Raw genomic sequence first — 884,752 nt, 5'->3', positions numbered from 1 at the left:
GGCCGTACCGTCGGCGCCGGCGTGGTGGCCAAGATCATCAAGTAACGCCCTGGTCCGAGCGCGCTTCGCGCGCTCGGACGCGATCCAGCGAACGGACCGGTCTCCCGGTCCGTTCGCTTTCCACGGGTCAGGGACTTGCGCCCGCCCCGTGCTACCCGCTAGAATGCAAGACCGCTGCGGGATCGTCGTTTCGATGCCCGCGGGACCGCGAAATGAGGTGCAGGATGCCCTCGTCTTCGCCAGACACGGAAATGTCGCGAGGCTGTGCTCCACCCGTTCCGGAATTGTCCGGAGCACGAAGGGATGGAGCGGATCATCGCGTCTGAACTTCTGGTGTCTGGGCGGATCGGGTGACCGGTCTGCCTTTCGTGTTTGCAGGGAATGGCCCCGGTGCGCGGGTGTATGCGCCGGATCGCCACGAATTCATTGGGGTTCTGCGCACCCAGCCGCAGGCCCGTCGCTCTTTTAACCAAGGATATTTCCGTCATGACGGACCAAAAGATCCGGATCCGCCTCAAGGCGTTCGATCATCGCCTGATCGACCGTTCGGCCAGCGAGATCGTCGAAACGGCCAAGCGGACCGGCGCGCAGGTGCGTGGCCCCATCCCGCTGCCGACCAAGATCGAGCGTTACACCATCCTGACGTCGCCGCACGTCGACAAGGATGCGCGTGACCAGTACGAGACCCGCACGCACAAGCGCGTGCTCGACATCGTCGACCCGAACGACAAGACCGTGGACGCGCTGATGAAGCTCGAGCTCGCGGCTGGCGTCGACGTCCAGATCAAGCTGACCTAAAGGACCGCACCATGACCGCGAAGATTCATTCGTTGGGCATCGTCGGCCGCAAGGCCGGCATGAGCCGGGTGTTCACCGAAGACGGCAAGTCCGTGCCGGTGACGCTGATCGAGGCGACCCCGAACCGCATCACCCAGATCAAGACCGTCGACACCGACGGCTACAGCGCCGTGCAGGTCACCGCCGGCGTCAAGCGCGCATCGCTGCTCAACAAGCCGGAAACCGGTCACCTCGCCAAGGCGAAGGTCGAAGCCGGCCGCGGCCTGTGGGAGCTCCGCGTGGCCGACGACACGATCGCCGACTTCAGCGTCGGTGGCGAGATCAAGGCCGACATCTTCGAAGTGGGCCAGATCGTCGACGTCCAGGGCGTCACGAAGGGCAAGGGCTTCCAGGGCACGATCAAGCGCTGGAACTTCAAGATGGGCGACGCGACGCACGGTAACTCGCTGTCGCACCGCCAGCCGGGTTCGCTCGGTCAGCGCCAGACGCCGGGCCGCGTGTTTCCGGGCAAGAAGATGTCCGGCCACATGGGTGCCGAGCAGCAGACCACGCAGCGCCTGCAGATCGTGCAGGTCGACGCCGAGCGCGGCCTGATCGCCGTCAAGGGTGCCGTCCCCGGCGCGCCGGGTGGCGACGTGATCGTGCGTCCGTCGAGCAAGGCATAAGGAGTAGCACGATGGAACTCGCAATCAACAACAGCAGCGCCAAGCTTTCGGTGTCTGACGCCGTGTTCGGCCGCGATTTCAGCGAAGACCTGGTTCACCAGGTGGTCGTTGCGTACCGCAACGCCGGTCGCGCCGGCACCAAGGCGCAGAAGACCCGTTCGGAAGTCAACGGCACGACCAAGAAGTCGAAGAAGCAGAAGGGTGGCGGTGCACGCCACGGCGCCCTGACCGCTCCGATCTTCGTCGGCGGCGGCGTGACCTTCGCGGCCAAGCCGCGCAGCTTCGAGCAGAAGGTCAACCGCAAGATGTACCGCGCGGCGATGTCGGCGATCCTGTCCGAGCTCAACCGCCAGGGCCGTCTGACCGTCGTCGAGACCTTCGACCTGTCCGAGACCAAGACCAGCGGCATGGTCGCCAAGCTCAAGGAATTCGATCTGGGCAAGCGCCCGCTGATCGTGACCGAAGACGCTTCGGAGCACCTGTACCTGTCGGCCCGCAACCTGCCCTACGTCGAGATCCGCGACGTCCAGGGTCTGGATCCGGTCGCCCTGGTCGGCGCGGACACCGTGCTGATCACCACCGATGCGGTGAAGAAGATCGAGGAGTGGCTGGCATGAACGACGCCAAGCTCTATGAAGTGATCCGTGCGCCGCGCGTGTCCGAAAAGACCGCGCGCCTGCAGGAAGTGTCCAACCAGTACGCGTTCGAAGTGTCGACGGTCGCCACCAAGGCCGACATCAAGGCCGCGATCGAGAAGCTGTTCGACGTCAAGGTCGAGGCGGTCAATGTGTTGAACGTGAAGGGCAAGAAAAAGTCCTTCCGTCAGCGCCAGGGCAGCCGCGGTGACTGGCGCAAGGCCTACGTGAAGCTGGCCGACGGCCAGTCGATCGACGTCATGAACGCGAAGGTCTGAGGAAGCCCCGATGCCATTGATGAAGTTCAAGCCCACGTCCGCCGGCCGCCGTTCCGCGGTCCGCGTCGTGCACCCCGATCTGCACAAGGGTGCGCCGCACGCTGCGCTGGTCGAGAAGAAGACCGCCACCGGCGGTCGCAACCACCACGGCCGCATCACCACCCGCCACATCGGCGGTGGCCACAAGCAGCACTACCGCATCGTCGACTTCAAGCGGGACAAGGAAGGCATTCCGGCGCGCGTGGAGCGGATCGAGTACGATCCCAACCGCACCGCGCACATCGCGCTGCTGTGCTACGTCGACGGCGAGCGCCGTTACATCATCGCGCCGAAGGGCCTGAAGGCCGGCGACCAGGTGATCTCCGGTTCGGACGCGCCGATCAAGACCGGCAACACCCTGCCGCTGCGCAACATCCCGGTCGGCTCGACCATCCACTGCATCGAGATGAAGCCGGGCAAGGGTGCGCAGATCGCGCGTGCCGCTGGTGCCGGCGTGCAGCTGGTCTCGCGCGAAGGCGTCTACGCCACCGTGCGTCTGCGTTCGGGCGAAGTGCGTCGCGTGCCGTCCGAGTGCCGTGCCACCATCGGCGAGGTCAGCAACGACGAGCACAGCCTCGAGAAGCTGGGCAAGGCCGGTGCCAAGCGCTGGCGCGGTGTCAAGCCGACCGTCCGCGGTGCGGCCATGAACCCGGTCGACCATCCGCACGGCGGTGGTGAGGCCAAGGCCGGTCAGGGCAATCCGCACCCGGTCACCCCGTGGGGCGTCCCGACCAAGGGCTACAAGACCCGCCACAACAAGCGGACGCAGCAGTTCATCGTGCGCGATCGCAGGAGCTAATCGACCATGGCACGTTCACTCAAGAAGGGTCCCTTCGTCGACCACCACCTCATCAAGAAGGTGGAAGCCGCGGGTTCCAACACCAAGAAGCCGATCAAGACCTGGTCGCGTCGCTCGATGGTCCTGCCGGACATGATCGGTTTCACCATCGCCATCCACAACGGCAAGAACCACGTCCCGGTGCTGGTCAACGAGAACATGGTGGGCCACAAGCTCGGCGAATTCGCGCTGACCCGGACCTTCAAGGGTCACGGCGGCGACAAGAAGTCGGGCAGGTAAGGAGCGCACAATGGACAAGGCAACAAAAGCCCGCCTCGAAGAGCAGAAGCGCGCTCGCACCGAGGTCAACAAGCGCACCGCGATCCTGCGGACCGCGCGCATCTCGCCGCAGAAGGCACGCCTGGTCGCCGACCAGGTGCGTGGTCTGCCGGTCGAGCGCGCCGTCGGTCTGCTGAAGTTCTCGGACAAGAAAGCCGCCCACATGATCAAGAAGGTCGTGGAATCGGCGATCGCCAACGCCGAGAACAACGCCGGTGCCGACGTCGACGAGCTGAAGATCGCGACCATCACGGTCGACGAAGGTCCGACGCTGAAGCGTTTCATGGCGCGTGCGAAGGGACGCGGTACCCGCATCCTCAAGCGCACCAGCCACATCACCGTCGTCGTGGGAGAGGGCAAGTAATATGGGTCACAAAGTTCATCCCACCGGCATCCGCCTCGGCATCGCCAAGGACTGGAACTCCAAGTGGTACGCCGGCAAGAAGGAATACGCCGAGTACCTGGCTGCCGACCTGAAGGTCCGCGAGATGCTGCGCAAGCGTCTCGCCCAGGCCGGCATCAGCAAGATCCTGATCGAGCGTCCGGCCAAGACCGCGCGCGTGACCATCCACACCGCCCGTCCGGGCGTGGTGATCGGCAAGCGCGGTGAGGACATCGAGAAGCTGCGCAAGGACGTGAGCACGATGATGGGCGTTCCGGCGCACATCAACGTCACCGAGGTCCGCAAGCCGGAACTCGACGCGCAGCTGGTCGCCGAATCGATCGCGCAGCAGCTCGAGCGTCGCATCATGTTCCGCCGCGCGATGAAGCGTGCGGTCGGCAACGCGATGCGCCTGGGCGCGCTGGGCATCAAGGTCAACGTCGCCGGTCGCCTCAACGGCGCCGAAATCGCACGTTCGGAGTGGTACCGCGAAGGTCGCGTGCCGCTGCACACGCTGCGCGCCGACGTCGACTACGGCTTCGCCGAGGCCAAGACGACCTACGGGATCATCGGCATCAAGACCTGGATCTACAAGGGCGAGATCTTCGATTTCAGCCAGGTGGGCCAGGAGAAGCAGGACGACACGCCGCGTGGCGGAGACCGTGGTGATCGCGGTGACCGCGACCGTCGTGGTCCGCGTCGCGAGCGCGAGGCGAGGGACTAATCATGTTGCAACCCAAGCGAACCAAATACCGCAAGATGCACAAGGGCCGTAACGAAGGCCTGGCGTGGAGCGGCAATGCCGTCAGCTTCGGCGAGTTCGGTCTGCGTTCGACCGCGACCGGTCAGCTGACCGCGCGTCAGATCGAAGCGGGCCGCCGGACCATCAGCCGTCACGTCAAGCGCGGCGGCAAGATGTGGATCCGCGTGTTCCCGGACAAGCCGATCACCAAGAAGCCGATCGAAGTCCGAATGGGCTCCGGCAAGGGCAGCGTCGAATACTGGGTCGCCCAGATCCAGCCCGGCCGCATGATCTTCGAGATCGAGGGCGTCGAGGAGTCGGTGGCACGCGAAGCGTTCCGCCTGGCCGCCGCGAAGCTGTCGGTCACCACCCAATTCGTGACCCGGACGGTGCGCTGATGGCTACGACCAAGGAACTCCGCGAGAAGTCGGCCGACGAGCTGCAGGCGCATCTCCTCGAGCTGCACAAGGAGCGGTTCTCGCTCCGCATGCAGAAGGCCACCGGCCAGCTGACGAAGACGCACGAAGCCCGTCGGGTGCGCCGCGAGATCGCGCGCGTCAACACCCTGATCGGCCAGAAGAAGTAAGGACCCGACCATGAATACTGAGAAGAAGCAGCGCACGGTGCAGGGCCGGGTGGTCAGCAACAAGATGGACAAGACCGTCACGGTGCTGGTCGAGCGTCAGGTCAAGCACGCGCTGTACGGCAAGTACATCAAGCGTTCGACCAAGCTCCACGCGCACGATGCCGACAATGCCTGCCAGGAAGGAGATCTGGTGAAGGTGGTCGAGATCGCGCCGATGTCCAAGACCAAGAACTGGCGCGTGGCGGAAATCGTCGCGCGCGCCGCCGAATAACGAGGAGGGCAGACCATGATCCAGATGCAGAGCCACCTCGATGTGGCGGACAACAGCGGTGCCAAGGAAGTGATGTGCATCAAGGTGCTCGGTGGCTCCAAGCGCCGCTACGCCGCGATCGGCGACATCATCAAGGTGTCGATCAAGGAAGCGATTCCGCGCGGCAAGGTCAAGAAGGGCGAGGTCTACGACGCCGTCGTGGTGCGCACCCGCAAGGGTGTTCGCCGTCCGGACGGTTCGCTGATCCGCTTCGACGGCAATGCCGCCGTGTTGCTGAACAACAAGCAGGAGCCGATCGGCACCCGCATCTTCGGGCCCGTGACCCGTGAACTGCGTTCCGAGAAGTTCATGAAGATCGTCTCGCTCGCGCCCGAAGTGCTCTGAGCGGAGAACATCAAAATGGCCAATCGAATCAAGAAGGGCGACCACGTGATCGTGATCGCCGGCAAGGACAAGGGCAAGCGCGGCGATGTGGTGCGCGTGGTCGGCGACAAGGTCGTCGTCTCGAACATCAACATCATCAAGCGCCACACCAAGCCGAACCCCCAGGCCGGCCAGGCTGGCGGCGTGGTCGAGCGTGAAGCGCCGATCCACGCTTCGAACGTGATGCCGTTCAACCCTGCCACGGGCAAGGGCGAGCGCATCGGAACCAAGACACTCGAGGATGGACGCACGCTGCGCGTGTTCCGCTCGAGCGGTGAGGCGCTCGACGCCTAAGGAATGCACAAATGACGACGCGTCTGGAACAGTTCTACAAGGATGAGGTGGTGCCGAAGCTGATGAAGCAGTTCGGCTACGCCAACATCATGCAGGTCCCGCGCCTGTCCAAGATCACGCTCAACATGGGCGTGGGCGAGGCGGCCGCGAACAAGAAGGTGCTTGAGAATGCGACGGCCGACATGGCCAAGATCAGCGGCCAGAAGCCGCTGGTCACCAAGTCGCGCGTCTCGGTGGCCTCCTTCAAGATCCGTGACGGCTGGCCGATCGGCTGCAAGGTCACGCTGCGTCGCAACAGCATGTACGAGTTCTTCGACCGCCTGGTCAACGTCTCGCTGCCGCGCGTGCGCGACTTCCGCGGTGTGTCGGCGCGTTCGTTCGACGGTCGCGGCAACTTCAACATGGGCGTGAAGGAACAGATCATCTTCCCGGAAATCGACTTCGACCAGGTCGACGCGATCCGCGGCATGGATATCGCCATCACCACGACCGCCCGTACCAACGAAGAAGCCAAGGCCCTGCTGGAAGCCTTCCGCTTCCCGTTCCGCAACTGATGAAGCTGTGATTGGTGATTTGTGGATTGGTGATTCGTGACGGCTACAGCCTGCACGAACCCGCTCTGTCCAATCACGAATCACCGATTACGAATCACGAGGATCCATACATGGCAAAGACGTCCATGATCAACCGCGAGGCCAAGCGTCAGAAGCTGGCCAAGCAGCACGCCGAGAAGCGTGCGGCGCTGAAGAAGATCATCAGCAGCGAGAGCGCGAGCTACGAGGAAAAGGCCGAGGCGGTGACCAAGCTGCAGAAGCTGCCGCGCGATTCGTCGCCGGCCCGCCAGGTCAACCGTTGTGCGATGACCGGCCGCCCGCGCGGCGTGTACAGCAAGTTCGGCCTCGGCCGCAACAAGCTGCGCGAAGCCACCATGCGTGGTGACGTGCCCGGCCTGCGCAAGGCCAGCTGGTAATCGAGCGGGCGGTCACGGGTCTGGCGCTCCGGCGCCGGACCTGTACAATACCGCCCCTCACGCAGTACCCCCGTCCGTGTGGGCGGGTCACAACTAGAAATTCGCGAAAGCGGATATCGGTGCACTCAGAAGGTAATCATCATGAGCATGACTGATCCCATCGCCGACATGCTGGTCCGCATTCGCAATGCGGCCGCTGTGGGCAAGCAGACGGTGAAGATGCCGTCCTCCAAGATCAAGGTCGCCATTGCCAACGTCCTGAAGGACGAGGGCTACATCGGCGATTTCCGCGTGACCGAGAACGGCGCCAAGGCCGAGCTCGAGATCGTCCTCAAGTATTACGAAGGCCGTCCGGTGATCGAGCGCCTGCAGCGCTTCTCGCGTTCGGGCCTGCGCCAGTACCGCGGCAAGGACGCGCTGCCGAAGGTCCTCAACGGCCTGGGCATCGCCATCATTTCCACGTCGAAGGGCATCATGACCGACGCGCAGGCGCGCCAGCAGGGCGTCGGCGGTGAAGTCCTGTGCTTCGTGGCCTAAGGGAGTAAGCGCACAATGTCCCGAGTTGCCAAGAAGCCGGTCGTCCTTCCGAAGGGCGTCGAACTGAACATCCAGCCCGAGCTGGTCAGCGTCAAGGGGCCGAAGGGCACCCTGTCGCTCGCCAAGCCGAGCGATATCGAAATCAAGGTCGAGGACGGCAATGCCGTGCTGTCGGCCAACGATCCGTCGCAGATCGCCCTCACCGGCACGCTGCGTGCGATCGTCGCCAACATGGTCCACGGTGTCTCGACCGGTTTCGAGCGCAAGCTCGAGCTCGTCGGCGTCGGCTACCGTGCGGCCGTGCAGGGCAAGGACCTGAACCTCTCGCTCGGGTACTCGCACCCGGTCGTGTTCCAGGCGCCGGAAGGCATCACGATCACCACGCCGACCCAGACCGAAGTCGTGGTCGCCGGTGCGGACAAGCAGCTCGTCGGTCAGGTCGCCGCCAAGATCCGCGGATTCCGTCCGCCGGAGCCGTACAAGGGCAAGGGCGTCAAGTACTCCGACGAAACCATCATTCGCAAGGAAGCCAAGAAGGCCTAAGGCCCATCCGCTTCCCGAGGATCAAGAGCATGAGCATCAAGAATACCGCCCGCCTGCGCCGTGCCAAGTCGACCCGCGCGCACATCCGTGTCCTGGGCGTGCCGCGTCTGTCGGTGCTGCGCACCGGCCAGCACATCTACGCCCAGCTGTTCAGCGCCGACGGCTCCAAGGTGCTGGCTGCCGCCAGCACCACCCAGGCCGACGTCAAGGACGGCCTGAAGAACGGCAAGAACGCCGACGCCGCGACCAAGGTCGGTCGTGCGATCGCCGAGAAGGCCAAGGCCGCCGGCATCGAGAAGATCGCGTTCGACCGCTCGGGCTATCGCTATCACGGCCGCATCAAGGCGCTCGCCGATGCGGCGCGCGAGGGCGGCCTGCAGTTCTGATTCAGACGCTGTCGGTGTCGGGCCTCGTGCCCGGCATCGCCTGACCCGCCGGCACGGGGTGTGCCGGACGCCCGCGGCCTTGTGTGCCGCGTCCGCGTTTCACCGATCCACTTTCCAACTCCAAGCGGCACGAGCCGTACATCCTTCTTCCACTACAGGCAATCCAGATGGCAAACGAAAGGGAAAACCGCGGGCGCGATCGCAATCGTGACCGTGAGGAACTCGACGACGGCATGATCGAGAAGCTGATCACGGTCAACCGTGTCAGCAAGACCGTCAAGGGCGGTCGCCAGTTCACGTTCACCGCGCTGACGGTCGTCGGCGACGGCAACGGCAAGGTCGGCTTCGGCTACGGCAAGGCGCGCGAAGTGCCGGTCGCGATCCAGAAGTCGATGGAGCAGGCCCGCAAGAACCAGAAGTCGGTCGACCTCAACGGCAGCACGCTGTGGCACACGGTCAAGGCCCGTCACGGTGCCGCGAGCGTGTTCATGCAGCCCGCGTCGGAAGGTACCGGCGTGATCGCCGGTGGCGCGATGCGCGCCGTGCTCGAAGCCGTGGGCGTCAAGGACGTGCTGGCCAAGGCCGTGGGTTCGCGCAACCCGATCAACCTGGTCCGCGCGACGATCCGTGGTCTCGACGAGATGCATTCGCCGGCGCAGATCGCGGCCAAGCGCGGCAAGAAGGTGGAGGATCTGATCAATGGCTAAGAAGGAAGCCGCCGGCGGCACCGTGAAGGTGCGTCTGGTCAAGGGTCTGCGCGGTTCGCAGGCCAAGCACCGCCTGTCGGTGAAGGCGCTGGGCCTCAACAAGCTCAACGACGTGCGCGAACTCAAGGACAGCCCGCAGGTCCGTGGCCTGATCAACAAGGTCCACTACCTGGTCCAGGTCGAGGAATAATCGAAATGAAGCTCAATTCTCTCAAGCCCGCACAGGGCGCCCGCACCGAGCGCGTCCGCGTCGGCCGCGGCATCGGCTCGGGCCTCGGCAAGACCGCCGGTCGCGGCCACAAGGGTTCGTTCGCGCGCGCCGGCAAGGGCAAGATCAAGGCCGGCTTCGAAGGCGGCCAGATGCCGCTGCGCAAGCGCCTGCCGAAGGTCGGCTTCCGCTCCAAGCTCAAGCTCGACACCGCCGAAGTGATGCTCTACCAGCTCGACAAGCTCGATGGCGACATCGATTTCGCCGCGCTGCGTGCCGCCAAGCTGGTGCCGAGCACCGCCAAGCGCGCGAAGATCGTCAAGAAGGGTGAGATCAGCAAGAAGCTCGTGCTCAAGGGTGTGCTGGCCACGGCCGGTGCCCGCGAGGCGATCGAAGCCGCTGGCGGCAAGGTCGAGGAGTAAGCCGGATGTCGCGAAGCGGCAGCGCAATGGGTGGGGTCGGCGCCGGGCTCGGTAAGTTCACCGAGCTCCGCCAGCGCCTGCTGTTCGTGGTCGGTGCGCTGATCGTCTACCGCATCGGGTGTTTCATCCCGGTGCCGGGCGTCAATCCCGAAGCCATGCTGCAACTCATGGAGCAGCAGGAAGGCACCATCGTGGACATGTTCAACATGTTCTCCGGTGGTGCGCTGTCGCGTTTCAGCCTGTTCGCACTGAACGTCATTCCCTACATCTCCGCATCCATCGTGATGCAGCTGCTGGTGCAGGTGGTGCCGAGCCTCAAGGCCATCCAGAAGGAAGGCGAATCGGGACGGCGGCGGATCACGCAGTGGTCGCGTATCGGTGCGATTCCACTGGCGATCTTCCAGTCGGCCGGCATCGCCATGGCGCTGCAGAGCTCGGGTGCGAACAACGGCATTCCGGTGGTGTACGCGCCGGGCATGGGCTTCGTGCTCACTGCCATCGTCGCGCTGACGGCGGGCACGATGTTCCTGGTGTGGCTGGGCGAGCAGGTGACCGAGCGCGGTATCGGCAACGGTGTGTCGCTGATTATCTTTGCCGGCATCGTCGCCGGGCTTCCGGGCGCCGTGCTCGGGACGTTCGACGCGCTGCGCAACGGCGACATGAGCCCGATCGCCGCGATCCTGCTGCTGATCGTCGTGCTGGCCGCGATCTTCTTCGTGGTGTTCGTCGAGCGTGGTCAGCGTCGGATCACGGTGAACTACGCACGCCGCCAGGGCGGCCGCAATGCGTACATGAACCAGAGCTCGTTCCTGCCGCTGAAGCTCAACATGGCGGGCGTGATCCCGGCGATCTTCGCGTCGTCGATCATCATGTTCCCGGCCACCGTGTCGACCTGGTTCGGCGAGGCGGGCTCGGCCACGTGGCTGGCGCGTCTGGCGCAGGCCATGTCCCCGGGTGAGCCGCTGTACGTGCTGCTGTTCGGTGGTCTGATCGCAGGCTTCGCGTTCTTCTACACCGCGCTGGTGTTCAACAGCCAGGAAACGGCGGACAACCTGAAGAAGTCGGGCGCGCTCATTCCGGGCATTCGTCCGGGCAAGGCGACGGCCGACTACATCGACGGCGTGCTGACCCGGCTCACGGCGGTCGGCGCGGCCTATCTGGTGCTGGTCTGTCTGCTGCCCGAGTTCATGCGCGCCGAGTTCGGCACGTCGTTCTACTTCGGCGGCACCTCGCTGCTGATCGTGGTCGTCGTGGTGATGGACTTCATCGCGCAGATCCAGTCGCACCTGATGTCGCACCAGTACGAAAGCCTGCTGAAGAAGGCGAACCTCAAGGGTTCGCGCGGCGGTCTGGCACGCTGAAAGACGTTGACCTCCGCGCGGCGTCGCCGCGCGGGGGATTTTCACCGCGGAGCGGCATCGCCGTCTCCGCATCCGCCGCCCGGCCGGGCGGCAGGAATCCCGGACACACGCGCCGGGATTCGGATGGGCGACTCGCGCGGCGGTCTCGGGCGCGAGTGGTAGCGGGTTTTCCGCGCGCCAGAGTAGCGCGCGGGGCAGGCGGGGGTTCCCCCGGCTGCCGCCCCGGTGCCGTCGCCGGAGCATGGGCACACTCCCCATGCCGGGTCCATGGCGCAGCCGCGTCCTGGACTTTGTGAAAGCCCGAGGCCCTGTTATCATTTCATGTTCCCTTTTTGCCGGGATTGAACCCCCGGCAGCCAAACCAGTTGGAGAATCCGCGCATGGCGCGTATTGCAGGCGTGAACCTGCCTGCCCAGAAGCATGTCTGGGTCGGGCTTCAGAGCATCTACGGCATCGGCCGTACCCGGTCGAAGAAGGTCTGCATTGCTGCAGGCGTCGAGACCAACACCAAGATCCGCGATCTGTCGGAGCCCGAAGTCGAGCGCCTGCGCGCCGAAGTCGGCAAGTACGTGGTCGAAGGCGATCTGCGTCGTGAAGTGGGCATGGCCATCAAGCGTCTGATGGACCTGTCCTGCTATCGCGGCCTGCGTCACCGCCGTGGTCTCCCGCTGCGTGGCCAGCGTACCCGGACCAATGCCCGTACCCGCAAGGGTCCGCGCAAGGCCATCAAGAAGTAAGGAGTCCTGACCATGGCCAAGCCGTCCGCAACCAAGACCAAGAAGAAGATCAAGCGCGTCGTCACCGACGGCATCGCGCATGTGCACGCTTCGTTCAACAACACGATCATCACGATCACCGATCGCCAGGGCAATGCGCTCTCGTGGGCGACGTCCGGTGGTGCAGGCTTCCGCGGCTCGCGCAAGTCCACCCCGTTCGCAGCGCAGGTCGCCGCCGAAAAGGCCGGCAAGGCTGCGCTGGACTACGGCGTGAAGTCGCTGGAAGTCCGCATCAAGGGCCCGGGTCCGGGTCGTGAATCGGCCGTGCGTTCGTTGAACAACGTGGGCTACAAGATCATCAACATCATCGACGTGACGCCTATCCCGCACAACGGGTGCCGTCCGCCGAAGAAGCGTCGCGTCTAAAGGAGCGATAAGAAATGGCTCGTTATATCGGTCCTACCTGTAAGCTCGCGCGCCGCGAAGGCGCCGACCTGTCCCTCAAGAGCCCGACCCGCGCGCTCGACTCGAAGTGCAAGCTGGAGCAGAAGCCCGGCCAGCACGGCGCCGGTACCGGTGCGCGTCGCAGCAAGCTGTCCGACTACGCCACCCAGCTGCGCGAGAAGCAGAAGGTCAAGCGTATCTACGGTCTGCTGGAGCGTCAGTTCCGCAACTATTACAAGAAGGCGTCCACCAAGAAGGGCAACACGGGTGAAAACCTGCTGCAGCTCCTCGAGACCCGCCTCGACAACGTCGTCTACCGCATGGGCTTCGCCGTCACCCGTCCGGCCGCTCGCCAGCTGGTCAGCCACCGTGGTGTCACGGTCAACGGCCAGTCGGTGAACCTGCCGTCCTACCAGGTCAAGGCCGGTGACGCGATCGCGCTGTCGGAGAAGGCACAGAAGCAGCTCCGCGTGCAGGAAGCGCTGAATGTGTCGTCGACGATGGACCTGTCGCCGTCGTGGGTCGAGGTCGACTCGAAGAAGTTCAGTGGTGTGTTCAAGTCGGTGCCCGACCGCGGCGATCTGCCGGCGGACATCAACGAAGCGCTGATCGTCGAGCTGTACTCGAAGTAATTCATTCAGGCCTCGCCGCGCCCCCCGGCGCGGCGGTCCCCAGGAGATACACACACATGACGGCTACCGCCAACCAGGTCCTGCGTCCCCGTGGCCCGCAGATCGAACGCCTCGCCGGCAATCGCGCGAAGGTCGTGATCGAGCCGCTGGAGCGCGGATACGGGCACACGCTGGGCAATGCCCTGCGTCGCGTGCTGCTGTCGTCGATTCCCGGCTTCGCGATCACCGAAGTCGAGATCGATGGCGTGCTGCACGAGTACAGCACCATCGAGGGTCTGCAGGAGGACGTGCTCGAAGTCCTGCTCAACCTCAAGGACGTCGCCATCCGCATGGGCACCGGCGAGAGCTCGACGCTGTCGCTGTCGAAGTCGGGCCCGGGCGTCGTGACCGCGTCCGACATCAAGACCGATCACAACGTCGAGATCCTCAACGGCGACCACGTGATCTGTCATCTCACCAAGGACGCGTCGATCAACATGCGTCTGAAGATCGAGCGTGGCTTCGGCTACCAGCCGGCCGCCGCCCGCCGTCGTCCCGACGAAGAGACCCGTGCCATCGGTCGCCTGATGCTGGACGCGTCGTTCTCGCCGGTCCGTCGCGTGGCCTATGAAGTCGAAGCGGCGCGCGTCGAACAGCGCACCGACCTCGACAAGCTGGTGCTCGACATCGAGACCAACGGCACGATCGATGCCGAGGAAGCCGTGCGCACCGCCGCCGACATCCTCACCGACCAGCTGTCGGTGTTCGGCGACTTCACGCACCGCGACCGCGGCGCCGCCAAGCCGCAGACCCCGGGCGTCGATCCGATCCTGCTGCGTCCGATCGACGATCTGGAGCTCACCGTGCGTTCGGCCAACTGCCTCAAGGCCGAGAGCATCTACTACATCGGTGATCTGATCCAGAAGACCGAAGTCGAGCTGCTGAAGACGCCGAACCTCGGCAAGAAGTCGCTGACCGAGATCAAGGAAGTGCTGGCGCAGCGCGGCCTGGCTCTGGGCATGAAGCTCGAGAACTGGCCGCCGACCGGCGTCGCCGCTCACGGCATGCTGGGCTAAGCAGTCCCACGCGACCGGTGCCCTCGGGCATCGGTCGCGGATGCGAGCGCCGGCGTAGGTCGCCGGTCCGCATCGGGATGTACGCAAGACCGCGCCGACGGGCAGAAGCCCGCGGCGTTGCCGGCAAGGGACCACCGGCTTTCGGACCATCCGCAGTCCAAGTACCAACGCCAGGACGGCGCCAACGCGTCACACAGACCCACCATTCCAGACTGAAGGATTCATGCCATGCGCCATCAGAAGGCCGGCCGCAAGTTCAACCGCACCAGCGCCCATCGCGAAGCGATGTTCCGCAACATGGCGGCGTCGCTGATCAAGAGCGAACTCATCAAGACCACCCTGCCCAAGGCCAAGGAACTGCGCCGCGTCGCCGAACCGCTGATCACCCTGGGTAAGGTCGACAGCGTCGCCAACCGTCGTCTCGCCTTCGCGCGTCTGCGCGACAAGGAAGCTGTCGGCACGCTGTTCACCACCGTCGGTCCGCGCTATGCCGCGCGTCCGGGTGGTTACATGCGCATCCTCAAGTGCGGCTTCCGCGCCGGCGACAACGCGCCGATGGCGTATGTCGAGCTGGTCGATCGCCCGCAGGCGTCGGTCGACGCCGAGTAAGAACCGTCAGCGCGCCCCGCGCCCCGCGCGCGGGTTCACGCCAGCGATGGAACGAAGCCCCGGCACCTGCCGGGGTTTTTGTTTGCGCCGCCGCGCCCGATAATCGTCCCGATTTCCCACTCCCGGTCTGCCCATGAATCCTGCCCGCTGGTCGTTCCGGTCGCTGATGCTCGCCGGTGCCGTCACGTGTTTCGCGCTGATCGGCTTCGCGATCTACTCGCAGCTGGCCTGGGGCCTGGAGCCGTGTCCGCTGTGCATCTTCCAGCGCATCGCGTTCGCGGCGCTCGGCGTGGTGCTGCTGGTCGCCGGCCTGCATGCGCCGCGGCGCAGCGGCGGACGTACCGCGTACGGTCTGCTCGGCTTCGCGGCGGCGGCGGTCGGCATCGGCATCGCCGGGCGCCATGTGTGGCTGCAGATGAACCCGCCCGGCTTCGTGGCCTGCGGCGCCCCGTTTTCGTTCATGCGCCAGACCATGGACACGCCGACGTTGATCCAGAAGGTGCTCACCGGCAGCGGGGATTGCGGCACCGTGGACTGGACGTTCCTCGGCCTGTCGATGCCGGCGTGGAGCCTGGTGTGGTTCGTACTGCTCGCCGGTCTGGCCCTGTTCGCGGGTCTGCGCGCACGGCGCTGACGTGCCGGCCGGAAATTGACGCATCGCAGCAACCTGCGATGATGGCGGACACCCGAGGAAACGCCGATGTCGCCGTCCATGAATGCCCGCCTGCAATCCGCGAACGCCGCGCCGGCGTGGCAGCCCGACGCCTGGCGTGCGCGGCCCGCCAAGCAGTTGCCGACCTATCCCGATGCCGCGGCGCTCGCCGAGGTCCAGCAGGAACTGCGCGCATTGCCGCCGCTGGTGACCTCGTGGGAAATCCTCAGCCTCAAGCAACAACTGGCCGATGCCCAGGAGGGGCGCCGGTTCCTGCTGCAGGGCGGCGACTGCGCGGAGAACTTCGGGGACTGCACCTCCGACATCATCTCCAACCGCCTGAAGGTCCTGCTGCAGATGAGCCTGGTGCTCGTGCACGGCATGCGCCTGCCGGTGGTGCGCGTGGGGCGCTTTGCCGGGCAGTACGCTAAGCCGCGTTCGGCCGACACGGAGACCCGTGACGGCGTGACCTTGCCCTGTTACCGCGGAGACGTCGTCAACGCGCCAGCGTTCACGCCCGAGGCGCGCACGCCGGATCCGCGGCGGATGATCAAGGCGCATGCCCGGTCGGCGATGACGATGAACTTCGTCCGCTCGCTGATCGACGGCGGCTTCGCGGATCTGCATCACCCCGAGTACTGGGGGCTGGAATGGGTGGGCGAATCCCCGCTGGCCGAGGAATACCAGCGCATGGTCTCCGGGCTCGGCGACGCGGTGCGTTTCATGGAGACGCTGGCCGGCGCCCAGGTGCACAACCTCAACCGCGTCGATTTCTACACCTCGCACGAAGCCCTGCTGCTGCCCTACGAGGAAGCGCAGACCCGGCAGGTGCCACGCCAGAGCGGCTGGTTCAATCTCAGCACGCATTTCCCTTGGATCGGCGTACGCACGGCGGCGCTCGACGGCGCGCACGTCGAATACATGCGCGGCATCCGCAATCCGGTCGGGGTGAAAGTGGGGCCGACGTCGACACCCGACGAACTCTTGCGCCTGATCGACGTGCTCAACCCCGACGACGAGCCGGGCCGGCTGAGCCTGATTCACCGCATGGGCGCCACGCAGGTGGCCGAGCGCCTGCCGGCGCTGCTCGAGGCCGTGCGTCGCGACGGCAGGCGCGTGCTGTGGATCTGCGATCCGATGCACGGCAATACCGAATCGACCAGCAACGGCTACAAGACGCGCCGCTTCGACAACATCCGCAGCGAGATCGAGCAGGCGTTCGAGCTCCACGCCGCTGCGGGCACGCGGCTGGGCGGCGTGCATCTGGAACTCACCGGCGAGGATGTCACCGAGTGCATGGGCGGTGCGCGATCGCTGACCGAGGTCGACCTCGAGCGCGCCTACAAGAGCCAGGTCGACCCTCGGCTCAACTACGAGCAGGCGCTCGAGACCGCGATGCTGATCGTGCGCAAGCACGCGCAGGGCACACGCGCCTAGCCGCCGGCGTCGCCGGGCAGCGCATCGAATGCGCCGCGCTCGACGTCCTCGAGAAATGCCGCGCAGTGCGCGTCGTCGCCGCGGTGGTCCGGGAAATACCGCGCGCGCAGGCGGAGAACGCCGTGCATGATGCGTGTCTCGGCGGCGGTACGTGCGTCCTGGGCTGCGCGCGCGTCACCGACGTCCGCATCGGCGGCGACCTCGTACTGATGGTGCAACCTGTCGGCGGCCTGCTGGACGCGCGCCCGATTGCGCGCGGACCACGCACGCTGGATTTTGGCGACAGCTGCCGGATCGCTGTCCGGCAGCGCATTGCACAGCTGGCGCAGCGCGTCATCGACCACGAGTGCCCGCGCCAGGGTGCGCTCGTCCGCGGCACCGGCCTCCACACCGGCGCCGATCGCATGGCCCGCCACACACGCGAGCGCAAGGGCGATGCCGCACGCGCGTGACGGCCACGCGTGCGCCTTCACGCGCGCCGTCGACGCTGCAGGTCGCGCGCCAGCACCAGCACGATCACCAGGTTGAGGACGAACACACCCCAGGTCAGCCAGTCCGGGTGGTGCCAAAGGGCGTAGATCTCGAACGGCAGGTACGCCGCCGCGCCGATGCAGCCCAGCCAGGACGCCCAGGCCCGGTGCCGCCACAAGCCCCAGGCCTCGAGCAGGCGCATGCCGGCGTAGACCAGGCCGACCGCGACGGCGACGTGCACGGTCTGCGGCGTGATGGCGTCGAGCAGGGCGCTGCTGCCGCGCTGGACGACGATGCCGAGCCGCGCGAGCGCGGTCTGGAGTTCGTGCTGCAGTGCGTCGGGTCCGATCGCCGCGAGGGCGGCAGCCCCGGCCAGTGCGATCACACCCTTGGTGGCTTCGAAGATGGCGATGGCGCGCAGGCCGCGCAGCGCGTGGGTCGGGACGTCGGACATCAGAACAGGGCGGCCTGGTGGGGTGGTGGCGGCAGCGGCGCGCCGCTCAGCGGCCAGTGCGCGAGCGCATCGTAACGCCGCCGGGATTGAACAGGAGTTCGAAGCCGTCGACGGCGAGCGGCCCGGTCGCGCACGCGATCCGGTCGAGCCAGGGCTGCGGGCCGAGGTGCTTGTCGAGATACGCCAGGGTGAGGTGCGGTTGGGTCGTCGCCTGCGCCGGCACGATGCCGATGCGTCGTACCGCGTCGCGCGCGGCATCGCACAGCGCCTGCAGCGCGGGACAGGGATGCGGCAGCGCCACCACCGCCCCGGATTGCGGCCAGTAGGCCAGACGCTCGATCGAGCAGACGTGCGGGGGAATGCGCGTGGCGGCGTCGGCGAACGCATCGAGCAGCGCCGGCATCACCGCCGCGTCGACCGCGTGCCCGATGAAGCACAGGGTCACGTGCCACTGGTCGGCGCGGCGCGGATGCAAAGACGGCGCGCCCGGAGGGCACGCCGTCTGCATACGTTGGGACAGGGCCGCGAGTGCCGCCCGGTCGCCGGCCCCCGGCCGCCACGCCGGGAACGGCGCCTGGCTCACGCGGCGCGCGAGGCGCGCTTGCGGTCGCTTTCGGTCAGCAACTTCTTGCGCAGGCGGATTTCCTTCGGGGTGACTTCGACCAGCTCGTCGTCCTCGATGAAGTCCAGCGCCTGTTCCAGCGTGTACTTCAGCGCCGGGGTCAGCTTGATCGCGTCGTCCTTGCCCGAGGCACGCACGTTGGTCAGCGGCTTGCCCTTGATGACGTTGACGGTGAGGTCGTTGTCCTTGGAGTGGATGCCGACCAGCTGGCCTTCGTAGACGTGGTCGCCTTCGGCGGCGAACAGGCGGCCGCGTTCTTCCAGCGGGCCGAGCGAGTAGGCCGGCGTCATGCCCGGCGCATTGGCGATCATCACGCCGTTGTTGCGCTTGGCGATCGCCCCGGTTTCCTTCGGGCCGTAATGGTCGAACACGTGGAACAGCAGGCCGGAACCTTGCGTGAGCGTCTTGAACTCGTTCTGGAAGCCGATCAGGCCACGCGCCGGAATCATGTAATCCAGGCGCACGCGGCCCTTGCCGTCGGGCTCCATGTTCTTCAGCTGGCCCTTGCGGATGCCGAGCTTCTCCATCACGCCGCCCTGGTGCTGCTCCTCGACGTCGACGACGAGCTGCTCGATCGGCTCCATCAGCTGGCCGTCGATCTCCTTGATGATGACCTCGGGGCGCGAGACCGCCAGTTCGAAGCCCTCGCGGCGCATGTTCTCGATCAGCACCGAGAGGTGCAGCTCGCCGCGGCCCGAGACCAGGAACTTGTCGGCGTCCTGGGTTTCCTCGACCTTCAGGGCCACGTTGTGCAGCGTCTCGCGCTCCAGACGCTCGCGGATCTGGCGGCTGGTGATGAACTTGCCGCCGCTGTGTTCCTTGCTGCCGGCGAAGGGCGAGTTGTTGACCTGGAAGGTCATCGAGATCGTGGGCTCGTCGACGGTCAGCGCCGGCAACGCCTCGGGCGTGTCGAGCGCGCAGACGGTGTCGGAGATGGAGAGATCCTGCACGCCGGCGATCGCGACGATGTCGCCCGCCTGCGCTTCCTCCACTTCCACACGCTCCAGACCGAGGAAGCCGAGCACCTGCACCACCTTGCCCTGGCGCTTCTTGCCCTCGCGGTCGACCACGCTGACCGGCATGTTCTTCTTGAGCTTGCCGCGCTGGATGCGGCCGATGCCGATCAGGCCGACGAAGTTGTTGTAGTCGAGCTGGCTGATGCGCATCTGGAACGCGCCGTCACGGTCCACGTCCGGCGGCGCGACGTGCTGCATGATCGCCTCGTACAGCGGGGTCATGTCGCCCGAGCGCGCCGCGTCGTCGAGGCTGGCGTAGCCGTGCAGCGCGGAGGCGTAGACGATCGGGAAATCCAGCTGCTCGTTGGTCGCGCCGAGCTTGTCGAACAGGTCGAACACCTGGTCGATCACCCAGTCGGGACGCGCGCCCGGACGGTCGATCTTGTTGACGACGACGATCGGCTTGAAGCCCATCGCGAACGCCTTCTGGGTGACGAAACGCGTCTGCGGCATCGGGCCGTCCATCGCGTCGACCAGGATCAGCACCGAGTCGACCATCGACAGCACGCGCTCGACCTCGCCGCCGAAGTCGGCGTGGCCGGGGGTGTCGACGATGTTGATGCGGTTACCCTGCCAGTTGATGGCGGTGTTCTTGGCCAGGATCGTGATGCCACGCTCCTTTTCCTGGTCGTTGCTGTCCATCACGCGCTCGGCGAGGACGGTCCGCTCCGACAGGGTGCCCGATTGCTTGAGCAGGCAGTCGACGAGGGTGGTCTTGCCGTGGTCGACGTGGGCGACGATGGCGATGTTGCGCAGGCGTTCGATGGACATGGGCAAGGCTGCGCCAGAGTCGAAGACCGGGGCGCACTAGAGTCAGTGAAAGAGCCCGGAATTATACCGTGTTGCGCCGCCGCATGGCGGCCGGGCCGGAGCGCCGACTTGAAACCGTCCGGGGAGGCCGCATGTAGCCCGTTCGCCGGCCCGGCCGGCGGCCTTTCCCATCCCAGGATTCCTCATGTCCCTGAACGCCGTATTCGATACCGACCGTGGCCCGATCACCGTCGAGCTGTTCGCCGACAAGGCCCCGCTGACCGTGGCCAACTTCGTCAACCTGGCCAAGCGCGGCTTCTACGACGGACTGAACTTCCACCGCGTGATCGCCGACTTCATGGTCCAGGGCGGCTGCCCCGAAGGCTCCGGCCGCGGCGGCCCGGGGTACCGGTTCGAGGACGAGACCAACAACGGCGTCAAGCACGAGCGTGGCGTGCTGTCGATGGCCAATGCCGGTCCCAACACCAACGGCAGCCAGTTCTTCATCACCCACATCAAGACCGACTGGCTGGACGGCAAGCACACCGTCTTCGGCAAGGTCACCGAGGGTCTGGACGTGGTCGATACGATCAAGCAGGGCGACACGATCAAGTCGGTGAAGATCGAGGGTGACGCCGACGCCGTGCTGGCCGCCAAGGCCGACCGCGTGGCCGAGTGGAACAAGGTCCTCGCGGCCTGAGTGCGCGCCGGCCCCCGGGCCGATGCTGTGGCGACGCCGCGGTCCTCACGGGCCGCGGCGTCGTCGTGTGGGTGCCCCCCCCGCGCCGTGCCCGCCCGCGGCAGGCCTGCTAAAATTTCGCGCTCTGTCGCCCGGCCTGCCGGCCTGGCGATCCGTCCGGAGAGGTGTCCCGCGATGCCCCAGCTTGCCCGCCGCGTCGGCCGTGCCCGGCCCAGCGCCATCATGCAGGTCGCCGAGAAGGCCAGACGCCTGAAGGCCGAAGGCCGGGACATCATCAGCTTCTCGATCGGCGTGCCGAACTTCCTGCCCGGCGCGCATGTGTATGCCGCCGCGCGCGAGGCGCTCGAGCACGACAGCGGCCAGTACGGCAGCAACCGCGGCAGCGACGCGCTGCTCGACGCGTTCATCGGCCATCTCGACCGCATCGGCCTGCCGGGCTACACCCGCGCGCACTGCGCCAGCGGCATCGGCGCCAAGCACATCCTCTATACGCTGGCCGAGGTGCTGCTCGACGAAGGCGACGGCTTCGCGTTCGCAACGCCCTACTGGACGACCTATCTGGACATCGCCGAGATCGTCGGTGCCGACATCCAGTTGCTGCCGTGCCCGCCGGAACAGGACTACAAGCTGACCCCGGCGCAGCTCGATGCCGCGCTGGCGCGCAAGCCCAAGGTCTTCCTGTTCAACAACCCGTCGAATCCGACCGGCATGGTCTACACGCGGGACGAGATCGCCGCGCTGGCCGACGTGCTGGTACGGCATCCCGATACGTGGATCATCACCGACGACATCTACAACCGCATGGTGTTCGACGGTGTCGGCTACCACAACGTCGTGCAGGCCCGGCCGGAGCTGCGCGAGCGCACGATCTTCGTCGATTCGCTGTCCAAGACCTACGGCATGCCCGGCTGGCGCGTCGGCCTGCTGGCCGGGCCCGAATCGGTCGCCAGGGCCTTCGCGACGATGAACTCCAACCACATCACCAACGTGCCCGAAGTCGTGACCGCGGCCGCGGTCGCGGCGCTGACCGGTCCGCAGGATGTGCCGAGCGCGAAATGCGCCGAGTTCCAGGCGCGCCGTGACCGCGTGATGGCCGCGCTGGCGGAGATCCCGGGCGTGGTCTGTCCGAAGCCGGCCGGCGCGTTCTACGTGTTTCCCGATATCAGCGTGGCCTTCGGCACGTCGCACGGTGACACGCACATCGGCAATGACGTCGACCTGTGCAATGCACTGCTCGAGGCCAAGGGCGTGGCCTGCGTGCCGGGCTCGGCCTTCGGCGAGCCGCGCGCCCTGCGCATCAGCTATACCTGTCCGGAGGCGCAGCTCGCCCCCGGACTCGACCGCATCCGCGAGTTCTTCGCGGAGCTGCGCTGAGCGCGCGGATGCGGCTGCTCCTGCTTCTCGCTGCATTGGCACTGGCCGGGGGCTGGATGCACCTGCGTGCCGAGGCGCCGCAGCCGCTGCATCCGGACGATCCACGCGGCGCGACCGGCAAGACCGGCATCGTGATGCTGGCCGCCGAGTGGTGCGGGTACTGCCGCCGGCAGCAGGCGGAGTTCGCCGCCGGCAAGGTGCGCTATCGCGTCCTCGACATCGACACGCCGGCCGGTGCGCGCGCGATGCAGGCCCTCGGTGCGCGCGGCGTGCCGGTCACGGTGATCGGCCAGACCGTGATCCGTGGCTACGACACGGCCGCACTGGCCGAACACCTCGAACCGCTGGGCTATCCGCTCTATTGACCGCCCGGCCCGATCCACGACATCCCCCCAAGTGAACGAAAGGACATTTCCATGAAGACTCCCGTCCGTGTTGCCGTGACCGGCGCCGCCGGCCAGATCGGCTACGCCCTCCTGTTCCGCATCGCCTCCGGTGAAATGCTGGGCAAGGACCAGCCGGTGATCCTGCAGCTGCTCGAGCTGCCGATCGACAAGGCGCAGGCCGCGCTCAAGGGCGTGATCATGGAGCTCGAGGACTGCGCGTTCCCGCTGCTGGCCGGTGTCATCGGCACCGACGATGCGGAGGTCGCGTTCAAGGACGCCGACATCGCGCTGCTCGTCGGCGCGCGTCCGCGCGGCCCGGGCATGGAGCGCAAGGACCTGCTGCTCGAGAACGCCAAGATCTTCACCGCCCAGGGCGCGGCGCTGAACAAGGTCGCCTCGCGTGACGTCAAGGTGCTGGTGGTCGGCAACCCGGCCAACACCAACGCCTACATCGCCATGAAGTCGGCGCCGGATCTCAACCCGCGCAACTTCACCGCGATGCTGCGCCTCGACCACAACCGCGCGCTGAGCCAGCTGGCAGCCAAGGCCGAGGTCGCCGTCGGCGACATCGAGGGCCTGATCGTCTGGGGCAACCATAGCCCGACCATGTACCCGGACTACCGCTTCGCCACCGCGAACGGCGTCAACCTCAAGGACAAGGTCGGCGACGCCGACTGGAACGCCAACACCTTCATCCCGCAGGTCGGCAAGCGCGGCGCGGCGATCATCGAAGCGCGCGGCCTGTCGTCGGCGGCCTCGGCCGCCAATGCCGCCATCGACCACATCCGCGACTGGGTGCTGGGCAGCAACGGCAAGTGGGTGACGATGGGCGTGCCGTCGGACGGCAGCTACGGCATCCCCGAAGGCGTGATCTTCGGCTTCGCGGTGACCACGCAGAACGGCGAATACACGCTGGTCAAGGACCTCGAAGTCGACGACTTCAGCCAGAAGGCCATCGACAAGACCCTGGCCGAGCTCGAGGAAGAGCGCAGCGGCGTGGCGCATCTGCTGGGCTGACCGCAGCCGTACGGGTGTACAAGAAGCGCCGGGATTCCCGGCGCTTTTTTTTGCCTGGCCATTGGGGCGGGCGGCCGAAGGGGGAGGCACATGATCGTTCCGCAGTACTGGGCCGAAGGCCGGTTGCAACACCGCACGAGGGGCCGGCAGGTCACCGTGCGCCGTTTCGGCTGGTCCGACCTCAGCCTGGAAGACGCCCAGGCACTGGCCGATGCACGTACGCGTGAGGCCTTCGAGCGGGTGCTGGCCGGCGAGGCGCTCCCGCGCCGTGAGGCCAGGCGGCCCTACAACGGGTCTGAGGGCGTGCCGATCCGCGAGGAGATCGTGGCGCGCGAGGGCGACAGCGTCATCACCCGCAACGCCTACGGCGCGCGCTGCCTCAACACGCCGCGCGCCTTGTTCGTGGACATCGATTTCCACGATCCGGGCCCGGACCGTGCGCTTCGATGGGGCTGCCGGGTGCCGTTGCTGATGCTCGCGGCGGGCATCGGCGGCGCAGCGGGGTCGTGGCTGGTCGGACTTGTCGCGACGGGCATTGCGCTCGCCCTGGGTGCGTGGATCGCGCGTCGCATCCACGCCACGCGCCGGAACAGGGACGGTGGCCCGGCCGCGGCGGTGGACCGGCGGATCGAGGCGTTCGTGCGCCAGCATCCGGCGTGGCGCCTGCGGCAGTACGCGACACCCGCGGGCGTGCGGCTGCTCGCCCTGCATCGCGGCTTCGATCCGCGCGAGCCGGAGGTGGCGGCGTGCTTCGCCGCGTTGGGGGCCGATCCGGTGTACGCGCTGATGTGCGTGCGGCAGCGCTGCTTCCGCGCCCGGGTCAGCCCCAAGCCGTGGCGGATCGGCATCGAGCGGCACATCCGTCCACGGCCCGGTACCTGGCCGATCGACCCCGCACGCATGCCGGAGCGGCGTCGTTGGATCGAGGACTACGAGCGGCGCGCCGAGGGGTTTGCCGCGTGCCGTTACGTGCGCACCCTCGGCGAGGGTGCGGCCGACCCGGCGATCGATGCGGTGCGCGCGCTGCACGACGCGCTCTGCCGCGCGGAGCGCGCCTTGCCGCTGGCGTGAACGGCGCCTGCCCGAGGGCAGGCGCGAGCCCGCCCATGCGACGAAGGTCGAGCGGTCCGGGTCCGGAGCGCCGGGCTATGCTGCGGAACGTCGTCGCGTCCGGAGTGTCGACATGGGCTACGAGGCCTTCCACCGCCGTTCCATCGAGGACCCCGAGGGCTTCTGGGGCGAGCAGGCGCGGGCGATCCACTGGCACACCGCGCCGCAGCGGATCCTCGACGATTCGAACCCGCCGTTCCGCAAGTGGTTCGTCGGCGGCCAGACCAACCTCTGCTACAACGCCGTCGACCGGCATCTCGAGGCGCGCGGCGACCAGCTCGCGCTCGTTGCGATCTCGACCGAGACCAACGAGACCCGCGAACTCACCTACGCGCAGCTGCATCGCGAGGTCAGTGATTTCGCCGCCGTGCTCGTGGCGCTCGGCGTGGGCCGCGGCGACCGCGTCGTCATCTACATGCCCAACATGGCCGAGGCCGTGTTCGCGATGCTGGCCTGCGCGCGCATCGGTGCGGTGCATTCGGTGGTCTTCGGCGGTTTCGCCGCGCACAACCTGGCGCTGCGCATCGACGATGCGACGCCGGCGCTGTTGATCGCCGCCGATGCCGGCAGCCGCGGCGGCAAGATCATTCCGTACAAGCCGTTGATCGATGCCGCGTGCGCGGAGGCGACGTCGCCACCGCCCAAGGTATTGATTGTCGATCGCGGCCTCACGCGGGGTTACACACGCGTCGAAGGCCGCGACCTCGACTACGCCGCGCTGCGCGCGCAGCACGCCGGCACCGACGTGCCGGTGACCTGGCTGGAATCCAACGAGCCGAGCTATCTGCTCTACACCTCCGGCACCACCGGCAAGCCCAAGGGCGTGCAGCGCGATGTCGGCGGCTATGCGGTCGCGATGGCGCTGTCGATGTGGTCGATCTACGACATCCGCGCCGGCCAGGTGATGTTCTCCACCTCGGACGTGGGCTGGGCCGTGGGCCATTCCTACAACGTCTACGGGCCGCTGATCGCGGGGGCGACCTCGATCCTCTACGAAGGCCTGCCGACCACGCCCGATCCCGGCATCTGGTGGAAGATCTGTGCCGACTACGGCGTGCGCACGATGTTCTCCTCGCCCACCGGCATCCGCGTGCTGAAGAAGCAGGATCCGAAGTTCCTCGCGCAATACGACCTGTCGCAGCTGCGCTACCTGTTTCTCGCCGGCGAGCCGCTCGACGAACCGACGGCGACGTGGATCAGCGACGGTCTCGGCGGCACGACCGTCATCGACAACTACTGGCAGACCGAAACCGGCTGGCCGGTGCTGGCGCTGATGCCGGGGGTCGAACTCCGACCGGTGAAATTCGGGTCCCCGGGCCTGCCGACGCCGGGTTTCGATCTGCGCGTGATCGACGAGAGCACCGGCGCGCGCGTGCCGCCCGGCACCAAGGGTGTGCTGGTGATCCGGCCGCCGCTGCCGCCGGGCTGCATGACCACGGTCTGGAACGACGATGCGCGCTTTGTGTCGAGCTATTTCTCGCACTTCAGCGAGCTGCTCTACAGCTCGCTGGACTGGGCGATCCAGGACGAGGACGGCTACACCTTCATCCTCGGCCGCACCGACGATGTCATCAACGTCGCCGGCCATCGCCTCGGCACGCGCGAGATCGAGGAAGCGGTGTCGAGCCACCCGGCGGTGGCCGAGGCCGCGGTGATCGGCGTGGCCGACGCGCTCAAGGGCCAGGTGCCGGTGGTGTTCGCCACGCTCAAGCAGACCGCCGCGGATGCGGTGGCGCAGCAGGCGACGGCGGCCGAGATGATGCGCACGGTCGCCGATCAGCTGGGTGCGGTGGCCCGGCCGGCGCGCGTCTACGTGGTCAACGCGCTGCCGAAGACGCGCTCGGGCAAATTGCTGCGGCGGTCGCTGCAGGCGCTGGCGGAAGCCCGGGATCCGGGGGATCTCTCGACGCTGGATGATCCGAACGCGCTGGAGGATGTGCGTCGCGTGCTGGAGCGGGGCGCGGACGCGGGCTGAACGCTCGTTTTCAGGCGCGCTCGCGCGCCAAGAGTGTGCCGGAGTGCCGGTGCGCGTGGGCGCGCCGTCGCGCGCCTGCACGCGCACCGTCATTCCGCCGGCGCGACGCCGGTGTAATGCGCGCGCGGGCGGATCAGCATGCCCAGTTCCTGCTGTTCCAGCGCATGCGCCAGCCAGCCCGCGAGGCGGCCGGCGGCGAACATGCACAACGCCGGCGTCGCCGGCAGGCCGTGCACGAAACAGATCGCCGCGAGCATGCCGTCGATGTTGGGATGCCGGCCGCTGGTCTCGGCTGCCGAGTGCAGCACCGCCTCCACCTGCTGCATGCGGGCATCGCCCGCATGACGCGCGCGCAGCATCGCCAGCACTTCGGCCGCGCGCGGATCGCCGTCGGGATACAGCACGTGATGGAAGCCGGGCAGATCGTCACCGCGCTGCCAGCGCTCGGCGACGAAGGCAGCGGGCGAGGGGGCGTCGCAGGCCTCGCGGATCAGCGCATGCGCGCGCGCGGTCGCGCCGCCGTGACGCGGTCCCGACAGCGCGGCGAGACCCGCGCACACCGTGGCATGCAGATGCGCGCCGGTGGAGGCGACCACGCGGGCGGCGAATGCCGAGACATTGAGTTCGTGGTCCGCGCACAGCACCAGGGCCGCGCGCACCAGTTCGGAGAAGGCCGCGTCACCCGGGCGCCAGGACTCGGCCAGCAGCGCATGCACGGGCCGCGCATCCGGCGAGCCGGCGACGAGCAACGCGGCGTTCTGGCGCAGCAACGTCGCGGCGACGCCGCGCTTGGCGGCCGGCGCGGCGCTCAGCGAATGCCGCAGATCCGGGGCGAGCAGGGGGATCGCCGCCATCGCGCGTTCGATCGGCGGCAGCGTCGCGTCGCCGGCGATCGGCGCCGCGCGCGCGGGCCAGTCGCCGGCGTCGGCATCGAACGGATCGGCATCGCCGCAATCCCACAGCAGGCGTGCGGTGTCTTCGAGCGTGGCGCCGCTGCGCACCATCGCCACCGCCGAGCGCCCGCGGTAATAGGGGCTGTCGGGCCGGATCAGGGAGATCCGGGTTTCCATCACCGGCAGGCCGCGGTCGAGGCTCTGCGCCGCACCGCGCGCCGCACCGCGGCCGGCGCGCTTGCGCTGGGTGAGGCGTTCGACGTCCTGGCGCAGGTAGACGCGGCTGCGGTGGTCGGCGCCGGGGCGCGATTCGAGCAGGCCCCGGCTGACGTAGGCATAGAGTGTCGCGGTGCTGATGCCGAGCGCCGCACAGGCCTCGGCCGCGGACATCAGGTCGCCGTCGTGTGCATTCACCTTGAATCCCGATGTATTGATTGATTCGATCAAGATTGATCAACCTGTCGGATGGTGCCAGATTGCATGCCGTCGCGGTACACCGCAGTCCGGAGTCAGCCCATGTCCACCCTGTCCGCAGGCGCGAAGTTCCGCGCCGCGCTCGCCGCCGAATCACCGCTGCAGGTGATCGGCGCGATCAACGCCAATCACGCGCTGCTGGCCAAGCGCGCCGGCTTCCAGGCGATCTACCTCTCGGGCGGCGGTGTCGCCGCGGGCTCGCTGGGCCTGCCGGACCTCGGCATCAATACGCTCGAGGACGTGTTGATCGACGTGCGCCGCATCACCGACGTCTGCGACCTGCCGCTGCTGGTCGACATCGACACCGGCTTCGGGCCGAGCGCGTTCAACATCGAGCGCACGGTGAAGTCGCTGATCAAGGCCGGCGCCGCGGCCTGCCACATCGAGGACCAGGTCGGCGCCAAGCGCTGCGGCCATCGTCCGGGCAAGGAGATCGTGTCGCAGGGCGAGATGGTCGACCGGGTCAAGGCCGCGGCCGATGCGAAGACCGATCCGGACTTCTTCCTGATCGCGCGCACCGATGCGATCCAGGTCGACGGCGTGGACGCCGCGATCGAACGCGCCATCGCCTGCATCGAGGCCGGCGCTGACGGCATCTTCGCCGAGGCGGCCTACGACCTCGACACCTATCGCCGCTTCGTCGACGCGGTGAAGGTGCCGGTGCTCGCCAACATCACCGAGTTCGGCAAGACGCCGCTGTTCACGCGCGACGAGCTGGCCTCGGCCGGGGTCGCGATCCAGCTGTTCCCGCTGTCGGCATTCCGCGCTGCCAACAAGGCCGCCGAAGCGGTGTACACCGCCGTGCGCCGCGACGGGCACCAGCAGAGCGTCGTCGATGCGATGCAGACCCGCGAGGAGCTCTACGAGCGCATCGGCTACCACGCCTTCGAGCAGCGCCTCGACGCGCTGTTCGCCTCGAAGAAGTAAGCGACTTCCGATCATTCCATCCGTGCCCGCGGGCATCCAACGGAGATTCCAGATGAGCGACACCGCCACCACCGCCCCCGGCTTCAAGCCGAAGAAGTCCGTCGCGCTGAGCGGCACGGCCGCCGGCAACACCGCGCTGTGCACCGTCGGCCGCAGTGGCAACGACCTGCACTACCGCGGCTACGACATCCTCGATCTCGCGCGCACCAGCGAGTTCGAGGAGATCGCCTATCTGCTGGTCCACGGCAAGCTGCCCAACGAGGCGGAACTGCGCGGCTACAAGGCCAAGCTGAAGTCCCTGCGCGGCATTCCGGCCGCGGTGAAGGCCGCGCTCGAGGAACTGCCGGCGTCGGCGCATCCGATGGACGTCATGCGTACCGGCGTCTCGGTCCTCGGCTGCGTGCAGCCGGAGAAGGACGACCACAACCACCCCGGTGCGCGCGACATCGCCGACAAGCTGATGGCCTCGCTCGGCTCGATGCTGCTGTACTGGTACCACTGGAGCCACAACGGCCGCGCGATCGACGTCGAGACCGACGACGATTCGATCGGCGGACACTTCCTGCATCTGCTGCACGGCGTGCCGCCGCGCGAGAGCTGGGTCAAGGCGATGCACACCTCGCTGATCCTCTACGCCGAGCACGAGTTCAATGCATCGACCTTCGCCAGCCGCGTCGTCGCCGGCACCGGCAGCGACATGCATTCGTGCATCACCGCCGGCATCGGCGCGCTGCGCGGACCGAAGCACGGCGGCGCGAACGAGGTGGCGTTCGAAGTGCAGAAGCGTTACGACACGCCGGACGAGGCGGAAGCCGACATCCGCGCGCGCGTGGAGAAGAAGGAAGTGATCATCGGCTTCGGCCACCCGGTCTATACCGTCAGCGATCCGCGCAACGAGGTCATCAAGACCGTCGCGCGCGAACTGTCGGACGAAGTGGGCAGCCGCAAGATGTACGACATCGCCGAGCGCCTGGAGACGGTGATGTGGGACATCAAGAAGATGTTCCCCAACCTCGACTGGTTCAGCGCGGTGAGCTACCACATGATGGGGGTGCCGACGGCGATGTTCACCCCGCTGTTCGTGATCGCACGCACCGCGGGCTGGAGCGCGCACGTCATCGAGCAGCGCATCGACGGCAAGATCATCCGCCCGAGTGCGAATTACACCGGGCCCGAGGACCAGGCGTTCGTGCCGATCGCCGAACGCTGAGCGCCCGGCCGGGATTCGGGAATCGGGGCCGGGGCCGTTCGCCCGGTTCCCGCGTTCCGACTCCCGAATCCCCATTCCCCACTCCCCGATCCCACTGCCCGCCATGAACAGCCAGCACCGCAAACCTCTTCCCGGCACGCAGCTCGACTGGTTCGACGCACGCGCCGCCGTCGACGCGCTCGCACCCGGCGCGTACGACCGCATGTCCTACACCGCGCGCGTGCATGCCGAGAATCTGGTGCGGCGTTGCGATCCGGCCCTGCTCGACGAGGCGCTGCGCCAGTTGATCGAGCTGCGCCAGGACATCGACTTCCCGTGGTATCCGGCGCGCGTGGTCTGCCACGACATTCTCGGCCAGACCGCGCTGGTCGATCTCGCCGGTCTGCGCGATGCGATTGCCGACCAGGGTGGTGACCCGGCCAAGGTCAATCCCGTGGTGCCGGTGCAGCTGATCGTCGACCACTCGCTGGCGGTGGAATGCGGCGGCTATGAGCCCGATGCGTTCACCCGCAACCGCGAGATCGAGGATCGGCGCAACGCGGATCGCTTCCACTTCATCGACTGGACCAAGCAGGCCTTCCGCAACGTCGAGGTGATTCCGCCGGGCAACGGGATCATGCACCAGATCAATCTGGAGAAGATGTCGCCGGTGGTCTACGTCCAGGACGGTGTCGCGTTTCCGGACACCTGCGTCGGCACCGACAGTCACACCCCGCACGTCGATGCGCTGGGCGTGATCGCGATCGGCGTCGGCGGGCTGGAAGCCGAGAACGTCATGCTCGGCCGCGCCTCGTGGATGCGCACGCCGGAGATCGTCGGTGTCGAGCTCACGGGGCGTCCCGGTCCCGGCATCACCGCGACCGACGTCGTGCTGGCGCTCACCGAGTTCCTGCGCAAGTCCAAGGTCGTCGGCGCGTATCTCGAATTCCGTGGGCCCGGCGCAGCCGCGCTGTCGGTCGGCGATCGCGCGACGATCTCCAACATGGCGCCCGAGTACGGCGCGACCGCGGCGATGTTCTTCATCGACGACAACACGCTCGACTACCTGCGCCTGACCGGCCGCGAAGAGACCCAGGTCGCACTGGTCGAGACCTACGCCAAGGCCGCCGGCCTGTGGGCCGACTCGCTGGCCAGCGCCGAGTACGTGCGCACGCTGCACTTCGACCTGTCGAGCGTGGTGCGCAACATGGCCGGCCCGTCGAATCCGCACAAGCGCGTGGCGACGAGCGACCTCGCCGCCAGCGGCATCGCCGGCGCGTGGGAGATGCCGAGCGACGGCACCATGCCCGACGGCGCGGTGATCATCGCCGCGATCACAAGCTGTACCAACACGTCCAACCCGCGCAACGTCATCGCCGCCGGATTGCTGGCGCGCAACGCGCGTGCGCGCGGCCTGACGCGCAAGCCCTGGGTCAAGAGTTCGCTCGCACCCGGTTCCAAGGCGGTGCAGCTGTATCTGGAGGAAAGCGGCCTGCTGCCGGATCTCGAGCAGCTGGGCTTCGGCATCGTCGCCTTCGCCTGCACCACCTGCAACGGCATGAGCGGCGCGCTGGATCCGGCGATCCAGCAGGAGATCATCGACCGCGACCTGTACGCGACCGCGGTGCTCAGCGGCAACCGCAATTTCGACGGCCGCATCCATCCCTACGCCAAGCAGGCCTTCCTCGCATCGCCGCCGCTGGTCATTGCCTACGCGATCGCCGGCACCGTGCGCTTCGACATCGAGAAGGACGTGCTCGGCATCGACGCCGACGGCCACGCGGTCACGCTGAAGGACATCTGGCCGTCGGACGAGGAGATCGACGCGGTGGTCAAGGCCAGCGTCAAGCCGGAACAGTTCCGCGCCGTCTACGGCCCGATGTTCAAGCTGCACGTCGACACCGGCGAGCGCGTCGCGCCGCTGTACGACTGGCGCGAGATGAGCACCTACATCCGCCGTCCGCCGTACTGGGAAGGTGCATTGGCCGGCGCGCGCACGCTCACGGGCATGCGTCCGCTCGCGGTGCTCGGCGACAACATCACCACCGATCATCTCTCGCCGTCGAACGCGATCATGGCCGACAGCGCCGCCGGCGAGTACCTGGCGAAGATGGGTGTGCCGGAGGAGGACTTCAATTCCTACGCCACCCATCGCGGTGACCATCTGACCGCGCAGCGCGCCACGTTCGCCAATCCGAAGCTGGTCAACGAGATGGCAATCGTCGACGGTACCGTGCGCCAGGGCTCGCTGGCGCGCATCGAGCCGGACGGGCAGGTCGTGCGCATGTGGGAGGCGATCGAGACCTACATGGACCGCAAGCAGCCGCTGGTGATCATCGCCGGCGCCGACTACGGCCAGGGCAGCTCGCGCGACTGGGCGGCCAAGGGCGTGCGTCTGGCGGGTGTGGAAGCGATCGTCGCCGAAGGCTTCGAGCGCATCCATCGCACCAACCTGATCGGCATGGGCGTGCTGCCGCTGGAATTCCAGCCCGGCGTGACCCGCCTGACGCTCGGCATCGACGGCACGGAGACCTTCGACGTCACCGGCGAGCGCACGCCGCGCGCGATGCTGACGCTGGTGATCAACAGGACCGACGGCACCCAGCTCAATGTGCCGGTGCTGTGCCGTCTCGATTCCGACGAAGAGGCCTCCGTCTACGAAGCCGGCGGTGTGCTGCAGCGCTTCGCGCAGGATTTCCTGGAGGCGTCCAAGGCCGCCTGATCCGGCGGCCCCGGGGCGCTCATCCGCCTCGGCGCCGGAGCCGGCGGCGTTGCGCGACTCGGCCGCGTGCAGGCGGGCGGCCATGCCGCGTCACGCGCCTTCGAGGCGTCACGAGGCGTCGAACCGATCAGTCCGCGGAGTGTGCACGAGACCGGCAGGTGGCCGCGGTCGTCGTGTCGGGCGCGATCATGCGCAGTGGTCCCGATGTCTGCACTGTCTGCGAGGCGATCGATCTGCGGCCATTCTCACGCGGGCGTTTTCGACCGGGCCGGGCGCAGCGAGCTGGCGCACGGCGCTGACGACCCGCGGATGCGACTCGCGCAGGACCTGGGCCGCCGGCAGGCCGCTGCGACGACGCAGCAGGTCCACCATCGACGCGGCGCGCACCGACACCGCACTGCCGAGCTCCCGGTATCACCCGGCGAACCATCGACCCGACCATCCGACAGGCACAGCCCAAGGCGGGCGGCAATGGCGTTCCCTCGCGTGGACGGCGTGGGCCCCGGCGGCCGGGCAGGGAACCGGACGCCTGCTCTTCGCAGGCATTTGATGGATAGTGACCCGAACCGTTCGAACCCCGGAGGATCCCCGACATGCGTTCACTGGCATTCGCTGTTGTACTCGTGTTCGCCGCGCTGCCGGCGCGCGCCGAAGACCCGGTCGCCACACCCGCCGTGCAGGTGATGACCCTGGGGGTCTACCACCTGCACAACCCCGGCGCGGACGAGCACAACATCGAGGTCGATTCGGTTCTGACGCCGCGCCGGCAGGCGGAACTCGAAGCGCTCGTCGAGACGCTGGCCGAGTTCGCACCGACCCACGTCCTGGTGGAGACGGTCGCGCCCGGGCCCGACTATGCCGTTCGTGACTACCCCCGGTTCGACGACGCGATGCTGCTGCGCGATCCCAACGAGATCGTGCAGATCGGATTCCGGCTCGCGCGGCGCGTCGGCCTGAGCACCGTGCACGGCGTCGATGTGCAGGCACGCGAGGGCTAGGCGTCGTATTTTCCGATTGCCGAGGTGCGCGCCGCGGCCGAGAAGTCGGGACAGGCGGCGCTTCTGGCACCTTTCGATGCGCGTATCGCGCGCTGGGCCGAGGACTTCAGCGCGGCACAGGCCGAGCGCTCGATCGCGCAATCGCTGCATGCGATCAACCGGGATGATTTTCCCGGTGGGCAGGCGTATTACGACGCCATCCTGCAGGTCATTCACGATGACGAGCTGGCCGGCGCCCATCTCAACGCGCGCTGGTATGCGCGCAATGCCGGCATCTTCTCCAAACTGATGAACGTCACCCGGCCCGGCGATCGCGTGGTGCTGATCTACGGCGCCGGCCACGCGGCATGGTTGCGCCACTTCGCGCGCACCATCGACGGTTACGAGGATGTCGACGCGATGCCGTATCTCGAGCGCGCCGCTGCGCGGTGAGCCTCGCCCGGCGCGGTAGCATGTACATCCGTGCACAGGCCCACGCCGCGCGGCGGGCACGGCCGCAGCGCAACCGAGGCAGTGTCCGATGACCGCACGTCCCCAGCTCCGCATCCCCGCCACCTACATGCGCGGCGGCACGTCCAAGGGCGTGTTCTTCCGTCTCGAGGATCTGCCGGAGGCCGCACGTGTGCCCGGCCTTGCGCGCGACACGCTGCTGATGCGGGTGATCGGCTCGCCCGATCCCTATGCCAAGCACACCGACGGCATGGGCGGCGCCACGTCGTCGACCAGCAAGTGCGTGATCATCGGGCCGGCGTCGGTGCCGGATCACGATGTCGACTATCTCTACGGCCAGGTGTCGATCGACAGCGCGTTCGTCGACTGGAGCGGCAACTGCGGCAACCTCAGCACCGCGGTCGGGCCGTTCGCGATCGCCAACGGCCTGATCGACGCGTCGCGTATTCCGGAGCACGGCACCGTCGCGGTGCGCGTGTGGCAGGCCAACATCGGCAAGACCATCGTCGTGCATGTGCCTGTGGCCGACGGGCAGGTGCAGGAAACCGGCGACTTCGAGCTCGACGGCGTGACCTTCCCGGCGGCGGAGATCGTGCTGGAGTTCGTCGATCCCGCCGATGAAGGCGAGGGCGACGGCGGCGGTGCGATGTTTCCCACCGGCCGTCTCGTCGACGATCTCGAGGTGCCGGGGGTCGGCACGCTGCGCGCGACGCTGATCAATGCCGGCATCCCGACGATCTTCATCGACGCCGCGTCGATCGGCTACACCGGCACCGAGCTGCAGGATGCGATCAACGGCGACGCGAAGGCGCTCGCGATGTTCGAGACCATCCGCGCGCACGGCGCGGTGCGCATGGGACTCATCGGCGACGTGTCGGAGGCGCCGAAGCGCCAGCACACGCCGAAGGTCGCATTCGTCGCGCCGCCGCGCGACCACGTGGTGTCGAGCGGCAGGACGATCGCGGCCGGCGACATCGATCTGCTGGTGCGCGCGCTGTCGATGGGCAAGCTGCACCACGCGATGATGGGCACGGCGGCGGTGGCCATCGGCACGGCGGCGGCGATTCCGGGCACGCTGGTGAACCTCGCCGCGGGCGGCGGTGCGCGCACCTCGGTGCGCTTCGGTCATCCGTCGGGCACGCTGCGCGTCGGTGCCGAAGCGCTGGAGGTCGACGGCCAGTGGACCGTGTCGAAGGCGATCATGTCGCGCTCGGCGCGCGTGCTGATGGACGGCGCGGTCCGCGTGCCCGCGGACGTCTTCGACTGAGCCGGTGCACGCGCCGCGCGCTTGACCCGGGCGGCGCGACCCACTAGCCGCCCGGTCATCCACAGGGGGTGTGGATGAATCGATGACAAGTCTGTGGGTAAGTGGCACGAAACCGCAGCAACGTCGCGCCGCGCGTGGCTGGTGAATGATTGACCAGTCGTGTGGCGAGAGGCCGACGCGGTGCTTGACCCGCGCATCGGTACGTGCAGCCGGCCGGTCCCGCGTCGCGTGTGGGCCACCTGCGCGCATCGCGATCCGCGCTCATACGCGAAGCACGATCCGGCCGCGTGCGCGCCTGCTGTCGATCTCGCGCATGGACCGGCACCGCGTGGCTCGAACGCGAAGACGCGGGTTCGGCCCGCTGCCCCACTGTCGAAGCGTGTCTCCACCTTCGCGCGAACGCAGGTCGCCGAGTGGTCCCGGCGTCCGTTGCGGCGTCGGCAACGGGGCTGTGCCACGCAGGCCGGAATACATGGTCGGAGGCAGGCGCCCTGTACGCCGTGCTGCTCCGCGGACGAGCACCCGGCCGCTGTCGGTAACACGACACCGCGTCGGACGGATCGATGACACGACAGCCGGGCGCTTGGCTCAATGTCGCATCGACGCTGCGCGCATCGAACGGCGCACCGACTCAGCGAACGACGATGTGGTCGGCCAGCACACGGGTGCCGGCTCGGAGTCGAGCGTCAGCGCATGGAGGCACCGCGACCCTGCGCGCGCCCTGTCACGGCGCGCACCGCCGCGTGATCAGCCGCGGGACTGCGCCTCGCGCGCTGCCGGACTGGGCCGCAGCGATTGCACGCGCAGGAAAGTGTGGTCGCCGATGGTGGCAACCTGATGCGCATTGCGCCATGCCGGCGCAGCGATCGCGTGGGCCATGAAGTGGCTCGCGCCGGGCACCACCTCGCGACGCTTTTCGGGTGGCAGCGACCAGTTGCGCTCGGACTCCAGCGCCACGCTGACCGCGCGGGTCCAGGCATTGGTGTTGGCGAGCCTGGTATTGGGCGACAGGATCGTCGGCGCGAACTGCTTGCGCGCGGTGACCACCTCGCACATCGACTCGCCCCACAGGCCGCTCTCCTGACGGCGCAGGGCCACCTCGGCGACGGCTTCCTGCCCACGTACGGACTGGTCGCGGGCTTCCAGGTACACCGTCGTGCTCAGACAGAGCGAATCGGCGGCGGGGGGCGGCAGCACGGAGGCCAGCCACATCACCCATTCAAGTTTCATCGGTACTCCTTGCTGCGTTGCGCCGGCGCGCAGGCCGCGACTCCGTGAGGGAGAACGCGGACGACGGCTCGAACCGGCATGGCGTATTGGGGAGGGCGGCGACTCTATGGCCTGCTTTCGCCCGGGCTCCGAATCCGCAGAAGGCGGATCGGGCCGGTGCCCTGCCGAATGGGGGCAGGACGAAGTGCGGGCACGGTATCGGCGGTTTTCCGAATCAAAGATGAATACGGGGCACTGGCGGTGGCGCCGCATCTATGGCTGGAACCGGCCGGATCACCCGCCTGTTCAGCTCGGGGCGCGTCGTGGCCGCGCGCCGGTCGCGCGTATTCACATGAACGCGAGTTCAGTTTGAAGGGTGGCCGGCCTACAGCTGCGCAGCCAGGCGGCTCGCCTGGGCGATCGCCCGCTTCGCGTCGAGTTCCGCCGCGACATCCGCGCCGCCGACCAGATGCACCACGGTGCCGGCCGCCTGCAGGGCCTCGAGCAGATCGCGACGCGGTTCCTGACCGGCGCAGATCACGATGTGATCGACGGCGAGCGTCTGTTCGGTCCCGTCCACGCGGATCCGCAGGCCGGCATCGTCGACGCCGAGGTACTCGACGCCGCCCAGCATCGTCACACCCTTGGCCTTGAGCGTGCTGCGATGGATCCAGCCGGTCGTCTTGCCGAGCCGCGCGCCCGGCCGGCCGGGGCTGCGCTGCAGCAGCCACAGTGCACGCGCGGGCGGGGCCGGCGCCGCCGGCACCAGGCCGCCGGGCTGCTCGAACTGCGGGTCGACGCCCCACTCGCGCATCCACGCGGCCGCGTCGAGGCTCGGCGAGTGGCCGGCGTGCTCGACCAGGAATTCGCCGACGTCGAAGCCGATGCCGCCGGCGCCGATGATCGCCACCCGTTCGCCCGGCACCACGCGGCCTTCGAGCACGTCGATGTAGCCGACCACCTTGGGATGGTCGCAACCCGGAAAGTCGACCGCACGCGGCACCACGCCCGTGGCCAGGACCACGGTGTCGAAGCCGGCGAGATCGGACGCCGCGACGGGCGTCGACAGGCGCACGTCGACGCCGGTTTCGCCGAGCCGCTGGCGGAAGTAACGCAGCGTCTCGTCGAATTCTTCCTTGCCCGGAATACGCCGGGCGAGGTTGAACTGGCCGCCGATCTCGGCCGCGGCATCGAACAGCGTCACCGCATGCCCGCGCTCGGCCGCCACCGTCGCGCAGGCGAGGCCGGCAGGACCCGCGCCGACGACGGCGATGCGCAGCGATGTCGCGGCCGGGAAGTAGTTGAGTTCGGTTTCCGCGCACGCGCGCGGGTTCACCAGGCAGCTCGCGGTGCGGTTCTGGAACACGTGATCGAGGCAGGCCTGGTTGCAGGCGATGCAGGTGTTGATGCGTTCGGGCGTGCCGGCGCGCGCCTTCGCCACCCACTGCGGATCGGCCAGTAGCGGCCGCGCCATCGACACCATGTCCGCCGCGCCGCCCGCGAGGAGGCGTTCGGCCACGTCGGGCATGTTGATCCGGTTGGTCGCCACCAGCGGCAGCGAGACATGCGGACGCAGCTTGGCGGTGACGCCGGCGAAGGCGGCGCGCGGCACCGAGGTGGCGATGGTCGGCACCCGTGCCTCGTGCCAGCCGATGCCGGTATTGAGGATCGTCGCGCCGGCAGCCTCGATCGCCTGCGCCTGGATCACGATGTCGTTCCAGGTCGAACCCTCCGGCACCAGCTCCAGCATCGACAGCCGGTAGACGATGATGAAATCGTCGCCCGCGGCCTCGCGCACACGGCGCACGATCTCGGTCGCGAAGCGCATGCGCTGCGCGGTGTCGCCGCCCCAGGCGTCGTCGCGTGCATTGGTGCGCCGGCTGAGGAACTGGTTGATCAGATAGCCCTCGCTGCCCATGATCTCGACGCCGTCGTAGCCGGCCTCGCGTGCGAGCTTGGCGGCATGCGCGTAGGCATCGATCGTGCGGTCGACACCGCGCGCCGACAGCGCCCGCGGCGTGAACGGATTGATCGGCGCCTTGATCCGGCTCGGCGCGACCTGCAGCGGGTGATAGGCGTAGCGGCCGGCGTGCAGCAGCTGCAGGCAGATCTTCGCGTCGTGGCCGTGCACGGCGGCGGTCACCTGCCGGTGCCGGCGCGTCTCCCAGCGCCATGACAGCTTGCCGCCGAAGGGCTTGAGCCAGCCGGCGATGTCGGGCGAGAAGCCGCCCGTGACGATCAGGCCGACGCCACCTGCCGCGCGCTCGGCGAAATAGGCCGCGAGCTTGGGGAAATCCGCGGCGCGGTCTTCCAGGCCGGTGTGCATCGATCCCATCAGCACGCGGTTGCGCAGCGTGGTGAATCCGAGGTCGAGCGGCGCGAGCAGGTGCGGATAGGGCGATGCGCTGGCGACAGGGGCGGAGGCTGGCGTCATGGACGGGATACGCTGGCGTATGGACCGGGCAGCGTGACCGGAAAGCCGGTCGGCCGCAACCGGCGCACGGCGGGGACGCAGCGGCCCCTGTCAAGAGTTGTCAGTGACCGCGCGGGCGCCGACCATGGCGCCCCACCAAGACGGACGGCCGCCATCCAAGCGTTCCAGGACTACTTGCGCGACGGGGTCGACGCGGCCGACCTGCCGGAGCTGCACCCGCTGCTCGCCGCGCGTGAGCAGATCCGCGCGTTCTCCACGCTGTTCCACGGCGGCGAGGAAAGCGTGATGGTGCGGCTGCTGGTGCTGCGCACGCTGGGCGCGCGCGGCGAGGCACCGGACTGGAGCCCGCAGGAGCTGCGCGAGCACTTCGCCTACCTCGACGCGGTGAAGTTCGGCACCGTGCTCGACCGCCTGCGCGACAACGGATTGCTGCTGTGGGAGGCCCAGTCGCAGCGCTACCGGATCAGCCCGGCGGGCCGGCAGGCGCTGTCGGCGCTCGGCCTGTTGCTGCAGTTCAATGCCGAAGGCGACGACCTGGCGTATGTCACCGCGCAGCTCGCCGCCGGACAGGCGGCCGGCCGCGTCGGCGCCGCCGATCTCCAGCATCTGCTCTCGCGCCTCAACGAACTGCGCGACGACTTCGACCAGGCCGTGCTCAGCGGCTCCGAGCACCGCATCCGCCGTGCCGCCGACACCCTGCAGGCGGTGTGGCGCTGGGTGGAGAAGGGCACCGAACTGATCCACGCGATCGCCGCCGACGGCGAGCTCGACACCGCCACCCACCGCGTGGCCCAGCAGATCGGCCGCGCGCAGAGCGCGCTGCTGCGGCAGGCGTCGGTGTTCCAGCGTGCGCTCAACCAGCTCGACCGGCATCGCGTGCATCTGGGCGCGAGCGGCCTGTCGTCGTCCGACGTCAACCGCTTTCTGCGCGACCGCGACATCGCCGGTCTCGCATCGCTCGCGGACGGCGCGCTGTGCACGTCGCCGCAACCGGCGTTCGCACTGGCCGCGATCGCGCTCGATGTCGCCGAATACGAGCTGGTCGAACGCGAGCGCGCGGAGCGCGACGACGCCACGCTGCCGCCCGCACGCAGCGCGCCGCAGGACCTGGACGCCCCGGCGGCGGCAGCGCAGGACTACCACGTCGCCGAGGACTGGCTGGCCCAGCTGGTGGCCATCGAATCCGAAGCCCCGCTCGCCGACTGGGTGCCGCAGTCGGGCTTCGCGGTCAGCGCCTACCGGCTGTCGCTGCTCGGCCTGATCGGCGACGCCGGCGCGGAGCAGCGCAGCGGCGTCGGCGCCGAACTCGCGCGCCTGTCCGTGCGCTGGCGCGTGGGCAACGGCCTCGATGCCGTGGGCCGCGCGGGGGTGCACAGCATGAGCCGCGGCGTGCTGCTGCCGGACGGCGCCGACGTGCCCGATCGCCTCGCCCCGTGGCCTGCGCCGGCCTCGGCGTGCGAGGCCGCCGGCGACGACGTCGACACCACCGTCTCGCCCGGTCTCGAGGCCGACGCGTCGTCTTCCCCGGTGACGCGTCCGCGCACGCGCCGCCGCCGTGTTCCGGATTCCACCGCATGAGCGATACCACCGCCTCCCTGATCGCACGCCTGCTGGCCGAGCGCTGGTTGCCACGCGACGACCACGCCGTGCGCCGCGTGCTCGTCGATGCCGAACTGCGCGATGATCTCGACCGCCGCCTCGCCGCCGCTGGCCTGCGCCTGCTCGAACACCCGTATGCCGCGCACGTGGCCGTCGGCATCGCGCGCGCGCAGGAGGCCGACGTCTTCGGCCATGGCGATGCCTGGGCGGCGAGCAATCTGCAGCTCAGTCGCGACACCACCGCGCTGCTGGTCGTGCTGTGGGCCTTGCTGGTGCTGCCCAAGCGCCAGCGCCAGATCACGCGGCAGGAGGTGGAACGCCAGCAGGACCAGGAGCAGATGTTCGCCGAGCTCAAACCGGTGCCGGTCGGCGCCGAGATCGTCGAACCGGTCAACGAGCGCACGTTGCTCGCCGATTACGGCGACCGCCTCGGCGGCAAGCAGCGCATCCAGATGAATCTGGGCACGCTCAACCGGCACGGCTTCATCGTCCGCCGCAAGGAGCGCATCCAGGAAGGGCCGCTGCTGGACCTCGCGTTCGATTACGAGCGCATCGCCGGCCGGGTGATGGACGGCGCGCTGGCATTCGTGATCGCCGAGGCCCGCGCGGCGCGCCCCGACACCGGCGACGCGCCCGAACCGGACCCGGACGACGCAGCGACCGCCGACACGGCAGAGGACACCGACGATGTTTGAATTCCGCAGCCTCGAGGTCGTGCACTGGGATTACTGGCAGCGCTACGCCCTGCCGCTCGACGCCTCGATCATCACCGTCGTCGGCCCCAACGGTTCGGGCAAGACCACGCTGCTCGATGCGCTGCGCACGTTGCTGGCGATCGACGACCGCGAGATGGCGCGCGACTACAAGACCTACCTGCGCCACAACGGCAAGCCGGTGGCGTGGCTGCGCGCGGTGGTCAGCAACCCGGTCGACCGCCGCGGCAAGCGCGCATTCTTTCCGTGCATGGACGAGCAGGTCACGCTGGCCTGCCGTGTGCGCAAGCGCGGCGGCGACTGGAGCCGCGACTACCAGATCGTGCCCGGCGACGTGCCGGTGGAAACACTCGACGCCGGCGGCGACTGGCTGGGCGTGCGCGACTACCGCGTGCGCCTGGCCGGCGCCGGCCTGAGCCGCGCGATCTGCCGCGTGCTCACACTGGAGCAGGGCGCCACCGACAAGCTGTGCCAGCTCTCGCCGCGCGAACTGCTGCAGCTGGTGTTCGACGTGTTCGAGGACAAGGCGGTACTCGACGACTATCAGCGTGCCCGCGCCGAGCAGTTCGACACCGAGAAGGAAATCGCCCAGCTCCAGCACGGGCTCGACGAACTGCATCTGAAGCTCGAATCGGCCAAGGCCGACGTGCGCTCGTTCGACGAGGGCCAGGCGCTGCGCCGCGAGCGCCAGCGGCTGGAAACGGAAGTCGCACCCAAGGTGGAGCTGGCGGATCTGCGCGCGAGCATCGACGGCACGCGGCCGCGGCTCCTCGGCCTGCGCCGCGCCCAGCACGAACGCCGCCACGCACTCGCGGCGCTGCAGGCGCAGGATGCCGAGGCCACGCAGCGCCGCGATGCCCTGCAGGCCGCCCTCGCGCAGGCGCTGGCCGAGCAGCGCGAGGCCGAATCCGGCTTCACCACCGCGCGTGATCGCGCGCGCGATGCCGAAAGCCTGGTGAAGCGGCACGACCACCTGGTCCAGTTGCAGGCCGCGCGAGGCGAGGTGGACGTGGATGCGCTCAGCCGCGGCATCGAGCAGGGCCGGCAGCGCCAGGCCGAACTCAAGTTCGAAGCGCATCGCGACCGCGCGCGCGAGGGCGAACTCGCCGCGCAGCTGGCCGCGCTCAGCGGCGGCGGCCGTGTCGTCGAACCCTTCGAGCGCGATTTCCGTGTGGCGCTCGACCAGGCCGGCATCGCGCATCGCGTGTTGACCGAACTGGTCGAGATCATCGATCCGCAGTGGGCGGTCGCGGTCGAAGCCGTGCTCGCGCCGTACCGGCACCTGCTGGTGCTCGAGAACCCGCGCGATGCCCGCCGGGGCTGGGCGCTGGGCGAGGCGATGCAGTACCGGCATTTTCTCGTCGCCGACCGCGCGCCGGTCGAACGCGCGACGCGCGGCTCGCTGCTGGAGGTCGTGCGTTTTTCCGCCGATCCTCCAGCCTGGCTGCCGCGCCAGCTCGACCGCATCCAGCGCGTCGCCGATGTCGAGGCCGGTCACGCCTTGTCGAAGGGCCAGGACTGGATCACCGCCAAGGGCTACCTGCGCGAACATCGCGGTGGCCGGCACATCGGCGGCGGCCAGCCTCATTTCGGTGCCGGCGCCCGGCAGGCCCGGGTGGCCGACCTGCGCGCGGAGCAGGCGTCGCTGCGTGAACGCGCCCAGGCGCGCGAGGTCGAACTCGTCGAGCTCGGCCGGCGCCTCGACGCCGACCAGGCGCGCCTGCTCGGGCTCGACGCCGGGCAGGAACTGGTCACCCGGGCCGCGGAATTCGCCGATGCGTCGGAGCGCCTGCCTGCGCTCGCCGATGCCGCCCAGGCGGCGGCGACGGCACTGGAGGCGGCACGCGCCGCCGTGGCCGAATGCATGGCCCGTGACAAGGCCGACAGCATCGCCGCGGCCGAACGCACCGGGCGCCTCGGGGGCCTCGCCCACGAGATCGAACAGGCCGGACGGCAGATGACCCAGGAGCGCCAGCTGCTGGTCCAGCGCATCCTCGAGTTCCGCAGTCGTCGCGCGCAGATGCCGCCGGCCTGGCGCAGTGCCGCCGTGCTGCGCGCCGCGCGCGAGGAATTCGAAAGTGCGAACGCGGTGCGTCGCGAACTGGAGCGCCTCGACATGCGCCTGGCCTCTGGCGGTTTCGTCGAGGACGAGGGTTGTATCGCGCTGCGCGACAAATTCGCCGCCGATCATGCCGGCATGGAGACGGCGATCGGCCAGCGCGAGGCGCATCTGCATCGCGCCCGTCGCATCACCGAGGACGCGCGCGGCGCGTATCTCAACGTGCTGCGCGCCACGGTGCGCCGCTACCGTCGCAACCTCGTGGCGCTGGGCGAACTGGCCGGCATCGGCGTCGAGGCGGAAATGTCGGAGCTGGTCAACGACGACGTCGCGCTGGCCCAGGCCGGACTCACCGTGCGCTTCGACTTCGACCGCAAGGGCTGGATCGGCCTCGACGACGGCGAGGCCTCGGGCGGCCAGCAGGTGATGAAGTCGCTGCTGCTGCTGGTGGCCCTGCTGCGCGACGAGGACCAGCCCGGCGGCTTCGTGTTCATCGACGAACCCTTCGCGCATCTCGACGTCGCCAACATCGAGAAAGTCGGCCGCTTCCTGCGCAGCACCGACGCGCAGTACATCCTGACCACGCCGATCACCCACAACATCAACGTGTTCGAACCCTCGGACCTGGTGCTGGCGACCAGCAAGCGCCGGCCGCAGAGCACCTGGGCCGATCCGGTGGCGATCCTCAAGCGCGACCGCACGGCGGACGCGGCCTGACGTCGCCGTGCTGCCGGGCCCGGTGGCCCCGGCGGCCTTACGCACCCCGGGCGTCAGCCGGGCGGGCACGCGTCGAGCTGCGCGCAGTTCGCGGCCGCGCCCCGTGCCGGGGCGCCAGGCTTCAGCTCCGGGAGCGAGGGGTGCTCACCAGCCTGCCACCGCGAGCTTGCCGATCGTGCGTCCGCTTTCGAGCCGGCGATGGGCTTCACGCAGGGTCTCGGCCGAGATCGGCGACAGGGTGTCGGTCAAGGTACCCCGCAGCCGGCCTGCATCCACCAGCTCGGCCACGCGCGCGAGGATGCGACCCTGCTCGGCCATGTCCTCGGTCTTGAAGCGCGCGCGGGCGAACATGAATTCCCAGTGGATGCCGATGCACTTGGCCTTGTAGGGATCGCCGATCTTCAACGCGCCCGTGGGCTCGACGATCAGGCCGACGTGCCCCTGCGGCGCCAGCAGCTCGCCCAGGACGTCCCAGTACCGGTCGGTATCGGCGAGGTTGAGCGCCGCATCAACGGCGTCCAGGCCGAGCGCCTGCAGCTGGGGCGTCAGTGGCTGACGATGATCGATCACGTGGTCGGCGCCCAGCGAGCGGCACCAGGCCGCCGTCTCGTCGCGGGAGGCCGTGGCGATGACGGTGAAGCCGGCGAGACGGGCGAGCTGGATCGCAATCGAGCCGACGCCGCCCGCGCCACCGATCACCAGCAGCGTCTTGCCGGCGCCGCCGCCGTCAATGGCATAGGGCATGCGTTCGAACAAGAGCTCCCACGCCGTGAGGGCCGTCAGGGGCAGGGCGGCCGCACCGGGGAAATCGAGCGAAGCGGGCTTGCGGGCCACGATGCGCGCATCGACCAGCTGGAACTGCGCATTGCTGCCGGAGCGGGTGATGTCGCCGGCGTAATAGACCGCATCGCCGGCCGTGAAGTCCGTGACCGCTTCGCCGACCGCATCGACGATGCCGGCCGCGTCGTAACCAAGAACCCGGGGTGTGGACTCGACCTGCGCCTTGGGCGCGCGCACCTTGGTGTCGACCGGGTTGACCGAGACCGCCTCCACCCGCACGCGCAGGTCGTGCGGCCCGGGTTCGGGGAGGTCGAGTTCGACATCGAGCAGGGCGTGCGGATCGTCGATCGGCAGATAACGTGTGAGCGCGACGGCTTTCATGGGGGCAGTTCCTCGGCAGGGGGGCGGCACATCTTGATGCCGTCTTCGCAATCAGGCTATCCGATGCGGGAATCGCCCTACGTTTGCATCACCCGACGCGAACATCTGTCCCGTGCATCGAATATCGCGTGTTCGGTCGGCGCGCACAGGCCATGAAAAAGTCGATAGCCCGACGTGATGACGCATGCCGGCGGTTCTTGACACGGCGCGCACAGCATCGCGCAGACAATTCGCGCCGTTGACGGTTCCCGCCCTACCCGAAGCCAAGATGAATGCTAAGGCGTTGTTCTGTTGGAATCTTTCAACCGTTACATTAGTGTTAACAACGCCTTCACGCAGCTGACTTTAGGCTATGTTCCAAGGCGTGCGTTGTGGACGCCTCATCCGATGCCCTGACGCATTCCCCCTTAACAAGGAGCTCCGACAATATGAACAAGAAACTCCTCTGCGCCGCTCTGCTCGGCGGCCTCGGTCTGGCGCACACCGCCAGCGCCCAGGAGTTCGACGATCGCTGGTACCTGACCAGCTCGGCCGGTTTCAACTTCCAGGCCAATGATCGTCGCACCAACGATACCCCGTTCGTCACGCTGGGCATGGGTAAGTTCATCAGCCCCAACTGGTCGGTCGACGGTGAGCTGAACTATCAGAACCCGGGCTTCGACAGCAGCGTCGAGGGCGCGAACCGCGACCTGAACTGGAGCCAGTACGGCATCTCGGTCGACTTCCGCTACCACTTCGTCAACGACGAGCGCAGCTGGAATCCCTACGTGCTGATGGGCGTGGGCTACCAGCGCTCGGAAGAAGAGTTCGACGCGTTCCCGAGCCCGGATTCGCCGGGTGAGAACAAGGACGGCAACTTCGCCGCCAAGGTCGGTCTGGGTCTGCAGTCGACCTTCACCAACCGCGTTGCCGTGCGCGCCGAAGTCGCGTACCGCGCCGACTTCAACGACAGCAGCGTCGCCGCCAACGGTTCGCGTGACTGGGCCGGCTACCCCCACAACTCGAACGAGAGCTACTTCGGCGACGTGCTGGCTTCGGTCGGCGTCGTGATTCCGCTCGGCCCGCCGCCGGTCGCTCCGGCTCCGCCGGCTCCGCCGCCGCCGCCGCCGGCACCCGCCCCGGCTCCGGCTCCGGCCCCGGCCCCGATCACGATCGACCTGAACGGCGTCAACTTCGACTTCGACCGCTCGACCCTGCGTCCCGACGCGGTGGCGATCCTCAACGAAGCCATCGAAATCCTGCGCCGTTACCCCGAGCTGCGCGTTGAAGTCGCCGGTCACACCGACTCGGTCGGTACCGACGCCTACAACCAGCGCCTGTCGGAGCGTCGTGCTCGCGCCGTGTACGACTACATGACCAGCAACGGCATCAGCGCCGACCGTCTGGTGGGCCCGGTGGGTTACGGCGAGAGCCGTCCGATCGCGCCGAACACCAACGCCGACGGTTCGGACAACCCGGAAGGCCGTGCGCGCAACCGCCGCACCGAGCTGAACGTCCAGAACTGATCTGGCGTCCGGTTGGACCTGGAAAAGCCCGGCCTCGTGCCGGGCTTTTTCTTGCGCGATCGCTGGATGCTCCATTTCCCAAGGGCGCAGAGCGCCCTCTGTGCGCCCGGAGTGCCTCGCGCTGTCCATGCCTCGATTCGTGAATGCGCGAAGCCGTAATTTTTCCTTGTGACATAGGCACTTGGGGCCTACACTTCAGGCCGATTCGACCTGGAGCCTTCACGTGCGTACCTTCCTGCTGCTGTCTCTCGCCGTCCTGCCTCTCGCCGCGAACGCCGCGGACTGTGGCAGCCTCGATTCCGCAGCGGCGCGTCCGCTGCAGGCGTCCGCGCTGGCGCCGGTGTCGCCGGAACTCGCCGCGCCCAATTACCGTCTCGGCACAACCGCCGTGCTGTCGCGCGCTTACGACGAAGCGCAGTCGGCCGAGCAGGTCGTGCTGCGCCTCGAAATCGAGAAGTGCCAGAACGTCGCAATGGCGGCGCCGGCGGCCGGTGCGATCAGCGCGAACGATCCTGCGGCCTACGTGAAGCAGACCGAGTTCGACAACACGCCCTATCGCTTCAACATGACCCAGGGCGGCAAGCGCATGACGGCCGACGACTTCGACGCGTGGTTGCAGGCCAACGGCTACAACGTCGGCAGCCGCCGCGTGGATCCCAATGCGGCACCGGTGGTCGATGCCGAAGCGGCAGCGCCGGGCCAGGCGACGCCGGCCGAGTGATCGGCACACGTCGACCCGTTGGCACCACATCGGCCCGCGCAAGCGGGCCGACTTCGTATGCGCGTGCGGACGTCCGGAGACCGGCGGTGCGCGCATGAAGCAGGGGCCGGCGCGCTACGGTCTGGCGCGCATCTTGTCCAAGCGTGGGCTGTGCTCCCGCAGCGAAGCCGAGCGCCGTGTCCGCGACGGCCGCGTGCGCGTGGCCGGACGCGTCGTCCGTGATCCCGAGTATCCCGTGCTGCCCGACGCGGCCAACATCGAACTCGACGGCGTTCCGGCCACGGCGGTCGTGCACCGCTATCTGATGCTCAACAAACCGCGGGGGCTGGTGACGACGGCGCAGGACGAGCGCGGCCGGGACACGGTCTACCGGTGCTTCGAGGGCGCGGATCTGGGCTGGATCGCGCCGGTCGGGCGGCTGGACAAGGCGAGCGAAGGGCTGCTGCTGTTTTCGAGCGATCCGGCGTGGGCGGCCGGCGTGGCGGACCCTGCCAGGGGGCCGAGCAAGACCTATCACGTGCAGGTCGACGGCGTGCCCGACGATGCGCTGCTGGCCGCACTGCATACCGGCGCCGAGGACACCGGCGAGTGGTTGCGGGTGGCGTCGGCACGCGTGCTGCGCAGCGGCGAGCGCAGTGCGTGGCTGGAGATCGTGCTCGAGGAAGGACGCAACCGGCAGATCAGGCGGCTGCTCGCGGCGTTCGATGTCGGCGTGCGGCGTCTCGTGCGCGTCGCGATCGGACGGATCGAGCTGGGCGACCTCGCCAAGGGCGCGTGGCGCGAACTCGACGCCGGGGAGATCCAGGTGCTGGGTGGCGCGGCCGCCACACCCGAGCGGCCGGCGGCGGGCCGGCCTAGGGCACGAGGTCGCGACTGAAACGCAGCGTCGCGCGTCGGCCGTCGGCATCGATGACGTCGAGTTCGATGCGCAGGGTGTCCGGCGGCGTCGCGGTCGCGACCGCGACGTAATCGATGAAGCCGTCCACCTGTACTTCCCGGAACGACAGCGACTGCGCGACGCCGCGCAGATCGCGGGCCTGGCCACTGACGCGGGCCCGCTGCGGCGCCTCACCCGCGGTCAGGCCCACGAGTACGAGCACGCGGTTGCGCGCGCGCTCGATGCCGTAGCGCTCGGCCACGACGGCATTGAGTCCCTGCGTGGGCACGACGCTGGCAGACACCTCCGCATCACCCAGCGCCGCCCTTTCCGGGATGGCGCCGGCCTGCGCGCTGGCGCTGGAGGGGCCGTCCGACGACGGCGCGCCGCTGCAGCCGCCCGCCACGACGAGACAGGCCACGGTCAGCAGCATGCCCGTCACGCGCGCGCGCGCCTCAGTCATGGGCGGCGGCCAGATCACGGCCGCGGCGCACGGCCTGGGCGATCGCGTCGCCGACCAGCGTGCGCAAGCCGCCGGCTTCGAAGGTCTCGATCGCCGCCTGGGTCGTGCCGCCCGGCGAGGTCACGCGTCGGCGCAGCTCGGCAGGCGGTGCACCGTCCTCGATCAGCATGCGCGCCGCGCCAAGCAGAGTGTGTTGCACCAGCGCACGCGCGTCGGCCGCGCTGAGCCCCTGCGCGATGCCCGCGTCTTCCATCGCTTCGGCCAACAGGAACACGTAGGCCGGTCCGCTGCCCGACACGGCCGTGACCGCATCCATCCGCGCCTCGTCGTCGAGCCATACCGTGGTACCGGCCGATCGCATCAGCGCGTCGGCGCGTTGCCGCCCCTGTGCGTCCACGCGCGCATTGGCATACAGGCCGGTCACGCCCGCGCCGAGCAGCGCCGGCGTATTCGGCATCGTGCGCACGACCGCGACATCGCCGCCGAGCCAGCGGTCGAGCTGCGCGGACGTGACGCCGGCGGCGACCGAGAGCACGAGCGGGCGGGTCGACCGGGCGAACGGGGCGAGCGCCTCGCACACTGCATGCAGCACCTGGGGTTTGGTGGCGAGTACCCAGGTCGTGGCGCCCGCGACCGCATCGGCGGCCTGCTCGAAGGTCTGCACGCCGAACTCACGGGTCAGCGCCTCGCGGATGTCGAGATTCGGATCCACGACCCGGATCAGGGCTGGGTCCACCCCGCGTGCAGCGAGGCCGCCGATCAGGCTGCGGGCCATGTTGCCGCCGCCGATGAAGGCGACCGGCTGATCGATGGTCGAAGATGCGTCGGATGCGGACATGCGCAGCGACTCCGTGGCAGCGGCAGGGGCGACGATGGTAGCCCGTGCGCGGCCGGGCTCAACGCCGCGCGCGTGCGCCGAACAACGCCGACCCCACACGGACCATCGTCGCGCCCTCGGCGATCGCCAGTTCGAGGTCGTCGCTCATGCCCATCGACAAGGTGTCGATGCCCGGGTCGACGCCGGCCACCGTATCGAACAGACGCCGCATCCGCGCGAACGCGTCACGTCGCCGCGCCGGCTCGGCGTGCGGCGCCGGGATCGCCATCAGGCCGCGCAGGCGCAGCCGCGGTGCGGCACGGATCGCCTCGACCAGCCCGGCCACCTCGGACGGCGCGCAGCCGTGCTTGCTGGTCTCGTCGTCGATATTGACCTGCACCAGCACGTTCAGCGGCCCGCGCGCGTCGGGGCGGTGCGCGTCGAGCACGTCGACCAGCTTGCGCCGGTCGACGGTCTGCACCCAGTCGAACAGGGCGGCCGCCTGCTTGGCCTTGTTCGACTGCAGGTGGCCGATCAGGTGCCATTCCAGACCCAGCGCATCCAGCGCTTCGATCTTTCCGGCCGCCTCCTGCACGTAGTTTTCGCCGAACGCGCGCTGCCCGGCGCCGGCCACGGCGGCCAGCGCATCGGCCGCCTGGGTCTTGCCGACCGCGAGCAGCCGCACCGGCGCGACGCGTGCGGACGCGTCCCGGGCGCGCTCGATACGGTGCGCGATGGCCGCGAGGGCCGCAGCGGGGGATGACTCGGGCACGGCGATGTCCTCGACGACGGGCTGGTTCTGGGGCGCGGATCCGGGTCTATACTGCCGCCGGGGGCAGGGCGCCGCCAGCCATCCGGCCGGCGCTCCGTGCGGATCATCATCAAGGGGTGTTGTATGGATATCGCCGAACTGTTGGCGTTCTCGGTCAAGAACAAGGCGTCGGACCTGCATCTGTCGGCAGGCCTGCCGCCGATGATCCGCGTCGACGGCGACGTGCGCCGCATCAACATCCCGGCGCTCGAGCACAAGCAGGTGCACGCGCTGATCTACGACATCATGTCGGACAAGCAGCGCCGCGACTACGAGGAATTCCTCGAGGTCGACTTCTCGTTCGAGATTCCCGGGCTCGCGCGCTTCCGCGTCAACGCGTTCAACCAGAACCGCGGCGCCGGTGCGGTGTTCCGCACCATTCCGTCCGAGGTGCTGACGCTCGAGGACCTCAACTGTCCGCCGATCTTCCGCCAGCTCATCGACCAGCCGCAGGGCCTGATCCTGGTGACCGGTCCCACCGGGTCGGGCAAGTCGACCACGCTCGCGGCGATGCTCGACCACATCAACAAGAACGAGTACGCGCACATCCTTTCGGTCGAGGATCCGATCGAGTTCGTGCACACCTCGCAGAAGTGCCTGATCAACCAGCGCGAAGTGCACCGCGACACCCACGGCTTCAACGAGGCGCTGCGCTCGGCACTGCGCGAGGATCCGGACTACATCCTGGTCGGCGAATTGCGTGACCTGGAAACCATCCGCCTGGCGCTGACCGCCGCGGAAACCGGCCACCTGGTGTTCGGCACGCTGCACACCTCGAGCGCGGCCAAGACCATCGACCGCATCATCGACGTGTTCCCCGCCGGCGAGAAGCCGATGGTGCGCTCGATGCTGTCCGAATCGCTGCGCGCGGTGATCTCGCAGGCACTGCTGAAGAAGGTCGGCGGCGGCCGTACGGCCGCCTGGGAAATCATGGTCGGCACGCCGGCCATCCGCAACCTGATCCGCGAGGACAAGGTCGCGCAGATGTACTCGGCGATCCAGACCGGCCAGTCGGCCGGCATGATGACCCTCGACCAGCATCTGCAGGACCTGGTCAAGCGCGGCCTGATCACGCGCCCGGCGGCGAAGGAATACGCGAAAGACAAGCGTCTGTTCGAGTGAGCAGATGCCGGGATTCGGAATTTGGGATTCGGGATTAGAAAAAGCCAGGGCTCGCGATCGGGATGGATTCGATGTTTCGTATCCCCAATCCCCAATCCCGATTCCCGGCTCCAGAGGAGCCACCCATGAGCAGCATCGATTTCACCTCGTTCCTCAAGCTGATGGCCCATCAGAAGGCCTCGGACCTGTTCATCACCGCCGGCATGCCGCCGTCGATCAAGGTGCACGGCAAGATCTCGCCGATCACCCAGAACCCGCTGACGCCGCAGCAGGCGCGCGATCTGGTGCTCAACGTGATGACGCCGCCGCAGCGCGAGGAATTCGAGAAGACCCACGAGTGCAACTTCGCGATCGGCGTCTCGGGCGTCGGCCGCTTCCGCATCTCGTGCTTCTACCAGCGCAACCAGGTCGGCATGGTGCTGCGCCGGATCGAGACGCACATTCCGACGATCGAGGAACTCAACCTCCCGCCGATCATCAAGACGCTGGCGATGACCAAGCGCGGCATCGTGATCTTCGTCGGTGCGACCGGTACCGGTAAGTCGACGTCGCTCGCGGCGATGATCGGCTACCGCAACCAGAACTCCACCGGCCACATCATCACGATCGAGGACCCGATCGAATTCGTGCACAAGCACGCGGGCTGCATCATTACCCAGCGCGAGGTCGGCATCGACACCGACAGCTGGGACGCCGCGCTGAAGAACACCCTGCGCCAGGCGCCGGACGTGATCATGATCGGCGAGGTGCGCACGCGCGAGGGCATGGACCACGCGATCGCCTTCGCCGAAACCGGTCACCTGGTGCTGTGCACGCTGCATGCGAACAACGCCAACCAGGCGATGGACCGCATCATCAACTTCTTCCCCGAAGACCGCCGCAACCAGCTGTTGATGGATCTGTCGCTCAACCTCAAGGGCGTGGTCGCGCAGCAGCTCATTCCCACGCCCGACGGCAAGGGCCGGCGCGCGGCGATGGAGATCATGCTCGGCACGCCGCTGGTGCAGGACTACATCCGCGAGGGCGAGATCCACAAGCTCAAGGAGGTCATGAAGGAATCGACCAACCTGGGCATGAAGACCTTCGACCAGGCGCTGTTCGAGCTCTACCAGGCCGGCGAGATCTCGTACGAGGACGCGCTGCGCTACGCCGACTCGGCCAACGAGGTGCGCCTGCGCATCAAGCTCGCCCAGGGCGGCGATGCGCGCACGCTGGCGCAGGGGCTGGACGGTGTCGAGGTGGCCGAGGTGCGCTGACCCGCGCGGCCTTCGCACGTACGCCGGCAACGCCCCGCGACGCGGGGCGTTGTCGTCTCCGCGCTGCCGACGTCGCGAAACGCAGTGTTGCCGCCGGCCGCCGATGCCTGCCGCTAAGGTGACGTCGCATTGTCGCCAAATTGACCTCTGCCGGAGGACAATGGCGCGTTCATTCCCGAAGGAGATCCCGCTCATGGCCTACAGCCTCCCCGAACTGGGTTACGCATACGACGCGCTCGAGCCGCACATCGACGCGAAGACGATGGAGATCCACCACAGCAAGCACCACCAGACCTACATCACCAACGCCAACGCCGCGCTGGAAGGGACCGAGTGGGCCGACACGCCGGTCGAAGAACTGATCGCCAACCTCGACGCGCTGCCGGAAGACAAGCGCGGCCCGCTGCGCAACAACGCCGGTGGCCATGCCAACCACTCGCTGTTCTGGACGGTGATGTCGCCCCAGGGCGGCGGTAACCCGGTTGGCGACGTGGCCAAGCACATCGACAGCGACCTCGGTGGCTTCGACGCGTTCAAGGAAGCCTTCACCAAGGCCGCACTCACGCGCTTCGGCAGCGGCTGGGCCTGGCTGTCGGTCGACAAGGCCGGCACGCTGAAGGTCGAGAGCAGCGCCAACCAGGACAACCCCCTGATGAAGGGCATCGGCTCGGGCAATACCCCGATCCTCGGCCTCGACGTCTGGGAACACGCCTATTACCTGAAGTACCAGAACCGTCGCCCGGACTACATCGCCGCGTTCTACAACGTCGTCGACTGGAACGAGGTCGAGCGGCGTTATCAGGCCGCCGTCGCCGGCTGATTCCCTCAGGTTGCGATGTCCGCACGCCCGCCGCTCGCACCGGCGGGCGTTCTGCGTTCAGAACCCGGCGCTCGGGTCCGCCGGAACGATGTCGATACGGAGCACCCGGCGCTCGGTGACGAGCGCGATGCCGGCGATCTGGCGCCCGCTGCGGTCATGCACCCAGGCCATGCAGCAGCCGCGACCGCCCGGTGGGCGATAGCTGTTGAGCATGTTGACCACCGCCACCTCCACGCAGTCGCCGGCATGGCGTACCGCGACGGTCGCCGCGTATTCGAACGTGTAATGCCCGGCCCCGTGCCACGGCCCGGGTGCGTCGCCCGCACGCGGCGGACAGGCCCGGCTCACGTCGCCGCGCCGCGCCAGCGCCGCGAGCGCACGGTTCACCGCGGCATCGAGTGCCGGCGGACGGGCATCGTCGGCCGGCGGCGCCACGCGATGGCGCATCGCATAGCGCACCCGCACCGCCTCCTGCGCGGCGGGGTCGAACGGGCGGGCGAGGGTGATCGTGTCCTCGGCATAGACGCTGTCGCGGTAGGCGACGAAGACCTGACCGTTGAGGTCGACCCGCTCGAACGCCTGGTCCGCACCGCGGCCGTTGATCGAAAACACGGCGGTGTCGTGCGCGTCGACGGCGTCCGGCGTCACGGGCGGAGGTGCGAAGCCGTCCGCGCGCTGGCGGACCAGTTCGATCTGCGAGAACAGGCCGGTGCCGCCGAGATAGGTGTCGCGGATCAGGTCGAGCCGCCCGTCGCCGTCGAGATCGATCAGCTGCAGACGCGCGCTGCGGCCCTCGCCGTCGCCTCGAACGCAGAGGCCCGGCCAGGCCGCCAGGGCCTGCCAATCGGCGGGAGAGACGCCGTGTGGCCTCGGGTGGCCAGCCAGGCAGTCCGCGACCGGCGCCTCCTCGTCATCGGCGAGCGCGACATCGAGCGTGACGCCGCCTGGGTGGCGGCGCGCGGCCAGGGCGGCGTCCACCGGGTCCGGGGCGCCCGCGCCGGCCGCCTCGAGGATGGCGGCGCGCACGTGCTCTGCCGGCGTCGCGGCATGCACCGTGGGCGCGGACGCGAGACCGGCGAACGCCATCAGCCAGACGATCGGATGCCACGCCTTCATCGTGCGGCGCGCTCCCGGAGCACGATCGCCACCGGACAATCGGGCCGATGCGCGCCGGGCAGGTAGCCCAGGCTCATCAGGAACTCGCCGGTGATCTCGCCGCCGGTGAACCGGAAGGTCTTCTTGAACAGCCTGACCCAGGAGGCCTTGTCGCGCGGCGCCGCGTTCTCGAGCGCGTGCGCGTCGAGCCACTCCGCGAAGCCCCCGTGGCTGTCGCGCAGGCGCTGGATCACCTGTGCATTGTGGATCGCGGCGTCGATCTTGAGCCGGTTGCGGATGATGCCGGCATCGTGCATCAGACGTGCACGCTCGACCTCGCCGTAGGCGGCCACGGTGTCGACATCGAAGCCGTCGTAGGCGGCGCGGAAGCCCGCACGCTTGCGCAGGATGGTCTCCCAGCTCAGCCCCGCCTGGTTGATCTCCAGCAGCAGGCGTTCGAACAGCACCGCCTCCTCGCGCTGCGGAAAGCCGTATTCGGTGTCGTGATAGGGACCGTGCAGCGGATGGCCGGGGGCGATGTCGCAATAGGCGCTCATCGCGGGAGGATAGACAGCTGCACGTCGCCCTGCCATCGGGGCGGCACCGGGTTGCGACGTTCACGCGCGCCGCGCGACCATCGGGCATCGCCAGAGGGACGTTCGCAGATGGAAATCGCACATCGCCGCATCGCCACGGTGCATTTCACCTTGACCGACACCGACGGCCAGGCCATCACCTCCACGCACGGACACGATCCGCTGGTCTACATGCACGGCAGCGGCACGATCATCCGGGGCCTGGAGCAGGCGCTCGAAGGGCGCAGCGCGGGCGACACCTTCACCGTCGACATTCCGCCCGAGCAGGGCTTCGGCCCGCGCCACGACAGCCTGGTGCAGCGTTTGCCGCGCAGCACGTTCACCGGCAGCAGCGTGCCCGCGGTCGGCGAACGGCTGCGCGCGCAGACCGAGCGCGGACCGCTGGATGTCGTGGTGACCGCGCTCGACGCCGACAGCATCACCGTCGACGGCAACAATCCGCTGGCCGGGCGCACGCTGCGTGCCGAGGTGGAGGTGGTGCACGTCCGCGTCGCCACGCCGCAGGAAATCCAGTTCGGCCTGTGAGCCCGCGGCGCGGCGTGGACGCCCGCCTCGCGCGCCCACGACAGGCACGCCGGCTAGAATGCCGGCATGGCGTTTCTCACCCACCACATGCTGGTCGCGCTGCCCGCGCTGCAGGACCCCGAGTTCGCGCGCTCGGTCGCATTGATCTGCCAGCACGACGGCAACGGGGCCATGGGCGTGGTCGTCAACCGGCCCTCGGAATACACCTTGGGCGACGTGCTCGAACAGATGGGCATCGTGCTGGTCGACCCGCGGCTGCGCGCGCAGCGCGTGCTGGCCGGCGGGCCGGTGCATCCCGAGCGCGGGTTCGTGATCCACGACGGCGCGACGGGGTGGGATTCCAGCCTCGCGATCGCCGATGATCTCTACGTGACCACCTCGCGCGACGTCCTCGAGGCGATGGCGGTCGGCGAGGGTCCGGACAACGCGCTGGTCGCGCTGGGCTGCGCCGGCTGGGGCGCCGGCCAGCTGGAACACGAACTCACCGAAACCAGCTGGCTCACCGTGCCGGCCGATGCGCCGCTGCTGTTCGACACGCCGATCGAGGCACGCTGGCAGGCCGCGGCCGGGCGCCTCGGGGTCGACATGATGCACGTCGCCAGCCACAGCGGCCGGGCATGAGCGACGCCCCGGCGCCCGCGAACGCGATCCGCCGCGACTGCACCGTGCTCGGTTTCGACGTCGGTGCACGGCGCATCGGAGTGGCGGTGGGCAGCGCTTTCGGCCACGGCGCGCGCGCGCTGGCGGTGATCGACGTGCACGGCGACCAGATCGACTGGCCCGCGATCGACCGCGTCCACAAGGAATGGCGTCCCGACGGCATGATCGTCGGCGATCCGATGACCCTCGACGGCGGCGACCAGCCCGCCCGCCGCCGCGCCCATGCGTTCGCGCGCCAACTGGCGGTCCGTTATCGCGTGCCCGTGGTGCTGATGGACGAGCGTGCGAGTTCCATCGAGGCCGCGCAGCGGTTCGCGCTGGACCGGGCCGAAGGCCGTCGCCGCAAGCGCGATGCCGCCGCGCTCGATGCGGTCGCAGCGGCGGTCATCGTCGAGCGCTGGCTGGCCGCACCGGACGACGCCACGCCGGTGTAGCCCGGCACTCGCCGCGTCCGCTCCGGGTGCGGGACAATGGGCGTCCCGCGGCTGCCCGTCATCGTGATGTCCGTTTCCGATTCCCCCGCGCAACTCGATTCCGCCGGCCGCCTGCGCCATCTGCTCACCCTCGACGGCCTGCCGCGTTCGACCCTGGTCGACCTGCTCGATCGCGCGCAGGCCTGTCTCGACGACGACGCGCCGAACGCCCGGCTCGCCGGCACCGCGATCTGCACCCTGTTCTTCGAGCCGTCGACGCGCACGCGGCTGAGCTTCCAGCGCGCCGCGCAGCGCCTGGGGGCCGACGTGCTCGGCTTCGACGCGTCGACCTCGTCGACGACCAAGGGCGAGACCGCGCTCGATACCTTCCGCAACATCGAGGCCATGGGGGTGCGCGGATTCGTCGTGCGCCACTCGGCCGACGGCGCGGTGGCCGCCCTGGCCGCGGCGGCCGCGCCGGGCGTCGCCCTGCTCAATGCCGGTGACGGGCGCAGTGCGCATCCCACCCAGGGCCTGCTCGACATGCTGACGCTGCGCCAGGCCAAGGGTGCGGATTTTTCCGGGCTGCGCGTCGCGATCGTCGGGGACGTCAGGCACTCGCGCGTGGCGCGCAGCGATCTGCAGGCACTGCGCACGCTGGGCGCGGGCGAGATCCGGGTCTGCGGCCCGGCCGCCTTGTTGCCCGACGGCGATGTACTGGCCGGCTGCACGGTGGGTCACGATCTCGATGCCGCGCTCGAGGGCGTGGACGCGGTGATGATGCTGCGCCTGCAGCGCGAGCGCATGGACGAGGGCCTGGTCGCCTCGCTCGACGACTACCATCGCGACTACGGCCTCGACGCGCGCCGCCTGCGCCGCGCGGCGCCGGACGCGGTGGTGCTGCACCCCGGCCCGATGAACCGCGGTGTCGAGATCACCGACGAGGTCGCCGACGGGCCGCAGTCGCTGATCCTGCGCCAGGTGCGCAACGGCGTGGCCGTGCGCATGGCGGTGCTGGACGCCCTGCTGGGCTGATCGCGACCGCTCCGCCGGGCCGGACTGCGCACACCGCCGGCACGCTGCATGCCGCGGTGGGTTCCGAACGCGTCCGCACGTGACGGGCGCGAGCGCGTATCGTGCGCCGTCCCGCACTCCGGCCACCGCGATGTCATCCCCCGATCCCCACGCTTCGCTTCCCGATCACGCCGCCGCGTCGCCCGCGCATGCGCTCAAGCCGCGGCAGCTGGTGATGATGGGCCTGGGCAGCGCGATCGGCGCGGGCCTGTTCCTGGGCTCCGGCGTCGGCATCCAGGCGGCCGGCCCGGCCGTCCTGGTCTCGTACCTGATCGCCGGTGCGCTGGTGATCGTGGTGATGCATGCACTCGGCGAGATGGCCGCGGCGAAGCCGGCCAGCGGCGCGTTCTCGGTGTACGCGGAGGACGCCATGGGCCCGACCGCCGGCGCCACCGTGGGCTGGCTGTGGTGGCTGCAGGTGGTGGTGGTCGTTGCGGCCGAAGCGGTGGGCGCGGCCGGTCTGCTGGCGACGATCTGGCCCGGCGTTTCGGTGCCCGGGCTCACGCTCGTGTTCATGGCCGTGTTCACCGCGATCAATCTGCTCGGCGTACGCAATTTCGGCGAGTTCGAATTCTGGTTCGCCATCCTCAAGGTCGTCGCCATTCTCGCCTTCATCGGCGTCGGTATCGCCCTGCTGCTCGGCGCGCTGCCCGATGTGGCGTCGCCGGGCTTGGCGAATCTGACCGCCCACGGGGGCTTCGCACCGAACGGCCTAGTGGGGGTGGGCGCCGCCCTGCTGGTGGTGGTCTTCGCATTCGGCGGCACCGAGATCGTCGCGATCGCGGCCGCCGAAACCGCGGATCCGGCGCGCAGCCTGGCCCGGACCATTCGCACCGTGGCCTGGCGCATCCTGGTGTTCTATCTCGGCTCGATCGCGGTGATCGTCCTGGTCGTGCCCTGGAACAGCCCGGCGCTGGCGTCGCCGTTCGCGGCGGTGCTGGACGCGGCGCGCATTCCCGGCGCGGCGACCGCGATCACCCTGGTCGCGGTGATCGCGCTCCTGTCGGCGCTCAACGCCAATCTCTACGGCGCCTCGCGGATGATCTGGTCGCTGGCGCGGCGCGGCGAAGCGCCGGCGTGGCTCGGACGCAGCGATCGCCGGCTGGTGCCGATCGCGGCGGTGCTGGCCAGCGTGTCATTCGGCTTCGCGGCCGCGGCGCTGGAACTGCGTGTGCCCGGCCGGGTGCTGCCGACGCTGCTCAACATCGTCGGTGCGACCTGCCTGCTGGTGTGGACGCTCGCGCTGGTGTCGCAGCTGATCCTGCGGCGACGCGCGGACCGCGCCGGCGCGGCCATGCCGGTGCGGATGCGCGGTTTCCCGGTGCTCACCCTGTGCGCCCTCGGCATTCTCGGCGTGATCTTCGCGCTGCTGGTCGCCTCGCCCGACACCCGTGCGCAGTTCCTGTCGATGGCCGCGTCGACCGCGGTGATCGCGACGCTCAGCGCGCTCGCGCGCCGACGCCGCACGCGGCGCTGAGAGCGTCACGACGCGTTGCGCCGGGCGTCAGCGGCGTTGCCGCAACAGCCAGTCCCAGAGCCCCGGCGCGGCGTAGGCCGCGTCCCAGCTGTTGTGGTTGGCGTCCGCGAATTCGGTGTAGCGCACATCCGCGCCTTCGCGCTGCAGCGCGGCCACCATGCGCCGCGACTGTTCGGGCGGCACCACGTCGTCGCGTGCGCCGTGGAAGACCCAGCTCGGGATGTCGCGCAGACCCCGCGCCGCGGCGGCGAACGGGTCGGCCGAGGCGTGCGTCGATTCGACATACAGCGTGTCCAGATCGGGCCGGGTGCCGGGCGCGGTGATGCCGCCGCACACCGGCACCAGCGCGGCGAAGCGCGCCGGCTCGCGCAGCGCCAGCGACCACACGCCGTAACCGCCGCGGGACATGCCGGTCAACGAGGTGCGACTGCGGTCGCCGTCGAACTCCGCGGTTGCCGCGTCGAGGGTCGCCAGCGCCATCGTCGCCGTATCGCCTTCCCACGACGCGCCTTCGGGCGACTGCGGAAAGACGACGAGTGCGGGGAAGTCCGCCGCATGCGCGCGCACGTAAGGCCCCAGACCCGCCCGTGTCTGCGCCTCGCCGTCGTCGCCGCGTTCGCCCGAGCCGTGCAGGAACAGGACGACGGGAAGCGGGCGGGGCACGGTGCGCGCCGGCACGAACACCTGGTAGGCGTAGCGGCGGCCGTTCGAGCTCACCTCGCGGCGCACGAAGCCGCCGGCGGCGGGTGCGACCGATCCCGGCACGGCGCCCGCGCAGCCCGACACCACGGCCGCGCTACCGAGGAGCGCGAGGCCGCGCAGCAGGCGGCGACGGAAGGGCGAGGCGAGGTCGATCATGCGCGGCTCCGAAGTCAGGCGAAGGTCCAGGCGGCGAGGGCGAGCAGGTGCAGGGCGATCATCGCGGCGAAGGCCCTACGGTAGTCCGGTTTGGCACGCTTGTGCCGCAGCACCTGCTGCGCCAGCGCCCCCGCGGGCCAGCCGCCGAGCAGTTCGAGCAGGTGCAGATGCGCCTCGGGCGTGCGCCGGCTACCCCGCCGCGCGGCGTGCTTGTCGAGCGCGTAGACGACGAAGGTGAGCAGGTTGAGGCCGGCCAAGGCGACGAGTGCGAGCCACGGCAGGCGTGCGTTCGTCATCGCCTGCGCGAGCAGCGCGACCCATCCGACGAGCGCCGTGGGCATGAGGAGCCGCGGGCCCGATCGGGCAGGACGGTGCGCGTCGCGTCGCCGCGGGGTGCGGGAGGCGGCGATCCCCACGGCTGCGACCCGCACCGCACGCCAGCAGCCGTCGGGCTGACGCTCCGGCGTGTAACGCACGCGCGCGCCGACGACAGGCCGCGTGCCCTCGCGATCGATATCGCGGATATGGACGAACAGACGGTCGGGCGCGTCGGCTTGCGCGATGTCGGGCACGATGAAGCCGAAGCCGCGCGTGTCGTCCCAGTGTTCGATCCGGCCGAACCCGGTTGCGGCGCCCGTCGCCACCATGCTCAGCGCAGCATGATCACGGTGGCGAGGCCAAGGAAGCTGAAGAAACCCATGATGTCGGTCACCGCCGTGACCACCACGGTGCCGGCGACTGCAGGATCCACCCGCATGCGCTTGAGCAGCAGCGGCAGCAACACACCGGCCGTCGCTGCGGAACAGAAATTGATCACCAGCGCCGCGAAGATCACCAGCGACAGCACCCAGTCGTGGAACCAGACCAGGGCGACGAGGCCGACGAGGGCGCCGATCAGCAGGCCGTTGATCAGCGCGACCCGCAGCTCCTTCCACATCAGGATGCGCGCATTGCTGGCACCCACCTGGCCCAGCGCGATACCGCGCACCATCAAGGTCAGTACCTGCACTGCGGCATTGCCGCCGATGCCGGCGACGATCGGCATCAGCACGGCCAGCGCGACGATCTGCTCGATCGTCGCCTCGAAGCGGCCGATCACGAACGCGGCGAGAAACGCCGTGCACAGATTGATGCCCAGCCACACCACGCGGCCGCGCACCGCGCGCCGGATCGGCGAGAACAGGTCTTCGTCCTCGTCCAGACCCGCCGCACCGAGTGCCTGGTGCTCGGCCTGCTCGCGGATGATGTCGACCACGTCGTCGATGGTGATGCGGCCCAGCAGCACGTTGCCGTCGTCGACCACCGGCGCCGAGACCCAGTCGTTGTCCGAGAACAGGCGTGCGACCTGTTCGGCGGATTCGTCGACATGGATCGAGTCGAGCTCGTCGTCGATCAGCTTGTTGACCGGCGTGCCCGGGTCGCGAGTCACGAGATCCTGCAGCGCGACCCAGCCGATGAGCTGATGCCGGCGATTGACCACGTACAGATGATCGGTGTTGTCGGGCAGTTCGCCGCGCAGGCGCAGGAACCGCAGCACGACATCGACCGTGGTGTCGGCGCGTACCGTCACCACGTCGGGATTCATCAGGCGGCCGGCGCTGTCCTCGGGATACGACAGCACCTGCTCGAGGCGTTCGCGGTTTTCGCGGTCCATCGAGCGCAGCAGCTCGTCGATCACGGCACCGGGCAGGTCCTCGACCAGATCGGCGAGGTCGTCGATGTCGAGGTCCTCGACGGCCGCGACCAGCTCGTCGGGGTCCATGTCGGCGATCAGGCTCTCGCGCACCTCGTCGCCGACGTGGACCAGCACTTCGCCGTCGTCCTCGGGATCGACCAGGCCCCAGACGACGATGCGCTTGTCGTGCGGCAGCGATTCGAGCAGGTTGCCGATCTCGGCCGGCGCCAGTGTGTGGACCAGACGGCGCACCGGGCCCAGACGCCCGCTGTCGAGTGCATCGGACAGCAGGCGCAGCTGACGCGCGGTCTTGTCGGGTCGGACGGCTTCGGCCATGGAGCGGCTTCCGTTGCACGTCGCGACCGGATGGCGCGACAGTCAGATGATCATCCGCGCATTATCCGCGCTGGCCCCGGATCTGCCCACCCCGCGTGCACGGCACGCGGGCGTGGAGTCAGGCGTGACGCAACGGGCCGCGACGGCACGCGTCGGATCGTGACCTCACCCGGCACGCGAAACCGGCGCGCTGCGTGTACGCGCGCTGCAGCGCTCAGGCGTAGCTGCGCAGGGGCTGCGCGCCTGCCAGCCAGCGCTCGATGCCGGCGCGGTCGCGCGCGCGCAGGAGCGCGGGCATGCGCGCGCGCAGATGGCCGATGTCCAGGCCGCGGATCGCGCGGCGGACCTCCAGCAACGGCGAGGGATGCAGGCTCAACTCCTCGAAGCCGAGTGCGAGCAGCAGGGGCGTGAACCGTGCATCGCCGGCGATCTCGCCGCAGACCGAGGCCGGCATGCCGCGCGCGCGTGCCACCCGGACCACGCCGTGCAGCAGGCGGATCACCGCGGGATGCAGGGGCGAGTAGAGATCACCGAGGGCGTCGTTGTTGCGGTCCGCGGCCAGCAGGTACTGCACGAGATCGTTCGTGCCCACGGAAATGAAATCCAGGTCGCGGGCGAAGGTCGGCAGCGCGATCGCGGCCGACGGCACTTCGATCATCGCGCCGAGCGCGAGCCGCTCCGCGCTGCCGTGTCCTTCGGCGCGCAGATCGGCCTGCACGCGGTCGAGCATCCGGCGCACCGCGACGATTTCCTCGCGTCCGCTGACCATCGGCACCAGCACGCGGACCGGCCCGTAGCCCGCCGCCCGCACGATCGCGCGCAGCTGGGTCTCCAGCAGGCCGTCGCGGGCCATCGACAGGCGCACGCCACGCAGACCCATCGCCGGGTTGGGTTCGTCACGCAGGGCCAGCCCCGTCTCGTCGGCCTTGTCGGCGCCGATGTCGAGCGTGCGGATGGTCACCGTGCGCCCGGTCATGCCGAGTACGAGGTCGCGATAGGCGCGGAACTGTTCGTCCTCGTCGGGAATCCGCCGGCCCTGCAGGAACAGGAATTCGGTGCGGTACAGGCCGACCCCGGCCGCGCCGAGCGCGTGCGCTTCGGCGACGTCTTCGCGGGTTTCGGCGTTGGCGTAGAGGCGGATGTCGACGCCGTCGAGGCTCTTGCTCGGCTCACGGCGCAGGCGACGCAGCTGCTTGCGCTCGCGCTTTTCTTCGCGCAGGCGCTCCCGGTACTGGCGCAGATCATCCGCGTTCGGTTCGACGATGACCTCGCCCGTGCTGCCATCGATCACCAGCACGTCGCCGTCGTTGACCTGGGCCAGCGCGTGCGCAGCGTTGACGACCAGGGGCAGGTGCAGGCTGCGCGCGAGGATCGCCGAGTGCGAGAGTGTGCTGCCGGTCGAGGTCACCACGCCGAGCACGCCGCGGGCGTGCAGCCGGCCGATCTCCGACGGCGCGATCGCATCGGTGACCAGGATCTCGCCGGCGACGCCCTGGAGCTCGGCCTCGTGCGCGTGCAGGGCGGCATGCACGCGTCCGATCACATGGTCGATGTCCTCGATGCGGCTGCGGAAGTAGGCGTCGTCCATGCCCTCGAACACGGCCGCGAGCCGGTCGCGCTGCAGGCGCAGCGCGTAGTCGGCGCCGTAGAGGCCGCTCATCACCAGATCGTCGAGGCCCTGGAGCAGTTCGGGATCGTCGAGCAGCAGGGTGTGCAGGTCGAGAAACTCGCCCACCTCGTGCGCCAGCGCGCCGTGCAACTGGTCGCGCATCGCACGGATGTCGGCGCGGACGTGGTCGATCGCCGCATGCAGGCGGGCGAGTTCCGCCGGCGCCTCGTCGGCGGCGATGCGGGTCTCGGCGACCTCCAGCGCATGCGGCTCGCGCACGCGGGCGCGTCCGAGCGCATTGCCCCGCGATGCGCCCTGTCCGTGCAGGCCGTGCCGCATCAGCCTTCCTCGTCGAACCTGCGCTCGAACAGCGCCGCGGCCGCGTCCATCGCGTCGGTCTCGTCGTCGCCGTCGAGCCGCAACACCACCCGGGTGCCGTGGCCGGCGGCCAGCAGCATCACGCCCATGATGCTCTTGGCGTTGACCTCGCGACCCTTGGCGACGAGCGTGGCGTTGCTGCGGAAACCCGACAGCACCTGCACGAGTTTCGCCGTGGCGCGCGCGTGCAGGCCGAGCTTGTTGGCGACGAGGAGTTCACGTTCGATCATCGGGAAGGGCCTGTCCTTGGGGCGGCGTGGGGTGGCGTCCGGCTCAGGCGTCGTCGAGGACGACACCATTGCGCGCGCCCGCGGCGGCCGTGGCGGGGATCTGATCGAGCGCCTGCTCAGGATAGTTCATCACCCGCAGCAGCATCGGCAGGCTGAGCGCGGACACCCGCCGTGCGGGTGTGCCGAGCCGGGCCAGCGCGGCGGCGACGTTGCTCGGGGTCGCGCCGTACAGATCGGTGAGGATCAGCACCCCGTCACCGTCGTCCACCGTCCGCAGCGCCGCACTCGCGCGCGGCAGGGCCGACTCGATGGACGCATCGAACGGCACTTCGAACACCGCCGTCTTCAACGGCAGACGGGTCAGCAGCCGGGTCGCGACCGCGTGGATCGCCGTGCCGATGCCTTCGTGGGTCAACAGGAGTACGCCAACGCTCATGCGCGGACGGTAGCAGAGCGGGGTGACCGGCCGGAAGCTGTCGGGACGAAACGCCGCATCCGGACAGGCGGCCGCCTCAGTCGAGCTCGCGGTGGTAGGTGGCGACGTCCCGCCAGCCCTGCTCGCGTGCGTGCCGCGCCAGCACTTCGGCCAGATACACCGAACGGTGCCGGCCGCCGCTGCAGCCGAAGGCGACGGTGACGTAGCTGCGCGTGGCGCTGCGCATGCGCGGCAGCCAGGTGTCCAGGAACTGGGCGACCTGCGCGCTGTAGTCGCCGACTTCCGGGTGCCCCTCGAACCAGGTGCGCACATCGACGTCGCGCCCCGACAGCGGCCGCATGCGCGGATCCCAGTGCGGATTGGGCAGCGCGCGTGCATCGAAGACGAAATCCGCATCGGCCGGCACACCGCGCCGGTAGGCGAAGGATTCGAACAGCAGCGAGACTGAGTCGTCATCCGACAGCTGGAGTTCGGTGACGATCCGCCGCCGCAGCTGATGGACGTTGAGGTCGCTGGTGTCGATGACCGTGTCGGCGAGCGCGCGCAGCGGCCGAAGCAGCGTGCGCTCGAGTGCGATGGCATCGGCCAGCGACAGGCCGGCGCGCCCGAGCGGGTGCCGACGGCGGGTGTCGGCGAAGCGGCGCAGCAGCACCTCGTTACCGGTCTCGAAGAACACCAGGCGCGGGTCGAGGCCGAGGCGGCCGACATCCGACAGCCAGGTCGGCACCCTGGACAGGTCGGTGTGGCGGTTGCGGACATCGATGCCCACCGCGAGTCGCCCGGGCGGTTCGTCGGCCCGGGTGACGTTGGCGACGAAGTCGGCCAGCATTCCCGCCGGCAGGTTGTCGACGCAGTAGAAACCGAGGTCCTCGAACGTGCGCAGCGCGACCGACTTGCCGCTGCCCGACAGGCCGCTGACGAGATAGAGCATCGGGGCGGCGGTGTCGCTCATGGCGTGCTGCGCTCGAGGAAATGCGAATGCCGGGCGAGGAATGCGGCCGCCGGGTCCAGGCCCTTGGTGCGCAGGATGTGGGTGCGCGTCGCGGCCTCCGTCAGCACGGCGAGATTGCGGCCGGGCATGACGGGCAGGGTGATCAGGGGGACATCGAGGTCGAGCACGCGGCGTACGCCGAGGTCGCCGGTCAGCCGTACCATGCCGTCGCCGTCGCCGGCCAGGGTGTCGGCATTGGGCCGGCTCAGATGCACGATCAGGCGCAGGTACTTGTTCCGCTTCACCGCGGTGTCGCCGAACATCTCGCGGATGTTGAGCACACCCAGGCCGCGCAGTTCCAGCAGGTCCTGCAGCAGTTCCGGGCAGGCGCCGTCGAGCACGTCGGGCGCGATCTGGGTGAACTCCGGCGCGTCGTCGGCCACCAGTCGATGACCGCGGGTGATCAGCTCCAGCGCGAGTTCGCTCTTGCCCGAGCCCGACTCGCCGGTGATCAGCACGCCGATCGAATAGACCTCCATGAACACGCCGTGCAGCGTGACCCGCGGTGCCAGCACGCGCGCGAGGTGGTACTGCACCAGGTTGAGCAGTTCATGCCCGCGCTTGGGCGAACTCCACAGCGGCGTCTGCGATTCCTCCGCCGCCTCGCGCAGGTCTTCGGGGCAGGGCTGGTCCTTGCTGATCACCAGCGCCAGCGGCCGGTACTGGATCATGCGCTCGATGGTTTCCCAGCGCAGGCGTGAGTCCAGACTGTCCAGCCACGACAGCTCCTCGGTGCCGAGGATCTGCACCTTGTTCGGATAGATGATGTTGAGATAGCCGGCGAGCGACGGCCGGCGGGCGACGGTGTCCACCGATTCGATGGTGCGCGTGCCGCCCGACTGGCCGGCCAGCCAACGCAGGCTCAGCCGGTCCTGCAACTGCGCGAACAGCTCCTGGGCCTGGATGCTCGCGTTCATGCCTCAGGCCGACGCGGGCGACGCGGCGGGATCGAGCAGCAGGCCGCGCAGGCGCGACAGATCCCGCGCATCGCGCAGTGCATCGCGGAACTCCGCATCGGCGAAGCGCTCGACGAGACCCGACAGGATCTCGAGGTGTTGTTCGACCAGATGCTCGGGCACGCACATCGCGAACACCAGATCGACCGGGGTGCCGTCGCTCGCGCCGAAATCGATCGGATGCGACAGACGCAGGAAGGCCGCGCGGGATTCGCGGAAGGCAGCGCTGCGTGCGTGCGGAATCGCCACGCCGCGCCCGATGCCGGTACTGCCCAGCTGCTCGCGATCGCGCAGCGCCTGGGCCAGTACCGGTGTGGTGGTCGGCGAATTGCCCGCCAGCAGGCGGGCGGCTGCGTCCAGAACGCTATCGCGGGAACCCGGCGCGACCAGCATCACGATGCGGTCGGCCGAGAGCAGATCGGAGAATGACATGCCGCGCGGGCCCGGACGGGAACGTGGACCGGAAGACTATCCGAAAGTGCCGTCGCGCGCAGGATTCTCGCCGCGATGATGGTCGACGACCTTCTTGCGATGCTTCACGAGCAGGCGGTCGAGCTTGTCCACGAGCAGATCGATGGCGGCGTACATGTCGGCCGCGCTGGCGTCGGCGTGGAGGGTCTTGCCGGCGATCGTCGCGGTGGCCTCGGCCTTGTGATGCGGCTTGTCGATGCTGAGCTGGGCGCGGACATGCAGCGGCTGATCGAAATGCTTGGACAGCTTCTGCAGCTTGGTGTCCACGTACTCGCGCAGCGCGGGTGTCACCTCGATCTGATGGCCATGGGTCTCGACGTGCATCGGCAAGCTCCTTCAACGTTGGGAAGGATCGCCCGCGATCGACGCAGGCGATCAGGTCCAGAGTAGCGCGGCCGGCGCCCGGTGCAAGCGGCGGCGGCCACGTCTCCAAGGACCAACGTAGGGCGGCAGAAGTTCAGGCGATGCGAACGCGGGCGTGCGACGAGGCGATGTGCAGCGCCTCGCGATACTTGGCCACGGTGCGCCGTGCCACCGGCACGCCGGAGGCCTTGAGCAGTTCGGCCAGACGGGCGTCGGACAGCGGCTTGCGCGGGTCCTCGGCATCGACCAGGGTGCGGATCATCTGCTGGATCGCGGTGCTCGAGGCTTCCCCGCCGCCCTCGGTGCCGATACCCGAGTCGAAAAAATCCTTGAGCGACAGCGTGCCGCGCGGGGTGTGCACGTACTTGCGCGCCACCGCGCGCGAGACGGTGGATTCGTGCATGCCGATCTCGTCGGCGACCTCACGCAGGGTGAGCGGGCGCAAGGCGCGCTTGCCGAACTCGAGGAAGCCCGACTGCTGCCGTGCCAGACAACGCACCACCTTGAGCAGGGTTTCGCCGCGCGCTTCGAGATTCTTGAGCAGCCAGCGGGCTTCCTGCAGACGCCCGCGCAGGTAGCCGGCATCACTGCTGCCGGCATGCTGGATCATCTGCTCGTAACCGCGGTGGATGGTCAGTCGCGGAAAATGGCTGGCCGCCAGCGCGACCCGCCAGACCCCGTTGTGACGCGTGATCACGCAGTCGGGGGTGACGTAGTTGTCGTGCGGCACGATGCCGATCTGGGCGCCCGGCTTGGGATCCAGGCTGCGCAGCAGCTGCAGGGCGGTCTCGGCCTCGCCCGCACTGCAGCCGAGCGCGTCGGCCAGGCCGCTCGCGCCGAGCCTGGGCAGGCGCTCGATCAGCTCGCGCGCCGCACGCAGCGCCAGTGCGCGGCCCGGCGTGGCCTCGGGCAGGGTCTCGAGCTGCAGGCACAGGCATTCGCCGAGGTCGCGCGCGCCGACGCCGGGCGGATCGAAGCGCTGGATCCGGCACAGCACCATCGCCACCTCGGCGGCGGTGGCATGGGTGTCGGGGCGCAGGACGGCGGCGATGTCCTCGAGCGATTCGCGCAGATAGCCGTCGTCGTCGATCGCGTCGATCAGGGCGATGCCGATGTTGCGGTCGTGCGCCGACATCGGGCTCAGATGCAGCTGCCAGGTCAGGTGGTCGCGCAGGCTCTCGGTCTGGACCATTCGATCCGCCGGGTCGCCGTCGGTCTCGCCGTCGCCATTGCCCGCACCGCTGCCGTACCAGCTGTCGTCGCCTTCCCAGCCCGGGGTGTCGGCGTCTTCGCGTTCGCGTGCGTCGTCACGTTCGCCCGGGGTGTCGCGCGCCTCCGACGCGGCGCGGTCGGTCACGGGCGTGCCGATGCTGTCGGGCTCCTGCCAGTCCAGCAGCGGGTTGCTCTCCACCGCCGCGGCGATCTCGGTCTCCAGCTCCACCGCCGACAGCTGCAGCAGATGCAGCGCCTGACGCAACTGCGGCGTCAGTACGAGCTGCTGTCCCAGCGATGTCTGCAGACGTGGCTTCATCGTGCCCGGAACTCCTTGGCCGGGTGCGCGACGCTGCTACAGCCTGAAGGACTCTCCAAGATAGACGCGTCGCACATCGGGATTGGCGAGCAACGCATCCGGAGCCCCCTGTGCGAGCACGCCGCCGTCACTGAGGATATACGCCCGGTCGCAGATTCCCAAGGTTTCGCGGACATTGTGATCGGTGATCAGCACACCGATCCCGCGTTCCTTGAGATGGGTGACGATGCGCTGGATCTCGCCGACGGAGATCGGATCGACGCCCGCGAAGGGCTCGTCGAGCAGCATCATCCGTGGATTGGCGGCGAGCGCGCGGGCGATCTCGACGCGGCGACGCTCACCGCCCGAGAGGCTGGCGCCGGCCTGGTCGGCAACGTGGGTGATCTGCAGTTCGTCCATCAGGTCGGCGAGCTGCTTGCGGCGCCCGGCCTGATCGAGGTCCTCGCGCAGTTCGAGCACCAGCATGATGTTGTCGGCCACGCTGAGCTTGCGGAACACCGACGGCTCCTGCGGCAGATAGCCGACCCCGCGCTTGGCGCGGGTGTACATCGGTTCGGCCGTGATGTCGCGGCCGTCGAGCACGATGCGCCCGGCGTCGGCCGGCACCAGGCCGACGATCATGTAGAAGCAGGTCGTCTTGCCGGCACCGTTGGGGCCGAGCAGGCCGACCACCTCGCCCGCCTCGAGCGTCAGACCGAAATTCTTGACGATCTCGCGCTGCTTGTAGCGCTTGCGCAGGCCCTCGACGACCAGCATCAGCGGGTGCCGCCCTGACCGCCGGCCGGCGTCGCCTGGCTGCGGTTGCGCGGCTCGAACTGCATGCGCACGCGGCCCTGGCCCTCGCCGCCGCCCTGCACCTGGCCCGACGCCATGTTGTAGACGATGCGCTCACCTTCCATGCGCCCACGGCCGGGCTGGTTGACCACGGCGCCGCCGGTCAGCACGACCGTGTCGTTGGGCATGTTGTAGTCGGCCTGCGCGGCGGTGGCATCGACCCAGCCGCCATCGTCCATCTGCTGCTTCATGCGCACGGGGCCGCCAGTAAGGATGACGCGCTGGAACTCGCCGTTGCGGCGGCGCACATCGGCGCGCGTGGCCTGGATCTCCAGCGTGCCCTGGGTGATCGTCACACCGTTGGTGAACAGGCACGGCAGCGCCTCGTTGCTGACCGAGCAGTCGCTGCCGCCGGCATCGACGGACAGGGTCTGGTTGCGATCCGACGACTTCGCCGTGGCGAGCGCCGGGGCCAGCGCGATCGCGAGCAGAAGCAGCCTAGCGGCGGGAAGTGGGCTCATTGCGGAATCTCACCTGGGAGAGAAGTTCGATCCGACCCGTCTCGAGGTCGGCACGCATGCCGGTGCCCTGCATTGTAGTGCCGGGCTGGGTGACGGCCACGGCGGCGTCGGTCGCCGCCTGGCTGCGCTGGGGGAAGATGTCGAGGGCGTCGGTGCGCATGGTCGTCGGGCGCGGCGCGCCGTCCGGACTGGTCGCGGTGACGTCGCCGCGCAGCCGCACTTCCTCGTTGTCGTCGGACACCCAGCCGGTCTCCGAGACCACCGTCCACCGGCCGCTGCCGTCTTCGGCCGGAATGTGGAAGACCGGGGTCTCCAGCTCGAGCGTGCGTGCGCCGGGGGTCTGCTGGAGTTGCGGCGCCGCGACGGAAAAGGCTTCCTGGCCCTCGCGGTCGAGGGCCACGAGATCGAAATCGCGCAGCAGGTAATCCGTGCGTCCGTCGGTCGCGGCCTCGGTGACGAGTGCGTCCTTCTGCTGCCAGGCGGCCCAGCCGGAGAACAGCGCGCCCGCGAGGAGCACCAGCGTGAGCGTGATGCGCCAGTTCACGAGACCCGTCCATCGGCATGGAGGTCGGCCAGCCGGCCCTGTGCGTGCAGGATGAGGTCGCAGAGTTCGCGTCCCGCGCCGCGGCCGCCGCGGGCCGTGGTGTGCCAGTGGGCGACATCGGCGGCGCAGCGGTGCCCATCGGCCGGCGCGACCGCCAGACCGGCGGCCCGCATCGCGGCGACATCGGCGAGGTCATCGCCCATGAACGCCACCGCGTCGGCGTCGAGGCCGAGCGCCGTGCGCAGGCGTTCGACCTGCGCCGCCTTGTCGGCGACGTGCAGGTGCGCCTCGATGCCCAGATCCCGTGCGCGCCGCTCGACGATGCTGCCCTGACGCGCGGTGATCAGCGCGACCGCGATGCCGGCCTTGCGCAGCAGGACCAGGCCCTGGCCATCGTGGACGTGGAAGGTCTTGAGTTCACGACCGTCGCTGTCGAACGTCAGCGCGCCGTCGGTCAACGTGCCGTCGACATCGAAGCAGGCCAGCCGCACACGACGCGCGCGCGCCACGATATCGGCGGGCACATGAGCGAAGGCGGCGTCGAGCGGGGAGGCGGACATCGGACGGAATCGATCCATGAATACGGAAGAGGGTTACACCACGCGCGCGCGCAACAGGTCCTGAATGTTCAGGGCACCAACCACCCGCCGCTCGGCATCGACCACGGGGAGCATGGTGATCTTGCGGGTCTCCATCAGGCGGGCGGCCTCCACCGCCAGCGCGTCGGCGTCCACGAACGACGGCTCACGGGTCATCACGTCGGCGATCCGCGCGTTGCGCACGTCGATGGCGGGGTCGGTCAGCGTGCGGCGCAGGTCGCCGTCGGTGTAGAGGCCGATCAGGCGCTGCGCATCGTCGACGACCACGGTCATGCCCAGGCGCTTGCGGCTCATCTCCATCAGCGCATCGGCCAGGGTGGCGTCGGCGGTGACCGCGGGAATCTCGTCGCCGCCATGCATGACGTCGCGGATGTGCAGCAGCAGGCGCCGGCCCAGCGCACCGGCGGGATGCGAGCGTGCGAAATCGTCGGCGGTGAACCCACGCGCCTCCAGCAGTGCCACCGCCAGCGCATCGCCCATCGCCAGCGACGCGGTGGTGCTGGAGGTCGGCGCCAGCGCCAGCGGGCAGGCCTCGGCCGGTACGCTGATGTCGAGGTGGACGTCGGCCGCGGTCGCCAGCGTGGAGGCGGTGCGCCCGGTCATCGCGATCAGCGGATTGCCCTGGCGCTTGAGCACCGGCAGCAGCATCAGGATCTCGTCCGATTCACCGGAGTACGACAGGGCCAGGACGACGTCGGCGTCGGTGATCATGCCGAGATCGCCGTGCCCGGCTTCTCCGGGATGCACGTAGAACGCCGGCGTGCCGGTGGACGCGAGCGTGGCCGCGATCTTGCGCGCCACGTGGCCGGACTTGCCCATGCCCGTGCACACCACGCGGCCGCGGCACTCGAGCATGCGTGCGCACGCGGCGCTGAATGCCCCGTCCAGACGGGCGGCAACGGCCTGCAGCCCTTGGGTCTCGACCGCGAAGACACGGCGTCCGCTGTCGGCGAACGAGACCGCGCCGGAGGTGGGCGTGTGCGAGGTGGGAACCATATCCGCCAAGGGGCTTTTCCGTTAGGCTAAGCCGTTCATTTTATGCGCTTCCCGCCGTGAATGCCCCGCGACCGGCGGCGTCGGCGATGACGGCTCACCCGCGCTTCACCTGCGCGAGACGACGTTCACGGCCCGGCAGCGCGGCCACAGGACCGATTCCTTGGATACCCAGACCATCACCCACCTGATCCAGCAGGGGCTTCCCGACGCCGTGGTCCACGTACAGGGCGACGACGGCGTGCATTTCGAGGCACTGGTCGTCTCGCCGGCCTTTGCCGGCAAGTTGCCGCTCGCCCGGCACCGCATGGTCTACGCGACCCTCGGCGAGCGCATGGGCGGCGAGATCCACGCGCTCGCGCTGCGCACGCTGACGCCGGACGAGCACGCCCGCGCCGGTGGGGCCGACGCCTGATGGACAAGATCGTCGTCGCCGGCGGCCCGGCGCTGCAGGGTGAGGTCCGCATCTCCGGGGCCAAGAATGCCGTGCTCCCGATCCTGTGCGCGACGCTGCTGGCCGACGGGCCGGTCGAGATCGGCAACGTGCCCCACCTGCACGATGTGCTGACCACGATCAAGCTGCTCGAAGGTCTCGGCGCCGGCGTCGTGCACGACGTCGACGGCGCGCGCGTGACCGTCGATCCGTGCAGCGTGGACAGCCACGTGGCGCCGTACGAGCTGGTGCGCACGATGCGCGCCTCGGTGCTGGTGCTGGGTCCGCTGCTGGCGAAATTCGGCGCGGCCGAGGTCTCGCTGCCGGGCGGCTGCGCGATCGGCGCGCGTCCGGTGGATCTGCACATCAAGGCGCTCGAGGCGCTGGGCGCCGAGATCACGGTCGAGCACGGGTTCATCCGCGCACGCGCGGATCGGCTGCGGGGCGGGCACGTGGTGTTCGAGACGATCAGCGTCGGCGCCACCGAGAACGTGCTGATGGCCGCCACCCTGGCCGAGGGCACCACGCTGATCGACAACGCGGCCCGCGAGCCGGAAATCGTGGATCTGGCCGAATGTCTCATCGCGATGGGCGCCGACATCCGCGGCGCCGGCACCTCGCGGATCGAAGTGCGCGGCGTCGCCGCGCTGCACGCGGCCCGGCACGCGGTGGTCGCCGACCGCATCGAAACCGGGACGTTTCTGGTCGCCGCGGCGATCACCGGCGGTCGTGTGACGGCCACCGCCGCACGACCGGAGACACTCGGCGCCGTGCTCGACAAGCTGCGCCAGGCCGGCGCCGACGTCACCATCGAGGGCGATGCGATCACGCTCGACATGCACGGCCGCCGTCCGCGCGCGGTGGACATCGTCACCTCGCCGCATCCCGGTTTCCCGACCGACATGCAGGCGCAGATGATGGCGCTGAACTGCGTCGCCGAAGGCATGGGCACGATCGACGAGACGATCTTCGAAAACCGCTTCATGCACGTCAACGAGCTGATGCGTCTCGGTGCCGACATCCACATCGACGGCCCGCGCGCGACCGTCAAGGGCGTGGCCCGGCTCAGCGGCGCGCCGGTGATGGCGACGGACCTGCGCGCGTCGGCGTCGCTGATCCTCGCCGGCCTGGTCGCCGAGGGCGAGACCACGATCGACCGCATCTACCATCTCGACCGCGGCTACGAACACATCGAGCGCAAGCTGTCGGCGCTCGGCGCGCGTATCCGCCGGGAGCGTTGACGGTGGCGTTCCGGGGGCGCCTGTCGAACCGGCGCATCGCACTGTTCGCCACGCTGGCGGTGGTCCTGCTGGGGCTGGGCTGGCTGCAGTACGTGGGCGCCGCGGCGATGAGCGGCATGGCGTTCAAGGACATGGACTGGAACGAGGACGGCGAACTCACGCGCCGGGAGATCCTCCAGGGATTCGTCTCCGTGTCCGCGATCCGCACGCAGCGCGGACAGCGTCAGTGCGTGGAGTACCGCTGGCGACGCAGTGGCGAGGTCATCCGGATGGAATGCCGGACCGAGCCGTCCGCGTCCTGAGGGCCGGCCGTACGAAAAAGCCCCGCACGTGCGGGGCTTTTGCCGTGGGGACACCGGGCGGCGTCAGTTGACCGATTGCAGTCGCATGTCGATGTGGTCCTTGCCGTCACGGCGCTGCAGCAGGCGCGCCGGCACCGGCAGGTCGTCGACGATCCAGGCCACGATCTGGCGGCGGCCATCGGTGCGCACCACCTTCGTCGCCTGCAGCGTGCGGCCGCCCACCGTCACAGGCTCCGTGCCCTGGCGTTCGAACACCTGACGCTTGCTGCGCCCGTCCTCGACCAGGCGGTAGCGCAGCGGCGACTTGCCGGCCTGCACGTCGCGCACGAGCACGAGGTTCATCAGCATGCCGTCCAGGTCGCCCGGCTGCAGCCTGACCGGCGCGCTCTGGCCCTCGCGCACGTCGCCCGTGAACCGCGCCTCGCCCGCGTTCCAGTCATAAGTGGTGTTGAGTTCACGGCGCTTGAGCAGCATCGCCGCCAGCCCGGATTCGCCGCGCTGCGAATCGGTGCTCGAGATCGGCCGCCACTGCTCGCCATTGGTCTCGAACACGGTGGTCTGCTGCAGCCGCGCGCCCGCACCGGCCACCTGGAGACCGTACGTCCAGCGATTGCCGGACTCACGTGCGAGGTTCATGTTCGCCTCGGCGCGCATGCCCATGAAATTGGCCTGGTAGGTCGCATTGAACGGCTCGATCGCCAGCGCCGGCAGTGCAGCGATCGCGAGCAGGGCGGCCGCGCACAGCTGCGCGGGACGGGACACGAGGGCATGCAGCGACATCATTGAACTCCTTGGTATTCGACGAGGCGCAGATCGATCGCGTCCTCGCCATCTTCGCGTTGCAGGATGCGGACCGGCGTGGGCACGCCGTCGGCGACCCAGATGATCATCTCGTCGTTGCCGCCGTTGGTCCGTGAAACGCGCAGCGCGGAATAGCTCATCTCACCGACCGGCACGATCTCCGGGGCCTGCTCGGCCTGGTAGTGGTACTCGCGGACCCGACCGCCATCGACGAAGCGGTAGCGCAGGCCGGCCCCGGGCGTTGCATCGCGGATCACCGCGAGATTGATCAGCAGCGTACTCATGTCGCCGGGCTGGAGCGGCACCGGCTGCCTGCGGCTGGCCTTCAGGTCGCCGCTCCACTGCGCCACCTTGCGGCTCCAGTCGTACACGCCGGTGACGCGCCGGTTGAAGAACACGGCCGCCTTGCGCACGGTGGCCTGCTGCAGCGGCCGGTACAGGCCGTTCACCACGTCGAACACCGTGTGCTGGCTCAGGTTGAGGCCGAACACGCCGGCGAAGCCGCGGTTGCCGCGGATGTCGAGCGCGATATCCCACCGGTCGCCCTGCGGCGCGAGCCGCATCGTCGCTTCGCCGGCCGCCTTGCCCTGGTACCACGCGTCGTAGGTGGCGACGAACGGGCGCAACTCGGCGGCGCCCAGTGGCGCAGCGATCAGCAGGGCGAGGAGCAGAAGGAGGGGGCGCATGAGGCAGCCATCATGCAAACCGCTGGTTGGCTGCCAGCTGAAGCGGCGCGGTCAGTGGACGCCCGTTCACCTGGACGCGGGACCCCTGCAGAACCAGGCGTCCGTCGGCAATCCAGCGCAGGGTTTCGAGCAGCAACGGATGCTCGCGGGCGAGCACCCGGGCGGCCAGCGCCTCCGCCGTGTCGCCCGGCAGCACCGGCACACGCGCCTGCGCGAGGACGGGGCCGGCGTCGAGATCGGCGGTCACCACGTGCACGCTGGCGCCGTGTTCGGTCACGCCTGCATCGAGCGCCTGCTGGTGCGTGTGCAGCCCCTTGAACGCGGGCAGCAGGGACGGATGGATGTTGATCATGCGACCCGGGCGGGCCTCGACTGCCGCTGCCCCGATCAGACGCATGTAGCCGGCGCAGACGATCAGATCGGGCGCGGCCGCGTCGATGGCGCCGAACAAGGCCAGGTCGTGCGCGGCGCGGTCGGCGTAGTCGCGAGGACGCACCGGATGCGCGGGCACGCCGGCCGATCGCGCGCGCTCCAGCGCGAACGCATCGCGCCGGTCCGACCAGACCCCGACGACCTCGGCATCGAGTGTGCCGGCGGCGATGGCGTCGAGGATCGCCTGCAGATTGCTGCCCCGCCCCGAGGCGACGACGGCGATGCGCAGCGGCACGTCAGCGCGCGTCCGCAGCCGACGTCGGCGGCCGGCGACGTCGCGACGGCAGCGCACCGGTGTCGCGACGCGCCGGACGCATCAGCGCAAACGCACCGCGCGCGACGCGCGTGGGGGCGCACTCAGACGATGCGGACACGCTCGGCCCCGTCCGTGTTCACGACCTCGCCGATCGTCCAGTGTCGAAGTTCGAGACCGTCGAGGGCGCTGCCGAACGCGGCCACGGCATCGGCCGGCACCGCGAGCACGAAGCCGATGCCGCAGTTGAACGTACGCCACATCTCGTGATCGGCCACGGCGCCTTCGCGCTGCAACCATTCGAATACCGGCGGCATCGGCCACGACGACGCGTCGATCTGCAACCCGAGACCGTCCGGAATCACGCGGATGATGTTCTCGGTGAGGCCGCCGCCGGTGATGTGGGCCATCGCGTGCAGCTGCGGGCCGAGTTCGCTGCGCAGCAGTTCGAGCACCGGCTTGACGTAAAGCGCGGTCGGCGCCATCAGCGCATCGACCAGCGGCACGCCGCCGACCTCCACGTCGGTCGGACGACCGGCACGATCGAAGATGCGCCGGATCAGCGAGTAGCCGTTGGAGTGGGGGCCGCTCGAGGCGATGCCGATCAGCACGTCGCCCGCGCGCACGGCCGAACCGTCGCGCAGTTCCGACTTCTCGACCGCACCGACCGTGAAGCCGGCCAGGTCGTATTCGCCGATGGCGTACATGTCGGGCATCTCCGCGGTCTCGCCGCCGATCAGTGCGCAACCGGCGAGTTCACAGCCGCGGGCGATGCCGCCGATGACCGCGGCCGTGGTCTCGATGTCGAGCTTGCCGGTGGCGAAATAATCGAGGAAGAACAGCGGTTCGGCACCTTGCACCAGCACGTCGTTGACGCACATGCCGACCAGGTCGATGCCGATGGTGTCGTGCCGGCCCAGCTGCTGGGCGAGCTTGAGCTTGGTGCCCACGCCATCCGTGCCCGAGACCAGCACCGGCTCGCGGTACTTGCCCGACAGATCGAACAGCGCGCCGAACCCGCCGAGCCCTCCCATCACCTCGGGACGGAAGCTGCGCTTGACCAGCGGCTTGATGCGTTCGACAAGTGCATTGCCCGCGTCGATGTCGACGCCGGCATCGCGGTAGGTCAGGGGAGTAGGGGCGGTCACGGCGGCCGTCACGAGGCGGAAAGAACGCGAATTCTAGCAGCCGGGCGCGATCCGGTCCGCCCGGGGCACCGGCGTTCCACGGACCGTGGGCGTCGTTTGTGGCACCATCCCGCGTCGTTGACCCGAGTCCAGGATCCGCCGGATGCACCGCCCGAAACGCCTGTTGGGAATGATCGTGTGGCTGCTGGCCGCGCTGCTGCTCGCCGGCCCCGCGTCGGCGCAGCGGGTCGAGGGGGATCGCGCCGAAGGCACGGGACTGTACTCGGCCGAAATTCCGGTGCGCAGCCAGAGCGAGAGCGAGCGCGACGCGGGCTTCGCGCGCGGGCTGGCCCAGGTGCTGGGCAAGCTGTCGGGCGACCGGAGCGCGGCCCAGCGTCCGGGCGTGGCGCAGGAACTGCGTCGGGCCAAGCAGTACGTCGAGGGCTACGACTACCGCCAGGACGAGGGCGTGTCCTCGCGCGGTTCGCCGACCTTCACCACCACGCTCGTCGTGCGCTACCGGCGCGAGGACATCGATGCGGTCGCCGCGGCGCTGGGGCTTCCGGTCTGGCCCGACCCGCGGCCCAAGCCGGTGCTGTGGCTCGCAATCGACGACGGCTCCGGCCCGCGGCTGGTGGCGCTGCAGCAGAGCAATGTCGCGCGCCCGATCCTGCGGCGCGCGATCGAGCGCGGCTACCGGCTGGGTCTGCCCGGCGGCAGCGCGGCCGAGCAGGCGGCCGTGGGCGCGATCTGGCGCGGTGACACCGCGTCCATCGCGCGCATCTCGGCGCGCTACAACCCGCCGATGCAGCTCATCGGCAAGCTGTACCGTGACGGTGCCGGCTGGAAGGCCGACTGGATCTTCGTCGACGGCGGCCGCGTGCTGTCGCGCTGGAGCGAGACCGCCGACGACGCGCGGCGCCTGCTGCCCACCGGCGCCGACGGCGCCGCCGATGCCCTGACCCGTCGCTACGCCAAGGCCAGTCCGGCCGGCGCGCCGTCGACCCAGGCGATCGTGTTCACCGGCATCAATTCCAGTGCGGACTTCATTCGCCTCTCGGCACAGCTGCAACGCATGTCGGTGGTGCGCGGCATGCGACCGGTGCGGGCGACGCCGCAGGGACTGGAGATCGAACTGGACCTGCTCACCGGCCTGACCGGTTTCCGGCGGATGGCCGACGCCCAGGTCCTCGTCGAAGCGGACGGCAACATCGAGGGCGTGACGCCCGTGTTCCACCTGCGCTGATCGCCTCGCTGCACCAGGACCGACGATGATCCAGCACGATCCCGCGAACGCCGACATCGCGCGTTTCCTAAGGCGCCTGCAATGGGGACTGGTTGCCTTCGCCGTGGGCTGGGTGATCTGGCTGCTCGGCCCGGTGCTGACGCCGTTCGTGCTGGCGGCGCTGATCGGCTGGCTGGGTGATCCGATGGTGGACCGGCTGGAACGCCGCGGACGCTCGCGCGCGGTCGCCGTGACCCTGGTCTTCACCCTGATGACGCTGCTCGTGGCGCTGGTGCTGATCATCCTGGTGCCGATGATCGAGCGCCAGATCGTCACCCTCATCGACAGCCTGCCCGAGTACCGCGACTGGCTGCTCGGCACCGCGCTGCCGTGGGTCGAACAGCGCACCGGCTACGAGGTCGTCTCCTGGCTCGACACCGAGCGGCTGATCGAGCTGATCCGCGGCCACTGGCAACAGGCCGGCGGTGTGGCGGCGACGGTGCTGGCCTACGTGTCGCGCTCGGGTTTCGCGATCCTCGCGCTGGTGATCAATCTGGTACTGGTGCCGATTCTCGCGTTCTACTTCATGCGCGACTGGGACCTGCTGATCGAGCGCTGCGCCTCGCTGGTGCCGCGCGACCACATCGGCACCGCGACGCGCCTCGCGCGGGAGACCAGCGAATCGCTGGGTGGTTTCCTGCGCGGCCAGTTCCTGGTGATGCTGGGGCAGGGCGCGATCTACGCCGTCGGCATGTCGCTGGTGGGGCTGCGGCTCGGCTTGCTGATCGGCATGATCGCCGGCCTGATCAGCTTCATTCCGTATCTCGGCGCGACCGTGGGCATCGCGCTCGCGCTGATCGCCGCCATCGTGCAGGCCCGGGGCTTCGATTGGCAGTTGCTGATCCTGATCGGCGTGGTGTTCACCATCGGCCAGCTGGTCGAGAGCTACGTCCTGACCCCGCGCCTGGTCGGTGACCGCATCGGCCTGCATCCGGTCGCGGTGATCTTCGCGGTGCTGGCGGGCGGGCAGCTGTTCGGTTTCCTCGGCATGCTGCTGGCGTTGCCGGTGGCGGCGGTCGGCAATGTCCTGCTGCGCTACGCGCACGAGCGCTACACGCACAGCCGCCTCTACGCCGGCGACAAGCCGGAAATCGAACTGGGGCACGTGCCACTGATCGTGCCGGGCGACGCCAAGGGCGGGAACGGTTCCTGAGTTCGATGGCCGCGTCATCTCCGCAACTTCCGCTGGCCCTGCGTTACCCGCCCGACCAGCGACTCGACACGCTGGTCGCCGACGTGCCCGCGCTGATTCCCCTGCTGCGCGATTTCGCACTCGCGGGCGCGCGCCGCGCGCTGTACGTGGCCGGCGCACCGGGCACCGGAAAGACCCACGTGGCGATCGGCGTCTGCGCGGAAGCCGAGCGTCTCGGAAAGCGCGCGGCCTATCTGCCGCTGCGCAGCGTGGCCGGCCGGCTGCGCGACGCGTCGGAGGCGGCGCATCGCGCGGACGTCATCGCGATCGACGGCCTCGACTGCATCGCGGGTGATCGGGCCGAGGAGATCGCTTTGTTCGATCTGCACAACCGCGCCCACGATGCCGGACGCAGCGTGCTCTACACCGCCGGCGAAGCGCCGGATGCGCTGGGGCTCGTGCTGCCCGATCTGCGCTCGCGCCTGGCGCAGAGCGTGCACGTGAACCTGCCGCAGCTCGACGACGCCGGCCGGCACGAACTCCTGCGCCTGCGCGCCGACCGGCGCGGGCTGCAGCTCGATCCGCCCACGATCGACTGGCTGCTGCGACGGGTGGACCGCGACGTGCCGGCATTGACGGCGCTGCTCGACCGCCTGGATCGTGCGTCCCTGGCCTCGCAGCGCCGGTTGACGGTGCCCTTCGTGCGCCAGGTACTCGCCGACGACGACGCGCGTACCGGCATCCGCTGAGGCGGCCCGTCAGCGCAGGGCGGCGTCCAGCTGTGCGAGTCGCTCGGGCGTGCCGACATCGGTCCAGGCCCCCGCATGATGCTGGCCGCCGACCCGGCCCGCCTCCATCGCCGCACGCAGCAGCGGCGCCAGCTTGAAACGCGGCGGCTGCGCGCGGACGCCGGGGTCGTCACCGAGGGCGGAGCGCCAGCCGTCGAGCAGCCGTGGGTGATACAGGCCGATTCCCGCGAACGTCAGGGACGCGTCGCGGCCGCGCGCATCGCGCACGCGTCCGGCGTCGAGTACGAAGTCGCCGCCGGGGTGATGCGGCGGATTGTCGACCAGGACCAGGTGCGCATCGTCTCCGGGCGCCAGGTGCAGACGCGTGAAATCGAAATCGGTCCAGATGTCGCCACTGACCGCGATGAAGGGCGCATCGCCCAGCAGCGGCAGCGCGTGCAGCATGCCGCCTCCGGTCTCCAGGGGCGTCTCGCCTTCGTACACCAGGTGCAGCCGCAGGCCGAACATCGAACCGTCACCGAGCGCCGGCGCGAAGCACGCGGCGAGCCACGACGTGTTGACCACGACCTCCCGCACGCCGATCGCGGCCAGCCGGCGCAGATGCCAGACGATCAACGGCGCATCGCCGACGTGCAGCAGTGGCTTCGGCGTCGTCGCCGTCAGCGGGCGCATGCGCTCGCCGACACCCGCGGCGAAGATCAGCGCGCGCATGATTCTGGCGGAGGAGTGGGGGAACAGGTCAGCAACACGGTGTCATTGTGTATCACTTGCTTCGCTTCGTGGCAGCGCGGCGCCGCCTTCCCTACGCTTTTGCCAGCCCGGGATCGCCGCAACACACCCGGCGGGACGCGCCGCGGTGGCGGATACAATAGGCGGAAACTGCAATGTAGTAAGCAAGCATGGCTTCTCGCATGAACGGCGACCTTCATCGGCTTGAAGCCGAGAGCATCCATATCCTGCGCGAGGTGGCGGCCGAGTGCCGGAAGCCGGTCCTTTTGTATTCGATCGGCAAGGACAGTTCGGTGCTGCTGCATCTGCTCTTGAAGGCTTTTGCTCCGGCGCGTCCCTCGATCCCGCTACTGCATGTCGATACCACATGGAAGTTCAAAGAGATGATTGCGTTCCGCGATCAACGGGCGCAGGAAACCGGCGTGGAACTCCAGGTGCATACCAACCCGGACGGACTGCGTGACGGAGTCGGCCCCTTCTCGCACGGGGTAACGGTGCATACCGAGGTCATGAAGACGCTGGCACTGAAGCAGGCGCTGGATGCGGGGGGGTACGACGCGGCCATCGGCGGCGCGCGTCGGGACGAGGAGAAGTCGCGCGCGAAAGAACGCGTTTTCTCCTTCCGCGATGCGCGGCACCGATGGGATCCCCGTCGTCAACGCCCGGAACTGTGGAACCTTTACAACGCGCGGGTCGATGCCGGAGAAAGCGTGCGTGTGTTTCCACTGTCGAATTGGACCGAACTCGATGTGTGGCGCTATGTCCGCCGTGAGGAGATTCCCGTCGTGCCGCTTTACTTCGCCGCCGAGCGTCCTGTAGTGGCCCGCGAGGGCGCGCTGCTGATGGTCGATGACGCACGGTTCGTCCTGCGGGAGGGGGAGCAGATCGAATCGAGAAAGGTCCGTTTCCGCACGCTCGGCTGCTACCCGCTGACCGGGGCCGTGGAATCCGATGCCGACACTCTCGACGCCATCATCGCCGAGATGGAGAGCGGTCGGCAGTCCGAGCGCGCAGGTCGCCTGATCGATCACGCCGAGGGCGACTCGATGGAGAAGAAGAAGCGCGAGGGTTACTTCTGATGGTGGGAGCCGCTGGAGAAGAGGTCGTGGATGCGAACGCGGTCGCGCGTGAGTTCCTGAGAGTGGTCGCTTGCGGAAGCGTCGATGATGGCAAGAGCACCTTGATCGGACGGCTGCTGCACGAGGCAGGACGTGTGCCGGACGACGAGCGCGCTGCGCTGAAACGCGCGAGCGTGGCGCATGGCACCCGGGGCGGTGAGGTGGACTACGCGCTCCTGCTCGACGGGCTCGAGGCCGAGCGCGAGCAGGGCATCACGATCGACGTGGCATGGCGTCATCTCGAGACTGGGCGACGACGGTTTCTCATCGCCGATTGTCCCGGACACGTGCAATACACACGCAACATGGCGACCGGCGCGTCGACCGCAGATGTTGTCATCGTGCTCGTCGACGCCGGCAAAGGATTGTTGCCGCAAACCTTCCGTCACACCGCCATCGCCGCGTTGTTCGGCGTGGGGGAGGTTCTCCTCGCCGTCAACAAGATGGATCGCGTCGGATGGGATGAAGCACTGTTCGACAGGATTGCGTCGGACTATCGGCGACATGCGGAGCGGCTGGGAATCAAGCGTGTGGTTGCGATCCCGGTCGCTGCTGCGTTGGGCGACAACGTCGTGCTGTGTTCCGGGGAGGCCGATTGGTACTCGGGACCGAGCGTACTGGAACATCTCGAGTCGGTGGAGGCCGAACCCCGGTCCTCCAAGGTCGGCCGGCTTGCGGTCCAGGTGGTCCTGCGTGGTCCGGAGGGAGCGCGCTGGCTGGCCGGGACCGCGACCGGAGGCAGGCTGAGCCAGCACGACCAGGTAAGGGTCGAGCCCGCCGGCGTGATGTCGACCATTGCCGAGCTTCAGGTGGGTGGGTCTCGATGTGATTCGGTCGAGGGTGGCGAGGCGATCGCGTTGCGGTTGGCCGACGATGTGGATGTCGGACGCGGTGATGTGATCACGCCAGCGGGCGCACCGTTGGCAACGAGCGATCAGGTTGCGGTAGATCTCCTCTGGTTCGACGAGCAAGCCCTGGTTGCAGGTCGACGCTATCAACTCAAACTGGCGACGCGAACCGTGGGGGTAAGGGTTGCCGAGCTCAAACATCAGCTCGATCCGGAAAGCCTTCAACCATTGGCGGCGAAACGTTTGGCGTTCAACGAGATCGGCGGAGCGACACTCGCGCTCGACGCGCCGATCGCATTCGCTCCCTACACGCAGGACCCGGTTCTTGGGGGCTTCATTCTCGTTGACCCCGTCCACAAGACGACGGTGGGCGCGGGCATGATCCGGCATGGGCTCCGACGTGCCGACAACGTCCATTGGCAAGTTCTCGATGTCGATCGCAAAGCGCGCGCAGCGCTGAAAGGTCAGCGCCCTCGCTGTGTCTGGTTCACCGGACTGTCAGGAGCTGGAAAATCTACAATTGCGAATCTCGTCGAGCGGAGGCTTCTCGCCGCGGGTCACCACACGTATCTCCTGGATGGCGACAACGTGCGTCACGGCCTGAATCGCGATCTCGGTTTCACCGAGGCCGACAGGATCGAGAACCTGCGACGCGTTACCGAGGTCGCGCGCCTGATGATGGATGCGGGACTGATCGTACTCGTCAGCTTCATCGCGCCATACCGCGCCGAGCGCGACGCAGCTCGTGCGCGATTTGGCCCAGGTGATTTCGTCGAGGTCTTCGTGGATACGCCTCTGGCTGAAGCCGAGAGACGTGACACGAAGGGGCTCTATGCGAAAGCGCGACGTGGCGAATTGCCGAACTTCACCGGAATCGATGCGCCCTACGAACGGCCAACGGACGCGGATCTGGTTCTCGACACCCTGTCCGCTTCTGCCGAGGTTCTCGCCGAGAAGGTGCTCAGGCATTTAGGGGCGGGGTAGCCGTCAACAGACGGCGGAACGGGAGTCTCCAGACGACGCAACCACGGAGGGACACCAGCATCGCATCCCTCCCGGTTCGTTCAGCAGCAACCGTGGGCCCCGTGCCGCGTGCCGCTGTCGGCGACCACGGCCGAGCCGGTGGTCTCGCCGCGCGTGCCGGCGTGGTGATGCTGAACCAGCACGTGCGCGACGCAGCTGGTCACGCGTTTGCCCATGTCGATGTGCAGGAACTCGTTGGGCCCGTGCGCGTTGGAATGCGGGCCGAGGACGCCGGTGATCATGAACTGCGCGCCGGGGAATTTCTCGCCGAGCATGCCCATGAACGGGATCGAGCCGCCCTCGCCCATGTACATCGCCGGCTTGCCGTAAAAGGCCTGGCTGGCGCTCTCGATGGCGTCGGACAGCCAGGTCGACATCGCCGGCGCGTTCCAGCCGGTCGCCGCCTTTTCGAGCACCAGCGACACCGTCGCGCCGTTGGGCGGGTCCGCCAGCAGCACCTCTTCGAGCAGTGCGCCGGCCTGCTTGCCGTCCACAGTGGGGGGCAGGCGCAGCGACAGCTTCACCGCGGTGTGCGGGCGCAACACGTTGCCGGCCGAGGACAGCGACGGAATGCCGTCCATGCCCGTGATCGACAGCGCAGGACGCCAAGTGCGGTTGAGGACGAGTTCGGAGAGGTCGGTCGACTCCGCACCCTGCGCGTCCTTCGGGAACATCGGCCGGAGCGCGCCGGTCATCGGGAACTTGTCGTAGATCGCGGTGTCGAGCACCTCGGCGGCGCGGCGCGCCTGGTCGAGGCGCTCGGCCGGAATCTCCGCATGCAGACCCTCGACGAGAATGCGCCCCGTGGTCTCGTCCTCGATGCGCGACAGCAGCTGGCGCAGCAGGCGGAAGCTCGACGGCACCACACCCGACGCGTCGCCCGAGTGCACGCCCTCGTCGAGCACCTTCACCGTCAGATTGCCGCCGGCCAGGCCGCGCAGCGACGTGGTGCACCAGAGCTGCTCGTAATTGCCACAGCCCGAGTCGAGACAGACCACGAGCGACGGCTCGCCGATGCGCGAGGCCAGGTGATCGACGTAGGCGGGCAGGTCGTAGCTGCCGGACTCCTCGCAGGCCTCGATCAACACCACGCAGCGTGCATGCGGCAGGCCCTGCTCGTGCAGCGCCCGGATCGCGGTCAGCGAGCCATAGATGGCATACCCGTCGTCGGCACCGCCGCGGCCGTACAGCTTGCCGTCGCGCAGTACCGGGGTCCATGGGCCGAGGTCATCGTCCCATCCGGTCATCTCGGGCTGCTTGTCGAGATGGCCGTACAGCAGGACACAGTCGTCGTTGCTGCCGCCGTTCGCAGCCGGGATCTCGATGAAGATCAACGGCGTCCGTCCTTCCAGCCGGACCACTTCGAGCTGCAGTCCGGCCATGTTCTGCGCACGGACCCAGCCGGTCATCAGATCGACGGCCTGCTCCATGTAGCCGTTCGCCACCCAATCGGCATCGAACATCGGCGATTTGTTCGGGATCCGGATGTACTCGATCAGCTGGGGCACGATCTGGTCGTCCCACTGGCGAGCCACGAACTGTTCGATGCGACCGGTATCCATAACATGCTCCACGACGGTGAACGCACCATTCTAGCGCGCAGCCGATGTAGGCAAATTCCTACAAAGGGGTAGGGGCTTGTCCGGCTCCGGTTCGGCGCGCGGACGGATAGGCTGCGTTCATGGCGTTGGGAAGACTGGCATTACCGGCACGGACGAGTGTTCGCCAGTCGGGGAAAGGACTCCCACCCAACACCAAGGAACTCAGGTCATGAAATCGCTCACCGCGTACGTCGTGTCGCTCTGCCTGTCCCTGCTGCTCGCAGGATCCGCCTTCGCTGCCGACGGTGGCGAAAAAGTCAACGTCAACACCGCCGATGCGGCCACGCTGGCCCGCGTGCTGCACAACGTGGGCCAGGCCAAGGCCGAGGCCATCGTCGCGCACCGCACGGAAAACGGACCGTTTCGCAGCATCGAACAGCTCGCCACGGTGAAGGGGATCGGCCTGCGCACCGTCGAGGTCAACCGCGACCGCATCGAGATCGGTGCACCGCGGACCGCGGCGACGGCCCAGCGCCCGGCGGCCAACCGTGCGCCCGCGAGCCCGGCCGCAGCCAGGACCGCGCCGCAGCGTTGAGGCAGGACTGATCCATCGCTCGCTTGTCGTCGGCACAGGAGGTGCCGGCGTCAGTCGAGGAGCAGGATGCTCCCCGGATCCGGCAGGACGCCGACTACATGGATGTACTCGTTGCCCACCCGCCATGGACGCGCGGGTGGGCGACCTCGTTCCGGGGGTCACGTCTCGCCTGTCAGCCGGGCTGGAGCAAGGACGGCGTTACCGCTCGAGCTGTGGCAGCCGCCGTGGCAACGGCGGGCGACGGCGCTTCATCACCCCGGACGCTAGACTCGCGCCATGTCCGCAGCGCCTGTCGTCCTCTGTCCCGCCCAATCGGCCCGGCGCGTCCGCTGGCGCAACGGTGCGGGATGGACCCGCGAAATCCTGTCGTGGCCACCGTCCGGGGCGGCCGGAGATGGGGCTGACACGGCCTCGGCCTGGGACTGGCGGCTCTCGATCGCCGACATCGAATCGGACGGTCCGTTCTCCTCGTTTCCAGGGATCGAGCGCGAGTGCCTGCTGCTGCGCGGTGAAGGCGTGCGCCTGCAGATCGAGCCGGCCGAGGCGCACACGCTGTCGCCGCCGTCCGGTCGCCTGCGTTTCGACGGCGGATACGCGGCCTCGGCGACGCTGGTCGATGGCCGCGTGGAAGTGCTCAATCTGATGTGGCGACGTGACCGCATCCAGGCCTCGACCTGGCATCGTCCGCTCGTGGGGACGATGGTGGTCTTCGTCGACCCCGGCAGCCGCTGGCTGGTGCACGTACTCGCCGGCCACGCGCATCTGGGCGATGGCGACACGCGCACGTTCCTGGCCGCCGGCGACACCGCGTGCCTGGGTGCGGCCGATGCTCGTGCACGTCATGCACTCGAAGGTGGCGGCGAGCTCTTCCTGGTCAGGCTGGAGCCCGCCGCCTGACGTGAGCGCCGGCGGCGGAAGCGGTCAGAACGACACGTTCAACGAGAGCCAGTAACTGCGCGACTTGTCCTTGTTGTTGTAATCGTCGGTATAGACCGGGGTGAAACTGCCGTCGGGATTGGCGGTGAAGCTGGTGCGGAAGCTGGTGAAGTCTTCATCCAGCAGGTTGTTGATGCGCGCGTTGATCGCGACGTGCTCGTTGACGCGGTACTGCCCGCCGAGATGGAGGACGTTGTAACTCTTGTAGAACAGCAGGTTGCCGTCGGCGTCGACCGCGTTGCGGAACCGCTTCGAGCGCGACTCGCTCGTGAGCTGCAGGCTGACCGCGTCACTGAGCGTCCAGTCGAGCGTCGCATTGGCCATGTGTCGCGCGGACTGGGCGAGCGGTTGACCGGCGTTGGGCCCCGTGCGCTGTTCGCTGTCGGTGTAGGTGTAATTGGCCCGGAGCGAGAGCGGTGCGGCGATCCGGTAGCGCCCGGCGACTTCCACCCCGCGGATGCGGGCCTCGTCGATATTGATGCGCTGGGCGTAGGTGCCGTAGCCCAGCAGGCCGAAGTCGCCGAGGTTCACGCAGGGGCGCACGCCGCCGGTCTGCTCGCAACTCAGCGTGGTCTCGCCGCTGTCGATCTTGTCCTTGAAGTCGTTGCGGAACGCGGTGACGTTGAAGTTGTGCCCACCGTCGGCCGCCGACCAGTACAGCGCGACTTCGCTGTTGACGCTGGTTTCCGGTTGAAGGTCCGGATTGCCGACGAAGGGGATGGTCCCCTGGCCGCCGAAGCCGGTGATGCCGTCGTAGAGGTCGGTGGTCTTGGGCGTCTTGTAGCCCGTGCTCACGCCGCCTTTCAGCGTCCAGTTCGGCGCGAGGTCGTAGACCGCATACACGCGCGGGCTCACGTGGCCGCCGAACCGGTTGTGCTCGTCATGCCGGATGCCGAAGGTCAGGGTGAGCGGGTCGATCGGAGTCCAGTTGTCCTCGGCGAACACCGACCACATCCGGTGGGTTTCCACGGTGCCGTTGCCGAAGCCGCCGCTCTCCATGCCGAAGACCCCGTCTTCGAGTTCACCATCGATGAACTGGCCGCCGACCACGAGGTGGTGCCTGCCGCCGAAGTCCTCGACCGGGATGTCGAGCTTGGCGTCCAGCGTGGACTGCCGGCTTTCCATCGTCCGGCTGGGGCGCGGCAGGAACAGGGATTCGGCGATCGCGCGGCGCTGGGCGACGCTCAGGCCCCGGTAGGCCCCGGTGCCCTGGAATACCTGGCGGTGCAGCAGTCGCTCCTCGACCGTGAACGGCATCGTCCGGCCGAGGTTGGCGCTGTCGACGCGCGACAGCGACACCTCGCTGTTGCCGAACGCCCACTGGCCCTGATGGGTGATGGACCACTGGTCGCGGGTGAATTTCTGGCTGGCGATGTAGCCGACCTGGGGATTCGCCCGCCAGATCCCGTTGATGCCGTCCACCGTGCCCAGCGGATAGGCCAGCGTGCCGAGGTTGTTGACGAAGGGCGTGTTGTCGTAGATCTGCTTCGAGGTGTCGTAGTCGAGCGTGACGCTCTGCGCATCCGTCGGCGTCCAGCTCAGGCGGATACCGGCGGACCGGTTGGTGTTGTCGACGGTCTTGCCACCGCCGCCGAAGCCGAGCACGCGCTCGTGCGCGGTACCCGCCGGGTCGAAGATCACCTCGTACTCGGGCTCCGAAGCGCGGCGCTGGTAGCGGGAGCCGCGCAGGCTCAGCCCCAGCACGTCGGGCACCAGCGGTCCGCTCAGCGCGAAGTCGAGCGTGGAGTCGTCACCGAAGGCGCTGTCCTCCTGGAACGAGCGGCCGACGGTGACCGAACCCCGCCAGCGGTCCGAGACCTTGCGGGTGATGATGTTGATGACGCCGCCGAGCGCGTCCGCGCCGTAGAGCGTGGATGCCGGGCCGCGAATGACCTCGATGCGTTCGATCATGTCCAGCGGCGGGATGTGATTGAACTGGTTGCCGCCGAAGCTGTTGGGATAGATGTCGCCGTGGTTGTTCTGCCGCTTGCCGTCGATCAGCACCAGCGTGTAGTCCGCGCCCATGCCGCGGAGACTGATCGTGCGCTGCCCGGTCTTGTCCGACGTTTCGCCCACGTCGACACCCTCGAGATCGCGCACGGCGTCGATCAGTGTGGTGTAGGGACGCGTTTCCAGTTCCTCGCGCGTCACGATGGAGATGCTGGCCGGCGCGTCGGTGAGCTTCTGCTCGAAGCCCGCGGCGGTGACGACGATGGTGTCGAAATCCGTCGGGCCGGTGGCGCTGTCGGGCGCGGCCCACACCGGCGCTGCGATCAGGCCGAGCAGGGCAGTGGACAGCAGGGAGCGTCGGAGCGGAAGAGCGGTGGTCATGAACGTCTCGCGGTCAGTCGTGAGGGGCCTGGCGGCGGCCTTCGGTCACACGGGGATCGGATGGGCGCCCGTCAGGCGTCGGGCAGACGGGCAGGCGCTGCGCGCGCCCTGCCCCGGCAAAACCGGGCGGGCGTGCGCGGTGGAGACGCCGGGCCCTGGGGCGGGCCTCGCGTTCGGCCAGGGCGGGCTGGGCGCGCCACCGCGGGCGCGCGGTCATCGACCTCGGCGCCGGCGCCGGACAGGGACACACCGAGGCCGGCGGCGTCCCGGCTGCGGGCACACGGACCGGACGCACGCGCTGTGCACGCCGGTGCGCGCGGCGTTCCAGTCCGCTGTCCGCGCTGTTCCGTTTCGCCTGCCGCACAGCGACCGCTCCGTCAGAGTTGTACTCCGGACGGAATCTTAACTGAGAATGGTTCTCGTAAGCAAAGGCGAACCATTCCGGCTTGGCCTCGAGACGGCGCGGCTCAGGTGCGGTCGTCCCGGCACCAGACGCCGCCGTGCTCCACCTTCACCGGGAACTTCGCGACCGGTTCGTAAGCGGGCGCGCACAGGGCGCGTCCACTGCGCACGTCGAATTTCGCGCCGTGCAGCACGCACTCCACCGTGCCGTCGGCCGCATCGAACGCGCCTCCGCTCGACAGGCCGAAGTCCTCGTGGCTGCACTGGTCCTCGAGCGCATAGAGCTCGCCGTCGAGGTTGAAGACGATGATCGGCACGCTGGTGATCTCGTCGAAGGTCGTGCGCATCTCACCCGGCAACAGGTCGCCGGTGGCGCAGACGAAGGTCCAGGTCTCGCTCATGCCGCAGCTCCGAAGGTCTTTTCCAGCACCTCGAAACGCAGATCGTCGCGCCGCGGGATGCCGAACCGGGTGTCGCCGTAGGGGAAGGGTTTGAGAATGCCGGTACGACGGTAGCCGCGGCGCAGGTAGAACGCGATCAGCGCTTCACGCACGTCGATCACGGTCATGCGCATGACCGGCAGGTGCCATTCGTCGCGCGCGATGCGCTCGCACTCGGCCAGCAGCGCATCGCCGGTGCCGCGGCCCTGCTGCGTCGGATCGACCGCGAACATGCCGAAATAGCCGGCGCCGTCTTCGATCGCGACATGTGCACAGGCCAGGGGCGCGTGCGCGCCGTCGATCACGACCACGCGACTGTCGGCGCGCTCGATGTCCGCTCGCAGCACGTCCGGATCGATCCGGGCGCCGTCGAGCAGGTCGGCTTCGGTCGTCCAGCCGCTGCGGCTGGATTCGCCGCGATAGGCCGAGGTCACCAGGGTGACGAGTGCGGGGATGTCGGACGTGGTGGCCGTGCGGAAGGTATGGACGGACATGGTCGAACCGGGAGCAGGGGAGGCGCCGCATTATCCTGCCCGGCAGCGCAGGCGTGTGGCGCGGCGGTGCGTGCCGATCCGCCGCGCCGACGGCGCGCGCTCGCAAGGACTCGAGCGCGGCGACGCATCGCGTCGCCGCAACGCGTCAGCCGAGCAGGCCGCGCACCTTGCGCAGGGCAGCGACGAAGGCGTCGATCTCCTCGTGCGTGTTGTAGAACGCGGGCGAGGCGCGGCACGTGGCGGCCACGCCGTAGAACTGCAGCAGTGGATGCGCGCAGTGCTGCCCGGAGCGGATCGCCACGCCTTCGAGATCGAGCAGCGTCGCGAGATCGTGCGCGTGCGCGCCCTCGACGAGGAACGACACCACCGCCGCCTTGTCCGGCGCGGTGCCGAAGATGCGCACGCCGTCGACCGCCTGCAGCGATTCGGTGAGATGCGCCAGCAGCTCGGCCTCGCGGTGTTCGACGTGCGCCATGCCGAGCCGATCGAGGTAGTCCACCGCGGCGCCGAGCCCGACGAAGCCGGCGATGTTCGGCGTGCCGGCCTCGAAGCGGTGCGGCGGGTCGTTGTAGACCGTCTTGTCGAAGCCGACTTCCTTGATCATCTCGCCGCCACCGAGGAACGGCGGCATGGCCTGCAGGTGCTCGCGGCGCGCCCAGAGCACGCCGGTGCCGGTCGGTCCGCACATCTTGTGCCCGGTGAACGCATAGAAATCGCAACCGAGTGCGGCGATGTCGACGCGGCGATGGGGCACGGCCTGGGAGCCGTCGATGACGGTGACGATGTCGCGCTTGCGCGCCTCGCGGCAGATCTCGCGCACCGGATTCACCGTGCCCAGGACGTTGGAGACATGCGCCAGCGCCAGCAGTTTCACGTCGGAGGTCATCGCGCGACGCAGCGCATCGAGGTCGAGCGTGCCGTCGTCGAGAATCTCGGCCACGCGCACGGTCGCGCCGGTGCGTTCGGCGATCAGCTGCCACGGCACGATATTGGCGTGGTGCTCCATGCGCGAGACGAGGATCGTGTCGCCGGCCTTCAGCCGCGGCAGTGCCCACGAATACGCGACCAGATTGAGCGCGAAGGTCGTGCCGCTGCACAGCACGAGTTCGTCGCGGCGCACGTTGAGGAACTGCGCCAACTTCGTGCGCGTGCCCTCGTAGGCCTCGGTCGCCTCGGTCCCGAGCTGGTGCACCGCGCGGCTGACATTGGCGTTCTGACGCCGATAGAAACCGTCCATCGCCTCGATCACCGATGCCGGCTTCTGGCCGGTATTGGCGTTGTCGAAGTAGATCAGCGGCTTGCCGTGGACCTCGCGCAGCAACAGCGGGAAATCGGCGCGGACGCCGGTCCAGTCGACACCGCCGTCCTGCGCCTGCGGCGTACTCGGGCCGTCGAACGGCGGCGTGACCGGTGGCAGCGGGCGGCTGCTCATGCGCCCGGAAGACCTACGAGCGCGCGCTCGAGCACGGCTTCGGCGTGCGCACGCAGCGCCGGCTCGGCGATCGTCGACAGCGGCTCGCGCACGAACGCCGCGGTCAGCAGCCGCTGGGCATCGGCCTCGGGCAGGCCGCGCGCGCGCAGGTAGAACAGCGCGCCGGGATCGAGCTGGCCGACGGTCGCGCCATGCGCGGCCTGCACCTCGTCGGCGTGGATCACCAGCACCGGCTGGGTGTCGATTTCGGCGGTGTTCGACAGCAGCAGATTCTTGTTCGACAGGCGTGCATCCGTGCCGTCGGCGCCGGCATCGATCGTGATGCCGCCGTGGAAGACCACCCGGCCGCGCGCGTCGCCGATGCCCCGCCAGGTCAGTTCGCAAGCGGTGTTCTTCGCGACGTGGCGGATGCCCAGGCGCGTGTCCACATGGGCGCGGCCGTTGGCCAGCAGCACGCCGTTGGCGGTCAGGCGTGCGGCGTCGCCGAGCAGGCGCACGTCCAGTTCGTGGCGCGAGAGCGCGCCGCCGGCTTCGACGTCGACGCGGGTGTAGACCGACGCCGCCTGCAGCGCGGCATCGGTCCGCAGCATGCAGGTGGCGCCGTCGGCCCGGTGCTGCAGTCGCACGTGACGCAGCTCGGCGCCCTCGGCGACACGGAGCGAGACGACCGTGTTGTCGAGATGGCGGTGCGCGCCGGCGTCCAGGTGATGTTCCACCAGGGTCAGCGCGGCGCGCGCACCGAGCGCCACGTGATGGCGCAGATGCCAGGCCACGTCGGTCGCGGCGGGTGCGCCGATGAAAACCAGCTGCACCGGCGTGTCGATCCGCGCATCCGGCGCAACGACGATCGTCGCGCCGTCGTGCGCGAGCGCGTGGTTGACGCGTGCGAACACGGCGTCGACGCGGTCCTCGATCTCGGGTGCGGCGTCGAAATCGGCGAACGCACCGATCGACAGACCGGGCACGGCGGCGCCGGGGTCGGACAGTGCCGCCGACGGACGTCCGTTGACGAACACCAGGCGCGGCGCGGGAATCGCGGCCACCAGCACCGGATCGACCTCGACATCGGCGGACGGCACGTCGAAGCTCCGACGCTCCAGTGCGCGCAGCGAAGTGTACTTCCAGGATTCGCTGCGTGCGCCGGGCAGGCCCGCGGCCAGCGCGGCGTCCAGCGACGCGCGGCGTGTCGCGTCGCCGTCGAAACCGGCGGCCAGGGAATCGAGCAGGGCACTCATCAGGCAGCCGCCTCCGGCGCCACGCGGTCCTTGACCCAGGCGTAGCCCTTTTCCTCGAGCTGGAGCGCGAGTTCGGGTCCGCCGCTCTGCACGATGCGGCCATCGGCCAGCACGTGGACGACGTCGGGCTTGATGTAGTCGAGCAGGCGCTGATAGTGCGTGATGACGATGAAGGCGCGGTCCGGCGAGCGCAGCGCGTTGACACCGTCCGCGACGTGCTTCAGGGCGTCGATGTCGAGGCCGGAATCGGTCTCGTCGAGGATCGCGAGCCTGGGTTCGAGCACGGCCAGCTGGAAGATCTCGTTGCGCTTCTTTTCGCCGCCCGAAAAGCCTTCGTTGACGCCGCGGTGCAGCAGGCGATCGTCGAGATGCAGCACGGCCAGCTTCTCGCGCACCAGCTTGAGGAACTGCATCGAATCGAGTTCCGTCTCGCCGCGCGCCTTGCGCTGTGCGTTGAGTGCGCTGCGCAGGAAGTAGGTGTTGTTCACCCCGGGAATCTCGACCGGGTACTGGAACGCGAGAAACACGCCTGCCGCGGCGCGCTCTTCGGGCTCGAGCGCCAGCAGATCCCGGCCATCGAACTGCACGCCGCCCGCCGTCACCTCGTAGCCGTCACGGCCGGCGAGGATGTTGCCGAGCGTGGATTTGCCGGCGCCGTTGGGCCCCATGATCGCGTGCACCTCGCCGGGCTTCACCTGCAGCGAAAGGCCCTTGAGGATGTCGCGCTCGTTGATGGAGGCGTGGAGGTTGTCGATAGTGAGCATGGGGGACCGTGATTGGTGATTCGTGATTGTTGATTCGTGATTGGTCAGCGCAGCAACCCGCGTGATTCGGGCGGTGAGGGGATTTCGAATCACCAATCACCAATGACGAATCACGTCGCTGGAAGGCAGCGTCAGCCGACGCTGCCTTCCAGCGACACGTCGAGCAGCTTCTTGGCCTCGACCGCGAATTCCATCGGCAGTTCGCGGAAGACCTCCTTGCAGAAGCCGTCGACGATCAGGCTGACCGCGTCGGCCTCGTCGATGCCGCGGGCGCGGCAGTAGAACAGCTGGTCGTCGCTGATCTTCGAGGTCGTCGCTTCGTGCTCGACGGTCGCGCCGGGGTGCTTGACCTCGATGTAGGGGAAGGTGTGCGCCCCGCAGCGCTTGCCGATCAGCAGCGAATCGCACTGGGTGTAGTTGCGCGCGCCCTCGGCGCCGGCGCCCACCTTGACCAGGCCGCGGTAGGTGTTCTGGCCGCGGCCGGCGCTGATGCCCTTGCTGACGATCTTCGATTTGGTGCGCTTGCCGACGTGGATCATCTTGGTGCCGGTGTCGGCCTGCTGGCGATGATGGGTCAGTGCGACGGAATGGAACTCGCCGGAGGAATCGTCGCCCAGCAGCACGCAGGACGGATACTTCCAGGTGATCGCCGAACCGGTCTCCACCTGCGCCCAGACCACCTTGCTGCGGTCGCCGCGGCACTCCGCACGTTTGGTGACGAAGTTGTAGATGCCGCCGCGGCCTTCCTCGTCGCCCGGATACCAGTTCTGCACCGTCGAATACTTGATCTCGGCATCGTCCAGCGCCACCAGTTCGACCACCGCCGCGTGCAGCTGGTTCTCGTCGCGCATCGGCGCCGTGCAGCCTTCCAGGTAGGACACGTAGCCCTTGTCCTCGCAGATGATCAGGGTGCGCTCGAACTGTCCGGTGTGGCCGGCATTGATGCGGAAGTAGGTGCTCAGCTCCATCGGGCAGCGCACGCCCTTGGGAATGAACACGAAACTGCCGTCGGAAAACACGGCCGAGTTGAGCGCGGCGAAATAGTTGTCACCCACCGGCACCACGCTGCCCAGGTACTGCTTCACCAGATCGGGGTGCTCGGCGATCGCTTCGGACATCGAACAGAAGATCACCCCCTTCTCGGCGAGTTCCTTCTTGAACGTGGTGCCCACCGACACCGAATCGAACACCGCGTCGACGGCCACGCCGGCGAGCCGCGCGCGCTCGTGCAGCGGCACGCCGAGCTTGTCGTAGGTGTCGAGCAGTTCCTTGGGCACCTCGTCGAGCGAGGCGTACTTCGGGCCCTTGGGCGCGGAGTAGTAGCTCAGGGCCTGGAAGTCGATCGGCGCGATGTCGAGCTTGGCCCAGTGCGGCACCGGCATCGTCAGCCAGTGGCGATAGGCGGCCAGACGCCACTCGGTCATCCAGTCCGGCTCGTTCTTCTTCGCCGACAACGCGCGCACGACATCCTCGTCGAGGCCGACGGGGAAGCTGTCGGATTCGATGTCGGTGACGAAGCCGGCCTCGTAGCGACGGCCCAGCTGTGCATGGATCTCCCGGTTGGTCTCGGGGGCTTCGATGATCTCGGTGGCCATGGGGCTGCCTACTGTCTATGCGCGGGCGAGACGGGCGTCGATACGCTTCGTCCCGCCGGGGGAGGAAAGGGGAGGCGACGCGGGCGTCTCGCCCAGCATCTGGGCCAGACTCACCGCACGCAGCGCGTCGGCGACCACGTCGTTGATGCGTCGCCAGTTGGTGCGTACGCCGCACTGGCTGGAAATGCCGCACTGGCCGTCGTGCAGGCTGCACTCGGTCATCGCGAGCGGGCCTTCCATCGCCTCGACGATCTGCACCAGGCTGATCATCTCGGCCGGGCGCGCCAGCCGGTAACCGCCGCTGGCGCCGCGGAATCCTTCGACCAGGCCGGCCTGTGCCAGGGGCTTGAGCAGCTTGCTCACCGTCGTGGGCTCCAGCCCGGACCGCTCCGCCAGTTCGGCCGCACTCGTCACCGTCTCCGGCCGCGCAGCGAGCACGGTCAGGACCACGGTGGCGTAGTCGGTCAACTTGGTCACGCGAAGCACGATGAGGCCCTCTGAAACGGGACCAAAATTGTACGCTTTTAAGCCGTGCGTCTCAACGCGCGTTGCTCCCGCGGTTCATACGCATGTCGCCCGCCGCAGTGCTGGCAGGCCTTCGGGCGAACGGCCACAATGCCGGGACACCTCACGACGGGCCCCTGCGCACGATGCCGAAGAAGTCGAAACCCAAGAAGAAGATCGAAGCCCGTCTGTCGAACATCCACGGCAATGGCGTGTTCGCCACCGAGGCGATCGCCAAGGGGGAGCGGATCATCCGCTACAAGGGCTTTCTGCGCAGCCACGACGATGTGGACAACGCCTACGGCGATCTCGAGGAGGATGGCCACACCTTCCTGTTCACGCTCAACGACGAGTACGTCATCGACGCCAATGTCGAGGGCAACGTCGCGCGCTGGATCAACCACAGCTGCGAACCGAATTGCGAAGCGGTGGTGGAAGAGGACGCGAAGGACCGCCGGCACAAGGACAAGGTGTACATCGAGGCGGTGCGCGACATCGCCGCCGGCGAGGAACTGACCTACAACTACGGCATCACGCTGGCCGAGCGACACACGCCCAAGCTCAAGAAGCTCTGGGGCTGCCGCTGCGGCGCGAAGACCTGCACCGGCACGATGCTGCAGCCCAAGCGCTGACGCGCGGGCGCGGCGGCCCGCGTCAGGGCGCCGACGTCTCGCGCAGATCCGCCGATGCGATGCGCCATGCCCGCTGGGCCTGGCTGGCGCCGTCGGCCACGGCGCGGCGCAGCACGTAGCGGCCCTCGTAGCGGCGGAAGCTGCCGTCGGCCTGCTGGGCGCGCACCGACACCGGAATCTCGATGAAGCGCGACCCCGCGCCGGCGTCGACCTGGCCCGGTGTGCCGATGTCGACCATCACCGTCGAGGTGTCGGCGAAGCCTGCGGCGAACTGCTCCGGCGACTGTCCGCTGCTGCGGCCGCCGTCCGACCACAGCGCATAGGCACGCGCGTAGTCGAGTGCGTTGATCGCGGCGTAATAGGTGCGGATGACCGCGGCCGCTTCCTCCGGCGAGGGCTCGGGCACGGCCGGGGCGAGCTCGGGCGACGCGGCGCCCGCAGGCGCCAGAAGGCCGGTTTCCGGATTGTCTTCCAGCGGCGCGAGCGCAGGGTCCACGCCTGCGGGTGCGGCGGACTCGCCGCCCAGCGGCACATCGCCCGGCCCCGGCTCGCCCGGCATGCCGGTCACGGCGCCGGTGACCGCCTGCGGCTGGGGCAGGCCGGATGCGGCCGTGGCCGCGCGGCCGTCGGCATCACGCGGCGCATCGGCATCGCGGCCGCAGGCCGCGAGCGCGCCTGCCAGTGCGCATGCAGCCGCGAACGCGCGCAGTGCGCGACGATCAGCGCGCAAGGTGCACCACCACGCGGCCGCCGGCGATGTCGACATTGCCGACCCGGGTGCCGGCCGGCAGCTTCGCCAGCAGATCGTCGTCGAGCCGGTAGACCGGCTCGGTGCGTGCGTAGTCGGCGAGCAGACTGTTGACCACGCTCCGCGCACCGCCGCGCAGCAGCGCATTGGAGCCGGGAAGGTCGAACTGCAGCAGCTCGGGGTTCTCCAGATGCAGGCCGCGCGTCGAGGGATCGAAGCGCAGGCCGCTGACCAGCGACACGTGACCGGGCCGGCTGTCCGCGGCCATTCCGCCGATTCCGAGATCGAAATCCAGCCGCAGGCGGCGATCGCCGGTCGGAATCGACAGGCGCGGATTGTCCAGCGTCACCGACACCACGCCGCCCACCCGATCGAACGTGCGCGGGAACCGCGTGTCGAGCTGACGCTGCAGCTGCGGCGCGGTGAACGCGACCTGGTCGTTGAGCCATGCCGAGACCACGCCGAGCGACGTGCACGCGGTCACCGTGAGCAGCAGCAACGCAGCGAGCGGAAGGAGCAGGATGCGACGCATGGAGGTCTCCTTGAGGGGTGACGCGCACCCTACGCAGGCGCGGTGAACGCGGTCTGAGCCGCGATGGCGGCGGGCTTCATTCAGGGGCGACGGCCAGCGCCACGCGGTGCGGCTGCAGCCACGCCAGCAGCAGACCCAGAAGGAGCATCGCGACCACGTCCAGTGCGATCTGCTTGATCGCCAGCGCCAACGGGAACGGCTGTCCCGCGTACGCCAGCAGGTGCCAGGGCAGGAACGACACCAGGGCGATCGCCAGGCCGAAGCGCGCGCCGTGCCAGCGCTTGCGGCGCACCGGAGGCGGAAGCCAGCGGTACAGCCAGGTCATGCCGAGACCGAGCGCGGCATAGGCCAGCAGGATCCAGCCGACGTTGGCGTTCGCCTCCGCGCGCGGGCGGAACAGATGGGCGAGCGCCAGATAGTCGGCCCGCAACGCGACGCCGTGGACGAGGAATCCCAGGACCAGCGCGGTCGCCGAAATCGTCAGGCCGCAGATCCAGAAGCGCTTGTCCATCGGGTCCCCGTGATGAATCGAATCGCGGACAGATTAACGCGGCGTCGGTGACGGTTCGATCGACGCCGAGGTGATCCGCCAGCCCTCCGCCGTGCGCTGCATGCGGTAATGCCCGCTGAAATGACGCAGCGGGCCGGTGCCGCCGACGCGCAGGCGCACCGGGATCTCCAACGCCGCCGGCACCGGCAGGGCGTCCAGCGGCTCCGGACGCGTGTTGTCGGCGCGGATGCCGGTGACGCCGGTCAAAACACGCAGCGCGTCGTCGCCGGCGCCCGGGCGGCCGTCCCGCCAGTACGTGTCGGCTTCACTGCGATCGTCCTTGAACAGCACGGCGAGATAGGCATGCAGGGTCTGGACGGCGTCGGCGATGGCCTCGTGCCGCGCACGCGCGGCCTCCGCCTCCGTCGTGCCGGCGCCCGCGGCGGCCCCGGTGTCCGGCGTGCCGCCGGACGCCTCCGACGCGTGTGTCGGGATCCCGACAGGGTCACGCGTGGCCTCGTGCACCGCGAGCGCGACGCCGAGCAGGATCAGCAGTGCGATCACCAGCCACCACGCCCGATGCGACATGTCCGTTTCCCCGGCACCGCACGCGCGGCCGTTGCGGATGCTAACGCGACGCGTCGCCGCTGTCGGCCCCGGCGCGCAGCAGAGGCAGCGGATCGAACGCGCCGTCGGCGGCGTAGACCCCGTAATGCAGATGCGGCGGCGTCCCCCGCGCATTGCCGGTATCGCCGACCGTGCCCAGTGGATCGCCGGCGCGCACCAGATCGCCGACCGACAGCAACTCGGCCCAGTCGTCGAGATGGGCGTAGTAGTGCCGCTGGCGTCCCGGGCCCATCACCCAGACCTGACGTCCGCCCAGCCCGCCCTCGCGGATCGCCACCACCACGCCGTCGGTGGCCGCGAGCACCGGCGTGCCGCGTGGCGCGAAGATGTCGACGCCTTCATGGCGTCGGTCCGCCCCGCGGGGCGCGCCGAAGGTGTCCGCCACGCGCGTGGCGCGCACGCCTTCGACCGGCATCTGCAGCGCGTCTGGCGCCGGCGCCGCGGTCAGTGCTGCGATCGCGCGCGGTTTCGCCATGAAGGGCTGATGCCAGGCCCAGTGGCCGCCCGCCGCGAGCAGACCTGCGACGACGGCGAAGCGCAGGAGGCTGCGGACCTGGGCGGTGTAGTCGCGACGCGCGCGCTTCGGTGCGGGTGCGTTTGCAGGGGGCGGGTCGCGATCGGGCGGAGTGGGCGTGGACGCATGCATGGCGCCAGCCTCGCAGATCGCCTGCGAAGCGCGGGTATGCAGCGGCCGCACGGCGCCGTCCCGAACGCGGAACGGCCTAGGGCAGGCCGTTCCGTGGGGCGGCGAGACGGCGGTCGGCGTCAGCGCGTGTCGCCGGCCGCCTTCACTTCGTGCTCGAGCCGGCTCTTGAGCTCGGGCGCGAGCTTGAGCTGTCGCGCGAGTTCGTCGAGGTAGCTGCGCTCCATGAAGTTGGTCTCGTCGGCGACCAGCACGCTGGCCAGATACATTTCCGAGGCGATTTCGGGCGTGCTCGCGGCACTGGCGACTTCGGCCGGGTCGAGCGGCTTTTCCAGTTCGACGTGCAGCCAGCGCTGCACATCGGCGCCCTCGTCGATCCGTTTGAACTCGCCCTCGATGAGCTCGCGTTCGCGGGCATCGATATGACCGTCGGCCTTGGCCGCGGCGACCAGCGCCTTGAGGATCGCCTGGCTGTGCAGGTCGACCTGGGGCGCCGGCAGGCGGTCGACGGTCTGCGGCGCGGGCGCCGACGCGCCGGCCTGCTGCTTCTGGTAGTCGCCATAGGCCTTGTAGGCCATCACGCTGATCGCCGCGAGTCCGCCGTAGGTGGCGAGCTTGCGGGTTTTCTTGTTCTTGCCGAGCAGCAGGCCGAGCGCGCCGCCGGTGGCCGCGCCCTTGCCGAAATCGGCGTTGAGCAGGCTGCTGCCGGGCTTGCCGCCGGCCTGCGAGGTGAGCAGATGATTGAGGAAACCCTGGAAGCTCATCGGTCGGTATCCATCGGAGAGGAAAATGCGGCGCCGAGCATGCGGTGCGAATCGTTCAACCGATGTGCACGGCGGCGGCGTGCGCGCCGGGTCCACGTGGCGGTGCGCGGTGCATCACGGCAGGTACTGGTCACGCCCTGCGCGTGGTGTCCGGGTCTCCCGCGAGTCCAAACGAAATCGGGACGGCGATGGCCGTCCCGATCCGAAGAACACGTGGCGCGCCTGGATCAGGCAGCGGCGTCCTTGAGCTTCTTCAGCGGGCGCACCTTGACCTTCACCGACGCGGGCTTGGCGGCGAACCACTGCTCTTCCTTGGTGAAGGGGTTGATGCCCTTGCGCTTCGGCTTGGCCGGCACGCTGACCGAGGTGATCTTCAGCAGGCCGGGCAGCGTGAACGAACCCGCGCCTTTCTTGCTGATCGAACCGTGCACGGCACCTTCGAGCGCGGAGAACACCGAACGCACGTCCTTGGCCGCAAGGCCGGTGGACTCGGCGATGTGCGCGACCAGGCCCGACTTGCTCAGGGCTTCCTTGATCGGCTTCGGCGCAGCCGGCTTGGCGGCCGCGGCCTTCTTCGGCGCAGCCTTCTTGGCCGGGGCTTTCTTGGTGGGGGCCTTCTTCGTTGCCATGGGTCTGTGGTTCCCTCGTCAAATATGGAGTGAGTATTCCGGGCCGAGCGAGCCGGCCAGCGAAATGTAGGGCATACCGGCACCCCCGCCAATAGGAAACCGCAATAAATATGGGGTTTTTTCCGCGCTACGACGAACGGCGAGCGGATCCGCGGCGCGTATGCGCATCGGACGCCGGCGGCCAGCGCCACCAGCCCAGCACGACGACCGCCGCGACCAGGGTGTAGGCGAGCACGAAACTCCACCACGGCAGATCGAGATACAGCCATTCCGACAACCAGTGGCCGACGAAGGACGTCTCGTACGTGGCCTGCCCGGCCTGTGCGCGCAACTGCTGCTCCCAGGTCGTCAGCGGACACAGACGGCCCAGCCAGGCCTGCACCGCGATGACGGCGACCAGCCCGGCGTGCGTCCAGCGCAGGCCGCGCCGTCGGATCCAGCGCCAACCCAGCGGCCCGCCCACGGGCACCGCGAGCGTCATCACGACGACGAAGAGCGCGATGCCGACATGGACGGCGAGCAACGTATCGGCGAAAAACGCCGCAGCGGCAGGAGCGAGGTGCATGCGCCGCAGTGTGACCCAGCCACGGATGCGCTGCATCAGGGCGGTGCGACACCGGCGTAACACCGCTCGCCCTAGGCTGCAGGCCCCCTTGTCCTGCTGGAGAACCACATGGGTATTTCACGACACGCCACGGCGCGCTGGGCCGGTGATCTCAAATCCGGTCGTGGCGAGCTGTCGACGCCGCAGAGCGGTCTGCTCGATACCGTCCGCTACGGATTCAACAGCCGCTTCGGCGACGAAAAGGGCACCAATCCCGAAGAGCTGATCGCCGCCGCGCACGCGGGCTGCTTCACGATGGCGCTGTCGGCCAAGCTGACCGAGGCGGGCTTTCCGCCCGAGTCGATCGATACGCGCGCCGATGTCGACCTGTCGATGGACGGTGGGCCGCAGCTCAGCGCGATCCGGCTCAGGACACGTGCCCGTGTGCCGGGGATCGACGGGGTGAAGTTCCGCGAGATCGCCGACGACGCCAAGCAGAACTGCCCGGTGTCCAAGGCGCTGTCGGCCGTGCCCCTGTCGCTCGACGCCGAGCTCGAGGGCTGACCCGCGCGGCGCATGCCGCACCTGCGTTCGCGAACCACGGCGCCGGACCCGTCCGGCGCCGTTCTCGTGTCGGCAAGGCGCGATGTCTGCGACGATGCCGCCATGCAGCGCGACCGCACCTTCCATCTGCTGCTCGTCCACGGCGCCGGCGGCGGTGGCTGGGAGTGGGCGCTGTGGCGCCACGTGCTCGAGGCGCGCGGTCACCAGGTGCACGCGCCGGATCTGCAGCCCGCACCGGGCGGTCTGGCGAGCACCGGTTACCGCGATTATCTGCAGCAGGTGCGCGACACGGCCGGTCGGTTGCCGCGGCCGCGCGTCCTGGTCGGGGCGAGCCTCGGCGGCCTGCTGGCCCTCGACGCGGCCGATGCGGCCGATGCCCTGGTCTTGATCAATCCGTTGCCGCCCGCGCCGTGGCACCTGCACCTGCCGCCGCGCGCCTGGGCGGATGTCGTGCCCTGGGGGCGCGATGCACGCCTGGCGTCGACACGCCGGGCCCTGGCCGACGCCGACGACGCGACCACGCTCGTGGCCGCGCGGCACTGGCGCAACGAAAGCGGTGCCGTGCTGCGCACCGCGCAAGCGGGGCGGACGCCGGCGGCGCCGACGGTGCCGACACTCTGTATCGCATCCAGCAGCGACGAGGACGTGCCGCCTGCGATCACGCGCGCGCTGGCCGCGGCCTGGAACGCGGACCTGCAGGTGTCCGCCGCCACCACCCACGTCGGCCCGCTGCCGGGTGCGGATGCTGCGCATACGGCGCGGCTCGTGCACGACTGGCTTCAGCGCCGCCTGTTCGCAGACGCCGGGCCGCGGGGCGGGGTCGCGACGGTCTGAACACTGAGGTTCGACCGTCGTCTCCGCGAAAGCGGGAATCCAGTGCCTCCGGCGTTCAACGCTTGCAGTCGCTGGATCCCGCTCTCGCGGAGATGACGGCAGTGACTCCTGCCGTGCCTGACACGCGCCTCCGCCGCGGCAGGAGGCCGGCGCTCAGCGCCAGTCGATCGTGCCGCGCACCACGCTCTGCACGCGTCCGCCCGACCACACGTCGCCGGCATCGTCGACCTGCAGTTCGATGATCGCGTCGTGGCCGACCTCGCGGCCCTGGCTGATGCGGTAGCGGCCGCCTTCGCCCGGCAGGGCGTCGCGCGCGGCGAGCCATGCCGCGAGGGTCGCGTTCGCCGCGCCGGAGGCGGCATCCTCGAAATGCCCGGTGGCGCCGACGAAGGCGCGCACGGCGAGGTGATAGTCGGCTGCCGTGCTGCGTGCGAACGCACACAGGCCCATGCTGCCGGTGGCCTCGGCGAGTGCGCCGATCGCCGTCCAGTCGGGTGTCACGGCGCGCAGGTCCGCTTCGCTGGCGAGTTCCGCCAGCCACCAGCGGCGACCTCCGTCCATCAGCACCGGCGGCAACTCGCCCAGCGACAGCCCGGCGAGGCTGGGCTGCAGGCGCGGATCCGTCGCGTCGGCGGTTTCGACGATGCGCGCGCGTGGTGTCCGCACCGCAATCGTGCGCATCGCATCGGCGCCGGTGACGCGCAGCGGCAACCGGCCGGCGATGCCGTCCTGCACCAGCAGGCCGTCGCGCGGCGCGGCGAGTCCGGCGTCGAGCACCACGTGGGCGGTGCCGACGCTGGGGTGGCCGGCGAACGGCACCTCGCGTCGCGGCGAGAACATGCGGATGCGGTAGCTGGCCTCGTCGGAGGTCGCCGGGAACACGAACGTGGTCTCGGGCAGACGCGTCCAACGGGCGATGGCCTGCATCGCGGTGTCGTCGAGCCCGTCGGCATCGAGCACCACGGCCAGTGGATTGCCGGCACCGGGCCGGTCGGCGAACACGTCCACCTGGACGAAACGGCGGGGAGTCATGGAAGCATCACGCGGCGCGACAGCTTACCAATCCAGCGTGCCGCGGATGACCGGCTGCACCTGGCCGCCGATCCAGATCCCGCCCTCGGCGTCGATCTCGACCGACACCCGGCCATCGCGTCCGAGTTCGCGCCCCTGGCTTGCGATGTAACGCGCGCCGAGATCGTCCATCCGCCCGTCACCATGCAGCCAGGCGGCGAGCGCGGCGTTGGCGCTGCCGGTGACCGGATCCTCGGGGATGCCGTCGGCCGGGCAGAATGCGCGTACGACGAGCGCGTGATCGGACGCGCGTGCGCGGCCGCAGACGGCCAGGCCGACCGCGTTGCTGGCGAGGGACAACGCGGCGATCTCGGGCAGGGGCGGACGCAGGCCGCGCACGACCTCGGCCTCGCCCAGATCCACGCACCACCAGCGGGGTCCGTTGTCGATCAGCGCGTGCGGCGCGTGCCGCGCATCCAGGGCGCGCAGTACGGCGTCGAGTGCGCCGCGGCTGCCGTCGGGCGTCGCCACCGGGGTGGCCCTCGGCGCGCGCACGCTCGGCCGGCGGTCGCGGCCGCCGGTGTCCAGGCGCACCGGCAGCAGGCCGGCGCCGCACTGTTGCACCAGCCTGCCGCCGTCGGCGCGGGCCAGACCCTGGTCGACGACCGCCCACGCCGCGCCGACGCTGGGATGACCGGCGAAGGGCAGTTCCTGCCGGGGCGTGAAGATGCGCACGCGGTAATCGGCCCCGGCATCGGGAGGAAGCAGAAAGATGGTTTCCGACAGATTGGTCCACGCGGCGATCGCCTGCATGGCCGCGGCGTCCAGGCCCTCCGCGTCGACGAACACGCCCAGCGGATTGCCGGCGCCGGGGTGCGCGGAGAACACGTCGAGCTGAAGATAACGGCGGGTGCGCATGGACAGGGGCTCCGGTCGGGAAGGCGTGCTTTAGAATCGTGCGCCCGGGCGCCGCGAGACGGCGCGCCGGGCCAGCGAGGTCGCCATCGTAGCGGCCGTCGCCACTCTTCCGTTGCCCCCACCGTTCGAGACCCCACCCCGATGTCATCACCTTCCGACGATCGCTGGATCGTGCTCAAGTTCGGCGGCACTTCGGTGTCGCGCCGCCACCGCTGGGACACCATCGGCCGGCTGGCGAAACGCCGGGCCGAGGAGCACGGCGCGCGCGTGCTGGTGGTGGTGTCGGCGCTGTCGGGCGTGACCAACGAGTTGACCGCGATCGCGGACGGCGCCGCGGATTCGCCTGCGCGCGTGGGTGCGCTGGTCGAACGTCACCGCGCATTCGCCTCGGAACTCGAACTGGACGTCGACGCGGTGCTCGGCGCGCGTCTCGCCGCGCTGCAGGCGCTGGCGGACGACCCGCGTGCGACGACGCGCACGCTGGACTGGCAGGCCGAGGTGCTGGGGCAGGGCGAGCTGTTGTCGTCGACGATCGGCGCGGCCTATCTCGCGGCCCAGGGCCTGGAGTTCGGCTGGTGCGATGCGCGCGACTGGCTCGACGCGGTGGCGCTGCCCAACCAGAGCGACTGGGCGCTGCGCCTGTCGGTGAACTGCCGGCGCGAACCCGACGGCGACTGGCGCGCGCGCTTCGCCGAGCAGGCGCCGCGCATGCTGCTCACCCAGGGCTTCATCGCCCGGCACGGCGACGGCGGCACCGCGATTCTCGGCCGCGGCGGCTCGGACACGTCGGCGGCGTACTTCGGCGCGCTGCTCGGTGCACGCCGTGTCGAGATCTGGACCGACGTGCCGGGCATGTTCAGCGCCAATCCGCGCGATGTGCCCGATGCGCGTCTGCTCACGCGGCTGGATTACGCCGAGGCGCAGGAAATCGCGACCACCGGCGCCAAGGTGCTGCATCCGCGTTCGATCAAGCCCTGCCGCGACGGCGGCGTGCCGATGGCGATCCTCGACACCGAACGCCCGGACCTGCCGGGCACCGCGATCGACGCGAGCGCCGAGCCGGTGCCGGGCGTCAAGGCGATCAGTCGCCGCAACGGCATCGTGCTGGTGTCGATGGAAGGCATCGGCATGTGGCAGCAGGTCGGCTTTCTCGCCGATGTGTTCGAGCGCTTCAAGCGCCACGGCCTGTCGGTGGATCTGATCGGCTCGTCGGAGACCAACGTCACCGTGTCGCTGGATCCGAGCGAGAACCTGGTCAGCACCGACGTGCTGGCGCGGCTGAGCGACGATCTCGCCGAGATCTGCCGGGTCAAGGTCATCGCCCCGTGCGCGGCGATCACCCTGGTCGGCCGGGGCATACGCTCGCTGCTGCACAAGCTGTCGGATGTCTGGGCCACGTTCGGCAAGGAACGCGTGCATCTGATCTCGCAGTCCTCGAACGATCTCAACCTGACCTTCGTCATCGACGAGGCCGACGCCGACGGTCTGTTGCCGGTGCTGCATGCCGAGCTGATCGACAGCGGCGCGATGCCGGTGCACGACGACACGGTATTCGGCCCCAGCTGGCGCGAGATCGCGCATGGCCGCCGCGAACGTGCGCCGCAGTGGTGGCAGGGCGCGCGCGAGTCGCTGCTGGCACTCGCCGAACCCGGCCGGCCGCATTACGTCTATCACCTGCCGACGGTGCGCGAACGTGCCGCTGCGCTGTCGACGGCCGACGCGATCGACCGCCGCTTCTTCGCGATAAAGGCCAATCCGCATCCGGCGATCCTGCGCACGCTGGTCGAGGCCGGCTTCGGGCTGGAGTGCGTGTCCAGGGGCGAGCTCGACCACGTGTTCGAGGTGCTGCCGGATCTCGATCCCGGGCGCGTGCTGTTCACGCCGAGCTTCGCGCCGCGCGGCGAATACGCGCACGCCTATGCGCGCGGCGTCACCGTCACGCTCGACAACGTCGAAGCGCTGCGCAACTGGCCCGAGGTCTTCCGCGGCCGCGACCTGTGGCTGCGCCTGGATCTGGGTCGCGGCGACGGCCACCACGCCAAGGTCGTCACCGGCGGCGCGGCGTCGAAGTTCGGTCTGCCGCTGGGCGCGTTCGATGCGTTTCTGCTGGCGGCCGAAGAGGTGGACGCGCGCATCACCGGCATCCACGCGCATCTGGGCAGCGGCATCGAGACCGTCGCGCACTGGCGTGAGGTCTATGCCGAACTCGCGGGTTTCGCCGATTCGGTGGGCACGGTCGACACGATCGACATCGGCGGCGGTCTGCCGATTCCCTATCGTCCCGACGACGTGCCGTTCGACATTCCGGCCTGGGCGGCGGGCCTCGCGGCGATCAAGGCCGAATACCCGCGCTATCGCCTGGCGATCGAGCCGGGTCGCTACCTCGTGGCCGAAGCGGGCGTGCTGCTGACCACCGTCACCCAGGTTGTCGACAAGCTGGGCACGCGCCGGGTCGGCGTGGACGCCGGCATGCACAGCCTGATGCGACCGGCGCTGTACGACGCCTGGCACGGCATCCACAACCTGACGCGGCTCGACGATGCGGACGACGTGGCCGTCGAAGTCGTCGGTCCGATCTGCGAATCGAGCGACGTCTTCGGCACGCGTCGCCGCCTGCCGGCGGCAACCCGCGAAGGTGACACCGTGCTGATCGCCGACGCCGGCGCTTACGGCTTCGTGATGGCCAACACCTACAACCTGCGCGGCCTGCCGGGTGAGGACGTGATCGAGTGAAACCGCGGGTGGAGTACACCGTCGTCTGTGCGGGGCTCGCGCTGGTGCTGACCGTCGTGCTCGGCGGGCTGCTCGAGATGGGAATCGCCGATGCGTTCTTCTGGGAACTCGCCGCCGTCGCCGTTCTCGCGTCCGGCATGGCCGCGGCCTGGGTGGCGGGCTGGCGGTGGCGGGTCGGCCGGCGTCCGCCTCTGCGCCGTGTGCTGGCGATGGCGGTCGTCACCGCGCTGGTCGCCATCGTCCTGTTCGTGCCGCTGAGCCTGGGACTGGTGGCCCTGCTCGCGCCGGGCGATGAAACCCTGTCCTGGGTGTACAGCGCCGCGGTGTTCGGCGCGCCGGGCCTGGTGCTGGGCGCGCTGCCGGCCTGCCTCGCCGCGGTGTGGCCGGCGCATCGTTACCTCCGCCATCCGCGTCATCGCCGTCCGACGTGATGTTCCAAGTTTCCGACGCCGCGTCGCGTGCGTCGTCCGTATCTCGCTGGAGACCCGAGTCCCATGTTCGACCGTGATTCCATCGCCGCGTTCCGCTTCGTGCGCTGCGCGTTCGACCCCGGCACCGGTGTGGCCCGGCTGGTCTACGCCTTCGACGACGGCCCCGAGCTGGTCGAAACGATCACCGTGCCGGGCGCGCCGTTCGCGCTCGACGGTGCGCGCGCCGCGGCGGCGACCCGGGCGCTGCGTCTGCTGCACCTGATCGCCGGCGTGAGCTACTACAAGGCCGCCGTGCCGGGCGAGATCCGCATCGACGACTATGCGATCGATGCTGGCACCGCCGCGCTGCTCGAGGACGTCTACGTGCACGGGCTCGGTGAGTTCGCCTACCGCAACGGGCTGGACCTGCACGGCACGATCCGGTTCCCGCACGCCGCCGCCGCGGACGACGCCGCGCCGGCGCTGGGCCTGCGCACGCATGCGCTGGTGGCGATCGGCGGCGGCAAGGATTCGCTGGTGTCGATCGAAGCGCTGCGCGCGCTGGGCATCGACCAGACCGTCAGCTGGATCGGCGGCTCGCAGCTGATCCGTGTCTGCGCCGAGCGCACCGGCCTGCCGACGCTCAACATCGACCGGCAGATCGCGCCGGAACTGTTCGAGTACAACCGCCAGGGCGCGTGGAACGGGCACATCCCGGTGACCGCGATCAACTCGGCGATCCTGGTGCTGGCCGCGGTGCTGCACGGCGTGGACCAGGTGGTGTTCTCCAACGAGCGCTCGGCGAGCTACGGCAGCCTCATCCCGGGGACCGGTGAGGTGAACCACCAGTGGTCGAAAGGCTGGGCGTTCGAGACGGCCTTCGGCGATCACGTGCAGGCGCGCGTCGCTGCGGACCTGCATTACTACTCGCTGCTGCGGCCGCTGTCGGAACTCGCCGTCGCGCGCCAGTTCGCGAAGACCGACCGCTACGACGCGCACTTCTCCAGCTGCAACCGCAACTTCCATCTGCTCGGCGAGCGGCCGGTCAACCGCTGGTGCGGCATCTGCCCGAAGTGCCATTTCGTCTTCCTGGCGCTGGCGCCATTCATGCCCAAGCCGCGGCTGGTGGCGATCTTCGGGCGCAACCTGCTCGACGATCCGGCGCAGGTGCCGGGCTACGACGCCCTGCTGGAATACCAGGACCACAAGCCGTTCGAATGCGTCGGCGAAGGCCGCGAATCACGCGCGGCGCTGGCGGCGCTGGCCAAGCGTCCGGAATGGCGCGAGGACGCGATCGTCGCGCGCTTCGCGCAGCTGATCGCGCCGCAGCTCGATGCCGGCGAGCTGGAGGTCGCCGGCTTGCTGGCCGTCGAAGAGGACGCCCACCGCATTCCCGACGCGCTGTGGGAGCGCCTGCGTGCGCATCTCGCAGCTTGAAGCGCTCGCGGCCGGTGGCGGCCGCATCGCGCTGTGGGGCTGGGGCCGCGAAGGCCGCGCGGCGTACGCGGCGCTGCGCGCCGTGCGGGATTCGGGCTCCGGGGTCCGGGATTCGGCGGGCGTGCCCCTGACCGTGTTCTGCGCGGAGGACGAGGCGCGCGAGGTGCTCGGCCTCGGCGATCCGTCGCTTGCTGTCGAAACGGTGGCGAGCCGCGAACACCTCGCACGCTTCGACGTGGTCATCAAGTCACCCGGGATCAGTCCGTACCGGGCCGAGGCGATGGCGGCCGCCGCGCAGGGCACGCGCTTCATCGGCGGCACCACGCTGTGGTTCGCCGGACGCGCCGCGGCGGGTGAGATCGCGGCCCGCACGGTCTGCGTCACCGGCACCAAGGGCAAGAGCACCACCACCGCGCTGCTGGCCCATCTGCTGCGCGCGCATGGCCTGCGCACGGCGCTGGCCGGCAACATCGGGCTGCCCTTGCTGGAGCTGCTCGATGCGCAAGCGGACGCCTGGGCGATCGAACTGTCGAGTTACCAGACCGGCGATGTCGCGGCCGGCGGTGTACGGCCCGACGTCGCGGTGGTCACCAACATCTTCCCCGAGCACCTGGACTGGCACGGCAGCGAGGCGCAGTACGTCGAGGACAAGCTGGCGCTGGTCACGCGCGCGCGGCCACGCATCGCGGTGCTCAACGCGGACGACCCGCGCCTGGCCTCGCTGGCGTTGCCGGGGAGTGAGATCCGCTGGTTCGGCACGCCCGACGGTTGGCACCTGCGCGGCGACGTCCTGCATCGCGGCGCCGCCGCCGTGATGGACACGGCCGGACTGCCGCTGCCGGGCCGGCACAACCGCGGCAATCTCTGCGCCGTGCTGACCGCGATCGAAGCGCTCGGCATCGACGCACTGCCGCTGGCACGTGCGGCCGCGGACTTCGTGCCGCTCCCGCATCGCCTGCAACCGCTGGGCACGCGCGATGGCGTGCTGTGGGTCAACGATTCGATCAGTACGACCCCGCACGCGAGTCTCGCCGCGCTCGACGTCTATCGCGACCGGCGCGTCGCGCTGCTCGTCGGCGGTCACGATCGCGGACTCGACTGGCAGGCGTTCGCCGATGCGATGCGCACCCGCGCACCGCAGACGATCGTGACCATGGGCCAGAACGGCCCGCGCATCCATGATCTGCTCGCGCCGATCGCCCGCGGCGCCGGCTTCCGGTTGGCGGCCGCCGATGATCTCGCGTCGGCCACCGCGCAGGCACGCGCGGCACTGGACGGCGACGGCGTGCTGCTGCTGTCGCCCGGCGCGCCGAGCTTCGGCGCCTATCGCGACTACACCGCGCGCGGTCGCCATTTCGCCGCGCTGGGCGGCTTCGATCCGGATGCGATCACGGCGATTCCGGGCTTGGGCATCGCCTGAGGCGCCGCTGGTCGGCCGGGTGTGCGATCCGTCGCGCGCAGCCATGCGTTCGTCGCATCACGCCCGCCGCGCGCGGAGGTCGGGTGATCCTGCGGTTCCGAAAACGCGAGGGATCGACATGGACCGCGACGCACGCAATCTCCGCGCATGGCGGAACCGCAGCAACTGGATCGGCCCACGCTGGCTTGGCCTGTACCACGCGAAGGACGACGACCGCATCTGGGTGCCGAAGTGGCCGAAGGTGCTGGGCTGGACCGTCAATCTGGCGCGCACCGGCGGTCTGGCGATCCTCGCCGGTCTGTCGGTGACGGTCGGGCTGATCGTCGCCGCGCAGCTCGTTCGCGCGCTTCAGGTCGGCCCGGGCTGACAGGGCATCGCGCCATGCGCATTGCCGCTCGGCGCTGTCGACGTGCACCGACAGCGGTGGCGACCTCGACGCGGTTCGCGTGGCGGAGCCCGCCGACTCGGACCGAGGGCGGTGTTGCGGAGGTTTGGCGTGCCGGGCTGGGGTCAGGACCCGCGTTCGACCGCGTAGCGCGCCAGCCCACGCAGTGCCGCGACGGCGTCGTTGTCGGTCAGGCCGTCGAGGGCCCGCTCCGCGGCTTCGGCATATTCGAGTGCGCGCGCACGGCTGTAGTCCAGGCTGCCGGCGGCTTCGATCGCGGCCAGCACGTCGGGCAGTGCACCGACGTCCCCGGTCTCGATGGCTGCGCGCAGGCGCGCGCGGACATCGGGCGTCGCCTGCGCCATCGCATGGATCAGCGGCAGCGTGGCCTTGCCCTCGGCGAGGTCGTCGCCGAGGTTCTTGCCCAGCGCGTCGGCATCGCCCGAGTAGTCGAGCACGTCGTCGGCGATCTGGAACGCGTAGCCGAGCTGCATGCCGTAGTCGTACAGCGCCTGTTGCGTGGCCTCGTCCGCGCCGGAGGCCAGCGCGCCGAGCCGGGTGCCGGCGGCGAACAGCACCGCGGTCTTGCGCTCGATGACGTTGAGATACGCCGCCTCGTCGGTGTCCGGGTTGCGCACGTGCAGCAGCTGCAGCACTTCGCCTTCGGCGATGCGGTTGGTGGTGTCGGCGAGGATGCGCATGACCGGCATGCGGTCGAGTTCGACCATCAGCTGGAAGCTGCGCGAATACAGGAAATCGCCGACCAGCACGCTGGCCGCATTGCCCCAGATCGCATTCGCCGTGCTGCGGCCGCGGCGCAGGTCGGACTCGTCGACCACGTCGTCGTGCAGCAGCGTGGAGGTGTGGATGAACTCGACGATCGCCGCCACTTGGTGGTGGTCGGCACCGATCGTGCCGGTGGCGCGGCCGGCCAGCATCACCAGCATCGGCCGCAGGCGCTTGCCGCCGGCCGAGACGATGTGCTCGGCCACCTGGTTGATCAGCACCACGTCCGACGCCAGCCGAGTACGGATCAGCGCGTCGATGGCGGCCATGTCGCCGGCGGCGAGGGCCTGGATCGCCGGCAGGTCGAGCCGGGCGGCCGGGGAGGCGGCGTTGTTCATGCAGGATCCGGGACAGGCAGGCCCGGAATTATAGGCAAGGCCCGACGACCGCGTGCGGTCGCGTCCGAGCGCCGGGTCCGCAATGGCCGGACGGCAGAGGGCGGCCGGCTTATACTGTGATGTCGAAGTCCATCACGCCGGCCCCGGGCCGGCGCAATCCAAGGAATTCCCATGGCCCGCGGCGTCAACAAAGTCATCCTGGTCGGCAATCTCGGCAACGATCCCGACACCAAGTACACCCAGGGCGGCATGGCCGTGACCCGCATCAGCCTGGCCACGACCAGCGTGCGCAACGATCGCGAGGGCAACAAGCAGGAGCGCACCGAGTGGCACCGCGTGGTGTTCTTCGGCAAGCTCGGCGAGATCGCCGGCGAGTATCTGCGCAAGGGCAGCCAGGTCTACGTCGAGGGCGAGATCCGCTACGACAAGTACACCGGCCAGGACGGCGTGGAGAAGTACACCACCGACATCGTCGCCAACGAGATGCAGATGCTCGGCGGCCGCGGTGATGGTGGCGGCGGTGGCGGCGGGGGCGGCAATTACGAGCGCAGCAGCCGTCCGCAGCGCAGCGCCGGCAATGACGGCCCGCCGCAGCGCAGCGCCCCCCCGCAGCGTCAGGCGCCGCAGCAGCGCCCGGCGCCGATGGACGACTTCTCGGACGACGACATTCCGTTCTGAGGCGTGTCGCCACTTTGCGGACGCAACAAAAAAGCCCGCTTTGCGGGCTTTTTTGTTGGGCGCGCACCTGTGGCCATGCCCGCGCCTCCGCGTCGCCTCGCCGCCGCGCCGGATGTGTCCGGAACGCGCCGGGCGCGCGTCCGGGCTCGGCCGCGGATCAGGCCGCCCCGGGCGTGGCGATCCGGATCTGTTTGATCAGTTGGCCCAGGCTGCTGGTGCCCGGCTGGAGGTGCGCGGTACCCCCGTGGATGGACACCGGCATCCGCGGATAGGACGGCAAGTCGGGCGGGGAGACGAGCTTGGCTTCGAGCGTGTTCACGAAGGCCTGCGCGGCGGCGAGGTCACGGCCGGCGAGCAGAATCGCCAGGCGGCACCCGCCGATTCGCGCGGCGAGGTCGTCCGGCTGCATTTCGTCGCGGACCAGTTCTGCAACGTAGGCAAGAACCGCATCGCACGCGTCGTCGCCGTATTCCAGCTGCAGGTTGGCCGCGTCGTCCACGTCGAGGACGGCCAGGCTGAGCGGCGCGCCCGACGACAACGAGGCCGCGATCCGTTTCTCTGCGGCATCGACGAAGTCCTGGCGGCCGAGAAAGCCGGTCAGCTGATCACGCACGATCAGGCGCGACACCCGGGCGTGATAGACCGCCTCCACGTTGGTGTGGCTGATGAACTTCAGCACGCTCTCGCCGACGGTGATCTGGTCACCGTCGGCGAGCGGGGTCTCGTCGATCCTGCGGCCACCGATGAACGTGGCATTCGTCGAGCCGAGGTCGCGGATCAGATAGGCATCGCCTTCGCGCCGGATCTCGCAGTGACGGCGCGACACACTGGGCGAGGGCAGCTGCAGATCCGCGGTGTTCGCGCGTCCCACCACGACCGGCGCATCACCGATGTCGACGCGCTGGCCGAAACCGTCGCCGTGGATCACGACGATGCACGCCGCGGCCTGCGGCAGCTCGCCGGAGCTGCCGCAGGCAATGGTGTTCTGCTCGTCCTCGTTCATGCCGCGTTCTCCCCGGTACAGGCTGCCGGGGCCCTGGAAAAAAGTCGGACGGACGATACCAGAGGCGACTGCATGCAGCCTGTCGCTGCGCCGGCGGGGACGTGGCGTCGATTCGGTCGACATCACGGGGTCGGCTGTGCCCCGCCGACGTGGAAGCTCTCGACAGCGCTGCGTACCGCGGGGTCCGGGAAGCCGCCGAGCATGTCCGCGCGGCGGGCATTGGTGACGATCTCGGCTTCGAGGCGTGCCGCCTCGCCGGGAAAGCGGGCCGCGAACTCGTCCCGGTAGCGCTCCGCCGAGGCCAGGTAGGCGTCGGCCGACCCCTTCGCGACACCGGCGGCGATGGTGCTTCCCACGGCGGTGCCGATGCTGCCGGCAGCCAGCGCGGCGCGCCAGTTCCAGCCGCCGTAGGTGTCGAAGATTTCGGCGATGGTGTCGAGGGTGTCGGCGGTGGTGTTGATCAGTTCGGCACTCGCGTCGATGAGCGCGACGCTCGCGTTCATGCTTTCGGCCCGCCCGAGCTCGACCATGATGTCCAGCTGGGTCTTGTGGTTGTGCATGGTCGGCGTGGTCAGCCGCGCCGCAGCCGCCACGTTGGCGTGGGCGTATACGGCCGGGCTGTAGTGCTCTCCGCAGCGCAAACGGGTCCACATCTGGTCGATGCCTACGGCCAACACTCTGTCGCGGTAGTCGCCGGAGCCGGCGCGGCGCGGCGATTGGAAGCCTGGTGACCCCGTGTCGTGAGACGGCGACAACGGATCGACGGTCGCCAGGGCGTAGGCGACGTTGCCGGCGTTCTGCAGCAGTTCGGTGTCGCGCTCGCGACGGGTGTGGACATGGTTGTCGCTGGTCGGCAACTGACTCGCGTTGCGCAGGGCATCGCACAGATCCATGCTGTTGCGCGCCAACTGCGGCATGGCCGCGCAGTCCATGTACGCGCAGTGGTCCCAGGCGAGGACACGGCTGATGATGAAGCTGTCGGCGGCGTTGGCAGTGACCTGCAGCGGCATGGCCTGATCGGACGGCGCAGCGAGATCGGCGTCGAGCACCGTGGACTGGACGGCCGCGCGCTGGCTGGCCGTGCTCCAACGCTCGATCATCGCGGTGTCGCCGGTGCGGCGCAGCACCCCATAACGCAGACGGCCGGCGCGGGCGTCAGGCAGGCCGACCGTGCGATAGGGCAGCACGCCGATCTCCCGCATCCCGCCGCAGTCTTCACGGCCGTCGCCGCTGGTGTCGGGGCAGGGAAGTCTGGCATGGACGACGGCGAAGCCGGTCACGGCGTCGTCCGCGCGTTGCAGCAGATCGCGCTGGAAGACCTCTCGGCGCTCGTCGGACAAGATGCCCAGCCAGCGGACCACCAGAATGCCGATGATGCCCAGAATGACCAGGGTCACCGTCAGCTCGACCAGCGAGAAGCCGTGCTGGCGGACGCGGGTTACGGAGGGCAGCGGCATGCTCATTGATTCAGTCCGGCGCGGGCCAGGTCGACGGTGGTGTCACGGGCTTCGGCATGCAGTGTGCGGATCCGGTCGCGGAACGCGCTGACCTGGTTCCGGCGTTGACGGGCGTCTTCCACCCCGGACACCGCCTCGTTGTAGTCGTCCTGCGCGGTCTTGAGCGCATAGGCGTTCTTGCCGATGTCGAAGGCCGCCTTGGCGGCCAGCTTGGCCCCGGCCGCCATCGTGGCGCCGTCGGGCGGCCAGCCCGAGGCCAGCATGACGATGGAGATGGCCTGGTTGGTGATCGATTCGGCCAGCGCATACGCGGCCAGATCGCGGGCGACCTTGGCCTGTTCGCGGATGGTCTCGGCGATGTTGATGTCGAATTCGCGGAACTGAAGATTGAATTCGGTCATGCGCAGGGCGCTGTGGGCGGCATAGGCGCCTTGTGCGCTGCCCTGGGTACGCGCGAGGCGATCCGGACAGGCGAGGCGCGCGGCGAGTTCCCCCGGGCCCGCCGCGATCGTCGCGAGGCTGCCGGCGGTTGCCGGTTCCCCGGGCAGGGCCTGCGCGCCGGGACTCCATTGCGCGTCGGCGTCGCTCCGGGCGTGCCCACGCATGCCCGAGTGACCGAGGTAGTAGGCGACCGGCACGCCGAGGCCCGCGATCGCCACCTCGCCGCGCTGGTTCAACAGCAGTTGCATGCAGAAGTCGAGCCCGTTGTCCGACGCCGCGGGCTGGTCGGCCGCCGCCAGCACGGGCTCGAACAGTCCCGCACCCGCCGGCACGATCAGGGCGGCCTGGACCTGGTAATGCAGCCGCATGCGCCGCGGTAGCCCGAGATCGCTGACGGGCAGCCAACCATCGGTGGCGCCGTCCGCGCGCCCGTCGCCGTTGCCGTCGGCCGCGGGCAGACGACTCTGACTGCGCATATAGCCCAGCAGTGCCTGTTCCGCCTGCGCCAGCTCGTTCTGCTGACGCTCGGCATCGAGCAGTTCGTTGCCGAGCGGAAGCAGTCTGGCGACCAGCACGCCGAGCAGCGCGACGACGACCAGGGCCACGGCCATTTCGACGAGGGAAAAGCCGGTCTGGCGGCGGTTGAGCAGGATCACGGCGTCACCGCAGCGGCCTGCGTGCCGGTGGAACCGCGGCTGTCGGCATGTTCCAGGGTGGCTTCGGCGCCAAAGCTCATCTGGGTGGTGGGGCCACCGGACGAGGCGCCCTCGCCGTTCATGTTGTCCAGTTCTTCCTTGAGCTTGTTGAACTGGGCCAGCGTGTCGTCGTAGTTCTTGCGCGCATTGTCCGCACCCGTCTTCGCGCGACGCCAATCCTCGAACGCACGACTGTAGGGATAGCGCTGGCAGTAGACACCCATGTCGTAGGCGTTGCGGTTCCACCAGTTCGCGTTGCCGGCATTCGGCCACCACCAGAGGCTGCCGTTCCACGCCCGGCCGGTGAAGTACTGGCACACGCTTTTCGGCAGGAGCTCGTTGCTCGAGGTGACCAGCAATGGCGCCGACGCATCGCGGTTGCCGTAATGCTCGGTGGCATACCACGGCAGGCTGCGGGTGGCGGTGCGTGTCTCGGAGCAGGTGCTGTCCACCTCCACCTCGACATTGATCCAACTGTCGCTCGTCGGCGGATTGGCGGCCGGATTGCCCGGGACCCGTACGCGCTGCGTTTCCTTCTTCTTGCACGGATAGGTATGGACGTAGGTGTACGTATCCGTGAACCGGGAGCGCACCCAGTCGTAACGGAGCGGGTTGCCGTCCTGGTCCTCGACGGTTTCGATGGCCCATTCGAACCAGTTGTAGCTGCTGTCACCGGCGTAGGGCTGATCCCGGCCCGGATAGGCGACCCATGGCGTCGGCAGTGCGTTGTAGGCGTCCCTGGCGGCATCCCGTCGGGTGGCGAGGCCGGTCTTCTCGGACACGAGGCGTGACAGGCGGGCCTCCATGTTGGGCCGGCAGGTCGCCAGTTCGTTGGTATCGCGTTCGAACACGCCGCTGCTGCGCTCCTGCCAGATGTAGTCCTTCGGCGTGCCGGTGCGATTGCTGCAGGCGCTGTCGGAATAGCGGCCCGTGCCGTTGCCCACGAACCGGCACTCGGTCACGGTCACCGGCTTTTCGCAGTGCTCGATGTAACGCACGGCATTGCGTGCATTGATGCACTGCTGACGCTGCATCTCGTCGCCCGGCAGATTGGCCTCCGGATTGGCGGGATCGCCACGGCCCCGACCGGCACAGTGCTGGGCGTCGTTGAGCTGGGTCAGCATCTTGCTCAGGATCGAATCGTTGCCGGTGAACCAGGTATCGATGTTGTTGCGGAACTGGGTGATCTCCTTGTCCAGTTCCTGATCCCGCTTGTTCAGGTCGATCCATTCCTCGGTCTTGCGGCGGCGCGCGACGGCGTCGGCGGTGGCGACGTCCCAGTCGAAGTGGTACGTGGTTTCCCGCACCCGATCGTGGGTGCCCGCATTGACGACGACCGGATTTCCGTCCGCGTCGTTCGCGGTGCGTGTGCCGACATAGTTGCAGGCGGCGTCGTACAGCCCGCCGCCCTGTCCGGACGACCGACAGACCCAGTGTTCCACCTGCTTGCGATAGCGGGTATTGGAACAGTTCCGCCAGTCGCTGCTGCCACTTCCGAGGCCGCACGTGCGGTACGGGTCGATACGTTGCTGGATCTGCGAGCGGCTCTGCCCGTCGTGACCGAGGCTCTGGATCTCCACGAGGTCGTAGACCGGCATGCCGTTGCCATCGCGCAGCGGTTCGCCCTGGGCGTTCGTGCTGGCGCGCGAAGCGACCCCCCACGGGGCCAGCCGCCAGCGCTCGAGCATGTCCACCTGGAACTGCAGGGTCTGCCATTGCGCGCGCGCGAGCTCGGTCTGCCGGTCGAGACCGATGCGCGGCACGACGGTTTCGGATTCGATCTCGTAGAGCGGATTGCCGCGATCGTCGTACATCGGGCTGCCATCGGCGTTTCTGCGCTGGATGGGGTTGCCGTCGCCATCGCGTCGGTAGACCACCTCGCGTTGCGTGCTGTCGTCGCAGTTCCGCGCGTAGAGGGTGCACTCCAGCTCCCTGCGCGCCTCGTCTAGATCCTGCGGCACCTTGCCCGTCTGCGATTTGCGCGCGAGGTCGCGCGCCTTGATCGAGGCATCGAGTGCCAGCGCGACGAACGGAAGCGACGCGGCCTTCGCCGCGAGGGTGACGCCCTTGGTGCCAAGGCCGACGATCGAGGTGACGACAGCCGCGGTCTTGAGCGGCACTTCCCAGCACATGGTGCCGAGCGAGGCGATGCAGGTGGCGATCGAGCGGGTCAGGCTGGTGGCGGACGTCACCAGTGTCGTGATCTGGTCCGACAGACTGACGGCCGTGGTCACCAGCTTGAAGATCAGCGACACCTGGGCGAACGCGGCGCCCTGTACGGCCTTCTCCGTGGCCTCGATGTTGGTCTCCTGCAACAGGGCCAACGCATCGTGGAGGGTGACCGCCGCTGCAAGCACATCCATACCGGCCAGCGACACGTTGTAGGGCGCCGCCGGGGTCGCGGCCGGGTCCAGAAAGGGAATTCCGGAGAAGGGCGCGTAGGCCGGGGCGGCGCCGCCCCGGCCGGTCAACAGGCGACACCCCAGCGTGTGCCCGACACCGGCGAAACTGCGGACGCGGACGCGGTCGTCGTAGCCGGAGTCCCATTCGCGCCAGGGCGCATCCATCCGGTGCGCAGCGCCGGCGTTGCGGTCGTCGAGCCGATCACTGCCGGCATGCGGTCCGGCCGCTGCGATGCCATAGGCGACGTTGCGCAGCGCGCTGTCCTGCGCTTCGACATGGGCTCGATCTGTATCGGTGCCCGCGAGTTCGGCGAGCTCCAGCGTGCGACACAGGTCGAGACCGTTGACCGCGGTGAATTCGCGGCTGCTCGCGTCGTCTCCGATGGTCCGCGGCGTCCCGTCGGTCAGTGGAGGGCGGTAGACGTTGCCGGGCCGGGTGAGATCGAGATGCGCGGCTTCGTCGCCGCGGTAGACCATGTAGGCCATCGGCCCGAGGCGCATGCCGTTTCCGGCGGCGCCCAACAACGTACGCGCAGGCAGCCAGCCCTTGGCATGGCCGCTACTGCAGTCCTCGTCGCCGTCCAGGGTGCGGGCCGGACACGGCAGGCGCGCATGAGTCGACGCGAATGCCGCGACGGCCTCGTCGGCCCAGCGCAAGGCCTGTTCCTGGCTGACCGCCTGCGCGGGCGCACGCTTGGCCTGGAGCAGCACCGCGCCTGCGGTCACCGCGCCGCCGACCAGGATCAGCACCAGCAGCGCCTGGACCAGGCCCACGCCTGCTTGCCGGTACGCGCGGCGCCGCGTGGTGACAGCACGCCCGGGAGAGGGTGCAACGGATGCGGGTAGGCGCATTGCATGGCTCCTGTGCCGGTGCGGGGGCGTCACTGGTTCATCCGGATGTAGCCGGCCATCACCGCGACCTGTCCGTCGACGCTGGTGCCACCGCCGTAGGTGTCCAGGTCGTTCAAGGTCCATCTGCCGGCGTCGGGGGCCCCGCTGCCGGCGGCGGCCTGCGTATGCAGTCCCTGCTGGCGCATGCGACCTGCGCGTGCGTTCACACGGCCGTCGATGCGGGTATCGAGCTGGTTGGCCAGTTCCGGGGTCATGCCGGTCAGACGCATGACGTTCCGGCGCCGGTTGACGTACGTCGTGCCCGGTCCAGGTTCCGCCCATTCGCCGACATTGAGGAAGCACACCTCCAGTTGCTGCGGATTGCCCCGGCTGTCCTGGTAGACGTAGCGGGTCTCCTGGCGCTCCGCGCGGCCCTGGGGAAGCGCGATACCGCGTACGAGCATCGCGTCACGAAGCGGGTCGCCGCACAGCAGTTCATCGGCCGCTGCGCCGTTCACCTCGCCCGTGGGATCGCCCATGTCGTCGCCCGGGACCACGCCCACCTGCTGCACGTAGCGGTCGTAGGCGATCATCCAGCCCTGTACGAATTCGCTGCCGATGCGCTCGGCGACGGCACTGCGGTAGACGTCGCGGCCGACCGACACCGCACCGATGATCAACGCGATGACGACCAGCACCACCGACATCTCGATCAGGGTGAAACCGGGCGCGGGCGGGCGCAGGGGCGTGCGTGGCGACATGACGGACCTCAGAACTGCGGCGAGTTGATTGCCTGCTGCACGAGGTCGTAGACCGGAAGCAGAAGGGCGACGATCAGGAACACGAACATGCCGCCGGCCAGCAACACGACGACGGGCTTGATGATCTCGGAGAGGTTTGTGATCAGGCGCTGCAAACGCAGGCTGTACTCGGACGACAGGCGCGAGAACTGCGAGTCGAGCGTGCCGGTGTCTTCGCCGACGGCGACCATGCGCACCATCATCGAAGGAAACCCACCGACCTGACGCATGGCGGCAGAGACCCGGTCGCCGCGTTCGAGCACCTGGCGGATCGCGATGATGCGGTCGCGGTAATACTCGTCCCGCATGGCCCGCTCCATGACCTGCAGGCTGCTGACCATGTCCACGCCGGCCTTGACCAGCAGCGACATGTATTCGGTGAAGAACGCCAGCCCAGAGGAGAACATGATGGTCTTGGCGATGGGCAGTCTGTGCAGCGCGTAATGGACGCCGCGCCGGAACGCCCGGCTGTAACGCCACGTCACCCACAGCACGAAGGCGGCGACGACCATCCCGACCAGGATCAGGCCGATGTGCGCGATCAGCCACTCCGAGCCCTTCATCACGGCCACGGTCAGTGGCGGCAGATCGGCATTCATCTGCTTGAAGAGATCGGCCAGGTTGGGGATCACGTAGTAGATCCAGAAGCCGCCGGCGGCGAAAATCGCCGAGAACACGAACGCCGGATAGATCAGTGCCTGGCGCGTATCGGCGGTCATCTTGGAGACGCGCTCGATATGGTCGGCGGCCTCCTTGAGCATCAGGTCCATGGTGCCGGTCTCGTCGCCGATCATGACCAGGTTGCGGACCGTTTCCGGGAACGCATCGGGGTAGCGCGAGAATGCATCGCTGAGCGAAGCGCCCGCATCGAGCTCCTCCAGCAGGCGGCGCGCGAGTTTGGCGGGATTGGAAGCCCGGCCGCCGCCGACCTCGTTCGCGACCGCGCGCAGCGCTTCCATGATGGGAATGCCGCTGGCGGTCATTACCGCGAGATCGCGCAACATGCCGGCCAGTTCCGCCGGGCGGATGCTGGGCTTGACGAGATGCGAGATCGAACGCTGGGTCTCGGCCAGCCAACCCGGCAGCCGATACAGCGACAGCACGACGGCGTCGAAATTCTTCTCGAGCCACATCCGCGCCGAGGAATCGCGCTCCACGGCCAACTGTGCGACGCCGCTGCGCACACGGCCGCTGGACATCAGCAGGCGGTAGTAATACACGTTCATGGCGACGGCCCCACGCCGACGACGCGCAACACTTCCTCGACCGTGGTCTGGCCGGCGAGGATGCGTGCCTTGGCCACATCCTCGATGCCGCGGAAGCCGGCGTTCATGGCCAGGGTGCGCAGCTGCTCGCGACCGGCATCGTCGGCGATGCCGTTGGCCAGCGCGTCGTCGACGACCATGATGTCGTAGACCGGCAGGCGGCCGTAGTAGCCGCTGTTGCGACACCGACCGCAGCCCGTGCCACGCTTGCCGCACGTGCCCTGGGCCACGCCCAGCCACGCGGTCTCGCTGGGCGACAGCGGCGCATCTTCGGCGCAGAAGGGGCAGTTCTGACGCACCAGGCGTTGGTTCACCACCGCCAGCAGATTGTCGGCGATGACCTGCGCCTCCAGCCCCAGGGGACGCAGGCGCGGCACCACGCCGAAGACCGTGGTGACGTGGAGCGTGGACAGCACCAGGTGTCCGGTTGCCGCTGCCTCGAGCGCGGCCTGGGCGGTTTCGGCATCGCGCATCTCGCCCAGCAGGATGACGTCCGGGTCGTGGCGGAGGAAGTGACGCAGCGCCGAGCCGAACTCGTAACCCGATCGACGATTGACCTCGGTCTGGCCGGCTCCGGGCACGCGGTACTCGATCGGGTCCTCGACTGTCAGCACGTTGCGCTCGATCAACGACTGCATGCGCAGCGCCGCATGCAGTGACGAGCTCTTGCCGGAGCCGGTCGGTCCGGTGATGAGGATCAGGCCGGCGGGCTTGGCGAACAGGCGTTCGAGCGCGGCCACGTCTTCGGGAAAGAAGCCGAGTTCCGCCAGTCCGGCGAGATCGCTGTGTTCGGGCAGCAGGCGCATGACCGTGCGTTCGCCGGCGTCGGTGATGATCGTCGAGACGCGCACGGTCAGCGCCGAATCCAGCACCACGGCGCGGAAGCTGCCGTCCTGGGGGCGCCGCTGCTCGGAGATGTCCATCTCGGCAGTCAGCTTGATGTAGCCGAGCAGGCGACTGAGCGTGGTCGGCATCGCGAACATCGGACGCAGCACGCCATCGACGCGGAACAGCACGTGCAGGCTGTCCTCCGACGGCGAAACATGGATGTCGGTGGTGCGTTCGCGCACCGCGTAGTGCAGCAGGTAGTCGAGCAGCTTCTCCGGGCTGTAGGCGTGGTCCTTGTCCGAAGCCAGCCGCTTGACCTCGCGCTCGAGCAGGCTTTCGACCGGATTCTGTGCGAAGTAGTACGTATGCCGGATCAGTCGCGCGACCTTGCCGTACTCGCCCTGCAGGAAGCGGCAGCGCAGACCGACGCGCTGCAGTACCAGCTGTGACACGGTGGCGGTATCGGCGTCGCCCAGCAGCACCTCCAGTGTGTCGTCGACGCGTCGCAGCGGCAGGAACTGGCGCAGCTGGCACAGTTCGCGGTTGAACATCGCCAGCACCTGTGGCTCGGGCTGCGAGAGCATCTCGGTCTGCACGTACTCGACGCCGTTGAGCTCGGCGAGCGTGCGCACGATGTCGGATTCGTTCGCCAGTCCATGCCGGATCAACGTGCGGCCGAGACGCTGTTGTTCGACCTCGTTCTTCTGGATCGCGTATTCGAACTGGACCGCATCGATCAGTCCACGTTCGAGCAGGGTTTCGCCCAGGCGGGTGCTTTCCTTCGAGGCGGCAGCCTGCGGGGCGTGGGGCGGTGCGATTCGGGCGTCAACCGTGGCCATCGTGCGGCGGTTCCGTGGTGGGTGCGGCGGCGTCGGTCGCCAGCAGGATGTCGATCAGCAGGAGCGTGGACGCATCGGGAAGCCCGCTGCCGGGCAGCCCATGGCGCTGTTGCAGCGCGGCGATCGCCTCGCGCATGCGCGGGCCGTACACGCCGTCGATATCACCGTGATACAGACCGCGCGCGCCGAGCAGGGCCTGCACCATGCGCACTCGTTCACGCGCCTCGCCGCCGGCGAGAAAATCCTCGGGGCGCAGCCCGGTCGGCCAGGCTGCGAGCCAGCCGTCGCCCTGCGCACGCAGGCAGAGGTCATCGCGTGCGGGCATGTGCGCGGGCCAGCCGCCGGTCACCACGTGGACCTGCGCGCCGCGTCCCTCGATCGCCTCCAGGCAGGCGTCCCAGCCGTCGTCGACCGGTTGCACGGCGGCGGAAACCGCCGTGATCGGCGCAGCGACGGTTGCAAGGCCTGCGCCGTCGTCGGCGTGGCTGTGCGGACTGCCCAGGAGCAGCGACAGCGATGCGACGGCGAAAGCGCCGCCGATGCAGGCGGCCAGCGCCAGCGGCTTGCGTGTGCGCCGTCGCGCCGGCAAGGCGCCGGCTTCGGAAGCCGCGGTGCGCACCAACGCCGCATCGACGACGCGCTGCGCAGGGACGCGGCCGTAGAGGCCGTACAGGCACCGGTCCATCAGCAGGTGGATACGTCGCGGGTTGCCGCCGCTTGCGCGGTACAGCGCGCTCACGGCGTCCTCCTGCAGGCGGATGCCGGGTTCAGGGTTGCCCGCCGCGGCGAGACGGAAGCCGACGTAGTCACGCAGGTCGCCAGGCGACATCGTTTCCAACCTGACGTGCTTGCAGATCCGGCTGGTCAGCTGGCGGATGCGCGGCTGATCGAGGTTGTCGCGCAACTCGGGCTGACCGGAGAGGACGATCTGGAGCAGCTTCTCCTGCCCGGTTTCCAGGTTCGTGAGCAGGCGAAGCAGTTCCAGGCTTTCCAGGGTGAGGTTCTGCGCATCGTCGATCACGAGCACGCAGGTGGCCTGTTCCTGCCAGCGGCGCACGAGGAACCGGTTGAGTGTTTCGATGTCGCGTGCCGGATTGCCGCGCGGACGCAGACCGAAGTCCCGCAGCACCGCAGCCAGAAGATCATCGGCCTGCAGAAACGTGTTGAACACCATCGACGTCGACACGCCCTCACCATCGAGTTCGTGCAGCAGACGACGCAGGAAAGTGCTTTTCCCGGTGCCCACTTCGCCGGTCAACAGCACGAAGCCCGCCCGCGTGCGCAGGCAGTGCGCGGCCTCCGTCAGTTCGCCGTCCAGAACCGGAGTGCGGAACCAGGCGCTGGCGTCGGGCGTGGGCGGAAAGGGTGCATGTGTCAGGTCCAGCGCCTGCAGATGGCGGACGAGGGCAGGGTTCATCGCAGCGCGTCCACTTGGGCGAGCGCCCGGGCGACCAGCGCCGATCGCGCATGCTGGCCACCAAGCCGCTTCAGTCGCTGCCGGGCGTCGTCGACATCTCCGCGTCCCGCATCGAGCAAGGCCACGTTGACGCCGGCGACCTCGTCGTCGGGAACGCGCTCGATGATCTGCCGGTACAGACGCTCGGCCGCGTCCATCGCACCGCCGTCGTGGGCGATCCAGGCCTGCATGCGCAGCAAGGTCAGACTCTGCGAGGGCAGAAGAGCCTCGAGGGATGCGAGCGCGCGGTCGGCCCCGGCGCGGTCGCCTGCGGCGACGGCCGCGCCGATCGCGTCGATCGCCCGCTGGATCGCGACCTCGTCGCTGCCCGGCGCGGCGTTGCCCCCGGCGGGCGCGGCGGAGCGCTGCTCGACCTTGATCCTGACCGGCTCGGGTGCGGGCATCGCGGCCGCGACGGCATGTGCGGCCGGTGCGATATCGACGGCGGCAGGTGCGGGGGCGGGGGCCGTACCGGCGTCCGCGAACGCGGTCACCGGCGTGGCCACGACATCGACCGGCGCAGTCACCGCATCGGCCTCCGGCGGCGACACGTGCGCGGCGTCCAGCGCTGCCGGGGCGGACGCCGACGAGACTCCGGGCGACGCGCTGCCGGCCGCCGCGCGCGGCACCGCGGGCGGGGCGGTGTCGACCGTCCGGGTCAGGTCCACGATCGGCAAGGGCCTCTCCGCAGCCGCCGGCACGGCGATCGTGGTGGCGGCTGCGTGCACGACGCCCTGGCTACCGTGCTGACCGCCGAGGAAATACGCCGGCGCGGCCAGCAGTGCGCCCGCCATCAACACGACGGTGCCGCGACCATGCGGCCGTGCGCGATGCCACCAGGCCGGCCACGCCGTCGCCGCGCGTGGGTGTACGGCCGCAGCGGCTCCGGACTGTTGACGCAACGCGTCGTAGACCAGGCTCATACCAGCGTGACCCGGAGCACCAGCACCAGTTCGCGGGTGTTCTGCTGCGTGGAACGCGCGCCGAACAGCTTGCCCAGCACCGGCACGTCCGACAGCGCCGGAATGCCGCTGTCGTCGAGACTGGACGTCTGGTCGATCAGGCCGCCCAGCAGCACGGTGTCCCCGTCGCGCAGATTGAGGGTGGTGGTGATGCCTTTGACATTGATGACCGGCAACGTCACCGCGTTGCCGTTGGGAAACTCGCGCAGCGCCAGGCTGCCCGGCACGACCTCGGTCTGCATCGGATGCACGAGCAGTTCCACGGTGCCGTTTTCGTGGATCACCGGCGCAACGCCGATCACGACGCCGGAGAACAGCGAGTCGGTCTGGATGTCGGACGAGGTGTTGAAGCCGCCGCCACCGGCATTGGAGAAGCTGGTCGTCGACTTGGTGACGTAGCGGATGTTGGAGCCGACGCTCAGATACGCCGGGCTGCCGTTGCGGACGCGGACGCTCGGGTTCGACAGCACCTTCACGTTGCCGAAGCCGCGCAGCGCTTGCAGCGCGGCGGAGAAGGTATCGGTGAGGTAGCTCACCCCGAGGCCCCGCCCGATCGCCGAACCCAGGCTCTGGTTCGGAAATACGATATTGCGGGCCTGATCGCCGTAGCGACCGAAGCGCTGATACGGCAGCAGGTTGGGATCGGCCGGAATACCGAGATCCGGATTGCCCGGCGTGCCGGGCGCGGGGACGATCGTGGCCGGGCTGTCGCCGTAGAGGCCGGCAACACGGTTGCGCAGCAGGTTCCAGTCCACGCCGTACTGGAAGTTGTCGCTGAGCGAGACGTCGAGGATCTGCGCTTCCACCAGCACCTGCCGGCGCATCTTGCCGATGGTGTGTTCGACCAGTTCCTCCACCGCGCGGATCTGCGATGGCCGTGCGCGGACGAACAGCGTGCCCGAACCGGCATCGAGGCTGTAGCGCGCGGTTTCGGGCGGCAGGGGTGCGTCGGGGTCGCGCGTCCCGCCCGTTGCCGACGGCCCGGTGCCGAGGATCACTTTCAATGCGGCGTCGAGCTGGGCGTAGGGATCATTGCCCTTGCCGACACTGCCGCTCATGGTCAGGTTGCCGCGCAACGACTGGCCGCCCCCACCTTCGCCCTGCATGCCCGCACCGAAGACATCGCCGCCGGTGGACAGATCGATGGAGGTCGTGGAGTTCAGCAGGTCCACGTTGAGGATGCGGTCGCGCATCTGTCCGACCACGAGCGCGCCACCGCGGGTCTCGCCGTGCAGATCGAACGCATCGAGGATGTGGTTGTAGACCTCGCGCGCGCTGACGTTGCGCAGATGCAGGCTGGTGCGCTGGCGCTGTTCGAGCACCTGGGGATCGACGATCAGATTCATGTTGAGTTCGTCGGCCAGCGCCCAGAGCAGCTGGCCCACATCGGCGTTGAACATGCTGATGCTGACGACGCTGTTCTCCAGCGGGTCGTATGCCGGCGCGACCGGCGGTGCGGGCGCGGCGGCACGTTCGACCGAACGTTCGATCTGCTGGCGCAGCAGTTCTTGGTGATCGGCCAGGCGCCGCGATTCCTCCACGGTCGAGGCGTTGGCCCGCTCGAGGGCTTTGTACTCCACGGGCGGCACGCTGGAGACGCTGCGCGGCGGCATGCCGGCGCAGCCGGCCAGCAGCGCGAGGCCGATCGCCCCTGCGAGCACGCGCGCGTCGGGACGCAGCGGATGCCGGCGAGGCTGGGTGGCGGTGTGATTCATGTCGTGGCCTCGAAAGGAGAGTCGGGTGGTGTGCGGATCAGCGGCGGGTCGTCATCAGCCAGCCCAGAAGGGCGGCCTGGCTTTCGGCCACGACGACGTCGTCGTAGGCCATGTCGGCGGCGCGGTCGGGTGCGGACACGCAGGTCGTGCTGCCGGTGGCGAATCCGTGGTGGGTGTCGCCGTCGAAGTTCGTGCCCGTGCCATCGCGGTCGGTGGCCGGCACCACCACTACGAAGGCGGGATTGACCAGCGGCGCGATCGGGCTCGCCATGCAGGTGTGGCTGCCGGTGTACGCCACGTAATAGGGCTGCACCGGCGAGGACGCCGCGACGGTGGCGGCAGTGAGCGCGGTGATGAAGCCGGCCATGCCTTCGAAATCGTGTTCTTCGGCCCCTGCGGCTTGCGGTGCGACCAGGTCCGCGCCTACTGCGCTGCGATAGACGCCGTAGCGCAGTCGCTCGGCCCGCGTGGGGACATCGAGGCCCAGGCTTTCATAGGGCAGCCAGCCGATACGGACATCGGCGTTGCAGCTCCCGCCGCCGGCTTCGCGCCCGCTGTCGCCGTGGGCCGAGGTGTCCGGGCAGGGCAGGCGCTTGTTGCGCAGCGCGAAGGCGCGCAGCGCCTGGCGGGCGGTTTCGGCCTGGGCGCGTGCGGCGCTCTGCTCGCGGGCCTGGTGGATCCCCCCGAATGCCGATGTCATGGCGACCGCCATCACGCCCAGCACCGCGAGAACCACGGACAGCTCGACAAGCGTGAAGCCGCCAGCGGCGATGCGGACCGAAGACGGGCGACGAGGTCGACGCATGTCACTGCGCTCCCACCGCGCGCGCCGCGGGCCCGGCGGGGCCGGACACGTCGTAGCGGACCTGACCCTGCAGCTGCTGCAGTTCGGCGACGATCTCGGCCTGGCGCTGTTCGGTCCGCGGCGATGCAGGCTGCTGGGTCGACTCGGCCAGTTCCTGGGCCAGTTCCTGGGCGCGCCGGGCGATGCGCAGGTTGTCGCGCAGTGCACCCAGACTGACATCCGCCGGTGCCTGGCCGGTCCGCTCCAATGCATCGAGTTCGCCCAGCAGCCGGTCAATGCCCTCGATGTTGTTTCGCGATTGCACGCGCAACTCGGCAACCGCGCGTCCCGCCTCCGCCTCCGTCATCGCAGGCGCGTCCGGCTCGGCCGCGGAGCGGGTGGCGAGGGCGCCGGCGGCTGTGGACGACAGATCGCGCTCCCACGGCGCGGTCTCCCTCTCGGAGCCGGCATCCACGGCGGCAGCCTGTTCGGCGACCGGCCCCGGTGCCTCGCCGCCCCCTGCGGCAGGCACGCCGGGGCCGGTGCCGAGCCAGCGCACGGCCAGGACGATCGCCAGACCGACACCGATGGCGGCTGCCGCCATCGCGATGCTTCGGGTGCGCGTGTTCATCGCGCATTGCTCCGGGCCGCCTGCTGCAGCAACGCTGACGGCACGCGCAGGTCGGTGCGCTCGCCGTCCGCGCGCTCGATGCGCACGGCGCCCTGGCCGATCGCGCGCACCCGGGAGCCGTCGGCGAGCAGCGAGCCGGCGCGCACCAGTTCGCCGTTGACGATCGCGCTGCGCCGGCCATTGGTCTCGAGCACCATCGCGACGTTGTGCTGCACGGGACCGGCATCGACCCTGGCCTCGCCGCCGATGCCGGACGAGGCTTCGACGACGCGCGGCAGCGGCTGCAACGCGACCAGCTGGCGGCCGTCCTCGCGGTAGCTGGCCTGGCCGAGCGCCGCGATGTGCGCCTGCGCCCTGCGGTTGCGTTCGATCGCGGCGCGCAGCTCGCCCATGGCGGCGGTGTCGTCGGCGTCATTACCAAGGTGCAGCACGGCCGGCTTGACGATGACCATCGTCGCCAGCCAACCGGTGACCAGCAGCCAGATCGCCAGCGCCAGTGCCGCAGTGAATTTCATCTTCATGAGCGTGTGTCCTGCGGCTGCTCGGTCGGGCGGGTCAGCAGGTAGGAAAAGCTGCCGCCGCTGCCTCGGTTGCCGTTACCGCCGCCGCCCAGGGGATCGACGGGCTGCGGGTCGTAACCGGCCATGCGCAACCGGGCCACGAAATTGGCCAGCTGCATGCCGGGTGTGCCGCGTCCGGGGTCCACGACGCCGTCCACGCGCAGGGTGTGGACATCTGCCGTCGCGGCCGACGTGTCGGTGTTCCTCGACTGCCGGCGATTGCCGCGGGCGGGCGCCGCGGGCTTGGCCTCGTCGATCCGCAGGCGCAGGATGCGCACCTCGCCAGCGGCGGCATCGCGCACGCGGGCCAGGCTGTCGGCCGGGTCGGCCCCGGCCTGGATACGCGCGGCGCGCTCGACGAAGGCCAGTGCGGCGGTGTGCCCGTCGGGCAGACGCTCCTTCTCGCGCATCGCCTCGATACGCGATTCGATCTGCGATACCTCCGCATTCAACTGGTCCGCACGCGCCTCGGCTTCACTGGCGCTCAGCGCCCAGCGCGCGCCCAGGGTGCCGAGCACCAGCGCGAACACCAGCGAGGCGGCGCTCGCGTAGGGCAGCACGCGTTCTGCCAGGTAGGCAGCGCGCGTCGCGGCCGGATTGACCGCGATCGATGGCCCGCACGCCGACGCCATCCAGGCGGCACCACTGCGGTACTCGCGACCCTGGGCGTCGAGCACGCGCCGCAGCGGCACGGTGGTGACCTGCAGGCCGCTGCGCGCAGAGAACACCTCACGCAGCATGTCGTCCGTCCAAGGGGCGTCGTCGTCGGGGCGGGCGACCAGCACCGGGCACCACTGCAGGGTCAGCGGATGCATGGTGTCCTCGAGCGCGGCCAGATCTTCGGCGAGCTGGTCGGCCATCGCGCCAGCGGCCATCGCGAGATCCTGGGGGTCGTCGCTGTAGGCCAGGGTGGTGCGGTAAAGCATGTCGTGCCCGTGCAGCGCGAGCACGCTGAGCTGGCGGCCCGCCTGCAGCACTACGCCGTGGCCAGATGTCACCGCCTTCCACAGCAGCGAGGTCGACGGGATGAGCAGGCAGTGGTCCGGTTGGGCCTCGGCCCAGGCGTAGGTCTGCTGCCACAGATCCAGCGGAACCGCGGTGAACAGCGTCTGGTAACCGGCACCGATGCTGCGCGTCTTGTGGATCAGAATCTTGGCGTCGGTATCGATCATGCCGTCCGAGCGCAACCGCTTTTCGATCAAGGCGACGGCATGTGCCGGACTGCCCTCGAGCGAGACCACGCTGCTGACCGCGCCTTCGAAATCGGAGACCACGGTGGCGGCGCGGTCGAATTTCGGGCGCGCGTCCGAATGCACCACGTGCTGACCATCGAAGCTCAACCACCGGCCCTGCTGATGAACGACGAAAAGCGGAGTCATGGGGTGGCCACCGGGAGGATGTAGTCGGAGACGGCGCGGCCGCCGGTGCGGAACAGCAGGTTGCCGCGCAGGGTCAGCAGCAGCGGCGCGGGCTGTCGATCGCTCGTGACCGGCGGGTCGAACAGGCCTTCGTCGGGCCGGGTCACCGACAGCTCGAACGCGTCCGCGCCGAACAGGTGCCCCGGCGATCGCGCCACCGAGTCGAGCATCGGCAGCGTTTCCTCGCGGCTGAGCTGGCTCTGCCGCAGGTTGATCAGACGTTCGCCCCAGAACTCCGGTGACAGCCCCTGCGCACGTGCCGCTTCCAGCATCCGCAGCGATGACTCGGCGTAATCCACCCGCATTCGTGCCTCCTGCTCGCGGACCCGGGCCTCGGACAGCAGCTGATTGCTGCCGCCCAGGCGCTGATAGGCCTCGGCGAGGTTGGAGCGCGCATTGACGAACCACGCGGCGGCGACGATCAGGGCCAGCAGGGTCGTTCCGAACAGCAGCAGCGAGGCGCGCCGCGACTGCCGCAGTTGCATGAGGAAGGGCGAGGCGGCCATGACACTTACTGGTTCATCTTGAGGTGCGCGACGACGGTCATCACCTGTTCGGTGTCCGTGTTGTCACCGAGGTCGTTGCTGGTCGCACCCTGGGCCTGCGTGTTGTTGCCGAGCCATTCGACGCCGGGGCTGTTGGCGTCCGTGCCGGTGGCGCGGGTGATGCCTTCCTGGCGGAACGCGCCGTTCTGGGCGTCCGGCTTGCCGTCGATCATCTGGTCGAGCGCGCGTGCGAGGTCCGGGGTCAGGCCGGACACCACCATGACGTTGCCCGAGCCGGACGCGGTGCCAGGCGGGTTCCACTGGAAGCAGATCTGGATTTCCTGCGGGTTGCCGTTGGTGTCGAGATAGACGTACCGGTCTTCCATGCCGTCGCCGCGGCCCGGCGGCAGCGTGATGCCGCCTCGGCGCATCAGGTCACGCAGATTGAAGTCGTCCCCGGACTGGAACCCGCGCGCCATGTTCGGGCCGGCGTTGGCGCGGCAGATGGCATCAGGCGGCGTTGCGCCCGACATCTCGCCGCCGGAGAGGAAGTCGCCGTCGCCGTCGTAGTTGAAGCCGTTGACCATCAATCGCGGCGCGCTCTGGTCGTCGCCGATCGGCGCGCCGAGGCGCTGGTGATAGTTGTTGTAGGACACCACCCACTGATCGACGAACTTCTGCTTGATGCGGGTGTATTCGGCGTTGCGCTGGACGTCGCGGCCGATCATCACCGCGCCCAGGATGACGCCGATGATGACCAGGACCACGGCCATTTCGACCAGCGTGAAACCGCCCTGCCGGCGGCCGGTGTGTCGTGCTTGCATGTTGGATCCCCTGAGATGGCGGGATCGCGCCGGACGGCCCGGGCGATCGCGGAACCGACACTAGGGGGGCGTCGTGCGTACTGCGTCAGCGCAGCGTAAGAACACCGTCAGATGCCGGGAAAATTCACCGGAGACGGAATTGCGGGGGCGCTCAGGGTGTCGGCAGACCCGTCAAGCGTCGGTGAAGGTCGCGGGTCTCCGCGCTGGGCGCGCAGTCGAGATGCCGGCGCAACGCGCGCTCGAGATCGGTGTAGACCTGCATGGCCTCGTGGCGCGAGCCTTCTTCGGCCAGCAGCACCATCAGCGCGCGATGGTGGGCCTCGTTCCAGCCGTCGGCCTTGACGATCCGCCAGCCGAGGTCGATTGCGTCGCCGTGACGGCCGTCCGCGCGGAGGCGGTCGCGCAGACGGCACATCAGCCGCAGTTCGCGGCGCTGGTAATGCTGACGAGTGAATGCCAGCCAGTCCTCGAAGTCGCTGCCGTCGGTCACGGTGACGCCTTCGAGGAACAGGCCGCGATGGTGCCAGCCCGGGCCTTGGACCAGAACGTCGATCAGGTCGCCTTCCTCCACGATCAAGGGATCGAGCAGATCGATGTCGAACACCTGGTCGCATGGATCGGACGGCACGAGTCCGATCGTGTTCTTCTCCGCGCGCAAGAGGTGCGACAGTCCCAGTTCGGTGAATGCGCGCTGCAAGGCGCTGAGCACCTGACGGAGATTGGTCCGCGACGCGGCTCCGTCGAGATTGGGCCACAGCAAGCCGGCCAGTTGTTCGCGAGAATGGCGGCGGCCGCGCTCCACCGCGAGGTAGCCGAGCAGCGCCCAGCCCTTGCGGTATGGCAGCTGGACATCGATCCCGGTCGATGCGGAGGGCAGGCTGGCGATGCCGAGCAGGCGCAGACGCGGAATCGTCGCGTGCCCGGTGCGGGGGTGGGTCATCGGCGGTCGTACTGGTGTGGAGACGCGTTCGCAACGGGTCGTGCGCGAGCCGGCACGTTGCGAGCCCGGAGTTCGCCCACGGTGCCCCGGGCGAAGCGGTCACCCTACGGCATATCCCCCGGGGCAGACAATGAACACGCGACGCCCGGCCCGGGACGGTGGTTAGAATTCGCCCCGGGGATGTCGGGGGACAGCGCGATGACGGGGAACGGAGAGGACGACGGGCAGGATGCGACCACCGGTCTGCCCTGTGCATCGTTACGGGACGAATCGGGCGGAATGGTGGGCGAGCGGATCGGACCGTATCGCCTGATCTCGATGCTGGGCCGCGGAGGCATGGGCGAGGTCTACGTGGCCGAGCAGGCTGTGCCCGTCCGGCGCTCGGTCGCGTTGAAACTGCTGCGCACACGTCGGCTCGACGTCCGCAGCCTGTCGCACTTCGAAATCGAGCGGCAACTGCTCGCGCAGATGCGCCATCCGGCGATTGCGCAGATCTTCGACGCCGGAACCACCGCGGACGGCCGGCCGTATTCGGCGATGGAGCTGATCGAAGGACCGCCCATCACCGCCTACTGCGCCCAGGAGCAGCTGCCATTGCGTGCGCGGCTGCGGCTGTTCTCACGGGTCTGCGAAGGGGTGCAACACGCGCACCAGAAGGGCGTGGCGCACCGCGATCTCAAGCCGAGCAACATCCTCGTTGCGAAGGTCGACGAACGTGCGCTTCCCAAGATCATCGACTTCGGTATCGCATCGATGATGTCCGGCGGCAGTTCCGACGCCACCGGGGTGATGGGAACTCCGGCCTACATGAGTCCCGAGCAGGCCGAGACGCCCCACGATATCGACACCCGTAGCGATATCTATTCGCTCGGTGTTCTGCTCCACGAGTTGCTGTGCGGACACCGGCCCGAGCGCGCGGCGCGGCATGCATACCGCCCGTCGGCGACATTCGCCGCGCTGCCGCCCCTCGAGCAGAAACGCATCGCGGACGAACTCGGTCTCGATCCGCGCGTGCTGCTGCGCCTGCTGACGCGCGAACTCGATTGGGTCGTGGCCAAAGCGACTGCGCCCGACCGCAGTCTCCGCTACGCCTCGGCGACCGAGCTTGCAGCGGACCTGCTGCGGTTTCTCGATGGACAGCCGCTGGTCGCCGTGCCGCCCAGCCGGATGTATCGCCTGGGGAAATTCGCGCGTCGCCAGCGGGCGGGGATCACTGCCGCTGCCGTCGTTCTGCTGGCGTTGTTGGGGGGGCTGGGCATGTCTCTCTACGGGCTCGAACGTGCGCGTGCGCAGCAGGCACTGGCCGAGGAGCGCGCGAAGCAGCTGGAATCGGTCTCGCGCTTCCAGCAGTCCATGCTCGAAGACATCGATATCGAGTCGATGGGGGTGGCGCTATCGGGCGCGGTACGCGACCAATTGCAGCGCGCCGTGCCCGATGATCCGCAGGCATTCGACCGGATGCTGGCGCTCCTGGGCCCTGCCGATCTGGCCCGGGGCATGATCGACACGAGCCTGTTGCAGCGCGCCGACACATCGATCGCGCGCGATTTCGCGGATCAACCGCTGCTCGCCGCCGACCTGCGCGAGTCGGTCGCCCGGGTGCGCAAGGCGCTCGCGCTCCATGCCGCCGCAGCAGACGGCTACGCCGCGGTGGCCGATGCACGCGCGTCTGTACTGGGCGACCGGGCGCCGGCCACCCTGCGTGCACGCGTGCAGCGGATTTCCGAACTGCTGCTGGCCGGACGCAACCATCTACCCCAGACGCTGGCGCTGCAGGACCAGCTGCGCCAGGACATCGTGACCCTGGACGACCGCGATCCGCTGCGAGTGAGGTTCGAATTCGACGAAGCCGTTGCGCGAACCGTCGACGATCCGCGTGCCCATCGGGCAAAACTCGAGACCCTGTTGCAGCACAGCCGTGAACGCGTCGGCGAAGATGCCGAAGTCACGCTGGAAATCGCGAACAGCCTGGCCATCGTGCTGGTGCGCATCGGTGAGCGGCCTGCGGCGATCGCACTTCTGGAAGAACTGCTTCCCTTGCACGTGCGTGTGTTCGGCGCGCTTCATCCGGACACCCGGGCCGTCAAGCAGAATCTGGCCATCGCACGTGTGCAGTCGGGTGATCACGATGGTGCGATCGCCCTGCAGCGCGGAATCGTCGACGACGACGCACGCCGGCTCGGCAGCGAACATCCCCTCGCGCTGGCGGCGCGTGGCAACCTCGCCAACATGCTCGATGCAGCCGGGCAGAGCGAGGAAGCGTTGAAGCTGGCCAGCGGAGTGCTCGAAGCCAACATGCGTGTGCTGGGGCCGAGCCACGGCCAGACCCTCCGCAGCCGGCTCAACAACGCCTCGTTTCTGGCGAAGATGGGGCGGTTCGACGATGCCCTGCGGTTCCAGTCCGAGGTGATCGACGTGCGTACCCGGGTCTTGGGACCCGGACATCCCGATACCTTGTCGATACGCAGCAACAATGCCGCCACCCTGCATCAGGCAGGCCGTTCCGCCGAGGCGCTGGCGCTGCTCGAGCGTCTGCTACCCGAAGCGGAACGTGTGCTCGGTCCGGGGCACCCGACGGCGCAGGATGCGATGGATATCCGCGGAATGATCGCGCGCGAGACGGGGAACCGGGCATTGGAGATCGCCTCGCTGGAGACCCTTCTGCAGTGGCGCCTCGGCGCCCAGGGCGCGCAGGACTGGAAGACCGTGGAGACGGCCTGGCGGTTGTCCGAGGCGATGGATGCCATCGACCGCGGCGGAGACGCACAGGACGTCCGCGATCGGTATGTGGCGCCACTGCTGCATACGCCGCCCCAGGACCGGTCGCCCGCGCAGAAGCGGCTGGCCGATGCCATCCAGGGGGCCCGCAAGCCGGCCTGAGCGCGGCGCGATCACTGCATCACACCGCAATGCCACCGCGTCTCGTCGTGCTGCCCGGCCGGTAGTCGCGAACCGTGACCGTGTTGATTGCGGACGCTCGCGCACTGACTACCATGGCCGGGCGCCGTGTCTGGGGAGGCCGTCGTCGACGGTCGGAGGCGCGGTATCAGCAGCCGGAGAGCGTGTATGGTCCGCAAGGGACTGCAATGGGTGTGCGTGTGTGTACTGGCCTTCGTCGCATCAGGCGTCCAGGCGCAGGTGGATCTGGCGCCGTTCGTCCAGGACGACGGCGTTCGCGACATCAAGATTTCGCCGACCGGGGAGTTCTATGCGGCGACGTTGCCGCTGGGCGAGCGATCGGCGGTCGCGGTCATGCGCCGCTCCGACCAGACGATCGTCGGCAGCCACCAACTGCCGCGCAATACGCACATCGCCGATTTCTGGTGGGTGGGTGACCAGCGCCTGATGTTCGGCCTCGCCGAGCGTTTCGGCGCGCGTGACTTCCCCTTGCCGACCGGCGAGCTGTTCGCGATGAACGTCGATGGCAGCCGGCCGCAGCTGCTGGTCGGCTATCGCGTGCGCGAGAGCAGCGTGGGGACCAATATCCGTTCGTCGGCGAAGGAGGAGTTCGTCCACGCCTGGCCGATCGATCTGCTGCCGGACGATCCCCGCCACGTGCTGGTCGCCGTGTCGCCGTTCTCGAAGGATCCGCTCACCCGCGTCGACCGCATGGACGTGCAGACCGGTCGCCGCACGACGATCGCGACCGCGCCGGTCTACCGCGGGCAGTTCCTCGCCGACCACACCGGCGAGATCCGTTTCGCGGTCGGCGCCCGAGGCGACAACATCAGCCGCCTCTACTACCGCGAGCGGCGCGGCGCCGACTGGCAGCTGATCAACGACGAGCGCGAGAGCGGTCGTGTCGAGGTGCCGATCGGATTCTCGGAAGACGATACGGTTGCTTACCTGCAGGTGTCACAGCCGCGTGGACCGGATGCCGTGATCGCCTGGACGATCGCCAGCGGCGAGCGTCGCGAGCTGGCGCGCGATGCGGCCGTGGATCCCGAACTGATCATGCGTCCGGGGACGGTCGCGGCGATCGGCGTGCGGTATCTGGGTGCGCCGCCGCGTACCGCCTTCTTCGACGAGACGGGCGATGATGCGAGGCGCATGCGCATGCTGGAAAACGCCTTTCCCGGGCACGTCGTCCGGGTCGCATCGGCCACGCGTGACGCGGGTACCCAGATGCTGCTGGTCACCAGCGACACCGATCCCGGCAGTTTCTACACCTTCGACGTCGCCGCCCGTCAGGCGGACTTCGTGCTGCCGCGCCGGGCGCGGATCGATCCCGCGCGGATGGCGACGATGCAAGCGGTCTCGCTGCAGGCGCGCGACGGCCTGCCGCTGCACGGCTATCTCACCCGTCCCGCCGCCGCGGGGAATGCGCCGCTGCCGCTGGTGGTGATGCCGCACGGCGGTCCGTTCGGCATCTTCGATGACTGGGCGTTCGATTCCGACGCCCAGGTGCTGGCCCAGGCGGGCTATGCGGTGCTGCAGGTGAACTTCCGTGGCTCCGGCAACTACGGGCGCGCGTTCCGCCAAGCCGGTGCGCGTCAGTGGGGCGGCACGATGCAGGACGACCTGACCGACGCCACGCGCTGGGCCGTCGCCCAGGGCCACGCCGACGCGCAGCGGATCTGCATCTACGGCGCCAGCTACGGCGGCTACGCTGCCTTGATGGGCGTCGCCCGGGAGCCGGATCTGTATCGCTGCGCCGTGGGCTATGTCGGCGTCTACGACCTGCCGCTGATGCGCACCCAGGACCGGCGGGGTGGGACGTCTGCGCGCACCTGGCTCGACGAATGGGTCGGCACCGATACCGCCCAGCTCTCGGCCCGTTCGCCGACGCGTCTGGCCGACCGCATCCAGGCGCCGGTGCTGCTGGTGGCGGGTGGCGAGGACGAGATCGCGCCGGTCGAACACACCCGGCGGATGGAGCGCGCACTGCGCGCGGCCGGCGTCCCGGTGGACACCCTCTACGTCGCCAACGAGGGCCACGGCTTCTACAAGCCGGAAAACCGCCGCGCGTTCTATACGCGGTTGCTGGCGTTTCTGGCCGGACATCTGGGCGGCGACACCGCCCTGGAGTGAGCCACGCGCGTGGCCGCGCACCCGGCGTGCCGTGTACGGGCGCGCCGGTGCGCGCGCCTTGAACGCGTGCGCGCCCCGGCCGCTTTGCCTGCATCGCGGCCCCGGCCTACCATTCGGGCTCTTTGTCCGGAGTCCGCGCCATGTCCCTGCGTCTCGCCGTGTTGCCCCTGTGCCTGCTCGCCGCGCTGCCCCTGGCCGCGCAGACCCGGGGACTGGACGTCCGCGACCTCGTCTCGATCGACCGCGTGTCCTCGCCGGTGCTGTCGGACGATGGTCGCCAGCTGGTGTTCGCCCAGCGCAGCGCCGAGGCCGACGGCAGCAAGGCCGAGACCGCGATCTACACGCGCAATCTGGTCACGCGTGACATGGCGCCGCCGCGCCGGGTCACGCCGGCAGGCTGGAACGTCAACTCGCCGTCGCTGTCGCCCGACGGCCAGACCCTGTATTTCCTCAGCGCCAAGAACGGCAGCTCGCAGCTCTATTCGATGCCGCTCGCCGGGGGCACGCCGCGTCAGCTCACCGATGTCGCCGTCGACGTCGGCAGCTACCGGCTCTCGCCCGACGGCACGCGCGTGGCGCTGAGCGCCGACACCTTCGCCGACTGCGGCGCGGACCTCGCCTGCACGCGGACGCGCCTGGCCGAGCGCAAGGACGCACCGGCCTCGGGCGTGGTCTACGACCAGCTGTTCGTGCGTCACTGGGACACCTGGCGCGACGGCACCCGCAGCCGCCTGTTCGTCGCCGACCTGCCGGCCGCGCGCGCAGCCGCGGTCAGGACCGTGCGCGCGCTGGGCCATGCGCTGGATGGCGACATTCCGTCCAAGCCCTTCGGCGGCGCCGACGACTACACCTGGGCGCCGGACGGCCGCTCGCTGGTGGCCACCGTGCGCATCGCCGGGCGCACCGAGCCGTGGTCGACCAACTTCGATCTCTACCGCATCGACGCCGTCGGCGACACCGCGCCGGTGAACCTCACCGAGGCCAACCCCGCCACCGACACCGGCCCGGTGTTCAGTGCGGACGGCGGCACGCTGTTCTATCGCGCGATGAAGCGCGCGGGCTTCGAGGCCGACCGCTATGCGCTCATGGCGCTGGATCTGGCCAGCGGCCAGGCGCGCGAGATCGCCCCGCGCTGGGACCGGTCGCCGAGCAGCATCGCGCCGTCGGCCGACGGCCGCGCGCTGTATGTCGCGGCGCAGGACACCGGCCAGTACCCGCTGTTCCGCGTAGACATCGACGATGGCACGGTCACGCCGCTGGTCGGCAACGGCTCGGTGTCGTCGTTCACGGTCAAGGGCGACACCGTTGCGCTCACCCGCAACAGCCTGCAGACCGGCGACGTGCTCTACACCGCGTCGCTGCAGCAGCTCGGCGAAGCGGGCGAGGGCGAACCGCCGCTGCGCAAGATCACCGAGACGGCGGCCGAGCGCCTGCCCGATGTGACGTTCGGCGCCGCCGAGCAGTTCTCGTTCCGCGGCGCCGGCAATGCCACCGTCTACGGCTACGTGGTCAAGCCCTGGAACTACCAGGAAGGCCAGACCTATCCGGTCGCCTTCCTGATCCACGGCGGCCCCCAGGGCAGCATGGCCAACAGCTGGAGCTACCGCTGGAACGCGCAGACCTACGCCGGGCAGGGCTATGCGGTGGTGATGATCGATTTCCACGGCTCCACCGGTTACGGCCAGGCCTTCACCGATGCGATCACCGGTGACTGGGGCGGCAAGCCGCTCGAGGATCTGCAGAAAGGGTGGGCGGCAGCGCAGCAGCGCTACGCCTTCCTCGACGGCGACCGGGCCTGCGCACTCGGCGCGAGCTACGGCGGCTACATGGTCAACTGGATCGCCGGCAACTGGTTCGACCGCCGCGGCAATGCGCCGTTCAAGTGCCTGGTCAACCACAACGGCGTGTTCGACACCCGCTCGATGGGCCTGGTGACCGAGGAGCTGTGGTTCACCGAATGGGAGTTCGGCGGCACCGTCGCGGAAAACCCGCGTGCCTACGAGAAATTCAACCCGGCCCGGCACATCGAGAAGTGGGTGACGCCGACCCTCGTCGTCGCCGGGCAGAACGATTTCCGCGTGCCGATCGACCAGAGCCTGTCCTCGTTCACCGCGCTGCAGCGCAAGGGCGTCGAGTCGAAGCTGCTGTACTTCCCGGACGAGAACCACTGGGTGCTCAAGCCGGCCAACAGCATCCTCTGGCACGACACCGTCAATGCCTGGCTCAGGCAGCACATCGGCGAGTAAGCGTGACCGAACGGCCGGCTCCAAGCCGGCCGTTCTTCTTTGAACCCCCTTTTTTCGGAATCTCCGTTCGATGGCGATCGAGTCCACCGTGCCCTCCACCGCGCTGATCACCAGCGACATCGTCCTGTTCGGCCTGATCGCCGCCACGCTGGGCCTGATCTTCTGGCTGGCCAGCGGGCCGACGCCGTTCTGGAAGAGGTTCTTCGCCTGGGTGCCGGCGCTGCTGCTGTGCTATTTCGTGCCGGCGTTTTACAACACGGTGGGTCTGATCGACGGCGGCAACAGCGCGCTCTACAACCCGGTCGCCAGTCGGGTGCTGCTGCCGGCCGCGCTGGTGCTGCTGACGCTGTCGATCGATCTCAAGGGCATCCTGCGCCTCGGCCCCAAGCTGTTGTTCGTGTTCGTCGCCGGCACCTTCGGCATCGTGCTCGGCGCGCTGGTGTCGTTCCAGCTGATGGAATGGCTCTGGCCGGCGGCCGTGGCCGGCGATACCTGGAAAGGCATGGCCGCGCTCGCCGGCAGCTGGATCGGCGGCGGCGCGAACATGGTGGCGATGCGTGAGGTGTACGAGGTCGACGCCACGCTGTTCGGCCAGTTCGCCGTCGTCGACGTGGCCATGGCCAGTGCGCTGATGGCGACGCTGCTGTTCCTGGCCAACCGTTCGGCGCAGATCGATGCGCGCTCCGGCGCGGACACCCGTGCGATCGACGAGATGAAGGCGCGCATGGCCGCCTACGAGGCGGCCAACGCGCGCATTCCGACCTTGACCGATCTGATGGTGATCGTCGGTGTCGCCTTCGGCCTGGTCGGGCTGGCGCATGCGATCGCGACCCCGCTCGCGGCGTGGTTCGGCGCCAATGTCGCCTCGGCCGCGCAGCTGAGCCTGGACTCGGCCTTCGTCTGGGTGGTGCTGCTGGCGACGGCCGCCGGGCTGGGCCTGAGTTTCACCCCGGTGCGGCGCCTCGAAAGCGCCGGCGCCTCGAAGATCGGCACGGTGTTCCTGTATTTCCTGATCGCCTGCATCGGCATGCAGATGGATTTCACCCAGCTCTTCGACCGGCTCGAACTCATCGCGATCGGCGTGATCTGGATGACGGTGCACGTGCTGGTGATCTGGGGCGCGGCGCGTCTGGTGCGGGCGCCGATGTTCTACGTCGGCGTGGGTTCGATGGGCAACGTCGGCGCGGCGGCCTCGGCGCCGGTGATCGCCGCGGCCTTCCATCCGACCCTGGCGCCGGTCGGCGTGCTGCTGGGAACGGTGGGCTATGCCACCGGCACCGTGGTGGCCTATTTCACCGGCCAGCTGCTGCGGTTGATGGCCGGCCAGTAGCAGAGGGCGATCGCGCGAGCAACGTCGTGGCGTGTCAGAAAATGCCGCGGCCGGGCAGATCCGATGCGGGATGGACACCGGTTCACCTTGACCGCCGTCACGCCGTATCCGGGCATTTGGCACGTCTCCTGCTTGAAGCTTCGCCGTTCCCGAACCCGGCCGCTCTCGTGCAACAGGCAACACTGGACAAAGTCGTCAGCATCACCGCGCGCGATCCCGGCGCTGCACGCCCGGACGCGGAGACCATCCGCGGCGAGTTCGAGCGCGTGCAGTCGCGTGCCAAGGGCGTGGCGATGCTGCTGCTCTCCACCGCCGACGGCCGTGCCGTGGCCGACTGGACCAACGCCCGTCTGGATCCGCGCCGGGTCGCGGCGATGACCAACTCGTTCCTCACGCTGGGCGAAACGCTGGCCAAGGAAGTGGGAATGTCGGCGGCCGACCACGCCACGATCTCCACCGGCCACGGCAGTCTGGTGGTCATCCGCATCAACGGCACCCGGCCCTACACGCTCGCCGTGCTGGGCGACCATCAGGCCACCCTGGCCGTGCTGCTGTTCGCCGCCCGCGAGTGCGCTGCGCGCATCCGCGACCGGCTCTGATCCGTACTCCGTAGTCCACCTCCCGATCCGCGACGCGTCGTGCGTGCGCGATCGTTCCTCCGCTCGACCTCATGCAGCACAAGGACATTCCAATGGCAGGCAATCTCAGTCTCGATCAGCTCAACGGCATCGCCGGTTTCATCGGTGCGGCGCTGGTCGACAGCGACAGCGGCATGGCGCTGGGCACCCTCGGCGGCGGCGCGCTGGATCTCGAGGTCGCGGCCGCGGGCAATACCGAAGTCATCCGCTCCAAGCGCAACGTCGCCCGGATGCTCGGTCTGGACGACACCATCGAGGACATCCTGATCACGCTGGGCCATCAGTACCACCTGATCCGTCCGCTGGAGAGCAACCCCGCGCTGTTCCTCTACGTGGCGCTGGACCGGGCGAAGTCGAACCTGGCGATGGCGCGCCACGAGCTGAAGGCGTTCGAGCGCACGCTCGATTTCAAGTAAGCCGCCTCACGCCCCTGCATCGCGACGCCGGGCCCGGCCCCGCCGGCCGGCGCAGCGGTGCGCGCGCAGCGCCATGACGTCGCCCCGCTACCAGCACGCCAGCATCGCGGCCGCCGGCCTCGACCTGCTGCACATGACCCGGCTCAAAGTGGCGTGCTCGCTGCTGATGGCCGAGCGCGTGCACGCGCAGCTCTCGGCCTGGCCGGGGGCCGGCATCCGCCTTCTCGTCGCCGGCGTGGACACCGACGAGGGCGCGCGCGCCGCCCTGCAGGGCCGCGAGACCGGCGTGACCGTGCTGCCGATCGCGCGCGGCGTCCACGCCGATGCCGACATCCTGCGCCACGGTGCCACGGTCAAGGAGCTGTTCGATCGCCTCCTTCTGCTGCTCGGCGACGAGGCGATGCCGCACGAACCGGCAGCCGCGCCGCCGCCGCTCGCCACGGTGACGCGCGTCGAAGCGGCTCGCCCGCCGCACGCACGCCGTCTGCTCGACTGCGTGGCCGCGACACCGGGCACGGTGACCCTGCTCGAATCCGCCGATCTGCGGCTGGCGATCGATCGCGGGCGCGGCGTGGTGCACCTGGCGCGCGCCGAGGACGCGAGCGCCTTGATCGCAGCCTGCGGGCGCGTCGGTTGGCGGGTCGAACAGCGTGCGCGCACTGCCTTCGACCCGGTGGCCGAGGGCCTGCCGGCGGCGACGCCGCTCGAAACCGTCGTGTGGCAGGCCGCGGCGGCGGGCGCGGAGCCCGTGGGCGAATACCCGGATGGCGCGGGCCTCGGTCTGTCCGGTTGGCCCACACTCGATGCCGCCAGCTTCCCGGTCACCTGGCTGCTGCCGGTGGCCTGTCTGCTGCAGCGTCCGTGGTCGGCGGCCGCCCTGGCCGAGGCCTGCGGCGCTGCGGACAGCGACATCGCCCGGCTGTTCGCAGCCGTGCATCACAGCGGGCTGGCCGTGGCCGGCCCGACGCGCACGTCACCCGCGACGCCGGCGCCCCCGCCGGTGCACAGCCCGCAGACGGGCAGCTTGCTGGCACGTGTCGCGCGCCGGTTCGGACTGCAATTCGGAGGTTCCCGTGGATAACGTCACCACCAAGCTCGTGTTCGTCGGCGACATGGGCGCAGGCAAGACGACGGCGATCCGCGCGATCTCGGACAGCGAGCCGGTCAGCACCGAGATGCCGCTCAGCGAGGACTTCGGCGGCGACAAGACCCATACCACCGTGGCCCTGGACTACAGCTCGATCGAGCTGGAGACCGGCGAGCTGCTGCACGTCTACGGCGTGCCCGGGCAGGCCTATCTCGATTTCATGTGGCCGATGGTGGCCGAGGGCGCGATGGGCATCGTCGTGCTCGTCGATGCGGCGCGCGCCGACCGCGTCGAGAGCACGACCCGGCTGCTGCACCGCTTCGGCGAGCTCGCGCCGCAGGCGTGTTTCGCGGTCGGGGTGACCCGCACCGATCTCACCGACGGCTTCGCGCTGCCCGAATTCCGCGATGCGCTGCTCGCACGCGGGCATCGCCTTCCGGTGCTGCGCGTGGACGCGCGCCAGCCGCTGCAGGTGGACTTCCTGATCAAGGCACTGCTGTCCTACCAGTACGGCCGTTCGCTGACTCCGCCGGGCTGAGGCGGGCGCTCCGCGCGACGCGGGGGTATCGCCGCCTCAGACTTTAGTCGTAGCGCGCGCGGATATCGTCGGCTCGGGGGTTCCCTCGTCACGCCCCAGCGGCGATCCTTCCCCGGCTGCGGTCGTCTGCCGCGAACGAGAGGGGTACTGGAGATGAACGCGATCATCCTGCTGGTCGTCGGCCTGACGATCCTGGCACTGGGCTACTTCCTCTACTCGAAGTTCATCGCCGAGAAGATCTACCGGCTCGAGGCCGATTTCCCGACGCCCGCGCACACCATGCGCGACGGCGTGGACTACGTGCCGACCAACAAGTTCGTGCTCTGGGGGCACCACTTCACCTCGGTGGCCGGCGCGGCGCCGATCGTCGGACCGGCGATCGCGGTGATCTGGGGCTGGGGCCCGGCGTTCCTCTGGGTGGTCTTCGGCACGGTGTTCTTCGCCGGCATGCACGATTTCGGCGCCCTGTGGGCCAGTGTGCGCAACCGCGGCAAATCGATGGGCATGCTCAGCGGCAGCTACATCGGCCGGCGTGGGCGCAACCTGTTCCTGGTGGTGATCTTCCTGCTGCTGCTGATGGTCAACGCCGCGTTCGCGGTGGTGATCTCCAACCTGCTGGTGTCCACGCCGACCTCGGTGATTCCGGTGTGGGGCGCGATCGTGGTCGCGCTGGTGATCGGGCAGCTGATCTACCGGTTCAAGATGGGCCTGTTGTGGCCCTCGGTCATCGGCGTCGCCGTGCTCTACGCACTGATCTGGCTGGGCAGCATGTATCCCATCGTGCTACCCGAGACGGTGCTGGGCATGAACGCCAACTCGACCTGGATCGTGCTGCTGTTCACCTACGCCGGCATCGCCTCGCTGCTGCCGGTGTGGGTGCTGCTGCAGCCGCGCGACTACATCAACGGACTCCAGCTGTTCATCGGCCTCGGCATCCTCTACGCCGCGGTGCTGATCGCCTCGCCGACGATCGTCGCGCCCGCGTTCAACAGTGCCGTGCCTGCCGGCACACCGAGCATCGTGCCGCTGCTGTTCGTCACCATCGCCTGCGGTGCGATCTCGGGCTTTCACGGCATGGTCGCGTCCGGCACCACGTCCAAGCAGCTCGACAAGGAAACCGACGCGCGTTTCGTCGGCTATTTCGGTGCGGTGGGCGAGGGCATGCTGTCGCTGGCCGCGATCATCTGCTGCACCGCCGGCTTCGCCACGCTGGTGGACTGGCAGGCCGTCTACAGCAGCTTCGGCGGCGGCAACGTCACCGCCTTCGTCAACGGCGGCGAGGCGCTGATCACCGCCGGCCTCGGTCTGCCGCAGAACCTCGGCTCCACGCTGCTGGCGACGATGGCCATTCTGTTCGCCGCGACCACGATGGACACCGGCCTGCGCCTGCAGCGCTACGTGGTGCAGGAGGCCGCCGAACTGGCGGGCTTCAAGGTGGGCACCATCCTCGGCACCCTGATCGCGCTTTCGGTGTGCCTGGCGCTCGCGTTCGGCGCGGGCAGCGGCGGCGCGGGCGGCATGGTGATCTGGCCGCTGTTCGGCACCACCAACCAGCTGCTCGCGGCGCTGACCCTGGCGATCATCACCGTCATCCTGATCCGCAAGGGACGCAATCCCCTGTTCACCGGCATCCCGATGGTGTTCCTGCTGATCATGTCGGTGTACGCGCTGGTGGTGCAGCTGGGCACGTTCTACAACGACGGCAAGTGGCTGTTGCTGGGCATGGACATCGTGATCCTGATCGCGGCGCTGTGGGTGGCGTTCGAAGCGGGCCTGGCGATGCGCAAGGGCCGCGACGGCGGCGCCGGCCCCGACGGTGTGCTGGAGTCCGAGCGGGCCTGATGCCGTGAGCGATGCGCCCATGCCGTCGCGCTGGGCCCGCCTGTCGGCGGGCCTGGCCGAGTTCTACGCGGCGCCCTACCGGCGCACGCTGGCACGCGCGCAGCGCGACGAGGACGACCTGTTCATGCTGATGGTGTTCTCCGAATCGCTGGGCGTGCCCAATCCGGTGGGGTACTACACGCTGGAACTGATGCCGGCGATGTACGACCGCTTCCACGCCTGGCACCGGCGCATGGGCCTGGAGCGCTCGCCGCTGGACCATGTTTCATGCTGCTGAGCCGCGCGGCCGCGCGCCGCGTCGTGTTCGTGGGCGGCAAGGGTGGGGTGGGCAAGACGTCGGTGGCCTCGGCGCTCGCGCTCGCCCAGGCCCGCGCCGGTCGCCGCGTGCTGCTGGTGTCGACCGATCCGGCCCACAATCTCGGCCATCTGTGGCAGTGCACGGTCGGACCCGAACCCCGGCCGCTCGTACCGGGGCTCGATGCGGTGGAACTGGACCCCGACGCCACCGTGGCCGCGCATCTGCAGCAGGTGGGCGATGCCCTGCGACGGTTGATGCCCGAGCACCTGGCCGGCGAGGTCGGCAAGCATCTGTCGTTGTCGCAGGACGCGCCCGGCATGCACGAGGCCGCCCTGCTGGAGCGCATCGCCGAGCTGGTGCACGACGGGCTGTCGCGCTACGACCTGCTGGTCTTCGATACCGCGCCGTCCGGTCACACCGCGCGGCTGATGGCACTGCCGGAGATGCTGACCGCATGGACCGAGGGCCTGCTGCAGCGGCAGGAGCGCAGCGAGCGCTTCGGCGCCGCGCTGCGCAGTCTCGGCCGCGACGACGGCATCGGCGCACGTGCGCTCGGTGGTGACGCACCTGCGTCGACGCCCGCCGACCGCGACCAGACGATCCGGTCCCTGCTGCACCGGCGCCGGCACCGGTTCGAACATCTGCGCGCCACGCTGGCCGATCCGGAGCGCACCGCGTTCTTCATCGTGCTGGCCGCCGAGCGCCTGCCGGTGCTCGAAACCATCGAACTGCACGCGCAGTTGCGGCGTGCGGGCATCGACGTGGCCGGCCTGGTGGTCAACAAGCGGGCACCGCGCGATGCCGGCGCCTTCCTGGCCGAACGGCATGCGCAGGAGGCCGCGCACCTCGACACGCTGCGCGCCGCGCTGCCCGCCTTGCCCATGCAGCAACTGCCGCTGCTCGCCAGCGACGTGGTCGGTGTCGCCGCACTCGAGGCATTCGGCGCGCTGCTGGCGGCGCCGGCCGGGACGCGGTGACCGGCGCCCGGTCGTCGCATCGCTCGACATGGCCACCCCCTCCACCTCGTCGCTGCGCGAGCAGTTGCAGACACTGATCGAGGGCCTGCCCGACGGCGACGTCGAGGTGGGCGCGCTGGTCGATGCGCTGGGCGGCCAAGGCGGGCTGCTGCTGGTGATCCTGCTGGCCCTGGTGTTCCTGATTCCGGTCTCGATTCCCGGTGTCAGCACCGTCTTCGGCGTGGTGATCGTGCTGATCGGAGTCGCGCGGATACGCGGGCGGCCCGTGTGGCTGCCGGCGTCGGTGCGCGCTCGGCGCGTGCCCGCCGGACGGATGCGCGGCGCGCTGGACGTCGGCCTGACGTGGGTGCGCAGGCTCGAGCGCATCTGCCGGCCCGGGCGTCTGGCGGCTCTGGGCGACGGGCGCGGCGCCGGCCCGTTCCACAATGCGGCACTGATTCTCGGCGCCTTGCTGCTGATGGCGCCGTTCGGCTTCGTTCCGTTCAGCAACACCGTGCCCGGGATTGCGCTGATCTGCCTGGCGATCGGCCTGCTGCAGCGCGACGGTTTGCTGGTGCTGCTCGGCCATCTGATGAACATGGCGGCGATCGTGTATTTCGCGCTGCTGATCGGCGGGGGTGGCGCCGCGCTGCGCGAGTTCGTGTCCCGGATGTGGCCCGGTTAGTTCCGCCGGCGTCGACCTCGCACATGACGTCGCAGATGCCGATCGTGCCGCCCGCATGCGCGCGCCATCCGCGTGTTCCGGATACCACCGATCCCGCGTCGGTGCGCGCCTGCAACCAGGCACACGACCGCGTGGCGGGCTGGAACGGGCGCGGGGCGCGGCGGGCATCGGAACCCGGCCACGCTGCACGCGCACGCGCGCCGTGCACCGGATCGCGGCTACAGCCAGCGCGCCTTCTTGAACATCCGATAGAGCACGATCACCACCACGCCCACGCTGCCGATCAGCAGCGGGTAGGCGTACCGGTCGTCGAGCTCGGGCATGTTGTGGAAGTTCATGCCGTACCAGCTGGTGATCAGCGTGGGGGCGGCGAGCAGCGCGGCCCAGGCGCCCAGCTTCTTCACGATCTCGCCCTGGGTCAGCGTCACCAGCGCCTGGTTCACGCCCAGCGCGGTGCCGAGCATGTCGCGGATCGCGTCGATGGTTTCGTTGATGCGCACCGAGTGGTCGAGTACATCGCGGATGTAGAGCCGCGCGTCGGGCGGGATCAGCGGGCTGCTGCTGCGCACGAGCTGCGAGAGCACGTCCTGCAGCGGTGTCACCGCGACGCGCATGTAGGTCAGTTCGCGCTTGAGCTGGTAGAGCCGGATGACGATGCCGCGGTGGAACTGTTCGCTGACGATCTCCGCTTCCAGCGCGTTGAGCGTCGCCTTGAAGTCGTCGACGATCGGCAGGTAGTTGTCGACGATCGCGTCGAGCACCGCGTACAGCGCCGCCGACGGACCCAGTGCCAGCAGCTCGGGTTCGCGCTCGATGCGCTGGCGGGCGGGCGCGTAGGAGAGTGAGGCGCCGTGGCGCACGGTCACCAGATACCGCGGGCCGAGAAACACGTGGGTTTCGCCGTAGGCGATGCGCTCGTCGATCGCCTGGGCGGTGTTCGCCACGATGAACAGCGAGTCGCCGTAGGCCTCGATCTTGGGGCGCTGATGGGCCTTGCCGGCGTCCTCGATCGCAAGATCGTGCAGGCCGAATTCGGCCTGCAGCACCGCGAGCACCTGGCGGTCCGGCTCGAACAGCCCGATCCACACGAAGCTGCCGTCGTCGACGGCGAGCACGTCGCTGATGTCGTCGAGCAGGATGTCACGCTTGCCGCCCGGGCCGTAGAGCGCGCAATTGACCACGCAGGCCGGGTTGGGAGCGGACGGGGCGGGCAGGGTCGAGGGCGGCATCGCGCCATCGTCCGTCAGGCGGCGCGCGCGGACAAGCGCGGGCTGCATGCGGGCGCGCAGCTGCGCGCCGTCGCGCCTCTGGGGCGACACCGCGCGCCCGCCGGCGCGGGCCGCGGGTCAGTGCGCGACGAACCGGATCGCCTGTCCACCGCCCGAGGCCATCACGATCGACACGGTGTCGCCGGCACCGACCTCGCGCGTCTCGATCGCGATCGCATGTGCATCCGCGCGCCAGCCTGCGCCGTCGCCGTCGCGGTAGATCTGCGCGGTGTAGCGACGGCCCGGCTCGAGGAAATCCAGTGGTACCGCGACGGTGCGCGCGCTGTCGTCGGTCACCGCGCCCAGATACCAGTCGTCGCCGCCCCGCTCGCGGCGCGCGATCACCGCGTACTCGCCGACCGCGCCGTCGAGCGCCCGCGTCTCCTCCCAGTCCACCGGCACGTCGCGGACGAACCGGAATGCCTCGGGGCGCGATTCGTAGTGCTCGAGCAGATCCGCGGCCATCTGCAACGGACTGTAGATCACCACGTACAGCGCCAGCTGCTTGGCCAGGGTGGTCGCCATCGGCGCGCCGGATTTGGTGTCCATGCCGAAGATGCCGGGGGTGAAATCCATCGGCCCGGCGAGCAGACGCGTGTAGACCAGGGTGGCTTCGTGCTCGGGCGGATTGCCCGGCTGGCCCCAGGCGTTGTATTCCATGCCGCGTGCACCCTCGCGGGTGACGAGATTGGGATAGGTGCGGCGCAGGCCCGTGTCCTTGACCGGCTCGTGCGGATTGACGCTGATACGCTGCGCCGCCGCAGCCTCGACCACGCGCTGGTGGTGGCGCACCATCGCCTGGCCTTCGTGCCAGGCGTAACGAAGCGCGCCGTCGTCGCCGCGCACCTTGGCCTGGCCCGCATCGGCGACGTAGCCGGTCTTGACCGCCTGCACGCCGAGGCGACCGTACAACGCCATCGCATCGTCGAGCTGCGCTTCGTAATGCGCGGCGTGGCCCGACGTCTCGTGATGGCCGATCAGGGTCACGCCCTTCTCGCGCGCATGGCGGGTCACCGCCTCGAGGTCGAAGTCGGGGTAGGGCCGGGTGAAGCTGAAAGTCTCGCCGTTGCCGAACCAGTCGCCGTCCCAGCCGACGTTCCAGCCTTCCACCAGCACGCCGCCGAAGCCGTTCTCGGCGGCGAAGTCGATGTGCCGGATCGCATGCGCCGTCGTGGCGCCGTGCTTGGACCCCGAGGCCCAGGTCTTGCGGTCGAGGTGCATCTCCCACCAGATGCCGACGTACTTCATCGGCCGCACCCAAGACACGTCACCGAGCGCATTGGGTGCGTTGAGGTTGAGGATCAGCTGCGATTCGACCAGCCCGCCGGCGCGCTCGCTGATCTGGATCGTGCGCCAGGGCGTGGCGAACGGTGCGGCGACGTCGACCTTCGCCGCGCCGGTGCCCGGCGTCAGTGCGGCCTTGAAGCGTCGGCCCTCGGCGCGCGTGAGGTTCATGCCCGAATAGTCGACCAGCGCCGCCTCGTGGATCGCCAGATGCAGACCGTCATTGGTCCGCAACGTGATCGGCGTCTGCGCCAGCCCCACCTCCTCGACCGGCGTGCGATGGTAGATGTACTCCTCGCGGTTCCATTCGAAGGCGGGAATCCACCAGGCAGTGGCCGGGTCGGCGATGTCGAACTCGGTCAGTTCCTCGGCGATCGACAGACGCTCGAGCCCGGCCTGTCCCGGAATGTCGTAGCGGAAGCCGATGCCGTCATCGAACACCCGGAACACCACGTCGAAGCGGCGCTTGGAGCCCGTGGTCTCGGCCAGCGTGACGCGCAGTTCGTTGTGGTGGTCGCGCATGCGCCGGCGCTCGCCCCAGGGCTGCTCCCAGCGTTCGTCGTGTGTGCGGCTGCGCTGCGCGGTGATCGCGAGATTGCGCTCGAGTTTGGGGACGTCGGTGAACATCAGGCCCAGCCGCGACGGCGCGATGACCGGACGCCCGTCGCGGCTCACGGCGTAGCTGGCGCGCCCCTCGTTGTCGGTGGTGACGTCGACGGTGATGCGGGCATCCGGCGAGGCGATGCGCGCGCTGCTACGCGGCTCGGCGGCGGAGGCGGCGAAGGCGGCGAGCGGCAACAGCGCCGCCAGCAATCCGGCGAGACGGTTCGACATCGTGCGGCACCCTCCCAGGCGCGGTCGGTCGTGGAGTCGTCGGAGTCTGGCACGCGGATCCCGCGAGGTTCGGCTGCATACGTATGCACGCCCGAGCTGCTCCTTCGGGAGCGCGCCTGCGCGCAGAACACGCGGATACAGAGGCCGCGCAGGCGCGGGCGGTTCGCGGTGCTGGTCGCTGCCGGCCACGTGGAAGGTGAGGGACGAAAACGACCGGATGCGACGGCGAGATCGGCTCGGGCTTTCGCGCGCGAGCGCCCGCCTACGCGGTGCGGCGCTCGCGCAGCGCGACGAGCAGCGCCACGTGCACCGGCATCAGCAGCGACAGCCAAGCCGCGTTGCGCTGCGGCAGCACAGGCAGCCAATGCAGGAACACCGCGACCACCCCGCACAGCACGACGGCGGCGAGCGTCCACGCGAACATGCGCCCCGGCGCGCGACCGCGAACGATCCGCCAGCCGCCGGGCAACAACAGCGCGCACAGCGGGTTGAACAGCAGCAGGTTCTGGTTGCGCCAGGCGAAGCCGTGCGCGGTGCCCAGCCACAGGAACAGCATCACCCCGCCGAGCAGCGCACACGCCGTCCAGACCGGCAGCGCCGCGGCCGCCAGCGCGCGTGGCGCGACGCGTCCGGCGACCAGGATTCCGAGGCCCAGCACCGCGCCGGCCGCCAGCCACGGCCACAGCAGACGCGGCCGTTCCGCCGGCTCCGGCGCCTGGGTGTGCGGCACGATGACCTGTTCGCTGGACACCAGTGGACGGCCGTCGACGTTGCGTGCCTCGCGCAGCGCGTCGGCCAGGCGCATCGGCACGAAGGTGTCGTCCCAGATCGAATTGGGCCGGTCCGCGGCCGGGCCGAGACCGATGTCGAAGCCGATCCACATCCACGGCGCCGGCGAGGCGAGGCGCACGGCGTCACCGCGGTAACTGTTGCCGCGCGAGCGGCCCTGGAGCTGGCCGCGCAGCGCGCCACCGAGCGCGCGGTCGATGGCGTCGCGTACGCGGGTGGAGCAGTTGTCGGTGAAGTAGTCGTAGCGGTAGTGCGCGTGCTCGGGCTTGGCGTTCTCGGCCAGCGCCGCGGCCAGCGCGCGCGCCTGGGCCGGATCGAGATCGAGCCACTGGATCGAGACCCCGCGGCCGACGTCGCGGTAGTAGGCCAGGTCATCCGCGAACGGCAGCGCGGCGAGCATGTAACGCATGTCGCCACGGATGAAGCGGGACATGAAGTCCGGCTCGCTGGGATCGAAGAAGCCGAAGTTGTACGACAGCGGCTCCGGTTCGGCCGGATCGTCGACGATCAGCGCGTTGTGACCGAAGCGCTCGAAGAACACGTCGCCGGGCTGCATCGTGGCCACGCCGATCTGCGGCACGTCGTCGCGCGCCGGCGTCTGCGCCGCGCCGGTCAACGGCCACAGGCAAAGGCACAGCAGCAACGCACACAGGCGCGTGATCATGCGCGCCGGGCTGCGCGCGTCAGTCTTCGGCATGCACGCTGACGTGCAGCGCATGCAGGCGCCGCGAGTCGGCATCGGTGACCCGGAACGCGAACCGGCCGAGCGTGAGCTCTTCGCCGACCTCGGGCAGGTGCCCGATCGCGCCGATGATCACGCCGCCGATCGTGTCGTACTCGTCGTCGTCGAAATCGGCACCGAAGCGTTCGTTGAAATCCTCGATCGGCGTCAGCGCGCTGACCGCGAACTGGCCGTCGGCCTGCGCGGCGATCAGTGCGTTCGGGTCCTCGGCGTCGTCGTGCTCGTCGTCGATCTCGCCGACGATCTCCTCGAGCACATCCTCGATCGTCAACAGGCCCGCCACGCCGCCGTACTCGTCGATGACGATCGCCATGTGATTGCGCGACTGGCGGAACTCGCGCAGCAGCACGTTGAGCTTCTTCGAGCCGGGAATCAGCACGGCCGGGCGCAGCAGTTCGTGGATGGTGCCCGGCCCGTTGTCGGCGACCACGCCGCGCAGCAGGTCCTTGGCGAGCAGGATGCCGAGGATCTCGTCCTTGTCGTCGCCGTGTACCGGAAACCGCGAGTGGCCGGATTCGACCACCTGGCGCATCAGGTCGAGGAACGGCGCATCGGCCGGCAGCGCGACCATCTGCGCGCGCGGAATCATGATGTCGCCGACCGTCTTGGTGGAGATGCCCAGTGCGCCTTCGAGCATGCGCAGCGTGTCGGCATCGATCAGGCCGTCGGCGTGGGTGTCGCGCAGCAGCTCGACGAGGTCGTCGCGGGTGCTGGGCTCGCCGGAGATCGCCGAGCTCAGGCGCTCGAGCCAGCCGCGTCGGCGTTCATGGGGTTCGGAACCGGGGGAGGGTCGACTGTCGTCCTCGGACATGGTGCGGTCGTTCGTTCTGCATGCGTCCGGATGGACGCGGGGTCAGTCTAGCAGGATGGGTCGGACGGGCCGTCAGCGCAGCTCGCCGGCGTAGGGATCGGCGACACCGAGCTCGGCCAGAATCTCGCGCTCGAGCTGCTCCATGGCCTCGGCTTCGGCCGTGTTCTCGTGGTCCCAGCCCAGCAGATGCAGTACGCCGTGGACGGTGAGGTGCGCGTAATGGGCGTTCAGCGCCTTGCCCTGTTCGCCGGCCTCGCGCGCGACCACCGGCGCACAGATCACGAGGTCACCGAGCAGTGGAAGACGCACGCCCTCCGGCAGCCCCTCGGGCAGTTCGGCGGGAAAACTGAGGACGTTGGTGGCGTAGTCCTTGCCGCGGTAATGGCGGTTGAGCGCCTGTCCCTCGTCCTCGCCGACGATGCGGATCGCGAGATCGGCCTCGCGGATCCGGCCGGTCAGTGCGGCGGTGGCCCAGCGGCGGAAGCTCGCGGCCGCGGGCACGCCCCTGCGCGCGGTCGCGTAGCCCACGGCGATGTCGAGATGGATCGGGCCCCGGGTCATGAGCGTGCGTCGCGGCTCGAAGCGGGGCTGCCGTCCGCGGCATCGCGACGCTCGTAGGCGCTGACGATGCGGGCGACCAGCGGATGGCGCACGACGTCGCGCGCCTCGAAGAAGGTGAAGCTCACGCCGTCGACCTCGCGCAACACGTCGATCGCGTCCTTCAGCCCGGATTTCACGTGCTTGGGCAGATCGATCTGGGTCAGATCGCCAGTGACCACCGCGGTGCTGCCGAAGCCGAGACGGGTGAGGAACATCTTCATCTGCTCGATGGTGGTGTTCTGGGCTTCATCGAGGATCACGAACGCGTCGTTGAGCGTGCGGCCGCGCATATAGGCCAGCGGCGCGATCTCGATGACGTTGCGCTCCAGCAGCTTGGCGACCTTTTCCACGCCGAGCATCTCGTACAGCGCGTCGTAGAGCGGCCGCAGGTAGGGGTCCACCTTCTGGGTGAGATCGCCCGGCAGGAAGCCGAGCTTTTCGCCGGCCTCCACCGCGGGGCGCACCAGGATCAGGCGCTGCACCTTGGCCTCGTTGAGCGCCTCGACCGCCATCGCCACGGCCAGAAAGGTCTTGCCGGTGCCGGCCGGGCCGATGCCGAAGTTGATGTCGTGCCCGGTGATGCGATGCAGGTATTTGGCCTGGTTCGCCCCGCGGCCGCGGATGGTGCCGCGCTTGACCCGCACCGCGACCTCCTGCGGCAGGTAGTCGTCGGCGTCGTTGTCCACGTTCGCCGCGCTCAGGCGCAGCGCGATCGCCTGGCTGTCGAAGACTTCGGTCGCGGTCTCGGCATACAGCGCCTTGAGCAGGCGCTCGGCGTCGTCCAGCGCCCCCTTGTCGCGGCTGTTGATCCGGAAGATATTGCCGCGATTGGCGATCTCCACGCCCAGGCGCAGCTCGATCTGGCGCAGGTGACCGTCGAAGGGCCCGGCGAGATTGGCGAGGCGCTCGGTGTCGGCGGGCTCGAGCAGAAAATTGCGTTCGTACAGGTCGGTCATGGCGCGGATTCTAGCGGCGCGGGCGCGTACCGGATGTGCAGGGCGGGCGCACACCTGAGCGGACATGCGGACGCATTCAGCCCGGATCGCGCCCGCATGACGCCCGCGGCCGGGCGGGCGTCCGGATCAGGCGCCGTCGCGCAGCACGATGCGTCCGCGCAGCGAGTTGCTGAGCGCGGCGGTGATCTCGACATCCACGAACTGCCCGATCAGCCGCGCCGGCGCGGGGAAGTTCACCGAGCGCATGTTCTCGGTCTTGCCGGTGAGCTCGGTCGGATCCTTGCGCGACGGACCCTCGACCAGCACCGTCTGCACCGTGCCGACCATGCGCTCGGAGATGCCCGCGGCATACGCATTGATGTGCGCCTGCAGGCGCGAGAGCCGGGCGTGTTTCTCGTCCTGGCTCACCGAGTCCTCGAGATCCGAGGCCGGCGTGCCCGGGCGCCGCGAATAGATGAAGGAGAACGACTGGTCGAAGCCGACATCCTCGATCAGCTTCATCGTCTTTTCGAAATCGGCCTCGGTCTCGCCGGGGAAGCCGACGATGAAATCCGAACTGATCGAGATGTCCGGCCGCACGGCACGCAGCTTGCGGATCTTCTGCTTGAACTCGAGCGCCGTGTAGCCGCGCTTCATCGCCGACAGAATGCGATCGCTGCCGGCCTGCACCGGCAGATGCAGATAGTTCGCCAGCTGCGGCACGTCGCGGTAGGCCTCGATCAGCGAGTCCGAAAACTCCAGCGGATGCGAGGTGGTGAAGCGGATGCGGTCGATGCCGTCGATCTCGGCGATGGTGCGGATCAGCAGGCCCAGATCGGCGACCTCGCCGTCGCCCATCGGGCCGCGATAGGCGTTGACGTTCTGGCCGAGCAGATTGATCTCGCGTACGCCCTGGCCGGCCAGCTGCACCACCTCGACCAGCACGTCCTCGAACGGCCGGCTGACTTCCTCGCCGCGAGTGTAGGGCACCACGCAGAACGAGCAGTACTTCGAGCAGCCCTCCATGATCGACACGAACGCGCTCGGCCCTTCGGCGCGCGGTTCGGGCAGGCGGTCGAACTTCTCGATCTCGGGGAAGCTGATGTCGACCTGGGGCAGACCGGTCTCGCGCTTGGCGCGGATCAGCTCGGGCAGGCGGTGCAGGGTCTGCGGACCGAACACCAGGTCCACGTACGGCGCCCGCTTGACGATGGCCTCGCCTTCCTGCGACGCCACGCAGCCGCCGACGCCGATCAGCACCGGCTTGCCGTCCTTCTTCAGCGACTTCCAGCGGCCGAGCTGGCTGAAGACCTTTTCCTGCGCCTTCTCGCGGATCGAGCAGGTGTTGACCAGCACCACGTCGGCGTCCTCGACGTTGTCGGTGAGCTCGAGGCCGTCGCTGGCGGCGAGCACGTCGGCCATTTTGGCCGAGTCGTACTCGTTCATCTGGCATCCGTGGGTCTGGATGAACAACTTGCCGCGCGGGACGGGGGCGGGCGCGGCGACGGGCGCATCGCCGGCGTGGGAGGCGGTTTCGGTCATGGCGGTTCCGGGGGCGCGGTGCTGAGTCCGGGCCGGATGGTGGCGGGGCGCGCAGTGTACCGGGATGCGCGGCGCCCGGCCTCCGGGCGCGTTCACAATCAACCACTTGGCAAGCGTGATGGAAGTGTGGACACTCCGCATCGTGAAACGGGGATGGGGACTCATCGCGACGCTCGGTCTGCTGGCGGCCTTTCCGGTTGCCGGCAGCACTCTGTATCGCTGCGACACCGGCGACGGTATTCCCCAGTACGTCAGCAAGCGGGTCGCCGGTGCGAGCTGCCGCGTGGTGAGTGCCGCGCCTGCCGCGCCGCGCCGCGCGGTGCCGGCACCGGCACCGGCACCGGCGACAGCCTCGAGCGCGCCGCGCAGTGCACCCGCCGGTATCGACAGCGGGGCGCCTGCGACGTTCATGGGCATCGCCTCGACCCCCGCATCCGCTCCGGCCACCGCACCCGATCCGGCACCGACCCCCGCGCGGGCGGCGCCGACGCCGGCCGCGTCGCGCGCGAGCAGTGGCCAGCCCCAGCGGCGCCTGCAGCAGGGGCAGGTCTATTCCTACGTCAAGGACGGCGTCCGCCACTACACCAGCAGCCGGCCCAGCGGCAGCGCCCAGGTGGCGGCTGTGCGCACGATTTCCTACAGCTTCGTCGAGACCTGCTACGCCTGCGGCGCCACGCCGGGTGTCAATTTCGGCACGATCCGGCTCAACCACGATGCCTACCGGGCGGAAATCGCGCGGGCATCGCGCGATTTCGGGGTCGAGGAGGCCATCGTGCGCGCGATCATGCACGCCGAGTCGGCCTTCAATCCCAATGCGCTCTCGCGCGCCGGCGCCCAGGGCCTGATGCAGCTCATGCCCGCCACCGCCCGTCGCTTCGGCGTGGTCAACGCCTACGATCCCGAGCAGAACATCCGCGGCGGTGTCGAGTATCTGGCGTGGCTGCTGAAGCGCTTCAACGGCGATCTCACGCTGGCCGCGGCCGGGTACAACGCCGGGGAAGGCGCGGTCGACCGGCACAAGGGCGTGCCGCCCTACAGCGAGACCCAGCGCTACGTGGTCCGCGTCGGCACGCTGGCCGAGCGCTATCGCGGCCAGCTCGCGAGCCGTTGATCAAGCCCTTACCCGCGACCGATTGTCGCTGGATTCAGCCTTCCGTTACACTCGGGCGTCTTTTGCGGCCGGCCGAGGGATGAGGGGCGGGCCGCGGCAGCCAGTACAGAACAGCTACCGAAAAAAGAGCGGAGTACCGGATGGGCGACGAAGCGGTGATCGGGCCTGGGGGTGGAGAGGACCCGGTCAATGAAGGGCGGCGCCGGTTTCTGACGGCCAGCACCCTTGTGGTCGGGGCTGTGGGCGCGGGCATCACCGCGATCCCCTTCATCAAGTCCTGGAATCCCAGCGCGCGAGCCCGGCTCGCCGGCGCGCCGGTGACGGTGGACATCAGCGCACTCGAGGAAGGCCAGCGCCTGATCGCCGAGTGGCGTGGCCAGCCGATCTGGATCGTCAAGCGCTCCAAGGCGATTCTCGAGGCGTTGCCCACCCTCGACAGCCAGCTCAAGGATCCCGAGTCGACGAACGTCGACCAGCAGCCGGCCTATGTGCTCGAGGCGAACCCGGAGCTGCGCTCGATCAAATCCGATATCTCGGTGCTGGTCGGCCTGTGCACGCACCTGGGCTGCTCACCCGAAATGGTGGCCGAGATCCGGCCCGCGCCGTTCGATGCGAACTGGAAGGGCGGTTATTTCTGCCCCTGCCACAAGTCGAAGTTCGACATGGCCGGACGCGTCTATGACGGCGTGCCCGCGCCGACGAACCTGCTGGTGCCGCCGCACCACTACGCCGACGACGACACCATCGTGATCGGCGTCGATCCGGAGGGAGCCGCCTGATGGCCAACGTCCTCGTCCGCGGCGCCAACGGCGTCTTCAACTGGGTCACCGAGCGCGCACCGGCCTTGATGCCGATGTACCGCAAGCACATGACCGAGTACTACGCGCCGAAGAACTTCAACATCTGGTACATCTTCGGCGTGCTGTCGCTGGTCGTTCTGGTCAACCAGATCCTGACCGGCATCTTCCTGACGATGCACTACAAGCCGAGCGCGGCGGACGCCTTCGCCTCGGTCGAGTACATCATGCGCGACGTGGAGTGGGGCTGGCTGATCCGCTACATGCACTCCACCGGTGCGTCGCTGTTCTTCATCGTGGTCTACATCCACATGTTCCGCGGGCTGATGTACGGCAGCTACAAGAAGCCGCGCGAGCTGGTGTGGATCCTCGGCATGCTGATCTATCTGGTGCTGATGGCCGAAGCCTTCCTCGGCTACGTGCTGCCGTGGGGCCAGATGTCGTTCTGGGGGGCGAAGGTCATCATCTCGCTGTTCGGCGCGATCCCGGTGATCGGCAACGGCCTGACCGAATGGATCATGGGCGACTACCTGCCCAGCGACGCCACGCTCAACCGCTTCTTCGCGCTGCACGTGATCGCGCTGCCGCTGGTGCTGCTGCTGCTGGTGGTGCTGCATCTGGGCGCGCTGCACGAGGTGGGCTCGAACAATCCCGACGGCGTCGAGATCAAGAAGGGGCCGAAGGGCAACCGCTGGTCGAAGACCGCGCCGGCCGACGGCATTCCGTTCCATCCGTACTACACGGTCAAGGACGGGTTCTACGTCTGCTTCTTCCTGATCATCGCGGCCTTCATCATCTTCTTCGCGCCGGCGTTCGGTGGCTGGTTCCTCGAGCACGACAACTTCACCGCGGCCAACCACCTGGTCACGCCCGAGCACATCAAGCCGGTCTGGTACTACACGCCGTACTACGCGATGTTGCGCGTGGTGCCGGACAAGCTCGGCGGCGTGATCGTGATGTTCGGCGCGATCGCGATCCTGTTCCTGGTGCCCTGGCTCGACCGCAGCAAGGTGCGCTCGCACCGCTACCGCGGCCCGCTGACCAAGATCATGCTGGCGGTGCTGGTGGTGTGCTTCGTGTGGCTGGGCAAGATCGGCGCCGGCCCGGGCACGGACGAAACGGAAACCGTCATCGGCCGCGTGCTGACGTTCCTCTATTTCGCTTTCTTCATCACGATGCCGGTGTGGACCAAGCTCGACAGGACCAAGGCCGTGCCGGACCGGGTGACGCTGCATGACTGACCGATTCTTCGCCCGCATCGCGACCGCCGCTGCCGGCCTGCTGCTGTCGTTCGGTGCGCTCGCCGCGGCCGGTGGCCCGGTGGAGCAGGCCGGCACCGACATCGGCGACCGCGCGTCGCTGCAACGCGGTGCCCAGCTGTACATGAACTACTGCGCGGGCTGCCACTCGCTGAAGTTCATGCGCTACTCGCGCATGGCCGAGGATCTGGGCCTGACCGAGGACGAGGTGATGAACAACCTCAACCTCACCGGCGCGGCCTTCGGCGAGCACATCATCTCGTCGATGCCGGCCGAACAGTCGGCGCAGTGGTTCGGGCAGACTCCGCCGGACCTGAGCCTGATCACGCGCGTGCGCGGCAGCGACTGGGTGTTCACCTATCTCAAGTCGTTCTATCTCGACGAGACGCGGCCGCTGGGCTGGAACAACACGCTGTTCCCCAACGCCTCGATGCCCAATCCGCTGTGGGAAATGCAGGGCCTGCAGCGTGCGGTACACGGCGAGCTCGACGAGATCGGCGAGCCCACGGTCGCGCATCTGGAACTCGGCAGCCCCGGAAGCCAGAACGCCCAGCAGTTCGACCAGACCGTGCGCGACATCACCGCCTTCCTCGAGTACGTCGGCGAGCCGGCCGCGCTCAAGCGCCAGCAGCTCGGCGTCTGGGTGCTGCTGTTCCTCACCTTCCTCACGTTCATGGCGTGGCTGCTGAAGAAGGAATACTGGCGCGACGTGCACTGACGCGAACGGCCCTGTGACCGGGGCCGGACGGTGCCCGGGCCGCGTTGCCCGACGCGGCGGGGAAATGCGAGACTCGGGGACCGCGACGACCGTCTGCGAGGGGCAGCCGGCGTCACGGGGCTGGCGGATCCAGCCTCCGGAAGGCCGACGACGGCCATGAGTGCCTCCATGCGAAATGTCCTGACACTGTTTTCCTCGGTCGATGATGTGCTGTGCCACCGTGCGCGCCTGGTGCTCGCGGCGAAGGGCGTGACCTACGACATGGTCGTGGTGGATCCGCAGAATCCGTCCGAAGACCTGATCGATCTCAACCCCTACCACTCCGTGCCGACCCTGGTCGAACGCGAGCTGGTGCTCTATGCGGCCAGCGTCGTCAGCGAGTATCTCGACGAACGCTACCCGCATCCGCCGCTGATGCCGGTCGATCCCTTGTCGCGCGCACGACTGCGCCTGGCGATGCTGCGGATCGAACACGACTGGGTACCGCAGGTGCAGGCGATCCAGATGGGCAACAAGGCCCAGGCCGAGGCCGGACGCAAGCGCCTCAAGGAACTGCTGACCGCATCGGTGCCGCTGTTCAAGGCCAGCAAGTTCTTCCTCAACCCCGAAATGAGCCTGGCCGATTGCGCGATGGCGCCGATCGTCTGGCGTCTGCAGGCCCTGGAGATTCCGCTGCCCAAGGACGGCGCCAAGGCCATCGACGATTACGGCAACCGGATCTTCCGCAGTCCCGGTTTCGTGCGCAGCCTCACTCCGCAGGAGCGCGCGCTGCGCCCGCTGCCCGAATGAGCCGCGCCGCGCATTCCGGATCGCCGACGAATCGTTAGACTGTCGGCATGACGGACCGATCGCCCGCGATGACCAGCCACCGCCCGTATCTGCTGCGGGCGCTGTACGAATGGATTGCCGACAACGGCATGACACCGCACATCCTCGTCGACGCCCGCCTGCCGGGCGTGCGCGTGCCCGCGCATGCGGTCAAGGATGGGCGCATCGTGCTCAACATCGCCGATCGCGCGGTTGCCAAGCTGGACATGGATAACGACAGCGTGCGGTTCTCGGCACGCTTCGGCGGGGTGAGCCAGTCGGTGATCGTGCCCATCGCCGCGGTGCTCGCGATCTACGCGCGCGAGACGGGGCAGGGCATGGCGTTGCCCGACGACATGGCCGGCACGTCCACGGACGATGCGCTCGACGATGACGAGGCGATGTCCGCCGACACGCGTCCCGCTCTGGAGGCGGTCGATGGCGACGGGCCGGATGGGCCGCCCGATGACGAACCACCGCCCGAGCCGCGCCGCGCGCATCTGCGCGTGGTGAAGTAGGCGCGCACCGCGTCCCGCGGTGTTCGGGACGTCGAGGCGCTGCGCGCGGTGAGTCGGTCCACCCGCGGGCGGCCCGTGCACGGCCGCGCTGGCCGGTTTGCACTCGGCGTCACCGCCGGACCGCTGCGAGGCTCCGAGCGCCGCCTCTCGACGAGGCCCCTCGGCGGCGCGGCCAATACCGGCGCGGCGTCTACGCCGCGCGCTAGTACGGTGAGACGACCTGCGGCCGCGCGGGACCGCTGAACGCGACCAGCTGCTCGCCGCGCAGCACCAGATGGCCGATGTGCCGCTGGATGCCGTCGTCCGAATATTCGAACCGGAAGCTGCGCTCGATCCGCAGGCGCCCGTCGTCGCCGCGGCGCAGGCGCATCGAATGCGCGTGCACCGCCTGGTCGAGCCACTGCACGCCGGCGCGTTCGCAGGCCTCGCGGCCGAGCTGCCCGGCCCGTTCGGCGGCGGCGCGCGATGCGCTCCACCACTGGAACGCCGCGAACACGGCCAGCATTACGAAGATCATCGCCGGAAAGTCGGGCATGGGCGAACTGTGGCGGCGAGGCGGGCGGCAGGCAAGTATGGCGCCTTCGTCGCAGGCCCGGCCCGCCGGGCACGGGACATCGATCGAACAGGGCGGCCCGCACGGCTGGACTGCGGGCTGGGCGGCTCAGCCCGGCGGCGGACCCAGTTTCAGCGACAGATCGATCGCCTGCACGTGCTTGGTCAGGCCGCCGATCGAAATGCAGTCCACCCCGTCTTCGGCGATCGCGCGCAGGCCGGCCAGATCGACGCCGCCGGACACTTCCAGGGGAACACGGCCGTCGAACGGCGCGGCGCGGGCGATGCGCACGGCCTCGCGGCGCGTGCCGGCATCGAAGTCGTCGATCAGCACCCGCGTGCAGCCGGCGGTCAATGCCTCACGGAGTTCGTCGAGGGTTTCCACTTCCACGATCAAGGGCAGGGTCGGGGCCTGCGCACGCGCCTGCGCGATCGCCGCGGCGATGCCGCCTGCGGCGCGCACGTGGTTCTCCTTCAGCATCACCGCATCGAACAGGCCCACGCGATGGTTGTGGCCCCCACCCACGCGCACGGCGTACTTCTGCGCCTGGCGCAGGCCCGGCAGGGTCTTGCGGGTGTCGAGGATGCGCGTGCCGGTGCCTGCAACCGCATCGACATGACGTGCGGTAGTCGTCGCGGTGGCACTCAGCGTCTGCATGAAGTTCAGCGACGCGCGCTCGGCGCTGACCAGGGCCCGGCTGCGCCCCTGCAGCGTGGCCAGCACGGTGCCGGCGGGGACGCGGTCGCCTTCGCTCACACGCCAGTCGATGCGCACGTCGGGATCGAGCGCACGGTGGCAGGCGTCGAACCACGGGCGGCCGCAGACCACGGCGTCCTGCTTGCACAGCAGATAGGCGATGTCGGCGGCGTCGGGCAACAGCGCGGCCGTGACGTCGCCGCTGCCGATGTCCTCGGTCAGGGCCGCGGCGACGTCCGCGGCGACCGCCGCGTGCGGCACGACGAAGCGGTCGCCGGCGGTCATGCCTTCGGGAAGTCGGCGACCTGGCCGGTCGCGATGGCCTCTTCGACCAGCAGCACCGGGATGCCGTCGTCGACGCGGTAGACCCGCTTGCGGTCGTGTGTGACCAGCGCTTCGCGCAGGGCCTCGGCCTGCGCGCTGCCGTCGTCGCGCGTGATGCCGCCGGCGGCGATCGCCGCGTTCAGCGCGTCGAGGCCGGCACGGTCGAGCAGGGCGAGCGGCTGGCGGCTGGCGGGGCAGACGAGGATGTCGAGCAGCTTGCGGTCCATGGGCGGCGGATGCGTGAAGACGGAGCGCGACAGCGTAGCACTCCGCCCGCGCGCGCCGGCAGCACGCGATGGAACGACGGCCGGACGTGCAGCGGCACCGACGCGGCGCGGCGAACACGATAAAATGCGCCTTTGAGGCCGGGAACCGCGCATGACCAGCAGCTCCATTCCGCCGAAGGTCGGCATCGTGATGGGTTCGCGCTCCGACTGGGAGACGATGCAGCACGCCGCGCAGAAGCTCGAACAGCTCGGCGTCGCGCACGAGATCCGCGTGGTGTCCGCGCACCGCACGCCGGACGTGCTGTTCGAGTACGCCGCGAGTGCGAAGTCGCGCGGACTGCGCGCGATCATCGCCGGCGCCGGCGGCGCCGCGCATCTGCCGGGCATGCTCGCGTCGAAGACCGCGGTGCCGGTGCTCGGCGTGCCGGTGCAGTCCAAGGCACTCAACGGCATGGATTCGCTGCTGTCCATCGTGCAGATGCCGGCCGGCATTCCGGTGGCGACGTTCGCGATCGGCAACGCCGGCGCCGCGAACGCGGCCCTGTTCGCCGCCGCGATGCTCGCGGCCGACGATGCCGCGGTCGCCGCGGCGCTGGATGCGTTCCGCCAGCGCCAGACCGACGACGTGGCCGCCAACGACGATCCGCGTCGATGAGCACGCAGGCACGGGCCACGACCACGGTGGGCATTCTCGGCGGCGGCCAGCTGGCGCGCATGCTCGCGCTGTCGGGCGCGCCGCTCGGCCTGCGGTTCCTGGTGATGGACACCGCCGACGACGCCTGCGCGGGACAGTTCGCGCCGCTGCTGGTCGGCGATTACCGCGACGACGCCGCGCTGGCGCAGTTCGCCGAGAAGGTGGACGTGGCGACCTTCGATTTCGAGAACGTGCCCGCGGCGAGCGCGCACTGGCTGGCCGGGCGCGTGCCGGTGTTCCCGAATCCGGATGCCCTGGCGCTCACCCAGGATCGTCTCGCCGAGAAAACCCTGTTCCGCGAACTCGGCATTCCCGTGCCGGACTTCGCCGATGTCGCCACGCGCGCCGATCTCGAGGCGGCGATCGCGCGCATCGGCACGCCGTGCATTCTCAAGACCCGGCGGCTGGGCTACGACGGCAAGGGCCAGTTCCGGATCAAGTCGCCGGCCGATGTCGACGCCGCCTGGGCGGCGCTCGGTGCGCAGGCGTCGAGTGTGGGCCTGATCCTCGAAGGCTTCGTCGCGTTCCAGCGCGAGCTCAGCGTGGTCGCCGTGCGCGGCCGTGACGGCGAGTTCCGCGCCTGGCCGCTGACCGAGAACTGGCATGTCGACGGCGTGCTGTCGGCGAGCCTGGCGCCGGCGCGCGTGGACGAGGCGCTGCGCGCGACGGCCCTGTCGCACGCACGGGCGATCGCCGAACGGCTGGACTACGTCGGCGTGTTCGCGCTCGAACTCTTCTGCCGCGACGGCGAACTGCTCGCCAACGAACTGGCGCCGCGCGTGCACAACTCCGGGCACTGGACGATCGAGGGCGCCGAGACCTCGCAGTTCCAGAACCATCTGCGCGCGGTACTGGGCCTGCCGCTGGGGGAGACCGCCGTGCGCGGCATCGCCTGCATGCTCAACTGGATCGGCGAGATGCCGGAGGCGATGCCGATGCTGTCGACTCCCGGCGGTCATTGGCACGACTACGGCAAGCAGCCGCGCGACGGCCGCAAGGTGGGCCACGCGACGCTGCGCGCGGACGAGGCCGAGGCGCTGGCGCAGCGGCTGGCCGATGTCGGCGAGGCGCTGGGGCGACAGGCGCAGGTGGCCCCGGTCGTGGCGCGCTTGCGCGAAGGCTGAGCGCGGTCCGGGCGTTGAATCGCCCGGGCGTCGTTCCCGGCGAACCGCCACACGTCCCTCCGGGCGCTGCACGACCAGCCGCGGCCGCCACGGGGCGGGTCGGTGATGGCCTGCACGACGGGCTCCCCTCGGCGTTCGCGCGCACGGTGCGCGCCGATAGTCGGCGACGACCGCACAGGCGCCTGCGTGGTGTGGCGCCCGAGTTCCCGCGGCCGGCCACGGGGTCGCCCGGTGACGGCCGCGCTGCGTCGAGCCGGGTGTCGGCAAGGCGGTGCCGTGGACGAGGTCGCGACGGCCCCCATGCGCGGCGAAGCCGGGGGCGCGCACTGACGGTCGAGGATCCGCAGGTGGGGTCGTCGCGCAGGCAGCAATGAGGGTGGACGCGGAATGCGGGCATCGCCTGGGTCCTCGCAACGAGCGCGCACGGGGGCGCTGCCCGCGGCCCGTCCGATGCCGGCGCGCGATCCGACTCAGGCGCGTGGATCGTCGCTGACGACCAGCGGCACGCCGCGAGTGGGGTGTTCGAGCACCAGCACCGGCTGCGCGTAGACGCGTTCGATCGTCGCCTGGGTCAGCACCTCGCGCGGGCTGCCGTCGGCGGCGATGCGGCCGCCGTGCAGCATGACGATACGGTCGGCGTGGCCGGCGGCCAGGTTCAGATCGTGCAGCACGACGATCACGCAGGCGCCGTCGTCGGCGAGGCCGCGCGCGATGCGCAGCACGGCTTCCTGGTGCTGCAGGTCGAGCGCGGCGGTGGGCTCGTCGAGGAACACGACCGGCGTGGTCTGTGCGAGCACGCGCGCGAACGCGGTGCGCGAGGCTTCGCCGCCTGACAGCGTCTGCACGTCGCGCGCGGCGAGGTGGGTGACGTCCGCGGATGCCAAGGCCGCATCGACGATGCGCCCGTCCTCCGCAGGCGCCGGTGGATGCGGCAGCCGACCCATCGCGACGACTTCACGCACGCTGAAACCGAAGCGCACCGCGTGGTCCTGTGGCAGCACGCTGCGCTCGCGGGCGAGCGGGCGGGCCTTCCAGTCGCGCAGCTCCGCGCCGGACAGGCGCACGCGGCCCTCGGCCGGTGCGAGATCGCCGCTCGCGACCGCGAGCAGGGTCGATTTGCCGGCGCCGTTCGGGCCGACCAGTGCGGTCAGCGTGCCGCGCGCGAAGCGCAGGTCGACCGCATCGAGAATCGCGCGCCCGTCGATGCGCACGCTCACGCCGTCGAGCGCGAGCACATCCTGCGCGGCGTCGTGCGTGTTCGGGCTCATGCGGTGCCCTTGCGGCGCAGCACCAGCCACAGGAAGAACGGCGCGCCGAGCGCGGCCGAGAACAGGCCGAGCGGGATTTCCGACGGTGGATCGAGACTGCGCGCGGCGGTGTCGGCGACGACGATCAACAGGCCGCCGGCGACCGCCGAGAGCGGAATCAGCCAACGGTGCCCCGGCCCGGCCAGCAGGCGCACGAAGTGCGGCACCACCAGACCCACGAAGCCGACGACGCCGGCGAAGGCGACCGCGGAGCCGACCAGAAGCGCGCAGACCGCGATCAGCATCAGCCGCGCGCGGTTGACGTCCAGGCCGATGTGCTGGGCCTGGCGTTCGCCCAGCGCGAGCATGTCCAGCGGCGTCGCCAGCGCACGCAGCGCGACGGCGCCGAGCACGAACGCGGGCAGGGCCGCCAGCATCGAGTTCCAGTTCGCCATCGCCAGCGAGCCCATCTGCCAGAACACCAGCGACTGCAGCTCGTCGGCATCGGCGATGTAGGTGAAGAAGCCGATCGCGGCCGAGCACGCCGCGGCGATGGCGATGCCCACGAGCAGCAACGTCGCCGTGCCGGTGCCGCGATCGGGCCGGGCGAGCAGGTAGATCAGTGTGGTCGTCGCCGCGCCGCCCAGAAACGCGGCGACCGGGATCGTCCAGGCGCCGAATGCGGTCGCGCCGATCACGATCGCGCCGACCGCACCGAGCGCCGCGCCATGGGTGACGCCGACGATGCCGGGATCGGCCAGCGGATTGCCGAACAGGCCCTGCAGGCCGGCGCCGGCCATCGCCAGCGAGGCGCCGACGATCACCGCCAGCAAAGCGCGCGGCACGCGCAGGTTCCACACCACCGAGATGTCGCGCTGGGTCAGCGCACCCGCCTCGACCACGCCGAGCTTGTGCGCGATCACGTGCACCACATCGCCCGGCGGGATGCGCAGCGGGCCGATGCCGAACGACAGCACGATCACCACCACCAGCAACGCGAGCAGGGCGACGAACAGCAGGCCGCCCGGCGGTCGCCGGACCAGGCCGGTGCGTCGTGCCGCGGCGCCGCTCATGCGCCGGGCGCGGCGTCGAGTTCGGCGGCCAGCGCGGCCAGCGCCTGTGCCAGTGCGACCGCGCCGGCGCCGCCGCCGATGCTGCTGACCTTGAGCTGGGTATCGGGCATCACCCAGACGCGGTTGGCGAAGCCGGCCGGCGTCTGCTTCAGCGACGGGTAGGCCTTCCACAGCCCGGGCTCGCCGCCGAACACGCGCAGGTCGTCCTCGCTGACCAGGATCACCTCGGGCTCGACCGCGACGATGCCCTCGTTGCTGAGCTGCGAATAGTTGGCCACCTTGGCCTCGTCGCCGACGTTGATGCCGCCGGCGAGACGGATCAGCCCCGCGGCCGCGGTGTCAGCGCCGCCGACGGTCGGCGAGCCGCCGCCACCGGTGGCGGAGATGTGGATCACGCGCGGCTTGCGCGTGTGGGTGGCGGCGATGCGCGCGGCCTCGTCGAGCTGCTGCTGCACCTGGGCGGCGAGCTGCTCGCCTTCGTCGGCATGACCGAACACGGCGGCGAGCTTGCGCACCTTGTCGGGAATGGGCTGCAGTTCGTCGACGATCACCAGCGTCTGCCCGGCGTCGCGCAGCGGCTGGGCGAGCTTGCCGTGGCGGCGCAGGCTGTTGCCGACGAACAGCGTGCCGTCGAGGCTGAGGATGCCTTCGACACCGGTGGTGCGATTGAACAGGAAGTGATGCGGCGCGTTGCGTCCGGTCGCGGTGACCGAGTTCGTGGGCGCGGCGAACACCTGCTCGGCCAGGCCGAGTGAATCCATGACCATCACGATGTCGTCGTTGCCGACGATGGTGCGTGCGGTGTCGGTGACCGTGACGTCGACCCCGTCGTCGGAGCGCACCGTGACCGGCAACGCCTGCGGCGACCGCGCAACGCGCGGGATGTCGGTGCCGGCCACGCGCTGCCAGCCCTCGGGCAGGACCGCATCACCGGACTGCGCGGCGGCGACTGCCGAGGGCGCGTCCCCGGACGGGGGCGCGCATGCGGTGAGAGTGCAGGCGAGGGCGATCAGCAGCGGAGCAAGGACGCGGGGCTCGGACATCTTCGATTCCATCGCAAAAAAAAGCGGCCGGACCGGGTCCGGCCGCTGCGGAGCGACGATTTTAGTGGGTTTTCGGCACGAGCCGGCGGATCTGGTCGCCGTTCGGATCCTCGGCGCCGCGCGACTTGTTGATCGCATAGACCACGCCGTCGCCGATCGGAAGTACGTGGTTGGGGAACGTGCCGCCGTCGAGATTGGCGACGATCGTGCCGTTCGCGTCGACGGCGGTGATCGTGCCGGCGCCGCGGCTGGCCACATAGGCGAGGCGGGTGTGCGGATCGAACGCGACGTAGACTGCGCCCGCGCCGACATAGACATCGTGCAGCACCTCGCCGGTGTCGGCGTTGGCGATGATCAGGTTGTCGCTGCCCTGGCCGGTGACGTAGAGACGCCGGCCCTCGGCATCGATGGCGACACCGATGCCGCCGTTGAGCGTGGGGAAGCGGAACATCCGGTCCACCGCGCCCGTGGCGCCGTCGAGCACCACGACCTCGCCGGTCGACAGACCCACCGAATACAGCTTGCCGCCGACGGGATCGACGGTCAGCGCCATCGGTCCGAATTCCTCACCGCGCACCTGCGAGGGCACGGTCACGTCCTGCACCACCTCGAGCGTGGTCGCATCGAAGGCCACGAAGCGACCGCCGCCGAAGCCGCTGGCCCAGACGCGGTTGTCCCGGGTGTCCACGACCACGTCGCGGCCGTGCGGGAGTACGCCGGCTTCGAACTGCTTGACCAGCGACAGGTCCGACTGCCGGTACACCGCGACCGAGTCGTCACGGGTATTGGTCACCCAGACATGGCCGTTGGCGTCGTCCACGGCGACGCCGTAGACGGCGTAGACGCGACCGTCGCTCTGGCCTTCCACCTGGGCCGGGGTGACGCGTGCGGTGATCTCCAGCGTGTCGGGGTCGAGCTTGAGCAGTTCCGACTGGCGCACCGGCGGGCGGCCGGTGGCGGCGGTGACGAACAAGGCGTTGGACGTCCGGCTGTGGGCGACCTGGTAGAGGCCCTGGACCAGCTTGTTGACGGCCACGTCGTAGCGGTCCGCGCCCGACAGCGGCACGTCCTTGGAGACCTTCAGTTCGATCACGGCGGCGGCATCGGGATTGGCGACGCGCACGACCACCGGGTGGCGGCCGACGACCGCGTCGGCGGGAATCTGGACCTGACCGCTGATCCGGCCTTCGGCATCGGCCGTCCACGGGCGCGCATTGAGCGCGCGTTCGCCGCGCAGCAGGGTCACCGCCTGGCCCGGCTTGAAGCCCTGGCCGGTCATCTCGACCGTGTCACCGGCCTTGATGACGGGGCTGCTCGCGCGCACCGCGCCGCCGAAGTCGGGATCGGGCTGGCTGAAGACCTGGGCGCCGGCGATGCCGGCGACCGCGGACAGCGCGAGTGCGAGGGTGGCCAGACGCAGGCGGCGGGATGACGTCGTGTGCATGGAAAGCTCCTGGAGCGTGGACGGTGCCGGCGATGCGCAGCCGGTGTTCAGTGAAAGCCGTGGTGCGGGGACGCGATGGGCCGCGCGTCCGTCAGTGATCGGGGGCCACGCCGTCGGCGCGGCTCGGGGTGTCGCTGTGGTCGGCCACGCCGGTGACCACGTGCAATGCCCACATCAGGGACGCGCGGAACATCGGCCCGTGGGTCAGGCCGGGGAATTCCCGGTAGCTGACGTCGAGCCCGTCGACCTCGGCCAGCCGTTCGGCCAGACGCTGCGCCGAATCCGCGGGTGCGGCGGCGATGCGGCGCAGATGCACCTGTACGCGCGGATCCGACAGATCGCGGTGTGAAACCTGGCGCTCGCCTTCGCCGAGCCCGAGCAGCACCCGCGCCGGACGACCGGCATTGTTCGCCACGAAGCGCTGCTCGGGCGCACCGAGCAGGGCGCCGTCCCCCCACCACAGCGACGGGCTGCCGGCGGCGTAGGTGTCGAACGCGCCGGTGCGCGTGTACAGCGCGTGCAGGGCGAACAGCCCGGCGAGCGAATGGCCCCACAAGGTCTGCCGCGCGGGGTCGGTGACCACGCGCCGGGCGAGTTCCGGGCGGATGGTGCGCTCGATGGTTTCCAGCATCGCGTCCGCACCGCCGCCGCCGATCACCGGTGCGCCGCCGCGCACCGGTCGCTCGCCGGCGACCGGCGTGTAGTCGCGCGTGCGCGCTTCGGAATCGATGCGCAGGGCGTTCTCGTATCCCACGAAGACCAGCGCATGCGGCACCGGCTGCGCTGCGAGTTCGGCGAGCAGGGCGTCGTCGAATTCGATCAGCGCGGCGTTGCCGTCGAGCATCCAGAACGCGGGAAACCCGCCCGCGGGCGCCGGCGTCTTCGGCACCGCCACGTGCACGCGCCAGCTGCGCGTGCCGTCGGCGCTGGACACGCCGAACCGCTCGACGGTGTAGTGCGCCGACACGCGGTCGGCGATGGTCTCGCCGATGGTCAGGCCGGGATTGCGCTGCTGCGCGGCGGCCTCGGGCATCGCACCGATCTGCAGCGCCAGCAGCAGGCCCGCCGCGGCGGCGAGGGTCGCGACGCGGGTGCGCGTGGACAGGGGAGGACGGGATTCGCTCATGCGTCGGAGTATCGGTCAGAAGCCCAGGGTCATGCTGACGTAGTAGGCGCGGCCGGGCTCGTTGTAGGTCGCCGCGCCGGCGCCGCTGCTGCTGGATTCGCGGAACAGGCGTTTGTCGAACAGATTGTCGACGCCGCCGCCCAGGCGGATGGTCGGCGTGATGCGGCAGCGCAGGCCCAGGCCCCACACCGCGTAGGGCTCGCGCGTGGCGCGCAGCGTCTGGCAGGCGACAGGGTCGGTCACGCCCGCGCAGCGGTCGTCGTTGTTGATGTCGGCACTGGCCGGCACCTGGCGGCCGTAGAACGTGCCGGTCAGCAGCAGCGCAAGCGCGCGCGTGGCCTGCCAGTCGAGCGTGGTGTTGACGGTGTATTCGGGAATCACCGACAGCGGCTGGCGCGTCGCGCGATTCTCGTTTTCGATCATGTAGGTGATGTTGTTCGACCACGACAGCACGTCGCCACGATCGCCGAGCAGCGGCACGACGAGATTGCCTTCCAGGCCCTGGACCACGGCGTCGGGCGCGTTCTCCCACTGGAAGATCCGCGCCGGGCCCGCGGTCGGCGTACCGGGCGTGGTGCCCACCGGCACGAAGCCGGCGACGATCTTGTCCGCATAGGCGTTGTGGAAATAGGTCAGCGAGGCCTGGTGGCCGCTGGCCGGTGCCCATTCGATGCCGATTTCCTTGTTGAGGCTGGTCTCGGCCTCGAGCTCCGCATTGCCCTGGACGTAGCAGCCCGAGCCGAGGCTCGGGAAGGTATCGGGGCAGCCGTTGCCGCGCGTGTAATACAGATAGTTGGTATTGGACTGGTAGAGATTGGGCGCCTTGAACGCACGCGCCACGCCGCCCTTGAGCCGCAGATTCCCGCCCAGGGCCAGCTGCACGTTGAGGCTGGGCCCGGTGTGGGTGCCGAACTGGCTGTGATGGTCGACACGCAGACCGGGGGTGAGGATCCAGCGCTCGCCCAGATAGATGTTGTCCTCGACGAACACCGCCGTGGTACGGGCCTCGGCGCGGCCGCCGCCGCGGTCGGGATCGAGCCCCGGAATGCCGCCGCCGGCGCCGTCCGATTGCGACACCGAATACGGATCGTCGAGTTCACTGTCGCGGTGTTCGAAGCCCACCGTCCACACGTGTCCGGCGGCGCCGAACGTCGTCGGCAGGCTGACCTCGCCGTCGATCGCGGCATTGCGCAGGCGCGCGGTGGTCCAGGTGTCCGCCGCGCCGATGCTGCCTTCCGGTCCGCCGGCCAGACCCTCGGCGAGGCGCGTGTTGTTGGTGCCCTCGGCGGCGAGGGTCAGGCGCGAGGTCGCATCGCCCCAGACGCCGCGATGGGTGATGGCGCCACTGGTGCGGACCATGCGGTTGGTCTCGGCGCCGGCATCGGCCAGCGCGGTCAGCAACGGCGTGCCGTCGGTGCTGACCGCGCGATCCCCGGCGTAGATGTTGCCCTGGCGGCTGATGCCGGCCTCGACTTCGACGACATGACCGGCATCGATGTCCCAGCGCAGCAGGGCGTTGACGTCCCGGTTTCGCACGCCCTCGCGCCCGGCCGGCGGGGTGACGCCCGACGCGAAATCCGCGTTGAGGTCCAGTGCATCGGCATCGGTCTTGTTGAGGTTGCCGTAGAGGCGGAACGACAGCGCATCGGTCAGCGGTCCGCTCAGGGTCGCGCCCACACGCTGGCTGCCGCCTTCGTCGCCGTGCTGCGGCACCTGGCCGTAGAGGCCCAGCGCGCCGGTCAGATCACCCGTGGGGCGCTTGGTGATGATGTTGACCACGCCGCCCGAGGCGCCGGAGCCGTAGCGCGCGGCGGCGGGGCCGCGCAGGACCTCGATGCGCTCGACCGCCTCGGCCGGCACCCAGTTGGTGTCGCCGCGCGTGTTGCGCTCGCCGCTGCGGCCCATGCGGATCGAATCGCGCGAGCCGACCGGCCTGCCGTCGATCAGGATCAGCGTGTTTTCCGGACCCATGCCGCGCAGGTCGATCTGGCGGTGGTTGCCGTACTGGCCGGAGGCGCTGTTCCCGGTGAGGTTGACTCCGGGCATGGTGCGGATCAGCTCGGACAGGTCGTTCGCTGGTGGCCGGCGCTCGATGTCGTCCACCGTGATCACCGAGGTGCCCAGCGCCTGACGCGCGATGGCTTCGGCGGTGACGCGGACGGTGTCGAGGTCGGTGGCCGGATCCCGGGGGTCGGCGGCGGCGGGGCCGGGCAGGCACAGCAGGGCCGCGATGATGGTGGCGAGCGGGGCGGGCGCGGGGCGACGATCGATACGCATGGAGGTCCGAGGCGGGCGGTCTCGGGCGGCGGCGGAGACGTGGGGGAGGGCCCGTCGGCAGACGGAGCAGACGCCCAGTCTACGGTGAATGCGAATTGTTCTCAAATCGCCGCAGCCTGGTCGTGTGGGGACGAGTCGTGGCGCGGCGTTCACAAATGAGACCTGTTATCATTCACGTCGTCCCGTCCGGACAGCGCGGCCGCCCCGCATCGCACCCGGACCGCCCCCGCCCACGACTCCGAGGCCCGGCGTTGCCCCCGTCGATCCCCCCGACATCGCTGCCTGCCGCGACCACCGCGCACCCGTCGGCCTCGGCGCTGCCGGCGCTGGTGCTCACCGCGTTCGTCGGCACGATGGCGATGATGGCGTTCGTCGCCGTGGTGGGTCCTGTGGTGCGCCTGCTGGGCCTGGCCGAGTGGCACGCCGGACTGTCGGTCACTGCGGCCGGTGTGCTGTGGATGCTGTCGGCGCGCCGCTGGGGACGCCTCAGCGATCGCCTTGGCCGGCGCCGTGTGTTGCTGGTCGCGCTCGCGGGCTACGCGCTGGTCTATATCGCGATGGCGCTGTTCGTCGGTGCCGCTTTGCGTGCGCCGCCGGCGCTCTGGTTGTCGGTGGCCGCGCTGGTGGTCACGCGGGCCTTGATCGGCCTGTTCTACGCCGCAGTGCCGTCGACTGCCGCGGCCTGCGTCGCCGACGAGGTCGCGCCCGGTCGGCGCGGTGCGGCGATGGCCAAGCTCGGTACCGCCAACGCGGTGGGCATGGTGGTGGGACCGGCGGCCGCGGGCTGGATCGCGTTCCACGGCATCGCCTGGGCGCTCTACGTCGCGGCCTTGCTGCCGCTGCTCGCGTTGGCGGTGCTGTGGTGGCGGTTGCCCGACACGCCGCCCGCCCACGCGTCGAGGCCGGGGCCCGCGCCGGTGATGCGCTTTGCCGATCCGCGGCTGCGCCTGCCGCTGTTCGCGGTGTTCGCGGGCATGGTGTCGGTGACGATCGCCCAGGTGGCCGTGGGCTTCTTCGCGATCGACCGGCTGCAGCTCTCGCCTGCCGACGGCGCCCGTGTGGCCGGCCTGGCGCTGACCGCGGTCGGCGTCGGGCTGATGCTGGCCCAGGCCTTGGTGATGCGGCTGAGATCGGTGCCGCCGGCGCGTTGGATCGCGGTCGGCGCCATGGTGTCGGCCGCGGGCTTCGCCTCGGCGGTCGCCGTCGATGCCCAGTGGCAACTGCTCGCCGCGTACGGCGTCGCGGCCTTCGGCATGGGCTTCGTGTTTCCGTCCTTCCAGGCGCTGGCGGCCGATTCGGTCGAGGCGCACGAGCAGGGCGCGGCGGCGGGCACGGTGGCGTCGGTGCAGGGCATGGGCATGGTGGCCGGGCCGCTGCTGGGCACGCTGCTGTACCGGATGTCGCCGAGCGCGCCCTACCTGCTGGTCGGCGCGGTGCTGGTGATCCTGGCGTTGACGGCGGCGGTCCACGGCGGAGGACGCCGGGCATGAGCGCCGCCCTGCAGAGCCTGACCGGGGTCGCGGATCCGGCACGCGCGCCGGCGACCAGCCTGTTCCGCCTCGACGCGCCGCTGCGCCGGATCGAGACTGACGGCGTGCAGCAGCGTCTGCCGGCGGGCCCGGCGGCGACGCTGGGCGCACGGGTCGCGGACTTCTTCGCCGGACGCACCGATGGCCCGGCCTTGCTGGTCGGCGCGCTGCCGTTCGATCCTGCGCACGAGGACGCGTTGTTCCAGCCGGCGCAGGTCAGCACGCCGACGTCCGCGCCGGTGCCGGCGGTCATGGCCCTGGGCGGGCACGCCGTCGAGATGCCCTCGGCCGCGGCCTATGCGGACGCGGTCGCGCGCTGCATCGAGCGGCTCGACACCGGTGCCGCGCCGGGCGCCGAAGTGCTGCGCAAGGTCGTCCTCGCGCGCAGCCTGCGCGTGGACGCGCCGGTCGCGATCGATCCGCGCGCGCTGGCTGCACGCCTCGGCGCCGATCGCAGCGTCACCACCTACGTCACGCCGGTGCCGGCGAGCGCCGGTGGCGCGGCGGGCTGGCTGGTGGGCGCGACGCCCGAACTGCTGGTGTCGCGGCGCGGCCGCGCGATCGTTTCGCATCCGCTGGCCGGCTCGGCGCGACGCCTGGCCGATCCGGACGCCGATCGCCGCGCCGCCGAGGCGCTGATGGAATCGGTCAAGGATCACGACGAGCATCGTCACGTGGTGGACGCCATCGTCGAAGCCCTGGCGCCGCTGTGCAGCGCGCTGCAGGTGCCCCCGCGGCCGTCGCTGCATGCCACGGCGACGATGTGGCACCTCGGCACCCGCATCACCGGCACGCTGAGGAACGCGGATGTCTCGGCGGCCACGCTGGCCGGCCTGCTGCATCCCACGCCCGCGGTCTGCGGCACCCCGCGTCCGCAGGCGCTGGAGATGATCCGCGCGCTGGAGCCGGTGGATCGCGGCTTCTATGCCGGCGCGGTCGGCTGGTGCGATGCGCAGGGCGACGGCGACTGGTATGTCTCGATCCGCTGCGCGCATGTGCAGGGGCGCACGATGCGCCTGTTCGCCGGGGCCGGTATCGTGTCCGGCTCGCAGCCGGCGCTGGAGGTCGACGAGACCGCCGCGAAGTTCCGGGCACTGCTCGATGCACTGGGCATCGACGAGGCCCGCGCTGCCTGACCCGCCGTGCACGTATCACCGAGGACCGGATGAGCAAGCCCCCCACGCCGCAGCGTTTGCCGCTGCGCCAGACCTGGCCCGATGCGTTCGTCGCGCGCTACCGCGCGGCCGGGCACTGGCGGGGCGAGACGTTTCCGGGCTTTCTGCGCGAGCGCGCAACGCGGTGCGCGGAGGTAGTGGCCGTGGTCGGCGGCGGTGCGCGCTGGACCTATGCGCAGCTGTGGGCCGAGGCCGAGCGCATCGCCGCCGGCCTGCTCGCGCAGGGGTTGGTGCCCGGTGATCGCGTGGTCGTGCAGCTGGGCAACATTCCCGAATTCATCGCCGTGGTCTGTGCCCTGTTCCGTGCGCAGCTGGTGCCGGTGTATGCATTGCCCGCGCACCGGCTGACCGAGGTCGCCCATTTCGCGCGCAAGGCCGAGGCCGCCGCCTACGTCTGCGCGGAGCGCTTTGATGCCTTCGATTACCGCGCGCTCGCCCGCGACCTGCAGGCCGAGGTGCCGGCGGTGCGGCGCGTGTTCGTGGTCGGCGCGCCGGCGGAATTCGCCGCCGTGGCGTCGCTCGATGGGCCGCGCACGGCGTTGCCGGGCGATCCCGATCCGCAGGCGGTCGCGTTCCTGCAGATCTCCGGCGGCAGCACCGGCCTGTCGAAGCTGATCCCGCGTACGCACGACGATTACATCTACAGCTTCCGCGCCAGCAACGCGCTGTGCGGCATCGACGCGAACAGCGTCTACATGGTCGCGCTGCCGGCCGCGCACAATTTCCCGATGAGTTCGCCGGGGTTCTTCGGTGCGCTGTATGCCGGCGCGCGCGTGGTGCTGAGTCCGGGGCCGGGCCCCGATGTCGCGTTCCCGCTGATCGCCGCCGAGCGCGTGACCTGCGTCGGCCTGGTGCCGCCGCTCGCGCTGCTGTGGGCCGATGCCGCAGGCAAGACCGCGCACGATCTGTCGAGCCTGCAGGTGCTGCAGGTCGGCGGCGCCAAGCTGGTGCCCGAAGCCGCGCGTCGTGTCGTCGCGAGCCTCGGCTGCAGGCTGCAGCAGGTCTTCGGCATGGCCGAGGGGCTGGTGAACTACACCCGCCTCGATGATCCCGACGAGCTCGTGCTGACCACCCAGGGCCGGCCGATCAGCGACGACGATGAAGTGCTGGTCGTCGACGACCATGGCGTGCCGGTCACCGACGGCGAGGTCGGCCATCTGCTGACGCGCGGCCCGTACACGATCCGCGCCTACCACAACGACGCCGCCGCGAATGCGCGGTCGTTCACCGACGACGGCTTCTACCGCACCGGCGACATGGTCCAGCGCCTGCCCAGCGGGCATCTGATCGTGCAGGGCCGGGCGACCGACCACATCAACCGCGCCGGCGAGAAGATCTCGGCCGAGGAGATCGAGGACCATCTGCTCGCGCATCCGCAGGTGTTCGATGCGGCGGTGGTGTCGATTCCCGACGACTTCCTCGGCGAGCGCAGCTGCGCGTTCGTGATTCCCGGCGACGAGACGCCGCGCCCGGCCGAACTCAAGGCCTGGGTGCGCGGGCGGGGGCTGGCCGCGTTCAAGGTGCCCGACCAGATCGTGTTCGTCGACGCCTTCGGCACCACGGCGGTGGGCAAGATCAGCCGGCGCGAACTGCGTGCGCAGCTGCGCGCGCGCTTCCTCGAAGACCAGAAGGACGCCGGCTGATGGGCCTGCCGAAGATCGCCCCGTATCCGCTGCCGACCGCTGCGGAACTGCCGGCCGCGCGCGGACCCTGGGTGCCGGAAACGCAGCGCGCCGCGTTGCTGGTGCACGACATGCAGCGCTACTTCCTCGCCGCGTTCGCGCAGGACGAGGCGCCGCTGGCGCCGGCGGTCGCCAACCTCGCGCGCCTGCTCGCGCATTGCCGCAGCCGCGGCATCCCGGTGTTCTACACCGCGCAGCGCGGCAACCAGGACCGGCGCGACCGCGGCCTGCAGGCCGACCTCTGGGGGCCGGGCATGCAGGCGGTGCCCGAGCACGAAACGATCATCGACGCGCTGGCGCCCGCGACCGGCGACCACGTGCTGGTCAAACATCGCTACAGCGCCTTCCAGCGCAGCAACCTCGACACGCTGATGCGTGCGCGCGGCCGCGACCAGCTGCTGATCACCGGCGTCTATACGCACATCGGCGTGCTGTCGACGGCGACCGAGGCCTTCCAGCGCGACATCGAAACCTTCGTCGTCGCTGACGCGGTTGCCGATTTCTCGCGCGCCGACCACGATCTCGCGCTGCACTGGATCGCGCGCACCTGCGGCGTGCCGCTGACCACCGACCGACTTCTGGAACTGCTGCCATGACCACCGACCGCACCGGCCCGCTGACCCTCGAGCGCATGCGCGCCGACATCGCGAAGCTGCTCGGCGAAGCGCCCGAGGACGTGCGCGACCACGACAATCTGATGGACCTCGGCCTCGATTCGATGCGCGTGCTGGGCCTGGTGATGGCCTGGGGCGAGCACGGCATCGCGCTGGAGTTCTCGCAGCTGGCCGAGCACACCACGCTCGCGGGCTGGTGGCAGGTGGTGCAGGGCCTGCAGCGCGACACGCCCGCCGCCGGATGAACCCGACGGCGTCACCTGTCGACACCGGTGCGCCCGCGTCGGCCACGGCCCGGCCGCTGACCGAAGCGCAGGCCGGCCTCTGGTATGCGCAGCGGCTGGCGCTGGACAACCCGGCCTTCAACACCGCGCACGCGCTGTGGATCGAGGGCGCACTGGATGTCGAGGCGTTCGCGCGCGCGGCAGACCGGGCCGTCGACGAGGCGCCGGCGCTGGCCTTGCGCATGCGCGAGACCGCCGACGGGCCGGTCCAGTGGGTCGACGCGGGGCACGTGCCGCATCTGGAGATCATCGACCTGTCCGCCGAACCGGCGCCGGAGGCCACCGCACGCGCGGCGGTGACGCGCGATCGGCGCTCGCCGGTGGATCCCGCGCGCGATCGCCTCGCGCTGCAGCGGCTCTACGTACTGGGCGGCGGCCGCTACGTCTGGTATCTGCGCGTGCATCACCTCGCGACCGACGGCTACGGCATGGCGCTGCTGACCGAGCGCGTGTGTGCGCTGTATGCCGACGCGAGCGCAAGCGCGGCCTTCGCACCGCTGGACGGCGTGCTGGCCGAAGACCTGAGCTATCGCAGGTCCGACAGGCGCGCGGCCGATGCCGCGTACTGGCAGGACGCGCTGACCGGCATGCCGGCGGCGGCCGGCCTCGGCGGCGGCTTCGCCCATGCCGCTCCCGACTGCCTGCGCCATGTCGAAGCGCTCGACACGGCGTTCCGTGACGGCCTGGCGCGTGCGGCGGCGGCGCTGGAACAGCCCTGGCCGGACGTGCTGACCGCATTCACCGCCGCCTATTGCCAGCGCTTCGGCGGGCAGGGCGAGGCGGTGGTCGGGGTGCCGTTCATGGGCAGGCTCGGCAGCGCGTCCGCGCGCGTGCCGGCGATGGTCATGAACGTGCTGCCGCTGCGCGTGCCCGCGCAGCCGGAGGCGCGCCTGGCCGATTTCGTGCAGACGATCGTGCGCGCACTGCTGCGCGGTCGCCGGCACGGGCGCTACCGCGGCGAGCAGTTGCGGCGCGATCTGGGCCTGATCGGTGGTCAGCGCCGGCTGCACGGCCCGCTGATCAACGTGCAGCCGTTCTACAGGCCGGTGACACTCGCCGGCGCGCAGGCCGCGATGGAAATCCTCGCCACCGGCCCGGTCGACGACATCACGCTCGGCTTCCGCGGCGACGGCGCGCGGGCGCTCGATCTGGAGATCGAGGCCAATCCCGAGCTGTACTCCGAAGCCGACGTGGTCGCGCACGCGCGCCGTCTGCGCGTGTTTCTCGCGTCCGCATTCGACCTGGCGGCGCAGCCGGAGGCGCGCCTCGACGACGTGCCGCTGGCGACGCCGGCCGAAGCCGCGTGCACGCTGTTCGACTTCAACGCCACCGCACATCCGGTACCCGACACGACCCTGGTCGCGCTGATCGAGGCGTCGATGGCTGCCATGCCCGAGGCGCCGGCGCTGGTGTTCGAAGGCGAGACGCTGACCTACCGCGATCTCGACACCCGCACGCATGCGCTCGCGCAGGCACTGCACGCGCGCGGCGCAGGTGCCGACACCGTCGTTGCGGTCGCATTGCCGCGTTCGATTGAACTGGTCGTCGCGCTGGTCGCGGTACTGCGCGCGGGCGCCGCGTATCTGCCGATGGATCTGGCGCATCCGGTCGAACGGCGCGCCCGCATCCTGCGCTCCGCGCAGCCGGTCGCGCTGCTCGCGCTCGATGACGACGGCATCGAGTGGCAGGACGCCATGCCGCATTTCGCGCCGCGCGCCTGGCCGCAGACCGCGGGCGACACCGCGCTGCCGGCGGTCGCGCCACAGCACGCCGCCTACGTCATCTACACCTCGGGTTCGACCGGCGAGCCCAAGGGCGTCGTCGTCGAGCATCGTGCGATCGTCAACCGGCTCGAGTGGATGCGCACGCATTACGGCGTCGACGCATCCGATCGCATCCTGCAGAAGACGCCGGCCACGTTCGACGTGTCGGTGTGGGAATTCTTCCTGCCGTTGCTGGCCGGCGCCACGCTGGTGGTCGCACCGCCCGACGCGCATCGCGACCCGGTCGCCATCGCGCGCCTGATTCGCGACTGTGGGATCACCACCCTGCATTTCGTGCCGTCGATGCTGGCCGCGTTTCTCGCCGCGCCCGAGGCGCGAGGACTGTCGACGCGTCGCGTCTTCGTCAGCGGCGAAGCGCTGGATGCGGACCTGCGCGACCGTTTCCACGCGACCGTGCACGCCGAGCTGCACAACCTCTACGGCCCGACCGAGGCCGCGGTCGACGTCAGCTTCTGGCCGGCCAGCGCCGACGACCGCTCGCGCCCGGTGCCGATCGGCTTTCCGGTCTGGAACACGCGGCTGTACGTACTCGACGCGCGCATGCGGCCGCTGCCGCCGGGCGTGGTCGGTGATCTGTATCTCGGCGGCGTGCAGCTCGCGCGCGGCTACCTGGGCCGCGACGATCTGACTGCCGAACGCTTCCTGGACGATCCGTATCTGCCGGGTGAGCGCATCTACCGCACCGGCGATCTCGCCCGCTGGCGCAACGACGGCGCCGTCGAGTTCCTCGGCCGCAGCGACCATCAGGTCAAGCTGCGCGGCCTGCGCATCGAGCTGGGCGAGATCGAAGCCGCGATCGTCACCAGCGGACTCGCGTCGCAGGCGGCGGTCATCGTGCGCGAGGATCGCGCCGGCGACCGGCGCCTGGTCGGCTACCTGCAGCCCACGACCGGTTTCGACGCCGCCACGCTGCGCACGTTCGTCGCGGCCCACGTGCCCGACTACATGGTGCCCACGGCGTTCGTCGCGCTCGGGGACTGGCCGGTCACCGCGAACGGCAAGCTCGACCGCGACGCCTTGCCGGCGCCTGCATTCGATGCGGGCGCGTTCGTCGCGCCGCGCACGCCGACCGAGGCCGCACTCGCCGCGCTCTTCGCCGACGCGCTCGGGATCGAACGCGTCGGCGCCGACGCCGACTTCTTCGCGCTCGGCGGCGATTCGCTGCTCGCCGTGCATCTGCTGCTCGCGATCCAGCAGCGCTTCGGACGCGATCCGGGCCTCGGCGCCGTGTTCGCCACGCCGACGGTGGAAGGGCTCGCCGCCGCGCTGGACGCAGGGGAGGGCATGGCACCCGATCACGGGCTGGCGCCGCTGATCGCACTGGGGCGAGGCGATCCCGCGCGTGATCCGCTGTTCGTCGTGCATCCCGCCGGCGGCATCGCGTGGTGCTATCGCGAGCTCGCGCGCGCGCTCACGCCTGCGCGCAGCGTGTTCGGCCTGCAATCGCCCGCGCTCGATCTCGCACAGCCGCTCCCCGGCAGCATCGACGCGCTGTCGGCGGAATACGCCGACCGGGTGATCGAAACGCAGCCGGACGGGCCGGTGCATCTGCTCGGCTGGTCGGTCGGCGGCATCCTCGCCCAGGCGATGGCGGTGCGCCTGCGCAGCCTCGGCCGCGAGGTCGGCGTGCTGGCGCTGCTCGATGCCTATCCGGCCGAGGTCTGGCGCGCCGAACCCGAGCCGGACGCCGCCGCCGCCCTGCGTGCGCTGCTGGCGATCGCCGGCTACGCCCCCGACGCCTACCCGGAGTTGCGCACGCGCGCGGCGATCGTCGAGTTCCTGCGCCGCGGCGACAGCGCGCTCGGCAACCTGCCCGGCGCGGTGCTCGACGGCGTGGTGCGTGCGGTCACGGACACCAACCGGCTGGTCCGCCTGCATCACCACGCACGCTTCGACGGCACCTTGCTGCACGTGCGCGCCGGCAACGATCACGCCGATCGGCCCCAATTGCAGTCGTCCCTGTGGGCGGCCCACGCCGCGCATGTCGAATCGATCGCGCTGCCGTTCCTGCACGCCGAACTGACCGGCCGCGATGCCACCGCGCGCATCGCGCCGCTGCTCGATGCGCGACTGGCCACCTACGACACCCTGCAGGCGCGCTCGCGATGAAGCGGCCGCGGTAGCGCCGCATCGCGCACCTACAATGCCCTCGGGCGTGCGCGTCGAAAGACCGGACGCGCGCCCGGACACCCACCGCCAGCACCGATCCGGACTTCTGCATGCAACTCACAGGCTTCGACGGCAAGATCGCCTTCGTCACCGGCGCCGCTGGTGGAATCGGCACCGCCGTGGTGCGCATGCTGCGCGCGAGTGGCGCCGTCGTCGTCGCGACCGATCGTGTCGCGCCGGACGCCGGCGGCGCAGGCGTGCACGCGTTCGCACTCGACGTCGGTGACGCCGCCGCGGTCGATGCGCGCGTGGCGCACGTGGAAGCGAACCTCGGCCCCGTCGATCTCGCCGTCAACGTGGCCGGCGTGCTGTCGACCGCGGCGGTCCTCGACCTCACCGCGGACGAATGGCGCCGCACCTTCGCGGTCAACACCGACGGCGTCTTCCACGTCTCCCAGGCGCTGGCCCGCGTCATGGCGCCGCGCCGCCGCGGCGCGATGGTGACCGTCAGCTCCAATGCCGCCGGGATACCACGCCAGAACATGGCGGCCTATGCGGCGTCGAAGGCCGCGACGACGATGTTCGTGCGCTGCCTCGGTCTCGAACTCGCGCCGCTGGGCATCCGCTGCAATATCGTCGCGCCGGGTTCGACCCGCACGCCCATGCAGACCGGCATGTGGACCGACGCCGGCGGCGAGGCGCGCACGATCGCCGGCACGCTGGAGACCTTCAAGAGCGGCATTCCACTCGGAAAACTGGCCGAGCCGGACGACATCGCGCATGCGGTGATGTTCCTGCTGTCGGACCAGGCCGGCCACATCGCGATGAGCGATCTCTACGTCGATGGCGGGGCCACGCTGCGAGCGTGAGTTTCGCTGGCGTTCGACCCGACAGGCCGGGCGGTCGCGCCCCTTGCGCTCACCCCCGAGGCCGGCGATGTTTCGACCCGGCGGCGGTTCTGCCGACAAGGACGGGAATGGATATCCTCGATGTGATCGCACGCCCGCTTCTGCTTGTCCTCCGGGGCGCGCTCTGGCTTGTCTGGGAGGCCTTCGTACTGACGATCGCTTGGTGGGCCGGCTGGCCGGTGTGGCGTCTGCTGACACTGGGGCGCTTTCCGCACGCCAGTTTCAACGGCGACGACGACGCGGGAACGCGCGAGCGCTTCCTGGTCTGTACCGTGGGAATCGCGCTCATCGGCGCGGTGACCTGGTGCGTGTATGCGGTCGGTTCGCCGGCATGACGGCCGCGTTGCCCAGCAGGGGATCGGGCGTGCCCGGCGAGCGCCGCGGCGCGAAGTCCCGGCACGCCGTCGCGCGTGATCGCGGACCCTGGACGGGTGCATCGCCGCGACAAGGACCGGATTCCGCAGCGCAGCAAGCCATTTTTCGAACTGCTGCTAGAGTGCAAGCCATCGTCGATTTCCACCGACCGCACCCATGTCGCCAGCCGTTCCGATGCGTGTCCTTTTTTTTGTCCCGGTGAATGTTAGCGCTAACTTTGCGGGCCGGGCGGTGGTGCCGTGACCGTCGTCGCCGGGCTCGATGCGGGCACCCAGAGCGTCAAGCTGGTGGTCTACGACGCCGATGCGCGCCGGGTGATCGCCAGTGCCAGTGCGCCGCTGGATCTGATCAGCGGTGAGGACGGCAGCCGCGAGCAGCATCCGGCGGCCTGGGTGGATGCGATGCGCGAGTGCTTCCATGCGGTCGATGCCGGCATCCGCGGACGCATCGAGGCGCTGGGCGTCTCCGGCCAGCAGCATGGCTTCGTGCCGGTGGATGCGGCGGGCGAGGTACTGGGCCCGGCCAAGCTGTGGTGCGACACCAGCACCAGCGCCGAATGCGGCGAGATCATGGACGCGGTGGGCGGCGCGGCGCGCTGCATCGAGGTCGCCGGCAATCCGATCCTCGCCGGCTACACGGCATCCAAACTGCCGTGGACGCGCAAGCACCGGCCCGAGGTGTACGCGAAGCTCGCGACGATCCTGCTGCCGCACGATTATCTGAATTTCGTGCTGACCGGCGAGCGCTGGTGCGAACACGGCGACGCCTCCGGCACCGGCTGGCTCGACGTGCGCACGCGCACCTGGTCGAGGACGATGCTCGATGCCACCGACGCCACGCGCGATCTCGCCGACTGCCTGCCGCCGCTGGTCGAGCCCGATACGTTGGTGCCGGTGTCGGCGGCGATCGCCAGCGAACTGGGCCTGCCGGCCGGCACGCGCATCGCGGCCGGCGGCGGCGACAACATGATGGCGGCCATCGGCACCGGCTGTGTCGCCGAGGGCCGGCTGACGATGAGCCTCGGCACGTCCGGCACGCTGTTCGCCTATGCCGACCGGCCGATCGTCGATGCCGGCGGCGCGTGGGCGGCATTCTGTTCCTCGAGCGGCGGCTGGCTGCCGTTGATCTGCACGATGAACTGCACCGTCGTGACCGAGCAGGTCGCGAAGATGTTCGGCTTCAGCACGCGTGACGGTGACGCGCGCATCGCGGCGACGCCGCCTGGCGCCGACGGGCTGACCTTCCTGCCGTTCCTCAACGGCGAGCGCACGCCCGACCTGCCGCTGGGCAAGGGCGTGCTGGCCGGTCTCGGTGCGCACAACATGCGCGAGGCGCACGTCTACCGCGCGGCGATGGAAGGCGCGACCTACAGCCTGCGCTACGGCTACGACGCCTTCGTCGGTGCCGGCATGCGCTTCGACCGCATCGCGCTGACCGGCGGCGGCGCGAACAGCGGGGCGTGGCGGCAGATGGTGGCCGATGTCTTCGATTGCCCGGTCGACGTGCCCGCGCAGGTCGAGAGCGCCGCCTTCGGTGCGGCGCTGCAGGCGCTGTGGGCGCTGCAGCGTGCGCAGGGCGCTGCGGACACGCTGGCCGATGTGGCCGGCGCGCACGTCGCGGTCGATCCCTCGCTCGCGTGCATGCCCGATCCGGCGCGAGTGCGCGCCTACCAGCCCGCCTACCAGCGGTTCCTGCGGCATCTGGACGCGGTGCGTCCGCTCTACGCCGCATCGCCGTCGTCATGAACGATCGCGCGCGGAGGCGATCCGCGCGCGTCCGAATGGTCCCTACCTCTCTTCACGCACTGCACGAGAACCCCACATGAGCGCACAGCATTTCATCGGCGGCCGCGAATACTTCAGCGGCATCGGCACCATCCCGTTCGAGGGCCGCGACTCGGACAATCCACTCGCGTTCAAGGTCTACCAGGCCGATCGCCGCATCGGCGGCAAGACGATGGCCGAGCATCTGCGTTTCGCGGTCTGCTACTGGCACACGTTCTGCAATTCGGGACAGGATCCGTTCGGTCCGGGCACGCGGCGCTTTCCCTGGGATGGCGGTGAACCGCTGGCGGCGGCCGAGGCCAAGCTCGATGCGGCGTTCGAGTTCTTCACCAAGCTCGGCGTGCCGTACTGGTGCTTCCACGATGTCGACCTGGCACCGGACGCCGACGACATCGGCACCTACGAGAAGAACCTCAAGCACATGGTCGCACTGGCCAAGGAGCGCCAGCAGGCGACCGGCATGAAGCTGCTGTGGGGCACGGCCAACCTGTTCTCGCATCCGCGCTACATGAACGGTGCATCGACCAATCCCGACTTCGCGGTCGTCGCGCGTGCGGCGGTGCAGGTCAAGGCGGCGCTGGATGCCACGGTCGAGCTGGGCGGCGAGCACTACGTGTTCTGGGGTGGCCGCGAGGGCTACGCCAGCCTGCACAACACCGACATGAAGCGCGAGCTGCAGCATTTCGCGCGCTTCCTCACCATGGCGCGCGACTACGGCCGCAGCATCGGCCTCAAGGGCAACTTCCTCATCGAGCCCAAGCCGATGGAGCCGATGAAGCACCAGTACGATTTCGACAGCGCCACCGTCGCCGGCTTCCTCAAGGAGCACGGGCTGGAGAAGGACTTCAAGCTCAACATCGAGGCCAACCACGCCACGCTGTCCGGCCACACCTTCGAGCACGACCTGCAGGTGGCCAGCGATCACGGCCTGCTCGGCAGCATCGATGCCAACCGCGGCAATGCGCAGAACGGCTGGGACACCGACCAGTTCCCGACCGATCTCTACGACACCGTCGGCGCGATGCTGGTGGTGCTGCGCCAGGGCGGGCTGGAAGGCGGTCTGAATTTCGACGCCAAGCCGCGCCGCGAATCGACCGACATGGAGGATCTGTTCATCGCCCACATCGGCGGCATGGATGCGTTCGCGCGCGGTCTGGAAGTCGCACACGCGCTGCTCGAAAAATCCCCGTGGGAGCAATGGCGCAAGGCGCGTTACGCGAGCTTCGATTCCGGCGATGGCCAGGCGTTCGAAGCCGGCCGCCTCTCGCTGGCCGACCTGCACGGCATCGCCTCGAAGGCGGGCGAGCCGCAGCAGCGCAGCGGCCGCCAGGAAGCCTACGAGAACCTGCTCAACCAGTACCTGCTGCGCTGAGGGCCGGACCGCATGACGCCACGGGCCGCCCGCGCGCACATCGGACCGATGTCCGCGCGTGCGGCGGCCCGGCCCCGCGCCGCGTCGCACTCACTTCGCGCGCGGCGGCTTCGCCACCGAATCGCGACCGATCAGCCGGTGCGCGATCACATGGTCGGCCAGCACACGCGTGCTGGCGTCATTGCGGCGGATGCCGCGCACCAGCACCTCGATGGCGGTATTGGTCATCGCCTCGATCGGCTGCTTGATCGTGGTCAGTTCCGGCCAGACCGTGGTCGCGGCCGAGCTGTCGTCGAACCCGACGACCGACAGGTCACGCGGCACGTCGAGGCCGCGCCGGTGTGCGACCGAGATCGCGGCGGCGGCCATGTCGTCGTTGCTGGCGAAGATCGCGGTCGGCGGCTTGCGCAGCGCCAGCAGTGTTTCCGTGGCGGCGAGGCCCGAGCGATAGGTGTAGTCGCCCTGCTGGATGAGCGCGGTGTCGAGGGCGATCCCCGCCTCGTCGAGCGCCGCCTTGAACCCCTCGAAACGCCGCGCGGTGGCGCTGAGGTAGGTGCCGCCCTTGATGCAGGCGATGCGGGTGTGGCCGTGTTCGATCAGGTGCCCGGTGATCTCCTTCGCGGCGCGGAACTCGTCGACGCGGACGCAGGAGATGTCGTCGCTGAAGCGGCCCGAGGCAATCGCCACCACCGGCACGCCGGCGCGCACGAATTCGGTCACCGCGGCCTTGGATTCGCACAGCGGTGGCGGCAGGATCACGCCGTCGACGCGCTTGGCGAGCGCCCGCGCGGCCTTGCGCTCGGCGTCGGCGTCGAGTTCGTCCCAGTAGTCGATGACCAGCTGGATCGCCGTGCCCGAGGCCACGCGCAGCAGGCCGAGCAGCAGCTCGCGCAGATAGGCGCCGCTGGGATTGGTGTAGACCAGCGCAATGCGCGTGTGCTGCGCGGCCGCGAGCGAACTGGCGGCGAGGTTGGGCGTGTAGTTCAACTCGCGCACCGCGCGCATCACACGTTCCCGGGTGCTCTCACGCACCTTGCCCTGACCGTTGATCACCCGCGAGATCGTCATCGGCGAGACGCCGGCGAGTGCGGCCACTTCGGCGATGGTGACGCCGCGGGTCTTGCGACGCACCGACTTCTTGGTCTTCTCCAACGTTCGTTCCTTCACTCGCCAGGCGATGGACCCGACCGATCGCGCGCATCGGGCCCTTGTGCATGAAAGCCGGTTCCGGGGAGGGAATCCAGATGTCGCAGATGTTAACGCTAACCCCTTCGACCGGCGAGGCGGCGCGTGCCCGGGTGCTCCGTTCGTGCCTGGCCGCGGCCGCGTGGTGCGTGCTGATGATGACCGCGTCCACCGCGCGGGCCGAGGATGGCTACGACCTGTGGCTGCGGTATGCGCCGCTCGGCGCGGCGACAGCGGCTGAGACGCGCATCCGGGAGCTCGTGAGTCCCGACGATACGCCGGTGCAGACCGCAACGCGGCGTGAACTGCAGCGCGGACTCAGGGCACTGTCCGGCATCGCGCCGGCGCGTGCGGACCGGGTGAACCGAGACGGAGCGCTGCTGGTCGGCACGCCGGCCTCGTCGCCGCTGATCGCAGGCCTAGATCTGGATCTCGAGGGCCTGGGCGAAGAGGGCTACCGCATCCGCAGCGCCGTCGTCGGCGGTCATGCGACGACGGTCGTCGCCGCCAACAGCGACGTCGGCGCGCTGTACGGCAGTTTCCATCTGCTGCGCCTGCTGCAGACGGGCCAGCCGCTCGAAGACCTCGATATCCGCGAGGCGCCGCGTCTGGCGCTGCGCGTGCTCAACCACTGGGACGATCTCGACCGCTACGTCGAGCGCGGGTATTCCGGCCAGTCGATCTGGGACTGGCACCGGCTGCCGGGCTGGCTCGACCCGCGCTACACCGATTACGCGCGTGCGAACGCCTCGATCGGCATCAACGGCGCGGTGCTCAACAACGTCAACGCCAACGCCGAGGTGTTGACGCCGATGTACCTGGAGAAGGTCGCGGCGATCGCCGGCGTGCTGCGGTCCTACGGCATGAAGGTGTATCTGAGCGCGCGCTTCAGCGCGCCGATGGAAATCGGGGGGCTGGCCACGGCCGATCCGCTCGATGCCGGTGTGCAGCGCTGGTGGCGCGCGAAGGCCGACGAGGTATACGCGCTGATTCCCGATTTCGGCGGTTTCCTGGTCAAGGCCAATTCGGAAGGCCAGCCCGGCCCGCAGGACTATGGCCGCAGCCATGCCGACGGCGCCAACATGCTGGCCGATGCCCTGGCGCCGCACGGCGGCGTGGTGATGTGGCGCGCGTTCGTCTATTCCGACGAGGAACCCGTCGACCGCGCCAAGCAGGCCTACAACGAATTCGTGCCGCTCGACGGTCGCTTCCGCGACAACGTGCTGGTGCAGGTGAAGAACGGACCGATCGATTTCCAGCCGCGCGAGCCTTTCCATCCCCTGTTCGGCGGCATGCCGAAGACGCCGTTGATGATGGAGTTCCAGATCACGAAGGAATATCTCGGCTTCTCGACGCATCTGGCCTACAAGGGCCCGCTGTACGAAGAGGTGCTGGACGCCGACACCCACGTGCGGGGGCCGGGCTCGACCGTGGCGCGCGTGATCGACGGCGCGCTCGACGGCCACGCGCTGACCGGCATCGCCGGTGTGGCCAACATCGGCAGCGACCGCAACTGGAGCGGCTCGCACTTCGACCAGGCCAACTGGTACGCGTTCGGGCGCCTGGCCTGGAATCCGGAGCTGTCGTCACGCGATATCGCGGTCGAGTGGACGCGGATGACGTTCGCCAACGATCCGGCGGTCGTCGAGCCGGTGGTCGGCATGATGATGGCCTCGCGCGAGGCGGTGGTGGATTACACCGGTGCGCTGGGCCTGCACCATGTGATGGACCGCGGCCACCACTACGGCCCCGGGCCGTGGGTGGAAGGCGGTCCGCGCGCGGACTGGACGTCGGTGTATTTCCACCGCGCGGACGCGAACGGCATCGGCTTCGACCGCACGCGCCGCGGCAGCGATGCGGTGTCGCAATACGCGCCGCCGGTGGCCGAAATCTTCGACGACGTCACGCGCACGCCGGAGAAATTCCTGCTGTGGTTCCACCATGTGCCCTGGGGCCACACGATGCGCAACGGGCGCTCACTGTGGGACGAGCTGGTACTGCGCTACGACCGCGGCGTGAACGCGGTGCGCGACATGCGGGCGACCTGGGCCGGTCTCGACGGCCGCATCGATCCCGAGCGGCATGCGCAGGTCGCCGCGTTTCTCGCGATCCAGCAGGCGGAGGCGCAATGGTGGCGCGATGCCAGCATCGCGTATTTCCAGTCGATCTCCGGGCTGCCGCTGCCGGCGGGCGTCGCGCCGCAGGCGCACACGCTCGAGCATTACAAGGCGCTGGAGTTTCCGCATGCGCCGGGAGACACGCAGTGAAGCGTAAGGCTGCAGGCACGCCGCATCGACTGTTCGCCGCGTACGCGCGCACCGCGCTGGCGACACTGCTGCTCGGAATGGCGCCGTTCGCGCCGGCGACGGCCGACGACGCAGACGCGGCGCTGCTGCATCCGCTGTTCCAGGACCACGTCGTGCTGCAGCGCGACCGGCCGATCCGCATCTGGGGTGACGCCGCGCCCGGCGTGACCGTGCAGGTCGGGCTGGCGCGCCATCGTCGCAGCGCCCGCGCGGATGCCTCGGGGCGATGGTCGGTCGAACTGCCGGCGCTGCCTGCCGGCGGGCCTCACACGCTCACCGCGCGTGCCGGCGAGGTATCGCGCACGGTCGCCGACGTGCTGGTCGGCGATGTCTGGCTGTGTTCCGGCCAGTCGAACATGGAGCTGCAGGTCTGGCGCTCGCTGGATGCGCACGCCGAGATCGCGGGCGCGGCCAGCGACACGATCCGCGTGCTGACCGTGCCGCAGGCGAGCCGTCCGGCGCCGCAAACGCGCTTCGGCGACGACACCCGTTGGCAGACCGTCAGCCCGGACTCGATCCGCGATTTCTCCGCCGCCTGCTGGTACTTCGCGCGTGAGTTGCAGAAGACCGTCGACGTGCCGATGGGGCTGGTCAACGCGGCCTGGGGCGGCTCGCGCATCCAGGCCTGGACCAGTGCCGAGGCGCTGCGTTCCGGCGGCGGGCTCGGTGCCGAACTCGATGTGCTGGCGCTGTACGCCGACGCGCCCGAGGCCGCTGTCGCGCGCTGGGGCGATGTGTGGACCGGCTGGTGGCAGCAGCGTCCGGGGATCGCCGCCGGTGACCGTCCCTGGGAGGGCGACGCCGGCGGTGCGGACTGGCGCGATGCACCGCGCGATCTCGGCGCGTGGGAGCGCTGGGGCATTCCGGAACTCGCCGCCTTCGACGGCATGCTCTGGTATCGCACGCAGGTCAGGCTGACGGCAGACCAGGCCGCACAGGCGGCGACGCTGATACTCGGCCCCGCTGACGAAATGGACACGACCTGGGTCAACGGTCGCGCGGTCGGCAGCACCTACGGCGCCGGCACGCCGCGCACCTACGCACTGCCTGACGGCCTGCTGCGCGCCGGCGACAACCACATCGTCGTCAACGTGCTCGACACCTACCGCGAAGGCGGGCTGGCCGGGCCGGCGTCCGCGCATGCGCTCCGCTTCGCCGATGGCAGCACGGTGCCGTTCGATGGCGGCTGGCGCTATCGCGTCGTGCCGAACGCGGTCGGCTCGCCGCCGCGCGCGCCGTGGCAGTCGGCGGCGGGATTGTCGACGCTGTACAACGGCATGATCGCGCCGCTGGCCGGCATGCGCCTGCGCGGCATGCTCTGGTACCAGGGCGAGTCGAACACCTTCGAGGCCGACGCCTACGCGGGGCTGCTGCGCGGATTGCGCGACGACTTGCGCGGTCGCTTCGGTGATCCCCGCTTGCCGTTCCTCGTGGTGCAACTGGCGGGCTACGGCACGCCGGCCAGCGCGCCCGGCGAGAGCGACTGGGCCGCGTTGCGCGAAGCCCAGCGTGCGGTCGCCGCCGATCCGCACAGTGCGCTGGCCCTGACGATCGACATCGGCGACCGCTACGACATCCACCCGCCGAACAAGCAGGTGCTCGGCAAGCGGCTCGCGCGTGCGGCGCGGCATGCCGTCTACGGCGAGACCATCGCAGCCTCCGGTCCGGTGCCGCAGCAGGCACGGCGGGAGGGTGACGAGGTGGTGCTCACGTTCGCCGATGTCGAGGGCGCCCTGGTCGCGTACGGCGCGGCCGGACCTGCCGGCTTCGAGCTGTGCGGGGCGGCGGCCGGCAGCTGCCGGTTCGTCGATGCGCGGGTGGACGGTGGCCGCGTGCGCTTGCCTACCGGCGACGGCCCGGTGCCGACGCGCGTGCGCTACGCCTGGGCCGATGCGCCGATGGTCAACCTGTTCGATGCCGCCGACCAGCCCGCGGGCCCGTTCGAGATCGAGATCCGCTGAAAATCCCGCCTGCCGCAGGCAGGTCCAGTCCATGGAGATGCGACGATGAAACGATCCGACACTGCAGCAACACCGGTCCCGACCGTGGAGCGCCACGCCATGAGGTTCCGCAGCGCGCTGGTCTGCGCGCTCGTGGCCCTGGCCGCGGCCGGCGCGAGCAGCAGCGTCATCGCCCGAGCGCCGGCGGACCCCGCACCCGCGGTAACCGGCACGGCCGCTCCTGTCCTGTTCGACTGGTTCGAATACACCGGCCGCGATCGTGCGTTCGAGTTGCCGCTGCCCGAGGGGCATTTCCGCAATCCCATCCTCGCCGGCTTCCATTCCGATCCGAGCATCGTCGCCGCGCGCGGCAAGTTCTACATGGTGCATTCCACGTTCACCTACTTCCCCGGCATCCCGGTGTTCGAGAGCGAGGACCTGGTGCACTGGACGCAGGTGGGCAGCGCGATCCATCGCCCCGGCCAGCTGGATTTCGACGGGCTTGGGCTGTCGCGCGGCGTGTTCGCGCCGACGATCGAATACAACGACGGCACCTTCTACGTGGTCAACACCTCGGTCGACGGCGGCGGCAACTTCATCGTCACCGCGACCGATCCGGCCGGGCCGTGGTCGGACCCGCACTGGCTGCCGGGCATCGGCGGCATCGATCCCTCGCTGTTCTTCGACGACGACCGCCGCGTCTACATCCTCAACAACGACGAACCCGAGGGGCCGGTGCGCTACGACGGGCATCGTGCGATCTGGATGCAGGCGATCGACATCGACTCGCTGACGCCCTTCGGCCCGCGCAAGGTGCTGATCGACGGCGGCGTGAAGCCGGAAGAGAACCCGATCTGGATCGAAGGCCCGCACATCTACAAGGTCGACGGCTGGTACGTACTGTCGAACGCCGAGGGCGGCACCGGGCCGCAGCATTCGCAGGTGGTGCTGCGCAGCCGCGATGTCTGGGGCCCGTACATTCCGTACGAACACAACCCGATCCTCACCCAGCGTGACCTGCCGCCCGATCGCGACCTGCCGATCACCAATGCCGGCCACGTCGACATGGTCGAAGGCCCGGACGGCAGCTGGTGGGCGGTGTTCCTGGCCAGCCGCAACTACGACGTGCGCCAGTACAACACCGGCCGCGAGACCTTCCTGCTGCCGGTGACCTGGAACGACGGCTGGCCGACGATCCTGCCTCTGGGCGAGACCATCCCGTACACGCTGCCGGCGCCGTCCTGGATGACGGGCACGGCCGAGCAGGCGCCGATGTCGGGCAACTTCACCGTGCGCGACGAGTTCGACACGCCGCAGCTCGGGCGCGAGTGGATGTTCGTGCGCGTGCCCAAGCGCGACTGGGCGGATCTCGCCTCGCATCCCGGCCGGCTGGCGATCCATCCGCTGCGCGAGGGTCTTGACACGCTCGGCAACCCGTCCTTTCTCGCGCGCCGCCAGCAGCATCTGGTGTTCGAGGCCAGTGCCGCGCTCGCAGCGCCGACCGCGGGCGTGGCCGCGGGCCTCGCGGCGTTCCAGAGCGGCAATCACTGGTACGTCGTCGGTGTGCGCCGCGATGCCGACGACGCGCTGCAACTGTTCGTCGAGCGCGCCAAGGGCGAGGGCGCGCCCGTCGAGGTGCTGGCCACGCGCACGGTCGCGACCGCGGACGCGCTGCGCCTGCGCATCGCCGGCGACGAGGGCGAGATCGCGTTCGCGTTCGCGGCGGACGACGGTGACTGGCAGACCCTGCTGGAGGGCGCGGACGCGACCATGCTCAGCACCGACGACGCCGGCGGCTTCGTCGGCGTGACGCTGGGCCCGTACGCGCGCGACGAACGATGACCACCGCGGCCGTGGGACGCGCGCCTCGCCGCGCGGCCACCCACGGTCGCGCGCCGCGTACGCCCGCACCCCACGCGCATCGGCATCGTTCGCTTGGGCGTGGCGCGTTCCACCGTGGCGTACCAGGCGATCTGCATGGACGATGCTCCGGGCGGAGCACCGGGCCGGGCGATCTGGGGCGTGTCGCGGCGCAGTGCGACGCGCGCGATGCGCTGCGACCGCAGATCGGGCGCTACACGCGGTGTCACCCGCGCGCTGCACGAGGTGCTGTGCGCGGCGAACGAACATGACGCCGTGCGCGAGCGGCGCGCCTCCCGACGTACGCCCGCTGATGCCGACGGTCACCGGAAACGCGATGGCCTCTCGGCGGACGGCGTGCATCCGACGCATCCGGCGGGCCCGTGACCTCGCCGTGCCGGGCTTGCCGTCGACTGCAGTCGGCGCCGGCGTGGCCGGCCTTGGGTCGCGGCATTGGCACGGACACACCGGATGCCGCGCCTGAGGACTGACGGCGGCGAGCGAGTCGCCCGGATCGCCTGCCCATCGGGTGGCGCAGACGCCGGTACGGGAACCGTCAGGTATTCGCGTGCGGAAGGATCCCTCTCGTCGTACTTGCGGATACTGGGGGCACCGGCCTCGAATCGTGCTCGTGCAGTCACTGGATTCCCGCCCGTGCGGGGATGGCGACGATGCTCGAGACGACGGCTGGATCAGCCGTAAAGAGCGCCCAACCGTAAGCGCGCCGCCATGCCTGCGCAGGCGGGAATCCGCGTTTCGGGCCGGGCAGCGGCGTGCTGGCCGGATGCCCGGCGGTGCGGTACTGGGCGGCTCAGCGTGCCCCTGCCTCCCCCGGCACCGCCAAGACCGCCTCCAGTGCCGGCTTCGGCTGGCGTTCGCGATCGAACAGCAGGGTGTAGTTGGTGCGGCCCGGGATCGGGTAGTCGTTCTTCCACGACATGCCGTCCTCCACGCCCCAGACGCTGACGCGTTCGATCACGTCGCGCTTGCGGTGGAACAGGCGGAAGAGTTCGGCATAGCGATCGGCCAGCTGTTGCTGCACGTGGGCCGGCAGTCCTTCGCGATAGGGGTCGAGATAGCGTTTGAACTCCGGAAGCTGGAACTGCGGATGCAGCATGCCGGTGCCGATGATCTGGCCTTCGCGGGTCAGCGGCAGCACGTCGACGTCGAGCTCGGTGATCATCACCTTGACCCCGAGTGCGGCGTACGCGTCGATCGAGGCCTCGATGTCGGCGAGCGACGGGTAGTTCAGGCCCCAATGGCCCTGCATGCCGATGCCGTCGATGCGGATACCGGCGTCCTGCAACATCCTCACCAGGCGCACGATGCCGGCGCGCTTCTCCGGCCGCCAGGCGTTGAAATCGTTGTAGTACAGCGCGGTCTCCGGTGCGTAGCGGCCGGCGGCCTCGAAGGCGTGGCGCACCACCGCGTCGCCGTCGCCGCCGAAGGCGCGCGTCCACACGGTGTCGCGGTATTCGCCGTCCTCGCCGATGATCTCGTTGACCACGTCCCAGGCATCGACGCGGCCGGCATAGCGCCCGGCGACGACCTCGATGTAAGCGCGCATGCGCTCGGCCATCTCCTCGGGCGGTGCAGGCGTACCGTCGTCGCGTTCGAAGAACCAGGCCGGTGTCTGGTTGTGCCACACCAGGGTATGGCCGATGAGATACATGCCGTGGCGCTCGCCGTAGGCGACGAAGGCATCGGCCGGCGCGAAGTCCCAGACGCCGGGCTCGGGATGCAGCACCTCCGCCTTCATCACGTTTTCGGCGGTCAGCGCGTTGAAATGTCGCGGCACCAGGGCCTCGGTGCGCGGGTCGCGGCCGGCGACGATGCCGTCGTTGACCGCGGTGCCGATCAGGAAATCGCCGCGGTAGGCGTCCTTGAGCGTGGTCGGTGCGGGCGCCGCGGGGGGGCTCCACGCGACCTCGGCGGCCTGGGCCGACACGAGTCCGAGCAGCAGCGGCAGGACGAGGGCAGGGCGGAAGCGTCCGGTCATCGGGGTGTCGTCCTGTCTGGTGAACGCCGTCGTGCGCGGCGCGCGGGTGCGGCATGCGGGGGCGCGGCCGGAAGGCGTGCTTCGGCAGGCGGCACGCGGATTCCAGGTCCCGTGGGCGTGGTCACGTCGATGCGGAGCGTGAAGGGATTTCGGCAACGATCTGCGCCCGGCACGCCGCCAGTGGCTGCGGCGGTGCCGCGCACGGCTGGGGTCGCCGCCGAGACCCGCGCCAGCCCGCCGGCCCGCGCGGGTGCAACGACGCCCGAGCCGAGGCGCACGCTCATTGCGCCGCGCCAGAAGTCGCGTCCCCCGCATCGGAGGCCGGCGCTTCGCCGCGGACGTAGCGCCGCAGCCACGCCAGCGCCGGGCGTTCGCGACCCTCGCGATCGATGAGGTAGGCGCGTTGCTCGGTGCGCCAGAGACCCGGTCGGAAGCCCCACAGCGTCACCCCTTCGACGGCCGGGTGTTCCCAGAACACCGGAAAGATGCGCTGGAACGCTTCGAGCTGGGCGTCGTCGGTGGGGCCGTCGATATCGAGTTCGGTCACGTGGATCGGCAGGCCGGTCGAGGCCAGCAGGTCGAGACTTTCGCGATGCACCGACATCGGCGTTTCGGTGGTGGTCGAGAACGCATGGCCCTGCACGCCGATCACGTCGATGAGGTTCTCGGCCTGCAGCAGCTGCACGATCGCGTGATAGCGCTTCGCGTCGTCGGGCGTGTTGGTGATGCTGTAGTCGTTGAGCATCAGCCGCGCATCCGGAAAATGCGTACGTGCCAGGCGGAAGGATTCCAGCACCCAGTCCCAGCCGCTCTCGCCGTCGCCGCCGAGCGCCTGCGCGTAGTTGCCGCCGTCCTCGTCGTCCTGCGTCGGCGGATCGTGCAGCGGCTCGTTGACGACCTCCACGATGTCGATGTCGGGATAGCGCGCAGCCACCGCCGCGAACCATTCCTCGATCTCGGCGCGCTGCTCGTCGGGTGGCAGGTGGCGGATCCACTCCGGCTGCTGGTTGCCCCAGACCATGACGTGCATCTGGAACGGCAGGCCGTTGTCCTTGGCCAGCCGGTAAGCCGCGTCGAGCCGGTCCCAGACCATCAGGTCGCGCTGTCCCTCGACCTCGCCCCACTTGCCGGCGTTCTCGGGCGTGACCTTGTTCCAGTACACGAGGAACTCCTCGTCCTGCAGCGGCGAATGCGCGCTGCCGAGGAACTTGTCCAGGCCGTGGGCGAGGGCGGTCGAGGGCGCAGGTGCGGCCGCGGGCGCGGCGGGTGCATCGGCCGGGCGGTCCGCGCATGCGGCCAGGGCGAGGGCCAGTGCGGCCAGCAGGAAGGGGCGGGGTTTCTTCATCGATCTCTCCCTGGTCGAAACACCGGTCCCCGCTGTCGCAGGGCGGTGTTCGGGATGGTGGGTGTGCTGGAATCGACATGCGCGCGGAACGGTCCGCGCTCCGGCGACGCGAAGGTGGCGGCATCGGTGTGTCTCGCCGGGGCACAGCCCGTGCGCGCGAGGGCAGGCGGACGGATCACCGGCAACGCCGCGAGATGGGCGCCGGCGGCATCAGGCACAGCGCGGTACGTCCGCCGGCACGCCCGCACGAAGCCGATCGCACCGGCGGGCGTGAACGTGGCGCTGATCATCCCGTCGTGCTGCGCACTCCCACCGCACCCCATGCGCAAGGGGTACGCGTCGCCGGGCGCGGCGCGACCAACGCGCTGACCGTCGCGGCGGATAGCGGCGGTGCACAGCGGACCCGACCCTGGGGCGTGGCCAGCCTCGCGGTCGAGGCCGATGCCCATCTGGACAGCGGACGCGCTCATTCGACCCCGGTCCACAATGCGGTCGTGCGCCTTGCTCTGGTCGCCATCCGTCTCTCCGCCGACGTGCGGTCGATAGTGATAGCGCTATCACTAACACAGCCCGCTTCGGATCGCGTTCTGCGGCGCATCATCGCGCCCAAGGCGGTTACACGGATGTGCCATAGGGTGCTGCAGCGCCGAAGAAACCGGAAGTCTTCGCGGTGAGGGCGTTATGTTGCTGCGCAGCGTGACGGCGCTCGAATGATAGCGCTACCTTTCGATCGCGTGATCGGTTAACGGGCTCACGGCGCGTGCCATGCGATCGGCACGGTTCCGCACCGGATGCCGCCAGGAACGGGAGGGGCAGTGCAAGACAGGATCATGCGAACCACGCTGCCGCGCGCGCTGAGCTCGACGCTTCCCGTTGTGGCCGTCGTCGCGTCAACAGCGAAGGGCGCCGCTCCAACCTCTGCTCCCCTGGCGCCGTCAACGCGCTCGACGCCCCCGGCCGCACCTCCAGCATCGGCATCCGCGACACATTCCGACCCGATACCGTCCCACGTCGTCTCCCCACGGCCTGTCCCGGCGCTCCGGCGTCGGGGCGGGCCGTGTCCGTCCCGCCGGTATCGTGTCCCGGCCGGATCCGCCTGTGCCGGCATGGCGCAGGTGAGGCCGGCCCCGCTTCGATATCCATGCGTCTCCCGCCGGGTCCGCGTCAGCGCCCCCGGCATCTCCACGGGTGCTCCGTCGCAATGACTTCCGCCGCTTCCTCCCGCGCCACCGAAGTGCTGTCCGTCCGCGAAAAGCTCGGCTACAGCCTCGGCGATCTCGCGGCCAACCTGATCTTCCAGACCCTGGTCACGTATCTGGCGTTCTTCTACACCGACGTCTACGCGCTGCCTGCGGCCACCGCGGCGACGATCATCTTCGTCGTCGGCCTGCTGGGCGCGTTCGTGTTCACGCCGATCATCGGTCTGCTGGCCGACCGCACGCACACGCGCTGGGGCAAGTTCCGGCCGTGGATCCTGTGGACCGCGGTGCCGTTCGGCGCGCTGGCGCTGCTGGCCTTCAGCACGCCGGATCTCGGCGAGCGCGGCAAGGTGATCTATGCGCTGGTCACCTACACGCTGCTGGTGCTGGTCTACGGCGCCAACAACCTGCCGTATGCGGCGCTGAGCGGTGTGCTGACCGGCAACATGGATCAGCGCAACAGCCTGTCGTCGTACCGCTTCGTCGCGGTGATGGTGGCGCAGTTCGTGATCCAGGTGCTGCTGCTGCCGATGGTGCTGATCCTCGGCGACGGGGATCGCGTCCGCGGGTTCGAGCAGGTCATGACGATCTTCGCGATCGTCGGCACGGTGTTCTTCCTGATCACGTTCCTCACCACGCGCGAGCGCATCGCGCCCGTGCAGGCGCAGTCCTCGGGCGTGATGCAGGACCTGGGCGACCTCGCGCGCAACCGCCCCTGGCTGATCATGCTGGCGCTGACGGTGCTGGTGTTCATCACGCTGGCGCTCAAAGGCGGCATGACGATCTACTACTTCCAGTACTACCTCGATGAAGCCGCGTTGGCGGCGTTCCTGCAGGGCACCGGTTTCAACGCCTTCATCGCGGGCCTCAACGCCGCGCTGACCGGTGCGGGGCTCGCCGGCTTCCAGTGGCCCGAGGACGCGCCGACCTCGGCCTTCAGCCTGTTCAATGCCGGCGGCATCATCTTCATGATTCTCGGCATCGGGCTGTCACGGCCGCTGGCCGAGCGCTTCGGCAAGCGCGACGTGTTCGGCGGCGCGCTGTTCGTGGCGACGCTGTTCGTGCTGGCCTTCTATCTCTATCCGCCGGATGCGATCTGGCTGGTCTTCGGCTCGCAGATCCTGCACGGCTTCTTCTACGGCATCACGATTCCGCTGCTGTGGGCGATGATCGCCGACGTCGCCGACTACTCCGAATGGACCAATCACCGCCGTGCGACGGCAATCATCTTCTCGGCGATGCTGTGCGGCCTCAAGGTCGGGCTGAGCATCGGCGGCGCGCTGGTCGCCGCGATCCTCGCCCATTACGGCTACGCCACCGGCGGCGGTGCGCAATCGGACGCGGTGACGGACGGCATCCGGCTGGCGATCAGCGTGTACTGCTCGATTCCGTTTCTGCTGGCGGTCGGCCTGCTGTTCTTCTACCGGATCGACAAACCGATGGAAGCGCGTCTGGAACGCGAACTCGCCGAGCGCCGCGCAGGCGCGGAGGTGGTGGCATGAGCGCGCATCCGAAGCCGCCGGCCGACACCCGGGGCGAAGCGGCCCTGTCGGCCGAACTGCACGCGCTGGCCGACAAGGCGATCTCGCGCCCGCTGGTCACCCACATCTACACGGCGGACCCGTCGGCCCACGTATTCGAGGGACGGCTGTACATCTACCCGTCGCACGACATCGACGCCGGCACGCCGTTCGACGACGAAGGCGGACACTTCGGCATGGTCGACTACCACGTGCTGCGCATGGATGCGCCCGACGGCGAGGTGGTGGACTGCGGCCCGGCGCTGCACGTACGCGACGTGCCCTGGGCGAAGCGCCAGATGTGGGCGCCCGACGCGGCGTGCCGCGACGGGCGCTACTACTTCTATTTTCCGGCCAAGGACGCGGACGACATCTTCCGCATCGGTGTCGCGGTCGGCGATCGTCCGGAAGGGCCGTTCACCGCGCAACCCGCACCGATGGCCGGCACCTATTCGATCGACCCGGCGGTCTACGCCGACGACGACGGCACGCACTACATGTACTTCGGCGGCATCTGGGGCGGCCAGCTGCAGAAGTACCGTGACAACGTCCGCGACGCCGCGCACGAGGAGCCCGTTGGCGATGCGCCGGCACTCGGCGCGCGCGTCGGGCGCCTGCGCGCGGACATGCTCGAGCTCGACGAGCCCACGCGCGAAGTGGTGATCCTCGACGAACACGGACAGCCGCTGCGCGCCGACGACCACAGCCGGCGCTTCTTCGAAGGCCCGTGGCTGCACAAACACGACGGGCGCTACTACTTCTCCTATTCCACCGGCAACACCCATCTGCTGTGCTACGCGGTCGGCGACAGCCCGTATGGGCCCTTCACCTACCAGGGCGTGATCCTGAAGCCGGTGGTGGGCTGGACCACGCATCACTCGATCGTCGCATTCGACGGCCGCTGGTGGCTGTACTACCACGACGCGTTGCTGTCCGGCGGCGTCACCCATCTGCGGTCGGTCAAGGTCACGGAGCTGCATCACGATGCCGACGGCCGCATCCGCACGATCGATCCGTATGGCAGATGACGGCACCGACGGCGCCCTCGCGCCGCTTGCGGCCGGTTCGTGTCTCGACATCGAATGCGGCGCGTTGCGGGTCAGCGTCGCGCCGTCGGCCGGTGGTCGCATCGCGCAGATCGTGTACGCGGGTGATGCCCAGCTGGTCGGCCCCGACGACGGTCATCCGCAGACGATCGCCTGGGGGTGCTATCCGATGCTGCCCTGGGCCGGGCGGGTGCGGAATGGCCGCTTCTGCTTCGACGGCCGCGAGTATCGGCTTGCGCCCAATCTCGGCCCGCATGCGATTCACGGCGTCGGCTTCGCGCTGCCGTGGCAGGTGGAGCTGCACACGGCGGATTGCATCGTGCTGGCGCTGCAGCTGCCCCGCGACGCGCGCTGGCCGTTCGGCGGCGTGGCGCGGCAGACATTGCGGGTGACGCCACGCTGCCTGCGGATGACCCTCGCGCTGGACGCGCAGGAGCATGCGATGCCCGCCGTGATCGGCTGGCACCCGTGGTTCCGCAAGCCCGATCGCCTCGACTTCGCGCCCACCGCCATGTACCCGCGCGACGCCGCCGGTCTCACGGTGCTGCCGCCCGGACCGCCGACCACGCCGCCATGGGACGACTGTTTCCTCGGCGTCGACGGCGCGGCGCTGCATCGCGGGGGGCGACGCCTGGCGCTCGCCTCGGACTGCGACCACTGGGTGGTCTTCGACGAGCGCGACGACGCCACCTGCGTCGAGCCCCAGAGCGGACCGCCCGACGCCTTCAATCTCGCGCTGCCGCGCCTGGCGGCCGGTGAACGGATCAGCCGGTGGTTCGAGATGCGCTGGGCGGGGCGCTGACGCACCCGGCCCATGCCGGGAGCCCGATACCGCGCGATGCCGGGATCGGAGCGCACGGCCGGGCGGGTCGACCGGTCGCGATCCACGGCGCCGTGTGTCGAGCAATGGCGGCCCTGCCATCGCGCCCGGCAGACTCGGCGCGCGCCTGTCGGACGCGGCGCCTTTCGAATGCCCACCAAGGAGAAGGATTCTCGTGAGCGACCCCTACAACTCGTATGTCGCGCCCGACGCCGCGGGTGCTCTGCCGCCTGCGGTCGCGCGCCCGGTCCCTGCGCCGGATCCCATCGCGCGTCTGCCGGTATCGGCGACCTGGAAGCGCCGGTTCCGGCTGGTCGTGAAGGCGGGCGGTCCCGAACTCCCGAAGGTTTTCGACTTGCCGTTCGGCGAACGCTTCGCGCTGAATTTCAACGTGCTCGCCTTCCTGTTCGGCCCGATCTATTACGTGATCAAGGGACTCTGGCGACAGGCGGTGGTGTATCTCGTTCTGGCCGTGGCGGTTGTCGTCCTGCTGGAGATGCTGGGGCTGGGACGGCTCGGGCGCGGCGTCACATACGGTCTGGCTGCGCTCTACGGCCTGCGCGCGAACGTGAGCTATTACAAGGCGCGTGTCCTGAACGCCCCGCCCTGGTTCTGACCCGCGCGGCGCGTCGTGGGCCCGGCGGTGGCGACCGAGTCGCAGCGTCCCGGCAGCCGGTACGCGCGTGGGCGATCGGCCTGCGGCACACCCGCGTGCGCGAATCAAGTCCTCGTCCGACCTGTCGCTCGTCTTGTGGCGAAAGATTGACCAGTGCGGTTCGCGCCGCTTCGCATGCGGGCTCGCGGAGCTTATCCACACGTTTGTCTTCCGATCATCCACACCGGATGTGGACAACGCCGGTGAGCGGTCTGCCGGGCGCGCCGTCAAGTGTGCGGATGCGGACGATGTTCCGGTGCGGCGCACGACCGGGACTAACCGCCCATCGTCGAGCGAAGACGCCGGCGGACGACGATCGCCGGCCGCGCGCGGCACGGCCGACGCCACTGCACATCAGCGTGCGCGGATCAAGCCCGCGGCGTCGGCGTGCCGACGGCCATGGTCAAACTTTGACCAGCGTTTCGCGCGCCGCGCCGCAGGCGGGCTTGCGGCGCTTATCCACATGTTTGTCATCGGACGATCCACATCGGATGTGGACAAGCCTGCGGCTAGCGGCGCGTGGCATCCGCGTCAATGGTGCGCCTCGCCCGGTTCCGCGTCGTCGGCCAGCGAGCGCGCCATCGCGCGGCCGGCGTCGGTGAGCTGCGCCAGCGTGCGCTCGCCGTCCTCGAAGGTGCGCACCCAGCCGGGGCCGGACGTGTCGCCGATCGCGTCGTCGCCGAGGTAGGCGAGGGTGCGCAGCAGCACGCTCATGCGCACGTCCAGTCGCTTGCACAGCCGCGGCAACGACATGCCGTCCGGCGCTGCGGCGAGCGCCGCCAACAGCGCTTCGAGCAGGGCTTCCTCAGCGGACGATTGCATGGATGTCGCGCTGGCGCGGCACGTGCGCGCCGACGTCGGCGACGTGCGGGGTGACGATCACCGGCACCGATTTCGACGTGGGCGTGCGCGACTCGTCGGCGAAACTCGACAGCGGTACCAGCGGGTTGGTCTCGGGGTAGTACGCCGCCAGACAGCCGCGCGGGATGTTGTATTCGACCAGCAAAAAGCGCGGTGCCTGCCGGCGCACGCCGTCGTCGCAGATGCTCTCCAGGTCCACCCAGTCGCCGGCGCGCATGCCCAGCGCGGCGATGTCGTCGGCGTTCGCGAACAGCACGCGCCGCTCGCCGAACACGCCGCGGTAGCGGTCGTCGAGGCCGTAGATCGTGGTGTTGTACTGGTCGTGCGAGCGCGTGGTCGCCAGCGTGAACACCGGCTGCGTGCCGTGCGTGCGGCGCGCGCGGTGGATCGGGTTGTCGGTGGGCACCGGACAGGACAGGAACACCGCCTTGCCGGCCGGATTGACCCATCTGCGATCGCGCGCGGTGTTCGACAGGCGGAAGCCGCCGGGCACGCGCACGCGGGTATTGAAGTCGTGGAAGTCGTCGAAGGTCGCCGCGATCATGTCGCGGATGCGGTCGTAGTCCTCGATCACGCCCAGCCAGTCGATCTTCGAGCGCGCACCGAGCGTGGCATGCGCCAGACGCGCGACGATCGCCGGCTCCGACAGCAGGGTGTCTGAGGCCGGCGGATTGATGCCCGACGACAGGTGCACCATGCTCATCGAATCCTCGACCGTCACGCCCTGCGGGCCGCCGGCCTGGATGTCGATCTCGGTGCGCCCCAGGCACGGCAGGATCACCGCGTCCCTGCCGTGGACCAGATGACTGCGGTTGAGCTTGGTGGTCACGTGCACCGTGAGGTCGCAACGGCGCAGGCCGCGCGCCGTGGCCTCGGTGTCGGGCGTGGCGATGGCGAAGTTGCCACCCATGCCGAAGAACACCCGGGCACGGCCGTCGAGCATCGCCTCGATCGCGCCGACGGTGTCATAGCCGTCCACGCGCGGCGGCTCGAAGCCGAACACGTCGCGGATGCGATCGAGAAACGCAGCCGGCGGCTTCTCGTAGATCATCATCGTGCGGTCGCCCTGCACGTTGCTGTGCCCGCGCACCGGGCACGCGCCCGCACCTTCGCGCCCCAGATTGCCGCGCAGCAGCAGCAGATTGACGATCATGTGGATCGTCGCCACCGAGTGCTTGTGCTGGGTGATGCCCATGCCCCAGCAGGCGATGACGCGTTCGCACGACAGGTACAGCTCGCCGGCGCGGCGGATCTGCGCCTCGTCGAGGCCGGATTCCTCGATGATCACGTCCCAGGGTTCGGCGAGCACGTCGGCCATGAACGCATCGAAGCCGGTGGTGTGCTCGGCGATGAAGGCGCGGTCGAGCAGGCTGGCGCCGCCGTTACCGGTGATCTCGATGTCGCGTTCGAGCACGTGCTTGATCATGCCCTTCAACGCCGCCAGATCGCCGCCGATCTTGAGCTGGAAGTAGTCCGACGAGATCTGCGTCGAGCCGTAGGTCGCCATCTCCAGCTTGTCCTGGGGGTCGGCGAAGCGCTCCAGCCCGCGTTCGCGCAGCGGGTTGAACGAGACGATCTTCGCCCCGCGCTTGGCCGCCTCGCGCAGCTCGCCGAGCATGCGCGGATGGTTGGTGCCCGGGTTCTGGCCGAAGATGAAGATGCCGTCGGCCTGTTCGAAGTCGTGCAGCGACACCGTGCCCTTGCCGACGCCGATCTGCTTCTTCATCGCGGTGCCGGACGACTCGTGGCACATGTTCGAGCAGTCAGGAAAGTTGTTGGTGCCGTACTCGCGCACGAACAGCTGGTACAGGAACGCGGCCTCGTTCGAGGTGCGGCCCGAGGTGTAGAAGATGGCCGCGTCGGGCGAGGGCAGGGCGTTGAGATGCCGCGCGATCAACGCGAAGGCCTCGTCCCAGCGCACCGGCACGTAGTGGTCGGTCGCCGCGTCGTAGCGCATCGGCGTGGTCAGCCGGCCCTGCTGCTCGAGCCAGTAGTCGCTGTACTCGGCGAGCTGCGTCACCGTGTACGTCGCGAACAGTTCCGGGCCGGCGCGGAACTTCGTCGCCTCGGCGGCCACGGCCTTGGCGCCGTTCTCGCAGAACTCGAAGGTCGAGGTGTGGTCGCGATCGGGCCAGGCGCAGCCGGGACAGTCGAAGCCGTCGGGCTGGTTCGCACGCAACAGGGTCTTCGCGCCGCTGAGTGCGATCTTCTGTTCGCTCAGGTGCCTGGCCACGCTCTTGAGTGCGCCCCAGCCACCGGCGGGGCCGTCGTACTTGCGGATCGTGTCGTTGCTCATGGTGCGGAGGTCCTGCCTGGGCGCGCGGGTGCCGGCGATGACGCGGTCGGCGGCAGCAACCGCTGCGCGTGGGTGTACACGGCGTGCCCGTCGTCGCGGGCGAAGCCGATCAGGGTGAGGTGGGCGCGTTCGGCGAGTGAGATGGCCAATGCGGTCGGTGCGGAGATCGCCGCCATCAGCGCGATGCCGACGCTCGCGGCCTTCATCGCCATCTCGTAGCTGGCGCGGCTGGTGACGACGAGAAATCCGCCGGCGGGGTCGACATCGCGCGCGTGCAATGCGCCGATGAGCTTGTCGAGCGCGTTGTGGCGGCCGACGTCCTCGCGCGCCAGCAGCAGCGTGCCGTCGAGCGCGGCCCAGCCGGCGGCATGCGTCGCGCCGGTCAGCGCCGCGATCGACTGCGCATCGCGCAGGCCACCCAGGGCGCGAGCGAGGGACTCCGGTGCGACGCGCACGTCGGTCGTGACCGGGGCGGGATAACGCAGCGCCGCTTCCAGCAGCTCGCTGCCGCAGACGCCGCAGCCGCTGCGCCCGCTCATGCTGCGACGACGCAGGGCCAAGGCCTCGGCGCGCGTGTCGGGAATCCGCAGCCGGATCTCGACGCCTTCGATGAACTGCTCGACGCCTTCGATCGCCACCTCGGCCGGCGTTTCCACGATGCCTTCGCTGAGCGCGAAGCCGCGGGCGAAGTCCTCGAGGTCGGTGGGCGTGGCCATCATCACGGCGAAGGGCACGTCGTTGTAGACGAAGGCCACCGGCACTTCCTCGGCGACATGGTCGTCGAGCCGGCGCAGCGCGCCGCCGCGCCAGCGCTGGACCGGGCGGCGGACCGCGCCGGCCGGCGGTGCGGAGTCGATGTCGGTGTGGCGGGTGGGCTCTGTCATGTCGGAACGATACCGGCGCGCGCGTGAGCGGGCGCCGGTGTCATGGCCTCAGGAGAACAGCACCAGCGCCTTTTCGAGCGTCTTCCAGATGCCGAACGCCAGCGGGATGCCGACCGCGGCCCAGCAGAAGGCGACCAGCAGCGGGCTGCCGCCCGAGCCGATACGGTCCATCTCGTCCTTCGACACCAGCGACCTGCCCGAGGCATCGACCTTCTCGTGCGCCAGCTGCTTCTCGTGCGCCAGTTCCTCGGGCGACATGAAGTGCTTGGGATTGACCGGGCGCACCAGCAGGTTGCAGACCAGGCCCAGCACCAGCATGCCGGCGAGGATGTACATCGTGGTGTTGTAGACCTGCGACGGCGGCATGCCGAGGCCCAGCTGGTACTCGCGCATGTAGCCGATGACGAACGGACCGAGGATGCCGGCGGTCGCCCAGGCGGTCAGCAGGCGGCCGTGGATCGCGCCGACGTGCTGGGTGCCGAACAGGTCGGCCAGATACGCCGGCACGGTGGCGAACCCGCCGCCGTACATCGACAGGATCACGCAGAATGCGATGACGAACAGCGCGATCGAACCGGCGTTGCCGAGCGTCGGCGCCGAGGCGTAGAGCGCGATGCCGAGCACGAAGAAGATCGAGTAGGTGAGCTTGCGGCCGAACTTGTCCGACATCGACGCCCAGAAGAACCGGCCGATGATGTTGGCCAGGCTGAGCATGCCGACGAAGCCGGCCGCGATCGCCGCGATCGCCGAGAGCTGTTCGGCGCTCAGCTCGCGGAAGCCCGCGTCCACGCCGATCAGGCGGCCGCCGAACATCTCCTGCAGCATCGGCGACGCCAGGCCCAGCACGCCGATACCGGCCGAGACGTTCAGGCACAGCACCGCCCACACCAGCCAGAACTGCGGAATGCCCCAGACGCGCTTCACGTGCACGTGGCCCTGGGTGATCATCGCGTTGTCCCTGGCCGGCGGCGGCGTCCAGCCCCTGGGCGTCCAGCCGGTCGGCGGCACGCGATAGCCGAACGCGCCGGCCATCATGAAGACGAAGTAGACCGCGGCCATGACCAGGAAGGTTTCCTTCACGCCGACCGAGGTCGGGGTGGCGAAGTGGCGCATCAGCATGTCGGCCAGCGGGCTGCCGATCAGCGCGCCGCCGCCGAAGCCCATGATCGCCATGCCGGTCGCCATGCCGCGGCGGTCCGGGAACCACTTGATCAGTGTCGAGACGGGCGAGATGTAGCCCAGGCCCAGACCGATACCGCCGATCACGCCCGAGCCCAGCCACAGCATCCAGATCTGGTGCAGGTGCACGCCCAGCGCGGAGATCAGCAAGCCGCCGCACCAGCACAGCGCGGCGACGAAGCCGGCCTTGCGCGGGCCGACGCGTTCCAGCCAGCCGCCCCAGATCGCCGCCGAGCAGCCCAGCAGCACGAAGAACAGCGTGTACATCCATTGCAGTTCGCTGATCTGCCAGTCGCAGCCGGCCGAGGTGATGCGCGCGAAGAACCCGAGTTCCGGGCCGCAGGCGATCGGCGCACTGATGCCGACGGCCATCGACAGCGGCAGCCAGAACACGCTGAAGCCGTAGGCCATGCCAATGCACAGGTGGATCGCCAGCGCGGCCGGCGGGACCAGCCAGCGGTTGAAGCCGGGCCTGGCGATGATGCGTTCCTTCGAGAGCAGGCTGCCCTCGGGTGCGCGGCGGGCCGCGCGCGTGGTGGTGGAACTGTCGGCCATGAAGTCGTCCCCGGACGGTGTGCGGGGCGCGGCCGCCCCTTTGTTTATGTTCTTGGCCGCATATTGGCTGCGACAAAGTGTCGCAACCCTACGCCGACGCCGCTTGCCGGGCCACCGCTATTGGTCGAATATCCGGCTCTGGGGAACATATTGAATCTGCGGCGGGCGCGCGCTGCCCGACGCGTGCACGAGGGTCCGCATGTACAAGGTCCGTATCCAGCCACGCTGGGAGCTCGAAAGCGCCGACGGCGTCCGTCTACCCGCGCATCTGGTCGATCTGCTGGTGGCGGTGCGTGCGAGCGGCTCGCTGGCGGCCGCCGCACGGAGCGTGGGCCTGTCCTACCGCTACGCCTGGGGCCAGTTGCAGGCCGCGCGGGACGTCTTCGGGCAGCCCTTGCTGCGCATGACCCGGGGCCGCGGCGCACGCTTGACCGCGATCGGCGAACGTCTGGTCTGGGCCGACAATCGCATCGCCGCGCGCCTGTCGCCGATGCTCGACAGCCTGGCGACCGAGCTCGAAGCCGAACTCGAACGCACCGTCAGCGCACACGCGATGCCGCTGCGCGTGCACGCCTCGCACGGCTTCGGGGTCGAGACCTTGCGGCGCGCGATGGCTGAGGCCGATCTTCCGCTGGACCTCAAATACCGCAGCCCGGACGATGCGCTGTCGGCACTGCGCAGCGGCGCCTGCGACATCGCCGGTCTGCACCTGCCGATCGGTGATCTCGAGCCGGCGCTGTTCGCGCATTACCGGGACCGCCTCGATCTCGACGCCGACCGCGTGATCCACCTGGCGATGCGCCGCCAGGGCCTGGTGCTGGCGCCGGGCAATCCGCGGCGCATCCAGACCCTGCAGGATCTCGAGCGTCCCGACATCCGCATGATCCACCGGCAGCCGGGCTCGGGCACGCGGCTGCTGCTCGAGGCGATGCTCCGGCGTCACGGCATCGCGTTCGAACGCATCCGTGCCTGCGACGTCGAGGAACTCACGCATGCCGCCGTGTCGGCCTATGTGGCCAGTGGTCTGGCGGACGTCGGGTTTGCGCTGGAGCCGCCCGCGCGCCGGTACGGGCTGGACTTTTTCCCGCTGGTCACCGAGCACTACTTCTTCCTGTGCCACAACGACGTTCTCGAGTCCGGCCGGCTCACCGATCTGCTGGCCCTGCTGCGCAGCGAGCGCTTCCGGCGCGAGCTCGGCCTGCTGCCCGGCTATGATCCGAGTTACTGCGGCCGCGTGCAGACACTGGCCGAGGCGTTCGAGGCGGCACGCTGAACATGCCTGCCGACGACCGGCGCGCCGCGATGCCCGCTTCGTATCAGTGTCAGCGCCATGACAGCCCGATGTGCCGTGCAGTACCCGATGTGCGATCTCCCCGCTCGCAAAGCATCGCGTGTCGCACGCGGTGTGCGCAGGAGGCAACGGGGCCCTGGATAAGCAACGAACGCCAACGTTTAATCCGCGCCCGTGGCCCAGCGCGTGACACGTGGCCGGTGGTGCGCTTCAGTGTCCTCGCGTGATCGACAGCGTCGCATCGCTGCCACGTCGCCGGTTGTCAGCCGGCCACGCGCGGCGTAGCGTGCGCCGGCGCGCTGCAGTGCTCGCTGCGCGATGACCTGATCACGGAGACGGCATGCACTGGACCCTGCAGCTTCTGGGCGTAGCGATCGGCGGCGCCCTCGGCGGGGCGGCGCGGTTCTGGCTGTCGGGCGCGGTCGCACGCCGGCTCGGCGAGGTCTTTCCCTGGGGCACGCTGGTGGTCAACGTGAGCGGCGCGTTCGCGATCGGCGTGCTGGCGGCACTGTGGACGGAGCGCGCAGGACATGCGGTGCTGCACGTGCCGATGTGGACCGGCCTGGCCATCGGCGTGCTCGGCAGCTACACCACCGTCTCCTCGTTCTCGCTCCAGACGTGGGCTCTGCTGCGCGACCGGGCTTACGCGCGCGCACTGGGCAACGTGGCCGCGTCGGCGATCGGCTGTCTGGCCGCGGTGGCGACGGGTTACCTGCTGGCGCTGCACGTCGGAAGCCGCGGATGAGCGCGAGGGCGGGGCGGCTGTATGCCGCGGTGATGCTGGGCAGCGCGCTGGGCGCGGTCGCGCGTTACGGCTGCTCGCTCGCGATGCTGCACCTGCTCGGTACCGGCTTTCCCTGGGGCACGTTGACCGTGAACACCGTCGGCTCGTTCCTGATCGGACTGTTCGCTGCGGTGACCGGGCCCGGAGGGCGGGTCGTCGTCACGCCCGCGCAGCGCCAGTTCCTGCTGGCCGGCGTCTGCGGCGGCTTCACCACGTTCTCGGTCTTCAGCCTGGAAACGCTCTACCTCGTCGAGGCCGGCGCGCCTCGGCTGGCCGGCCTCAATCTCGGCGTGTCGATCCTCGCCTGGCTACTGGCCGTCTGGGCGGGTCACACCGCCGGCATGCGCATCGGCGCACGGGCGCCGGTCGCGCGCTGAGACACGCGCCGGCGCCGGGCGTCACGATCGGCACGGCGTAAGGACGGCGCCGCGGACGGCCCGCGGTGCGAAACGCGTGCGGGCCTTACTGGATGGCCTCGTCCAGCATCAGCTGACGCGCGAAGCGTACCGGCGGCGCGCCCTGGGCGAGCATCGCGTCGTGGTACTGCTTGAGGTTGAACGCTTCGCCGGCCTTGGCTTCGGCGGCCTTGCGCGCGTCGAAGTGTTCCTGCGCGCCGACGAAGTAGGTCGCAAGCTGGGTCGACGACAGCTGCGCGCGGATCCACTTGCCTTCCGCTTCGCTGGTCTGCTGGAAGGTCTGGCGGACCATCAGGTCCATCGCCTGTTCCTTGCTCCAGTTGTCGACGTGGATGCCCTGGTCGAGGATCGCGTTGGCGACCGCGCGCGCGTAGAACTTCAACTGCATCAGCCGGAACAGCGGATCGTTGTCGGCATAGCCGGCGTCGGCCATCATCCGCTCGGTGTAGACGGCCCAGCCTTCGGCGAACGGGCCGGAGCGCAGCACCGCGCGCAACGTCGAGGGATGGTTCACCGAATGCGCGCCCTCGAGGTAGTGCCCCGGCATCGCCTCGTGGATCGTCAGCACGTGGATCATGTGCCTGTTGTACTCACGCAGAAACGAATCGACCTGGGCGTCGTCCCAGTCGTCCGGGATCGGCGAGATCGCGTAGTAGGTGTCCAGGCCCTTGTCGAGCGGACCGGGCGAATCGCAGTAGGCGACCGCGACGCCGCGCTGGAATTCCGGCATCAGGATGATCTTGACCGGGTCATCCGGCACGGTGACCAGATCGTGCTGGCGGGTGAACCCGGTCGCGACGTCCAGCGTGTGCCGGGCGAAGTCGACGACCTCGTCGCGGCCCGGCTTGTCGGCGTAGGCGACTTCCATCGCGGCTTCGATCGCCGCCTGGCGCTGGTCTTCGGTCGGGTCCGTCGGCGTCTCCGGCGCGCCCGCGCGATCCTTGAGCACGGCCTGCGCGACGACGTACATCTCGTCGCGGATGCGGGTCAGTTCGGCCTCGGCGCGCTGGCGGATGTCCTGGCGACTCAACGAGGAGTTCAGCGCGAACTTGAGCTTCTGGTCGTACTTCTCGGCGCCGATGCGGAACTCGCCCTTGGCGTTCGGGACCAGGGTGCCGTCGAGCCAGGCCTGGTGCTCGTCGACCGCCTTGCGCAGGCCTTCGACCGCCGCGTCGAGGCGCGCGCGGTCCTCGCCCTGCAGCTGATCGGCGTTGGGGGTGATGAAGGTGTCGATCAGCGACAGCACGCCGCGGTTCTGCGCGGCCACGGTGCGCGCATGCGTGGGAGGCACGCGCGCGGGGTCGAGGTTCTCGCGGGCCTGGACGAGGATCGTCGGAATCTTCTCCATGCGCGCGACCGCCGACTGCAGACGCTCGGGCATCGGTGCGAACTCGCGCGCCATCAGGTTGTAGATCGCGCCGCCGGCCAGGCCGCTGTAGAGCTGCGGATCCCAGGCCCAGCTCTGCAGCGTCTCGGTATCCCAGATGCCGTACTCGAGCGTGTTCCTGAGGATCAGCGCATCGACGTGGTTGTCGCGCGAGAGCGCGTCGAAATCGATGCCGTCGAGTTCGGCGAGATAGCGACGATTGAAGTCGAGGCTCGCCTGGCGCCCCGCTTCGGACAGGTCGTCGACCTCGGCGTCGAAGCGGTGATCGCCGATCTGCGTGGCCGAGATCGGCGACAGGCGCATGGCTTCGTCGAGATAGCGCCTGGAGAGTTCGGTGAACGCCGCGTCCGCCTGTGTCGCGGCCACGGCGGCCGTGCCGTCCTGCGTGGTGCCGGGTGCGGTCGGCGCCTCGCGGTGGCAGCCGGCGAGGACGGCGGTAAGGACGGCGACGGCGAGCAGGGACTGGCGCATGCGGGTACTTCCGGTCGATCGGGACAGCGGCCAAGCATAGGCGGGCACACCGGGCGGCGCCTGTGCCGATCGTGCCTGCTTGCACGTGCACGTGCACGTGCACGCGCGGGCTCGCGCACGAGCAGGGGTCTGCCGGCCAAACCTCATCGCGCGCGCTTCTGCACGAATCGGATTTGACGCATGCGGCGCCTGCGACCAAGAATCGGGCGCTGAGCGGCGCTCGCCGCGGGGGAGAATGCAATGCGGCGTCGCGACTTCATGGCCTACGGCGGCATCGGACTGGGCAGCCTGCTTCTGCCTGGCGGCATCGGCCGTGCGATCGCGGCCGAAGACCTGGCCAGCACACTCGATCCGGCGCTGAAGAAGCGGCTCGCCGATGTCGCGCTGCAGGCCTCGCGCGACGGCGGTGGCAGCTATTGCGACGTGCGCATCGGGCGTTACTTGCGCCAGTACGTGATGACGCGCGAGACACGGGTCGAGAACGTGGTCAACGAGGAGTCCACCGGCGTCGGCATCCGGGTGATCGCCGATGGCGCCTGGGGCTTCGCGGCCACGCGCGCGCTGGATCCCGACGGCATCGCCGAGGCCACGCGTCAGGCGCTGGCGATCGCCAAGGCCAATGCGCGCATCCAGACCACGCCGGTGCAGCTGGCACCGGTGCGCGGCGTCGGCGACGTGCGCTGGGCCACGCCGATGCGCCGCAACGGCATGACCGTGCCGCTGGAGGAGAAGGTGGCGCTGCTGATGGACGTCAACGCGGCGGCGATGGCGGCGGGCGCGGACTTCGTCAGTTCGCGGATGTTCCTGGTCAACGAGCAGAAGTATTTCGCCAGCACCGACGGCTCCTACATCGACCAGGACGTGCACCGGATCTGGGCACCGTTCACCGTGACCGCGCTGGACAAGGCCAGCGGCAGGTTCCGCACCCGCGACGGCCTCTCGGCGCCGATGGGGCTGGGCTACGAGTACCTGACGCCGGATCCCGCGCAGCGTTTCGAGCTGCCCGGCGGCGTGACCGCCTACGGCCAGGCCTACGACATGCGCGCCGATGCGCAGGCCGCCGCGCGCCAGGCGCGCGAGAAGCTGACCGCACGCTCGGTGACGCCGGGTCGCTACGACCTGGTGCTCGACCCCTCAAACCTGTTCCTGACCATCCACGAGAACGTCGGCCACCCGCTCGAGCTCGACCGCGTGCTCGGCTACGAGGCCAACTACGCCGGCACCAGCTTCGCCACGCTCGACAAGCGCGACGCGGGCTATCGCTGGGGCAGCGACATCGTCAATTTCTTCGCCGACAAGACCCAGCCCGGAAGCCTCGGCGCCGTCGGCTTCGACGACGAAGGCGTGCCGACCAAGCGCTGGGATCTGGTCAAGGACGGCATCCTGGTCGACTACCAGGCCACGCGCGACCAAGCCCACATCCTCGGCAAGACCGAATCGGACGGCTGCAGCTATGCCGACGCCTGGTCGAGCGTGCAGTTCCAGCGCATGCCCAACGTGTCGCTGGCGCCGGGAAAGACGCCGCTGACGGTCGCGGAGATGATCGCCGGGGTGGAGCGCGGCCTCTACATCCACGGTCGCGGCTCGTATTCGATCGACCAGCAGCGCTACAACGCCCAGTTCGGCGGCCAGCTGTACTACGAGATCAGGAACGGCGAGATCGCCGGCATGGTCGAGGATGCCGCGTACCAGATCCGCACCCCGGAGTTCTGGAACGCGTGCAGCGCGATCTGCGACGCACGCGATTTCCGCCTCGGCGGCTCGTTCTTCGACGGCAAGGGCCAGCCCAGCCAGGTCTCGGCGGTGTCGCACGGCTCGGCGACCACCCGGTTCGACGGCATCAACATCATCAATACCGCGCGCAACTTGTGATTCGTGACTCGTGATTCGAGAGGGCGGAAGGGCGGCGGCTGTCGTCCGTTCGGATCACCCGTCACGAATCCGCCGATCGGATCTCCACCGATCGCGGCGTCTGTGCCAAAAGTCACTGGACGTTGCGTCGCGGCCGGGTCAAGAATCGGGACGGCGCGCCGACGGCGCGGCTGCACCCGCCACTCCGCCCACGGCACACCGCCGCGGGCCTTCGCTTCGGGAGAGCTCCCTTGCATAGACGCGATTTTCTCGCCCTCGCCAGTGTCGGTGCGGGCGGCCTGCTGCTGCCTGCCGTCTTCGGCAAGGTCATCGCCGCCGAACAGCTGATGTCCGCGCTCGATGTCGGCTTCAAGAAGCGGCTCGCCGATGCCGGCCTCAATGCCGCCACGTCCGCCGGCGCCACCTACTGCGACGTGCGCGTGGGGCGTTACCTGCGCCAGTTCGTGATGACCCGCGAGGACAAGGTGCAGAACGTCGTCAGCACCGAATCCACCGGCGTCGGCGTGCGCGTGATCGCCGGCGGCGCCTGGGGCTTCGCGGCCACCAATACGCTGACCGAGCAGGGCGTGGCCGAGGCCGCGCGTCAGGCCACCGCCATCGCGATGGCCAATGCCAAGGTGCAGACCGCACCGGTGCAACTGGCGCCCGTGCGCGGCGTGGGCGAGGTGTCCTGGCGTACGCCGCTGACCAAGAATGCGATGGAAGTGCCGGTCGCCGAGAAGGTGGACCTGCTGCTCGGCGTCAATGCCGCGGCGATCGGCGCGGGCGCGAGCTTCGTCAACTCCACGCTGTTCCTGGTCAACGAGCAGAAATACTTCGCCAGCACCGACGGCTCCTACATCGACCAGGACGTGCACCGCATCTGGGCACCGATGACGGTCACCGCGATCGACACCGCCAGCGGCAAGTTCCGCACCCGCAGCGGCCTGTCCTCGCCGATGGGCATGGGCTACGAGTATCTCGACGGCGACGCCTCGCAGAAGTTCGTCTCGCCCAACGGCGTGGTGAACTACGGCCGGTCCTACGACATGCGCGAGGACGCCATCGCCGCGGCGCGCCAGGCGCAGGAGAAACTGCGGGCGCCGTCGGTCAAGCCGGGCCGCTACGACCTGGTGCTCGATCCCTCCAACCTCTGGCTCACCATCCACGAGAACGTGGGCCACCCGCTGGAACTCGACCGCGTGCTCGGCTACGAGGCCAACTACGCCGGCACCAGTTTCGCCAATCTCGACCGACGTGCCGAGCGGTTCCAGTACGGCAGCGACATCGTCACCCTGTTCGCCGACAAGACCCAGCCCGGCAGCCTCGGCGCCGTGGGCTTCGACGACGAAGGCGTGGCGACCAAGCGCTGGGATCTGATCAGCAACGGCCGCCTGGTGGATTTCCAGACCATCCGCGACCAGGCCCACATCCTCGGCAAGACCGAATCCGACGGCTGCTGCTACGCCGATTCGTGGTCGAGCGTGCAGTTCCAGCGCATGCCCAACGTGTCGCTGGCGCCGGGCAAGTCGCGGCTGAGCGTCGCGGACATGATCAAGAACGTCGAGAACGGCATCTACATCATCGGCGACGGTTCGTTCTCGATCGACCAGCAGCGCTACAACGCGCAGTTCGGCGGCCAGCTGTTCTACGAGATCAAGGACGGCGCCATCACCGGCATGGTCGAGGACGTGGCCTACCAGATCCGCACGCCGGAATTCTGGAACGCCTGCACCGCGATCTGCGACGAGCGCGACTACCGCCTCGGCGGCTCGTTCTTCGACGGCAAGGGGCAGCCGAGCCAGGTCTCGGCCGTGTCGCACGGTTCGTCGACCACCCGCTTCGACGGCATCAACGTCATCAACACCGCGCGTTCGCTCGGCTAAGGAGCTCCGACCATGACCATCTTCACCGAAGCCCAGGCACGCGAGATCCTCGAAAAGACCGTGGCCCTGTCCACCGCCGACGAGTGCACGGCCACGCTGGCCGGCTCGGTCGCCGGCAACATCCGCTTCGCGCTCAACAACGTCTCCACCAGCGGCATCGTCACCAATGCCGAACTCGCCGTGCAGGTCGCATTCGGCAAGCGCGTGGGCACGGCCAGCATCAACGCCTTCGACGATGCTTCGCTCGCGAGCGTGGTCAAGCGCGCGGAAGATCTCGCGCGGCTGGCGCCGGAGAATCCGGAATTCCTGCCGGCGATCGGCAAACAGGAGTATCGCCCCAGCCCCACCTTCAGCGAGTCGACGGCCGCGATCACGCCCGAATTCCGCGCCAACGTCGCGGCGGGTTCGATCGCACCGTGTCGCGCCGAGAACCTGATCGCCGCGGGCTTTCTCGACGACGGCAAGAGCTTCGTCGCGTTCGCCAACAGCAACGGCAACTTCGGCTACCAGCAGGCGACCAACTTCAACTACACCTGCACCGTGCGCACCGAGGACGGGCGCGGGTCGGGCTGGGTGGGGCGCAACCTCAAGGACGCGAGCGAGTTCAATGCCGAGCGCGACGTGCGCGTGGCGATGCGCAAGGCCAGCGATTCGGCCGAGGCACAGGCGCTGGAGCCGGGCAAGTACACGGTGATCCTGGAGCCGGCCGCGGCGGCGGGCCTGATCAGTTTTATGATGCGCTTCTTCGACGCGCGGACCGCGGACGAGGGCCGCAGCTTCCTGTCCAAGCGCGGCGGCGGCAACAAGCTCGGCGAGCAGGTCTACGACCCGCGCGTGAACATCATCGCCGACCCCTGGCATCCCGAAGCCGCGGTCATGCCGTGGGACGGCGACGGCCTGCCGCGCGAGCGCATGCCGATCATCGAGAACGGCAAGATCGCCAACCTCGACTATTCGCGCTTCTGGGCCCAGCAGCAGGGCAAGCGCGCCGTGGGCCGTCCGGGCAACCTACTGATGTCGGGCGGCGAGGGCACGACCGCCGACCTGATCCGCGGCACCGATCGCGGCATCCTGGTCACGCGCACCTGGTACATCCGCATGGTCGATCCGCAGACCGTGCTGCTGACCGGCCTCACCCGCGACGGCACGTTCTACATCGAGAACGGCGAGATCAAGTACCCGCTGAAGAATTTCCGCTTCAACGAGTCGCCGGTGATCATGCTCAACAACATAGACGCGCTGGGACGTCCGGTGCGCGTGGGCGGCGACGAGTCGTCGCTGGTGATGATGCTGCCGCCGATGCGGCTGCGGGACTTCACGTTCACGTCGTTGTCGGATGCGGTCTGAGGTTGTCCAATTGCTGTGACGCCGTGTGGAGTTCCGCTTTGATTTCCGTGACGCGCACGGCGATGCCCGTAGACCCGAAGGGCGCCGGCCATGGATGGCCGGCGTTTTCCGACCGAGGCAGGATGCCGAGTCGGAAAATCCCGGAACGAATGACTGGCCGGGTTCGCTCCGTCGGGAAGGCCCTTTCTTTTGGTTACTTTTCTTTACTCGCATCTTCGATGCTCGCCCTTCGGGCCGGCTGCGCCGTTCGCGCTGCGCGCGTGGGCCAGCAAAGAAAAGTGAACCGCTCGCCGCAAGGCGAGAGGAAGCCTTGCTTCAGCATTCCAAGCGAAGATCAAACGCTTTCGTCCGCTGGCGCGGCCGAGTTCATTTCTTTTGCTAAGCGGCAAAAGAAACGGAACCAAAGAAAAACGCTTCCCCGACGAAGCACATCCGGTGAGTCATTCGTTCCGGGATTTTTCGACTCGCCTTCCATGGCTCGGTCGAAAAACGCCTCACATCCATGTGCGGCGCCCTCCGGGTCTGCGGTCTGCAATGGCCATTCATTGGCAAGCCGAAGCGGAAGCCAAAGCAGAAGCCAGGGCAAAAGCCGCAGGGGAGTCGAGCGTTGTGCGGATCGGATGACGCCGGAAGGGGCAAGAGGCTGCACGCGATGAACCGCCGCCAGTCCCTGCAACTGCTGTTCGGCGCCGCCGCCGGCCTGGCGCTGCCGCCGCTCGCGGCACAGTCGGCGCGCTATGACTTCTGGTTCACGCGCCTGCGCTACGAGTCCGGCAACTGGGACGTGGACCAGCGCATGCCGGCCAACGTGCTCACCTCGCTGATCGACTACACCAGCCTGCGCGTGGATCCCGAGGAGCGCGTGGTCGCGCTGTCGGATCCGGCGATGCTGGCGGCGCCGTTCTGCTATCTGGCCGGGCACAAGCTGGTGGAATTCAGCCCCGCGGAGCGGCGCAATTTCGAACGCTACGTGCGCAGCGGCGGTTTCGTGTTCGTCGACGACTGCAACCACGACATCGACGGGATGTTCGCGAAATCCTTCGAGGCGCAGATGGCGGCGATCTTCGGCGCCGCGGCGATGAAGAAGCTGCCGAACTCCCACCCGCTGTACCGCAGTTTCTTCCAGTTTCCCGATGGCCCGCCGGCGACGAGTTTCGAACTCAACGGCTGGGGCGACGATCTGGTGCACGACTATCTGAAAGGCATCGAGATCAACGGTCGCCTCGCGGTGCTCTACAGCAACAAGGACTACGGCTGCGAATGGGACTACGACTGGCGCAACAAGCGGTTTCTGGCCGAGGACAACACGAAGTTCGCCGTCAACATCGTCATGTATGCCCTGAGCACATGACCACCGGACCGTCTGCGGAAGCGCGCTCGCGCGCGACGGCGCGCGGCCGGCAACGCACGATCGCGCGCGAGCGCGCGCCCACAGGAGTACCTGCATGATCCACACCGCTCCCACCGAAGCCGACCTGCACGCGCGGCGCGCGCAGCTCGACGCCCTGCGCGATGCGATCGGACAGGCCGTCGTCGGCCAGGCCGAGGTCGTCGAGCAGTTGCTGGTCGCGCTGCTCGCCGGCGGTCACGTGCTGCTCGAGGGCGTGCCCGGCCTCGGCAAGACGCTGCTGGTGCGCACCCTCGGCGAGGCGCTGGACCTGGGCTTCCGGCGCGTGCAGTTCACGCCCGACCTGATGCCCAGCGATCTGCTGGGCACCGAGCTGCTGGAAGAGGACCACGGCACCGGCAAGCGTCATTTCCGCTTCCAGGAAGGCCCGGTGTTCACCCAGCTGCTGCTGGCCGACGAGCTCAACCGGACGCCGCCCAAGACCCAGGCCGCGCTGCTCGAGGCGATGGCCGAGCGCACGGTCAGTCATGCCGGGGTGACCCGCCCGCTGCCGAGGCCGTTCTTCGTGCTCGCCACCCAGAATCCGATCGAACAGGCCGGCACCTATCCGCTGCCCGAGGCCCAGCTTGACCGTTTCCTGCTGCATGTCGCCCTGGGGTACCCGGATGCACGCGAGGAGCAGGACATCCTCGCGCGGACCACGGGCAGCACCGATGCCGTGGTGCCCAAGGTGATGCACGCCGACGACGTGCTCGCGCTGCAGGCACTGGTGCGGCAGGTCCACATCGGCGACGCCTTGCTGGCGTGGATCACCGCGCTGGTGCGGGCCACGCGCCCGGGGGAGGGCGCGCCGGAGGTCGTGCGCGAGTACGTGCGCTGGGGCGCCGGCCCACGCGCCGGCCAGTCGCTGGTCCTCGCGGCGAAGGCACGGGCCCTGCTGCAGGGCCGGCTCGCGGCGACACGCGAAGACGTGGCCGCGCTGCTCGCGCCGGTGCTGCGCCACCGTCTGGTGCTGTCGTTCGCGGCGGAAGCCGCGCAGACCGATGCCGACGCGGTGATCGCCGGCCTGCTGCGCGCGCTGCCCGCACCGGAGCGCTGAGCCGCGCGATGGCGAACGAGGCGACCCTGGCGGCGGGTGACGCGTCGCCCGATGCGCTGACGCCCGCGCTGCGCGCGCTGGTCGCGACGCTGCGGCTGCGCCCGCACCGCGCGCTCGGTCGCCAGGGGCTCGGGCATCACCCGAGCCGCAACCGCGGCAGCGGTCAGGAGTTCGCCCAGTACCGCGCCTACGAATCCGGCGACGAACCGCGGCAGATCGACTGGAAGCTCTATGCGCGCAGCGACCGCTTCTTCGTCCGCGAGGCCGAGCGCGAGAGTCCGGTGCGCGCCTGGTTGCTGCTCGATACCACCGCCTCGATGGCGCAGGCCGACGAAGCGCGACCCGGCTTCACGCGGTTCGATGCGGCGCGGCAGCTCGGACGTTGCGTGATCGAGATCGCCCGGCGCGGCGGCGACGCCTGCGGACTGGTGCTGTGCGGCGGCGCGGGGCTGGCGCTGGTGGCGCCGGGTAACGGGCCGCGCCAGCGCGACCGCCTGCGCCACGCGCTGGCCACGACCACGCCCGCGGGCGAATGGCCGCACGCCGATGTGCTCGCCCCGGCCTGGGGGCGCATCGCGCGCGGCGATCTGGTCATCGCGCTCGGCGATTTCTTCGACGAGGCCGCGGTCGCGCAGCTCGTCCGCCTGGCGCATGCCGGGCGCGAGGTCGTCGCCCTCCAGGTGCTGACCGCGGACGAACGTGATTTTCCGTATCGCGACGGCCGCCGCTTCGTCGAGCCCGAAGCGGGCGAATCCCTGCTCGGTGACGGTCCGGCGTTGCGGGCCGGTTACCTCGCGCGCTTCACCGCGGCGCAGCGCGGACTGGCCGCGCGGTTCGCGGCGGCGGGCATCCGTCATGCGACCCATGTGATCGACCAGTCGCCCGCGCCGGTGCTGCAGGCCCTGTTCGGCGGGCGCGCGCGATGAGCGTCGGCCTGCTCGCGCCACTCGGGCTCGCGGCGCTGGCGGCGTGGCTGCTGCCGCTGCTGCTGCATCTGGCGCGGCGTGATGCGACCCGGCCCACCCCGTTCGCGGCGTTGCGCTTCCTGCGCGAGAAGCCGCGGCCGCGGCGCCGTCTCCGCTTCGACGACTGGCCGCTGCTGCTGGTGCGCCTGGCCCTGCTCGCACTGCTCGCCCTGTGGCTGGCATGGCCGGTGCTGCACGGCGCGACGGCGCCTGTGCGCTGGACCGTCGTCGTTCCGGGCGTGGCCGTCGACGCGATGCCCGCAGCGGATGAGCGCGAGGCGCCGCCGCGCTGGCTGGCGCCCGGATTTCCGCCGATCGACGGCCCGTCCGCGCCCGGGGCCGGCACGGCCACGGTCTCGAGCCTGCTGCGCGAGCTCGACATGACGCTGCCCGCCGGCACCGCGTTGACGGTCGTCGCGCCCGAGGTGATCGACGGCGCCGATGCCGCCCCGGTCGTGCTGTCGCGGGCGGTCGACTGGCGGATCGTGCCGATGCGCGCCGACGCGGCCGCGCCCGAACCCGCCGCGGCGCCGAGGCTCGATGTGATCGGCAGCGCCGCCGACGATCCGGCGCGGCGCGTGCTGCGCGCGGTGGCGCGTGCGTGGCGTGCCGACGATGCGGAGGCGTTCGCGATCGCGCGCGATGTCACGTCGGTGCGCACCGATGCGCTGGCGGCATGGTGGGGCGAAGGTGCGCCGTCGTCGCATCTGTTGGCGCATGCGGCCGGTGGCGTGCTGCTGCTCGGCGCCGCGAGCGCACGTGACCCGGACCTCGACTGGCAGCCCGTTTGGCGCGGCGCCGACGGGGAGACGCTGGCCGAGCGCGCCGCCTGTGCGCCGGCGACCTGCATCCGCTTTGTGCAGGCGCTGGATCCGGCGCGTCTGCCGGCGGTCCTCGATCCCGCGTTTCCGGCGCGGCTGCGTGCGCTGGTGCAGCCGCCCCCCGCGCCGGCACGCATCGCCGCCGCGGATTTCGCACCGGCCGAGGGCGGCGCCGCGTATCCGCCGACGCCGCGTGATCTGCGGCCGTGGTGGGCCGTGCTGGTCGCGCTGCTGTTCGCGCTGGAGCGCTGGATGGCGGCCTCACCGCGGCGGAACCGCGGCCCGTGAACGTCGCCGCGCATCTGCAGCAGGGCCTGACGCGCGCGCGCCGCCGTGCGGTCGCGATCGTCGTGCTGCTCGCGCTGCCGTTCGGTATCGGACTCGCGGCGCTCGCCTGGCGGCTCCTGGGCATCCTGCCTGCGGTCGCCGTGGCGGTGCTGGGCTGCGGCGTGGCGGTGGTGGTTGCGCTGCGCCGCGCACGTCGCTTCGATCGCGCCTGGCTGGCGCGCACGCTGGACGCGGATCGTGCCGACATGGACGACAGCGCCGCCCTGCTGGTCGCGCCGCCCGCGACGTTGACGCCCCTGCAGCAGTTGCAGCGCACACGCCTGCAGGCACGGATCGAGGCCGATCCCTCGATGCCGCCGCCGACGCCGTGGCCGGCGCGGGCACTCGCGCTGGCCTGGTGCATCGGTGCGCTGCTCGTCGCCGCCGCGTTGTGGTGGCCGGCGTCCGCGGCGCGCACGGACGGGCCGCTGCGGCCGGACACGCGGGCCGCCAGCGCAGATGCGAGGCCCGTGCTGCTGGCACAACGCCTGCAGATCACCGCTCCGGCCTATACCGGCCAGCCGCCGCGCTCGCAGACCGAACTCGATGCGCAGGCGCCGGCCGGCGCGACGCTGCGCTGGACGCTGCGCTTCTCCCCGCAGCCGCAGCGGGTGGCGCTGCAGCTGCACGACGGCCGCGAGATCGCGTTCTCGCGTGAGGACGCGGACTGGGTGGCCACCCTGCGCCTGGACCAGTCCTGGCTCTATCGCATCGCCGTCGATGACGACACCGACCGCGTGCTCGCGCGCGCACAGCCCTGGCGGCTCGATGCGGTGCCCGATCGCCCGCCGGAGATTCGCGTGCGCAGGCCCGAGGCCACGCTGTCCACCTACACCCCCGGCCAACGCCAGTGGCCGCTGGAATTCGAGGCCGGCGACGACCACGGCGTCGCCGCCGACGCGCGTCTGCGCATCACCGTCACCCGCGGCAGCGGCGAGGGCATCACCTTCGAGGACCGCACGCTGTCCCTGCGCGGCCGCGGCGAGGCGCGACTGCGGACGTTCGCGACCACGCTCGACCCGGTCGCGCTCGGAATCGAGTCGGGCGGCGATCTGGTCGCCCAGCTCGAGGTGCGCGACAACCGCCAGCCGACGCCGCAGATCGCGCGCAGCGCCAGCCTGATCCTGCGCTGGCCGCCGCCGGTGCCGGTCGAGGCGGACGGTCTCGAAGGCCTGGCCCGCAACGTGCTGCCGGCGTATTTCCGCAGCCAGCGGCAGATCATCATCGACGCCGAAGCGCTACTCGCCGAGCAGGCGCGGATCGAACGCAGCGCGTTCGAGCGCCGTTCCGACACGCTGGGCGTCGACCAGCGCCTCCTGCGCCTGCGCTACGGCCAGTTCCTCGGCGAGGAGTCGGAAGGCGGTGCGCGTCCGCCGCCGACCGCGGATGCGGGAGCGCCGCCACCGCCACCACGCAAGCCGCTGCCGATCGACGACTACGGCCAGTCGGATCCCCCGGCACCGCAGTCGGACACGGGGCCTGCGGACGATCACGACCACGAGCATGCGGATCACGCGCATGCGCACGACCATGCGCACGCGCACGGCGCCGCTGCCCATGGTGCCGGCGCGCACGACCACGACCACGACCACGCCCCGCAGGACGCGACCACCTTCGGCCGCGCCGAGGACGTACTGTCGACCTTCGGCCACACCCACGATCTGCCGGAAGCGGCGACCCTGCTCGACCCGGCCACCCGCGAACTCCTGCGCGCGGCGCTGCGCGAGATGTGGCAGTCCGAACTGCAGCTGCGCCAGTACGCACCGCGTGCGGCGCTGCCGTATGCCAATCGCGCGCTGGAACTGATCAAGCAGGTGCAGCAGGCCGACCGCATCTACCTTGCGCGGGTCGGCGCCACCCTGCCGCCGGTCGACGTCACCCGTCGCCTCGGCGGCGAGCGCGACGGCATCGCGCCGCGCGCAGCGCCCGCGCCCGAGCGCGACGGGTCCGACGAACCCGCCATCGCGTGGCGCGCGCTGGCCTGGAACGACGCCGTCGATCTCGCGGCCCTGGTCACCTGGGCGCAGGCCCATCCGCGCCAGGTCGACGACCCGCTCGCGCTGCTCGCCGCGGTCGACGCGCTGCAGCGTGACCCGGCCTGCGGCGACTGTCGCCAGGCGCTGCGCGGCCAGCTGTGGCGAGTGCTGCAACGCCCGCTGCCGGCGCCGGCGCGACGCCCCGCTGTCGACGCGATGGGCGCGCGTTACCTCGACGCGCTGCAGGAGGATGCGCTATGAGGCCCGAGGTCTGGCTCGGCATCGTGCTGCTCGCCGGCGCGGCGCTGTCGATCACGCGGCTGCTCGTCGCGCATCTGCGCAGCGCGCAGGGGCAGCGCCCGGCCTTATGGCGCACGCTCGCGCTAGCCGTGCTGACGGCCGCATCAGCGCTGCTGCTCCATCGGACCTTGCTGCCACCGACGCCGGCGGGCTCCGACACCCTGGTCGTGCTGACGGCGAACGCAGGGGGACTGCCGGTGCCGGCCGGTCCTGTCGTCGCGCTGCCCGAAGCCGATGGCGTCCCGGCCGGCGCCACCCGGATGCCGGACCTGGCGACCGCGCTGCGCCGGCATCCGGATGCACGCGCCCTCGTCGTCCTCGGCGCGGGCCTGCTCCCGCGCGACCGTGACGCCGTCGGCGGACGCGCGCTCGCCTATCACCCCGCGCCGTTGCAGCCCGGGCTCGTCGACGTCGAGGCGCCGGACGCGGTCGCACCGGGCGCGCGGTTCACGGTGCGCGGGCGCGTGTCGGGCATCGAAGATGCGCAGGTGGCGCTGTTCGATCCCGCCGGACGCATCGTCGACACCGGCACCGTCGATGCGGACGGCCGGTTCGGCCTCACCGGCACCGCGCGCGGCGCCGGCGCGACGCTGTTCGATGTCGCGCTCCAGGACGTGGCGCCGGGCGCCTGGACCCGCGCGCACGTCCCGGTGGTGATCGATGCGGACGGGCCGATGCGCATCCTGCTGCTCGCCGGTGCGCCGAATCCCGATGTCCGTGCCCTGCGTCGCTGGGCCGAAGACGCCGGCGCATCGCTGCGCTGGCGTGCCGCGCTCGGCGGCGGCGCGATGGCCGGCGACGCCCCGGCGCTCGAGGCCACGCGCCTGGCCGAACAGGATCTGGTGCTGCTCGACGCCCGCGCCTGGGATGGCCTGGGCGCCGCGGCACGCACCACCCTGCTGGCGGCGGTGCGCGACGGCCTCGGTCTGCTGGTGCATGCGCCCGAACCTCCGTCGAACGCGCTGCGCAGCTGGCTGGGCGCTGCGGGACTGGCGATCACCGCAGGGCGCGTGCGCGAGTGGCGCGCCGATGCCGGCCCCGACGATCCCGCCCGGTTGCGTGCCTGGTCCGGCCCCGGCAGCGACGACGCGCCCTTCGATCCGCAGCTGGCCGGCGAGGCGCCACCCGCGCTGGGCTATCGGCCGCTGACCGGTGGGCTGCCGGCGGCCGGGCCGGGCGCGGCCGACATGATGCGCTGGCAGGCACTGGGCCAAGGCCGCATCGGTGTCGTCACCGCGGCCGACAGCTGGCAGCTGCCGCTGGCGGGCCGGGCCGATCTGCATGGCGAGTTGTGGAGTGCCTGGGCCGCCGCACTGGCCCGTCCGGCCGGCGCGGCCGTGGCTGGCTTCCGCGGCGAGGCGCGGGTCGGCGAGCGCGTGGCGCTGTGCGACCTGGCGCCCGGCGCGCGCGTGGCGGCGCCCGATGGCCGCGCGATCCTCCCCGTGCCCGATCCGGCCGCCGACGGCTGCGCCGGCCTGTGGCCGCGCGCGCCCGGCTGGCACCGCGTCGACGGCGGCGACGTGCTATGGGTGCGCGGCGTCGACGATGCGCCCGGCGTGCAGGCGGCTGCGCTGCAGGCCGCGACCCGACGACTCGCGGGCGCCGGCGCCGGCGCGCAGATGCCGCCGCCCCCCGCGATCCCTGCCGTCGTCTGGTTCTTCGCCTGGTTGCTGGTCACCGCGCTGCTGTGGGCGCTGCACCGCATGCGACGCGGGCGCGGCGGCGTCGTCCCCACCGCCTGAGTGCGCCACCCGCGCTGCGGACACGGCCTGTTCACAGATCCGTGAACGGGACTTCGGCGACCCTAGGCGTCCTGCCGCACGTCGGCCTGCCCGGGGTGTGTGGCGTTGCGAGTCCGTGTCCTGTTGTTACTGAGCGTGCTGCTGGCGGCCTGCAGCGATGCGCCCGACGCCCCGCCGCCGCCGCGCCCGGTGATCGTCCAGCCGATCGAAAGCGCGTCCGCCGACCGCACGCTGCGCCTGCCCGGGCGAGTGGAGGCCGCCGAAGGCACCGAGCTCGCGTTCCAGGCCGACGGCCGCATCACCCGGTATCGGGTGAGCGACGGCGAACGGGTCGAACGCGGTCAGGTCCTGGCCGAACTCGACGACACCGACTACCGCCTGCAACTGGGCGAGGCCGAGGTCGCCCTGCGGACCGCCGAGGCCGATGTCGCCCGCCGCCGCGGCCTGCGCGACGAAGGCATCCTCGCGCCGGCCGCGGTGGAACAGGCCGAGGCGCAGCTCGCGAGTACGCGCGCGAACCGCGATGCCGCGGCGCGCCAGGTGGGATTCACCCGGCTGCGCGCGCCGTACGCGGGCGTGGTGGTGCGCCGCCTCGCCGCGGCCGGCGTGGTGGTGCCGGCCGGCGAACCGGTGCTGCGGATGCAGGATGCGGACCTGATCGAGGTCGTCGTCGACGTGCCCGAGCGCGACGCCGCGCGCCTGGCGTTCGGTCCCGCACTCGTCGCCCGCGGTCGCGTGCTCGCGTTGCCCGAACTGCCGCCGATGGTCCTGGCCTACCGTGAACATGCGACCGCGCCGGATGCGCAGTCACGCAGCTATCGCCTGGCGCTGCGCGGTGCGCCGCCGCCGGGTGCCAACGTGCTGCCCGGCATGGCGATGCAGGTGGCGATCGAAGACCCGGCGCCCGCCACGCTCGCGGCCGGCCAACACCGTGTGCCGGCGAGCGCGGTGCTGAGCGCGGCCGACGGGCAGGCGGTGGTGTGGACGGTGGGCGAGGACGGCGCCGCGCAGCCGGTGCCGGTGCGGGTGCACGCGATCGAGGGCACGCAGGCGCGCATCGAAGGCGAACTTGCGCCATCGGCGCAGGTGGTCGTCGCCGGGGCACGCCTGCTGCAGGCCGGGCAGATCGTCGAACCGCGCACCCGGCGCTGAACCGGCATGGAGATCGCGCGTTACGCCATCCGCCACCCGGTCAATGTCTGGCTGCTGATCCTCGCCTGCCTGGTCGGCGGCGTGTTCGCCTATTTCAATCTCGAGCGGCTGGAAGACCCCGAGTTCACGATCAAGGAAGCGGTCGTGACCACGATCTACCCCGGCGCCAGCGCCGAACAGGTCGAGCGCGAAGTCAGCGACGTGCTCGAAAGCGCGGTCCAGCAGCTCACCCAGCTCAAGCAGGTGCGCACGACGTCGCGGCCCGGCTATTCCGAGCTGCGGGTGGAGATCCTCGAGCGTTATTCCAGCGAGGAGATTCCGCAGATCTGGGACGAGTTGCGGCGCAAGATCAACGACACCGCGCCCAGCCTGCCGCCCGGTGCGCAGGCATCGGTGGTCAACGACGATTTCGGCGATGTCTTCGGCCTGTACTACGCGATGACCGGCGACGGCCTCACCCGCACCGAGCTGCACGAGGCCGCCAAGACCCTGCGCCGCGGCCTGCTGCCGGTGGAGGGCGTGGGCAAGGTCGAGATCGCCGGCGCGATCGAGGAACGGTTCGTCGTCGAGATTCCGCAGGCGCGCCTCGCCGCGCTGCGCATCGCGCCCGAGGAGATCGCCGGCGCACTGGCCGATGCGGAAACCGAACTGCACGCCGGTGGGCTGCGCAGCGAGGACCTGTACCTGCGCGTCGCGCCCGGCGGCGCCTTCGATACGCTGCAGGCCCTGCGCACGTTGCCGGTGGGGCGCGGCGATGCGCGGGTGACCCTCGGCGACATCGCGCAGATCCGCCGCGAGTTCGCCGAGCGGCCGGCCCAGATCATCCGCCACGACGGGCGCGAGGCGCTGACGCTCGGCGTCGCCGGCCTGCCGTCTGTGAACATCGTCGACGTGGGCGAGGCCGTCGACGCGGCCCTGGCGCGGCTCGAGCCGACCCTGCCGCTCGGCGTCGAACTGCATCCGATCTACCAGCAGGCCGATGTCGTCGACGCGGCGGTGACCAGCTTCGCGATCAACGTGGCGATGTCACTGGGCATCGTGATCGGCGTGCTGTGTCTGGTGATGGGCTGGCGCGCCGGCGTGATCATCGGCAGCGTGCTGCTGCTGACTGTCGGCGGCACGCTGGTGGCGATGTATCTGCTGGGCCTGCAGCTCGAACGCGTGTCGCTGGCGGCGCTGGTGATCGCGATGGGCATGCTGGTCGACAACGCTGTGGTGATCTGCGACGGCATGCAGGTGCGGCTGCGCCAGGGGCACTCGGCGATGCGCGCGGCGCGCGAGTCGGTCGGGCTGACGCAATGGTCGCTGCTCGGCGCGACCATCATCGGCATCCTCGCGTTCGCCGGCATCGGCCTGTCGCAGGACACCACCGGTGAATTCCTGTTCTCGCTGTTCTCGGTGATCCTGATCTCGCTGCTGCTCAGCTGGGTGCTGGCGATCACCGTGGTGCCGCTGCTGGGCTACTGGTGGCTGGCGTCGAAGGACGCGCGCGAGCGCGACGCCGAAGACGGACGCGACGGCGACGGCGATGCGGGCGACAGCCCCTACGAGGGCAGGTTCTACGACCGCTTCCGCGGGGTGCTCGATGCGCGACTCGGTCGTGCCGGCCTGACCGTGACCCTGGCGACACTGCTGACCATCGGCTGCGTCGTCGGATTCGGCTTCCTGCCGCAGTCGTTCTTTCCGCCCGCGTCCACGCCGATGGCCTTCGTCGACATCAACACCCGCCAGGGCAGCGACATCCGCGCCACCGACGCCGCGGTGCGCGAGGTCGAGGACTATCTGGCCCAGGAGTTCCCCGAGGTGCGCAGCCGGGTCGCGTTCGTGGGGCAGGGCGCGTCGCGCTTCATGCTGACCTACGCGCCGGCGATGCCCGACAGCGCGTTCGCGCAGGTCATCCTGCTGGTCGACGACGCCGACGTGCTCGAGGACATGCTCACCCGCCTCAATCGCGAAGCTGTTGAGCGCTTCCCCGAGCTGCGCGTGCACGCGGCGCGGCTGATGTTCGGCGGCGCGTCCGAGGCGCGCGTCGAGGCGCGCTTCAGCGGTCCCTCGGGCGAGACGCTGCGCGAGATCGCGGCGCGTGCCGAGGCCATTTTCCGCGACACGCCGATGCTCGAGAACGTGCACCACGACTGGGGCGAACGCGAGCTCGTGCTACGGCCGCGGCTGGATCTGCAGCGCATGGCCGAGGCCGGACTCGGCCGACAGGACATCGCCCAGGCGCTGACCATGGCCACCGAAGGCGTGCCGCTGGCGGTGCTGCGCGAGGGCGATGCGCAGCGCCAGGTGCTGCTGCGCGCGCCGGACGACGAGCGCCCTGCGCCGGAAGGCCTGCTCGATCGCCTCGCCTGGAGCGCGGGCGCGACGGCCTACGTCCCGATCGCCCAGGTGGCCGATCGCGTCGACGTGGTGCAGGAGGACGCCGCGATCCAGCGCCGCGATCGCGTGCGCACCATCGCCGTGCAGGCCGAGCCGGTGGTCGGTGTGGAGGCGAGCGACGCCCATGCCGACATCCGCGAGGCGATCGAAGCCATGCCGTTGCCGCCCGGCTACACCCTGACCTGGGGCGGCGAATTCGAGAGTTCCGGCGATGCGCAGACGGCCCTGATGCGCACGCTGCTGCTGCCGTATCTGGGCATGATCCTGGTGACCGTGCTGCTGTTTTCCCGCGTGCGCCAGCCGGTGGTGATCTGGCTGGTGGTGCCGATGTCGATCTGCGGCGTGACCATCGGGCTGGCGATCTCCGGCCAGCCGTTCGGCTTCGTGGCGCTGCTCGGTCTGCTCAGCCTGACCGGCCTGCTGCTCAAGAACGCGATCGTGCTGGTGGAGGAGATCGACCGCCGGATGGCCGAAGGCGGCAATGGCCGCGCCGCGATCGTCGAAGCGACGACGAGCCGCCTGGTGCCGGTGACGATGGCGGCCGGCACCACGGTGCTGGGCATGGTGCCGCTGCTGTTCGACGATCTGTTCGCATCGCTGGCCGTGACGATCATGGGCGGTCTGGCGTTCGCGACCGTGCTCACCCTGGTCGTCGTGCCGTGCCTGTACCTGCTGGTCTTCAAGGTGCCGCGCGACGACGACCGCAGAACCGCGGAGGCACGCGCATGAAGATCTCCAGGCTCGGTGTCCTCGCGGCCGCGCTCGCGCTCGCCGCCTGCAGCACGCCGCCGGTGCGCGAGCGGCCGCCGCTGCCGGCGGCCTACTACGCGCCCGCGGGTGATGCCGCGCGGCCGGCCGATCCGGCGGCGCTCGCATACTGGTGGCGCCAGTTCGACGATCCGCTGCTGGCGGAACTGGTCGAGACCGCGCTGGTCCGCAGTCTCGACCAGCAGGCGGCGCTGGCCCAGCTGCGCATCGCACGCGCGCAACTGCGGCAATCCCGCGCGGCGCTGCTGCCGCGGCTCGATCTCGGCGGTCAGGCCAGCCGCCAGATCATCAATACCGATGCGCTGGCCGACACGCCGCTGGGCGAGGAATTCGATGTCGGCGGCGACGTCAATTTCGACACCTGGCAGCTGGCGCTGCAGGCCGAGTGGGAAGTGGATCTGTTCGGCGCGAACCGGCTGCGCCGCGATGGGGCCGGGCGCCAGGTGCAATCGGCCGAGGCACAGCTGGTGGCGGTGCGCCTGGGCGTCGCGTCCAATCTCGCGCAGGGCTACGTGCAGGCGCGCGCGCTGCTCGCCCAGCGTGCACTGCTCGACGAAGGCGTGCGCATCGCGCGCGAGGCCGAGCGTGTCGCCGACGGGCGCTTCCGGCTGGGCGAGGTCACCCGCCTGGATGTGGAAGCCGCCGGCGCGCAGCGCGCGGCGCTCGAAGCGCAGCGCGGCGACATCGACGCCGGTCTCGCCGAAACCGCGTTCGCGCTGGATACGCTGATCGACCGGCCGCACGGGACGGTGCTGCAGCGCCTGGGCGACGGCACGCGCGTGCCGATGGCCGATGCCGGGATTCCGCGCGGCCAGCCGATGGATCTGTTGCGCCGGCGACCCGACGTCATCGCCGCGGTCGCCGGGCTGGAGGCCGCCGAACTGGCGGCGCTGGCCAGCCGCCGCGACCTGTTCCCCAAGCTGGGGGTCAGCGCGGCGCTCGGGCGCAGCGGGGTCGCGATCGGCGATCTGTCCGGCGCTTCGGACCTGCGCTCGCTCGCCGCGCAGCTCGGGTTTCCGTGGCTGGACTTCGGCGCCAGCCGCGCGGCGATCGATCTCGCCGACGCGCAGGCCGACGCCGGCTTCGTCGAGCTGCGCCAGGCGCTGGCCACCGCATTGCAGGAGGTCGAGACCGCGACCGCCCAGCTCGCCGCGCGCGGGGCCCAGCGCGCCGCCCGTGGGGAGGCGCTGTCACGCGCCGAACGCACCCGGGCGATGGCCCGACGCACCTACGAGGTGGGCTTGGCCAATCTCGCCGACCTGCTCGATGCCGAGCGCGCGTGGCTCGACGCACGCCAGCAGGCGCTCGACACTGAGCGCGCCGTCGCATTGGCACAGATCGCGCTCTACACCGCGCTGGGCGGTGGCTGGCGTGCGCCGGACGCCGCCGCGCCGCAGGAGGCCGCGGTACGCGACACCATCGAGTCCGTGCCCGATCGCATCCGCGCACCCGCGTCGCCCGCTGGCGATTGAGTCGCCGAGAGGCGGACGCCCGGATGCGCGTTCGCCGCAGCGGCGGCGTGGCCGAGGATCCACCCGTGCGCCGAAGCACGCGCCTCGCGCTCCGCTCGCGCCGTGCGGGCCGGAGGCCGATCGACTAGGCTCGCGTGTCCCGCGACCCCGCGGTAAGGAGCGATGACGATGCAGAGAGAACCCGCAGGCGGCGGCCGTCCGACGTCGACTACGGCGCCGCGCGCATGCGCACTGGCGGTCGTCGCGTGGGGGCTGCTGGCGAGCGGATGCGCGCCGCCGCCCGGCGAGTTCGGCGGCGGCGCGGCGTCGGGATCCGCCGGCGCACCTGCGGACGGCGACGCGCTGCTGGCCTACGAGCACACGGTGGGCGTGGAGCTGGCGTCCGAGGCGATCGTGCCGCGCCTGCAGGCCATCCAGACCGCCTGTCGCGACGCGCGTTTCGGGGCGTGCACGCTGCTCGAAGCCCAGCAGTCGGCCGGCGACTGGCCGCGCGCGCGGGTCGTGCTGCGCATGGCCCCGGCCGGCATCGAACCGATGATCGCGCTGGCCGGCGAAGACGGTGACGCCGGCGAGCGCAGCACGCGCACGGAGGATCTCGCGGTCGCCGTACGCGACACCCGCACCGCACAGGACCGTCTGGCCAGGGAACTGGAGCGCCTGCAGGCCTTCGAGGGACGACCAGGGCTGTCGGTGGCCGACATGATCGCGCTCGCCGAACGCATGGCCGCGACCGAAGCGCAGATCGAGGCCGCGCAGCGCGAGGCGGCCCAGCAGCGTCGACGCATCGACACCCAGTTGCTGACCGTCGACCTGCGCGCGCGCAGCGGCGCCGGGGGGCGCGGTGAAGTCGCGCGCGCAGTCGCTGACATCGGCGACACGCTCGCGATGGGCACAGCCTGGACCATCCGCGCCGCGGCGTTCCTGTTGCCGCTGGGCCTGGTGCTGGTGGCGGCCGGCGCGGGCCTGCGCACGTGGTGGCGACGCTGGCGCCGGGCCTGAGCCTGCGCCCGGACCTGCGCGGTTGTCGGGGGCGGAGGGCTGGGGCAGACTCGGATGGCCGCGGCCCGGCCGCCGGCACCCGATGCGCGCTCATGCGCCGCCCCTGGCGCAGGCATCGCCTGCGCCTCGCCTCCAGGAGAACGCCGTGGTCACTCGTCGTGATGCCCTGAAACTCTCGCTCGGTGCCGGTCTGGCACTCGCCGCCCCCAAGTTCGCCTTCGCCGCGCCGGCCGGCGCCGCGATCACCCGCGCGATTCCGTCCAGCGGCGAACGCCTGCCGGTGATCGGCCTGGGCAGTTCGGCCACGTTCTCGCGCGCCGCGGGCGACGATGCGGCGTCGCTGTCGGACGTGCTGCGCACCCTGATCAGCGAGGGCGGCAAGGTCTTCGACACCGCGCCGAGCTACGGCGAGTCCGAAGCCGTGGCCGGCCGCGCCGTGCAGCAGCTCGGCATCGCCGACGAGGTGTTCTGGGCGACCAAGGTCAACGTCGCCGGCCGCGAGGCCGATGCCAAGGCCGATCCGGACCGCGCGCGTGCGCAGCTCGACACCTCGTTCGAGCGCCTCGGCCGCACTGCGATCGATCTGATCCAGGTGCACAACCTCGGCGACATTCCCACCCAGCTGGGCCTGCTCAAGGCACTGAAGGCCGAGAAGCGCGTGCGCTACATCGGCGTCACCTCGACCAGCAAGCCGGCCTATCCGAAGCTGATCGAGACCATGCGCAACGAACCGCTGGACTTCATCGGCGTCGACTACGCGGTCGACAACCGCGACGTCGAGGAGACCATCCTGCCGCTGGCCGCCGAACGCGGCATCGGCGTGCTGGTCTATGCGCCGTTCGGCCGTACCCGGCTGTGGCAGCGCGTCGCCGACCGGCCGGTGCCCGACTGGGCGCAGGATTTCGACGCGACCACCTGGGGCCAGTTCTTCCTCAAGTTCGTGGTCTCGCACCCGGCCGTGACCTGCGCCACCCCGGCCACCAGCCGCGTCGCCAATCTGGTCGACAATCTCGGCGCCGGCCGCGGACGCCTGCCCGATGCCGACCAGCGCCAGCGCATGATCGAACTGATCGAGGGTCTGCCGGCGGCGAGCTGAGGCAGGTTCGAGTCACTGTTGTCATCCCCGCGTCGGCGGGGATCCAGCGACTTCTGGCCTGCAATGCCAGATGCTGGACACCCGTCTGCCCGGTCCCGCGTGAGCCGCGGGAACGACGGCCGGGTGGAAGGGGTCAGACCGCCTTCGATCCGTCCGTCCCGGGCGTCGCCTGCAGCGGTCACCCCGCCGGCGGGGTGAACCGGCCCAGCGGAATGCGCAGGTAGCGCCGGCCGTTCGCCTCGGGCTCCGGCAGGCGGCCGCCGCGGATATTGACCTGCAATGCATGCAGCATCAGGGCGGGCAGCGGCAACGTGGCGTCACGCGCCTGCCGGGTCCGGACGAACGTCGCCTCGTCGACATTGCCGGCCAGATGGATGTTGCGCGCACGCTGTTCGGCCACCGTGCTCATGCAGGCCGGATCGCGACCGTCCTTGCCGTAATCGTGACCGACGAACAGCGCGGTGTCGTCGGGCAGGGCGAGGATGCGCTGCAGCGTGGCGTAGAGCTGGTGCGCATCGCCGCCCGGGAAGTCGGCGCGCGCGGTGCCGCTGTCGGGCATCATCAGCGTGTCGTGGACGAAGGCGCTGCTGCCGATCAGATAGCTGATCGAGGCCATCGTGTGGCCGGGCGAGAACAGCACCCGCGCCTGCAGCGCACCGATGGCGAAGGTGTCGCCGTCGGCGAACAGCCGGTCCCACTGGCGGCCGTCGGTGGCGAGATCGTCGAGGCCGTAGAGGTCCTTCCACAGCGCCTGCACGCCGGTCACCCGCTCGCCGATCGCCATCGGCGCACCCAGGCGCTCCTTGAGGTACGCCGCAGCCGAGAAATGGTCGGCATGCGGATGCGTGTCGAGTAGCCACGCAACCTCGAGCCGCTCGCGTTCGACATGGGCCAGCAGGGCGTCGGCATTGGCGGTCGCCACGTGGCCCGCCTTCTCGTCGAAATCGAGCACCGGGTCGATGATCGCGGCCTGGCGGCTGGCCGGATCGGCGACCACGTACTGGAAGCTGCCGGTCTTCTCGTCGTAGAGCGAGTGGACCAGCGCGTCGTCGCGCGGGTGGTGCTGCCAGCGCATCGGGTCCCTCAGCCTTCCTCTTCGGTCTCGAATTCGACCACGGCGTCGAGATCGAAGGCCAGTGCCTCGACCGCTTCGCGCACCTTGCGCGCGGTCGCCTGGTTGCCGACCTCGACCTCGATTTCGTGCATCTTCGGCCCGGCGACATCGCTCAGGCCGGCGGAGCTCGAATCGGCGTCGTCCATGTGCGGCATGAGGTCGTCGATCTCCTCGACGTGCTCGATGCCGTCCACGCTGGACAGGAGATTGATCACCGCGCGGGCGGTGTCGTCGCTGCCGGTGAGGCGGATGCGGAGCATGGGCATGTCGGGGTCCTTGGCGCGGAAGTTGGCGTGCAGGCTAGGCAGCGCACTGGAAAACTGATGTGACGATGCCTGCGCCGTTCTGTCATGCGCCGCGGAGTAGGCTGCGCGCATGAATCCCGCCGATCCCGACGCGCCCCGGGCGCCCGATTCCGCCGACGTGCAGCTGCGCCCGCTCGAGCGCGGCGATCTGCACTTCGTCCACGAACTCAACAACAACCGTGCGGTGATGAGCTACTGGTTCGAGGAGCCGTACGAATCCTTCGTCGAACTCGAGGAATTGTTCCGCAAGCACATCCACGACCAGAGCGAGCGTCGCTTCATCGTCGAGGACGGCCACCACACGCGGGTGGGCCTGGTCGAGCTGGTCGAGATCGACCACCTGCACCGGCGCGCCGAGTTCGCGATCATGATCTCGCCCGCGCACCAGGGCCGTGGGTATGCGCGGCCGGCGACGGCGCTGGCGATCGCCTACGCGTTCCGGGTGCTGAATCTCTACAAGCTGTTCCTGCTGGTCGACGTGGACAACGCCGCGGCGATCCACGTCTACGAATCCCTGGGCTTCCAGCGCGAAGGCCTGCTCGTGGACGAGTTCTTCAGCGACGGCCGTTACCGCAGTGCGATCCGGATGTGCCTGTTCCAGCACCAGGCGCTGGGCAGCGACGACAGCCGCCGCGACGCCTGACTGGGCATCTCATTCCGGGCGCACGCGTTCGAACATCAGCGTGGTCGAGTCGCCGTACACCGCGGGCCCCGTCTCGACGTAGCCGAGCCTGGCGGCCAGCCTGCGTGACGGCGCGTTGTCCGGATCGATGATGCAGACGCTGCGCCCGCCGAAGGGCTGGGCATCGAACCAGGTGTGCATCGCCTGCGTGGCCTCCAACGCGATGCCACGGCCGTGGGCGTCGCGTACGAACACCCACGCGCCTTCGGGCGAGGCGGCGAACGCATCGCCGAGGCCGCGACGGAAGTCCGCGAAACCGGCGCCGCCGATACAGCGGCCGGTCTCGCGCTCGATCACCGCGAAGATGCCGAAGCCGAACGCGGTCCAGTGCCCGATATAGCGCAGCAGGCGGTTCCAGATGTCCTCGTCGCTGGGCAGGCTCGAGGTGATGTACCGCATCACCTCGGGGTCGCGGATCATCGCGCGCAGCGCGTCGAAATCCTCGATCGCGTGCGGGCGCAGCAGCAGGCGTTCGGTCTCGATCCGCACCGTCCTCAGCCTGCGGGCGGCGTGCGCACCGGCACCGTGATGTTGCACAGGTCGATGTGGCCGGCCGGCTGCAGGTACCAGTCGTCGCGCCGGTTGCGGCGCGATTCGACCACGGCGTCGAACAGCGGTGTGTCGGTGCGCAGGACCTCGATCGGCGTGCGCTCGGCGGGCGGCACCTCGGACGCGAGCCGGATCGCGCGGATCGGCGCGCGCTGCGCCGGATCCTCGTAGAAGCCGAGCGGGCCGGTGCCGCGCGGCAGCACGCTGAGCAGGTCCATGCCCTGCAGCACGCGGCCGACGACGGTGATGTTGCGGTCGAGCTGGCGCGGCGACTGCCCGGTCACCACGTAGAGCTCGGTGCCGTTGCTGGAGTCGGGCGCCATGTCGCGGCCCGCGCCCAAGGTGCCGTAACAATGCGCGAGCCACGCGCGGCCGGTTTTCGGATCACGCGCGGCGGGGAAGCCGTCGGCGAAGCCGGTCTCGGCGGCCCAGCCGTCGGGGTCGGGCAGGGCGTGGAAGGCGAGCCCCGATGCCGCGCGGTCGAACTCGGCCGGCAGCGCGGCGCGGGCGCTGCCGATCGACTTGCTGGGCGCACCCTCTTCGGCGATGTCGCCGAACTGCACGACGAAATTGTCCTGTGCGCGGTACAGCGTGAGTCCGTCCCAGAAGCCCTCGCGCGCCAGCGTGCGGATGTTGGCGACGTGCTGCGGCGCGAAGCCGGGCGCGAGTTCGATGATTACGCGGCCGCCGGCGACGTCCATGTACAGCGTGCTGTCCGGGTCCGGCGTGCGCCAGTCGGCGGAGGTCGAGGCATCGAGCAGCGCCTGCGTGGTGCGTCGTTCCACCGGCGGCTCCTCGGACGCCGCGGCGCGTGCACCGGTGCAGGCCGGCAGTCCGGCGAGCACGGCGATGGACAGGGCAAGGGCGAGCGGCGCGGCGCGGGACGGCGTGGTCGGCATGGAGGCATCCGGCGAGTCGGGAGCACGATTGTGGCCGAGTCCGACGCATCGCATGACTAGCGGCACATCCGCTATACCGAAGTCCGCACTAGTATCGACCTCGACCTAGCGGAGGTGGCCATGGCCGACATCCCGGACGACAGCGAACTGCAACTGCGCAAGTTCCAGAAGGAGCTGAGCGCGGGCACGGTGTCGCTGGCGCTGCTGGCGGTGCTGGGGCGCAGCGCCACGCCGATGTACGGCTACCAGATCGCCAAGCGTCTGGAATCGCTGGACGGCGTGCTGAGTGGCAAGCAGAGCGCGCTGTACCCGGTGCTGCGCAACCTCAGCGCGGCCGGTCTGCTCGACAGCCACACCGAGCCGTCCGCGGCCGGGCCGCCGCGCCGCTACTACCGCATCACCGAGGCAGGGCGGATCACCCTGCAGCAGTGGACCGCCGCATGGCGAGCCACGCGGGATTCCGTCGACGCCGTCCTGGAGGGGATACGCGAATGAACACCAGCCACCTGCCCACGAGCATTCCCGCCTATCTCGACCAACTGCGCCGTGCACTGGCCGGCGCCGACCGGGCCCTGGTCCAAGATGCGCTCTACGACGCCGAGGAGTACCTGCGTTCGGAACTGGCCGAGCAGCCCGGCAGGTCCGAGGCCGAGGTCATCGCCTCGGTCGCCTCGAGCTACGGCGCCCCGGACGAGGTGGCCGAGATCTACCGCGACACCGAGGTCAAGGTTCAGACCGCGCTGCGCCCGCCGGCACCGGCGCCACGCACGTCGCGGGTCGGACGTTTCTTCGGCGTCGCCGCCGATCCACGCACGTATTCGTCGCTGTTCTACATGGTGCTGTCGCTGGCGACCGGCATCTTCTACTTCACCTGGGTGGTCGCCGGCTTCTCGCTCTCGCTGGGTCTGGTGTTCGTGCTGATCGGCATTCCGCTGCTGATCCTGTTCTTCGGCTCGGTGCGGGTGCTGTCGCTGGTGGAAGGCCGGCTGGTGGAAGTGATGCTCGGCGAACGCATGCCCAGGCGCCCGCTCTATGCCGCCCGCGGCCGAAACTGGCTGCAGCGCATCGGCGACATGTTCACCGACGTGCGCACCTGGAGCACGCTGCTGTACATGCTGATGATGCTGCCGCTGGGCGCCGTGTACTTCTCGGTCAGCATCACGGCCTTCTCGCTCGCACTGAGCCTGGTGGCGGCGCCCCTGGCGGCGTGGACGGGGCTCGCGGCGGCAGGCGTGACGACGTACGGCTGGACACTGCTGAGCTGGTCGGACGGCAGCGGCCTGTCGACGTCGATCCCGCTGTGGGCGACGCCGCTGGCACTGGCGGCCGGGGTGCTGCTGCTGTTCGTGAGCCTGCACCTGGTGCGCGGCATCGGACGCGTGCATGGCCTGGTCGCCAAGCATCTGCTGGTGCGCACGGCGCAGTACAGCTGAGACGGGGCGACGCGGCGGCCGCGCGCCGCCACGGGACCTGCGCGATACGGCGCGGAGCCGCGCCTGGTCGCGGACGACCCGCTCACCGTCAGCCACCGACCGGGGGCGCAGGCGGCCGCCCGGGCACCGCGTTGGTCGATGGATGTCGCCGCGTTCGTCCGTCCGCTGGGCGGGCCGTCGGATACGGCGTCGTCGGCACCGCGCGCGTCGTGCCGTCGCCTGGCCGGCGCGCCGGGCCGGTTCGCGCGTGGGCCACGCCGCAGGGCACGCGGCCTAGAACGCAAAAGGCCGCCCCGTGGGCGGCCTTGCTGCGTGGGTGACGCGGGCTGGGGTCAGACGCCGGCGACGCGGCGCGCGGACCTGAAGCGCGTGGCCCAGTACCCGCTGTCGAGTTCGGACACCATCACGTCCTTGCCCGAGCGCGGCGCGTGGACGAAGCGGCCTTCACCGAGGTAGATGCCGACGTGGTCGATGCGGTTGCCACGACGTCCGAAGAACACGAGATCGCCGGCATTGAGCGATGCGCGCTCGACGCGCTCGCCGTTCTGGGCCATGTCGCGCGAGACGCGGGGCAGATCGATGCCGAGCGCGGTGCGGAACACGTAGCCGACCAGGCCGCTGCAGTCGAAGCCGCTGTCCGGGCTGGAGCCACCCCAGCGGTAAGGGGTGCCGATCAGGGTGAGTGCGCGCTTGAGCAGGCTCTCGACGCGGCCGTCGGCGGCGACCGGCTTGTCGACCTCGAGAGCGATGAGCTGGTTGATGTCGCTGGCCAGCAGCATCTCGGGCTGCGGCAGCTGGACGGTCGGGGCCGCAATGGCCTTGGCGACCGAGGTGGACTGGAGCGCTTCAAGCTGATCGGCCGAGTCGGCGGCGAGTCCCGGGCCGGCGAAGGCGGGGGCGGCGAACATCAGGGCGCTGGCAACAAGGGCAGTACGGAGGCGGCGGGTGGCGCGGGCGCCGGGCTGTGCGTCTGTCATCGTCACGTGGGTTTCACTTGTCGCGGACCAGCGGGGGAAGCTACCGGACGAAAGTGCACGAGATGTTAAATAAAACTTAATGAATGCGACTAAGTGCCCGTTTCTGATCACAATTCAGTGAAGAACGCGTCGAGAGCCCGTGTAGGTCCGTTGCCAGTAGCTGCCGTCGAGATGGTCCAGCCGTACCGTGCCACCGGTGCTGGGTGCGTGCACGAACCGGCCCTCGCCGACGTAGATGCCCACGTGCGTGACCGCGGCACCGCTGCCGAAAAACACCAGGTCACCCGGCGCCAGGCGGCCCGGGTCGATCTTCGGCCCCTGGTAGGCGTAGAGCTCGCGCGAGGTCCGCGGCAGGCGCAGATCCAGCATGTCGCGGAACACGTAGTTCACCAGCCCGCTGCAGTCGAAGCCGCCTTCGGGGGTGTTGCCGCCGTAGCGATAGGGCGTGCCGACCAGGCTGATCGCGCGCATCAGCACCGCGTTGGCCGCGGCCGGGTCGGCCGGTGCCACGGGCGTCCAGGTCCGCGCCCCCGGCGGCGTGCTCGAGGCCTGCGGCGTCGGCCGCACGTCCGGCCGGCCGCAGGCCGACAACGCGACCGCGAGGGCCGTCAACGCGAGCGCTCGGACGATGATTGGCGCGGATGTGGCGGAGTCCGGATAATGCGGGGTCGGGGTCACGTGGCGCATCCGTCGGCGAACTGCCGGCATCGTGCCGCAATCCCGCCTTTTTCCTCAAGCGGACCTGTCCGCGTTACCGGGTATTCCAATGAAGATCGAGAAAGACCGCGTCGTCCGTTTCCACTACAGCGTTGCGGAGGCCGGCGGCGAGCCGGTGGAGACGTCGCGCGACCGCGAGCCGCTGGCGATCCTGTTCGGCCACGGCAACATCATCCCGGGGCTGGAGAAGGCGATGGACGGCCGCGAAGCCGGCGAGACGTTCAAGGCCGACGTCACCGCCGCGGACGCCTACGGCGAGCGCCGCGAGGGCATGAGCCAGCGCGTGCCCAAGAAGCATTTCGGCGCGCAGAAGCTCGCCCCCGGCCAGCAGGTGGTGCTCAACACCAGCTTCGGCCCGCGCGCGGTGACGATCGAAAAGGTCGGCATGAGCGTCGTCGACGTCGACCTCAACCACCCGATGGCCGGCAAGGACCTGCAGTTCGACATCGAGATCGTCGACGTGCGCGAGGCGTCCAAGGAAGAGATCGAGCACGGCCACGTGCACGGCGAAGGCGGCCACCAGCACTGAGGTCCGCGACGCGGCGCGTTGCCCGGACGCGCCGCGGTCGCTGCCGATCGCAGGCCGGGCATACGCGCGAACAGGGACGAGCCAGATGCAGACCCCGAGACTTGGACCGGTGGCCTCGGGCGACCGGCTCACCGTGATGGACATGCTGCGCGGCGTGGCGCTGCTCGGCGTGTTCGCCATGAACATCGAGTGGTTCTCGCGGCCGATGCAGGAGATGGGCAGCGGCATTCCGGCCGGTGCCGCCGGGCTGGACCATGCCGTCGCCTGGGCCGTCCACGTGCTGGTGGCCGGCAAGTTCTGGACGATGTTCTCGCTGCTGTTCGGCATGGGCTTCGTGCTGATGGCCGACCGAATCGCCGCGGCCGGTCACAGTGTCGAGCGCGTGTTCTCGCGGCGCATGGCCGCACTGTTCGTGTTCGGCCTGTTGCACATCGCGCTGCTGTGGCCGGGCGACATCCTGCACACCTATGCGATGGCCGGTCTGTTGCTGATGGTGATGCGCGGGCTGGCGCCGGTGTGGCAGCTGGTGTCGGGCCTGGCGCTGTATTTCGGCATGGCGGCGTTCTATCTCGCCAATGCGGGCCTGTTGCTGGTGGTGCCGGACGCGATGCTGGACGACATGCGCACCCAGTTCGCGGCCTCGGCGGCCAGCGCGGCGGTGATCTATCCCGACGGCGGCTTCCTGGCGGTGACCGGTCGCCGGCTGCTCGATTACATCCAGGTCGGCCTGCAGGGCCAGCTGGTGCTGGTACCGATGGCGGCCGGCGTATTCCTGGTCGGCGCCTGGCTGATGCGCGGCGGCTGGCTGCGCGACCCGGCGGCGCATCGCCGGTTCTGGTGGCGGCTGCTGGCGATCGCCCTGCCGCCGGGCCTGCTGTTGACCGCGGCGGGCGTCGCCGTGGGCACGTCCTTTTCCGGCGGCATCGTCGATCCCCGCGCCATCGCGTCCGCGGGCCTGATGCTGCTCGGCGCCCTGCCGCTGTCGCTGGCCTATGTCGCGCTGCTGGTGCTGGCCTGGTCGTCGGCCACCGGCGCCCGGGTGCTGGGCGTGCTGGCGCCGGCCGGGCGCATGGCCCTGACCCACTATCTGGCGCAGTCGCTGGTCTGTTCGCTGCTGTTCTACGGCTACGGGTTCGGCCTGTGGGGCGAGCTGGGCCGTGCGGCGCAGACGGGCGTGGTGCTCGGCGTCTTCGCCGTACAGGTGGGCGTGAGCCACGTCTGGCTGGCCCGCCATCGCTACGGTCCGCTGGAATGGCTGTGGCGCTGGGCCACGTACGGGCGACGTCCGCAGTGGCGGCGCACGCTGGCGCCCGCATGATGCACCGGGCCTCGCCATGAGCGCCCGCGACGACGTGTTGATCGTCGGCGGCGGCGTGATCGGCCTCGCCAGCGGACTGGCGCTGCTGCAGGCGGGCCGCAGCGTGCGGGTGCTGGAGGCAGGCACGGCCGGCTGCGGCAGTTCCCACGGCAACTGCGGCACGATCACACCCAGCCACGCCGCGCCGCTGGCGGCGCCCGGCACGATCGGCAAGGCGCTGCGCTGGATGTTCACGCCAGACGCGCCGTTCCGGGTGAGTCCGCGCGTCGATCCGGCGCTGTGGGCGTGGATGCTCGGCTTCGCCCGCCGCTGCAACCGTCGCGACTGGCTGCGCGCGATGCAGGCGCGCGCGACGATCCTGCAGGCCTCGCGCGCAGCGTTTCCGGACTGGCTCGCCGTGCACGGTATCGACTGCGAATTCGAGCCCTCGGGCGTCGACCACGTGTATCGCGACCGCGCCCAGTTCGAGGCCTATGCCGAAGAGGCGGCGCAGCTGCGCGCGCTGGGCATCCCGGTCGAGACCGTCGACGGCGCCGACTATCTGCGCGCCGAACCCGCGCTGCGCGACGGCGTCGTCGGCGCGGTGCGGTTCGACGGCGACGCGCGTCTGCGCCCGGACCGGTACGTGGCCGGTCTGGCCCGTGCGTTCCGCGCTGCCGGCGGGGCTCTGGTCGAGCACTGCGAAGTGCAGGCGGTCGAGGACACCGCGGACGGTGTGCGCGTGCGCACCGCGCACGGGGTGTTCGACGGGCGCGACCTGCTGCTGGCGACCGGCGCATGGTCGCCGCTGCTCGCCCGCAGCCTGCGCCTGCGCGTGCCGGTGCAGCCGGGCAAGGGCTATTCGATCACCTATTCGCGGCCGTCGCTGACCCCGCGGCGGCCGATGGTGCTGCACGAGCGCAGTGTCTGCGTGACCGCGTGGGACAGCGGTTTCCGGCTCGGCAGCACGATGGAATTCTCCGGCTACGACCGGTCGCTCAATCGCGTGCGCCTGGAGGCGCTGGAGCGGGGCGCCGCCGAATACCTGCACGTGCCGACCGGGCCGGTGCGCGAGGAGGAGTGGTACGGCTGGCGGCCGGTGAGCGTCGACGACATGCCGCTGATCGGGCCGGCCCCCGGCCGCCGTCACGTCTGGCTCGCGACCGGGCATGGCATGCTCGGCGTCAGCATGAGTGTGTCGACCGCCCATCTCGTCCGCGATCTGATCTGCGGCCACCCGACCGGTTTCGATCCGGCGCCCTACGCGCCGGCGCGCTTCGCATGAGTGCGCCGTCGGCGGAGGACGCCGCGCTGCTGCACGTCGATCTCATCGTGCTCGGCGGCGGCTCCGGTGGACTCGCGGCGGCGTTCCGCGCCGCCGAATACGGCCAGCGCGTGGCGCTCGTCGAACCCGGCGCCCTGGGCGGCACCTGCGTGAATGTCGGCTGCGTGCCGAAGAAGGCGATGTGGCTCGCGGCCGACATCGGCGCGCGCATCGGCCAGGCCGCGCAGCTGGGGTTCGACCTGCCGCGCGACGGCCGCGTGGCCTTCGACTGGCCGAAGTTCATCACCGACCGCCAGCGCTACATCCACGGCATTCACGACAGCTACCGCAAGCGGCTCGACCGCGACGGCATCGTCGTGCTGCCCACCCGCGGTCGCCTGTCGGGTCCGGGGCGCGTGCTCTGCGACGACGGCACGTGCCTCGCCGCGCCGCACATCGTGCTGGCGACCGGCTCGACGCCGCAGCGGCCGGCGATCCCGGGTGCGGCACTGGGCGCGGTGTCCGACGACTTCTTCGCCTGGTGCGAGGCGCCGCCGCGCGTGGCGATGATCGGTGGCGGCTACATCGCCGTCGAACTGGCCGGCGTGCTGCAGGCGCTGGGCAGCCAGGTCGATGTCTACGTGCGCGACCAGCGCCTGCTGCGCCAGGGCGATGCCGAAATCGTCGAGCAGTTGCAGGAGAACTACCGCCAGCAGGGCGTCGCGCTCGAGTTCGGCTATGCGCTCAAGGCCCTGTACCGCGATGGCGATGGGCGCCTGCGGCTCGAGGCCGAGGACGGCAGCATGCGCGACGGCTACGACCAGGTGCTGTTCGCCACCGGCCGCCGGCCCAACACCGGCGACATCGGTCTCGACACGGTGGGCATCACGCCGGATGCGAACGGCGACATTCCGGTCGACGCCTGGCAGGCGACGCCGGCGCCCGGTGTGTATGCCGTCGGCGACATCTGCGGCTGCGGGCCGGCACTGACGCCGGTGGCGATCGCGGCGGCGCGGCGGCTGTGCGACCGCCTGTTCGGCGGCAAGCCGGATGCGAAGCTCGATGCCGGCAACGTGCCGTCGGTGGTGTTCTCGCATCCGCCGCTGGCGATGGTCGGGCTGACCGAAGCGGAGGCCCGCGCGCAGCACGGCGACGACGTGCACATCTACTGCAGCAACTTCCGTCCGATGCGTGAAGCGTTGGCGGAATCCACCCAGCGCAGCCTGTTCAAGCTGGTCTGCATCGGCGACGAACGGCGGGTGGTGGGCCTGCATCTGCTCGGCGATGCGGCCGACGAGATCCTGCAGGGATTCGCGGTCGCCCTCAAACGCGGCATCACCCTCGATGACCTGCACGACACGATCGCGATCCATCCCACGAGCGCCGAGGAAGTGGTGCTGATGCGCTGAGGCCGCGGCGACGCCGGCCTACAATGCCGCCATGCGTACCGATCTGCTCGACCTCCACCGCGGCGACGCGCCGCTGCTGATCAGCATCCCGCACAACGGCACCCGGGTGCCGGCGTCGATCGCGTCCCGGCTGACCGACGAGGCGCGACGCGTGCCCGACACGGACTGGCACGTGGCCGATCTCTATGCCTTCGCACGCGAGCTCGGCGCCTCGCTGCTGGTGCCCACGCACTCGCGTTACGTCGTCGACCTCAACCGCTCCGAGGACGACGTCTCGCTGTATCCGGGCCGGAACACGACGGGCCTGTGCCCGGTGGTGCGCTTCGACGGCGGGCCGGTCTACCGTGACGGCGAGGCGCCCGACGCAGCCGAGATCGCCGCGCGCGTCGACACCTACTGGCGGCCGTATCACGCGGCGCTGGCCGACGAACTGGCGCGGCTGCGCGCCGCACACGGGCGTGTGGTGCTGTGGGAAGCGCATTCGATCCGCGGCACGCTGCCGTTCCTGTTCGAGGGCCGTCTGCCGGATCTGAACCTCGGCACCGCCGGTGGCGCGAGCTGCAGCGCGGCCTTGCAGGAGGCGCTCGGCCGCGTGCTCGCGGCGCAATCCGGTTACGACACGATCGTCAACGGACGCTTCAAGGGTGGCCACATCACCCGCCATTACGGGCGCCCGGCCTCGGGCGTCGACGCCGTGCAGCTGGAGATCAGCCAGCGCTGCTACATGGACGAAACCAGCTTCGCCTGGGATGCCGAGCGTGCCGCGGCGCTGACGCCGGTCCTGCGCGCGCTGCTGGACGCGGCGATCGGGCACGCGCGCAAGGCATGAGCGCCGCGCGCCCGCCACGCGGTTCGGGTGCGGGCCGCGGCGCGGGCGATTCCGAACTGCTGCGCCCATTCCGGCCGATGCTGTGGCTCGTCGCCGCCGCGGTGTTCATGCAGATGCTCGACACCACGATCGTCAACACGGCGCTGCCGTCGATGGCGGTGGATCTCGGCCAGTCGCCGCTGCGGATGCAATCGGTCGTCGTCGCCTACGCGTTGACCGTCGCGATGCTGATCCCGGCCTCGGGCTGGCTGGCCGACCGGCTCGGCACGCGGCGGCTGTTCGTCGCGGCGATCGCGCTCTTCACCGCCGGCTCGCTGGCGTGCGCACTGTCGCCGGATCTCGACACCCTGGTCGCCGCGCGCGTGTTGCAGGGCATCGGCGGCGCGATGCTGTTGCCGGTCGGGCGCCTCGCGGTACTGCGCGCGGTGCCGCGCACGGCCTTTCTCGCGGCGATGAGCTTCGTCACCGTGCCCGGGCTGATCGGGCCGTTGATCGGTCCGGCGCTCGGCGGCTGGCTGACCGAGGCCGCGTCCTGGCACTGGATCTTCCTGATCAACCTGCCGCTGGGCATCGCCGGGGCGATCGCCGCGCTGCGCTGGATGCCCGACCTGCGAGCGCCGGTCTCGCGCTTCGATCTGCCCGGCTACGGCCTGCTGGCCTTCGGCATGATCGCGATCTCGCTGTCGGTGGAGGCGCTGTCCGGACACGCGGCCCGTCAGGCGGCGCTGATCGTGTTGCTGGTGACCGGACTCGCCGCGCTGGTGGCGTACTGGCTGCACGCCGCACGCGCCGCCGCGCCGCTGTTTCCGCTGACGGTGTTCCGCACGCGCAGTTTCAGTGTCGGCCTGCTCGGCAACCTGTTCGCACGTCTGGGCAGCAGCGGCATGCCGTACATGATTCCGCTGCTGCTGCAGGTCGCGCTCGGGTATGCGCCGACACGCGCGGGACTGATGATGATTCCGGTCGCGCTCGCGGGCATGTTCTCCAAGCGCATCGTCGTGCCGCTCGTGCGGCGCTTCGGCTACCGCAACGTGCTGGTGGTCAACACCGTGCTGACCGGACTGACGATGGCGAGCTTCGCGCTGGTCGATGCGGGCCAGCCGGCCTGGATGCACGTGCTGCAGTTCGCGCTGTTCGGCGCGGTCAATTCGCTGCAGTTCACCGCGATGAACACCCTGGCGCTGCGGGATCTGTCCGGCCCCGAGGCGAGCGCGGGCAACAGCCTGCTGTCGATGGTGATGATGCTGGCGATGAGCCTGGGCGTCGCGACCGCGGGCGGCCTGCTCGGCGCCTTCGGCGGCGAGCCCGCGGATGCGGCGCCGGTGCTCGCGGCATTTCGCTGGACGTTCGTCTGCATCGGCGCACTGACCCTGGCATCGGCGGCGATCTTCGCCCAGCTGGGCCCGACGCACCGCATTCCGAAGCCGGTGGTCGATGCCGCCGACCAGGGCTGACGGCGCTCAGCCGTGCGGTTTGACCGCGCGCAGTTCCCACAACAGATACGGCGCGCGCGGCGTGTGGGCACGGCCGCGCAGCCAGCGCATCCAGCGGCGCAGCGCCCGTGCGGCGAGCTTGCGCGCACCGTGGTTCTGGGGCGCGCCGGGAAGGGCGCTGTAGGCCGCGCCACGTTCGGTGCGGACCACGCGCTCGATCTCGAAGTGGCCGTGGAAGCCGTACATCCGGCCGTCGGGTGCGGGGCCGCAGAAATAGTGATGGCTGTCGTCGGTGATGATGTTGACGTGCGTGGGATCGACGAAGGCATCGGGATGCGGAAACGCCGGCGTCAGCGCGTACAGGCGCCCGTCGTGGGCGAGCACGCGCCAGATCTCGTTCATCAGCTCGACGAAGGGAAAGCGCGTGCCCCCCTGGCCGTCGGGGAAGATCCGCGGCACGTGTTCGATGAAGTCATAGGCCGAGACCGAACCGAAGCTGGCGTCGGGGTAGGGAATCGGATCGACGACCAGATTCGCCGTGCGGTGTTCGTGCGCGACGGCGCCCCCGGGCGCGCGGATGTCGACGCCGCACAGCTGCGCGCGGTTGTAGGGGTTGCGGGGCGCGTCGCCGCAGCCCAGGTCGAGATGGCGGTCGGGCAATGACATCGCATCAGTCTGCCGAGATGTGCGCATTCAGGCGTTAGGGAACCGTTATGGGCGGACCCGGCCACGTGCGCTTTCGCGGCCACGCGAGGCGCCGTCACGGCGATGCCTGCACGCCTCGGCGCGACGCGGGCGGCAGTCGGACAGGCCGCGCAGTGTCGGCCGCCCGGGGCGCAGCCCGATCGGACCTCGGCCATGACCCGATCGCCCGCGCGACGCGCCGCCCGAATCGCCTTCAGACCTCCAGCGTCGCCAGGTCGCCCTTGGTTTCCAGCCAGGCCTTGCGGTCCCCGGCGCGCTTCTTCGCCAGCAGCATGTCGACCAGCGAACGCGTCTGCAGATCGTCGTCGATGGTCAGCTGCACCAGGCGGCGGGTGTCGGGATGGATCGCCGACTCGCGCAGCTGCGAGGGGTTCATCTCGCCCAGGCCCTTGAAGCGGGTCACGTTGACCTGGCCCTTGATCTTCTCGCGCTCGATCTTTTCGAGCAGCAGGCGCTTCTCTTCCTCGTCGAGCGCATAGAACACCTGCTTGCCCACGTCGACGCGGAACAGCGGCGGCATCGCCACGAAGATGTGGCCGGCCGCGACCAGCGCCGGGAAGTGGCGCAGGAACAGCGCGCACAGCAGCGTGGCGATGTGCAGGCCGTCGGAGTCGGCGTCGGCCAGGATCACGACCTTGCCGTAGCGCAGGCCGGAGATGTCCTCCTTGCCGGGGTCGCAACCGATCGCGATCGCGAGGTTGTGCACTTCTTCCGAACCCAGCACCGAGGTGCTGGCCACTTCCCAGGTGTTGAGGATCTTGCCGCGCAGCGGGAGGATCGCCTGGAAATCCTTGTCACGCGCCTGCTTGGCGCTGCCGCCGGCCGAGTCGCCCTCGACGAGGAACAGTTCGGTGCGCGAGAGATCCTGGCTGATGCAGTCGGCGAGCTTGCCCGGCAACGCCGGCCCCTGGGTGACCTTCTTGCGGACGATCTGCTTTTCGGTCTTGAGCCGCGCGCTGGCGCGGTCGATCGCGAGCTGGGCGATCTTTTCGCCCAGATCGGTGTGCTGGTTGAGCCACAGCGAGAACGCATCGTGCGCCGCGCCCTCGACGAAGCCCGCGGCCTGGCGCGACGACAGCCGCTCCTTGGTCTGGCCGGAGAACTGCGGGTCGGTCATCTTCATCGACAGCACGAAGGCGACGCGGTCCCACACGTCTTCCGGCGCCAGCTTCACCCCGCGCGGCAGCAGGTTGCGGAAATCGCAGAACTCGCGCAGCGCATCGGTGAAGCCGGTGCGCAGGCCGTTGACGTGGGTGCCGTGCTGCGCGGTCGGAATCAGATTGACGTAGCTCTCCTGCACCAGCTCGCCTTCGACCACCCAGGCCACTGCCCAGTCGACGGTCTCGGTGTCCTTCTTCAGTGCGCCGACGAACAGCTCCGGCGGCAGCAGCTCGCGCTCGGCCAGTTCGCCCTTGAGGTAGTCGCGCAGGCCGTCCTCGAACAGCCACTGGTCGCGCTCGCCGGTGGCCTCGTCCAGCAGGGTGACGGTGAGGCCCGGGCACAGCACGGCCTTGGCGCGCAGCAGGTGACGCAGGGCGCGCACGCTGAACTTCGGCGTGTCGAAATACTTCGGGTCGGCCCAGAAGCGCACGCGGGTGCCGGTGTTCTTCTTGCCGACGGTGCCGACGACTTCCAACGGCGTGGCGCGGTCACCGTCACGGAAGGTGATGCGGTGTTCCTGGCCTTCGCGCTTGATGTGCACTTCCACCAGCGTCGAGAGGGCGTTGACCACGCTCACGCCGACACCGTGCAGGCCGCCGCTGAAGGTGTAGTTCTTGTTGCTGAACTTTCCGCCCGCGTGCAGGCGGGTGAGGATCAGTTCGACGCCCGGAATCTTCTCTTCCGGGTGGATGTCGACCGGCATGCCGCGGCCGTCGTCGGCCACCTCGCAGCTGCCGTCCTTGAACAGGGTCACCGCGATCTCGCGGGCGTGTCCGGCCAGGGCCTCGTCGACGGCGTTGTCGATCACTTCCTGCGCCAGATGATTCGGGCGCGCGGTGTCGGTGTACATGCCCGGACGGCGTTTGACCGGATCCAGGCCGGATAGGACTTCGATGTCGGCGGCGTTGTAGCGGGTGTTCATGCGTGCCCGGAGCGGAAAGACCGGCGCATGGTAATGGATCGTGCGTTCCGGGACGCCGGACGCGCGGAATCGCGCAAATCCCGGCCCGACCGCATGTAACCGCTTGCAGTTCCGTTAAGGGCGTGTGCGCACGAGGTAACGCGCGCGTTGTTCAGGGCGCGGCCGGTTTTCGTCTGGCAGGTTGGGGCCGTCGACGCGTCACCGCATCGACGTGCGCCGGCCGGTTCCCCCGCCTGCCGACGCCTCAGAACCCCTTACCGTTGTTCGTTCATTCCGTTCCAGGGAGAGTCCAATGAAGACCCGCCACGTTCTGTTCGCCGCCCTCGTGTCCGCCGCCTTCGCCGCGCCGGCCTTCGCCCAGGAGGCGACGATCGAGCAGGAGGCACGCGCCGCGCAGGCCGCCGCCCAGCAGGCCGAGACCGATGCACAGACGGCCGAAGCCGCGGCCCAGGCCGCCGAGGCCGCCGCCCAGAACGCCGCCGTGGAGAGCAGCTATGCGGCCGACGCGGTCAACGAGGCCTATGACGCCCAGGCCGAGGCCGAGCAGCAGGCTGCCGAGATCGAGGAAGAGGAAGAGGGCGATCCGGCCTGATCCAGGCGGCAGTCCGCGTGACCGAGCGCCCCGGCACTGCCGGGGCGTTCGCGTTCACGGCCCTCGCGATGCGCGCCGCGGTCACCGGACCGGGCGCCCGCCGGCGCCAGCCTGTAGAATGGGGCTTTCCAGCGACCCGCTGTGCTCATGACTCTCCCCAACAGTTCCGTCACTCCGCTCGTCTTCGTCACCGGCGGCGTGGTTTCTTCCCTCGGCAAGGGCATCGCGGCCGCGTCGCTCGCCGCCATCCTCGAAGCCCGCGGCCTGCGGGTGACGATGATGAAGCTCGATCCCTACATCAACGTCGATCCGGGCACGATGAGCCCGTTCCAGCACGGCGAGGTCTACGTGACCGACGACGGGGCGGAAACCGATCTCGATCTCGGCCACTACGAGCGCTTCATCAACGTGCGCCTGTCGGGCAAGAACTCGATCACGACCGGCAAGATCTACGAGAGCGTGATCCGCAAGGAACGCCGCGGCGACTACCTCGGCGCGACCGTGCAGGTCATCCCGCACATCACCGATGCGATCAAGCGCGCGATCGACGAGGCCACCCAGGGCTTCGACGTGGCCCTGGTCGAGATTGGCGGCACGGTCGGTGACATCGAGTCGCTGCCGTTCCTCGAAGCGATCCGCCAGATCCGCACCGACCGCGGCAGCGAGAAGGCCGTCTTCATGCACCTGACCCTGGTGCCGTACATCGCGGCCGCCGGCGAGCTGAAGACCAAGCCCACCCAGCATTCGGTCAAGGAACTGCGCTCGATCGGCATCCAGCCCGACATCCTGCTGTGCCGCAGCGAGCAGCCGCTGCCCGACGGCGAGCGCCGCAAGATCGCGTCCTTCACCAACGTGTCGGAAAAGGCGGTCATCTCGGCCGTCGATCTCGACAACATCCACAAGATTCCGATGTGGCTGCATGCCCAGGGGCTGGACCAGCTGGTCGTCGAGCGCCTGCGCCTGGACGCCAAGGCGGCCCCGACGGCCGATCTGTCGGACTGGATCGACGTCGTCAACGCGGTCGAGCATCCCGCCGACGAGGTGACCATCGGTGTGGTCGGCAAGTACGTCGACCACAAGGACGCCTACAAGTCGGTCGGCGAGGCGCTCAAGCACGGCGGCATCCGCCAGCGCACGCGCGTGAGCCTGAAGTGGATCGAATCCCAGGACATCGAGCGCGACGGCGCGGCGGCGTGGCTCGGCGACGTCGATGGCGTGCTGGTGCCCGGCGGCTTCGGCGATCGCGGCTTCGAGGGCAAGGTGCTGGCCTCGCAGTACGCCCGCGAAACCGGCCTGCCGTATTTCGGCATCTGTTACGGCATGCAGGCGGCCGTGGTCGACATGGCGCGCAATGTCGCCGGTCTCGAGGGCGCCAACAGCACCGAGAACGACCGCCAGTCGCCGCATCCGGTGATCGGCCTGATCACCGAGTGGCGCACCCAGTCGGGCGAGGTCGAACGGCGTGACGAGAAGAGCGATCTCGGCGGCACGATGCGCCTCGGCCTGCAGGAGCAACGGCTCAAGCCCGGCACGAAGGCGCGCGAGGTGTACGGCCAGGACGTCGTCGGCGAGCGCCACCGTCACCGCTACGAGTTCAACAATCGCTACCGCACCCAGCTCGAGGAGGCCGGCCTAGTGATCTCGGCCAAGTCGATGGACGACCTTCTGGTGGAGATGGTCGAACTGCCGCAGCACCCGTGGTTCATCGCCTGCCAGGCGCATCCCGAATTCCTGTCCACGCCGCGCGGCGGACACCCGTTGTTCGTCGGCTTCGTGGGCGCGGCGCGCGCACGTCGGGCCGGCGGCGCGGCGGTCGATGCCACGCGCCTCAAGGAGGCACACGCATGAAGCTTTGTGGGTTCGAGGTCGGCCTCGATCGGCCGTTCTTCCTGATCGCCGGACCGTGCGTGATCGAGTCCGAGCAGCTGCAGCTCGACGTCGCCGGCCAGCTGAAGGAGATCACGTCCGAGCTCGGCATCCACTTCATCTTCAAGTCGAGTTTCGACAAGGCCAACCGCACCTCGGGCACGAGCTTCCGTGGCCCCGGCATGGAAGAAGGCCTGCGCGTGCTCAGCGAGGTGAAGCGCCAGCTCGGCGTGCCGGTGCTGACCGACGTCCACGAATACACCCCGATGGACGAGGTGGCCTCGGTCGTCGACGTGCTGCAGACGCCGGCCTTCCTCGTGCGCCAGACCGATTTCATCAAGAATGTCTGCGCCGCCGGCAAGCCGGTCAACATCAAGAAGGGCCAGTTCCTCTCGCCGTGGGACATGAAACCCGTGGTCGAGAAGGCCAAGTCCACCGGCAACGACCAGATCATGGTCTGCGAGCGCGGCGCGAGCTTCGGCTACAACAACCTGGTCAGCGACATGCGCTCGCTGGCGGTGATGCGCGAGACGCACTGTCCGGTGGTGTTCGACGCCACCCATTCGGTGCAGCTGCCCGGCGGGCAGGGCACGTCCAGCGGCGGCCAGCGCGAGTTCGTGCCGGTGCTGGCGCGTGCGGCGATCGCCGTCGGTGTGGCGGGTGTGTTCATGGAAACGCATCCCAGGCCCGAAGAAGCGCTCAGCGACGGCCCGAATGCCTGGCCGCTGCACCGCATGCGCGCGCTGCTGGAGACGATGCGTGAGCTGGATGCGTTGACCAAGCGCCATCCCTTCGCCGAGACCGAACTGACGGCCTGATGCGCTGCCCGCGTTGCCGGGTGCGCGCGACGCCGGCGTGCCCCTGCTCCAGCGCTGATTCCGGGCACTGCCTGTTTTTGTTCTGAAATTTCCTACATCGAGACCGAAAAGGACGCCATGACCGCCATCGCCAAGATCCACGCCCGTGAAATCCTCGATTCCCGCGGCAATCCGACCCTCGAAGCCGAAGTCACCCTCGAAGACGGCAGCTTCGGCCGCGCGATGGTGCCGTCCGGCGCCTCGACCGGCGCGCGTGAGGCGGTGGAGCTGCGCGACGGCGACAAGACGCGCTATCTCGGCAAGGGCGTGCGCAAGGCCGTCGAGAACGTCAACGGCACGATCGCCGAAACCCTCAAGGGCCTCGACGCGGCCGACCAGGCCGGTCTCGACAAGCGGCTGATCGATCTCGACGGCACCGAGAACAAGGGCCGGCTGGGCGCGAACGCGCTGCTCGCCGTGTCGATGGCGAATGCGCATGCGCTGGCGGCGTCGAAGAAGATCCCGCTGTGGAAACTGCTGGCCGGTGACCGCGCGCCGGTGCTGCCGGTGCCGATGATGAACATCATCAACGGCGGCGCGCATGCCGACAACAACGTCGATTTCCAGGAATTCATGGTGCTGCCGGTCGGCTTTTCGAGCTTTTCCGAGTCGCTGCGCGCGGGCACCGAAATCTTCCACGCGCTCAAGTCCGTACTCAAGGGCCACGGCCTGAGCACCGCGGTCGGCGACGAAGGTGGCTTCGCACCCGACTTCCGCAGCAACGTCGAAGCGCTGGACACGATTCTCGAAGCGATCGGCAAGGCCGGTTACAGCGCCGGGGACGACGTGCTGCTGGGCCTGGACGTCGCGTCGAGTGAGTTCTTCGACAACGGCAAGTACCACTTGGTCGGCGAGGGCAAGCGCCTGACCGGCGAGCAGTTCGTCGACTTCCTCGCCGACTGGGCCGCGCAGTACCCGATCATCACGATCGAGGACGGAATGGCCGAGGACGACTGGACCGGCTGGAAGCAGCTGACCGACCGCATCGGCGACAAGGTGCAGCTGGTGGGCGACGATCTGTTCGTCACCAACCCGCGCATCTTCAAGGACGGCATCGATTCGAAGACCGCGAATGCGATCCTGATCAAGGTCAACCAGATCGGCACACTGACCGAGACGCTCGAAGCCATCGCGATGGCCGACGCGGCGAAGTACGCGTCGGTCGTCTCGCACCGCTCCGGTGAGACCGAGGACACGACGATCGCCGACATCGCAGTCGCCACCACGGCCACGCAGATCAAGACCGGCTCGCTGTGCCGCAGCGACCGCGTGGCCAAGTACAACCAGTTGCTGCGCATCGAGGAAGCCCTCGGCGCCGGCGCGCGCTACGCCGGCCGCGATGCGTTCGTCTCGCTGACGCGCTGAGCCCGGAGCCGACATCGCCATGCGCGTCCGCGCGTTCCTTCTGGTGCTGCTGGGCCTGGCCGGGCTGCTCGCGTGGCTGCAGTACAGGCTGTGGTTCGGCGTGGGTGGCACCACGCAGGTGGAGGAACTGCGCGGACGCGTCGAGGCGCAGGCGCGCCAGAACGAGGGGCTGCAGCAGCGGAACGACGCGTTGGCGGCCGAGGTCGCCGATCTGAAATCGGGCGAGGCCGCGATCGAGGAGCGCGCGCGGGGTGAGCTGGGCATGATCAAGCCGGGTGAAACCTTCTACCGCGTGGTCGACGATGCGCGGCTCGCGCCGCTTCCGGTCGAGCACGGCCTCGACCCGGACGCGGCACGGAGCGATCCGCCGTGACCTGGGCCATCGTGCCTGCCGCCGGGCGCGGTGCGCGCTTCGGTGGCGATGTTCCCAAGCAGTACCTGCAGGTGGGCGGCCGCAGCGTGCTCGCGCATACGCTCGCCGCGCTGACCGTGCACCCCGGTGTGGCCGGCGTGGTGCTGGTGAGCGGTGCGCACGACACCGTCGAGCACCTGACGGATCTCGGCGCCGCGACGCACGGCAAGCCGCTGCTGCGCGCGACCGGCGGCGAGACGCGTGCCGATTCGGTGTTCGCGGGCCTGGCGGCGCTGCCCGACACGGTGCGCGCCGACGATTTCGTGCTGGTCCACGACGCCGCGCGTCCGAACCTCGCCCAGGCCGATCTCGACGCGCTGCTCGAGCGCGGCCGCGCCGATCCGGTGGGTGCGATCCTCGCCGCCCCGGTGCGCGACACGCTCAAGCGCGCGGGCGACGACGGCGGCATCGACGGCACCGAGCCACGCGAGCGCCTGTGGCGTGCGCTGACGCCGCAGCTGTTCCGCCGCCTGCAACTCGCGCGGGCACTCGAGGCCGCGGCCGCGGCCGGAGTCGCCGTCACCGACGAGGCCATGGCGATGGAACGGCAGGGCGCGCGCCCGCTGCTGGTGGAAGGCGCCGACGACAATTTCAAGATCACCACGCCGGCCGATCTGGCCCGTTTCGAATTCGTGCTGGCGCAGCGCCACCGGTGATGCCCGCGCGCGGCGTCGTGCGGCGCGGGCGGTGATCCCGCATCTCCTTTTATCCGAGCGTTCCTCCATGTCTTCAGTTCCCAGCTTCCGTATCGGTCAGGGCATCGACGTCCACGCCTTCGGCGACGGCGACCACGTCATGATCGGCGGCGTGCGCGTGCCGCACAGCCAGGGCGTGCTCGCGCACAGCGACGGTGACGTCGCCCTGCACGCGCTCTGCGACGCGATGCTCGGCGCGCTCGCACTCGGCGACATCGGTGTGCATTTCCCGCCATCCGACGACCGCTGGAAGGGCGCCGACAGCCGCGCCTTGCTGCGCCACTGCAACGGCTTGCTCGCCGCGCGCGGCTGGCAGGTCGGCAATGCCGACGTCACCGTGATCTGCGAGCGCCCGAAAATCGGGCCGCACGCGCAGGCGATGCGCGAGACGATCGCCGCCGATCTCGGCATCGACGTGGACCGGGTCTCGGTCAAGGCCACCACCAGCGAGCGCCTGGGCTTCACCGGTCGCGGCGAGGGCATCGCCGCGCAGGCGGTGTGCCTGCTCGTCGCGGCATGAGCGCAGTCGACGCTGCGCCGCGCGCGCACGGCGACGCGGTGCTGACGGCGACGATCCGCCAGGACGCCGAGGATTTCCGGGTCGACGAACTCGATGCGTTCGCGCCCAGCGGGCAGGGCGAGCACCTGCTGCTCACCATCGAGAAGCGCGGCATGAACACGGCCTTCGTCGCCCGCCTGCTCGCACAGTGGGCGGGCGTGGACGAGCGCGCGGTCGGCTACGCCGGGCTCAAGGACCGGCACGCGCTGACCACCCAGCGCTTCAGCGTGCAACTGCCGGGGCGTGCCGACCCCGAAATCGCCGCGCTCGAAGCGATGGCGGCGGGCGTGGGGCAGGGCCTGCGTGTGCTGGCTGCGGCGCGCCATTCGCGCAAGCTGCCGCGCGGCGCGCTGGCCGGTAACCGCTTCGTGCTGACGCTGCGCGAGGTGGAAGGCGATGCGGCCGCGATCGACGCGCGTCTGCGACGTATTGCCGATGCGGGTGTGCCGAATTATTTCGGCGAGCAGCGTTTCGGCCACGGCGGCGGCAACACCGCCAAGGCGCTGGCGATGTTCGCTGCGCCGCGCCGGCGGATCGCGCGCGAGCAACGGGCGATGCTGTTGTCGTCGGCGCGCTCGGCGCTGTTCAACCGGGTGCTGGCGGCGCGCGTCGGCGCCGGGTCCTGGGCGAGGGGGCTCGACGGCGAGGTGTGGATGCTGGCCGGCACGCGCAGTGTGTTCGGACCCGAGGCGCGCAGCGCCGAACTCGATGCGCGCGCCGCCGCGCACGATATCCATCCGACCGCGCCGCTGTGGGGACGCGGCGCGCTGCGCAGCGCCGGCGAGGCGCGCGCCTGCGAGCTTGCGGCGCTGGACGATCCCGAGGCGGCCGCGCTGCGGGCCGGACTCGAACACGCGGGGCTGGAACAGGACCGGCGCGCCACCCGCCTGCTGCCGGGCGCGCTGGCGTGGGCGTGGCCCGATGCCGCCACGCTGACGCTGGCGTTCGCGTTGCCGGCCGGCTGTTACGCGACCGCCGTGCTCGCCGAGCTCGGCGCCATCCGCAATGCCGCCGGTCGGATGGAGGCCACGGCGCCGACGGACGGTTGAGCGGGGCGCGCGCGCCGGGTGTAAAGCAGCGGAAGGCCACTGGCGGCCGGTCGCGGAGCAGACGCATGACCATCCGGACACGATGCACGGGGCTCGCACTCCCGATGCTGGCGACGGCCGCGCTGGCCGGATGCGCCACCCAGCCGCCGCGACAGACGAGTGCGCCACCGCCGCGCCCCGGCCTGATGGTCCAGGACACCGACTACATCGCCCAGGTCGAGCGGAAGGCCCTGCGGCGCGGCCTGCAGGTGCAGTGGATCAACCCCCCGACGCGGCGGACGCCACGCACCGATTGACCCCGCGGATCAGCCGGCGACGCGCTGCGCCGGGTCGGTGATGTCGAGTCCGCGCAGGATCACGCCGGCGTGGGTACGGTTGCGCGCGCCGAGCTTCTCGAAGATCGCGGACATATGCGCCTTGATCGTGCGCTCCTGCACGTCCAGGCGGTCGGCAATCTGCTTGTTGAGCAGGCCCTCGGCCACCAGCGACAGCACCCGGAACTGCTGCGGCGTCAGGCTGGCGAGGCGGGCCGCCAGGTCCATGTCTTCGGGCGCCGACTGCGCATGCGCAACGGCGGCGCGCAGCGCCGGTGGCAGCCACTGCTCGCAGGCCAGCACGGTGCGGATCGCGTCGCGCAGTTCGCCCAGGCCCGCACTCTTGGGGATGTACCCGGCAACGCCGTGGTCGAGGGCGCGGCGCACGACGCGTGGATCCTCGTTCGCCGAGACCAGCACCACCGCCACGGCCGGGAACTGCGCGCGGATCGCTGCGAGGCCGGCCAGACCGTGATTGCCGGGCATGTGCAGGTCCAGCAGCACGAGGTCGACGTCGTCCTCGGCCTCCAGCAGCGCCAGCACGCCGGCCAGTGCTTCGGCCTCGCGGGTGACGACATCGGGCGCGGCATCGGCGGCCGCCCCGCGCAGTGCGGCGCGGAACAGCGGATGGTCGTCGGCGATCAGCAGTTTGGGCATGGGGCGGCGAGTCGTGATTGGTGATCTGTGATTCGTGATTCGTGATTCGTGATTCGACCGGGCCGCAGACGCACGGGTGTTCACCGGGTGCAGCGCCTACGAATCACCAATCACGAGTCACCCATCATGGCGTTCGAATCACCATAGCAAGCACCGCCGAGGTCCGGGCCTGGTACCAAAGTACGATGGCCGGTGTCCGGTGCACTGCTACGGTGCCTGCATGACCAAGACCCGCATGCTCCGGCCGCTGTGCCTCGCCACCCTCGCGCTTTCGCTTGCCGCCTGTGCCGGCAGCGGAACACGCGGTGACCCTGCTTCGATCCGCGGAGACGACGCCACCATGTTCACCGCCCAGCGCACCAGCCTGCACCGCGACGGCGACGACCTGCTGACGGCCGGGCTGGGGCTATCCGGCCTGCAGGCGATGGCGCCGCCGGCGTTTGCCGATCCCGAGCGGCCGTCGTCCGCCGAGGTCCGCCGCCGTGCGCTGTGGGCGAACTGGCGCGGCATCGCCGATCTGGCCCCCGCAGGCGGCTACGGCACGCTCTACGGCAGCGTGGCGACGGTGCCGGGGCGCGAGTTCCACGCCCTGGCCACCGTGCCGGGCGCCACGCAGCCGCATCGGGTGCTGGTGCAGGTACCGGACGACTTCGACCGGGCCCGCCGGTGCATCGTGGTCACCGCCTCGTCCGGCTCGCGCGGCATCTACGGCGCGATCGCGGTGGCCGGCGCCTGGGGGCTGCCGAAGGGATGCGCGGTGGCCTACACCGACAAGGGCGCGGGCACCGATTACTTCGATGCCGATGCCGGGATCGGCATCCGCGCCGACGGCACGCCGGCGGTCGATCGCGCGCAGGCGGTCTTCGCGCCCGACGGCGCAGCGCAGGGCATCGCGTTCAAGCACGCGCATTCCGGCGACAACCCCGAGGCCGACTGGGGGCGGCACGTGCGCCAGGCGGCGGAGTTCGCGCTGCAGGCGCTGGGCGAGGCGTATCCGGACGATGCGCCCTTCGATTTCGCCAGCACGCGTGTCATCGCGGTCGGCATCTCCAACGGCGGCGGCGCGGTGCTGCGCGCGGCGGAACTCGACGGCGACTGGCTCGATGCCGTGGTCGCCGGCGAGCCCAGCGTGCTGGTCGATGCGCCAGGCGCGCGTTCGCTCTACGACTACACCACCGAGGCCGCGCTGCTGATGCCGTGCGCGCTGCTCGCGCTCGACGCCTTGCCGCAGCCGCCGCTGACCGCCCAGGTGGCGCCGCTGTGGGCCGCGCGCTGCGCCTCGCTGCGCGCGGCCGGTCTGGTCGACGGCACTGAGGCCGCATCCCAGTCGCAATCCGCCCTGGCGATCCTGCGCGGCAACGGCTGGACGGACGGTGCCCTGCGCGCCGGCGCGCTGTCGGTCGGTTTCGATCTGTGGCGTGCGGTCGCCGTGACCTATGCCTCGGCCTACGGCCGGTACTCCGCCGACGCGCATCCCTGCGGATACCGGTTTTCCGCCCAAGGCGCAGACCTCTCGCCTCGGACTGCCACCGCCGCCGAGCGCGCGGCCTGGTGGAGCGACGGCAGCGGGATTCCGCCGGGCGCGGGCGTCGGCATCGTGGATCCGGGCGCGGCCGGCGCCGATCCCGCCCTGTCGGGTCTGCAGTGCCTGCGCGCGCTGGCCGTCGGTGACGGCGCCGATGCGCGCCGCGTGCAGGCGGGCATCGCCGAAACGCGTGCGGGTCTGCCGCGCCGCGGGCTGCCGGTCGTCGTCGTGCACGGTGTCGACGACGGTCTGATTCCGATGGCGTTCTCCAGCGTGCCGTACGTGGACCGCGCACAGGCCGCGGGGCGCGACGTGCACTTCTGGCAGGTGCCGCATGCGCAGCATTTCGACGGCTTTCTCGCGCTGCCCGACTACGCCGCGCGCTACGTGCCGCTGTTGCCCTACGTGTACGCCGCGCTGGACCAGGTGGACGCCCACCTCGACGGTGGGCCGTCGCCGCGGGACACGACGGTGAACAGTGCACCGCGCGGCAATGCGCCGCTGGCCGCGCGCCATCTCGCGCTTCCGGCGTCGACACCGGCGCGCTGACAGGCGCCGCAGCCGGTATTCCGACGATCCGTCTCCTGCCCGGACTTGTGTGAGGCTTTGTTAGTAGTAATACTACTAACCATGAACCTGTCGACCACCCAGCGCGCCATTCTCGAACTGATCGGCGAACGCATCGAGGCCGAGGGCATGCCGCCCTCGCAGACCGAGATCGCGCGGGCCTTCGGCTTCAGTGGCGTCCGTGCCGCGCAGTACCACCTCGACGCGCTCGAAGCGGCCGGCGCCATCGAGCGTCTGCCGGGCCGCGCGCGCGGCATTCGCCTGCGGGTGGCTCCGCAGGCGGCGCAGCCTCTGCCGCCGCTGGGTGACGGGCATGCGGATGCGCTGCGTCTGCCGGTGCTCGGCCAGGTCGCCGCGGGGCTGCCCATCGGCGCGGACATCGGCTCGGATGATTACGTCGTTCTCGACCGCGTGCTGTTCTCGCCGTCGCCCGATTACCTGCTCAAGGTCAAAGGCGATTCGATGCGCGACGAAGGCATCTTCGAAGGCGACCTGATCGGCGTGCACCGCACCCGCGATGCGCGCTCGGGCCAGATCGTCGTCGCCCGGCTGGACGATGCGATCACCGTCAAGCTGCTGAAGATCGGAAAGGACCGGATCCGCCTGTTGCCGCGCAATCCCGACTACGCGCCGATGGACGTCTCGCCCGATCAGGACTTCGCGATCGAAGGCCTGTATTGCGGCCTCGTGCGGCCGAACCGGTGAGTCGGTGCGCTGCCCATCGCAGCCGCGGTATTTCCCGACCGGCCGGCGCCCGATCCGCCAATGACCCGCTGGCGCCCCGGGCTCTAGCGTCGACATCGCCACGCCACAGCGTCGCAGCCTGTGCGATCCGCGCCTGCGACGATGCGTCCCACACACCGGAACACGAATGACAAGGACCATCACGATGGACGAGAACAAGAAGCGCGCCCTTTCCGCCGCCCTGAGCCAGATCGAAAAGCAGTTCGGCAAGGGATCGGTGATCCGCATGGGCGATCGTGCGTCGGAAGTGGTGCCGGTGATTCCCACCGGCTCGCTGCAGCTCGATCTCGCGCTCGGTATCGGCGGCCTGCCGCGCGGCCGCGTGATCGAGGTCTACGGCCCGGAATCCTCCGGCAAGACCACGCTGACGCTGCAGACGATCGCGCAGTGCCAGAAGATGGGCGGCGTCGCCGCCTTCATCGACGCCGAGCATGCGCTCGATCCCACCTATGCCGCCAAGCTGGGCGTGAATGTCGAAGATCTGCTGGTCTCCCAGCCCGATACCGGCGAACAGGCGCTCGAAATCGCCGACATGCTGGTGCGCTCCAATTCGGTGGACATGGTGGTCATCGACTCGGTCGCCGCGCTCACGCCGCGGGCGGAAATCGAAGGCGAGATGGGCGACCAGCTGCCGGGTCTGCAGGCCCGCCTGATGAGCCAGGCCCTGCGCAAGCTCACCGGCAACATCAAGCGCAGCAACTGCATGGTGTTCTTCATCAACCAGCTGCGCATGAAGATCGGCATCATGATGCCGGGCCAGAGCCCCGAGACCACCACCGGCGGCAACGCGCTGAAGTTCTACGCCTCGGTCCGTCTCGACATCCGTCGCATCGGCGCGATCAAGAAGGGCGACGAGATCATCGGCAACCAGACCCGCATCAAGGTCGTCAAGAACAAGATGGCGCCGCCGTTCAAGCAGGTCGTCACCGAGATCCTCTACGGCGAGGGCATCAGCCGTGAGGGCGAGCTGATCGACATGGGCGTGGAGGCCAAGCTGGTCGAGAAGGCCGGCGCCTGGTACAGCTGCGGTGACGAGCGGATCGGGCAGGGCAAGGAGAACGCGCGCCAGTACCTCAAGGACAATCCGGAGGTCGCGGCTCGCATCGAGGCCGGCATCCGTGAGCGCCTGTTGCCGACCGCAGTCGCGGTGATGGATGAAGAAGACGACGTCGAGTAATGGCCGCTCGTCGGCGGTGATCGGGGCGGAATCGCCGGTCACCACGGAGCCCAACGAGGACGCCGGCGCATTCCGGACGCTGGAAGACGAGGGCGAGGCGGACTGGCCCGCGCGCGCGCTCGATCTGCTCGCGCGACGCTTCGATGCCGACGTGCTGGCCGACGACATCCTCGCCCGGCGCAAGGCAGGGGATTACCTGCTGCGCCGGGGGTTCGGCGCCGAGGTGTTGCGCGCGGCGATCCGGCAGTTCTGCGGGCGCTGAGCGCACGTCGGCGCCCTCGCGCGCTGCGCGCCATTCCCCGCCATGCGCGGGCAGGAGGGCCGGTCGGCCTGCTACCCTTTGCCGATTGGGCGACAGCGTCGCGCCGACCCGCCCGCAGGCGGCGGCGGGCCGTGGCGCATGCCCGTTTTCGTCAACGCCAGGCCTATGACCACGCAGACCCCGACCAGCACCGCGCAGATCCGCGCCGATTTCCTCGAGTTCTTCAAAGGCAGGGGGCACACCATCGTGCCGTCGGCGCCGCTGGTGCCGGGCAACGACCCCACGCTGCTGTTCACCAACTCGGGCATGGTCCAGTTCAAGGACGTGTTCCTGGGCGCCGAGAAGCGCAGCTACGTGCGCGCCGCCGACGTCCAGCGCTGTCTGCGCGCCGGTGGCAAGCACAACGATCTCGACCAGGTCGGCTACACCGCGCGGCACCACACCTTCTTCGAGATGCTCGGCAACTGGTCCTTCGGCGACTACTTCAAGAAGGACGCCATCGCCTGGGCCTGGGAACTGCTGACTCAGGTCTGGAAGCTGCCGGCCGAGCGCCTGCTGGTCACCGTCTACCACACGGACGACGAGGCCTATGCGCTGTGGCGTGACATGGTCGGCATTCCCGAAGAGCGGATCGTCCGCATCGGTGACAACAAAGGCGGGCCGTTCGCTTCCGACAACTTCTGGCAGATGGCCGACACCGGCCCCTGCGGCCCCTGCACCGAGATCTTCTACGACCACGGCCCGGCGCACTTCGGCGGACCGCCGGGCTCGCCCGACGAGGACGGCGACCGTTTCATCGAAATCTGGAATCTGGTCTTCATGCAGTTCGACAAGCAGCCCGACGGTACGCTGCTGCCGCTGCCGGCACCCTGCGTCGATACCGGCATGGGCCTGGAGCGTCTGGCCGCGATCCTGCAGGGCGTGCACAGCAATTACGAGATCGATCTGTTCCAGGCGTTGATCCGCAAGGCCGGCGAGCTGACCGGCACGACCGATCTGGAGAACAAGTCGCTGCGCGTGATCGCCGATCACATCCGCGCCTGCAGCTTCCTGATCGTCGACGGCGTACTGCCGTCCAACGAGGGGCGCGGCTACGTGCTCCGCCGGATCATCCGCCGCGCGCTGCGTCACGGCTGGATGCTCGGCGTGCGCCGGCCGTTCTTCAGCGCCATGGTCGCCACGCTCGACGCCGTGATGGGCGAGGCCTACCCCGAGCTGCGTGAGAAGCGCGATCTGGTCGAGCGCGCATTGCGGGCCGAGGAGGACCGCTTCGCCGAAACCCTGGACGCCGGCATGCGCATCTTCGACGAGATCGCGACCCGCAGCCAAGGCGCGATTCCGGGCGAGGACGCGTTCCGGCTCTACGACACCTATGGTTTTCCGCTGGATCTGACGGCCGACATCGCGCGTGAGCGCGGGCTCGAGGTCGATATGGCCGGCTTCGACGCCGCGATGCAGCGTCAGCGCGACACCGCCCGCGCCGCGGGCAAGTTCGCCTCCAGCGCCGGTCTGCCGGCCGACCTCGTCGCACAGCTTTCGCCCACTGTATTCGAAGGCTACGACGCGACCGACGCCTCCGGCCTGGAGGTCGTGGCATTGCTGCGCGACGGGCGCCCGGTCGACGCGATCGACGCCGGCGACGAAGCCGTGGTGATCCTCGACCGCACGCCGTTCTACGGCGAATCCGGCGGCCAGGTCGGCGACACCGGCACGCTCGATGCCGACGGTGTGCGCTTCGACGTCGACGACACGCAGAAGTTCGCCGGCCAGTTCCACGGCCACGTCGGTCGGCTGACCGCCGGTACGCTGCGTCGCGGCGACCGCCTGCGCGGCGCGGTGGACGATGCACGGCGCGCCAGCATCCTGCTCAACCACAGCGCCACGCATCTGCTGCACGGGGCGCTGCGCGATCTGCTCGGTAGCCACGTCGCCCAGAAGGGCTCGCTGGTCGCCCCGGAGCGCCTGCGCTTCGACTTCTCGCATTTCCAGCCGGTGACCGGTGAGGAGCTCGGCGAGATCGAACGCCGGGTCAATGTCGAGGTGCGTGCCAACCACCCGGTCACGATCGAGCAGATGGACATGCAGTCCGCGCTCGACGCCGGCGCGATGGCGCTGTTCGGCGAGAAGTACGGCGAGCGCGTGCGCGTGGTGACGATGGGGAACTCGGTCGAACTGTGCGGCGGCACCCATGTCGACCGCACCGGCCGCATCGGCCTGTTCAAGCTGGTTTCCGAAGGTGGCGTCTCGGCGGGTGTACGCCGGATCGAGGCGCTGACCGGACAGGCGGCGCTGGATCATGTGCGCGCCGAGGAAGAGCGCCTGCGCCAGGCCGCCGGCCTGCTCGGCGGCAGTGCGGCCGATGTCGGCGACCGCGTGCGTGCGCTGCTCGATCGTCAGAAGCAGCTGGAACGCGAGCTCGACGCGCTCAAGGCCAAGGCGGCCAGCGGCGCGACGTCGGACCTGGCCGCGGGTGCGGTCGATGTCGCCGGGCTGAAGGTCGTGGCCGCGCGGATCGAAGGGCTCGACGCCAGGGCCCTGCGGGACGCGGTGGACCGTCTCAAGCAGCAGCTGGGTGATGTCGTCGTGGTGCTGGCCGGCGCCAACGATGGCAAGGCGGCGCTGGTGGCGGGCGTCGGCGGTGCCGCGGCGGGCCGGGTCAAGGCGGGTGAGCTGCTGTCGGAGATCGCCGGCCGGATCGGCGGCAAGGGCGGCGGCCGCCCGGATCTCGCCCAGGGCGGCGGCGAGGACGGTCCGGCCCTGCAGGCAGCGCTCGCGGACGTGGGGCGCTGGGTCGCCGAGCGGGCCGGTTAAGCGCGCGATAAACACGTTCCGGCGGCGGTTGACCCGCCGTCCGCCGCAGGACATCCTTTCCCGTTACACAGTGGCCTGTAATCGGTTTCCAATGGTCGAGAACGGTCCGAATTGCAGTCCATGCCGCCACGACAACGTGTCGGCCCGAGGAGATTCCCAATGTTGATTCTGACCCGACGTGTCGGCGAGACGCTGATGATTGGAGACTCCGTCTCCGTGACCGTCCTGGGCGTCAAGGGCAACCAGGTGCGCATCGGCATCAACGCGCCGAAGGACGTGTCGGTGCATCGCGAGGAGATCTATCAGCGCATCCATCGCGAGGGTGCGGACGAGCACGCGGACGGCGACGCGCAAGAAAGTTTGCCGCAGGCGAGGTGACCCGGTATCCTTCGCACCTCGCTCGAACGTCACACCTCGAGCGGGTTGCTACGGAGAGTTGCCCGAGTGGCTGAAGGGGCTCCCCTGCTAAGGGAGTATGGGGCTTAAAACTCCATCGAGGGTTCGAATCCCTCACTCTCCGCCACTGCTTGATTCGATCGGATTCCCGCGGGAATCAGCGAAAAAAATCTCGCAGAGCGGTTGACGAAACACAGGTTCTTCTGCAAAATTCCGCTTCTGTTCCACGCGCCCGTAGCTCAGTTGGATAGAGCACCAGGCTACGAACTTGGGGGTCGGAGGTTCGAATCCTTCCGGGCGCGCCAGAACACACAGGAAAGCCAGCGACGCGTCGCTGGCTTTTTTGTGTGCGCGTGGTGTGCCCGGCGTGGGCTCCGTTGAGATCGCACCGGACGGCGCATGCCGCGAAGCGATCCGGATGGTGTCGGCGTCGCGGTCTGTCGACGCGTCGAGACGATGTGCCGGGCGGGATCGCGCTCCCTTCGGTGCGATGGATCCGTGCATGGGTGCATGTGCGCGATGCCGGCATCGATGCGGGCGCGGGAGGGCGCTGGCGTGGCGTTGGCACGACGATCGGGGCGGCACCGTCGGGGCGTCAGACAGCGCCGACGGTGCGGTGGCTCGGGTCGCGCCCGCGATGCCGTCCGCGATCTGGAACGCCCAGCCTGCTCGCCGGTCGCGGGCGCGCGCGTCGCGACCCGGATGTCGGGACGTCATCGGCGCGAAAGGCGGCCGCGACTGCAAGCGACGCGCCCCGGCGGGCGCGCCCGGCCGTGGACCGCCGGGCTCAGAGCCGCGCGTCGGCCTCGGCGAGCGCCGCCTTGACGTCGAACAACACTGCGCCGGGCTTGCCCAGCGCACGGATGCCGGCGCTGCCCAGCGCGATGAACTGGGCGTGCGGCACCGCCAGGATCATCGCGTCGTAGGTCTGCGCTGCAGGCTCGGCGACCAGCGCCAGACCGTGCTCGGCCTGTGCGTACGCCGGCGCGACCCAGGGGTCGTGCACGTCGACCTCCACGCCGTAACTGCGCAGTTCGGCGACCACGTCGACCACGCGCGTATTGCGCAGGTCCGGGCAGTTCTCCTTGAACGCAAGCCCCAGCACCAGCACGCGCGCGCCGGAGGTCTGCAGACCTCGGCGGTGCATCAGTTTGACCACGCGCTGGGCCACGTGCAGACCCATGCTGTCGTTGATGCGACGGCCGGCGAGAATGACTTCCGGGTGATAGCCGATCTCCTGCGCCTTGTGGGTCAGGTAATACGGGTCCACGCCGATGCAGTGGCCGCCGACCAGGCCCGGCCGGAACGGCAGGAAATTCCACTTCGTTCCGGCCGCCTCGAGGACTTCATGCGTGTCGATGCCGAGGCGCTCGAAGATCAGCGCGAGCTCGTTGACCAGGGCGATGTTGACGTCGCGCTGGGTGTTCTCGATGACCTTGGCGGCCTCGGCGACGCGGATGCTCGACACACGATGCGTCCCCGCCTCGACGATGTCGCGATACAGCGCATCGACGAACTCCGCCGAATCCGGGCACGAGCCCGCGGTCACCTTCAGGGTGTTTTCCAGGCGATGCAGTTTGTCGCCGGGGTTGATGCGCTCGGGGCTGTAGCCCACGTGGAAATCCTCGCGGAAGCGCAGCCCGGAGGCCGCTTCGAGAATCGGCACGCAGATTTCCTCGGTTGCGCCGGGATAGACGGTGGATTCGAAGATCACCACGTCGCCGCGGCCGAGCGCGGATCCGACCGCGCGGCTGGCGCTCTCCAGCGCCGAGAGATCCGGGCGCTTGTAGGCGTCGACCGGAGTCGGCACGGTGACGATGTGCACGTTGCAGGCGCCGAGATCATCGGCATCGGCGCTGTAACGCAGATGCGCGGCGGCGCGCAGATCGTGCTCGGAAAGTTCGCGCGTGTGGTCGTGGCCCCGGCGCAGGCCGTCGATGCGCTCGCGATCGATGTCGAAGCCCAGCGTCGGATGACGGCGTCCGAACGCCACCGCGAGCGGCAGGCCCACGTAACCCAGGCCGACGATCGCGATGCGGATGTCGTCACGTGCGGGTAGCGCTGCGCTCATTGCGTCGGTTCACCATCGGAAAGGGCCGGCGCAGTGTAGCGGACGCGTCGGTGCCTAACCGATGCGCGTCAGTCGCTGCGGGTCAGCCACTCGACGACGGCGTCGGGCCGTTTCATCCATGCGAAGTGATCGGCTGCTACACCCAGCGCCGCCGCATCCAGCGATACGACCGCGGGTACGGACGTGCCGAGCTTCGAGAGCAGGAAGTGCAGCGACGACGGCGGCCCCAGCCAGTCGGCCTGCAGGCAGACCGCGCGCACCGGCACATCGACACGCGCGAGCGCCGCGTCGAGGTCGAGCTCCAGCCCGGCTGCGCGGTAGGACCCGGTGATCCCGCTGCGGCTCCAGTCGGCGATCACGCCGGGCGCCTCGTTGCCGGCGAAGCCGAGGCGGCGCCCCGGAAGCACGCCGCGCACACGTGACAGCCAGGCCATGAAGCGGTACAGCGGCGGCAGTGCATAGCGCTGCGGCACCGGAAACGCACGCCAGTACGGTGCACCGCTCGCGACCAGCCACAAGGCGCCGACGCCGTCGGGCTGGCGCGCGAGGTGGCAGCACGCCAGCTGTCCGCCGAGACTGTGCCCGCCGATGACCGGCGCAAGACCGGCGGTCGCAGCGCGCATGGCGCGTGCGCTGGTCGCGATGTCCTCGTCGAGCAGTTCGCGATAGCCCCAGTCCGCGCCGCCACCGGCGCGCAGCCCGCTCGAGCCGATGCCGCGCCATTCGTGCAGGAACACCGCGACGCCGCGCGCGGCGAGTCGTTCGGCGAGCGGCAGATAGTGCTTCGCAGGCACGCCCATCGCGGGCAGCCAGAGCAGGGCGCGATCGGCGTCGTCGGGAATCCGGGCGATCAATTCGTAGCGGTGACCGTCGGCCGTGACCAGCGTCTCGAGACGCGATGCCGCCGTGCTCATCGCGTCCGCGGCGCGAGATGGCCGAGCACGCTGACGTCGCCGCGTCCGGGGCGGTATGCCGCGCGCATCGCCGCATGCACGTAGTCGATCGCGGCGCGGCAGGCATCGGCCGGCGCTTCGCCGCGCGCGATGCGCGCAGCGATCGCGGACGACAGCGTGCAGCCGGTGCCGTGGCCGTCGACCGCCAGACGCGGCCCGCGGTGCGCGAAACGTGTTGCCGGGTCCGCGTAGCGATCGACGACGGTGTCGCCTTCGTCCAGGTGGCCGCCCTTGAGCAGGACGCCGCGCGCACCCAGGCCGCGCAGCGCCTCGAGCGCGACGTCGGCGGCCGCGGCGTCGACGATCGGACGGCCGAGCAGCAATTCGGCCTCGGGAATGTTGGGCGTCAGCACCGTCGCCCGCGGCACCAGTCGCGTGCGCAGCGCATCGAGGGCGTCGTCATCGAGCAGCTTGGCGCCGGAGGTCGCGATCATCACCGGATCCAGCACCACCGCCGCACCGGGCTGCGCATCCAGTGCATCGGCCACCGCGTGCACGATGTCGGCCGTCGCCAGCATGCCGATCTTCACCGCGCGGATCTCGAAATCGTCGAAACAGGCATCGATCTGCGCCTGCAGGAAGGTCACCGGTGGCGCGTGCACGGCGGTGACGCCGCGCGTGTGCTGCGCGGTCAGCGCGGCGATCGCCGACAGGCCGTGGATATCGTGGGCGGCGAAGGTTTTCAGATCCGCCTGGATACCGGCGCCGCCGCCCGAGTCGGAGCCGGCGATCGTCAGGACGGAGACGGGGCGTGGGACGGAAGCGTTCATGCGGCCATTGTGCCTGCTCGGCCGTGGCGGACGCTGCTCAGGTGGAGCGTTCCGGGGCGACGCCGCGCCACTGGCGATAGGCGGCGTAGCCGAGGCCGGTGGCACCGGTGAGCGCGGCCGGCACCAGAAGCGCGTGGTAGCGGACGTGTCCGAACAGCCAGGCGCCGATCAGGCCGCCGACCAGGAAACCCGTGATGATCAGCGCGCTCAGCGCCAGGCGCCGCACCGGCAGCGGAAGGCCGCGCAGCAGATGGCCGAGCCCGATGCCCAGATCGGTGAACATGCCGCTCAGGTGCGTGGTGCGCACGAGCGCGCCGCTGTAGGTGGTGACCATCGCGTTCTGCAGGCCGCAGGCCATGGCCGCGAGCAGGGCGCCGAGCAGATGGACACGTTCGAACGCCGGGACCGCGATGGCGAGCAGCAGGGCCTCGAGCGCAAGCGCCACCCCGTAGCGCCGGCCCAGGCGCAGCGTGTCGTCCTGCAGGATCAACCCGCTGAGCGTGGCCCCGGCGCAGAACGCCAGCACCACCGCGCACAGGTGCGCGACGGTGCGCCAGTCGTGCTGCACCAGCGCCGCGCCGAGCAGGCTGGTGGTGCCGGTCAGGTGGCTCACTGCCTGGTGCTCGAAGCCGAGATAGCCGACCACGTTGACCATACCCGCAACGCAGGCCAGCGCCACGGCACCGATCCACACCCAGGCCGGCAAGCGCATGTCCACGTCAGCGGTGCCGTTGTGCGTCGACCGCCGAACGGGTGCGCGGATGGTCCCGACGCGCGACGTGCGCCCTCGCACGGGCACCATCCGGCGCCGTGACGCGTGGGCCCGCGCAATCGCTGCGGCGGCGCCGCTGCGTGCGGCATCCACTCGCTGCACATTGACCCTGCGGCCCTCCGGCCAGCCGCAGGGCCCGTTCCATCACAGCACCTCGGACGCGAAGTCGGCCAGACGCGAACGCTCACCCCGGCGCAGGGTGATGTGCGCGCTGTGCGCCCACTGCTTGAAGCGGTCCACCGCGTAGGTCAGGCCCGAGGTCGTCTCGGTGAGATACGGGGTGTCGATCTGCTCCACGTTGCCGAGGCACACGATCTTCGTGCCCGGACCCGCGCGCGTGACCAGCGTCTTCATCTGCTTGGGCGTGAGGTTCTGGGCTTCGTCGAGAATCAGGTAGCGCGACAGGAAGGTGCGCCCGCGCATGAAGTTCATCGAGCGGATCTTGATGCGCGATGCGAGAAGATCGTTGGTCGCCGCGCGCCCCCAGCTGCCGCCGTCCTGGTTGTGGGTGAGCACTTCGAGGTTGTCGGTCAGCGCGCCCATCCACGGCGTCATTTTTTCCTCCTCCGTGCCCGGCAGGAAACCGATGTCCTCGCCGACGCTGACCGTCGCGCGGGTCATGATGATCTCGCGGTAGCGCTGCTGGTCCATCGTCTGCGCCAGGCCTGCAGCCAGCGCCAGCAGGGTCTTGCCGGTGCCTGCGGTGCCGAGCAGGGTGACGAAATCGACATCCGGGTCCATCAGTGCATTGAGCGCGAAGTTCTGCTCCCGGTTGCGCGCGAGAATGCCCCAGACCGCGTGCTGGTTGTGGCGGAAATCATCGACGATCTGCAGGGTCGCGCGTCCGTTCTCCACGCCGACCACGCGGAACTCCGATTCCTCGTCACCGGGCAGATAGAGAAACTGGTTGGGATACCAGTCGTCGTTCGCATCGGCCGCCAGTTCGTAGAAGGTGCGACCGCGATCGGTCCACGAACGCAGGTCCTTGCCGTGGCGCGCCCAGAAATCCTCCGGAAGCGCGGTGGCGCCGGTATAGAGCAGGCTGAAATCGTCGAGCGCGCGGTCGTTCTCGTAATCCTCGTTGGGGATGCCCGCGATGGCGGCCTTGATGCGGAGATTGATGTCCTTGGAGACGAACACCACCGGGTAGTCGGGTTCGGTGCGCAGCAGGTCGAGAATCGCGCCCAGGATGCGGTTGTCCGGCGCGGCCACGCCGAAGGAGGTGGGGTCCTCGGCCGGGACCGTCGTCTGGAAGCGCAGCTTGCCCACACTCTGGCCACCGCGCAGTTGCAGGCCCTGCGGGCGCTGCAGCGGCAGCCCGGACGCGATGTGATCGCTGCCCGCCGCCTCGATCAGTTCGTTGATGAAACGGCTCACCTGCCGCGCATTGCGGCTGGCCTCGCTGGTGCCCTTCTTGCCGTTGTCGAGCTCTTCGATCACCTGCATCGGCAGATAGACATCGTGCTCCTCGAACTTGAACAGCGCGGTGGGGTCGTGCATCAGCACGTTGGTGTCGAGAACGTAGACGCGCTTGCCTTGGGTCATCATCGGCGTGTCGGAAATCCTTGAGAGAGGGAAGAACACGGCGTGTCGGCGCCGCGCAACACACACGCACACGGTCGCATCGCCTGACCCCGTGGAGCGGAGTGGCGATGCGGACGGGTCGGGGCGGCTGTCACTGGGCCGTGGCAGCCTTCAGGGCATCGAGCACGGCCTGGGCATGGCCCGGCACGCGCACCTTGCGCCATTCGGCCGCGATGCGGCCGTCGGGATCGATCAGGAACGTGCTGCGCTCGACGCCGAGCACCGTTCGACCGTACATGTTCTTCTCGCGAATCACATCGAACGCGCGGCACAGGGCCTCGTCCGCGTCGCTGACCAGCGGAAACGCGAAACCCTGCTTGGCGCAAAAGTTGTCGTGTGATCTCACGGAATCGCGCGAGACGCCGAGGACGTCGGCACCGAGCGCCGAGAACGCCGGCAGCAACGCGTTGAAATCCAGGCCTTCGGTCGTGCAGCCGGGCGTGGAATCCTTGGGGTAGAAGTACAGGACCAGCCAGCGTCCGGCGTGGTCGGCCAGCGTGGTCTGCGTGCCCCCGGAGAGTGCCAGCGGCAGCTGGAGGGTGGCTTTCGCGAGCTTCTTGCGTGTTCCGCTCATCGTTCGAACGGGTGTTCCAGTGCGATGGTCGTGATCACAATGCGCGCGCGCTGCGGCTTTCGCAAGCGTCTGCGCGCGCCACGTCAGAACTTCATCGGATCCATGATCGCGTCGAGGTTGAGGTGGTCGCAGAATTCGAGGAAATCGTCGCGCAGCGCGGCGATGTGCATGTTCGAGGGAATGCCGATCGTGATCTGCGCCGAGAACATGTCCGCGCCGGTCTGCATCGCGCGGTAGCGCGAGGAGTGCAGACTCTCGATCGTGATGCCCTGGCGGTCGAAGAAATCCGCCAGCTGGAACAGGATGCCCGGCTTGTCGGCCGCGACCACTTCGACCACGTACGGCAACAGGTTGGACTGCACGGGCTTCGGACCGGTGCGATACCAGACCAGCTTGAGATCCTCCTCGCGCTCGAGCCGGGCGAGCATGGCCTCGAGCTTGGCGACCGCATCCCAGGGGCCGTTGGCCAGCGCGGTGACCGAGACGTCGCGGCCCACCGTGGACAGGCGCGTGTCGACGAGATTGCAGCCGCTGTCGGCGATCCGGCGCGACACCGACAGCAACGGCGAAGCCGGATGCGTGGTGTAGGCGTTGATCAGCAGGTAATTCTCGTTCGGCGACGGACGGGAAGCGGTATCGGTATCGGTCAAGGCGGGGTCCGCGGCGGGAATATCGATGCGGCCACGTGGATCGGGGGCCGCTGGAGGGTGAACGGCAGCCCGTCCCGGGATGCACGCGGGGCCAGCATACTTGCCCGTACTTCGCGGCCGCAAGTAACATCGGCCGGCGTTTTTCGCGTCATTCCGCCGTCCGCGCGCGCCTGCAACCGGCGCCACGCCCTCCCGCTTCGTCCTGGATTCCCATCGTGCGTCTTTCCGGCAGCATCACCGCGCTCGCAACTCCGTTCACCGCCAGCGGCGATCTCGATCGCGCGGCGTGGAAACGGCTGGTGACGGCGCAGCTCGAGGCGGGCACCCAGGGTCTGGTCGTGGCGGGGTCCACCGGCGAGGCCGCGATGCTGGACGAGGCGGAGTACGCGTGGCTGCTGTCGTCCGCACTGGACCTGGTGGCGGGGCGTGTGCCGGTGCTCGCGGGCACCGGGCAGGCGTCGACCGCCGGCACGCTCGCGGCGACCCGCCGGGTCGCGGCGCTCGGCGCGGATGCGGCGCTGGTCGTGGTGCCGCCGTACGTGCGCCCCACCCAGGCCGGCCTGATCGCGCATTTCCGCGCCGTGGCCGACGATGGCGACGTGCCGGTGGTGTTGTACAACGTGCCCGGCCGTACCGGCACCGACATGCTGCCCGAGACCGTCGCCGCGCTCGCCCCGCATCCGCGCATCGTCGGCATCAAGGAGGCGCACAACGGGGTCGAGCGCATGCAGGCGCTGCTCGGGCTGCGCGATGCCGGCTTCGTGGTGCTCAGCGGTGACGATCCGACCGCGGCGCGCGCGATGCTGTCCGGCGCCGACGGTACGATCTCGGTGGTGTCGAACATCATCCCGGCCGCGTTCCGCCAGTTGTGCGATCTCGCACGCGACGGCCGCGCCGACGAGGCGCATGCCTGGAATGCGCGGCTGCAGCCGATCCACACCTTCTCCGGCATCGAGTCCAATCCGATTCCGGTCAAGGCGGTGCTCGCACGGCAGGGCTGCGGCCACGGTCTGCGGCTGCCGTTGACGACACTGGCCGACGCGCATCGCGCCCAGGCCGACGATGCGGCGCGACTCGCGGCGGACCTCGAAGCGTCCTGCCGCGCCCGCGCCGCCTGATTTCCCAGGAGACCCGTACCGATGCGTCGATCCCAATCCCTTCTTCGCCCTTTCGGCCTGGCCGTGCTGGCGGTCGCCGTCGCGGGCACCGCCGGATGCAGCTGGCTCAAGCGCGACAACGCGCTCTACGCGCAGAGCCCGGAGAGCCGTCCGCTGGAGGTCCCGCCGGATCTCGACCTGCCGCGCACCGACGGCGCCATGGCGTTGCCGCCGGCCGCGGGCTCGGTGACACGCTCGGGGATGGCCGCCGCCCCGGCGGCGTCGAATGTCGTGTTCACCGTGGCCGGCCAGCGCGATGATGTGTTCACCCGTGTCGGCGAGGCGCTCGCGGGCGCCGAGGGCGTGACGGTGTCGAGCCAGTCGCAGGCGCTGGGCACCTACGAGGTGAGCTATGCGGGCAGCCAGTTCCTGGTGCGCGTCAGTGCCGCCCAGGGCGGCGTCGCGGTGTCGGCGGTCGATCCGCGCGGCGTTGCGGCCACCGGTGATGCACCGGTGCGCCTGATCGCCATGCTGCAGGCGGCGCTCGCCCGCTGAGCCGGCGCCCCAGCCGGACGTGAAACGGAAAACGGGCGCCGGTGGCGCCCGTTTTCATATGTCGGCGCGCCCGTCAGCGCTCGAGCAGCGGCAGTTTGTCGGGCTTGCCTTCCCAGTCCTTGGCGTCGGGGGCGGGATCCTTGCGCGTGGTGATCACCGGCCAGGCGCGCGACAGCTCGGCGTTCAACGCCACGAACTGCTCCTGCCCGGCCGGCACGTCGTCTTCCGGATAGATCGCGTTGATCGGACACTCCGGCTCGCACAGGGTGCAGTCGATGCACTCGTCCGGATCGATGACCAGGAAATTCGGGCCTTCGTGGAAGCAATCCACCGGACAGACTTCGACGCAGTCGGTGTATTTGCACTTGATGCAGTTTTCGGTGACGACGAACGGCATGATCGGCGGGTCGGTGGTGATACGAAGGCGGGGGAGTGTACGGCAGGCGGTCGCCGGCGCGTGCGAAGTGTTCGCATTTGAGGCCCGGCGCGGCGTGCCGAATGGCCAGCGGCCCGGCTCCGGCATCGCAGCGGCGGCCGCATCGCGCGTCTCTCAACGCAGATGGCCCATGCCGGGCGGCATGGGCCATCGCGTGATATGGCGCTCCCTACGGGATTCGAACCCGTGTTTTAGCCTTGAGAGGGCCACGTCCTAGGCCTCTAGACGAAGGGAGCATTGTGCGCCGCGATCGCGGCCACCGGTTGGACGACCGGCCTGCAAACGTTCGTCGACGTGTGCAGCTTGCTAGTATATCAGGCTTGCGGGCGCCGCAACGCCGCCTCTGGAATATTTTCGCTTGATGGACAACGCCGCATCCCTGCCCGCCGCCGACCTGCGGATCATTCCGCGAGACCAGCACTCGATCTCCCGGCGCCAGATCAGCCAGAACGCATTGCGCGTCCTCTATCGGCTGCACGAGGCCGGCCACCAGGCCTACCTCGTCGGCGGCGCGGTGCGTGACGTCCTGGTCGGTCTGGCTCCGAAGGATTTCGACGTCGCCACCGACGCCACGCCCGAGCAGGTCAAGGCCCTGTTCCGCAATTGCCGGCTCATCGGTCGCCGCTTCCGTCTGGCGCACGTGGTGTTCGGGCGCGAGATCATCGAGGTCGCGACCTTCCGTGCCAATGTCGACGACGGCAGCGGTGATCGCGAGGTCCACGACGGGGGGCGCCTGCTGCGCGACAACGTCTACGGCACGGTCGAGGACGACGCGGTCCGGCGTGATTTCACCGCCAACGCGCTGTATTACGCGATCGCCGATTTCTCGGTACGCGATTACGTCGGCGGTTTCGAGGATGTCGAGAATCGCGTGCTGCGCCTGATCGGCGACCCGGACACGCGCTACCGCGAGGATCCGGTACGCATGCTGCGTGCGGTGCGACTGGCCGCGAAGCTCGGCTTCACGATCGAGGCCGGCACGGCCGAACCGCTTCCGCGTCTGGCCGGCCTGCTCTGCGAGGCGGCGCCGGCACGGCTGTTCGAGGAATGCCTGAAGATGTTCCTGGCCGGCCACGCGGTCGCCAGTTTCGAGGGGCTCGAGCGTCACGGCCTGCTCGGTGCGCTGTTTCCCGAAACGGCGGCGGCCATCCGGAGCAACCGCAGCGGTGCATTGCGCGCGATGGTGCTCGCTGGCCTGCGTTCCACCGATGCGCGCGTGGCGGCCGACGAGCCGGTGTCGCCGGCGTTCCTGTTCGCCACGCTGCTGTGGCCGGCGTATTGCCGCGCATTGATGAAATTGCAGGCCGACGGCGTGCAGCCGGTCGACGCCCAGCGCCGCGCGGCGGACCGCGTGACCCTGCACCAGTTGGCCACGGTCGCGCTGCCGCGCCGCTTCTCGATGCCGATGCAGGAGATCTGGCTGCTGCAGTCACGATTCCCGCAGCGCCAGCGCAAGCGCGTCACCCGCATGCTCTCGCACCCGCGATTCCGAGCGGCCTTCGATTTCCTGGTGCTGCGCCAGACGGCCTCCGACGAGCACACCGCCGACGTGGCGTTCTGGCAGGAGGCCCAGAACGATCCGGACCATGCGATCGCGCTGTTCCCGGGTGACGAGGACGGCGGTGAACCGGGCCAGGCACCGCGCCGGCGCCGGCGTCGGCGTCGCACGGCGCCGGCCGGCTGACACGCCCCGGCGCTGCGCCGATCCGCATGCGTGCACGCGTCTTCATCGGCCTGGGCGCGAACCTGGGCGACGCCGCGGCGACGCTGCGCGCAGCGCTGGATGCGTTGGCGGCGCAGCCGGAGTTGATCGGTGTGCGCGGCTCGTCGCTGTACCGCACGCCCGCCTGGGGCCGGGAGGACCAGCCCGACTTCATCAATGCCGTGGCGACATGCACGACGACGCTGGCGCCCGCGGCGCTGCTCGCACGTCTGCTGGATATCGAGCGCGGTTTCGGGCGCGAGCGTTCGGCGGATGCACGCTGGGGTCCCCGCACGCTGGACCTCGATTTGCTGCTGTACGGCGATGCGTCGATCACGTTGCCGGAACTGACCGTGCCGCATCCCTACCTTCACGCGCGCGCGTTCGTCCTGGTGCCGCTGCTGGAACTCGAGCCCGATGCCGTGATTCCCGGTGTCGGCTCCGCCGCCGCCGCGCTCGCGCGCGTGGATCGCGGTGGCATCGAAGCGCTACGCTAGCGCGATGGACACATCCCACTCCGCGCCGGTCACCGTGCCCGCGCTGTTCGAGGCCCGCGCCGCCGGTCGCCGGCTCGCGATGCTGACCGCCTACGACGCCGGTTTCGCCCGCGTGCTCGACGCGGCCGGTGTCGATCTGCTGCTGGTCGGCGATTCGCTCGGCATGGTGGTGCAGGGCCACGGCTCGACCCTGCCGGTCACCGTCGACGACATCGCGTATCACACCGCCTGCGTCGCGCGCGCGGCGCGGCGCGCGCTGGTGGTCGCCGACCTCCCGTTCCAGGCCGATGCGACCCCCGAGCGGGCGCTCGACGCCGCCACACGCCTGCTCCAGGCCGGGGCCGGCATGGTCAAGCTCGAGGGCGCGAACCCGAACAAATGCGAGGTCGTGCGCTTCCTGGTGGAACGCGAGATCCCGGTCTGCGCGCATCTCGGGCTGACCCCGCAGTCGGTGCTGCGTTTCGGCGGATTCAAGGTGCAGGGGCGCGGCGACGCGGCTGCGCAGGCGCTGCGCGAGCAGGCGCACGCCGTCGTCGAGGCGGGTGCGGCGCTGATGGTGCTCGAAGGCGTGCCCGCGCCGCTGGCCGCCGCGATCACCGCGGCATCGCCGGTGCCGACGATCGGCATCGGCGCCGGGGCGGACTGCGACGGACAGGTACTGGTGCTGCACGACATGCTGGGCCTGGACAGCGGTCATCGCCGTCCGCGCTTCGTGCGCGACTTCCTCGCCGAGGGTGGTTCGGTCGACGGCGCGGTACGGGCGTATGTCGCGGCCGTACGCGACGGCCGTTTTCCGGGGCCCGAGCACAGCTATCGGTAACCTTCGCGTCGGGAGCGTCAGCGATGCCGAGTGGATCCTGCCTGTGCGGTGACGTGCGGTTCGAGGTCGCAGTGCCGCTGGCGCCGCCCGACGCCTGCCACTGCGTGGCCTGCCGGAAATCGTCGGGGCATGTGTTCGCATCCAGCGACGTGCCCGTCGAGGCCCTGACGGTGCGTGACCCGCAGGGCGCATTGCGCTGGTACGCGAGTTCGCCGAAGGTGCGGCGCGGCTTCTGCGGGCGCTGCGGCGCGTCGCTGTTCTGGGCGCCGATCGGCGGCGCGAAGATCGCCGTCGCCATGGGCGCCTTCGATACACCGACGGCCACCCGGCTGCACATGCACATCTTCGTGGCCGAGCAGGGCGACTACTACACGATCGACGACGGCCTGCCGCAGCACGCGCGCTGACGCGCGGGCCGGCGGATCTGCGAAAATCGCGCATTCCCCGCAAGCGGATCCGCCGTGATCGACATCGTGCAAGACCTGGATGCGCTGCGCGCGCGCGTGGCCGGCTGGAAACGCGAGGGACTGCGCGTCGGCCTGGTGCCGACGATGGGCAACCTGCATCCCGGGCACTACGCGCTGGTCGAGGCGCTGAAGCCGCACGTCGACCGCATCGTCGCGAGCGTGTTCGTCAATCCCACGCAGTTCGGTCCCAACGAGGATTTCGATCGCTATCCGCGTACGCCCGAGGCCGACGCCCGGGGGCTGGACGCCGCCGGCTGCGACCTGCTGTGGCTGCCCTCGGTCGAGACCATGTACCCGCTGGGCGTGGCGCGCACGGTCACCGTGCGCGTGCCCGGCATCACCACCATTCTGGACGGCGCGCATCGGCCGGGCCATTTCGACGGTGTGGCCACGGTGGTCGCGCGGCTGTTCAACCAGGTGCAGCCGGATGTCGCCGCCTTCGGGCGCAAGGATTACCAGCAGGTCGCGGTGATCACGCATCTGGTCGCCGACCTCGCGTTCCCGGTGCGCATACTGCCGGTGGCGATTTCCCGCGAAGCCGACGGCCTGGCCCGCAGCTCGCGCAACCAGTACCTCGATGCGGAGGCCCGCGTTCGCGCCCCGGCGCTGTATCGGTCGCTGGCGTCGCTGCGCGACGCGCTGCAGGCGGGACAGTCCGCCGCGGCGGCCGAGGCCGGGGCGGTCGAAGCGCTGCGCGCCGCCGGCTTCGAGGTGGATTACGTCGAGGTGCGGGCGCCGGATCTGGCGCCGTATGCGGGCGGAGACGGCGTGGCGCTGGCCGCGGCCCGGCTGGGGCGCACGCGCCTGATCGACAACCTCGAATTCAGCTCGGGCGCGGGCGACGCCGCCGGCTGAACCCACGGCCGGCCCCTGGACGGGGCGTGTTGCGATGCCACATCGCGTCCCTATACTTGCCGGTTCCTGCGGGACTTTCCGCGTTTCCCGATGCCTTCCGGCCGTATCGCCATGCAACTGACCCTGCTCAAAGCCAAGATCCATCGCGCCTCGGTGACCCACGCCGAACTGCATTACGAAGGGTCCTGCGCGATCGACGCCAACCTGCTCGAGCTGTCGGGCATCCGCGAGTACGAGCGCATCGAGATCTACAACATCAACAACGGCGAGCGTTTCGCGACCTACGCGATCCGGGGCGAAGCCGGCAGCGGCGTGATCTCGGTCAACGGCGCCGCCGCGCACAAGGCCGGCGTCGGTGATCTGGTGATCATCTGCGCCTACGGTGCGCTGGACGAGTCCGAGGTCGCGGCGTTCAAGCCCAAGCTGGTCTACGTCGACCGCCAGAACCGGATGACGCATACCAACGATTCGATTCCGGCGCAGGCGGCCTGATGGCCACGGCGGCGCAGCGGATCGATTCCACGCTGGCGCCGCATGCGCGACGCCTGGACGCGGCGCGGATCGCCGACCTGGTCACGGCCGACACCGGACGCCCGCGCGATTTCGCGCTGCGCGTCGGCGGCCTGTATGCCAGCTTCGCGCGCCAGCGCTACGACCGCGACGCGCGGGACGCGCTGGTCGCCCTCGGCGACGCGGCCGGCCTGCGCCAGGCCGTCCGTGCCCTGTTCGACGGAGTGACCGTCAACACCTCCGAAGGCCGGCCGGCGCTGCACGTCGCCCTGCGCTCCGCGCTGTCGCAGGCCCCGATCGCGCGCGATGCCCACGCGCAGGCGGCCCGGGCGCGCACGCGCATGGCGGAGCTGGTCGCCGCGCTGGAGGCGTCGGACGTGACCGACATCGTCAACGTCGGCATCGGCGGCTCGGATCTCGGGCCGCGGCTGGTGGTCGACGCGCTCAAGGATTTCGGCACCGGCCGGTTCCGCGTGCACTTTCTCACCAACGTCGACGGCAGTGACGCCCAGCATCTGCTCAAGGGGCTGGATCCGGCGCGCACCGCGGCGATTCTGGTGTCGAAGACCTTCAGCACCCAGGAAACCCTGCTCAACGGCGCCGTGGTCCGCGACTGGCTCGGCGGCAGCGAGCGCCTCTACGCGGTCAGTGCCAACGTGCCGCGCGCCGAAGCCTTCGGGGTCGCGCCCGAGCGCGTGCTGCCGATGTGGGACTGGGTGGGCGGTCGCTATTCGCTGTGGTCGGCGGTCGGTTTCTCGATCGCGCTGGCGGTCGGCATGGCGGGGTTCGAGGCCCTGCTCGCGGGCGCCGCGGACATGGACGCGCACGTGCTCGAGGCGCCGCTGGCGCAGAACCTGCCCGTGCTGCACGCGTTGACCGCGATCTGGAACCGCAACGCACTGGGTCTGTCCACGCACGCGGTGTTGCCCTACGACGAGCGTCTGGCGCTGCTGCCGGCCTATCTGCAGCAGCTGGTGATGGAGAGTCTCGGCAAGTCGGTCACCCCGGACGGCGACGACGTGGGCATCGAGACGGTCCCGGTGCTCTGGGGCGGCCCCGGCACCAATTCGCAGCACAGCTTCTTCCAGGCCCTGCACCAGGGCACGCAGGCCGTGCCGGCCGATTTCATCGGCGTGGTCTCGCCGGCGCATCCGTACGTGGAGAACCACGCTGCGCTGCTGTCGAACCTGCTGGCGCAGACCGAGGCGCTGGCGAACGGCTACGCGGCCGAAGATCCGCAGAAGTCCTACCCGGGCAATCGCCCGTCGACGCTGCTGCTGCTCGACCGGCTCGCCCCGCGCAGCCTCGGCGCGCTGATCGCGCTCTACGAGCACAGCGTCTATGCGCAGTCGGTGCTGTGGGGCATCAACGCCTTCGACCAGTGGGGCGTGGAGCTGGGCAAGCGCATCGCCGGCGAGCTGCTGCCGGCGGTCCGCGGCGACGGTGTGGCTGTGGACGACCCGGTCACCGGCGCGCTTCTGGACGAGATCCGCGCGCGCGCCGCGCGCGGGTGAGCGCGGGCCTCCGCATCCGCCATGCCGAGCCGGCGGATGCCGCCGGTCTGCATGCGCTGTTCTCCGAAGCGCCGGCCTACACCGGCACCCTGCAACCGCCGTATTCGTCACTGGACACGTGGACACGGCGCCTGTCGGGCATGCCGGGCCACGTGGTCCAGCTGGTCGCGGACGACGCCGGCACCGTGGTCGGCGCCGCCGGTTTCGAGGTCCTGCAGCATCCCCGCCGCCGGCATGTCGCCAACCTCGGTATGGCCGTGTCGGCCGCGCGGCACGGCGAGGGCATCGGGCGTTCCTTGCTCGCGGCCGCGATCGACACTGCGGAGCGCTGGCACGGCGTGCGCCGGATCGAACTCGAGGTGTATCTCGACAACACGGCCGCGATCGCGCTCTACACCGCGCACGGCTTCGAGCGCGAAGGCACCGCCCGCGCCTATGCGCTGCGCGATGGTGCGTACGTCGATGTCGCCCTGATGGCGCGACTCGCTGCCCAATCCTGAGGCGCGGGGGGCGTTCGCGCCGCCGTGCGCCGGCTCACGCCATGCCGTGCTGCGCCAGCGCCCATTCGATGTGCTCGTCGACCAGGGCATCGCCCGAATGCCGGCGGCTGTGCAGCGCCGCGATCGTACCGGGCGTCGTCGGCGCATTGCCGAGGGCGACCGCGATGTTGCGCAGCCAGCGCCGGTGGCCGCTGCGGCGGATCGGCGAGCCTTCGGTGCGCTGCAGGAAGTCGTCTTCGTTCCAGGCGAACAGCTCGGCCAGGCTGGCGGTGTCCAGATTGTTGCGCGCGCGGAAGTCCGGCTCGTCGGTGCGCCTGGCGAACTTGTTCCAGGGGCAGACCAGCTGACAGTCGTCACAACCGAAGATGCGGTTGCCGATCAGCGGCCGCAGCGCGGGATCGATCGCGCCGTCGTGCTCGATGGTCAGATAAGCGATGCAGCGACGTGCATCCAGCCGGTGCGGCGCGATGATCGCCTGCGTCGGACAGACCTCGATGCAGCGCGTGCACGTCCCGCAGTGCGCGGTGGCGGGGGCATCCACCGGCAGCGGAATGTCCACGTAGATCTCGCCGAGGAAGAACCAGGAGCCGCCGTCCTTGTCGATCAGGCAGGTGTGCTTGCCGATCCAGCCCAGGCCTGCGTTGCGGGCCAGCGCACGCTCGAGCACCGGCGCCGAGTCGACGAACACGCGGTGGCCGAACGTGCCGAATTCCGCGGCGATGCGGTCGGCGAATTTCTGCAGCCGGTTGCGCATCAGCTTGTGATAGTCGCGGCCCAGCGCATAGCGCGCGACGTAGGCGCGGGTGCCGTCGGCGAGCGTGGTCCAGGCACTGTCGTCGTCGTTGCGGCCGTAATCCAGACCGACCGAGATCACCCGCACCGTGCCCGGCAGCAGCGCGGCAGGGCGCGCGCGCAGGTCGCCGTGGCGCGCCATCCAGTCCATCGTGCCGTAGAGGCCGCGGGCCAGCCAGTCGCGCAGGTGGGCTTCGTCCTCGCCGAGTTCGATGCCGGTGATACCGCAGCGCTGGAAGCCCATCTCGGCGGCGATCGCACGCACGCGCTCGGCCATGCGCAGCGGCGAGGGCGCGCATGCGACGGCGTCGATGGCGGAGGCGGGCTGGCTCACGATGCGCCAAGTATAGAATCCGCGCGATGAGTGCTCCCTGTGCCACTACCGCTGCCGCCGCTCCCGGCACCCTGCTGTACGACGCCGAGGCGCTGCGCGCGATCGAGACGGCGGCCCTGGCCGACGTCGACGATCCGGGCGCGCTGATGGCGCGCGCCGGGCAGGCAGGGTGGCGCTCGGTGCTCGCGCACTGGCCGCAGGCGCGACGTCTGCTCGTGGTCTGCGGGCCGGGAAACAACGGCGGCGACGGCTTCGTGCTCGCGCGTCACGCGCTGGAATCAGGGCGCGAGGTGCAGGTCGTGCGCCTGGCCACGGACGCGCCGCGCACGCCGCCGGCGCAGGCGGCCTGCGCGGCGTTCCTCGCCGCGGGCGGTGAGGTATCGGACTTCGAAGCCGATCTGCCGCCGGCCGACCTGGTCGTCGATGCGCTCTACGGCATCGGGTTGTCGCGGGCGGCCGAGGGCGAGGCGGCCGAATTGATACGCGCAATCAATGCATCGGGCGCGCCGGTGTTCGCACTCGATGTGCCCAGCGGTTTCGATGCCAGCCGCGGCAGCGCGCCCGGGCCCGCCGTGCACGCCACCCGCACGCTCCAGTTCCTCGCCGCCCATGTCGGGCTGCAGACGGGCGACGGGGGCGATCACGCGGGCGAGCTGTCGCTGGACGCGCTGGGTGTCGGGCCCGCCGCATGCGCCGCGGCGACGCCGGCCGCGCGTCGCGTCTCGGTCGGCGATCTCGCGCACTGGCTGCAACCGCGCGCGCGCAACAGCCACAAGGGCGCGTCGGGCCGCGTGCTCTGCGTCGGCGGCGACCACGGCTTCGGCGGCGCCGTGCTCCTCACGGCCGAAGCCGCGCTGCGCACCGGCGCGGGCCTCGTCAACGTCGCCACCCGCGAGGCGCACATCGCGCCGCTGCTGGCCCGCTGTCCCGAAGTCATGGCGAGCGCGGTGGGGACCGACGCCGCACTGGCCGGCCTGCTCGAGGCCGCGGACGTGGTCGCCCTCGGTCCGGGACTGGGGCGCGGCGCCTGGGCGCACGGACTGTATGCCGACGTGCTCGACGCGGCACCTGCGCTGGTGCTCGATGCCGACGCGCTGAACCTGCTCGCCGGCGCACCGCGTGCGTTGCCGGTCGGCACGATACTCACGCCGCATCCGGGCGAAGCCGCGCGTCTGCTGGCCTGCACGACGTCCGACGTGCAGCGCGACCGTCCGGCCGCGGTACGCGCCCTGGCGGCGCGCTGGTCGGCCGTCGTCGTGCTCAAGGGCGCCGGCACCCTGGTTGCCGCGCCCGGTGTCACGCCGTGGCTGATCGCCGCCGGCAATCCCGGCATGGCGACCGGCGGCATGGGTGATCTGCTGACCGGCGTGATCGCCGCGCTGCGCGCCCAAGGGCTCGCGCCCGAAGACGCGGCCGTCTGTGGCGCGCTGCTGCACGGGGCCGCGGGGGATGCCGCTGCACGCGAACGTGGCGAGCGCGGCCTGCGCCCGACCGATCTGTTCACGGCGCTTCATGCGCTCGCCAATCCGGAGCCACGCCGATGAGCGAGGAACACGACGCCTGGAGTCTCCCTGACGAGGCCGCCACGGTGACGTTCGCGCAGGCGCTGGCCGCCACCGCGCCGATACCGTCGGTCGTCCATCTGGTCGGTGACCTGGGCGCAGGCAAGTCGACGCTGGCACGCGGCTGGTTGCGTGCACTCGGCGTCACCGGCACGATCCGCAGCCCCACGTACACGCTGGTCGAACGCTATCCCGTCGCGGGCGGCGAGGCACTGCACCTCGATCTCTATCGCATCGGCGACGCGGGTGAACTCGAATTCCTGGGACTCGACGACGTCGCGGCGACGTTGTGGCTGATCGAATGGCCGGAGCGTGGGGCGCAGGCGCTGCCTGCGCCGGACCTGCGGATCATGCTGGAGCACGCGGGGGCAGGGCGGCGGGTTGTCCTCGAACCGGTCGGCCCGGGCGGACGCGACTGGTCGACACGTCTGAGGGCGCGACCGGAGCTTGGGCCCCTTTCCTGAACCGAAACCACAGGAAGGCTGTGCAGGCTCCGGATTTGAAAGGAAAAACGTATTGCATTGTCCTGGCGGCGATGATTGACTAGGCCGCATGCGCATCCGGGGGATCAATCCGTCTCAGGCCTTGCTGGCGATCGCGCTGCTCGTTGCGCTGTGCTGGAACTTGGCCTATGGCGCGGAGTTGCGCGGCGTCGACGTGCGCAGCGGGCCGACAGGCACGTCGGCCGAGCTCAGGCTCGACGCCCGCGCCGAGTACAAGGTGATTCCGCTGGGCAATCCCGACCGGCTGGTCGTCGATCTGCCCGGAACACGCCTGCGCAGCGGACTCACGCTGCCGCCGGGACAGGGCATCGTCAAGGCGGTGCGCAGCGGTCAGCCGGTTGCCGGCACGACGCGGATCGTCTTCGACCTGTCCAATGCCACGGTGGCGACGCCGCCGCGGATCGAGGACGGGCCCGATGGCGTGCGTCTGGTTCTGCAGTGGCCCGGGGACGGCGAGGGTGATCCGATCGCCCGGATCGCGGCGCAGGCCGCGCCGGCGGTCGCGGCGCCCGCGGCAGGCAGCACGCCGACGCCCGCGGCCCCGGTCGATCCCGCGCCGGCATCCAACGACGCCACGACCCGGCTGATCGAGTCCATGCGTCAGCAGACCGCGACGGCCGCTGCGCCGTCGGTCACCACCGAACCCGCTTCGGCATCCGCCAATCCGCCCGCGCCGGGCGCTCCGCCGGTGCAGACGCCGGCGGTTGCAGCCGCGCCGGTGGCCACGCGTCCCGAGCCGGCAGCCACGCCGGCGCCGTCCACGCGCGCGCCCGCGCCGCCGGTCATGACCTCGGCGATGCGTCCGCTGGTCATCGCGATCGATCCCGGTCACGGCGGGCAGGACCCCGGCGCGATCGGGCCGGCGGGCACCTACGAAAAGCACATCGTGCTCGCGATCTCGCGCGAGCTGGCGCGCCAGATCAACGCGACGCCCGGCATGCGCGCGCATCTGATCCGGGACAACGACGCCTACGTCGAACTGCCGCAACGTGCGCGCCGGGCGCGCCAGGCGCGGGCGGACATGTTCGTCTCGATCCACGCCGACGCCGCGCTCAACCGCGCGGCCTACGGATCGTCGGTGTACACCCTCTCCACGCGCGGCGCCTCGTCGCAACAGGCCCGCTGGCTGGCGGACCGCGAGAACAATGCCGACCTCGTCGGCGGTGTGCGCCTCGAACGCGACACCCTGTCCTCGGTGCTGCTGGATCTCGCCCAGAGCGGCCACATGAAAGCCTCGCAGGACGCCGCCGAGCACGTGCTGACCGGTCTGCGCGCGCTGGGCAAGACCCACAAGCCGAACGTGGAGTACGCGAACTTCGCCGTGCTGCGCAACGCCGACATGCCGGCGATGCTGGTCGAGACCGGCTTCATCTCCAACCCCGAAGAAGAGCAGCGCCTGCGCGACCCCGCCCATCAGCGCCGCATCGCCACCGCGGTGCTCGACGGCATCAATGCCTTCTTCACCAACCAGCCGCCGCCGGGCACCTTGTACGCCGCACGCGCCGCGGCCGCGGCGCAGCAGGCGGGCGGCAGTCCCTGAGCGCGCGTCGGCGCGTCCCGCGTCGAGGTATCGAACCCGCGCGTCGCATGGCCGGTATCATCGTGGGCCGTTCTGCCGATGCGCCCACCGCGCCACGCCGCCTGTGCCGATCCGCCAACTGCCCGACACCCTGATCAATCAGATCGCCGCGGGCGAGGTCGTCGAACGGCCTGCATCCGTGGTCAAGGAGCTGGTCGAGAACGCGCTCGACGCCGGCGCCCGGCGCGTCGATATCGATCTCGAGGAAGGCGGCGTGCGCCTGATCCGCATCCGTGACGACGGAGGCGGGATTCCGCCCGACGAACTGCCGCTGGCGGTGTCGCGGCACGCGACGAGCAAGATCGGTTCGCTCGACGATCTGGAAGCGGTGGCCACGCTCGGCTTCCGCGGCGAGGCGCTGCCGTCGATCGCGTCGGTGAGCCGTTTCACCCTGGTGTCGCGGCGCGACGAGGCCGAGCACGGCGCGATGCTCCAGGTCGATGGCGGCGCGGTCGGCGACGTCACGCCGCGATCGCATCCGCGCGGCACCACGGTCGAGGTACGCGACCTGTTCTACAACGTGCCTGCGCGCCGCAAGTTCCTGCGCGCCGAGCGCACCGAACTCGGACATATCGAGGAATGGCTGCGCGCGCTGGCGCTGGTGCGGCCCGACGTCGAGTTGCGGGTGAGCCACAACGGCAAGCCGTCGCGTCGCTACAAGGGCGAAGACACGCTGTTCTCCGACGCGCGGCTGTCGGAGACGCTCGGTCGCGATTTCGCCGAGGCCGCGTTGCGCGTCGAGCATGCCGCGGCCGGGCTGCAGCTGCACGGCTGGATCGCGGCGCCGTCGTATTCGCGCGCGAGCGCCGATCAGCAGTATCTCTACGTCAACGGCCGCTCGATCCGCGATCGCAGCGTGGCCCATGCGGTGCGCCAGGCGTATGCGGACGTGATGTATCACGGGCGCCAGCCGGCCTACGTGCTGTTTCTCGAGCTCGATCCCACACGCGTCGACGTCAACGTGCATCCGGCCAAGCACGAAGTGCGCTTCCGCGATGCGCGGCTGATCCACGATTTCGTCTACCGCACCCTGCACGAGGCCCTCGCCGACACGCGCGCGGGGCAGGCCGCGCCTGCCGTCGACGCCCACGCCGCCGCGCCACTCGCGACCGGACCGGGCGGCACCGCGGCCGATGCGCCGACTGCGGCCTGGTCGCGGGCAATGCCGCAGTCGCATCTGTCGTTGCGCGTCGACGAGGCGCGTGCGGCGTACGCGAGTCTCTATGGAACCGGCGACGGCAGCACCCCGGCGGTCGAGGCGGCGCCGGTGATGTCCCGATCGACGGTGGAGCCGGGTCCGGCCGCGGCCGGGCAGGATCACACGGCGTTCGTGCCTCCGCTCGGGTATGCGGTGGCCCAGCTGCACGGCATCTACATCCTGAGCCAGGCGGCTGACGGGATGATCGTGGTCGACATGCACGCCGCGCACGAGCGCATCGGCTACGAGGCGCTGAAGCGCGCTCACGATGGGGACGGGGTGCGCCTGCAGCCGCTGCTGGTGCCGCAGACGGTGGCCGTCTCCGAGCGCGAGGCGGATGTCGCCGAGCAGGAAGCCGCCACGCTGGCCGAACTCGGCTTCGAGGTCTCGCGAAGCGGGCCGCAGTCGCTGATCCTGCGCAGCGTGCCGGCGCTGCTCGCCCAGGGCGACACTGAGGCGTTGCTGCGCGACGTGCTGGCCGATCTGCGCGAACACGGCGAAAGCCGCCGGGTGCGCGCCGCGCGCGACGAGCTGCTGTCGACGATGGCCTGCCACGGCGCGGTGCGTGCGAACCGTCGCCTCACGCTGCCCGAAATGAACGCGTTGCTGCGGCAGATGGAAGCCACCGAACGCTCCGGCCAGTGCAATCACGGACGACCGACCTGGGCGCATTTTCCGCTCGCCGAAATCGATCGCTGGTTCCTGAGAGGACGCTGACATGCCGGTCTCGATACGCGGGATTGTCTGCAGCATGGTCGTCGCGCTGCTGCTCGCCGGTTGCGACGCGACGCCCGGCCCGGGCGACGACACGACCGCGCGCGCCGAGCAGACGCGGCTGGATGCCGAATTCGCGTCACGGACCCAGGTCGCGCGGATGGCGCGCGAGGAAGCGCTAACCGCGCCCGACGGCTGGACCGGCCTGACCGGGTTGCACCGGATCGAACTGCGCTCGCATTTCATCGGCAGCGCGCCCGGCAGCGGCATCCGCCTGAGCCACGGCCCGGCGCGCCTCGGACTGCTGCAGAGCGGCGACGGCGCCTATGCGTTCATGCCCGAGCGCGGCGAGGCCGCGACGCTGGACGGCGCGCCGGTCAGCGGCCGCGTCACGCTGCGCAGCGATCGCGACGGCGCACCCGACTGGCTGGCGTTCGACGAGGGCCGCGGCGCGCTGTCGATCATCGAGCGTGGCGGCATCGCCTTCGTACGCGTGCGCCATGCCGACGCCGAGGCGCGGCGGCGTTTCGCGGGTCTCGAGTACTGGCCGATCGACCGCGCCTGGCGGATCGAGGCGCGGTTCACCCCGGCCGCGCCCGGCACACGGATCGAAATTGCCAACATCCTCGGTCTGATCGAGCCGACCGTCTCGCCGGGGACGGTGCGCTTCGAGCGCGATGGGGCGACGTACACCCTGCAGGCGCTCGAAGGCGCCGACGGCGGCCTGTTCCTGATCCTCGCCGATCGCACCAGCGGACGCGGCAGCTACAGCGCCGGGCGCTATCTCGACACCGCGGCGCCGGACGCGAATGGCCGCGTCGTGCTCGATTTCAACCGTGCCTACAATCCGCCCTGCGCCTTCACCGCCTTCGCCACCTGTCCGTTGCCGCCGGACGGAAACCGTCTCGATCTCGCGATCGAAGCCGGCGAGAAGGCCTATCGTCCGGCGCCCTGAGCGTCGTCACCGGAGTGTCCATGTCGCGTCGCCGTTTTTCACGCCTGCTTCCCGGGCTCGCCGTCGTCCTGTCGCTGCTGGTCGGCGGCGCGGTGCAGGCCGAGCGCCCGGTCATCCCGCAGATCACCGACGTCCCGGTGGCCGCCCCGATGGCCGGACAGCCCGGCGACGTGCCGCGCATCGACGAGGTGCCGCGGTCGCCGCCGGTGCCGCTGCTGTGGCGCGTGGTGGGCGAGGCCGGTGATCTCTATCTGCTCGGCTCGTTCCACTTCCTCACGGCGGACGACTATCCGCTGGCCGACGAGGTCGAACAGGCGTTCGCGGCGGCCGACGAGGTGGTGTTCGAACTCGCGCCCGAAGAGCTGAGTTCGCCGACGCTCGCGATGCAGATGATGCAGGCCGGCCTGCGCACCGACGGCAGCCGCCTTGATGACGACCTCCCGGCCGATGCGGCCGCGCGGCTCGCGACATGGGGCCAAGTGAACCAGGCCACGCTTCAGGCCACCGGCCTCGGAACCCAGGCCTTCCAACTGTTCGAACCCTGGTTCGCCTCGCTGCTGGTCACGACGACCGAACTCGGCCGTTACGGACTGCAGGCGCAGCACGGGCTGGACGTGCATCTCGCACGCCGCGCGCGCGAGGCCGGCCTGGCGACCGCCGGGCTGGAAACGGCCGCGCAGCAGATCGAATTCCTCGACGGCATGGCGCGTGCCGACCAGGTGCAGATGCTGCTCGAAGCGCTCGACCAGGCGGATGCCGGCCCGGCGGCCATCGAGGCGCTGCATTCGACCTGGCGCGCGGGCGACGCCGACGCCCTGTGGACCGGCATGGCCGGCGACATGCGCGCGCGCTCGCCGGCGCTCTACGCCCGCATCAACACCAGCCGCAACGACGCCTGGCTGCCGAAACTCGAGCAGATGCTGCAGCAGCCGGGCACGATTCTCGTCGTCGTCGGTGCCCTGCATCTGCTCGGCGAGGACGGCGTGGTGGAGAAGCTCGCGGCCAAGGGCTACGCGGTCGAGCGGGTCTGCTCGGCCTGCGCGGCGGGGACTGCCGTGCCCGGCGCGGTGCGCGCGCGCTGACCTGCCGCGCCCTCAGGGCGCGATCATCTCGATGCAGTCCACCGGGCACGCGGGCACGCACAGTTCGCAGCCGGTGCACAGTGCGTCGATCACCGTGTGCATCAGTTTGGAGCCGCCGACGATCGCGTCGACCGGGCAGGCCTGGATGCACTTGGTGCAGCCGATGCAGTCGGCTTCGACGACGAGTGCGACGTGCCCGACCTCGTGGAAGCGGCCGCGCGTCCGGTCGTAGGGGCGCGGCGGCACACCGAGCACCTGGGCCAGCACGCGCGCGCCCGCGTCGCCGCCGGGTGGGCAGCGATCGACCTCGGCCGTGCCGGCGGCCATCGCCTCGGCATAGGGGCGGCAGCCGTCGAAACCGCACTGGCCGCACTGGGTCTGCGGCAACAGGCGATCGAGACGTTCGACCAGGGGCGGGTCGTTGGACATCGGTGCAGCGGCGTCGAGACGCGGACGGCGGCGCGCGGATGCGAGGCCGGACGACCGCCGGCCGTCAGCGGACCGGCATGCCCGGCTGCGCGGCGGCGTCGGCGTCCAGAAGCGCGAGCGTGCCGCCGTCGAACCCGGCGGACAGGATCATGCCCTCGCTGAGACCGAAGCGCATCTTGCGCGGGGCGAGGTTGGCGATGAACACCACGTTGCGACCGACCAGCGCGTCCGGTTCGCCGTAGCTGGCGCGGATACCCGAGAAGATCTGGCGAGTGCCGAGTTCGCCGGCATCGAGCTCGAAACGCAGCAGCTTGTCCGAGCCCTCGACGAATTCGCAGGCGACGACCTTGCCGATGCGCAGGTCGAGCCTGGCGAAATCGTCGATCGAAATGTGGGCGGACGCGCCTGCACCCGGCGCGTTCGCCGGCGTCGCGGCCGGTGCGTCGGCGGGCGTTTTTGCAGCGGCCGGAGCGGCGGCGAGGGTGTCCTTGGAGGCGTCGGTCATGGCGTCGATCTGCTTGGGGTCGATTCGGGTGAACAGGGGGGCATAGGGCTGGATGACGTGGTCGAGCAAGGGCGCGTCGAGTGCGCTCCACTGCGCGGCATCGGCACCGAAGAAGCGCTCCACGTCGGCGGCGATGCGCGGCAGTACCGGGCGCAGCGCCGTCGCCAGCACGCGGAACAGGTTCAGCCCCTGCGTGCACACCGCCTGCAGCTCGGCATCCGCGCCGTCCTGCTTGGCGATGACCCAGGGCTTGCGTTCGTCGATGTAGCGGTTGGCCTCGTCGGCCAGCGCCATCACCTGGCGCAGCACGCTGGCGGGTTCGTTGCGCGCATAGGCTTCGCGGATGGGCGCCAGTGCCTCGAGGAAGCGCACGTACACGGCCGGTTCGGGCAGCGCCGGGGCCAGACGGCCGTCGAAGCGCTTGCCGATGAAGCCGGCGCAGCGGCTGGCGAGGTTGACGAACTTGCCGACGAGATCGGCGTTGACCCGGGCGATGAAATCACCGAGGTTGAGGTCCAGATCGTCCACGCCGCCCGAGGACTTGGCGGCGTAGTAGTAACGCAGCGCTTCGGGATCGAGCCCTTGGTCGAGATAGGTGCGCGCCATGACGAACGTCCCGCGCGACTTCGACATCTTGGCGCCGTCGACGGTCAGATAGCCGTTGACGTGCAGCCGCGTGGGCACACGCAGGCCGGCGCCGTGCAGCATCGCCGGCCAGAACAGACCGTGGAAGTTGACGATGTCCTTGCCGATGAAGTGATGCAGTTCAGTTCCGGCATCGGCGTCGAGCCAGGCGTCGAAATCGAGCCCGTCGCGCGCGCACAGCGCCTTGAAGCTGCTGAGGTATCCGATCGGCGCATCCAGCCAGACGTAGAAGAACTTGCCGGGATGGCCCGGGATCTCGAAGCCGAAATAGGGCGCATCGCGCGAGATGTCCCAGGCGCGCAGGCCGCCGTCGCCGTCGAGCCACTCGGCCAGCTTGGCCTTGACCCCCGGCAGCGCGACGTCGCCGGCCAGCCATTCGCGCAGAAAGCCCTCGAAATGGCCGAGCTCGAAGAAGAAATGCTCGGATTCGCGCAGCTCCGGGGTCGCGCCGCTGACGACCGACACCGGGTCGATGAGGTCGCTCGGCGAATACGTCGCGCCGCAGTGCTCGCAGTTGTCGCCGTACTGCTCCGGCGTGCCGCATTTCGGGCACGTGCCCTTGACGTAGCGGTCGGGCAGGAACATGCCGCGCACCGGATCGTAGAGCTGGGCCACGTCGCGGCGCGCGATGTGGCCGCCGGCGTCGAGACGCGCGTAGATCGTTTCGACCAGTGCGCGGTTACCGGCCGAGTGGGTCGAGTCGTAATGATCGAACGCCACGCCGAACTCGGCGAAGTCTCGCTCGTGCCCGGCCTGGATGCCGGAAATGAAGTCTTCCGGCGTGCGCCCGGCCTTCTCGGCCGCCAGCATGATCGGCGTGCCGTGGGTGTCGTCGGCACAGACGAAGTGCGCGGTGTCGCCGTCCATGCGCCGCGCCCGCACCCAGATGTCGGCCTGGATGTAGCCGACCAGATGGCCGAGATGCAGCGGGCCGTTGGCGTAGGGCAGGGCGGTGGTGACGAGCAGCTGGCGGGGCATGGGTATGGCAGTGGCGAGCGGTCGGGAATTATCGCACGCGGCGGCGCCGCGCCCGGGCGGCGCCGTGAGGCCGAGCCGCGCGCGGTGCGCCTCAACCGACATGAAAAAGGCCCGGCGATCGCCGGGCCTTTGGAGTCAGCAGGGCGGCGAGACCCGACGCCTCACTCGCGCTGCCACACCTGCTCGCGGCAGATGAACGCCACGCAGCCCGAGACGCCGAGCCGGCTGGCATCGAGCATCTTCGCCTTCGAGCGGTAGGTCTTGCCGTTGGCCGGGTCGAGGATCGTGCCGCCCGACCACTCGCTGCCGTCGGGGCGCAGATCCCAGAGGATCGTCATGCCCGTGATCGGCCGGTTGCGACGTTCGCCGCTGCACTTGTCACAGGTCGGGTTGGGGCCGCGGTCGGACTGCAGCACCTGGGCCACGCGGCCGCTGAGCGTGCCGTTGGCGGCCTGGGTGATCTCGACGATCGACTTCACCTGGCCGGTGTTGTCGTCGATCGTCTTCCAGCGGCCGACCGGCGACTGCGCCGAGGCCGACAGCGAGGCCAGCATCAGCGGCAGTGCGACGAGCGCCAGCCATCCCATCTTGTTCTTCAACATCGGTCTCCTCCCTCAAGGACTGCGACGACTCGGCAGGCTTGCCCGCGCAGGTGGCGGAGTTATAGCCGATCGGATGCGGGCGCGTCGAAGGCGTGCACCGTCGTTCAGCGGCCGGCGCGAAACGGCCGCCCCCACTAGAATGGTGGCCTGCTTCCGACCCGTTGAATCGCCATGTCCCTCCGCGCCGTCGCGCGCGCGCCGCAAGGCGCGCTGTCTCCTCATCCCCGCATCCGCAACATCCTCGCCGTCGGCTCGGGCAAGGGCGGCGTGGGCAAGTCGACGACCGCGGTCAATCTGGCGCTCGCGCTCGCGGCCGACGGTGCGCGGGTGGGCATTCTGGATGCCGACGTCTACGGGCCGAGCGTGCCCACGATGCTCGGGTTGTCGGGCAAACCGGACAGCCCGGACGGAAAGTCCATCCTGCCGATGCGTGCGCACGGCATCGAGGCGATGTCGATCGGCTTTCTGGTCGAGGCGGACACGCCGATGATCTGGCGCGGGCCCATGGCGACGTCGGCGCTCACCCAACTGCTCAACGACACGCTGTGGGGCGGTGACGAGGGCCTCGACTATCTGCTTGTCGACCTGCCGCCCGGCACCGGCGACATCCAGCTGACGCTCGCGCAGAAGATTCCGGTGGCCGGCGCGGTGGTCGTGACCACGCCGCAGGACGTGGCGACGCTGGACGCGCGCAAGGCGCTGAAGATGTTCGAGAAGGTCGAGGTCGCGGTGCTCGGACTCGTGGAGAACATGGCCCAGCACGTCTGTTCGAAGTGCGGTCACGTGGAGCATCTGTTCGGCAGCGGCGGCGGCGAGCGCATGGCGGCACAGTACGGTGTGCCGTTGCTGGGATCGCTGCCGCTCGAGATCGGCATCCGCGAGCAGGGGGATGCGGGTGTGCCGATCGTGGCCTCGGCGCCGGAATCGGCGGCCGCGCAGGCGTACCGCGATACCGCGCGACGTCTGGTCGTCGAGCTGGAGCGGCGGCCGCGGGTTTCGATCCCGATTTCGGCGTCACTGGTCTGAGGGCGGCGGCGCCGGCCGCGCGTGCAGCCGGCACGTGATCGGAGGCTGCGGGCCCGGACGGACGTCGACCAGCGGCTTGCGCCTCGTACGGCACCTGGGGCCGGTGGAAGCGTCGGCGCCCTGAAGGGGGCCGGGCGTTGCCGGTGCGATACCCGCCGAGAGCGCGCGGGTCTCGCGCTCGCAATACCGCCCGGCCGCGCATGGCGGATGCGGCTCCGATCGGCTGCGGCCCGGGGGTGACGCGGGACGGGCGGCAAGGCGACAATAGGCGTTCCCGTTCGCGCCGCAGGCCCCCGACCCGATGACCATCAAGAGCGACCGCTGGATCCGCCGCATGTCCGAACAGCCCGGCGGCATGATCGAGCCGTTCGAGGCGGGGCAGGTCAAGCAGGCGGACGGACAGCGGATCGTCAGCTACGGCACGTCGAGCTACGGCTACGACGTGCGTTGCTCGCGCGAGTTCAAGGTGTTCACCAACATCAACTCGACGATCGTCGATCCCAAGCACTTCGATCCGAAGAGCTTCGTCGACGTGGTGGGCGACGAGTGCATCATCCCGCCGAATTCCTTCGCGCTCGCGCGCACGGTCGAGTACTTCCGCATTCCGCGCGACGTGCTGGTGGTGTGCCTGGGCAAGAGCACCTACGCCCGCTGCGGCATCATCGTCAACGTCACGCCGCTGGAGCCGGAGTGGGAAGGCCACGTGACGCTCGAATTCAGCAACACCACGCCGCTGCCCGCGCGTATCTACGCGAACGAGGGCGTGGCGCAGATGCTGTTCTTCCAGTCCGACGAGGTCTGCGAGACCTCGTACCGCGACCGGGGCGGCAAGTACCAGGGCCAGACCGGCGTCACCCTGCCGCGCACCTGAGGTCGACTCGGGGGGGCTGACGCTGCCGCGACATCGAAGATCGCGTCTCGTGTCGAGCGTTGACGCTGCAGCGGGCCGGGCTTCCGGCGTCTGCGAACACATCTTATGGATCGCCAAGGCTCCGCGGTCTGCCAGGACTCCCGTTGCGCATTGCGCTGCGTGCGACCGCGCGGAGCCGCATCCGTCGCCGGCGCCGGGCGCGGCGACTGTGCGGTGAAGCGTGGACCTGCGCCCGGTAGCCGCTTCGCGCTGCTCGAGACGTCGCGCCATTCGCCTCACTGTCCGCGCCGGTGCGGCGCTCGGCGCCCTCGTCTGCGCGCGGAGGAAGGGCGCGTGCCAGCGGGCTTGGCCGCGCACACGCGGCGGCCGGAATCGGCGCCTCGCGTTGCAAGCGGCGCTGGCGAGCCGCGTGCGCGTGACCGCAGCCACGAGCTGCTCCGGCTGTGCAGCGCCCGCGAACGGCATGAACGCGCCCGGGCGGCGACACCTTTGCGACGGCGCGGCGCGACCAACTGGGCCGTGGGCCGTGGGCCGTGGGCCGCAGGGCGCCTATGCCGGTAGATGCCGGGTCAGCACGCTGATCCGCTCGACCAGCTGCTCGGGCGAGTACGGCCGCGCCGCAACCCGGCCCCAGACCGGCGCAGGCCAGGCGGGATCGTCCTGGTTGCGCCCGATCACGTGCACATGCAGTTGCGGCACGAGGTTGCCCAGCGCCGCGACATTGAGCTTGAACGGCTGGAACGCGGCGCGGAGCGCGCGTGCGGCGAGGTCGATCTCGTCGGTGAGCGTCCGCCGCTGTGCCGCGTCCAGGTCGATGAGTTCGCGCGCATCGGCGACACGCGGCACCAGGACCAGCCACGGATAGTTGGCATCGTCCATCAGGCGCAGTTCGCACAGGTCCAGGCTGGCGAGGGGATGGGTGTCGTCGGCGAGGCGCGGGTCCAGGGTGTATCCGGCAGGCAGGGACATGGCGATCCGTCCTTCAGCGCAGGGCTGTGGCGAGGAATTTCATCGTCCGGCGGCGTGCATCCGCAGCGCTGTCGGGCGCGTAGTGGGCGGGGTCGACGTCGCGGTTGAAGCCGTGGCCGGCGGGGTAGACGTGCACCTCGGCCGCGGGTTGCCGCTGGCGATGCGCCTCGATGTCCGCGGGCGGAATGCTGGCGTCCTCCGCGCCGAAGTGGAACAGCATCGGCGCCTGCAGCACTTCGTCCAGGACGGGAACGGTGCGCGCGCCGTAATAGCTCACCGCCGGCAGCCCCAGGCGAGTGTTGGCGAGGAAGGCCAGCGTACCGCCCCAGCAGAAGCCGACCGCCGCGATCTGCCGGTGGCCGTCCTGGCGCAGCAGGTCGCGCGTTGCGCGCAGGATGCCGACCGCGGCGTCGAGCCCCAGCTCGCCGGCCAGGCGGCGGCCTTCGGCGAAGCCGTCGTCGTCGTAGCCGAGCTCGACGTTGCGGGACACGGGGTCGAACAGCGCCGGCGCGATCGCCACGTAGCCCGCCGCGGCGTAGCCGTCGGCGATGCTGCGGATGTGGGCGTTGACCCCGAAGATCTCCTGGATCACGACGATCGCGCCCTTGGCGGCGGCCTTGTGCGGCGGATCGGCGCGCCAGGCGGCGACCGGCCCGGAGGGTGTGGCGACGACGATGTCCCGACCCATGCCAACCTCCGACGTGTTCATCAGACCGGCCCGAGTCTAACCGAGGCTCCGGGCCACCGCGGGCACGCGAAGCCGGGCGGTATACTGCGCGGTCCGTCCGCCTCGCCGCGCCGGCGCTCCGCCGCCCGTTCGCGCGCCGGCGACCCGTCTCCTGTCCAGCCACGGTCCCCATGTCCGCAGCCAATCCCAAGGTCGGTTTCGTCAGTCTCGGCTGCCCGAAAGCCCTCGTCGATTCCGAACGCATCCTCACCCAGTTGCGGGTGGAGGGCTACGACATCGTGCCCAGCTACGACGATGCCGATGTCGTCGTCGTCAACACCTGCGGCTTCATCGACTCGGCGGTGACCGAATCGCTGGATGCGATCGGCGAGGCCATCGCCGAGAACGGCAAGGTCATCGTGACCGGGTGCCTGGGCAAGCGCGAAGAGGTGATCCGCGAGGCGCACCCGGGTGTGCTGTCGATCAGCGGGCCGCAGGATTACGGCTCGGTGATGCGCGCGGTCCACACGGCTGCGCCACAGGTCCACAACCCCTTCGTCGATCTGGTGCCGCGGCGCGCGGCGGCCGACGACATCGGTATCAAGCTCACGCCCAAGCATTACGCGTATCTCAAGATTTCCGAAGGCTGCAACCACCGCTGCAGCTTCTGCATCATCCCGTCGATGCGCGGCGACCTGGTCTCGCGTCCGGTCGACGACGTGCTGCGCGAGGCCGAGAAGCTGGTGCGCGGCGGCGTGCGCGAGCTGCTGGTGATCTCGCAGGACACGTCCGCCTACGGCGTCGACGTGCGTTACGCCGAACGCACCTGGCGCGAGCGTCAATACGCGACGCGCATGAAGGCGCTGTGCGAAGGCCTGTCCGAACTCGGCGTGTGGACGCGCCTGCATTACGTGTACCCGTATCCGCACGTCGACGACATCATTCCGCTGATGACCGAGCGCCATGCCGACGGCATGCCCAAGCTGCTGCCGTATCTCGACGTGCCGCTGCAGCACGCCAGTCCGCGCATTCTCAAGCTGATGAAGCGGCCCGGCGCGATCGACAAGACCCGGGAGCGCATCGCGCGCTGGCGCGAGATCTGCCCGGAGCTGACGATCCGCAGCACCTTCATCGTCGGCTTCCCCGGTGAGACCGAGGACGATTTCCAGCAGCTGCTGGATTTCCTCGACGAGGCGCAACTGGACCGTGTCGGCGCGTTCGCGTATTCGCCGGTCGAGGGCGCCACCGCGAACGCGCTGCCGGATGCGGTGCCCGAAGAGGTGAAGCAGACGCGTCTCGCGCGCTTCATGGAGAAGCAGGCCGAGATTTCCACCGCGCGGCTCGAAGCCAAGGTCGGCAGCGTGCAGACCTGCCTGGTGGACGTGGTCGACGGCGAACTGGCGATCGCGCGCACGATGGGCGACGCGCCCGAGATCGACGGCGTCGTGCAGATCCAGGACGGCCGCGACGCCGGCCTGCAGCCGGGCGATTTCGTCGATGTCGCGATCATGGGCAGCGACGAGCACGACCTCTACGGCGAGGTCGACGAGGTGCTGGGATGAGCCGCGGCGCGGTCCTGGCCCTGTCGGCGCTGGTCCTCGCGCTGGGCGCCGGTGCCGCGCAGGCGGACGCTCTCAGCGGGACCTATCGTCCGGCAGGCGACACGGCCTCTCTACCGGCCGGCGCGCAGCTCACGGTGCGCGCCGAAGGCCGCGGCTGGCTGGCGATGTTCCAGGGCGAAGGACTGGCGCTGTTGCCGCTCGCCGGGTTCGAACAGGCCGGCCTGTTCCCGGGCGTGCCGGCGGCTGCAGGCCTGCGATGCGCGTCGTCGGCGGCGTTCCTGCTGTGCCGCGTGGCGCCGGGCACCGAACTGCCGGACAAGGGCTTCACGTCGCGGACCGGCTGGTTCATGGCGTTCTCCGACCGGCAGATCTTCGACATGGAGCGGGTCGACTGATGCTGCCGTGGCGCGCGCGACGGCGCGTTGAACGGCGTACGCGACGCCCGGCAAGGCCCGGCCTGCAAGCGCGTTCGTAGCGACCCGCAGCGGGCGTGCCGTCAGGGCGGCGGCTCACCGCTGGCGCGGAATTCCGCGTCGACCGTGTCGATGTAGGTCCAGACCGCCGATTCGATCGCGTCGAGCGCGCTGATCGCACCGGGCAGGCGTTCGCGGCCGCCGTCGCCGCCGTCGTCGCGCATGCGCCCGGACGCGTTGTAGGCGACCAGGGATTGCCACGCCGGCAGGCGCGCGTCGACGGTGTCCAGCAGCGCCCGCAGCGCCGCGTCCGACCGGGTGTCGCCGGGCAGCGCCAGGGCGGCGCTGGCCCGCGCTTCGAAGTCGGGACCGAAATGATGCGTGTCGCTGCGCGCCCGCCAGAACGCGCCCAGCCGGAACCGTTCGTCGTCCGCGGCGCGCGGGCTGCGCGGCGGCGGACCCCGTTCGATCGGAAACCCGCGCAGGCGTTGCGCGATGGCCGCATGGGCCTGCGCCTTCGGCGCCGACGCGTCGGCGGTGGGCAGCGCGCGTTCTGCGGAACGGGGCGCGGATCGGGCGGCGCCATCATCAGGCGCGCGGTCTCCAGCGCAGGCCGACACACCGGCCAGCGCCAGCGCCGCGAGTGCCACGCGCAGGCCGTGCGGCCAGTGCCGCGCCCCGAGCGTGCAGGCGGTCACCGGCCGTAGTCCACCGCCAGCACTGCGAACACGCGCCGTCCGCCGGGCAGTTCGACCGCGAACTCGTCGTCGACGCGCTTCTTCAGCAGCGCGCGAGCCAGCGGCGAATCGATGCTGATCCAGCCGAGCCGGGCATCGGTCTCGTCCGGGCCGACGATGCGGTAGCGGCTGCATTCGCCGCTGTCGACGTCTTCCAGTTCCACGTGCGCGCCGAAGAACACGGCGTCCGGATCGGTCGGTGCGGTGTCGACCACGCGCAGCGCTTCCAGCCGCTTGCTGAGGTAGCGCACGCGGCGGTCGATCTCGCCCAGCTGTTTCTTGCGGTAGGTGTATTCGGCGTTCTCCGAACGGTCGCCCTCGGCCGCCGCGGCCGACAGTGCACGCACGACTTCGGGGCGGCGCACGCGCCACAGATCGTCGAGTTCGGCCTTCAGCCGCGCATGCCCCTCGGGCGTGATCAGCGCGGTGCTTTTCTCTGCGGGCGGGCGCCAGCGGCTCATCGCACGCTCACTTCAGCCGGATCCCGCCGAGGATGTTGCGCATGATCCGGTTGGTGACCGTGCGCACCGCCTGCTTGCCGGCGGCCTGCACCGCACCCTGGCGCCGGTTGGTGCCGAACAGGAACTCGTTGACCATGCGGCCGATGCCGCCTTCGTTCGACGACGCCTGACTGCCCGCGTTTCGGCCCGTCGCCGGCGGAGCATCGACAGCGCTGGCTTCGGCGCGCTGGGCCAGGCGTTCGGCCGCCGATTCGCGGTTGATCGCGGTGTCGTACTTCGCGCCCACCGGACTGCCGGCGCGCACCGTCGCGCGCTCGGCATCGCTGATCGCGCCCATGCGGCACCGCGGCGGCGCGATCAGCACGCGCTCGACCGGCATCGGCACGCCCGTGTCCTGCAGCATCGAGACCAGCGCCTCGCTGGTGCCCAGCGTGGCGATGGTGGCGGCGACGTCGAGCGCCGGGTTGGCGACGAAGGTCTGCGCGGCCGTGCGCACGGCTTTTTGGTCGCGCGGCGTGTAGGCGCGCAGGGCGTGCTGCACGCGATTGCCGAGCTGGCCGAGCACGGCGTCGGGCACGTCGTCTGGGAACTGCGAGCAGAAGTACACGCCGACCCCCTTGGAGCGCACCAGCCGCACCACCTGCTCGATGCGCTGCTGCAGCGCCGCCGGCGCGTCGCCGAACAGCAGATGCGCCTCGTCGAACACGAACACCAGTTTCGGCCGGTCGAGATCACCGACCTCGGGCAGGGTCTCGTAGAACTGCGACAGCAACCACAGCAGAAAGGTCGCGTACAGCCGCGGTTTGAGCACCAGCCGGTCGGCGGCGAGGATGCCGATCACGCCGCGGCCGTCGGTGCGGGTGCGCATCAGATCGGCCAGCTCCAGCGCCGGCTCCCCGAAGAACTGCGTGCCGCCATCCTGGTCCAGGCGCAGCAGCGCACGCTGGATCGCCGCGATCGACGGCGCGCTGACCAGGCCGTATTCGGTGGAGACGGTCTTGCGCTCTTCGGCAACGAGGCCCAGCAGCGCACGCAGATCGTCGAGGTCGAGCAGCAGCAGGCCGCGGTCGTCGGCGAGCTTGAACACGATGTCGAGCACGCCGGACTGGGTCTCGTTGAGTTCGAGGATGCGCGCCAGCAGCGTCGGCCCCATCTCGCTGACGGTCGTGCGCACCGGATGGCCGGAGACGCCGAACAGGTCCCAGAACACGACGGGACTGGCCTCGGGCACATAGCCGTCGACGCCGAGTTGCGCGGCGCGCTTGAGAACGCGGTCCGAGCCGTCGCCCGCCACGGCCAGTCCGGCCACGTCCCCCTTCACATCGGCCATGAACACCGGCACGCCGATGCGCGAGAAGCCCTCGGCCAGCGTCATCAGCGTGACCGTCTTGCCGGTGCCGGTGGCGCCGGCCACCAGGCCGTGGCGGTTGGCGAGCCGCGGCAGCAGATGCACCGGGCCGGCGTCCGGTGTGGTGACGGCCTTGCCGACGAGGATCGGATCCATGCGCGTGGTCCAAAAAGCGATGCCGCGATTCTAGCGAGTGCGTCACGCCACGCGCCTTGCCCCGTTTCGACGGCGGGGGCTACCCTGCGTGCCCCGTTCGCAGGACCCCGTGCCGATGCCCATGCCCGTTTCCCTGATCGCCCGACTCGGTGCATCCGCGCTCGTGCTGGCCCTCGGCGGCCACGCCGCCGATGCGAATGCGCAATCGCGCCGGGACCGGGAGGCCAGCGAAGCGCTCGAACAGCGCATGGTCGAGGCCGAGGCGCGCTACCGCCAGGCGCTGGTGCAGATCGCCAACGACGATCCCGCGGGTCTCGATGCGAGCAACGCCGCGCTGGAGGACATGGAGGACGTGATCCTGGCCTGCGAGCGCCAGCGCGGCTGTGGCGTGTCGCAGCTGCTGACGAGCTACAAGCGCCTGCTCAAGGCCGATGCCGATGCCCAGGCCGGGCAGGGCGCCGACGGCAGCGATCCCGCGCGTCCGGAGGACGGCGCGCTGCCGACCGCCGACGTGCCGGCCGCGGCCAGCGCCGCCGCGCTGCTCACCGAGGACGAGCGCTTCAAGCGCATGGTCGAACTCAATCCGGCCGTGCAGGCCTCGATCCGCCGCTGGCTCACCGACATGCGCGTGTCGTTGATCACCAGCCACGAGAACTACCAGTACATGCGTCATCTGATGTCGCCGGCATTCAAGCGCAGCGGCCTGCCCGAGGCGCTGCTGTTCGGCATCCTGGCCAAGGAATCCAACGGCCGCGTGCATGCGCGCTCGCGCGCCGGCGCCGCCGGGCCGCTGCAGTTCATGCCCGCCACCGGGCGCCGCTTCGGTCTCGGCCCGGACGGCACCGGCTTCGATACGCGTTACGACCCGCGACTGGCCGCCGATGCGGCCGCGGTCTACCTCAACGAACGCTTCGCCCAGCACGGCAACGAGATCGAATACTGGCTGGCCGCCTACAACGGCGGCGAGGGGCGCGCGCTGCGGATCTACCGCGAGGCCAACGGCCGGCGGTTCTGGGATCCGGACATCTACAACCAGTTCCCGGCCGAAACCAAGGACTACGTGCCGATGGTGATCGCGGCGGCCTGGCTGTACCTGCACCCCGAGGAATACGGCCTGAGCTTTCCGCGGGTGGACGCCCGACCGGCGACGTTCACGCTGGAGCGCCCCGCCTCGGTCTACGAGCTGACGATCTGTCTCGGCAACGGCACCACCCGCGACGGTTACATGCGCGCGCTGCGCAACCTCAATCCCAGCTACGAACCGGAGACGCTGATTCCGGCCGGTACCACGCTCAACGGCACCGTGCGCATGGCCGGCCTCTACCGCCAGTGGTGCGCGCGCGGCGCGCGGGCCGATCTCGCCGCGCAGCTGGTCAACAGCGATCCGCGTGCGGCGATCGTGCGCACCGGCGCGATCGAGGTGCTGCCGGCGAGCGACGACGCGCCACCGGCGGCGATCGCGCCCGCACCGGCCGCCCCGCGTCCGCCGCAGGCCGCGTCGACGCCGGCGCGCAGCCACCGCGTCGCCCGCGGTGAGACCCTCGGTGCGATTTCCCAGCGCTACGGCTGCGACACGGCCACGCTGGCGCGCGCGAACAACCTGCGGGCGCCGGCGTACGCGCTGCGGCAGGGCCAGTCGCTGACGCTGGAAGGCTGCACGCGCTGACCGCCGCTCCGGCGCATGGCGGGCGGTGGGTGCCGCGCCTTGCTGCCGCGCTGCGCGGCGTCCCCGCGCGACGACTCTCGCGGCGGGCGCCGGGCGGTGACGCACCTGGCCGCGTCCCCTGACGACACCGCGCTGCGTGATCGTCGCGCGTCACGGGCACGCCGCTGCAGATCGCGCGGGATGCCCCGGCATGGGAAACGTCGCTGCCACAGGGCATGCGTGGCCTCCGTTACGGGCCGATGCGTCGATGGCGGCGGAGTGCCCCCGGATCCATCCGCTCCGCCCGGTGCGCGGGCGTGCGCCGCGCCTCAGACCGTCGTGCGCCGCGCCAGTGCCTGGCCGAGGCGCACCGGCGATTCGGCGTGCAGGGACGGATCGAGTTCGGCCACGCCCCTGGGCAACAGGACGACGACGGTCGAGCCGTAGTTGAAGCGGGCCATCTCCTCGAAGCGCTGCAGCGTGATGTTCCGGCCGCGGTAGTCCTTGCGCTGGAGGCGATCGCCGTAGGCCGGAATCTCTTCGCCGCTCCACACCGTTTCCACGCCGGACACCAGCAAGGCGCCGACCATCACCTGGACCATCGGCCCGAAATCGGTGTCGAAATGGCACACCAGGCGCTCGTTGCGTGCGAACAGCCGCGGCACCCTGGCGACCGCGGCGGTGCCGACGCTGAACAACCGCCCCGGCACGTGCACGGTTTCGCGCAGCGTGCCCGTCCACGGCATGTGCACGCGGTGGTAGTCGCGCGGAGACAGATAGACCGTGGCGTAGACACCGTCGAGAAACGGCGCCGCGTCGGCCGCGTCACCGAGCAGCTCGGCCACGGTGAACGACTGGCCCTTGGCCTGGAAGATGCGTCCGGCCTCGATCGGGCCGCACTGGCTGATGTGGCCGTCGGCCGGCATCAGCAGCACGCGCGGATCGGGATCGGGCACGCGCGCGCCTTCACGCAGCGCACGGGTGAAGAAGGCGTTGAAGCTGGCGTAGGAAGCCGGGTCCGCGTCCGCCGCTTCCGACAGGTCCACACCGAACTTGCGCACCACCGTGTCGATCAGCCAGCGCCGCGTGCGCGGGTTCTGCGAATACGCCAGCCGCCGTGCCAGTGACGAGAGGTAACGGTGCGGCAGGGCGTAGGTCAGCTTGGTGACGAGACTCATGGGCGCGATTCCGCGGTCAGTTTGGCAAGGTCGGCCGCGATCGCCTCCGGCTGTGGCGTTTCGGCATTGAGCACGCGGCCCGAGACCACGCCGGCCATGCGGCCTTGCGGGTCGAGCACCGCCAGCGACGCGCTGTGGTCGATGGTGTAGGCGCCGTCGGGCGCGGCTGCATCGAGCGGCACGCGGGCGAACACCATCGACAGTGATCGGGTGAACGCCTCCAGCGCGGGCACGTCGGCCGTCGCGACCAGGGTGTCGCGATGGAAGGCGTGGGCGTAGTCGCCGAGACGCTCCGGCGTATCGCGCTCGGGATCGACGGAGACGAACAGCACGCGCGGACGGATCGCCTCGGGCAGCGCTTCCCACTGGCGCTGCGCCTGGGCGAGGTGGGTCAGCGTCATCGGGCAGATGTCCGGGCACTGGGTGAAGCCGATGAACACCAGCGTCCAGTGGCCCGCGAGTTCACCCGGCAACAGCTGGGTGCCGTCGGACTGCTGCAGCGCGAAGCCGGGAATCTCGCGTGGCTGCGGATACAGCTGCACGACCTCGAGTTCGCTCTGCGCGCCCGCGGGCGCGGCGACGAACCAGCGCTGCGCCGCCAGCAGGCCGAGGCCGCCGGCCAGCGCAACGCAGAGAATGACCAGGGTGGTGCGGTTGAACATCGCCGGATCCGTGTCGGGTGCCGTCCATGATACCCGGCGCGCTGGCGCCGCCCCCGCGGCGCTGTCGCGCGTTTCGCGGCGACGCGCGGGCACGGTGCGGCAACTCGCTCGGCGCCCATAGGACGGCCGGCGTGGTCGGCGCCGCGCGCGGGCTGGAATCCGGGCGGAACCGGCGCTGACCTATACTTCCCGGCCATCACGCCGTCCCCCGAGCCCCGCGCGCGCCATGACCGAAGAACTGCAGACCATCGTCGACCTGATCCGCTACGGCGCCAGCCGTTTCAACGCCGCCGGGCTGACCTTCGGCCACAGCTACGACAACGCGATCGACGAGGCCACCCAGCTCACCCTGCACGCGCTGCACCTGCCGCACGATCTCAGCCCGGTCTACGGTCAATCGCGGGTCACGCTGGCGGAAAAGGAAGACGTGCTCGGTCTGTTCCTGCGCCGCATCGAGGAACGCGTGCCGGCGGCGTATCTGACCGGCGAGGCCTGGTTCGCGGGACTGAGCTTCAAATCCGACGCGCGTGCACTGGTGCCGCGTTCGCCGATCGCCGAGCTGATCCTCGGCGGCTTCGAGCCGTGGCTCGGCGGGCGCGAGGTGCGCCGTGCGCTGGACCTGTGCACCGGCTCGGGCTGCATCGCGATCGCGATGGCGCACCACAATCCCGACTGGCACGTCGACGGCGTGGATCTCAGCGACGAGGCCCTGTCGCTCGCCGCCGAAAACGAGACGCGCCTCGAGGTGCGCAATACGCGTTTTCTCAAGTCCGATCTGTTCGACGGCCTGCAGGGCGAGCATTACGACCTGATCGTCACCAATCCGCCCTACGTCACCAACGACGAGACCGACGCGCTGCCGAGGGAGTACTCCTACGAGCCCGAGATGGGCCTGCGCGCCGGCGACGACGGCCTCGATCTGGTGCTGAAGATCCTGCGCGACGCGCCGCGGCATCTCACCGAGGACGGCCTGCTGATCTGCGAGGTCGGCGAGTCCGAGCAGCGTCTGGTGAGGCTGCTGCCAGAGCTGCCGCTGATGTGGATCGAGTTCCAGGTCGGCCAGATGGGCATCTTCGTCGTCGAGCGCCACGACCTGGTCAGCCACAGCGCGCGTATCACCCAGCTGGCGGCCGAGCGTGAGGCCGCGACGTCGGCCGCGGTCGAGGCGACGGGGAGCGCGGGAGCGGGCCTGTTCTGAGACCCGCCGGGATCCCGGCGCGCGCCGGGATTCCGTGGCTTCCACGGTGTCCGGGCCTTCCGGGCGACGTTTCGAGGGCCGCGATCGATGTCGCCGGAGTCCCGCGTGACCAGAGCTGCGTCTGTTGAAAGCCGCAGGGATGACGGCGGGCCGCGTCGAACGCGACTCCCGCAAGGTCGACCCGTCACGGTGCGTCCACGCACCACGCCGGCGCGTTAAGCTTGCCGGCCCCGCGTTTCCATGCCGCGCGACCGCGCGCCACTCATGTCCAGCAACCGCTTCGGCCAACTGTTCTCCGTCACGACCTTCGGCGAAAGCCACGGGCCGGCGATCGGCTGCGTGGTCGACGGCTGCCCGCCCGGCATCGCGCTGGCGGCCGAGGATTTCGAACACGATCTCGCACGGCGCGCGACCGGCAGGAGTCGCCACACCTCGGCGCGACGCGAAGCCGATGCGGTGGAGATCCTCAGCGGCGTGTACGAAGGCCGGACCACCGGTACGCCGATCGCGCTGCTGATCCGCAACACCGATGCGCGCAGCAAGGACTACGGCAACATCGCCCAGCAGTTCCGGCCCGGCCATGCGGATTACGCCTACTGGCAGAAGTACGGCATCCGCGATCCGCGTGGCGGCGGGCGCTCGTCGGCGCGCGAGACCACGATGCGCGTCGCCGCGGCGGTGATCGCCAAGAAGTGGCTCGACGAGCGCTACGGCGTGCGCGTGCACGGCTATCTGTCGCAGCTCGGCGAGATCGTGCCGGCGCGCGTCGACGGCGCCGCGATCGACTGGGACGTCGTCGAATCCAACCCGTTCTTCTGGCCCGACGCCGCGCAGGTCCCGGACCTCGAAACCTACATGGACGCGCTGCGCAAGTCCGGCGATTCGGTCGGCGCGCGCGTGACCGCCGTGGCCGACGGCGTGCCGCCGGGCTGGGGCGAACCGGTCTACGGCAAGCTCGACGGTGAACTGGCCGCGGCGATGATGTCGATCAATGCGGTCAAGGGGGTCGAGATCGGCGCCGGCTTCGCGTCGATCGTCCAGAAGGGCAGCGAACACCGCGATCTGATGACGCCGCAGGGGTTCACCTCCAATCACGCCGGCGGCGTGCTCGGCGGCATCAGCACCGGCCAGCAGATCGTGGTGTCCACCGCGTTCAAGCCGACGTCGAGCCTGCGCCTGCCGGCCGACGGTCTGGATACCGATGGCCACGTGGTCGAGGTGATCACCACCGGCCGCCACGACCCGTGCGTGGGCATCCGCGCGACGCCGATCTGCGAGGCGATGCTGGCCCTCGTGCTGATGGACCAGGCGCTGCGCCATCGCGCGCAGTGCGGTGATGTCGGCATCGTGACGCCGCGCATTCCCGGACGCGTCGATGGCTGAGCGACGGCCGAGGGTCTGGGTGTCGCAGCCGCTGTTCGACGATGTCGTCGCGCGCCTGCACGACCATTTCGATGTCGACCAGGTCGCTGCCGTGCGTGAGCACGATGCGGCCGGCGTCGCGGCCGCGCTGGGCGACGTCGACGGTGCGCTGGTGACGCTGAACGAGCGCGTCGGACGCGACGAGATCGCAAACGCCACGAAGCTGCGCGCGGTCGCCAATGTCGGCGTCGGCTACAACAATCTCGACATCGATGCGCTGCACGCGCGCGGCATCGTCGCGACCAATACCCCCGACGTATTGACCGAAACCACCGCCGATTTCGGCTTCGCGCTGATGATGGCCGCTGCGCGTCGCGTCACCGAGGCCGAGCGCCATCTGCGCGCCGGCCGGTGGCAGGGCTGGAACTTCAAGGGCCTGCTCGGCGCCGATCTGCACGGCAGCACGCTGGGCATTCTCGGCATGGGCCGGATCGGCCAGGGCATCGCCAGGCGTGCGTCCGGCTTCGAGATGCGCGTGCTCTACCACAACCGCAGCCGCCTGCCGGCCGATATCGAGCGCGACTGCAACGCGTCGTACGTCGACTTCGACACGCTGCTCGCGCAGGCCGATCACCTGGTGCTGGTGCTGCCGTATTCGGCCGCCAGCCACCACATCGTCGATGCCGCCGCACTGGCGAAGATGAAGCCGACCGCGACGCTGACCAACATCGCCCGCGGCGGCATCGTCGACGAAGCCGCGCTGGCCGACGCGCTGGGCAGCGGTCGACTGGCGTCGGCCGCGCTCGACGTGTTCGAGGGCGAGCCTGCGGTCGATCCGCGCCTGCTCGCGCTGGACAACATCGTGCTCACGCCGCACATCGCCAGCGGCAGTCTCGCCACGCGCCGCGCGATGGTCGCACTCGCCGTCGACAATCTGATCGCCGCGCTGGGCGCCGGACCGGAGGCCGGGCGTCCGCCGACGCCGATCGCGCCTGCCGCGACCGGCGGCAAAGACGCGAAACGTCCGGGAACCGCCTGAGCGTCCAGGGCGGGCGGTTCCCCGAACCCGATCCAGTGCAGTGCCCGCGCCACGCGCGACCCGACTCCAGACTTTCCAGAGACCCGTCCATGTCCAGTTCCCAGCCCCGCCGTTTCCGCGTTGCCGTCGTCGGTGCCACCGGCGCCGTCGGCGAGACCATGCTGTCGATCCTCGCCGAGCGCGCGTTCCCCGTGTCCGAGCTCGTCGCGCTCGCCAGCGAGCGCTCGGCCGGCACCACCGTGAAGTTCGGCGATGACGACATCGTCGTGCAGGACCTCGCCACCTTCGATCCGGCCGGCGTCGACATCGCGCTGTTCTCCGCCGGCGGCGACACCAGCAAGGCCTTTGCTCCGAAGTTCGCCGCGGCCGGCGCCGTCGTCATCGACAACAGTTCGGCCTTCCGCTACGACGACGACGTGCCGCTGGTCGTCAGCGAGGTCAATCCCGACGCGGCGCGCACGCGTCCGCGCGGCATCATCGCCAACCCCAACTGCTCGACGATGCAGATGCTGGTCGCGCTGGCGCCGCTGCACCGCCGCGCCGGCATCGTGCGCATCAACATCTCGACCTACCAGTCGGTCTCGGGCGCAGGCCGCTCGGCGATGGAAGAGCTGGGCCGGCAGACCGGCGATCTGCTGAACTTCCGCGACATCGACCCGCAGAAGTTCCCGGTGCAGATCGCGTTCAACCTGATCCCGCAGATCGACGCGTTTCTCGAGAACGGCTTCACCAAGGAGGAGATGAAGCTGGTCTGGGAGACCCACAAGATCCTCGGCGACGCCAGCATCCGGGTGAATCCGACGGCGGTGCGCGTGCCGGTGTTCTACGGCCATTCGGAGGCGGTCGCGGTCGAGCTGCGCGAGCGCATCAGCGTCGACGAGGCGCGCGCGCTGCTGGCGGCGGCGCCGGGTGTCGAGGTCGTCGACGACCGCACCGCCGGCGGCTATCCGACCCCGGTCACGCATGCGTCGGGCCGCGATCCGGTGTTCGTTGGGCGCATCCGCGAGGATCTCTCGCATCCCAACGGCCTGAACCTGTGGATCGTCGCCGACAACATCCGCAAGGGCGCCGCGCTCAACGCGGTGCAGGTCGCCGAGCTGGTCGCGGCCGAGGGCTGATCGTTGCGGATCGGGAGGCCGCGCCGCTACAGTCGCCGGATGATCAGGGGAACCACCATCGTGCGCATCGCGCAGCGTCTGCTGCTGGCCGGCCTGTTGCTGGCCGTGGCCGGACCGGTGCTCGCGCTGGGCCTGGGACGCATCGAGGTGCGCTCGCAGCAGGGTCAGCCATTGCTGGCCGAGATCCCCATCGTCTCCAGCGACCCGGCCGAGCTGCGCGCGCTGCAGGCGCGGCTGGCCTCGCCGGAGACCTTCGCGCGCATCGGCCTGGAGCCGCCACAGGGACTGGTCTCGGATCTGCAGTTCAGTGTGGCGCTGGACCCGCGCGGACGGCCGGTGATCCGGGTCACCAGCGCCGCGCCGGTCACGCAGGAATCGCTGACCTTCCTGGTCGAGGTCGACTGGGGGCAGGGCCGGCTGGTGCGCGAGTACTCGGCCCTGGTGGCGGTGCCCGACACCCTGGCCGCACCGGCGCAGCCGGCGATCCAGGCGCCGGTGGTCGCACCGCCGGCGAGCATCGTGCGCGCGCCGGCGACTGCGCCGACGCCCGGTGTCGACCCCGCTGGCGAAACTGCCGCGCCGGCCGACGTCGCCGCCGGGGTGCCCGCCACGCCCGCGGCCCGTCCGGCGGCGTCGCAGGCCCCCGCCGTGCCCGGCGAACTCGCGCCGGTCCAGGCCGGCCAGACCCTGTCGGCGATCGCCGCGCCGCTGGCGGCCGAGGCGGGCATCACCGTCAACCAGGCGATGGTGCTGCTGCTGCGGAACAACCCGGAAGCGTTCATCGGCGGCAACCTCAACCTGGTGCGCCAGGGTGCGGTGCTGCGCGTGCCGGCGCGCGACCAGTGGACGGAGTTCAGCGCGGCCGAGGCCAATGCCGTGGTGCGCGAGCAGGTGGGGCAGTGGCGCGAGATGCGCCGCCCTGCGCCGCAGCCCGACGCGGTCGGCGCGGACGCGGTCGCGGCCGGTGCGCCTGCCGCGGCGGGCGCGCCCACGGGCGCCGGTCCCAAGGCCCGGCTCGAGATCACACCGCCGTCGGGCGATGCCCAGCGTGCGGGCACGCAATCCGGCATCGATGCCGGGGGTGGAGGGGACATGCTGCGTCAGGAACTGCAACAGGCCAACGAATCGATCGCCGCGCGGACCGCCGAGGTCGAGGAGCTGAAGGCGCGGCTGGCCGATCTGGAACAGCTGCAGGCGCAGCAGCAGCAGCTGATCGCGCTCAAGGATGCCGAGCTCGCGGCCGCGCAGCAGCGCATGGAGGCCAGCAATCAGGAGCAGGCGGCATCGGCCGCCTCGATTCCCTGGCTGTGGCTGGGCGTGGGCCTGCTGATCGTCGCCGCGCTCGCGTTCGTGCTGGGCCGTCGTGGACGGACGCCGGCGCCCGTGCCCGGGCGCCGGCTCGACAGCGCCGCGCTCGCCGCCGGCATGCCGGGCGGTGGCACGGCGCCGGCCTCGTCGCCGGCTCCGGCGTTCGCGGTCACGCCGACGGCGTCGCCGACGCCGACGCCGGTCGCGCCGCCCGTGCCGGCAGCGGCCGGGCCGACCTGGCATGCCGGGCAGGGCAGCGCGCACCCGCAATCGTCCGCGTCGGCCGCAGTGGAGCCGCAGGCCGCGCCGGCGGTCGTCGTCGATGCCGAGGTGGCGGCCGATGTCGCGCCGTCGCCGCCGGCGCTGGGTCCGGTGACGCCGCCGGTGGCCGTCGAGCGTCTGGAACTCGCACGCGCGTACCTCGATCTCGGTGATACCGACACCGCGCGCACGCTGCTGCAGGAAGTTCTCCACGGCGACGATCCCGGCGCGGCGACCGACGCGGCGCGGCTGTTGCGCACGTTGGACTGATCGGCCGGCAATGCGGATCGCGCTGGGCGTCGAGTACGACGGCAATGGCTTCCTCGGCTGGCAGCGCCTGAGCAAGGCGGGTGCGGGCGGGCAGGAATCGGTGCAGGCGGCGCTGGAGACCGCGTTGTCGCGGATCGCGAACCATCCGGTGGCCACGACCTGCTCGGGCCGCACCGACGCCGGCGTGCACGCACGTTGCCAGGTGGTGCACTTCGACACCGAGGCCGAACGCGCGCCGCGCGCATGGATGCTCGGTGCGACCACGCTGATGCCGCCCCAGATCAGTGTGCGCTGGTGCCAGCCGATGCCCGACGATTTCAATGCGCGGTTCTCGGCCCGCGCCCGCCAGTACCGCTACCGCATCCTCAACCGGCCGGTACGTCCGGCGCTGCATCGCCAGTACCTGTCCTGGGAGCTGCGCCCGCTCGACGCCGACGCCATGCACCGCGCGGCGCAGGCGCTGCTGGGCGAACAGGACTTCTCCGCATTCCGCACCGTGCATTGCCAGGCGCCGCATGCGCGCCGCGAGCTGCAGCGGATCTCGGTGCACCGGATCGACGACGAAGTGGTGGTCGAGGTCCAGGCCAACGCATTTCTGCATCACATGGTGCGCAACATCGTCGGCTCGCTGCTGGAGATCGGCGCCGGGGCACAGTCCGAGGGCTGGATGGGTGAACTGCTCGCCGGTCGGGATCGCAGCCGCGCCGGCCCGACCGCGCCGGCCGCGGGCCTGGTGTTTCTGGGGCCGCTGTATCCGCCCGAATGGGCGTTGCCGGCCGAAGTGACGTTCGCGGCATGAGTGCATCCCCGTCCCCCGCGATCAAGTTCTGCGGTCTCACCCGGCGCGAGGACGTCGCGGCGGCGGTCGCGCTCGGCGTCGATTGCGTCGGCTTCGTGTTCGCCGCACGCAGCCCGCGGCGGCTGGACATCGATGCGGCGCGCGCGCTGCGCGACGCGGTGCCGGCATCGGTGCGCCTGGTCGCCCTGATGATGGACGACCCCGCGTCGACGGTGGCCGAGGTGGTCGCTGCTGTCGCGCCCGATGTGCTGCAGTTCCACGGTGCCGAGCCCGACGCGTTCTGCGCCGGCTTCGGCCTGCCGTACTGGAAGGCGATCGCAATGGGCGGCGCGCCGGCATCCGCGCTCGCGTCGCTGCAGGCCTATCCACGCGCAGCGGCGTTCCTGTTCGACGGTCACGCGGCCGGCGAACCGGGCGGCGGCGGCCAGACCTTCGACTGGCAGGCGCTGCCGCGCTCGCTCGATCGTCCGTTCTGGCTGGCGGGCGGCCTCGATGCCGGCAACGTCGCCCAGGCCGTGGCCACGGCGCGACCCGACGGTGTCGATGTCTCGAGCGGCATCGAGCGCGTACCGGGCCACAAGGATCACGCGCGGATGCGCGCATTCGTCGAGGCCGTGCGCGGCGCCCGATAGCGCGCGTCGATGCGGGTGGAGCGGCGCCCGGGCGACTCCGGGTATGCGCACTGGCGGGTCGGGTGTTCCGGGCAAGCCGCGGTCGCGCGCGAGCGCCTGGGCATGTCGTGGCAGGCGTCGCGTCGCAGGTCGAACGCGCCGCCCGCGCAGCCACACGATCGCGCTGGTTCTTCCTCGTCACAGCGCGCTTGCGCGCGATGGCGCCTTCCGAAGCGAGCGTCCGCTTGCGTCCCGCAGGTGCAGGCGCGCGCCTGGCCCAGGCCGGGGGCAAGCCGTGTCCGGACAACGCGACGCGCGCGCCAGCCGACATCGCTCCCGGTCGACGACAGGGCGGTTCCGCCGCCGATCGACACGATTGGCCCAGCCGCCGCCGTGGAAGGGCGCTTGCGCGATGGGAATCGCCGGGAACGCCGGGTTCGCGCGCGAGCGCACGTGGATATGGCGGGCGGGCCACCGAACCGCGCGGGACGCGCGCGTGGCCGATGGTGCAGCCGGGCGTCGCACGCCCGCACCGTCACGCCAGCTGCACCCTCAGCCACGCCGCCAACGGGGCGAGGCGGGCATCCCCCGCATCGCGGCGTGTGGCCAGTACCCAGTGCGCATCGGTCTCGACGAAGCCCCAGGGCGCCAGCAGGCGACCGGCCGCGATGTCGTCGGCGACGAGCTCCTGCGGCGCGATCGCAACGCCCAGGCCCGCGGTGGCTGCCTCCAGCAGGAAGTACAGATGCTCGAACCCGGTCGCCAGCTGCGGCATGACGCCGGCGGCGCCGGCGCGCTCGGCCCAGGCCGGCCAGGCCTGCGGGCGCGACGCCGTGTGCAGCAGCGGCTCGTTCAGCAGCGCGGCCGGCGACAGCGCGGTGATGCGCGTCGCGTCCTCGAGACGTGGGCTCAGCACCGGACCGATCCGCTCGACCGCCAGCCGCTGCACCCGCCACGTCTCCGGCCATGGGCCGCTGCCGATCAGCAGGGCCGCATCGAGGCCGGGCAGGGACGGCGCGAAGCTGCCCTCGTGCGGCGACAGGTGCAGGGTCAGCGCCGGCAGCGCGCTCGCCAGCCGCGGCAGCCGCGGAATCATCCAGCGTGCCAGCAGGCTGCCCGGGCAGCCCAGCACCAGCGCGGCGTCGCCCCCGGTGCGCTGGATCGTGGCGATCGCGCTGCGCAGTTGCCCGAACGCGTCGCCGGCGGCGTCGCGCAGCCGCGTCCCGGCGCCGGTCAGGCGCAGGCCGCGGCCCGCGCGTTCAAACAGCGGTGTGCCGATCGCCTCCTCCAGCAGCCGCACCTGTCGGCTCACGGCGCCGTGGGTGACGTGCAGTTCGTCGGCCGCGCGGCTGAGGCTGCCCAGCCGGGCCGCGGCCTCGAAGGCGCGAAGTGCATTGAGCGGGGGCAGGCCATCGGCCGACATATGTGAGATTTACTGACGGATCGCGCAGATCTTATCGCTTATCGAGGCAGTGACCTGTGCGCTAGAGTGCAGATCACTCCTCGTCCTGCGACGGTCTGCCGTCGACCGCCATGTCCGCGATGCCGCTGTCCGATTACCACGCCTTCCCCGATGCGAACGGCCACTTCGGCCGCTACGGCGGGCGCTTCGTCGCCGACACGCTGATGGAGCCGATCGCCGAACTCGCGGCCGCCTACGACGCCGCGAAGGCCGATCCCGCATTCCAGCAGGCCTTCGACCGGGATCTCGCGCATTACGTCGGCCGGCCGAGCCCGATCTATCACGCGGAGCGCCTCAGCGAGGCCGTCGGCGGCGCACGCATCCTGCTCAAGCGCGAGGACCTGAACCACACCGGTGCGCACAAGATCAACAACACCGTCGGCCAGGCACTGCTCGCCAGCCGCATGGGCAAGACCCGGATCATCGCCGAGACCGGCGCCGGCCAGCACGGCGTCGCCAGCGCCACGGTCGCCGCGCGCCTGGGCCTGGAATGCGTGGTCTACATGGGGGCCACCGATATCGAGCGGCAGAAGATCAACGTCTACCGCATGCGCCTGCTCGGCGCGCAGGTGGTGCCGGTGACCTCGGGCTCGGCGACGCTCAAGGACGCGCTCAACGAGGCGATGCGCGACTGGGTGTCCAACGTGCGCGACACCTTCTACATCATCGGCACCGTCGCCGGTCCCGACCCGTATCCGCGCATGGTCCGCGATTTCAACGCCATCGTCGGCCGCGAGGCGCGCGCGCAGATGCTGGCCGAATACGGCCGCCTGCCGGATGCGATCACCGCCTGCGTCGGCGGCGGCAGCAACGCGATCGGCCTGTTCCACGCGTTTCTCAACGACGCGGACGTCCGCATCGTCGGCGCCGAAGCCGCAGGCGACGGCATCGACACCGGGCGCCATGCGGCCTCGATCGCCGCCGGCCGGCCGGGCGTGCTGCACGGCAACCGCACCTACGTGATCTGCGACGACGACGGCCAGATCACCGAAACCCATTCGGTCTCCGCGGGCCTCGATTACCCGGGCGTCGGCCCGGAGCACGCCTTCCTCGCCGACGCCGGCCGTGCGCAGTACGTGGGCATCACCGACGACGAGGCCCTGGCCGCGTTCCACCAGCTCGCGAAGACCGAAGGCATCCTCGCCGCGCTCGAATCCAGCCACGCGATCGCCCAGGCGATCAAGCTCGCGCGCGAACTGCCCAGGGACGCGATCGTGCTCGCCAACCTGTCCGGCCGCGGCGACAAGGACGTGCACACCATCGCGCAGCGGGACGGCCTCGTGCTGTGAGTGCCCACGCCGAACCCGAGACGACACTGCCGGCCGCGGCAGACCCCAGCACCGGATCGCCACGGACCCTGATGAACCGCATCGACACCCGCTTCGCCACGCTCCGCAGCGCCGGCCGCAAGGCCCTGATCCCGTTCTTCACCGCTGGCGATCCCGCGCTCGAAGCAAGCGTGCCGGTGATGCACGCCCTGGTCGCGGCCGGCGCCGACGTGATCGAGCTCGGCGTGCCGTTTTCCGACCCGATGGCCGACGGCCCGACGATCCAGCGCAGCTCCGAGCGCGCACTGGGGCGGGGCGCGGGCATGACCTACGTGCTCGACGCCGTGCGCGAGTTCCGGGCCAAGGACACCGTCACCCCGGTCGTGCTGATGGGCTACCTCAACCCCGTCGACATCCGCGGCGCGGACACGTTCGCCCGGCAGGCCGCGGCGGCGGGCGTCGACGGCGTGCTGCTGGTCGATCTGCCGCCCGAGGAAGCGGGCGACTTCCGCGCGGCGTTCGACGCGGCCGGGATCGCGCTGGTGCTGCTGGCGTCGCCGACCACGACCGACGCGCGCATGGAGGCCCTGTGCGACGGCGCCCAGGGCTATCTGTACTACGTCAGCTTCGCCGGGGTCACCGGTGCGGCCGACCGGCTCGACACCGCACAGGCCTCGGCCCGCCTGCGCCGGATCCGCGCAGCGAGCCGCGCGCCGGTCGTCGCCGGCTTCGGCATCCGTGACGCGGCGAGCGCCGCGGCGATGGCGATCGATGCGGACGGCGTGGTGGTGGGCAGTGCCCTGGTCGATGCCCTCGACGGCGCCGCGAGCGCCGAGGAGGCCGCCGCCCGCGCCGGGGCCTTCCTGGCGCCGCTCCGGGCGGCGCTCGACGCCGCCTGACTGCGCCCACGGGGCAGGCCGGGCGTGCCCGGGCGGTCGGTTACACTTCCGCGCTTCACGGCCCCGTATCGGCCGTCGGGAGAAGACAGCCCATGTCCTGGTTGCAGAAGATCATGCCGCCGCGCATCCGCACCGATGCCGCCGCGGTCAAGAAGCGCAGCGTCCCCGAGGGGCTCTGGGAGAAGTGCGAGCGCTGCGGCACCGTCCTCTACGGGCCGGAGCTGGAGGAGAACCTCGAGGTCTGTCCGAAGTGCGCGTTCCATCGGCCGATCCGCGCCCGCGCGCGGCTGAAGACGTTCCTCGACGCCGGCTCGGGCCGCGAGATCGCCGGCGAACTCGGCCCCACCGATGTGCTGAAGTTCAAGGACCAGAAGAAGTATTCCGAGCGCATCAAGGCCGCGCAGCGCGCCACCGGCGAGCGTGATGCGCTGGTCGTCATGGAGGGCCTGCTGAAGGCACGCCCGGTCGTCGCCTCGGCCTTCGATTTCGCCTACATGGGCGGCTCGATGGGCTCGGTGGTCGGTGAGCGCTTCACCCGCGGCGCGGAGCGCGCGCTGGAGATCGGCAGCCCGTTCGTGAACTTCTCCGCCAGCGGCGGCGCGCGCATGCAGGAAAGCCTGTTCTCGCTGATGCAGATGGCCAAGACCTCGGCGGCGCTCGGCCGCCTGCGCGCCGCGGGCCTGCCCTACATCTCGGTGATGACCCATCCCACCACCGGCGGCGTCTCCGCGTCGTTCGCGATGCTCGGCGACATCAACATGGCCGAACCCGAGGCGCTGATCGGCTTCGCCGGTCCGCGCGTGATCGAGCAGACCGTGCGCGAGACGCTGCCCGAAGGCTTCCAGCGCAGCGAGTTCCTGCTCGAGCACGGCGCGATCGACCAGATCTGCGACCGTCGCGAGCTGCGCGACCGCATCGCGAGCCTGTTGGCGATGATGATGCGCCAGCCGATGACCGGGACGGCGGCATGAGCCGTCGCTACTTCGGCACCGACGGCATTCGCGGCCGGGTCGGCGAGGGCGCGATCTCGGCCGACTTCGTGCTGCGCCTGGGCAACGCCTACGGCCATTCGCTGCGCGGCCGCGGCAGCGACTGGCGCCGTCCTCAGGTGCTGATCGGGAAGGACACGCGCATCTCGAACTACATGTTCGAGGCGGCGCTGGAAGCCGGCCTGGTCGCGGCCGGCGTCGACGTGCAGCTGATGGGTCCGATGCCGACGCCCGCGGTCGCGCACCTCACGCGCTCGCTCGGCGCAGACGGCGGCATCGTCATCTCCGCCTCGCACAACCCGCACCACGACAACGGCATCAAGTTCTTCAGTGCCCAAGGCGAGAAGCTCGACGACGCCACCGAGCTCGCGATCGAAGCCGCGCTCGACCAGCCGTTCCACACCGTGGCCTCGGAAAAACTCGGCAAGGCCGTGCGCACGCGCGATGCCGTGGGCCGCTACGTGGAAGCCTGCAAGGCCTCGGTGCCGCGCGGCTTCGATCTCGACGGCATGCGCATCGTCGTCGACTGCGCGAACGGCGCGACCTACCAGGTCGGCCCGATCGTGCTGCGCGAACTCGGCGCCCAGGTCGAGGTGATCGGCGCCGAACCCAACGGCGTCAACATCAACGACGGCGTGGGCTCCACGCATCCCGAATTCCTCAGCGAGCGGGTCAGCCGCAGCGGCGCGAATCTCGGTATCGCCTTCGACGGCGACGGCGACCGCGTGCTGTTCGTCGACGCCAACGGCACCGTGCGCGACGGCGACGATCTGCTCTACGTGCTGGCCAGCGACTGGCAGCGCGACGGGCGCCTGCGCGGGCCGGTGGTCGGCACGCTGATGAGCAATTACGGCCTGGAGCGTGCGTTCGGCGAGGCCGGCATCGGCTTCATGCGCGCCAAGGTCGGCGATCGCTACGTGCACCAGGCGCTACTCGAACACGACGGCATCCTGGGCGGCGAAACCTCCGGGCATCTGCTGTGCCTCGACCGGGCGACCACCGGCGACGGCATCATCAGTGCGCTGCAGGTGCTCGAGGTGCTGCGCCGTCGCGGTGTGTCGCTGCAGGACGCGCTGCACGGCTTCGGCAAGGTGCCGCAAAAGACCGTTAACGTGCGTTACACGGGCGACGCGAAGCCGGCCGAGGCGCCCGCGGTGCAGACCGCACTGGCGCAGGCGCAGGCGGCGGTGCAGGGCCGGGGACGTGCGTTCCTGCGCCCGTCGGGCACCGAGCCCGTGGTCCGCGTCACGGTGGAGGCCGACGACGCGGCACTGATGCAATCCACCCTCGACCAGCTGGCCGACGCCGTGCGCGCGGCCGCGGCCTGATTTCCAGGACTTTCCCATGACCGCCCGTATTCCGACCCTCGACATCCGCCGCTTCGACACAGACCGCGAGGCCTTCGTCGCCGAACTCGGCGCCGCCTACCGCGAGTGGGGTTTCGCCGGCATCAATGGCCACGGCATTCCGCAGGCGCAGATCGACGGCGCCTACGACGTGTTCAAGGCGTTCTTCGCGCTGCCCGAAGCGACCAAGAAGCAGTACCACGTGCCCGGCGGTGGCGGTGCGCGCGGCTATACCGCGTTCGGCGTCGAGACCGCCAAGGGCGCGACGCACTTCGACCTCAAGGAGTTCTGGCACATCGGCCGGGAGATTCCGGACGATTCGAAGTACCGCGACGTGATGCCGCCGAACCTGTGGCCGAGCGAGGTGCCGGGATTCCGCGAACACGGCTACGGCCTGTACCAGACGCTCGATGCGCTGGGCTCGAAGGTGCTCTCGGCGCTGGCGCTGCACATCGGCCTGCCGGAGGACTACTTCGTCGACAAGACGGACTTCGGCAACTCGATCCTGCGCCCGATCCACTATCCGCCGATCACCGCCGACGACATTCCCAACGTGCGCGCCGGGGCGCACGAGGACATCAACCTGATCACCCTGCTGGTCGGTGCGAGCGCGGCGGGCCTGGAAGTGAGGTCACGCGATGGCGAGTGGGTGCCCTTCACGTCGGACGCCGACACCATCGTCGTCAACATCGGCGACATGCTGCAGCGACTGACCAACCACGTGTACCCCTCGACCACGCACCGCGTGACCAATCCCCCGGGCGAACAGGCGCGCAAGCCGCGCTACTCGGTGCCGTTCTTCCTGCACCCGAATCCGGATTTCGTCATCGACGTGCTGCCTTCCACGGTGACGGCCGACAATCCGAGCCGCTATCCCGAGCCCATCACCGCACAGGGCTATCTGGAAGAGCGCCTGCGCGAAATCAAGCTGAAGTAACCGGCTCTGCCTCGGGAACGGCGCCTTCGGGCGCCGACTTCCGTTGCGCTCGCGCCGGGGCCGTGGCCCTGCAGCGGCGCGGCGTCAGTCGACGCGGCGGATCTTCGATGCGTTGCGCGCCATCAGCGCCAGCCGTTGCCGGTCCGACAGATGGCGCGTGATGCCGTGCAACAGGCGGTAGCGCCAGCCGGGCACCGCGATCACTTGGCCACGATCGAGCGCATCGAGGCCGGCGCATGCGACCGCGTCGGCATCGAGCCAGACCCAGGCGGGCAGGCGGTCCATCATCGCCCGGGTGCCGGTGACGTCGTGAAATTCCGACCAGGTGAAGCCGGGACACAGCGCGGTCACCCGCAGCCCGTGATCCGCGTGTTCCTGCGCCAGGGATTCGCTGAAGCGGATCATGAAGGCCTTGGCGGCGCCGTAGAGGGTCTGGCCGCGCGAGCCCGGCATCAGGCCGGCGAACGAGGCGACGTTGAGGATGCGGCCGTCCGGAAACGCGCGCATCGACGGCAGCAGCCGCCACGTCAGCTCGCAGACCGCGGTCACCATCACCTGCAGGAAATCGGCGTGGCGGCGCCATTCGACCGCGTCGAAGCGGCCGGGCACGCCGTAGCCGGCGTTGTTGACCAGCATGCGCACCTGGAGCCCGCGGTGCCCGATGGTGTCGACCAGGCCCGCGACCGCGGCCGCCTCGGCGAGATCGGCCGGCATCACGTGCACGTCCACGCGGTCGCGCAATTCGGTGGCCAGCACCTCCAGCCGGTCCAGGCGCCGGGCCGTCAGGATCAACGGGACGCCGCGGGCCGCGAGGGCACGCGCGATCGCCGCGCCGATGCCGCTCGACGCCCCGGTGACCACTGCATAGCCGGTTGTCGCCATCGTGTCCGCTCCGTCGACCGAACGCCGACTGTAGCGCCCCCGGCGCGCCCCGCGGACAGGGGGCGCGGGCGCATCGGCTATCCTCGTGCCCCCTTTTTGTTCAGGAGCGCCCGATGCGCCGCAGGATCGTCGCCGGTAACTGGAAGCTGCACGGCAGCCGCGCGTTCGCCACGCCGCTGGTGGAGGCGATCGCCGCCGGACGCCCGGACGGTGGGGTCGAACTCCTGGTGCTGCCGCCGTTTCCCTATCTGCCGCTGCTGGTCCAGGGGGCGAGCGGCGTGGCCATCGGTGCCCAGGACGTCAGTGCGCACGCTGGCGGCGCGTATACCGGTGAGGTCTCGGCCGCGATGCTGGCCGATGTCGGCGCGACGCACGCGCTGGTCGGTCACAGCGAGCGCCGCCAGTACCACGGCGAGGACGATGCCCTGGTGGCGCGCAAGTTCAAGGCGGCATGCGACGGCGGTCTGGTGCCGGTGCTGTGCGTCGGGGAGACGCGCGCGCAACGCGAAGCCGGGGACACCAAGAGCGTGATCGGCGCCCAGCTCGAGGCGGTGATCGCCCATGCGGGCATCGCCGCATTCGACGGCGCGATCGTCGCCTACGAGCCGGTCTGGGCGATCGGCACCGGCCTGACCGCCAGCCCGGAGCAGGCCCAGGCGGTGCACGCCTTCCTGCGTGGCGTGGTGGCGCGGCACGATGCTAGAATTGCCGATTCGTTGCCGCTGCTGTATGGCGGCAGCTGCAAGCCCGACAACGCCGCCGCGATCTTCGCGCAGCCCGACGTCGATGGCGGATTGATCGGCGGCGCGTCGCTCGCGGCCGACGATTTCCTCGCCATCGCCGCTGCGGCCGCCCGCTGACCGCCATCGCGAGCGGGCATTCCTCGTCGTCCAGAGCCCATCCCGAGCGCCCACGCAATGCTGCTGACCGTCCTCAACATCCTGTTCGTCATCATCGCGATCGCGATGATCGCCTTGATCCTGATGCAGCGCGGCGCCGGCGCGCAGGCCGGCTCGGGCTTCGGCGGTGGCGCCTCGGCGACCGTCTTCGGCGCGCGCGGTTCGTCGAACTTCCTCTCCAAGGCCACCAAGTGGCTGGCGATCACGTTCTTCGCGATTACCCTGTTCATGGCCTGGTACGCGGTGCATCGCGCCAATCCGAATGCGATGGACATGGATCTGGGCGTCATGGGCAGCGCCACGCCGGCCGCGCCGGCCACCGCGCCGGGCGATCGTCCGGTGCCGCAGGCCCCGGCAGCGGGCACCGTGCCGCAGGCGCCGGCCGCGGACACGGCCGTCCCCGCCGTGCCGGCGGCGGAGCCGGCGACGGAATCGTCGCAAGAGACTCCCCAGACGAATTGATTCCGTCTACAATGCGCGGCTCCCGGATGCGCTGACGCGCGGACGGTACAGGTTTCGAGATTTGCCCAGGTGGCGGAATTGGTAGACGCACTACCTTGAGGTGGTAGCGGCTTAGGTCGTGGGGGTTCGAGTCCCCCCTTGGGCACCATCGGAAAATACGGACGGCGGTCACGCGGTCCGGACGAAGCACCCCGCGCAAGCGGGGTTTTTCGTATGTGGAATCCGGATGCGTCGCCGTGGCGTAAAGGTCTCGGGCGCTCCCTGCAGGCGCGCCGCGCGCTGCGGATTTCGCGTGTGCGGGCGCGGTGAATCGTTTACTCGCCGGTTCTGTAAACGGTACAATGACGCAGATCGGGCGTTTGCCGTTTTGCGGCCAGACGCCCGATGTGCGTGAAGCGTTTGACCGCTTCGCTAGTGCGGCGCCCCGGGCGCCGAGCCAAGGCCGCTTCGCGCGGCTGTAGCCGAGAGAACATCCGCGTGCTGGCCGAATATCTGCCGACCCTGCTGTTCCTGATCGTTGCCACGGGGATCGGCATCGCCTTGCTGGTCATTGGCAACCTGCTCGGGCCCAAGCGCCCGTCGCTCGAAAAGCTGTCGCCGTACGAATGCGGATTCGAGGCATTCGAGGACGCGCGCATGCAGTTCGACGTGCGCTACTACCTCATCGCGATCCAGTTCATCGTCTTCGATCTGGAAATCATCTTCATCGTGCCCTGGGCCACCGTGTTCCGCGAACTCGGTGTGCTCGGCCTGATCGAGATGGGCATCTTCGCCGGCATGCTGCTGCTCGGCTTCGTTTACGTGTGGAAGAAGGGAGCGCTGGAATGGGAATGAACCAGACCGTCGCGCGCCTGATGAACAACCCGCTGCCGGAAGGCCGGGTCGACGACATCCTGCGCCCCGAAGGCGAGAACCCGCTGCTCGAGCGCGGTTTCGTCACGACCAGTTCCGACGCGCTGCTCAACTGGGCGCGCACCGGCTCGATGTGGCCGATGACCTTCGGTCTGGCCTGCTGCGCAGTCGAAATGATGCACGCCGGCGCCGCGCGTCTCGATCTCGACCGCTACGGTGTCGTGTTCCGCCCGTCGCCGCGCCAGTCGGACGTGATGATCGTCGCGGGCACGCTGGTCAACAAGATGGCGCCGGCGCTGCGCCGGGTCTACGACCAGATGCCCGACCCGAAGTGGGTCATCTCGATGGGCAGCTGCGCCAATGGCGGCGGCTACTACCACTATTCGTATTCGGTGGTGCGCGGTTGCGATCGCATCGTGCCGGTCGACGTCTACGTGCCGGGCTGCCCGCCGACGGCCGAAGCGCTGATCTACGGCATCCTGCAGCTGCAGAAGAAGATCCGCCGGGCGACCAATTTCGGCGAGACCAAGACGGGGCTGCGCGATGCGTGAGTCGTCCACCGAGTTCGCGGCGCGTCTGCGCAGCCGCTTTCCCGATGCCGAGGTCGGCGTCGCACTGCCGCGCGGCGAGGTGACCCTCACCACCGCCGGCGACTGGCTCGAGGCCTGCCGCGCGTTGCGCGACGAGTTCGGCTTCGAATCGCTGATCGACCTGTGCGGTGCCGACTATCTCAGTTACGGCAGCGACGAGTGGGACACCAATGTCTCCTCCGAAGGCTTCAGCCGCGGCGTCGAAGGACGCGGCCCGGGGCGCTTCAAGTTCGGCGAGACCGGCAGCCGCCAGGTGGCGCAGCCGCAGGGCGACGCCGCGATTCCGGTGCCGCAGCGGCGCTTCGCCGTGGTCGCGCAGCTGCTGTCGATCCAGCACAACCGCCGGCTGACCGTGAAGTGCTTCGCGCCCAGCGATGACCTGCCCGTGGTGTCGTCGCTGACGGTGCTGTGGCCGGTGGCGAACTGGTTCGAGCGCGAGGCGTTCGATCTGTTCGGCGTGATCTTCGAAGGGCACCCGGATCTGCGCCGCATCCTCACCGACTACGGTTTCGTCGGCCATCCGTTCCGCAAGGATTTCCCGTTGATCGGCAATGTCGAAGTGCGTTACGACGCCGAGCGCAAACGCGTCGTGTACGAACCCGTGACTTCGGTCGAACCCCGCGTCGGCGTGCCGCGCGTGATCCGTGACGACGCCCGTTACGCGACCGCGAGCGGTGAGCAGATGGCCCGGCGTGCGGAGGGCAGCAAGTGATGAATGCCGTTCCGACCACGTCGCTGCACACCGCCAACGCGACGCCGAGCGCCGAGGCGCTGAAGCAGGAAATCCGCAACTACACGTTCAACTTCGGTCCGCAGCATCCGTCCGCGCACGGCGTACTGCGCCTGATCCTGGAAATGGACGGCGAGACCGTGATGCGCGCCGATCCGCACATCGGCCTGCTGCACCGGGGCACCGAGAAGCTGGCCGAGTCCAAGCCGTTCAACCAGTCGATCGGTTACATGGACCGCCTCGACTACGTGTCGATGATGTGCAACGAGCACGCCTACGTGCGCGCGATCGAAACCCTGATGGGGATCGAAGCGCCCGAGCGTGCGCAGTGGATCCGTACGCTGTTCGACGAGATCACGCGCATCCTCAACCACCTGATGTGGGTGGGCTCGAACGCGCTCGACCTCGGCGCGATGGCGGTGATGCTCTATGCGTTCCGCGAGCGCGAGGAGCTGATGGACGTCTACGAGGCGGTCAGCGGCGCGCGCATGCACGCGGCCTATTACCGCCCCGGCGGCGTGTATCGCGACCTGCCCGACCGCATGCCGCAGTACGCCGAATCGCGCTGGCGCAAGGGCGAGAAGCTCAAGCGGTTCAACAAGTGGCGAGAAGGGTCGATGCTCGACTATCTCGAGGCGTTCGCGAAGGATTTCCCGCGTCGCGTCGACGAGTACGAAACCCTGCTCACCGACAACCGTATCTGGAAGCAGCGCACGGTCGGCATCGGCGTGATTCCGCCGGAGCAGGCCAAGGCCTGGGGCATGACCGGTCCGATGCTGCGCGGTTCGGGCGTCGAGTGGGATCTGCGCAAGACCCAGCCGTATGCCAGGTACGCCGATGTCGATTTCGACATCGCCGTCGGCGTCAACGGCGACTGCTACGACCGGTATCTCGTGCGCGTGTTCGAAATGCGGCAGTCGGCGCGGATCATCGAGCAGTGCGTGGCGTGGCTGCGGGCGAATCCCGGCCCGGTCATGCTCGACAATTACAAGGTGTCGCCGCCCTCCCGCGAGGAGATGAAGGACGACATGGAAGCGCTGATCCACCACTTCAAGCTGTTCACCGAGGGCTATTGCGTGCCCGCCGGTGAGACCTACAGCGCGGTGGAAGCCCCGAAGGGCGAATTCGGCTGCTACATGATTTCCGACGGCGCCAACAAGCCGTTCCGCGTGCACCTGCGTGCGCCCGGTTTCGCGCATCTTTCGTCGATGGACGAGATCACGCGCGGACACATGCTGTCCGACGTGGTGGCGATGATCGGCACCTATGACATCGTGTTCGGAGAGGTCGACCGATGAAGGCGACTGGCAATTTCGAGAATGCCCGCAACGTCGATCCGCTGGTAGTGCTCAGCGACGACACCCGTGCGCACATCGACCACTGGCTCACCAAGTTTCCGGAAGACCGCAAGCGGTCGGCGGTGCTGCAGGGCCTGTTCGCGGCCCAGGAACAGAACCAGGGCTGGCTGACCGACGAACTCATCGCCGGCGTCGCCAAGTACCTGGACCTGCCCCCGGTGTGGGCCTACGAGGTCGCGACGTTCTACTCGATGTTCGAAACGGAGCAGGTCGGCCGCAACAACGTCGCCTTCTGCACCAACATCAGCTGCTGGCTCAACGGTGCCGAGGATCTGGTCGCGCACGCCGAGAAGAAGCTGGGCTGCAAGCTGGGCGAGTCCACCGCCGACGGCCGCGTCTACCTCAAGCGCGAGGAAGAGTGCGTCGCCGCGTGCTGCGGCGCGCCGGTCGTGGTCATCAACGGTCATTACCACGAGAAGCTCACGCCCGAAGGCGTCGACGAGCTGCTCGACGGTCTGAAGTAAGGCATCGCGCGGACATGGCACATCACCATCCCAAGTCGTCCGAAGGTTACGGGCCCGTCGGGCCTGCACCGAAGGATCACCAGGCGGTCTACACCACGCTGCATTTCGACAAGCCGTGGTCCTACGAGAACTACCTCAAGACGGGTGGTTACAGCGCGCTGCGCAAGATCATCGAAGACAGGATCCCGCCGGCCGACGTCGTCGAGATGGTCAAGCAGTCGGGCCTGCGCGGCCGCGGCGGCGCGGGCTTTCCGACCGGCCTGAAGTGGAGCTTCATGCCCAAGGGCGAGATGCAGAAGTACATCCTCTGCAACTCGGACGAATCCGAGCCCGGCACCGCCAAGGACCGCGACATCCTGCGCTACAACCCGCACGCGGTCATCGAGGGCATGGCGATCGCCTGTTACGCCACCGGTGCCGCCGTGGGCTACAACTACCTGCGCGGCGAGTTCCACCACGAGCCCTTCGAGCATCTGGAAGAGGCCACCGCCGAAGCCTACGCCAACGGTTGGCTGGGCAAGAACATCCTCGGCTCGGGCATCGACATCGACCTGTACAACGCGCTCGGCGCGGGCGCCTACATCTGCGGTGAGGAAACCGCGCTGATGGAATCGCTGGAAGGCAAGAAGGGCCAGCCGCGGTTCAAGCCGCCGTTCCCGGCCAACTTCGGCCTCTACGGCAAGCCGACGACGATCAACAACACCGAGACCTTCGCGTCCGTGCCGGCGATCGTGCGCAACGGCGCCGAGTGGTTCATGGGGCTGGGCAAGCCGAACAACGGCGGCTGCAAGATCTTCTCGGTCTCGGGTCACGTCGCCAGGCCGGGCAATCACGAGATCCGTCTCGGCACGCCGTTCGCCGAGCTGCTCGAGATGTGCGGCGGCATGCGCGAGGGTCGCACGATCAAGGGCGTGATCCCGGGCGGCTCGTCGATGCCGGTGCTGCCGGGCGAGACGATGATGGGCCTGACGATGGATTACGACGCGCTGCAGAAGGCCGGTTCCGGCCTCGGCTCGGGCGCGGTCATCGTGATGGACGACACCACCTGCATGGTGCGCGCGTGCCGTCGCATCGCCCGGTTCTACTACAAAGAAAGCTGCGGCCAGTGCACGCCCTGCCGAGAGGGCACGGGCTGGATGTACCGCATGCTCTGCCGCATCGCCGACCACACCGCCACGGTCGACGACCTGCAGATGCTGCGTGCCGCCGCCGGCCAGATCGAGGGCCACACGATCTGTGCATTCGGTGAAGCGGCCGCATGGCCGGTGCAGGGCTTCCTGCGTCACTTCTGGGACGAATTCGAGTACGCGATCGTGAACAAGCGCTTCCTCGTCGACGACCAGCGCAACGGCACCGTGGTGCCCAAGGCAGTCGCCGCATGAGCGCGCAACCCGTCAATCCGAACCTCCCGCCCGACCACGTCACCGTCTTCATCGACGGCGTCGAACTGGCCGCGCCCAAGGGTTCGATGATCATCCATGCCGCCGACAAGGCCGGCATTCCGATCCCGCGGTTCTGCTACCACGACAAGCTCGCCATCGCGGCCAACTGCCGGATGTGCCTGGTCGAAGTGGAAAAGATGCCCAAGCCCGCGCCGGCCTGCGCCACGCCGGTGATGGACGGCATGCAGGTCGTCACGCGCAGCGAGAAGGCACTGAAGTCGCAGCGCAACGTGATGGAGTTCCTGCTGATCAACCATCCGCTCGACTGCCCGATCTGCGACCAGGGCGGCGAGTGCGAGCTGCAGGATCTGTCGCTGGGCTACGGCCGTTCGGTCAGCCGCTTCGCCGAGCGCAAGCGCGTGGTCGCCGACGAGGATCTCGGTCCGCTGGTCGCCACCGAGATGACCCGCTGCATCCAGTGCACGCGCTGCGTGCGCTTCACGGCGGAAATCGCCGGCACCTACGAGCTGGGCGGCATGCAGCGCGGTGAGAACCTGCAGATCGGCACCTACGACGGCAAGCCCCTGACGACGGAGCTCTCGGGCAACGTCATCGACGTGTGCCCGGTGGGCGCGCTGACCAACAAGGTGTTCCGTTTCCGCGCGCGTCCGTGGGAACTGATCGCACGTGAATCGCTCGGCGGCCACGACGCGCTGGGCAGCAACCTGTTCCTGCATCTGCGCCGCGGCGACGTGATGCGCGCGGTGCCGCGCGACAACGAAGCCGTCAACGAGTGCTGGCTGTCGGATCGCGACCGCTGGTCCCATCAGGGCCTGTCGGCCGACGACCGCGCGCTGCATCCGCTGGTCAAGGACGGCGGCGAATGGCGGCAGGCCGCGTGGGACGAGGCGCTGGCACGTGCGGCGAAGATCCTGCGCGACAACCCGGCCGACGAACTCGGCATGCTGGTGCACCCTTCGACCTCGAACGAAGAGGGCGCGCTGCTGGCGCGTCTGGCCGAGGCGCTGGGCACGGGCAATCTCGATCACCGCATCGCACAGCGCGACCTGTCGGACGGCGCGATCGCCGAGCCGTTCGCGATGCCGGTCGCCGAACTCGACAAGGCCGATGCGATCCTGATCGTCGGCTCCAACCTGCGCCACGAGGTGCCGCTGCTGCACCAGCGCGTGCGTCAGGCCTGGCGCCGCGGCGCCAAGATTTATGTCGTCAATCCGGTCGATTTCGAATTCACCTTCGACCTCGCCGACAAGGCGATCGTGCCGCCGTCCAGGATCGCCGAGACGCTGCGCGTCGCCGAGCTGGGTGAAGCGCTGCGCGGCGCCAAGCACGCGGCGATCATCGTCGGTGGTCAGGCGGAAACCAGCGCCCACGCGGCCGACATCCGCAGCGCGGCTGCGGCGCTCGCCGCCGACACCGGGGCCGCCGTGTGCCGGATTCCGCAGGGCGCCAACGGCGTGGGCCTGTCGCGCCTCGGCGTGCTGCCGACCTCGCGCGATGCGAACGCCATGCTGGCCGAGCGTCGCAGCGCCTACGTGATCTACGGCATCGAGCCGGGCCTCGATTTCGCCGACCAGGCGAAGGCGATGCGGGCCCTCGGCGCAGCGCAGGTCGTGGCGTTCAGCCAGTTCGCCTGCCAGTCCACGCGTGCGATCGCCGACGTGATCCTGCCGATCGGCGCGCTGGCGGAAATCGATGCCACGTTGACCAACCTCGACGGCCGCGAGCAGCGTGCCGTGGCCGCGGGTCGCCTGCCGGGCGACGCCCGCGCCGGCTGGCGCGTGCTGCGTGCGCTGGGCGGTGAGCTCGGCGTCGCGGGCTTCGAGTTCACCGATCTCGAGGGGCTGCGTGCCGGCCTGGGCGCGCAGGCGGTCGACATCGCGCGTTCGAGCGCGCCGGTCGTCGATGGCGACGGCCTCGAACTCGCCGTGAGTCAGGCGATCTATCGCGTCGACGGTCTGACCCGCCGCGCAGCCGCGCTGCAGTCGCATCCGCTGACGCTGGGTCCGCGCGTCGTGCTGCATCCGGACGATGCGCGTATGCAGGGTATCGCCGACGGCGCGATGGCGAAGGTGTCCAATGCGGTGGGCACCGCGACGCTGCAGGTGGCGGTCGACGACCGCGTGGCGCCGGGCGCGGCATGGGTGGAATCGGGCTACGGGGCCACGGCGGCGCTGTCGGCCGGCAAGGTGAAGGTGGTGGCGGCATGAGTGCGACCAATACCGCGACGCTGCTCGGTGACGTCACCGCGCCGTTGCACGACTGGCTGATGTCGCTGGGCACGATCGGTCTGATCCTGTGGATCGTGCTGAAGATCCTGGTGATCGCGGTCCCGGTGATCCTCGCGGTCGCGTTCTACGTGGTCTGGGAGCGCAAGCTGCTGGGCTGGATGCACCAGCGCCACGGGCCGATGTACGTCGGCATGGGCGTCTTCCAGGCCTTCGCCGACGTCTTCAAGCTGCTGTTCAAGGAAGTCATCCAGCCGACCAACGCGCAGCGGGTGCTCTACATCCTGGCGCCGCTGATCACGCTGGCCCCGGCGTTCGCGGCGTGGGCGGTGGTGCCGTTCGACGCGCAGCTGGTCCTGTCGAATGCCAACGCCGGCCTGCTGTACCTGCTGGCGATGACCTCGCTGGGCATCTACGGCATCATCCTCGCCGGCTGGGCCTCGAACTCGAAGTACGCGTTCCTCGGTGCGATGCGCGCCTCGGCGCAGATGATCAGCTACGAGATCGCGATGGGCTTCGCGCTCGTCGGCGTGATGGTCGCCGCCGGCAGCCTCAATCTCACCGAGATCGTGATGGCGCAGTCGGGCAGCAAGGGCCTGTTCGAGTGGTTCTGGCTGCCACTGCTGCCGCTGTGCGTGATCTATTTCATCTCCGGCGTGGCCGAGACCAACCGCGCGCCGTTCGACGTCGTCGAGGGCGAATCGGAAATCGTCGCCGGCCACATGGTGGAGTATTCGGGATCGGCGTTCGCGCTGTTCTTCCTCGCCGAATACGCCAACATGATCCTGATCAGCTTCCTGGTCGCGATCTTCTTCCTCGGCGGCTGGCTGTCGCCGTTCCAGGGCCTCGGCATCCCGCTGCTGTCGGTCGACGGCTGGTGGTGGCTGTTCGCGAAGGTGTTCTTCTTCGCCAGCTGCTTCATCTGGTTCCGCGCCTCGTTCCCGCGCTACCGCTACGACCAGATCATGCGCCTGGGCTGGAAGGTCTTCATTCCGATCAGCATCTTCTGGATCGTGGTGACCGCGCTGATGGCGTATTACGGGATTTTCGAGGCGGGGCAGTCATGACCAAGTTCGTTTCCTGGTTCAGAAGCCTGCTGCTGCTCGAGCTGCTCGGCGGCATGGCGCTGACCTTCAAGTATCTGTTCCGCGACAAGTACACGCTGATGTACCCGATGGAAAAGACGCCGCAGTCGCCGCGGTTCCGCGGACTGCATGCGTTGCGCCGCTATCCCAACGGGGAAGAGCGCTGCATCGCGTGCAAGCTGTGCGAGGCGGTGTGCCCGGCGCTGGCGATCACCATCGACTCCGAGCAGCGCGAGGACGGCACCCGCCGCACCACGCGCTACGACATCGATCTGTTCAAGTGCATCTACTGCGGTTTTTGCGAGGAATCGTGCCCGGTGGACTCGATCGTCGAGACCCATCTGCACGAGTACCACTTCGAGAACCGCGGCGAGAACATCGTGACCAAGCCGCAGCTGCTGGCGATCGGTGACCGTCTCGAGGCCGAGATCGCCGAACGTCGCGCCGCCGACTCCGCGTACAGGTAAGTCATGAATTTCGACCTGATTGCATTTCTCGTCTTCGCCGCGATCACCGTGATGTCCGCGGTGGCGGTGATCAGTGCCCGCAACCCGGTGCACGCGGCGCTGTTCCTGGTGCTGACGTTCTTCTCCACGGCCTGCACCTGGCTGCTGGTCGGTGCCGAGTTCCTCGGCATCGCCCTGGTGCTGGTCTACGTCGGCGCGGTGATGGTGCTGTTCCTGTTCGTGGTGATGATGCTCGACATCGACGTCGCACCGCTGCGCGAGGGTTACGTGCGCTACCTGCCGGTCGGCCTGCTGGTCGCGGTGGTGATGCTGGTCGAGATCGTCACGCTGATCGGCGTGCGTGCGCGCATGGTGCCGTTCGGGCCGGACGTGGTGGACCAGGCGGGCGTGTCGAACACGGTGTGGATCGCGCGTCGTCTGTTCACCGACTTCCTGCTGCCGTTCGAAGTGGCGGCGGTCATCCTGACCGTCGCGGTGATCGCGGCGGTGATGCTGACACTGCGTCGCCGTCCGGGTGCCAAGCACCAGAATCCGGGGATGCAGGCGCGGGTGCGTGCGTCGGATCGCATGCGCGTGGTCAAGATGGAGCCGGTGCGTCCGGTGGCCGAGCCCCCGGCGGGCGCGGGCGAGGGAGAGACGAAATGACCGAGCTGTTCGGAACCGGCCTCGCGCTGGGCCATTACCTCGCGCTGGGCGCAGTGCTGTTCTGCATCAGCGTGGCGGGCATCTTCCTCAACCGGAAGAACGTGATCATCCTGCTGATGTCGATCGAGCTGATGCTGCTCGCGGTGAACATCAATTTCATCGCCTTCTCGCGCGAGTTCGGCGATGCCGCCGGGCAGATCTTCGTGTTCTTCATTCTCACCGTGGCTGCAGCCGAGGCCGCGATCGGCCTGGCGATCCTGGTCACGCTGTTCCGCAACCGGCGCACGATCAACGTCGCCGAACTCGACACGCTGAAGGGCTGACCCGGGCATGGAGTACACAATTTCCAAGGGCATCCTGATCGCGATCGTCCTGGCGCCGCTGCTGGGCTCGATCGTCGCCGGGCTGTTCGGCCGTCAGGTCGGCCGTGCCGGCGCGCATTCGGTGACCATCGCCGGTGTCGCGGTGAGCTGCGCGCTGTCGGTCTACACGCTGTGGCAGCTGATGCAGGGCGCGCCGGTGTTCAACGAGAACGTCTACACGTTCTTCGAGGTCGGCAACTACTCGGCGCACGTCGGCTTCCTGATCGACAACCTCACCGCGATGATGATGGTGGTGGTGACGTTCGTGTCGCTGCTGGTGCACGTCTACACCATCGGCTACATGGCCGAGGATCCGGGCTACCAGCGCTTCTTCAGCTACATCTCGCTGTTCACCTTCTCGATGTTGATGCTGGTGATGGGCAACAACTTCCTGCAGCTGTTCTTCGGCTGGGAAGCGGTGGGCCTGGTGTCGTACCTGCTGATCGGCTTCTGGTTCAAGAAGCCGACCGCGGTGTTCGCCAACATGAAGGCGTTCCTGGTCAATCGCGTCGGTGACTTCGGCTTCCTGCTCGGCATCGCCGGCGTGCTGTACTGGTTCGGCAGCCTCGACTACGCGACCGTGTTCGCCGCGGCCGACTCGACCATCGGCGGCGGCCAGACGATCGAGATCCTCACCGGCTTCGAGTGGTCGGTGGCGACCCTGGTCTGCATCTGCCTGTTCATCGGTGCGATGGGCAAGTCGGCCCAGGTGCCGCTGCACGTGTGGCTGCCCGACTCGATGGAAGGCCCGACCCCGATTTCGGCGCTGATCCACGCCGCGACGATGGTCACCGCGGGCATCTTCATGGTGGCGCGCATGTCGCCGCTGTTCGAACTGTCGGAAACCGCGCTGCAGTTCATCCTCTTCATCGGTGCGACCACGGCCTTCTTCACCGGCCTGATCGGCATCGTGCAGAACGACATCAAGCGCGTCGTCGCCTATTCCACGCTGTCGCAGCTGGGCTACATGACCGTCGCACTCGGCGTGTCCGCGTACTCGGCCGCGGTGTTCCACCTGATGACGCACGCCTTCTTCAAGGCGCTGCTGTTCCTGGCGGCGGGCTCGGTGATCATCGGCATGCACCACGAGCAGGACATGCGCAAGATGGGCGGCCTGCGCAAGTACATGCCGGTCACGTTCTGGACCAGCGTCATCGGCACGCTGGCCCTGGTCGGCACGCCGTTCTTCAGTGGCTTCTACTCCAAGGACACGATCATCGAGGCGGCCAAGTTCGCCCGCGAGGGTGGTGGCTGGGTCTACGAGTACGGCTACTGGTCGGTGCTGCTGGGCGCGTTCGTGACCTCGTTCTACAGCTTCCGCCTGCTGTACATGACCTACTTCGGCGCGGAGCGCTTCCGCGACGCGCACGCGTCGGACGTACACGCCGCGCACGATGCGCACGGCCAGGAAACCCACCATGAGCCGTTGCACGACGACGGCCACGGCCATGCGGTCGCCGCGACGGGTCACCACGATCACGCGCACGACGGCCACGGCCATCACGGCGTGCACGAGCCGCACGAGTCGCCCTGGGTGGTGACGCTGCCGTTGATCCTGCTGGCGATCCCGTCGATCCTGATCGGCTATTTCACTGCCGGTCCGATGCTGTTCGGCACCGACTGGACGGGGCATCACGAAATCCGCGGGTTCTTCGACGGCGTGATCACCGTGCTGGCGTCCAACGACGTGCTGGCGGCGTTGAAGGAGGAGCTGTGGCACGGCCCCGCGGCGTTCGCGATGCACGGCTTCGTCGCGCCGGCGTTCTGGCTCGTCGTCGCCGGCTTCGTGCTGGCCACGGTGATGTACTGGTGGAAGCCGGAGCTGCCGGCCAAGGCCGCGCGTGTATTCGCGATGCCGATCCGCGTGCTCGAGCGCAAGTACTACGCCGACGACCTGTGGATCGGTGGCTTCGCCGGCGGCGGCGTGGCGCTGGGCAAGCTGTCGCGCATTTTCGACACCAAGGTCATCGACGGCCTGTTCGTGAACGGATCGGCGCGGGTGGTCGACCTGGTCTCGGGCGTCATCCGCCGGCTGCAGTCCGGTGCCCTCTACCACTATGCATTCGCGATGATCGTCGGCCTGATCGTGTTGTTGGCCCTCCTCATCAAGTACTGGCGTTGACGGAACTCCCTACGTGTCGAACTGGCCTCTCCTCAGTCTCCTGATCTGGCTGCCGATTCTCGGCGGTGCGCTCGTGCTCGCGTTGGGCGAACGTCGCGCCGACGCGGCGCGCTGGGTGTCGCTCGCGTTCGCGCTGCTGGTCTTCGTGCTCAGCATCCCGTTGCTCACCGGTTTCGACTACGCCAATGCCGGGCTGCAGTTCCTGGAGCGGCGGGAGTGGATCCCGGCGTTCAACATCGAGTACCACCTGGGCGCGGACGGCATTTCGGTCGCACTGATCGTGCTGACCACGCTGACCACCGCGCTGGTGCTGATCGGCGCCTGGACGTCGGTGACCAAGCGGGTGTCGCAGTACTTCGCGGCGATGCTGATCCTTGAGGGCATGATGATCGGCGTGTTCTGCGCCGTGGACGCGATGCTGTTCTACGTGTTCTTCGAGGCGATGCTGATCCCGATGTTCATCATCATCGGTGTCTGGGGCGGTCCGCGCCGCGTCTACGCGTCGGTGAAGTTCTTCCTGTACACGTTCCTCGGCTCGGTCTTCATGCTGGTCGCGCTGATCTACCTGTACATGCAGGCCGGCAGCTGGCAGTTGCCCGATCTGTATGCGCTGCGCCTGTCGTCGACGGAACAGATGTGGATCTTCTTCGCGTTCCTGGCCGCGTTCGCGGTCAAGGTGCCGATGTTCCCGGTGCACACCTGGTTGCCGGATGCCCACGTCGAGGCGCCGACCGGCGGCTCTGTGATCCTGGCGGCGATCATGCTGAAGATCGGTGGCTACGGCTTCCTGCGCTTCAACCTGCCGATCACCCCCGACGCCGGCCACGAGTGGGCGTGGCTGGTCATCGGCCTGTCGCTGATCGCGATCGTCTATGTCGGCCTGGTGGCGCTGGTCCAGCAGGACATGAAGAAGCTGGTCGCGTACTCGTCCGTGTCGCACATGGGGTTCGTGACCCTCGGCGTGTTCATCGCCTTCGCGCTGATGCGTGACGTCGGTGCCGGCGACGCCGCGCGGCTCGGCCTGCAGGGCGCGATGGTGCAGATGGTCTCGCACGGCTTCATCTCCGGCGCGATGTTCTCCTGTATCGGCATCCTCTACGACCGCATGCACACGCGCATGATCAAGGATTACGGCGGGGTCGCGAACGTGATGCCGTGGTTCGCGGCGTTCTACGTCCTGTTCGCGATGGCCAACTCCGGCCTGCCGGGCACCTCGGGCTTCGTCGGCGAATTCATGGTCATCCTGGCCGCGTTCCAGAGCCACCCGCTGATCGCGTTCTTCGCGGCGATGACGCTGATCATCGGCGCGGCCTACACGCTGTGGCTGGTCAAGCGCGTGCTCTACGGCGAAGTGGCCAATGCGCACGTCGCGGCGCTCAAGGACATCAACGCGCGCGAGGCGCTGGTGCTGGGCGTGTTCGCTGCCGGTACGCTGCTGATCGGCGTGTATCCCAAGCCGCTGACCGACCTGATGGAGCCCTCCATCGCGCAACTGGCGAACCTGATCGCCGCAAGCAAGCTTTAAGGATCCCGTCGCGATGATTTCCGCTCCGATGACGCCCCCCGTCCGCACGCTGGCCGAACTCGGGCCGATCGTGCCCGAGCTGTTCGTGGTGCTGGGCGCGTTCGCCCTGTTGATGCTCGACCTGTTCATCGATCCGCGCCGCCGGATCATCACCCATGTGCTGGCCGTGGCCGTGTTGCTGGGTGCGGCGGTGATGATCGCCATGGGCGTGGGCGGGCAGGGCAGTACGCTGGCCGACATGTTCGTGCGTGACGCCGGTGCGGATCTGCTGAAGATCACCGGCCTCGCCGTGGCGGCGATCGCGCTGGGCTATGCCTGGGCCTATCTGCGCGAGCGCGACCTGTACCAGGGCGAGATTCCGGTGCTGTTCCTGTTCACCGCGGCCGGCATGATGCTGCTGGTCTCGGCCAACAACCTCACCATGGTCTACGTCGGCCTGGAGCTGCTGGCGCTGTGTTCGTACGCGCTGGTGGCCTGCGACCGCGACAACCCGCTGTCGTCGGAGGCGGCGATGAAGTATTTCGTGCTGGGCGCGCTGGCCTCGGGCATGCTGCTGTTCGGCATGTCGCTGGTCTACGGTGCGACCGGCACGCTGTCGCTGCCCGCCATCCACGATGCGATCGTCGGCATCGGCGGCGACAACCGCGTCCTGCTGCTGACCGGCATGGTGTTCCTGGTGGTGGGCATCGCGTTCAAGTTCGGCGCCGCGCCGTTCCACATGTGGCTGCCCGACACCTACCACGGTGCGCCGACGGCGATCACCGCCTTCGTGAGCTCGGTGCCCAAACTCGCCGCATTCGGCATGACCTGGCGTCTGCTGGAGACGGCGCTCGGCCCGGTGTTCGAACAGACCCAGCTGCTGCTGGCGCTGCTGGCCGCGCTGTCGCTGGTGGTGGGCAACCTGTTCGCGATCGCGCAGACCAACCTCAAGCGCATGCTCGCCTACTCGACGATCTCGCATGTCGGCTTCCTGTTCCTCGGTCTCGCCGGCGGCGGTCCCGACGGCTACGCGGCGGCGATGTTCTACGCCATCAGCTACGCGATCATGTCGGTGGCCGCGTTCGGTGCGATCGTCATGCTGTCGCGCAAGGGCTTCGAGGCCGAGCACATCGACGACTACAAGGGCCTGAACCAGCGCAGTCCGTGGATGGCCGGCCTGGTGCTGTGCATCATGGCCTCGCTGGCCGGCGTGCCGCCGTTCCTCGGCTTCTGGGCCAAGCTGGTGGTGCTCCAGGGCGCGCTGCAGGGTGACCTGCTGTGGCTGGCCATCGTCGGCATCGTGTTCGCGGTCATCGGCGCGTTCTATTACCTGCGCGTGATCAAGGTCATGTACTTCGACGCGCCCGACGCCGCGCCGATGAGCCAGCGGCCGGGCACGGCGCTGCGCGCGGTGTTCGGCGTGAACGCGCTCGCGCTGCTCGGCCTCGGCCTGTTCTGGAGCCCGCTGATGGCGTGGTGCCAGCAGGCGTTCGGCGCCTGATTCCGGCATCGGCTGGTAATCCATCCGGCATCTGGTTAAGATGCGCGCCCGGTCGCTGCGACATCGCGACCGGGAGAGGTTCGAGGGATGCGGAATCGCCCGAACCGCTTGCATCATCGAAGAGAAATCTTCATAATTCCGCTTCTGATGCGGGGTGGAGCAGTCTGGCAGCTCGTCGGGCTCATAACCCGAAGGTCGCAGGTTCAAATCCTGCCCCCGCTACCATATTTTTCGCGGTATCCACGGAGCGCCCACAAGGCGTTCCGTTGCGGAAAGTCTGGGCTTTGCCGAAGCTCCTGCTTCGCTTCGGCGCCGACATCCAGTGGTATCGGACAAGGGGCCCATCGGGCCCTTTGTCGTTTTCCACGATCGGAGAACGCCGGGCCTTCGGGCAGGGCGGTGACCCCGCGCGGCGGGGTCGACCACGCGCGATACCGGACACGCAATGGACGAGGAACCAGGTGGCGGACAAGGCGACACAACTGACGGAACTGCTCGCGCCGACGGTCGAGGCCCTCGGGCTCGAGTTGCTGGGCATCGAGTACCTGCCCGCGCCGGGCGGCGCGGTGGTGCGCCTGTACATCGACGTGCCCGCGGGTCATGACGCGGCGGCGATCGAGGCCGGCACCCCGCAGGGCGTGACGATCGAGCATTGCGAAGCGGTCAGCCGCGAGGTTTCGGCGCAACTCGACGTCGAGGACCCGATCAGCGGCAACTACACGCTGGAAGTCTCCTCGCCGGGCGTCGACCGTCCGCTGTTCGGCCCGGCCCAGTTCGCGCGCTTCACCGGCGAGACCGTCAAGGTCGGCCTGAAGCTGCCGCAGGAGGGACGTCGTCGCCTGACCGCACGCATCGTCTCGGTCGATGGCGAGTCGGTGACCTTCGATCTCGACGGCACGCCGTTCGTCGCGCAGGTCGACAACATCGACAAGGCCCGCATCGTGCCCGACTGGGCCGCCCTCGGGCTGGCGCCGTCGAAGGACAAGAAAGAGAACGGCCGCGCCACCGGCGCGTCCCGCAAGGCCAACCACACACCACGTGACAACAAGCGGTCCGACGATCCGTCGGCCGGTGCGGAGTGAATGAAAAGATGAGCAAGGAACTGTTGCTGGTCGTCGATGCGGTCGCCAACGAGAAGGGCGTGCCGGAGTCCGTGATCCTCGAGGCCATCGAGGCCGCGCTGGCCACGGCCGCGAAGAAGCGTTACGCCGAGCAGGACGTGCTGACCCGCGTCGCGATCGACCCGAAGGACGGCAGCTACGAGACGTTCCGCCGCTGGGAAGTGGTGGCCGACGACGTCGTCATGGAATCGCCCGACCGGCAGATCCGGATGATGGACGCGGTCGAGGAAGCCGACGGCGTCGAGATCGGCGATTACATCGAAGAGCAGATCGAGAACGTCGACTTCGGCCGCATCGCCGCCCAGGCCGCCAAGCAGGTCATCGTGCAGCGCGTGCGCGAGGCCGAGCGCCAGCAGGTGGTCGATGCGTGGAAGGACCGCGTCGGCGAGCTGGTGACCGGCGTGGTCAAGCGCGTGGAGCGCGGCAACGTCTACGTCGATCTCGGCGGCAACGCCGAGGCGCTGATCCAGAAGGACAAGGCGATTCCGCGCGACGTCGTGCGCGCCGGTGACCGCATCCGCGGCTATCTGTACGACGTGCGCAGCGAGCCCCGCGGGCCGCAGCTGTTCATCAGCCGCGCCGCCCCCGAGTTCATGATGGAGCTGTTCAAGCTCGAAGTGCCGGAAGTCGGCCAGGGCCTGGTCGAGATCAAGGCCTGCGCGCGCGATCCGGGCGATCGCGCCAAGATCGCCGTGGTCGCCTACGACACCCGCACCGATCCCATCGGCGCCTGCATCGGCATGCGCGGCTCGCGCGTGCAGGCGGTGAGCAACGAGCTCAACGGTGAACGCGTCGACATCGTGCTGTGGTCGGACAATCCGGCGCAGTTCGTCATCAACGCGATGGCGCCGGCCGAGGTGCAGTCGATCGTCGTCGACGAGGACAAGCACTCGATGGACCTGGCGGTGGCCGAGGACAAGCTCGCCCAGGCGATCGGCAAGGGCGGCCAGAACGTGCGCCTGGCCAGCCGCCTGGCAGGCTGGCAGCTCAACGTGATGACCCAGGACCAGGTCACCGCCAAGTCGGAAGCCGAGCAGGCCGCCGCGCGCCAGCTGTTCATGGACAAGCTGGAGGTCGACGAGGAAATCGCCGGCATCCTGGTCACCGAGGGCTTCGGCACGGTCGAGGAAATCGCCTATGTGCCGGTCGGCGAACTGCTGGCGGTCGAGGGCTTCGACGAGGACATCGTCGAGGAACTGCGTTCCCGCGCCCGCGACGCGCTGCTCAACGACGCGCTCGCGGTCGAAGAGGAAGCCGACGAGCACGCGCCGACCCAGGATCTGCTCGAACTCGAGGGCATGGACGACGAGACCGCGTTCGCGCTGGCCTCGCACGGCGTGCGCACCAGCGAGGATCTGTCCGACCTGGGTGCCGACGAGGTGATGGAGTTCGGTATCGAAGGGCTCGACGAAGCCCGCGCCGCCGCGCTGATCCTGGCCGCACGTGCCGAAGAGATCGCGCGCCTGGAGCGGGAAGGCTGACGGGTCCGCGGGGCCGGTGCGACGCACCGGCATCGACGCGGCCGCCCGCCACGGATGACGATCCACGCCGGAACGAATCCCATGCAGCGGTAGAATGACAAATCCACTGCGCCCCGCACTTCGCGGCGGCGCGCAAGGAATCGGAATCACGAATGTCGCAACAAACCACCATCCGCAAGCTGGCCGCACTGGTGAATACGCCGGTCGAGAAACTGCTTGAGCAGCTGTCCGAGGCGGGCATGCAGTTCAGCGATCCCGATCAGGTCGTCACGAGCGCGGAAAAGCTGAAGCTGCTCGGATTCCTCAAGCGCGCGCACGGCAAGAGCGATGCGCCGGTCGAGGAAATCGCCGCGCCCAAGAAGATCACCCTCAACCGCAGCCGCAAGCAGGAGCTGACGGTCGGCGGCGGCAAGAACCGCCAGACGGTCGACGTGGTCGTGCGCAAGAAGGTCACGCTCAGCCGCCCGGTCGAAGGCGCGGCGGTGGACCCCGATGCCGAGCGCGCCGAGATCCTGCGCAAGCTCGAGGAATCGCGGCAGAAGAACCTGTCCGAACAGCAGCGGCTGGCGGAGGAAGACAAGCGCCGGGCCGACGAGGCCGAGCAGCGTCGTCTCGACGCCGAGGCCGAAGCCGAGCGGCTGCGTCAGGCGGCTGCGGCGGCGGTGGTTGTGCCCGACGAGGCCGACCCGGCCGCCGTGCGTCGCACGCCGGGCCATGGCCACGGCCACAAGCCGCCGGCGGCGGCACGCGCCGACGACCGCGGCGCCGCTGCGGCCAAGCCCAAGGCCAATCGGGGTTCGCACGCGATGGTGGCCGGCGTCGAGGACGACGACAGCACCGCACGTTTCGCCGGCCAGCTGCATCTGAGCGCGTCCGACCGTGCGCGTCGCAGCAGCACGCGCGGCAAGCCCGTGCGCGGCCCGCAGCGTCGCGGCAGCGCGCCGTCGCGCAGCGGCGGCGGCCCCCACGGCTTCGAGCGCCCCACGGCGCCGGTGCTGCGCGAGGTCGCGATCGGTGATGCGATCACCGTGGCCGATCTCGCCCAGAAGCTGGCGATGAAGGGCGGCGACGTGGTCAAGGCGCTGTTCAAGATGGGCGTCATGGCGACCATCACCCAGTCGATCGATCACGACACCGCGGTGCTCGTCGTCGAGGAACTGGGCCACACCGCGGTGCGCGCCGACGCCGATGACGCCGAGAGCGAGCTGATCGCGCACGTGGGCGAGGCCCAGGGCGAGCAGGTCGTCCGTCCGCCCGTGGTCACGATCATGGGTCATGTCGACCACGGCAAGACCTCGTTGCTCGACTACATCCGCCGCACCAAGGTGGCCTCGGGCGAAGCCGGTGGCATCACCCAGCACATCGGCGCGTATCACGTCGAGACCGACAAGGGCGTCATCAGCTTCCTCGACACCCCGGGCCACGCGGCCTTCACCTCGATGCGCGCGCGCGGCGCCAAGCTCACCGACATCGTGGTGCTGGTGGTCGCGGCCGACGACGGCGTGATGCCGCAGACGGCCGAAGCGATCCAGCATGCGAAGGCGGCCAAGGTGCCGCTGATCGTCGCGATCAACAAGATCGACAAGTCCGGCGCCGATCCGTCGCGCGTCAAGAACGAACTGCTCGAGCACGACGTGGTCGCCGAGGATTTCGGTGGCGACACCCAGGTGGTGGAGCTCTCGGCCAAGACCGGTGACGGCGTCGACGATCTGCTCGATGCGATCTCGCTGCAGTCCGAAGTGCTGGAACTGCGCGCCGTCGCGGAAGGCCGCGCCAGCGGTACGGTCATCGAGTCCTCGCTCGACAAGGGCCGCGGCCCGGTCGCGACCGTGCTGGTCCAGCAGGGCCTGCTGGCGCGCGGTGACTATCTGGTCTGCGGCATCCAGTACGGCCGCGTGCGTGCGCTGTTCGACGAGACCGGTCAGCAGGTGCAGTCGGCGGGCCCGTCGATTCCCGTGCAGGTGCTCGGCTTGTCCGGCGTGCCGGAGGCGGGCGACGATTTCGTCGTCGTCGCCGACGAGCGTCTGGCCAAGGAAGTCGCCCAGCAGCGCGAGACCAAGCGTCGCGAGACGCGTCTGGTGCAGGCCGCGGGCAACCGCATGGAAGACATCATGGCGCAGATGGGTCAGGCCGAGCAGCAGCTGTCGCTCAACCTGGTCATCAAGGCCGACGTGCAGGGTTCGGTGGAGGCGCTGCGTCAGGCCCTGACCGCGCTGTCGAACGAGCAGATCCGGATCAACATCATCGTGGCCGGCGTCGGCGGCATCACCGAATCGGACGCCAACTCGGCAGCCGCGGCGAAGGCGACGATCATCGGCTTCAACGTGCGTGCCGACGCGTCGGCACGCAAGGTGATCGAGAACAGCGCGCTCGACCTGCGCTACTTCTCGGTGATCTACGACGTGATCGACCAGGTCAAGCAGGTCGCCTCCGGCATCCTGGGCATGGAGATCCGCGAGGAGATCATCGGCATCGCCCAGGTCCGCGACGTGTTCCGCAGCTCCAAGTTCGGCGCCGTCGCCGGCTGTATGGTCGTCGAGGGCGTGGTCAAGCGCTCCAAGCCGATCCGTGTGCTGCGCGACAACACCGTGGTGTTCGAAGGCGAGCTGGAATCGCTGCGCCGCTTCAAGGAGAACGTCGACGAAGTGCGCAACGGCACCGAGTGCGGCATCGGCGTGAAGGCCTACAACGACGTCAAGGCCGGCGACCAGATCGAATGCTTCGAGCGTATCGAGGTGCAGCGGACGCTGTAAGCGTCCGCGGTGATTCGTGGATCGGTGATTCGTGATTCGTGAGAGCGGGTCACGGCACCGAGACGAATCGCTTGATCGGAAGGCACCCTCGAATCACTCATTACGAATCACCAATCACGTGCCCACCAAATCCTTCCACCGCACCGACCGCGTCTCCGCCCAGCTCCGCCGCGAGCTCGGCACGCTCGTGCGCGAGGCGGTGTCCGAACACGGCCTGCCGTCGGTCAGCGTGTCCGACGTCGAGGTCACCCGCGACATGGCCCACGCCAAGGTCTTCGTGACCGCGCTGCAGTCCGAGCGTTCGGCCGAAGCCGTCAAGGGCCTGAAGGCCGTCGCGCACGAGATCCGCTTCCGCCTCGCACGCGCGGTCAAGCTGCGCCACGTGCCGGAACTGCATTTCCACTACGACGATTCCGTCGACCGCGGCGAGCGCATCGACCACCTGTTGCGCGATGTCGGCGACGCCTCCGCCGACTGACGACGGCGCGTCCTCCGGCGCGGTACCGCCGCGCGCGCGTGCCAGACGCCGGCAGTCGGACCGCCCGCGCACGCAGTTACGCAAGCTCGACGGCATCCTGCTGCTCGACAAGCCGCGCGGCATGAGTTCGAACCAGGCGCTGCAGCGTGTGCGACACCTGTTCCGCGCCGAGAAGGGCGGCCATACCGGCAGCCTGGATCCACTCGCCACCGGCCTGCTGCCGGTGTGCTTCGGCGAGGCGACCAAGATCGCCGGCGGTCTGCTCGGCGCCCGCAAGGCCTACACCACCGTCGCCCGCCTGGGGCAGGTGACCGATACCGACGATGCGGACGGCGAGGTGCTGCGCGAGCGGCCGGTGCCGGCGCTCACCCTCGAGACGCTCGACGCCGCTCTGTCGCAGCTCGTCGGCCGCATTTCGCAGCGTCCGCCGATCTATTCCGCGCTCAAGCGCGGCGGCGAGCCGCTGTACGCCAAGGCCCGGCGCGGCGAACCCGTCGAGGTCGAGACCCGTCCGGTGGACGTGCACGCCTTCGAGCTGCAGTCGGCCGCCGACCTGCTCGACGGCGTGCTCGAACCGGGCGGCGCGCCGCAGCTGCGCCTGCACGTCGAATGCGGCTCGGGCACCTACGTCCGCAGCCTGGTGCGCGACCTCGGGGAGCTTCTGGGCTGCGGCGCGCACGTGGCCGAGCTGCGCCGGCTGTGGGTGGACCCGTTCCGGGACCCGCGCATGTGGACGCTCGAGGACCTGCAGGCCCTGGCCGCGCGCAGCGAGCGTGGGCTCGACGCCTGCCTGCTCGACATCGAGGCCGGCATGCTGGCCTGGCCGGCGGTGCACGTCGACGCGCGGCAGGCGGCCCGGCTGCAGAACGGCCAGGACGTGCCGGGGCCGTTCACCCCGACGGGCGAGGTCGCGATCTTCGGTCCGGGCGGTCTCGCCGAGGGGCTGGGCCGGGTCACGGCCGAGGGGCGTCTGGGACCGCAACGCATGTTCCGGCGCGCGGGGGCCGCGCAAGTCTGAATGGCCCGCCTTGTCCGGCACCCGGGCAAGCGGTACACTTTCGCCGCCTTTTTTCCAGGCACACGCAACTCCAATCCACAGGCGGTCCGGGCGGTACGCGACGGTTGATACGACAGGTCGCGGTCTTCTGCGGGACGCGCGTCAAGAGAACCGAAATGACCAGCACGATCGACAACAGCAAGATCATCGAAGACCACAAGCGCGGCGAAAACGACACCGGCTCCCCGGAAGTCCAGGTCGCCCTGCTGACCGCACGCATCGTGCACCTGACCGAACACTTCAAGACGCACAAGAAGGACCACCACAGCCGTCGTGGCCTGCTGATGATGGTCAACCGTCGTCGCAGCCTGCTCGACTATCTGCACCGGAAGGATGCGGACCGCTACAAGGCCCTGATCGAGAAGCTCGGCCTGCGTCGCTAAGACTGACACCCACCGCGGCGCAGAAATGCGCCGCGGTTCTTTTTAGGGCGTGGCAGCGTCCGCCCGGTCGGGGCATGGGTTCCGCACCGGTTCATCGCAAGAGACATCAAGGAATTCAACGTGGCGAAAGTGACAAAGAGCTTCCAGTTCGGTAACCACACGGTGACGCTCGAGACCGGCGAGATCGCGCGCCAGGCCGGCGGTGCCGTCATGGTGTCGTGCGAGGGCACCCAGGTGCTGGTCACCGCGGTGGCCAACAAGACCGCACGCGAAGGGCAGGATTTCTTCCCCCTGACCGTGGACTACCAGGAGAAGTTCTACGCCGGCGGCCGCATCCCGGGCGGCTTCTTCAAGCGTGAAGGTCGCGCCACCGAGAAGGAAACGCTGACCTCGCGCCTGATCGACCGTCCGATCCGCCCGCTGTTCCCGGACGGCTTCCGCAACGAAGTCCAGATCATCGCCACCGTGATGTCGATGAACCCCGAGATCGACGGCGACATCCTCGCCCTGATCGGTGCCTCGGCCGCGCTGTCGCTCTCGGGCGCGCCGTTCGACGGCCCGATCGGCGCCGCCAAGGTCGGCTACAAGGACGGCCAGTACCTGCTGAACCCGACCGTGACCGAGCTGAAGGATTCGGACCTCGAGCTCGTCGTCGCCGGCACCGCGAATGCCGTGCTGATGGTCGAATCCGAAGCCCGCGAACTGTCGGAAGAGGTGATGCTGGGCGCGGTGATGTTCGGCCACAAGCAGATGCAGGTCGCGATCGAGACGATCAACGCCCTTGTCGCCGAGGCCGGCAAGCCGAAGTGGGAGTGGACCGCGCCGGCCGCCAACGAAGGCCTGATCTCCACGCTGCGCAGCGCGATCGGCGAGCAGCTCGCCGGCGCCTTCCAGGTGCGTGACAAGCTCGAGCGCAAGGACGCGATCTCCAAGGTCAAGAAGGCGATCCTCGAAGCCCTGCAGCCGCACGCGGAGGCCAATGCCTGGTCGAGCAGCGAGCTGTCGAAGGAATTCGGCGAGCAGGAATACCAGACCATGCGCAACTCGGTCCTCAAGACCAAGGTGCGCATCGACGGCCGCGCGCTCGACACCGTGCGTCCGATCACCTCGAAGGTCGGCATCCTGCCGCGCGTCCACGGCTCCTCGCTGTTCACCCGCGGCGAAACCCAGGCCATCGTCGCGGTCACGCTGGGCACCGCCCGCGACGGCCAGATCATCGATTCGGTCGCCGGCGAGTACAAGGAGCACTTCCTGTTCCACTACAACTTCCCCCCGTACTCGGTCGGCGAAGCCGGTCGCATGATGGGTCCGAAGCGCCGCGAAATCGGCCACGGGCGCCTCGCCAAGCGCGGCGTGCTGGCCGTGATGCCGACGATGGAAGAGTTCCCGTACACGATCCGCGTCGTGTCGGAGATCACCGAGTCGAACGGCTCCTCGTCGATGGCCTCGGTCTGCGGTTCCTCGCTGGCGCTGATGGACGCGGGCGTGCCGATCAAGGCACCGGTCGCCGGCATCGCGATGGGTCTGGTGAAGGAAGGCGACGAGTTCGTCGTGCTGTCGGACATCCTGGGTGACGAAGATCACCTCGGCGACATGGACTTCAAGGTCGCCGGTACCACGAACGGCATCTCGGCGCTGCAGATGGACATCAAGATCCAGGGCATCACCGAGGAAATCATGCGCGTCGCGCTGGCCCAGGCCAAGCAGGGCCGCCTGCACATCCTCAACGAGATGAGCAGCGCGCTGACCACGCCGCGTTCGGAACTCAGCGAGTTCGCGCCGCGCCTGATCACGATCAAGATCCACCCCGACAAGATCCGCGAAGTGATCGGCAAGGGCGGTTCGGTCATCCAGGCGATCACCAAGGAGACCGGCACCCAGATCGACATCCAGGACGACGGCACGATCACGATTGCGTCGGTCAACGGCGCTGCCGGCCAGGCCGCGAAGTCGCGCATCGAGCAGATCACCTCCGACGTCGAGCCGGGCCGCATCTACGAGGGCAAGGTCGTCAAGCTGATGGACTTCGGTGCATTCGTGACGATCTCCCCCGGCAAGGACGGCCTGGTCCACGTGTCGCAGATTTCCAACGAGCGCGTCGAGAAGGTCGGCGACGTGCTCAAGGAAGGCGACGTGGTCAAGGTCAAGGTGCTGGAAGTCGACAAGCAGGGCCGCATCCGCCTGTCGATGAAGGCCGTCGCCGAAGGCGAGGGCACGCCGGCCGAGTGATCGCCGACGTCGCACGTGACACCGGAACGGGCCGCGCAAGCGGCCCGTTTTCGTTCGGCCACCGCGCGAAGCGGGATTCGTCCTCCAAACCTGACTGGGCGGGCTAGTCACATGGTGTGATTCTGCAAACGCCGCTCCTCTGGCAGCGTGGCCGCATGCACACCGATTCTTCCACTCCGAACGCCGTCAAAGCCCCGACCCCCGGGCCCGCGCGCGAGCGCAAGCGCCTCTGGCATCACCTGTACGTCTGGGTGCTCATCGGCATCGCCGCCGGCATCACGATCGGCCTCGCTGCGCCGGAGGTCGGCGCGCAGATGAAATGGCTGGCCGATCTCTTCATCAAGCTGGTCAAGGTGGTCATCGCGCCGACCATCTTCGCCACCGTCGCGGTCGGCATCGCCGGACTCGGCAATCTGGCCAAGGCCGGCGGCCTGGCACTCAAGACCGTTCTCTACTTCAACATCACCACGGTGTTCGCGCTGGGCATCGGTCTGGTGGTGATCAACCTGCTGGGGCCCGGGCGCAGGCTCGGGCTGGATCTCGCCACGTTCAACGCCTCGGCCGCCGAAGGCACGCTGAGCAGCGCGGGCGCCGCCGCGGGCGAGGGCATCACGGGATTTCTGCTGCACCTGGTGCCCGGTTCGTTCTTCGGCGCGTTCGTGGAAGGCCAGCTGATCCAGGTGCTGGTGATGGCGATCCTGGTCGCCTGCGCGATCACGATGCTGGGCGAGCGCGGCAAGCCGGCGGTCGCCGCGCTCGACACGATCGCCCAGGTGATGTTCGGCGTGATCAAGATCGTCATGTGGTTCGCGCCGCTGGGCGCGATGGGCGGCATGGCCTTCACCATCGGCGAGTACGGCAGCGCGATCCTCGGCTCGCTGGGCTACTTCATGCTCAGCTTCTGGGTGACCTGCCTGCTGTTCCTGTTTCTGGTGCTCGGGCCGATCTGCTGGTGGTCGGGTTTCAGCATCTTCAAGTACATCCGCATGATCCGCGACGAGCTGTTGATCGTGCTGGGCACCTCGTCGTCGGAGACCGTGTTGCCACGCATGCTGGCGAAACTCGAGGCGGCCGGTGTGCCGAAATCGGTCGTCGGTCTGACCATTCCCACCGGGTACTCGTTCAACCTCGACGGCACCGCGATCTACATGACGATGGGCGCGATCTTCATCGCCCAGGCCTTCGGCATCGACGTGCCGCTCGGCACGCAGATCGCGCTGCTGGTGTTCATGCTGATCTCGTCGAACGGCGCGGCCGGCGTTTCGGGCGCGGGTCTGGTAACCCTGGCAGCGTCCCTGGCGGCGTTCGAAAGCGTGATCCCGCTGGCCGGCATCGCCTTGATCGTCGGCATCGACCGCTTCATGTCCGAGGGCCGTGCGCTGACCAATCTCACCGGCAACGGCATCGGCACACTGGTCGTCGCCCGCTGGACGGGGCAGCTGGATCGCGCGCGCCTCGCCGAGGTGCTGGACAATCCGCGGCTCGTCGACCCCGATCGTCTGCTGGCCGAAGCGGAGGCCGCCGCCGCACCGCCGGTCGACGCACTGCCGGTCAGGTGAGCCGATGGCCGCTTGCCGGTGCATCACCCGTTGAACCTGTTGCGGCGGCGGTTGCGAACGCAACCGTTGCGCGGTCGCCGCAGAGCCTTTAGGTTGCAGCCCATGCCCCGCATCACCGCCAACAATCGCAACCGTAACGCACTGCGCACGAATAATCGTGCGCGGTCGATGCGGGTGTTGGAGCGGGCGCAGCAGTAACGCAACAGGGCGCAGGCACCCGACACACAACCCGCATCGGCCGCGATGCGGGTTTTTTTGTGGCCCGCATCCGGCTCCTCATCCGCGACATCCCATCACCCAGGAGCCCCATCATGTGTTCAATCTTCGGCATCTTCGGCCTGCAAGCCGGTGACGACGCCATCGCCCTGCGCCGGCAGGCGCTTGAGTGCTCCCAGCGCCAGCGCCATCGCGGCCCGGACTGGAGCGGCGTTTTCGTCGACGACCGCGCGATCCTCGTGCACGAGCGTCTGGCGATCGTCGATCCGGCGGGCGGTTCGCAGCCGCTGCTGTCCGAGGACGGCGCGCTGGTGCTGGCGGTCAACGGCGAGATCTACAACCACCAGGCGATCAAGGGCGAGCTGCGCATGCCCTATGCGTTCCAGACCGCATCGGACTGCGAGGTCGTCAATGCGCTGTACCGCGAACACGAGGCCGACGGCAGCGGGCCCTCCGCCTTCCTCGAACGCCTCAACGGCATCTTCGCGTTCGCACTGTGGGACCGCACCGCGGGCCGCGCGATCATCGCGCGCGACCCCATCGGCGTGGTGCCGCTCTACTGGGGCCACGACCGCGAGGGCCGGCTGCGTGTGGCTTCCGAGATGAAGGCGCTGGCCGACACGTGTGCCGATGTCGCGCAGTTTCCGCCCGGTCACTGGTACGACACGGCGACCGGCACGCTGACGCAGTACTACCGTCGGCCGTGGCGCGACTACGACGCGGTCGACGGCGTCGAGGTCACACTCGACGACGTGCGCGCGGCGTTCGAGGCCGCCGTGCATCGCCAGTTGATGACCGACGTGCCTTACGGCGTGCTGCTGTCGGGTGGCCTCGATTCCTCGCTGGTCGCCGCCGTCGCCGCGCGTTACGCACGGCATCGCGTCGAGGACGGCGGCCGGACCGAAGCCTGGTGGCCGCGTCTGCATTCGTTCGCGATCGGCCTGAAGGGCTCACCCGATCTCGCGGCCGCCGCGATCGCCGCCGAATCGCTGGGCACCGTGCATCACGGTTTCGAATACACCTTCGAGGAAGGCCTCGATGCGATTCCCGACGTGATCCGCCACGTCGAGACCTTCGACGTGACCACGATCCGCGCGTCGACGCCGATGTTCCTGCTCGCGCGCCGGATCAAGGCGATGGGCGTGAAGATGGTGCTGTCGGGCGAGGGCAGCGACGAGATCTTCGGCGGCTACCTGTACTTCCACAAGGCGCCGGATGCGCGGCAGTTCCACGAGGAACTCGTGCGCAAGCTCGATGCACTGCACACCTACGACTGCCTGCGTGCGAACAAGTCGATGATGGCCTGGGGCGTCGAGCCACGGGTGCCGTTCCTCGACCGCGAGTTTCTCGACGTGGCGATGCGCATCGACGCCGCGCACAAGATGGTCCATCGCGGCAGTGACGGCTACCAGCGCATGGAGAAGGGCGTGCTGCGCGCCGCGTTCGACGGCCATCTGCCCGATGAGATCCTGTGGCGGCAGAAGGAGCAGTTCAGCGACGGCGTCGGCTATGGCTGGATCGACGGGCTCAAGGCACACGCGGACGGCCAGGTCAGCGATCGCGAACTTGCGGCCGCGGCGAGCCGGTTTCCGCACAACCCGCCGCAGACCAAGGAGGCGTACTACTACCGCAGTCTCTTCGAGCGGTTGTTCCCCTCGCCGGCAGCCGCAGCCACGGTGCCGGGCGGCAAGTCGATCGCCTGTTCGTCACCTGCCGCGATCGCCTGGGACGCGGCGTTCGCCTGTGCCGCCGATCCATCGGGACGCGCGGTGACCGGGGTGCATCACGCCGCGGCCTAGCGGCGCGGCAGTCGCCGGTGCGCCCGTGCGTGGCGCGGTTGCGCGCCCAAGCGCCATGTCCCGGGCGTGCGCGCGCCGGTGCGAAGTGGCCTGCAGTTGAAGCCTTCGCGCCCGCGCGCCCCTGCACGGGCACCCGGTGGTCAGAGCCGTCCGGCCATCCGCGCGAGCGTCGCATCGCGCCAGACCACGTGATGCAGTACGACCATCACGACGTGTCCGGCGATCAGGGCGAGCAGGGTCCACGCCAGCACACCGTGGGACAGGTTGGCAGGCGCCATCATCCAGGCGATCTGTTCGCCGGTCTGCGGAAACAACGGCACGCCCCAGGGCGCGAAGCCGCGTCCGCTGCCGTATTCGCGCAGCAGGGCGACGGTGGGGATGTAGGCCATCAGCGCATAGAGCAGTGCATGGCCCAGGCCGGCCAGGCGGCCGACGACGGTGCGCGGATGCAGCGGACGATGGCGCCACTGCGACAGGCCCCAGGCGCCGCGCAGCAGGATCGCCAGCGTCAGCAACGTACCGACCGGCTTGTGCGTGCCGACCAGGAACGCGGTCAGCGGGTGCCGGCCCAGCGTCAGCTTCACCGCCATGCCGGTGAACTGCCAGGCGAACAGCGCCGCCATGCCCCAGTGCAGCATGCGCGTGACCAGGCCGTAGCGTGCAGGCGAGTCGGTCCAGCGTGACGGCATCGGCGACATCCGGGCGAAAACAGGGCCCACAGTTCAGCCGGCGGTCCGCGCGCTGTCAAACGCGTGGCGGCGGGGACCATCGGCCCCCGTACGGGACCGCGGCGACACCAGCCCGTAAACTGGACGCCACGTTTCCAGACACACGGGCAGCACAGTGATCATCCATCCCAAGGTCCGCGGCTTCATCTGCACCACCACGCATCCGACCGGTTGCGACCACAACGTGCGCGACCAGATCGCGGCGACGCGCGCGCGCGGCGTGCGTGGCGACGGTCCGAAGAAGGTGCTGGTGATCGGCGCGTCGAGCGGCTACGGCCTCGCCGCGCGCATCAGTGCGGCCTTCGGTTTCGGTGCCGACACGCTGGGCGTGTTCTTCGAGAAGCCCGGCACCGAGAAGAAGCCCGGCACCGCCGGCTGGTACAACGCCGCGGCCTTCGACAAGTACGCCAAGCAGGCCGGTCTCTACAGCCGTTCGATCAACGGCGATGCGTTTTCCGATGAAGCGCGTGCGCAGGCGATCGAACTGATCAAAACCGAGATGGGCGGGCAGGTCGATCTCGTCGTCTATTCCCTGGCCTCGCCCGTGCGCAAGTTGCCCGGTTCGGGTGACGTGGTGCGCTCGGCGCTCAAGCCGATCGGCGAGGCCTACACCTCGACTGCGATCGACACCAACAAGGACCAGATCATCGAGGCCACGATCGAGCCGGCGACCGAGCAGGAGATCGCCGACACCGTGACCGTGATGGGCGGCCAGGACTGGCAGCTGTGGATCGATGCGCTGCGCGAGGCCGGCGTGCTGGCCGACGGCGCGAAGACCGTGGCCTTCAGCTACATCGGCACCGAGATCACCTGGCCGATCTACTGGCACGGTGCGCTGGGCAAGGCCAAGGCCGACCTCGACGCGACCGCGCGCCGGCTCGATGCACAGCTGGCCGAGAGCGGCGGCAGTGCGAACGTGGCCGTGCTCAAGTCGGTCGTCACCCAGGCCAGCGCGGCGATTCCGGTGCTGCCGCTGTACATCGCGATCGCCTTCAAGGTGATGAAGGAAGCGGGTCTGCACGAGGGCACGCTCGACCAGCTCGACCGGCTGTTCCGCGAGCGGATGTATCGCGCCGACGGCGCCGCGCCCGAGGTCGACGACGAGCACCGCCTGCGTCTCGACGACTGGGAACTGCGCGACGACGTGCAGGCGCAGTGCAAGGCCCTGTGGCCGCAGGTCACCACCGAGAACCTCTTCGCGCTGACCGACTACGCCGGCTACAAGCACGAGTTCCTCAAGCTGTTCGGCTTCGAACGCGATGACGTGGATTACGACGCGGATGTCGACCCGGTCGTCGAATTCGACGTGATCGAACTTCGCGACTGAGCACACCGCGGCCGTCGCCGGCGCTCAGCGTGCCGGTGACGACTGGCGGCCGCGCACGATGCCGAACTCGCGGGCGAGCACGGGGGGCACGTCGTCCTCTGCCACATCCTCCTCCGCACGATGCCCGTCCAGGGTGGTGCGGATCAGGCGTCGACCGCTGAGCGTGGTGCGGCCCCCGGCGGTGGCGATCGTGGCCAGCGGCGCCCTGTGGAAATGCGAGTCGGGCGAATCGCGGTGGAATTCGAACATGCCCCGGAACGCCTCGAGGCGTCTGGGCGTGGTTTCGAACGTGAAGCGGGCGCTCCAGGCGCCTTCGGATGTCCCGCCTTCGAGGATCCAGCGGCCATCGGCGTGCACGAGCCGGTGATCACCGCCGGGTTCGGGCTGCACGCGGCCGTCGACCAGCGGCATCGGTGTGCGGAACGAGTGTCCGAAGCCGACGTCCACCAGCCACGGCGTTTCGAGCGCCACCAGCAGCACCAGGTGGTCGAACTCCGGGCCCAGGCTGCCGTCGCTGCGCACCACCCGTGCAGACAGCAGGGTGGTGGGAAATCCGAGGGCCTGCAGAAGCGCGGCGAACAGGCCGTTGCATTCGTAGCAGAAGCCGCCGCGACGCGCGTCGACGATCTTGCGGAAGCCGTGGTCGACCGAAAGCGCCATCGGCTCGGCCCAGTGGATCGAGAGATTCTCGAACGGCACGTTCAGAAGGTGCGCATGCTGCAGGCGGACGAGTGCATCGGCGTCGGCAACGCGCGGGGCTGCCAGCTGCAGCCGTTCGAGGTAGCGGTCCACATCCGTATCGCGCATGGCACGGTCCCGTCTGGCGTCGGACGGGACTATAGCGGGGCGACGAAGGCGCCCGTGCGTGCCGCGCACGTCGTCGTCGCGTGGCGTGCGACCGCGATGGGCTAGAACGCGGGTCCGGATGCCCCGATGCCGCCCATGGATCTGTTTCCTCCCGAGAACATCCCCCAGTGCCTGATCGACGATGCGGAAGGCGGCGTGCGCTACTGGCCCGCCGTGGTCGACCCGCCGACCGCGGAGGCCTGGTTCAATGCGCTGCGCGACGGCGTGCGCTGGCAATCGCAGCAGCGTCCGATGTACGACCGCGTGGTCGACGTGCCGCGCCTGCTCGCCGCCTACCGTGTCGACGCCCTGCCGGAGCATCTGCCGCTGGCCGCGATGCTCGCGCAGGTGCAGACGCGCGCGCCGGCCCCGTATACGGGCGTCGGTCTGAATCTCTATCGCGACGGTCAGGACAGCGTGGCCATGCACGGCGACACCCTGCGCACGCTCGCCCCCGGTCAGCCGCTCGCCCTGCTGTCGCTGGGCGCGCCGCGGCGCATGCTGCTGCGCGAAAAGGCCGAGGGCGCCAAGGCGCACGCGATCGATCTCGCGCCGGGCAGCCTGCTGGTGATGAGCCACGCCTCCCAGCGCACCCACCTGCACGGCATTCCCAAGACCGCACGCGCCGTCGGGCCGCGGATCAGCGTGGTGTTCCGTGTCCGGGCACCGACGGCGGTCGACGAGGACCGCGCCGACACGCCCTGAGCCCGACTCAGCGCGGCTGCAGCCGCAGCGTGTGCGCCGTCGTCTGCGGCAGGAACGGAGACGCCCGGCCCTGCGCCCAGTCGGCGTGGCCCGCGCCCCAGTACGGCGACAGCGGATGACCGCTCTGGCCGCCGGGCATGTGCGCGATGCCGTCGGCCTCGTGGCCCGGCGCGACGACCATGCGCTGCGAGGCGCCGAAGTCGGGCCCCTGCACCCGCGGCATCATGCTGTCGCCGGGCAGCGGCTCGGCCGGCATGCACAGCCGGCGGCGCACGAGTCCCGGCAGCGCCGAGGCCAGCGGGTGGCAGATCGCCGCGGTGTTGCGCTCGCCCCAGCGACGTTCGGCCAGTGGACCGGCGGCGGCGAGCTCGTCGCGGACCTGAGCGGCCGCGTCTTCCAGCAAGGCCTCCCAGCCGGCCGCACCGGCGTCGCAGGCGCCGCCCTCGCGGCAGGCGAAGCGGCGCGGAAGCAGATGCGCGGGCCGTTGCTGCAGCAGTGGCCAGACGACGCCCTCCAGCTGCGGCAGCGCCGGCATGTCGAAGCCGTCGCCGGCGGCGGCGCGCGCCGGTGCCAGCAGGCCGTCGGCGATGCGTTCGTGCACCGCCAGGCGCCAGGCGCGCACGAGGCGGTAGCTGACCGAATCGACGTCGGCGCGCCCCGACCAGTCCGCGGCGGCGTCCGCGAGGGCGCGCAGGGCGCTGTCGCCGCCGGGCGGCGCGCGCTCGCGCAGCAGCTGCCACCAGCGCGTCATCAACAGGGCGCGGTCGTCCAGCTGCAGTGCGAGCAGGTCGGCCTCGGTGAACCGCGCGCCGGCCTCGAGCACGTCGCGGATCTGCCGTGCGCGCGTGCCGAGCGCGGCGCCGCCGTCGCCGATGCGGGCGAAGTCCGCGCCATCCACGACCCGGCTGTTGGCCGTCCAGAGGCGGTCGGTGTCGGGCGAACTCCGCTGCGGCGAGACATCCGTGGCGATCGACCAGGGCGCACAGACATTGACCGGCGCGGCGCCGTCGGCGGTGCCGGCGGGGTCGTCCGGGCCGGGGGCCTGCGACACGGCGGCGCCGTCGCAACCCGGCTCGCGCAGCGGGATCGGCCCGAGCAGACGCCAGGCGATGCGCCCCCGGGCGTCGCCGATGACCAGGTTCTGCGTCGGTGTGGCGGTGCGGTCCGCGATTGCCAACGCGGCGTCCAGATCGCGTGCGTACACGAAATCGCCGAGTGCGAAGTTCAGCGCGCCGGGCAGGTGCGCCACCCAGCGCAGCGCCAGCGCCCGGCCGTCGTCCTCGCGGTGAACGATCGGGCCCCAGTCGGTCTCGTCGACCTCGAGCGCCACCGGCGCCTCGCCGGCGATGCCGATGTGCTCCACGTGGCGCACCACCGGTGTACAGCCCGGCTCCGCCGGAGCATCCGGCGCGCATGGCCGCAGGCGTTGCCAGTCGAGGTAATCGCCATAACTGTTGGTGAAGCCCCAGGCCACGCGGCCGGTGCTGCCGACGATGACCGCCGGCAGGCCGGGCAGGGTGAAGCCGGTGACGTCGACGCGTCCGTCCGGCGCGCGCGCATCGGGATAGCGCAGACGCGCGCGGAACCAGATATTGGGCACACGCAGACCCAGATGCATGTCGTCGGCGACGAGGGCGCGGCCGTCGGCGGTGAGCGCACCGGAGACCGCGAAATTGTTGCTGCCCGCGCGCAGGTCGCGTGCGGCCCGCCCGGCATCGGTGGCGTCGTGCATCGACGGCGATGCCGGGCGCGCGCCTCGCGCGACCGCGTCGACCACGCCCGGCGCGGCGCGCGCCGCGATGTCCGAGGCCGGTGTCCGGCCGCTGCCCATGTCCGGCGTGGGCAGCACGCGCAGGTCCACCGCCGATGCGCCCGGCAGCATCGCGTCGCCGCGCGCCGCTCCGAACAGGGGCGCGTCCCAGTCGCTGCCGTCGTGGGTGAGCAGCGCGAACAGGGCGGGCGGCAGATGCGCCCGCGCGGTGTCGAGTGCGTGTTCGGTGCGGTTGCGGGCGTCCTGCAGGTCGAAGTACATCGCGAATCCCGTCAGCGCCGAATCCGCGGTCGTCCACGGCGCTGGACGCTGGCGCAGGAGCAGATAGGGCCACGGCCGCACCCGCAACGCGGCGAGGCCGGCGTTGACGCCCTCGGTGTAGGCCTGGAGCTGCGGCATGCGGTCGCCGGCCATCGTGTCCAGCTGCGCGTCGACCCGGGCGCGCATGCGGTGGAGCCGGTTGCGACGATCGGCCTCGAGCGCGCGCGCGCCGAACAGGGCCGACAGTTCACCGGCCGGCACGCGGCGCATCAGGTCCATTTCGAAGTAGCGCTCCTGCGCATGCACATACCCGAGCGCACGGGCGGCATCGGCCTCGCTCCGGGCGTCGATGGTGACCACGCCCGCCGCGTCGCGTGTGACCGTCACCGGAGCGGACAGTCCCGGCAACGCGACCTCGCCGTCGAGCGTGGGCAGGCTGCCGCGCAGCAGCCACCAGGCCGTCAGCACGGCGAGAACGATCAGCACGAGCAGGGCGAGCAGCACCCTCGGCGTCCATCTGCGCATCACAGGTCCCCGCGCCGCTGCGTTCGTGCGGCGTCGGGTGAGTATTCCACGACCACGGCGACAGCTCGACGCGTCGCAGGTGTGCGCTCGTGTGACGGTTGCGCCGGCGGCGCACATCGCCCGCGGATCGACGGATATCGCGCCGGCGTCGCGTCACCGGCGCGCCGCGGGTCAGGCGTTGCGCGCGTGTGCCGCGAGCCCGGAGACCACGCCCAGCGACGGATCCCCGCGCACGATGCGCGCCGTCGGGAAGCGCGCCTGCGCCGCCGCCTGCACATAGGGCGCGCCGGACATGCCGCCGGTCAGGAACAGGCTGTCGGGCGGCGCGTCGAGATCGTTGCGCACGTCGTCGAGCAGGCCGCCGATCGTGTCGAGAAAGCGCGCGCTCGCCGCTTCGAGGTCGGCGCGCGTGGCGTCGACCCGCAGACCTGGCTCGACGTAATCGAGCGCATGCCCGGCGGTCTCGTCTTCGCTCAGCCGCACCTTCATGCCTTCGACGCCGCGGTACAGGCGCGTCGTGCCGCCATCGCGCTGCAGCGCCTGCAGACGCGGGCCGAACGGCGCGTCGACGTGGCCGAAGTCGCGCTTGTGGAAGTCGCGCTGGCGCGGCATGTCCTGCACGGTCGCGGCCTCGACGAAGTGGTGCACGGGGATGCGGCTTGCGCCTTTGCCGAACAGCGGCATCACCTGGGCCATGCTCAGCGCGAGGTCGACATCGGTGCCGCCATTGGCGACGCCCCAGGCGCGGCGCACGCGCGGCGCCGCATCACCGCCGACGTCGGCCAGGGCGATGTCGGTGGTGCCGCCGCCGATGTCGACGACCAGCGTGGTGTGCCGCTGCGGACTTTCGGCGTGGTAGTGCAGGGCCGCCGCGGCGGGCTCCTCGAGAAACTCGATCGAATCGAAGCCGGCCTGCGCCGCCGCCTCGCGCAGCAGGGCCAGCGCCTGTTCGCCGCCGGCCTCGCCCATCGAGCTGCGGAAGCGCACCGGTCGCCCCAGCGTCGCCGCGCGCACCGTGACACCGAGCTGCTGGCTGGCGGTGAGACGGATGTGCTCGAGGATGTGTGCGGCGATGCCGGTGATGGTCTCCTTCGCGCGCGGATGCAGGTTGAACCCCAGCATCGACTTCGGCGACTGCACCAGGTTGCCGCTGCCTTCGAGCAGATAACTCTCGATGGCCGCTTCGCCGAAGACCGCGTGCTGCAGGTCGGCGGCCGAACTCTCGGCCTCGCGCATCCGGGCTTCCAGCCACTGTCGGCGCACGATGCGGATCGCATCGCGGCGCAGCTGCGCGGTCGGCCGCGGTGCACCGCCGGCGCTGCGCAGGCTGCGCACCAGCGCCTCGACCTCGGCCTCCATGGCCGCGTCGAGCGCGAAATCGTCGAGGTCGGGCAGGGTGGTGGGAAAGAACACGGCCGTGCGGAACTGCGGCTGTCCGTCGAACCGGATGTGCACCAGGTCATCGTCGATGCGCGCCGCGGCGGCGGAGTAGCTGGTGCCGAAATCGATGCCGATCTTCATGAGGGCGACAGGCGTAAAGGCCGGCGAGTCTACGCCGAAGCCGCCCGCGCTGCAGGCCGGCGGCCGCGCGCACGTGGGCGGCTGAGAATGCGAAATGCATCTATTCGCATCCGATCATCCTCACCCGGTGCCCGCTAGACTGCACCCCGTCCACGCTGCACGAGTGCCGTCATGAAGGGCCATCCCGAAGTCGTCGAATATCTGAAGTTCCTGCTGCGCGGGGAACTCGCGGCGCGCGACCAGTATTTCATCCACTCGCGCCGCTACGAGGATCTGGGCCTGCACCAGCTGTATGCGCGCATCAATCACGAGATGGAAGAGGAAACCCAGCATGCCGATGCGCTGCTGCGGCGCATCCTGTTCCTGGAAGGCGACCCGGACATGCGCCCGGATGCGTTCGAGCCTGGGCGCACCGTCGAGGAGATGCTGCGCAAGGATCTCGACCTCGAGTACCTGGTCCGCGATCACCTCGCCAAGGGCATCGCGCTGTGCGAAGAACACGGCGATTACGTCAGCCGCGATGTGCTGGTGACCCAGCTGGCCGACACCGAGGAAGACCATACCCGGTGGCTCGAGAAACAGCTGCGGCTGATCCGGATGGTCGGTCTGGAGAACTACCAGCAGAGCCGGATGGGCGATGCGGACGGGACACACGCGGGAGTGTGACGGCCGATGCTGTCGAGCCCCGCGACCAGGAACGCCCGCACTTGCCGCGGGCGTTCTGTTTCGAGTCTTTCCCGCGAGCCTGATGCGCGGTGTCCTAACCGAGGCGCTTGAACTCGTGATTCCGCGAAGGCGGGATCCAGTGCCTCTACGGTTAATGATCTGAGTCGCGGGACCCCGCTCTCGCGGGGATGGCGGCCGGGTGAGGTTGCGTGCCTGGGACACGGCACTCGTCCGGCTCCGCCGGCAGGGGGAGGCGCGGGCCACCGCGTCCTCAGCTCCGCCGCTCGACCCGGTACACCACCGTCGACAGTGCGGTGACGCCCTCGGCCACGAAGCCCGGCTCATCGGCCAGGATGTCGCGTCGCTCGATCTCGTCGATCCGCCAGTCCGTGTCGAGCCGTGCATGCACCTCGTCGGCATCGACCGAGAACGGCGGACCGTTCTTCTGCGGCTGCGGATACTCCAGCGTCACCAGCAGCCCGCGGCACGCCGCCGGCAGGCGACGCCAGGCCGTGGCCGCGTACGTGTGTCGCAGGTCCGGCGGCAGGGCGATCAGTGCCGCACGGTCATAGACGGCCGCGCAGTCGGCGAGAACCGACGCGTGGAGTGCGAACGCATCACCGACGATCAGTTCGTACGGGCCGGCGGCGTGGTGCGTACCCGCCGCCGTCGTGTGCACGTCCGGCACCAGGCCGCGCTCGTCGAAGAACTGGCGCACCGCCAGTTCCGACAGTTCGACACCGAGCACACGGTGCCCCCGTTCGGCCAGCCACACCATGTCGAGCGACTTGCCGCTGAGCGGTACGAACACCCGGGTGGTCGGCGCCAGATCGAGCGCCGGCCAGTGTTTCACCAGCAGCGGCAGCGGGGCATCGCGGTGGAAGCCGATGCGGTGGCTCGACCAGCGCTCGTGCCAGAACTCGGGCTGCATGGGGAACTCCTGTCGCTGAGACGAAGATCGGGCGCCGCTCGCGGGATCATGCGGCGCGCTGTGGGAACGTGCGCACGATCGGTGCCGCGGTCGGGCGGTCGGGCGCATCGTGCGAGATGGACCGCTGAACAGGGCATCCGCACGCGAACGCGACGCAAACACGCCCACGATCCTCGGGGCGCGCACGACGGACCGTCGCGGCGCGCCCGGCGGGATCACTCGATCGCCAGGCCGTCGACCTTCTGCCAGCCGCGCGGCAGCAGCCCACCCCGCGAGGCGCGCGGACCCAGGTAAGGCTCGAGGTCCTTGAACGCCAGCGTCATCGTGCGCGCGCCCGAGCGCACCAGCAGCGAGGCGCCGGGCGGCACGACGGTCACGGCGACCACCTGTTCGGTGCCGCGCTTGGCCTTCGGAATCTCGATGATCTTGTTGCCTTTGCCCTTGTCGAGCTCGGGCAGTTCGGTCACCGGAAACGCCAGCAGGTGGCCGGCGCTGGTGACCACGACCAGACGGTCGGTCTCCACGTCGCGCACCGCCGCCGGCTGCAGCACGCTCGACCCCGGCGACAGCGACAGCATCGCCTTGCCCGCCTTCTGCCGGCCGGTGAGATTCTCGAACCGGGTGACGAAGCCGTAGCCGTGCGAGGACGCGACGACGAAGCGCATGTCCGCCTCGCCGGCCACCACCGCCTGGAACGACGCGCCCGCCGCCGGCGAGAACCGCCCGGTCAGCGGTTCGCCGTTGCCGCGCGCCGACGGCAGCGAATGTGCGACCGTCGAATAGCTGCGGCCGTTGGAATCGAGGAAGACCACCTGCTGCGTGCTGCGGCCGCGCGCGAACGCGAGCAGGCCATCGCCTTCGCGGTAGTTCATGCCGGCCGGATCGACATCGTGGCCCTTGGCCGCGCGGACCCAGCCCTTCTCGCTGACCACGATGGTCACCGGCTCGCTCGGTACCAGGTCACTCTCGTCCAGGGCCTGGGCGGCGCCGCGTGCGACCAGCGGCGAGCGGCGCGCATCGCCGAACTTCTTGGCATCCGCCAGCAGCTCGTCCTTGATCAGCTTCTTGAGCTTGCTCTTGCTTTCGAGCGTGGCGATCAGGCGATCACGCTCGCTTTCCAGTTCCGCCTGTTCGCCGCGGATTTTCATTTCCTCCAGACGCGCGAGCTGGCGCAGGCGCGTTTCGAGGATGTAGTCCACCTGCTCGTCACTCAGGCCGAAGCGCGCCTGCAGCACGCCGCGCGGCTCGTCCTCGGTGCGGATGATGCGGATCACCTCGTCCAGATTGAGGAAGGCGATCAGCAGGCCGTCGAGCAGGTGCAGCCGGCGTTCCACCCGGTCGAGGCGATGGGTGAGGCGGCGGGTCACGGTGGTGGTGCGGAACTGCAGCCATTCCGACAGCAGCAGCTTGAGGTTCTTGACCTGCGGCCGGCCGTCGAGCCCGATGACGTTGAGGTTGACCCGGTAGCTCTTTTCCAGATCCGTCGTCGCGAACAGGTGGCCCATCAGCTGGTCGGCGTCCACGCGGTTGGAGCGCGGAATCAGCACCACGCGCACCGGATTGGCGTGATCGGACTCGTCGCGGATGTCCTCCAGCCAGGGCAGCTTCTTGGCGCGCATCTGCGCCGCGATCTGCTCGATCACCTTGCTCGGGCTGACCTGGTGCGGCAGCGCGGTGATCACGATGTTGGCGTGCTCCTTCACGAACGTCGCGCGCGCACGCACGCTGCCGTGGCCGGTCTCGTACATCTGCAGCAGATCGCCGGCCGGCGTGATGATCTCGGCGCTGGTGGGGTAATCGGGGCCGCGCACGTGTTCGCACAGGTCGCGCACGGTGGCGTCGGGATCGTCGAGCAGGCGCACGCAGGCACTGACGATTTCACCGACGTTGTGCGGCGGCACGTCGGTGGCCATGCCGACCGCGATGCCGGTGGTGCCGTTGAGCAGCAGGTGCGGCAGGCGTGCCGGCAGCCACGAGGGTTCTTCCAGCGTGCCGTCGAAATTGTCGGTCCAGTCGACGGTGCCGTGGCCGAGTTCCGACAGCAGCACCTCGGCCAGCGGGGTCATCTTCGATTCGGTGTAGCGCATCGCCGCGAAGGATTTCGGGTCGTCGCTGGAGCCGAAGTTGCCTTGGCCGTCGATCAACGGATACCGGTACGAGAACGGCTGCGCCATCAGCACCAGCGCCTCGTAGCAGGCGCTGTCACCGTGCGGATGGTATTTGCCGATCACGTCGCCCACGGTGCGCGCGGACTTCTTCGGCTTGGCGCTCGCGCCCAGGCCGAGTTCGCTCATCGCGTAGATGATGCGTCGCTGCACCGGCTTGAGCCCGTCGCCGATGAACGGCAGGGCGCGGTCCAGCACCACGTACATCGAATAGTCGAGGTAGGCGCGCTCGGTGAACTCGCGCAGCGGCAATTGCTCGAAACCATGGAACGGGGTGCGGACGGACTCGGTCATCGGGACAGCATCTACGGCGGAACCGGAATTTTAGCGGCTGCCGGTCTCGCGCGCTGCGTCGGCGAGGGCGGCGGTCCAGGCCGACAACGCCGCCTCGTCGGCGAAATCACCGGTCCAGACCTGCGCCGGCCGGTAGGGCTGGTTGTGGCCGCGGCTGCGACCGCGATAGACCTTCATCGGAATCGACACGGTGGCCAGGCCGCTGGGCAGCGGCTGCTGACGGATGTCCATGTACACCGTGTCGGCCGACGTCTCGCCGCCGACGTGGATCGCGCCGAGCGGCAGCCACAGGTCCAGCGCATCCAGGCAGGCCGAGGCGCAGCCGGCATCGGCCAGCACGTGGACGGGCACGTCGGCGGCGAGGGCACGCGGGCGTGGATCGCCGGGCGGCGCAGGTGTGTCGGCATCGACCGGGTGCCGCCACAGCGCGTCACCGCGGGCGAGCGCCTCGGACATGCCGCCATCGATCACGTCCACCCAGTGCAGCAGCTCGGCATCCGGCTGCGGCTGGGCCCGCAGCATCGCGCCGAACGCGCGGATCGCCTCGAGGTTGGCGGCGTCCGCGCGCCAGTCGACCCGGCTGTCGGCCGGCGGCAGCGCGGCGAGCGCGGCATCGCCCCAGAGCCGGCGCGCGATCTCGCGGCTCCAGTGCGAGGAACCGCCGCCATTGCCACGCAGATCGAGCACCACGTGCCGCGCCGCGCCCACACGCGCGCGGTCGTCGAGTGCGGCCAGCAGTGCGTTCAGCGCGTCGGCGTCCTCGTCCGCATCGAAGCTGCCGGCCGCGATCCAGAGCTGGCCCGGCCGCGGCGTGCGCACGCCGGTGGCGGTTCCATGCAGCGCGCGCGTGGCGGCCAGATGCTGCGCCAGCGCGTCGCCCTCGAGCACCTGCCAGTCCAGCGCGACGTCGTGCTCGCGTCCGTCGTGGGTGAACCGGCAGCGCATCGGCGGCGGCGCCCAGGGGTCGCCCGCGTCCAGGAACAGGCGGCCGGCGTGGGTGACCCGCTGCGCATCGAGACTCCATCGCCCGCGCACGCGACCCACGCGCTGCGCGGCCAGGGTCTCGGCGTCGACTCCGTCACAGGCCACCAGACGGGCATCGAGCGGCGGCAGGCCGGGCGCATCCAGCCGTGTCGCCACCACGTGCCCCGAGCCGGACCAGCGGGTGAGGAAGCCGGGCCACCGCGCCGGCAGATCGGGCGCGGCGTCTTCGGTCGACAGCTGCACGTGGCCGTCGTCGAAGCCCGCCTGGAATTCCCGCAGTGCCCACCAGTACCCGGCGAACCCGTCCACCTCGTCGGCGCGCGCCAGCACCCGGGCGAGGCCGGCGTCGAGTTGCGCGGCGAACTGCGGATTCTCCGGATCCACCGGGCCCGGGTGGCTCGCCTGCAGCGCGCCGTGGAACGCGACGGCATCCGCGCGCAGGCGCGCCGCCCAGTCCTCCGCCGCGGCGCCCGGCGGCAGCAGGCAGGCCGCGACGAGCGCGGCGGTGAGCAGGCGGGTGCGGTCCATGGCGGGTCTCCGGGCGAGGGACCCCCATTCCACCCCGCGCGAGCGCGTGGATGCACCTGACAGGAGTCACGGCCGGCGGCGCTATCATGCCGCCATGCAGACCAAGCCTCCGCTGCGGTCCACGCCGTCCGCGCCGGTCGCCCGCCCGGGCGCCACGGGCGCGCGGCGGCTGCCGCACTCGGGCTGCGACGGCTGTCTGTCGCGGCACCTCGCGGTGTGCGCGGCGCTCCCGGCGTCCGAGACCCACGCGCTGGAAGAGGCCGCGGGCGAGCTGGCTCTGGCGGCCGGCACCACGCTGGCCCACGAGGGCGGGCCTCGCCGCGATGTCTACACCGTGACCCGCGGCATGCTGCGCCGCGTGCGCCTGCTGGCCGACGGGCGACGCCTGGTGGCGGGCTTTCTGATGCCGGGCGATTTCATCGGCTTCAGTGGCGCGGCCCAGTACCGGCACACGATCGAGGCGATCACCGACAGCGTGCTCTGCGTGTTTCCGATGCCGGCCATGCGTCGGCTGTGCGAGCGCTTTCCCGAGCTGGAATCGGGCATGCTGGCCCAGGCCTGCGCCGAGCTCGACGCCACCCGCGCCAGCCTGATGCTGCTCGCGCGCATGGGGCCGGCCGAGCGCCTGGCCGGCTTCCTGCTGGACCTGGCCGAGCGCCAGCGCCTGCGCGGCGGGGCGGCGCAGCACGTCGACCTGCCGATGACCCGGGCCGACATCGCCGATCACCTGGGCCTGACCATCGAAACCGTCAGCCGCAGCTTCACCCGGCTGCGCCAGGACGGCGCGATCGCATTCACGGATCCGCGCGCGATCGATCTGGTCGACCTGCCAGCCCTGCGCCGCGCCGCCGGGCTGTAACGCCAGCCGGGCGCCGCACGCCGACCCGGCGCGTTGACGGGATACCGCGCGCGGCGCCGGTCCGCGTCCTGCGCTGCGGTCCATTGACGCCCCGTGTCGTCGGCCCGGTGGCCCGTTCCGGCGGATCGCCGCGCCGCCGACCGTGATGGACCGTTCGACCTGCGCCGCGCGCGGCAGGTCTCCCTTGTGTCATGCCCGGTGCCGGCGTGCATTGATCCTGATCAATGCGGCGGCCGCCCCGCGGGACGAGCATCTGCGCATGCCCCGTTCCGGTTGAAGACCATGATCGACATGACCGTCGTCGAACTGTCCCGCCTGCAGTTCGCGCTCACCGCGATGTACCACTTCCTGTTCGTCCCGCTGACGCTGGGCCTGTCGCTGATGATGGCGATCATGGAGAGCGTCTACGTCATGACCGGCCGCGATGTGTGGCGGCGGATGACGCTGTTCTGGGGCGTGCTGTTCGGGATCAACTTCGCCATGGGCGTGGCGACCGGCATCGTCATGGAGTTCCAGTTCGGCATGAACTGGGCCTATTACAGCCACTACGTCGGCGACATCTTCGGTGCGCCGCTGGCGATCGAAGGCCTGATGGCGTTCTTCCTCGAGGCCACCTTCATCGGGCTGTTCTTCTTCGGCTGGAAGCGGCTGTCGAAGATCCAGCACCTGGTGGTGACCTGGATGGTCGCACTGGGTGCGAACTTCTCGGCGCTGTGGATCCTGGTCGCCAACGGCTGGATGCAGAACCCGGTGGGCGCGGTGTTCAACCCGGACACCATGCGCATGGAGATCGTCGATTTCATGGCGGTGATCTTCAATCCGGTGGCCCAGGCCAAGTTCGTGCACACGGTGTCGGCGGGCTACGTGACCGGCGCGATCTTCGTGATGTCGATCAGCGCGCTGTACCTGCTGCGCGGCAAGCATCGCGACATCGCGCGGCGCTCGATCGCGGTGGCCGCGAGCTTCGGTCTGGCGTCGGCGCTGAGCGTCGTGGTGCTGGGCGACGAGAGCGGCTACGCGGCCACCGAGCACCAGAAGATGAAGCTCGCCGCGATCGAGGCGATGTGGCATACCGAACCGGCGCCGGCCGGGTTCACCGTGATCGGCCTGCCGGACCAGGCCACGCAGTCCAACCGCTTCGAGGTCAAGATCCCGTGGCTGATGGGTCTGATCGCCACGCGCTCGATCGACGGCGAGATTCCCGGCATCCTCGATCTGGTCGAGCGCGCCGAGCACCGCATCCGCGGCGGCCAGCTCGCCTACGCGGCGCTGGAGCGGCTGCGCGAGGATCGCACCGACGTGGCCGCACGCGCGGCATTCGACCGGCACTGGGCCGACCTCGGCCACGGCCTGCTGCTCAAGCGCTACCGCGAGGACATCCTGGCCGCCACCGAGGCCGAGATTTCCCAGGCGGCGCTCGACACCGTGCCGCGCGTGGCGCCGCTGTTCTGGACGTTCCGGGTGATGGCCGGCATCGGCTTCTACCTCATCGCGTTCTTCGCGCTCGCGTTCTGGATGGTGACCACCGGCCGGCTGGAGCGCACGCGCTGGTTCCTGTGGGCCGCCGTGCTGAGCCTGCCGCTGCCGTGGATCGCCAGCGAATGCGGCTGGTTCGTGGCCGAATACGGCCGCCAGCCCTGGGTGGTGGAGGGCGTCCTGCCGACGTTCTACGCCGCGTCCGGGCTGGCGCTGCGCGACATCCTGATCTCGCTGGCGGGGTTCGTGGCCATCTACACGGGCCTGGCGATCGTCGAGATCAAGCTGATGCTCGCCGCGATCCGCAAGGGGCCCGACCTGCTCGCGCCGCCGGCCCGGGACGACGCCCCGGCCGCGATCGACGACACCGCGCCCGATCTCGATCCTTCCGGCCTCGACGCGCTCGACGCGCCGTCGGCCGTCCGCGCCTGACCCGCGTCCACGACGTCACGAGGACATTTCCATGGACTTCATTCCACTCGACTACGCGACGCTGCGGCTGATCTGGTGGCTGCTGCTGGGCGTGCTGCTGATCGGCTTCGCGGTCATGGACGGCTTCGACCTCGGGGTCGGCGCGCTCTTGCCCTTCGTCGCGCGCACCGACGCCGAACGCCGCATCGTCGTCAACACCATCGGCCCGGTGTGGGAGGGCAACCAGGTGTGGCTGATCCTCGGCGGCGGTGCGATCTTCGCCGCGTTTCCGCCGCTGTACGCGGTGAGCTTCTCGGGCTTCTACCTGGCGATGTTCGTGATCCTGTTCGCGCTGATCCTGCGCCCGGTGGGGTTCAAGTTCCGCGGCAAGGTCGAGCACACGCGCTGGAAGCAGAGCTGGGACTGGGCGCTGTTCATCGGCGGCGCGGTGCCGGCACTGATCTTCGGGGTCGCGGTCGGCAACGTGCTGCTCGGCGTGCCGTTCCACTTCACGCCCGAGCTGCGCCCGGTCTACACCGGGGGCTTCTTCGGCCTGCTCACGCCGTTCGCCCTCCTGGCCGGGCTGGTCAGCCTGAGCCTGCTGGTCGCGCATGGCGCAGCGATGCTGGTGCTCAAGACCGGCGGTGCGATCGCCGAGCGCGCCGCGCGCTACGGCAGCGTCGCGGCGCTGCTGGGCGCCGCACTGTTCGCGCTGGCGGGGGTGTGGATCGCGACCGGGATCACGGGGTTCCGCGTCGAGTCGGTGATCGACGGCGCGTTCGCGTCCAACCCGCTGCACAAGACCGTCGGCACCGGGCCGGGCCTGTGGATGGCGAACTACCGCACGATGCCGTGGACGATCGCCGCGCCGGTGCTGGGCATCGTCGGGGCGCTCGCCGCCGCGGCGCTGCTGCGCATGCGCCGCGGCGGCCAGGCACTGCTGGCCTGCGGCAGTGCCATCGCAGGCGTGATCCTCACCGTCGGCTTCGCGCTGTTTCCGTTCCTGCTGCCGTCCTCGACGATGCCGGGCGCCAGCCTGACCCTGTGGGATGCCTCGAGCAGCCGGCTGACGCTGTGGATCATGCTGCTGGCGACGGTGGTGTTCCTGCCGTTGATCCTGCTCTACACCGCCTGGGTCTACCGCGTGCTGCGCGGCCCGGTCACCGACGCCAGCGTCGCCGACACGCCCAACGCCTACTGACACCGCGCGGGCGCGGCCCGCGCACGGAGACGACACCATGTGGTATTTCGCCTGGATTCTCGGCATCGGCCTCGCCGCGAGCTTCGCCATCCTCAACGGCATGTGGTTCGAGGTGCGCGAACAGCGCCGGAGCGACCGCGAGGCCTGACACGCCGGCGCCCCTGCGCAAGCGATGCGCCGATCCCGGCCGTGGACCCGGCGTCGATCACGCCGGGTCCGCGGTCTGCCGGTGACACTGCGGGCTCCTCCCGACGGAGCCGCGCCATGCATCGCGACGATCACGCCCCGCACGCCGCCGACACCACGCGCGGCCCGCTCGAAGCAACGCGGACACCCGACACGGCCAAGGTGCCGGGCGAGTCGGCGGAGAAGCGCGACCAGGCGCAGCGCAACGATCCCGAATCGATGCCCGGTGCGCGCGAGGGCAATGCCACGCGCCGCAGCGGCGATGGCCCGCCGGGCAATCCCGGCAATCGCGAGCGCTGAGCCCGCGTCGCGGCGCGGGCATCGCCGCATCTCCGACGCCCGACGGTGCGAGCCCCCGGAGCCCCCGAGAGCGCCTGCGCGCACGTCATCCGCCGTGTGCCGGGGCGTCCTGCCCGCGCCGCGCCCGGACATCGGGCACAAAAAAACCCGCATCGGCGGGTTTGATGTTCATCGCTGGTAAGGCGGTGATGACCTTGGTGCCCGGGAGAGGACTCGAACCTCCACGGAGTTGCCCCCGCTAGCACCTGAAGCTAGTGCGTCTACCAATTCCGCCACCCGGGCAGGTCAGGGCGCGAATTCTGCGGGGCCGCGGCGCGGCTGTCAATGCGCGGATGCAGGCTGCGATGCCCGGTTGCGGTCGGCCGGTGACGACGGCGCGCGCAGCCTGGTGTGGCATCGGCGTCGCATCGCCACGCCGGGCCGGCCGAGGCGCGCACGGTCTGACGCCGGGTGCCGAGCGCGCGGGATCCGCCCGCGTGCTCCGGTGCCGCGCATGCACGCCGGCGCGACGCGGCCCTGCCCGGACGTCAGGCACAAAAAAACCCGCATCGGCGGGTTTGATGTTCATCGCTGGTAAGGCGGTGATGACCTTGGTGCCCGGGAGAGGACTCGAACCTCCACGGAGTTGCCCCCGCTAGCACCTGAAGCTAGTGCGTCTACCAATTCCGCCACCCGGGCAGGTCAGGGCGCGTATGGTGTCGATGCGCACGCGGCTTGTCAACGCTTCGACGCTCCGGAGGCGTGTGCGCGGCCGCGTGGCGGCGGACGACCACCTCGACGCGGCGCTGCGGACCCCCGTGTACCATGCCGCGAATGGCAAAACCTCCCAGCAAGCGCGGCGCACGCCGCACCCCGTCCGGGCCTGCCCGGCCTTCCGATGATCGCCGCGCCAGCGGCCCGACCCGCGGCGCGAAGCCGTCCGGCACGCTGCCGCCCTGGATGCCCGACCCGGGCCTGAGTCGCGCCCTGCGATCCGCCAAGCCGCGCGACGACCACGCGACCGGCGCACACCGCGGCCCGGCCCGCACCGGCGACGGCATCGTCGATCCACACGCGGGGCGTGAGGCCGCGCGCTACGCCAATCCGATCGCGAGTCGCGAGGCCATCCTGCAGCTGCTGGCGGATGCCGACGGCCCGATGACGGTCGACGAACTCGCGGTCACGCTGGCGCTCACCGAACCCGACCGCGCCGACGCGCTGGGCAAGCGCATCGCGGCCATGCTGCGCGAAGGCCAGTTGCTGCAGAACCGCCGCGGCGGCCTGGTGCCGGCCAAACGCATGGATCTGATTCCGGGCACGGTGATCGCCAATCCGGAAGGCTTCGGATTCCTGCGCCCCGATTCGGGCGCGGGCGAGGACCTGTTCCTGCCGCCGGCCGAGATGCGCAAGGCCATGCACGGCGATCGCGTGCTGGCCAGCCTGACGAATGTCGATGCGCGCGGCCGCCGCGCCGGGGTCGTGGTCGAAGTGCTCGAGCGCCGCACGACACGCCTGATGGGCCGCTTCGCGATCGAGCACGGCATCAGCTTCGTGGTGCCCGACGACAAGCGCATCCAGCGCAACATCCAGATTCCGCACGACGCGCGCCACGACGCGCAGCACGGCCAGCTGGTGGTCTGCGAGATCGCCGCGCCGGGTGATGCGCACCGGCCGCCGATCGGCCGCGTGCTGACCGTTCTCGGTGACGTGCTCAAGCCGTCGCTGGTGGTGGAAGCCGCGATCCACGGTCACAACCTGCCGCACGAGTTTCCGCAGCCGGTGCTGGACGAAGCCGCCGCGGTGCCGGTGGACGTCGAAGACCGCATGATCGGTGGTCGCGTCGATCTGCGCGCGTTGCCGCTGGTGACGATCGACGGCGAGGACGCCAAGGATTTCGACGACGCCGTGTATTGCGAGCCCAACCGCGACGGCTTCCGCCTCGTGGTCGCGATCGCCGACGTGTCGAACTACGTCCGCCCGGGCACGCCGCTCGACGACGAGGCCCAGCTGCGCGCCACGAGCGTGTATTTCCCGGGCTTCGTGGTGCCGATGCTGCCCGAGACACTGTCCAACGGCATCTGCTCGCTGAAGCCCCAGGTCGACCGCATGTGCTTCGTCTGCGACATGCAGGTGCTGCGCGACGGCACGGTGTCGCAGTCGAAGTTCTATGAAGCGGTGATGCACTCGCACGCGCGCCTGACCTACACCCAGGTGTGGAAGGCGGTGGGCGAGCAGGACGAGGACACGCGCGCCGCGATCAGGCCGGTGCTGCCGCAGGTGGAGCGCCTGCACCAGCTCTACGCGGTGCTGGCCAAGGCGCGCGCCAAGCGCGGCGCGATCGAGTTCGAATCGTCGGAAGTCCGTTTCGTGCTCGACAACACCGGCGAGGTCACCCAGGCCGGCATGCTCCAGCGCAACGATGCGCACAAGCTGATCGAGGAATGCATGATCGCCGCCAACGTGCAGGCGGCCGAGTTCCTGCTCGAGGCCGGCATCGCCGCCCCGTACCGCGTGCACGACAAGCCGCCGGAGGCGAAGTACGCCGATCTGCTGGAATTCCTCAAGGAATTCTCGCTGCGCCTGCCGCCGTGGTCGAAGGTCCAGCCCAAGGATTTCACCAACCTGCTGAAGAAGATCCGCGAGCGGCCCGACGCCACGCTGCTCGAATCGGTGCTGCTGCGCAGCCAGAGCCAGGCGGTGTACACGCCCGAGAACATCGGCCATTTCGGCCTGGCGCTCGCGGCCTACGCGCATTTCACCTCGCCGATCCGGCGCTATCCGGATCTTCTGGTGCACCGGGCGATCAAGCACGTGCTGTCGGGTCAGCCGCTGGCGAAGTTCATCTACACCCCGCGGCAGATGGAGAGCCTGTCGCTGCAGTGCTCCGAGCGCGCGCGCCGCGCCGACGAGGCCGAGCGCGAGGTCGACGAGCGCTACCGCGCGGCCTGGATGGAACAACATGTCGGGGGCCAGTTCGACGGCGTGATCAGCGGCGTGACCAGCTTCGGCCTGTTCGTCGAACTGGACCAGTCCAAGGTCAACGGCCTGGTCCACGTGACCCAGCTGCCGAACGATTTCTACAGCTTCGATCCGATCCGGCGGATGCTCAGCGGCCAGCGCGCGGGTCGCGAGTTCCGCCTGGGTGACCGGGTGCGCATTCTCGTGCTCAAGGCCAGTCTCGAGGACCGGAAGATCGATTTCCGCCTCGTCGAGGCCGACTCGGGCCTGCCGGGCGAGCCGAAACCGCCGCCGCCGCGCGGAAAACCGGCCAAACGCGAGAAGCGTCCGTACTAAAATGCGCGGTTTCCGGGTGCGGGGCCGGTCGTCGAACCGGCGCCGGCGCCAGCCCGGCCCGTCTTCTCCGGAATCCGTCGCATGAGCAACAAGCAGAACCAGTGGATCGTCGGCATCAATGCCGTCGCGGCAGCCGTCGAGCACGACGCCGACAACGTGCGCGAGGTGCTGCTCGAAGCCGGCGCGAAGAATCCGCGCATCGCGGAGATCGAATCCGACGCCCGCCGGCGCGACATCGACGTGCGCCGGGTCAACCAGCAGGCGCTCGACGGCGTGGCCGGCGGCCTGCGCCACCAGGGTGCGGCCGCGCGCTACGCCGCAGCGAAGACCTGGGACGAGAACGAGCTCGAAGGCCTGGTCGAGGCCGCCGAGGGCAGGGCGCTGCTGCTGGTGCTCGACGGGGTGCAGGACCCGCACAACCTCGGCGCCTGCCTGCGCAGTGCCGCGGCCGCCGGTGTGACCGCCGTGGTGATTCCCAAGGACAAGGCGGTGCAGGTCAATGCCACCGTGCGCAAGACCTCGGCCGGCGCCGCCGACCACGTGCCGGTGGTGCGGGTGACCAACCTGTCGCGCACGCTGCGCGATCTGCAGAAACTGGGTGTGTGGATCTACGGCCTGGCCGGTGAAGCCGAGGCCTCGTTGTACGCGATCGACCTGCGCGGCCATGTCGCCCTGGTGCTGGGCGGCGAAGCGGACGGCCTGCGCCGGCTCACGCGCGAGCATTGCGACCAGCTCGCGACCATTCCGATGCCGGGCGCCGCCGGCGCCGCCGGTGTCGAGAGCCTCAACGTGTCGGTGGCGGCCGGCGTGACCCTGTTCGAAGCCGTGCGCCAGCGGATGTCCCGCTGACGGCAGCGGCGTCGGGGGCGACGGGGGCGACGGGGATGATCGCAGTGGCACGGCGGGGCACGCGCCGACGCATCGGGTGGCAGCGCCGGGGACTGGCGTGGGCGCTGGGGCTGCTCGCGGCCTGGACGGCCGCCTGCGCGTTCGCCGCCGCACCGGGCTCGACCGATGCGCCGGCCCCGCTGCGCGACTACGCGTTCGACCGGTGGACATCGCGCGAAGGCTTGCCGCACAACTCGGTGCGCGATCTCGCGCAGACGCCCGATGGCTACCTGTGGCTGGCGACCTGGGAAGGTCTGGTGCGCTACGACGGCCTCGAGTTCACGGTCTACGACCGCGGCACCCCGGAGCCGGCGCTGCCCGACAACGGCGTCGGCGCGCTCTACGTCGATCCCGAGGGCGCGCTGTGGTTCAGCGACTCCCGCGGCAATCTCGGCCGACGGGCCGGCGACGGCAACTGGCGCTTCTGGCGCTCGGCCGAGGCCGGCTGGCCGCAGGTGCTCATCCATGCGATGGCGATGGATGCCCAGGGACGGCTGTGGCTGCTGTTCGAAGGCCGCGGCCTGGGGTGCCTGCATCCGGATGGCCGGTTCGAGTACATCGAAGCGCCGGCCGGCGTGCCGTTGCCGCTGAGCTACCCGCACATGGCCGTCGGTGACGACGGCCGGATCTGGATCGGCGGCCTGGACGGGCTGGTCGTTCGCGACACCGACGGTGAACTGCGCAGCGCCTCGCCTGCACTCGGCCTCCCGCCCGGCCTGGCCTGGCCCTACCGGGCACCGGACGGCGTGATCTGGCTGGTCGCGGGCGACGGCGTCTACCGCGTCGACGGCGCGCGGACGCGGCGCGTGCACCGGATTCCGGGCCAGGGCGACTTCACCGCGATGCTGCAGGACCGGCACGGCGACCTGTGGCTGGGCAGCGAGAGCCGGGGCCTGCTGCGCATCGGCGCGCGCGGGGTCGAATCGCCCCCGGCGGACGCCGCCCGGCCGGCAGGCCGCATCGTGCAGTTGCTCGAGGACGCCGAAGGCAGCATCTGGGCCGGCGCGAACGGGGGGCTGTTCCGGGTGCGCGAGACCCTGTTCGAGCGGCTCCTGGTTCGCGACGGGCTCAGTGGCGACTACGTCCGCGCGCTGATCGAGGACGATCGCGGCCGGCTGTGGGTGGGCGGCAGTGGCGGCCTGGACCGGCAGGGCGCGGACGGACGGCTGGCGCGCGTGACGCTGCAGCCCGGCGTGCCGCCCTCGGTGCTCAGCCTGGCCCACGACACCCGGGGCGATCTGTGGGTGGGCGCCTACGGCGGACGGGTGTTCCGGGTGCGCGACGGCCAGGTGGTGCAGCGCCTCGACGGGTTTCCGGGGCACATCCGCGCAATCGAAGCCGCCGACGACGGCGCGGTGTGGCTGGCGACGCACAGCGGCCCGGTGCGCCTGGTCGACGGCCGTCCCGCCACGCCGCGCGTGCCGGGCCTTCCGACCAGTCTGGTGACGTCGCTGGCGTGGATCGACGGCGCGCTGTGGATCGGCTCGGTCGAAGGCGCGAGCGTGCTCGAGGGCGGCCGGGTCCGCCATCTGCAACTGCCCGTCGCCGACGGCGCGCGCACCGTGTTCGCGTTCCGGCGCATCGGCGACGCCGTGTGGCTGGCGACCGACCGCGGCCTGTACCGGGCGCAGGGCGGCCGCCTGGCGCGCGTGGGCCTGGAGCAGGGCCTGCCGGTCGACACCGTGTTCCAGATCGTGCCCGACCGCATCGGCAATGCCTGGATCACCAGCAATCGCGGCATGCTGCGGGCGCGCATGGACGATCTCGACGCGGTCGCCGACGGGCGTCGCGCGCGCGTGCCGGTGGAGCGCTACGACGAGATCGACGGCATGTCCAACGCCCAGGGCAATGGCAGCTCATCGCCCTCCGCCCTGCTGCGCCGCGACGGGTCGGTGTGGATGGCGACGGCGGTCGGCCTCAGCGGCGTCGATCCCCTGCGCTGGCGGGCGGCCCAGCGGCGTCCGGCGCCGCTGCCGCGGATCGAATCAGTGCGCGTCGACGGCGCGCCCGTCGCCGTGCGCGACGGCGCGCGCGTGTCCAGCGGCGCGCGTCTGTCGGTGTCCTACGTGGGCCTGAGCTTCCTGATGTCCGAGCGCATCCGTTTCCGCACGCGCCTCGAGGGCCTGGACAGCGACTGGGTGGAACGCGGCCGCCAGCGCAGTCTCGATGTCGTCGGCCTGCCGCCGGGCGATTACGTGCTGCACGTCTCGGCCGCGCATCCCGAAGGCGACTGGAGCACCCGCGACGCGCAGTGGCACTTCACCGTCGTGCCGGCCTGGTGGCAGCGTCGCAGCGTGCAGGCGCTGGCGGTGATGCTGGTGCTGGCCGGACTTGCCCTGGCCTACCGCACGCGCATCCTGCGCTACCGCCGTGCCAACGCGCGTCTGGCGCAGCTGGTCGACGACCGCACGCGCGTGCTGCAGACCCAGGCCGCGCAGCTGCTCGAAGCCGACAGCGAGAAGACCGAACTGCTGGCCCGGCTGCGCGCCCAGGCCGAAACCTTCGAACGCCAGGCCTACGAGGACGCCCTGACCGGCCTGCCCAACCGGCGCAGTTTCGACGGTGCACTCGCGCGCGAGGTCGCACGCGCGCACCGCCGGCGCCAGCCGCTGTGCCTGATGATCCTCGACATCGACCGGTTCAAGGCGATCAACGACGTGCACAGTCATGCCGCGGGCGACGAGGTGCTGCGCCGTGCCGGCGCGCTGCTCGCCGGTGTCTGCCGTACGTCGGACATCGCGGCGCGGATCGGTGGCGAGGAATTCGCGATGATCCTCGTCGATGCGACCCTCGACGAAGCGCACGGGCTGTATGCACGCCTGCGCGAGGCCTTTGCGGCGGAGGACGGGTGGGGCGGTGTGCCCGGCCTGCGCGTGACGATCAGCGCAGGCGCGGCGATGCTCGATCCGCTCGACACCGCGCCCGCGCAGCTGATGCGCCGCGCGGACATGGCCCTGTACCGCGCCAAGAGCGCAGGACGCGATCGGCTCTGCGACCTCTGACGGTTCGCCCTGCCGCGACGCGGCGCGTGGACATTCAGGCGCCGCGCACTAGCATGGCGGCTCACGGTGGCAGGGACGACCCTGCCGGTCGGCACCGCGCACGGGGACGGCCCCATCTTCGATCGATGGAGGTGTCCGATGTCGTGGTTCATCCTGCTGCTCGCCGGTGTGTTCGAAATCGCCTGGGCGATCGGACTCAAATACACCGAGGGCTTCACCCGACTCTGGCCCACGCTGGGCACGGTCGCCGCGATGGGCGTGAGCATCACGCTGCTCGGTCTGGCGATGAAATCGCTGCCGCTGGGCACCGCCTACGCGATCTGGGTGGGCATCGGCGCCGTCGGCACCGCCTTGCTCGGCATGCTGCTGTTCGACGAGCCGGCGACGGTGGCGCGCCTGGTGAGTCTCGGACTCATCGTCGCGGGCCTGGTCGGACTCAAGCTCGCGAGCTGAATCGCGATGCGTGTGCTGCGGCGCGCGCGTCGTCGCCGCAACGCTGCATCCTGCGACGGCCGCGTCTCCGGCGCGGCGCGCCGCTGGCATGCGGGCGGCGCATCGCCCACCATGACCGGCCCTGAGGGCGCGGTGCGCTGCGCCGTCGTCGCGCTGCCATTGGATTTCGTGTGCTGAGTGTCGTAGCGGTCGTTCTTGCGTGCTATCTCGTCCTGCGTGTGGTCTGGCCCCTGCCGTGGCCGCGTGCCGCCCGCGCTGCTCTCGCGGTGCTGGTGCTCGGACTCGCGCTGCATCACCGCATCGTCGCGCGCTTCGCCGGCAGCATGGCCTCGCCGGAGATTCCGACAGCCGCCATCGCGATGCTCGGCACCGGGTTCATCGCCCTGTTGTTGACGACGGTGTTCGTGCTGCTGCTCGATGCGCTGTGCGTGCTCGCCTGGGCGCTGCGTCGGCGCGGGGCGCTGACGGCGCTGCGTCGGCCCGGCGTGCGCCCGCTCGCGGCGGTGCTCGCATTGCTGCTGTCGGGCTACGGCACCTGGCAGGCGATGGCGGTGCCGCAGGTGCGACAGGTCGAGATCGCGATCGAAGGCCTGCCCGATGCATTCGACGGCTACCGCCTGCTGCAGATCACCGATCTGCACGCCAGCCGCCTGCTCACCGGCGACTGGGTCGCCGAGGTCGTGGCGGCGGGCAATGCGCAGCGGCCGGATCTGGTCGTGCTCACCGGCGACATGGTCGACGGCAGCCCGCGCGCCCGGGCCGACGACGTGCGGCCGCTGGCCGACCTGCAGGCGCCGGACGGCGTGGTCGCGGTCACCGGCAACCACGAGTACTACGCGCAGTACCGCGCGTGGATGCCGGCGCTGCGGGCGCTCGGCATGCAGGTGCTGGAAAACGGGCATCTCGCGATCCGGCGCGGCGATGCGGTCCTGACGCTCGCCGGGGTCACCGATCCGGTGGCGGCGCGCTACGGACTGCCGATGCCCGACCTCGCGGCGGCGCTCGCGGGTGCCGATCCCGCGGCGCCGGTGATCCTGCTCGAACACCGCCCGCGCGACGCACGCGCGCGGGCCCGGGCCGGCGTGGCGCTGCAGCTGTCCGGGCACACCCATGGCGGTCACATCCTCGGAATGGATCGGCTGGTCAAGCGCGCCAACGGGGGCTTCGTTTCCGGCCGCTATGCAGTCGACGGCATGACGCTCTACGTCGGCAACGGTGCCGGCCTGTGGCCGGGCTTCGCGACGCGGATCGGCGTGCCGTCGGAGATCGCGCTGATCACGTTGCGCGCGGCGCCGCCCGGTTGACGACCGCGCGTGCTCAGGCAGCCGGCGCGGGGGCCGGCCAGGCGTTGGCGATGCGGCAGAACAGGCGGGCGGTCTGCTCGGTGTCGTAGAGCGCCGAGTGCGCCTGGCTCTGGTTCCATTCGAAGCCGGCCGCCTGCACGGCGCGCGCGAGCACGGTCTGGCCGTAGGCCACGCCCGCCAGCGTCACCGTGTCGAACACGCTGAAGGGATGGAAGGGATTGCGCTTGTGGCCGCTGCGCTCGACGGCGGCGTTGACGAAGCCCAGGTCGAAATGCGCGTTGTGGCCGACCAGGATCGCGCGTTGGCACTGGTGGTGGCGCACCGCGGCGCGGACGCCGGCGAAGATGTGCTCGAGCGCGTCGTACTCGCTGCGCGCCAGACGGAAGGGGTGATGGATGTCGATGCCGGTCACTTCCAGCGACTGCGGATCGATCTGCGTGCCCGGTGCGGGCTCCACGTGCGCATGCACCGACCGGCCGAGCGCCAGCCGCCCGTCGGCATCGAGGTCGAGCGGAATCGCCGCGATCTCCAGCAGCGCATGGCGACGCGCGTCGAAGCCGCCGGTCTCGACGTCGACGACGACCGGCAGGAAGCCGCGGAAGCGGCGTGACATCGGAAGATGGGGCGTGGCGGCTGCGACCGGCGCGGTCGGAACGTCGAGATCGCTCATGCGCACAAGCCTAGCAGAGCGTCCGCCGCACCCGGACGCGCGGCGTGCGACCGCGCGTCACGGTTCGAGGCGCGTCGCGCGCCGCGGCTCGGCGCCTCAGGAGACCGTATTGGTCTCGTCGCGCTTGTCGCGCGGCGGCAGGGCGTCGTCGCCGTGGACCAGGAACCAGATGTTCTCGGCGATGTTGGTCGCGTGGTCGCCGATGCGCTCGATGTTCTTGGCCATGAACAGCAGATGGGTGCTCGGCGTGATCGCACGCGGGTCTTCCATCATGTAGGTCAGCAGCTCGCGGAACAGGCTGGTGTAGACGGTGTCGATCTCCGCGTCCTGGTCGCGCACGCGCTGGGCCGCCTCGGCATCGTTGTCGCGGAACGCGACCAGCACGTCGCGCACCTGGCGCACGGCCAGCTGGCCTAGCACCGTGAGCCCGCGGGTATGCGGCAGCGGCGGCGCCAGGTTGAGCGCGGTCGAGCGCTTGGCGACGTTCGCGGCGTAATCGCCGATGCGCTCGATGTCGGCGGCGATGCGCAGGGCCGCGAGGATCTCGCGCAGGTCGCGCGCCATCGGGCCGCGCAGCGCCAGCTTCATCACGTCCTGGCTGACCTCGTGCTCGAGCGCGTCGATCGCATCGTCGTTGGCGATGATGCGCTCGGCCGCCTTGTCGTCACGGCGCTCCACGACATCCAGCGCGGCTTCGAGCTGCGAGGCGGCCATTTCGCCCATGCGCAGGATTTCCTGCGTGAGCCGGTTGCGCTCGTCGTCGTAGCTCTTGACGATGTGGTCGTTGGGTTGGATGGGCATGGAGGTGGGTCCGTGATTGGTGATTCGTAATTCGTGATTGGGACAAGCGATGGGCGATCCGCTGGCGTCGACTGCTCGGTCGAATCACCAATCACCAATCACGAATCGACAATCACGCAGCTGCGGCCGTCGCCTCAGCCGAATCTGCCGGTGATGTAATCCTCGGTCTGCTGCTTCGAGGGCTTGGAGAAGATGGTCTCGGTGGTGTCGTGCTCGATCAGATCACCGAGGTACATGAAGGCGGTGTAGTCCGAGACGCGCGCGGCCTGCTGCATGTTGTGGGTGACGATGACGATCGTGTAGTCGACCTTCAGTTCCTCGACCAGCTGCTCGATGCGGCTGGTGGAGATCGGGTCGAGCGCCGAGGTCGGTTCATCGAGCAGCAGCACGTCGGGGCGCAGGGCGACGGCGCGTGCGATGCACAGGCGCTGCTGCTGGCCGCCCGACAGGCCGAGCGCGCTCTGGCCGAGCTTGTCCTTGACCTCGTTCCACAGCGCGGCCTGGGTGAGCGCCTGTTCGACGCGCACGTTGAGCTCGGCCTTGGACAGCTTCTCGTGGTGGCGGATGGCATACGCCACGTTCTCGAAGATCGTCATCGGGAACGGCACCGGCTTCTGGAACACCATGCCGACCTTGCTGCGCAGGCGGTTCATCGGGTACTTCGGCGACAGGATGTTCTCGCCGTCGAGCAGCACCTCGCCACTTGCGGTCATCTTCGGATACAGCGCGTAGATGCGGTTGAAGATGCGCAGCAGGGTCGACTTGCCGCAGCCCGAAGGCCCGATCAGCGCGGTCACCCGCTTTTCGGGAATCTCCAGATCGATGCCCTTGAGCGCATGGAAATCGCCGTAATGGAAATCCAGGCCACGCGCGGCGATCTTCACCGGCGCCGGTTCCAGCACGTCGCGTGCGTGGGTCGCCAGGTGGATGCGTTGCGTCGGGGCGGAGTGCAGATCGTTCATGGACGGGTCCGTTCGAAAAGGGGGCCGTGCGGATCAGTCGTGGCTGATGCGCTTGCGCAGCAGGATGGCACGGGCGACGAGGCTGACGATGAGCACGAAGCTGGTCAGCACCAGCGCACCCGCCCAGGCCAGCTGCTGCCAGGATTCGTAGGGGCTGCCGGCGTACTGGTACATCACCACCGGCACGCTGGCCATCGGCCGCATGATGTCGCTGTTCCAGTACTGGTTGCCGAAGGCGGTGAACAGCAGCGGCGCGGTCTCGCCGCTGATGCGGGCCAGGGCGAGCAGGATGCCGGTCACGATGCCCGCCGAGGCGCTGCGATACAGCACCTGCACGATGACCTTCCAGTGCGGCACGCCAAGCGACAGCGCCGCCTCGCGCATCGTCGTGGGCACCAGCTGCAGCATCTCGTCGGTAGTGCGCACCACCACCGGCAGCACGATGAAGGCCAGCGCGATGGCGCCGGCGAGCGCCGAGAAGCGGCCGCCGGTCTGCATCACGAACGCGGTGTAGACGAACAGGCCCAGCACGATCGACGGGGCCGACAGCAGGATGTCGTTGACGAAGCGCACCGCCATGCCCAGCTTGCGCGCGCGGCCGTATTCCGACAGCCAGGTGCCGGCGGCGACGCCCAGCGGCGTGCCGATGGCGATCGCCAGCGCGCACATCACCGCGCTGCCGAAGAACGCGTTGGCGAGACCGCCTTCCTGCATCGGCGGCGGGGTCATCTGGGTGAACAGCGCCCAGTTGATGCCGCCGGCCGCCTTGGACACCAGCGTCCACAGGATCCAGCCGAGGAAGAACAGGCCGAAGGCGGCGGTGAGGCAGCCGAGAGCGATGGCGACGCTGTTGACGATGCGGCGACGGCCGTAGAGGCGGTCGGCGACCTGGCGCTCACGGTCGGTGACGACGGTGGCCATCATTTGCCCTCCTTGCGCGAGAGCTGCATCAGCATCAGGCGGGCGATCGCCAGCACCACGAAGGTCACCAGGAACAGCACGAAGCCGAGCAGCAGCAGGGCGGAGCGGTAGGTTTCGGTGGCTTCGCCGAAGTCGTTGGCGATCAGCGCGGCGATCGTCGTGCTGGGTTCGAGCAGCGAGGGCGTCAGCCGGACCGAGTTGCCGATCACGAACGCGACCGCCATCGTCTCGCCGAGCGCGCGGCCGAGACCGAGAAAGATGCCGCCGATGACGGCCGAGCGGGTGTAGGGCAACACGATGTCCCAGCTGACTTCCCACTTGGTCGCACCGAGCGCATAGGCCGATTCCTTCAGGCGCGTGGGCACGGTCAGGAACACTTCGCGCATCACCGACGAGATGAAGGGAATCACCATGATCGCGAGCACGAAACCCGCGGTCAGCGTGCCGATGCCCAACGGCGGGCCTTGGAACAGCATTCCGATGCCGGGGATCGCACCGAAGTAGTCGTTGAGGAACGGGGTGACGTAGGTCGTCATCACCGGCACCAGCACGAACAGGCCCCACATGCCGTAGATGATCGACGGAATGCCGGCGAGCAGTTCGATCGCCGTGCCCACCGGACCGCGCAGCCAGCGCGGTGCGACTTCGGTGAGGAAGAACGCGATGCCGAAGCTCACCGGCACGGCGATGATCATCGCGATCAGCGCGGTGACGATGGTGCCGAGGATCGGCACCAGCGCGCCGTAGCGGTTTTCGACCGGGTTCCAGTCGGCGCTGGTGAAGAAGGACAGGCCCTGGGTGGCCAACGCATCGCGCCCGCCCCAGAGCATCGACAGTGCGGCGCCGGCGAGGGCCGCCATCGCGAACAGCACCGTGGCCGCCAGCAGCCAGCGGAAGAGCCGGTCGTTGCGGGCGTCGCGCAGGTCGCGTTGCCGGGGCGCCGGTGCGGCGGAAAGGGTGGCGGCGGTCATCGGATCCCTTGTGTTCCGTCATTCCCGCGCACGCGGGACGTCATTGCCTGGGGGTCAACGCGAACGCGCGGTGCGTCGCCGCGACGGGCGACGCACCGCGCGCTGGGCATCACTGGAACTCGGCCGCCCAGTAGGCTTCGATCTGCTGCACCAGCTCGGCCGGCAGCGGCACGTAGTGCAGCTCGCTGGCCTGGGCCTGGCCCGACTCGAAGGCCCACTTGAAGAAGTCGCGCGCGGCGCGGCTGCGCTCGACATCACGCGGCTGCTTCGGCATCAGCATGAAGTTGGTCGCGGTGATCGGCCAGGCGTCGGGACCCGGAGCGTTGGTGATGACCAGGTTGAAGTCCTGCGCACTGCCCCAGTCGGCGGTGGCGGCCGCGGCGGCGAAGCTTTCCTCGCTCGGCTGCACCCAGTTGCCGGCCGCGTTCTGCAGCGATGCATACGGCATGTTGTTCTGCAGGGCGTAGGCGAGCTCGACGTAGCCGATCGAGCCCTTGATCTGCTGGACGTAGGACGCGACGCCCTCGTTGCCCTTGCCGCCGACGCCGGTCGGCCACTGCACCGAGGTGCCCTCGCCGATGCGCGACTTCCAGTCCGGGCTGACCTTGGACAGGTAGTTGGAGAAGTTGAACGTGGTGCCCGAGCCGTCGGAACGGTGGACGATGCTGATCTTGCCCGCGGGCAGGGGGACGCCCGGGTTCAGCGCCGCGATCGCGGGGTCGTTCCAGGTGCCGACCTTGCCGAGAAAGATGTCGGCGAGCAGGGCGCCGGTCAGGCGCAGCTGGCCCGGCTGCAGGCCGTCGACATTGATCACCGGCACCACGCCGCCGATCGCCGAGGGGAACTGGCCCAGGCCCGCGGCCTGCAGTTCGGCGCTGTCGAGCGGCTTGTCGGTCGAGCCGAAGTCCACCGTGCCGGCCTTGATCTGGGCGATGCCGCCGCCCGAGCCGATCGACTGGTAGTTGACGCGGTTGCCGGTGGCGGCGCTGTAGTCGGCCGACCAGCGCGACACCAGCGGGAAGATGAACGTGGCGCCGGCGCCGGTGATCTGCATGCCGACGCGGTCGCCCGCGCCCTGGGTCGCGCCCGGCGCGCCCTCGGCGGGCTGGCCGGCAGGTGCGCCGTCGTTGCCGCTGCAGGCGGCCAGGAAGACCAGGGAAGACAGCGCGAGTGCGCCGATGCGGACGATGGAACGGGCCATGAGCAACTCCATGTGGGAATGCGGCGCGAGCGCCGCCTGGGTCCGAGCATGAAATGATGTTTTTGTTACACCCGTATGACGCTCGTCATTCTCACAGGGGCGAGGGCGGCGGCGAGTGAAACACATGCACAAAAAAAGCGGGCCCGAAGGCCCGCCGGAAGACGACACGCGGGCGACCCGGGCGGGAGAGACGCCCGCGTCGCATCACGTGGTCGTCGGACTCAGTACCGCGCGTTCTCCGCCCAGTAGCGCTCGACCTGCTGGACCAGCGTCGCCGGCAGCGGCACGTAACCGAGCTGGCGGGCCTGCTCGCCACCGTTGGCGTAGACCCAGCGGAAGAAGTCCTGCGCGCTCTTGGCGCCCGCGCGGTTGCGCGGGTTGCGGTGCATCAGGATGAAGTTGGTCGCGGTGATCGGCCAGGCGTTCTGCCCCGGCGCATTGGTCATCACCAGGTGGAAGTCGCGTGCCGAGGCCCAGTCGGCGCTGGCCGCCGCGGCAGAGAACGTCTCCTCGCTGGGATTGACGAAGTTGCCGGCGGCGTTCTTCAGGCGCGAATAGGCCAGGCGGTTCTGCAGCGCATACGACAGCTCCACGTAGCCGATGCCGCCCTTGATCTGGCGCACGTAGGCGGCCACGCCCTCGTTGCCCTTGCCGCCGATGCCCACCGGCCAGCGCACCGTGGTGCCTTCACCCACGCCGGTGCGCCAGTCCGGGCTCACCTTGGACAGGTAGTTGACGAAGTTGAAGGTCGTGCCGGAGCCGTCGGAACGGTGGACGACGGTGATGCGGGCGTCGGGCAGCGTCAGCCCGCCGTTGAGCGCGACGATTGCCGGGTCGTTCCAGCGGGTGATCCGGCCGAGGAAGATGTTGGCCAGCGTTTCGCCGTCGAGCTTCATGGCGCCCGCGGCGACGCCTTCGACGTTGATGATCGGAACCACGCCGCCGATGACGGACGGGAACTGCACCAGCCCCGACCTCTGCAACTCGGCGGGCGGCAGTGGGGCATCGGAGGACCCGAAATCCACCGTGCCGGCCTTGATCTGGGCGATGCCGCCGCCCGAGCCGATCGACTGGTAATTGACCTGCGTATTGGTCGCGCTGCGGTAGTCGGCCGACCAGCGCGTCATCGCCGGATAGACGAACGACGCGCCGGCGCCGGTGACGTCGGTGGACTGGGCATTGGCGCCGAACGTGACCGCGAGCAGCGTGGTCGACAGCACCAGCGTGGCGACCCGGGCCTTGAGGAAAGCGTGCATGAAGATTCCCTGGAATGAGGCGGCAGGTGCCGCCGTGCCGGGCAATTTCACTTTCTTGACATGACAGTTGCGGGTCAGCGTCGTGACCGGTCGGTGACGCGCCGGTTGCGACACTGCGACCCGCGACGGCGCGCTTGGTCACGCAACTGTCATGTGAATGCAATTTGAGTGTCAGCAAACCTGCGCACGCTGCACATCATTCGGTCACAGACGTTTCATCTGCGCGCGGCGGACCGCCGCGTGGCCGACCTCCGACACCTCCACCCACGGGAATCCACCCATGCGTCATTCCATCCTGGCCGCGTCCGTCGCTCTCGCCGTCGCGTCCGTCTCGTTCAATGCCGCGGCCCAGTCCCCGGACCGCGACGCCGAGATCGCCGCACTGCGCGCGCAGCTGGCGGAACTCCAGGCCAAGGTCGAGGCGCTCGAGGTCCGCACCGACGCCCAGTCGGACATCAATATCGGCACCCAGGAAAGTCTGGACAAGATGGCCACCACGGCGCCGGTCATCGACACCAAGGGGGGTCTGAAGGTCACCTCGGCCGACAAGCAGTTCGAATTCCAGGCCGGCGGCCGCATCCATTTCGATGCCTACGCCTTCGACCGCGCCGTCGCCGCCAGCACCGGCACCACCGAGTTCCGCCGCGCGCGCCTGAGCCTGCAGGGCAAGGCCTACGGCTGGGAGTACAAGTTCGAGCAGGACTTCGCGGCCGGCACCGGACTCGACGGATTCCGCGACGTGTTCATCGCCCGCTCGGCGCTGGGCGGCAAGGTCACCATCGGCCACTTCAAGCCCTACCGCTCGATGGAAGAGCTGACCAGTTCGAACGAGATCCTGATGATGGAGCGTCCGTTCGCCTCGGCCACCGGCCTGTTCAACGGCCGCCAGTTCCAGCAGGGCGTGGGCTACCTGCGCGCCGACACCGACTACACGGCCGGGTTCTCGGTGTTCAACCTGCGCAGCGCCTCGGGCACCCGCAACGAGGGCGTCGGCGCCGCCGGCCGGGTGACGTTCGCGCCGGTCAACACCGAGACCCGCACCGTGCACCTCGGCGGCTGGGCCAGTCACGAGAACGTCAACCAGGGCTCGGCCGACATCGCAGCGACCGCCAACTACGCGGGCCGGCGCGGGCCGGCGCAGACCATCGCCACGACGACCGCGGGCAGCCGTAACACCGTCGACGCCGTGGGCCTGGAGGCGGCCGGCTCGTTCGGGCCGCTGTTCTTCCAGAGCGAGTACGCGGTCGCCCGTTTCGGTCAGCCGGCGGCGGCCGACCAGGACATCACCACCTGGTACGTGCAGGGCAGCTGGCTGCTCAACGGCGGCCACAAGGCCTACAAGCCGGGTGCCGGCATCTTCGCCTCGCCCCGGGTCACCGACCGCGGCCTGTGGGAGCTGACCGCGCGCTACGACACGATCGAGAACCGGGACCTGCCGAACCGGGACGCCACCAGCTGGATCCTCGGCATGAACTACTACGTCAATCCGGCGTTGCGCTTCATGTTCAATTACACCAATGGCGACAACACGGTGACCGGCGACAAGACCGGCCAGTACGCACTGCGCACGCAGTTCGCGTTCTGATCCCCGCGTCCGGGGAACGCACCGGGGGCCCGTGGCGTGCGCCGCGGGCCTTTTTTCGTTGCGGGCTCCGCAGGGGCGGTGCGGACGGTGCGCGTGCCCGTCGAGGCCCGGCGCGGCTGTCCGAAGACGCACCGCCTCCCGGTAGAGGCGACGGTGGGGCGCCGGACGTTCGACGCCTGCACGGTCGAGGCGGGCGACCCTCGGCCGGCCGCGTCCGTCACTGGGGCGTGGCGAAACGGGCCTGGACCCGCAACTCGCCCGCGCTCCGCGCCACGCTGAGCGCGCTGGGCGCCAGTCCATGCTGCTGTCGCAGCGCATCCAGCCATGCGAACAGCTGATGGGGCGTCGCCGCATCCGCCTCGATGCCGAAACCGTCCGCGCCCTCGTCGCGTTCACGGCTCACGGCCAACCCCGCCGTGGAGGCCGAGGCCAGCACCGCACGTTTCAACGCGGCCGCATCGGCGGGCGGCGCGACGTCACGCTGGTCCAGGGCCTGCAACTGCGCGCGTTGAAGTTCCGCCTCCACCAGCGCCAGCGCGGCACGCGCGTGGCGCTGGTGCGCGGCGTCGGCGGCCGCGCGCAGTGGAACCATCACGCCGTACCAGAGCACGAACGCCGCCACGGCCGCGACCATGACGGCGAGCATCCAGCGCTCGCGCGGCTCGCGCTGGCGCCACCAGTGTCGAACGCGCTGTGCACGAGCATCCATCACAGCGGCTCCACGGCAACGAGCGTGCGCAGTCCGGCCTCGACCGGCTGACTGTCCAGCGGCACCAGTGCCAACCCGGCGCCGGCCAGGTGCTCGCGGAGCAGGTCGAGCTCGGGCGCGCCGGCATGCACGAGGCCGGCGCGGACACCGGTCGCGGGCGCGAATTCGTAACTGTCGAGGCGGGTGCCGGGCACGGCCTGCAGGGCGTCGAACAGCGCCGCCGAGTGCGCCGCCAGCAGGTCGGGCGCCAGACGCTGACGGTAGTGCGCGCCGAGCGTGGCGCCGGTGAGCTGCGGGTGGACCTGGGCCGCCACCGCATCGGTCTGCTGGACCAGCGCGCGCGCCGCCAGCGTGCGGTAGGCGGCGTCCGCACCGACCATCACCACCGGCGACAGCAGCACGGCAGCGGCCAGCCACCGCAGGCGTCGGTACCGGCGCGGCGCCGGCGTGTCCCGGCGCGCATACGCGCCCTGTAGCAGGTCGAGCGCGAGCGGCATGCCCGCGTTCGCGGCGAAGCACGCGTCGCGCCCGGCCGCATCCAGGGGTTGCACGGCGTGTGCGCCCACGACGCGATGCACCAGATCCGCTTCGCCAGCGAGCGCGAGGGTCGGGCCGCGCGCCAGCAGCCGACCGTCGCATTCGCTGATCTGCACGCGCGCATCCGCCGGTGCGTCGAGCAGCAGGCAATCCGGCACGACGGCCGCGGTGCGCAGACCCAGCTGCGTCGCGCGCTGCAGCCAGTCGCGCATCTGCGCCGCGTCGACCACGCCGACCAGACGCTGCGCCGTCCCCGGCGTGGGCTCGCCGACCGCGACGTGCAGCTCGCGCTCCGGGCGCGCGATCTGGTCCTGCAGCATCAGCCGCGCGGCGGCCGCGGCCTGGGCCGTGCTGTGCGCCGGCAGGTCGAGCCACAGCAGGCGCAGGGCTTCGGCCGGCACGACCAGGAGGTCGCGCGCGCCGGGCTCGGCCGGCAGCGGGTGTTCCGGCGTGCAGGGCCGACGGTCGAGGATGCGGCCGTCGGCGCCGGCGCGCAGGCAGGCCGCGGCCCGACCGGGATCTGCGCCCAGCTGCAGCAGGCGGATGGAAGAGGCAGCGGCGTTCATTCGTCGGGTGTCCAGCGGCGGGCGATCAGACGGGCGCGGTCGCCGTCGGCATACAGCAGGGCGCTCAGCACCGCCTGGGCGCCGGCGTAATCGACCTCGGTCTGCAGCGTGAACCAGCGGCTCGTCAGCTGCACCTGGTCGTAGATCTCGTTCGACAGTTCGGCATCGCGCAGCGCCGGCTGGTTCCAGAACGCGGTGGCGTCGGGCCAGCCGCCTTCCGGCCGCGCGGCGATCAGGCGCCTGGCCTCGCCCGGCGTCAGGCGTCCCAGGCTCAGCATGCTCAGCACGGGGGCCTGTTCGGGGGTCAGCGCATTGACGTTGACCGGCGACAGGGCAGCGCGGGGCAGGGCGCATACGTAGGGACGCAGGCGCGCGTAGGTCGGATCGTCGTAGCCGTGGATGGCGCGCAGTTCGGACGGCTCGGCGAGCAGCGCGCCGCTGGTGCGGTAGCCGGGCGAACGCGCGGCGTAGGTGGCGTCCTCGGCCCCGAGCGGCGCGCGCTCGGCATCGCTGTCGATCCAGTCGGCCAGCGTGTCGGCCAGGGCCTGCGCCTGGGCGGCGGCGAATCCGAGCGCCTGCAGCAGTGCGATGTACTGGCGCACGCCCAGGTCCTGGCGTCGCCACTGCTCCGGCGCGCCGGTCACCACGCTGTTGAGGTTGAAGCAGGTGCTGCCATCCCCCAGCCGCGCGCGCACCAGACCGAGGCTCTGACCGTCCTCGATGATCGGAAACAGCAGGGGCCTGCCGTTCCACTGGCCCGCATCGACACCCGCGCGCTGCAGTTCGCCCACGCGTTGCCGCGCCAGCGCCTCGCTGCCGAGCGCGTAGCGCTGCGCCTGGGCGATGGATGCGGCATTGCCGGTGCGGCGCAGTCCGAAGCGGATGTCGTCCAGCATGGCCACGGCGAGCACGGTCATCACCGCGGTGAGCAGCAGGACCGACAGCAGGGCCATGCCGCGCTGGCGTAGCGGCGCGCTCATTCCGCTTCGCCCGGCAGCAGGAACACCTGCCGCACATGGCCGAGATCGCGCAGCTCCAGCTCCAGCGCGACCGCCTGCGGCAGTGCATCCAGACCGCCGCCCCAGCCGTCGCTCCAGGCGCCGCGCGTGTAGTACGTCGCCTGCACCGATTCGACACCGTCGAGCAGCACCTGCGGCGCGGCCGCGGCCGTGCCGTCGAGGGCCGTGCGCGTGCTGCGCTGCAGGCGGCCGTCGTCGACGCGGTACTCCACGTACTGCATCGAGGCGCGCGGCGCGCCGTCGGGATTCTCCCAGCCGCGGCGGACGAAGCCGAACAGCGGACGCGCGCGCTCGTCCGGCGGCGCCGCGGTAAAGGCGGACAACGCCGCCACGCCGTCACTGCGGCGCGTGCGGCGTACGGCTGCCTGGCCAAGATCGGCCTTGAGCAGCGCGTGCGCGCGCTGCAGCTCGGCCATGCGCGCCATGCGCGCGCGGATGACGCCCTGCTGGTCGGCGGTCCACGCGAGCACGCCCACCGCGGCGGCGGCGAGCAACGCGAAGATCGCCAGCGCCACCAGCACCTCGATCAAGGTGAAGCCGCGGACGGGCATGCGTGCGGCGCCTCTCATCGCAGCACCTCGGCGCTGGCTGCCTGCTGGCCGTCGTCGGCGAACACCGCGATGCGCACGCGGGTCAGTCCCGCCCCGGCAGGCTCGACCGTCTGGCGCCAGCGCCACTGGCGATCGCCGAGGCGCGCGTCGCCCTGCGCGGTGCCCGGCACCGCGGCGGTGAGCTGCGCCTCGACCGCCAGGTTCTCGGCGAGGATGCCGGCCAGCGCGCGCGTCTCGATCTGCAGTGCACTGCGTGTGCTGCCCCCGGCGAGATTGAGCAGCGCCACCACGACCAGCGCGAACACCGCCAGTGCGACCAGCAGTTCGAGCAGCGAAAAGCCGCGCGCCGCGCTGCTCATTGCACGCGCACCGTGCCGGCCGCGTCGACCGTCACTTCGGCCTGCTGCTCGCCGCGGACGAGCAGGACGCGCTGCGGTTCGGCGGTTCCGGTCGCATCGAAGCGCAGGTGCAGGCGGTCCTGGCGGCCGGGCAGCACGACGCGCATGCCGTCGTCCCAGCGGCGCACGCCGAACGGCGCGTCGACCAGTGCGCGCCAGTGGCCGAAATCGCGTCGACTGAAGCTGTAGCCGCGCGCATCGATGACGACCTGCATCGCCCGCCCGCCGAGGATCGCCTCGTCGCGCGCATGGCCCAGGCGCAGACCGAAGCTGTCCACCTCGCGGTGGAATCCGGCATCGCCGTCGGGCAGCGTCAACGCCACCGCCGTCGTGGCCAGGCCGATCACGACCAGAACCACGAGCAGTTCGATCAGCGTGAAACCGGCCTGCGCGCGCGCCATCGGCGTGACGGCTTACGGCCAGTTGCCGATGTCGGCGTTCTCGCCTTCGCCGCCCTCGACGCCGTCGGCGCCGAAGGAGAAGACATCGAACGAGCCGTGCTGTCCTGGCATGCGGTACTGGTAGGCATTGCCCCAGGGATCGGCCGGCAGGCGGCGCACGTAGCCGCCCTTGCGGTAACGCTCGGGACGGGCGAGCCCGGCCGGTGGCTGCACCAGGGCCTGCAGGCCCTGATCGGTGCGCGGATAGACGAGGTTGTCCAGGCGGTAGCTGTCGAGCGCCTGCTCCAGCAACGCGACGTCGGCGCGCGCCTTCTCGGCCATCGCGCGGTCCTGGCTGGGCAGGACGTTGATCACCACCACCGTGGCCAGCAGGCCGAGGATGACGATGACCACCATCAGTTCGATCAGGGTGAAGCCGCGCGCCCGGGCGAGGGCGGGGCGTGTACGACGGACATGCATGACGAGGAGTTCCGTTTGGAATGTGGGGACACGGCGCATCAGCCCAGCGCCATCGCGTTGAACTGCAGGATCGGCAACAGGATGGACAGCACGATCAGCGCGACCACGCCGCCGAGCACGATGATGATGGCCGGCTCGAGCAGGCTCAGCGTCGCGTTGGAGAACGTGTCGATCTCGCGCTCGAGATAATCGGCGGCCCGCTCGAGCATCGGCGCCAGACGGCCGCTGTTCTCGCCGCTGCCGGTCATGTACAGCAGCGTGGGCGGAAACACGCCCGCGCGCTTCATCGCCGAGGACAGGCTGCCGCCCTCGTCGATGGCGGTGACCATCGCGCCGGTGGCGCCGCGCAGCACACGGTTGCCGACCGTGCGCGCGGTGATGGCCAGGCCTTCGATCAGCGGCAGTCCGCTGTCGAGCATGATCGCCAGCGTGCGCGACATGCGCGCGGCGTGCAGATCGCGCAGCATGCGACCGAGCAGCGGCAGGCGCAGCAGCCAGCCGTCGACGCGCAGCCGGAATCGCTCGCGCCCGAGCAGGCGCGCGAAGACGAGTCCGCCGACCACCAGCAGGATCGCGACGATCCAGCCGCGGTACTGGATGAAGTCGGACACGGCGATCACGGCGCGGGTCAGCAGCGGCAACGCGCGTCCCATCGAATCGAACTGTTCGACCACGCGCGGCACGACGAACGCCATCAGTGCGATCACCACCGCGATCGCGGTCACCGACAACGCGGCGGGATACACCAGGGTGCCGATCATCTTGCTGCGCACCTGCTGCTGGCGCTCGAGCAGGTCGGCGAGGCGTTCGAGAATCTGCGGCAGCGCACCCGAGCGCTCGCCCGCCGCCACCATCGCGCGATACAGCGGCGGGAAGGCCGTGCCCTGCTGGGCCATGGCGTCGGCGAGGCGGCGCCCCTCGATCACCTGGGCATGGGTGGCCGCAACCACCCGACGCACGCCGCGCCGGTCGCTCTGGCTGGCGATCGTGCGCAGGGCTTCCTCGAGCGGCGCGCTCGCCACGAGCGTCGAGAGCTGACGGGTCAGCAGGGCGAGATCGCGCGCGCCGAAGCGGCCCCCGCGCGCCGTCGGACTGCGCTCCAGTGCCGGCTCGACCGTGATCGGCACCAGCCGACGCGTCTCCAGCAACGCGCGCGCATCGCGCAGCGTCGCGGCATCGACCGTGCCGGCGCGGGTGTGGCCGCGCAGATCCAGCGCCGAGTAGTCAAACGCCGGCATCGTCCCGGCTCTCCTGGCGGGTGACGCGCACGGCTTCCTCCAGCGTGGTCAGTCCGGCCGCGACCGCATCGCGCGCCGCGTCCGACAGGCGCCCCGCATCGGCGAATGCCGTGTCGGCGATCGCGTCTTCGCCCGCGTCGCCGGCGATCAGGCGGCGGATGCGCTCGTCGACGGTGATGACCTCGTGGATCCCGATGCGACCGGAGTACCCGGTGTGGTTGCAGCGCGGGCAGCCGACGGCGTCGTAGAGCACGACGTGCTGGAGCGCGCCGTCGTGATCCAGGTGCTCGAAGGGGCCGCCGGGCGCACCGGCGATCGCGCCCTCCGCTCGCGGCGTGCGGCAGTGCACGCACAGCTTGCGCAGCAGGCGCTGTGCCAGCACCAGGCGCAGGCTGGAGGCGAGCAGAAACGGCTCGATGCCGATGTCGCGCAGGCGGGTGATCGCACCGGCCGCGTCGTTGGTGTGCACGGTGGACAGCACCAGGTGGCCGGTGAGGCTGGCCTGCACCGCGATCTGCGCGGTCTCGGCGTCGCGGATCTCGCCGACCATGACGATGTCCGGATCCTGGCGCAGAATCGCGCGCAGTCCGGCGGCGAAGCTCATGCCGACGCGTGTGTTGACCTGGGTCTGGCCGACGCCTTCGACCGCGTATTCGACCGGGTCCTCGACGGTCAGGATGTTGCGCTCGCCGTCGTTGAGCGCGGTCAGCGCGGAATACAGCGTCGTGGTCTTGCCCGAGCCGGTGGGGCCGGTGACCAGGATGACGCCGTTGGGCACCTGCAGCGCCTTGCGCAGCGCCGCCAGCGTGGACGCCGACATGCCGAGCTGCTCGAGCGACAGGGTGCCCTGGTCCTTGTCGAGGATGCGCAGCACCACACGCTCGCCGCCGCGGGTGGGCAGGGTGGAGACACGCACGTCGAGCGCCTTGGCGCCCATCGCCAGCGACACGCGACCGTCCTGCGGCACCCGCCGTTCGGCGATGTCCAGGCGCGCCATCACCTTGACGCGCGACACCAGCAGCGGTGCGATGCGCGGCGGCAGCGACACCGCCTCACGCATCACGCCGTCGACGCGGAAACGCACGCGCAGCGCCGATTCGAAGGATTCGATGTGCACGTCGGACGCCCCGAGCCGCGCGGCCTCGGCGATCAGGCCGTTGATCAGCCGGATCACCGGCGCATCGCCCTGGCGTTCGAGCAGGTCGGCGGTCGTGGGAATGTCCTCGACCAGCGAATCGAGATTGCCGTGCAGATCCAGCTGGTCGACACCGGCCGCATCGCCCAGGCCGACATCGGCATAGATCTCCGACAGCTGCCGGTCGAACGTGGTCGCCGGCAGGGTGTCGATGCGCAGCGGCACGCCCAGTGCACGCCGGACCTCGATCAGGGCCGCGGGATCACCACCTTCGCGCAGCGCCACGTGCGCGGGCACGCCGCCGTCGAGCAGCAGCACCCCGTGGCGCTTGGCGAACGCATAGGCCAGGGGCGGCAGCGGCGCATCCATCACGGCGTCGGTACCGCGCTTGACGGGGCCGGCGCGGCCGCTCCGCCCGCGCCCGGATCGGCCTGCAGATAGTCGCGCACCAGCGCGTCGAGTTGGACCAGGGCCGCCGGATCGCCGCGCAGGCCGGTGTCGCGCAGATGGCCGTAGCGCTGCGCGGTGTGGCGGCGGGCGTCGGCGCCGTTGCGCACGATGGTCGGGCGCAGGAACACCATCAGATTGGTCTTCGCGCCGTTGCGCGAACGGCTGCGGAACAGCGCGCCCAGGCCCGGGATGTCGCCGAGCAGCGGAATCTTCTCCAGGCGCATTTCCTGGTTCCGGTCCAGCAGGCCGCCCAGCACCACCATCTCGCCGTCGTCGACCACCACGTTGGTCTCGACCTCGCGCTTGTTGAGCACGAGTTCGTCGTTGCGCGCGCTCACGGTGCCGTTGACCGAGGACACCTCCTGCTTGATGCCCAGGGTGATGCCGCCGCCGCTGTTGATCTGCGGCCGCACGGTCAGCTGGATGCCCACGTCCTGGCGGTCGATGGTGCGGAAGGGATTGTCGTTGTTGCCGCTGAGCACTTCGCCGGTGGTGATCGGCACCTCCTGGCCGACCATGATCCGCGCTTCCTCGTTGTCGAGGGTCAGGATCGACGGCGTCGACAGCAGACTGGAGCCGGTGTCGGTCTTGACGGCATTGATGATCAGGCCGAACAGCCGGTTGTCGCGCTCGGCGCCGAAGCCGAGCAGGCCACCGCTGAGCCCGAGCAGGGCCTGGGCCGCGGCCTGACGTGCGGCGTCGCCCAGAGCGTCGTCATCGTCGCGATCGCCGCGGCTGGCGAGCACGCCGCCGGCCAGCGCCGCCATGCCCGGCCCGCCGTTGGAGAACTGGCTCAGTCCGATCGGAACCGAGCCGTCCTTGCCGGCGATCAGCAACTGCGCGCCCAGCCGGCTGGCCGCGGCATCGGAAATCTCCACCACCAGCGCTTCGACCAGCACCTGCTCACGGCGCACGTCGAGCTGGCGGATCACGTCGAGCAGGATGCGCTGCGTGCTCGGGTCGGCGCTGATGACCAGCGAGTTCGCTCCCGGGTAGCGCACGATCACCGGCCGCTTGCCGCCGGCCGGCGAAATGATCTGCAGGGTATCGGCATCGGCCACGCCCGCCGCCGCGGCCGCTGCCGCCGCGGGCGGTGCACCGGTGCCGGCCGCGTCCGGCGACTGGCCGATCAGTTGCTGCAGCACCGGCAGCAGCTGTTCGGCACTGGCGTGCTGCAGCTTCACCACGGCCACGTCGCTGGTGCGTTCCGCGCGGCTGTCGAGTTCCAGTGCCATGCGCGCCACCCGCTGCACCATCGACGGGTTGCCGCGGATGACCAGCGAATTGCTGCTCTCCACGGCGAGTACCGACAGCGCACCGTCGCTCTGCCCGGAGATGCCGAACAGCTCGACGAGCGTGCCGGCGAGCTCGCGCGCCGAGGTGTTGCGCAGGCCGACGGTATCGATGCTGGCGCTGTCCTGGTCGATCTGCGACACCAGCCCGCGGATGCGGCGCAGGTTGTCGACGTAGTCGGCGACCAGCAGGCTGTTGCCCTGGGGCAGCGCCATGACGACGCCGCCGCGGCCGATCAGGGGCTTCAGCGTTTCGGCAGCGGCGCGCGCGTCGATGCGCTGCAGCGGGAACACGCTGGTCGCGTAGCCGAGCGGGGTGCCGGGCTGCTGCGCGGCCACGTCGTCGGGCACGATGCGATAGGTCGCGGTGCCGGCGGGCACGGCGATCAGGCCGTTGCTGCGCAGCACGCTGAGTAGCACGCCGATGAGGTCCTCGTCGGTCAGGGGCCGGTCGCGGCTGATGTTGACCGTACCCTGCACGCGCGGGTCTACGATGAAGGTGGTGCCGGTGGCGCGGGCCACGTCCTGGATGAAGGCGGTGAGCTCGACGTTCTGCATGCGCAGCGCCGGTGCATCCGCCTGGGGCCAGGCCGTGAGCGGCAGCGCGCCGCCCAGCAGCAGGGCGGTCGCCAGCAGTGATGCGGAAACGCGCGCGGGCGCGTGTGGACTCATGGTGTACGCCCGCCGAGGCTCAGGGTTCGGGTTTCGCCGTCGCGCTCGAAGGTCACGACGGCCTTGGGATTCGCTTTCAATTCGTTCGTCAGTTCGGTGATCACGCCGGGGGACAACACCTGTCCGTTGACGCTGAGCAGCACGTCTCCGGGCTGCAGGCCGGCGGCGCGCAGCAGCAGATCGCTGTTGCCGCGCGGGAGCAGCGTGTAGCCCGAGAGCCGGCCGTTGACGGTGCGCGCCTGCAGACCGGCGTCGAGCAGGCGGGCCGGGTCGATGTCCGCGCTCGTCGGCGACGCCGGCGGCGGGGGCGCCGTCGGCATCGACGGCAGGGCCGACATGGCGGCGGCCGGCGCCGCAGCGTCGAGCATCAGCCGCCGTCCGGCGCCGAATTCGACATGGTCGGCATGCACCGCCGACAGGACCAGACCCGGTGCCAGCGCGTCACCGGTCCGGTAGACGGCCTGCGGCTGTCCATCCTGGCCGAGGATCGCCGAGCCGCGGCCGTCGCCGGCGGTGCGCACGCCGAACAGGCGCCAGCCGTCGAGTCCGGAGGTGGCCGTGGCCGGCGCGCCGGTGCGGAACGGGTCGTGCGTGGCGAGCGCAGGGATCTCTGCGGGCAGGGTGAGCACGCGCGGTGCCCCGGCGACGCTTCCAGGCGCCAGCACGAGCCAGCCCAGGCGCCCGATCTGGACCAGCAGCACGGCCCAGAGCAAGACCTCGGCGAGCATCGGCCAGGGCCAACGCGACACGGTCGAAAGTGCGGAGGAACTGGGCAAGGCGGACAGTCACATCACCGATTCGTGACAGGATGCGTCAGTCACATGACAGTGCTGTTTCGCCGGATCGCGCGTTCTCAAGCGAAAACGCCCGGCGCGAGCGCCGGGCGTTGCAGTTCCATGACGCTTCGTCGGATCAGAACGCCAGCGTGAGGCTCACGTCCCAGCTGATGCCCGGCTTGTAGGTGTAGAGGTCGATGCGCGCGCCGTCGCGTTCCTGGTATTCCTCGTGCGACCGGTTGAGGATGTTGCGCGCGCTGAAGCTCAGCGACGGCTTGAACCGGTCCCAGCCCCAGCCGGCCTGGCTCAGGCCCTTGCGCAGCACGAAGTCGAGCGTCGCCCCCGGATCCTCCATGTAGTCCGGCTGGCCGCCGCGACCGCGGACGCTGATGCGTTCGCTCACGTAATTGGCGATCAGCGTGGCCTGCAGCTCGGCCGCCTCGTTCTCGATGCCGAACTGCAGGTTGGCGATGTGCTCGCTCTGGCCCTGCATGCGGCTGCCGTCGGCGACGAAGCTGCGCGCGGCCTGCGGCACGCCGTTGAAGCCCGGCGGGATGACGGTGTCGCTCTCGGCGGCGTTCACCTCCGACGACGACCAGGTGTAGTTGGTCGCCACATAGAGGCGACCGCCGTCGAGCCAGCGCAACTCGGGATCGAAGTACTTCTTGAACTCGAGCTCGACGCCGTACAGGGTGGCTTCGGGCGCGTTGAGGAAGCCCTGGAACAGCTGGTTGCCGCCGAAGTCACCGACCACCGCCTCCACCGGCTTGTCGATGGTCTTGTGGAACAGTCCGGCGGTGAAGTACTCGCCGGCGTCGAAGAACCATTCGTAGCGCAGGTCGAAGTTGGTCAGCTCGCTGTCGACCAGGAACGGGTTGCCGAAGAACAGGCGGTCGTTGTCGGGATCGGTGTACTGCTGCGGCGCGAGTTCGCGGAACTGCGGGCGGGCGATGGTCTTGCTCGCACCGAAGCGCAGCTGCTGGTTGTCGGCGAAGTTCCAGGTGATCGTGGCCGCCGGCAGCAGGTAGTCGTTGCGCAGCGGCTCCGCGGCGAAGATCCCGCCGACGCGCTCGCCGCTGAAGATGTCCAGCGGATGCACGGCCTGGGTGGCGTCCTCGTAGCGCAGGCCCACGGTCGCGCGCCACGCCGGCGCGATCTCGCCTTCGAGCTGCAGATAGGCCGCCTTGTTGGTCAGCGTACCGTCGTAGGCGGACTCGCCGTTGTTGTTGGGGGTGATCTCGTTGAGCGTGAGCAGGCCGTTCTGGAAGTTGTAGTCCGAGAACAGGTAATCGACGCGCTGGTACTGGTTGAAGGTCGGCAGAGCGCCGCCCAGCGTTTCGAAGCGGAACGTGCGCAGCACGGCCGCGCGGTCGTTGTCGGAGTACGACACGCCTGCGCTCAGGGTCAGTTCGCGTTCGGTCGGCAGGCGCCAGTCGAGGTCGAGGCCGCCGCTGGCCACCTCGTCGTCCACCGCGCCGAAGCGCAGCGCGTTGTTGGCGCTGCCGTGCACCCAGGTGCCGTCGACCTTGGCGTAGCGCACGCTGGTCTCGTACGGCGTGGTGCGGCGGGCTTTCGAATAGCCGAGCCGCCAGCCGAGGCGCAGATCGCCGTACTCGCCGAAACTGCTCTTGCCGGCGAGCTGGTTGTTGATCAGCTGGCGCTCGAGCCACAGCGTGCCGTCCTCGCGGATGTCCACGCCCACGTTGAAGTTGTAGCCGGCCCGCGAGCGCGATTCCTTGACCGTGTCGTGCACGTACAGCGTGTTCCACGCGACCGAGTGGTTCTCGCTCTCCAGGCCCAGCCCGAACAGGCCGTTGACCCGGGCGTTCATGCGCGTGGTGGCGAAGTCGTAGTCGTTGTAGACGTCCGCACCGGCCCCGGTGAACACGCCGTCCTGCTGCTTGCCTGTACGCGTGCGCCAGTCGTTGTCGAAGCTGACCACGCCGATGACGCCGAGCCTGAGGTCGTCACCGACGTCGAAGGCCGTGCCGCCGCTCGCGCCGAGCTTGAGATCGGGGTCGATCCGGCGCTTCTCCTGCAACAGATACAGGTTGGGGTTGTTGAGCGCGCTGCCGAACGCCGCCAGCCACTCGCGGCTGTAGTGGGCGCTGGTGACCGGCTGGCGGCTGTAGATGATCTCGTCGGGCAGATCGCGGCGGCCGGTGTCGTAGCCCGTCCAGTCGCGGTTGCTGCCGTAATGGGTGAGGCCGGGCGAGCGCGTGGTGACCGAGTTGCCGCCGAAGCCGGCGCTGAGCTTGAAGAAGGGCGCGTCCGGCACGGTCAGGCCCTGCAGGTCGATGACGCCGCCGCCGAACTCGCCCGGATACCGGACCGAATACGTCTTCTGCACGGTGACGCCGCTCAGCGCTTCGGCCGGGAACAGGTCCAGCGGCACCACGCGCTGCAGCGGTTCGGGCGAGGGCAGGGGCGAGCCGTTGAACAAGGCGCTGGAATACCGCTCGCCGAGACCACGCACGTAGACGTATTTCTCGCCGACCACGCTGAGTCCGCTCACGCGGGTCAGTGCGGCCGCTGCATCGCTGTCGCCGGTGCGCTCGAAATCCTCGCGGGTGACGAAGCTCGACACCGCGGCCGTCGTCGCCATGGGCTCGGGGATGTATTCACCGCGCACGGTGATCGCATCCAGCTCGGCCGTACGGCGCTGGCCGTCGGCTTCGGTGGCGGGCGCACCGTCGGGCGCGTCCTGTGCGAAGGCCGGCATCGCGAGCGCGGCGCCGATCGCCAGGCACATGCCGCTGCGCGCAAGGCGGGTACGGCGAGGCGCGGCAGCGCGCCGCGGGAGAGTCGGGGTGTGGGCAAACGTCATGTGTGTAGGCCTTGGCTGCGTCGGGCAGGCTTGGTTGGGGCGCTCAAGCAAGATGCGGCGGCTCCGGGCCGCCGCATCTTTCGACAACTACGGGAGGACGACCGGACCGATCAGAGGCCCACGGTCCAGCCCGTCCACCAGGCGTCGCTGGCATCACGCGAGGCGCCGATGTAGTTCACGTCCTGGAAGAACGGATGCCGCGAACGCACCGCGACCGGCGTGACCGCACGCTCGTTCGCACCGGTGATGTAGGTGGAGCTGTTGAGCGTCGACGGCCCGAACACGGTGCCGGCCTTGTTGGCGGCATCCACGTAAGGCGTGGTCGTGCTGTTGCGGTCGCGCTTGTCGCAGGTGAAGTAGTTCGACAGCAGCTCGATGCGGGTGTTGGTGCCCGAGATGTCGAAGCACACGTCCGACTGCTTGAGGTTCGGGCCGGCCGGCGCGGTCACGAAGACGCTGTTCCAGATCGAGGCGTTGGTGCCCTGGTTGACCTTGACCAGCGAGTCCAGCGTGCGGTCGGTGGTGTAGACGGTGAAGTTGGAGACCTTCGGGGTCGACGTCGGCTGGCGGTCGACCGCCGACCACTCGAAGATCGAGCCGGAGTCGGCCACGCCCTTGACGGACTCGGTCTTGCGCACGATCAGACCGAACTGGATGCCACCGCTCCAGCCCCAGTCGGTGTCGAGCGAATCGTCGTCGGCTTCGGTGATGACGACATGGCTCATGTTGACCGTGCCGCCGAAGATCTCGATGCCGTCGTCGCCGCTGGCGTGCGACTGGAAGTGGCTGATCTTGGTGCCGTCACCCACGCCGACCAGGGTCAGCGACTGCAGCTCGTTGCCTTCGCCGATGACGTAGCCCGAGTAGCGCACCTGCACGTAGCTCATCTCGCCGCTGTTGTCGTTGGGCGCATTGCCGCCGCCGAAGGCGTTGCTGGTGCCTTCCACCGCGCCCTGGCAGGCCGCGGTGCCCGGCGTCGCGCTGCCGATGCAGGCGTTGATCGGCGCGCGGCCCATCAGCACGATGCCGGCCCAGTCGAACTTCTTGCCGTTGCCTTCGAGATCGGCCAGCGAGGTGAAGACGATCGGCTCCTGGCGGGTGCCGAGGGCATAGATCTGCGAGCCACGCTGCACCAGCAGCACGTCGGGGCCGTTGCGGCCGAACAGGGTGACGCCGGGCTCGATGAAGAGGCGGCCGCGGCGCGAAGCATCGTTGACGGCGCCGTCGCCGAGCTGGTCCTGGCCGACGTTGACCTGGCCCTGGATCTGGTAGGCCACGCCCGCGACCTTGCGCAGGGTCAGGTCGCCCAGAATGCTGTTGGGCAGGCGGCACGCGCGCAGCGTGTTGTTGACGATCGTGCCCTGGTTCACGGTGCCGTCCGGGCAGCTCGCCGCGGGGCCTGCGGTCGGCGGCGGGGCGGTCGTCGGCGGCGGCGTGGTCGGGGGCGGGGCGGTCGGAGGCGCGGCCACGGGCGGATTCGCCGGGACACCGGGCGAGGCGACTTCGTCGGCGCCGTTGCCGCAGCCGGCAAGGGCGAGCGCGGCGCCGAACGCCATCATCAGGGTCTTGGAATTGTTGCGGGCAGACATCGTGAGGTATCTCCGGTCGAAGGATGCGCGTAGCGGTCAGGTGACGTGAGAGCGGACGTCCCGGGCAGGTGATGACAGACGGGTGACGTGCGTCGGAGCGACAGCGGCCACCGGGCCGCTCCCCCTGTCGCGACTGGACGCAAGCCTGAGCGGGCTGTGTTTCAGCGAGATGTTGGAAATGCGACAGCCGGCCTCACGACCGCGATGGCAGCGGTCACATTTCCCGTCGAACATCGGGGTGATGAACACACGACAGTTGAGTGCCGAACAGACGCAATGGGTGGTGGCCCGGGCCCTGGCCGGTGCCGATCCCGACAGCGTGCTCGCCCCGCTGCGCGCCGAGGGCTGGGACGAGCAGGCCGCGATCGATGCGGTGCAGCGCGCGGTGACGGCCTACATCGAGCGCAACGCCGAGCAGACCGGCCTGCCGTTGCCGGTGCGCGTGCCGGTGCCGGTGGCGTCCGATGCCGCCGCGCTGCTGGATGGCGGTGACCGCCAGGTGCAGGTGCTCGCCAGCCTCAAGCTGCCGCGCGTGCTGGTGCTGGGCGGTCTGCTCGCCGACGACGAATGCGATGCGCTGATCGAACTCGCGCGCGTGCGCCTGCGCCGCTCCACCACCGTCGACCCGCGCACGGGAGGCGACCAGGTGCACGAGGACCGCACCAGCCGCGGGACCTGTTTCACGCGCGGACAGAACGCCCTGTGCGCGCGCATCGAAGCGCGGATCGCGCGTCTGGTCGACTGGCCGCTCGACCACGGCGAAGGACTGCAGGTCCTCAACTACGGTCCGGGCGCGGAGTACCGGCCGCACCACGACTATTTCGATCCGGCGGAGCCGGGCAGCCGCGTCCACCTGGCGCGCGGCGGACAGCGGGTGGCCTCGGTGGTGATGTACCTCAACACGCCGGGGCGGGGCGGTGCGACGACGTTTCCGGACGTGCACTTCGAGGTCGCAGCGGTCAAGGGCAATGCCGTGTTCTTCAGCTACGACCGGCCGCATCCGATGACCCGCACCCTGCATGCGGGGGCACCGGTGATCGAAGGCGAGAAGTGGATCGCGACCAAGTGGTTGCGCGCGGGGCGTCACGACTGACGCGGCCCTTCGCGCCCGTGCGCCGCCGGTGGCCGGGGCGAGGCGCGCGGCGCGTCTGGCAGATGCGGCACGGGCACGCCGAAGGCCCGAGGCGCATCGGGTAGGATGCCCGGCCGCGCCGGTATCCGGCGCGCCACGCCATCACGGGGACCTCGAGTGACCGCACGCCTCATCGCCCGCCGCCTGTGTCCGGCGGCCCTGCTTCTGTCCGCCCTGTTGCCGGGCCTCGCGTTCGCGCAGGTGGCCGAACCGGTCGACCTCGACGTCGTGGCCAGGATCCGCCACGAGGCCTTCCACCGCTCCCAGGTGGCCGCCAACCTGAAGGAACTGACCGAGACCATCGGGCCGCGCCTGACCAACTCGCCGGCCTACGTGCGCTCGAGCGCGTGGGCGCGCGAGAAGCTGAGCGGCTACGGCCTGAGCAACGTGCACGACGAGGTGTACGACGAGGCTTTCGGTCGCGGCTGGGAATTCCGGTCCTCGCGGGTCGAGATGATCGCGCCGCGCGAACTGCCGATCCATGCGCTGCCCAAGGCGTGGACGCCGGGCACGGATGGCCCGGTGGAGGGTGAGGTGGTGCGCGCGACGTTCAAGACCATCGAGGACATCGAAGGTCAACGCGGCAAGCTGCGCGGCAAGATCGTGCTGCTCGACGAGGCGCGTGCGCGTACCCCGTCGGACCGCCCCGACTTCCGCCGCTACACCGAGGCGGAACTCGGCGAACTGCAGACCTTTCCCACACCGCAGGATGCCGACCCGGCGGCGGAGGAGAAGCGTCTCGACGAGTACCGCAAGCGGCAGGCACTGGTGCGCGCGCTCAATACCTTCTTCGCCGAGGAAGGCGTACTGGCCGTGCTGTCGATCAGCTCCTGGGACAACGGCGTCGTGCGGGTCATGGGCGGCGGCGGGCGCAAGGCCGGCGAGCCCGTCGGCGTGCCGGAACTGGTGCTCGCCTCCACCCATTACAACCAGCTGGTGCGCGCCGTGGAACGCGGTCAGGCGCCGCGGCTGCGCGTGGACGTCGATGCGCGTTTCACCAGTGACGCCGACCTGCCGGCCACCAATACCTTCGCCGAGCTGCGCGGCAGCTCGAAGGCGAACGAGACCGTCATCATCGGCGCGCACCTCGATTCCTGGCACACCGGCACCGGCGCGGCCGACAACGGCGCGGGCGTCGTGGTGATGATGGAGGCGATGCGCATCCTCAAGGCGATCGATGCACGCCCCCGGCGCACGATCCGCATCGCGCTGTGGGGCGGCGAGGAGCAGGGGCTGCACGGCTCGTCCGGCTACGTCGCGCGCCATCTCGCCGACTGGCCGGTGCCGACCGATCCCGAACAGGCGGCCCTGCCACGCGCGTTCCAGCGCGGCACCGGTCCGCTGCAGCGGCGCGCGGCGTACGACCGCTTCTCCACCTATTTCAACTTCGACAACGGCACCGGCCGCATCCGCGGCATCTACGCCCAGGAAAACCACGCCGCGGTGCCGGTGTTCCGCGCCTGGCTCGCCCCGTTCGCCGACCTCGGCGCGACCATCGTGACCACCCGCAACACCGGCAGCACCGACCACATCGCGTTCGACCGTGTGGGCCTGCCCGGCTTCCAGTTCGTGCAGGACCCGGCGGACTATTTCACCCACGTCCACCACACGCAACTCGACACCTTCGATCACGTGGTGCCGGACGACCTCAAGCAGGCCGCGGCGATCATCGCCTCGTTCGCGTATCACGCGGCGATGCGCGACGAGCGTCTGCCGCGCAAGCCCTTCGTCGACCGGGACGAGTGACGCGGGACGCGCGACGGCGCGAGCACCGTCGCGCGTGTCGATCCGTCGCCATGCGCTTCAAGCGCGTCATTCCCGCGCACGCGGGCATCCAGCGCCTGTGTCTCACTGCCTGAGGTGACACGCGCGGGCCGAGGACGGTCACTGGATGACCCGCCTTCGGCGGTCGAGAGCGCCGCTCACAGGGGAATGACGATCTGACAGGCGCCGCGCACGTTCCGGCCGACCGGTCTTTTCGAGCCGGTCACGACTGAGGCGACGCCTGATCCGCGACGCCCGGCGTCTTGTCCTTGAACCGGCACAGATCCCGCACCACGCACGTCGGGCATGCCGGCTTACGCGCCTTGCAGGTGTAGCGCCCGTGCAGGATCAGCCAGTGGTGCGCGCCGAGCAGGAATTCCTCCGGCACGACGCGCATGAGCCGGTCCTCGACGCTGCGCACGTCCTTGCCCGGCGCGAGCCCGGTGCGGTTGGCCACACGGAAGATGTGGGTGTCGACCGCGATCGCCGGTTCGCCGAAGACGGTGTTGAGCACGACGTTCGCGGTCTTGCGTCCGACGCCGGGCAGCGCCTCGAGGGCGGCACGGTCGCGTGGCACTTCGCCGCCGTGCCGGTCGACCAGGATGCGGCAGGTGGCGATGACGTTCTTCGCCTTCGCGTTGAACAGGCCGATCGTCGAGATGTGGCGCTTGAGTGCGTCCTCGCCGAGATCGAGGATCGCCTGCGGCGTATTCGCGACCGGATACAGCCGGCGCGTCGCCTTGTTGACGCCGACGTCGGTGGCCTGCGCCGAGAGGATCACCGCGATCAGCAGCTCGAACGGCGTGGTGTAGTCGAGTTCGGTGGTCGGCTCGGGATCGAGTTCGCGCAGACGGGCCAGGAAGTCATGGATCTCCGCGCGCGTCATCGTCGGGCCACGCCGCCGGGGCGCAGCCGGTGCCGGCGACGCGCTCACGGTGTACGGCCCGCCGCGCGCGCCTTGGCGCGGGCGAGGATCGCCGCCGCATTGGACGGCAGTGCGGGGCGCACGGGCGCACCGTCACGCGCGACGGGTGCGGGGGCGGCCGCGCGTCGCGCGGCCTCGCGCTCCGCGGCGCGGCGGGCGAGCCGGGCCTTGCGTGCTTCGTAGCGCGCGCGGGCGTCCCAGGCGGCGCGCAGGCGCGCGCGCGTGGCGAGCAGCAGGGAGCGCGCGTCGCGCTCGAGTGCGTCGACACCGGCGTCCGGCCAGTCGTCCATCAGTCCGGCATCGATCGCGGCATCCACCGCATCCGCGCGCAGCAGGGCGACCAGGCGCTCGAGTGCGGCGCGGGACGGTGCGGCGTCGGCGGACGGGCGGTGCGACATCGTCGACTCAGCGGTTCCGGAACTCGGGCTTGCGGCGTTCGAGAAACGCGCGCGTGCCTTCGCGCATGTCCTCGGTCGAGAACGCCAGGCCGAACTGGGCGGCCTCGTATTCCAGGCCTTCGCCGATCGCGCTTTCGCCGCCGATGTTGATGCAGTCGAGAATGCCGCGCAGCGCCAGCGGCGCGGCGTTCGCCAGCGTGGTCGCCAGTGCCAGCGTCTCGCGTTCGAGATCGGCCGCCGGCACCACACGGTTCACGATGCCCAGCGCCTGCGCGCGGGCGGCGTCGATCGGCGCGCCGGTCAGGCACAGCTCCAGCGCCGCGGCGCGGCCGGCCAGACGCAACAGGCGCTGGGTGCCGCCGAAGCCCGGAATCAGGCCGAGGTTGATCTCGGGCTGACCGATCTTCGCGGTGTCGGCGGCGATGCGCAGGTGGCAGCACATGGCCAGTTCCAGCCCGCCGCCGAGCGCGAAGCCGTTGATCATCGCGATCACCGGCTTGGGCATCAGTTCCACGCGGCGCATCATGCGCTGGCCGCGGAGCGCGAAATCGCGGCCTTCGACCGGGCGCAGATCGGCCATTTCGGCGATGTCCGCACCGGCGACGAACGCCTTCGGACCGGCGCCGGTGAGCACGACGGCGCGCACGGAGTCGGCAGCCGCCGCGTCGTCGAAGGCCGCATGCAGCGCATCGAGCGTCGCGGAGTTCAGCGCGTTCAGCTTGTCCGGCCGGTTGATGGTGACGCGGCGGACGCCGTCGCGGTCGTCGATGAGCAAGAGAGAATCGGACATCGGAGCAGTGATTCCAGGCGCGTGCCGCGCGGGCGCGGAACTTGCCAGGCCGCGCGCGGTCGGATAGGGGAGTCGTCAGTGGCGGTTAAGCCCTGCGACCGTTATCCTAGCGCGTCCAGATGGGGCGGTTCGACCGCCCTTTCTCGCGACAGGCGATATCGAAATCTGACCTAGCGGAGATCCACGGAATGAAGTTGCGTTTTATTGCCGCCGCCCTGGCGGCCACCACGTTCAGCGGCGCCGCGTTCGCGCAGCAGGCCGCTGCGCCCGCAGCCGGTAACGACAGGACGACGCTGAGCTACGCGCTGGGTTTCGATCTGGGCAACCGCCTGGCCGAGACCGGCGAGCCGGTCGACGTGAACACCATCATCAGGGGCCTGCAGGACGGACACAGCCGCAAGGATCCGACCTACACCCCCGAGCAGATGAGCACCGCCTACAACGGCTTCCAGCAGCGCATGCAGCAGAAGATCGTGACCGAGCGTCGTGCGGCCCTGACCGAGAACGAAGGCAAGGCCACGGCGTTTCTCGCCGAGTACCGCGCACGCGAAGGCGTGGTCTCGCTGCCGAGCGGTGTGATGTACCGCGTGGTCGAGGCCGGCGCCGGTGCCAAGCCGTCGGCGAACAGTCAGGTCGAGATCGCCTATCAGGCGCTGGTCGTGCCGGTCGGCATCGGCCTGAGCGCCGACGACAAGACCGAGCCCTTCCGCGTGTCGGATTCGCCGATCACGGGCCTGCGCGAAGTGCTGCCGCTGATGCCGCTCAACGCGGTCTACGAAGTCGTGTTCCCGCCGGGGCGCTTCGTCACCGGTGAGAACACCCAGGAAATCGCCCGCCAGCCGGTCGGCGTGATGGTGAAGCTGCTCAGCGTCCGCTGATCCGGCGCCATCGTGTGACCGCGACGCCGACGTGCTTGCACGTCGGCGTCGTCGTTTGTGGCATCGGCATCGTGGTACGGCCTGGCATGTCCGGTGATTCCGACGGCCGCGCGGGCCCGCAGCGGCGCATGCCGTGCGCGGACGGCGCCGTTAGAATCGGCGCATGAACGCCACGCCCCGCGCTGTACTCACGCCCTGCATCGGCGTGTGCACCATCGACGAACACGGCCTCTGTCACGGCTGCTTGCGCACGCTGGAGGAGATCGGCGGGTGGCTGCAGATGGGCGACGGCGAGCGCCAGCGCATGATGGACGTGGTGCTGCCTGCACGCGAAGCCGCCCGCGGATGATCGCGCGTCTGGCCGCTGCCGACCTGCGACGCGTGCTGCATCCGCTCGACGGCGTGCCGAGCGCACGCGCGTGGAACGTGGACGAGCTCGACGGTCTGATCGCACCCGATCTCGCCCTGCAGGAAGCTGCCGTGCTGGTCGGGCTGGTGCGTCGCGAGAGCGGCCTGCAGGCGGTGCTGACGCGGCGCACCGATACGCTGCGTCACCACGCCGGCCAGGTCAGTTTTCCCGGCGGCCGGGTCGAGCCCGGCGATCACGGGCCGCTGCAGGCGGCGCTGCGCGAGGCGTCCGAGGAGATCGGCCTGCCGCCCACCCAGGTGGCGCCACTGGGCTACCTCGATGCGCTGGCGACGATCACCGGCTACCGTGTGGTACCCGTGGTCGCGATGCTCGATCCCGAGTTCGAACCGGTGCCGGATCCGGGCGAAGTGGCCGACGTCTTCGAGACGCCGCTCGAGTTCCTGATGGCGCCGGAGCGCCTGCGCCGGGTGGACATCGAGTTCGGCGGGCGCACGCGGCACGTGCTCGAGTACGAGACACCGGCCAGCGGGCCCGCGCACCGCATCTGGGGGGTGACCGCCTCGATCCTCCTGAACCTGCGCATGCATCTGGAGCGGCTGTGAGCACTGCCTGGACGCCGCTGATCGATGTGCCGATGCTGGTCGAGGCCTTGGGCCGCGCGGATCTGCGCGTGGTCGACTGCCGCTTCACGCTGTCGGTCGGCGGCGCCGATGCCGGCGCGGGGGAGCACGCCTGGGCGGCGGCGCATGTCCCGGGCGCGGTCTATGCCCATCTCGAACGGGATCTTTCCGGTCCGGCGGGGCCAGGACTCGGCCGTCACCCGTGGCCGGACGCCGAGGCGTTCGCCGCGACGCTGGCGCGCTGGGGGATCGACTGTGACACCCGGGTGGTGGCCTACGACGACGGCGATGGCGCGTTCGCGGCGCGGCTGTGGTGCTTGCTGCGCAGCTTCGGTCATCACCAGGTCGCGGTGCTCGACGGCGGATGGGCGCAGTGGACCGCGCACGGTGCGCCCATCGCGCACGTGGCAGTGCCGCCGCAGCCACGCGCGCCGGCCACCGGGCCGGCATTCGACGAGAACGGTCTGATGCGGGATGCCGACGCGCTCCAGCGGCACCTCGACAGCGGCGGCATGGTGCTGGATGCCCGCGCGGCCCCGCGGTTCCGCGGTGAGGTCGAGCCCCTGGATCCACGCGCCGGCCATGTGCCGGGCGCGCGCAACCGCCCCTATGCCGACAATCTCGCGGACGGGCGGTTCAAGCCTGCAGCGGTGCTGGCGGACGAGTTCGACGCGGTGCTCGAGGGACGCACGCCGGGCGAGGTCGTGGTGATGTGCGGCTCCGGTGTCACCGCCTGCCATCACCTGCTGGCGATGACGCAGGCCGGGCGCACGGGGGCGCGGCTGTATGCGCCCTCGTGGAGCGGTTGGGTGGACGATCCGACGCGCCCGGTGGCGACGGGAGGCTGAGCCTCCCGCGCGCGATCAGCGGCCCAGACGCGCGGCGAGCGCGCGCAGGCCGGCCTGGGTGTCGGGTGCGTGCCAGGCCTCGATCAGGCGGTCGAGATCGAGGGCGTCGGGGTGCAGCGCGGCCGCCAGATCCGCACGTGCGATCGCGCGCGTCTGCCGCATCGGCGTCCGCGGCAGGGTCTGCAGTGTCTCCAGCCAGAGCCGGGCGCGCAGCGGCACCTCGTCGATGCCCACGAGCTCGTCGACGAGACCGATCCGCAAGGCTTCCTCGCTGTCGACCAGCACGCCGCCGACCAGCAGCCGTTCGGCCTGCCGCGGGCCGACCACTCGCCGCAGCAGGCGTTGGATACCGTCGGGCGCGACCAGGCCGACCTGGGTTTCGTTGAGACCGATGCGGAAGGGGCCGGCGGCCATCACCCGGTAATCGCAGCACAGGGCCAGCACACAGCCACCGGCGGGCGCGTGCCCGGCGAGCGCGGCAGCGATCGGCATCGGCGCTTCGGCGAGCGCGCGCGCGGCGGAGAAGAACGCGTCCCAGGCGGCGCGCAATGCGCCGGATCCGTCCAGCGCCAGCAGGTGCGGCACGTCCAGGCCGCCGGAAAACACGCTCGGTCCACCGGCGAGCACCACGCCGTCCACGTCGTCCGCGGCCGCCTGGTGCACCGCATCGCGGAGGGCCAGGCACAGCGCCGGATCCAGTGCATTGACCGGCGGCCGTGCCAGCCGGAGTTCACGGATCGCGCCGTGGTTCTGGATCTCGATCAGTGCAGGCATGGCGGGTCCTCGCGGCGGAGTCCGTAGCGTAGCTGCGCGCTGCGGCTCTCGCGCGTCGACGGCGTTCAGACCGTCTGCGCGATCGCCTTGACCGGATCGGGCAGGGCGGTGGGCCGGCCGGTCGCGCGGTCGATCCAGACCATCACCACATGGCCGTCGGCGAACAGCGTGGCGCCGTCGTCGGACACGATGCGGTGTCCGATCGTGACACTGCTGGTGCCGATGCGGTCGGCCAACAGCTCGACGACGATCTTCGCCGGATACGGAATCGGCACCTTGTAGTTCATCTGCACCGCGGCCAGCAGCGGCGCGGTCGCATCGGTGACCCAGGCTTCGCCGAGCGAGTCGAACCAGCGGATCCGGGCCTCTTCCAGATACGTCATGAAGTTGGAATTGTTGACGTGGTTGAAGGCATCGAGATCGCGCCAGCGCAGCTCGATCGGCATCCGGATCAACACCTTCGACGCGCTCATGCTTTGGCTCCCTTCTTCTTCAGTGCGGGGGCGGACCGGGCCCGCGTTTTCGATGCGGCGCCGGCGCCGGCGTCGCCGTCGGTTAACTGCTTGGAGCCTTCGCGCATCAGTTCGGCGCGCACCTTGGCATCGGCCTCGGCCGCCTTGGTGGACGCGCCCTTGCGCGGCAGCGACTTCGGCAGATGTGCGGTCGACTTGCGCGCCAGCTTGCGCTCCGCCTTCGGCGCCGCCGGCTCCGGCAGCTCGGCGTCGAGCAGACGTGCGAGGAAGCGGCCGGTGTGCGATTGCGGCATCGCGGCCACCTGCTCCGGCGTGCCCTCGGCGATGATCATGCCGCCGCGATGACCGCCTTCGGGGCCCAGATCGATCACCCAGTCCGCGGTCTTGATCACGTCCAGGTTGTGCTCGATCACCACCACCGTATTGCCGTCGTCGCGCAGCTTGTGCAGCACGGCCAGCAGGTGCTCGATGTCGTGGAAATGCAGGCCGGTCGTCGGCTCGTCGAGAATGTAGAGCGTGCGGCCGGTATCCCGGCGCGAGAGTTCCTTCGACAGCTTGACGCGCTGCGCCTCGCCGCCCGACAGCGTCGTCGCGCTCTGGCCGAGCTTGACGTAGGCCAGGCCCACGTCGATCAGCGTTTCGAGCTTGCGCGCGATCGGCGGCAGGTTCTCGAACAGCACCAGGGCGTCCTCGACCGTCATTTCCAGCACGTCGTGGATGCTGTGGCCCTTGTAGAGGATTTCCAGCGTCTCCCGGTTGTAGCGCTTGCCGTGGCAGACGTCGCAGGGCACGTAGACATCGGGCAGGAAATGCATTTCGACCTTCAGCAGCCCGTCGCCCTGACAGGCCTCGCAGCGGCCGCCGCGCACGTTGAAGCTGAAGCGTCCGGCCGCGTAGCCACGTGCGCGCGCTTCCGGCACCTGCGCGAATAGCTCGCGCAGCGGCGTGAACAGGCCGGTGTAGGTCGCCGGATTCGAGCGGGGCGTGCGGCCGATCGGCGACTGGTCGATGTCGACCACCTTGTCGAACATGTCCAGGCCTTCGACCTCGCGATACGGCGCCGCCTTGTGCGAGGCACCGTTGATCTCGTTGGCGGCCAGCGCATGCAGGGTGTCGTTGATCAGCGTCGACTTGCCCGACCCTGAAACGCCGGTGATCGCGGTGAACAGACCCGACGGGATCGTCAGATCGACGTTCTTGAGGTTGTGGCCCGAGGCGCCCAGCAGCCTGAGCTGCATCTTCGGATTCGGCTTGTGGCGCTTGGCCGGAATCTCGATCCGCCGCCGGCCGCTGAGATACTGCCCGGTCAGCGAGCGCGGCGCCTTGAGAATGTCCGCGTAGGCACCCTGGGCGACGACTTCGCCGCCGTGCACGCCCGCGCCGGGTCCGATGTCGACGATGTGGTCGGCCAGACGGATCGCATCCTCGTCGTGCTCGACCACGATGACCGTATTGCCGAGATCGCGCAGCCGCGTCAGCGTGCCGAGCAGGCGCTCGTTGTCGCGCTGGTGCAGGCCGATCGAGGGTTCGTCGAGCACGTACATCACGCCGACCAGGCCGGCGCCGATCTGCGACGCCAGGCGGATGCGCTGCGCCTCGCCGCCCGACAGGGTGTCGGCCTTGCGTTCCAGCGTGAGGTAGTCGAGGCCGACATCGACGAGAAAGCTCAGGCGCTCGCCGATCTCCTTGACGATCTTGGCCGCGATCTCGCCGCGCCAGCCCGGCAGTTCCAGCGCATTGAAGAACGACAGTGCTTCATCGATCGGCAGCACCACGATCGACTGCAGCGGGCGATCGGCCACGAAGACATTGCGTGCGGAACGGTTGAGGCGCGCACCGCCGCAGTCCGGGCATGGACGCTCGCTGATGTACTTCGCCAGCTCTTCGCGCACCGCGGCCGATTCGGTCTCGCGATAGCGGCGCTCGAGATTCGGCACGATGCCTTCGAAGCGATGCTTGCGCTGGGTGCGCGCGCCCGAGTCGGTGATGTAGGTGAAGCTGATCGTCTCGTTGCCGCTGCCGAACAGCACCGCGTCGCGCGCGCTGCGCGGCAGCTCCTGCCAGGGCGTGTCGACGTCGAAGCCGTAGTGCTTGGCCAGCGACTGCAGCAACTGGAAGTAATAGGCATTGCGGCGGTCCCAGCCGCGCACCGCGCCGGCGGCGAGCGACAGCTCGGGATGCACGACCACGCGCTCGGGGTCGAAGAATTCGCTCACGCCCAGGCCGTCGCAGGTCTGGCAGGCACCGATCGGTGAGTTGAACGAGAACAGCCGCGGTTCGAGCTCCGGCAGCGCGTAGTCGCAGACCGGGCAGCTGTATTTGGACGAGAACAGCTGCGGCGGGATCGTCGCGTCGTCGATCGCCTGCACCGACACCATGCCCTCGCCCAGCTTCAGCGCGGTTTCGAAGGACTCGGCCAGGCGCTGCTTCATGTCCTCGCGGACCTTGAACCGGTCGACCACGGCCTCGATCGTGTGCTTCTGGCGCAGCGCCAGCGTGGGCAGCGCGTCGATCTCGTAGAGTTCACCGTCCACGCGCACGCGCACGAAACCCTGGGCGCGCAGCTGTTCGAACACCTGGGCGTGTTCGCCCTTGCGCTCGCGCACCACCGGCGCCAGCAGCATCCAGCGCGTGTCGGCATCGAGCGTGAGGACCTGGTCGACCATCTGGCTGACCGTCTGCGCTTCCAGCGGGTAGCCGTGATCGGGGCAGCGCGGACTGCCGACGCGGGCATAGAGCAGGCGCAGGTAGTCGTAGATCTCGGTGATCGTGCCGACCGTCGAACGCGGATTGTGCGAGGTCGACTTCTGCTCGATCGAGATCGCCGGGCTCAGGCCCTCGATGTGGTCGAGATCGGGCTTCTCCATCACGCTGAGGAACTGGCGCGCGTAGGACGACAGCGACTCGACGTAACGGCGCTGGCCCTCGGCGTAGATGGTGTCGAACGCGAGCGACGACTTGCCCGAGCCCGACAGGCCGGTGATCACGATCAGCTGGTCGCGCGGCAGATCGAGGTCGATGTTCTTCAGATTGTGGGTACGGGCACCGCGAATGCGGATGGTGTCCATCGCCATCGGCGTCAGATCCAGGTTGTGGAGCAGGGGGAGGGGGCGGGCAACACGGTCGGCGCGGGCCGCGCAGCGGCCAATCGGTCAGACTACCGAGCCGGGGATTTGGGGGCAAATTCCGGAAACGCCAGCGTACGGGTGGCGCGTCTCAGTCCTTGCGAACGGCCGCAGGGCCCGCCGTCCGGCGGGCGACGGCCTGCGTCCGGAGGCGGAGCCGACCGGCCCGGCTGGCCGTCAGGGGCCGATTTGACCCTAATCCACTGAATCCCCTACAATTCCGCTCCTGTCCGCCCTCGACGGCGGCCGGAAACAAGAATAACTACAGAACCAACACCGATACGAGAGGCTCCACATGTACGCAGTACTGGTCACCGGCGGTAAGCAATACCGCGTGGCGCAGGGCGAAACGCTCCGCGTCGAGAAGCTCGAGGCCGAAGCCGGCAACGAGATCACGTTCGACAACGTCCTGATGCTGGGCGATGCCGACGGCATCAAGATCGGCGACGCGCTCAAGGGCGCCAGCGTCACCGCCAAGGTCGTCGGCCACGGCCGCGCCGACAAGATCCGCATCATCAAGTTCCGTCGCCGCAAGCACCACATGAAGCGCCAGGGACACCGTCAGCACTACACCGAAATCGAGATCACCGGCATCGCCGGTGGCGACAAGAAGTAAGGAGAAGCAGTCATGGCACACAAAAAGGGCGTAGGTTCCTCGCGCAACGGCCGCGACTCCAACCCGAAGTACCTGGGCGTCAAGATCTTCGGCGGCCAGGCCATCGAGGCCGGCAACATCATCGTGCGTCAGCGTGGCACCCAGTTCCATCCGGGCGCCGGCGTCGGCCTCGGCCGTGACCACACGCTGTTCGCGCTGGTCAACGGCAAGGTCGAGTTCGCGACCAAGGGTCCGAAGAACCGCCGCACCGTCAGCGTGGTCGCCGAGGCCTGAGCCCCGCGCGATGCGTGACACCGGAAAGCCCCGCTTCGGCGGGGTTTTTCGTTCTGGCGGACAAGGTCCGCCGGAACGACGGGATTGGTGACTCGGGAGTCGGGATTCGCAAGAGCGACCCGCTGATACCGTGGCCAATCCACCGGAAACGTCGGGGCCGTCAGGCTCCGGCGTTCTCCAAATCCCCAATCCCGAATCCCGAATTCCCATGAAGCTAGTCGACGAAGTTGAAATCACCGTGACCGCCGGCAAGGGCGGCAATGGCTGCGTGGGCTTCCGCCGCGAGAAGTTCATTCCGCTGGGCGGGCCCGACGGCGGCGACGGCGGCGACGGCGGCAGCGTCTGGATCCAGGCCGACGAGAACCTCAACACCCTGGTCGATTTCCGCCACCAGACGCTGTTTCGCGCCCAGCGCGGCGAGGGCGGCATGGGGCGGCAGATGTACGGCAAGGGCGGGGACGATCTGGTGATCGTGGTGCCGGTCGGCACGGTGGTGCACAACGTGGCCACCGACGAGGTCATCGGTGATCTCACCGGGCACGGCCAGCGCCTGCTGGTGGCGCGCGGCGGCAAGGGCGGGCTCGGCAACATGCACTTCAAGAGTTCGACCAACCGCTCGCCGCGCCAGTCCACGCCGGGCGAGGAGGGCGAGGAGCGCACGCTGCGGCTCGAGCTCAAGCTGCTGGCCGATGTCGGCCTGCTGGGCTTTCCGAATGCCGGCAAGAGCACGCTGATCCGCGCGGTCTCGGCGGCCACGCCGAAGGTGGCCGATTATCCGTTCACCACGCTGTATCCGAATCTCGGCGTCGTCAGCGTCGAGCCGGCGCGCAGCTTCGTCATCGCCGACATTCCGGGCCTCATCGAAGGCGCGGCCGACGGTGCCGGGCTCGGCGCGCTGTTCCTGCGCCATATCCAGCGCACGCGGTTGCTGCTGCATCTGGTGGAGATCCAGCCGCTCGACGGCACCGATCCCGTCGAGCAGGTGCGCGCGATCGAACGCGAGCTGGAGAAGTTCGACACCGCCTTGCTCGACAAGCCGCGCTGGCTGCTGATCAACAAGGCCGACACCCTGCTGCCCGAGGATGCCGAGGCCGAAGCGTCGCGCATCGTGGCGACGCTGGGCTGGACCGGCCCCTGGTTCCTGGTGTCCGGCCTCGCCCACGACGGCACCCGCGAGGTGATGCTCAAGGTGCAGGCGGCGCTCGACGAGCTCGACCGCAGCGAGCGCGAGGCGGCCCAGGCCTGAGAGCCGGGTGGTGGTTGCGCGTGTGCATCGCGCGCCCGCAAGATCGCGTTTGCACGCTATGGATGAAGCGGATCGATGCGATGGCATGCAAGCGCGGCGGCATTCGGGCTCTGGGCGTGCCTGACGGGCTCGCCGTTCGCAGCGGCTTCGAGTTCCGAGATCGACCCCGCGGTCGAGCATGCGTTCCACCGTGCGCAGGTGCTTTGCGAAGCGGACGGGAGCCGCCTCTGGGGCATTGACCTCTGCGGCCCGCTGCTGGTGGCCGATCCTGCGACGCGTCGGGTCGTCGCGAATCGGGACGGCGTGCTGACACCGCTTCGATCAACGGGCGCATTGTTTCTCGGAACGCTGCCCGACGACGTGCCGATCGCGAATACCGCAGTCGACTGGAACGGCCGCAGGTGGACCATGCTGATGTCGCCGCTGCCCGACGCCGAGCCCGCGCTGTCGATCCTGCTGATGCACGAGGCCTGGCATCGCGTCCAGCGCGAGATCGGTCTGGGCGCGGTCAACGCCGATCAGGATCACCTCGACACCCTGGAGGGCCGTCTGTGGCTGCGTCTGGAATTGCGTGCACTGGCCGCGGCTGTCGGAGCGACGGATACGGATGCGCACGCCGTCGCACTCGACGATGCATTGGCATTTCGCGCCTGGCGTCGCATGCGGTGTGCCGGCGCCGGACCGGCAGAGGATGCGTTGGAACGGCACGAAGGTCTGGCCGAATACACGGGCCGGGTTCTGGCGCGGGACCGGGACCTGGTGTTCCATCTTGTTCGGGATCTGCAGGCAGCCGATGCGGTGTCGGAGTACGCGCGTTCCTTCGCGTACGCGACAGGTCCCGCCTACGGAGTGCTGTTGGATCGCCATGTCCCCGGGTGGCGGCGGAACTGGGATCGTCGCGGCGGACTGGCCGAGCTGTTGCCGGCGGCGGCCACGCGCCCGACAGCGGCGCTGGACGCAACCGCCTTGGAGCGTGCAGGCGCGCGTTACGGGATCGACGGGGTCCGTCTCGAAGAGACTGCGCGTGACGTCGAACGTCAGCGCGCGATCGCGGCGTGGCGTCGAAAGCTCGTGGACGGGCCGCGTCTGGTGCTGCCGGTGGCGGGCGCGAGTTTCAGTTTCGACCCGTCGCGCGTGACCCCCTTGCCGCCCGAGGGGGCGGTCTACGGCACGATCCGCGTGGCCACGACCTGGGGCGTTCTCGAAGCGGGCGAAGGCGGTCTGCTGTCCAGGGACTGGCAGCAACTCGCGGTATCCCGCGACGGAATCACGCGCTCGGCGGACGAGATCCGCGGCGCGGGTTGGGTGCTCCGGCTCGCACCGGGGTGGGGGCTGTCCGACGCCGGACCGTCGGGCGACTGGACACTCCGTCGGTCCGATGACGCGGTTGCGCGACCCGCGGACTGATCGCCGATGTGCCCGGCCGGGAAACGAGAAAACCCGGCCGATGGCCGGGTTTTTCTGCAGCATCCGCGACCGCCGGGGCGGCCGGGCTGACTCAGGCGGCGGCCTTGAGTGCCTTGATGCGTGCGGTCAGGCGGCTCTTGTGGCGAGCGGCCTTGTTCTTGTGGATCAGGCCACGCGAGCTGAAACGATCGAGGATCGGCTGGGCGACGTTGAACGCCTCCTGCGCGCCGGTCGCGTCGTTGGCGTCGAGTGCCTTGAGCACCTTCTTGACGGCGGTGCGGAGCTGCGAGCGCTGAGCGGAGTTGCGCGCGTTGCGCACGACGGTCTGCTTGGCGCGCTTCTTGGCGGACTTGATGTTTGCCACGATGGATTCCTGGAAGCTGGACGTGTGAAAATCCGGCGTCGCCGGACCAATGAAAATTTGAGCAGGAAATTATGGGTGTTTCAGTCACTTGCGTCAACATGCCCGGCCTGAACGGGATCTGCCGGTGACGGGCACGGATCCGGCGGCGGCTGGCCCGCCGTCGAAGCGCGGCGGGGGACTGTTGCGCTCGAGTGCGGTCTTCAGCGCGATGACCCTGATTTCCCGGATCGCGGGCTTCGCCCGCGACATGCTGCAGGCCACGCTGTTCGGCACCGGTGGCGCGATGAGCGCGTTCATTGTCGCCTATCGCATCCCGAATTTCCTGCGCCGGGTGTTCGCCGAAGGCTCGATGGCGATGGCGTTCGTGCCGGTGCTCAACGAGATCAAGCAGCGCGGTGACCGCGCCGCATTGAAATCCTTCATCGACCACATGGCCGGCGCGCTGTGCGCGGTGGTGCTGGTGGTCTGCGCGCTCGGCATGTTGCTGGCGCCGCTGATCGCGCGGCTGTTCGCGCCCGGCTGGGCCGACCAGCCGGAGCTGCTGGGGCAGACGGCCCTGATGCTGCGCATCACCTTTCCCTATCTGCTGTTCATCTCGCTGATGGCGCTGTCGGCCTCGATCCTCAACAGCCACGGCCGGTTCGGGCTGCCGGCGTTCACCCCGGTGCTGCACAACCTGACCATGATCGCGGCGATGCTGTGGCTGGCACCGCGCTTCGAGCTGCCGCCGCAGGGCCTGGCCTGGGGCGTGCTGATCGCGGGCGTCCTGCAGCTCGCGCTGCTGTGGCCTGCGCTCGGCCGTTTGGGCTTGCGACCGCGTTTCCGGCCCGGCTTCGGCCATCCGGAGGTGCGCAAGGTCGGCCGGCTGATGCTGCCCACGCTGTTCTCGTCCTCGGTGGCCCAGGTGAACCTGATCGTCGGCACGGCGTTCGCCTCGCTGCTGGCGGCCGGCAGCGTGGACTGGCTGTACTACTCCGACCGGCTCATCGAGTTTCCGCTCGGTCTGTTCGGCGTGGCCTTGGGCACGGTGATCCTGCCGCACCTCTCGCGCCGCCATGCGGCCGAGGATGCGTCGGGATACAACCAGTCGCTGGACTGGGGCCTGCGCATGGCGCTGCTGGCCGGCGTACCGGCGGGCCTGGGCCTGCTGCTGCTGGCCGAGCCGATCACGGCCACCGTCTACAACTACGGGCAGTTCAGCGCGGCCGACACGCGCATGGCCGCGATCAGCCTCACCGCGATGAGCCTCGGCGTGCCGGCCTTCATGCTCAGCAAGGTGCTGGCGCCCGCGTTCTACGCGCGCCAGGACACGAAGACCCCGATGCGCGCGGCGATCTGGACGGTGGCCGCCAACGTGGCGTTGACGGTCGCGCTGACCACGCCGCTGTGGCTCTACGAGGTGCCGGGCGCCCACGGCGGCATTGCCCTGGCGACGGCGCTGGCGGGCGTGGTCAATGCCGTGTTGCTGTGGCGGTCCCTGCGCCAGCGCGCCATTTTCACCCCCGAGCCGGGCTGGGCGACATACACGCTGCGCCTGGCCGGCGCCTGCGCGGCGATGGCGGTGGTGGTGCTGGGCCTGCGCTTCTGGATCGGCGCGTGGACCGAGATCGAGGGCGCGCTGCATCGCATCGGCTGGCTGACGCTCGTGATCGGGGCGGGCGGGGCGACGTACGTCGTGGCGATGGCGGCGCTGGGCCTGCGGCCGCGGCATCTCCGGCACTGAGCGTGGCCGCCGCGCACGCCGGCGGGCCCGGGGTCGGGCGGGGGGCGGCTATACTTGCCGGTCACTTTTCCCGCGGGCGCACATCGGCGTGCCCGCCGCATCGGATCCACATGAGCAGGCTGTTCCGCGACATCGCCGGCGGGCCCCTCTGTGCCGACGGCAGCGTGGTCTGCATCGGCGCATTCGACGGGCTGCATCTCGGTCACCAGGCCCTGGTGCGGCACGCCGTGGCGCGGGCGCACGTGCTGGGTGTCGAAGCCGCCGCGTTGAGTTTCGAGCCGCTGCCGCGCGAATTCTTCGCTGCGGCGTCGCCGCCGCCGCGGCTCGGACCGGTGCGGGCGAAGTTCGAAGGCCTGCGCGGGCTCGGGGCCGACGTGGTCGGCCTGCTGCGCTTCGATGCGCGCATGGCGGCGATGTCGCCCGAGGCCTTCGTCGACGCGGTGCTGGTGCAGCGTCTGCGCGCGCGCGAGGTCTGGGTCGGCCCGGGCTTCCGCTTCGGCCACAGGCGGTCCGGCGATCTGGCGACGCTGCAGGCTCGGGGGCGCGAGGCGGGCTTCATCGCCGGCGAGATCGAGCCGCTGGTGGTCGACGGCGAGCGCGTGTCCAGCACCCATATCCGCACTGCGCTCGTCGCCGGTGATTTCGAACACGCCGCGCGTCTGCTCGGTCGGCCCTATGCGGTGTCCGGACGCGTGGTGCGCGGCCAGCAGCTGGGCCGCACGCTGGGCTATCCGACCGCGAACCTGCGCTTCGGCGGCAAGGTGCCGGCGCTGCGCGGCATCTACGCCACGCGCGTGCACGGCATCGGCAGCGGTGCTGATGGAAGCCGCCCATGGCCGTCGGTGTCGAGCTTCGGCACCCGGCCGACGGTCGGCGGTGTCGAGCCGCTGCTCGAAGCCCACCTGTTCGATTTCGACGGCGATCTCTACGGCCGCCGCATCGAGGTCGAGTTCGTCGCACGCCTGCGCGACGAGGAAAAGTTCGACGACCTGCCGAGCCTGGTCCGGCAGATGGATCTCGACGCCGCACACGCCCGCGCGCTGCTGGCCGCCGCGCCGTCCTCACATCACGAAACGCCACAACAGGATTACGCGTGAGCGCCCAGTCCGACAGTTCTCCAAACCCCTACAAGTCGACGATCCATCTTCCGGAGACCGACTTCCCCATGCGCGGCGATCTGCCCAAGCGCGAACCGGCGATGCTGGCGCGCTGGGAAGACGAAGGCCTCTATGCGCAGCTGCGCGCGCATGCGCGCGGCCGTCCGCAGTTCGTGCTGCACGACGGCCCGCCGTATGCGAACGGTTCGATCCATCTCGGTCATGCGGTCAACAAGATCCTCAAGGACATCATCGTCAAGTCCAAGGGCATGGCGGGCTTCGATGCGCCCTACATCCCGGGCTGGGACTGCCACGGTCTGCCTATCGAGATCGCGATCGAGAAGAGGTGGGGCAAGGTCGGCGTGAAGCTCGATGCGGTCGAGTTCCGGCAGAAGTGCCGCGAATACGCCAACGAGCAGATCGACATCCAGCGCCGCGACTTCAAGCGTCTCGGTGTGCTCGGCGACTGGGACAACCCGTATCGCACGCTCGACTTCCGCTTCGAGGCCGACGAGATGCGCGCGCTGGCCAAGGTGGTCGACAACGGCCATCTGACCCGCGGCGTGAAGCCGGTGCACTGGTGCTTCGACTGCGGTTCGGCGCTGGCCGAGGCCGAGATCGAATACGCCGACAAGGTCTCGCCGGCGGTCGATGTCGCCTACATCGCGCGCGATTCCGCGGCGTTCGCACATGCATTCGGCGCGACGCTGCCGAGCGATGTCGACGTCGCGCTGCCGATCTGGACGACCACGCCGTGGACGCTGCCGGCCTCGCTCGCCGTGTCGCTGGGCGCCGATCTCGAGTACGCGTTGGTCGAAGGCCCGGTCTCGCAGGACGGCCGTCGCCGCTGGCTGGTGCTGGCCGATGCATTGGTGGAGCGCGCGCTGAGTCGCTACGGCGTGGTTGGCGATGTCGTCGTGCACGGCCGCGTCGCCGGCAGCGCGCTCGAGCACCTCGTGCTCGCGCATCCCTTCGCTTCTGAGGGGAATGCTTATGCCGAGCGCGACATCCCGGTGATCCTCGGCGAGCACGTCTCGGCCGAGGACGGCACCGGCGCCGTGCACACGGCGCCAGGCCACGGCCAGGAGGACTACGTCGTCGGCAAGGCCTACGGCCTGCTCGACCGCTACACCGCGGCCCAGATCAATCCGGTCGACGGTCGCGGCGTGTATCTGCCGACCACGCCGCCGATCGGCGACACCGTGCTCGCCGGCCTGCACATCTGGAAGGCCAACGACGTCATCGTCGACGCGCTGCGCGCGCAGGGCAGCCTGCTCGCATTCGCCAGGATCGAGCACAGCTATCCGCATTGCTGGCGCCACAAGACGCCGATCGCGTTCCGCGCGACGCCGCAGTGGTTCATTTCGATGTCGCAGGCCAAGCTGCGCGACGATGCGCTGGCCGCGATCCAGGACGTGACCTGGTATCCCGAATGGGGCCAGGCGCGCATCGCCGGCATGGTCGAAGGCCGCCCGGACTGGACGATCTCGCGCCAGCGCACCTGGGGCGTGCCGATCGCGCTGTTCGTGCACCGCGAAACCGGTGAGCCGCATCCGCGCAGCACCGAGCTGATGCGTCTGGTCGCCGATCGCGTCGAGCAGCACGGTGTCGACATCTGGTACACGCTCGACGCCAGCGAACTGCTGGGCGACGAGGCCGCCGACTACGAGAAGATCACCGACATCCTCGATGTCTGGTTCGACTCGGGCGTCACGCACGAGGGCGTGCTGCTGGCGCGTGGCTTCGACAAGCCGGCCGATCTGTATCTCGAAGGTTCGGACCAGCATCGCGGCTGGTTCCAGTCCTCGCTGCTGACGGGCGTGGCGATCGACAAGGCGGCGCCGTACCGCCAGTGCCTGACACATGGTTTTACCGTCGACGAGCACGGCCGCAAGATGTCCAAGTCGCTCGGCAACGGCATCGAGCCGCAGGACATCATGAAGACGCTGGGCGCGGACATCCTGCGCCTGTGGATCGCCTCGGCCGACTACAGCAACGAGATGTCGCTGTCGCAGGAGATCCTCAAGCGCACCGCCGACGCGTATCGCCGCATCCGCAACACCGCGCGCTTTCTGCTCGGCAACCTGGCCGGCTTCGAGCCGGCGCGTGACCTGGTCGCGCCGCAGGACATGGTCGCGCTGGACCGCTGGATCGTGCATCGCGCGGCCCAGCTGCAGTCGCGGATCGAGGACGCCTACGCGCGTTACGACTTCGCCGAGATCGTGCAGGCGCTGTCGAACTTCTGCAGCGTCGATCTGGGCTCGCTGTATCTCGACGTCACCAAGGACCGGCTGTACACGATGCCGGAGCATTCGGTCGGCCGTCGCAGCGCGCAGACCGCGATGTACCACGTCGCCGAGGCGTTCGCGCGCTGGATCGCGCCGGTCCTGAGCTTCACTGCCGACGAGCTGTGGGGGTATCTGCCCGCGCCCGCGGACGGTGCGCGCGAGGCCAACGTGCAGTTCGCGACCTGGTACACCGGGCTGCAGATGCTCGACGGCGATGCCGACTGGGGACCGCAGGATTTCGAACGTGTGCTGGAGCTGCGCGAGCGCGTGGCCAAGGTGCTCGAACCGATGCGCGCCAGCGGCGAGATCGGCGCCGCGCTCGATGCCGAGATCGAACTGCGCTGCGGCGTGTCGGACGCGAACTGGCTGTCGCCGGTGGTCGACGAGCTGCGCTTCCTGCTGATCAGCGGCGACGTGGCGATCGTGGACGACGCAGGCGCGACCGCGATCGGCATTTCCGCGCGCGCGACCGGCAAGCCCAAGTGCGTGCGCTGCTGGCAGCGCCGCGCCGATGTCGGCGCGCATGCCGAGCATCCCGAACTGTGCGGGCGCTGCGTGGACAACATCGCGACCGACGGCCGTGACGGCAGCGGCGAACTCCGGAGGTGGTTCTGATGGCCAAGGTGACGCCCAACGCCCTGCCGTGGCTGATGCTGTCGGTGGTGGTGATCGCGCTCGACCAGTTGACCAAGTACTGGGTGCTGACCTCGCTGCCCGAATACACCGCGATTCCGGTGATCGAGGGCGTGTGGAACTGGTACCGCACCTACAACACCGGCGCGGCCTTCAGCTTCCTCGCCGACGCCGGCGGCTGGCAGAAGTGGTTCTTCACCGGCCTGGCGATCGTGATCTCCGGCACGCTGGCGGTCTGGCTGGCACGCACGCCGCGCAGCGACTGGCGCACGGCACTGCCGTTCTCGCTGGTGATCGGCGGGGCGATCGGCAACGTGATCGACCGGCAGATCCACGGACATGTGGTCGACTTCATCCAGTGGCACTGGCAGGACCATTACTGGCCGGCCTTCAACCTGGCGGATGCGGCGATCGTCGGAGGCGCGATCGGCATCGCGCTGTTCGGCTTCATCGGGGGCAAGGACCGGGCCGGCCAGCGCCGCTGACCTCGTTGTTGAGAATCATTTGCGGTTGCGTCAGGGTCTCATTATCATCCGCGCTCTGGCGCCGGGTGTTCCGGCGTCCCCAGCCGGTGAGACCCCACGATGTCCCTGTTGTCCGCGTCGAAGACCGCTTCGCGTTGCGTACGTCATCCGCTCGCCCTGTGTTGCGCCGCCGCGCTGGCGGCCTCGGTGCCGCTGTCCTCGAACGCCGCTGACGATGCCGGCCTGGCAGACCCGATCGAACTCAACCGCGTCGAAGTGCACGCCGATGCGGTCGCCGGCTACGGCGCGCCGCCGAGCAGTGCCGGTACCGGCCTGCGGCTGACGGCGCGGGAAACCCCGCAGTCGGTCAGCGTGCTCACGCGCGACCAGCTCGACGATTTCGGCCTCGATAACCTCAACGACGCGCTCGACGCCGCACCCGGCATCGGCGTGGAGCGGGTGGAGACCGGGCGGACCTACTACACCGCGCGCGGGTTCGACATCAGCAACTTCCAGTTCGACGGTCTCGGCGTGCCGCTGCCCTACGGCATCCAGGATGGCGACGTCGATCTGGCGATGTTCGACCGCATCGAGGTGCTGCGCGGGGCGAACGGTCTGATGTCGGCGACCGGCAATCCCTCGGCGACGATCAACTTCGTGCGCAAGCGACCGACCGCCGCCTTCGAAGGCGCAGTGCAGGCGACGGTCGGCAGCTGGGACCGCCAGCGTCTCGATGCCGACGTCGGCGGGCCGCTGGGCACCGACGCGGTGCGCGGTCGCCTGGTGGCGGCGTACGAGGACGGCGACAGCCATCTCGATCGCTACCGGCTGGAGAAGTCGCTGGTCTACGGTGTCGCCGACGCCGATCTGGGCCCGTCGACGCGGCTGACCGCCGGCGTCTCGCGCCAGGACAACAACGCCGACAGTCCGCTCTGGGGCGCGCTGCCGCTGTTCTACGCCGACGACGCACCGACCGGGTACCGGCGCAGCACCAGCACGTCCGCGGACTGGGCCTACTGGGACACGCGCGACACGCGCGCGTTCGCCGAGCTCGCGCACGCTTTCGGCAACGACTGGTCGCTGCGCGCGGCGTTCAATCATCAGGACAAGGACCAGGATTCCGAGCTGTTCTATGTCTACGGCACGCCCGACCGCGACACCGGACTCGGCCTGTTCGCCTATCCGTCGGCCTATGCCGGCTCGACACGCAGCCGTCATGTGGACGTGCGCGCGAGCGGACCGCTGGCGTTCGGCGGACGGCGTCACGACGCGGTCGTGGGTGCGAGCTGGGCGGACAGCCGTGTGCGCGAGATCTCCTGGTACGGCAACGATGTCGGCACGCCGCTGGGGCCCGGGGGCGCGTTCGACGGCCGCTATCCGAAGCCGGCGTTCGACAGTGACAGCGACGGCTCGGATTTCGAATTCCGTCGCGACGCGCTGTACGCCAACGTGCGCTGGGATCTGGCCGACACGTTCAAGCTGATCACCGGTGCCAACCATGCGCGCGTACGCATGGCGGGCACCGGTTACGGCACGCCGAAGGACAGCGAAGTCACGCGCACCACGCCGTTCGTCGGTGCGGTCTGGGATATCGCGGCCGCGTATTCGCTCTACGCCAGCTACGGCGGCATCTTCGCCCAGCAGACCGAACTCGATGCGTCCGGCGCGCCGCTCGAGGCGATCGAGGGATCGAACCTGGAGGCCGGACTCAAGGGCGCGTGGCTGGATGGCCGGCTGAATGCCTCCGCGGCCGTGTTCCGCGTGGAGCAGGACAATCTGGCGCGCTACGTCGGCTTCGATGTCGACAGCGGCCGCTCGGTGTACGCGGGCGAGGATGCGCGCTCGACCGGCATCGAACTCGAGGTGGCGGGCGACATCGGCGAGGTGTGGTCGCTGTCCGCGGGCTGGACCCGTCTGCGGATCGAGGACGATGCCGGCGACGACAGCCGTCCCTACGTGCCCCGCACCACGCTGCGCGCGGCCGCGGTCGCGCGTGTCGATGCGGTGCCGGGGCTGCGGGTCGGCGGTTCGGTGCGCTGGCAGGGCGACATCTGGCAACCCGTGGTGCTACCGGACGGCGCCCCCGCGCGGGTCGAGCAGACCGCGTACGCGGTGGTCGGACTGATGGCCGGGTACCGCCTGCGCAGCGGCTGGGACGCGACCTTGAATCTCGACAATGTCACCGACCGCCGCTACATCACCTCGCTCTACAGCGCGGGGCAGGGCTTCTACGCAGCGCCGCGCAGCGTCTCGCTGACGCTCGGTTACCGGTTCTGAGCGGTAGCGGGCACGATGACCGCGCACACGCCGACACGCCGCCCCGCCGCCGACCGCGGACGCTGGCGGCATGCCGCGGAGGTGGTGCTGCGCACGCTGGTCGCCGTGGTCGGCGGCTATGCGCTCGCCCATGCGTTTTCCGCCCTCGCGGCGTCGGCCCTGCCGTTCGCGCGCGCGGACCGGGTGATCACCGGCATGTTGCTCGCGTTTCCGGTGTGGGTCGTCGCGGCGGTGTACACCTTCGGCGCGCGGCACTGGGCGCGCGCCGCCATCGCGGTGCCGCTGCTGACGCTTGTGCTGCTGGCCGCCGCGTCGCTGCTGTCGGCGCAGGCGGTGCGACCGTGAACCGCATCCGGAGACCACACGCATGAAGAACTCGCTGCGCCAGGCGATGGCCTGGCTGCACACCTGGGCCGGCCTGCTGTCGGGCTGGTTGCTGTTCGTGATCTTCGTCGGCGGCACGCTTGCCTGCTTCGACCGCGAACTCGACGACTGGATGCGCCCGGCATTGCACGATCTCGCCGGTCCGCAGCCCACGCGCTTCGACGCCGCGTTCGAGCGCGTCGAGGCCGAGGCGCCCGACGCCCATGTGTGGTGGGCGCACGTCTCCAGCGCCCGCAAGCGCGGTGTCGAGGCATTCTGGTTCAACGACGACGGCAGCGAAGGCGCGGTGCTGCTCGACCCGCGCGACGGCGCGGCGATTCCCGGAACCGCCGGCGGCCAGTTCTTCTTCCGCCTGCATTACGACCTGCACGCAGGGCTGTGGGGCATGTACGCGGTGGGACTGCTCGGCATGATGATGCTGGTCGCGCTGGTGGCCGGAGTGATCACGCACAAGAAGATCTTCAAGGACTTCTTCATGCTGCGCTGGCGCGGCGGCGGGCAGCGCGCCTGGCTCGACGGACACAATCTGGCCGGCGTGCTGGGGCTGCCGTTCCACGTGATGATCGCCTACACCGGCGTCGCCATTTTCGCGGCCAGCTACATCGTCGGCGGCACGCAGGCGGCCTACGGCGGCGATACCGAAGCGTTCTTCGCCGACGCGGGCGGGTTCTACGAGCGTGAGGAAACGGGCACACCGCTGACCTCGCGCCATTCCGTCGATGCGCTGGTGGCCGACGCCGAACGCCGCATGGGCGTGCCGGTGGACTGGGCCTCGATCCACCATCCGGCCGACGGCAGCGCACTGATCGCGTTCGGCACCGACCATTCGCGCCGCGTGGCCTGGGACATGCAGCAGGTGCACTACGACGCGGCCACGGGTGCGTTCGTGCACCAGTCAACGCCGGCGACGGCGGGTTACACCGCCTATGCGTTTCTCGGCGGGCTGCACATGGCGCAGTTCGGCGGCGCGCCGCTGCGCTGGCTGTACTTCGTGCTGGGCCTGGCCGGCTGCGTGATGCTGGCCACCGGCATGCAGGTGTGGGTGCGCAAGCGCGCCCAGCGCTGCGCCACGGCGGGCCTGGTGTCGGGGCACGGCCTGGTGCGCGCGCTCAATGTCGGCGTGGTCGCCGGCATGCCGCTGGCCTGTGCGTCCATGCTGCTGGCCAACCGCCTGTTGCCGGCCGCGATCGAGAACCGGGCCTCGGCCGAGATCGCCGTCTTCTGTACGGTCTGGGCGCTGGCGGCGGCCTGGGGCGCCGCACGTGACCGCGTGGGCCACGGCTGGCGCGATCTGTTCCTCGCGACCGCCATCGCGATGGCGGCGATTCCGCTGGTCAACGCGGCCACCGCGTCCGACAGCCACCTCGGCGTCACCCTGGCCCGCGGTGAATGGGCCTTGGCCGCGGTGGACCTCGTCGCGATGGGGTTTGCGCTCGGTTTCGCCCTGCTGACCCGCGCGGCCGGCCGGAGCGCCGCTGTGGCACGTGCGGCCCCTGCGGCGTCACCGGGCCGCATGGCGCGCGCCGGAGAGATCGCATGATCCCGCTGGGCGTCGTGCTGCTCCTCGCTGCGTGGTGGGCCCTGGCGGCGGCGATGCCGCCGGACACGGCGCGCCCGCGGCGCCGCGCGCTGCGCGGGCTGGCCGTGGCCGGCGTCACGGCCAGCCTGGTCTGCTTCGTGGCCGCCATCGGCATCGAGCAGGGGCCGGTGTTCTGGGCCGCGGTGCTGATGCTTTCGGCCCTGCTGGTTGCGATCGTGCGTGCGCTGGGCCAGCCGGGTGCGCGCCCGCGCGGCCGCCGGGGATAAACATGGAGGGGCCGCGAGCGGCCGCGGTGTTCCGCCGGCGTTGGCGGCGGTGCGGGTAAACTGCGCGGCATGGATATCGTGCTCGCCAATCCCCGCGGCTTCTGCGCCGGCGTCGACCGTGCGATCGAGATCGTCAAACGCGCGATCGAGACGCTCGGTGCGCCGATCTACGTGCGTCACGAGGTGGTGCACAACCGCTTCGTGGTCGAGGACCTCAAGCGCCGGGGCGCGATCTTCGTCGAGGAACTCGACGAGGTGCCCGATGGCGTGACCGTGATCTTCAGTGCGCACGGCGTCTCGCAGGCGGTGCGCGAGGAGGCCGACCGCCGCGGTCTCAAGGTGTTCGACGCGACCTGTCCGCTGGTGACCAAGGTGCACTTCGAAGTTGCCCGTCATTGCCGCGCCGGCCGCGACGTGGTGCTGATCGGCCATGCCGGTCACCCCGAGGTCGAGGGCACGATGGGCCAGTGGCGCGCGGAGGCGGGTAGCGGCGCGATCTACCTGGTCGAGGACGAGGCCGACGTGGCCGCGCTGGTCGTCGGCCAGCCGGACAATCTGGCCTACACCACCCAGACCACGTTGTCGGTGGACGACACCCGCGGCGTCATCGCCGCACTGCGCGCCAAGTTTCCCGCGCTGCAGGGGCCGAAGAACGACGACATCTGCTACGCCACCCAGAACCGCCAGGACGCGGTGCGTGACCTCGCGAAGGTTTGCGACCTGGTCCTCGTCGTCGGCTCGCCCAACAGCTCCAACTCCAACCGCCTGCGCGAGCTGGCCGAGCGCGACGGCGTGGAGGCGCATCTGATCGACGGCGCCGACGAGATCGACCCGCGCTGGGTCGAAGGCCGCCAGCACATCGGCGTGACCGCCGGCGCCTCGGCGCCCGACGTGCTGGTGCAGGGCGTGCTGACGCGCCTGCGCGAGCTCGGCGCAGGCAGCGTGCGTGAACTGGCCGGCGAGCCGGAGAACATGGTCTTCGCCCTGCCGCGCGAATTGCGCCTGCAGCTGGTCGATTGACCGCAGGGCCTGCGCTCCCTAGAATTCGCGTCCCAAGCCGGAATAGCTCAGTTGGTAGAGCGGCGCATTCGTAATGCGTAGGTCGTAGGTTCGATTCCTATTTCCGGCACCACGCTGCAAAAGAAAGGCTGCGCCCGACGGGCGTGGCCTTTTTTGTGCGTGTGCTGGATCAAGGATCGGTGCCACGACGCGCCGCCGCCGGCGCATGTGCCGAGGCACATGCAGGCGTCGCTTCGAGCACGATCATCCCTGTGTGGCGATGGGGTACGAGAGCGTACGCGCGAAGCGAACGGTAGCAGGTGTGCCTCCGATCACTCGCCCTCCAGCGCCCGCCGCGCCACCGCGGGGTCGTCGGCGAACAGGCCGTCGATGCCGGCGTCGACATGGTCGCGGATATGGCGGATCGAGCCGGCATCGTGTCGGGCCGTGTCGTCGCCGTTTCGGTACTCCGCGGGTAGATAGGTGTTCTCGGGGCGGAAGGTGTAGGGCATGACCTGCAGGCCGGCCGCATGGGCGGCGTCGATCAGCGGGCTGCGCAGGCGGCCGTCGCGGCCGCGTTGGAGCTGGAGTACCTGGAACGGCGGACCGATCAGTTCCGCATAGGCGGCGATGGTGCGCAGGCCTTCGGGCTGCATCATCGCGCCGTAGGTCGGGGCGTCGTCGGCGGCTGGATCGACGGGCCGGCTGCGCGGATCGCCCAGCAGTTGCAGCAGTCGCACGTTGGGCAGGGTGCCGAGCCGCGGACGCAGTGCGCGCAGGTTGGCGGTTTCGAACGACTGGATGATCACCGGTGCGCGCCGGGTGTAGGGATGCGCCGCGAGCGCGGCCAGCAGCCGCTCTTCCATCGGCAGGCCGATCGCGCGGAAGTAGCCGGGATGCTTGAGCTCGGGCACCAGGGCGATCGCGCGCCCGGTGCGTGCGGCGGCGTCGGCGGCCAGCGCGATGATCTCGTCCAGCGTGGGCACCTCGAACTGCCCGTCGTGGGCGGTGGATCGCAAGGCGGGGCGCGGTTCACGCGCGCGCAGGGTCTTGAGTTCGGCGAGGGTGAAGTCTTCGGTGAACCAGCCCTCGACCCATTCGCCGTCGATCTGCCTGCGGGTGCGGCGGGCGGCGAATGCCGGATGCGCGGCGACATCGGTGGTGTTGCCGATCTCGTTCTCGTGCCTGGCCACGAGTACGCCGTCGCGGGTGCTCACCAGATCCGGTTCGATGGCATCGGCGCCGTCGTCGATCGCGCGCGCGTACGCGGCCAGCGTGTGCTCGGGCATGACCGCGCTCGCGCCGCGGTGGGCGATGAGCAGGGGACGGTCGACATCGGGCATGGCGTCTCCAGCAACGGCCGGCGGCCGGGGCGAGCTGGCGCAGGCGGCGAGCGCCAGCAGCGGGAGCAGCATCGTGGCACGCATGGTGGGCGATCCGGGCGGCGGACCCTCGACGATGCAGTGATGCGGTGTCGACCCGATGACAGCGGTCTCGCGTGTCGAGACGGGGGGCGGCTAGAGTGACGGCTGATGCACGACGGATACTTCGATGGCCAGGGCAAGGACGGCATACGTCTGCAGTGAATGCGGCGCGGATTTCAACAAGTGGCAGGGGCAGTGCAGTGCCTGCGGCGCCTGGGACACGATCGCCGAGATCGTGCTGGAAAGCGCAGCGGCGGCGAAGTCGCCCGCATCGCGGCGCAGCGGCTGGGCGGGCAAGATCGACGCGCCCAAGGTCATGGCGCTCAAGGACGTGCAGCAGGGCGAGGACGTGCGCGTGTCGACCGGCATCGGCGAGTTCGACCGGGTGCTCGGCGGCGGCCTGGTGGAAGGCGCCGTCGTGCTGGTCGGCGGCGATCCGGGCATCGGTAAGTCGACGCTGCTGCTGCAGGCGCTGGCGCAGATGGCCGGCACGCTGCCGGGCCTGTACGTCACCGGCGAGGAATCGCTGGCACAGGTGGCCGGGCGCGCCGTGCGCCTCGGGCTGTCGCTGGACGGCCTGCACGCGCTGGCCGAAACCGGCATCGAGCGCATCCTGCAGCACGCCTCGGAACTGCGGCCGAAGCTGATCATCGCCGACTCGATCCAGACCCTCTGGACCGAATCCCTGACCGCGGCGCCCGGCTCGGTGAGCCAGGTCCGCGAGACCGCGGCGCGCCTGGTGCGCTACGCCAAGGAAACCGGCACCGCGGTGTTCCTGGTCGGCCACGTGACCAAGGAAGGCGGTATCGCCGGCCCGCGCGTGCTCGAGCACATGGTCGATGCGGTGCTGTATTTCGAAGGCGACAGCGGCAGCCGCTTCCGGGTGATGCGTGCGTTCAAGAACCGCTTCGGCGCGGTCAACGAACTGGGCGTGTTCGCGATGGGCGACAAGGGTCTCAAGGAAGTGCCCAACCCGTCGGCGATCTTCCTGTCCGGCGGCAGCACGCCGCAGCCGGGCAGTTGCGTGATGGTCACGCGCGAGGGCACTCGGCCGTTGCTGGTGGAAGTGCAGGCGCTGGTGGATGCCTCGCCGCTGTCGAATCCGCGCCGCGTCGCGGTCGGCATGGAAGGCAATCGCCTGGCGATGCTCTTGGCCGTGCTGCATCGCCACGGCGGCATCATGACCGGCGACCAGGACGTGTTCGTCAACGTCGTCGGCGGCATCCGCGTGCAGGAAACCGCGGCCGATCTGCCGGTGCTGCTGTCGGTGCTGTCGTCGCTGCGCGATGCGCCGTTGCCGGACAAGACGATCGCGTTCGGCGAGGTCGGACTCAGCGGCGAGATCCGCCCGGTGCCCAACGGCGAGGAGCGCCTGCGCGAAGCGGCGACCCACGGTTTCAGGCGCGCGATCGTCGCCAGGGCGAACGCGCCCAAGACCGGCAGCTTCAAGGGCATGGAGGTCATTGGCGTCGAGCGCTTGGCCGAAGCGCTGGAACACCTCTGACCGCGCGCGGCGGCTACCATCGGGCGATGTCGTTTACGCCCACCACGATGGCCGCCGCGCGCGTCGTCTCCATCGTCCTGCATCCCTTCATCGTGCTGGCGACGCTCGCGCTGCTGGCGGCATGGCGCCTGGATCCCGCATCGCTGCCGCGTACCGCGCTGGGAATCGGCGTCGCGATCGCGATCGTGTCGGTCTTCATCTGGCAGCGGCGGCGCGGCGGCCATTGGGAAACGGTGGACGCGTCGCGTCGTCAGGAGCGGCCGCTGCTGTACGCACTCGCGCTGCTGGTCGCCGCGGTCTACTGGCTGTGGATGGGCGGCCGCGCGTCGGCGACCTCCAGCGGCGTGCTCGCCGCGGTCGCGATGCTGTGCGTGGCCGGCATCGCCAACCGCTGGATCAAGCTGTCGCTGCACATGGCCAGCCTGGCATTCGCTGGCGTCGCCGCGTGGGCGCTGTGGCCGGCCGCGGCCTCGGTCGCGTTGGCGGCATTGCCGCTGCTCGGATGGGCACGGCTGCGGATGGCGCGGCACACGTTGCCCGAAGTGCTCGGCGGTGCCGGCCTCGGGCTGCTCGTCGGAATCGCCTCGACGGCCGCCTGACGCGCGGATGCGGCAGGTTCCGATGCCGGCCGTTCGTGGGATCGTGCAGGCTGTCGGAGCGGCACGTCGCCGCGCGGATCAAGGACGCAGCAGATGCACAGGTTTCCACGACGCTTCATGCCCGGTTTCGGCGCCGCGGTGTGCTGGCTGGCCTTGCTGCTGGCGCCGATCGCGGCTGTCGCGGCCGATGCTTCCGATCGCATCGGCGTTCCCGGCCCGATCCGTTTCGGCGACACGGACTTCGTGCTGCAATGGGTCAGCAATCCATCGCCCGACCTTTACAAGCAGGAGTACGTGCCGGCCGGTCAACGCGTCGAGCGCTACGACAGCATGCTGCTGATCGACGTGCGGCCGTTCGGTGCCGATCTCGCGCAGACGGCGCGCGCCATGATCGAGCAGATCGAGGCCCGCAAGGCCAGCGACCCGGTGGCCAACGTCGAGGTGCTGGTCAACGAGGCCGGCGACGAGGTGCTGCTCGATTTCCTGCTGTCGGCATCGGACGCGTCAGGCGTCATCGTCGAATGGAACGCCTACCGCTATCGCCGCGGACCGGGCGGGCAGGGCACGACGATGGTCGGCATCAGCCGCCGAGGCTATGGCGACGCGGCGCGCGCGTTCCTGGTGGATCTCAAGACGCGCCGCCCTCAGGACATCGCCACGCTGTCCGCCCTGTCACGGTTCGAGATCCGGTTGCCGGCGCCCGCGCCGTAGGCCTGGCTCGTCGGCTCAATGCCCGCCTGCCGCCGCGCCGCCCGCCTTGGCCGTGAACGGAGGTTTCGCCATCCACACGAACGCGATCACCACCAGGAACAGGATGCCGAGCAGGTGGAAGATCTCGTTGAAGCCGATCTGCGTGGCCTGCTGCGCGATCATCTGCTCGAGCAGCATCGCGCCGCGTTGCAGATCCCCGTTGCCGAGCGCGGTGACCGTCTGCTGCATGGCGGGGTCGTGTGCCGGGATGTGCTCGGTGAGCTGCGCATGATGGATGGTGCTGCGCTGGTTCCAGGCCCAGGTCGTCAGTGATGCGGCGAAACTGCCGCCGAGCGTGCGGCAGAACGTGGCCAGGCCCGAGCCCGCGGCGATCTCGTGCGGCTCCAGGTCGGACAGCAGAATCGTCAGCACCGGCATGAAGAACAGCGCCACGCCCAGGCCCATCCACAACTGCACCATCGCCACGTGTTGGAAGTCGACGTCGAGGTTGAAGCCCGAGCGCAGGAAGCTGGTGAAGGCCATCACCATGAAGGCGAAACTGGCGAGGATGCGCAGGTCGAAGCGCGTCGCGTACTTGCCGACCAGCGGCGTGAGCAGCACCGGCAGGATGCCGATCGGTGCGGTCGCGAAGCCCGCCCAGATCGGCGTGTAGCCGAGATTGCGCTGCAGCCACAGCGGAATCAGCAGGCCGACGGCAAAGAACGCCGAATAGCCGAGCACCATCGCGATCGTGCCGGACGCGAAATTGCGGTGCCGGAACAGGCGCAGGTTGACGATCGGGTCCTTCTCCGTGAGTTCCCAGATCAGGAACACCGCCAGCCCCAGCACCGAAACGATCGACAGCCAGACGATCTTCGTCGACTCGAACCAGTCTTCCTCGTTGCCCAGATCGAGCACCGTCTGCAGCGCGCCGACGCCGATGATCAGGGTGATCAGGCCGACGTAGTCCATCTTCGGCGTTTCGAGTCTCTCCGGGCGGCCCCGCAGCTGGCTGGCGACGACGAGGCTGGCGAAGATGCCGATCGGCACGTTGATGAAGAAGATCCATTCCCAGCTGTAGTTGTCGGTGATCCAGCCGCCGAGGATGGGCCCGCAGATCGGCGCGACCACGGTGACCATCGCGAGCAGCGCGATGGCTTGTCCGCGTTTGGCCGGTGGATAGATCGAGATCAGCAGCGCCTGGGTGACCGGATACATCGGGCCGGCGACGAAGCCCTGGATGGCGCGCGCGGCGACCAGGAAGCCCATGCTCGATGCGAGCCCGCACAGCAGCGACGCGAGCACGAACGCGAACGTGGCCCAGACGAACAACCTGCGTTCGCCGAAGCGCCGGGTCATGTAGCCGGTGAGCGGCAATGCGATCGCGTTGCTGACCGCGAACGAGGTGATCACCCACGTCGCCTGGTTGGCGCTCGCGCCGAGATTGCCGGCGATCGTCGGCAACGACACGTTGGCGATCGTGATGTCGAGCACCTGCATGAACGACGCCAGCGCAAGGCCGATCGTCGTCAGCGCCAGGTTCGGCGGACGGAACGCAGGTGGCGCGGCCGGGGCTGGCGCACCCGACGCGTCGGCGGTGGTCGTGGACATGGAGGAATCCGGGGCCGGTGGGTGCGCGGCGCGGGGCGACGCGCAGGAGTCAGCGAAACGCGGCGCTGTTGCCGCCGCGCGTCATTGGCGGGCGCGGGCGCCCGAAGGCAGGTTCTGCTCGATCGTGCGCGCGATCAGTGCGTCGGCGTCGGCGAGCTGCGCGGCGTAGGCATCGGTCGCGAGCAGCGGCGCGGCGCGTCCGGTCTCGACGCTCGCGAGCACCGGCCCGTCCTGGTCGCGCACCGTCACGTCGACGTGCATCGACAGACCCAGCCGCAGCGGGTGTTCGACGACCTGCTTCGGATCGAGCTCGATCCGCACCGGCACGCGCTGCACGATCTTGATCCAGTTGCCGCTCGCGTTCTGCGCCGGCAGCAGCGAGAACGCGCTGCCGGTGCCCATGCCGAGGCTCGCGACGCGTCCGTCGTAGCGCACGTCGCTGCCGTAGAGGTCGGCGTGCACCTCGACCGGCTGGCCGATGCGCATGTCCGTCAGCTGCGTTTCCTTGAAGTTCGCTTCCACCCACACCTGTTCGAGCGGCACGATCGTCATCAGCGCAGCGCCGGGCTGCACGCGCTCGCCCAGCTGCACGTCGCGCTTGGCGACATAGCCGGACACCGGCGCGACGATCGCCATGCGCTGCAGGTTGAGCCAGGCCTGACGCAACTGGCCGGCGGCGGCCTGCACCTGCGGCTGGCTGGCGACCTCGGTCGCATCGACCAGGGCGCGGCTGCGCGAGAGTTGACCCTGGGATGCGGACAGCGCGGCCTCGGCGGCGGCCAGGACATCGCGTGCGTGGGCGAGCTCCTCGCGTGACACCGCGCCGCTGGCGACCAGTCCTTCGCGACGCTTCACATCCTCGCGCGCCTGGCGCACGGCGACCTGGCGCGCGGCGAGGTCGGCCTGGCCGGACTCGACGCTGCTGTAGAGCCCGCGCACCTGGCGCACGGTGCCGGCGAGGTTGGCGACGGCCTGATCAAAGGCCACCTGCGCATCGTTCGGGTCCAGATGCACCAGCGCCTGGCCGGCCTCGACCCGCATGCCGTCGTCGGCGTCGATCGACACCACCGTGCCCGTCGTTTGCGGCACGATGCTGACGACATTGCCCTGCACGTAGGCATCGTCGGTGTCCTGGTGCCAGCGCGCGACCAGCAGGTACCACGCGGCCCAGCCGACGCCGGCGAGCAGGGCGACGGCGGCGAGAACGAGAAGCGCGCGACGACGCGTGCCGGTCTTCGGCGCGGGCGTGGCGGCGGAGGAGGTCTGTTCGGAAGTCATGGCGTGGTCGCCCCGGCGTGGGTCTGCGTGAGGGAGGTGGGTGCGGTCGGCGCGAGGCCGCCACCGAGCGTGCGGTCGAGATCGACCACGGCGGACAGGCGCTGCGCGCGCAGCGTCGCGAGCTGCTGTTCGAGCTGGAACAGCGGCCGTTGCGCGGCGAGCACGTCGAGCTGGTTGCCGATGCCGGCGTCGTAGCGTGTATCAGCCAGTGCGAACGCCTGCCGCGCGGCGTCGAGTGCGCCGCTCACGGTGTCGATCTGCGCGTCCAGTGCACGCGCCGCCTGCAAGGCGTCGGTGACCTCGCGCAGCGACTGCACCAGGGCCTGGTTGTAGCTGGCGACGGCGAGGTCGTAGTCGGCATCGCGCTGCGACAGGCCGGCGCGCAAGCGGCCGCCGTCGAAGATCGGCAGACTGATCGCAGGCCCGCCGACGCCGAGCAGCGCCTCGCTGCCGAACAGGTCCGACAGGTTGCCGGCGGCCAGACCGACCAGCGCGCTCAGATTGACGCTGGGCTTGAACGCGGCCTTGGCGGCATCGACGCCGCGCGACGCGGCTTCCACGCGCCAGCGCGCGGCGACGACATCGGCGCGATGGCCCAGCAGTTCGCTCGGCAGCACCGCCGGCACCTGCGGCGCGGGTGCCTGCAACAGCTGTGGGCGCGCGATGTCGAGGCCGCGGTCCGGGCCCTTGCCCAGCAGCGCCGCCAGCGCGTTGCGCAGCGTGTCGATCTGCTGCTGCGCGGCCTGCGCCTGCTGGCGTGCGATGCCGATCGCGGCATCGGAATTGCGCAACTGCAGCTGGTTGTCGACGCCGGCGTCGACACGCTGGCGGGCGAGATCGCGCAGACGCGTCGCGCGCGCGGCCTCGCGCGTCGCGACGTCCTGCGCATCGAAGGCCTGCGCGAGTGCGATGTAGCTGCGTGCGACATTGGACGACAGCGTCAGCCGCGCAGCCTGCGCATCGACTTCGGCCGCGCGGGCCTGACCGGCGGCTGCTTCGAAGGCGGCGCGCTGACCGCCCCACAGATCGGGCGCCCACGCGAAATTCAACGTCAGGATGCCGCTGGCCTTGAAATCGCCGCCGAGCGGCTCTGGCGCAATGGTCTCGGGCAGCTGCACTCCGCTGAGTCGCGCGCTGGCGCCGAGCGTCGGCGTGCGCTGCGCATCGGCCAGACCGGCCTGCGCCTGCGCGCTGCGGGCGCGGGCGTCGGCGGCGGCCAGCGTCGGGCTGTCGCGCAGCGCCTCGTCTATCAGCGCGTCGAGCTGCGGATCGCCGAACGCGGTCCACCAGTCACTGCGCGGAAAGTCGGCGGCGCTCAGCGGTTCGGCGGCGAGGCTGCGCCCGGTCGCGAGCGTGTCGGCATCGGTGGTCGTCAATTGCGGCGCGAGGCCGCGGCTGCTGGCGCAACCGGCCAGAAGCAGCGCGGACGCGAGCAGGGTGACAAACGGCAACGCCGCAGCCGGCGCCCGTCGCGGGGCGCGTGTCGTGGAAGAAGACATGGTCACTGTCCCGGGAAGGAGAGGTTGTCGCGGACCTGTTCGAGAACGCGAATGAACTGCAGGCGCTGGTCGTCGTCCATGCCCGACATCGCGCGCTCGCGCACGCGGTTGCCGCACTGGTCGATGTCGCGCCAGATCGCCTCGCCCTGGTCGCTGAGACGGATGCGCACCACGCGGCGGTCACCGGGATCGGCGTGTCGCTCGACCAGGCCGCGTTCGATCAGCTTGTCGATCAGCCGCGTCATCGCGCCGGGGTTGAGCTCGGCAGCGCGCGCCAGATCGGTCGCGCTGGTGGTGCCGGCGGCCAGTTTTTTCAGCGTGATGTACTGGCTGAAGCTCAGGTCGTGGCCGGCCTTCGACAGCTCGTCGGCCATCCGCGCCCACATCGCGTCACGGACCTGCCGGAACAGCAGGCCCAGCGATGAGCCGCTGGAGGAGGCGCAGGCGCGAGAGGTGTCCATGGCGGCGCATGTTCCTCGCCTCCGCAATTGTTGTCAAGGCAAGTATTGTTGCGGCAAATGGATTGCGGGGTAGGCGGAAGGCTTCGGTTCAGAAAAGCCGACGGGTCGCCGGTCCGATGCCTTGATTTCGCAGGGCCGGCGCAACTGGCGCTCGGGTTTCGAAGGGTCCGGCCGATCGGGTAGAGGCGGGCCGCGGCGCTGCCGGCAGCGCGCAGGCGGGTGGCAGCGAGTCCTTCGGCCACCTCGGTCGACACATCGATCACCCGGCCATCGGAATCGAATGTCAGCACTCACATGAAACGTCCGGCGTAGTCGGCCGCCGCAAGTTCCTCCGGAGAGTCGGTGCGTCCGTCGACGAACATGCGGTCGCCCTGCACGAATCCAGACGATTCCAGCCGTTCGGCCACGTCCATCACGATTGCCGCAGCGACGCGGCCGTCGAAGCGCAGCGTGACGCGACGCATTCCCGGCGCCACGCCCAGCGCTGCGAGATCGATCGCGTCACAGCGGACGAACCTCGACGCGCCATGTTCGGTGCCCGTCCACAGCGCATGGCGTCCGCCATCGTCATCGAGCTCCAACCGCACCTCGACCGCGCGCTGCGGAAAATCCCGTGTCTTCCAGCAGGCCAGATGCGGTGCCTCCGGGCGGGTCAGCAGGCCCAGTGCAACCGGACGCGCGCCCGAGCCGGTCACCGGCGCGCTCCAGAGGAACTCGATATGGCCGACGATGGGCGAGGGTGTCTCGCCCGCCGCAATCTTGGGGGGCAGTGCGGCGAGCAGTGCGAGCGCGGACATCCATGTGCGCATGTGGTGGCTCCCTTCTCGAGGTGCGTCAGCCCGTCCGCCGCAGCACCAGTTCCAGCACGAACTTGCTGCCGAAGAACGCCAGCACCAGCAGCGCCATCGCGGCCAGCGTCCAGCCGACCGCGCGGGTGCCGCGCCAGCCGTGGCGCCAGCGGCCGAACAGCAGGGCGCCGAAGGCCAGCCACGACAGCACGCTGAGCACGGTCTTGTGCATCAGGTGCTGGGCGAAGAAGTCCTCGACGAACAACACGCCCGTGACCAGCGTGGCCGTGAGGAGCGCGAAGCCGACCCAGATCGTGCGGAACAGCAGCGATTCGAGTTCGGTCAACGGCGGCAGTGCGCGCAGCCAGCGGTGGAACTCGCGTCGGCGCAGCGCGCGTTCCTGGGCCCACAGCATCAATGCGAGCACGGCGGCGACGGCCAGCGCGGCATAGGCCAGCAGCGCGAACCAGGCATGCAGGTGCAGGCGCCAGTCGAGGGTGTCGGATGCGGCGTGCGTGGACTGCCCGTACCCGAGCAGGGTCAGTGCAGCGATCGGAAACACGATCACGCCCAGCGCCGCCATGCGGCCGCGCACGTCGTAGAGCGCCGTCAGCATCGCCATACCCAGGCCCACCAGGGACAGCGCGGCGAAGAAATGCAGTTCCGCGCCCACGTCGCGCCAGACCAGCACATGGGCGGTGGCATGCAGCGCCACGGCGCCGAGCGCGGGCCCGGCCCACCAGGCGTTGCCGGGCCTGGGCTCGCGTGCCACGCCGCGCACCAGCGCCGCGGCCGCCAGCAGATAGAGCAGGGCTGCAATGAGAACGATTGTCATCGTGGCAGTGTCGCATGCCGCGCGCATGCCGGGCAGCGCCCCGTGGCGCGGGCTGGCACGCCCCGGTGCCGGCGACGGCGCCGGCTATAATCGCCGGCCGTATTCCGCCGCATCGAGTTGTCGCATGTTCGAGTCCCTGACCCAGCGTCTGTCCGGCACCATGGAACGCCTGCGTGGCCGCGGTCGCCTGACCGAGGAGAACATCCGCGAGGCCACCCGCGAGGTTCGCATCGCGCTGCTCGAGGCCGATGTCGCGCTGCCGGTGGTGCAGGCGCTGATCGAACGCATCAAGGTGCGGGCGGTCGGTCAGGAAGTGCTGAAATCGCTGACGCCGGGCCAGGCGCTGATCAAGGTCGTGCGCGACGAGCTGACCGCGGTCATGGGCGCGCAGGCGACCGAGCTCAACCTCAACGTGCCGGCGCCGGCGGTCATCCTGATGGCCGGCCTGCAGGGCGCGGGCAAGACCACGACGGTCGGCAAGCTCGCCAAGCTGCTGAAGGAAAAGCGCAAGAAGAAGGTCATGGTGGTGTCGGCCGACGTCTATCGTCCGGCCGCGATCGAACAGCTCAGGACGCTGGCGCAGCAGGTCGACGTGAGCTTCTTCCCGTCCGAGTCCTCGCAGCAGCCGGTCGACATCGTGCGCGCGGCGATCGCCGATGCCAGGAAATCCTTCATCGACGTGCTGCTGGTCGACACGGCCGGCCGTCTCGCGATCGACGAAGCGATGATGGACGAGATCAAGGCGCTGCATGCCGCGGTCAATCCGGTCGAAACGCTGTTCGTGGTCGACTCGATGACCGGCCAAGACGCGGCCAACACGGCCAAGGCCTTCGGCGAGGCGCTGCCGCTGACCGGCGTGGTGCTGACCAAGACCGACGGCGACGCCCGCGGCGGCGCGGCGCTGTCGGTGCGCTACATCACCGGCAAGCCGATCAAGTTCGTCGGCACCGGCGAGAAGGTCGACGGCCTCGACGTCTTCCACCCCGAGCGCGTCGCCGGCCGCATCCTCGACATGGGCGACGTGCTGTCGCTGGTCGAGCAGGTCGAAGGCCAGGTCGACAAGGACAAGGCGCAGAAGCTCGCCGAGAAGGTCGCCAAGGGCAAGAAGTTCGACCTCAACGACATGCGCGACCAGCTCGAACAGATGCAGAACATGGGCGGCATCGGCAGTTTGATGGAGAAGCTGCCCGGCCTCGGCAACGTGCCCGAGCATCTCAAGCAGCAGGTCAGCCAGGGCAAGGAAGTGCCGCGGATGATCGCGATCATCAACTCGATGACCAAGAAGGAACGGCGCAACCCGAACCTGCTCAACGGCTCGCGCCGCGCACGCATCGCCGCCGGTTCGGGCACCACGCCGTCCGACGTCAACAAGCTGATGAAGCAGTACATGCAGATGGAAAAGATGATGGGCAAGATGGCCCGCGGCGGCATGAAGGGCATGATGCGCGGGCTGCAGGGCATGATGGGCGGCATGGGCCGCATGCCGTTCCGCTGAGTGCCTGCGCCATGCCCGGCTGCGCTGGCCAGGTGACGTGCGTGCAGCGCGCGAGTGGCTCACCTGCGGCATGCACCCTGGGCTTCCGGCGCTCCGCCACGCGCCGTTTTCCCGCGTCGGCAACGGGCGTCGAGCAGGCACGTCACGCATGACGTCCGCAGCCCGCCAGCGCAGCGACGCATTCTGTGCGCGCTTCGGGCTGCAGCGACCGGTGCTGCTGTCGCCGATGGCAGGCGCATGCCCCGTCGCGCTGTCGCGTGCGGTGATCGAGGCCGGTGGCATGGGTGCGATGGGCGCGGTGCTGTCGCCGCCCCATGACATCGGCGCGTGGATGGACGATCTGCGCGCCGCTGGCGGCGGACCCGCCCAGATCAATCTGTGGGTGCCGGATCCCGCGCCAGCGCGCGATGCCTCCGCCGAAGCGGCGACGCGTGCGTTTCTCGCGCAGTGGGGGCCGGACGTGGCGGCCGACGCGGGTGATGCGATGCCGGCCGATTTCGATGCGCAATGCGCGGCGCTGCTCGCCGCCCGGCCGGCCGTCGCCTCGTCGATCATGGGGGTGTTTCCGGCGCCGTTCGTCGCCCGGCTCAAGCGCGCGGGCATCGCCTGGTTCGCCTGTGCGACGACGCTCGACGAGGCGCTCGCCGCCGAAGCGGCGGGGGCCGACGCGGTCGTTGCGCAGGGGTTCGAAGCGGGCGGGCATCGCGGCGCCTTCGATGCCGCCAGCGCCGAAGCGCGAGCGGTCGGCCTGTTTTCGCTGCTGCCGCGTCTGGCCGATGCCCTGCGCGTGCCGGTGATCGCCGCCGGCGGCATCGCGGACGGGCGGGGCATCGCGGCGGCGTTCGCGCTGGGCGCGAGCGCCGTGCAGATGGGGACCGCCTTTCTGCGTACGCCCGAGGCCGGCCTTCCATCGGCGTGGGCCGATGCACTCGTGCACACGGCGCCCGAGCAGACGGTGCTGACCCGTGCCTTCAGCGGCCGCCCGGGCCGCGCACTGGTGACGGCCTACGTGCGCGCCGCGGACGCCCCGGATGCACCGCCGGCGCAGCCGTATCCGGTGCAGCGTGGATTGACCGCAGCGATGCGCGCCGCAGCGGTGCGCGACGACCGCATCGATGCCATGCAGGCCTGGGCCGGGCAGTCGGCCGCCTGTGCGCAAGCCCGGCCTGCGGCCGAACTCGTCGCCGGCTGGTGGCGCGCGGCGGAGGCCTGGCTGTGAACCGGTCGGCATCGAACACCCGCCTGTGGATCGACGGTCGACCTGCCGACGTCGCGCTGTTGTCGGCGCTGCAGGCCAACTACGGCCATCTGTCCACGATGCAGGTGCGCGGCGGCGCCGTGCAGGGCCTCGGGCGCCATCTCGCGCGGCTCCAGGCGGCCAATCTCGAACTCTTCGGCCACGTGCTGCCCGCTGCGCGCATCCGGCGCGAACTCGCAGCAGCGCTGAATGCGGCCGGGATCGACGACGCGACCCTGCGTGTCTCGGTCGCGGCGCCGGACTTCGCTGCGGTGGAGCGGGGCGACGCCGCCGACGTGGTGCTGCTGGTCGCGCTGTCGCCACCGCGCGCTGCGCCGGTGGCGCCGCAACGCCTGCAGAGCTGCCGCTACGTGCGTCCGCTGGCGCACCTCAAGCACCTGGCGACTCTGCCGCTGTTGCACGCGCGCCGGGCTGCGCGCGCCGCGGGTTTCGACGACGCGCTGCTGGTCGATCCTGCGGACCACGTGACCGAAGGCGCCCTGTGGAATCTCGGCTTCGTCGATAGCGAGGGCGGGATCGTCTGGCCGGACGGTGATGCGTTGCGGGGCGTCACCGAAGGCCTGCTGCGTGCGGGTCTCGAGGCCGCCGGACTGGCCCAGCGTGTGTCGCCGGTCCGGCTCGAGGCGTGTCCGACGTTCCGATCGGCGTTCGCCTGCAACAGCAGCGGCCTGTGGCCGTTGGCGTCGGTCGACGGGCGGGCGTTCGCGAACGATCCGGGCGTACCGGCGGCACTGCAGGCCATTCTGGCGGCCGTGCCCTGGGACCCGCTCGGGCCCTGAGCGGGCCGCTTGCCGAGCAGATGCGGATTTCCGCTATAATCGCCGGCTTACCTCGCCACCCTGGCGACTGGGCAACACAGGAAGCAAAGCAATGGTCAAGATCCGTCTGACGCGCGGCGGCGCCAAGAAGCGTCCGTTCTACCACATCATCGTGACCGACTCGCGCAGCGCGCGCGACGGCCGCAACATCGAGCGCGTGGGTTACTACAACCCCGTCGCCACCGGTGGCGAGCAGCGCGTGGTGCTGGACACCGCCCGTGTCGACCATTGGGTGAAGAATGGCGCGCAGATGACCGACAAGGTCCGCGGCCTGTACAAGGAAGCGGGCAAGGCTGCGGCCACCGCCGCCTGACCCCGGGGCCGCGCCTTCGCGTGCGGCCGCTGTTCTCATGAACGACCCGACGCGCCAGCCCTCCCGCCGGATGATCCAGGTGGGGAAGGTCCATGGCGCGTTCGGTGTGCGTGGCGAAGTGAAACTCGAATCCTTCACCGAGCCGCGCAGCGCGATCTTCCGTTACCAGCCCTGGGTGCTGCGCGACGCGCGCGGCGTCGAGCGCGAATGCGAAGGCGCGAAGGGGCGTGAAACGCCGAAGGGCGTCGTCGCGACGGTGCCGGGCATCGACGATCGGGATGCCGCCGAGGCCGCGCGGGGGCTCGATGTCTTCGTGCCACGCGACGCACTGCCGCCGCCGAGGCCCGGCGAGTACTACTGGGTGGACCTCGAAGGCCTGCGCGTGCGCAATGTCGAAGGCGTCGATTTCGGTGTCGTCTCGCACCTGTTCTCGACCGGCGCCAACGACGTGCTGGTCGCCCAGGGCGATCGCGAACGCATGATTCCCTTCGTGCTGCCGGACTACATCGTCTCGATCGATTTCGAAGCGGCGCTGGTGACGGTGGACTGGGATCCGGAGTTCTGAGAAGCCCGGCAGTGGGGATTCAGGATTCGGGATTGGGAGAAGCAGTCATGAGGTCGGACGCATTGCCGAATCCCCAATCCCGAATTCCGAACCCCGGCCCGATCCGTTTCGACGTCGTCAGTCTGTTTCCCGAGTTCATCACCCAGGCGGCCGATGTCGGGGTCGTGGGCCGGGCGCGTGAGCGCGGGCTGGTGACGTTGCAGGCCTGGAATCCGCGCGATTACGCCGAAGGCAATTACCGCCGGGTCGACGACCGACCGTTCGGCGGCGGCCCGGGCATGGTGATGCTGATCGACCCGCTGCGCGCGACGCTCACCGCCGCGCGCGCGGCCGATCCGGCGCCGGCGCGGGTGATCTACATGAGCCCGCAGGGACAGCGCCTCACCCAGGCCAGGGTGCGCGAGCTCGCCGCGTTGCCGCGGCTGATCCTGCTGTGCGGCCGCTACGAGGGCATCGACGAGCGCCTGCTGCAGGCCGAGGTCGACGAGGAGCTGTCGATCGGCGACTACGTGCTTTCGGGCGGCGAACTGGCGGCCGCGGTGGTGCTGGACGCCGTCGCCCGGCTGCAGGACGGGGCGCTTGGCGACGCAGAATCGGCCGTGCAGGACAGCTTCGAGGGCGACGGCCTGCTCGATTGCCCGCACTACACCCGGCCCGTGTCGCATGCGCTGGGGCAGGTGCCCGAGGTGCTGCTGTCGGGCAATCACGCCGAAATCGCGAAGTGGCGGCGTCAGCAGGCGTTGGTGCGCACGCTGGAGCGGCGCCCGGACCTCATCGACGAGTCGACGCTCGGCAAGGCGGACCGACGGCTGCTGGCCGACTGGCGGTCGGCCAACGGTGCCGACCCCGGCGGTACCCCGGCCGCCTGATCGGGTCCGGCCGGTGCTGGCATTCGCCGGATCGCTGCGGCTATAATGCGCGGCTAACCCGTTTCACCCGAGCCGAAGAGCTCGCCGAGCCAGAGCGTGCGTCCACGTGCACCACGCCTACAACGACACCAACAGGCCTAGACCATGACCACCAAGCCCTCCCTGAACACCCTGCTGCAGGACTTCGAAAGCGCCCAGACCGCGCGCCAGCTTCCCGACTTCGGCCCCGGCGACACCGTCGTCGTCAACGTCAAGGTCAAGGAAGGCAACCGTGAGCGCGTCCAGGCCTATGAGGGTGTGGTCATCGGCAAGAAGAACGCCGGCCTGAACTCCGCGTTCACCGTGCGCAAGATCTCGCACGGCTTCGGCGTCGAGCGCGTGTTCCAGAGCCACAGCGCGACGATCGAGTCGGTCGAGGTCAAGCGTCGCGGCAAGGTGCGCGCCGGCAAGCTGTACTACCTGCGTGGCCTGGAAGGCAAGAAGGCGCGCATCAAGGAAGACCTGTCGGCCGGTGCGAAGGCCAAGAACGAGAAGGCCCGCGCCGACCGCGCCGCCGACGCGGCTGCGAAGACCGAAGCGGCCGCGGCCGCGAAGTCGGCCGCTGCGGCCGAATAATCGCCGCGTCCGATGTCGCACGACGGCCGCCGCAAGGCGGCCGTTTGCGTTTCATCCGCGCAGTGCCTCGTGATGCACGGGCGAGCCGGCGCGGAGATGCTGCCGTCGTGTGCCGGAATCGCGCCCGCTTCGATACGCGTTGAGTCCTCGCACCGTCGACGGCCCTTACGCTGCTCTCCGGCACAGCGCCGCCCGCGGGGCGTGCGTTGCCGTCGCCACCTCATGCCTCGCGGCGCAGGACGCCATGACCGAACCGCTTCACACCGTACGCCTCGATCTCTGGCTCTGGGCCGCGCGCTTCTTCAAGACCCGGGCGCTGGCCAAGCAGGCCATCGACACCGGCAAGGTCGAGGTGGGCGGCCAGCGGGCCAAGCCGGCGCGGGCCATCCGCATCGGCGATGCGCTCCGTGTGGCGCGCGGCGAGGAACGCTTCGAGATCGCGGTGACCGGGCTGTCCGAGACGCGTGGCCCGGCGAGCGTCGCGCAGACGCTCTACAGCGAAACCGAAGCATCGCGCGCCGCGCGTCTGGCCCGGCTGGCCGACGTGCGCGCCGCGCGTGCGGGCTACCAGGCGCCGGAGCACAAGCCCGACAAGCGCGCGCGGAAGCTGATCCGCGCGCTGGGGGACATCGACGCGCTCTGAGCGTCGGTCAGCCCGGGAGCCAGTCGCGCACCAGCGATTCGGACACGCTCCACAGGCGGGCGGCCATGGCGGTATCGCGCTGCATGTCGCTCTGTGGGGCCGGCGCGAAGTCCCGGAAGAAGCCGCCGTTCACGCCGGCGGCCGCGGGCGCCGCCGCCAGCCAGCAGGGCGTCGCCGCGCCCTGTTGCACGCTGCGCGCATCACTGCGGTAGCGGTTGCCGACATTGCGCAGGATGCGGCTGCGCGTGTGGCCGGGCGAGACGCAGTTGGAGGTGGCGCGCGTGCCGGACAGACGGCGCGACAGTTCGAGTGAAAACAGGCCGTTCGCGAGTTTCGAATGGGCGTAGCGCGCGTCCCAGCTCGCACCGGAGAGATCGTCGAACTGGATGCCGCCCCGCGGCGCATTGCGCTCGTCGCCGCTGCCGAGCACGACCACGCGGCCGTGTGGTGCGGCGGTCACGCGATCGAGCAGGCGACGCACGAGCAGGTAGTGGCCGAGATGGTTGACGACGAAGGTCTTCTCGAGACCGCGCACCTGTTCGAGATCGCCCAGCACCACGCCGGCGTTGCACACCAGGGCGTCGATCGGCACGTCGAGCGCGCGGACGGCGGCGCTCGCCGCGACGACCGAGTCGAAATCGGCCAGATCCAGCACGACCGGCGTCGCGCGGCCCCGCACGGCGGCGCACGCGGCCTCACCCGAAGCCCGCGAGCGCGCCGTGCCGATCACGTGCGCGCCGCGCAGCGCGAGTACGCGCATGGTCTCCTGGCCGATGCCCGGGTGCAGCCGGTGACGACGATGGTGCGGCCGCGCAGGTCGAGGCCGGCGGTGGCCTGTTCGGCCGTGGTGGTCGCATCGAGTGCCCGCGTACGCGCGTAGCCGGGCAGGGCGCTCGCGAGCGCCGCCAGCGTACAGGCCTGGAGCAGGCGACGCCTGCGGAGATCGAACTGCATCGGGCGGGATCCGCGGCGGAACAGGCATCGAGTGTACGGCGGCCGGAGGGCCGCTTCATGCGCACACGCGCTGCGGTCCTGCGGCGCGCGCGACGTCCCACGCGAAGCGGAATTGCTGATACAGGCCGCGCCGCTGCGACCGGTCGGACGCCATCGCCGCGGTGCGATCACGCGACCTGCAATGGAGGAATCGTGTCGCCTCATGCGGCATCCGCCCGCCGCGCGGCGGCCGCAAACGAGGACGCCGATGCGGGGCATCGGCGTCCGGCGTTCCATCGCCCCGCGGGTGACCTCGGGCAGCGCTCAGCGCAGGTCGTAGCGGTCCAGGTTCATCACCTTCGTCCACGCGGCGACGAAGTCGTGCACGAACTTGTCCTGCGCGTCGTCGGCGGCGTAGACCTCGGCCAGGGCGCGCAGCACCGAGTTCGAGCCGAACACCAGATCGACCCGCGTGCCGGTCCACCTCGGTGCACCGCTGCGGCGATCGCGTCCCTCGAAGGCGACGCGCGCGTCCGAGGTCGGTGTCCAGGCCACGCCCATGTCGAGCAGGTTCACGAAGAAGTCGTTGCTCAATACACCGGGACGATCGGTGAACACGCCATGCCGCGTGCGGTCGTGGTTGGCGCCGAGTACGCGCAGGCCGCCGACGAGTGCGGTCATCTCGGGCGCGGTCAGCGTCAGCAACTGCGCACGGTCGACCAGCAGATGCTCCAGCGGCACCGCCGATTCGCCCTTGGCGTAGTTGCGGAAGCCGTCGGCCCAGGGTTCCAGCGCCGCGAAGGACTCCACATCGGTCTGCGCCTGCGATGCGTCACTTCGGCCCGGCGAGAACGGCACGGTGACCTGCACGCCGGCGTCCTGCGCTGCCTTCTCCACCGCCGCCGCGCCGCCGAGCACGATCAGGTCCGCCAACGACACCTGCTTGCCGCCCGCGGCCTTGCCGTTGAAGTCGTCCTGTACCTGCTCCAGCGCGGTCAGCACCTTCGCCAGCTGCGGCGGATTGTTGACCGCCCAGTCCTTCTGCGGCGCGAGCCGGATGCGCGCACCGTTCGCGCCGCCGCGCTTGTCGCCGCCGCGGAACGTGGACGCCGACGCCCACGCGGTGGACACCAGTTCGGACACCGACAGGCCGCTGGCGAGGATCGCCTGCTTCAGCGACGCGGCATCGGCGTCGTCGATCAACGGGTGCTCGACCGGCGGCACCGGATCCTGCCAGATCAGCACGTCGTCGGGCACTTCGGGGCCGAGATAACGTGCGCGCGGGCCCATGTCGCGGTGCGTGAGCTTGAACCAGGCGCGGGCGAACGCGTCGGCGAACTGGTCGGGATGTTCCAGGAAGCGGCGCGAGATCTTTTCGTAGGCCGGGTCCACGCGCAGCGCGAGATCGGTGGTCAACATCGTCGGGCGATGTCGCTTGGCCGGGTCGTAGGCGTCGGGAATCACCGCGTCGGCATCTTTGGCCACCCACTGGTGGGCACCGGCGGGACTCTTCGACAGTTCCCATTCGAACCCGAACAGGTGCTCGAAGAAGTCGTTGCTCCACCGCGCCGGCGTCTTGGTCCAGGTCACCTCGAGGCCGCTGGTGATCGTGTCCGGCCCTTTGCCGGTGCCGTAACTGTTGTGCCAGCCGAAGCCCTGGGCTTCGAGTTGGTCGGCCTCGGGTTCGTCGCCGACGTGCTCCGACGGCGCGGCGCCATGGGTCTTGCCGAAGCTGTGGCCGCCGGCGATCAGCGCGACCGTTTCCTCATCGTCCATGGCCATGCGGCCGAAGGTGTCGCGGATGTCGCGCGCGGCCAGCAGCGGATCGGGGTTTCCGTCCGGGCCTTCCGGATTGACGTAGATCAGGCCCATCTGCACCGCGGCGAGCGGATTTTCGAGTTTGCGCGAATGCACGTCGCCATCGGCATCGTCGTCGGACACCAGCACGCCGTCGTCGCCGTGCTTGGGGACGCCGTGCGAGCCGTGCGCGTAACGCACGTCGCCGCCCAGCCACGTGGTCTCGCGGCCCCAGTACACGTCGAGGTCCGGCTCCCAGGTGTCCTCACGGCCGCCGGCGAAGCCGAAGGTCTTGAAGCCCATCGTCTCCAGCGCGACGTTGCCGGTGAGGATCATCAGGTCCGCCCACGAGATCGCACGCCCGTACTTGCGCTTGATCGGCCACAGCAGGCGGCGCGCCTTGTCCAGACTGACGTTGTCGGGCCAGCTGTTGAGGGGCGCGAAGCGCTGCTGGCCGCGCCCGCCGCCGCCGCGCCCGTCACCGATGCGGTAGGTGCCGGCGCTGTGCCAGGCCATGCGCACGAACAGGCCGCCGTAGTGACCGAAGTCGGCCGGCCACCAATCCTGGGAATCGGTCATCAGCGCGGCGAGATCGCGCTTGAGACCTTCGTAATCGAGCTTGGCGAACTCGGCGGCGTAATCGAAATCCTCGCCCAGCGGATTCGAGCGGCTGGAATGCTGGTTCAGCAGATCGAGACGCAGTTGCTGCGGCCACCAGTCCCGATTGGAGGTGCCGCCACCGGCGGTGGCATGGAAAGGGCATTTGGCTTCGGTCGACATGGCGTGATTCTCCCGGTGGATGGCGGCGGTCCGGACGGGGCCGGACGGATGACGGCGAGGCGCGGGCCGTCCGGACACCGCGTCCGCGGCGCGTCCGGACGGGATGCGATGACCTCCCGCGACCGAGCCAGAGTAGGCGCAGCCATTGCTTCCGGTGAAATCGATTGTTCCCGTCTATTCGATAGTCGCGTGCTATCGAGACGGCGACGGCTCACAGCAGGGCGCGCAGCCGGTACAGGGTCTCGAGGGCCTCGCGTGGCGACAAGGCGTCGGGATCCACTTGGGCCAGCGCCTCGAGCGCCGCCGATGCGGGCGCGAACAGGCCGATCTGCTGGGGCGCATCCGTCGGCGCGGCGGACGCCGGTGGCGGCGCCCCGTCGTGTCGCTGTTGCTCGAGTTCCGCCAGACGTGCACGCGCGGCGCCGACCACGGCTTTCGGCAGCCCGGCCAGCGCGGCCACCTGCAGGCCGAAGCTGCGATCGGCCGGGCCCGCCTTGACCGCGTGCATGAACACCAGCGTCTCGCTGCCGCTGCGGTCGCGGTGTTCGACCGCATCCAGATGCACGTTGGCGATGCCGCTGCCCGGCTGCGCGAGCGCGGTGAGCTCGAAGTAGTGGGTGGCGAACAGCGTGTAGCTGCGGTTGGTGGCCGCCAGATGCCGCGCGCAGGCATCGGCCAGCGCCAGGCCGTCGTAGGTCGAGGTGCCGCGGCCGATCTCGTCCATCAGCACCAGAGAGCACTCGGTGGCGTGATGCAGGATGTAGCTGGTCTCGGCCATCTCGACCATGAAGGTCGACTGGCCCTTGGCGAGATCGTCACCGGCGCCGATGCGGGTGAGGATGCGGTCGATCGGCCCGATCACCGCGCGCGACGCCGGCACGAAGCTGCCGATGTGCGCCAGCAGCACGATCAGCGCGTTCTGCCGCATATAGGTGCTCTTGCCGCCCATGTTGGGGCCGGTGATCACCAGCATGCGCCGGGCGTCGAACGCCGCGCCGTCGCCGAGCACCAGATCGTTGGGTTCGAACGGTTCGCGGCGTACCGCCTCGACCACCGGATGGCGGCCGCGCTCGATGCGGATGCCCGGCACGTCCTCGAGTTGCGGGCGCGACCAGTCCAGCGCCTGGGCGCGCTCGGCGAAGCAGGCCAGCACGTCGAGTTCGCTGAGCGCGGCGGCGCAGTGCTTGAGGGCCTCGATGCGGTCGTTGAGCGCGTCGAGCAGCTGCTCATAGAGCAGTCGTTCGCGGGCGAGCGCACGCTCGCGTGCCGAGAGCACCTTGTCCTCGAAGGTCTTGAGTTCTTCGGTGATGTAGCGCTCGGCGTTGGTGAGCGTCTGCCGCCGGGTGTAGTGCGCGGGGGCTTTCGCCGCGTGCGCCTTGGAAACTTCGATGTAATAGCCGTGGACGCGGTTGTAGCCGACCTTCAGCGTCGGAATGCCGCTGGCTTCGCGCTCGCGGAGTTCGAGGTCGACGAGGAACTGGTCGGCATGCGTGCTCAGCCGCCGCAGTTCGGCGAGTTCCGCGTCGTGACCGTCGGCGAACACGCCGCCGTCGCGCGCGAGCACCGGCGGCTGTTCGACCAGCGCCGTGGCCAGCAGATGCGCTTCGCCCGCATGCTCGCCGAGGCTGTCGTGCAGGGCGCGCAGCCGCGGCGAATCGAGCGCGTCGAGGATGCCGCGCAGCTCCGGCAGCATCGCCAGGGCGTCGCGCAGCGTGGACAGGTCGCGCGGACGCGCCGAACGCAGCGCGATGCGCGTGAGCACGCGTTCCATGTCGCCGAGCGCACGGAAGCGCTCGCGCAGGGTGTCGTCAGCGCCCGAGTCGATCAGCGTCTGCACCGCGTGCAGACGTTCGCCCAGCACCGCGCGGTCGCGCAGCGGCCGGTGCAGCCAGCGACGCAGCAGCCGTCCGCCCATCGGGGTGACGGTGGCGTCGAGTACGCCGAGCAGGGTGTGACGGGTATCGCCGTCGACGCGTGTGTCGAGTTCGAGATGCCGGCGCGTCGCGGCGTTCATCGCGATCGCGCCGTCGCCGCTCTCCACCGAAATGGAGGTCAGGTGCGGCAGGCGCTGCTTCTGGGTTTCCTCGACGTAGCCCAGCAGCGCGCCCGCCGAGGCGATCGCCAGCGGCTTGTCGTCGATGCCGAAGCCGGTGAGGTCGTGCAGGCCGAAGAACTGCAGCAGCTGGCGACGCCCGGACTCGGCGTCGAACAGCCATGGCGGCCGGCGACGCGCGCCGGTGCGTGCGGACAGGAAGTCGGGCCAGCCGTCCTCGTCGGGCACCAGCAGTTCGGCCGGATCGAGCCGCGCGATCTCCGCTTCCAGGGTATCGGCGTTGGCGCATTCGCAGACCAGGAACCGGCCGCCGGCGAGATCCGCCCAGGCCAGCCCGTAGCGGCCGGCGCGGTCGCGCGCGACCGCCATCAGCAGGGTGTCGCGGCGTTCCTGCAGCAGGGCTTCGTCGGTGACGGTGCCGGGGGTGACGATGCGCACCACCTTGCGTTCGACCAGGCCCTTGCTCGCGGCCGGATCGCCGATCTGCTCGCAGATCGCCACCGATTCGCCCAGCGCGACCAGCCGCGCCAGATAGCCCTCGGACGCGTGATGCGGGACGCCCGCCATCGGGATCGGCGCGCCGGCGGAATTGCCGCGCTGGGTGAGCGTGATGTCGAGCAGTCGCGCCGCCTTGCGGGCGTCGTCGTAGAACAGCTCGTAGAAGTCGCCCATGCGGAAAAACAGCAGCACATCGGGGTGTTCGGCCTTGGCGGCGAAGAACTGCTGCATCAGGGGCGTGTGCTGCGGTGCGGACATCAAATCGCTCGTGCGGCCGGCCGGCCATTCTGCCCGAAAGCGGGTCCGGACGAGGCCCTGGACGCCCGCCGGATCCGCCTGCGGCCACGCGTTCCGACCCCCGTACGCGGCCGTCCGGAACTGTGTTAGGTTTCCGTCAAGACAAGCGATTGTCGGCCTCCGGTCGTGTCCCCCACGCAGGACCGGAGGCGGGGAATCCGCAGTGGCGCAATGCCGCTGCGGCGCGGGCGTTCCGGAACCAAACACAACGCATTCGGGGGACATCTTTCATGGATTCACGTTATCTGCAGCGTCGTCTGCTCACGCGCGCGGTCGTCGTCGCGCTCGCCTCCACCGCCATGCCCGCGCTGGCGCAGTCCGTTCCGCCCGCCGAGGAAGGGCCGACGACGCTGGCCGGCATCACGGTCACCGCCCAGAAGCGCGAAGAGGCGCTGCAGGACGTGCCGATCGTCATCAACGTGCTGCCCGAGCAGCTGCTCCAGGACACCGGCGTGCGCGACATCAAGGACATGCAGGTGCTGGTGCCCGGCCTCACGGTGACCAGCACGCAGTCCGCCGCGCAGACCACTGCGCGCATCCGCGGCATCGGCACGGTGGGTGACAACCCGGGCCTGGAATCGTCGGTGGGCATCGTCATCGACGGCGTCTACCGCGCGCGCAACAGCGTCGGCTTCGGCGACCTCGGCGAGATGGAGCGCATCGAGGTGCTCAAGGGGCCGCAGGGCACGGTGTTCGGCAAGAACACCTCGGCCGGCGTGATCAACGTGATCACCCGGCGGCCGAGCTACACCCAGGCGCTCGAGGGCGAGGTCACCGTCGGCAACTACGGCCTGGTCGGCGTGTCGGGCTCGTACAACGACGCGCTCAGCGACAACGCGGCGTTCCGCATCTTCGCGACCAAGCGCTCGCGCGACGGCGTCGACGACGTGGCGCGTGGTGGCGGCCCGCGCCGCGAGGCCGACGACGGCGACCAGAACTACCACTCGCTGCGCGGCCAACTGCTGCTCGAGCCGACGTCCAACCTCAACATCAATTTCATCGCCGATTACACCAGCCGCGAAGAGAACTGCTGCGTCTCGGTGACCACCCAGCGCGGCCCGACGGCGCCGATCATCGATGCGCTGACGCCGGGCGGGCAGGGCGTCATCCCGGTCGTCGATCTCGACCGTCGTCTGGCCTACGCCAACCGCACCACCGAGCAGGATCTCAAGGACAAGGGCGTCTCGGCCGAGCTCAACTGGACCACGCCGTGGGCCAACGATGCAGTGCTGACCTCGATCACCGCGTTCCGCGACTGGCAGGCGATCACCAGCATCGACTTCGACTACAGCGCCGCCGACATCCTCTATCGCCCGCCGAACCCGGACGGCTCGCTGGTGAAGTTCGAGAACTTCAGCCAGGAGTTGCGCCTGACCGGCTCCAGCGATCGCATCGACTGGATGGTGGGCCTGTTCTACGCCGACGAGGATCTCGGCCGTAACGACTCCTACTACTTCGGTGCGGCCTACGAGCCGTATCTGTCGACTGCGGTCGCGTCGCAGGTGCTGCCCGCACTCGCGGCCGAGCTCGCACCGCGCGGCCTGACGGTCAATACGGCGAATCCGGCGACCTTCCTGTCGCAGGTGTCGGGCCGGCCGTTCGGCACCAACTTCACCGGGCAGGGCGCGCGCGACCGCTACGAGCAGAACGCCAAGAGCGCGGCCATCTTCACCAACAACACCTTCCACGCCACCGATGCGCTGGATATCACCCTGGGCCTGCGCTACACCCGCGAGAAGAAGACCCTGCAGTCGGACTTCGCCAATCCGAACGGCGCGCAAGGGTGTGCGGCGACGCTGGCCAATCCGGCCGCACGCGTGGGCGGCGCGCTGGCGCAGCGCATCAACGGCTTCGGCAGCCTGCCGCCGGCGCTGCAGCAGCAGCTGCTGGCCGGTCTGGTGCCGGCGATCGCGCCGCAGGTCGCCGGCTTCATGTGCCTGCCGTGGGCCAACATCGCGCACAACGGCCGCAGTACCTACCAGGAGCGCACCGAGAAGGAATGGTCGGGCACGCTGAAGGTCGCCTACGACTGGTCGGACGACGTGATGACCTACGTGTCCGCGTCGCGCGGCTACAAGGCGGGCGGCTTCAACCTGGACCGCGTGCAGGTCGGCATCACGCCGGTGGACGACACCTCGTTCGACGGCGAGTTCGTCGACAGCTACGAGCTGGGCCTGAAGACCAACTGGGCCGACGGCAACCTGCTGTTCAACGCCGCGCTGTTCCACCAGACCTACGAGGATTTCCAGCTCAACAGCTTCCTCGGCACCGCCTTCGTCGTGCGCTCGATTCCCAAGGTCACCTCGCAGGGCGTCGACGCCGAAGTGCTGTGGCAGACCCGGGTGCCGGGCCTGATGCTGCAGGCCGGTCTGACCTACGCCGAAACCGAGTACGGCAATGACATCGTGCCCGACCTGCCGCTGCTGCCGGGCGGCCAGATGAGCTTCGCGCCGAAGTGGTCGGGCAATGCGTCGGCCACCTACGCCTGGGACATCGGCTCGAACCTGCAGGGGCGCTTCAACATCGGTGCGAAGTACATGTCCGAGTACAACACCGGCTCGGACCTCAAGCCCGAGAAGATGCAGGACGCCTATACGCTGCTCAATGCCCGGCTCGGTTTCGGCCGGCAGGACCAGCGCTGGATGCTCGAAGTCTGGGGTCAGAACCTGACCGACGAGACCTACAAGCAGGTGGGCATCGACGCGCCGATCCAGACCGGTTCGTTCAACGCCTTCCTCGGCGCGCCGCGGACCTACGGCATGACCCTGCGTCTGCGCTACTGACGCGCCCCCACGGCGCGTGCGTACGGGACGGGCCGGCAACGGCCCGTTTTCGTGTCCGGCACCGGTGCGCCGCGTCGATCAGGCGTGCCGATATGCGGTAAAACGGCAGGCCCCACACGGGCATCCGTCATGCAGCCTGCCGATCTTCCTTCCGACGCCGCACTGCAGGCCCTGGCCGAGCGCATCGGCTACCTGTTGCGCGAGACCCACCACCGTCTGGTGACGGCCGAGAGCTGCACCGGCGGCTGGATCGCCAAGGCGGTGACCGACGTCGCCGGCTGCTCGGACTGGTTCGACTGCGGTATGGCCGCCTACAGCTACGAAGCCAAGCAGGCCCTGCTCGGTGTCAACCCGCACACGCTCGAGACCCACGGCGCGGTGAGCCGCGAGACGGTGATCGAGATGGTCTCCGGCGCGCTGGTGCATTCCGGCGCCAGCGTCGCGGTCGCGGTGACCGGCATCGCCGGTCCGGGTGGCGGCAGCGAGGACAAGCCGGTGGGCTCGGTGTGGATCGGGTGGAAACGCCGCGGCGGCTACGCGAGCGCGCGCCTGTTCCAGTTCGACGGCGATCGCGACGCGGTACGCCGGCAGACCGTCGCTGCGGCTCTGCGCGGGCTGGCCGAGACCGTGGACGCGCGCTGATGTGGGACGCCCTCGCCACCGTCCGTGACCTCGGCCGGCTGCAGGAAATCGCCTCGGTGCTGGTGCGTTACGGCTTCGGCGACGTGGTCCAGCGCATCGGCATGGCCGGGGCGCTGGAACGGGCCGGGCGGTTGCTGCACATCGGCGGCGGCGAGGATTCGGTGTTGCGGCTGTCGCCGCCCGAACGCGTTCGGCACGCGCTGCAGGATCTGGGGCCGACCTTCGTCAAGCTCGGCCAGGTGCTGGCCACACGCGTCGATCTGCTGCCGCCGGAATGGATCGATGCGCTCGGTCGCCTGCAGAGCCAGGTGCCGGCGGTGCCGATCGAATCGCTGCGCGCCCAGCTCGAAGAAGACCTGGGGGATGCGCCCGACCGCGTGTTCGCTCGCTTCGAGCCCGTGCCGATGGCCGCGGCCTCGCTGGCCCAGGCCCATCGCGCGTGGCTGCACGACGGCACGGCGGTGGTGCTGAAGATCCGCCGGCCCGGCATCCGCGAGATCATCGAGGCCGACCTGCGCCTGCTCGCGCGGCTGGCCGAGATCGTGCAGTCGCAGGCGCCCGACCTGCGTCGCTACCGCCCGGTCGAAGTGGTGCGCCAGTTCGATGCGTCGCTGCGCCGCGAGCTGGACTTCGCCCGCGAATGCCGCAACGCCGAACGCATCGCCGGCAATTTCGCCGAGGATCCCCGCGTGCTGATCCCGCGCGTGTATTGGGAATGGACCAGCGAACGGCTCAACGTGCAGGCGTTGGTCGACGGCATTCCGGCCGGCGATCTCGCCGCGATCGATGCCGCCGGCCTCGACCGTCACGCGCTGGCGATGACCGGCGCCGACATCGTCATGCAGATGGTGTTCGAGGACGGCCTGTTCCACGCCGATCCGCACCCGGGCAACCTGTTCTTCATGCGCGACGGACGCGTGGCGCTGATCGATTTCGGCATGGTGGGGCGGGTGTCGCCGACGCTGCGCGAGCAGGTGGCGCGGTTGCTCTACGGCCTGGTGTTCCAGCAGCCGCAGACCGTCTGCGACGTGCTGCTGGACTGGACCGAAGGCGCCGAGGCCGACGAGGGCCGTCTGCAGTCGGAGATCGACGCCTTCGTCGACCAGTACCGCGGGGTGCTGCTGAAGGATCTGCACATGGGTGCGATGCTCGGCGACGTCACCGGCCTGCTGCGCCGGCACGGCCTGATGCTGCCGCCGGATCTCGCGCTGCTGATCAAGGCCCTGCTCACCCTCGAAGGTCTGGGCCGGCAGCTCGATCCGGACTTCGACATGACCGGTGCCGCACAGCCCTGGCTGCAGCGGCTGATGTGGCAGCGCCATTCGCCGCGCGCACTGGCCCAGCGCGGGCAGCAATCGCTGTCGGGCGCGCTCGATCTGCTGACCGACCTGCCGCGCGATCTGCGCCGGCTGCTGCACAGCGCACGCCGCGGCCGGTTGCGCGGCCAGATCGAGGTGACCTCGCTCAAGGCCTTCGGCGACCAGGTCAACAGCGCCGCGAACCGCATGACGATGGGGCTCGTGGTCGCCGCGCTGATCATCGGCTCGTCGATCGTGATGAACGCGGTCAGCGGGGGCTCCGGCAACCGCTGGCTGATGGCGCTGGGCGTGATCGGCTTCGTCGGCGCGGCGCTGGGCGGCGTGTGGATCCTGCTGTCGATCTGGCGCTCGGGACGACGCCGCTGAGCCGCGCGGCGCCGTGTGTCCTCAGTCGCGCAGCACGTCCACCCAGACCAGGCGATGATCGGTGCCGTCGACGATCGCCGCCTGGGGTGAGCTCGACGGTGGCCAGAACACGCCGGTGCCGGTGACCCGCTGGCCGACCGAGGGCAGGACATAGTCGATGCGCAGGTTGCCCACGCGCGGCCCGAAGCTGCCGGTGTCGTGCGCGGCGGCACCGCGATGCACCGCGTTCGCGCCGCCCTCGGCCGCCGCGGCTTCGATCGCACCGTCGCTGCGCGGCGTGGCCGTGCGCAGCACCCGTGGATGCTCGAGCAGTTCGGCGATCACACTATGGTCGCCCGAGCCGTCGACCGGGTCGTTGTTGAGATCGCCGAGGATCACGAAGCGCGCATCCGCGGTGAGACCGCCGCAGGTGCCGGCGTCGTCGCACAGCCAGCCCTCGTGGCCCGCAGGCGCGAGATAGGCGTTCCAGAAGTGGATCTCGTCGCGGTTGCGCGCGACGTTGCGCCGTTCCGGGCCGTCGAAGGCCGGCGGTGTGGGGTGCGAGGCCAGCACGTGCAGCACGCCCTGCGGCGTGCGCACCGGCACGTCCCAGTGGGACTTGGACGACAGCCGCAATTGCGACCACACCGCATCGGAATGGAAGTACGCGCCCGTGACCGGGTCGCGCGGGCGGGTGGCATCCGGCATCGCACTCCACTTCAACATCTGGAACGTGCGCGCGTTCGCCGCGTCGATGGGATAACGCGACAGCAGCAGCATGCCGTACTGGCCCGGATGCAGGCCGTAGCCCCAGGCGTCGTTGCCGCGGTCGCGCCCGTCTCCGCCGATCGTGCCGTTGTTGTCCAGGTCCAGTCCGCTCTGCACGCCGGTGTTGACCGGCGCCAGGTAGCGATAGGGGTAATGCAGCGCATCGCCGCCACCGGGCTGCGGACGCTCCAGCCAGCGGCGCTGGAACAGGTCCGCCGCGCGCCCGTCGGCCACGTAGTCGAACTCGTTGATCAGCACGATGTCGGGCCGCACCTGCTGCAGCACCGCGGTCACCTTGCGCGCGGCGTCGTCGTCGCCCTGCAGGCGCTCGAGCAGCCCGCCGGCCTCGTCGCTGTTGAGCGAGGCGTTGTAGGTGGCGATGCGCAGCGCGCCCTGGGTGGGCGCGGGCATCGATGTCGGCGCGGGGGCATCGCCGTGTACCGCCACCCGCACGCAGGCCGCGAGCAGCAACGCCGCCAGCGCCACCAGAAGCCAGACCATCGCCGACCTCATCGCGTCGGCTCCGGCAGGGCGCGCCACTGGCGGCCGTCGAAGCCCTCGAGCGGGTGGAAGCTGCGTTTGTAGTCCATCTTGCGGTGTCCTTCGATCCAGTAGCCGAGGTAGAGATGCGGGCGGTGCTCGCGCTTCGCCCAGGCGATCTGCTTGAGGATCGCCAGTGTGCCGAGCCCGCGCGAAGCCAGATCGGGTTCGTAGAAGGTGTAGACGGCCGACAGCGCATCGTCGGTGAGATCGGTGACGGCCACCGCCACCAGCCGGCCTTGCAGGCGCAGTTCCAGCAGGCGTCCCTCGTTCCAGCTGCCGATCAGGAACTGGTCGAATTCGCTGGCGCCGTGATCGTCCATGCCGCCGCCGGGATGCCGGGCGGCGAGATAGCGCTGGTAGAGCGCCAGACGCTCCTCGTTGCGTTCGGCCGCCACCACGCGCGTCTCGATCTCCGCATTGCGCGCGAGCGTGCGCCGCTGACTTCGATTGGGCTCGAAGACATCGACCGGAATCCGCACCGCCACGCAGGCCCGGCACCCGGCGCAATGCGGGCGGTAGACGATGTCGCCCGAGCGACGGAATCCCCAGCGCAGCGCCTGCGGATAGAACCGCGGCAGGCGGCTGTCGCGCGGATCGAGCACCAGATCGCGCGCGCTGCGCTCCGGCCAGTAGCCGCAGGCGTGCGCGCCGGTGTGGAACAGGCGCAGGTCGGCGGCGATGTCGCCGTCCGGATCGGGGCGCGGAGTGTGCTGCATGCGGTCAGGATACCGTCGCCGATCGCAACGCACGCGACAGGCGTCGCGGCCGCACCGCAGCTGAACCGGGCCGACGCCCGGTCAACCGATGTCGCGTCAGACGCGTTGATCCCCGCACAAGGCGGCGCCGTGCCGCACACAACGGGAACCGACAATGCAGACCAAGACTCTTGCCGCCGCGCTGCTCGCAGCGATCACCTTCTCGATGGCCGGTGCAGGCTTCGCCCAGTCGCAGACGCGCGCCGCAGGCAGCGACGCTGCCGCAGCGTCCAAGCCCGCCGGCGAACGCCCGCGGGCGCACGGCATGCGCGGCCATCACCGCATGGGCAATCCGGTCGACGCGCTGGCCCGCTTCGACACCGACGGCGACGGCCGCATCAGCCGCGCCGAAGCGCAGGCGGGCCAGGACGCGATGCAGGCGCGTCGCGACGCCAAGCGTGCGGAGCGTGGAGCACGTGCCGATGCACCGCGCCGCGAGGGCGCACGCAGCGCCGAAGCGCGCGGCGAGCGGGCGCAAGCCGGCCGCGGTGGCCCGCGTGCGCATGGCGGACGCGGCTTCGACCTGGTCGCGAATTTCGACGCGATCGACACCAACCGCGATGGCTATCTCACCCGCAGCGAGCTGCGCGCCTGGCACACGACCAAGGCGGCCGAACGTCGCGCCGAGGGCGAGCGCCGCTTCGACACGATGTTCCGCGAGGCCGATCTCAACGGCGACGGCAAGCTGAGTCGGGTCGAGGTCAGCGAGAAGGTGCCGCGTCTGGCCGAGCGCTTCGCGTGGCTCGACGAGAACCGCGACGGCTTCCTCAGCCGCGAGGAGTTGCAGGCCGGGCGTCCGCAGCGCTGAGTCCGCAAAAACGGGTTGTCAGCAAGAGGCCGCGCAGTGCGCGGCCTCTCTCGTTTCCATCGGCGGCAGGACTTCTTCGTGCTGCACGGAGCAACCGCGAACATCGGCAAGACGGAGCGCGCCAGGCGAAACCGGCCCGCGTCGCGCGGGTGTCCGATCAGGCTGTCCGGAGCCAGAAGATCAGCAGCACGCCGATCAGGCCGACATTCGTCAGGATCAGTCCGCTGGCGCCGAACATCAGGCGATATCCCAGCGCGCGCCGCGCGCCGCCCTTCGGATCGCGCGCAATGTCGCGCGCGATCAGCGGATTCATCAGGCGCGGCATGCTGGTCAGCAACGGATAGTTGTAGAGGACCAGCGCGATCACGGCCGACAGCAGGAGCCAGCCGTCCGCGATGCGGCTGCTGGCCGTCATGAAGCCCAATCCAGCGCCCAGCAGGCCGCCGGCCAGCGAGCCCCACACGAACCATCTGTCGTAGAGCTTGAGGATCGCCCGGCGCTCGGCCTCGGTGTCGGCGTAACGCGCGACCATCTTCCGGCAGAGCCAGAGCGTCAGGCCGCCGAAGACCAGCGATACGCCGGCCGCGCCCAGCGCGCTGGCGCTGCCGAGCGCCGCCTTGCCCGCGACGCCCGTGCCGAATGCAGCGCCGGCGGCGACGCCCGCGGCTGTGCTCGCCGTGGCGGGCTTGGCGAAGCCCATCAGGCCTGCGGTCACCAGCAGCGTGAATGCCGTGCCGGGCGCCGAGCTTTCGGCGAACTCGCGGAAGCGGGCCACCAGGTCCTCGCGCAGGCTCCGCCGCGCGCGCGACAGGCGTTTGCGCACCGCGGCATCGGACAGGCCGAGCAGGGCGGCCACCTGTTTCGAGTTGCCGCCCTCGCGGTAGTACAGCAGCAGGACTTCGCGACTCTCGTCGGGCAGTTCGGAGATCAGGTCGGCGGCGACACGGCCGGTCTCGTCGTCGACGATGCGCTGCATCGGGCAGCCATCCGGATCGGCGGCCTGCGCGATGGCCCGCTCGGCGGTCTCGCCGGCGACGAACCGGTCGCGGCGCGCGCGCAGGTAATCGCGTGCCAGGTTGCGGGTGATCTGGCGCAGCCACGGCAGGAAGCTCGTCGTGTTCTGCAGCCGGCCAAGCTGTTGCCAAGCCTTGAGATAGGCCTCCTGGGCGATGTCCTGGCTGGCCTGCACGTCGCGGGTGATCGCCAGGGCGATCGCCGTCGTCGCGTTCTGGCTCAGGCGCACGATGCGGCCGTAGGCCGCCTGGTCACCGCCGCGCGCGGCCGGAAGCTCGAAATGGATGCGGTCTTCGAGGCTGGCGTCGGCGGTGATCGTGGGCATCGGTCGGGTCCGTTCGGCGGGTCACGACAAACACGACGCGTGTGGCCGGCCGGATGTGACCGGCCGGTCGATGATGCCTCACTCCGCGGGCGCGGCGTTCCAGCTGCGGCCGTCGCGGGCCACGGCGAGCGTGCGCGTCGCGCGCTCACCGCCAGTGTCAATGATCACGTCGACGGTGCCGCGGCCCGAGCCGTCGGTGCGGTAGTTGGCGATGTCCAGTCGCGTCGTCGCATCGGTGCCTTCACAGGTGGAGGCACTGCGCACGTCCGGTGCGATCGCCTCCAGCGCGGCGAGCAGCGGGGCGGTCGGCGTCCGTCCGTCCGTCGACGGCGATGCAGGCCGGCCCGTCGAGGCCGGCCAGTTCCGTCGCCAGCACGGTTTCGGCCAGCGCCTGCGGGACCGGCAGCCGGTTCACCGTGGCCTCGACCGTCGGCGGCACCATGTCCAGCCTCGGCGCCTCGGGCGCCGGTGCCTCGGCGATGACGGCGGATTGGTCCGCAGTCGGCGCGTCCGCATCCGGGCGCGAGAGCCACGCCAGTGCGGTCACCAGCGCCGCGCCGCCGAGCAGGGTGTAGCGCACCTTCGACGCGCGGCTCATGCCCTGGCGCGGTGCGGGGCGTTCGGTGGCGAACACGACCTCGCCCTGGCCCAGATAGCTGCGGGTGGACGGCAGGTTCTGCAGCAGGCCGGCCTCGCGCAGCAGCGCGCGGGCGCGGGTCTGGTCTTCGGCGCGCACCACCCACACCGAGGGGCGCGGACCGCTGGCGCCCTCGCGGTAACTGAAATTGCTGCGCCGGCTGCCCTTGTACGAGCGGCCGTTGACGATGCGCACCTCGATGGCCTCGGCGCGCAGCAGCTCGGCCACGCGCTCGACGTTTTCCAGTCGGGGGCTGCTAAAGACCTGGCGCATCTCAGCCGGCCGCCGGCGTGGGCGACGCGGCCGGGCGCGCCCGGATCATGCCTTCCTGCGCGGTGCTGGCGACCAGCCGCCCGCTGCGGTCGAAGATCTGCCCGCGGGCGAGGCCGCGCGCGCCCTGGGCGCTGGGGCTGTCGAGCGAGTACAGCAGCCAGTCGTCCACCCGGAACGGGCGGTGGAACCACAGCGCGTGATCGAGCGAGGCCATCTGCACGTTCGGCTGGTAGTAGCTGATGCCATGCGGGAAGGTCGCGGTGCCGAGCAACTGGAAATCGGACGCGTAGGCCAGCAGGGCGCGGTGCAGCACGGGTGCGTCGCCGACCGGGCCGGTCAGGCGGAACCACATCTGCTGGAACGGCGGGCGCTTCGGCGGCTTGAGTTCGTCGCGCGGGTAGACGTGGCGGAATTCGAACGGGCCGCTGCGGTCGAGCCAGCGCTGCACCTTCACCGGCAGCGTCGCCAGCACCTCGGCCGGCAGCGGATCCTGCGGCTCGATGTCCTCCGGTGCGGGCACTTCGGGCATCGAGAGCTGGTGTTCGGCGCCGGCCTCCTCCTCCTGGAACGAGGCGGCGCAGAAGAAGATCACCTTGCCGTGCTGGATCGCGGTCACCCGGCGCACCGAAAAGCTGCCGCCGTCGCGCGTGCGGTCGACGTCGTAGACGATCGGCGCCTCGACATCGCCCGCGCGCAGGAAATACGCGTGCAGCGAATGCGCCGGGCGCGGGCTGGTCATCGTCGCCTGCGCCGCGGACAGCGCTTGGCCCAGCACCTGGCCGCCGAACACGTACTTGGTGCCGATGTCACGGCTCTGGCCGCGGAACAGGTCGTCCTCGAGGCGTTCGAGCGAGAGCAGATCGATCAGTTCGGAAACGGGGGGCGTCATCGCGGAAACCGTGCACGGAAGGGAGCGGCGGCGCGGAGCGTGCCGGCCGACGATTATAGGTGGGCCGAGCCCGGGCCCTGACCCCGGCGTTCAGACGCCGATGCGTTGCAGCGGCACCCGCGCCAGCAGCGCGGGCCAGGGAAACAAGGGGCCGGGATCGCGCTTGCGGGCGACGGTGCGCGCCGGATCGTCGCTGGCGGCGATCTGGCCGGTATCGAGATCCTCGTGGCCGGCGATGTCGCGCAGCGCGGGCAGCGCCTCGCGCAGATGGGCGAGCAGGGCGGCCAGCGCCTCGATCTGGGCGGGTGGGTAGGGCTCGTCCATCGCCTGGCGGCGGCTGTCGTACCAGTCCGGAAAGCGACCCGTGTTGACCAGTTCGATGCCGACCGAGTGCGCGTTGTGGCCGCGCACGTGATGGGCGACCCGCGTGGCCGGTACGTATTCGACGATCGAACCGTCGCGATCGATGTACCAGTGACCGCTGGCGCCGGTGCCGCTGTCGTAGAGCACGCGCTCGCCGTAGGCACGCGCGGTGGCGAGGTCGGGCAGTTCGGTGCAGTGGACGACCGCGAGCGTGATGTCGGACGCCGCGCGCGGCGGCAGCAGGTCCACATAGGGCAACGGTTGCAGCGTGATCCGGGGCGCGGACGTGGGGTCGGACATGGCGCGGATGCTAGCATTCACCCATGAGAAACCCGCCGCCGAATTCCGATCTGCACGCCCTGATGACGCAGTTTCCGCGCGCCGGGCGGGTCGACTGGATCGGCCTGCGGCCGGCCCGCGACGAGCCGGTCGAGATCGTCGAAAGCGCTGTGGCGGTGACCGGCGGCGGCCTCGAAGGTGATCGCTACACCGGCGGCAGCGGCAAGCGCGGCGTAACCCTGATCCAGGCCGAGCACCTGCCGGTGATCGCCGCGCTCAGCGGGCATGCCGAGGTCGCGCCGGCCGCACTGCGGCGCAACCTGGTGGTGTCGGGCATTCCGCTGATCGCGCTCAAGGGGCGGCGTTTCCGCGTTGGCACGGCGCTGCTCGAGGGCACGGCGCCCTGCGATCCGTGTTCGAAGATGGAAGCGCTGCTCGGACCCGGCGGCTACAACGCCATGCGCGGCATGGGCGGTCTGTGCGCGCGGGTGATCGCGGGCGGGACGTTGGCGATCGGCGACGCGGTCGAGTGGGTGGACGCATGAGCGCGCGCGGCCACTGCATCCTCTCGCACGGCTTCGAGAGCGGCCCCGAAGCGACCAAGGTCACCGCGCTCGCCGAGGCCGCCGAACGGCTGGGCTGGAGCCACGAGCGACCCGACTACACCGATCTCGACGGCAGGCGCGAGGTCAGCCCGCTCGGCGATGTCGCCGCGCGCGTGGAGCGCCTGCTGGGATTGACGATGGCCGCCGCGCGACGCGGACCGGTGGTGCTGGCCGGCTCCAGCCTCGGCGCCTGGATCGCCGGCCGGGTCTCGCTGCAGGTGCCGGTGGCCGCGTTGTTCCTGATGGCGCCGCCGGTGCGCCTGGATGCGGCGCATCCGCTGCAGGCGGCCGAGGTGCCGCTGGCGGTCGTGCACGGCTGGGGCGACGAGCTGATACCCGCGGCCGATGTCGTCGGCTGGACCGGTGCACGTCGCGCGCGTCTGCTGCTGGTCGACGACAATCACCGCCTGACCGCGCATGTCGAGGCGTCGGCGGATGCGTTCGCGGCGCTGTTGCGGTCGCTTTGACGTCCGGCGCCCCGGTGTCCGCACCCGCTGCCGGACGTGCGTCCGTCATGCCCGCCTAGGCGGGCGTCCATCGCCTTCGCCCGCCGCGGGTCTCCCGTCCACTGGCGCCGCCCGGTGAACAGCCCGTCGGCCCGACGCCCACCCCGAGCGCGGGTCGTCGTGAACCGCGGCGCGCACACATTCCACGCAGCATCCGGATTCCCATGAAATTCTTCGCCAGCTGCCCCAAGGGCCTCGAATACCTCCTCGTCGACGAGTTGCTCGCACTCGGCTGCGCGCACGCCACGGCGACCACCGCCGGCGCCAACGTCGAAGGCACGTTGCACGACGCGCAACGCGCCGTGCTGTGGTCGCGCCTGGCCAGCCGCGTGCTGTGGCCGATCGCCGACTACGCCTGCGAGAACGAGGACGCGCTCTACGCCGGCGCGCGCGCGATCGACTGGACCGCGCATCTCGACCCGACGATGACGCTGGCGATCGACCCGCACGTCTCGGGCAGCGCGATCACCCACGCGCGTTACGCCGCGCAGCGGGTCAAGGACGCGATCGTCGACGGCTTGCGCGAGTCCACCGGTGCGCGCCCGGATGTCGACGTCGAATCGCCGGACCTGCGCCTGAGCCTGGTAGTGCGCAAGGGCCGCGCGCTGCTGTCGGTGGACCTCGGCGGTGGCCCGCTGCATCGCCGCGGCTGGCGCCGCGCGCAGGGCGAAGCGCCGCTCAAGGAGAATCTGGCGGCGGCGGTGCTGCTGCGCGGCGGCTGGCCGGCGCTCTACGCCGAGGGCGGCGCGCTGCTGGACCCGATGTGCGGCAGCGGCACGCTGCTGATCGAGGGCGCGCTGATGGCCGCCGATGTCGCGCCCGGCCTGTCGCGCGACGGCGGCGCGGCGACGGCCGGGCATGCGCCCAGCCGTTGGCTCGGTTTCGACACCGAACAGTGGAAGACGCTGTGCGAAGAGGCGCTCGCGCGCGAGCGCAGCGGCCGCCAGCGTCTGCGCACGGTGTTCTTCGGCCGCGATCTCGACCCGCACGCCATCCACGCCGCGCGCGAGAACGCGACCGCCGCCGGCCTGCGCGAGGCGATCGACTGGCGGATCGGCGATGTCGCCACGCTGCAGGCGCCCGTGCCGCCGGCGTCGCAGGAAGACGCCGCGCTGGCCGACTCGGTGACGCGTGGGCTCGCGGTCTGCAATCCGCCCTACGACGCGCGTCTGGCCGCCGATCCCGCGCTGTACCGCACGCTCGGCCATGCGCTGGCACGCGCGGTGCCCGGGTGGCGCGCGAGTCTGCTCTGCGGCGATGCCGAGCTCGCGCACGCGACCGGCCTGCGCGCGAAGAAGAAGTACCAGGTGTTCAACGGCGCACTCGAGTGCAGCCTGATCATCTGCGACCCGGTGCGCCCGCCGCAGCGTGCCGTCAGTGACAACCCCGAGGCACTGGGCGAAGGCGCGACGATGGTCGCCAATCGCCTGCGCAAGAACCTGCGCAAGCTCAAGGCCTGGCGCGAGCGCGAAGGCGTGAGCTGCTACCGCGTCTACGACGCGGACCTGCCCGAGTACGCGGCCGCGATCGACGTCTACATCCAGTCCGAAGCGGACGTGAGCGCCGAGGGCGCGCCCCTGTGGCTGCACATCCAGGAATACGCCGCGCCGGCCGAGATTCCCGAGGACGTGACCCGGCGCCGTTTCGGTGACGTGCTGGCCGCCGCGCGCGACGTGTTCCGCATCCCGCGCGAGCGCATCGCGGTCAAGACGCGCGCAAAGGGCAAGGGCGGCAGCAAGTACGGGCGCTTCGATGCGCGGCACGAGTTCCTGCTGGTCGACGAGGGCCGCGTGCACCTGCGCGTGAACCTGTTCGACTACCTCGACACCGGCCTGTTTCTCGACCATCGCCCGATGCGCCTGCGCATCGCCGACGAAGCCGCCGACACGCGCTTCCTCAACCTGTTCGGCTACACCGGCGCGGCCACGGTGCACGCGGCCGGTGGTGGCGCACGCACCACGACCACCGTCGACCTGTCGGGGACCTACCTGCAGTGGTGCGCCGACAACCTCGCCGCGAACGGCTTCGGCGGCGCGAAGCACCGTCTGGTGCAGGCCGATGCCCTGCAGTGGCTGGAAGCGGAGACCGCGCAGTTCGACCTGATCTTCTGCGATCCGCCGACGTTCTCGAACTCCGCGCGCGCGAAGGACTTCGACATCCAGCGCGAGCACGTGCGCCTGCTGGAGGCCGCCGTCGCGCGTCTCGCGCCGGGCGGCGTGCTGTACTTCTCCAACAATTTCCGCCGCTTCAGGCTCGACACCGGTGCCGTGGGTGCGTTCGCGCATGTCGAAGACATCACGGCCGCGACCATTCCGCCGGACTTCGAGCGCAACCCGCGCATCCACCGCGCGTGGCGGCTCACCGCGCGCTGAGTCGCTGACTCAGGTACGGGAGGGCGCCTCGTCCGCGTGGACGCGGCGCCGGCTCGCGTGCCGCCTTTCACCGTGGTCGCGCGCGAACCGGGGGCGAGCGCCGGCGACGCGCCGAGGGCCGGCGCGTCCTGTCCTGGCCGCGGGCAGGCGTACACGGGATGTCCGTATGCGCGGGCACTCCGGCGCTTCGCCGTCTCCACGGAAACCACCGTTCCACCTGCGCACGTGCAATCCCGTCGCCGTGCCCGCATCGTCGTTCGCACCCCCGAGAGGAGTCGACCGATGAGCGCGATCCCCGATGCCGCCCGTATCGTCCGCACCGTGCGTGGCATGGCCGCCAGCGACGGCGCCGGCGTGAAACTCACACGCGTGATCGGCACGCCGCAGCTGCCGGATCTCGATCCGTTTCTGATGCTCGACGAATTCGGCACCGACCGCGCCGAGGACTATCTCGCCGGATTTCCCGATCATCCGCACCGCGGCTTCGAAACCGTGACCTACATGCTCGACGGTCGCATGCGTCACAAGGACAACCACGGCAACGAAGGGCTGCTGGTGCCGGGCAGCGTGCAGTGGATGACCGCAGGCCGCGGCCTCGTGCATTCAGAGATGCCGGAGCAGGAAGCCGGTCGCATGCGCGGTTTCCAGCTGTGGATCAACCTGCCGGCGAAGGACAAGATGACCGCGCCGAAGTACCAGGAGTTCGCGCCGGACGGACTGCCGGTGGTGACCCCGGCGCCGGGCGTGTCGGTGAAGCTCATCGCCGGCGCGGTCGACGGGGTGTCCGGTCCGATCGTGCAACCGGCCACCGAGCCGGTGTATCTGGACATCACGCTGCAGGCCGGCGCCGCCTGGTCCTACCGGCTGCCCGACGGCCACAACGCGTTCGCCTACGTCTACGAGGGCGGGCTGCAGCTCGGCGAGGGTGAGGACGCCCGGCCCCTGGCGCAGCAGGAACTCGCCGTGCTCGGCGGCGGCGCACGCCTGCAGGTGCTGGCGGGCGACGCGGAGACGCGGCTGATCCTCGTCGCCGGCCGGCCCCTGCGTGAGCCGGTCGCCCGCCACGGGCCGTTCGTGATGAACACCCGCGAGGAACTCATGCAGGCGTTCGTGGACTTCCAGCAGGGCCGCTTCTGACGCGAACGCCCGGCCGGTGTCGTCGTGCGGACGCGCGATGCAGGCGGCCGGACGCGGCCCGGCCGCCCGACGGGGTTACTTGCTGCCGAGCCGGATGCCGGAGAAGTGCAGGCCTTCGACTTCCTGCAGCGCACGCGTGAGCTGGGTTTCGTCGTTCGCGCGCACGATGATGTGCGCGTAATCGCCCGACGGCAGTTCCAGCAGCGTTTCGCGCACCAGGGTGCCGGTCGACAGATCGTTCTGCGGCGCGTGCCAGTAGGTCGGATTGCCGTCGATGGACACGCGATTGCCGACGCGGTCGGTGCGGCGCGGCTTGAACGTCGCTTCGCGGCCGATGGTCACCGCGAAGGCCTGCCGTGCGGTATCGCGCTCCACCGCGCGGCAGAACACGAAGCTCGGACCCTGCTGGACTTCCCACTGGGTCGCCGTGCCGGCGGGAAGCTGCGGGCAGTCGTTCGCGGTCTGCGCCTGCGCCGCACCGGCGGCGAGCAGCGTGCCGACCAGTACCAGTGATCGTGTGATGTGCATCGAGATTCCCCTGTGTGTCACCCCGTCTTGACGATACCGCTACTCGCGTGCTGCGCCGCAGGATAATGTGTGACGAATTTCACTTTTCGGGAAGTGGAATGTACTCGTCGTCGCCAGGAACCTTGCCGAATCGGCCGGCTCGCCAGTCGTCCTTCGCCTGCTCGATCCGGTCCTTCGACGACGACACGAAGTTCCACCACAGGTGCCGGGGGCCGTCCAGCGGCTCGCCGCCGAACAGCATCGCCTTCAACGGCGTCTTCGCGCGCAGCACGGCCGGTGAACCGGCATCGAGCACGGCGAGGTGGCGCGCCGGCACGTCGGCGCCGTCGAGCTGGGCATCGCCCTCGAGCACGTAGAACGCGCGCTCGGCATGCGATGGCGGAATCGACAGTTCGGCATCGGGTTCGAGATCGAGCGCGACGTTGAGCGTGTCGGCGAACACGCGCACGGGCGATTCCTCGCCGAAGCCGCGTCCCGCGATCACCCGCACCCAGGCGCCGTCGCGGCGGAACTGGGGCAGCGTGCTCGCGGGATGGTGGTGGAACTCCGGTGCGGTTTCTTCGTGCGCCTTCGGCAGCGCCACCCAGGTCTGCATGCCGTGCAGCGGCTGCTCGCCTTCGCGCAGGGTGAGCGGCGTGCGCTCGGCATGCGCGATGCCGCGCCCGGCGGTCATCCAGTTGACGTCGCCGACCGTGATGTCCTGCGACGAACCCAGCGTGTCGGCGTGGTGGATGGTGCCGGCCCACAGGAAGGTCACCGTCGCCAGACCGATGTGCGGATGCGGGCGCACGTCGATACCGGCGCCGCGTTCGAACACCGCAGGCCCCATGTGGTCGACGAAGACGAACGGCCCCACGCTGCGTGCCTGGAGGGTGGGGACGGCGCGGCGCACCTCGAAGCCGCCGCCGAGGTCGTGCGTGCGGGGCTGGATCAGTGTGGTCATGACGGCTCCTGGCCTGGGCGGGCATCCAGCATGCCAGCGGCCGGCGCTGCAGCACGGCGTCCGGACGGGACGATCCGTTGCGTCGTGCCCGGTCAGACGGTGGCGCCGAGCCCCGAACGCCAGGCTTCGAGCTTGGCCGCGAAGCCCATGGACGCGTGTGCGGGGCTGGTCGACGGCAGGCGTACACACTCGGGCGGTGCGGCGAGCGTCGGCAGCACATGGCGCCGGAACAGCGTCTCGGCGGTCGCCCCGTTGAAGCAGAGCCGTTGGATGCCGGGATGCGCATCGAGCAGGCCGGCGATGTCGTTCGCCACCACGGTGTCGGCGCGGATACGCGCATCGAGACTGCCGGGACGCACGCATTCGCCGGCCACGTCCCACAGCGCGATGCCACAGGCCTGCAGCCGGCGCAGGCGTGCCGCGTACGCCAGTTCGGGCCCGGCCTCGAACAAGGCCCCCATGATCGGCCAGAACAGATTGCGCGGATGGGCGTAATAGCGCTGCGCGGAGAGCGAGGCATGGCCCGGCATGCTGCCGAGCACGAGCACCCGCGCGCCGGGGGCGACGACCGGGGGAAAGCTGCGAACGGGACAGGTGTCGGACATCGCCGCGATGATCGCCGTTGCAGATGGAGCGCCACGTGACCGGGCTTTCCCGACAGCGTGGCGACCGGAACGCGGATGGGGCCCGGACCCGCACGCCGACACGCTGGCGCAATGGACCGAGCCGCAGACACCGTGCCCCCCGATTACACGCGCGCCGCCACGGGGATCGACGGGGCAGGGGCGCACCCGCTGCCGATGGCGTTACCGGTGTTCGGGCAGGCGACGGCCGCCGCGCTGGTGCTCGGTGCGGCCGGCCTGTTGGCGCTGCCGGCGCTGCCGCCGGTCTGGGCGCTGGCGACAGGTGCGCTGGCCGGGCTCGCCGCTTGGGCGCGCGGTCGGCGGTGGCGACGCGTCGCGGGCGCCGGCCTGTTCGGCGCGGCGCTGTGCGGTCTGCACGTCGCGCACAGTCTCGGCCTGCAGTTGCCGGGCGATCTCGAGCGCGCGGACGTCGTGCTGAGCGGGCATGTGGTGCAGCTGCCGGTCCACGAGGCGCAGCGCACCCGCTTCGCCTTTCGCGTCGATGAGGGGGGCGCGGTGCCGGAGGCCCTGCGCGGCCGCCTGCTGCGCCTGACCTGGTACGACCCGCGGGGCAGCCAGCCCGACGCGCGCCGGCATGCGCTCGAGCCCGGCAGCCACTGGCGATTCACCGCGCGCGTGCGGGCACCGCGCAGCCTGCGCAATCCGGGGTGGATGGACGGCGAGAAGCACGCGATGGCGCAGCGGGTCACCGCGGTCGGCTACGTGCGGACCCGCGAGGCGGTCGAGCAGGGCGGCGGCCGCCGCGGCGTGGACGGCTGGCGGGCTGCGGTGGCCGACCGGATCGATGCCGTGGTCGACGGCGACGCCTCGCGCTACGTACGCGCGCTCGCGATCGGCGACACGCGCGCGCTCGGCGATCTGGACTGGGAGGCGTTGCGTGCGACCGGACTCACGCACCTGATCGCGATTTCCGGGTTTCACGTCGGCATGGTCGGCGGCTTCTTCGCGCTGCTGGCGACGGGGCTGTGGTGGTGCGTGCCGGCGCTGGCGCGGGTGATCCCGCGGCCCCAGGGCGCCGCGGCGGTGGCCTTGCTGGCGTCGACGGGCTACGCCGCGGTCGCCGGCTGGGAACTGCCGACGGTGCGCACGGTGCTGATGATCGCGGTGGTGGCCGCGGCGCGACTGGCGCGGCGTCCGCTGCGCATCGCCGATGCGCTGGCGTACGCGGCGACGGCCGTGGTGCTGGTCGATCCGATGGCCGTGCTGTCGGCCGGCTTCTGGCTGAGCTTCGCCGGTGTCGCGTGGCTCGTCTGGTGCCTGCCCGATGCGCGCGAGCTGTCGGCGGCGCGCGGTCTGGTGGCCTCGCAATGGGTGGCCACCCTGGGGCTGCTGCCGTTGACGGCCACGCTGTTCGGACAGGCCTCGCTCGCCGGGCCGATCGCCAACCTCGTGGCGATTCCGTGGTGGAGTCTGGTCGTGGTGCCCTTGGCCCTGGTGGGCACGGGGCTCGAAGCGCTGCAGTCCGGTGCCGGTGACTGGGCCTGGCAGGCGGCTGCGTCGGCGTTCGCACTGAGCTGGCCGTTGTTCGAGCGCCTCGCCGCCAGCCCCTTCGCGCTGTGGTGGCTGCCCGAGCCGCACGTTCTGGCCCTGCCGTTGGCGCTGCTGGCCGCGTTCTGGATGCTGTTGCCGCGCGGCGTGCCGGGCAAGGCGCTCGCGGCCCTGCTGTGGCTGCCCCTGTTGTGGCCGGACCGGCGCCTGCCGGCGCCCGGCGCGGTCGAGGCGGTCGTGCTGGACGTGGGGCAGGGCCTGGCGGTGCTGGTGCGCACGGCCACGCATGCAGTGCTCTACGACACGGGTCCGGCGGTGCCGGACGGCTTCGACGCAGGCGAGCGCGTCGTGGTGCCGGCACTGCATGCGCTGGGCGTGCGCCGGCTGGATGCGATCGTGGTCAGTCATGGCGACGCCGACCATGCCGGAGGCTTTCCCGCGGTGCAGCGCCGGTTCGCCGCGCCGGTGCTATTCGCCCCGCAGTGGGACCGCGTGCCCGGGGCCGCGCCCTGTCTGGCCGGCAGCGCCTGGCAGGCGGACGGCGTGACCTTCCGGTTCCTGCATCCCGACGTGCATTTCCCGGATTTCCGCAATCCCTCGAGCTGCGTGCTGCGGGTGGACACGGCGTACGGCCGGCTGCTGCTGCCGGGGGACATCGACGCCGTGGTCGAGCGGCTGCTGGTGCACCGCGATGCCGACGCCCTGCAGGCCGAGGTCGTCGTGGCCGCGCACCACGGCAGCCGCAGTTCGTCCGATCCGGCGTTCGTCGCGGCGAGCGGTGCGCACTATGCGCTGATGTCGGCCGGCCACGGCAACCGCTTCGGCCATCCGCATGCGCCCGTGGCCGAGCGCTGGACGGATGCCGGCAGCGTGGTGCTGGGCACGGCCACCGGCGGCGCGCTCGGGATCCGCCTGGATGCCGACGGACCGGCCGTGGACGCACAGCGGCTCCGGCGTCCGCGGCTGTGGGATGCGGCGCAGCGTGATGCGCGCTGGGCGCGGTCACGGGCTGCGCTATCCTATTCCGACGACTGAACCGGCCGCGGGCCGAAGGGGTTTGCGTGCTCGAACTGGTGAAGGCCGGCGGCTGGCCGATGATTCCGCTGCTGCTGCTGTCGGCGCTCGCGCTGGCGATCATCGTCGAGCGGTTCTGGGCGCTGCGCCGCACCGCCGTGCTGCCTCCGGGACTGGGTCAGGAAGTGCGGGTGTGGGCGGCGCGCGGCGCGCTGGATCCGGCGCACATCGAATCGCTGCGCAACACGGCGCCGCTGGGGGCCCTGCTGGCGGCCGCGCTCGACGTGCGCAACCGGCCGCGCGACGAGATCCGCGAGCGGGTCGAGGACGTCGGCCGGCACATCGCCTTCCGCATGGAGCGCTATCTCAATGCGCTCGGCACGATCGCCGCGGCCGGCCCGCTGCTGGGTCTGTTCGGCACCGTGGTCGGCATGATCCAGATGTTCCTGGGCGTCATGGACCACGGCGTCGGCGACGTGAACCAGCTCGCCGGCGGTATCGGCAAGGCGCTGGTGTGCGCGGCCGCGGGCATGGTGGTCGCGATTCCGGCCCTGATGTTCCACCGCCATTTCCGCGCGCGCATCGACGGCTACATCGTGCAGATGGAGCACGAAGCGATCGCGCTGATGGACGCCATCGACCCGCGCAGCCGCCAGACCGCGCCGGCCGCAGCGCAGGGCTGACCCATGCGCATCCGTGACCGCCGGGCCGAGGACACCCCCGAACTCAATCTCGTGCCGCTGATCGACGTGATCCTGGTGCTGATCATCTTCTTCGTGATCACCACCACCTTCGATGCGCGCTCGGTGCTCAAGCTCGAGCTCCCGCAGGCGACCGGCGAGCGCAACGACGCGCAGGCCGGCACGCTGAGCCTGCTGATCAATGCCGACGGACGCTACTTCGTCGACGACCGGGAAGCGCTGCGCACGGACGTCGAGTCGCTCAAGCGCACCATTGCCGACGTCGCCGGTGACGACCGCCAGCGCACGGTGCTGCTGCGCGCGGACGCACGCACACCGTGGCAGGCCGTGGTCACCGCGTACGACGCGCTCGGCCAGCTCGGCTTCACCCGGATCGCCAACGCGACCGCGCCGCAGGTCGCGACCGCAACGCCGGCCGATGCCGCGCAGGGGCAGTGACGTGGGTGCCGTCGCCGGAAGCGCGCCCGCGGGGGCGCCGCCGCGTGCCGAGCGGGCGTGGCCGATCTACCGTCGGCTGCTGACGTTCTCCTCCGAATACCGCGGGCTGCTGTCGGTCGCGCTGATCGGCATGCTGATCGAGGCGGCGGCTGGCGGCGCCTTCACCAAGATGATGGAGCCGATCATCGACGAGACCTTCGTCGGTGCGAACGCGGGCGTGAACCTGTGGTTGCCCGCGGCGATCATCGGCCTGTTCGTCCTGCGCGGCATCGCCGGGTATCTCGCCGACTACAACATGGCCAAGGCCGGTCGCGGCATCGCCCGCGACCTGCGCGTGCGCGTGCTTGGCAAGTACCTGCGTCTGCCGGGCATGCGCTTCGATGCCGAACCGGTGCCGTCGATGCTGGTGCGTCTGGGGTCCGACTCCGACCAGGTGTCCCAGGCGGCGGTCGATGCGGCCAAGGTGATGATCCAGCAATCACTGCAGATCATCGCCTCGCTGATCGTGATGCTGTGGACGAGTTGGCAGGTGACGCTGACGATCCTGGTCATCGCGCCGCCGCTGTCGTGGATCATGGGCAAGGTCGCCCGCCGCTACCGGCGCGTCAGCCACAACATCCAGGACAGTTCGGCGCTGCTGCTCCAGGCGGCCGACCAGTCGCTGAGCAACCAGCAGGAAGTGAAGATCTACGGCGCGCAGGCGGCGGAGAACGCGCGTTATCGCGCGGTGGCCGACAACCACATGCGCCTGAACCTCAAGGTCGAGGCGACGCGGGCGATCTCGTCGGCGGTGGTGCAGCTGATGGGCTCGGTCGGCCTCGCGCTGTTGCTGGTCATCGCCGGCTACGAAGCCTCGCAGGGGCGGCTCACCGCCGGTGGTTTCGTCGCATTGATGATCGCGATGATGGCGATCATTCCCGCACTCAAGCAGCTGACCAACGTACAGAACATGCTGCAGCGGGGCGTGGCCTCGGCCGAGCGCCTGTTCGAGATCCTCGACGCCGACGACGAGCGCGACACCGGCACGCGTCCGCTGGCGCGCGCACGCGGCGAGATCGAGTTCCGCGGCGTCTCGGCGCGGTATCCGGGACAGGCCCAGCCGGCGCTCGAGGACGTCAGTTTCGTCGCCCGGCCCGGTACGGTGACGGCGATCATCGGCCGCTCGGGCAGCGGCAAGTCGACGCTGATCAAGCTGATTCCGCGCTTCTACGATCACGAACGGGGCGAGATCCTGCTCGACGGGCATCCCCTGCACGAGTACCGCATCGCCGACGTGCGCAGACAGATCGCGCTGGTCGGCCAGCAGGTGATGCTGTTCGACGACTCGGTGGCCGCGAACGTCGCCTACGGCGAAATGGCCGGCGCCACGCCCGAGGCGCTCGCCCACGCCATCCGCGGCGCCAACGCGATGGAGTTCGTGGAGAAACTGCCGGACAAGCTCGACAGCGGCATCGGCAGCCGCGGCGGGCGGCTGTCGGGCGGCCAGCGCCAGCGTCTGGCGATCGCGCGCGCGATGCTCAAGGACGCGCCGATTCTCATCCTCGACGAGGCCACGGCCGCGCTGGACACCGAATCCGAGCGCCTGGTGCAGGACGCGCTCGACCATCTGATGCCCGATCGCACGACGCTGGTGATCGCGCACCGGCTGTCGACGATCGAGCATGCCGATCAGGTGCTGGTGCTCGACCAGGGCCGGCTGGTCGAGCACGGCACCCACCGCGAACTGCTGGAGCGGGGCGGGCTGTACGCGCATCTGCATCGCATGCAGTTCCGCGACGGAGAGGGCGGGGACCGCAGCGCGTGAAGCCACCGAAGTACTGGTTCGACGGACGGCCGCCGCCCGTGCACGCGCGGGCGCTGGCCCGGGTCTACGGCGCGGCCACGCGTCTGCGCCTGAAATTCCTGCGCCGGCACCGGGTGTCGCGGCCCGTGCTGGTGGTCGGCAATCTCATCGCGGGCGGCAGCGGCAAGACGCCGCTGACGATCGCGATCGTCGAGCGCCTGCAGGCGGCGGGCTGGACGCCGGGCGTCGCCAGCCGCGGCTATGGACGCGATGCCGCCGGCACGCCGCGCTGGGTGGAGCCCGTCAGCGACCCCGCGCTGTCGGGCGACGAGCCGGTGCTGATCGCCGCGCGCACCGGAGCGAAGGTGCGTGTCGATGCCGATCGCGTTGCCGCCGCCCGTGCGCTGATCCAGGCCGGTTGCGACATCGTGGTCTGCGACGACGGACTGCAGCACTACCGGCTCCGGCGCGACATCGAGATCGAGGTCATCGACGGTCGCCGCCGCTACGGCAACGGTGAGCTGATTCCGGCCGGCCCTCTGCGCGAGCCGCCGGAACGCGGCGCGCGTTGCGACTTCCGCGTGCTCAACACCGCCATGGATACCGACATCGCTCCGCGATTCGGTGAATGGCCGATGGGCCTCGAGACCGGTCACGCGCTGCCGCTGCTCGGCGGGCGCCCGCGGCGCATCGACACCTTCGCCGGTCAACGCGTGCACGCGGTGGCGGGCATCGGCGATCCGGAGCGGTTCTTCGACACCCTGCGCGCGCACCGCATCGCGGTCGTGCCGCATGCCTTCGCCGACCATCATCGCTACACGCCGGAGGATCTGCAGTTCGGCAGCGATCTGCCGGTGCTGATGACCGAAAAGGACGCCGTGAAGTGCATGCGCTTCGCCGGCGAGCGGCATTTCAGCGTGCCGGTCACCGCACGTCTGCCGGAAGCGTTCTGGATCGCTCTGCTCGATCGTCTGTCGACCCTGCGTTGAGCGGCCGCACGCCGCGTCGGGGTGATCCGCCGTGCACGGGACGATCTGGGACAATGCCGCCATGACCGATACGCCCGACTTCGTCGTCGCCATTCCGGCGCGTTACGCCTCCACCCGGCTGCCGGGAAAGCCGCTGCAGCTGCTCGGCGGTGAGCCGCTCGTGTTGCACGTCGCTCGCCGCGCGCTCGATGCCGGTGCCGCCGAGGTCTGGGTGGCCACCGACGACACACGTGTCGTCGATGCACTCGCCGGCACGCCCGTGCAGGTGGCGATGACCTCGCCGGACCACGCCTCCGGCACCGACCGGCTGGCCGAATGCGCCGGAATCGCCGGCTGGGACGACGCGCGGATCGTCGTCAACCTGCAGGGTGACGAACCCTTCGCGCCGGCGTCCGGCATCCGCGCGGTCGCCGCACTCGCGGCCGACGCGGACGTCGCCCTGGCGACACTCGCGGCGCCGGTCACCGATGTGGAGACGTTGTTCGATCCGAATGCGGTCAAGGTGGTGCGTGCGGGCAGTGGCGATGCGCTGTACTTCAGCCGTGCGCCGGTGCCGTGGCCGCGCGACGCCTTCGCCCTGGACCGCAGCCGTCTGCCGGCAGGCGCGTGGTGGCGGCACATCGGCATCTACGGATACCGCGCGGCGTTTCTCAAGCGCTTCGCGGCCATGCCGCCGGGCCCGCTGGAACAGACCGAGATGCTCGAGCAGCTGCGTGTGCTCGAGGCCGGCTTCCGGATTGCAGTCGGCGTTGCCCCCGATCCGTTTCCGCCCGGCGTCGACACGCCGGACGACCTGGCCCGGGCCGAAGCCCGGCTGGCCGCGGGCGCCGCGGCGTGATCCGCTTGCTGGTGGTGTGCCTGGGCAACATCTGCCGCTCGCCGGTGGCGGAAGGCGCCCTGCGCCACCGCCTCGCCCAGGCCCGGCTGGCGAAGCGGGTGGAGGTGGATTCTTGCGGGACCGGCGACTGGCACGTCGGCGATCCGCCCGATCCGCGTGCCATCCGGAGCGCGGCCGGGCACGGGATCGACATCTCGATGTTGCGGGCGCGGACACTGGTGCCGGCCGATTACCGCCATTTCGATGTCGTGCTGTGCGCGGACGCGAGCACCCTGCAGATCGTGCGATCGCGACAGCCCGCGGACGCGACGGCCGACATCGTCGGCCTGCTGGACTGGGCGGGGCTCGGGCCGGGCGACGTGCCCGACCCCTACACGGGCGATGCCGCGGCGTTCGAGGCCGTCTGGCAGCTGGTCGATCGGGCCGCAGCCGGCATCGTCGACCGGATCGGCGCCGGGACGGCGCCCGATCGCGCATAATCCGGCCATGACCGCCGACGCCGTGCCCGCGCCCGAGTTCCCGGCCAGCCTTGAATGGCTGAATCTGACGGACCCGCTGCGCATGGCCCAGATGCGCGGCAAGGTCTGTGCGATCGCGTTCGTCAACCTGGGCTCGGCCTGGTGCCAGCAACGCCTGGCGGACCTGGGGCATCTGCGCGCGCGGCATCGCGAGCGGCTGCAGGTGGTCGCGATCCATGTGCCGCGTTTCGACGCCGAACGCGAAGTGCGCCGCAGCAGCAAGCGGTCGCACGCGCAGCAGCACGAGTTCCCGATCGCGCACGACGGCGACTGGACGCTGTGGCAGCACTACGGCATCGAGGCCTGGCCGACGGTCGTGCTGCTCGACGGCGAGGGCCAGGTGCGCGAGCGCATCGTCGGCGAGGGCGGTCTTCGCGAACTCGACGCCCGCGTCGCGGCGTTGATCTCGGAGCTGACCCCGCAACTCATCAATCCCGATCCGGTGCGTCTGCGGCGCAGCGGCGAGCCGCCGTTGCCGTTGCGATTCCCGGTGGGTCTGGCGCTGTCGGGCAACTATCTGTACGTCGCCGACAGCGGTCACCACCGCGTGCTCGAATGCGACACCAGCGGACGCATCCTGCGCCAGTTCGGCTCCGGCAGTCCGGGCTTCATCGACGGTCCGATGGAACTGGCCGCGCTGTCGCGGCCACATGGCCTGTTCGTGCAGCGCGACGTGCTCTATGTCGCCGATACCGGCAATCACGCGGTGCGCGCGATCGAACTGCGCACCGGCGATATCGCCACCGTCTGCGGCGCGGGACGGCCGGGGACCACACTCGAAGGCCCGCTTGCGGACCCGCGTGCGGTGGCGCTCGACCAGCCCCACGACGTGGTCCTCGCCGGCGACAAGCTGTACATCGCCACCGCGGGCGACAATCGCATCTGGCGCCTCGATCTCGGCACCTCGACGCTCGAGCTGGTGGCCGGCAACGGCCGGCTGGCGGTGACCGACGGCACGATGGCCATGGCCTCGTTCGCCGAGCCGGTGAGCCTGGCCTGCGTGCAGCAGACGCTCTACGTCTGTGAAGCCGCGGGATCCGCGGTGCGCAGCGTGCACACGCGGACCGGGCAGGTGACGACGCTGGTCGGTCAGGATCCTTGGCAGTTCGGACAGATCGACGGCGCGCGCACCGACGCGCGTCTCCAGAATCCCCAGGCCCTCGCACTCGACCCGGGCTCGCCGGTGTTGTGGATTGCCGACAGCGGTAACGACACCCTGCGGCGGCTGCGCCTGGGCGGCGGCGAACTCACCACGTTCGAACTTCCCCAGCGGCTGCACGCGCCCGCCGGCCTCGCGGTATCGGCCGATGCGGTGTGGATCGCCGATACTGACGCGCACGCGGTGCTGCGTCTCGACCCGGTGACGGGCGCACTGCGCCACGTCCCGATCGGCGAATGACCGCGCCGGCAGGACGCGCGCGCAAGGCGGGTGTGGTGTTCGACGGCAAGGCGTTCGTCGCAGGCTTGAGCACCGCGCCCGGCGTGTACCGCATGCTGGCCGAGGACGGCGCGGTGCTGTACGTCGGCAAGGCGGCCGATCTGCGCAAGCGCGTGGCGAGCTACTTCAACGCCACGCCCAAGGCCGCGCGCACGATGGCGATGATCGCGCAGATCGCGCGCATGGAGGTCACGGTCACGCGCACCGAAGCCGAGGCGCTGCTGCTGGAAAACCAGCTGATCAAGTCGCTCAAGCCGCGCTACAACGTCTCGCTGCGCGACGACAAGAGCTACCCCTACGTCCTGGTCACCAAGGACGACTGGCCGCGTATCGCCGTGCACCGCGGGCCGCGCAATGTGCCGGGCCGTTACTTCGGGCCCTATCCGGGTGTCACCGCGGTGCGTGAAACACTGAACCTCATGCAGAAGCTGTTCAAGCTGCGCAACTGCGAGGACAGCGTGTTCCGCAACCGGTCCCGGCCCTGCCTGCAGCACCAGATCGGGCGCTGCACCGCGCCCTGCGTCGGCCTGGTCTCGGAACGGGACTACGCCGATGCGGTGCGCCGCGCCTCGATGTTCCTCGACGGCCGCAGCGACGCCCTCAACGACGAAGTCGCCCGTGACATGGAGGCCGCGGCCGCGCGGCTGGATTTCGAGGAAGCCGCGCGGCTGCGCGATCTGCTCGGAAACATCCGCGGCATGCAGGCCCGCCAGTACGTCGACGGACGCGTGGCCGAACTCGACGTGTTGGCCTGTGCGATGCGCGGCACCCATGCCTGCGTGCTGCTGCTGTCGTTCCGTGACGGGCGCAACCTCGGCACGCGCGCGTTCCATCCGCGCACCAACGGCAGTGACGATCCGGCCGAGGTGCTGGCGGCGTTCGTGTCGCAGCACTACGCCGAGCAGCCCGCGCCGCGCGAGATCGTGCTCGACCGCGCGATCGAGGACGTGGCCCTGCTGGAACAGGCGCTCGGCGAGTCCGGTGGCCGGCGCGTGCAGATCAAGACCAGCGTGCGCGGCGACCGCGCGCGTTACGTGGACCTGGCCCGTCGCAATGCCGAGATCGCGCTGGCGAGCGAGATGGGCAGTCAGGCCGCGCAGCAGGCACGCGCCGAATCCCTGCGCGAGATGCTCGGCCTGGCCGAGCCCGCCCAGCGCATCGAGTGCTTCGACATCAGTCACACCATGGGCGAGGCCACGGTGGCTTCGTGCGTCGTCTTCGATGCGCAGGGCGCCGTGCGCGGTCAGTACCGCCGCTACAACATCAACGGCGTCGAGCCCGGCGACGACTACGCCGCCATGCACCAGGCACTGACGCGCCGGTTCAAGCGTGCCGTCGAAAGCGACGGCGTCGTGCCGGACGTGCTGCTGATCGACGGCGGAGCGGGGCAGGTGGCCCAGGCGCGCGACGTGCTGCAGACGCTGGGCATCACCGGTGTCTGCCTGGTGGGCGTGGCCAAGGGCGAAGCGCGCAAACCGGGCGACGAAACCCTGCTGCTGCCCGACGGCCGCGAACTCAAGCCGGGCGCGTCGTCGCCCGGACTGCAACTCGTCCAGCAGGTGCGCGACGAGGCGCACCGCTTCGCCATCACCGGGCATCGCGGCCGGCGCCAGAAGGCGCGCAGCACCAGCCGGCTGGAGGACATTCCCGGCATCGGCCCCCGGCGCCGCGCCAGTCTGCTCAAGCATTTCGGCGGACTGGGCGGCCTCAAGGGGGCCGGCGTGGAGGAGATCGCACAGGTCGAGGGGGTCAATGCGGCGCTGGCCCGGCGCATCTATGCGACCCTACACGGGCTCGACGCTGGCGCTCCCGGCCAGGGCCTGGATTGATTCCCCCAACAGGCATGCGATGAAATTCACCATTCCCACCTGGCTCACCCTGCTCCGGATCATGATGATCCCGGTGCTGGTGGTGGTGTTCTATCTGCCCTTCAAGTGGACGAACTTCGCGGCTGCGCTGATCTTCGGCCTGGCCTCGATCACCGACTGGCTGGACGGCTGGATCGCGCGGAAATACCACCAGTACTCGGCGTTCGGCGCGTTCCTCGATCCGGTGGCCGACAAGCTGATGGTGGCCGTCGCGCTGTTCCTGATCGTGCAGGGCCATCCGACGCCCTGGATGGCGTTCTGGGCGGCGGTCATCGTCGGACGCGAGATCGCGGTCTCGGCGCTGCGCGAATGGATGGCCGAACTCGGCCAGCGCGCCGCGGTGAAGGTCGCCGCCATCGGCAAGATCAAGACCATCGCGCAGATGGTCGCGCTGCTGTGTCTGCTGTACTCGGTGACGCCCGAGCGCCCACCCCGGCCCGAGCCGTGGATGGGGCACGTGGTGTTCGTCATCGGCGACTGGCTGTTGGCCATCGCGGCGGTGCTGACCTTGTGGTCGGGCTTCGCGTATCTGCGCGCGGCGTGGCCGATCATGCGTGCGGCGGAGAAGAACAAGTATTGACACCCCGTCCGCGACGGGTAGAATTTCGCCTCCCAAGCGGGAATAGCTCAGTTGGTAGAGCGCAACCTTGCCAAGGTTGAGGTCGAGGGTTCGAGCCCCTTTTCCCGCTCCAGTTTCGAACGCGAAACCCCGGGCAGTACGCGGGGTTTCGTTTTGTCGGCAGGCTTCGGTCGGCCGAAGGGTCACCGGCCTGGTGGCAGAGTGGTTATGCAGCGGATTGCAAATCCGTGTACGCCGGTTCGATTCCGACCCAGGCCTCCAGCCGGCGCTTCCATCGGGCACGGCGCTACAATCGGTTCATCGCGGGAATAGCTCAGTTGGTAGAGCGCAACCTTGCCAAGGTTGAGGTCGAGGGTTCGAGCCCCTTTTCCCGCTCCAGTTTCGAAAAGCCCTGCGAAAGCGGGGCTTTTTTGTTGTGGAGGCTGCACGGCGGTTCCAATCGCGCGCATGCTCAGGCACGCTGTCGACGCCTGCCCGGATGGCGAAACTGGTAGACGCACCGGACTTAAAATCCGTTGACCGCGAGGTCGTGCCGGTTCGATTCCGGCTCCGGGCACCACGAGGGCCGCGTGCAGGCGACGGGTCTGCGCGGCATTCACCGCGGCGGGATTACAGTCGTCCGCGTCGGCCGAACGCCGATCGACGACGGAGGCGCGCCGCGGATCGCGGCGATCGTGGACGCATGATCTCAGGCTCCAGACACAGCTTCCGGCTCGCGATCATCTCCCTGCTGGGCGTGACGACGGCGCTGACCCTGTCCGGCTTTCTGGTATGGCGACTGCTGCGCGGCGATGTCGTGGAAGCGGTCTTCGACGGCGCGGTGGTCGTCGGCATCCTGTCGATCGTCTGGCTGGCGTGGCGCGCGGAGCGCATCGATGTCGCCGGCACGCTGATGGCGGTGTTCAACAGCGCCGCGTGCATCGCCGCGACCTGGGTGATCGGTCCCGGGGTGGCCGGTTGGGTGTACGTGGCGCTGATGACGAATTTCTACATCGCCGGCACGCGCACCGCTGCCTTCTGCGGGCTGGTCCTGGTGCTCACCGCGACGGCGGTGCTGGCGCTCGGAGACGAGGCCTATCACTTCAGCACGCCGGTCACCTGGGCGCTGGTCTACGCCTTCTCGTACGCGTTCTCGCGCCGGGTGCGCCAGCACAACGATTCGCTGGAACTGCGCGCCAGTCAGGATCCGCTGACGGGGATGGCGAACCGCGGCGCGCTCGAGGCCCGGCTACAGGCGATCGTGGCCGGACGCGAGCACGGGCGTACGGGCCTACTGATTCTCGATATCGACCGCTTCAAGACGATCAATGACGACTTCGGGCACGCGGCGGGCGACGCGGTGCTCATCGCGCTGTCGCGGGTGCTGCAGGAGGAACGGCGCCAGGGCGACAGCGTGTACCGCTTCGGCGGCGAGGAGTTCGTGCTCGTCATTCCCGCAGGATCGGACGCCGCGCTCGAAGCGGTGGCCGAGCGCCTGCGCACCGCCGTGTCGACGCGTGTGGCGGGACCTGCGGGACCGGTCACGGTCTCTGTCGGCGGCGCGCTGCACAGCGGGGAACGGGACTGGCAAGACTGGTTCGCCCGCGCCGACGCCTCGCTCTATCTCGCCAAGCGCGCAGGACGGGACCGCGTGCACGTGGCGGAAGCGCTGATCGTCTAGCCGCAACCGTTTGACTACGCGCGCGCATTCGCGCGAGAACGTACGACAGGCGCACCCTGTGCGCACCCGGCCTGCCACGCGTTCTTAGGCGGTCGACGTGTCCGGCAGGGCGCGACGGCGCTGCCGCCGCAGGGCGCGTCGCATGCAGCGCAGGCGCCGACGGATACGCAGTATGCCGCCGGCGGCCAGCAGCAACGCCAGCGCGGTGGCGATCACGAACGCCCACGGCGCGAGTTCGGCCAGACCGCCGATGATCGAACCTGCCGTCCGGGCCATGGCGGCGGAAAACACCGCGCCGCCCAGCATCACGTACAGAGGCACGACGACCACCTGCCAGACCGTGCGCGCCGAGATCATGTGCGTGGCGTCCCGTCCGGCGCCGGCATGTCCGCCGACGATGAAGGCAGGGCGACCACGGCGCACGGCGGCAGGGATTCGCCGAACCGCCAATACCGCGCGGCATCCTCGCGCACCTCGCTCCACGACGACGAGCGGGGCGCGTGCTCCCAGAGCGAGCGCAGGCCCGGTTCCACCTCGTGCCAGTCCGCATCGGGCTGCCCGACCCGGATGGCGCGGGCCATTTCGGCGAGGATCACGTGGTGGCGGGCGTCGTGGCGCATCGGGAACAACGGCGGACGGCATCGGATGCGTCACGCTAGGCCGGCGTACGCCAAACCGCCGTGAAGCCATGGGCGCCCCGCCTGCAACCTTGACGCGCCGGCGTCGGCGGCATGTCTAGGATGGTCGGGCCGGCGGGTGCACGCCTCGGGCGTGGGGCCGGCGTCCCGTTTCGAACCGACGAAGGAGACCGATGGTCCGTTATCTGGCGTACGGCACGAGCATCGCGATGGCGCTGGTGTCGCTGTGGTTGGCGCTGCGCACCGGCACGGCCGGCTGGACACTGGCCGCGCTCGTCTTCGCGGCACTGTCGGTCCTGGGCACGTTCGACATCCTGCAGCCGAAAGCGACGCTGCGCCGCCTCTACCCGTTGACCGCCCATTTCCGTTACGGCCTGGAATCTTTCCGGCCCGAGATCCGCCAGTACTTCATCGAGGACGACCAGGATGAAGTGCCGTTCTCGCGCCAGCAGCGCGCGCTCGTCTACCAGCGGGCGAAGAACGTCAGCGATGTCGTGCCGTTCGGCAGCGAGTTGCCGATGTACGGCTCGAACTACGAGTGGATCAACCACTCACTGGTGCCGGCGCATGCCGAGTCGCACGACTTCCGTATCCCGGTGGGCGAGGAACGCGCCCAGCCGTATGCGGCGAGCGTGTTCAACATTTCGGCGATGAGTTTCGGCTCCCTCTCGGCGAATGCGGTGCGGGCGTTGAACCTGGGCGCCAAGCGCGGCGGGTTCTATCACGATACCGGGGAGGGGGCGATCGCCCGCTACCATCGCGAGCACGGAGGCGACCTGGTCTGGGAGATCGGCTCGGGCTATTTCGGCTGCCGCGATGCACAGGGACGGTTCGATGCGGAGAAGTTCGCCGCCCAGGCGGTGGATCCGCAGGTGCGGATGATCGAACTCAAGCTGTCGCAGGGGGCCAAGCCCGGTCACGGCGGCATGCTGCCCGGCGCCAAGGTCACGCCCGAGATCGCGGAGACGCGCGGCATTCCGGTCGGACAGGACTGCGAATCGCCGGCCGCGCACTCGACGTTCTCGACGCCCGTCGGCCTGCTCGAGTTCGTCGATCACCTGCGTGTGCTGTCGGGCGGCAAGCCGACCGGCTTCAAGCTGGCGATCGGCCACCCCTGGGAGTGGTTCGGCATCGCGAAGGCGATGCTCGAGACCGGCATCCTGCCGGACTTCATCGTCGTCGACGGTGCCGAGGGCGGCACCGGCGCAGCGCCGTCGGAGTTCATCAACCATGTCGGGCTGCCGCTGCAGGAAGCGCTGATGCTGGTGCACAACACCCTGGTCGGCGTCGGCCTGCGCGAGCGGGTACGCGTCGCCGCCGCGGGCAAGATCACCAGCGGTTTCGACATTGCGCGGGCGCTGGCGATGGGAGCCGACTTCTGCAACGCCGGGCGCGGCTTCATGTTCGCGCTGGGATGCATCCAGTCGCGCACATGCCACACCGATCACTGCCCGACCGGTGTGGCGACGCAGGACCCCGCGCGCTGGCGCCTGCTCGACGTGCCGGACAAGGCCGACCGCGTCTTCCATTTCCACCGCAACACGCTGCGCGCCCTGCGCGACATGATCGGCGCGGCCGGCCTGGAGCACCCGATGCAGCTCGGGCCCGAGCACATCCTGCGGCGCGTGTCGCCGACCGAGGTGCGCTCGCTCGCGGCGCTGTACCGCTTCCTCGAACCCGGCGAGCTGCTGGCCGGCGTGCCGGAGCATGCGGTGTTCCGGACCTTCTGGCCGCAGGCGCGTGCCGACAGTTTCGCCGCACCGCCGCGTGCAGCGGCGATGCACGCGGTCAAGCGCAAGGGATAGATCAGTCCAGAAGCGTCAGCAGGCGCTCGGTCGGCCGTCCGATCACCGCGCGCGTGCCGCGCACGAGAATCGGACGCTCGATGAGGACCGGGTGCGCGACCATCGCCTCGACGAGGGCGTCGTCGGCGATCCCGGGCGCGGCCAGGCCCAGGGTGCGGTAGGGCGCTTCGCCGGTGCGCAGCAGGGCACGCGGCTCCAGATCGAGTGCGTCCAGCAGGCTGCGCAGGGCGGCCGCATCCGGCGGCGTCTCGAGGTAGTGCACCACCCGTGGCGTGATGCCGCGCTCGGCCAGCAGGGCGAGTGCCGCGCGCGATTTGGAGCAGCGGGGGTTGTGATACAGGACGTAGGCATCGTTCATGGCGCGGGGTCCGTATGCGGCGGATCACTGCTGGCGGCGTGACGCGCGACCACCGCGGTCGCGGTGACCTGCCCACTGGTATTGGCGACGGTCGCGAACACGTCGGGAATGGTGTCGACCGCGAGCAGGACGCCCAGAGGCTCGACCGGCAGGCCCATCGCCTGGGTGACCGGCAGGTTGTTGGTCATGAAGCTCACCTGGCCCGGCAGGCCCACCGATCCCATGCTGATGACGATGCTCAGGCCGACCGCAACCGCGAGCTGGGCCGGACCCAGCTCGATGCCGTACATCCAGGCGATGAAGATCACGACGCTGAGGTACTGCGTGGGACTGGCGATCCGGAACAGCGATACCGCCATCGGCAGCACGAGCGAGGTCACCGCGAGCGGATAGCCGAGCCGCTGGCGCGCGCTGTCCACCATCACCGGCAGCGAGGCCAGCGAGGACTGGGTGCTCGCGGCGATCGCCTGCACCGGCAGCAGTGCCGCGGCGAAGCGACGCAGGCGCTCGCGCGCGACCACGACCGCCACGCCGTACATCAGCAGCGTGATCGCGATGTAGAGCGTGCACTGCAGCGCGATGTAGTAACCCAGTGCGGTGAGCACACCGAGCCCGACGTGGGCGCATACCGCGAGCACCAGCGCGAACACGCCCAGCGGCGCCGCCCACAGCACCCAGCGCACGATCACCAGCATCGTGTCGCCGATCGCGCGCACCAGTTCGAGCATGCGCTGGCGCCGCTCCGGCTCCAGGCGGGTCAGTGCGAAGCCGAAGAACATCGAGAACACCACCAGCGGCAACATCGCGCTGGCCGCCGCGGCAGCCAACGCGTTGCTCGGGATCACACTGGTGATCCAGAGGCCGAAATCCGGCGCCTGCGGCAGCGCCTCGGGCGCCTGGATCGCGGCGCGGAACAGGGCCACTTGGGTCTCGTCGCGTGGCAGCAGCGCGAGAAACGCGGGCGCCGCGACGGCGGCGAACGCGCCGCACACGGCCAGCAGGATCGCGAACACCGCCATCGCCAGCCGCGCGCTGCGTCCCGAGGCCGCGGCGTCGGCCGCCGAGTTGATGCCCACGATCACCAGTGCCGCCACCAGCGGCACCACCGTCATCTGCAGGGCATTGAGCCAGAGCCGGCCGACCGGCTGCGCGATGTCGGCCGCGGCGGTGGCGATCGCCGGATCCCATGCCGACAGCGACAGGCCGACGGCGGCACCGAGCACCAGCGCGGCGAGCACGCGGGCCGGCAGGGAGCGCCGGAAAACGGAGGAGGGGGCGGTGGTCATCGGCCGTGTGCGAGCGGAGGCCTGCGCAGCATGCCACGGGTGTCGGCGCCCGCCGTCGTCGACGGCCGTCGCGCTCCACACCGCGAGCTGTCCTAGCCCGCCGTCGCGAGATCCAGCGTGAGCATGTCGCGATGGTCGTCGCGGAAGCCCGCGCGCGTGTACAGCGCCTTGGCCCGGGGATTGTGGTGATGCACCTCCAGGCGCAGACGCGCGGCGCCCCAATCGCGGGCCTGTCGCGCGGCGAGCGCCAGCGCGGCCGCTCCGATTCCGCGCCCGCGCGCGTGACCGGCGACGAACAGTTCGTCCAGCAGCACGTAGGCGCCCCCCTGCTCCAGGCTGAAGTTGCGCGTGAGCACGAGATAGCCCGCGTCCGCCGCGTCGCCGAGCAGCAGGATGGTGCCGTGGGCGCTGTCGTCGATCAGCGCGGTCGCGGCCTTGGCCACGCGCCCGGGATCGAAGGGGATGCGGTCCTCGGCGCAGAAGGTGCGCATCATCATCAGCAGCGCCGGCAGATCGGCCGCGGTGGCCGGCCGCGCCGCGAGCGCTGCGCTCACGGCCGCAGCGCCGGCAGCCGCCACGACGCGGCGAGCCGTGCGTATTCGGCATCGGGCAGCAGCACGAAGCGCGGCGTCCGTGCGGGATCGAGCCATTGCAGCGCGGCATCGAGCGCCGCCGCGTCCATCGCCGTGCATCCGGCGGTGGTCTCGTCCGCGCGGCGCAGCAGGTGGGCGAAGATGCAGCTGCCGTGGCCGGGCACGCCGCCCGCGTTGTGCTCGATGACGAAGCCGCGGCGATAGCGGATGTCGCCCTCCTTGTGCAGATCCAGGCGCATCGGCTCGGTGGACCCTTCAACCGCCGCTTCACCGACGTCCCGCGCATCGACGATACGGTTGTAGAGCGGCGAGGCGGGCACGTCGATGCAATAGTGCGACGCCTGCATCGGCAGATAGGGCAGGGCGCCGATGCCGGTGGCGGCGTAACCGAAGGCGGGGCCGATGGCGAAGATGCCGGCCGGGGCCCGGCCGTCGCCTTCGCGCTTCTGCGGGCCCTGTGCTTGCGGCGGATGCAGGCCGAGACCCCAGGCGCTGCCGCTGCGTCCGAGCATCACCGGCACCTCGGCGCCGACCTGGCGCCATCGCCCGCCGTCGTCGCGTTCGAAACGCTGCAGGCGCGCGCCGGGCGCGTCCCAGTCCGCGCTGGTGACCACGATCAACTGGCGTGCATCGTCCAGCGGCGCCGCGGCGGACGGGGCCGGCGGCGCACTGCTGCAGGCGGCGAGCAGCAGCATCAGCGCCGACAGGCACCAGCGGGCGCGCGGGCGGAGCATCGGTGCAGGCATGGACATCTCCTCGGTGGATTGCGCAGCCGACGGCCGCGTGCGCGGGGCGGTATTCGCGTGTCTCTACAGTCCCACGGTCTGCAGGCCGGCGACCGCGGTGATGCCCAGCCCCGGGGCATCGGTGAGCGTGATCGTCGGGCCGTCGAAGTCCGCGCCGCCCTCGACGGGATTCTCCGCGCACAGCGCCGGACCGTCGAGATCGACGTAGTGGATCGCCTGGGATTTCGCGGCCGCCAGATGCGCCGCGGCCGTCACGCTGATCCGGCTCTCCAGCATGCAGCCGATCATGCAGGGCATGCCGTGCAGCGCAGCGATATCGGCCATGCGCAGTGCATTCGAGAGTCCGCCGCTCTTCATCAGCTTGATGTTGACGATGTCGGCGGCGCGCAGGCGGATCAGTTCGAGAAGGGCGCGTGGACCGAATACGCTCTCGTCGGCCATGACCGGTGTCGCGATGCGCGTGGTGACGAACTTCAGCCCCTCGAGATCGTCGGCGGGAACCGGCTGTTCGAGCAGCTCGGGCTGGATGCCGGAGGCCTCCAGGCCGAGCATGGTGCGCACCGCCTGCTTCGGGCTCCAGCCCTGGTTCGCGTCGAGACGCAGCCGCGCGCGGCCGCCGATCGCGTCGTGGAGCGCGCGCACGCGATCCAGGTCGGTGCCAGGGTCCAGACCGAGCTTGATCTTCAGCGCCACGTAGCCACGGTCGATGGCCGACAGCGCGTCGGCCACCATCGCATCGACGGGGCCGACACTGATCGTGATGTCGGTCGAAAGCGTCGGCAGACCGCCGCCGAGGATGCGGTACAGCGGCGCGCCGTGCCGCTGGGCGAACAGATCGAACAGCGCGATTTCGACCGCCGCCTTCGCACTGCTGTTGCCCGCGAGGGCGCCGTCGACGCGCTGGAGCAGGGCGTTGAAGGCGTCGATCTCGCCGCCGACAAGACGCGGCGCGATCACGCCGGCGACCGCGGCCACGATCGAGCCGCAGGTCTCGCCGGTAATGGCCGCCGTTGCCGGCGCCTCGCCGAAGCCGGTGTGTCCGGTATCCGTGCCGATACTGACCACCACGGTCTCGACGGCCTCCACGGTGCGCACCGCGGTCTTGAACGGGGTGCGCAAGGGCACGCGCAGCGTGCCCAGGTCGATGCGGGTGATCTTCATCGCGGTCGTGTCCGACGCATCAGCGCACGCGCTGGATACGGGCGATGCGATCGAGCATCGGCACCCCCTCGGCATCGGCGAGCAGCGGCGTCAGCGGTGTGACCACCACGCCGTTGAGCGCGGCGCGATGGACGCCGCCGTCCTCGCCGCGGAGATAGGTCCCGGCGGTGTCGTGGATCACCCACGGCTCGCCGTCGATGTGGCCGATGATCATCATCACGTGTCCGGGTACGAACACCAGATCGCCGATATCGGCCTCGCGCAGCCGCTGCAGCCGTCGCGCGCGTGGGGTGTCAGGGGCGAACGTGATGCCGTCCAGCGCCGCAGCCGAGGCCTGGGCACCGGTATTGCGCGGCAGCAGCACACCGACACTGCGGTAGATCTCCGAGACGAAGCCGCTGCAGTCGCGCGCGTTGTAGGCATGGCCCCAGCCGTAGCGCTCGCCGAGGAATTTGAAGGCCTGACGGATCAGCGTCGCGCGCGTGAACGGCAGCGGGGCGTCGTGCACATCGGCGGCACGCGGAATCGCGGCCGGCGCGAACGCCAGGGTGCCGTCCTCGCTGCGCACCGGCAGCTCGACGACGTGTGCGTAGTCCGGCACTTGGCCGTTCAGCGGTGCACCCGCGGGCCACGCCATACGCGGAACGCGCACACCCATCTCCAACTGCACGTCCGATACCGCAGGCGCCTCGGGCGTGAACACCGTGCGCGCGCTCGCGCCGGTGACGACGAGGCCGTCCGCCGCGCGCGCGGCGTAACCGGTCACCTGTGCGCGTGTGCCGAGCGCGACATGGTGTTGTTCGATCCATGCGGCGTAACGTTCGCTGACCACGAACAGCCAGGCGCCATCGCGGCTGCGGTGCAGCACCGCGACCGGCGTGCCGGGAAACAGCGCGTCTTCCTGGAACCGGTCGATGTCGGTGTCGTCGACGCGGCTGAACACACGCAGCGTGGTCGGAAACGTCCGCAGATCCGCGCGCCGCACGACCAGCCCGAACGCCGGCTCGACCGTGTCGCCGACGGCGTCGAGCGCGAGGTCGGCTGCCAGCGCATCGAGCGTCGCCCCGGCGAGCGGGCCGTCGGCGGTGAAACGCGGTGTGCTCGGCCGCACGGACGTCGTCGTGATCCACTCGATCACCGCCGCGCGTGACAGGGTGTGGGGCAGGGCGAGCGGCGCGTGGATCGACGGCTCGTTCCGCATCGCGGCGTTGACCGCCTCGATCGCCGTGCGATCGAGCACCGGTGCATCCGGCGCCTGCGCACGTGCGATCCAGAACCCGGGCGACAGCGTCTGCCCGCTCAGCCCGGGCACCGGAGGCGCATGTGCCGTGGGCGATGCGGCCTGCGCGCTGTGGCATCCGGACACCGCGAGCACGAGCGCGAGCGCGAACGACTCCACGGGACGGAAACGGGATGGACGCATCGCACCTCCTGCATCACGTGCACCGCACACGCGATTGGCGCATCGAGGATATGGGATTTGCCGCGGCGGGCAACCGCCACGCACACGCGGCATGCGCCGTCGTGCGCGCGATGTGCCGCTGGTGCAGGCGACCGCTTCCACATGCACTGCCGACGAGGCGTGCGCATCGCGTCGCGGGCGACGAAACCCGATCTGCGGATACGAAAAAGCCCCGCATCGCTGCGAGGCTTTTCGTTACCACTGGCGGAGCGGACGGGACTCGAACCCGCGACCTCCGGCGTGACAGGCCAGCATTCTAACCAGCTGAACTACCGCTCCGAGGCGCGAGATTCTACATGAAACTTCGCGCTTGGGAAGGGGTGATGTGCAGATCGCTGCGATGGATGTGCGGACGCGTCTGTGCGCGCTGCGCGGACGCTGCCGACGTCCGCGCAGCACGGTGCACGGAGGCACGCGGCGAAGGCGCGCGTCTCGACGCGGCGGCTCCACCGGCGTGGCGTGCCCGATCGTAATGCAGTGCGCATGGCGCCGATGCCGTCGTCGCACCGATGCGCAGGCGCAGGTGATGCACATGCCGGATCACGGGCATGCCGTTCCGGCGCAGACGCGCACGTGGCGGCTGGTGCAGTGCGGTGAACGGGCCCGTTACGCCCGGGAATCACGCAGTCGATGTCTCCGCGCCGAACGCACCGGAGACACGCGCTGCAAACACGCACTGCAGAAACACGCACTGCAGAAACACGCACTGTAGAGGCGCGCACAAAGAAAAACCCCGCGACATGCGCGGGGTTTCGCTTTGATCCGATGGCGGAGCGGACGGGACTCGAACCCGCGACCTCCGGCGTGACAGGCCAGCATTCTAACCAGCTGAACTACCGCTCCACATTGGAAACCTGGTGCGTGGTGGGTGCTGAGGGTTTCGAACCCCCGACCCTCTCCGTGTAAAGGAGACGCTCTACCGCTGAGCTAAGCACCCATGCGGAACCAACCAGCCGCTTACTTTACTGCATCCTTCAGCGCCTTGCCAGCCTTGAATGCAGGCACGGTCGAGGCGGGGATCTGGATCTGTTCCTTGGTCTGCGGGTTCAGGCCGGTACGCGCGGCGCGCGGACGGGCGACGAACGAACCGAAGCCGACGAAATTCACCGCTTCGCCGTTCTTCAGCGCTTCGGTGATCGTGTCGAGCACGGCGTCGACGGCGCGGCCGGCATCGGCGCGGGACAGACCGGCCTTTTCGGCGACGGCGGCAGTGATATCAGCTTTGGTATGGGCCATGAGCGTTCCTCTTCTCTTGTATGTGCGCGTGTGAGGCGTCTAGGAAATCGGGGCGCCAACCGGTGCGGCGGCCCGGGGGCGGTCGGAGGCGCATGGTACGCGATCGTTCCGGGGAATACGACTTCGCCCCGTGCCGCCTGCCGGGAACCCGATTCAGCCACCGCCCCGGCATCCCGGGGGCGGCCTGCGCGCGCGGCACCATGCGGGTAAACTGACCGGCTCGCCCATCCAGTGCCCGGACAATGCTGCAAGCGCTTCGAGAAAAGACCAGTGGTTGGATCGCAATCGCCATCGTGGCGGTGCTGGCGGTTCCGTTCGCCTTCTTCGGGATGGAGCAGTATCTCTTCCAGAACAACGCCGACTATGCGGCCAAGGTCGAGGCGCCGCCGAAGTGGTGGCGTTCCGCGCCGGACGTCTGGCTGGTGCGCAAGCTCGCCTGGTCGACGACGGAAGTCAGCGCCGCGGAATTCCGTGAGGCATTCGATGCGATGCGTGAACAGCGCCGTCAGGCGGAGGGCGAGAACTTCGACGCGCGCGGCTTCGAAACCATGGAGAGCAAGCGCGAGATCCTCGAGCAGCTGATCGACCGCGCCGTGCTCGCGCTTGCCGCCGAGCGCGCCAACATCGTGGTCGACAACCAGCAGGTGCAGTCGATCATCGCGTCGATCCCGGCGTTCCAGGTCGACGGCCGCTTCGATGCGCAGCGTTACCAGCTGGCGCTGCAGTCGGCGCAGCCGCCGCGCACGCCGCGCGAGTTCGAAGCCTCGGTGCGTCTCGACCTGCAGCGCGCACTGGTGCCGCAGGCGATCGCCGAGTCCGCTTTCGTGACGCCCGGCGAATCGGAGCGTCTGATGCGCCTGCTGGGCGAGCGCCGCGACGTGAGCTTCATCGTCGTGCCGCCGCCGGCGGTCGACGAGGCGCCGGTGGCCGATGCCGATCTGCAGAGCTGGTTCGAATCGCACGCCAACCGCTACCGCGCACCCGAGCAGGTCGCGCTCGAGTACATCGAGGTGCGCGGCGAGACCGCGGCGGCCGACGGCACGGTGGACGAGGCCGATGCGCGCGCGCATTTCGAGCAGGTCAAATCGCGCTTCACCGCGGCCGAGCGCCGTCTGGCCTCGCACATCCTGGTCGAAGTGCCGGCCGGCGCCGATGCCGCCGCGCAGCAGGCGGCGCAGGCAAAGGCGGCCGACATCGCCGCGCGCGCGAAGCAGCCGGGCGCGGATTTCGCGGCGCTGGCGCGCGCCGAATCCGACGACCCGGGCTCGAACCAGGGCGGTGGTGATCTGGGCTGGATCGAGACCGGCATGATGGCCGGCCCGTTCGAGGACACGCTGTTCGCGATGCAGCCCGGTCAGGTGAGCGATCCGGTGCGCACCGATTTCGGCTGGCACGTCCTGCAACTGCGCGAGGTCGATGCGGCGCGCCCGGTGACCTTCGAGGACGTGCGTGAGGAGATGGAACGCGAGGTCCGCGACAACGCCGGCTCCCAGGCCTACAACGAGCAGGTCGGCCGGATCGTCGACGAGATCAACCGGCATCCGATGTCGCTGGAGCAGGCCGCCACGGCGGCGCAGCTGCCGGTGCGTACGATCGGACCGTTCGCGCGTGGTGCCGGCAGCGGAATCGCCGCCCATCCGGCGGTGGTGCAGGCGGCGTTCTCGGAGGCGCTCACCCAGGACGGCACGGTGAGCGATCCGATCGAGATCGCGCCGAACCATACGGTGTTCATCCGCGTGACCAGCCACACCCCCGAGCGTGCCCAGACCCTCGACGAGGTGCGCGCCCGCGTCACCGCCGAGGTGCGGGCCGACCGTGCACGCAAGCAGGCCGAAGCCGCTGCGGACGCGATGGTCGCCGAACTCCAGGGCGGGGCGACGCTGCAGTCGCTGGCCGAGGCCCGTTCGCTGGAGGCGACCTCGGTGCCCGGCGTGCCGCGCGGCGCGCCGGTGCCGGACGCCACGGCGAACCAGGCCTATTTCCGTGCACGTCCGCCGGCGGAGGGCGCGACCACGCCGGGCCGCGTGCTGCTCGCCGACGGCAGCGTCGTCGTGTTCACGGTCGATCGGGTGATCGTGGGCGATCCCGCTGAAGCCAGCGAGCAGGAGCGGACGATGCTGCGTCAGCAGCTCGGCGCCTTGCTCGGCAGCGAGGACGCCGAGGTGCTGCAGCGTGCGCTGCGCAGCCAGATGAAGATCACCGTCAACGAAGCGCGTCTCTGACGAGACGCCTCGCTCGGCGGAATCCCGGAACGCCCGGCCAGTGCCGGGCGTTTCCGTGTCCGGGGCCGGTCAATCGCTGCAGTGCCGGCGCTGCGGCCGCGGCGGTGCACGCGGGGGCGTGACGGCGGCTCGCCCCAGGCCGCCGCGTGATCCGATGCATTGGCGGGTTCGGCCAGGCGCGCGCTCCGGGTCGGATCCCGACGATCACGCGGTGCGCTGCCCGGCCCTGCGCGTGCGGCAACGGACGCCACGACGGCGACCGCGTGGTGCGCCGCCGTCGTCCGCGCTGATCAGGGGGCGCCGTCGATCCGCAGTTCCATCCCCGGACGCAGGATGCTGCGCGCATCCAGGCCATTGCGTTCGAGCAGGATGCGGGTGCTCACCCCGTACTGGCGCGCGATCGCCCAGATCGAATCGCCATTGACGACGGTGTGCACGCGTCGGGCGACGGCCGACGCGATGTCCGACGCGGCCCCGACGGCCTCGTCGCGATCGGCTTCCGGCGGCGCTTCGGCCATGAACACCGGCGGCGCGGCCGCGGCTTGCGGCACCAGCACCTGGACGGGCTGGCCGATGCGGGCAACGCGCCCGTCACTGTGCGCGGGGTTGAGGCGACGCAACTGCTGGGCATCGGTCTCGTGGCGCGAGGCGAGGGTGTCGAGATCGCGGATGCCGTCGGGCACCGGAATCGCCTGCAGTATGGGCACGTCCCGGTCGAGTGCGGCCATCCAGCCCTCGCGTGTCTCGGCCTCCTTGATCACGCACGACAGCGCATGCAGTTTGCGCACGTAGCTGTGGGTGATGTCGGGCATCGCGAGCGCGGCCGGGTCGGCAGCCGCGGGCGCCTGACCGGCGCGCTTGAGCGCATTGAGGACGCGGTATTCGCCTGCGTTGTAGGCCATCACCGCCAGCCGCCAATCACCGGCGAACATGCCGTGCAGGGTCTTGAGATAACGCACGGCCGCGGTCGTGGCATCGGCCGGCGACAGCCGGCCGTCGTAGCCGGGTCGGATCGGAATCTCGTGATTGCGCGCGGTCACGGCGATGAACTGCCAGAGCCCGGCGGGGCCGGAGGCGCTGCGTGCACCCGGGCGGTAGCCGCTTTCGATGAAGGGGATCAGCGCGTATTCGGTGGGCAGATGGGCCTCGCGCATCGCGTCGACCACATAGCCGAACAGCGGCAGCACGTCGTTGTTGCGCGAGGTCAGCTGGCGCGGCACATGACCGAAATGCGAACGCCAGCGAGCGCTGGCGTCGTCGCTGCAATCCTGGTCGGCGAGGCCGTCGAGGAAACGGCGGTAGATGTCCTGGCCGTTGCGGACGGTGGGCCCGCCGGCCGCCGGTGCGGTGACGGCGGTCGCGACGGCGGCGTTGGAGGCGGCGACGCCGGGGTCAGGCCCGGCGAGCAGCGGCAGGGCCGGCATCGCCGCGAGCAGCAGGGCCGCGGCGAGCCGGGTGCCGGGACGCGCCCTCATGCGCGAAACCCGTCCTTCCAGCGCCGGAGCGCGGCGAAGACCGCCACGCGGTCCTTCTGCATCGCCCCGGCGTGGGCCGCGACCGCGTCGCGCACGGCGGGCGTGTCGACACGCAGAAACGGGTTGCACGCCAGTTCGCTGTGCAAGGAAACGGGAAGCGTCGGCCTGTGGGCACTGCGCATCGCGATGATCTCCTGTTCGCGGCGCTCGAGCGCCGCATTGTCCGGATCGACGGCGCGTGCGAACGCGGCGTTGGACCGGCTGTATTCGTGACCGCAGCACACCAGGGTGTCGGCGGGCAACGCCGCCAGGCGATCGAGTGAGTCCAGCATCTGGGAGGGCGTACCTTCGAACAGGCGCCCACAGCCAAGGCTGAACAGGGTATCGCCGCAAAACAAGTGCCCATGGCCGAAAAATGCGATGTGCGTCGCAGTATGGCCCGGGGCGGCGAGGACCTCGAAGCGCCAGGGGCCGCGTTCGACCCGGTCGCCGGCCTCGACCCGCGTCGTCGCGAGCGGGATGCGGGCGTCGTCGGGCGCGATGATCTCCAGCGTCGGCCAGCGCGCGCGCAGGGCAGGAACACCGCCGATATGGTCGTTGTGATGATGGGTCAGCAGCACCGCCCGTGGCTCGAATCCCTGCTCGGCCGCGGCCAGCAGTGGCTGCGCATCGCCCGGATCGACGACGATCGTGCCGCCATCGTCGGCCTCCAGCGTCCAGATGTAGTTGTCATCGAAGGCGGGGATCGGCTGCAGGCGCATCGTGTCCGGGCGGCGGCGGGCATGAAGCCCGTACAATGCCGACCATGCCCGCGATCTTCCCGACCGGTCAACCGGACGCCGCCAGCGACTGGTTCGCCACGCCCGCCGGCCTCGCCGTGCTCGCCAGCGAGCAGGCGCTCGTCGGCGAAGCGCTCCGCGCCCATCCGGGACTGCCGTGGCTGTGGCTCTCGCCGGGCGCGCCCGGGCAGGCCGTCGAAGGCCGCGGTCTGCATCTGATCCGCCGCGGCGCGCATCTGGAAGGCCCGGTCCGGTGCGCCTGCCCGCTGCCGCTGCCGAGCGAGGCGTTCGGCACGGTGATGCTCCAGCACGTGGTCGGCGGGCGGGACGAGGCACTTCTGCAGGAGGCCGCGCGGGTGCTCGCCCCCGGCGGCCACCTGTGGCTGCTGGTGCTCAATCCACTGACGCCGTACCGCTGGCGCTGGCGCGGCCACCGCATCACCAGTGCCGAACCGCTGACCTGGCGGCGGCGTCTGCGTGAGGCCGGACTCGCGCCCGACGCGGTGTCGCGCGGCGTCGGCCCGAGCTGGCGCGAAGTGCCTGCCGGCGACAGCCAGGACGGTCCGGGGCTGCGCGCGGCCTACGCGCTGCGTGGCCAGAAACGGCATCTTCCGCTCACCCCGGTCCGGCGCGCGCGCGCATTGCCGGTTCCCGCAGCGGCGCCGGCCGTCTGACTGCGCTCTTTCGTCCTTGGATTCCATGAAGTCGATCGTGATCTACACCGACGGTGCCTGCCTCGGTAATCCCGGCCCCGGTGGCTGGGGCGCGCTGCTGCGCTACCGCGACATCGAGCGCGAGCTCAGCGGGGGCGAACCGCAGACCACCAACAACCGCATGGAGCTGATGGCGGCGATCGTCGCGCTCGAAACCCTGACCGAGGCCTGCCGCGTCGACCTGCACACCGATTCCCAGTATGTCCGCCAGGGCATCACCGAATGGCTGCGCAACTGGGTGCGACGTGGCTGGAAGACCGCGGCCGGCGGCGCGGTGAAGAACCAGGACCTGTGGCAACGCCTGCAGGCGGCCAGCGAACGTCACACCATCGAATGGCATTGGGTCAAAGGCCATTCCGGTCATCCCGAGAACGAGCGCGTCGACGCACTCGCCACCGCGGCCGCGCGCGCGCAGCGCAGCGCCGTCGCCTGAACCCAGAGGACTCCGGCAGCATGCGGCAGATCGTGCTCGACACCGAAACCACCGGCCTGGAATGGAAGAAGGGCAACCGCGTGGTCGAGATCGGCTGCGTCGAGCTGGTCGAGCGGCGGCCGACCGGCCGGACCTATCACCAGTACATCCGCCCCGACTGCGATTTCGAACAGGGCGCGGCCGAGGTCACCGGCCTGAGCCTCGAATTCCTCGCCGACAAGCCGCCCTTCGAGGAGATCGCCGACGCGTTTCTCGCCTTCATCGACGGCGCCGAACTGGTGATCCACAACGCGGCCTTCGACGTCGGCTTCCTGGATTACGAGCTGTCACGGCTCGGCCCGCATTACGGCGACATCCGCGCGCGCGCGCGCATCGAGGATTCACTGTTGCTGGCCCGGCAGCGGTTCCCGGGACAGCGCAATTCCCTCGACGCGCTGTGCAAGCGGATGGGCGTGGACAACGCGCACCGTCAGCTGCACGGCGCGCTGCTCGATGCCCAGTTGCTGGCCGAGGTCTACCTCGCGCTCACCGCCGGCCAGCACGAGATCGGCTTCGAGGCGCCGGTCGACACCGGCCGTTCGGTGGCGCACCGGGTGATCGTGCAGCCCACCGGCGTGCGCCCCGCCTTGCGCGTGCCGGACGCGGATCTCGCCCTGCACGCGGCGCGCGTCGCGGCGATCCGGACGCGCGCGGGCCGCTGTCTGTGGGATGCCGCCGAGGAGGCCGCCCTGCCGGCCTGAGGTGATGCGGCGGCTACTGCCGTCGGATCAGGATCACCGTGACGTTGTCGGAGCCGCCGCCGTCCAGCGCGGCCGCCACCAGCCCGTCGACGCACTCCTGGGCGCTGCATTCGGTATGCGCCAGAACACGGGCGATCACGGCGTCGTCGACCTCTTCGGTCAGACCGTCGCTGCACAGCAGCAGCTGGGTGCCCGGCACCAGTTCGCCCGACAGCGTTTCGACATTGAGTGCGTCCGGATCGGTGACGCCCAGTGCCTGGGTCACCACATTGCGATGCGGATGGCTGCGGGCCTGGTCGACGCTGAGTGCACCCTTGGCGATGAGTTCCTGCACGTAACTGTGGTCCTGGGACAGCTGGGCCAGCTTGGCGTCGCGCCACAGGTAGACGCGGCTGTCGCCCACCCAGGCCACTTCGAAGCGCGGCCCCTGCACACGCGCCGCGACCACGGTGGTGCCCATCGGCAGGCTGTCGTTGCGGCGGCGCGAGGCGCGGATGATCTCCTCGTCGGCCACACGGATCGCGTGCGACAGGGAGGCGCCGGCGCGGATCTCGCGCACGATGGTCTCGCGCGCCAGTGCGCTGGCGACCTCGCCGTATTCGTGTCCGCCCATGCCGTCGGCGATCAGCCACAGGCCGAGCTCGCTGTCGCCGTAGTAGGTGTCCTCGTTGAGGTCGCGGCGCAGGCCGACGTGCGTCAGATGTCCGAACTCGATCATGCGGCTCCCGGCGCGTGCATGGTGGACCGACGCTGCGGACAACGGCGCCCGCGCGTCGGAACGGCCAGCGTCCGGGGGCGGGTGCGGATGGGCAGGATGAGGAACGGGAAAGTCGACGGCATGCGGCATTGTCGCGCCTGGGCTGCCGGCGAGCATAGGCCATGCGGCATGGGGCAGGCCAACGGCGCCGCGCAGTGCGCACCGGCGCAGCACCGGCACTGCGGACGGCAATCACGTCGCGCGCCCCGGGTGGCGTAAGGTGGGGCGTCCGCCCTGGTCCGGTTTTCTCGATGTCCGAACATGCAGCGTCCTGGCCCTGGTGCGAAGGTGAAATGGCCGAGCGGGTGCGAGATTTCGACTGGCGCGACACAGGGCTCGGTCCGATCGAGCGCTGGCCGGCCGCGCTTCGCCACGCGGTGGGGCTGATGCTGGAGTCCCCGGTGCCGATCGCCATCGCGTGGGGATCGCCGGGGTATTACCTCTACAACGACGCGTTGCGCCCCCTGCTGGGGAAACGGCATCCGCGCCAGTTCGCGCAGCCGTTCATCGAGGCGTGGCCGGAGATCGAGGCCCACGCCGCGTCGATGCTGGCCGAATCGCTGGCCGGACGTTCGGTGCAGCTGCGGGCGCAGCCCTTCGATCTGATGCGCGACGGCACCTGTGCCCGTGTGCTGCTCGACGTGGACTATTCGCCGATCCGCGACGAGGCCGGTCGCCCTGCCGGCATGTGGATGGTGGTCCGCGAACTGGCGCGCGAGGCCGCGGTGCGTGCAGCGGAAACGAGCGGCGATCGCGAACGCACCCTGCTCGCACTCAGCGATGCGTTGCGTGATCTCGGTGACCCGGGCGAGATCCACGACGCCGCATCCGCGTTGCTCGGCGTGCATCTGCAGGTGGATCGCATCGGTCACGCCGACTCGGGCCATGGCGGTCTGCTGATCCGCGACGGCTGGCCGAAACGGGGCCGGCCGCGCGCGCGGCCGGCAGCGGCCCTGGCGGGCCTGCTGATCGGCGAAGGCGGCTCGACCGCGGGCATGGTGATCGACGAGGTGGCCGCCGATCCGCGTGTCGACACCGCCGGCCGCGCACTCCTGTCCAGCCACGGCATCGCGGCGGTCGCGGCGCCGCCGCCACGCGCACCCGGCATCGACCGCTTCGTCGCCCTGAGCCGGGTGCCGCGGGTGTGGACGGCGTCGGAGCTCGGCCTGATCCGGGAATTCGGCGAGCGCACCCACTCGGCGGCCGAACGGGCACGCGCCAAACGGGCCCTGGCGACCAGCGAGCAGCGGTTCCGCGCCGTGGCCGATCAGGCCGAAGTGGGCATCGCGATCGCCGACCGCGACGGACGCCTGGTCTACGTCAACGATCGCCATTGCGACGTCATGGGGCGCTCCCGCGCGGCGCTGCTCGGCGTCCGCATCAAATCGCTGACCCACGCCGACGACTGGCCCGGCGACGCCGAGCGCATGGCCGCGCTGTACCGCGACGGCACTCCGTTTTCGACCGAAAAGCGGGTACTCGTCGACGGCCAGCCGCGCTGGATCCGCCTGGCGGTGGGACCGTGGCGCGACGGCTGCGGCGCGATCGCCGGAAGCCTTGCGGTGAGTCTCGACCTGACCTCGCGTCGCGTCGCCGAGCAGGGCCTGCGCGACAGCGAGGCGCGCTTCCGCCAGTTCGGCGATGCCTCCTCGGACGTGCTCTGGATCCGCAACGCGAAGACGCTGGCACTCGAATATCTCAGCCCCGCCTTCGAGACGATCTACGGTCAGGCGCGGGAGGTGTCCCAGCGCGACCCGGACTACTGGCTTTCCCTGGTCCATCCCGACGATCTCAAACGCGTGCGCGGCATCGTGCGCGGCGTGCGCCGGGGCGTGCGCGCCAGCTATGAATTCCGCATCGTGCGCCCCGTGGATGGGCGCGTGGTCTGGATCCGCAACACCGACTTCCCGGTACGTGACGACGCGGGCGAGGTGCAGCGCATCGGCGGCATCGGGCGCGACATCACCCGGGAGCGCGACGACGCGGCGATGATGGAAACCCTGGTGGCCGAGCTCCAGCACCGGACCCGCAACCTGATCGCGGTGGTCCAGTTGCTGGCCCGGCGCACCCTGCAGGAGAGCGGTGACATCGACGCGTTCGGGCGGCGCTTCGAGGCCCGGCTCGCGGCGCTGGGACGGGTGCAGGGCCTGCTGTCGCAACGTCCCGACGGGCAGGCCGTCACCTTCGATGCTCTCCTGCACCAGGAACTCGACGCGCATGGCGTGGGCGCGCGCGCGGATTCCCGTGTCGACCTGCGCGGGCCGACGGGTGTGCCGCTGCGCGCGCGTCTCGTGCAGACCCTCGCGCTGGCGCTGCACGAGCTGACCACGAACGCCCTCAAATACGGTGCCCTGTCCGATGCCGGTGGTCGGCTCGCCGTCACCTGGTGCATCGAGGGACGGGACGAGGGGAAGGGGCCGGCCCTGCGGGTGACCTGGGAAGAGCGCGGCGTCCGGCTGGATCCGTTGCGCACGTCGGACGGCTACGGCCGCGAACTCATCGAACGCGCATTGCCCTACCAGCTCAAGGCGCGAACCCACTATGAACTGCGCAAGGACGGCGTCTTCTGCACGATCGAGGTCCCCCTCGACGACGAGTCCGGAGTGCCCCTGCAATGACCCCACGGGCCTACCGCGTTCTGGTGGCGGAAGACGAATACATGCTCGCCCTGCATCTGCAGGACGGCCTGACGGCACGCGGGCTCGAGCCGGTCGGGCCGCTTGCGACCCTGCGCGACGTGGAGGCGCTGCTCGAGACCGGTGCGCCACTGGACGCCGCGATTCTCGACGTCAATCTCGGCGGAGAGCGGATATTTCCCGTGGCCGCGCGTTTGCGTACGCGCGGGGTGCGGTGCGTGTTCGTGTCCGGTTACGACCGCGCGCTGCTGCCCGCGGGCTTCGACGACGTGCCGCATTGCCTGAAGCCCGTCGACATCGATGAGGTGCTCGCGGCACTGAACCTCTAGCCGCGCTCCGGCGCCGCATTGACGTGACGCTCGGGCCGCGCGTGCAGGAGCTGGGCCGCCCGGCGGCAGGCGCCCGCGCTCTCTTCGAGAAAGAATCCGGCCCGACCGGGATCATCGGACTCGAGCGCACTGCGCGCCGCCGCCACCGCGACCGTCGCTGCGTTCACCGCATTGCGCAGCGCATGCAGCCAGGCCGGATCCGCGTCCGGCGGCACGGGTGCCGCACTCATTCCGCTGCGCCGTCCGCGCCCACGCGACGGATGCCCAGACGCGCGAGCTGGTTGTGGACGGTGCGCACGCTCACGCCGAGCGCACGTGCCGTCGCGGTCTTGTCGTTGTCGAAATGGGCGAGGGTCTTCAGCAGGGCGCGCCGTTCGATCTCCGCCAGCGGCGTGCCCACCGAGAACAGGATCGACGTCTCGGATTCCTTCCAGACCGCGGCACTCGGCAGCTGCGGTTTCACGTGGAGGTCGGTGCCGTCCTGCAGGAGATAGGCCCGCTGTACGGCACTGCGCAGCTCGCGCACGTTCCCCGGCCAGCTGTGGCGCAGCAGTGCCGCTTCGCCTCCGGGCGCAAGCCGCTTTTCCTTCCGGTAGTGCGCATTGAGCCGCTCGATGAAGTGATGCGCGAGCACCACGACGTCCTCGCCGCGCTCACGCAGCGGGGGCAGGGCGATCCCCGCCTGCGCGATGGCGTAATACAGGTCCGGCCGCAGCAGGCGATCGCGCATGGCGTCGTGCGGGTCGCGCTCGATCGCAGCGACGATGCGGATCGGCGCCGGTGCCGGCGGGTTCGCGGCATCGAGGCCCAGGCCGAAGCCCGGGGTATCCAGTGCTTCCGCCAGCTGCGCCTGCAGATCGAGCGGCATCTGGTCGACGGCATCGAGAAACAACGTGCCGCCGCGCGCGCGCGCGTAGGCGCCGCGGAGCGAGGGCCCTGCGCTCGCCTGCGCATCCGCGCCGAACAACGCGGCGACAAGGTCAGCCGGTGCGAGCGCGCTGCAATCCAGGGTGACGAGGGGGCCGCGCCGGCCGCTCGCCGCGTGCAGGGCCGAGGCCACCAGGGCCTTGCCGCTGCCGGCCTCGCCGGAGACGAGGACCGAGGCATCGGTCGGTCCGGTGCGCAAGACCGCATCGACCACCGCGCGGAGCTGGGGCGCATTGCCGACCAGACCGCTCACGGCCGACAGATCCACCGGTGCGGCCGCGACCGGGCGCCAGCGTGCGGCGACGCGTTCCATCACGCTGCGCAGCTGCGCGGGGTCGAGCGGTTTGACCAGATACTCGATGACCGGGGTCGCCACCGCACGTGCGGCCGATTCGAGCGACGGGCGTCCGGTGACGATGACCACCTGGCCGTGCTCGGCCAGATCGACATCATCCAGAAGATCCATGCCCGAGCCATCCGGCAACTGGAGGTCGAGCAGAACCAGATCCGCGCGCGTCCGTGCGAGGAAGGTGCGTGCTTCGGCGAGCGTCTCCGCCAGCTGGACGCGGAACCCGGCGGAAAACGCCAGCTGGCCGGCCGCGCGGGCGAAGGTACCGTCATCGTCCAAGATCAGTGCTGTGGGCTGTGGCATGACCGACTCCTTGAGCGAATGCCCGCACTGTCGCATGCGCAATGCATTCACCGGGTGCAGAAATTGCGATGCCCGGCCTTAACCCGGTGATCACAAACGCAGAACGCCCCTTGCGGGGCGTTCTGCATGATCTGGCGGAGAGGGGGGGATTCGAACCCCCGAGGCGCTATTAACGCCTGCCTGATTTCGAGTCAGGTACATTCAACCGCTCTGCCACCTCTCCAGATCCCGGCGTCGCTGGGCGACTGTCGGGGGCGCAATCATACGGGCCGCCTGCGCGGCCGACAAGCGGCCCGCTACACTGTGCGGCCACGTCGTCCACCTCAGGTTGCCCATGTCCGAGATTTCCGCCCCCGTGTCGTTCGGTGAGCTGCTGGACAAGATCGCGATCCTGCAGATCAAGTCCGAGCGCATCCGCGACGAGGCCAAGCTGGCCAATATCCGAAACGAACTGACCGCACTCGAGACCACGTGGATGGCGCATCCCGCCGCCGGTCACGATATCGTGCGCCTGCGCGCCGAGCTCAAGGCGGTCAACGAGCGGCTCTGGGTGATCGAGGACGACATCCGTCTGAAGGAGAAGGCGCAGGCCTTCGACGACGAATTCATCCGGCTTGCGCGCAGCGTGTACTTCGAGAACGACGAACGTGCGCGGATCAAGAAGGAGATCAATCTGGCGCTGGGCTCGGCCTACGTCGAGGAGAAGTCGTACGAGGAGTATCGCAGCGGCGCGGCCGCGCCCTGAGGCCGAGGGCGCACATCACGGCCGGCGCGCGGCGCCGGCCTTGTGCTCGATGTACTCGTCCATCCGGCTCAGCAGGCGCCACCACTCGCTGCCGTCGTCGCGGTAGGTGCGCACGGCGCCGGCACGTACCAGGATCCGGCGCAGTTCGTCGTCGTCGAAGCCGCCCAGGTGCTTGCGCAGCACCTCGAACGAACGGTCGGTATAGCCCTTGTGGCCGAGGAAGTGCCGCGCGGTGTCCTCGGCGGCGAATTCGGTCTTGTATTGCGTGCGCAGACGTTCCAGCTGCTGGGCATGCAGCTGGCGGTTGAGCAGCCAGCTCACCGCGCCGCCCACCACCGCGCCGACGATCGCGCCGACCAGCGAAGCGACGACGCCGGCGGTGAACGGTGTCACCCGATCGCCGCCAGATCGTCGCGCCGGCGTTCGAACGCGGCGATCGCGTCGTCGACGGTCACCAGCGCCATGACATCGTCGAACTCGATCTTCGTGCCCCAGGCGAGGTCGGCCGCCGGCCTGCCGAGGAAACGCCGGGCCGCATCGTCGTAGCGATCCACACAGAACCGGCGATCGGAGTAGGGGCCGCTACGCGCCGGATTGCTGGCGGCGTGCAGGCCGAGCACCTTGGTGCCCATCGCGTTGGCGATGTGCATCGGGCCGGAATCCGGGGTGACCAGCAACTGGGCGCGTGCGAGCAGGGCAGGCAGCTGTTTCAGCGTGTCCTTGCCGACGAGATCGAGAGCCTCGGCGCGCATCGCGGCGAGAATCGCGTCCGTCGTCTGCCGTTCGAGATCGCTGCGCCCGCCGCACAGCACGATGCGCCAGCCGGCATCGGCGGCGTGATCGGCAAGGGCCGCGTAGCGGTCGGGATACCAGTTGCGGCGCACGTGGCTGGAACACGGCGAGATCATCAGCACCGGCCGACCGTCGTCGTCCCACTGCGCACGCGCCCAGGCATGCGCCTCGTCGGGAACCGGCATGTCGGCCCAGCTCACCTGTGTCTGCCGCAGCCCCAGCGGTTCGCAGAAGCTGCCCAGGGCATCGAGCACATGGATGCCCGGGCGGTCCGGGATGCGGGTATTGACGAAAAGTCCGTGCAGATCCTTGGAGCGCGCGGCGTCGTAGCCCACCCGCATGCGTGCCGGAATGAATGCCGACAGCAGGTTGGCGCGCGCGGCCACCTGCATCTGCAGCAGCACGTCGAACCGTCCGGCATCGCCCAGACGCGCCTTCAGCTCACGCCGCAGTGCCCGCATGCCGGCGAGGCCGGTCTTCTTGTCGTAGACCACGAAGTCCACACCGCGCAGACCGTCGAGCAGGCGGTGCTCGCCCTTGCCGATCACCCAGGTCAGCGCGACGTCGGGCCACGCGGCGCGCAGGGTGCGGATCAGCGGCAGCACGTGGGTCACGTCGCCGAGCGCCGACAGCCGCAGCAGGCAGATCGAACGCGGCCTGAAAGCAGGCGCGGACGCGGCGGAATCGGGCGGGGCGGGGGTCAAGGCTTGATAGACTCGCTGGATGAACAGATTCGATCCCAGCGAGAGCCTGACGCCGATTCCGGCCGCCGGTCGCGCGGGTGATTACGGGGCCATTCTGTTCGACGGTACGCAACTGCGGCAAGCCGACCCGCGCTGGTTCGATCCGGCGCTCTGGGGCAGTCGCGCCCAGCAGGTGGAAGGCAGCGGACGCGGCGGGGCGTGGTTCATCGACGCCACCCATGGCCCCTGCGTGCTGCGTCAGTACCTGCGTGGCGGCCTGGTCGGGCGGGTGAATCGCGAACTGCACCTGTGGCGCGGCAGCGCGCGGGTCCGCAGCTTCGTCGAGTACCGGCTGCTGCGCGAACTGCTGCGTCGCGGCCTGCCCGTGCCCGAACCCATCGCCGCGAGCTATCTGCGCCGGGGCCTGAGCTACCGCGCCTGGATCCTCGTTGAACGCCTGCCCGACGTGCGCTCGCTGGCGGACCTCGCCGCCGAGTCGGCGGCCGACGCGCCCTGGGAGCAGACCGGCCGGCTGATCGCGCGCTTCCACCGCGCCGGTCTCGACCATGCCGATCTCAACGCCCACAACATCCTGTTCGACTCGCTGGGCAAGGGCTGGCTGATCGATCTCGATCGCGGCCAGCTGCGCATTCCCGAAACCCGCTGGCGCGCGCGCAACCTGGCCCGGCTGGAGCGCTCGCTGCTGAAGCTGCGCGGCGCGCGCGCGCCCGAGGCGGTGGCCGAGGATTTCGCGCGCCTGCGCCGGTCCTACGACACGCTGTGGAGCCGGGGCACCTGATGGCCGCCTGCGACTGGGCCCTGCGCTTCCAGGGGGTCGGCAATGCCTCGGCGGTCGCGCTCGGCTCGCCGATGGCGACGATCGAGCGGGACGGCCGGCCGTGGCTCACGATCGACTGCGGCGCCGAAGGCCTGACCGCCTATCTGGCGCGGTACGGCGAGGCACCGCGCGCGTTGTTCGTCACCCATGTGCACCTGGATCATGTCGCCGGCTTCGAACGCCTGTTCGTCGACCGCTATTTCGATCCCGCGCGACGCGGACGCCTGCCGGTCTACGTGCCGGCGCCGGTGGTGCCGTTGCTGCACCGGCGCGTGGGCGACTATCCCAACGTGCTGGCCGAGGGCGGTGCCAACTTCTGGGACGCGTTCCAGCTGATCCCGGTCGGCGATGCGTTCTGGCACGACGGGCAGCGGTTCGAGGTCTTTCCGGTCCGTCATCACTGGCCGGAGACGGCCTACGGCCTGCGGTTGCCGGGCAGCCTGACCTGGAGCGGGGATACGCGGCCGATTCCTGAAATGCTCGCGCGCTTCGCGGACCGCGATGAACTCGTCGCCCACGATTGCGGTCTGCACGGTAATCCGTCGCACAGCGGCATCGACGATCTCGAACGCGAATATCCGCGCGAACTGCTGACGCGCTGCGTGCTTTATCACTATGCCTGCGAAGCCGACGGCGCGGCGCTGGAGGCGCGCGGCCATCGCGTCGCGCGCCCGGGCGCGTGCTTCGCATTGCGTGCACCGCGGTCTGCGCAGACTTCTGTCGCATGAGCGCGCTGCCCGACCCGGCGCAGGCACCGCTCGATCGTCTGGGACGTCCGCTGCACGACCTGCGCCTGTCGGTGATCGAGGCCTGCAATTTCCGCTGCGGCTACTGCATGCCGGCCGATCGCGTGCCCGACGACTACGGCTTCGACCAGGCCGGGCGGCTGTCCTTCGACGAGATCGAGACCCTGGTGCGCGGCTTCGCGCGTCTGGGCATGCACAAGTTGCGTCTGACCGGCGGTGAGCCCTTGCTGCGCAAGGGCCTGCCGGCGCTGGTCGCGCGTCTGGCGAAGGTGCCGGGTATCGAGGACCTGGCGATGACCACGAACGCCGCGTTGCTGGCGCGCCATGCGCAGGCGCTGCGCGACGCCGGGTTGCAGCGCCTGACGATCAGCCTCGATGCGCTGGACCCCGCGCTGTTCCGCACGCTGTCGGGCGGGCGCGGCGAGATCGACGATGTGCTGGCGGGGATCGCCGCGGCCGAGCGTGCGGGGTTTTCCGCGATCAAGTTCAACTGCGTGGTCCAGCGCGGCGTCAACGACCACGAGGTCGAGCGCCTGGCTGCGCATTTCCGCGGCACCGGCCACGTGCTGCGTTTCATCGAATACATGGATGTCGGCACCTGCAACGGCTGGGACCGCGCCCGCGTGGTCCCCTCACGCGAGCTGCATGCGCGCATCGATGCCCGCTGGCCCTTGCGCGCGCTGGATGCCAACTACCGCGGCGAAGTGGCCGAGCGCCACGCGTTCGCCGACGGTGCGGGCGAGATCGGCTTCATCAGTTCAGTCACCGCGCCGTTCTGCGGTGATTGCCAGCGCGCGCGCGTGTCGGCCGACGGCAGCCTCTACACCTGCCTGTTCTCCGGCAGCGGCCAGCCGCTGCGCGCCTGGCTCGCAGAGGGTGACGCCGCGTTCTCGACGCGGCTGGCCACGCTGTGGTCGCGCCGCGCGGATCGGTACAGCGAGCTGCGCGGCCGCGTGCACGCACCCCGCAAGCAGGTCGAGATGTTCCTGGTCGGCGGCTGAGCGGGCCGCCGATGGTCATCCGCGCCGCGCGCCCGCGAGGCGCGGCCCGGCGCTCGCGTCCGTCGCTCCCGCGCGACGTGATTTCACCGGGTGCCGGCAGATCGCCCCCTGCATCGATGCGAGCGTCCGAGCCGCGGGATCCCGACTTCGCCCAAGTGCGCGGCGTGCTCCCGGGATCCGCATCGACATGCCGGAGAACGCCGGAAACCGGACACACGGCACGATTCGCCGTGTGGCCGTCCCGAGACGGGGGAGGCGCCCTCGGCCCGACGCCATCCGCGTGGCACGCCTCCGGCGCCTTCGGCGGATCCCCGCAGCCCGCGCGACGCACGCACGAGCCCCCGGCGTTCCCGCGCGGCGGCGCGCAGACGAACCGGCGACCCGCCGCATCGCGGCCCGCTCCGGATTCACCCGGTACCATCGGCGCTCCACAGTTACGACGCAGGCGCATGCCCCGCACGAAACCAGAAGCGCCCGTGGCGCTGACCCACATCGACGCCGCCGGCCGGCCGACCATGGTCGACGTGTCCGCGAAAGCGACCACAGCCCGCGTCGCCAGCGCCGAATGCCGGGTGCGCTTCCCCTCGGACGTGGCCGCTCAGCTGCAGGCCAACGGCCTCAAGAGCGCGAAGGGCGGCATCGTCGATACCGCGATCATCGCCGGCACGATGGCGGTCAAGCGTACGCACGAGCTGATTCCGTTCTGCCATCCGCTGCCGATCGACGGCATCGCGATTGCGATCGCGTGGCAGGGCGAGCGCGAGCTGCGCATCGATTGCACGGTCAAGACCACGCATCGCACCGGAGTCGAGATGGAGGCGCTGACGGGCGCGACCGTTGCCGCGCTGACGGTCTACGACATGTGCAAGGCGCTGTCGCATGCGATCGTGCTGGGCCCGGCGAAACTCGTCGGCAAGCGCGGCGGCAAGCGCGACGTCGGCACCGTTGCACCCTCGACGCGCACCACGCGCCCCCGGAAACAGGAACCGAAGCGATGACCGAAGTCCGTCTGCTGTATTTCGCCAGCCTGCGCGATCGTGCCGGCACCGACGCCGAAACCCGCGACACGGCCGCGTCCGACCTGCGTGCGCTGTACGCGGAGGTGCAGGCGCTGCACGGCTTCGCGCTTCCGGTCGAGCGCCTGCGCGTGGCGGTCGACGGCGCCTTCGCACGCTGGGACGACGCGCCGCGCGGCGGCAGCGAGATCGCCTTCATTCCACCGGTCAGCGGAGGCTGACATGGACGACCGCATGTTCTGGCTGGCGGATGCGCCGCTCGATCTCGCTCCGCTGCGCCGGCGTCTCGAGGACGATCGTGCAGGCGCGTTCGCCAGCTTCGAGGGCTGGGTGCGCGATCACAACGACGGGCGTCCGGTGCGTGGCCTGCGCTACGAGTCCTATGTCGCGCTGGCCGAGCGCGAGGGCGAGCAGGTGCTCGCCGAAGCGCGCGCGCGGTTCGACCTGTGCGGCGCGGTCTGCGTGCACCGCATCGGCGATCTGGCGATCGGCGACATGGCGGTGTGGGTGGGCGTGAGCGCGGCGCATCGCGGCGCGGCGTTCGATGCCTGCCGCTACATCATCGATTCGATCAAGGACCGGGTGCCGATCTGGAAGCACGAACGTTATGCCGACGGCGAGGCGGGGTGGCTTCATCCCGAGCGCGCGCCGGACGGAGGCGCGGCATGAAGCGCCTGATGCTGTCCGCAGTGCTCGTCGCGTTCGCATTCGGCGCCCAGGCGCAGTCGCGTCTGCTGGTGGGCAACAAGTCGGCCGACACCGTCTGGGCCCTCGACACGGCCACCGGCCAGCGCGTCGCCGAGTACGCCACCGGCCCCGCACCGCACGAAATCGCGGTCTCCGCGGACGGGCACCGCGCGGTGGTCACGACCTACGGCCACCGCGAGCCCCACCACGCGCTGACGGTCATCGAGCTCACGGACGGGCGCACACGCACCATCGATCTCGGTGCGCACGGCCGTCCGCATGGTCTGCAGCTGCTGGCGGACGGCGATGCCCTGGTGACCACCGAGTCCAGTGGCAGCCTGCTGCGTGTGGACGTCGCGCGCGGTGAGGTGAGCGGCGTCGCCGATGTGGGCGAGGGCGTGGGCCACATGGTCGCGGTCTCGCCGGATGGCGCCGCGGCCTACGTCAGCAAGATCCGCGCGGGGACGGTGGTGCGCGTGGATGTGGCGACGATGCGGGTCACCGCCGAGCGGCCTGCCGGGGCCGGCGCCGAGGGCATCGCGATCGCGCCCGACGGCCGCGTCTGGGTGACCAACCGCGCCGACGACAGCGTGACCATTCACGATCCCGAGACGCTCGAGATCGTCGCCACCTTGCCGAGCGCAGGCTTTCCGATCCGCGTCGTCTTCACGCCGGACGGCCGCCATGCGCTGGTCACCAACGCCACCGCGGCCACGCTGTCGGTGTTCGACGTGGCCGCGCAGGCCGCGATCACGACCGTCGCCCTGACGCCGTCCGATGCCGCGCTGCAGGACACCCTGCTCGGGCGTGGACCGCTGCCGATCGGTGCGGTGGTCGATCCGGCCGCGGGCCGCGCCTATGTCGCGATCAGCGGTGCGGACCGCGTGGCGGTCATCGATACGCGCGACTGGCGGGTGATCGACCACTGGGCCACGGGCCGTGAGCCCGACGCGCTCGCGATCGTGCCGGCCTCACCGGAATGAGGCGCTCGCTCGCGGGCGGCTGTCTGGTCCTGCTGACGGCGTGCACGTCGACGCCGACCGTCTTTACGCCGTCGCCGTCGCCGATGCCAGCGCCCACGGGCGCGGTGGGCGCGACACTGCTCGCGCCCGCGGCGGATACCCGGCGCATGGAGCGGGTACCCCACCAGCGGTTTCTCCATCCCAATCTCGAGGCCGATGTCGCGCTGCCGGTCTATCCGGAGGCGCTGCTGGCGCAGCGCCTGCCGCCGGCGACGGTCTGCGTCGATGTGGTGGTGGACGCGGCCGGGCAGGTGACGGCCGTCGCGCCGCGCCAGGACGGCGACTGTGCCGCGGCGTCCACCGGCGACACCGCGGTGCTTCTGGAGGCGGTGCGCACGGCCGTTGCCGGTTGGCGGTATGCGCCGGCGCTGCTCTGCGAGGCACCGGTCGGCTACACGGGCGACGACGCGTGCACGGCGGAGGGCGTGGTGGAGACGCCGACCGCCGTGCGCCTGTCGTATGCGTTCCGGTTCAGTCAGACCGCCGGTCGGCCCGAGGTCGAACGCGTGGGCGCCCGCTGAGCGCGGTCCAGCGATAGGCGCGCCGTCGCCGTCCTGCTAGACTCCGCGTCCCGCTTCGACGCGGGGCCGGTGCAAGACCCGGATCGTTCGTTTCCATGGTGGCCCCGTCGGCCCCTCGCGACGCTAGATTGAAAATCCCGCCAGGGCCGGAAGGCAGCAACGGTATCGATCGATGCGGGTGCCGAGGTCAGTCGGCGGGGCCATCGCCATGTCGGACGATGGCCCGGTGCGCCGGTCAAGGCGTCAACACGACCTTGCGGCAGGCGTCCGCTTCGTCCTTGCCGTCGAAGATCTCGTAGCCCTTGGCCGCGTCGGTCAGGGACATCCGATGGGAAATGATCACGTCGGGACGAAGATCGCCGTCATTGACCCGCGCCAGCAGTTCCGGCATGTAGCGCTGCACGTCGGTCTGGCCCATCTTGAACGTCAGGGCCTTGTCGAACGCGTCGCCGAGCATGAAGGCGTGGATGAAGCCCGAATACACCCCGGGAATGCTGACCGTGCCCGCGCGCCGCGTCGCCGCGATGCACTGGCGGATCGCCGCGCCGCTGCTGGTCTCGAGTTTCAGGCCGGTCATCAGGGTGTCGACCTTGCTGCCCTTCGCCTCGAAGCCTACCGCATCGATCGAGGCGTCCACGCCGCGGCCCTTGGTCTGCGAGACGATGAAGTCGGCCGGATCGTCGACTTCCTCGAAGTTGATCGGAATCACCCCGTAGGTGGCCTGTGCGAAATCGAGCCGGTACTGGTAGCGGTCGACCATGAAGATGCGTTCGGCGCCGAGCATGCGGCAGCAGGCCGCCGCCATCAGGCCGACCGGGCCCGCCCCGAAGATCGCCACCGTCGATCCTTCGGTCACGTTCGCGTCGAGCACCGCCTGATAGCCGGTGGGCAGGATGTCGGAGAGAAACAGCACCTGTTCGTCGGCGAGGCCCTCGGGGATCACCAGCGGGCCGACGTTGGCCTTGGGCACCCGCACGAACTCAGCCTGGCCACCGGCGATGCCGCCATACAGATGGCTGTAGCCGAACAACGCCGCCGGCGGGCGCATGCCTTTGCGGTTCAGCGAGGCGCCCTGGCCGGTATTGGTGGTCTCGCAGGCCGAGAATTCCGACAGCTGGCAGTGGAAGCAGTCGCCGCAGGCGATGACGAACGGGATCACCACCCGGTCGCCGACACGCACGTTGGTCACGTCGGGGCCGATGTCCTCGACCACGCCCATGAACTCGTGGCCGAGGATGTCGCCATCGTGCAGCTCGGGAATCTTGCCGCGGTACAGGTGCAGGTCGGAACCGCAGATCGCGGTCGCGGTGACGCGCAGCAGGATGTCGTCGGCATCGTGGAGCACGGGGTCGGGCACGGTTTCGACCCGGACATCTCGCGTGCCGTGATAGGTGAGGGCCTTCATCGGGAGTCCTTTGCTGGGGGAACCCCGATCCCACCAGCGACGGCGGGTGCGTCGTGTGAGCAAGCGCGTTGCGCGCGCCGCGATTGTCGTCAGAGTTGCCGGCGCAGCGCCCGGCGCGTCGCGCCGGCATCGCATGCATGCTGGCTCGGCCTTCCGCCGGGAGGATCACCGCGAATCACGAGCGGCCGCATCGCGGAAATTCCGGCGTACATCGGCGCTCGTGGCGTTAGTGTCGGGCAGCGCGCGATCATGATCGTGCGCATCAACCGCACGAGCGCATGACCCGAAACACAGAACGCCCCTTGCGGGGCGTTCTGCTCTGATCTGGCGGAGAGAGGGGGATTCACTCGGCGCTCGCGCGCCTCGCCCTTCGGGCGGCTTCGCCGTGCAGGCCGCTGCGCGGCCTGTCGAACCCGCGGGGGTTCTCACCCCGCATCGCGTCGCCGGCGAAACCCACGCGACTCGGACCATCTACCCACTTTCAAATTGGCGGAGAGAGGGTCCGAAGCGCGCTGTTCCGCCTGTCGCCGCCAGGGACCGTGAAACCGCGTCGTGGCGGGCTTGCGCCTACGTTTCACGTCCTTGGCTATCCGCTACCGTCCGTTACAATCCGCGCTCGATGGGCGGGTAGGCGGGCGGGTAGGGATGGGGCGGGAGCTGTTCAAGCTGTCGGCGCGCAAGGTAGCCACGCTGGCCGATGCCGGCTACTACCCGGACGGCGGCGGCCTGTACCTGCAGGTGACGTCCACCGGCGCGAAGACCTGGGTGTTCCGCTACCGGTTCGCCGGACGGCGCCCGGAGATGGGGATGGGTCCTCTGCACACCGTGAGCCTAGCAGACGCACGCGAGGCTGCGCAGGAGGCGCGTCGCCAGCTTCTGGCGGGAGTTGATCCGCTCGCAGCGCGCAAAGCCGCAGCGGCGCGCGCAGGCGGCGTGCCGACGTTCTGGGAGGCCGCCCAGGCCTTCATCGAGGAACAGCGCCCGGGCTGGCGCAACGCCAAGCACGCGGGGCAGTGGACGAGCACGCTCGACACCTACGCCCGCCCGGTCATCGGCGGCAAGCGCGTCGACGCGATCGACACCGACGACATCCTCGCCGTCCTCCGCCCGATCTGGACCACGAAGACCGAGACCGCGACGCGGGTGCGCCAGCGCGTCGAGGCGGTACTGGACGCGGCGACGGCGAAGCGCCAGCGTGAGGGTGAGAACCCGGCGCGCTGGAAGGGCCACCTGTCCATGCTCCTGCCGAAGCGGTCCACCGTGGCGCCGGTCGAGCACTTCCCGGCCCTCCCATTCGCGGAGCTGCCGTCCTTCATGCGCGCGCTCAACGATCGCCGCGGCGAGGCTGCGCGCGCGCTCGAGTTCACCATCCTCACCGCGTCGCGCACCGGCATGGCTACGGGCGCGCTGCCGGCGGAGTTCGCCGGGAGCCTCTGGACGGTGCCGCGCGAGCGAATGAAGGCGAAGCGGGAGCACGTCGTCCCGCTGTCGGGTCCGGCCCTGGCCATCGTGTCGCCGCGGCTCGGCCGGCGGCTGGTGTTCCCCAACGACGTCACCGGCGAGCCCCTGAGCGAGAACGCCATGCTCGCGCTGCTTAAGCGCATGGGCTATGGCCACGTGACCGTCCACGGCTTCCGGTCGACGTTCAAGGACTGGGCGCGCGAGACGACCGACTATCCGGACGACATGTCCGAGGTGGCGCTGGCGCACGTGATCAGCGACAAGACCCGAGCGGCATACGCGCGCGGCACTCTGATCGAGAAGCGGCGCGCGCTCATGCAGGACTGGGCCGACTACTGCTGGTCGCTCACGCCCGAGCGGCGCGCACCTGCGCCCTGACCCATGCGTCGAGCTCGGACAGCACCCAGAGCGAGCGCCGCCCGATCTTGATCGGCGCCGGGAATGCCCCGGCCTTGACCTGCTCATAGATCCACGTCGAGCCCATGCCCGTCATGGCCTGCACCTCGTCCAGGGTGCGGAGTTCTTCGATCTTCTCTGCTGCGCTCATGCCGCCTTCCTCGGGATCAGGCGCCGCCACCAGGGCCGGCGCAGGTGTTCGTTCTCGATGCGCAGCCGCTCGATCTCGGCGGCCGCGCGTGCCAGCTCGTCGCGCAGCAGATCCTTGCGCGGTTGTTTCATACGGCGCGGGGCGCGGGGGAACAGCTGCTGACTCACGCTGCCTCCTGGATGTCCGGCGCCGCCGCTTCCAGAGCATCGAACAGGCCGGGCATCGACTGCTCGTTCGCCACGCTGGCGCAGTACGCCGCGGCGTCGAGGAAGTACTTAGGATTCAGCTCTGACGCATAGCCGCGCCGGCCCATCTTCAGGGCCATGTAGGGCACGGTACCGATGCCGCCGAACGGATCGAGCACCAGCTCGCCGGCCATACAGTGCTGCTCGATGCAGCGCTCGACGATGTCGAACTGCAGCGGGCAAAGATGCTGCTCCTGGCCCTTGTGCGCCTGGTGGCTGTTGAGCGTGCGCATGCGTGTGATGTCAGTCCAGACATCCGGGTGCCACGACTGCGGCTGCAGCAGCATGAAGGACGACGGAAGCCATCCGGACTCCGCCACGTGCTCGGCAATGCGCACGTCGTGGCGGAAGTCGTAGACGCTCTCCAGGCTGTGCCGGCGGAACAGTTTGAAGATCGCTGCCTGGTCCAGGCCGTCGAGATCCTCGGGCGCCAACGGGCGGTTGCCGCTGCTGCGCCAGAAGCCGTGCGCATCGAACTGCCAGCGCGGCCGCGTGAACACGTCCTTGGACTTCGAGACCGGCACGTCGGCATAGCCGTTGGCGCCATCGGTGGGCGGCTTCCGGAACTTCAGCACGTACTCCGGCATGCCGTTGCCCATGCGCGAGCCGTCCTTACACTGCTCAGACCAGCCGAGACGGTAGGTCTGGCTGTTCTCGCGCACGACGTCGGTCACCACCGTCACGCGCGACAGGAACGCGAAGCCGTGCTTCTGGAATGCGGCGATGCACTCATCGGAGAATGGCTGCACCGTCTGGAACCCAAGGCCGTTGATGCCGCCCGGGGTGATCCGATCCTTCACGTGGATGCAGGCGACGCGGCCCGGCTTAAGCACGCGCAGCAGGTTCGGGATCAGGAAATCCATCTGCTGCCAGAAGTGCGCGTTGTTGTCGGTGTGCCCAAAGTCATTGTAGCTGGGCGTGTACTCGTACTGCGTCGCGAAGGGGATGCTGGTCACGATCAGGTCGACGCTGTCCGCGTCCATGCGCGCGGTCTCCAGCACGCAGTCGTTGTTCACCATCGTGTAGCCGTCGCCCGAAGCCTCGACGCGATCGACGCCGAGCGATCGCGCCAGCATGCCGGCCATAGACGCATGCGAGAGACCGTACTCGCGGATGATCTGGGTCATCTTCTCCACCATGTCGTTGTGTTGGCGCCAGCGGCGCTCGAGCAGCCGGCGCACGTCACGCTCGGCCTCCGTGTAGATCAGGTCGATGCGGACCGTCTCGGTCTGCATGAAGCGGTAGAGGCGGTGGATCGACTGGATCCAGTCGGCGAACTTGAAGCCGATGCCGAGGTAGATGGACCAGTGGCAGTGCCGCTGGAAGTTGCAGCCCGAGCCGAGCATCACCGGCTTGCCGGCCAGCTCAGGGATCTCGCCGTCGCTGAACTGGATGACCAGCGATTCCCGGTGCTCAAGTTCCTGCGATCCGTAGACCGTGGCCAGGCCGGGGATGGCGCCTTCCAGCGCCTCGCGTTCGGACTCGAGGTCGTGCCAGAGGATCCGATGTGCGTCGGGGTCTTCGGCGCGGAGCTCCATCAGCTTGGCCAGCCGCGTCGGCAGGCTGTCGCGCTTCTCGCGTGCGGCCTCCTGCAGGCCGAGCGATGTGGACCGGAACAGCCGGGCCTGGCCGTCCTTCTCGACGCCGGCGGCGCCGTGATCGGTCGCGACTTCGTGCCAGCGCACGTCGAGCGGGGGCAGGTCATAGCCCTCGTCGCTGAAGCTGGGATCGAGGTCCGAGGGCTTCTGGATGAAGAGCGCCCAGCTGGCGACCCAGAGCCAGAACTCGCGCTCCTTGTGCGGGTGCAGCGTCAGCTGGTCGGCCTTCTCGCTGTTGCGCTTGAAGAACCGGGTCTTTGCCTGACCCACGTCCATGATCCCGAGAAACGCGGCGTAGGCGAGCAGCTCGATGTATTCGTTCGGGCTGGGCGTCGCGGTGGCGACGAAGCGATACGGGATGCCGGCCGACTTCACACCCGCCGCTCGGTCGTCGCCGGCGATCGTGGCCATGAACTCGCGGAAGGTCTTCGAGCCGCCGAAGCCTCGGAGGATCGCAGCCTCGTCCAGGCTGACCGCGACGAAGGCGCGGGGATCGAGCTTGCCGTCGCGCACCGTCTCGTAATTGGTCAGGTAGAGGCCGCGCGGATCGGTGGCTTCCTCGATCGTGCGGATGAACTTCACCGGCACGCCGAGCATCGCGGCGTCGCGTACGAACTCCTGCCGCACGCCCAGCGGAATCACGATCAGGCCCATGCCGCCGGCACGCTCGGCGCCGATGCGTACTGCCTCGATCTGCATCACCGACTTGCCGAGGCCGAAGGCGGCGAAAAGCGCGCGGCGTCCGCCGTCAACCGCCCACTGGACGGCCAGGCGCTGGTGCGGCTTCAGGACGGTGCTGATTTCCGCCGGGAGCACCTGCACGCCGGTGCGCGGCGCGACTGCAGCCTTCGCGCGCAGGAACTGGTCGTATGCGAGGAGGTTCAAGCGGCCTCCCGCATCAGCGCTGCCAGATCGATCTCGTCGACGGCCTCACGCAGCTGCCGGCGCGCGACCAGCAGCACGCGCGCGATGTGCTCGCGCGGCGTGTCGACCGCGAACCGGCGATAGGCGAAGTGCAGGCGGCCGGTGTGATCGCGTCGGAACAGCCGCCATTCCACCGACGTGGGCGGCAGGCCACCGCGGGCGGACGTGACGCGGCCCCAGCTGAAGCCCCAGTTCTTCCGCGGCGCGCGGCGCCGGTGGTGACGGTCAGCCATGCGCGCCGGTCTCCTTCTGGTAGGCCGCCCACGCGGCTTCGACCTTCGCGAACTCGGCATCGCGGCCACCGCGGTCGGGGTGTGCCTGGGAGCGGAGCCGGCGATAGCTGCCGAGCGGATCGGCCGGATCGAGCACGTCGCGCCACGACAGCGCCACCGGCGACGGGAGCGCGGTGAAGCCGGTGAAGGCGCGCTCCATCATGTCGCTGCTGCCCCAGCGCTCGATGCCGCGGATCGCGTCGATCGTCTTGCTGATCGCGCGCATGTTCTCCTCGCGGCGCAGGAACTTGTCGCAGGCGAGCACCATCTCGACACCCATGCGGGTGAAGTAGACCGCGATGCCTTCGTCGTCGTGCTTCGGCTGGCGCGCGTAGGGAATGCCGTCTGCGCGGAGCATCAGGTTGCTGCTCAGGATCACATCGCGCGCGCCGAGCCGGCGCAGCTCTTCCAGGAGATCGGTCACGGCCTGCCCGGGGGTGACCTTGAAGCTGCTGCGCTCGCGCTTGTGCGTGGGCGTGCGCGGCCAGCCCTGCGGCCAGGTCAGTGGATAGCGTTCGGTCGGGCGCTCAGCCATTGCCGCGCGCCTCGCGCTGCGCGTCGTCGCGCATGGTCCTGAGCGCGTGCAGCCGGTTGCGGTCCAGCTGGTCATAGCCAGCCGCCGGCGCGTGCTGATTGATGATCGCGATCGCCCATGCCAGCGCGTCGATCTTGTCCTGGGTGTCGATGGTTCCGCTCATTTCGTCCTGTCCTTGCCCCGCAGGGCGTCGTATTGAAGCTGTGCGTCGCGCTGGGACAGCGCTTCGGGGTCAGGCTTCCGATAGCTCTTGCGGCATGCGCCGCACCACGGGCACCGATAGAGGTAGCGCCCGACCTTCTCCCACTCGTGGGCCGCCGGTGCGCTCATGCCGCTGCTGACTCCCGGGATTCGTAGACCCAGCGGCGCACGGTCCCGAAGGGCACGCCGAGGGCATTGCTGATGGATGCGACGGACTTGCCGGCGGCGCGGAGTGCGCGGGCGCGGCGGCGCGTGCTGTCGGGCCAGTACTTCGCGTGCGGCATGCGCGGCGCGGGCGCACCGACCGAGCGGGCCTTGTCCTGCACCGCGCGCGGCGTGCGGCCGAGGCGCGCGGCAATGCGCAGGGCGTCGCCGCCGGCGTGCGCGCGCAGGGTGGCCAGTTCGGTGGTGCGCCAGGCCTTCATGCCGCGAGCTTCCCTTCGCCGGCCTGCACGAGCCGCGCGGCGAGGGTGGTGCAGATCAGCGGGAAGTCCGCCTCGCGGTACAGCTTCGCCGCACGCTCGACGCCGACCGGCTGGAAGCCCAGCGAGGCCAGGCCGGCCGCGTCGATCGAGAGCGGCGCGATGCGGGCATTGATATCGCCGAGCTTGATCCGGGCAGTACTCGGAGCCGATACCGAAGCTGCGATGCGCTCACCGAGCCGCGGCGCGACCACATCGCCAGTCGCTGCAGCGGGAGCAGTGCCAGATGCCGCAGTGGCGGCAGCGGTCGGGGCAGGTGCAGCCCCGGCGCCGGCGTTTCCCTCCGGCTCCTGCTGGGCGGCCTGGGCGCGCGCACGCTCGACGCGCTCCGCCTCGGCCGCTGCTGCCTCGGCCTGCTCCCGTTCGATCCTCGCTGTTTCTTCCTGCCGGATCCGCTCGCGTTCCTGCTCGAGCCGCTCGGCCTCCGCGCGCTGGGCCTCGGCGACGCGCGCCGCCACCAGGTTCCGCAGGTCGTCAGGCGCCTTCGACGCGCACAGCGAGACCCGGTCGGCGAAGAGATGGGCGTGCTCCGCGTGCTGAGCCAAGATCGCCGCATTCGCGCGCACGCGGTCCGCCTGCTGGCTCGCCGCGATCTTCGCGTTGGCGGCGACCGCGTCGACTGCCTCCTGCATGGCGGCGAACGAGCGCTTGCCCTTGATCGCGGCGGCGATGTCGGGCACCAGCGTCGCCGGCGGATCGATGGCGCACTCGCCGAGGCTCTCGTTGATCGCGCGCACGTGCTCCAGCACCGCGCGCCGCGCCGCGTTGCCGATCTCGCTGCGGCGCTCCTCCTTCCGGCGGGTGACCAGCTTGTTGAGGTCCAGGCGCTTCTCGCGGGCTTCGGCGCTGATCTGATCGATCGTGCGGAACAGTTCCTCGATGCTCTCGGTCTGGCTGAGCGCGCGTGCCTTGGCGGCCTTCAGCTGCTCCTCGATGTCGCCGCACCACTTCACGGTCTTCTCGGCGTCCGCGAAGTCCTGATCGGTCTGCAGATCGGTGCTGATGCCGCGGAACACCGCGATCGCCGCGTCCTTCCACTCTGCGAGGTTGCTCGCGGTGACCATGCCGGTGACCTCGACGCGCAGGGCCGGCAGCTGGTCCGGCGCGCGGCCGGGGGCGACGTGCGGCGCGCTGGCCGGCGTCTCGTACGCAGCGACATCGGCCTCGAACTGCGTCCAGCCGGCGACGATGCGCTCGCGCAGCTCGAGGTCGGCGTAGTACCAGCAGTGCCGCTCCTCCACGAGCTCGTCGCCATTCCACTTCGACGCCATGAACAGCACCGACTCGGCGCCGGACACCATGCACTGGTGCTCCATCTGCACGCGGTAGTGCTCGGGCAGGTCCGCGCCCTTGCAGCCCTCGACCATCGCCGCGCGCAGGGTGTCGTTGAGCGATTTGTGCTCGAACGCGGCATCGGCCATCAGCGTCAGGCCGTCGAAGCTGGCGGAGTACTTGCCCTCGGTGCCGACGCACGGGAACAGATCCTCGCCGATGATCTGCTCAGCGATCGGCCTGGCCAGCGCCTCGTAGCGGTGGCCGTCGTCGAACCGGCGCTGCGTCGCGTCGTCGACCTCGGCGCTGACGCCGGTGGCGGTCTCGCGCACCAGTTCGCTGCGGGACTTGTAGGGCGAGATGCCGAGCATCGCCGGCGCGTCGCTGGCGTTGAGGTGCTGCGCGCGGTGGGCCTGCCACTCCGGGGTCCCCTGGGTGAGTTCGACGATCTTCATGCGCGCGGCTCCTGCTCGTCGTCGCTCCAGTCGATAGGCGCGTCGTCATCGACCGGTGCGGGCTGAGCCTCAGCGGCAGCGGCGGGGGCGGGCCCGCGGATCTTCCGGATCTGCTCCGCGCTCAGACGGCCCTTGCTGCTGACCATCGCGATGATGTCGTCGGCGGTCTTGCGGCCGCTTTCGATGACGCCGCGCCACATGGCCAGGTTCTTCTCGAAGTCAGCGGCCGGATACTCGGGAAGCTCCACGCGCGCCGGCTGCGCGACGATCGTGGCCTCGCCCTCGAGCGTCTTGCCTTCCATCTCCTCGGCGGTCGGCGCCGAACCCACGGCCTCCGGGAACGCCATGCGCAGCGCCTGGGCCTGCGCGCACTTCGCGATCTGGCCGCGCACGCGCTTCGACCACATCGCGTTGGGCGACTGGTCCTGTTCCTTGCCGCCCTTGATCGCGTAGTTCTCGACCCAGTACTCGGTGGCGGTGAACTCGGCGATGTGGCCGGTGGGCAGCTGGCGATAGGCCGTGACCTTGCACCACTCCGGGAACGTGACCTCGCGGCCGCCCAGGCGCTCGGTGACCATCGGCCCGAACTCCGGCTCGCTCATGCCGGCGAACTCGCCCGTGCGCGCCGCGTTGGTGCGGTACAGGCCGATGCCGGGCATCACCACGTCGCGCGTCTGCCGTGCCTTGCTGTCCCACATCGGGACGATGTGCACGGGCTTCTGCATGGGGTCGAGGCCCGCGGCTCGGCAGTACGCCAGCACCATGTCGACGGACGCGTCGGATGCACCCGGGTACAGGCTGGACTTGAGCGCGGTGCGGATGGCGTCAGCCTGCTCCGCGGTGACCAGCGCGCCGTCGCGCTGGGGGATTCGTGCAACCTGGTTCATCGTGGTCTCCGATCGGTGGTCTGGCTTCGCGCGGGCGCAACTCGGTCAAAGAGGGCGCCAGCCCGGTGTTTGGAATGGATCCCGGCATTGCCCGGCCGGGGCGGGTGGAGCGGCGCCGGGGAAGCGCCGCGGGGGGAGGTGGAGAGGGCCGGTGCTGATATCCGGCATCGGGTGCGGGCAATCGCTCTGCGGTCACTGTGTAAGTGCCTACCTACCGCTTCTGCTCAATCTCGCCCTACCGCTCGCGGGCATCTCGCGAGTCACATCAGCCTGCGCATTCCTCTCCGTAGATCAGGCCGCCTGGGCCAGCGGTGCTGCCGGCTCGTCGATGCGCGTGTACGGGTACTGCTGCGGGAACGGCTTGATGTGCTGGCCGAAGTGCCGGCCGATCGATTCGGCATCGCGCAGCGCCTCGAACGCGGCGGCATCGACGTTGGCGTAGTGGTAGAGCGCGCCCGGCCCGCGGTTCTCGCGGTAGCCCTTCGTGAAGCGGATGGCGAGCGTGTTGGTCTCGGCGTCGTGGCCGATGCTGTGGATCTGCGACGAGTCGACGTCGATCAGTTCGATGCGCTGGGTCATGGGATGCTCCGTGCGGTGGTGGTGATCAGGCGGCGTCCGACAGCTGCTGCTGCGGGTGCTCGTCGGTGCTGGCCTTTGCCGGCGACTTCAGCGTCAGGCGCACGTCCTCGCGGACCAGGGCCTCGGCCAGTTCGGCGAGTTCGTCCGCGTCGACGTTCGCCGAGGCGGTGAACGACAGCTCCACGCTGCCGCCTTCCTTCGGCTCGAAAACGAAGCGCTTCAGCTTCACGTCGACCAGCACGATCGGCTCGGTGCCTTCGAGCAGGCCGTCGATCTGCAGCTCGTAGCCGGTGAACTCGTGCGCGAGCTTCAGCGGTTCCAGGCTGGGGAACTTCACCGCGGACAGGCCGCTTCCGCCGATGTTCGGCAGATCCGGCTGCTCGCCCTTCGTCGGCTTCCGGAAGAACGCTTCCTTGAGGCCGGGGCCGAACTGGTCGAGCACCGAATTGCTGGCGCTGGTGGTGAACTTCACGTCGGCCGCGAGCGCGCGCTCTTCGCCGTGCCGCTCGATGCGGCTGTTCAAGTTGCTGATGCAGGCCTCGTGAGCTTCCAGCTGAAACATGGGATACCTCGTCGGTGATGCCGGCCACCGCCGGCGGGGTGGTCAGGCGAGCTGGCTTTCGGCCGAGCGGCGGAGGGATTCGCGCACCTCAGACACCACGCGCCCCGCGGACTTGCCGCCGGCGTTGTAGGCGTCGCGCGCACGCTGGGCCGCACGCAGCGCCAGGTGATCGCTGTAGCCGAGCCGGCGCGCGGCGATGTTGGTCTGGGCGAACACGCCCTGGGCCTTCGCGGCGCGGGCGGCGTGCATCGGGATGACGTTCGACATGGCGGCTCCTGTGCGGCCGTGGGCCTGGAGATGGGCGAAGGAGGGAAGGGCGGGGTTATGCGATCTCGCCCGAGGCGCGGCGCGCGAAGTAGCCGATCGCCAGCGACAGCAATTCGCCGACAAACAGCCCGCAGAGGGCGCCGAAAAGCAGGCCGGCCTGGAAGTCGGTCATGCCTGCGCTCCGGTGACGCTGGCGAGGGCGGACTGTGCTTGTTCCACCGTCCGTAGGTGCTCGGTGCGGCGGACCTGATACCAGCCGTCCGACCAGGTGCGGGTAATGCGGAAGCCGTTGAAGCTGCGGACGATGGTCCACGGCCCCGGGGTGGCTGGCTCAGGGCGAACCGGCAGGGCGAAGGTCAGGACGCTCATGCCGCCACCTGCAGCTCGACCGGGCGAGCGGGGGTCGGCGCCATGCCCGCGCGCTGCAGCACGTTGGCCGCGGTCTGGACGGCGGCCTGCGGCTCGTCGCCGCGCGTCAGCGCAGCCACCAGGTCGGCCAGCGCGTAGAGCGCCTCACTTCCGAGGGCGAGCTGCCGGGCATTCGCCGCGTTGCCGGCCGGGCAGAGCTGCCGGCTGACGCACCGGGCGACCTCGATCGAACCGTCGCCGTTCCAGACCGTCATCCCGTGCGCCACGAACGGGCCGCGGGTCGGGTCGGAACTGGGCACGTGGGCCACGTCCTGATCGCGCTGCTGCACCGCTGTCTCCATCAGCCCGCCCGGGTGATCCGGGGTATCGGTGGGCGATGGGGTGAGTCTAGAGCACTAGACTCCGTTGTCAAGAGGTCTAGACAAATTTCTCAGTGCCTCTCTGCCGAGGTGCGGAGAAGATAAGAAAAAGCCCGCCGGAGCGGGCTTGATATCAGAAGACGGTGGGGTCGAAGCCTGATGTCTTGAACTCGAAGGTTTTCCTTCCGTGCTGATAGATGTCCACCTCGATCAGCACCCGGTCGTACTCAGCAAGGCGTTTCACGAATTGGCCAAAGCCCGGGATAAAAATCGTCTCCGACGACCCATCGCTTGAGGGCGATCCACGGAAGGTAAGCGGGGGCCCATCGCCCCAGCGAATGCCCACGTAGCACGAGGATGAACCACAGACGAGCTGGCCTCGCTGAATCGAGAAGATCACGTCTCCAGCACGGCGTCGCTTGCGGAGTTCCAACTCAGCGCGCTGCTCCCCGCTGTAAGGAAACTGCAAGTTGAAGGTCTCCGTTGCCTGGGCAGTAGCGACAGTCTGCTGTCCGTGCATCGGATGCGTGGAGGTGTAGGTGAACCATGCTGGATCATCTGCTGAAATCGCAGCGCCAGAAGCCAGAGCCAAGGCAACCCCGAGCGCGAACTTCATCCTTCCCAACTCCCTATCCATCTGACACGGCCGATGATCTTAATCGGGTGCTTCACGTCATCGACGCGCCGCGGTTTACGCCAGCCGTGGTCGCCGCGCGGGTTGTCGGCGCGAAAGAACACGAGGTCATCGATGACTTCGCACCGTTTCACGCTGTACGACTCGGCACCGACCCCAGGCACCAGAATGACATAGAGGTGACCGTCTCGCGGTCTTATGTCCGCTCGGTCGAACAGGATCGCATCACCATCATGGATGCGAGGCTCCATGCTGTCGCCCTTCCCGTACATAACTGCGAGATCGCGCGGCGCCAGACGCTTACGTGCCAAGGACTCGGCGCGGAACTTTAGTCGGTGCGTCTCTGCGTACTCCAGCGCTTCCTCGCCATCAGACAGCCCGGCGGCTTGAGCAAATCCCAGGATGCCGACGTGGCCGTCGTCTTCCACCTCTACTGCCGGTTCGACGGCCCGCATTGGGCCGCGGCCGTACTGAAGCCAATCGCGCTCCACGCCGAGTGCCTTGCTGAGCTTGGCGACCGTCTCAGAGCGAACCTTTTCTGGCTTCACGGTGTCGCCAAGCCATTGATAGACGCCCGCGCGAGACAGGATGCGGCGCGCCACCAGGTCTGCAGCCGTCATCTCACGTTCGTCTAGAGCGGCCTTTAGCCGCGTGCCCATAGTGTCCATAGGACTGGAAAAGTACGGGCGAATCTGACTAGAGAGCTTGACATCAATGTCTAGAGGTCTAGACTGCGCGCATGGATATGACCAAGCGCGCAGTGAAAGGAGCTCTCGGCATCGAGACGGATGCTGAGCTAGCACGACAGTTCACCCCGCCCATCGGGCGATGGGCCGTCGGCCAGTGGCCTGATGACCAGCCGATTCCGCAAGGCAGGCAATGGGAGCTCAGAGCGAAGTTCCCGGAAAAGTTCGGCGCGCCTCCTGCTGAAAACCAGCCCAAGGCCGCCTGACCCCATGCGTCCAGTGCCGGCCCGCTCGTGGCGATGGCTCTCCTCGGCGGCGCCGGCGCTGGACCTCTTCCCTGATTCGATCGTCTCCATGCCTCGCATCGTCGGGCATGGCCGCGTCGAAAACCACGTTCAGCGAGTGTCCCCATGAACATCACCGACGCCGCGCATAAGACCGTCAAGGACTACCCGGGTGGGAGCGAAGCCCTCGCACCCCGCATCGCGATGTCCGCCGCCGTCCTGCGCAACAAGGTCAACCCGAACAACTCGACGCACCACCTGACCCTGGCCGAAGCCAGCGAAATCATGGGCGTCACCGGCGACCACCGCATGCTTCACGCGCTGGCCTCGGAGCACGGCTACACCCTGCAGGCAACGGACGCGCCGAGCGTGGGCTCGATCATGTGCGCCATGCTCGCGGCGTCCGCTGCGAAGGGCGATCTGGCCTCGATCCTCTCCCAGGCGATGGCGGACAACCGCATCACGCCGAACGAAGCCGCCGACATCGCCCGCGCGTGCGCCGCTGTGCAGGCCGCGATGACCGAAGTGGGCCGCCATGCCAATGCGCAGGCGGCGGGGCCGGTGCAGGCATGAACGCCACGGCACCTGCCATCCGCATCGTGCGGTTCAACTGGTTCTGTCGCGGCGCTCGGCTCGAGTGCGGGGTGCGTGGCTGATGGCACGCATTCGCACGATCAAGCCCGAGTTCTGGAAGCACGAGGATCTCAGCGCGCTGCCGGAGATCACGCACATGCTGGCGGCCGCGCTGCTCAACCACGCGGACGACGAGGGCTATTTCAACGCCAACCCGGCACTGGTTCGGGCCGAGTGTCTTCCGCTCCGTGAGCCCTCAGTGAGCACTCAGGACAGCCTGCGGATGCTGGCCGAAATCGGCTTCATCCAGATCGGGCAGGGAGAGGACGGCAAGCGGTACGGCCGAGTCGTGAAGTTCGACGAGCACCAGCGCGTCAATCGGCCAACCCCGAGCAAAATCAAGGCGATGCACATTGTGTGGGAGGGCTCAATGCCGACTCACACTCAACTCAGTGAGGCATCACCACCTGAAAGGAACAGGGAACAGGGAAGGGAAGAGGAACAGGGAACAGGGAATTCCTCGCTACGCTCGGAGTCGTCCGCGCCGCTGGCGCTGACCAGTCCGAACCCACCGGCTGACCTGACCACCACCAGGGCAGCCCGAATCCAGCAGATCGCCGAGGACGCCCGCGAGGCCTACAACCGCATCCTGGCGAAGCCCGCTGGCAACCTGCCGGCCTGCTCGGTGCTCAACAAGCCGCGGTTGAAGGCCGTCGAGAAGTGCCTGCCGACCGCGCGGCTGATGTGCAAAACCCTGTTCGGCAACGAGCGCGTCACCCCGAAGTTCTGGCAGGACTACTTCGACGAGGTGGCGCTGGACGACTTCCACGCCGGGCGCCAGCCAGGCGGCCCGGGGCACGAGAACTGGAAACCGGACTTCGAATTCCTGCTGCGCGAGACCGTCATGGCGAAGCTGTTCGACAGGGCGATGACGGAGGCCGCGGCGTGATGCTCGAGCACGACATCGACGACGGCGCGGAGGATCTCGACCGGCTGGCGCAGCTGCATGCCAACGGTGTCCGCGAGCGCGAGCCACGCGCCGAGATGCTGCGCATCCCTCCGCAGGCGCTGGAGGCCGAGCAGGCGGTGCTGGGCGGGCTGATGCTGGGCTCGCCGGCGAGTGCCCGCGCCTGGTACGACGTGTGCGACCTGCTGGTCGAGGGTGATTTCTACCGGCACGACCACCAGCTGATCTGGCGCGCGATCGCGGCGCAGGTGAAGGCCGCCCGCCCGCACGACTCGCTCACCGTCGGCGACTGGTTCGACTCGCAGGGCCTGGCGGATCGCGTCGCGAACGGTGCCTACCTGAGCGAGCTCGCCAGCACCACGCCGTCGGTCGCGAACATCCGCGCGTACGCCGACATCGTGGCCGACAAGGCCCGGCTGCGGCACCTGATCGACGTGGGCACCGAGCTGGTGAACGCCGGCTTCCAGCCCGAGGGCCGCGGCAGCGTGGAGCTGATCGGCGAGGCGCAGAGCCGCATCGGCGGGCTGCTGGTCAACGAGCCGTGCGAGCTGGAGGCGGTGCAGCCGATCATGCAGCGGGTGTTCGACCGGCTGCAGGAGCGCTATCACCACGGCGCCGGCGGGGTCTCCGGCATGTCGACGGGGATCACCGACTTCGACGAGATCATCAACGGGCTGAAGCCCGGGCTGTACGTGCTGGCCGCGCGCCCGAAGATGGGCAAGACCACGCTGGCGCAGAACATCGCCGAGTACTGCGGCATCACGCTCCGCAAGCCGTGCGCGATCTTCTCGTTCGAGATGCAGCCCGACGAACTCGGCGATCGCATGCTGTCGAGCCAGGGCGACGTCGACGGCGACGCGATCCGCCGCGGCACGCTGGACGAGATGGACTGGGCGAACGTCAGCGCGGCGATGCGCAAGCTGCGCGGTGCGCAGATCTTCGTGAGCAAGCCGAGGAACGCCCGCGTCGAGCACGTCGTCGCCCAGGCGCGCCGCCAGCATGCGCGCGCGCCGCTCGGGCTCATCGTCATCGACTACCTGCAGCTGATGCATGTTGCCGGCGACAACCGCTCGCAGGGCTTCGGCGACATCACTCGCGCGCTGAAGCTGATGTCGGGCGAGCTCGGCGTGCCCGTGCTGCTGCTGTCGCAGCTCAACCGCGACCTGGAGAAGCGGCCGGACAAACGGCCGATGCCGTCAGACCTGCGCGACTCCGGTGCGATCGAGCAGGACGCGGACGCGGTGATCTTCATCTACCGCGACGAGTACTACCACCCGAACAGCCCGGACAAGGGCACGGCCGAGATCATCGTCGCGCTGCAGCGGAACGGTCCGCCCGGCATGGCGCGGGTCCGGTACCGGCCGGAGCGGTTCCGCTTCGAGAACCTGTCGCCGGACTGGGAGCCGGAGCGGTCCGTGACCGTCGAGAAGCCGGCACGCCGCGGCATGCGGCGCGCACGTGGAGGCAACCCAGGCGCCGAGGCCGCCGCCGGCGACGGGAGCGATAGCTGATGGACGATCGCGCATTCCGCATCCACTTCGCGCGCGTGCACCTCAACGAGTGCCGGGCGCGCCGGCATAGCCACGTGAACCGCGACTTCTACTGGCGCCTGTTCGAGAGCGCGCAGAACGCGCGCCGGCAGGCAGCGGCGATGCGTCAGCAGCCGGCGCAGGGAGGCCTGTTCCAGTGAAGACCGCCGCCGCCAAGAAGATCCAGGCCAAGCGCGCGCGCCGTCCGATCTACCTCACCTGCATGCGCCTGGTCGATCCGGCGACCGGTCTCGAGTACGGCGCGTTCGTTCCATCGCACCCGATCGACCAGCGACTGGCCAAGGAGCGCGGCTACCGCGTCGGCCATGAGTACCGGGCGGAGATCAAGCAGGCGCGCGTCGCGTGGCAGCACCGCCTGATCCACAAGATCGGCCAGCTGATGGTCGACAACGTCGAGGGCTGGGAGCAGCTGAAGAGCCATGACGCGGTGAAGCGCCTGCAGCGGGAGTCGGGCGTTTGCTGCGAAGAGCTGGAGGTCGACATCCCCGGTGTGGGCAAGCTGATGGTCAAGCAGGCCGAGAGCCTGGCCTTTGACGACATGGAGCAGGACCGATTCGAGCAGCTGTTCGAGGGCATCGCGCAGCACATCGGGTCCGAGTACGCGCATGTGCTGCTGGACGACGTGCGCGCGGAGTTCTGGCAGATGGTCTCCGGCGAAAGGCGCGCGGCATGAGGCGCGGCCGCTCCACGGGCAATCCCACGCTGGCCCAGCAGTGGCGCTTCCGCGTCATCCAAGAGATCGGCTGCATCGCCTGCCTCGCGATCGGCCGGAAGTCGCCGGCGGAGATCCATCACCTGACGGTCGGCGGCCTGCACGGCCAGAAGCGGCGCGGCCACGACTTCACCGTGGGTCTGTGCTGCTACCACCACCGCGGCGTCGCAGCCGGCAGCGTCATCTCGGCGCGCGGCCTGGAGCCGCTGCTGGGCCATTCCTACGCACTCAACCCCAAGGGCTTTCGCGCGCAGTTCGGGCGCGATGACGCACTGCTCGCCCGACAGAACGAACTGATCGAGCACCACACGAGGATCGCAGCATGAAGATTTCGGCAACCACGCAGGCCATCCTGGACTGGCTGAAGAAGAACCCCGGCCACCACACGGCCACGAACGTCTCCGATGGCCTCGGACACGCGCGCGGCTCGAAGGAGCACAGCTACACGTCGAAGGTGCTCGGCCGCCTCGACGAAAGCGGGCGAGTGGGCAGCTTCTACGTCAACGGCAAGGTGAAGGCGTTTTCGCACCTCGACAGCCACCGCCCGAGCACGCAGCGCACCGCGCGGCAGCAGCCGTCGGCGCGGCGACATGCCGCGGCCAGCCTGGTCGGCCTCCAGCCGGCGCCGCCCTCGAGCGAGCACACCGCGGCGCTGGCCCGGAATCGCAGCACGCCGCACGAGTCGGTGGCCGAGTTCCTCGCGCGCGGCGGCCGCGTCGAGCGCATCCAGGGCTTCGAGTCGATTCGCCCGCGCTGCGCGCGCCCGGCATGGAAGGCTGCAGCATGACGCTCCGGGTGACCTTCGGCGTCGACCCCGGCCTCAGCGGCGCGGTCGCGACCCTCATCGATGGAGAGCCGGGGCCGATCCTCGACATGCCGGTCATGCGCACCGGCGAGAAGGGCGAGGTCGACGCGTTCGCGCTGGCCGCCTTCGTGCGGCGCATGCGCGGCGAGCACCCCGGCGCGACGTTCTCCGCCGGTATCGAGCGCGTGCGCGCCATGCCCGACCGGTCCGGCCCCAACGTGCGGAAGATGGGCGCGCAGTCCAGCTTCAACTTCGGCGACGGCTTCGGGCAGGTGAAGTCCGTGTTCCGCGTGCTGGGCGTGCCGACCGACCTGGTCGAGGCGGTGGTCTGGAAGCGCCGGTTCGCGCTGCTGGGTCAGGAGAAGGACGCCGCACGCCTGCTGGCAATCAGCCGCTTCCCAGGCGCCGCCGCGCAGCTGCAGCGCAAGAAGGACGGCGGCCGCGCTGACGCGCTGTGGATCGCGCTCTGGCACGACCAGATGCTGCAGCAGGGGAGGGCCGCCGCGTGATCGTCGACGACGAAAAGGTCGTGCAGCTGCCGAAGCGGAAGAAGCCCGATGCGGATGGGCCACTGTCGATCGTGCACAGCTACGGCGGCTGCCAGCACGCCCACACCGAGGTGGATGAGAAGAAGTCCGAGGTCACATGTCGGGACTGCGGCGAGAAGCTCAACCCGATCTGGGTTCTCGTGCGAATCGCCAATGAGGACCGAATCCTGCGCGACCGCTGGGCCGGGATGCGTGCCGAGCTGAAGCTGATGTCCGGCCGCGTCCGGACGAAGTGCCAGCACTGCGGCGAGATGACGCGCATTCGATCGCGTGCCAGCTCTGCAGATATCCGGGCGCTCGCCGAGCAGATGAAGGCGGAGGACGCTTGAACCTGAACCCGCTCAACCTGACCCGCCCGGAGTCGGCCGCAGAGCAGCGCTTGCGCAAGCGCTACCGCGCGGCGATCCGGAAGCGCGGCCTGTGCGCGTTCTGCACCTGCAGGCAGACCACGCTCGGTATCGCGCACTGCCGAGGCCAGCCCGGGCGGCAGATGGGCATGTGCCAGGACGACGGCCGGCTGCCGGCGTTCCGGCTGGACGACACCACGATCGACGAGTTTCGGGAGGCCGCATGAACGCGGAGGAGCTGGAGGACGCACTGCTGGCGTGGGGGCGATGCTACGGCGAGGGTCGCGGCTCCGAATGGCAGGAGGACCGCAGCCTGACCGGTGACAGTCCGCTGGCCGCGATGGCCGGCAAGAAGGCCCAAGACAGCCAGCACGATTTCCGCAGCAGCGCGAGCCGCCTCGCATTCATGGGCACGGGTGGCAAAAAGGCGCCGGAATGGTCCTGCGACCCGGTGCGCGCAACCGAGACGCGTAGCCACCGGCCGAGCTACGACGCGCGTGAGACGCCGACCGTGATCCGTGTGCAGGTCTCCTGGTTGACGCTCCGACGCGTCGACGTGACCGCGGCCAACGTCCTGCGGATCCACTACCAGCGGCGCGCGCTGAGCCGCGAGGAGCGCGCCAGCGAGGCAGGGCTGAAGCTCTCGGCCTACAAGGACAACCTGCGGGTGGCCAAGGCCTTCATCGCCGGCAACATGGCCAGGCCGATGGCGGCTTGACGCGCGGTTAGCCACGGCGCATGATTCGCGTCATCGTGGCATAGCTGCCACTGCCAACGCCTCGCCCTCACCGGCGGGGCGTTTTCGTTTCCAGCCCGACCCCCTGATTCCGGATCAACCCTCGCGCCCAGCCGGCTGCGGGGCGGGCCCCATTGCCGAGACCGCCATGCGCCTCACGACCAACTTCACGCTGGCGGAGCTGACGGTCACCTCGACCGGCATCGCCAATACCCCGACGCCGTCGGAGATCGTCCACCTGCGCAACCTGGCGGAGAAGATCCTCCAGCCGCTGCGCGACGATCTCCGCCGGCCGGTGCTGGTGAACAGCGCGTTCCGGTCGGAGCGTGTGAACCGTGCCGTCGGTGGCACCCCGACATCGCAGCACCGCCTAGGGCAGGCGGCTGACATCCGCGTCGACGGCATGACCTCGCGCGCTCTGGCGCAGCGAATCATCGACCTGCGGCTGCCCTTCGACCAGGTGATCGAGGAGTTCGGCCGCTGGGTGCACGTCAGCTATGGGCCGCGGCACCGCCGGCAGGTGCTGACGGCCGTGAAGCGCGGCGGGCGCACGGTCTACGAGTCGGGTCTCACTGCGTGAATGGGGGCAGCGACATCGCCCCTTGGTGGGTAGCCGGCGGCGCAGCAGCGCTGTGGATCGCGCGCGAATTCATCGGCGCCGTGCTCAACCGCAAGCAGGACAAGGCCGAGGCTGACGGCAATGTCGCGCTGCTGGCCGGCCTGACCGCACGTATCGAGTCGCTCGAACAGTCGCAGGCGACGCTCAGCCTGCAGCTGGCCGAGGAGATGAAGCTGCGCATGACCGCGCAGGAACAGGCGCACCGGCTGCGTCTGCGGGTGATGACGCTGGAGTCGTCGCTCCGCGGCCTGGGCGCGGTCGTCCCACCGGAGATATCCCATTGAAGCTGATCGGGTGGCTGATCACCTCGCTGGTCGTGGTGTCCCTGTGGGCAGGGATCGCCACGTGGCGCTGGTCGAGCGCGAGCGCGCGGTGCGATACCCGTCTGGCCGAGCAGCGGCTCGAGGACGCGGACGCGGCGGCCAATGCCCAGCGCGAGGCGATCGCCGAGGCGGCCACCATCTGGACGGCAGTGCGCGGGCAGACCCGCGGCGAGCAGACCACGGCCGCCGGCAACACCCACACCCGGGAGACGCTGATCCGCGAGGTCCGCGTCACCGGTGAGTGCGTCATGCCGTCCGGGCTCCCCAGCCTGGCGCCGGCCGTAGAAGAAGCCCGCGCCGCCGCGCGCGACTGACCACCAACGAGGACGAGACGTGACCGACAAGCAGATCGAACAGGAGATCCAGGCCAAGGGCCTGACTTCGCCGCGCGTGACCCCGGCTGACATCGAGGCCGCCATTCAGAGCGAGCACTACTTCACCGCGGGTGACGGATTCGCGGGCGCCGCATCGCTGACCGTGGAGGAGGGCGGGACGATCGAGCCGCCTGCCGCTCTGGACCTGCTGACGTTCTGCGTGCTGGTGCTCGACAACGGCTTCACCGTCACCGGTGAGTCGGCCTGCGCCAGCCCGGAGAACTTCGATGCCGCACTCGGTCAGAAGATCGCCCGTCAGAACGCCGTGGCCAAGGTCTGGCCGCTGCTGGGCTTCCGCCTGCGCGACAAGCTCGCCGCCGGCTGATGCGCGTCGCCTGCGCCATCGCTGTGCTGGTGCTCGCTGGGTGCGCTGGCCGCGCCCCGCGTGCCGAGGCGCCGCTGATCACTCCGTGCCTGGACGCCCCGACCGCCTACATCCCCGACGAGCCCGAGGCCCCGGCCGATGGGGCGCCGATTCCGGACAGCTACGTCGTGGCGCTGAAGGGCTGGGCCAACAGCCTGCTCGGCGTGGTGACGCAGGACCGCATCGCGTGGCGCGGTGAGCGTCGGTGCATCCGCCGGTTCCAGGAGGCGGGGCAGATCCGGTGAGCAGGAACCGCACGAGGCGGGCGAAGGCCGCCAGCAAGTTGCAGGCGGCGGTGATGGTCGGAAGGTCAATGTCCAAGGTGGCGAGTCCAGTGTGCGGAGACCCCAGCCTCGGCCGCACCTGCGCGCGAAATCTCGCCGTTCTTCCATGGCGGTCGCGTGGCGTCCGTTGATGGGCAGGCTCAAGACCATCCCGCCAAGGGTGACCGCCGTGCCCGGGCGGCTCCAGCAGGCCGGCACACCGAGCCAGCACCGCATCACCGGGCGTCGCCTGCAGAGCCGCAGGCTCCGTGTGTGGGCGAAGGACCCGCACTGCGCGGAGTGCAGGCAGCTGGTCGCGTACCCGGATGGCTTCCACCTCGATCACGTGGTGGCACTGGTGAATGGCGGGCAGGACACCGACGAGAACACGCAGGTGCTGTGCCTCGCGTGTCATGACGCGAAGACGCGGCGTGACCTCGGGCAGTGCGCGCGAAGCTGAACGGCGGCGCCTCGTTCAGGCTCATGTGAAGGCGAACCTGAACGGCTGTGGATAACCCGGGGGGAGGGTCGAAACCTCGGGGCCCCCGGGGTCGGAAACCGGTCCGCCTCCCACGCGTGAGAATTTTTCGATTCGAGGCTATTCAAAATGGCAGGAGTGAAGGGGATGAAGGGCGGCGGAGGCGCCCGCCCCGGCTCTGGGCCGAAACCGAAGGCGCCCCGCAAGACGAAGGCCAAGGGCTACCAGACGGACGACCCAGACGAGTTCCTGCGGGCGGTCATGCGTGACCCGAACGCGGACTTCAAGGACCGGATGGCCGCAGCCCTGGCGCTGAAGAAGTCGGGCAAGACTGGAGCGGCGAAGGGCAAAAAGGAGCAGGCGGCGGACCAGGCGAAGGCGACGATGGGCACGCGCAGCCTCGCGCCGGTGCCGCCGCCGAGTCGGCCGCGGTTGGTGGCGGTAAAATGACCCTGACCTGGACCACCGCCTGCCCGGACTGGGAGGATCGGATCCTAGAGGGGCGCTCGCTGATGCCGTGCGGCCCGATCTTCCCGGATCAGGCGCGTATCGGCCTGGAGGTTTTCAACAGCCTGCGGGCGGTCGGCGTGCCGAACCCGCTGGCGGAGGTAGATGACACCGGCCGGGCGGTCGCGCCGACCTATGCCCAGGTTTGCCGGCCCTGGATCACCGAGATCGCGGAAGCGATCCACGGGGCCTACGACGTGGAGACCGGCGAGCGCCTGATCCGCGAGGTGCTGCTGAAGGTCCCGAAGAAGAATTGGAAGTCGGGCATCGCGGCGGGGCTGATGCTGTCGCTGATGGTGCTCAACTGGCGGCAGTCGAACGAGGGCGCCGTCATCGCGCCGACGAAGGAGACGGCGGACAACGTGTTCAAGCCGCTGCGGGACGCCATCGAGGCGGACCCGGAGCTGAAGGACCTGTTCCACATTCAGCCGAACATCCGGACGGTGACGCATCGGGTCACCGGCATGAGCTGCCGGGTGTACGCCGCGGACACGGACACGATTGCCGGCAAGATCTGGGCGTTCGTGATCCTCGAGGAGCTGTGGCTGCTGGCGCAGCGCAAGGGTGCGGAGGACCTGCTGCTGGAGGCAACCGGCGGCCAGGCGTCGCGGCCGGAGGGCGTGGTCATCTCGATCACGACCGAGTCGGACGACGAGCCGGTTGGCATCTACAAGGCGAAGCTGGAGTTCGCGCGGGCGGTTCGGGACGGGAAGATCAGCGCGCCGCACTTCTTGCCGCTGCTGTACGAGTGGCCGGCGCGGATGGTGAAGTCCAAGGCGTACCTGCAGCCGGAGAACTTCCCGCTGGTGAACCCCAACTGGGGCGCATCGGTGGATCCGGTCGACTTCCAGCGAAAGTTCGAGGAGGCACAGGCTGCCGGGGGTACGTCGCTCCGGGTGTTCCTAGCGAAGCGCCTGAACGTCCCGCCGAGCGAGATGACGGGCGGGAGCTGGGCGGGTGCTCGGTTCTGGGTGCCGCGGGCGGAGGCCGGACTGGACCTCGACAGTCTGCTGGAGCGGTCGGAGGTCTGCACGGTCGGCATTGACGGCGGCGGCCTGGACGACCTGCTGGGCCTGGTGGTGCTTGGCCGCGAGCGCGGCACGCGCCGGTGGCTGTGGTGGGCGAAGGCCTGGGCGCACAGGATCGTGCTGGAGGAGCGGCGGAAGGACATCGCCGCGAAGCTGTTGGATCTGGAGAAGGCCGGCGACTTGTCGGTGGTCGAGGTGCCCGGGGACGACGTGGACGAGCTGGCGGACATCGTGTGCCGGGTCAACGACGCCGGCCTGCTGCCGGAGGAGAACGCCATCGGCGTGGACCCCGCCGGCATCGGGGCGATCGTCGACGAACTGACCACCGAAGACCGCGGCATCGACATGAAGCAGATCGTGGCGGTGTCCCAGGGCTGGAAGCTCAACGGCGCGATCAAGACGGCAGAGCGCGAGCTGGCTGGCGGCCGGATCGTCCATGGCGGACAGCCGCTGATGGCCTGGTGCGTCGGCAACGCAAAGGTGGTGCCCGTGGGCAACGCAATCACGATCACGAAGCAAGCCAGCGGCACCGCGAAGATCGATCCGCTGATGGCGGGCTTCAGCGCGGTGCACCTTATGGCGCTGAACCCGGAGGGGATGGGATCGATGGACGACTGGCTCACGAACCCGGTACGGGCGGCGCGCGCATGAAGACGACGGCGAAGCGGCCCGGCATGTTCAAGGCAGCGATCCAGAAGTGGCTCGGCGTGCCATTCGACCTGACCAATGACGAGGCCTGGGCTTCCGTTGCAGGTGCCAGCGGCCCCGCCGGAGTGTCGGTCACGGCGCAAAGCGCGATGCAGGTCTCGGCGGTCTGGGCGTGTGTTCGTCTGATCTCGGAAACCATCGCCACCCTGCCGCTGGGCATGTACGAACGCGGCAGCGCAGGCAAGCGGCCGGCGCCGCAGCACCCGCTCCACTTCCTGATCCATGACCAGCCGAACAGCGACTCCTCGGCGTCGGTGTACTGGGAAGCGATGGTCGCGGCGATGCTGCTGCGCGGCGCGGGGCGCTCCGAGAAGCTGATCATCGGCGGCCGCCTCGTGGGGCTCCGCTTCCTCAATCCGGATCGACTGAGCTGGTCACGCGACAGTGCCGGCCGGAAGGAATGGCGCTACACCGAGAAGGACGGGCGGCAGCGGGTCATCCCGCGTGATCGCATCTGGGAGGTGCCGGGGTTCACCTTGGATGGTGAGAGCGGGGTATCGGTCATCGCCTACGGCGCCCACGTATTCGGTGGCGCGATCGCGGCGGAGCGTGCAGCGGCACGCACTTTCAGCAACGGCATGCTGCAGACCGTCTACTACAAGGTCGCAGCGTTCCTGCAGCCGAGGCAGCGCGACGAGTTCCGCAGGAACGTGCTGGGCGCCGTCGAGCGCGGTGAGACGCCGCTGCTCGAGGGCGGCACCGACGTGGGCACGATCGGGATCAACCCCTCGGATTCTCAGCTGTTGGAATCCCGGTCTTTCGGCGTGGAGGAGGTCGCGCGCTGGTTCCGGGTCGACTCAGCGCTGATCGGGCACGGCCAGAAGGACAGCAACTGGGGCACCGGCCTCGAGCAGAAGATGATCTGGTTCCTTACCTTCACCCTCGCGCCCTGGCTGAAGCGAATCGAGCAGGCCATCAAGAAGGATCTGCTGCAGCCCGGAGACCGCGCGCGCTTCTATCCGAAGTACTCGGTCGAAGGTCTTCTGCGCGCTGACAGCGCCGGGCGTTCGGCCTTCTACGGGGCCATGGTGAACAACGGCATCCTGACGCGCGACGAAGTCCGCGAGCTGGAAGACCGCGAGCCGATGGGCGGCAACGCCGCAGTGCTGACCGTGCAGTCGGCGATGTTGCCGCTGGACGCTCTCGGCCAGAACGATCAGCAGGCGCAGCAGGTCCGCGCCTCGCTCCGCGCCCTGCTGGGCATCGAACAGCCCGCCACGGGCGAATAAGGGAACAGACATGACGATCAAGACCCTGCCGGGAGCACCGGAGGGCCGCCCCTGTGCGGCCGTCACCGGCCAGGTGCACATGCGCGCGCTGGACCGCTGGCAGGCCGGCGTGCGCGCCGCCGATGGCGAGAACGAGCGCTCGATCAGCGTCTACGACGTGATCGGGCAGGACTTCTGGACCGGTGAGGGTGTCACCGCCAAACGCATCGCCGCGGCGCTCCGGGCGATGGGCAAAGGCCCAGTCATCGTCAACGTGAACAGCCCTGGCGGTGACATGTTCGAGGGCTTGGCCATCTACAACCTGCTGCGGGAGCACGACGGCGAGGTCACCGTGAAGGTGCTGGGCCTCGCGGCGTCCGCCGCCTCGATCATTGCGATGGCCGGCGATACGGTGCAGATCGCCCGGGCCGGGTTCCTGATGATCCACAACTGCTGGGGCTGCGTCTGCGGCAACCGGCACGACCTGAGGGATATCGCCCAGACGCTGGAGCCCTTCGACCAGGCGATGGCCGGCATCTACGCCGCGCGCACCGGCGCGAAGGTCGATGAGATGACGAAGTTAATGGACGCGGAGACCTGGATCGGCGGCGAGGCCGCGATCGAGGATGGTTTCGCGGACGAACTTCTGGAGAGCGACCAAGTCGAGAAGGGCGGCGCGAAGGCTTCGGCCTCTGCCGTGCGCCGCCTGGAAGCCGCGCTCCGCGCCTGCGGCCTGCCGAAGTCCGAGGCCTGCCGGCTGATCAGTGAGTTCAAGTCCAGCGTGGGAGATCCCGCTGGCGGCGGTGAGGGCGATCCCACCGGACACGCGACGGGCGACCTGAGCGTCGAGAAGTGCCACGCAGCGCTGCTGCACCACCCCCTTATCGCTTAACCAAACGAGGAACAGAACCATGGCAACCCCCGAACAGATTCAGGCCGCGCTCGACAAGATCAGCGACCAGGTCAAGACCCAGGCCGAAGCGGCCGAGAAGGAGATCAAGGCGCACGCCAAGCTCTCCGAAGAGACCCGCGCCAGCGTCGACAAACTGCTGACCCAGCAGGGCGAGTTGCAGGCTCGTCTGCAGTCGGCCGAGCAGCTGGTCGCGCGCCTCGAGCAGGGCGGCGGCGAGGCCGTGGGCCCCAAGTCGATGGGCGATCAGGTCGTCGAGAATGACGACTTCAAGGCCTGGGCGGCACGCGCATCGGGCGGTGGCGGCAGCAAGTTCCACATGGACGTGAAGGCTGTGGTCACCAGCGATGGCAGCTCGGCCGGCGATCTCATCGTGCCGCAGCGGCGCGAAGGCATCATCGCGCCCGGCCTGCGTCGCCTGACCATCCGCGACCTGCTCAACGTCGTGCGCACCACCAGCAACTCGGTCGAGTACGTGCGCGAGACCGGCTTCACCAACAACGCCGCGCCGGTGGCGGAGAACCCGTCTGGCATCAAGCCGGAATCGAACATCGTGTTCGAGGCGGACTCGGCGCCGGTGGTCACCATCGCCCACTGGATCCATGCCTCCCGCCAGGTGCTGTCGGACGTGCCGATGCTGCGCAGCTACATCGACGGCCGCCTGCGTTACGGCCTGAAGCTCAAGGAAGAGGACCAGCTGCTGAAGGGTTCGGGCGTCGGTCTGAACATCAACGGGCTGGTCACCCAGGCGACGACCTACGCCAACCCGGGTGTGATCGTGCAGGCCGAAACCCGGATCGATCGCCTGCGCCTGGCACTGCTGCAGGTCGAGCTGGCGGAAGCCTGGGCGGACGGCATCGTGCTCAGCCCGATCGACTGGGCGGCCATCGAGCTGACGAAGACGGATGACAACGCCTACCTGTTCGCCAATCCGCGCGGCATCGCCACCCCAGCGCTGTGGGGCCGCAATGTGGTGCCGACGCAGGCGATGGACCCCGGCGAGTTCCTGGCCGGTGCGTTCGGCGGCGGCATTGCGGCCGAGGTCCACGACCGCGAGGACGTGAACGTCATGGTCGCCACGCAGGACGACCGCGACTTCGTGAAGAACATGGTCAAGATCCTCATGGAAGAGCGCCTGACCCTGACCGTGTATCGCCCGGAGGCATTCGTCACCGGCGACTTCGAAGGCATCGATCCCGAAGTGCCGTAACCAGTCGACGGACAGGCCCACCTGAGGACGGCGGCTTCGGCCGCCGTCTTCTCTCCAGGAGACGCAACATGTACGAGATGAAGGCACTCCGCAGCTTCGAGCACGGCGGATCGATCAAGCGCGGCCAGACGTTCCAGGTCGCAACGAAGAAGGCCGCCGATGCGCTGGAAAAGGCGAAGCTGGCGCAACTGCTGGGCGAGGTCGAGGAAGAGAAGCCGGCGCCGACGCGCGTTGAAATCGACGCCGCCGCGCTGCTCGACCAGAACGCAGCCACCGTCGTCGCCGCCATCGGCAAGGGTGTCGCCCCGGACGTGCTCGCCGCAGCGCTGGCGGCCGAGAAGGCGGGCAAGGACCGCAAGACGGTCGTCGAGGCACTGGAAGCCGCCGTCAAGGCGCAGGCCTGACCGTGGAGCTGGTCACGATCGAGCAGGTCCGCGTGCACGCCCGCGCGGACCCTGAAGACGACACGATGCTCACCGTCTACGCGGACGCGGCCGAGCAGCAGGTGCAGGACTTCCTCAACCGCCGCGTGTTCGCCACCGCCGACAGCATGGCCGACGCTGTGCTCGCCGGCGATGCAGGTTGCGACCCGATGCTGGTGAATCCGGTTGTGCGTGCGGCGGTGCTGCTGCTGGCCGCTCACCTGTTTCGGCACCGTGAGGCGGTCACGACGGAGGCAGCGCGGGAGCTTCCGCTCGGCGTCACGCAGCTGCTGTGGCCGCACCGCGTGGGCCTTGGGGTCTGACCGATGGCACTGACCGCCGGCGAGCGCACTCACCGCATCCGCTTCGAGCGCCCGGTGCAGGAGACCAACGACTTCGGCGAGGTCGTGGGCACCGGCTGGGAGCTGGTGGTCGAAGTCTGGGCGAAGCGCACCAACCAGCTGAGCGCGACGGCTGAAGCCGTGGCGTCCGGCGCGCAGTCCTACCGGGAACAGGTGCGGTACGACATCCTGCCGCGGGAGATCGCGCCGGACTGGCGAATTGTCGAGCGCGGCAAGGCCTACGACATCAAGTCCGCCGGCACGAGCAACGACGGCAGCGAGACGGCCGTGATCGCCGTATCCGGACTCAATCAGGGCTGACCGTGAGCATCACCGTCGACATCCGCGGGCTGGGCGCCCTCGCTCAGGACTTCGCGACGCTGAAGCGTGGCGCGCAGAGGCGCGTGTTGCGACAGGCCACCATGGCCGGCGCTCGCGTGGGCCGAGATGCGATCCGCGATGCGGCACCGGTCGACGAGGGGATCACGCGCAAGAACGTAGTCGCGGCGAGCGCCAAGCAGAACGAGCCGGGCCAGCACACGGCCGGCGTGCGGGTGCGTGGCGAGCGGCGCGACGACGGCAGCAGCCCGGCCTACACCTGGCGCTTCAGCGAGTTGGGCACCAGCAAGGAGCCGGCGCGGCCGTGGATTCGGCCCACATGGGACAGCAACGAAGAAGAGATCGCGGAGGCCGTGCGTAACCGCCTTGGCAGCGCGATCGACGAAGCACTGGGGCGCCGATGATCGAGACGATGATCCAGAACCGGCTGCGTCTGCTGGCCGGCGGCCGCGTCTATGGCGGCGTCGCGCCCGACGCGGTGCAGCGGCCCTACATCACGCACTTCCACATGGGCGGCGAGCTGGGCGTCACGTTCTGCGGCCCGGACGGCAGCGACGAGGGCAGCGTGCAGATCGACTGCTGGGCCGCGAGCCGCGGCGAGGCGACGACGGTCGCTTGGCAGGTATTTCACGCCCTGAAGACCCCGGGCACCGACTTCGCCGTCGATTCGATTCGCCGGCTCCCGAGCGCGTACGAACAGGACACGAAGCTGCACCGCGCGTCCTGGGAAGTCGCCATCACCACCACCACACCTGACTGAGAGGTATCGCCATCATGGCTTCCAAGTTCACGCGCTCGCAGGGGACGCGGCTCTTCATCTCCACCGCCGTCACCGATGCACTGACCACGCCGCCGATCGACGACGAGGACTACATCGCGCTCGGCTGCACCCTCAACAGCTACAACCGTGCCGGCGGCCAGCGCACGGAGATCGACGTCTCGACCTTCTGCAGCGAGGTCATGGAGAAGGACTTCGGCCTGAAGGACAACGGCACGGCCACGTTCTCCGGCAACTACTTCGACGGCGACGAGGCGCAGGATCTGCTGCGCGAGGCCGAGGCCACCGGCGATCGCCACGAGTTCCGCGTGATCGATGCGCGCAACCGCGAAGCTCGCTTCATCGGCGTGGTGACGCAGACGTCCGAGGAGTCGAGCGTCAACGGCAAGTGGAATGCCACGTTTACCGTCGCGATCGTCTCGCCGATCGTGCGCGCGGCCTACGTCCCCTGATGGCTGCCAAGCAGGGCATCCGCGCCCTCGCTACGGCCCCGCTCGCGCCCTTCAAGCACGAGCGGGTCACCGTACCGGAGTGGGAAGGCGCGAAGCTGGTCGTTCGGCAGATGACCGCGGGCGACTGGATCGATTACCGCGCCGCCATCGCGCGTGCACGGGAGGCCGCCGGCGTCGAGCCGGGCGAAGCCGCTGAGGTGCCGGTCAACGTGATCCCGGCGACGGCCCTGGTGCTGGTGCGCACGCTGTTCGACGAGTCCGGCAAGCGCGTGCTGAGCGATCGCGACGCCGACGATGTGGCCGCGTCGTTCTCGGACGTCCACGGCCGGCTGGTCGACAAGGCGTTCGAGCTGTCCGGCATCAGCAACAACGCCGACCCGGTGGCCGACGCGGGAAACGTCTAGCGCAGGAGCCAGACCTGCGTTTCCTGTGTGACCTCGCGGGTTATCTGGGCCGCACGATCCGCGAGATCCGCGACACGATGGATCTCGACGAACTCGCGCTGTGGATGGCGCGGGATCGCGAGTCACCGCTCGGCATGGAGCGGCACGACTTCCATGCCGCGCAGGTCGCGGCGGCGGTGGGCGGCGGGAAGATCGTCGACCTGATGCCGAAATGGGGCCAGTCCAGCAGCGACGACCCCGACGTGATGTTGAACGACCTGATGGGCGGCCCCTGAGCCGCCCTTTTCTTTGGAGCCGCCGTGGCAACGAGCCTTCGCGAACTGATCGTTTCGGTCAGCGCCGATACGACGAAGTACCAGCGCGAGATGGACCGCGCGTCGCGCATGGGCGGCCAGTACTTCCGATCGATCCAGCAGGGTGGCGCCGACGCGACCCGGTCCTGGGATCGGCAGACGTCGGCAGCGCGCACGCACGCGAACGCGCTGGATGCCAGCACCCAGGCGATCAGCCGCTATGCCGCGGTCGCCGCCGGCGCCTTCAGCGTGGGCACGCTGATCGGCATGGCGGACGACTGGGGTCAGATCAGCGCGCGCATCCGCATCGCCACCACCAATCAGGAGGAGTTCGCGCTGGCGCAGACGCGCCTGATGGAGATCGCGAACCGCACCTACCGCGACTACAACGAGGCCGCTGACCAGTTCGCCGGCACCGCGCAGTCGATGCGGGAGATGGGCTTCGCGGCCTCTGACACGCTCGACTCGGCCGAGGCGCTGGGCCTTGCGCTCGTCGCCGGCGGCAGCAATGCGCAGCGCGGCGCGGCTGCGAATGATGCTTGGGCGAAGTCGATGGTGCAGGGTCGCATCGCGACCGACCAGTTCCAGACGCTTCTGCTGCAGACGCCGCGCGTCGTGCAGGCGCTGGGGGACGGCCTGGGCAAGACCACCCAGCAGCTGCAGCAGATGGCGAAGGACGGCCAGCTGACGGCGCAGGTGGTGGTCCCAGCGATCACCTCGCAGATGGGCAAGCTGCGCGCTGAGGTCGAGTCGATGCCGACCACGGTGCAGGACGCCGGCATCCGGTTCCGCAATGAGCTGCGCGCCTGGGTCGGCGGACAGAACGAGGCCTTCGGCGCGACGCAGGTGCTGGTGCGCGGGATCGAGGGCGTCACCGAGAACCTCGAGGCGCTGATCACCGTCGGCGGCGCGGCTGGACTCGGCATGATCGCCGGCAAGATGGTGCAGATCGGCATCGCGACCGGGCAGGCCGCTGTGAGCGCGCTGCAGTCCCGCGCGGCCGTGGTCGCCGAGGCCGTCGCGATGCGAGATGCCACGGCCGCAGGGCTGGCCAAGGCGCAGGCGGATCTCCGACGCGCCCAGGCAGCGATGACCGCGACGCGCGGCACGGCCGAGAGTGCGCGCCAGTCCCGCGCGCTGGCCAATGCCCTACTGACGGAGCGGCAGGCTGCACTGGCGGCGGCGACGGCGCAGGTGAACTACGCGCGCGCGACGAACCTCGCAGCGGCAGCGGGGCGCGGCGCGCTGGCGATTCTCGGCGGTCCCGCCGGGCTCGCGCTGACCCTCGGCACCGTCGCCGCCGGCTGGCTGCTGTTCCGCGGCGGCACGGACGACGCCAGCCAGGCGCTGGTCGACTTCAGCGGCGCGGCCGACACCGCGATCGAGAAGTTCCGCGAACTCAATGCCCAGCAGCAGGCCGGCCAGCTGCTGCGGCTCGATGACCAGATCACCGAGAGCACGCGCGCTGTCGAGCAGGCCATCGAGCGCATGGTCGCTGCGGCGAGCGCTTTCGGTTCGAACGACATGCTGGCGCCGTACCTGGACCAGATCCGGGAGCTGCAGGCTGAGTTCAGCGCCGGGCGCATCTCGGCGGATGACCTGTCCTCCGGCGTCGCGGCTCTCAATCAGCAGGTGTTGCAGGGATCGCCGGCGGCGCAGTCCGTGGGGCGCGATTTCGTGCGCCTGGGCGAATCGCTCGCCACCTCTGCGCGCGAGGCCGACCGCAAGCGCGGGCTGATGGCCACGCTGACTCAGACGAACACCGAGACCGGGAACGCCGCGGCCACCGCGGCGGGGAAGTACGACCAGCAGGCCGGCGCCATTCGAGGCGTTGGCCAGGCAGCCGTCGATGTCGACGCGCAGCTGCGAAGCCTCGACAGCCGGCTCAATGCGCAGATCGTCAACCTGGTGCGCATCCGCGACGGCGCCGAGAAGGCGATGATGGTCGAGATCGGCCAGCAGATTAACGCCGCCGGCGGTGTGGGCGCCCTGACTCCGCAGCAGCGCGCGGCGTTCAATGAGCAGATCGCGGCGCAGCGCCGGGTGATGCAGCAGACCGAGGCCGCGCAGGCCGCGGCGAAGGCGTCGAATGCTGCCGACCGCGCTGGCTCGAAGCAGGGCGACCAGTGGCGCGACTACAACGCCCAGATGGAGCGCGCGATCGCGCTGCAGCAGTCGCTGGCCGAGGCCTACGGCCGGGGAGAGGCCGCGGTCGCGGCGTCGAATAGGCAGCACGAGATCGAGGAGCAGGTGCTGCGCTTCGGCGAGGCACGCCGGGAAGCGATCACGCAGCTGATCGAGCGCGAGGCGCAGGCGCGTGCACGCGCAGAGGGTGATCAGCAGATCGCCGCGCTAAAGCGGCAGATCGAGATGTACGGCCTCGTCGGCAATGCCGCGAAGATGGCGTACGAGACCGCGCAGGGCGCCCTGCAGGGCCTGAGCGACACCCAGAAGCAGGTACTGAACGAGTCCGCGCAGTGGCTGGACTGGCTCGACGACATGGCCGCGCTGGACGCCGAGCGGGACAAGGTGCGCGACGACTTCGCGAAGAAGGAGATCGGGCGTCTCGGCGCCGTGTCTGCCTATGCGGACCAGGCAGCGCGAAACATGCAGTCGGCCCTGGGCGACAGCCTGTACAGCGTGCTGGATGGCAAGTTCTCCGATATCGGCGACTCGTTCTCGAACATGCTGAAGCGGATGGTGGCTGAGCTGGCCGCGTCCCGCATGTGGGAAGTCCTCGGCGGAGCGATGGCCGGCTACACAGGGCAGGGCGGTTGGGGGAACCTGATCCGCGGCGTCGGCGGCGCGATGCAGACCGATGGCGCCCGCGCCGGCGGCGGCCAGGTTAAGCCCTTCGGCGCCTACGACGTGACCGAGCACGGGCCCGAGATCCTGCAATACGGCGGCCGGTCGGTCCTGATGATGGGCGCGACCGGCGGCATCGTCTCGCCGCTGATGAATAAAGCCGGCGGGGGTGCGGCGGGGGGCGGCCCGCTGCAGGTCGTCATCAACAACAACGGCAACAACCAGGTCTCAGCGCGCGAGGAGCGCCAGCAGCAGCCGGACGGCTCGATGCTGCGGCGGCTGATCGTGGACGTGGTCGGTGAAAGCCTCAACGGCGGCCAGCTCGGCAGCTTGGGCAAGGCGCGGTATGGATGGAAGGAGCAGGTCGGATGAGCCAGTTGCCTGAAGGCGTGTGCATCCGCTTGTCCGACTTCAGCGAGACCTTCGACCCCAGTGTCGAGCGCACCGAGATGGAGCGCGGCGTCCCGAAGCAACGCGTCCTCAACACGCAGGTGATGGTGAAGCTCAGCTGCACGCTGATGTTCGTCGACGCGGCGCAGTACCAGGCCTTCGAGGACTGGTACTTCGACACGATCAAGCGCATCGGTTGGTTCACGGCTGAGCACCCGCGAACCAAGCAACTGATCAGCTGCCGCTTCGAAGGGGGCAGCATCGGCACGCTGCAGGTGATCAATCATCGGACCGGACGGTGCGCGAGATCGCTGGTCCTGGAGTATCTCCGGTGAGCACGTTTCAGGAGCGACGCCAGCGCACGGTTGACCCGAAGGACACCGCGCCTCTGCTGCTGCTCGAGATCAGCGCGCCCTCCATCCCGGAGACGCTGCGCATCGTCAACGACACGCAGAACTGGACGAGCAACGGAGTCGAATACCTGGCGTGCCCGTTCGGCTTCAAGCTGCCGGACGACACTGCCGGCCAGACACCGCGGGCGCAGTTGGAGATCGACAACGTCGGTCTGGGCATGACCCAGGATCTCGAGGGCATGCAGCCGAACGAGATGGTGATGTGCGTGCTGCGCCTCACCGATCGGGCGAACCCCAACGCGATCGAGCGCGTGTACCGATTGCCGATGACGATGGCCTCGGCCAACACCGTCAAGGTGACAGCGACGCTCGGTGTGGACTTTCTGATGCGCCAGCAGGCCGTGCGCCTGCGTTACGACCCATTCAACGCGCCGGGGCTGTCCTGATGCGCCTGGCCGACGTTGAGCGTTTCATCGGCGTTCCGTACTGCGAGCACACACAGGACTGCGCCGACTTCGTTGTGCTGGTGCAGCGCGAGCTGTTTGGCCGCCACGTCGAGCTGCCGAACGGTCGACCGCGCGGCGTGCGCGGACAGGTGACGCTCGGCGAGCTGTCGAAGCCCTACGGCGCGCGCACTGACGCGCCAAACGACGGCGACCTCGTGGTGATGTTCGAGCGCGGCAGGCCGGCGCACGTCGGTGTCTATTTCTGGCTGGCCCACGAGGGCCACGTCCTCCACTCCAACGAACGCGACGGGTGCAGCGTCCTGCACCGCGTCCGCGACTTGCCGGCATTCGGCGCGCCGATCGAAGGGTTTTACACATGGGTTTGATGGAGTGCCCCGCCGGCCACGGCCGCCTGATCACCACGCCGCACCCGGTCACGCTCGATGGACAGACCAACATCGCGGCCGAGCTGATCCCGGGCGAGACGCTGGGCACGTTCCTGCGCCGCTCCGTGCCGGACTGGTCTGGCGACGCTTGGGAAGTGCGCATCAACGGCGTCGTTGTGCCTGTCGAGGTCATGGACCGCGTGCGCCCGAAGGACCGCACCGTGATCGAGGTGCGCGGCGTCGTGCGCAAGCAGGCGCTCTACATCGTCGCCATGCTGGCGCTGACCTACTTCACCTTCGGTCTCGGAGCCTACGCAGGCATCGCCGGCACTGCGTTCGGAGGCGGCATTGCGGGCGCGATCGCGGCCGGCGCGGTGTTCATGGCCGGTTCCGTACTGATCAACAAGGTGCTCGGCCCCAAGCCTGCCGAGAATCGCCAACGCGAACCCGAGAGCGTCTACAACATCGGCGCCGGCCGCAACCAGGCGCGGCCGTACCAGCCGCTGCCGCTGGTGTTCGGCACGGTCAAGTACGCGCCCGACATTCTGAGCGCGCCGTACACGTGGTACGAAGGCCGTGACCAGTACCTGGGCATGGTCATCACCCCGGGCGTCAACGCGCACAGCTTCGAGCCGCTGTTCAACGGCGATGCGCTGCTGTCGAGCTTCCAGGGCGTGCAGGTCTACCAGTCCGGCTTCCCTGGCATGCCCAGCGAGGTCATCCCGCTCTACAGCGACGCGGACACGATTCAGGGCGGCGAGCTCAACAAGAACCAGACCTGGGTGCAGCGCACGACGCCGGCCGGGACCGTTCGCGTGCAGGTGAACCTCGAATACATCCTGGGCGATCAGGACAGCAAGGGAAAGCCATTTACCAACCGCGAGACGGTGCAGGTCCAGTACCGCGCGGTCGGCGCGTCGACGTGGCAGGCGCTGGTGTCGCGGGAGTTCCGCTCGAGCAGCTACGACCAGCAGCGCGCCACGCTGTCGGCGGACGTGCCCGAGGGCCAGTACGACGTGCGCGTGCGCATCCTCGGGCAGGCGATGGACGGGGGCGGCTCCAACGGCCGCGCGCAGTTCCAGTGGACCACCATGACCGCGGTCCAGGCCGATACCGCCACCTACGCCGGCATCCCCCGCATCGGCGTGCGCATCAAGGCGACCGGCCAGCTCAACGGCGCGCCCGACGAGCTGCGCTGCGTGGTGCACAGCCGGCCCATCCCGATGTGGAAGGGGCCGGGCATCGGCTGGGTCACCGAGGAGACGAGCAACCCTGGCGCGCAGATCCTGCAGTACGCGCGCGGCATCAACGACGAGAACGGCAACCGCATCGCCGGCATCGGCCTGACCGACGACATGATCGACATCGAGGCGCTGCAGGCCTTCATGCTGCACTGCGCCGCCAACCAGTTCGAATACAACTACGTCGTCAAGGACGCGCGCTCGCACGACGAGATGGTGAACGCGCTGGCGATGGCCGGCTTCGGTCAGGTGACGTGGGCGAGCGGCCGGCTGTCGGTGGTCTGGGCGTCGGACGAGCAGCCGCTGTCCGGCGTGGTCAACATGGCCACGATTAAGAAGGGCGAGTTCCAGGTCGACTACACGCTGGCCAATGCCGCCGACGGCATCGAGTACAGCTACTACGACGCCGAGGACTGGTCCACGAAGACCATCCGCGTGCCGGCGCCGGGCGTGACCACGATGCTCAACCCGGCCACGCTGACGGGCGAGGGCATCACCAGCGAGGCGCACGCCGCAATGCTGGCCCGCTGGCACCTGGCGCAGAGCCTGTACCAGTACAAGGACATCAGCTTCGCCACCGACATCGAGCACCTGAGCTACCAGCGGTTGTCGCTGCTGTCGCTGTCGCACGACCTCACGCAGTGGGGCTACAGCGGCCGGCTGGTGGGCGTCTCGATCGTGGGCGGCGTGGTCTCCCTCGCGCTGGACGAGCCGGTGCCGGCCCCGCCGCCGGGCGGCGCGTACATCGGCCTGCGCATCCCGGGCGAGCGCACGTACCGCGTGTTCGCCGTGCAACCCTTCGAGGGCGAAAGCCGCACGCTCACGCTCGTGGGCGCCTGGCCGGGCGACGCGCCGGTGCCGGGCAACAGCGACGGCAACCCCGCGCACGACACCATCTGGTGCTACGACTTCAAGGCTACGCCGGGCTACCGCGTGCGCGTGGTGGCGATCGAGCCGGAGAGCGACCTGAAGGGCGCGCGCGTCGCGGTGGTGCCGGAGAGCCCGGAGTACTGGCACTACGTGCGCACCGGCCAGTACATCCCGGCGCCGAATGAAAGCCTGCTGCAGACGCGGCCGATCGCCTCCAACCTCCTCATCTCCGAGCGCCAGGTGCCGCAGGGCGATACCGTGTTCACCGAGCTGGTGGCGACCTACGACATCACTGGGCCTGTCGGCGACGTCGTGGTGCAGATGTCGAACGAGAACGGCGAGCTGGAGGAGGTCGCGCGCACGACTACGCGCACCGCGGTCTGGCGCATCCCGCGCGCCGGCACCTACCAGATCGTCGTGCGGCCGTTCTCGCCGGATGGCCGCGCCGGTGTGGCCGTGGCCACGATCTACAGCACCATCGGCGCCGACGCACCGCCAGTCCTGGTGGACCTGTTCGACGTGCAGGAGCGCAGCGGCGGCGTGCGGCTCTACACCTGGGGCTGGCTGACCGGCACCACGCAGTCGGCGGACTTCGCCGGCGTCGAGATCCGCTACATGCCGGGCGCGGTGGCCACGCCGGACTGGGCCGCGATGACGCCAGTGGGCGAGGACGGCTACCACACCGCGCCCTTCGAAGCGGTCATCCCCGAGTCCGGCCAGTGGACCTTCGCGGCGCGCTCGCGCAACACCAGCGGCACGCTGTCGACAGGCATGCGCGTCGTGACCAAGACGCTCGGCGCGAACCTCGGCGAGCAGATCGGCGGTATCGGCGACGCGATCGACTACATCACCCAGCAGCAGGTGGCGCAGCAGGCGCTGATCGACCAGGCCGCGTTCGATGCGGCGGCCGCGCAGGCGGCAGCGGCCGAGGCCTTGGCCCTCGCCGGCACGCCGTGGAATGGCGACACCACCTGGCCGACGGGTGTGGTGGTGTACGAAGCGGGGCGCATGTACCGGGCGCTACAGCCTTCGGTCGGCGTGCAGCCGCCGAACCCTGCCTACTGGCAGGACATCGGCACCGTCACAGAGGCGCAGGGCGCAACTACGCAGGCGATCAGCCAGTTGCGCACCGACGTGGATGAGCAAGGGCAGGAATTCGCCGCGGCGATCACGCAGGTTCGCACAGCGGTCCCGGCGTCTGGGACAAACCTTCTGTGGAAGGAATACAGCTACTTCGATTCGGCGACCTTCCCTGCGATTTCCAGGTTTGGCGCGGCTGATGTCGATGTGATCGCGCACCCGAGCGTGTCCGGGTTCGGTGGCTATCTACTCCGGCTACTGACAAAAACTAGCGTAGTCACGGCGAGCGTTTTCCTTGGCGCCAGCAACACCGACTACAACATCCAGCTAGCCCCTGGCCGCCACATTCTCAGCTTCGATGCATGGACGCCGGGGTTTTCCACGCACACCTTCCGGCTCGTGCTCGTGACGAATGCCGGAAGCGTAAACGGGCCTTTGATGACAGCCCAATCGACGAGGTCGAGATTTTCGGCGGTGCTCGAAGTCCCGGCTGGCGCAACAGCGGGTGTGCTGCAGATCGAACAGAACCGCTCGGGAAGCGTCGGGCTTAACATCTACTTCGACCGCTTCCAGATCGAGCGCGCCGCCTTGGACGGCACGGTCGCCAGCGCATGGACGCCAGGCAATGCTGCTCGACAACTCGGCAGTAATGTGTCGGCGACACTGGCCCTCCAAGCCGCCCAAGACGCTCAGATCACCCTGACCACGAACGTCAACGGCCACGTCTCGGGCATGACGTCGAAGAACGACGGCCAGCGAGGGGTGATTAGCTTTCTAGCCGATGTGTTCGAGATTATTTCGAGCGGCACTGTCGGTGTGCGCTGGTCCAAGCGAAATGGCGGGCACTTCCTCAGATTCTATGCCGCATCAATCCAGCTCATCGTCGGCATCAACTTCGGCGCATCGAACAACCTGTGCTTCTGGTACGGGCCTAACGTGGGCGAGGAGAACTGCACACAAGGCAACGGCACCATCTGGTTCAACAACGTGGGCAGCGCGTACTTCGGCGGGAGCCTGAGCGCAGGCACACTGAAGAACGCGGTGAGATCGACCCAAGTGCTCGGCACTGCGTTCGTGGAAACCGGTCAGTTCGCGACCAACGGCAACCAGAAGACGATCACCTACAGCGTCGGGTATCAGAACAGCGGGGCGCAGAGCTCGGTACCTTGGGGCGGCTCAGCCACACGTGCAACCTCGGGCACGCTGACCTTGCAGCGGAGCATCGGCGGCGGGTCATGGGAAACGCTCGCAGCCATTCCGGTCAATGGCACCGCGCAGTACGAGGTGGAGGGCGGCACCTACTTTGTCCAAGTCGCGGCCAACGCCTCCGGCACCTACACCGACAACGTCGGCGGAACGGCGACGCGCAACTACCGCGCGGTGCTCAGCGCACCGGTGAACTGGCCGTTCACCATCGGATCCAATCCGGGCCAGCAGGCCCTCAACCTTATGTCAATCGAGCAGTGACCATGCCTACCCCGAACCTTCGTATTCGCCAGATCGACGCCCGCCACCGCGACGAGCTGTTCGCGCGCCGCACCGAGTTCCTGGCCGATCCACCGCGTGCAGACGAGACCACGTCGACCGGCCGGGTCATCTTCCACACGGTCTGGGTGCACTACCGCGACAACGAGCGCTTCGCCGAGTCGGTTGGTCCGCGCATCGAGCACACGTTCGACCAGGTGATGGGCCGGACATGGCTGGTGCCGGCCGGGGAAGGCGACCCGATCCCGGTGCCCACGCCCCTGCTGATGGGCGCGGTCATGGCGGCGTTCGACGTCATCGCCAACGAGAGCCTGGCCGCGACCCTGCCGATGCCGGCCATGGTGCCGCCGGCCTCGATCGAGGTGCCGCCGCCAGCGCTGCCGGACAACCCTGACACCAGTCCGGCCAGCTGACCGACAGCGCGGCCGCCCCTCCCGGCGCAATCTGCGCTCACAGCACGTGCGCGCGTCGGTCCAATTGGTGTTGGGTGCCGTCGCCGGCCACGGCCAGCGCACGCTGCTGTCTCCGCCCGGGGTCGTCGCGTTCCTCATTTCTGAAGAACGGGGGCGTCTCCGTCCGTGCGACGCGGATGCCTACGATGCGCGGATGCTCCCGACCGACTACCGATGGCTGCACGGCGACGACCGGTCGCACCTTCATTTCCGGTTCGCCTGCGTGGCATGGGTGCAGCTGGACGGGTCGTTCTGGATCCTCGGCTGGCACGGCAGCGAGGTCGTGGGCTCGGCGGCATCGAAGGCCCAGGCGGCACGCTTCGTCGAACGAATGATCGAGGTGCGCGGCCTGCCGTTCAAGCCGCGGAAGGCGAAGCGGGGTGGGTAGGTGGATGGGTAGGCCTGACCCCGGAAACGAAAAACCCCGCAAATTAGCGGGGTTTCGCGTTCTGTCTGGCGGAGAGAGGGGGATTCGAACCCCCGAAGCGCGGTTTAGACGCTTACACACTTTCCAGGCGTGCTCCTTCAACCACTCGGACACCTCTCCGGGAATCGCCCGCATGCGGTCGAAACCGGCACGCGGCCACCACGGCACGCCGCGGGCCGGCCATTCTATCCGGGGCCGGGGCGGGTCACAAGGAACGTCGACGGGCGTGGCAGAATAGGGTGATGTCCTATCTCGTCCTCGCCCGCAAGTGGCGTCCGAAGCGCTTTGCCGAACTGGTCGGGCAGGAGCACGTGGTGCGTGCGCTGACCAATGCGCTGGAGACCGGCCGGGTCCATCACGCCTTCCTGTTCACCGGCACGCGCGGCGTGGGCAAGACCACGATCGCGCGCATCTTCGCCAAGAGCCTGAACTGCGAGACCGGCACCTCGTCCGATCCCTGCGGCGCCTGCGAAACCTGTCTGGCGATCGACGCCGGTCGCTACATCGACCTGCTCGAGATCGACGCCGCCAGCAACACCGGTGTGGACGACGTGCGCGAACTGATCGACAACGCGCAGTACATGCCCTCGCGCGGCCGGGTGAAGGTGTACCTGATCGACGAAGTGCACATGCTGTCGAAGTCGGCGTTCAATGCGCTGCTCAAGACGCTGGAGGAGCCGCCGGGGCACGTGAAGTTCCTGCTGGCGACGACCGATCCGCAGAAGCTGCCGGTGACCGTGCTCTCGCGCTGCCTGCAGTTCAATCTCAAACGCCTGGACGAGGCCCAGATCCAGGGCCAGATGACCCGGATTCTCGAGGCCGAGGGCATCGTCGCCGAGTCCGGGGCGCTCCGGCAGCTGTCCAAGGCCGCCGACGGCAGCCTGCGTGACGGGCTGTCGCTGCTCGACCAGGCCATCGCCTACACCGGTGCGGGTGGCGAGGGCGGCGCGCTGGCCGACGACGCGGTGGCCACGATGCTCGGCAGCGTCGACCGCACGCGCGTGGGCACCCTGCTGGCGGCGCTGGCGGCCGGCGACGGCGCGCAGCTGATGGCCGAGGTGGCCACGCTGGCGGACTTCTCGCCGGACTGGTCGAGCGTGCTGGATGCGCTGGCCGAAGCATTGCATCGCATCCAGGTGCGCCAGCTGGTGCCGGAGGTGGCCGTCGAGGCCGACGGCCTGGATCTCGACGCACTCGCGGCCGCAGCGCGGCCCGAGGTCGTGCAGCTGTGGTACCAGATGGCGCTCAACGGGCGTCGTGACCTCGCGCTCGCGCCGAGCCCGCGTGCGGGTTTCGAGATGTCGCTGCTGCGGATGCTCGCGTTCCGACCCGCCGCCGACGGGGCCAGAGCGGCGGGCGATGGCGGCACGCAGACGCGTTCCGCCGGCCCGGCCGCCGCACGCGCTGCGCTGGGCGGGGCAGTGCCCGAGCGTGAGGCGGCGGGCGCGTCGTCCGGCCCCGTGTCCACGCCGGCAGCGGCGGCGGTGCGACAGGCCACTCCCGACCCGGCGCGTCCGTCCGTGCCGGAGGCGGTGCGTTCGGCCGACATCGAAATACCGCGCCGGGCCGCCGTCGCGACGCCGGCCGCACCGGCGCCCCCGACCGCGGGGCGCATCGGAGCACTCGATGCCGACCGGTGGCTGGATCTGGTCGCCGATCTGCCGCTGCGCGGACCGGTGCGCGAACTGGCCGCCAGTGCCGCGTTCGTCGGCTTCGACGACGGCGTGCTGCGGCTGGCGCTGCCCGAATCGGACGAACACCTCAAGGCGCCGATCATGGTCCACCAACTGGCCGACGCCCTGGCGTCGCCGCTTGGGCATGCGCCGCAGATCCGCTTCGAGGCCGCGCCCGCCAGCGCCGCGCCGACGCTGCACGAACGCAATGCGCGCGAGCGCGAGACGCGGCAGTCGTCGGCCGAACAGAACTTTCTCTCGGACCCGGACGTGCAGCGGCTGATGTCGCAGCAGGGCGCGAAGCTCGTGCCGGATTCCATCCGCCCCTACGACGAACAAGGACTCAACTGATGCGTGGAAACATTGCCCAGCTGATGCAGCAGGCGCAGAAGATGCAGGAAAACATGCAGCGCGTGCAGCAGGAAATCGCCGCGCTCGAAGTCACCGGCAGCGCCGGCGGCGGCATGGTCAGCGTCACCCTGAGCGGTGCCAAGGAATGCCGCAAGGTGCGTATCGACCCGAGCGTGCTGTCGGATCCGGAAATGGCCGAAGACCTGATCGCCGCCGCGTTCAACGATGCCTCTAACAAGATCGACGAGGAATCGAAGACGCGCATGGCCGGTGCGACGGCGGGCATGCCGTTGCCGCCGGGCATGAAGCTGCCGTTCTGAAGGGCCGGATTGGTGATTCGGGATTCATGATTCGAAGAAGCGGATCGCGACACTGGCTGCTTTGTCGAATCACCCATCACCAATGACGAATCACGGCTCCCGATGTCCGCTCTGCTTGACCAGTTGATCGATGCATTGCGCGTGCTGCCCGGCGTCGGGCACAAGTCCGCGCAGCGCATGGCGTATCACGTGCTCGAACGCGGCCGTGAGGGCGGCGCGCGTCTGGCGACGGCGCTGGCCGAGGCGGTCGAAAAGATCGGGCACTGCGAGCGCTGCCGCGACTTCAGCGAGACTCCGGTGTGCCCGACGTGCGCGAACGCCTCGCGCGATGCGCATACGCTGTGCGTGGTCGAATCTCCGGCCGACCGCCTCGCGATCGAGCAGGCCACCGGCTACCGCGGGTTCTACTTCGTGCTGCAGGGCCGGCTGAGTCCGCTCGACGGCATCGGCCCGCGCGAACTCGGGCTCGACAGCCTGTCGACGCGGCTGGCGGAGGGCGAGGTGCGCGAACTGATCATCGCCACCAATCCGACCGTCGAAGGGGAGGCGACCGCGCATTACCTGGCTCAGATCGCCCGCCAGCACGACGTGCGTCCCAGCCGCCCCGCGCACGGTCTGCCGCTCGGCGGCGAGCTGGAGTACGTGGACCGGGGCACGCTGTCACACGCCTTCGGCAGCCGCAGCGATGTGGTTTGAGCGCGGTGAGCGGTCATGGGTGACGGGTGAGTCGAAGAGCCGGGCGCTTGCCTCTGCCACCATGCTCTTTCCCGAATCCCCAATCCCGAATCCCGAATCACGAATCACGGCCCGCCCATGACCCTCTTCCACAAGATCATCCAGCGCGAAATTCCGGCCGACATCGTCTACGAGGACGAGCACCTGATCGCCTTCCGGGACATCGCGCCGCAGGCGCCGGTGCATGTGCTGTTCGTGCCGAAGGCCACTTACGCGACGCTCAACGACGTGCCGGCTGATGCCCCGGAGATCGTCGGCCGTCTGGCGGTTGCCGCCGCTGCGTATGCCAGGGCGCAGGGCTTCGCCGAGGACGGCTACCGCATCGTCATGAACTGCAATGGAGACGGCGGCCAGACGGTGTTTCAGATCCATCTGCACCTGCTCGCGGGCGCACCCCTGGGCCGCTTCGGCACACCGGACGGCGCACGTCCCGCGCAGTTGTAATGGCCGCGGTGCCAGAACGCGCGTCGGTTACAGATCGATGCGCCTGCCGAGGCCAGCGCCGGTGCGAGCGGCGGCTCCGGCACCGGCAACATGCAGGGACCGCGAAGACACCAGGAGCGCATCTTCGCCTCCCGTGACGGCCGTCTCGCGTCCTCGCCCGAGCAGACCTCCGACGCGACGCTCTGACGAATCACGAATCACGAATCACGAATCACGACCCCGTTGCCTCACCAGTAGCCCCACCACGGCCACGGCGCCGGCCGGGTCACCACGTCCACGTGCTCGCGCAGCGGCCACAGGTAGACCACCTCGGCATCGATCCGAGGAAACCGGTAGTCGTATTCGCCGATGCGTCGTGTGTCGTAACCGGCGATGCGGCCGGTGAATGTCACTTCGCGGTTGACCTGGAACACCGCGGGGTCGTAGAAGCCCCTGCGGCAGGCGAGGAACCGGCCGTTGGTGTCGTCCGCGGCCCAGTACGGCCGGCCGTTGGCGGTGAGACGCGTGGCGATCATTTCGAAACAGGTCGCGTCCGGCCGCGGCTCGACCTGGACGATGCGCCCGCCCCAGCGGACGGCGGTGCCCGTGTAATCCCCCTGGACCGCCGCGTGCGGCGTGGGCTGCTCGACGTAGGGACCTTGCAGGGGCTTGGGTTGCGAGGCGCAGGCGCCCAGCACCAGGGCCAGCGCGGCGACGGACAGCAGGCGGATCGGCGTCATCGGTCGGAGGTCTCGGCATCGGGGCGGTGCGCGCGCAGATCGCGCAGCAGCCGCGGGTCGGCTGCGCCGCGAGCGTAGCGGGCGTGCACGAAACGACGGGTGATGGCGACCAGCGCAGGCGCGCCGCCGCGCGCGGCGGCCACCCGTGCCGCCCAGGCCAGCGGCGCCTCGTGCGCGTCGCGTTCCAGCCCGTGCCGCGCGTAGCGCCGCCCCAACGCATGCCAGGCGCGCAGCAGCGGATCGCGTTCGCGCTCGCTGCGCGCGATCCGCCACAGCATCCAGCCCAGCGCCAATGTCGCCACCAGCGCGAACAGCAGCGCCAGCGTCGCCGTGTCGCCCGGGTCGAACCCGATCCGTTGCAGCATCAGCTGCTGGCTGCCGGCATCGAAACCGAGCACCAGATCGTTCCAGCCGCGCCGCGCCCAGTCGCCGATGTCGAGCAGCGGCGCGAGTGCACCGCCTGCTGCACCGCCGGCGCCGAGGCGGTCTTCGATCGTGTCGTAGATGCGCTCGGGTGCGACCGCAGCAGTGGGATCCACCCGGACCCAGCCGCGATCGCCGAGCCAGACTTCCACCCAGGCATGGGCGTCCATCCGCCGCACGATCCAGTAGCCGCCGTAGGCATTGCGATAGCCGCCCACGTAGCCGGTGACCACGCGCGCGGGAATTCCGGCTTCGCGCATCAGCACGGCGAAGGCCGAGCTGAAGTGTTCGCAGAAGCCGGCCTTGTACTCGAACAGGAACTCGTCGACCGCGTTGCGGCCCGGCAGGGGCGTGTCCAGCGTGTAGCCGAACTCGCTGCGGATCCACGCCAGGCCGCGATCCACCAGCGCACCGTCGTCGGGGGTCTCCGACCGCCATTGCCGCGCGAGTTCGCGCGTGCGCGGGTTGAAGCCCTCGGGCAGGCGCAGCGCCTGCGCACGCAGGGTATCGGGCAGGTCGGCCTCGAAGCGCACCGGCGGCGAGGATTGCAACTGCCAGCGGCTCACGCGGTCGAGGCGGCGCGGACTGGTCAGGGTCCAGGTGTGCGAGGCGTCCATGCCGTCGGGGAGCGCCAGCGGCATCTCCAGCGCGACCAGCAGGTTGCGTTCGGTGGGCTCGACGGTGATCTCGTAGTCCCACACCACGGCGCCGTGCTCCACCTCGGCCGGCGGCAGATGCCGCAACCACGGCGAGGCGGTCCAGGTGCGGCCGTCGTAGTCGGTGAGCGTGGGGCCGCGCCAGTACATGTCGCGTGTGTCCGGCTCGGCGCCGCGGAAGGTCGCGCGCAGCGCGGGCGTGTCGTCGACGATCAGGTCCAGCCACTGGCCGGGTGACATCTCGTCCGACAGCCCGGGGCGCGCGACCGACAGCTCCGGCACGCCCCACAACGGTGTGGCCAGACGCGGGAACAGCCAGAACGCGGCGAGGACGAGCGGAAGCCCGGTGGCCGCCAGACGCAGCACGATGCGCAGCCGTTGCGCGTCGCTGCCCGGCGTCGCGGCGAGACCGGATTCCTGTTCCGACAGCCGCAGCAGGGCCATCAACACCAGCGTGGTGGCGACGAGCCCCAGTGCCAGCGACACCGGTCCCTGGTCGAGCAGGAAGGTCGCGAACGGTGCGAACAGCGCGAAGCCCAGCAGGCTGCGCGCATCGCGCACGGTGCGCAGTTCCGAGGGCTTGATCGCCAGCATCGCGGCGAGCAGCGCAGAGCCGGTATCGCGGCCCAGCGAGAAGCCGCTCTGCACCAGCACTAGGCCGAGCAGCGCGATCGCGAGCGGACCGCGCAGCCAGCCCGCCACTTCGCCGCGCGATGCGAGCCAGGCGACGATCGCGCCGATGCCCGCGATCGCGATCGCACTCGTACCGGGCAGCTGCAGCAGCAAGGGCAGAACACAGGCGGCCGCGGCCAGCAGGACACGCCGCCGTGCGCCGGCGTCCAGCCGCCCGGATGGCGATGCGCTCATCGCGCCTCCGGCAGCAGGGCGAGGGCACGCAGGCATGCGTGCCGGTGGGTGGCACCGGCATCGGGGCCGAGCGACGCTCGGCCCGGCACGTCCAGCCGGTAACGCAGGCCGTCACGTTCGGCCTCGTCCACCCAGCGGGCCAGGCGCCGGATGCGGTCCTCGTAGGCGAGGCCGGCGGTTCCGGCCCAGTCGAGCACGACGTCGGCGCCCTGGGGCCGTTCGAGTTCGCGCACGATCAGCGCGTCGCGACGCGCCGACGGCTTCCAGGCGATCGCGCGCCGGGCGTCGCCCTGGCGCCACTCGCGCAGGTGGTGCAGATCGTCGCCGGCGGCATGCAGCCGCGCCTGTGCGGTGTCGCCGCCGCCCAGCGGCAGTGGCGGTCCGGAAGACTCGGGCGCGGGGTACACCAGCACCGGCGTTTCGGGCCATACCCAGGACCAGGCCCGGGCCAGTCCGAACGGCCGCGATGTCGAGATCCGCAGCCGCGGCAACGTCCGCCAGCCGCGCTGCCGGGTTTCCAGCTGCAGCGTGGCGTCGCCGGCGGTGGCGTCCAGCGACAGCACCGCGCGGTCGCCTTCGCCGTCGACCTGCAGGCCGCGGCGCTCACGCCCCGCCGGTGCGGCCGCGTGCAGCCGCAGCGTCATCGGGCGCCCGGCCGGCACGGGTTCGCCGTGCACCGCATGGATCTCGAGACCGCTCAGCTGCAGCTGGGTCCACAGCAGGCTGGCCAGGGTCGCGCCGATCAGCAGCAGGCACAGCAGCAGGGCGGGGTTGTTGTTGTAGTTCAGCGCGCCCACCGCCATCGTCACCAGCAGGGCGACCAGGAACCCGCCGAAGGCCGTGGGCAGGATGTAGATGCGACGCCGGTCGAGCCGCACCGGCAGGGGCTCCGGCGCACGGGGGCGCGCCCAGGATTCGACGCGGCGGCGCAGGCCGGCGGACAGGGACATCGGCCGCGCCCGCGTCAGTCGACCGGAACGGCCTGCAGGATCGCGTCGGCGATCGCGCTGCCGGCGGCAGCGGCATCACTGTCGGCCACCAGGCGGTGCGAGGCGATCAACGGGAACAGCGTCTGCACGTCGTCGGGCAGCGCATGGTCGCGGCCCTGGAGCAGGGCCAGGGCCCGCGCGGCACGCAGCAGCGCGAGTCCGGCGCGCGGCGACAGGCCGACGCGCACGCCGGGATGCTGCCGGCTGCGCGTGAGCAGCGCCTGCACGTAATCGATCAATGCGGGGCTGGCATGCACGCCGAGCACGCCGCGCCGCACGTGCCGCAGCTCCTCCGCCCCGATCAGCGGCATCATGCCGGCGATCAGGGTGCGCCGGTCCTCGCCGGCCAGCAACGCGCGCTCGGCGTCGCGGTCGGGATAGCCGAGGTTGAGCCGCAGCAGGAAGCGGTCGAGCTGGGAATCGGGCAGCGGGTAGGTGCCCGACAGGTCGACCGGATTCTGGGTCGCGATCACGAAGAACGGGTCGGGCAGGGCGTGGGTGACGCCGTCGACGGTGACCTGGTGTTCGGCCATCGCCTCGAGCAGTGCACTCTGCGTGCGCGGCGGTGCGCGGTTGATCTCGTCGGCCAGCAGCACGTTGGTGAACACCGGGCCGCCGTGGAATTCGAAGCGCCGCGCGCCGCCGTCGTACACGGAGACGCCGACCACGTCCGACGGCAACAGGTCGGACGTGAACTGCACCCGCTGGAAGTCCAGCCCCACAGTGGCCGCGATCGCGTGCGCGAGCGTGGTCTTGCCGAGGCCGGGCAGGTCTTCGATGAGGATGTGTCCATCCGCGAGCAGGGCCACGAAGCTCATCACCACTGCGGTCTGCTTGCCGAGCACGACGCGGTTGACCTGCGCCTGGGCCGATGACAGAGCCTCACGGTGGCGGTCGGTTAGCATGACGGGCGTCGTGGACGGATCGGACATGCATGGTCTCCCTGCGGCGTTTCCCTGGAGTGTAGCGAGGTCGGGTTCGATGCGGCGGATGGAAATGCGCACGGTGTTCATCGTGCTGTGGCTGGTGACCGTCGTACTGAAGCTGGTGATCGCATCCCGCCTTCCACTGTTCGTCGACGAGGCGTTCTACTGGCTCGAAGGCCAGCATCCGGCCTGGGCGTACTCCGATCTTCCCGGCTTGACGGCGTGGCTGATCCGCGTCGGCACCGAACTCTTCGGCGACGGCCTGCTCGCTGTGAGGCTGCCCTTCATCACCATATCGGCGCTGGTGCCGTGGTGGATCGTATGGTTGACGCGGCGCGAGTTCGGCGAGCACGCCGGCTGGTATTCGGGGTGCCTGGCGCTACTGTTGCCGCTGCTCGGCTCGCTCGGCGTGATGGCGCTGCCCGACGCGATTCTCGCGCTGGCGACCGTGATGTGCGTGGACGCGGGCGTGCGCCTGATGCGCGGCGTCAGTCACGGCAGCGCCGCGCTGCTGGCGATCGGCCTCACCCTGGGGGCGTTGAGTCACTACCGCTTCATCGCCGTCATCGGGGTCGGCATCGTCGCCCTGGTGTGCCTGCCCGGCGGTCGGGCGGCCTTGCGCGATCCACGCGTGTGGATCGCGATCATGGCGGGCGCCGCGGCCTGGATTCCCCTTGTGGCGTGGAACGTCGATAACGCCGAGGCCGGACTCCGCTTCCAGATGGTGGACCGCCACCCCTGGGCGCTGCACGCCGACGGCTGGCGGTTCGTGCTGATCCAGGCGGCCGTGGTCACCCCGCTGCTGTTCGCGGCCTTGCTGCTGGCGGCCTGGCGCAGCCGGCGCATGCCCGACGACGCCGCGCGGTTCCTCGCGCTGTGCGGCGCGCTGCTGGTCGCGGGGTTCTTCGTACTCGGCTTCGTGGCCGATACCGAGCGCGTGAGTTTCCACTGGCCCTTGCCCGGTTATCTGGCCCTGTTGCCGCTGGCCGGCTTCGTGCTGCTCGGGTGGCCGCGCGCGCTTCGCGCGGCGACGTGGGCCCTGCTGGTGGCAGGCTTTCTCGCCGTGAATGCGTACTACGTGGCGGTGTCGACGCCCCAGGTGCGCGAACGCGCCGCCGCATCGAAATGGTATCCGTCGAACTTCGCCGGCTGGGACGAACTCGCCGCAGCCGTGCGCGCTGAGCTCGATCGCATGCCGGCGGACACCGTGCTCGTGGCCGACAACTTCAAGATTGGCGCCGAGCTCGGCTTCGCGCTCGGCGATCCGCGGATCCGCGTGCTCGACCATCCGCTCAACCGGCATCACGGCCGCGCGCCCCAGCTCGCGCTGTGGGGCCTGCAGCTCGACGGGACACAGGACCTGGACGGCCGGCCGGCGCTGGTCGTCGTCGGTGCCACCGACGTGAAATTCAGCGCGCTGCTCGATCGTTACCAGACGCTCTGCGCCCGCTTCGGCAGCCTGCCGGTCACGCGTGTGGTCAATGCCGACCGGGGCGCGCAGCGTTTCGTGCTGTCGCGTATCGAATCCGATGCGCCGGCGGGCGCCTGCGTCACGCCGGCGGTGGCGCACATCGATACGCCTGCCGCAGGGGCGCGGGCGCACGGTGTCGTCGACGTGCGCGGCTGGGCGGTCAAGGACGTCAGCGGGATCGCCTCGGTCGCGGTGACACTCGACGGCGTACCGGTCGCCGAGGCCGTGTACGGGCAACCCAACGGCTGGGTCGCGGGCTTCCTGCAGAACCGGGCGCGTGACCCCTCGCTGCCGGATGTCGGCTTCTCGGCGCGCGTGGATCTCGGCGACCGCGCGCCCGGCCTGTACTGGCTGGGTCTGCGCATCACCGGGGGCGACGGTTCGGTCGAGGACTGGGCGGAGCAGCCGCTGCGGATCACCGCGCCAGCCCGCACCGATTGACCATTACGGCAACGGATACCCTGCGTCGCGCAGCAGGGCCGCGGTTCCGATCAGCGGAAGCCCGATCAAGGCGGTCGGATCGCGGCTCTCGATCGCCTCGAACAACGTGATGCCGAGGCCTTCGCACTTGAAGCTGCCGGCGCAGTCGAACGGCCGCTCGGCGTCGACGTAACGCGCGATCTCGTCCGCGGTGAGTCTCCGGAACACCACGTCGGTCCGATCTTCGGCGACGTGCGTGGGATGGCCGTAGCGGGCCAGCGCGACGACGGTGTGGAAGCGCACGCGCCGGCCGGACATGGCGCCGAGCTGGCTCACGGCGCGCTCGCGATCGCCGGGCTTTCCGAGGGGCCGGCCCTCGAGTTCGGCGACCTGGTCGGACCCGATGACCCAGCTCTCGGGCGCGAGCGCGGCGACGGCCTCGGCCTTGGCGCGAGCCAGGCGGTGGGCGAGCTGTCCAGGCGTCTCGCCCGCCCGCGGAGTTTCGTCGACGTCCGGACGCCGGCAGTCGAACGGCAGACGTAACCGCATGAGCAGATCGCGGCGATACGCGGACGTGGAGCCGAGGATCAACGGCGCGGGCATGCTCAGATGCCGGCGGCGGCGCGGGCTTCGGCCAACTGCGCCAGGTGGCGGTCGATCTTGGTCTGCGCCGCGACGATCGAGTCGCGCAACGTGTCCAGCGTGGCCACGCTGGCCTCGGCACCGTGCTGCTGCAGCCACAGGCGCTGGCGCAGCATTTCCTGGAGGGCGTCGCGGACCGGGTCCGTATCGCCCGCGTCGAGACTGCCCAGCTGGCTCCGGGCCAGTCGCAACCTGGCCTCGAACGCATCCGCCGCGTCCAGCACCCGCGCATAGGCCAGGCGGCGCCGGCGCACGCGCCGCCCGTGCCAGAGGCCTACAATGGCGGCGGCGAGGACGGCGGACAGCAGCAGACTGGGGATCGTGGGCACGGCTGGGATTCGGCGGCTCGGCCCGGCAGTCTGCCGGTCGGACGGGGACGGGAGCAAACGCGGGCCGGGCGCGCGGGTCGCATCGATTCCGCGTCGTTGACAGTGCCGTCCGGCATCTTTAACATTCAGCGGCTTATGTCCGCCCAGATGCCCGAGATCGTCGATGCGTGGCGCATGGTCGCGACCAGGAGCCGCCTGGAAGGGCGGCTGGCGTTGTCCGCGATGCCCCGCCTGTCCGAGGCGCTCGCCGATACCGACAGTGTGGATGCCGTGTGCTCGATCGAGTTCGGCCACGATGCGCTGCAGACGGCATTCGCCGAACTGCGCATCGAGGCGGAACTGCCGTTGATGTGCCAGCGCACCCTGCGCCGGTTCGTATTGCCGGTGCAGGTGGTGCAGCGGCTTGGCCTGATCCGCGATGAAGCGGAGGAGGCCGGGTTGCTGCCCGACGTCGAAGCGCTGCTCGTGCCGGAGGACGGCATGCTGGCGCCGGCCACGATGGTCGAGGACGAACTCATCCTGGCGGTTCCGGTGATCCCGGTCGCGCCCGGGTCCGAATCGGTCGAGCGTGACTGGCCGGTATCGACGGAAGAAGAATCTCGCGCCAACCCGTTCGCGGCGTTGGCGGGTTTGAAGAAAGACCGAAACAACTAGACCTTGCTGGAGCAATTCCCATGGCTGTGCAGAAATCCCGCGTCACCCCGTCCCGTCGTGGCATGCGCCGCGCGCACGACAAGCTCGACGCCAAGCTGCTGTCGACCGACCCGACGACGGGCGAGACGCATATCCGTCACCACGTCACCGCCGACGGTTACTACCGCGGCAAGCAGGTGATCCAGCCGAAGACGCGGATCGTCGAAGAAGACTGATCCAGCGTGCGGGTCCGTCGCCCCATGCGGCGGACCCTTCGATCATCCGGGCGGCGCGCCCGCTGCGGTGACGCACCTGGCCGATCCGTCGGCACGGTGGCCGTCCCCAGCATCCGCACAGGCGAGGGCAGCCCCCACGATGACCAGCGACCGCATCTATTCCCGCATTGCAGGCACCGGCAGCTATCTGCCCGAAAAGGTGCTGACCAACGACGACCTGTCGAAGATCGTCGACACCAATGACGAGTGGATCGCGGCGCGTACCGGCATCCGCGAGCGGCACATCGCCGCCGAGGGCGAGACCACGAGCGATCTGGCGTTCCATGCCGCGACCCGCGCCATGGATGCCGCTGGTGTGGCTGCGTCCGAGATCGACCTGATCATCGTCGGCACGACGACGCCGGACATCATCTTCCCGTCGACCGCCTGTCTGCTGCAGGCGCGGCTCGGGGCCAACGGCTGCGGCGCGTTCGACGTCAATGCGGCGTGTTCGGGCTTCCTGTTCGCGTTGTCGGTCGCCGACAAGTTCATCAAGTCCGGCGATGCGAAGACCGTGCTCGTGGTGGGCGCCGAGACGCTGACCCGCATGGTGGACTGGACCGAGCGCACCACCTGCGTGCTGTTCGGCGACGGCGCCGGTGCCGTCGTACTCAAGGCCGATACCGAAACCGGCATCCTCAGCACCCATCTCCACGCCGACGGCGCGAAGAAGGAACTGCTGTGGAATCCGGTGGGTGTGTCGGTCGGATTCAAGGAAGGCGAGAAGAACGCCGGCGTGCGCATCAACATGGCCGGCAGTGACGTCTTCAAGTACGCGGTCAAGGCGCTGGACTCGGTGGTCGAGGAGACGCTCATCGCCAACGGCCTGGATCGCCACGACATCGACTGGCTCATTCCGCACCAGGCCAACCTGCGCATCATCGAAGCCACCGCCAAGCGGCTGGAAATGCCGATGGATCGCGTCGTGGTGACCGTGGACAAGCACGGCAACACCTCGTCGGGTTCGGTGCCACTGGCCCTCGACGAGGCGGTGCGCTCGGGCCGCGTGCAGCGCGGTCAGCTCGTGCTGCTGGAGGCCTTCGGCGGCGGCTTTACCTGGGGTTCGGCGCTGCTGCGCTATTGAGCCGGTCGGTCGTGGTGCGTCGCATGCGTGCCACGGCCGCATCGTGCTCGCCATGACACAGGAGGCCTCGTGGGCGTCGAATCGATCGTGGTCGCCGGGCGTGACGCCTGGCTCAAGGCCTATGACCAGGGCGACAACCGCCGTCTGGCACTCGGCCTTCTGGATGCCGTCGCGCGTCGGCTCGACATCGATGCGCTGCGGCCGCCGCCGCATCCGGGAGGCGGTGCGGCCAAACGCATCGAAGCCCGTCGCATCCGCGAACTCGCGGCGCTCGGCGTGCGTGTGCCGCGCGTCCTCGGCGAAGGCGAGTCGACGCTGCTGCTGAGCGACATCGGCGCCACGCTGGCCGCGCGCCTGCGTGAGGCCGCGGACGCGCAGACGGTCGACGCCCTCACGACGCGCGTGATCGACGCAATCGCGGATGCGCATGCGCGCGGCGCGTATTTCGGCCAGCTGGTGCCGCGCAACATCACCCTCGACGACGACGGCCGTGTCGGCTTCATCGATTTCGAAGAAGACCCGCTCGACGTCATGTCTCTGCCGCAGGCGCAGGCGCGCGACTGGCTGCTGTTCGCATTCGGCATGGCGAAGTACTACGACGGTCGCACCGACGTCCTCGCGGGCCTGCTGTCCGCGGCCCTGCAGCGCGCACCGGACGTCGCGGCGCATGCCGGGCGGGTCGGGCGGCTGGGGCGTCTTGCGCGCAGTCTGCGTCGACTCGGCCGTTCGGCGCGGCAGGTCGCGCATTCGATTCTCGTTGTCCGCGCGGCGACGGTGCTGCCGATGCTGCTGGTCGCGGCGCTGCTGTGGGACCTGATCGAAGACGGCGAACTCGAGCTGGTGCAACTGCTGTTCTGAGCGTCGCGCAATACGCCCCGGTACAGACAATGTCGCGCGATGGCCTTTATCATCGCCCCGCTTCAACGACTGGAAGACCGCGTGACCGCATCGCACCTCGCATTCGTGTTTCCCGGGCAGGGCTCGCAATCGCTCGGCATGCTCGGCGAACTCGCCGCGCAGCACGACGTGATCCAGGCGACCTTCGCGGAGGCCTCGAACGGTGCCGGCGTCGATCTGTGGACGCTGGCGCAGCAGGGCCCGGAGGCCGAGCTCAACCGCACCGAATTCACCCAGCCCGCATTGCTGGCCGCCAGTGTCGCGCTGTGGCGTCTGTGGTTGTCGCAGCGGGGCGACCGGCCGGCATGGCTGTCCGGTCACAGCCTCGGCGAATACTCGGCGCTGGTCGCGGCCGGGGCGCTGTCGCTGGAAGAGGGCGCGCGCCTGGTGCGCCTGCGTGGCCAGCTGATGCAGGACGCCGCGCCCGCCGGTACCGGCGCGATGGCGGCCGTGCTCGGCGCCGACGATGCGCTGGTGATCGAGGTCTGCGCGCAGGCGGCGGGCAACCAGGTGGTGGTGCCGGCCAATTTCAATTCCCCCGGCCAGATCGTCATCGGCGGCGATGCCGATGCGGTCGACCGTGCGCTCGCGCTGCTGGCCGAGCGCGGCGTGCGCAAGGCGGTCAAGCTGGCGGTCAGCGTGCCTTCGCATACGCCGCTGATGCGCGAGGCGGCCGACCGCCTGGCCGAGGCGATGGCCGGCCTGGCGTGGCACACGCCCGAAATTCCGGTCGTGCAGAACGTGGACGGCACGGTGCACGACGGGGTCGATGCGATCCGCCAGGCGCTCGTGCAGCAGCTCTATCGCCCGGTGCAATGGACCGCCTGTGTGCAGACCCTGGCGGCGCAGGGCGTGACCGCCGTGGCCGAATGCGGCCCGGGCAAGGTGCTCAGTGGCCTGGTCAAGCGCATCGACAAGTCGCTGGAGGCGCGGCCACTGGCGACGCCGGCGGAGTTCGCCGCGGCACTGGATGTCTGGGTCCACTGAGTCGGGCCGATCCGGCGGCACGCGCCCCGCGTGCCGTCTCCGTTCTCGTCGCGGCCCGGGCGCCGCGTTCTCTTCCGTCGAGGAATCGCATCATGAGCAAGCCCCTGCAGGGTGAGATCGCGCTGGTCACCGGCGCAAGCCGCGGCATCGGTGCCGCCATCGCCGACACGCTGGCCGCGCAGGGCGCGACCGTGATCGGCACCGCGACCAGCGACGCCGGCGCGGCGAAGATCGGCGAGCGGCTGTCCGCCCACGGTGGCCACGGCCGCGTGCTGGATGTCGCGCAGGCGGGTGCGATCGAAGCCCTGGTCGACGCGATCGCGTCCGAGTTCGGGGCGATCTCGATCCTCGTGAACAATGCCGGCATCACCCGCGACAACCTGCTGATGCGCATGAAGGACGAGGACTGGCAGGCCATCCTCGACACCAATCTGACCAGTGTCTACCGCAGCTCGAAGGCGGTGATGCGCGGCATGATGAAGGCGCGCAAGGGACGCATCGTCAATATCGCCTCGGTGATCGGCGTGACCGGCAACGCGGGCCAGGCCAACTACGCCGCGGCCAAGGCCGGCATCATCGCCTTCAGCAAGTCGCTGGCCAAGGAGATCGGCTCGCGTGGCGTCACCGTCAACGTGGTCGCGCCCGGCTTCATCGCCACCGACATGACGCGCGATCTTCCCGAGGCGTCGAAGGCCGCACTGACCGAGCAGATCGCCCTGGGACGCCTCGGCGAACCCGACGACATCGCGCAGGCCGTGGCGTTTCTCGTCGGTCCGTCGGCGGCGTACATCACCGGCGAGACATTGCACGTCAACGGCGGCATGTACATGCCCTGATGCGGGCCTGGATGCACCCCTGATTCAAGGGCAAGTCGTTGAAAGGCAAGGGCATCGATGGTGGTACGCCCGTCGCCCGGCTTTCCCTTACACTATCCACCGAAATCGCCTCCCCGGAGCAGACTACCCATGAGCAACATCGAAGAACGCGTCAAGAAGATCGTCATTGAACAGCTGGGCGTGAAGGAAGACGAAGTCAGCAACAGCGCGTCGTTCGTCGACGATCTCGGCGCCGATTCCCTCGACACCGTCGAGCTGGTGATGGCACTGGAAGAAGAATTCGAGTGCGAGATTCCGGACGAGGAAGCCGAGAAGATCACCTCGGTGCAGCAGGCGATCGATTACATCAAGGCGCACACCAAGGGCTGATGCCCGCGTCCGCGCCCACGGTTCACCCGCGCGGGCGCGAGACCGCTCCGGCCGCAGCGCGGCCGGACATCCAGGTTCCAGAGCACGAGGCCGCACTGCGGCCTCGTGCATATGGGCGGCCGCGCTTCGCGCCGCACTACCGACTTGTCAGGAGTTGAGCAATGGCCAAGCGCCGCGTCGTCATCACGGGCATCGGCATTCTGTCGCCGCTGGGCAACGATCTCGCGTCGAGCTGGGACGGCATCGTCAACGGCCGTTCGGGCATCGGCCCGATCACCCACTTCGACGCCACGAACTTCGCCACGCGCATCGCGGGTGAAGTGAAGGGCTTCGACGCGACCGAGTGGATCGCGCCCAAGGACGTCAAGAAGATGGATCCCTTCGTCCACTACGGTGTGGCCGGTGGTCTGATGGCGATCCGGGATGCGGGCATCGAGGTCCGCGAGTCCGATGCCGAGCGGATCGGTGTGGCGATCGGTGCCGGTATCGGTGGCCTCAAGGGCATCGAGGAGACCGCGATCAAGTATCACGAGGGCGGTCCGCGCAAGATCTCGCCGTTCTACGTGCCCTCGACGATCATCAACATGATTTCGGGCCAGGTCTCGATCATGACCGGCGCCAAGGGGCCGAACATCGCCGCGGTGACCGCGTGCACCACGGCCACCCACAACATCGGCCTGGCGATGCGCATGATCCAGTACGGCGACGCCGACGTGATGATCGCCGGCGGTGCCGAGTTCGCGACCACGCCGACGTCGGTGGGCGGGTTCTGCTCGATGAAGGCGCTGTCGACCCGCAACGACGATCCCACCGGTGCCTCGCGTCCGTGGGATCGCGACCGCGACGGGTTCGTCATGGGCGACGGCGCGGGTGTGCTGGTGCTGGAGGAGTACGAGCGCGCCAAGGCGCGTGGCGCGCGCATCTACGCCGAACTCGCCGGTTTCGGCATGAGCGGCGATGCCTTCCACATGACCTCGCCGAGCGAGAACGGCGAGGGCGGGGGCCGCTGCATGCGCGCCGCGATCAACGACGCGGGCATCGATCCGTCGCGGATCGGCTACATCAACGCGCACGGCACGTCGACGCCGGCCGGCGACGTGGCCGAGACGATGGGCATCAAGGGCGTGCTGGGCGACCATGCGGCCAAGGTGATGGTCAGCTCCACCAAGTCGATGACCGGCCACCTGCTCGGCGCAGCCGGCGGCGTGGAGGCCGTGTTCTCGGTGATGGCACTGCATGCCGGCATCATTCCGCCGACGATCAACCTCGAGCATCCCGGCGAAGGCTGCGATCTCGACTACGTGCCGCACACCGCGCGCGAGCACCAGGTGGAGTACGTGATGTCGAACTCGTTCGGCTTCGGCGGCACCAACGGCTCGCTGGTGTTCCGCAAGATCTGACGGTGCCGTTGGCTCGAGCGAAAAAGGCCCGCGCAAGCGGGCCTTTTCGTTGGCAGAAGCGCTTGCTTGATGGGCGACCAGTGACGTCCCGTCGCGCGCGCCTCAAGCATGCATCCAGCGGCAGCGCACACTCGCTGTCCCATTGGAGACAAGCCGGTGGGTTTTGGACACTCCGCTCGCGCAGATGGTCTCCCCGGCGCGTGCCGCCGAGTCCTTTGTAGGAGCGCGCGTGCGCGCGATGCGGCATGCACGCGAAACGCCCTGCGCGGCCAGTGCGCTTTTACGTGGGCGCATCGAACTGCTCCAGCGCACGTCTTGCGGCGTGAGCCCGCGCACACGCCCACGGACCCGGGAAATCCGGTTCGCGCGCGTCTTCCCGTCCGCTCGCGCCCGCCTCTCTTCTGTGTGCGCGCCCGCGAGCGGTGGGGGCTTGCGGGTGAAGCCCCGTCCCGCGCGCACCGGATGCGATGTCAGCCGCGCTTCCAGCGCACGCCCTGCGGCGTGTCCTCAAGGACGATCTGCTCGGCCGCGAGCTGGTCGCGGATCGCATCGGCACGCGCGAAATCGCGGGCCTGCTTGGCGGCGATGCGTTCGTCGATCAGGGCCTGGATGCGCGTGTCGTCGTCGGCACTGGCGCCACGTGCGAACCAGTCGGCCGGGGCCTGCTGCAGCAGACCCAGCGCGAGACCGGCACCGAGCAGGTCGGCCTTCAACGTCGCGCGCGCGGTCGGGTCGGTGGCCTTGCGCGCGTCGCCGGCGATCCGCGCGATCTCTGCCAGCGCGGCCGGGGTATTGAGATCCTCGTCGAGCGCCTGCTCGATGCTCGGCGGGATCACGGCGGCGGCATCGACGTCTGCCAGGTCGCGCACGGTGCCGTAGAGCCGGTCCAGCGTCCGTACCGACTGCTCGATCAGCGCGTCCGACCAGTCCAGCGGCTGCCGGTAATGCGCCGACAGCAGGGCATAGCGCAGCGCCTCGGGCGGGTGCGCCTGCACCAGGTCGTGCACCCGTTCGATGTTGCCCACCGACTTCGACATCTTGCTGCCGGCGAAGGTCAGCATGCCGTTGTGCAGCCACACGCGCGCGAACGGCGCGCCGCCGTGGGCGCATTCGCTCTGGGCGATCTCGTTCTCGTGATGCGGGAACTGCAGGTCCACGCCGCCGGCGTGGATATCGATGGTCTCGCCCAGATGTGCGGCCGCCATCGCCGAACATTCGATGTGCCAGCCCGGGCGGCCGCGGCCCCAGGGCGAGTCCCAGCCCGGGAGCTCGTCGCTCGACGGCTTCCACAGCACGAAATCGCCGGCGTCACGCTTGTACGGCGCGACCTCGATCCGGGCGCCCGCGATCATGTCCTCGGTGTCACGGCGCGAGAGTTTGCCGTAGCCGTCGTAGCTGCCGACGGCGAACAGTACGTGACCCTCCGCCGCATAGGCGTGGCCGGTGTCGATCAGGCGCTCGATCATCGCGACGATGTCGCCGATATGGGCCGTGGCCGCCGGCTCGATGTCGGGCGGCGCGATGCCGAGCGCCGCCATGTCCTCGCGGTAGGCGGCGGCGAAGCGGTCGGTGATGGCCGAGATCGGCACGCCCTGGTCGCGCGCGGCGGCATTGATCTTGTCGTCGACGTCGGTGATGTTGCGCGCGTACTTCAGCGCGCCGAACCGGCGCCGCAGCAGATCGGCCAGCACGCCGAACACGACCGGGCCGCGCGCATTGCCGATATGGACGTAGTTGTAGACCGTCGGCCCGCAGACGTACATGGTGGGGCAGGCGGGATCGAGCGGCGCGAACGGCTCCATCTGGCGGGTCAGGCTGTTGAACAGGTGGAGAGGCATCGCGCATCCGGACGTGAAGTCGTCGCGATTCTAGCGGGCGCTGCGCACACGCGCACAGGGCGCTCGGCGGCGCGCGTGCGCACGTCCACGACAGCAGGGATTCAGCCCGCGCCCGCGGGCCGCGCCTACACTGCGTCGGTGTTGTCCGACCGTCGACGCAACCGCAGGTGGAGTCCGCCGCTGTCCTTCGGGACACTGGCGCTGGCGTGTGCGTGCACGGCATTCGCCCAGTCGCCCGAGCAGGCCGGGCCGCAGAACACCCGGATGGAGTACGCCCAGGTGCTGCGCGCCGAGCCCGTCTACCAGACGCTGCGGGCGACCAGCATGGTCGAACGCTGCGAGGCCACCACGCCGGTGCTGTCGGAACAGGAGGAGCGGCGGGGCCTGGCGCGGGTGGTCGGCGCGGTGAAGGACGTGCTCCGCTCCGAAGGCGACGCCGTCCAGGAAGTGGACCGGTCCGCCGGTGGCGACTGCCGCATGGTGCCGATCGAGCGCGAATTCCGCCGCCCGATCGCCTTCGACGTGGATTACGTGCACAAGGGCGTGAAATACCGCTCCCGTCTGCCGTACGACCCCGGCAACCGCCTGCGGGTGCGAGTGACGGTGACGCCGATCGTGACCCCGGCCGACGCCCGCTAGGCGGCGGTGTCCCCGCCTGTTGCAGCGCAGCGCCCCGCGTGCGAGGATGCGCGCCTCATGAACGCCCCGCGCGCCAACGCCGACATCCTGACCTCCGCCCGCATGGCGTCGGGCATGACGTCGCGTGCCCGCCGACCGGAAGCCCACATCCTCCCGGGCTAGTCGGAACGTCGTTCGCGTATGCGTGCTGTTCTGCAGAAAACCCGGCCGATGCCGGGTTTTTTCGTTTCCGAAACACCGATTGCGTCGACCCCTCCGATCCTCTTTCCATCGCTTCCACGAGATCCCTGCCGATGACCGCGATCCGACACTTCCTCAACACGCAGGACTGGTCCCGACCGGACCTCGACGCCCTGCTGGCCGATGCCGCGGCGTTCAAGCGCGAGAAGCTCGGCGACGCGCTGAAGGGCAGGTCGATCGCGCTGGTGTTCTTCAATCCTTCGATGCGCACGCGCACCAGCTTCGAGCTCGGCGCGTTCCAGCTCGGCGGTCACGCCATCGTGCTGCAGCCGGGCAAGGACGCGTGGCCGATCGAGTTCGATCTGGGCACGGTGATGGACGGCGACACCGAGGAGCACATCGCCGAGGTCGCGCGCGTGCTCGGCCGCTATGTCGACATGATCGGCGTGCGCGCGTTTCCGAAGTTCGTCGACTGGTCGGTCGACCGCGAGGACAAGGTGCTCAAGGCCTTCGCGCAGTACTCGCCGGTGCCGGTCATCAACATGGAGACCATCACCCATCCCTGTCAGGAGCTCGCGCATGCCTTGGCGCTGCAGGAGCACTTCGGCACGTCCGATCTGCGCGGCAAGAAGTACGTGCTGACCTGGACCTATCACCCCAAGCCGCTCAACACCGCGGTCGCGAATTCCGCGCTGACCATCGCCACGCGCCTGGGCATGGACGTGACCCTGCTGTGCCCGACGCCGGACTACGTGCTCGACGCGCGCTACATGGACTGGGCGAAGCAGAACGTCGCCGAGAGCGGTGGCTCGCTGGCCGTCAGCCACGACATCGACAGCGCCTACGCCGGCGCCGACGTGGTCTACGCCAAGAGCTGGGGCGCGCTGCCGTTCTTCGGCAACTGGGCGCCCGAGAAGCCGATCCGCGACCAGTACCAGCACTTCATCGTCGACGAGCGGAAGATGGCGCTGACCAACAACGGCGTGTTCTCGCACTGCCTGCCGCTGCGCCGCAATGTCAAGGCGACCGACGCGGTGATGGATTCGCCCAACTGCATCGCCATCGATGAAGCCGAAAACCGGTTGCATGTGCAGAAAGCCGTGATGGCCGCGCTGATAAAGCCGTGATTGGTGATTCGCAATTGGTGATTCGGAAGAGCAAAGCCGATCCCGTGTTTCTTGACCCTCATCTTCAAGCGTAGAGACCCTCTCCCATGTCGCAGCAGCCCGCTTCTTCGAATCACGAATCACCAATCACCAATCACAGCTCCCAAGACATCGTCCTTGCATTCAGTGGCGGCCTCGACACCAGCTTCTGCGTGCCCTACCTGAAAGAGCAGGGCTGGACCGTGCACACCGTGTTCGCCGACACCGGCGGCGTGGATGCGGACGAGCGCGCCTTCATCGAGCAGCGTGCGGCCGAACTCGGTGTCGCCAGCCACGTCACTGTCGATGGCGGCCCGGCGATCTGGGAGGGCTTCGTCAAGCCCTTCGTCTGGGCCGGCGAGGCCTACCAGGGCCAGTACCCGCTGCTGGTGTCGGACCGCTACCTGATCGTCGATGCCGCGCTCGCGCGCGCCGCCGAACTCGGCACGAACGCCATTGCGCACGGCTGCACCGGCATGGGCAATGATCAGGTCCGCTTCGATCTGGCGGTCAAGGCGCAGGGCGACTACCGCATCGTCGCGCCGATCCGCGAGATCCAGAAGGAGCACACGCAGACCCGCGCCTACGAGCAGGCGTATCTGGAAGAACGCGGCTTCGGCGTGCGCGCGAAGCAGCAGGCCTACACGATTAACGAGAACCTGCTGGGCCTGACGATGTCCGGCGGCGAGATCGATCGCTGGGAAGCGCCGGGCGAGGGCGCCCGCGGCTGGTGCGCGCCGCGCGCCGAATGGCCGGACGCGCCGCTGCAGGTCAAGGTCCGGTTCGAGCAGGGCACGGCGGTCGCGCTCGACGGCGAAACGCTGCCGGGCGCTCAGATCCTGGCCAGGCTCAACGCCCTGTTCGCGCCCTACGGCGTGGGCCGCGGCGTCTACACCGGCGATACCGTGATCGGCCTCAAGGGCCGCATCGTGTACGAGGCGCCGGGCCTGGTCTCGCTGCTCGCCGCGCACCGCGCGCTGGAAGACACCGTGCTCACCAAGCAGCAGAACCGCTTCAAGCCGGAGGTCGCGCGCAAGTGGACCGAACTGGTCTACGAAGGCTTCTTCCACGATCCGCTCAAGGCCGACATCGAAGCCTTCCTCGCATCCTCGCAGGCCAAGGTCACCGGTGAGGTGGTGCTGGAAACCCGCGGCGGCCGCGTCGATGCGGTGGCGGTGACTTCTCCGCACATCCTCAACGCCAAGGGCGCGACCTACGCGCAGTCGGCCGATTGGGGCGTCGAGGAGGCCGAGGGCTTCATCAAGCTGTTCGGCATGAGCAGCACGCTCTACGCACAGGTCAATCGCTGAGAAGCCGGGATTGGTGATTGGTGATTCGGAAGGGCGGATCATGCGATCTGCCATCTTCCTCTCTGGAATGACATGACTGAACTGCTGGCTGACACGCTCGACCACCTCGAACGGCTGGTGTCCTTCGACACCCGCAATCCGCCGCGCGCGATCGCGGCCGAGGGCGGCATCTTCGATTACATCCGCGGGCAGCTGCCGGGCTTCGAGGTCGAGGTGATCGACCACGGTGCCGGCGCGGTCAGCCTGTTCGCGGTGCGGGGCACGCCGAGCGTGTTGTTCAACGTGCATCTGGACACCGTGCCGGATTCGCCGGACTGGAGCGTCGATCCGCACGTGATGCAGCGGCTCGACGACCGCGTGATCGGCCTCGGCGTCTGCGACATCAAGGGCGCGGCGGCGGCGCTGATCGCGGCCGCCAATGCCGGCGACGGCGATGCGGCGTTCCTGTTCTCCTCCGACGAGGAAGCCAACGACCCGCGGTGCATCGCCGCGTTTCTCGCACGCGGCCTGAGCTTCGATGCGGTGCTGGTCGCGGAGCCGACGAACTGCGAGGCCGTCCTCGCGCATCGTGGCATCAGCTCGGTGCTGATGCGTTTCGCCGGTACCGCCGGGCACGCATCGGGCAAGCAGGACCCGGCGGCGAGCGCGCTGCACCAGGCGATGCGCTGGGGCGGGCGCGCGCTCGACCATGTGGAGTCGCTGGCGCATGCGCGCTTTGGTGGCCTGACCGGGCTGCGCTTCAACATCGGCCGGGTCGAGGGTGGCATCAAGGGCAACATGATCGCGCCCGCCGCCGAGCTGCGCTTCGGCTTCCGGCCGCTGCCGTCGATGGATGTCGACGCGCTGCTGGCGACCTTCGCCGGCTTCGCCGAACCCGCCGCCGCGCATTTCGAGGAGACCTTCCGCGGGCCGAGTCTGCCGTCGGGCGACATCGGGCGTGCCGAGGACCGTCGGCTCGCCGCGCGCGACGTCGCCGACGCCTTCGATCTGCCGATCGGCAACGCCGTCGACTTCTGGACCGAGGCCTCGCTGTTCTCCGCCGGCGGGTACACCGCCCTGGTCTACGGCCCTGGCGACATCGCCCAGGCGCATACCGGCGACGAGTTCGTGACCCTCGACCAGCTGCAGCGCTACGCCGATTCGGTGCACCGGATCATCAACGGTGCGCGCTGAGCGCGGCCCCCTGTCTTCAACGCGTCACCCCACGCCCAACCGATTGCAGCCCGTGAACATTCCCGCGACCCACGTCCAGACCCGCCAGACCATCGTGCGCCTGCTCTCGAGCATGGCCAGCGCGAAGGAGATCAGCCAGTACCTCAAGCGCTTCTCGCAGCTCGACGCCAAGCGTTTCGCCGTGGTCAAAGTGGGCGGCGCGGTGCTGCGTGACGAACTCGACGATCTGACGTCCTCGTTGTCGTTCCTGCAGGAAGTCGGCCTCACCCCGATCGTGCTGCACGGCGCCGGCCCGCAGCTGGACGCCGAACTCGCCGCCGCGGGCATCGAGAAGAAGACGGTCAACGGCCTGCGCGTGACCTCGCCGGAGGGGCTCGCCATCGTGCGCCGCGTGTTCCAGGCGGCGAACCTGCGCCTGGTCGAAGCCCTGCAGCGCAACGGTGCGCGCGCGACGTCGATCACCGGCGGCGTGTTCGAAGCGACGTATCTCGACCAGGACACCTACGGCCTGGTCGGCGAGGTGAGCGGCGTGAACCTCGCCCCGATCGAGGCGAGCCTGCAGGCCGGCTCGATTCCGGTGATCACGAGCCTGGGCGAAACCGCATCGGGCCAGATCCTCAACATCAATGCCGATTTCGCCGCCAACGAGCTGGTGCGCGAACTGCAGCCCTACAAGATCATCTTCCTCACCGGCACCGGCGGCCTGCTCGATGCAGAGGGCAAGGTCATCGATTCGATCAACCTGTCGACCGAATACGACCATCTGATCCAGCAGCCGTGGATCCACGGCGGCATGAAGGTCAAGATCGAGCAGATCAAGGATCTGCTCGAAGGCCTGCCGATGGCGTCCTCGGTGTCGATCACGCGACCGGCCGATCTGGCCAAGGAACTGTTCACGCACAAGGGCTCGGGCACGCTGGTGCGCCGCGGCGAACAGGTGATGCGCGTGACCGACTGGTCGCAGCTCGATCTCGCGCGCCTGAAGTCGCTGATCGAGTCGAGTTTCGGCCGCGAACTCGCGCCCGACTACTTCGAACGCACGCCGTTGCTGCGGGCCTACGTGAGCGAGAACTACCGCGCCGCGGTGATCCTCACCGAGGGCGAGGGCACGGTGTATCTGGACAAGTTCGCCGTGCTCGACGACGCGCAGGGCGAGGGCCTCGGCCGCGCGGTGTGGAACGTGATGCGCGAGGAGACGCCGCAGCTGTTCTGGCGTTCGCGCCACCACAACCAGGTCAACATCTTCTATTACGCCGAGTCCGACGGCTGCATCAAGCAGGAGAAGTGGAAGGTGTTCTGGTACGGACTCGACGGCTTCGAGCAGATCCAGCGCTGCGTCGCGCATTGCGCCACGCGCGTCCCCACCCTGATCGGCTGAGGCGAACGCCATGACCACACGCAAGACCATCGGCATCGTCGGCGCGCGCGGCCATACCGGCCGGGAACTCATCCGCCTCGTCGCCGCGCATCCGGGTCTCGAACTCGTGTTCGTGTCCTCGCGCGAGCTCGACGGCCAGCGCGTGGCCGATCACAACGAGGGCTTCGCCGGAGAGCTGCGCTTCGAAAGCCTCGATGCCGGCGCCGTCGCCGCGAAGGGCGCCGATGCGGTGATCCTCGCGCTGCCCAATGGCAAGGCGGCGCCGTTCGTCGCCGCGATCGACGATGCGAAGCCGGACACCGTGATCGTCGATCTGTCGGCCGATTACCGTTTCGACGCGGGCTGGTACTACGGCCTGCCGGAACTCACCCGCGCGCATTACGATGGGCAGCGCCGGATCAGCAATCCGGGTTGCTACGCGACTGCGATGCAGCTGGCGATCGCGCCGCTGGCCGCGCATCTGGCCGGGCCCCCGCAATGTTTCGGCGTGTCGGGATACTCGGGCGCCGGCACCACGCCCTCGGACAAGAACGACGTCGCGCTGCTGGCCGACAACCTGATGCCGTATGCGCTGACCGACCACGTCCACGAGCGCGAGGTGTCGAAGCAGCTGGCGCTGCCGGTCGAGTTCATGCCGCACGTCGCGCCGCATTTCCGCGGCATCACCATGACCGTCAACCTGTGGCTGTCGGCGCCGATGCCGCGCGATGCGGTCAAGGCGCTGTACGAGGCGCGCTATGCCGGCGAGCCGCTGGTCGAGGTCATCGACGAGGCGCCCTGGGTCAGCCGCATCGCCGGTCGCCACGGCGCGCAGATCGGGGCGTTCACGATGGCGCCGGGCAACGGCCGCGTCGTCGTGGTGGCGACGCTCGACAATCTGCTCAAGGGCGCGGCGACGCAGGCGATGCAGAACCTCAATCTGGCCTTGGGCTTCGACGAGCTGACGTCGATTCCCCAATGATTCCTCGGGAGTCGGGAGTCGGGAATGGGGATTCGTGAGCCCCGCCGGTCGCGCATCCCCGCTCTCGCCAATCCCGAATCCCGAATCCCCAATCCCGAGAACTTCGACATGCGCAATCTCCTCTGGCAGAAGCCCGGCGTCGCCGTCGACACGCAGATCCAGGCCTTCCTGGCCGGCGACGACGTGATCCTCGACCGCGAGTTCTTCCTGCACGACATCGCCGCGAGCACCGCGCACGCCGAAGGTCTGCAGCGCGTCGGCATCCTGTCGGACGAGGAACTCGCCGGGCTCAAGCGCGAACTCGCCGTGCTGGCCGACGACTTCCGCAGCGGCGCCTTCGTGCTCGACGCACGCTTCGAGGACGGGCATTCCGCGATCGAGGACCGGCTGACCGAGCGCCTCGGCGATGCCGGGCGTCGCATCCACACCGGCCGCAGCCGCAACGACCAGGTGCTGGTCGCCACGCGCCTGTGGCTCAAGGACAAGCTGGCCCGTCTGGTCGAGCTGTCGCGCGAGATCGCGAAGATCGCGCTCGACCGTGCGCAAGCCGAGCGCGACCTGCCGATCCCGGGTTACACCCACATCCAGCGCGCCGTGCTGTCCTCGGGCGGCATGTGGTGGTCGGGCTGGGCCGAGGCCTTCATCGACGACGCGGTGCGTGCACGCGACACGCTGGCGCTGATCGACTGCAATCCGCTCGGCACGGCCGCGGGGTACGGCGTGAATCTGGCGCTGGATCGCGACCACACCACGGCCGCACTCGGCTTCGCGCGGTTGCAGGTCTCGCCGGTCTACGCGCAACTCTCGCGCGGCAAGTTCGAACTGGCCGCACTCGAAGCGCTGGGCAGCGCGACGCTCGACCTGCGCCGCCTGGCCTGGGACCTGTCGCAGTTCACCAGCGCCGAGTACGGCTTCGTCGCGTTGCCGGCGCAGTACACGACCGGCAGTTCGATCATGCCGAACAAGCGCAATCCCGACGTCGTCGAGCTGATGCGCGCCACGCACGCCAGCGTCGCCGCGGCGCGCACCGAGATCGAACAGCTGCTGTCGCTGCCGTCGGGCTACCACCGCGATCTGCAGAATTCCAAGGGGGCGATCTTCCATGGCTTCGGGCGCGGCCTGGCGGCGCTGGAACTGCTGCCGGCGCTGCTGGCGAACCTGGAATGGCGCGAAGACCGGCTGCGTGCCGCGGTGGATTCGGGCATGTACGCCACCGACGTCGCGGTCGAGGCGGCGATCGCCGGCGTGCCGTTCCGTGAGGCCTACAAGGCCGCCGCGCAGAGCGCCGACACGGCCGGGCAGGGGCGCTCGCCGGAAGGCAGCCTGGCCGCGCGCACCTCGCCGGGCGGTGCCGCCGATCTGCGACTGGACACGCTGCGCGCACGCTGGGACGCGCTGGCGTGACGTGTCCTGGTCACGCCTAGGCCTGCGGCTATGAAGCGATTCCTCGTCATCGCGATGCGCCGCCCCGGATTCGAGGCCTCCGTCGTCGCGCCGCATCAGGCCTTTCTCGACGACCTGCGCGCGCGCGGCCTGCTCGAGATGACCGGCGGATTCGCCGACGGCAGCGGCGGTGCGTATCTGTTGCGCGGGATCGACACGCTGGCCGACGCCCAGGCGATCGTCGCGGCCGATCCGCTGGCGTTGCAGAATGCGAGTGACCTCGTCGTCCACGAGTGGAACACCCGCTGAGTCCGTCCGAGCGATGCGCGCGTCCGACGCCGATGTATTCCCCGAGCAGCCGCTGCCGCCCTGGCGACGCGCGGTGCTCAAGGTCGGCAGCAGTCTGCTGGCCGCCGACGACGGCGGGCTGTCGGACCGGCATGCCGCGGCACTCGCGGGCTTCATCCGCGCCAGTCATGCAGCCGGGCGCGAGATCGTCCTGGTGTCGTCGGGCGCGGTCGCGGCGGGTCGCGCGATCTTGCATGCGACCCTGACGCCCGGCGCCCCGATGGCCGAGCGCCAGGCCCTGGCGGCGCTGGGCCAGGCGCGGCTGACCGGGTTCTGGCAGGCCTTCTTCGAACGCCCGGTCGCGCAGGTGCTGCTGACGCACGACGATCTGCGCAACCGTCGCCGGTATCTCAATGCGCGTGCCACGCTGACCGCGCTGCTGCGTCACGGCGCGCTGCCGGTGGTCAACGAGAACGACACCGTCTCGGTCGACGAACTCAAGCTCGGCGACAACGACAATCTGGCCGCGATCGTCGCGGCCCTGGTCGATGCCGAGGTGCTGTTCATCGCCACCGACATCGACGGCCTCTTCGATGCCGATCCGCGCATCGAACCGCATGCGCGGCCGATGCCGCTGGTCGCGAAGATGAGTGCCTCCCTGCTCGCGGTCGCCGGCGGCGCCGGCAGCAGCGTCGGCACCGGGGGCATGCGCACCAAGCTCGAGGCCGCGCAGCGTGCGGCGTCGGCCGGCGTTGCGACGGTGCTGTTCAATGGCCGGCGGGCGGATGTGCTCCAGGGTCTCGCGCACGACCGTCTGCGCGGCACCCGCATCCACCCGCTGCGCACGCGCATGGCCGCGCGCAAGCACTGGCTGCAGAACGCGCCCGCGGAGGCCGGTGCGATCCTCGTCGACGGCGGCGCCGCGAACGCGATGGTGGAGAAGGGCGCATCGCTGTTGCCGGGCGGCGTGCTGGCGGCCGAAGGCCAGTTCCGCCGTGGCGACCTGGTGTCGGTGGTGCGGCTCGACGGCGACGCGCGCGAGCCGGTCGCGCGCGGCGTCACCCAGTATTCTGCCGACGACATCCGCCGGCTCGCACGCCGGCATTCGCGCGACATCGAGGCGACCCTGGGCTACAGCTACGGCGAGACCGTCGTGCATCGCGATGATCTGGTGCTGGTGTGACGGGCGTTCGCCCGTTCGCTCCGGCGGCGCGCGGGGTTGACCGGACAGCCTTCGCAGGCCGCCTGCATGACGGGCCGCGAATCCCGCATTTCGTCATGTCCGCAAAGGCAGAAATCCGGTGTCGTCCGGTTCGAGGCATGGCGCCGTGTCGAGGCCGGCTGTGGGGAGTGACCGACCTGTCCAAACGCTCCGCGGCGTGCAGGCCATGGATGGTCGGCGGCCCGGCGGTTGAATGCCCGCCTGCGCGGGATAAATCGGCGGCGACGGTCGCGCGCATCCACGGCGGCGCGCCGTGGGTGTCCACCGCAAGCATCGCGCCCGTCGCCGCATCGGGTTAAGTTGGTGCACCCGCACCACACCCACGCCCATGAGTGAGATCCGAACCGCTGCGCTGGCGTGCCGCGATGCCGCTGCGCAGCTGGCCATGCTCGACACCGAGGCTCGCAATGCCCTGTTGCGCGCGATGGCCGATGCGCTGGATGCACAGGCCGACGTCATCCTGGCCGCGAACGCGCGCGACATCGAAGCCGCGCACGCCCGCGGTACGACGGGCGCGCTGCTCGACCGTCTGCGCCTGGATGCCACGCGACTGGCCGGGGTCTCGGCCGCCGTGCGCGAAGTCGCCGAGCTGCCGGATCCCGTGGGCCGGGTCACCCGCGACGACGTGCGTCCGAACGGGTTGCGCGTGCGCAAGGTGCGCGTACCGCTGGGCGTGATCGCGATGATTTACGAGGCCCGCCCCAACGTGACCGCCGATGCCGCGGCGCTGTGCCTCAAGGCAGGCAACGGCGTGCTGCTGCGCGGCGGCAGCGAGGCGATCCATTCCAACACCGCGATCGCCGACGCGTTGCGGGCCGCGATCGAAGCGCAGGGCATCGGGCCCGACGTGCTGACCCTGGTGACCGATCTGCGCCGGGAGACGATGCTCGACCTGCTGCAGCTCAGCGACATCGTCGATCTCGCGATTCCGCGCGGCGGCGAAGGCCTGATCCGCTTCGTCGCCGAACACGCCCGCGTGCCGGTGATCAAGCATTACAAGGGCGTCTGCCATCTGTTCGTGGATGCCAGCGCCGATCCCGATCTCGCCCTGCGCCTGTTGCTCGACGGCAAGACCGGCCGGCCCAGCGCCTGCAATGCCTTGGAGACGCTGCTGGTGCATGCCGACATCGCCGATACGTTCGTCCCACGCGCCGTTGCGGCGCTGCAGGCGCGCGGGGTGGACGTGCGCGGCGACGCCGGTATCGCCTCACGCGCGGAGGGCGTGGTGCCGATCGGCCCGGACGACGACGCCGCGGAGTTTCTCGATCTGGTGATCGCCGCGCGCATCGTCGATTCGCTCGACGCCGCACTGGCGCACATCCGGCGCTTCGGCTCGGACCACACCGAGGTGATCGCGACACGGGACGAGGCCAATGCCCGGCGTTTCGTCGCGTCGCTGCGCGCAGCCGTGGTCATGGTCAACGCGTCGTCGCGCTTCAGCGACGGCGGCGAGCTCGGCCTGGGCGCGGAGATCGGCATCTCGACGACCCGCCTGCACGCCTACGGCCCGATGGGGCTGGAGGCCCTGACGGTCGAGCGCTTCGTCATCGACGGCGCAGGGCAGGTGAGGCACGCGGAGAACGCGCCCGGCGCCCTCGACGACTGAGCGGCGCTCCCGTGGCTGCGCGGCGCCGTCCGACACGCGTTGCCTGGCGCCGGGCGACGCGGCGCCCAGCGACGTCGCCAGCGGGGCGTGTCTGATCGACGCATCGCTGCGCGGCGCGGCACCATGGTGACGGGCGAGCGGTGCCGCCTGTCAATCGGTGACTGCCCGGGTCAGGTTATGACACAAGTCTCACCCAGTCAGGCTTGTAAAGACGGCGTGAAAATCTGGCACGAAACCTGCGAATCCGCCTGTCAAGCGGGTCCGTGTGTGACTCGCGTCACGCCCGGAATGCGCGCCAATGCTGGATACACCCGCCACCGCAGGACTTGCGGACCGTTCCGAACTCGAGGCGCCCGCGCCGTCGCCAGCGACCGCAGCGGCCGTGTCCTCGCCCGCGTCCCGCCGGCTCTACGTGCCGGTCCCGGTGAAGTTCGTCCTCGTGCTCACGTTCGCACTGGCCTGGATGGGCGTCAGCATCCTGCTGTCGCGCCCTTGGCTGCAGGGCCTGAGCGTGGTGCTGGGCTTTGCCACGGCGGTCTTCGTGATCGCCTTCATCGCTTATGTGCCGGGCTTCATGAACGCGTTTCTGATCGGCTCGATCCTGGCCGACCGGCGCCCGCGGCGCCGCGCGATCACCGAATTTCCCGACATCTGCGTGCTGGTCGCGAGCTACAACGAGCGCGACACCATTGCCGACACGCTCGAGAGCCTGCACCGGCAGGACTACGCCGGCCGCGTGTCGGTGCTGGTCATCGACGACGGGTCCACCGATGGCGGGCTGGAGATCGCGCGACGCGAGGCCGCGCGCCTGGCGCGCCCCGGCATGGCCATGCGCGTGCTCGCCATGCCCCGCAACGGCGGCAAGTCGCGTGCGCTCAACGCCGGCCTTGCGGACACCGGCGAAGCGCTGGTGGTGACGGTGGACGCCGACTCCTACCTGCGCGTCGATGCGCTGCGCAAGCTGGTCGAGCGCTTCCTGTCCGACCCGCCCGGCACCGTGGCCGTGGCGGGCTGCGTGCTGGTGCGCAACTCGCGCGAGAACTGGCTCACCCGCGGCCAGGAGTGGGATTACTTCCACGGCATCGCCGCGGTCAAGCGCATGCAGAGCATGTACCACGGCACCCTGGTCGCCCAGGGCGCGTTCTCGCTGTACACGCGCGACGCGCTGGATCAGGTGGGCGGGTGGCCCGAGTGCGTCGGCGAGGACATCGTGGTGTCGTGGGCGCTGCTGGCGACCGGCGCGCGCATCGGCTATTGCGAGGAAGCGTGTCTGTTCACCAAGGTGCCGACCACCGTGGGCCAGTTCGCGCGCCAGCGTCAGCGCTGGTCACGCGGGTTGATGGAGGCGTTCGCGCGCCACGGCCGGCTGTTGTTCAAGGCGCGCATGTCCACGCTCTTCATCTGGTGGAACCTGCTGTTCCTGCCCCTGGATCTGGTCTACACGCTGGCGTTCCTGCCCGGCCTGGTGCTGGCCCTGTTCGGCTACTACTGGATCGCGGGCGTGATGACGCTGCTGGTGCTGCCCCTGGCGGCGATCTGGAACCTGATCATCTTCCGCGTGCAGGCACGGATGTTCAAAACCCAGAACCTCAAGGTGCGCCGCAACCTGTCGGGGTTCCTGTTCTACACGGTGGGTTACACGATGCTGCTGCAGCCGGTCTGCGTGATGGGCTACGCGGCCGAGGCGCTGCGGCTGCGCAAGACCTGGGGGACCAAGTGATGCGTATGCGACTGCTCGCGGGCACGGCCGCGATGGTGCTGGCGGGTGGGGCATCGGCCCAGGACGCCACGATGGCCCTGCGGCCGGAGACCCTGCTGTCCTGGGACGCGGACGGCAACGAGGTGCGCAAGACCGGAGTCGGCTGGGACTGGGTGCGTACGGACCGTGAGCACTGGCGCGGCGTGCACGTCGAGCAGGCGCGGTTCTCCGGGGACGGCTGGTCGCATACCGAGCAGCGCGTGTACGCGCGCGCGGCCGGCACGTTCGGCACCGGCGAGCGCACCGACGACAGCTGGCGCTGGCAGGCCAAGCTCGGCAGCAACGGCCATACCGTGCTCGGCTCGGCCAGCCTGCACACGGAAGGCGCGGCGCGACGCGAGCTGTTCGTCGAACGCGAGCTGCTGGAAACCGAAGCGGGCGTGACACGCCGGCAGATGGTCGACTTCGTCGGCGCCGCGGTCGACGTGCCGCTGTCGGCACGCTGGAGCACGACCGGACTCGTCGGTCTGCAGGATTTCTCCGATGACAACCTGCGCACCCACCTGCGCGGCAATCTCGTCTTCGCCGCGCTGCCCGAGGCGGGCCTGAGCCTGCAGCTGCGTACGCGCTACTACCGCAACAGCGATCCCTATCTCGGTGGCTACTATTCGCCGCCGTGGTATGGCGAAGCACTGGGCGTCGTGGGTCTGCGCCGCGTGATCGGCGGTCATACCTGGCGCGCGGCGGCGGGCATCGGCCGCCAGCGCAGTGCGGACGACGACGCGCGGCGCGCCCGTCTGGCCGAAGTGGGCTACGAATCGCCGCGCTGGCGGCAGAGCTGGCTGCGGGTGGCGGCCGGTTATACCGACACGCCGGTGGCGACGGCCAGCGGCGCCGGACGCTACAGCTACCGCTACCTGATGCTTGAATCGGTGGTCGCGTTCTGACCCCGCGCTCGCCCGGCGGACGGCTGCCAGCCGTCCTCGAGCGCGCGCGGCTGGCAGGCCATCCAGCCGCCGGCCAGCAGCACGCCGACCATCCCGTAGAGCATCGCGAACGGCCAGTGCCAGCCGCCGGTGGCGCCGTGCAGCACGCCGAACAGCAGCGGGCCGGCGCAGCTGAAGGCGTAGCCCACGCCCTGCATGAAGCCTGACAGGGCCGCCGAACCTGCCGGCGTCCGCGAGCGCAGGTTGATCAGGGTCAGGCTCAGCGGAAACGTGCCGGTGCCCAGGCCCACCAGCAGCACCCACACGGCGGGCGCCGCCAGCGGTGCGAGCAGCAGGCCGCTGAAGGCGACCACGTGGCAGGCCGCGCACAGCGCGACCACGACGAAGGGATTGCGCATGCGCACCGCGATCGACGGCATGACCAGGGCGCCGACGAGTCCGAACGCCGAAAACACCGCGAGCATCGTGCCGCCGAACGCGGCCGAGGCACCGGCCTCGGTGAGCAGCCCGGGCAGCCAGGTGAACATCGAGTAGGTGATCAGCGAGGTGGTGCCGAACATCAGCGCCATGCCCCAGGCGACCGGAGACCGCCAGGCCCGGCCCGCCTGCGGCATCGGCGCGCCGGGCAGGGAGGGGGGCGCACCGTGGCTCCGGGCATCGGCACCGCCGCGACGTGCGAGCAGCAGCACGCCGATCCACGGCAGCGCGGCCGCCACGGCGGCGAACGTCCACGCGCCGAGTGCGAAGCGCCAGCCGGCCGCGTCGGCCAGGGGCACCGCAGCCAGCGCGGGGAGCATCGTGCCCAGCTGCAACACGGTGATGTACAGCGTGCTCACCGCGCCCACGCGCGCCGGAAAGTAACGCTTCACCAGCGGCGGCAGCACCACGTTGCCGATGCCCATGCCGGCGAGGGCCACGATCGAGCCGGCCACCAGCACGCCGACACCATCGGCGCGCGCGCGCAGGGCCAGTCCGGCAGCGGCGAGCAGCATCGCCAGCAGCGCGGTGCGCTCGATGCCGAGGCGTCGCGCCAGCATCGGCGTGGTGACCCCGAACACCGCGAACGCGGCCGTGGGCAGCATGCCGAGCACGCCGGCCGTCGCGGAGCCGAATCCGAACGTGTCGCCGAGCCGTTCGAGCAGCGGCGTCAGCGAGGTCACCGCGGTGCGCAGGTTGAACGCCGACAGCACGATGCCCAGCAGCACCAGCGCACGCACGACGCCGGAGGGCGAACGGGTGACGATGGGCGAGGGACTCATGGCGGGCGGCACTCCGCGGCGCCGCGAGCGGGCACGGCCCGGAAAACGAAAAACCGGCCAGAAGGCCGGTTTCGATGTCACCAGATGGTCGGGGAGACAGGATTCGAACCTGCGACCTCTACGTCCCGAACGTAGCGCTCTACCAGACTGAGCTACACCCCGACAGGTGAGCCGCGCATTCTACCGATGCCCTCACGCCGAGGGCAAGAGGTTCGTGTCGAACACGTGCAGGTCGTCATCGAAGGTGGATGTCGACCGCGTCGTGCGCGCGGCGGGCTGCGATACTAGCGGACGCATCGCGATGCCGCCATGGGCGATGCCGTCGTTTTCTCCGAAGCAGGCCCGATCCGTTTCCATGACCTCGCCCACGCCCGGCGCGGACCCCGCCGGTCCGCAGCGACGCCTCCGCTCGCGCTGGCTCGACGCGCAGCTCGTCGAGGCCCGTCAACGCCATCGGGTGGCGGTGGCGTGCCAGGTGCTCGCCGGCTGGTTGTGGGTGCCGCAGGCGGCGGCGATCGCCTGGGGCTTCGACGCGGTGCTGTTCTCCGGCGGTGGCCTCGAGGCACTGCCGCGCCCGCTGGCGCTGCTCGCTGCGGCGCTGCTGCTGCGCGTGCTGCTGGGCTGGTGCGGGCAACGGGCCTCGGCCGATGTCGTCGAAACCACCATCGAAGGCATGCGCGCGGGCCTGGCGCGGGCGGCGATCGCGCGCGGACCGGTGTGGCTGCGCGGCGAGCGCAGCGGCGCGCTGGTCGCGCTGTCGACCGGACACGTGGAGGCCACCGCGCCGTACTACGGCGGCTATCTGGTGGCGCGTGCCGAAGTGGCCTGTGTCCCGGTGGTGCTGCTGGCGGCGGTGTTTGCCGCCGACTGGATCGTCGGGCTGGTGCTGCTGCTGACCGCGCCCCTGGCGCCGGTGTTCATGATGCTGATCGGCATGGGCGCCGAAACTGCTGGCCGACGCCAGCTGGCCGCGCTCGCACGCGCCGGCGCGCATTTCACCGATCGCCTGCGTGGGCTCGATCTGATCCGTGTCTACGGCCAGGGCGAGGCGGAGCTGGCCCAGGTCGGCGCCGCCACCGAGACCATCCGCGAGCGCAGCCTGCGGGTGTTGCGCATCGCCTTCCTGTCCTCGGCGGTGCTGGAGTTCTTCGCCTCGGTCAGCGTGGCGCTGGTCGCGGTCTACTTCGGTTTCACCTATCTGGGCATGCTCGACCTGCGCGGCACGCCGCTGTCGCTGTCGACCGGCCTGTTCTGCCTGCTGCTGGCGCCCGAGTTCTACGCGCCGATGCGGCGGCTCGCCGCGCATTACCACGACCGCGCGAATGCGCTGGCCGCGGTGGCCGAGATCGAGAGCACGTTCGGTGCGCTGCCTGCACTCGAGCGCGATGCGCCGGCGCAACCGCTCACACCGCCTGCTGCCGCGCCTGCGGTGCATGTGGAGGCGGTCACGTTGCGTCACCCCGGTGCGGCGGCGCCGGTGCTGCGCGACGTGTCGTTCGAGGTGCCGGCGGGCGCACGCCTGGCCCTGGTCGGACCCAGCGGCGCCGGCAAGAGCACGCTGCTCGATGCGTTGGCCGGATGGCTCGCGCCGGAGCAGGGCCGCATCGCGCTGCCGCCGGCGACACGGATCGCGCTCGCCGGTCAGCGGCCGTGGCTGTTCCACGGCAGCATCGCCGACAACCTGCGGCTCGGCGCGCCCGACGCCACTCCGGACGAGATCCACGCGGCCGCGCGCGTCGCCCAGGTGCTGCGCTTCGTCGAGCGTCTGCCCGACGGGCTGGAGACGGTGATCGGCGAGCGCGGCTTCGGTCTGTCCGGCGGCGAGGCCCGGCGCGTGGCGCTGGCCCGCGCGCTGCTGCGCCGCCCGCAGCTGCTGCTGCTCGACGAACCCACGGCGTTTCTCGATCCGCACACCGAAGCCGATCTTCTGGCGGCCCTGGGCGCGCACCTCGACGGCTGCACCGTCGTCGTCGCGACCCACAGCGACGCGGTGATGCGCTGGGCCGATGCGGTATGGCGCGTTCCGACGCCGGGAGCGCCGCGATGAGCGCGCCGCTCGACCAGCGCGTCGGCAGCACGCGCATGCTGCTGCGCCGGCATCGTCGCCGGGTGCTGCTGGCGATCGCGCTATTGGCGGCGACGCTGATCGCGGGCGTCGGCCTGCTCGGCGTGTCGGGCGGATTCCTGACCGCCGCGGCGCTGACCTACGGCACGCTCGGCAGCTTCAATTTCTTCACGCCCTCGGCCGGCATCCGCGGGCTCACGCTCGCGCGCATCGTCTCGCGCTACCTCGAAAAGCTGCTCGGTCACGACGCAATGCTGCGCATCGCCCGCGACCTGCGCAGCTGGTTCTTCGCCCGCGCGCTGCGCCTCACCCCGGGCCAGCTGGGCCGGCTGCGCACCGGCGAGCTGCTGGCGCGGTTGATGGGCGACATCGACGCGGTCGACGGCCTGCTGCTGCGCGCGACCGGGCCGCTGCTGGCGCTGGGCGCCGTCGGTGCGCTCGGCATCGGCATCGCGACCTGGCTGCATCCGCCGGGCGGTGCGCTGCTGGCCGGAATTGCGCTGGCGACGGGGCTGGGCGTGCCGTGGATCGTGGCGCGTGGCCGGGCGGCCGAGGAAACCGAGCGCGCGCGGCGTCGCGCGGCGCTGCGCGCGCGTTTGCACGAGCTCTACGAAGGCCACGCGGACCTGGCGGCACTGGGCGCCGCGCCCGCGTGGCTGGCGCGGGTGGACGCCGACGGCCACGACATCGCCGAGTTCGAACGCGCGCGTCGTCGCCGGCTCGCCGACGGCGGGCTCTGGCACGGCCTGGTCACGTCCGCCGGCCTGGTGGCGATGGCCTGGATCGCGATGTCGGCGGCAACCGCCGGCACCCTGCCGCCGGCGCATGCGGCCGCGCTGTTCTTCATCGCGATCGGTCTGTTCGAGGCCTGGGCCGGCGCCGGTCTGGCCTGGCAGGCGCTGACCGCGGCGCGGGCGTCGATCGCGCGTCTGGACGCCGTGGCCGGCGCGGAGCCGTCGGTCGTGGACCCCGCGGCGCCGCGGGACGTTCCGGTCTCCGGCGCGCTGGTGTTCGAGGGGGTCGACTTCGCCTGGGCACGTGGTGCGCGGCCGGTGCTGTCGGGGCTGGACCTGCGCATTGCGCCCGGTGAGCGGGTAGCGGTCAGCGGCGACAGCGGGGCCGGCAAGTCGACCTTGACCGCCCTGCTGCTGCGCAGCGCCGAGCCCGAGGCCGGCGCACTCACCTACGGCGGTGTGGACCTGCGCGCGATGCGCGCGCAGGACTGGTTCGCGCGGATCGGTTGGCTGCCGCAGAACGCTCCGGTGTTCGCCGGTCGCGTGCGCGACAACCTCGCGCTGGGCGCGCCGGACGCCGACGACGCCCGGCTCTGGGCCGCGCTGGCCCGGGTGCGGCTCAAGGGCTGGGCCGAGCGTATCGGCGGGCTGGATGCCTGGGTGGGCGAGGCGGGCGTCACGATGTCGGCCGGTCAGGCCCGCCGCCTGGCGCTCGCACGCGCGCTGTTGCGCGACGCGCCCCTGGTGGTGCTGGACGAACCCACCGAAGGCCTGGACCAGGACACCGCGGACGCGCTGCTGCGCGAGCTGCCGGGGCTGCTCGGCGCACGCAGCCTGCTGCTGATCACCCACGGCACGTTGCCCGACGGCGTCGTCGATCGGCATCTGTGGTTGCGCGACGGCCGCCTGCACGACGATTCGCGCCCGACGGCGCCCGTCTAGCCCGCGCGCGCGCGAGGGGCGTTTCCGGAACGATCGGATCGCCGGCCGCGCAGGTTCTGTCGGCGCTGGCCGGTCGTCGCCGCATCTCTCGCGCGCGCCGGAGCCGGCATGCGGACGTGCTTCTGCAGGCGCGCTCGCGCAGCCATACCCGCACGGATCGTCCGATCGCGCGCCTGCGCCGGTTCCGGACGGCGCGGCGATCCCGCATGCGGACAGGCGCGCTTGTGCGCGCCGGCGCGCGCGCAGCGCCGAATGCGGTCGCAGAGGGGGACGCATTAGAATGGCCGTCTCAATCCGCTTCACGACACGAGCCTGCCCGCATGATCAAGCCCCGGACGCCGCCCGGCATCATGGAACTGTTGCCGCGCGACCAGATCGCCTTCCAGCGCATGCTGGACACGATCCGTCGCACGTTCGAAGGCTTCGGGTTCCTGCCGATCGAGACGCCGGTGTTCGAACTGTCCGAGACGCTGCTGACCAAGTCCGGTGGCGAGACCGAGCGCCAGGTGTACTTCGTGCAGTCGACCGGCGCGCTCGCCAAGTCGTCCGAAGGCGGGCAGTCGGAGGGCCTGCCGGAGCTGGCGCTGCGCTTCGACCTCACCGTGCCGCTGGCGCGCTACGTCGCCGAGCACGAGCATGATCTCGCGTTCCCGTTCCGCCGCTACCAGATGCAGCGCGTCTACCGCGGCGAGCGCGCGCAGCGCGGCCGCTTCCGCGAGTTCTACCAGTGCGACATCGACGTCATCGGCAAGGACACGCTGTCGCCGCGTTACGACGCCGAAGTGCCGGCGGTGATCAGCGCGGTGTTCGCTGCGCTCGACATCGGCGAGTTCACGATCCAGCTCAACCACCGCAAGCTGCTGCGGGGCTACTTCGAAGGGCAGGGCATCGACGATGCGCGGCAGATGACCGTGCTGCGCGAGATCGACAAGCTCGACAAGCGCGGCGAGGACGCGGTGCGCGCGACGCTGACCGGCGAGGACTTCGGACTGAGCGACGAGGTCGCCGAGCGCCTGCTGGCGTTCTCGCGCGTGCGTTCGAGCGGCCACGACGATGCGCTGGCGAAACTCGACGCGCTGGGCGCGGGCACCGCGTTGTTCGAGGAAGGCCGCGACGAGCTGCGCGCGCTGCTGGCGCAGCTGCGTGCGCTCGGCGTGCCGGAGTCGCGCTACGCGCTGAACCTGTCGATCGCGCGCGGCCTCGACTACTACACCGGCATGGTCTACGAGACGATTCTCGACGCGCACCCGCAGATCGGTTCGATCTGTTCGGGCGGCCGCTACGACAATCTCGCCAGCCACTACACGAAGTCCAAGCTGCCCGGTGTCGGTATTTCGATCGGCCTGACGCGCCTGTTCTGGCAGCTGCGCGACGCCGGGCTCATCGCCACCGCCGACAGTTCGGTCGACGTGCTGGTGACGCTGCTCGACGACGCCGCGCTGCCGGACGCGCTGGCGCTGTCGCAGCGGCTGCGCGGGGCCGGCCTCAACGTCGAAACCCAGCTCGAACCGCGCAAGCTCGCCAAGCAGATGCAGTACGCGGATCGCGCCGGCATCCGCTTCGTCGTGATCCGCGGCGAGGACGAGATCGCCAAGGGCGTGGTCGCGGTCAAGGACCTGCGCCGCGGCGAGCAGTTCGAGGTGGCCGACGACGACCTGCCGCGCACGCTGCTGGTCGAGCGCGAGCAGTGGCAGGCGATGCGATGAACCTGCGGTCGCCGGGGCCCATGGCCCTGTTGCTGCCGATCCTCCTGTCACTGGCGGCCTGTTCGCCGTTCGAGACCCGCTTCCAACCTGTCACGCCCGGCGTCTACCACGTCGACAGCGTGCAGTGCGACGCATCCGGTGATGGGTCCGCGGCGCTGGCCGACATCGTGGCCGAGGCCGAACGCCGCTGTCGTGGCGGCCATCGCCTCGACGACACCGCCACCCTGTTTCTCGGCACCCGCGGCCGCGTGTTCGGCGAATGTCCGGCCGCCCGCGTCACCACGACCGTGACCTGCTTGGAGTCCATCCGATGAAATCCATCCGCCTCGACGGCCGCTCGCTGAGCCGCGCCCATCTGGTCATGGTCGCGCACGGCGCGCCGGTCGATCTGGACGAAGGCGCGCTGCAGGCGGTGGCCCGCGCCGCCGACTTCCTGGCCGAGCAGGTGCGCCGCGAGGAACCGATCTACGGCGTCTCGACCGGCTTCGGCAGCAATGCCGACCGCCTGCTCGGTGCGCGTCCGCTGCGCGACGATCTGCCCGGCGCAATGCCGTCGGGCAGGTCGCTGCACGAAGAACTGCAGGTCAATCTGATCGTCACCCACGCGGTCTGCGTCGGCGAGCCGCTGCCGGCCGAGGTCGTGCGGGCGATGCTGTGCATCCGTATCAACACCCTGCTGCGTGGTCACTCGGGCATCCGCGTATCGACCTTGCAGGCGCTCACCGCGCTGCTGAATTCCGGCATCGTGCCGGTGGTGCCGGCCCTGGGGTCGGTGGGGGCCTCCGGTGATCTCGCGCCGCTGTCGCATCTGGCGATCGTGCTGCTCGGCGGGGGCGAGGCCTTCGTCGACGGCGAGCGGATGCCCGGCGCCGAAGCGCTGAAGCGGGCAGGGCTCGAGCCTGTGACGCTGTCGTACAAGGAAGGCCTGGCGCTCAACAACGGCACCGCGCAGATGCTCGCGACCGGCGTCCTCGCGCTGCAGAAGCTCGATGCGCTGCTCGACACCGCCGATCTCGCGGCGGCGATGACCATCGACGCGTTCGCCGGGCGCCTGGGCGCCTTCGATGCCGACGTGCACGCGCTGCGTCCGCACCCGGGGCAGGTCGAGGTGGCCGCGCATCTGCGTGAACTGCTGGCCGGCTCCACGCTCGCCGACATTCCCTACCATCTGGTGCCGCGCTTCCGTCCGTGGCTGCCGGGCAGCTGGGACGCGCCCGAGGCGCAGGCGCTGCGTTTCGACATCGGCTGGGACTGGGTGCCGAGCGACCAGCGCCACGGCCGCGAGAAGTTCTACACGCGCTTCCGCCCGTTCCGCGGCGGCAAGAAGCACCAGCCGCAGGACAGCTATTCGCTGCGCTGCATTCCCCAGGTGCACGGGGCCGTGCGCGACGCGGTGGAGCAGGCCAAGCGGGTGTTCGAGATCGAGCTCAACGCGGTCACCGACAACCCGCTGGTGTTTCCCGAGCGCGCGGCCGAGCACGTCGAGGAGCAGGTGATCTCCGCCGGCCACTTCCACGGCATGCCGCTCGCGCTGGCGATGAGCTACGTCAAGGCCGCGATTCCGGTGCTGGCCTCGATTTCCGAGCGCCGCCTCAACAAGCTGGTCGATCCGGCCACCAACGACGGCCTGCCGGCGTTCCTGATCGGCAACGAGGACGCCACCGAATCGGGCTACATGATCGTGCAATACACCGCCGCGGCGATCGTCAACGATCTGGCCACGCGCGCGCATCCGGCCAGCGTCTACTCGGTGCCGACCAGCGCGAACGCCGAGGACCACGTGTCGATGGGCACCAACGAGGCGCGCCACGTGCTGTCGATGGCCGAGGATCTTGGCAAGGTGCTGGCGCTCGAGCTCTACACCGCCGCCCAGGCGCTGGATCTGCGCACAGACATGATCAACGCCGCGCGCGATCTCGCCCGTCGGCGCGATGCGTCGGCGCTGGCGCTCAAGGTGCAGGGCGGGCCGCCGGCCGACGGCGCGACGCGCGCGACGTTCGACGCCGAGGTCGAGGGCCTGCGCGCCGAGCTGGCCGCCTGCGAGGCGTTCCGTCCCGGTGAGGTGGTGGCCGCCGCACATGCACGCATTCGCGAGGTCATTCCGTTTCTCGACCGCGACCGCGCCCTCGACGGCGAAGTCGCGGCGGCCGTGCGTCTGGTGGCCGAGGGCGCGCTGCTGTCGGTGCTGCCGCGCTGGCACGCCGGCGAAGTCGTGCCGGACGCGTGAACCTGCCGCTGCACCTCGGCTGGCTCGGCGTGTTCGAAGCCGCCGGCATCGCGCTGCTGGTCGGCGCGCTGTGTTTCTCCCTGTTCCACTGGCTGGGCGTGCGCAACCGCTGGGCCCCTGGCCCCAGCCTCGGCTGGGGCTGTCTGACCGCACTGGCGATCGCCACCGGCATCGACGCCTGGAACCTGTTCTATATGGGCGTGGTGCGGCTGGAGTCGCCGGTCTATGCGCGGATCGCGCTGGCGAAGATCCACGACCCCGATTTCCTCGGCACCCGCGTGCTGATGTCCTCGATCGGCGCGCTGTCGGGCGTCGCGCTGGCATGGGTGGCGTTGCACGCACGCCGCCGCCGCGAATAGGCACACCGCACGGCCGGCGTGCGCTCGCGCGATGGCGCCTTGCGGATTGCCCGCGCGCGCAAGCGCGCCTGTCTGAGGTACCGCGCGACTCCGGGGCGGATAGGGCACGTGACCCGCGGGCGCCGTCTGTCGCCTGATTCAGGACGTCGCCTGCCGCTCGCGCACGATGCGCCGCAGGAAGACCGTCATCGCCTTCGACGACTGCACGTCGCCGCGCCGCGTCGCTGCAGCGAGCCCCGCGCGCCAGGCCGCCTCCGCTTCCGCTTCGTGTCCGCAGGCCAGCAGCGCCTTGCCGAGCAGTGACCATGCCGCCGAGTAGTCGGAATCGTGGCGTGTCGCCGCGGCCAGATGCATGGCGGCGGCCTCCATGTCACCCGCCTGGAGACAGGCGTTGCCCAGCCCGAAGCGCAGCAGCGCATCGTCACGTCCCGCATCGAGCAGGGCCTGCAGGCGGTGGCGCATGGCACGTCCTTCGGTTCGGCGTCGGCGCCGGATCATCGCCCGGACCGGGCCGGTCCGGGTGGAACGCAGCAGTGCAGCGGCCTTCTGCCCGAAGTGCCCGCGGGCTTGGGTCTGCGGCGCTCGGGGCCGTCGCAATGCCCGTTCCATGCCGACGTGCAGCGCCGGGCACACGCCGGCCGTTGACTTCGGACCGAATCGGAGTAATGTACTAGCACGCTATTACATTGATACGTGCCTTCCCGCCCGTGAAGCAACGCCCCGAACCCCTGCCGGACCACGAAGCCAGCGCCTCGCTGACGGCGTTGGCGCGTGCGTTCGCCGGCTTGAAGACTGCCGACGAGGTCGCGCGCTTTCTCGACGACCTGTGCACGCCGGCCGAGCTGGAAGCCCTGGTCGATCGCTGGCGCGTGGTGCCGCTGCTGCAGCAGGGCGTGCCGTATCGCGAGATCCACGAGCGCACCGGCGTCAGCGTCACCACCGTCGGACGCGTCGCGCGCACGCTCGATCGCGGCGCCGGCGGCTATGCGATCGCCGCACGGCGCGTGTCTCGCACCGACGAATCCCACTGAGGTCACCCCCATGAGTCCTGTGAACGGCGGCGCTACGCGCGATCGCCTGCGTATCGCCATCCAGAAGTCCGGTCGTCTCAGCGATCCCGCGCGTTCGCTGCTCGCGTCCTGCGGTCTGTCCTGGCGCGAGAGCCGCGACAAGCTGTTCTGCTACGGCGAGACCCTGCCGGTCGATCTGCTGCTCGTGCGCGACGACGACATTCCCGGCCTGCTGGCCGACGGCGTCTGCGATTACGGCATCGTCGGCCGCAACGTGCTCGACGAAGCCGCGGCCGATCGCGCCCAGCGCGGCCTGCCGCAGGTGTCGAAGGCGGTGCGTGGCCTGGGCTTCGGCGGTTGCCGGCTCGACATCGCGATTCCGGAATCGGCCGAATGGACCGGCCCCGCGCAGCTGCAGGGCAGCCGCATCGCGACCAGCTACCCCGGTCTGCTGCAGCAGTGGCTGGATGCGAACGGCGTCGAGGCGACGATCGTCAACCTGTCGGGCTCGGTCGAGATCGCGCCGCGTCTGGGCCAGGCCGACGTGATCTGCGATCTGGTCTCCAGCGGTGCCACGCTGACCGCGAACCAGCTCAAGCCCGCGGTCACGCTGATGACCAGCGAGGCGGTGCTGGCGGGGCCGGTGACGCCGCTGGCCGATGTGCGCGGCGACCTCGCGTCGTTGCTGCTGCGTCGACTCGACGGCGTGCTGCGGCTGCGTGACAGCCGGCTGGTGATGTTCCAGTCGCGCCGCGACGGCGTGGACGCGCTGCTCAAGCTGCTGCCCGATGCCGAAGCGCCGACGCTGTTGCAGGTCGACGGCAGCGACAAGGTGGCATTGCAGGTGCTCTGCCACGGTGAGATGACCTGGCCGCGCCTCGAAGCGCTGAAGCAGGCCGGGGCGGCCGGACTGATGGTGTTGCCGGTGGAGCGGATGCTGGCATGAGCATGCAGACCCCAACGACGACGCTCGACGACGCGATTCCGGCGATCGTCGACTGGTGCGGGGCCGATGCCGATGTGCGCACCGAATTGCTGCGCCGGCCCACGCAGGCCGTCGCCGCGCAGACGCGCCGCGCGGTCGCCGACGTGCTCGACGACGTGCGCGCACGTGGCGATGTCGCCTTGCGCGAACTGACCGAACGCTTCGACCGCGTCGCGCTGGACGATTTCGAGGTGGGCGCCGACGAGTTCGCTGCGGCCGAAGCCGCGGTGCCCGCGGAGCTGCGCGAGGCGATGGTCAATGCCGCGGCGCGCATCGAGCGTTTCCACGCGGCGGGCATGACGTCCGGTTACGACGTCGATACCGCCGCCGGCGTCAACTGCGCGCGCATCGTGCGGCCGATCCCGCGTGTCGGCTTGTACGTGCCGGCCGGTACCGCGCCGCTGCCGTCGACCGCGCTGATGCTCGGCGTGCCGTCGCGCCTGGCCGGGTGCCGCGAGGTCGTGCTGTGCACGCCGCCGCGTCCCGACGGCAGCGCCGATCCGGCGGTGCTGGTGGCCGCCCGACTCACCGGCGTGCACCGCGTGTTCAAGCTCGGCGGCGCGCAGGCGATCGCGGCGATGGCCTTCGGCACCGGGCGCGTGCCCGCCTGCGACAAGCTGTTCGGCCCGGGCAACAGCTTCGTCACCGAGGCCAAGCAGCAGGTGGCGCAGTCCGGCACGGTGGCGATCGACATGCCCGCCGGTCCGTCGGAAGTGCTGGTGATCGCCGATGCTGGTGCCGATGCCGCGTTCGTCGCCGCCGATCTGCTGTCGCAGGCGGAGCACGGCCCGGATTCGCAGGTGCTGCTCATCTCCGACGACGCCGCGTTGCTGGATGCGGTGCGTGCCGAGCTGTCGACGCAACTGGCCGCGCTGCCGCGGGCGGCGATCGCGCGCCAGGCGATGGCGCGCTCGCGGCTGCTCCGGGTGGACACGCTCGACACCGCGTTCGAGATCAACAACCGCTACGCGCCCGAACACCTGATCCTCGCGCTGCGCACGCCGCGCGACTGGCTCGATCGGGTCGAGGTCGCCGGCTCGGTGTTCCTCGGCGACTGGACCCCCGAGGCACTGGGCGATTACTGCAGCGGCACCAACCACGTACTGCCGACCGGCGGCGCGGCCCGGGCCTGGAGCGGCGTGAGCGTGTCGAGTTTCCAGAACACGGTCAGCGTGCAGTCGGCCGATGCGGCCGGCATCCGCGCGATCGGCCCCGATGCGGTGACGATGGCGCGCGCCGAGGGCCTGGACGCGCACGCGAACGCGGTCGCGCTGCGGATCGCGAAGGCGGCGGCATGAGCGGCGTACGTGATCTGGTCCGCGAGGATCTGCGTGATTTCGCCGGCTATGCCTCGGCGCGCACGCAGCGGCTCGAAGGGGACGTCTGGCTCAACGCCAACGAGTCGCCACTGGCGAATCCCGGCGATGCCGAGGGGCGTTGCCGGCGCTATCCGTCGCCGCAGCCGCCCGAACTGCAGGCGCGGCTGGCCGAGGTGTACGGCGTCGAGGTCGAGCAGCTGCTGATCGGCCGCGGCAGCGACGAGGCGATCGACCTGCTGGTGCGCGCGCTGTGCGTGCCCGGCCGCGACGCCGTGCTGGCGACGCCGCCGGTGTTCGGCATGTACGCGGTGAGCGCACGGCTGCAGGGCGCGGCCTTCGTCGAAGTGCCGTTGATCGACGGACCGGACGGATTTGCCGTGGACGTCGCCGCGGTGCGCAACGCGGCGCTCGCGCGCAGCGCGAAGCTCGTGTTCCTGTGCTCGCCGTCCAATCCGACTGGCGGTCTGGTGCCCCTGGCCGAGATCGATCATCTGGCCGATGCGCTGTCGGGCCGGGCGATTGTCGTCGTCGACGAGGCCTATATCGAGTTCGCCGACGCCGCATCGGCCACGACGCTGCTCGCCGCACACCAGAATCTGGTCGTCTTGCGCACGCTGTCGAAGGCCCACGCGCTCGCGGCGGCGCGGATCGGCGTGGCGATCGGCCATCCCGACCTGATCGGCGTGCTGCGTCGCTGCCAGGCGCCGTATCCGGTGCCCACGCCCTGCGCCGATCTCGCACTGGCCGGGCTGTCGCCGGACGCACTCGCGCTCACGCAGGCGCGCGTCACCGAGACCATCGCCGAACGCGATGCGCTGGCCGCGGCGCTGACGACCGCGCCCGGCGTACGCCGGGTGTATCCGTCGGCCGGCAACTACCTCCTGGTGCGGTTCGTCGATGCGGACCGCGCGTTCGCCGCGCTGCTCTCGGCCGGTATCGTCGTGCGCGACCAGCGCGCCGCGCCGCAGCTCGGCGATGCGCTGCGCATCAGTCTCGGCACGCCGGCACAGAACGCGCGCGTGCTGTCGGCCCTGCAAGCATCGGAGATCGCAGCATGAGTGCGCGCGGCAAGAAGATCCTGTTCGTCGATCGCGACGGCACCCTGATCGAGGAGCCGGCGGATTTCCAGATCGACGCCTTCGAAAAACTCCGCTTCGTCCCCGGCGTAATCCCCGCGATGCTGCGCCTGCGTGATGCCGGCTTCGAGTTCGTCATCGTCACCAACCAGGACGGCCTGGGCACGGACGGCTATCCGCAGGCGAGCTTCGACGGCCCGAACGATCTGATGCTCGGCATCTTCGAAAGCCAGGGCATCGTGTTCCGCGAGGTGCTGGTCGACCGCAGCTGGCCGGCCGACAAGGCGCCGACGCGCAAGCCGGCGCTCGGTCTGGTGATGCACTACCTGCGCGACCGCGGCATCGACCTGGACAATTCGGCGATGGTCGGCGACCGCGATACCGACCTCCAGTTCGCGGAGAATCTCGGCATCCGCGGCTTCCAGCTGCGCACCGCACAGTTCGGCGGCGCGTGGGACTGGGCCGGCATCGCGCACGAGCTGTGCGACGCGCCGCGACGCGCGACCGTGGTCCGCAACACGAAGGAAACGAAGATCCGGGTCGAACTCGATCTCGATGCCGCGAGCGATGCGCGCGTGTCGACCGGTCTGCCGTTCTTCGACCACATGCTCGACCAGATCGGCAAGCACGCCGGCATCTCGCTGGTGGTGCAGGCCGAGGGCGATCTGCAGATCGACGAGCACCACACGATCGAGGACACCGGCATCGCACTGGGCCAGGCCCTGCGCGAGGCGCTCGGCGACAAGCGCGGCATCGCACGCTACGGCTTCACCTTGCCGATGGACGAAACGCTGGCGTCCGCCGCGCTGGACTTCGGCGGGCGGCCGTACCTCGTCTTCGACGGCAGCTTCGTGCGCGAACGCGTCGGCGACATGCCGACCGAGCTGGTCGAGCACTTCTTCCGCTCGGTCTGCGACGCCGCGGCACTGAACCTCAACCTCAAGGTCGAGGGCGACAACGATCACCACAAGGTCGAGGCCTGCTTCAAGGTCTTCGCACGTGCGCTGGGTCAGGCGGTGCGCCGCAGTGGCGATGCGCTGCCGAGCACGAAGGGGACGTTGTGATGCGCGTCGTCATCGTCGACGCCGGCGGCGCCAACACCGGCTCGGTGCGCTACGCGTTCGAGCGCCTGGACATCGACGCGGCGCTGGTCACCGATGCCGCGAGCATCCGCGGCGCCGACCGGGTGATCCTGCCCGGCGTAGGCACCGCCGCGCAGGTGATGACGCGGCTGCAGCAGCTGGATCTGGTCGAGGTGCTTCGCACACTCGAACGGCCGCTGCTCGGCATCTGCGTCGGCATGCAGCTCTTGTTCGAATCGTCGGACGAGGGCGACGTCGCCGGTCTCGGTCTGTTGCCGGGCCGCGTGTCGCGGCTGCGCGGCGGGCCCGGTCTGCGCGTGCCGCACATGGGCTGGAGCACGCTGCGGGCCACGCGCGCCGACGCGCTGGTCGACGGCATCGACGGTGCCCAGGCCTATTTCGTCCACAGCTTCGCCGCGCCGGTCACCGACGACTGCGTGCTGGCCGGCGACCACGGCCAGGCGTTCGCCGCCGCGGTGCGTCGCGGTCGCATCGCCGGCACCCAGTTTCACCCCGAGCGCTCGGCGGCCGTCGGTGCGCGCGTGCTGCGCAACTTCCTCTCTCCCGCGTTCGAGGCCTGAGTCATGGCGTTCACCGTCTATCCCGCGATCGACATCCGCCACGGCCGCGTCGTGCGTCTGGTGCAGGGCGACTATGCGCAGGAAACCCGCTACGGCGACGATCCACTGGCGCAGATCGAGGCCTACGCCGCCGCCGGCGCGCAGTGGCTGCACCTGGTGGATCTGGATGCCGCACGCGAGGGCGGCTACACGCTGGCGCCGCTGCTGGCGCGCATCCGCGCCGTTACCGGCCTGCGCGTGCAGACCGGCGGTGGCGTGCGCACCGAGGACGACGTACGCCGCATCCTCGATGCCGGCGCCGAGCGCGTCGTGGTCGGCTCGCTCGCGGTGCGCGAGCCCGAGCGCGTGCTGCAGTGGATCGGCCGCTTCGGTGCCGAATGCATCACCGTCGCGCTCGACACCCGCCAGGGCCGCGACGGCGCCTGGCATCTGCCGGTGCACGGCTGGACCGAAACCGCCGACGCCACGCTCGACGTGCTCGCGGTGCGCTATGCGCAGGGCGGTCTCACGCACCTGTTGAGTACCGACATCGCCCGCGACGGCATGCTGTCGGGCCCCAATCTGGATCTCTATGCGCATCTCAAAGCGCTGGTACCCACGCTCGACGTGCAGGCCTCGGGCGGCGTGCGCGAACTCGCCGACGTGCGTGCGGCCAAGGCCCAGGGCTGCGGCGGGATCGTGCTCGGCCGGGCGCTGCTCGAAGGGCGACTGGATCTCGCCGAGGCGCTGGCATGCTGAGCCGCCGCATCATTCCCTGCCTCGACGTGCGCGACGGGCGCGTGGTCAAGGGCGTGCGCTTCCGCGACCACGTCGACATGGGCGACATCGTCGATCTCGCACTGCGCTATCGCGACGCAGGCGCCGACGAACTGGTGTTCTACGACATCTCGGCCAGTCCGCAAGGGCGCTCGGTCGACCGCGGCTGGGTGGAGCGGGTCTCGCGCCTGATCGACATTCCGTTCTGCGTGGCCGGCGGCATCCGCGACGTCGAGACCGCGCGCGCCGTGCTGCATGCCGGCGCCGACAAGATCTCGGTCAACACGCCGGCGCTGGAGCGGCCTGCGCTGATCGCCGAACTGGCCGACGCCTTCGGCGTGCAATGCGTGGTGGTCGGCATCGATTCGATCCGTGAAACCGACGGACAGTGGCGCGTGCGCAGCCACACCGGCGATCCCGATCGCACGCGCGAACTTCCCGTGCGCACCTTGGACTGGATCACCGAGGCCGTGCGCCTGGGGGCGGGCGAGATCGTCCTCAACTGCATGGACAAGGACGGTGTGCGCACCGGCTACGATCTGGAGCAACTGGCCGCCGCACGTGCGGTGTGCGCGGTGCCGCTGATCGCCTCGGGCGGCGCCGGCGAGATCGCGCATTTCACCGATGTGTTCCTGCAGGCCGATGTCGACGGCGCGCTGGCGGCCAGCGTATTCCACAGCGGCCGCATCGCCATTCCCGAACTCAAGCGCGCGCTCGCCGCGCAGCACATCGAGGTCCGCCGCCCATGACATCCGCCGCCACTGCCACCGCGCCCGACCTCGATGCGCTCGACTGGTCCAAGGGCGACGGTCTGCTGCCGGCCATCGTGCAGGACGCCGCCACGCTGCGCGTGCTGATGCTCGGCTACATGGACCGCGCGGCCTGTGCGGAAACGCTGCGCCGCGGCCAGGTGACCTTCTTCAGCCGCAGCAAGCAGCGCCTGTGGACCAAGGGCGAGCAATCCGGCCATGTGCTGGAGCTGGTCTCGATGGAGACCGACTGCGATGCCGACACAATTCTCGTGCTGGCGCATCCACACGGCCCCACCTGCCACCTGCAGCGTCCGAGCTGTTTTCCCAATGCACCGGCCGGCGTGCTCGCCGAGCTCGATGCGTTGATCGCCACCCGTGCGCGCGAACGGCCCGAGGGCAGCTACACCACGCGGCTGTTCGAGGGCGGCATCCGCCGCATCGCACAGAAGGTGGGCGAGGAGGGGGTGGAAACCGCGCTCGCCGGCGTGGTGCAGGACGACGACGCGCTGCTGGGCGAAAGCGCGGATCTGCTCTACCACCTGATCGTGCTGCTGCGGTCGCGGGATCTGTCGCTGACGGATGTGGAGCGCGTGCTGCGCACACGGGGCGGCTGAGCCGGGCGGTGCGGCCGCGCACGGTGCCGGCGTGACCGGGCGCGGTTTTGCACCCACGCCGAGCGCGGGCATGATCCGGTGACCTGACCCGGGAGTGCCAAGGATGCGCCTGTCCACCATCGCCTTGTCGTCCGCAGTGCTGCTGGCGATCGCATCGGCCCACGCCGAACGCCCCGTCTACCCGTTCACGACCGAGGCCCGGTTCGATTCCACTGCACGGCCGGCCTACGCGGGACGCCACGACGCGGTCTATGCGCATATCGATGCGCAGCAGGATGCGCATGTCGCGCAACTGCAGCGCTGGGTGCGCCAGCGCTCGATCAGCGCCACCGACGACGGCATCGCGGCGATGGCCGATCTGCTGGCCGACGACCTGCGCAGCCTGGGCTTCCAGGAGGTGCAGCGGGTGGAGACGCCCGGTCATCCCGGCGTGCTCGGCCATTACGACGCCGGCGCGCCGGTCACGCTGGTGGTCTACATGATGTACGACGTGCAGCCGGTCGAGCCGAACTGGCGGATCGCCGATCCCTTCGCCGGCGAGCTGGTCGACCACGAGCTCGGCACGGTGCTGATGGCGCGTGGCGCGATGAACCAGAAAGGCCCGCAACGGGCATTTCTCAATGCGGTCGCGTCGATGCTGGCGGTCGAGGGCACCTTGCCGGTCAATCTCTACGTCGTCGCCGAGGGCGAGGAGGAACTGGGTTCGCCGAACTTCGGCGCCGTGCTGGCGCCCTGGCGCGATCGGCTGCGTGCGGCCGATGGCGCGTTCTTTCCGATGCTGGTGCAGAGCGCCACGGGCGATGCCCAGCTCAACCTCGGCGTGAAGGGCATCATCTACTTCGAACTCGAAGCACGCGGCGGCGCGCACGGCGGCCCGACCCGCGCGGAGATCCACGGCTCGTTCAAGTCCCTGGTCGACGCACCGGCGCTGCGCCTGGTGCAGGCCATCGCCTCGCTGACCTCGGCCGACGGCAACACGGTGGCGATTCCCGGTTACTACGAGGCGGTCACGCCGCCCACCGAAGCCGAGCAGGCCCTGGTCAACGCGCTGGCCGCCGATGTCGACGATGCCGCGCTGCAGCGCTCGCTCGGCGTGGAGCGCTGGATCGACGGACTCACCGGGCGCGAGGCCATCGTGCGCAACCTGTGGGAGCCGACGCTCAATATCGATGGCCTCTGGAGCGGCTATACCGGCGCGGGCATGAAGACGATCCTCCCGCACGTGGCCACGGCCAAGCTCGACTCGCGCCTGCCGCCCGGCCTCGAGCCCGATGCCGCCTACGCGATGATCCGCGCGCATCTGGATGCCGGCGGGTTCGACGACGTCGTGATCCGGCCGCTGTCCGGCTATCCCGCCGCCGCCACGCCGGCCGATGCGCCGCTGGTGCAGGCCGCGATCGGCGTGTTCAACAAGTACGGCGTCAAGGCGCGCGTGGCGCCGTGGCTTGCGGGCAGCGCGCCGTTCTACCAGTTCACGCGGACGCTGGATCTGCCGTTCGTGTTCGGCGGTCTGGGCCACGGCTGGGGCGCGCACGGGCCGGACGAATACATGCTGATCCGCCCGGCGGAAGGCGTCGGGGCGGCGGGTCTGGCCGAGGTCGAGAAGTCCTATGTCGATCTGCTGCACGCGTTGGCCGAGGGTGCCCGCGCGCGATGAGCGGCGATGGCGGGCGTATCGATGTGTCGGAGGTCTGGCCCGGCGCGTTCACCACCACGCGTCTGCGGGCCACACCGCTGTGCGAGACCGACGGCGCGCTGTTCGCCGCGCTGTATGGCGATGCGGACACGATGGCGCAGGTCGGCGCGCCGCTCGACAGGGAGGCGGCCGGCCGCGCGCTGGCGGCCGCGCTCCGCCAGATGCGCAGTGCGCCGCCCAAGGCGCGCTACTGGCGGCTGGACGAGGGACCGCACGCACTCGGCCTGCTGTCGCTGGTGATCGATGCGGGGCGGACGACGGCCGAGACCGGTCTGCTGCTGGGCGCCGGTGCGCGCACGCGCGGCATCGCCCGCGAAGCGCTGGCGGCGCTGCTGCCGCGGGTGGTCTGCGCCGGTGGCCTCGAGGCGGTGTGGACCCGCCATCGCACCGGCCATGCCGCGGCGGAGGGGCTGATGCGGTCCCTCGGATTCGTCCCGCTCGATGCCGAGACCGGTTGGGCACGCTGGCGGATGGACCAGACGCGCCTGCAGGCGCTTGCCGCGACGCCGGTCACAGTCTAGATTGCCGCCTTCGCACGGGGGCGGATCACGCATGGAAAGCCAGGGCCGGTTGGCCTGTGTGGGTGTGGGCATGATGCTGGGCGCGCACCTGGGGCCCCGGGCCCGGCGCCACATCGAGAGCGCCGACGTGGTGTTCGTCGCCGTCTCCGACCCGCTGGTGGAAGAGTGGGTGATGCGCATGAATGCGGACTGCCGCAGCCTGCAGCCTTTTTACAGCGAGGGCCGCTCACGCCACCGCACCTACGCCGACATGGTCGAGGCGATGCTGGCCGAAGTGCGCGCCGGCCGCGAGGTCTGCGGTGCGTTCTACGGCCATCCAGGCGTGTTCGCCTGCGTCCCGCACCGGGCGATCGCCGCAGCGCGTGCCGAGGGCTTCCAGGCCGTGATGGAGCCGGGCATCTCGGCCGAGGACTGCCTGTACGCGGATCTCGGCGTCGACCCGGGCGAGGTCGGCTGCCAGCACTACGAGGCCAGCCAGTTCATGTTCTACCGCCGGATCATCGACCCGTCCGCGTGGCTGGTGCTGTGGCAGGTGGGCGTGGCCGGAATCCGCGACACAGGGCGTTTCAGCAATACGGCCGCCGAGCGGGCGCTGCTGGTCGACCGTTTGTCGGAGGACTACCCCCTGGACCATGTCGTGACGCTCTATGAAGCTGCTACGCTCGCGGTCGCGCGGCCCCGGGTGGAGCGGGTGCCGCTCAGGGGGCTCGTCGACGCCACGCTGCACCAGCACACCACGCTCGTGGTGCCGCCGGGGCGGGCAATGGTGCGGGACGAGGGGATGTGGGTTCGTTTGTTTCCTGGCGGATGAAGTTTTTCGCGCTCTGAATCGATCTCAAGGGGGATACATGTTGGATGTCGTCGCACAGCTCGAAGCTGTGGGAATGGAAAGTGCGTTCTCAACGGGCAACGATCGCGACTTGCTGCTGTCCTTGGGCGAAGAGGTGCGGCAGTTCCGCGTGTCAACGATGAACTGCATCGTGGTCGCGCCAGATGATGGCGAGACCGAGCCGCAACAGGATCAGCCGGATCAGGACGATAACGGTAGGCGGGATCAGGATGGGCAGGAAGCGGACACCCCTTGAGCCGGAGTGCGGATCATCGAGGAGGTCCGTTTTATGTGGCCTCTTCGCGGCCGTCCTCGCGCTCGGGTTTGCGGGAAGCGTGCTGGCCCATTCTCGACTGGATGCCTTGATTGACGAGGCTGACTCGTTACGCACGTCGGATCCGGCCCGCGCCGAACGGCTTCTCGACCGGATCGAAGAATTGCGTCCCGAAGCCACGGAGTCGCAGCTCAGCCGCATAAAGATGCTTCGCGTGCACCGATCCATCTTGGCCGGCGATTCTTCGGCCGCGATCTCGGAACTCAGAGCGGTTCTGGAAAGTGGCAGCGATGAACAGACGCGATTCATCGCGGCATCGATGCTCGCCAACACCTACTCCATACAACGGCAGTTCGAGGATGCATTGCGTGCGCTCGATGCAATGCTTGTCCTTGCAGACGCCATGGACGACAGGGAAGTCAGACACCGTGGGCTCCTGGTCGCCGCGATCGTATACAACCAGGTCGGCGAGTACGCTCTGGCACTGCGCTATGCAGATGCCATAGCAGCTGATCAACCCAGCGTCCGCACAACGTGCATCATCACGAGCGTCAAGCTTGAGGCCGAAAACGGACTCGGCCATTCGTTTGCAGACGCCGTTGCGTACCGCGGGCTCGAGCAGTGCGAGGGTGAGCCGATCATCGCCGCGTTCATTCGATGGCATCTGGCGAGCCAGATGGCCATGCAGGGACGTGAACGCGAAGCGATCACTCTGCTTGCCGGATATTTGGCCAAGGTCGAGTCGACAGGTTATCCGTTTCTCATAGCGCAATATCACGCGCTGCTCGCCGAGCTGGCGATGAAGGCGGGTGCTGCTGATGTCGCGCGTCAGCATGCCGCAAATGCACTCGCCATCAGCACCGAGGCGATGTCGGCAGAGGCGAACGTCAAGGCACATCATGTGCAATATCTTCTGGCCGCGGCAGAAGGAGATTTCGAGTCCGCGTTATCGGCATACCGCCTGTACGCCGAAGCCCAACGCGCCCACTTCAACGATGTGAAATCGCGCGAAATGGCCTATCAGGTCGTGCGCCACCAGTCGTTGCAGCAGGCGCAGCAGATCGAATTGCTGCGGCAGAAGAACGAGGTGCTGGAGCTGCAGAAGCGCGTCACCGAGCAGCGTGCGCAGAACTGGCTGTTGCTGGCGCTGGTGCTCATCGCCGGGCTGACGTCGGTGGGGTACTGGGCCTACAAGACCAAGCGGCTGCAGGTGCGGCTCAAGCGCATGACCGAGACCGATGCGCTGACCGGCATCTGCAACCGGCAGCACTTTTCCGAGCGCGCCGCCGCTGCGCTCGTGCAATGCGCACGCAACGCGGAGCCTGCGGTGCTGGTGATGTTCGACCTCGACCATTTCAAGCAGGTCAACGACCGCTTCGGGCACGCCGCCGGCGACTGGGCCCTGCAACGCGTGGCCGAGGCCGTGCGTCCGCTGTGCCGGGACGTCGATGCGTTCGGTCGGTTGGGCGGCGAGGAATTCGCGCTGTTTCTGCCCGGCCTGGATGCCGCGGCGGCAGCACGACTGGCGGGCGACGCGCAGGCCCGCTTCGGCGCGGTGGATACCGGGGCCGCCGGTTACGGGTTCCGCATTGCTGCCAGCTTCGGCGTGGCCTCGGTCGAGACCGCGGACTACAGCCTCGCCACGCTGATGCGCCAGGCCGATCAGGCCATGTATGCGGCGAAGCGGGGCGGGCGACGGCAGACCCGCGTGTTCGAGGCCGGGATGGAGCCGGATACGTCCTCGACGCCGCCGGCCCCGATCGATCTGCTGCGCAGTGCATTGCGCGGGGGCGCGATCGACGCCATCGATGCCGCAGCCGGACGGACCCGCGACGCCGACGCCGATCGCGCCATCGCCTGAGCGGGCAGCAACCCGGCTCAGGCCGGGTCGCGGATCACCAGCAGGCGTTCTTCGGTCATGTCGCGGATGGCGTACTTCACGCCCTCGCGGCCGCAGCCGGAATCCTTGATGCCGCCGTAGGGCATGTTGTCGACGCGGAAACTCGGGACGTCGCCGACGATCACGCCACCGGCCTCGATCCGGTCCCAGGCGCGCATCGCGTGGGCGAGATTGCCGGTGAACACGCCGGCCTGCAGGCCGAAGTCGCTGTCGTTCACCCGCGCGATCGCCGCGTCGAAGCTGTCGACCGGCTCCAGCAGCGCGACCGGTCCGAACACTTCCTTGCGCTCGAGATCCGCATCACGCGGCACCTTCTCCAGCAATGTCGCGGGAATGATGTTGCCCTCGCGCTTGCCGCCGGCGATGACCTTGGCGCCGCCCTTGCGTGCGGCGTCGATCCAGGACTCGATGCGGTCGGCCGCATCGCTGTCGATGACCGGCCCGACGAACGTGTTCTCATCACGCGGATCGCCGCTGCGCAGCGCGCCGATCGCCTTCTTGAGCTTGCGCCGCAGGGCCTCGTGCACGCTGCGGTGCGCATAGATGCGCTGCACGCCGATGCAGCTCTGGCCGGACTGGTAATACGCGCCGAACACCAGGCGTTCGACCACCTTGTCCAGCGGCAGCCCGGGGTCCTCGTCGACGATGCAGGCCGCGTTGCCGCCGAGTTCCAGCACCACCTTCTTCTTGCCGGCGCGCGCCTTGAGGTCCCAGCCGACCAGGCCGCCGGTGAAACTCAGCAGCGCGATGCGCTCGTCCTCGGTCAGCGCCGCGGCGTCCTCGTTGCTGCACGGAATCACCGAGAACGCGCCCTTGGGCAGGTCGGTCTCGGCGAGGATCTCGCCGATGATCAGCGCGCCGACCGGCGTCTTCGCGGCCGGCTTCAGTACGAACGGGCAGCCGGCCGCGATTGCCGGTGCGACCTTGTGCGCGACGAGATTCAACGGGAAGTTGAACGGCGTGATGAAGCTGCACACGCCGATCGGCACCCGCTTGACCATGCCGCGGTAGCCACGCGTGCGCTCGGAGATCTGCAGCTCGATCACTTCGCCTTCGCTGCGCGTGGCTTCGCCGGCGGCGATGCGGAAGGTGTCGATCAGGCGGGTGACTTCGCCGCGTGCATCCTTGATCGGCTTGCCGGCCTCGATGCACAGCGCGAGCGCGAGTTCGTCGAAGCGTTCCTCGAAGCGGCGCACGCAGTGCTCGAGCACGTCGCGGCGCTTGTCGGGCGGAAAGTCGGCCATCGCCCCGCGCGCCTTGTGTGCGGCGACGATCGCCTTGCGGATCGCCGCCGCATCGCCCATCGCGACGCGCGTGGCGACCTTGCCGCTGTACTTGTCGCGCACCTCGAGATCGGTGTTCGCCGCGACGGCGGCGTTGGCGAGGTAGTAGGGATAGCTGGGGGCAAGGCCCGAGGGCTTGCGGGCGGTCGTCTTCTTGGCCATAGGGCGCTCCGGAAACGGACGGAAAAGAAGCACGCGGCGTGGATCAGTCGATCGCGGCGCTGCGCGCGGGAATGTCGGTATTGAGCAGGGCGTCGTCGTCGGAATAGTCGATCGCGAGATCGATCAGATCCACGCCAGGCGTGTCCAGCGCAGTGCGCAGGACGTCCGCGAATGCGGCGGCGCTGTCCGGGCGGTGGCCCCGCGCGCCGTAACTCTCCGCGTAGCGCACGAAATCCGGATTGCCGTAGTCCATGCCGTAGACCGGGTAGTTCTCGTGCTGCTGCTTCCACTTGATCATGCCGTAGGCATCGTCGCGCAAGACGACGACCACCAGATCGAGCTTCAGCCGCACCGCGGTTTCCAGTTCCTGCGAATTCATCAGGAAACCGCCGTCGCCGCAGACCGCGACGATCTTCCGGTCGGCATGCACCAGCTTGGCCGCGATCGCCGACGGCAGGCCCGCGCCCATCGTCGCCAGCGCGTTGTCGAGCAGCAGGGTGTTCGGCTCACGGCAGCGGTCGTTACGTGCGAACCAGAGTTTGTAGAGGCCGTTGTCGAGGCAGACGATGTCGCGCGGGCCGAGCGCATCGCGCAGCGTCTTGACCAGGTGCGGGCCGTGCAGCGGGAAGCGATCGTCGGCCGCGAGTTCGGCGATGTTCTCGCACAGCGCGCCGCGCACGCGGTCGAAGAACGCGAAGTCCCAATGCGGCTGCGGCGCATCCAGCGCCTCGGCCAGCTGCCAGACCGAATTGGCGATGTCGCCCACCACTTCGATCTGCGGAAAGTACACCTGGTCCACGACGGCGCTCGCGTAGTTCACATGGATCACCGTGCGCCGGCCGCGGTGCATGAAGAACGGCGGCTTCTCGATGACGTCGTGGCCGATGTTGATGATGCAGTCGGCCGCGTCGATCGCCCGGTGCACGAAATCCTTGTCCGACAGCGCGGCGGTGCCCAGCCACAGGGGGTGCGTTTCGTCGAGCACGCCCTTGCCCATCTGCGTGCTGAAGAACGGGATGCCGAGCCGGTCGACGAAGGCGCGCAGCATCTTGGCGGTGGTCTTGCGGTTGGCGCCGGCGCCGAGCATCAGCAACGGATGCTTGGCAGTGCGGATCGCCTCGGCCGCGTGCGCGATGGCCTTGTGCTCGGCCAGGGGGCGGCGCGTGTAGGGCGCGGGCAGAAGACGCGCGTCGGTGTCGTCGCCGGCGATGTCCTGCGGCAGTTCCAGATGGGTGGCGCCGGGACGCTCTTCCTCCGCGCGCTGGAACGCATCGCGCACGCGCGCGGGAATGCTGTCGGCGGACACCAGCTGGTGGGTCGACTTGGTCAGCGGACGCATCATGTCGACGACGTCGACGATCTGGAAATGCCCCTGCTTGCTGGTGCGGATGGGTTTCTGACCGGTGATCATCAGCATCGGCATCGCGCCCAGCTGGGCGTAGGCGGCCGAAGTCACCAGATTGGTGGCGCCGGGTCCGAGCGTCGACAAACAGACGCCGGCTTTGCCGGTCAGGCGTCCGTAGGTCGCGGCCATGAAGCCGGCGGCCTGTTCGTGACGGGTGAGCACGAGCGCGATGTCGGATGCGCGCAGCGACTCGAGCAGATCGAGGTTCTCCTCGCCGGGAATACCGAACACGTGGGTCACGCCCTCGGCTTCGAGCGCCTGGACGAACAGGTCGGACGCCTTGGTCATCGTGCGGGGACTCCGTCGTGACGTAGGCGTCCAGCATGCCAGTGGCAGCGTGAGCAGCGGGCGAGATGGCGTGGGACGGTGTGTTCGGAGCGGCGACGGTCAGTATGAGTACGCGCGCAGCGCCGACAGGTCACGCGCGAACGTGATGCAGCGCGCCGCCGTCGCGCGTGAGCACGGTCCTGCACACCGGGGGGTGCGCCTGCAGGAGCGCCCGCGGGCGATGAGGCGTCGTCGTAGGTTCCGGGCTCCGCGCACGCCACGCCGATTCTCACGCAAGCCCGCACGTGCCGGTGCCACGTCGGCACCGGTTCCGACCCGGATCCCGATGCGGGCGTGTGCGCCCTCGGCGCCTCAGGCGTCCGACGACGCCACGCGCACCTTCAGGTGGCCGTCGCTCAGCCGCGCCTGCAGCGTATCGCCCGGCGTGACGTCGTCGACGCGGCGGACCACGGTGCCGTCCTCCCGCTGCAGGATGCTGTAGCCGCGGGCGATCGTCGCCAGCGGACTGACCGCTTCCAGCGAGCGCGCGAGGCCCCGCAACTGCAGCGCGTCCCGCTGCAGGCGGCGGCGCAGGGCGGCCTCCGGACGCGCGCCCAGCAATGCCAGACGCTGGTGCAGCGCCAGCAGCCGGCGCTGCGGCGAACAGGCCTGCAGCACGGCGCCCGCGTGACGCACGCGCGCCCGCTGTTGCTGGAGCCGGCGGTCGAATGCGGCGGCCAGCCGCCGCATGGCCGTGTCCTGACGGGCGCGCAGCGCGTCGAGACGCGCCTGCGGACGCAGGGCCTGCAGGCGCAGGCCAAGCCGGTCGACGCGCTGGTGACGGTCCTGCAGCGCGCGGCGCTGCGCGGTCTCGACATGACGCTGCAGCTGGCGCGTGCGTCCGAGCAGATCGATCCGGTCGGGCGTCAGCAGCTCGGCCGCGGCCGACGGCGTCGGCGCACGCAGGTCGGCAGCGAAGTCGGCGAGGCTGAAGTCGGTTTCGTGCCCCACCGCCGACACCACCGGCACCGGTGAGTCCGCGACCGCGCGCACCAGGGCCTCGTCGTTGAACGCCCACAGGTCTTCGAGCGAGCCGCCGCCGCGGGTCAGCAACAGCACGTCGTAGCGCCCTGAAGCGCCCGCGGCCTGCAGCATCCGCAACAACTGCGCCGGCGCCTCGGCGCCCTGCACCAGGGCCGGCAGGATGTCGACTTCGAGCAGCGGAAAGCGGCGTCCGAGCACACTGAGCACGTCGCGCACAGCGGCGCCGGAAGGCGAGGTGATCACGCCCAGGCGGCGCGGCATGGCGGGCAGGGCGCGCTTGCGCGCGGCCTCGAACAGGCCTTCGGCCTGCAGCCGGGCCTTGAGCGCATCGAAGGCGCGGCGCAGGGCGCCTTCGCCGGCCTCTTCCAGCGTGTCGAGAATCAGCTGGTACTCGCCGCGCGCCTCGTACAGCGTGACCCGGCCCCGCGCGCGCACCTGCAGGCCGTCGCGCGGCACGAAGCGCAGCCACTGGCTCTTCGGCTTGAACAGCGCGCAGCGCACCTGGGCGCGCGCATCCTTGAGCGTGAAGTACAGATGGCCCGACGCCGGGCGCGAGACATTGCCGAGCTCGCCTTCGACCACGACCGACGGGAACGCATCCTCGAGCAGTCCGCGGGCGAGGATGTTGAGCTGGCTCGGGGTCAGAACGTCAGAGGCGGGGGCGTCGTGCATCGACACAGGATACCTGCGCGGACCGCCGGGGCCGGGTGCGACAGCGGGTCGCATTGGCGCGGCCAGGATGCGCGCCTAGCCTCGTGGGCCCTCGATCGTGGCGGCCGCATGACCCGTTCTCCCTCTGTTTACGGCGCCTGTCGCCGTCGCCTGCCGCGTCTGACGCCGCTGGCCCTGCTCGTGTCCCTGCCAGGCGCCGCACTGGCCGTCGATGGCCCGCCACCGGATGCGGTCACCCTGGACCGTATCGCGGTGACCGGCGCGCGCACCGCGCTCGATGCCGGCGCCGATGGCGGCACGCGACTGGAGCTTTCGATCCGCGAAACGCCGGCCTCGGTGTTCCGCATCGACCGCGACGCGCTCGACGCGCGCGGTGTGCGCAACACCCAGGAGGCGCTGTTCGCGCTGCCCGGGCTGGTGGTCGCCTCGCCGCCGGGCAACGGCAATGCGGTGACCTGGCGCGGCTTTTCCGGCGCCCAGGTCACGCAGCTGTTCAACGGCATCAACGTGCAGTACGCCTCGATCGCGGCGCGCCCGGTCGACGGCTGGATGTACGAACGTGTGGAGGCGGTGGGCGGCCCGTCGAGCTTCCTCTCCGGCGCGGGCGCGGTCGGCGGCACGATCGACTACGTGACCCGGCGTGCACGCTTCGATGCCGACGAGGCAGGCGGCGTCGCGAGCATCGGCAGCTTCGACAGCCGGGTGCTGGCGGGCGGCCTGAACCACCGGGTCGGCGGCGACGACGGGGCGCACGCGCTGCGCGTGGATGCCGGCTACAGCGCGCGCGACGGCTGGGTGGACAACGAGCGGCGTGAGGCCTGGACCGGTGCCGCGTCCTGGGCCTGGAAGCTGTCGCCCACGCTGGTGCACACGCTGGCGATCGAAGCCCAGGCCGAGGACAACGCACGCGTGTACTGGGGATCGCCCGCGGTGCTCGGCGCCGATGGGCGGCTGGGCATTCTGCCCGGCACCGCCGGTCGCAACTACAACGTCGGCGACGGGTTCTACGCCCAGGACGTCAGCTGGGCGCGTTCGCTGCTCGAATGGGACGGCGGCGGCGCCGGCCGCGTGCGCAACACCCTGTATCGCTACGACGCGCAGCGCGACTACCGCAACGTCGAGACCTACCGCTATACCGCCGCGCGCGACGGCGTGCAGCGCTCGGGCGTGCTGCAGCAGCGCCACGACCAGCAGGTCACCGGCAACCGCACCGACTGGACCGTCGACGGTGTGCTGTGGGGCCGCCCGACGCAATGGGCGGCGGGGCTCGAACTGGCGTGGAACCGGCAGACTCGCTATCCGCAATCCATCGCCGGCACCATCGATACCATGCCGCTCGATGCGCACACTCCGGGCTATTTCTTCGACATCCCCGGCACGGCACCCGGCTACCAGCCCGGTGCCACCAACCGCCTGCGCACGCAGGCGCTGTCGCTGGAGAACATGACCCGGCTGACCCCGCGGCTGGGCCTGCTGACCGGTCTGCGCCACGAGCGCATCGCGCTGGACGTGATCAACCACCGGGCCGCGACCGCCACCAATCCGGCGCGCTGGGGCCGCGACTACACCGCCGAGACCGGGCGCGTCGGCCTGAACCTCGATCTCGACGACAGCACCAGCGTCTACGTGCAGGCCAGCACCGCGGCCGATCCGCCGTCGGGAATCCTCTCGACCGCGGGCTTCTCCGCATTGCGCGATTTCGATCTCAGCGAAGGCCGCCAGATCGAGGCCGGTGCCAAGGGCGCGTTCCACGACGGGCGCGGCGCGGCCACGCTCGCGGCCTACCGCATCGTGCGCACCAATCTGGCAATCGCCGACCCCGCGAATCCCGGGCAGACGCTGCCGGTGGGCCAGCAGTCGGCGCGCGGGGTGGAAGCCACCATCGACTGGCGGCCGGTCGAGGCACTGCGGCTGCAGGCCAATACCGGCTGGGTGGATGCGCGGCTCGACGATTTCACCGAAACCGTATCGGGCGTGGTGGTTTCGCGCGCCGGCAACCGACCCACGAACACGCCGGCGCGGGTCGGCAACCTGTGGGTCGATTACACACTCGCGCCGGAATGGAGCACCGGCGTGGACCTGCGCGCCGTCGACGCGCGCCAGGCCAATGCCGCCAACTCCGTGCAGACCGCCGGCTACGCGCTCTGGGGCGCCCACCTGCGCTGGCAGGCGACGCCGACGCTGTCGCTCGAGCTGCGCGGCCGCAACCTCGGCGACCGCATCTACGTCATGCACGCCATCGGCACCGACATGGTGTATCTGGGCGAGCCGCGCTCGGTCGAACTGGCCCTGCGCCTGCGCATGTAGGCCGGGCAGGCGATAATCACGTCACGCTGGCGCCCCCGCGCCGCAGTCCAAGGAGTTTCCGCGATGTCACGATCGACCCTGTTTGCCGCCGGCTGCCTGGCCGCGATCGCACTGGCCGGCTGCCAGCCCGCATCCGAGGGCGCGGCGACGCCGGCGTCATCCGCCGATCCGGCGGCCGCATCCTCCACCGGCGCGGCCCAGGGCGTTCAGGTCAGTGATGCCTGGATCCGCGAGACCCCGCCCAATGCCGCCGTCGCCGGCGGCTACCTCACGCTGCGCAGCGACGCGGGTGATCGTCTGGTCGCGGTGGAGACCTCGGCCTCGGCCAGCGTCGAGATCCACGAGATGTCCCACGCCGGCGGCGTGATGCGCATGCGGGAACTGGCGGATGGCGTCGAACTGCCCGCCGGTACGGACGTGAGCCTGCGCCCCGGCGGCAACCATCTGATGTTCATCGGCCCGGTCGAGCCGGTACGCGCGGGTCAGACGATCGAGGCCACGCTGCGCTTCCAGAACGCCCCGGAGCAGACGGTGCAGTTCGAGGTCCGCCCGCTCGCTGGTGACGCGCCGGCGGCCGGCGGGCATTCGGGACACTGATCGGCAGGCGCGTCCAGAGCGCAGACGCAGCGGGACGAGGCGTCATGCACGTGGCCCGGTGCACGCAGGCGGAGCCGGATGGCGCTGTGCGTGTGCGCGTGCGCCATGCGTGTTCGATGGATTTGGAAGCGGTGGAATAGTGCCCGCGAGGTTTCGGTGATCCCGTTCGCGCGCAAGCGCGCTCCTACATGGACCGCGCGCCGGCTCCTGTAGGAGCGCGCTCGCGCGCGAAGGCCTCTTCGGAACGCGCCATCGCGCGCAGGTGCAAGTGCCGGCAGGCGTCGGGCCCCTGTGGAACCGGGCGATTCCGGCCCTGCACGGCCGGGCACGCACTCACCCGTCCGTCGGTGGCCGACGTTCCGGCCCGGGACGCTTGGCGAGCTTGCGCTGCAGCGAGCGGCGGTGCATGCCCAGCAGCCGCGCGGTCGCGGAGATGTTGCCGCCGGTCTCGTTGAGCGCCTGCTGGATGTGTTCCCACTCCAGCCTGTGCAGCGGAATCATCGTCGGGCTTTCGATCGAGGCGTCGTCGCCCGGATCGGCCGGCGCGGCCGCCGTGCCGAGATCGGCGTCGAGCAGGATGCGCTGCAGCGTGTCGGCCGACACCGGCTTGGGCAGGTAGTCGTCGGCGCCGCGCTTGATCGCTTCCACCGCGGTCGCGATGCTCGCGTACCCGGTGACCAGCAGGATGCGCATGTCGGCGCGGATCGCGCGCAGCGGTTCGATCAGCGACAGGCCCGAGGCCTCGCCCAGCTTGAGATCCACCAAGGCGAAGTCCGGCGCGGTGCGGGCGGCCACGGCCAGCGCCGTCGCGGCGTCGGGCGCGATCTCGCACTCGATGCCGCGGCGTTGCAGCGCGCGCCGCAGGGCGTCCAGGTACAGGGTGTCGTCGTCGACCAGCAGGCCTTTCATGCGGTGGTCCCGGAAGGAAGGGGGAGGTCGGCCGGATCCACCGGCACACGGAAGTGCACCCGTGCGCCGCCGCCGTCGGCTTCGTCCATGTCCAGTTCGCCGCCGAGCTGTTCGATCGCCGCATGCGACAGGGCGAGCCCGATGCCCAGTCCGTCGGGCTTGCCGCTGCGGAACAGCACCGGCAGGAACGGCGCCTGCGCGTCGAAGCCGGTGCCGTAATCGCGGATCGTGCCGTCGAGTACGCCGTCCGCGAGCTGCAGGTGCAGATCCACGCGGCCGCTGCCGTTGGCCTCGCTGGCATCGGCGGCATTGTTGAGCAGGGCCAGCAGCAGATGGCCGATGGTGCGGTCCACGCGTTGCTGCGGATCGACGTTGCCGCTGCGTTCGAGCGTGATCGCCGGACGCACCAGTTGCCAGTGTTCGAGCACGCGACCGATGTCCACCCGCGTGCTGGAGGCCGGATCGGCCGGGTTCGCCAGCGAACGCACGCGGTCGCGGCAGGTGTCGACCAGGCGACGCAGCGTGGCCACGTCCGCAGCGCCGTCCTCGCCGAGGCCGCTGGTGTCCAGGTCGTCGAGCAGCAGGGTCATCGTGCCGAGCGGCGTATTGAGCTCGTGCGCGACCGAGGCCGCATGGGTGGCCAGGGCGAGAATGCCCTCGTTGCGGACGAAGCGCTCGCGCAGCGCGGTGAGCTCGCGCTCGCGCCGGTCGCGCGCGCCCGCCAGGCGCAGCAGCAGGTACAGCACCAGTGCCACCGACAGCACGAAATTCACCGCCATGCCGAGCAGGTGCAGATCGAAGCCGGCATGCAGGTGCGGCAGGGGCTGGCCGAACAGCACCGCGAACAGATAGCCGACCAGCCCGGCGAGCGCGCTGGCGACCGCCCAGGCGGCCGGCAGGGCCATCGCCGTCAGTGCGATCGGCAACAGGAACAGCGACGCGAACGGATTGGCGATGCCGCCGGTCCAGGCGATCAGCCAGGACAGCACGGCGGTATCGACCAGCACGTGGGCGAAGGCCTCGGCCGGCACCGCATCGCGGGCGCTGCGCAGACGCAGATGCACCAGCAGATTGAACACCGCCAGCACCGCCACCGGCCCCCACAGCGGACCGGGCGGCAAGGCCATGTGGAAACCGTGGGTGGCCCACAGGATGGTCAGCGACTGGCCCCCGACGGCCAGCCAGCGCAGGCTGTAGAGCGTGCGGACGAGCGCGGTGGCGGGCGGTTGCGGCTGCATCGCCCGCCATCCTAGTGCACGGGCCGCCCGCACGCCCTGCGGCCGGCGGTCGCACCCGGGCCGGGGGTTTCGCGGCGCGTCAGCGAACACCACGGCCGGAGCCGGTAAACTGCGCGAATGTCCGCCCAGCCCGTTTCTTCGCCCGACGCCTGCCTGTCCGAGCCCGTGCGCCTGCCCGAGTTCGGCGCGGCCGCGCGCCGCGGCACCCGTCAGGTCCGCGTCGGCGGCGTCGCCCTCGGCGGCAATGCGCCGGTCGTCGTGCAGTCGATGACCAACACCGACACCGCCGATGTCGCGGCCACCGCCCGGCAGATCGGCGAACTGTGGCGCGCCGGCTCCGAGCTGGTGCGCATCACGGTCAACAACCCCGAATCCGCGGCCGCGGTGCCGCGGATCGTCGAGCGGCTGGCGATGCAGGGCATCGAGGTGCCGATCATCGGCGACTTCCACTACAACGGGCACCAGCTGCTCGCGGGCGAGCCGGCCTGTGCCGAGGCGCTGGCGAAGTACCGCATCAATCCGGGCAACGTCGGCTTCGGCAAGAAGCGCGACACCCAGTTCGCCCAGCTGATCGAATTCGCGATGCGCTACGGCAAGCCGGTGCGTATCGGCGCCAACTGGGGCTCGCTGGACCAGTCGCTCGCGGCGGCACTGATGGACGAGAACGCCCAGCGCGCCGTGCCCTGGGATGCGGGGAAGGTGCTGCGCGAAGCGCTGATCCGCTCGGCGGTGGATTCGGCCGATCGCGCGGTGGCGCTGGGCCTGGGCCGGGACCGCATCGTGCTCAGTGCCAAGGTCAGCGGCGTGCAGGAACTGGTGGCGGTGTATCGGGATCTCGCCGCGCGCTGCGATTTCGCGCTGCATCTCGGGCTCACCGAAGCCGGCATCGGAAGCAAGGGCATGGTCGCCTCGAGCGCCGCGTTGGCGATCCTGATGCAGGAAGGCATCGGCGACACCATCCGCATCTCGCTCACGCCCGAGCCCGGCGCTTCGCGCACCAAGGAAGTCGTGGTGGCCCAGGAGCTGCTGCAGACGATGGGCCTGCGCGCATTCACGCCGATGGTCACCGCGTGCCCGGGCTGCGGCCGCACCACGTCCGAGTTCTTCCAGGTACTGGCCGGCGTGGTCCAGGACCATGTGCGCGAGAAGATGCCGGAGTGGAAGGTCACGCATCCCGGCGCCGAGAACATGACGCTCGCGGTGATGGGCTGCGTGGTCAACGGCCCGGGCGAATCGCGCCACGCCAACATCGGCATCTCGCTGCCGGGCACCGGCGAGGCGCCGTCGGCCCCGGTGTTCATCGACGGCGAGAAGGCGGTGACGCTGCGCGGCGACAACATCGCGCAGGAGTTCGTCGCGCTGGTCGACGACTACGTGCACCGCCACTACGGGCGTGCGACCGATGCCGCCTGACGGCGGCGAGGTCATCGCCGAAGGCTCACGCGAAACCGGCGGCCTGCTGCGTCGCCACGGCTGGAAGCTCCTGTTGCTGTTCGCCGGTGTGCTGCTGCCGATGTGGGCGTTCATGGAGCTGGCCGACGAGGTGCACGAAGCCGAGGCGATTCCGTTCGACGAGCCGATCCTGCTGTTCGCGCAGGCGGCCGCGCGCGACGGCTTCGATCGCGTCTTCCTGTTCTTCTCCGAGATCGGCTACGCCAAGGGCGTGGTGCCGGTGGACATCGGTCTGGTGCTGGTGCTGCTCGCGATGAGGCGCTGGCGCGACGGCCTGTTCGCCGCGCTGGCCACGGGGGGCTCGGCCCTGCTCAACATCGGCGCCAAGCAGTTGTTCGCGCGGGACCGGCCCAGCCTCTGGGAATCGATCGCGCCGGAGCCGACCTACAGCTTCCCCAGCGGCCACGCGATGGGATCGATGACGCTCGCGCTCGTGCTCGTGCTGCTGGCCTGGCCCACGCGGGCGCGCTGGTGGGTGATCGCGGCGATGGCGGTGTTCGTGCCGATGGTGGGGCTGTCGCGCGTGTATCTGGGGGTGCATTACCCCTCCGACATCCTGGCCGGCTGGGCCGCGGCCTCGATCTGGGTGGTCGGGGTCTATCTGCTGCTCTATCACCCGCCGCGGCTCGGGCGGTTCGGCAGGTCGGGCGCCGCGTAGCCGAATCATCGATGCGCTGCGCGCAGGGTGGCGCGTGTCACTCGTCTTCGCCCGGTTCTGCACCATGCGCGTGGCCTGCATCCGCAGACGCGCGCGTGACCGGGCCTGCACAGGAACGTGCCTGCGCGCGCGCCTGCATGCGGGGCGTAGCGATTGGGGCGGTTCCGGCCGTGGCGTCACATGCGAGCCCGGCACGGCGCCGGGCAGGCCGTCGGCGCGCGCCCGCGCGCGAGGGACTGCGGCGGCGTCACGGTGACTGCTTCGCGCGCCCGTTCGCGCGTTCGTCGCGGTCCGCTACAGCGGCAGACGAATGTCCGACAGCGTCCAGCGCAACCCCTTGCGCGTGAGCACGAATTCGATCGGCCGATCGCGGTCGTCACGCACGGTGACGGTGAAACGCGACGGCGAGTGGTAGCGGTAGTGCGCATCCTCGAGCGGCGCGGCGCGCGCGGGATCGGGGCCCGCGCGCATCGGCGAGGCGCCGCCCGCCAGGCTCCAGAGCCGCTGGCCGCGCATCAGCGCGCTCAGGCCCACCGGCGTCACCATCATGTCCACGCCGGTGCCTGCGGCGCTGCCGGCGAGCCGCAGGCCGATCGCGCCCAGCAGGCTCGACTGCGTCTCGACGCCCGCTTCGCGCACGATCGCATCCGCAAGCTGCACGCGCAGGCTCGCCCGCAGCGCCGGGAAATCGACCTGCTTCGACAGGGCGCGCGAATCCTCGTTGCGCACGGCCTCGCGGATCGCGTGCACGGTGAGGTAGGGGCCGGCCGCCACGTAGCCGAGCAGCAGCACGAGCACCGCGAGAGTAAGCCAGCCGAATCGCTTCATCGAAGATCGCATCGAACGGGAAATGCCGATTGTCGGAGACCCGGGCGCAGTGCGTGCTGAACGACGCGGCGACGGCGCCGCGGGTCGCCTGCTCAGAATTCCAGATCCAGCGCCGCGCAGAGGTAATCGACGAAGGGGGCGAGCGTGGCCAGATCCCCGGCGATCGTCCGGCGCAGCGTCGGGCCGGTCATCGTGACGTCATCGAGCGCGCGCCAGAACACCCAGTTGCGGTGCTTGAGGTCGTCGATGAATTCGAACTGCGGATCGAAGCCGCGCGGCGGACGCACGAGCATCTCGCTGGTCTCGAATTCGAAGGTCTTGCGCAATCGGGGCGCATGCGCGGCGGCCTTCCAGCTGCCGGGGTTGTCGACGATGAACTGTCGGACCTTGCGCTGCGTGTCGGATTCGGGATGCCACAGGCCCGCGCCGACGAAGCTGCCGCCGGGCTGCAGGTGCACGTAGAACGACGGCGCCGCGGTTTCGCGCCGGCGTTCGTGGAACAGGCGTGCGCCCTGCCAGGTCTTGTAGGGCGATTTGTCGTTGGAGAAGCGCGCATCGCGATGGATGCGGAACAGCGAACCGCCGACGGTGCGGGTGTCGGCACGGAAATGCGGACTGATCGCGGCGAGGTCGGGCTGCAGGTCGCTGATCAGGCGCAGGAACGGCTGGCGCACGTGCGCCTCGTAGTCCTTGCGATGGGCCTCGAACCAGGGCTTCTCGTTGTGCCGCGCGAGCGCGCGCAGGAATTTGAGGCTCTTATCGCTGAAGTACGAAGTCATCCGGGCGTGATCGGCAGGGGGGAAGACGGGTGCAGCTGCGCATGTAGGCCGCGGCCCCAGTCGGCGAGGGCGTCGAGCAGCTGCGCGCGGCGCGCATCGCCGGGATTTTCGGCACGCAGCGTGTCGATCTGCGTGAAGTAGCCGGCGAAGTCGTGTTCGGCCTGCGTCGTGCCGGGGGCCAGGCGCTCGCGCCGGTACGCGTCCCAGTGCCGCCGTTCGTCGGGCGTCAGCGTCTCGGGCCAGTTGCGCGCGCGGTAGCGCAGCAGCAGGGCGTCGAGGCGCGGATCCTCGAAGCCGAAATCACGCGCGCCCAGCAGCGGCGGCGGCGTGGCGCGGACCTGGGCCATGCGGCGTTTGTCGCCGTCGCCGGCGAAGCCGTCGTAGAGCGCGGCGTCGGGGTCGGACGGCGTGAACTCGCGTTCGACCGCGAACACCCGGCGGATCTTCTCGGCCAGCAAAGGCCCGGCCGCGCGAAGCCGGGCGGCGCGCCGCTCGACCGCGTCGGCGTCGATCGACAGCCGTTCGAAATCGTCGGCGCGCAAGTGGCTCCAGGCCACCAGCGCCGGACAGCGGTTGCTGTGCACCTCCTTGAGCGGGATGCGGGCCACGCCTTCGGGCAGATCCTCGCGACGCACGAACACGCGCGCGGCAATGGTGTCGGCATCGAGCTCGAGCAGCCAGTCCGGATCCCCGTCGAGGTCGAACACCACGACGCGGCTGTCGATGCGGGGATGCCGCGTGATCGGCAATACCGGTGCGGCGCACAGGCGCGCGGCCGGATAGCGCTGCGAGACGTGCAGCACCGGCGTCATGGCGACGGTGTCGAGCAACGAGGCGGCATGGCGCTTGTCGCGCAGCCGCGCCGCGTAGTCCCAGAGGCGCGGCTGGGCGGTGCGCATCAGACGCGCCAGGCCGATCAGCGCACGCACGTCCGACAGAGCCTCGTGCGCATCGCCGCGGCGCACGCCGTTGGCGGCAGCCAGGTGTTCGAGCTTGAACGAGGTTGCGCCATCCTCGCGCGTGGGCCACACCAGGCCCTCGGGGCGCAGCGCATGCCACAGCCGCATGACGTCGAGCAGGTCCCAGCGCGAGTTGCCGCTCCGCCATTCGCGCTCGTAGGGGTCGTAGAAATTGCGGTACAGACCGAAGCGCACGAACTCGTCGTCGAAGCGCAACGAGTTGTAGCCCAGCGTGCAGGTCTTCGGCCGCGCCATCTCTTCTTGGATGCGTGCGAACGCATCCGCCTCGGGCACGCCGACGGCGCGGGCGTGCTGCGGCGTGATGCCCGTGATCAGGGTGGCCACCGGCGAGGGCAGCAGATCGTCGGCCGGCTGCACGAACAGATCGATCGGTGCGTCGATCTCCTCGAGCGCGGCATCGGTGCGGATCGCCGCGAACTGGGCGATGCGCGTGCGCCGTGGATCGGCACCGTAGGTTTCGAGATCGTAGAAGAGGAAACTCTCGCTCATCGCGCGGGTGACGCCTGCTGTCGGACCACACGCGTGGGCCACGCGGCCTCGGTGCCACCATGGAAGGATGTGTGGCCGCTCACGCCGGCGCGTCCTCCAGCGGCGTCAGCCGTTCGCGCACGTCCGCATCGATCGCATCCCAGTCCAGCGTATCGAGCGTGGTGTGACCGGCGGTCGCGCGCTCCAGGATGCCGCGCTGGATGTCGGTCCGGGTCATGGCCAGCGAATACGGAATCCGCATGAAGGTGACCATCGCGTAATGCGGAACGAAGCGGCCGGGATGACGGTCCTGCAGCGCCAGCTCCAGCGCGCGCTGCAGCAGGTAATCGGCATCGTCGACGCGGTCGCGCATCTCGAGGTAGTTGTCGAGCGCCATGCGCTGGATCGCCGCGGCGTCGGGCTTGCGCTCGGTCTCGAAGGCGGCGAACGAGGTCGCGAGATCGGCATGGGCGTCGAGCTGCCGGGCCAGCGCCACGCAGTCCTCGAACGCGCAGTTCATGCCCTGGCCGTGGAACGGCACCATCGCATGGGCCGCGTCGCCGAGCAGCACGGCGCGGCCGTCGAGATGCCAGCGGTCGAGGTACAGCGTCCCCAGCTGGCCGACCGGGTTCGCGGCCCAGTCGGCGTCGAATCCGGGAATGAGGGCCAGCGCCGAGGGGAATTCGCGTTCGAAGAACCGCCGGGCTGCCTGGGGATCGGCGATCCGGTCGAACGCCGGACCGTGCCCGCCGTCCGCGTGATGGGGCAGGAACAGAGTGACCGTGAACGTGCGCTCGTCGTTCGGCAAGGCGATGCACATGTAGTGCCCGCGAGGCCAGATGTGCAGCGCGTGGGGCTCGATGCGGAAACCGCCGTCGGCGGTCGGCGGGATCTCGAGTTCCTTGTAGCCGTGATCGAGAAAGTCGCTGCGCTCACCGAGATCGCGCACGCGGTGCATCGCCGCGCGCAGTGCGGAGCCGGCGCCGTCGGCGCCGATCAGTGCTTCGAAGCCGACCTCGCGTTCGCTGCCGTCACGGGCGCCGACGAACACGGCACGCCGCGAGTCGAAATTCACCGACGACAGCGCCTGGTCGAAATGCAGGCGTGCGCCGGCCGCCTCGGCGAGGTCCAGCAGCACGACGTTGAGATCGCCCCGGTGCACCGACCAGATCACCTCGCTGTCGTCGCGACCGTACCGCTGCAGCACCGGTTCGGCGTCGTCGATGTGGACCATCCGGCCGCGCATCATGATCGCGTGGTGCATCACTGCGGCGTCGGCGTCCGCCGCCCTGAGCGCATGCAGGCCACGCTCGGCCAGCGCCAGGTTGATCGAACGCCCGCCTTCATAACCGAGCACGCGTGGATCGCCGCGTTTTTCGTACAGGTCCACGTTCCAGCCACGCCTGCGCAGCAGGATGCCGAGCAGCGCACCGGCCAGTCCGGCGCCGACGATCGTCAGGTGGCGTGCGCCTGTGCTCACGCGTCGCGCCAGCGGGCCACCGCGCGCGCGAAGCGCAGCACGTCGGCATGGGTGTTGTAGAGCGGGGCGGGGGAGATGCGGATCACGTCGGGTTCGCGCCAGTCGCCGAGCACACCGTTCGCGGCGAGGTCCTCGAACAGCGCACGGCCTTGGTCGCGGCCACCGCGCACACGCAGGGACAGCTGCGCGCCGCGACGCGCGGGCTCGGACGGCGTGACGATGTCGAGCACGTCGTCGAGCTGGCTGCGGATCAGGGTTTCGAGATAGCCGGTCAGGGCCTCCGATTTCGCGCGCAAGGCCGGCATGCCGGCGTCGGTGAAGAGATCCAGCGACGCGCGCAGTGGCGCCAGGCCGAGAATCGGCGGATTGCTCTGCTGCCAGCCGTCGGCACCGGGCGTGGGGCGGAACTCGGGGCCCATCTGGAAGCGTGTGGCCTGGTCGTGGCCCCACCAGCCGGCGAACCGGGGCCGGTCGGTGCTTGCATGGCGGGCGTGCACGAAGGCGCCGGCCACCGCGCCCGGCCCGCTGTTGAGATATTTGTAATGGCACCACACGGCGAAATCGGCATTGCTGTCGTGCAACTGCAGCGGCAGGTTGCCGACCGCGTGCGCGAGATCGAAGCCGACGACGGCGCCGGCCGCGTGGCCGAGCCGGGTGATGGCCGCCAGGTCGAAGGCTTCGCCGGTGCGGTACTGCACACCCGGCCACAGCACCAGGGCGAGGCGGTGGCCGTGCGTCTCGATCGCTTCGGCAATCGTCTCCATGCCGAACAGGCCGTCCGCGCCCGGCTGCACCTCGATCAGGTCGGTCGCCGGGTCGAAGCCGTGGAAGCGCACCTGCGATTCGAGCGCATAGCGGTCGGACGGAAACGCGCCGGCCTCCATCAGGATGGCCGGACGCTCGGCGGTCGGGCGGTAGAAGCCGACCATCAGGAAGTGCAGGTTCGCGGTCAGCGAGTTCATCGCGACCACTTCGCCCGGCTGCGCGCCGACCACCTCGGCCAGCTGCGCGCCGACCAGGCTGTGATAGGTCATCCACTGCGAGTTGCCGCGGAAATGGCCTTCGACCGCTTCCATCGCCCACTTGTCGAGCACGTCCTCGACCTGCGCACGGGCGCCACGCGGCTGCAGACCCAGCGAATTGCCCACGAAGTAGGCCTGCTCGACCTCGCCGAAGCGCGGCATGTGGAATTGCGCGCGGAAGCGCTGCAGCGGATCGGCGGCATCTGCGGTGGCCGCGTAGTCGTCGGTGAACGGATCACTCATCAGGACATCTCCGGCACGGCGCCGGGCGCGTACGTGCTCTTGGTGTAGGTGGCGGCCTGCAGCTCGACCACTTCGACGCACACCTGGCAGTGCAGCGCGAGGCTCGGCAGGCAGGATACGAGCGCCGCGTGCACGGCGCGGCCGAGCGCGGCGCGGGTCGCCTCGTCACGGCCGGGCATGATTTTCAGCGTGGCGTGAGCGAAGCCCTGGCCACGGTCGGCGCTGCCGACGCGGTAGTGCTCGAGCGCGAGTGCGCGGCTCTTGATCGCGACGTCTTCGAAGTGGCCGCTGTCGACGAGCGCGCGATTGGCCGCGGCGAGCGCGGCGTCGGCGTCGAACCCGTCGAGGTTCGTGGTGTGGTGCAGGACGAGATGGGGCATGGGGTCTTCTGTCAGAGGAATCGGCTGGCGGGCAGCCCCAGCCAGTCGAGTGCGGTGCCGTGGTAGAGCCGCGCTCGTTCGGCGTCGCCGAGCGGAATCTCTTCGATGCCCGCGCCCGGCACCTGTTCGCCGAGCGGAAACGGATAGTCGGTGCCGAGCATCACCCGGTCCACGCCGCAGGTCTCGATGAGGTACTGCAGGGCGCGGGGATCGGCCACCCAGGAATCGAAGTAGAGCTGCTTGAGATACCCGCGCGGATTGTGCGGATTGTCGGTCGCCACCAGATCGGGCCGCATGTTGAAGCCGTGCTCGATGCGGCCGATCGTGTACGGAAAGCTGCCGCCGCCGTGGGCCATGCAGATCTTGAGCTTCGGCAGTCGCTGCAGCACGCCGCCGAAGATCAGGCAGCAGGCCGCGCGTGACTGCTCGGCCGGCATGCCCACCAGCCACGGCAGCCAGTACTTGGGCATCGACTCGCTGCCCATCATGTCCCAGGGGTGCACGAGGATCGCTGCGCCGAGGTCCGCCGCCGCCTCGAAGAACGGGAACAGCTCCGGCGCGTCGAGATTCCAGTCGCCGACATGGCTGCCGATCTGCACGCCCTGCAGGCCCAGGTGGTCCACGCAGCGCTCCAGCTCCTGGATCGCGAGCCGCGGCGACTGCATCGGCACCGTGCCGATGCCGGCGTAGTGGCGCGGATGCGCGGCGACCGTCTGCGCCATGTGGTCGTTGAGCGACTGGTGCAGTTCCAGCGCATGCGCCGGCTTGGCCCAGTAACTGAACATCACCGGCACCGTGCTGATGACCTGCACCTGCACCCCGAACCGCGCGTAGTCGTCGATGCGCTCCCGGGCATCCCAGGTCTTGGACCAGATCTCGCGGAAGAAGCGGCCATCCTTGTAGATGCGGTGGCGGCCGTCGGCGGTGTGATGGATCACCGGAAAGCGCGCGTCGCCGTACTTGCCCGCCAGGTCCGGCCAGTCGCGCGGCAGGTAGTGGGCGTGGATGTCGATCTTCAGCATGACCGTCATCGTAGACGACCGGCCCGCGGCGATCACGCCGCGGGCGCACAGTGGGTTCAGCGGGCTTCGGCCCCGGCGGCGCGCTCGCGGCGCAGCGCTTCGATGGTCGGCGGATCGGGCCGGACGGGCTGGCCGGTCGACGCTGCCATCTTGGCGAGGTTGGTGCGCGCTTCGGCCAGGGACGGCGTGCCCATGCGGGCGCGCTCGGCATCGTCGACCGCGCCTTCGGCGACCGGATACAGGAACATGCCGGTGTCGCTGGCTTGGAACTGCGTGCCGTACCACTGCGGCTGCAGCTGCGCGGTCATCATCCGGTCCCAGGACGCGGCGATGAGCCAGCGATAGTTCACCCGGTCGGGATCCAGCGCCGATGCCAGCGTCGCCAATGCATGCGCGATGCGGTAATCCGCGAGCGTGCTGCCGTGCTGGAACACCATCGCCGCCCGGAAGTGGTCTTCCGCGCTGCGGACCGTGCCCTCGCGCATCAGCGCCAGCACGCGCGCGCGTCGCTCGGCGTCCTCGTTCGCGACCCGGTTCCAGTCGATGTTCGTGCGATCGCTGCGCGCCTGCTGGTCGGCGTCGTACAGCGCGGCCAGCTCGGCGTTGTCGGGCTGCTGGGCGTTCGCCGCCGCAGGGGCCGCCAAGGCGCAGGCCAGCACCAGCATCGGAATCCAGTGGCGCATGTGCGGTCTCCAGTCCATGGAAATCGGGGGTCAGGTGATGTCGGCCAGCGTGTCCGGATCAGGATCGTAGCGGGCAGGTCGTGGGTTCAGATGGCCGCAGGCGTCACAGGTGCGGTGTTCGGTGGAGCCGTAGAAGCGGTCGAACACCGGTGGGAAATCCTGCTCGATGTCCTGCAGATGGAAGTACTGCTCGAACAGCTTGTGGTTGCAGTGTTCGCAGAACCACAGCAGGCCGTCCTGCTCGTGCGCCAGGCGCTTGCGCTCGATCACCAGGCCGATTGAGCCGGCGCTGCGCTGCGGCGAATGCGGCACCTTCGGCGGCAACAGGAAGGTCTCGCCGGCGCGGATCGGGATGTCGCGCGGACGGCCGTCTTCCTGGATGCGCAGCACCATCTCGCCCTCGAGCTGGTAGAACCACTCGGGGCCCTCCTCGTAGTGGTAGTCGGTGCGCGCGTTCGGGCCGCCGACGATCATGACGATGAAATCACCGTCGTAGATGCACTTGTTGCCCACCGGCGGCTTGAGCAGATCGCGGTGTTCGTCGATCCAGGCGGTCAGGTTGAGGGGGGCGGGCAGCATGGGAACCTCCGGGGTCAGGCGGCGAATCGGCCGGCCAGCGCCGCGTACAGGGGGATGCCGACGGCGAGGTTGAACGGAAACGTGATGCCGAGCGCGGCCGTGATGCAACGTCCCACGTCGGCCTCCGGCAGGCCGGCGCGCACGGCGGCGGGCGCGGCGATGTACGACGCACTCGAGAGCATCGTGGCGAAGACCACGGTGCCGCCCAGCGACAGGCCCATCGCGTGCCCGATCGCGACGCCGGCCACGCCATGAAGGAGCGGGACCGCCAGGCAATAGGCGAGCAGCCGGAGCCAGTTGCGGCCGAGTTCGGAGAGCCGTTGCGCGGCGATCATGCCCATGTCGAGCATGAACAGCATCAGCACCCCCTGGAACAGCGCGAAATACATCGCGTCGACCGATTTGATACCGCCCGGCCCGGAGATCGCACCGATCGCCAGGCCGCCGAGCAGCAGCACCGCGGTCTTGCCGGTGAAGACTTCGCGCAGCGTGTGGCGTGAGGCGCCCGCACCGGCGTTGCCCGCGCCGCGCTGGCCCAGCGCCAGCCCGATCAGCAGCGCCGGGACCTCCAGCGCCACCAGCAGGGCCACCAGCACGCCTTCGGCCGGAGCGCCGGTGCGTTCGACGAACTGGCTGGCCGCGATGAAGGTCACCGCCGATACCGATCCGTAATGCGCGGCCATGGCACCGGCCTCGCGCGGGACGTCGCCCAGCATCCAGCGCGCCAGGGCGTAGGCGCTCAGCGCCGTCGCCGTACCGGCGGCGAGGGTGACGCCGAGCATCAGCGCCAGCTGCGCCGGATCCTGTCCGCGCAGCGCCACGCCGCCCTTCAGTCCGATCGCGAGCAGCAGGAAGATCGACAGATAGGTCTGGATCTGCGGAGGGATGGTCAGGTCGCTGCGGATCGCGCGGGCCAGGATGCCGAGTGCGAACGCCAGCACGACGGGCGAGGCGAGATTGGTGGTGAGCAGGTCCACGCGATCAGCGCCCGTCGAGCGAAGGCGGTGCCGCGACGCACTTGAGCTCGATCGCGATCGGTGTCGGCAGAGCATCGATACCGAGCGTCGTGCGGCAGGGCGCCGTGGCCGGGTCGGGAAAGTATTCGGCCCAGACCGCGTTGTAGCCGGCGAAATCCTCCGCCATGTCGGTGAGGTAGACGGTCACGTCGACCAGATCCTCCCAGCGCGCGCCGCTGGCCTCGAGCACGGCGCGCACGTTGGCGAAGACCGCATGGGTCTGCGCGGTGATGTCGTGGCCGACCAGGCGGCCGGCGTCATCGAACACGTTGCCGGGCACGGCGTCGGTGGCCGGCTCGCGCGGGCCGATGCCCGACAGGAACAGCAGGCCACCGGCCCGGCGCGCATGCGGATACCGGCCGACCGGGCGCGGCGCAGCGTCGGCCCACACCCCTTCAGCCATCGCGGCGTCCCTGGGCCGCCACGCGCGCGATGTCGGCCACTGCGCGCTCGTAGGCGGGTCCGATGTCCTCGTACTTCGCCACGTCCATGCCCAGCTCGCGGACCTGGCCGTCGCCGAGCGCGTAGACCCAGCCATGGACGGCGAGCGGCTGGCCGCGTGACCAGGCGTCGCGGACCACCGTGGTCTTGCAGATGTTGAGCGCCTGCTCGACGGCATTGAGTTCGCACAGCCGGGCATGACGCAGCGCCGTGTCCTCGATCGACGCCAGCAGCGGGGCGTGCTTGTAGGCGATGTCACCCACGTGGCGCAGCCAGTTGTCGACCAGGCCCACGCGCGCGCCGGTCATCGCGGCGTGCACGCCGCCGCAGCCGTAGTGGCCCACCAGCAGGATGTGTTCGACCTTGAGCACGTCGACGGCGAACTGGATCACCGACAGCGCGTTCAGATCGCCGTGCGAGAGCACGTTGGCGATGTTCCGGTGTACGAAGACTTCGCCCGGGTCCAGCCCGAGGATCTGGTTGGCCGGCACACGCGAGTCGGAGCAGCCCAGCCACAGGTACTTCGGCGTCTGCTGGTTCTCGAGCCGGTGGAAGAACTCCGGGTCGTCGCGGCGTACGCGCTCGGCCCAGTCACGGTTGCGTTGCAGCAGGGATTCGATGTCGGTCATGGCGTGATTATCCCAGAGACAGGCCGATGTTCTTCGGCTCGGTGAAGAAACGCATCGCCTCCAGGCCGCCCTCGCGGCCCAGGCCGGACTGCCCGGTGCCGCCGAACGGCGTGCGCAGGTCGCGCATCATCCAGGTGTTGATCCAGACCATGCCCACCCGCAGCCGGGCGCCGAGGCGGTGGGCGCGGGCGAGATCGCGTGTCCAGACCGAGGCCGCGAGGCCGTAGTCGCCGGCGTTGGCCAGGGCCAGCGCCTCGTCCTCGCCGTCGAAGGTCTGGAGGGTGACCACGGGGCCGAAGATCTCCTCGCGATTGGTGAGGCTCTCCGGTCCGAGGCCCTCGATCACGGTGGGCGCGACGAACCAGCCGGGGCGGTCGAGCGCATGGCCGCCGCACAGCACGCGGCCGCCTTCGTCGCGCGCCCGCTGCAGCGCGGCCAGAACGCGGTCGAAATGCGCCCGCGAGACCAGCGGCCCCATGCGCGCATCGGGGTCCATCGGGTCACCCACGCGCAGCGCCAGCGCCTCGGCCACGAAGCGCTCGCGGAACGCGTGCACGATCGAACGCTCGACCAGCAGCCGCGAGCCGCACAGGCAGATCTGCCCGCTGTTCTGGAATGCCGAGCGCAGCAGCGTGTCGATGTGCGCCTCCCAGTCGCTGTCGGCGAACACCAGCGTGGCGTTCTTGCCGCCGAGTTCCAGCGAGACCTTCTTCAGCAGGGCGCCGGCACGTGCGCCGAGGCGCCGGCCCACCGCGGTGCTGCCGGTGAACGACACCGCGCGCACGCGCGGATTATCGACCAGGGGCTCGCCCACCTCGGGCCCGGTGCCGTGCACGATGTTGAGCACGCCGGGCGGCAGGCCGATCTCGCCGGACAGCTCACCCAGCAGGGTGGCGCTGTGCGGCGTGATTTCCGACGGTTTCGCCACGACCGCGTTGCCCGCCGCCAGCGCCGGGGCGATCTTCCACGTCAGCAGGTACAGCGGCAGGTTCCACGGCGAAATCGTCGCCGCCACGCCGAGCGGCGATCGCAGGGTGTAATTCAGGCCGGCCTCGCCGTGGTGCGACTCGCTGGCGAACTGGGTGGCGGCGTGGGCGAAGAAGCGCAGGTTGGCGACCGCGCGCGGGAGCTCGATATCGCGCACCAGCGCGAACGGCTTGCCCGCGTCGCGGGATTCGGCGTGCGCGAAATCGTCGCGGCGATTCTCGAGCGCCATCGCCAGTCGCTCCAGCCAGCGCGCACGTTCGCTGTTGGGCAGCGCCGCCCAGCCCGGGGCGGCGCGGGTGGCCGCATCGACGGCCTCGGCGACATCCTCCGCCGTACCCGCGGCGACTTCGGCGAACGCGACGCCGGTGGCCGGATCGTCGACCGGACGCCAGCGATCCGCGTGCGGCGCACGTGTGGCGCCATCGATCCAATGGGTCAGCCGTTGCATGGCGCCAGCTTACTGGAGCCTCTCCCCGGCTCCGACACGCGGTGTCGACATCCGGCCAGTGCGCGCGGCGGGGCGCTCAGTGCTGGCAGCCGGCGCACCAGTACAGGCGCCGGCCGGCGAGGCGGCTTTCGGTGATCGTGCCGTCGCCGCGCGGGCAGGGCGCGCCGGCGCGCTCGAAGACCTGGAACCCGAACCGTGCCCGCGTCGTCGCGAGGTAGTCCTTGCCGGGCGGCAGGACCTCGTCGTGCTTGCTGCGGTAGGCACGCCGCGGGACATCGAGCAGCGCATTCGCGAGCCGACGCCGTTCGCCGGCCGTGAGGTCCTGCAGGATGCGGTGCGGCGACAGACGCGCCTGGAACAGCACCTCCGAACGCAGGTAATTGCCCATGCCGGCGGCGAAGCCCTGATCGAGCAGGAGGACCGCGAGCGTGCGCTTGTCGAACCGCGGGGTGCGCATGTGCGCCAGCAGGCTCTTGGCGTCGACCGCCGGATCGAGCACGTCCGGGCCCAGCCTGGCCAGATAGGGATGCCGGTCGAGCGCGTCGGTCTCCCACAAGGCGATCGACGGCGCCGCATACAGCGCCGCGACGCCGCGCACCGTCGCCAGCACCAGTCGCGGCGGCGCGCCGTCGGGCAGGGCGTCGCGATCATCGACGAAGCGCCAGAAACCGAACAGGTGGCTGTGCGTGTAGAGCGTCCAACCGCTCTCGACCGCCGTGAGCAGGGCCTTGCCGCGCGCCTCCACGGCCAGCACCCGTTTGCCTTCCAGTACCGCGCGCCGGCGCTGGAGTTTCGGGTCGATGAAGCGCACGACGCCCAGCGTCTCGTCGACCAGCAGCATCGACAGGCGATCGGCGAGTGCGTGGGTTTCCGGGCCTTCGGGCATGCCGCATCGAAGCAGCGGCGGTGTCGCGACGCCGTGACTAGATCGAAGCCATCCGGCCGCCGTCGACGGGCAGGCTGACACCGTTGATGTACGCAGCCGCCGGCGCACACAGAAACGCGATGGCCGCTGCGGTCTCGGCAGCGTCCGCAAAGCGGCCGGCCGGCACGGTGGCCTGCATCGCGGCGATCACCGCCTCGGCCGATTCGCCCGTGCGCGCCACGCGCTCGGACACGATCGCGTCGATGCGCCCGGTGCGGGTGTAGCCCGGAAGCACGTTGTTGACCGTGATGCCGTGCGACGCGAGTTCGCGCGACAGGGTCTTGGCCCAGCCCGCGACGGCGCCGCGCACGGTGTTGGACACGCCGAGATTGGCGATCGGCTCGCGCACCGAGGTGGAGACCACGTTGACGATGCGGCCCCACCGCGCCGCGCGCATCGCCGGGAGCACGGTCTGCACCAGCACCTGACCGCCGATCAGGTGCCGGCGGAACGCGGACTCGAACGCCTCCGGGGCCGCCGCGTGCGCGGCGCCGCCGGGCGGTCCGCCGGTGTTGTTGACGAGGATCTGCACCGGATGCGCGGCGACGTGCATCTCGACGGCGGCCCGCAGCGCACCGGGGTCATCCATGTCGACGACGAGCGCGTGGTGGGTCCGGCAGCGCTCGGCGGGCAGCGCATCGCGCACCTGCGCAAGTGCATCGGCCCGGCGCGCGAGCACGGTGACCTCGGCCCCGAGCAGGGCGAGTTCGTGCGCGGTCGCGCGGCCGATGCCGTCGGAACCGCCGCAGACCAGGGCGTGGCGGCCGGTGAGATCGAGGTCCATGGCTCAGGGCTCCCGTGGGTGGAGGGCGCTCGGCCCGTCGCGCATCAACGCGGCGATCGCGTGCGCGTCGTCGTCCGCGCGCGCCTCGAGGGCGTTCACGACGGCCGCGCGGTTCGCCTCGGGATGGTTCTGGCTGAGCTTGCAGGTCAGTTCGGCGGCATGCACGCGGAAGCGGAAGCCGACGATGCCGCGCAGCTGCGTGCGCTCGCGCGGATCCGCGTGATCGTAGCGCCAGTCGCCGCCGACCCCGGCCTCGAGGCGCTCGGCCGTGCGCGCGACGAGGTCGCCCAGCGCGGCCTCGTCGTCGAAACGCTCGAGGCGTCCGCGCAGATGGGCCACGACGTAGTTCCAGGTCGGCACGCGTGCGCGCTCGGCTTTGTCCGGATACCAGCTCGCCGATACGTAGGCGTGCGGGCCGTGCACGAGGATCAGCGCCTCGTCACCGTCGTGGGCCTGGGGATTGGCGCGCCCCCAATGGCCTTCGAGCAGCAGATCTCCGGCCTCGCGACGCGCGAGCACCGGCACATGGCTGGCATCCGGTGCGCCGTCGCGCACCGTGATCACGGTGACGAACGGGTGCGCGTCCAGCAGCGCGTCGAGGCGTGCCGGGTCCGGATCGACGAAGGCGCGGGGCGTCGCCATCGCACTCAGGCGCGCGCGCCGAGCGCCTGCACCATGCGTTCGCGCAGCCGCGCGTCGTCCTCGGCCCGGGGCGGCGCGATCTCGCCGAGCGAGAAGCCGCGCGCCCGCGCATCCTCCTCGTCGAGGCCGTCGAAGGCGACGAACTCCGCGTCCATCAGCATCGCGCGGGCGGTGTCCTCGCTGTCGTAGGGCAGGGTGTTGCCGTCGCTGTCGAAGACTTCGGCCGTGCCGGCGTCGAGCACGCGCAGGCGCGCCCAGATCACGGTGCGGCCGAGACTCGCCAGCCACCATTCATCGCGTGTCATGCAGGAGCTCCTCGTATCAGGGGGCGATCGACCACAGCCACAGCACGGCCGACGCCGCGAGCGCACCGAGGATCACCATCAGCGAAATGCGGGCCGGCGTCGCCAGCCCGGTGAACTGCCGGTCCGGGACTTCGTAATACCGGCCCGCGAGCAGCCACGCCAGGGCGGCCGGACTCATGAAGGCGTTCGCCCCCAGCCGCGCGCGCACCGGCGGATGCCGGTCGCGCAGGTGCACCAGCGACAACGGCCAGAAGATCACGAAGGCGGTGAACCCGCCGATCGCGACGCCGAAGAAGCACAGGGCGAGAAAGAGGGTCAATGGAGAGCCGTGATTGGGGATTGGTGATTGGTGATTCGAACAAGCAAGTCACACCTCCTGCGCCACTGTCCTCGCTGACATCGGGGATCCGCTCTTCCGAATCACGAATCCCGAATCACCAATGACGGCCCTTCAGTACTCCGCTTGCCCCGGCGCGCGCGGGTACGGGATCGCGTCGCGGATGTTGGACAGGCCGCAGACGTAGACGATCAGGCGTTCGAAGCCGAGACCGAAGCCGGCATGCGGCACGGTGCCGTACCTGCGGAAGTCGCGGTACCAGCCGTAGTGCTCGCGGTCGAGCCCGAACTGGTCCATGCGCGCGTCGAGCACGTCGAGACGTTCCTCGCGCTGCGCGCCGCCGATGATCTCGCCGATGCCCGGGGCCAGCACGTCCATCGCCGCGACGGTCCGGCCGTCGTCGTTGAGGCGCATGTAGAACGCCTTGATGTGCTCGGGATAGTTGGTCACCACGACCGGGCGGCCGACGTGCTGCTCGGTCAGCCAGCGCTCGTGCTCGGTCTGCAGGTCCAGGCCCCACTCGACCGGGAACTCGAACCTGTGGCCGGACTTCTGCAGCAGCGACACCGCCTCGGTGTATTCGATGCGCTCGAACGGTGCGTTGATGAAGCCTTCCAGGCGCGTGATCGCGTCCTTCTGCACGCGCTCGGCAATGAACGCCATGTCGTCGGCGCGCTCGTCGAGCACGGCGCGGAACAGGTACTTGAGGAATTCCTCCGAGATGCGCGCGTTCTCGGCCAGATCGGCGAACGCGATCTCCGGCTCGATCATCCAGAACTCGGCCAGATGGCGCGTGGTGTGGCTGTTCTCGGCGCGGAAGGTCGGACCGAAGGTGTAGACCTTGCTCATGGCCAGGCAGAACGCCTCGACGTTGAGCTGGCCGGACACGGTGAGGAACGCTTCCTTGCCGAAGAAATCGCGGGAGAAATCGACCTTGCCCTCGCGCATCGGCAGATTCGCCAGGTCCAGCGTCGAGATGCGGAACATCTGGCCCGCGCCCTCGGCGTCGGACGTGGTCACGATCGGCGTGTTGATCCAGTAATAGCCGTTCTCGTGGAAATAACGGTGCGCGGCCTGCGCCAGGCAGTGGCGGATGCGCGTGACCGCGCCGAACAGGTTGGTGCGCGGACGCAGGTGCGCGACCTCGCGCAGGAACTCCAGCGAGTGCGCCTTGGGCTGGATCGGATAGGTCTCCGGGTCCTCGACCCAGCCCACGACCTCGAGCGACGCGGCCTGGATCTCGAAGCTCTGGCCCTGGCCCTGCGACTTCACCAGGGTGCCGGTGGCGATCACCGAGCAGCCCGCGGTCAGCCGCTTCACTTCGGATTCGTAGTTGGCCAGTGCATCGGGCACCACCACCTGGATCGGCGCGAAGCACGACCCGTCGCTGACGTTGACGAAGCTCAGGCCGGCCTTGGAATCGCGCCGGGTGCGGACCCAGCCACGCACGGTGACGTCACCGCCTTCGGGAATGTGGCCGGCAAGGGCCTGCTGGACGCTGGTCGTGGTCATGCCTTGAATCCCGGAAATCCGGACCGATGATGGGCCGCACAGTCTAACCGCGCCGCCGCGCGCTGGAAGGGCGGACCCCGCGCTCAGCTGGCGCTGTCGAACCCAGGAGTACACTGCATCCCATGGCCATCGCACTTGCTCCCGCTGCCCTCGAACGCGCCCGCCGGTTCCTCGCCTCCAGCCCGGAGGCACTGGGCCTGCGCTTCGGCGTCACCCGGACCGGATGCTCGGGCTGGGGCTACGTGGTGGATCTGGCACATGACGAGCAGCCGGGCGACGTGGTGAGCGAGCAGGACGGCGTGCGCATCTACGTCGATGCGCAGAGCCTGCCGATGGTCGACGGCACCGAGATCGACTTCGCGCAAAAGGGACTGAACCAGGAGTTCGTGTTCCGCAATCCGAATGCGGCGGCCGAGTGCGGCTGCGGCGAGAGCTTCACCACGGACGCCGCCAAGGCGCTCTGATTCACCGGATGCGCCGTGACCGGCGCGCACCGCGGCCGGATCAGCGGCCGCGTCGGAACTCGCTGCGCAGCACGAAGCCTGCGGCCAGCAGCGCGAGCACTGCCATGCCGAACCAGGTCAGCGCATAGCTGAGATGGTTGTCCGGGAAGCGGATCACGGTCAGACCCGGCACCGGCCAGTTGCCGGTGTCGATCCGGTCCTGGGCGTCGACGAAGAACGGCGCAACCGGTTGCGGCACGCTGCGCGCGGCCGACATCTCGGCGGGAACCCGCAGATACCAGCGGTCTTCGTCCGGCACGTTGTCGCGCAGGAACAGGTGCGCGCGATCCGGCTGCCGCAACAGGCCGGTCACCGAGATGACGTCGTCTTCCGAGACCCGCGCGCGCGTATCCGCACGGCGGTGCGCGTTATCGACGTAGCCGCGGTTGATCCACACGGTGCCGTCGCCGGTGACCAGCGGGGTCATGATCCAATAGCCCGGACCGAGTTCGGTCGAGGCATAGACCGCCACTTCCTGGCTGTGCAGGAAACGCCCGCGCAGCTGCACGCGGCGGTACTCGTCCTCCGCCGCATCGAAGCCGTTCCAGGCCGACGCGGCGGGCGGAGCCACCGGGTCGGCGTGCACGCGTGCATCGACGCGTGCGATCAGATCGCGCTTCCAGCCCAGGCGGTCCACCTGCCATACGCCGAGGGCGACGAAGCCCGCGGCCGAGACCAAGAAGAAGGCCAGCAGCGCCCAGCGGAACAGCGGGCGCCGCGGGCGGGCGGGGGCGTGGTTCTCCACCACGGCAGGCCGCGCGTCAGGGGGCGACGCGCATCTGCTCCGGCGACATCGGCATCATGTTGGTGTTGAGGTGATGCATGACCCACAACGAGCCGGCGAGCGCGATGACGATGATGATCCCGGTGAACAGCAGCGACGAGAGGATCCAGCCGCCTTCGGATTTCCGGTTCATGTGCAGGAAGTAGACCATGTGGACCACGATCTGCACGGCGCCGAAGAGCATGATCAGTGCGACCGTCCAGGTGCGGCTCTCCAGCACCTCGCCCATGACCAGCCAGAACGGAATCACGGTGAGGATCACCGACAGCACGAAGCCGGTCACGTAATCGCGCAGGCTGCCGTGGCTGTGGCCGTCGTGCGCCGGCTCGTGGGCATGGTCGTTGGCGCGCGCGGCGGCGGTTTGGTTGGTGGTGGTGTGGCTCATCCCACGACTCCCATCAGATAGACATACGAGAACACGCCGATCCAGATCACATCCAGGAAGTGCCAGAACATCGACAGGCACATCAGGCGGCGGCGGTTGGCTTCGATGAGGCCGTGCTTCCTGAGCTGCACGACCAGCGTCACCAGCCAGATCAGGCCGAAGGTCACGTGCAGGCCGTGGGTGCCGACCAGGGTGAAGAACGACGACAGGAACGCGCTGCGCTGCGGCGTCGCCTCCAGATGCACGAGGTGCTGGAACTCGTAGATCTCGATGCCCAGGAACGCCAGGCCGAACAGGCCGGTCACCAGCAACCAGCCGATCGTCCGGTTGATGTTGTTCTTGTACGAGTTGAGCATCGCGAAGCCGTAGGTGATCGACGAGAACAGCAGCATGAACGTCGCGATCAGGATCAGCTTCAGGTCGAACAGGTCGGCCGGCGAGGGGCCGGCCGCGTAGTTGCGGCCGAGCACGGCGTGGACAGCGAACAGGATCGCGAAGATCAGGCAGTCGCTCATCAGGTAGATCCAGAACCCGAGATTGGTTCCGGTTTCAGGATGATGCGCATGCCCGTCGTCGTGCGCGTGCGGGTCGTCGATGACGTGATACACGCGCTCGGCGGAGTCGGTGGTGGAAATCGTCTGTGCCATGTTCAGAGTGCCTGCTGCGCCAGCTGACGCGTGCGTTCGTCCTCGGTCGCGATCACGTCCTCGGCCGGGATGTAGTAGTCGCGGTCGTAGTTGAAGGTGTGCCAGATCGTCGCGACGATCAGCGCCACCAGCGACGCGCCCGCCATCCACCAGATGTGCCAGACCAGCGCGAAGCCGAGGGCCACGCTGATCGCCGACAGCACCACACCGGCGCCGGTGTTCTTGGGCATGTGGATCGGCACGAAGCCGCTGGTCGGGCGCTGGTAGCCGTGCCGCTTCATGTCCGACCACGCGTCGATCTCATGGACCACCGGGGTGAACGCGAAGTTGTAGGCCGGCGGCGGCGACGAGGTGGCCCATTCCAGGGTGCGGCCGTTCCACGGATCGCCGGTGACGTCGCGCAGCTTCTTGCGGTTGCGCACGGCCACCACGATCGACAGCAGGAACGCCGCGATGCCCATCGCGATCAGCGCCACGCCCACGGCCGGGACGATGAACAGCACCGACAGCGAGGTGTCCTCGAACTGGCTCAGGCGGCGGGTGACGCCCATCAGACCGAGGATGTAGAGCGGGGTGAACGCGATCCAGAAGCCGATCAGCCAGCACCAGAACGACACCTTGCCCCAGAACTCGTCGAGCTTGAAGCCGAAGGCCTTGGGGAACCAGTAGACCATGCCGGCGAACAGGCCGAAGACCACGCCGCCGATGATCACGTTGTGGAAGTGCGCGACCAGGAACAGGCTGTTGTGCAGCACGAAGTCCGCCGGCGGCACCGCGAGCAGCACGCCGGTCATGCCACCGATGACGAAGGTGAACATGAACCCGACCGTCCACAGCATCGGCACATCGAAGCGGATGCGTCCCTTGTACATGGTGAACAGCCAGTTGAAGATCTTCGCGCCCGTCGGGATCGAGATGATCATCGTCGTGATGCCGAAGAACGCGTTGACGCTGGCGCCCGAGCCCATCGTGAAGAAGTGGTGCAGCCAAACCAGGTACGAGAGGATCGTGATCACCGCGGTGGCGTAGACCATCGACGTGTAGCCGAACAGCCGCTTGCCGCAGTACGTCGCCACGACCTCGGAGAAGATGCCGAATGCGGGCAGGATCAGGATGTAGACCTCCGGGTGGCCCCAGATCCAGATCAGGTTCACGTACATCATCGGGCTGCCGCCGAGATCGTTCGTGAAGAAATTCGTGCCCACGTAGCGGTCCATCGTCAGCAGCGCGAGCGTTGCCGTGAGGATGGGGAACGAGGCGACGATCAGGATGTTGGTGCAGAGCGAGGTCCAGGTGAAGATCGGCATGCGCATCAGCTTCATGCCCGGCGCACGCATCTTGACGATGGTGACGATCAGGTTGATGCCCGACAGCGTGGTGCCGACGCCCGCGACCTGCAGGCCCCACAGGTAGTAGTCCATGCCGGTGCCTGGACTGTAGTCGGCGCCCGACAACGGGGGATACGCCAGCCAGCCGGTACGCGCGAACTCGCCGACGAACAGCGAGATCATGATCAGCGTCGCGCCCGCGGCGGTCATCCAGAAGCTGAAGTTGTTGAGGAACGGGAACGAGACGTCACGCGCGCCGATCTGCAGCGGCACGATGTAGTTCATCAGCCCCGTCACCAGCGGCATGGCCACGAAGAAGATCATGATCACGCCGTGGGCGGTGAAGATCTGATCGTAGTGGTGCGGCGGCAGGAAGCCCTCGCTGCCGCTGGCGGCCATGGCCTGGTGCGCGCGCATCATCACCGCGTCGGCGAAGCCGCGCAGCAGCATCACCAGACCGAGGATGCAGTACATGATCCCGATCTTCTTGTGGTCGATGCTGGTGAACCATTCCTTCCAGAGGTAGCCCCACAGGCGGTACTTGGTGATCAGCAGCAGCATCGCGATGCCGCCGAGCACCGTGCCGATGAAGGTCACGAGGATGATCGGGTCGTGGAGGATGGCCAGCGCGTCGAGCGAGAGTCGCCCGAATACCGGTGAGTGGATCTGGTCCTGGGGTGCGGACATGGGGTTCCTGCCTGGTACTTGTGTCGTGAAGTGCGGAAGGGCGGGTCAGCGCCGTTCCGCCTCGGCGTCGGCGTCGGCCTTGCCCGGCGCGCCCTGGGAGCCGGACGTCTGGGACGGGCGCATCGGCTCGGTGCCTTCGTCGATGTCGAGCTCTTCGGTCGGCTGCGGGATCGTGTCCTCCGGCGAGACCGGACGCGGCTCGAAGCCCTGCGGCTCGGTGTCGCGCGCGTCACGGCCCGTCTCGGGGAACGTCGCGCCCGGCGCTTCGGACGGCTGGTTCGCACGGCGGTTGTCGTAGCGCAGGCGCGCATAGTTCTCGGTGCTGTCGACGCCACCGCCGCCGAGGCTGTCGATATGCGCCATCTCGTGCACGCACATCGTGCCCGGGGCGACGCACATGTTGAGGATGGCCTCGTACAGCGCCGGATCGACGTCCGAGAAGTAGCGGGCCGGCTCGCGCTCGGAGGGCTTCTCGAGTTCGAGGTACTCGTCGCGGCCGAAGGCCACGCCCTCGGCGCGGACCTTCTCCACCCAGGCGTCGAACCCGTCCTGGCTCATGCCGTGGAAGTCGAAGCGCATGTGCGAGAAGCCGTCGCCGCTGTAGTTGCCGGAAAAGCCCTTGTAGACGCCTTCCTGGTTGATGACCGCGTGCAGCTTGGTCTCCATGCCCGTCATGGCGTAGATCTGGCCGGCCAGCGCGGGAATGAAGAACGAGTTCATCATCGACGAGGACGTGATCTTGAACTGGATCGGCACGTTGACCGGGGCGGCGAGCTCGTTGACCGTCGCGATGCCCTGCTCGGGGTAGAGGAACAGCCACTTCCAGTCCAGCGCGACCACCTCGACCACCAGCGGCTCGACGCCTTCCGGAATCGGGGTGTTGGCATCGATACGGTCCAGCGGCCGGTACGGATCCAGCTTGTGGGTCGCGATCCAGGTCACCGTACCGAGCACCAGGATGATCGCCAGCGGCGCCGACCAGATGATCAGCTCCAGACGCGTGGAGTGATGCCAGTCGGGCGCGTACTCGGCCTCGGTGTTCGACGCGCGGTACTTCCAGGCGAAGAAGAACGTCAGGAAGATCACCGGGACGATGATCAGCAGCATCAGGACCGTGGACAGCACGATCAGGTCGCGCTGCTGGATCGCAATGTCGCCGGCGGGGCGCATGACGGTCCATTCGCATCCCGACAGCAGGACGGCGGCCGACAGCAGCGCGAGGGCTCGTAGTGTGGATTTCATTGGGTGATCGACGACAAGGGGGAAGGGCAGACGAGTTGACGACGGCGCCACGGCGCCGGAGCTAGTGTGGAGGGAACCGGATCGACCGTGCGGCTGTGCGTCTTGCTCGGCGGGGTCGTTTCGGGTTCACAATGCAACGCGGGGCCTATTATCCCCCATAAACCGACCGGAGAGAGAGCGCGCGTATGAGCCGAGCCGAAGAGCAAGCCACCACCGGGCTGGATGACGCGCCCGAGACCCGCGACGAGATCGAGGTCTCCCCGGGCAAGATCGCGTTCCCCGTGGTCATGGGCCGGACGTCGGAATTCTTCGACTTCTTCGTCTACGGCATCGCCTCGGTGCTGGTGTTCCCGTACCTGTTCTTCGCCGACAGCGACCCCGTCCAGGCGACCCTCAAGTCGTTCGCGATCTTCTCGCTCGCCTTCATCGCCCGTCCGATCGGCTCGCTGGTCTTCATGGCGATCGACCGCAACTTCGGCCGCGCGACCAAGCTCACCGCCGCCCTGTTCCTGCTGTGCGGCTCGACGATGGCGATCGCCTTCCTGCCCAGCTACGCCCAGGCCGGCATGCTGGCGCCGGTGCTGCTGGCGGTCTTCCGCTTCGGCCAGGGCCTGGGCTGGGGCGGCGCCTGGGACGGCCTGCCGTCGCTGTTGTCGCTCAGCGCGCCGCAGGAGCGTCGCGGCTGGTACGCCATGGTGCCGCAGCTCGGCGCCGCGATCGGCTTCGCACTGGCGTGCGGTTTCTTCTTCGTCTTCGTGCGGGCGCTGAGCCCGGAGGACTTCATGGCCTGGGGCTGGCGCTTCCCGTTCTTCGTCGCGCTCGCCTTGAACGTGGTCGCGCTGTTCGCACGCCTGCGCCTGGTGATCACGCCCGAGTTCGTGCAGCTGTTCAAGGAGCGCGAGCTCCAGCCGCGCCGCGTGTTCGAGACGATCCGCACGCATCCCCGCCAGGTGTTCCTCGGTGCGCTGATCCCGCTGGCGACCTACGCCATGTTCCACCTGGTCACGATCTTCCCGCTGAGCTGGGCGACGCTGTTCACCGACCACAACGCCGCGGACTTCCTCGGCAGCCTGTTCCTGGGCGCGATCGTCGGCGGTCTGGGCATCATGGCATCGGGCCTGCTGGCCGACCGGCTCGGGCGTCGCGGCCAGCTGGCCATCGCGGCCGTGCTGATCGCGCTCTTCAGCTTCGCCGCCGCGCCGCTGCTCGGGTCCGACACGACGGCCGGTCGCACGACCTACGTCGTCGTCGGCTTCGCGCTGCTCGGCTTGTCGCTGGGGCAGGCCAGCAACGCGATCGCCTCGCGCTTCGAGAGCATCTACCGCTACACCGGCGCGGCGGTCACCTCGGACATCGCCTGGCTGCTGGGCGCGGGCTTCGCCCCGCTGGTGGCCCTGTGGCTGTGCAGCGAATTCGGCCTGGCCTACGTCGGCTATTACCTGCTGTCCGGCGCGGTCGTGACGCTCGCGGCGCTCGGCTTCAGCCGCACGCTGGAAACCGTCCGCTGAGCGGACGCCACGCCGCGCCGTCCCGGTGGGGCGTGCGTGGCGTGGCAGGATGAAAGCGGCGGTCGGCACGTCGGGTCTTCGTTGCGCCGCGCTCGGGCGGCGGATGGACGGGGCAGGGCGGTGAGCGCCGGGAGGCCGGTCGGCGCGGAGGGGCGCCCTGCGCAGCAGGTGTCCCGGCCCGGCGCCGATTTCATCACGGCGTGGCGCGGGCCGCGCTGTGACCGAATGTCGCACCCGTCCGCCGCACTTGCCGCGGCGCGGGCGTTCTGTGAGAATGCCCGGCTCCCTGCGCCCAGGCGCCGAGGGAGCCCCTTGCCCCACCACGCGATCGCGACGGGGGGCTATCCGGACCGTCGCCGGCAGGCGCGGTCGATATCCGAAAGGAAACCACAATGCGTCATTACGAAGTTGTGTTCCTGGTCCACCCGGACCAGAGCGAGCAGGTCCCGGCGATGATCGAGCGCTACAAGTCGATGATCGAGGGCGCCGAGGGCACCATCCATCGTCTCGAGGACTGGGGTCGCCGCCAGCTGGCCTACCCGATCAACAACCTGGTCAAGGCTCACTACGTGCTGTTCAACATCGAAGTCGGCCAGGCCGGCCTCGACGAGCTCGTCGAAGCGTTCCGCTTCAACGACGCGGTGCTGCGTCACCTGGTGGTCCGCCGCGACGAGGCCGACACCGAGCAGTCGCTGATCATGAAGAACAAGGACGACAAGGGCGACAAGCCCGAGCGTAGCGACCGTCGTCGCCGCGACGACGAAGGCGAGAGCACCGGCGGTGACGCCGAGGGCGCCGCCGACAAGTCCGATTCCGCCGAAGCCGCCTGAGGATCACGCCCATGTCCAAGTTCTTCCGCCGCCGCAAGTTCTGCAAGTTCACCGCCGAGGGCGTCAAGGAGATCGATTACAAGGATCTCAACACCCTGCGCCAGAACCTCACCGAGAACGGCAAGATCGTGCCGAGCCGCATCACCGGCACCAAGTCGCGTTACCAGCGTCAGCTGGCCACGGCCGTCAAGCGCGCACGCTTCCTGGCGCTGATCCCGTACACCGACAACCACAACGTCTGAACCGGTTGGCCGGCGGCCGCCTCGGCGCGCAGCCGGTCCGTTCCCCGCGTTGAACCATCCGTCCGATTCGGACAGCACGCGTTGCGGCGGGCCGACCAGGCGCGCCGCTAACGAATACGGAGCACTACCATGCAACTGATTCTCCTGCAGAAGGTCACCAACCTCGGCAACCTGGGCGACAAGGTCAGCGTCAAGCCGGGCTACGGCCGCAATTACCTCGTGCCGCAGGGCAAGGCCGTGCCGGCCACCGCGGCCAACGTCGCCGAGTTCGAAGCGCGCCGCGCCGAGTACGAAGCCAAGGCCCAGGCCCAGCTCGACGAGGCCCAGGGCCGTCTGGCGAAGCTCGAAGGCGCGAGCGTGACGATCTACGCCAACGCATCGACCGAAGGCAAGCTCTACGGTTCGGTCGGCCCGCGCGAAATCGCCGACGCCCTGACCAAGGCCGTCGCGCCGGTCGAGAAGTCGGAAGTCGTGCTGGGTGAAGGCGCGTTCCGCAACACCGGCGAGTACGACGTGGTCATCCATCTGCACGCCGACGCCGAGACCACGGTGAAGGTCGTGATCGAGGGTGAGGTCGCCTGATCCCTGCGGATCCAGGCTTCCAGGAACGGGCGCCCCAGGGCGCCCGTTTCCGTTTGGCGGGCCACGGCCCCCGGCCGGCCGTATCCGCACGGCGTTGCGCCGAGGGCCGGCGCGGGTCGCAGGCGGCGCGACGCGGCGCGCGCAGCATCCGGTGTTATCCACAGCTTGTGGGGTCGCCTGTCCACAGGCCGTCGCACTAGCATCGAGGGTCGCGCGCGCAAGCGCGGCCGTTCCAGCGAATCCCGTCATGTCCGCACGTCCCGACTACCGCAACGAACACCGCGCCGACGCGCGCGTCGAGCAGCTGCGCATTCCGCCGCAATCGGTCGAAGCCGAGCAGGCGGTGCTCGGCGGCCTGATGCTGGTGCCCGACGCCTACGACCGCATCGCCGATCTGCTGGTCCCGGAGGATTTCTATCGCCGCGACCACCAGAAGATCTACACCGCGATCCAGGAACTGGCGGAAAAGAGCAAGCCGTTCGATGCGGTGACGCTGGGCGAGTGGTTCGAATCGAACGGCCTGTCCGAACTCGTCGCCGGTGGCGCCTACCTCGGCGAACTGGCCAGTACCACGCCCTCGGCGGCGAACATTCGCGCCTATGCCGAGATCGTGCGCGACAAGGCGATCCTGCGTCAGCTGATCGACGTCGGCACCGAGATCGTCAACGACGGCTTCCAGCCCGACGGCCGCGACAGCAGCGAGATCCTCGCCAAGGCCGAGCAGCAGGTGTTCAAGATCGCCGAGGCCGGCGCCCAGGGGCGCAGCGACTTCACCGCGATCAACAAGGCGATGGCCGACGCCTTCGATGTGCTGCAGACGCGCTACAACAACGGCGGCGGCGTGACCGGCCTGCCCACCGGCTATACCGAATTCGACGAGATGACCGCCGGCCTGCAGCCGACGGACCTGATCATCCTGGCCGCGCGTCCGGCGATGGGCAAGACGACCTTCGCGCTGAACATCGCCGAGTACGCCGCGATCAAGACCAAGAAGGCGGTCGGCGTGTTCTCGATGGAAATGTCGGCCAGCCAGCTCGCGCTGCGCCTGATCTCGTCCAACGGCCGCGTCAATGCCACGCGGCTGCGCACCGGTCAGCTCGAGGACGAGGACTGGAGCCGGGTGAGCAGTGCGATCCGCATGCTCAAGGAGACCAAGATCTTCATCGACGACACGCCGGGCCTCGGCCCCGACGTGCTGCGCGCCAAGTGCCGACGCCTGAAGCGCGAGCACGATCTCGGTCTGATCGTCATCGACTACCTGCAGCTGATGTCGGTGCCGGGCAACAGCGAGAACCGCGCCACCGAAATCTCCGAGATCTCGCGTTCGCTCAAGGGGCTGGCCAAGGAGCTCAACGTGCCGGTGATCGCGCTGTCGCAGCTCAACCGCTCGCTGGAAACGCGTGCCGACAAGCGCCCGGTGATGGCGGACCTGCGCGAATCGGGCGCGATCGAGCAGGACGCCGACATCATCATCTTCATCTACCGCGACGACTACTACAACAAGGACACGTCGCCGGACAAAGGCCTGGCCGAGATCATCATCGGCAAGCAGCGTAGCGGTCCGACCGGCTCGGTGAAGCTGAAGTTCTTCGGCGAGTACACCCGCTTCGACAACCTGTCGCACGATTCGATCGGCAGCTTCGAGTAGGTCCGGACGTCGCGCCGGCGGTACCGGCGCGGGCGGGGCGCAGGCAGAATAGGCGGCGTCACCCGTCGTCCTCGTGTTGCCGCGCATGGCCCGTCCGATCACCGCCACCATCCATACCGATGCGCTGCGCCACAACCTGGGCGTGATGCGTGCCCGCGCGCCCGGTCGGCGGCTGATGGCGATGGTCAAGGCCGACGGTTACGGCCACGGACTCGAGACCGCGGCCCGCGCGCTGCACGAGGCCGATGCATTCGGGGTCGCGGCGATCGAGGATGCGGCGCGTATCCGCGCGGCGGGACTCGAGCAGCCCATTCTGGTGCTGTCCGGATTCGACAGCGAGGCCGATCTCGATCTGCTGCGCGGCCTGCGCGCCGAGGCCATCGTGCATCACGCGGCCCAGCTCGAGCTGCTGGAGCAGACCGATGGCGCACCGATCCGGGTGTGGCTGAAGATCGATACCGGCATGCACCGGCTGGGCTTTCCGCCCGAGCATGTGCGCGAGGTGCACGCGCGCCTGCGCGCGGCGCGCGGCGTGCACGGCGACATCGTGCTGATGACCCACTTCGCCAGTTCGGACGAGTTCGATCCCCATGCACGCAGCGGGGCGCAGACACCGGCCCAGCTGCGGGCGTTCGCGGCGGCGACCGCCGATCTGCCCGGACCGCGCTCGCTGGCCAATTCGGCGGCGGTGCTCGGCTGGAGCGAGTCCCACGGCGACTGGATCCGCCCCGGGGGCGCCCTGTACGGGATGTCGGTCGTCGCCGGTCGTCCCGGTGCCGAGTTCGGCCTGCGTCCGGCGATGACGTTCGAGACGCGCCTGCTCGCCGTGAACCCGCTGCGCAAAGGCGATCGCGTGGGCTATTCCGCCACCTGGGAGGCGCCCGAAGACCTCCTGCTGGGCGTGGCCGCGGTCGGCTACGGCGATGGGTATCCGCGCCTCGCACCCGCCGGCACGCCGGTACTGGTCAACGGCCACGCCGCGTCGGTGGTCGGCCGGGTGTCGATGGACCTGATGACGATCGACCTGCGCGGCGTCGACGGCGTGCGCGCCGGCGACCCGGTCACCCTGTGGGGGCCGGCGTTGCCGGTGGAAACCGTGGCCGAGGCGGCGGGCACGATTTCGTATGCGCTGACCTGCGGCATCACGCGCCGGGTGCGCTTCGTCAACGCCTGAGAGCGGCGGACGCTCAGTCCGGCTGGACGTGGCGCAGGCGGACGCGTCCGACGTGCACGTCCACGCTGTCGGCGGCGATCGTCACCGGCACGCGGGTGTCGGTGACGAAGCGCAGCGCGCCGTCCGGCATCGACACCGACACGTGCAGGCCGTACCGACCACCGTCGCGCAGCTGTCCACGCGCGACGTCGATCGCGAACTCGTAGGGGCCGTTGCCCACGGTGGTCACCGCCTCGGACAAGACCGCCCGTGGGGTATCGGCATGCTGGTTGTCGACCAGCTGCACCCGCAGGCGCGACCCCTCGGGCATCAGAATCTTCTCGAAATACACGGCTTCGCCCTGGATGCGGACGCGGGCTTCGGTCTCGGGGATCACGGTGGACTCCGGGGCAGCGGGCGCGGTGGTCTGGCAGGCGGCCAGCGCGAGGGCGGCCAGCATCGGTGCCATGCAGGCGCGGAACAGGGCGACGGGCATCGTGGGTCTCCGGTCTCGAACGTGGGCTCAGCATGCGCCCGACACGGGCGCACGGCGTCAAGGCGCGCGGGTCTCCGCGCGTGGTCGCAGTTCGACATAGACACCGAAATGGTCCGACGGCCAGGTGCCGGCGGCATCGGGGGTATCGAGCACGACGCGGGCATCGCGCACCTCGAAGCGCCCGCGCTCGGCGAACACCAGATCGATGCGCCCGCGCAGATCCGGGAAGAAATGCGGATTCAGCGTGGTCGTGGCGGTCTCGCCCGGATGCTGCGCGCCGTAGGTGTCGAAAAAGCGCTCGAGCGTGGCCAGTTCGTCCGCGCCGGCCGGCGCATTGAAATCGCCGAGTACGAGCGACGGCGCATCGCCGGCCGTGGCATCGATCCACCTCACGGCATCCTCGAGCTGCTGACGGCGGATCGCCGCGCCGCCCTGGCCGGCATGCAGATGGGTGAAATACACGTTGATCGGCTGTCCGTCGCGCGTGATCCGCGCCCATCCCATGCTGCGCGAATCCTCGCGCGGCGCGAGCGCGGTGCTGCCGTGCGTCTCGACCGGCCAACGCGTCAGCAGGGCGTTGCCGTAGCGACGCGCGCGGTCTTCGGCGTCGAGCGACACGAACTGCGCGTGGTAGCCGAGGGCGGCAGCCAGGGTGTCGGCCTGGTTGGGCAGCGTCTCGGTCTGCAGCACTTCCTGCAGTGCGATGACGTCCGCATCGAGTGCGCGCAGTTGCTCGACGATCAGCGGCAGCCGCGCCGGCCAGTCGGCGCGGTCGTGGTAGATGTTCAGCGTGACCACGCGCAGGTCCCGCGGTGTCGCAGCGTCGCGCGTCGGCGTGCCGGCGCAGGCCGTCAGCACGATCGTCGCGAGCAGCGCACCCAGTGCGCGGATCATCGGGCCGTCTCCACGCCGGCGGGCGGACGTTCCGTGCGGAACACGGGATAGAGATTCAGCCGTGTGTCCCAGGCGCTGTGGCGGCGGTAGAAGAACTCGAGCCGTGCGCGCGGATCGGCGGCGAACGCGGCATCGTCGCGCAGGCGCGATTCGAACTCGGCCCTGACGGCCGGATCGGCGTCCAGCATCGCGCGGGCGACCTGTTCGGCCACGTAGTCCTCCATGTATTCCTTGCGCTCGAAGAAGTTGTTGAAACGGCCCCAGGCCGCCAGCGAATCGGGCGCCTGGGGTTCGAGCAGGGCGGCCACCAGGCGCGCGCGCGGCTGTGCGACCGGCACGTAGAGCGCGCCCGCGGCGAGATCCTGGGACGCGTCCGCCCAGTCGCCCGTCAGCGTCAGCCGCTGATGGCCTTCGACCGACGCCGTTGCCGGCGTAGCGGTGGTGGCGCGGAACACCTGCACGGGGAGTCCGGTCTGTGCCCGGTCGATGCGCGCGAACGTGATGCCGTGGTGGCGCAGCGCCCGGCCCACGCCATCGGCGAGCGCAGCCGGTACCACGTAGCCGCCGCGGGGCAGGGTGACGCTGCGCGCCGGCACGATCTCGTCGCGCAGGGGCACGCGCCAGAGCTGCGGCGTGGTTTCGTCGTAGCGGGTCATCAGCGCGCCCGACACCTCGGACAGCGTGCGCGTGTAGGCGTAACCGCGGAAGTCGATCGTGCGTGCGGTGTCGGTGGTCGTGTAGTCCAGCGGCACCGTCTGCCCGCCGAGGGCGCTCGCGCGCGCATCGGCCCCATGCGCGATGCGCAGCCAGTCGCGGCCCTGCCGCGCGATGTGTTCGAGCACCGAGACGATGGTGTTGCGGGTGATCCGCACGCGCACCGGATACTCCTTCCACGAATGCGTCTCCACCAGCATCGCCAGGCGGTTGCGCAGCGGGAAATAGCCGGTGGAGAAGCGCGGCGGCGAGACGCCGTCCTCGAACCCGGAGTCCGGCTCGTCGGCGCGCACGAAGGAGGGATAGAACGGCAGCGGCAGCGAGCCCTGCGCGGCGAGATCCGCGATGACGCCGTCACGCCACGCGGTGCCCACCGCGCGCAGCGCCGGGTCGCCGGCGTGCAGCGGTTCGACCTGGATGGAGATGTCGTGTTCGAACTGCGCGCCGTTGGTCGCGTGCAGGTCCACGGCGGCGATCGGGTCCCAGGCATTCACCAGCGCCAGCATCGCCTGCATCTCGGGGCTGTCGGCCTTGGCGTAGTCACGGTTGAGGTTGTAGTTCTGCGCCGTGGTGCGCCAGCCCATCTCGCGCGGGCCGCGCTGGTTGGGCCGGTTCCAGGCACCGAAGCGCTCGTGGCCGTCGACGCTGAACACCGGCACGAACACCCAGACCAGGTGGTCCAGTGCGCCCGGCGCCGCTTCGCCGTCGAGCACCTGGCGCAGGGCGAGAAAGCCGGCGTCCTTGCCGTCGATCTCGCCGGCATGGATGCCGCCCTGGATCAGCACGACCGGACGCCCGGCGGCGCGAGCGGCCTCCGGAGTCAACGCGCCGCTGCGCGAGACGGCCAGGGCCTTCATCGGCCGCCCCTCCGGCGAGACGCCGAAGTCGAAGCAGCGCACCGCATCGGGATAGGCGGCCTGGAACGCGTCGCAGAGCGCGATGGTTTCGTCGTAACGGCCGGTCTCGACGAAGCCGCTGCGCTCGGCGTGGGTGGTCAGGCCGGCGGGCGACGTGGCCCAGAGCGGCACGGCCGCGAGCAGCAGAACGGCGGGCAGGGCGCGGCGCGGGAGCATCGACTTCGGCATGGCGGGCACGGGCAGCGGGACGGCCGCCGATGGTAACGCGCCATCGGCACGCAGCCGCGCGCCGGCTCTGCCGCGCGGGGCCCGCATTCGACTACGCTTGCCGCCTTTCCCACCGCGCGAACACCCGCATGTCCAACCCTGCATCCGCCGCCCCGGCCGGCTCCGGCCGCATGCCGCGCCAGATCGGCTACATCATCGGCAACGAAGCCTGCGAGCGTTTCAGCTTCTACGGCATGCGCAACATCCTGGTGCCGTTCCTGATCGGCTCGGTGCTGCTCGGCTATCTGCCCGCGGGCAGCGAGCGTGACACGGCGGCGAAGGACATCTTCCACATGTTCGTCATCGGCGTGTACTTCTTCCCGCTGCTGGGCGGATGGCTGGCCGACCGCTTCTTCGGCAAGTACCACACCATTCTCTGGTTCTCGCTGATCTACTGCGCCGGCCACGCCTGCCTGGCGTTGTTCGAGAACAACGCCAACGGCTTCTACACCGGCCTGTTCCTGATCGCGCTGGGCTCGGGTGGCATCAAGCCGCTGGTGGTGTCGTTCTGCGGTGACCAGTTCGACCAGAGCAACAAGAGCAAGGCCAAGCTGGTATTCGACGCGTTCTACTGGATCATCAATTTCGGCTCGTTCTTCGCGTCGCTGCTCGCGCCGAGGCTGCTCGACGCCTACGGGCCGGCGGTCGCCTTCGGCGTGCCGGGCGTGCTGATGTTCATCGCCACGTTCGTGTTCTGGCTCGGCCGCCGTCACTACGTCAACGTGCCGCCGTCGCGGCGTGACCCGCATGCGTTTTCCGCGGTGATCCGCACCGCGCTGCAGGCACGGGGCCAAGGCCAGGGCCGTCCGGGCCTGCTCGTGGCAATGGTCGGCGTCACCACCGCGGCGGCGATGCTGCTGCTGTGGGCGCTGTCGGCCACGATCGCCCTGCCGTGGTGGCCGACCAGCTTCGGGTTCGTCATCACCGCGTGTCTGTCGCTGGGCGTGATCATCGCGCTGGGCGGCTGGGGCGCCTCGATGCAGCTCGAACGCGCGCGCGGCGCGCATCCGGATGCGGCCGTGGACGGTGTGCGCGCCGTGCTGCGCATCCTGATCGTGTTCGCGCTGGTCACGCCGTTCTGGTCGCTGTTCGACCAGAAGGCGTCGACCTGGATCATCCAGGGCCGCGAGATGATCGTTCCCCACGCGGCGTGGTGGTGGCCGAGCTGGCTGATCGACAACCCGGCGCAGATGCAGGCACTCAACCCGCTGCTGGTGATGCTGCTGATTCCGTTCAACAACCTGGTGCTGTACCCGCTGCTGCGCGGCTGGGGCGTCGACGTGACGCCGCTCAAGCGCATGGGCTGGGGCATCGCGATCTCCGGCACCTCGTGGATCGTCGCGGGCATGCTGCAGTTGTGGATCGACGACGGACAGCAGGTGTCGCTGGCCTGGCAGTCGCTGCCGTATCTGTTGCTGACCTTCGGTGAGGTGCTGGTGTCGGCCACCGCGCTGGAGTTCGCCTACAGCCAGGCGCCGCAGGCGATGAAGGGCGTGATCATGGCGTTCTGGTACCTCACCAGCACCTTCGGCAGTCTGTGGGTGCTGCTGACCAATGCCGGCGTACGCAACGAGGCGGTGACGGCGTACATCGCCTCGACCGGGTTGAGCGAGAATGCGTTTCTGATGTTCTTCTTCGCGGCCTTCGCATTCGCGGCGGCGCTGGCATTCGGGCTGTACGCACGTCGCTACCCGATGCAGGACAATTACCGCATCGCCTGATTGACGGAACCCTGCGCGCATGAATGTCGGACCCGTGACCCTCGTCCTGATCGCGATCACCGTGCTGGTGTCGTGGCAGGCGTTCGAGAGACCCCAGTTGCTCGGCCGCCTGATCCTGTGGCCGCCCGCGATCGACCGGCATCGGCAGTACGACCGCCTGCTGACCCACGGCTTCATCCACGCCGACTGGCAGCATCTGCTGTTCAACATGATCACGCTGTTCTTCTTCGGCGGAACGATCGAACGTGCGTTCGCCCCCTACATCGGGCCGGTGGGCTTTCTGCTGTTCTATCTGTCGGCGATCCTGGTCGCGATCCTGCCGACCTACCTGCGTCACCGGCATGATCCGAACTACCGCAGTCTCGGCGCATCGGGCGCGGTCTCGGCGGTGCTGTTCGCGTCCATCCTGATCGATCCGTGGTCGTTGCTGCTGGTGTTCTTCATTCCGATGCCGGCGATCGTGTTCGGTGTCTGCTACATCGGTTACAGCATCTGGATGGACAGGCGCGGTGGCGACAACATCAACCACAGCGCGCACCTGTGGGGGGCGGGCTACGGCGTGCTGTTCACCGTCATGATGGAGCCGAGGATCATCGGCGTGTTTCTCGAGCGTCTGGGTTCGCCGTCGTTCTAGGCGCGCGTTCGCGCCGGGCGACACGAGGCAGCCGTGCTCACCACGCTTGCATGAGCGGCGTGATATTGCTTCGCCTTCGAACACAACGGGAGTGAAGATTCATGGCAGTGACTCGCGCCAAAGCCACCAGCCTGCTCAACGCCACCGAGATGGGGCTCTACGATGACAGTCGTGCGAACGCGCTTCGCGGTCACAGCGAGACGAAGCTCGCGCGTCTGGTCACACGTGCACGCACCGCACGCGACCGCGCCCGCGATCTCGAAAAGCGCCAGCGTCTCGCATCGCGTTCCACCACCGGCAGCAAGTCGGGGCGCAGCGGCCAGGCCAACGCCCGGACGGGCGAGAAGGTCGAGCTGCTCGCCGACATCCTGAAGCGGCTCGAAGCCCAGCATCGCGAGACCGCCAAGGCCGAGAAGGCGGCTGCACGCGACAAGGCGAAAACTGCCAAGAGCGCGGCGGCGTCGGGCAAGACCAAGGCCGCTACCGCGGCGAAGCCTGCATCCGGCAAGAAGGCGACGACGAAGACGAGCGCTGCGCGGACGAAGGCCGGCGCCGGCAAGGCCGCAGCGGCGTCGACCACGTCGAAAACGCCTTCGAAGAAGGCACCTGCCAAGCGGACGTCGTCGTCGGCCGCGCCGGGCGTTAAAGGCAAGGCGGCCACCAAGCGGGCATCGAAGACCGCAACGAAGGCGACCACCAAGAAGAGCGCGGCCGAATCCGCCGGAATCTCCCCGAAGCGTGCACTGGCGAATACCCGCAAGCTGCTCGCGCAACAGGAAGCAAAGGCCGCCCAGCCCAAGCCCTGGGATGGACTCGGCAACGAGGGCACTGCGCAGTCCGCCCCGGGCTTCCAGTCGCCCAAGGCGCGTGCGCGCGTTCTCGAGTTGCATGCGGGTGAGACGCGACAGGCGCCGATCCACGGCAGCATCAGCACCCGCGATCGCAAGAACCAGGGCAAGCGCGATCACCGCAGCAAGTGAGTCGAGATCGGGGCACGCCACTGCCCGCCGAACGGGTGGGCAGTGGCGGCCACGCCGCGGATCGATCCGTGCCGGGTAGGCGGCAGGCGATCTGTCGCGATTCGCCCGGTGTTGACCCGGGCTACGATCGAGAAGGGTGAAAGGCCCCGCGGATCGGGCCGGAGACGTGGGCTCACGTTCGAGATGAAGCGTGTCCCGGCATCCCTCGGGTGACCCTCAGCGTCACGCCGCGCGTGCAGAATTGCGCGCCAAACCGCATGGCGCCGGCACCGTCAGCGGAACGTCGCATCCGGGTGACCGCGGGCGGCAGTCTGCGACCTCGCGGCTCGCCTATTCACATTTCCGGCTGAAGATGCGGTATCGTGCGCGCACTGTTCAAGGCCGGGATCACGGTACATCGTGGCTCCGATGCGGTAGATCCAAGTTGACGGCCGGTTCGCCGGTCGGGACGATCCGCTCCATCGCTTTCGCGTTACCCCTTGCTCGACAGTCGCGACATCCGAAGCCAAGGCCTCAGCGGGTGTCGTGTTCCCATCAAACTGCTTCAAGGAGTAACACCATGAGTGATCGTCAGAACGGTACCGTCAAGTGGTTCAACGATGCCAAGGGCTTCGGCTTCATCACCCCGGAAAGCGGTCAGGACCTGTTCGTCCACTTCCGTTCGATCCAGGGCACCGGCTTCAAGTCGCTGCAGGAAGGCCAGAAGGTCACCTTCAAGGTCGTCCAGGGCCAGAAGGGCATGCAGGCTGACGAAGTGCAGGCCGTCTAAGACGCCCTGCCTGCTGCAAGATCGAGCCCCGGGCGGAAGCGTCCGGGGCTTTTTCTATGGCGCACGCCGTGCCCCATCGACTGCCATCACGGCGGGGCCACGACGGCCGCGTTAGCGTTCCGTTAGTGTTTTGACGCCGCGGATGCGGCACGGGGATCGATACGATGAAGCGGTTGGTGATAGGCGGCCTGTTGCCGGTGATGTTGCTTGCCTGCCAGCGCGAGGCGCCGCCTCCTGCGGCGCCGGTGGCCGGTGCGGCGCAGGACGCGGAGGTGGTTCCGGTCCCGGAGGGTCCGGGCCATCTGGAAGACGTCGTCGAGATGGATGCCCGCTTCATCGTGGGCATCAGCTATCCGCCCGAGGCGAACAAGTATCCCGGCCTGGCCGCGGAGCTGCACCGCTATGCCCAGGGGGCGCGGGACGAGCTGATGGATGCCGTGCGCGGCGCCGAGCTGCCCGCCGGCACGATGTACGACCTGTCGCTCAGTTTCACCACCATCGCCGACACACCGGATCTTCTGGCGATCGCTGCCGACGGCAGCAGCTACACCGGTGGCGCGCACGACGCGCCGCTGGTCGAGCGCTTCGTGTGGCTGGTCGCCGACGAGCGCCTGCTGACCGCGGAGACGCTGCTCGCGCGGCCAGAAAGCTGGCAACCCGTCGCGTCCTATGTGCGCGAACAGTTGCATGCCGCGTTGTCGCAGCGCATCGATGCCGACGAACTCGAGCCCGACGAGCGCAGCCGTCTGATGCGCTCCGCCGGCAAGATGATCGACGAAGGCTCCGGCCCCGACGTGGACAACTATCAGCAGTTCGAACCCGTGGTCGGTCCGGGCGGCAAGCTGGTCGCGCTGCGTTTCGTGTTCCCGCCGTACCAGGTGGGCCCGTACTCGGACGGCGTGCAGACCGTCGAGGTGCCCGCCTCGGTGCTGCTGCCGCATGTCGCCGAGCGTTACCGCGCGCTCTTCGTCCAGGGCTGATCGCCGGCGCCGACATCACTGCCGAGTGCGGCCAGCGTGTCTCCGATGTCGGCGTCGAGTTTCAGCGTGGCCAGGGGGTCGGCCCGGGTTACCCCGCGGGTCAGGATGGCCAATGGACGGCCGGCCTCGGCGGCCAGCCGTGCGAAGCGGAAGCCCGAGTACACCATCAACGACGAGCCGACGACCAGCATCGCGTCACTGGCCTCGAGCGCGGCCTGCGCGGTGGCCACGCGTGCACGCGGCACGTTCTCGCCGAAGAACACCACGTCAGGCTTCAGCAGTCCGCCGCAGGCCAGGCAGTGGGGCGGAACGAAGCCGGCGACCGCTTCGGGCGCGATGTCGGCATCGCCGTCCGGCGCCGCGCCCGCGTGCCCGGGATGCCAGCGCGGATTGTCGGCCGCCAGCCGCGGCTGAAGCCCGTCACGCGATTGGCGATCCCCACAGCCCAGGCACACCACGGTGTCGAGGCGGCCGTGCAGATCGACGACATGACGGCTGCCGGCAGCCTGGTGCAGGCCGTCCACGTTCTGGGTCAGCAGCATCGAGAGTCGGCCCTGCGCGTCCAGCCGGGCCAGCGCGTGATGGGCGACGTTGGGACGCGCGGCCGAGAGTGCGGGCCAGCCGACGTGGCTGCGCGCCCAGTAGCGGCGGTACACCGCCGGATCGGCGGTGAAGGCCTGCCAGGTTACCGGCGCTGCGCGTTTCCACGCGCCGCTGGCGTCGCGATAGTCCGGAATGCCGGAGCCGGTGCTGATACCGGCGCCGGTCAGAACGAAGATCCGGGCGTGGGTGTCGAGCCAGTCGTGTAGACGTTCGGCAGCCGATGCGGCGAGTGCGGGCGATGACATGCCGCCATGCTACTGCCGTATGTGTGCCGGGGCGGCGCACGTGCGTGGGCCAGCGGGCCACGCCAACGACAACGCCCGGCACGAGGCCGGGCGTTGTCTGGACGAGTACGGCGGGCGCGTCAGTTCGATGCCTCGGCCGGGTCCGGGGCCAGGCCACGCTTAATCAGCAGCGGCTCGATCCGCGGCTCGGCGCCGGTGAAATCGACGAACAGCTGCTTGGCATCCTTGCTGCCGCCACGCGACAGCAGGGTGCTGCGCAGACGGTCGCCGTTCGCACGGGTCAGGCCGCCGTTCTGCTCGATCCACTGCACCGTGTTCGCGTCCAGTACTTCCGACCAGATGTAGGCGTAGTAGCCGGCCGCATAGCCGCCGTTGATGTGGCTGAAGTACGGCGTGCGGTAGCGCGGCGGCACCGGCGGATAGTCGAGGCCGGCGGCCGCGAGCGCGGCGGCTTCGGTCGCCATGACCTGATCACCGCTCGGCAACTGGTCGGCCGGCAGCTGGTGCAGGTACTGGTCGAGCATCGCGGCGCCCAGATACTCGGTGGTCGCGAACCCCTGGTTGAACTTGGCCGCAGCCTGGACGCGCTCGATCAATTCGGCCGGCATCGCCTCGCCGGTCTGATAGTGCTTGGCGTAGTTGGCGAGGATCGACGGCCAGTCGGCCCACATTTCGTTGACCTGCGACGGGAACTCGACGAAGTCCCGCGGCACGCTGGTGCCGCTGAAGAAGGGGTACTTCACGTCCGAGAACATGCCGTGCAAGGAGTGACCGAACTCGTGGAACATCGTGGTCACCTCGTCCCAGGTCAGCAGCGTCGGCTGGCCGGCCTGCGGCTTGGGGATGTTCTGGTGGTTGGCGGTGACGGTGAGCGTGCCCTCGAGTTCCGACTGCGAGACATAGGAATTCATCCACGCGCCGCCGCGCTTGGACGCGCGCGCGTACGGATCGAAGATGAAGATCGCGAGCGGGCTGCCGTCCTCGTTGAAGACGTCGTAGGTCCAGGTGTCGGGGTGGTACTTCGGCAGGTCGGTCCGCTCCCTGAACGTGATGCCGTAGAACTGGGTCGCGGCGAAAAACACGCCGTTCTCCAGCACGTTCTTCATCTCGAAGTACGGCTTGATCTGCGCGTCGTCGAAGCTGTATTTGTCCTGGCGCACCTTCTCGGTGTAGTAGGCCCAGTCCCAGGGCTCGAGCTGGAAGGTCGGCTCGCCCTTGGCCGCCTGCTCGCGGTCGATCATGGCCTGCAGTTCGGCAGCCTCCTGCCGGGCGTTGGCGACGGCCGCCGGCGCCAGCTGGCCCAGCATGCTGTTGACCGCCTCCACCGTGCCGGCGGTCGAGTCCTCGAGAATGAAAGTCGCCTGGTTGGGATAGCCCATCAGGTTCGCGCGCTCGGCACGCAGCTTGAGGATGTCGGCGATGACCTGGGTGTTGTCGTACTGGTTGCCGCGGCTGCCGCGGTTCACCGACGCGGTATGGATGCGCTCGCGCAGGGCGCGGTTGTTGACCTGCGGCAGCACCGGCTGGCCGGTCGTGTTGAGCAGGGTGATGACGTACTTGCCGTCGAGGCCGCGGGTCTTCGCCTCGGCGGCGGCCGCGGCGATCTGCGCATCGCTCAGGCCGTCGAGTTCTTCCCGGGTCTCGACGACAACGGCCGAATCGTTGACCTCCGCGAGCACGTTCTGGCTGAAGGTCGTGCCGAGGCGCGCGGACTCGGCGTTGATCCGGCGCATTTCCTGCTTCTGCGCTTCGGTGAGGTTGGCGCCGGCGCGGACGAACATCGTGTGGTAGCGCTCGACCAGGCGCTGGCTTTCGGCATCGAGCCCGAGATTGCCGACGTTCTTGTACAAGGTGTCGATCCGCGCGAAGAGCTGCGGGTTGAGCATGATCGCGTCACGATGCGCGGCGAACTTCGGCGCGTACTCGGCATCGATCTTGCGGCGCGTGTCGTTGGTGTCGGTGCCGTTGAGGCTGCCGAAGATCACCCGGGCGCGCGAGAGCAGCTTGCCCGAGCGCTCGAGCGCGATGATGGTGTTCTCGAAGGTCGGTGCCTCGCGATTGCGCGCGATCGCCTCGATCTCGCGCAGGTTCTCGGCCATGCCCGCGTCGAAGGCCGGGGCGAAATGCGCGTCCTGGATGCGGTCGAAATGCGGGTACTGCAGGTCGAGCGTGCTCTCGACGAACAGCGGATTGTCGGCCGGGCGCTGGGCGCTCGCGGCCTGCGCGGTGGTGCTGCCGGTGCCGGTCTGGGCGAGGGCGGGCAATGCGGAGACGGCGAGAACCGCGCACAGGGCGGCGGCGAGCGGGTGCTTCAGCAAGGGGACTCTCCGGATGACAGGACCCGCTAGGCTAGCCCATCGCCTTGGACCACCGCCCGTGCCGGAAGTCGCGCGCGGCCAGCCCTTGGAAAATCAGGGTGTTGCACGCCTCACTTGATACAGGGCCGCAGATCGATGGCGCGGCGGCGACGCCTGTCGCAGACTCGGCGCTTCCACAGGAGACCGCCATGCCCTGCGCATTCGACTTCGAGGCGACCACGCTCGAGGGCCAACACCAGCCGCTGTCGGATTTCGCCGATCGCGTGCTTCTGATCGTCAATGTGGCCTCACGCTGCGGGTTTACGCCGCAGTACGCCGGCCTGCAGCAGTTGTGGGCGGATTACAGTGGCCGCGGGCTCGTCGTGCTCGGATTTCCCTGCGACCAGTTCCGCCACCAGGAGCCGGGCGACGCCGCCGACATCCGCCGGTTCTGCGCACTGAACTACGCCGTCGACTTCCCGATGTTCGCCAAGGTCGAGGTCAACGGACCGGGCGCGCATCCGCTGTGGGCGTGGCTGGCGCAGCAGAAGCGCGGGGTCCTGGGCACCCGCGCGATCAAGTGGAACTTCACCAAATTCCTGGTCGGCCGCGATGGCCAGGTGCTGCGGCGGTTCGCGCCGTCGACGCCGCCATCCGCGCTGCGGTCACCGATCGAGCAGGCGCTGGCCGCAACGGCCTGAACACCTCGGCGTTCAGCGGATGATCGTGACCGGGATGTCGGTCTGCGCGATCACCTTGGTCGACACCGAGCCGAGCAGCACGCCCTGCACGGCGGTGCGTCCGTGCGAGCCCATGACGATCAGATCGGTCCGCCGCTTGCGTGCCACTTCCAGAATGGTGTCGGCGACCTCGCCCACGGCATGGACCTCGTCCACGGCGAGCTTGCTGCGCTTGAGCGTGGCCCGGGCCGGGGCGAGCGCGTGTGCGTGGTTGGCCGCATGGTAGTCGGCCACGGCCTGCGCGCCGATCCGGCGCTCGACCCCTGGAAACACGGGCGGGTCCACGTGCAGAACGGTGACGGCCCCCGGCTTGGCGAGCTGCTTGGCCAGGTTCAACGCGTACTTGAGCGCCCGCAGGCTGATGTCGCTGCCGTCGACGGTGACGAGAATCTTCATGTGCACTCCCCGGAAACTGCGGGGAGTGTAGTCCGGCGCGCGGCTACTTTTCGACGAAGGCGCGTTCGAAGACGTACTGACCCGGTGTGCCGATGCGCGGCGCGGCCTCGAACCCACGTGCGTCCAGCAGGTGGCGGAAGTCGGCCAGCATCTGCGGGCTGCCGCAGATCATGGCGCGGTCATGCGCCGGATCGAGCGGTGGCAGGCCCAGGTCGGACGCCATGCGCCCGCTGTCGAGCAGCTCGGTCAGGCGGCCGCGGTGACTGCGCCCGCCGAACTCGAAATCCTCGCGGGTGACGGCCGGGTAGTAGAGAAGTTGCTTCGACATCTGCTCGCCGAGGAACTCGTGATGCGGCAGCTCGTTGACGATGTAGTCGCGGTAGGCCAGATCCTGCGGCGTGCGCACGCCATGGGTGACGACGACCTTGTCGAAGCGCTCGTAGGTCTCCGGATCCTTGATCACCGACAGCCACGGCGCGAAGCCGGTCCCGGTGCCCAGGAGGTAGAGATTGCGCCCCGGATGCAGATCGTGGATCAGCAGCGTGCCGGTCGGCTTGCGTCCCACCAGGACGCGATCACCCGGCCGGATGTGCTGCAGGCGCGAGGTCAGCGGGCCGTTGTCGACCTTGATGCTGAAGAACTCCAGCTGTTCCTCCCAGTTGGCGCTGGCGATCGAATAGGCGCGCAGCAAGGGCTTGCCGTCGACCTCCAGCCCGATCATCACGAACTGTCCGTTCTCGAACCGGAAACCGTCGTCGCGGGTGGTGGTGAAGCTGAAGTAGGCGTCCGTCCAGTGGCGGACGTCCAGCACTGTTTCGGTGCCAAAAGCGGCTGACATGGCAAGCAGGCATCGCGCGGGGAGCCGCCCATCATAACAGACCGATGAGACCGGTTCTCATCTGATGGACGGCGCCGCATCGGCGTCAGCGTGGCCCGCGTTCCTCGTTCGGCCGGGCGCGGCGGTCACCGAGCAGGGCGCTGAGCACGATGGCGATGCCGAGCGAGGCACCGGTGAGGAACAGCAGCATCGCGATCGCCGGATAGCCGAACAGCCGTGGGCCGTCGGGGTTGTCCATCATCATCGCCGACGCGACGATCAGCGCTGCGGTCACGATGCCCGCGGCGATACGGTTGGCGATCTTGTGCAGGCTTTCGAGCAGATGCGACTCCTCGAGACCGGTGACGCGCATCTGCAACCGGTTCTCCGACAGCAGCGACAGCACGTTCGACACCTTGCGCGGGGCGTCGCGCACCAGTTCCTGCAGGTCCATCATCTCGCTCGCCAGACTCGCCGGCGACAGCGATTTGCGCAGGCGCTTGCGCATCATGTCGTTGAGGTGGTCCTCGACGACACGCTTCATGTCCAGCTCGGGATCGAGCGCCGTCACCACCGATTCCAGGTGCAGCAGGGTCTTGCCGAGCAGGCTCATCTCGGGTGCGGTGCGCAGCCCGCACGCGGTCGCCAGGCGCACCAGGTCGAGCATCAGTCGGCCTTCGGTCTGCCCGGTGGCGCCCGTCTGCGCGGCATACCGGGCCACCAGCTGCCCGACGTCGCGGTAGTAGCGCTCCTCGTCGAAGTCCTCGAGGCGCGTGCCCATCGCGATGCCTTCGGCCGCCACCTGTTCGCCGCGTCCGTCGACAGCGGCGAACAGGAGTTTGAGCAGGCGCTCCCGGGTGCGTGGCGGCACGTGGGCCACCATGCCGAGATCGAGCAGGCCGAGGCGACCGTCGCGGGTGTAGAGCAGATTGCCCGGGTGCGGGTCGGCGTGGATGTCGCCGTGCACGAACACCTGATCCAGATAGCCGTGCAACAGCGAGGTCGCCAGCGGCCCCATATCGTGTTCGGTGCGCTGCAGGCCGCTGATGTCGGTGACCTTGGTGCCCTCGACCAGTTCCATGGTCAGCACCCGCGCACGGGTGAGGTCCCAGATCGGCTTGGGCACGAACAGCGTCGGATAGGCCTCGAAGTGGGCGTCGAAGCGATCGAGATTCTCGGCTTCGACCCGGTAGTCGAGCTCGGCCAGCAGCGTGCGGCGGAATTCGTGCACCCAGTCGGCGAAGCGGATGCGGCGGCCCACGTCGGTCACCCGGTCGACGCCGCCGGCGAGGCGGGCGAGGGTGTCGAGATCGTCGCGGATCTGTTCGACGATGCCGGGGCGCTGCACCTTCACCGCCACGCGCCGGCCGTCGCGCAGCGTCGCACGATGGACCTGCGCGAGCGATGCGCAGCCCAGCGGCGTTTCTTCGAACGTCTCGAAGATCTTGCTCACGCGCACGCCCAGCGCCTCTTCGACCGCGTCGTGGATCACCTCGAAGGGCAGCGGCGCGACATCGTCCTGCATGCGCTCGAGCGCGGCGATGTAGGCCGGCGGCACCATGTCCGGTCGTGTGGACAAGGCCTGGCCGATCTTGATGAAGGTCGGGCCCAGGGCTTCGAGGTCGTCGACGAAGGCCTCCGGCTTGCCGTCGTCGCCGGTGTCGATGTCCGACGTGGCGGGGTCGATGTCGACCCCGGAGAGCACGCCCGCGCGGCGGTACTTGATCAGGAAACGCAGGATCTGCGCATTGCGCGCGAGCACGCGGCTGGTATCGGTCATCGGTGGGGCTCCCTTCGGTGCAGGCAGCCTACGCACCGGACCGTCAAGGCCGGCTCACGGACACCGGCCGGTGGCGTCCCCGGCGAGGCCGGCGGCGCCTCAGCCGATCTGGGCGAGCACGTGTTCGGCCGACGACACCTTGAATTCGCCGGGCGCCTCGACGAACAGCTGACGCACCACACCGTCCTCGGCGTACAGCGCGAACCGCCGCGCGCGCAGCCCCATGCCGTACGCACTGGCGTCCATCTCGAGGCCCAGTGCACGGACGAACTCCGCGTTGCCGTCGGCGAGCATCTGCAGGCCGTTCGGGACGTCGACGCTTTCGCCCCAGGCCTGCATGACGAAGGGATCGTTCACCGCCACACAGGCGACATCGATGCCGCGCTTGCGGAACTCGTCGAAGCGCTCGACGTAGCCGGGCAGGTGATGCTCCGAGCAGGTGGGGGTGAACGCGCCCGGCACGGCGAACAGGAGCACCTTCTTGCCGGAGAACAGGGTCGGCGTGTCGATGATCCGGACGCCGTCGTGGATGTGCTTGAGGGTGACTTCGGGAATGGTGTCGCCGATCTGGATGGGCATGGCGGGGGCCGTCCGGGGGAGAGTGAACGAAAAGTCTATCCGGTCGCCGCAGGCGGCGAGGTGACCGCTTGAAACCGCGCGGGTGATTCCCAGATCGTGCGCATCGCGGCCCCGGCCGCACAGCCATGCGGAGCCAGCATCATGCGACACGATTCCAGCAGCGGGCGTTCCCACAGCCCGACCCGTCACGAGCGCAGCCTGCACGAGGACATGCGCCGCTTCTTCGACCAGTTCGTCCAGTCCGGTGACGGCCACGACACCTCGTCGGTGGTCACCAGCCAGTGGGTGCCGCGCGTCGACATCCACGAGGAGCGCGACCGTTTCGTCATTCTCGCCGACCTGCCGGGTCTGGAGCCGGAGGACGTCGAGATCTGGATGGACAAGGGCATCCTCAGCCTCAAGGGCGAGCGTGTGACCCGTCCTGCCGAGGCCGGCGAGGGGCAGGGGCGCGAGAGCGACGTCCGCTTCTCGCGGATGGAGCGCGTCAGCGGCCGGTTCCATCGCCGGTTCGCGCTGCCCGACAGCGCCGACGCCGACGCGGTGACCGCGAGCGGACGCAACGGCGTGCTCGAGATCAGCATCCCCAAGCGGCCGGAAACCACGCCGCGGCGTATCCAGGTCGGCCCGGCGTCGCCGTCGGAGCCGACGGGCTGAGTCCGGCCGCCGACGTCCGTCCGCGCCGTGATGCGGTGCGGACGGGTCACACCTGACGCGACGGCCTGCAGGTATCCTGCGGGCCGTCGCCGTTTCGGCGTTCCCCTCTGCCGCGGCCCGGTCAGGCGCCGCCCCGGACAAGACCACGATGCAGTTCAAGGATTACTACGAAATCCTCGGCGTCGAGCCCAACGCGGGCGATGCCGAGATCAAGACCGCCTACCGGCGTCTCGCCCGCAAGTACCACCCCGACGTCAGCAAGGAGGCCGGGGCGGAGGAGACGTTCAAGTCGGTCAACGAAGCCTACGAGGCCCTGCGTGATCCGGAGAAGCGCAAGGCCTTCGATCAGCTGCGTGCGCGCGGCTACCGCACCGGTGACGAGGTGCAGCCGCCGCCGGGCGGTTTCGGCGGCTACGGCGGCGGAGGCGGCGCGGATTTCGACGAGATCTTCGCCGGCGGTGGCGCCGGCGGCGGTTTCAGCGATTTCTTCGACGAGCTCTTCCGCCGCCGCGGCGGTGCGGGATTCGGCGGCGGCGGCGTGCCGCCCGGCGGCGCACCCCGCGGCGACACGCGCGCGCGGCTGGCCGTGCCGCTGGAGACGGTCTATCGCGGCGACAGCGTGCGCGTGCCGGTGCTGGGCAAGACGTTCGATGTGCGGATTCCCAAAGGCGTCCGTCCGGGGCAGGTGATCCGCCTGCCGGGCAAGGGCCAGCACGGCGGCGACCTGCTGCTCGAGATCGAATATGCCGCGCATCCCGACTTCGACGTCGACGGCCGCAACATCGTCCACGCGTTGCCGATCGCAGCCTGGGACGCCGCGCTCGGCGCCACGGTGAGCGTGGCCACGCTGGGGGGGCGCGTCGAGCTCAAGATCCCGCCGGGTTCGGAGACTGGACGCAAACTGCGTCTGCGCGGCCGCGGCCTGCCCGGAACGGGCGGCGCTGCGGCGGGCGATCAGCTGATCGAACTCGATATCGAAGCGCCACCGCCGCGCACGCCGGAACAGACGGCCGCGTACGAGGCCTTGCGGCAGGCATTCGCGCGCGGAGACGTGGGCGAGCGCTGAGCGCGAACCGTGCGGTGGAGAGGCGGGGGCAGGCAGCGCCTGCCCGGCTCGTTGCAGTGAGCGACGCGTGCCGGACGAGGACCGGCACGCGCGACGGCTCAGTCCGGGCTGGAGCCGGACGGTGAGGCGCCTGCGCCCGTGCCGATCGTTTTGGCGATCGCGTCGGACAGCTCCACCTCGCTGAAGGGCTTGGTGAGATAGGCCTTCGCGCCCTGGCGCATGCCCCAGACCCGGTCCGTGTCCTGGTCCTTCGTGGTCACCAGCACCACCGGAATGTGGCCGGTCGCGGGGTCGCGGGTGATCGAGCGCGTCGCCTGGAAGCCGTTGAGGTTCGGCATGACGACGTCCATCAGGATCAGATCGGGCAGCTCCCGCTTGGCCGCGTCCACGCCGGCCTGACCGTCCTCGGCCGTGAGCGCTTCATGCCCCAGTTTTTCGACGATGCGACGGATGCCCATCAGCTGTGAGGGCGAGTCGTCGACGATCAGAATGCGCGCCATTGTGTCCCCTTCAAGAACCCGGAATTCTAGCTCGCATTCAGCGTGCCCACGCACCTCCGACCTTAAAGCGTGACGAGCGTCCTGCCCTGCGAACCGCCTGCGAGCATCCGTTCGAAGACGCCCGGCAGCTCGGACAATGCGATGTCCTGCGTGCATATCGTGTCCAGATGACGCGGCTTCCAGTCGTTGGCCAGGTAATGCCAGACCGTGTCGCGAATCGCGCGCGGGGTCCCGGCCGATGCGACACCGAGCAGAGAGACACCGCGGATGATGAAGGGCATGACCGTGGCGTCGAGCGCTGCGCTGGCGGCGAGCCCGGCGGCGGCGACGTTGCCGTAGGGGACGGTCTGCGCCAGCAGGCTGACCAGCATCGGACCGCCGACGTTGTCGAGGCCGCCACCGAAGCGCGCGGACTCCATCGCGCGGGTGGTCGCGAGCGCATCGCGGCCCAGCACCGCCGAGGCGCCGATCGATTCGAGATAGCGCGTCTGCTCGGGTTTGCCGCTGACCGCGTGCACCTCGTAGCCGGCGGCACTGAAGATGTCGACCGCCAGCGAGCCGACGCCGCCGGTTGCGCCGGTCACCACCAGTGGACCCAGATCCGGCGTCTGCCGGTTCTCCTGCATGCGCAGCAGGGCCAGCGCCGCAGTGAAGCCGGCGGTGCCGAGGATCATGCTGTCGCGCAGACTCAGGCCCGCCGGCACCGGCACGGCCCAGCGGGCCTCCAGACGCGCGTACTGGGCGTAACCGCCGTCGCGTGTTTCCGATAGGCCGCTGCCGGTGACGAGCACCGCGTCGCCTTCCTTGAAGGCGGGATCGCGCGACGCGACGACATGGCCGGCCACGTCGATCCCGCCGACCAGCGGGAAGCGGCGCAGGATCTTGCCCTGCCCGGTGCCGGCCAGCGCGTCCTTGAAGTTCACCGACGAATGCGCGACCCGGATGTCGATGTCGCCGTCGGCGAGGTCGTCCATCGCGATCTGTTCGATGCCGCTGCGGTAACCGGCGTCGTCGTTGTGGATACGGAAGGCGTCGAAGCGGGCGGGAATGGACATCCGTAGAACCTCGGTGGTGTCAGACGAGGTCAGGATACAGGGCGTGCCCGTCGGGATTCGCGGATTCGATGCGCCGGATCGTCCGGAGACATCGTCACGCGTCCAGGCGTTTTTTTTTCGCGGATGATCGTGGCGTCCATCGAGGCGCGGATTTCGAACAGCGGGCTGCGGTGGATGCGATGCCGGGACGTGACGCCAGACGCGAGATCGCTGCGGTGTGCCGGAGATGCTCGACGGCATCGGAGCGGGCGCCATCGTGGGCCTGCCGCGCGCGGCGCTGGCGAGGATGCGGGTGCAGGGAAGGCAATTGCGCATCGGGGCGCCCGCGCATCGGGACGCAGAAGCATCGCGCGCAGCGCACAGTACGCCTGTCGCGCTGCGCCGCGAACATGCATCGCCGGACGATCGAACTGGACCCCAGCCTTCGCCGGGACGGCGTGCGCGGCATCGCGGGGGCTTAGAAGGCGTCGGACCCAACGTCATCCCGGCCAACGCCGGGGTCCAGCTTCGCGGACGAAATCATCGAAGCGGAGATGGCGCGGTGCCCGACCCCCGGGGCGATGCGACGCTTGGCGCGATCAATCCGCTGACCGGACCCTCACTTCATCACGTTCCGCCGCCTCTCATCGATCCACTTGCTCGCCTGCGCCGGCTCGTACGCGCGCATCCATGCCAGCATCTGGTCGATGTCGCTGCCGTACCAGAGGTCGGCGCGCTGGTCGGGATGCAGGAAGCGTTCCTCGACCATGCGGTCGATCATGCCGATCAGCGGCGCGTAGAAGCCTTCGATGTCGAGAAATGCACAGGGCTTGTTCCCGATGCCGAGCTGGCGCCAGGTCAGCATTTCGAAGATCTCCTCCATCGTGCCGAAGCCGCCGGGCAGGGCGACGAACCCGTCGGAGAGCTCGAACATGCGCATCTTGCGCGCGTGCATCGAGTCGACGATCTCGAGCTCGGTCAGGCCGCGGTGCGCGACTTCCCAGTCGGCGAGTTGCTGCGGAATCACGCCGGTCACCTCGCCGCCGGCATCGAGCACGGCGTTGGCCACGGTGCCCATCAGGCCGACGTTGCCACCCCCGTAGACCAGGCGCAGCCCGTCCCTGGCGAGTCGATCGCCGAGCGCCATCGCGCGTTCGGCATAGACGGGTTTGCTGCCGGCATTGGAACCGCAGTAGACGCAGAGGCTTTTCATGGGCGTTGGGATTCGGGAGTGGGGAGTCGGGATTCGAAAAATGCAAACGCCGGGCTGGGCCCGGCGTTCGTCATGAGAGCCGGGGATGGTCGGATTGGGCTCTCTCGAATCCCCAATCCCGATTCCCCAATCCCGTCGCTCGATCAGTTGGCCTTGTGGATCGACCGCTTGTCCACCGCCATCGCGGCGTCGTGCACCACTTCCGACAGCGACGGATGGGCATGGCAGATGCGGGCGAGGTCGTCGGCCGAGCCGCTGAACTCCATCGTCAGCACGCCTTCGTGCACGAGCTCGGAGACGTTGGCGCCGACGAGGTGCATGCCCAGTACGCGGTCGGTTTCGGCGTGCGCCAGCACCTTCACGAAACCCGCCGGCTCGACCATCGCCACCGCGCGGCCGTTGGCCGCGAACGGGAAGCTGCCGGCCTTGTACGGGATGCCCTCGTCCTTGAGCTGCTGCTCGGTCTTGCCCACCCACGCGAGCTCCGGCTCGGTGTAGATGACCCACGGAATCGTGTCGAAATTGACGTGACCCGGGAGGCCGGCGATGAGTTCGGCCACGGCGATGCCTTCCTCGAAGCCCTTGTGCGCGAGCATCGGACCCCGCACGCAGTCACCCACCGCCCAGACGCCGTCGACGCCCGTGTGGCAATGCGCGTCGACCTCGATCTGACCGCGCTCGGTGAGCTTCACGCCCGAGCCCTCGGCGAGCAGGCCCTTGCTCGCGGCCTTGCGACCCACGGCGACCAGCAGCTTGTCGACGGTGAGCGTCTGCTCGCCGTCCTTGTCGGCGTAGCTGACGACGACTTCCTTCTTCTTGCCCTTGCCGGTGACTTCGGTCTTGGAGACCTTGGCGCCGAGCTTGATGTCGAGGCCCTGCTTCTTGAATTCCTTCAGGGCGACCTTGCCGACTTCGGCATCGGCCAGCGCGAGGAAGTCGGGCAGGGCTTCGAGAATGGTGACCTCGGCGCCGAGACGCTTCCACACGCTGCCGAGCTCGAGGCCGATCACGCCGGCGCCGATGACCGCCAGGCGCTTCGGCACCTCGGTGAAGTCCAGGCCGCCGACGTTGTCGACGATGGTGTCGCCGTCGAACTTCGCGAACGGCAGTTCGATCGACTCCGAGCCGGCCGCGATGATGACGTTGGTGCCGGTGAGTTCGACGTCGCTGCCGTCGTGCTGCTTCACCTTCACCAGGCGATCGGCGTGCAGCGTGGCGAACCCGTAGTACGGGGTGACCTTGTTCGCCTTGAACAGCATCGCGATGCCGCCGGTGAACTGCTTCACGATCTTGTCCTTGCGGCCGATCATCGCCTCGACGTCGATCTTCGCGTCCTTGAAGCTGATGCCGTGGTCGCCAAAGATGTGGCCCATGTTCCAGAACTGGCGCGAGGAATCGAGCAGCGCCTTCGACGGAATGCAGCCCACGCGCAGGCAGGTACCGCCCAGGGCGGGCTTGCCGTCCTTGCCCAGCGCGGCGTCGATGCAGGCGACCTTCATGCCCAGCTGCGCGGCGCGGATCGCGGCGTGGTAGCCGGCGGGGCCGGCACCGATGACGACGACGTCAAAGTGTTGGGTTTCGCTCATTTCATTCGCTCAAATCGGGAATGGGGATTGGGGATTCGGGATTCGGACCGACGAGCTTCAGCGTTGCCGAATCCCGAATCCCGAATCCCGAATCCCGTGCTTCTGGGAATTACATTCCCAGAAGCATGCGATGCGGGTTTTCCAGCTGGTTCTTGATGTCGACCAGGAACAGCACCGCGTCCTTGCCGTCGATGATGCGGTGGTCGTAGGACAGCGCGATGTACATCATCGGCGCGGCGACGATCTGGCCGTTCTCGACGATCGGGCGCTCCTTGATCGAGTGCATGCCGAGGATCGCCGACTGCGGCGGATTGACGATCGGTGTCGACATCAGCGAGCCGAAGGTGCCGCCATTGGTGATGGTGAACGTGCCGCCCTGCAGATCGTCCAGGCCCAGCTTGCCGTCACGCGCCTTCTTGGCGTAGTCGACGATGCCCTGTTCGATCTCGGCGAAGCCCTGGCGCTCGACGTTGCGCAGGACCGGCGTCACCAGGCCACGGTCGGTGGATATGGCGACCGAGATGTCGGCATAGCCGTGGTAGATGATGTCGTCGCCGTCGACCGAGGCGTTGACCACCGGGTACTTGGCCAGGGCATTGGCGGCGGCCTTGGCGAAGAAGCTCATGAAGCCGAGCTTGACGCCGTGGTCCTTCTGGAACTGTTCGCCCAGCTCCTTGCGCAGCGCCATCACCTTGCCCAGGTTGACCTCGTTGAACGAGGTCAGCATCGCGATCGATTCCTTCGACTGCATCAGGCGCTCGGCGATGCGCTTGCGGATGCGGGTCATCGGCACGCGCTCTTCCGGACGCGCGCCGCCGGACACGCCCGGGGTCTTGCCCGCGGCGTAGTTGATCAGGTCTTCCTTGGTGACCGCGCCGCGGCGGCCGGTGCCCTCGACCTGCGAGGCGTCGATGCCCTTGGTCTCGGCGGTGAAGCGCGCACCCGGCGGCAGACCATCGTTCTTGCCCGAAGCCTGCGGCTTGGTCGAGGCCGGCGCCTTGTCGTCGGCCTTCTTCGCCTCGGCTCGGGGCTGCACTTCCTCGGCGCCCGCGGCCGGCGCCTGCGTGTCCTTCGCGCCCGATTCGGCGGCCGGCGCGTCGGCGGCGGCGCCTTCCTCGATGATCGCGATGACCTGCTGGCTGTTGACCGTCGCGCCTTCCTCGAACTTGATCTCCTTGATCACGCCGTCGACGGTCGACGGCACTTCGAGCACGACCTTGTCGGTTTCCAGGTCGACGATGTTCTCGTCGCGCTTGACCGCGTCGCCGGCCTTCTTGTGCCAGGTGGCGATGGTCGCGTCGGAGACGGATTCGGGCAGGACCGGGACTTTGATTTCAGTGGCCATGTGGCTTCCTGGAAAAGCGTTGACAGTGGGGAATGGAGGGACGGGCGGCGATTACTCGGACAGCACCTTGCCGGCGAGGTCGTTGACCAGCGCATCGGCGATCAGCTGCTGCTGCTCGGCGACGTGGTCGTTGAAATGACCCACGGCGGGCGAGGGCGACCGCGCGCGGCCGGCATAGTGCAGCGACTGCTTGGCACCCGAACAGGCCTCGAGATGGTGCTTGATCTGGTACCAGGCGCCCTGGTTCTGCGGCTCTTCCTGACACCACACCACTTCGGTCGCCTTGTCGAAACGCTTGAGTTCGGCCGTCAGCAGTTCGCGCGGGAACGGGTACAACTGTTCGATGCGGATCAGGGCGACGTGATCCAGATCCTGCTTGCGGGCTTCTTCCAGCAGGTCGTAATAGACCTTGCCCGAGCACAGCACCACGCGCTTGACCTGCTTGGGCTTGGCCTCGGCGTCGGGAATCAGGTGCTGGAACTCGCCGTTGGCCAGTTCGTCCAGCGTCGACACCGCCAGCTTGTGGCGCAGCAGCGACTTCGGCGTCATCACCACCAGCGGCTTGCGGGTGGTCATGCACAGCTGGCGGCGGATCATGTGGAAGGCCTGCGCCGGCGTCGTCGGCACGCAGACCATCATGTTCTCCAGCGCGCACAGCTGCAGGAAGCGCTCGAGACGGGCCGAGCTGTGCTCCGGCCCCTGGCCCTCGTAGCCGTGCGGCAGGAACAGCGCCAGACCGCACAGGCGCTGCCACTTGGCCTCGCCCGACGACAGGAACTGGTCGATCACGACCTGGGCGCCGTTGGCGAAGTCGCCGAACTGGCCTTCCCAGATGCACAGCGTGCCCGGCTCGGACGAGGCATAGCCGTATTCGAAGGCCATCACCGCTTCTTCGCTGAGCAGCGAATCGATGATGGTCGCGTCTTCGGGGTTCTTCACCAGTTGGCGCAGCGGGATGTAATCCTCGCCGTTGTTCTGGTCGTGCAGCACCGCATGCCGGTGGAAGAACGTGCCGCGGCCGCTGTCCTGGCCCACCAGGCGCAGGCGGTGGCCGGCGTCGAGCAGGGTGGCGTAGGCGAGGTTCTCGGCGAAGCCCCAGTCGCCCGGGATCTCGCCGGCCGCCATCTTGCGGCGGTCCTCGTAGATCTTGGCGACGCGGGCGTGCAGGCTCACGCTCTCCGGAACGGTCGTGATCTTGGTCGCGAGCGCCTTCAGCGTGTCCACCGAGACCGTGGTGTCGAGCGTGTCGCTGAGGCGGCCGGCGAGATACGGATCCCAGTCGATCGTGAGTTCGTAGTCCGACGGCTTGGCGTCGGCGAGCTCGACCGTGACCTCACCCGCGTCGAGCTTGTCGCGGTAGCGGTCCACGATCGCCTTGGCGTCGTCCGCGGTGATCACGCCTTCGCTGACCAGCTGCGCGGTGTAGAGCTCGCGCGGGGTCTTGTGCTTGCGGATCACCTGGTACATCAGCGGCTGCGTGGCCGCGGGTTCGTCGGCCTCGTTGTGGCCGTGGCGGCGGTAGCAGACGAGGTCGATGACCACGTCCTTGCCGAACTGCTGGCGGAAATCGTAGGCGAGCTCGGCGCAGAACACGACGGCTTCCGGGTCGTCGGCATTCACGTGCAGCACCGGTGCGCCGACCATCTTGGCCACGTCGGTGCAGTACAGCGTGGAGCGCGAATCCTGCCGCTCGCTGGTGGTGAAGCCGACCTGGTTGTTGACGACCACGTGCACGGTGCCGCCGACCGCGAAGCCGCGGGCCTGCGACATCTGGAACAGCTCCATGTTGACGCCCTGGCCGGCGAACGCCGCGTCGCCGTGCAGCAGCACCGGCAGCACGGCCTTGCGCTCGGTGTCCCGGCGGCGATGCTGGCGCGAGCGGACACTGCCGGCCACCACCGGGTTGACGATTTCCAGGTGCGACGGATTGAACGCGAGCGCCAGATGCACGGCGCCGCCGGGCGTGGCAAGATCGGCCGAGAAGCCCATGTGGTACTTGACGTCGCCGGTGTGCGCGCGATCGTCGTCGTGGTGTTCGAACTTGCCTTCGAACTCGTCGAACAGTGTGCGCGGATTCTTGCCCAGCGTATTGACCAGCACGTTGAGCCGGCCGCGATGGGCCATGCCGATGACGATGTCCTTGACGCCGTCCTTGCCGGCACGCTGGATCACGTTGTCGAGCAGCGGAATCAGTGCATCGCCGCCCTCCAGCGAGAAGCGCTTCTGGCCGACGTACTTGGTGTGCAGGTAGCGCTCCAGGCCCTCGGCCGCGGTGAGGCGTTCGAGGATGCGGGTCTTCTCGGCGGCGCTGCGTGCGAACCGGCCACCCGCATTCTCCAGGCGCTGGTACAGCCAGCTGCGCTGGTCGAAGTCCGGGATGTGCATGAATTCCGCGCCGATCTGGCTGGAATACGTGGTCTTGAGCAGCGCCAGCAGGTCACGCAGCTTCATCCGCGGCTGGCCGCCGACGCCGCCCGTGCTGAACTCGTCGTCGAGATCGGCTTCGCTCAGCTGGTGGAACGGCAGGCCCAGATCCGGCGGGTTGAGCGGCGGGGTCAGGTCCAGCGGATCCAGCCGCGCGCCCAGATGGCCGCGCGAGCGGTAGGCGGTGATCAGACGGCCGACATGGCGCTCGCGCTCGTCGCCGGCGGCACCGGCGCTCGACCCGGTGACCACGCCGCGTGCGGCCTGGCGCCCGGCTTCGGCCACGGCCGAGAGCACCGCGGAATGGGGAACGTCTCCCGCCTCGCGCCCTTTGAAGGAATCGAACCACTGTTTCCAGCTGGTCCCGACGCTGTCGGGATCCACCAGATACTGCTCGTACAGATCTTCGATGTAGGCGGCGTTGGCGCCGAACTGGGACGACTGCGCAAACTGCTTCAGGAGACTGTCCACGTCGGGTGATTCGGACTCTTTGGGGAGGGGGTGTGGCGCACCCGATCCGCATGAAATTCGCGCATCGTGGGGCCGATGAAGGCCCGAGAGTATACGCGTCTCGTCGCGCCCCTTGCATCACCGGGCCGCGACACGACGCGCGTTCGACCAAGGTCGCAGACCGCGCGCGGGGCGGCGGATGCGGGCGCCCGCCTAGATTCCCAGTGCGCGGAACTCGGTGCAGGGCCGTGAACGTTCCCACACCGGGGCGAACTGGCGCGCCAGCTGTCGCGCGAGGCCGGGAAGGGTGGTCGCGGCCTCGCCGTCGAAGCGGTGGCCGAGCGTACGCTGCAGGAAGCCGCCCGCATCATTGATCAGGCAGGCGCCGGCGAACGCGCGGTCCACCGGATCGTCGACCTCGCGGAACGCGAACGCAGTCGGAAGCCGCTGGGCCAGGGCCAGCACCGGCGCGTGTTCGCGCTGGGGCGTGGCGGCATCCTGCAGCAGGATCTGCACGCGGCCGCCGCGACCGGCGGTGGCGAAGCGGCGCAGTGCATGCAGCACCTCGGGATGGTCGAAGAGGCCGGGGTCGAGATCCCGGCTGCGGACCCAGAGCGCGCGCCGCGCGGCGTGGATCAGGGTGACGGTGGCATCGACGGCGGCGTCGAGGGTTTCGACCGGGAACGGCGCGCCCTCGAGACGGCGCATCGCGCGATGCTCGATCCCCGCCTCGACGAAGCGCGGCCCGTGCGCCACGAAGCCGTTGCGCGCGTACAGCGCCTGCGCCGCGAGCTGCGCATGCAGCCAGGTCGCGCGCAGGCCGCCGGCGCGTGCGAGCTCGAGCAGGGCGCGCAGCAGCGCCTCACCGATGCCCTGGCCGCGACGGTCGGCGCGGACGGCCATGCGCCCGATCTTGCCGTCGGGACCGAGGCGACCCGTGCCGATCGCCGCGCCCGTATCGTCGAGTGCGAGCACGTGCCGGCTCAGCCCATCGAGTGCATCGCGTTCGAGTTCGGCGGGCACCTGCTGTTCCCGCACGAAGACCGCTTCGCGCAGCGCGTGGGCCGCAGCCTGCTGCGCCGGGTCGACGATCTCGACGACGTGGAACCGCGCGCTCATGCCTCGTCGGGGAACGACAGCTGGTAGTGGCCCTGTTCGAACAGGACATTCACGGCGTCGCGGCCGTCTTCGGTCAGGCCGGCATAGTCCTCGGCCGACAGCGTGCTCGCGGCGGCCAGCGTCGGTGCGTCGGCCAGTGGTACCGCATGCGCGCTACCGGCGACGAACAGGCGGGCGCCGTCGGCACTGCGCCGCCACGCCATCCGCGAGAACGGATTGCGCTGCAGCACCGCGCCACCTTCGGCGAGCTGGAATTCGAGTTCGATCCGCGCCGGCAGCGCGTCCGCCGGCATTGCCTGGTGCGCGTTGCGGTAGCCGGTGATGAAGCGGCCGAACCAGTCGCCCAAGCGTTCGGGGTCGTCGGTGCGCAATGCCGAAAGCGCCTCGACCACGCGGGCCATCGCGGCCGCGTCGATCTCGTTCGGATCGGCGGGCACCGCCAGCGTTTCGTCGTGGTAGCGCTGCGCCTCGTCGGTCTCGGCGGCCAGCGTGTCGACGAAATCGCCCATCAACTCGGCCACAGCGGGCGCGCGCATGCCGACCGAGAACGTCAGGCACGCGTCTTCGGCCACACCGTGGTGGGGCACCATCGGCGGCAGGTAGAGCATGTCGCCGGGGCCGAGCACCCAGTCGTGGGTGGCGGTGAAGGTGCGCAGCAGTTTCAGTTCGACATCGTCGCGGAAGTCCTGCGGCGGCAGGCCGCGCCCCATCGCGTGCGAGGCGTCGATCTGCCAGCGGCGATGGCCCTGGCCCTGGAGCAGGAAGACGTCGTACTGGTCGACATGGGCGCCGACCGAGCCGCCGGTTGCCGCGAAGCTGACCATGATGTCGTCGATCCGCCAGCGCGGCAGGAACGCGAACTGGGGCAGCAGCGCCGCGACATCGGCGTCCCACTTGTCGACGTCCTGCACCAGCAGGGTCCAGTCGCGGTCGCCGAGCCCGGGAAACACGTCCTCGTCGAAGGGGCCGGTCTCCACCTGCCAGCCGTCGGCGGCGCGGTCGTGGCGGATCAGACGCGACAGTGCAAATTCCTCGCAGGCCAGCCCGGCGAGGTCCTCGGGCGCGAGCGGGCTCTCGAAACCGGGAAACGCGTTGCGGATCAGCAGTGGACGTTTCTGCCAGTAGTCGCGCAGGAACTGCGCGGGCGACATACCGAGCGGACCGTCGCCGTCGCGTGCGTCGATTTCGAACAGAAGAGGGGCGGGATTCATGGGCGGCAGGGTACGCGAAAAGTCGCGGCTCGGCGGTGCCCCGACGCGTGCCCGTCACCCATCCCGGGCTTCACGCCCGACGCCGTTCGCCATGGTGTGCGCGCCTGCGGACAGGCCGTACCGGCCTCGCTGCGTGCCCGCCGGCGATCCGGCGCGACACCGGCGGCGTCGGCGTGTCCGGGCGCTCGTCGCCGGTCGCGCGCACGGAGGAATCCCGCTCCTCAACGAGCGTCCGCGACCGCGTCGTAGCCGCGCGCGCTGAACGCGATCAGGCACCAGCCGTGCCCGAACGGATCGGCCAGCTGGGCGATCCGTCCCCAGGGCGCCTCGCGCATCTCGCCCTCGCAGACGAAACCGGCACGACAGGCCCGTGCCCGGGCCGCGTCGAGGTCTTCGACCACGACATCGAGATGCACCGGACACCAGTGCCGCACATATCTGCGCCGCGCGCGCCCGTCGCCGAGGCTTCCGGCGGGCTTGTGCAGCAGATACAGCCGCACGGGCAGGCCGAGCAGTTCGACCACCGCAGCGCCGAAGCGCCGACCGGTACGCAACCCGAATGCCGCCGTAACCAGCGCTTCCGCGTGGGCGAGATCCGGGACGTCGAGATTGACCAGCAGGTCCATGTCGCGTCCCGGCACGGCGATCAGACGCCGCGGGCGAGCTGCCCGGCGAGGCCGGTATAGCGGCCCGGCGTGAGTTCGCGCAGCGCCTGCCGGGCGTCGGCCGGCAGATCCAGGGCGTCGACGAAGTCGCGCATCGACTCGGCCGTGATGCCCTGGCCGCGGGTCAGGGCCTTGAGCTGCTCGTACGGATTGGGCAGGCCGTGGCGGCGCATCACCGTCTGCACGGCCTCGGCCAGCACTTCCCAGGACGCATCGAGATCGGCGGCCAGGCGCTCGGGATTGACGCTGAGCTTGGCCAGGCCGCGCTGCAGCGCATCCAGCGAGATCAGGGTGTGACCGAACGCGGTGCCGAGCGCACGCAGCACGGTGGAGTCGGTGAGATCGCGCTGCCAGCGGCTGATCGGCAGCTTGGCGGCGAAGTGTTCGAACAGCGCGTTGGCGATGCCGAAGTTGCCCTCGGCGTTCTCGAAGTCGATCGGGTTGACCTTGTGCGGCATCGTCGAGCTGCCGACTTCGCCCTCTTTAAGCGCCTGCTTGAAATAGCCCAGCGAGATGTAGCCCCAGATGTCACGGCACAGGTCGATGCCGATCGTGTTGATGCGCTTCTGCACGTCGCTGATCTCGGCCACGCAGTCGTGCGGCTCGATCTGGGTGGTGTAGGGATTGAACACGACGCCCAGCGACTCGACGAAGCGCTGGGCGAACACGGGCCAGTCCACGTCCGGATAGGCCGCCACGTGCGCGTTGTAGTTGCCCACCGCTCCGTTGATCTTGCCGGTCAGCGCCACGTCCCACAGCAGTTCGGTCTGGCGCTGCAGGCGCGCGACCACGTTCGCCAGCTCCTTGCCCACCGTCGACGGCGACGCGGTCTGGCCGTGCGTGCGCGAGAGCAGCGGCAGGTCGGCATGGGCATGGGCCATCGAGCGCAGCGTGGCGATGAGCTGGTCCAGGGCCGGCAGCAGCACCGCCTGTCGCGCCTCGGAGAGCATCAGGGCGTAGGACAGGTTGTTGATGTCCTCGCTGGTGCAGGCGAAGTGCACGAACTCCAGCGCCGGCGCCAGCTCGGCGTCGTCCTTGAGCCGCTCCTTGATGAAATATTCGACTGCCTTGACGTCGTGGTTGGTGGTGCGTTCGATCGCCTTCACGGCCGCGGCGTCGGCCGGGCTGAACCCGTCGGCGAGCGCGCGCAGGCGCGTGGCGGCCGACTCGGAGAACGGTGCCAGTTCGCCGATGCCGGGCTCGGCGGCGAGCGCGAGCAGCCACTCCACCTCCACTTTCACCCGTGCACGGATCAGGCCGTACTCGGAGAAGATCGGACGCAGGGCGTCCACCTTGCCGGCGTAACGGCCATCGAGCGGGGAGAGGGCCAGCAGGGCGGCTTCGACGTTCCGGGAATCGGTCATGGGGCTCGGGCGGGGCGGGAAAGCCGTCATTTTAGCCTGCCGGGCGCTCGCGTATCCTCGGGCGGAACCGGGTGCCGCGCGCTGCCGTGCGCCGGCGTCCACGACGCGCCGCCCATGCCCGACGGGCGACGGCGGCTCCGACCGCCGACGTATCGCCCGCGGCGCCCTTCCGATCCAGGAGCGACCCCCGATGAGCACCTCCCCGAACGCCTTCCGCATCGAGCACGACAGCATGGGCGAGCTGCAGGTGCCTGCCGACGCCCTGTGGGGCGCGCAGACCCAGCGCGCCGTGCAGAACTTCCCGATTTCCGGCCGTCCGATGCCGCGCGGGTTCATCCGCGCCCTGGGCCTGGTCAAGGCCGCCGCGGCCGAGGTCAACGCCGGCCTCGGTCTGCTGCCCGAGAAAACCGGCAAGGCGATCCGCGGCGCGGCGCTCGAGGTCGCGGAGGGCCGGCACGACGCGCAGTTTCCGGTGGATGTCTACCAGACCGGTTCGGGCACCTCGTCGAACATGAATGCCAACGAGGTCATCGCGACGCTCGCGTCGACCGCATCGCGCACGGTGCACCCCAACGACCACGTCAATCTCGGCCAGAGCTCGAACGACGTGGTGCCGACGGCCATCCGGGTATCGGCGCAGCTGGCCGTGACCGAAGACCTGCTGCCGGCGCTCAAGCACCTGCGCCGCACGATCGACAAGCGCGGCAAGGCCCTGGGCAAGGTGGTCAAGACCGGACGCACGCATCTGATGGACGCGATGCCGCTGACCTTCGCCCAGGAATTCGGCGCGTGGTCGTCGCAGATCGCCTCGGCCGAAGCGCGCCTGGACGACACCCTCAGGCGCTTGCGCCGATTGCCGATCGGCGGCACCGCGATCGGCACCGGCATCAATGCGCATCCGCAGTTCGGCAAGAAGGTGGCGCTCGCGCTGTCGACGATGACCGGTGCGCGCTTCGAGTCCGCCGACGACAAGTTCGAGGGCATCGCCACCCAGGACGACGCGGTGGAAGTGTCCGGACAGCTCAACGTGCTGGCGGTGGCGCTGATCAAGATCGCCAACGATCTGCGCTGGATGAACTCCGGTCCGCTCGGGGGGCTCGGCGAGATCGAGCTGCCGGCGCTGCAGCCCGGCAGTTCCATCATGCCGGGCAAGGTCAATCCGGTGATTCCCGAGGCGACGGTCATGGCCGCCGCGCAGGTGATGGGTCACCACACCGCGATCACCGTGGCCGGGCAGAGCGGCAATTTCCAGCTCAATGTCGCCCTGCCGCTGATCGCGGCGAACCTGCTGGAGTCGATCCAGCTGCTGTCGAAGGTGTCGCGGCTGCTCGCCGACAGCGCGATCGCCGGGCTCAAGGTGCGCCGCGACAACGTCGACGCGGCGCTGGCGCGCAATCCCATCCTGGTGACCGCGCTCAACCCGATCATCGGTTACGAGAAGGCTGCCGCGATCGCCAAGCGCGCCTACAAGGAGAATCGCCCCGTCATGGAGGTCGCGCGGGAGGACAGCGGCCTGACGGAGGCCGATCTCGACGCGTTGCTCGACCCGGCCGAGCTCACGCGCGGCGGAATTCACGAAGGTGCCGGCGGCGGATGAGCGCCGGCCGCTCGCCGCGGTGCGCGCTGCGGCGTGCGTCGGGCGACCGGCCGCGGTCGGAGTGGGACGGTCCGACGACGCGGTGGCCCCTAAGGCGTCGTCGCATCGACCAGACAGGCGTCGCAGGTGGACGCGTCGACGCGGCGCGTGCAGATGTCGCGCACCCGGGAGGGCGGCAGCCCGTCGGGCACCTCCGGCCGCAGACCGTTCCGGAACAGGGTGCACGTGCCGGGCGACAGCGACGCGATCCGGGGCAGTTGCACGTGCAGGTGGCCATCGACCGTGTGGCTGAGGCGGGCGCCGTTGGCGTCCGCGCGCGGGTCCAGCGCCTGTGCGCCGTGCCAGAGCTGCAGTGCGGTCGCGCCGTCGGGGCCGGCGACGAACAAGGCCTGCTGTCCCCGCTGGCCGTCGAGCGTCAGGCCGACGTTGTCGCCCGTGTCCCAGGTGACGTAGCCGCCGCGTTCCTGGCCCGTCCGGTCGTACAGCATCACCCCGCCGCGGCGCTGCCCCGGTCGATGCGGCGTCCATCGATGACCGCATCCGGCATCCGTCCCGACAGGCGCACGCGCTCGACCCCTGACGGATCGACGATCACGAGTTCACCGAGGCGCAGACGCTCGGGACCGGGCGCGGCACCTCGACCGCGCGCAGTGCCAGGACCACGCAGCCGGCGACGAGCACCGTGCACAGCGCGCCCAGCAGGCGGACCGTGCGCGGTGGCGCCGTTCGAGGGCGTCGAGCCGGGATTCGACGTCACGTTCCATGTGATCTCCAATGACGAGCGGACGACGTGCGGGGTCCGTGGCCGTCATGCGCGCATGCCGGCGCCCGCGTGGTTACGGGCGCCGTCCGCGCCGTGCGGACGACGTCAGTTCGACGTCGCCTCGGCCTCGGCCGCCGCGTCCGCTTCCTCGGCCGCATTGCCGCGACGCTCGCGCCGTTCGCGTCCTTCGCGCCGCTCGCGTCGACCGTCGCGGCAGTCGTCGACGTCGGTCGCGTCCATCGTGGCGTAGGGCTGGAAGGCGGGCAGTGCGGCCGCCAGCGCCTGCTGCGACGCGAGCAGCGCCGGGAGGTGGTCGCACAGCTTGGCCGCCTCGGCCTCCATCTTCTCGCCCTCGGCCTCCATGCGTGCCTCGAACTCGGCCGACTTTCCCGACAACAGGCTGGTGATCGCGCCTTTCGCCGCCTCGGCGCCGAGCTGGGCGCCCTGCATGCCGATCGCGATGCCGGCTTCGGCGATCGCGACGATGTTGGCCCGGTGCGCGAGCAGCAGCTCGCGTTGCGCCGCGTCGATCGCCACCGTCCTGCCGTCGACGAGGAAGTTACCGGCCGGGCTGATCACGGCCTTGGGAAGGGAGGACGTGCGGCCGTCGTCGCCGCCGAAGCGGAAGCCGCTGATGGTCACGCCGCCCGCTCCGCTGCCGCCGACGCTGATGTTGTTCTGCGCCAGGTCGCGGCGGGCCTTGTCCAGCGCGTTGCGGGTGGTGCGGGTGATGAAGCCGTCGTCGGTCGACGACGCGGCGCTGTCGGCGTCTGCCGAAGCGCGCGACTCGTCGCGCGAGCACGCGGTCAGCGCGCCGGCGCAGGCGAGCAGCAGAAGCAGGGGCAGCATGCGGAGCGGCGATGTGGACATGAGGACTCTCCGGAAATGACGGGGCTCAGCGCTTGCGTGGAATGGTCACGGTGCCGCGCACGTCGCGCGCGCTGACATCGCCACTGCCCTTCGATGCGACGTCCAGGTTGCCGCTGACGCCGCGTACATCGAGATCACCCGAGCCGATCGAACCGACCGACACGTTACCGGCGACGTCACGCAGATCGATGTCGCCCGAGCCGAGGCTGCCGACGCGCACGTCGCCGGCCGCACCCGCGAGCGAGAAGTCGCCCGAGCCGACACCGCCGACCTCGACCGGGCCGCGTATGCCGCGGGCCACGACATCGCCCGAGCCGATGGCCAGTACCTTGAGTTCGCCGGCGTCATCGATGGTGATGTCGCCCGAGCCCACCTTCGCGGTGACGCGCCCGGCGATGCGACGCAGCTCGGCATCCCCCGAACCGACATCCGCGCTGGCCGCCGCGACGCCGGTCACCCAGGCGTCGCCCGAACCGACGATCGCCTGCACCAGCACGTTCGCCGGCACCTGGCCGGTGAGATCGAGGTAGGCGTAGTTGTTCGCGAACCAGCCGATGCTGCCGCTGGTGTCACGACGCAGGCGCACGGTCAACGTGTCGCCCGACTTGGACTGGTCGAGCACCAGACGCTCGAGCAGGCCGGCGGACGAGGCACAGGCGCGGCCGCGCAGCGTGGCATCGGGCGATGCCGCGCCGTCGATGCGCAGCTTGTTGGCGCCGATCTCGAAACGCACCGTGCGCACGCCCTCGAGGTCCAGGGCGAGGGTCTGCGGGGACGCGTGGCGGCACTGTCCGCTTTCCTGGGCCTGGGCGGCCACCGGCAGCGCGAACGTCGCCGCGAGCATCAAGGGAATCAGCGCTGAGGAAGGCAGGCGGGACGTCATGTCGCAATCTCCTGGATGGGCGCGGTAGCGGGTGTGTGTGGACGATGGGATGGAAGCGTGCGCCGGCGATTCAGCGCCGGGCGAATTCGCGGCGGACGGCGTTGTGACAGGACGCCTCGTCACCGGCCTGGAGGCGCGCATAGGGCCGGAATTCCGGCAGATCGGCCGCGAGCTGCTGCTGGGCCTCGCGCAGCGCCGGCATCCGGTCGCAGATCTGGGCGACGCTGGGACCGACCGTGCTGCGCACCGATCGCTCGATGCGGCGCTCCAGACTGCCGGTCATCGCGCCCACCATCAGCGAGAACACGCTGCGGTCCACCGAATCCACCGCGGCCAGGGCGGCGACTTCACCGATGTCGATGCCGGACCTTGCGACGTCGATCACCTGGCCGCGGTAGGCCAGCAGCTGGCGACGCTGCGCGGCGTCGACGGTGACGGCGCGGCCGTCGATCAGGAAATCGCCCTGCGGGGTGATCTCGGCCTTCGGCAACGGGGCGCCCGATTTCTTGGTGGAGCGCGCGTCGCCACCGAACTGCAAGCTGTTGCCGACGTCGAGGTTCTCCATCTCGAGGTCGGCCCGGGCCTTGGCGAGATCGGTGCGGATCTCGCGGCGGGCGTCGTCGAGGTCGCGGCGGATCTCGCTGCGGATGCTGTCGTCGCTGCCGGGCGACGCCGCCCAGGCGGTCAACGGCAGGCAGGTGGCGAGGGCGGCGATGGCACACAGGCGGACGAATCGCATCGACGGATCTCCGAACGCGGAACGGGCGGGGCTCAGCCTTCCTCGCGCCAGCGGCGCAGGCGGATGGCGATGGCGATCATCACGGCGCCGGCGACGATGCCGATCCACATGGACGGCTCGGCGAAGTTGGAATAGATCCCGCCGACACTGAACAGGTTGGTCAGCTCGCCCCGTTCCATCGCCTGCGAGGCGTGGGACAGATCGGCGCCGGTCAGCGGCACCGTGCCCAGCAGCATGCGGGCGATGACGTTGCCCCAGAGCCAGTGGCGGTCGAGGCCGACGAGCTGCAGCAGGCCGGTCATCGAGCTGGCGACGCCGAACGCGAGCGGGAGCAGCACTGCCCACAGGAAGGGCTTGCCGCGGGCCCAGGCCGAGCACAGCATCAGCCAGCCGACGGTCGGCAAGGCCCAGGCCGCGTACACCGGAATCGCCGCCAGATACTGCCCGGCCAGCACGAAGGGTGTGCCGTTGCCCCACAGCAGCGGCAGCGGATTGGCGCCGTGCGCGGCTGCGGCAATGCTGATCGCGACCAGGAACAGCAGCATCGTGACGATGGCGATCAGCGTGGCTGCGAGCGGAATCACCAGCACCGCGGTGACCACCTTCGAGACCACCGTCGCGCTGTCGGAGACCGGCAACGACTTCCAGAACAGCACGCTGCGGTCCTTGCGGTCGTCGTAGAGCGCGCCCAGGCAATAGAAGAACGCGACGAAGACCATCACCAGGAATGGCCAGCTCGACGACATGAACAAGGTCATGTACAGGCCGTCCGCGAGCTGGCGCATGTCCTCGCTGTTGAGCTGACTGACGAGGGTGCCCAGATCGAGACCGTTGATGGTCACGCCGTTGTGTTCGATCGTGTGCCCTTCGGCGACCGAGCGGTGGGCGAAGAAGATCGCCATCACCAGCAGGCCCACCGACAGCAGCAGCGAGATCGCACCGGCAATCGCCGGCGCCCAGACGATGCCGCCCTTGTGCTCCCAGTACTCGCGGCGCAGCAGCAGGCGGAAGGTGTGCGTGACGTGTGCGGGCCGGGCCGTGCGCGCCGGCGCCGGCGGATCGATGGTTTCGGCGGGCGCGTTCATGCGTAGGCTCCTTTCATCGTGGCCACGAACAGGTCGGCCAGGCCCGGCGTGCGGGTCTCACCGAAAACGGAGAGGGTGGAAACGGGCACGCCGTCGAACAGCATCACGGTCTTGCCGAAGGGCAGGGCGCGTTCGTCGATGGGCCCGTGGGCGCGGGCGGCGGCGAGCTGGTCGGCGTTGACCAGCACCTCGACGAAGCGCTCGCCGACATCGTCCATCGGCGCATCCAGCACGATCTTGCCGTTCTGGATGAAGAGGATGTCGGTCAGGATGTGCTCGATTTCCTCGACCTGGTGCGTGGTGACGATGATCGTCTTCTGCTCGTCGAAATAGTCCTCCAGCAGGCGCTGGTAGAACTGCTTGCGATAGAGGATGTCGAGGCCGAGCGTGGGCTCGTCGAGCACCAGCAGCTTGGCGTCGATCGCCATCACGAGTGCCAGGTGCAACTGCACGATCATGCCCTTGGACATCTCGCGCACCCGCTGCTTCGGCATCAGCTTGGTGTTGGCCAGGAAGCGCTCGCAGCGGGCGCGGTCGAAACGGGGGTGCACGCCCTCGACGAAGTCGATCGCGTCGCGCACCCGCATCCAGCGCGGCAGCACGGCGACGTCGGCGATGAAGCAGACATCGTTCATCAGTGCGTCGCGCTCGGTGCGCGGATCGCGGCCCAGTACCGACATCTCGCCGTCGAAGCGGATCAGGCCCAGCAGCGCCTTGAGCGCGGTGGTCTTGCCGGCGCCGTTGGGACCGATCAGCCCGACGATGCGACCGGCGGGAATCTGGAAGCTGGTGCCGTCGAGCGCGCGCGCGCCCTTGTAGACCTTGGAGAGGTTGCGCGCGGTGATCACCGGGATATCGGGGACGGCGTTCATTCGTTGGCTCCATTGCCGATGGACTGCAGCAGATCCCGGGCCGAGAGGCCGAGGCGTTCGATCCGTTCCACCACCAGCGGCCATTCCTCCTGCAGGAAGCGCTCGCGTTCGCTGCTGCGCAGCTTCTTGGAGGCCTCCTCGGTGACGAACATGCCGAGGCCGCGGCGCTTTTCCACCAGGGCCTCGTCGGCCAGCTCCTGGTAGGCGCGGGAGACGGTGATGGGATTGAGCTGGTAGTCGGCGGCCACCTGGCGCACCGAGGGCAACGCGTCGCCGGGCTTGAGGACGCCGTCGAGCATCATCGCGATCACGCGTTCCTTCAGCTGGCGGTAAATGGGAGCGCCGTCGCTCCATTCGATGTTGGCCATGGCCTCAGCTCCTCCCACCGGCGCCCCGCGCGAACGAGAAGTACGGCATGGCGATGGCGTTGCGCGCGCGCTTGCTGCGGCTGCGGGGCGGGGGTGCGGCCTGGTCGGTGGACGCCTTCTCCTGCGTGCGGCTTTCGACGGCGGAGGTCGACGGCGCGGCGGCGCTCGCGTCGTCGGCCGGGAACGCCGGCCAGGCGACCAGCAGGCCCAGGACCAGCGTTGCAGTCGAGGCGGCGCATGCGAAGATCGGGGTATGGAGCTTGCGGTTCATGTCGACCGTCCTGCTCTAGTGGGTAGGTGTTGTAGGCAACTATAACACCACCGCAGGGGATGTCAACACACGTCGCACCGTCGTCCACCCAACTGATGGCAGGGGGCCTGCCGGAGAATCGTCATGCGCGGATCGTCCGTATTGAAGTGGGTGCTGCTCGCCGGCGGCCTGGCGGCGCTGGGCGCCTCGGCACTGGCCCTGTCGCAGTCGCGGTCGCCGGCGCGGTCCGCGGATGCGCCCGCGGCGAACGCCGGACTGCGTGTCGTCGACCACCGGTACCGTCCGCTCGCAGGCCGGGAGCCGGTCGATCTCGCCACCGCGTACCGCGGCGATGTGCTGCTGATCGTCAATACGGCGAGCAAATGCGGCTTCACGCCCCAGTTCGAGGCGCTCGAGGCGATGCACGCGCGGCTGAGCAGCCGCGGATTCGCGGTGCTCGGGTTTCCGTCCGGCGATTTCCGCGAGCAGGAGTTCGAGGACGAACAGGCGATCCAGGCGTTCTGCACGCTGACCTACGGCGTGAAGTTCCCGATGTTCGAGAAGGTGCACGTGGTGGGTGCCGACGCGACGCCGCTGTACCGCCAGCTCGCGGCGGCCACGGGGCAGGCGCCGCAGTGGAACTTCCACAAGTATCTGGTGGGCCGGGACGGCCGGGTGCTCGCCCAGTGGGGCAGCCGCACCGCGCCGGACGATCCGCAGATCGTCGCCGCGATCGAGCGCGCACTGGCCGTGCCGCGCCCGGGCGCGCGCTGAAGGCGCCCTGAGCCGGCGGGGCGGGCGATTGCCCGTCGCCGTCAACGCCGCGACAATAGCCGGCTGCATCAGTCCGGACGGTCCGGGCGGGAGATCCTGCGGATGTTGACCCTGTTGCGCGCCGGCACGCTGGCGCTGCTGATCGCGGCCCTCGGCCACGCCGCTGCGGCCGAGCCTGTGGGCGATCGGGATGCGACCAGCTATGTGATCGGCCTCGACGTCGCCGGTTCGATCCGCCAGATCGGCCCCGATCTCGACCTCGCCGCATTCGAACGCGCCGTCGCCGCGACGCTGGCCGGCAACGCGCCGGTGCTCCCGGAGGCCGAACGCCAGCAGCTGGGCCTGGCTCTCGGGCAACGCGCGGCCGCGCGTAGCGGGCGCCCCGTGCCGGGCATGCCGCCGGGCAGCGAGCCGCCGGCGGTCGATGCCGTGCGTGCCGGCACCCTGGTCGGCGCCGACATCGGGCGATCGCTGCTTCCGCTGAAGGACGAGATCGCGATCGCGCCGCTGATGCGCGCGGTGCGCGAGGTCGTCGCCGGCACACCGCCGACGATGGCCGCCGAACAGATCGAGGCCGCGCGCCAGGCCATGGTCGCGCGCGCGCAGACGCGGGCCACCGAGGCCGCGAACGCGAACCGCGACGCGGGCGCCCGCTTCCTTGCCGAGAACCGCGGCAAGACCGGCGTGTTCGCCACCGCTTCGGGCATCCAGTACCGCGTCGAACGCGCGGGCCAGGGGCCGCGCCCGCGCGCCAGCGACCGGGTGCGCGTGCACTATCGCGGCACGCTGCTCGACGGCACCGAGTTCGACAGCTCTTATGCGCGCAACGAGCCTGCGGTGTTCGGGCTGGACCAGGTCATCGCCGGCTGGACCGAAGGCCTGCAGCTGATGCCCATCGGTGCCAAGTACCGCTTCTGGATTCCGGGTGCGCTGGCCTACGGCCAGCGCGGCAGTCCGCCGACCATCCCGCCGAACTCCACCCTGGTCTTCGATGTCGAACTGCTCGACATCCTCTGACCGCTGACGCGCGTCGCCGTTGCGCGTCGCCGTTTCTCTTTCCCAAGAACGACTTTCACCGGAGCTGCCATCAAGATGAAGACCACCACGCGTTTCGCCATTGCCGGCCTGGCCGCCGCCCTGCCGCTGGCGATGATCGCCTGCAAGCCGATCGACAAGGAGACCGGCAAGCCGGTGGAGAGCACGTCCGCCGACGCGCCGGCCGCCGGCGCCGAGATCGCGGGCCTGCGGGGCGAGCGCGAGCAGATCAGCTACATCATCGGCAACCAGATGGGCGAGCAGCTCAAGCAGATCAAGGACGAGATCGACGTCAAGACGCTGCAGCGCGCGATCGCCGAGACCCTGGACGACAAGGCCATCGAGATCAGCGACGAGCAGGCGATGGCCGTGATGCAGTCGTTCGGTGAGCGCATGCAGGCCAAGCAGATGGCCGAAATGCAGGAGAAGTCCAAGGCCAATCTGGCCGAAGCCGAGACCTTCTTCGCCCAGAACGCCACGAAGGAGGGCGTGCAGACGACGGCCTCGGGCCTGCAGTACCGCGTGATCACCGAAGGCACCGGTGCCAAGCCGGGCCCGAACGATACCGTGCGCGTGCACTACAAGGGCACCCTGCTCAACGGCGAAACCTTCGACAGCTCCTACGACCGCGGCGAGCCGGCCCAGTTCGCGCTGAACCAGGTCGTGCCCGGCTGGCAGGAAGGCCTTCAGCTGATGCCGGTCGGCAGCAAGTACGAACTGTGGATTCCGGCGGCGCTGGGCTACGGCGAGATGGGCTCGGGCCCGATCGGCCCGAACCAGGCCCTGGTGTTCGAGGTCGAGCTGCAGGACATCGTCCGCAACTGAGGTCCGCGGCGCCGCGCCCCCCGGCGCGGCGCCAGGACACCGCCATGGACCAGAACGAGATCCACGCCACGCTGGAGCACCGGGTGACCGAACTGGAGACGCGTCTCGCGTTCCAGGAAGACACCATCGCCCAGCTCAACGACGCGCTGAGCCAGGCCCGGCTCGAACTCGGTGCACAGACCGGTCTGCTGCGCCGGGTGATGGATGACCTGCGCCAGGCGCGCACCGTGCAGTTCCCCGATCCCTCGGACGAACCGCCGCCGCCGCATTACTGAGTAACCGTCCACGATGACCGATTCCCTTCGCGACCAGCTGCTCGGTCTGGGCTTCAAGGCCCCGGCCCAGCCGGCGCCGTCCCGCGACGAACGCCGCCCGCGTCCCAACGACCGGAATGCCGACCGCCGCGGTCCGCGTCCGCCGGGCAAGGCCGGCGACGGGCGGCCACGCCCCGCGGGCGGCAAGCCCGGCGGGCAGGCGCGGGGTGCCGACCGGACGGGAACACCGCGGGGCGCAGGCCCGCAGGGCCAGGCGCGCAAGCCGCGTCCGCCCCGCGACGACATCGATCTCGCCAAGGCCTTCGCGATCCGGGCCCAGCGCGAGAAGGAAGAGCGCATCGAGGCCGAACGGCTGAAGCAGGAAGAGGCCCGGCTGCGCCGCGAGGCCCGCGCCAAGCTCGAAGCCTTCATGCAGGGCAAGGCGCTCAACCGGCCCGAGGCCGACATCGCCCGGCATTTCGAGTACGGCGGCAAGATCAAGCGCATCCATGTGGATGCAGAGCAGCTCGCCGCGCTCAACGCCGGCGAACTCGGCGTGGTCCAGCTCAACGGTCGGTATCTGCTGGTGACCGCCGCGGTGCTGGACGAGGCCGAGGCGATCTTTCCGCAGGGTGTCGCCCTGCGTGTCGATCCGTCGGCGCCTGCGGGCGAGGACCCGTACAGCGATCCGCGCTACCAGGTGCCGGACGACCTGGTGTGGTGACGCGCGCGCGGGCCTGCGTGGCGGCGTGCGTCTGCGCGGCGTCGGTGGGCGCCGCGTCCGCGAAGGAGCCGCTCGAGTTCGATCGGCCAGGCACCGGGTTCTCGGCCTCGGTGCTGGCGCCGGGTGCGGTGGTCTGGGAGCAGGGCCTGCCGGACAGCGAGCGCGACGACAACGCCGGCGTGCGTACCACGACGCATACCTTCGGCAGCGTGCTGCGTGTGGGCCTTGGCGCTTCGCTCGAACTGCAGCTGGCCGGCGCGCCGCATGTGCGCGTGTCCGACACCTCGCCCGACGGCCGTCAGCGGCGGCAGGGGGCGGGTGACAGCGAGGTGGGACTCAAATGGGCGCTGCCCGCCGCCGGCGAGCTCGACTGGGCACTGCTGGCCCGCTACGGCCTGCGCACCGGCTCGGCGGATCTGCGGCCGGACCGGCATGCGCGCAGCCTCGGGGCCACCGTGGCCGGGGAGACCGCGGGCGGGCGCGGGTACTCGGTGTTCGCCGGCTACGCGCGCGACGACGCGGGCCGCGGCTGGCAGCTGGCGCCGAGTCTCGACCTGCATGCGGGCGACCGGTTCGGCGGCTACGTCGAAGCGGTGCTGGGGACGGGCAGCGAGCGCGGCGTGCGCGCCGGCGGCGGTCTGACCTGGCAGCCGCGCGGTGCGGTGCAGCTGGACGTCTCGGTGCTGCGCGGCCTTGGCGCCGAGGCGCCGGACTGGAGCGCAGGCCTGGGTGTGTCGCTGGGCCTGCGTTGATGGCGGTGCCGCCGTCGGACGGCGCGCCGCCGGCGCAGCGCGAGCATCTGGTCTTCTCCCACGCGAACGGGTTTCCCGCCCCGACCTATGCCCGGATGCTCGCGCCGCTGCGCGCGCACGTCGACGTCACGCACGTGGACGCGTTCGGGCACGAGGCGCGCTATCCGGTCTCGCGCGGCTGGTCCGCCCTGACCCGGCAGCTGCTGGACCACATCGAGGCCCACGCCGCCGGCCGCCCGGTCTGGCTGCTCGGCCATTCGCTCGGCGGCTATCTCAGCGTGCTCGCCGCGGCGCAGCTGGGGCCGCGAGTGCGCGGGGTGGTGCTGCTCGATTCGCCGCTGATCGGCGGCCTCACCGCGCACCTGGTCAAACTGGGGCGACGCACCGGCTTCGACCGGCATCTGATGCCGCTGCGCCAGACCCTGCAGCGCCGGACCCACTGGCCCGACGTGGACGCGGTGCGCGCGCACTTCGCCGCGAAGCCGGCATTCGCCTGGTGGGACCCGCGGGTTTTGAGCGATTACGCATCGACGGCGACGGTAGGCGATGGACAGGGGCGGCGGCTGCTGTTCGATCGCGAGGTCGAACATCGCATCTACGCGACGCTGCCCACGCGCAGCGTGCATCGCGCCGCGCAGCGTGTGACCGCGCCGATGGGCTTCATCGCCGGCCGTCGCTCGCGCGAAGTCGCCCAGATCGGCCTGCGCGCGACCCGTGCACGGGTGGGCGCGCGGCTGGCCTGGATCGACGGCAGCCATCTCTACCCGATGGAGCGGCCGGACGAGACCGCGCGGTCCGTTCTCGCGATGCTCGACGGCATGCGCGGCGAAGCCGTCCGCGTCCGCGCCGCGCCTTGAAGCCGCGCGCGCATCGCCGCACGGCCGCCCCGCGGCCTTGCGGCCGCGGCGTCAGTCGACCGCGTACCCGCTGACCGGGCCGGCCACCTGGCGGCCCGCCTGCCAGACCGCCTCGATGCGGCGCGTGTTGCGGATGTCGACGAGGGGATCGGCCGACAGCACGACGAAATCCGCGCGCCGGCCGGGCTGCAGCAGGCCGCGATCGTCGAGCTGCAACAGGCGGGCCGAATCGCGCGTGGCGACGGTCAGCGCCTGCTGCGGGGTGTAGCCGGCCTGCAGCATCAATTCGAGTTCGCGGTGTTCGGCGAATCCGGCGACGCGATGCGGCAGGGCACCGGCGTCGGTGCCGAAGCCGACCGCGATGCCGGCCTCGCGCAGCGTGGCGAGGTTGCGCAGGTTCATCGCCACCGCGTCCCGGGCGCGCTGCGTCGCGGGATCGGCGAGTGTACGCGCGCGCCAGCCGGCGTCCGACCACTGGCGCACGACGGCGGCGGGCAGGGCGTTGCGCAGGAACGGCGTGTCCAGCCAGCCGGGATGTTCGGCGTAGATGTAGTTCGCCTCGTCGATCTGCAGCGTGGCGATGTAGCCGGTCCCGGCCTCGCGCATCGCCGCAGCCAGCGCGGCATCGATCGGCTGGTCGCGCACCCCGTGCGCGATGATGTCGACGCCGCTCGCGACGAGGTCCGTGGCGGGCGCGAGATCGTGGATGTGCGCGGCGACCAGCAGGTCGTGGCGATGTGCTTCCTCGATCGCCGCGCGGTAGACCTCGGGCAGCATCGCCGGCGCCTTGCCGCCGAGATCGTCGACCCAGAGCTTGATCAGGTCGACACCGGCCCCGGCCTGCGCGCGCACCGCCGCGCGCGCGGCGTCCGCATCGCCCGGTCGCGCCACCGGGTCCTGCTCCAGTCCCATGTTCGCCGCGGGCGGTGCACCGCCCGGGGTACCCACGCCCGCACCGGCGCCGAACAGCTGCGCACCGAGCGCCGGGTCAGCGGCGACCTCGGCGCGGATCTGCGGAAACGCGGCGCCATTGAGGCCGAGCGCCACCACGGTGGTCACGCCGTAGGCCTGGAACTGGCGCAGGTCGCGGACCAAGATGTCGCGCGTGTAGAAGCGGTCGCCGTGCTCGGTGCCCTCGGTGTTGCCGACATGGGCGTGGGCGTTGACCAGGCCGGGGATGATGTGGCGTCCGCTGTAGTCGATGCGCTCGGCGTCCGCGGGCAGGGACTCCGAGCCCGCCGCCTCGATGCGCTCGATGCGGCCGTCGCGGATCACCAGTGCAACCGTGCCCAGGTCGCGTTCGCCGTCGAAGACGCGGGCGTTGTCGACGACGACGAGGTCGCCGGTGCCGGGCGTGCCGGCGGGGTCGGGCGTCGCTGCGCCGATGTCGCTCCCGCCACAGGCGGTGAGACCGATGGCGGCGAGCGCGGCGAGGGGGCCGAATCGTCGAAACATGCGGAGTCCTCAGGTGGCGATCAGGACGCGCCACCATAGCGGCCGCCCGGTCGCGGCCGCGTGTCCGTCGGCCCGGTGCGTGTGCCGGTCGCGCGCTACTCGGGGTCGTAATCCAGATTCGACGCGAGCCAGCGCTCGACCTGGGGCAGCGGCACGTTCTTGCGTTTCGCGTAGTCCTGCGCCTGTTCCTTGGAGACCCGTCCGACGACGAAGTACTGGCTCTTCGGATGGCTGAAGTAATAGCCCGACACCGCCGCGGTGGGCAGCATGGCGAAGCTCTCGGTCAGCGACATGCCGGCGTTGCCGGGCGCGTCCAGCAGCTCGAACAGGGTGGCCTTTTCGCTGTGTTCCGGACACGCGGGGTAGCCGGGCGCGGGGCGGATGCCGCGGTAGCGCTCGGCGATCAGCGCGTCGTTGTCGAGCGCCTCGTCGGCCGCATACCCCCAGTACTCGAGGCGCACGCGCTGGTGCAGGCGCTCGGCCAGGGCTTCGGCCAGGCGGTCGGCCAGCGCCTTGAGCAGGATGGCGTTGTAGTCGTCGTGGGCCGCCTCGAAGCGCGCCACGTGCGGTTCGATGCCGATGCCGGCGGTGACCGCGAACGCGCCGATCCAGTCCTCGACCCCGCTGTCCTTCGGCGCGATGAAATCGGCCAGGCAGAAGTCCGGGCGTTCGATCGGCTTGTCGACCTGCTGGCGCAGGAAGTGCAGGGTGGCGGTTCGGGACCGGGGATTGGGGGATGGGGATTCGCTGTGAGCCGCGGACCGCGGCGCGTTCGCATGACCCTTCACCGATTCCGGATCACGGTGATCCGCCAGCTGCACCTCCACATCGTCCCCGACGCTGTTCGCCGGCCACAGCCCGAACACGGCCTTTGCGGTCAGCCACTTCTCTTCGATGATCGTGCCCAGCATCGCCCGCGCATCGCGGAACAGATCGCTGGCCTGCGCGCCGACGATCTCGTCGCTGAGGATCGCCGGGTAGCGACCGAACAGCTCCCAGGCATTGAAGAACGGCGTCCAGTCGATGACGTCGACGAGATCGTCGAGTGGCCAGTCCTCGAAGACGTGCACACCCGGCGCCCGCGGCGTCGGCGGTACGTAATCGTCCCAGCCGCCGTCGAAGCGCTGCGCACGTGCCTTGGCCAGCGACACCAGGCGTTTGGCATCACCGCGGTTGGCATGGCGCGCGCGGATCTCGGCGTAGTCGGCGTCGTTGGCGGCGACGAAGGCGCCGCGCAGCTCCGGGCTGACCAGCGATTGCACCACGCCGACCGCGCGCGAGGCATCCTTCACCCAGACCGTGGGCGAGGGGTAATGCGGCGCGATCTTCAACGCGGTGTGCGCGCGCGAAGTCGTCGCGCCGCCGATCAGCAACGGCGTCTCGAAGCCCTGGCGCTTCATCTCGCGTGCGACGTGGCTCATCTCCTCGAGCGACGGTGTGATCAGGCCCGACAGTCCGATCACATCCGCCTGCACCTCGCGCGCCTTGTCGAGGATGGTCTGGGTGGGGACCATGACGCCGAGGTCGACGACCTCGAAGTTGTTGCAGGCCAGCACAACGCCGACGATGTTCTTGCCGATGTCGTGGACGTCGCCCTTGACCGTCGCCATCAGCACGCGGCCGTTGTTCCTGCCGACGTCGCCGGTGCGCAGTTTCTCGGCCTCGATGTAGGGCAGCAGATAGGCGACGGCCTTCTTCATCACGCGCGCCGACTTGACCACCTGCGGCAGGAACATCTTGCCCGCGCCGAAGAGGTCGCCGACGACGTTCATTCCGGCCATCAGCGGGCCCTCGATGACCTCCAGTGGCCGGGCGAACGCCTGCCGTGCCTCCTCGGTGTCCTCGACCACGTACTGGTCGATGCCGTGCACCAGCGCATGGGTGAGCCGCTGCTGCACCGGCGCATCGCGCCAGGCGGTGTTCTCGACGCGGGCCGCGCCCTTCCTGCCCTTGTAGCGTTCGGCCAGATCGAGCAGGCGTTCGGTGGCATCGCTGCGGCGGTTGAGCACCACGTCCTCGACACACTCGCGCAGCTCGGGGTCGAGATCGTCGACGATCGGCATCGCGCCGGCGTTGACGATGCCGAAGTCCATGCCGGCGCGGATCGCGTGGAACAGGAACACCGCATGGATCGCCTGGCGCACGACCTCGTTGCCACGGAACGAGAACGAGACGTTGGACACGCCGCCCGAAACGTGGCAATGCGGCAGCGTCGCGCGGATCTCGCGTGTGGCCTCGATGAAATCGACCGCGTAGTTGTCGTGCTCGGGAATGCCGGTGGCGATGGCGAAGATGTTGGGATCGAAGATGATGTCCTCGGGCGGGAACCCGACGACTTCGGTCAGCAGCCGGTAGGCGCGCGTGCAGATCTCGACCTTGCGGTCCTTGGTGTCCGCCTGGCCGACCTCGTCGAAGGCCATGACCACGACCGCGGCCCCGTAGCGCAGCACCTTGCGTGCCTGTTCGAGGAACGCGGCCTCGCCCTCCTTGAGCGAGATCGAATTGACCACGCCCTTGCCCTGCAGGCACTTGAGCCCGGCCTCGATGACGCTCCACTTCGAGGAATCGACCATCACCGGGATGCGCGCGATGTCGGGCTCGGCGGCGATCAGGTTGAGAAAGGTGGTCATGGCCTGCTCGGAATCGAGCATGCCTTCGTCCATGTTGACGTCGAGGATCTGCGCGCCGCCCTCGACCTGCTGGCGGGCGACCTCCACCGCCTCCGGATAGCGGTTCTCCTTGATCAGCTTGCGGAACGCCGCCGAGCCGGTGACGTTGGTGCGCTCGCCGACATTGATGAAGAGCAGTTCCGGCGTAACGACCAGCGGCTCCAGGCCGGAGAGACGCATGTGGCGCGGGGCGCTCATGCGGCCTGCTCCACGGCCTGCGAGGCCGGCACGCGCGGCGCGACGCCGCGCACCGCCTCGGCGATCGCGCGGATGTGCGCGGGCGACGTGCCGCAACAGCCGCCGACGATATTGAGCAGGCCGGCAGTGGCGAACTCGTGCAGCACCTCGGCCATGTCCTCGGGGGTCTCGTCGTAGCCGCCGAACGCGTTCGGCAGGCCCGCATTGGGGTGGCAGGACACACAGGTCGACGCCACCTGGGACAGGGTTTCGACGTGGGGCCGCAGCTCCTTCGCGCCGAGCGCGCAGTTCAGGCCCACGGCGTGCGGCCTCGCATGCTGCAGCGAATACCAGAACGCCTCGGCGGTCTGGCCCGACAGCGTGCGGCCGGAGGCGTCGGTGATCGTGCCGGAAATCATCACCGGCAGCCGGCCGCCGCGCGCGTCGAACACGGTCTCGATCGCGTACAGCGCCGCCTTGGCGTTGAGCGTGTCGAACACGGTCTCGACCATCAGGATGTCGGCGCCGCCGTCGATGAGCCCGTGCGCGGCGTCGCGGTAGATCGCGACGAGTTCGTCGAAGGTCACCGCGCGATAGCCGGGGTCGTTGACGTCGGGACTGATCGACGCGGTGCGGCTGGTCGGGCCGAGGATGCCCGCGACGAAACGCGGCTGGTCCGGCGTCTGCGCCTGCGCGGCGTCGCAGGCGGCACGTGCCAGCGCCGCGCCCTCGCGGTTGAGTTCGTGGACGAGGTGCTGCAGGTGGTAGTCGGCCAGCGACACGGCCGTCGAGTTGAAGGTGTTGGTCTCGATGATGTCCGCGCCGGCGGCGAGATAGTCGGCGTGGATGCCCTGGATGATGTCGGGCCGGGTGAGGGTGAGCAGGTCGTTGTTGCCGCGCTGGTCGTGGCCCTCGCAGCCGCAGCCGGCGCCGTGCGCGTGGCCGTCCGCCGCATGGAGGGCGTCGTAGCCCTCGGCGAACCGGTCGCCGCGGTAGTCGGCTTCGGTGAGTTCGTGCCGCTGGATCATCGTGCCCATCGCGCCGTCGAGCACGAGGATGCGGCGCGCGAGTGCGGCGTCCAGCGCCGCGACACGGTCGGGATGCAGCCAGCTCATTCCGGCTTCCGCGCGATGATCGAGATCACCTGAAAGTGCGGCGGCCGTTTCTCGCGCGTGACGGTCTCGGCGCTGTGGATCTCCAGTCCCGCCTTGGTGACGAACCGGCGCAGTTCCTTGTCGGCGAAGCCGAGGTTCGCGTGACCGTAGGCCTGGACAACGGCTTCGTGCCCGTGGCGGTCGAGGCTCGACAGCAGGAGACGGCCTCCGGGCCGCAGCACGCGGGCGGCTTCGGTGACGGCCTGCGCGGGTTTGCTGGCGTAGGTGAGCGCGTGCATCAGCACCACCAGATCGAAGCTGGCGTCCTCGAAGGGCAGGGCGTGCATGTCGCCCTCGCGCACGTCCACGTTGGCGAAGCGCTTGAGCCGCTCGGTCGAGGCGGCGACCACGCGTCGGCTGGCGTCGAGGCAGATGTAGCGGTGTGCATGCGGCGCGAGCAGTTCGGCCAGCACGCCGTCGCCGGACGCGATGTCGAGCACGTCGCCGGTCTCCAGCAGGGGCAGCGCCGAGCGCGCCAGCGCCTCCCAGGTGCGGCCGGGCGAGTAGTGCCGCTCCATGTCGCCGGCGACGGTGTCGGCCCAGTTCTGATCGGCCGCGCGCATCGCCAGCACGCCGGGCACGCGCTCGGCATCCTGGCGCAGCAGGGGATCGTCGCTGCCGGTGCTCAGGGCCTGCCACAGCGCACGCTGCGCGGGATCGAGCGCGGCGTCGTCGAAGCGGTAATACGCCGACACCCCGGCGCGCCGGTCGCGCACCAGATTCGCGTCCTTCAGGCGCGCGAGATGCGTGGAGACGCGGGGCTGCGCGAGGCGGGTAATGGACGAGAGCTCGGCGACCGTGAGTTCCTCGATCTCCAGCAGTGCGAGCAGACGCACGCGGGTCGGATCGGCGAGCGTCTTCAGGCGGGCCGACCAGGCTTCGAGGTCCATGCATATCTCCGTATCGCGATACAGAGATGATTGTCCGCGCAGGGGAGTGAACGGTCAAGGCGAGACGGACGGGGCAGCACGGATCCCTGTCGGCCTCAAGAGGGCGGACGACGCGGTTCAAGGCCGATTTATGCTGCATCGCGCCATCGACGATGCAGATGCGGATACGCGTTCGTCGCTACAATTGCCGGATTGTCTAGGACAGGAGTGGCGGCGCCGTGGAGTTCGGTTTCAGCGAAGAGCAGTTGATGATCCAGGACATTGCGCGGCGGATTGCGCAGGAGAAGATCGCCCCGAGCGCGGAGCATCACGACCGCACCGGCGAGTTTCCGGTCGAGAACATGCGCGTTCTGGGCGAGAACGGCCTGATGGGCATCGAGGTGTCTGACGCCTACGGCGGTGCGGGCATGGATCCGATTTCCTACGTGCTGGCGATGATCGAGGTGGCTGCGGCCGACGCCGCGCATTCGACCATCATGTCGGTCAACAACTCGCTGTTCTGCAACGGCATCCTGACCCACGGGACCGAGGAGCAGAAGCAGACCTACGTGCGCGCGATCGCCGAAGGCCGCGAGATCGGCGCCTTCGCGCTGACCGAGCCGCAGTCCGGCTCCGATGCCACGGCGATGAAGTGCCGCGCGGTCAAGCAGGCCGACGGCAGCTACGTCATCAACGGCAAGAAGAGCTGGATCACCTCCGGCCCGGTGGCCAAGTATTTCGTGCTGTTCGCGATGACCGATCCGGACAAGGGCGCGCGCGGCATCACCGCGTTCCTCGTCGACGGCACGCGCGACGGCTTCCACCGCGGCAAGACCGAACCCAAGCTGGGCATCCGCGCCTCGGCGACCTGCGAGATCGAGTTCCAGGACTATGTCGCCCGCGCCGAGGACGTGCTGGGCGAGGAAGGCCAGGGCTTCAAGATCGCGATGGGCGTGCTCGACGCCGGCCGCATCGGCATCGCCTCGCAGGCCATCGGCATCGCCCGCGCGGCCTACGAGGCGACGATCGCGTACGTCAAGGAGCGCAAGGCCTTCGGTCAGCCGATCGGCGCCTTCCAGATGACCCAGGCCAAGATCGCCGACATGAAGTGCAGGCTCGATGCGGCCCTGCTGCTGACGCTGCGCGCGGCCTGGCTCAAGGGCGAGGGCAAGCGCTTCAGCAACGAGGCGGCGATCGCCAAGCTCACTGCGTCCGAGGCCGCCATGTGGATCACCCACCAGGCGCTGCAGATCCACGGCGGCATGGGCTATTCGAAGGAGATGCCGATCGAGCGCTATTTCCGCGACGCCAAGATCACCGAGATCTACGAAGGCACCAGCGAGATCCAGCGCCTGGTCATCGCCCGCAACGAGACCGGCCTGCGCTGAGCCTGACCGTGATCCCGGCGCCGCGCCCCGTCCAGCGTGTCCCGCATCCGCGCAGCCTGCGCGGATGCGCGGCCGCGTCGAGGGTGCCGGACCACGCCGCCGATGGCGGCGCACACCCATTGTTGTTTCCTGTCGGCCCGCGTGAAAACGCGGGCCTCATTGCATCGGACCCTCTGTCGTCATGAGCACATCCCGCAAGACCGGTACGAAATCCGCCACGAATCCCGCGTCCAAGGCCGCGGCCAAGACATCGGCGAAGGCGCCTGCGAAGGCGCCGGCCAAAGCCCCGGCCGCGGCCCGCAAGGCGCCGGCCGCGCCGCCGCGCGCGGCATCGGGCCTGCTCGCCCCGATCTTCGACGCCGTGCGCCGCCGCGCGGGCAAGGCCGCGCACCGGGATGCGAGCGCTTTCGCCGAAGCCTTCTACCGGCGCATGACCGAGGAGGAGATTCCGCTGCACACCGCGGACGGCTGGGCCGCGCTCGCCGCCGACCTGTTCGAATTCGCGGCCAAGCGCAAGCCGGGCACGGCGAACGTGCGCCTGTTCAATCCGGTGCTCAAGACGCACGGCTGGGAATCGCCACACACGGTGCTGCAGGTCGTCAACGACGACATGCCGTTCCTCGTCGACTCGGTGACGATGGCGCTGGCCGAGCAGGGCATCGGCGTGCACGTGCTCGGCCATCCGGTGGTGCAGATCGCGCGTGACCGCAGCGGACGCCTCACCGGTGTCGGCGAGGGCGAGACGGAATCGGTGATGCATCTGGAGATCGACCGCCAGACGCCCGAGGACAACAAGCGGATCGAAGCGGCCGTGCGCAAGGTGCTCGACGAGGTGCGCGCGATCGTGGCCGACTGGGCCCCGATGCGCGAGCGCATGCAGCAGATCGCGGCGGACCTGGACAGCCGGCCGATGCCGGTGGGCGACGCGAGCCGGCGCGAGGCGCAGGAATTCCTGCGCTGGGCGGCGAGCGACCACTTCACCTTCTTCGGCTATCGCGAGTACCAGGTGCGTCGCAAGGGTGGCGACGACGTGCTGGAGGCGGTGGGCGACAGCGGACTCGGTCTGCTGCGCACGCCGGCCGCGGTGAAGTCGCGCCCCTTGAGCGAGCTGGGCGCCGATGCACTGCGCCGCGCAGGTGAAGTGGACGCACTGATCCTCACCAAGACCAGTGCGCGCTCCACCGTGCATCGCCCCGGCTACATGGACTACATCGGCATCCTGCGCTACGACGCCAAGGGCAACGTGATCGGCGAACAGCGCTTCCTCGGTCTGTATACGTCGAGCGCCTATACCCGTCGTCCGTGGGACATCCCGCTGGTGCGCGAGCGCTTCGAGCACGTGATGAGCGAATCGGGCCTCAAGCCCACCGGTCACAGCGGCAAGGCACTGCGCCATCTGCTCGAAACCCTGCCGCGCGACGAGCTGTTCCAGTCGACGGCCGACGAACTGTTCCGCCTCGGCACCGGCATTCTCGGTCTGCAGGAGCGCGTGCGCAGCCGGCTGTTCCTGCGCAAGGACCGCTACGGCCGCTTCTACTCGGTCCTGGTCTACATCCCGCGCGACCGCTTCAACACCGACGTGCGCCGCCGCATCGAGCAGCTGTTGCGCGAAGTGATGGAGGCCGACCACGTCGACGCCAGCGTGGTGCTCGGCGAGTCGCCGCTGGCCCAACTGCATCTGATCGTGCGGCCGCGCGCCGATGCGCAGGTCGACATCGACGCCGGCGCGCTGGAGCAGGCGCTGCAGGCGATCGTGCGCAACTGGCAGGACAATCTGCGCGACGAGCTGGTCGCCCGTCACGGCGAGGCCGAAGGGCTGCGCCTGTCGGGCCGGATCGGGCGCGCGCTGTCGCCGACGTACATCGAAGTGGCCTCGCCGCAGGCGGCCGCGACGGACGTCGAGAAGCTGGCCGCGCTCGAATCCACCGACGCGTTGCAGCTCAGCTTCTACGTCCAGCCCTCGCCGGTGGGCAGCGGCGACGTGCTGCATCTGAAGCTCTACCGCCGCGAAACCCATATTCCGCTGTCGGACGTGCTGCCGGTGATGGAGAACCTCGGCCTGCGCGTCATCGCCGAGCATCCCACCCGCATCGAGGTCGACGGCACCGCACTGTTCATCCAGGACTTCTACGTCGAAGCGCTGGCCGGCGAGATCGATGTCGAGGCCCGGGCGGCGGCATTCACCGAAGCCTTCGCGCGCGTCTGGAAGGGCGATGCGGAGAACGACGGCTTCAACCGCCTGATCCTCGGCGCCGATCTCGACTGGCGTCAGGTCGCGATGCTGCGTGGCTACTGCAAGTATCTGCTGCAGGTGGGCGTGCCGTTCTCCCAGGCCTACGTGGAAGACACATTCGGCCGCTATCCGCTGCTCGCGCGCCTGCTGGTGGAGGTGTTCGAAGCCCGTTTCGATCCATCGATCGGCCATGCGAGCCGCGCGCAGATCGAGGACGGTGCGCACACGTTCGCCGCCCAGCTGCAGGCCCTGTCGGCCGGTGACGAGGCGACGCGCACCGCGCTGCAGCCGCTGCTCGATGCCCGCGGCGCCGAGCGCGCCACGCGGTACGAGGCCGCGCGGAGCGCGCTCAAGGGCCTGCTCGACCGTGTGTCCAGCCTCGACGAGGACCGCATCCTGCGCAGCTATCTCGGCGTCATCGACGCGACGCTGCGCACCAGCTACTACCAGCGCGCCAGGACCGGCGGCCTGCTGGAGACGATCAGCTTCAAATTCGATTCGGCGCGCGTCCCCGATCTGCCCAAGCCGCGCCCCTACCGCGAGATCTTCGTCTACGGCCCGCGCGTGGAAGGCGTGCACCTGCGCTTCGGACCGGTCGCGCGCGGCGGCCTGCGCTGGTCGGACCGTCGCGAGGATTTCCGCACCGAGGTGCTCGGCCTGGTCAAGGCGCAGATGGTCAAGAACACCGTCATCGTGCCGGTGGGTTCGAAGGGCGGCTTCATCGTCAAGCGTCCTCCGGTCGGCGGTGACCGTGATGCCCAGTTCGCCGAGGGCGTGGCCTGCTACACGCTCTTCATCAACGGGCTGCTCGAGATCACCGACAACATCGTCGACGGCGAAATCGTGCCGCCGCGCGACGTGGTGCGGCACGACGACAACGACCCCTACCTCGTGGTGGCGGCCGACAAGGGCACGGCCACGTTCTCCGACACCGCCAACGGCATCGCCCGCGAGCACGGCTTCTGGCTCGATGACGCCTTCGCCTCCGGCGGCTCGGTCGGCTACGACCACAAGGGCATGGGCATCACCGCGCGCGGTGCATGGGAGTCGGTGAAGCGCCATTTCCGCGCGATGGGCCGCAACTCGCAGACCGAGGACTTCACCTGCGTGGGTGTGGGTGACATGTCCGGCGACGTGTTCGGCAACGGCATGCTGCTCAGCGAGCACATCCGCCTGGTCGCCGCGTTCGACCACCGGCACATCTTCATCGATCCGGATCCCGATGCCGCGCGCTCGTTCGCCGAGCGCAAGCGCATGTTCGCGCTGCCGCGTTCGAGCTGGGAGGACTACGACCGCGCGCTGATCGCCAAGGGCGGTGGCGTGTGGCCGCGCAGCGCGAAGTCGATTCCGCTCTCGCCCGAAGCGCGTCAGGCGCTGGGTATCGAAGGCGATGCGACGTCCATCAGTCCGAACGAACTGATGTCGGCCATCCTGCGAGCGCCGGTCGACCTGCTGTGGAACGGCGGCATCGGCACCTACGTCAAGGCATCGAGTGAAACCCATGCCGACGTCGGCGACCGCGCCAACAACCCGCTGCGCGTCGATGGCCGTGACCTGCGCTGCAAGGTCGTCGGCGAGGGCGGCAACCTGGGTCTCACCCAGCTCGGCCGCATCGAAGCCGCCCAGCACGGCGTGCTGCTCAACACCGATTTCATCGACAACTCGGCCGGTGTGGACACCTCGGACCACGAGGTCAACATCAAGATCCTGCTCAACGCCGTGGTGCAGTCGAAGAAGCTCACGGTGCCCGCGCGCAACAAGCTGCTGGCGTCGATGACCGACGAGGTCGCCGAACTGGTGCTGTGGGACAACTACCGGCAGAACCAGGCATTGAGCCTGATGGAGCGCATGAGCGTCTCGCGCCTGGGCTCGAAGCGGCACTTCATCCGCACGCTGGAAGCGCAGGGCCTGCTCGACCGCCAGATCGAGTTCCTGCCGTCGGATGCCGAGATTTCCGAGCGCAAGGCCAAGGGCCTGGGCCTGACCCGTCCCGAGCTGTCGGTGCTGCTGTCCTACAGCAAGCTCGTCGCGTTCGACCAGATGCTGGCGTCCGACATCCCCGAGGATCCGTACCTGTCGCGCGAGCTGCAGCGCTACTTCCCGCAGCCGCTGCAGAAGAAGTATGCGGCCGTGATGGAAGACCACCGCCTGAAGCGCGAGATCATCGCCACCGCGGTGACCAACCAGATGATCAACCGCATGGGCGCGACCTTCCTGATGCGCATGCAGGAGGACAGCGGACGTACGCCGGGCGAGGTGGCCAAGGCGTTCACCATCACCCGCGAGACGATCGACGCGCGGGCCCTGTGGAACCGCATCGATGCACTCGACGGCACGGTGCCCGAATCCGTGCAGGTCGATGCCCTGCAGGTGATCTGGAACCTGCAGCGCGCCTTCACCCGCTGGCTGCTGGCCCGGCCGGGTGCGATTCCGGACATCACCACCGCGGTCGAGCGTTATCACGACGGCTTCCATGCGATCCGCAACGGCCGGCAGATCATCGCCGACGGCCAGCGTGCCGAGCACGACGCCAGCCTGCAGGCCTGGATCGACAAGGGCGTGCCGGCGGATCTGGCCGAGCAGCTGGCGGCGCTGCCGTATCTGGAAGCGGCCTGCGACATCATCGAGGTCGCGAGCGAGCGCCGGCAGAAGCCGGTCGACGTGGCGCGTCTGCACTTCCGCCTGGGCGAGGCCTTGAACCTGCCGTGGCTGACCAGCCAGATCGACGCGCTGGAAGTCGACGGCCGCTGGCATGCGGTGGCACGCGGCGTGCTGCGCGAGGAACTGGGCGAACAGCACCGCGCACTGGTGTCCCAGGTGCTGGCGATGCCGGGCGCGACGCCGGAGGACAAGGTCGCGGCGTGGCTCGCGCGCGACGATTCGGCGCTGCGCTTCACGCTGGCGATGCTGGCCGAGCTGTCCGCGCAGAAGGCGCTCGACTATCCGACGGCGTCGGTCGCGGTGCAGCGTGTGTCGCAGCTGGTCCAGCGCAGCTGAGGTGTCCGGGCGCCGTCATCGGCGGCGCCCGGGCCTGCCGCCGGCCGTGGCACGTCCTGGCCGCGGTGCGCCCGTCGTCGCCGTGGTCGCGAGCCGGCCATCAACGCTGCGCTAAGCTGCGGCCCGTCGTCCATCACCGGGTCCGCCGATGACCGCTTCGCCCCGCATCGCCTTCGTCGCCAGCCAGTCCGACGAGGCCCAGCGCGCCCTGTTTGCGCTGACCGGTTCACACGGCCAGTGCGAACCGGCGGAGGCGGATGTGCTCGTGGCCCTGGGCGGTGACGGCTTCATGCTGCAGACGCTGCATCGCCACGGACATCTGGGCAAGCCGGTCTACGGTATGAAGCTCGGCACGGTCGGCTTCCTGATGAACCAGCATCGCCCCGACGCGCTGTTGGCGCGCATCGCACGCGCCGAGCCGGCCGTGCTGCGACCGCTGGAAATGACGGCCGAAACCGAAGCCGGAACCCGGGTGACGTCGCTCGCGTACAACGAGGTCTCGCTGCTGCGTCAGACACGCCAGGCCGCGCATCTGCGCATCGATCTCAACGGCGTCACGCGGCTGGAAGAACTCGTCGCGGACGGCGTCATCCTGTCCACGGCTGCCGGCAGCACCGCCTACAACTTCTCGGCGCACGGCCCCATCCTGCCGCTGGGGGCGGGCGTGGTGGCGCTGACGCCGATCGCGCCGTTCCGGCCGCGGCGCTGGCGCGGCGCGATCCTGCGTGCGGAGACCGAAGTGCGTTTCCGCGTGCTCGATCCCTACAAGCGGCCGGTCAGCGTCACCGCCGACTCGCACGAGGTGCGTGACGTAGTGGAAGTGACCATCCACGAATCACGAGCCCACACCGTCACCCTGCTGTTCGATCCCGAACACAATCTCGAGGAACGCATCCTCAGCGAGCAGTTCGTGGTCTGAGCGGCGTCAGTCCTCCAGCGCCGCGCCATCGCCTGCGGCGACGGCAAGCGGCCGCACGTGCCGGAGAAGGGCCACTAGCGTGCGTCCCGGCTGCTCGATCGGCGCGAAGTGTGCGGAGTGCGGCAACCGGACACCGTGCTTGAACGGCGCGTCCACCGCATCCAGCCAGTCGGCGACCGGCTGCGAGGGGGTGGTGAAGTCGTGCTGGCCCATCAGCATCACCACCGGCGCCCGCACGCGGCGCACGCCGCGGAAGTCGACGCTTCGCCATTCCCCGAGGATGCGGTCCAGGGTGAGCGCGCTGCCGGCCGCGATCGCCCGCCGGTCTTCGGCGCTGTAGTCCGGCGACAGGCGCTGCGACCGGAAGTAGTGATCGGAGTTGTCGCGATAGGCGCTGTGGCCGCCGTACCGGATCACCCACTTGCGCTGCGCGTCGATGCGTCCGTTGCGCAGATCGTCGCCGGGGTAGGGCGCGAGCGCTTCGAGTTCATGCACCGCGGCCGCGTTGCCCTCGGCGCGGGCCGCTGCGAGCGCATACGCATGGCCGATGGGTTCGTCGGTCCAGGGATGGATGATCTGGCCGATGCCGACATAGGCGTGCAGCCGTTCCGGGGCTTCGGCCAGCACGCGCAGCCCGATCACGGTGCCCCAGCTGTGCCCGACCAGGATCACCTTGCGCTTGTCGTAGCGGGTGCGCAGCCAGTCGATCAATTCGACGGCGTCGGCCACGTAACGGTCGATCGTGATCGTCGGCGTGACGACCGCCGGATCATTGGCGCGGAACGTCCGGCCCGCGGCGCGCTGATCCCACTGCACGACGGTGAAATAGTCTTCCCAGGGTTTCTGGAACGTCCACGACGCCGGCATCATCGGCGCCGCCGGCCCGCCGTGCAGATACAGCAGGATCGGATTGGCGCGGTCCATGCCGCGCACGCTGATCACCTGGTCGATCCCCCCGATGCTCACCGTGTGCGTCTCCTGCACGCCGGTGGGCGCAACGATGCGCTGCAGTCCGCTCACGATGCTGCGGGCCTCGGCGTAGGCGTCGTCGTCCGGCGGTGCCGCGCCTGCGTGCAGCGGCGCGGCGAGCAGGGCGAGCAGGGCGAGGGCATACAGGCGGGTCGGAGCCATGGCGGGTTCCTCGTGGCGCGGATCATGATCCACGCTGCGCCGGCGCGCCGCGATGGCCCAGTGCCGATGGTCAGGGGCCGGCGTGCCGGGATCACGCATAATCCCGGCGACGTGTCTCCGTCCTGCTGCGATGCCCATGCCCGACCTGTCCGTGCCCACCCTGACGATCGCGATCACCACGCGCGCCCTGTTCGATCTGGAGGACAGCCACGCGCTGTTCGAAGCCGAAGGCATCGACGCCTACGCCGAACACCAGCGAGCGCACGAGGACGACGTGCTCGAACCGGGCATCGCATTTCCACTGGTGCGCAAGCTGCTGGCCCTGAACGTGGATGCGCCGGCCGACGCGCCGCGGGTCGAGGTGATCCTGCTGTCGCGCAACTCCGCCGACACGGGCCTGCGCATCTTCAACTCGATCCAGCATTACGACCTCGGGATCAGCCGCGCGACCTTCACCTCGGGCGAGCCGACCTGGCCCTACATCAAGCCGTTCGGCACCCAGCTCTTCCTGTCGGCCAATCCCGAATCGGTACGACGCGCGCTCGAGAACGGCGTCGCCGCGGCGACCATCATCCCGGCACGTGCGCCCGCACACCGCAACGACCAGCTGCGCATCGCCTTCGACGGTGATGCGGTGATCTTCGGCGACGAGGGGGAGCGCCTGTCGCAGGAAGGCGGGCTCGACGCGTTCCACAAGCACGAACGCGAGCGTGCGCGCGAGGAGATGACCGGCGGCCCGTTCCGCGGGTTTCTCGCCGCGCTGCACGACCTGCAGGCCGCCTATCCGCCGGGCAAGGACGCGCCGATCCGCACCGCGCTGGTCACCGCGCGCTCGGCGCCGGCGCACGAGCGCGTGATCCGCACGCTGCGCGCCTGGGGCGTGCGCCTGGACGAGGCCCTGTTCCTGGGCGGGCGTCCGAAGGGGCCCTTCCTCGATGCGTTCGGCGCGGACATCTTCTTCGACGATTCGCAGCACAACATCGAGTCCGCGCGCCCGCACGTCGCCGCCGGCCACGTGCCCCACGGCTGGTCGAACCGCTGACTGGCATGATGAAGGAACGCGAACCGTCCTCCCGGCGCGGCCTGGTCGCGCGCTGGTTCGACCGCCTGCGCGGCCGCGGTCCCGACGGCCTGCGCCGTCCCTACGTGCGCCATCACGACGGATTCGTCTCGCTGCAGTTCGTCCGCGCGCAGACCCAGAGCCGGATGGTCGCCGGCGATCCGGCGCGCCTGCTCATCGACTACACCCGCACGATGTTCGCCGCGCTGCTGTGGCAGCCCGCGCCGCGCGTGCTCGGCATGGTCGGTCTCGGCGGCGGCTCGCAGGTGAAGTTTGCGCATGCGCATCTGCCCGGCACCCGCATCGAGGTCGTGGAGAACAACCCGCACGTGGTCGCGCTGCGGCGGGATTTCGGCATCCCCGACGATGACGCGCGGCTGGCGGTCGTCGTCGACGACGGCGCCCGTTTCGTCGCAGCCCGCACCGGCGCGTTCGACGTGCTGCTGGTCGACGGCTACGACGAACACGGCATCCCCGCGGTGCTGGCCACCCAGGCGTTCTACGATGATTGCCGCGACGCGCTGGCCGCCGACGGCGTGATGGCCTGCAACCTGTACGTGCGCAACCCCGAACACCACGTCGAGAAGCTGCGGCAGGCGTTCGGCGAAGCGCAGGTGCTGGTGGTCGACGAGCCGAAAATGAGTAACCGCGTCGCGTTCGCGTGGCGGGGGGCGCTCCCTGCGCTGGAGGCCGAGGCGCTGGTCGCGCGCGTGCCGGAGGCCGCGCGGACGCGCCTGACCGACGTGCTGCCGCGGATCGCCGCGCGCATCGTGCGGCACCGCGCGCTCACCGGGCTCTGAGCAGGGTGGGCAGCCCCGTGGTTGCGCGTCGGCCTCCTGAACGCGGGAATCCGATGTCTTCTGGCTCGAAGGCCTTCCGGCAGCGGTACGGGCTTCGCGTGCAGGCGTAAGCCGGGTTCCATCGGCCCGCGTCGATGCGTTCGCCGGGACAATGGCGGGGTTCCCACGCATTGCGCCGCCGGCCGAACCCCGTCAAAGTCGCGGACCACTCTGCGACTTCACGGGGATGTCCGAATGGCACGTTGGATCTTGGGACTCGCCTGCGCGCTGCTGCTGGCGACGGGCGCATCGGCCACGACGGGTGGCATGACCCTCGAACAGGTGGCCCAGACCCGCGCGGTCACCCAGGCCCAGATCAGCCCCGATGGCGGCAGCATCGCCTATCTGCTGTCGGTTCCGCGCACGCTGGGCGTGGATCCGGACGGCCCGGCGCGCAGCGAACTGCATGTCGTCGACCGCGCCGGCACGACGCGCGCCTTCATCGCCGGCAAGGTCGACGTCGCTTCGCCGCGCTGGTTGCCCGATGGTCGCGCGATCGCCTACCTGGCCAAGCGCGAGGGCGACGAGACGCGGCGGCTCTACACCATTCCGCTGCAGGGCGGCGAATCGACGGTGGCGGCGCAGCTGCGCGCCGACATCAATGCGTTCGACCTGTCGCCGGACGGCCGCCAGGTCGCCCTGCTGGCGGTGCAACGCGAGAGCGACGCGCGCAAGGCGCTGCGCGACAAGGGGTTCAGCCAGAAGGTCTACGAGGAGGACTGGCGGCCGGTCGAGCTGTGGATCGCGGAGGTCGGCGGCACGGGCGCGCCGCGCCGCATCGAGGTCGAGGGCAGTGTGCAGGCGGTGCGCTGGAGCCCTGCCGGCGACCGGCTCGCGATCGTCGTCACGCCGCGGCAGCTGACCGACGACACGATGGTGGACGCGCGCGTGCGCATGCTGTCGGTGCAGGGACGCGAGATCGGCCGGGTCGACAATCCGGGCAAGCTCGGCGAAATCGCCTGGAGTCCGGACGGTGCGCATCTGGCGATCGTGTCGGCGGCCGACGAGAACGACCCGCGCGAAGGCCGCTTGACGGTCGTCGGCCGCGACGGTGGCGCGCAGCGCGATCTTCTGCCCGGTCTCGAGGGCCATGTGTGGAACGTCGCCTGGCGCGATGCATCGACGCTGGTGTTCCTGAGCCAGGAAGGCGTGCACAGCCGGCTCGCCGAGATCGGCGTCGACGGCGCCGGGCAGCGCACGCTGCTCGCGGCGGACGGTCCGGTGCACATGGGGCTGAGCGTCGCGTCGGGGGGCGCGGCCGCGCTGGTCGGCAGCACGCCGGCGCATCCGTCCGAAGTGTTCCTGTACACCCCGGGCGCCAGCGAGGCGCGTCGCCTGACCGACAGCAATCCGTGGCTCAAGGACGTCCGGCTGGCGCGTCAGGAGATCGTGCGCTACACCGCGCGTGACGGCCTCGAACTCGAAGGCCTGCTGGTGCATCCGCTCGAGCGCCGCGGCAATGCGCGCGTCCCGCTGATCCTGGTGGTGCACGGCGGGCCGGAAGCGCATTACTCGAACGCCTGGCTCAATTCCTATTCGCAGCCCGCGCAGGTCGCGGCGGCGCGTGGCTTCGCGTCGTTCTTTCCGAATTACCGCTCGAGCACCGGCCGCGGGGTGGCCTTCTCCAAGCTCGGCCACGGCCGGCCCGGCATGGAGGAGTTCGACGATCTGGTCGACGGCGTCGATCATCTGATCGAAACCGGCCTGATCGATCGCGACCGCGTCGGCATCACCGGCGGTTCCTACGGCGGCTACGCCAGCGCCTGGGGCGCCACCTACTACAGCGAGCGCTTCGCGGCCTCGGTGATGTTCGTCGGCATCTCCGACCAGGCGAGCCTGGTCACCACCGGCGACATCCCGCGCGAGCAGTACCTCGTGCACATGCGCAGCTGGCCCTGGGACAACCCGGAGATGTTCCGGCAGACCAGTCCGATCACGCACGCGCAGAAGTCGCGCACGCCCACGCTCATCCTGCACGGCGAGGCGGACCCGCGCGTGCCGGTGATGCAGTCCTACATGCTCTACCGCTACCTGCAGCTGGCGGGCCAGGCGCCGGTGCGCCTGGTGCTGTACCCGGGCGAAGGTCACGGCAACAGCCGCGGTGCCTCGCGCTACGACTACTCGCTGCGGCTGATGCAGTGGATGGAGCATTACCTCACCGGCCGTGGCGGCGAGCCGCCGGCGTACGAGATCGAGTACGCGTTGCCTGCATCGGCGACGCCTTCGCCGCGCTGATCAACCGCGCGGTGGCAGCGGCCACCGCGTGGGCGTGCGGGCGTCGCCTTGCGACGCGCCTGTACGCGCGGCCGTGAGCGACAGCGGAAGCGCGTTCGAAGTGCGCGGCACGCGCGTCCGGATTCACGCCATCGTCGCCTGCGCGTCACGCTTCCTTGCGAAGCGCGTGGGTAGCGTAGGTCCCATCGATCCGCGCCGGACACCTCCGCGACGGACGATGCGGCCACGGCGACACGCCGGCCAGCGCCGCTTCTCGATCACGCACTGGGAGACATCGACAGATGAGCAACAAGACCGCGAACACCCTCAACGACCTGATTTCGATCGCCCGTGACGGCAAGGAGTTCTACGAGGAAGCCGCGCAGAAGGTCGACGACGCCGAGCTGAAGACACTGTTCGCCCGCATCGCGACCAGCAAGGCCCAGATCGTCAACGAGTTGAGCACGGCGGTGCAGGCCGCGGGCGGCAAGCCGGAGGATTCCGGCACGATGGTCGGCAGCATGCAGCAGATGTACGGCAAGATCCGCGCCGCGCTGGGCGACACCGAGTACGGTTACGTCGCCGAGCTCGAAGAGTCCGAGGACCGCCTGCTCGAGGCCTTCGACGAGGCCGCACGTGATGCCGACACGCCGCCGGCGGCGCGTGACGTCGTCGTCCGCCTGCTGCCGGAAGTGCGCTCGTGCCACGATGTGATGCGCGCCCGCAAGCACGCGATGAAGGCGGCCAAGTAAGCCGACCGCGGCCCGGCATCGCCGGGCCCGATGTGATCCCGAGCCGACCGGTGTTCCGGTCGGCTTTTTGCTGCCCGGCCGCGACGGCTGGCAGCGGAGGACGGGCTCCGTGCGCCGGCAGCAGGCAAGCCCGGGCATGGCAGAATCGCGCGATGTCCGCGACTGCTGCTGCCCCCCGCACGAACGCCCCGTCACGCGACCGCCGGCGCGTGCTGTTCGCCAGCCTGATCGGCACGACGATCGAATTCTTCGATTTCTACATCTACGCCACGGCGGCCGTGCTGGTGTTTCCGGCGCTGTTCTTCCCGTCGGCGGATCCGGCATCGGCCATGCTGCAGTCGCTGGCCACATTCGCACTGGCGTTCGTCGCCCGTCCGATCGGCTCGGCGGTGTTCGGCCATTACGGCGACCGCATCGGCCGCAAGGCGACGCTGGTGGCGGCGCTGCTGACGATGGGTATCTCGACGGTGGTGATCGGCCTGCTGCCGACCCATGCCCAGATCGGCGTCGCGGCCCCCGCGCTGCTGGCACTGTGCCGGTTCGGCCAAGGGCTCGGTCTGGGCGGCGAATGGGGCGGGGCGGTGCTGCTGGCCACCGAGAACGCACCGCCCGGCAAGCGCGCGTGGTACGGCATGTTTCCGCAGCTGGGCGCGCCCATCGGGTTCTTCCTGGCCACCGGCTCGTTTCTGCTGCTGACCACGGTGATGGACGACGCGGCGTTCCTGGCCTGGGGCTGGCGCATTCCGTTTCTCGCCAGTGCTGCGCTGGTGCTCGTGGGGCTGTGGGTGCGGCTCACGATCCACGAGACCCCGGATTTCCAGGCGGTGCTCGATCGCCGGGCGCGCGTGCGTCTGCCGATCCGCGAGGTGCTGGTGCACGAGTGGCGCGGCGTGGTCGCCGGCACGCTGCTGGCGCTCGCGACCTTCGTGCTGTTCTATCTGATGACGGTGTTCGCGCTGAGCTGGGGCACGTCGCGGCTCGGCTACTCGCGCGAGCAGTTCCTGGTGCCGCAGCTCATCGGCGTGCTGTGTTTCGCCGCGACGATCCCGGTCGCGGCGCTGTACGCCGATCGCGTCGGCCGGCGCCGCGCGATGCTGGTCGCGAGCGGCCTGATCCTGCTGTTCGGACTGGGCTTCGCGCCGCTGTTCGTCGCCGGCCATACGGCGGGCGTCCTGGCCTTCCTGATGCTCGGCCTGGCACTGATGGGCCTGAGCTACGGACCGGTGGGCACGCTGCTCGCCGAGCAGTTTCCGACCGCGGTGCGCTATACCGGCGCCTCGCTGGCCTTCAATCTCGCCGGCATCTTCGGCGCGTCCCTGGCGCCCTACATCGCGACCTGGCTGGCCGGGCGCCACGGCTTGGCGTCGGTCGGGCTGTATCTGGCGGGGGCGGCGGCACTGAGCCTCGCGGCGCTGCTGTCGTTGCCGCGCGATACACCCGCGCAGGTGAGCGGCCCGCGCCCGTCGTCCCCGTAGACTGGCGCCATGCCGCACGAGGAGAGGCCATGAAGATCTGGTTGCTGGGCAGCGTCGCACTGGCGGCGCTCGTCGGCATGGTGCTGCCGCTGCAGGCGTTGATCAATGCGCGACTCGGTGCGCTCACCCAGGGCGCGCTGTTCGCATCGTTCGTCTCGTTCGCGGTCGGCACCGTGGTGCTCGGTGGGGTGCTCGCGGTATCGCGAACCGCGTGGCCGGGGGTTCGCGACCTCGCGGCCCTGCCGCCGTGGCTCTGGCTTGGCGGTGTGATCGGTGCGCTGTTCGTGTTCTGCGGCACCTTGCTGGTGCCGCGTCTGGGCGCCGCCGGGCTGATCTGCCTGATCGTATTCGGACAGCTCGTGGGCTCGCTGCTCGTCGACCACTTCGGTGTGCTCACCGCATCGCGTCCGGTCGATCTGACGCGGCTTGCCGGCGCGGTCCTGGTCTGCGTGGGCGCGTTGCTGGTGGTGCGGCCCTGGAGCGCGGGATGAGCGGGCTCGACGAAACGCCGGCGCCGCTCACCCTGCCGCCCGCGATGCGCGCGGCGCTCGAGGCCGCGTACGCGGAGCCTCCCCGCGCCTATCACTCGCTGGCTCACGTGGCCGCGCTGCTGTGCCTGTATCACGAGGTCGCGCAGACCTCGGGCTGGGCGCAGCCGGTGGAGGTCTATCTGGCGATCCTCTACCACGATGCGATCTACGACGTGCGGCGCGGCGACAACGAGGCGCAATCCGCGGCGATGGCGGCCCGGGCGATCGATCGCTGGCTGCCGGACGCCGGCGTCGATACCGCGCGCGTGACCGCGCTGATCGAGATGACCGCGCGTCACGGACGGCACGTCGCCGGCGATTTCGCCGCCGATGCGATCGGCGACGACACCCGCCGGTTCCTCGATTGCGACATGGCGGTTCTCGGCGCCGACGCCGCCACCTTCGACGCCTACGACCGCGGCATCGCGGCCGAATACCGGCATCTGCCGCGCTGGATGTTCGCGCTGAACCGCCGACGTTTTCTCAAGGGGCTGCTCGCGCGCGAGCGCATCTTTCTCGACGACGCCTTTCACGCGCGTTTCGATGCCCAGGCCCGGCACAATCTGCGCCGGGCGGTGACCACCAAGCGCTGAGGCCGCCGACGGGCCGCGGTATCATCCCGGGCATGGCCAGACTCCTGCTCAACCTGCGCTACGTGCCCGAGGACGAGGCGGCCGACGTGCGCGCGTTTCTCGATGCGGCAGGGCTGGAGTGGTACCAGACGCGCCCGAGTCCGTTCGGCATTTCCCAGGGCGGCATCTGGCTGCGCAACAATGACGATCTGCCCGAGGCCAAACGGCTGATGGCCGATTACCAGCGCGAGCGTCAGGCGCGGGCGCGCGCGGAACGGGCACGCGCCGAACGCGAGGGGACAGCCGAAACCTTCGCCGACATCGTGCGTGCCGACCCGGTGCGGGTGGTGATGATCGTGCTCGCCATCGTGTTCCTGATCGGCCTGATGGCCGTGCCGGGTTACCTGCTGTCGCGCTGAGACCGACCACGCGACCCGGGGGACAAGGGGCGAGGCGATCACCGTGCCACGACGGCGACCGGCCGATGCTTGCGCCTGTTCGCGCCCGGCGAAGCGTCGCGATTGCCGGCCGAATGCCGATTCCAAGCCGGAGCGCTCTGCGATGACCACACCGCCGCCTACCCGGGCCCGCCCGAAGCCGAAGTCGGAGCCTTGGACCCGGCCGAATCCCAAGCCGCGCGCGGCGCGGAGTTCCCTCAGCGATGCGCAGAAGGCGGCAGCCCGGGAGCGCGCCGACGACGCCGGGCGCCGCTACCCGAATCTGGTCGACAACATGTGGGCCAAGCGCCACGTGAACGCCGACGGCACGGAAAAATAGCGCTGAGCCACCTGCGCACGGGCCCTCGTCGCGCGCCGTTGTGACCATCGGCACGGCCCGCGGCGGTGGCCGGCTTGGTAAGGTCGATGGTTGCCCCGCGCCTGCGCGGGTGCCGTCCTGCCATCGTCCGGAGATCCCATGCGCCACGCCCGCTCGCTCAAGCCCCTGTTGCTCGCCACCCTGATCGCCTCGTTCGCCCTGCCGGCCGCTGCGCAACGCGACATCCGGTTCGACGCGGCGCAGGTGCCCGAACGCGGCACCCTGGTACTCGCCGTGCCGCAGGTCGCCGAAGGCGCGGCCCGTGACGGCAGCTTCGCGCAGATCGATGCCGCCAGCGGCGGCGCATTGACCCGGGCGACGGCAGCCGCGGGCTTCACCGGACGTGCCGACAGCCAGCTCGATCTTCCCGGCATCGCCGGCTACGACCGCGTGCTGCTCGTCGGCACCGGTGAAGGCGCGCCCGATGCGCGACGTATCGAGGACGTCGGCGGCCACGTGGGCCGGTTCGCGGCGCGCAGCCGGGCGCCGCAGATCGACGTGGTCTGGGACGGCGCCGACGCCGACGCTGCGGCCCGTCTGGCCTTCGGTGCGACCCTCGGCCAGTACAGCTTCGACACCTATCGCACCACCCGCAGCGCGGACGAGGCACGGGCCGGCGAGGGCAGCCTGGTCGTGCGCAGCGCCGACGGTGCGGCCGCGAGCCGCACGTGGGACCGCGATCTGAAGGCCGTGGCCGAAGGCGTGGCCTTCGCACGGGACCTGGTCACCGAGCCGGCGAATACGATCTATCCCGAAACCTTCGTCGAGCGCACGCGTGCGGCCTTTGCCGGCAAGCCCAATGTGAGCATCGAGGTGCTCGATGTGCCGGCCATGGAGCGCCTCGGCATGGGCAGCATCCTGGCCGTGGGCCAGGGCAGTGCGCGGCCGCCGAGGATGATGGTGGTGCGCTACAACGGCGGCCCCCGCGGCGAGGCGCCGATCGCGTTCGTCGGCAAGGGCATCACTTTCGATTCGGGCGGTATCTCGATCAAGCCCAGCGAGAACATGTGGCGCATGAAGTACGACATGGCGGGCGCCGCCAGTGCCACCGGCGCGGTGCTCGCGCTGGCCGGGCGCGGCGCCCGTGTCAACGCGGTCGCGGTCGCCGCGCTGGCCGAGAACATGCCGTCGGGCACCGCCGTGCGTCCGGGCGACGTGATCCGCACGGCCGCCGGCAAGACCTACGAGATCATGAGCACCGACGCCGAGGGGCGCATGGTGCTGGTCGACGCGCTCTGGTACGTGCAGCGCCAGGACAATCCGCGCGTGATCGTCGACATCGCCACGCTGACCGGCGCCATCGTCACCGCGCTGGGCAACGACTACGCCGGCCTGTTCACCCGCGACGATGCCCTGGCCGCGCAGCTGCAGCGTGCCGGCGACGCCGCGGGCGAGCCGGTCTGGCGCATGCCGCTGCATCCGGGCTACGGCAAGATGCTCGAATCGCCGATCGCCGACATGCGCAACGGCGGCGGGCGTCCGGGCTCCGGCACGGCCGCGCATTTCATCGGCGAGTGGATCGACGCCGGCCGCAGCTGGGCGCATCTCGACATCGCCGGCATGGCCTGGCGCGACGGCAACGAGGTGTCGGTCACGCCGGCAGGCGCGTCCGGGTTCGGCGTGCGCCTGTTCGACCGCTTCGTGCGGGAGAACTACGAGCGCTGACGCCGCACGGTTGCGCCCGGCCCGACGTGGCCGGGCGCCGGACGGCCGGGCGATCGCCGCTGGTCGTTCTGCGGAATGGTCGCGATCGCGCCCGCGCGCGGAAAGCGCGAAGGTGCGGCACGACACGGCGTGTCGGCCCGACCCGCGCGCCGGATGACGGCGTCGGGTGCCCCGGCACGGCGGATGCCAGACGCGCGCATCCGCCGGCTGCGGCATCGGCATCACCGGCAGCAGATCAGCCGGGCGGTGGGGAGCGCGCCGCGCACCGCACGCGCGAGTCGGCGCAGGCCCGCACCGGCCCCGGCGCGGCGTCACGCCCTACAATGGCCGCCATGATCGACAACCTCGCCGCCTACCATTTCGTCGCCCTCGAGGACCCGCACGCGGTGGCCGCCTGGCTGCGCGCGCTGGCCGAAGCGGGGGATCTGCGCGGCACGGTGCTGGTGGCCCCGGAGGGCATCAATCTGTTCCTGGCCGGCACGGTGGATGCCGTCGACACGCTGGTCGACGCCGTGCGCGCCGATGCCCGCTTCGCCGCGCTCGTGGTCAAGCGCAGCCGCAGCGACAGCCGGCCGTTCGCCCGGCTGAAGGTCAAGGTCAAGCCCGAGATCATCAGTTTCCGCAAGCCCGAAGCGATGCCACTGGCAGCGCCGGCGCGCGCGCCCGACGTCGCGCCCGAGACCCTCGCGCGCTGGATCGCGCAGGGCCACGACGATGCCGGCAGGCGCTTGGTGCTGCTCGACACGCGCAATCGCGAAGAAGTGGGGCATGGCACCTTCGAGGGGGCGTTGACCCTGCCGATCGACAATTTCACCGAGCTGCCCGAGGCGCTGGCGCCGCATCGCGAATCGCTGCGTGACGCGACCGTGGTGAGCTTCTGCACCGGCGGCATCCGCTGCGAGAAGGCCGCGCTGTGGATGCGCGCCGACGGGATGGACAACGTGCTGCAGCTCGACGGCGGCATCCTCGGTTACTTCGAGCGCGTCGGTGGCTACGGCTACGACGGCCGCTGCTTCGTGTTCGACGATCGCATCGCACTCGATCCCGCGCTGCGTCCGCTGCAGGACGGTGCGGCCGCATGAGCTGGCTCGGCTTCGTCCTCGTGATCCTCGGCATCTGGCTCGCGTTCAAGGTCGCGGGCGTGGTGCTGCGGCTGATCGTGACCGTACTGATCCTCGTCGCCGCCTACTGGTGGCTGGCCCCGGTGTTCGGCTGGCCCACGCTGGGCGAAGTGATCTACGTGATGGGGCCCGATATACGTCTGCCCGAGGTCGCGTTGCCGGCGCTCGAGTTGCCCTGAGCGTGCCGTCCTCGCGACAGGCCTCTGCCGCGCGCGTGGTGCATCCGGCTCGGGCCCCGGCCCGGAAACGACACGCGGCGTCCGGGACGATCGCCGGCGCGCGGCACGGGCACCGCCTCAGCCGAATTCGCGCGACGGCAGCACGTAGCGGCGGTCGGGGCGCCCGACGAGATCGAGGAAGCGGTTGAACACCGCATCGGCCTGGCGCTGCATCGGGGCGATGTAGCGCTGCGTCGCGGCGCGGATCGCCGCATCGTCGTGCGGCAGGCCGGAGGCGGCGAGTTCCGCCCGGTAGGCCGGCGTCGCCAGCCAGCGCTCGATCAGTGGCAGGTCCATCTCGAGATGGAACTGGAAGCCGTACGCGGTTTCTCCGTAGCGGAACGCCTGCTGCTCGCAGTCCGCCGTGCGCGCCAGATGCACGGCGCTCGACGGCACTTCGAAATGACAGCCGTGCCACTGGAAGACGGGCGACGCCGCGCCGAGTGGTGCGAGCACCGGGTCGCGACGGCCGGCATCGGTGGCATGCAGCGGGTACCAGCCGATTTCCGGCCGCGCGATGCGGCGCACAGGCGCGCCCAGTACATGCGCGAGCAACTGGGCGCCCAGACAGATGCCGAGCACCGGACGGCCGAGTTCGAGCATGCGTTCGATCGCGCGCAGTTCGACCGACAGGTGGGGGCGGGCATGCCGGTCGGCGACATTCATCGGCCCGCCGAGCACGATCAGGCCGCGATACCGGTCCACGTTCGGCTGCGCCTGCGGCTCACGCTCGAAATTGACGAAGCGGATCCGATGGCCGCGGCGGCGGATCAGCGGATCGAGCGTGCCCAGCGGCTCGGCGGCGACATGCTGGAAAACGAGGATGCGGGGCATCGTCTGATTCTAGTGGGAGACACCGGCCCGGAAACCCGGCGCGGACGCCGCCGTGGCGGCCGTCCCGCTGGTCGCGGCACGCCGGAACCAGGTGGCCCGTCGTCCAGTCGGGCGGCCACCGCGGCGATGGCCCGCAAACCGGCGTCGAACCTCGATTGTTCGCCGGTGCGCGGCGCAAGGTACGACGTGCGACGCCCGCACCGCCGCCCCGGCCACCACCTGCGGATCCGGCAGGTGGCGGCAGTGCATCTGCGACGTCGGCGAATCCGGGAGTCGCTCCGGCACGACGGCGCGGGCGTCGCGGCTGCGCGGCCTCAGCGCGGGTCGCGACGCGGCGGCCCCTTGCGCGGCCCGCCGGGCTTGAAACCGCCGGGGCGGCCGCCCGGCCTCGCGCCGAAGGGACGTTTGCCGCGCGGCGGCGCCGCGGTCAGGTCGGCATCCTCGGCGCGGCGCATGCGGATCGCCTGGCCGGCGATGCGCACCTTCTTCAGGTGTTCCAGCAGTTCGCGCGGCATGCCCTCGGGCAGGTCGACCAGGCTGTAGTCGTCACGGATGTCGATGCGGCCGATGAACTTGCTCTCGAGGTCCGCCTCGTTGGCGATCGCGCCGACGATGTTGCCCGGCTGCACGCCGTGCTGGTAACCGACCTCGATGCGGAACGTCTCCATGCCCACGTCCGGCTCGCGCGGGCCGGTGTCGGCGCGGGGGGCGCGGGGCTCGCGCGGCTCGCGTGCGGCGCGCGAGGCCTCGCGGCCGCCGGGACGTTCGCTGTACTCGCGTTCGAACACCGGCTTTTCGGGCTTGCGCGGCGCTTCCAGCAGCAGCGGCGTCTCGCCCTGCACGACCTTGGCCAGCGCCGCGGCGATCTCGGCCGCCGGCACGTTGTGCTCGCGCTCGTAGCGTTCGACGAGGTCGCGGAAGATGCCCAGATCGCTGCCGCCGAGCGCGCCGGTGATCTTGTCGAGGAACTTCGACACACGCGCTTCGTTGACGGTCTCCACGCTCGGCAGCTGCATCTGCTCGATCTTCTGCCGCGTCGCGCGCTCGATTGCACCGAGCATGCCGCGCTCACGCGGGGCGACGAACAGGATCGCCTCGCCGCTGCGGCCGGCCCGGCCGGTGCGGCCGATGCGGTGCACGTAGCTTTCGGTGTCGTAGGGGATGTCGTAGTTCAGCACGTGGCTGATGCGGTCCACGTCCAGGCCACGCGCGGCGACGTCGGTGGCCACCAGCACGTCGAGACGGCCGTCCTTGAGGTTCTGGATCGCGCGCTCGCGCTGCTTCTGGTCGAGATCGCCGTTGATCGCGGCTGCCGACAGGCCACGCGCCGACAGCTTCTGCGCCAGCTCCTCGGTCGCGAGCTTGGTGCGCGCGAAGATGATCATCGCGTCGAAGGGCTCGGCCTCGAGAATCCGGGTCAGCGCATCAAGCTTGTTGACGCCGCTGACCATCCAGTAGCGCTGGCGGATGTTGGCGGCGGTGGTCGTGGTCGCCTTGATCGCGATCTCGACCGGTTCCTTGAGATACGTCTGCGCGATGCGCTTGATCGGGCTCGGCATCGTCGCCGAGAACAGCGCGACCTGGCGCGTGTCCGGCGTCTTCTTCAGCACGGCCTCGACGTCGTCGATGAAGCCCATGCGCAGCATCTCGTCGGCTTCGTCGAGCACCAGCGCACGCAGCTCGGACAGGTCCAGCGAGCCGCGCTCGAGGTGGTCGATCACGCGGCCCGGCGTGCCGACGATGACCTGCACGCCGCGCTTGAGCGCCGAGAGCTGCTGGGCATAGCCCTGGCCGCCGTAGATCGGCAACACGTGGAAGCCGGGCATGTGGGAGGCGTACTTCTGGAACGCCTCGGCGACCTGGATCGCCAGTTCGCGGGTCGGCGCCAGCACCAGCGCCTGCGGCTTGCGCGCGGCGGGATCGATGCGCGCCAGCACCGGCAGCGCGAATGCGGCGGTCTTGCCGGTGCCGGTCTGGGCCTGGCCCAGCACGTCGCGGCCCGCGAGCAGCGGCGGAATGGTGGCCGCCTGGATCGGCGAGGGCGATTCGTAGCCCACGTCGGTCAGCGCGCGCAGCAGGGTCTCGGGGAGGGCGAGATCGGTGAATTTCAGGGTGTCTTGGGGCGTGATGGGCGACTCGGCGCTCATGGTGCAGGCTCTCGTAGCGCCGGCGCAGTGCCGGTCGGGGAACCGCATAGTGTAACGGGCTGCCGCCATGAGGGCGGCCGCAGCCGCAGTGTCACTGAATGCGCCTTGGCTGGCGTTCACCTGCCGTCTGCAGCGCACTGGGCCTCCACCGGCGGTCGGCCATCATGTACGTCTGCCCGCCTGGGGCCTGACGGAGATCGGCATGATTCGCGTGCACCATTTGAACAACTCGCGCTCGCAACGCGTGCTGTGGCTGCTGGAGGAGCTTGGCCAGCCCTACGAGGTGGTGCGCTATGCGCGCGACCCAAGGACGATGCTCGCCCCGCCCGAACTCAAGCGTCTGCATCCCCTGGGCAAGTCGCCGGTGGTGGAGCTGGACGGCCGGGTGCTGGTGGAGTCGGGCGCGATCATCGAAGCGCTGATCGAGCGCTTCGATCCCGAACACCGGCTGTCCCCGGTGCCGGGCAATGCGGACGCACAGCAGCGCTACCGGCAGTTCCTGCACTACGCCGAAGGCTCGGCGATGCCGCCGATGCTGTTGTCGCTGGTCTTCTCGCGCATCCGCACCGCGCCGATGCCGTTCTTCGTACGACCGGTGGCGCGCGGCATCGCCGACAAGGCGATGAGGACGTTCGTCGGCCCGCAGCTGGCCACGCACCTTTCGTATGTGGAGGGCGAGCTGGCCGCGCGCATGTGGTTCGCCGGCGACCGGTTCACCGCGGCCGACATCCAGATGAGCTTTCCGCTGGAAGCCGCCGTGGCGCGCGCCGCGGACCATGCCGGCCCGCACATCCGCGCCTTCGTCGAGCGCATCCACGCGCGGCCTGCGTACCAGCGGGCGCTGGCGACCGGCGGCCCCTACGCGCTGGCGACATGAGCGCCGGCCCCGACATGCGCCTGCCCGAGGTCGCGCTCGAGCACGCGCTGCGATTCGACAATCGCCTGGTGCGCCGCCTGCCCGCTGATCCGGAAACCGGCCCGCGGCGGCGCCAGGTCGAAGGCGCGGTGTGGTCGCCCGTGCTGCCCACGCCGGTCGCCGCACCGCGGCTGATCGCGCATTCGGCGGAGATGGCCGCCGCGCTGGGGTTCGACGAGGCGACGATCCTGTCCCCCGCGTTCGCGGAGGTATTCGGCGGCAACGCGCTGATGCCGGGGCTGATGCCGTATGCGTCGAACTACGGCGGCCACCAGTTCGGCCACTGGGCCGGCCAGCTGGGGGACGGCCGTGCAATCACCCTGGGCGAGGGGACCGATGCGTCCGGCCAGCGCTGGGAGCTGCAGCTCAAGGGCGCCGGCCCCACACCGTATTCGCGCACCGCCGACGGACGCGCGGTCCTGCGCTCGTCGATCCGCGAGTTCCTGTGCAGCGAGGCCATGCACCATCTGGGCATCCCGACCACGCGTGCGCTGTCGCTGGTGGCCACCGGGGATGCGGTGGTGCGCGACATGTTCTACGACGGTCGCGCAGCCGCCGAGCCCGGTGCGATCGTCTGCCGCGTCGCCCCGTCGTTCATCCGTTTCGGCCATTTCGAACTGCCGTACGCGCGCGGCGACGTCGCACTGCTGCGCCGGCTCGTCGACTTCACGATCGCCCGCGATTTCCCGCATCTCTCGGGCGAGGGCGAATCGCTGTACGCCGACTGGTTTGCCGAGGTGTGCACACGCACCGCGGTGATGGTGGCCGGGTGGATGCGCGTGGGTTTCGTGCACGGCGTGATGAACACCGACAACATGTCGATTCTCGGGTTGACCATCGATTACGGCCCCTACGGCTGGGTCGACGATTTCGACCCCGACTGGACACCGAATACCACCGACGCGCAGGGGCGGCGTTACCGCTTCGGCTGGCAGCCGCGCATCGCGCACTGGAACCTGGGCCGGCTCGCGCAGGCCCTGTCGCCATTGTTCGCGGACGTCGCACCGTTGCAGGCGGGCCTGGATACCTACGCGTCGACCTATGCCGCGCTGGACCGCCGCAACATCGCCGCCAAGCTGGGTCTGGCGGAGGCGGGCGATGCGGATGTCGGGCTGATGCAGCGGCTGCACGGGGTGCTGCAGGCCGGCGAGGTCGACATGACGCTGTTCTTTCGCGGACTCGCCGATCTCGACACCCGGGCGCCGTCGCTCGATGTCGTCGCCGATGCCTTCTACGATGCGGACAAGCGCGACGCGCTGGCGGCCGAGTTCGAGGCCTGGCTGCAGGCCTACGTCGCCCGGATCGAGGCGGGCGGTGAACCGGCCGAGCTGCGTCGGCAGCGCATGCGGGCCGTCAATCCGCGCTACGTGCCGCGCAACTACCTGGCCCAGCAGGTGATCGATGCGGCGACGCGGGGCGACGTGGCGCCGATCGGCGAACTGCTGGAGGTCTTGCGGCGTCCGTATGACGATCAGCCCGGACTGGAGCGCTTCGCGGCGCGTCGGCCCGAGTGGGCGCGGACCAAGGCGGGATGTTCGATGTTGTCGTGCAGCTCCTGAGCGGAGCGCGCAGGCACCACCGTCGTTCGAGTCCGGCTCCAAGGACGTTCTGCGCACAGTTTTTATGCCCGTCATTCCCGCGAGGGCGGAAATCCGGCGCCTTTCGTTTGAAGCGCTGGAAAGCCCGAAATGCTGCATTCGCGCACGTAATTGAGATGTTGGGGAGATCCACAGCTGGGCCCCCGGCAATGTGACGGTTCCGGCTCCAGCTTCGGCTCTGGCTTTGCTCTCGCTCCGCTTTTGCTTTTGCTTTTGCGTCTGATGTTCGAGCGGTAAAGCGAGCCGAGCATCGCAGGGCGGCGGGGCCTACGAGCAGCCCATGTCTGAGCGCAGCGAGTTTGGGCTGCGTCACTGTGAAGGTGACAATGTGCCCCGTCGACCGAGAAGCGCAGGGACCCGCCGCGGCCGTATCGCGGCGGATCGCGTCCGGCGAAGGGACGTTTTGGTTCCTTTTTGGTCCTTCAAAAAGGAACTCGCACGCGCAGCGGGCGAAAGCTGTGCACTTGCTCTGCTTCCCGCCGTTCGCCGCTCTCGCTCGGTTTCAATTGATTCGCGAAGAACAGAGCTTCCGCGCTGTTCGCGCGGCTTACTTTTGTCTTGTCAAAAGTGAGCACGACAGCGCCGATGCGCTGGCGAACGGCGAAGCCGGCCCGCAGGGCGAGTGCCGGAGGCGCGAGTCAAACCGCCATCGCCGGACACTCGCCGATGCGATGAAGCCGCATCGGTCCCCTGTGCTCCTCGCCTGACGCGGCACGGCGCCCAAACTCGCTTCGCTCAGACATGGGCGCCTCTACGGCCGCGCCAGGCTCCGGTGCTCGGCTCGCTCAACGGCTCGAAATCAAAGGCTGAAAGCCAAGGCCATGGCCAAGGCCAAAGCTAAAGCCAGAGCCGAAGCCAGAGCTAAAGCCAAAGCCAAGGCCAAGGCGAGGGCCTAAGCCGATGCCATGCCCGGTGGGTGCAGCCAGCCCACCGCGCACCCGGCCTCAGGGATCCCGATATCCCGCCGCCTGCAGCTCGAACAGTTCGGCATAACGCCCACGCTGGGCCATCAGTTCGGCATGCGTGCCGCTGGCTTCGATCCGGCCCTGCTCCAGCACGAGAATGCGGTCGGCCATGCGCACGCTGGAGAAGCGGTGCGAGATCAGCACGGCCGTGCGGCCTTCCGACAGTTCCTTGAAGCGGCGGAAGACTTCGAACTCGCTGCGCGCGTCGAGCGCGGCGGTGGGCTCGTCGAGAATCACCACCTGGGCCTCGCGCATGTAAGCCCGGGCGATCGCGATCTTCTGCCACTGCCCGCCCGACAGGTCGACGCCGGTCTTGAAGCGGCGGCCGATCAGCTGGTCGTAACCGCCGGGCAGGGTGGCGATGAGGTCGTCGGCCATCGAGCGGCGCGCGGCGTCGCGGATGCGCGCATCGTCGTCCATCGCCTCGATGCGCCCCACCCCGATGTTCTCGCCGGCGGTGAGGTGGTAGCGCACGAAGTCCTGGAAGATCACGCCGGTGTTCGCGCGCAGTGCATCGAGGTCGTACTCGCGCAGGTCGCGGCCGTCGAGCAGGATGCGGCCTTCGTCGGGGTCGTAGAGCCGCGCCAGCAGCTTGACCAGAGTGGTCTTGCCCGCGCCGTTCTCGCCCACCAGCGCCAGCACCTCGCCGGCGCGCAGGGTGAAATCGAGATGCCGCACCGCCCAGCGTTCCGCGCCGGGGTAGCGGAAGCCCACGTTCTCGAACACGAAGCCCTCGCGGATCGGCTGCGGGAACGGCGCCGGATCGGCGGGGGAGACGATTTCCGGCTCGATCGCGAAGAACGAGAACAGGTCGTCCAGATACAGCGCCTGGCCGGCGACCTGCGAGAACCCGATCAGCAGGCTTTCCAGCAACTGGCGCAGGCGCCGGAAGCTGCCGGCGAGGAAGGTCAGGTCACCGATCGTGAAGTCGCCGCGCACCGTGCGCCAGGCGATGTAGGCATAGGCGACGTAGTAGCCCAGGGTGCCGAGCGCGGCCAGCAACGTGCCCCAGACCGCACGCCGGCGCGCGAGCGCGCGGTTGGCGCGGAAGAAGCCGTCGGCGAGGCTGCGATAGCGGTCGATCAGGAACCGGTGCAGGCCGAAGATCTTGACCTCTTTCGCGGTCTCCAGACTCGCGCCGGTCTGGCGCACGTATTCGAGCTGGCGCCGCTCGGGGGTCCACTGGAAGTTCAAGGAATAGCCCAGCGCATTGAAGTGCGACTCGCCGATGAAGGCCGGCACCAGCGCGATCGCCAGCAGCACGATCAACCACGGGGCGTAGACCATCAGGCCGACCGCGAAGCTCACCACCGTGATCGCGTCCTGGACCTGGCCGAACAGCTGGCCCATCAGGTTCATGCGGCTCATGGTCTGCCGGCGCGCGCGGTCGAGCTTGTCCTGCAGCTCCGGATCTTCGAAGTCCTCCAGATCGAGGGTCGCGGCGTGCTCCATCAGGCGCACGCTGGTGGCGTTGGTGAACAACTCCGAGAGCAGGTTGTCGGCGTAGCTGACCAGCCGGCCGAGCAGGTCGGAGCCGATCGCCAGAGCGAACTCCAGGGCCAGCAGCCACGCCAGGTGATCCAGCGCGCCGCTGGCCCATGCGCCGGCGAGATCGTCGAACGCGACGCCGGCGCCGACCAGGCGGATCGCCTCGTCGATGATCAGCTTGCCGATGTAGAGCATCACCACCGGCAGGAAGGCACGGATCAGGCGCAGGCCCAGGCTGGTGAGGGTGAGGCCGGGGCTGGTCTGCCAGATCAGCTTCAGGAACGGACGCAGGTTGCGCATCGCATCGAAGCGTTCGCGCAGGCTGGGACGGTGTGCGTTCGGCGCGGTGCGCGCGGGGGCGGGTGTCGGCATGGGCGCTATCGTAGGCGCGTGGGTGGCGTTCGGCCGGGATGCTCAGCGCGGCGCATCGGGCGGCGCGCCGCTGCCACCGGACTGCAGGGCGACCGGCAGGTGCCAGCCGAAGCGCAGCGCCATGATCCGCAGACCGAAGCAGAGCAGTGCGCCGGCAATCGCACACGGAGCCGGAGGCCAGTGCAGCCAGTGCCCGAACGCGACCACGGCGGCGCCCGCCAACGCCGCCACGGCGTACAGATCGGCGCGCAGCACCAGCGGGACCTGGGCCAGCAGCACGTCGCGGACGATCCCGCCGCCGATGCCGGTCAGCATGCCCAGACCGGCCGCCATCGGCGGCGGAACGCCGAAATCCAGCGCCTTCTGGGCGCCCACGACGGCGAACAGGGCCAGGCCCATCGCATCGAACAGGCGCACGGGGTGTTGCAGGCGCTCGATCAGCGGTGCCCAACCGAACGTCATCAGGCCGGCGGCCAGTGTGACCGCCGGATAGCGCCAGTCGCCCAGCGCGGCCACCGGCGTCGCCCCGATCAGCACATCACGCGTCATCCCGCCTGCGGTGGCGGCGGCGAAGGCGACCACCAGAATGCCGAACAGATCGAGCCGCCTGCGTACGCCGAGCACGGCGCCGCTCAGCGCGAAGACGAAGGTGCCGATCAGGTCCAGTGCGAGTACGAGCGTGTCCATGCCGACAGTGTGCGCCGGACGGAGGCCCGGCGCCGCTTCAGCGGGGCGCGCGCTCCGGATTCGCGTGCAGCGGCGCTGCAGGCCCCAGTGCATCGCCCTGGGCGTAGTCGACGCCGATCTCGCGCAGGCGCGCCAGGATGTGCGCGTCCTCGGCGAACTCGGCGATGGTCTTCAGGCCCATGACGTGCCCGATGTGATTGATCGCTTCGACCATGGCCTGGTCGATCGGGTCGACCAGCAGATCGCGGACGAAACTGCCGTCGATCTTGAGATAGTCGAGCGGCAGATGCTTGAGGTAGGCGAACGACGACATGCCGCTGCCGAAGTCATCCAGCGCGAACGCGCAGCCCAGCGACCTGAGCTCCGCCATCAGCGCCGAGGCCTTGGCCAGGTTGCCGACCGCCGCCGTCTCCGTGACCTCGAAGCAGATGCGCGCCGGATCGACGCCGGCGTCGGCGAACGCCTCGCGCACGTAGGCCGCCAGGGTCTCGTCGCCGAGCGAGGCACCGGAGAGATTGATCGCATAGACCCGGTCCGCGGCTTCCGCCGGATCGGCCAGTCGCGCCAGCACCGAGCGGATCACCCACCGGTCGAGCGTCGGCATCAGGCCATAGCGCTCCGCGGCGGGGATGAACGCCATCGGCATCACGCAACGGCCGTCGACATCACGCAGCCGCAGCAGCACCTCGCTGTGCAGCACGCGGCCGTCGTGCAGCGAGTGGATGGGCTGCGCGTGGAGCTGCAGGCGGTCGTCCTCGAGTGCCCGGTTGAGCCGGCCGATCCACTCCATCTCGCCGTGGCGGCGTGCGATGGCGTCGTCGTCGGGCCTGTAGGCGTGGATGCGGTTGCGGCCCTGCTCCTTGGCCACGTAACACGCCGCGTCGGCGGCGCCGAGCAGTTCGATCGGGGTCATGCTGGCGTCGTCGAAATCCACCTGGCCGATGCTGACGCTCACCGGGAAGCGCGTGCCCTGCCATCCGAAACGCAGATCGGCCGCCGCACGACGCAGGGCGTCGGCCGTGGCGCGGGACGTCGCCGGGGCGCTGTCTTCCAGCAGTACGCCGAATTCGTCGCCCCCCAGACGTGCGAGCACGTCGCGCGGACCCAGTACGGTCCGCAGCACCGCCGAGAGCTGGCGCAGCAGCTCATCGCCGGCCGTGTGGCCGCAGGTGTCGTTGACGATCTTGAACTGGTCGAGATCCAGATACAGCAGCGCGTGCGGCATGCGGCTTGCGCCGGCACTGCGCAGGGCGGCGTGCAGGCGCCGGTCGAACTCGACCCGGTTGACCAGCCCGGTCAGATGGTCGTGACGCGCCTGATGACGGAGCTGCGCCGCCATGCGCCGCGCCGGCGAGACATCCCGGAACGCGATCACCACGCCCGCCGCCCGGGCATCACGGTCGAGAAGGGGCGCGAACGACCCTTCGACCGAGAACACGTCGCCGTCGCGCCGGACGAGCAGGGCGCGGTCGCCGAGCTGCAGCGGCGCGCCGCCCGCCATGGCCTGATCGACCAGCGCCTGCACGGTGTGGTCCTCTTGCGCCAGGTGCAGGACCTGGCTGCAGTTCCGGCCCACGGCCTCGGCGCTCGACCAGCCCGTGAGCTGCTCGGCGGCGGCGTTGATGAAGGTGACCACGCCGCCCGGGTCGACGGTCACCACGCCGTCGGCGATCGAGCGCAGCGTGGTGTGTGCGCGTTCGCGCTCGTCCGACAGCGCCTGCTCGGCCTGCTTGCGCGCGCTGATGTCGCGGAAGAACCCCACGAACAGTCGCTTGCCTTCGATTTCGATATCGGCGAAGGCGATGTCCACGGGCACGTCGCTGCCGTCGGCGCGCACGGCCACGGTCTCGGTGGCGCGCCAGTCGAGCGTGCGCACGCCGCTGTCCAGATACCGGCGCATGCCCGCGCGGTGCGCTTCGCGGTGATGCGCATGCTGCAGGACGTCGAGGTTGCGCCCCACCAGCGCCTCGGGCCGATAGCCCAGCACGGCATCGGACGCGGGGTTGGCGGCCACGATGACGCTGTCCGTGTCGAGGATGAGCACGGCGTCGGTCGTGGTCTCCCACAGCGTGCCGTAGAGCCGTTCGACCTGCGTCCGGTCCGGCCGGAATGGAGCGGGCGGGGCTGGCGCTGCAGTCATCGTCGTGTCGCCCTGGTTGGCCGGCTGCCGGCCTGGTCGCTGTGCACAGCGGCTGCGCGCGCCCGCTGGAAGCCGGGGGCGGCGATGCGTGGACGGTACACTATCGGCCCCCAGCCAGAGGCCTTGAGCGCCGTGAGCCAGATCCGCCAGGAAGACCTGATCCAGTCCGTCGCCGATGCGTTGCAGTACATCAGCTACTACCACCCGGTCGACTACATCAGGAACCTCACCGCCGCCTACGAGCGCGAGGAATCGCCGGCCGCGAAGGATGCGATCGCGCAGATCCTGATCAATTCGCGCATGTGCGCCGAGGGCCACCGGCCGATCTGCCAGGACACCGGCATCGTCACGGTGTTCCTGGAAGTGGGCATGTCGGTGCGCTGGGACGACGCGACGATGTCGGTCGAGGACATGGTCAACGAGGGCGTGCGCCGCGCCTACAACCATCCCGACAACAAGCTGCGCGCCAGCGTGCTGGCCGATCCGGCCGGCAAGCGCCAGAACACGAAGGACAACACGCCGGGCGTGGTCAACGTCAAGATCGTGCCGGGCAACACGGTCGACGTGATCGTCGCGGCCAAGGGCGGCGGCTCGGAAGCCAAGTCCAAGTTCGCGATGCTCAACCCGTCCGATTCGATCGTCGACTGGGTGCTCAGGACCGTGCCCACGATGGGCGCCGGCTGGTGCCCGCCCGGCATGCTCGGCATCGGCATCGGCGGCACCGCCGAGAAGGCGATGCTGCTGGCCAAGGAATCGCTGATGGAGCCGATCGACATCGTCGATCTCAAGGCGCGCGGCGCATCCAACCGGGCCGAAGAGCTGCGACTGGAGCTCTACGACAAGGTCAACGCGCTGGGCATCGGCGCCCAGGGCCTGGGTGGCCTGACCACGGTGCTCGACATCAAGGTCAAGGATTTCCCCACCCACGCGGCCAACCTGCCGGTGGCGATGATCCCGAACTGCGCGGCCACCCGGCATGCGCATTTCACCCTCGACGGCAGCGGTCCGGTGATGCTCGATCCGCCGTCGCTGGCCGACTGGCCGGAGCTGACCTACAACCCGACCGGCGCGCGTCGTGTCGATCTCGACACCATCACCCCGGACGAGGTCACGGCCTTCAAGCCGGGCGAGGTGCTGCTGCTCAGCGGCAAGCTGCTGACCGGCCGCGACGCCGCACACAAGCGCATGGTCGAAATGCTCGACCGCGGCGAGACCCTGCCGGTGGATCTCAAGGGGCGCTTCATCTATTACGTCGGACCGGTCGACCCGGTCCGCGAGGAAGTCGTCGGCCCCGCGGGTCCGACGACGGCGACGCGCATGGACAAGTTCACCGAGCAGGTGCTCGCCCAGACCGGCCTGCTCGGCATGGTCGGCAAGGCCGAACGCGGTCCGGCCGCGATCGAAGCGATCAAGAAGCACCGGTCGGTCTATCTGATGGCCGTCGGCGGCTCGGCGTATCTGGTGTCAAAGGCGATCAAGGCCGCGCGCGTGCTGGCCTTTGAAGATCTCGGCATGGAAGCGATCTACGAGTTCGAGGTGCAGGACATGCCGGTGACCGTCGCGGTCGATTCGGCCGGCACCTCGGTGCACGAGACCGGCCCGCGCGAGTGGAAGGCGCGCATCGGCGGCATTCCGGTGGTCGAGATCGCCTGATCCACGCGCCTCGCCGGCCCATCGGGTCGGCGGGGCAGTCCCGTTTCCGAGCGGAGTCGCCATGTCCGTCGTGCTCTACGGTGCCCCGAGCACCGCGTCGCTGGTGGTCCACTGGCTCCTGATCGAGCTGGAGATCGAGCATCGCCTGCAGATGCTCGATTTCGCGGCCGGCGAGCAGCGTTCGCCCGCCTATCTCGCCCTCAATCCGCAGGGGCGGGTGCCCACGCTGGTGATCGGCGAGCAGGTGCTGACCGAATCGGCCGCGATCGCGATGCATCTGGCCGATCTGTACCCGGACGCCGGCTTCGCCCCGGCAGCGGGCACGCCGGCACGCGGCGACTACTACCGCTGGGTCTGCTTCGGCGTCTACACGCTGATGCCGGCCTACCGCGCGTGGTTCTATCCCGACGAGCCCGCCGGTCCAGCCCATACCGAGGTCGTACGCGAGCGCGCGCGCGTGCAGATCGAAGCGGCCTGGCACCAGGTGGCCGCGCATCTGGCCGTCCACGGCCCGTATCTGCTGGGCCGCGTGCCGTCGACGGCCGATTTTCTGCTGACGATGCTGATGCGCTGGTCGCGCGCGATGCCGCGGCCCAGTGACAGCTGGCCCGAGCTCGCCGCCTTCGCCCGGCGCATGAAGGACCGGCCCGCGTTCCAGACGGCCTGTCGGCGCGAGGGCATCGAGGACTGGCTCTAGGCCGTGCGCCGGGCCGAGCGCCCGGATGTCGAGAACGTCGAGGTCGACGTCGCCGATGGTGCTGTCGCAGGGGCTTTGCATCTGCTGCAGACGCCAGTCCTGACACCGGCCGGTCGTCCGGGACTCCATCGCGCCGCTGCGCGTGCTCCGCGCGCCGCCGGCCACGCTGTCGACCTGCGTCGTGATCGCGCCTTCGATCACGAAGCCATCCGCCGTGGCCGAGATGATGTGGCTGCGGATGTCCGGACACTGCCCGCCGAGTGCTTCGCTGCCGGTGACGCTGAGGATGGCTCCGCGCTCGCGGATTTCGACCGAGCCGGCGCGGTCCAGATTGCCCCGGTCGATCCGTTGCAGGCTCAACCGGTGCGTGCCCACGAAACGCGTGCGTGCCGCGGCATCAACGCCATGCGCCGGGTGTCTGCGCAGCGGCGGCGCAGCACACCAGCAGCGAGGCACAGATCGAAACCGGCGCCCTCGTACGACGTTGCCTCCTGCCTTCTGCCTCCTGCCTCCGCCGCACGGCGGCGATCACGATCGGAGGCTCAGAAGCCTTCCAGCACCGAAATGCCGATCCCCACGTAGGTCGCCTTGTGGTTGTAGTCGATCAGGCTTTCGCCATAGCCGTGGAAGGCCTGCAGGCGCCCGCGGAAGTTGCGGTGGATCGGAAAACCCCAGTCGAACTGCAGCGCACCGCGCGAGCGTTCGCCGCCCCGCAGCGTATGGCGGGCCATCAACGAGTACTCGTGCCCGTTCCGCACATGGGTGAGCGTGGCATCGCCGCGGCCCATGTAGTCCTCGATGTCGGGATTGTCGTCCTCGTTGCCGTCCGAGAGCCGGATCCACGGACGCAGCATCAGGGCCCAGTCCTGGCGATCGAAGCCGACGTTGAACACCACCCGGTTCCAGCTGCGGGACAGCGGATCCTCGCGCCCGTTGGACTGGTGGTTGATACCCACCGCCGCCATGCGCCCGCGCCATCCGCCCGGCAGCCCGTAGTTGTTGCGGAACACCAGCAACACTTCGGGTTCGTAGTTCGTTTCGCGGAACGGGCGCGATTCCTCGGTGTTGTAGACCTGCCAGCGCGAGCTCTGGGTGTAGCCCATCCAGACGTCGCCGTTGGTGCCGAACAGATTCTCCAGCGCCTTGGTCTTGAAGCTCAGCTGGAACTTCGCTTCCAGGCTGTCGAGTGCCTGCGGCGTCGTGACGGTGTTGTCGGGGTTGGGAGACGACGGCGCGGTGTTGACGTTCGAACTCCAGAACACCGGCAGCAGATAGACCGGCTTGTAGGCGCGCAGGTTGAAGATGCCGAGCTTGGAATCCTTGGCGAGTTCCCAGCGGGTGTCGAGCAGCGAACCCTGGCCGGCATTGGCGATGGCGTCGGTCAGCAGCGCCTGGCTATCGTGCGCGTAGAGCGTGGCGTTGCCGCGCGCCGGCTCGGCCATCGCATCCGCGCGCGCGGCCGGGTTGGCGCGCAGTTCGCGGGCCACGTCGGCCTGCTGGTCGGCCACTTCCGGCGGTCGCGCCTGGCGGCCGGTGGCGGTGTCGAAGCAGACCAGCCGCTGCGCGTCGTTCTCGATCGCGAGACAGGCCGCCAGGCTGGCCGGCGTCGGTGCCGGCGCCGGTCCAGGCTGCGCCAGCGCACCGGTGGTGAGGCCCGCGAGCGCGAGCGGCAGGCAGGCCCGGGAAAGTGTCATGACGTGGGTTCCTTGGGATTGAGCAGATTCTGATCGCTGTTCTGGACCTCGGCGACCTGCAGGTCGATGTCCCGGTTGACCGAGGTGTCCACGCCGATGCTGGTGGCCGGTTCGACGTCGACCCGGTGCGGCGGCGCGTCATCATCCGCGGCGCGCGACAAGACCACGTGATTGGTGGTGCGCGGCGTCTCGATGCCCGCCCGCCAGAACGCACCCTTGACCAGGCGGATGGCCTCGCTCCGGGTCTTGCCCAGATCCGACTGGCGCTGGTCGATCCAGCCGAAGAACCGCAGCACCGTCCCGCCACTGCCGAATTCGACCACCGTCCACGACGGCGCCGGCTCGGTCAGCACGCCGTCGATGCCGGCGATTTCCGCAACGGCGATTTCCTGCGCCTTTCGGATCGACTGGCCCGCATCGATGTTGAAGGTGAACTCGAACCGGCGCCGCGGATTACTGGTGAAGTTCAGCAGGACGGCCTTGAACACCAGCGCGTTCGGCAACCGGAGCTCGTTGCCGTCCATCGTCACCAGCACCATGTCCCGTGCACTGAGTGCGGCCACCTTGCCTTCGAAGCTGTCGATGCGCACGGTGTCGCCGGGCGCGAACGGACGGCGCAGGCTCAGCAGGATGCCGGCGATGTAGTTCTCGGCGATGTCCTTGAACGCGAAGCCCAGCGCCAGACCCAGCACGCCGGCCGAGCCGAGCAGGGCGCCGACGAGCGCCGTCGCATTGAGCAGATCCAATGCGATCAGCACACCCGCGATCAGGATCACGCCATGGACAATGCGCCGCATCAGACCATCGAGATACGGATTGCGTGTCCGCAGCCGCAGCCAGTGCAGGCGCTGCGAGACCAGACGTCCCAGCCGGGCAGCCAGCAGCACGATCACCACCGCGGCGAACAGCAGGGGCAGATGCGCGATCAGCCGCACCGTGCGATCACGGACTTCGTCGTAGACCGCGTCGAAGCGTCCCCGCACATCGACGTCCGCATCCAGGGCGGGCGCGGCCTCCACGGGCGCAGCGGTCGGCTCCGCGAGCGAAGGCGGCGCGGCGATCGCCGCGGGCATCGCCAGCATCAACAGCGCGCAGAGAACGAAGACCAGCGGCGACGTTCGGCGCGCGGCGGGTGCCGCGGCGCGGGTGGCCGGGCTCATGCGGGTAGGGGTCGTGTCGGCATGCGCCATTGTGGCGTCAGAACCACCAGGCCAGCGCGAACACCGCCAGCATCGAGACCGCCAGCGCCAGCTTGAGCGCCACACCGAAGGCGATGCCGACCCACGTGCCGAAGCCCACGCGGGTCGCCTGGCCCAGCCCGTCGGGCCGCAGGTTGCGCCGGCTGATCAGCTCACCGGCCACCGCGCCCAGGAACGGGCCGGCGAACAGGCCGGGCAATCCGAAGAACAGGCCGACGAACGTGCCCACGACCGCGCCGACCAGCGCGAGGCGACTGGCACCCACCCGCCGCGCCCCGACCGCCGTTGCCCAGAAATCCACGATGAAGGACACGGCCGTCATCGCGCCGAGCACCAGCAGCGACACGGTGCCGACCCGCTCGAAACCGTCCGCCCATGCGGCCAGCACCATGCCCGCAAAAAGCAGGGGCAGGCCGGGCAACGCAGGCAACACCACGCCGGCGACTCCGACCAGCATCAGGAGGGCGGCGATGACGTAATAGAGTCCCGTCAGTTCCATGCGCCGCCCGCACTCAGCTCGCGTCGACAGGGCCGGACGGCAGGGGTGAAACTCGATTGCATTTTCATAAATGCCGGGGTACTTTGCAGACGCTGTGTTTGTCAAGGTCACCGTGACTCGTGACCCTGCGTGAGTAGATTCGTGTTGGCTCGTCCCACCGGTCCGCTGCATCGTCGCACCCGTGTTCTCCTTGCAACCAGCCGCCTGACAGGCGTTTTATCGATCGAAACATCGGACAGTTCCAGGGAGAGAGGGCAACATGGCAGCTCGCGAACAAGGTGTGGTGAAGTGGTTCAATGATGCCAAGGGGTTTGGCTTCATCAGTCGCGAAAGCGGCGAAGACGTCTTCGTGCATTTCCGCGCCATCCAGGGCACCGGCTTCAAGAGCCTGCAGGAAGGCCAGAAGGTGGAGTTCGAAGTGGTCCAGGGTCAGAAGGGTCTTCAGGCCGACGCGGTGACGCCGCTCTGACGAGTGCGGCTCGCGCACGAAAAAAACCCGGCCTCGCGGCCGGGTTTTTTTTTTGCAACGTGGTTGCGACCCGCTCAGTAGACGTAGGCGCGGCCGTTCTGCACGCGCACGTACGAGCCCTCACGGATGCCTCCGAGATCACTCTGCGAGACCACGGTGGTGCGGCCGTCCTGCATGCGCACATGGACGTTGTATTGCCCGCTGCCTTCCACGCGGTTCTGGATGGCGTTGCCGGCGACGGCACCGCCGACGGCGCCGGCACCGATGGCCACGTTGCGACGGCCTTCGCTGTCGGTATTGCGGCGTGCGAGTTCCTTCGCGGCGACCGCGCCGACGACACCGCCGATCAGGGGGCCGGCGATATTGGGATTGTTGTTGCCGCCGACGGCTTCGATGCGTGTCACGGTGCCGCAGTCGTAGCAGTTGGCCGGACGCGAGTTGTAGCCGCCGCCGTAGCCACCTCCGCCGTAACCCGACGAAGACCCCGGCGACGTGGCGCAGCCGGCAAGGGCGATGGAGGCGGCGATGGCCGCGGTTGCGAGCAGACGGTGTTTCATGGCGATCCTCCGGGAGCTGGTTCGGCCTGGGCCAGGCCACGCGGGCGTGTGCCCGACCGGGTCGACGCTAAGCAGCAGCGTGTGAACAGCGCAGCAATTGCGCCGGCATCGGCCCTCTGATGCTCGCCGGATGCAGGCGCGATTCAGCAGGGGACGCGGACGGCGCGCGTCCGCCGTGGTCTGCCCGGAATCTGCTCAGTTCCGGAAATCCCGGTGGCAGTCGCTGCATGCGCGTTCCACCTCGCGCAAGGACGTCTCCAGGGCTGCGCAGCTGTCGAGTGGCGAACCCAGTGCGAGATCGAGCGCACTGCGCATCCGGTCCGCGTCGCCGACGAAGCGTCGATGGTCGCGCAACGCCGGAAATGCAGGCTCGAGATCGTTCGACACGGCCCGCATCGTTTCCAACCGCCGCCGAGTGTCCGGCGCGGCGCAGTCTCCCGAGGCGTGCGCGGCATGCAACTGGGCCAGTTGCGCCTGATAGAGATGCATGACGGCGCTGGGATAGTGCGCGTCCCATGTCCTGCGGCTCTCCAGCGCACGCAGGAGCACCAGCAGCGCGAACAGGCCGACCACCAGCCCGGTCACGAACACCGCCGCGTACCGCGCCGCGGCGGAGGCGGGGGGCGTCGGTACGGAATCGGGACTCGACATGTGCGGGACCAGCCGGATGGCGCGCGAACTTAGCATGCCGCCGGGACCCGGCCGCTAAACTTCGCCCATGAACGACGACGCACGCGCACGCTTTTCCGGAATCGAACGTCTGTACGGGCAGGGCACGGTCGCCCGCCTGCTCGAGCGTCATGTGGCGGTGGTGGGCCTGGGTGGTGTGGGCTCGTGGGTGGCCGAGGCGCTGGCGCGGACCGGCGTCGGCACGCTGACCCTGATCGACGCGGACGACATCTGCATATCGAACACCAACCGCCAGTTGCCGGCGCTCGACGGGCAGTACGGCCGCAGCAAGGTGCTGGCCATGGCCGAGCGCTGCCGCGCGATCAATCCGTCGATGACGGTGCACGCGCTGGAGGCATTCGTGACCCCGGCCAACCTCGACGACCTGCTCGATCGCGGCTACGACCTGGTGGTGGACGCCTGTGACAGCTTCCGCAGCAAGGTCGAGCTGATCGCCTGGTGCCGGCGTCGGAAGCGCGCGGTGATCACCGTCGGCGCGGCCGGCGGGCGGGTCGACCCGACCCTGGTGCGCGTGCGCGATCTCTCGCGCACCGAGCACGACGCGATGCTCGCGCTGATCCGCAAGAAGCTGCGCGCGGAGTTCAATTTCCCCAAGAGCGCGAAGCGCTATTTCGGCGTGCCCGCGATCTATTCGCTGGAGAACGTGCGCTACCCGCAGGCCGACGGCACGGTCTGCGGACTGCGGCCGCAGATCGGGCCGGATGCCGCGCTGAACCTCGATTGCGGCAGCGGTCTCGGCGCCGCGACGCACATCACCGGCGCGTTCGCGTTCGCGGCGGCCGGCAAGGCGATCGACATTCTGCTCAAGCCGGAACGCGCCCAGGACTGAATCCGTCGGCGGCCCTGGCGGGCCTCACGCCAGTGGCAGGCCGAAGAGCCGCGCGGTGTTGGCCGTGGTCTGCGCGGCGACCGCGGCCGCGTCCTCGTGGCGAAGCGCGGCCACCGTTGCGCAAATCTCGGTCAGATGGGCCGGCTCGTTGCGTTCGCCGCGATGAGCGTCGCCCGGCTGGTCGGGGGCGTCGGTCTCGAGCAACAGCTGCTCGGCCGGGAGTCCGGCCACCGTGCGCCGCAGCCGCTGGGCACGCGCGTAGGTGACCGGGCCACCGATGCCGACGTGGATGCCCAGGTCCCAGAGCTGACGCGCCTGCTGCGGACTCCCGCTGAAGCTGTGCACGACGCCGCGAATCCCGTCGAAGCGTCGCAGCGTGGCGATGACCGCGTCCACGGCGCGGCGCGCATGGATGATCACGGGCAGGTCGACGCTGCGCGCGAGCCTCAGCTGGCCTTCGAAGTACAGGGCCTGCAGATCGGGGTCCAGACCCTCGACGAAGTGGTCGAGGCCGCATTCTCCGATCGCCACCGGGCGCCGGGCGACGATCCGGTCGTGCAGTCGATCGAGGTCCTCGCGCGCGTGCTCGGCCAGGAACATCGGATGCAGGCCCAGCGCGGGATGCAGTTCGCCGTGGGCGGCGCACAGCGCCTCCAGGTTCGGCCAGGCCGCGCGGTGCGTCGCGGGCACCACCTGGGCGACCACGCCGGACGCGCGCGCACGCGCCAGCACCTCGGCCCGGTCAGGATCGAACTGCGCGACATCCAGATGGCAGTGGCTGTCGATCAGCCGGAGGCGCGTCGCGGCGGCGTCCACGGTCGGCGTCAGGAGCGACGCGCCTCACCGTCGATCGGGGGGCGGGGCGGCGCCGTGCCCGGCTTCGGAGCACGCTTGCGCTTGGCCAGCATGACGGTCGCCAGACCCAGCAGCACCTCGTCCACGAGGATGATCGGATCGGGAATCAGCAGGTTGATGCCGAACAGCGCGGCGACCACGAGAAACAGGCGCGGATAGCTCAGCCGCGACAGCCACGCGATCAGTGGCGCGGAAAAGATGCTGCGCATCGGAAGACTCCTCGAACGACCGCTGACACGCTATCACGCGGGTCGGATGGACGCGTAGCGTCGCAATATTTAACAACGCGTCAGTCTGGAGCCGAATTTGCCGGCGTGCATTCAGCTTCCAGGTGCTGCAATCGGCACCGACAGCACGATTGGCCGCAGCGGCCGAAGGAGATCCCATGAAAGGCAACACACTCGCGATCGCACTGGCTTCGCTGCTCGTGGGCGGCGTCGCCGTCGGCGCCTATCACAACAGCCGGGATGCGGCCCCGCGTTCGGATCTCGCGACCGCTGATGCGGCCCTCGCGGTGGATGCGGCGACCGGCGAGCCCATCGACGCACGCGCCGATGCGCTCGAATACGCGGACGTGGTGGCCGTGCGTCCGGTCACCGAGTCGGGGCAGATCTACGCCACCGTGCTCGGCACCGAGCCCGTGCGCGAGACCATGACCAGCACATCGCCGCGCGAAGTCTGCGAGGACGTGGTGGTGCAGGAGCGCCTGCCCGAGCGCGACGGCAACGTCGGCGGCACGGTGGCCGGCGCGCTGATCGGGGGCCTCGTGGGCAATCAGATTGGCGGCGGCAACGGGCGCAAGGTCGCCACCGTGGCGGGCGCCGCAACGGGTGGCTACGTCGGCAACCGAATCGATCGCAATCACGTCGGCGGACGCGTGGTGGAGCGGGTCGACCGCCAGTGCCGCACCGTGCAGGACTCCTCGCAGTCTTCCCGCGTGGTGGCCTACAACGTCACCTATCGCAACCCGGACGGCACCACGGGCTCGATGCGCACCGACAGCAAGCCCGGCAACCGCATCCTGCTGGGTGACGAACAGCGCACCATCGGGTACGACGTGACCTACCGGTACGACGGCAGCGAGCGCACGATCCGCATGCAGGACGAGCCGGGCGAGCGGCTGCCCGTCATCAACGGCCGGATCATGACCGCGGCCGTGGACAGCACCGCAGACCGCGGCTGATCCCACCGCCGCGTGGCGTGTCCCCACGGGCCGGCATTCGCCGGCCCGTCTTTGTTGCAGTGCTCCACGCCCCTGCGTCCGCGCTCGCTAGAATGCGTCGACTCCACAGGATCGACGCGCATGGCTCTGCATCCCTACGATCTCTACGACGTGCGCTCGCTGCTCAGCGAGGAAGAACGCGCGGTGCAGGATGCGGTGGCGCGTTTCACCGACGAGCGCGTGCTGCCGATCATCGGTGAGTGCTTCGACCAGGCCCGTTTTCCCCAGGAGCTGATCCCCGAGATGGCCGGTCTCGGCCTGCTCGGCGCGACGCTGCCGGAGGAATACGGTTGCGCCGGCCTCAACGCCGTCAGTTACGGCCTGATCTGTCAGGAGCTCGAACGGGGCGATTCGGGTCTGCGCAGCTTCGCCAGCGTGCAGTCGTCGCTGTGCATGTACCCGATCTTCGCCTACGGCTCCGAGGACCAGCGCCGCCGCTGGCTGCCGGACATGGCCAAGGGCGAGGTGATCGGCTGTTTCGGTCTCACCGAGGCGCACGGCGGTTCCGACCCGGCGAACATGAAGACGCATGCCACGCGCGACGGCGACGACTGGGTACTCAGCGGCGCGAAGATGTGGATCACCAACGGCAATCTGGCCCATGTCGCGATCGTCTGGGCACAGACGGACGACGGCATCCAGGGGTTCCTGGTCGAGAAGGACTTCGCCGGTTTCACCGCGCAGCCGATCAAGCACAAGATGAGCCTGCGCGCGTCGGTGACCAGCGCGCTGTATTTCGACGGCGTGCGTGTGCCCGAGGCGAACCGCCTGCCGAACGTCAAGGGCCTGAAGGGGCCGCTGGGTTGCCTGACGCAGGCGCGCTACGGCATCACCTGGGGGCCGATCGGGGCGGCGATCGCCTGCCTCGATGAAGCCCTGCGCTATTCCAAGGAACGCATCCTCTTCGAACGCCCGGTCGCGGCCACGCAGAGCGCGCAGATCAAAATGGCCGACTGGGCGCGTCGCATCACCACCGCGCAGTTGCTGTCGCTGCAGCTCGGCCGCCTGAAGGACGCGGGCACCATGCAGCCTACGCAGGTGTCGCTGGCGAAGTGGAACAACTGCCGCATGGCGATCGACATCGCGCGCGAGGCGCGTGATCTGCTGGGCGGCGCGGGCATCACCACCGAGCACAGCCCCATCCGTCATGCGCTCAATCTCGAATCGGTGATCACCTACGAGGGCACCGAGACCGTGCACCAGCTGGTGGTCGGGCGCGAGCTGACCGGCATCAACGCGTTCTGAATGCCGTGCGCCACGACGCACGCGGATCCGCCCGCCGCGGTGACGCTTCAGGAGGCCGATGTGCCGAATCCGGATGTCCAGCTCGAAACCGACCGTCTGATTCTGCGCCTGCCGCGGATCGAGGATTTCGAGCGCTACGCCGAGCTGATGGCGGATGAGGCTGCCAGTCGGCACATCGGCGGCCAGCTGCCGCGCGGCGCTGCCTGGCGCCGGTTTCTGCAGATGCCCGGCGCCTGGGCGCTCCAGGGCTTCGCGATGTTCTCGGTGATCGACAAGGCCGACGGCCGCTGGCTCGGCCAGATGGGGCCGTGGCAGCCGGACGGATGGCCCGGCACCGAGATCGGCTATGCGTTTCATCCCGATGCGTGGGGCAAGGGCTACGCCGTAGAATCGGCGGTGGCCGCGATCGACTGGTCGTTCGCGACGCTGGGCTGCGAGGAGATCGTCCATTGCATCGCACCCGACAACCTCGCATCGCAGAACGTCGCGCGGCGGCTGGGCTCGGTCCGGCGCGGGCCGGTGCGCCTGCCGCCTCCGGCGCACGAGGCCGCGGTCGAACTCTGGGGGCAGACGCGGACCCAGTGGCAGGCGGGAAGGGCAGCCCGGGGATGACCACCGTCTACGGCTATCCGCCGTCCGGCAACTGTCACAAGGTGCGGTTGCTGCTGGAGCAGCTGGGGCGGCCCTATACCTGGGTCGACGTCGACAGCAGCCGCGGCGAGACGCGCACGCCCGACTATCTCGCGAAGAATCCGGTCGGACAGGTGCCGATGCTGGAGCTCGAGGACGGCCGCCTGCTGGTCGAGTCGAATGCGATCCTGTGCTTCCTCGCCGCCGGCACACCGCTGCTGCCGAGCGATCCCTGGCACCACGCCCAGGCGCTGCGCTGGATGTTCTTCGAGCAGTACAGCCATGAGCCGGCGATCGCGGTCGCCCGGTTCATCCGCGGTTGGACCGAACCCGATTCGCCGCGCCGCATGGAGCTGCCGGCGCTGCACGCGCGCGGCCATCGCGCACTGGCCGTGATGGAGGGCCACCTGGCCGCCGGCGCGACGTGGTTCTCCGGCGACGCCTACGGCGTCGCCGACATCGCGCTGGTCGCCTATACCGCGGTCGCCCCCGAGGGCGGGTTCGACCTGGCGCCGTATCCGGCGCTGCGGGACTGGCTCGCGCGCGTGCGCGGCACGCCGGGGTTCATCGACATGCCGGCGCCCGCGCCGGTGCACGCCGCGAGGCTCGCGGCCACGGACTGAAGGTGACGCGATGTTCGCAGTCGTTCCCGATCCGATTCCGGCCCGCATGAAGGGCCTCAACCGCGCCGAGATCTGCGACGCGAACTTCCAGCAGTTCGTCCGCGAATGGGCCGGCCCGCGCGGCGCGGCACCTGCGCACGACGAACCCGTCCTCGCGGGCAGCGCGCTCGATGCGCAGGGGTTTCGCGAACTGTTCGAATCGCAGCTGATCAGTCGCCATCTGGACCTGATGGCGCGGGTGCTGCGCGTGCAGAACAAGGTCTTCTACACGATCGGCTCCAGCGGCCACGAGGGCAACGCGATGATCGCCCGGGCGACGCGGCATACCGATCCGGCTTTCCTGCATTACCGCAGCGGCGGCTTCATGGCCGAACGCTTCCGCAAGCTGCCGGGGATGGATCCGGTGATGGACGCCGCGCTGTCGTTCGCCGCCAGCGCGGACGACCCGGCCAGTGGTGGCCGGCACAAGGTCTGGGGCAGCAAGCCGCTGTGGGTGCTGCCGCAGACCTCGACGATCGCCTCGCACCTGCCCAAGGCGCTCGGCACCGCGATGGCGATCGAACATGCGCGGCGGATCGGCCAGCCGCTCCCCGTGCCCGACGACAGCTTGGTCGTGTGCTCGTTCGGCGATGCGTCGAGCAATCACGCGACCGCGCAGACGGCATTCAACGCCGCCGCCTGGGCCAGCTACCAGGGGCTGCAGGCGCCGGTGCTGTTCGTCTGCGAAGACAACGGCATCGGCATTTCGGTGAGGACGCCGGCGGGCTGGATCGCACGCAATTTCGCCCAGCGTGCCGGGCTGGACTACTTCGCCGCCGACGGGCTCGATCTCGCCGCGGGTTTCGGCGATGTGGAGCGCGCGGTCGAACACTGCCGCCGCAGTCGACGTCCGACCTTCCTGCATCTGCGCACCACGCGCCTGATGGGGCACGCAGGGACCGACTTCGAGATCGAATGGCGGGCGCTGGAGGAGCTGTGCGCGGTCGAGGCGAGTGATCCGCTGCTGCGTTCCGCGGCGATCGCGCTGGAATCCGGCCTGCTGTCGGCCGACGGGATCCTGACCCTGTACGAAGCCACGCGGGCGCGCTGTTTCGCCGCGGCCGACGTGGCGGACCGGCGCCCGCGGCTGAGCTCGCTCGCCGAGATCATCGCACCACTGGCCCCGTATTCGCTCGACGCCGTGCGGGCCGAGGCGACGCGCTGCGTGGATGCGGACGCGCGTGCAGCGGCCTTCGGCGGCGAGGCCCGCCTGCCCGAGCAACAACCGCCGCGGCATCTGGCGATCCAGCTCAACCAGGCGCTGCACGATCTACTGCTGAAGTACCCGGAAGCGTTGCTGTTCGGCGAGGACGTCGCGCAGAAGGGCGGCGTGTACACCGTCACCAAGGGCCTGCAGGCGGCCTTCGGCGGGCGGCGCGTCTTCAACACCCTGCTCGACGAGACGATGATCCTCGGCATGGCGCAGGGCTACGCGAACATGGGCCTGCTGCCGCTGCCGGAAATCCAGTATCTGGCCTATTTCCACAACGCCTGCGACCAGATCCGCGGCGAGGCGGCCAGCCTCCAGTTCTTCAGCAACGGCCAGTACCGCAATCCGATGGTGGTGCGGATCGCGTCGCTCGGCTACCAGCGCGGCTTCGGCGGGCATTTCCACAACGACAATTCGATCACCGCACTGCGCGACATCCCCGGACTGGTGATCGGCTGCCCCTCGCGCGGCGACGACGCCGCGATGATGCTGCGCACGCTGATGGCGCTGGCCAAGGTCGACGGCCGGGTGTGTGCGCTGCTCGAGCCGATCGCGCTGTACATGACCAAGGACCTGTACCCCGGCGACGGCGCCTGGCTCACCGCCTATCCGCCGCCGGACCAGGCCCTGACGCCGGGCGAGCCGCGGGTCTACGACGATGCCGCCTCGGACCTGCTGATCCTGACCTTCGGCAACGGCGTGCCGATGAGCCTGCGGGCCGCGCGCGAGATCCAGGCCGAGCACGGTTGGTCGGTGCGCGTGGTGGACCTGCGCTGGCTGTTGCCGCTCAACGAGGCGGCCATCGCACGCCATGCGCGCGAATGCGCGCGCATCCTGGTGGTCGACGAAGGGCGACGCAGCGCCGGGGTGGGCGAGGGCATCCTCACCGCGATCGTCGAGGCCGGTCTGGGCGCGACGCCGCTGCGCCGGGTGGTCGGCGCGGATACCTATACGCCGCTGGCCGGTGCCGCGCTGCTGGTGATTCCCGGCGAAGACGACATCGTGGATGCGGCCCGCGCGCTCGCGGTGACCTGAGGTCTCCGCGCGGGCCCCGGCGCGGCAATCGCGCCGGGCGCGGGCGTCAGCGTGCGAGGCCGTCGAGCAGCGGCGCCGGTTCGACCTGCATGCCCGCCAGCGTGAGCGGCGTCTGTGCGCGCTCCATGGGCAACACGGCGAGGCGAATGTCGCGGGCGCCGCAGACCAGGCGTCCGATCACCTGGCCGTCCTGTTCGATCTCGCCTGCGAGCGGTGCCGTTTCCGGCGTCCGCAGGGCCACCAGACCACGCCGCACCTGACCGAGAAAATGCGTCCGCGCCACGATTTCCTGGCCCGGATAGCAGCCTTTGCGGACGCTGAAGGCGCGCAGCCGTTCGAGGGACAGCTGTTGCGGCGTCCAGCCCTCGGCCTGGTCGGCGGGAAGACGGGGCAGCCCGAAGGCCATGTCCCGGGCGCGCCACTGCGCTTCGGCCTCGGCGTCGAGTGACGCCGGCGCAGCGGCCGGCGCGATCCGCAGCGTGCGCGGATGCGCGTCGCTCCCGAAATCGAGCTCGATGGCGTCCGCATCGACGTGCGCGACGGGCCCGCGCGCGGCAGCGGGTGCGCGCCCGCTGCCGGATACCTGCAAGCCGCGGTCGACGCCGATGGTGACCTTGCTCCGGAAAACGAAGCGTTGCAGCGATGAGACGAAGTCGGCGGGATCCGCATCGTGCAGCAGCACGTACAGGGATTCGGCCTCCCGACGCAGGACCGCGAACAATGCGATCACACGGCCCTTGGGGGTCAACCACCCGCTCCACTGCCATTGGCCGGGCGCCAGCGCAGCGACATCGCTCATGAACTGGGCCTGCGCGAACGCCACCGCATCCCGCCCGGTGAGCGTCACGACGGCGACGTCGGAAAGGGCGAATGGCGCGTCGTACGCCGCCTGCGGCTTGTCTGACATGGGGCTGGGAACTAGACTTGAACGGATGACCAACCCCGACATCATAGGCGAGGACGCGGAGACGCCGCAGGCGCCGATGCCGGTCCCCGCATCCGAGCCGGAAGTCGGCGGCCGCGACGGCCCCGAGCCGACGCGGTACGGCGACTGGGAAAAGAACGGGCGTTGTATCGATTTCTGATCCGCGCCGCCGTGCTCGACGCGCGGAATCGCACCATCAGCCACGCGGCGAGACGCCGCCAGCGAGGAGAGCAGCCAGCGATGGCACACCGCAACCGTCCCTTGTCACCGTTCATGCTGGGCACGCTGTACCGCCTGCAGATCACGTCGGTGATGTCCCTGATGCACCGGGTCACCGGCATCGTCGCGTCGATCGGCGCATTCGGCATCGCCTGGTGGCTGCTTGCGGTCGCCCAGGGCGGCGAAGCGTATGCGTCGGCCTCGGCGGTGCTCGCGTCTCCGCTGGGCATGCTGGTGCTCGCGGCGACCACGTTCTCCCTGGTCTATCACCTGCTCAACGGCATCCGCCATCTGATGTGGGACTCCGGTTGGGGCTTCGAACTTCCGGAGGTCTACCGCTCCGGCTACACCGTGATCGTGCTCGCCGTCGTGCTGACCGCCGCGATCTGGTTCATCGCGTTGCGGGGTGGGGCATGAGCGAGACCAAGACATCGAACGACGTCGCGCGGCCGCGCGATTTCCGCACGCCCGTCGGTCGCGCCCGCGGTCTGGGCTCGGGCAAGACGGGCACGGGGCACTTCTGGTGGCAGCGGGTGACCGCGGTCGCGCTGGTGCCACTGGTGGCCTGGTTCGTCGGCACGCTGGTGTCGCTGGTCGGCGCGGACCTCGCCTCGGTGCAGACTGTGCTCGCGCGTCCGTTCAATGCGATCGCGTTCGCGCTGTTCGCGATCGCGATGTTCTGGCACGCCAAGCTCGGCCTGCAGGTGATCATCGAGGACTACATCCACCAGCGCGCGCTGGAGATCACCCTGCAGCTTCTCGTCACATTCGCCTGCGCCGCCGGCGCGCTCGCATCGCTGTACGCGATTGCGCGCATCGCACTGCTGGGCTGAGAACCACATGACCAACGCCTACAAGATCACCGAACACACCTACGACATGATCGTCGTCGGCGCCGGCGGCGCCGGCTTGCGCGCGACGTTCGGCCTGGCCCACAAGGGCTTGCAGACCGCCTGTCTGACCAAGGTGTTCCCGACCCGTTCGCACACCGTCGCGGCCCAGGGCGGCATCTCCGCCGCGCTCGCCAACATGGGCGAGGACGACTGGCGCTTCCACTTCTACGACACGATCAAGGGCTCCGACTGGCTGGGCGACCAGGACGCCATCCAGTACATGTGCCGCGAGGCCATCCCCGCGATCATCGAGCTCGAGCACCAGGGCGTGCCGTTCTCGCGCACCGAGGAGGGCAAGATCTACCAGCGCCCGTTCGGCGGCATGACGACGCATTACGGCAAGGGCATCGCCCAGCGCACCTGCGCCGCGGCCGACCGCACGGGTCACGCGATCCTGCATACGCTGTACCAGCAGTCGCTCAAGCACGATGCGCGCTTCTTCATCGAATACTTCGCGCTCGACCTGATCATGGACGAGGACGGCGCCTGCCGCGGCGTGCTCGCGCTCGACATGGCCGAAGGCACGCTGCACCTGTTCCGCGCCCAAGGCGTGGTGCTGGCGACCGGCGGCTACGGCCGGGCGTACTTCTCCGCGACCTCGGCCCACACCTGCACCGGCGACGGTGGCGGCATGGCGCTGCGCGCCGGGCTCGGTCTGCAGGACATGGAATTCGTGCAGTTCCATCCGACCGGCATCTACGGCGCGGGCTGCCTGATCACCGAAGGCGTGCGCGGCGAAGGCGGCATCCTGCGCAATGCCAACGGCGAGCGCTTCATGGAGCGCTATGCCCCGAATGCGAAGGATCTCGCCTCGCGTGACGTGGTCTCGCGCTCGATGACGATGGAAATCCGCGAGGGCCGCGGCGTCGGTGAGCACAAGGACCACATCCACCTGGACCTGACCCACCTCGACCCGAAGGAAATCCACGAGAAGCTCCCCGGTATCGCCGAGAGCGCGCGGATCTTCGCCGGTGTTGACGTCGAGAAGCAGCCGATCCCGGTGCTGCCCACCGTCCACTACAACATGGGCGGCATTCCGACCAATTACCACGGCGAAGTGGTGCAGCTGAAGAACGGCGACCCGGATGCCGTGGTGCCCGGCCTGTATGCGATCGGCGAGGCCGCCTGCGTGTCGGTGCACGGGGCCAACCGCCTGGGCTCGAACTCGCTGCTCGACCTCGTGGTGTTCGGCCGCGCGGTCGCCAACCGCTGCGCCGAGACGATCACGCCGAGTGCGCGGCAGAAGCCGCTGGCCAAGGATGCCTGCGACAAGGCGCTGGCCAACCTCGACGCGCTGCGCCACGCCAGCGGCGGCACGCCGACCGCGGTGATCCGCGACAACATGCAGCGCACGATGCAGAACGACGCCGCCGTGTTCCGGACCAGCAAGACGCTGGCCGAGGGCGTCGAGAAGATCCGCGAGATCCACGCCTCGTTTGCCGACGTCAAGGTCAGCGACCGTTCGATGGTGTGGAACTCGGATCTGGTCGAGACGCTCGAGCTGCAGAACCTGCTGGGCCAGGCGCTGGTGACCATCGTGTCGGCCGAGAACCGCAAGGAATCGCGCGGCGCGCATGCGCACGAGGATTTCCCGGAGCGCGACGACGAGAACTGGCACAAGCACACGCTGTGCTGGCTCGACGATGCCGGCAAGACCACCATCGATTACCGCCCGGTGCACATGTACACGCTCGACGACGAAGTCGAACCGGTGCCGCCGAAAGCGCGCGTGTATTGACGCCGTAATTGGTGATTCGTGATTGGTGATTCGTAATGCCAAAGACGATGCGAATCCCGCTTTTCCGAATCACGAATTACCAATAACGAATCACGGACTCGAAATGGCAGAATTCTCGCTCCCGAAGAACTCCAAGGTGCAGCAGGGCCGGCATTTCCCGGCGACCGGCGCGACGCGCACGCGTACCTTCAAGGTCTACCGCTGGAATCCCGACGACGGTCGCAACCCGTCCACGGACACCTACGAGGTCGATCTCGACAAGTGCGGGCCGATGGTTCTCGACGCGCTGATCAAGATCAAGAACGAGATCGATCCGACGCTGACCTTCCGTCGCTCGTGCCGCGAGGGCATCTGCGGATCGTGCGCGATGAACATCGACGGCACGAACACGCTGGCCTGCACGCGCGCCATCGAAGACTGCAAGAAGGACGAGGTGCCGATCTATCCGCTTCCGCACATGGAAGTGGTCAAGGACCTGGTCCCGGATCTCACCCACTTCTACGCCCAGTACGCGTCGATCCAGCCGTGGATCCGCACCCAGAGTGCGGCGCCGCCGGATCGCGAGCGCCTGCAGTCCAAGGAAGACCGCGCCAAGCTCGACGGCCTCTACGAGTGCATCCTCTGCGCGTGCTGCACGACCAGCTGCCCGAGCTACTGGTGGAACGGCGATCGCTATCTGGGGCCGGCCGTGCTGCTGCAGGCCTACCGGTGGATCATCGACAGCCGCGACGAAGACACCGGTGCGCGTCTGGACGATCTCGAAGACCCGTTCAAGCTCTACCGCTGTCACACCATCATGAACTGCGCGCGGACCTGCCCCAAGGGCCTGAATCCGGCCAAGGCGATCGGCGAGATCAAGCGGTTGATGCTCGCGCGTCGCGGTTGAGGGCACGACGCCATCGTCGACGGCGTCGTGGCACGGCGGCCCGGCAGTCGGGCTGACTCACAGTCGTTCGGCGTGCGCGCCCCGGGCGCGCGGCGTTCGCGAAAGCAGCGGGGCGCGGCACAGCCGCCAGCCCGCAATGCCGTCATCATCGACAGATCACCGCGGACGACCGGTCCAGCTCGACCGCGACGCCGGCGATGCCGGCGCCATTCGCGCTTCCCGGGGCGGATGGCGCGCGGCCGCGCATCGTGAAGCGATCACGTCGTGCGTCGATAATCGCGTGGACCGCCGCGTCCCCGGCGCTCCGGTGTCGTACACGCGCCGGGTACCCCGTGTCTCTGGAAACTCCTCCCATGTCTGAAGACGATGCCCTCGAACTCCGTCGTCTGCGTTGGCGCAGCCGGCGTGGCATGCGGGAACTCGACCGGCTGTTCGAGCGGTGGCTCGACCAGCGCTGGGCGGTGTCCTCCGAATCCGAGCGGGCGGTTTTCCGACGGTTGCTGGACTGCGAGGACGATAGGTTGTGGAAGTGGTTCCTCGGCCACGACCGTCCCGACGATGCCGACCTCGACACCCTCGTCCAATCGATCCGCGCGCTTCCGCACAACGACTGACGGCGCCTCCGCGCGCGTGCGTTGGGTACCGTCGCGGTTGCTGATGAGCCTGCTCGCCGCGCTGACCGTCTGCGCCTGTCTGTCCCTGCTGCTGTCGGAAATGCCGGTCGTGCTGGTGTGGCTGGCGACGCCGAGCGTGCTGCTGCTGGGCGCGCGGATGATCCTCGCCGAGTCGCGTCGCCCGGGCCGAGAGCTGGTGATCGACGCCGGGGGAGGCGTGTGCCTCGACGGGCACCGTCTCGATGGGCCCCGATTGCACTGGCGCGGACCGATCGTCCGTCTCGACTGGCGCGAGGGGCGGCGACGCCACACGCTGCTGTGGTGGCCGGATACGTTGCCCGCGGCAGCACGACGTGAACTGCGTCTGGCCTCGGCGGCGCTGACGCCGCCACCCCGGGCGGAAACGGTGGCACCATAGCCGTCGCCCGGCGGGGCCCCGAACGGCGAGCGACGCGCCGACGGCGCGCCGCCTCCATGACGGACCTCCATGCTCAGACCCATTCCTGCCGCCATCGGCCTGCGCTATCTGCGCGCCAAACGCCGCAACGGATTCATCTCCTTCATTTCCCTGGCATCGATCTTCGCAATCGCGATCGGTGTGACCGTGCTGATCACCACGCTGGCGGTGATGAGCGGCTTCCAGAAGGAGATTCGCGATCGCATGCTCGGGATGGTCGCGCACGCGACGATCAGCGCCGACGGTGACACGCTGCAGAACTGGGCGCGTGCGATCGATGTCGCGCGCGAAGATCCGCGCGTGGCCGGCGCGGCGCCGTACGTCGACACCCAGGCGCTGCTGCGCGGACGCCGCAACGAGCCGGCGGCGGTGCGCGCGATTTCGCCCGACGACGAAGTGCAGGTGTCCGACCTCGGCACGTCGATGGTCGTCGGTGAGCTTTCGGACCTGCAGCCCGGCAGCTTCAACATCGTGCTCGGCCGCGAGCTGGCCCTGTGGCTCGGCGTCGGCGTGGGCGACAGCGTCATCGTCACCACCGATTTCCAGGTCACGCCGATGGGCGCCGTGCCGCAGCTCAAGCGGTTCAACGTCAGCGGCATCTTCGAAGCCGGCTATCAGGATTTCGATCGTCGCCTGGCCGTGGTCAACCTGCAGGACGCGCAGCGCTTGCTGCGCATCGGCGAGGGCGTGACCGGTGTGCGGCTCAAGCTGCACGACATGGACCAGGCCCAGCAGGTCACCCGCGACCTCGTGCATCGCCTCGGCGGCGTCTACCGGGTCAGCGACTGGAGCAGCGAGAACGCCAACATGTTCCGCGCGCTCAAGCTCGAGAAGACGATGATCGGCATCCTGCTGTCGCTGATCATCCTGATGGGCGCGTTCTCGCTGCTCAATTCCCAGGTCATGCTGGTCACCGACAAGCACGCCGACATCGCCATCCTGCGCACGCTGGGGCTCACGCCGGGCGGCGTGATGCAGGTGTTCATGGTGCAGGGCACGATGATCGGCGTGATCGGCACCGTGCTCGGCGTCTGCGGCGGCCTGCTGCTGACGTTCAATCTCGAACACATCCTTCGCGCGATCGAGCGGACGTTCAACGTCGTGCTGATGCCCGAGGACGTGTACTACGTGACCGGCCTGCCGATCGATCTTCAAACCAGCGACGTGGTGATGATCGCCGTGATCGCGCTGGCGATGGCCTTCCTCGCCACCCTGTATCCGGCCTGGCGCGCCGCGCGGACCGCGCCGGCGGAGGCACTGCGCTATGAGTGAGACCGTGACCCGCACGACGACACGCCCGTCCGACGCGCCCTACGAGGGCGTGGTGCTGCAGGCCGAGCAGCTCGGCAAGACCTACGCCGAGGGGTCGATGAAGACGCCGGTCTTCGACGGCCTGGATTTCTCGGTGGAGGCGGGCGAGACGGTCGCGATCATCGGCGCGTCCGGCGCCGGCAAGAGCACGCTGCTGCACCTGCTGGGCGGGCTGGACACGCCGACCCGAGGCGAGGTCTACGTCGCCGGACAGAAGATGAGCGCGCTGTCGAACGCCGCCCGCGGCACCCTGCGCAACCGCTCGCTGGGTTTCGTCTACCAGTTCCACCATCTGTTGCCGGAGTTCACCGCGCTCGAAAACGTCATGCTGCCGGCGCTGCTCGGCGGTCTGGGCGACGCCGATGCGCAGCGGCACGCGCGCGGCCTGCTCGGTGCGGTCGGCCTCGAGCATCGTCTCGGCCACAAGCCCGGCGAGCTGTCGGGCGGTGAGCGGCAGCGTGCCGCGGTTGCGCGTGCACTGGTCAACCGGCCGGCCTGCGTGCTCGGCGACGAGCCCACCGGCAATCTCGACGAGCGTACGGCGGCCACCGTGTTCGAGCTGATGCTGGAACTCAACCGCGCCCAGCGCACGAGCCTGGTCCTGGTGACCCACGACCGGCGCCTCGCCGCCAAGCTCGACCGCGTGCTCGAGCTGCACCAGGGCAAGCTGCGCGAGGTCGCCAAAAGCGAGCTCTAGGCGGCAGCGCGGCGGCCTGCAGGCGCGTCGCTCGCGCGGCGACGGGCGGCCCGCACCCGTAGTGTAGACAGGACTCCGGCCTATTCGCTCGGCTTGGCGGCCTGGGCCGGACGCTGGGTCGCCGCGCGGCGCGACAGCACGGCCTCGCGGTGGGCGATGTATCCGTTGGCGCCGAATACGATGCCCGCGCCGATCAGGGTCCACAGGTCGATCACTTCGCCGAACAGCCACCAGCCGAACACGACGACGATCGGCAGCTGCACGAAGCTGATCGGCTGCAGCGCCGACACTTCGCCCAGGCGCAGCGCCCGTGTCCACAGCCACTGGCCCAGCGTGCCGAGCACGCCGGTCGCGACCAGCCACAGCCAGACGGTCGGGCTCGGCCAGACCCACTGGAACAGCGCCGGCACCAGCGACAGGGGCACCCACAGCAGATAGGTGTAGAAGACGATGGTGTCGGGCGAATCGAGCTTCGAGAGTTGCTTCATCTGGATCGCGACGACCGCCGCGAGCAGCGCGCCGACGACCGGTACCAGCATCGCCGCCGAGAACGCCACGCCCGGGCGCAGGATCACCAGCACGCCGACGAACCCGGCCGAAACCGCCATCCAGCGCCGGATGCGCACCACTTCGCCCAGCCAGAGCACGGCGGCGATCGTCGCGAACAGCGGCGCCGCGTAGGACAGCGAGATCGCCTGCGACAGTGGCAGGTGGCCGATCGCCCAGAACGCGCACAGCATCGAGCCGAGTCCGACGAGGGTCCGCACGACATAGCGGCCGAGGTTGCGTGTGCGCGGCAGGCCGCCGCCGCTGCGCAGCAGAATCGGCAGCAGCGCCAGCAGACCGAAGAAGTTGCGGAAGAACGCGACCTCGGTGGTCGGAACGGTCGCCGACGCGAAGCGGATCGTGATCGCCATCAGCGCGAACGCAGAGGTGCTGCCGAGCATCAGCAGCGCCGCTCGGCCCTGCACGGTCGCCGGGCGCCAGCCGAGCAGGGTGCGCGCCGTCACCACGTCGCGCCGACGATCCGCGGCTCGGGTTCGAGGTCGACGCCGAACCGCAGCCGTACCGACGCGGCGATGCGCCGGGCCAGTGCCAGCAGCTCGGCGCCTTCCGCGCGGCCGTGATTGACCAGCACCAGTGCGTGACCGGGGGCCACGCCCGCATCGCCCTCGCGGTGTCCCTTCCAGCCGCAGCGGTCGATCAACCACGCCGCCGACAGCTTGCGCAGGCCCGGGTCGACCGCGAACACCGGAATGCCCGCATGCGCGGCCACCAGGGCGGCGGCCTGCGCGGCCGGCACGACCGGATTCTTGAAGAAGCTGCCCGCGTTGCCGATCACCGCCGGATCCGGCAGCTTGCTGCGGCGGATGTCGATCACGGCGTCCGCCACGTCGAGCGGTCGGGGCGACGCGATGCCGCGCGCGGCCAGGGCGTCGCGCAGCCCGGCGTAGTCGAGTCTGGGCTCGGCGAAGCGGTGCAGCGCGAACTCGACCGCGGTGACGATCCACCGGTCGGGCTGCTGCTTGAACACGCTGTCGCGATAGCCGAACCGGCAGGCCGCGGCGTCGAGGCGCACGGCGGTGCGTGTCTGAAGGTCGTAGGCGTCGACCGCGACCACCCGCTCGCCGACTTCGACGCCGTAGGCGCCGATGTTCTGGATCGGCGCCGCACCGACGGTACCGGGGATCAGCGCGAGGTTTTCCAGTCCGCCGAGCGTCTGGGCCAGGGTCCAGAGCACGAAGCCGTGCCAGTCGGCGCCTGCGGCGGCGCGCACGACGACCCGGTCGCCGTCGTCCGACACCAGGGCGCGCCGCGCATCGGAGATCGTCAGCACGTCGTCGGCATCACCGACGAACAGGACGTTGCTGCCGCCGCCGAGCATCAGGGGCGCGGCGCCGTCGAACATCGCCAGCGCCTCGGACAGTGCGTCGATGTCGTGCACGTCGACCAGCCGCCGCGCGGCGGCGCGGATGCCGAAACTGTTGCGCGAGGTGAGGTCGGCCCCTTGGAGCACGCGAACGGCGGCGGACATCGGCACGTCAGAGATTGGGCACGTTGCCGCGACTCGGTGCCTCGCGGCGCCGGCGGATCGCCTCCACGCAATCGCCGATCAGCTCGGGGCCGCGGTAGATCAGACCGGAATACACCTGCACCAGCGAAGCGCCCGCCGCGAACTTCTTGACCGCGTCGGCGCCCGAGAGGATGCCGCCGACGCCGACCAGCGGAATGCTGTCCGGCAGGCGCGTCCGCAGCATGCGCAGCACCGTGGTCGACTTGTTCATCAGCGGCTCGCCGGACAGCCCGCCGGTTTCACCGGCGCGGCGGTCGGATTGCACGTTGATGCGCGAGACCGTGGTGTTGGTGGCGATGACGCCGTCGACGTGCAGGTCCGAGAGCACGCGGGCCGCGGCCTCGATGTCGTCGTCGCTCAGATCGGGCGCCACCTTGACCAGCACCGGCACGCGGCGCCCGTGCTGCGCGGCCAGACGCTCCTGCGCCTCGCGCAGGGTGCCGATCAGCTGCCGCAATGCCTGCTCTTCCTGCAGTTCACGCAGGCCCGCGGTATTGGGCGAGGAGATGTTGACGGTGACGTAGTCGGCCAGCGGATACACCCGCTCCAGGCAGAACAGATAGTCGTCGGCCGCGTTCTCGTTGGGCGTGTCCTTGTTCTTGCCGATGTTGATCCCGAGAACGCCGGCGCGCTTCGCGCGTTCGACGTTCGCGACCAGCACATCCACGCCCTGGTTGTTGAAACCCAGGCGATTGATCAGCGCCCGGTGGCGCGGCAGGCGGAACATCCGGGGCTTCGGATTGCCGTCCTGGGGGCGCGGCGTGACCGTGCCCACTTCGACGAAACCGAAGCCGAGCGCGAACAGCGCGTCGATGTGGGCGCCGTTCTTGTCCAGGCCGGCGGCCAGGCCGACCGGATTGGGAAAGCGCAGTCCGAATGCCTCGGTCGGCAGCGGGGCCGGCGGCTTGGCCAGCATCGGCGCCAGCCCGGCGCGATAGGCCGCGTCCAGCGAGGTCATCGCCAGGCCGTGTGCGCGCTCGGCATCGAGGCGGAACAGCAGCGGGCGCGCGAATGCGTACATGTCAGGACGTCGCGGCGATGAACGCGAACAGACCGCCGAAGAACACCAGTGCCACCAGCAGCGTCAGCAGCCCCAGGCCGATCGCCACGTAGCCCAGCGCGAGGCCGGCGACCGCGAGGCCGTCCCCCTCGAAACGCTGCGGGGTGCGGCGGATTTCGCTACGCGCCAGATGCCCGGTCACGATGGCCACCAGGCTGCCGATCACGGGCAGCAGCAGGAAGCCGAGCAGGCCGAATACGAGGCTGGTGATCGCCAGCGGACTGGTCTGGCGCACGGGGCCGGGCAGCGGCGTACTCACGGACGCGGACCTTGGTGGGAAGTGAACGGGGCCGGGCACGGCCGCGGCATGGGGCGAACAGGCAGGCAGGCTGGAGTGCGCAGCACCATCGGCGGCGGCCCGGAGCGAAGCGGGGGAGTCCCGATTATTCCAGAACCGCCCCTGCGATGGGAGCGCGGCGGCGCCCCCGGGTCGCCGCCGCGCCGGTGGCGCTCACAGATCGAACTTGATGCCCTGGGCCAGCGGCAGCGCGTCCGAGTAGTTGATCGTGTTGGTCTGACGCCGCATGTAGGCGCGCCACGCATCCGAGCCCGACTCGCGGCCGCCGCCGGTGTCTTTCTCGCCGCCGAACGCGCCGCCGATCTCGGCGCCCGAGGTGCCGATGTTGACGTTGGCGATGCCGCAATCCGAACCCCAGGCCGAGAGGAACTGCTCGGACGCGCGCAGATCGGTGGTGAACAGCGACGAGGACAGGCCCTGCGGCACGTCGTTCTGCAGGTCGATCGCCTCTTCGAGATCGCGGTACTTCATGACGTAGAGAATCGGGGCGAAGGTTTCGGTCTGCACGACCTCGGCGTCGTTGGTCAGGCCGCTGACCAGTGCCGGCAGCACGAAGTTGCCCTTGCGCTCGGTGAGTGCGCGGCCGCCGCTCTCGATCGTGCCGCCGCTGGCCTTGGCCTTCTCGATCGCGTCCAGATACGCCTGCACGCCCTCGCGGCTGTTGAGCGGCCCCATCAGGTTGGCGGCGTCGGTGGGATCGCCGATCTTCGTTTCGACCTGGGCGTAGGCGGTCTTGAGCTTGGCCAGCACGTCATCAAAGATCGACTCGTGCACGAACAGGCGGCGGGTCGTCGTGCAGCGCTGGCCGGCGGTACCGACGGCGCCGAACACGATCGCCGGGATCGCCAGTTTCAGGTCGGCAGTGGGGTCGACGATGATCGCGTTGTTGCCGCCCAGTTCCAGCAGCGAGCGGCCCATGCGCCTGGCGACGCACTCGCCGACGTGGCGGCCGACCTTGGTCGAACCGGTGAAGCTGACCAGCGCGATGCGCCTGTCGTCGACGAAGGCCTGGGCGAGTTCACTGCCGGCGTCGTTGAACAGGAAGAAGATGTCCGGAAAGCCCCCGGCCTTGAGCGCGTCGTTGCAGATCTTCATCGACGCGATCGCCGACAGCGGCGTCTTCGGCGACGGTTTCCAGATCGTGATGTTGCCGCAGATGGCGGCGATGAAGCTGTTCCAGGCCCAGACCGCCACCGGGAAGTTGAACGCGCTGATCACGCCGACGAGGCCCAGCGGATGCCATTGCTCGTACATGCGGTGGCCGGGACGCTCGGAGTGCATGGTCAGGCCGTAGAGCTGACGCGACAGGCCGACGGCGAACTCGCCGATGTCGATCATCTCCTGCACTTCGCCGTCGCCTTCGGGCTTGGACTTGCCCATTTCCAGCGCGACCAGCGAACCCAGCGCGTCCTTGTGCGTGCGCAGCGCGTCGGCGCACAGGCGCACGGCTTCACCGCGGCGCGGGGCCGGCGTCTTGCGCCAGAGCTTGAAAGCCGCCTGGGCGCGCTCGACGATCCGCTCGTAGTCGGCCTGCGAGCTGGCCTGCACGCGGGCGAGCACCTCGCCGTCGGTCGGATTGACCGGCTCGAGGACGCCGGCATCGCCGGTCGTCGACCACTCGCCGTTGCCGAGATACGTGCCCGATTCGGTGGCGGACAGGCCGAGCGCGGTGAGGACGGAATGGGGCATGGACGGAACTCCTGTTGAGCGCAAGCGGCCGAAGCGAGATCGGCGGCCTGCGGGGACGCGGCGCGACGCGGCGCGGCACACGGGCCGGCAATGGCGGTCGCGGATGGTGACCCCGGCCCGATTCGAACGGGCGACCTGTCCCTTAGGAGGGGACCGCTCTATCCAGCTGAGCTACGGGGCCGAACGCGGCGATTTTCGCATGCGGCGCGGGCGAATCCCAAACCCCGGCGTGGCCTCAATGAAAATCGCGGGATGCCAACGGCATTCCGCCGAGAAGCGCGCTGAGATCGTGCAGATCGCCGGCGATCAGATGGGCCACGCCGTCCACGCGCTCCCAGCGCCCGCGCACCGCGAGCAGCCGGGATTCGAGCAGGGCCCGCCGTCGACGCACCGCCAGCCGCGCCCAGACGATGACGTTGATCATGCCGGTCTCGTCTTCCAGGGTGACGAAGATCGTGCCCTTGGCCGTCGCCGGGCGCTGGCGCTGGGTGACCAGGCCGGCCACGTGCACGCCGCTGCCGTGGGGCCGGTGCTGCAGCTCGCGCAGGCCGACGATGCGGCGCTCGGTCATCTGCGCGCGCAGCAGCGCCATCGGGTGTGGGCCGAGGCTCAGGCCGAGGCTGCGGTAGTCCGACATGATGTCTTCGCCCGCGGCCGGCGCGGGCAGGGCCACCCGCTGCTCGGCCGGGCTGCCGGGCAACAGCGGGCGGCGTTGTTCGATGCCGGCCACGGCCCAGCGTGCAGCATTGCGATGCCCGGCCAGACCGCGCAGCGCATCGGCTTCGGCCAGCATCTGACGGGCCTTGGCATCGAGGTCGGCACGCTGGCACAGGTCGGCAAGGTCGGCGAACGGGCGCTGCGCACGCGCGGCGACGATGCGCCGGGCCGCGTCTTCCGACAGCCCGGCCACCAGACGCAGGCCGAGCCGGATCACGGGCTGTTCGCCCGGATCGGCGTCGCTGCGCCAGTGCCGGCCGCCGTGCAGGGTGCAGTCGTAATCGCTGTGCAGCACGTCGACCGGCAGCACCTCGACCGGCGCCCGCTCGGCGCTGCCGCGCCGTGCGTCCTGCACGATCTGGCTGGGCGAGTAGAAGCCCATCGGCTGCGCGTTGAGCAGGCCGCAGGCGAACGCGGCCGGTTCGTGGCGCTTGAGCCAGCAGCTGGCGTAGACCAGCTTCGCGAACGAGGCCGCGTGGCTCTGCGGAAATCCGTAGGAGCCGAAGCCCTTGATCTGCTCGAAGATCTGGTCGATGAAGGCGGAGGCGTAGCCCTTGCCTTCCATCAGCGTGCGGATGCGCACGCGGTGCGGTTCCATGTCGCCGCCCTGGCGCCAGGCGGCCATCGAGCGCCGCAGCTGGTCGGCCTCGTCGGCGGTGTAGCCGGCGTGGATGACGAGCTCCATCACCTGCTCCTGGAACAGCGGCACGCCGAGCGTGGGCCCGAGGATGTCCTCGACGCCGGCCGACGGATACGTCGGCGTTTCCTTGCCCTGCCGGCGGCGCAGGTAGGGATGGACCATGTCGCCCTGGATCGGGCCCGGGCGCACGATGGCGACTTCCACCACCAGGTCGTAGAACGTCGCCGGCTTCAGCCGCGGCAGCATCGCCATCTGCGCGCGCGATTCGATCTGGAACACGCCGACGGTGTCGGCGATCTGGATCATGGCGTATGTGGCAGGGTCTTCGTTCGGAATCGTCGCGATCTCGTGGTCGCGGCCGCGATGGCCGCGCACCAGGTCCAGCGTCTTGCGGATGCAGGTCAGCATGCCGAGCGCGAGGCAGTCGACCTTGAGCATGCGCATGGTTTCCAGATCGTCCTTGTCCCACTGGATGATCGTGCGGTCCGGCATCGCGGCGTTCTCGACCGGCACCACGGTGGACAGCGGCGCATCGCAGATCACGAACCCGCCGACGTGCTGCGACAGGTGCCGCGGATGGTCGCGCAGCAGTTCGGTGACCAGCAGCACCTTGGCGATCAGCGGGTTGTCGAGATCGAAGCCGGCTTCGGCGATGCGTTGTTCCATCGGCGTGTCGCCGTTCCCCCAGCCGTAGCAGTTGGCGAGCAGCGCGATCTGGTCGGGCGGCAGGCCGAAGGCCTTGGCGACATCGCGCACCGCGCTCTTGCCGCGATAGGCGATGACCGTGGCCGCCAGCGCGGCGCGTTCGCGGCCGTATTTGGCGTAGACGTACTGCAGCACTTCCTCGCGGCGCTCGTGCTCGAAATCGACGTCGATGTCGGGCGGCTCGTTGCGCTCCCGCGACAGGAAGCGCGCCATCAGCAGCCGCGTCTCCACCGGATCGACCGCGGTGATGCCGAGCGCGAAGCAGACCGCCGAATTGGCCGACGAGCCGCGGCCCTGGCACAGGATTCCGCGCGAGCGCGCGAAGCGCACGATGTCGGCGACGGTGAGGAAGAAGGCCTCGTAACCGAGCCCTTCGATCAGCGCGAGTTCTTCATTGATCGTGGCGACGATGGCCGCCGGCGTGCCGTCCGGCCAGCGCACGCGCATGCCGGCTTCGGTCAGCGCGCGCAGGTGCGACGCCGGGGTTTCGCCCTCGGGCACCAGTTCGACCGGATAGCGGTAGGCGAGATCACGGCCGAGATCGAAGCGACAGCGCCGGGCCAGGGCGACGGTTTCGTCCAGCAGCGCATGCGGATGGATGTTGCCCAGCGCGCGACGCGTGCGCAGATGGCGCTCGCCGTTGCGGAACAGATGGGCGCCGCATTCGGCCAGCGGCGTGGTGTGCCGGATCGCGGTCAGCGTGTCCTGCAGCAGGCGGTCGCGGCGGCGCGCCATGTGCACGTCACCGCTGGCCAGCGCGGGCAGGTCCAGCTGTCGTGACAGCGCCAGCAGCGTCTGCAGCCGGGCGCTGTCGTCGTGTTCGCGGTGCAGTTCGACGGCCAGTCGCGCCCGCTCGCCGAACACCGCGCGCAGCCATGCGCCCTGCGCGGCATCGGCCGTCGCGCCAGGCAGCCACAGCGCGAAGACGCCGGCGTCCGCATTGCCGAAGCAGGCCTCGACATCGGGGCGGGTGAGCCGATACCGGCCCTTGCCGGCGGCGCGGCGGCCGGTGGTGATCAGTTCGCACAGCCGGGTGTAGCCGGCTGCGTGCTCGACCAGCAGCACGAAGCGGGTGCCGTCGACGAGGGCGAACTCGCTGCCGACGATCAGTGGCACGCCGGTCGCGCGCGAAGCCTCGAGCGCGCGCACGATACCGGCCAGCGAGCATTCGTCGGTGATCGCCAGCGCCGAATAGCCGCACTGCGCGGCGCGCGCGAACAGCGCCTCGGCGTTCGACGCGCCGCGCAGGAACGAGAAATCCGACAGGCAGTGCAGCTCGGCATACGCGGGCGCATCGCCGCCGCGTTCGTGCACGACCTCGTCGTTGGCCGCGCCGTGCAGGCGCGACGCCACCGTCCAGGCGCGCGGCGGACGGCCGCCGGGCGTGTCGCGGTCGATGCCATCGACCGCATCGTCCCAGCTCATGCGAACCACCCGTGCAGCATCCAGCCGCTGCGTTCACCGGGCGGCACGAAGGCCCAGGCGCGCTGGCCCTGAGTGGTTTCGACGATGTAGTAGTCGCGGCGTGCGTCGTCGCCGTCCCACCAGCCGCTTTCCAGGCGCTCCGGACCGGACAGGATGCGCAGCCGGGCATCGCGCAGCGGCACCGGCGTCGGCAGCAGCCAGGCGGGGCGTTCGGGCCGCGGCGGCGCCGTACGTGCCGGTGCGCCGGTATCGCCGAACACGCGCGTCCATGCGCGTTCGGGGCGCGGATCGTCTGCCGGTGCCACGCGGTACACCGCGTCGTCGCCCAGGCGGGCGCGCAGCCGTTCGCGCAACTGCGGCCACGGCATGGCCTGTTGCGGGCGGGGGTCGAACAGATCGCGCGTGGCCGGCACGAACGGCGGCAGATGCCGCGCCACCAGGCCGAGCGCGAGCACCGGCGCGTCGATCGTCACGCGCTCGAGCCGGCTGCGCGCCAGTTCGAACAGCATCGCCGGTGCGCGCTCGGCGGCGAGCAGGCCGACCTCGACGTCGGTGCGCGTGCGCTCGTGTTCGAGCCGCAGCACGAAGCGCTGCACGCCGCCGTCGCGGATCGACAGATAGGTGCACAGGTCGTTGATCAGCCGGCGCAAGGGGAACAGCAGGGCCGTGTGGTTCTCGACCTCGTAACCCAGTTCGACGCGAGCCTCGAAATGATCGGGCGGCGCATAGCATTCGAGCGGATCGTCGGCCTCGCCGTAGAGGCGATCGACGTGGTCGAGCAGGGCCGGCCCGAACCGGCGGCGCACGCCATCGCGCGGCAGCGCGCGCAGTGCGGCCAGCGTGCGCACGCCCATGCGCTGCAGCCGCTCGCCGGCATCGTCCGGCAGCGCGGCGCGACGCACCGGCACCGTGCCGAGCAGGGGCTGCAGCGCGGCGGGGCTGGTCACCGCGAAGCCGTCGCGCAGCCCGGCCAGCACGCGCGCCGCGCGCGGCGTCGGGGCCAGCGCGATGCGATGACGGAAGCCCAGGGCATCGAGTTCGTCGCGCAGCCGCCGCTCGAACCGCGGCCAGGGGCCGAACAGACGGAAGCTGGCGCGCGCCTCGAGCACGATCGCACGCGGCCATTGCCGGCTCACCAGTGAACTGTGGCGGTAGGCCCAGGCGGCGAGGAAGCGGTGCCAGTGCGCCTCGGCCTGCGGGTCGTAATCGACGGTGCGCACGTCGGCCAGCAGCGCATGCGCGGCCGACAGCCGCATGCCGGGTTTCAGGCCGGCGCCTGCGGCCGCGGCGTTGACCATGTGCAGGCTGCGCAACTGCGCCGGGCCTTCGACCAGCGCCAGCGGCGGCTCGGGATCAGGCAGGCGCCGGAGAACGGCGTCGAGCGCCAGTTGCGGCACGAGGATGCAGGCCCAGAGCACGGCGCAGGCTCAACAGCGGCGCGTGCGCGCAGAGCGCCGGAGCCGGGCCGCAGCCCGTACGGGACGGGCATCGCGCCGACCGGGGCCGTTGCATCGGGTGCCGGTGTGCAGGCGTCTGGCCGATGCATGCGACACGCGCACGACACGGTCCTCCGGATCGAGGACGGCGGTGATGGACGCGGCGTGTCGCGACATCAATGCGTCAACCGCAGCGCGGTTGCCGGCGGCTGCGCGCCGCGGCATTTGCGTACCTGCCAGGCGCCGTCGTCGGGCCGGTACTCGATACGCAGCGCGGCCGGCGACGCATTGACCGCATGCCGACGGTCGCGCAGCGCGAAGGCGCAGCCGCCACCGGTGTCGGCCGCGACCTGCAACCGCCGGAGCAGCCGGTCGTCAGCGGTCTGCGGCCAGCCGAGCACTGCCGCGCAGGCGGCGCTGCGCAGGCATTGTTCGAAGGCCCACAGGGCATCGCGCGGCGCGGCGTCGACGATGTCCAGGCACGCCAGATCGATGCCGGCGGCCTGCCAGGCGGGGGCATAGGGCACGTACGGTGGGGCGACCAGCACGACCCGCTCACCGGCAGCGGTCATACGTGCCAGGGCCGGCATCAGCAGCGCGAGTTCGCCGACGCCGTCGGCCGGCAGCAGCAGCTCGGTCAGCGCGCCGCGCGGCCAGCCGCGTTCGGGCAGCACCGCGTCCAGCGCCGGGAAGCCGGTCGGCTCGCCGGTATCCACGGCCTGGGCGCTGCGGCCGGCGTGCCAGACCGTGCGTGCGGCGAGCAGGGCATCGAGGGGCTGTGCCGCCGTCATGTCAGCCCTGCCGCACCAGTCCGCAGAACAGGCCTTCGATCGCGAAGTCGGCACCGGCCGGCACGCGGATCGGCGCGTAGGCGGGATTGCGCGGCAACAGCTGCAGGCCGTCGGCCGCAAGCGCCAGCCGCTTGATCGTCAGCTCGCCGTCGAGCCGGGCCACCACGGTCTGTCCGTCGCGCGCATCGGCGCTGCGGTGCACGCCGACCAGATCGCCGTCGAGGATGCCGTCGTCGATCATCGAATCGCCTTCGACCCGCAGCAGGTAGTCCGGCCGCAACGCGAAGACGCCGCGGTCGAGCCACAGCTGCCGGTCCAGGCCGATGTCGGCGCCGATCGGCACGCCGGCCGCAACGCGGCCGAGCACGGGCAGCATCAGAAGATCCGGGCGGACCGCCGCGGCGCCGGGCAGTCGCAGGCCGCGTTTCTCGTGCGGACGCGCTTCCAGCAGGCCGGCCTCGGTCAGCGCGCGCACGTGTTTCTGCGCGGCATTGCGCGAGGCGAAGCCGAACTGGGTGGCGATCTCGGCCAGGCTGGGCGGCCGGCCGGCGGCCAGCCGTTCGCGGATGAAATCGAGTACGGCGGCGCGTTGTGGGGGCAGGGTGTCCATGGTGTACATTTGTACACCTTCGCGCGGCCACTGGCGAGCGTGACGACAGGGATGCCGGCCCGGTGGCCGCCTTCGCGGGGCTGAATGCATGCCCTGCACGGCGTGTATGGGACAAGGCAGACCCCGTTCGCCCCGGCTGGTCATGGCCGCCCGGGCCGATACGCCGCCGACGCCCTGGATGCCATGCCGCTGCCTTCCGATCTTTCCCGCTTCACCCGCCAGGTCCTGATCGTCATCGCGCTGGTCGCGGCCCTCGTCCTGTTCTGGGCGCTGCTGCCGGTGCTGATGCTGGTCTTCGGCGCGATCGTCTTCGCGGCCATGCTGCTGTCGCTGTCCAATCTGCTGCGCCGGGTGCTGCCGGTCTCGCACGGGATCGCCCTGGGCATCGTGCTGGTCGTGCTGACGAGCGGATTGGGACTGCTGCTGTGGCTGTTCGGTTCCCAGGTCTCGCGCGAGGTCGCCACGCTGGTGGAAGCCCTGCCGCCGGCCTACGCGCAGTTCCAGGCGTGGGTGGAGGAAACCACGGTGGGCAGCCTGCTCGCCGAGCAGATCGACACCCTGCGCAACAACGTCGGGCGCATCGCCACAAGTGCCGGCGCGATGGCGATGACCTTCTCCGGCGGACTGATGAACCTGCTGCTGGTGTTGATCGGTGCGATCTACATCGCAGCCCAGCCCGGCATGTACCGCGCCGGGCTGCTGCAGCTGATTCCGAAGTCGGTCCGTGACGTCAGCGCCGACGCACTCGACAGCAGCGCCCGTGCCCTACGCCTGTGGCTGGGTGGCCAGCTGGTGGCGATGGCGGTGGTGGCGGTGCTGACCGGCATCGGGCTGTGGCTGCTCGGCGTGCCGGCCGCGTTCGCCCTCGCGCTGATCGCGTTCCTGCTGGATTTCGTGCCGATCATCGGGCCGATCGCCGCGGCCATTCCCGGCATCCTGCTCGGTTTCACCGTCAGTCCGCAGATCGGATTGGCGACGACTGCGCTCTACATCGTCATCCAGCAGATCGAGAGCAATCTGCTGCAGCCGCTGATCCAGCAGCGCGCTGTGGAGCTGCCGCCGGCGCTGCTGCTGTTCTCGCTGCTGGTGTTCGGTTCGCTGCAGGGCTTCACCGGGCTGCTGCTCGCCGCGCCGCTGACGGTGGTGCTCTACGTGCTGGTCAAACGCCTGTACGTGCGCGAGCTGCTGGACACCGACACCGTGATTCCAGGCGAGTCCGGATCGGACCAGGCCGGCCACTGACGCCGCGCGCGTCGGCGCCCGTCATGCGGGCTCGGGCGCAACACGCAGCGCACAAAGAAACACCCCGGAAGGCCTGCGCCTTCCGGGGTGTCCTGTTTCGTGGTGGAGCGGAGGGGGATCGAACCCCTGACCTCCACGATGCGAACGTGGCGCTCTCCCAGCTGAGCTACCGCCCCACGAAGCGTCGCATCATACAGAGGCCGTCGACGCTTCGCCAGCCTCCGCGAGCAGGGGCGCGAGCACGGGTTCGAGCTGCGTGCGCCGCCAGCCCGCCAGCGCACCCGGCCAGTCCGCGCCTTCGACCAGCGCCTCGAGCCATTTGCGCGAGGCGAGGATGCCGTCGGGCAGGCCGAGTTCGGCGCTGCGCGTGGCCACGGCCTGCTGCAGGCGCTTGAGCCGCTTGCGGTCGGGTTCCTCGCCATTGGACAACGGCGCCTCGGCTTCGTCCGGCAACTCGGTCGTCAGCGCCTGCCAGATCGCGGCACCGAGCTTGCGCGGCGCCTTGGGATGCGCCTCGAGCCGGCGTTGCAGCGCGACCGGATCGGCCGGCGGATCGCGCGCCAGCAGGGTGGCCAGCTCGTTGTCGAGAATCCAGCTGCGCGGCTTGTCCTGCAGGCGGGCCTGCTGTTCGCGCCAGCGCAGCAGGCGCAGCAGGCGACGCTGCGCGTCGGCATCGAGAAACTGGCCGGTGCGGCCGCCCAGTTGCGGCCAGCGTTCGCCCTCCAGATTGCCGGCGGTCTCGACCAGACGCGCGCAGTCCTCGCGCAGCCAGGCCGCGCGATCGAGTGCGTCGAGGCGGGCGGCGAGCCGGTCATGCAGCGCGAACAGATGCTCGACGTCGTCGGCGGCATAGTCGAGCTGGGTCGGCGACAGCGGCCGGCGCAGCCAGTCCGAGCGCGTCTCGCCCTTGGGCAGCGCGATGTCGAGCTGCGCATGCACCAGACGCTGGTAACCCATGCCGCCCCCCACGCCGGCGAGCGCCGCGGCGATCTGGGTGTCGAACAACGGCGCCGGCACCGCGCCGCAGGCATGACCGAACGCGACCAGATCCTCGCTGGCGCTGTGCATCACCTTGACGATGTCCGGATCCGACAGCAGCGGACGCAGGGCGTCGACCATGCCGGGTGCGAGCGGATCGACCAGCAGCACATCGATGCCGCCGTCGCGCTCGACCGCGATCTGCACCAGGGCCAGCTGCGGCCAGAACGTGCGTTCGCGGATGAATTCGGTATCGAGCCCGACACGGGCGGGAGCGGCCGGGAGCCGCGCGCGGAGACTGGCCGGATCATTGATCCAGCACGCATTGGAGGAGGTCATGCGCGACAGCCTAGCGGCGCCGCCGGGTGGCGGCAATCGCGGCGGACCATGACGGCACGACGGCGCCGGCGATGGCTTAATCTGGCGCGATGCGGTCACGGGAGCCCCGTTTGCGTGGAACCATTGTCGCCGGCCTGATGGTGCTGGGCGTGCTCGCCAGTTGTGGCCGCATGGATGCCGACAGCGCCGCCGACGCTCCGGGCGACGGCAGCGTGACCATCAGCGGCGACGACGTGATCGTGGCCGAACTCAACTGGACGCCGCCGCTGCCGCGGATCGAACCCGACGCGGTCGACGATGCGCGCGCACGCGCCGACGCGGCGCTGCGCGACGACGATCTCTATGCGACCGCCGAATCGGCGATTCCGCTGTATCTGGCCCTGTCGGCGGTCGAGGGTCAGGAGCGGGCCGCGGCCACCGGTCTGCGACAGGCGCGCGCGCGCGTGCTGGTGCTCGGCCGCATGGCGCTGGACGAAGCCGATACCGGCGATTCGATCGCCGGTCTGCGCGCGGCGCATGCGTTCGCGGCGGTCGCCCGGTATCTCGCGGCCGACGATGCCGACGTGATCGCCTATCTCGAGCGCGTGGATGCCAGCGATCGCCTGTGGGAACTCAACCGCAATGCCGAACGCGCAATGCAGGCCGGTGACCTCGGCGAAGCCGGGGGCGGGGCGCTGGCGGGGTTCCGCGCGGCCGCCGCATTGCGGCCCGGACAACCGCGCGCGCTCCAGGGCATGGCGGCGGTCGAGAGCGCGATGATCCGGCGCGCCGAAGACGCGGCGGCCGAGGGCGATTTTCCGCTCGCGACGCAATGGCTGGCGCATGCTGCGGAGATCCGCCCGGGCTTCGCCACGGTGCCCGACGCCGAACGGCGGATCGAGCGCATGCGCGCCACCCGCATCCGGCAATTGCGCGACGCCGGCGTGGCCGCATTGCCGAAGATCAACGGCGTCGTCCAGGCCCGGGAACGCCTGGCCGAGATCCTGACCATCGCCCGGCCCGGCGATCCGGTGGCGCTGGATCTGCGCGAACGGATCGACCGCGCCGTGCACTACGGCGATTTCCGGCCCGGCCAGGTGTTCACCGATGCGCTCGAAGGCGGCGCGCGCGGGCCGCAGATGGTCGTGCTGCCGCACGGCGGTTTCATGATGGGCGCGCTGCCGGGCGACGACGATGCCGACGACAACGAAAAGCCGCGGCATCCGGTGCGCTTCGAGCGCGGTTTCGCGATGGGCGTACGCGAGGTGACGGTGGGCGAATTCCGCCGCTTCGTCGACGCCACCGGCTACCAGTCGCGTGCGGTGCGGCGCGGGTTCTCGATGGCCTACGACGAGCGCACCGGCAATTTTCTCCGGCGCAGCAATGTCGACTGGCGCTCCGATTACGCCGGGCGTCCGGCCGGCGACACCCTGCCGGTGCTGCACGTCAGTGCCAAGGACGCCCAGGCCTACGTCGACTGGCTGTCGGCGCAGAGTGGCCGGCGCTACCGGCTGCCGAGCGAGGCGGAGTTCGAATACGCCTTCCGCAACGGCAGCAGCGAGCGCTATCCGTGGGGCGAGGGCACACCGCCCGAGGGCAGCGGCAACATGACCGGCGCGCTCGACCGCTCGCCGTCGGGGCGTACCTGGGGCAACGCGTTTCCGGGCTACGGCGACGGCTACTGGGGGCCGGCGCCGGTCGGCAGTTTCCAGCCCAATACCTGGGGCGTGCACGACCTGGCCGGCAATGTCAGCGAATGGATGGCCGACTGCTGGCACGCCACCTACCGCCGGGCTCCCGGCGACGGCTCGGCCTGGGTCAACCCCGGGTGCCGCGACCAGGTCATCCGCGGCGGCTCCTGGGCCAGCTCCCCGGCCCAGACCCGCGCCAGCTGGCGCGCGTTGGCGCAAGTCGACACGACCAATGCCAGAATCGGCTTCCGCGTCGTCCGCGATCTTTGACCCCGCCTTTTCCGGCATCGGAGCACACCATGAGACAGGATCCCTTCGGCCGCGGTGACCGGCGTCCGGCCGCACGCGCACCCCGGCGCGGCATCAACCTGCGCTTCGTCATGCTGCTGCTGTTCGCCGGCTACGGCGTCTATTACTACCTCGCCAACCGGTCGACCGATCCGGTCACCGGCGAGACCGTGCTGATCGACCGCGCGCTCGACGTCGACGACGAGAAGGCGCTGGGCCTCGAAGCCTACGAGCAGATCCTGCAGCAGGAACGTCCGGTGCCGGCCGACAGCGCGATCGCCCGCTACGTGCGCGCGATCGCCGACCGGCTCATCGCCAAGGTCGGCGTGGTCGAGGCCGAGCTGGCCCGCGAGAACGGTCTGCAGCCGACCCGGTTCTCAGAGAGCTTCGACTGGGAGGTCAACGTCATCGATTCCGAACAGGCCAATGCGTTCTGCCTGCCGGGCGGCAAGATGGCGGTGTACACCGGCCTGGTGCCGGTGGCCCAGAATGCCGACGCGATGGCGGTGGTGATGGGCCACGAGATCGCGCACGCGCTGCTGCGGCATGGCGCGCAGCGCATGGCGCAGCAGCGGCTGACCCAGGTCGGCCAGATGGCCGGCGCGATGAGCGGCATGGATCCGCAACAGCAGCAGATGGTCATGGCCGCGATGGGCTACGGCTACCTGCTGCCGTATGCGCGCAAGCACGAGACCGAGGCCGACGTCGTCGGCCTGATGCTGGCCGCGGCGGCCTGCTTCGATCCCAACGAGGCCGTGCCGCTGTGGGAGCGCATGTCGGCCGCGAGCGGCGGGCAATCCCAGCCGGAGTTCGCATCCACGCATCCCAACCCCGGCACCCGCATCCAGAACCTGCAGAACCTGATGCCCAAGGCGATGGAGTACCGGGCGAAGTTCTGCGAAGACGCGCAGCAGCAACCCGCACTGGCGTTGTGAGAGGTGCGGACGCCGCGGCGCCTCAGAACCCCATCAGCAGGCCGCCGTTGACCGGCAGGTTGATGCCGGTGATGTAACCCGCATCGTCCGCGGTCAGGAACACCACCGCGCGCGCGATGTCGTCGGGCTGGCCGACCCGGCCGACCGGCACGCTGGCGACGGTGCGCGCCAGCACCTCCGGCGGCATCTTCGCGGTCATCGGGGTTTCGACGTAGCCCGGTGACAGACTGTTGACGGTGACGCCCTTGGCCGCGACCTCGCGCGCCAGCGACATCGTCAAGCCGTGCAGGCCGGCCTTGGCCGCGGCGTAATTGGTCTGGCCGAAATTGCCGGTCTGGCCGCTGACCGAGCTGATGTTGACGATGCGGCCGAAGCCGCGCGCGAGCATGCCGTCGACGGCCGCCCGGCACAGATGGAACGCGCTGTCGAGATTGATGCGCAGCACGTCGTCCCACTGCTCGGTGGACATCTTGCGCAGCGTCGAATCGCGGGTGATGCCGGCGGCGTTGACGAGGATGTCCAGCCGCCCGTGGCGTCGTTCGACCTCGGCGACCGCGGACGCGCAGGCAGCGGCCTCGCCGACATCGACCGCGAGCGTGGTCACCGGCAGGCCGGCCATGTCGGTCGCGAAGGCCTCGAGCCGATCGGCGTCGGCCGCCAGGTCAGCGGCGACGACCTGGACGCCGCGTTCGGCGAGCTGCCTGCAGATGGCGCGGCCGATGCCGCCGAGGCCACCGGTGACGATGGCGACGCGTGGAGTGTGGGTCATGGATTCATCCGGAAAACGCGGAAACGAAAACGGCGCGGAGTCCGCGCCGTGGAGAGGCTGCAGGCGGATCAGCGACCGCGCTTGGGCGGATCACGATCACCCGGGCGGGCCGTGGGTGCCACGCCGCCGACCATGGTCTTCTGGAACTCCTTCCACAGTTCCATGTTGCGCTCGGTGAGCTGGTTCATCATGGTCCACGGCGTCTGGCCGAGCAGGCCGCCCATCTGCTGGCGGAACTGCTGCTGCTGGTCGAGGAAGACCTGCATCGAGCGCTCGAGGTAGGTGCCCATGAAGCCCTGCATCGAATCGCCGTAGAAGCGGATGATCTGGCTCAACAGCTGGGTCGACAGCACCGGCTCGCCGTCCGACTCGTGCTCGGAAATGATCTGCAGCAGGACCGAGCGCGTGAGGTCTTCGCCGCTCTTAGCATCGCGGACTTCGAACGCCTCGCCGTCGACGATCAGCTGGCGCACGTCCTCGATGGTGATGTAGCTGGAAATCTCGGTGTCGTAGAGCCGACGGTTCGGGTATTTCTTGATGATGCGCGTTGCACTCATGAAGCCAACACTCGGGTCATTGGTGCCGCGCAGCATGGCGTAGCCCCGGAGGGCACGCAACTCGGGCGCGGACTGAATGGGGGCGGATGGGGCCGTGGCGCGACCGTCCGGTCGGGTACGGACCGCGTGAGGCGCGCCGCGTTGCGCGGCGCACCCGCGCACTCACCAGCCCATGTGGTGGCCGCCGTTGATGTCGAGGTTCGAGCCGGTGATCCAGGCCGCTTCGTCGGCGACGAGGAAGTTCACCGCGTAGGCGATCTCCTCGGGACGCCCGAGCCGGCCGGTGGGAATGTCGGCGGCGATCTTCGCGCGCACGTCCTCGGGCACCGCCATCACCATGTCGGTGGCGACATACCCCGGCGAGACGGTGTTGACGGTGATGCCGAGCTTGGCGTTCTCGCGCGCCAGCGAAATCGTGAACCCGTGCATGCCGGCCTTGGCGGCGGCGTAGTTCGCCTGGCCGTACTGGCCCTTGAGTCCGTTGATCGAGCTGATCTGGATGATCCGGCCCCATTTGCGTTCGCGCATGCCCTCGATCACCGCACGCGTGACGTTGTAGACCGAATTGAGATTGGTGTTGATCACGTCCTGCCACTGGTCCGGCTTCATCTTGTGGAAGGTGCCGTCGCGGGTGATGCCGGCGTTGTTGACCAGAATGTCGACCGGTCCGAGTTGCGCTTCGACGTCGCGCACCATCGCCTCGGCGGCCGCATGGTCGGCCACGTCGCCGGCTGCGAGCGCGATCTCGTAGCCGTCGGCACGCAACTGGGCCTGCCAGGCCCGGGCTTTGTCCTCGTTGCGGTAATTGGTCGCCACCCGATAGCCGTTGTCGGCCAGGCGACGCACGATCGCCGTGCCGATTCCTCCGGTTCCTCCGGTCACCAGTGCCACGCGTGCGCTCATTGCATCCCTCCGTTGCCTGCACCACCGGTGCGGCGATGCTCGGGCCAGTCTAGTCAAAGGTCCCGCGCGCTTGTGGTGCGCCGCACAATCGGATGTCATCGCGTGGAATGCGGCCGGGATCGAAGCACGCGCATGCCCGTTCGAGAAACGCCCGCACATCGGCCACATCCCCCAGCGCGGCCTGGCCGAGCTGCTGCCAGGCGCGTTCGAGCGCGCGCAGCGGCAATGCCGGTTCCACCGGCGACGCGGCATCGGATTTCGACAGCTTGCGGCCGTCGGCATCGAGCAGCAGGGGCAGGTGCGCGTACGCCGGCGTCGGCAGGCCGAGCCGGCGCTGCAACAGGATCTGCCGGGGCGTGGAATCCAGCAGATCGGCGCCGCGCACCACATGGGTGACCTGCTGCGCGGCATCGTCGACGACCACGGCCAGCTGGTAGGCCCACAGGCCGTCGGCGCGACGCAGCACGAAGTCGCCGACGGCCTCGCCGACATCCTGCTCGATGCGGCCGCGCAGCCGATCCTCGAATGCCACCCGGGTGCCCACGGGCACGCGCAGGCGGATCGCCGGATCGGGGCGACGCCTCACGGCGACGCACCGGCCCTGGTGGCGGCCGTGGCTCGCCTCGAGGTCGCGTCGGCTGCAGTGGCAGACGAAGGCATCGCCCGTCTCGAGCAGCCGGTCGAGCGCCTGCTGGTAGTGCGCATCACGATCGCTCTGGCGGACGATCGGGCCGTCCGCGTGCAGGCCGAGCGCCTGCAACGTGGCGAGCTGCCGTTCGGCCATTCCGGGCACCGCGCGCACGCGGTCGACATCCTCGATCCGCACGTGCCAGAGGCCGCCGCGACGGCGCGCCATCAGCCAGCTGCCGAGCGCGGCGAGCACGGAGCCGGCATGCAAGGGCCCGGTCGGCGACGGCGCGAACCGGCCCACCACGGGCGTGACGCGATCAGCGGCGATCATCAGGGCAGAGGCCTGGAACTGTCCCGATCATGAACTGTCAGACGGCCTGCACGCGCGCCGCACGGCGCGGGAATTGAAATCTTAACGTGGTGGTCGCACATCCACCCAGCGCAATGTTTCGCCCCGCGCAGGCGCCGACAGATCCAGACTCCGATGATCAAACGCTACGCTCTTCTCATCGCCACCAACCTCGCCGTGCTGGCACTGGTCAGTATCGTCATGGCGGTGCTCGGCGTCAGTCCGGCGTCCTACGGCGGGCTGCTGGTGTTCGCGGCGCTGCTCGGTTTCGGCGGCGCGTTCTTCTCGCTGGCGATCTCGAAATGGTCGGCCAAGCGGTTCACCGGCGCCCAGGTCATCACCGAGCCGCGCAACGAAGCCGAACGCTGGCTGCTGACGACGGTGCAGCGCCAGGCCGAGATGGTCGGCATCCGCACCCCGGAAGTGGCGATCTACGATGCACCCGAGATCAACGCGTTCGCCACCGGCGCGCGCCGCGACGCGTCTCTGGTCGCGGTGTCGACCGGACTGCTGCGTGCGATGACCCGCGACGAAGCCGAAGCCGTGCTCGCGCACGAGGTCGCGCACGTCGCCAATGGCGACATGGTGACCATGACGCTGCTGCAGGGGGTCATGAACACCTTCGTGATCTTCCTGGCGCGCGTGGTCGGCCGCGTGGTCGACGGCTACCTCAACGGCGGTCGCGACAACGGCGGTGGTGGCATCGGCTACTTCGCGGTGGTCTTCGTGCTCGACATGGTGTTCGGCCTGTTCGCCTCGATGATCACGATGTGGTTCTCGCGGCATCGCGAGTTCCGCGCGGACGAGGGCGGCGCCATGCTGGCCGGCCGCGAGAAGATGATCGCCGCGCTCGAGCGCCTGTCGTTGACGTACGGCCAGAACACCCTGCCGAAGCAGGTGGCCGCCTTCGGCATCAGCGGCGGCGTCGGCGGTGGGCTTAAGCGGCTGTTGATGAGCCATCCGCCGCTCGAGGAGCGCATCGCCGCACTGCGCAACGCGTCGCCGGACAGCGCGGCCGTGAAGCAGGGCATCCTGGCCTGAGCCGGCTGCGCACCGAACGAAAAGCCCGCCGATCGGCGGGCTTTTCGTGCAGTCCGCCGACAGCCAACTGCCGGGGCGGAGACGACCCGAGACGCTATTCGAAGTCGTAATTCATGCCCGGGCCCGCCGGCGCCAGGAAGTTGCCCTGCACGTAATCGATGTCGGCGGCGAACAGGATCGTCATGCTCGCCGCATCCTGCACGAACTCGGCGATGGTGCGGATCCCGATCTGGCGCGCGCGGCGCGCGATCTCGGCGATCCGTTCCTGGTTCTCCGCGTTGCCCGTCAGATCGTCGGTGAAGCTGCGGTCGATCTTCAGCAGGTGCGGCTGCAGGTGGGTCAGCAGCTGGAACGAATCCAGCCCGACGCCGAACTGCTCCAAGGCGAAGCGGCAGTCGAAGCGGCCGATGTTCGCCGCGAACGCCTGCGCCGCCTTGAGGTGGGTGAACACCTTGGACTCCGGCAGCTGCAGCACGAGGTACTCGCCGGGCACCTGGTGCGCGGCGAGCTGCGCACCGATGAATTCCGCCAGGCTGTCGTCGTCCAGCGAGGCCTGGCTGATCTTCACCAGCAGCGTGGTCGGACGGTGCTCGCGCAGGCGCTGTCCGATCGCGGCGATCGCCCGGCCGACCACGTAGCGGTCGATCTCGCCGAGCATGCCGTTGTCCTCGGCGATCGACAGGAAGGTGCCCGGCGCGATCAGTTCGTCGCCGCCGTCGAGCCGCAGCAGGATCTCGTAGACCGCGGCCGTGTCGCCCTGCAGGTTGATCACCGGCTGGTAATGCAGCAGGAAGCCGTCGTTGTCCAATGCGCCGCGCAGGCGCGCCACCCAGGCCTGGATGCGTTCCTCCTCGACCCGATCGGTGGCGCTGGGATCGAAGATCTCGCTGCGGTTGCCGCCCGTCCCGGACGCGGACTCCAGCGCACGCGTGGCGCGGGCCAGCACTTGGCCGACGTTGGCGATCTTTTCGCCGATCTGCACGCCGCCGATGCTGACGCTGACGACGCTCGAGCGTGCACCGATCTCGAACAGCTGCGCGGAGAAGCCGTCGCGGATGCGGTCGGCGAGGGCCGAGGTGGTGTGGTAGTCGGCGCCCGGCAGCAGCACGGCGAGCGTATGCCCGGCGTAGCGGGCCGCGGTCGCGCCGTCGGTGAGCAGGCCACGCAGGCGTTCGGCGGCGGCGGCCAGCAGATCGTCGGCGTGGTCGAGGCCGATCTCGCCGAGCAGCTGCTGATGATGGTCGGGTTCGATCATCAGGAAACCGTACTGGCGGTCGGCCTGCGCGGCCTCGTCGACGGCGTCCTCGAGCGCACGCAGGAAGGCTGGGCGGTTCAGCAGGCCGGTCACCTGGTCGCGATGGCGCAATTCCTCGAGCTCCAGCGCCAGGTCCGGGTCGATCAGTTCGCGGCGGCGGAACACCACCTGCAGGCAGGGCTCGCCCTCGTACTGGGCGGTGGTGAACTCCATCGCCGCCGGAAACGCGTTGCCGTCGATGTCACGCGCCTCGATTTCGTGGCGCGGCGGCGGCGGCTCGCCCTTCGCCAGCGATTTGAGCAGGGTCTTGAAGTCTTCCACGTGCTGCGGCGCCACCATGTCGAGCAGCGAGATGCCCTCGATGTCCTCGAACTGCTCGTATCCGAACATTTCGAGGTAGGCCCCGTTGGCGCGGATGTGCATGCCCTCGTGGATGTAGGCGATGGGATCGCGCGACGAATCGATCAGCGCATCGCAGCGGCGCTCGGTCTCGCGCACACGGCTTTCGAGACGGCGCAGATTGCGGCGCGCGTCGCGATCGGCCCACGCCTCGCGCACGCTGGCCAGCAATTGCTGGGGCGCATGGCGCAGCGCCACGGTCCGGGCGCCGGCCAGGATGGATTCGACGAAGCCGGCCTCGTCGAGCGTATCGACCAGGGCGATGACGGGCAGGTCGCGCCCGGTCTCGGCCACGCGCTGCATGACCTGGGCGAACGGCACCAGGGTGGCATTGCGGGCGGCGAGCACCAGGTCGATGGCCTGGTTGGCGGCGATCCGGCCCAGTTCCTCGTCCGACTCGGGACGTGACGGCCGCACGGCGACGCCGGCGTTGCGCAGGCCGCTGACGATGGCTTCGGCATCTTCGACCCGGTCGTCGACGATCAGCAGGCGCAGGGCGGTGTCGGCTTGGGTCGACATCTGGGGCTCCGTGGCAGAGACCGGCGTTATGCCACGGGGGGGCGATTCCGTCCATCGCCGTCGCCCGTGAGCGGACGCTTGGATGCGTCGCCTGCGACCTCGCGCACAAGCCGGGGAACGAGATAGCCCGACTGCTGCGCGACCAGTGCCGCATGCAACGCCAGCGCGGTCGCGTCGTCGACCTCGAAATGGGCGGCGCCCGCCACGCGGTCGAGCTGGTGCAGGTAATAGGGCAGTACGCCGGCGGTCAGCCCGCGCTCCGACAGCGCGGACAACGCGTCCGTGGAATCGTTGACGCCCTTGAGCAGCACCGCCTGGTTGAGCAGGACGGCGCCGGTGTCGCGCAGCGACCGCATGGCCGCGTCCACGCTCGCGTCGAATTCGTTGGCGTGGTTGGCGTGGATCACCACGACCACCGGCCAAGGCAGCGCGCGCAGCCACTGGGACAGCTCGGCGTCCACCCGCTCGGGCAGCACGACCGGCAGGCGGGTATGGATGCGCAGGCGCCGTACATGGGGAATGGCGCGCAAGGCCTCGGTGAGTTCGGCGAGCTTGGCGGTGGCCAGCGACAGCGGATCGCCCCCCGACAGCAGTACCTCCTCGATCGAGGCGTCCGCGCCGATCACCTCGAGCGCCGCGGCCCAGCCGCCCGCCGCGGCGGTTTCCTCGGCATAGGGGAAGTGACGGCGAAAGCAATAGCGGCAGTGCACGGCGCAACTGCCGGTGGCCACCAGCAGGGCACGGCCCCGGTACTTGTGGATCACGCCCTGGCCGGCTTTCGCCGCGCCGTCGCCGACCGCGTCCAGGCCGAAACCGGGCACGGGGCGCATCTCCTCGTCGAGCGGGAGGACCTGGCGCAGCAGCGGATCCTGTGGATCGCCGCGGCGCATGCGCGCGACGAAGCCGCGCGGCACCCGCAGCGGGAACTGGGCGGCCGCCGCGTCCGAGACCCCCAGCGCGAGTTCATGCAGGCCGAGCAGCGCGAGCAGTTCACGCGGGTCCCGCACGGCCTCGCGCCAGGCCTGCTGCCAGCGCCGCGGCTGCATGGAAAGAGGGGCTGCGGGTATCATGTGCGATTGAATCCGAAGAGCCGTCCGCGCGTGTCGCGGCCCGGGACCCCACATTGTAGCCGCCGGCGTACCCGGCCCAGCAGGAGCGAAAGATGGCCAGTTATGGCATGAACGACGTCAAGAACGGCCAGAAGATCCTGGTCAACAACGAGCCGTGCGTCATCACCGACACCGAGTACGTGAAGCCGGGCAAGGGCCAGGCCTTCACCCGCGTGAAGTACCGCAACATCAAAACCGGCCGCGTCGTCGAAATGACGATGAAGGCGACCGACTCGGTCGAGGCGGCCGACGTGGTGGACACCGACATGCAGTACCTCTACGCCGACGGCGAGTACTGGCACTTCATGAATCCCGAATCGTTCGAGCAGGTGCAGGCCGACAAGGCCGGCATGGGCGGCGCGGAGAAGTGGCTCAAGGGCGAGGAGACCTGCGTGGTCACCCTCTGGAACGGCAATCCGATCATGGTCACGCCGCCGAACTTCGTCGAACTGCTGATCACCGAGACCGACCCGGGTGTGAAGGGCGACACTGCCGGCACCGGCGGCAAGCCGGCGACGCTGGAAACCGGTGCGGTGGTGCGCGTGCCGCTGTTCGTCGCCCAGGAAGAAGTGATCAAGGTCGACACCCGCTCGGGCGAATACGTCAGCCGGGTGAAGTGATTGATCCGCAGCGAAATCGCCATGCGATTTGCGTCGCGGATCAATCATCCCCGCGTAGGCGGGGATCCAGCGCCTCTGCGCGTGGGAAATGATGTCAGCGAAATCGCCATGCGATTTGCGTCGCGGATCAAGCACCCCGTGGGCCCTCGACAGGCGCGTATCGGGTCTGACAGGGAGTCGGTGCCTGGCCGTGTCCACAGCGGAATCGCGATGCGAGCCGGGGCGCGGTGGGGGGACTCCGCTGCAGCCGTCCGGAAGGCCATATCCGGGAGCGGCGGAGGCGGGCATGTCACCCGCCTGCGGCGCTGGCTTTGCGCGCTCGCGTGTGTGGCCGCGTCGGTGGGCGTGCAGGCGACGGACGTCGACGCGCCGCGCGATCCCTGCAGCGGCCAGGTGCTCTATGCCTTGACCGAGGCCGGGCTGCTGCCGGCGGGGGATACGGTGCCCATCGTGTCCCGGGCCTGCCGGATCTGGCCGTTCGACCCCACCCTCGAGCTCGCCGCGGTCGCGTATCCGACCTCGGCCGAGGACCGCATGGGCGAGCGCGCCCTCCGGCTGGTCGTCGCGGTGCTCGACGCCCGCGACGCGCGGCTGCTGTCGACCGGCCAGACCGATCTCGACGAGGACGCCGCCTTCGCGCTGGCCGGGGACGGCGTTCTGCTCGACACCGCGCGCTACGACCTGGCGCGCGGCGTGCGCGCATTCGGTGTCGTGCTGCGCAACTCGGCGCCCGGACCGAGCTGTCCGGATGCACGCGCCAACGACGAGATGACGCTGTACGTCCGCGACGGCGAACGTCTGCGCCCGGTGTTCAGTTCCCACCTGGATTTCTGGGCGCGCGTCGAAGGCGAACCCTGCAGCTGGGCACGTGACCAGCGCCTGGTGACCGAGGACGCACGCTTCACCATCGCCGTACTGCCCACGACCCATCACGGCTTCGCCGACCTGCGGGTGCAGGCGCATGTGACGCGCACCGAAGCCATCACCGGCAGCGATCGCGACCAGGTCGCGCAGCGACGCGACAGCCGCGTACTGCGCTACGACGGCGCGCGCTACGACACCCGTGTATTGCAGAACGGGTTCTTCTGGAGCCAGGAGTCCGAGAGCGAATGAGCACGCAAGACACGCCCCAGTCCATCGACCTGCTGATCGAGGCCGCCCATGTCGTGCCGGTCGAGCCGCACACCGTGGTGCTGGACGATCACGCGGTCGCGGTGCACGACGGTCGCATCGTCGCCGTGCTGCCGATCGCCGACGCGCGACGGCGTTTCGCTGCGGCCGAGACGGTAGCCCGGCCGCATTCGGCGGTGGTGCCGGGGCTGGTGAATGCCCACACGCACAACCCGATGACCCTGCTGCGCGGCATCGCCGACGACCTGCCGCTCAAGGTCTGGCTGCAGGAACACATCTGGCCGATCGAGGGCGCGGTGATCAGCCCGGCCTTCGTCGCCGACGGCATCACCCTGGCGATGGCCGAGATGCTGCGCGGCGGGACCACCTGCGTCAACGAGAACTACTTCTTTCCCGATGTGCAGGCGGCCGTGTACAAGCAGCACGGGTTCCGCGCACGTGTGGGCCTGCCGGTCATCGATTTTCCCACCGCCTGGGCGGGCAGCGACGACGAATACTTCGACAAGGCCGGCGCGGTGCACGACCAGTGGCGCGACGATCCGCTGGTCGCGATGGCGTTCGCGCCGCATGCACCGTACACGGTGAGTGATGCGAACTTCGAGCGCATCCGCATGCTGGCCGACCAGCTCGATCTGCCGGTGCATCTGCATCTGCACGAGACCGCCCAGGAGGTGGAGCAGTCGCAGCAGCAGTACGGCCAGCGGCCGATCGCGCGCCTCGACCGTCTCGGGTTGATCAACGACCGCCTGATCGCGGTGCACATGACCCAGCTGACCGAGGGGGAAATCCACCTGTGCGCCGAGCGCGGGGTCAGCGTGGTGCATTGCCCCGAATCCAACCTGAAACTGGCGTCCGGTTTCTGCCCGGCCTGCGCGCTGGAGCGCGCGGGTGTCACTGTCGCCATCGGCACCGACGGGGTCGCCAGCAACAACGATCTCGACATGTTCGGCGAGACCCGCACCGCGGCGATCCTGGCCAAGGCCGTGGCCGGGGATGCGGCCGGGTTCGACGCGTTCACCGCATTGCGCGCGGCCACACTCGGCGGCGCGAAGGCGATCGGTTTCGATCATCTGGTCGGCTCGATCGAGGCGGGCAAGCAGGCCGATCTGGTCTGCGTGGACCTCTCGCCCATCGAGACCCAGCCGCTGCATCACGTGGTCTCGCAGCTGGTCTACGCGACCGGACGCCACCAGGTCAGCGACGTCTGGATCGCAGGCCAGCGCAAGCTGCGCGAGCGCGCACTGGTGGGTTTCGACCTCGACGCGATCGGCGCCAACGCGCGGCAGTGGCGCGCGCGTATTTCCTCCATCCGTCCCCAGTCCTGACCGGAGCCGCCGTATGAGCGCCCCCCGCGACAATTTCCATCAGTCCGAACTCGACAAGTTCGGCGCCCTGGCCAACCGCTGGTGGGATGCGGACGGCCCGCAGAAGCCGCTGCACGCGCTCAACCCGGTGCGTCTGGACTACGTGCGCCATCGCGCCCAGCTCGACGGCGCCAGCGTGCTCGACGTCGGCTGCGGCGGCGGCCTGCTCAGCGAGGCCATGGCCAAGCTCGGCGCCCGGGTCACCGCGATCGATCTGGCCGAGGATCTGGTCAAGGTGGCCACGCTGCACAGCCTCGAGAGCGGGGTGCAGGTGGATTACCTTGTGCAGTCGGTCGAGGCGCTGGCCGCCGAGCGACCCGGCAGCTACGACATCGTGACCTGCATGGAAATGCTCGAGCACGTGCCCGACCCGGCGGCGATCCTGCAGGCCTGCGCGACGCTGCTCAAGCCCGGGGGGCATCTCTTCGTATCGACCCTCAATCGCACACCGGCTGCGTTCGCGCTCGCGATCGTCGGCGCCGAATACGTGGCGCGCCTGCTGCCGCGCGGCACCCACCAGTACGCGTCCTTCATCCGGCCGTCGGAGCTGGGGAGCTGGCTGCGTGCGGCGGGCCTGCAGCTCGACGACGTCAGCGGGCTGATGTACGAGCCTTGGCGCAATGGCGCGCGCCTGATCCCGCGCACCGACGTCAACTACGTCGCCTGGGCGCGGAAGCCGGCGTGAGCGCGCCGGACCGTTTCCCGGCCGGCGCGCTGTTCGATCTCGACGGCACGCTGCTCGACAGCGCGCCCGACATGCTGGCCACCGTCAACCGGATGCGCGATGCCCGTGGCCGTGAGCCGCTGACGCTGGCCGACATCCGTCCGGTCGTCTCGCGCGGCGCGCGTGCGATGGCATCGGTGGCGTTTCCGGAGCTGGACGCGGACGGTGTGCTGGCGCTGGTGCCGGAATTCCTGGCCGTCTACGGCGAGGAGCTCGGCCGCCACAGCGCGCCGTTCGACGGCGTGGAGGCGATGCTGACGGCGCTGGACGCGGCCGGCACGCGCTGGGGCATCGTCACCAACAAGCCCGAGGGCCTCGCGCAGCGGATCATTCCGCAGCTCGGCTGGCAGGCACGGTGCGCGGTGCTGATCGGCGGCGATACGCTGGCCGAACGCAAGCCGCATCCCTTGCCGCTGCTGCACGCAGCCGAGGCGATCGGCCTGGCGCCGGCCGCCTGCGTCTATGTCGGCGACGACGCGCGCGACATCGAGGCGGCGCGCGCCGCGGGCATGCCGTCGATCGTCGCGTTGTGGGGCTATCGCCTGGACAGCGATGACCCCGTCGCCTGGCAGGGTGACGTGATGATCGAACAGCCCGTCCAGCTGCTCGCACCTGGTGCCTGGCCGGTGTCCGCGTGACCGCCGCGACCGACGACGGCGCGGATTTCCTCGCCAAGTGGCGCCGGCGCTGGCCCGAATGGCGCATCGGCATGGCGTTTGTCGCGCCGTCCGAGCAGGCCCGTGTCGAGGCCTGGTTCGCCCTGCTCGACGAGTTCGCCGACGCGGCCTGGGGCGGCGCGGACCCCACGCCCGGCCTGGCCAAGCTCGCGTGGTGGCAGGAGGAGCTCCAGGGCTGGGCCAAGGGCGCCCGCCGGCATCCGCTGGCCACCACGCTGCAGCGGCTCGATGCACCGTGGCAGACGCTGGCGCTCGCGCTGCGCGTATTGCCGGCCACGCGCGAGGGCGGCCAGGCGTCGGATACCGCGCTGCAGTTGCGTGATCTGGCGCGCGCGATCGCTGCTTGCGAGTCGCGCCTGTTCGGTGTTCCTGCTGCGGCGGGCGATGCGGATGCCGGGCCGGTCGCGCCGCTGCTGGCGGCCCGCGCCTGCCTGCACGGCGATCGCGATCAGGCGGTGGCACTGCTGGCCGCATGGCCGGCGAACACCGCCGGTCCGCGCCCACGGCGGATCGCCAACGCGATGCTGGCGGGACGCCTGCGCAGTCTGGCCCGGTCCGGCCAGGCTCGCCCCGCACGTGGGCCCGCCGCCCTGTGGGCGAGCTGGCGCGCCGCACGCGCGCGCTGAGCGGCGGCGCGGAAACGCTCCGTTGCGGGGTTGCATACGGGTGAGCCGGTAAACTTGCGGGCCTCGCGGTCGACCCTGTCGATCGCCCCGCAATTCTCCCGCGAGTCCACCCTTGAGTATTCCCGCACGCACCCAGTCCCTTCCCGATGTCGCCGGCGACCAGGCCCAGGCGGCCCGTCTGCTCGACTGGGTCGGCATGGCGCGGATCGCGCTGCCGCTGCAGGTCGAGGCGGGCGAGGGCGGCCCCGTGACCGTCGCCGCCTCGGCGGATGTCGGCGTCAACCTGGTGGACCCCGACGCACGCGGCATCCACATGTCGCGGCTTTATCTGCATCTGCAGGATGCGCTGTCGAGCGAGACCCTCGGCCGGCGCTCCCTGCATCGTGTGCTGCAGGACTGCATCGACTCCCAGCGCGGTCTCGCCGACCGGGTCCAGCTCACGCTGCGCTACGACCAGATGCTGCGTCGTCCGGCCCTCGCCAGTGGCCACAGTGGGTGGAAGTCGTATCCGGTGGAGATCGACGCGGTGCTGGGGCCCGACGGACTGGCCCTGACGCTGGCGGTCGCGGTCGAATATTCGAGCACGTGCCCGGCATCGGCCGCGCTGTCGCGGCAACTCAATGCGGACCGCTTCGCGCGTGATTTCGACGGCGCCGCGCCTGACGTCGAGGCCACCCGCGCCTGGCTCGCCTCGCCGCGCGGTCTCGCGGCCACACCGCATGCCCAGCGCAGCCGCGCCGACGTGCGTCTGGTCCTGGCCGACGAGGTCGAGGCGTTTCCGGTGCTGGCGCTCGTCGACGCCCTGGAGCATGCCCTCGGCACCCCGGTCCAGACTGCGGTCAAACGCGAGGACGAGCAGGCCTTCGCCTCGCTCAATGCCGAGAACCTGATGTTCTGCGAGGATGCCGCGCGCCGCGTGGCCGCGGTGCTGGCTGCCGATCCGCACGTCGTGCGCTTCGACGCCACGGTTTCGCATTTCGAAAGCCTGCACGCCCACGACGCGGTAGCACGGGTGCGCGGCTGAGCGATCCCGCGTCGATGTGCCGGCTGGCGCGCCGATCCGGCGCGTGCGGCGAACCAAAAAAGAAAGGGGAGCAGCCAAGGCTGCTCCCCTTTTCGTTTGCCCTGTCGCCGATCAGAACTGCACGGAGAACCGGGCGTTCGCGCCGTGGTCGCGCACGCCGTCCGACAGCACGCCCGAGTAGCCCACCTCGAAGAGGCTGTTGGCCGAAGTCCGGGCGGCGAAGCCCAGCTCCACCAACGTCGCTTCGTCCGTGATCGCGGGACTGCGCACGGTGAACACCTCGCCGCCGCTCCAGGCGGCCTGCGTGCTGCGGATCTGGTCGCCGCCGGCGTAGCGGTAGCCCAGGTTGCCGCGCAGGCTCAGCCACGACTGGTCCTGCTGCGAGCCGCGCAGGGCCACATCGAACCGCAAGCCGGCCGTGGTCAGATCGACGCGTTCGCTCGACGCGCCCAGCGCGAGCGCGGCGGCCCCGCCGTCCTCGACCGCCGCATCGGTATCCAGTTCCACGTGGGCGTACTGGAGATACGGCTCGAACGACCAGGCACCGGCGTTGAAGCGATATCCCGCTTCGACGAAGGCCTGCCATGCATCGGCGTCGTAGCGCGCGCGCGTCACGTCGGTGAGACCGGGGAAGGCCACCCGGCGCTCGAGGTCGAGCTCGTGCCAGGTGTAGCTGTAGCCGGCGCGCACGCCGAAGCCGCCGAAGTCGGTGCTCGCGTAGAGGCCTGCATGTCGGCTGTCGGTCTCGCCCTTGGAGCCGCGCTGGCGCACGTCGAAGTCGGTGCGCCCGGTTCCGCCGAACACGCCCAGGCGCCAGGTGCCGAAGGTGTGATCGACACCGACCAGTGCGGCATTGCCGTTCGATTGCACGCGTGCCGCGTTGCCGTCGCCTTCGATGCGGCCGCCGTGACGCTGGAGCTCGACCCAGGCCCCGGTGGCCGCGTCCTCGTCGCGCTGCGCGGTAAAGGCGTCCTGACCGAGTCCTGCACGCGCGAGCGCGGCATTGCGGACCATGCGGCCGCTGTCGATCAGGATCGCCTGCGCGCTTGCGTGCGCCTCGCCGGACAGGCCGTCGAAGGCCTGACGCGCCTGTTCGGGCGTGAGCTGGGTCAATGCGACCGGCAGGCCCTGGTTGAAGGCGAGCGTGTCGGCGGCGACCGCAGCGGCCTGCTGGTTCGCAGTGCCGGCTGCGGATGCCAGGGACGCGCCGCGGGCGACGTCCACGCTCAGGCCATTGGCACCATAGATCAGTGACAGGGCCAGGAACGGGGACAGCGCGCTGCTGTCGAGTGCGTCGAACTGTCCGGTCAGGCCGCCTTGCGCGGTGATGAGGCTGTACCGCTGGCCGAGCAGGTAGGTGCCAGGCAACGAAATCGCACGCAGGGTGCCGCCCTCGATCGAGGCGCTCCCGGTCACACGCAGCAGGTCCGACGTCGACGGCGGCTGCAGTTCCGCCTCGAACACCGAGCCGGCCACCTGCACGTAGTTGCCGTCGACCGTGAGCGTGCCGATCGAATTGCCCGGTGCGATGGTGCCGGCCACCCGGGTATCGGCGAGCGTGCCGCTGCCGCCGAGCGTGCCGGAAGCGCCGACGCGGGTCTGGGCACCGCTGACGGTGCCGTTGACCACGGCGAGGCCGTTCACGACCTCGAGCGTGCTTCCACGCAATGCGCCATTGATCAGCAGCGCGCCGCCGTCCACACGGACATCGCTGCTCAGCGCGTTGTCGCCATCGAGTTCGAGCAGGCCCGAGCGGACCGTCGCACCGCCGAAGCTGTTGTCTCCCGAGAGCCGCAACCAGCCCGTCCCCGACTTCGTCAGTCGGCCTGGGCCGCCGATGTCGTTGGTCCAGTCGTCCCACGCGCCGCCTTCCCAGACCTTCCGTCCGCCGGCGACCGTGTTCATCACCACGTCGGTGTCGACGCGCAGCAGGCCGGGTCCTTCGATCGCCGCCTTGAGGTTGAGCAGGCCCCAGCCGTAGATCTCGTCGACGCCCGGGGCGCCGATGTCGGTGGCAGTGGTGAGCATGACGTCCCGCACCTGCGCGCCGGTCAGATAGGGGAAGCGCTCGAGCAACAGCGCCAGTGCACCGGTGACATGGGGCGCGGCCATCGACGTGCCGGAGTAATCCGCATAGGCGAACTCCGCCGAGAAATCGCCGTACTCGAACCGCAGGTTACCGTCGTCGTCGATCACCCAGTCGGCCACGATCTCCTCATCGCCGCCGTAGACCGTCGACGTGATATTCGAGCCCGGCGCGGCGATGCACCACTCGGCGCTGACACCGCACTTCATCGAGCGGTTGCTCAGCTGGAGCTGCTCGTTGAGATTGACCACGCTGACCCAGTACTGCTCGATCTCGGGAAAGAGCATGGGCAGCGTTGCCGGCGCGCTGGCATGCGGGCTGGCCGCGGGCGACGGGTTCGTGGTGCTGTTGCCGGCGGCCACCACCTGGAGCAGGCCGGTGTCGCGCGATGCGGCGGCCATCTCCTCGAAGGTCGCCGCGATGCCGGCATTGGCCATCAAGGCGTTGTGGTAGAGCGCGACTTCTCCGGGCGTATAGGCCTGGTAGGTGTAGCCCCAGCTGTGGTTCATCGCACGGACGCCGTGATCGGCGGCCTGGCGATACATCTGCGCGAAGGCGTTGCTGTCGGCCGACGTGGTGAACGTGGCGCAATCGTTGTAGAGGATGCACGGCAGGTCGACGACGGTCAGGCTGTCGTTGAACAGGCGAGCCGAGCTGAGATCGGCGCCGAAGGCGACGCCATGCATGCCGCTGCCGTCGCGGTTGGCCGCCATCGTGCCGGCGACATGGGTGCCGTGGCTGCCGTAGTAATAGAACGTGTTACCCCACAGATAATTGTTGGCGGGGTTGGGGAAGTACTGCTGCAGCGCCGGATCGTAGTACTCCGCGTCAATCGAGACCTTGTCGCCTTCGGAGTAGAAACAGGCATCGGGACCGGCGAGCACGGTGCTGTCGGCGCACAGCGTGCCGTCGGCGAGGAGCTCGGCCATGGTGATCGCGCGGTGGTCCTTGCCTGCGAACTCGTCATGATCGAGCCCGGCGCCGGAGTCGAGCAGGCCCAGGCGCACGCCGGCGCCGGTCAGTCCGCGCGCATAGGCGTGGTGCGCATTGATGACCTCGAGGCCCCAGTCGGCCTGGAATTCCTCGGTGATCCACGCTTCGGCGGAATCGGGAGTGCCGGGCACATCGAACGCGGCAGGCCGCGCTGCGCTCGCGCTCGGCACGCTGGCCGCACTGAACGGTCTGCGCTGCCACACGCGACTGAACGCCTGCGGTGGATCCGTCCACTGCGGAGCGCTGGCAGGCGCTGCGCGGAACGCAGCGGCAACGATCCGCTCGATGTCGTGGTCGATGAGATCGGATGCCGGGGCGGAGGCAAAGGCGCTGGCACCGAGAGAGAGGCCGGCAATGCCGACGGCGATCGCCGCGGCGATTCGTGTGTGACGCGGCGTGCGCGCGTTCGGGCTGGGGGCGGGCGAAGCGGACTTACTGTGATTCATTCGCAATCCTGGGCAAGGTGGACACGCCGACCCGAATCATTCAGGCGGCAGTCATGGACTTTGCCCGAGTGGGTCGTGTTTTTCATGCGTGGCCTGTCACATTTCTGCAGCAGCGAACGCACCGGCGTGCTTCTCTCCGGTTTTCCTACGTCCAACTCGGTATTTGTCTGCGGCCCCCAGGGAACGCGGGGTCGGCGCAGCCGTCGTTCCGACGGTGGTCAGTACACCGTTACCCGAAACGGAAGCGCGCGTCCGTCGGGCCGCGTGACCCGGAGATGGACGACGCCGGCTTGGCCGGGGGCGGCCAGTTCGAGACGTCCCGACCCGGCTACGGTGTGTGACGCGCGGTCCGTCTCGACCGTGGATCCCGGTGGCGCCTGCACCAGGATCGTGCCGCCCGCGCGCGCCGCGCGCATCACGATCACCGTCGTATCGGCGACCGGCTCACCGGCGGGCGAGGGCGTGTCGGTGCTTGCAGACGCGGCGAGCGCTTCACCGGAGGCGGGCGGCGTGTTCGCGACAGTCTCCGTCTGCGCCGTACAGGCGCTTGCAACCGTACCCCCGACGACGATCGCCAGAAGCGTCACTCCGCGCGCCGTGATCTTCACCGCGTCGCCCGCGCCCGCGCCCGCGCCCGCGTGCGCCGATGCCCGCGCAGAGCCCGGTGACGGTCCTCGCGCCCCGCGGCTTGCGGCGCCTGGACGACGCAGACGCTCAAGGCGCGCGCTCGAGCACCAGCTGCGGATCGATGCGCACATCCAGCCAGTTCATGCCCCAGTGCAGATGCGGGCCGGTGGCGCGACCGGTGGCGCCGACCGCGCCGATCACCTGCGCCTGTTCGACGCGATCGCCCACCTTGGCGTCGATGCGCGAGAGGTGCAGGAAGTTCGAGCTCACGCCGTGGCCGTGATCCAGCAGCAGGGTGCCGCCGGTGAGATAGAGGTCGGGTGCGGCGAAGGTGACGATGCCCGCGGCCGGCGCTTTGACCGGCGTGCCGGTGGGCGCGGCGATGTCCATGCCCGAATGCGGGGCGCCCGGCTGGCCGTTGTAGGACCGGGCGCGGCCGAAGCGGCCGCTGATGCGGCCCTCGACCGGCCGGATGAAGCCGTTGCCGAAGTCCACGCGGGCATCGTCCCGGGTGCGCGCCGCGGTGACCTGCGCCTGTTCGCGGCGGATGCGCTCGGCGATCGCCGCCGGTGGATTGACGGTTGCCGGCGGCACGCCATTGATGCGTTCCACCGGCCAGTCACGCGGCGTGATCGCGATCGAAGCCGTGTCGCGGGTCCCGTCCGCGCGCGTGATCTGCAGCTGCACCGGTCCGGCTTCGTCGCGGCCGACGCCGATCACCACCGTGCCGTAGTCACTGACGCGCACCGCGCGATCGCGATACAGCACCCGGGCGCCCGCCGGCACCTTGCCGATCACCAGGCTTCCCTGTTGTACCTGCGCGGGGAAGCGGACATCGGCAGCGCCCTGCGCCGCAGCCGGGGCGCCGCCCGTGAGCAGTGCGCCGAAGGCGAGCAGGAACGCGAAGGGTCGCAGGCGGTGTGACGGCATGGGGGCTCCGGTCGGAAGCAAGCGCGGGGGCCGGCCACGCGACGCAGCCGGTTCTGAAGGCATGGTGTCGGGTGCAGGACTCAACGCGCGAACGCGAGACGCTGGCCCGCGGGTTCGCCGGTGAGGCGGTCGCCGTCCCAGGCCAGCTGGCCGTTCACCCAGGTGGAGGCGATGCGCGAACGGAACGTGGTGCCTTCGAACGGCGACCAGCCGCATTTCGACAGCACCTGTTCGCGGGTCACGGTGAACGGCGTGTCCTCCACCAGCACCAGATCGGCGAAGTAGCCCTCGCGCAGGAAGCCGCGTTCGGCGACGTCGAACAGCTGCGCCGGCGCGTGGGCGAACTTCTGCACCACGCGGGTGATGTCGAAGTGGCCTTCGTGCACGCATTCGAGGGCCGCGTTGAGCGCGAACTGCACCAGCGGCAGGCCGCTCGGCGCACGCGTGTAGGGATTGCTCTTTTCCTCGAGCGTGTGCGGTGCATGGTCGGTGGCGAGCACGTCGATGACGTCGTCGGCCAGCGCCCTGAGCAGCGCCGCGCGATCGCGCTCGTCCTTGATCGCCGGATTGCACTTGATCAGGTGGCCGAGGCGCGCGTAATCGGGCCGCGCGAAGCGCAGGAAGTGGATGCAGGTCTCGGCGGTGATGCGCTTGCGCAGCTTGCCGGCGGCATCGACCAGCGGCCCCGCTTCGAACAGTGCCAGCTCCTCGGCCGTCGAGATGTGCAGCACGTGCAGGCGCGTGTCGTGCTTGCGCGCCAGCGACAGCGCGAGCTGCGTGGACTTCATGCAGGCCTCGCGCGAGCGGATGTCCGGGTGGCATTCGGCGGGAATGTCGTCGCCGTACTTCGCCACGTACTCGCGCTGGATCGCGTCGATCGTCGGCGTGTCCTCGCAGTGGGTGATGATCGGCACCGGCGTTTCGCGGAAGATGCCGTCCAGCGTTTCGGGATCGTCGACCAGCATGTTGCCGGTGGAGGCCCCCATGAACACCTTGACGCCCGGTGTGGTCAGCGGATCGATGGCGCGGACGTGGTCGAGGTTGTCGTTGCTCGCGCCCATGTAGAAGCCGTAGTTGGCACGGGCCCGGCCTCGCGCTCTGTCGTACTTGTCCTGCAGCACCTCGGCGCTCAGCGTCGGCGGGCTGGTGTTGGGCATGTCCATGAAGCTGGTCAGGCCACCGGCGACCGCCGCGCCGGACTCGGTCGCCATGTCGGCCTTGTACTCCATGCCCGGTTCGCGGAAGTGCACCTGGTCGTCGATCATGCCGGGCAGCAGCCACCGGCCCGCGGCGTCGACGATCGTCCCGCGCGTGTCTGCGGCCAGGTCGCCGCCGATCTCGGCGATGCGACCGTCGGCGCCGATGCGCAGGTCGCCTTCGATCACCCGGCCCTCGTTGACGAGGCGGGCGTTGCGGATCAGGGTCTCGGTCATGGCTTGGGGTCCAGTTTCGGCATCGGCACGGGGTCGTGCCCGCCGGGATTCAAGGGATGGCAGCGCGCGATGCGCCGAAGCGCGAGCCAGCTGCCGCGCAGCACGCCGAAACGTGCGATGGCGACCATCGCATACGACGAGCAGCTGGGATGGAAGCGGCAACGCGGGCCGAGCAGGGGACTGATGACGCGCTTGTAGCCACGCAGCAGGGCAATGAGAAAACGCTCGATCACGGCACGTCGGCAAAGGCGATGAATACAGAGGCGATCGTGGTTGCCGCTGCAGGGTTTGCAGGGTATAACACCCCGCTTCCCCGTCCAAGGGAATGACAAGGAACGCAGCACGTGGCCGTCAAGAAACCCGCGAAAAAGGCCGTGAAGAAGGCCGCCAAGCCCGCCGCCAAAGCGCCTGCCAAGGCTGCGGTCAAGAAGTCGTCCGTTGCCAAGAAGGCGGCGCCCGCGAAGAAGGCATCAACGCCCGCGGCGGCCGCGAAGAAGACTGCTGCGAAGAAAACCGTCGCCAAGGCGCCTGCGAAGAAGGCGACCCCGGCGAAACCGGCGGCCACGCGTGCGCCGGTGAAGAAGGCGGCGCCGACCAAGGCGCCCGCCAAGAAGACGCCGACGGCGGCTGCCGCCAAGGCGGCACCGGCGAAGCCGAAGGCCGCCGAACCGGCGGCCAGCAAGCCCGTCGCCAAGAAGGCTGCACCGGCGAAGTCGATCAGCGACAAGCCTGCAGCCGCACCCGAAACGCCGCCCGCCAAGGCGGCGCCCGCAAAACCGGCCGCGCCCAAGAGTGCGGCTTCCACTCCCACAACACGTCCACGTCCGGCCGGCAAGGTGGCCGTCGCGGGCGTTGCGCGCCAGGCGGAACCGGCGCCCAAGACGAAGGTGAAGGTCGTGCAGTACAAGACCGATGCAGAAACAGGTCGTCCCATCCTCCCGGCGGGCTACAAGCCCAGCGCCGACGAGGAATACATGAGTCCGCTCCAGCTCGAATACTTCCGTCAGCGCCTGCTCAACTGGCGCGCGGATCTGGTCGAGGAATCCAAGCAGACGATCGAGAACCTCAAGGACGAGGTGCGCGATGTCGGCGATGAGGCCGAACGTGCCACGCGCGAAACCGAGAACTCGCTCGAACTGCGCACCCGCGACCGTTATCGCAAGCTGATCGGCAAGATCGACAGCACGCTCAAGCGCGTGGACTCGGGCGAGTACGGCTACAGCGTCGACTCGGGCGAGGAGATCGGTCTGGAGCGTCTCGAGGCGCTCCAGACCGCCGAGCGCACGATCGACGAGCAGGAGCGCTGGGAACATCTGCAGAAGCAGATGGGGGATTGATCGCGCGGCCGGGCTCGGTGATGACCCGCCGCCCGGCCATTGAGACCCGGGATTCGTGAGTCGAACGAGCCGGTCCTGTACGGCCGATCCACTGGAAAAGCCCGCCGCCTGGCGGGCTTTTCGCGTTTGAGGGGACGGCGGCCCGGAATCGCTGTCTACGGCTGTCGGGCCAGCTCGCGCAGGTCCAGGCGGCGCAGCGCCGGGGCTCGTTTCGCGGTCACTCCGACCACGCCGAGCGTCATGAAGCCGCCCACCACCACCGCGGGCACCAGACCGAGCAGGCGCGCCATCGAACCCATGTAGAACGCGCCGATCTCGTTGGACGAACCGACGAACAGCCCGTTGATCGACGAGACCCGGCCGCGCATCGCATCCGGCGTCGACAGCTGCATGATCGTCGAGCGCATCACCACCGAGACGCCGTCGCACATGCCCGACAGCAGCAGGAACAGGGCGGACAGCCAGAATGCCGTCGACAGGCCGAAGCCGATCATGCACAGGCCGAATCCGGCCACCGCGATCAGCAGCACCCGGCCGGCGTTGCGCTGGATCGGGTTGCGCGCCAGCCAGACGCCCATGGCCACCGCCCCGAGCGCCGGCGCGCCGCGCAGGATGCCCAGCCCCTCGGGTCCGTAGTCGAGGATGTCGTGGATGAAGGCCGGCGCCAGCGAAATCGCACCGCCGAACAGCACCGCGAACATGTCCAGCGCCAGCGCCGCGAGCAGGATCTGGTGGCCGAACACGAAGCGCGCGCCCTCGGCGATGCTGGCGAACACGGGCTCGCGCTGCAGCCGCGGCGCCGGCTCGGTGACCTCCATGCGCGCGAGAAAGACGATCACCGTCAACGCGAGCACCGCGGCGAGCACGAACACGCCCGGGATGCCGATCGGCGCGATCAGCAAGCCGCCGATCGCAGGCCCCAGCACCAGCGCGCTCTGGAACACTATGCTGCCGAGGCTCGCGCCGCGCACGTACTGCTCGCGCGGCAGCACCCGCGCGAACAGCGCGTTGTAGACCGGCCCGAGGAACGCCCGGACCATGCCGGTCAGCACGATCGGCAGATACAGCAGCCAGACGCTGCCGGCGATCACGTCGAGCACGATCAGGGCCAGCAGCAGCGGGGTGATCGCGAGTCCGGTCGCCGCCGCCATTCCCAGCTTGCGTCTCGGAAGCTGGTCGACGAGATAACCGGCGAAGGGGGCGACGCAGAAATAGGGCAGCACTTCGGCCAGGCCGATCAGCCCGAGCATCCACGGGTTCCCGGTGACCGCGTAGATGTGCCAGCCCACCGTCACCGCGACGATCTGGTAGGACAGGATCGTGCAGATCCGGTAGCCGAGCAGGGCGCGGAAATTCGGATTGCGGAGCGGGGCGGCGCGACTGGCCGCGGCGTCGGCGCCGGCCTCCTGGCCGCGTGCTGGCGGACTCACGCCGCGGCGCGTTGCGCCTGGTCCTTGATGAAGGCGAGCAGGGCGGCGAGCCCGTTGCTGCGGGTCGGCGACAGATGTTTGGCCAGGCCGATGTCGCCGATGTAGCTGGCGTCGGTCTCGAGGATTTCGCGCGCGCTGCGACCCGAGTACACCCGCAGCGCGAGATAGATCAGGCCCGACACGATGGCCGAGTCACTCGCCGCGGCGAACTCGAGCCGCTCGGCATCGCCCGAGGGCACGATCCAGACCATCGACTGGCAGCCGTGCAGGCGATTGGCCTCGGTTTTCAGCTCGTCGGGAAACGCGGGCAGTTTGCGACCGAGATCGATGAGGTACTGGTAACGCTCCGACCAGTCGCTGAAGAACGCGAATTCGTCGGCGATGGCGCGCTGGGCGAGCGCGGGCGAAGCTTCGAGGGGGAACGGGGCGTCGGTCACGGGTCCACGGGGGCAGCGGGCGGCCCGGTGCGCGGGGCCAGAACGCGCATTTTGAACCAAAGCCGCGCGAAGGGCGTGGCACGCCGTCGCCGTGCACGCCGGGCGCGCCTGTCAGCGGCCGTCGGCGGCCGCTGTCCCTGCACGCACGCTTGCTGCATGCTCTCGGCCCACACCGGTTCGCCCCTGGGAGGCGGCATGGCCAACGCCATCGTCTGGTTCCGCAATGATCTACGCCTGGACGATCATCCGGCCCTGCACGCCGCGCTCGACGCCGGCCTGGCTCCGGTCTGCGTGTACATCCACGCGCCGGACGAAGAGGGCGACTGGGCGCCGGGCGCCGCCTCGAACGCATGGCGGCACCGTTCGCTGGCGGCCCTGGATGCCGAGCTGCGACGGCGCGGTTCGCGCCTCCGGCTGTTCCACGGCCCCACCTTGCCCACCTTGCGCACGCTGGTGCAGACCTGCGAGGCCGAGGCGGTGTTCTGGAACCGGCGCTACGAGCCGGCGATCGAGGCCCGCGACGCGCAGATCAAGCGCGCGCTGCGCGAGGACGGCATCCGCGCGGACAGTCACAACGGCGCGCTGCTGTTCGAACCCTGGGAAGTGCAGACCGGGCAGGAGGGCCCCTACAAGGTGTTCACGCCCTTCTGGCGCAAGGCGCTGACGCAGTGGCAACCGGAGACGTCGTGGACCGCGCCGCGGACGATCGCCGACGTCGCCGACGGCCCGGGCGGCGTTCCGCTCGGTGACCTGCGTCTGACGGCGAGGCCTGCCTGGGATGCGGGCTTCTGGCCGATGTGGACGCCCGGCGAAGCGGGCGCGCACGAGGCGCTCGAGGTGTTCGAGGACGGTGCGCTGCGCGGTTATCGCAGCGGACGCGACCGCCCGGACCAGGCGGGCACGTCGCGACTGTCGCCGCATCTGCATTTCGGCGAGATCGCGCCGTGGCGCGTGGTCGCGAGGCTCGAATCCGCGCGCACCGCCGGCACTGCCGCCGACATCGATGCCTACGTGCGCGAACTGGGCTGGCGCGAGTTCGCGCATCACCTGCTGCACCACTTTCCCAGGACGCCCACCGAAGACTTCAATCCGAAGTTCGCCCGTTTTGCATGGGCGCGGCGCGACCCCCGACGCATCGAGGCCTGGCGCCGCGGGCGGACCGGCGTGCCGATCGTCGATGCCGGCATGCGCGAGCTCTGGCATCTGGGATGGATGCACAACCGCGTACGGATGATCGTCGGCAGTTGGCTGTGCAAGCACATGCGGCTGCACTGGACCGAGGGCTCGCGCTGGTTCTGGGACACGCTGGTGGACGCGGACCTGGCGAACAACTCGCTGGGATGGCAATGGATCGGTGGCACCGGCGCGGACGCGTCACCGTACTTCCGCATCTTCAATCCGGTCACCCAGGCCGAGAAATTCGACCCGCACGGCGATTACATCGCGAGCTGGGTGCCCGAGCTCGCCGATCTCCCGGTGCCGCTGCGCTTCGCGCCCTGGCGCGATCCTGATCGCCTGGCCGCCGTCGCGCCGGACTATCCCCGCGTGCCCATCGTCGATCTCGACTTCGGCCGTCAGGCGGCACTGGCGGCGTACACGGACATGCGTTGAGTCGCGGGCAAGGCGCTGGGAATCAGCACAGCGTGCGATACACCGGCCCCGGGGCGGCCATTGCGCATGTCGCGCGTCCGCGCTGGCGGACGATCGTGACGATCAGGCCCGTCGGCCAGGCAGGACGGGGGGTGACTGCACGCCCCGGTCAGGTATGACACGCCGGTACGTGCGTCCCGAACCGCGCAGCACGCGCCACGTCGCTACCACGCTCGACGGTCGCTGAACAGGTGCTTTTGTCCGCGGCGCGCCGTCACTCTTCATGCATCCTGAACGGGTTACCGTCGGCGCCGTTCTTTCCAGCGGCTGCATGTCCGCAGCCGCGTCCCTCAGGAGACATTCCATGCGCACTTCGACCACCGCAGGCCTCACCACCGCGCTCGCCGGCGCTCTGCTGCTGAGCAGCTGCGCCAGCTACACCGGCCAGACCAATGCGCCCGACGACCCGAACCGCACCCGCAACAACGCCCTGATCGGCGCGGGCATCGGTGCGGTGGCCGGACTGCTCAGCGGCGGTGACGCCACCGAGCGTCGCCAGCGCGCTCTCGTCGGCGCCGGCGTCGGCGGAATCGCAGGCGGCGCCGTGGGTGCCTACCAGGACCGCCAGGAGGCCGAGCTGCGTCGCCAGACCCAGGGCACCGGCATCCAGGTCGACCGCGACGGCGACGTGATCAAGCTCAACCTGCCCGACGGCGTGACCTTCGACTTCGGCAAGGCCGATCTCAAGCCGCAGTTCTACCCGGCGCTCAACAACGTCGCGCGCACGCTGGCCGAGTACGACCAGACGATCGTCGAGATTTCCGGTCATACCGACAGCGTGGGCTCCGACGCCGTCAACCAGCGCCTGTCGCAGCAGCGTGCCGACTCGGTGGGCAACTATCTGATCGGCCAGGGCCTGTTGCGCCAGCGCTTCGAGATCGTCGGCTTCGGCAAGAGCCGTCCGGTCGCCGACAACAGCACCGAGCAGGGCCGTGCGCTGAACCGTCGCGTCGAGATCCGCGTGATTCCGCTGCAGTCGTAATCCGCGGCGGCGTGTTCAAGGACAAAGCCCCGGCATCGCCGGGGCTTTTTTTCTGCACGGACGCGCCCGCGTGCGGCGGCGTGGCACGGTCAGCCGCATCGCGCGCGCTGCGGGGGGGAGACGCGCGCCCAAGGGCCGCGTCGGCGCGGTTCGCGTGATCGGGTGCGGCGTGTCCCACGAAAACGCCCCGGGAGTGCCGGGGCGTTTCGTCCTGTAGAAGGCGTGTCGCGCCGAAGGCGCTTCCGGTGACCTCGGACAGGGAACTCACCACGAGCGAGCAGGTCCCGACGCGAGGCCGTCGCCCTCAGAGCGCCTCGATCACGCCCGCCGCGCCCATGCCGGTGCCGATGCACATCGTGACCAGACCGTAGCGCTTCTTGCGACGGCGCATGCCGTGGACGATGGTCGCGGTACGGATCGCACCGGTCGCGCCCAGCGGATGGCCCAGCGCGATCGCGCCGCCGAGCGGGTTGACCTTGTCCGGGTCGAGCCTGCTGTCGCGGATCACCGCCAGCGCCTGGGCAGCGAAGGCCTCGTTGAGTTCGATCCAGTCGATGTCGTCGAGGGTGAGGCCGGCCTGGGCCAGTGCCTTCGGAATCGCCGCGATCGGACCGATCCCCATGACCTCGGGGCGCACGCCGGCGACGGCGAAGCTGACGAAGCGCGCCAGCGGGGTGAGGTTCTGTTCCTTCACCGCGCGCTCCGAGGCGAGCAGGATGCCGGCCGCGCCGTCGCTCATCTGCGAGCTGTTGCCGGCGGTGACCGAGCCGCCGAACTGGCCGTTGCGGAACACCGGGCGCAGCTTTGCCAGACCTTCGATCGAGGAATCCGGGCGCGGACCCTCGTCGGTGTCGACCAGCAGCTTGCGAAGGCGCACGGTATTGCCGGCGAGGTCGGGCTGATGGGAGTGGATCTCGTACGGGCTGATCTCGTCCTTGAACTCGCCGGCCTGGATGGCGGCAATCGCCTTCTGGTGCGAGGCGAGGGCGAAGGCGTCCTGATCCTCGCGCGAGACCTTCCATTCCTCCGCGACCTTCTCGGCGGTGATGCCCATGCCGTAGGCGATCGCGACGTGGTCGTCCTTGAACACGCTCGGGGACAGCGCCACCTTGTTGCCCATCATCGGCACCATCGACATCGACTCGGTGCCACCGGCGAGCATCAGGTCGGCATTGCCGAGGCGGATCTCGTTGGCCGCTAGCGCGACCGCCTGCAGGCCGGACGAGCAGAAGCGGTTGATGGTCTGCGCGGCCACGGTGTCGGGCAGGCCGGCCAGCAGCACGCCGATGCGGGCCACGTTCATGCCTTGCTCGCCCTCGGGCATGGCGCAGCCGATCACGGCATCGTCGATGCGGTTGACGTCGACGCCCGGCGCCTGCGCGACGACGCTCTTCAGCACGTGCGCCAGCATGTCGTCGGGCCGGGTGTTGCGGAACACGCCCTTCGGCGCCTTGCCCACCGGGGTGCGGGTGGCGGCGACGATGTAGGCGTCCTGGATCTGCTTGGTCATTGGAAACTCCGGAATCTTGGCGCGGGTGCGCGTCGTAATTCGTGGATTGGTGATTGGTGATTCGAAAAAGCGCGAATGTCGCGTCTTCGAATCACGAATGACGAATCACCAATCACGGCCCTCAATCAGTTCCGCAACGGCTTGCCGGTCTTGAGCATGTGGCCGATGCGCGCCTGGGTTTTCTCCTGCTGGGCGAGTTCGACGAAGTGCTTGCGCTCCAGACGGATCAGCCAGTCCTCGTCGACGACCGCGTTGCGGTCCACGTCGCCGCCGCACAGCACGGTCGCGATGCGCTCGGCGATTTCGTAGTCGTAGTCGCTGACGAAGCGGCCCTCGAGCATGTTGACCAGCAGCATCTTGAACGTGGCGATGCCGACATCGCCGGCGACGCGGATCGCACGCGCCGGCAGCGGCGGCCGATAGCCGGCTTCGGCCAGCGCCGAGGCCTGCTGGCGCGCCACGTGCAGCAGCTCGTAGGCGTTGAAGGTCACGATGTCGTCGCTGCGCAGCAGGCCGAGTTCCTTGGCATTGACCGCCGAGTTCGAGACCTTGGCCATGGCGATGGTCTCGAAGGTCTTCTTCAGCTCGGCGAACACGTCGCCGTTCGGGCCCGCGGCCTCCGAAGCACGCACCGCCAGCTCCTTCAGGCCGCCACCGGCCGGCAACAGGCCGACGCCGGCCTCGACCAGGCCGATGTAGCTTTCGAGATGCGCGACGGTGCGCGCGCTGTGCATCTGGAACTCGCAGCCGCCGCCCAGCGCCAGACCGCGCACGGCCGCGACCACCGGCACCAGCGAATACTTGATGCGCTGGCTGGTCTTCTGGAAGTTCTCGACCATCGCCTCGAAGGCGTCGACCTTGCCGGCCTGCAGCAGGCCCAGCGCGCCGGCCAGATCGGCACCGGCCGAGAACGGCTCCTTCGGCTGCCAGATCACCACACCCTTGAACTTCTGTTCACTGATGCCGATCGCCTCCTGGATGCCGTCGAGCACGTGGTCGGAGACCGTGTGCATCTTGGTCTTGAAGCTGATCACGCCGATGTCGTCGCCGTCGGTCCACAGGCGGATGCCGTCGTTCTCGTACACCGTCTCGCCCGCGTCGAAACGCTCGCCGAGCAACGGGTCGGGGAAGCGCTGGCGGCGGTACACCGGCAACGCGGAGCGCGGCAGCTTGGCGTCCTTCGCCGGGCTGTAGCTGCCTTCGGCGGCGTGCACGCCCTCGCGGCCGTCGAAGACCCAGTCCGGCAGCGCGGCGCTGCTCATGGTCTTGCCGGCGACGATGTCCTCGGCGATCCAGTCGGCCACCTGCTTCCAGCCGGCCGCCTGCCACAGCTCGAACGGCCCCTGCTGCCAGCCGTAACCCCAGCGGATCGCCAGATCCACGTCGCGCGCGGTCTCGGCGATGTCCTCCAGATGCACGGCGCTGTAGTGGAAGAGGTCACGCAGAATCGCCCAGACGAACTGCGCCTGCGGGTGTTCGCTGGCGCGCAGCTGGGCCATGCGCTCGGCCGGATCCTTGGTCTTGAGGATCGCCACCACCTCGTCGGCCGCCTTGCGGTCGGCCGCGCGGTAGTCCTGCTTCTCGAGGTCCAGCACCAGGATGTCCTTGCCAGCCTTGCGGAAAATGCCCGTGCCGGTCTTCTGGCCGAGCGCGCCCTTGTCGATCAGCGCGGTCAGCCACTTGGGCGAGGCGAAGTATTCGTGCCAGGGGTCCTCGGGCAGGGTGTCGGCCATCGTCTTGATGACGTGGGACATCGTGTCCAGGCCGACGACGTCCGACGTGCGGTAGGTCGCCGATTTCGGACGGCCGAGCAGGGGACCGGTCAGCGCGTCGACCTCGTCGAAGCCCAGCCCGGATTCCTGCGTGTGATGGATCGTCGACAGGATGGAGAACACGCCGATCCGGTTGCCGATGAAGTTTGGGGTGTCCTTGGCATACACCACGCCCTTGCCGAGCTGGGTGGTGAGGAAGGTCTCGAGGCCGTCCAGCACCGCCTTGTCGGTGGTCTTGGCCGGGATGAGCTCCGCCAGATGCATGTACCGCGGCGGGTTGAAGAAATGCACGCCGCAGAAGCGATGGCGCAGTTCTTCGGGAAGAACATCCGCCAGGGCATTGATTCCAAGGCCGGACGTGTTGCTGGCGAGCACGGCATGCGCCGGCACGTGCGGGGCGATCTTGCGGTAGAGGTCCTGCTTCCAGTCCATCCGCTCGGCGATGGCCTCGATGATCAGGTCGCAGTGTTCGAGTTCGGCCAGGCTGGTCTCGTAATTGGCCGGCACGATGGACTCGGCCAGCGATTTGCTGCTCAGCGGCGCCGGGCTCAGCTTGGCGAGGTTGGCGAGCGCCTTGCGCACGACGCCGTCCTTGTCGCCGTCCTTGGCCGGCAGATCGAACAGCACCGTGTCAATCCCGGCATTGGTCAGATGCGCCGCGATCTGCGCACCCATGACGCCTGCTCCGAGAACGGCGGCGCGACGTACAAGCAGTTTCTCAGACATTTGCTCCATCCCTTTGTTTCAAATAGGTAATCAGGCGCGGAAGCCCGCGGCGGCGAAGCGGATCAGTTCACCGGCGATCCGGGACCGGTGCGCGTGCTCGGTCGTTCCGGCCGGCCGTTTGATCAGGCCGAAGTCGGCCATGGCGTAGGTCAGGGCACCAGCGAGAAAATCGAGCCGCCCATACAGCTCCGCCTTGCCCAGCGCCGGCAGGCAGGCCGACAGGGCGGACGCGAACTCGCGTGGCACATGGCCGTACTGGTCGGACAGGAACTTGCGCAGCGCATCGTTCTTCTCCACGTACGCACGGGCGATGACCCGCACGAACGCCCCACTGCCGCTGCGGGCGCCGGCCATGTCGAGTGCGGGTTCGACGAAGGCGGCGATGATCGGCTCGATCTCGCCCGGCTGCTCGGCCAGTGCGCGCCGGAGCTGGGCCAGGCGCTGCGCGCTCATCTGGTCCATGCGGCGACGGAAGACCTCGTTGACCAGGTTTTCCTTGCTGCCGAAGTGGTAATTGACCGCGGCGATGTTGACATCCGCCCGGCTGGTGACCTGACGCAGCGACGTGCCCGCGAACCCGTGGGTCGCGAACAGCTCCTCGGCCGCGCCGAGAATCTTGTCCTTGGTGGAGAACTGCGCTGTCGCCATCGGCTCCTCCGAATCAAACGCTTGTTTGGATGCTAGGCCCTCGGCGCCTGACGCGTCAATGACCCGGCGCGGTCCGCAGGCTGCGCCGGGGCTGGCGAATACGTTAGAATCTCCGCAGCCATGTTGGCTAAACCCGCGTCCCGTCGCGGGTTTTTCCATGTAGACTCGGCCGTTCCGGAGCGGACGGCCCCATAACCCCGGAGAACACCAGATGGCGCTCGAGCGCACCCTGTCCATCGTCAAGCCCGACGCCGTTGCCAAGAACGTCATCGGCGAGATCTACAGCCGTTTCGAAAAGGCCGGCCTGAAGATCGTGGCCGCCAAGTACAAGCAGCTGACCCGCGAGGAAGCCGAGGGCTTCTACGCCGTGCACAAGGAGCGCCCGTTCTTCGGCGCGCTGGTCGAGTTCATGACCTCCGGCCCGGTGATGATCCAGGCGCTGGAAGGCGAGAACGCCGTCGCGCTGCACCGCGAGCTGCTCGGCGCCACCAATCCGAAGGACGCCGCGCCGGGCACGATCCGCGCCGACTTCGCCGACTCCATCGACGCCAACGCCGCCCACGGCTCGGATTCGGTCGAGAACGCGCAGACCGAGATCGCGTACTTCTTCAAGAACGACGAAGTCGTTTCCCGCTGAGTGATGCCATCGTGACCGAGGTCGCCATCGACGTTTCCGTCGCCAAGCAGAACCTGCTCGACCTCGACCGCGAGGGCATGGAGCGCTTTTTCGCCGAGACCCTCGGCGAAAAGCGCTTCCGCGCCCACCAGATCATGAAGTGGATCCACCACCGGCACGTCACCGACTTCAACGACATGACCGATCTGGGCAAGGCGCTGCGCGCCAAGCTCGAGGCGCATGCGGAAGTCCGGGTGCCGCAGATCCAGTTCGAGAAGCCCTCGACCGACGGCACCCACAAGTGGCTGCTGGCGATGGACGGCAAGAACGCCATCGAGACCGTCTACATCCCCGACAAGAACCGCGGCACGCTGTGCGTGTCCTCGCAGGTGGGCTGCGCGCTGAACTGCCAGTTCTGTTCCACCGCGACCCAGGGCTTCAACCGCAACCTGTCGACCGCCGAGATCATCGGCCAGGTCTGGGTGGCGGCGAAACACCTGGGCAATGTGCCGCACAAACAGCGCCGCCTGACCAATGTCGTGATGATGGGCATGGGCGAGCCGCTGATGAATTTCGACAACGTCGTCCGCGCGATGAGCATCATGCGCGACGACCTCGGTTACGGCCTGGCGAACAAGCGCGTCACGCTGTCGACCGCCGGCATGGTGCCGATGATCGACAAGCTGGGCGAGGTCAGCGACGTCTCGCTGGCGGTCTCGCTGCACGCAGCCAACGACGCGCTGCGCACCGAGCTGGTGCCGCTCAACAAGAAGTACCCGATCGCCGAGCTGATGGAGGCGTGCGTGCGCTACGCGCAGCGCAAGCGCGGCGAATCGATCACCTTCGAATACACCCTGATGCGGGACGTCAACGACCAGCCGCAGCATGCGCGCGAGCTGGCCCGGCTGATGCGCGAGTTCGACAACCGCCTGCAGATGAAGGATGCGGCCAAGGTCAACTTGATTCCGTTCAACCCGTTCCCGGGCACGCGCTTCGAGCGCCCGGACGATGCGGCGATCCGCCGCTTCCAGAAGCTGCTCAACGAGTCGGGCCGTATCGCGCCGGTGCGCCGCACCCGCGGTGACGACATCGACGCGGCCTGCGGGCAGCTCAAGGGCCAGGTCGCCGATCGGACCCGGCGCCAGGCCGAGCATCAGAAGCGGCTGGCGGAAGGCGGAGATGGTGTCGATGCGGCTGCGTGATGTCGCGGCCCTGTTGATTCTGCTGCCGGCGGCGATCGCCGGCTGTTCCCGTCTCGATTTCGTCAAGCCCAGCGGCAAGAGCAATCTCCGCGTCGATCCGCCGTCCTACAACACCCGCGGCACGCCCGAGGCGCGTCGAGCCGACGCGGCCCGGCAGCAGATCGCACTGGCGACGCGTGATCTGGACATCGGCAACCACGACAGCGCCGAGCGTGCGGCGCGTCAGGCGTTGCGGGTGCCGGCGACCGCCGCCGATGCCAATACGATTCTCGCGCTGGTGCAGGAGCGGCGCGGCCGACGCGACCAGGCGGGTGCGTTCTATCGCGCCGCCGCCGAAAGCGCACCGGACCAGGGCGCCTATCTCAACAACTACGGCGCGTGGCTGTGCGGCAACGGGCGCGCGGCCGAATCGCTGACGTACTTCGACGCCGCCATGCGCGATCCACGCTACGGCGATCCTGCCGCCGCGCTCGCCAACGCCGGCGCCTGCGCGCTGGATGCCGGACAGCCGGGCCGTGCCGAGCCGGATCTGCGTGCCGCCCTGGCGATCGATGCTGAAAGTCCGGTCGCGCTCGATGCCATGGCGCGGCTGCTGGCCGAGCAGGGGCGCTACTTCGATGCCCGCGCTTTTTCCCAGAGACGTCTTGCAGCCGCCCCCGCAACTGCGGCAGCATTGCGGCTGGCGGCACGTATCGAACAGGGGCTCGGCGATTCCAACGCCGCCGAGCGATACCTGCAACGCCTTCAAACGGATTTTCCGTCCTCGCAGAACCTTCAGCCAAGGGAAGCCAGTCCACCATGAGTTCTTCGAACCAGACCGTGCCAGCGCCTTCGTCTGGGGTCGGGGAGCGGCTGCGCGCGGCGCGCGAGCAGGCGGGGCTGAGCGTGGCGGACGTCGCGGGACGACTGCGCATGCAGGTGCGCGTGGTCGAGGCGCTCGAGGCGGAGAACTGGAGTCGCCTGGGCGCGCAGGTCTTCGTGCGCGGCCAGCTGCGCAGCTATCTGCGTCTGCTCGGACTGCCGGAGGTGCTGGCCGACAACGTGCCCGATGCCACTCTGGCACAGACTCCCGCATTGACGCCGCGGACCTACACGCCGCCGATGCAGCGCATGCTCGACAAGGCGATGGGCCGCGCGGTGTACGTAGTCATCACTGCACTGATCGTCGTGCCGGTCTGGGTGGCCACCCGCACCCATGTCGGCAGCGTGGACGACGTGACGGCGTCCCTCGGTCTGGCGAACGACCCGGCGGCGCCGCAGCCTGATGCGCGCCCCCAGGGGCCGACGCCGGTCACCGCGTCGCTGGCCGGTCCGTCCAAGCGCACGCCTGCAGCGCGTGCCGACGAGACACCGGTGGTCGAGACGCCGGCCGCGAGCGAGCTGACGCTGCGCTTCAATGGCGACAGCTGGATGGAGATCAACGGCCGCGACGGCCGTCAGATCGAGCATGCCCTGGTGCGCGCGGGTCAGGAGCGCCGGTTCGAAAGCGGCGAAGTGGGCCGCGTGGTCCTCGGCAACGCGGGCGCGGTCGACGTGCTGCGCGGCGGTGACGTTCAGGATCTGTCCGGCTTCCAGCGGGCCAGCGTTGCGCGCTTTACGGTATCCTCCGACGGCGCTCTGGCGCCGATCTCCGAGTAACCGCGACCGTTCCGGGCCTGGCCCGGTCGACCGGTGGCCGAGACCGCCGGCGTTTTTCTTTTCATCCGTTGTGACCCGCCGACCGAGGCGGGCGTAGAGACCATATGGCGATTGACGAGTTGCTGGACGAGCGCGAACAGGGGGAGCGGGTCAAGGCCTGGCTTCGCGACAACAGTCTGGGGTTGATCGGCGGTCTGGTGCTCGGCGGCGCCCTGATCTTCGGGTGGCACTACTGGAAGACGCGCACCCAGACGCTCGCGATGGAGCAGCACGCGGCGTACCAGGCCGCCGTGCTCGACATCACGGGCGGCGATCTCGACCGCGCCGGCGAGCGAATCGCAGGTCTGCCCGACGGCGCCTACGGTGAACTCGCGGCGCTGCAACTGGCCAAGGCCCAGCTCGACGCGGGCGACCGCGACGCCGCGATCGCCACGCTGCAGTCCGTCCAGGGCACCGAGCCCGGTCTGGCGGCCGTCGTCCAGCAGCGCCTGGCGCGCCTGCTGATCGATGCCGGGCGCGGCGAAGAAGCGCTGACGCTGCTGGCCGATGCGCGTGACGCGGTGACACTCGAAGCGCGCGGCGATGCGCACTTCGCGCTCGAGCAGCTCGACCAGGCACGCGACGACTACACCGCCGCGCTGCGCCATCTCGACAGCGCCGCGCCGCAGCGCGGCCTGCTCGAACTCAAGCTTTCCGAAGTCGGCGGCACACCCGACGCACCCGAGGTTGAATCCTGATGACCCAGCAGACGGCGCCCGTCGTGGCTTCCCCCGTTCCGTCCCGCGCGTTGCGGATCGCGGCGATCGCGCTGTGCGTGTTCGCGGTGACCGGCTGCAGCACCGTGCGCGGCTGGTTCGGCAACAGCGAGAAGGCACAGGCCAAGGCCCTGACCGAACCGGCGCCGCTGGTCGACATCACGCCCTCCGTGTCCGTCGCGCGTCTGTGGTCGGCGAATGCCGGCAAGGGCGAAGGCCGGCTCGGCGTGCGCCAGGCGCCGGCCGTGGTCGATGGTCGCGTGTACGTCGCGGCGATCCGCGGCGGCGTGCGGGTGTTCGACCTGCAGTCGGGTGCCCCGGTGTGGCAGTACGGCTCCGATCTGCGCCTCAGCGGCGGTCCGGGTGTTGGCGACGGCGTGGTCGTGGTCGGCTCGCTCGACGGCGAGGTGGTCGCGCTCGATGCGGCCACGGGCGCGGAGCGCTGGACGGCCAAGGTGCCGAACGAGGTCATCGCGGCGCCCGTGGTCGGGCAGGGTGTCGCGCTGGTGCGCTCCAACGACGGGCGCGTGACCGCGTTCGACGTCGCCACCGGCGAGCGCCGCTGGTTCTGGGTGCGTGAACTGCCGTCGCTGACCGTGCGCGGCAACGACGCACCGACGCTCGGCCCGGGGTTCGTGTTCGTCGGCAACGACGACGGCACCATCGCCGCGCTGTCGCTCACCGACGGCCGCGTGCTGTGGGAGCAGGCGGTGGCCCAGCCCGACGGCCGCACCGAGCTCGAGCGCATGGCCGATGTCGACGGCTCGCCGGTACTCGACGACGCGGTGCTGTTCGCCAGCAGCTACAAGCAGCGCACGATGGCGCTGGAAGGCCCAAGCGGTCGGCCGTTGTGGGTCAGCGAGCACGGCGGCGCGAACCGCCCCGGCGTCGGTGCGGTGCGCGTGGTCGTCACCGATCCCAACGGCACGGTCTGGGGCCTGGACAAGTACAGCGGCACGGCCGCCTGGCAGCAGCCGGCGCTGGCCCGTCGCAACCTCAGTGGCGCCGCGATCCAGGGCGATTACGCCGTGGTCGGTGACTACGACGGTTACCTGCACTGGATGCGCCTGGACGACGGCGAATTCGTCGCGCGTCAGCGCGCCGGCCGTGCCGCGATCCGCGGTGCGCTGGTCGTCGCCGACGGTGTGCTGGTGGTGCAGAACATCGACGGCAACGTCACCGCCTGGCGTCTCGGACAGTAAACCGTCCCGGCCTCCGGCCGGTGGGCGGCCCACGCACTCCATGCGGATGCGACACTACGGCCCCGGGTAGCCACACTGCCCGGGGCCGTTCGCGTTGACACTGCGGGCCGCAGCAACGCTTCTTCCTCTTTCTGAACCGGATCGCCCATGCTTCCGCTCGTCGCCCTCGTGGGCCGCCCCAATGTCGGCAAGTCGACGCTGTTCAACGCGATGACCCGCACCCGGGACGCGCTCGTCCACGACGAACCCGGGGTCACCCGCGACCGCCACTACGGCGTCTGCCGCCTCGGCGCGCGTCCGTTCGCGCTGGTCGATACCGGCGGCATCGCCGGCGAAAACGTGCATCTGGAGGCCAGCGGCCTGGCCGGCCCGACCGCCAAGCAGTCGCGCGCAGCGGCCGCCGAGGCGGATCTGGTGCTGTTCGTCGTCGATGGCCGCGAGGGTGCGTCCGCGCTCGACGACGAGATCCTGCGCTGGCTGCGCAAGATCGATAAACCCACGTATCTGATCGTCAACAAGACCGACGGTCTCGACGCCCGCGCCGCACTCGCCGACTTCTCGCGTTACGGCTTCTCCGACGTGCTGGCCATCTCCTCGGCGCACCGTCACGGCATCGACGAGCTCGTCGACGAGGTCCTGGCCAAGCTGCCCGAGAGCGGCCAGGCCGAGCAGCTCGACAGCGACCCCGAGCGGGTGCGCGTGACCTTCGTCGGTCGCCCCAACGTCGGCAAGTCGACGCTGGTCAACCGCATTCTCGGCGAGGAGCGGATGATCGCCTCCGAGGTCGCCGGCACCACGCGCGACTCGATCGAAGTGGATCTGGAGCGCGACGGGCGCAAGTACCGCCTCGTCGATACCGCCGGTATCCGCCGCAAATCCAAGGTGGAGGAGGCGGTCGAGACGTTCTCGATCATCAAGACCCTGCAGGCGATCGAACAGTCGCAGGTCTCCGTGGTGATGATCGACGCCAGCGAGGGCGTGACCGACCAGGACGCCAGCGTGCTCGGCGCGGTGCTGGATTCGGGCCGGGCGCTGGTGGTGGCCGTCAACAAGTGGGACGGACTCACCGACTACCAGCGCGAGCAGACCGAAGCGCTGCTGTCGCGCAAGCTCGCGTTCGTGCCCTGGGCGGAAGCGGTGCGCATCAGCGCCAAGCACGGCTCCGGCCTGCGCGAACTGTTCCGCGCGATCCACCACGCCCACGCCTCGGCCAACTACAAGTTCAACACCGCCGACGTCACCCGGGCACTCGAGATCGCCTACGAGACCAATCCGCCGCCGGTCGTGCGCGGCCACGCGCCCAAGCTGCGGTTCGCCCATCCGGGCGGCGAGAATCCGCCGACGATCGTGGTCCACGGCAATCGCCTGCGCACGCTGCCCGAGAGCTACAAGCGCTATCTCGAGAACTTCTTCCGCAAGCGCTTCAAGCTGGTCGGCACGCCGGTGCGGTTCGTCTTCAAGGAAGGCGACAATCCGTACAAGGACAAGAAGAACGTGCTCAGTGACCGGCAGATCGCCAAGCGCAAGCGCCTGATCCGCCACGTCAAGGGCAAGTGATCCGCACGCCGGTCGCGGACGGGGTGACGCTCGGCCTGCTCGCGGGCGGCCGCGCGTCCCGCCTCGGCGGGCGCGACAAGGCCTGGCTGGAACGCGACGGCCAGCCCCAGGTGATGCGGCTGCAGCAGGCGTTCGCACCCCGGGTCGCGCGCGTGCTGGTGAGCGCGAACGCGGCGCTCGACCGCTACGCGGCGCACGGGCTGGACACGGTGCAGGACCGCGTGCCCGACGCAGGACCGTTGTCGGGACTGGATGCCCTGCTCGCGGCGACGACCACGCCGTGGCTGCTCACGCTGCCGGTCGATCTGGTGCAGGCCGATCCCCGCCTGCTGCCGATGCTGGTGTGGATGGCCGGTGATGCCGGTGCCTACGCCATCGACGACGACGGCGTGCAGCCGCTGGTCGCGGTGTGGCGGGTCGCGCGCGCACGTCCGGCGATCGACGGCGCGCTCGCGCAGGGCGATTACGCGGTCCGTGGTCTGCAGCAGGCGCTCGGCATGCAGGGCGTCCGGCTCGACGGTGTACGCTTCGGCAACCTCAATACCCCCGACGATCTGATCGATGCCGGCATCGCCGACCCCTGACGCTACGCCTGATTTTCCGTTCCGGATTCCGTTCGCCGACGCCTGCGCGATCGTCGACGCCGTCGCCGGCGAGCACCGCCTGCAGCCGCAGACGGTCTCGCTCGCGCGCGCCCACGGCCATGTGCTGGCTCGCGACGTGGTCGCCACGCTGGCGCAGCCGCCCTTCGACAATGCCGCGATGGACGGCTTCGCACTGCGCCACGCCGATCTCGCCGCCGACGGCGCGCCGACGCGTCTGCGCCTCGCGGGTGAGCAGTTCGCCGGGCCGGATGCGGCATTGGCCGTGGCGAGCGGCAGCTGCGTGCGCATCACCACCGGCGCGCCGCTGCCCGCCGGCGCCGACACCGTGGTGATGAAAGAGAACACCGCGCTCGACGGTGAGCACGTCCTCGTGCAGGTGGCGCCGCGCCTGGGCCAGCACGTGCGCCGCGCCGGCGAGGATTCGCGCATCGGCGATACCCTGCTGCGTGCGGGCGACACGCTGACGCCCGCCCGCATCGGCCTGGCGGCGTCCCAGGGCCTGGCGCAACTGGAGGTCGTGCGCCGGCCGACGGTCGCCGTGTTCGCCACCGGTGACGAGCTCGTCGAACCCGGCATGGCGCTCGGGCCGGGGCAGATCTACAACTCCAACCGCGACCAGCTGATGGCGCTCCTGCGCGCCGAAGGGCTGGAGCCGGTCGCGTTTCCCACACTGCCCGACGACGCGGCGCAGGTGACCTCGGCGCTGCGTCACGCGGGCGAGGCCTTCGATCTGGTGCTGACCTGCGGCGGCGTCTCCGCCGGCGAAAAGGACCTGCTGCCCGAGCTGCTGCAGCGCCGCGGCCGCGTGCGCATGTGGAAGGTGCTGATGAAGCCCGGCATGCCGCTGTTGCTGGCCGAGGGCGGCACGCTCGGTCCCGCGCTGTTCCTGTGTCTGCCGGGCAATCCGGTGTCGGTGCTCGCGACCTGGCTCGCGCTGGGCCGTCGGCTCGTCGACGGGCTGCAGGGCAGGGCACCGCGGCCGCTGCGGCGTGCGCGGCTGGCGTCGGCGTGGACCAAGCGCCACGAACGCCTCGAATTCCTGCGCGGCCGCTGGTGGATCGACGACGACGGCATCTCGTGGGTCGAACCCAACCCCGCCGATGGCTCGCACCGCATGCAGGCGGCAGCCGATTCGGACGCGTTGATCGTGCTCGATGCCGGGCCGCGCGACTACGACAGCGGCACGGCCGTCGACGTGCTGCCGTACTGACCGTCCGACAGGCGCGCTGGCGCGCGACAGGGCGCTCTGCAGAAGGCCTCCCGCGTGCAGCGGCGTCAGCGACGGGGCGCAGCGCTGGCGTTCCGCGCGATAATCGGCGCATGGGCATCCAGGAACTCACGCCGGCACAGGCCCGGCAACGCCAGCAACAGGGCGTGCGCCTGATCGATGTGCGCGAGGCACACGAACGTGTGACCGGTATGGCGGAGGGCGCGGACGGCATCGACCGCGCAGCGCTGGAAGAGGCGCCGCAGAGGCATGCGCCCGATCGCGATGCGCCCTTGCTGCTGATCTGCCAGACCGGTCGTCGCTCGATGGTGGCGGCCGAAACCTTGGCGACGCTCGGGTACACGGATCTGGCGTCGGTCGCCGGCGGCACCAGCGCCTGGCAGGCCGCGGGGCTGCCGACCGCGCTGCCCGATGGCGAGATCGATCTGGATTTCCACGACCGCTATTCGCGGCACCTCAAACTCCCGGAAATCGGCCTCGCCGGCCAGCAGCGTCTCGCCGAGGCGACGGTGCTGCTGATCGGTGCGGGCGGCCTCGGTTCGCCGGCCGCGTATTACCTCGCCGCGGCCGGCGTCGGCACCCTGCGCATCGCCGACGACGACGTGGTCGACCGCAGCAACCTGCAGCGGCAGATCCTGCATGCCGAAGACCGCATCGGCCAGCCGAAAGTGGCCTCTGCGGCCGCCACCCTGACGGGGCTGAATCCGCGCACGCGCATCGACGCGGTCGCCGAGCGCGTGAGCTCCGCCAACGTCGACCGACTGCTGGACGGCGTGGACGTGGTGCTGGACGGCGCCGACAATTTTCCGGTGCGCTACCTGCTCAACGACGCCTGCGTGCTGCACGGCGTGCCGCTGGTCTACGGCGCGGTGCATCGCTTCGAAGGCCAGGTCAGCGTGTTCGATGCCGGCCGCGCGCGCGGCGAGCGCCCCTGCTACCGCTGCCTGTTCCCGGAACCGCCACCGCCCGAGGCCGCGCCCAACTGTTCCGAGGTCGGCGTGCTCGGCGTGCTGCCCGGGGTGATCGGCCTGCTGCAGGCGACCGAAGTGCTGAAGCTGCTGCTCGGCCTCGGCGAGCCGCTGAGCGGGCGCTTGCTGCAGTTCGATGCCCTGCGCTTGCAGTTCCGGCAGACCCGGCTGGCGCCGGACCCGGACTGCCCGGTGTGCGCCGAGGGGCGGCCGTTCCCGGGCTACATCGATTACGCGGCGTTCTGCGCCGCCGGTTGAGTCGCGCGCGACGCGCCTTCACGGCGACCTGGGGCACGATGCGTCGACCGCGTTCCCCCGCGCGGATGGAGTGCGCGATGCGCCGTCTGTCGACCTGCCTGCTGGCCCTGGTCCTGCTGTTTTCGCCGCTGGCGGTCTTCGCGGCCGATCCGTGTCCCTTGCTGCGCACCCAGGTCGATGCGGGCGATCCGGCGACGCGTCTCGCCGCAGCGGCCTGCGAGGAACACCTGCGCTGGCATCGTCCCTTCATCGACGCCCAGGGCCGGTACGCCGGGTCCACCGTGCGCGAAGCCGAGACCGCGCTGCTGACCAGCGGCGAACAGGCCTGGCGGCGCGTGGCGGGCTACTGGCAGGGCGCCGGTCTACTGGCGCGGTTGCAGCATCGGCCGGGCGCGTACGACTGCACGCTCGCGCCGTTCTCCGGCCAGCCGTCGGCGGCGTGCCGCGCCTTCCTGGTCGATGTGCCGTGGTCGGCGGCGTTCGTGTCCTGGACCGCGCGTCGGGCGCAACTGCCCGGGTTCAACGGCTCGGCCAGCCACGTGGACTACGTGCGCGACGCCTACCGCAATCCCGACACCAGCGCCTACCGCGTGGCCAATCCCGTAGCCGCACGCCCGGCGCGCGGCGACATGCTCTGCTACGTGCGCGCGGCGAACCGCGTGTTCGGCTTCGCCGGCCTGGCCACTCTGCTCAGCAGTGAAGACGGCGGCCTGGGCATGCATTGCGACATCGTGGTCGGCGCGGGGGGCGATGGCGACGCCAACGCCTATCTCGTCGGCGGCAACGTGCTCGACGGCGTGACCATGCGCATGTTGCCGCTCAGCGCGGGTGGCCAGTTCGCCGCGTTGTCGATGCGTGCGATCGAGGATCCGCCGTGCACGCCCGACACGCCGCAGAGCTGCGATGCGAACCGGCAGGACTGGGCCGTGCTGCTGCAGCTCAGGCCCGCTGCGGAACTGGCCACGCTGGCGCCCTCGGCACCGCTGCAGGTCGCAGCGCCACCGGCCACGCCGTCGGCCGAGCGTCCGGCCGGGTCGACACCGATGTGCTGCGTCGAATGCAGCGCCGGCGACGGCCTGCCGCGCTGTCCGTAGGCGGAGTGGCCGGCAAGCGCGGCGTCGCGGCCGGCCAAGCGGCGCCAGGTTCGCGCAACGTCGTCGCGAACGCGCGACGCAAGCCGCCGCATGAACGATTCCGCAGCGCCGTGGCGGGCGAGCGGCACGAACACGGGCGGTCGATCAACCGTGCCGCCAATGCCACGCGCAGCGGCCGCCGCGGACACGCACGAAGGGAAGCGGATTACTCGGGAGCCGCCTGGCCGAAGAACGCCGACAGCGCGTCGGCATAGCCGGGGAACTGCTGGATGTCGTTGTGCCCGGCATCGGCGAAGGCGACCACCTGCGGCGGCAGGGGCAGGGCGGCCGCGAGCGCATCCGCGCGGGCCGGCGGCACGATGGTGTCGCGGTCCGCGCGCAGGATCAGCACCCGACCTTCGAACGTCGCCAGGTCGCGCGCCGGCGTGTAGTGCTCGCGCAGCAGGGCGCGCACCGGCAGCCACGGATAATGGCCCCGGGCCACGCGCGCCAGATCGTCGAACGGGGTGATCAGCGCCAGCCGCTCGACCGGCCGATGTGCCGCGACGTGACTGGCGACGCCGCTGCCGACACTGCGACCGATCACATCGACCCCGACGCCGCCGTGCGCCGCGGCGACCGCGTCGTAGAGCGCCAGCGCGTCGGCCTTCATCGCCGCGGCCGCGGGCGTGCCGTCGCTGGCGCCGTAGCCGCGATAGGCCAGCAGGTACACGCGGTGCCCGGGAAACCAGCGCGCGAAGTCCGCGCGATTGCCCTCGATGCGTTCGGCATTGCCGCCGAAATACAGCAGCGGCCGCCCGTCCTCGGGCCCGATGCGCCAGCCGCGCAGCGCGGCATCCCCGCGCTCGAGAACGAAATCCGTGGTCGCGGCCGGCACGCGGGTGACGCCCGGCATGTACAGCAGCTGGCGCTGGCCCAGCAGCATCGCCACGCACAGCGCGGCGTAGCCCAGCGCCGCGGCCAGCAGCGCGAATGCGAGCGGACGCATGCTCAGCGCGGCGGATGCGCGCGTTGCGCGGCCTCGAACGCGGCCAGCTGTTCGGGCGTCGCGGCCTTCTGGTGCATCGCCTTCCACTGCGCGAACGGCATGCCGTAGACGGCCTCGCGTGCGGCGTCCTTGTCCAGCAACACGCCTTCGGCCGCCGCCGCGTCGCGATACCAGTCACCCAGGCAATTGCGGCAGAAGCCGGCCAGGATCATCAGGTCGATGTTCTGCACGTCCGGCCGCGCCTCGTTGAGATGCGCGAGCAGGCGGCGGAAGGCGGCGGCCTCGACCCGCGTGCGGGCGTCGTCGGTGAGGGCGTGCGTGGCGTCGGCCATGGGAGTCTCCGGAAGCAGGGAAGACCACAGCATCGGCGGGCGGGCCGGGCCCCGCAAGCGCAACCGCTGCAGCCGGACCGCGTGGGCGCGCCGTCGCGCATGAGCGTGTTCCGAGCGGCGGCTCGTTCGCGCGCGCCTGCTCGGACAGACGTGCGCGACCTCGTGCGCACCGGGCACGGCATCGAAGCGCAGACGCACGGCGCGTTCCCCGGCAACGCGCCGTCCGCGCGCCCGCCGACAGCGGGCGGGAGGTCGGTGCTGGGTCCCGCGCGGCCCTCGCGGACGGAATCGGCGACAATACGCGGCCCCCACGTCGAAGCCGCTCCGCATGACCGCCGCTGCTCCCACCCCGGCCCGCATCCTCGACGGCAAGCGCATTGCCGACACCCTGCTCGACGAACTGCGCGTGCGCGTGGACGCACGCGTCGATGCGGGCGGCACGCGGCCCGGGCTGGCCGTGGTGCTGGTGGGCGCGGATCCGGCGTCGCAGTCCTACGTGCGCAACAAGCGCCGGGCGGCGGAGAAGGTCGGCATCCAGGCCTTCGATTTCGACCTGCCCGTGGGCACCACCGAAGCCGAGCTGATCGCGCTGATCGACCGCCTCAACGCCGATCCGGCCGTGCACGGCATCCTGATCCAGCTGCCGCTGCCGGGCATTCCGGACGCCAACCGGCTGATCGAGCGCATCGATCCCCGAAAGGACGTCGACGGCTTCCATCCGGCGAATGTCGGCCATCTGGCCCTGCGCCAGTTCGGCCTGCGCCCGTGCACCCCGCGGGGCATCACCACGCTGCTGGCCTACACCGACCGCCCCGTGCGCGGGCAGAGCGCGACCATCGTCGGCGTCAGCAACCACGTCGGCCGGCCAATGGCGCTGGAACTGATGATCGCCGGCTGCACCGTCACCACCTGCCACCGCTTCACGCCGCCGGACGTGCTGCGCCGGCACGTGGGCGAGGCCGACATCCTGGTGGTCGCCGTCGGCCGCCCGGCGCTGATTCCGGGCGACTGGGTGAAGCCCGGCGCCGTGGTCATCGACGTCGGCATCAACCGCACCGATGACGGCCGTCTGGTCGGCGATGTCGGCTTCGCCGAAGCCGCGCAGCGCGCCAGCTGGATCACCCCGGTGCCTGGCGGGGTGGGGCCGATGACCGTGGCCACGCTGATGCAGAACACGATCGAGGCGGCCGAAGCGGCGGGATGAGGGGCCCGGAGGAAAGATTCGGGCTTGGGGAATCGGGATTGGGGATTGGGACGAGCGGACGTTCGCTCGCGGTAGCGGTGTTTGCAGACGAGCCGGATCCCGGTGCGAGACCGTACGTAACGCGGGTGCCCGCCTGCTGAGCCCATGAGCGGCATCACAGGGCCGCGCCGTCGACCACGCGACCCGCGGCGCCCGAACACTCCGGTGCAGCGCTCGTCCCAATCCCGAATCCCCAAGCCCCGATCCCGCGGTACAATGGCGCGCTTCTCCTCCCCGGCACCCCGCATGCTGCGCATCCAGGCCGAAGCACTCACGTACGACGACGTCTCGCTCGTTCCCGCCCATTCGACGATCCTGCCCAAGGACGTCCGGCTCGCCACCCGGTTCACCCGCGACCTGCGCCTGAACCTGCCGATCGTCTCGGCCGCGATGGACACCGTGACCGAAGCCCGCCTCGCGATCGCGATGGCCCAGCTCGGCGGCATCGGCATCATCCACAAGAACCTCAGCGCCGAGCGCCAGGCCGCGGAAGTGGCCAAGGTCAAGAACTTCGAAGCCGGCGTGATCCGTGAGCCCTTCACCGTGGGCCCGGACACCACCATCGGCGAAGTGCTGCGCCTGACCCGTGCGCGCAACATCTCCGGCGTGCCGGTCGTCGACGGCGGCAAGCTGGTCGGCATCGTCACCGGGCGCGACATGCGCTTCGAGACCAAGCTCGACGATCCGGTCCGCAACGTGATGACCAAGCAGGACCGACTGGTCACCGTGCGCGAGGGCGCCAGCGACGGCGAAGTGCTGGCCCTGCTGCACAAGCACCGCATCGAGAAGGTGCTGGTGGTCAACGACGCGTTCGAACTGCGCGGCCTGATCACCGTCAAGGACATCCAGAAAGCTGTCGACAACCCCAATGCCGCCAAGGATGCCGACGAGCAGCTGCTGGTCGGCGCCGCGGTCGGCGTGGGTGGCGACACCGAGAAGCGCGTCGAGCTGCTGGTCGCCGCCGGCGTCGACGTGATCATCGTCGACACCGCCCACGGCCATTCCCAGGGCGTGCTGGACCGCGTGCACTGGGTCAAGAAGACCTATCCGCAGGTGCAGGTGATCGGCGGCAACATCGTCACCGGCGACGCGGCCAAGGCGCTGGAAGATGCCGGCGCGGACGCGGTGAAGGTGGGCGTGGGTCCCGGTTCGATCTGCACCACGCGCGTGGTCGCGGGTGTGGGCGTGCCGCAGGTCACCGCGATCGACATGGTCGCCGAGGCCCTGCAGGACCGCATCCCGCTGATCGCCGACGGCGGCATCCGCTACTCGGGCGACATCGGCAAGGCGCTCGTCGCCGGCGCATCGACGGTGATGATCGGCGGCCTGTTCGCCGGTACCGAAGAAGCCCCGGGCGAAGTCGAACTGTTCCAGGGCCGCAGCTACAAGAGCTACCGCGGCATGGGCTCGCTGGGCGCGATGGAGCAGGGCTCCAAGGACCGCTACTTCCAGGATTCCTCCGACGCCGACAAGCTCGTCCCCGAAGGCATCGAAGGCCGCGTGCCGTACCGCGGTGCGCTGGGCGGCATCATCCACCAGCTCGCCGGCGGCCTGCGCGCCACCATGGGCTACGTGGGCTGCGCGACGATCGAAGACATGCGCACCCAGCCGAAGTTCGTGAAGATCACCGGCGCCGGCCAGCGCGAGAGCCACGTGCACGACGTCACGATCACCAAGCAGCCGCCGAACTACCAGGCGGGCTGACGTTTCCAGTGTTCAGGGTGGCACTGTCGTATCTCGCTCTGGCGCTGCTTGCGGGGTGTGTCGCGGCGGGACTGTTCTTCGTGTGGCCCTCGCTCTACGCCTGGACCTTCTTCGGGCTGGCGTACGCGCTGGTGGTGTTGTCTCCGGTCGCCTGGGCGATCAGCGTCGCATCGGGATTCAGCCGCGTGTTGGTCCGCGTGATCGTCGCGACCGCATGCGTCCTCGTGGTGCACGCCGTCTTCGTCGCCATGGGGACGTCTCTGTTATGGCCGGGGATACTGGCAGCTCCGCCGATCTCCCTGTTTCTGGAATGGCGCCGGGTGCGCCGCCTTCGTACTGCGAGTGACCATGTCTGATCTCCACAGCGACAAAATCCTCATCCTCGATTTCGGTGCGCAGTACACGCAGCTGATCGCCCGCCGCATCCGCGAGCTGGGCGTCTACTGCGAAATCTGGGCCTGGGACCACGATCCGGCCGAGATCGCTGCGTTCGCGCCCAAGGGCATCATCCTGTCGGGCGGCCCGGAATCGACCACCGAACATGGCTCGCCGCGTGCGCCGCAGGAAGTCTTCGACTGCGGCCTGCCGCTGCTGGGCATCTGCTACGGCATGCAGACGATGGCCAAGCAGCTGGGCGGCGAGACCGAAGCCGCCGACGCGCGCGAGTACGGTCATGCCGAAGTCGCCATCGTCGCCAAGGACAGCCTGTTCGAAGGCCTCAGCGATCACGCGGGCAGCCAGCGTCTCGACGTGTGGATGAGCCACGGCGATCACGTGTCCGAGGCGCCGCCCGAATTCACCGTCACCGCCAGCACCGACCGCGTGCCGGTGGCCGCGTTCGCCAACGAGGCCAAGCGCTGGTACGGCGTGCAGTTCCATCCCGAAGTCACGCACACCAAGCAGGGCCAGGCGCTGCTGCGCCGTTTCGTCGTCGACATCTGCGGCTGCGCCACGCTCTGGACCGCGGCCAACATCATCGAGGACCAGATCGCGCGCGTGCGCGAGCAGGTGGGCAGCGACGAGGTGATCCTCGGCCTGTCGGGCGGCGTGGATTCGTCCGTCGTCGCCGCGCTGCTGCACAAGGCCATCGGCCCGCAGCTGACCTGCGTGTTCGTCGACACCGGCCTGCTGCGGCAGGGCGAGGGCGACCAGGTCATGGCGACCTTCGCCGATGCCTCCAGCGCGCATGGCCTCGGCGTGCGTGTGATCCGCGTCGACGCGCGCGACCGCTACTTCAGCGCGCTCGCCGGCGTGAGCGATCCGGAAGCCAAGCGCAAGATCATCGGCAACCTGTTCGTCGAGATCTTCGACGAAGAGGCGGGCAAGCTCACCAACGCCAAGTGGCTGGCGCAGGGCACCATCTATCCCGACGTCATCGAGTCGGCCGGCAGCAAGACCGGCAAGGCCCATGTCATCAAGAGCCACCACAACGTCGGCGGCCTGCCCGAGCACATGAAGATGGGCCTGGTGGAACCGCTGCGCGAGCTGTTCAAGGATGAAGTGCGCAGGCTCGGCGTCGAACTCGGCCTGCCGCGCGAGATGGTCTACCGCCACCCGTTCCCCGGCCCGGGCCTGGGCGTGCGCATCCTCGGCGAGGTCAAGGCCGAATACGCCGGGATCCTGGCCAAGGCCGACCACATCTTCATCGAGGAACTGCGCCGCGCCGACCTCTACGACAAGACCAGCCAGGCCTTCGCCGTGTTCCTGCCGGTCAAGTCCGTCGGCGTGGTCGGCGACGCCCGCGCCTACGAGTGGGTGATCTCGCTGCGCGCCGTGGAGACCATCGACTTCATGACCGCCCACTGGGCGCACCTGCCGTACGACTTCCTCGGCCGTGTCTCGAACCGGATCATCAACGAAGTCCGCGGCGTCTCGCGCGTGGTGTACGACATCAGTGGGAAGCCGCCGGCGACGATTGAGTGGGAGTGAGCCAGCTTCTGCGAGGCTGACAGAATCAGAGAAAAGAGCCCGCCAAGTGCGGGCTTTTTTTGGGGCGGAATGGGAAGCAGCCAGCGACTCGCGCTTTCTGAGACTCCTGTCTGAGATGGTCCAGCCGGGCGCTCGGGTCGCCGTTATCATTCTCCGACCTTAGTCGCCCCGGCTCGACGTATCTTCGCCGAGGCGCAGCGACTCGAACAAAAGGGAACAACCGTTGAACCAACAGGCTCTGTCCGCCTTCATCTGGTCGGTTGCCGATCTGCTGCGCGGCGACTACAAGCAATCCGAATACGGCCGCGTCATCCTGCCGTTCACCGTGCTGCGGCGCCTGGACTGCGTGCTGGCGCCCACCAAGGCGCAGGTGCTCGCCGAGGCGGAGAAGAAGGCCGCCGCGGGCCTCAATCCCGATCCCTTCCTCAAGCGCATCGTCGGCACCGCGGGTTTCTACAACACCTCGAAGCTGGATCTGCCCACGCTGGCGGGCGACCAGGATCACATCCGCGAGAACCTCTACGCCTACATCCAGGGCTTCTCGTCCGAGGCACGCGACATCTTCGAGCGCTTCGACTTCCATGCCCAGGTCGAGCGCCTGGCCAAGGCCGGGCTGCTGTATCTGGTGGTGGAGAAGTTCGCTGGCATCGATCTGCACCCGGACCGCGTCGACAACGCGCAAATGGGGCATGTGTTCGAGGAACTGATCCGCAAGTTCGCCGAACTCTCCAACGAAACCGCCGGTGAGCACTTCACCCCGCGCGAAGTCATCCGGCTGATGGTCAACCTGATCTTCATCGAAGACGACGACGTGCTGACGCCCGGCAATGCCGTGGTGCGTACCGTGTACGACCCAACGGCCGGCACCGGCGGGATGCTCTCGGTGGCCGCCGAGCACCTGCTGGCGCACAACCCCGCCGCGCGCCTCACGTTGTTCGGGCAGGAGCTCAACGACGAGTCCTACGCCATCTGCAAGGCCGACATGCTGATCCGCGGCCAGCCGGTGGCGAACATGGCGCCCGGCAACACGCTCAGCGACGATGGCCATGCCGGCCGCAAGTTCGACTACATGCTCTCCAATCCGCCGTTCGGCGTGGAGTGGAAGAAGGTCGAGAAGCTCGTTCGCGCCGAGCACGAACGACAAGGCTTCGACGGCCGCTTCGGCCCGGGCCTGCCGCGCGTGTCGGACGGTTCCATGCTGTTCCTGCTGCACCTCGTGGCGAAGATGTCACCCGTGGTCAACGGCGAGGGCGGCAGCCGCTTCGGCATAGTGCTCAACGGCTCGCCGCTGTTCACGGGCGGCGCCGGCAGTGGCGAAAGCGAGATCCGCCGCTATCTGCTGGAGAACGATCTGGTGGAGGCCATCATCGGCCTGCCGACCGACATGTTCTACAACACGGGCATCGCCACCTATGTATGGATTGTCAGCAACAAGAAGGATGAGGACCGCCGCGGCCAGGTGCAGCTGATCGACGCCAGCAGCTTCTGGCGCAAGATGCGCAAGAGCCTGGGCAGCAAGCGCCGCGAGATGGGCGATGAGGACATCGCCCTGGTCACCCGCCTGTTCGGTGACTTCACCGAGGCCGAGCGCGTCAGCGTGGTGGATGCCGAAGGCCGTGAACTCGAGCAGCACATCGTCACCGGCACCGACGATGTGCCCGTGGCCCCCGAAGGCGGCCGGCTCAAGCGGGTGCCGATCAGCCGCATCTTCCGTAACCAGGAATTCGGCTACACCACCATCACCGTCGAGCGCCCGCTGCGCGATGACGCCGGCAACATCGTGCTGGGCCAGAAGGGCAAGCAGAAGGGCAGGCCGCAGCCGGACAGCGCCTTGCGCGACACCGAGAACGTGCCGCTGGGCGAGGACATCGAGACGTACTTCGCGCGCGAGGTGCTGCCGCACGCGCCGGATGCATGGATTGACGAGGCGAAGACCAAGGTGGGCTACGAGATCCCGTTCAACCGTCACTTCTACGTGTTCGAGCCGCCGCGCCCGCTGGAGGTCATCGACGCCGAGCTCAAGGCCGTGACCGCCAACATCATGCGGATGCTGGGGGAGATGGCGGAATGAGTCTGCCGAGGTATGCGGAGTACAAGGACAGTGGCGTCGATTGGTTGGGCGAGGTGCCGGCACACTGGCAACTGGCGAAGATTCGCGCGTTCACACGCTTCTGCGGCGGTGGAACACCCTCGCGCGAGAATCTGAGCTATTGGAACGGCGACATTCCGTGGGTTTCGCCGAAGGATATGAAGGTTGAACGTATCACCGTCGCGGCTGAGTGCATCACCGAGACGGGCCTTCGCGCGAGCACTTCTTCCATGGTTGACGCGGGGAGCCTGCTCATCGTTGTCCGGTCTGGAATTCTGAAGCACACGATTCCTGTTGCTATCAACGACGTGCCTGTAGCCTTAAACCAGGACATGAAGGCGCTCAGCTTTGACGAGCGCTTTGCGTCGAGCGAATTCCTTATGCGCTGGGTGCAAGGCTTGAACGAATTGCTGCTGCTTGCATGGGCCAAGCAGGGTGCAACCGTGGAGAGCATCGAGCACTCCTACTTGTCCGAGACCGTGGTGCCTCTTCCTTCACGGGAAGAACAAAACGCAATCACGGCGTTTCTCGACCGCGAAACCGACAGGATCGACGCGCTGATCGCCGAGCAGGAAACGCTGCTGGCGCTGCTGGCCGAGAAGCGCCAGGCCACCATCTCCCACGCCGTCACCCGCGGCCTCGACCCCAACGTCCCGATGAAGGACTCCGGCATCGCGTGGCTGGGCGACGTGCCAGCGAACTGGAGAGTTGCACCGCTAAAGCATCTTGTCTCATTCAAGAGCGGGGGAACTCCAAGCAAGGATCGGTTTGATTACTGGGGTGGAAACATTCCATGGGCATCGGCCAAAGACCTCAAGTCAGACGAACTTGCCGAAACGACCGAACGATTGACGAAGGCCGCGCTGGATGCGGGTGCCGCAATGCTGCTTCCTGCAGGAACGATCCTCGTCGTCGTTCGTGGAATGATTCTGGCGCGTACCTTCCCTGTGACGCAGACGCTCGTGCCGATGGCGATTAATCAGGATCTCAAAGCGGTACGACCTGGTCCCGGAATTGATGCGACTTTCCTCGCGTGGTTGTTGCGTGGTACGGCAAATGAGTCATTGCAGCGGTTGGATGAGGCGGGCCACGGCACGAAAGCGCTCCGAATGGAATCGTGGACATGCATGGAAGTCCCGATTCCTCCTGAAGCGGAGCAACGTCGGATCGCCCGATTCGTAGCCAACCGAATTGATCTGCTAGACGGATTGCGGAACGAGGCTCTTCGTGCAATCGACCTGCTTCTGGAGCGCCGCAGCGCCCTCATCTCCGCCGCCGTCACCGGCCAGATCGACGTCCGCGGCCTGGTCGATCGCGACGCTGCATGACCCGCCTGCGCAAGCTGCCGATCAAGGTCTCGGCGGGGTTGGGCCTCTCACTGACCGACCGCGCGGTGAAGGAAGCCTTCGCGGCCCGATGCATGGCCTCCGATCTCGAAGAGCTCCGCAACTACTTCGAGGCCGGCGGCGAGATCCGCTGCTTCTACTGCGATGCGCCCGAGCCCTCGCGCTGGGATCACCTGCACGCGGTGACGCGGGGTGGCGACACGGTGCCCGGCAACCTGGTGCCCGCCTGTGGCCGCTGCGACGACTCCAAGCAGGACCGGGATATCGACGAGTGGGTGCGCAGCACCAGCAAGCACCGAACGCCGACCGGGCATCTGGCCGCTTTGCAGGACAAAGTGGCCGCATACCGCGAACGCTTCTTTTACACGGAGCAAGCTTTTGAGACACGGCTGACCCCGGACCAGCTCGCCTGCTACCAGCGTTTCAGGACCAAAATCGACACGCTGCGCCGGCACCTGGAAAGCGAGGGCCTGTTGCGCCCGTCCACGAAACGAGTCCGATCATGAAAAGCATCGACGGCAAGGCCCGCACCATCAGCGAGATCCTGAAGGGCAAGCGCTACGGTATCGATTACTACCAGCGCGAATACCGCTGGCAGAAGAAGCAGGTCAAGGAACTCATCGATGACCTGACCGACCAGTTCCTGCAATCGCACCGGCCGGGCAATCCGCGTGGCGCGGTGGCGAGGTACGGCAACTACTTCCTTGGCTCGATCATTCTCAGCGAGCGGGATGGGCGCCAGTTCATTGTCGACGGCCAGCAACGCCTGACCACCATCACGCTGCTGCTGCTTCTGCTGCATCGCAAGCAGGGCGACCGCAAGGATCGGGTGTCGCTGGAGGAGCTGATCTATTCGGAGCGCTTCGGCGAGCGCGCCTTCAACATCGCCGTCGAGGACCGCAGCGCGATCATGACGGCGCTGTTCAATAACAGCGTGCCGGATACGACGGATGCATCCGAATCCGTGCAGACGATCGTCGCGCGCTACCAGGATCTGGACGAGCTGCTGCAGGAGCAGGCCGAGGACATCGACGATGCGGCACTGCCGTATTTCTGCGACTGGCTGACGGAAAAGGTCTATCTGATCGAGATCAGCGCCGCGTCCGATGAGGATGCGTACACGATCTTTGAAACGATGAATGATCGTGGCCTGTCACTGACGCCGCTGGACATGCTGAAGGGTTATCTGCTGGCCAAGATCACCGACATCGGCCAGCGCAACGAGGCCGCGCGCCTGTGGCGCGAGCGCATTGAAGCATTGCGCAAGCTGGGAAAGGACGAAGACACGGACGCGGTGAAGGCGTGGCTGCGTGCGCGCTATGCCAACAGCGTACGTGAGCGCCGCACGGGCTCGGAGAACAAGGATTTCGAACGGATCGGTACGGAGTTCCACCGCTGGCTCGGTGACCATGCCGAGGTGCTCGGGCTGAAAAGCGGGGAGGACTTCTTCCGCTTCATCAATGACGACATGGTGTTCTACACCCGTCAGTACGTCCGCATTTGCGAGGCGTCGATGCGCCCGGTGAAGGGGCTGGAGGCGGTGTATCACGTCGCGGCGTTCAACTTTACGCTGCAGTACCCCTTGCTGCTGGCGCCACTGCGCCTCACCGACGCACCCGACACCATCGACCGCAAGATCCGTGCGGTGGCGGTGTTCCTCGACATCCTGCTGGCGCGCCGTGCGGTGAACTACCTCAGCATGACCCATGGCGCGATGTCGTACGCGGCGTTCCTGATCATGCGCGATATCCGTGGCCTGCCGTTACCGGAGCTGGTGGAGACCTTGCAGAAGCGGTTGGCCGAGCAGGGCTGTGACTTCGATGGCACAGCCGATGGCCGCCGCAACGGGTTTGCGGGTTTCGGCCTCAACCAGTGGTCCAAGCGCTACATCAAGGTGCTGCTGGCCCGTATGACGGCAGAGCTGGAGCAGGCATCCGGTATGGACAGCACCGCTGCCAAGTACCTGGTGGAGGGGCGCGGGCGATACGAGATCGAGCACATCTGGGCCGATCATTACGCACGGCACCGCGACGAGTTCGCCTCACAGGCGGATTTTTCCGACTACCGCAACCGGTTCGGCGGCCTGCTGCTGTTGCCCAAGAGCTTCAACGCCAGTTACGGCGACCTCACTTACCCGAAGAAGCGCAAGCATTACGTCAGCCAGAATCTCCTCGCCTGGTCGCTGCATGAGCAGTGCTACGAGCGAAACCCGGGCTTCCTCGCCTATTTGAAGCGGGAGGGACTTTCGTTCCGGGCGCTTGAAGAGTTCCACAAGGCGCACCTGGACGAGCGGCACGCGCTGTACCGCCAGCTGGCAGATAGGGTCTGGGATCCCCAGCGGTTATCAGGCGAGGAGAGGGAATAGAGGCTGCGCGCTGTGCCCCAGGAGCAACAATTGTTGCCGCGGGAGCTACACGGCCGCTCCAGTCGCGATGGTGAGCAAGCTGCGGCAGGCAGAGAAGGCGGCTTATGCCGCGCCGAGAGCGCGATCGGAAAACGGCGATTGAGCCTGTACGCCGCTCAACGCGCTTGTTCAACCTTGCCTTGAACACAGCGCGATGCGGCCGATATAGTAAACGCTGCCTATCGCATGGACGCGACTCCGCCCCGTGCGCATCCCAGGATTGCGTATGCCCCAGCAGGTCGAATCCACGCGTGCAGGCCGTTACCTGCGCCAACCCACCGGATACAGCGCGTTCTCTCCGGCGCCCCTGCCGCCCGAACCGGCCCTTACCCTGACCGGGCCATTGCAGGGACTGCTGTCGCAGGCCGACCGCGCACTCGGGCGACTGGATGGTTCGGTACTGACACTGCCGAACCCCGATCTCTTCGTTTTCATGTATGTGCGCAAGGAGGCCGTGCTCTCCAGCCAGATCGAGGGCACACAGAGTTCTCTGCAGGATCTGCTGGCGGCCGAGGCCGACCTGTTCGACGAGAGCATGCCGCGCGATGTGGACGAGGTGGTCAACTACGTCCGTGCGATGAAGCATGGATTGGCCCGGCTGGCGGCGCTGCCGGTTTCGGTCCGCCTGATCCGCGAAATCCATGGCGTGCTACTGGATGGGGTACGCGGCGGGCGATTGCAGCCAGGCGAGCTGCGTCGCAGCCAGAACTGGATCGGCCCGGCGGGCTGCACCCTCGCAACGGCGAGTTTTGTGCCACCCCCGCACGAGGACGTGCCGCAGGCGCTGGGTGATCTGGAGCGCTTCCTCCATGCGGTGGACGATCTGCCCGCGCTTGTAAGGATCGCCCTGGCGCATGTGCAATTCGAAACCATCCACCCGTTTCTGGATGGAAATGGCCGCGTTGGACGGTTGCTGATCACCTTTCTGCTGACCGAGAGCGGTGTGCTGCACAAACCAGTGCTGTATCTGTCCCATTATTTCCGCCGGCACCGGCAGGCCTATTACGAGCATCTTCAAGCGGTTCGCGACCGAGGAGCATGGGAGGAGTGGCTGCAGTTCTTCCTGCACGGCGTGGTGGAGGTGGCGGGCGAGGCGGCTGAAACCGCCCGCAGGATCCAGCTGTTGCGCGAGCAGCACCGGCTTGCGATCACGGACGGGCTGGGGCGCGCTGCCGGCAACGGCCATCGGGTGTTGGAGAGTCTGTACGACCGCCCGATCGTTACGGTGTCCGACGTACGGGCGATGACGGGAACTACTTATCCCGCCGCCAACACGCTGGTCGCACGACTTGTGGAACTAGGGATCCTGATGGAGATGACCGGCTTCGCGCGGAACCGCCGGTTCCGTTACGAACCGTATGTGCGACTTTTCACGGATGATGTCGTGGCCGAGGGGGAGGCCCGCTTATGAACCTGCATCAGGAACACCACTTCGAGTGCGAGATCTGCGAACACCTGGCCGGCAACGGCTGGCTGTACGCGGACGGCGACGCCGCGCACTACGACCGGCCGACCGCGTTATACCTGCCGGACCTCGTGGCCTGGCTGCAGGCCGCACAGCCAGAGAGCTGGGAGGCACTTGCGAAGACCCATGGGCCGCAGGCCACGGCGCGGCTGGCGGAGCGCATCCGCAAGAACCTCGACGAGCGCGGCACGCTGGACGTGTTGCGCCGGGGCGTGGAGATGGTGGGGCTCAAGCGCCCGCTGTCGCTGGTGCAGTTCCGCCCGGCGCTGGCCATCAATGCCGTGATCGAGCAGCACTACGCGGCCAACCGGCTGCGCGTGGTGCGGCAGGTCAAGCACTCGCCCAATCGCCCGAACGACTGCGTGGACCTGGTGCTGTTCGTCAACGGCATCGCGGTGGCGACGGCCGAGCTGAAATCCGATTTCACCCAGAGCGTGGGCGATGCGGTGGACCAGTACCGGCTGGACCGCAATCCGCATCCCAAGGGTGGCGTGCCTGAGCCGCTGCTGTCGTTCCCGGGCGGTGCGCTGGTGCACTTCGCGGTGAGCCAAGCCGAAATGATGATGACCACGCGGCTGGCCGGCACGGACACGTTCTTCCTGCCGTTCAACCGCGGCAACGGCGGCGGCGCAGGCAATGCGCCGGACCCGGGCGGATTTGCCACGCGTTACCTGTGGGAAGAGGTGTGGGCGCGCGACAGCTGGCTGGAGATCCTCGGCCGCTACCTCATCGGCAAGCGCGACGAGAAGAAGCGCCTGAAGACGGTGATTTTTCCGCGTTACCACCAGCTCGATGCGACCCGGAAGCTGGTCGCCGATGTGCGCGCGAACGGGGCAGGGCAGCGCTACCTGATCCAGCATTCGGCAGGCTCGGGCAAGACCAACTCCATCGCATGGACGGCGCACTTCCTTGCCGATCTGCACGATGCAGCCAACGCCAAGGTGTTCGACAGCGTTTTGGTGGTCAGCGACCGCACGGTGCTCGACACGCAGCTGCAGGAAGCGATCTTCGATTTCGAGCGTACCACCGGCGTGGTGGCCACCATCACCGGGGAACACGGCAGCAAGAGCGCGCAGCTGGGCGAGGCGCTGAAGGCCGGCAAGAAGATCATCGTGTGCACCATTCAGACCTTCCCGTTCGCGCTCAAGGCAGTGCAGGAACTGGCGGCCACCGAGGGCAAGCGCTTCGCGGTGATCGCCGACGAAGCGCACAGCTCGCAGACCGGACAGGCGGCGGCCAAGCTCAAGGAACTGCTCAGCGCCCAGGAGTGGGCCGAGCTGCAGGACGGCGGCGAGATCGACAGCGAAACCGTGCTGCAGGCGCAGATGGGCGCGCGCAGCGCCGAATCCGGCCTCACTTATGTGGCTTTCACCGCGACACCCAAGGGCAAGACGCTGGAGCTGTTCGGCCGGCCCGGGCCGGACGGGCTGCCCCAGCCGTTCCATGTGTACTCGATGCGCCAGGCGATCGAGGAGCGCTTCATCCTCGACGTGTTGAAGAACTACACGCCCTACAGCCTGGCGTTCCGTCTGGCGCACGACGGGCAGGAGTTCGACAACACCGAGGTCGAGCGCTCGACGGCGATGAAGGGAATCATGCAGTGGGTGCGCCTGCACCCCTACAACATCGCCGCCAAGGTGCAGATCGTGGTGGAGCACTACCGCGAGAACGTGCGGCCGCTGCTTGATGGCCGCGCCAAGGCGATGGTGGTGGTGGGCTCGCGGCGCGAGGCCGTGCGCTGGCAGAAGGCGATCCGCGCCTATCTGGAACGTCAGGGCTATCCGCTCGGTGTGCTGGTGGCGTTTTCAGGCGAGGTGGATGACCCCGAGAGCTATCCGGAAGCCGTGACCGAATCAAACTCACTGCTAAATCCCGGGCTCAAGGGCCGCGACATCCGCGAGGCTTTTGCCGGGCCGGACTACCACCTGCTTCTCGTGGCCAACAAGTTCCAGACCGGCTTCGACCAGCCGTTGCTGTGCGGCATGTATGTGGACAAGAAACTCGGCGGCATCCAGGCCGTGCAGACGTTGTCGCGCCTCAACCGCGCGTATCCGGGCAAGGACACGACCTACATCCTCGACTTCCAGAACGACACCGGCGAGATCCTTGCTGCCTTCCGCACCTATTACGAAACCGCGTCACTCGAGGCGACCACCGATCCCAACCTGGTCTACGACCTGCGCGCCAAGCTCGATGCGGCTGGGCACTACGATGATTTCGAAGTGGAGCGGGTGGCCAAGGTGGAGCTAGACCCGCAGGCGAAGCAGTCGCAGCTGGCGGCGGCCCTGCAACCAGTGGCCGACCGCCTGCTCAAACGCTACAAGGCGGCCATGCAGGCCCGGACTGCGGCAGACGCGAGCGGTGACTCTGCCGCAGCGGCCGAGGCCAAGGACACGCTGGATGCGCTGGTGCTCTTCAAGGGCGACATGGGCGCCTTTGTGCGCCTGTATGCGTTCTTGTCGCAGATGTTCGACTACGGCAACACGGAGATCGAAAAGCGCTTTCTGTTCTACCGGCGCCTGTTGCCGCTGCTGGAATTCGGCCGCGAGCGCGACACCGTGGACCTGTCGAAGGTGGCACTGACCCACCACACGCTTCGCAGCCGGGGCGCACAGACGCTCAGTCTCGATGCCAAAGGCAGCTATCCGCTGTCGCCTGTGGATGCGGTGGGCAGCGGCCGTGTGCAGGAAAAGGAGCAGGCGTATCTGCGCGAGATCATCGAGCGGGTGAACGGCCTGTTCGAAGGACAGTTGAGCGACGAGGACCAGCTGCAGTACGTCAACGGAACGCTGAAGGGCAAGCTGCTCGAGAACGACATGCTCGCGCGGCAGGCGATCGACAACTCGAAGGAACAGTTTGCGAATTCGCCCGACCTGCGCCGTGCGCTGGTGGACGCGATCATCGACGCGTTCGAAGCGCATGGCGTGATGAGCGGACAGGCGCTTGCGTCAGAGCGCGTGCAGGATGGGCTGATGGACACCCTGCTGGGGCCGGGTCAGCTGTACGAAGCACTTCGCGCCAACGTCAAACAGAATCCAACGCACATGCACCGTTGAATTTCTTTGGCGTTAGCGGTTCCAGCTTCACGTCTTGTGCCGGGCTTTTTTTGATCTGCCCGGGGACCGGCCCCGGGTGCTGCCGATACCGGCGGCGAAGCGCTTGTCACCCGCTGCGGCCCGTGCCAAGCGCGTTTGCCGATTCGCATCCGAGGGATTGGAAGTCCATCGGGACCGGTTTGCGGGTCTTCGCCAGCCGGGCACACGCGAGCAGCATGCGCCAACGCGTGACATACGCCATCGGCACTCAGCCGATGGCGTCGAGCGGGCCGTCCCGGGGTGTGCGACCGCACTGGACGCCGCAGTGACGCGCATCGGCACGACGCTTTGGTCCCGGCAGGTCTTTAGGGATCGTATATCAGCCCTTAAGTCATAATTGGCTGATAAGGGCGCATAAGTGAACTCTTGACAGATATTAATTTAAGCTCTTATATGACCCACAAGACGCGATTCCGCGCTCAAGGGTGCTGATATGAGCCGCTATCTCGAACACGCGACGGCATCACCAGAGGCCGTCCAGCGCGCGCTCGGCGCGCGGCTGGCCGGCTTGCGGCTGGGCCGCAACCTCACCCAGGCACATCTGGCCCGGGAGGCGGGGGCGTCGGTCAGCAGCATCAAGCGCCTGGAGGCGGGCGAGAACACCTCGGTGAACACGTTGTTGCGGGTGCTCGCGGTGCTCGGCCTGGACGGACGCTTGCTGGACAGCCTGCCGGATCCGGCCGTGCGGCCGGTGGAGCGGGTGCGGCATGGCGGCCGCGAGCGTCGCCGTGCGCGCGAGACGCAGGCGCCGGCCAAGGCGACGGACTGGGCCTGGGGTGACGATGGCGATGACGACGCCGGGGAGACGGGCGCGTGACCGATGCGACCGTCCGGCTCTGGGGGCGGGACATCGGCGCGGTGAGCTGGCTGGCCGAGCGCGGGGTCGCGGCGTTCCAGTACATGCCGGAGTTCGTCGACAGCGGCATCCAGCTGGCGCCGATCGAGATGCCGCTGCGGTCCGAGCCCTACGAGTTTCCGGGCCTGTCGCGGGAGGCCTTCAAGGGCCTGCCCGGCATGCTGGCCGACGCGCTGCCGGACAGGTTCGGCAATGCGCTGATCGATGCCTGGCTGGTGGCGCAGGGCCGGGCGGCCGGCGGGTTCAACCCGGTCGAGCGGCTGTGCTACATCGGCACCCGCGGCATGGGCGCGCTCGAGTTCCATCCGATGCTGCCCGGCGTGGCGGGGCGATCGCGCCCGGTCGACATCGAAGCGCTCACCCGCCTGGCCAACGACGTGCTCAATCACCGCGGGCAACTGGCCGGCGTGCTGGGCGGCGAGGACGACCAGGCCGCGCTGGAGGACATCCTGCGCGTGGGCACCTCGGCCGGCGGCGCCCGCGCCAAGGCGATCCTGGCCTGGAACCCGCAGAGCGGGGAGTTCCGCTCCGGGCAGGTCAAGGCGGGGGAGGGGTTCTCGTACTGGCTGCTGAAGTTCGACGGCATTTCCGGCAACCGTGACAAGGAACTGGCCGACCCCCAGGGCTTCGGCCTGGTGGAGTACGGCTTCCACCTGCTGGCCGTGGCCGCCGGCATCGACATGAGCGAATGCCGCATCCACCGCGAGGGCGGGCGGGCGCATTTCATGACCCGTCGCTTCGACCGCAGTGCCGGCGGCCGCAAGCTGCACATGCAGTCGCTGGCGGCGATGCGGCATTTCGATTTCAACGCGGCCGGCGCCTACTCGTACGAGCAGGCCGTGGAGACCATTCGCAGGCTGGGGCTGCCGGCGCTGGATGTCGAACAGCAGTTCCGCCGTGCCGTGCTGAACGTGTTGATCCGCAACCAGGACGACCACGTCAAGAACATCGCCTTCCTGATGAACCGCGCGGGCGAGTGGCGGCTGTCGCCGGCCTTCGACGTGAGCTACGCCTACAACCCGGACGGCAGCTGGACCCACCAGCACCAGATGAGCCTCAACGGCAAGCGCGATCATTTCGCGCTCGACGATCTGGTGCGGTTCGGCGTGTTCTGCGGCTTCAAACCGCCGCGGGCGCGGGCGGTGATCGACGAGATCCAAGGGCAGGTGAGCCAGTGGCTGCGGTTCGCCGAGCAGGCGGGGGTCGACGAGCGCATGGCGGCGGCGATCCAGCGCAATCTGCGGCTGGGCATCGTCGGCCGCTGACGGCCCCCACCGCTCGGGCGGACCGTTCACCCCGGCCATGCGCCGCGGCGGGGCCTCCGAGGAACAACGTTTTGGTAGGAACACCTGTTCCAGGTTCACGTGTTGCCGAAGTGACAAGCGGGGCGGGACGAGCCGCCTGCGCAGTTCCGGCACGAGGCTTGCATGGAGGCCGGGTGATCTGTTTTTCGAGCCTCCCGATGCCGCACCCTGCGCACTCCACCGTCGTCGCCGGCCCCTGGACAGCCCAGTCCGAAGTGCCGGCCCGCCGCACGCCCGAGCGCCGCGGCGCCGGGCAGCCGCCGGACACCGTCCAGCTGCGTGAAGGTCTGCTGCCGGCCCAGCTCGTCACGGCGGAAGCGCTGGAGATCTTCGGCTGGCGGCTGGCCTTCGTGCGCCGCCCGCTGTTCCAGGCGCCGATCCCGGTGCTGTTCGACCGGGACGGCACACGGCACGTGGTGATCCGCGATGACGGCACGCTGGACGAGCACCCCACGCTGAAGCTCCGCAGCTGAGCGACGCTGCCGCGGCCCCGGCGCAGCCGGGGCCGACGCGCGGTGTATGAGCACGTTTCACGTAGGCAGGTTCACCATGGGCCGTCCCCCTTCGAGCGCTGCACATGCACCCGAACGACAAGGCCGTCTATACGGCGGCCCTGGTTGACCTGGAAGCCGAGCTCACGCGCATCGAGGGCAGGCAGGATGCGAAGCTGCGCAAGATCGCGGCGTTGTGCAATGCGGCGCTCGCATTGCGCGACCGTCTTGCACAGGGGGATGTGGTCTGGTTGAACCAGCAGTTGCACCGGATCGCCAGCGCCCACGGGTTGCCGGACGAGTGCGTGCTCGAGGACGACCAGACATTCGCAGGGCAGACGCTGGACACGGGCGAGGGCGGGGACGCGTCCCGTCCCTAGGGTGGCGCTGCCGGGTGCGTCGTCACTTGGATCTACGGCTGGCAAGCCGGCGTTCGTAGCCTTGATCGCGCCTGTGTCACGCGAGGGCGGGCCGCCAGGCACATCGTCGGCGGGTCGCCGTCGATGTCGATGCTGTCGAGGTGGCGCGCTTGGGAGTCGGCGCGGTGGCCGATGGCCGCAGATGATGGCGACGTCGGGCACCGCCGCGCGTCCACTATGCGGGCGGGCACGCGATGGTCCGGCGGGCCGCGTGCGCAGCCCTGGCACCACCGCGTCCAACTGCGTCTCGCGCAACGGTGTGAGCCCCCCGGCATTCCCGGCGCGCGCCCTCACGTCCGCGACGGCGACGAGACCCCGTGCGCGTAGTAGCGCGGCGCTGTGCACTTTGCGCACGCGCGCCCGAGGTCCAGCGGGCGGCCTTCACGAGCCGCGTGCCCAGTGTGCGCTTTCTTCGGCATCCCGCCTGTCAGGACCCCGCCCATGCGTGACATCCTCAAGACCCTCGCCGACGAACACGCCCAACTCAAGACGCTGTTCGAACAGATCAACGCCACCACCGACCGCGCCGAGAAGACGCGCGCCGAGCTGCTGGAGAAGATCGAGGCGAATCTGATTCCGCATGCGAAATGGGAAGAGCTGGTGTTCTACCCGGCGTTTGCCGAGCGCGCGTCGCACGACCAGCTGCTGCAGCACGCCGAGGCCATCCAGGAGCATCGCGCGGTCGAGCTGACCGTGCTGCCCGACCTGCACGCCTCGGAGAAGACCTCGCGCCAGTTCGCCGGCTCGGTGAAGGTGCTGTCGGAGTTCATCACCCACCACGCCGACGAGGAAGAGAAGGAGATGTTCAAGGCCGCGCGCCAGCTGTTCTCCTCCGAGGAGCGCGCGCAGATGGACGAAGACTACGAAGCCTGGAAGGCGTCGCCGGCGGCGGCCGGGCTCACGTTCCACGCCAAGGCGAAGACGGCGCTGAAGTCGGTGGTCCGCAATCCGAAGGCGCCGGGCTGAGGCGGCGGTGCCTGCCACACGTCACTTCGGTGCAAGAGCCGCGTGCAGCCGCCGGAGGCTCCGGCGGGCCATGGTTCGTCAAGCGCTGATGCCGGTGACGGGCGAGGGCAGCGGCATGATCCGCCGCTTCGCCCCGGCGGAGAAGATGAGACGCCTCGGGCGGCGCGCCCGGCGGCGGTACGGGCCCCGGATCCGCACGCAGACGGGCCGCCAAGCGACGCAAACGCCGGCGATGCGACACTCGGTCGCATCGCATCCCCACATGCGCAGCCCCATCGTGACGGGTGCCACGCCCGGCCCGGAAGCCCCATGTACGACTGGTTCCCCATCGTCTTCATCGTCTTCAAGGTGGTCGTGCTCGGCACGGGCATGTTCTACGCCATCAAGTGGCATCACGATCAGGCCAAGAAGGACGCGCGCGAGAAGGAGGAACAGGCGCAGCGCGAGGCCGAACGACGGAAGCAGGACGCCGGCGGCGTCTGACAGCTGAGGCACCCGGCCGGTTCCGGGAGACGCTGCCCGCTGTGCGCAGGGCGCCGGTGGCGCCGTTCCGAGTTCCCGTCAGCCTGCGTGCCGGGGCCGGCCCGAGCGGGCGGGCCCTTCGCGGGGCCGGCGTCCGGGCGCTGTCTTGCATCCGGTGAGGCGGGTCGGCGCATGCGAGCGACGTCCGCTGAATCCAGCCTGGCTCAGGCCGCCCAGCGTCGACCCGGCGGTTTCGGCTGCGGTGCATCCCGCGCGGAGGCGGGACGGGTGCTCGCCATTCGGGCTGGGACCACTGGGCCGGTCTGTCCGGCTTGCATCGGCGCCGTATCAGCGCCGGCTCGCCGCGCAGGAGCACTCCGTCGGCCGGATGCGCCAATCGGATACCGCTCGTCGGCTGACACCCGTGCGGCGTGAACGCGGCGTCAAGAACCGTCCGCCCTTGCCGTTACCGCGGAGGAGGCGGCATCCGCCCCTCCGACCACGGCAGGTGCCCTATGAGCTTCAAGGATGTGACGCGTTGGTTCGGCGGGCGGGTCCCGCGCGGGAATGTGGACGCGGCGCGTGAGCTGGCGGAGGCGCGCAGCCTGATCGCCGCGATCGACCGGGCCCAGGCCATCATCGAGTTCGATCTCGACGGCACCATCCGCACCGCCAACGGCAACTTTCTTTCGACGGTGGGTTACAGCCTGGGGGAAATCGCCGGCCGCCATCACCGCATGTTCGTCGAGGATGCCTATGCGCGTTCCGACGACTACAGCCGCTTCTGGCAGACGCTGCGCAGCGGCGAGTTCCACAGCGGTCGCTTCCGCCGGCTGTCCAAGAGCGGCGCGCCGGTGTGGATCGAGGCGTCCTACAACCCGGTGCTCGACGCGGCCGGCGCGCCGTGCCGCATCGTCAAGTTCGCTACCGACATCACCGCGCAGATGCGCGAGGCGGCGGATTTCTCCGGGCAGATGGCCGCCATCTCCAAGGTGCAGGCGGTGATCGAGTTCGACCTGCAGGGGCGGGTGTTGAACGCCAACGAGAACTTCTCGGCGACCACCGGCTACACGCTGGACGAGATTCGCGGCCGGCACCACGCGATGTTCCTGCCGCCCGACGAGCCGCAGGGCGAGGCCTATCGCGCGTTCTGGGCCAATCTCGCGTCGGGCCACTTCGATGCGGGCCGCTACCGCCGCGTGGGCAAGGACGGCGGCGAGATCTGGATCCAGGCCTCCTACAACCCGATCTTCGACACCGACGGGCGGCCGTGGAAGGTGGTGAAGTACGCGACCAACATCACCGCGGAAGTCATGCGCGAGCGCGAGCTTGCGCAGGCCGTGGCCGAGGTGGGCGAGGTGGTGGCGGATGCCGGCCGCGGCGATCTGCGCCGGCGGGTCTCCCTGCAGGGACGCAGCGGCGCCGTGGCCGAGCTGTGCGCCGACATCAACATGATGGTCGACTCCATGGCGCGCATGGTGGCCCAGGTGTCGACGGCCTCGTCGCAGGTGCATGCCGCGGCCACCGAAATCGCCGCAGGCAACGAGGATCTGTCGTCGCGTACCGAGAGCCAGGCCGCGTCGCTGGAGGAAACCGCGTCGTCGATGGAGGAGATCGCCGCCACCGTGCGCGCCACCGCCGAGAACGCCCGGCAGAGCACGGCGCTCGCGCAGAACGCCACCCAGGTGGCGGAAGCGGGCAGCGAGCTGGTGGGCCGTGTGGTCGGCACGATGGGCGACATCCAGCGCAGCGCGAACGAGATCGCCGAGATCACCGCGGTCATCGAGGGCATCGCGTTCCAGACCAACCTGCTGTCGCTCAACGCCGCGGTCGAAGCCGCCCGCGCCGGCGAGCAGGGTCGCGGATTCGCCGTCGTGGCCACCGAAATCCGGGCGCTGGCGCAGCGCTGCGCCGAGGCGTCGCGCAACATCCGCGGCCTGATCGGGGAGTCGGGCCGCACCGTCGACGCCGGCGCGAAGCTCGCCGCGGAGGCGGGCGCCACGATGTCGCGTACGGTGGAGCGCATCCGCGAGGTCAACCTGTTGATGGCCGACATCGCCGTCGCCGCGGCCGAGCAGAGCGCGGGCATCGATCTGATCAAGACGGCGATCACCGTCATGGACGAAGCCACCCAGCAGAATGCCGCCCTGGTGGAAGAGGCCACCGCGAGCGCACGCAGCCTGGAGCACGAGGCCAATGCGCTGGTGGACCAGGTCTCGCGCTACCGCGTGGTCGACACGCCCGCCGCGACGCAGCCGGCGTTGACGCTGGTCGCGTGACACGGCGACCGATGCGCATCTGACGGCTCCGGTGCGGCGCCATCGAGTCGTCGCACGAGCGCAGCGGTGGCGGCGGCCGGTCGCGGCCGCGCTCAGCAACCGCGGCGGATCGCGCCGACGGCTGCGGAGATCGCGATGCGCCAGCCGCACCAGGAGGATGGCGAGCGCCTCGGGCGAGGCGCATCCGCCGTCCTCCGGATGTCCGGAAGGGGGCTTACACCAGTTGCGTCAGCCAGCCGTGGCGGTCCGGCACGCGGCCGTACTGGATGTCGAGCAGGTCCTTGCGGATCGCCATGGTCAGTTCGCCCGGCGGCGCGTCGGCATCGCCCACGCTGAAATCGTGGCCCTTGAGCACCCCGATCGGCGAGATGCTGGCCGCGGTGCCGCAGGCGAAGACCTCGGCGATCGCCCCCGAGCGCACGCCGTCGATCCATTCGCTGATCTCGATGCGGCGCTCGGTCACGGTGTGGCCGCGGTCGCGCAGCAGCTGGATCACGCTGTCGCGGGTGATGCCCTCGAGGATGCTGCCGGTGAGCGCGGGAGTGATCACGCTGCCGTCCTTCTGCACCAGAAAGACGTTCATGCCGCCCAGCTCTTCGACGCAGGTGTTCGTCTCCGCATCGAGAAACAGCACCTGCGCGCAGTCGTTGGCGACGGCCTCGCGCTGCGGCAGCAGCGAGGCGGCGTAGTTCCCGCCGCACTTGGCCGAACCGGTGCCACCCCGGCCGGCGCGGGCGTAGTCGCGCGACAGCCAGATCGACACCGGCTTGATGCCGCCCTTGAAGTATGCGCCCGCGGGGCTCGCGATCACGTAGTAGGCCACGCGGCGGGCGGGACGCACGCCGAGGAAATCCTCGTTGGCGATCATGAAGGGCCGGATGTACAGGCTCGATTCGCCGCCGCCCGGCACCCAGTCCTGGTCGGTGCGCACCAGCTGGCGGATCGATTCGACGAACAGGTCCACCGGCAGTTCCGGCAGCGCCATGCGCCGTGCGGAGTGCTGCAGGCGGCGGCCGTTGGCATCGGGGCGGAAGGTCCAGATCGAACCGTCCGCATGGCGGAAGGCCTTCATGCCTTCGAAGATTTCCTGCCCGTAATGCAGCACCGCCGCGGCGGGTGAGAACGTCAGCGGGCCGAAGGGGCGCACGTGCGCGTCGTGCCAGCCGGCGTCGACGGTCCAGTCGATGGCCACCATGTGGTCGGTGAAGTGGGTGCCGAAGCCGGGGTCGGCGAGGATCGTCTCGCGTTCGGCCTGCTGGCGGGCCTGCAGCGACGGAACGATGCGGAAGGTGTGGATCGGCTCGGTGGTCATGTGGCGCGGCTCATGTGTGGACGGCGTCGACGCTGCGTGGCGCGGCCGCTCGTGCGGCGACGCCGGGCGTCGGGGTGGGGGAGGATGGTACCGGCGATGCCGCGCAGCGTCGCGTGCGGACGCGGCGGCCGCGCTCGCCTAACACTGTGGGCGGGTGTATCCGCCGGGTGGTCGCCGGTCGCGGTCCGCACCGCTTTGCCGGCGCCGCCCGCCCATGCGCCGTCGACTGTGCACGCACGGCGAGGCTGTGCATCATGGCCGCGCGCCCCGCCCCGGGACTCTTCGGACCCACCCATGACGCCTGCCCGCACTCGTGATTTCGCCGGCAACAAGGCCTTCCTGCCCCGCAAGCCCTGCGCGGTCTGCGGCCGCACGATGACCTGGCGCAAGGCCTGGGCGAAGACCTGGGACGAGGTGCGTTACTGCTCCGAGCGCTGCCGGCGCAACAAGGGCGCGGCGGCCGTGCCCGTAGCGGCCCCCGATGGCTGAGCCCGGCGTCCGTCATCTGGTCGTCGTGCTCGGCGATCAGCTCGATGCGTCGGCCGCCGCCTTCGACGGCTGCGACCCGGCGCGTGATGCGATCTGGATGGCGGAAGTCGCCGAGGAATCCACCCACGTCTGGTCGACGAAGACGCGCACGGCCTTGTTTCTGAGCGCGATGCGCCACTTCGCCCGGGACCGGCGTGCCGAGGGCTGGACGGTCCACTACCGGCGGCTCGACGACGTCGACAACCGCGGCACGCTGGGCGCGGAACTGGCCGACGCGATCGCGCGACTGCGCCCGCGCAGCGTGCGTCTGACCGCACCGGGCGACTGGCGCGTGCTGCAGGCGCTGCGCGCGACCGTTGCCTCCGCCGACGTGCCGCTGGTGATCGAACCGGACCGGCATTTCTACTGCGACGTGCGTGCATTCGCCGCGTGGGCACGCGATCAGCCGGAACTCCGGCTGGAGTTCTTCTATCGCGAGATGCGCCGCCGGCACGGCGTGCTGATGGACGGCGACGCGCCCGCAGGCGGACGCTGGAATTTCGACGCCGAGAACCGCGCGCCCTTCGACGCGCGAGGCCCCGGCGCGTTGCCGGCGCCGCTGCGGGTCGAGCCCGATGCGATCACGCGCGAAGTGCTTGCGCTGGTGGCGACGCGCTTTGCCGGTCATCCCGGCCGCCTCGACCATTTTGCCTGGCCGGTGACGCGCGCGCAGGCGCTGGATGCGCTGGCCCGGTTCGTCGACGAGCGCCTGCCGGCCTTCGGCCGCTGGCAGGATGCGCTGTGGCCCGAGGCGCCGTGGCTGTGGCACTCGCAGATCGCGTCGGCGTTGAACCTCAAGCTGCTGGGCCCGCGCGAGGTCGTCGATGCGGTGGAGGCCGCGTGGCGTGCAGGCCGCGTGCCGCTGGCGGCGGCCGAGGGCTACATCCGCCAGATCCTCGGCTGGCGCGAGTACGTGCGCGGGGTGTACTGGACGCAGATGCCGCGCTACGCGGATGCGAACGCGCTGCAGGCCGCCGGCGATCTGCCCGGCTTCTACTGGACGGGGGACGCCCCGATGCCGTGCCTGGCCGACGCACTGCGCCAGACACTCGACCTCGGCTATGCCCACCACATCCAGCGGCTGATGGTGATCGGGCTCTACGCCCAGCTGCTGGGCGTCGAGCCGGCCCAGGTGCATCGCTGGTTCCTCGCCGTCTATGTGGATGCGGTGGAGTGGGTGGAGATGCCCAACGTGCTCGGCATGAGCCAGTACGCCGATGGCGGCCTGATGTCGAGCAAGCCCTACATCGCCAGCGGGCGCTACATCGAGCGCATGAGCGCCGGCAGTTACTGCCGGCGGTGCGCCTTCGATCCCGGCCGACGCACCGGGCCGCAGGCCTGTCCGTACACGCGCCTGTACTGGGATTTCATGCTCCGCCACGAGGCGCTGCTGACGGCCAACCCGCGCACGCGGCTGCAGGTACGCGCGCTCGAGCGGCTCGGCCCGGACGAGCGCGCGACGATCCACCGGGAGGCGGCGCAGTGGCGCGCGGCTCCGTCGCAGCGCGGCGAGGCGACGCCCGTGCAGGCGGACTGAGGTCGGGCGTCTGCGGTACAGTCGCCGCGAGCCGCGACACGGTGTCGCGCGCCACGGCCTGCGAAGCCCTCCGATGCCCCGGATTCTCGGTATTTCCGGCAGCCTGCGTGCTGCGTCCTACAACACCGGCCTGTTGCACGCCGCGCGGGACGTGGCGGGCGAGGGCGTGACGGTCGACGTCGCCACCCTGCACGGCATTCCGCTCTACGACGGCGACCTGGAAGCGCGCGCCGGCAGTCCCGAGGCCGTCGAGGCACTGAAGGCGCGCGTGCTGGCCAGTGACGGTCTGCTGCTGGTGACGCCCGAGTACAACAACGGCATCCCGGGCGTGTTCAAGAACGCGATCGACTGGCTGTCGCGTCCCGGCAGCGGCATTCCCGCATTGTTCGGTGGACGGCCCGTCGCGGTGATCGGCGCATCGCCCGGCGGCTTCGGCACCATCCTCGCGCAGAACGCGTGGCTGCCGGTGCTGCGTACGCTGGGTTGCCAGCACTGGGCCGGCGGACGCCTGCTGGTCTCCCGCGCCGGACAGGCCTTCGATCCGGAGGGCACGTTGCAGGACGAGAAGGTCCGCGGCCAGCTGGCGGCGTTCATTGCGGATTTCGCGGCGCACATCCAGGCGACGCGCTGAGCCCTCATGTCGTCATTGCCGCTCACGTCGCCGTCGCCTGATCTCGAACGCGCCTGGATGCAGCATGCGCTGGCGCTGGCCGAGCGTGCGACGCGCGAGGACGACGAGATTCCGGTGGGCGCGCTGGTGGTCGATGCCGGGGGCACGGTGATCGGCGAAGGCTGGAACCGCAACATCGCCGAGCACGATCCCAGCGCCCATGCCGAGATCGTGGCGATGCGCCACGCCGGACGCGCGCTCGGCAATCATCGCCTGGTCGGCTGCACCCTGGTGGTGACGCTGGAACCCTGCGCGATGTGCGCGATGGCGATGGTGCACGCCCGGATCGCGCGTGTGGTGTTCGGCGCGCACGATCCGAAAACCGGCGCGGCCGGCAGTGTGTTCGACGTGCTCGGTGATCCGCGGCACAACCATCGGGTCGACGTGCACGGCGGCGTGCTGGCCGAGGTCGCCGGCCCGATGCTGACCAACTACTTCCGGCGCAAGCGGGGCCTGCCGCCGCGCTGAGCGCGCGCTCAGATCAGCGGACTGCGCCGGTTGGCCTTGCGGTGCGCGTCGTCCATTTCCTCGTTGACCGCACGCACCGCCATCGCCGCCTCGCGTGCGAGCAGCAGGCTCGCGGCGAACATCGCCAGCACGCCCAGCGCGGCCAGCAGCGTCGGCGCATAGGCGAAGCGGTGATCGAGGAAGGAGTCGCCGGCCACGCTGAGGCTGGTACCGACGAAACAGCTGATCGCCAGATACAGCAGCTGGCTGCCGCGCAGGATGATGTGGCTGCGCCGCCGCTGCAGGGCGATGCGCGCTTCGAGCACGCGCCGGTCGTCGGCATCGGTGAGCGATTCGTCGGCGAGCTCGCGCAGCAGCGCGCGGGTGCGGTCGATCACTCGCGCCAGGCGCGAATTGGCCGAGCCCAGCAGCGCCGCCGTGGCGGTGAGGAAGAACGCCGGCGCGAGCATCGCCGTCAGGATCGCGTAGTGGGTCATCTCGGGACTCGAGAAAATCTGGTTCGGGAACACGGCGGCCGGAGCCCTGGAAACGTCTGGGCTATCATGCGCCGTCACGTCCACGAACGCGAACACCCATGACGGAAAAACTCGGCGACGGCAGGCTGATCTGGATCGATCTGGAAATGACCGGGCTCGACACCGATCACGATCACATCCTGGAGATCGCGACCATCGTCACCGATGCCCAGCTCAACATTCTGGCCGAAGGCCCGGAGCTGGCGATCCGCCACTCGCTCGAAACCCTGGAGGCGATGGACGACTGGAACCGCAACCAGCACACCCGGTCGGGCCTGTGGCGACGGTCGCTGGAACAGGGCGTGGGGATGGACGAGGCCGAGGCGCGGACGCTGACGTTTCTCGCCCAGTGGCTGCCGCCCGGCAGCTCGCCGATGTGCGGCAATTCGATCTGCCAGGACCGCCGGTTCCTGCACCGGCAGATGCCGCGGCTGGAGAAGTTCTTCCACTACCGCAACCTCGATGTGTCGACGATCAAGGAACTCGCCCGCCGTTGGGCGCCGCAGGTGCTGGGCGGCTTCACCAAGCATTCGGCGCATACCGCGTTGAGCGACGTGCGGGATTCGATCGACGAACTGCGCCACTACCGTCGGCACATGGCGGCCCTGGCCAAGGACTGAGCGCGCTGGAGCAGCGGCTGGAACACGCGGACGCGCGGCTGCTCATGTTTCCCGGCGCGGAGTCCATGTGCGTGCCGGAGCAGGCGTGGTTGGCGCGTCATCTGTATCCGCTGGTGTCGATCGAGCTGTCTGCGATCGAGCCCCACCCGTTCGGCCGAGTGCATCTGCTCAGCCCGCTCGAGCCCTGAGGGCGACGTCGGCGATCACACCGGCGAATCCCACAACGCCTGCACGCGCGAGAACCGGCTGGCGTTCCGTCCGGAAGCGGATGACCGCTAGCGCTTCCCCGGAGACCAGGAGTAGGTCCTGTTCGAGCACGCGGCCGACGACGCGCCGGTGGACGCGGCGGCCTCGGCGGAGAGGCAGGCGCACGACGCGCAGCAGCAGGCCCGTGACGCGGCGTCGATCCAGCGCTGCCACCGCTCCGGTGTACTGACGTATCCCGATGCGGACGACTCGCACAGCCACGGCGACTGGGACCATGGCGGCGTGCTCGAGCAGCGCGGCGGGACCACCGGCAACGGCAACTGGACCGGACTCCCAACGGCGCCCGAGGCGTTCGTCATGAACACGGCCGATCCCGACGACGTGTTTCCGCGCATATGCGGCGGGCGACGGGCGACCGTTCCGTTTCGGCGCGTCCAGCGCCGGCTCTCCGTGGCAGGAGAGCGGCGAGGGCAGCCTCCTGCCGGTCTACGAGCCCGATTCGCGCAAGGCCGTGCGCACCTTCGACTGGAGCTGGGCGGGCCGCATGCGCGCATCGTGTCGCGCCCTCGCGTCCGCCTTACGCGGCCGCGTCGCGCTGCGGTTCGACGAGCGTCTGCACCGGCGCCGGCGCCGGCGCGGGCAGGGAAGTGCGCTGACCGTCCTGGTCGTAGAGGTACAGGTGCGTGTCGCGCTGGGGATACGGAATGTTGATGCCGGCGGCATCGAAGGCCACCTTGATGCGCTCGAGCAGCGTGGTCTTGGTGCCGAACCAGTCGGACGATTTGACGAAGCAGCGGATGCCCAGATTCACCGCGTTGTCGCCGAGTTCGTAAACCACCACGTCGGCGCCCGGTTCGTCGAGCACGCGCGAATCGGCGCGCACCTGCTCCAGCGCCACGCGGCGCGCGGTGTCGATGTCGTCGCCGTAGCCGATGCCGATCACCAGCTCCACGCGGCGGATGCCCTGCGTGGTGAGATTGGTGATCACCGACGAGGTGATCAGATTGTTCGGAATGGTGTGCAGCTGCTTGTCGGGGCCTTCGAGCACGCTCTGGAAGATGCGCACTTCGCGCACCGTGCCGGTCTGCCCGGCGGCGGTGACCACGTCGCCGACGTGGAAGGGGCGCAGGGTCACCAGCATCACGCCCGACGCGATGTTGGACAGCGAATCCTTGAGCGCCAGGCCGATCGCGAGACCGGCGGTGCCGATGACCGCGAGCAGCGGCGCGGTCTGCACGCCCAGGGTGCCGAGTGCGACCACCACCACGATCACCACGGCGGCGATATAGGCCACGTTGCGCAGGAAGCTGCCCAGCATCGGGTCGAACCCGAAGCGGGTGAGGGCGGCGGGCACCATGCCGGTGAGCCGCCGCGCGAGCCACAGTCCGATGACCAGTACCGCGGCGGCCTTCAGCAGGGTCGGCCCCCACAGCACCAGCAACTGGTTCCAGTGCACGTTCTCGAATTGCAACACGGCGGTTCTCCGTCGATGGGTTGGCGGCGGACCGCACGCGGCGGCCCGGACACACGAAGCCCCGCCGGAGCGGGGCTCGTGGGCCGCGTCAGCCTCGCCGACGCGGCATGAAGCGAACGTGGTCTCAGGCGGCCGGCTGCTTGGCCTTGGACTTCGCGAGCTTCAGCCAGGTGTCGACCACGGTGTCGGGATTGAGCGACACCGACTCGATGCCTTCGTCCATCAGCCACTGCGCCAGATCCGGGTGATCGCTCGGGCCCTGACCGCAGATGCCGACGTACTTGCCCTTGGCGCGCGCGGCCTGGATCGCCATCGACAGCAGCTTCTTGACCGCGGGGTCGCGTTCGTCGAACAGGTGCGCGACGATCGAGGAATCGCGATCCAGGCCCAGCGTGAGCTGGGTGAGATCGTTGGAGCCGATCGAGAACCCGTCGAAGATGTCGAGGAACGCGTCGGCCAGCAGCGCGTTCGACGGCACCTCGCACATCATGATGATCTTCAGGCCGGCTTCGCCCTGCTTGAGGCCGTTGGCCTCCAGCACCTCGACGACCTTGCGGCCTTCGTCCAGCGTACGCACGAACGGGATCATCACCCACAGGTTGGTCAGGCCCATCTCGTTGCGGACCTTGAGCACGGCTTTGCATTCCAGCGCGAACGCGTCCGAGAACGACGGATCGACGTAGCGGCTGGCGCCGCGGAAGCCGATCATCGGGTTCTCCTCTTCGGGCTCGTAGCGCGTGCCGCCGATCAGGTTGGCGTACTCGTTGGACTTGAAGTCCGACAGGCGCACGATCACCGGGTTCGGCGCGACCGACGCGGTCAGCGTGGCGATGCCTTCGGCCAGACGATCGACGTAGAAGCTGACCGGATCGGCGTAGCCTCGGGTCTTCTCGTCGATCTTCTTCCGGATGTCGGCGTCCTGCTTGTCGTATTCGAGCAGGGCCTTGGGATGCACGCCGATGTGCGCGGCGATGATCATCTCCAGACGCGCCAGGCCGATACCGGCATTGGGCAGCTGGCCGAAGTCGAACGCGCGCTCGGGGTTGGCGACGTTCATCATGATCTTCAGCGGCGCCTCGGGCATCGACGACAGATCGGTGGTGATGCGTTCGAACTCGAGGATGCCGTCGTAGATGTAGCCGGTGTCGCCTTCGGCGCAGCTCACGGTGACGTCCTTGCCGTCCTCGATCAGGTCCAGCGCGTTGCCGGTGCCGACGACCGCCGGCACGCCCAGTTCGCGCGCGATGATCGCCGCGTGGCAGGTGCGGCCGCCGCGGTTGGTGACGATGGCCGAGGCGCGCTTCATCACCGGCTCCCAGTCGGGGTCGGTCATGTCGGCGACCAGCACGTCGCCGGGCTGCACGCGGTTCATGTCGTCGAGCGAGCGCACCACGCGTGCGGCGCCGGCGCCGATCTTCTGGCCGATCGCGCGGCCCTCGGCCACGACGTCGCCGCGGGCACCGAGATGGAAGCGTTCCATCTGCGTCGCCTTGGCGCGCGACTTCACGGTCTCCGGGCGCGCCTGCACGATGAACAACTTGCCGCTGACGCCGTCCTTCGCCCACTCGATGTCCATCGGACGCTGGTAGTGCGCTTCGATGGTCAGCGCCTGGCGCGCGAGCTCGTGCACGTCCTCGTCGGTGATCGAGAACGTGTCGCGCAGCTCGGCCGGGGTGTCCTCGGTGCGCACGCGCTCACCGGGCGTGTCCGAATACACCATGCGCAGCTGCTTGCTGCCGATCGAGCGACGCAGGATCGCCGGCTTGCCCGCCTTGAGCGTGGGCTTGTAGACGTAGAACTCGTCGGGATTCACCGCGCCCTGGACCACCATCTCGCCGAGGCCGAAGCTCGAGGTGATGAACACCACGTCGCGGAAGCCCGACTCGGTGTCGAGCGTGAACAGCACGCCCGAGGCGCCGACATCGGAGCGCACCATCAACTGCACGCCGGAGGACAGGAACACGTCCTCGTGCTTGAAGCCGTGGTGCACGCGGTAGGCGATCGCGCGGTCGTTGTAGAGCGACGCGAACACTTCCTTGACCTTGACCACCACGTCGTCGGCGCCGGCGACGTTGAGGAAGGTTTCCTGCTGGCCCGCGAACGAGGCATCGGGCAGATCCTCGGCCGTGGCCGACGAGCGCACCGCCACGGCGACGTCGCCGCCGCCGTTCTCCGCTGCCAGCTGGGCATAGGCGGCGCGGATGTCGGCATCGAGCTCGGGCTGTAGCGGTGCATCGATCACCCAGCTGCGGATTTCCTTGCCGGCGGCGGTCAAGGCGCCGACGTCTTCGACATCCAGCGTGGCCAAGCGATCGAAGATGCGCTGATGCAGGTCGTTGTGGGCGATGAAGGCCTTGAACGCATCGGCCGTGGTGGCGAATCCGCCGGGGACCGAGACCCCCAGCTTGGCGAGGTTGCCGATCATTTCGCCGAGAGACGAATTCTTGCCACCGACCTGGGCGAGGTCGGTCAGACGCAGGTCATGCAGCCACAGGATGTTGGCGCTCAAGAGGAAACTCCGTGTCGCGTGAATCGAGGGGATGACCGGGCAGGCCCGGTATGGAACGGTTATTTTAGCCTTCCCGGGCGCGAAGGCGCTCGTCGCACGACCGGATCACCGCATGTCCGCCACGCGCCCCGTCTTCTATGTGTCCGATGGCACCGGTATCACTGCCGAAACCATCGGCCACAGTCTGCTGACGCAGTTCAGCGGCACGCAGTTCAGCACCAACCGCATCCCGTTCGTCGACAGTCTCGAACGCGCGCGCGAGGTGGCCGCGCTGATCCGGGCACGTGGCGAGGCGATGGGCGTGCGACCGATCGTCGTGAGTTCCTGCGTCGATCAGAATCTGGCGCTGGCCCTGGGCGAGAGCGGGGCGCTGGTGCTCGACGTGTTCGCGCCGTTCATCGAGCCGCTGGAGCGCGAGCTGCTGGAGACACGCGAGTCGCGCGTGGGACGCGCGCACGGCATGGTGGATTTCGACACCTATCACCGGCGCATCAACGCGATGAATTTCGCGCTCACCCACGACGACGGCATGTCGGTGGACTACGACGAGGCGGACGTGATCCTGGTGGCGGTTTCGCGCGCGGGCAAGACGCCGACCTGCGTGTACCTGGCGCTGCATCACGGCGTGCGCGCGGCGAACTACCCGCTGACCGAGGAAGACCTGGAGCACGATCGCCTGCCGCCGCGGCTGCGTGCGCATCGCAGCAAGCTGTTCGGGCTGACGATCGATCCGGTGCGCCTGGCCCAGATCCGCCAGGAGCGCAGGCCGAATTCCCGCTACGCCAAGCTGGAAACCTGCAAGAGCGAAGTGGTGGCCGCCGAGGCGCTGTTCCGCGCCGAGCGCGTGCCGGTGCTGAGTACGACGCACACCTCGATCGAGGAAATCTCCAGCAAGGTGATGTCGACGCTCGGAATCGAGCGCGTGATGTACTGAAACGCCGCGCCCACCATCGTGGGCGCCGCGCGCGGGGTCGTCAATGTCTGCCGGGTTCACGGATCGCGCGGTAGCATCGGTCCATGCAGAACGTAATGACACGCCGGCCGCGACTTCCCGCCCTGGGACGGTTCGGCTGGCTGATGGCGCTGTATGCGGAAAACCACGGGCGTCTGGTGCGCCTGTTCGACCCGGGGCGTCTGGCGCCGGGTCAGTACGTGTCGCACGTGGAGGGCGCGCTGTCCGTGCGTCTCGACGTGCTGGCCCAGCACGCCTATACGACCGAGCTGCGGCTGAGCTACACGATGCTCGACCCGGCGACGGGTGAACCCGATCCGTCCGCCTATCTGCGGCTGTATCGCGATGCCGGGCAGGTGGAAGCCACCCATTGCTATGTCGGACGGCGCTGGCAGGACGTGATCGGCATGTTCCCGCCGCCGGTCGAGGTCGTCGATCACCGCACCCGCATGAACACCTTTCTCGGCAAATGGCTGCTGTACCTGCACGACCAGGGACACGGGCTTGCAACCTTGCGTCGAAATCCGGATGATGCGCGCCTCGATCGCAACGAGGCCGGCGCCACCGGCTGACACGTTCCCCGGAACGGACGCAGCGAACGAAGGGTGTACGAAATTCTGTTGACGTTGCCGATAAGGAACACTACAATTTCGCGCTCCCAAACGTGGGGCCATAGCTCAGCTGGGAGAGCGCCTGCATGGCATGCAGGAGGTCGGCGGTTCGATCCCGCCTGGCTCCACCACAATTTGTCCGATGGTCGTCAACGGCCTGATCATCGGAACGACGCAAGACGGTTTTCTGCGTCCCCATCGTCTAGAGGCCTAGGACACCACCCTTTCACGGTGGACACCGGGGTTCGAATCCCCGTGGGGACGCCACTCTTCATGCAGACGGGCAGCTCGAATGAGCTGCCCGTTTTGCATTGGAGTTTTCGAAATGCTGTCGCGGGCACCTGCGACGGCGTCAGGCGTCGAGCCGGCATCGCGGCTCGATCGCCTTGCACGGCGGGGCAGGTAGCGATCCTCAGCGCCGGTGGCAGGTTCGATTCGCAGCTTCGCTCTTTGTCCGCGCTTCGCCTGCTCGCAGCAGGGGCCTTGCCGTGCCGAGGGCGTGTGCGACGTGCCTTGCCGCCCGCGCACGCAGGGACGCCGCGGCAGGATGACGTGCCGTACCACGGCAGCGGGCGCATCCGCGGCGCGCACGCGCACGCAATCCGAAGTCGTCGTGCACTGCGGCCCTCGTTCTGCAGGCCGGTCCGGCGGCATCGCAAGGCTCCAGGTTCCCGTCTCTGCGCAACGAAGCAGCCGGACGTGTGCAACCAGGCAGCCGCCGGGGGCTCGCGACGACGCATGCCCGCCCCCCGCGAAAGCGAGGCGCAGCGCCTACCGGGGGCAGGGCGACGTGGTACCGCGCTCCGGGAGTTCGGTGAACGGCGCGAATGGCATCGAGCGCGCGGCCTGTTATACATTCACACGAATACGTGCGGTCCCCGTCACCGGGACCGATGCCTTTGAGAGTCCAGCTTCGGAGCAAGACCATGGTTTTTCGTGCCTGCCTTCTGTCCACCGCGATCGCGGCGACGCTTCTGGCCACCAGCCTGCCGAGCGCAGCGCAATCCGTCGAAACCCGCGCGGAACAGGCCGCCAATCCGCTGACCACGGCGTGGAACACGCCCGACGGCGTGCCCCCGTACGATCGCATCCGCCCCGAGCATTACGAGCCGGCGTTCGACCTGGCGATCGCCGAGGCGCGTGAGGAAAGCGCGCGCATCGCCAATGATCCGGCCGCGCCGACGTTCGAGAACACCATCGAGGCGATGGAGCGGGCGGGGCGCCAGCTGGCACGTGTCTCGAGCACTTTCTTCACCGTGGCATCGGCCGATGCGACCCCGGCCAACCAGGCCGTGCAGAAGAACGTGGCGCCGAAGCTGGCGCGTCTCTCGAACGAAATGATGCTCGACCAGGCGCTGTTCCAGCGCGTGGACACGCTCTACAACACGCGCGCCGAGCTGGGGCTAACGCCCGAGCAGATGCGTCTGCTCGAGCAGACCCACAAGCGTTTCGTGCGTGCCGGTGCGGCGCTTTCGCCCGAGGCGCGCACGCGCGTGGCGGCGATCAACGAAGAGCTGGCGAATCTGGGCGTGGCATTCGGTCAGAAGCTGCTGGCGGATCAGAAGGCCAACGACGTCTTCCTGAGTGAGGCCGAGGTGGAAGGCCTGCCGGCGGATCAGCGCAGCGCGGCCGCCGCCGCCGCGACCGCCGCCGGGCAGCCGGGTGCATTCCTGTTTCCGGCGACGCGTTCGTCGGCCGAGCCCTTTCTGACGGCCGCGCCGAACCGTGCGGCACGCGAGAAGATCTGGCGCGCCTTCACCTACCGCGGCGACAACGACAACGCCAACAACACCAGCGAGGAGATCAAGCGCCTGGTGCAGTTGCGGATCGAGCGCGCCGAACTGATGGGGGCGGCGAGCCATGCCGACTTCGTGCTCGAGGATTCGATGGCCAAGACCACCGATGCCGCGATGGAGCTGCTGATGGCGGTCTACCAGCCGGCCCTGGTGCGGGCGCGCGAAGAGCTGCGCGACATCGAGGCCCTGGCCGCGAAGGACGGCATCACCGATGTCCAGCCCTGGGACTGGCGCTATTACGCCGAGCAGGTGCGTCGTGAGCGCTTCGCGCTGGACGAGGCGGAGGTCAAGCAGTACATGCCGCTGGACGGCATCGTCGATGCGATGTTCGAGACCACGCAGAAGCTGTTCGGGCTGACGGCGCACGAGCGCACCGACATTCCGGTGTATGCCGACGGCGTGCGCGTATTCGAAATCCGCGAGGCGGACGGCCGCAAGGTCGGCCTGTTCTATGCCGACTGGTTCGCGCGGCCCACGAAGCGTCCGGGCGCCTGGATGAACAGCATCCGCGTGCCCAACGCGCTGCTGGGCGACACGCCGATCGTCGTCAACAACCAGAACATCACGCCGCCGGCGAGCGGTGAGCGTGCGCTGATCTCGCTGGACGAGGCGCAGACGCTGTTCCACGAGTTCGGCCACGGCCTGCACGGCCTGCTGTCGACGGCGCGCTATCCGAGTCTGTCGGGCACCGCAGTGTCGCGTGACTTCGTCGAGTTCCCGTCCCAGGTGTACGAGCACTGGATCACCGAGCCGGCCATCCTGCGCGCGCATGCCCGCAATGCCGCCGGCGAACCGATGCCCGAGCCGATGCTCGAGGCGTTGCTGAAGGCGCAGACCTTCAACCAGGGCTTCCTGACCGTGCAGCAGCTGTCCTCGGCGATTCTGGACATGCGTCTGCACCAGATGACCGAGCTGCCGCAGGACTTCGATGCGCGTACGTGGGAAGCGGCGCAGCTGCGCGAGCTCGGCGTGCCCGAGGAGATCGGCATGCGTCACCGGCTGCCGCACTTCAGCCACATCTTCGACGGCGGCTACTCGGCGAGCTACTACGCCTATACCTGGGCCGAGGCGATGGACGCCGACGGCTTCGACGCGTTCAAGGAAGCCGGCAACGTGTTCGACCCGGAACTCGCCGCCAGGCTGCGCCGCGAGGTCTACGAGGTCGGCAACACCCGCGACCCGGCCGAGAGCTACCGCGCGTTCCGCGGTCGCATGCCGACCGCCGACGCGCTGCTGCGCAACCGCGGCTTGAAGTAATCCGGCGCCTCGCGTCGCGGCAAGGACCGCGGCGCAAGGCGAGGGCGCTTCACCGGCAAGGGCGATACGACACGTGCGTATCGCCCTTGTTCGTTCCGGCGGCCTGTCTCGGGACGTCGCAGGCGGATCCCCGTCACGTGGATGGATCGACGTGGGTCTGGATGGGAGCCGAGCCGGCGGTGGCATGCGGTCATCCAGTGCGAGACCAGCGCTGGGGACATGCGAATTCCAGGTTCGAAACCGAAACGCGTGGACCAGCGATGATCGCTGCAGGAGCCGCGAGCGGACGGGGGGTTCAGCCGAGATACGTGTAAAAATGCCCCATACAATCTGTTTTCCCTTGTAGATTCATTTGGTTGCCGGATTTTTTTGGGCGCTAGTTCCGTCAGCGCGATCGGGTCGCAGTTGCGCCAGCAACTGCTCCAGCGTGGTCATACGCACGTCGGCCCGCAACGCCTCGGCCTCTGCCTGTTCGCGACGCTCCCGCTCCTTCGTTAGATCGGCGCGAGCACTGGCCAATTCCACCCGTGCGGCTTCCAGCGTCTGGGTATCTTGCGCCCAGCGGGTCTGCAGGGCCTGGTGCTCGGCAGCTGTAAGCCGCAGCGCGTCTAGTTCCTTCCGCTGCTCGTCCGCTGCCTGACGCATCTGCGCCAGCTCCCGCTCCAGGCGGGTGTGACGCTCCAGCCACTGCCCGTTGTCGCGGTTGAGCTGCACCAGCTCGTGGTTTTTGGCGGTCAGCGCTTCGTTGGCCTGACGCAGCGCGACCTGCAGCTCCTGCACCTGGTGCTCGTGGCGGCGTTGCTCCTGCTCGCGCTGCTCCTTTACCGAGGTCCGGTAGTGCTCCAGCGCCTCGCGGGCGTGCTGGTGCTTCTGTTCCAGTGACTGCGCGTGTGCCTCGTGCTCTGTCAGCCGTGTGGTCAGGCCAGCGATGCGTTCGCTGAGCTGCGCGACCTCCGTCACCCGTTCGGCCAAGGCCTGCTGGGTAGCGGCGTGCACGGTTTTTTCCTCGTGCAAGGCGGTTTCAACGCGCTGAAGCTGGGCGCCCAGCGCGGCCGCTTCCTGCTGGGCACGCTCCAGCGCCTGGCTGCGCTCCTGCAGTTGCACCTCGAAGCGCTGACGAGCCTCGACGACGACCGCCTCGGCCTCCTCGTGCAGGCGCCCGGAGAGCCGGCCGACGAGATCCTGCAATGCATCGCTGACTGCGACTTTGGCGCCAAGGCCTTGCCCTTCCTCTTCCTCCAACTCTTTCAGATAGCGGTGGATCGTGGTCTTGGAGCCGGTGTTGCCCAGCGCCACTCGCACGGCGTCCACCGACGGGTGCTTGCCCTGCGCCCGCAGCGTATCGCGGGCCTTCTGGATGTCGCTCTTGTACAGGCCGCCGCGTGCCATCGCGCTCTCCGACTATTTCGTAATGTATTACATACCACGAAATTACATACCAATCAAGTTACGGAACGGGCAATAATTTGACCGTATTTTGAAGCGGGATAATAGTGGTTTATCCCGTGTCAGCCGCCTGAGGCCTGCACCAGGGGGGGCATTCAGTACGAAACTGGAATGTGCCGCCGCGTGCTAGCGCTCGGTAAGCGCTGCATTTTCCGTTTGTCAGAATCATGGCCGGCAGCGTGCTGACGAGAAGCAAAAGCGGTCAAGGGCGCGCAGGCTCTCTTCATGAGCCCTGCCGCGTCTAGCCAACGTGGGTTCGGTACGCCAACAGCCGCAGCGCATTGAAAACCACGAGCAAGGTGGATCCTTCGTGAATAGCGACTGCTGGTCCGATCCCCAAGCCCAAAATCGTTGCGGGCACGAGGAAGGCGACAATGCTCAGGCTGACGAACACGTTCTGACGGATCACCTTGCGCGTGTGACGGCTCAAGTCCACCGCAAATGGCAGGTGGCGGAGGTCATCGGCCATCAGCGCGACATCCGCGGTCTCCAGTGCGACATCCGAACCCGCGGCGCCCATCGCGATGCCGACCGTGGCGCTGGCCATCGCCGGCGCGTCGTTGACGCCGTCACCCACCATCGCGACCTTGTCCTGCGCGCGCAGCTTGCGTATGGCCTCAACCTTGTCCTCGGGCATCAGGTCGCCCCAGGCTTCATCAAGGCCGACTTCCGAGGCGATCGCCTCGGCGACCCGTTGGTGGTCGCCGGAGATCATGATCATGCGGGTGATGCCGAGTTCACGCAGTGCCTTCAGCGCTTCAGGCGCACCGGCCCGCGCGGTATCGAGCAGGCCGATGGCGCCGAGATCGCGCGCCCCTTGCCTGACGACCATCGAGGTGCGCCCTGCAGCGCGAAGTTGTGCGATGGCGGCAGCCGCCGATTCCCCCAGCGGAGCGACGCCGTCGGCGCCGAACATCTCGGCCTTGCCAATCCAGACCGTCTCGTTGTCGAAGGTGGCAGTGACGCCGCGTCCGATCAGGTTCTCGAGCCCGCTCGCGGAAGGGATCTCGCGCCCGCCCAGCCGCTCGCGGCCATCCCGGGCAATCGCCGCGGCCAGCGGATGGTCGCTGAGAGACTCAACTGCCGTTGCAACGGTGAGCAGTTCCTCCTCCGCCACCCCATCGACGGCGATGACATTGGTGATGCGCGGACGCCCTTCGGTCAGGGTGCCCGTCTTGTCGAAGGCCATTGCACTGAGCGAGCCGAGTTCTTCCAGGGGCGCGCCGCCCTTGATCAGCACGCCGCCGCGGGCCGCGCGGGCAATGCCTGACAGCACCGCGCTGGGCGTGGCGATGGCCAGCGCGCAGGGACTGGCGGCCACCAGCACCGCCATCGCGCGGTAGAAGCTGTCCCGGAAGGGTTCGTCGACGACCACCCACGCGAACAACAGCAGGAAGGCCAACACAAGCACCGCAGGTACGAAGATGCGCTCGAACCGGTCGGTGAAGCGCTGGGTCGGCGACTTCCGCGTTTCGGCCTCGCTGACCATCTGGACCACTCGCGCCAAGGCCGAATCGGTGGACTTGCGCGTGACCTCGACCTCGATTGCGCCGCTGCCATTGATGGTCCCGGCGAACACCCGTGAGGCGGCATCGACGCTATCCGGCCGTGTGCGCGCGGTCGAGGGGTCGTCCACGGGCCGCTTGTCAACCGGGATGCTTTCGCCGGTCACCGGTGCCTGGTTCACGCTGGAGGTACCGAGTACGAGAAAGCCGTCGGCGGACAGGCGTTCGTTCGGCTTGATCAGGACGACATCGCCGACAACCAGTTCTTCAACTGCGATCTCCTGTATCCGGCCGTCGCGTCGTACGGTCGCGGTGGCCGGGGCGAGCTCAGACAAGGCCTCGATGGCGCGCTTCGCCCGGCCCATCGCATAGTGTTCGAGGGCGTGGCCCAAGCTGAACAGGAACAGTAACAACGCGCCTTCGGCCCACGACCCGATCGCCGCGGCACCGGCTGCGGCCACCAGCATCAACGTGTCGATCTCGAAGCGCTTCAGGCGCAGGTTGTCGATCGCCTCACGGAGCGTATAGAAGCCGCCGAAGAAGTATGCCGCCACGTAACAGACTAACGGCAGCCAGGCAGGCGCGCCGGCAAAGGACTTGTCCATCAGGAAGCCAGCGAGGAGCAAGCTGCCGCATACCAGCGAGAAGATCATCTCCGTGTTCGGCCCCAGCAGCCCCGCATGTGCGTGCGACTCCCCACCGGTGCCATGCAAATGGTCGTCGCCCTCACGGTGGACGTGGCGCGCCTCATCTTCTCCATGTGCATGTTGATCGTCATTCAGAGTCTTTACCGGGACAACCTGCATGCTGGCTAGCACGTTCAGGATGCGCGATTCGGACACCTCACGGCGGTCGAACTCGACATGGACGATGCCCGCCGCGCTGGCCTCGGCTTCGAGTACGCCCCCAAGCGACCTGAGCTGCTCGGCGACGGTGCGCGCACGACGCTGGTGGCCAATGCCCTTCACTTCCCACAGAGCATGACCGTAGCGTTCGCTGATCGCCGCGCCGGCACGCTCGACCATCTCGCGGATGCGGGCGAGTGGCACGACGTCCGGGTCATGGTGGACGCACAACTGCGTCGGCGTGCCGTCCGATCCCGCGCGCAAGTGCACCTGCACAATGCCATCGCGGCTTTCCAGGTCGTGAATCAGCCGCCTGACGCAGGCGTCGGACTCGTCCGGCACCTGCGGTAGCAGGATCTGCAGGTCGATGCGGAGCTTTCCGGTCATTGTTGTTCTCCCACGATTCGAGCGCTGGTGTCTTGCCTGCGCAAGCGTTTTGTGCATACACCCGTCGGCAGGCAACGACGGCGCAGCCGAACTCTATCCATCGGATCGCTTGTCTTCGTGGACGCTTTGCAGGATCTCGATGCCGCCTTTGAACGCGACACCAGCAATCAATGCACCCGCCACCAGATCCGGCCAGGACGAACCGAGCCAGAGCACCAGAACACCCGCCACGACTACGCCGCCATTCGAAATGAAGTCGTTGAAGCTGAAGGTTTCGGCCGCCTTCATGTTCACGTCGTCGGAACGGAGGCGGCGCAGCAGCACCAGGCACCACAGATTGATGGCTCCGGCGACGAGCGCCAGTCCGATCATGACGGGGCCGAGCGGCTCGGCCCCATACATCCATCGCCGGACCACGTCCGCCAGCACCATACCCGCGAAGATCAACAGAAGGACCCCCGACACGTTCGCCGCTCCCCGCTTCCAGGCGGGTCGGCGCTCGAGGGCAAGGTAGCTCAGCAGATAGACGGCTGCGTCCGAACCGTTGTCGAGGGCATTGGCGAGCAGCGCGCTGGAATCGGCCACCCAGCCCGCCACTCCCAGTCCTGCGAACAGCGCGAGGTTCCACAGCAAGACCTGCCGTAGAACACTCCTTTGCCGGGCCAGATTCGGGGTCATGTCGCGTGCCGCTTCGGACGATGCGCGATGGCCCGCGCCGCGAAGGTGGGCAGCACCAGCAGCGTCAGCACGGTCGCCGTGATCAGCCCGCCGATGACGACGGTGGCCAGCGGCTTCTGCACTTCGGCGCCGGCACCGACCGCGATCGCCATTGGAATGAAGCCGACGATGGCCACCAGCGCCGTCGTGAGCACGGCGCGCAGACGGTTGGCGGCGCCGGTGGTCGCCGCTTCCAGTGGCGCATCTCCAGCCTCGAGCCGTTCGTGGATGGCCTGCATCAGAACCAGGCCGTTGAGCGTGGCAACACCGGAGACGGCGATGAAGCCCACCGCCGCCGTCACCGAAAACGGCATGCCGCGCACCAGCAGTGCCAGGACGCCGCCGACCAGCGCCAGCGGCACGCAGAGGAACACCAGCGCTGCCTCGCGGATCGACCCGAGTGCCATGTAGAGCAGGCTGCCGATCATCAGGAACACAATGGGGATCACCAGAGCCAGACGTGCTTCGGCACGCTGCAGGTTCTCGAACTGGCCACCCCAGTCCAGGTAGACGCCACTGGGCAAGGAAACGCCCGCAACGGCAGCCTGTGCTTCCTCGACGAAGCCGCCCAGATCCCGACCCCGCACGTTGGCCTGGACCACGATGCGGCGGCTGCCGTTGTTGCGACTGATCTGGTTGGGACCTTCGCTGACATCGATGCGCGCGACCGAGGACAGCGGAACCACGGTGCCGTCGGGCGCGACCACCGGCAAGGCGGCGAGCTGCGCCGGATCGTTGCGTGCGTCCTCTTCGAACCGCACCACCACATCGAAGCGGCGATCGCCCTCGAAGATCTGACCGGCCGTGGTACCACCAACGCCAGTCGCCAGCGCCTCGCTGATGTCCGCCGCGCTCAGGCCGTACTGCGCCGCGGCCGCATGATCGACCCGCACGGTCAACGTAGGCAAGCCAGAAACCTGCTCCACGCGAACGTCGGCTGCGCCGTCGATGCCGCGCAGTTGGACCGAGATGCGTTCCGCGACAGGCTGCAGCACGTCGAAGTCGTCGCCGTACACCATCACGGCAAGGTCGGTACGCACGCCGGAAATCAGCTCGTTGAAGCGTAGTTCGATGGGTTGGCTGAACTCGAATGCATTGCCGATCTGTTTGTCGACAATGGACTCAAGTCGGCCGAGCAGCGCCTCTTTGTCGAGCGACCTGTCCGGCCACTCGGCTTTTGGTTTGAGGACGATCACGCTATCGGAGATGTTGACCGGCATCGGATCGATTGCGGCCTCGGCCGTGCCTGTCCGCGTGAAAATCGTCTCGACCTCCGGCTCGCTGGTGATGGCTTTCTCCAGCGCAAGTTGCATCGCCAGCGACTGCTCCAGCGAAGCAGAAGGCACCCGCAAGGCCTGCATCGCCAGGTTGCCCTCGTCAAGGGTCGGCATGAATTCGCGGCCCAGCGAGACGAATGCGGTGAAGCCAATGACAAGCATGGCGACGGCGCCGATCAGCACGCGGCGCGGCCGCATCACCGCAGCGCGGATGACCGGTTCGGCCTTGCCACGCACGAAACGGATGATTCGGGTCTCGTGTTCGCCGTCGTGCTCGCCTTCGTCACGCGGCGCTGCTTGCGCGGGCCGGGGCTTGGGATCACGCACGAACAGCGCGGCCATCGCCGGCACGAAGGTGAAAGAGAGAATGAACGCGCCGACCAGGGCGAGCATGAAGGTCGCGGCCATCGGCTGGAACGTCTTGCCCTCCACGCCCTCCAGCGTGAGGATCGGCGCGAACACCAGCAGGATGATGAGCTGACCAAACGCCGCCGGTCGCACCATCTTGCGTGCTGCCCGGATCGCCACGCCCACTCGCTCGCCTGCGGACAGTGCGCGTCCCAGTTCGGCCCGTTTCTGGCCGAGCATGAGCAGGGTGGCCTCGATCACGATCACCGCACCGTCGACGAGGATGCCGAAGTCGAGTGCGCCCAGGCTCATCAGATTGCCGCTGATCCCGAAGCGGTTCATGCCGATCACCGCGAACAGGAACGACAGCGGGATCACCAGTGCGGTGATCGCCGCCGCCCGTATGTTGCCCAGCAGCAGAAACAGCACCACGATGACGAGCAGTGCCCCTTCGGTCAGGTTCTTGGCTACCGTCCTGACCGTGGAATTGACCAGCACGCTCCGGTCGAGCACCGGCTCGGCGACGATGCCCGGGGGCAGTGAGCGGTTGACTTCGGTCAGGCGCTCCGCGGCCGCGAGTGCCACCGTGCGGCTGTTGCCGCCGGCGATCATCAACGCCGTCCCGAGCACCGCTTCGTGGCCGTCCCGCGTCGCGGCACCCAGCCGTGGCGCCTGTCCGATGCCGACGCTGGCCACGTCCGCGACGCGGATCACAAGGCCGTCGCGGTTGGCGACCGGCGCCTGTGCCAGATCGTCGACGGTCTGCGCCAGCGCATCTGCGCGAACGATCAGGCCCTCGCCAGCGCGCTGGACGATGCCCGCACCGGCCTGGACGTTGGCGCGTTCCAGAGCCTGCACCAGCTCGCCCAGGCCGATACCGTAGGCCGCCAGCCGCTCGGCATTCGGGCGGACGGCGTATTCCTTGACGTAGCCGCCGATCGTATCGACACCGGCAAGGCCGGCGGTGGAGCGCATCTGCGGTGCGATGATCCAGTCCTGCACCGTTCGCAGGTAGGTTGCGCGCTCCTGTGCCGTCGCAAGCCGGTTGCCTTCCGGAGTCAGGTAGACCTCTTCGGCCTGCCAGCCGGGCTCGTTCGGCTTACTGACGTTCGCCGGGTCGAACGGCACGTAGTCCACCGTCCACATCAACACCTCGCCGAGGCCCGTGGTGACCGGCGACATCATCGGCGTCACGCCCTCGGGAAGATCCTCCTGCACCTCGCGCATGCGCTCGGCCACCTGCTGGCGCGCGAAGTAGATGTCGGTCTGGTCGGTAAAGATCGCCGTAACCTGCGAGAACCCGTTGCGCGAGAGCGAGCGCGTACTGGTCAGTCCGGGGATGCCCGCCAGCGCGGTTTCAAGCGGATAGGTGATCTGGCGCTCGATCTGGCCCGGGGCGAGCGCGGGCGCAATGGTGTTGATCTGCACCTGCCGGTTGGTGATGTCCGGCACCGCATCGACGGGCAGCCTGCCGAGCTGGAACAAGCCGTAGACAGCGATGACCGCCGCGGCGAAGACCACGGCCCATCGGAAACGGACCGCTGTTTCGATAATGATCTTGAACATGTCGGGTCCTCAGTGGCCGTGTTCGGCCTCGCCCTTGGCGAGTTCGGCTTTCAGCAGGAACGCGTTGCTGCCAGCGACGCGCTCGTCGCCCGACAGCCCGTTGAGGATCTCGACGCGGTCGCCTGCGCGGCGGCCTGCGAGCACAGGGGTTACGCGGAAGCCTTTTTCATCGGTCACGAACACAACCGAGCGACCTTCCACCGTCTGCACGGCATCGACCGGCACGGTCAGCGTGTCGTCCTGGCCTGCCGCCACCACGACACCGGACACCGGTGAACCCGCTGGCGGCAGCGTCCCGGATTCAGGGCGTGCACGGATGATCGCCATGCCGCCCTGTTCGCGTACGTCGGCGGCCACGCCGATCACGACGGCGCTGAAGCTCCCGGTGGCCCCGGTAACTTCGATGCGCGCATCAGGCGCGATCTGCGCGGCGAGCGCGGGCGGCGCGGAAAAGACCAGTTCGGTCTGCGCAGGATCGGACACGTTCGCCACGAGGTCGCCCGCGGCGACGAAGCCGCCTGGCGTCACCTGCACCGCGCCGACGATGCCGGCCACGGGACTGGTGATGGTCGCGCGGCCGCCTGCATCCGGTGAGCCGGCCGCGGCGACCTGGGCCGCGGCAGCCCGCGCAGTCGCATCGGCCGCCAGCGAGCGCGCGCGCGAGGCTTCGAGTTCCTGCCGTGCGACCACGCCCTGGGTGACCAGGGACTGGTCGCGCTGGTACACCAACCGGGCCGCTTGGGCCTCCGCGCGTGCGGCATCGGCGCCCGCCCGCATGGTCGCCGCTTCGCCGCTGACGATCACGGCGAGCGGCTGGCCGGCGCGCACGGGGGTGCCAGGCGCCACGACGACGCGCTCAACGCGGCCGCCAACGGAGGCGGCAACGGCAGCGCGGGCGCCAACGGCGGACTCGACGCGACCGCTCAGGCGTGTCTCGCCGCCACCGCCGCGGCCCACAGCCACGACCTGGATGCCCGACGCTTCGATCTGCGGTTGCGCGAGGACCACCAAGCCTTCTTCGCCCTCGGCCTCTTCATCGCCATGTTCGTCTTGGCCGCCACCGTCGACATGGCCCGCAGGGCTTGGGCCAGCGTCCTGCCCGCCGGTGAGCTTCGCAAGGCCGTAGCCTACGAGGACGGCGAACAGGAACGCCGCGGCGAACATCATCAGTCGCCTGGTATCGGTTTTCATCGGGAATCTCCAAACGGGGCGCGGCCTTCCAGGCGCGCCAGGTCGATTTCGGCACGGACGCGCGCGATCCGCGCGTCCACGGCGGCGTTGCGCGAGGCGATCAGCGCCGCACGTGTGCTGCGAAGCTCCAGCTGCGAGATGCGGCCGGCCTCGAAGCCGATGCGGGACAGGCGATAGGCCTCTTCCGCGGCTGCGACGCCGTTGTCGGCGGCGCGCGTGCGGCTGCCGGACGCGGCAAGCGCCGCCTCGGCGGCAAACCGGCCTGCTCGCGCTTCCTGCTGCTGCGCGATCAGCCGGGCTTCGGCGGCTCGCTCCTCAGCGTAGGCAGCGCGGATACCGCCCCGGTTGCGATCGAACAGCGGGACGGTCAGTTCGATGCCGACCGTGAACGCCTCATCGCCGGTGTCCCGATATCGGCGCATGCCAAGAGAGGCGTTGACATCCGGGCGGGCGCGGCGCCTTTCGACCGTCACCAGCCGACCGGCGGTGACGAGTTCAGCCTGGGCGACCTGGACCGCCAACGGATCGGCGTCGCCTGCTTGCGGCGTCCCCGGCGCGCGGTCAAGCAGGCTCGCGCCGATGGCCTGGACCGGCCGGTCCAGGAGGGCTATCGCCGACAGCCGCGCAAAGGCGGCGTCCCGAAGGGCGCTGGCCTCATCAACCGCAGCCCTGGCGGACGCGACCTCACTCTGCGCCTGGATGTCCCGGAGGGTGGCTTCACGCCCTTGTTCGACCATGGCGGCGACCCCGCGCGCATCCTGCTCGGCCAGCGAAAGGGCCTCGGCCGCGAGCTCGTGTCGCCGTGCCGCGGCTTCGGCCTCCGCGTAGACCAGCGCCACCTGAGCTGCGACCTGCCAGCGGACTTGTTCGCGTCGCAGGCCCGCAGCATCGGCGTCAGAGCGCGCCGCCTGGACCCGGGCGCTTCGCTGGCCGAACAGTTCGAGAGGTTGGTTGATCGACAGGGTCGTTTCGGCGTTGCCGATGCCGTTGTACGGACCGGTGCCGTAAACGTTCTCCATGTCGTACGCGATGGAGGGGTTGGGCAAGGCGCGCGCCTGGTCGGCGCGAGCGACGGCCGCGTCGTATCGGGCAACGGCCTCGAGTGATGACGGCAGTGCGTCAAGTCGAGCGATCAGATCTTCGTAGGTCGGGGCGGTGTCGACGACCGGTTCGACCGCCACCGATGGCGAGGCGAACAGCAAGGCAGTCACCAGCAACCCGACCGCAAGGAGCGGTCGGACAAGTTGCGTGAGCATGGGAACTCCAGAAGCAAAAGTTGACGTGGGAGCCCGTCATGACGGGCACGGCACGTCAGCTCTGCGGAGGTCTCATCGGTCCTTCGGACAGCGCAGATGCACGACCTGGGTCATGCTGTGCGTGCTGAACGACGTGCGCGGCGGGGTAAACAACGGCGGCACTGCCAAAGAAATTGGCTGTCGAATGATGGCAATGGTTGTGGACACAACCACCATGCGCGCTTTCCGGAGCGTCGCCCTCACCAGCCTCATCCTGGGGCGCAGGTCCAGCGTGATCGCTCGCTGCGTGAGTGTCGACTTCGAACGAGCAAACGAAAGCATCGGCCACAGGCACGATCACCATCACTGCGACAAGCAGCGCGGCGATAAAGCCTCTCAGTCGGGGAAGGGCGCGGTACATCTTTCGCAAAATATCAGTCTCGCGTATCCGGATACAATTACAACGCCGGTCGAAGACCTCAACCGACTGCAGGCCCGCCACTCTCTTCCTGGCACGGCACGCATCTGGTGCCCCGGAGTTCCTGCAGCGCACCGCGCATCACTCGAACGGCGGATCGCAGAAACAGCAGCAGCAAGGCGGAGGCGATTACCAAGTCTGGCCAGCCCGCCCCGAACACCCATACCGCAATAGCCGCCAGCAAGACCGCGCAGCCTTCATAGATATCGTTCCGGGAGCACTCCCACGCGGATGACAGGTTGATGTCACCGTTTCGATGCGGGGTCAGCAGCCAGAGGCAGTATGCGTTGGCCGCCAGGTTCAACACCCCCGCCACCCCCATCGCCTCGAATACAGGCACGCCTGGATTGTTGAGTCGCCATGCGATCTGGGCCGCGACCGCAACTGCTGCGCCCAAGATCAACAGCCCTTTGAGGAAAGCGACTTTGGCCTTCATCTGCAGGGACGAGCCAACGACGGCCAGGCTCACGGCGTATGTGAATGCGTCGCCCAGGTTGTCCAGCCCACCCGAAAGCAGTGAGGAAGAGCGGCTGAACCAGGCCGCGCCCATCATCATGACGAAGGTGGCGAGATTGATGGCCAGCACAATTTTCAAGGTGCGCCGCTGTGAGTCCTGCATCGACGCCACGTTCACAACCTTTCCACACCCGCGGCAATCAGACATCACAAGCTCCGTTGGCCACAGTCAAGATTTCGATCGTGATCGACCCAATAGCAGGATCGGCCGCGTTCAAAGGCAGGCCCATTCCATCGGCGATCCGGGAATTCCTTGACCAGGTGGCAGTGAGAATCAGCACAGAGTAAAGTCCGTAGCCGCTACAGAGTCGAGCGGGATTACGCATGAAGATCAGTGAAGCCGCCGCCGCCAGCGGCTGCCACCTGGAAACCGTCCGCTACTACGAGCGGGTGGGACTTGTCCCATCGCCAAACCGGACGGGGAGCGGCTATCGCGTCTACGCGCAGGCAGACGTGGAGCGGTTGCGGTTCGTTACCCGCGGGCGCGAGCTGGGTTTCAGCCTGGAGGAGATCCGCAGCCTGCTGCGCCTGAATGACGATCCGAAGCTGTCGTGCGGCGACGTCGATGCGCTGGCGCGCGTGCACTTGACCGACATCCACCAGCGGCTTGAGGCACTGACGCGCATGGCAGGTGAATTGGAACGGGTGATCCTCCAGTGCGCCGGCGGCGAGCGAGGCGCGTGCGCCATCCTCGGGGCATTGCGGTGTACGAGTGACCACTCGGCGTCGTGTGCGAACCAGGAAGGCTGCCGATGACCTTGGATCGCTATCTAGAGGCTGCGATCCGAGAGAACACGCAGCGCAGCTACGCCTCGGCGCTGCGGCACTTCGAGGTCGAATGGGGCGGCCACCTGCCAGCCACGCCGGACAGCGTGGCCCGTTATCTGGCCGATCACGCCGCGCTGTTGGCGAACAACACGCTCCGACAGCGGCTAGCTGCGCTGGCGTCCTGGCATCGCGAGCACGGGTTCGTCGATCCCACCCGCGCGCCATTGGTGCGCAAAGTGCTCAAGGGCATCCAGACGGTGCACCCCTCGGTGGAGAAGCAGGCCGAGCCGTTGCAACTGACCCGACTGACACAGGTCGACGACTGGCTCCGCACTGCGATCTCGGTCGCCCGCGAACGCGGCGATCGCGCGGACGAGCTGCGCCATCGCCGCGACCGATCCCTGATCCTGCTCGGCTTCTGGCGCGGCTTCCGCGGCGATGAACTGATCCGCGTGCAAGTCGAACACTTGCGTCTAGTCCCGGGCGACGGGATGACCTGTTTCCTGCCGCGCAGCAAAGGCGACCGTCAGGCCTCGGGCACCAGCTACAAGGTGCCAGCGCTATCGCGATTGTGCCCGGTGACTGCGATCGTGGATTGGACGACCACGGCCGCCCTGACGGAGGGGCCGGTGTTCCGCGGTATCGACCGCTGGGGCCGTGTGAGCGAGACGCCACTGCATCCGAACAGCCTGATCCCGCTGCTGCGCAGCCTGCTCGCCGCGGCGGGGCTCCCAGATGCCGCGACCTACAGCAGCCATTCCCTGCGCCGCGGTTTCGCCGGTTGGGCCAATGCGAACGGCTGGGACGTGAAGGCGCTGATGGAATACGTCGGCTGGCGCGACATGCACTCGGCCATGCGCTATCTCGACGGTGGCGATCCCTTCGCACGGCAGCGTATCGAAGTCGGTCTGCAATCACCGGCCCTCCCACCCCCATGACCGACTGAGGATCTGCATGGCATCGATCGAACGGACCGCATACCCGCAATTCAAGCGCAATCCTGTCGTCCGGGAACTGATCGCGGCCTACACGCCGACCGACGACGAACTGGCCTTCATCGCCGACAACGCTCGGCAACCGGGTCACCGATTGACCTTGGCGCTGCTGCTGAAATCCTTCCAGCGATTGGGCTATTTCCCCGCAATCGATGAAGTGCCCGCCGCGGTCATCCGGCACCTGCGCAATGCGCTGCGGTACCGGATCCAGGTCAAGCCCGCCGAGATCGCGCCGAACAAGCGCTACCGCTACTTCCAGCGCATCCGGGCCTATCTGCAAGTCCGGGCCTATGCCGACGGCGGCCTCGACGTGGCGGCACGCGCCATCCACGAAGCCGCGGCCGTCATGGACAACCCGGCCGACCTGATCAACGTGGCCATCGAACAACTCGTGCGCGACCGCATCGAGCTGCCTGCGTTTTCCGCCCTGGATCGCCTGGCCCGCCGAGTTCGCACCCTGGTCAATGGCCGTTACTTCGCCCTCATCGACAAGCGGCTGACGGCGGACGAGAAGCAACGGCTGGACGATCTGCTGGTCGTCACCGACGCTCGCATCAAGAGCCCGCTGCAGGCCATCAAGCGGCTGCCGAAACGATCTTCTCTGCAGCACTTCCAGGAACTGCTCGACCACATCGCGGCGTTGGACGAGTTGGTCGGCAGCGAACGGCACCTGGCGGACGTGCCGGAACTCAAGCGCAAGCACTTCGCCGCCGAAGCCCGGGTACTGGACGCTGCCGAGTTGCGCGATTTCGGCCCGGCCAAACGACACGCGCTGCTGCTGTGCCTGATCCATCGCGCCCGGGTGCAGACCCGCGACGACCTAGCTGAGATGTTCATCAAACGCATGGGCAATCTCCACAACCGCGGCAAGGAGGAACTGGAGCGGCTGCGTGCGCGCTACCGCGAGAAGACCGAGGCCATCGTCGCCACGATGTCGGATGTGATCCAGGTGCTCGACCGTCACCCGGGCGACACCGACGCAGGACGGGAGATTCGCCGCCTGGTCAGCACGCGCGGGGGCGTCCAGACCCTGCAGGCTGACTGCGATGCCATCGCCGCCCACAGCGGCGACAACCACCTGCCGCTGCTGTGGCCGTTCTACAAGAGCCACCGCGCCACCATCCTGCGCATGGTGCGCATGCTGGACCTGGAATCCACCACCGAAGACCGTTCGTTGATCGACGCGATCGAGCTGATCCTGTCGCAGGAGCGTGCCCGCGGCGACTGGCTGGACGAACCGGTCGATCTGGCGTTCACGACCCAGCTCTGGCGAAAGACCATCACCCACCGCACCGAGCAGGGCGAGGAACGCATCCACCGCCGCCTGTTCGAGGTGTGCGTGTTCTCCTCACTGGCCAACGAACTGAAATCCGGCGACGTGGCCGTGCGCGGTTCGGAAACCTACGCCGATTACCGCGAGCAGTTGCTGCCCTGGGAGCAGTGCGAGCCGTTGCTGGACGACTACTGTCGCCAAGTGGGTTTACCGGCCTCCGCGGTGGGATTCGTCAATGCCTTGCAGTCCAAGCTGATGCAAGTCGCGGACCTGACGGATCAGGGTTACCTGGAGAACGGCCAGGTGATCATCGGCGACGACGGGTTTCCGGTGCTCAAGCGCCACAAGGCCAAGGACATGAGCAGCGGCGCTCGCGCCCTGGAGACCGCGATCCTCGACCGCCTGCGCGAGCGCAGTGTCATCGAGATCCTCTGTGACGTGGCGCACTGGACCCGCTGGCCGCGGCATTTCGGACCGCTGTCCGGGTCCGACACCAAGATCGACCAGCCCACCGAACGCTACGTGCTGACGGCGTTTACCTATGGTTGCAACCTCGGCCCGGCCCAGGCCGCACGGCATCTGCGAGGCGCTGCGTCGGCGCACATGCTGTCGTTCGTCAATCGCCGTCACGTGGATGCGAACAAGCTGGCAGCGGCCTGCCGCGACATCATCAACAGTTACGCCGGCCTGCAGCTTCCCAAATTCTGGGGCGATGGCAAGCGCGCCGCGGCCGACGGCACCAAGTACGACCTGTACGACCAGAACCTGCTGGCGTCGTACCACATCCGTTATGGCGGCTACGGCGGCATTGCCTATCACCATGTGTCCGACACCTACGTGGCGCTCTTCAGTCACTTCATCCCGTGCGGCGTCTGGGAAGCGGTGTACATCATCGACGGGCTGCTGAAGAACACCTCCGACATCCAACCCGACACCGTCCATGCCGATACCCAGGGTCAGTCGCTGCCGGTATTCGGGCTGTCGCACTTGCTGGGCATCCAGCTGATGCCGCGCATCCGCAACTGGCGCGACTACCGGTTCTTCCGTCCGGACGAGGACAGCCGCTACGAGCACATCGATGCGCTGTTCCGGGAAGATGTGGACTGGGACCTGATCGAGACCCACTGGAAGGATCTGATGCAGGTCGTGCTATCGATCAAGTCCGGCAAGATCGCGGCCTCGACGCTGCTGCGCAAGCTGGGCAACTACAGCCGCAAGAACCGCCTGTACCAGGCCTTCCGGGCACTCGGTGCTGCGGTGCGCACGTTGTTCCTGCTGCAATACATTTCCGATCGCGAGCTACGCGAACAGATCACGGCCTCCACCAACAAGGTCGAAGCCTATAATGGGTTTTCGAAGTATTTCTTCTTCGGCGGAGAGGGTGTGATCGCCGACAACGACCCGCTCGAACAGGAGAAGGCGGTCAAGTACAACGACCTGGTCGCCAACGCCGTCATCTTTCATAACGTGGTCGAACAGACCCGCATCATCAAGACGCTGATGCGAGCGGGTTGGAAGATCACCCCGGAGGACGTGGCGGCGCTCAGTCCCTACGTGACCAGCCACGTGAAGCGGTTCGGCGATTACCTGATCGACGTGGACGCGCTTCCGGAACCGTACGAAATCGAGCTGGCCCTGGCGGCGTAGCGTGGGTCAACCGGTACTGCCACAGCAGGGACTATGTTGCTGGATGGGCGGGCACGGTACCGTGCCGTAGGAACAGAACACGCAGCAATCGCCTGTTTTCGGGCGCAGGAGCGTGTGGCAGGCCGAGCACTCGTAAAAGAATTGGCACGCCGTAGTGGGCATGGTTTCGGTCGCCTGGTGCCCGCATGTCGGGCACGTGAGCGTGCTTTGCAACTGCACCTCAGCCACCGTTCGCTTTCGCCTTTGCAGTGGCTGGAAAACCGGCGTCGGTGATGGCCTTCGCGATGGCGGCCGCGTTGGTGCGCTCGGCATCGAATGCCACCGTCACGGTGGCGGCTCGGGTGTCAATACGCTTCGCCGTCACGCCCGGCACTGTATCCAACGCCTTTTCGATCGTGATGCTGCACGCCGGGCAGGTCATGTTCTCCACCTGCAGGACGACCTGCTTAGGGGTAGCCGCCCAAGCCAAGCCCATCCATGCCGTGAATACCAAACTGAGAAGAATCTTGCGCATGTGGGACTCCTACAGGAACCAACCGATGTAGTAGGGAAAGAGCAGCAGCAGAGCGATCAGGCCGGTAGCGATCCATAGCCAGCGCCGGCGGCGTCGCAATCGCGAGGGATCGACGCAGGCGCCGTCGATGCGACAGCGCGAGGCCGGGCCATAGAGCATCCAGAACGCCCAGCCCAGGCACACCAACGTGGCCGCGCTGAACCACGGACGCCACGCGTCCAGGGCAGTGAGATTGGCGATCCAGGCACCGCTGATACCCAACAGGACCAGCACCAGGGGCACGACGCAACACACGGACGCGCCAATGGCCGCGACGGCGGCGCCCAAGAGGGCGGGCAGGGAGGACTGTGGGGGAGGTTGGACCATACCCGCATGGTAATCTCCGTACCTAAGTACGGAGTCAAGCTGATGGCCACCCACGTAATGACAATCAGCCGGCTGGCCGCGGCCGCTGGTGTGCATGTCGAAACGGTCCGTTACTACCAGCGGCGAGGCCTGCTGCCGGAGCCTGAGCGCCCAATGGGCAGCGTCCGCCGGTACGGGCCCAACGAAGTCGGCCGACTTCAGTTCATTCGCAGAGCACAGGCGATGGGATTCAGTCTCGACGAGATAGCGGGGCTGTTGGAGGTCAAAGGCCAACGCGCTTGCGAGCAGACTCGGCGGCTGACCGAAAAGAAATTGGCCGAGGTACGGCGGCGTCTGGATGAGCTACGACAATTGGAAGTCGACCTTGAGCATTTGGTGGAGGAGTGTCGCCACGTGGTGACAGGCGCACCGTGCCCGACGCTCGATCTTCTGGCGCAACCGGCCGAGAAGATAAATATCGGCTAAGTCATTGCACCGAAAGAATTATTTGAGTTCTGTGGGGCATTTTTACGCGTATCTCGGCTGAACCCCGACGGGCGCGTCGGCCACGAGTGGGCGAAGAGCAGCGCGCGACATCACGGACCAGACGACCATCGGCATCTTTTACATAATGTACATTATGCGAAGTTCTCCGGGCATGGACGCGACCGCTGGCACTGTGGCTCGCCCGCAAGATCTACGGAGGCCCGGATGCCCACGTGCTGGCACTGTAAGAGCGAGTCGAGCGCAGAGCACTACGACCGCGTCGTGCACAACATCACATCGCTGCATGGCCCGTGGGCAGGCTGGAGACTCGCCGGCAAGGATCTCGTAGCACCAGACGGTACCCGAGTGTCGCCAGCGCGCATGCGCGGGATCCTGTTCCGCCTCGAGGCCGAGGCTCGGCTCGAGCGCGCTCGAGGTCGTAACGCATCACGAAAAGCGGTTCGGCGTGAGCTGGTCAAGGTGGTCGTCGTGGACCTGGACGACTGGCGCCGCCGGCACTTCGGCACGTCTGCTGCGTAAGAGCGTATCCGCAGGGCGCTGCCCTGCACCCGATTCACTGGGTCGTGGCACGGCACGGGCGCTGGGAGCTCGACCAGCCGTTGGGGATCCGATACGAGACGCGGCCCGAGAGGCAGGCGATGTCGTGCCCACCTCGCTGGGCTTCGACCAGGCCGGGATAGCCGGGGACCGGCGCTGAGCGCGGCGGCTTGTTGCCAAATGAAGGCGCGGCCGTGATCGATTGCGGCGGCGGCACAGGCATCGCCTGCTCCCAGATGCCCTCCCACTTCTTCATCTCGCGAAGGACATCTTCGGCTGTGGGCTCAGGCGTGGCGGCGACTATCACCAGCGCGAGCAGGCTATGTGCGCATAGCGCCAAGAGCACGGCAACGAATACCGTCACGCCGATCGCGAGCAGCGACGGCGACGCCTCAAGGGCTGCGCCGGAGCTGCGACTGGCGCGGAATTGCACGGCCCCAAAGCCGTCGTCCCTGCTTGGCATATGGCCCCCTATCTCGGGCGCAGTGTAGCGCTCGGAGAGGCCGGCCTGCACCCCGGTCCACGCGCTACTTACGACGCCTCGGGCCGAAGAGTTCCAGCACGCCGAGCAGCAGCACGGCGCCGGCCAGCACCTGGACGAACCACGGCAGCTCGGGCGGGACGTCAGGAACGGTCATGGCGGCTGACTCTGATCACAGGGTGGCGAGCGTCGAGCAGCACCCTCGCAACGCGCGCGAGGATCGCCACGGAGACTGCGAGCACGACGCAGACCATTGCGCCAAGAACGACGCCGGCGACAACGTGCAGGATCAGGCTCCAGTCGATCACGCGGGATACCTGCGCGCCAGCTCCGCGACGAGCGCACCCAGGCGCTTCCTGGACGGCGTGGCACCGCGATTGCCGGTTGACGACAGCAGGCCGTGGAGGAATGCACGTTCCAGGCGGATGGCTTCCAGGAGAGCAATGTCGCTGTACTCGTGCAGCAGAGCAGCAACGGCAGTCCCTGCCCGCCTGGTCGCCGACTTCGCATCCGAACGGCGGTTCTGGCGGTAGCGCTTTGCGCGCTCGGCCGGGGTCATCGGACCCGCCTGAACGTCGAGGACAGGACGGCCGCGCTTGGCCGGAATCAGGTCGCTGGTCTGGGTGTCGTGCTGGTCGCGCATGGCCGTCTCCGTGGTATGCGTCCATTATAGTGACGCGTCACGAAATGTCAATGACCGTTCGTCGTGTCAGTGACCCGTGAGATTCGTGACGCGTCATGCGCTCGATCGAGCGGATTCAGCGACCGACGCCCTGCCCCACATACCGACCGGTTTCATAGCCGAAGTCACCATAACTGGCGATGTCCCCGACGCGCCCGCCGACCCCAATCAGAACGCGGCGCTCGGCGTCACCTTCTGCACGGGCAACGGGTTCGGGCTGGGCCGCGCGCTCCGGCTGCACGCGCTCGCGATACGGGTTGTAGGGCATGCCGCGTTTAGCGACCAGCAAACACTCCTCGATCGCGATGTCATACATCGTCCCCTGCTCGGTGCGGCACCCACACGACGGCTCTTTCCACTCGCCCTGGGCGTCCAGGCCTCCGGTGCTCGACATGCACATCAGGAGCGGATCGGAGACGGCCGCACGGCCATCGAAGATCGGTGCGGACCACGGCATGGTCGCAAACCGCGGCGTGTGCGTCTCGACGTACTCGGCGGGCGTAGCTGCGCGGCTCTGCGGGGTCGCGGCGGACTGCGGTGCAGCGGTGGGCGGGGCGGCCGGCAGGCCGGCCGCTCCCGCCTCCTGTGCAGGCGCAGGGGCGGCGCTGGGCCGCAGAGTGACGTACGCCCACCAGGCGCAGCCGGCGATGGCGATCGGCAGCAGCGGCAGCAAGACCAGCCGCCACGGAAGCTTGCGCTTAATCGTGTGCTGCTCGGCCGACTTGTAGCGACCGAACACGGATTTCGGGAGCGCGCGGGTCTGCCGGATCGCCAGCTCACGACGAGCGGTTGACTTCACTTCCTCCTGCAACTCCTCCCACTTGAACACGTCGATCAACTGCGTCCCGAACCGGCGCACCGTGTGGTAGTGATCGGCGATCAATGGACGCGCGAACGGATAGATCTGATTAGGACCCTGCGCGGTCCAGACCATATCGATCCCGCGGTGCCGATGCTCGGCAAGCGCCAGAACGTGCGCGGGCGTGGCTTGGCGTGACGCGTCATGCAAATGCCCAAACCACTTCCACGCCTCATCGATGAAGATCATCGCGCCGTTGGGAATCACGTGAGCGGTACACGGGCCGGCATCGTCGGTGTCGTGGCAGGTGCACACCTCACCCGGCTTCACGGCATTCCACTCGCGCGGGTCCTTGAGGACCGTTGCCAGGCCGGGTTCCAATCCGTCGATGCCGTAGGCGAACAGCGGGCGCGGGTCCTTCTTCGTGGCCTCGGCGACCAGGCGTTCCATCATGAGCGCGGTTTTGCCGTTGCCCGGCTTGCCGGTGTAAATCTCGATAGGCATTACGGAGTGCCCCCTACAGGCGCGCGCGTGAGATAGAGGCGCGCGGAGTTGACGGCGTGCCGGGTGTAAATCGCAGATAGAACCATCGTGATCGCGCGATCGAAGTTCAGAACACCGAGCCACGCGACCGCGGTCAAGGCGAGTTCACCAGCCCCGCCACCGGAAATGGTGCCGGGGTTCGCGTACTCACGCAGGATGTCAATCGCCGGACCAATCACCAGCGTCATGCTGGCGAAATTGATGCCCAGCCAGAGCATCGCGCCCATGACGAACAGGCCCAGCTTCGTCTTGAACATGTAGGTGATGCCGGTGACGATCGCCGCGACGAGGGCGCCGTTGCCGAGCTTCTTGGATAGGGCCGTGATGCCGCCTGCGAGCAGGAACGGCGCGGCTGCCGGGAATGCCATTGATTCGCCCCTTATGTTGCGATGATACGGAGAGACACCAGCGCAGCCAGCACCAGCACAAGCTGACCGGCAAGCTGCATCCAGCGGCACATCGCGCCAGCGTGGACATTGAAATCGAGGGTGGTGCCCATGACGCTGATGGACGGCAGCGTGGGACAAGAACGGCCGTAGCCGAGGCCCGACGTGTCCAGCTCGCCCTCGCCGTCTCCACCGCCTATATCGCGCATGACGCTCGAGGGATCGCCCTCGCCCGCGGTGGCATCGACCGCGGCGACCGCCTCACCGATCGCGTCCCACTCGACACCCTCGTCACCACAAATCTGCGTGCGCATGGCTCGCAACTGGTGGGCATCGGGCGTGTCGCCCTGGACCGAAAAGGCGGACTTGCAATCGCTCACGTCACCGACCACGCGCGTCGCCGTGCCGCAGATTTGCGCACGCATCGCGCGCAGCTTGACGGCGTTGGCGTTGTCGCCGTTGACGGTGAACGGCTGGTCGCATTTCTCGATGTCGCCCACCACGTCCGCCGCGTTTCCAGCCTCGACCGCGCAGCGCGTGGCCCATGCCTGATTCGCGATCATCTCGAACGCAGGATCACTGACGATCGGCTTGCGGTCGCAATCCTCGCCACCGCTCGCGGTGTTCTTGTCAGGGTCCTGTTCCTTGTCGTCGCCACTGCCGTCGCCCTTCTCGCCCTGATTTTTCGGGCCGGCATTGGTGCCGTGCACCGTCGTGTAATTCGTGGTGGTGGTCGTGGTCGAGCCACCGCCACCGGGGCGCGTGGTCGTGGAAGTCGCGGTCTGGCCGGTCGCCTGCAGCGTATCGCCGCTTGGAAGGTTGAGATTCGGGACGTTAGGCGTTGTGCCGGCGTCGCGCACCTGCATCACCGGGCCGTCCGTTTTCGTGCCCGTCTCGCCTGGCTTCCAGCAGAGCTGACGCCCCTGGGCGCTTGTCATGCAGTGATCGCCGTTCGACTTAACGCAGTAGTCGTGCGAACCGCCAGCAAGCGGATTGCAATACTGAGGCGTGTTGTCTGCGGCTTGCTGGACCGTCTCATATCCGGGAATGAACACCGGGGGCGGCGTCGCGCCACACACTGCACCGGTCCAGTTGAATTCCCCGTTGCACAACTGCGTGTTGTTGCCGCCTGCGCCCTGCACGACGGTGCAGCCGGTGCCGCCGCCGGTCATCGCGAGCGTGCAGCCGGCGATGCAATGCGACTGGAAAGGCTTGGTGGTCTGGACACCGAAGCCGGGGCCGTTGCGCTGCTCGCACTCTTCGGGTGTCGGGCTGCACTGGCCGTTCTGCATGCGGATGGACCCGCCGGGACACTCCGGCAGCGCACACGAGTTGCTGGCAGGGTTCCACTCTTCGCCCGGGCGGCACTGCACAACATAGGTGCGGCGAAGCGGATTATTGAAATTCCACGTAGGGCAATAGCCAGCAGGTACGGCATCCGCTTCGTAAAGCTTCGAGGAGGGGGTGTGACGCACGCATGCAACCCAGCCGTTCGTCTGTCCGCGTTGCGTTGCGGCAGCATGCGCTGCGGCGTAAGCCTCGCCCTGCGTTTCGCAGTTGGACTGAGGGACGCCCGCCGAGTGGCTACACGGATAGGTCTGCGCACGAGCAGTGCCGCCATACATGAGCGCGAAGCCGATCAAGGCGGCGATGATCGCGACGGCGATCGGCGATCGGCGAAAGGCGCGGAACAACGCGGCACGCGCGAGGATTCGGCCGAAGGCAGCGACTACGTTCATCGTCAATCCCAGAAGATGATCGCGAGAGCAAGGACGAACGTGCCGAGATACAGCCAGCCTTCCATTTTCGTTCTCCGTCACAAAAAGAAACCGCCCGGAGGGTGTCGGACCCAGCCGGGCGGCGGTTGTTACATGGCGCGACGCACCCACTTGTAGACCTTGATACCAACGAGGATCAGCAGCACCGCGCCGCCGATCGACGCGATGGGCGCAGCCGCACCACCGATCGCGTCAGTGACGCCGCTGACATCGACCGCCTGCGCGAAGGCAGGCGACGCCACCAGGGCGGCAGCGGGCACGGCGACAAGGGCAGCGGTCTTGCTCTTGAAGTTCTGGAACATGGTTTCACCTATGAGTTTTCGAGGAATTTCCGGAGCAGACGGAACACAAACGCGATGGCAAGGACGTAGGCCACGGAGACCCCGATTTGCTGCGCATCCGCAACCGAGAGCTCCGGAATGAGGCTCGGTTGTGGAATCCAGATGACTTGCTGGCACGTGCCCGTCGCGGCGTCGAAATCGCGTTCGAGGCACGCCGCGACGAGCACCGTGGCCATACTTACGCGGCCTTGGTCGCGGGTGCGGTCTTGACGCGCTGAAGCGGCAGGCGCCGGGCGAGCTTCAGATCACCGAAGTCGCCGACGCTGATCGCTTCTTCGAGATCGACCGTGTATTCGCCCACTTCGTAGGGCGGCAGCGTGCCCAGGTCGAGACGGATGGTCTGGCGGAACTTCGGGCACTCGGCGACGGCGGTCTGCGTGCGGATCACGCCGGATCGGTCGCCCTTCTGCCAGCGCTTTTCATCGACGAGATTGGAGTGGATCGTGATTTTCATTGCTCATTGCCTCTTTGAGGGATCGGTCTAGGGATGCGCGGACATGCGCGTGCAAATCGCCTTGAATTGCCTTCCATCGTCCGGGGCGATCGGTCCGGAGAACGGTGGTCCGCAGCCAGTCGAGGAACTCGTCCGGGCTGTCGAAACAGTTGGCGAAGACGCCGAGCGTCGTGCCGGTCTGAGTGCGCAGGAAGCGCTCCGCGGCGCCCACGCTGGTATCCACGATCTGATCGCGCAGGCCGAGGCGTTCGACCTCGCCGATCACAAACGCTTCGAGCATCGGATACGCGGCCCCGAACCACTTGCCGGGGTTCCGCAGCACGTCGGTGGTGACCTCGATGCGCTTGGCGTAGAGGCGCAGCTCGCAGCGCGTGTGACGTGACTCCGGATCGCCGAGCTGCTTGCCCTTCTCGTAGACGTTGAGCTGCTTGTGGCCGCGCTGGCCGACATAGAACGAGCAGCCTTTTCCGCTGCCCATGTCGCTGGTGTGCGTTGCGTTCGGGGGCCGTCCGTTCATGGTGAAATCGCCCGCTTCGTAGTGATCGAGAAAGGTCTGGATATCGAAGGTTTCGCCGGTCAAGTCATCGACTGCGATGTCGACGTGCGAGACGCGCGCGTGTAGGTCATCGAGGCGGTCAGCCACCTGATGCCAAGACGGCACGTAGGCGCAGCCCTGCCCCGTCAGGGAAATCTGGATCGCGCCGTCGTCACGAAGGCCGATCTTCCCGCACACCTCGCCGAGGGCATCGACCATCGTCGCGGAGCGCTGGTAGAAGTTGAACACCCGGTCCTGCAGCGGACCGACAGCGATAGACCCACCGGTGCCGAACACGTAGCGCAGTACCTCGGTCATCGGCATGGCGCGCGTCAGCTTCTTGGCTTTTTCGCTGTCGAGGACGGCGACGCAGAAATCGATGATCGGAGCGGAAAGCGTGCTGGCGCTCATGCTTGGTCGGCTCCGGGAAACTTTTGGCCCGTGTTACTGCCCGGGCCAACCGCGCGGCGGAGAATCTCGCTTGCGCGGGCGGACTGGTGAAAAGGTGGCGTGGTGCGGTTCATGCCCTTGATTGCGTGACGCGTCACGAATCCCGCGGCGTGGCCGAGCACGAACGCGAGAGCGAAGACCACGCCCGGGTGCGTGGTCCACAGGGTCAAGCGGAGTGTTTCGAGGAACGTCACGCCCAGGCATCCCCAGTCGGGATGGCAGCCGACGTGCGGGCGTCGATGAAGGCGAGCCGCGACCAGTAGGCGGCGGCTTCGGCGCGGTCCGCGGCCCACTCAAGATCGCCGAGGTTGAGCGCGGCGTGTTCGGCGCGCAGGCAGCGTTCGCAGGCTTGGCCTGCGATCTCGATGCGGCGCATCTGCTGTTCGGTCATGTCCCCTGTCCCCGCCCTAGCGCCCTAGACGCCCTGCCCCGGCTAGGGCACCGGGGGCGAGAGCGGTCCTCAGTCCGAGGACGAGCGCAGTTGTACGCTGGGTGAGGACGGTTGTCTACACCCCGAGGACTTTATGGATATCAACGAATTACTTGACAAAGTGAAGGAAGTATGCGGGGCGAGGACTGACGGCGAGCTAGCGAAGCGCCTCGGAGTGTCCAAGCAGGCGTTGTCGAGCTATCGGAATGGGCACCGTCTGCCGGATACCGTGCAGTGCGCAACGATCGCCGGCCTGAGCGGTTTACCTCTTGCGCAGGTACTGGGCATCGTCGGCGAAGCTCGTGCAATCAGTCGCGACGAGAAGGCTGTCTGGCGGCAGCTGGCAGCGACGGCCACCCTCCTCGCCCTGGTGCTTCTTCCTGGGCTTCCTGCTGCTGCAAGCGTCGATCAGCGGGCCGTGAAAGCCGACCCGGACTGTACATTATGCGAAGTCTTGGACGATTTGCACGTGACGTTGCGCGTCACTTTGCCAGCTTGGTGTCCGCCGCCAAGAAATCGCCCCGACGACAGCCAACAAATACCCAGTTGTAGACCGACAATTGCCCGCTATTCGTACAGGCCGCGACAAGTCGCCCTAATGCATCGTCAGCAGCCGAGAATTCGCCCAGTTCTTCTATTGCTTGGCGGACGGTTGTGTCGGAATGCTCCACGCGCAGCACTCTAGTAGCTCAATCCAACTGGCAATTCGGCGTCCTTACAGGTGAACAAGTCGCCCGTTAGCTTTACAAAACCTCCGACAAGATGCCCAAGCTTCGAACTCAGGGTCAACGTCCATCCCAGCCTGTAGTAGGCACCGCACTTACGAGTGCTCCGCGTACGCACTTAACGGGTACATCTGAGGCAGTCAAAGGTGTACACCGAAGCTCTCGACGCACACATGCGTGTACACACATGCGACTTCCGCACTCTTAGGTGACCATTTATCCCTGAGACGAATTGCTTGCCCGTCGCGGACAACGGACAGCTTCTTTGGCCTCCAGCTCGGCCATGACGACATCGATCTCCCTTGATACCGATCGTTTGCCGCCACGGGACGCCTTCAATTAGCGCGATGGGACAGTCGCTCCGACTCTGCGGGTTCTTAGTCTTGCCGGATGAGACACGCATACGCACTCGAAGGCTGAGCGTCGGGTGGGAGCCGGGGCTCCTTCGCCACGAGCTGAGCTCTAAGGCCGGGCGGACTCTTTCTTCTTCGCAGGTTTGCGGGCTTTCGCGGTGGGAGATCGTTGTCGCCACGCCGCCTCTAGCGCTGCTGGCAGATCCTTGAGCTTCGCGAGTTGCTGTTCGAGAGCGTCCGCACGTGCGCGCTGGGCATCCGCCTCACGACGTGCCTCGACGGCCTCCGCCTTGGCCCGCTCGGCGCTCTGAAACGATGATTTCTCAGCAGATGCGTGTGCACGATGGGCGGCTGCTACCTGGCCCTTCAGTTCTTTGGCCTCTTGGCGCGCGAGATCGACTTCGCGGTGAGCACGATCCTCTATCGCACGAACATGCTGTGCTAGGCCTTCGCGCTCCGCCCGAGCCTCGTTGACCATAGCTTGTAAGCGATTTTCGACTGCTTGGCGGGCGACTTCAGCGTCTGACGCTCTATCGAGCGCGGCATTCCGCTGACGCTCCTGCTCTTTGATCTCTCCTTCAAGCTGGCTGACCAGGCGCAGCAATTCGGCCGTACGGGCTGTCGCAAGACGTTCGGATTGGGAAGCGTTTGCTACCGCTTCCCGCAATGCCATCGCTTCGGCGGCGAATCCTTCGCGCTCCCGGCCCAGTGCCTCCTGCGCGCTCAGAAGGGCGACTTGTTTGTCGGCGAATCCGTTCTCGGCCTCAGACCGGGCATGCTTGAGAGCCAGCGCCCACCACTCCCCCGCCAGCTTAGTGACCGCCTCAGGGGCCTCGGGCACCGAGAGGCTGCGCTGATGAGTGTCCAGCCGAGTACCAAGGGCACGCCACCAGGTCTCCAACCATCGAGTGACAGTGTTCGGCGACCCGGTGCCCAGGTGAGCGCGAATGCGCTCGACGGTTGGTCGTTCTCCCGCGTCAACGATCTCGTCGGCTGCAGTATGGACGTCGGATTCGGTGATGCCTCGAGCCATGGAAATGCCTCCTATGCGGGCGCCCTACTCTGTTGATTGCGTACTCCCGATAAGTGATGATTATCGCTAGTAGATGCCATATTTCATAACGTACATTACATAGTATGAATCGAAATAGCACATTGCCTACCGCGGCAGCGACGGCCGCGAACCTGGTGCTCCCCGAGCAACTGGCCCAACAGGCTGCCGACGCAGTGCGTGAACTGCTCGCAGAAGCGGCCGCGGCCAACACCACCCGCAGCTACGCCACCGCCCTGCGCTATTGGGCCGGCTGGCACCAGGCCCGATACGGCGTCGAGCTGGCATTGCCGGCGAGCGAGGCCGTGGTGATCCAGTTCCTGGTCGACCACATCCAGCGCAAGAACAAGACCGGCCTCGTCAGCGAGCTGCCGCCGGCGATCGATCAGGCACTGGTCGCCGCCGGCCTCAAGGCCAGGAGCGGGCCGCTGAAGCTGTCGACCGTGGTCCAGCGCGTGGCTGTGCTGTCCACTGCGCACAAGCTCAAGCGGCTGGCCAACCCGTGCGAACTGCCCAGCGTCCGCACCCTGCTCAGTCGGGCGCGGCGTGCGGCGGTCAAGCGTGGCGAGCGGCCGACCAAGAAGACCGCGATTACCCGTGCCGAGCTCGAGGCCATGCTGGCCACCTGCGATGACAGCCTGGAAAGCCGGCGTGACCGTGCCCTGCTCTGCTTCGGCTTCGCCAGCGGCGGCCGCCGGCGCAGCGAGATCGCGGCTGCGGACCTGCGCGACCTGCGCAAGGTCGGCGAGGATGGCTACATCTATCGGCTGGAGTATTCGAAGACCCAGCAAGCAGGGGTGAAGGCAGATTCGACCCCGGACAAGCCGATCCTGGGGCGTAGCTCCGAAGCGCTCGCGGCGTGGCTTGAGGCCGCGGGGATCCATGAGGGGGCGATCTTCCGCCGGATCTGGAAGGGTCGAGTCGGCCCTGCCCTGCTCCCCGGTTCGGTGTCTACGATCGTGAAGCGTCGGGCGCGGCTAGCAGGGTTGGAGGGGGACTTTGGGGCACACAGCCTGCGGTCGGGGTTTGTAACCGAGGCCGGGAAGCAAGGCATCCCACTCCCGGCGGTAATGGCGATGACGGAACATCGATCTGTGGCCAGTGTGATCGGGTACTTTCAAACAGGTGCGGCAGAGGACAATCCCGCGGCACGGCTGTTGAAATAGCAAACTCTTTGCAGCATGGTTGGAACGCACCTACTAAGAGGACTTGCGGCGTCAAAAAGGAGGCGGGCGTGGGTGACCCAACTATGAGCAACAACAGCATTTCGATTGAAAGCATGCGCTGAGATCTGGCTGCTCTTCGCGACAATGTGCAGCGGCTGTTTGGCGATGACCAGCGCAGGATCGTATCCAATTGCATCCGGTCCGCTGTGGATCGTCGCGAGTTCAGCCGCTACCACTATCGAGAAGCGATGCGCGCCATCGCCGCCAAGATTGACGGCAGGCCGGACTACGAAGTCATGGCCGCGATGATGGGTGCCTACGACAAGGAAACCGGCTCATTCGAGGATGCCAGGTTCACGGCCTACCTCCACATCGTAGCCACCGTGCACAACATGAGGGCAGTAGCCGACAATCTCGTGCACTTGGTCTACTTCGCCACCGGCATGAACCTGGACAAGGATACTTGCATTGAAGAAAAACGGATCAGCTGGAACAAGGTCAAGGACAGCTTGGGGACGCTGGAAGTCCGTGAAGATCTCGATGCCCTGCACAGCCATGAATATTTCAAGTATCTAGCTGCGCTGGACAACCACTGCAAGCATCGTGGGATCGTCGATATCGGCTTCTCCGTTAATGCCATCGAAGATACCCATGGAATGCGGATCAACGCATTCTCCTACGAAGGCACCGACTACCCGCAACGATGGGTCAGACCACTTCTAAACGCGGAATATCAGCGTCAGGAGACCCAGATTATGCTTGCGGGCAACCACCTGAACGACTACGTTGCATCACTTCTCTGATAGAGCCTTTCAATCCGCTCACGCTAGCTAGAACGGCAACGGCTCCCACTCGTCCACACCACCTCGCTGCGCTTGGATATGTCGTCCCAGTTCTGGGAACGCCTCCATGATCAGGCGATCGAATTCGTGGTTTTCGGCCGGGTCATGCGCTCGCCAATCTGAGATCTTCTTGCGCCACTTTCCGTTCTTGTCCTGTGCTTCCAGGTCGGCCAAGCGCCCATAGCACTCAAGGGCTGCATAGAAGACCCACCCGAATTGCCCGTATTTGGTCAGGACATGGTGGGCGACATCCCAAAACTTCTCATATCCCCAGCCCACGGGTGCACCGTGCTTGGCCGAATACAGGATGCTGAGCAGGATGCCCGGCTGGGCGTAAGACCAGGTGCCCGGCAAATGGGATCCCTTCTTCTGGAAGGCCGATTGCAGGGCTGACCAGCGCGCATCCATTGCCTCGGTCCCAGGCGTGGCTCGCCCCTGATACTGCACCCGTGCAAGCCAGAAATCTTCCAGCTGTTCGCTCAACGAGGGACCCTGCAGCTGGCGTTTCAGGTTCGCCTCAATCGCATCCGTGTCTACGAGGTAGGCGCGCTGCCCGGCCTCGTCCAAGGTGAGCTGCTCGAAGGACACGAGCTTTTGGCAGTGCTCGAACTCAATCTTGCCATTTCGCAGAACCGGCTGGTCGTAGTGGCACAATAGCATCAACGCCCCAGCCTGCCGCGATGCCTCCAAGGTTTCCTCATTGACCACATAGGCGTTGCGGTTGTTGACGGCAAAACAGATCTTCATCATCAGCCTGGCGCGCTCGGGATCGAATTCACCAAAGACCCACAGCAACAATCCACCTTCCTTGCAGTAAAACTCCTCGCGATCGACCATGACGCTATCGAAGGTCGTGGAAAGCTGGACCTCAAAGGCGATGTCCAAGGCAGCGCAGAAGCGGGACCTGACATCCGGCCTCCGCCTCTCCCCCTCTCGACCCTTCCAGGTGCCCTCGACCACGGGCCGGGTGAACCTCGGATCGCACTGAATGCTCTCGTCCACCAGCTGCTTGATGCGCTTGTGGCGAACGCTCTCCCGTTGCCCGTCGTAGCGATAGGCGTTGATCTGGGCCGTGGTGAGCTTGCTCTTGGTGATATGGCGGCAACTGCCATCCTCATGCAGATGCCGGAATACGAAACTCGCTGTGTCGGGCATCGCAACCAAGTAAACCGCAACCCCGCACAGTTCACATAGATAGCGCCCCTGGCCAGTTTTCAGCGCCCGTTGCAGCCGATACTTCAAGCGCAAGACCTCGGTCATGCTGTCCTGCAGCACTTCCCTGGCATCAAGGGGATTGCCGGTCTCATCCTCCAGCAGGTCGGTGATCGAGGCGATGGGATGCAGGAGAGATGGCGTCATGATTGGACAAGGTAGGCAGTTTCGTTCTCATTGACTGCGAAACGGGCCAGGACGATGAAATTCCGGCCGATCCCGGCTAGTCTGACCTGAGGGGGGCTCGATTCCGGGCCTATGCACTGATTGCCATGGGACTTCTGGAAGAACTATTGGACATGTCGGCCGGTTGGCCGGCTTGGCAAAGCGACGCACTGCGACGCATTTTCACAGTCGGAGCCCTTGGGAAGACGGACCTGGTCGAGATCAGGGCCATGCTGGAGCAAGCCGAAGGCGCTCCCAGTCCGGTCCCGTTGGACGCATCCCATATCCCGACGCTGGGAGATGGTCAGACGACCGTGCTGCTGGAATTGAGAGATCTCCAGCACGTTAACCGGTTTGCCCCAGCCAGCGGAATGCAATTCAATCCCGACGGTCTGAACATCGTGTTCGGGACCAATGGCGCAGGCAAGTCTGGCTATTCCCGGGTCTTGAAGCGTGCCTGTCGGGCCCGCCGCTCATCCCCTGTCCTGCCCGACGCTTATGCCGATACTCCTGGCACGCCCAGCGCCACGATCGTGGCTCTGGATGAGCAAGGGAACCCGCGGCTCTATGAGTGGCAGGAAGGGCGAGACGCCGACCGCCGTCTGGCAATGGTCGCTGTATACGACAGCCATTGCAGCGAGGACTACATCACCGATGAAGGGACCTGCGACTACCAGCCCTACGGACTCCCACAGTTGGGGGAGCTTACCCAGGGATTGACGCGGCTGCAGTCGAGCATCAAGCAGGAGCGGGAAGCAATACGCTTGGATGCTTCCCCATTCGAAAGCCTCAAGGGTGCGCACCCTGTCGGTCAGATCATTGAAACCCTATCTGCCGACACTGATCTTGACCAGATCCGGCAACTAGGCGTGTTCAACCAGGAACACGAAGACCGCATCATTGAAATCGATCAGTTGCTAGCCAACCTAGATCTTGAACCCCAGGCTAGAGCAAAGGATGGCTTGGCCACACTGACCTGCCCCCAGTAGCCGTACCACGAGTTACTGGGAGAGCCCGGGGTTGAAGGGTACTTTGGGTTGGTGGGTTTG

Annotated in this window: 844 protein-coding genes, 22 tRNA genes, 1 other RNA gene and 4 pseudogenes; 507 read left to right on the top strand and 364 right to left on the bottom strand. The window is 69.4% G+C overall.

Annotated elements, in window-relative coordinates; genetic code table 11:
• Positions 1-486 precede the first annotated feature (486 nt).
• The 30 genes from rpsJ (at position 487) to PQS31_RS04210 (ending at position 17,361) form a co-directional block, all read left to right on the top strand.
• Positions 487-798 carry a 30S ribosomal protein S10 gene (gene rpsJ, locus PQS31_RS04355; protein WP_047137645.1) on the top strand — a complete coding sequence of 104 codons (312 nt, stop codon included), beginning with the start codon at positions 487-489 and terminating at the stop codon, positions 796-798.
• Between the two features lie 11 nt (positions 799-809).
• Positions 810-1,463 carry a 50S ribosomal protein L3 gene (gene rplC / locus PQS31_RS04350; protein WP_272761428.1) on the top strand — a complete coding sequence of 218 codons (654 nt, stop codon included), beginning with the start codon at positions 810-812 and terminating at the stop codon, positions 1,461-1,463.
• Positions 1,464-1,474: 11 nt separating this feature from the next.
• Entirely contained in the window at positions 1,475-2,080 is a 606-nt protein-coding gene (gene rplD, locus PQS31_RS04345) for a 50S ribosomal protein L4 (RefSeq protein ID WP_272761427.1), read from the top strand.
• Complete coding sequence (gene rplW, locus PQS31_RS04340) at positions 2,077-2,376, top strand: 50S ribosomal protein L23 (protein ID WP_272761426.1); 300 nt, start codon at positions 2,077-2,079, stop codon at positions 2,374-2,376. The genes rplD and rplW overlap by 4 nt, the downstream gene beginning before the upstream one ends.
• 10 nt (positions 2,377-2,386) lie before the next feature.
• A complete protein-coding gene (rplB, locus tag PQS31_RS04335) occupies positions 2,387-3,214 on the top strand; it encodes a 50S ribosomal protein L2 (RefSeq protein ID WP_096208159.1) in 828 nt (275 codons plus the stop codon).
• A gap of 6 nt (positions 3,215-3,220) precedes the next feature.
• Complete coding sequence (gene rpsS / locus PQS31_RS04330) at positions 3,221-3,493, top strand: 30S ribosomal protein S19 (protein ID WP_096208158.1); 273 nt, start codon at positions 3,221-3,223, stop codon at positions 3,491-3,493.
• Between the two features lie 10 nt (positions 3,494-3,503).
• Complete coding sequence (gene rplV / locus PQS31_RS04325) at positions 3,504-3,896, top strand: 50S ribosomal protein L22 (protein ID WP_055246839.1); 393 nt, start codon at positions 3,504-3,506, stop codon at positions 3,894-3,896.
• Position 3,897: 1 nt separating this feature from the next.
• Complete coding sequence (rpsC, locus tag PQS31_RS04320; RefSeq protein ID WP_272761425.1) at positions 3,898-4,638, top strand: 30S ribosomal protein S3; 741 nt, start codon at positions 3,898-3,900, stop codon at positions 4,636-4,638.
• 2 nt (positions 4,639-4,640) lie between these two features.
• On the top strand, positions 4,641-5,054 hold the full coding sequence (gene rplP, locus PQS31_RS04315) for a 50S ribosomal protein L16 (RefSeq protein WP_096208156.1): 414 nt from the start codon (positions 4,641-4,643) through the stop codon (positions 5,052-5,054).
• Entirely contained in the window at positions 5,054-5,242 is a 189-nt protein-coding gene (gene rpmC / locus PQS31_RS04310; RefSeq protein ID WP_272761424.1) for a 50S ribosomal protein L29, read from the top strand. Before rplP ends, rpmC begins: the two co-directional genes overlap by 1 nt.
• Before the next feature lie 10 nt (positions 5,243-5,252).
• Positions 5,253-5,513 carry a 30S ribosomal protein S17 gene (gene rpsQ / locus PQS31_RS04305; protein ID WP_180545806.1) on the top strand — a complete coding sequence of 87 codons (261 nt, stop codon included), beginning with the start codon at positions 5,253-5,255 and terminating at the stop codon, positions 5,511-5,513.
• Positions 5,514-5,528: 15 nt separating this feature from the next.
• Positions 5,529-5,897, top strand: a complete 369-nt coding sequence (rplN, locus tag PQS31_RS04300) for a 50S ribosomal protein L14 (protein ID WP_150928980.1) — start codon at positions 5,529-5,531, stop codon at positions 5,895-5,897.
• 15 nt (positions 5,898-5,912) lie between these two features.
• Positions 5,913-6,230, top strand: a complete 318-nt coding sequence (rplX, locus tag PQS31_RS04295) for a 50S ribosomal protein L24 (RefSeq protein WP_096208153.1) — start codon at positions 5,913-5,915, stop codon at positions 6,228-6,230.
• A gap of 11 nt (positions 6,231-6,241) precedes the next feature.
• Positions 6,242-6,784, top strand: a complete 543-nt coding sequence (gene rplE, locus PQS31_RS04290; protein ID WP_272761423.1) for a 50S ribosomal protein L5 — start codon at positions 6,242-6,244, stop codon at positions 6,782-6,784.
• A gap of 110 nt (positions 6,785-6,894) precedes the next feature.
• The gene (gene rpsN, locus PQS31_RS04285; RefSeq protein WP_272761422.1) at positions 6,895-7,200 is read left to right on the top strand and encodes a 30S ribosomal protein S14; all 306 of its coding nucleotides are present in this window, start codon (positions 6,895-6,897) and stop codon (positions 7,198-7,200) included.
• A gap of 141 nt (positions 7,201-7,341) precedes the next feature.
• Positions 7,342-7,737 carry a 30S ribosomal protein S8 gene (gene rpsH, locus PQS31_RS04280; protein ID WP_096208150.1) on the top strand — a complete coding sequence of 132 codons (396 nt, stop codon included), beginning with the start codon at positions 7,342-7,344 and terminating at the stop codon, positions 7,735-7,737.
• A gap of 15 nt (positions 7,738-7,752) precedes the next feature.
• On the top strand, positions 7,753-8,280 hold the full coding sequence (gene rplF, locus PQS31_RS04275) for a 50S ribosomal protein L6 (RefSeq protein WP_272761421.1): 528 nt from the start codon (positions 7,753-7,755) through the stop codon (positions 8,278-8,280).
• A 29-nt stretch (positions 8,281-8,309) separates the two neighbouring features.
• The gene (gene rplR / locus PQS31_RS04270; RefSeq protein WP_272761420.1) at positions 8,310-8,666 is read left to right on the top strand and encodes a 50S ribosomal protein L18; all 357 of its coding nucleotides are present in this window, start codon (positions 8,310-8,312) and stop codon (positions 8,664-8,666) included.
• 167 nt (positions 8,667-8,833) lie between these two features.
• Positions 8,834-9,373 (top strand): 30S ribosomal protein S5, encoded by a 540-nt coding sequence (rpsE, locus tag PQS31_RS04265; RefSeq protein ID WP_272761419.1) that lies wholly within the window; start codon positions 8,834-8,836, stop codon positions 9,371-9,373.
• Entirely contained in the window at positions 9,366-9,563 is a 198-nt protein-coding gene (gene rpmD / locus PQS31_RS04260; protein WP_096208146.1) for a 50S ribosomal protein L30, read from the top strand. The genes rpsE and rpmD overlap by 8 nt, the downstream gene beginning before the upstream one ends.
• On the top strand, positions 9,563-10,003 hold the full coding sequence (rplO, locus tag PQS31_RS04255; protein WP_176483188.1) for a 50S ribosomal protein L15: 441 nt from the start codon (positions 9,563-9,565) through the stop codon (positions 10,001-10,003). The genes rpmD and rplO overlap by 1 nt, the downstream gene beginning before the upstream one ends.
• A 5-nt stretch (positions 10,004-10,008) precedes the next feature.
• A complete protein-coding gene (secY, locus tag PQS31_RS04250; protein ID WP_272761418.1) occupies positions 10,009-11,364 on the top strand; it encodes a preprotein translocase subunit SecY in 1,356 nt (451 codons plus the stop codon).
• Positions 11,365-11,744: 380 nt separating this feature from the next.
• Positions 11,745-12,101, top strand: coding sequence for a 30S ribosomal protein S13 (gene rpsM, locus PQS31_RS04245; protein WP_096208143.1), 357 nt, complete (start codon positions 11,745-11,747; stop codon positions 12,099-12,101).
• A 12-nt stretch (positions 12,102-12,113) separates the two neighbouring features.
• Positions 12,114-12,506 carry a 30S ribosomal protein S11 gene (gene rpsK, locus PQS31_RS04240; RefSeq protein ID WP_096208142.1) on the top strand — a complete coding sequence of 131 codons (393 nt, stop codon included), beginning with the start codon at positions 12,114-12,116 and terminating at the stop codon, positions 12,504-12,506.
• Between the two features lie 14 nt (positions 12,507-12,520).
• Positions 12,521-13,156 carry a 30S ribosomal protein S4 gene (gene rpsD / locus PQS31_RS04235; RefSeq protein WP_096208141.1) on the top strand — a complete coding sequence of 212 codons (636 nt, stop codon included), beginning with the start codon at positions 12,521-12,523 and terminating at the stop codon, positions 13,154-13,156.
• Between the two features lie 56 nt (positions 13,157-13,212).
• On the top strand, positions 13,213-14,211 hold the full coding sequence (gene rpoA / locus PQS31_RS04230) for a DNA-directed RNA polymerase subunit alpha (RefSeq protein WP_272761417.1): 999 nt from the start codon (positions 13,213-13,215) through the stop codon (positions 14,209-14,211).
• Between the two features lie 228 nt (positions 14,212-14,439).
• Positions 14,440-14,820 (top strand): 50S ribosomal protein L17, encoded by a 381-nt coding sequence (rplQ, locus tag PQS31_RS04225; RefSeq protein ID WP_272761416.1) that lies wholly within the window; start codon positions 14,440-14,442, stop codon positions 14,818-14,820.
• 133 nt (positions 14,821-14,953) lie between these two features.
• Positions 14,954-15,454 carry a disulfide bond formation protein B gene (locus tag PQS31_RS04220; protein ID WP_272761415.1) on the top strand — a complete coding sequence of 167 codons (501 nt, stop codon included), beginning with the start codon at positions 14,954-14,956 and terminating at the stop codon, positions 15,452-15,454.
• A gap of 78 nt (positions 15,455-15,532) precedes the next feature.
• The gene (locus PQS31_RS04215) at positions 15,533-16,909 is read left to right on the top strand and encodes a 3-deoxy-7-phosphoheptulonate synthase class II (protein WP_272761454.1); all 1,377 of its coding nucleotides are present in this window, start codon (positions 15,533-15,535) and stop codon (positions 16,907-16,909) included.
• 65 nt (positions 16,910-16,974) lie between these two features.
• On the top strand, positions 16,975-17,361 hold the full coding sequence (locus PQS31_RS04210) for a hypothetical protein (RefSeq protein ID WP_272761414.1): 387 nt from the start codon (positions 16,975-16,977) through the stop codon (positions 17,359-17,361).
• A 17-nt stretch (positions 17,362-17,378) separates the two neighbouring features.
• Here the strand turns inward: PQS31_RS04210 and PQS31_RS04205 are convergent, their stop codons facing one another.
• The 3 genes from PQS31_RS04205 to typA all read right to left on the bottom strand — a co-directional run bounded on the left by PQS31_RS04205 (position 17,379) and on the right by typA (position 20,243).
• On the bottom strand, positions 17,379-17,834 hold the full coding sequence (locus PQS31_RS04205) for a DUF2127 domain-containing protein (RefSeq protein ID WP_272761413.1): 456 nt from the start codon (positions 17,832-17,834) through the stop codon (positions 17,379-17,381).
• Positions 17,835-17,880: 46 nt separating this feature from the next.
• On the bottom strand, positions 17,881-18,342 hold the full coding sequence (locus PQS31_RS04200) for a 2'-5' RNA ligase family protein (RefSeq protein WP_272761453.1): 462 nt from the start codon (positions 18,340-18,342) through the stop codon (positions 17,881-17,883).
• Between the two features lie 71 nt (positions 18,343-18,413).
• A complete protein-coding gene (typA, locus tag PQS31_RS04195) occupies positions 18,414-20,243 on the bottom strand; it encodes a translational GTPase TypA (RefSeq protein WP_272761412.1) in 1,830 nt (609 codons plus the stop codon).
• 184 nt (positions 20,244-20,427) lie between these two features.
• On the opposite strand from typA, the gene PQS31_RS04190 reads away from it, so the two are divergent.
• The 6 genes from PQS31_RS04190 to prpE all read left to right on the top strand — a co-directional run bounded on the left by PQS31_RS04190 (position 20,428) and on the right by prpE (position 26,784).
• Complete coding sequence (locus PQS31_RS04190; protein ID WP_272761411.1) at positions 20,428-20,922, top strand: peptidylprolyl isomerase; 495 nt, start codon at positions 20,428-20,430, stop codon at positions 20,920-20,922.
• Positions 20,923-21,096: 174 nt separating this feature from the next.
• Complete coding sequence (locus tag PQS31_RS04185; RefSeq protein WP_272761410.1) at positions 21,097-22,296, top strand: aminotransferase class I/II-fold pyridoxal phosphate-dependent enzyme; 1,200 nt, start codon at positions 21,097-21,099, stop codon at positions 22,294-22,296.
• 8 nt (positions 22,297-22,304) lie between these two features.
• Positions 22,305-22,661 (top strand): glutaredoxin domain-containing protein, encoded by a 357-nt coding sequence (locus tag PQS31_RS04180; RefSeq protein ID WP_272761409.1) that lies wholly within the window; start codon positions 22,305-22,307, stop codon positions 22,659-22,661.
• A 51-nt stretch (positions 22,662-22,712) separates the two neighbouring features.
• Entirely contained in the window at positions 22,713-23,699 is a 987-nt protein-coding gene (locus tag PQS31_RS04175) for a malate dehydrogenase (RefSeq protein ID WP_272761408.1), read from the top strand.
• Between the two features lie 90 nt (positions 23,700-23,789).
• Positions 23,790-24,770 (top strand): hypothetical protein, encoded by a 981-nt coding sequence (locus tag PQS31_RS04170; RefSeq protein ID WP_272761407.1) that lies wholly within the window; start codon positions 23,790-23,792, stop codon positions 24,768-24,770.
• 112 nt (positions 24,771-24,882) lie between these two features.
• On the top strand, positions 24,883-26,784 hold the full coding sequence (gene prpE / locus PQS31_RS04165; protein ID WP_272761406.1) for a propionate--CoA ligase: 1,902 nt from the start codon (positions 24,883-24,885) through the stop codon (positions 26,782-26,784).
• An 89-nt stretch (positions 26,785-26,873) separates the two neighbouring features.
• Here the strand turns inward: prpE and PQS31_RS04160 are convergent, their stop codons facing one another.
• Positions 26,874-28,091, bottom strand: a complete 1,218-nt coding sequence (locus PQS31_RS04160) for a citrate synthase family protein (protein ID WP_272761405.1) — start codon at positions 28,089-28,091, stop codon at positions 26,874-26,876.
• A gap of 102 nt (positions 28,092-28,193) precedes the next feature.
• On the opposite strand from PQS31_RS04160, the gene prpB reads away from it, so the two are divergent.
• From prpB to prpF, 6 genes are all read left to right on the top strand, one after another.
• Positions 28,194-29,078: a methylisocitrate lyase gene (gene prpB, locus PQS31_RS04155; protein WP_272761404.1), complete on the top strand. Its 885-nt coding sequence runs from the start codon at positions 28,194-28,196 to the stop codon at positions 29,076-29,078.
• Between the two features lie 52 nt (positions 29,079-29,130).
• Entirely contained in the window at positions 29,131-30,288 is a 1,158-nt protein-coding gene (prpC, locus tag PQS31_RS04150; RefSeq protein WP_272761403.1) for a 2-methylcitrate synthase, read from the top strand.
• 103 nt (positions 30,289-30,391) lie between these two features.
• A complete protein-coding gene (acnD, locus tag PQS31_RS04145) occupies positions 30,392-32,989 on the top strand; it encodes a Fe/S-dependent 2-methylisocitrate dehydratase AcnD (protein ID WP_272761402.1) in 2,598 nt (865 codons plus the stop codon).
• Between the two features lie 593 nt (positions 32,990-33,582).
• Complete coding sequence (locus tag PQS31_RS04140; protein WP_272761401.1) at positions 33,583-33,987, top strand: hypothetical protein; 405 nt, start codon at positions 33,583-33,585, stop codon at positions 33,985-33,987.
• A gap of 24 nt (positions 33,988-34,011) precedes the next feature.
• Complete coding sequence (locus PQS31_RS04135; protein WP_272761400.1) at positions 34,012-34,419, top strand: DUF5694 domain-containing protein; 408 nt, start codon at positions 34,012-34,014, stop codon at positions 34,417-34,419.
• An 88-nt stretch (positions 34,420-34,507) separates the two neighbouring features.
• Entirely contained in the window at positions 34,508-35,704 is a 1,197-nt protein-coding gene (prpF, locus tag PQS31_RS04130) for a 2-methylaconitate cis-trans isomerase PrpF (RefSeq protein ID WP_272761399.1), read from the top strand.
• 747 nt (positions 35,705-36,451) lie between these two features.
• Here prpF and PQS31_RS04125 read toward each other — a convergent pair.
• Positions 36,452-36,934 (bottom strand): cell wall hydrolase, encoded by a 483-nt coding sequence (locus PQS31_RS04125; RefSeq protein ID WP_272761398.1) that lies wholly within the window; start codon positions 36,932-36,934, stop codon positions 36,452-36,454.
• Between the two features lie 364 nt (positions 36,935-37,298).
• A complete protein-coding gene (locus PQS31_RS04120; RefSeq protein ID WP_272761397.1) occupies positions 37,299-39,347 on the bottom strand; it encodes an NADPH-dependent 2,4-dienoyl-CoA reductase in 2,049 nt (682 codons plus the stop codon).
• A gap of 174 nt (positions 39,348-39,521) precedes the next feature.
• On the opposite strand from PQS31_RS04120, the gene PQS31_RS04115 reads away from it, so the two are divergent.
• From PQS31_RS04115 to PQS31_RS04105, 3 genes are read left to right on the top strand one after another with little or no spacing between them, the layout of a single operon-like run.
• A complete protein-coding gene (locus tag PQS31_RS04115) occupies positions 39,522-40,925 on the top strand; it encodes a hypothetical protein (RefSeq protein ID WP_272761396.1) in 1,404 nt (467 codons plus the stop codon).
• Positions 40,922-41,641 (top strand): hypothetical protein, encoded by a 720-nt coding sequence (locus tag PQS31_RS04110; RefSeq protein WP_180545837.1) that lies wholly within the window; start codon positions 40,922-40,924, stop codon positions 41,639-41,641. Before PQS31_RS04115 ends, PQS31_RS04110 begins: the two co-directional genes overlap by 4 nt.
• On the top strand, positions 41,634-44,435 hold the full coding sequence (locus PQS31_RS04105; protein WP_272761395.1) for an AAA family ATPase: 2,802 nt from the start codon (positions 41,634-41,636) through the stop codon (positions 44,433-44,435). Before PQS31_RS04110 ends, PQS31_RS04105 begins: the two co-directional genes overlap by 8 nt.
• Before the next feature lie 144 nt (positions 44,436-44,579).
• Here PQS31_RS04105 and PQS31_RS04100 read toward each other — a convergent pair whose 3' ends face one another.
• Positions 44,580-45,596, bottom strand: a complete 1,017-nt coding sequence (locus PQS31_RS04100; RefSeq protein ID WP_272761394.1) for a zinc-binding alcohol dehydrogenase family protein — start codon at positions 45,594-45,596, stop codon at positions 44,580-44,582.
• 428 nt (positions 45,597-46,024) lie between these two features.
• On the opposite strand from PQS31_RS04100, the gene PQS31_RS04095 reads away from it, so the two are divergent.
• The 3 genes from PQS31_RS04095 to PQS31_RS04085 all read left to right on the top strand — a co-directional run bounded on the left by PQS31_RS04095 (position 46,025) and on the right by PQS31_RS04085 (position 48,699).
• The gene (locus PQS31_RS04095) at positions 46,025-47,101 is read left to right on the top strand and encodes an OmpA family protein (RefSeq protein WP_272761393.1); all 1,077 of its coding nucleotides are present in this window, start codon (positions 46,025-46,027) and stop codon (positions 47,099-47,101) included.
• A gap of 223 nt (positions 47,102-47,324) precedes the next feature.
• On the top strand, positions 47,325-47,822 hold the full coding sequence (locus PQS31_RS04090; protein ID WP_272761392.1) for a hypothetical protein: 498 nt from the start codon (positions 47,325-47,327) through the stop codon (positions 47,820-47,822).
• A gap of 94 nt (positions 47,823-47,916) precedes the next feature.
• A complete protein-coding gene (locus tag PQS31_RS04085) occupies positions 47,917-48,699 on the top strand; it encodes a pseudouridine synthase (RefSeq protein WP_272761391.1) in 783 nt (260 codons plus the stop codon).
• Here the strand turns inward: PQS31_RS04085 and PQS31_RS04080 are convergent.
• From PQS31_RS04080 to PQS31_RS04070, 3 genes are read right to left on the bottom strand one after another with little or no spacing between them, the layout of a single operon-like run.
• On the bottom strand, positions 48,677-49,162 hold the full coding sequence (locus PQS31_RS04080) for a DUF4426 domain-containing protein (protein WP_272761390.1): 486 nt from the start codon (positions 49,160-49,162) through the stop codon (positions 48,677-48,679). The two genes, PQS31_RS04085 and PQS31_RS04080, sit on opposite strands and share 23 nt — an antisense overlap.
• Positions 49,155-50,000 carry a pyrroline-5-carboxylate reductase gene (proC, locus tag PQS31_RS04075; RefSeq protein WP_272761389.1) on the bottom strand — a complete coding sequence of 282 codons (846 nt, stop codon included), beginning with the start codon at positions 49,998-50,000 and terminating at the stop codon, positions 49,155-49,157. The genes PQS31_RS04080 and proC overlap by 8 nt, the downstream gene beginning before the upstream one ends.
• 58 nt (positions 50,001-50,058) lie before the next feature.
• Positions 50,059-50,751, bottom strand: a complete 693-nt coding sequence (locus PQS31_RS04070; RefSeq protein ID WP_272761388.1) for a YggS family pyridoxal phosphate-dependent enzyme — start codon at positions 50,749-50,751, stop codon at positions 50,059-50,061.
• A 123-nt stretch (positions 50,752-50,874) separates the two neighbouring features.
• Between PQS31_RS04070 and PQS31_RS04065 the strand changes: the two genes are divergently transcribed.
• The 3 genes from PQS31_RS04065 (at position 50,875) to PQS31_RS04055 (ending at position 53,988) form a co-directional block, all read left to right on the top strand.
• Entirely contained in the window at positions 50,875-51,912 is a 1,038-nt protein-coding gene (locus PQS31_RS04065; protein ID WP_272761387.1) for a type IV pilus twitching motility protein PilT, read from the top strand.
• 125 nt (positions 51,913-52,037) lie between these two features.
• Entirely contained in the window at positions 52,038-53,168 is a 1,131-nt protein-coding gene (locus tag PQS31_RS04060; RefSeq protein WP_272761386.1) for a PilT/PilU family type 4a pilus ATPase, read from the top strand.
• Between the two features lie 193 nt (positions 53,169-53,361).
• A complete protein-coding gene (locus PQS31_RS04055; protein WP_272761385.1) occupies positions 53,362-53,988 on the top strand; it encodes a superoxide dismutase in 627 nt (208 codons plus the stop codon).
• Positions 53,989-54,045: 57 nt separating this feature from the next.
• Here PQS31_RS04055 and PQS31_RS04050 read toward each other — a convergent pair whose 3' ends face one another.
• Together PQS31_RS04050 and PQS31_RS04045 are read right to left on the bottom strand one after the other, a co-directional pair.
• Positions 54,046-55,104 carry a hypothetical protein gene (locus PQS31_RS04050; RefSeq protein ID WP_272761384.1) on the bottom strand — a complete coding sequence of 353 codons (1,059 nt, stop codon included), beginning with the start codon at positions 55,102-55,104 and terminating at the stop codon, positions 54,046-54,048.
• Complete coding sequence (locus PQS31_RS04045; protein ID WP_272761383.1) at positions 55,101-55,640, bottom strand: DNA-3-methyladenine glycosylase I; 540 nt, start codon at positions 55,638-55,640, stop codon at positions 55,101-55,103. The genes PQS31_RS04050 and PQS31_RS04045 overlap by 4 nt, the downstream gene beginning before the upstream one ends.
• A gap of 108 nt (positions 55,641-55,748) precedes the next feature.
• Between PQS31_RS04045 and PQS31_RS04040 the strand changes: the two genes are divergently transcribed.
• From PQS31_RS04040 to PQS31_RS04020, 5 genes are all read left to right on the top strand, one after another.
• Complete coding sequence (locus PQS31_RS04040; RefSeq protein ID WP_272761382.1) at positions 55,749-56,204, top strand: peptidylprolyl isomerase; 456 nt, start codon at positions 55,749-55,751, stop codon at positions 56,202-56,204.
• A 66-nt stretch (positions 56,205-56,270) separates the two neighbouring features.
• The gene (locus tag PQS31_RS04035; protein WP_272761381.1) at positions 56,271-56,825 is read left to right on the top strand and encodes a YqgE/AlgH family protein; all 555 of its coding nucleotides are present in this window, start codon (positions 56,271-56,273) and stop codon (positions 56,823-56,825) included.
• Positions 56,822-57,298: a Holliday junction resolvase RuvX gene (gene ruvX / locus PQS31_RS04030; RefSeq protein ID WP_272761380.1), complete on the top strand. Its 477-nt coding sequence runs from the start codon at positions 56,822-56,824 to the stop codon at positions 57,296-57,298. The genes PQS31_RS04035 and ruvX overlap by 4 nt, the downstream gene beginning before the upstream one ends.
• Positions 57,299-57,364: 66 nt before the next feature.
• Positions 57,365-58,312, top strand: coding sequence for an aspartate carbamoyltransferase catalytic subunit (locus tag PQS31_RS04025; RefSeq protein ID WP_272761379.1), 948 nt, complete (start codon positions 57,365-57,367; stop codon positions 58,310-58,312).
• Positions 58,313-58,442: 130 nt separating this feature from the next.
• The gene (locus tag PQS31_RS04020; RefSeq protein ID WP_272761378.1) at positions 58,443-59,828 is read left to right on the top strand and encodes an amino acid permease; all 1,386 of its coding nucleotides are present in this window, start codon (positions 58,443-58,445) and stop codon (positions 59,826-59,828) included.
• A gap of 27 nt (positions 59,829-59,855) precedes the next feature.
• Here PQS31_RS04020 and PQS31_RS04015 read toward each other — a convergent pair whose 3' ends face one another.
• From PQS31_RS04015 to PQS31_RS03940, 16 genes are all read right to left on the bottom strand, one after another.
• Positions 59,856-60,686, bottom strand: a complete 831-nt coding sequence (locus tag PQS31_RS04015) for a prolyl oligopeptidase family serine peptidase (protein ID WP_272761377.1) — start codon at positions 60,684-60,686, stop codon at positions 59,856-59,858.
• 14 nt (positions 60,687-60,700) lie between these two features.
• A complete protein-coding gene (locus PQS31_RS04010) occupies positions 60,701-61,258 on the bottom strand; it encodes a DUF1294 domain-containing protein (RefSeq protein ID WP_272761376.1) in 558 nt (185 codons plus the stop codon).
• A gap of 77 nt (positions 61,259-61,335) precedes the next feature.
• Complete coding sequence (mgtE, locus tag PQS31_RS04005) at positions 61,336-62,697, bottom strand: magnesium transporter (protein WP_272761375.1); 1,362 nt, start codon at positions 62,695-62,697, stop codon at positions 61,336-61,338.
• 214 nt (positions 62,698-62,911) lie between these two features.
• Entirely contained in the window at positions 62,912-64,645 is a 1,734-nt protein-coding gene (ptsP, locus tag PQS31_RS04000; RefSeq protein ID WP_272761374.1) for a phosphoenolpyruvate--protein phosphotransferase, read from the bottom strand.
• Positions 64,645-64,914 carry an HPr family phosphocarrier protein gene (locus PQS31_RS03995; RefSeq protein WP_272761373.1) on the bottom strand — a complete coding sequence of 90 codons (270 nt, stop codon included), beginning with the start codon at positions 64,912-64,914 and terminating at the stop codon, positions 64,645-64,647. The genes ptsP and PQS31_RS03995 overlap by 1 nt, the downstream gene beginning before the upstream one ends.
• 43 nt (positions 64,915-64,957) lie before the next feature.
• On the bottom strand, positions 64,958-65,350 hold the full coding sequence (locus tag PQS31_RS03990; RefSeq protein ID WP_272761372.1) for a PTS fructose IIA subunit family protein: 393 nt from the start codon (positions 65,348-65,350) through the stop codon (positions 64,958-64,960).
• A 76-nt stretch (positions 65,351-65,426) separates the two neighbouring features.
• Entirely contained in the window at positions 65,427-66,302 is an 876-nt protein-coding gene (gene rapZ, locus PQS31_RS03985) for an RNase adapter RapZ (protein ID WP_272761371.1), read from the bottom strand.
• Positions 66,299-67,258, bottom strand: coding sequence for an HPr(Ser) kinase/phosphatase (gene hprK / locus PQS31_RS03980; RefSeq protein ID WP_272761370.1), 960 nt, complete (start codon positions 67,256-67,258; stop codon positions 66,299-66,301). Before hprK ends, rapZ begins: the two co-directional genes overlap by 4 nt.
• Positions 67,259-67,261: 3 nt before the next feature.
• The gene (locus PQS31_RS03975; protein WP_272761369.1) at positions 67,262-67,729 is read right to left on the bottom strand and encodes a PTS sugar transporter subunit IIA; all 468 of its coding nucleotides are present in this window, start codon (positions 67,727-67,729) and stop codon (positions 67,262-67,264) included.
• A gap of 36 nt (positions 67,730-67,765) precedes the next feature.
• Positions 67,766-68,092, bottom strand: coding sequence for a ribosome-associated translation inhibitor RaiA (raiA, locus tag PQS31_RS03970; RefSeq protein WP_096208093.1), 327 nt, complete (start codon positions 68,090-68,092; stop codon positions 67,766-67,768).
• Between the two features lie 133 nt (positions 68,093-68,225).
• Positions 68,226-69,662: an RNA polymerase factor sigma-54 gene (locus PQS31_RS03965; RefSeq protein WP_272761368.1), complete on the bottom strand. Its 1,437-nt coding sequence runs from the start codon at positions 69,660-69,662 to the stop codon at positions 68,226-68,228.
• A gap of 36 nt (positions 69,663-69,698) precedes the next feature.
• A complete protein-coding gene (gene lptB, locus PQS31_RS03960) occupies positions 69,699-70,418 on the bottom strand; it encodes an LPS export ABC transporter ATP-binding protein (protein WP_272761367.1) in 720 nt (239 codons plus the stop codon).
• The gene (lptA, locus tag PQS31_RS03955) at positions 70,418-70,957 is read right to left on the bottom strand and encodes a lipopolysaccharide transport periplasmic protein LptA (protein WP_272761366.1); all 540 of its coding nucleotides are present in this window, start codon (positions 70,955-70,957) and stop codon (positions 70,418-70,420) included. Before lptA ends, lptB begins: the two co-directional genes overlap by 1 nt.
• Complete coding sequence (gene lptC, locus PQS31_RS03950) at positions 70,935-71,501, bottom strand: LPS export ABC transporter periplasmic protein LptC (protein ID WP_272761365.1); 567 nt, start codon at positions 71,499-71,501, stop codon at positions 70,935-70,937. Before lptC ends, lptA begins: the two co-directional genes overlap by 23 nt.
• Positions 71,498-72,061 (bottom strand): HAD family hydrolase, encoded by a 564-nt coding sequence (locus PQS31_RS03945; protein WP_272761364.1) that lies wholly within the window; start codon positions 72,059-72,061, stop codon positions 71,498-71,500. Before PQS31_RS03945 ends, lptC begins: the two co-directional genes overlap by 4 nt.
• 33 nt (positions 72,062-72,094) lie before the next feature.
• Positions 72,095-73,096, bottom strand: a complete 1,002-nt coding sequence (locus PQS31_RS03940; protein ID WP_272761452.1) for a KpsF/GutQ family sugar-phosphate isomerase — start codon at positions 73,094-73,096, stop codon at positions 72,095-72,097.
• Between the two features lie 160 nt (positions 73,097-73,256).
• On the opposite strand from PQS31_RS03940, the gene PQS31_RS03935 reads away from it, so the two are divergent.
• Genes PQS31_RS03935 through PQS31_RS03925 form a run of 3 tightly spaced genes read left to right on the top strand, consistent with a single transcriptional unit; the run spans position 73,257 to position 75,069 of the window.
• Entirely contained in the window at positions 73,257-73,508 is a 252-nt protein-coding gene (locus PQS31_RS03935; RefSeq protein WP_272761363.1) for a BolA/IbaG family iron-sulfur metabolism protein, read from the top strand.
• On the top strand, positions 73,508-74,767 hold the full coding sequence (gene murA, locus PQS31_RS03930) for a UDP-N-acetylglucosamine 1-carboxyvinyltransferase (RefSeq protein WP_272761362.1): 1,260 nt from the start codon (positions 73,508-73,510) through the stop codon (positions 74,765-74,767). The genes PQS31_RS03935 and murA overlap by 1 nt, the downstream gene beginning before the upstream one ends.
• Before the next feature lie 2 nt (positions 74,768-74,769).
• A complete protein-coding gene (locus PQS31_RS03925; protein ID WP_272761361.1) occupies positions 74,770-75,069 on the top strand; it encodes an EF-hand domain-containing protein in 300 nt (99 codons plus the stop codon).
• A 63-nt stretch (positions 75,070-75,132) separates the two neighbouring features.
• Here PQS31_RS03925 and PQS31_RS03920 read toward each other — a convergent pair whose 3' ends face one another.
• The 4 genes from PQS31_RS03920 to purM form a co-directional block, all read right to left on the bottom strand.
• Positions 75,133-75,849: a DUF3108 domain-containing protein gene (locus PQS31_RS03920; protein WP_272761360.1), complete on the bottom strand. Its 717-nt coding sequence runs from the start codon at positions 75,847-75,849 to the stop codon at positions 75,133-75,135.
• Positions 75,849-76,556: a DUF3108 domain-containing protein gene (locus tag PQS31_RS03915; RefSeq protein ID WP_272761359.1), complete on the bottom strand. Its 708-nt coding sequence runs from the start codon at positions 76,554-76,556 to the stop codon at positions 75,849-75,851. The genes PQS31_RS03920 and PQS31_RS03915 overlap by 1 nt, the downstream gene beginning before the upstream one ends.
• Positions 76,557-76,566: 10 nt before the next feature.
• Positions 76,567-77,223 carry a phosphoribosylglycinamide formyltransferase gene (gene purN / locus PQS31_RS03910; protein ID WP_272761358.1) on the bottom strand — a complete coding sequence of 219 codons (657 nt, stop codon included), beginning with the start codon at positions 77,221-77,223 and terminating at the stop codon, positions 76,567-76,569.
• A 122-nt stretch (positions 77,224-77,345) separates the two neighbouring features.
• Positions 77,346-78,389, bottom strand: coding sequence for a phosphoribosylformylglycinamidine cyclo-ligase (gene purM, locus PQS31_RS03905; protein ID WP_336314321.1), 1,044 nt, complete (start codon positions 78,387-78,389; stop codon positions 77,346-77,348).
• A 142-nt stretch (positions 78,390-78,531) separates the two neighbouring features.
• Here purM and PQS31_RS03900 point away from each other — a divergent pair, with 142 nt between their 5' ends.
• The 3 genes and pseudogenes from PQS31_RS03900 (at position 78,532) to hda (ending at position 81,534) form a co-directional block, all read left to right on the top strand.
• Complete coding sequence (locus PQS31_RS03900; protein ID WP_272761356.1) at positions 78,532-79,614, top strand: DUF2066 domain-containing protein; 1,083 nt, start codon at positions 78,532-78,534, stop codon at positions 79,612-79,614.
• Positions 79,615-79,639: 25 nt separating this feature from the next.
• Positions 79,640-80,737: pseudogene (locus PQS31_RS03895) on the top strand (AI-2E family transporter); the annotation flags it as partial.
• A gap of 74 nt (positions 80,738-80,811) precedes the next feature.
• On the top strand, positions 80,812-81,534 hold the full coding sequence (gene hda / locus PQS31_RS03890; RefSeq protein ID WP_272761355.1) for a DnaA regulatory inactivator Hda: 723 nt from the start codon (positions 80,812-80,814) through the stop codon (positions 81,532-81,534).
• A gap of 9 nt (positions 81,535-81,543) precedes the next feature.
• Here the strand turns inward: hda and murU are convergent, their stop codons facing one another.
• Positions 81,544-82,245 (bottom strand): N-acetylmuramate alpha-1-phosphate uridylyltransferase MurU, encoded by a 702-nt coding sequence (gene murU / locus PQS31_RS03885; protein WP_272761354.1) that lies wholly within the window; start codon positions 82,243-82,245, stop codon positions 81,544-81,546.
• 200 nt (positions 82,246-82,445) lie between these two features.
• Between murU and cysD the strand changes: the two genes are divergently transcribed.
• Together cysD and cysC are read left to right on the top strand one after the other, a co-directional pair.
• The gene (cysD, locus tag PQS31_RS03880; protein ID WP_272761353.1) at positions 82,446-83,342 is read left to right on the top strand and encodes a sulfate adenylyltransferase subunit CysD; all 897 of its coding nucleotides are present in this window, start codon (positions 82,446-82,448) and stop codon (positions 83,340-83,342) included.
• A 26-nt stretch (positions 83,343-83,368) separates the two neighbouring features.
• Positions 83,369-85,213, top strand: a complete 1,845-nt coding sequence (gene cysC, locus PQS31_RS03875) for an adenylyl-sulfate kinase (RefSeq protein WP_272761352.1) — start codon at positions 83,369-83,371, stop codon at positions 85,211-85,213.
• Positions 85,214-85,293: 80 nt separating this feature from the next.
• On the opposite strand, the gene PQS31_RS03870 is transcribed toward cysC, so the two are convergent.
• Complete coding sequence (locus tag PQS31_RS03870; RefSeq protein ID WP_272761351.1) at positions 85,294-86,814, bottom strand: M20 family metallopeptidase; 1,521 nt, start codon at positions 86,812-86,814, stop codon at positions 85,294-85,296.
• Positions 86,815-87,022: 208 nt separating this feature from the next.
• On the opposite strand from PQS31_RS03870, the gene PQS31_RS03865 reads away from it, so the two are divergent.
• Positions 87,023-87,388, top strand: a complete 366-nt coding sequence (locus tag PQS31_RS03865; protein WP_272761350.1) for a ComEA family DNA-binding protein — start codon at positions 87,023-87,025, stop codon at positions 87,386-87,388.
• 276 nt (positions 87,389-87,664) lie between these two features.
• Positions 87,665-88,285 carry a HutD family protein gene (locus PQS31_RS03860; protein WP_272761349.1) on the top strand — a complete coding sequence of 207 codons (621 nt, stop codon included), beginning with the start codon at positions 87,665-87,667 and terminating at the stop codon, positions 88,283-88,285.
• A 24-nt stretch (positions 88,286-88,309) separates the two neighbouring features.
• Here PQS31_RS03860 and PQS31_RS03855 read toward each other — a convergent pair whose 3' ends face one another.
• From PQS31_RS03855 to PQS31_RS03820, 8 genes are all read right to left on the bottom strand, one after another.
• The gene (locus PQS31_RS03855; RefSeq protein ID WP_272761348.1) at positions 88,310-90,655 is read right to left on the bottom strand and encodes a TonB-dependent receptor; all 2,346 of its coding nucleotides are present in this window, start codon (positions 90,653-90,655) and stop codon (positions 88,310-88,312) included.
• A gap of 467 nt (positions 90,656-91,122) precedes the next feature.
• Positions 91,123-91,458, bottom strand: a complete 336-nt coding sequence (locus PQS31_RS03850) for a non-heme iron oxygenase ferredoxin subunit (protein WP_272761347.1) — start codon at positions 91,456-91,458, stop codon at positions 91,123-91,125.
• A complete protein-coding gene (locus PQS31_RS03845; RefSeq protein WP_272761346.1) occupies positions 91,455-91,991 on the bottom strand; it encodes a GNAT family N-acetyltransferase in 537 nt (178 codons plus the stop codon). The genes PQS31_RS03850 and PQS31_RS03845 overlap by 4 nt, the downstream gene beginning before the upstream one ends.
• Before the next feature lie 145 nt (positions 91,992-92,136).
• The gene (locus tag PQS31_RS03840; protein ID WP_272761345.1) at positions 92,137-93,423 is read right to left on the bottom strand and encodes a cysteine desulfurase; all 1,287 of its coding nucleotides are present in this window, start codon (positions 93,421-93,423) and stop codon (positions 92,137-92,139) included.
• Positions 93,420-94,658 (bottom strand): Fe-S cluster assembly protein SufD, encoded by a 1,239-nt coding sequence (gene sufD / locus PQS31_RS03835; protein ID WP_272761344.1) that lies wholly within the window; start codon positions 94,656-94,658, stop codon positions 93,420-93,422. Before sufD ends, PQS31_RS03840 begins: the two co-directional genes overlap by 4 nt.
• Positions 94,658-95,422, bottom strand: coding sequence for a Fe-S cluster assembly ATPase SufC (gene sufC, locus PQS31_RS03830; protein WP_272761343.1), 765 nt, complete (start codon positions 95,420-95,422; stop codon positions 94,658-94,660). Before sufC ends, sufD begins: the two co-directional genes overlap by 1 nt.
• Positions 95,423-95,553: 131 nt before the next feature.
• The gene (gene sufB / locus PQS31_RS03825) at positions 95,554-97,017 is read right to left on the bottom strand and encodes a Fe-S cluster assembly protein SufB (RefSeq protein ID WP_272761342.1); all 1,464 of its coding nucleotides are present in this window, start codon (positions 97,015-97,017) and stop codon (positions 95,554-95,556) included.
• Between the two features lie 15 nt (positions 97,018-97,032).
• Entirely contained in the window at positions 97,033-97,503 is a 471-nt protein-coding gene (locus PQS31_RS03820) for an SUF system Fe-S cluster assembly regulator (protein WP_272761341.1), read from the bottom strand.
• A gap of 164 nt (positions 97,504-97,667) precedes the next feature.
• Between PQS31_RS03820 and PQS31_RS03815 the strand changes: the two genes are divergently transcribed.
• On the top strand, positions 97,668-98,153 hold the full coding sequence (locus PQS31_RS03815) for an SET domain-containing protein-lysine N-methyltransferase (protein WP_272761451.1): 486 nt from the start codon (positions 97,668-97,670) through the stop codon (positions 98,151-98,153).
• A gap of 22 nt (positions 98,154-98,175) precedes the next feature.
• Here PQS31_RS03815 and PQS31_RS03810 read toward each other — a convergent pair whose 3' ends face one another.
• The 8 genes from PQS31_RS03810 to PQS31_RS03775 all read right to left on the bottom strand — a co-directional run bounded on the left by PQS31_RS03810 (position 98,176) and on the right by PQS31_RS03775 (position 103,187).
• Positions 98,176-98,883 carry a hypothetical protein gene (locus PQS31_RS03810; RefSeq protein WP_272761340.1) on the bottom strand — a complete coding sequence of 236 codons (708 nt, stop codon included), beginning with the start codon at positions 98,881-98,883 and terminating at the stop codon, positions 98,176-98,178.
• On the bottom strand, positions 98,873-99,433 hold the full coding sequence (locus PQS31_RS03805; protein WP_272761339.1) for a hypothetical protein: 561 nt from the start codon (positions 99,431-99,433) through the stop codon (positions 98,873-98,875). Before PQS31_RS03805 ends, PQS31_RS03810 begins: the two co-directional genes overlap by 11 nt.
• A gap of 76 nt (positions 99,434-99,509) precedes the next feature.
• On the bottom strand, positions 99,510-99,944 hold the full coding sequence (locus tag PQS31_RS03800) for a hypothetical protein (protein WP_272761338.1): 435 nt from the start codon (positions 99,942-99,944) through the stop codon (positions 99,510-99,512).
• Positions 99,945-99,977: 33 nt separating this feature from the next.
• Positions 99,978-100,511: a hypothetical protein gene (locus tag PQS31_RS03795; protein WP_272761337.1), complete on the bottom strand. Its 534-nt coding sequence runs from the start codon at positions 100,509-100,511 to the stop codon at positions 99,978-99,980.
• A 40-nt stretch (positions 100,512-100,551) separates the two neighbouring features.
• Positions 100,552-101,196: a M23 family metallopeptidase gene (locus PQS31_RS03790; RefSeq protein WP_336314320.1), complete on the bottom strand. Its 645-nt coding sequence runs from the start codon at positions 101,194-101,196 to the stop codon at positions 100,552-100,554.
• 119 nt (positions 101,197-101,315) lie between these two features.
• Positions 101,316-101,957 (bottom strand): tellurite resistance TerB family protein, encoded by a 642-nt coding sequence (locus PQS31_RS03785; RefSeq protein ID WP_272761336.1) that lies wholly within the window; start codon positions 101,955-101,957, stop codon positions 101,316-101,318.
• 227 nt (positions 101,958-102,184) lie between these two features.
• On the bottom strand, positions 102,185-102,586 hold the full coding sequence (locus tag PQS31_RS03780; RefSeq protein WP_096208060.1) for an HU family DNA-binding protein: 402 nt from the start codon (positions 102,584-102,586) through the stop codon (positions 102,185-102,187).
• 127 nt (positions 102,587-102,713) lie between these two features.
• Complete coding sequence (locus PQS31_RS03775; protein WP_272761335.1) at positions 102,714-103,187, bottom strand: DUF2784 domain-containing protein; 474 nt, start codon at positions 103,185-103,187, stop codon at positions 102,714-102,716.
• 72 nt (positions 103,188-103,259) lie between these two features.
• On the opposite strand from PQS31_RS03775, the gene PQS31_RS03770 reads away from it, so the two are divergent.
• Positions 103,260-103,694 carry an OsmC family protein gene (locus PQS31_RS03770; protein WP_272761334.1) on the top strand — a complete coding sequence of 145 codons (435 nt, stop codon included), beginning with the start codon at positions 103,260-103,262 and terminating at the stop codon, positions 103,692-103,694.
• 102 nt (positions 103,695-103,796) lie between these two features.
• Complete coding sequence (locus PQS31_RS03765; protein ID WP_272761333.1) at positions 103,797-104,528, top strand: alpha/beta fold hydrolase; 732 nt, start codon at positions 103,797-103,799, stop codon at positions 104,526-104,528.
• Positions 104,529-104,681: 153 nt separating this feature from the next.
• On the opposite strand, the gene PQS31_RS03760 is transcribed toward PQS31_RS03765, so the two are convergent.
• Positions 104,682-105,560 (bottom strand): PhzF family phenazine biosynthesis protein, encoded by an 879-nt coding sequence (locus PQS31_RS03760; RefSeq protein WP_272761332.1) that lies wholly within the window; start codon positions 105,558-105,560, stop codon positions 104,682-104,684.
• 24 nt (positions 105,561-105,584) lie between these two features.
• Positions 105,585-106,457: a PhzF family phenazine biosynthesis protein gene (locus tag PQS31_RS03755; RefSeq protein ID WP_272761331.1), complete on the bottom strand. Its 873-nt coding sequence runs from the start codon at positions 106,455-106,457 to the stop codon at positions 105,585-105,587.
• A 141-nt stretch (positions 106,458-106,598) separates the two neighbouring features.
• Here PQS31_RS03755 and PQS31_RS03750 point away from each other — a divergent pair, with 141 nt between their 5' ends.
• The 5 genes from PQS31_RS03750 to PQS31_RS03730 all read left to right on the top strand — a co-directional run bounded on the left by PQS31_RS03750 (position 106,599) and on the right by PQS31_RS03730 (position 112,824).
• Positions 106,599-109,190 (top strand): bifunctional aspartate kinase/diaminopimelate decarboxylase, encoded by a 2,592-nt coding sequence (locus tag PQS31_RS03750; RefSeq protein ID WP_272761330.1) that lies wholly within the window; start codon positions 106,599-106,601, stop codon positions 109,188-109,190.
• Between the two features lie 8 nt (positions 109,191-109,198).
• Entirely contained in the window at positions 109,199-109,621 is a 423-nt protein-coding gene (locus tag PQS31_RS03745) for a hypothetical protein (protein WP_272761329.1), read from the top strand.
• Between the two features lie 63 nt (positions 109,622-109,684).
• Complete coding sequence (gene murL / locus PQS31_RS03740) at positions 109,685-111,037, top strand: UDP-N-acetyl-alpha-D-muramoyl-L-alanyl-L-glutamate epimerase (protein WP_272761328.1); 1,353 nt, start codon at positions 109,685-109,687, stop codon at positions 111,035-111,037.
• On the top strand, positions 111,018-112,457 hold the full coding sequence (gene murD / locus PQS31_RS03735; RefSeq protein WP_272761327.1) for a UDP-N-acetylmuramoyl-L-alanine--D-glutamate ligase: 1,440 nt from the start codon (positions 111,018-111,020) through the stop codon (positions 112,455-112,457). Before murL ends, murD begins: the two co-directional genes overlap by 20 nt.
• Positions 112,458-112,575: 118 nt before the next feature.
• The gene (locus PQS31_RS03730) at positions 112,576-112,824 is read left to right on the top strand and encodes a hypothetical protein (RefSeq protein WP_272761326.1); all 249 of its coding nucleotides are present in this window, start codon (positions 112,576-112,578) and stop codon (positions 112,822-112,824) included.
• A gap of 143 nt (positions 112,825-112,967) precedes the next feature.
• On the opposite strand, the gene PQS31_RS03725 is transcribed toward PQS31_RS03730, so the two are convergent.
• Positions 112,968-113,966, bottom strand: coding sequence for a polyprenyl synthetase family protein (locus PQS31_RS03725; protein ID WP_272761325.1), 999 nt, complete (start codon positions 113,964-113,966; stop codon positions 112,968-112,970).
• 171 nt (positions 113,967-114,137) lie between these two features.
• On the opposite strand from PQS31_RS03725, the gene PQS31_RS03720 reads away from it, so the two are divergent.
• Positions 114,138-114,644: a single-stranded DNA-binding protein gene (locus PQS31_RS03720; RefSeq protein ID WP_272761324.1), complete on the top strand. Its 507-nt coding sequence runs from the start codon at positions 114,138-114,140 to the stop codon at positions 114,642-114,644.
• Positions 114,645-114,801: 157 nt separating this feature from the next.
• Here PQS31_RS03720 and PQS31_RS03715 read toward each other — a convergent pair whose 3' ends face one another.
• The 17 genes from PQS31_RS03715 to PQS31_RS03635 all read right to left on the bottom strand — a co-directional run bounded on the left by PQS31_RS03715 (position 114,802) and on the right by PQS31_RS03635 (position 134,800).
• Positions 114,802-115,770 (bottom strand): GGDEF domain-containing protein, encoded by a 969-nt coding sequence (locus PQS31_RS03715; protein ID WP_272761323.1) that lies wholly within the window; start codon positions 115,768-115,770, stop codon positions 114,802-114,804.
• Complete coding sequence (locus tag PQS31_RS03710; RefSeq protein ID WP_272761322.1) at positions 115,770-117,110, bottom strand: type II secretion system protein; 1,341 nt, start codon at positions 117,108-117,110, stop codon at positions 115,770-115,772. The genes PQS31_RS03715 and PQS31_RS03710 overlap by 1 nt, the downstream gene beginning before the upstream one ends.
• Positions 117,107-118,201, bottom strand: a complete 1,095-nt coding sequence (locus tag PQS31_RS03705; RefSeq protein ID WP_272761321.1) for a prepilin-type N-terminal cleavage/methylation domain-containing protein — start codon at positions 118,199-118,201, stop codon at positions 117,107-117,109. The genes PQS31_RS03710 and PQS31_RS03705 overlap by 4 nt, the downstream gene beginning before the upstream one ends.
• A complete protein-coding gene (locus tag PQS31_RS03700) occupies positions 118,198-121,416 on the bottom strand; it encodes a hypothetical protein (RefSeq protein WP_272761320.1) in 3,219 nt (1,072 codons plus the stop codon). The genes PQS31_RS03705 and PQS31_RS03700 overlap by 4 nt, the downstream gene beginning before the upstream one ends.
• 107 nt (positions 121,417-121,523) lie before the next feature.
• A complete protein-coding gene (locus tag PQS31_RS03695; protein ID WP_272761319.1) occupies positions 121,524-122,234 on the bottom strand; it encodes a prepilin-type N-terminal cleavage/methylation domain-containing protein in 711 nt (236 codons plus the stop codon).
• A gap of 8 nt (positions 122,235-122,242) precedes the next feature.
• Positions 122,243-123,499 (bottom strand): type II secretion system F family protein, encoded by a 1,257-nt coding sequence (locus PQS31_RS03690; RefSeq protein ID WP_272761318.1) that lies wholly within the window; start codon positions 123,497-123,499, stop codon positions 122,243-122,245.
• Complete coding sequence (locus tag PQS31_RS03685; protein ID WP_272761317.1) at positions 123,496-125,205, bottom strand: type II/IV secretion system protein; 1,710 nt, start codon at positions 125,203-125,205, stop codon at positions 123,496-123,498. The genes PQS31_RS03690 and PQS31_RS03685 overlap by 4 nt, the downstream gene beginning before the upstream one ends.
• Positions 125,192-126,622: an ExeA family protein gene (locus tag PQS31_RS03680; RefSeq protein ID WP_272761316.1), complete on the bottom strand. Its 1,431-nt coding sequence runs from the start codon at positions 126,620-126,622 to the stop codon at positions 125,192-125,194. Before PQS31_RS03680 ends, PQS31_RS03685 begins: the two co-directional genes overlap by 14 nt.
• Complete coding sequence (locus PQS31_RS03675; RefSeq protein WP_272761314.1) at positions 126,619-127,584, bottom strand: hypothetical protein; 966 nt, start codon at positions 127,582-127,584, stop codon at positions 126,619-126,621. Before PQS31_RS03675 ends, PQS31_RS03680 begins: the two co-directional genes overlap by 4 nt.
• Positions 127,581-129,338, bottom strand: a complete 1,758-nt coding sequence (gene mshL, locus PQS31_RS03670; protein WP_272761313.1) for a pilus (MSHA type) biogenesis protein MshL — start codon at positions 129,336-129,338, stop codon at positions 127,581-127,583. The genes PQS31_RS03675 and mshL overlap by 4 nt, the downstream gene beginning before the upstream one ends.
• 37 nt (positions 129,339-129,375) lie before the next feature.
• Complete coding sequence (locus tag PQS31_RS03665; RefSeq protein ID WP_272761312.1) at positions 129,376-130,143, bottom strand: type II secretion system protein; 768 nt, start codon at positions 130,141-130,143, stop codon at positions 129,376-129,378.
• Position 130,144: 1 nt separating this feature from the next.
• A complete protein-coding gene (locus PQS31_RS03660) occupies positions 130,145-130,753 on the bottom strand; it encodes a hypothetical protein (RefSeq protein ID WP_272761311.1) in 609 nt (202 codons plus the stop codon).
• Positions 130,750-131,274, bottom strand: coding sequence for a hypothetical protein (locus PQS31_RS03655; RefSeq protein ID WP_272761310.1), 525 nt, complete (start codon positions 131,272-131,274; stop codon positions 130,750-130,752). Before PQS31_RS03655 ends, PQS31_RS03660 begins: the two co-directional genes overlap by 4 nt.
• On the bottom strand, positions 131,271-132,692 hold the full coding sequence (locus PQS31_RS03650) for a hypothetical protein (protein ID WP_272761309.1): 1,422 nt from the start codon (positions 132,690-132,692) through the stop codon (positions 131,271-131,273). Before PQS31_RS03650 ends, PQS31_RS03655 begins: the two co-directional genes overlap by 4 nt.
• Complete coding sequence (locus tag PQS31_RS03645; RefSeq protein WP_272761308.1) at positions 132,689-133,237, bottom strand: hypothetical protein; 549 nt, start codon at positions 133,235-133,237, stop codon at positions 132,689-132,691. Before PQS31_RS03645 ends, PQS31_RS03650 begins: the two co-directional genes overlap by 4 nt.
• Positions 133,238-133,242: 5 nt before the next feature.
• Entirely contained in the window at positions 133,243-134,040 is a 798-nt protein-coding gene (locus PQS31_RS03640; protein WP_272761307.1) for a prepilin-type N-terminal cleavage/methylation domain-containing protein, read from the bottom strand.
• A 151-nt stretch (positions 134,041-134,191) separates the two neighbouring features.
• Complete coding sequence (locus tag PQS31_RS03635; RefSeq protein WP_272761306.1) at positions 134,192-134,800, bottom strand: bacterial transcriptional activator domain-containing protein; 609 nt, start codon at positions 134,798-134,800, stop codon at positions 134,192-134,194.
• 21 nt (positions 134,801-134,821) lie between these two features.
• Here PQS31_RS03635 and PQS31_RS03630 point away from each other — a divergent pair, with 21 nt between their 5' ends.
• The 12 genes from PQS31_RS03630 to PQS31_RS03575 all read left to right on the top strand — a co-directional run bounded on the left by PQS31_RS03630 (position 134,822) and on the right by PQS31_RS03575 (position 150,047).
• Positions 134,822-137,860: a serine/threonine-protein kinase gene (locus PQS31_RS03630; protein WP_272761305.1), complete on the top strand. Its 3,039-nt coding sequence runs from the start codon at positions 134,822-134,824 to the stop codon at positions 137,858-137,860.
• A 186-nt stretch (positions 137,861-138,046) separates the two neighbouring features.
• Complete coding sequence (locus PQS31_RS03625; protein WP_272761304.1) at positions 138,047-140,011, top strand: S9 family peptidase; 1,965 nt, start codon at positions 138,047-138,049, stop codon at positions 140,009-140,011.
• Positions 140,012-140,151: 140 nt separating this feature from the next.
• Complete coding sequence (locus PQS31_RS03620; protein ID WP_272761303.1) at positions 140,152-142,257, top strand: S9 family peptidase; 2,106 nt, start codon at positions 140,152-140,154, stop codon at positions 142,255-142,257.
• 70 nt (positions 142,258-142,327) lie between these two features.
• Positions 142,328-143,587, top strand: a complete 1,260-nt coding sequence (locus PQS31_RS03615) for a DUF819 family protein (protein WP_272761302.1) — start codon at positions 142,328-142,330, stop codon at positions 143,585-143,587.
• Positions 143,588-143,754: 167 nt separating this feature from the next.
• Positions 143,755-144,186, top strand: coding sequence for a roadblock/LC7 domain-containing protein (locus tag PQS31_RS03610; protein ID WP_272761301.1), 432 nt, complete (start codon positions 143,755-143,757; stop codon positions 144,184-144,186).
• A 92-nt stretch (positions 144,187-144,278) separates the two neighbouring features.
• On the top strand, positions 144,279-144,641 hold the full coding sequence (locus PQS31_RS03605) for a roadblock/LC7 domain-containing protein (protein ID WP_272761300.1): 363 nt from the start codon (positions 144,279-144,281) through the stop codon (positions 144,639-144,641).
• A gap of 73 nt (positions 144,642-144,714) precedes the next feature.
• On the top strand, positions 144,715-145,722 hold the full coding sequence (locus PQS31_RS03600) for a hypothetical protein (RefSeq protein ID WP_272761299.1): 1,008 nt from the start codon (positions 144,715-144,717) through the stop codon (positions 145,720-145,722).
• Between the two features lie 31 nt (positions 145,723-145,753).
• Entirely contained in the window at positions 145,754-146,266 is a 513-nt protein-coding gene (locus PQS31_RS03595) for an ATP/GTP-binding protein (protein ID WP_336314323.1), read from the top strand.
• A gap of 153 nt (positions 146,267-146,419) precedes the next feature.
• Positions 146,420-148,108 carry a carbon starvation protein A gene (locus PQS31_RS03590; RefSeq protein WP_272761297.1) on the top strand — a complete coding sequence of 563 codons (1,689 nt, stop codon included), beginning with the start codon at positions 146,420-146,422 and terminating at the stop codon, positions 148,106-148,108.
• A gap of 4 nt (positions 148,109-148,112) precedes the next feature.
• Positions 148,113-148,385 (top strand): cory-CC-star protein, encoded by a 273-nt coding sequence (locus tag PQS31_RS03585; RefSeq protein ID WP_272761296.1) that lies wholly within the window; start codon positions 148,113-148,115, stop codon positions 148,383-148,385.
• The gene (locus PQS31_RS03580) at positions 148,376-149,383 is read left to right on the top strand and encodes an ArsA family ATPase (protein ID WP_272761295.1); all 1,008 of its coding nucleotides are present in this window, start codon (positions 148,376-148,378) and stop codon (positions 149,381-149,383) included. Before PQS31_RS03585 ends, PQS31_RS03580 begins: the two co-directional genes overlap by 10 nt.
• Before the next feature lie 28 nt (positions 149,384-149,411).
• The gene (locus PQS31_RS03575) at positions 149,412-150,047 is read left to right on the top strand and encodes an exopolysaccharide biosynthesis protein (protein ID WP_272761294.1); all 636 of its coding nucleotides are present in this window, start codon (positions 149,412-149,414) and stop codon (positions 150,045-150,047) included.
• A gap of 218 nt (positions 150,048-150,265) precedes the next feature.
• Here PQS31_RS03575 and PQS31_RS03570 read toward each other — a convergent pair whose 3' ends face one another.
• The 7 genes from PQS31_RS03570 to miaB all read right to left on the bottom strand — a co-directional run bounded on the left by PQS31_RS03570 (position 150,266) and on the right by miaB (position 158,852).
• On the bottom strand, positions 150,266-151,276 hold the full coding sequence (locus PQS31_RS03570; protein WP_272761293.1) for a magnesium and cobalt transport protein CorA: 1,011 nt from the start codon (positions 151,274-151,276) through the stop codon (positions 150,266-150,268).
• 117 nt (positions 151,277-151,393) lie between these two features.
• Complete coding sequence (locus PQS31_RS03565; protein ID WP_272761292.1) at positions 151,394-153,433, bottom strand: glycoside hydrolase family 97 protein; 2,040 nt, start codon at positions 153,431-153,433, stop codon at positions 151,394-151,396.
• A gap of 262 nt (positions 153,434-153,695) precedes the next feature.
• Positions 153,696-154,919, bottom strand: coding sequence for a DUF4105 domain-containing protein (locus PQS31_RS03560; protein WP_272761291.1), 1,224 nt, complete (start codon positions 154,917-154,919; stop codon positions 153,696-153,698).
• Complete coding sequence (locus PQS31_RS03555; protein ID WP_272761290.1) at positions 154,906-155,775, bottom strand: transporter associated domain-containing protein; 870 nt, start codon at positions 155,773-155,775, stop codon at positions 154,906-154,908. Before PQS31_RS03555 ends, PQS31_RS03560 begins: the two co-directional genes overlap by 14 nt.
• Before the next feature lie 72 nt (positions 155,776-155,847).
• Entirely contained in the window at positions 155,848-156,336 is a 489-nt protein-coding gene (gene ybeY / locus PQS31_RS03550; RefSeq protein ID WP_272761289.1) for an rRNA maturation RNase YbeY, read from the bottom strand.
• A complete protein-coding gene (locus tag PQS31_RS03545) occupies positions 156,333-157,331 on the bottom strand; it encodes a PhoH family protein (protein ID WP_272761288.1) in 999 nt (332 codons plus the stop codon). The genes ybeY and PQS31_RS03545 overlap by 4 nt, the downstream gene beginning before the upstream one ends.
• Before the next feature lie 126 nt (positions 157,332-157,457).
• The gene (gene miaB / locus PQS31_RS03540) at positions 157,458-158,852 is read right to left on the bottom strand and encodes a tRNA (N6-isopentenyl adenosine(37)-C2)-methylthiotransferase MiaB (RefSeq protein ID WP_272761287.1); all 1,395 of its coding nucleotides are present in this window, start codon (positions 158,850-158,852) and stop codon (positions 157,458-157,460) included.
• Positions 158,853-158,970: 118 nt separating this feature from the next.
• Here miaB and PQS31_RS03535 point away from each other — a divergent pair, with 118 nt between their 5' ends.
• The 6 genes from PQS31_RS03535 (at position 158,971) to PQS31_RS03510 (ending at position 164,062) form a co-directional block, all read left to right on the top strand.
• Entirely contained in the window at positions 158,971-159,963 is a 993-nt protein-coding gene (locus tag PQS31_RS03535; RefSeq protein WP_272761286.1) for a lytic transglycosylase domain-containing protein, read from the top strand.
• A gap of 140 nt (positions 159,964-160,103) precedes the next feature.
• Complete coding sequence (gene petA / locus PQS31_RS03530; protein WP_272761285.1) at positions 160,104-160,742, top strand: ubiquinol-cytochrome c reductase iron-sulfur subunit; 639 nt, start codon at positions 160,104-160,106, stop codon at positions 160,740-160,742.
• Complete coding sequence (locus tag PQS31_RS03525; protein ID WP_272761284.1) at positions 160,742-162,001, top strand: cytochrome bc complex cytochrome b subunit; 1,260 nt, start codon at positions 160,742-160,744, stop codon at positions 161,999-162,001. Before petA ends, PQS31_RS03525 begins: the two co-directional genes overlap by 1 nt.
• Positions 161,994-162,737 (top strand): cytochrome c1, encoded by a 744-nt coding sequence (locus PQS31_RS03520; RefSeq protein ID WP_272761283.1) that lies wholly within the window; start codon positions 161,994-161,996, stop codon positions 162,735-162,737. The genes PQS31_RS03525 and PQS31_RS03520 overlap by 8 nt, the downstream gene beginning before the upstream one ends.
• A gap of 168 nt (positions 162,738-162,905) precedes the next feature.
• A complete protein-coding gene (locus tag PQS31_RS03515) occupies positions 162,906-163,526 on the top strand; it encodes a glutathione S-transferase N-terminal domain-containing protein (RefSeq protein WP_272761282.1) in 621 nt (206 codons plus the stop codon).
• Positions 163,527-163,573: 47 nt separating this feature from the next.
• The gene (locus PQS31_RS03510; RefSeq protein WP_272761281.1) at positions 163,574-164,062 is read left to right on the top strand and encodes a ClpXP protease specificity-enhancing factor; all 489 of its coding nucleotides are present in this window, start codon (positions 163,574-163,576) and stop codon (positions 164,060-164,062) included.
• Positions 164,063-164,264: 202 nt separating this feature from the next.
• On the opposite strand, the gene PQS31_RS03505 is transcribed toward PQS31_RS03510, so the two are convergent.
• The 3 genes from PQS31_RS03505 to PQS31_RS03495 all read right to left on the bottom strand — a co-directional run bounded on the left by PQS31_RS03505 (position 164,265) and on the right by PQS31_RS03495 (position 165,862).
• Positions 164,265-164,597 carry a DUF3301 domain-containing protein gene (locus PQS31_RS03505; protein ID WP_272761280.1) on the bottom strand — a complete coding sequence of 111 codons (333 nt, stop codon included), beginning with the start codon at positions 164,595-164,597 and terminating at the stop codon, positions 164,265-164,267.
• 126 nt (positions 164,598-164,723) lie between these two features.
• A complete protein-coding gene (gene nadC, locus PQS31_RS03500) occupies positions 164,724-165,596 on the bottom strand; it encodes a carboxylating nicotinate-nucleotide diphosphorylase (protein WP_272761279.1) in 873 nt (290 codons plus the stop codon).
• Complete coding sequence (locus PQS31_RS03495; RefSeq protein ID WP_272761278.1) at positions 165,593-165,862, bottom strand: Trm112 family protein; 270 nt, start codon at positions 165,860-165,862, stop codon at positions 165,593-165,595. Before PQS31_RS03495 ends, nadC begins: the two co-directional genes overlap by 4 nt.
• A gap of 151 nt (positions 165,863-166,013) precedes the next feature.
• Here PQS31_RS03495 and purE point away from each other — a divergent pair, with 151 nt between their 5' ends.
• Positions 166,014-166,517: a 5-(carboxyamino)imidazole ribonucleotide mutase gene (purE, locus tag PQS31_RS03490; RefSeq protein WP_272761277.1), complete on the top strand. Its 504-nt coding sequence runs from the start codon at positions 166,014-166,016 to the stop codon at positions 166,515-166,517.
• Entirely contained in the window at positions 166,514-167,680 is a 1,167-nt protein-coding gene (locus PQS31_RS03485; protein ID WP_272761276.1) for a 5-(carboxyamino)imidazole ribonucleotide synthase, read from the top strand. The genes purE and PQS31_RS03485 overlap by 4 nt, the downstream gene beginning before the upstream one ends.
• A 470-nt stretch (positions 167,681-168,150) precedes the next feature.
• On the opposite strand, the gene PQS31_RS03480 is transcribed toward PQS31_RS03485, so the two are convergent.
• The 6 genes from PQS31_RS03480 to PQS31_RS03455 all read right to left on the bottom strand — a co-directional run bounded on the left by PQS31_RS03480 (position 168,151) and on the right by PQS31_RS03455 (position 175,890).
• Positions 168,151-168,948: a heme ABC transporter ATP-binding protein gene (locus tag PQS31_RS03480; protein WP_272761275.1), complete on the bottom strand. Its 798-nt coding sequence runs from the start codon at positions 168,946-168,948 to the stop codon at positions 168,151-168,153.
• Positions 168,945-170,000, bottom strand: a complete 1,056-nt coding sequence (locus PQS31_RS03475; RefSeq protein WP_272761274.1) for an iron ABC transporter permease — start codon at positions 169,998-170,000, stop codon at positions 168,945-168,947. Before PQS31_RS03475 ends, PQS31_RS03480 begins: the two co-directional genes overlap by 4 nt.
• Positions 169,997-171,043: an ABC transporter substrate-binding protein gene (locus tag PQS31_RS03470; RefSeq protein ID WP_272761273.1), complete on the bottom strand. Its 1,047-nt coding sequence runs from the start codon at positions 171,041-171,043 to the stop codon at positions 169,997-169,999. The genes PQS31_RS03475 and PQS31_RS03470 overlap by 4 nt, the downstream gene beginning before the upstream one ends.
• 61 nt (positions 171,044-171,104) lie before the next feature.
• Complete coding sequence (locus tag PQS31_RS03465) at positions 171,105-172,487, bottom strand: YncE family protein (RefSeq protein WP_272761272.1); 1,383 nt, start codon at positions 172,485-172,487, stop codon at positions 171,105-171,107.
• A gap of 91 nt (positions 172,488-172,578) precedes the next feature.
• A complete protein-coding gene (locus tag PQS31_RS03460) occupies positions 172,579-173,613 on the bottom strand; it encodes an alpha/beta hydrolase-fold protein (RefSeq protein ID WP_272761271.1) in 1,035 nt (344 codons plus the stop codon).
• Positions 173,614-173,628: 15 nt separating this feature from the next.
• Positions 173,629-175,890, bottom strand: coding sequence for a TonB-dependent siderophore receptor (locus PQS31_RS03455; protein WP_272761270.1), 2,262 nt, complete (start codon positions 175,888-175,890; stop codon positions 173,629-173,631).
• Positions 175,891-176,207: 317 nt separating this feature from the next.
• Here PQS31_RS03455 and PQS31_RS03450 point away from each other — a divergent pair, with 317 nt between their 5' ends.
• The 10 genes from PQS31_RS03450 to xylA all read left to right on the top strand — a co-directional run bounded on the left by PQS31_RS03450 (position 176,208) and on the right by xylA (position 189,506).
• Positions 176,208-177,380 carry an MFS transporter gene (locus PQS31_RS03450; RefSeq protein ID WP_336314322.1) on the top strand — a complete coding sequence of 391 codons (1,173 nt, stop codon included), beginning with the start codon at positions 176,208-176,210 and terminating at the stop codon, positions 177,378-177,380.
• Complete coding sequence (locus PQS31_RS03445) at positions 177,377-178,555, top strand: isochorismate synthase (RefSeq protein ID WP_272761268.1); 1,179 nt, start codon at positions 177,377-177,379, stop codon at positions 178,553-178,555. The genes PQS31_RS03450 and PQS31_RS03445 overlap by 4 nt, the downstream gene beginning before the upstream one ends.
• Positions 178,556-178,584: 29 nt before the next feature.
• Positions 178,585-180,237 (top strand): AMP-binding protein, encoded by a 1,653-nt coding sequence (locus PQS31_RS03440; protein ID WP_272761267.1) that lies wholly within the window; start codon positions 178,585-178,587, stop codon positions 180,235-180,237.
• Positions 180,237-180,872, top strand: coding sequence for an isochorismatase family protein (locus tag PQS31_RS03435; protein ID WP_272761266.1), 636 nt, complete (start codon positions 180,237-180,239; stop codon positions 180,870-180,872). The genes PQS31_RS03440 and PQS31_RS03435 overlap by 1 nt, the downstream gene beginning before the upstream one ends.
• Positions 180,869-181,135 carry a phosphopantetheine-binding protein gene (locus PQS31_RS03430; RefSeq protein ID WP_272761265.1) on the top strand — a complete coding sequence of 89 codons (267 nt, stop codon included), beginning with the start codon at positions 180,869-180,871 and terminating at the stop codon, positions 181,133-181,135. Before PQS31_RS03435 ends, PQS31_RS03430 begins: the two co-directional genes overlap by 4 nt.
• A complete protein-coding gene (locus PQS31_RS03425) occupies positions 181,132-185,067 on the top strand; it encodes an amino acid adenylation domain-containing protein (RefSeq protein WP_272761264.1) in 3,936 nt (1,311 codons plus the stop codon). The genes PQS31_RS03430 and PQS31_RS03425 overlap by 4 nt, the downstream gene beginning before the upstream one ends.
• A 110-nt stretch (positions 185,068-185,177) precedes the next feature.
• Positions 185,178-185,936: a 2,3-dihydro-2,3-dihydroxybenzoate dehydrogenase gene (locus PQS31_RS03420; RefSeq protein WP_272761263.1), complete on the top strand. Its 759-nt coding sequence runs from the start codon at positions 185,178-185,180 to the stop codon at positions 185,934-185,936.
• A gap of 107 nt (positions 185,937-186,043) precedes the next feature.
• Complete coding sequence (locus PQS31_RS03415) at positions 186,044-186,310, top strand: hypothetical protein (RefSeq protein WP_272761262.1); 267 nt, start codon at positions 186,044-186,046, stop codon at positions 186,308-186,310.
• Positions 186,311-186,589: 279 nt separating this feature from the next.
• The gene (xylB, locus tag PQS31_RS03410) at positions 186,590-188,095 is read left to right on the top strand and encodes a xylulokinase (RefSeq protein WP_272761261.1); all 1,506 of its coding nucleotides are present in this window, start codon (positions 186,590-186,592) and stop codon (positions 188,093-188,095) included.
• Between the two features lie 76 nt (positions 188,096-188,171).
• Positions 188,172-189,506 carry a xylose isomerase gene (xylA, locus tag PQS31_RS03405; protein ID WP_272761260.1) on the top strand — a complete coding sequence of 445 codons (1,335 nt, stop codon included), beginning with the start codon at positions 188,172-188,174 and terminating at the stop codon, positions 189,504-189,506.
• A gap of 90 nt (positions 189,507-189,596) precedes the next feature.
• Here xylA and PQS31_RS03400 read toward each other — a convergent pair whose 3' ends face one another.
• Complete coding sequence (locus tag PQS31_RS03400; RefSeq protein ID WP_272761259.1) at positions 189,597-190,658, bottom strand: LacI family DNA-binding transcriptional regulator; 1,062 nt, start codon at positions 190,656-190,658, stop codon at positions 189,597-189,599.
• A gap of 188 nt (positions 190,659-190,846) precedes the next feature.
• On the opposite strand from PQS31_RS03400, the gene PQS31_RS03395 reads away from it, so the two are divergent.
• The 4 genes from PQS31_RS03395 to PQS31_RS03380 all read left to right on the top strand — a co-directional run bounded on the left by PQS31_RS03395 (position 190,847) and on the right by PQS31_RS03380 (position 197,184).
• The gene (locus PQS31_RS03395; RefSeq protein WP_272761450.1) at positions 190,847-192,958 is read left to right on the top strand and encodes an alpha-glucuronidase family glycosyl hydrolase; all 2,112 of its coding nucleotides are present in this window, start codon (positions 190,847-190,849) and stop codon (positions 192,956-192,958) included.
• Between the two features lie 77 nt (positions 192,959-193,035).
• Positions 193,036-194,958 (top strand): sialate O-acetylesterase, encoded by a 1,923-nt coding sequence (locus PQS31_RS03390; RefSeq protein ID WP_272761449.1) that lies wholly within the window; start codon positions 193,036-193,038, stop codon positions 194,956-194,958.
• Between the two features lie 99 nt (positions 194,959-195,057).
• Positions 195,058-196,779, top strand: a complete 1,722-nt coding sequence (locus PQS31_RS03385; protein ID WP_272761258.1) for a glycoside hydrolase family 43 protein — start codon at positions 195,058-195,060, stop codon at positions 196,777-196,779.
• Between the two features lie 114 nt (positions 196,780-196,893).
• Complete coding sequence (locus tag PQS31_RS03380; protein ID WP_272761257.1) at positions 196,894-197,184, top strand: hypothetical protein; 291 nt, start codon at positions 196,894-196,896, stop codon at positions 197,182-197,184.
• Positions 197,185-197,608: 424 nt separating this feature from the next.
• On the opposite strand, the gene PQS31_RS03375 is transcribed toward PQS31_RS03380, so the two are convergent.
• From PQS31_RS03375 to PQS31_RS03365, 3 genes are all read right to left on the bottom strand, one after another.
• Positions 197,609-198,796 (bottom strand): endo-1,4-beta-xylanase, encoded by a 1,188-nt coding sequence (locus tag PQS31_RS03375; protein ID WP_272761256.1) that lies wholly within the window; start codon positions 198,794-198,796, stop codon positions 197,609-197,611.
• Between the two features lie 280 nt (positions 198,797-199,076).
• Entirely contained in the window at positions 199,077-200,141 is a 1,065-nt protein-coding gene (locus tag PQS31_RS03370; protein WP_272761255.1) for an endo-1,4-beta-xylanase, read from the bottom strand.
• Positions 200,138-200,611: a hypothetical protein gene (locus PQS31_RS03365; RefSeq protein WP_272761254.1), complete on the bottom strand. Its 474-nt coding sequence runs from the start codon at positions 200,609-200,611 to the stop codon at positions 200,138-200,140. Before PQS31_RS03365 ends, PQS31_RS03370 begins: the two co-directional genes overlap by 4 nt.
• 731 nt (positions 200,612-201,342) lie before the next feature.
• Here PQS31_RS03365 and PQS31_RS03360 point away from each other — a divergent pair.
• The 4 genes from PQS31_RS03360 (at position 201,343) to PQS31_RS03345 (ending at position 205,342) form a co-directional block, all read left to right on the top strand.
• Positions 201,343-202,842, top strand: a complete 1,500-nt coding sequence (locus PQS31_RS03360; RefSeq protein ID WP_272761253.1) for an MFS transporter — start codon at positions 201,343-201,345, stop codon at positions 202,840-202,842.
• A complete protein-coding gene (locus PQS31_RS03355) occupies positions 202,839-203,888 on the top strand; it encodes a glycoside hydrolase family 43 protein (protein ID WP_272761252.1) in 1,050 nt (349 codons plus the stop codon). The genes PQS31_RS03360 and PQS31_RS03355 overlap by 4 nt, the downstream gene beginning before the upstream one ends.
• A complete protein-coding gene (locus PQS31_RS03350; RefSeq protein WP_272761251.1) occupies positions 203,878-204,708 on the top strand; it encodes an aldose epimerase in 831 nt (276 codons plus the stop codon). The genes PQS31_RS03355 and PQS31_RS03350 overlap by 11 nt, the downstream gene beginning before the upstream one ends.
• A 193-nt stretch (positions 204,709-204,901) precedes the next feature.
• Entirely contained in the window at positions 204,902-205,342 is a 441-nt protein-coding gene (locus PQS31_RS03345; RefSeq protein WP_272761250.1) for a DUF2628 domain-containing protein, read from the top strand.
• A gap of 570 nt (positions 205,343-205,912) precedes the next feature.
• Here PQS31_RS03345 and PQS31_RS03340 read toward each other — a convergent pair.
• Genes PQS31_RS03340 through PQS31_RS03325 form a run of 4 tightly spaced genes read right to left on the bottom strand, consistent with a single transcriptional unit; the run spans position 205,913 to position 211,156 of the window.
• Positions 205,913-206,203, bottom strand: a complete 291-nt coding sequence (locus tag PQS31_RS03340) for a hypothetical protein (RefSeq protein ID WP_272761249.1) — start codon at positions 206,201-206,203, stop codon at positions 205,913-205,915.
• On the bottom strand, positions 206,187-208,538 hold the full coding sequence (locus PQS31_RS03335; protein WP_272761247.1) for an FdhF/YdeP family oxidoreductase: 2,352 nt from the start codon (positions 208,536-208,538) through the stop codon (positions 206,187-206,189). The genes PQS31_RS03340 and PQS31_RS03335 overlap by 17 nt, the downstream gene beginning before the upstream one ends.
• Entirely contained in the window at positions 208,535-209,422 is an 888-nt protein-coding gene (gene fdhD / locus PQS31_RS03330; RefSeq protein WP_272761246.1) for a formate dehydrogenase accessory sulfurtransferase FdhD, read from the bottom strand. Before fdhD ends, PQS31_RS03335 begins: the two co-directional genes overlap by 4 nt.
• A 48-nt stretch (positions 209,423-209,470) precedes the next feature.
• A complete protein-coding gene (locus PQS31_RS03325; protein WP_272761245.1) occupies positions 209,471-211,156 on the bottom strand; it encodes an OFA family MFS transporter in 1,686 nt (561 codons plus the stop codon).
• A gap of 199 nt (positions 211,157-211,355) precedes the next feature.
• On the opposite strand from PQS31_RS03325, the gene PQS31_RS03320 reads away from it, so the two are divergent.
• The 3 genes from PQS31_RS03320 to PQS31_RS03310 all read left to right on the top strand — a co-directional run bounded on the left by PQS31_RS03320 (position 211,356) and on the right by PQS31_RS03310 (position 213,608).
• Positions 211,356-212,429: a substrate-binding domain-containing protein gene (locus PQS31_RS03320; protein WP_272761244.1), complete on the top strand. Its 1,074-nt coding sequence runs from the start codon at positions 211,356-211,358 to the stop codon at positions 212,427-212,429.
• Positions 212,430-212,787: 358 nt separating this feature from the next.
• Positions 212,788-213,192, top strand: a complete 405-nt coding sequence (gene crcB / locus PQS31_RS03315; protein ID WP_272761243.1) for a fluoride efflux transporter CrcB — start codon at positions 212,788-212,790, stop codon at positions 213,190-213,192.
• Positions 213,189-213,608 carry a CrcB family protein gene (locus PQS31_RS03310; protein ID WP_272761242.1) on the top strand — a complete coding sequence of 140 codons (420 nt, stop codon included), beginning with the start codon at positions 213,189-213,191 and terminating at the stop codon, positions 213,606-213,608. Before crcB ends, PQS31_RS03310 begins: the two co-directional genes overlap by 4 nt.
• 85 nt (positions 213,609-213,693) lie before the next feature.
• Here the strand turns inward: PQS31_RS03310 and PQS31_RS03305 are convergent, their stop codons facing one another.
• Entirely contained in the window at positions 213,694-215,505 is a 1,812-nt protein-coding gene (locus PQS31_RS03305; RefSeq protein ID WP_272761241.1) for a DUF885 domain-containing protein, read from the bottom strand.
• Positions 215,506-215,745: 240 nt separating this feature from the next.
• Between PQS31_RS03305 and PQS31_RS03300 the strand changes: the two genes are divergently transcribed.
• The 14 genes from PQS31_RS03300 (at position 215,746) to PQS31_RS03235 (ending at position 237,036) form a co-directional block, all read left to right on the top strand.
• Positions 215,746-217,377, top strand: a complete 1,632-nt coding sequence (locus PQS31_RS03300; protein WP_272761240.1) for a TldD/PmbA family protein — start codon at positions 215,746-215,748, stop codon at positions 217,375-217,377.
• 230 nt (positions 217,378-217,607) lie between these two features.
• Complete coding sequence (locus tag PQS31_RS03295; protein ID WP_272761239.1) at positions 217,608-219,242, top strand: TldD/PmbA family protein; 1,635 nt, start codon at positions 217,608-217,610, stop codon at positions 219,240-219,242.
• A gap of 12 nt (positions 219,243-219,254) precedes the next feature.
• Positions 219,255-220,589: a TldD/PmbA family protein gene (locus tag PQS31_RS03290; RefSeq protein WP_272761238.1), complete on the top strand. Its 1,335-nt coding sequence runs from the start codon at positions 219,255-219,257 to the stop codon at positions 220,587-220,589.
• Between the two features lie 652 nt (positions 220,590-221,241).
• On the top strand, positions 221,242-221,940 hold the full coding sequence (locus PQS31_RS03285) for a DUF4159 domain-containing protein (RefSeq protein ID WP_272761237.1): 699 nt from the start codon (positions 221,242-221,244) through the stop codon (positions 221,938-221,940).
• A gap of 94 nt (positions 221,941-222,034) precedes the next feature.
• Positions 222,035-223,036: a MoxR family ATPase gene (locus tag PQS31_RS03280; RefSeq protein ID WP_096207984.1), complete on the top strand. Its 1,002-nt coding sequence runs from the start codon at positions 222,035-222,037 to the stop codon at positions 223,034-223,036.
• Positions 223,037-223,044: 8 nt separating this feature from the next.
• Positions 223,045-223,962 carry a DUF58 domain-containing protein gene (locus PQS31_RS03275; RefSeq protein WP_272761236.1) on the top strand — a complete coding sequence of 306 codons (918 nt, stop codon included), beginning with the start codon at positions 223,045-223,047 and terminating at the stop codon, positions 223,960-223,962.
• A complete protein-coding gene (locus tag PQS31_RS03270) occupies positions 223,959-225,110 on the top strand; it encodes a BatA domain-containing protein (RefSeq protein ID WP_272761235.1) in 1,152 nt (383 codons plus the stop codon). Before PQS31_RS03275 ends, PQS31_RS03270 begins: the two co-directional genes overlap by 4 nt.
• Positions 225,107-227,386, top strand: a complete 2,280-nt coding sequence (locus PQS31_RS03265; RefSeq protein ID WP_272761234.1) for a hypothetical protein — start codon at positions 225,107-225,109, stop codon at positions 227,384-227,386. The genes PQS31_RS03270 and PQS31_RS03265 overlap by 4 nt, the downstream gene beginning before the upstream one ends.
• Positions 227,383-229,167, top strand: a complete 1,785-nt coding sequence (locus PQS31_RS03260) for a carboxypeptidase regulatory-like domain-containing protein (RefSeq protein WP_272761233.1) — start codon at positions 227,383-227,385, stop codon at positions 229,165-229,167. The genes PQS31_RS03265 and PQS31_RS03260 overlap by 4 nt, the downstream gene beginning before the upstream one ends.
• Before the next feature lie 123 nt (positions 229,168-229,290).
• On the top strand, positions 229,291-230,319 hold the full coding sequence (locus PQS31_RS03255) for an efflux RND transporter periplasmic adaptor subunit (RefSeq protein ID WP_272761232.1): 1,029 nt from the start codon (positions 229,291-229,293) through the stop codon (positions 230,317-230,319).
• A gap of 6 nt (positions 230,320-230,325) precedes the next feature.
• Positions 230,326-233,430: an efflux RND transporter permease subunit gene (locus PQS31_RS03250; RefSeq protein WP_272761231.1), complete on the top strand. Its 3,105-nt coding sequence runs from the start codon at positions 230,326-230,328 to the stop codon at positions 233,428-233,430.
• Positions 233,427-234,941, top strand: coding sequence for an efflux transporter outer membrane subunit (locus PQS31_RS03245; protein ID WP_075077144.1), 1,515 nt, complete (start codon positions 233,427-233,429; stop codon positions 234,939-234,941). Before PQS31_RS03250 ends, PQS31_RS03245 begins: the two co-directional genes overlap by 4 nt.
• A gap of 168 nt (positions 234,942-235,109) precedes the next feature.
• On the top strand, positions 235,110-235,940 hold the full coding sequence (locus tag PQS31_RS03240) for a DUF4349 domain-containing protein (protein ID WP_272761230.1): 831 nt from the start codon (positions 235,110-235,112) through the stop codon (positions 235,938-235,940).
• A 145-nt stretch (positions 235,941-236,085) separates the two neighbouring features.
• Positions 236,086-237,036 (top strand): aldo/keto reductase, encoded by a 951-nt coding sequence (locus PQS31_RS03235; RefSeq protein WP_272761229.1) that lies wholly within the window; start codon positions 236,086-236,088, stop codon positions 237,034-237,036.
• A 178-nt stretch (positions 237,037-237,214) separates the two neighbouring features.
• Here PQS31_RS03235 and PQS31_RS03230 read toward each other — a convergent pair whose 3' ends face one another.
• Both PQS31_RS03230 and PQS31_RS03225 read right to left on the bottom strand, forming a co-directional pair.
• The gene (locus PQS31_RS03230; RefSeq protein WP_272761228.1) at positions 237,215-238,111 is read right to left on the bottom strand and encodes an MBL fold metallo-hydrolase; all 897 of its coding nucleotides are present in this window, start codon (positions 238,109-238,111) and stop codon (positions 237,215-237,217) included.
• Positions 238,112-238,119: 8 nt separating this feature from the next.
• Complete coding sequence (locus PQS31_RS03225; RefSeq protein ID WP_272761227.1) at positions 238,120-238,416, bottom strand: hypothetical protein; 297 nt, start codon at positions 238,414-238,416, stop codon at positions 238,120-238,122.
• 109 nt (positions 238,417-238,525) lie between these two features.
• On the opposite strand from PQS31_RS03225, the gene speG reads away from it, so the two are divergent.
• Positions 238,526-239,098, top strand: coding sequence for a spermidine N1-acetyltransferase (gene speG / locus PQS31_RS03220; protein WP_272761226.1), 573 nt, complete (start codon positions 238,526-238,528; stop codon positions 239,096-239,098).
• 9 nt (positions 239,099-239,107) lie between these two features.
• On the opposite strand, the gene PQS31_RS03215 is transcribed toward speG, so the two are convergent.
• Positions 239,108-239,626 (bottom strand): GNAT family N-acetyltransferase, encoded by a 519-nt coding sequence (locus tag PQS31_RS03215; protein ID WP_272761225.1) that lies wholly within the window; start codon positions 239,624-239,626, stop codon positions 239,108-239,110.
• A 5-nt stretch (positions 239,627-239,631) separates the two neighbouring features.
• Entirely contained in the window at positions 239,632-240,585 is a 954-nt protein-coding gene (locus tag PQS31_RS03210; protein ID WP_272761224.1) for a peptidylprolyl isomerase, read from the bottom strand.
• A gap of 120 nt (positions 240,586-240,705) precedes the next feature.
• On the opposite strand from PQS31_RS03210, the gene PQS31_RS03205 reads away from it, so the two are divergent.
• Positions 240,706-241,080, top strand: a complete 375-nt coding sequence (locus PQS31_RS03205; RefSeq protein WP_272761223.1) for a PadR family transcriptional regulator — start codon at positions 240,706-240,708, stop codon at positions 241,078-241,080.
• On the top strand, positions 241,077-242,018 hold the full coding sequence (locus PQS31_RS03200) for a sensor domain-containing protein (protein ID WP_272761222.1): 942 nt from the start codon (positions 241,077-241,079) through the stop codon (positions 242,016-242,018). The genes PQS31_RS03205 and PQS31_RS03200 overlap by 4 nt, the downstream gene beginning before the upstream one ends.
• A gap of 332 nt (positions 242,019-242,350) precedes the next feature.
• On the opposite strand, the gene PQS31_RS03195 is transcribed toward PQS31_RS03200, so the two are convergent.
• Both PQS31_RS03195 and PQS31_RS03190 read right to left on the bottom strand, forming a co-directional pair.
• Positions 242,351-242,995, bottom strand: a complete 645-nt coding sequence (locus PQS31_RS03195; RefSeq protein WP_272761220.1) for a C40 family peptidase — start codon at positions 242,993-242,995, stop codon at positions 242,351-242,353.
• A gap of 114 nt (positions 242,996-243,109) precedes the next feature.
• A complete protein-coding gene (locus tag PQS31_RS03190) occupies positions 243,110-243,607 on the bottom strand; it encodes a C40 family peptidase (protein ID WP_272761219.1) in 498 nt (165 codons plus the stop codon).
• A gap of 154 nt (positions 243,608-243,761) precedes the next feature.
• Between PQS31_RS03190 and PQS31_RS03185 the strand changes: the two genes are divergently transcribed.
• From PQS31_RS03185 to mdtD, 6 genes are all read left to right on the top strand, one after another.
• Positions 243,762-244,241, top strand: a complete 480-nt coding sequence (locus PQS31_RS03185; RefSeq protein WP_272761218.1) for a peptidylprolyl isomerase — start codon at positions 243,762-243,764, stop codon at positions 244,239-244,241.
• Positions 244,242-244,326: 85 nt separating this feature from the next.
• Positions 244,327-245,559 carry a DUF418 domain-containing protein gene (locus tag PQS31_RS03180; protein ID WP_272761217.1) on the top strand — a complete coding sequence of 411 codons (1,233 nt, stop codon included), beginning with the start codon at positions 244,327-244,329 and terminating at the stop codon, positions 245,557-245,559.
• Between the two features lie 16 nt (positions 245,560-245,575).
• Positions 245,576-246,823 (top strand): FAD-dependent oxidoreductase, encoded by a 1,248-nt coding sequence (locus PQS31_RS03175; RefSeq protein ID WP_272761216.1) that lies wholly within the window; start codon positions 245,576-245,578, stop codon positions 246,821-246,823.
• Positions 246,820-248,211, top strand: a complete 1,392-nt coding sequence (gorA, locus tag PQS31_RS03170) for a glutathione-disulfide reductase (protein WP_272761215.1) — start codon at positions 246,820-246,822, stop codon at positions 248,209-248,211. The genes PQS31_RS03175 and gorA overlap by 4 nt, the downstream gene beginning before the upstream one ends.
• Before the next feature lie 31 nt (positions 248,212-248,242).
• Positions 248,243-249,040 carry an N-formylglutamate deformylase gene (hutG, locus tag PQS31_RS03165; protein WP_272761214.1) on the top strand — a complete coding sequence of 266 codons (798 nt, stop codon included), beginning with the start codon at positions 248,243-248,245 and terminating at the stop codon, positions 249,038-249,040.
• A gap of 77 nt (positions 249,041-249,117) precedes the next feature.
• Positions 249,118-250,494, top strand: a complete 1,377-nt coding sequence (gene mdtD / locus PQS31_RS03160) for a multidrug transporter subunit MdtD (RefSeq protein ID WP_272761448.1) — start codon at positions 249,118-249,120, stop codon at positions 250,492-250,494.
• A gap of 6 nt (positions 250,495-250,500) precedes the next feature.
• Here mdtD and PQS31_RS03155 read toward each other — a convergent pair whose 3' ends face one another.
• Complete coding sequence (locus PQS31_RS03155; RefSeq protein ID WP_272761213.1) at positions 250,501-251,139, bottom strand: methyltransferase domain-containing protein; 639 nt, start codon at positions 251,137-251,139, stop codon at positions 250,501-250,503.
• A 232-nt stretch (positions 251,140-251,371) separates the two neighbouring features.
• Complete coding sequence (gene parE / locus PQS31_RS03150) at positions 251,372-253,261, bottom strand: DNA topoisomerase IV subunit B (RefSeq protein WP_272761212.1); 1,890 nt, start codon at positions 253,259-253,261, stop codon at positions 251,372-251,374.
• Positions 253,262-253,553: 292 nt separating this feature from the next.
• Between parE and PQS31_RS03145 the strand changes: the two genes are divergently transcribed.
• The 9 genes from PQS31_RS03145 to PQS31_RS03105 all read left to right on the top strand — a co-directional run bounded on the left by PQS31_RS03145 (position 253,554) and on the right by PQS31_RS03105 (position 260,952).
• On the top strand, positions 253,554-253,853 hold the full coding sequence (locus PQS31_RS03145) for a hypothetical protein (protein WP_272761211.1): 300 nt from the start codon (positions 253,554-253,556) through the stop codon (positions 253,851-253,853).
• A gap of 147 nt (positions 253,854-254,000) precedes the next feature.
• The gene (locus PQS31_RS03140; RefSeq protein WP_272761210.1) at positions 254,001-255,701 is read left to right on the top strand and encodes a CTP synthase; all 1,701 of its coding nucleotides are present in this window, start codon (positions 254,001-254,003) and stop codon (positions 255,699-255,701) included.
• Positions 255,698-256,537 (top strand): 3-deoxy-8-phosphooctulonate synthase, encoded by an 840-nt coding sequence (gene kdsA / locus PQS31_RS03135; RefSeq protein WP_272761209.1) that lies wholly within the window; start codon positions 255,698-255,700, stop codon positions 256,535-256,537. Before PQS31_RS03140 ends, kdsA begins: the two co-directional genes overlap by 4 nt.
• 117 nt (positions 256,538-256,654) lie before the next feature.
• Entirely contained in the window at positions 256,655-257,941 is a 1,287-nt protein-coding gene (eno, locus tag PQS31_RS03130) for a phosphopyruvate hydratase (protein ID WP_272761208.1), read from the top strand.
• A gap of 19 nt (positions 257,942-257,960) precedes the next feature.
• Positions 257,961-258,314, top strand: a complete 354-nt coding sequence (gene ftsB / locus PQS31_RS03125) for a cell division protein FtsB (protein ID WP_272761207.1) — start codon at positions 257,961-257,963, stop codon at positions 258,312-258,314.
• A complete protein-coding gene (gene ispD / locus PQS31_RS03120) occupies positions 258,311-259,009 on the top strand; it encodes a 2-C-methyl-D-erythritol 4-phosphate cytidylyltransferase (protein WP_272761206.1) in 699 nt (232 codons plus the stop codon). The genes ftsB and ispD overlap by 4 nt, the downstream gene beginning before the upstream one ends.
• A gap of 67 nt (positions 259,010-259,076) precedes the next feature.
• Positions 259,077-259,568 (top strand): 2-C-methyl-D-erythritol 2,4-cyclodiphosphate synthase, encoded by a 492-nt coding sequence (gene ispF, locus PQS31_RS03115; protein ID WP_272761205.1) that lies wholly within the window; start codon positions 259,077-259,079, stop codon positions 259,566-259,568.
• A complete protein-coding gene (gene truD / locus PQS31_RS03110) occupies positions 259,565-260,656 on the top strand; it encodes a tRNA pseudouridine(13) synthase TruD (protein WP_272761204.1) in 1,092 nt (363 codons plus the stop codon). The genes ispF and truD overlap by 4 nt, the downstream gene beginning before the upstream one ends.
• Before the next feature lie 65 nt (positions 260,657-260,721).
• Positions 260,722-260,952: a hypothetical protein gene (locus PQS31_RS03105; protein ID WP_272761203.1), complete on the top strand. Its 231-nt coding sequence runs from the start codon at positions 260,722-260,724 to the stop codon at positions 260,950-260,952.
• Between the two features lie 9 nt (positions 260,953-260,961).
• On the opposite strand, the gene PQS31_RS03100 is transcribed toward PQS31_RS03105, so the two are convergent.
• Positions 260,962-261,627: a response regulator transcription factor gene (locus PQS31_RS03100; RefSeq protein WP_272761202.1), complete on the bottom strand. Its 666-nt coding sequence runs from the start codon at positions 261,625-261,627 to the stop codon at positions 260,962-260,964.
• 220 nt (positions 261,628-261,847) lie between these two features.
• On the opposite strand from PQS31_RS03100, the gene PQS31_RS03095 reads away from it, so the two are divergent.
• The 8 genes from PQS31_RS03095 to PQS31_RS03060 all read left to right on the top strand — a co-directional run bounded on the left by PQS31_RS03095 (position 261,848) and on the right by PQS31_RS03060 (position 269,414).
• Entirely contained in the window at positions 261,848-263,701 is a 1,854-nt protein-coding gene (locus PQS31_RS03095) for a 3-hydroxybutyrate oligomer hydrolase family protein (RefSeq protein ID WP_272761201.1), read from the top strand.
• An 81-nt stretch (positions 263,702-263,782) separates the two neighbouring features.
• The gene (lexA, locus tag PQS31_RS03090) at positions 263,783-264,424 is read left to right on the top strand and encodes a transcriptional repressor LexA (RefSeq protein WP_272761200.1); all 642 of its coding nucleotides are present in this window, start codon (positions 263,783-263,785) and stop codon (positions 264,422-264,424) included.
• Positions 264,425-264,608: 184 nt separating this feature from the next.
• Positions 264,609-265,640: a recombinase RecA gene (gene recA / locus PQS31_RS03085; protein ID WP_272761447.1), complete on the top strand. Its 1,032-nt coding sequence runs from the start codon at positions 264,609-264,611 to the stop codon at positions 265,638-265,640.
• On the top strand, positions 265,618-265,902 hold the full coding sequence (locus PQS31_RS03080; RefSeq protein WP_272761199.1) for a RecX family transcriptional regulator: 285 nt from the start codon (positions 265,618-265,620) through the stop codon (positions 265,900-265,902). The genes recA and PQS31_RS03080 overlap by 23 nt, the downstream gene beginning before the upstream one ends.
• A 165-nt stretch (positions 265,903-266,067) precedes the next feature.
• Positions 266,068-268,713 (top strand): alanine--tRNA ligase, encoded by a 2,646-nt coding sequence (gene alaS / locus PQS31_RS03075; protein ID WP_272761198.1) that lies wholly within the window; start codon positions 266,068-266,070, stop codon positions 268,711-268,713.
• Positions 268,714-268,872: 159 nt separating this feature from the next.
• Entirely contained in the window at positions 268,873-269,091 is a 219-nt protein-coding gene (csrA, locus tag PQS31_RS03070) for a carbon storage regulator CsrA (protein WP_272761196.1), read from the top strand.
• Positions 269,092-269,143: 52 nt separating this feature from the next.
• Positions 269,144-269,236, top strand: a tRNA-Ser gene (locus PQS31_RS03065).
• 101 nt (positions 269,237-269,337) lie between these two features.
• Positions 269,338-269,414, top strand: a tRNA-Arg gene (locus PQS31_RS03060).
• A 482-nt stretch (positions 269,415-269,896) separates the two neighbouring features.
• Here PQS31_RS03060 and PQS31_RS03055 read toward each other — a convergent pair.
• The 7 genes from PQS31_RS03055 to PQS31_RS03025 all read right to left on the bottom strand — a co-directional run bounded on the left by PQS31_RS03055 (position 269,897) and on the right by PQS31_RS03025 (position 276,510).
• Positions 269,897-271,180 carry a nucleotide sugar dehydrogenase gene (locus PQS31_RS03055; RefSeq protein ID WP_272761195.1) on the bottom strand — a complete coding sequence of 428 codons (1,284 nt, stop codon included), beginning with the start codon at positions 271,178-271,180 and terminating at the stop codon, positions 269,897-269,899.
• 68 nt (positions 271,181-271,248) lie between these two features.
• Entirely contained in the window at positions 271,249-272,094 is an 846-nt protein-coding gene (locus tag PQS31_RS03050) for an alpha/beta fold hydrolase (RefSeq protein ID WP_272761194.1), read from the bottom strand.
• A complete protein-coding gene (gene thiD / locus PQS31_RS03045; protein ID WP_272761193.1) occupies positions 272,091-272,903 on the bottom strand; it encodes a bifunctional hydroxymethylpyrimidine kinase/phosphomethylpyrimidine kinase in 813 nt (270 codons plus the stop codon). The genes PQS31_RS03050 and thiD overlap by 4 nt, the downstream gene beginning before the upstream one ends.
• Before the next feature lie 37 nt (positions 272,904-272,940).
• On the bottom strand, positions 272,941-273,621 hold the full coding sequence (locus PQS31_RS03040; protein ID WP_272761192.1) for a YoaK family protein: 681 nt from the start codon (positions 273,619-273,621) through the stop codon (positions 272,941-272,943).
• Between the two features lie 198 nt (positions 273,622-273,819).
• Positions 273,820-275,220 carry a PhoH family protein gene (locus PQS31_RS03035; RefSeq protein WP_272761191.1) on the bottom strand — a complete coding sequence of 467 codons (1,401 nt, stop codon included), beginning with the start codon at positions 275,218-275,220 and terminating at the stop codon, positions 273,820-273,822.
• 130 nt (positions 275,221-275,350) lie between these two features.
• A complete protein-coding gene (locus tag PQS31_RS03030; protein ID WP_272761190.1) occupies positions 275,351-275,833 on the bottom strand; it encodes a peroxiredoxin in 483 nt (160 codons plus the stop codon).
• 83 nt (positions 275,834-275,916) lie between these two features.
• Positions 275,917-276,510 (bottom strand): glycine cleavage system protein R, encoded by a 594-nt coding sequence (locus PQS31_RS03025; RefSeq protein ID WP_272761446.1) that lies wholly within the window; start codon positions 276,508-276,510, stop codon positions 275,917-275,919.
• 188 nt (positions 276,511-276,698) lie between these two features.
• Between PQS31_RS03025 and dapA the strand changes: the two genes are divergently transcribed.
• Positions 276,699-277,601, top strand: coding sequence for a 4-hydroxy-tetrahydrodipicolinate synthase (gene dapA, locus PQS31_RS03020; protein WP_272761189.1), 903 nt, complete (start codon positions 276,699-276,701; stop codon positions 277,599-277,601).
• Between the two features lie 21 nt (positions 277,602-277,622).
• Positions 277,623-278,135: a hypothetical protein gene (locus tag PQS31_RS03015; RefSeq protein WP_272761188.1), complete on the top strand. Its 513-nt coding sequence runs from the start codon at positions 277,623-277,625 to the stop codon at positions 278,133-278,135.
• Positions 278,136-278,208: 73 nt separating this feature from the next.
• On the opposite strand, the gene fdxA is transcribed toward PQS31_RS03015, so the two are convergent.
• Entirely contained in the window at positions 278,209-278,532 is a 324-nt protein-coding gene (gene fdxA / locus PQS31_RS03010) for a ferredoxin FdxA (RefSeq protein WP_272761187.1), read from the bottom strand.
• Between the two features lie 199 nt (positions 278,533-278,731).
• A tRNA-Glu gene (locus tag PQS31_RS03005) sits at positions 278,732-278,807 on the bottom strand.
• Positions 278,808-278,932: 125 nt separating this feature from the next.
• On the opposite strand from PQS31_RS03005, the gene pcnB reads away from it, so the two are divergent.
• The 8 genes from pcnB to PQS31_RS02965 all read left to right on the top strand — a co-directional run bounded on the left by pcnB (position 278,933) and on the right by PQS31_RS02965 (position 285,436).
• The gene (gene pcnB, locus PQS31_RS03000; RefSeq protein ID WP_272761186.1) at positions 278,933-280,255 is read left to right on the top strand and encodes a polynucleotide adenylyltransferase PcnB; all 1,323 of its coding nucleotides are present in this window, start codon (positions 278,933-278,935) and stop codon (positions 280,253-280,255) included.
• 26 nt (positions 280,256-280,281) lie between these two features.
• On the top strand, positions 280,282-280,770 hold the full coding sequence (gene folK / locus PQS31_RS02995) for a 2-amino-4-hydroxy-6-hydroxymethyldihydropteridine diphosphokinase (RefSeq protein WP_272761185.1): 489 nt from the start codon (positions 280,282-280,284) through the stop codon (positions 280,768-280,770).
• A gap of 4 nt (positions 280,771-280,774) precedes the next feature.
• A complete protein-coding gene (gene panB, locus PQS31_RS02990; RefSeq protein WP_272761184.1) occupies positions 280,775-281,590 on the top strand; it encodes a 3-methyl-2-oxobutanoate hydroxymethyltransferase in 816 nt (271 codons plus the stop codon).
• A 23-nt stretch (positions 281,591-281,613) separates the two neighbouring features.
• Entirely contained in the window at positions 281,614-281,997 is a 384-nt protein-coding gene (locus PQS31_RS02985) for a GFA family protein (RefSeq protein ID WP_272761183.1), read from the top strand.
• Positions 281,998-282,051: 54 nt separating this feature from the next.
• Entirely contained in the window at positions 282,052-282,912 is an 861-nt protein-coding gene (panC, locus tag PQS31_RS02980) for a pantoate--beta-alanine ligase (RefSeq protein ID WP_272761182.1), read from the top strand.
• 111 nt (positions 282,913-283,023) lie between these two features.
• Positions 283,024-283,404 carry an aspartate 1-decarboxylase gene (panD, locus tag PQS31_RS02975; protein ID WP_272761181.1) on the top strand — a complete coding sequence of 127 codons (381 nt, stop codon included), beginning with the start codon at positions 283,024-283,026 and terminating at the stop codon, positions 283,402-283,404.
• Positions 283,404-284,936 carry a glucose-6-phosphate isomerase gene (gene pgi / locus PQS31_RS02970; RefSeq protein WP_272761180.1) on the top strand — a complete coding sequence of 511 codons (1,533 nt, stop codon included), beginning with the start codon at positions 283,404-283,406 and terminating at the stop codon, positions 284,934-284,936. The genes panD and pgi overlap by 1 nt, the downstream gene beginning before the upstream one ends.
• Entirely contained in the window at positions 284,933-285,436 is a 504-nt protein-coding gene (locus tag PQS31_RS02965) for a GNAT family N-acetyltransferase (RefSeq protein ID WP_272761179.1), read from the top strand. Before pgi ends, PQS31_RS02965 begins: the two co-directional genes overlap by 4 nt.
• 34 nt (positions 285,437-285,470) lie before the next feature.
• On the opposite strand, the gene queG is transcribed toward PQS31_RS02965, so the two are convergent.
• Positions 285,471-286,505 (bottom strand): tRNA epoxyqueuosine(34) reductase QueG, encoded by a 1,035-nt coding sequence (gene queG, locus PQS31_RS02960; protein ID WP_272761445.1) that lies wholly within the window; start codon positions 286,503-286,505, stop codon positions 285,471-285,473.
• An 83-nt stretch (positions 286,506-286,588) separates the two neighbouring features.
• Here queG and PQS31_RS02955 point away from each other — a divergent pair, with 83 nt between their 5' ends.
• The 6 genes from PQS31_RS02955 to PQS31_RS02930 all read left to right on the top strand — a co-directional run bounded on the left by PQS31_RS02955 (position 286,589) and on the right by PQS31_RS02930 (position 294,155).
• Positions 286,589-288,106: an NAD(P)H-hydrate dehydratase gene (locus PQS31_RS02955; protein WP_272761178.1), complete on the top strand. Its 1,518-nt coding sequence runs from the start codon at positions 286,589-286,591 to the stop codon at positions 288,104-288,106.
• Positions 288,103-288,588, top strand: a complete 486-nt coding sequence (tsaE, locus tag PQS31_RS02950) for a tRNA (adenosine(37)-N6)-threonylcarbamoyltransferase complex ATPase subunit type 1 TsaE (protein ID WP_272761177.1) — start codon at positions 288,103-288,105, stop codon at positions 288,586-288,588. Before PQS31_RS02955 ends, tsaE begins: the two co-directional genes overlap by 4 nt.
• Before the next feature lie 88 nt (positions 288,589-288,676).
• Entirely contained in the window at positions 288,677-290,167 is a 1,491-nt protein-coding gene (locus tag PQS31_RS02945; RefSeq protein ID WP_272761176.1) for an N-acetylmuramoyl-L-alanine amidase, read from the top strand.
• 103 nt (positions 290,168-290,270) lie between these two features.
• Entirely contained in the window at positions 290,271-292,121 is a 1,851-nt protein-coding gene (gene mutL / locus PQS31_RS02940) for a DNA mismatch repair endonuclease MutL (protein WP_272761175.1), read from the top strand.
• 34 nt (positions 292,122-292,155) lie between these two features.
• Entirely contained in the window at positions 292,156-293,073 is a 918-nt protein-coding gene (locus PQS31_RS02935) for a DUF1684 domain-containing protein (protein WP_272761174.1), read from the top strand.
• A 20-nt stretch (positions 293,074-293,093) separates the two neighbouring features.
• Positions 293,094-294,155 carry a TraB/GumN family protein gene (locus PQS31_RS02930; protein ID WP_272761173.1) on the top strand — a complete coding sequence of 354 codons (1,062 nt, stop codon included), beginning with the start codon at positions 293,094-293,096 and terminating at the stop codon, positions 294,153-294,155.
• Positions 294,156-294,167: 12 nt separating this feature from the next.
• Here the strand turns inward: PQS31_RS02930 and rnfB are convergent, their stop codons facing one another.
• The 3 genes from rnfB to PQS31_RS02915 form a co-directional block, all read right to left on the bottom strand.
• Positions 294,168-294,584: an Rnf electron transport complex subunit RnfB gene (rnfB, locus tag PQS31_RS02925; protein ID WP_272761172.1), complete on the bottom strand. Its 417-nt coding sequence runs from the start codon at positions 294,582-294,584 to the stop codon at positions 294,168-294,170.
• Between the two features lie 64 nt (positions 294,585-294,648).
• Positions 294,649-296,712 (bottom strand): methionine--tRNA ligase, encoded by a 2,064-nt coding sequence (gene metG / locus PQS31_RS02920; RefSeq protein WP_272761171.1) that lies wholly within the window; start codon positions 296,710-296,712, stop codon positions 294,649-294,651.
• A gap of 161 nt (positions 296,713-296,873) precedes the next feature.
• Positions 296,874-297,314 carry a DUF2147 domain-containing protein gene (locus tag PQS31_RS02915; protein ID WP_272761170.1) on the bottom strand — a complete coding sequence of 147 codons (441 nt, stop codon included), beginning with the start codon at positions 297,312-297,314 and terminating at the stop codon, positions 296,874-296,876.
• A 171-nt stretch (positions 297,315-297,485) separates the two neighbouring features.
• Here PQS31_RS02915 and apbC point away from each other — a divergent pair, with 171 nt between their 5' ends.
• Both apbC and dcd read left to right on the top strand, forming a co-directional pair.
• On the top strand, positions 297,486-298,340 hold the full coding sequence (gene apbC, locus PQS31_RS02910) for an iron-sulfur cluster carrier protein ApbC (protein ID WP_272761169.1): 855 nt from the start codon (positions 297,486-297,488) through the stop codon (positions 298,338-298,340).
• Positions 298,341-298,641: 301 nt separating this feature from the next.
• Complete coding sequence (gene dcd, locus PQS31_RS02905; RefSeq protein WP_272761168.1) at positions 298,642-299,211, top strand: dCTP deaminase; 570 nt, start codon at positions 298,642-298,644, stop codon at positions 299,209-299,211.
• A gap of 549 nt (positions 299,212-299,760) precedes the next feature.
• On the opposite strand, the gene PQS31_RS02900 is transcribed toward dcd, so the two are convergent.
• Complete coding sequence (locus PQS31_RS02900; protein WP_272761167.1) at positions 299,761-300,180, bottom strand: HIT family protein; 420 nt, start codon at positions 300,178-300,180, stop codon at positions 299,761-299,763.
• 13 nt (positions 300,181-300,193) lie between these two features.
• Complete coding sequence (locus PQS31_RS02895) at positions 300,194-300,868, bottom strand: dienelactone hydrolase family protein (protein ID WP_272761166.1); 675 nt, start codon at positions 300,866-300,868, stop codon at positions 300,194-300,196.
• Between the two features lie 170 nt (positions 300,869-301,038).
• Between PQS31_RS02895 and rimO the strand changes: the two genes are divergently transcribed.
• Both rimO and PQS31_RS02885 read left to right on the top strand, forming a co-directional pair.
• Positions 301,039-302,409 carry a 30S ribosomal protein S12 methylthiotransferase RimO gene (gene rimO, locus PQS31_RS02890; protein WP_272761165.1) on the top strand — a complete coding sequence of 457 codons (1,371 nt, stop codon included), beginning with the start codon at positions 301,039-301,041 and terminating at the stop codon, positions 302,407-302,409.
• Complete coding sequence (locus PQS31_RS02885; RefSeq protein WP_272761164.1) at positions 302,406-302,804, top strand: hypothetical protein; 399 nt, start codon at positions 302,406-302,408, stop codon at positions 302,802-302,804. Before rimO ends, PQS31_RS02885 begins: the two co-directional genes overlap by 4 nt.
• Positions 302,805-302,905: 101 nt before the next feature.
• Here the strand turns inward: PQS31_RS02885 and PQS31_RS02880 are convergent, their stop codons facing one another.
• From PQS31_RS02880 to PQS31_RS02870, 3 genes are read right to left on the bottom strand one after another with little or no spacing between them, the layout of a single operon-like run.
• Positions 302,906-303,520, bottom strand: a complete 615-nt coding sequence (locus tag PQS31_RS02880) for a hypothetical protein (protein ID WP_272761163.1) — start codon at positions 303,518-303,520, stop codon at positions 302,906-302,908.
• Positions 303,517-304,020, bottom strand: a complete 504-nt coding sequence (gene greB / locus PQS31_RS02875; protein ID WP_272761162.1) for a transcription elongation factor GreB — start codon at positions 304,018-304,020, stop codon at positions 303,517-303,519. Before greB ends, PQS31_RS02880 begins: the two co-directional genes overlap by 4 nt.
• 7 nt (positions 304,021-304,027) lie before the next feature.
• Positions 304,028-305,524: a helicase HerA-like domain-containing protein gene (locus PQS31_RS02870; protein WP_272761161.1), complete on the bottom strand. Its 1,497-nt coding sequence runs from the start codon at positions 305,522-305,524 to the stop codon at positions 304,028-304,030.
• 115 nt (positions 305,525-305,639) lie between these two features.
• On the opposite strand from PQS31_RS02870, the gene PQS31_RS02865 reads away from it, so the two are divergent.
• The gene (locus tag PQS31_RS02865) at positions 305,640-307,190 is read left to right on the top strand and encodes a transglycosylase SLT domain-containing protein (protein WP_272761160.1); all 1,551 of its coding nucleotides are present in this window, start codon (positions 305,640-305,642) and stop codon (positions 307,188-307,190) included.
• Positions 307,191-307,498: 308 nt separating this feature from the next.
• Here the strand turns inward: PQS31_RS02865 and asd are convergent, their stop codons facing one another.
• A complete protein-coding gene (asd, locus tag PQS31_RS02860) occupies positions 307,499-308,347 on the bottom strand; it encodes an archaetidylserine decarboxylase (protein WP_272761159.1) in 849 nt (282 codons plus the stop codon).
• Positions 308,344-309,009 carry an SCO family protein gene (locus tag PQS31_RS02855; RefSeq protein ID WP_272761158.1) on the bottom strand — a complete coding sequence of 222 codons (666 nt, stop codon included), beginning with the start codon at positions 309,007-309,009 and terminating at the stop codon, positions 308,344-308,346. Before PQS31_RS02855 ends, asd begins: the two co-directional genes overlap by 4 nt.
• Positions 309,010-309,235: 226 nt before the next feature.
• On the opposite strand from PQS31_RS02855, the gene prmB reads away from it, so the two are divergent.
• The 7 genes from prmB (at position 309,236) to PQS31_RS02820 (ending at position 316,996) form a co-directional block, all read left to right on the top strand.
• Complete coding sequence (prmB, locus tag PQS31_RS02850; protein ID WP_272761157.1) at positions 309,236-310,207, top strand: 50S ribosomal protein L3 N(5)-glutamine methyltransferase; 972 nt, start codon at positions 309,236-309,238, stop codon at positions 310,205-310,207.
• Positions 310,208-310,471: 264 nt separating this feature from the next.
• The gene (gene aroC, locus PQS31_RS02845) at positions 310,472-311,590 is read left to right on the top strand and encodes a chorismate synthase (protein ID WP_272761156.1); all 1,119 of its coding nucleotides are present in this window, start codon (positions 310,472-310,474) and stop codon (positions 311,588-311,590) included.
• A complete protein-coding gene (locus PQS31_RS02840) occupies positions 311,583-312,608 on the top strand; it encodes a D-glycerate dehydrogenase (RefSeq protein ID WP_272761155.1) in 1,026 nt (341 codons plus the stop codon). Before aroC ends, PQS31_RS02840 begins: the two co-directional genes overlap by 8 nt.
• Positions 312,609-312,697: 89 nt before the next feature.
• Positions 312,698-313,726, top strand: a complete 1,029-nt coding sequence (locus PQS31_RS02835; RefSeq protein ID WP_272761154.1) for an aspartate-semialdehyde dehydrogenase — start codon at positions 312,698-312,700, stop codon at positions 313,724-313,726.
• 39 nt (positions 313,727-313,765) lie between these two features.
• Complete coding sequence (locus tag PQS31_RS02830) at positions 313,766-315,565, top strand: FimV/HubP family polar landmark protein (RefSeq protein WP_272761153.1); 1,800 nt, start codon at positions 313,766-313,768, stop codon at positions 315,563-315,565.
• A gap of 10 nt (positions 315,566-315,575) precedes the next feature.
• Entirely contained in the window at positions 315,576-316,364 is a 789-nt protein-coding gene (gene truA, locus PQS31_RS02825) for a tRNA pseudouridine(38-40) synthase TruA (protein WP_272761152.1), read from the top strand.
• A complete protein-coding gene (locus PQS31_RS02820; RefSeq protein ID WP_272761151.1) occupies positions 316,361-316,996 on the top strand; it encodes a phosphoribosylanthranilate isomerase in 636 nt (211 codons plus the stop codon). Before truA ends, PQS31_RS02820 begins: the two co-directional genes overlap by 4 nt.
• A 514-nt stretch (positions 316,997-317,510) precedes the next feature.
• Here the strand turns inward: PQS31_RS02820 and PQS31_RS02815 are convergent.
• A complete protein-coding gene (locus tag PQS31_RS02815; RefSeq protein ID WP_272761150.1) occupies positions 317,511-318,398 on the bottom strand; it encodes a LysR family transcriptional regulator in 888 nt (295 codons plus the stop codon).
• Positions 318,399-318,508: 110 nt separating this feature from the next.
• On the opposite strand from PQS31_RS02815, the gene trpB reads away from it, so the two are divergent.
• From trpB to PQS31_RS02790, 5 genes are all read left to right on the top strand, one after another.
• Positions 318,509-319,726: a tryptophan synthase subunit beta gene (gene trpB / locus PQS31_RS02810; protein ID WP_272761149.1), complete on the top strand. Its 1,218-nt coding sequence runs from the start codon at positions 318,509-318,511 to the stop codon at positions 319,724-319,726.
• A gap of 71 nt (positions 319,727-319,797) precedes the next feature.
• Entirely contained in the window at positions 319,798-320,604 is an 807-nt protein-coding gene (gene trpA / locus PQS31_RS02805) for a tryptophan synthase subunit alpha (protein ID WP_272761148.1), read from the top strand.
• 92 nt (positions 320,605-320,696) lie between these two features.
• Complete coding sequence (gene accD / locus PQS31_RS02800; RefSeq protein ID WP_272761147.1) at positions 320,697-321,575, top strand: acetyl-CoA carboxylase, carboxyltransferase subunit beta; 879 nt, start codon at positions 320,697-320,699, stop codon at positions 321,573-321,575.
• Complete coding sequence (glmM, locus tag PQS31_RS02795) at positions 321,572-322,921, top strand: phosphoglucosamine mutase (RefSeq protein ID WP_272761146.1); 1,350 nt, start codon at positions 321,572-321,574, stop codon at positions 322,919-322,921. The genes accD and glmM overlap by 4 nt, the downstream gene beginning before the upstream one ends.
• Before the next feature lie 16 nt (positions 322,922-322,937).
• Positions 322,938-323,876, top strand: coding sequence for a 2-oxoglutarate and iron-dependent oxygenase domain-containing protein (locus tag PQS31_RS02790; protein ID WP_272761145.1), 939 nt, complete (start codon positions 322,938-322,940; stop codon positions 323,874-323,876).
• 84 nt (positions 323,877-323,960) lie between these two features.
• Here PQS31_RS02790 and PQS31_RS02785 read toward each other — a convergent pair whose 3' ends face one another.
• The gene (locus PQS31_RS02785) at positions 323,961-324,758 is read right to left on the bottom strand and encodes an SDR family NAD(P)-dependent oxidoreductase (RefSeq protein WP_272761144.1); all 798 of its coding nucleotides are present in this window, start codon (positions 324,756-324,758) and stop codon (positions 323,961-323,963) included.
• A gap of 113 nt (positions 324,759-324,871) precedes the next feature.
• Here PQS31_RS02785 and tpiA point away from each other — a divergent pair, with 113 nt between their 5' ends.
• From tpiA to asnB, 27 genes are all read left to right on the top strand, one after another.
• Positions 324,872-325,618: a triose-phosphate isomerase gene (gene tpiA / locus PQS31_RS02780; protein WP_272761143.1), complete on the top strand. Its 747-nt coding sequence runs from the start codon at positions 324,872-324,874 to the stop codon at positions 325,616-325,618.
• Between the two features lie 57 nt (positions 325,619-325,675).
• Positions 325,676-326,119, top strand: a complete 444-nt coding sequence (gene secG / locus PQS31_RS02775; RefSeq protein WP_272761142.1) for a preprotein translocase subunit SecG — start codon at positions 325,676-325,678, stop codon at positions 326,117-326,119.
• Positions 326,120-326,182: 63 nt separating this feature from the next.
• Positions 326,183-326,267, top strand: a tRNA-Leu gene (locus PQS31_RS02770).
• 329 nt (positions 326,268-326,596) lie between these two features.
• Positions 326,597-326,953 (top strand): NADH-quinone oxidoreductase subunit A, encoded by a 357-nt coding sequence (locus PQS31_RS02765; protein WP_272761141.1) that lies wholly within the window; start codon positions 326,597-326,599, stop codon positions 326,951-326,953.
• Positions 326,944-327,522: an NADH-quinone oxidoreductase subunit B gene (locus tag PQS31_RS02760; protein WP_272761140.1), complete on the top strand. Its 579-nt coding sequence runs from the start codon at positions 326,944-326,946 to the stop codon at positions 327,520-327,522. The genes PQS31_RS02765 and PQS31_RS02760 overlap by 10 nt, the downstream gene beginning before the upstream one ends.
• Positions 327,515-328,273, top strand: a complete 759-nt coding sequence (locus tag PQS31_RS02755; RefSeq protein ID WP_272761139.1) for an NADH-quinone oxidoreductase subunit C — start codon at positions 327,515-327,517, stop codon at positions 328,271-328,273. Before PQS31_RS02760 ends, PQS31_RS02755 begins: the two co-directional genes overlap by 8 nt.
• Positions 328,273-329,589, top strand: a complete 1,317-nt coding sequence (locus PQS31_RS02750; RefSeq protein WP_272761138.1) for an NADH-quinone oxidoreductase subunit D — start codon at positions 328,273-328,275, stop codon at positions 329,587-329,589. The genes PQS31_RS02755 and PQS31_RS02750 overlap by 1 nt, the downstream gene beginning before the upstream one ends.
• Positions 329,586-330,113 (top strand): NADH-quinone oxidoreductase subunit NuoE, encoded by a 528-nt coding sequence (gene nuoE / locus PQS31_RS02745; protein ID WP_272761137.1) that lies wholly within the window; start codon positions 329,586-329,588, stop codon positions 330,111-330,113. Before PQS31_RS02750 ends, nuoE begins: the two co-directional genes overlap by 4 nt.
• 14 nt (positions 330,114-330,127) lie before the next feature.
• Positions 330,128-331,495 carry an NADH-quinone oxidoreductase subunit NuoF gene (nuoF, locus tag PQS31_RS02740; protein WP_272761136.1) on the top strand — a complete coding sequence of 456 codons (1,368 nt, stop codon included), beginning with the start codon at positions 330,128-330,130 and terminating at the stop codon, positions 331,493-331,495.
• Positions 331,492-333,723, top strand: a complete 2,232-nt coding sequence (nuoG, locus tag PQS31_RS02735; protein WP_272761135.1) for an NADH-quinone oxidoreductase subunit NuoG — start codon at positions 331,492-331,494, stop codon at positions 333,721-333,723. Before nuoF ends, nuoG begins: the two co-directional genes overlap by 4 nt.
• Positions 333,720-334,808 carry an NADH-quinone oxidoreductase subunit NuoH gene (gene nuoH, locus PQS31_RS02730; protein ID WP_272761134.1) on the top strand — a complete coding sequence of 363 codons (1,089 nt, stop codon included), beginning with the start codon at positions 333,720-333,722 and terminating at the stop codon, positions 334,806-334,808. The genes nuoG and nuoH overlap by 4 nt, the downstream gene beginning before the upstream one ends.
• Positions 334,805-335,293 carry an NADH-quinone oxidoreductase subunit NuoI gene (nuoI, locus tag PQS31_RS02725; RefSeq protein ID WP_272761133.1) on the top strand — a complete coding sequence of 163 codons (489 nt, stop codon included), beginning with the start codon at positions 334,805-334,807 and terminating at the stop codon, positions 335,291-335,293. The genes nuoH and nuoI overlap by 4 nt, the downstream gene beginning before the upstream one ends.
• A 3-nt stretch (positions 335,294-335,296) precedes the next feature.
• A complete protein-coding gene (locus PQS31_RS02720; protein WP_272761132.1) occupies positions 335,297-335,938 on the top strand; it encodes an NADH-quinone oxidoreductase subunit J in 642 nt (213 codons plus the stop codon).
• Entirely contained in the window at positions 335,935-336,261 is a 327-nt protein-coding gene (nuoK, locus tag PQS31_RS02715) for an NADH-quinone oxidoreductase subunit NuoK (RefSeq protein ID WP_096210023.1), read from the top strand. Before PQS31_RS02720 ends, nuoK begins: the two co-directional genes overlap by 4 nt.
• A 7-nt stretch (positions 336,262-336,268) precedes the next feature.
• Positions 336,269-338,422, top strand: coding sequence for an NADH-quinone oxidoreductase subunit L (nuoL, locus tag PQS31_RS02710; protein ID WP_272761131.1), 2,154 nt, complete (start codon positions 336,269-336,271; stop codon positions 338,420-338,422).
• A gap of 13 nt (positions 338,423-338,435) precedes the next feature.
• Positions 338,436-339,947, top strand: a complete 1,512-nt coding sequence (locus PQS31_RS02705; RefSeq protein WP_272761130.1) for an NADH-quinone oxidoreductase subunit M — start codon at positions 338,436-338,438, stop codon at positions 339,945-339,947.
• Between the two features lie 13 nt (positions 339,948-339,960).
• Positions 339,961-341,427: an NADH-quinone oxidoreductase subunit NuoN gene (gene nuoN / locus PQS31_RS02700; protein ID WP_272761129.1), complete on the top strand. Its 1,467-nt coding sequence runs from the start codon at positions 339,961-339,963 to the stop codon at positions 341,425-341,427.
• Between the two features lie 148 nt (positions 341,428-341,575).
• Positions 341,576-341,652: transfer RNA gene (locus tag PQS31_RS02695), tRNA-Met, on the top strand.
• A 59-nt stretch (positions 341,653-341,711) separates the two neighbouring features.
• The gene (rimP, locus tag PQS31_RS02690) at positions 341,712-342,509 is read left to right on the top strand and encodes a ribosome maturation factor RimP (protein ID WP_272761128.1); all 798 of its coding nucleotides are present in this window, start codon (positions 341,712-341,714) and stop codon (positions 342,507-342,509) included.
• A gap of 8 nt (positions 342,510-342,517) precedes the next feature.
• Positions 342,518-344,029 carry a transcription termination factor NusA gene (nusA, locus tag PQS31_RS02685; RefSeq protein ID WP_272761127.1) on the top strand — a complete coding sequence of 504 codons (1,512 nt, stop codon included), beginning with the start codon at positions 342,518-342,520 and terminating at the stop codon, positions 344,027-344,029.
• A 152-nt stretch (positions 344,030-344,181) separates the two neighbouring features.
• Entirely contained in the window at positions 344,182-346,782 is a 2,601-nt protein-coding gene (infB, locus tag PQS31_RS02680) for a translation initiation factor IF-2 (protein WP_272761126.1), read from the top strand.
• 118 nt (positions 346,783-346,900) lie between these two features.
• On the top strand, positions 346,901-347,260 hold the full coding sequence (gene rbfA / locus PQS31_RS02675) for a 30S ribosome-binding factor RbfA (protein ID WP_272761125.1): 360 nt from the start codon (positions 346,901-346,903) through the stop codon (positions 347,258-347,260).
• Entirely contained in the window at positions 347,235-348,278 is a 1,044-nt protein-coding gene (truB, locus tag PQS31_RS02670) for a tRNA pseudouridine(55) synthase TruB (protein ID WP_272761124.1), read from the top strand. Before rbfA ends, truB begins: the two co-directional genes overlap by 26 nt.
• 155 nt (positions 348,279-348,433) lie before the next feature.
• Entirely contained in the window at positions 348,434-348,700 is a 267-nt protein-coding gene (gene rpsO / locus PQS31_RS02665) for a 30S ribosomal protein S15 (protein ID WP_096210031.1), read from the top strand.
• 120 nt (positions 348,701-348,820) lie between these two features.
• Positions 348,821-350,929, top strand: a complete 2,109-nt coding sequence (gene pnp, locus PQS31_RS02660; protein WP_272761123.1) for a polyribonucleotide nucleotidyltransferase — start codon at positions 348,821-348,823, stop codon at positions 350,927-350,929.
• A 155-nt stretch (positions 350,930-351,084) separates the two neighbouring features.
• Positions 351,085-352,488 carry a C4-dicarboxylate transporter DctA gene (dctA, locus tag PQS31_RS02655; protein ID WP_272761122.1) on the top strand — a complete coding sequence of 468 codons (1,404 nt, stop codon included), beginning with the start codon at positions 351,085-351,087 and terminating at the stop codon, positions 352,486-352,488.
• Between the two features lie 311 nt (positions 352,489-352,799).
• Positions 352,800-354,503 carry an asparagine synthase B gene (asnB, locus tag PQS31_RS02650; protein ID WP_272761121.1) on the top strand — a complete coding sequence of 568 codons (1,704 nt, stop codon included), beginning with the start codon at positions 352,800-352,802 and terminating at the stop codon, positions 354,501-354,503.
• Positions 354,504-354,643: 140 nt separating this feature from the next.
• Here asnB and PQS31_RS02645 read toward each other — a convergent pair whose 3' ends face one another.
• Positions 354,644-355,192 (bottom strand): cytochrome b/b6 domain-containing protein, encoded by a 549-nt coding sequence (locus PQS31_RS02645; RefSeq protein ID WP_272761120.1) that lies wholly within the window; start codon positions 355,190-355,192, stop codon positions 354,644-354,646.
• Positions 355,193-355,346: 154 nt separating this feature from the next.
• On the opposite strand from PQS31_RS02645, the gene fabV reads away from it, so the two are divergent.
• Entirely contained in the window at positions 355,347-356,558 is a 1,212-nt protein-coding gene (gene fabV / locus PQS31_RS02640; protein WP_272761119.1) for an enoyl-ACP reductase FabV, read from the top strand.
• A 24-nt stretch (positions 356,559-356,582) separates the two neighbouring features.
• Here fabV and PQS31_RS02635 read toward each other — a convergent pair whose 3' ends face one another.
• Positions 356,583-357,365, bottom strand: coding sequence for an arylamine N-acetyltransferase (locus PQS31_RS02635; RefSeq protein ID WP_272761118.1), 783 nt, complete (start codon positions 357,363-357,365; stop codon positions 356,583-356,585).
• Between the two features lie 135 nt (positions 357,366-357,500).
• Between PQS31_RS02635 and PQS31_RS02630 the strand changes: the two genes are divergently transcribed.
• The gene (locus PQS31_RS02630) at positions 357,501-358,109 is read left to right on the top strand and encodes an alpha-ketoglutarate-dependent dioxygenase AlkB (protein ID WP_272761117.1); all 609 of its coding nucleotides are present in this window, start codon (positions 357,501-357,503) and stop codon (positions 358,107-358,109) included.
• A gap of 7 nt (positions 358,110-358,116) precedes the next feature.
• On the opposite strand, the gene PQS31_RS02625 is transcribed toward PQS31_RS02630, so the two are convergent.
• Both PQS31_RS02625 and PQS31_RS02620 read right to left on the bottom strand, forming a co-directional pair.
• Positions 358,117-360,666 (bottom strand): penicillin acylase family protein, encoded by a 2,550-nt coding sequence (locus tag PQS31_RS02625; RefSeq protein WP_272761116.1) that lies wholly within the window; start codon positions 360,664-360,666, stop codon positions 358,117-358,119.
• Positions 360,667-360,837: 171 nt separating this feature from the next.
• A complete protein-coding gene (locus tag PQS31_RS02620) occupies positions 360,838-362,187 on the bottom strand; it encodes an Hsp70 family protein (RefSeq protein WP_272761115.1) in 1,350 nt (449 codons plus the stop codon).
• Positions 362,188-362,358: 171 nt separating this feature from the next.
• Between PQS31_RS02620 and bfr the strand changes: the two genes are divergently transcribed.
• Positions 362,359-362,853: a bacterioferritin gene (gene bfr, locus PQS31_RS02615; protein WP_272761114.1), complete on the top strand. Its 495-nt coding sequence runs from the start codon at positions 362,359-362,361 to the stop codon at positions 362,851-362,853.
• Positions 362,854-363,124: 271 nt separating this feature from the next.
• Here the strand turns inward: bfr and PQS31_RS02610 are convergent, their stop codons facing one another.
• The 3 genes from PQS31_RS02610 to PQS31_RS02600 form a co-directional block, all read right to left on the bottom strand.
• Entirely contained in the window at positions 363,125-363,784 is a 660-nt protein-coding gene (locus tag PQS31_RS02610) for a thiopurine S-methyltransferase (protein WP_272761113.1), read from the bottom strand.
• Between the two features lie 215 nt (positions 363,785-363,999).
• Complete coding sequence (parC, locus tag PQS31_RS02605) at positions 364,000-366,243, bottom strand: DNA topoisomerase IV subunit A (protein WP_272761112.1); 2,244 nt, start codon at positions 366,241-366,243, stop codon at positions 364,000-364,002.
• Between the two features lie 30 nt (positions 366,244-366,273).
• The gene (locus PQS31_RS02600) at positions 366,274-367,755 is read right to left on the bottom strand and encodes a S41 family peptidase (RefSeq protein WP_272761111.1); all 1,482 of its coding nucleotides are present in this window, start codon (positions 367,753-367,755) and stop codon (positions 366,274-366,276) included.
• Positions 367,756-367,849: 94 nt separating this feature from the next.
• Between PQS31_RS02600 and PQS31_RS02595 the strand changes: the two genes are divergently transcribed.
• From PQS31_RS02595 to PQS31_RS02575, 5 genes are all read left to right on the top strand, one after another.
• A complete protein-coding gene (locus tag PQS31_RS02595) occupies positions 367,850-368,614 on the top strand; it encodes a helix-turn-helix domain-containing protein (RefSeq protein ID WP_272761110.1) in 765 nt (254 codons plus the stop codon).
• A 282-nt stretch (positions 368,615-368,896) separates the two neighbouring features.
• Positions 368,897-370,522 carry a cytochrome ubiquinol oxidase subunit I gene (locus PQS31_RS02590; protein ID WP_272761109.1) on the top strand — a complete coding sequence of 542 codons (1,626 nt, stop codon included), beginning with the start codon at positions 368,897-368,899 and terminating at the stop codon, positions 370,520-370,522.
• Between the two features lie 31 nt (positions 370,523-370,553).
• A complete protein-coding gene (gene cydB / locus PQS31_RS02585; RefSeq protein WP_272761108.1) occupies positions 370,554-371,702 on the top strand; it encodes a cytochrome d ubiquinol oxidase subunit II in 1,149 nt (382 codons plus the stop codon).
• Positions 371,703-371,739: 37 nt separating this feature from the next.
• Complete coding sequence (gene cydX / locus PQS31_RS02580) at positions 371,740-371,850, top strand: cytochrome bd-I oxidase subunit CydX (RefSeq protein WP_272761107.1); 111 nt, start codon at positions 371,740-371,742, stop codon at positions 371,848-371,850.
• Between the two features lie 116 nt (positions 371,851-371,966).
• The gene (locus PQS31_RS02575) at positions 371,967-372,188 is read left to right on the top strand and encodes a hypothetical protein (protein WP_272761106.1); all 222 of its coding nucleotides are present in this window, start codon (positions 371,967-371,969) and stop codon (positions 372,186-372,188) included.
• A gap of 195 nt (positions 372,189-372,383) precedes the next feature.
• On the opposite strand, the gene PQS31_RS02570 is transcribed toward PQS31_RS02575, so the two are convergent.
• Positions 372,384-372,470: transfer RNA gene (locus PQS31_RS02570), tRNA-Leu, on the bottom strand.
• A 309-nt stretch (positions 372,471-372,779) separates the two neighbouring features.
• Positions 372,780-372,866: transfer RNA gene (locus PQS31_RS02565), tRNA-Leu, on the bottom strand.
• A gap of 135 nt (positions 372,867-373,001) precedes the next feature.
• Between PQS31_RS02565 and rnr the strand changes: the two genes are divergently transcribed.
• From rnr to PQS31_RS02540, 5 genes are all read left to right on the top strand, one after another.
• Positions 373,002-375,461, top strand: coding sequence for a ribonuclease R (gene rnr, locus PQS31_RS02560; RefSeq protein ID WP_272761105.1), 2,460 nt, complete (start codon positions 373,002-373,004; stop codon positions 375,459-375,461).
• An 81-nt stretch (positions 375,462-375,542) separates the two neighbouring features.
• On the top strand, positions 375,543-376,310 hold the full coding sequence (rlmB, locus tag PQS31_RS02555) for a 23S rRNA (guanosine(2251)-2'-O)-methyltransferase RlmB (RefSeq protein WP_272761104.1): 768 nt from the start codon (positions 375,543-375,545) through the stop codon (positions 376,308-376,310).
• A gap of 35 nt (positions 376,311-376,345) precedes the next feature.
• A complete protein-coding gene (locus tag PQS31_RS02550; RefSeq protein ID WP_272761103.1) occupies positions 376,346-379,351 on the top strand; it encodes a ligand-binding sensor domain-containing diguanylate cyclase in 3,006 nt (1,001 codons plus the stop codon).
• Positions 379,352-379,489: 138 nt separating this feature from the next.
• Entirely contained in the window at positions 379,490-379,804 is a 315-nt protein-coding gene (sugE, locus tag PQS31_RS02545; RefSeq protein ID WP_272761102.1) for a quaternary ammonium compound efflux SMR transporter SugE, read from the top strand.
• A gap of 170 nt (positions 379,805-379,974) precedes the next feature.
• Positions 379,975-381,108 carry a metallophosphoesterase gene (locus PQS31_RS02540; RefSeq protein WP_272761101.1) on the top strand — a complete coding sequence of 378 codons (1,134 nt, stop codon included), beginning with the start codon at positions 379,975-379,977 and terminating at the stop codon, positions 381,106-381,108.
• Positions 381,109-381,121: 13 nt separating this feature from the next.
• Here PQS31_RS02540 and rnt read toward each other — a convergent pair whose 3' ends face one another.
• From rnt to pstS (PQS31_RS02505), 7 genes are all read right to left on the bottom strand, one after another.
• Entirely contained in the window at positions 381,122-381,778 is a 657-nt protein-coding gene (rnt, locus tag PQS31_RS02535; RefSeq protein ID WP_272761100.1) for a ribonuclease T, read from the bottom strand.
• Between the two features lie 96 nt (positions 381,779-381,874).
• Positions 381,875-382,579 (bottom strand): phosphate signaling complex protein PhoU, encoded by a 705-nt coding sequence (gene phoU, locus PQS31_RS02530; protein WP_272761099.1) that lies wholly within the window; start codon positions 382,577-382,579, stop codon positions 381,875-381,877.
• A gap of 134 nt (positions 382,580-382,713) precedes the next feature.
• Positions 382,714-383,541 carry a phosphate ABC transporter ATP-binding protein PstB gene (pstB, locus tag PQS31_RS02525; RefSeq protein WP_272761098.1) on the bottom strand — a complete coding sequence of 276 codons (828 nt, stop codon included), beginning with the start codon at positions 383,539-383,541 and terminating at the stop codon, positions 382,714-382,716.
• A gap of 33 nt (positions 383,542-383,574) precedes the next feature.
• Positions 383,575-384,462: a phosphate ABC transporter permease PstA gene (pstA, locus tag PQS31_RS02520; protein ID WP_272761097.1), complete on the bottom strand. Its 888-nt coding sequence runs from the start codon at positions 384,460-384,462 to the stop codon at positions 383,575-383,577.
• Positions 384,462-385,433 carry a phosphate ABC transporter permease subunit PstC gene (pstC, locus tag PQS31_RS02515; RefSeq protein ID WP_272761096.1) on the bottom strand — a complete coding sequence of 324 codons (972 nt, stop codon included), beginning with the start codon at positions 385,431-385,433 and terminating at the stop codon, positions 384,462-384,464. The genes pstA and pstC overlap by 1 nt, the downstream gene beginning before the upstream one ends.
• Positions 385,434-385,542: 109 nt before the next feature.
• Positions 385,543-386,634 carry a phosphate ABC transporter substrate-binding protein PstS gene (pstS, locus tag PQS31_RS02510; protein ID WP_272761095.1) on the bottom strand — a complete coding sequence of 364 codons (1,092 nt, stop codon included), beginning with the start codon at positions 386,632-386,634 and terminating at the stop codon, positions 385,543-385,545.
• Between the two features lie 221 nt (positions 386,635-386,855).
• Positions 386,856-387,890, bottom strand: coding sequence for a phosphate ABC transporter substrate-binding protein PstS (pstS, locus tag PQS31_RS02505; protein WP_272761094.1), 1,035 nt, complete (start codon positions 387,888-387,890; stop codon positions 386,856-386,858).
• Between the two features lie 280 nt (positions 387,891-388,170).
• On the opposite strand from pstS (PQS31_RS02505), the gene PQS31_RS02500 reads away from it, so the two are divergent.
• A complete protein-coding gene (locus PQS31_RS02500) occupies positions 388,171-389,475 on the top strand; it encodes a porin (protein WP_272761093.1) in 1,305 nt (434 codons plus the stop codon).
• Between the two features lie 217 nt (positions 389,476-389,692).
• Here PQS31_RS02500 and gspM read toward each other — a convergent pair whose 3' ends face one another.
• The 13 genes from gspM to PQS31_RS02435 form a co-directional block, all read right to left on the bottom strand.
• Positions 389,693-390,184: a type II secretion system protein GspM gene (gspM, locus tag PQS31_RS02495; protein ID WP_272761092.1), complete on the bottom strand. Its 492-nt coding sequence runs from the start codon at positions 390,182-390,184 to the stop codon at positions 389,693-389,695.
• Positions 390,184-391,287: a type II secretion system protein GspL gene (gene gspL / locus PQS31_RS02490; RefSeq protein ID WP_272761091.1), complete on the bottom strand. Its 1,104-nt coding sequence runs from the start codon at positions 391,285-391,287 to the stop codon at positions 390,184-390,186. Before gspL ends, gspM begins: the two co-directional genes overlap by 1 nt.
• Entirely contained in the window at positions 391,284-392,267 is a 984-nt protein-coding gene (gspK, locus tag PQS31_RS02485; protein WP_272761090.1) for a type II secretion system minor pseudopilin GspK, read from the bottom strand. Before gspK ends, gspL begins: the two co-directional genes overlap by 4 nt.
• Complete coding sequence (gene gspJ, locus PQS31_RS02480; RefSeq protein WP_272761089.1) at positions 392,264-392,857, bottom strand: type II secretion system minor pseudopilin GspJ; 594 nt, start codon at positions 392,855-392,857, stop codon at positions 392,264-392,266. Before gspJ ends, gspK begins: the two co-directional genes overlap by 4 nt.
• Before the next feature lie 14 nt (positions 392,858-392,871).
• Positions 392,872-393,216, bottom strand: coding sequence for a type II secretion system minor pseudopilin GspI (gene gspI / locus PQS31_RS02475; RefSeq protein WP_272761087.1), 345 nt, complete (start codon positions 393,214-393,216; stop codon positions 392,872-392,874).
• Positions 393,213-393,656 (bottom strand): GspH/FimT family pseudopilin, encoded by a 444-nt coding sequence (locus PQS31_RS02470; RefSeq protein WP_272761086.1) that lies wholly within the window; start codon positions 393,654-393,656, stop codon positions 393,213-393,215. Before PQS31_RS02470 ends, gspI begins: the two co-directional genes overlap by 4 nt.
• 12 nt (positions 393,657-393,668) lie before the next feature.
• On the bottom strand, positions 393,669-394,115 hold the full coding sequence (gspG, locus tag PQS31_RS02465; RefSeq protein ID WP_272761085.1) for a type II secretion system major pseudopilin GspG: 447 nt from the start codon (positions 394,113-394,115) through the stop codon (positions 393,669-393,671).
• A gap of 38 nt (positions 394,116-394,153) precedes the next feature.
• On the bottom strand, positions 394,154-395,353 hold the full coding sequence (gspF, locus tag PQS31_RS02460) for a type II secretion system inner membrane protein GspF (RefSeq protein WP_272761084.1): 1,200 nt from the start codon (positions 395,351-395,353) through the stop codon (positions 394,154-394,156).
• Complete coding sequence (gene gspE / locus PQS31_RS02455; RefSeq protein WP_272761083.1) at positions 395,340-396,857, bottom strand: type II secretion system ATPase GspE; 1,518 nt, start codon at positions 396,855-396,857, stop codon at positions 395,340-395,342. Before gspE ends, gspF begins: the two co-directional genes overlap by 14 nt.
• Positions 396,857-398,902 carry a type II secretion system secretin GspD gene (gene gspD / locus PQS31_RS02450; protein WP_272761082.1) on the bottom strand — a complete coding sequence of 682 codons (2,046 nt, stop codon included), beginning with the start codon at positions 398,900-398,902 and terminating at the stop codon, positions 396,857-396,859. Before gspD ends, gspE begins: the two co-directional genes overlap by 1 nt.
• Positions 398,899-399,651, bottom strand: coding sequence for a type II secretion system protein N (locus tag PQS31_RS02445; RefSeq protein ID WP_272761081.1), 753 nt, complete (start codon positions 399,649-399,651; stop codon positions 398,899-398,901). Before PQS31_RS02445 ends, gspD begins: the two co-directional genes overlap by 4 nt.
• A gap of 163 nt (positions 399,652-399,814) precedes the next feature.
• On the bottom strand, positions 399,815-402,430 hold the full coding sequence (locus PQS31_RS02440) for a TonB-dependent receptor (protein ID WP_272761080.1): 2,616 nt from the start codon (positions 402,428-402,430) through the stop codon (positions 399,815-399,817).
• A gap of 185 nt (positions 402,431-402,615) precedes the next feature.
• Complete coding sequence (locus PQS31_RS02435) at positions 402,616-404,094, bottom strand: hypothetical protein (RefSeq protein WP_272761079.1); 1,479 nt, start codon at positions 404,092-404,094, stop codon at positions 402,616-402,618.
• A gap of 241 nt (positions 404,095-404,335) precedes the next feature.
• Here PQS31_RS02435 and PQS31_RS02430 point away from each other — a divergent pair, with 241 nt between their 5' ends.
• Both PQS31_RS02430 and PQS31_RS02425 read left to right on the top strand, forming a co-directional pair.
• Positions 404,336-405,187, top strand: coding sequence for a 2OG-Fe(II) oxygenase (locus PQS31_RS02430; protein WP_272761078.1), 852 nt, complete (start codon positions 404,336-404,338; stop codon positions 405,185-405,187).
• A 198-nt stretch (positions 405,188-405,385) separates the two neighbouring features.
• Positions 405,386-406,972: a M20/M25/M40 family metallo-hydrolase gene (locus PQS31_RS02425; RefSeq protein ID WP_272761444.1), complete on the top strand. Its 1,587-nt coding sequence runs from the start codon at positions 405,386-405,388 to the stop codon at positions 406,970-406,972.
• 241 nt (positions 406,973-407,213) lie between these two features.
• Here PQS31_RS02425 and nth read toward each other — a convergent pair whose 3' ends face one another.
• Genes nth through PQS31_RS02410 form a run of 3 tightly spaced genes read right to left on the bottom strand, consistent with a single transcriptional unit; the run spans position 407,214 to position 409,103 of the window.
• The gene (gene nth, locus PQS31_RS02420) at positions 407,214-407,876 is read right to left on the bottom strand and encodes an endonuclease III (RefSeq protein WP_272761077.1); all 663 of its coding nucleotides are present in this window, start codon (positions 407,874-407,876) and stop codon (positions 407,214-407,216) included.
• A 44-nt stretch (positions 407,877-407,920) separates the two neighbouring features.
• Complete coding sequence (locus PQS31_RS02415; RefSeq protein ID WP_272761076.1) at positions 407,921-408,313, bottom strand: hypothetical protein; 393 nt, start codon at positions 408,311-408,313, stop codon at positions 407,921-407,923.
• Positions 408,314-408,320: 7 nt separating this feature from the next.
• Positions 408,321-409,103, bottom strand: coding sequence for an enoyl-CoA hydratase-related protein (locus PQS31_RS02410; RefSeq protein WP_272761075.1), 783 nt, complete (start codon positions 409,101-409,103; stop codon positions 408,321-408,323).
• Positions 409,104-409,291: 188 nt separating this feature from the next.
• Here PQS31_RS02410 and PQS31_RS02405 point away from each other — a divergent pair, with 188 nt between their 5' ends.
• From PQS31_RS02405 to PQS31_RS02395, 3 genes and pseudogenes are all read left to right on the top strand, one after another.
• Positions 409,292-409,981, top strand: coding sequence for an FKBP-type peptidyl-prolyl cis-trans isomerase N-terminal domain-containing protein (locus PQS31_RS02405; RefSeq protein ID WP_272761074.1), 690 nt, complete (start codon positions 409,292-409,294; stop codon positions 409,979-409,981).
• A 163-nt stretch (positions 409,982-410,144) separates the two neighbouring features.
• Positions 410,145-410,953: pseudogene (locus PQS31_RS02400) on the top strand (NUDIX domain-containing protein).
• Between the two features lie 32 nt (positions 410,954-410,985).
• Entirely contained in the window at positions 410,986-411,819 is an 834-nt protein-coding gene (locus PQS31_RS02395; protein WP_272761443.1) for a sulfurtransferase, read from the top strand.
• A gap of 15 nt (positions 411,820-411,834) precedes the next feature.
• Here the strand turns inward: PQS31_RS02395 and PQS31_RS02390 are convergent, their stop codons facing one another.
• From PQS31_RS02390 to uvrA, 3 genes and pseudogenes are all read right to left on the bottom strand, one after another.
• Complete coding sequence (locus tag PQS31_RS02390) at positions 411,835-412,593, bottom strand: enoyl-CoA hydratase/isomerase family protein (RefSeq protein ID WP_272761073.1); 759 nt, start codon at positions 412,591-412,593, stop codon at positions 411,835-411,837.
• 65 nt (positions 412,594-412,658) lie between these two features.
• Positions 412,659-413,066 carry a thioesterase family protein gene (locus PQS31_RS02385; RefSeq protein WP_272761072.1) on the bottom strand — a complete coding sequence of 136 codons (408 nt, stop codon included), beginning with the start codon at positions 413,064-413,066 and terminating at the stop codon, positions 412,659-412,661.
• Between the two features lie 251 nt (positions 413,067-413,317).
• Positions 413,318-416,140: pseudogene (uvrA, locus tag PQS31_RS02380) on the bottom strand (excinuclease ABC subunit UvrA); the annotation flags it as partial.
• 346 nt (positions 416,141-416,486) lie between these two features.
• On the opposite strand from uvrA, the gene rplU reads away from it, so the two are divergent.
• From rplU to PQS31_RS02360, 4 genes are all read left to right on the top strand, one after another.
• The gene (gene rplU, locus PQS31_RS02375) at positions 416,487-416,807 is read left to right on the top strand and encodes a 50S ribosomal protein L21 (protein ID WP_272761071.1); all 321 of its coding nucleotides are present in this window, start codon (positions 416,487-416,489) and stop codon (positions 416,805-416,807) included.
• A gap of 12 nt (positions 416,808-416,819) precedes the next feature.
• Complete coding sequence (gene rpmA / locus PQS31_RS02370) at positions 416,820-417,080, top strand: 50S ribosomal protein L27 (RefSeq protein WP_272761070.1); 261 nt, start codon at positions 416,820-416,822, stop codon at positions 417,078-417,080.
• Positions 417,081-417,288: 208 nt separating this feature from the next.
• A complete protein-coding gene (cgtA, locus tag PQS31_RS02365) occupies positions 417,289-418,326 on the top strand; it encodes an Obg family GTPase CgtA (protein WP_272761069.1) in 1,038 nt (345 codons plus the stop codon).
• A 75-nt stretch (positions 418,327-418,401) separates the two neighbouring features.
• Complete coding sequence (locus PQS31_RS02360; protein WP_272761068.1) at positions 418,402-419,733, top strand: hypothetical protein; 1,332 nt, start codon at positions 418,402-418,404, stop codon at positions 419,731-419,733.
• A 91-nt stretch (positions 419,734-419,824) separates the two neighbouring features.
• Here the strand turns inward: PQS31_RS02360 and rpsT are convergent, their stop codons facing one another.
• A complete protein-coding gene (gene rpsT / locus PQS31_RS02355) occupies positions 419,825-420,097 on the bottom strand; it encodes a 30S ribosomal protein S20 (RefSeq protein WP_096208933.1) in 273 nt (90 codons plus the stop codon).
• A gap of 178 nt (positions 420,098-420,275) precedes the next feature.
• On the opposite strand from rpsT, the gene murJ reads away from it, so the two are divergent.
• The 10 genes from murJ to PQS31_RS02305 all read left to right on the top strand — a co-directional run bounded on the left by murJ (position 420,276) and on the right by PQS31_RS02305 (position 431,901).
• The gene (murJ, locus tag PQS31_RS02350) at positions 420,276-421,820 is read left to right on the top strand and encodes a murein biosynthesis integral membrane protein MurJ (RefSeq protein WP_272761442.1); all 1,545 of its coding nucleotides are present in this window, start codon (positions 420,276-420,278) and stop codon (positions 421,818-421,820) included.
• Between the two features lie 110 nt (positions 421,821-421,930).
• A complete protein-coding gene (locus tag PQS31_RS02345) occupies positions 421,931-422,917 on the top strand; it encodes a bifunctional riboflavin kinase/FAD synthetase (RefSeq protein ID WP_272761067.1) in 987 nt (328 codons plus the stop codon).
• A gap of 68 nt (positions 422,918-422,985) precedes the next feature.
• Positions 422,986-425,820, top strand: a complete 2,835-nt coding sequence (gene ileS / locus PQS31_RS02340) for an isoleucine--tRNA ligase (protein WP_272761441.1) — start codon at positions 422,986-422,988, stop codon at positions 425,818-425,820.
• Positions 425,820-426,323, top strand: coding sequence for a signal peptidase II (lspA, locus tag PQS31_RS02335; RefSeq protein WP_272761066.1), 504 nt, complete (start codon positions 425,820-425,822; stop codon positions 426,321-426,323). The genes ileS and lspA overlap by 1 nt, the downstream gene beginning before the upstream one ends.
• Positions 426,324-426,422: 99 nt before the next feature.
• On the top strand, positions 426,423-428,579 hold the full coding sequence (locus tag PQS31_RS02330; RefSeq protein WP_272761065.1) for a TonB-dependent siderophore receptor: 2,157 nt from the start codon (positions 426,423-426,425) through the stop codon (positions 428,577-428,579).
• 15 nt (positions 428,580-428,594) lie between these two features.
• A complete protein-coding gene (locus tag PQS31_RS02325) occupies positions 428,595-428,924 on the top strand; it encodes a DUF3649 domain-containing protein (RefSeq protein WP_272761064.1) in 330 nt (109 codons plus the stop codon).
• Between the two features lie 22 nt (positions 428,925-428,946).
• Positions 428,947-430,503, top strand: a complete 1,557-nt coding sequence (locus tag PQS31_RS02320) for a PepSY-associated TM helix domain-containing protein (protein WP_272761063.1) — start codon at positions 428,947-428,949, stop codon at positions 430,501-430,503.
• Positions 430,500-430,769, top strand: coding sequence for a hypothetical protein (locus PQS31_RS02315; RefSeq protein ID WP_272761062.1), 270 nt, complete (start codon positions 430,500-430,502; stop codon positions 430,767-430,769). The genes PQS31_RS02320 and PQS31_RS02315 overlap by 4 nt, the downstream gene beginning before the upstream one ends.
• 69 nt (positions 430,770-430,838) lie before the next feature.
• Positions 430,839-431,789: a 4-hydroxy-3-methylbut-2-enyl diphosphate reductase gene (gene ispH / locus PQS31_RS02310; RefSeq protein ID WP_272761061.1), complete on the top strand. Its 951-nt coding sequence runs from the start codon at positions 430,839-430,841 to the stop codon at positions 431,787-431,789.
• A 36-nt stretch (positions 431,790-431,825) separates the two neighbouring features.
• A tRNA-Thr gene (locus tag PQS31_RS02305) sits at positions 431,826-431,901 on the top strand.
• Between the two features lie 199 nt (positions 431,902-432,100).
• Here PQS31_RS02305 and PQS31_RS02300 read toward each other — a convergent pair.
• Positions 432,101-433,111: a glycerophosphodiester phosphodiesterase family protein gene (locus PQS31_RS02300; protein WP_272761440.1), complete on the bottom strand. Its 1,011-nt coding sequence runs from the start codon at positions 433,109-433,111 to the stop codon at positions 432,101-432,103.
• Positions 433,112-433,319: 208 nt separating this feature from the next.
• On the opposite strand from PQS31_RS02300, the gene radA reads away from it, so the two are divergent.
• From radA to PQS31_RS02285, 3 genes are all read left to right on the top strand, one after another.
• Positions 433,320-434,696 carry a DNA repair protein RadA gene (gene radA / locus PQS31_RS02295; RefSeq protein WP_272761060.1) on the top strand — a complete coding sequence of 459 codons (1,377 nt, stop codon included), beginning with the start codon at positions 433,320-433,322 and terminating at the stop codon, positions 434,694-434,696.
• 26 nt (positions 434,697-434,722) lie between these two features.
• Positions 434,723-435,295, top strand: a complete 573-nt coding sequence (locus PQS31_RS02290; protein WP_272761059.1) for a hypothetical protein — start codon at positions 434,723-434,725, stop codon at positions 435,293-435,295.
• A 93-nt stretch (positions 435,296-435,388) separates the two neighbouring features.
• Positions 435,389-436,006, top strand: a complete 618-nt coding sequence (locus PQS31_RS02285) for a hypothetical protein (RefSeq protein WP_272761058.1) — start codon at positions 435,389-435,391, stop codon at positions 436,004-436,006.
• Positions 436,007-436,021: 15 nt separating this feature from the next.
• On the opposite strand, the gene PQS31_RS02280 is transcribed toward PQS31_RS02285, so the two are convergent.
• The 6 genes from PQS31_RS02280 to ccsA form a co-directional block, all read right to left on the bottom strand.
• A complete protein-coding gene (locus PQS31_RS02280; RefSeq protein WP_272761057.1) occupies positions 436,022-437,596 on the bottom strand; it encodes a DHA2 family efflux MFS transporter permease subunit in 1,575 nt (524 codons plus the stop codon).
• Between the two features lie 81 nt (positions 437,597-437,677).
• Positions 437,678-438,874 (bottom strand): efflux RND transporter periplasmic adaptor subunit, encoded by a 1,197-nt coding sequence (locus PQS31_RS02275; protein WP_272761056.1) that lies wholly within the window; start codon positions 438,872-438,874, stop codon positions 437,678-437,680.
• Positions 438,871-440,325, bottom strand: coding sequence for an efflux transporter outer membrane subunit (locus PQS31_RS02270; RefSeq protein WP_336314319.1), 1,455 nt, complete (start codon positions 440,323-440,325; stop codon positions 438,871-438,873). The genes PQS31_RS02275 and PQS31_RS02270 overlap by 4 nt, the downstream gene beginning before the upstream one ends.
• A 50-nt stretch (positions 440,326-440,375) precedes the next feature.
• A complete protein-coding gene (locus PQS31_RS02265; RefSeq protein WP_272761054.1) occupies positions 440,376-440,834 on the bottom strand; it encodes a MarR family transcriptional regulator in 459 nt (152 codons plus the stop codon).
• A gap of 290 nt (positions 440,835-441,124) precedes the next feature.
• Positions 441,125-441,643, bottom strand: a complete 519-nt coding sequence (locus PQS31_RS02260) for a hypothetical protein (protein WP_272761053.1) — start codon at positions 441,641-441,643, stop codon at positions 441,125-441,127.
• Between the two features lie 25 nt (positions 441,644-441,668).
• Entirely contained in the window at positions 441,669-442,457 is a 789-nt protein-coding gene (gene ccsA / locus PQS31_RS02255; protein WP_272761052.1) for a cytochrome c biogenesis protein CcsA, read from the bottom strand.
• Between the two features lie 124 nt (positions 442,458-442,581).
• On the opposite strand from ccsA, the gene ffh reads away from it, so the two are divergent.
• The 8 genes from ffh to PQS31_RS02215 all read left to right on the top strand — a co-directional run bounded on the left by ffh (position 442,582) and on the right by PQS31_RS02215 (position 449,033).
• Positions 442,582-443,952: a signal recognition particle protein gene (gene ffh, locus PQS31_RS02250; protein WP_272761051.1), complete on the top strand. Its 1,371-nt coding sequence runs from the start codon at positions 442,582-442,584 to the stop codon at positions 443,950-443,952.
• Positions 443,953-444,100: 148 nt separating this feature from the next.
• A complete protein-coding gene (locus tag PQS31_RS02245) occupies positions 444,101-445,171 on the top strand; it encodes a nitronate monooxygenase (RefSeq protein ID WP_272761050.1) in 1,071 nt (356 codons plus the stop codon).
• Positions 445,168-445,989: an aminotransferase class IV gene (locus PQS31_RS02240; protein ID WP_272761049.1), complete on the top strand. Its 822-nt coding sequence runs from the start codon at positions 445,168-445,170 to the stop codon at positions 445,987-445,989. Before PQS31_RS02245 ends, PQS31_RS02240 begins: the two co-directional genes overlap by 4 nt.
• 91 nt (positions 445,990-446,080) lie before the next feature.
• Complete coding sequence (gene rpsP / locus PQS31_RS02235; RefSeq protein WP_096208921.1) at positions 446,081-446,341, top strand: 30S ribosomal protein S16; 261 nt, start codon at positions 446,081-446,083, stop codon at positions 446,339-446,341.
• A gap of 37 nt (positions 446,342-446,378) precedes the next feature.
• Positions 446,379-446,906, top strand: a complete 528-nt coding sequence (gene rimM / locus PQS31_RS02230) for a ribosome maturation factor RimM (protein WP_272761048.1) — start codon at positions 446,379-446,381, stop codon at positions 446,904-446,906.
• Positions 446,907-447,007: 101 nt separating this feature from the next.
• Positions 447,008-447,775 carry a tRNA (guanosine(37)-N1)-methyltransferase TrmD gene (trmD, locus tag PQS31_RS02225; RefSeq protein ID WP_272761439.1) on the top strand — a complete coding sequence of 256 codons (768 nt, stop codon included), beginning with the start codon at positions 447,008-447,010 and terminating at the stop codon, positions 447,773-447,775.
• Between the two features lie 144 nt (positions 447,776-447,919).
• Positions 447,920-448,390, top strand: a complete 471-nt coding sequence (gene rplS / locus PQS31_RS02220; protein WP_272761047.1) for a 50S ribosomal protein L19 — start codon at positions 447,920-447,922, stop codon at positions 448,388-448,390.
• Positions 448,391-448,634: 244 nt separating this feature from the next.
• Positions 448,635-449,033: an RNA-binding S4 domain-containing protein gene (locus tag PQS31_RS02215; protein ID WP_272761046.1), complete on the top strand. Its 399-nt coding sequence runs from the start codon at positions 448,635-448,637 to the stop codon at positions 449,031-449,033.
• Between the two features lie 7 nt (positions 449,034-449,040).
• Here PQS31_RS02215 and PQS31_RS02210 read toward each other — a convergent pair whose 3' ends face one another.
• The 4 genes from PQS31_RS02210 to mutS form a co-directional block, all read right to left on the bottom strand.
• The gene (locus tag PQS31_RS02210) at positions 449,041-449,793 is read right to left on the bottom strand and encodes an SDR family NAD(P)-dependent oxidoreductase (protein WP_272761045.1); all 753 of its coding nucleotides are present in this window, start codon (positions 449,791-449,793) and stop codon (positions 449,041-449,043) included.
• A complete protein-coding gene (locus tag PQS31_RS02205; protein ID WP_272761044.1) occupies positions 449,760-449,987 on the bottom strand; it encodes a hypothetical protein in 228 nt (75 codons plus the stop codon). The genes PQS31_RS02210 and PQS31_RS02205 overlap by 34 nt, the downstream gene beginning before the upstream one ends.
• A gap of 303 nt (positions 449,988-450,290) precedes the next feature.
• On the bottom strand, positions 450,291-452,543 hold the full coding sequence (gene katG / locus PQS31_RS02200) for a catalase/peroxidase HPI (RefSeq protein WP_272761043.1): 2,253 nt from the start codon (positions 452,541-452,543) through the stop codon (positions 450,291-450,293).
• A 211-nt stretch (positions 452,544-452,754) separates the two neighbouring features.
• The gene (gene mutS, locus PQS31_RS02195) at positions 452,755-455,352 is read right to left on the bottom strand and encodes a DNA mismatch repair protein MutS (protein WP_272761042.1); all 2,598 of its coding nucleotides are present in this window, start codon (positions 455,350-455,352) and stop codon (positions 452,755-452,757) included.
• A 269-nt stretch (positions 455,353-455,621) separates the two neighbouring features.
• On the opposite strand from mutS, the gene PQS31_RS02190 reads away from it, so the two are divergent.
• The 3 genes from PQS31_RS02190 to PQS31_RS02180 all read left to right on the top strand — a co-directional run bounded on the left by PQS31_RS02190 (position 455,622) and on the right by PQS31_RS02180 (position 460,501).
• Positions 455,622-458,174, top strand: a complete 2,553-nt coding sequence (locus tag PQS31_RS02190; RefSeq protein WP_272761041.1) for a TonB-dependent receptor — start codon at positions 455,622-455,624, stop codon at positions 458,172-458,174.
• A gap of 129 nt (positions 458,175-458,303) precedes the next feature.
• Positions 458,304-458,816 carry a CinA family protein gene (locus PQS31_RS02185; RefSeq protein WP_272761040.1) on the top strand — a complete coding sequence of 171 codons (513 nt, stop codon included), beginning with the start codon at positions 458,304-458,306 and terminating at the stop codon, positions 458,814-458,816.
• A complete protein-coding gene (locus tag PQS31_RS02180) occupies positions 458,816-460,501 on the top strand; it encodes an AarF/UbiB family protein (RefSeq protein WP_272761039.1) in 1,686 nt (561 codons plus the stop codon). Before PQS31_RS02185 ends, PQS31_RS02180 begins: the two co-directional genes overlap by 1 nt.
• A gap of 21 nt (positions 460,502-460,522) precedes the next feature.
• Here PQS31_RS02180 and PQS31_RS02175 read toward each other — a convergent pair whose 3' ends face one another.
• A complete protein-coding gene (locus tag PQS31_RS02175) occupies positions 460,523-461,761 on the bottom strand; it encodes an endonuclease/exonuclease/phosphatase family protein (protein WP_272761038.1) in 1,239 nt (412 codons plus the stop codon).
• Entirely contained in the window at positions 461,758-462,507 is a 750-nt protein-coding gene (locus PQS31_RS02170) for an arginyltransferase (protein WP_272761037.1), read from the bottom strand. The genes PQS31_RS02175 and PQS31_RS02170 overlap by 4 nt, the downstream gene beginning before the upstream one ends.
• Before the next feature lie 154 nt (positions 462,508-462,661).
• Between PQS31_RS02170 and PQS31_RS02165 the strand changes: the two genes are divergently transcribed.
• Positions 462,662-463,354 (top strand): EF-hand domain-containing protein, encoded by a 693-nt coding sequence (locus PQS31_RS02165; RefSeq protein WP_272761036.1) that lies wholly within the window; start codon positions 462,662-462,664, stop codon positions 463,352-463,354.
• A 157-nt stretch (positions 463,355-463,511) separates the two neighbouring features.
• Here the strand turns inward: PQS31_RS02165 and PQS31_RS02160 are convergent, their stop codons facing one another.
• From PQS31_RS02160 to PQS31_RS02140, 5 genes are all read right to left on the bottom strand, one after another.
• Positions 463,512-464,693 carry a sigma-70 family RNA polymerase sigma factor gene (locus tag PQS31_RS02160; RefSeq protein ID WP_272761035.1) on the bottom strand — a complete coding sequence of 394 codons (1,182 nt, stop codon included), beginning with the start codon at positions 464,691-464,693 and terminating at the stop codon, positions 463,512-463,514.
• 78 nt (positions 464,694-464,771) lie between these two features.
• A complete protein-coding gene (locus PQS31_RS02155; protein ID WP_272761034.1) occupies positions 464,772-464,957 on the bottom strand; it encodes a hypothetical protein in 186 nt (61 codons plus the stop codon).
• Positions 464,935-465,603 (bottom strand): pathogenicity-like protein, encoded by a 669-nt coding sequence (locus tag PQS31_RS02150; protein WP_272761033.1) that lies wholly within the window; start codon positions 465,601-465,603, stop codon positions 464,935-464,937. Before PQS31_RS02150 ends, PQS31_RS02155 begins: the two co-directional genes overlap by 23 nt.
• 1 nt (position 465,604) lies before the next feature.
• Positions 465,605-466,492: an acyl-CoA thioesterase II gene (gene tesB / locus PQS31_RS02145; protein WP_272761032.1), complete on the bottom strand. Its 888-nt coding sequence runs from the start codon at positions 466,490-466,492 to the stop codon at positions 465,605-465,607.
• A 90-nt stretch (positions 466,493-466,582) separates the two neighbouring features.
• The gene (locus tag PQS31_RS02140; protein ID WP_272761031.1) at positions 466,583-467,155 is read right to left on the bottom strand and encodes an N-acetylmuramoyl-L-alanine amidase; all 573 of its coding nucleotides are present in this window, start codon (positions 467,153-467,155) and stop codon (positions 466,583-466,585) included.
• Positions 467,156-467,178: 23 nt separating this feature from the next.
• Here PQS31_RS02140 and PQS31_RS02135 point away from each other — a divergent pair, with 23 nt between their 5' ends.
• From PQS31_RS02135 to PQS31_RS02120, 4 genes are all read left to right on the top strand, one after another.
• The gene (locus tag PQS31_RS02135) at positions 467,179-467,679 is read left to right on the top strand and encodes an MOSC domain-containing protein (protein WP_272761030.1); all 501 of its coding nucleotides are present in this window, start codon (positions 467,179-467,181) and stop codon (positions 467,677-467,679) included.
• Positions 467,676-468,206, top strand: coding sequence for a hypothetical protein (locus PQS31_RS02130; protein WP_272761029.1), 531 nt, complete (start codon positions 467,676-467,678; stop codon positions 468,204-468,206). Before PQS31_RS02135 ends, PQS31_RS02130 begins: the two co-directional genes overlap by 4 nt.
• 203 nt (positions 468,207-468,409) lie before the next feature.
• Positions 468,410-470,617 (top strand): bifunctional 23S rRNA (guanine(2069)-N(7))-methyltransferase RlmK/23S rRNA (guanine(2445)-N(2))-methyltransferase RlmL, encoded by a 2,208-nt coding sequence (rlmKL, locus tag PQS31_RS02125; RefSeq protein ID WP_272761028.1) that lies wholly within the window; start codon positions 468,410-468,412, stop codon positions 470,615-470,617.
• A gap of 282 nt (positions 470,618-470,899) precedes the next feature.
• On the top strand, positions 470,900-471,754 hold the full coding sequence (locus tag PQS31_RS02120; protein WP_272761027.1) for a pirin family protein: 855 nt from the start codon (positions 470,900-470,902) through the stop codon (positions 471,752-471,754).
• Between the two features lie 75 nt (positions 471,755-471,829).
• On the opposite strand, the gene PQS31_RS02115 is transcribed toward PQS31_RS02120, so the two are convergent.
• From PQS31_RS02115 to PQS31_RS02105, 3 genes are all read right to left on the bottom strand, one after another.
• Entirely contained in the window at positions 471,830-472,282 is a 453-nt protein-coding gene (locus PQS31_RS02115; protein ID WP_272761026.1) for a hypothetical protein, read from the bottom strand.
• Between the two features lie 79 nt (positions 472,283-472,361).
• A complete protein-coding gene (locus tag PQS31_RS02110; RefSeq protein WP_272761025.1) occupies positions 472,362-473,225 on the bottom strand; it encodes a pirin family protein in 864 nt (287 codons plus the stop codon).
• A gap of 92 nt (positions 473,226-473,317) precedes the next feature.
• Positions 473,318-473,830: a DNA-deoxyinosine glycosylase gene (locus tag PQS31_RS02105; protein WP_272761024.1), complete on the bottom strand. Its 513-nt coding sequence runs from the start codon at positions 473,828-473,830 to the stop codon at positions 473,318-473,320.
• 111 nt (positions 473,831-473,941) lie between these two features.
• On the opposite strand from PQS31_RS02105, the gene PQS31_RS02100 reads away from it, so the two are divergent.
• The 15 genes from PQS31_RS02100 (at position 473,942) to PQS31_RS02030 (ending at position 487,184) form a co-directional block, all read left to right on the top strand.
• On the top strand, positions 473,942-476,392 hold the full coding sequence (locus PQS31_RS02100) for a DNA internalization-related competence protein ComEC/Rec2 (protein WP_272761023.1): 2,451 nt from the start codon (positions 473,942-473,944) through the stop codon (positions 476,390-476,392).
• 26 nt (positions 476,393-476,418) lie between these two features.
• Positions 476,419-477,054 (top strand): MotA/TolQ/ExbB proton channel family protein, encoded by a 636-nt coding sequence (locus PQS31_RS02095; RefSeq protein ID WP_272761022.1) that lies wholly within the window; start codon positions 476,419-476,421, stop codon positions 477,052-477,054.
• A 3-nt stretch (positions 477,055-477,057) separates the two neighbouring features.
• Positions 477,058-477,510 (top strand): biopolymer transporter ExbD, encoded by a 453-nt coding sequence (locus PQS31_RS02090; RefSeq protein ID WP_272761021.1) that lies wholly within the window; start codon positions 477,058-477,060, stop codon positions 477,508-477,510.
• A gap of 1 nt (position 477,511) precedes the next feature.
• Positions 477,512-479,314, top strand: a complete 1,803-nt coding sequence (msbA, locus tag PQS31_RS02085; RefSeq protein ID WP_272761020.1) for a lipid A export permease/ATP-binding protein MsbA — start codon at positions 477,512-477,514, stop codon at positions 479,312-479,314.
• Entirely contained in the window at positions 479,311-480,282 is a 972-nt protein-coding gene (lpxK, locus tag PQS31_RS02080; protein WP_272761019.1) for a tetraacyldisaccharide 4'-kinase, read from the top strand. The genes msbA and lpxK overlap by 4 nt, the downstream gene beginning before the upstream one ends.
• A 61-nt stretch (positions 480,283-480,343) precedes the next feature.
• Positions 480,344-481,120 carry a 3-deoxy-manno-octulosonate cytidylyltransferase gene (gene kdsB / locus PQS31_RS02075; RefSeq protein ID WP_272761018.1) on the top strand — a complete coding sequence of 259 codons (777 nt, stop codon included), beginning with the start codon at positions 480,344-480,346 and terminating at the stop codon, positions 481,118-481,120.
• Positions 481,120-481,599, top strand: a complete 480-nt coding sequence (locus PQS31_RS02070; protein ID WP_272761438.1) for a low molecular weight protein-tyrosine-phosphatase — start codon at positions 481,120-481,122, stop codon at positions 481,597-481,599. The genes kdsB and PQS31_RS02070 overlap by 1 nt, the downstream gene beginning before the upstream one ends.
• Before the next feature lie 7 nt (positions 481,600-481,606).
• Positions 481,607-483,037 (top strand): thioredoxin-like domain-containing protein, encoded by a 1,431-nt coding sequence (locus PQS31_RS02065; protein ID WP_272761017.1) that lies wholly within the window; start codon positions 481,607-481,609, stop codon positions 483,035-483,037.
• Positions 483,034-484,905, top strand: a complete 1,872-nt coding sequence (gene uvrC / locus PQS31_RS02060; RefSeq protein ID WP_272761016.1) for an excinuclease ABC subunit UvrC — start codon at positions 483,034-483,036, stop codon at positions 484,903-484,905. Before PQS31_RS02065 ends, uvrC begins: the two co-directional genes overlap by 4 nt.
• Before the next feature lie 19 nt (positions 484,906-484,924).
• The gene (gene pgsA, locus PQS31_RS02055) at positions 484,925-485,524 is read left to right on the top strand and encodes a CDP-diacylglycerol--glycerol-3-phosphate 3-phosphatidyltransferase (RefSeq protein WP_272761015.1); all 600 of its coding nucleotides are present in this window, start codon (positions 484,925-484,927) and stop codon (positions 485,522-485,524) included.
• Positions 485,525-485,560: 36 nt separating this feature from the next.
• A tRNA-Gly gene (locus tag PQS31_RS02050) sits at positions 485,561-485,636 on the top strand.
• Between the two features lie 75 nt (positions 485,637-485,711).
• Positions 485,712-485,785: transfer RNA gene (locus PQS31_RS02045), tRNA-Cys, on the top strand.
• Positions 485,786-485,826: 41 nt separating this feature from the next.
• Positions 485,827-485,902: transfer RNA gene (locus PQS31_RS02040), tRNA-Gly, on the top strand.
• Positions 485,903-485,996: 94 nt separating this feature from the next.
• A tRNA-Leu gene (locus PQS31_RS02035) sits at positions 485,997-486,083 on the top strand.
• Between the two features lie 123 nt (positions 486,084-486,206).
• A complete protein-coding gene (locus PQS31_RS02030; RefSeq protein ID WP_272761014.1) occupies positions 486,207-487,184 on the top strand; it encodes a GGDEF domain-containing protein in 978 nt (325 codons plus the stop codon).
• 84 nt (positions 487,185-487,268) lie between these two features.
• Here the strand turns inward: PQS31_RS02030 and PQS31_RS02025 are convergent, their stop codons facing one another.
• The gene (locus tag PQS31_RS02025) at positions 487,269-487,541 is read right to left on the bottom strand and encodes a hypothetical protein (protein WP_272761013.1); all 273 of its coding nucleotides are present in this window, start codon (positions 487,539-487,541) and stop codon (positions 487,269-487,271) included.
• Complete coding sequence (locus PQS31_RS02020) at positions 487,538-487,780, bottom strand: hypothetical protein (RefSeq protein ID WP_272761012.1); 243 nt, start codon at positions 487,778-487,780, stop codon at positions 487,538-487,540. Before PQS31_RS02020 ends, PQS31_RS02025 begins: the two co-directional genes overlap by 4 nt.
• Positions 487,781-487,995: 215 nt before the next feature.
• Between PQS31_RS02020 and PQS31_RS02015 the strand changes: the two genes are divergently transcribed.
• Entirely contained in the window at positions 487,996-489,627 is a 1,632-nt protein-coding gene (locus tag PQS31_RS02015; protein ID WP_272761011.1) for an FMN-binding glutamate synthase family protein, read from the top strand.
• A 1-nt stretch (position 489,628) separates the two neighbouring features.
• On the opposite strand, the gene arsC is transcribed toward PQS31_RS02015, so the two are convergent.
• The 10 genes from arsC to PQS31_RS01965 all read right to left on the bottom strand — a co-directional run bounded on the left by arsC (position 489,629) and on the right by PQS31_RS01965 (position 496,469).
• Entirely contained in the window at positions 489,629-489,985 is a 357-nt protein-coding gene (gene arsC, locus PQS31_RS02010) for an arsenate reductase (glutaredoxin) (protein ID WP_272761010.1), read from the bottom strand.
• The gene (locus PQS31_RS02005) at positions 489,982-491,271 is read right to left on the bottom strand and encodes a dicarboxylate/amino acid:cation symporter (protein ID WP_272761009.1); all 1,290 of its coding nucleotides are present in this window, start codon (positions 491,269-491,271) and stop codon (positions 489,982-489,984) included. Before PQS31_RS02005 ends, arsC begins: the two co-directional genes overlap by 4 nt.
• A gap of 92 nt (positions 491,272-491,363) precedes the next feature.
• Positions 491,364-491,825, bottom strand: coding sequence for a GNAT family N-acetyltransferase (locus tag PQS31_RS02000; protein ID WP_272761008.1), 462 nt, complete (start codon positions 491,823-491,825; stop codon positions 491,364-491,366).
• Positions 491,822-492,559 carry a hypothetical protein gene (locus PQS31_RS01995; protein WP_272761437.1) on the bottom strand — a complete coding sequence of 246 codons (738 nt, stop codon included), beginning with the start codon at positions 492,557-492,559 and terminating at the stop codon, positions 491,822-491,824. The genes PQS31_RS02000 and PQS31_RS01995 overlap by 4 nt, the downstream gene beginning before the upstream one ends.
• Positions 492,560-492,673: 114 nt before the next feature.
• Positions 492,674-493,771, bottom strand: coding sequence for a dipeptide epimerase (locus tag PQS31_RS01990; protein WP_272761007.1), 1,098 nt, complete (start codon positions 493,769-493,771; stop codon positions 492,674-492,676).
• A gap of 19 nt (positions 493,772-493,790) precedes the next feature.
• Entirely contained in the window at positions 493,791-495,194 is a 1,404-nt protein-coding gene (locus tag PQS31_RS01985; RefSeq protein ID WP_272761006.1) for an SH3 domain-containing protein, read from the bottom strand.
• Between the two features lie 241 nt (positions 495,195-495,435).
• Positions 495,436-495,512, bottom strand: a tRNA-Asp gene (locus tag PQS31_RS01980).
• Between the two features lie 487 nt (positions 495,513-495,999).
• Positions 496,000-496,076 (bottom strand) — tRNA-Asp (locus PQS31_RS01975).
• A gap of 19 nt (positions 496,077-496,095) precedes the next feature.
• Positions 496,096-496,170, bottom strand: a tRNA-Val gene (locus PQS31_RS01970).
• A gap of 20 nt (positions 496,171-496,190) precedes the next feature.
• A complete protein-coding gene (locus tag PQS31_RS01965) occupies positions 496,191-496,469 on the bottom strand; it encodes an HU family DNA-binding protein (protein ID WP_096208882.1) in 279 nt (92 codons plus the stop codon).
• 242 nt (positions 496,470-496,711) lie between these two features.
• Between PQS31_RS01965 and PQS31_RS01960 the strand changes: the two genes are divergently transcribed.
• The gene (locus PQS31_RS01960; protein ID WP_272761005.1) at positions 496,712-498,691 is read left to right on the top strand and encodes a SurA N-terminal domain-containing protein; all 1,980 of its coding nucleotides are present in this window, start codon (positions 496,712-496,714) and stop codon (positions 498,689-498,691) included.
• A gap of 290 nt (positions 498,692-498,981) precedes the next feature.
• Here the strand turns inward: PQS31_RS01960 and PQS31_RS01955 are convergent, their stop codons facing one another.
• The gene (locus PQS31_RS01955) at positions 498,982-500,166 is read right to left on the bottom strand and encodes a lytic transglycosylase domain-containing protein (RefSeq protein ID WP_272761004.1); all 1,185 of its coding nucleotides are present in this window, start codon (positions 500,164-500,166) and stop codon (positions 498,982-498,984) included.
• Positions 500,163-500,927, bottom strand: a complete 765-nt coding sequence (gene gloB, locus PQS31_RS01950; RefSeq protein WP_272761003.1) for a hydroxyacylglutathione hydrolase — start codon at positions 500,925-500,927, stop codon at positions 500,163-500,165. Before gloB ends, PQS31_RS01955 begins: the two co-directional genes overlap by 4 nt.
• A gap of 35 nt (positions 500,928-500,962) precedes the next feature.
• Here gloB and PQS31_RS01945 point away from each other — a divergent pair, with 35 nt between their 5' ends.
• From PQS31_RS01945 to dnaQ, 3 genes are read left to right on the top strand one after another with little or no spacing between them, the layout of a single operon-like run.
• Positions 500,963-501,619 (top strand): hypothetical protein, encoded by a 657-nt coding sequence (locus PQS31_RS01945; protein ID WP_272761002.1) that lies wholly within the window; start codon positions 500,963-500,965, stop codon positions 501,617-501,619.
• Between the two features lie 25 nt (positions 501,620-501,644).
• Entirely contained in the window at positions 501,645-502,091 is a 447-nt protein-coding gene (gene rnhA, locus PQS31_RS01940) for a ribonuclease HI (protein ID WP_096208878.1), read from the top strand.
• A 20-nt stretch (positions 502,092-502,111) separates the two neighbouring features.
• A complete protein-coding gene (gene dnaQ, locus PQS31_RS01935) occupies positions 502,112-502,831 on the top strand; it encodes a DNA polymerase III subunit epsilon (protein WP_272761001.1) in 720 nt (239 codons plus the stop codon).
• Between the two features lie 13 nt (positions 502,832-502,844).
• Here dnaQ and PQS31_RS01930 read toward each other — a convergent pair whose 3' ends face one another.
• On the bottom strand, positions 502,845-503,549 hold the full coding sequence (locus PQS31_RS01930) for a protein phosphatase 2C domain-containing protein (protein ID WP_272761000.1): 705 nt from the start codon (positions 503,547-503,549) through the stop codon (positions 502,845-502,847).
• A 290-nt stretch (positions 503,550-503,839) separates the two neighbouring features.
• On the opposite strand from PQS31_RS01930, the gene PQS31_RS01925 reads away from it, so the two are divergent.
• A complete protein-coding gene (locus PQS31_RS01925; RefSeq protein WP_272760999.1) occupies positions 503,840-506,206 on the top strand; it encodes a PAS domain S-box protein in 2,367 nt (788 codons plus the stop codon).
• Positions 506,203-506,553 (top strand): response regulator, encoded by a 351-nt coding sequence (locus tag PQS31_RS01920; RefSeq protein WP_272760998.1) that lies wholly within the window; start codon positions 506,203-506,205, stop codon positions 506,551-506,553. Before PQS31_RS01925 ends, PQS31_RS01920 begins: the two co-directional genes overlap by 4 nt.
• Here PQS31_RS01920 and PQS31_RS01915 read toward each other — a convergent pair.
• From PQS31_RS01915 to PQS31_RS01905, 3 genes are all read right to left on the bottom strand, one after another.
• Positions 506,550-506,783, bottom strand: coding sequence for a hypothetical protein (locus PQS31_RS01915; RefSeq protein ID WP_272760997.1), 234 nt, complete (start codon positions 506,781-506,783; stop codon positions 506,550-506,552). The genes PQS31_RS01920 and PQS31_RS01915 overlap by 4 nt on opposite strands.
• Positions 506,780-508,132, bottom strand: a complete 1,353-nt coding sequence (locus PQS31_RS01910) for a sigma-54 dependent transcriptional regulator (protein WP_272760996.1) — start codon at positions 508,130-508,132, stop codon at positions 506,780-506,782. The genes PQS31_RS01915 and PQS31_RS01910 overlap by 4 nt, the downstream gene beginning before the upstream one ends.
• Before the next feature lie 132 nt (positions 508,133-508,264).
• A tRNA-Ser gene (locus PQS31_RS01905) sits at positions 508,265-508,355 on the bottom strand.
• Between the two features lie 111 nt (positions 508,356-508,466).
• Between PQS31_RS01905 and PQS31_RS01900 the strand changes: the two genes are divergently transcribed.
• Positions 508,467-508,877: a DUF6165 family protein gene (locus PQS31_RS01900; RefSeq protein ID WP_272760994.1), complete on the top strand. Its 411-nt coding sequence runs from the start codon at positions 508,467-508,469 to the stop codon at positions 508,875-508,877.
• 15 nt (positions 508,878-508,892) lie between these two features.
• Here PQS31_RS01900 and PQS31_RS01895 read toward each other — a convergent pair whose 3' ends face one another.
• Together PQS31_RS01895 and PQS31_RS01890 are read right to left on the bottom strand one after the other, a co-directional pair.
• A complete protein-coding gene (locus PQS31_RS01895) occupies positions 508,893-509,270 on the bottom strand; it encodes a hypothetical protein (RefSeq protein WP_272760993.1) in 378 nt (125 codons plus the stop codon).
• A complete protein-coding gene (locus PQS31_RS01890) occupies positions 509,267-510,373 on the bottom strand; it encodes a glycosyltransferase family 9 protein (protein WP_272760991.1) in 1,107 nt (368 codons plus the stop codon). The genes PQS31_RS01895 and PQS31_RS01890 overlap by 4 nt, the downstream gene beginning before the upstream one ends.
• Before the next feature lie 19 nt (positions 510,374-510,392).
• On the opposite strand from PQS31_RS01890, the gene PQS31_RS01885 reads away from it, so the two are divergent.
• The 9 genes from PQS31_RS01885 to ffs all read left to right on the top strand — a co-directional run bounded on the left by PQS31_RS01885 (position 510,393) and on the right by ffs (position 516,384).
• Complete coding sequence (locus tag PQS31_RS01885; protein WP_272760990.1) at positions 510,393-511,151, top strand: 3-deoxy-D-manno-octulosonic acid kinase; 759 nt, start codon at positions 510,393-510,395, stop codon at positions 511,149-511,151.
• Complete coding sequence (locus PQS31_RS01880; protein WP_272760989.1) at positions 511,151-511,918, top strand: MBL fold metallo-hydrolase; 768 nt, start codon at positions 511,151-511,153, stop codon at positions 511,916-511,918. The genes PQS31_RS01885 and PQS31_RS01880 overlap by 1 nt, the downstream gene beginning before the upstream one ends.
• Positions 511,915-512,937: a GTP 3',8-cyclase MoaA gene (gene moaA / locus PQS31_RS01875; RefSeq protein WP_272760988.1), complete on the top strand. Its 1,023-nt coding sequence runs from the start codon at positions 511,915-511,917 to the stop codon at positions 512,935-512,937. Before PQS31_RS01880 ends, moaA begins: the two co-directional genes overlap by 4 nt.
• 449 nt (positions 512,938-513,386) lie before the next feature.
• Positions 513,387-513,935 carry a cyclic pyranopterin monophosphate synthase MoaC gene (gene moaC / locus PQS31_RS01870; RefSeq protein ID WP_272761436.1) on the top strand — a complete coding sequence of 183 codons (549 nt, stop codon included), beginning with the start codon at positions 513,387-513,389 and terminating at the stop codon, positions 513,933-513,935.
• On the top strand, positions 513,932-514,174 hold the full coding sequence (locus PQS31_RS01865) for a MoaD/ThiS family protein (protein WP_272760987.1): 243 nt from the start codon (positions 513,932-513,934) through the stop codon (positions 514,172-514,174). Before moaC ends, PQS31_RS01865 begins: the two co-directional genes overlap by 4 nt.
• A gap of 1 nt (position 514,175) precedes the next feature.
• Positions 514,176-514,622, top strand: coding sequence for a molybdenum cofactor biosynthesis protein MoaE (locus tag PQS31_RS01860; RefSeq protein ID WP_272760985.1), 447 nt, complete (start codon positions 514,176-514,178; stop codon positions 514,620-514,622).
• Positions 514,619-515,623, top strand: a complete 1,005-nt coding sequence (locus tag PQS31_RS01855) for a cytochrome D1 domain-containing protein (RefSeq protein WP_272760984.1) — start codon at positions 514,619-514,621, stop codon at positions 515,621-515,623. The genes PQS31_RS01860 and PQS31_RS01855 overlap by 4 nt, the downstream gene beginning before the upstream one ends.
• A 146-nt stretch (positions 515,624-515,769) precedes the next feature.
• Entirely contained in the window at positions 515,770-516,183 is a 414-nt protein-coding gene (locus tag PQS31_RS01850) for a hypothetical protein (RefSeq protein WP_272760983.1), read from the top strand.
• Positions 516,184-516,287: 104 nt separating this feature from the next.
• An RNA gene (gene ffs, locus PQS31_RS01845) (signal recognition particle sRNA small type) lies at positions 516,288-516,384 on the top strand.
• Between the two features lie 34 nt (positions 516,385-516,418).
• Here ffs and PQS31_RS01840 read toward each other — a convergent pair.
• On the bottom strand, positions 516,419-517,588 hold the full coding sequence (locus PQS31_RS01840) for a zinc-dependent alcohol dehydrogenase (RefSeq protein WP_272760982.1): 1,170 nt from the start codon (positions 517,586-517,588) through the stop codon (positions 516,419-516,421).
• Positions 517,589-518,170: 582 nt separating this feature from the next.
• On the opposite strand from PQS31_RS01840, the gene PQS31_RS01835 reads away from it, so the two are divergent.
• On the top strand, positions 518,171-519,427 hold the full coding sequence (locus tag PQS31_RS01835; RefSeq protein WP_272760980.1) for a site-specific integrase: 1,257 nt from the start codon (positions 518,171-518,173) through the stop codon (positions 519,425-519,427).
• Here the strand turns inward: PQS31_RS01835 and PQS31_RS01830 are convergent.
• From PQS31_RS01830 to PQS31_RS01755, 16 genes are all read right to left on the bottom strand, one after another.
• Positions 519,396-519,596, bottom strand: a complete 201-nt coding sequence (locus PQS31_RS01830) for an AlpA family phage regulatory protein (RefSeq protein ID WP_272760978.1) — start codon at positions 519,594-519,596, stop codon at positions 519,396-519,398. The genes PQS31_RS01835 and PQS31_RS01830 overlap by 32 nt on opposite strands.
• Entirely contained in the window at positions 519,593-519,763 is a 171-nt protein-coding gene (locus tag PQS31_RS01825; RefSeq protein ID WP_272760977.1) for a hypothetical protein, read from the bottom strand. Before PQS31_RS01825 ends, PQS31_RS01830 begins: the two co-directional genes overlap by 4 nt.
• The gene (locus tag PQS31_RS01820) at positions 519,760-522,324 is read right to left on the bottom strand and encodes a DNA methyltransferase (protein ID WP_272760976.1); all 2,565 of its coding nucleotides are present in this window, start codon (positions 522,322-522,324) and stop codon (positions 519,760-519,762) included. Before PQS31_RS01820 ends, PQS31_RS01825 begins: the two co-directional genes overlap by 4 nt.
• Positions 522,321-522,596: a hypothetical protein gene (locus PQS31_RS01815; protein WP_272760975.1), complete on the bottom strand. Its 276-nt coding sequence runs from the start codon at positions 522,594-522,596 to the stop codon at positions 522,321-522,323. Before PQS31_RS01815 ends, PQS31_RS01820 begins: the two co-directional genes overlap by 4 nt.
• A complete protein-coding gene (locus PQS31_RS01810; RefSeq protein WP_272760974.1) occupies positions 522,589-523,170 on the bottom strand; it encodes a J domain-containing protein in 582 nt (193 codons plus the stop codon). Before PQS31_RS01810 ends, PQS31_RS01815 begins: the two co-directional genes overlap by 8 nt.
• Positions 523,163-523,333 carry a hypothetical protein gene (locus PQS31_RS01805; protein WP_272760973.1) on the bottom strand — a complete coding sequence of 57 codons (171 nt, stop codon included), beginning with the start codon at positions 523,331-523,333 and terminating at the stop codon, positions 523,163-523,165. Before PQS31_RS01805 ends, PQS31_RS01810 begins: the two co-directional genes overlap by 8 nt.
• A 163-nt stretch (positions 523,334-523,496) precedes the next feature.
• Positions 523,497-523,796 carry a hypothetical protein gene (locus PQS31_RS01800; RefSeq protein WP_272760972.1) on the bottom strand — a complete coding sequence of 100 codons (300 nt, stop codon included), beginning with the start codon at positions 523,794-523,796 and terminating at the stop codon, positions 523,497-523,499.
• The gene (locus PQS31_RS01795) at positions 523,793-525,580 is read right to left on the bottom strand and encodes a lambda-exonuclease family protein (protein ID WP_272760971.1); all 1,788 of its coding nucleotides are present in this window, start codon (positions 525,578-525,580) and stop codon (positions 523,793-523,795) included. Before PQS31_RS01795 ends, PQS31_RS01800 begins: the two co-directional genes overlap by 4 nt.
• Entirely contained in the window at positions 525,577-526,467 is an 891-nt protein-coding gene (bet, locus tag PQS31_RS01790) for a phage recombination protein Bet (RefSeq protein ID WP_272760970.1), read from the bottom strand. The genes PQS31_RS01795 and bet overlap by 4 nt, the downstream gene beginning before the upstream one ends.
• Before the next feature lie 291 nt (positions 526,468-526,758).
• Entirely contained in the window at positions 526,759-527,046 is a 288-nt protein-coding gene (locus PQS31_RS01785) for a KTSC domain-containing protein (RefSeq protein WP_272760969.1), read from the bottom strand.
• Positions 527,047-527,071: 25 nt separating this feature from the next.
• A complete protein-coding gene (locus tag PQS31_RS01780) occupies positions 527,072-527,608 on the bottom strand; it encodes a hypothetical protein (protein WP_272760968.1) in 537 nt (178 codons plus the stop codon).
• 42 nt (positions 527,609-527,650) lie between these two features.
• Positions 527,651-527,875, bottom strand: coding sequence for a hypothetical protein (locus PQS31_RS01775; RefSeq protein WP_272760967.1), 225 nt, complete (start codon positions 527,873-527,875; stop codon positions 527,651-527,653).
• A gap of 168 nt (positions 527,876-528,043) precedes the next feature.
• A complete protein-coding gene (locus PQS31_RS01770; RefSeq protein WP_272760966.1) occupies positions 528,044-528,244 on the bottom strand; it encodes a hypothetical protein in 201 nt (66 codons plus the stop codon).
• Entirely contained in the window at positions 528,241-528,573 is a 333-nt protein-coding gene (locus PQS31_RS01765; RefSeq protein WP_272760965.1) for a hypothetical protein, read from the bottom strand. The genes PQS31_RS01770 and PQS31_RS01765 overlap by 4 nt, the downstream gene beginning before the upstream one ends.
• 163 nt (positions 528,574-528,736) lie before the next feature.
• A complete protein-coding gene (locus PQS31_RS01760) occupies positions 528,737-529,219 on the bottom strand; it encodes a hypothetical protein (RefSeq protein WP_272760964.1) in 483 nt (160 codons plus the stop codon).
• Positions 529,216-529,857 carry a S24 family peptidase gene (locus PQS31_RS01755; RefSeq protein ID WP_272760962.1) on the bottom strand — a complete coding sequence of 214 codons (642 nt, stop codon included), beginning with the start codon at positions 529,855-529,857 and terminating at the stop codon, positions 529,216-529,218. Before PQS31_RS01755 ends, PQS31_RS01760 begins: the two co-directional genes overlap by 4 nt.
• A gap of 119 nt (positions 529,858-529,976) precedes the next feature.
• Between PQS31_RS01755 and PQS31_RS01750 the strand changes: the two genes are divergently transcribed.
• From PQS31_RS01750 to PQS31_RS01565, 38 genes are all read left to right on the top strand, one after another.
• The gene (locus tag PQS31_RS01750; protein WP_336314318.1) at positions 529,977-530,189 is read left to right on the top strand and encodes a hypothetical protein; all 213 of its coding nucleotides are present in this window, start codon (positions 529,977-529,979) and stop codon (positions 530,187-530,189) included.
• Between the two features lie 144 nt (positions 530,190-530,333).
• On the top strand, positions 530,334-530,780 hold the full coding sequence (locus PQS31_RS01745) for a phage regulatory CII family protein (RefSeq protein ID WP_272760961.1): 447 nt from the start codon (positions 530,334-530,336) through the stop codon (positions 530,778-530,780).
• Positions 530,781-530,862: 82 nt separating this feature from the next.
• Positions 530,863-531,729 carry a hypothetical protein gene (locus tag PQS31_RS01740; protein WP_272760960.1) on the top strand — a complete coding sequence of 289 codons (867 nt, stop codon included), beginning with the start codon at positions 530,863-530,865 and terminating at the stop codon, positions 531,727-531,729.
• On the top strand, positions 531,729-533,258 hold the full coding sequence (gene dnaB, locus PQS31_RS01735; protein WP_272760959.1) for a replicative DNA helicase: 1,530 nt from the start codon (positions 531,729-531,731) through the stop codon (positions 533,256-533,258). Before PQS31_RS01740 ends, dnaB begins: the two co-directional genes overlap by 1 nt.
• Complete coding sequence (locus tag PQS31_RS01730) at positions 533,258-533,437, top strand: hypothetical protein (protein WP_272760958.1); 180 nt, start codon at positions 533,258-533,260, stop codon at positions 533,435-533,437. The genes dnaB and PQS31_RS01730 overlap by 1 nt, the downstream gene beginning before the upstream one ends.
• Positions 533,434-533,970, top strand: coding sequence for a hypothetical protein (locus PQS31_RS01725; protein ID WP_272760957.1), 537 nt, complete (start codon positions 533,434-533,436; stop codon positions 533,968-533,970). The genes PQS31_RS01730 and PQS31_RS01725 overlap by 4 nt, the downstream gene beginning before the upstream one ends.
• Entirely contained in the window at positions 533,967-534,335 is a 369-nt protein-coding gene (locus PQS31_RS01720) for a Ref family recombination enhancement nuclease (protein ID WP_272760956.1), read from the top strand. Before PQS31_RS01725 ends, PQS31_RS01720 begins: the two co-directional genes overlap by 4 nt.
• A complete protein-coding gene (locus PQS31_RS01715) occupies positions 534,332-534,796 on the top strand; it encodes a hypothetical protein (RefSeq protein WP_272760955.1) in 465 nt (154 codons plus the stop codon). Before PQS31_RS01720 ends, PQS31_RS01715 begins: the two co-directional genes overlap by 4 nt.
• Positions 534,793-535,323 (top strand): hypothetical protein, encoded by a 531-nt coding sequence (locus tag PQS31_RS01710; protein WP_272760954.1) that lies wholly within the window; start codon positions 534,793-534,795, stop codon positions 535,321-535,323. The genes PQS31_RS01715 and PQS31_RS01710 overlap by 4 nt, the downstream gene beginning before the upstream one ends.
• On the top strand, positions 535,320-535,691 hold the full coding sequence (locus PQS31_RS01705; protein ID WP_272760953.1) for a hypothetical protein: 372 nt from the start codon (positions 535,320-535,322) through the stop codon (positions 535,689-535,691). Before PQS31_RS01710 ends, PQS31_RS01705 begins: the two co-directional genes overlap by 4 nt.
• The gene (locus PQS31_RS01700) at positions 535,688-535,936 is read left to right on the top strand and encodes a hypothetical protein (RefSeq protein WP_272760952.1); all 249 of its coding nucleotides are present in this window, start codon (positions 535,688-535,690) and stop codon (positions 535,934-535,936) included. Before PQS31_RS01705 ends, PQS31_RS01700 begins: the two co-directional genes overlap by 4 nt.
• On the top strand, positions 535,933-536,427 hold the full coding sequence (locus PQS31_RS01695) for a hypothetical protein (protein ID WP_272760951.1): 495 nt from the start codon (positions 535,933-535,935) through the stop codon (positions 536,425-536,427). Before PQS31_RS01700 ends, PQS31_RS01695 begins: the two co-directional genes overlap by 4 nt.
• A gap of 166 nt (positions 536,428-536,593) precedes the next feature.
• A complete protein-coding gene (locus PQS31_RS01690; protein WP_272760950.1) occupies positions 536,594-537,025 on the top strand; it encodes a D-Ala-D-Ala carboxypeptidase family metallohydrolase in 432 nt (143 codons plus the stop codon).
• Positions 537,022-537,348 (top strand): hypothetical protein, encoded by a 327-nt coding sequence (locus tag PQS31_RS01685; RefSeq protein ID WP_272760949.1) that lies wholly within the window; start codon positions 537,022-537,024, stop codon positions 537,346-537,348. The genes PQS31_RS01690 and PQS31_RS01685 overlap by 4 nt, the downstream gene beginning before the upstream one ends.
• The gene (locus PQS31_RS01680) at positions 537,345-537,701 is read left to right on the top strand and encodes a hypothetical protein (protein ID WP_272760948.1); all 357 of its coding nucleotides are present in this window, start codon (positions 537,345-537,347) and stop codon (positions 537,699-537,701) included. The genes PQS31_RS01685 and PQS31_RS01680 overlap by 4 nt, the downstream gene beginning before the upstream one ends.
• Before the next feature lie 19 nt (positions 537,702-537,720).
• The gene (locus tag PQS31_RS01675) at positions 537,721-538,086 is read left to right on the top strand and encodes a Gp49 family protein (protein WP_272760947.1); all 366 of its coding nucleotides are present in this window, start codon (positions 537,721-537,723) and stop codon (positions 538,084-538,086) included.
• Positions 538,086-538,370: a hypothetical protein gene (locus PQS31_RS01670; RefSeq protein ID WP_272760946.1), complete on the top strand. Its 285-nt coding sequence runs from the start codon at positions 538,086-538,088 to the stop codon at positions 538,368-538,370. Before PQS31_RS01675 ends, PQS31_RS01670 begins: the two co-directional genes overlap by 1 nt.
• A 169-nt stretch (positions 538,371-538,539) precedes the next feature.
• Complete coding sequence (locus tag PQS31_RS01665) at positions 538,540-538,848, top strand: HNH endonuclease signature motif containing protein (protein WP_272760945.1); 309 nt, start codon at positions 538,540-538,542, stop codon at positions 538,846-538,848.
• Between the two features lie 147 nt (positions 538,849-538,995).
• Positions 538,996-539,316 carry a hypothetical protein gene (locus tag PQS31_RS01660; RefSeq protein ID WP_272760944.1) on the top strand — a complete coding sequence of 107 codons (321 nt, stop codon included), beginning with the start codon at positions 538,996-538,998 and terminating at the stop codon, positions 539,314-539,316.
• Complete coding sequence (locus PQS31_RS01655; RefSeq protein ID WP_272760943.1) at positions 539,313-541,052, top strand: terminase large subunit; 1,740 nt, start codon at positions 539,313-539,315, stop codon at positions 541,050-541,052. Before PQS31_RS01660 ends, PQS31_RS01655 begins: the two co-directional genes overlap by 4 nt.
• Positions 541,049-542,338, top strand: a complete 1,290-nt coding sequence (locus tag PQS31_RS01650; protein ID WP_272760942.1) for a phage portal protein — start codon at positions 541,049-541,051, stop codon at positions 542,336-542,338. The genes PQS31_RS01655 and PQS31_RS01650 overlap by 4 nt, the downstream gene beginning before the upstream one ends.
• Positions 542,339-542,348: 10 nt before the next feature.
• The gene (locus PQS31_RS01645; RefSeq protein ID WP_272760941.1) at positions 542,349-543,209 is read left to right on the top strand and encodes a head maturation protease, ClpP-related; all 861 of its coding nucleotides are present in this window, start codon (positions 542,349-542,351) and stop codon (positions 543,207-543,209) included.
• Between the two features lie 19 nt (positions 543,210-543,228).
• Positions 543,229-544,437, top strand: coding sequence for a phage major capsid protein (locus PQS31_RS01640; protein WP_272760939.1), 1,209 nt, complete (start codon positions 543,229-543,231; stop codon positions 544,435-544,437).
• A gap of 68 nt (positions 544,438-544,505) precedes the next feature.
• Positions 544,506-544,841 carry a hypothetical protein gene (locus PQS31_RS01635; RefSeq protein ID WP_272760938.1) on the top strand — a complete coding sequence of 112 codons (336 nt, stop codon included), beginning with the start codon at positions 544,506-544,508 and terminating at the stop codon, positions 544,839-544,841.
• 2 nt (positions 544,842-544,843) lie between these two features.
• The gene (locus PQS31_RS01630) at positions 544,844-545,182 is read left to right on the top strand and encodes a head-tail connector protein (RefSeq protein WP_272760937.1); all 339 of its coding nucleotides are present in this window, start codon (positions 544,844-544,846) and stop codon (positions 545,180-545,182) included.
• A 3-nt stretch (positions 545,183-545,185) separates the two neighbouring features.
• Positions 545,186-545,521, top strand: coding sequence for a head-tail adaptor protein (locus tag PQS31_RS01625; protein WP_272760936.1), 336 nt, complete (start codon positions 545,186-545,188; stop codon positions 545,519-545,521).
• A 2-nt stretch (positions 545,522-545,523) separates the two neighbouring features.
• Complete coding sequence (locus PQS31_RS01620; protein ID WP_272760935.1) at positions 545,524-545,943, top strand: HK97-gp10 family putative phage morphogenesis protein; 420 nt, start codon at positions 545,524-545,526, stop codon at positions 545,941-545,943.
• Positions 545,940-546,299 (top strand): DUF3168 domain-containing protein, encoded by a 360-nt coding sequence (locus PQS31_RS01615; protein ID WP_272760934.1) that lies wholly within the window; start codon positions 545,940-545,942, stop codon positions 546,297-546,299. Before PQS31_RS01620 ends, PQS31_RS01615 begins: the two co-directional genes overlap by 4 nt.
• A 14-nt stretch (positions 546,300-546,313) precedes the next feature.
• On the top strand, positions 546,314-546,769 hold the full coding sequence (locus PQS31_RS01610; protein WP_272760933.1) for a hypothetical protein: 456 nt from the start codon (positions 546,314-546,316) through the stop codon (positions 546,767-546,769).
• Positions 546,769-547,173, top strand: coding sequence for a phage tail assembly chaperone (locus PQS31_RS01605; protein WP_272760932.1), 405 nt, complete (start codon positions 546,769-546,771; stop codon positions 547,171-547,173). Before PQS31_RS01610 ends, PQS31_RS01605 begins: the two co-directional genes overlap by 1 nt.
• 77 nt (positions 547,174-547,250) lie before the next feature.
• The gene (locus PQS31_RS01600; RefSeq protein WP_272760931.1) at positions 547,251-547,448 is read left to right on the top strand and encodes a hypothetical protein; all 198 of its coding nucleotides are present in this window, start codon (positions 547,251-547,253) and stop codon (positions 547,446-547,448) included.
• Between the two features lie 267 nt (positions 547,449-547,715).
• Entirely contained in the window at positions 547,716-550,643 is a 2,928-nt protein-coding gene (locus PQS31_RS01595; protein WP_272760930.1) for a tape measure protein, read from the top strand.
• On the top strand, positions 550,640-550,996 hold the full coding sequence (locus PQS31_RS01590; protein WP_272760929.1) for a hypothetical protein: 357 nt from the start codon (positions 550,640-550,642) through the stop codon (positions 550,994-550,996). The genes PQS31_RS01595 and PQS31_RS01590 overlap by 4 nt, the downstream gene beginning before the upstream one ends.
• Positions 550,993-551,460 carry a DUF1833 family protein gene (locus tag PQS31_RS01585; protein ID WP_272760928.1) on the top strand — a complete coding sequence of 156 codons (468 nt, stop codon included), beginning with the start codon at positions 550,993-550,995 and terminating at the stop codon, positions 551,458-551,460. Before PQS31_RS01590 ends, PQS31_RS01585 begins: the two co-directional genes overlap by 4 nt.
• The gene (locus tag PQS31_RS01580; RefSeq protein ID WP_272760927.1) at positions 551,460-551,846 is read left to right on the top strand and encodes a peptidoglycan endopeptidase; all 387 of its coding nucleotides are present in this window, start codon (positions 551,460-551,462) and stop codon (positions 551,844-551,846) included. Before PQS31_RS01585 ends, PQS31_RS01580 begins: the two co-directional genes overlap by 1 nt.
• Positions 551,771-556,504, top strand: a complete 4,734-nt coding sequence (locus PQS31_RS01575) for a host specificity factor TipJ family phage tail protein (RefSeq protein ID WP_272760926.1) — start codon at positions 551,771-551,773, stop codon at positions 556,502-556,504. The genes PQS31_RS01580 and PQS31_RS01575 overlap by 76 nt, the downstream gene beginning before the upstream one ends.
• 2 nt (positions 556,505-556,506) lie before the next feature.
• Complete coding sequence (locus PQS31_RS01570) at positions 556,507-556,935, top strand: hypothetical protein (RefSeq protein ID WP_272760925.1); 429 nt, start codon at positions 556,507-556,509, stop codon at positions 556,933-556,935.
• A 193-nt stretch (positions 556,936-557,128) separates the two neighbouring features.
• On the top strand, positions 557,129-557,362 hold the full coding sequence (locus tag PQS31_RS01565; protein WP_272760924.1) for a hypothetical protein: 234 nt from the start codon (positions 557,129-557,131) through the stop codon (positions 557,360-557,362).
• A 66-nt stretch (positions 557,363-557,428) separates the two neighbouring features.
• On the opposite strand, the gene PQS31_RS01560 is transcribed toward PQS31_RS01565, so the two are convergent.
• Positions 557,429-557,521 (bottom strand) — tRNA-Ser (locus tag PQS31_RS01560).
• Positions 557,522-557,643: 122 nt separating this feature from the next.
• Here PQS31_RS01560 and dnaX point away from each other — a divergent pair.
• The 4 genes from dnaX to PQS31_RS01540 all read left to right on the top strand — a co-directional run bounded on the left by dnaX (position 557,644) and on the right by PQS31_RS01540 (position 560,924).
• On the top strand, positions 557,644-559,425 hold the full coding sequence (gene dnaX / locus PQS31_RS01555) for a DNA polymerase III subunit gamma/tau (RefSeq protein WP_272760923.1): 1,782 nt from the start codon (positions 557,644-557,646) through the stop codon (positions 559,423-559,425).
• Complete coding sequence (locus tag PQS31_RS01550) at positions 559,425-559,745, top strand: YbaB/EbfC family nucleoid-associated protein (RefSeq protein WP_272760922.1); 321 nt, start codon at positions 559,425-559,427, stop codon at positions 559,743-559,745. Before dnaX ends, PQS31_RS01550 begins: the two co-directional genes overlap by 1 nt.
• Positions 559,746-559,847: 102 nt before the next feature.
• Positions 559,848-560,441: a recombination mediator RecR gene (recR, locus tag PQS31_RS01545; protein ID WP_272760921.1), complete on the top strand. Its 594-nt coding sequence runs from the start codon at positions 559,848-559,850 to the stop codon at positions 560,439-560,441.
• A 117-nt stretch (positions 560,442-560,558) separates the two neighbouring features.
• Positions 560,559-560,924, top strand: coding sequence for a histidine triad nucleotide-binding protein (locus PQS31_RS01540; RefSeq protein WP_272760920.1), 366 nt, complete (start codon positions 560,559-560,561; stop codon positions 560,922-560,924).
• 227 nt (positions 560,925-561,151) lie between these two features.
• Here PQS31_RS01540 and PQS31_RS01535 read toward each other — a convergent pair whose 3' ends face one another.
• Genes PQS31_RS01535 through PQS31_RS01520 form a run of 4 tightly spaced genes read right to left on the bottom strand, consistent with a single transcriptional unit; the run spans position 561,152 to position 565,510 of the window.
• Complete coding sequence (locus PQS31_RS01535) at positions 561,152-561,643, bottom strand: Slp family lipoprotein (RefSeq protein ID WP_272760919.1); 492 nt, start codon at positions 561,641-561,643, stop codon at positions 561,152-561,154.
• Positions 561,640-563,589 (bottom strand): DUF3488 and transglutaminase-like domain-containing protein, encoded by a 1,950-nt coding sequence (locus tag PQS31_RS01530; protein WP_272760918.1) that lies wholly within the window; start codon positions 563,587-563,589, stop codon positions 561,640-561,642. Before PQS31_RS01530 ends, PQS31_RS01535 begins: the two co-directional genes overlap by 4 nt.
• Positions 563,586-564,539: a DUF58 domain-containing protein gene (locus PQS31_RS01525; RefSeq protein ID WP_272760917.1), complete on the bottom strand. Its 954-nt coding sequence runs from the start codon at positions 564,537-564,539 to the stop codon at positions 563,586-563,588. Before PQS31_RS01525 ends, PQS31_RS01530 begins: the two co-directional genes overlap by 4 nt.
• 14 nt (positions 564,540-564,553) lie before the next feature.
• A complete protein-coding gene (locus PQS31_RS01520; RefSeq protein ID WP_272760916.1) occupies positions 564,554-565,510 on the bottom strand; it encodes an AAA family ATPase in 957 nt (318 codons plus the stop codon).
• A 58-nt stretch (positions 565,511-565,568) separates the two neighbouring features.
• On the opposite strand from PQS31_RS01520, the gene PQS31_RS01515 reads away from it, so the two are divergent.
• Positions 565,569-567,416 carry a glycosyltransferase family 39 protein gene (locus tag PQS31_RS01515; RefSeq protein WP_272760915.1) on the top strand — a complete coding sequence of 616 codons (1,848 nt, stop codon included), beginning with the start codon at positions 565,569-565,571 and terminating at the stop codon, positions 567,414-567,416.
• A 3-nt stretch (positions 567,417-567,419) separates the two neighbouring features.
• On the opposite strand, the gene PQS31_RS01510 is transcribed toward PQS31_RS01515, so the two are convergent.
• Positions 567,420-567,998, bottom strand: coding sequence for a Maf family nucleotide pyrophosphatase (locus PQS31_RS01510; RefSeq protein WP_272760914.1), 579 nt, complete (start codon positions 567,996-567,998; stop codon positions 567,420-567,422).
• A 2-nt stretch (positions 567,999-568,000) separates the two neighbouring features.
• Entirely contained in the window at positions 568,001-568,366 is a 366-nt protein-coding gene (locus PQS31_RS01505) for a hypothetical protein (RefSeq protein WP_272760913.1), read from the bottom strand.
• 135 nt (positions 568,367-568,501) lie between these two features.
• Here PQS31_RS01505 and PQS31_RS01500 point away from each other — a divergent pair, with 135 nt between their 5' ends.
• The 8 genes from PQS31_RS01500 (at position 568,502) to fabF (ending at position 574,847) form a co-directional block, all read left to right on the top strand.
• Positions 568,502-569,020, top strand: a complete 519-nt coding sequence (locus PQS31_RS01500; protein WP_272760912.1) for a YceD family protein — start codon at positions 568,502-568,504, stop codon at positions 569,018-569,020.
• Between the two features lie 20 nt (positions 569,021-569,040).
• Entirely contained in the window at positions 569,041-569,235 is a 195-nt protein-coding gene (gene rpmF, locus PQS31_RS01495) for a 50S ribosomal protein L32 (protein WP_272760911.1), read from the top strand.
• A gap of 139 nt (positions 569,236-569,374) precedes the next feature.
• Entirely contained in the window at positions 569,375-570,358 is a 984-nt protein-coding gene (locus PQS31_RS01490; protein ID WP_272760910.1) for a beta-ketoacyl-ACP synthase III, read from the top strand.
• A gap of 69 nt (positions 570,359-570,427) precedes the next feature.
• Complete coding sequence (locus PQS31_RS01485; RefSeq protein ID WP_272760909.1) at positions 570,428-571,216, top strand: serine/threonine protein phosphatase; 789 nt, start codon at positions 570,428-570,430, stop codon at positions 571,214-571,216.
• Between the two features lie 81 nt (positions 571,217-571,297).
• Positions 571,298-572,242, top strand: a complete 945-nt coding sequence (fabD, locus tag PQS31_RS01480; protein ID WP_272760908.1) for an ACP S-malonyltransferase — start codon at positions 571,298-571,300, stop codon at positions 572,240-572,242.
• Positions 572,243-572,334: 92 nt separating this feature from the next.
• Entirely contained in the window at positions 572,335-573,078 is a 744-nt protein-coding gene (fabG, locus tag PQS31_RS01475; protein WP_272760907.1) for a 3-oxoacyl-ACP reductase FabG, read from the top strand.
• Positions 573,079-573,207: 129 nt separating this feature from the next.
• The gene (acpP, locus tag PQS31_RS01470; RefSeq protein ID WP_096208844.1) at positions 573,208-573,447 is read left to right on the top strand and encodes an acyl carrier protein; all 240 of its coding nucleotides are present in this window, start codon (positions 573,208-573,210) and stop codon (positions 573,445-573,447) included.
• Positions 573,448-573,608: 161 nt separating this feature from the next.
• Positions 573,609-574,847, top strand: a complete 1,239-nt coding sequence (fabF, locus tag PQS31_RS01465) for a beta-ketoacyl-ACP synthase II (protein WP_272760906.1) — start codon at positions 573,609-573,611, stop codon at positions 574,845-574,847.
• Positions 574,848-575,317: 470 nt separating this feature from the next.
• Here fabF and cysS read toward each other — a convergent pair whose 3' ends face one another.
• Positions 575,318-576,685 carry a cysteine--tRNA ligase gene (gene cysS / locus PQS31_RS01460; RefSeq protein WP_272760905.1) on the bottom strand — a complete coding sequence of 456 codons (1,368 nt, stop codon included), beginning with the start codon at positions 576,683-576,685 and terminating at the stop codon, positions 575,318-575,320.
• 141 nt (positions 576,686-576,826) lie between these two features.
• On the opposite strand from cysS, the gene PQS31_RS01455 reads away from it, so the two are divergent.
• The 12 genes from PQS31_RS01455 (at position 576,827) to PQS31_RS01400 (ending at position 590,616) form a co-directional block, all read left to right on the top strand.
• A complete protein-coding gene (locus PQS31_RS01455; protein ID WP_272760904.1) occupies positions 576,827-577,324 on the top strand; it encodes a hypothetical protein in 498 nt (165 codons plus the stop codon).
• A 293-nt stretch (positions 577,325-577,617) separates the two neighbouring features.
• On the top strand, positions 577,618-578,631 hold the full coding sequence (locus PQS31_RS01450; protein WP_272760903.1) for an N-acetylornithine carbamoyltransferase: 1,014 nt from the start codon (positions 577,618-577,620) through the stop codon (positions 578,629-578,631).
• A gap of 86 nt (positions 578,632-578,717) precedes the next feature.
• Positions 578,718-579,959, top strand: a complete 1,242-nt coding sequence (locus PQS31_RS01445) for an argininosuccinate synthase (protein ID WP_272760902.1) — start codon at positions 578,718-578,720, stop codon at positions 579,957-579,959.
• A 72-nt stretch (positions 579,960-580,031) separates the two neighbouring features.
• Positions 580,032-581,132: an acetylornithine deacetylase gene (locus PQS31_RS01440; RefSeq protein WP_272760901.1), complete on the top strand. Its 1,101-nt coding sequence runs from the start codon at positions 580,032-580,034 to the stop codon at positions 581,130-581,132.
• Positions 581,133-581,184: 52 nt separating this feature from the next.
• Positions 581,185-582,510 carry an acetylglutamate kinase gene (locus PQS31_RS01435; RefSeq protein WP_272760900.1) on the top strand — a complete coding sequence of 442 codons (1,326 nt, stop codon included), beginning with the start codon at positions 581,185-581,187 and terminating at the stop codon, positions 582,508-582,510.
• Positions 582,511-582,520: 10 nt separating this feature from the next.
• Positions 582,521-583,471, top strand: a complete 951-nt coding sequence (argC, locus tag PQS31_RS01430; protein ID WP_272760899.1) for an N-acetyl-gamma-glutamyl-phosphate reductase — start codon at positions 582,521-582,523, stop codon at positions 583,469-583,471.
• A gap of 108 nt (positions 583,472-583,579) precedes the next feature.
• A complete protein-coding gene (argH, locus tag PQS31_RS01425; RefSeq protein ID WP_272760898.1) occupies positions 583,580-584,875 on the top strand; it encodes an argininosuccinate lyase in 1,296 nt (431 codons plus the stop codon).
• A 30-nt stretch (positions 584,876-584,905) separates the two neighbouring features.
• Entirely contained in the window at positions 584,906-585,163 is a 258-nt protein-coding gene (locus tag PQS31_RS01420) for a YciI family protein (RefSeq protein WP_272760897.1), read from the top strand.
• A 13-nt stretch (positions 585,164-585,176) separates the two neighbouring features.
• Positions 585,177-586,325, top strand: coding sequence for a glutamate 5-kinase (gene proB, locus PQS31_RS01415; protein ID WP_272760896.1), 1,149 nt, complete (start codon positions 585,177-585,179; stop codon positions 586,323-586,325).
• Between the two features lie 367 nt (positions 586,326-586,692).
• Positions 586,693-587,970 carry a glutamate-5-semialdehyde dehydrogenase gene (locus tag PQS31_RS01410; protein ID WP_272760895.1) on the top strand — a complete coding sequence of 426 codons (1,278 nt, stop codon included), beginning with the start codon at positions 586,693-586,695 and terminating at the stop codon, positions 587,968-587,970.
• A gap of 298 nt (positions 587,971-588,268) precedes the next feature.
• Positions 588,269-589,690, top strand: coding sequence for a glycosyltransferase (locus PQS31_RS01405; RefSeq protein WP_272760894.1), 1,422 nt, complete (start codon positions 588,269-588,271; stop codon positions 589,688-589,690).
• A complete protein-coding gene (locus tag PQS31_RS01400; RefSeq protein ID WP_272760893.1) occupies positions 589,690-590,616 on the top strand; it encodes a hypothetical protein in 927 nt (308 codons plus the stop codon). The genes PQS31_RS01405 and PQS31_RS01400 overlap by 1 nt, the downstream gene beginning before the upstream one ends.
• Here the strand turns inward: PQS31_RS01400 and PQS31_RS01395 are convergent.
• From PQS31_RS01395 to PQS31_RS01385, 3 genes are all read right to left on the bottom strand, one after another.
• Positions 590,583-591,875 (bottom strand): MFS transporter, encoded by a 1,293-nt coding sequence (locus tag PQS31_RS01395; RefSeq protein ID WP_272760892.1) that lies wholly within the window; start codon positions 591,873-591,875, stop codon positions 590,583-590,585. The two genes, PQS31_RS01400 and PQS31_RS01395, sit on opposite strands and share 34 nt — an antisense overlap.
• An 85-nt stretch (positions 591,876-591,960) precedes the next feature.
• A tRNA-Pro gene (locus PQS31_RS01390) sits at positions 591,961-592,037 on the bottom strand.
• Between the two features lie 30 nt (positions 592,038-592,067).
• Positions 592,068-592,244: a hypothetical protein gene (locus PQS31_RS01385; protein WP_272760891.1), complete on the bottom strand. Its 177-nt coding sequence runs from the start codon at positions 592,242-592,244 to the stop codon at positions 592,068-592,070.
• Here PQS31_RS01385 and cydD point away from each other — a divergent pair.
• The 6 genes from cydD to PQS31_RS01355 all read left to right on the top strand — a co-directional run bounded on the left by cydD (position 592,231) and on the right by PQS31_RS01355 (position 599,908).
• Positions 592,231-593,922, top strand: a complete 1,692-nt coding sequence (gene cydD, locus PQS31_RS01380; RefSeq protein WP_272760890.1) for a thiol reductant ABC exporter subunit CydD — start codon at positions 592,231-592,233, stop codon at positions 593,920-593,922. The two genes, PQS31_RS01385 and cydD, sit on opposite strands and share 14 nt — an antisense overlap.
• 35 nt (positions 593,923-593,957) lie before the next feature.
• The gene (gene cydC / locus PQS31_RS01375) at positions 593,958-595,616 is read left to right on the top strand and encodes a thiol reductant ABC exporter subunit CydC (protein WP_272761434.1); all 1,659 of its coding nucleotides are present in this window, start codon (positions 593,958-593,960) and stop codon (positions 595,614-595,616) included.
• A gap of 320 nt (positions 595,617-595,936) precedes the next feature.
• Positions 595,937-597,322 (top strand): histidine--tRNA ligase, encoded by a 1,386-nt coding sequence (gene hisS / locus PQS31_RS01370; protein ID WP_272760889.1) that lies wholly within the window; start codon positions 595,937-595,939, stop codon positions 597,320-597,322.
• A complete protein-coding gene (locus tag PQS31_RS01365) occupies positions 597,319-597,636 on the top strand; it encodes a hypothetical protein (RefSeq protein WP_272760888.1) in 318 nt (105 codons plus the stop codon). Before hisS ends, PQS31_RS01365 begins: the two co-directional genes overlap by 4 nt.
• The gene (locus PQS31_RS01360; protein WP_272760887.1) at positions 597,633-599,549 is read left to right on the top strand and encodes an aromatic amino acid lyase; all 1,917 of its coding nucleotides are present in this window, start codon (positions 597,633-597,635) and stop codon (positions 599,547-599,549) included. The genes PQS31_RS01365 and PQS31_RS01360 overlap by 4 nt, the downstream gene beginning before the upstream one ends.
• Complete coding sequence (locus PQS31_RS01355; RefSeq protein WP_272760886.1) at positions 599,546-599,908, top strand: hypothetical protein; 363 nt, start codon at positions 599,546-599,548, stop codon at positions 599,906-599,908. Before PQS31_RS01360 ends, PQS31_RS01355 begins: the two co-directional genes overlap by 4 nt.
• A gap of 138 nt (positions 599,909-600,046) precedes the next feature.
• On the opposite strand, the gene PQS31_RS01350 is transcribed toward PQS31_RS01355, so the two are convergent.
• Positions 600,047-600,370: a tetratricopeptide repeat protein gene (locus PQS31_RS01350; protein ID WP_272760885.1), complete on the bottom strand. Its 324-nt coding sequence runs from the start codon at positions 600,368-600,370 to the stop codon at positions 600,047-600,049.
• Positions 600,371-600,615: 245 nt separating this feature from the next.
• Here PQS31_RS01350 and PQS31_RS01345 point away from each other — a divergent pair, with 245 nt between their 5' ends.
• The 14 genes from PQS31_RS01345 (at position 600,616) to PQS31_RS01280 (ending at position 613,264) form a co-directional block, all read left to right on the top strand.
• The gene (locus tag PQS31_RS01345; RefSeq protein ID WP_272760884.1) at positions 600,616-600,939 is read left to right on the top strand and encodes a YerC/YecD family TrpR-related protein; all 324 of its coding nucleotides are present in this window, start codon (positions 600,616-600,618) and stop codon (positions 600,937-600,939) included.
• A 10-nt stretch (positions 600,940-600,949) separates the two neighbouring features.
• Positions 600,950-601,864: an ATP phosphoribosyltransferase gene (gene hisG / locus PQS31_RS01340; RefSeq protein WP_272760883.1), complete on the top strand. Its 915-nt coding sequence runs from the start codon at positions 600,950-600,952 to the stop codon at positions 601,862-601,864.
• A complete protein-coding gene (gene hisD / locus PQS31_RS01335; protein ID WP_272760882.1) occupies positions 601,861-603,201 on the top strand; it encodes a histidinol dehydrogenase in 1,341 nt (446 codons plus the stop codon). The genes hisG and hisD overlap by 4 nt, the downstream gene beginning before the upstream one ends.
• Positions 603,198-604,280, top strand: coding sequence for a histidinol-phosphate transaminase (gene hisC / locus PQS31_RS01330; protein WP_272760881.1), 1,083 nt, complete (start codon positions 603,198-603,200; stop codon positions 604,278-604,280). The genes hisD and hisC overlap by 4 nt, the downstream gene beginning before the upstream one ends.
• Complete coding sequence (gene hisB, locus PQS31_RS01325) at positions 604,277-605,362, top strand: bifunctional histidinol-phosphatase/imidazoleglycerol-phosphate dehydratase HisB (RefSeq protein WP_272760880.1); 1,086 nt, start codon at positions 604,277-604,279, stop codon at positions 605,360-605,362. The genes hisC and hisB overlap by 4 nt, the downstream gene beginning before the upstream one ends.
• Entirely contained in the window at positions 605,359-605,961 is a 603-nt protein-coding gene (gene hisH, locus PQS31_RS01320) for an imidazole glycerol phosphate synthase subunit HisH (protein ID WP_272760879.1), read from the top strand. The genes hisB and hisH overlap by 4 nt, the downstream gene beginning before the upstream one ends.
• A gap of 3 nt (positions 605,962-605,964) precedes the next feature.
• Complete coding sequence (gene hisA / locus PQS31_RS01315) at positions 605,965-606,699, top strand: 1-(5-phosphoribosyl)-5-[(5-phosphoribosylamino)methylideneamino]imidazole-4-carboxamide isomerase (protein WP_272760878.1); 735 nt, start codon at positions 605,965-605,967, stop codon at positions 606,697-606,699.
• Positions 606,693-607,466 carry an imidazole glycerol phosphate synthase subunit HisF gene (gene hisF / locus PQS31_RS01310; protein WP_272760877.1) on the top strand — a complete coding sequence of 258 codons (774 nt, stop codon included), beginning with the start codon at positions 606,693-606,695 and terminating at the stop codon, positions 607,464-607,466. The genes hisA and hisF overlap by 7 nt, the downstream gene beginning before the upstream one ends.
• The gene (hisIE, locus tag PQS31_RS01305; protein WP_272760876.1) at positions 607,463-608,083 is read left to right on the top strand and encodes a bifunctional phosphoribosyl-AMP cyclohydrolase/phosphoribosyl-ATP diphosphatase HisIE; all 621 of its coding nucleotides are present in this window, start codon (positions 607,463-607,465) and stop codon (positions 608,081-608,083) included. Before hisF ends, hisIE begins: the two co-directional genes overlap by 4 nt.
• Before the next feature lie 103 nt (positions 608,084-608,186).
• Positions 608,187-609,740, top strand: a complete 1,554-nt coding sequence (locus tag PQS31_RS01300; protein ID WP_272760875.1) for a M20/M25/M40 family metallo-hydrolase — start codon at positions 608,187-608,189, stop codon at positions 609,738-609,740.
• Positions 609,737-610,300: a GNAT family N-acetyltransferase gene (locus tag PQS31_RS01295; protein WP_272760874.1), complete on the top strand. Its 564-nt coding sequence runs from the start codon at positions 609,737-609,739 to the stop codon at positions 610,298-610,300. Before PQS31_RS01300 ends, PQS31_RS01295 begins: the two co-directional genes overlap by 4 nt.
• Before the next feature lie 31 nt (positions 610,301-610,331).
• A complete protein-coding gene (locus PQS31_RS01290) occupies positions 610,332-611,111 on the top strand; it encodes an SAM-dependent methyltransferase (RefSeq protein ID WP_272760873.1) in 780 nt (259 codons plus the stop codon).
• Positions 611,112-611,148: 37 nt separating this feature from the next.
• Positions 611,149-611,385, top strand: coding sequence for a hypothetical protein (locus PQS31_RS01285; protein WP_272760872.1), 237 nt, complete (start codon positions 611,149-611,151; stop codon positions 611,383-611,385).
• 79 nt (positions 611,386-611,464) lie between these two features.
• Complete coding sequence (locus PQS31_RS01280; RefSeq protein ID WP_272760871.1) at positions 611,465-613,264, top strand: GGDEF domain-containing protein; 1,800 nt, start codon at positions 611,465-611,467, stop codon at positions 613,262-613,264.
• Positions 613,265-613,281: 17 nt separating this feature from the next.
• On the opposite strand, the gene PQS31_RS01275 is transcribed toward PQS31_RS01280, so the two are convergent.
• The 3 genes from PQS31_RS01275 to xseA all read right to left on the bottom strand — a co-directional run bounded on the left by PQS31_RS01275 (position 613,282) and on the right by xseA (position 618,136).
• Complete coding sequence (locus PQS31_RS01275; RefSeq protein ID WP_272760870.1) at positions 613,282-614,748, bottom strand: aldehyde dehydrogenase family protein; 1,467 nt, start codon at positions 614,746-614,748, stop codon at positions 613,282-613,284.
• 43 nt (positions 614,749-614,791) lie between these two features.
• A complete protein-coding gene (locus PQS31_RS01270) occupies positions 614,792-616,441 on the bottom strand; it encodes an acetolactate synthase large subunit (RefSeq protein ID WP_272760869.1) in 1,650 nt (549 codons plus the stop codon).
• A 351-nt stretch (positions 616,442-616,792) separates the two neighbouring features.
• Complete coding sequence (xseA, locus tag PQS31_RS01265; protein ID WP_272760868.1) at positions 616,793-618,136, bottom strand: exodeoxyribonuclease VII large subunit; 1,344 nt, start codon at positions 618,134-618,136, stop codon at positions 616,793-616,795.
• 108 nt (positions 618,137-618,244) lie between these two features.
• Between xseA and PQS31_RS01260 the strand changes: the two genes are divergently transcribed.
• Together PQS31_RS01260 and PQS31_RS01255 are read left to right on the top strand one after the other, a co-directional pair.
• Positions 618,245-620,443 (top strand): TonB-dependent receptor, encoded by a 2,199-nt coding sequence (locus PQS31_RS01260; RefSeq protein WP_272760867.1) that lies wholly within the window; start codon positions 618,245-618,247, stop codon positions 620,441-620,443.
• 63 nt (positions 620,444-620,506) lie between these two features.
• On the top strand, positions 620,507-621,040 hold the full coding sequence (locus PQS31_RS01255; protein WP_272760866.1) for a copper chaperone PCu(A)C: 534 nt from the start codon (positions 620,507-620,509) through the stop codon (positions 621,038-621,040).
• Between the two features lie 333 nt (positions 621,041-621,373).
• On the opposite strand, the gene PQS31_RS01250 is transcribed toward PQS31_RS01255, so the two are convergent.
• Together PQS31_RS01250 and PQS31_RS01245 are read right to left on the bottom strand one after the other, a co-directional pair.
• Positions 621,374-621,949 carry a response regulator gene (locus PQS31_RS01250; RefSeq protein ID WP_272760865.1) on the bottom strand — a complete coding sequence of 192 codons (576 nt, stop codon included), beginning with the start codon at positions 621,947-621,949 and terminating at the stop codon, positions 621,374-621,376.
• The gene (locus PQS31_RS01245; protein ID WP_272760864.1) at positions 621,946-623,187 is read right to left on the bottom strand and encodes an ATP-binding protein; all 1,242 of its coding nucleotides are present in this window, start codon (positions 623,185-623,187) and stop codon (positions 621,946-621,948) included. Before PQS31_RS01245 ends, PQS31_RS01250 begins: the two co-directional genes overlap by 4 nt.
• Before the next feature lie 117 nt (positions 623,188-623,304).
• On the opposite strand from PQS31_RS01245, the gene ispG reads away from it, so the two are divergent.
• Both ispG and PQS31_RS01235 read left to right on the top strand, forming a co-directional pair.
• Entirely contained in the window at positions 623,305-624,600 is a 1,296-nt protein-coding gene (gene ispG / locus PQS31_RS01240) for a flavodoxin-dependent (E)-4-hydroxy-3-methylbut-2-enyl-diphosphate synthase (protein WP_272760863.1), read from the top strand.
• Positions 624,590-625,297, top strand: coding sequence for a phosphatase PAP2 family protein (locus PQS31_RS01235; RefSeq protein ID WP_272760862.1), 708 nt, complete (start codon positions 624,590-624,592; stop codon positions 625,295-625,297). The genes ispG and PQS31_RS01235 overlap by 11 nt, the downstream gene beginning before the upstream one ends.
• 294 nt (positions 625,298-625,591) lie before the next feature.
• Here the strand turns inward: PQS31_RS01235 and PQS31_RS01230 are convergent, their stop codons facing one another.
• The 19 genes from PQS31_RS01230 to asnS all read right to left on the bottom strand — a co-directional run bounded on the left by PQS31_RS01230 (position 625,592) and on the right by asnS (position 641,787).
• Entirely contained in the window at positions 625,592-626,125 is a 534-nt protein-coding gene (locus PQS31_RS01230) for a DUF2939 domain-containing protein (RefSeq protein WP_272760861.1), read from the bottom strand.
• A 92-nt stretch (positions 626,126-626,217) separates the two neighbouring features.
• Positions 626,218-626,904, bottom strand: coding sequence for a DUF2461 domain-containing protein (locus PQS31_RS01225; RefSeq protein WP_272760860.1), 687 nt, complete (start codon positions 626,902-626,904; stop codon positions 626,218-626,220).
• The gene (gene sbcB, locus PQS31_RS01220; RefSeq protein WP_272760859.1) at positions 626,901-628,373 is read right to left on the bottom strand and encodes an exodeoxyribonuclease I; all 1,473 of its coding nucleotides are present in this window, start codon (positions 628,371-628,373) and stop codon (positions 626,901-626,903) included. Before sbcB ends, PQS31_RS01225 begins: the two co-directional genes overlap by 4 nt.
• A 79-nt stretch (positions 628,374-628,452) precedes the next feature.
• Positions 628,453-629,832, bottom strand: a complete 1,380-nt coding sequence (locus tag PQS31_RS01215) for an NAD(P)/FAD-dependent oxidoreductase (RefSeq protein WP_272760858.1) — start codon at positions 629,830-629,832, stop codon at positions 628,453-628,455.
• Complete coding sequence (kynU, locus tag PQS31_RS01210) at positions 629,829-631,097, bottom strand: kynureninase (protein ID WP_272760857.1); 1,269 nt, start codon at positions 631,095-631,097, stop codon at positions 629,829-629,831. Before kynU ends, PQS31_RS01215 begins: the two co-directional genes overlap by 4 nt.
• Complete coding sequence (locus tag PQS31_RS01205) at positions 631,097-631,477, bottom strand: hypothetical protein (protein WP_272760856.1); 381 nt, start codon at positions 631,475-631,477, stop codon at positions 631,097-631,099. Before PQS31_RS01205 ends, kynU begins: the two co-directional genes overlap by 1 nt.
• A gap of 11 nt (positions 631,478-631,488) precedes the next feature.
• Positions 631,489-632,499, bottom strand: coding sequence for an amidohydrolase family protein (locus PQS31_RS01200; RefSeq protein WP_272760855.1), 1,011 nt, complete (start codon positions 632,497-632,499; stop codon positions 631,489-631,491).
• A gap of 56 nt (positions 632,500-632,555) precedes the next feature.
• Entirely contained in the window at positions 632,556-633,182 is a 627-nt protein-coding gene (locus tag PQS31_RS01195) for a hypothetical protein (protein ID WP_272760854.1), read from the bottom strand.
• 30 nt (positions 633,183-633,212) lie between these two features.
• Positions 633,213-633,761, bottom strand: a complete 549-nt coding sequence (locus PQS31_RS01190) for a 3-hydroxyanthranilate 3,4-dioxygenase (protein ID WP_272760853.1) — start codon at positions 633,759-633,761, stop codon at positions 633,213-633,215.
• Between the two features lie 14 nt (positions 633,762-633,775).
• Positions 633,776-634,738, bottom strand: a complete 963-nt coding sequence (locus PQS31_RS01185) for a sodium-dependent bicarbonate transport family permease (protein ID WP_272760852.1) — start codon at positions 634,736-634,738, stop codon at positions 633,776-633,778.
• Between the two features lie 4 nt (positions 634,739-634,742).
• On the bottom strand, positions 634,743-635,180 hold the full coding sequence (locus tag PQS31_RS01180; RefSeq protein WP_272760851.1) for a RidA family protein: 438 nt from the start codon (positions 635,178-635,180) through the stop codon (positions 634,743-634,745).
• The gene (can, locus tag PQS31_RS01175; RefSeq protein WP_272760850.1) at positions 635,173-635,847 is read right to left on the bottom strand and encodes a carbonate dehydratase; all 675 of its coding nucleotides are present in this window, start codon (positions 635,845-635,847) and stop codon (positions 635,173-635,175) included. The genes PQS31_RS01180 and can overlap by 8 nt, the downstream gene beginning before the upstream one ends.
• Before the next feature lie 7 nt (positions 635,848-635,854).
• A complete protein-coding gene (locus PQS31_RS01170; protein WP_272760849.1) occupies positions 635,855-637,282 on the bottom strand; it encodes an aldehyde dehydrogenase in 1,428 nt (475 codons plus the stop codon).
• Between the two features lie 76 nt (positions 637,283-637,358).
• Positions 637,359-638,168 carry a DNA-formamidopyrimidine glycosylase family protein gene (locus PQS31_RS01165; protein WP_272760848.1) on the bottom strand — a complete coding sequence of 270 codons (810 nt, stop codon included), beginning with the start codon at positions 638,166-638,168 and terminating at the stop codon, positions 637,359-637,361.
• A gap of 37 nt (positions 638,169-638,205) precedes the next feature.
• On the bottom strand, positions 638,206-638,991 hold the full coding sequence (locus tag PQS31_RS01160) for an SDR family NAD(P)-dependent oxidoreductase (RefSeq protein ID WP_272760847.1): 786 nt from the start codon (positions 638,989-638,991) through the stop codon (positions 638,206-638,208).
• 3 nt (positions 638,992-638,994) lie between these two features.
• Positions 638,995-639,633: an FMN-binding negative transcriptional regulator gene (locus tag PQS31_RS01155; protein WP_272760846.1), complete on the bottom strand. Its 639-nt coding sequence runs from the start codon at positions 639,631-639,633 to the stop codon at positions 638,995-638,997.
• A gap of 5 nt (positions 639,634-639,638) precedes the next feature.
• The gene (locus PQS31_RS01150) at positions 639,639-639,938 is read right to left on the bottom strand and encodes a hypothetical protein (protein ID WP_272760845.1); all 300 of its coding nucleotides are present in this window, start codon (positions 639,936-639,938) and stop codon (positions 639,639-639,641) included.
• Between the two features lie 16 nt (positions 639,939-639,954).
• Complete coding sequence (locus PQS31_RS01145; RefSeq protein ID WP_272760844.1) at positions 639,955-640,257, bottom strand: hypothetical protein; 303 nt, start codon at positions 640,255-640,257, stop codon at positions 639,955-639,957.
• A gap of 132 nt (positions 640,258-640,389) precedes the next feature.
• Complete coding sequence (gene asnS, locus PQS31_RS01140; protein ID WP_272760843.1) at positions 640,390-641,787, bottom strand: asparagine--tRNA ligase; 1,398 nt, start codon at positions 641,785-641,787, stop codon at positions 640,390-640,392.
• 122 nt (positions 641,788-641,909) lie between these two features.
• Here asnS and PQS31_RS01135 point away from each other — a divergent pair, with 122 nt between their 5' ends.
• Positions 641,910-642,251 carry an iron-sulfur cluster assembly accessory protein gene (locus tag PQS31_RS01135; RefSeq protein ID WP_272760842.1) on the top strand — a complete coding sequence of 114 codons (342 nt, stop codon included), beginning with the start codon at positions 641,910-641,912 and terminating at the stop codon, positions 642,249-642,251.
• A 40-nt stretch (positions 642,252-642,291) separates the two neighbouring features.
• On the opposite strand, the gene PQS31_RS01130 is transcribed toward PQS31_RS01135, so the two are convergent.
• The 5 genes from PQS31_RS01130 to cyoA are packed head-to-tail and all read right to left on the bottom strand — an operon-like array spanning position 642,292 to position 647,363.
• Positions 642,292-643,035, bottom strand: coding sequence for an SURF1 family protein (locus PQS31_RS01130; protein ID WP_272760841.1), 744 nt, complete (start codon positions 643,033-643,035; stop codon positions 642,292-642,294).
• A 16-nt stretch (positions 643,036-643,051) separates the two neighbouring features.
• Entirely contained in the window at positions 643,052-643,459 is a 408-nt protein-coding gene (cyoD, locus tag PQS31_RS01125) for a cytochrome o ubiquinol oxidase subunit IV (RefSeq protein ID WP_272760840.1), read from the bottom strand.
• On the bottom strand, positions 643,456-644,106 hold the full coding sequence (cyoC, locus tag PQS31_RS01120; RefSeq protein ID WP_272760839.1) for a cytochrome o ubiquinol oxidase subunit III: 651 nt from the start codon (positions 644,104-644,106) through the stop codon (positions 643,456-643,458). Before cyoC ends, cyoD begins: the two co-directional genes overlap by 4 nt.
• Positions 644,107-644,108: 2 nt before the next feature.
• Positions 644,109-646,121 carry a cytochrome o ubiquinol oxidase subunit I gene (cyoB, locus tag PQS31_RS01115; protein ID WP_272760838.1) on the bottom strand — a complete coding sequence of 671 codons (2,013 nt, stop codon included), beginning with the start codon at positions 646,119-646,121 and terminating at the stop codon, positions 644,109-644,111.
• 45 nt (positions 646,122-646,166) lie between these two features.
• The gene (cyoA, locus tag PQS31_RS01110; protein WP_272760837.1) at positions 646,167-647,363 is read right to left on the bottom strand and encodes a ubiquinol oxidase subunit II; all 1,197 of its coding nucleotides are present in this window, start codon (positions 647,361-647,363) and stop codon (positions 646,167-646,169) included.
• A gap of 185 nt (positions 647,364-647,548) precedes the next feature.
• Here cyoA and PQS31_RS01105 point away from each other — a divergent pair, with 185 nt between their 5' ends.
• From PQS31_RS01105 to alr, 6 genes are all read left to right on the top strand, one after another.
• Positions 647,549-648,871, top strand: a complete 1,323-nt coding sequence (locus tag PQS31_RS01105; protein WP_272760836.1) for an MFS transporter — start codon at positions 647,549-647,551, stop codon at positions 648,869-648,871.
• A 392-nt stretch (positions 648,872-649,263) separates the two neighbouring features.
• Positions 649,264-649,701: a 30S ribosomal protein S6 gene (rpsF, locus tag PQS31_RS01100; protein WP_272760835.1), complete on the top strand. Its 438-nt coding sequence runs from the start codon at positions 649,264-649,266 to the stop codon at positions 649,699-649,701.
• Between the two features lie 11 nt (positions 649,702-649,712).
• Positions 649,713-649,943 (top strand): 30S ribosomal protein S18, encoded by a 231-nt coding sequence (rpsR, locus tag PQS31_RS01095; RefSeq protein WP_096208774.1) that lies wholly within the window; start codon positions 649,713-649,715, stop codon positions 649,941-649,943.
• Positions 649,944-650,072: 129 nt separating this feature from the next.
• Positions 650,073-650,525 (top strand): 50S ribosomal protein L9, encoded by a 453-nt coding sequence (rplI, locus tag PQS31_RS01090; protein WP_272760834.1) that lies wholly within the window; start codon positions 650,073-650,075, stop codon positions 650,523-650,525.
• A 247-nt stretch (positions 650,526-650,772) separates the two neighbouring features.
• Positions 650,773-652,173, top strand: coding sequence for a replicative DNA helicase (locus PQS31_RS01085; protein WP_272760833.1), 1,401 nt, complete (start codon positions 650,773-650,775; stop codon positions 652,171-652,173).
• Between the two features lie 85 nt (positions 652,174-652,258).
• On the top strand, positions 652,259-653,347 hold the full coding sequence (gene alr / locus PQS31_RS01080) for an alanine racemase (RefSeq protein WP_272760832.1): 1,089 nt from the start codon (positions 652,259-652,261) through the stop codon (positions 653,345-653,347).
• 13 nt (positions 653,348-653,360) lie between these two features.
• Here alr and PQS31_RS01075 read toward each other — a convergent pair whose 3' ends face one another.
• The 3 genes from PQS31_RS01075 to PQS31_RS01065 are packed head-to-tail and all read right to left on the bottom strand — an operon-like array spanning position 653,361 to position 656,503.
• On the bottom strand, positions 653,361-653,822 hold the full coding sequence (locus tag PQS31_RS01075; protein WP_272760831.1) for a YbaY family lipoprotein: 462 nt from the start codon (positions 653,820-653,822) through the stop codon (positions 653,361-653,363).
• 57 nt (positions 653,823-653,879) lie between these two features.
• The gene (locus tag PQS31_RS01070; protein ID WP_272760830.1) at positions 653,880-654,716 is read right to left on the bottom strand and encodes an endonuclease/exonuclease/phosphatase family protein; all 837 of its coding nucleotides are present in this window, start codon (positions 654,714-654,716) and stop codon (positions 653,880-653,882) included.
• Positions 654,713-656,503, bottom strand: a complete 1,791-nt coding sequence (locus PQS31_RS01065) for a M14 family metallopeptidase (RefSeq protein WP_272761433.1) — start codon at positions 656,501-656,503, stop codon at positions 654,713-654,715. The genes PQS31_RS01070 and PQS31_RS01065 overlap by 4 nt, the downstream gene beginning before the upstream one ends.
• Positions 656,504-656,643: 140 nt before the next feature.
• Here PQS31_RS01065 and PQS31_RS01060 point away from each other — a divergent pair, with 140 nt between their 5' ends.
• The 5 genes from PQS31_RS01060 (at position 656,644) to PQS31_RS01040 (ending at position 661,638) form a co-directional block, all read left to right on the top strand.
• Entirely contained in the window at positions 656,644-658,275 is a 1,632-nt protein-coding gene (locus PQS31_RS01060) for an oligopeptide:H+ symporter (RefSeq protein WP_272760829.1), read from the top strand.
• A 19-nt stretch (positions 658,276-658,294) separates the two neighbouring features.
• Positions 658,295-658,909, top strand: a complete 615-nt coding sequence (locus PQS31_RS01055) for a rhomboid family intramembrane serine protease (protein ID WP_272760828.1) — start codon at positions 658,295-658,297, stop codon at positions 658,907-658,909.
• Between the two features lie 101 nt (positions 658,910-659,010).
• Complete coding sequence (locus tag PQS31_RS01050) at positions 659,011-659,889, top strand: hypothetical protein (protein WP_272760827.1); 879 nt, start codon at positions 659,011-659,013, stop codon at positions 659,887-659,889.
• A 559-nt stretch (positions 659,890-660,448) separates the two neighbouring features.
• The gene (locus PQS31_RS01045; protein ID WP_272760826.1) at positions 660,449-660,658 is read left to right on the top strand and encodes a cold-shock protein; all 210 of its coding nucleotides are present in this window, start codon (positions 660,449-660,451) and stop codon (positions 660,656-660,658) included.
• A 164-nt stretch (positions 660,659-660,822) separates the two neighbouring features.
• Complete coding sequence (locus tag PQS31_RS01040; protein ID WP_272760825.1) at positions 660,823-661,638, top strand: DUF3298 and DUF4163 domain-containing protein; 816 nt, start codon at positions 660,823-660,825, stop codon at positions 661,636-661,638.
• Here PQS31_RS01040 and PQS31_RS01035 read toward each other — a convergent pair.
• On the bottom strand, positions 661,611-662,486 hold the full coding sequence (locus PQS31_RS01035) for an NAD-dependent protein deacetylase (protein ID WP_272760824.1): 876 nt from the start codon (positions 662,484-662,486) through the stop codon (positions 661,611-661,613). The genes PQS31_RS01040 and PQS31_RS01035 overlap by 28 nt on opposite strands.
• A 119-nt stretch (positions 662,487-662,605) precedes the next feature.
• Positions 662,606-664,801, bottom strand: coding sequence for a M3 family metallopeptidase (locus tag PQS31_RS01030; protein ID WP_272761432.1), 2,196 nt, complete (start codon positions 664,799-664,801; stop codon positions 662,606-662,608).
• A gap of 191 nt (positions 664,802-664,992) precedes the next feature.
• Between PQS31_RS01030 and PQS31_RS01025 the strand changes: the two genes are divergently transcribed.
• A complete protein-coding gene (locus PQS31_RS01025) occupies positions 664,993-665,484 on the top strand; it encodes a glutathione peroxidase (protein ID WP_272760823.1) in 492 nt (163 codons plus the stop codon).
• Positions 665,485-665,496: 12 nt separating this feature from the next.
• On the opposite strand, the gene PQS31_RS01020 is transcribed toward PQS31_RS01025, so the two are convergent.
• The 4 genes from PQS31_RS01020 to PQS31_RS01005 form a co-directional block, all read right to left on the bottom strand.
• Complete coding sequence (locus PQS31_RS01020) at positions 665,497-665,919, bottom strand: universal stress protein (protein WP_272760822.1); 423 nt, start codon at positions 665,917-665,919, stop codon at positions 665,497-665,499.
• Positions 665,920-665,962: 43 nt separating this feature from the next.
• Complete coding sequence (locus tag PQS31_RS01015; protein ID WP_272760821.1) at positions 665,963-666,757, bottom strand: ferredoxin--NADP reductase; 795 nt, start codon at positions 666,755-666,757, stop codon at positions 665,963-665,965.
• Positions 666,758-666,842: 85 nt separating this feature from the next.
• Positions 666,843-668,516, bottom strand: a complete 1,674-nt coding sequence (locus PQS31_RS01010; protein WP_096208761.1) for an AarF/UbiB family protein — start codon at positions 668,514-668,516, stop codon at positions 666,843-666,845.
• Positions 668,517-668,615: 99 nt separating this feature from the next.
• A complete protein-coding gene (locus PQS31_RS01005) occupies positions 668,616-669,095 on the bottom strand; it encodes a peroxiredoxin (RefSeq protein ID WP_272760820.1) in 480 nt (159 codons plus the stop codon).
• A 141-nt stretch (positions 669,096-669,236) separates the two neighbouring features.
• Between PQS31_RS01005 and PQS31_RS01000 the strand changes: the two genes are divergently transcribed.
• Both PQS31_RS01000 and PQS31_RS00995 read left to right on the top strand, forming a co-directional pair.
• Positions 669,237-669,749, top strand: a complete 513-nt coding sequence (locus PQS31_RS01000) for an Hsp20/alpha crystallin family protein (RefSeq protein ID WP_272760819.1) — start codon at positions 669,237-669,239, stop codon at positions 669,747-669,749.
• Positions 669,750-669,897: 148 nt separating this feature from the next.
• Positions 669,898-670,815 (top strand): DnaJ C-terminal domain-containing protein, encoded by a 918-nt coding sequence (locus tag PQS31_RS00995; protein WP_272760818.1) that lies wholly within the window; start codon positions 669,898-669,900, stop codon positions 670,813-670,815.
• 98 nt (positions 670,816-670,913) lie between these two features.
• On the opposite strand, the gene PQS31_RS00990 is transcribed toward PQS31_RS00995, so the two are convergent.
• The 10 genes from PQS31_RS00990 to purB all read right to left on the bottom strand — a co-directional run bounded on the left by PQS31_RS00990 (position 670,914) and on the right by purB (position 683,726).
• Positions 670,914-671,315 carry a response regulator gene (locus PQS31_RS00990; RefSeq protein WP_272760817.1) on the bottom strand — a complete coding sequence of 134 codons (402 nt, stop codon included), beginning with the start codon at positions 671,313-671,315 and terminating at the stop codon, positions 670,914-670,916.
• A 62-nt stretch (positions 671,316-671,377) separates the two neighbouring features.
• Positions 671,378-672,370: a YhdH/YhfP family quinone oxidoreductase gene (locus tag PQS31_RS00985; protein WP_272760816.1), complete on the bottom strand. Its 993-nt coding sequence runs from the start codon at positions 672,368-672,370 to the stop codon at positions 671,378-671,380.
• 598 nt (positions 672,371-672,968) lie between these two features.
• A complete protein-coding gene (locus PQS31_RS00980) occupies positions 672,969-673,562 on the bottom strand; it encodes a TIGR00730 family Rossman fold protein (protein WP_272760815.1) in 594 nt (197 codons plus the stop codon).
• 143 nt (positions 673,563-673,705) lie between these two features.
• Positions 673,706-675,148 carry a dihydrolipoyl dehydrogenase gene (gene lpdA, locus PQS31_RS00975; protein ID WP_272760814.1) on the bottom strand — a complete coding sequence of 481 codons (1,443 nt, stop codon included), beginning with the start codon at positions 675,146-675,148 and terminating at the stop codon, positions 673,706-673,708.
• Between the two features lie 109 nt (positions 675,149-675,257).
• Positions 675,258-676,493, bottom strand: a complete 1,236-nt coding sequence (gene sucB, locus PQS31_RS00970) for a dihydrolipoyllysine-residue succinyltransferase (protein ID WP_272760813.1) — start codon at positions 676,491-676,493, stop codon at positions 675,258-675,260.
• 51 nt (positions 676,494-676,544) lie between these two features.
• Positions 676,545-679,388 (bottom strand): 2-oxoglutarate dehydrogenase E1 component, encoded by a 2,844-nt coding sequence (locus tag PQS31_RS00965; RefSeq protein WP_272760812.1) that lies wholly within the window; start codon positions 679,386-679,388, stop codon positions 676,545-676,547.
• A 192-nt stretch (positions 679,389-679,580) separates the two neighbouring features.
• Positions 679,581-680,486 carry a GNAT family N-acetyltransferase gene (locus PQS31_RS00960; RefSeq protein ID WP_272760811.1) on the bottom strand — a complete coding sequence of 302 codons (906 nt, stop codon included), beginning with the start codon at positions 680,484-680,486 and terminating at the stop codon, positions 679,581-679,583.
• Positions 680,483-681,697 (bottom strand): cupin domain-containing protein, encoded by a 1,215-nt coding sequence (locus tag PQS31_RS00955; protein WP_272760810.1) that lies wholly within the window; start codon positions 681,695-681,697, stop codon positions 680,483-680,485. The genes PQS31_RS00960 and PQS31_RS00955 overlap by 4 nt, the downstream gene beginning before the upstream one ends.
• A 221-nt stretch (positions 681,698-681,918) precedes the next feature.
• The gene (locus tag PQS31_RS00950; protein ID WP_272760809.1) at positions 681,919-682,323 is read right to left on the bottom strand and encodes a VOC family protein; all 405 of its coding nucleotides are present in this window, start codon (positions 682,321-682,323) and stop codon (positions 681,919-681,921) included.
• 20 nt (positions 682,324-682,343) lie between these two features.
• Positions 682,344-683,726, bottom strand: coding sequence for an adenylosuccinate lyase (gene purB, locus PQS31_RS00945; RefSeq protein WP_272760808.1), 1,383 nt, complete (start codon positions 683,724-683,726; stop codon positions 682,344-682,346).
• A gap of 190 nt (positions 683,727-683,916) precedes the next feature.
• Here purB and PQS31_RS00940 point away from each other — a divergent pair, with 190 nt between their 5' ends.
• Positions 683,917-685,323, top strand: a complete 1,407-nt coding sequence (locus tag PQS31_RS00940) for a class II fumarate hydratase (protein WP_272760807.1) — start codon at positions 683,917-683,919, stop codon at positions 685,321-685,323.
• 89 nt (positions 685,324-685,412) lie between these two features.
• Here the strand turns inward: PQS31_RS00940 and PQS31_RS00935 are convergent, their stop codons facing one another.
• From PQS31_RS00935 to PQS31_RS00900, 8 genes are all read right to left on the bottom strand, one after another.
• Entirely contained in the window at positions 685,413-685,811 is a 399-nt protein-coding gene (locus tag PQS31_RS00935; RefSeq protein ID WP_272760806.1) for a hypothetical protein, read from the bottom strand.
• A 380-nt stretch (positions 685,812-686,191) separates the two neighbouring features.
• A complete protein-coding gene (locus PQS31_RS00930) occupies positions 686,192-686,956 on the bottom strand; it encodes a hypothetical protein (RefSeq protein WP_272760805.1) in 765 nt (254 codons plus the stop codon).
• 25 nt (positions 686,957-686,981) lie between these two features.
• Positions 686,982-687,839 carry a DUF2807 domain-containing protein gene (locus PQS31_RS00925; RefSeq protein ID WP_272760804.1) on the bottom strand — a complete coding sequence of 286 codons (858 nt, stop codon included), beginning with the start codon at positions 687,837-687,839 and terminating at the stop codon, positions 686,982-686,984.
• Between the two features lie 70 nt (positions 687,840-687,909).
• Positions 687,910-688,578 (bottom strand): hypothetical protein, encoded by a 669-nt coding sequence (locus PQS31_RS00920; RefSeq protein WP_272760803.1) that lies wholly within the window; start codon positions 688,576-688,578, stop codon positions 687,910-687,912.
• Positions 688,579-688,610: 32 nt separating this feature from the next.
• On the bottom strand, positions 688,611-689,663 hold the full coding sequence (locus PQS31_RS00915; RefSeq protein WP_272760802.1) for an ABC-2 transporter permease: 1,053 nt from the start codon (positions 689,661-689,663) through the stop codon (positions 688,611-688,613).
• The gene (locus PQS31_RS00910; protein ID WP_272760801.1) at positions 689,660-690,535 is read right to left on the bottom strand and encodes an ABC transporter ATP-binding protein; all 876 of its coding nucleotides are present in this window, start codon (positions 690,533-690,535) and stop codon (positions 689,660-689,662) included. Before PQS31_RS00910 ends, PQS31_RS00915 begins: the two co-directional genes overlap by 4 nt.
• The gene (locus PQS31_RS00905) at positions 690,532-690,903 is read right to left on the bottom strand and encodes a GntR family transcriptional regulator (protein ID WP_096208743.1); all 372 of its coding nucleotides are present in this window, start codon (positions 690,901-690,903) and stop codon (positions 690,532-690,534) included. The genes PQS31_RS00910 and PQS31_RS00905 overlap by 4 nt, the downstream gene beginning before the upstream one ends.
• A gap of 4 nt (positions 690,904-690,907) precedes the next feature.
• Complete coding sequence (locus tag PQS31_RS00900) at positions 690,908-691,174, bottom strand: hypothetical protein (protein ID WP_272760799.1); 267 nt, start codon at positions 691,172-691,174, stop codon at positions 690,908-690,910.
• A 123-nt stretch (positions 691,175-691,297) separates the two neighbouring features.
• Here PQS31_RS00900 and PQS31_RS00895 point away from each other — a divergent pair, with 123 nt between their 5' ends.
• The 7 genes from PQS31_RS00895 (at position 691,298) to PQS31_RS00865 (ending at position 696,374) form a co-directional block, all read left to right on the top strand.
• Positions 691,298-691,927: a glutathione peroxidase gene (locus tag PQS31_RS00895; RefSeq protein WP_272760798.1), complete on the top strand. Its 630-nt coding sequence runs from the start codon at positions 691,298-691,300 to the stop codon at positions 691,925-691,927.
• A 102-nt stretch (positions 691,928-692,029) separates the two neighbouring features.
• Positions 692,030-692,944 carry an FKBP-type peptidyl-prolyl cis-trans isomerase gene (locus PQS31_RS00890; RefSeq protein WP_272760797.1) on the top strand — a complete coding sequence of 305 codons (915 nt, stop codon included), beginning with the start codon at positions 692,030-692,032 and terminating at the stop codon, positions 692,942-692,944.
• A gap of 75 nt (positions 692,945-693,019) precedes the next feature.
• The gene (locus tag PQS31_RS00885; protein ID WP_272760796.1) at positions 693,020-693,787 is read left to right on the top strand and encodes an FKBP-type peptidyl-prolyl cis-trans isomerase; all 768 of its coding nucleotides are present in this window, start codon (positions 693,020-693,022) and stop codon (positions 693,785-693,787) included.
• Positions 693,788-693,831: 44 nt separating this feature from the next.
• Positions 693,832-694,062, top strand: coding sequence for a SlyX family protein (locus tag PQS31_RS00880; RefSeq protein ID WP_272760795.1), 231 nt, complete (start codon positions 693,832-693,834; stop codon positions 694,060-694,062).
• A gap of 13 nt (positions 694,063-694,075) precedes the next feature.
• Positions 694,076-694,765: a DUF2058 family protein gene (locus PQS31_RS00875; RefSeq protein ID WP_272760794.1), complete on the top strand. Its 690-nt coding sequence runs from the start codon at positions 694,076-694,078 to the stop codon at positions 694,763-694,765.
• Positions 694,766-694,809: 44 nt separating this feature from the next.
• Positions 694,810-695,517, top strand: a complete 708-nt coding sequence (locus PQS31_RS00870; RefSeq protein WP_272760793.1) for a transporter — start codon at positions 694,810-694,812, stop codon at positions 695,515-695,517.
• Positions 695,517-696,374 carry an alpha/beta hydrolase gene (locus tag PQS31_RS00865; protein ID WP_272760792.1) on the top strand — a complete coding sequence of 286 codons (858 nt, stop codon included), beginning with the start codon at positions 695,517-695,519 and terminating at the stop codon, positions 696,372-696,374. The genes PQS31_RS00870 and PQS31_RS00865 overlap by 1 nt, the downstream gene beginning before the upstream one ends.
• Before the next feature lie 51 nt (positions 696,375-696,425).
• On the opposite strand, the gene PQS31_RS00860 is transcribed toward PQS31_RS00865, so the two are convergent.
• From PQS31_RS00860 to PQS31_RS00845, 4 genes are all read right to left on the bottom strand, one after another.
• Positions 696,426-697,829, bottom strand: a complete 1,404-nt coding sequence (locus PQS31_RS00860) for an amidohydrolase family protein (protein ID WP_272760791.1) — start codon at positions 697,827-697,829, stop codon at positions 696,426-696,428.
• A gap of 95 nt (positions 697,830-697,924) precedes the next feature.
• Entirely contained in the window at positions 697,925-700,696 is a 2,772-nt protein-coding gene (metH, locus tag PQS31_RS00855; protein ID WP_272760790.1) for a methionine synthase, read from the bottom strand.
• Positions 700,693-701,790: a homocysteine S-methyltransferase family protein gene (locus PQS31_RS00850; RefSeq protein ID WP_272760789.1), complete on the bottom strand. Its 1,098-nt coding sequence runs from the start codon at positions 701,788-701,790 to the stop codon at positions 700,693-700,695. Before PQS31_RS00850 ends, metH begins: the two co-directional genes overlap by 4 nt.
• Complete coding sequence (locus PQS31_RS00845) at positions 701,787-702,719, bottom strand: metalloregulator ArsR/SmtB family transcription factor (RefSeq protein ID WP_272760788.1); 933 nt, start codon at positions 702,717-702,719, stop codon at positions 701,787-701,789. Before PQS31_RS00845 ends, PQS31_RS00850 begins: the two co-directional genes overlap by 4 nt.
• A 218-nt stretch (positions 702,720-702,937) precedes the next feature.
• On the opposite strand from PQS31_RS00845, the gene PQS31_RS00840 reads away from it, so the two are divergent.
• From PQS31_RS00840 to PQS31_RS00830, 3 genes are all read left to right on the top strand, one after another.
• Entirely contained in the window at positions 702,938-704,086 is a 1,149-nt protein-coding gene (locus tag PQS31_RS00840) for an acyl-CoA dehydrogenase family protein (protein WP_272760787.1), read from the top strand.
• 181 nt (positions 704,087-704,267) lie between these two features.
• Positions 704,268-709,316 carry an NAD-glutamate dehydrogenase domain-containing protein gene (locus tag PQS31_RS00835; RefSeq protein ID WP_272760786.1) on the top strand — a complete coding sequence of 1,683 codons (5,049 nt, stop codon included), beginning with the start codon at positions 704,268-704,270 and terminating at the stop codon, positions 709,314-709,316.
• A 148-nt stretch (positions 709,317-709,464) separates the two neighbouring features.
• Positions 709,465-710,235: an NAD kinase gene (locus PQS31_RS00830; RefSeq protein WP_272760785.1), complete on the top strand. Its 771-nt coding sequence runs from the start codon at positions 709,465-709,467 to the stop codon at positions 710,233-710,235.
• A gap of 6 nt (positions 710,236-710,241) precedes the next feature.
• Here the strand turns inward: PQS31_RS00830 and PQS31_RS00825 are convergent, their stop codons facing one another.
• Complete coding sequence (locus PQS31_RS00825) at positions 710,242-711,366, bottom strand: alpha/beta hydrolase (protein WP_272760784.1); 1,125 nt, start codon at positions 711,364-711,366, stop codon at positions 710,242-710,244.
• Positions 711,367-711,502: 136 nt separating this feature from the next.
• On the opposite strand from PQS31_RS00825, the gene PQS31_RS00820 reads away from it, so the two are divergent.
• The 12 genes from PQS31_RS00820 to PQS31_RS00765 all read left to right on the top strand — a co-directional run bounded on the left by PQS31_RS00820 (position 711,503) and on the right by PQS31_RS00765 (position 722,589).
• On the top strand, positions 711,503-712,408 hold the full coding sequence (locus PQS31_RS00820; protein WP_272760783.1) for a 5'-nucleotidase: 906 nt from the start codon (positions 711,503-711,505) through the stop codon (positions 712,406-712,408).
• Between the two features lie 8 nt (positions 712,409-712,416).
• Positions 712,417-713,226: a fused MFS/spermidine synthase gene (locus tag PQS31_RS00815; protein WP_272760782.1), complete on the top strand. Its 810-nt coding sequence runs from the start codon at positions 712,417-712,419 to the stop codon at positions 713,224-713,226.
• A gap of 234 nt (positions 713,227-713,460) precedes the next feature.
• A complete protein-coding gene (locus tag PQS31_RS00810) occupies positions 713,461-715,500 on the top strand; it encodes a S9 family peptidase (protein WP_272760781.1) in 2,040 nt (679 codons plus the stop codon).
• 281 nt (positions 715,501-715,781) lie between these two features.
• The gene (locus PQS31_RS00805) at positions 715,782-716,231 is read left to right on the top strand and encodes a PA2169 family four-helix-bundle protein (RefSeq protein ID WP_272760780.1); all 450 of its coding nucleotides are present in this window, start codon (positions 715,782-715,784) and stop codon (positions 716,229-716,231) included.
• Positions 716,232-716,383: 152 nt separating this feature from the next.
• Positions 716,384-717,706, top strand: coding sequence for an MFS transporter (locus PQS31_RS00800; protein WP_272760779.1), 1,323 nt, complete (start codon positions 716,384-716,386; stop codon positions 717,704-717,706).
• 29 nt (positions 717,707-717,735) lie between these two features.
• Positions 717,736-718,197, top strand: a complete 462-nt coding sequence (locus tag PQS31_RS00795) for a DMT family transporter (protein WP_272760778.1) — start codon at positions 717,736-717,738, stop codon at positions 718,195-718,197.
• A complete protein-coding gene (locus PQS31_RS00790) occupies positions 718,194-718,829 on the top strand; it encodes a hypothetical protein (protein WP_272760777.1) in 636 nt (211 codons plus the stop codon). The genes PQS31_RS00795 and PQS31_RS00790 overlap by 4 nt, the downstream gene beginning before the upstream one ends.
• 32 nt (positions 718,830-718,861) lie before the next feature.
• Positions 718,862-719,227 (top strand): DUF6164 family protein, encoded by a 366-nt coding sequence (locus PQS31_RS00785; protein WP_272760776.1) that lies wholly within the window; start codon positions 718,862-718,864, stop codon positions 719,225-719,227.
• Positions 719,228-719,369: 142 nt separating this feature from the next.
• Complete coding sequence (locus PQS31_RS00780; RefSeq protein ID WP_272760775.1) at positions 719,370-719,585, top strand: hypothetical protein; 216 nt, start codon at positions 719,370-719,372, stop codon at positions 719,583-719,585.
• Positions 719,586-719,723: 138 nt separating this feature from the next.
• Positions 719,724-721,289, top strand: a complete 1,566-nt coding sequence (locus PQS31_RS00775; RefSeq protein ID WP_272760774.1) for a leucyl aminopeptidase — start codon at positions 719,724-719,726, stop codon at positions 721,287-721,289.
• Positions 721,290-721,621: 332 nt separating this feature from the next.
• A complete protein-coding gene (locus PQS31_RS00770; RefSeq protein WP_272760773.1) occupies positions 721,622-722,371 on the top strand; it encodes a sulfurtransferase in 750 nt (249 codons plus the stop codon).
• Positions 722,368-722,589 carry a hypothetical protein gene (locus PQS31_RS00765; RefSeq protein WP_272760772.1) on the top strand — a complete coding sequence of 74 codons (222 nt, stop codon included), beginning with the start codon at positions 722,368-722,370 and terminating at the stop codon, positions 722,587-722,589. Before PQS31_RS00770 ends, PQS31_RS00765 begins: the two co-directional genes overlap by 4 nt.
• A gap of 117 nt (positions 722,590-722,706) precedes the next feature.
• On the opposite strand, the gene PQS31_RS00760 is transcribed toward PQS31_RS00765, so the two are convergent.
• Both PQS31_RS00760 and PQS31_RS00755 read right to left on the bottom strand, forming a co-directional pair.
• Positions 722,707-723,462, bottom strand: coding sequence for a glutamine amidotransferase (locus PQS31_RS00760; protein ID WP_272760771.1), 756 nt, complete (start codon positions 723,460-723,462; stop codon positions 722,707-722,709).
• Between the two features lie 314 nt (positions 723,463-723,776).
• Positions 723,777-725,609, bottom strand: a complete 1,833-nt coding sequence (locus tag PQS31_RS00755) for a DEAD/DEAH box helicase (RefSeq protein ID WP_272760770.1) — start codon at positions 725,607-725,609, stop codon at positions 723,777-723,779.
• A gap of 202 nt (positions 725,610-725,811) precedes the next feature.
• On the opposite strand from PQS31_RS00755, the gene PQS31_RS00750 reads away from it, so the two are divergent.
• On the top strand, positions 725,812-726,486 hold the full coding sequence (locus PQS31_RS00750; protein WP_272760769.1) for a glutathione S-transferase: 675 nt from the start codon (positions 725,812-725,814) through the stop codon (positions 726,484-726,486).
• Entirely contained in the window at positions 726,483-728,084 is a 1,602-nt protein-coding gene (locus tag PQS31_RS00745; RefSeq protein WP_272760768.1) for a protein adenylyltransferase SelO, read from the top strand. Before PQS31_RS00750 ends, PQS31_RS00745 begins: the two co-directional genes overlap by 4 nt.
• A 983-nt stretch (positions 728,085-729,067) precedes the next feature.
• Here the strand turns inward: PQS31_RS00745 and PQS31_RS00740 are convergent.
• Genes PQS31_RS00740 through PQS31_RS00730 form a run of 3 tightly spaced genes read right to left on the bottom strand, consistent with a single transcriptional unit; the run spans position 729,068 to position 733,775 of the window.
• Positions 729,068-730,948 carry an ABC transporter ATP-binding protein gene (locus tag PQS31_RS00740; protein WP_272760767.1) on the bottom strand — a complete coding sequence of 627 codons (1,881 nt, stop codon included), beginning with the start codon at positions 730,946-730,948 and terminating at the stop codon, positions 729,068-729,070.
• A gap of 42 nt (positions 730,949-730,990) precedes the next feature.
• The gene (locus PQS31_RS00735; RefSeq protein ID WP_272760766.1) at positions 730,991-731,635 is read right to left on the bottom strand and encodes a trimeric intracellular cation channel family protein; all 645 of its coding nucleotides are present in this window, start codon (positions 731,633-731,635) and stop codon (positions 730,991-730,993) included.
• A gap of 37 nt (positions 731,636-731,672) precedes the next feature.
• The gene (locus PQS31_RS00730) at positions 731,673-733,775 is read right to left on the bottom strand and encodes an EAL domain-containing protein (RefSeq protein ID WP_272760765.1); all 2,103 of its coding nucleotides are present in this window, start codon (positions 733,773-733,775) and stop codon (positions 731,673-731,675) included.
• A gap of 132 nt (positions 733,776-733,907) precedes the next feature.
• Here PQS31_RS00730 and PQS31_RS00725 point away from each other — a divergent pair, with 132 nt between their 5' ends.
• Positions 733,908-735,428 (top strand): fumarate hydratase, encoded by a 1,521-nt coding sequence (locus PQS31_RS00725; protein WP_272760764.1) that lies wholly within the window; start codon positions 733,908-733,910, stop codon positions 735,426-735,428.
• Positions 735,429-735,489: 61 nt separating this feature from the next.
• Entirely contained in the window at positions 735,490-736,125 is a 636-nt protein-coding gene (locus PQS31_RS00720) for a glutathione S-transferase family protein (protein ID WP_272760763.1), read from the top strand.
• A gap of 542 nt (positions 736,126-736,667) precedes the next feature.
• Here PQS31_RS00720 and PQS31_RS00715 read toward each other — a convergent pair.
• Genes PQS31_RS00715 through PQS31_RS00705 form a run of 3 tightly spaced genes read right to left on the bottom strand, consistent with a single transcriptional unit; the run spans position 736,668 to position 739,517 of the window.
• On the bottom strand, positions 736,668-737,819 hold the full coding sequence (locus tag PQS31_RS00715; protein WP_272760762.1) for a phospholipase A: 1,152 nt from the start codon (positions 737,817-737,819) through the stop codon (positions 736,668-736,670).
• Positions 737,816-738,979 carry a mechanosensitive ion channel family protein gene (locus PQS31_RS00710; protein WP_272760761.1) on the bottom strand — a complete coding sequence of 388 codons (1,164 nt, stop codon included), beginning with the start codon at positions 738,977-738,979 and terminating at the stop codon, positions 737,816-737,818. The genes PQS31_RS00715 and PQS31_RS00710 overlap by 4 nt, the downstream gene beginning before the upstream one ends.
• Before the next feature lie 37 nt (positions 738,980-739,016).
• Positions 739,017-739,517, bottom strand: coding sequence for a DUF456 domain-containing protein (locus PQS31_RS00705; RefSeq protein ID WP_272760760.1), 501 nt, complete (start codon positions 739,515-739,517; stop codon positions 739,017-739,019).
• A gap of 259 nt (positions 739,518-739,776) precedes the next feature.
• On the opposite strand from PQS31_RS00705, the gene PQS31_RS00700 reads away from it, so the two are divergent.
• Positions 739,777-739,986, top strand: a complete 210-nt coding sequence (locus PQS31_RS00700; RefSeq protein WP_096210538.1) for a cold-shock protein — start codon at positions 739,777-739,779, stop codon at positions 739,984-739,986.
• A gap of 74 nt (positions 739,987-740,060) precedes the next feature.
• On the opposite strand, the gene PQS31_RS00695 is transcribed toward PQS31_RS00700, so the two are convergent.
• The gene (locus tag PQS31_RS00695; protein WP_272760759.1) at positions 740,061-740,543 is read right to left on the bottom strand and encodes a peptidoglycan-associated outer membrane lipoprotein precursor; all 483 of its coding nucleotides are present in this window, start codon (positions 740,541-740,543) and stop codon (positions 740,061-740,063) included.
• A gap of 195 nt (positions 740,544-740,738) precedes the next feature.
• Positions 740,739-741,194 (bottom strand): hypothetical protein, encoded by a 456-nt coding sequence (locus PQS31_RS00690; protein WP_272760758.1) that lies wholly within the window; start codon positions 741,192-741,194, stop codon positions 740,739-740,741.
• Between the two features lie 67 nt (positions 741,195-741,261).
• Here PQS31_RS00690 and PQS31_RS00685 point away from each other — a divergent pair, with 67 nt between their 5' ends.
• On the top strand, positions 741,262-742,062 hold the full coding sequence (locus tag PQS31_RS00685; protein WP_272760757.1) for a tRNA threonylcarbamoyladenosine dehydratase: 801 nt from the start codon (positions 741,262-741,264) through the stop codon (positions 742,060-742,062).
• A 24-nt stretch (positions 742,063-742,086) separates the two neighbouring features.
• Here the strand turns inward: PQS31_RS00685 and PQS31_RS00680 are convergent, their stop codons facing one another.
• Together PQS31_RS00680 and PQS31_RS00675 are read right to left on the bottom strand one after the other, a co-directional pair.
• Positions 742,087-742,878 carry a TatD family hydrolase gene (locus PQS31_RS00680; protein WP_272760756.1) on the bottom strand — a complete coding sequence of 264 codons (792 nt, stop codon included), beginning with the start codon at positions 742,876-742,878 and terminating at the stop codon, positions 742,087-742,089.
• 8 nt (positions 742,879-742,886) lie between these two features.
• On the bottom strand, positions 742,887-743,126 hold the full coding sequence (locus tag PQS31_RS00675; RefSeq protein ID WP_272760755.1) for a DUF6116 family protein: 240 nt from the start codon (positions 743,124-743,126) through the stop codon (positions 742,887-742,889).
• A 176-nt stretch (positions 743,127-743,302) separates the two neighbouring features.
• Here PQS31_RS00675 and PQS31_RS00670 point away from each other — a divergent pair, with 176 nt between their 5' ends.
• The 5 genes from PQS31_RS00670 to PQS31_RS00650 all read left to right on the top strand — a co-directional run bounded on the left by PQS31_RS00670 (position 743,303) and on the right by PQS31_RS00650 (position 748,921).
• The gene (locus PQS31_RS00670; protein ID WP_272760754.1) at positions 743,303-744,100 is read left to right on the top strand and encodes a glycine zipper 2TM domain-containing protein; all 798 of its coding nucleotides are present in this window, start codon (positions 743,303-743,305) and stop codon (positions 744,098-744,100) included.
• Positions 744,101-744,220: 120 nt separating this feature from the next.
• On the top strand, positions 744,221-745,384 hold the full coding sequence (locus tag PQS31_RS00665) for an acyl-CoA dehydrogenase family protein (RefSeq protein WP_272760753.1): 1,164 nt from the start codon (positions 744,221-744,223) through the stop codon (positions 745,382-745,384).
• A gap of 60 nt (positions 745,385-745,444) precedes the next feature.
• Positions 745,445-745,996: a GNAT family N-acetyltransferase gene (locus tag PQS31_RS00660; protein WP_272760752.1), complete on the top strand. Its 552-nt coding sequence runs from the start codon at positions 745,445-745,447 to the stop codon at positions 745,994-745,996.
• On the top strand, positions 745,993-746,637 hold the full coding sequence (locus tag PQS31_RS00655) for a glutathione S-transferase family protein (protein WP_272760751.1): 645 nt from the start codon (positions 745,993-745,995) through the stop codon (positions 746,635-746,637). Before PQS31_RS00660 ends, PQS31_RS00655 begins: the two co-directional genes overlap by 4 nt.
• A gap of 10 nt (positions 746,638-746,647) precedes the next feature.
• Positions 746,648-748,921, top strand: a complete 2,274-nt coding sequence (locus PQS31_RS00650; protein WP_272760750.1) for a thiamine pyrophosphate-dependent enzyme — start codon at positions 746,648-746,650, stop codon at positions 748,919-748,921.
• Positions 748,922-748,967: 46 nt separating this feature from the next.
• Here PQS31_RS00650 and PQS31_RS00645 read toward each other — a convergent pair whose 3' ends face one another.
• Complete coding sequence (locus tag PQS31_RS00645; RefSeq protein WP_272760749.1) at positions 748,968-749,828, bottom strand: folate-binding protein; 861 nt, start codon at positions 749,826-749,828, stop codon at positions 748,968-748,970.
• Positions 749,829-749,853: 25 nt separating this feature from the next.
• Here PQS31_RS00645 and PQS31_RS00640 point away from each other — a divergent pair, with 25 nt between their 5' ends.
• The 9 genes from PQS31_RS00640 to lolD all read left to right on the top strand — a co-directional run bounded on the left by PQS31_RS00640 (position 749,854) and on the right by lolD (position 756,661).
• Positions 749,854-750,006: a succinate dehydrogenase assembly factor 4 gene (locus PQS31_RS00640; RefSeq protein WP_272760748.1), complete on the top strand. Its 153-nt coding sequence runs from the start codon at positions 749,854-749,856 to the stop codon at positions 750,004-750,006.
• A gap of 80 nt (positions 750,007-750,086) precedes the next feature.
• Positions 750,087-750,482, top strand: coding sequence for a succinate dehydrogenase, cytochrome b556 subunit (gene sdhC / locus PQS31_RS00635; RefSeq protein ID WP_272760747.1), 396 nt, complete (start codon positions 750,087-750,089; stop codon positions 750,480-750,482).
• Entirely contained in the window at positions 750,479-750,898 is a 420-nt protein-coding gene (gene sdhD, locus PQS31_RS00630; protein WP_272760746.1) for a succinate dehydrogenase, hydrophobic membrane anchor protein, read from the top strand. Before sdhC ends, sdhD begins: the two co-directional genes overlap by 4 nt.
• 7 nt (positions 750,899-750,905) lie before the next feature.
• Entirely contained in the window at positions 750,906-752,696 is a 1,791-nt protein-coding gene (gene sdhA, locus PQS31_RS00625) for a succinate dehydrogenase flavoprotein subunit (RefSeq protein ID WP_272760745.1), read from the top strand.
• Positions 752,697-752,799: 103 nt separating this feature from the next.
• Entirely contained in the window at positions 752,800-753,582 is a 783-nt protein-coding gene (locus tag PQS31_RS00620) for a succinate dehydrogenase iron-sulfur subunit (protein WP_272760744.1), read from the top strand.
• A 353-nt stretch (positions 753,583-753,935) separates the two neighbouring features.
• Entirely contained in the window at positions 753,936-754,196 is a 261-nt protein-coding gene (locus PQS31_RS00615) for a succinate dehydrogenase assembly factor 2 (protein WP_272760743.1), read from the top strand.
• 43 nt (positions 754,197-754,239) lie between these two features.
• Complete coding sequence (locus PQS31_RS00610; RefSeq protein ID WP_272760742.1) at positions 754,240-754,614, top strand: hypothetical protein; 375 nt, start codon at positions 754,240-754,242, stop codon at positions 754,612-754,614.
• A gap of 69 nt (positions 754,615-754,683) precedes the next feature.
• Positions 754,684-755,925 (top strand): lipoprotein-releasing ABC transporter permease subunit, encoded by a 1,242-nt coding sequence (locus PQS31_RS00605; RefSeq protein WP_272760741.1) that lies wholly within the window; start codon positions 754,684-754,686, stop codon positions 755,923-755,925.
• Positions 755,918-756,661, top strand: coding sequence for a lipoprotein-releasing ABC transporter ATP-binding protein LolD (gene lolD, locus PQS31_RS00600; RefSeq protein WP_272760740.1), 744 nt, complete (start codon positions 755,918-755,920; stop codon positions 756,659-756,661). The genes PQS31_RS00605 and lolD overlap by 8 nt, the downstream gene beginning before the upstream one ends.
• 80 nt (positions 756,662-756,741) lie before the next feature.
• Here lolD and PQS31_RS00595 read toward each other — a convergent pair whose 3' ends face one another.
• From PQS31_RS00595 to lexA (PQS31_RS00550), 10 genes are all read right to left on the bottom strand, one after another.
• Positions 756,742-757,608, bottom strand: coding sequence for a DMT family transporter (locus PQS31_RS00595; RefSeq protein WP_272761431.1), 867 nt, complete (start codon positions 757,606-757,608; stop codon positions 756,742-756,744).
• Positions 757,609-757,667: 59 nt separating this feature from the next.
• Positions 757,668-758,696, bottom strand: coding sequence for a UDP-N-acetylmuramate dehydrogenase (gene murB / locus PQS31_RS00590; protein WP_272760739.1), 1,029 nt, complete (start codon positions 758,694-758,696; stop codon positions 757,668-757,670).
• Positions 758,697-758,703: 7 nt separating this feature from the next.
• Entirely contained in the window at positions 758,704-759,756 is a 1,053-nt protein-coding gene (locus PQS31_RS00585; protein WP_272760738.1) for a quinone-dependent dihydroorotate dehydrogenase, read from the bottom strand.
• Between the two features lies 1 nt (position 759,757).
• Positions 759,758-760,054 carry a DUF4190 domain-containing protein gene (locus PQS31_RS00580; protein ID WP_272760737.1) on the bottom strand — a complete coding sequence of 99 codons (297 nt, stop codon included), beginning with the start codon at positions 760,052-760,054 and terminating at the stop codon, positions 759,758-759,760.
• A 192-nt stretch (positions 760,055-760,246) separates the two neighbouring features.
• Positions 760,247-761,782 (bottom strand): aldehyde dehydrogenase family protein, encoded by a 1,536-nt coding sequence (locus PQS31_RS00575; RefSeq protein ID WP_272760736.1) that lies wholly within the window; start codon positions 761,780-761,782, stop codon positions 760,247-760,249.
• Positions 761,783-761,886: 104 nt separating this feature from the next.
• Positions 761,887-761,963, bottom strand: a tRNA-Arg gene (locus PQS31_RS00570).
• Positions 761,964-762,017: 54 nt separating this feature from the next.
• Positions 762,018-765,269: an error-prone DNA polymerase gene (locus tag PQS31_RS00565; RefSeq protein WP_272760735.1), complete on the bottom strand. Its 3,252-nt coding sequence runs from the start codon at positions 765,267-765,269 to the stop codon at positions 762,018-762,020.
• Entirely contained in the window at positions 765,266-766,687 is a 1,422-nt protein-coding gene (locus PQS31_RS00560) for a DNA polymerase Y family protein (RefSeq protein ID WP_272760734.1), read from the bottom strand. Before PQS31_RS00560 ends, PQS31_RS00565 begins: the two co-directional genes overlap by 4 nt.
• A 194-nt stretch (positions 766,688-766,881) precedes the next feature.
• The gene (gene imuA, locus PQS31_RS00555) at positions 766,882-767,496 is read right to left on the bottom strand and encodes a translesion DNA synthesis-associated protein ImuA (protein WP_272760733.1); all 615 of its coding nucleotides are present in this window, start codon (positions 767,494-767,496) and stop codon (positions 766,882-766,884) included.
• Between the two features lies 1 nt (position 767,497).
• Positions 767,498-768,106: a transcriptional repressor LexA gene (lexA, locus tag PQS31_RS00550; RefSeq protein WP_272761430.1), complete on the bottom strand. Its 609-nt coding sequence runs from the start codon at positions 768,104-768,106 to the stop codon at positions 767,498-767,500.
• A gap of 183 nt (positions 768,107-768,289) precedes the next feature.
• On the opposite strand from lexA (PQS31_RS00550), the gene PQS31_RS00545 reads away from it, so the two are divergent.
• Entirely contained in the window at positions 768,290-769,348 is a 1,059-nt protein-coding gene (locus PQS31_RS00545) for an AI-2E family transporter (RefSeq protein WP_272760732.1), read from the top strand.
• Between the two features lie 100 nt (positions 769,349-769,448).
• Here PQS31_RS00545 and PQS31_RS00540 read toward each other — a convergent pair.
• Positions 769,449-769,524: transfer RNA gene (locus PQS31_RS00540), tRNA-Ala, on the bottom strand.
• 13 nt (positions 769,525-769,537) lie between these two features.
• Positions 769,538-770,665, bottom strand: coding sequence for a ribonuclease D (gene rnd, locus PQS31_RS00535; protein WP_272760731.1), 1,128 nt, complete (start codon positions 770,663-770,665; stop codon positions 769,538-769,540).
• A 110-nt stretch (positions 770,666-770,775) separates the two neighbouring features.
• Between rnd and PQS31_RS00530 the strand changes: the two genes are divergently transcribed.
• Together PQS31_RS00530 and PQS31_RS00525 are read left to right on the top strand one after the other, a co-directional pair.
• A complete protein-coding gene (locus PQS31_RS00530; RefSeq protein ID WP_272760730.1) occupies positions 770,776-772,605 on the top strand; it encodes a formylglycine-generating enzyme family protein in 1,830 nt (609 codons plus the stop codon).
• A 29-nt stretch (positions 772,606-772,634) separates the two neighbouring features.
• On the top strand, positions 772,635-773,558 hold the full coding sequence (locus tag PQS31_RS00525; RefSeq protein ID WP_272760729.1) for a M48 family metallopeptidase: 924 nt from the start codon (positions 772,635-772,637) through the stop codon (positions 773,556-773,558).
• A gap of 22 nt (positions 773,559-773,580) precedes the next feature.
• Here PQS31_RS00525 and phbB (PQS31_RS00520) read toward each other — a convergent pair whose 3' ends face one another.
• The 4 genes from phbB (PQS31_RS00520) to gluQRS form a co-directional block, all read right to left on the bottom strand.
• Positions 773,581-774,327: an acetoacetyl-CoA reductase gene (gene phbB, locus PQS31_RS00520; protein WP_272760728.1), complete on the bottom strand. Its 747-nt coding sequence runs from the start codon at positions 774,325-774,327 to the stop codon at positions 773,581-773,583.
• Positions 774,328-774,395: 68 nt separating this feature from the next.
• Positions 774,396-774,884 carry a polyhydroxyalkanoate synthesis repressor PhaR gene (gene phaR / locus PQS31_RS00515; protein WP_272760727.1) on the bottom strand — a complete coding sequence of 163 codons (489 nt, stop codon included), beginning with the start codon at positions 774,882-774,884 and terminating at the stop codon, positions 774,396-774,398.
• 162 nt (positions 774,885-775,046) lie between these two features.
• The gene (gene phbB, locus PQS31_RS00510) at positions 775,047-775,787 is read right to left on the bottom strand and encodes an acetoacetyl-CoA reductase (protein WP_272760726.1); all 741 of its coding nucleotides are present in this window, start codon (positions 775,785-775,787) and stop codon (positions 775,047-775,049) included.
• A gap of 49 nt (positions 775,788-775,836) precedes the next feature.
• Complete coding sequence (gene gluQRS / locus PQS31_RS00505) at positions 775,837-776,748, bottom strand: tRNA glutamyl-Q(34) synthetase GluQRS (RefSeq protein WP_272760725.1); 912 nt, start codon at positions 776,746-776,748, stop codon at positions 775,837-775,839.
• 153 nt (positions 776,749-776,901) lie between these two features.
• Here gluQRS and htpX point away from each other — a divergent pair, with 153 nt between their 5' ends.
• Positions 776,902-777,807, top strand: coding sequence for a protease HtpX (htpX, locus tag PQS31_RS00500; RefSeq protein ID WP_272760724.1), 906 nt, complete (start codon positions 776,902-776,904; stop codon positions 777,805-777,807).
• 94 nt (positions 777,808-777,901) lie between these two features.
• Here the strand turns inward: htpX and PQS31_RS00495 are convergent, their stop codons facing one another.
• Together PQS31_RS00495 and epmB are read right to left on the bottom strand one after the other, a co-directional pair.
• Positions 777,902-779,980 carry an EAL domain-containing protein gene (locus tag PQS31_RS00495; RefSeq protein ID WP_272760723.1) on the bottom strand — a complete coding sequence of 693 codons (2,079 nt, stop codon included), beginning with the start codon at positions 779,978-779,980 and terminating at the stop codon, positions 777,902-777,904.
• Between the two features lie 26 nt (positions 779,981-780,006).
• Positions 780,007-781,050, bottom strand: a complete 1,044-nt coding sequence (epmB, locus tag PQS31_RS00490) for an EF-P beta-lysylation protein EpmB (RefSeq protein WP_272760722.1) — start codon at positions 781,048-781,050, stop codon at positions 780,007-780,009.
• Between the two features lie 92 nt (positions 781,051-781,142).
• On the opposite strand from epmB, the gene efp reads away from it, so the two are divergent.
• The 7 genes from efp (at position 781,143) to folE2 (ending at position 787,255) form a co-directional block, all read left to right on the top strand.
• Positions 781,143-781,709, top strand: a complete 567-nt coding sequence (gene efp / locus PQS31_RS00485) for an elongation factor P (protein WP_272760721.1) — start codon at positions 781,143-781,145, stop codon at positions 781,707-781,709.
• Positions 781,710-782,036: 327 nt separating this feature from the next.
• The gene (locus PQS31_RS00480; RefSeq protein WP_272760720.1) at positions 782,037-782,822 is read left to right on the top strand and encodes a hypothetical protein; all 786 of its coding nucleotides are present in this window, start codon (positions 782,037-782,039) and stop codon (positions 782,820-782,822) included.
• Positions 782,819-784,165 (top strand): TRZ/ATZ family hydrolase, encoded by a 1,347-nt coding sequence (locus PQS31_RS00475; protein WP_272760719.1) that lies wholly within the window; start codon positions 782,819-782,821, stop codon positions 784,163-784,165. Before PQS31_RS00480 ends, PQS31_RS00475 begins: the two co-directional genes overlap by 4 nt.
• Before the next feature lie 13 nt (positions 784,166-784,178).
• Positions 784,179-784,889 (top strand): bifunctional 2-polyprenyl-6-hydroxyphenol methylase/3-demethylubiquinol 3-O-methyltransferase UbiG, encoded by a 711-nt coding sequence (gene ubiG, locus PQS31_RS00470; RefSeq protein WP_272760718.1) that lies wholly within the window; start codon positions 784,179-784,181, stop codon positions 784,887-784,889.
• Positions 784,886-785,566 carry a phosphoglycolate phosphatase gene (locus PQS31_RS00465; RefSeq protein ID WP_272760717.1) on the top strand — a complete coding sequence of 227 codons (681 nt, stop codon included), beginning with the start codon at positions 784,886-784,888 and terminating at the stop codon, positions 785,564-785,566. Before ubiG ends, PQS31_RS00465 begins: the two co-directional genes overlap by 4 nt.
• The gene (locus tag PQS31_RS00460) at positions 785,563-786,231 is read left to right on the top strand and encodes a phytoene/squalene synthase family protein (RefSeq protein WP_272760716.1); all 669 of its coding nucleotides are present in this window, start codon (positions 785,563-785,565) and stop codon (positions 786,229-786,231) included. The genes PQS31_RS00465 and PQS31_RS00460 overlap by 4 nt, the downstream gene beginning before the upstream one ends.
• Positions 786,232-786,343: 112 nt before the next feature.
• On the top strand, positions 786,344-787,255 hold the full coding sequence (gene folE2, locus PQS31_RS00455) for a GTP cyclohydrolase FolE2 (protein ID WP_272760715.1): 912 nt from the start codon (positions 786,344-786,346) through the stop codon (positions 787,253-787,255).
• 111 nt (positions 787,256-787,366) lie between these two features.
• Here the strand turns inward: folE2 and PQS31_RS00450 are convergent, their stop codons facing one another.
• The 5 genes from PQS31_RS00450 to yidD all read right to left on the bottom strand — a co-directional run bounded on the left by PQS31_RS00450 (position 787,367) and on the right by yidD (position 794,003).
• Complete coding sequence (locus PQS31_RS00450) at positions 787,367-790,537, bottom strand: autotransporter domain-containing protein (protein WP_272760714.1); 3,171 nt, start codon at positions 790,535-790,537, stop codon at positions 787,367-787,369.
• Between the two features lie 461 nt (positions 790,538-790,998).
• Complete coding sequence (locus tag PQS31_RS00445) at positions 790,999-791,388, bottom strand: hypothetical protein (RefSeq protein ID WP_272760713.1); 390 nt, start codon at positions 791,386-791,388, stop codon at positions 790,999-791,001.
• Between the two features lie 106 nt (positions 791,389-791,494).
• The gene (locus tag PQS31_RS00440) at positions 791,495-792,337 is read right to left on the bottom strand and encodes a M23 family metallopeptidase (protein ID WP_272760712.1); all 843 of its coding nucleotides are present in this window, start codon (positions 792,335-792,337) and stop codon (positions 791,495-791,497) included.
• An 80-nt stretch (positions 792,338-792,417) separates the two neighbouring features.
• A complete protein-coding gene (locus PQS31_RS00435; RefSeq protein ID WP_272760711.1) occupies positions 792,418-793,770 on the bottom strand; it encodes a dihydroorotase in 1,353 nt (450 codons plus the stop codon).
• Complete coding sequence (yidD, locus tag PQS31_RS00430; RefSeq protein WP_272760710.1) at positions 793,767-794,003, bottom strand: membrane protein insertion efficiency factor YidD; 237 nt, start codon at positions 794,001-794,003, stop codon at positions 793,767-793,769. The genes PQS31_RS00435 and yidD overlap by 4 nt, the downstream gene beginning before the upstream one ends.
• Positions 794,004-794,114: 111 nt before the next feature.
• Here yidD and dksA point away from each other — a divergent pair, with 111 nt between their 5' ends.
• Positions 794,115-795,107 (top strand): RNA polymerase-binding protein DksA, encoded by a 993-nt coding sequence (dksA, locus tag PQS31_RS00425; protein ID WP_272760709.1) that lies wholly within the window; start codon positions 794,115-794,117, stop codon positions 795,105-795,107.
• 155 nt (positions 795,108-795,262) lie between these two features.
• Here dksA and PQS31_RS00420 read toward each other — a convergent pair whose 3' ends face one another.
• On the bottom strand, positions 795,263-796,537 hold the full coding sequence (locus PQS31_RS00420) for an MFS transporter (RefSeq protein ID WP_272760708.1): 1,275 nt from the start codon (positions 796,535-796,537) through the stop codon (positions 795,263-795,265).
• Positions 796,534-796,974: a SufE family protein gene (locus tag PQS31_RS00415; protein WP_272760707.1), complete on the bottom strand. Its 441-nt coding sequence runs from the start codon at positions 796,972-796,974 to the stop codon at positions 796,534-796,536. Before PQS31_RS00415 ends, PQS31_RS00420 begins: the two co-directional genes overlap by 4 nt.
• Positions 796,975-797,169: 195 nt before the next feature.
• On the opposite strand from PQS31_RS00415, the gene PQS31_RS00410 reads away from it, so the two are divergent.
• Together PQS31_RS00410 and PQS31_RS00405 are read left to right on the top strand one after the other, a co-directional pair.
• A complete protein-coding gene (locus tag PQS31_RS00410) occupies positions 797,170-798,585 on the top strand; it encodes a deoxyribodipyrimidine photo-lyase (RefSeq protein ID WP_272760706.1) in 1,416 nt (471 codons plus the stop codon).
• Between the two features lie 343 nt (positions 798,586-798,928).
• Positions 798,929-799,606 carry an OmpA family protein gene (locus PQS31_RS00405; protein ID WP_272760705.1) on the top strand — a complete coding sequence of 226 codons (678 nt, stop codon included), beginning with the start codon at positions 798,929-798,931 and terminating at the stop codon, positions 799,604-799,606.
• A gap of 304 nt (positions 799,607-799,910) precedes the next feature.
• Here PQS31_RS00405 and PQS31_RS00400 read toward each other — a convergent pair whose 3' ends face one another.
• From PQS31_RS00400 to PQS31_RS00390, 3 genes are all read right to left on the bottom strand, one after another.
• Complete coding sequence (locus PQS31_RS00400) at positions 799,911-801,116, bottom strand: acetyl-CoA C-acyltransferase (RefSeq protein ID WP_272760704.1); 1,206 nt, start codon at positions 801,114-801,116, stop codon at positions 799,911-799,913.
• A gap of 125 nt (positions 801,117-801,241) precedes the next feature.
• Positions 801,242-803,614 (bottom strand): 3-hydroxyacyl-CoA dehydrogenase/enoyl-CoA hydratase family protein, encoded by a 2,373-nt coding sequence (locus PQS31_RS00395; RefSeq protein ID WP_272760703.1) that lies wholly within the window; start codon positions 803,612-803,614, stop codon positions 801,242-801,244.
• Between the two features lie 30 nt (positions 803,615-803,644).
• Entirely contained in the window at positions 803,645-804,262 is a 618-nt protein-coding gene (locus PQS31_RS00390; protein ID WP_272760702.1) for a TetR/AcrR family transcriptional regulator, read from the bottom strand.
• Between the two features lie 211 nt (positions 804,263-804,473).
• On the opposite strand from PQS31_RS00390, the gene ndk reads away from it, so the two are divergent.
• The 11 genes from ndk to PQS31_RS00335 all read left to right on the top strand — a co-directional run bounded on the left by ndk (position 804,474) and on the right by PQS31_RS00335 (position 815,385).
• The gene (ndk, locus tag PQS31_RS00385) at positions 804,474-804,899 is read left to right on the top strand and encodes a nucleoside-diphosphate kinase (protein ID WP_272760701.1); all 426 of its coding nucleotides are present in this window, start codon (positions 804,474-804,476) and stop codon (positions 804,897-804,899) included.
• A gap of 77 nt (positions 804,900-804,976) precedes the next feature.
• Positions 804,977-806,080 carry a 23S rRNA (adenine(2503)-C(2))-methyltransferase RlmN gene (gene rlmN, locus PQS31_RS00380; RefSeq protein ID WP_272761429.1) on the top strand — a complete coding sequence of 368 codons (1,104 nt, stop codon included), beginning with the start codon at positions 804,977-804,979 and terminating at the stop codon, positions 806,078-806,080.
• A complete protein-coding gene (gene pilW, locus PQS31_RS00375; RefSeq protein ID WP_272760700.1) occupies positions 806,067-806,882 on the top strand; it encodes a type IV pilus biogenesis/stability protein PilW in 816 nt (271 codons plus the stop codon). The genes rlmN and pilW overlap by 14 nt, the downstream gene beginning before the upstream one ends.
• Positions 806,879-807,718, top strand: coding sequence for a helix-turn-helix domain-containing protein (locus tag PQS31_RS00370; protein ID WP_272760699.1), 840 nt, complete (start codon positions 806,879-806,881; stop codon positions 807,716-807,718). Before pilW ends, PQS31_RS00370 begins: the two co-directional genes overlap by 4 nt.
• Positions 807,719-807,822: 104 nt before the next feature.
• Positions 807,823-808,455 (top strand): tetratricopeptide repeat protein, encoded by a 633-nt coding sequence (locus tag PQS31_RS00365; protein ID WP_272760698.1) that lies wholly within the window; start codon positions 807,823-807,825, stop codon positions 808,453-808,455.
• On the top strand, positions 808,455-809,675 hold the full coding sequence (gene bamB, locus PQS31_RS00360; RefSeq protein ID WP_272760697.1) for an outer membrane protein assembly factor BamB: 1,221 nt from the start codon (positions 808,455-808,457) through the stop codon (positions 809,673-809,675). Before PQS31_RS00365 ends, bamB begins: the two co-directional genes overlap by 1 nt.
• Positions 809,676-809,822: 147 nt before the next feature.
• The gene (gene der, locus PQS31_RS00355; protein ID WP_272760696.1) at positions 809,823-811,232 is read left to right on the top strand and encodes a ribosome biogenesis GTPase Der; all 1,410 of its coding nucleotides are present in this window, start codon (positions 809,823-809,825) and stop codon (positions 811,230-811,232) included.
• A complete protein-coding gene (locus PQS31_RS00350) occupies positions 811,229-811,816 on the top strand; it encodes a molybdenum cofactor guanylyltransferase (RefSeq protein WP_272760694.1) in 588 nt (195 codons plus the stop codon). Before der ends, PQS31_RS00350 begins: the two co-directional genes overlap by 4 nt.
• Positions 811,794-813,047, top strand: coding sequence for a gephyrin-like molybdotransferase Glp (glp, locus tag PQS31_RS00345; RefSeq protein WP_272760693.1), 1,254 nt, complete (start codon positions 811,794-811,796; stop codon positions 813,045-813,047). Before PQS31_RS00350 ends, glp begins: the two co-directional genes overlap by 23 nt.
• A gap of 110 nt (positions 813,048-813,157) precedes the next feature.
• Positions 813,158-814,291 (top strand): molybdopterin-synthase adenylyltransferase MoeB, encoded by a 1,134-nt coding sequence (gene moeB / locus PQS31_RS00340; RefSeq protein ID WP_272760692.1) that lies wholly within the window; start codon positions 813,158-813,160, stop codon positions 814,289-814,291.
• A gap of 77 nt (positions 814,292-814,368) precedes the next feature.
• Positions 814,369-815,385, top strand: coding sequence for a DUF2272 domain-containing protein (locus PQS31_RS00335; RefSeq protein WP_272760691.1), 1,017 nt, complete (start codon positions 814,369-814,371; stop codon positions 815,383-815,385).
• 205 nt (positions 815,386-815,590) lie between these two features.
• Here the strand turns inward: PQS31_RS00335 and PQS31_RS00330 are convergent, their stop codons facing one another.
• Together PQS31_RS00330 and PQS31_RS00325 are read right to left on the bottom strand one after the other, a co-directional pair.
• Positions 815,591-816,373 carry an alpha/beta hydrolase gene (locus PQS31_RS00330; RefSeq protein ID WP_272760690.1) on the bottom strand — a complete coding sequence of 261 codons (783 nt, stop codon included), beginning with the start codon at positions 816,371-816,373 and terminating at the stop codon, positions 815,591-815,593.
• Positions 816,374-816,375: 2 nt separating this feature from the next.
• Complete coding sequence (locus PQS31_RS00325; protein ID WP_272760689.1) at positions 816,376-816,705, bottom strand: DUF1244 domain-containing protein; 330 nt, start codon at positions 816,703-816,705, stop codon at positions 816,376-816,378.
• A 328-nt stretch (positions 816,706-817,033) separates the two neighbouring features.
• Between PQS31_RS00325 and folD the strand changes: the two genes are divergently transcribed.
• The 17 genes from folD (at position 817,034) to PQS31_RS00240 (ending at position 838,757) form a co-directional block, all read left to right on the top strand.
• Complete coding sequence (gene folD, locus PQS31_RS00320; protein WP_272760688.1) at positions 817,034-817,909, top strand: bifunctional methylenetetrahydrofolate dehydrogenase/methenyltetrahydrofolate cyclohydrolase FolD; 876 nt, start codon at positions 817,034-817,036, stop codon at positions 817,907-817,909.
• A 285-nt stretch (positions 817,910-818,194) separates the two neighbouring features.
• On the top strand, positions 818,195-819,652 hold the full coding sequence (gene guaB / locus PQS31_RS00315; protein WP_272760687.1) for an IMP dehydrogenase: 1,458 nt from the start codon (positions 818,195-818,197) through the stop codon (positions 819,650-819,652).
• A gap of 17 nt (positions 819,653-819,669) precedes the next feature.
• On the top strand, positions 819,670-820,008 hold the full coding sequence (locus PQS31_RS00310) for a hypothetical protein (RefSeq protein WP_272760686.1): 339 nt from the start codon (positions 819,670-819,672) through the stop codon (positions 820,006-820,008).
• Positions 820,001-821,581 (top strand): glutamine-hydrolyzing GMP synthase, encoded by a 1,581-nt coding sequence (gene guaA / locus PQS31_RS00305; protein WP_272760685.1) that lies wholly within the window; start codon positions 820,001-820,003, stop codon positions 821,579-821,581. Before PQS31_RS00310 ends, guaA begins: the two co-directional genes overlap by 8 nt.
• A gap of 223 nt (positions 821,582-821,804) precedes the next feature.
• On the top strand, positions 821,805-823,652 hold the full coding sequence (locus tag PQS31_RS00300) for a class I SAM-dependent DNA methyltransferase (protein WP_272760684.1): 1,848 nt from the start codon (positions 821,805-821,807) through the stop codon (positions 823,650-823,652).
• A complete protein-coding gene (locus tag PQS31_RS00295; protein WP_272760683.1) occupies positions 823,649-824,998 on the top strand; it encodes a restriction endonuclease subunit S in 1,350 nt (449 codons plus the stop codon). The genes PQS31_RS00300 and PQS31_RS00295 overlap by 4 nt, the downstream gene beginning before the upstream one ends.
• Positions 824,995-825,522 carry an HNH endonuclease signature motif containing protein gene (locus tag PQS31_RS00290; protein WP_272760682.1) on the top strand — a complete coding sequence of 176 codons (528 nt, stop codon included), beginning with the start codon at positions 824,995-824,997 and terminating at the stop codon, positions 825,520-825,522. The genes PQS31_RS00295 and PQS31_RS00290 overlap by 4 nt, the downstream gene beginning before the upstream one ends.
• The gene (locus PQS31_RS00285) at positions 825,519-827,381 is read left to right on the top strand and encodes a DUF262 domain-containing protein (RefSeq protein ID WP_272760681.1); all 1,863 of its coding nucleotides are present in this window, start codon (positions 825,519-825,521) and stop codon (positions 827,379-827,381) included. Before PQS31_RS00290 ends, PQS31_RS00285 begins: the two co-directional genes overlap by 4 nt.
• 265 nt (positions 827,382-827,646) lie before the next feature.
• Positions 827,647-828,831, top strand: a complete 1,185-nt coding sequence (locus tag PQS31_RS00280; protein WP_272760680.1) for a Fic family protein — start codon at positions 827,647-827,649, stop codon at positions 828,829-828,831.
• Complete coding sequence (locus tag PQS31_RS00275) at positions 828,828-831,941, top strand: DEAD/DEAH box helicase family protein (RefSeq protein ID WP_272760679.1); 3,114 nt, start codon at positions 828,828-828,830, stop codon at positions 831,939-831,941. Before PQS31_RS00280 ends, PQS31_RS00275 begins: the two co-directional genes overlap by 4 nt.
• A 472-nt stretch (positions 831,942-832,413) precedes the next feature.
• Positions 832,414-832,797 (top strand): helix-turn-helix transcriptional regulator, encoded by a 384-nt coding sequence (locus PQS31_RS00270; protein ID WP_272760678.1) that lies wholly within the window; start codon positions 832,414-832,416, stop codon positions 832,795-832,797.
• Positions 832,794-834,101 carry a type II toxin-antitoxin system HipA family toxin gene (locus tag PQS31_RS00265; RefSeq protein WP_272760677.1) on the top strand — a complete coding sequence of 436 codons (1,308 nt, stop codon included), beginning with the start codon at positions 832,794-832,796 and terminating at the stop codon, positions 834,099-834,101. Before PQS31_RS00270 ends, PQS31_RS00265 begins: the two co-directional genes overlap by 4 nt.
• 197 nt (positions 834,102-834,298) lie before the next feature.
• On the top strand, positions 834,299-834,613 hold the full coding sequence (locus tag PQS31_RS00260) for a hypothetical protein (RefSeq protein WP_272760676.1): 315 nt from the start codon (positions 834,299-834,301) through the stop codon (positions 834,611-834,613).
• A 104-nt stretch (positions 834,614-834,717) separates the two neighbouring features.
• Positions 834,718-835,011 carry a hypothetical protein gene (locus PQS31_RS00255; RefSeq protein ID WP_272760675.1) on the top strand — a complete coding sequence of 98 codons (294 nt, stop codon included), beginning with the start codon at positions 834,718-834,720 and terminating at the stop codon, positions 835,009-835,011.
• 480 nt (positions 835,012-835,491) lie between these two features.
• Positions 835,492-836,016, top strand: a complete 525-nt coding sequence (locus PQS31_RS00250; protein WP_272760674.1) for a hemerythrin domain-containing protein — start codon at positions 835,492-835,494, stop codon at positions 836,014-836,016.
• Positions 836,017-836,325: 309 nt separating this feature from the next.
• Positions 836,326-836,499 (top strand): hypothetical protein, encoded by a 174-nt coding sequence (locus PQS31_RS00245; RefSeq protein ID WP_272760673.1) that lies wholly within the window; start codon positions 836,326-836,328, stop codon positions 836,497-836,499.
• 548 nt (positions 836,500-837,047) lie between these two features.
• Positions 837,048-838,757, top strand: coding sequence for a methyl-accepting chemotaxis protein (locus PQS31_RS00240; RefSeq protein ID WP_272760672.1), 1,710 nt, complete (start codon positions 837,048-837,050; stop codon positions 838,755-838,757).
• A gap of 214 nt (positions 838,758-838,971) precedes the next feature.
• Here PQS31_RS00240 and PQS31_RS00235 read toward each other — a convergent pair whose 3' ends face one another.
• Positions 838,972-840,069 (bottom strand): branched-chain amino acid aminotransferase, encoded by a 1,098-nt coding sequence (locus PQS31_RS00235; RefSeq protein ID WP_272760671.1) that lies wholly within the window; start codon positions 840,067-840,069, stop codon positions 838,972-838,974.
• A 294-nt stretch (positions 840,070-840,363) separates the two neighbouring features.
• On the opposite strand from PQS31_RS00235, the gene PQS31_RS00230 reads away from it, so the two are divergent.
• The 4 genes from PQS31_RS00230 to tadA all read left to right on the top strand — a co-directional run bounded on the left by PQS31_RS00230 (position 840,364) and on the right by tadA (position 843,272).
• The gene (locus PQS31_RS00230) at positions 840,364-840,558 is read left to right on the top strand and encodes a DUF2256 domain-containing protein (RefSeq protein ID WP_272760670.1); all 195 of its coding nucleotides are present in this window, start codon (positions 840,364-840,366) and stop codon (positions 840,556-840,558) included.
• Complete coding sequence (locus tag PQS31_RS00225; protein WP_272760669.1) at positions 840,551-842,134, top strand: cryptochrome/photolyase family protein; 1,584 nt, start codon at positions 840,551-840,553, stop codon at positions 842,132-842,134. Before PQS31_RS00230 ends, PQS31_RS00225 begins: the two co-directional genes overlap by 8 nt.
• A 73-nt stretch (positions 842,135-842,207) precedes the next feature.
• A complete protein-coding gene (locus tag PQS31_RS00220; RefSeq protein ID WP_272760668.1) occupies positions 842,208-842,765 on the top strand; it encodes an NADPH-dependent FMN reductase in 558 nt (185 codons plus the stop codon).
• 6 nt (positions 842,766-842,771) lie between these two features.
• Positions 842,772-843,272, top strand: a complete 501-nt coding sequence (gene tadA, locus PQS31_RS00215) for a tRNA adenosine(34) deaminase TadA (RefSeq protein ID WP_272760667.1) — start codon at positions 842,772-842,774, stop codon at positions 843,270-843,272.
• Between the two features lie 8 nt (positions 843,273-843,280).
• On the opposite strand, the gene PQS31_RS00210 is transcribed toward tadA, so the two are convergent.
• Complete coding sequence (locus PQS31_RS00210) at positions 843,281-843,748, bottom strand: DUF2721 domain-containing protein (RefSeq protein ID WP_272760666.1); 468 nt, start codon at positions 843,746-843,748, stop codon at positions 843,281-843,283.
• Positions 843,749-843,846: 98 nt separating this feature from the next.
• Here PQS31_RS00210 and orn point away from each other — a divergent pair, with 98 nt between their 5' ends.
• Both orn and PQS31_RS00200 read left to right on the top strand, forming a co-directional pair.
• Positions 843,847-844,407: an oligoribonuclease gene (gene orn, locus PQS31_RS00205; RefSeq protein ID WP_272760665.1), complete on the top strand. Its 561-nt coding sequence runs from the start codon at positions 843,847-843,849 to the stop codon at positions 844,405-844,407.
• Between the two features lie 65 nt (positions 844,408-844,472).
• Entirely contained in the window at positions 844,473-844,595 is a 123-nt protein-coding gene (locus tag PQS31_RS00200; protein WP_272760664.1) for a hypothetical protein, read from the top strand.
• Between the two features lie 596 nt (positions 844,596-845,191).
• On the opposite strand, the gene PQS31_RS00195 is transcribed toward PQS31_RS00200, so the two are convergent.
• Together PQS31_RS00195 and ppsA are read right to left on the bottom strand one after the other, a co-directional pair.
• Positions 845,192-846,088 carry a mechanosensitive ion channel domain-containing protein gene (locus PQS31_RS00195; protein ID WP_272760663.1) on the bottom strand — a complete coding sequence of 299 codons (897 nt, stop codon included), beginning with the start codon at positions 846,086-846,088 and terminating at the stop codon, positions 845,192-845,194.
• Positions 846,089-846,212: 124 nt separating this feature from the next.
• Complete coding sequence (gene ppsA, locus PQS31_RS00190; RefSeq protein ID WP_272760662.1) at positions 846,213-848,597, bottom strand: phosphoenolpyruvate synthase; 2,385 nt, start codon at positions 848,595-848,597, stop codon at positions 846,213-846,215.
• Positions 848,598-848,709: 112 nt separating this feature from the next.
• On the opposite strand from ppsA, the gene PQS31_RS00185 reads away from it, so the two are divergent.
• The 5 genes from PQS31_RS00185 (at position 848,710) to PQS31_RS00165 (ending at position 853,213) form a co-directional block, all read left to right on the top strand.
• Positions 848,710-849,531, top strand: a complete 822-nt coding sequence (locus PQS31_RS00185) for a pyruvate, water dikinase regulatory protein (RefSeq protein ID WP_272760661.1) — start codon at positions 848,710-848,712, stop codon at positions 849,529-849,531.
• Positions 849,532-849,614: 83 nt separating this feature from the next.
• Positions 849,615-850,121, top strand: coding sequence for a DUF1249 domain-containing protein (locus PQS31_RS00180; RefSeq protein ID WP_272760660.1), 507 nt, complete (start codon positions 849,615-849,617; stop codon positions 850,119-850,121).
• Positions 850,122-850,215: 94 nt separating this feature from the next.
• Positions 850,216-850,291 (top strand) — tRNA-Ala (locus tag PQS31_RS00175).
• 60 nt (positions 850,292-850,351) lie between these two features.
• A tRNA-Glu gene (locus PQS31_RS00170) sits at positions 850,352-850,427 on the top strand.
• Between the two features lie 659 nt (positions 850,428-851,086).
• Positions 851,087-853,213, top strand: coding sequence for a M3 family metallopeptidase (locus tag PQS31_RS00165; RefSeq protein WP_272760659.1), 2,127 nt, complete (start codon positions 851,087-851,089; stop codon positions 853,211-853,213).
• Between the two features lie 348 nt (positions 853,214-853,561).
• Here PQS31_RS00165 and PQS31_RS00160 read toward each other — a convergent pair whose 3' ends face one another.
• From PQS31_RS00160 to PQS31_RS00130, 7 genes are all read right to left on the bottom strand, one after another.
• Positions 853,562-854,602: a DNA-binding protein gene (locus tag PQS31_RS00160; RefSeq protein WP_096209258.1), complete on the bottom strand. Its 1,041-nt coding sequence runs from the start codon at positions 854,600-854,602 to the stop codon at positions 853,562-853,564.
• Positions 854,603-854,900: 298 nt separating this feature from the next.
• Entirely contained in the window at positions 854,901-857,396 is a 2,496-nt protein-coding gene (locus PQS31_RS00155; RefSeq protein WP_272760658.1) for a heavy metal translocating P-type ATPase, read from the bottom strand.
• A gap of 93 nt (positions 857,397-857,489) precedes the next feature.
• On the bottom strand, positions 857,490-858,074 hold the full coding sequence (locus tag PQS31_RS00150) for a cation transporter (protein WP_096009485.1): 585 nt from the start codon (positions 858,072-858,074) through the stop codon (positions 857,490-857,492).
• Entirely contained in the window at positions 858,071-861,304 is a 3,234-nt protein-coding gene (locus tag PQS31_RS00145) for a CusA/CzcA family heavy metal efflux RND transporter (RefSeq protein WP_133322063.1), read from the bottom strand. Before PQS31_RS00145 ends, PQS31_RS00150 begins: the two co-directional genes overlap by 4 nt.
• A gap of 9 nt (positions 861,305-861,313) precedes the next feature.
• The gene (locus PQS31_RS00140) at positions 861,314-862,495 is read right to left on the bottom strand and encodes an efflux RND transporter periplasmic adaptor subunit (protein WP_272760657.1); all 1,182 of its coding nucleotides are present in this window, start codon (positions 862,493-862,495) and stop codon (positions 861,314-861,316) included.
• The gene (locus tag PQS31_RS00135) at positions 862,492-863,751 is read right to left on the bottom strand and encodes a TolC family protein (protein WP_272760656.1); all 1,260 of its coding nucleotides are present in this window, start codon (positions 863,749-863,751) and stop codon (positions 862,492-862,494) included. Before PQS31_RS00135 ends, PQS31_RS00140 begins: the two co-directional genes overlap by 4 nt.
• Before the next feature lie 458 nt (positions 863,752-864,209).
• Positions 864,210-864,872, bottom strand: a complete 663-nt coding sequence (locus tag PQS31_RS00130) for a cation transporter (RefSeq protein WP_096209253.1) — start codon at positions 864,870-864,872, stop codon at positions 864,210-864,212.
• Positions 864,873-865,048: 176 nt separating this feature from the next.
• Here PQS31_RS00130 and PQS31_RS00125 point away from each other — a divergent pair, with 176 nt between their 5' ends.
• From PQS31_RS00125 to PQS31_RS00115, 3 genes and pseudogenes are all read left to right on the top strand, one after another.
• Positions 865,049-865,480 (top strand): helix-turn-helix domain-containing protein, encoded by a 432-nt coding sequence (locus PQS31_RS00125; RefSeq protein ID WP_133322066.1) that lies wholly within the window; start codon positions 865,049-865,051, stop codon positions 865,478-865,480.
• Positions 865,477-866,424 (top strand): annotated as a pseudogene (locus PQS31_RS00120) (site-specific integrase); the annotation flags it as partial. The gene PQS31_RS00125 and the pseudogene PQS31_RS00120, both read left to right, overlap by 4 nt.
• A 22-nt stretch (positions 866,425-866,446) precedes the next feature.
• A complete protein-coding gene (locus tag PQS31_RS00115; RefSeq protein WP_096209251.1) occupies positions 866,447-869,407 on the top strand; it encodes a Tn3 family transposase in 2,961 nt (986 codons plus the stop codon).
• Positions 869,408-869,413: 6 nt separating this feature from the next.
• Here PQS31_RS00115 and PQS31_RS00110 read toward each other — a convergent pair whose 3' ends face one another.
• From PQS31_RS00110 to PQS31_RS00100, 3 genes are read right to left on the bottom strand one after another with little or no spacing between them, the layout of a single operon-like run.
• Positions 869,414-869,635 (bottom strand): GDCCVxC domain-containing (seleno)protein, encoded by a 222-nt coding sequence (locus PQS31_RS00110; RefSeq protein ID WP_096209250.1) that lies wholly within the window; start codon positions 869,633-869,635, stop codon positions 869,414-869,416.
• A complete protein-coding gene (locus PQS31_RS00105) occupies positions 869,628-869,921 on the bottom strand; it encodes a cation transporter (protein ID WP_096209249.1) in 294 nt (97 codons plus the stop codon). Before PQS31_RS00105 ends, PQS31_RS00110 begins: the two co-directional genes overlap by 8 nt.
• Before the next feature lie 9 nt (positions 869,922-869,930).
• Entirely contained in the window at positions 869,931-870,287 is a 357-nt protein-coding gene (locus PQS31_RS00100) for a mercuric transporter MerT family protein (protein WP_096209248.1), read from the bottom strand.
• Between the two features lie 42 nt (positions 870,288-870,329).
• Here PQS31_RS00100 and PQS31_RS00095 point away from each other — a divergent pair, with 42 nt between their 5' ends.
• The gene (locus tag PQS31_RS00095; protein WP_096209247.1) at positions 870,330-870,752 is read left to right on the top strand and encodes a MerR family transcriptional regulator; all 423 of its coding nucleotides are present in this window, start codon (positions 870,330-870,332) and stop codon (positions 870,750-870,752) included.
• A 574-nt stretch (positions 870,753-871,326) separates the two neighbouring features.
• Here PQS31_RS00095 and PQS31_RS00090 read toward each other — a convergent pair.
• From PQS31_RS00090 to PQS31_RS00035, 12 genes are all read right to left on the bottom strand, one after another.
• Positions 871,327-871,743, bottom strand: a complete 417-nt coding sequence (locus PQS31_RS00090) for a hypothetical protein (protein ID WP_272760655.1) — start codon at positions 871,741-871,743, stop codon at positions 871,327-871,329.
• Between the two features lie 191 nt (positions 871,744-871,934).
• Positions 871,935-872,099 (bottom strand): hypothetical protein, encoded by a 165-nt coding sequence (locus tag PQS31_RS00085; RefSeq protein ID WP_272760654.1) that lies wholly within the window; start codon positions 872,097-872,099, stop codon positions 871,935-871,937.
• The gene (locus tag PQS31_RS00080) at positions 872,096-872,434 is read right to left on the bottom strand and encodes a hypothetical protein (RefSeq protein WP_272760653.1); all 339 of its coding nucleotides are present in this window, start codon (positions 872,432-872,434) and stop codon (positions 872,096-872,098) included. The genes PQS31_RS00085 and PQS31_RS00080 overlap by 4 nt, the downstream gene beginning before the upstream one ends.
• A gap of 115 nt (positions 872,435-872,549) precedes the next feature.
• The gene (locus tag PQS31_RS00075; RefSeq protein WP_272760652.1) at positions 872,550-873,776 is read right to left on the bottom strand and encodes a zonular occludens toxin domain-containing protein; all 1,227 of its coding nucleotides are present in this window, start codon (positions 873,774-873,776) and stop codon (positions 872,550-872,552) included.
• The gene (locus PQS31_RS00070; RefSeq protein WP_272760650.1) at positions 873,776-874,183 is read right to left on the bottom strand and encodes a DUF2523 family protein; all 408 of its coding nucleotides are present in this window, start codon (positions 874,181-874,183) and stop codon (positions 873,776-873,778) included. Before PQS31_RS00070 ends, PQS31_RS00075 begins: the two co-directional genes overlap by 1 nt.
• Positions 874,184-874,194: 11 nt before the next feature.
• Positions 874,195-875,940 carry a hypothetical protein gene (locus tag PQS31_RS00065; RefSeq protein ID WP_272760649.1) on the bottom strand — a complete coding sequence of 582 codons (1,746 nt, stop codon included), beginning with the start codon at positions 875,938-875,940 and terminating at the stop codon, positions 874,195-874,197.
• A 128-nt stretch (positions 875,941-876,068) separates the two neighbouring features.
• Positions 876,069-876,281 carry a major capsid protein gene (locus tag PQS31_RS00060; RefSeq protein ID WP_272760648.1) on the bottom strand — a complete coding sequence of 71 codons (213 nt, stop codon included), beginning with the start codon at positions 876,279-876,281 and terminating at the stop codon, positions 876,069-876,071.
• Between the two features lie 8 nt (positions 876,282-876,289).
• Positions 876,290-876,496 (bottom strand): hypothetical protein, encoded by a 207-nt coding sequence (locus PQS31_RS00055; protein WP_272760647.1) that lies wholly within the window; start codon positions 876,494-876,496, stop codon positions 876,290-876,292.
• 2 nt (positions 876,497-876,498) lie between these two features.
• Positions 876,499-876,774, bottom strand: coding sequence for a single-stranded DNA-binding protein (locus PQS31_RS00050; protein ID WP_272760646.1), 276 nt, complete (start codon positions 876,772-876,774; stop codon positions 876,499-876,501).
• A complete protein-coding gene (locus tag PQS31_RS00045) occupies positions 876,740-877,720 on the bottom strand; it encodes a replication initiation factor domain-containing protein (RefSeq protein ID WP_272760645.1) in 981 nt (326 codons plus the stop codon). The genes PQS31_RS00050 and PQS31_RS00045 overlap by 35 nt, the downstream gene beginning before the upstream one ends.
• Positions 877,717-877,953: a hypothetical protein gene (locus PQS31_RS00040; protein ID WP_272760644.1), complete on the bottom strand. Its 237-nt coding sequence runs from the start codon at positions 877,951-877,953 to the stop codon at positions 877,717-877,719. The genes PQS31_RS00045 and PQS31_RS00040 overlap by 4 nt, the downstream gene beginning before the upstream one ends.
• Positions 877,950-878,150, bottom strand: coding sequence for a hypothetical protein (locus PQS31_RS00035; protein WP_272760643.1), 201 nt, complete (start codon positions 878,148-878,150; stop codon positions 877,950-877,952). The genes PQS31_RS00040 and PQS31_RS00035 overlap by 4 nt, the downstream gene beginning before the upstream one ends.
• Positions 878,151-878,283: 133 nt before the next feature.
• On the opposite strand from PQS31_RS00035, the gene PQS31_RS00030 reads away from it, so the two are divergent.
• Entirely contained in the window at positions 878,284-878,874 is a 591-nt protein-coding gene (locus tag PQS31_RS00030) for a helix-turn-helix transcriptional regulator (protein ID WP_272760642.1), read from the top strand.
• Between the two features lie 502 nt (positions 878,875-879,376).
• On the opposite strand, the gene PQS31_RS00025 is transcribed toward PQS31_RS00030, so the two are convergent.
• A complete protein-coding gene (locus PQS31_RS00025; protein ID WP_096009470.1) occupies positions 879,377-880,300 on the bottom strand; it encodes a DNA-binding protein in 924 nt (307 codons plus the stop codon).
• Between the two features lie 104 nt (positions 880,301-880,404).
• On the opposite strand from PQS31_RS00025, the gene PQS31_RS00020 reads away from it, so the two are divergent.
• Together PQS31_RS00020 and PQS31_RS00015 are read left to right on the top strand one after the other, a co-directional pair.
• Positions 880,405-881,484, top strand: a complete 1,080-nt coding sequence (locus PQS31_RS00020) for a site-specific integrase (RefSeq protein WP_272760641.1) — start codon at positions 880,405-880,407, stop codon at positions 881,482-881,484.
• A 146-nt stretch (positions 881,485-881,630) separates the two neighbouring features.
• Positions 881,631-882,287 (top strand): hypothetical protein, encoded by a 657-nt coding sequence (locus tag PQS31_RS00015; protein WP_272760640.1) that lies wholly within the window; start codon positions 881,631-881,633, stop codon positions 882,285-882,287.
• Positions 882,288-882,314: 27 nt separating this feature from the next.
• On the opposite strand, the gene PQS31_RS00010 is transcribed toward PQS31_RS00015, so the two are convergent.
• Positions 882,315-883,685, bottom strand: a complete 1,371-nt coding sequence (locus PQS31_RS00010) for a DUF6035 family protein (RefSeq protein WP_272760639.1) — start codon at positions 883,683-883,685, stop codon at positions 882,315-882,317.
• A gap of 125 nt (positions 883,686-883,810) precedes the next feature.
• On the opposite strand from PQS31_RS00010, the gene PQS31_RS00005 reads away from it, so the two are divergent.
• On the top strand, positions 883,811-884,692 hold the full coding sequence (locus PQS31_RS00005) for a hypothetical protein (protein WP_272760638.1): 882 nt from the start codon (positions 883,811-883,813) through the stop codon (positions 884,690-884,692).
• The last annotated feature ends 60 nt before the right edge of the window (positions 884,693-884,752 follow it).

Source organism: Luteimonas sp. BLCC-B24 (assembly GCF_028550595.1).
Taxonomy (GTDB): Bacteria; Pseudomonadota; Gammaproteobacteria; order Xanthomonadales; family Xanthomonadaceae; genus Luteimonas.
Note: the sequence above shows the minus strand (reverse complement) of the source record. Positions and strands in the feature narration are given on the sequence as shown.

Bases quoted from the DNA above. Each gene is read 5' to 3' on its own strand.
- pstS (WP_272761094.1), bottom strand. From the start codon at position 387,890: ATGCACGCTTTCCTCAAGGCCCGGGTCGCCACGCTGGTGCTGTCGACC.
- PQS31_RS02120 (WP_272761027.1), top strand. From the start codon at position 470,900: ATGAGCGCGATCCCCGATGCCGCCCGTATCGTCCGCACCGTGCGTGGC.
- PQS31_RS01245 (WP_272760864.1), bottom strand. From the start codon at position 623,187: ATGCAGCCGCAACCGCCCGCCACCGCGCTCGTCCGCACGCTCTACAGC.
- PQS31_RS00435 (WP_272760711.1), bottom strand. From the start codon at position 793,770: ATGACCGAGACCCTGATCCGCAACGCCCGCCTCGTCAACGAGGGCCGG.
- PQS31_RS00270 (WP_272760678.1), top strand. From the start codon at position 832,414: ATGAGCCGCTATCTCGAACACGCGACGGCATCACCAGAGGCCGTCCAG.
- PQS31_RS01550 (WP_272760922.1), top strand. From the start codon at position 559,425: ATGCGTGGAAACATTGCCCAGCTGATGCAGCAGGCGCAGAAGATGCAG.
- cydC (WP_272761434.1), top strand. From the start codon at position 593,958: ATGCTGCTGCGCCGGCATCGTCGCCGGGTGCTGCTGGCGATCGCGCTA.
- PQS31_RS00940 (WP_272760807.1), top strand. From the start codon at position 683,917: ATGAGCACCTCCCCGAACGCCTTCCGCATCGAGCACGACAGCATGGGC.
- uvrC (WP_272761016.1), top strand. From the start codon at position 483,034: ATGACCGCGCCGGCAGGACGCGCGCGCAAGGCGGGTGTGGTGTTCGAC.
- parC (WP_272761112.1), bottom strand. From the start codon at position 366,243: ATGACCGAGTCCGTCCGCACCCCGTTCCATGGTTTCGAGCAATTGCCG.
- PQS31_RS00860 (WP_272760791.1), bottom strand. From the start codon at position 697,829: ATGTTTCGACGATTCGGCCCCCTCGCCGCGCTCGCCGCCATCGGTCTC.
- PQS31_RS04140 (WP_272761401.1), top strand. From the start codon at position 33,583: ATGCGTTCACTGGCATTCGCTGTTGTACTCGTGTTCGCCGCGCTGCCG.
- PQS31_RS00220 (WP_272760668.1), top strand. From the start codon at position 842,208: ATGCCCCGGATTCTCGGTATTTCCGGCAGCCTGCGTGCTGCGTCCTAC.
- kynU (WP_272760857.1), bottom strand. From the start codon at position 631,097: ATGAGTGATCCGTTCACCGACGACTACGCGGCCACCGCAGATGCCGCC.
- folD (WP_272760688.1), top strand. From the start codon at position 817,034: ATGACCGCCGCTGCTCCCACCCCGGCCCGCATCCTCGACGGCAAGCGC.
- PQS31_RS02205 (WP_272761044.1), bottom strand. From the start codon at position 449,987: ATGCAGTTCGATCTCCGCAGGCGTCGCCTGCTCCAGGCCTGTACGCTG.
- PQS31_RS02110 (WP_272761025.1), bottom strand. From the start codon at position 473,225: ATGACCACACTGATCCAGCCCCGCACGCACGACCTCGGCGGCGGCTTC.
- PQS31_RS03660 (WP_272761311.1), bottom strand. From the start codon at position 130,753: ATGAACACGCGCACCCGAAGCATCGCGATGGCGGCAGCCGCCATCGGT.
- pilW (WP_272760700.1), top strand. From the start codon at position 806,067: ATGCGGCTGCGTGATGTCGCGGCCCTGTTGATTCTGCTGCCGGCGGCG.
- PQS31_RS00020 (WP_272760641.1), top strand. From the start codon at position 880,405: ATGAATCGAAATAGCACATTGCCTACCGCGGCAGCGACGGCCGCGAAC.
- moaC (WP_272761436.1), top strand. From the start codon at position 513,387: ATGCCCCGCACGAAACCAGAAGCGCCCGTGGCGCTGACCCACATCGAC.
- PQS31_RS01290 (WP_272760873.1), top strand. From the start codon at position 610,332: ATGGAAAGCCAGGGCCGGTTGGCCTGTGTGGGTGTGGGCATGATGCTG.
- PQS31_RS00950 (WP_272760809.1), bottom strand. From the start codon at position 682,323: ATGGACCTGCTGGTCAATCTCGACGTCCCGGATCTCGCCCACGCGGAA.
- PQS31_RS01015 (WP_272760821.1), bottom strand. From the start codon at position 666,757: ATGTCAGCCGCTTTTGGCACCGAAACAGTGCTGGACGTCCGCCACTGG.
- PQS31_RS03845 (WP_272761346.1), bottom strand. From the start codon at position 91,991: ATGTCCGTCCATACCTTCCGCACGGCCACCACGTCCGACATCCCCGCA.
- PQS31_RS03620 (WP_272761303.1), top strand. From the start codon at position 140,152: ATGTCCCTGCGTCTCGCCGTGTTGCCCCTGTGCCTGCTCGCCGCGCTG.
- PQS31_RS03645 (WP_272761308.1), bottom strand. From the start codon at position 133,237: ATGGCCGCCTCGCCCTTCCTCATGCAACTGCGGCAGTCGCGGCGCGCC.
- PQS31_RS00290 (WP_272760682.1), top strand. From the start codon at position 824,995: ATGACCCGCCTGCGCAAGCTGCCGATCAAGGTCTCGGCGGGGTTGGGC.
- ndk (WP_272760701.1), top strand. From the start codon at position 804,474: ATGGCGCTCGAGCGCACCCTGTCCATCGTCAAGCCCGACGCCGTTGCC.
- PQS31_RS00145 (WP_133322063.1), bottom strand. From the start codon at position 861,304: ATGTTCAAGATCATTATCGAAACAGCGGTCCGTTTCCGATGGGCCGTG.
- rplU (WP_272761071.1), top strand. From the start codon at position 416,487: ATGTACGCAGTACTGGTCACCGGCGGTAAGCAATACCGCGTGGCGCAG.
- PQS31_RS04120 (WP_272761397.1), bottom strand. From the start codon at position 39,347: ATGACGCCAGCCTCCGCCCCTGTCGCCAGCGCATCGCCCTATCCGCAC.
- sugE (WP_272761102.1), top strand. From the start codon at position 379,490: ATGTCGTGGTTCATCCTGCTGCTCGCCGGTGTGTTCGAAATCGCCTGG.
- PQS31_RS04040 (WP_272761382.1), top strand. From the start codon at position 55,749: ATGGAAATCGCACATCGCCGCATCGCCACGGTGCATTTCACCTTGACC.
- PQS31_RS03900 (WP_272761356.1), top strand. From the start codon at position 78,532: ATGCACCGCCCGAAACGCCTGTTGGGAATGATCGTGTGGCTGCTGGCC.
- PQS31_RS01635 (WP_272760938.1), top strand. From the start codon at position 544,506: ATGTACGAGATGAAGGCACTCCGCAGCTTCGAGCACGGCGGATCGATC.
- PQS31_RS00665 (WP_272760753.1), top strand. From the start codon at position 744,221: ATGGCTCTGCATCCCTACGATCTCTACGACGTGCGCTCGCTGCTCAGC.
- PQS31_RS00700 (WP_096210538.1), top strand. From the start codon at position 739,777: ATGGCAGCTCGCGAACAAGGTGTGGTGAAGTGGTTCAATGATGCCAAG.
- PQS31_RS02160 (WP_272761035.1), bottom strand. From the start codon at position 464,693: ATGCCCACGATCACCGCCGACGCCAGCCTCGAAGACCGCATCCATTTC.
- PQS31_RS02190 (WP_272761041.1), top strand. From the start codon at position 455,622: ATGGATTCACGTTATCTGCAGCGTCGTCTGCTCACGCGCGCGGTCGTC.
- PQS31_RS00760 (WP_272760771.1), bottom strand. From the start codon at position 723,462: ATGCCCCGCATCCTCGTTTTCCAGCATGTCGCCGCCGAGCCGCTGGGC.
- PQS31_RS00130 (WP_096209253.1), bottom strand. From the start codon at position 864,872: ATGTCTGATTGCCGCGGGTGTGGAAAGGTTGTGAACGTGGCGTCGATG.
- PQS31_RS00800 (WP_272760779.1), top strand. From the start codon at position 716,384: ATGTCCGCGACTGCTGCTGCCCCCCGCACGAACGCCCCGTCACGCGAC.
- PQS31_RS03145 (WP_272761211.1), top strand. From the start codon at position 253,554: ATGAAGACCCGCCACGTTCTGTTCGCCGCCCTCGTGTCCGCCGCCTTC.
- rplN (WP_150928980.1), top strand. From the start codon at position 5,529: ATGATCCAGATGCAGAGCCACCTCGATGTGGCGGACAACAGCGGTGCC.
- PQS31_RS00060 (WP_272760648.1), bottom strand. From the start codon at position 876,281: ATGTTCCAGAACTTCAAGAGCAAGACCGCTGCCCTTGTCGCCGTGCCC.
- PQS31_RS03095 (WP_272761201.1), top strand. From the start codon at position 261,848: ATGACCAAGACCCGCATGCTCCGGCCGCTGTGCCTCGCCACCCTCGCG.
- mutS (WP_272761042.1), bottom strand. From the start codon at position 455,352: ATGTCCGCACCGCAGCACACGCCCCTGATGCAGCAGTTCTTCGCCGCC.
- PQS31_RS01235 (WP_272760862.1), top strand. From the start codon at position 624,590: ATGCCGCCTGACGGCGGCGAGGTCATCGCCGAAGGCTCACGCGAAACC.
- PQS31_RS00095 (WP_096209247.1), top strand. From the start codon at position 870,330: ATGGCCACCCACGTAATGACAATCAGCCGGCTGGCCGCGGCCGCTGGT.
- PQS31_RS03560 (WP_272761291.1), bottom strand. From the start codon at position 154,919: ATGCCGAAGACTGACGCGCGCAGCCCGGCGCGCATGATCACGCGCCTG.
- lspA (WP_272761066.1), top strand. From the start codon at position 425,820: ATGGCCAAGGTGACGCCCAACGCCCTGCCGTGGCTGATGCTGTCGGTG.
- PQS31_RS03600 (WP_272761299.1), top strand. From the start codon at position 144,715: ATGACGTCGCCCCGCTACCAGCACGCCAGCATCGCGGCCGCCGGCCTC.
- PQS31_RS00720 (WP_272760763.1), top strand. From the start codon at position 735,490: ATGTCCGTCGTGCTCTACGGTGCCCCGAGCACCGCGTCGCTGGTGGTC.
- PQS31_RS03790 (WP_336314320.1), bottom strand. From the start codon at position 101,196: ATGCATGCGTCCACGCCCACTCCGCCCGATCGCGACCCGCCCCCTGCA.
- PQS31_RS01515 (WP_272760915.1), top strand. From the start codon at position 565,569: ATGGAAATGCGCACGGTGTTCATCGTGCTGTGGCTGGTGACCGTCGTA.
- PQS31_RS01780 (WP_272760968.1), bottom strand. From the start codon at position 527,608: ATGTTTCAGCTGGAAGCTCACGAGGCCTGCATCAGCAACTTGAACAGC.
- PQS31_RS02760 (WP_272761140.1), top strand. From the start codon at position 326,944: ATGGGAATGAACCAGACCGTCGCGCGCCTGATGAACAACCCGCTGCCG.
- gspF (WP_272761084.1), bottom strand. From the start codon at position 395,353: ATGCCGGCGTTTGACTACTCGGCGCTGGATCTGCGCGGCCACACCCGC.
- PQS31_RS01535 (WP_272760919.1), bottom strand. From the start codon at position 561,643: ATGACGCCGATCCGCCTGCTGTCCGTCGCCGCGCTGGCCCTGGTGCTG.
- prpC (WP_272761403.1), top strand. From the start codon at position 29,131: ATGAGCGACACCGCCACCACCGCCCCCGGCTTCAAGCCGAAGAAGTCC.
- PQS31_RS02210 (WP_272761045.1), bottom strand. From the start codon at position 449,793: ATGCGCGTACTCGCGCTGCGCGGCGCGCACGTGATCGGCACGGCGCGC.
- PQS31_RS02630 (WP_272761117.1), top strand. From the start codon at position 357,501: ATGGATCTGTTTCCTCCCGAGAACATCCCCCAGTGCCTGATCGACGAT.
- PQS31_RS03225 (WP_272761227.1), bottom strand. From the start codon at position 238,416: ATGCCCATGCTCCGCATCCGCCTCACCGGCAGCGACGACACCGCCCGC.
- PQS31_RS01985 (WP_272761006.1), bottom strand. From the start codon at position 495,194: ATGCGTCCATCCCGTTTCCGTCCCGTGGAGTCGTTCGCGCTCGCGCTC.
- PQS31_RS01260 (WP_272760867.1), top strand. From the start codon at position 618,245: ATGACCCGTTCTCCCTCTGTTTACGGCGCCTGTCGCCGTCGCCTGCCG.
- PQS31_RS00735 (WP_272760766.1), bottom strand. From the start codon at position 731,635: ATGGACACGCTCGTACTCGCACTGGACCTGATCGGCACCTTCGTCTTC.
- PQS31_RS01300 (WP_272760875.1), top strand. From the start codon at position 608,187: ATGCGCCTGTCCACCATCGCCTTGTCGTCCGCAGTGCTGCTGGCGATC.
- PQS31_RS03470 (WP_272761273.1), bottom strand. From the start codon at position 171,043: ATGTCCGAGCCCCGCGTCCTTGCTCCGCTGCTGATCGCCCTCGCCTGC.
- PQS31_RS01070 (WP_272760830.1), bottom strand. From the start codon at position 654,716: ATGATCCGCGCACTGGGTGCGCTGCTCGCGACGATCGTGCTGACGGCC.
- PQS31_RS01060 (WP_272760829.1), top strand. From the start codon at position 656,644: ATGTCCAACCCTGCATCCGCCGCCCCGGCCGGCTCCGGCCGCATGCCG.
- secY (WP_272761418.1), top strand. From the start codon at position 10,009: ATGTCGCGAAGCGGCAGCGCAATGGGTGGGGTCGGCGCCGGGCTCGGT.
- PQS31_RS03725 (WP_272761325.1), bottom strand. From the start codon at position 113,966: ATGAACAACGCCGCCTCCCCGGCCGCCCGGCTCGACCTGCCGGCGATC.
- PQS31_RS00400 (WP_272760704.1), bottom strand. From the start codon at position 801,116: ATGACCAAGCAGATCCAGGACGCCTACATCGTCGCCGCCACCCGCACC.
- PQS31_RS02785 (WP_272761144.1), bottom strand. From the start codon at position 324,758: ATGGCGACAACCGGCTATGCAGTGGTCACCGGGGCGTCGAGCGGCATC.
- PQS31_RS03870 (WP_272761351.1), bottom strand. From the start codon at position 86,814: ATGGATACCGGTCGCATCGAACAGTTCGTGGCTCGCCAGTGGGACGAC.
- moaA (WP_272760988.1), top strand. From the start codon at position 511,915: ATGAGCGCGCTGCCCGACCCGGCGCAGGCACCGCTCGATCGTCTGGGA.
- gspI (WP_272761087.1), bottom strand. From the start codon at position 393,216: ATGAGCAGCGCGGCGCGCGGCTTTTCGCTGCTCGAACTGCTGGTCGCA.
- PQS31_RS02115 (WP_272761026.1), bottom strand. From the start codon at position 472,282: ATGCACATCACACGATCACTGGTACTGGTCGGCACGCTGCTCGCCGCC.
- PQS31_RS02865 (WP_272761160.1), top strand. From the start codon at position 305,640: ATGCCCATGCCCGTTTCCCTGATCGCCCGACTCGGTGCATCCGCGCTC.
- PQS31_RS00245 (WP_272760673.1), top strand. From the start codon at position 836,326: ATGTACGACTGGTTCCCCATCGTCTTCATCGTCTTCAAGGTGGTCGTG.
- PQS31_RS01755 (WP_272760962.1), bottom strand. From the start codon at position 529,857: ATGACGGCTGCAGACCTGGTGGCGCGCCGCATCCTGTCTCGCGCGGGC.
- PQS31_RS03275 (WP_272761236.1), top strand. From the start codon at position 223,045: ATGGCGAACGAGGCGACCCTGGCGGCGGGTGACGCGTCGCCCGATGCG.
- PQS31_RS03140 (WP_272761210.1), top strand. From the start codon at position 254,001: ATGACTCTCCCCAACAGTTCCGTCACTCCGCTCGTCTTCGTCACCGGC.
- PQS31_RS00705 (WP_272760760.1), bottom strand. From the start codon at position 739,517: ATGGAACTGACGGGACTCTATTACGTCATCGCCGCCCTCCTGATGCTG.
- PQS31_RS00745 (WP_272760768.1), top strand. From the start codon at position 726,483: ATGAGCGCCGGCCCCGACATGCGCCTGCCCGAGGTCGCGCTCGAGCAC.
- PQS31_RS03640 (WP_272761307.1), bottom strand. From the start codon at position 134,040: ATGCAAGCACGACACACCGGCCGCCGGCAGGGCGGTTTCACGCTGGTC.
- raiA (WP_096208093.1), bottom strand. From the start codon at position 68,092: ATGCACGTCGAGACCCATGGCCATCAGATCGAGGTGACACCCGCGCTG.
- rplF (WP_272761421.1), top strand. From the start codon at position 7,753: ATGTCCCGAGTTGCCAAGAAGCCGGTCGTCCTTCCGAAGGGCGTCGAA.
- PQS31_RS02610 (WP_272761113.1), bottom strand. From the start codon at position 363,784: ATGCAGCCCGAGTTCTGGCACGAGCGCTGGTCGAGCCACCGCATCGGC.
- PQS31_RS03475 (WP_272761274.1), bottom strand. From the start codon at position 170,000: ATGAGCGGCGCCGCGGCACGACGCACCGGCCTGGTCCGGCGACCGCCG.
- PQS31_RS01920 (WP_272760998.1), top strand. From the start codon at position 506,203: ATGACCCCACGGGCCTACCGCGTTCTGGTGGCGGAAGACGAATACATG.
- PQS31_RS03865 (WP_272761350.1), top strand. From the start codon at position 87,023: ATGAAATCGCTCACCGCGTACGTCGTGTCGCTCTGCCTGTCCCTGCTG.
- prpE (WP_272761406.1), top strand. From the start codon at position 24,883: ATGGGCTACGAGGCCTTCCACCGCCGTTCCATCGAGGACCCCGAGGGC.
- PQS31_RS00755 (WP_272760770.1), bottom strand. From the start codon at position 725,609: ATGAGCGCCGAGTCGCCCATCACGCCCCAAGACACCCTGAAATTCACC.
- PQS31_RS01805 (WP_272760973.1), bottom strand. From the start codon at position 523,333: ATGAGCGGAACCATCGACACCCAGGACAAGATCGACGCGCTGGCATGG.
- PQS31_RS04175 (WP_272761408.1), top strand. From the start codon at position 22,713: ATGAAGACTCCCGTCCGTGTTGCCGTGACCGGCGCCGCCGGCCAGATC.
- pstB (WP_272761098.1), bottom strand. From the start codon at position 383,541: ATGAACGATCTGCACTCCGCCCCGACGCAACGCATCCACCTGGCGACC.
- PQS31_RS01040 (WP_272760825.1), top strand. From the start codon at position 660,823: ATGAAGCGGTTGGTGATAGGCGGCCTGTTGCCGGTGATGTTGCTTGCC.
- ispH (WP_272761061.1), top strand. From the start codon at position 430,839: ATGGATATCGTGCTCGCCAATCCCCGCGGCTTCTGCGCCGGCGTCGAC.
- PQS31_RS00980 (WP_272760815.1), bottom strand. From the start codon at position 673,562: ATGAAAAGCCTCTGCGTCTACTGCGGTTCCAATGCCGGCAGCAAACCC.
- PQS31_RS01865 (WP_272760987.1), top strand. From the start codon at position 513,932: ATGACCGAAGTCCGTCTGCTGTATTTCGCCAGCCTGCGCGATCGTGCC.
- PQS31_RS00230 (WP_272760670.1), top strand. From the start codon at position 840,364: ATGACGCCTGCCCGCACTCGTGATTTCGCCGGCAACAAGGCCTTCCTG.
- PQS31_RS00005 (WP_272760638.1), top strand. From the start codon at position 883,811: ATGGGACTTCTGGAAGAACTATTGGACATGTCGGCCGGTTGGCCGGCT.
- thiD (WP_272761193.1), bottom strand. From the start codon at position 272,903: ATGAACGCTTCCGTCCCACGCCCCGTCTCCGTCCTGACGATCGCCGGC.
- PQS31_RS02835 (WP_272761154.1), top strand. From the start codon at position 312,698: ATGTCCAGTTCCCAGCCCCGCCGTTTCCGCGTTGCCGTCGTCGGTGCC.
- PQS31_RS01960 (WP_272761005.1), top strand. From the start codon at position 496,712: ATGCTGCAAGCGCTTCGAGAAAAGACCAGTGGTTGGATCGCAATCGCC.
- PQS31_RS01925 (WP_272760999.1), top strand. From the start codon at position 503,840: ATGTCCGAACATGCAGCGTCCTGGCCCTGGTGCGAAGGTGAAATGGCC.
- PQS31_RS01540 (WP_272760920.1), top strand. From the start codon at position 560,559: ATGACCCTCTTCCACAAGATCATCCAGCGCGAAATTCCGGCCGACATC.
- prmB (WP_272761157.1), top strand. From the start codon at position 309,236: ATGACCGAAGAACTGCAGACCATCGTCGACCTGATCCGCTACGGCGCC.
- proC (WP_272761389.1), bottom strand. From the start codon at position 50,000: ATGTCCGCATCCGACGCATCTTCGACCATCGATCAGCCGGTCGCCTTC.
- murA (WP_272761362.1), top strand. From the start codon at position 73,508: ATGGACAAGATCGTCGTCGCCGGCGGCCCGGCGCTGCAGGGTGAGGTC.
- PQS31_RS03420 (WP_272761263.1), top strand. From the start codon at position 185,178: ATGCAACTCACAGGCTTCGACGGCAAGATCGCCTTCGTCACCGGCGCC.
- PQS31_RS01750 (WP_336314318.1), top strand. From the start codon at position 529,977: ATGGATATGACCAAGCGCGCAGTGAAAGGAGCTCTCGGCATCGAGACG.
- PQS31_RS03250 (WP_272761231.1), top strand. From the start codon at position 230,326: ATGGAGATCGCGCGTTACGCCATCCGCCACCCGGTCAATGTCTGGCTG.
- PQS31_RS00125 (WP_133322066.1), top strand. From the start codon at position 865,049: ATGAAGATCAGTGAAGCCGCCGCCGCCAGCGGCTGCCACCTGGAAACC.
- PQS31_RS00985 (WP_272760816.1), bottom strand. From the start codon at position 672,370: ATGTCCATTCCCGCCCGCTTCGACGCCTTCCGTATCCACAACGACGAC.
- PQS31_RS03510 (WP_272761281.1), top strand. From the start codon at position 163,574: ATGACGGACCGATCGCCCGCGATGACCAGCCACCGCCCGTATCTGCTG.
- PQS31_RS02175 (WP_272761038.1), bottom strand. From the start codon at position 461,761: ATGAGGTCGGCGATGGTCTGGCTTCTGGTGGCGCTGGCGGCGTTGCTG.
- cydX (WP_272761107.1), top strand. From the start codon at position 371,740: ATGTGGTATTTCGCCTGGATTCTCGGCATCGGCCTCGCCGCGAGCTTC.
- katG (WP_272761043.1), bottom strand. From the start codon at position 452,543: ATGTCGACCGAAGCCAAATGCCCTTTCCATGCCACCGCCGGTGGCGGC.
- PQS31_RS00640 (WP_272760748.1), top strand. From the start codon at position 749,854: ATGACCAACCCCGACATCATAGGCGAGGACGCGGAGACGCCGCAGGCG.
- PQS31_RS03385 (WP_272761258.1), top strand. From the start codon at position 195,058: ATGAGGTTCCGCAGCGCGCTGGTCTGCGCGCTCGTGGCCCTGGCCGCG.
- PQS31_RS03715 (WP_272761323.1), bottom strand. From the start codon at position 115,770: ATGTCGACCGAATCGACGCCACGTCCCCGCCGGCGCAGCGACAGGCTG.
- nuoK (WP_096210023.1), top strand. From the start codon at position 335,935: ATGACCGAGCTGTTCGGAACCGGCCTCGCGCTGGGCCATTACCTCGCG.
- PQS31_RS00235 (WP_272760671.1), bottom strand. From the start codon at position 840,069: ATGACCACCGAGCCGATCCACACCTTCCGCATCGTTCCGTCGCTGCAG.
- PQS31_RS01165 (WP_272760848.1), bottom strand. From the start codon at position 638,168: ATGCCCGAAGGCCCGGAAACCCACGCACTCGCCGATCGCCTGTCGATG.
- PQS31_RS03485 (WP_272761276.1), top strand. From the start codon at position 166,514: ATGAGCACGCAGGCACGGGCCACGACCACGGTGGGCATTCTCGGCGGC.
- rpsK (WP_096208142.1), top strand. From the start codon at position 12,114: ATGGCCAAGCCGTCCGCAACCAAGACCAAGAAGAAGATCAAGCGCGTC.
- PQS31_RS01160 (WP_272760847.1), bottom strand. From the start codon at position 638,991: ATGGACCTCGATCTCACCGGCCGCCACGCCCTGGTCTGCGGCGGTTCC.
- hprK (WP_272761370.1), bottom strand. From the start codon at position 67,258: ATGAACGCGAGCATCCAGGCCCAGGAGCTGTTCGCGCAGTTGCAGGAC.
- PQS31_RS04050 (WP_272761384.1), bottom strand. From the start codon at position 55,104: ATGAAGGCGTGGCATCCGATCGTCTGGCTGATGGCGTTCGCCGGTCTC.
- PQS31_RS03370 (WP_272761255.1), bottom strand. From the start codon at position 200,141: ATGAAGAAACCCCGCCCCTTCCTGCTGGCCGCACTGGCCCTCGCCCTG.
- xseA (WP_272760868.1), bottom strand. From the start codon at position 618,136: ATGCACGACGCCCCCGCCTCTGACGTTCTGACCCCGAGCCAGCTCAAC.
- PQS31_RS04215 (WP_272761454.1), top strand. From the start codon at position 15,533: ATGAATGCCCGCCTGCAATCCGCGAACGCCGCGCCGGCGTGGCAGCCC.
- ybeY (WP_272761289.1), bottom strand. From the start codon at position 156,336: ATGACCCGGGGCCCGATCCATCTCGACATCGCCGTGGGCTACGCGACC.
- PQS31_RS01000 (WP_272760819.1), top strand. From the start codon at position 669,237: ATGCGACACGATTCCAGCAGCGGGCGTTCCCACAGCCCGACCCGTCAC.
- PQS31_RS03590 (WP_272761297.1), top strand. From the start codon at position 146,420: ATGAACGCGATCATCCTGCTGGTCGTCGGCCTGACGATCCTGGCACTG.
- PQS31_RS02870 (WP_272761161.1), bottom strand. From the start codon at position 305,524: ATGGATCCGATCCTCGTCGGCAAGGCCGTCACCACACCGGACGCCGGC.
- PQS31_RS00260 (WP_272760676.1), top strand. From the start codon at position 834,299: ATGCCGCACCCTGCGCACTCCACCGTCGTCGCCGGCCCCTGGACAGCC.
- pgi (WP_272761180.1), top strand. From the start codon at position 283,404: ATGGCCACGGCGGCGCAGCGGATCGATTCCACGCTGGCGCCGCATGCG.
- PQS31_RS01775 (WP_272760967.1), bottom strand. From the start codon at position 527,875: ATGTCGAACGTCATCCCGATGCACGCCGCCCGCGCCGCGAAGGCCCAG.
- gspL (WP_272761091.1), bottom strand. From the start codon at position 391,287: ATGAACGCCGCTGCCTCTTCCATCCGCCTGCTGCAGCTGGGCGCAGAT.
- guaB (WP_272760687.1), top strand. From the start codon at position 818,195: ATGCTGCGCATCCAGGCCGAAGCACTCACGTACGACGACGTCTCGCTC.
- PQS31_RS01830 (WP_272760978.1), bottom strand. From the start codon at position 519,596: ATGAGCGCAGCAGAGAAGATCGAAGAACTCCGCACCCTGGACGAGGTG.
- PQS31_RS03595 (WP_336314323.1), top strand. From the start codon at position 145,754: ATGGGCGCAGGCAAGACGACGGCGATCCGCGCGATCTCGGACAGCGAG.
- lptA (WP_272761366.1), bottom strand. From the start codon at position 70,957: ATGAGCCCACTTCCCGCCGCTAGGCTGCTTCTGCTCGCGATCGCGCTG.
- PQS31_RS00690 (WP_272760758.1), bottom strand. From the start codon at position 741,194: ATGTCGAGTCCCGATTCCGTACCGACGCCCCCCGCCTCCGCCGCGGCG.
- PQS31_RS04110 (WP_180545837.1), top strand. From the start codon at position 40,922: ATGAGCGATACCACCGCCTCCCTGATCGCACGCCTGCTGGCCGAGCGC.
- PQS31_RS02390 (WP_272761073.1), bottom strand. From the start codon at position 412,593: ATGCCTGCACTGATCGAGATCCAGAACCACGGCGCGATCCGTGAACTC.
- PQS31_RS04220 (WP_272761415.1), top strand. From the start codon at position 14,954: ATGAATCCTGCCCGCTGGTCGTTCCGGTCGCTGATGCTCGCCGGTGCC.
- rplB (WP_096208159.1), top strand. From the start codon at position 2,387: ATGCCATTGATGAAGTTCAAGCCCACGTCCGCCGGCCGCCGTTCCGCG.
- nuoE (WP_272761137.1), top strand. From the start codon at position 329,586: ATGAAGGCGACTGGCAATTTCGAGAATGCCCGCAACGTCGATCCGCTG.
- panB (WP_272761184.1), top strand. From the start codon at position 280,775: ATGGACACATCCCACTCCGCGCCGGTCACCGTGCCCGCGCTGTTCGAG.
- ubiG (WP_272760718.1), top strand. From the start codon at position 784,179: ATGAGCGCCCCCCGCGACAATTTCCATCAGTCCGAACTCGACAAGTTC.
- PQS31_RS00045 (WP_272760645.1), bottom strand. From the start codon at position 877,720: ATGAGCGCCAGCACGCTTTCCGCTCCGATCATCGATTTCTGCGTCGCC.
- PQS31_RS01580 (WP_272760927.1), top strand. From the start codon at position 551,460: ATGCGCCTGGCCGACGTTGAGCGTTTCATCGGCGTTCCGTACTGCGAG.
- sufB (WP_272761342.1), bottom strand. From the start codon at position 97,017: ATGGCCACCGAGATCATCGAAGCCCCCGAGACCAACCGGGAGATCCAT.
- pstC (WP_272761096.1), bottom strand. From the start codon at position 385,433: ATGACCGCCGCCACCCTTTCCGCCGCACCGGCGCCCCGGCAACGCGAC.
- PQS31_RS00050 (WP_272760646.1), bottom strand. From the start codon at position 876,774: ATGAAAATCACGATCCACTCCAATCTCGTCGATGAAAAGCGCTGGCAG.
- PQS31_RS03335 (WP_272761247.1), bottom strand. From the start codon at position 208,538: ATGAGCAACGACACGATCCGCAAGTACGACGGCCCCGCCGGTGGCTGG.
- PQS31_RS00905 (WP_096208743.1), bottom strand. From the start codon at position 690,903: ATGGCCAACATCGAATGGAGCGACGGCGCTCCCATTTACCGCCAGCTG.
- hisF (WP_272760877.1), top strand. From the start codon at position 606,693: ATGCTGAGCCGCCGCATCATTCCCTGCCTCGACGTGCGCGACGGGCGC.
- rpsE (WP_272761419.1), top strand. From the start codon at position 8,834: ATGGCAAACGAAAGGGAAAACCGCGGGCGCGATCGCAATCGTGACCGT.
- PQS31_RS01400 (WP_272760893.1), top strand. From the start codon at position 589,690: ATGCGTATGCGACTGCTCGCGGGCACGGCCGCGATGGTGCTGGCGGGT.
- arsC (WP_272761010.1), bottom strand. From the start codon at position 489,985: ATGAACGATGCCTACGTCCTGTATCACAACCCCCGCTGCTCCAAATCG.
- PQS31_RS04170 (WP_272761407.1), top strand. From the start codon at position 23,790: ATGATCGTTCCGCAGTACTGGGCCGAAGGCCGGTTGCAACACCGCACG.
- PQS31_RS02830 (WP_272761153.1), top strand. From the start codon at position 313,766: ATGATCAGGGGAACCACCATCGTGCGCATCGCGCAGCGTCTGCTGCTG.
- ffh (WP_272761051.1), top strand. From the start codon at position 442,582: ATGTTCGAGTCCCTGACCCAGCGTCTGTCCGGCACCATGGAACGCCTG.
- PQS31_RS00010 (WP_272760639.1), bottom strand. From the start codon at position 883,685: ATGACGCCATCTCTCCTGCATCCCATCGCCTCGATCACCGACCTGCTG.
- PQS31_RS01155 (WP_272760846.1), bottom strand. From the start codon at position 639,633: ATGGCGACGCCCCGCGCCTTCGTCGATCCGGACCCGGCACGCCTCGAC.
- acnD (WP_272761402.1), top strand. From the start codon at position 30,392: ATGAACAGCCAGCACCGCAAACCTCTTCCCGGCACGCAGCTCGACTGG.
- PQS31_RS02720 (WP_272761132.1), top strand. From the start codon at position 335,297: ATGAATTTCGACCTGATTGCATTTCTCGTCTTCGCCGCGATCACCGTG.
- rplV (WP_055246839.1), top strand. From the start codon at position 3,504: ATGGACAAGGCAACAAAAGCCCGCCTCGAAGAGCAGAAGCGCGCTCGC.
- moeB (WP_272760692.1), top strand. From the start codon at position 813,158: ATGGGCATCCAGGAACTCACGCCGGCACAGGCCCGGCAACGCCAGCAA.
- truD (WP_272761204.1), top strand. From the start codon at position 259,565: ATGAGCGCAGTCGACGCTGCGCCGCGCGCGCACGGCGACGCGGTGCTG.
- alaS (WP_272761198.1), top strand. From the start codon at position 266,068: ATGACCACGCAGACCCCGACCAGCACCGCGCAGATCCGCGCCGATTTC.
- PQS31_RS00820 (WP_272760783.1), top strand. From the start codon at position 711,503: ATGCCCGACCTGTCCGTGCCCACCCTGACGATCGCGATCACCACGCGC.
- nuoF (WP_272761136.1), top strand. From the start codon at position 330,128: ATGGCACATCACCATCCCAAGTCGTCCGAAGGTTACGGGCCCGTCGGG.
- PQS31_RS00370 (WP_272760699.1), top strand. From the start codon at position 806,879: ATGAGTTCTTCGAACCAGACCGTGCCAGCGCCTTCGTCTGGGGTCGGG.
- PQS31_RS02590 (WP_272761109.1), top strand. From the start codon at position 368,897: ATGATCGACATGACCGTCGTCGAACTGTCCCGCCTGCAGTTCGCGCTC.
- secG (WP_272761142.1), top strand. From the start codon at position 325,676: ATGCTGCTGACCGTCCTCAACATCCTGTTCGTCATCATCGCGATCGCG.
- rpoA (WP_272761417.1), top strand. From the start codon at position 13,213: ATGACGGCTACCGCCAACCAGGTCCTGCGTCCCCGTGGCCCGCAGATC.
- purE (WP_272761277.1), top strand. From the start codon at position 166,014: ATGACCAGCAGCTCCATTCCGCCGAAGGTCGGCATCGTGATGGGTTCG.
- PQS31_RS00900 (WP_272760799.1), bottom strand. From the start codon at position 691,174: ATGAACCGCAAGCTCCATACCCCGATCTTCGCATGCGCCGCCTCGACT.
- rpsF (WP_272760835.1), top strand. From the start codon at position 649,264: ATGCGTCATTACGAAGTTGTGTTCCTGGTCCACCCGGACCAGAGCGAG.
- PQS31_RS02130 (WP_272761029.1), top strand. From the start codon at position 467,676: ATGAGCGCGCGCGGCCACTGCATCCTCTCGCACGGCTTCGAGAGCGGC.
- PQS31_RS02100 (WP_272761023.1), top strand. From the start codon at position 473,942: ATGGACCGAGCCGCAGACACCGTGCCCCCCGATTACACGCGCGCCGCC.
- PQS31_RS01225 (WP_272760860.1), bottom strand. From the start codon at position 626,904: ATGACTTCGTACTTCAGCGATAAGAGCCTCAAATTCCTGCGCGCGCTC.
- PQS31_RS00845 (WP_272760788.1), bottom strand. From the start codon at position 702,719: ATGGACCTCGAAGCCTGGTCGGCCCGCCTGAAGACGCTCGCCGATCCG.
- rpsQ (WP_180545806.1), top strand. From the start codon at position 5,253: ATGAATACTGAGAAGAAGCAGCGCACGGTGCAGGGCCGGGTGGTCAGC.
- PQS31_RS03630 (WP_272761305.1), top strand. From the start codon at position 134,822: ATGGCGGCGGCCGCGCTCCACCGCGAGGTAGCCGAGCAGCGCCCAGCC.
- PQS31_RS02915 (WP_272761170.1), bottom strand. From the start codon at position 297,314: ATGTTGAAGAACAAGATGGGATGGCTGGCGCTCGTCGCACTGCCGCTG.
- PQS31_RS02435 (WP_272761079.1), bottom strand. From the start codon at position 404,094: ATGTCTGCCCGCAACAATTCCAAGACCCTGATGATGGCGTTCGGCGCC.
- rlmN (WP_272761429.1), top strand. From the start codon at position 804,977: ATGGAGCGCTTTTTCGCCGAGACCCTCGGCGAAAAGCGCTTCCGCGCC.
- PQS31_RS00815 (WP_272760782.1), top strand. From the start codon at position 712,417: ATGAAGGAACGCGAACCGTCCTCCCGGCGCGGCCTGGTCGCGCGCTGG.
- PQS31_RS00285 (WP_272760681.1), top strand. From the start codon at position 825,519: ATGAAAAGCATCGACGGCAAGGCCCGCACCATCAGCGAGATCCTGAAG.
- PQS31_RS02415 (WP_272761076.1), bottom strand. From the start codon at position 408,313: ATGTCGCACCGCCCGTCCGCCGACGCCGCACCGTCCCGCGCCGCACTC.
- PQS31_RS02945 (WP_272761176.1), top strand. From the start codon at position 288,677: ATGCGCATCCGGGGGATCAATCCGTCTCAGGCCTTGCTGGCGATCGCG.
- rpsH (WP_096208150.1), top strand. From the start codon at position 7,342: ATGAGCATGACTGATCCCATCGCCGACATGCTGGTCCGCATTCGCAAT.
- cydD (WP_272760890.1), top strand. From the start codon at position 592,231: ATGACCTCGCCCACGCCCGGCGCGGACCCCGCCGGTCCGCAGCGACGC.
- PQS31_RS01050 (WP_272760827.1), top strand. From the start codon at position 659,011: ATGGCAGTGACTCGCGCCAAAGCCACCAGCCTGCTCAACGCCACCGAG.
- PQS31_RS00525 (WP_272760729.1), top strand. From the start codon at position 772,635: ATGAGACAGGATCCCTTCGGCCGCGGTGACCGGCGTCCGGCCGCACGC.
- PQS31_RS02015 (WP_272761011.1), top strand. From the start codon at position 487,996: ATGGTCCGTTATCTGGCGTACGGCACGAGCATCGCGATGGCGCTGGTG.
- PQS31_RS01520 (WP_272760916.1), bottom strand. From the start codon at position 565,510: ATGTCCGATCCGTCCACGACGCCCGTCATGCTAACCGACCGCCACCGT.
- PQS31_RS03425 (WP_272761264.1), top strand. From the start codon at position 181,132: ATGAACCCGACGGCGTCACCTGTCGACACCGGTGCGCCCGCGTCGGCC.
- murB (WP_272760739.1), bottom strand. From the start codon at position 758,696: ATGTCCGCCGCCGTTCGCGTGCTCCAAGGGGCCGACCTCACCTCGCGC.
- PQS31_RS02895 (WP_272761166.1), bottom strand. From the start codon at position 300,868: ATGGGTCGGGACATCGTCGTCGCCACACCCTCCGGGCCGGTCGCCGCC.
- sbcB (WP_272760859.1), bottom strand. From the start codon at position 628,373: ATGAGCGAGAGTTTCCTCTTCTACGATCTCGAAACCTACGGTGCCGAT.
- PQS31_RS03685 (WP_272761317.1), bottom strand. From the start codon at position 125,205: ATGGCCACGGTTGACGCCCGAATCGCACCGCCCCACGCCCCGCAGGCT.
- PQS31_RS00495 (WP_272760723.1), bottom strand. From the start codon at position 779,980: ATGTCGACCCAAGCCGACACCGCCCTGCGCCTGCTGATCGTCGACGAC.
- purB (WP_272760808.1), bottom strand. From the start codon at position 683,726: ATGACCGATTCCCGGAACGTCGAAGCCGCCCTGCTGGCCCTCTCCCCG.
- PQS31_RS03445 (WP_272761268.1), top strand. From the start codon at position 177,377: ATGAGCGCCGCCCTGCAGAGCCTGACCGGGGTCGCGGATCCGGCACGC.
- PQS31_RS02150 (WP_272761033.1), bottom strand. From the start codon at position 465,603: ATGCGCCAGGTCTTTAGCAGCCCCCGACTGGAAAACGTCGAGCGCGTG.
- PQS31_RS00695 (WP_272760759.1), bottom strand. From the start codon at position 740,543: ATGAAACACCGTCTGCTCGCAACCGCGGCCATCGCCGCCTCCATCGCC.
- asd (WP_272761159.1), bottom strand. From the start codon at position 308,347: ATGAGTCTCGTCACCAAGCTGACCTACGCCCTGCCGCACCGTTACCTC.
- PQS31_RS03575 (WP_272761294.1), top strand. From the start codon at position 149,412: ATGGCCACCCCCTCCACCTCGTCGCTGCGCGAGCAGTTGCAGACACTG.
- ruvX (WP_272761380.1), top strand. From the start codon at position 56,822: ATGAGCGACGCCCCGGCGCCCGCGAACGCGATCCGCCGCGACTGCACC.
- PQS31_RS02395 (WP_272761443.1), top strand. From the start codon at position 410,986: ATGCTGGTCGAGGCCTTGGGCCGCGCGGATCTGCGCGTGGTCGACTGC.
- nth (WP_272761077.1), bottom strand. From the start codon at position 407,876: ATGACGCGCGCGGAGATCCATGACTTCCTGGCCCGTCTGCGCGAACTC.
- PQS31_RS01690 (WP_272760950.1), top strand. From the start codon at position 536,594: ATGCGCCTCACGACCAACTTCACGCTGGCGGAGCTGACGGTCACCTCG.
- PQS31_RS03080 (WP_272761199.1), top strand. From the start codon at position 265,618: ATGAAGAAGACGACGTCGAGTAATGGCCGCTCGTCGGCGGTGATCGGG.
- PQS31_RS03465 (WP_272761272.1), bottom strand. From the start codon at position 172,487: ATGCACACGACGTCATCCCGCCGCCTGCGTCTGGCCACCCTCGCACTC.
- PQS31_RS03320 (WP_272761244.1), top strand. From the start codon at position 211,356: ATGTACAAGGTCCGTATCCAGCCACGCTGGGAGCTCGAAAGCGCCGAC.
- nuoI (WP_272761133.1), top strand. From the start codon at position 334,805: ATGACCAAGTTCGTTTCCTGGTTCAGAAGCCTGCTGCTGCTCGAGCTG.
- apbC (WP_272761169.1), top strand. From the start codon at position 297,486: ATGTCCCTCCGCGCCGTCGCGCGCGCGCCGCAAGGCGCGCTGTCTCCT.
- PQS31_RS03395 (WP_272761450.1), top strand. From the start codon at position 190,847: ATGATGACCGCGTCCACCGCGCGGGCCGAGGATGGCTACGACCTGTGG.
- PQS31_RS02005 (WP_272761009.1), bottom strand. From the start codon at position 491,271: ATGACCACCGCCCCCTCCTCCGTTTTCCGGCGCTCCCTGCCGGCCCGC.
- PQS31_RS00295 (WP_272760683.1), top strand. From the start codon at position 823,649: ATGAGTCTGCCGAGGTATGCGGAGTACAAGGACAGTGGCGTCGATTGG.
- infB (WP_272761126.1), top strand. From the start codon at position 344,182: ATGTCGCAACAAACCACCATCCGCAAGCTGGCCGCACTGGTGAATACG.
- PQS31_RS02290 (WP_272761059.1), top strand. From the start codon at position 434,723: ATGTCGTTTACGCCCACCACGATGGCCGCCGCGCGCGTCGTCTCCATC.
- PQS31_RS00770 (WP_272760773.1), top strand. From the start codon at position 721,622: ATGATCGACAACCTCGCCGCCTACCATTTCGTCGCCCTCGAGGACCCG.
- ccsA (WP_272761052.1), bottom strand. From the start codon at position 442,457: ATGACAATCGTTCTCATTGCAGCCCTGCTCTATCTGCTGGCGGCCGCG.
- PQS31_RS02620 (WP_272761115.1), bottom strand. From the start codon at position 362,187: ATGAAGATCGGCATCGATTTCGGCACCAGCTACTCCGCCGCCGCGGCG.
- PQS31_RS01410 (WP_272760895.1), top strand. From the start codon at position 586,693: ATGAGTGAGATCCGAACCGCTGCGCTGGCGTGCCGCGATGCCGCTGCG.
- rpsS (WP_096208158.1), top strand. From the start codon at position 3,221: ATGGCACGTTCACTCAAGAAGGGTCCCTTCGTCGACCACCACCTCATC.
- PQS31_RS03860 (WP_272761349.1), top strand. From the start codon at position 87,665: ATGTCCGCAGCGCCTGTCGTCCTCTGTCCCGCCCAATCGGCCCGGCGC.
- PQS31_RS01025 (WP_272760823.1), top strand. From the start codon at position 664,993: ATGCCCTGCGCATTCGACTTCGAGGCGACCACGCTCGAGGGCCAACAC.
- PQS31_RS03535 (WP_272761286.1), top strand. From the start codon at position 158,971: ATGGAAGTGTGGACACTCCGCATCGTGAAACGGGGATGGGGACTCATC.
- PQS31_RS03850 (WP_272761347.1), bottom strand. From the start codon at position 91,458: ATGAGCGAGACCTGGACCTTCGTCTGCGCCACCGGCGACCTGTTGCCG.
- cyoD (WP_272760840.1), bottom strand. From the start codon at position 643,459: ATGAGCCACACCACCACCAACCAAACCGCCGCCGCGCGCGCCAACGAC.
- PQS31_RS02265 (WP_272761054.1), bottom strand. From the start codon at position 440,834: ATGGACACCTCTCGCGCCTGCGCCTCCTCCAGCGGCTCATCGCTGGGC.
- PQS31_RS00030 (WP_272760642.1), top strand. From the start codon at position 878,284: ATGGATATCAACGAATTACTTGACAAAGTGAAGGAAGTATGCGGGGCG.
- PQS31_RS04095 (WP_272761393.1), top strand. From the start codon at position 46,025: ATGAACAAGAAACTCCTCTGCGCCGCTCTGCTCGGCGGCCTCGGTCTG.
- cydB (WP_272761108.1), top strand. From the start codon at position 370,554: ATGGACTTCATTCCACTCGACTACGCGACGCTGCGGCTGATCTGGTGG.
- PQS31_RS03355 (WP_272761252.1), top strand. From the start codon at position 202,839: ATGAGCGCGCATCCGAAGCCGCCGGCCGACACCCGGGGCGAAGCGGCC.
- PQS31_RS02820 (WP_272761151.1), top strand. From the start codon at position 316,361: ATGAGTGCATCCCCGTCCCCCGCGATCAAGTTCTGCGGTCTCACCCGG.
- PQS31_RS03770 (WP_272761334.1), top strand. From the start codon at position 103,260: ATGGGTATTTCACGACACGCCACGGCGCGCTGGGCCGGTGATCTCAAA.
- can (WP_272760850.1), bottom strand. From the start codon at position 635,847: ATGACCGACATCGAATCCCTGCTGCAACGCAACCGTGACTGGGCCGAG.
- PQS31_RS01670 (WP_272760946.1), top strand. From the start codon at position 538,086: ATGCGCGTCGCCTGCGCCATCGCTGTGCTGGTGCTCGCTGGGTGCGCT.
- truA (WP_272761152.1), top strand. From the start codon at position 315,576: ATGCGGATCGCGCTGGGCGTCGAGTACGACGGCAATGGCTTCCTCGGC.
- PQS31_RS03555 (WP_272761290.1), bottom strand. From the start codon at position 155,775: ATGTCCGAGGACGACAGTCGACCCTCCCCCGGTTCCGAACCCCATGAA.
- PQS31_RS03945 (WP_272761364.1), bottom strand. From the start codon at position 72,061: ATGTCCGCCTCCCCGCTCGACGCCGCCTTCGCTCATGTGCCCGCCGAT.
- murL (WP_272761328.1), top strand. From the start codon at position 109,685: ATGTTCGACCGTGATTCCATCGCCGCGTTCCGCTTCGTGCGCTGCGCG.
- PQS31_RS03665 (WP_272761312.1), bottom strand. From the start codon at position 130,143: ATGCGTCGACCTCGTCGCCCGTCTTCGGTCCGCATCGCCGCTGGCGGC.
- PQS31_RS01275 (WP_272760870.1), bottom strand. From the start codon at position 614,748: ATGGCCAAGAAGACGACCGCCCGCAAGCCCTCGGGCCTTGCCCCCAGC.
- rplI (WP_272760834.1), top strand. From the start codon at position 650,073: ATGCAACTGATTCTCCTGCAGAAGGTCACCAACCTCGGCAACCTGGGC.
- der (WP_272760696.1), top strand. From the start codon at position 809,823: ATGCTTCCGCTCGTCGCCCTCGTGGGCCGCCCCAATGTCGGCAAGTCG.
- phbB (WP_272760728.1), bottom strand. From the start codon at position 774,327: ATGACCCACACTCCACGCGTCGCCATCGTCACCGGTGGCCTCGGCGGC.
- PQS31_RS03200 (WP_272761222.1), top strand. From the start codon at position 241,077: ATGAACACCAGCCACCTGCCCACGAGCATTCCCGCCTATCTCGACCAA.
- prpF (WP_272761399.1), top strand. From the start codon at position 34,508: ATGACCGCACGTCCCCAGCTCCGCATCCCCGCCACCTACATGCGCGGC.
- PQS31_RS04035 (WP_272761381.1), top strand. From the start codon at position 56,271: ATGGCGTTTCTCACCCACCACATGCTGGTCGCGCTGCCCGCGCTGCAG.
- PQS31_RS00150 (WP_096009485.1), bottom strand. From the start codon at position 858,074: ATGACCCCGAATCTGGCCCGGCAAAGGAGTGTTCTACGGCAGGTCTTG.
- bfr (WP_272761114.1), top strand. From the start codon at position 362,359: ATGAAGGGCCATCCCGAAGTCGTCGAATATCTGAAGTTCCTGCTGCGC.
- sdhD (WP_272760746.1), top strand. From the start codon at position 750,479: ATGAGCGAGACCAAGACATCGAACGACGTCGCGCGGCCGCGCGATTTC.
- cysS (WP_272760905.1), bottom strand. From the start codon at position 576,685: ATGCCTCTCCACCTGTTCAACAGCCTGACCCGCCAGATGGAGCCGTTC.
- PQS31_RS03375 (WP_272761256.1), bottom strand. From the start codon at position 198,796: ATGACCGGACGCTTCCGCCCTGCCCTCGTCCTGCCGCTGCTGCTCGGA.
- PQS31_RS01760 (WP_272760964.1), bottom strand. From the start codon at position 529,219: ATGAAGTTCGCGCTCGGGGTTGCCTTGGCTCTGGCTTCTGGCGCTGCG.
- PQS31_RS01770 (WP_272760966.1), bottom strand. From the start codon at position 528,244: ATGAGCGTCCTGACCTTCGCCCTGCCGGTTCGCCCTGAGCCAGCCACC.
- PQS31_RS03730 (WP_272761326.1), top strand. From the start codon at position 112,576: ATGGACCGCGACGCACGCAATCTCCGCGCATGGCGGAACCGCAGCAAC.
- PQS31_RS00920 (WP_272760803.1), bottom strand. From the start codon at position 688,578: ATGCGATTCGTCCGCCTGTGTGCCATCGCCGCCCTCGCCACCTGCCTG.
- PQS31_RS00330 (WP_272760690.1), bottom strand. From the start codon at position 816,373: ATGCGTCCGCTCGCATTCGCGCTGCTGGCCGCGGCGCTGGGCTACGCC.
- PQS31_RS00650 (WP_272760750.1), top strand. From the start codon at position 746,648: ATGTTCGCAGTCGTTCCCGATCCGATTCCGGCCCGCATGAAGGGCCTC.
- dnaQ (WP_272761001.1), top strand. From the start codon at position 502,112: ATGCGGCAGATCGTGCTCGACACCGAAACCACCGGCCTGGAATGGAAG.
- PQS31_RS02245 (WP_272761050.1), top strand. From the start codon at position 444,101: ATGACGTCCGCAGCCCGCCAGCGCAGCGACGCATTCTGTGCGCGCTTC.
- rplR (WP_272761420.1), top strand. From the start codon at position 8,310: ATGAGCATCAAGAATACCGCCCGCCTGCGCCGTGCCAAGTCGACCCGC.
- PQS31_RS04105 (WP_272761395.1), top strand. From the start codon at position 41,634: ATGTTTGAATTCCGCAGCCTCGAGGTCGTGCACTGGGATTACTGGCAG.
- rplD (WP_272761427.1), top strand. From the start codon at position 1,475: ATGGAACTCGCAATCAACAACAGCAGCGCCAAGCTTTCGGTGTCTGAC.
- PQS31_RS03100 (WP_272761202.1), bottom strand. From the start codon at position 261,627: ATGCCCAAACTGCTGATCGCCGACGACCATCCGCTGTTCCGCGCCGCA.
- rnhA (WP_096208878.1), top strand. From the start codon at position 501,645: ATGAAGTCGATCGTGATCTACACCGACGGTGCCTGCCTCGGTAATCCC.
- nadC (WP_272761279.1), bottom strand. From the start codon at position 165,596: ATGACCGCCGGCGACCGCTTCGTCGTGCCGCACGCGGCGGTCGCCGCG.
- kdsA (WP_272761209.1), top strand. From the start codon at position 255,698: ATGAAGCTTTGTGGGTTCGAGGTCGGCCTCGATCGGCCGTTCTTCCTG.
- PQS31_RS04055 (WP_272761385.1), top strand. From the start codon at position 53,362: ATGGCCTACAGCCTCCCCGAACTGGGTTACGCATACGACGCGCTCGAG.
- PQS31_RS03965 (WP_272761368.1), bottom strand. From the start codon at position 69,662: ATGAAGCCACGTCTGCAGACATCGCTGGGACAGCAGCTCGTACTGACG.
- PQS31_RS02165 (WP_272761036.1), top strand. From the start codon at position 462,662: ATGCAGACCAAGACTCTTGCCGCCGCGCTGCTCGCAGCGATCACCTTC.
- PQS31_RS02405 (WP_272761074.1), top strand. From the start codon at position 409,292: ATGAAGTTGCGTTTTATTGCCGCCGCCCTGGCGGCCACCACGTTCAGC.
- rpsN (WP_272761422.1), top strand. From the start codon at position 6,895: ATGGCAAAGACGTCCATGATCAACCGCGAGGCCAAGCGTCAGAAGCTG.
- PQS31_RS01285 (WP_272760872.1), top strand. From the start codon at position 611,149: ATGTTGGATGTCGTCGCACAGCTCGAAGCTGTGGGAATGGAAAGTGCG.
- gspJ (WP_272761089.1), bottom strand. From the start codon at position 392,857: ATGCCCGTCCGCGGCTTCACCTTGATCGAGGTGCTGGTGGCGCTGGCG.
- PQS31_RS00595 (WP_272761431.1), bottom strand. From the start codon at position 757,608: ATGCTCGGCAGCACCTCTGCGTTCGCGCTGATGGCGATCACGATCCGC.
- rpmD (WP_096208146.1), top strand. From the start codon at position 9,366: ATGGCTAAGAAGGAAGCCGCCGGCGGCACCGTGAAGGTGCGTCTGGTC.
- PQS31_RS00080 (WP_272760653.1), bottom strand. From the start codon at position 872,434: ATGCGCGACCAGCACGACACCCAGACCAGCGACCTGATTCCGGCCAAG.
- rlmKL (WP_272761028.1), top strand. From the start codon at position 468,410: ATGAAATTCTTCGCCAGCTGCCCCAAGGGCCTCGAATACCTCCTCGTC.
- queG (WP_272761445.1), bottom strand. From the start codon at position 286,505: ATGGCCGAGCGCGTGCGTGCGATCGCCGCCGAGATGGGCTTCCAGCGC.
- PQS31_RS00335 (WP_272760691.1), top strand. From the start codon at position 814,369: ATGCGCCGTCTGTCGACCTGCCTGCTGGCCCTGGTCCTGCTGTTTTCG.
- PQS31_RS01525 (WP_272760917.1), bottom strand. From the start codon at position 564,539: ATGTCCCTGTCCGCCGGCCTGCGCCGCCGCGTCGAATCCTGGGCGCGC.
- rpsJ (WP_047137645.1), top strand. From the start codon at position 487: ATGACGGACCAAAAGATCCGGATCCGCCTCAAGGCGTTCGATCATCGC.
- PQS31_RS01990 (WP_272761007.1), bottom strand. From the start codon at position 493,771: ATGAAGATCACCCGCATCGACCTGGGCACGCTGCGCGTGCCCTTGCGC.
- PQS31_RS02645 (WP_272761120.1), bottom strand. From the start codon at position 355,192: ATGCCGTCACGCTGGACCGACTCGCCTGCACGCTACGGCCTGGTCACG.
- PQS31_RS01660 (WP_272760944.1), top strand. From the start codon at position 538,996: ATGGCAGGAGTGAAGGGGATGAAGGGCGGCGGAGGCGCCCGCCCCGGC.
- PQS31_RS01365 (WP_272760888.1), top strand. From the start codon at position 597,319: ATGAACCTGCGGTCGCCGGGGCCCATGGCCCTGTTGCTGCCGATCCTC.
- PQS31_RS00160 (WP_096209258.1), bottom strand. From the start codon at position 854,602: ATGGCACGCGGCGGCCTGTACAAGAGCGACATCCAGAAGGCCCGCGAT.
- PQS31_RS03505 (WP_272761280.1), bottom strand. From the start codon at position 164,597: ATGCCCGACTTTCCGGCGATGATCTTCGTAATGCTGGCCGTGTTCGCG.
- PQS31_RS03260 (WP_272761233.1), top strand. From the start codon at position 227,383: ATGAGGCCCGAGGTCTGGCTCGGCATCGTGCTGCTCGCCGGCGCGGCG.
- PQS31_RS00925 (WP_272760804.1), bottom strand. From the start codon at position 687,839: ATGACGTCCCGCCTGCCTTCCTCAGCGCTGATTCCCTTGATGCTCGCG.
- PQS31_RS02410 (WP_272761075.1), bottom strand. From the start codon at position 409,103: ATGTCCGATTCTCTCTTGCTCATCGACGACCGCGACGGCGTCCGCCGC.
- hutG (WP_272761214.1), top strand. From the start codon at position 248,243: ATGCGTACCGATCTGCTCGACCTCCACCGCGGCGACGCGCCGCTGCTG.
- PQS31_RS01730 (WP_272760958.1), top strand. From the start codon at position 533,258: ATGGACGATCGCGCATTCCGCATCCACTTCGCGCGCGTGCACCTCAAC.
- PQS31_RS00055 (WP_272760647.1), bottom strand. From the start codon at position 876,496: ATGGCCACGGTGCTCGTCGCGGCGTGCCTCGAACGCGATTTCGACGCC.
- PQS31_RS03495 (WP_272761278.1), bottom strand. From the start codon at position 165,862: ATGGACCGCAAGCTGCTCGACATCCTCGTCTGCCCCGCCAGCCGCCAG.
- PQS31_RS00825 (WP_272760784.1), bottom strand. From the start codon at position 711,366: ATGGCTCCGACCCGCCTGTATGCCCTCGCCCTGCTCGCCCTGCTCGCC.
- PQS31_RS00180 (WP_272760660.1), top strand. From the start codon at position 849,615: ATGCAGAACGTAATGACACGCCGGCCGCGACTTCCCGCCCTGGGACGG.
- asnB (WP_272761121.1), top strand. From the start codon at position 352,800: ATGTGTTCAATCTTCGGCATCTTCGGCCTGCAAGCCGGTGACGACGCC.
- PQS31_RS03185 (WP_272761218.1), top strand. From the start codon at position 243,762: ATGAAGATCGAGAAAGACCGCGTCGTCCGTTTCCACTACAGCGTTGCG.
- PQS31_RS00585 (WP_272760738.1), bottom strand. From the start codon at position 759,756: ATGTACGCATTCGCGCGCCCGCTGCTGTTCCGCCTCGATGCCGAGCGC.
- rnr (WP_272761105.1), top strand. From the start codon at position 373,002: ATGGCAAAACCTCCCAGCAAGCGCGGCGCACGCCGCACCCCGTCCGGG.
- PQS31_RS00805 (WP_272760780.1), top strand. From the start codon at position 715,782: ATGAGCAACAAGACCGCGAACACCCTCAACGACCTGATTTCGATCGCC.
- PQS31_RS00410 (WP_272760706.1), top strand. From the start codon at position 797,170: ATGGCCAACGCCATCGTCTGGTTCCGCAATGATCTACGCCTGGACGAT.
- PQS31_RS02885 (WP_272761164.1), top strand. From the start codon at position 302,406: ATGAGCCGCGGCGCGGTCCTGGCCCTGTCGGCGCTGGTCCTCGCGCTG.
- PQS31_RS03520 (WP_272761283.1), top strand. From the start codon at position 161,994: ATGACTGACCGATTCTTCGCCCGCATCGCGACCGCCGCTGCCGGCCTG.
- PQS31_RS03815 (WP_272761451.1), top strand. From the start codon at position 97,668: ATGCCGAAGAAGTCGAAACCCAAGAAGAAGATCGAAGCCCGTCTGTCG.
- hisC (WP_272760881.1), top strand. From the start codon at position 603,198: ATGAGCGGCGTACGTGATCTGGTCCGCGAGGATCTGCGTGATTTCGCC.
- PQS31_RS00075 (WP_272760652.1), bottom strand. From the start codon at position 873,776: ATGCCTATCGAGATTTACACCGGCAAGCCGGGCAACGGCAAAACCGCG.
- PQS31_RS03680 (WP_272761316.1), bottom strand. From the start codon at position 126,622: ATGAACCCTGCCCTCGTCCGCCATCTGCAGGCGCTGGACCTGACACAT.
- PQS31_RS03525 (WP_272761284.1), top strand. From the start codon at position 160,742: ATGGCCAACGTCCTCGTCCGCGGCGCCAACGGCGTCTTCAACTGGGTC.
- PQS31_RS01795 (WP_272760971.1), bottom strand. From the start codon at position 525,580: ATGAAGATCGTCGAACTCACCCAGGGGACCCCGGAGTGGCAGGCCCAC.
- folK (WP_272761185.1), top strand. From the start codon at position 280,282: ATGCGTGCACGCGTCTTCATCGGCCTGGGCGCGAACCTGGGCGACGCC.
- PQS31_RS02550 (WP_272761103.1), top strand. From the start codon at position 376,346: ATGATCGCAGTGGCACGGCGGGGCACGCGCCGACGCATCGGGTGGCAG.
- imuA (WP_272760733.1), bottom strand. From the start codon at position 767,496: ATGACGGCGGCACAGCCCCTCGATGCCCTGCTCGCCGCACGCACGGTC.
- PQS31_RS03180 (WP_272761217.1), top strand. From the start codon at position 244,327: ATGCAGACCCCGAGACTTGGACCGGTGGCCTCGGGCGACCGGCTCACC.
- mdtD (WP_272761448.1), top strand. From the start codon at position 249,118: ATGCTGTGGCTCGTCGCCGCCGCGGTGTTCATGCAGATGCTCGACACC.
- radA (WP_272761060.1), top strand. From the start codon at position 433,320: ATGGCCAGGGCAAGGACGGCATACGTCTGCAGTGAATGCGGCGCGGAT.
- PQS31_RS00740 (WP_272760767.1), bottom strand. From the start codon at position 730,948: ATGCCGACACCCGCCCCCGCGCGCACCGCGCCGAACGCACACCGTCCC.
- PQS31_RS00135 (WP_272760656.1), bottom strand. From the start codon at position 863,751: ATGCTCACGCAACTTGTCCGACCGCTCCTTGCGGTCGGGTTGCTGGTG.
- PQS31_RS01885 (WP_272760990.1), top strand. From the start codon at position 510,393: ATGAACAGATTCGATCCCAGCGAGAGCCTGACGCCGATTCCGGCCGCC.
- PQS31_RS00545 (WP_272760732.1), top strand. From the start codon at position 768,290: ATGCCGCTGCCTTCCGATCTTTCCCGCTTCACCCGCCAGGTCCTGATC.
- tesB (WP_272761032.1), bottom strand. From the start codon at position 466,492: ATGACGCCCCCCGTTTCCGAACTGATCGATCTGCTCTCGCTCGAACGC.
- PQS31_RS03035 (WP_272761191.1), bottom strand. From the start codon at position 275,220: ATGACCCAAGGCAAGCGCGTCTACGTTCTCGACACCAACGTGCTGATG.
- PQS31_RS00440 (WP_272760712.1), bottom strand. From the start codon at position 792,337: ATGCCGTCACACCGCCTGCGACCCTTCGCGTTCCTGCTCGCCTTCGGC.
- cgtA (WP_272761069.1), top strand. From the start codon at position 417,289: ATGAAGCTAGTCGACGAAGTTGAAATCACCGTGACCGCCGGCAAGGGC.
- PQS31_RS00405 (WP_272760705.1), top strand. From the start codon at position 798,929: ATGCGCACTTCGACCACCGCAGGCCTCACCACCGCGCTCGCCGGCGCT.
- phoU (WP_272761099.1), bottom strand. From the start codon at position 382,579: ATGCCCATCCAACCCAACGACCACATCGTCAAGAGCTACGACGACGAG.
- rplE (WP_272761423.1), top strand. From the start codon at position 6,242: ATGACGACGCGTCTGGAACAGTTCTACAAGGATGAGGTGGTGCCGAAG.
- lexA (WP_272761430.1), bottom strand. From the start codon at position 768,106: ATGGACACCCTGCCCCCACAACGCGCCGCCGTACTCGATTTCATCCGC.
- PQS31_RS02315 (WP_272761062.1), top strand. From the start codon at position 430,500: ATGATCCCGCTGGGCGTCGTGCTGCTCCTCGCTGCGTGGTGGGCCCTG.
- gspM (WP_272761092.1), bottom strand. From the start codon at position 390,184: ATGGATGCTCGTGCACAGCGCGTTCGACACTGGTGGCGCCAGCGCGAG.
- orn (WP_272760665.1), top strand. From the start codon at position 843,847: ATGACGGAAAAACTCGGCGACGGCAGGCTGATCTGGATCGATCTGGAA.
- nuoN (WP_272761129.1), top strand. From the start codon at position 339,961: ATGATTTCCGCTCCGATGACGCCCCCCGTCCGCACGCTGGCCGAACTC.
- rnt (WP_272761100.1), bottom strand. From the start codon at position 381,778: ATGAGCGATCTCGACGTTCCGACCGCGCCGGTCGCAGCCGCCACGCCC.
- PQS31_RS03780 (WP_096208060.1), bottom strand. From the start codon at position 102,586: ATGGCAACGAAGAAGGCCCCCACCAAGAAAGCCCCGGCCAAGAAGGCT.
- asnS (WP_272760843.1), bottom strand. From the start codon at position 641,787: ATGACCACGACCAGCGTCCAGCAGGCCCTTGCCGGCCACATTCCCGAA.
- PQS31_RS00575 (WP_272760736.1), bottom strand. From the start codon at position 761,782: ATGCCCCATTCCGTCCTCACCGCGCTCGGCCTGTCCGCCACCGAATCG.
- hisG (WP_272760883.1), top strand. From the start codon at position 600,950: ATGAGTCCTGTGAACGGCGGCGCTACGCGCGATCGCCTGCGTATCGCC.
- xylA (WP_272761260.1), top strand. From the start codon at position 188,172: ATGAGCGCACAGCATTTCATCGGCGGCCGCGAATACTTCAGCGGCATC.
- PQS31_RS02985 (WP_272761183.1), top strand. From the start codon at position 281,614: ATGCCGAGTGGATCCTGCCTGTGCGGTGACGTGCGGTTCGAGGTCGCA.
- PQS31_RS00895 (WP_272760798.1), top strand. From the start codon at position 691,298: ATGCGCGGATCGTCCGTATTGAAGTGGGTGCTGCTCGCCGGCGGCCTG.
- PQS31_RS00615 (WP_272760743.1), top strand. From the start codon at position 753,936: ATGTCTGAAGACGATGCCCTCGAACTCCGTCGTCTGCGTTGGCGCAGC.
- PQS31_RS00185 (WP_272760661.1), top strand. From the start codon at position 848,710: ATGTCCGCCACGCGCCCCGTCTTCTATGTGTCCGATGGCACCGGTATC.
- dctA (WP_272761122.1), top strand. From the start codon at position 351,085: ATGCACACCGATTCTTCCACTCCGAACGCCGTCAAAGCCCCGACCCCC.
- PQS31_RS03210 (WP_272761224.1), bottom strand. From the start codon at position 240,585: ATGCCGACCACGCCGTCCCGCGCCGCGCCGCTCGCCCTTGCCCTGTCC.
- PQS31_RS01020 (WP_272760822.1), bottom strand. From the start codon at position 665,919: ATGAAGATTCTCGTCACCGTCGACGGCAGCGACATCAGCCTGCGGGCG.
- htpX (WP_272760724.1), top strand. From the start codon at position 776,902: ATGATCAAACGCTACGCTCTTCTCATCGCCACCAACCTCGCCGTGCTG.
- PQS31_RS00730 (WP_272760765.1), bottom strand. From the start codon at position 733,775: ATGACTGCAGCGCCAGCCCCGCCCGCTCCATTCCGGCCGGACCGGACG.
- PQS31_RS03290 (WP_272761238.1), top strand. From the start codon at position 219,255: ATGACCATCTTCACCGAAGCCCAGGCACGCGAGATCCTCGAAAAGACC.
- PQS31_RS03920 (WP_272761360.1), bottom strand. From the start codon at position 75,849: ATGTCGCTGCATGCCCTCGTGTCCCGTCCCGCGCAGCTGTGCGCGGCC.
- PQS31_RS01945 (WP_272761002.1), top strand. From the start codon at position 500,963: ATGCCGACCATGCCCGCGATCTTCCCGACCGGTCAACCGGACGCCGCC.
- PQS31_RS03245 (WP_075077144.1), top strand. From the start codon at position 233,427: ATGAAGATCTCCAGGCTCGGTGTCCTCGCGGCCGCGCTCGCGCTCGCC.
- PQS31_RS00210 (WP_272760666.1), bottom strand. From the start codon at position 843,748: ATGACCCACTACGCGATCCTGACGGCGATGCTCGCGCCGGCGTTCTTC.
- PQS31_RS03760 (WP_272761332.1), bottom strand. From the start codon at position 105,560: ATGACTCCCCGCCGTTTCGTCCAGGTGGACGTGTTCGCCGACCGGCCC.
- PQS31_RS01810 (WP_272760974.1), bottom strand. From the start codon at position 523,170: ATGGCTGAGCGCCCGACCGAACGCTATCCACTGACCTGGCCGCAGGGC.
- rpsP (WP_096208921.1), top strand. From the start codon at position 446,081: ATGGTCAAGATCCGTCTGACGCGCGGCGGCGCCAAGAAGCGTCCGTTC.
- PQS31_RS00850 (WP_272760789.1), bottom strand. From the start codon at position 701,790: ATGAGCTGGCTGCATCCCGACCGTGTCGCGGCGCTGGACGCCGCACTC.
- pcnB (WP_272761186.1), top strand. From the start codon at position 278,933: ATGGACAACGCCGCATCCCTGCCCGCCGCCGACCTGCGGATCATTCCG.
- mshL (WP_272761313.1), bottom strand. From the start codon at position 129,338: ATGAATCACACCGCCACCCAGCCTCGCCGGCATCCGCTGCGTCCCGAC.
- PQS31_RS01445 (WP_272760902.1), top strand. From the start codon at position 578,718: ATGTCGCAGCAGCCCGCTTCTTCGAATCACGAATCACCAATCACCAAT.
- PQS31_RS00910 (WP_272760801.1), bottom strand. From the start codon at position 690,535: ATGAACGCCGTCCCCGATATCCCGGTGATCACCGCGCGCAACCTCTCC.
- PQS31_RS02955 (WP_272761178.1), top strand. From the start codon at position 286,589: ATGAGTGCTCCCTGTGCCACTACCGCTGCCGCCGCTCCCGGCACCCTG.
- PQS31_RS02755 (WP_272761139.1), top strand. From the start codon at position 327,515: ATGCGTGAGTCGTCCACCGAGTTCGCGGCGCGTCTGCGCAGCCGCTTT.
- PQS31_RS04085 (WP_272761391.1), top strand. From the start codon at position 47,917: ATGAAGCAGGGGCCGGCGCGCTACGGTCTGGCGCGCATCTTGTCCAAG.
- PQS31_RS01850 (WP_272760983.1), top strand. From the start codon at position 515,770: ATGGAGCGGGTACCCCACCAGCGGTTTCTCCATCCCAATCTCGAGGCC.
- fabG (WP_272760907.1), top strand. From the start codon at position 572,335: ATGAGCAAGCCCCTGCAGGGTGAGATCGCGCTGGTCACCGGCGCAAGC.
- PQS31_RS00645 (WP_272760749.1), bottom strand. From the start codon at position 749,828: ATGTCAGACAAGCCGCAGGCGGCGTACGACGCGCCATTCGCCCTTTCC.
- cyoB (WP_272760838.1), bottom strand. From the start codon at position 646,121: ATGTCCGCACCCCAGGACCAGATCCACTCACCGGTATTCGGGCGACTC.
- PQS31_RS00865 (WP_272760792.1), top strand. From the start codon at position 695,517: ATGGCGGTGCCGCCGTCGGACGGCGCGCCGCCGGCGCAGCGCGAGCAT.
- PQS31_RS00960 (WP_272760811.1), bottom strand. From the start codon at position 680,486: ATGAGCGCGCGGTTCCACGTCGTCGAGATCGTCGACCCGGCGCAGCAG.
- PQS31_RS03230 (WP_272761228.1), bottom strand. From the start codon at position 238,111: ATGCGCTGGCAGCACCACCCGCGCGACGACGCGCTGGTCCACTCGCTC.
- PQS31_RS03440 (WP_272761267.1), top strand. From the start codon at position 178,585: ATGAGCAAGCCCCCCACGCCGCAGCGTTTGCCGCTGCGCCAGACCTGG.
- PQS31_RS01995 (WP_272761437.1), bottom strand. From the start codon at position 492,559: ATGCTGCTGCTCGCCGCCTGCAGCAGTGCGCCGCCGGCCCCGTCCGCC.
- PQS31_RS03775 (WP_272761335.1), bottom strand. From the start codon at position 103,187: ATGCAGCGCATCCGTGGCTGGGTCACACTGCGGCGCATGCACCTCGCT.
- PQS31_RS02105 (WP_272761024.1), bottom strand. From the start codon at position 473,830: ATGTCCGACACCTGTCCCGTTCGCAGCTTTCCCCCGGTCGTCGCCCCC.
- PQS31_RS01045 (WP_272760826.1), top strand. From the start codon at position 660,449: ATGAGTGATCGTCAGAACGGTACCGTCAAGTGGTTCAACGATGCCAAG.
- PQS31_RS02260 (WP_272761053.1), bottom strand. From the start codon at position 441,643: ATGCGCACATGGATGTCCGCGCTCGCACTGCTCGCCGCACTGCCCCCC.
- nusA (WP_272761127.1), top strand. From the start codon at position 342,518: ATGAGCAAGGAACTGTTGCTGGTCGTCGATGCGGTCGCCAACGAGAAG.
- PQS31_RS00475 (WP_272760719.1), top strand. From the start codon at position 782,819: ATGAGCACGCAAGACACGCCCCAGTCCATCGACCTGCTGATCGAGGCC.
- sufC (WP_272761343.1), bottom strand. From the start codon at position 95,422: ATGCTCACTATCGACAACCTCCACGCCTCCATCAACGAGCGCGACATC.
- PQS31_RS03785 (WP_272761336.1), bottom strand. From the start codon at position 101,957: ATGAGCTTCCAGGGTTTCCTCAATCATCTGCTCACCTCGCAGGCCGGC.
- PQS31_RS04025 (WP_272761379.1), top strand. From the start codon at position 57,365: ATGTCCGTTTCCGATTCCCCCGCGCAACTCGATTCCGCCGGCCGCCTG.
- ispG (WP_272760863.1), top strand. From the start codon at position 623,305: ATGTCCGCCCAGCCCGTTTCTTCGCCCGACGCCTGCCTGTCCGAGCCC.
- PQS31_RS03855 (WP_272761348.1), bottom strand. From the start codon at position 90,655: ATGACCACCGCTCTTCCGCTCCGACGCTCCCTGCTGTCCACTGCCCTG.
- PQS31_RS02025 (WP_272761013.1), bottom strand. From the start codon at position 487,541: ATGATCTCGGCGCGCACGGTCTGGCAGGTGGTCGTCGTGCCTCTGTAC.
- nuoL (WP_272761131.1), top strand. From the start codon at position 336,269: ATGGAGTACACAATTTCCAAGGGCATCCTGATCGCGATCGTCCTGGCG.
- PQS31_RS03050 (WP_272761194.1), bottom strand. From the start codon at position 272,094: ATGAGCACGGCGGCATCGCGTCTCGAGACGCTGGTCACGGCCGACGGT.
- PQS31_RS00670 (WP_272760754.1), top strand. From the start codon at position 743,303: ATGAAAGGCAACACACTCGCGATCGCACTGGCTTCGCTGCTCGTGGGC.
- PQS31_RS01510 (WP_272760914.1), bottom strand. From the start codon at position 567,998: ATGCCCGCGCCGTTGATCCTCGGCTCCACGTCCGCGTATCGCCGCGAT.
- PQS31_RS00100 (WP_096209248.1), bottom strand. From the start codon at position 870,287: ATGGTCCAACCTCCCCCACAGTCCTCCCTGCCCGCCCTCTTGGGCGCC.
- PQS31_RS02935 (WP_272761174.1), top strand. From the start codon at position 292,156: ATGGTCGTCGCGCTGCTGCTCGCCGGTTGCGACGCGACGCCCGGCCCG.
- PQS31_RS00780 (WP_272760775.1), top strand. From the start codon at position 719,370: ATGACCACACCGCCGCCTACCCGGGCCCGCCCGAAGCCGAAGTCGGAG.
- trpB (WP_272761149.1), top strand. From the start codon at position 318,509: ATGTCCGCGATGCCGCTGTCCGATTACCACGCCTTCCCCGATGCGAAC.
- PQS31_RS01655 (WP_272760943.1), top strand. From the start codon at position 539,313: ATGACCCTGACCTGGACCACCGCCTGCCCGGACTGGGAGGATCGGATC.
- gloB (WP_272761003.1), bottom strand. From the start codon at position 500,927: ATGCGCCTGCAGCCGATCCCCGCCTTCGATGACAACTACATCTGGACG.
- PQS31_RS02790 (WP_272761145.1), top strand. From the start codon at position 322,938: ATGACCGCCCGTATTCCGACCCTCGACATCCGCCGCTTCGACACAGAC.
- PQS31_RS00655 (WP_272760751.1), top strand. From the start codon at position 745,993: ATGACCACCGTCTACGGCTATCCGCCGTCCGGCAACTGTCACAAGGTG.
- rpsR (WP_096208774.1), top strand. From the start codon at position 649,713: ATGTCCAAGTTCTTCCGCCGCCGCAAGTTCTGCAAGTTCACCGCCGAG.
- hisS (WP_272760889.1), top strand. From the start codon at position 595,937: ATGATCAAGCCCCGGACGCCGCCCGGCATCATGGAACTGTTGCCGCGC.
- metG (WP_272761171.1), bottom strand. From the start codon at position 296,712: ATGCCCCGCCAGCTGCTCGTCACCACCGCCCTGCCCTACGCCAACGGC.
- PQS31_RS00610 (WP_272760742.1), top strand. From the start codon at position 754,240: ATGAGCCTGCTCGCCGCGCTGACCGTCTGCGCCTGTCTGTCCCTGCTG.
- PQS31_RS00140 (WP_272760657.1), bottom strand. From the start codon at position 862,495: ATGAAAACCGATACCAGGCGACTGATGATGTTCGCCGCGGCGTTCCTG.
- lptB (WP_272761367.1), bottom strand. From the start codon at position 70,418: ATGCTGGTCGTCGAGGGCCTGCGCAAGCGCTACAAGCAGCGCGAGATC.
- PQS31_RS00070 (WP_272760650.1), bottom strand. From the start codon at position 874,183: ATGGCATTCCCGGCAGCCGCGCCGTTCCTGCTCGCAGGCGGCATCACG.
- hisA (WP_272760878.1), top strand. From the start codon at position 605,965: ATGGCGTTCACCGTCTATCCCGCGATCGACATCCGCCACGGCCGCGTC.
- PQS31_RS04045 (WP_272761383.1), bottom strand. From the start codon at position 55,640: ATGAGCGCCTATTGCGACATCGCCCCCGGCCATCCGCTGCACGGTCCC.
- PQS31_RS01200 (WP_272760855.1), bottom strand. From the start codon at position 632,499: ATGCTGAAGATCGACATCCACGCCCACTACCTGCCGCGCGACTGGCCG.
- PQS31_RS03975 (WP_272761369.1), bottom strand. From the start codon at position 67,729: ATGTCATTCTCCGATCTGCTCTCGGCCGACCGCATCGTGATGCTGGTC.
- PQS31_RS03360 (WP_272761253.1), top strand. From the start codon at position 201,343: ATGACTTCCGCCGCTTCCTCCCGCGCCACCGAAGTGCTGTCCGTCCGC.
- PQS31_RS01230 (WP_272760861.1), bottom strand. From the start codon at position 626,125: ATGAAGCGATTCGGCTGGCTTACTCTCGCGGTGCTCGTGCTGCTGCTC.
- PQS31_RS03300 (WP_272761240.1), top strand. From the start codon at position 215,746: ATGCGGCGTCGCGACTTCATGGCCTACGGCGGCATCGGACTGGGCAGC.
- glmM (WP_272761146.1), top strand. From the start codon at position 321,572: ATGAGCCGTCGCTACTTCGGCACCGACGGCATTCGCGGCCGGGTCGGC.
- PQS31_RS03565 (WP_272761292.1), bottom strand. From the start codon at position 153,433: ATGTCGAACCGTCTCGCCGGATTGCTGGCGGCGCTGTTGCCGCTCGCC.
- PQS31_RS02635 (WP_272761118.1), bottom strand. From the start codon at position 357,365: ATGCGCGATACGGATGTGGACCGCTACCTCGAACGGCTGCAGCTGGCA.
- PQS31_RS00280 (WP_272760680.1), top strand. From the start codon at position 827,647: ATGCCCCAGCAGGTCGAATCCACGCGTGCAGGCCGTTACCTGCGCCAA.
- PQS31_RS01645 (WP_272760941.1), top strand. From the start codon at position 542,349: ATGACGATCAAGACCCTGCCGGGAGCACCGGAGGGCCGCCCCTGTGCG.
- PQS31_RS03155 (WP_272761213.1), bottom strand. From the start codon at position 251,139: ATGTCATTGCCCGACCGCCATCTCGACCTGGGCTGCGGCGACGCGCCC.
- PQS31_RS00225 (WP_272760669.1), top strand. From the start codon at position 840,551: ATGGCTGAGCCCGGCGTCCGTCATCTGGTCGTCGTGCTCGGCGATCAG.
- PQS31_RS01710 (WP_272760954.1), top strand. From the start codon at position 534,793: ATGACGCTCCGGGTGACCTTCGGCGTCGACCCCGGCCTCAGCGGCGCG.
- pstA (WP_272761097.1), bottom strand. From the start codon at position 384,462: ATGGCCACCGTCGTCACCGACCGTGAGCGCCAGGTCGCCGACCGCCTC.
- PQS31_RS02215 (WP_272761046.1), top strand. From the start codon at position 448,635: ATGACCGAACCGCTTCACACCGTACGCCTCGATCTCTGGCTCTGGGCC.
- hisIE (WP_272760876.1), top strand. From the start codon at position 607,463: ATGACATCCGCCGCCACTGCCACCGCGCCCGACCTCGATGCGCTCGAC.
- PQS31_RS01880 (WP_272760989.1), top strand. From the start codon at position 511,151: ATGGCCGCCTGCGACTGGGCCCTGCGCTTCCAGGGGGTCGGCAATGCC.
- PQS31_RS02930 (WP_272761173.1), top strand. From the start codon at position 293,094: ATGTCGCGTCGCCGTTTTTCACGCCTGCTTCCCGGGCTCGCCGTCGTC.
- aroC (WP_272761156.1), top strand. From the start codon at position 310,472: ATGTCCAGCAACCGCTTCGGCCAACTGTTCTCCGTCACGACCTTCGGC.
- PQS31_RS03625 (WP_272761304.1), top strand. From the start codon at position 138,047: ATGGTCCGCAAGGGACTGCAATGGGTGTGCGTGTGTGTACTGGCCTTC.
- PQS31_RS03480 (WP_272761275.1), bottom strand. From the start codon at position 168,948: ATGAGCCCGAACACGCACGACGCCGCGCAGGATGTGCTCGCGCTCGAC.
- PQS31_RS01085 (WP_272760833.1), top strand. From the start codon at position 650,773: ATGTCCGCACGTCCCGACTACCGCAACGAACACCGCGCCGACGCGCGC.
- PQS31_RS03915 (WP_272761359.1), bottom strand. From the start codon at position 76,556: ATGCGCCCCCTCCTTCTGCTCCTCGCCCTGCTGATCGCTGCGCCACTG.
- PQS31_RS03695 (WP_272761319.1), bottom strand. From the start codon at position 122,234: ATGTCGCCACGCACGCCCCTGCGCCCGCCCGCGCCCGGTTTCACCCTG.
- PQS31_RS02320 (WP_272761063.1), top strand. From the start codon at position 428,947: ATGAAGAACTCGCTGCGCCAGGCGATGGCCTGGCTGCACACCTGGGCC.
- prpB (WP_272761404.1), top strand. From the start codon at position 28,194: ATGTCCACCCTGTCCGCAGGCGCGAAGTTCCGCGCCGCGCTCGCCGCC.
- csrA (WP_272761196.1), top strand. From the start codon at position 268,873: ATGTTGATTCTGACCCGACGTGTCGGCGAGACGCTGATGATTGGAGAC.
- dnaB (WP_272760959.1), top strand. From the start codon at position 531,729: ATGCTCGAGCACGACATCGACGACGGCGCGGAGGATCTCGACCGGCTG.
- PQS31_RS02170 (WP_272761037.1), bottom strand. From the start codon at position 462,507: ATGCAGCACACTCCGCGCCCCGATCCGGACGGCGACATCGCCGCCGAC.
- hisD (WP_272760882.1), top strand. From the start codon at position 601,861: ATGAGCATGCAGACCCCAACGACGACGCTCGACGACGCGATTCCGGCG.
- PQS31_RS02140 (WP_272761031.1), bottom strand. From the start codon at position 467,155: ATGTCCGACCCCACGTCCGCGCCCCGGATCACGCTGCAACCGTTGCCC.
- PQS31_RS01900 (WP_272760994.1), top strand. From the start codon at position 508,467: ATGTCCGAGATTTCCGCCCCCGTGTCGTTCGGTGAGCTGCTGGACAAG.
- PQS31_RS02360 (WP_272761068.1), top strand. From the start codon at position 418,402: ATGCGATGGCATGCAAGCGCGGCGGCATTCGGGCTCTGGGCGTGCCTG.
- PQS31_RS04100 (WP_272761394.1), bottom strand. From the start codon at position 45,596: ATGAAAGCCGTCGCGCTCACACGTTATCTGCCGATCGACGATCCGCAC.
- PQS31_RS01250 (WP_272760865.1), bottom strand. From the start codon at position 621,949: ATGAAAGGCCTGCTGGTCGACGACGACACCCTGTACCTGGACGCCCTG.
- PQS31_RS00675 (WP_272760755.1), bottom strand. From the start codon at position 743,126: ATGCGCAGCATCTTTTCCGCGCCACTGATCGCGTGGCTGTCGCGGCTG.
- PQS31_RS01860 (WP_272760985.1), top strand. From the start codon at position 514,176: ATGGACGACCGCATGTTCTGGCTGGCGGATGCGCCGCTCGATCTCGCT.
- pgsA (WP_272761015.1), top strand. From the start codon at position 484,925: ATGAAATTCACCATTCCCACCTGGCTCACCCTGCTCCGGATCATGATG.
- PQS31_RS03240 (WP_272761230.1), top strand. From the start codon at position 235,110: ATGCAGAGAGAACCCGCAGGCGGCGGCCGTCCGACGTCGACTACGGCG.
- PQS31_RS03460 (WP_272761271.1), bottom strand. From the start codon at position 173,613: ATGAGCGAATCCCGTCCTCCCCTGTCCACGCGCACCCGCGTCGCGACC.
- efp (WP_272760721.1), top strand. From the start codon at position 781,143: ATGGCCAGTTATGGCATGAACGACGTCAAGAACGGCCAGAAGATCCTG.
- rplQ (WP_272761416.1), top strand. From the start codon at position 14,440: ATGCGCCATCAGAAGGCCGGCCGCAAGTTCAACCGCACCAGCGCCCAT.
- PQS31_RS02300 (WP_272761440.1), bottom strand. From the start codon at position 433,111: ATGCCCGATGTCGACCGTCCCCTGCTCATCGCCCACCGCGGCGCGAGC.
- PQS31_RS02280 (WP_272761057.1), bottom strand. From the start codon at position 437,596: ATGTCCACGACCACCGCCGACGCGTCGGGTGCGCCAGCCCCGGCCGCG.
- PQS31_RS01815 (WP_272760975.1), bottom strand. From the start codon at position 522,596: ATGGCTGACCGTCACCACCGGCGCCGCGCGCCGCGGAAGAACTGGGGC.
- PQS31_RS02840 (WP_272761155.1), top strand. From the start codon at position 311,583: ATGGCTGAGCGACGGCCGAGGGTCTGGGTGTCGCAGCCGCTGTTCGAC.
- phaR (WP_272760727.1), bottom strand. From the start codon at position 774,884: ATGAGTGCAACGCGCATCATCAAGAAATACCCGAACCGTCGGCTCTAC.
- PQS31_RS01195 (WP_272760854.1), bottom strand. From the start codon at position 633,182: ATGCGCCACTGGATTCCGATGCTGGTGCTGGCCTGCGCCTTGGCGGCC.
- rpsM (WP_096208143.1), top strand. From the start codon at position 11,745: ATGGCGCGTATTGCAGGCGTGAACCTGCCTGCCCAGAAGCATGTCTGG.
- PQS31_RS03710 (WP_272761322.1), bottom strand. From the start codon at position 117,110: ATGAGCATGCCGCTGCCCTCCGTAACCCGCGTCCGCCAGCACGGCTTC.
- PQS31_RS00995 (WP_272760818.1), top strand. From the start codon at position 669,898: ATGCAGTTCAAGGATTACTACGAAATCCTCGGCGTCGAGCCCAACGCG.
- PQS31_RS02595 (WP_272761110.1), top strand. From the start codon at position 367,850: ATGCAGACCAAGCCTCCGCTGCGGTCCACGCCGTCCGCGCCGGTCGCC.
- PQS31_RS01665 (WP_272760945.1), top strand. From the start codon at position 538,540: ATGGGCAGGCTCAAGACCATCCCGCCAAGGGTGACCGCCGTGCCCGGG.
- dnaX (WP_272760923.1), top strand. From the start codon at position 557,644: ATGTCCTATCTCGTCCTCGCCCGCAAGTGGCGTCCGAAGCGCTTTGCC.
- fdxA (WP_272761187.1), bottom strand. From the start codon at position 278,532: ATGCCGTTCGTCGTCACCGAAAACTGCATCAAGTGCAAATACACCGAC.
- PQS31_RS01715 (WP_272760955.1), top strand. From the start codon at position 534,332: ATGAAGATTTCGGCAACCACGCAGGCCATCCTGGACTGGCTGAAGAAG.
- PQS31_RS01405 (WP_272760894.1), top strand. From the start codon at position 588,269: ATGCTGGATACACCCGCCACCGCAGGACTTGCGGACCGTTCCGAACTC.
- PQS31_RS02855 (WP_272761158.1), bottom strand. From the start codon at position 309,009: ATGTTCAACCGCACCACCCTGGTCATTCTCTGCGTTGCGCTGGCCGGC.
- PQS31_RS03650 (WP_272761309.1), bottom strand. From the start codon at position 132,692: ATGACTCCGCTTTTCGTCGTTCATCAGCAGGGCCGGTGGTTGAGCTTC.
- PQS31_RS01605 (WP_272760932.1), top strand. From the start codon at position 546,769: ATGGCTGCCAAGCAGGGCATCCGCGCCCTCGCTACGGCCCCGCTCGCG.
- panD (WP_272761181.1), top strand. From the start codon at position 283,024: ATGCAACTGACCCTGCTCAAAGCCAAGATCCATCGCGCCTCGGTGACC.
- PQS31_RS01965 (WP_096208882.1), bottom strand. From the start codon at position 496,469: ATGGCCCATACCAAAGCTGATATCACTGCCGCCGTCGCCGAAAAGGCC.
- rpmC (WP_272761424.1), top strand. From the start codon at position 5,054: ATGGCTACGACCAAGGAACTCCGCGAGAAGTCGGCCGACGAGCTGCAG.
- fabF (WP_272760906.1), top strand. From the start codon at position 573,609: ATGGCCAAGCGCCGCGTCGTCATCACGGGCATCGGCATTCTGTCGCCG.
- PQS31_RS03285 (WP_272761237.1), top strand. From the start codon at position 221,242: ATGAACCGCCGCCAGTCCCTGCAACTGCTGTTCGGCGCCGCCGCCGGC.
- PQS31_RS03805 (WP_272761339.1), bottom strand. From the start codon at position 99,433: ATGCGTCGCATCCTGCTCCTTCCGCTCGCTGCGTTGCTGCTGCTCACG.
- rplP (WP_096208156.1), top strand. From the start codon at position 4,641: ATGTTGCAACCCAAGCGAACCAAATACCGCAAGATGCACAAGGGCCGT.
- rimO (WP_272761165.1), top strand. From the start codon at position 301,039: ATGTCCGCAGCCAATCCCAAGGTCGGTTTCGTCAGTCTCGGCTGCCCG.
- glp (WP_272760693.1), top strand. From the start codon at position 811,794: ATGCCGGCATCGCCGACCCCTGACGCTACGCCTGATTTTCCGTTCCGG.
- tsaE (WP_272761177.1), top strand. From the start codon at position 288,103: ATGAGCGAGGAACACGACGCCTGGAGTCTCCCTGACGAGGCCGCCACG.
- PQS31_RS02325 (WP_272761064.1), top strand. From the start codon at position 428,595: ATGACCGCGCACACGCCGACACGCCGCCCCGCCGCCGACCGCGGACGC.
- PQS31_RS01270 (WP_272760869.1), bottom strand. From the start codon at position 616,441: ATGACCAAGGCGTCCGACCTGTTCGTCCAGGCGCTCGAAGCCGAGGGC.
- nuoG (WP_272761135.1), top strand. From the start codon at position 331,492: ATGAGCGCGCAACCCGTCAATCCGAACCTCCCGCCCGACCACGTCACC.
- PQS31_RS01530 (WP_272760918.1), bottom strand. From the start codon at position 563,589: ATGAGCGCATCGCCATCCGGGCGGCTGGACGCCGGCGCACGGCGGCGT.
- PQS31_RS01910 (WP_272760996.1), bottom strand. From the start codon at position 508,132: ATGCCACAGCCCACAGCACTGATCTTGGACGATGACGGTACCTTCGCC.
- lexA (WP_272761200.1), top strand. From the start codon at position 263,783: ATGAACCTGTCGACCACCCAGCGCGCCATTCTCGAACTGATCGGCGAA.
- PQS31_RS00750 (WP_272760769.1), top strand. From the start codon at position 725,812: ATGATTCGCGTGCACCATTTGAACAACTCGCGCTCGCAACGCGTGCTG.
- PQS31_RS03415 (WP_272761262.1), top strand. From the start codon at position 186,044: ATGGATATCCTCGATGTGATCGCACGCCCGCTTCTGCTTGTCCTCCGG.
- PQS31_RS00935 (WP_272760806.1), bottom strand. From the start codon at position 685,811: ATGCTGTACGACCGGACGGGCCAGGAACGCGGCGGCTACGTCACCTGG.
- PQS31_RS03940 (WP_272761452.1), bottom strand. From the start codon at position 73,096: ATGGTTCCCACCTCGCACACGCCCACCTCCGGCGCGGTCTCGTTCGCC.
- trpA (WP_272761148.1), top strand. From the start codon at position 319,798: ATGAACCGCATCGACACCCGCTTCGCCACGCTCCGCAGCGCCGGCCGC.
- PQS31_RS04080 (WP_272761390.1), bottom strand. From the start codon at position 49,162: ATGACTGAGGCGCGCGCGCGCGTGACGGGCATGCTGCTGACCGTGGCC.
- PQS31_RS03340 (WP_272761249.1), bottom strand. From the start codon at position 206,203: ATGCAATCGTCCGCTGAGGAAGCCCTGCTCGAAGCGCTGTTGGCGGCG.
- PQS31_RS01360 (WP_272760887.1), top strand. From the start codon at position 597,633: ATGAAATCCATCCGCCTCGACGGCCGCTCGCTGAGCCGCGCCCATCTG.
- PQS31_RS03205 (WP_272761223.1), top strand. From the start codon at position 240,706: ATGGCCGACATCCCGGACGACAGCGAACTGCAACTGCGCAAGTTCCAG.
- rplC (WP_272761428.1), top strand. From the start codon at position 810: ATGACCGCGAAGATTCATTCGTTGGGCATCGTCGGCCGCAAGGCCGGC.
- PQS31_RS01800 (WP_272760972.1), bottom strand. From the start codon at position 523,796: ATGAAGGCCTGGCGCACCACCGAACTGGCCACCCTGCGCGCGCACGCC.
- PQS31_RS02185 (WP_272761040.1), top strand. From the start codon at position 458,304: ATGCAGCCTGCCGATCTTCCTTCCGACGCCGCACTGCAGGCCCTGGCC.
- mgtE (WP_272761375.1), bottom strand. From the start codon at position 62,697: ATGGCCGAAGCCGTCCGACCCGACAAGACCGCGCGTCAGCTGCGCCTG.
- PQS31_RS03765 (WP_272761333.1), top strand. From the start codon at position 103,797: ATGCAGCGCGACCGCACCTTCCATCTGCTGCTCGTCCACGGCGCCGGC.
- PQS31_RS01915 (WP_272760997.1), bottom strand. From the start codon at position 506,783: ATGAGTGCGGCACCCGTGCCGCCGGACGCGGATCCGGCCTGGCTGCAT.
- PQS31_RS03365 (WP_272761254.1), bottom strand. From the start codon at position 200,611: ATGAGCGCGTCCGCTGTCCAGATGGGCATCGGCCTCGACCGCGAGGCT.
- PQS31_RS00875 (WP_272760794.1), top strand. From the start codon at position 694,076: ATGACCGATTCCCTTCGCGACCAGCTGCTCGGTCTGGGCTTCAAGGCC.
- nuoH (WP_272761134.1), top strand. From the start codon at position 333,720: ATGAGTGCGACCAATACCGCGACGCTGCTCGGTGACGTCACCGCGCCG.
- PQS31_RS04020 (WP_272761378.1), top strand. From the start codon at position 58,443: ATGTCATCCCCCGATCCCCACGCTTCGCTTCCCGATCACGCCGCCGCG.
- fdhD (WP_272761246.1), bottom strand. From the start codon at position 209,422: ATGACAGAGCCCACCCGCCACACCGACATCGACTCCGCACCGCCGGCC.
- rplS (WP_272761047.1), top strand. From the start codon at position 447,920: ATGACCACCAAGCCCTCCCTGAACACCCTGCTGCAGGACTTCGAAAGC.
- PQS31_RS00605 (WP_272760741.1), top strand. From the start codon at position 754,684: ATGCTCAGACCCATTCCTGCCGCCATCGGCCTGCGCTATCTGCGCGCC.
- PQS31_RS01610 (WP_272760933.1), top strand. From the start codon at position 546,314: ATGGCTTCCAAGTTCACGCGCTCGCAGGGGACGCGGCTCTTCATCTCC.
- bamB (WP_272760697.1), top strand. From the start codon at position 808,455: ATGACCCAGCAGACGGCGCCCGTCGTGGCTTCCCCCGTTCCGTCCCGC.
- rnd (WP_272760731.1), bottom strand. From the start codon at position 770,665: ATGACCTCCTCCAATGCGTGCTGGATCAATGATCCGGCCAGTCTCCGC.
- PQS31_RS02030 (WP_272761014.1), top strand. From the start codon at position 486,207: ATGATCTCAGGCTCCAGACACAGCTTCCGGCTCGCGATCATCTCCCTG.
- rapZ (WP_272761371.1), bottom strand. From the start codon at position 66,302: ATGAGCGACACCGCCGCCCCGATGCTCTATCTCGTCAGCGGCCTGTCG.
- PQS31_RS02090 (WP_272761021.1), top strand. From the start codon at position 477,058: ATGCGCATCCGTGACCGCCGGGCCGAGGACACCCCCGAACTCAATCTC.
- PQS31_RS04180 (WP_272761409.1), top strand. From the start codon at position 22,305: ATGCGGCTGCTCCTGCTTCTCGCTGCATTGGCACTGGCCGGGGGCTGG.
- PQS31_RS01205 (WP_272760856.1), bottom strand. From the start codon at position 631,477: ATGCCCCATCTCGTCCTGCACCACACCACGAACCTCGACGGGTTCGAC.
- murU (WP_272761354.1), bottom strand. From the start codon at position 82,245: ATGCGCGCGCTGATCTTCGCCGCGGGTGTCGGCGAGCGCATGCGCCCG.
- PQS31_RS01640 (WP_272760939.1), top strand. From the start codon at position 543,229: ATGGCAACCCCCGAACAGATTCAGGCCGCGCTCGACAAGATCAGCGAC.
- kdsB (WP_272761018.1), top strand. From the start codon at position 480,344: ATGACCGATACGCCCGACTTCGTCGTCGCCATTCCGGCGCGTTACGCC.
- PQS31_RS00065 (WP_272760649.1), bottom strand. From the start codon at position 875,940: ATGAACGTAGTCGCTGCCTTCGGCCGAATCCTCGCGCGTGCCGCGTTG.
- PQS31_RS00790 (WP_272760777.1), top strand. From the start codon at position 718,194: ATGAGCGGGCTCGACGAAACGCCGGCGCCGCTCACCCTGCCGCCCGCG.
- PQS31_RS00715 (WP_272760762.1), bottom strand. From the start codon at position 737,819: ATGACACTTTCCCGGGCCTGCCTGCCGCTCGCGCTCGCGGGCCTCACC.
- PQS31_RS01420 (WP_272760897.1), top strand. From the start codon at position 584,906: ATGAAGCGATTCCTCGTCATCGCGATGCGCCGCCCCGGATTCGAGGCC.
- PQS31_RS01625 (WP_272760936.1), top strand. From the start codon at position 545,186: ATGGCACTGACCGCCGGCGAGCGCACTCACCGCATCCGCTTCGAGCGC.
- rpmA (WP_272761070.1), top strand. From the start codon at position 416,820: ATGGCACACAAAAAGGGCGTAGGTTCCTCGCGCAACGGCCGCGACTCC.
- PQS31_RS01615 (WP_272760934.1), top strand. From the start codon at position 545,940: ATGATCGAGACGATGATCCAGAACCGGCTGCGTCTGCTGGCCGGCGGC.
- PQS31_RS01150 (WP_272760845.1), bottom strand. From the start codon at position 639,938: ATGACACGCGATGAATGGTGGCTGGCGAGTCTCGGCCGCACCGTGATC.
- hda (WP_272761355.1), top strand. From the start codon at position 80,812: ATGGCCGCGTCATCTCCGCAACTTCCGCTGGCCCTGCGTTACCCGCCC.
- PQS31_RS00250 (WP_272760674.1), top strand. From the start codon at position 835,492: ATGCGTGACATCCTCAAGACCCTCGCCGACGAACACGCCCAACTCAAG.
- PQS31_RS02470 (WP_272761086.1), bottom strand. From the start codon at position 393,656: ATGGCGCGCGCGCAGGCCGGTTTCACGCTGATCGAACTGCTCGTGGTT.
- sdhC (WP_272760747.1), top strand. From the start codon at position 750,087: ATGGCACACCGCAACCGTCCCTTGTCACCGTTCATGCTGGGCACGCTG.
- dcd (WP_272761168.1), top strand. From the start codon at position 298,642: ATGACCATCAAGAGCGACCGCTGGATCCGCCGCATGTCCGAACAGCCC.
- PQS31_RS00885 (WP_272760796.1), top strand. From the start codon at position 693,020: ATGAAGACCACCACGCGTTTCGCCATTGCCGGCCTGGCCGCCGCCCTG.
- proB (WP_272760896.1), top strand. From the start codon at position 585,177: ATGCGCGCGTCCGACGCCGATGTATTCCCCGAGCAGCCGCTGCCGCCC.
- PQS31_RS00025 (WP_096009470.1), bottom strand. From the start codon at position 880,300: ATGGCTCGAGGCATCACCGAATCCGACGTCCATACTGCAGCCGACGAG.
- PQS31_RS03570 (WP_272761293.1), bottom strand. From the start codon at position 151,276: ATGCCGCCCTCGACCCTGCCCGCCCCGTCCGCTCCCAACCCGGCCTGC.
- PQS31_RS01035 (WP_272760824.1), bottom strand. From the start codon at position 662,486: ATGTCATCGCCCGCACTCGCCGCATCGGCTGCCGAACGTCTACACGAC.
- PQS31_RS02285 (WP_272761058.1), top strand. From the start codon at position 435,389: ATGCACAGGTTTCCACGACGCTTCATGCCCGGTTTCGGCGCCGCGGTG.
- PQS31_RS03390 (WP_272761449.1), top strand. From the start codon at position 193,036: ATGGCGCCGTTCGCGCCGGCGACGGCCGACGACGCAGACGCGGCGCTG.
- PQS31_RS03545 (WP_272761288.1), bottom strand. From the start codon at position 157,331: ATGACCGACCTGTACGAACGCAATTTTCTGCTCGAGCCCGCCGACACC.
- PQS31_RS03580 (WP_272761295.1), top strand. From the start codon at position 148,376: ATGCTGCTGAGCCGCGCGGCCGCGCGCCGCGTCGTGTTCGTGGGCGGC.
- PQS31_RS03675 (WP_272761314.1), bottom strand. From the start codon at position 127,584: ATGAGCCTGGTCTACGACGCGTTGCGTCAACAGTCCGGAGCCGCTGCG.
- rlmB (WP_272761104.1), top strand. From the start codon at position 375,543: ATGAGCAACAAGCAGAACCAGTGGATCGTCGGCATCAATGCCGTCGCG.
- recA (WP_272761447.1), top strand. From the start codon at position 264,609: ATGGACGAGAACAAGAAGCGCGCCCTTTCCGCCGCCCTGAGCCAGATC.
- alr (WP_272760832.1), top strand. From the start codon at position 652,259: ATGGCCCGTCCGATCACCGCCACCATCCATACCGATGCGCTGCGCCAC.
- rnfB (WP_272761172.1), bottom strand. From the start codon at position 294,584: ATGTCCAACGACCCGCCCCTGGTCGAACGTCTCGATCGCCTGTTGCCG.
- PQS31_RS00200 (WP_272760664.1), top strand. From the start codon at position 844,473: ATGTGCGTGCCGGAGCAGGCGTGGTTGGCGCGTCATCTGTATCCGCTG.
- PQS31_RS00830 (WP_272760785.1), top strand. From the start codon at position 709,465: ATGACCGCTTCGCCCCGCATCGCCTTCGTCGCCAGCCAGTCCGACGAG.
- speG (WP_272761226.1), top strand. From the start codon at position 238,526: ATGAATCCCGCCGATCCCGACGCGCCCCGGGCGCCCGATTCCGCCGAC.
- PQS31_RS02440 (WP_272761080.1), bottom strand. From the start codon at position 402,430: ATGTGCCTGGCGATCGGCGCCGCGCTCGCGATGCCGGCCTTCGCACAG.
- PQS31_RS01255 (WP_272760866.1), top strand. From the start codon at position 620,507: ATGTCACGATCGACCCTGTTTGCCGCCGGCTGCCTGGCCGCGATCGCA.
- PQS31_RS00365 (WP_272760698.1), top strand. From the start codon at position 807,823: ATGGCGATTGACGAGTTGCTGGACGAGCGCGAACAGGGGGAGCGGGTC.
- PQS31_RS04060 (WP_272761386.1), top strand. From the start codon at position 52,038: ATGAGCAGCATCGATTTCACCTCGTTCCTCAAGCTGATGGCCCATCAG.
- PQS31_RS03455 (WP_272761270.1), bottom strand. From the start codon at position 175,890: ATGCGTATCGATCGTCGCCCCGCGCCCGCCCCGCTCGCCACCATCATC.
- truB (WP_272761124.1), top strand. From the start codon at position 347,235: ATGTCGGCGACGCCTCCGCCGACTGACGACGGCGCGTCCTCCGGCGCG.
- rplW (WP_272761426.1), top strand. From the start codon at position 2,077: ATGAACGACGCCAAGCTCTATGAAGTGATCCGTGCGCCGCGCGTGTCC.
- PQS31_RS01010 (WP_096208761.1), bottom strand. From the start codon at position 668,516: ATGACCGATACCAGCCGCGTGCTCGCGCGCAATGCGCAGATCCTGCGT.
- PQS31_RS00810 (WP_272760781.1), top strand. From the start codon at position 713,461: ATGGCACGTTGGATCTTGGGACTCGCCTGCGCGCTGCTGCTGGCGACG.
- rpsD (WP_096208141.1), top strand. From the start codon at position 12,521: ATGGCTCGTTATATCGGTCCTACCTGTAAGCTCGCGCGCCGCGAAGGC.
- gspE (WP_272761083.1), bottom strand. From the start codon at position 396,857: ATGGATGCGCCGCTGCCGCCCCTGGCCTATGCGTTCGCCAAGCGCCAC.
- PQS31_RS01695 (WP_272760951.1), top strand. From the start codon at position 535,933: ATGAACGCGGAGGAGCTGGAGGACGCACTGCTGGCGTGGGGGCGATGC.
- PQS31_RS00390 (WP_272760702.1), bottom strand. From the start codon at position 804,262: ATGGCGACAGCGCAGTTCTCCACCAAGGACAAGATTCTCGGCGCGGCC.
- PQS31_RS01720 (WP_272760956.1), top strand. From the start codon at position 533,967: ATGAGGCGCGGCCGCTCCACGGGCAATCCCACGCTGGCCCAGCAGTGG.
- rimM (WP_272761048.1), top strand. From the start codon at position 446,379: ATGAACGACCCGACGCGCCAGCCCTCCCGCCGGATGATCCAGGTGGGG.
- PQS31_RS00955 (WP_272760810.1), bottom strand. From the start codon at position 681,697: ATGAATCCCGCCCCTCTTCTGTTCGAAATCGACGCACGCGACGGCGAC.
- PQS31_RS01005 (WP_272760820.1), bottom strand. From the start codon at position 669,095: ATGCCCATCCAGATCGGCGACACCATTCCCGAAGTCACCCTCAAGCAC.
- tpiA (WP_272761143.1), top strand. From the start codon at position 324,872: ATGCGCCGCAGGATCGTCGCCGGTAACTGGAAGCTGCACGGCAGCCGC.
- miaB (WP_272761287.1), bottom strand. From the start codon at position 158,852: ATGACCGAAACCGCCTCCCACGCCGGCGATGCGCCCGTCGCCGCGCCC.
- PQS31_RS00165 (WP_272760659.1), top strand. From the start codon at position 851,087: ATGGTTTTTCGTGCCTGCCTTCTGTCCACCGCGATCGCGGCGACGCTT.
- accD (WP_272761147.1), top strand. From the start codon at position 320,697: ATGTCCTGGTTGCAGAAGATCATGCCGCCGCGCATCCGCACCGATGCC.
- PQS31_RS03195 (WP_272761220.1), bottom strand. From the start codon at position 242,995: ATGACAGACGCACAGCCCGGCGCCCGCGCCACCCGCCGCCTCCGTACT.
- lolD (WP_272760740.1), top strand. From the start codon at position 755,918: ATGAGTGAGACCGTGACCCGCACGACGACACGCCCGTCCGACGCGCCC.
- hisB (WP_272760880.1), top strand. From the start codon at position 604,277: ATGAGTGCGCGCGGCAAGAAGATCCTGTTCGTCGATCGCGACGGCACC.
- PQS31_RS01065 (WP_272761433.1), bottom strand. From the start codon at position 656,503: ATGCTCCCGCGCCGCGCCCTGCCCGCCGTTCTGCTGCTCGCGGCCGTG.
- typA (WP_272761412.1), bottom strand. From the start codon at position 20,243: ATGTCCATCGAACGCCTGCGCAACATCGCCATCGTCGCCCACGTCGAC.
- PQS31_RS02625 (WP_272761116.1), bottom strand. From the start codon at position 360,666: ATGCGCAGATGGACGCCGAGGGTGCTGCTCGCCCTGCTCGTGCTGATC.
- gorA (WP_272761215.1), top strand. From the start codon at position 246,820: ATGAGTGCGCCGTCGGCGGAGGACGCCGCGCTGCTGCACGTCGATCTC.
- PQS31_RS03690 (WP_272761318.1), bottom strand. From the start codon at position 123,499: ATGAACGTGTATTACTACCGCCTGCTGATGTCCAGCGGCCGTGTGCGC.
- epmB (WP_272760722.1), bottom strand. From the start codon at position 781,050: ATGATACCCGCAGCCCCTCTTTCCATGCAGCCGCGGCGCTGGCAGCAG.
- PQS31_RS04205 (WP_272761413.1), bottom strand. From the start codon at position 17,834: ATGTCCGACGTCCCGACCCACGCGCTGCGCGGCCTGCGCGCCATCGCC.
- parE (WP_272761212.1), bottom strand. From the start codon at position 253,261: ATGAACACCCGCTACAACGCCGCCGACATCGAAGTCCTATCCGGCCTG.
- phbB (WP_272760726.1), bottom strand. From the start codon at position 775,787: ATGAGCGCACGCGTGGCACTGGTGACCGGAGGAACCGGAGGAATCGGC.
- PQS31_RS01785 (WP_272760969.1), bottom strand. From the start codon at position 527,046: ATGACCCAGCGCATCGAACTGATCGACGTCGACTCGTCGCAGATCCAC.
- PQS31_RS03515 (WP_272761282.1), top strand. From the start codon at position 162,906: ATGCGAAATGTCCTGACACTGTTTTCCTCGGTCGATGATGTGCTGTGC.
- PQS31_RS00255 (WP_272760675.1), top strand. From the start codon at position 834,718: ATGCACCCGAACGACAAGGCCGTCTATACGGCGGCCCTGGTTGACCTG.
- PQS31_RS01295 (WP_272760874.1), top strand. From the start codon at position 609,737: ATGAGCGGCGATGGCGGGCGTATCGATGTGTCGGAGGTCTGGCCCGGC.
- PQS31_RS00775 (WP_272760774.1), top strand. From the start codon at position 719,724: ATGCGCCACGCCCGCTCGCTCAAGCCCCTGTTGCTCGCCACCCTGATC.
- PQS31_RS04065 (WP_272761387.1), top strand. From the start codon at position 50,875: ATGGATATCGCCGAACTGTTGGCGTTCTCGGTCAAGAACAAGGCGTCG.
- lpdA (WP_272760814.1), bottom strand. From the start codon at position 675,148: ATGAGCGAAACCCAACACTTTGACGTCGTCGTCATCGGTGCCGGCCCC.
- PQS31_RS03755 (WP_272761331.1), bottom strand. From the start codon at position 106,457: ATGCGCACCCGCCGTTATCTTCAGCTCGACGTGTTCTCCGCGCACCCC.
- PQS31_RS01190 (WP_272760853.1), bottom strand. From the start codon at position 633,761: ATGCTGCCCGCCCCCCTCAACCTGACCGCCTGGATCGACGAACACCGC.
- rplX (WP_096208153.1), top strand. From the start codon at position 5,913: ATGGCCAATCGAATCAAGAAGGGCGACCACGTGATCGTGATCGCCGGC.
- pstS (WP_272761095.1), bottom strand. From the start codon at position 386,634: ATGGCCCGTTCCATCGTCCGCATCGGCGCACTCGCGCTGTCTTCCCTG.
- PQS31_RS01955 (WP_272761004.1), bottom strand. From the start codon at position 500,166: ATGAGGGCGCGTCCCGGCACCCGGCTCGCCGCGGCCCTGCTGCTCGCG.
- sucB (WP_272760813.1), bottom strand. From the start codon at position 676,493: ATGGCCACTGAAATCAAAGTCCCGGTCCTGCCCGAATCCGTCTCCGAC.
- PQS31_RS04200 (WP_272761453.1), bottom strand. From the start codon at position 18,342: ATGCAGACGGCGTGCCCTCCGGGCGCGCCGTCTTTGCATCCGCGCCGC.
- PQS31_RS00105 (WP_096209249.1), bottom strand. From the start codon at position 869,921: ATGCGCAAGATTCTTCTCAGTTTGGTATTCACGGCATGGATGGGCTTG.
- PQS31_RS03840 (WP_272761345.1), bottom strand. From the start codon at position 93,423: ATGAGCAGCCGCCCGCTGCCACCGGTCACGCCGCCGTTCGACGGCCCG.
- PQS31_RS02330 (WP_272761065.1), top strand. From the start codon at position 426,423: ATGTCCCTGTTGTCCGCGTCGAAGACCGCTTCGCGTTGCGTACGTCAT.
- PQS31_RS02750 (WP_272761138.1), top strand. From the start codon at position 328,273: ATGAATGCCGTTCCGACCACGTCGCTGCACACCGCCAACGCGACGCCG.
- greB (WP_272761162.1), bottom strand. From the start codon at position 304,020: ATGAGCCGCTGGCGCCCGCCCGCAGAGAAAAGCACCGCGCTGATCACG.
- PQS31_RS01570 (WP_272760925.1), top strand. From the start codon at position 556,507: ATGCCTACCCCGAACCTTCGTATTCGCCAGATCGACGCCCGCCACCGC.
- PQS31_RS03105 (WP_272761203.1), top strand. From the start codon at position 260,722: ATGACCATCCGGACACGATGCACGGGGCTCGCACTCCCGATGCTGGCG.
- PQS31_RS00620 (WP_272760744.1), top strand. From the start codon at position 752,800: ATGGCAGAATTCTCGCTCCCGAAGAACTCCAAGGTGCAGCAGGGCCGG.
- gluQRS (WP_272760725.1), bottom strand. From the start codon at position 776,748: ATGATCGCCGCTGATCGCGTCACGCCCGTGGTGGGCCGGTTCGCGCCG.
- PQS31_RS00565 (WP_272760735.1), bottom strand. From the start codon at position 765,269: ATGAGCTGGGACGATGCGGTCGATGGCATCGACCGCGACACGCCCGGC.
- PQS31_RS03720 (WP_272761324.1), top strand. From the start codon at position 114,138: ATGGCCCGCGGCGTCAACAAAGTCATCCTGGTCGGCAATCTCGGCAAC.
- PQS31_RS02385 (WP_272761072.1), bottom strand. From the start codon at position 413,066: ATGAGCGCGTCGAAGGTGTTGATCCGGATGCCGATCGAGCTGCGCTGG.
- PQS31_RS01500 (WP_272760912.1), top strand. From the start codon at position 568,502: ATGTCCGCCCAGATGCCCGAGATCGTCGATGCGTGGCGCATGGTCGCG.
- cyoC (WP_272760839.1), bottom strand. From the start codon at position 644,106: ATGGCACAGACGATTTCCACCACCGACTCCGCCGAGCGCGTGTATCAC.
- ftsB (WP_272761207.1), top strand. From the start codon at position 257,961: ATGCGCGTCCGCGCGTTCCTTCTGGTGCTGCTGGGCCTGGCCGGGCTG.
- PQS31_RS02900 (WP_272761167.1), bottom strand. From the start codon at position 300,180: ATGTCCCTGCCTGCCGGATACACCCTGGACCCGCGCCTCGCCGACGAC.
- PQS31_RS01450 (WP_272760903.1), top strand. From the start codon at position 577,618: ATGACCGCGATCCGACACTTCCTCAACACGCAGGACTGGTCCCGACCG.
- bet (WP_272760970.1), bottom strand. From the start codon at position 526,467: ATGAACCAGGTTGCACGAATCCCCCAGCGCGACGGCGCGCTGGTCACC.
- PQS31_RS02600 (WP_272761111.1), bottom strand. From the start codon at position 367,755: ATGGACCGCACCCGCCTGCTCACCGCCGCGCTCGTCGCGGCCTGCCTG.
- PQS31_RS03990 (WP_272761372.1), bottom strand. From the start codon at position 65,350: ATGAGCGTTGGCGTACTCCTGTTGACCCACGAAGGCATCGGCACGGCG.
- recR (WP_272760921.1), top strand. From the start codon at position 559,848: ATGTCCGCTCTGCTTGACCAGTTGATCGATGCATTGCGCGTGCTGCCC.
- PQS31_RS01490 (WP_272760910.1), top strand. From the start codon at position 569,375: ATGACCAGCGACCGCATCTATTCCCGCATTGCAGGCACCGGCAGCTAT.
- rpsC (WP_272761425.1), top strand. From the start codon at position 3,898: ATGGGTCACAAAGTTCATCCCACCGGCATCCGCCTCGGCATCGCCAAG.
- PQS31_RS03615 (WP_272761302.1), top strand. From the start codon at position 142,328: ATGGCGATCGAGTCCACCGTGCCCTCCACCGCGCTGATCACCAGCGAC.
- PQS31_RS01350 (WP_272760885.1), bottom strand. From the start codon at position 600,370: ATGCGCCACCGCCTGCAGGCCCTGCTCGATGCGGGACGTGACGATGCG.
- PQS31_RS03430 (WP_272761265.1), top strand. From the start codon at position 180,869: ATGACCACCGACCGCACCGGCCCGCTGACCCTCGAGCGCATGCGCGCC.
- PQS31_RS00915 (WP_272760802.1), bottom strand. From the start codon at position 689,663: ATGAACGCGCCCGCCGAAACCATCGATCCGCCGGCGCCGGCGCGCACG.
- PQS31_RS00115 (WP_096209251.1), top strand. From the start codon at position 866,447: ATGGCATCGATCGAACGGACCGCATACCCGCAATTCAAGCGCAATCCT.
- cysD (WP_272761353.1), top strand. From the start codon at position 82,446: ATGAACGGCGACCTTCATCGGCTTGAAGCCGAGAGCATCCATATCCTG.
- PQS31_RS02575 (WP_272761106.1), top strand. From the start codon at position 371,967: ATGCATCGCGACGATCACGCCCCGCACGCCGCCGACACCACGCGCGGC.
- PQS31_RS03435 (WP_272761266.1), top strand. From the start codon at position 180,237: ATGGGCCTGCCGAAGATCGCCCCGTATCCGCTGCCGACCGCTGCGGAA.
- PQS31_RS00990 (WP_272760817.1), bottom strand. From the start codon at position 671,315: ATGGCGCGCATTCTGATCGTCGACGACTCGCCCTCACAGCTGATGGGC.
- PQS31_RS04185 (WP_272761410.1), top strand. From the start codon at position 21,097: ATGCCCCAGCTTGCCCGCCGCGTCGGCCGTGCCCGGCCCAGCGCCATC.
- PQS31_RS01170 (WP_272760849.1), bottom strand. From the start codon at position 637,282: ATGCAACGGCTGACCCATTGGATCGATGGCGCCACACGTGCGCCGCAC.
- PQS31_RS01650 (WP_272760942.1), top strand. From the start codon at position 541,049: ATGAAGACGACGGCGAAGCGGCCCGGCATGTTCAAGGCAGCGATCCAG.
- PQS31_RS04015 (WP_272761377.1), bottom strand. From the start codon at position 60,686: ATGATCGACCTCGCCTCGCCCTTCCGTCGCCGCCTGCTGCGCGGCCTC.
- PQS31_RS02345 (WP_272761067.1), top strand. From the start codon at position 421,931: ATGAGCAGGCTGTTCCGCGACATCGCCGGCGGGCCCCTCTGTGCCGAC.
- PQS31_RS01055 (WP_272760828.1), top strand. From the start codon at position 658,295: ATGAATGTCGGACCCGTGACCCTCGTCCTGATCGCGATCACCGTGCTG.
- PQS31_RS03015 (WP_272761188.1), top strand. From the start codon at position 277,623: ATGCGTCGATCCCAATCCCTTCTTCGCCCTTTCGGCCTGGCCGTGCTG.
- PQS31_RS01180 (WP_272760851.1), bottom strand. From the start codon at position 635,180: ATGGCTGAAGGGGTGTGGGCCGACGCTGCGCCGCGCCCGGTCGGCCGG.
- PQS31_RS04190 (WP_272761411.1), top strand. From the start codon at position 20,428: ATGTCCCTGAACGCCGTATTCGATACCGACCGTGGCCCGATCACCGTC.
- PQS31_RS01840 (WP_272760982.1), bottom strand. From the start codon at position 517,588: ATGAAGGCCCTCACCTATCACGGCACGCGAGATGTCCGGGTCGAAACC.
- PQS31_RS02065 (WP_272761017.1), top strand. From the start codon at position 481,607: ATGACCGCCGACGCCGTGCCCGCGCCCGAGTTCCCGGCCAGCCTTGAA.
- PQS31_RS00685 (WP_272760757.1), top strand. From the start codon at position 741,262: ATGAACGACGACGCACGCGCACGCTTTTCCGGAATCGAACGTCTGTAC.
- PQS31_RS00325 (WP_272760689.1), bottom strand. From the start codon at position 816,705: ATGGCCGACGCCACGCACGCCCTCACCGACGACGCCCGCACGCGGGTC.
- ispF (WP_272761205.1), top strand. From the start codon at position 259,077: ATGTCTTCAGTTCCCAGCTTCCGTATCGGTCAGGGCATCGACGTCCAC.
- PQS31_RS01590 (WP_272760929.1), top strand. From the start codon at position 550,640: ATGAGCCAGTTGCCTGAAGGCGTGTGCATCCGCTTGTCCGACTTCAGC.
- cyoA (WP_272760837.1), bottom strand. From the start codon at position 647,363: ATGAAATCCACACTACGAGCCCTCGCGCTGCTGTCGGCCGCCGTCCTG.
- PQS31_RS03325 (WP_272761245.1), bottom strand. From the start codon at position 211,156: ATGGCCGACAGTTCCACCACCACGCGCGCGGCCCGCCGCGCACCCGAG.
- PQS31_RS01105 (WP_272760836.1), top strand. From the start codon at position 647,549: ATGAGCCGAGCCGAAGAGCAAGCCACCACCGGGCTGGATGACGCGCCC.
- PQS31_RS03800 (WP_272761338.1), bottom strand. From the start codon at position 99,944: ATGGACAAGCGCTTCTGGATCTGCGGCCTGACGATTTCGGCGACCGCG.
- PQS31_RS00275 (WP_272760679.1), top strand. From the start codon at position 828,828: ATGAACCTGCATCAGGAACACCACTTCGAGTGCGAGATCTGCGAACAC.
- PQS31_RS00880 (WP_272760795.1), top strand. From the start codon at position 693,832: ATGGACCAGAACGAGATCCACGCCACGCTGGAGCACCGGGTGACCGAA.
- eno (WP_272761208.1), top strand. From the start codon at position 256,655: ATGACCGCCATCGCCAAGATCCACGCCCGTGAAATCCTCGATTCCCGC.
- PQS31_RS03270 (WP_272761235.1), top strand. From the start codon at position 223,959: ATGAGCGTCGGCCTGCTCGCGCCACTCGGGCTCGCGGCGCTGGCGGCG.
- PQS31_RS01565 (WP_272760924.1), top strand. From the start codon at position 557,129: ATGCTCCCGACCGACTACCGATGGCTGCACGGCGACGACCGGTCGCAC.
- PQS31_RS02180 (WP_272761039.1), top strand. From the start codon at position 458,816: ATGTGGGACGCCCTCGCCACCGTCCGTGACCTCGGCCGGCTGCAGGAA.
- PQS31_RS03795 (WP_272761337.1), bottom strand. From the start codon at position 100,511: ATGTCGCATCGGGCGTGGTGGCTGGTGATCGCACTGCTGATCCTGCTC.
- PQS31_RS02500 (WP_272761093.1), top strand. From the start codon at position 388,171: ATGCGTCATTCCATCCTGGCCGCGTCCGTCGCTCTCGCCGTCGCGTCC.
- tadA (WP_272760667.1), top strand. From the start codon at position 842,772: ATGTCGTCATTGCCGCTCACGTCGCCGTCGCCTGATCTCGAACGCGCC.
- PQS31_RS02275 (WP_272761056.1), bottom strand. From the start codon at position 438,874: ATGACTTCCGAACAGACCTCCTCCGCCGCCACGCCCGCGCCGAAGACC.
- PQS31_RS00710 (WP_272760761.1), bottom strand. From the start codon at position 738,979: ATGAGCCCGGCCACCCGCGCCGCGGCACCCGCCGCGCGCCGAACGTCG.
- PQS31_RS03280 (WP_096207984.1), top strand. From the start codon at position 222,035: ATGATCCACACCGCTCCCACCGAAGCCGACCTGCACGCGCGGCGCGCG.
- sdhA (WP_272760745.1), top strand. From the start codon at position 750,906: ATGACCAACGCCTACAAGATCACCGAACACACCTACGACATGATCGTC.
- PQS31_RS00835 (WP_272760786.1), top strand. From the start codon at position 704,268: ATGAGCACATCCCGCAAGACCGGTACGAAATCCGCCACGAATCCCGCG.
- PQS31_RS00795 (WP_272760778.1), top strand. From the start codon at position 717,736: ATGAAGATCTGGTTGCTGGGCAGCGTCGCACTGGCGGCGCTCGTCGGC.
- PQS31_RS03750 (WP_272761330.1), top strand. From the start codon at position 106,599: ATGTCATCACCTTCCGACGATCGCTGGATCGTGCTCAAGTTCGGCGGC.
- PQS31_RS01075 (WP_272760831.1), bottom strand. From the start codon at position 653,822: ATGCCCGTCGCCCTGTTCCGCGCCTGCATGGCACCGATGCTGGCCGCC.
- PQS31_RS01600 (WP_272760931.1), top strand. From the start codon at position 547,251: ATGGATCTCGACGAACTCGCGCTGTGGATGGCGCGGGATCGCGAGTCA.
- gspG (WP_272761085.1), bottom strand. From the start codon at position 394,115: ATGCATGTCCGTCGTACACGCCCCGCCCTCGCCCGGGCGCGCGGCTTC.
- PQS31_RS03175 (WP_272761216.1), top strand. From the start codon at position 245,576: ATGAGCGCCCGCGACGACGTGTTGATCGTCGGCGGCGGCGTGATCGGC.
- PQS31_RS01440 (WP_272760901.1), top strand. From the start codon at position 580,032: ATGACTGAACTGCTGGCTGACACGCTCGACCACCTCGAACGGCTGGTG.
- PQS31_RS03655 (WP_272761310.1), bottom strand. From the start codon at position 131,274: ATGAAGATGAAATTCACTGCGGCACTGGCGCTGGCGATCTGGCTGCTG.
- acpP (WP_096208844.1), top strand. From the start codon at position 573,208: ATGAGCAACATCGAAGAACGCGTCAAGAAGATCGTCATTGAACAGCTG.
- PQS31_RS03350 (WP_272761251.1), top strand. From the start codon at position 203,878: ATGGCAGATGACGGCACCGACGGCGCCCTCGCGCCGCTTGCGGCCGGT.
- PQS31_RS02430 (WP_272761078.1), top strand. From the start codon at position 404,336: ATGAACACACGACAGTTGAGTGCCGAACAGACGCAATGGGTGGTGGCC.
- PQS31_RS01740 (WP_272760960.1), top strand. From the start codon at position 530,863: ATGGCACGCATTCGCACGATCAAGCCCGAGTTCTGGAAGCACGAGGAT.
- petA (WP_272761285.1), top strand. From the start codon at position 160,104: ATGGGCGACGAAGCGGTGATCGGGCCTGGGGGTGGAGAGGACCCGGTC.
- PQS31_RS02815 (WP_272761150.1), bottom strand. From the start codon at position 318,398: ATGTCGGCCGATGGCCTGCCCCCGCTCAATGCACTTCGCGCCTTCGAG.
- metH (WP_272760790.1), bottom strand. From the start codon at position 700,696: ATGAGCGCCCCGCGCCACATGCGTCTCTCCGGCCTGGAGCCGCTGGTC.
- PQS31_RS01855 (WP_272760984.1), top strand. From the start codon at position 514,619: ATGAAGCGCCTGATGCTGTCCGCAGTGCTCGTCGCGTTCGCATTCGGC.
- PQS31_RS03030 (WP_272761190.1), bottom strand. From the start codon at position 275,833: ATGAGCGGAACACGCAAGAAGCTCGCGAAAGCCACCCTCCAGCTGCCG.
- rpsO (WP_096210031.1), top strand. From the start codon at position 348,434: ATGACCAGCACGATCGACAACAGCAAGATCATCGAAGACCACAAGCGC.
- PQS31_RS03305 (WP_272761241.1), bottom strand. From the start codon at position 215,505: ATGCGCCAGTCCCTGCTCGCCGTCGCCGTCCTTACCGCCGTCCTCGCC.
- PQS31_RS03605 (WP_272761300.1), top strand. From the start codon at position 144,279: ATGGCAGGCAATCTCAGTCTCGATCAGCTCAACGGCATCGCCGGTTTC.
- PQS31_RS01395 (WP_272760892.1), bottom strand. From the start codon at position 591,875: ATGAGTCCCTCGCCCATCGTCACCCGTTCGCCCTCCGGCGTCGTGCGT.
- PQS31_RS00890 (WP_272760797.1), top strand. From the start codon at position 692,030: ATGTTGACCCTGTTGCGCGCCGGCACGCTGGCGCTGCTGATCGCGGCC.
- gspD (WP_272761082.1), bottom strand. From the start codon at position 398,902: ATGAGTCCACACGCGCCCGCGCGCGTTTCCGCATCACTGCTGGCGACC.
- PQS31_RS01135 (WP_272760842.1), top strand. From the start codon at position 641,910: ATGGCCATCGCACTTGCTCCCGCTGCCCTCGAACGCGCCCGCCGGTTC.
- PQS31_RS00785 (WP_272760776.1), top strand. From the start codon at position 718,862: ATGGCCAGACTCCTGCTCAACCTGCGCTACGTGCCCGAGGACGAGGCG.
- PQS31_RS02135 (WP_272761030.1), top strand. From the start codon at position 467,179: ATGAGAAACCCGCCGCCGAATTCCGATCTGCACGCCCTGATGACGCAG.
- sufD (WP_272761344.1), bottom strand. From the start codon at position 94,658: ATGAGTGCCCTGCTCGATTCCCTGGCCGCCGGTTTCGACGGCGACGCG.
- PQS31_RS00395 (WP_272760703.1), bottom strand. From the start codon at position 803,614: ATGTCTGAGAAACTGCTTGTACGTCGCGCCGCCGTTCTCGGAGCAGGC.
- PQS31_RS00930 (WP_272760805.1), bottom strand. From the start codon at position 686,956: ATGTCCACATCGCCGCTCCGCATGCTGCCCCTGCTTCTGCTGCTCGCC.
- argC (WP_272760899.1), top strand. From the start codon at position 582,521: ATGACCACACGCAAGACCATCGGCATCGTCGGCGCGCGCGGCCATACC.
- ileS (WP_272761441.1), top strand. From the start codon at position 422,986: ATGCGCGGCGATCTGCCCAAGCGCGAACCGGCGATGCTGGCGCGCTGG.
- PQS31_RS03310 (WP_272761242.1), top strand. From the start codon at position 213,189: ATGAGCGCGAGGGCGGGGCGGCTGTATGCCGCGGTGATGCTGGGCAGC.
- PQS31_RS01930 (WP_272761000.1), bottom strand. From the start codon at position 503,549: ATGATCGAGTTCGGACATCTGACGCACGTCGGCCTGCGCCGCGACCTC.
- PQS31_RS03055 (WP_272761195.1), bottom strand. From the start codon at position 271,180: ATGAGCGCAGCGCTACCCGCACGTGACGACATCCGCATCGCGATCGTC.
- PQS31_RS01745 (WP_272760961.1), top strand. From the start codon at position 530,334: ATGAACATCACCGACGCCGCGCATAAGACCGTCAAGGACTACCCGGGT.
- PQS31_RS04125 (WP_272761398.1), bottom strand. From the start codon at position 36,934: ATGAAACTTGAATGGGTGATGTGGCTGGCCTCCGTGCTGCCGCCCCCC.
- crcB (WP_272761243.1), top strand. From the start codon at position 212,788: ATGCACTGGACCCTGCAGCTTCTGGGCGTAGCGATCGGCGGCGCCCTC.
- ptsP (WP_272761374.1), bottom strand. From the start codon at position 64,645: ATGCGGCACGGCCTGCACGGACAGGGCGCATCGCGGGGCAATGCGCTC.
- PQS31_RS00765 (WP_272760772.1), top strand. From the start codon at position 722,368: ATGAGCTGGCTCGGCTTCGTCCTCGTGATCCTCGGCATCTGGCTCGCG.
- gspK (WP_272761090.1), bottom strand. From the start codon at position 392,267: ATGAGCGCGCCGCTACGCCAGCGCGGCATGGCCCTGCTGTCGGTCCTG.
- PQS31_RS00035 (WP_272760643.1), bottom strand. From the start codon at position 878,150: ATGACCGAACAGCAGATGCGCCGCATCGAGATCGCAGGCCAAGCCTGC.
- guaA (WP_272760685.1), top strand. From the start codon at position 820,001: ATGTCTGATCTCCACAGCGACAAAATCCTCATCCTCGATTTCGGTGCG.
- PQS31_RS03995 (WP_272761373.1), bottom strand. From the start codon at position 64,914: ATGATCGAACGTGAACTCCTCGTCGCCAACAAGCTCGGCCTGCACGCG.
- rpmF (WP_272760911.1), top strand. From the start codon at position 569,041: ATGGCTGTGCAGAAATCCCGCGTCACCCCGTCCCGTCGTGGCATGCGC.
- argH (WP_272760898.1), top strand. From the start codon at position 583,580: ATGCGCAATCTCCTCTGGCAGAAGCCCGGCGTCGCCGTCGACACGCAG.
- PQS31_RS00155 (WP_272760658.1), bottom strand. From the start codon at position 857,396: ATGACCGGAAAGCTCCGCATCGACCTGCAGATCCTGCTACCGCAGGTG.